Annotated in this window: 872 protein-coding genes, 7 tRNA genes, 12 pseudogenes, 2 CRISPR repeat arrays and 3 riboswitches (1 of these 896 cut by a window edge); of the genes and pseudogenes, 507 read left to right on the top strand and 384 right to left on the bottom strand. The window is 61.5% G+C overall.

Annotated elements, in window-relative coordinates; translation table 11 throughout:
- Nucleotides 1-133: 133 nt before the first annotated feature.
- From ACWHTU_RS12945 to ACWHTU_RS12935, 3 genes are all read left to right on the top strand, one after another.
- The gene (locus ACWHTU_RS12945) at nt 134-601 is read left to right on the top strand and encodes a peptidylprolyl isomerase (RefSeq protein ID WP_447863360.1); all 468 of its coding nucleotides are present in this window, start codon (nt 134-136) and stop codon (nt 599-601) included.
- A gap of 59 nt (nt 602-660) precedes the next feature.
- Entirely contained in the window at nt 661-1,347 is a 687-nt protein-coding gene (locus tag ACWHTU_RS12940) for a hypothetical protein (RefSeq protein ID WP_447859785.1), read from the top strand.
- 272 nt (nt 1,348-1,619) lie between these two features.
- The gene (locus ACWHTU_RS12935; protein WP_447859784.1) at nt 1,620-2,606 is read left to right on the top strand and encodes a tetratricopeptide repeat protein; all 987 of its coding nucleotides are present in this window, start codon (nt 1,620-1,622) and stop codon (nt 2,604-2,606) included.
- 84 nt (nt 2,607-2,690) lie between these two features.
- On the opposite strand, the gene ACWHTU_RS12930 is transcribed toward ACWHTU_RS12935, so the two are convergent.
- From ACWHTU_RS12930 to ACWHTU_RS12895, 8 genes are all read right to left on the bottom strand, one after another.
- Nucleotides 2,691-4,097, bottom strand: a complete 1,407-nt coding sequence (locus tag ACWHTU_RS12930) for a TolC family protein (protein ID WP_447859783.1) — start codon at nt 4,095-4,097, stop codon at nt 2,691-2,693.
- A gap of 109 nt (nt 4,098-4,206) precedes the next feature.
- A complete protein-coding gene (locus ACWHTU_RS12925) occupies nt 4,207-5,412 on the bottom strand; it encodes an efflux RND transporter periplasmic adaptor subunit (RefSeq protein WP_447859782.1) in 1,206 nt (401 codons plus the stop codon).
- Between the two features lie 28 nt (nt 5,413-5,440).
- Nucleotides 5,441-8,701 (bottom strand): efflux RND transporter permease subunit, encoded by a 3,261-nt coding sequence (locus ACWHTU_RS12920; protein ID WP_447859781.1) that lies wholly within the window; start codon nt 8,699-8,701, stop codon nt 5,441-5,443.
- Between the two features lie 84 nt (nt 8,702-8,785).
- On the bottom strand, nt 8,786-9,316 hold the full coding sequence (locus ACWHTU_RS12915) for a hypothetical protein (protein ID WP_447859780.1): 531 nt from the start codon (nt 9,314-9,316) through the stop codon (nt 8,786-8,788).
- 116 nt (nt 9,317-9,432) lie between these two features.
- On the bottom strand, nt 9,433-9,897 hold the full coding sequence (locus tag ACWHTU_RS12910; RefSeq protein WP_447859779.1) for a response regulator: 465 nt from the start codon (nt 9,895-9,897) through the stop codon (nt 9,433-9,435).
- A gap of 220 nt (nt 9,898-10,117) precedes the next feature.
- On the bottom strand, nt 10,118-11,476 hold the full coding sequence (locus ACWHTU_RS12905) for a sigma-54-dependent transcriptional regulator (protein ID WP_447859778.1): 1,359 nt from the start codon (nt 11,474-11,476) through the stop codon (nt 10,118-10,120).
- Nucleotides 11,473-13,035: a sensor histidine kinase gene (locus ACWHTU_RS12900; RefSeq protein WP_447859777.1), complete on the bottom strand. Its 1,563-nt coding sequence runs from the start codon at nt 13,033-13,035 to the stop codon at nt 11,473-11,475. Before ACWHTU_RS12900 ends, ACWHTU_RS12905 begins: the two co-directional genes overlap by 4 nt.
- Nucleotides 13,036-13,071: 36 nt before the next feature.
- The gene (locus ACWHTU_RS12895) at nt 13,072-14,103 is read right to left on the bottom strand and encodes a hypothetical protein (RefSeq protein WP_447859776.1); all 1,032 of its coding nucleotides are present in this window, start codon (nt 14,101-14,103) and stop codon (nt 13,072-13,074) included.
- Nucleotides 14,104-14,280: 177 nt separating this feature from the next.
- Here ACWHTU_RS12895 and ACWHTU_RS12890 point away from each other — a divergent pair, with 177 nt between their 5' ends.
- From ACWHTU_RS12890 to lexA (ACWHTU_RS12840), 11 genes are all read left to right on the top strand, one after another.
- On the top strand, nt 14,281-15,501 hold the full coding sequence (locus tag ACWHTU_RS12890) for a substrate-binding domain-containing protein (RefSeq protein ID WP_447859775.1): 1,221 nt from the start codon (nt 14,281-14,283) through the stop codon (nt 15,499-15,501).
- Between the two features lie 36 nt (nt 15,502-15,537).
- Complete coding sequence (gene modA, locus ACWHTU_RS12885) at nt 15,538-16,398, top strand: molybdate ABC transporter substrate-binding protein (protein ID WP_447859774.1); 861 nt, start codon at nt 15,538-15,540, stop codon at nt 16,396-16,398.
- 81 nt (nt 16,399-16,479) lie between these two features.
- Entirely contained in the window at nt 16,480-17,172 is a 693-nt protein-coding gene (locus tag ACWHTU_RS12880) for a hypothetical protein (protein WP_447859773.1), read from the top strand.
- Between the two features lie 64 nt (nt 17,173-17,236).
- Entirely contained in the window at nt 17,237-18,967 is a 1,731-nt protein-coding gene (locus tag ACWHTU_RS12875; protein ID WP_447859772.1) for a porin, read from the top strand.
- Nucleotides 18,968-19,027: 60 nt separating this feature from the next.
- Nucleotides 19,028-19,783, top strand: a complete 756-nt coding sequence (locus ACWHTU_RS12870) for a hypothetical protein (RefSeq protein ID WP_447859771.1) — start codon at nt 19,028-19,030, stop codon at nt 19,781-19,783.
- Between the two features lie 203 nt (nt 19,784-19,986).
- The gene (gene modA / locus ACWHTU_RS12865) at nt 19,987-20,811 is read left to right on the top strand and encodes a molybdate ABC transporter substrate-binding protein (RefSeq protein WP_447859770.1); all 825 of its coding nucleotides are present in this window, start codon (nt 19,987-19,989) and stop codon (nt 20,809-20,811) included.
- Complete coding sequence (locus ACWHTU_RS12860; RefSeq protein WP_447859769.1) at nt 20,808-21,158, top strand: hypothetical protein; 351 nt, start codon at nt 20,808-20,810, stop codon at nt 21,156-21,158. The genes modA (ACWHTU_RS12865) and ACWHTU_RS12860 overlap by 4 nt, the downstream gene beginning before the upstream one ends.
- Nucleotides 21,159-21,197: 39 nt before the next feature.
- A complete protein-coding gene (locus tag ACWHTU_RS12855; protein ID WP_447859768.1) occupies nt 21,198-21,401 on the top strand; it encodes a TOBE domain-containing protein in 204 nt (67 codons plus the stop codon).
- Between the two features lie 97 nt (nt 21,402-21,498).
- Nucleotides 21,499-22,173 carry a molybdate ABC transporter permease subunit gene (gene modB, locus ACWHTU_RS12850; protein ID WP_447859767.1) on the top strand — a complete coding sequence of 225 codons (675 nt, stop codon included), beginning with the start codon at nt 21,499-21,501 and terminating at the stop codon, nt 22,171-22,173.
- Entirely contained in the window at nt 22,158-23,261 is a 1,104-nt protein-coding gene (locus ACWHTU_RS12845; RefSeq protein WP_447859766.1) for an ABC transporter ATP-binding protein, read from the top strand. The genes modB and ACWHTU_RS12845 overlap by 16 nt, the downstream gene beginning before the upstream one ends.
- Nucleotides 23,262-23,719: 458 nt before the next feature.
- Nucleotides 23,720-24,262, top strand: coding sequence for a transcriptional repressor LexA (lexA, locus tag ACWHTU_RS12840; protein WP_447859765.1), 543 nt, complete (start codon nt 23,720-23,722; stop codon nt 24,260-24,262).
- Nucleotides 24,263-25,007: 745 nt separating this feature from the next.
- Here lexA (ACWHTU_RS12840) and ACWHTU_RS12835 read toward each other — a convergent pair.
- The 6 genes from ACWHTU_RS12835 to ACWHTU_RS12810 all read right to left on the bottom strand — a co-directional run bounded on the left by ACWHTU_RS12835 (nt 25,008) and on the right by ACWHTU_RS12810 (nt 28,779).
- Nucleotides 25,008-25,083 (bottom strand) — tRNA-Met (locus tag ACWHTU_RS12835).
- Between the two features lie 127 nt (nt 25,084-25,210).
- Nucleotides 25,211-25,525 (bottom strand): OB-fold nucleic acid binding domain-containing protein, encoded by a 315-nt coding sequence (locus tag ACWHTU_RS12830; RefSeq protein ID WP_447859764.1) that lies wholly within the window; start codon nt 25,523-25,525, stop codon nt 25,211-25,213.
- A 225-nt stretch (nt 25,526-25,750) separates the two neighbouring features.
- Nucleotides 25,751-26,914: a hypothetical protein gene (locus tag ACWHTU_RS12825; RefSeq protein WP_447859762.1), complete on the bottom strand. Its 1,164-nt coding sequence runs from the start codon at nt 26,912-26,914 to the stop codon at nt 25,751-25,753.
- Nucleotides 26,915-26,947: 33 nt separating this feature from the next.
- Nucleotides 26,948-27,160: a hypothetical protein gene (locus ACWHTU_RS12820; RefSeq protein ID WP_447859761.1), complete on the bottom strand. Its 213-nt coding sequence runs from the start codon at nt 27,158-27,160 to the stop codon at nt 26,948-26,950.
- Nucleotides 27,161-27,240: 80 nt separating this feature from the next.
- Nucleotides 27,241-27,960 carry a hypothetical protein gene (locus ACWHTU_RS12815; protein ID WP_447859760.1) on the bottom strand — a complete coding sequence of 240 codons (720 nt, stop codon included), beginning with the start codon at nt 27,958-27,960 and terminating at the stop codon, nt 27,241-27,243.
- Nucleotides 27,961-28,071: 111 nt separating this feature from the next.
- Entirely contained in the window at nt 28,072-28,779 is a 708-nt protein-coding gene (locus tag ACWHTU_RS12810; protein ID WP_447859759.1) for a chlorite dismutase family protein, read from the bottom strand.
- Between the two features lie 143 nt (nt 28,780-28,922).
- On the opposite strand from ACWHTU_RS12810, the gene ACWHTU_RS12805 reads away from it, so the two are divergent.
- The 14 genes from ACWHTU_RS12805 to ACWHTU_RS12740 all read left to right on the top strand — a co-directional run bounded on the left by ACWHTU_RS12805 (nt 28,923) and on the right by ACWHTU_RS12740 (nt 43,957).
- Complete coding sequence (locus ACWHTU_RS12805) at nt 28,923-29,546, top strand: hypothetical protein (RefSeq protein WP_447859758.1); 624 nt, start codon at nt 28,923-28,925, stop codon at nt 29,544-29,546.
- Nucleotides 29,547-29,567: 21 nt separating this feature from the next.
- Nucleotides 29,568-30,878, top strand: a complete 1,311-nt coding sequence (locus tag ACWHTU_RS12800; protein WP_447859757.1) for a competence/damage-inducible protein A — start codon at nt 29,568-29,570, stop codon at nt 30,876-30,878.
- Nucleotides 30,875-31,495, top strand: coding sequence for an RNA 2',3'-cyclic phosphodiesterase (gene thpR, locus ACWHTU_RS12795; protein ID WP_447859756.1), 621 nt, complete (start codon nt 30,875-30,877; stop codon nt 31,493-31,495). The genes ACWHTU_RS12800 and thpR overlap by 4 nt, the downstream gene beginning before the upstream one ends.
- An 86-nt stretch (nt 31,496-31,581) precedes the next feature.
- Nucleotides 31,582-32,676, top strand: coding sequence for a recombinase RecA (recA, locus tag ACWHTU_RS12790; RefSeq protein ID WP_447859755.1), 1,095 nt, complete (start codon nt 31,582-31,584; stop codon nt 32,674-32,676).
- Nucleotides 32,677-32,734: 58 nt separating this feature from the next.
- Nucleotides 32,735-33,202 carry a regulatory protein RecX gene (locus tag ACWHTU_RS12785; RefSeq protein WP_447859754.1) on the top strand — a complete coding sequence of 156 codons (468 nt, stop codon included), beginning with the start codon at nt 32,735-32,737 and terminating at the stop codon, nt 33,200-33,202.
- A gap of 6 nt (nt 33,203-33,208) precedes the next feature.
- Nucleotides 33,209-35,839: an alanine--tRNA ligase gene (gene alaS / locus ACWHTU_RS12780; protein ID WP_447859753.1), complete on the top strand. Its 2,631-nt coding sequence runs from the start codon at nt 33,209-33,211 to the stop codon at nt 35,837-35,839.
- A gap of 4 nt (nt 35,840-35,843) precedes the next feature.
- Entirely contained in the window at nt 35,844-36,323 is a 480-nt protein-coding gene (gene ruvX, locus ACWHTU_RS12775) for a Holliday junction resolvase RuvX (RefSeq protein WP_447859752.1), read from the top strand.
- A 24-nt stretch (nt 36,324-36,347) separates the two neighbouring features.
- Nucleotides 36,348-37,376, top strand: coding sequence for an endolytic transglycosylase MltG (gene mltG / locus ACWHTU_RS12770; protein ID WP_447859751.1), 1,029 nt, complete (start codon nt 36,348-36,350; stop codon nt 37,374-37,376).
- A 6-nt stretch (nt 37,377-37,382) separates the two neighbouring features.
- The gene (gene deoC / locus ACWHTU_RS12765) at nt 37,383-38,063 is read left to right on the top strand and encodes a deoxyribose-phosphate aldolase (RefSeq protein WP_447863359.1); all 681 of its coding nucleotides are present in this window, start codon (nt 37,383-37,385) and stop codon (nt 38,061-38,063) included.
- A gap of 240 nt (nt 38,064-38,303) precedes the next feature.
- Nucleotides 38,304-39,461 (top strand): phosphopentomutase, encoded by a 1,158-nt coding sequence (locus ACWHTU_RS12760; protein WP_447859750.1) that lies wholly within the window; start codon nt 38,304-38,306, stop codon nt 39,459-39,461.
- 118 nt (nt 39,462-39,579) lie between these two features.
- Entirely contained in the window at nt 39,580-40,056 is a 477-nt protein-coding gene (locus tag ACWHTU_RS12755) for a RidA family protein (RefSeq protein WP_447859749.1), read from the top strand.
- A gap of 59 nt (nt 40,057-40,115) precedes the next feature.
- A complete protein-coding gene (locus tag ACWHTU_RS12750) occupies nt 40,116-41,003 on the top strand; it encodes a HEAT repeat domain-containing protein (protein WP_447859748.1) in 888 nt (295 codons plus the stop codon).
- Between the two features lie 244 nt (nt 41,004-41,247).
- Nucleotides 41,248-42,939 carry an IPT/TIG domain-containing protein gene (locus ACWHTU_RS12745; protein ID WP_447859747.1) on the top strand — a complete coding sequence of 564 codons (1,692 nt, stop codon included), beginning with the start codon at nt 41,248-41,250 and terminating at the stop codon, nt 42,937-42,939.
- Nucleotides 42,940-42,955: 16 nt separating this feature from the next.
- Nucleotides 42,956-43,957, top strand: coding sequence for a WD40/YVTN/BNR-like repeat-containing protein (locus tag ACWHTU_RS12740; RefSeq protein WP_447859746.1), 1,002 nt, complete (start codon nt 42,956-42,958; stop codon nt 43,955-43,957).
- Between the two features lie 37 nt (nt 43,958-43,994).
- On the opposite strand, the gene ACWHTU_RS12735 is transcribed toward ACWHTU_RS12740, so the two are convergent.
- From ACWHTU_RS12735 to ACWHTU_RS12695, 9 genes are all read right to left on the bottom strand, one after another.
- Nucleotides 43,995-44,732 carry an RsmE family RNA methyltransferase gene (locus ACWHTU_RS12735; RefSeq protein ID WP_447859745.1) on the bottom strand — a complete coding sequence of 246 codons (738 nt, stop codon included), beginning with the start codon at nt 44,730-44,732 and terminating at the stop codon, nt 43,995-43,997.
- Nucleotides 44,733-44,791: 59 nt separating this feature from the next.
- A complete protein-coding gene (gene dnaJ, locus ACWHTU_RS12730; protein ID WP_447859744.1) occupies nt 44,792-45,919 on the bottom strand; it encodes a molecular chaperone DnaJ in 1,128 nt (375 codons plus the stop codon).
- 71 nt (nt 45,920-45,990) lie between these two features.
- The gene (gene dnaK, locus ACWHTU_RS12725) at nt 45,991-47,904 is read right to left on the bottom strand and encodes a molecular chaperone DnaK (protein WP_447859742.1); all 1,914 of its coding nucleotides are present in this window, start codon (nt 47,902-47,904) and stop codon (nt 45,991-45,993) included.
- A 34-nt stretch (nt 47,905-47,938) separates the two neighbouring features.
- The gene (gene grpE / locus ACWHTU_RS12720; protein WP_447859741.1) at nt 47,939-48,550 is read right to left on the bottom strand and encodes a nucleotide exchange factor GrpE; all 612 of its coding nucleotides are present in this window, start codon (nt 48,548-48,550) and stop codon (nt 47,939-47,941) included.
- Nucleotides 48,551-48,948: 398 nt separating this feature from the next.
- On the bottom strand, nt 48,949-49,722 hold the full coding sequence (locus ACWHTU_RS12715; RefSeq protein WP_447859740.1) for a type III pantothenate kinase: 774 nt from the start codon (nt 49,720-49,722) through the stop codon (nt 48,949-48,951).
- Nucleotides 49,723-49,764: 42 nt separating this feature from the next.
- Nucleotides 49,765-50,610 carry a biotin--[acetyl-CoA-carboxylase] ligase gene (locus ACWHTU_RS12710; RefSeq protein ID WP_447859739.1) on the bottom strand — a complete coding sequence of 282 codons (846 nt, stop codon included), beginning with the start codon at nt 50,608-50,610 and terminating at the stop codon, nt 49,765-49,767.
- 3 nt (nt 50,611-50,613) lie between these two features.
- Entirely contained in the window at nt 50,614-51,519 is a 906-nt protein-coding gene (gene nadC, locus ACWHTU_RS12705) for a carboxylating nicotinate-nucleotide diphosphorylase (RefSeq protein WP_447859738.1), read from the bottom strand.
- Nucleotides 51,489-54,284 carry a valine--tRNA ligase gene (locus tag ACWHTU_RS12700; RefSeq protein ID WP_447859737.1) on the bottom strand — a complete coding sequence of 932 codons (2,796 nt, stop codon included), beginning with the start codon at nt 54,282-54,284 and terminating at the stop codon, nt 51,489-51,491. Before ACWHTU_RS12700 ends, nadC begins: the two co-directional genes overlap by 31 nt.
- A gap of 333 nt (nt 54,285-54,617) precedes the next feature.
- Entirely contained in the window at nt 54,618-55,793 is a 1,176-nt protein-coding gene (locus ACWHTU_RS12695; protein ID WP_447859736.1) for a response regulator, read from the bottom strand.
- Between the two features lie 247 nt (nt 55,794-56,040).
- On the opposite strand from ACWHTU_RS12695, the gene ACWHTU_RS12690 reads away from it, so the two are divergent.
- Nucleotides 56,041-56,757: an HAD-IA family hydrolase gene (locus ACWHTU_RS12690; protein WP_447859735.1), complete on the top strand. Its 717-nt coding sequence runs from the start codon at nt 56,041-56,043 to the stop codon at nt 56,755-56,757.
- Here the strand turns inward: ACWHTU_RS12690 and ACWHTU_RS12685 are convergent.
- Nucleotides 56,754-57,482 carry an SIR2 family NAD-dependent protein deacylase gene (locus ACWHTU_RS12685; protein ID WP_447859734.1) on the bottom strand — a complete coding sequence of 243 codons (729 nt, stop codon included), beginning with the start codon at nt 57,480-57,482 and terminating at the stop codon, nt 56,754-56,756. The genes ACWHTU_RS12690 and ACWHTU_RS12685 overlap by 4 nt on opposite strands.
- Nucleotides 57,483-57,643: 161 nt before the next feature.
- On the opposite strand from ACWHTU_RS12685, the gene ACWHTU_RS12680 reads away from it, so the two are divergent.
- Both ACWHTU_RS12680 and ACWHTU_RS12675 read left to right on the top strand, forming a co-directional pair.
- Nucleotides 57,644-58,990, top strand: a complete 1,347-nt coding sequence (locus ACWHTU_RS12680) for a 2-dehydropantoate 2-reductase (protein WP_447859733.1) — start codon at nt 57,644-57,646, stop codon at nt 58,988-58,990.
- A 44-nt stretch (nt 58,991-59,034) separates the two neighbouring features.
- Nucleotides 59,035-60,510 (top strand): DUF2779 domain-containing protein, encoded by a 1,476-nt coding sequence (locus ACWHTU_RS12675; protein ID WP_447859732.1) that lies wholly within the window; start codon nt 59,035-59,037, stop codon nt 60,508-60,510.
- A gap of 148 nt (nt 60,511-60,658) precedes the next feature.
- Here ACWHTU_RS12675 and ACWHTU_RS12670 read toward each other — a convergent pair.
- From ACWHTU_RS12670 to ACWHTU_RS12655, 4 genes are all read right to left on the bottom strand, one after another.
- Nucleotides 60,659-60,746, bottom strand: a tRNA-Ser gene (locus ACWHTU_RS12670).
- A 47-nt stretch (nt 60,747-60,793) separates the two neighbouring features.
- Nucleotides 60,794-61,873, bottom strand: coding sequence for a tyrosine-type recombinase/integrase (locus tag ACWHTU_RS12665; protein ID WP_447859731.1), 1,080 nt, complete (start codon nt 61,871-61,873; stop codon nt 60,794-60,796).
- A gap of 33 nt (nt 61,874-61,906) precedes the next feature.
- Nucleotides 61,907-62,146, bottom strand: a complete 240-nt coding sequence (locus ACWHTU_RS12660) for a helix-turn-helix domain-containing protein (protein ID WP_447859730.1) — start codon at nt 62,144-62,146, stop codon at nt 61,907-61,909.
- A 235-nt stretch (nt 62,147-62,381) separates the two neighbouring features.
- Nucleotides 62,382-63,908, bottom strand: a complete 1,527-nt coding sequence (locus tag ACWHTU_RS12655; protein WP_447859729.1) for a DEAD/DEAH box helicase — start codon at nt 63,906-63,908, stop codon at nt 62,382-62,384.
- 251 nt (nt 63,909-64,159) lie between these two features.
- Here ACWHTU_RS12655 and ACWHTU_RS12650 point away from each other — a divergent pair, with 251 nt between their 5' ends.
- The 15 genes from ACWHTU_RS12650 (at nt 64,160) to ACWHTU_RS12580 (ending at nt 77,947) form a co-directional block, all read left to right on the top strand.
- Entirely contained in the window at nt 64,160-64,696 is a 537-nt protein-coding gene (locus tag ACWHTU_RS12650; RefSeq protein ID WP_447859728.1) for a hypothetical protein, read from the top strand.
- A gap of 15 nt (nt 64,697-64,711) precedes the next feature.
- Nucleotides 64,712-65,794 (top strand): PD-(D/E)XK nuclease family protein, encoded by a 1,083-nt coding sequence (locus ACWHTU_RS12645; RefSeq protein ID WP_447859727.1) that lies wholly within the window; start codon nt 64,712-64,714, stop codon nt 65,792-65,794.
- Nucleotides 65,795-66,416: 622 nt separating this feature from the next.
- Nucleotides 66,417-68,114, top strand: a complete 1,698-nt coding sequence (gene ltrA / locus ACWHTU_RS12640) for a group II intron reverse transcriptase/maturase (RefSeq protein WP_447859726.1) — start codon at nt 66,417-66,419, stop codon at nt 68,112-68,114.
- 126 nt (nt 68,115-68,240) lie between these two features.
- Complete coding sequence (locus ACWHTU_RS12635) at nt 68,241-69,398, top strand: recombination directionality factor (RefSeq protein WP_447859725.1); 1,158 nt, start codon at nt 68,241-68,243, stop codon at nt 69,396-69,398.
- Between the two features lie 219 nt (nt 69,399-69,617).
- On the top strand, nt 69,618-69,920 hold the full coding sequence (locus ACWHTU_RS12630) for a hypothetical protein (RefSeq protein WP_447859724.1): 303 nt from the start codon (nt 69,618-69,620) through the stop codon (nt 69,918-69,920).
- Between the two features lie 160 nt (nt 69,921-70,080).
- Nucleotides 70,081-71,025 (top strand): hypothetical protein, encoded by a 945-nt coding sequence (locus ACWHTU_RS12625; protein ID WP_447859723.1) that lies wholly within the window; start codon nt 70,081-70,083, stop codon nt 71,023-71,025.
- A 483-nt stretch (nt 71,026-71,508) separates the two neighbouring features.
- A complete protein-coding gene (locus ACWHTU_RS12620) occupies nt 71,509-73,041 on the top strand; it encodes a hypothetical protein (protein ID WP_447859722.1) in 1,533 nt (510 codons plus the stop codon).
- Between the two features lie 182 nt (nt 73,042-73,223).
- Entirely contained in the window at nt 73,224-73,517 is a 294-nt protein-coding gene (locus tag ACWHTU_RS12615) for a hypothetical protein (RefSeq protein ID WP_447859721.1), read from the top strand.
- Between the two features lie 17 nt (nt 73,518-73,534).
- A complete protein-coding gene (locus ACWHTU_RS12610) occupies nt 73,535-73,954 on the top strand; it encodes a helix-hairpin-helix domain-containing protein (RefSeq protein ID WP_447859720.1) in 420 nt (139 codons plus the stop codon).
- Between the two features lie 189 nt (nt 73,955-74,143).
- The gene (locus ACWHTU_RS12605; protein ID WP_447863358.1) at nt 74,144-75,412 is read left to right on the top strand and encodes an ATP-dependent DNA helicase; all 1,269 of its coding nucleotides are present in this window, start codon (nt 74,144-74,146) and stop codon (nt 75,410-75,412) included.
- Nucleotides 75,385-76,245, top strand: a complete 861-nt coding sequence (gene sppA, locus ACWHTU_RS12600) for a signal peptide peptidase SppA (RefSeq protein ID WP_447859719.1) — start codon at nt 75,385-75,387, stop codon at nt 76,243-76,245. The genes ACWHTU_RS12605 and sppA (ACWHTU_RS12600) overlap by 28 nt, the downstream gene beginning before the upstream one ends.
- A 35-nt stretch (nt 76,246-76,280) precedes the next feature.
- Nucleotides 76,281-76,535 carry a hypothetical protein gene (locus tag ACWHTU_RS12595; RefSeq protein WP_447859718.1) on the top strand — a complete coding sequence of 85 codons (255 nt, stop codon included), beginning with the start codon at nt 76,281-76,283 and terminating at the stop codon, nt 76,533-76,535.
- Nucleotides 76,532-76,753: a hypothetical protein gene (locus tag ACWHTU_RS12590; RefSeq protein WP_447859717.1), complete on the top strand. Its 222-nt coding sequence runs from the start codon at nt 76,532-76,534 to the stop codon at nt 76,751-76,753. Before ACWHTU_RS12595 ends, ACWHTU_RS12590 begins: the two co-directional genes overlap by 4 nt.
- A 44-nt stretch (nt 76,754-76,797) precedes the next feature.
- On the top strand, nt 76,798-77,574 hold the full coding sequence (gene traT / locus ACWHTU_RS12585) for a complement resistance protein TraT (protein WP_447859716.1): 777 nt from the start codon (nt 76,798-76,800) through the stop codon (nt 77,572-77,574).
- A gap of 25 nt (nt 77,575-77,599) precedes the next feature.
- Entirely contained in the window at nt 77,600-77,947 is a 348-nt protein-coding gene (locus ACWHTU_RS12580) for a hypothetical protein (protein ID WP_447859715.1), read from the top strand.
- On the opposite strand, the gene traT (ACWHTU_RS12575) is transcribed toward ACWHTU_RS12580, so the two are convergent.
- Nucleotides 77,931-78,338 (bottom strand): complement resistance protein TraT, encoded by a 408-nt coding sequence (gene traT / locus ACWHTU_RS12575; protein ID WP_447859714.1) that lies wholly within the window; start codon nt 78,336-78,338, stop codon nt 77,931-77,933. The two genes, ACWHTU_RS12580 and traT (ACWHTU_RS12575), sit on opposite strands and share 17 nt — an antisense overlap.
- A 78-nt stretch (nt 78,339-78,416) precedes the next feature.
- Between traT (ACWHTU_RS12575) and ACWHTU_RS12570 the strand changes: the two genes are divergently transcribed.
- The 19 genes and pseudogenes from ACWHTU_RS12570 to ACWHTU_RS12480 all read left to right on the top strand — a co-directional run bounded on the left by ACWHTU_RS12570 (nt 78,417) and on the right by ACWHTU_RS12480 (nt 100,776).
- Nucleotides 78,417-78,791, top strand: coding sequence for a heavy metal-binding domain-containing protein (locus ACWHTU_RS12570; protein ID WP_447859713.1), 375 nt, complete (start codon nt 78,417-78,419; stop codon nt 78,789-78,791).
- Nucleotides 78,785-80,665 (top strand): conjugal transfer protein TraN, encoded by a 1,881-nt coding sequence (traN, locus tag ACWHTU_RS12565; RefSeq protein WP_447859712.1) that lies wholly within the window; start codon nt 78,785-78,787, stop codon nt 80,663-80,665. Before ACWHTU_RS12570 ends, traN begins: the two co-directional genes overlap by 7 nt.
- Nucleotides 80,666-80,710: 45 nt before the next feature.
- On the top strand, nt 80,711-81,235 hold the full coding sequence (locus ACWHTU_RS12560) for a transglycosylase SLT domain-containing protein (RefSeq protein WP_447859711.1): 525 nt from the start codon (nt 80,711-80,713) through the stop codon (nt 81,233-81,235).
- Nucleotides 81,196-82,377: a hypothetical protein gene (locus tag ACWHTU_RS12555; RefSeq protein ID WP_447859710.1), complete on the top strand. Its 1,182-nt coding sequence runs from the start codon at nt 81,196-81,198 to the stop codon at nt 82,375-82,377. The genes ACWHTU_RS12560 and ACWHTU_RS12555 overlap by 40 nt, the downstream gene beginning before the upstream one ends.
- A gap of 462 nt (nt 82,378-82,839) precedes the next feature.
- On the top strand, nt 82,840-83,127 hold the full coding sequence (locus tag ACWHTU_RS12550) for a hypothetical protein (protein WP_447859709.1): 288 nt from the start codon (nt 82,840-82,842) through the stop codon (nt 83,125-83,127).
- 60 nt (nt 83,128-83,187) lie between these two features.
- The gene (gene traL / locus ACWHTU_RS12545) at nt 83,188-83,460 is read left to right on the top strand and encodes a type IV conjugative transfer system protein TraL (RefSeq protein WP_447859708.1); all 273 of its coding nucleotides are present in this window, start codon (nt 83,188-83,190) and stop codon (nt 83,458-83,460) included.
- Nucleotides 83,461-83,474: 14 nt separating this feature from the next.
- The gene (locus ACWHTU_RS12540; protein WP_447859707.1) at nt 83,475-83,798 is read left to right on the top strand and encodes a hypothetical protein; all 324 of its coding nucleotides are present in this window, start codon (nt 83,475-83,477) and stop codon (nt 83,796-83,798) included.
- Nucleotides 83,799-83,828: 30 nt separating this feature from the next.
- Nucleotides 83,829-84,401 carry a TraE/TraK family type IV conjugative transfer system protein gene (locus tag ACWHTU_RS12535; protein WP_447859706.1) on the top strand — a complete coding sequence of 191 codons (573 nt, stop codon included), beginning with the start codon at nt 83,829-83,831 and terminating at the stop codon, nt 84,399-84,401.
- On the top strand, nt 84,295-85,353 hold the full coding sequence (locus ACWHTU_RS12530; protein ID WP_447859705.1) for a hypothetical protein: 1,059 nt from the start codon (nt 84,295-84,297) through the stop codon (nt 85,351-85,353). Before ACWHTU_RS12535 ends, ACWHTU_RS12530 begins: the two co-directional genes overlap by 107 nt.
- Before the next feature lie 329 nt (nt 85,354-85,682).
- Nucleotides 85,683-86,432 carry a TraB/VirB10 family protein gene (locus ACWHTU_RS12525; RefSeq protein ID WP_447859704.1) on the top strand — a complete coding sequence of 250 codons (750 nt, stop codon included), beginning with the start codon at nt 85,683-85,685 and terminating at the stop codon, nt 86,430-86,432.
- Nucleotides 86,433-86,451: 19 nt separating this feature from the next.
- Complete coding sequence (locus ACWHTU_RS12520; RefSeq protein WP_447859703.1) at nt 86,452-87,234, top strand: DsbC family protein; 783 nt, start codon at nt 86,452-86,454, stop codon at nt 87,232-87,234.
- A gap of 158 nt (nt 87,235-87,392) precedes the next feature.
- Nucleotides 87,393-87,713 (top strand): hypothetical protein, encoded by a 321-nt coding sequence (locus tag ACWHTU_RS12515; RefSeq protein WP_447859702.1) that lies wholly within the window; start codon nt 87,393-87,395, stop codon nt 87,711-87,713.
- A complete protein-coding gene (locus ACWHTU_RS12510; protein ID WP_447863357.1) occupies nt 87,713-88,126 on the top strand; it encodes a PKD domain-containing protein in 414 nt (137 codons plus the stop codon). Before ACWHTU_RS12515 ends, ACWHTU_RS12510 begins: the two co-directional genes overlap by 1 nt.
- A 228-nt stretch (nt 88,127-88,354) precedes the next feature.
- On the top strand, nt 88,355-90,967 hold the full coding sequence (locus ACWHTU_RS12505; protein WP_447863356.1) for a TraC family protein: 2,613 nt from the start codon (nt 88,355-88,357) through the stop codon (nt 90,965-90,967).
- Nucleotides 90,968-91,181: 214 nt separating this feature from the next.
- Nucleotides 91,182-91,406 (top strand): annotated as a pseudogene (locus ACWHTU_RS12500) (TrbC family F-type conjugative pilus assembly protein); the annotation flags it as partial.
- 374 nt (nt 91,407-91,780) lie between these two features.
- Nucleotides 91,781-93,268, top strand: coding sequence for a TraU family protein (locus tag ACWHTU_RS12495; RefSeq protein WP_447859701.1), 1,488 nt, complete (start codon nt 91,781-91,783; stop codon nt 93,266-93,268).
- Nucleotides 93,269-93,326: 58 nt separating this feature from the next.
- Entirely contained in the window at nt 93,327-94,136 is an 810-nt protein-coding gene (locus ACWHTU_RS12490; RefSeq protein ID WP_447859700.1) for a conjugal transfer protein TraF, read from the top strand.
- Complete coding sequence (locus tag ACWHTU_RS12485) at nt 94,133-95,515, top strand: conjugal transfer protein TraH (RefSeq protein ID WP_447859699.1); 1,383 nt, start codon at nt 94,133-94,135, stop codon at nt 95,513-95,515. Before ACWHTU_RS12490 ends, ACWHTU_RS12485 begins: the two co-directional genes overlap by 4 nt.
- Nucleotides 95,512-100,776, top strand: coding sequence for a conjugal transfer protein TraG N-terminal domain-containing protein (locus ACWHTU_RS12480; RefSeq protein ID WP_447859698.1), 5,265 nt, complete (start codon nt 95,512-95,514; stop codon nt 100,774-100,776). The genes ACWHTU_RS12485 and ACWHTU_RS12480 overlap by 4 nt, the downstream gene beginning before the upstream one ends.
- 176 nt (nt 100,777-100,952) lie before the next feature.
- Here the strand turns inward: ACWHTU_RS12480 and ACWHTU_RS12475 are convergent, their stop codons facing one another.
- Nucleotides 100,953-101,531 (bottom strand): hypothetical protein, encoded by a 579-nt coding sequence (locus ACWHTU_RS12475; protein WP_447859697.1) that lies wholly within the window; start codon nt 101,529-101,531, stop codon nt 100,953-100,955.
- Nucleotides 101,532-101,711: 180 nt separating this feature from the next.
- Between ACWHTU_RS12475 and ACWHTU_RS12470 the strand changes: the two genes are divergently transcribed.
- Nucleotides 101,712-101,945 carry a hypothetical protein gene (locus tag ACWHTU_RS12470; RefSeq protein WP_447859695.1) on the top strand — a complete coding sequence of 78 codons (234 nt, stop codon included), beginning with the start codon at nt 101,712-101,714 and terminating at the stop codon, nt 101,943-101,945.
- A gap of 3 nt (nt 101,946-101,948) precedes the next feature.
- The gene (locus ACWHTU_RS12465; RefSeq protein WP_447859694.1) at nt 101,949-102,245 is read left to right on the top strand and encodes a hypothetical protein; all 297 of its coding nucleotides are present in this window, start codon (nt 101,949-101,951) and stop codon (nt 102,243-102,245) included.
- A 477-nt stretch (nt 102,246-102,722) separates the two neighbouring features.
- On the opposite strand, the gene ACWHTU_RS12460 is transcribed toward ACWHTU_RS12465, so the two are convergent.
- A complete protein-coding gene (locus tag ACWHTU_RS12460; protein WP_447859693.1) occupies nt 102,723-103,385 on the bottom strand; it encodes a M48 family metalloprotease in 663 nt (220 codons plus the stop codon).
- A gap of 89 nt (nt 103,386-103,474) precedes the next feature.
- Between ACWHTU_RS12460 and ACWHTU_RS12455 the strand changes: the two genes are divergently transcribed.
- A complete protein-coding gene (locus ACWHTU_RS12455; protein WP_447859692.1) occupies nt 103,475-103,645 on the top strand; it encodes a hypothetical protein in 171 nt (56 codons plus the stop codon).
- A 117-nt stretch (nt 103,646-103,762) separates the two neighbouring features.
- Here the strand turns inward: ACWHTU_RS12455 and ACWHTU_RS12450 are convergent, their stop codons facing one another.
- Nucleotides 103,763-104,095 carry a hypothetical protein gene (locus tag ACWHTU_RS12450; protein WP_447859691.1) on the bottom strand — a complete coding sequence of 111 codons (333 nt, stop codon included), beginning with the start codon at nt 104,093-104,095 and terminating at the stop codon, nt 103,763-103,765.
- Nucleotides 104,068-104,643 (bottom strand): CRISPR-associated protein Cas4, encoded by a 576-nt coding sequence (locus ACWHTU_RS12445; RefSeq protein WP_447859690.1) that lies wholly within the window; start codon nt 104,641-104,643, stop codon nt 104,068-104,070. Before ACWHTU_RS12445 ends, ACWHTU_RS12450 begins: the two co-directional genes overlap by 28 nt.
- Nucleotides 104,644-104,712: 69 nt before the next feature.
- Here ACWHTU_RS12445 and ACWHTU_RS12440 point away from each other — a divergent pair, with 69 nt between their 5' ends.
- The 9 genes from ACWHTU_RS12440 to ACWHTU_RS12400 all read left to right on the top strand — a co-directional run bounded on the left by ACWHTU_RS12440 (nt 104,713) and on the right by ACWHTU_RS12400 (nt 111,018).
- A complete protein-coding gene (locus ACWHTU_RS12440) occupies nt 104,713-105,450 on the top strand; it encodes a hypothetical protein (RefSeq protein ID WP_447859689.1) in 738 nt (245 codons plus the stop codon).
- A complete protein-coding gene (locus ACWHTU_RS12435; protein WP_447859688.1) occupies nt 105,447-106,187 on the top strand; it encodes a hypothetical protein in 741 nt (246 codons plus the stop codon). Before ACWHTU_RS12440 ends, ACWHTU_RS12435 begins: the two co-directional genes overlap by 4 nt.
- A gap of 19 nt (nt 106,188-106,206) precedes the next feature.
- Nucleotides 106,207-106,566, top strand: coding sequence for a hypothetical protein (locus tag ACWHTU_RS12430; protein WP_447859687.1), 360 nt, complete (start codon nt 106,207-106,209; stop codon nt 106,564-106,566).
- 392 nt (nt 106,567-106,958) lie between these two features.
- Nucleotides 106,959-107,201 carry a KOW motif-containing protein gene (locus ACWHTU_RS12425; protein ID WP_447859686.1) on the top strand — a complete coding sequence of 81 codons (243 nt, stop codon included), beginning with the start codon at nt 106,959-106,961 and terminating at the stop codon, nt 107,199-107,201.
- Nucleotides 107,202-107,615: 414 nt separating this feature from the next.
- Nucleotides 107,616-108,557, top strand: a complete 942-nt coding sequence (locus ACWHTU_RS12420) for an HD domain-containing protein (protein ID WP_447859685.1) — start codon at nt 107,616-107,618, stop codon at nt 108,555-108,557.
- A 231-nt stretch (nt 108,558-108,788) separates the two neighbouring features.
- Nucleotides 108,789-109,055: a hypothetical protein gene (locus ACWHTU_RS12415; RefSeq protein ID WP_447859684.1), complete on the top strand. Its 267-nt coding sequence runs from the start codon at nt 108,789-108,791 to the stop codon at nt 109,053-109,055.
- A 3-nt stretch (nt 109,056-109,058) separates the two neighbouring features.
- The gene (locus ACWHTU_RS12410; protein WP_447859683.1) at nt 109,059-109,817 is read left to right on the top strand and encodes a hypothetical protein; all 759 of its coding nucleotides are present in this window, start codon (nt 109,059-109,061) and stop codon (nt 109,815-109,817) included.
- 278 nt (nt 109,818-110,095) lie between these two features.
- Nucleotides 110,096-110,359, top strand: coding sequence for a hypothetical protein (locus tag ACWHTU_RS12405; protein WP_447859682.1), 264 nt, complete (start codon nt 110,096-110,098; stop codon nt 110,357-110,359).
- 98 nt (nt 110,360-110,457) lie between these two features.
- On the top strand, nt 110,458-111,018 hold the full coding sequence (locus tag ACWHTU_RS12400; protein ID WP_447859681.1) for a Uma2 family endonuclease: 561 nt from the start codon (nt 110,458-110,460) through the stop codon (nt 111,016-111,018).
- 30 nt (nt 111,019-111,048) lie between these two features.
- Here the strand turns inward: ACWHTU_RS12400 and ACWHTU_RS12395 are convergent, their stop codons facing one another.
- Together ACWHTU_RS12395 and ACWHTU_RS12390 are read right to left on the bottom strand one after the other, a co-directional pair.
- Nucleotides 111,049-111,555, bottom strand: a complete 507-nt coding sequence (locus ACWHTU_RS12395; RefSeq protein WP_447859679.1) for a hypothetical protein — start codon at nt 111,553-111,555, stop codon at nt 111,049-111,051.
- Entirely contained in the window at nt 111,552-112,634 is a 1,083-nt protein-coding gene (locus ACWHTU_RS12390) for a ParM/StbA family protein (RefSeq protein WP_447859678.1), read from the bottom strand. Before ACWHTU_RS12390 ends, ACWHTU_RS12395 begins: the two co-directional genes overlap by 4 nt.
- 875 nt (nt 112,635-113,509) lie before the next feature.
- On the opposite strand from ACWHTU_RS12390, the gene ACWHTU_RS12385 reads away from it, so the two are divergent.
- The 6 genes from ACWHTU_RS12385 to ACWHTU_RS12360 all read left to right on the top strand — a co-directional run bounded on the left by ACWHTU_RS12385 (nt 113,510) and on the right by ACWHTU_RS12360 (nt 117,726).
- Entirely contained in the window at nt 113,510-114,043 is a 534-nt protein-coding gene (locus ACWHTU_RS12385; RefSeq protein ID WP_447859677.1) for a hypothetical protein, read from the top strand.
- Between the two features lie 678 nt (nt 114,044-114,721).
- A complete protein-coding gene (locus ACWHTU_RS12380) occupies nt 114,722-115,054 on the top strand; it encodes a hypothetical protein (protein ID WP_447859676.1) in 333 nt (110 codons plus the stop codon).
- Complete coding sequence (locus tag ACWHTU_RS12375; RefSeq protein ID WP_447859675.1) at nt 115,029-115,202, top strand: hypothetical protein; 174 nt, start codon at nt 115,029-115,031, stop codon at nt 115,200-115,202. The genes ACWHTU_RS12380 and ACWHTU_RS12375 overlap by 26 nt, the downstream gene beginning before the upstream one ends.
- Before the next feature lie 17 nt (nt 115,203-115,219).
- A complete protein-coding gene (locus ACWHTU_RS12370; protein WP_447859674.1) occupies nt 115,220-116,515 on the top strand; it encodes a hypothetical protein in 1,296 nt (431 codons plus the stop codon).
- Nucleotides 116,516-116,539: 24 nt separating this feature from the next.
- Nucleotides 116,540-117,127, top strand: a complete 588-nt coding sequence (locus tag ACWHTU_RS12365) for a hypothetical protein (protein ID WP_447859673.1) — start codon at nt 116,540-116,542, stop codon at nt 117,125-117,127.
- 254 nt (nt 117,128-117,381) lie between these two features.
- Nucleotides 117,382-117,726, top strand: a complete 345-nt coding sequence (locus tag ACWHTU_RS12360) for a helix-turn-helix domain-containing protein (protein WP_447859672.1) — start codon at nt 117,382-117,384, stop codon at nt 117,724-117,726.
- A 533-nt stretch (nt 117,727-118,259) separates the two neighbouring features.
- On the opposite strand, the gene ACWHTU_RS12355 is transcribed toward ACWHTU_RS12360, so the two are convergent.
- Nucleotides 118,260-119,408, bottom strand: coding sequence for a zinc ribbon domain-containing protein (locus ACWHTU_RS12355; protein ID WP_447859671.1), 1,149 nt, complete (start codon nt 119,406-119,408; stop codon nt 118,260-118,262).
- A 108-nt stretch (nt 119,409-119,516) separates the two neighbouring features.
- Complete coding sequence (locus tag ACWHTU_RS12350) at nt 119,517-120,068, bottom strand: hypothetical protein (RefSeq protein ID WP_447859670.1); 552 nt, start codon at nt 120,066-120,068, stop codon at nt 119,517-119,519.
- A gap of 429 nt (nt 120,069-120,497) precedes the next feature.
- Here ACWHTU_RS12350 and ACWHTU_RS12345 point away from each other — a divergent pair, with 429 nt between their 5' ends.
- The 4 genes from ACWHTU_RS12345 to ACWHTU_RS12330 all read left to right on the top strand — a co-directional run bounded on the left by ACWHTU_RS12345 (nt 120,498) and on the right by ACWHTU_RS12330 (nt 126,776).
- A complete protein-coding gene (locus ACWHTU_RS12345; RefSeq protein WP_447859669.1) occupies nt 120,498-121,358 on the top strand; it encodes a helix-turn-helix domain-containing protein in 861 nt (286 codons plus the stop codon).
- A 229-nt stretch (nt 121,359-121,587) separates the two neighbouring features.
- Nucleotides 121,588-122,562: a UvrD-helicase domain-containing protein gene (locus ACWHTU_RS12340; protein WP_447859668.1), complete on the top strand. Its 975-nt coding sequence runs from the start codon at nt 121,588-121,590 to the stop codon at nt 122,560-122,562.
- Complete coding sequence (locus tag ACWHTU_RS12335; protein ID WP_447859667.1) at nt 122,498-125,476, top strand: hypothetical protein; 2,979 nt, start codon at nt 122,498-122,500, stop codon at nt 125,474-125,476. The genes ACWHTU_RS12340 and ACWHTU_RS12335 overlap by 65 nt, the downstream gene beginning before the upstream one ends.
- A gap of 1,072 nt (nt 125,477-126,548) precedes the next feature.
- Nucleotides 126,549-126,776, top strand: coding sequence for a hypothetical protein (locus ACWHTU_RS12330; protein ID WP_447859666.1), 228 nt, complete (start codon nt 126,549-126,551; stop codon nt 126,774-126,776).
- Here the strand turns inward: ACWHTU_RS12330 and ACWHTU_RS12325 are convergent.
- A complete protein-coding gene (locus ACWHTU_RS12325) occupies nt 126,740-127,672 on the bottom strand; it encodes a DUF72 domain-containing protein (RefSeq protein WP_447859665.1) in 933 nt (310 codons plus the stop codon). The genes ACWHTU_RS12330 and ACWHTU_RS12325 overlap by 37 nt on opposite strands.
- 106 nt (nt 127,673-127,778) lie before the next feature.
- Between ACWHTU_RS12325 and ACWHTU_RS12320 the strand changes: the two genes are divergently transcribed.
- Nucleotides 127,779-127,979: a hypothetical protein gene (locus ACWHTU_RS12320; protein WP_447859664.1), complete on the top strand. Its 201-nt coding sequence runs from the start codon at nt 127,779-127,781 to the stop codon at nt 127,977-127,979.
- A gap of 73 nt (nt 127,980-128,052) precedes the next feature.
- Here the strand turns inward: ACWHTU_RS12320 and ACWHTU_RS12315 are convergent, their stop codons facing one another.
- Genes ACWHTU_RS12315 through lexA (ACWHTU_RS12305) form a run of 3 tightly spaced genes read right to left on the bottom strand, consistent with a single transcriptional unit; the run spans nt 128,053 to nt 132,855 of the window.
- Nucleotides 128,053-131,091, bottom strand: a complete 3,039-nt coding sequence (locus tag ACWHTU_RS12315) for a DNA polymerase III subunit alpha (protein ID WP_447859663.1) — start codon at nt 131,089-131,091, stop codon at nt 128,053-128,055.
- On the bottom strand, nt 131,092-132,273 hold the full coding sequence (locus tag ACWHTU_RS12310; RefSeq protein ID WP_447859662.1) for a DNA polymerase Y family protein: 1,182 nt from the start codon (nt 132,271-132,273) through the stop codon (nt 131,092-131,094).
- A 30-nt stretch (nt 132,274-132,303) separates the two neighbouring features.
- Nucleotides 132,304-132,855, bottom strand: coding sequence for a transcriptional repressor LexA (gene lexA / locus ACWHTU_RS12305; protein ID WP_447859661.1), 552 nt, complete (start codon nt 132,853-132,855; stop codon nt 132,304-132,306).
- A 176-nt stretch (nt 132,856-133,031) separates the two neighbouring features.
- Between lexA (ACWHTU_RS12305) and ACWHTU_RS12300 the strand changes: the two genes are divergently transcribed.
- The 14 genes and pseudogenes from ACWHTU_RS12300 to ACWHTU_RS12235 all read left to right on the top strand — a co-directional run bounded on the left by ACWHTU_RS12300 (nt 133,032) and on the right by ACWHTU_RS12235 (nt 144,820).
- Nucleotides 133,032-133,361: a ComEA family DNA-binding protein gene (locus ACWHTU_RS12300; protein ID WP_447859660.1), complete on the top strand. Its 330-nt coding sequence runs from the start codon at nt 133,032-133,034 to the stop codon at nt 133,359-133,361.
- A 439-nt stretch (nt 133,362-133,800) separates the two neighbouring features.
- Nucleotides 133,801-133,920: pseudogene (locus tag ACWHTU_RS12295) on the top strand (hypothetical protein); the annotation flags it as partial.
- 57 nt (nt 133,921-133,977) lie between these two features.
- Nucleotides 133,978-134,325, top strand: coding sequence for a hypothetical protein (locus tag ACWHTU_RS12290; RefSeq protein WP_447859659.1), 348 nt, complete (start codon nt 133,978-133,980; stop codon nt 134,323-134,325).
- Nucleotides 134,326-134,607: 282 nt separating this feature from the next.
- Nucleotides 134,608-135,774, top strand: a pseudogene (locus ACWHTU_RS12285) (helix-turn-helix domain-containing protein); the annotation flags it as partial.
- Between the two features lie 60 nt (nt 135,775-135,834).
- A complete protein-coding gene (locus ACWHTU_RS12280; RefSeq protein WP_447859658.1) occupies nt 135,835-137,028 on the top strand; it encodes a hypothetical protein in 1,194 nt (397 codons plus the stop codon).
- A gap of 45 nt (nt 137,029-137,073) precedes the next feature.
- Nucleotides 137,074-138,285 carry an IS256 family transposase gene (locus ACWHTU_RS12275; protein ID WP_447859657.1) on the top strand — a complete coding sequence of 404 codons (1,212 nt, stop codon included), beginning with the start codon at nt 137,074-137,076 and terminating at the stop codon, nt 138,283-138,285.
- 796 nt (nt 138,286-139,081) lie between these two features.
- Nucleotides 139,082-139,300: a DUF2283 domain-containing protein gene (locus ACWHTU_RS12270; RefSeq protein ID WP_447859656.1), complete on the top strand. Its 219-nt coding sequence runs from the start codon at nt 139,082-139,084 to the stop codon at nt 139,298-139,300.
- Between the two features lie 440 nt (nt 139,301-139,740).
- Nucleotides 139,741-141,066: an RNA-guided endonuclease IscB gene (gene iscB / locus ACWHTU_RS12265; protein WP_447859655.1), complete on the top strand. Its 1,326-nt coding sequence runs from the start codon at nt 139,741-139,743 to the stop codon at nt 141,064-141,066.
- The gene (locus ACWHTU_RS12260; RefSeq protein WP_447859654.1) at nt 141,063-141,398 is read left to right on the top strand and encodes a hypothetical protein; all 336 of its coding nucleotides are present in this window, start codon (nt 141,063-141,065) and stop codon (nt 141,396-141,398) included. The genes iscB and ACWHTU_RS12260 overlap by 4 nt, the downstream gene beginning before the upstream one ends.
- The gene (locus tag ACWHTU_RS12255) at nt 141,385-141,600 is read left to right on the top strand and encodes a hypothetical protein (protein WP_447859653.1); all 216 of its coding nucleotides are present in this window, start codon (nt 141,385-141,387) and stop codon (nt 141,598-141,600) included. Before ACWHTU_RS12260 ends, ACWHTU_RS12255 begins: the two co-directional genes overlap by 14 nt.
- Before the next feature lie 15 nt (nt 141,601-141,615).
- On the top strand, nt 141,616-142,143 hold the full coding sequence (locus ACWHTU_RS12250; protein ID WP_447859652.1) for a thermonuclease family protein: 528 nt from the start codon (nt 141,616-141,618) through the stop codon (nt 142,141-142,143).
- Between the two features lie 21 nt (nt 142,144-142,164).
- Entirely contained in the window at nt 142,165-142,722 is a 558-nt protein-coding gene (locus ACWHTU_RS12245; RefSeq protein WP_447859651.1) for a hypothetical protein, read from the top strand.
- 66 nt (nt 142,723-142,788) lie between these two features.
- Nucleotides 142,789-142,950, top strand: a complete 162-nt coding sequence (locus ACWHTU_RS12240; RefSeq protein ID WP_447859650.1) for a hypothetical protein — start codon at nt 142,789-142,791, stop codon at nt 142,948-142,950.
- Nucleotides 142,951-143,389: 439 nt separating this feature from the next.
- Nucleotides 143,390-144,820, top strand: a complete 1,431-nt coding sequence (locus ACWHTU_RS12235; protein ID WP_447859649.1) for a type IV secretory system conjugative DNA transfer family protein — start codon at nt 143,390-143,392, stop codon at nt 144,818-144,820.
- A 388-nt stretch (nt 144,821-145,208) separates the two neighbouring features.
- Here ACWHTU_RS12235 and ACWHTU_RS12230 read toward each other — a convergent pair whose 3' ends face one another.
- Nucleotides 145,209-145,361, bottom strand: coding sequence for a hypothetical protein (locus tag ACWHTU_RS12230; RefSeq protein WP_447859648.1), 153 nt, complete (start codon nt 145,359-145,361; stop codon nt 145,209-145,211).
- Between the two features lie 288 nt (nt 145,362-145,649).
- On the opposite strand from ACWHTU_RS12230, the gene ACWHTU_RS12225 reads away from it, so the two are divergent.
- The 14 genes from ACWHTU_RS12225 (at nt 145,650) to ACWHTU_RS12160 (ending at nt 153,758) form a co-directional block, all read left to right on the top strand.
- Entirely contained in the window at nt 145,650-145,883 is a 234-nt protein-coding gene (locus ACWHTU_RS12225) for a hypothetical protein (protein WP_447859646.1), read from the top strand.
- Nucleotides 145,880-147,385, top strand: a complete 1,506-nt coding sequence (locus ACWHTU_RS12220; RefSeq protein WP_447859645.1) for an AAA family ATPase — start codon at nt 145,880-145,882, stop codon at nt 147,383-147,385. Before ACWHTU_RS12225 ends, ACWHTU_RS12220 begins: the two co-directional genes overlap by 4 nt.
- 141 nt (nt 147,386-147,526) lie before the next feature.
- Nucleotides 147,527-147,814, top strand: a complete 288-nt coding sequence (locus tag ACWHTU_RS12215) for a hypothetical protein (protein ID WP_447859644.1) — start codon at nt 147,527-147,529, stop codon at nt 147,812-147,814.
- A 225-nt stretch (nt 147,815-148,039) separates the two neighbouring features.
- Entirely contained in the window at nt 148,040-148,270 is a 231-nt protein-coding gene (locus tag ACWHTU_RS12210; RefSeq protein ID WP_447859643.1) for a hypothetical protein, read from the top strand.
- A gap of 15 nt (nt 148,271-148,285) precedes the next feature.
- The gene (locus ACWHTU_RS12205) at nt 148,286-148,744 is read left to right on the top strand and encodes a hypothetical protein (protein ID WP_447859642.1); all 459 of its coding nucleotides are present in this window, start codon (nt 148,286-148,288) and stop codon (nt 148,742-148,744) included.
- Nucleotides 148,741-148,926, top strand: coding sequence for a DUF2997 domain-containing protein (locus ACWHTU_RS12200; RefSeq protein ID WP_447859641.1), 186 nt, complete (start codon nt 148,741-148,743; stop codon nt 148,924-148,926). The genes ACWHTU_RS12205 and ACWHTU_RS12200 overlap by 4 nt, the downstream gene beginning before the upstream one ends.
- The gene (locus tag ACWHTU_RS12195; protein ID WP_447859640.1) at nt 148,913-149,239 is read left to right on the top strand and encodes a hypothetical protein; all 327 of its coding nucleotides are present in this window, start codon (nt 148,913-148,915) and stop codon (nt 149,237-149,239) included. Before ACWHTU_RS12200 ends, ACWHTU_RS12195 begins: the two co-directional genes overlap by 14 nt.
- A complete protein-coding gene (locus ACWHTU_RS12190; protein WP_447859639.1) occupies nt 149,239-149,487 on the top strand; it encodes a hypothetical protein in 249 nt (82 codons plus the stop codon). Before ACWHTU_RS12195 ends, ACWHTU_RS12190 begins: the two co-directional genes overlap by 1 nt.
- Entirely contained in the window at nt 149,484-150,446 is a 963-nt protein-coding gene (locus tag ACWHTU_RS12185; protein ID WP_447859638.1) for a hypothetical protein, read from the top strand. Before ACWHTU_RS12190 ends, ACWHTU_RS12185 begins: the two co-directional genes overlap by 4 nt.
- The gene (locus ACWHTU_RS12180; protein WP_447859637.1) at nt 150,443-151,567 is read left to right on the top strand and encodes a toprim domain-containing protein; all 1,125 of its coding nucleotides are present in this window, start codon (nt 150,443-150,445) and stop codon (nt 151,565-151,567) included. The genes ACWHTU_RS12185 and ACWHTU_RS12180 overlap by 4 nt, the downstream gene beginning before the upstream one ends.
- A 66-nt stretch (nt 151,568-151,633) precedes the next feature.
- Nucleotides 151,634-152,440 (top strand): hypothetical protein, encoded by an 807-nt coding sequence (locus tag ACWHTU_RS12175; protein ID WP_447859636.1) that lies wholly within the window; start codon nt 151,634-151,636, stop codon nt 152,438-152,440.
- Nucleotides 152,441-152,755: 315 nt separating this feature from the next.
- Nucleotides 152,756-153,088 (top strand): hypothetical protein, encoded by a 333-nt coding sequence (locus ACWHTU_RS12170; protein WP_447859635.1) that lies wholly within the window; start codon nt 152,756-152,758, stop codon nt 153,086-153,088.
- A gap of 257 nt (nt 153,089-153,345) precedes the next feature.
- Nucleotides 153,346-153,534 carry a hypothetical protein gene (locus ACWHTU_RS12165; protein WP_447859634.1) on the top strand — a complete coding sequence of 63 codons (189 nt, stop codon included), beginning with the start codon at nt 153,346-153,348 and terminating at the stop codon, nt 153,532-153,534.
- Nucleotides 153,519-153,758, top strand: coding sequence for a hypothetical protein (locus ACWHTU_RS12160; RefSeq protein ID WP_447859633.1), 240 nt, complete (start codon nt 153,519-153,521; stop codon nt 153,756-153,758). The genes ACWHTU_RS12165 and ACWHTU_RS12160 overlap by 16 nt, the downstream gene beginning before the upstream one ends.
- Nucleotides 153,759-154,144: 386 nt before the next feature.
- Here the strand turns inward: ACWHTU_RS12160 and ACWHTU_RS12155 are convergent, their stop codons facing one another.
- The gene (locus ACWHTU_RS12155; protein WP_447859632.1) at nt 154,145-154,408 is read right to left on the bottom strand and encodes a hypothetical protein; all 264 of its coding nucleotides are present in this window, start codon (nt 154,406-154,408) and stop codon (nt 154,145-154,147) included.
- 256 nt (nt 154,409-154,664) lie between these two features.
- On the opposite strand from ACWHTU_RS12155, the gene ACWHTU_RS12150 reads away from it, so the two are divergent.
- The 13 genes from ACWHTU_RS12150 (at nt 154,665) to ACWHTU_RS12090 (ending at nt 164,849) form a co-directional block, all read left to right on the top strand.
- Nucleotides 154,665-155,117 (top strand): hypothetical protein, encoded by a 453-nt coding sequence (locus ACWHTU_RS12150; RefSeq protein WP_447859631.1) that lies wholly within the window; start codon nt 154,665-154,667, stop codon nt 155,115-155,117.
- Complete coding sequence (locus ACWHTU_RS12145) at nt 155,114-157,066, top strand: adenosylcobalamin-dependent ribonucleoside-diphosphate reductase (RefSeq protein WP_447859630.1); 1,953 nt, start codon at nt 155,114-155,116, stop codon at nt 157,064-157,066. The genes ACWHTU_RS12150 and ACWHTU_RS12145 overlap by 4 nt, the downstream gene beginning before the upstream one ends.
- Entirely contained in the window at nt 156,951-157,322 is a 372-nt protein-coding gene (locus tag ACWHTU_RS12140) for a TSCPD domain-containing protein (RefSeq protein ID WP_447859629.1), read from the top strand. Before ACWHTU_RS12145 ends, ACWHTU_RS12140 begins: the two co-directional genes overlap by 116 nt.
- On the top strand, nt 157,313-157,513 hold the full coding sequence (locus tag ACWHTU_RS12135; protein WP_447859627.1) for a hypothetical protein: 201 nt from the start codon (nt 157,313-157,315) through the stop codon (nt 157,511-157,513). The genes ACWHTU_RS12140 and ACWHTU_RS12135 overlap by 10 nt, the downstream gene beginning before the upstream one ends.
- Nucleotides 157,514-157,682: 169 nt before the next feature.
- The gene (locus ACWHTU_RS12130) at nt 157,683-158,618 is read left to right on the top strand and encodes an integron integrase (protein WP_447859626.1); all 936 of its coding nucleotides are present in this window, start codon (nt 157,683-157,685) and stop codon (nt 158,616-158,618) included.
- A gap of 243 nt (nt 158,619-158,861) precedes the next feature.
- On the top strand, nt 158,862-159,785 hold the full coding sequence (locus ACWHTU_RS12125) for an AbiTii domain-containing protein (protein ID WP_447859625.1): 924 nt from the start codon (nt 158,862-158,864) through the stop codon (nt 159,783-159,785).
- A 238-nt stretch (nt 159,786-160,023) separates the two neighbouring features.
- Entirely contained in the window at nt 160,024-160,299 is a 276-nt protein-coding gene (locus ACWHTU_RS12120) for a hypothetical protein (RefSeq protein WP_447859624.1), read from the top strand.
- A 33-nt stretch (nt 160,300-160,332) separates the two neighbouring features.
- Nucleotides 160,333-161,034 (top strand): hypothetical protein, encoded by a 702-nt coding sequence (locus ACWHTU_RS12115; protein ID WP_447859622.1) that lies wholly within the window; start codon nt 160,333-160,335, stop codon nt 161,032-161,034.
- Nucleotides 161,035-161,157: 123 nt separating this feature from the next.
- Nucleotides 161,158-161,769, top strand: coding sequence for a hypothetical protein (locus ACWHTU_RS12110; protein ID WP_447859621.1), 612 nt, complete (start codon nt 161,158-161,160; stop codon nt 161,767-161,769).
- Nucleotides 161,770-161,873: 104 nt separating this feature from the next.
- On the top strand, nt 161,874-162,524 hold the full coding sequence (locus ACWHTU_RS12105) for a hypothetical protein (protein ID WP_447859620.1): 651 nt from the start codon (nt 161,874-161,876) through the stop codon (nt 162,522-162,524).
- Nucleotides 162,521-162,940 carry a DNA methyltransferase gene (locus ACWHTU_RS12100; protein WP_447859619.1) on the top strand — a complete coding sequence of 140 codons (420 nt, stop codon included), beginning with the start codon at nt 162,521-162,523 and terminating at the stop codon, nt 162,938-162,940. Before ACWHTU_RS12105 ends, ACWHTU_RS12100 begins: the two co-directional genes overlap by 4 nt.
- The gene (locus ACWHTU_RS12095) at nt 162,937-163,284 is read left to right on the top strand and encodes a hypothetical protein (RefSeq protein ID WP_447859618.1); all 348 of its coding nucleotides are present in this window, start codon (nt 162,937-162,939) and stop codon (nt 163,282-163,284) included. The genes ACWHTU_RS12100 and ACWHTU_RS12095 overlap by 4 nt, the downstream gene beginning before the upstream one ends.
- Complete coding sequence (locus tag ACWHTU_RS12090; RefSeq protein ID WP_447859617.1) at nt 163,269-164,849, top strand: zinc ribbon domain-containing protein; 1,581 nt, start codon at nt 163,269-163,271, stop codon at nt 164,847-164,849. The genes ACWHTU_RS12095 and ACWHTU_RS12090 overlap by 16 nt, the downstream gene beginning before the upstream one ends.
- On the opposite strand, the gene ACWHTU_RS12085 is transcribed toward ACWHTU_RS12090, so the two are convergent.
- On the bottom strand, nt 164,782-164,967 hold the full coding sequence (locus tag ACWHTU_RS12085) for a hypothetical protein (RefSeq protein WP_447863355.1): 186 nt from the start codon (nt 164,965-164,967) through the stop codon (nt 164,782-164,784). The two genes, ACWHTU_RS12090 and ACWHTU_RS12085, sit on opposite strands and share 68 nt — an antisense overlap.
- Before the next feature lie 35 nt (nt 164,968-165,002).
- Between ACWHTU_RS12085 and ACWHTU_RS12080 the strand changes: the two genes are divergently transcribed.
- From ACWHTU_RS12080 to ACWHTU_RS12040, 9 genes and pseudogenes are all read left to right on the top strand, one after another.
- Nucleotides 165,003-165,527 (top strand): hypothetical protein, encoded by a 525-nt coding sequence (locus ACWHTU_RS12080; RefSeq protein WP_447859616.1) that lies wholly within the window; start codon nt 165,003-165,005, stop codon nt 165,525-165,527.
- Between the two features lie 351 nt (nt 165,528-165,878).
- A pseudogene (locus ACWHTU_RS12075) lies at nt 165,879-166,271 on the top strand (transposase); the annotation flags it as partial.
- Nucleotides 166,272-166,398: 127 nt separating this feature from the next.
- Nucleotides 166,399-167,109, top strand: coding sequence for a porin family protein (locus tag ACWHTU_RS12070; RefSeq protein ID WP_447863354.1), 711 nt, complete (start codon nt 166,399-166,401; stop codon nt 167,107-167,109).
- Nucleotides 167,110-167,250: 141 nt separating this feature from the next.
- The gene (locus ACWHTU_RS12065; RefSeq protein WP_447859615.1) at nt 167,251-167,712 is read left to right on the top strand and encodes a hypothetical protein; all 462 of its coding nucleotides are present in this window, start codon (nt 167,251-167,253) and stop codon (nt 167,710-167,712) included.
- A 364-nt stretch (nt 167,713-168,076) separates the two neighbouring features.
- Nucleotides 168,077-168,556, top strand: coding sequence for a hypothetical protein (locus ACWHTU_RS12060; RefSeq protein ID WP_447859614.1), 480 nt, complete (start codon nt 168,077-168,079; stop codon nt 168,554-168,556).
- Between the two features lie 386 nt (nt 168,557-168,942).
- The gene (locus ACWHTU_RS12055) at nt 168,943-169,326 is read left to right on the top strand and encodes a DUF6878 family protein (protein ID WP_447859613.1); all 384 of its coding nucleotides are present in this window, start codon (nt 168,943-168,945) and stop codon (nt 169,324-169,326) included.
- A complete protein-coding gene (locus ACWHTU_RS12050) occupies nt 169,326-169,685 on the top strand; it encodes a DUF6915 family protein (protein ID WP_447859612.1) in 360 nt (119 codons plus the stop codon). Before ACWHTU_RS12055 ends, ACWHTU_RS12050 begins: the two co-directional genes overlap by 1 nt.
- Nucleotides 169,678-169,863 (top strand): hypothetical protein, encoded by a 186-nt coding sequence (locus ACWHTU_RS12045; protein WP_447859611.1) that lies wholly within the window; start codon nt 169,678-169,680, stop codon nt 169,861-169,863. The genes ACWHTU_RS12050 and ACWHTU_RS12045 overlap by 8 nt, the downstream gene beginning before the upstream one ends.
- 281 nt (nt 169,864-170,144) lie before the next feature.
- Nucleotides 170,145-170,423 carry a hypothetical protein gene (locus ACWHTU_RS12040; protein WP_447859610.1) on the top strand — a complete coding sequence of 93 codons (279 nt, stop codon included), beginning with the start codon at nt 170,145-170,147 and terminating at the stop codon, nt 170,421-170,423.
- Between the two features lie 74 nt (nt 170,424-170,497).
- Here the strand turns inward: ACWHTU_RS12040 and ACWHTU_RS12035 are convergent, their stop codons facing one another.
- On the bottom strand, nt 170,498-170,983 hold the full coding sequence (locus ACWHTU_RS12035) for a di-heme oxidoredictase family protein (RefSeq protein WP_447859609.1): 486 nt from the start codon (nt 170,981-170,983) through the stop codon (nt 170,498-170,500).
- Nucleotides 170,984-171,132: 149 nt separating this feature from the next.
- Nucleotides 171,133-171,342: pseudogene (locus tag ACWHTU_RS12030) on the bottom strand (di-heme oxidoredictase family protein); the annotation flags it as partial.
- 632 nt (nt 171,343-171,974) lie between these two features.
- On the opposite strand from ACWHTU_RS12030, the gene ACWHTU_RS12025 reads away from it, so the two are divergent.
- The 4 genes from ACWHTU_RS12025 (at nt 171,975) to ACWHTU_RS12010 (ending at nt 175,195) form a co-directional block, all read left to right on the top strand.
- Nucleotides 171,975-172,319, top strand: coding sequence for a hypothetical protein (locus ACWHTU_RS12025; RefSeq protein ID WP_447859608.1), 345 nt, complete (start codon nt 171,975-171,977; stop codon nt 172,317-172,319).
- Nucleotides 172,320-172,329: 10 nt separating this feature from the next.
- On the top strand, nt 172,330-172,953 hold the full coding sequence (locus tag ACWHTU_RS12020) for a hypothetical protein (protein WP_447859607.1): 624 nt from the start codon (nt 172,330-172,332) through the stop codon (nt 172,951-172,953).
- A 78-nt stretch (nt 172,954-173,031) separates the two neighbouring features.
- A complete protein-coding gene (locus ACWHTU_RS12015) occupies nt 173,032-173,688 on the top strand; it encodes a hypothetical protein (RefSeq protein WP_447859606.1) in 657 nt (218 codons plus the stop codon).
- Between the two features lie 820 nt (nt 173,689-174,508).
- Nucleotides 174,509-175,195, top strand: coding sequence for a 4'-phosphopantetheinyl transferase family protein (locus tag ACWHTU_RS12010; RefSeq protein ID WP_447859605.1), 687 nt, complete (start codon nt 174,509-174,511; stop codon nt 175,193-175,195).
- Between the two features lie 33 nt (nt 175,196-175,228).
- Here ACWHTU_RS12010 and tadA read toward each other — a convergent pair whose 3' ends face one another.
- The 3 genes from tadA to ACWHTU_RS11995 form a co-directional block, all read right to left on the bottom strand.
- The gene (tadA, locus tag ACWHTU_RS12005; RefSeq protein ID WP_447859604.1) at nt 175,229-175,723 is read right to left on the bottom strand and encodes a tRNA adenosine(34) deaminase TadA; all 495 of its coding nucleotides are present in this window, start codon (nt 175,721-175,723) and stop codon (nt 175,229-175,231) included.
- A gap of 233 nt (nt 175,724-175,956) precedes the next feature.
- On the bottom strand, nt 175,957-176,859 hold the full coding sequence (locus tag ACWHTU_RS12000; protein WP_447859603.1) for a hypothetical protein: 903 nt from the start codon (nt 176,857-176,859) through the stop codon (nt 175,957-175,959).
- 16 nt (nt 176,860-176,875) lie between these two features.
- A complete protein-coding gene (locus tag ACWHTU_RS11995; protein ID WP_447859602.1) occupies nt 176,876-177,238 on the bottom strand; it encodes a hypothetical protein in 363 nt (120 codons plus the stop codon).
- 491 nt (nt 177,239-177,729) lie between these two features.
- Here ACWHTU_RS11995 and ACWHTU_RS11990 point away from each other — a divergent pair, with 491 nt between their 5' ends.
- Nucleotides 177,730-178,650, top strand: coding sequence for a hypothetical protein (locus tag ACWHTU_RS11990; protein ID WP_447859601.1), 921 nt, complete (start codon nt 177,730-177,732; stop codon nt 178,648-178,650).
- A gap of 14 nt (nt 178,651-178,664) precedes the next feature.
- Nucleotides 178,665-178,940: a hypothetical protein gene (locus ACWHTU_RS11985; RefSeq protein WP_447859600.1), complete on the top strand. Its 276-nt coding sequence runs from the start codon at nt 178,665-178,667 to the stop codon at nt 178,938-178,940.
- 131 nt (nt 178,941-179,071) lie between these two features.
- Here ACWHTU_RS11985 and ACWHTU_RS11980 read toward each other — a convergent pair whose 3' ends face one another.
- From ACWHTU_RS11980 to ACWHTU_RS11915, 14 genes are all read right to left on the bottom strand, one after another.
- Nucleotides 179,072-180,100 carry an anti-sigma factor domain-containing protein gene (locus tag ACWHTU_RS11980; protein WP_447859599.1) on the bottom strand — a complete coding sequence of 343 codons (1,029 nt, stop codon included), beginning with the start codon at nt 180,098-180,100 and terminating at the stop codon, nt 179,072-179,074.
- Nucleotides 180,097-180,696, bottom strand: a complete 600-nt coding sequence (locus ACWHTU_RS11975) for a sigma-70 family RNA polymerase sigma factor (protein ID WP_447859598.1) — start codon at nt 180,694-180,696, stop codon at nt 180,097-180,099. Before ACWHTU_RS11975 ends, ACWHTU_RS11980 begins: the two co-directional genes overlap by 4 nt.
- Before the next feature lie 128 nt (nt 180,697-180,824).
- Nucleotides 180,825-181,718, bottom strand: coding sequence for a S24/S26 family peptidase (locus ACWHTU_RS11970; protein ID WP_447859597.1), 894 nt, complete (start codon nt 181,716-181,718; stop codon nt 180,825-180,827).
- Between the two features lie 13 nt (nt 181,719-181,731).
- Nucleotides 181,732-182,676 (bottom strand): nucleotidyltransferase family protein, encoded by a 945-nt coding sequence (locus ACWHTU_RS11965; protein WP_447859596.1) that lies wholly within the window; start codon nt 182,674-182,676, stop codon nt 181,732-181,734.
- On the bottom strand, nt 182,645-183,703 hold the full coding sequence (locus tag ACWHTU_RS11960) for a radical SAM protein (protein WP_447859595.1): 1,059 nt from the start codon (nt 183,701-183,703) through the stop codon (nt 182,645-182,647). Before ACWHTU_RS11960 ends, ACWHTU_RS11965 begins: the two co-directional genes overlap by 32 nt.
- On the bottom strand, nt 183,700-184,617 hold the full coding sequence (locus tag ACWHTU_RS11955; protein WP_447859594.1) for a hypothetical protein: 918 nt from the start codon (nt 184,615-184,617) through the stop codon (nt 183,700-183,702). The genes ACWHTU_RS11960 and ACWHTU_RS11955 overlap by 4 nt, the downstream gene beginning before the upstream one ends.
- 76 nt (nt 184,618-184,693) lie before the next feature.
- Nucleotides 184,694-184,888 (bottom strand): hypothetical protein, encoded by a 195-nt coding sequence (locus tag ACWHTU_RS11950; RefSeq protein WP_447859593.1) that lies wholly within the window; start codon nt 184,886-184,888, stop codon nt 184,694-184,696.
- The gene (locus ACWHTU_RS11945; RefSeq protein ID WP_447859592.1) at nt 184,885-186,024 is read right to left on the bottom strand and encodes a radical SAM protein; all 1,140 of its coding nucleotides are present in this window, start codon (nt 186,022-186,024) and stop codon (nt 184,885-184,887) included. Before ACWHTU_RS11945 ends, ACWHTU_RS11950 begins: the two co-directional genes overlap by 4 nt.
- Nucleotides 186,017-186,925 carry a radical SAM protein gene (locus ACWHTU_RS11940; RefSeq protein WP_447859591.1) on the bottom strand — a complete coding sequence of 303 codons (909 nt, stop codon included), beginning with the start codon at nt 186,923-186,925 and terminating at the stop codon, nt 186,017-186,019. Before ACWHTU_RS11940 ends, ACWHTU_RS11945 begins: the two co-directional genes overlap by 8 nt.
- Nucleotides 186,918-187,217, bottom strand: a complete 300-nt coding sequence (locus tag ACWHTU_RS11935; protein ID WP_447859590.1) for a PqqD family protein — start codon at nt 187,215-187,217, stop codon at nt 186,918-186,920. Before ACWHTU_RS11935 ends, ACWHTU_RS11940 begins: the two co-directional genes overlap by 8 nt.
- A gap of 49 nt (nt 187,218-187,266) precedes the next feature.
- On the bottom strand, nt 187,267-188,073 hold the full coding sequence (locus tag ACWHTU_RS11930; protein WP_447859588.1) for a class I SAM-dependent methyltransferase: 807 nt from the start codon (nt 188,071-188,073) through the stop codon (nt 187,267-187,269).
- 8 nt (nt 188,074-188,081) lie between these two features.
- On the bottom strand, nt 188,082-189,164 hold the full coding sequence (locus ACWHTU_RS11925; protein WP_447859587.1) for a hypothetical protein: 1,083 nt from the start codon (nt 189,162-189,164) through the stop codon (nt 188,082-188,084).
- A gap of 45 nt (nt 189,165-189,209) precedes the next feature.
- Nucleotides 189,210-189,410, bottom strand: coding sequence for a hypothetical protein (locus tag ACWHTU_RS11920; RefSeq protein WP_447859586.1), 201 nt, complete (start codon nt 189,408-189,410; stop codon nt 189,210-189,212).
- Nucleotides 189,411-189,537: 127 nt separating this feature from the next.
- Nucleotides 189,538-190,434, bottom strand: a complete 897-nt coding sequence (locus ACWHTU_RS11915; protein ID WP_447859584.1) for a tetratricopeptide repeat protein — start codon at nt 190,432-190,434, stop codon at nt 189,538-189,540.
- Here ACWHTU_RS11915 and ACWHTU_RS11910 point away from each other — a divergent pair.
- Nucleotides 190,433-190,783, top strand: coding sequence for a cupin domain-containing protein (locus tag ACWHTU_RS11910; protein ID WP_447859583.1), 351 nt, complete (start codon nt 190,433-190,435; stop codon nt 190,781-190,783). The genes ACWHTU_RS11915 and ACWHTU_RS11910 overlap by 2 nt on opposite strands.
- Nucleotides 190,784-191,217: 434 nt before the next feature.
- On the opposite strand, the gene ACWHTU_RS11905 is transcribed toward ACWHTU_RS11910, so the two are convergent.
- Complete coding sequence (locus ACWHTU_RS11905; RefSeq protein WP_447859582.1) at nt 191,218-191,658, bottom strand: hypothetical protein; 441 nt, start codon at nt 191,656-191,658, stop codon at nt 191,218-191,220.
- Nucleotides 191,659-191,798: 140 nt separating this feature from the next.
- Between ACWHTU_RS11905 and ACWHTU_RS11900 the strand changes: the two genes are divergently transcribed.
- The 3 genes from ACWHTU_RS11900 (at nt 191,799) to ACWHTU_RS11890 (ending at nt 194,911) form a co-directional block, all read left to right on the top strand.
- A complete protein-coding gene (locus ACWHTU_RS11900; protein WP_447859581.1) occupies nt 191,799-193,544 on the top strand; it encodes a SagB/ThcOx family dehydrogenase in 1,746 nt (581 codons plus the stop codon).
- 43 nt (nt 193,545-193,587) lie between these two features.
- On the top strand, nt 193,588-194,442 hold the full coding sequence (locus ACWHTU_RS11895; RefSeq protein WP_447859580.1) for a hypothetical protein: 855 nt from the start codon (nt 193,588-193,590) through the stop codon (nt 194,440-194,442).
- Between the two features lie 91 nt (nt 194,443-194,533).
- Nucleotides 194,534-194,911 carry a glycine zipper family protein gene (locus ACWHTU_RS11890; protein WP_447863353.1) on the top strand — a complete coding sequence of 126 codons (378 nt, stop codon included), beginning with the start codon at nt 194,534-194,536 and terminating at the stop codon, nt 194,909-194,911.
- Here ACWHTU_RS11890 and ACWHTU_RS11885 read toward each other — a convergent pair.
- From ACWHTU_RS11885 to ACWHTU_RS11870, 4 genes are all read right to left on the bottom strand, one after another.
- Nucleotides 194,862-195,338, bottom strand: coding sequence for a VanZ family protein (locus ACWHTU_RS11885; protein WP_447859579.1), 477 nt, complete (start codon nt 195,336-195,338; stop codon nt 194,862-194,864). The two genes, ACWHTU_RS11890 and ACWHTU_RS11885, sit on opposite strands and share 50 nt — an antisense overlap.
- Nucleotides 195,339-195,420: 82 nt before the next feature.
- Nucleotides 195,421-195,783 (bottom strand): response regulator, encoded by a 363-nt coding sequence (locus ACWHTU_RS11880; protein ID WP_447859578.1) that lies wholly within the window; start codon nt 195,781-195,783, stop codon nt 195,421-195,423.
- Nucleotides 195,784-195,815: 32 nt separating this feature from the next.
- Nucleotides 195,816-195,891: transfer RNA gene (locus ACWHTU_RS11875), tRNA-Arg, on the bottom strand.
- Nucleotides 195,892-196,213: 322 nt separating this feature from the next.
- Complete coding sequence (locus ACWHTU_RS11870) at nt 196,214-197,140, bottom strand: BACON domain-containing protein (RefSeq protein WP_447859577.1); 927 nt, start codon at nt 197,138-197,140, stop codon at nt 196,214-196,216.
- A 606-nt stretch (nt 197,141-197,746) separates the two neighbouring features.
- Here ACWHTU_RS11870 and ACWHTU_RS11865 point away from each other — a divergent pair.
- Together ACWHTU_RS11865 and ACWHTU_RS11860 are read left to right on the top strand one after the other, a co-directional pair.
- A complete protein-coding gene (locus ACWHTU_RS11865; RefSeq protein WP_447859576.1) occupies nt 197,747-198,052 on the top strand; it encodes a hypothetical protein in 306 nt (101 codons plus the stop codon).
- Nucleotides 198,049-199,098, top strand: coding sequence for a hypothetical protein (locus ACWHTU_RS11860; RefSeq protein WP_447859575.1), 1,050 nt, complete (start codon nt 198,049-198,051; stop codon nt 199,096-199,098). The genes ACWHTU_RS11865 and ACWHTU_RS11860 overlap by 4 nt, the downstream gene beginning before the upstream one ends.
- An 8-nt stretch (nt 199,099-199,106) precedes the next feature.
- Here ACWHTU_RS11860 and ACWHTU_RS11855 read toward each other — a convergent pair whose 3' ends face one another.
- The 3 genes from ACWHTU_RS11855 to glgC are packed head-to-tail and all read right to left on the bottom strand — an operon-like array spanning nt 199,107 to nt 203,317.
- On the bottom strand, nt 199,107-200,192 hold the full coding sequence (locus ACWHTU_RS11855) for a DEAD/DEAH box helicase (protein WP_447859574.1): 1,086 nt from the start codon (nt 200,190-200,192) through the stop codon (nt 199,107-199,109).
- Between the two features lie 49 nt (nt 200,193-200,241).
- Complete coding sequence (locus ACWHTU_RS11850) at nt 200,242-202,104, bottom strand: helicase-related protein (protein WP_447859573.1); 1,863 nt, start codon at nt 202,102-202,104, stop codon at nt 200,242-200,244.
- Nucleotides 202,079-203,317 (bottom strand): glucose-1-phosphate adenylyltransferase, encoded by a 1,239-nt coding sequence (glgC, locus tag ACWHTU_RS11845; protein ID WP_447859572.1) that lies wholly within the window; start codon nt 203,315-203,317, stop codon nt 202,079-202,081. The genes ACWHTU_RS11850 and glgC overlap by 26 nt, the downstream gene beginning before the upstream one ends.
- A gap of 107 nt (nt 203,318-203,424) precedes the next feature.
- On the opposite strand from glgC, the gene ACWHTU_RS11840 reads away from it, so the two are divergent.
- The 13 genes from ACWHTU_RS11840 to ACWHTU_RS11780 all read left to right on the top strand — a co-directional run bounded on the left by ACWHTU_RS11840 (nt 203,425) and on the right by ACWHTU_RS11780 (nt 217,418).
- Entirely contained in the window at nt 203,425-203,718 is a 294-nt protein-coding gene (locus tag ACWHTU_RS11840) for a hypothetical protein (protein WP_447859571.1), read from the top strand.
- 136 nt (nt 203,719-203,854) lie between these two features.
- On the top strand, nt 203,855-204,952 hold the full coding sequence (locus ACWHTU_RS11835; RefSeq protein WP_447859570.1) for an ABC transporter ATP-binding protein: 1,098 nt from the start codon (nt 203,855-203,857) through the stop codon (nt 204,950-204,952).
- Nucleotides 204,949-205,854: an ABC transporter permease gene (locus ACWHTU_RS11830; protein ID WP_447859569.1), complete on the top strand. Its 906-nt coding sequence runs from the start codon at nt 204,949-204,951 to the stop codon at nt 205,852-205,854. The genes ACWHTU_RS11835 and ACWHTU_RS11830 overlap by 4 nt, the downstream gene beginning before the upstream one ends.
- Nucleotides 205,851-206,633, top strand: a complete 783-nt coding sequence (locus ACWHTU_RS11825; RefSeq protein ID WP_447859568.1) for an ABC transporter permease — start codon at nt 205,851-205,853, stop codon at nt 206,631-206,633. Before ACWHTU_RS11830 ends, ACWHTU_RS11825 begins: the two co-directional genes overlap by 4 nt.
- A gap of 36 nt (nt 206,634-206,669) precedes the next feature.
- The gene (locus ACWHTU_RS11820) at nt 206,670-207,758 is read left to right on the top strand and encodes a polyamine ABC transporter substrate-binding protein (RefSeq protein WP_447859567.1); all 1,089 of its coding nucleotides are present in this window, start codon (nt 206,670-206,672) and stop codon (nt 207,756-207,758) included.
- A 141-nt stretch (nt 207,759-207,899) separates the two neighbouring features.
- On the top strand, nt 207,900-209,243 hold the full coding sequence (locus tag ACWHTU_RS11815) for a TolC family protein (RefSeq protein WP_447859566.1): 1,344 nt from the start codon (nt 207,900-207,902) through the stop codon (nt 209,241-209,243).
- A complete protein-coding gene (locus tag ACWHTU_RS11810) occupies nt 209,240-210,403 on the top strand; it encodes an efflux RND transporter periplasmic adaptor subunit (protein WP_447859565.1) in 1,164 nt (387 codons plus the stop codon). Before ACWHTU_RS11815 ends, ACWHTU_RS11810 begins: the two co-directional genes overlap by 4 nt.
- Before the next feature lie 51 nt (nt 210,404-210,454).
- On the top strand, nt 210,455-213,535 hold the full coding sequence (locus ACWHTU_RS11805) for an efflux RND transporter permease subunit (protein ID WP_447859564.1): 3,081 nt from the start codon (nt 210,455-210,457) through the stop codon (nt 213,533-213,535).
- A gap of 58 nt (nt 213,536-213,593) precedes the next feature.
- On the top strand, nt 213,594-214,400 hold the full coding sequence (locus ACWHTU_RS11800) for a HEAT repeat domain-containing protein (RefSeq protein ID WP_447859563.1): 807 nt from the start codon (nt 213,594-213,596) through the stop codon (nt 214,398-214,400).
- A 102-nt stretch (nt 214,401-214,502) separates the two neighbouring features.
- A complete protein-coding gene (gene def, locus ACWHTU_RS11795; protein WP_447859562.1) occupies nt 214,503-215,033 on the top strand; it encodes a peptide deformylase in 531 nt (176 codons plus the stop codon).
- Nucleotides 215,034-215,121: 88 nt separating this feature from the next.
- Nucleotides 215,122-216,846 carry an ABC transporter ATP-binding protein gene (locus tag ACWHTU_RS11790; protein ID WP_447859561.1) on the top strand — a complete coding sequence of 575 codons (1,725 nt, stop codon included), beginning with the start codon at nt 215,122-215,124 and terminating at the stop codon, nt 216,844-216,846.
- 74 nt (nt 216,847-216,920) lie between these two features.
- Complete coding sequence (locus ACWHTU_RS11785) at nt 216,921-217,115, top strand: hypothetical protein (RefSeq protein WP_447859560.1); 195 nt, start codon at nt 216,921-216,923, stop codon at nt 217,113-217,115.
- A gap of 93 nt (nt 217,116-217,208) precedes the next feature.
- Nucleotides 217,209-217,418 carry a hypothetical protein gene (locus tag ACWHTU_RS11780; RefSeq protein WP_447859559.1) on the top strand — a complete coding sequence of 70 codons (210 nt, stop codon included), beginning with the start codon at nt 217,209-217,211 and terminating at the stop codon, nt 217,416-217,418.
- Nucleotides 217,419-217,506: 88 nt separating this feature from the next.
- Here ACWHTU_RS11780 and ACWHTU_RS11775 read toward each other — a convergent pair whose 3' ends face one another.
- The 9 genes from ACWHTU_RS11775 to thiS all read right to left on the bottom strand — a co-directional run bounded on the left by ACWHTU_RS11775 (nt 217,507) and on the right by thiS (nt 223,201).
- Nucleotides 217,507-217,842: a hypothetical protein gene (locus ACWHTU_RS11775; RefSeq protein WP_447859558.1), complete on the bottom strand. Its 336-nt coding sequence runs from the start codon at nt 217,840-217,842 to the stop codon at nt 217,507-217,509.
- Between the two features lie 109 nt (nt 217,843-217,951).
- Nucleotides 217,952-218,464: a Mov34/MPN/PAD-1 family protein gene (locus ACWHTU_RS11770; RefSeq protein WP_447859557.1), complete on the bottom strand. Its 513-nt coding sequence runs from the start codon at nt 218,462-218,464 to the stop codon at nt 217,952-217,954.
- A gap of 2 nt (nt 218,465-218,466) precedes the next feature.
- Nucleotides 218,467-219,270, bottom strand: coding sequence for a molybdopterin-synthase adenylyltransferase MoeB (gene moeB / locus ACWHTU_RS11765; protein ID WP_447859556.1), 804 nt, complete (start codon nt 219,268-219,270; stop codon nt 218,467-218,469).
- An 81-nt stretch (nt 219,271-219,351) separates the two neighbouring features.
- Nucleotides 219,352-219,594, bottom strand: a complete 243-nt coding sequence (locus ACWHTU_RS11760; protein ID WP_447859555.1) for an NIL domain-containing protein — start codon at nt 219,592-219,594, stop codon at nt 219,352-219,354.
- Nucleotides 219,594-219,866, bottom strand: a complete 273-nt coding sequence (locus tag ACWHTU_RS11755) for a ubiquitin-like small modifier protein 1 (RefSeq protein ID WP_447859554.1) — start codon at nt 219,864-219,866, stop codon at nt 219,594-219,596. The genes ACWHTU_RS11760 and ACWHTU_RS11755 overlap by 1 nt, the downstream gene beginning before the upstream one ends.
- Entirely contained in the window at nt 219,863-221,113 is a 1,251-nt protein-coding gene (gene thrC / locus ACWHTU_RS11750) for a threonine synthase (RefSeq protein WP_447859553.1), read from the bottom strand. The genes ACWHTU_RS11755 and thrC overlap by 4 nt, the downstream gene beginning before the upstream one ends.
- A 35-nt stretch (nt 221,114-221,148) precedes the next feature.
- Nucleotides 221,149-221,994, bottom strand: a complete 846-nt coding sequence (locus tag ACWHTU_RS11745) for a HesA/MoeB/ThiF family protein (protein ID WP_447859551.1) — start codon at nt 221,992-221,994, stop codon at nt 221,149-221,151.
- Between the two features lie 80 nt (nt 221,995-222,074).
- The gene (gene cysK, locus ACWHTU_RS11740) at nt 222,075-222,998 is read right to left on the bottom strand and encodes a cysteine synthase A (RefSeq protein WP_447859549.1); all 924 of its coding nucleotides are present in this window, start codon (nt 222,996-222,998) and stop codon (nt 222,075-222,077) included.
- 2 nt (nt 222,999-223,000) lie between these two features.
- Nucleotides 223,001-223,201 (bottom strand): sulfur carrier protein ThiS, encoded by a 201-nt coding sequence (gene thiS / locus ACWHTU_RS11735; RefSeq protein ID WP_447859548.1) that lies wholly within the window; start codon nt 223,199-223,201, stop codon nt 223,001-223,003.
- A 181-nt stretch (nt 223,202-223,382) separates the two neighbouring features.
- Here thiS and ACWHTU_RS11730 point away from each other — a divergent pair, with 181 nt between their 5' ends.
- From ACWHTU_RS11730 to ACWHTU_RS11705, 6 genes are read left to right on the top strand one after another with little or no spacing between them, the layout of a single operon-like run.
- Nucleotides 223,383-223,760, top strand: a complete 378-nt coding sequence (locus tag ACWHTU_RS11730) for a hypothetical protein (RefSeq protein WP_447859547.1) — start codon at nt 223,383-223,385, stop codon at nt 223,758-223,760.
- A 52-nt stretch (nt 223,761-223,812) separates the two neighbouring features.
- Nucleotides 223,813-225,057 carry an NAD(P)/FAD-dependent oxidoreductase gene (locus ACWHTU_RS11725; protein WP_447859546.1) on the top strand — a complete coding sequence of 415 codons (1,245 nt, stop codon included), beginning with the start codon at nt 223,813-223,815 and terminating at the stop codon, nt 225,055-225,057.
- Nucleotides 225,058-225,086: 29 nt separating this feature from the next.
- Nucleotides 225,087-225,629, top strand: coding sequence for a phospholipase D-like domain-containing protein (locus ACWHTU_RS11720; RefSeq protein ID WP_447859545.1), 543 nt, complete (start codon nt 225,087-225,089; stop codon nt 225,627-225,629).
- Nucleotides 225,630-225,642: 13 nt separating this feature from the next.
- On the top strand, nt 225,643-226,923 hold the full coding sequence (locus ACWHTU_RS11715) for an FAD-dependent monooxygenase (protein ID WP_447859544.1): 1,281 nt from the start codon (nt 225,643-225,645) through the stop codon (nt 226,921-226,923).
- A 28-nt stretch (nt 226,924-226,951) separates the two neighbouring features.
- Complete coding sequence (locus ACWHTU_RS11710) at nt 226,952-227,734, top strand: hypothetical protein (protein WP_447859543.1); 783 nt, start codon at nt 226,952-226,954, stop codon at nt 227,732-227,734.
- A gap of 51 nt (nt 227,735-227,785) precedes the next feature.
- Nucleotides 227,786-228,523 (top strand): TPM domain-containing protein, encoded by a 738-nt coding sequence (locus ACWHTU_RS11705; protein WP_447859542.1) that lies wholly within the window; start codon nt 227,786-227,788, stop codon nt 228,521-228,523.
- Nucleotides 228,524-228,730: 207 nt separating this feature from the next.
- Here the strand turns inward: ACWHTU_RS11705 and ACWHTU_RS11700 are convergent, their stop codons facing one another.
- The 3 genes from ACWHTU_RS11700 to ACWHTU_RS11690 all read right to left on the bottom strand — a co-directional run bounded on the left by ACWHTU_RS11700 (nt 228,731) and on the right by ACWHTU_RS11690 (nt 231,209).
- Nucleotides 228,731-229,417: a DUF3386 family protein gene (locus ACWHTU_RS11700; protein WP_447859541.1), complete on the bottom strand. Its 687-nt coding sequence runs from the start codon at nt 229,415-229,417 to the stop codon at nt 228,731-228,733.
- A gap of 760 nt (nt 229,418-230,177) precedes the next feature.
- A complete protein-coding gene (locus ACWHTU_RS11695; protein ID WP_447859540.1) occupies nt 230,178-230,474 on the bottom strand; it encodes an ATP-dependent Clp protease adaptor ClpS in 297 nt (98 codons plus the stop codon).
- A gap of 45 nt (nt 230,475-230,519) precedes the next feature.
- Nucleotides 230,520-231,209 carry a hypothetical protein gene (locus tag ACWHTU_RS11690; RefSeq protein ID WP_447859539.1) on the bottom strand — a complete coding sequence of 230 codons (690 nt, stop codon included), beginning with the start codon at nt 231,207-231,209 and terminating at the stop codon, nt 230,520-230,522.
- Nucleotides 231,210-231,244: 35 nt separating this feature from the next.
- Here ACWHTU_RS11690 and cax point away from each other — a divergent pair.
- Nucleotides 231,245-232,317: pseudogene (gene cax / locus ACWHTU_RS11685) on the top strand (calcium/proton exchanger).
- 44 nt (nt 232,318-232,361) lie between these two features.
- Here cax and ACWHTU_RS11680 read toward each other — a convergent pair.
- On the bottom strand, nt 232,362-232,571 hold the full coding sequence (locus ACWHTU_RS11680) for a hypothetical protein (RefSeq protein ID WP_447859538.1): 210 nt from the start codon (nt 232,569-232,571) through the stop codon (nt 232,362-232,364).
- Between the two features lie 177 nt (nt 232,572-232,748).
- Here ACWHTU_RS11680 and ACWHTU_RS11675 point away from each other — a divergent pair, with 177 nt between their 5' ends.
- The gene (locus ACWHTU_RS11675) at nt 232,749-233,108 is read left to right on the top strand and encodes a hypothetical protein (protein ID WP_447859537.1); all 360 of its coding nucleotides are present in this window, start codon (nt 232,749-232,751) and stop codon (nt 233,106-233,108) included.
- A gap of 8 nt (nt 233,109-233,116) precedes the next feature.
- Here ACWHTU_RS11675 and hemW read toward each other — a convergent pair whose 3' ends face one another.
- Nucleotides 233,117-234,259: a radical SAM family heme chaperone HemW gene (gene hemW, locus ACWHTU_RS11670; RefSeq protein WP_447859536.1), complete on the bottom strand. Its 1,143-nt coding sequence runs from the start codon at nt 234,257-234,259 to the stop codon at nt 233,117-233,119.
- A complete protein-coding gene (locus ACWHTU_RS11665; RefSeq protein WP_447859535.1) occupies nt 234,256-234,510 on the bottom strand; it encodes a hypothetical protein in 255 nt (84 codons plus the stop codon). The genes hemW and ACWHTU_RS11665 overlap by 4 nt, the downstream gene beginning before the upstream one ends.
- 96 nt (nt 234,511-234,606) lie before the next feature.
- Here ACWHTU_RS11665 and ACWHTU_RS11660 point away from each other — a divergent pair, with 96 nt between their 5' ends.
- The 3 genes from ACWHTU_RS11660 (at nt 234,607) to ACWHTU_RS11650 (ending at nt 235,889) form a co-directional block, all read left to right on the top strand.
- Entirely contained in the window at nt 234,607-234,831 is a 225-nt protein-coding gene (locus ACWHTU_RS11660) for an FmdB family zinc ribbon protein (protein ID WP_447859534.1), read from the top strand.
- Between the two features lie 75 nt (nt 234,832-234,906).
- Complete coding sequence (locus ACWHTU_RS11655) at nt 234,907-235,218, top strand: hypothetical protein (RefSeq protein ID WP_447859533.1); 312 nt, start codon at nt 234,907-234,909, stop codon at nt 235,216-235,218.
- A gap of 11 nt (nt 235,219-235,229) precedes the next feature.
- Nucleotides 235,230-235,889 (top strand): hypothetical protein, encoded by a 660-nt coding sequence (locus tag ACWHTU_RS11650; protein ID WP_447859532.1) that lies wholly within the window; start codon nt 235,230-235,232, stop codon nt 235,887-235,889.
- A gap of 13 nt (nt 235,890-235,902) precedes the next feature.
- On the opposite strand, the gene mtnC is transcribed toward ACWHTU_RS11650, so the two are convergent.
- Genes mtnC through mtnB form a run of 3 tightly spaced genes read right to left on the bottom strand, consistent with a single transcriptional unit; the run spans nt 235,903 to nt 237,777 of the window.
- Nucleotides 235,903-236,619, bottom strand: a complete 717-nt coding sequence (gene mtnC / locus ACWHTU_RS11645; protein ID WP_447859531.1) for an acireductone synthase — start codon at nt 236,617-236,619, stop codon at nt 235,903-235,905.
- Nucleotides 236,616-237,149 (bottom strand): 1,2-dihydroxy-3-keto-5-methylthiopentene dioxygenase, encoded by a 534-nt coding sequence (locus ACWHTU_RS11640; RefSeq protein WP_447859530.1) that lies wholly within the window; start codon nt 237,147-237,149, stop codon nt 236,616-236,618. Before ACWHTU_RS11640 ends, mtnC begins: the two co-directional genes overlap by 4 nt.
- A complete protein-coding gene (mtnB, locus tag ACWHTU_RS11635; protein ID WP_447859529.1) occupies nt 237,127-237,777 on the bottom strand; it encodes a methylthioribulose 1-phosphate dehydratase in 651 nt (216 codons plus the stop codon). Before mtnB ends, ACWHTU_RS11640 begins: the two co-directional genes overlap by 23 nt.
- A gap of 927 nt (nt 237,778-238,704) precedes the next feature.
- Here mtnB and ACWHTU_RS11630 point away from each other — a divergent pair.
- The 4 genes from ACWHTU_RS11630 (at nt 238,705) to ACWHTU_RS11615 (ending at nt 245,276) form a co-directional block, all read left to right on the top strand.
- Nucleotides 238,705-240,069, top strand: a complete 1,365-nt coding sequence (locus ACWHTU_RS11630) for a glutamate-5-semialdehyde dehydrogenase (protein WP_447859527.1) — start codon at nt 238,705-238,707, stop codon at nt 240,067-240,069.
- Between the two features lie 3 nt (nt 240,070-240,072).
- Nucleotides 240,073-241,287, top strand: a complete 1,215-nt coding sequence (locus ACWHTU_RS11625) for a class I SAM-dependent methyltransferase (RefSeq protein WP_447859526.1) — start codon at nt 240,073-240,075, stop codon at nt 241,285-241,287.
- 139 nt (nt 241,288-241,426) lie between these two features.
- A complete protein-coding gene (locus ACWHTU_RS11620) occupies nt 241,427-243,313 on the top strand; it encodes a B12-binding domain-containing radical SAM protein (RefSeq protein ID WP_447859525.1) in 1,887 nt (628 codons plus the stop codon).
- 10 nt (nt 243,314-243,323) lie between these two features.
- On the top strand, nt 243,324-245,276 hold the full coding sequence (locus ACWHTU_RS11615; RefSeq protein WP_447859524.1) for a B12-binding domain-containing radical SAM protein: 1,953 nt from the start codon (nt 243,324-243,326) through the stop codon (nt 245,274-245,276).
- 106 nt (nt 245,277-245,382) lie between these two features.
- Here ACWHTU_RS11615 and ACWHTU_RS11610 read toward each other — a convergent pair whose 3' ends face one another.
- Complete coding sequence (locus ACWHTU_RS11610; protein WP_447859523.1) at nt 245,383-245,622, bottom strand: hypothetical protein; 240 nt, start codon at nt 245,620-245,622, stop codon at nt 245,383-245,385.
- A gap of 83 nt (nt 245,623-245,705) precedes the next feature.
- Here ACWHTU_RS11610 and ACWHTU_RS11605 point away from each other — a divergent pair, with 83 nt between their 5' ends.
- Nucleotides 245,706-246,950 carry a hypothetical protein gene (locus tag ACWHTU_RS11605; protein ID WP_447859522.1) on the top strand — a complete coding sequence of 415 codons (1,245 nt, stop codon included), beginning with the start codon at nt 245,706-245,708 and terminating at the stop codon, nt 246,948-246,950.
- A gap of 90 nt (nt 246,951-247,040) precedes the next feature.
- Here the strand turns inward: ACWHTU_RS11605 and ACWHTU_RS11600 are convergent, their stop codons facing one another.
- Nucleotides 247,041-247,721, bottom strand: coding sequence for a TIGR02466 family protein (locus tag ACWHTU_RS11600; protein WP_447859521.1), 681 nt, complete (start codon nt 247,719-247,721; stop codon nt 247,041-247,043).
- A gap of 108 nt (nt 247,722-247,829) precedes the next feature.
- Between ACWHTU_RS11600 and ACWHTU_RS11595 the strand changes: the two genes are divergently transcribed.
- From ACWHTU_RS11595 to ACWHTU_RS11585, 3 genes are all read left to right on the top strand, one after another.
- A complete protein-coding gene (locus tag ACWHTU_RS11595) occupies nt 247,830-248,762 on the top strand; it encodes a PhzF family phenazine biosynthesis protein (RefSeq protein WP_447859520.1) in 933 nt (310 codons plus the stop codon).
- A gap of 84 nt (nt 248,763-248,846) precedes the next feature.
- A complete protein-coding gene (locus ACWHTU_RS11590; protein ID WP_447859519.1) occupies nt 248,847-249,878 on the top strand; it encodes a zinc-binding dehydrogenase in 1,032 nt (343 codons plus the stop codon).
- A 48-nt stretch (nt 249,879-249,926) separates the two neighbouring features.
- Nucleotides 249,927-250,328 (top strand): CBS domain-containing protein, encoded by a 402-nt coding sequence (locus ACWHTU_RS11585; protein WP_447859518.1) that lies wholly within the window; start codon nt 249,927-249,929, stop codon nt 250,326-250,328.
- A gap of 42 nt (nt 250,329-250,370) precedes the next feature.
- Here the strand turns inward: ACWHTU_RS11585 and ACWHTU_RS11580 are convergent, their stop codons facing one another.
- From ACWHTU_RS11580 to ACWHTU_RS11570, 3 genes are all read right to left on the bottom strand, one after another.
- Nucleotides 250,371-250,883, bottom strand: coding sequence for a MogA/MoaB family molybdenum cofactor biosynthesis protein (locus tag ACWHTU_RS11580; RefSeq protein WP_447859517.1), 513 nt, complete (start codon nt 250,881-250,883; stop codon nt 250,371-250,373).
- 23 nt (nt 250,884-250,906) lie between these two features.
- Entirely contained in the window at nt 250,907-251,233 is a 327-nt protein-coding gene (locus tag ACWHTU_RS11575; protein ID WP_447859516.1) for a (2Fe-2S) ferredoxin domain-containing protein, read from the bottom strand.
- 62 nt (nt 251,234-251,295) lie between these two features.
- Nucleotides 251,296-251,739 (bottom strand): gamma-glutamylcyclotransferase family protein, encoded by a 444-nt coding sequence (locus ACWHTU_RS11570; RefSeq protein WP_447859515.1) that lies wholly within the window; start codon nt 251,737-251,739, stop codon nt 251,296-251,298.
- A gap of 472 nt (nt 251,740-252,211) precedes the next feature.
- Between ACWHTU_RS11570 and ACWHTU_RS11565 the strand changes: the two genes are divergently transcribed.
- Nucleotides 252,212-252,706, top strand: coding sequence for a hypothetical protein (locus tag ACWHTU_RS11565; RefSeq protein ID WP_447859514.1), 495 nt, complete (start codon nt 252,212-252,214; stop codon nt 252,704-252,706).
- On the opposite strand, the gene ACWHTU_RS11560 is transcribed toward ACWHTU_RS11565, so the two are convergent.
- Nucleotides 252,686-253,006 carry a Rieske (2Fe-2S) protein gene (locus ACWHTU_RS11560; protein WP_447859513.1) on the bottom strand — a complete coding sequence of 107 codons (321 nt, stop codon included), beginning with the start codon at nt 253,004-253,006 and terminating at the stop codon, nt 252,686-252,688. The two genes, ACWHTU_RS11565 and ACWHTU_RS11560, sit on opposite strands and share 21 nt — an antisense overlap.
- A 188-nt stretch (nt 253,007-253,194) precedes the next feature.
- Between ACWHTU_RS11560 and ACWHTU_RS11555 the strand changes: the two genes are divergently transcribed.
- Nucleotides 253,195-253,740 carry an HNH endonuclease gene (locus ACWHTU_RS11555; protein WP_447859512.1) on the top strand — a complete coding sequence of 182 codons (546 nt, stop codon included), beginning with the start codon at nt 253,195-253,197 and terminating at the stop codon, nt 253,738-253,740.
- Between the two features lie 120 nt (nt 253,741-253,860).
- Here ACWHTU_RS11555 and ACWHTU_RS11550 read toward each other — a convergent pair whose 3' ends face one another.
- Complete coding sequence (locus ACWHTU_RS11550) at nt 253,861-254,313, bottom strand: c-type cytochrome biogenesis protein CcmI/CycH (RefSeq protein ID WP_447859511.1); 453 nt, start codon at nt 254,311-254,313, stop codon at nt 253,861-253,863.
- A 330-nt stretch (nt 254,314-254,643) separates the two neighbouring features.
- Here ACWHTU_RS11550 and ACWHTU_RS11545 point away from each other — a divergent pair, with 330 nt between their 5' ends.
- Together ACWHTU_RS11545 and ACWHTU_RS11540 are read left to right on the top strand one after the other, a co-directional pair.
- Nucleotides 254,644-255,273: a precorrin-2 dehydrogenase/sirohydrochlorin ferrochelatase family protein gene (locus ACWHTU_RS11545; RefSeq protein ID WP_447859510.1), complete on the top strand. Its 630-nt coding sequence runs from the start codon at nt 254,644-254,646 to the stop codon at nt 255,271-255,273.
- A gap of 103 nt (nt 255,274-255,376) precedes the next feature.
- Nucleotides 255,377-255,688 (top strand): MTH1187 family thiamine-binding protein, encoded by a 312-nt coding sequence (locus tag ACWHTU_RS11540; RefSeq protein WP_447859509.1) that lies wholly within the window; start codon nt 255,377-255,379, stop codon nt 255,686-255,688.
- A 1,221-nt stretch (nt 255,689-256,909) separates the two neighbouring features.
- Here the strand turns inward: ACWHTU_RS11540 and ACWHTU_RS11535 are convergent.
- The 15 genes from ACWHTU_RS11535 to ACWHTU_RS11465 form a co-directional block, all read right to left on the bottom strand.
- Nucleotides 256,910-257,887 (bottom strand): MlaD family protein, encoded by a 978-nt coding sequence (locus tag ACWHTU_RS11535; protein WP_447859508.1) that lies wholly within the window; start codon nt 257,885-257,887, stop codon nt 256,910-256,912.
- Between the two features lie 18 nt (nt 257,888-257,905).
- Nucleotides 257,906-258,673 carry an ABC transporter ATP-binding protein gene (locus ACWHTU_RS11530; RefSeq protein WP_447859507.1) on the bottom strand — a complete coding sequence of 256 codons (768 nt, stop codon included), beginning with the start codon at nt 258,671-258,673 and terminating at the stop codon, nt 257,906-257,908.
- Between the two features lie 8 nt (nt 258,674-258,681).
- The gene (locus tag ACWHTU_RS11525) at nt 258,682-259,443 is read right to left on the bottom strand and encodes an MlaE family ABC transporter permease (RefSeq protein ID WP_447859506.1); all 762 of its coding nucleotides are present in this window, start codon (nt 259,441-259,443) and stop codon (nt 258,682-258,684) included.
- Nucleotides 259,444-259,549: 106 nt separating this feature from the next.
- Nucleotides 259,550-260,698 carry an alanine racemase gene (gene alr / locus ACWHTU_RS11520; protein ID WP_447859505.1) on the bottom strand — a complete coding sequence of 383 codons (1,149 nt, stop codon included), beginning with the start codon at nt 260,696-260,698 and terminating at the stop codon, nt 259,550-259,552.
- A 7-nt stretch (nt 260,699-260,705) separates the two neighbouring features.
- Nucleotides 260,706-261,266, bottom strand: a complete 561-nt coding sequence (gene frr / locus ACWHTU_RS11515) for a ribosome recycling factor (protein ID WP_447863352.1) — start codon at nt 261,264-261,266, stop codon at nt 260,706-260,708.
- Between the two features lie 26 nt (nt 261,267-261,292).
- A complete protein-coding gene (gene pyrH / locus ACWHTU_RS11510) occupies nt 261,293-262,018 on the bottom strand; it encodes a UMP kinase (protein WP_447859504.1) in 726 nt (241 codons plus the stop codon).
- Nucleotides 262,015-262,611 (bottom strand): translation elongation factor Ts, encoded by a 597-nt coding sequence (gene tsf, locus ACWHTU_RS11505; RefSeq protein ID WP_447859503.1) that lies wholly within the window; start codon nt 262,609-262,611, stop codon nt 262,015-262,017. Before tsf ends, pyrH begins: the two co-directional genes overlap by 4 nt.
- Nucleotides 262,612-262,675: 64 nt before the next feature.
- The gene (gene rpsB, locus ACWHTU_RS11500; RefSeq protein WP_447859502.1) at nt 262,676-263,464 is read right to left on the bottom strand and encodes a 30S ribosomal protein S2; all 789 of its coding nucleotides are present in this window, start codon (nt 263,462-263,464) and stop codon (nt 262,676-262,678) included.
- A 269-nt stretch (nt 263,465-263,733) separates the two neighbouring features.
- A complete protein-coding gene (gene argJ / locus ACWHTU_RS11495; protein WP_447859501.1) occupies nt 263,734-264,939 on the bottom strand; it encodes a bifunctional glutamate N-acetyltransferase/amino-acid acetyltransferase ArgJ in 1,206 nt (401 codons plus the stop codon).
- A 55-nt stretch (nt 264,940-264,994) separates the two neighbouring features.
- The gene (argC, locus tag ACWHTU_RS11490) at nt 264,995-266,089 is read right to left on the bottom strand and encodes an N-acetyl-gamma-glutamyl-phosphate reductase (RefSeq protein WP_447859500.1); all 1,095 of its coding nucleotides are present in this window, start codon (nt 266,087-266,089) and stop codon (nt 264,995-264,997) included.
- A 108-nt stretch (nt 266,090-266,197) separates the two neighbouring features.
- Entirely contained in the window at nt 266,198-266,590 is a 393-nt protein-coding gene (rpsI, locus tag ACWHTU_RS11485) for a 30S ribosomal protein S9 (protein ID WP_447859499.1), read from the bottom strand.
- 49 nt (nt 266,591-266,639) lie between these two features.
- Nucleotides 266,640-267,068: a 50S ribosomal protein L13 gene (gene rplM / locus ACWHTU_RS11480; protein WP_447859498.1), complete on the bottom strand. Its 429-nt coding sequence runs from the start codon at nt 267,066-267,068 to the stop codon at nt 266,640-266,642.
- Between the two features lie 38 nt (nt 267,069-267,106).
- Nucleotides 267,107-267,586 (bottom strand): bifunctional nuclease family protein, encoded by a 480-nt coding sequence (locus tag ACWHTU_RS11475; protein WP_447859497.1) that lies wholly within the window; start codon nt 267,584-267,586, stop codon nt 267,107-267,109.
- Between the two features lie 72 nt (nt 267,587-267,658).
- Nucleotides 267,659-268,114, bottom strand: a complete 456-nt coding sequence (locus ACWHTU_RS11470; protein ID WP_447859496.1) for a bifunctional nuclease family protein — start codon at nt 268,112-268,114, stop codon at nt 267,659-267,661.
- Between the two features lie 225 nt (nt 268,115-268,339).
- Nucleotides 268,340-268,618: a Fe(2+)-trafficking protein gene (locus ACWHTU_RS11465; protein WP_447859495.1), complete on the bottom strand. Its 279-nt coding sequence runs from the start codon at nt 268,616-268,618 to the stop codon at nt 268,340-268,342.
- Nucleotides 268,619-268,780: 162 nt separating this feature from the next.
- Between ACWHTU_RS11465 and ACWHTU_RS11460 the strand changes: the two genes are divergently transcribed.
- The 3 genes from ACWHTU_RS11460 to ACWHTU_RS11450 all read left to right on the top strand — a co-directional run bounded on the left by ACWHTU_RS11460 (nt 268,781) and on the right by ACWHTU_RS11450 (nt 270,370).
- A tRNA-Leu gene (locus tag ACWHTU_RS11460) sits at nt 268,781-268,867 on the top strand.
- Between the two features lie 286 nt (nt 268,868-269,153).
- On the top strand, nt 269,154-269,885 hold the full coding sequence (locus ACWHTU_RS11455; protein WP_447859494.1) for a hypothetical protein: 732 nt from the start codon (nt 269,154-269,156) through the stop codon (nt 269,883-269,885).
- 221 nt (nt 269,886-270,106) lie between these two features.
- Nucleotides 270,107-270,370, top strand: a complete 264-nt coding sequence (locus tag ACWHTU_RS11450) for a sulfurtransferase TusA family protein (RefSeq protein ID WP_447859493.1) — start codon at nt 270,107-270,109, stop codon at nt 270,368-270,370.
- Between the two features lie 13 nt (nt 270,371-270,383).
- Here the strand turns inward: ACWHTU_RS11450 and rsmI are convergent, their stop codons facing one another.
- A complete protein-coding gene (gene rsmI / locus ACWHTU_RS11445; RefSeq protein ID WP_447859492.1) occupies nt 270,384-271,103 on the bottom strand; it encodes a 16S rRNA (cytidine(1402)-2'-O)-methyltransferase in 720 nt (239 codons plus the stop codon).
- Nucleotides 271,104-271,205: 102 nt separating this feature from the next.
- Here rsmI and ccsA point away from each other — a divergent pair, with 102 nt between their 5' ends.
- From ccsA to ACWHTU_RS11140, 61 genes and pseudogenes are all read left to right on the top strand, one after another.
- A complete protein-coding gene (gene ccsA, locus ACWHTU_RS11440; protein WP_447859491.1) occupies nt 271,206-272,009 on the top strand; it encodes a cytochrome c biogenesis protein CcsA in 804 nt (267 codons plus the stop codon).
- Nucleotide 272,010: 1 nt separating this feature from the next.
- A complete protein-coding gene (gene hemA, locus ACWHTU_RS11435; protein ID WP_447859490.1) occupies nt 272,011-273,426 on the top strand; it encodes a glutamyl-tRNA reductase in 1,416 nt (471 codons plus the stop codon).
- 53 nt (nt 273,427-273,479) lie between these two features.
- Nucleotides 273,480-273,806 (top strand): hypothetical protein, encoded by a 327-nt coding sequence (locus ACWHTU_RS11430; RefSeq protein ID WP_447859489.1) that lies wholly within the window; start codon nt 273,480-273,482, stop codon nt 273,804-273,806.
- A gap of 69 nt (nt 273,807-273,875) precedes the next feature.
- The gene (hemC, locus tag ACWHTU_RS11425; protein WP_447863351.1) at nt 273,876-274,832 is read left to right on the top strand and encodes a hydroxymethylbilane synthase; all 957 of its coding nucleotides are present in this window, start codon (nt 273,876-273,878) and stop codon (nt 274,830-274,832) included.
- On the top strand, nt 274,822-276,387 hold the full coding sequence (gene cobA / locus ACWHTU_RS11420) for a uroporphyrinogen-III C-methyltransferase (protein WP_447859488.1): 1,566 nt from the start codon (nt 274,822-274,824) through the stop codon (nt 276,385-276,387). Before hemC ends, cobA begins: the two co-directional genes overlap by 11 nt.
- 29 nt (nt 276,388-276,416) lie before the next feature.
- Complete coding sequence (locus ACWHTU_RS11415; protein ID WP_447859487.1) at nt 276,417-276,809, top strand: CBS domain-containing protein; 393 nt, start codon at nt 276,417-276,419, stop codon at nt 276,807-276,809.
- A 57-nt stretch (nt 276,810-276,866) separates the two neighbouring features.
- Nucleotides 276,867-277,838 (top strand): porphobilinogen synthase, encoded by a 972-nt coding sequence (gene hemB / locus ACWHTU_RS11410; protein WP_447859486.1) that lies wholly within the window; start codon nt 276,867-276,869, stop codon nt 277,836-277,838.
- An 8-nt stretch (nt 277,839-277,846) separates the two neighbouring features.
- Nucleotides 277,847-278,791: a bifunctional riboflavin kinase/FAD synthetase gene (locus ACWHTU_RS11405; protein WP_447859485.1), complete on the top strand. Its 945-nt coding sequence runs from the start codon at nt 277,847-277,849 to the stop codon at nt 278,789-278,791.
- Nucleotides 278,788-280,287 (top strand): tRNA lysidine(34) synthetase TilS, encoded by a 1,500-nt coding sequence (gene tilS, locus ACWHTU_RS11400; protein ID WP_447859484.1) that lies wholly within the window; start codon nt 278,788-278,790, stop codon nt 280,285-280,287. Before ACWHTU_RS11405 ends, tilS begins: the two co-directional genes overlap by 4 nt.
- 1 nt (nt 280,288) lies before the next feature.
- Nucleotides 280,289-280,828, top strand: a complete 540-nt coding sequence (gene hpt, locus ACWHTU_RS11395; protein ID WP_447859482.1) for a hypoxanthine phosphoribosyltransferase — start codon at nt 280,289-280,291, stop codon at nt 280,826-280,828.
- A gap of 85 nt (nt 280,829-280,913) precedes the next feature.
- A complete protein-coding gene (gene ftsH, locus ACWHTU_RS11390) occupies nt 280,914-282,728 on the top strand; it encodes an ATP-dependent zinc metalloprotease FtsH (protein WP_447859481.1) in 1,815 nt (604 codons plus the stop codon).
- Nucleotides 282,729-282,848: 120 nt separating this feature from the next.
- A complete protein-coding gene (gene folP / locus ACWHTU_RS11385; RefSeq protein ID WP_447859479.1) occupies nt 282,849-283,793 on the top strand; it encodes a dihydropteroate synthase in 945 nt (314 codons plus the stop codon).
- 13 nt (nt 283,794-283,806) lie between these two features.
- Nucleotides 283,807-285,156 carry a phosphoglucosamine mutase gene (glmM, locus tag ACWHTU_RS11380; protein WP_447863350.1) on the top strand — a complete coding sequence of 450 codons (1,350 nt, stop codon included), beginning with the start codon at nt 283,807-283,809 and terminating at the stop codon, nt 285,154-285,156.
- Between the two features lie 33 nt (nt 285,157-285,189).
- Nucleotides 285,190-287,730, top strand: coding sequence for a DNA internalization-related competence protein ComEC/Rec2 (locus ACWHTU_RS11375; protein ID WP_447859478.1), 2,541 nt, complete (start codon nt 285,190-285,192; stop codon nt 287,728-287,730).
- 338 nt (nt 287,731-288,068) lie between these two features.
- The gene (locus ACWHTU_RS11370) at nt 288,069-288,245 is read left to right on the top strand and encodes a hypothetical protein (protein WP_447859477.1); all 177 of its coding nucleotides are present in this window, start codon (nt 288,069-288,071) and stop codon (nt 288,243-288,245) included.
- 88 nt (nt 288,246-288,333) lie between these two features.
- A complete protein-coding gene (locus ACWHTU_RS11365) occupies nt 288,334-289,338 on the top strand; it encodes an HD-GYP domain-containing protein (protein ID WP_447859476.1) in 1,005 nt (334 codons plus the stop codon).
- A 10-nt stretch (nt 289,339-289,348) separates the two neighbouring features.
- The gene (locus ACWHTU_RS11360) at nt 289,349-290,152 is read left to right on the top strand and encodes a polysaccharide biosynthesis/export family protein (protein WP_447859475.1); all 804 of its coding nucleotides are present in this window, start codon (nt 289,349-289,351) and stop codon (nt 290,150-290,152) included.
- 43 nt (nt 290,153-290,195) lie between these two features.
- Nucleotides 290,196-292,334 carry a GumC family protein gene (locus tag ACWHTU_RS11355; RefSeq protein ID WP_447859474.1) on the top strand — a complete coding sequence of 713 codons (2,139 nt, stop codon included), beginning with the start codon at nt 290,196-290,198 and terminating at the stop codon, nt 292,332-292,334.
- A gap of 71 nt (nt 292,335-292,405) precedes the next feature.
- Nucleotides 292,406-293,854: an O-antigen ligase family protein gene (locus ACWHTU_RS11350; protein ID WP_447859473.1), complete on the top strand. Its 1,449-nt coding sequence runs from the start codon at nt 292,406-292,408 to the stop codon at nt 293,852-293,854.
- Nucleotides 293,855-295,291 carry an oligosaccharide flippase family protein gene (locus ACWHTU_RS11345; RefSeq protein ID WP_447859472.1) on the top strand — a complete coding sequence of 479 codons (1,437 nt, stop codon included), beginning with the start codon at nt 293,855-293,857 and terminating at the stop codon, nt 295,289-295,291.
- Nucleotides 295,292-295,327: 36 nt separating this feature from the next.
- Nucleotides 295,328-296,086, top strand: a complete 759-nt coding sequence (locus tag ACWHTU_RS11340; protein ID WP_447859471.1) for a class I SAM-dependent methyltransferase — start codon at nt 295,328-295,330, stop codon at nt 296,084-296,086.
- The gene (locus ACWHTU_RS11335) at nt 296,070-297,221 is read left to right on the top strand and encodes a glycosyltransferase family 4 protein (protein WP_447859470.1); all 1,152 of its coding nucleotides are present in this window, start codon (nt 296,070-296,072) and stop codon (nt 297,219-297,221) included. The genes ACWHTU_RS11340 and ACWHTU_RS11335 overlap by 17 nt, the downstream gene beginning before the upstream one ends.
- A gap of 62 nt (nt 297,222-297,283) precedes the next feature.
- On the top strand, nt 297,284-298,396 hold the full coding sequence (locus ACWHTU_RS11330) for a glycosyltransferase family 4 protein (RefSeq protein ID WP_447859469.1): 1,113 nt from the start codon (nt 297,284-297,286) through the stop codon (nt 298,394-298,396).
- Nucleotides 298,390-299,424: a glycosyltransferase family 2 protein gene (locus tag ACWHTU_RS11325; protein ID WP_447859468.1), complete on the top strand. Its 1,035-nt coding sequence runs from the start codon at nt 298,390-298,392 to the stop codon at nt 299,422-299,424. The genes ACWHTU_RS11330 and ACWHTU_RS11325 overlap by 7 nt, the downstream gene beginning before the upstream one ends.
- Nucleotides 299,421-300,389: a glycosyltransferase family 2 protein gene (locus tag ACWHTU_RS11320; RefSeq protein WP_447859467.1), complete on the top strand. Its 969-nt coding sequence runs from the start codon at nt 299,421-299,423 to the stop codon at nt 300,387-300,389. Before ACWHTU_RS11325 ends, ACWHTU_RS11320 begins: the two co-directional genes overlap by 4 nt.
- Entirely contained in the window at nt 300,386-301,489 is a 1,104-nt protein-coding gene (locus tag ACWHTU_RS11315) for a glycosyltransferase (protein ID WP_447859466.1), read from the top strand. The genes ACWHTU_RS11320 and ACWHTU_RS11315 overlap by 4 nt, the downstream gene beginning before the upstream one ends.
- A gap of 9 nt (nt 301,490-301,498) precedes the next feature.
- Nucleotides 301,499-302,329 carry a class I SAM-dependent methyltransferase gene (locus ACWHTU_RS11310; protein WP_447859465.1) on the top strand — a complete coding sequence of 277 codons (831 nt, stop codon included), beginning with the start codon at nt 301,499-301,501 and terminating at the stop codon, nt 302,327-302,329.
- A 4-nt stretch (nt 302,330-302,333) separates the two neighbouring features.
- Nucleotides 302,334-303,437, top strand: a complete 1,104-nt coding sequence (locus ACWHTU_RS11305) for a glycosyltransferase family 4 protein (protein ID WP_447859464.1) — start codon at nt 302,334-302,336, stop codon at nt 303,435-303,437.
- Nucleotides 303,412-304,356 carry a class I SAM-dependent methyltransferase gene (locus ACWHTU_RS11300; protein WP_447859463.1) on the top strand — a complete coding sequence of 315 codons (945 nt, stop codon included), beginning with the start codon at nt 303,412-303,414 and terminating at the stop codon, nt 304,354-304,356. Before ACWHTU_RS11305 ends, ACWHTU_RS11300 begins: the two co-directional genes overlap by 26 nt.
- Nucleotides 304,326-304,523: a hypothetical protein gene (locus ACWHTU_RS11295; RefSeq protein WP_447859462.1), complete on the top strand. Its 198-nt coding sequence runs from the start codon at nt 304,326-304,328 to the stop codon at nt 304,521-304,523. Before ACWHTU_RS11300 ends, ACWHTU_RS11295 begins: the two co-directional genes overlap by 31 nt.
- Before the next feature lie 11 nt (nt 304,524-304,534).
- Complete coding sequence (asnB, locus tag ACWHTU_RS11290; RefSeq protein ID WP_447859461.1) at nt 304,535-306,439, top strand: asparagine synthase (glutamine-hydrolyzing); 1,905 nt, start codon at nt 304,535-304,537, stop codon at nt 306,437-306,439.
- A 44-nt stretch (nt 306,440-306,483) separates the two neighbouring features.
- Entirely contained in the window at nt 306,484-307,716 is a 1,233-nt protein-coding gene (locus ACWHTU_RS11285; protein ID WP_447859460.1) for a glycosyltransferase family 4 protein, read from the top strand.
- A 9-nt stretch (nt 307,717-307,725) separates the two neighbouring features.
- Nucleotides 307,726-308,919 carry a glycosyltransferase family 4 protein gene (locus ACWHTU_RS11280; protein ID WP_447859459.1) on the top strand — a complete coding sequence of 398 codons (1,194 nt, stop codon included), beginning with the start codon at nt 307,726-307,728 and terminating at the stop codon, nt 308,917-308,919.
- A gap of 8 nt (nt 308,920-308,927) precedes the next feature.
- Nucleotides 308,928-310,457, top strand: coding sequence for a hypothetical protein (locus tag ACWHTU_RS11275; protein ID WP_447859458.1), 1,530 nt, complete (start codon nt 308,928-308,930; stop codon nt 310,455-310,457).
- A 96-nt stretch (nt 310,458-310,553) separates the two neighbouring features.
- Nucleotides 310,554-311,291 carry a WbqC family protein gene (locus ACWHTU_RS11270; protein WP_447859456.1) on the top strand — a complete coding sequence of 246 codons (738 nt, stop codon included), beginning with the start codon at nt 310,554-310,556 and terminating at the stop codon, nt 311,289-311,291.
- A complete protein-coding gene (locus tag ACWHTU_RS11265; RefSeq protein ID WP_447859455.1) occupies nt 311,288-311,950 on the top strand; it encodes a PIG-L deacetylase family protein in 663 nt (220 codons plus the stop codon). Before ACWHTU_RS11270 ends, ACWHTU_RS11265 begins: the two co-directional genes overlap by 4 nt.
- The gene (locus ACWHTU_RS11260; protein WP_447859454.1) at nt 311,947-313,026 is read left to right on the top strand and encodes a DegT/DnrJ/EryC1/StrS family aminotransferase; all 1,080 of its coding nucleotides are present in this window, start codon (nt 311,947-311,949) and stop codon (nt 313,024-313,026) included. The genes ACWHTU_RS11265 and ACWHTU_RS11260 overlap by 4 nt, the downstream gene beginning before the upstream one ends.
- Entirely contained in the window at nt 313,023-314,189 is a 1,167-nt protein-coding gene (locus tag ACWHTU_RS11255) for a glycosyltransferase family 4 protein (protein ID WP_447859453.1), read from the top strand. The genes ACWHTU_RS11260 and ACWHTU_RS11255 overlap by 4 nt, the downstream gene beginning before the upstream one ends.
- Before the next feature lie 114 nt (nt 314,190-314,303).
- On the top strand, nt 314,304-315,335 hold the full coding sequence (mtnA, locus tag ACWHTU_RS11250; protein ID WP_447859452.1) for an S-methyl-5-thioribose-1-phosphate isomerase: 1,032 nt from the start codon (nt 314,304-314,306) through the stop codon (nt 315,333-315,335).
- 128 nt (nt 315,336-315,463) lie between these two features.
- Nucleotides 315,464-316,855 (top strand): OmpP1/FadL family transporter, encoded by a 1,392-nt coding sequence (locus ACWHTU_RS11245; RefSeq protein ID WP_447859451.1) that lies wholly within the window; start codon nt 315,464-315,466, stop codon nt 316,853-316,855.
- A 120-nt stretch (nt 316,856-316,975) separates the two neighbouring features.
- Nucleotides 316,976-317,398, top strand: coding sequence for a nucleoside-diphosphate kinase (gene ndk / locus ACWHTU_RS11240; protein ID WP_447859450.1), 423 nt, complete (start codon nt 316,976-316,978; stop codon nt 317,396-317,398).
- Between the two features lie 56 nt (nt 317,399-317,454).
- Nucleotides 317,455-318,921 (top strand): tetratricopeptide repeat protein, encoded by a 1,467-nt coding sequence (locus tag ACWHTU_RS11235; protein ID WP_447859448.1) that lies wholly within the window; start codon nt 317,455-317,457, stop codon nt 318,919-318,921.
- 92 nt (nt 318,922-319,013) lie between these two features.
- Nucleotides 319,014-319,412 carry a glycine cleavage system protein GcvH gene (gene gcvH, locus ACWHTU_RS11230; RefSeq protein ID WP_447859447.1) on the top strand — a complete coding sequence of 133 codons (399 nt, stop codon included), beginning with the start codon at nt 319,014-319,016 and terminating at the stop codon, nt 319,410-319,412.
- Between the two features lie 60 nt (nt 319,413-319,472).
- A complete protein-coding gene (gene lpdA / locus ACWHTU_RS11225) occupies nt 319,473-320,900 on the top strand; it encodes a dihydrolipoyl dehydrogenase (protein WP_447859446.1) in 1,428 nt (475 codons plus the stop codon).
- A 71-nt stretch (nt 320,901-320,971) separates the two neighbouring features.
- Nucleotides 320,972-321,448 carry a ComEA family DNA-binding protein gene (locus tag ACWHTU_RS11220; protein WP_447859444.1) on the top strand — a complete coding sequence of 159 codons (477 nt, stop codon included), beginning with the start codon at nt 320,972-320,974 and terminating at the stop codon, nt 321,446-321,448.
- A 17-nt stretch (nt 321,449-321,465) separates the two neighbouring features.
- Nucleotides 321,466-322,662, top strand: a complete 1,197-nt coding sequence (gene tyrS, locus ACWHTU_RS11215) for a tyrosine--tRNA ligase (protein ID WP_447863349.1) — start codon at nt 321,466-321,468, stop codon at nt 322,660-322,662.
- Nucleotides 322,663-323,201: 539 nt separating this feature from the next.
- Nucleotides 323,202-326,064, top strand: a pseudogene (locus tag ACWHTU_RS11210) (SNF2-related protein).
- Nucleotides 326,061-327,350 (top strand): DUF2130 domain-containing protein, encoded by a 1,290-nt coding sequence (locus ACWHTU_RS11205; RefSeq protein WP_447859443.1) that lies wholly within the window; start codon nt 326,061-326,063, stop codon nt 327,348-327,350. The pseudogene ACWHTU_RS11210 and the gene ACWHTU_RS11205 overlap by 4 nt, the downstream one beginning before the upstream one ends.
- 32 nt (nt 327,351-327,382) lie before the next feature.
- Complete coding sequence (locus tag ACWHTU_RS11200) at nt 327,383-329,245, top strand: ATP-binding protein (protein ID WP_447859442.1); 1,863 nt, start codon at nt 327,383-327,385, stop codon at nt 329,243-329,245.
- Nucleotides 329,246-329,444: 199 nt separating this feature from the next.
- Nucleotides 329,445-329,723, top strand: coding sequence for an addiction module protein (locus ACWHTU_RS11195; RefSeq protein ID WP_447859441.1), 279 nt, complete (start codon nt 329,445-329,447; stop codon nt 329,721-329,723).
- Between the two features lie 3 nt (nt 329,724-329,726).
- Nucleotides 329,727-329,978 (top strand): UPF0175 family protein, encoded by a 252-nt coding sequence (locus ACWHTU_RS11190; protein WP_447859440.1) that lies wholly within the window; start codon nt 329,727-329,729, stop codon nt 329,976-329,978.
- Nucleotides 329,971-330,453 (top strand): DUF3368 domain-containing protein, encoded by a 483-nt coding sequence (locus ACWHTU_RS11185; protein WP_447859439.1) that lies wholly within the window; start codon nt 329,971-329,973, stop codon nt 330,451-330,453. The genes ACWHTU_RS11190 and ACWHTU_RS11185 overlap by 8 nt, the downstream gene beginning before the upstream one ends.
- A gap of 4 nt (nt 330,454-330,457) precedes the next feature.
- A pseudogene (locus tag ACWHTU_RS11180) lies at nt 330,458-332,127 on the top strand (site-specific DNA-methyltransferase).
- Nucleotides 332,124-332,420, top strand: a complete 297-nt coding sequence (locus ACWHTU_RS11175; RefSeq protein ID WP_447859438.1) for a GIY-YIG nuclease family protein — start codon at nt 332,124-332,126, stop codon at nt 332,418-332,420. The pseudogene ACWHTU_RS11180 and the gene ACWHTU_RS11175 overlap by 4 nt, the downstream one beginning before the upstream one ends.
- 71 nt (nt 332,421-332,491) lie before the next feature.
- Nucleotides 332,492-332,686 carry a DUF2283 domain-containing protein gene (locus ACWHTU_RS11170; RefSeq protein WP_447859437.1) on the top strand — a complete coding sequence of 65 codons (195 nt, stop codon included), beginning with the start codon at nt 332,492-332,494 and terminating at the stop codon, nt 332,684-332,686.
- Between the two features lie 55 nt (nt 332,687-332,741).
- Nucleotides 332,742-333,035, top strand: a complete 294-nt coding sequence (locus ACWHTU_RS11165) for a nucleotidyltransferase family protein (RefSeq protein ID WP_447859436.1) — start codon at nt 332,742-332,744, stop codon at nt 333,033-333,035.
- A gap of 138 nt (nt 333,036-333,173) precedes the next feature.
- Entirely contained in the window at nt 333,174-335,822 is a 2,649-nt protein-coding gene (locus ACWHTU_RS11160; protein WP_447859435.1) for a DEAD/DEAH box helicase family protein, read from the top strand.
- A gap of 153 nt (nt 335,823-335,975) precedes the next feature.
- Nucleotides 335,976-336,050, top strand: a tRNA-Gly gene (locus ACWHTU_RS11155).
- Between the two features lie 439 nt (nt 336,051-336,489).
- Nucleotides 336,490-338,286, top strand: coding sequence for an ATP-binding protein (locus tag ACWHTU_RS11150; protein WP_447859434.1), 1,797 nt, complete (start codon nt 336,490-336,492; stop codon nt 338,284-338,286).
- Nucleotides 338,261-338,686, top strand: a complete 426-nt coding sequence (locus ACWHTU_RS11145; protein ID WP_447859433.1) for a response regulator — start codon at nt 338,261-338,263, stop codon at nt 338,684-338,686. Before ACWHTU_RS11150 ends, ACWHTU_RS11145 begins: the two co-directional genes overlap by 26 nt.
- Before the next feature lie 6 nt (nt 338,687-338,692).
- On the top strand, nt 338,693-340,636 hold the full coding sequence (locus tag ACWHTU_RS11140) for a response regulator (protein WP_447859432.1): 1,944 nt from the start codon (nt 338,693-338,695) through the stop codon (nt 340,634-340,636).
- A gap of 255 nt (nt 340,637-340,891) precedes the next feature.
- On the opposite strand, the gene rpmB is transcribed toward ACWHTU_RS11140, so the two are convergent.
- The gene (gene rpmB, locus ACWHTU_RS11135; protein ID WP_447859431.1) at nt 340,892-341,083 is read right to left on the bottom strand and encodes a 50S ribosomal protein L28; all 192 of its coding nucleotides are present in this window, start codon (nt 341,081-341,083) and stop codon (nt 340,892-340,894) included.
- A gap of 127 nt (nt 341,084-341,210) precedes the next feature.
- Nucleotides 341,211-342,686, bottom strand: a complete 1,476-nt coding sequence (locus tag ACWHTU_RS11130) for a hypothetical protein (protein WP_447859429.1) — start codon at nt 342,684-342,686, stop codon at nt 341,211-341,213.
- 326 nt (nt 342,687-343,012) lie between these two features.
- Nucleotides 343,013-343,308: riboswitch (cobalamin riboswitch) on the top strand.
- Between the two features lie 29 nt (nt 343,309-343,337).
- Here ACWHTU_RS11130 and ACWHTU_RS11125 point away from each other — a divergent pair.
- From ACWHTU_RS11125 to ACWHTU_RS10990, 28 genes are all read left to right on the top strand, one after another.
- On the top strand, nt 343,338-344,444 hold the full coding sequence (locus ACWHTU_RS11125) for an ABC transporter substrate-binding protein (RefSeq protein ID WP_447859428.1): 1,107 nt from the start codon (nt 343,338-343,340) through the stop codon (nt 344,442-344,444).
- Nucleotides 344,441-345,601 carry a FecCD family ABC transporter permease gene (locus ACWHTU_RS11120; protein WP_447859427.1) on the top strand — a complete coding sequence of 387 codons (1,161 nt, stop codon included), beginning with the start codon at nt 344,441-344,443 and terminating at the stop codon, nt 345,599-345,601. Before ACWHTU_RS11125 ends, ACWHTU_RS11120 begins: the two co-directional genes overlap by 4 nt.
- A gap of 34 nt (nt 345,602-345,635) precedes the next feature.
- The gene (locus ACWHTU_RS11115; protein WP_447859426.1) at nt 345,636-346,508 is read left to right on the top strand and encodes an ABC transporter ATP-binding protein; all 873 of its coding nucleotides are present in this window, start codon (nt 345,636-345,638) and stop codon (nt 346,506-346,508) included.
- A 166-nt stretch (nt 346,509-346,674) separates the two neighbouring features.
- Nucleotides 346,675-346,916: riboswitch (cobalamin riboswitch) on the top strand.
- A gap of 29 nt (nt 346,917-346,945) precedes the next feature.
- Nucleotides 346,946-348,937 carry a TonB-dependent receptor plug domain-containing protein gene (locus ACWHTU_RS11110; protein ID WP_447859425.1) on the top strand — a complete coding sequence of 664 codons (1,992 nt, stop codon included), beginning with the start codon at nt 346,946-346,948 and terminating at the stop codon, nt 348,935-348,937.
- A 9-nt stretch (nt 348,938-348,946) separates the two neighbouring features.
- On the top strand, nt 348,947-350,347 hold the full coding sequence (locus tag ACWHTU_RS11105) for a cobyrinate a,c-diamide synthase (protein WP_447859424.1): 1,401 nt from the start codon (nt 348,947-348,949) through the stop codon (nt 350,345-350,347).
- A gap of 17 nt (nt 350,348-350,364) precedes the next feature.
- Complete coding sequence (gene cobO / locus ACWHTU_RS11100; RefSeq protein WP_447859423.1) at nt 350,365-350,967, top strand: cob(I)yrinic acid a,c-diamide adenosyltransferase; 603 nt, start codon at nt 350,365-350,367, stop codon at nt 350,965-350,967.
- Nucleotides 350,964-351,188 (top strand): cysteine-rich CWC family protein, encoded by a 225-nt coding sequence (locus tag ACWHTU_RS11095; protein ID WP_447859422.1) that lies wholly within the window; start codon nt 350,964-350,966, stop codon nt 351,186-351,188. The genes cobO and ACWHTU_RS11095 overlap by 4 nt, the downstream gene beginning before the upstream one ends.
- A gap of 7 nt (nt 351,189-351,195) precedes the next feature.
- Nucleotides 351,196-351,903 (top strand): 5,6-dimethylbenzimidazole synthase, encoded by a 708-nt coding sequence (gene bluB / locus ACWHTU_RS11090; protein WP_447859421.1) that lies wholly within the window; start codon nt 351,196-351,198, stop codon nt 351,901-351,903.
- 33 nt (nt 351,904-351,936) lie between these two features.
- Entirely contained in the window at nt 351,937-352,554 is a 618-nt protein-coding gene (locus ACWHTU_RS11085; protein WP_447859420.1) for a cob(I)yrinic acid a,c-diamide adenosyltransferase, read from the top strand.
- A gap of 44 nt (nt 352,555-352,598) precedes the next feature.
- On the top strand, nt 352,599-353,168 hold the full coding sequence (gene cobU / locus ACWHTU_RS11080; RefSeq protein WP_447859419.1) for a bifunctional adenosylcobinamide kinase/adenosylcobinamide-phosphate guanylyltransferase: 570 nt from the start codon (nt 352,599-352,601) through the stop codon (nt 353,166-353,168).
- A gap of 24 nt (nt 353,169-353,192) precedes the next feature.
- Nucleotides 353,193-354,251 (top strand): nicotinate-nucleotide--dimethylbenzimidazole phosphoribosyltransferase, encoded by a 1,059-nt coding sequence (gene cobT, locus ACWHTU_RS11075; RefSeq protein ID WP_447859418.1) that lies wholly within the window; start codon nt 353,193-353,195, stop codon nt 354,249-354,251.
- Nucleotides 354,252-354,339: 88 nt separating this feature from the next.
- Nucleotides 354,340-355,095 carry an adenosylcobinamide-GDP ribazoletransferase gene (locus tag ACWHTU_RS11070; protein ID WP_447859417.1) on the top strand — a complete coding sequence of 252 codons (756 nt, stop codon included), beginning with the start codon at nt 354,340-354,342 and terminating at the stop codon, nt 355,093-355,095.
- Nucleotides 355,092-356,045, top strand: coding sequence for an adenosylcobinamide-phosphate synthase CbiB (gene cbiB, locus ACWHTU_RS11065; RefSeq protein ID WP_447859416.1), 954 nt, complete (start codon nt 355,092-355,094; stop codon nt 356,043-356,045). Before ACWHTU_RS11070 ends, cbiB begins: the two co-directional genes overlap by 4 nt.
- Before the next feature lie 26 nt (nt 356,046-356,071).
- Nucleotides 356,072-357,130 carry a threonine-phosphate decarboxylase CobD gene (cobD, locus tag ACWHTU_RS11060; RefSeq protein ID WP_447859415.1) on the top strand — a complete coding sequence of 353 codons (1,059 nt, stop codon included), beginning with the start codon at nt 356,072-356,074 and terminating at the stop codon, nt 357,128-357,130.
- A gap of 4 nt (nt 357,131-357,134) precedes the next feature.
- The gene (locus tag ACWHTU_RS11055) at nt 357,135-357,872 is read left to right on the top strand and encodes an adenosylcobinamide amidohydrolase (RefSeq protein ID WP_447859414.1); all 738 of its coding nucleotides are present in this window, start codon (nt 357,135-357,137) and stop codon (nt 357,870-357,872) included.
- A gap of 1 nt (nt 357,873) precedes the next feature.
- Entirely contained in the window at nt 357,874-359,373 is a 1,500-nt protein-coding gene (locus ACWHTU_RS11050; protein ID WP_447859413.1) for a cobyric acid synthase, read from the top strand.
- A gap of 476 nt (nt 359,374-359,849) precedes the next feature.
- Entirely contained in the window at nt 359,850-360,578 is a 729-nt protein-coding gene (locus tag ACWHTU_RS11045; protein ID WP_447859412.1) for a Tll0287-like domain-containing protein, read from the top strand.
- Between the two features lie 89 nt (nt 360,579-360,667).
- The gene (locus ACWHTU_RS11040; RefSeq protein ID WP_447859411.1) at nt 360,668-361,030 is read left to right on the top strand and encodes a response regulator transcription factor; all 363 of its coding nucleotides are present in this window, start codon (nt 360,668-360,670) and stop codon (nt 361,028-361,030) included.
- 35 nt (nt 361,031-361,065) lie between these two features.
- On the top strand, nt 361,066-361,566 hold the full coding sequence (locus ACWHTU_RS11035) for a chemotaxis protein CheW (protein WP_447859410.1): 501 nt from the start codon (nt 361,066-361,068) through the stop codon (nt 361,564-361,566).
- Between the two features lie 89 nt (nt 361,567-361,655).
- Nucleotides 361,656-363,542 carry a methyl-accepting chemotaxis protein gene (locus ACWHTU_RS11030; protein ID WP_447859409.1) on the top strand — a complete coding sequence of 629 codons (1,887 nt, stop codon included), beginning with the start codon at nt 361,656-361,658 and terminating at the stop codon, nt 363,540-363,542.
- Between the two features lie 50 nt (nt 363,543-363,592).
- Nucleotides 363,593-366,979: an Hpt domain-containing protein gene (locus ACWHTU_RS11025; protein WP_447859408.1), complete on the top strand. Its 3,387-nt coding sequence runs from the start codon at nt 363,593-363,595 to the stop codon at nt 366,977-366,979.
- A gap of 83 nt (nt 366,980-367,062) precedes the next feature.
- Entirely contained in the window at nt 367,063-367,605 is a 543-nt protein-coding gene (locus ACWHTU_RS11020) for a chemotaxis protein CheW (RefSeq protein WP_447859407.1), read from the top strand.
- Between the two features lie 12 nt (nt 367,606-367,617).
- Complete coding sequence (locus ACWHTU_RS11015; RefSeq protein ID WP_447859406.1) at nt 367,618-368,082, top strand: chemotaxis protein CheW; 465 nt, start codon at nt 367,618-367,620, stop codon at nt 368,080-368,082.
- Between the two features lie 31 nt (nt 368,083-368,113).
- A complete protein-coding gene (locus ACWHTU_RS11010) occupies nt 368,114-369,280 on the top strand; it encodes a response regulator (protein WP_447859405.1) in 1,167 nt (388 codons plus the stop codon).
- Between the two features lie 62 nt (nt 369,281-369,342).
- The gene (locus ACWHTU_RS11005; RefSeq protein WP_447859404.1) at nt 369,343-370,284 is read left to right on the top strand and encodes an Hpt domain-containing protein; all 942 of its coding nucleotides are present in this window, start codon (nt 369,343-369,345) and stop codon (nt 370,282-370,284) included.
- A 138-nt stretch (nt 370,285-370,422) separates the two neighbouring features.
- Nucleotides 370,423-371,217, top strand: a complete 795-nt coding sequence (locus ACWHTU_RS11000) for an ExeA family protein (RefSeq protein WP_447859403.1) — start codon at nt 370,423-370,425, stop codon at nt 371,215-371,217.
- Nucleotides 371,218-371,243: 26 nt separating this feature from the next.
- Nucleotides 371,244-373,451 carry an HD domain-containing phosphohydrolase gene (locus ACWHTU_RS10995; RefSeq protein ID WP_447859402.1) on the top strand — a complete coding sequence of 736 codons (2,208 nt, stop codon included), beginning with the start codon at nt 371,244-371,246 and terminating at the stop codon, nt 373,449-373,451.
- Between the two features lie 335 nt (nt 373,452-373,786).
- Nucleotides 373,787-374,308, top strand: a complete 522-nt coding sequence (locus ACWHTU_RS10990; protein WP_447859401.1) for a hypothetical protein — start codon at nt 373,787-373,789, stop codon at nt 374,306-374,308.
- Nucleotides 374,309-374,332: 24 nt separating this feature from the next.
- Here ACWHTU_RS10990 and lpxD read toward each other — a convergent pair whose 3' ends face one another.
- From lpxD to lptF, 5 genes are all read right to left on the bottom strand, one after another.
- A complete protein-coding gene (gene lpxD / locus ACWHTU_RS10985) occupies nt 374,333-375,406 on the bottom strand; it encodes a UDP-3-O-(3-hydroxymyristoyl)glucosamine N-acyltransferase (protein WP_447859400.1) in 1,074 nt (357 codons plus the stop codon).
- A gap of 5 nt (nt 375,407-375,411) precedes the next feature.
- Nucleotides 375,412-375,717, bottom strand: a complete 306-nt coding sequence (locus tag ACWHTU_RS10980; RefSeq protein WP_447859399.1) for an acyl carrier protein — start codon at nt 375,715-375,717, stop codon at nt 375,412-375,414.
- Nucleotides 375,718-375,783: 66 nt separating this feature from the next.
- The gene (gene fabF / locus ACWHTU_RS10975; protein WP_447859398.1) at nt 375,784-377,040 is read right to left on the bottom strand and encodes a beta-ketoacyl-ACP synthase II; all 1,257 of its coding nucleotides are present in this window, start codon (nt 377,038-377,040) and stop codon (nt 375,784-375,786) included.
- 103 nt (nt 377,041-377,143) lie between these two features.
- Complete coding sequence (gene lptG / locus ACWHTU_RS10970; RefSeq protein WP_447859397.1) at nt 377,144-378,235, bottom strand: LPS export ABC transporter permease LptG; 1,092 nt, start codon at nt 378,233-378,235, stop codon at nt 377,144-377,146.
- A gap of 4 nt (nt 378,236-378,239) precedes the next feature.
- Complete coding sequence (lptF, locus tag ACWHTU_RS10965; RefSeq protein ID WP_447859396.1) at nt 378,240-379,394, bottom strand: LPS export ABC transporter permease LptF; 1,155 nt, start codon at nt 379,392-379,394, stop codon at nt 378,240-378,242.
- A gap of 293 nt (nt 379,395-379,687) precedes the next feature.
- On the opposite strand from lptF, the gene ACWHTU_RS10960 reads away from it, so the two are divergent.
- The 3 genes from ACWHTU_RS10960 to ACWHTU_RS10950 all read left to right on the top strand — a co-directional run bounded on the left by ACWHTU_RS10960 (nt 379,688) and on the right by ACWHTU_RS10950 (nt 383,379).
- Nucleotides 379,688-379,891 (top strand): cold shock domain-containing protein, encoded by a 204-nt coding sequence (locus ACWHTU_RS10960; protein ID WP_447859395.1) that lies wholly within the window; start codon nt 379,688-379,690, stop codon nt 379,889-379,891.
- Between the two features lie 188 nt (nt 379,892-380,079).
- Complete coding sequence (locus tag ACWHTU_RS10955; protein ID WP_447859394.1) at nt 380,080-382,548, top strand: tetratricopeptide repeat protein; 2,469 nt, start codon at nt 380,080-380,082, stop codon at nt 382,546-382,548.
- Between the two features lie 15 nt (nt 382,549-382,563).
- Nucleotides 382,564-383,379: an ExeA family protein gene (locus tag ACWHTU_RS10950; RefSeq protein WP_447859393.1), complete on the top strand. Its 816-nt coding sequence runs from the start codon at nt 382,564-382,566 to the stop codon at nt 383,377-383,379.
- An 8-nt stretch (nt 383,380-383,387) separates the two neighbouring features.
- On the opposite strand, the gene ACWHTU_RS10945 is transcribed toward ACWHTU_RS10950, so the two are convergent.
- A complete protein-coding gene (locus tag ACWHTU_RS10945; protein WP_447859392.1) occupies nt 383,388-384,338 on the bottom strand; it encodes a 2-hydroxyacid dehydrogenase in 951 nt (316 codons plus the stop codon).
- A gap of 95 nt (nt 384,339-384,433) precedes the next feature.
- Between ACWHTU_RS10945 and ACWHTU_RS10940 the strand changes: the two genes are divergently transcribed.
- Nucleotides 384,434-387,271, top strand: a complete 2,838-nt coding sequence (locus tag ACWHTU_RS10940) for an FAD-binding and (Fe-S)-binding domain-containing protein (protein ID WP_447859391.1) — start codon at nt 384,434-384,436, stop codon at nt 387,269-387,271.
- A 422-nt stretch (nt 387,272-387,693) separates the two neighbouring features.
- Nucleotides 387,694-387,972, top strand: a complete 279-nt coding sequence (locus ACWHTU_RS10935; RefSeq protein WP_447859390.1) for a MoaD/ThiS family protein — start codon at nt 387,694-387,696, stop codon at nt 387,970-387,972.
- 48 nt (nt 387,973-388,020) lie between these two features.
- Here the strand turns inward: ACWHTU_RS10935 and hrpB are convergent, their stop codons facing one another.
- Entirely contained in the window at nt 388,021-390,570 is a 2,550-nt protein-coding gene (hrpB, locus tag ACWHTU_RS10930; protein WP_447859389.1) for an ATP-dependent helicase HrpB, read from the bottom strand.
- 94 nt (nt 390,571-390,664) lie between these two features.
- Between hrpB and ACWHTU_RS10925 the strand changes: the two genes are divergently transcribed.
- Both ACWHTU_RS10925 and ACWHTU_RS10920 read left to right on the top strand, forming a co-directional pair.
- Entirely contained in the window at nt 390,665-390,865 is a 201-nt protein-coding gene (locus tag ACWHTU_RS10925; protein ID WP_447859388.1) for a hypothetical protein, read from the top strand.
- A 108-nt stretch (nt 390,866-390,973) separates the two neighbouring features.
- Entirely contained in the window at nt 390,974-392,260 is a 1,287-nt protein-coding gene (locus ACWHTU_RS10920; protein ID WP_447859387.1) for an MFS transporter, read from the top strand.
- A 23-nt stretch (nt 392,261-392,283) separates the two neighbouring features.
- Here the strand turns inward: ACWHTU_RS10920 and ACWHTU_RS10915 are convergent, their stop codons facing one another.
- On the bottom strand, nt 392,284-392,577 hold the full coding sequence (locus ACWHTU_RS10915) for a hypothetical protein (RefSeq protein WP_447859386.1): 294 nt from the start codon (nt 392,575-392,577) through the stop codon (nt 392,284-392,286).
- A gap of 227 nt (nt 392,578-392,804) precedes the next feature.
- On the opposite strand from ACWHTU_RS10915, the gene ACWHTU_RS10910 reads away from it, so the two are divergent.
- From ACWHTU_RS10910 to ACWHTU_RS10900, 3 genes are all read left to right on the top strand, one after another.
- Nucleotides 392,805-393,344 (top strand): c-type cytochrome, encoded by a 540-nt coding sequence (locus tag ACWHTU_RS10910; protein WP_447859385.1) that lies wholly within the window; start codon nt 392,805-392,807, stop codon nt 393,342-393,344.
- 18 nt (nt 393,345-393,362) lie between these two features.
- On the top strand, nt 393,363-394,022 hold the full coding sequence (locus ACWHTU_RS10905) for a PIG-L deacetylase family protein (RefSeq protein WP_447859384.1): 660 nt from the start codon (nt 393,363-393,365) through the stop codon (nt 394,020-394,022).
- Nucleotides 394,023-394,193: 171 nt separating this feature from the next.
- Nucleotides 394,194-394,598: a hypothetical protein gene (locus ACWHTU_RS10900; protein WP_447859383.1), complete on the top strand. Its 405-nt coding sequence runs from the start codon at nt 394,194-394,196 to the stop codon at nt 394,596-394,598.
- Nucleotides 394,599-394,803: 205 nt separating this feature from the next.
- Here the strand turns inward: ACWHTU_RS10900 and ACWHTU_RS10895 are convergent, their stop codons facing one another.
- Both ACWHTU_RS10895 and ACWHTU_RS10890 read right to left on the bottom strand, forming a co-directional pair.
- A complete protein-coding gene (locus ACWHTU_RS10895; RefSeq protein ID WP_447859382.1) occupies nt 394,804-394,968 on the bottom strand; it encodes a hypothetical protein in 165 nt (54 codons plus the stop codon).
- A gap of 100 nt (nt 394,969-395,068) precedes the next feature.
- Complete coding sequence (locus ACWHTU_RS10890) at nt 395,069-395,479, bottom strand: hypothetical protein (protein WP_447859381.1); 411 nt, start codon at nt 395,477-395,479, stop codon at nt 395,069-395,071.
- Nucleotides 395,480-395,854: 375 nt separating this feature from the next.
- On the opposite strand from ACWHTU_RS10890, the gene ACWHTU_RS10885 reads away from it, so the two are divergent.
- Nucleotides 395,855-396,610 carry a BON domain-containing protein gene (locus ACWHTU_RS10885; protein WP_447859380.1) on the top strand — a complete coding sequence of 252 codons (756 nt, stop codon included), beginning with the start codon at nt 395,855-395,857 and terminating at the stop codon, nt 396,608-396,610.
- A 39-nt stretch (nt 396,611-396,649) separates the two neighbouring features.
- On the opposite strand, the gene ACWHTU_RS10880 is transcribed toward ACWHTU_RS10885, so the two are convergent.
- On the bottom strand, nt 396,650-397,021 hold the full coding sequence (locus tag ACWHTU_RS10880; protein ID WP_447859379.1) for a hypothetical protein: 372 nt from the start codon (nt 397,019-397,021) through the stop codon (nt 396,650-396,652).
- Nucleotides 397,022-397,297: 276 nt separating this feature from the next.
- On the opposite strand from ACWHTU_RS10880, the gene ACWHTU_RS10875 reads away from it, so the two are divergent.
- On the top strand, nt 397,298-397,990 hold the full coding sequence (locus ACWHTU_RS10875; RefSeq protein WP_447859378.1) for an HAD family hydrolase: 693 nt from the start codon (nt 397,298-397,300) through the stop codon (nt 397,988-397,990).
- A gap of 81 nt (nt 397,991-398,071) precedes the next feature.
- On the opposite strand, the gene ACWHTU_RS10870 is transcribed toward ACWHTU_RS10875, so the two are convergent.
- Nucleotides 398,072-398,491 carry a hypothetical protein gene (locus ACWHTU_RS10870; RefSeq protein WP_447859377.1) on the bottom strand — a complete coding sequence of 140 codons (420 nt, stop codon included), beginning with the start codon at nt 398,489-398,491 and terminating at the stop codon, nt 398,072-398,074.
- Nucleotides 398,492-398,654: 163 nt separating this feature from the next.
- On the opposite strand from ACWHTU_RS10870, the gene smbP reads away from it, so the two are divergent.
- Nucleotides 398,655-399,035 carry a small metal-binding protein SmbP gene (smbP, locus tag ACWHTU_RS10865; RefSeq protein ID WP_447859375.1) on the top strand — a complete coding sequence of 127 codons (381 nt, stop codon included), beginning with the start codon at nt 398,655-398,657 and terminating at the stop codon, nt 399,033-399,035.
- Nucleotides 399,036-399,096: 61 nt separating this feature from the next.
- Here smbP and ACWHTU_RS10860 read toward each other — a convergent pair whose 3' ends face one another.
- The gene (locus tag ACWHTU_RS10860; protein WP_447859374.1) at nt 399,097-399,513 is read right to left on the bottom strand and encodes a hypothetical protein; all 417 of its coding nucleotides are present in this window, start codon (nt 399,511-399,513) and stop codon (nt 399,097-399,099) included.
- Between the two features lie 1,332 nt (nt 399,514-400,845).
- Here ACWHTU_RS10860 and ACWHTU_RS10855 point away from each other — a divergent pair.
- On the top strand, nt 400,846-403,929 hold the full coding sequence (locus ACWHTU_RS10855) for an aminotransferase class III-fold pyridoxal phosphate-dependent enzyme (RefSeq protein WP_447859373.1): 3,084 nt from the start codon (nt 400,846-400,848) through the stop codon (nt 403,927-403,929).
- 23 nt (nt 403,930-403,952) lie between these two features.
- Here the strand turns inward: ACWHTU_RS10855 and ACWHTU_RS10850 are convergent, their stop codons facing one another.
- The 4 genes from ACWHTU_RS10850 to ACWHTU_RS10835 all read right to left on the bottom strand — a co-directional run bounded on the left by ACWHTU_RS10850 (nt 403,953) and on the right by ACWHTU_RS10835 (nt 406,630).
- Nucleotides 403,953-404,687: a hypothetical protein gene (locus ACWHTU_RS10850; protein WP_447859372.1), complete on the bottom strand. Its 735-nt coding sequence runs from the start codon at nt 404,685-404,687 to the stop codon at nt 403,953-403,955.
- A gap of 246 nt (nt 404,688-404,933) precedes the next feature.
- A complete protein-coding gene (locus ACWHTU_RS10845; protein ID WP_447859370.1) occupies nt 404,934-405,656 on the bottom strand; it encodes an iron-containing redox enzyme family protein in 723 nt (240 codons plus the stop codon).
- A 111-nt stretch (nt 405,657-405,767) separates the two neighbouring features.
- The gene (locus tag ACWHTU_RS10840; protein ID WP_447859369.1) at nt 405,768-406,229 is read right to left on the bottom strand and encodes a hypothetical protein; all 462 of its coding nucleotides are present in this window, start codon (nt 406,227-406,229) and stop codon (nt 405,768-405,770) included.
- 104 nt (nt 406,230-406,333) lie between these two features.
- On the bottom strand, nt 406,334-406,630 hold the full coding sequence (locus ACWHTU_RS10835) for a GYD domain-containing protein (RefSeq protein WP_447859368.1): 297 nt from the start codon (nt 406,628-406,630) through the stop codon (nt 406,334-406,336).
- Nucleotides 406,631-406,854: 224 nt separating this feature from the next.
- Between ACWHTU_RS10835 and ACWHTU_RS10830 the strand changes: the two genes are divergently transcribed.
- Nucleotides 406,855-407,559 carry a hypothetical protein gene (locus tag ACWHTU_RS10830; protein WP_447859367.1) on the top strand — a complete coding sequence of 235 codons (705 nt, stop codon included), beginning with the start codon at nt 406,855-406,857 and terminating at the stop codon, nt 407,557-407,559.
- A 20-nt stretch (nt 407,560-407,579) separates the two neighbouring features.
- On the opposite strand, the gene ACWHTU_RS10825 is transcribed toward ACWHTU_RS10830, so the two are convergent.
- Nucleotides 407,580-408,548, bottom strand: coding sequence for an acetyl-CoA carboxylase carboxyltransferase subunit alpha (locus ACWHTU_RS10825; RefSeq protein WP_447859366.1), 969 nt, complete (start codon nt 408,546-408,548; stop codon nt 407,580-407,582).
- Between the two features lie 45 nt (nt 408,549-408,593).
- Entirely contained in the window at nt 408,594-412,049 is a 3,456-nt protein-coding gene (gene dnaE, locus ACWHTU_RS10820; RefSeq protein WP_447859365.1) for a DNA polymerase III subunit alpha, read from the bottom strand.
- A gap of 636 nt (nt 412,050-412,685) precedes the next feature.
- Here dnaE and ACWHTU_RS10815 point away from each other — a divergent pair.
- Both ACWHTU_RS10815 and ACWHTU_RS10810 read left to right on the top strand, forming a co-directional pair.
- On the top strand, nt 412,686-413,954 hold the full coding sequence (locus ACWHTU_RS10815) for an integron integrase (RefSeq protein WP_447859364.1): 1,269 nt from the start codon (nt 412,686-412,688) through the stop codon (nt 413,952-413,954).
- 165 nt (nt 413,955-414,119) lie between these two features.
- Nucleotides 414,120-414,830 (top strand): hypothetical protein, encoded by a 711-nt coding sequence (locus tag ACWHTU_RS10810; protein WP_447859363.1) that lies wholly within the window; start codon nt 414,120-414,122, stop codon nt 414,828-414,830.
- Nucleotides 414,831-415,115: 285 nt separating this feature from the next.
- On the opposite strand, the gene ACWHTU_RS10805 is transcribed toward ACWHTU_RS10810, so the two are convergent.
- Together ACWHTU_RS10805 and ACWHTU_RS10800 are read right to left on the bottom strand one after the other, a co-directional pair.
- On the bottom strand, nt 415,116-415,550 hold the full coding sequence (locus ACWHTU_RS10805; RefSeq protein ID WP_447859362.1) for a putative toxin-antitoxin system toxin component, PIN family: 435 nt from the start codon (nt 415,548-415,550) through the stop codon (nt 415,116-415,118).
- A 2-nt stretch (nt 415,551-415,552) separates the two neighbouring features.
- Nucleotides 415,553-415,798 (bottom strand): ribbon-helix-helix protein, CopG family, encoded by a 246-nt coding sequence (locus ACWHTU_RS10800; RefSeq protein WP_053382021.1) that lies wholly within the window; start codon nt 415,796-415,798, stop codon nt 415,553-415,555.
- Nucleotides 415,799-416,431: 633 nt separating this feature from the next.
- On the opposite strand from ACWHTU_RS10800, the gene ACWHTU_RS10795 reads away from it, so the two are divergent.
- Entirely contained in the window at nt 416,432-416,614 is a 183-nt protein-coding gene (locus ACWHTU_RS10795) for a hypothetical protein (protein WP_447859361.1), read from the top strand.
- Nucleotides 416,615-417,303: 689 nt separating this feature from the next.
- On the opposite strand, the gene ACWHTU_RS10790 is transcribed toward ACWHTU_RS10795, so the two are convergent.
- From ACWHTU_RS10790 to ACWHTU_RS10720, 15 genes are all read right to left on the bottom strand, one after another.
- Nucleotides 417,304-417,912 carry a Na-translocating system protein MpsC family protein gene (locus tag ACWHTU_RS10790; RefSeq protein WP_447859360.1) on the bottom strand — a complete coding sequence of 203 codons (609 nt, stop codon included), beginning with the start codon at nt 417,910-417,912 and terminating at the stop codon, nt 417,304-417,306.
- Between the two features lie 161 nt (nt 417,913-418,073).
- Complete coding sequence (locus ACWHTU_RS10785) at nt 418,074-418,430, bottom strand: isocitrate dehydrogenase (RefSeq protein WP_447859358.1); 357 nt, start codon at nt 418,428-418,430, stop codon at nt 418,074-418,076.
- Between the two features lie 14 nt (nt 418,431-418,444).
- The gene (locus ACWHTU_RS10780) at nt 418,445-419,458 is read right to left on the bottom strand and encodes an isocitrate/isopropylmalate dehydrogenase family protein (RefSeq protein ID WP_447859357.1); all 1,014 of its coding nucleotides are present in this window, start codon (nt 419,456-419,458) and stop codon (nt 418,445-418,447) included.
- A gap of 247 nt (nt 419,459-419,705) precedes the next feature.
- On the bottom strand, nt 419,706-421,073 hold the full coding sequence (locus ACWHTU_RS10775) for a bifunctional folylpolyglutamate synthase/dihydrofolate synthase (RefSeq protein WP_447859356.1): 1,368 nt from the start codon (nt 421,071-421,073) through the stop codon (nt 419,706-419,708).
- A 16-nt stretch (nt 421,074-421,089) separates the two neighbouring features.
- Nucleotides 421,090-424,425 (bottom strand): DUF2309 domain-containing protein, encoded by a 3,336-nt coding sequence (locus tag ACWHTU_RS10770; RefSeq protein WP_447859355.1) that lies wholly within the window; start codon nt 424,423-424,425, stop codon nt 421,090-421,092.
- 332 nt (nt 424,426-424,757) lie between these two features.
- The gene (locus tag ACWHTU_RS10765; RefSeq protein WP_447859354.1) at nt 424,758-425,756 is read right to left on the bottom strand and encodes an L-threonylcarbamoyladenylate synthase; all 999 of its coding nucleotides are present in this window, start codon (nt 425,754-425,756) and stop codon (nt 424,758-424,760) included.
- 305 nt (nt 425,757-426,061) lie between these two features.
- Nucleotides 426,062-426,874 carry a sulfate adenylyltransferase subunit CysD gene (gene cysD / locus ACWHTU_RS10760; protein WP_447863348.1) on the bottom strand — a complete coding sequence of 271 codons (813 nt, stop codon included), beginning with the start codon at nt 426,872-426,874 and terminating at the stop codon, nt 426,062-426,064.
- 151 nt (nt 426,875-427,025) lie between these two features.
- Complete coding sequence (locus tag ACWHTU_RS10755; protein ID WP_447859353.1) at nt 427,026-429,410, bottom strand: hypothetical protein; 2,385 nt, start codon at nt 429,408-429,410, stop codon at nt 427,026-427,028.
- Between the two features lie 423 nt (nt 429,411-429,833).
- Entirely contained in the window at nt 429,834-431,237 is a 1,404-nt protein-coding gene (locus tag ACWHTU_RS10750) for a sigma-54-dependent transcriptional regulator (RefSeq protein ID WP_447859352.1), read from the bottom strand.
- 1 nt (nt 431,238) lies between these two features.
- Nucleotides 431,239-433,236, bottom strand: a complete 1,998-nt coding sequence (locus tag ACWHTU_RS10745; protein WP_447859351.1) for a PAS domain S-box protein — start codon at nt 433,234-433,236, stop codon at nt 431,239-431,241.
- 132 nt (nt 433,237-433,368) lie between these two features.
- Nucleotides 433,369-433,698, bottom strand: a complete 330-nt coding sequence (locus ACWHTU_RS10740; RefSeq protein WP_447859350.1) for a P-II family nitrogen regulator — start codon at nt 433,696-433,698, stop codon at nt 433,369-433,371.
- Nucleotides 433,622-436,927 carry a DUF2309 domain-containing protein gene (locus tag ACWHTU_RS10735; RefSeq protein WP_447859349.1) on the bottom strand — a complete coding sequence of 1,102 codons (3,306 nt, stop codon included), beginning with the start codon at nt 436,925-436,927 and terminating at the stop codon, nt 433,622-433,624. Before ACWHTU_RS10735 ends, ACWHTU_RS10740 begins: the two co-directional genes overlap by 77 nt.
- A gap of 5 nt (nt 436,928-436,932) precedes the next feature.
- Complete coding sequence (locus ACWHTU_RS10730; RefSeq protein WP_447859348.1) at nt 436,933-438,639, bottom strand: NADH-quinone oxidoreductase subunit 5 family protein; 1,707 nt, start codon at nt 438,637-438,639, stop codon at nt 436,933-436,935.
- Nucleotides 438,640-438,851: 212 nt separating this feature from the next.
- Nucleotides 438,852-439,373, bottom strand: coding sequence for a peptidylprolyl isomerase (locus tag ACWHTU_RS10725; protein WP_447859347.1), 522 nt, complete (start codon nt 439,371-439,373; stop codon nt 438,852-438,854).
- A gap of 63 nt (nt 439,374-439,436) precedes the next feature.
- The gene (locus ACWHTU_RS10720; protein WP_447859346.1) at nt 439,437-440,744 is read right to left on the bottom strand and encodes an MFS transporter; all 1,308 of its coding nucleotides are present in this window, start codon (nt 440,742-440,744) and stop codon (nt 439,437-439,439) included.
- A 194-nt stretch (nt 440,745-440,938) separates the two neighbouring features.
- On the opposite strand from ACWHTU_RS10720, the gene ACWHTU_RS10715 reads away from it, so the two are divergent.
- From ACWHTU_RS10715 to ACWHTU_RS10690, 6 genes are all read left to right on the top strand, one after another.
- Nucleotides 440,939-444,304 (top strand): YhdP family protein, encoded by a 3,366-nt coding sequence (locus ACWHTU_RS10715; RefSeq protein ID WP_447859345.1) that lies wholly within the window; start codon nt 440,939-440,941, stop codon nt 444,302-444,304.
- 161 nt (nt 444,305-444,465) lie between these two features.
- Nucleotides 444,466-445,602, top strand: a complete 1,137-nt coding sequence (locus ACWHTU_RS10710; protein WP_447859344.1) for a M24 family metallopeptidase — start codon at nt 444,466-444,468, stop codon at nt 445,600-445,602.
- A gap of 93 nt (nt 445,603-445,695) precedes the next feature.
- Nucleotides 445,696-446,667 (top strand): succinate dehydrogenase/fumarate reductase iron-sulfur subunit, encoded by a 972-nt coding sequence (locus ACWHTU_RS10705; protein WP_447859343.1) that lies wholly within the window; start codon nt 445,696-445,698, stop codon nt 446,665-446,667.
- 6 nt (nt 446,668-446,673) lie between these two features.
- On the top strand, nt 446,674-447,108 hold the full coding sequence (locus ACWHTU_RS10700) for an archease (RefSeq protein WP_447859342.1): 435 nt from the start codon (nt 446,674-446,676) through the stop codon (nt 447,106-447,108).
- A 109-nt stretch (nt 447,109-447,217) separates the two neighbouring features.
- The gene (locus ACWHTU_RS10695) at nt 447,218-450,166 is read left to right on the top strand and encodes an intein-containing RctB family protein (RefSeq protein WP_447859341.1); all 2,949 of its coding nucleotides are present in this window, start codon (nt 447,218-447,220) and stop codon (nt 450,164-450,166) included.
- A 274-nt stretch (nt 450,167-450,440) separates the two neighbouring features.
- Entirely contained in the window at nt 450,441-450,794 is a 354-nt protein-coding gene (locus ACWHTU_RS10690) for a PilZ domain-containing protein (protein WP_447859340.1), read from the top strand.
- 81 nt (nt 450,795-450,875) lie between these two features.
- Here the strand turns inward: ACWHTU_RS10690 and ACWHTU_RS10685 are convergent, their stop codons facing one another.
- From ACWHTU_RS10685 to ACWHTU_RS10670, 4 genes are all read right to left on the bottom strand, one after another.
- Nucleotides 450,876-452,573, bottom strand: a complete 1,698-nt coding sequence (locus ACWHTU_RS10685) for a tetratricopeptide repeat protein (protein WP_447859339.1) — start codon at nt 452,571-452,573, stop codon at nt 450,876-450,878.
- A 147-nt stretch (nt 452,574-452,720) separates the two neighbouring features.
- A complete protein-coding gene (gene sthA, locus ACWHTU_RS10680; RefSeq protein WP_447859338.1) occupies nt 452,721-454,139 on the bottom strand; it encodes a Si-specific NAD(P)(+) transhydrogenase in 1,419 nt (472 codons plus the stop codon).
- Nucleotides 454,136-455,005 (bottom strand): HDOD domain-containing protein, encoded by an 870-nt coding sequence (locus tag ACWHTU_RS10675; RefSeq protein ID WP_447859337.1) that lies wholly within the window; start codon nt 455,003-455,005, stop codon nt 454,136-454,138. The genes sthA (ACWHTU_RS10680) and ACWHTU_RS10675 overlap by 4 nt, the downstream gene beginning before the upstream one ends.
- Nucleotides 455,006-455,574: 569 nt before the next feature.
- Entirely contained in the window at nt 455,575-455,934 is a 360-nt protein-coding gene (locus tag ACWHTU_RS10670) for a PilZ domain-containing protein (protein ID WP_447859336.1), read from the bottom strand.
- Nucleotides 455,935-456,131: 197 nt separating this feature from the next.
- On the opposite strand from ACWHTU_RS10670, the gene ACWHTU_RS10665 reads away from it, so the two are divergent.
- The 3 genes from ACWHTU_RS10665 (at nt 456,132) to ACWHTU_RS10655 (ending at nt 457,944) form a co-directional block, all read left to right on the top strand.
- The gene (locus ACWHTU_RS10665; RefSeq protein WP_447859335.1) at nt 456,132-456,575 is read left to right on the top strand and encodes a hypothetical protein; all 444 of its coding nucleotides are present in this window, start codon (nt 456,132-456,134) and stop codon (nt 456,573-456,575) included.
- Between the two features lie 70 nt (nt 456,576-456,645).
- Nucleotides 456,646-457,587 carry a CoB--CoM heterodisulfide reductase iron-sulfur subunit B family protein gene (locus ACWHTU_RS10660; protein WP_447859334.1) on the top strand — a complete coding sequence of 314 codons (942 nt, stop codon included), beginning with the start codon at nt 456,646-456,648 and terminating at the stop codon, nt 457,585-457,587.
- Nucleotides 457,588-457,623: 36 nt separating this feature from the next.
- A complete protein-coding gene (locus ACWHTU_RS10655; protein ID WP_447859333.1) occupies nt 457,624-457,944 on the top strand; it encodes a cupin domain-containing protein in 321 nt (106 codons plus the stop codon).
- A gap of 121 nt (nt 457,945-458,065) precedes the next feature.
- Here the strand turns inward: ACWHTU_RS10655 and ACWHTU_RS10650 are convergent, their stop codons facing one another.
- From ACWHTU_RS10650 to ACWHTU_RS10630, 5 genes are all read right to left on the bottom strand, one after another.
- Nucleotides 458,066-458,578: a hypothetical protein gene (locus tag ACWHTU_RS10650; RefSeq protein ID WP_447859332.1), complete on the bottom strand. Its 513-nt coding sequence runs from the start codon at nt 458,576-458,578 to the stop codon at nt 458,066-458,068.
- A gap of 26 nt (nt 458,579-458,604) precedes the next feature.
- Nucleotides 458,605-459,282, bottom strand: coding sequence for an FMN-binding protein (locus tag ACWHTU_RS10645; RefSeq protein ID WP_447859331.1), 678 nt, complete (start codon nt 459,280-459,282; stop codon nt 458,605-458,607).
- Entirely contained in the window at nt 459,279-459,761 is a 483-nt protein-coding gene (locus ACWHTU_RS10640) for a hypothetical protein (RefSeq protein ID WP_447859329.1), read from the bottom strand. Before ACWHTU_RS10640 ends, ACWHTU_RS10645 begins: the two co-directional genes overlap by 4 nt.
- 55 nt (nt 459,762-459,816) lie before the next feature.
- On the bottom strand, nt 459,817-461,325 hold the full coding sequence (locus ACWHTU_RS10635) for a hypothetical protein (protein ID WP_447859328.1): 1,509 nt from the start codon (nt 461,323-461,325) through the stop codon (nt 459,817-459,819).
- 141 nt (nt 461,326-461,466) lie between these two features.
- Complete coding sequence (locus ACWHTU_RS10630; RefSeq protein WP_447859327.1) at nt 461,467-461,646, bottom strand: hypothetical protein; 180 nt, start codon at nt 461,644-461,646, stop codon at nt 461,467-461,469.
- 554 nt (nt 461,647-462,200) lie between these two features.
- On the opposite strand from ACWHTU_RS10630, the gene ACWHTU_RS10625 reads away from it, so the two are divergent.
- Complete coding sequence (locus tag ACWHTU_RS10625; RefSeq protein WP_447859326.1) at nt 462,201-462,713, top strand: hypothetical protein; 513 nt, start codon at nt 462,201-462,203, stop codon at nt 462,711-462,713.
- An 11-nt stretch (nt 462,714-462,724) separates the two neighbouring features.
- On the top strand, nt 462,725-463,780 hold the full coding sequence (locus ACWHTU_RS10620; protein WP_447859325.1) for an FAD:protein FMN transferase: 1,056 nt from the start codon (nt 462,725-462,727) through the stop codon (nt 463,778-463,780).
- Between the two features lie 68 nt (nt 463,781-463,848).
- Here the strand turns inward: ACWHTU_RS10620 and ACWHTU_RS10615 are convergent, their stop codons facing one another.
- The 8 genes and pseudogenes from ACWHTU_RS10615 to ACWHTU_RS10580 form a co-directional block, all read right to left on the bottom strand.
- Nucleotides 463,849-465,237, bottom strand: a complete 1,389-nt coding sequence (locus tag ACWHTU_RS10615) for a sigma-54-dependent transcriptional regulator (RefSeq protein ID WP_447859323.1) — start codon at nt 465,235-465,237, stop codon at nt 463,849-463,851.
- Between the two features lie 3 nt (nt 465,238-465,240).
- Nucleotides 465,241-467,169 (bottom strand): ATP-binding protein, encoded by a 1,929-nt coding sequence (locus ACWHTU_RS10610; RefSeq protein ID WP_447859322.1) that lies wholly within the window; start codon nt 467,167-467,169, stop codon nt 465,241-465,243.
- Nucleotides 467,170-467,265: 96 nt separating this feature from the next.
- The gene (locus ACWHTU_RS10605; protein ID WP_447863347.1) at nt 467,266-468,873 is read right to left on the bottom strand and encodes an efflux transporter outer membrane subunit; all 1,608 of its coding nucleotides are present in this window, start codon (nt 468,871-468,873) and stop codon (nt 467,266-467,268) included.
- 5 nt (nt 468,874-468,878) lie between these two features.
- Nucleotides 468,879-470,078 carry an efflux RND transporter periplasmic adaptor subunit gene (locus ACWHTU_RS10600; RefSeq protein ID WP_447859321.1) on the bottom strand — a complete coding sequence of 400 codons (1,200 nt, stop codon included), beginning with the start codon at nt 470,076-470,078 and terminating at the stop codon, nt 468,879-468,881.
- A gap of 49 nt (nt 470,079-470,127) precedes the next feature.
- Nucleotides 470,128-473,450, bottom strand: a pseudogene (locus ACWHTU_RS10595) (efflux RND transporter permease subunit).
- A gap of 332 nt (nt 473,451-473,782) precedes the next feature.
- A complete protein-coding gene (locus tag ACWHTU_RS10590; protein ID WP_447859320.1) occupies nt 473,783-474,094 on the bottom strand; it encodes a P-II family nitrogen regulator in 312 nt (103 codons plus the stop codon).
- A 178-nt stretch (nt 474,095-474,272) separates the two neighbouring features.
- Nucleotides 474,273-475,790, bottom strand: a complete 1,518-nt coding sequence (locus ACWHTU_RS10585; protein ID WP_447859319.1) for an efflux RND transporter permease subunit — start codon at nt 475,788-475,790, stop codon at nt 474,273-474,275.
- Between the two features lie 310 nt (nt 475,791-476,100).
- Entirely contained in the window at nt 476,101-476,439 is a 339-nt protein-coding gene (locus ACWHTU_RS10580; RefSeq protein WP_447859318.1) for a hypothetical protein, read from the bottom strand.
- Between the two features lie 486 nt (nt 476,440-476,925).
- Here ACWHTU_RS10580 and modA (ACWHTU_RS10575) point away from each other — a divergent pair, with 486 nt between their 5' ends.
- From modA (ACWHTU_RS10575) to ACWHTU_RS10500, 16 genes are all read left to right on the top strand, one after another.
- The gene (modA, locus tag ACWHTU_RS10575; protein WP_447859317.1) at nt 476,926-477,732 is read left to right on the top strand and encodes a molybdate ABC transporter substrate-binding protein; all 807 of its coding nucleotides are present in this window, start codon (nt 476,926-476,928) and stop codon (nt 477,730-477,732) included.
- A 106-nt stretch (nt 477,733-477,838) separates the two neighbouring features.
- Nucleotides 477,839-478,135, top strand: coding sequence for a hypothetical protein (locus tag ACWHTU_RS10570; RefSeq protein ID WP_447859316.1), 297 nt, complete (start codon nt 477,839-477,841; stop codon nt 478,133-478,135).
- Nucleotides 478,113-478,484 carry a hypothetical protein gene (locus ACWHTU_RS10565; RefSeq protein WP_447859315.1) on the top strand — a complete coding sequence of 124 codons (372 nt, stop codon included), beginning with the start codon at nt 478,113-478,115 and terminating at the stop codon, nt 478,482-478,484. The genes ACWHTU_RS10570 and ACWHTU_RS10565 overlap by 23 nt, the downstream gene beginning before the upstream one ends.
- 17 nt (nt 478,485-478,501) lie before the next feature.
- The gene (locus ACWHTU_RS10560; RefSeq protein WP_447859314.1) at nt 478,502-479,398 is read left to right on the top strand and encodes a prohibitin family protein; all 897 of its coding nucleotides are present in this window, start codon (nt 478,502-478,504) and stop codon (nt 479,396-479,398) included.
- A gap of 126 nt (nt 479,399-479,524) precedes the next feature.
- Nucleotides 479,525-481,102 (top strand): ATP-binding protein, encoded by a 1,578-nt coding sequence (locus ACWHTU_RS10555; protein ID WP_447859313.1) that lies wholly within the window; start codon nt 479,525-479,527, stop codon nt 481,100-481,102.
- Nucleotides 481,099-482,502 (top strand): sigma-54-dependent transcriptional regulator, encoded by a 1,404-nt coding sequence (locus tag ACWHTU_RS10550; protein ID WP_447859312.1) that lies wholly within the window; start codon nt 481,099-481,101, stop codon nt 482,500-482,502. The genes ACWHTU_RS10555 and ACWHTU_RS10550 overlap by 4 nt, the downstream gene beginning before the upstream one ends.
- A gap of 653 nt (nt 482,503-483,155) precedes the next feature.
- On the top strand, nt 483,156-483,569 hold the full coding sequence (locus ACWHTU_RS10545) for a response regulator (protein WP_447859311.1): 414 nt from the start codon (nt 483,156-483,158) through the stop codon (nt 483,567-483,569).
- Nucleotides 483,566-484,099 carry a hypothetical protein gene (locus tag ACWHTU_RS10540; protein WP_447859310.1) on the top strand — a complete coding sequence of 178 codons (534 nt, stop codon included), beginning with the start codon at nt 483,566-483,568 and terminating at the stop codon, nt 484,097-484,099. Before ACWHTU_RS10545 ends, ACWHTU_RS10540 begins: the two co-directional genes overlap by 4 nt.
- 119 nt (nt 484,100-484,218) lie before the next feature.
- A complete protein-coding gene (locus tag ACWHTU_RS10535; protein ID WP_447859309.1) occupies nt 484,219-484,662 on the top strand; it encodes a hypothetical protein in 444 nt (147 codons plus the stop codon).
- 154 nt (nt 484,663-484,816) lie between these two features.
- The gene (locus tag ACWHTU_RS10530; protein ID WP_447859308.1) at nt 484,817-485,317 is read left to right on the top strand and encodes a hypothetical protein; all 501 of its coding nucleotides are present in this window, start codon (nt 484,817-484,819) and stop codon (nt 485,315-485,317) included.
- A 367-nt stretch (nt 485,318-485,684) separates the two neighbouring features.
- Nucleotides 485,685-487,082, top strand: coding sequence for a Si-specific NAD(P)(+) transhydrogenase (gene sthA / locus ACWHTU_RS10525; protein WP_447859307.1), 1,398 nt, complete (start codon nt 485,685-485,687; stop codon nt 487,080-487,082).
- 47 nt (nt 487,083-487,129) lie between these two features.
- Complete coding sequence (locus ACWHTU_RS10520) at nt 487,130-487,654, top strand: hypothetical protein (protein WP_447859306.1); 525 nt, start codon at nt 487,130-487,132, stop codon at nt 487,652-487,654.
- A 332-nt stretch (nt 487,655-487,986) separates the two neighbouring features.
- Nucleotides 487,987-488,364 carry a hypothetical protein gene (locus ACWHTU_RS10515; RefSeq protein ID WP_447859305.1) on the top strand — a complete coding sequence of 126 codons (378 nt, stop codon included), beginning with the start codon at nt 487,987-487,989 and terminating at the stop codon, nt 488,362-488,364.
- A gap of 393 nt (nt 488,365-488,757) precedes the next feature.
- Complete coding sequence (locus ACWHTU_RS10510; RefSeq protein WP_447859304.1) at nt 488,758-489,156, top strand: hypothetical protein; 399 nt, start codon at nt 488,758-488,760, stop codon at nt 489,154-489,156.
- Between the two features lie 1,147 nt (nt 489,157-490,303).
- Entirely contained in the window at nt 490,304-491,398 is a 1,095-nt protein-coding gene (locus ACWHTU_RS10505) for a hypothetical protein (RefSeq protein WP_447859303.1), read from the top strand.
- 158 nt (nt 491,399-491,556) lie between these two features.
- Entirely contained in the window at nt 491,557-491,685 is a 129-nt protein-coding gene (locus ACWHTU_RS10500; protein WP_447859302.1) for a hypothetical protein, read from the top strand.
- Here the strand turns inward: ACWHTU_RS10500 and ACWHTU_RS10495 are convergent.
- The 7 genes from ACWHTU_RS10495 to ACWHTU_RS10465 all read right to left on the bottom strand — a co-directional run bounded on the left by ACWHTU_RS10495 (nt 491,672) and on the right by ACWHTU_RS10465 (nt 497,958).
- Complete coding sequence (locus tag ACWHTU_RS10495; RefSeq protein ID WP_447859301.1) at nt 491,672-492,421, bottom strand: Tll0287-like domain-containing protein; 750 nt, start codon at nt 492,419-492,421, stop codon at nt 491,672-491,674. The genes ACWHTU_RS10500 and ACWHTU_RS10495 overlap by 14 nt on opposite strands.
- Before the next feature lie 32 nt (nt 492,422-492,453).
- The gene (locus ACWHTU_RS10490) at nt 492,454-493,449 is read right to left on the bottom strand and encodes a substrate-binding periplasmic protein (RefSeq protein WP_447859300.1); all 996 of its coding nucleotides are present in this window, start codon (nt 493,447-493,449) and stop codon (nt 492,454-492,456) included.
- A gap of 17 nt (nt 493,450-493,466) precedes the next feature.
- Complete coding sequence (locus ACWHTU_RS10485) at nt 493,467-493,859, bottom strand: hypothetical protein (RefSeq protein ID WP_447859299.1); 393 nt, start codon at nt 493,857-493,859, stop codon at nt 493,467-493,469.
- A gap of 15 nt (nt 493,860-493,874) precedes the next feature.
- Nucleotides 493,875-494,102: a hypothetical protein gene (locus tag ACWHTU_RS10480; protein WP_447859298.1), complete on the bottom strand. Its 228-nt coding sequence runs from the start codon at nt 494,100-494,102 to the stop codon at nt 493,875-493,877.
- A gap of 139 nt (nt 494,103-494,241) precedes the next feature.
- Nucleotides 494,242-495,240 carry a multicopper oxidase domain-containing protein gene (locus ACWHTU_RS10475; protein ID WP_447859297.1) on the bottom strand — a complete coding sequence of 333 codons (999 nt, stop codon included), beginning with the start codon at nt 495,238-495,240 and terminating at the stop codon, nt 494,242-494,244.
- A 136-nt stretch (nt 495,241-495,376) separates the two neighbouring features.
- The gene (locus ACWHTU_RS10470) at nt 495,377-496,081 is read right to left on the bottom strand and encodes a Crp/Fnr family transcriptional regulator (protein ID WP_447859296.1); all 705 of its coding nucleotides are present in this window, start codon (nt 496,079-496,081) and stop codon (nt 495,377-495,379) included.
- Between the two features lie 8 nt (nt 496,082-496,089).
- On the bottom strand, nt 496,090-497,958 hold the full coding sequence (locus ACWHTU_RS10465) for a transketolase (protein WP_447859295.1): 1,869 nt from the start codon (nt 497,956-497,958) through the stop codon (nt 496,090-496,092).
- A 352-nt stretch (nt 497,959-498,310) separates the two neighbouring features.
- On the opposite strand from ACWHTU_RS10465, the gene ACWHTU_RS10460 reads away from it, so the two are divergent.
- Entirely contained in the window at nt 498,311-499,651 is a 1,341-nt protein-coding gene (locus ACWHTU_RS10460; protein ID WP_447859294.1) for an SLC13 family permease, read from the top strand.
- A gap of 318 nt (nt 499,652-499,969) precedes the next feature.
- Here the strand turns inward: ACWHTU_RS10460 and ACWHTU_RS10455 are convergent, their stop codons facing one another.
- The 7 genes from ACWHTU_RS10455 to ACWHTU_RS10425 form a co-directional block, all read right to left on the bottom strand.
- On the bottom strand, nt 499,970-500,797 hold the full coding sequence (locus tag ACWHTU_RS10455) for an HAD-IIB family hydrolase (RefSeq protein ID WP_447859293.1): 828 nt from the start codon (nt 500,795-500,797) through the stop codon (nt 499,970-499,972).
- 173 nt (nt 500,798-500,970) lie between these two features.
- A complete protein-coding gene (locus ACWHTU_RS10450) occupies nt 500,971-501,354 on the bottom strand; it encodes a fibronectin type III domain-containing protein (protein ID WP_447859291.1) in 384 nt (127 codons plus the stop codon).
- 435 nt (nt 501,355-501,789) lie between these two features.
- Entirely contained in the window at nt 501,790-502,881 is a 1,092-nt protein-coding gene (locus ACWHTU_RS10445) for a sulfate/molybdate ABC transporter ATP-binding protein (RefSeq protein ID WP_447859290.1), read from the bottom strand.
- A 16-nt stretch (nt 502,882-502,897) separates the two neighbouring features.
- Nucleotides 502,898-503,695: a sulfate ABC transporter permease gene (locus ACWHTU_RS10440; RefSeq protein ID WP_447859289.1), complete on the bottom strand. Its 798-nt coding sequence runs from the start codon at nt 503,693-503,695 to the stop codon at nt 502,898-502,900.
- 8 nt (nt 503,696-503,703) lie between these two features.
- Nucleotides 503,704-504,561, bottom strand: a complete 858-nt coding sequence (gene cysT, locus ACWHTU_RS10435) for a sulfate ABC transporter permease subunit CysT (RefSeq protein ID WP_447859288.1) — start codon at nt 504,559-504,561, stop codon at nt 503,704-503,706.
- Nucleotides 504,562-504,565: 4 nt separating this feature from the next.
- Nucleotides 504,566-505,633 (bottom strand): sulfate ABC transporter substrate-binding protein, encoded by a 1,068-nt coding sequence (locus tag ACWHTU_RS10430; RefSeq protein WP_447859287.1) that lies wholly within the window; start codon nt 505,631-505,633, stop codon nt 504,566-504,568.
- A complete protein-coding gene (locus ACWHTU_RS10425) occupies nt 505,617-506,081 on the bottom strand; it encodes an RrF2 family transcriptional regulator (protein WP_447859286.1) in 465 nt (154 codons plus the stop codon). Before ACWHTU_RS10425 ends, ACWHTU_RS10430 begins: the two co-directional genes overlap by 17 nt.
- A gap of 256 nt (nt 506,082-506,337) precedes the next feature.
- On the opposite strand from ACWHTU_RS10425, the gene ACWHTU_RS10420 reads away from it, so the two are divergent.
- The 8 genes from ACWHTU_RS10420 to ACWHTU_RS10385 all read left to right on the top strand — a co-directional run bounded on the left by ACWHTU_RS10420 (nt 506,338) and on the right by ACWHTU_RS10385 (nt 517,398).
- Nucleotides 506,338-507,306: a glycine--tRNA ligase subunit alpha gene (locus tag ACWHTU_RS10420; RefSeq protein WP_447859285.1), complete on the top strand. Its 969-nt coding sequence runs from the start codon at nt 506,338-506,340 to the stop codon at nt 507,304-507,306.
- Between the two features lie 26 nt (nt 507,307-507,332).
- Nucleotides 507,333-509,480, top strand: a complete 2,148-nt coding sequence (gene glyS, locus ACWHTU_RS10415; RefSeq protein ID WP_447859284.1) for a glycine--tRNA ligase subunit beta — start codon at nt 507,333-507,335, stop codon at nt 509,478-509,480.
- A gap of 15 nt (nt 509,481-509,495) precedes the next feature.
- On the top strand, nt 509,496-510,011 hold the full coding sequence (locus ACWHTU_RS10410; protein WP_447859282.1) for a hypothetical protein: 516 nt from the start codon (nt 509,496-509,498) through the stop codon (nt 510,009-510,011).
- A gap of 26 nt (nt 510,012-510,037) precedes the next feature.
- Complete coding sequence (gene ppdK / locus ACWHTU_RS10405) at nt 510,038-512,830, top strand: pyruvate, phosphate dikinase (RefSeq protein ID WP_447859281.1); 2,793 nt, start codon at nt 510,038-510,040, stop codon at nt 512,828-512,830.
- Nucleotides 512,827-513,954, top strand: a complete 1,128-nt coding sequence (gene ribD / locus ACWHTU_RS10400) for a bifunctional diaminohydroxyphosphoribosylaminopyrimidine deaminase/5-amino-6-(5-phosphoribosylamino)uracil reductase RibD (protein ID WP_447859280.1) — start codon at nt 512,827-512,829, stop codon at nt 513,952-513,954. The genes ppdK and ribD overlap by 4 nt, the downstream gene beginning before the upstream one ends.
- Nucleotides 513,955-513,963: 9 nt before the next feature.
- Entirely contained in the window at nt 513,964-515,271 is a 1,308-nt protein-coding gene (locus ACWHTU_RS10395) for a carboxylesterase family protein (protein ID WP_447859279.1), read from the top strand.
- A 23-nt stretch (nt 515,272-515,294) separates the two neighbouring features.
- Nucleotides 515,295-516,467 carry an MFS transporter gene (locus ACWHTU_RS10390; protein ID WP_447859278.1) on the top strand — a complete coding sequence of 391 codons (1,173 nt, stop codon included), beginning with the start codon at nt 515,295-515,297 and terminating at the stop codon, nt 516,465-516,467.
- Between the two features lie 274 nt (nt 516,468-516,741).
- Nucleotides 516,742-517,398: a riboflavin synthase gene (locus ACWHTU_RS10385; protein ID WP_447859277.1), complete on the top strand. Its 657-nt coding sequence runs from the start codon at nt 516,742-516,744 to the stop codon at nt 517,396-517,398.
- Between the two features lie 74 nt (nt 517,399-517,472).
- Here the strand turns inward: ACWHTU_RS10385 and acs are convergent, their stop codons facing one another.
- On the bottom strand, nt 517,473-519,362 hold the full coding sequence (acs, locus tag ACWHTU_RS10380; protein ID WP_447859276.1) for an acetate--CoA ligase: 1,890 nt from the start codon (nt 519,360-519,362) through the stop codon (nt 517,473-517,475).
- A gap of 223 nt (nt 519,363-519,585) precedes the next feature.
- On the opposite strand from acs, the gene ACWHTU_RS10375 reads away from it, so the two are divergent.
- A complete protein-coding gene (locus ACWHTU_RS10375; RefSeq protein ID WP_447859275.1) occupies nt 519,586-520,977 on the top strand; it encodes a caspase family protein in 1,392 nt (463 codons plus the stop codon).
- Nucleotides 520,978-521,014: 37 nt separating this feature from the next.
- Here ACWHTU_RS10375 and ACWHTU_RS10370 read toward each other — a convergent pair whose 3' ends face one another.
- Nucleotides 521,015-521,185, bottom strand: a complete 171-nt coding sequence (locus tag ACWHTU_RS10370; protein ID WP_447859274.1) for a hypothetical protein — start codon at nt 521,183-521,185, stop codon at nt 521,015-521,017.
- A 281-nt stretch (nt 521,186-521,466) separates the two neighbouring features.
- Here ACWHTU_RS10370 and ACWHTU_RS10365 point away from each other — a divergent pair, with 281 nt between their 5' ends.
- The 6 genes from ACWHTU_RS10365 to ACWHTU_RS10340 all read left to right on the top strand — a co-directional run bounded on the left by ACWHTU_RS10365 (nt 521,467) and on the right by ACWHTU_RS10340 (nt 526,156).
- Complete coding sequence (locus ACWHTU_RS10365; RefSeq protein WP_447859272.1) at nt 521,467-522,033, top strand: LPP20 family lipoprotein; 567 nt, start codon at nt 521,467-521,469, stop codon at nt 522,031-522,033.
- A gap of 60 nt (nt 522,034-522,093) precedes the next feature.
- Complete coding sequence (locus tag ACWHTU_RS10360; protein ID WP_447859271.1) at nt 522,094-522,720, top strand: penicillin-binding protein activator LpoB; 627 nt, start codon at nt 522,094-522,096, stop codon at nt 522,718-522,720.
- 84 nt (nt 522,721-522,804) lie between these two features.
- Nucleotides 522,805-524,226, top strand: coding sequence for a COG3014 family protein (locus tag ACWHTU_RS10355; RefSeq protein WP_447859270.1), 1,422 nt, complete (start codon nt 522,805-522,807; stop codon nt 524,224-524,226).
- Nucleotides 524,226-525,410, top strand: coding sequence for an LPP20 family lipoprotein (locus ACWHTU_RS10350; protein ID WP_447859269.1), 1,185 nt, complete (start codon nt 524,226-524,228; stop codon nt 525,408-525,410). Before ACWHTU_RS10355 ends, ACWHTU_RS10350 begins: the two co-directional genes overlap by 1 nt.
- A gap of 17 nt (nt 525,411-525,427) precedes the next feature.
- Complete coding sequence (locus ACWHTU_RS10345) at nt 525,428-525,709, top strand: hypothetical protein (RefSeq protein WP_447859268.1); 282 nt, start codon at nt 525,428-525,430, stop codon at nt 525,707-525,709.
- A gap of 3 nt (nt 525,710-525,712) precedes the next feature.
- Nucleotides 525,713-526,156 carry a type II toxin-antitoxin system VapC family toxin gene (locus ACWHTU_RS10340; protein WP_447859267.1) on the top strand — a complete coding sequence of 148 codons (444 nt, stop codon included), beginning with the start codon at nt 525,713-525,715 and terminating at the stop codon, nt 526,154-526,156.
- Between the two features lie 40 nt (nt 526,157-526,196).
- Here the strand turns inward: ACWHTU_RS10340 and ACWHTU_RS10335 are convergent, their stop codons facing one another.
- The gene (locus tag ACWHTU_RS10335) at nt 526,197-526,688 is read right to left on the bottom strand and encodes a hypothetical protein (RefSeq protein WP_447859266.1); all 492 of its coding nucleotides are present in this window, start codon (nt 526,686-526,688) and stop codon (nt 526,197-526,199) included.
- Nucleotides 526,689-526,750: 62 nt separating this feature from the next.
- A complete protein-coding gene (locus tag ACWHTU_RS10330; RefSeq protein ID WP_447859265.1) occupies nt 526,751-527,830 on the bottom strand; it encodes a HEAT repeat domain-containing protein in 1,080 nt (359 codons plus the stop codon).
- A gap of 133 nt (nt 527,831-527,963) precedes the next feature.
- Between ACWHTU_RS10330 and proC the strand changes: the two genes are divergently transcribed.
- Both proC and ACWHTU_RS10320 read left to right on the top strand, forming a co-directional pair.
- Complete coding sequence (proC, locus tag ACWHTU_RS10325; protein WP_447859264.1) at nt 527,964-528,791, top strand: pyrroline-5-carboxylate reductase; 828 nt, start codon at nt 527,964-527,966, stop codon at nt 528,789-528,791.
- 81 nt (nt 528,792-528,872) lie between these two features.
- The gene (locus ACWHTU_RS10320; protein ID WP_447859263.1) at nt 528,873-529,064 is read left to right on the top strand and encodes a hypothetical protein; all 192 of its coding nucleotides are present in this window, start codon (nt 528,873-528,875) and stop codon (nt 529,062-529,064) included.
- Nucleotides 529,065-529,163: 99 nt separating this feature from the next.
- Here the strand turns inward: ACWHTU_RS10320 and ACWHTU_RS10315 are convergent, their stop codons facing one another.
- From ACWHTU_RS10315 to ACWHTU_RS10305, 3 genes are read right to left on the bottom strand one after another with little or no spacing between them, the layout of a single operon-like run.
- Nucleotides 529,164-529,790 (bottom strand): hypothetical protein, encoded by a 627-nt coding sequence (locus ACWHTU_RS10315; RefSeq protein WP_447859262.1) that lies wholly within the window; start codon nt 529,788-529,790, stop codon nt 529,164-529,166.
- On the bottom strand, nt 529,780-529,971 hold the full coding sequence (locus tag ACWHTU_RS10310; RefSeq protein ID WP_447859261.1) for a hypothetical protein: 192 nt from the start codon (nt 529,969-529,971) through the stop codon (nt 529,780-529,782). The genes ACWHTU_RS10315 and ACWHTU_RS10310 overlap by 11 nt, the downstream gene beginning before the upstream one ends.
- Complete coding sequence (locus ACWHTU_RS10305) at nt 529,928-530,449, bottom strand: hypothetical protein (protein ID WP_447859260.1); 522 nt, start codon at nt 530,447-530,449, stop codon at nt 529,928-529,930. Before ACWHTU_RS10305 ends, ACWHTU_RS10310 begins: the two co-directional genes overlap by 44 nt.
- 360 nt (nt 530,450-530,809) lie before the next feature.
- Here ACWHTU_RS10305 and ACWHTU_RS10300 point away from each other — a divergent pair, with 360 nt between their 5' ends.
- Nucleotides 530,810-531,562 carry a ZIP family metal transporter gene (locus tag ACWHTU_RS10300; RefSeq protein ID WP_447859259.1) on the top strand — a complete coding sequence of 251 codons (753 nt, stop codon included), beginning with the start codon at nt 530,810-530,812 and terminating at the stop codon, nt 531,560-531,562.
- Between the two features lie 233 nt (nt 531,563-531,795).
- On the opposite strand, the gene ACWHTU_RS10295 is transcribed toward ACWHTU_RS10300, so the two are convergent.
- The 8 genes from ACWHTU_RS10295 to tmk form a co-directional block, all read right to left on the bottom strand.
- On the bottom strand, nt 531,796-532,200 hold the full coding sequence (locus ACWHTU_RS10295; RefSeq protein WP_447859258.1) for a hypothetical protein: 405 nt from the start codon (nt 532,198-532,200) through the stop codon (nt 531,796-531,798).
- Nucleotides 532,201-532,705: 505 nt separating this feature from the next.
- Nucleotides 532,706-533,338, bottom strand: a complete 633-nt coding sequence (locus ACWHTU_RS10290; RefSeq protein WP_447859257.1) for a hypothetical protein — start codon at nt 533,336-533,338, stop codon at nt 532,706-532,708.
- A gap of 309 nt (nt 533,339-533,647) precedes the next feature.
- Entirely contained in the window at nt 533,648-534,340 is a 693-nt protein-coding gene (locus ACWHTU_RS10285) for a class I SAM-dependent methyltransferase (RefSeq protein WP_447859256.1), read from the bottom strand.
- Nucleotides 534,341-534,374: 34 nt separating this feature from the next.
- Nucleotides 534,375-536,180 carry an ATP-dependent zinc metalloprotease FtsH gene (ftsH, locus tag ACWHTU_RS10280; RefSeq protein WP_447859255.1) on the bottom strand — a complete coding sequence of 602 codons (1,806 nt, stop codon included), beginning with the start codon at nt 536,178-536,180 and terminating at the stop codon, nt 534,375-534,377.
- Between the two features lie 83 nt (nt 536,181-536,263).
- Complete coding sequence (locus ACWHTU_RS10275) at nt 536,264-537,118, bottom strand: hypothetical protein (protein WP_447859253.1); 855 nt, start codon at nt 537,116-537,118, stop codon at nt 536,264-536,266.
- 11 nt (nt 537,119-537,129) lie between these two features.
- Nucleotides 537,130-539,121, bottom strand: coding sequence for a methionine--tRNA ligase (metG, locus tag ACWHTU_RS10270; RefSeq protein ID WP_447859252.1), 1,992 nt, complete (start codon nt 539,119-539,121; stop codon nt 537,130-537,132).
- A 41-nt stretch (nt 539,122-539,162) separates the two neighbouring features.
- Nucleotides 539,163-540,200, bottom strand: coding sequence for a DNA polymerase III subunit delta' (gene holB / locus ACWHTU_RS10265; protein WP_447859251.1), 1,038 nt, complete (start codon nt 540,198-540,200; stop codon nt 539,163-539,165).
- A gap of 6 nt (nt 540,201-540,206) precedes the next feature.
- On the bottom strand, nt 540,207-540,908 hold the full coding sequence (tmk, locus tag ACWHTU_RS10260) for a dTMP kinase (RefSeq protein WP_447863346.1): 702 nt from the start codon (nt 540,906-540,908) through the stop codon (nt 540,207-540,209).
- Between the two features lie 104 nt (nt 540,909-541,012).
- Between tmk and ACWHTU_RS10255 the strand changes: the two genes are divergently transcribed.
- The 13 genes from ACWHTU_RS10255 to mgtE all read left to right on the top strand — a co-directional run bounded on the left by ACWHTU_RS10255 (nt 541,013) and on the right by mgtE (nt 554,322).
- The gene (locus ACWHTU_RS10255) at nt 541,013-541,690 is read left to right on the top strand and encodes a DUF502 domain-containing protein (RefSeq protein WP_447859250.1); all 678 of its coding nucleotides are present in this window, start codon (nt 541,013-541,015) and stop codon (nt 541,688-541,690) included.
- Nucleotides 541,691-541,779: 89 nt separating this feature from the next.
- Nucleotides 541,780-543,357: a bifunctional UDP-N-acetylglucosamine diphosphorylase/glucosamine-1-phosphate N-acetyltransferase GlmU gene (glmU, locus tag ACWHTU_RS10250; RefSeq protein WP_447863345.1), complete on the top strand. Its 1,578-nt coding sequence runs from the start codon at nt 541,780-541,782 to the stop codon at nt 543,355-543,357.
- A 6-nt stretch (nt 543,358-543,363) separates the two neighbouring features.
- Nucleotides 543,364-545,193: a glutamine--fructose-6-phosphate transaminase (isomerizing) gene (gene glmS / locus ACWHTU_RS10245; RefSeq protein ID WP_447859249.1), complete on the top strand. Its 1,830-nt coding sequence runs from the start codon at nt 543,364-543,366 to the stop codon at nt 545,191-545,193.
- A gap of 142 nt (nt 545,194-545,335) precedes the next feature.
- Nucleotides 545,336-545,632 carry an Asp-tRNA(Asn)/Glu-tRNA(Gln) amidotransferase subunit GatC gene (gene gatC / locus ACWHTU_RS10240; RefSeq protein ID WP_447859248.1) on the top strand — a complete coding sequence of 99 codons (297 nt, stop codon included), beginning with the start codon at nt 545,336-545,338 and terminating at the stop codon, nt 545,630-545,632.
- Between the two features lie 68 nt (nt 545,633-545,700).
- Complete coding sequence (gene panD / locus ACWHTU_RS10235) at nt 545,701-546,057, top strand: aspartate 1-decarboxylase (protein WP_447859247.1); 357 nt, start codon at nt 545,701-545,703, stop codon at nt 546,055-546,057.
- 53 nt (nt 546,058-546,110) lie between these two features.
- Nucleotides 546,111-547,577 carry an Asp-tRNA(Asn)/Glu-tRNA(Gln) amidotransferase subunit GatA gene (gene gatA, locus ACWHTU_RS10230; protein ID WP_447859246.1) on the top strand — a complete coding sequence of 489 codons (1,467 nt, stop codon included), beginning with the start codon at nt 546,111-546,113 and terminating at the stop codon, nt 547,575-547,577.
- 93 nt (nt 547,578-547,670) lie between these two features.
- The gene (locus ACWHTU_RS10225) at nt 547,671-548,084 is read left to right on the top strand and encodes a DUF948 domain-containing protein (RefSeq protein ID WP_447859245.1); all 414 of its coding nucleotides are present in this window, start codon (nt 547,671-547,673) and stop codon (nt 548,082-548,084) included.
- Nucleotides 548,074-548,394: a YtxH domain-containing protein gene (locus ACWHTU_RS10220; RefSeq protein ID WP_447859244.1), complete on the top strand. Its 321-nt coding sequence runs from the start codon at nt 548,074-548,076 to the stop codon at nt 548,392-548,394. Before ACWHTU_RS10225 ends, ACWHTU_RS10220 begins: the two co-directional genes overlap by 11 nt.
- A gap of 2 nt (nt 548,395-548,396) precedes the next feature.
- The gene (gene gatB, locus ACWHTU_RS10215; RefSeq protein WP_447859243.1) at nt 548,397-549,827 is read left to right on the top strand and encodes an Asp-tRNA(Asn)/Glu-tRNA(Gln) amidotransferase subunit GatB; all 1,431 of its coding nucleotides are present in this window, start codon (nt 548,397-548,399) and stop codon (nt 549,825-549,827) included.
- 429 nt (nt 549,828-550,256) lie between these two features.
- Entirely contained in the window at nt 550,257-551,543 is a 1,287-nt protein-coding gene (gene eno / locus ACWHTU_RS10210) for a phosphopyruvate hydratase (protein WP_447859242.1), read from the top strand.
- Between the two features lie 12 nt (nt 551,544-551,555).
- Nucleotides 551,556-551,900 carry an FtsB family cell division protein gene (locus ACWHTU_RS10205; protein ID WP_447859241.1) on the top strand — a complete coding sequence of 115 codons (345 nt, stop codon included), beginning with the start codon at nt 551,556-551,558 and terminating at the stop codon, nt 551,898-551,900.
- A gap of 62 nt (nt 551,901-551,962) precedes the next feature.
- On the top strand, nt 551,963-552,847 hold the full coding sequence (gene era / locus ACWHTU_RS10200; protein WP_447859240.1) for a GTPase Era: 885 nt from the start codon (nt 551,963-551,965) through the stop codon (nt 552,845-552,847).
- A gap of 41 nt (nt 552,848-552,888) precedes the next feature.
- A complete protein-coding gene (mgtE, locus tag ACWHTU_RS10195; RefSeq protein WP_447859238.1) occupies nt 552,889-554,322 on the top strand; it encodes a magnesium transporter in 1,434 nt (477 codons plus the stop codon).
- A gap of 240 nt (nt 554,323-554,562) precedes the next feature.
- On the opposite strand, the gene hepT is transcribed toward mgtE, so the two are convergent.
- A complete protein-coding gene (hepT, locus tag ACWHTU_RS10190; RefSeq protein ID WP_447859237.1) occupies nt 554,563-555,009 on the bottom strand; it encodes a type VII toxin-antitoxin system HepT family RNase toxin in 447 nt (148 codons plus the stop codon).
- Entirely contained in the window at nt 555,006-555,476 is a 471-nt protein-coding gene (gene mntA, locus ACWHTU_RS10185) for a type VII toxin-antitoxin system MntA family adenylyltransferase antitoxin (protein ID WP_447859236.1), read from the bottom strand. Before mntA ends, hepT begins: the two co-directional genes overlap by 4 nt.
- Nucleotides 555,477-555,821: 345 nt before the next feature.
- Here mntA and ACWHTU_RS10180 point away from each other — a divergent pair, with 345 nt between their 5' ends.
- The 4 genes from ACWHTU_RS10180 to glgA all read left to right on the top strand — a co-directional run bounded on the left by ACWHTU_RS10180 (nt 555,822) and on the right by glgA (nt 560,955).
- Nucleotides 555,822-556,589: a DDE-type integrase/transposase/recombinase gene (locus tag ACWHTU_RS10180; protein ID WP_447859235.1), complete on the top strand. Its 768-nt coding sequence runs from the start codon at nt 555,822-555,824 to the stop codon at nt 556,587-556,589.
- A gap of 858 nt (nt 556,590-557,447) precedes the next feature.
- Nucleotides 557,448-558,224: a DNA repair protein RecO gene (gene recO / locus ACWHTU_RS10175; RefSeq protein ID WP_447859234.1), complete on the top strand. Its 777-nt coding sequence runs from the start codon at nt 557,448-557,450 to the stop codon at nt 558,222-558,224.
- An 860-nt stretch (nt 558,225-559,084) separates the two neighbouring features.
- Nucleotides 559,085-559,411 carry a gamma-butyrobetaine hydroxylase-like domain-containing protein gene (locus tag ACWHTU_RS10170; RefSeq protein ID WP_447859233.1) on the top strand — a complete coding sequence of 109 codons (327 nt, stop codon included), beginning with the start codon at nt 559,085-559,087 and terminating at the stop codon, nt 559,409-559,411.
- Nucleotides 559,411-560,955 carry a glycogen synthase GlgA gene (gene glgA, locus ACWHTU_RS10165; RefSeq protein WP_447859232.1) on the top strand — a complete coding sequence of 515 codons (1,545 nt, stop codon included), beginning with the start codon at nt 559,411-559,413 and terminating at the stop codon, nt 560,953-560,955. Before ACWHTU_RS10170 ends, glgA begins: the two co-directional genes overlap by 1 nt.
- A 58-nt stretch (nt 560,956-561,013) precedes the next feature.
- Here glgA and ACWHTU_RS10160 read toward each other — a convergent pair whose 3' ends face one another.
- Nucleotides 561,014-561,505 (bottom strand): hypothetical protein, encoded by a 492-nt coding sequence (locus ACWHTU_RS10160; protein ID WP_447859231.1) that lies wholly within the window; start codon nt 561,503-561,505, stop codon nt 561,014-561,016.
- A 320-nt stretch (nt 561,506-561,825) separates the two neighbouring features.
- On the bottom strand, nt 561,826-562,440 hold the full coding sequence (locus ACWHTU_RS10155; protein ID WP_447859230.1) for a response regulator transcription factor: 615 nt from the start codon (nt 562,438-562,440) through the stop codon (nt 561,826-561,828).
- 434 nt (nt 562,441-562,874) lie between these two features.
- Here ACWHTU_RS10155 and ACWHTU_RS10150 point away from each other — a divergent pair, with 434 nt between their 5' ends.
- The 48 genes from ACWHTU_RS10150 (at nt 562,875) to ACWHTU_RS09915 (ending at nt 620,164) form a co-directional block, all read left to right on the top strand.
- Nucleotides 562,875-563,228, top strand: a complete 354-nt coding sequence (locus tag ACWHTU_RS10150; RefSeq protein ID WP_447859229.1) for a PilZ domain-containing protein — start codon at nt 562,875-562,877, stop codon at nt 563,226-563,228.
- A gap of 125 nt (nt 563,229-563,353) precedes the next feature.
- Nucleotides 563,354-564,031, top strand: coding sequence for a polysaccharide biosynthesis/export family protein (locus ACWHTU_RS10145; RefSeq protein WP_447859228.1), 678 nt, complete (start codon nt 563,354-563,356; stop codon nt 564,029-564,031).
- 60 nt (nt 564,032-564,091) lie between these two features.
- Nucleotides 564,092-564,727, top strand: coding sequence for a polysaccharide biosynthesis/export family protein (locus ACWHTU_RS10140; RefSeq protein WP_447859227.1), 636 nt, complete (start codon nt 564,092-564,094; stop codon nt 564,725-564,727).
- A 43-nt stretch (nt 564,728-564,770) separates the two neighbouring features.
- Nucleotides 564,771-566,294 carry a hypothetical protein gene (locus ACWHTU_RS10135; RefSeq protein ID WP_447859226.1) on the top strand — a complete coding sequence of 508 codons (1,524 nt, stop codon included), beginning with the start codon at nt 564,771-564,773 and terminating at the stop codon, nt 566,292-566,294.
- 4 nt (nt 566,295-566,298) lie between these two features.
- A complete protein-coding gene (locus ACWHTU_RS10130; protein WP_447859225.1) occupies nt 566,299-568,602 on the top strand; it encodes an XrtA system polysaccharide chain length determinant in 2,304 nt (767 codons plus the stop codon).
- 19 nt (nt 568,603-568,621) lie between these two features.
- Complete coding sequence (locus tag ACWHTU_RS10125; protein ID WP_447859224.1) at nt 568,622-569,659, top strand: TIGR03013 family XrtA/PEP-CTERM system glycosyltransferase; 1,038 nt, start codon at nt 568,622-568,624, stop codon at nt 569,657-569,659.
- On the top strand, nt 569,593-570,591 hold the full coding sequence (locus tag ACWHTU_RS10120; RefSeq protein WP_447859223.1) for an XrtA system polysaccharide deacetylase: 999 nt from the start codon (nt 569,593-569,595) through the stop codon (nt 570,589-570,591). The genes ACWHTU_RS10125 and ACWHTU_RS10120 overlap by 67 nt, the downstream gene beginning before the upstream one ends.
- A 112-nt stretch (nt 570,592-570,703) precedes the next feature.
- A complete protein-coding gene (locus tag ACWHTU_RS10115; RefSeq protein ID WP_447859222.1) occupies nt 570,704-571,213 on the top strand; it encodes a transcription termination/antitermination NusG family protein in 510 nt (169 codons plus the stop codon).
- A 277-nt stretch (nt 571,214-571,490) separates the two neighbouring features.
- Nucleotides 571,491-572,351 (top strand): ABC transporter permease, encoded by an 861-nt coding sequence (locus tag ACWHTU_RS10110; RefSeq protein ID WP_447859221.1) that lies wholly within the window; start codon nt 571,491-571,493, stop codon nt 572,349-572,351.
- Nucleotides 572,352-572,513: 162 nt separating this feature from the next.
- Nucleotides 572,514-573,710: an ABC transporter ATP-binding protein gene (locus ACWHTU_RS10105; protein WP_447863344.1), complete on the top strand. Its 1,197-nt coding sequence runs from the start codon at nt 572,514-572,516 to the stop codon at nt 573,708-573,710.
- A complete protein-coding gene (gene rfbF / locus ACWHTU_RS10100; protein WP_447859220.1) occupies nt 573,707-574,489 on the top strand; it encodes a glucose-1-phosphate cytidylyltransferase in 783 nt (260 codons plus the stop codon). The genes ACWHTU_RS10105 and rfbF overlap by 4 nt, the downstream gene beginning before the upstream one ends.
- Nucleotides 574,490-574,576: 87 nt before the next feature.
- Nucleotides 574,577-575,695 carry an NAD-dependent epimerase/dehydratase family protein gene (locus ACWHTU_RS10095; RefSeq protein WP_447859218.1) on the top strand — a complete coding sequence of 373 codons (1,119 nt, stop codon included), beginning with the start codon at nt 574,577-574,579 and terminating at the stop codon, nt 575,693-575,695.
- A gap of 23 nt (nt 575,696-575,718) precedes the next feature.
- The gene (locus tag ACWHTU_RS10090; protein ID WP_447859217.1) at nt 575,719-576,954 is read left to right on the top strand and encodes a methyltransferase domain-containing protein; all 1,236 of its coding nucleotides are present in this window, start codon (nt 575,719-575,721) and stop codon (nt 576,952-576,954) included.
- Entirely contained in the window at nt 576,951-577,496 is a 546-nt protein-coding gene (gene rfbC / locus ACWHTU_RS10085; protein ID WP_447859216.1) for a dTDP-4-dehydrorhamnose 3,5-epimerase, read from the top strand. The genes ACWHTU_RS10090 and rfbC overlap by 4 nt, the downstream gene beginning before the upstream one ends.
- Entirely contained in the window at nt 577,496-578,800 is a 1,305-nt protein-coding gene (locus ACWHTU_RS10080; RefSeq protein WP_447859215.1) for a DUF4910 domain-containing protein, read from the top strand. Before rfbC ends, ACWHTU_RS10080 begins: the two co-directional genes overlap by 1 nt.
- Before the next feature lie 44 nt (nt 578,801-578,844).
- The gene (locus ACWHTU_RS10075; RefSeq protein WP_447859214.1) at nt 578,845-579,768 is read left to right on the top strand and encodes a hypothetical protein; all 924 of its coding nucleotides are present in this window, start codon (nt 578,845-578,847) and stop codon (nt 579,766-579,768) included.
- Between the two features lie 11 nt (nt 579,769-579,779).
- Nucleotides 579,780-580,628, top strand: a complete 849-nt coding sequence (locus ACWHTU_RS10070) for a nucleotidyltransferase family protein (RefSeq protein WP_447859212.1) — start codon at nt 579,780-579,782, stop codon at nt 580,626-580,628.
- 90 nt (nt 580,629-580,718) lie between these two features.
- The gene (locus ACWHTU_RS10065) at nt 580,719-581,657 is read left to right on the top strand and encodes an aminotransferase class IV (protein WP_447859211.1); all 939 of its coding nucleotides are present in this window, start codon (nt 580,719-580,721) and stop codon (nt 581,655-581,657) included.
- 49 nt (nt 581,658-581,706) lie between these two features.
- Nucleotides 581,707-582,399 (top strand): gluconate 2-dehydrogenase subunit 3 family protein, encoded by a 693-nt coding sequence (locus ACWHTU_RS10060; RefSeq protein WP_447863343.1) that lies wholly within the window; start codon nt 581,707-581,709, stop codon nt 582,397-582,399.
- A 92-nt stretch (nt 582,400-582,491) separates the two neighbouring features.
- The gene (locus tag ACWHTU_RS10055) at nt 582,492-584,021 is read left to right on the top strand and encodes a GMC family oxidoreductase (RefSeq protein WP_447859210.1); all 1,530 of its coding nucleotides are present in this window, start codon (nt 582,492-582,494) and stop codon (nt 584,019-584,021) included.
- 1,251 nt (nt 584,022-585,272) lie between these two features.
- A complete protein-coding gene (locus ACWHTU_RS10050; RefSeq protein ID WP_447859209.1) occupies nt 585,273-587,126 on the top strand; it encodes a carbamoyltransferase family protein in 1,854 nt (617 codons plus the stop codon).
- 8 nt (nt 587,127-587,134) lie between these two features.
- Nucleotides 587,135-587,695 carry a hypothetical protein gene (locus ACWHTU_RS10045; RefSeq protein ID WP_447859208.1) on the top strand — a complete coding sequence of 187 codons (561 nt, stop codon included), beginning with the start codon at nt 587,135-587,137 and terminating at the stop codon, nt 587,693-587,695.
- A 32-nt stretch (nt 587,696-587,727) separates the two neighbouring features.
- A complete protein-coding gene (locus tag ACWHTU_RS10040; protein ID WP_447859207.1) occupies nt 587,728-588,816 on the top strand; it encodes a hypothetical protein in 1,089 nt (362 codons plus the stop codon).
- A gap of 14 nt (nt 588,817-588,830) precedes the next feature.
- A complete protein-coding gene (locus ACWHTU_RS10035; RefSeq protein WP_447859206.1) occupies nt 588,831-590,288 on the top strand; it encodes an SGNH/GDSL hydrolase family protein in 1,458 nt (485 codons plus the stop codon).
- 40 nt (nt 590,289-590,328) lie between these two features.
- Nucleotides 590,329-591,339 (top strand): glycosyltransferase family 2 protein, encoded by a 1,011-nt coding sequence (locus ACWHTU_RS10030; RefSeq protein WP_447859205.1) that lies wholly within the window; start codon nt 590,329-590,331, stop codon nt 591,337-591,339.
- Nucleotides 591,340-591,406: 67 nt separating this feature from the next.
- The gene (locus tag ACWHTU_RS10025) at nt 591,407-592,672 is read left to right on the top strand and encodes a glycosyltransferase family 4 protein (RefSeq protein ID WP_447859204.1); all 1,266 of its coding nucleotides are present in this window, start codon (nt 591,407-591,409) and stop codon (nt 592,670-592,672) included.
- 121 nt (nt 592,673-592,793) lie between these two features.
- The gene (locus ACWHTU_RS10020; RefSeq protein WP_447859203.1) at nt 592,794-593,882 is read left to right on the top strand and encodes a glycosyltransferase; all 1,089 of its coding nucleotides are present in this window, start codon (nt 592,794-592,796) and stop codon (nt 593,880-593,882) included.
- Between the two features lie 33 nt (nt 593,883-593,915).
- Complete coding sequence (locus ACWHTU_RS10015) at nt 593,916-594,920, top strand: UDP-glucuronic acid decarboxylase family protein (RefSeq protein ID WP_447859202.1); 1,005 nt, start codon at nt 593,916-593,918, stop codon at nt 594,918-594,920.
- 14 nt (nt 594,921-594,934) lie between these two features.
- A complete protein-coding gene (gene wecB, locus ACWHTU_RS10010) occupies nt 594,935-596,182 on the top strand; it encodes a non-hydrolyzing UDP-N-acetylglucosamine 2-epimerase (protein ID WP_447859201.1) in 1,248 nt (415 codons plus the stop codon).
- Nucleotides 596,183-596,196: 14 nt separating this feature from the next.
- Nucleotides 596,197-597,225, top strand: a complete 1,029-nt coding sequence (locus tag ACWHTU_RS10005) for a FemAB family XrtA/PEP-CTERM system-associated protein (RefSeq protein ID WP_447859200.1) — start codon at nt 596,197-596,199, stop codon at nt 597,223-597,225.
- A gap of 12 nt (nt 597,226-597,237) precedes the next feature.
- Nucleotides 597,238-599,133 carry an asparagine synthase (glutamine-hydrolyzing) gene (gene asnB, locus ACWHTU_RS10000; RefSeq protein ID WP_447859199.1) on the top strand — a complete coding sequence of 632 codons (1,896 nt, stop codon included), beginning with the start codon at nt 597,238-597,240 and terminating at the stop codon, nt 599,131-599,133.
- Complete coding sequence (locus ACWHTU_RS09995; RefSeq protein WP_447859198.1) at nt 599,130-600,284, top strand: glycosyltransferase family 2 protein; 1,155 nt, start codon at nt 599,130-599,132, stop codon at nt 600,282-600,284. The genes asnB (ACWHTU_RS10000) and ACWHTU_RS09995 overlap by 4 nt, the downstream gene beginning before the upstream one ends.
- A 136-nt stretch (nt 600,285-600,420) precedes the next feature.
- Nucleotides 600,421-601,584: a hypothetical protein gene (locus ACWHTU_RS09990; protein ID WP_447859197.1), complete on the top strand. Its 1,164-nt coding sequence runs from the start codon at nt 600,421-600,423 to the stop codon at nt 601,582-601,584.
- On the top strand, nt 601,550-602,329 hold the full coding sequence (locus ACWHTU_RS09985) for a formyltransferase family protein (RefSeq protein ID WP_447859196.1): 780 nt from the start codon (nt 601,550-601,552) through the stop codon (nt 602,327-602,329). Before ACWHTU_RS09990 ends, ACWHTU_RS09985 begins: the two co-directional genes overlap by 35 nt.
- Before the next feature lie 62 nt (nt 602,330-602,391).
- Nucleotides 602,392-602,919: a serine O-acetyltransferase gene (locus ACWHTU_RS09980; RefSeq protein ID WP_447863342.1), complete on the top strand. Its 528-nt coding sequence runs from the start codon at nt 602,392-602,394 to the stop codon at nt 602,917-602,919.
- 9 nt (nt 602,920-602,928) lie between these two features.
- Nucleotides 602,929-603,729, top strand: coding sequence for a class I SAM-dependent methyltransferase (locus ACWHTU_RS09975; RefSeq protein WP_447859195.1), 801 nt, complete (start codon nt 602,929-602,931; stop codon nt 603,727-603,729).
- Entirely contained in the window at nt 603,729-604,691 is a 963-nt protein-coding gene (locus ACWHTU_RS09970; RefSeq protein ID WP_447859194.1) for a glycosyltransferase, read from the top strand. The genes ACWHTU_RS09975 and ACWHTU_RS09970 overlap by 1 nt, the downstream gene beginning before the upstream one ends.
- A 42-nt stretch (nt 604,692-604,733) precedes the next feature.
- A complete protein-coding gene (locus ACWHTU_RS09965; protein ID WP_447859193.1) occupies nt 604,734-606,080 on the top strand; it encodes a glycosyltransferase in 1,347 nt (448 codons plus the stop codon).
- A 71-nt stretch (nt 606,081-606,151) separates the two neighbouring features.
- The gene (locus tag ACWHTU_RS09960; protein ID WP_447859192.1) at nt 606,152-608,806 is read left to right on the top strand and encodes an exo-rhamnogalacturonan lyase family protein; all 2,655 of its coding nucleotides are present in this window, start codon (nt 606,152-606,154) and stop codon (nt 608,804-608,806) included.
- On the top strand, nt 608,799-609,986 hold the full coding sequence (locus ACWHTU_RS09955) for a glycosyltransferase (RefSeq protein WP_447859191.1): 1,188 nt from the start codon (nt 608,799-608,801) through the stop codon (nt 609,984-609,986). Before ACWHTU_RS09960 ends, ACWHTU_RS09955 begins: the two co-directional genes overlap by 8 nt.
- 84 nt (nt 609,987-610,070) lie before the next feature.
- Complete coding sequence (locus ACWHTU_RS09950; RefSeq protein WP_447859190.1) at nt 610,071-611,915, top strand: carbamoyltransferase family protein; 1,845 nt, start codon at nt 610,071-610,073, stop codon at nt 611,913-611,915.
- Nucleotides 611,916-611,924: 9 nt separating this feature from the next.
- Nucleotides 611,925-612,320, top strand: a complete 396-nt coding sequence (locus tag ACWHTU_RS09945) for an SxtJ family membrane protein (protein ID WP_447859189.1) — start codon at nt 611,925-611,927, stop codon at nt 612,318-612,320.
- Nucleotides 612,321-612,332: 12 nt separating this feature from the next.
- Nucleotides 612,333-612,485: a DUF5989 family protein gene (locus ACWHTU_RS09940; protein ID WP_447859187.1), complete on the top strand. Its 153-nt coding sequence runs from the start codon at nt 612,333-612,335 to the stop codon at nt 612,483-612,485.
- Between the two features lie 723 nt (nt 612,486-613,208).
- On the top strand, nt 613,209-614,096 hold the full coding sequence (locus ACWHTU_RS09935) for a polysaccharide deacetylase family protein (protein ID WP_447863341.1): 888 nt from the start codon (nt 613,209-613,211) through the stop codon (nt 614,094-614,096).
- Nucleotides 614,093-615,946, top strand: coding sequence for a carbamoyltransferase family protein (locus ACWHTU_RS09930; protein WP_447859186.1), 1,854 nt, complete (start codon nt 614,093-614,095; stop codon nt 615,944-615,946). The genes ACWHTU_RS09935 and ACWHTU_RS09930 overlap by 4 nt, the downstream gene beginning before the upstream one ends.
- A 130-nt stretch (nt 615,947-616,076) precedes the next feature.
- Nucleotides 616,077-617,180, top strand: a complete 1,104-nt coding sequence (locus ACWHTU_RS09925; protein ID WP_447859185.1) for a glycosyltransferase — start codon at nt 616,077-616,079, stop codon at nt 617,178-617,180.
- A gap of 43 nt (nt 617,181-617,223) precedes the next feature.
- Complete coding sequence (locus ACWHTU_RS09920; RefSeq protein ID WP_447859184.1) at nt 617,224-618,588, top strand: O-antigen ligase family protein; 1,365 nt, start codon at nt 617,224-617,226, stop codon at nt 618,586-618,588.
- Nucleotides 618,589-618,775: 187 nt separating this feature from the next.
- Nucleotides 618,776-620,164, top strand: coding sequence for a hypothetical protein (locus ACWHTU_RS09915; RefSeq protein ID WP_447859183.1), 1,389 nt, complete (start codon nt 618,776-618,778; stop codon nt 620,162-620,164).
- 177 nt (nt 620,165-620,341) lie between these two features.
- Here ACWHTU_RS09915 and ACWHTU_RS09910 read toward each other — a convergent pair whose 3' ends face one another.
- A complete protein-coding gene (locus ACWHTU_RS09910) occupies nt 620,342-621,571 on the bottom strand; it encodes a hypothetical protein (protein WP_447859182.1) in 1,230 nt (409 codons plus the stop codon).
- Between the two features lie 107 nt (nt 621,572-621,678).
- Complete coding sequence (locus ACWHTU_RS09905; RefSeq protein WP_447859181.1) at nt 621,679-623,238, bottom strand: BACON domain-containing protein; 1,560 nt, start codon at nt 623,236-623,238, stop codon at nt 621,679-621,681.
- A gap of 762 nt (nt 623,239-624,000) precedes the next feature.
- Nucleotides 624,001-624,095, bottom strand: a riboswitch (cyclic di-GMP riboswitch).
- A gap of 743 nt (nt 624,096-624,838) precedes the next feature.
- Between ACWHTU_RS09905 and ACWHTU_RS09900 the strand changes: the two genes are divergently transcribed.
- The 24 genes from ACWHTU_RS09900 (at nt 624,839) to ACWHTU_RS09785 (ending at nt 651,575) form a co-directional block, all read left to right on the top strand.
- The gene (locus ACWHTU_RS09900) at nt 624,839-626,146 is read left to right on the top strand and encodes a nucleotide sugar dehydrogenase (RefSeq protein ID WP_447859180.1); all 1,308 of its coding nucleotides are present in this window, start codon (nt 624,839-624,841) and stop codon (nt 626,144-626,146) included.
- A gap of 144 nt (nt 626,147-626,290) precedes the next feature.
- Nucleotides 626,291-628,663, top strand: coding sequence for a secretin N-terminal domain-containing protein (locus tag ACWHTU_RS09895; RefSeq protein ID WP_447859179.1), 2,373 nt, complete (start codon nt 626,291-626,293; stop codon nt 628,661-628,663).
- Nucleotides 628,660-629,166, top strand: a complete 507-nt coding sequence (locus tag ACWHTU_RS09890) for a type II secretion system protein (protein WP_447859178.1) — start codon at nt 628,660-628,662, stop codon at nt 629,164-629,166. The genes ACWHTU_RS09895 and ACWHTU_RS09890 overlap by 4 nt, the downstream gene beginning before the upstream one ends.
- Nucleotides 629,141-629,542, top strand: a complete 402-nt coding sequence (locus tag ACWHTU_RS09885; protein ID WP_447859177.1) for a prepilin-type N-terminal cleavage/methylation domain-containing protein — start codon at nt 629,141-629,143, stop codon at nt 629,540-629,542. The genes ACWHTU_RS09890 and ACWHTU_RS09885 overlap by 26 nt, the downstream gene beginning before the upstream one ends.
- 33 nt (nt 629,543-629,575) lie before the next feature.
- Nucleotides 629,576-630,385 carry a LysM peptidoglycan-binding domain-containing protein gene (locus tag ACWHTU_RS09880; RefSeq protein WP_447859176.1) on the top strand — a complete coding sequence of 270 codons (810 nt, stop codon included), beginning with the start codon at nt 629,576-629,578 and terminating at the stop codon, nt 630,383-630,385.
- A 49-nt stretch (nt 630,386-630,434) separates the two neighbouring features.
- Nucleotides 630,435-631,649: a type II secretion system F family protein gene (locus ACWHTU_RS09875; RefSeq protein ID WP_447859175.1), complete on the top strand. Its 1,215-nt coding sequence runs from the start codon at nt 630,435-630,437 to the stop codon at nt 631,647-631,649.
- Nucleotides 631,650-631,729: 80 nt separating this feature from the next.
- Nucleotides 631,730-633,457 (top strand): GspE/PulE family protein, encoded by a 1,728-nt coding sequence (locus tag ACWHTU_RS09870; RefSeq protein WP_447859174.1) that lies wholly within the window; start codon nt 631,730-631,732, stop codon nt 633,455-633,457.
- A 2-nt stretch (nt 633,458-633,459) separates the two neighbouring features.
- Nucleotides 633,460-634,464: a hypothetical protein gene (locus ACWHTU_RS09865; RefSeq protein WP_447859173.1), complete on the top strand. Its 1,005-nt coding sequence runs from the start codon at nt 633,460-633,462 to the stop codon at nt 634,462-634,464.
- Nucleotides 634,465-635,091 (top strand): PilN domain-containing protein, encoded by a 627-nt coding sequence (locus tag ACWHTU_RS09860; RefSeq protein ID WP_447859172.1) that lies wholly within the window; start codon nt 634,465-634,467, stop codon nt 635,089-635,091. It begins immediately after the preceding gene.
- 8 nt (nt 635,092-635,099) lie between these two features.
- A complete protein-coding gene (gene pilO / locus ACWHTU_RS09855; protein ID WP_447859171.1) occupies nt 635,100-635,666 on the top strand; it encodes a type 4a pilus biogenesis protein PilO in 567 nt (188 codons plus the stop codon).
- 2 nt (nt 635,667-635,668) lie between these two features.
- Nucleotides 635,669-636,274 carry a hypothetical protein gene (locus ACWHTU_RS09850; RefSeq protein ID WP_447859170.1) on the top strand — a complete coding sequence of 202 codons (606 nt, stop codon included), beginning with the start codon at nt 635,669-635,671 and terminating at the stop codon, nt 636,272-636,274.
- 13 nt (nt 636,275-636,287) lie between these two features.
- The gene (locus ACWHTU_RS09845) at nt 636,288-636,857 is read left to right on the top strand and encodes a type II secretion system protein (protein WP_447859169.1); all 570 of its coding nucleotides are present in this window, start codon (nt 636,288-636,290) and stop codon (nt 636,855-636,857) included.
- 133 nt (nt 636,858-636,990) lie between these two features.
- On the top strand, nt 636,991-638,289 hold the full coding sequence (locus tag ACWHTU_RS09840; protein WP_447859168.1) for a glutamate-5-semialdehyde dehydrogenase: 1,299 nt from the start codon (nt 636,991-636,993) through the stop codon (nt 638,287-638,289).
- Between the two features lie 7 nt (nt 638,290-638,296).
- The gene (locus tag ACWHTU_RS09835; RefSeq protein WP_447859167.1) at nt 638,297-640,108 is read left to right on the top strand and encodes a hypothetical protein; all 1,812 of its coding nucleotides are present in this window, start codon (nt 638,297-638,299) and stop codon (nt 640,106-640,108) included.
- Nucleotides 640,109-640,256: 148 nt separating this feature from the next.
- A complete protein-coding gene (gene pyrR / locus ACWHTU_RS09830; protein WP_447859166.1) occupies nt 640,257-640,832 on the top strand; it encodes a bifunctional pyr operon transcriptional regulator/uracil phosphoribosyltransferase PyrR in 576 nt (191 codons plus the stop codon).
- A gap of 12 nt (nt 640,833-640,844) precedes the next feature.
- Complete coding sequence (locus ACWHTU_RS09825) at nt 640,845-641,765, top strand: aspartate carbamoyltransferase catalytic subunit (protein WP_447859165.1); 921 nt, start codon at nt 640,845-640,847, stop codon at nt 641,763-641,765.
- 43 nt (nt 641,766-641,808) lie between these two features.
- The gene (locus ACWHTU_RS09820) at nt 641,809-643,128 is read left to right on the top strand and encodes a dihydroorotase (RefSeq protein ID WP_447859164.1); all 1,320 of its coding nucleotides are present in this window, start codon (nt 641,809-641,811) and stop codon (nt 643,126-643,128) included.
- Nucleotides 643,125-643,655, top strand: a complete 531-nt coding sequence (locus ACWHTU_RS09815) for a DUF4149 domain-containing protein (RefSeq protein WP_447859163.1) — start codon at nt 643,125-643,127, stop codon at nt 643,653-643,655. Before ACWHTU_RS09820 ends, ACWHTU_RS09815 begins: the two co-directional genes overlap by 4 nt.
- The gene (gene carA / locus ACWHTU_RS09810; protein WP_447859162.1) at nt 643,652-644,848 is read left to right on the top strand and encodes a glutamine-hydrolyzing carbamoyl-phosphate synthase small subunit; all 1,197 of its coding nucleotides are present in this window, start codon (nt 643,652-643,654) and stop codon (nt 644,846-644,848) included. The genes ACWHTU_RS09815 and carA overlap by 4 nt, the downstream gene beginning before the upstream one ends.
- Nucleotides 644,841-645,803 (top strand): signal peptide peptidase SppA, encoded by a 963-nt coding sequence (sppA, locus tag ACWHTU_RS09805; protein WP_447859161.1) that lies wholly within the window; start codon nt 644,841-644,843, stop codon nt 645,801-645,803. The genes carA and sppA (ACWHTU_RS09805) overlap by 8 nt, the downstream gene beginning before the upstream one ends.
- A gap of 71 nt (nt 645,804-645,874) precedes the next feature.
- Nucleotides 645,875-646,807 (top strand): M48 family metallopeptidase, encoded by a 933-nt coding sequence (locus tag ACWHTU_RS09800; RefSeq protein WP_447859159.1) that lies wholly within the window; start codon nt 645,875-645,877, stop codon nt 646,805-646,807.
- Between the two features lie 98 nt (nt 646,808-646,905).
- The gene (gene carB, locus ACWHTU_RS09795; RefSeq protein WP_447859157.1) at nt 646,906-650,193 is read left to right on the top strand and encodes a carbamoyl-phosphate synthase large subunit; all 3,288 of its coding nucleotides are present in this window, start codon (nt 646,906-646,908) and stop codon (nt 650,191-650,193) included.
- An 85-nt stretch (nt 650,194-650,278) separates the two neighbouring features.
- Nucleotides 650,279-650,755, top strand: coding sequence for a transcription elongation factor GreA (gene greA, locus ACWHTU_RS09790; RefSeq protein ID WP_447859156.1), 477 nt, complete (start codon nt 650,279-650,281; stop codon nt 650,753-650,755).
- Nucleotides 650,756-650,777: 22 nt separating this feature from the next.
- The gene (locus tag ACWHTU_RS09785; RefSeq protein ID WP_447859155.1) at nt 650,778-651,575 is read left to right on the top strand and encodes an SAM hydrolase/SAM-dependent halogenase family protein; all 798 of its coding nucleotides are present in this window, start codon (nt 650,778-650,780) and stop codon (nt 651,573-651,575) included.
- Nucleotides 651,576-651,598: 23 nt separating this feature from the next.
- Here the strand turns inward: ACWHTU_RS09785 and lhgO are convergent, their stop codons facing one another.
- Both lhgO and bioA read right to left on the bottom strand, forming a co-directional pair.
- Nucleotides 651,599-652,798 carry an L-2-hydroxyglutarate oxidase gene (gene lhgO / locus ACWHTU_RS09780; RefSeq protein WP_447859154.1) on the bottom strand — a complete coding sequence of 400 codons (1,200 nt, stop codon included), beginning with the start codon at nt 652,796-652,798 and terminating at the stop codon, nt 651,599-651,601.
- Nucleotides 652,799-652,802: 4 nt separating this feature from the next.
- A complete protein-coding gene (gene bioA / locus ACWHTU_RS09775) occupies nt 652,803-654,218 on the bottom strand; it encodes an adenosylmethionine--8-amino-7-oxononanoate transaminase (protein WP_447859153.1) in 1,416 nt (471 codons plus the stop codon).
- A 130-nt stretch (nt 654,219-654,348) separates the two neighbouring features.
- On the opposite strand from bioA, the gene lepA reads away from it, so the two are divergent.
- The 11 genes from lepA to ACWHTU_RS09720 all read left to right on the top strand — a co-directional run bounded on the left by lepA (nt 654,349) and on the right by ACWHTU_RS09720 (nt 665,786).
- On the top strand, nt 654,349-656,160 hold the full coding sequence (lepA, locus tag ACWHTU_RS09770) for a translation elongation factor 4 (protein WP_447859152.1): 1,812 nt from the start codon (nt 654,349-654,351) through the stop codon (nt 656,158-656,160).
- Nucleotides 656,157-656,948 (top strand): signal peptidase I, encoded by a 792-nt coding sequence (lepB, locus tag ACWHTU_RS09765; protein WP_447859150.1) that lies wholly within the window; start codon nt 656,157-656,159, stop codon nt 656,946-656,948. The genes lepA and lepB overlap by 4 nt, the downstream gene beginning before the upstream one ends.
- Nucleotides 656,918-657,988: a D-glycero-beta-D-manno-heptose-7-phosphate kinase gene (gene rfaE1, locus ACWHTU_RS09760; protein ID WP_447859149.1), complete on the top strand. Its 1,071-nt coding sequence runs from the start codon at nt 656,918-656,920 to the stop codon at nt 657,986-657,988. Before lepB ends, rfaE1 begins: the two co-directional genes overlap by 31 nt.
- Nucleotides 657,981-658,760 carry a 3-deoxy-manno-octulosonate cytidylyltransferase gene (kdsB, locus tag ACWHTU_RS09755; protein WP_447859147.1) on the top strand — a complete coding sequence of 260 codons (780 nt, stop codon included), beginning with the start codon at nt 657,981-657,983 and terminating at the stop codon, nt 658,758-658,760. Before rfaE1 ends, kdsB begins: the two co-directional genes overlap by 8 nt.
- A gap of 13 nt (nt 658,761-658,773) precedes the next feature.
- Nucleotides 658,774-660,375, top strand: coding sequence for a CTP synthase (locus ACWHTU_RS09750; protein WP_447859146.1), 1,602 nt, complete (start codon nt 658,774-658,776; stop codon nt 660,373-660,375).
- An 87-nt stretch (nt 660,376-660,462) separates the two neighbouring features.
- A complete protein-coding gene (kdsA, locus tag ACWHTU_RS09745; protein ID WP_447859144.1) occupies nt 660,463-661,287 on the top strand; it encodes a 3-deoxy-8-phosphooctulonate synthase in 825 nt (274 codons plus the stop codon).
- A 10-nt stretch (nt 661,288-661,297) separates the two neighbouring features.
- Complete coding sequence (locus ACWHTU_RS09740) at nt 661,298-662,257, top strand: KpsF/GutQ family sugar-phosphate isomerase (RefSeq protein WP_447859143.1); 960 nt, start codon at nt 661,298-661,300, stop codon at nt 662,255-662,257.
- A gap of 99 nt (nt 662,258-662,356) precedes the next feature.
- Entirely contained in the window at nt 662,357-662,977 is a 621-nt protein-coding gene (gene pgsA / locus ACWHTU_RS09735) for a CDP-diacylglycerol--glycerol-3-phosphate 3-phosphatidyltransferase (RefSeq protein WP_447859142.1), read from the top strand.
- Between the two features lie 39 nt (nt 662,978-663,016).
- Complete coding sequence (gene plsY, locus ACWHTU_RS09730) at nt 663,017-663,631, top strand: glycerol-3-phosphate 1-O-acyltransferase PlsY (protein ID WP_447859141.1); 615 nt, start codon at nt 663,017-663,019, stop codon at nt 663,629-663,631.
- 54 nt (nt 663,632-663,685) lie between these two features.
- Complete coding sequence (locus ACWHTU_RS09725; RefSeq protein ID WP_447859140.1) at nt 663,686-664,327, top strand: TrkA C-terminal domain-containing protein; 642 nt, start codon at nt 663,686-663,688, stop codon at nt 664,325-664,327.
- Between the two features lie 211 nt (nt 664,328-664,538).
- Complete coding sequence (locus tag ACWHTU_RS09720) at nt 664,539-665,786, top strand: Do family serine endopeptidase (protein WP_447859139.1); 1,248 nt, start codon at nt 664,539-664,541, stop codon at nt 665,784-665,786.
- Between the two features lie 2 nt (nt 665,787-665,788).
- On the opposite strand, the gene fusA is transcribed toward ACWHTU_RS09720, so the two are convergent.
- Nucleotides 665,789-667,888: an elongation factor G gene (fusA, locus tag ACWHTU_RS09715; RefSeq protein ID WP_447859138.1), complete on the bottom strand. Its 2,100-nt coding sequence runs from the start codon at nt 667,886-667,888 to the stop codon at nt 665,789-665,791.
- 98 nt (nt 667,889-667,986) lie between these two features.
- A complete protein-coding gene (gene radC, locus ACWHTU_RS09710) occupies nt 667,987-668,703 on the bottom strand; it encodes a RadC family protein (RefSeq protein WP_447859137.1) in 717 nt (238 codons plus the stop codon).
- Between the two features lie 195 nt (nt 668,704-668,898).
- Here radC and ACWHTU_RS09705 point away from each other — a divergent pair, with 195 nt between their 5' ends.
- The 5 genes from ACWHTU_RS09705 (at nt 668,899) to ACWHTU_RS09685 (ending at nt 672,103) form a co-directional block, all read left to right on the top strand.
- Nucleotides 668,899-669,072 (top strand): hypothetical protein, encoded by a 174-nt coding sequence (locus ACWHTU_RS09705; RefSeq protein WP_447859136.1) that lies wholly within the window; start codon nt 668,899-668,901, stop codon nt 669,070-669,072.
- Nucleotides 669,073-669,289: 217 nt separating this feature from the next.
- A complete protein-coding gene (gene rsmD / locus ACWHTU_RS09700) occupies nt 669,290-669,925 on the top strand; it encodes a 16S rRNA (guanine(966)-N(2))-methyltransferase RsmD (protein WP_447859135.1) in 636 nt (211 codons plus the stop codon).
- Nucleotides 669,922-670,410 (top strand): pantetheine-phosphate adenylyltransferase, encoded by a 489-nt coding sequence (gene coaD / locus ACWHTU_RS09695; RefSeq protein WP_447859134.1) that lies wholly within the window; start codon nt 669,922-669,924, stop codon nt 670,408-670,410. The genes rsmD and coaD overlap by 4 nt, the downstream gene beginning before the upstream one ends.
- Nucleotides 670,407-671,600 (top strand): pyridoxal phosphate-dependent aminotransferase, encoded by a 1,194-nt coding sequence (locus ACWHTU_RS09690; RefSeq protein WP_447859133.1) that lies wholly within the window; start codon nt 670,407-670,409, stop codon nt 671,598-671,600. Before coaD ends, ACWHTU_RS09690 begins: the two co-directional genes overlap by 4 nt.
- A gap of 143 nt (nt 671,601-671,743) precedes the next feature.
- Nucleotides 671,744-672,103: an FmdB family zinc ribbon protein gene (locus ACWHTU_RS09685; RefSeq protein ID WP_447859132.1), complete on the top strand. Its 360-nt coding sequence runs from the start codon at nt 671,744-671,746 to the stop codon at nt 672,101-672,103.
- 14 nt (nt 672,104-672,117) lie between these two features.
- Here the strand turns inward: ACWHTU_RS09685 and ACWHTU_RS09680 are convergent, their stop codons facing one another.
- The 15 genes and pseudogenes from ACWHTU_RS09680 to ACWHTU_RS09610 all read right to left on the bottom strand — a co-directional run bounded on the left by ACWHTU_RS09680 (nt 672,118) and on the right by ACWHTU_RS09610 (nt 687,481).
- Nucleotides 672,118-672,495 carry a hypothetical protein gene (locus ACWHTU_RS09680; protein ID WP_447859131.1) on the bottom strand — a complete coding sequence of 126 codons (378 nt, stop codon included), beginning with the start codon at nt 672,493-672,495 and terminating at the stop codon, nt 672,118-672,120.
- A 113-nt stretch (nt 672,496-672,608) separates the two neighbouring features.
- Nucleotides 672,609-673,274, bottom strand: coding sequence for an L-threonylcarbamoyladenylate synthase (locus ACWHTU_RS09675; protein ID WP_447859129.1), 666 nt, complete (start codon nt 673,272-673,274; stop codon nt 672,609-672,611).
- 6 nt (nt 673,275-673,280) lie between these two features.
- A complete protein-coding gene (gene purD, locus ACWHTU_RS09670; protein ID WP_447859128.1) occupies nt 673,281-674,558 on the bottom strand; it encodes a phosphoribosylamine--glycine ligase in 1,278 nt (425 codons plus the stop codon).
- A gap of 115 nt (nt 674,559-674,673) precedes the next feature.
- The gene (gene purH / locus ACWHTU_RS09665; protein WP_447859127.1) at nt 674,674-676,227 is read right to left on the bottom strand and encodes a bifunctional phosphoribosylaminoimidazolecarboxamide formyltransferase/IMP cyclohydrolase; all 1,554 of its coding nucleotides are present in this window, start codon (nt 676,225-676,227) and stop codon (nt 674,674-674,676) included.
- Nucleotides 676,228-676,546: 319 nt separating this feature from the next.
- A complete protein-coding gene (locus tag ACWHTU_RS09660; RefSeq protein WP_447859126.1) occupies nt 676,547-676,924 on the bottom strand; it encodes a transposase in 378 nt (125 codons plus the stop codon).
- Nucleotides 676,843-677,082 (bottom strand): annotated as a pseudogene (locus ACWHTU_RS09655) (transposase); the annotation flags it as partial. The gene ACWHTU_RS09660 and the pseudogene ACWHTU_RS09655, both read right to left, overlap by 82 nt.
- A 1,191-nt stretch (nt 677,083-678,273) precedes the next feature.
- Nucleotides 678,274-678,687, bottom strand: coding sequence for a GIY-YIG nuclease family protein (locus tag ACWHTU_RS09650; protein ID WP_447859125.1), 414 nt, complete (start codon nt 678,685-678,687; stop codon nt 678,274-678,276).
- A 379-nt stretch (nt 678,688-679,066) separates the two neighbouring features.
- Entirely contained in the window at nt 679,067-680,317 is a 1,251-nt protein-coding gene (amrB, locus tag ACWHTU_RS09645; RefSeq protein WP_447859124.1) for an AmmeMemoRadiSam system protein B, read from the bottom strand.
- Nucleotides 680,318-680,385: 68 nt separating this feature from the next.
- Nucleotides 680,386-681,135 carry a hypothetical protein gene (locus ACWHTU_RS09640; protein ID WP_447859123.1) on the bottom strand — a complete coding sequence of 250 codons (750 nt, stop codon included), beginning with the start codon at nt 681,133-681,135 and terminating at the stop codon, nt 680,386-680,388.
- Between the two features lie 31 nt (nt 681,136-681,166).
- Nucleotides 681,167-681,994 carry a hypothetical protein gene (locus ACWHTU_RS09635; RefSeq protein ID WP_447859122.1) on the bottom strand — a complete coding sequence of 276 codons (828 nt, stop codon included), beginning with the start codon at nt 681,992-681,994 and terminating at the stop codon, nt 681,167-681,169.
- A gap of 92 nt (nt 681,995-682,086) precedes the next feature.
- Nucleotides 682,087-682,737, bottom strand: a complete 651-nt coding sequence (locus ACWHTU_RS09630) for a hypothetical protein (protein WP_447859121.1) — start codon at nt 682,735-682,737, stop codon at nt 682,087-682,089.
- Nucleotides 682,734-684,020: a DUF6754 domain-containing protein gene (locus tag ACWHTU_RS09625; RefSeq protein ID WP_447859120.1), complete on the bottom strand. Its 1,287-nt coding sequence runs from the start codon at nt 684,018-684,020 to the stop codon at nt 682,734-682,736. The genes ACWHTU_RS09630 and ACWHTU_RS09625 overlap by 4 nt, the downstream gene beginning before the upstream one ends.
- A gap of 2 nt (nt 684,021-684,022) precedes the next feature.
- Nucleotides 684,023-685,171, bottom strand: coding sequence for a hypothetical protein (locus tag ACWHTU_RS09620; protein ID WP_447859119.1), 1,149 nt, complete (start codon nt 685,169-685,171; stop codon nt 684,023-684,025).
- A 79-nt stretch (nt 685,172-685,250) separates the two neighbouring features.
- On the bottom strand, nt 685,251-687,113 hold the full coding sequence (locus tag ACWHTU_RS09615; RefSeq protein WP_447859118.1) for a glutamate mutase L: 1,863 nt from the start codon (nt 687,111-687,113) through the stop codon (nt 685,251-685,253).
- Nucleotides 687,110-687,481, bottom strand: coding sequence for a hypothetical protein (locus ACWHTU_RS09610; protein ID WP_447859117.1), 372 nt, complete (start codon nt 687,479-687,481; stop codon nt 687,110-687,112). Before ACWHTU_RS09610 ends, ACWHTU_RS09615 begins: the two co-directional genes overlap by 4 nt.
- A gap of 178 nt (nt 687,482-687,659) precedes the next feature.
- On the opposite strand from ACWHTU_RS09610, the gene pgm reads away from it, so the two are divergent.
- Nucleotides 687,660-689,306 carry a phosphoglucomutase (alpha-D-glucose-1,6-bisphosphate-dependent) gene (pgm, locus tag ACWHTU_RS09605; protein ID WP_447859116.1) on the top strand — a complete coding sequence of 549 codons (1,647 nt, stop codon included), beginning with the start codon at nt 687,660-687,662 and terminating at the stop codon, nt 689,304-689,306.
- 206 nt (nt 689,307-689,512) lie between these two features.
- Here the strand turns inward: pgm and lipA are convergent, their stop codons facing one another.
- The 9 genes from lipA to ACWHTU_RS09560 form a co-directional block, all read right to left on the bottom strand.
- The gene (gene lipA, locus ACWHTU_RS09600; RefSeq protein ID WP_447859115.1) at nt 689,513-690,451 is read right to left on the bottom strand and encodes a lipoyl synthase; all 939 of its coding nucleotides are present in this window, start codon (nt 690,449-690,451) and stop codon (nt 689,513-689,515) included.
- Entirely contained in the window at nt 690,451-691,653 is a 1,203-nt protein-coding gene (locus ACWHTU_RS09595; RefSeq protein ID WP_447859113.1) for a dihydrolipoamide acetyltransferase family protein, read from the bottom strand. The genes lipA and ACWHTU_RS09595 overlap by 1 nt, the downstream gene beginning before the upstream one ends.
- 38 nt (nt 691,654-691,691) lie before the next feature.
- Entirely contained in the window at nt 691,692-692,048 is a 357-nt protein-coding gene (locus ACWHTU_RS09590) for a hypothetical protein (protein ID WP_447859112.1), read from the bottom strand.
- 24 nt (nt 692,049-692,072) lie between these two features.
- Nucleotides 692,073-692,438, bottom strand: coding sequence for a hypothetical protein (locus ACWHTU_RS09585; protein ID WP_447859111.1), 366 nt, complete (start codon nt 692,436-692,438; stop codon nt 692,073-692,075).
- A gap of 16 nt (nt 692,439-692,454) precedes the next feature.
- Nucleotides 692,455-693,438 carry a pyruvate dehydrogenase complex E1 component subunit beta gene (locus ACWHTU_RS09580; RefSeq protein WP_447859110.1) on the bottom strand — a complete coding sequence of 328 codons (984 nt, stop codon included), beginning with the start codon at nt 693,436-693,438 and terminating at the stop codon, nt 692,455-692,457.
- A gap of 2 nt (nt 693,439-693,440) precedes the next feature.
- Nucleotides 693,441-694,409, bottom strand: a complete 969-nt coding sequence (pdhA, locus tag ACWHTU_RS09575) for a pyruvate dehydrogenase (acetyl-transferring) E1 component subunit alpha (protein WP_447859109.1) — start codon at nt 694,407-694,409, stop codon at nt 693,441-693,443.
- 125 nt (nt 694,410-694,534) lie between these two features.
- Entirely contained in the window at nt 694,535-694,840 is a 306-nt protein-coding gene (locus ACWHTU_RS09570; protein WP_447859108.1) for a Rieske (2Fe-2S) protein, read from the bottom strand.
- Nucleotides 694,841-694,930: 90 nt separating this feature from the next.
- The gene (locus ACWHTU_RS09565) at nt 694,931-695,806 is read right to left on the bottom strand and encodes an Mrp/NBP35 family ATP-binding protein (RefSeq protein ID WP_447859107.1); all 876 of its coding nucleotides are present in this window, start codon (nt 695,804-695,806) and stop codon (nt 694,931-694,933) included.
- A gap of 158 nt (nt 695,807-695,964) precedes the next feature.
- Nucleotides 695,965-696,795, bottom strand: a complete 831-nt coding sequence (locus tag ACWHTU_RS09560) for an acyl-CoA desaturase (RefSeq protein WP_447859105.1) — start codon at nt 696,793-696,795, stop codon at nt 695,965-695,967.
- Nucleotides 696,796-696,946: 151 nt separating this feature from the next.
- Between ACWHTU_RS09560 and ACWHTU_RS09555 the strand changes: the two genes are divergently transcribed.
- A complete protein-coding gene (locus ACWHTU_RS09555; protein ID WP_447859104.1) occupies nt 696,947-699,907 on the top strand; it encodes a proline dehydrogenase family protein in 2,961 nt (986 codons plus the stop codon).
- On the opposite strand, the gene ACWHTU_RS09550 is transcribed toward ACWHTU_RS09555, so the two are convergent.
- Entirely contained in the window at nt 699,800-700,717 is a 918-nt protein-coding gene (locus tag ACWHTU_RS09550) for a hypothetical protein (protein ID WP_447859103.1), read from the bottom strand. The two genes, ACWHTU_RS09555 and ACWHTU_RS09550, sit on opposite strands and share 108 nt — an antisense overlap.
- 182 nt (nt 700,718-700,899) lie before the next feature.
- Here ACWHTU_RS09550 and ACWHTU_RS09545 point away from each other — a divergent pair, with 182 nt between their 5' ends.
- Complete coding sequence (locus tag ACWHTU_RS09545) at nt 700,900-701,607, top strand: SDR family NAD(P)-dependent oxidoreductase (protein WP_447859102.1); 708 nt, start codon at nt 700,900-700,902, stop codon at nt 701,605-701,607.
- A gap of 17 nt (nt 701,608-701,624) precedes the next feature.
- Nucleotides 701,625-702,383, top strand: a complete 759-nt coding sequence (gene bioD / locus ACWHTU_RS09540; RefSeq protein WP_447859101.1) for a dethiobiotin synthase — start codon at nt 701,625-701,627, stop codon at nt 702,381-702,383.
- Here the strand turns inward: bioD and thiE are convergent.
- From thiE to ACWHTU_RS09470, 14 genes are all read right to left on the bottom strand, one after another.
- A complete protein-coding gene (gene thiE / locus ACWHTU_RS09535) occupies nt 702,343-703,005 on the bottom strand; it encodes a thiamine phosphate synthase (RefSeq protein WP_447863340.1) in 663 nt (220 codons plus the stop codon). The genes bioD and thiE overlap by 41 nt on opposite strands.
- 23 nt (nt 703,006-703,028) lie before the next feature.
- Nucleotides 703,029-704,378 (bottom strand): acetyl-CoA carboxylase biotin carboxylase subunit, encoded by a 1,350-nt coding sequence (accC, locus tag ACWHTU_RS09530; protein ID WP_447859100.1) that lies wholly within the window; start codon nt 704,376-704,378, stop codon nt 703,029-703,031.
- Between the two features lie 53 nt (nt 704,379-704,431).
- Nucleotides 704,432-704,998 carry an acetyl-CoA carboxylase biotin carboxyl carrier protein gene (gene accB, locus ACWHTU_RS09525; RefSeq protein WP_447859099.1) on the bottom strand — a complete coding sequence of 189 codons (567 nt, stop codon included), beginning with the start codon at nt 704,996-704,998 and terminating at the stop codon, nt 704,432-704,434.
- Nucleotides 704,995-705,555, bottom strand: coding sequence for an elongation factor P (efp, locus tag ACWHTU_RS09520; protein ID WP_447859098.1), 561 nt, complete (start codon nt 705,553-705,555; stop codon nt 704,995-704,997). The genes accB and efp overlap by 4 nt, the downstream gene beginning before the upstream one ends.
- Nucleotides 705,556-705,660: 105 nt before the next feature.
- The gene (gene aroQ, locus ACWHTU_RS09515) at nt 705,661-706,140 is read right to left on the bottom strand and encodes a type II 3-dehydroquinate dehydratase (protein WP_447863339.1); all 480 of its coding nucleotides are present in this window, start codon (nt 706,138-706,140) and stop codon (nt 705,661-705,663) included.
- 448 nt (nt 706,141-706,588) lie between these two features.
- On the bottom strand, nt 706,589-706,903 hold the full coding sequence (locus ACWHTU_RS09510; protein ID WP_447859097.1) for a tetratricopeptide repeat protein: 315 nt from the start codon (nt 706,901-706,903) through the stop codon (nt 706,589-706,591).
- 20 nt (nt 706,904-706,923) lie between these two features.
- On the bottom strand, nt 706,924-708,165 hold the full coding sequence (coaBC, locus tag ACWHTU_RS09505; RefSeq protein WP_447859096.1) for a bifunctional phosphopantothenoylcysteine decarboxylase/phosphopantothenate--cysteine ligase CoaBC: 1,242 nt from the start codon (nt 708,163-708,165) through the stop codon (nt 706,924-706,926).
- A 9-nt stretch (nt 708,166-708,174) separates the two neighbouring features.
- Nucleotides 708,175-708,537, bottom strand: a complete 363-nt coding sequence (locus ACWHTU_RS09500; protein WP_447859095.1) for a DNA-directed RNA polymerase subunit omega — start codon at nt 708,535-708,537, stop codon at nt 708,175-708,177.
- Nucleotides 708,530-709,249, bottom strand: coding sequence for a guanylate kinase (gene gmk / locus ACWHTU_RS09495; protein ID WP_447863283.1), 720 nt, complete (start codon nt 709,247-709,249; stop codon nt 708,530-708,532). Before gmk ends, ACWHTU_RS09500 begins: the two co-directional genes overlap by 8 nt.
- 26 nt (nt 709,250-709,275) lie before the next feature.
- The gene (locus tag ACWHTU_RS09490; RefSeq protein ID WP_447863282.1) at nt 709,276-710,154 is read right to left on the bottom strand and encodes a YicC/YloC family endoribonuclease; all 879 of its coding nucleotides are present in this window, start codon (nt 710,152-710,154) and stop codon (nt 709,276-709,278) included.
- Nucleotides 710,151-710,798, bottom strand: a complete 648-nt coding sequence (gene nth / locus ACWHTU_RS09485) for an endonuclease III (RefSeq protein ID WP_447863281.1) — start codon at nt 710,796-710,798, stop codon at nt 710,151-710,153. The genes ACWHTU_RS09490 and nth overlap by 4 nt, the downstream gene beginning before the upstream one ends.
- A 54-nt stretch (nt 710,799-710,852) precedes the next feature.
- Nucleotides 710,853-712,496, bottom strand: a complete 1,644-nt coding sequence (gene hflX, locus ACWHTU_RS09480; protein ID WP_447863280.1) for a GTPase HflX — start codon at nt 712,494-712,496, stop codon at nt 710,853-710,855.
- A gap of 76 nt (nt 712,497-712,572) precedes the next feature.
- Nucleotides 712,573-713,658 carry a tRNA (adenosine(37)-N6)-threonylcarbamoyltransferase complex transferase subunit TsaD gene (gene tsaD, locus ACWHTU_RS09475; RefSeq protein WP_447863279.1) on the bottom strand — a complete coding sequence of 362 codons (1,086 nt, stop codon included), beginning with the start codon at nt 713,656-713,658 and terminating at the stop codon, nt 712,573-712,575.
- A 165-nt stretch (nt 713,659-713,823) separates the two neighbouring features.
- On the bottom strand, nt 713,824-716,253 hold the full coding sequence (locus ACWHTU_RS09470; protein WP_447863278.1) for an ATP-dependent Clp protease ATP-binding subunit: 2,430 nt from the start codon (nt 716,251-716,253) through the stop codon (nt 713,824-713,826).
- A 280-nt stretch (nt 716,254-716,533) separates the two neighbouring features.
- On the opposite strand from ACWHTU_RS09470, the gene ACWHTU_RS09465 reads away from it, so the two are divergent.
- Entirely contained in the window at nt 716,534-717,388 is an 855-nt protein-coding gene (locus ACWHTU_RS09465) for an NAD(+)/NADH kinase (RefSeq protein WP_447863277.1), read from the top strand.
- Here ACWHTU_RS09465 and ACWHTU_RS09460 read toward each other — a convergent pair.
- The 11 genes from ACWHTU_RS09460 to ACWHTU_RS09410 form a co-directional block, all read right to left on the bottom strand.
- Nucleotides 717,385-718,779 (bottom strand): FAD-dependent oxidoreductase, encoded by a 1,395-nt coding sequence (locus tag ACWHTU_RS09460; RefSeq protein WP_447863276.1) that lies wholly within the window; start codon nt 718,777-718,779, stop codon nt 717,385-717,387. The genes ACWHTU_RS09465 and ACWHTU_RS09460 overlap by 4 nt on opposite strands.
- Nucleotides 718,780-719,001: 222 nt before the next feature.
- Nucleotides 719,002-720,420, bottom strand: coding sequence for a class II fumarate hydratase (locus ACWHTU_RS09455; RefSeq protein WP_447863338.1), 1,419 nt, complete (start codon nt 720,418-720,420; stop codon nt 719,002-719,004).
- Between the two features lie 60 nt (nt 720,421-720,480).
- Nucleotides 720,481-720,792, bottom strand: a complete 312-nt coding sequence (locus ACWHTU_RS09450) for a GYD domain-containing protein (RefSeq protein WP_447863275.1) — start codon at nt 720,790-720,792, stop codon at nt 720,481-720,483.
- Between the two features lie 574 nt (nt 720,793-721,366).
- Nucleotides 721,367-722,989, bottom strand: coding sequence for a chaperonin GroEL (gene groL, locus ACWHTU_RS09445; protein ID WP_447863274.1), 1,623 nt, complete (start codon nt 722,987-722,989; stop codon nt 721,367-721,369).
- A 154-nt stretch (nt 722,990-723,143) separates the two neighbouring features.
- The gene (locus tag ACWHTU_RS09440; protein ID WP_447863273.1) at nt 723,144-723,350 is read right to left on the bottom strand and encodes an SPW repeat domain-containing protein; all 207 of its coding nucleotides are present in this window, start codon (nt 723,348-723,350) and stop codon (nt 723,144-723,146) included.
- A 72-nt stretch (nt 723,351-723,422) separates the two neighbouring features.
- The gene (locus ACWHTU_RS09435; protein WP_447863272.1) at nt 723,423-723,893 is read right to left on the bottom strand and encodes an Hsp20/alpha crystallin family protein; all 471 of its coding nucleotides are present in this window, start codon (nt 723,891-723,893) and stop codon (nt 723,423-723,425) included.
- Between the two features lie 74 nt (nt 723,894-723,967).
- Nucleotides 723,968-724,657, bottom strand: a complete 690-nt coding sequence (locus ACWHTU_RS09430; protein WP_447863271.1) for a hypothetical protein — start codon at nt 724,655-724,657, stop codon at nt 723,968-723,970.
- A gap of 159 nt (nt 724,658-724,816) precedes the next feature.
- Nucleotides 724,817-725,221 (bottom strand): hypothetical protein, encoded by a 405-nt coding sequence (locus ACWHTU_RS09425; RefSeq protein ID WP_447863270.1) that lies wholly within the window; start codon nt 725,219-725,221, stop codon nt 724,817-724,819.
- 100 nt (nt 725,222-725,321) lie between these two features.
- Entirely contained in the window at nt 725,322-725,756 is a 435-nt protein-coding gene (locus tag ACWHTU_RS09420) for an Hsp20/alpha crystallin family protein (RefSeq protein ID WP_447863269.1), read from the bottom strand.
- A 240-nt stretch (nt 725,757-725,996) separates the two neighbouring features.
- The gene (locus ACWHTU_RS09415; protein ID WP_447863268.1) at nt 725,997-726,164 is read right to left on the bottom strand and encodes a hypothetical protein; all 168 of its coding nucleotides are present in this window, start codon (nt 726,162-726,164) and stop codon (nt 725,997-725,999) included.
- 25 nt (nt 726,165-726,189) lie between these two features.
- Nucleotides 726,190-726,642 (bottom strand): Hsp20/alpha crystallin family protein, encoded by a 453-nt coding sequence (locus tag ACWHTU_RS09410; RefSeq protein ID WP_447863267.1) that lies wholly within the window; start codon nt 726,640-726,642, stop codon nt 726,190-726,192.
- A 342-nt stretch (nt 726,643-726,984) separates the two neighbouring features.
- Here ACWHTU_RS09410 and ACWHTU_RS09405 point away from each other — a divergent pair, with 342 nt between their 5' ends.
- From ACWHTU_RS09405 to ACWHTU_RS09395, 3 genes are all read left to right on the top strand, one after another.
- The gene (locus ACWHTU_RS09405) at nt 726,985-727,383 is read left to right on the top strand and encodes a hypothetical protein (RefSeq protein ID WP_447863266.1); all 399 of its coding nucleotides are present in this window, start codon (nt 726,985-726,987) and stop codon (nt 727,381-727,383) included.
- Between the two features lie 61 nt (nt 727,384-727,444).
- Nucleotides 727,445-727,582 carry a hypothetical protein gene (locus tag ACWHTU_RS09400; protein WP_447863265.1) on the top strand — a complete coding sequence of 46 codons (138 nt, stop codon included), beginning with the start codon at nt 727,445-727,447 and terminating at the stop codon, nt 727,580-727,582.
- A gap of 281 nt (nt 727,583-727,863) precedes the next feature.
- Nucleotides 727,864-728,223 carry a hypothetical protein gene (locus tag ACWHTU_RS09395; RefSeq protein WP_447863264.1) on the top strand — a complete coding sequence of 120 codons (360 nt, stop codon included), beginning with the start codon at nt 727,864-727,866 and terminating at the stop codon, nt 728,221-728,223.
- A 19-nt stretch (nt 728,224-728,242) separates the two neighbouring features.
- On the opposite strand, the gene ACWHTU_RS09390 is transcribed toward ACWHTU_RS09395, so the two are convergent.
- On the bottom strand, nt 728,243-729,376 hold the full coding sequence (locus ACWHTU_RS09390; RefSeq protein WP_447863263.1) for a citrate synthase: 1,134 nt from the start codon (nt 729,374-729,376) through the stop codon (nt 728,243-728,245).
- 180 nt (nt 729,377-729,556) lie between these two features.
- On the opposite strand from ACWHTU_RS09390, the gene ACWHTU_RS09385 reads away from it, so the two are divergent.
- Nucleotides 729,557-730,033: a hypothetical protein gene (locus ACWHTU_RS09385; RefSeq protein WP_447863262.1), complete on the top strand. Its 477-nt coding sequence runs from the start codon at nt 729,557-729,559 to the stop codon at nt 730,031-730,033.
- Nucleotides 730,034-730,036: 3 nt separating this feature from the next.
- Nucleotides 730,037-730,423 carry a hypothetical protein gene (locus ACWHTU_RS09380; RefSeq protein WP_447863261.1) on the top strand — a complete coding sequence of 129 codons (387 nt, stop codon included), beginning with the start codon at nt 730,037-730,039 and terminating at the stop codon, nt 730,421-730,423.
- A 19-nt stretch (nt 730,424-730,442) separates the two neighbouring features.
- On the opposite strand, the gene ACWHTU_RS09375 is transcribed toward ACWHTU_RS09380, so the two are convergent.
- On the bottom strand, nt 730,443-730,814 hold the full coding sequence (locus ACWHTU_RS09375) for a hypothetical protein (RefSeq protein ID WP_447863260.1): 372 nt from the start codon (nt 730,812-730,814) through the stop codon (nt 730,443-730,445).
- A gap of 154 nt (nt 730,815-730,968) precedes the next feature.
- Here ACWHTU_RS09375 and arsC point away from each other — a divergent pair, with 154 nt between their 5' ends.
- Nucleotides 730,969-731,319, top strand: a complete 351-nt coding sequence (arsC, locus tag ACWHTU_RS09370) for an arsenate reductase (glutaredoxin) (RefSeq protein ID WP_447863259.1) — start codon at nt 730,969-730,971, stop codon at nt 731,317-731,319.
- 20 nt (nt 731,320-731,339) lie between these two features.
- On the opposite strand, the gene ACWHTU_RS09365 is transcribed toward arsC, so the two are convergent.
- From ACWHTU_RS09365 to ACWHTU_RS09350, 4 genes are all read right to left on the bottom strand, one after another.
- The gene (locus ACWHTU_RS09365; protein ID WP_447863258.1) at nt 731,340-732,254 is read right to left on the bottom strand and encodes a GGDEF domain-containing protein; all 915 of its coding nucleotides are present in this window, start codon (nt 732,252-732,254) and stop codon (nt 731,340-731,342) included.
- An 18-nt stretch (nt 732,255-732,272) separates the two neighbouring features.
- On the bottom strand, nt 732,273-732,614 hold the full coding sequence (locus ACWHTU_RS09360) for a hypothetical protein (protein ID WP_447863257.1): 342 nt from the start codon (nt 732,612-732,614) through the stop codon (nt 732,273-732,275).
- A gap of 207 nt (nt 732,615-732,821) precedes the next feature.
- Nucleotides 732,822-734,024, bottom strand: coding sequence for a ribonuclease D (gene rnd / locus ACWHTU_RS09355; RefSeq protein WP_447863256.1), 1,203 nt, complete (start codon nt 734,022-734,024; stop codon nt 732,822-732,824).
- A 5-nt stretch (nt 734,025-734,029) separates the two neighbouring features.
- Nucleotides 734,030-734,659: a DnaJ domain-containing protein gene (locus tag ACWHTU_RS09350; protein ID WP_447863255.1), complete on the bottom strand. Its 630-nt coding sequence runs from the start codon at nt 734,657-734,659 to the stop codon at nt 734,030-734,032.
- 213 nt (nt 734,660-734,872) lie between these two features.
- Here ACWHTU_RS09350 and ACWHTU_RS09345 point away from each other — a divergent pair, with 213 nt between their 5' ends.
- Nucleotides 734,873-735,367, top strand: coding sequence for a c-type cytochrome (locus ACWHTU_RS09345; RefSeq protein WP_447863254.1), 495 nt, complete (start codon nt 734,873-734,875; stop codon nt 735,365-735,367).
- Nucleotides 735,368-735,385: 18 nt separating this feature from the next.
- Here ACWHTU_RS09345 and ACWHTU_RS09340 read toward each other — a convergent pair whose 3' ends face one another.
- On the bottom strand, nt 735,386-736,828 hold the full coding sequence (locus tag ACWHTU_RS09340; protein ID WP_447863253.1) for a malic enzyme-like NAD(P)-binding protein: 1,443 nt from the start codon (nt 736,826-736,828) through the stop codon (nt 735,386-735,388).
- Nucleotides 736,829-737,086: 258 nt separating this feature from the next.
- Between ACWHTU_RS09340 and ACWHTU_RS09335 the strand changes: the two genes are divergently transcribed.
- The 22 genes from ACWHTU_RS09335 to ACWHTU_RS09230 all read left to right on the top strand — a co-directional run bounded on the left by ACWHTU_RS09335 (nt 737,087) and on the right by ACWHTU_RS09230 (nt 758,836).
- Nucleotides 737,087-737,254, top strand: a complete 168-nt coding sequence (locus tag ACWHTU_RS09335) for a hypothetical protein (RefSeq protein WP_447863252.1) — start codon at nt 737,087-737,089, stop codon at nt 737,252-737,254.
- Between the two features lie 227 nt (nt 737,255-737,481).
- A complete protein-coding gene (locus ACWHTU_RS09330) occupies nt 737,482-741,201 on the top strand; it encodes an aldo/keto reductase (RefSeq protein ID WP_447863251.1) in 3,720 nt (1,239 codons plus the stop codon).
- Between the two features lie 24 nt (nt 741,202-741,225).
- Complete coding sequence (locus ACWHTU_RS09325) at nt 741,226-741,816, top strand: OmpA family protein (protein WP_447863250.1); 591 nt, start codon at nt 741,226-741,228, stop codon at nt 741,814-741,816.
- Nucleotides 741,817-742,072: 256 nt separating this feature from the next.
- Nucleotides 742,073-742,291 (top strand): hypothetical protein, encoded by a 219-nt coding sequence (locus ACWHTU_RS09320; RefSeq protein WP_447863249.1) that lies wholly within the window; start codon nt 742,073-742,075, stop codon nt 742,289-742,291.
- 45 nt (nt 742,292-742,336) lie between these two features.
- Nucleotides 742,337-742,720 (top strand): CBS domain-containing protein, encoded by a 384-nt coding sequence (locus ACWHTU_RS09315; RefSeq protein WP_447863248.1) that lies wholly within the window; start codon nt 742,337-742,339, stop codon nt 742,718-742,720.
- Nucleotides 742,721-742,748: 28 nt separating this feature from the next.
- Nucleotides 742,749-743,267, top strand: a complete 519-nt coding sequence (locus tag ACWHTU_RS09310; protein WP_447863247.1) for a phosphate-starvation-inducible PsiE family protein — start codon at nt 742,749-742,751, stop codon at nt 743,265-743,267.
- 21 nt (nt 743,268-743,288) lie between these two features.
- Nucleotides 743,289-743,522: a hypothetical protein gene (locus ACWHTU_RS09305; RefSeq protein ID WP_447863246.1), complete on the top strand. Its 234-nt coding sequence runs from the start codon at nt 743,289-743,291 to the stop codon at nt 743,520-743,522.
- Between the two features lie 44 nt (nt 743,523-743,566).
- Nucleotides 743,567-743,938 (top strand): hypothetical protein, encoded by a 372-nt coding sequence (locus ACWHTU_RS09300; protein WP_447863245.1) that lies wholly within the window; start codon nt 743,567-743,569, stop codon nt 743,936-743,938.
- A 617-nt stretch (nt 743,939-744,555) separates the two neighbouring features.
- Nucleotides 744,556-745,431: a type II secretion system protein GspC gene (gspC, locus tag ACWHTU_RS09295; protein WP_447863244.1), complete on the top strand. Its 876-nt coding sequence runs from the start codon at nt 744,556-744,558 to the stop codon at nt 745,429-745,431.
- A complete protein-coding gene (locus ACWHTU_RS09290; protein ID WP_447863243.1) occupies nt 745,418-746,971 on the top strand; it encodes a secretin N-terminal domain-containing protein in 1,554 nt (517 codons plus the stop codon). The genes gspC and ACWHTU_RS09290 overlap by 14 nt, the downstream gene beginning before the upstream one ends.
- 191 nt (nt 746,972-747,162) lie before the next feature.
- Entirely contained in the window at nt 747,163-747,606 is a 444-nt protein-coding gene (locus ACWHTU_RS09285) for a hypothetical protein (protein WP_447863242.1), read from the top strand.
- A gap of 274 nt (nt 747,607-747,880) precedes the next feature.
- Nucleotides 747,881-749,596 (top strand): type II secretion system ATPase GspE, encoded by a 1,716-nt coding sequence (gene gspE, locus ACWHTU_RS09280; protein WP_447863241.1) that lies wholly within the window; start codon nt 747,881-747,883, stop codon nt 749,594-749,596.
- 9 nt (nt 749,597-749,605) lie between these two features.
- Nucleotides 749,606-750,841 (top strand): type II secretion system inner membrane protein GspF, encoded by a 1,236-nt coding sequence (gene gspF, locus ACWHTU_RS09275; protein ID WP_447863240.1) that lies wholly within the window; start codon nt 749,606-749,608, stop codon nt 750,839-750,841.
- Between the two features lie 46 nt (nt 750,842-750,887).
- Nucleotides 750,888-751,379, top strand: coding sequence for a type II secretion system major pseudopilin GspG (gene gspG, locus ACWHTU_RS09270; RefSeq protein ID WP_447863239.1), 492 nt, complete (start codon nt 750,888-750,890; stop codon nt 751,377-751,379).
- Nucleotides 751,380-751,381: 2 nt separating this feature from the next.
- Complete coding sequence (locus ACWHTU_RS09265) at nt 751,382-752,077, top strand: pilus assembly FimT family protein (RefSeq protein WP_447863238.1); 696 nt, start codon at nt 751,382-751,384, stop codon at nt 752,075-752,077.
- Complete coding sequence (locus ACWHTU_RS09260) at nt 752,074-752,505, top strand: type II secretion system protein GspI (RefSeq protein WP_447863237.1); 432 nt, start codon at nt 752,074-752,076, stop codon at nt 752,503-752,505. The genes ACWHTU_RS09265 and ACWHTU_RS09260 overlap by 4 nt, the downstream gene beginning before the upstream one ends.
- Nucleotides 752,480-753,103, top strand: coding sequence for a type II secretion system protein GspJ (locus tag ACWHTU_RS09255; protein ID WP_447863236.1), 624 nt, complete (start codon nt 752,480-752,482; stop codon nt 753,101-753,103). The genes ACWHTU_RS09260 and ACWHTU_RS09255 overlap by 26 nt, the downstream gene beginning before the upstream one ends.
- Nucleotides 753,076-753,993 carry a type II secretion system protein GspN gene (gene gspN / locus ACWHTU_RS09250; protein ID WP_447863235.1) on the top strand — a complete coding sequence of 306 codons (918 nt, stop codon included), beginning with the start codon at nt 753,076-753,078 and terminating at the stop codon, nt 753,991-753,993. The genes ACWHTU_RS09255 and gspN overlap by 28 nt, the downstream gene beginning before the upstream one ends.
- A gap of 60 nt (nt 753,994-754,053) precedes the next feature.
- Entirely contained in the window at nt 754,054-755,628 is a 1,575-nt protein-coding gene (gene pilM, locus ACWHTU_RS09245) for a pilus assembly protein PilM (protein WP_447863234.1), read from the top strand.
- Nucleotides 755,625-756,176, top strand: a complete 552-nt coding sequence (gene gspM, locus ACWHTU_RS09240) for a type II secretion system protein GspM (RefSeq protein ID WP_447863233.1) — start codon at nt 755,625-755,627, stop codon at nt 756,174-756,176. The genes pilM and gspM overlap by 4 nt, the downstream gene beginning before the upstream one ends.
- A complete protein-coding gene (gspK, locus tag ACWHTU_RS09235) occupies nt 756,160-757,110 on the top strand; it encodes a type II secretion system minor pseudopilin GspK (protein WP_447863232.1) in 951 nt (316 codons plus the stop codon). The genes gspM and gspK overlap by 17 nt, the downstream gene beginning before the upstream one ends.
- A gap of 229 nt (nt 757,111-757,339) precedes the next feature.
- Complete coding sequence (locus ACWHTU_RS09230) at nt 757,340-758,836, top strand: porin (protein WP_447863231.1); 1,497 nt, start codon at nt 757,340-757,342, stop codon at nt 758,834-758,836.
- Between the two features lie 52 nt (nt 758,837-758,888).
- On the opposite strand, the gene ACWHTU_RS09225 is transcribed toward ACWHTU_RS09230, so the two are convergent.
- From ACWHTU_RS09225 to ACWHTU_RS09215, 3 genes are all read right to left on the bottom strand, one after another.
- Nucleotides 758,889-759,587: a hypothetical protein gene (locus tag ACWHTU_RS09225; protein WP_447863230.1), complete on the bottom strand. Its 699-nt coding sequence runs from the start codon at nt 759,585-759,587 to the stop codon at nt 758,889-758,891.
- Nucleotides 759,588-759,694: 107 nt separating this feature from the next.
- Nucleotides 759,695-760,750: a PstS family phosphate ABC transporter substrate-binding protein gene (locus tag ACWHTU_RS09220; RefSeq protein WP_447863229.1), complete on the bottom strand. Its 1,056-nt coding sequence runs from the start codon at nt 760,748-760,750 to the stop codon at nt 759,695-759,697.
- Nucleotides 760,751-761,082: 332 nt separating this feature from the next.
- On the bottom strand, nt 761,083-761,319 hold the full coding sequence (locus ACWHTU_RS09215) for a hypothetical protein (protein WP_447863228.1): 237 nt from the start codon (nt 761,317-761,319) through the stop codon (nt 761,083-761,085).
- A 273-nt stretch (nt 761,320-761,592) separates the two neighbouring features.
- On the opposite strand from ACWHTU_RS09215, the gene ACWHTU_RS09210 reads away from it, so the two are divergent.
- Both ACWHTU_RS09210 and ACWHTU_RS09205 read left to right on the top strand, forming a co-directional pair.
- A complete protein-coding gene (locus ACWHTU_RS09210) occupies nt 761,593-761,850 on the top strand; it encodes a hypothetical protein (RefSeq protein ID WP_447863227.1) in 258 nt (85 codons plus the stop codon).
- Nucleotides 761,851-762,083: 233 nt separating this feature from the next.
- Nucleotides 762,084-762,159 (top strand) — tRNA-Thr (locus tag ACWHTU_RS09205).
- 56 nt (nt 762,160-762,215) lie between these two features.
- On the opposite strand, the gene ACWHTU_RS09200 is transcribed toward ACWHTU_RS09205, so the two are convergent.
- From ACWHTU_RS09200 to ACWHTU_RS09050, 31 genes are all read right to left on the bottom strand, one after another.
- Nucleotides 762,216-763,115 carry an ATP-binding protein gene (locus tag ACWHTU_RS09200; RefSeq protein WP_447863226.1) on the bottom strand — a complete coding sequence of 300 codons (900 nt, stop codon included), beginning with the start codon at nt 763,113-763,115 and terminating at the stop codon, nt 762,216-762,218.
- Entirely contained in the window at nt 763,112-763,510 is a 399-nt protein-coding gene (locus ACWHTU_RS09195; RefSeq protein ID WP_447863225.1) for an Hpt domain-containing protein, read from the bottom strand. The genes ACWHTU_RS09200 and ACWHTU_RS09195 overlap by 4 nt, the downstream gene beginning before the upstream one ends.
- A gap of 142 nt (nt 763,511-763,652) precedes the next feature.
- The gene (locus ACWHTU_RS09190) at nt 763,653-764,900 is read right to left on the bottom strand and encodes a PP2C family protein-serine/threonine phosphatase (RefSeq protein WP_447863224.1); all 1,248 of its coding nucleotides are present in this window, start codon (nt 764,898-764,900) and stop codon (nt 763,653-763,655) included.
- Between the two features lie 3 nt (nt 764,901-764,903).
- Nucleotides 764,904-765,254 carry an STAS domain-containing protein gene (locus tag ACWHTU_RS09185; protein WP_447863223.1) on the bottom strand — a complete coding sequence of 117 codons (351 nt, stop codon included), beginning with the start codon at nt 765,252-765,254 and terminating at the stop codon, nt 764,904-764,906.
- 71 nt (nt 765,255-765,325) lie between these two features.
- Nucleotides 765,326-766,120 (bottom strand): flagellar motor protein MotB, encoded by a 795-nt coding sequence (locus ACWHTU_RS09180; RefSeq protein WP_447863222.1) that lies wholly within the window; start codon nt 766,118-766,120, stop codon nt 765,326-765,328.
- Between the two features lie 94 nt (nt 766,121-766,214).
- Nucleotides 766,215-766,982, bottom strand: a complete 768-nt coding sequence (locus tag ACWHTU_RS09175; RefSeq protein ID WP_447863221.1) for a flagellar motor protein — start codon at nt 766,980-766,982, stop codon at nt 766,215-766,217.
- 78 nt (nt 766,983-767,060) lie between these two features.
- Nucleotides 767,061-767,633: a chemotaxis protein CheW gene (locus ACWHTU_RS09170; protein WP_447863220.1), complete on the bottom strand. Its 573-nt coding sequence runs from the start codon at nt 767,631-767,633 to the stop codon at nt 767,061-767,063.
- Nucleotides 767,630-769,315 (bottom strand): methyl-accepting chemotaxis protein, encoded by a 1,686-nt coding sequence (locus tag ACWHTU_RS09165; protein ID WP_447863219.1) that lies wholly within the window; start codon nt 769,313-769,315, stop codon nt 767,630-767,632. Before ACWHTU_RS09165 ends, ACWHTU_RS09170 begins: the two co-directional genes overlap by 4 nt.
- Before the next feature lie 85 nt (nt 769,316-769,400).
- Nucleotides 769,401-770,510 carry a protein-glutamate methylesterase/protein-glutamine glutaminase gene (locus ACWHTU_RS09160; protein WP_447863218.1) on the bottom strand — a complete coding sequence of 370 codons (1,110 nt, stop codon included), beginning with the start codon at nt 770,508-770,510 and terminating at the stop codon, nt 769,401-769,403.
- Nucleotides 770,511-770,578: 68 nt separating this feature from the next.
- Nucleotides 770,579-771,526, bottom strand: a complete 948-nt coding sequence (locus ACWHTU_RS09155) for a chemotaxis protein (RefSeq protein ID WP_447863217.1) — start codon at nt 771,524-771,526, stop codon at nt 770,579-770,581.
- A gap of 52 nt (nt 771,527-771,578) precedes the next feature.
- Nucleotides 771,579-773,465 carry a chemotaxis protein CheA gene (locus tag ACWHTU_RS09150; RefSeq protein WP_447863216.1) on the bottom strand — a complete coding sequence of 629 codons (1,887 nt, stop codon included), beginning with the start codon at nt 773,463-773,465 and terminating at the stop codon, nt 771,579-771,581.
- 30 nt (nt 773,466-773,495) lie between these two features.
- Entirely contained in the window at nt 773,496-774,086 is a 591-nt protein-coding gene (locus tag ACWHTU_RS09145; protein WP_447863215.1) for a protein phosphatase CheZ, read from the bottom strand.
- 82 nt (nt 774,087-774,168) lie between these two features.
- Entirely contained in the window at nt 774,169-774,549 is a 381-nt protein-coding gene (gene cheY, locus ACWHTU_RS09140; protein ID WP_447863214.1) for a chemotaxis response regulator CheY, read from the bottom strand.
- 16 nt (nt 774,550-774,565) lie between these two features.
- Entirely contained in the window at nt 774,566-774,982 is a 417-nt protein-coding gene (locus ACWHTU_RS09135) for a response regulator (protein WP_447863213.1), read from the bottom strand.
- Between the two features lie 54 nt (nt 774,983-775,036).
- Nucleotides 775,037-775,858: a CheR family methyltransferase gene (locus tag ACWHTU_RS09130; RefSeq protein WP_447863212.1), complete on the bottom strand. Its 822-nt coding sequence runs from the start codon at nt 775,856-775,858 to the stop codon at nt 775,037-775,039.
- Between the two features lie 80 nt (nt 775,859-775,938).
- Nucleotides 775,939-777,798 (bottom strand): HEAT repeat domain-containing protein, encoded by a 1,860-nt coding sequence (locus tag ACWHTU_RS09125; RefSeq protein WP_447863211.1) that lies wholly within the window; start codon nt 777,796-777,798, stop codon nt 775,939-775,941.
- Nucleotides 777,795-778,028, bottom strand: a complete 234-nt coding sequence (locus ACWHTU_RS09120) for a helix-turn-helix domain-containing protein (protein ID WP_447863210.1) — start codon at nt 778,026-778,028, stop codon at nt 777,795-777,797. The genes ACWHTU_RS09125 and ACWHTU_RS09120 overlap by 4 nt, the downstream gene beginning before the upstream one ends.
- Nucleotides 778,029-778,138: 110 nt before the next feature.
- A complete protein-coding gene (locus ACWHTU_RS09115) occupies nt 778,139-778,726 on the bottom strand; it encodes a PilZ domain-containing protein (protein WP_447863209.1) in 588 nt (195 codons plus the stop codon).
- A gap of 124 nt (nt 778,727-778,850) precedes the next feature.
- Nucleotides 778,851-779,165, bottom strand: coding sequence for a hypothetical protein (locus tag ACWHTU_RS09110; RefSeq protein ID WP_447863208.1), 315 nt, complete (start codon nt 779,163-779,165; stop codon nt 778,851-778,853).
- 9 nt (nt 779,166-779,174) lie between these two features.
- Nucleotides 779,175-779,570, bottom strand: coding sequence for a flagellar export chaperone FliS (fliS, locus tag ACWHTU_RS09105; RefSeq protein WP_447863207.1), 396 nt, complete (start codon nt 779,568-779,570; stop codon nt 779,175-779,177).
- Nucleotides 779,567-780,979, bottom strand: coding sequence for a flagellar filament capping protein FliD (gene fliD, locus ACWHTU_RS09100; RefSeq protein WP_447863206.1), 1,413 nt, complete (start codon nt 780,977-780,979; stop codon nt 779,567-779,569). The genes fliS and fliD overlap by 4 nt, the downstream gene beginning before the upstream one ends.
- 21 nt (nt 780,980-781,000) lie before the next feature.
- Entirely contained in the window at nt 781,001-781,363 is a 363-nt protein-coding gene (locus ACWHTU_RS09095; protein ID WP_447863205.1) for a flagellar protein FlaG, read from the bottom strand.
- Nucleotides 781,364-781,446: 83 nt separating this feature from the next.
- Nucleotides 781,447-782,274: a flagellin N-terminal helical domain-containing protein gene (locus ACWHTU_RS09090; RefSeq protein ID WP_447863204.1), complete on the bottom strand. Its 828-nt coding sequence runs from the start codon at nt 782,272-782,274 to the stop codon at nt 781,447-781,449.
- Nucleotides 782,275-782,487: 213 nt separating this feature from the next.
- Nucleotides 782,488-783,021, bottom strand: coding sequence for a hypothetical protein (locus ACWHTU_RS09085; protein WP_447863203.1), 534 nt, complete (start codon nt 783,019-783,021; stop codon nt 782,488-782,490).
- Nucleotides 783,022-783,113: 92 nt separating this feature from the next.
- The gene (locus ACWHTU_RS09080; protein ID WP_447863202.1) at nt 783,114-784,871 is read right to left on the bottom strand and encodes a glycosyltransferase family 9 protein; all 1,758 of its coding nucleotides are present in this window, start codon (nt 784,869-784,871) and stop codon (nt 783,114-783,116) included.
- Between the two features lie 68 nt (nt 784,872-784,939).
- The gene (locus ACWHTU_RS09075; RefSeq protein WP_447863201.1) at nt 784,940-786,757 is read right to left on the bottom strand and encodes a CgeB family protein; all 1,818 of its coding nucleotides are present in this window, start codon (nt 786,755-786,757) and stop codon (nt 784,940-784,942) included.
- 56 nt (nt 786,758-786,813) lie between these two features.
- Complete coding sequence (locus tag ACWHTU_RS09070; protein WP_447863200.1) at nt 786,814-788,034, bottom strand: glycosyltransferase family 9 protein; 1,221 nt, start codon at nt 788,032-788,034, stop codon at nt 786,814-786,816.
- Nucleotides 788,031-793,319: a glycosyltransferase gene (locus ACWHTU_RS09065; protein ID WP_447863199.1), complete on the bottom strand. Its 5,289-nt coding sequence runs from the start codon at nt 793,317-793,319 to the stop codon at nt 788,031-788,033. Before ACWHTU_RS09065 ends, ACWHTU_RS09070 begins: the two co-directional genes overlap by 4 nt.
- Before the next feature lie 78 nt (nt 793,320-793,397).
- Nucleotides 793,398-793,949, bottom strand: a complete 552-nt coding sequence (locus ACWHTU_RS09060; RefSeq protein ID WP_447863337.1) for a class I SAM-dependent methyltransferase — start codon at nt 793,947-793,949, stop codon at nt 793,398-793,400.
- Between the two features lie 719 nt (nt 793,950-794,668).
- The gene (locus tag ACWHTU_RS09055) at nt 794,669-795,364 is read right to left on the bottom strand and encodes a flagellar brake protein (protein ID WP_447863198.1); all 696 of its coding nucleotides are present in this window, start codon (nt 795,362-795,364) and stop codon (nt 794,669-794,671) included.
- On the bottom strand, nt 795,361-796,647 hold the full coding sequence (locus ACWHTU_RS09050; RefSeq protein WP_447863197.1) for an HD-GYP domain-containing protein: 1,287 nt from the start codon (nt 796,645-796,647) through the stop codon (nt 795,361-795,363). The genes ACWHTU_RS09055 and ACWHTU_RS09050 overlap by 4 nt, the downstream gene beginning before the upstream one ends.
- A 157-nt stretch (nt 796,648-796,804) precedes the next feature.
- Here ACWHTU_RS09050 and ACWHTU_RS09045 point away from each other — a divergent pair, with 157 nt between their 5' ends.
- Complete coding sequence (locus ACWHTU_RS09045) at nt 796,805-798,148, top strand: HD-GYP domain-containing protein (RefSeq protein WP_447863196.1); 1,344 nt, start codon at nt 796,805-796,807, stop codon at nt 798,146-798,148.
- Nucleotides 798,145-801,000 carry a response regulator gene (locus ACWHTU_RS09040; protein WP_447863195.1) on the top strand — a complete coding sequence of 952 codons (2,856 nt, stop codon included), beginning with the start codon at nt 798,145-798,147 and terminating at the stop codon, nt 800,998-801,000. The genes ACWHTU_RS09045 and ACWHTU_RS09040 overlap by 4 nt, the downstream gene beginning before the upstream one ends.
- A 150-nt stretch (nt 801,001-801,150) precedes the next feature.
- Here the strand turns inward: ACWHTU_RS09040 and ACWHTU_RS09035 are convergent, their stop codons facing one another.
- The 5 genes from ACWHTU_RS09035 to ACWHTU_RS09015 all read right to left on the bottom strand — a co-directional run bounded on the left by ACWHTU_RS09035 (nt 801,151) and on the right by ACWHTU_RS09015 (nt 809,864).
- Entirely contained in the window at nt 801,151-801,573 is a 423-nt protein-coding gene (locus ACWHTU_RS09035) for a HEPN domain-containing protein (RefSeq protein ID WP_447863194.1), read from the bottom strand.
- Nucleotides 801,515-801,889, bottom strand: coding sequence for a nucleotidyltransferase domain-containing protein (locus tag ACWHTU_RS09030; protein ID WP_447863193.1), 375 nt, complete (start codon nt 801,887-801,889; stop codon nt 801,515-801,517). Before ACWHTU_RS09030 ends, ACWHTU_RS09035 begins: the two co-directional genes overlap by 59 nt.
- A gap of 508 nt (nt 801,890-802,397) precedes the next feature.
- Nucleotides 802,398-805,673 (bottom strand): response regulator, encoded by a 3,276-nt coding sequence (locus ACWHTU_RS09025; RefSeq protein ID WP_447863192.1) that lies wholly within the window; start codon nt 805,671-805,673, stop codon nt 802,398-802,400.
- Nucleotides 805,674-805,778: 105 nt separating this feature from the next.
- Nucleotides 805,779-806,645, bottom strand: a complete 867-nt coding sequence (locus ACWHTU_RS09020; protein WP_447863191.1) for a response regulator — start codon at nt 806,643-806,645, stop codon at nt 805,779-805,781.
- Nucleotides 806,646-806,672: 27 nt separating this feature from the next.
- Nucleotides 806,673-809,864 carry a GAF domain-containing protein gene (locus ACWHTU_RS09015; RefSeq protein ID WP_447863190.1) on the bottom strand — a complete coding sequence of 1,064 codons (3,192 nt, stop codon included), beginning with the start codon at nt 809,862-809,864 and terminating at the stop codon, nt 806,673-806,675.
- Between the two features lie 345 nt (nt 809,865-810,209).
- On the opposite strand from ACWHTU_RS09015, the gene ACWHTU_RS09010 reads away from it, so the two are divergent.
- Nucleotides 810,210-810,986 (top strand): Crp/Fnr family transcriptional regulator, encoded by a 777-nt coding sequence (locus ACWHTU_RS09010; RefSeq protein ID WP_447863189.1) that lies wholly within the window; start codon nt 810,210-810,212, stop codon nt 810,984-810,986.
- A 135-nt stretch (nt 810,987-811,121) separates the two neighbouring features.
- On the opposite strand, the gene fliW is transcribed toward ACWHTU_RS09010, so the two are convergent.
- The 46 genes from fliW to ACWHTU_RS08780 form a co-directional block, all read right to left on the bottom strand.
- Complete coding sequence (gene fliW, locus ACWHTU_RS09005) at nt 811,122-811,595, bottom strand: flagellar assembly protein FliW (protein WP_447863188.1); 474 nt, start codon at nt 811,593-811,595, stop codon at nt 811,122-811,124.
- A 9-nt stretch (nt 811,596-811,604) separates the two neighbouring features.
- Nucleotides 811,605-811,850, bottom strand: coding sequence for a carbon storage regulator CsrA (csrA, locus tag ACWHTU_RS09000; RefSeq protein ID WP_447863187.1), 246 nt, complete (start codon nt 811,848-811,850; stop codon nt 811,605-811,607).
- A gap of 12 nt (nt 811,851-811,862) precedes the next feature.
- The gene (gene flgL, locus ACWHTU_RS08995; RefSeq protein ID WP_447863186.1) at nt 811,863-813,629 is read right to left on the bottom strand and encodes a flagellar hook-associated protein FlgL; all 1,767 of its coding nucleotides are present in this window, start codon (nt 813,627-813,629) and stop codon (nt 811,863-811,865) included.
- A 14-nt stretch (nt 813,630-813,643) separates the two neighbouring features.
- Nucleotides 813,644-815,668, bottom strand: a complete 2,025-nt coding sequence (flgK, locus tag ACWHTU_RS08990) for a flagellar hook-associated protein FlgK (protein WP_447863185.1) — start codon at nt 815,666-815,668, stop codon at nt 813,644-813,646.
- A 3-nt stretch (nt 815,669-815,671) separates the two neighbouring features.
- Complete coding sequence (locus tag ACWHTU_RS08985; protein ID WP_447863184.1) at nt 815,672-816,175, bottom strand: flagellar protein FlgN; 504 nt, start codon at nt 816,173-816,175, stop codon at nt 815,672-815,674.
- A 91-nt stretch (nt 816,176-816,266) separates the two neighbouring features.
- On the bottom strand, nt 816,267-816,563 hold the full coding sequence (flgM, locus tag ACWHTU_RS08980) for a flagellar biosynthesis anti-sigma factor FlgM (protein WP_447863336.1): 297 nt from the start codon (nt 816,561-816,563) through the stop codon (nt 816,267-816,269).
- Nucleotides 816,448-816,861: a rod-binding protein gene (locus tag ACWHTU_RS08975; protein WP_447863335.1), complete on the bottom strand. Its 414-nt coding sequence runs from the start codon at nt 816,859-816,861 to the stop codon at nt 816,448-816,450. The genes flgM and ACWHTU_RS08975 overlap by 116 nt, the downstream gene beginning before the upstream one ends.
- Before the next feature lie 377 nt (nt 816,862-817,238).
- Nucleotides 817,239-818,396, bottom strand: a complete 1,158-nt coding sequence (locus ACWHTU_RS08970; RefSeq protein ID WP_447863183.1) for a flagellar basal body P-ring protein FlgI — start codon at nt 818,394-818,396, stop codon at nt 817,239-817,241.
- 51 nt (nt 818,397-818,447) lie between these two features.
- On the bottom strand, nt 818,448-819,179 hold the full coding sequence (locus tag ACWHTU_RS08965; RefSeq protein ID WP_447863182.1) for a flagellar basal body L-ring protein FlgH: 732 nt from the start codon (nt 819,177-819,179) through the stop codon (nt 818,448-818,450).
- Nucleotides 819,166-819,927: a flagellar basal body P-ring formation chaperone FlgA gene (gene flgA, locus ACWHTU_RS08960; RefSeq protein ID WP_447863181.1), complete on the bottom strand. Its 762-nt coding sequence runs from the start codon at nt 819,925-819,927 to the stop codon at nt 819,166-819,168. The genes ACWHTU_RS08965 and flgA overlap by 14 nt, the downstream gene beginning before the upstream one ends.
- Nucleotides 819,928-819,949: 22 nt before the next feature.
- On the bottom strand, nt 819,950-820,741 hold the full coding sequence (gene flgG, locus ACWHTU_RS08955; RefSeq protein ID WP_447863180.1) for a flagellar basal-body rod protein FlgG: 792 nt from the start codon (nt 820,739-820,741) through the stop codon (nt 819,950-819,952).
- Between the two features lie 74 nt (nt 820,742-820,815).
- Nucleotides 820,816-821,586, bottom strand: coding sequence for a flagellar basal-body rod protein FlgF (gene flgF / locus ACWHTU_RS08950; protein WP_447863179.1), 771 nt, complete (start codon nt 821,584-821,586; stop codon nt 820,816-820,818).
- Nucleotides 821,587-821,793: 207 nt separating this feature from the next.
- On the bottom strand, nt 821,794-822,576 hold the full coding sequence (locus ACWHTU_RS08945) for a diguanylate cyclase domain-containing protein (protein ID WP_447863178.1): 783 nt from the start codon (nt 822,574-822,576) through the stop codon (nt 821,794-821,796).
- A 226-nt stretch (nt 822,577-822,802) separates the two neighbouring features.
- Nucleotides 822,803-823,585: a sigma-70 family RNA polymerase sigma factor gene (locus ACWHTU_RS08940; RefSeq protein WP_447863177.1), complete on the bottom strand. Its 783-nt coding sequence runs from the start codon at nt 823,583-823,585 to the stop codon at nt 822,803-822,805.
- 2 nt (nt 823,586-823,587) lie between these two features.
- Nucleotides 823,588-824,454 carry a MinD/ParA family protein gene (locus tag ACWHTU_RS08935; protein ID WP_447863176.1) on the bottom strand — a complete coding sequence of 289 codons (867 nt, stop codon included), beginning with the start codon at nt 824,452-824,454 and terminating at the stop codon, nt 823,588-823,590.
- Between the two features lie 14 nt (nt 824,455-824,468).
- Nucleotides 824,469-825,827, bottom strand: a complete 1,359-nt coding sequence (gene flhF / locus ACWHTU_RS08930) for a flagellar biosynthesis protein FlhF (protein WP_447863175.1) — start codon at nt 825,825-825,827, stop codon at nt 824,469-824,471.
- Nucleotides 825,828-825,830: 3 nt separating this feature from the next.
- Nucleotides 825,831-827,918, bottom strand: coding sequence for a flagellar biosynthesis protein FlhA (gene flhA / locus ACWHTU_RS08925; protein WP_447863174.1), 2,088 nt, complete (start codon nt 827,916-827,918; stop codon nt 825,831-825,833).
- On the bottom strand, nt 827,915-829,009 hold the full coding sequence (flhB, locus tag ACWHTU_RS08920) for a flagellar biosynthesis protein FlhB (RefSeq protein WP_447863173.1): 1,095 nt from the start codon (nt 829,007-829,009) through the stop codon (nt 827,915-827,917). The genes flhA and flhB overlap by 4 nt, the downstream gene beginning before the upstream one ends.
- The gene (gene fliR / locus ACWHTU_RS08915; protein WP_447863172.1) at nt 829,002-829,784 is read right to left on the bottom strand and encodes a flagellar biosynthetic protein FliR; all 783 of its coding nucleotides are present in this window, start codon (nt 829,782-829,784) and stop codon (nt 829,002-829,004) included. Before fliR ends, flhB begins: the two co-directional genes overlap by 8 nt.
- A 12-nt stretch (nt 829,785-829,796) precedes the next feature.
- Complete coding sequence (gene fliQ, locus ACWHTU_RS08910) at nt 829,797-830,066, bottom strand: flagellar biosynthesis protein FliQ (RefSeq protein ID WP_447863171.1); 270 nt, start codon at nt 830,064-830,066, stop codon at nt 829,797-829,799.
- 61 nt (nt 830,067-830,127) lie between these two features.
- Entirely contained in the window at nt 830,128-830,922 is a 795-nt protein-coding gene (gene fliP, locus ACWHTU_RS08905; RefSeq protein ID WP_447863170.1) for a flagellar type III secretion system pore protein FliP, read from the bottom strand.
- Nucleotides 830,909-831,346 (bottom strand): flagellar biosynthetic protein FliO, encoded by a 438-nt coding sequence (locus ACWHTU_RS08900; RefSeq protein ID WP_447863169.1) that lies wholly within the window; start codon nt 831,344-831,346, stop codon nt 830,909-830,911. Before ACWHTU_RS08900 ends, fliP begins: the two co-directional genes overlap by 14 nt.
- A 98-nt stretch (nt 831,347-831,444) precedes the next feature.
- On the bottom strand, nt 831,445-831,819 hold the full coding sequence (gene fliN / locus ACWHTU_RS08895) for a flagellar motor switch protein FliN (protein ID WP_447863168.1): 375 nt from the start codon (nt 831,817-831,819) through the stop codon (nt 831,445-831,447).
- A gap of 30 nt (nt 831,820-831,849) precedes the next feature.
- Nucleotides 831,850-832,818 carry a flagellar motor switch protein FliM gene (gene fliM, locus ACWHTU_RS08890; protein WP_447863167.1) on the bottom strand — a complete coding sequence of 323 codons (969 nt, stop codon included), beginning with the start codon at nt 832,816-832,818 and terminating at the stop codon, nt 831,850-831,852.
- Nucleotides 832,819-832,850: 32 nt separating this feature from the next.
- On the bottom strand, nt 832,851-833,387 hold the full coding sequence (locus tag ACWHTU_RS08885) for a flagellar basal body-associated FliL family protein (RefSeq protein WP_447863166.1): 537 nt from the start codon (nt 833,385-833,387) through the stop codon (nt 832,851-832,853).
- 347 nt (nt 833,388-833,734) lie between these two features.
- Complete coding sequence (locus ACWHTU_RS08880; RefSeq protein ID WP_447863165.1) at nt 833,735-835,099, bottom strand: flagellar hook protein FlgE; 1,365 nt, start codon at nt 835,097-835,099, stop codon at nt 833,735-833,737.
- Between the two features lie 139 nt (nt 835,100-835,238).
- Nucleotides 835,239-835,898, bottom strand: a complete 660-nt coding sequence (locus ACWHTU_RS08875; protein ID WP_447863164.1) for a flagellar hook assembly protein FlgD — start codon at nt 835,896-835,898, stop codon at nt 835,239-835,241.
- 25 nt (nt 835,899-835,923) lie between these two features.
- On the bottom strand, nt 835,924-837,474 hold the full coding sequence (locus ACWHTU_RS08870) for a flagellar hook-length control protein FliK (protein ID WP_447863163.1): 1,551 nt from the start codon (nt 837,472-837,474) through the stop codon (nt 835,924-835,926).
- 216 nt (nt 837,475-837,690) lie between these two features.
- The gene (locus ACWHTU_RS08865; RefSeq protein WP_447863162.1) at nt 837,691-838,461 is read right to left on the bottom strand and encodes a hypothetical protein; all 771 of its coding nucleotides are present in this window, start codon (nt 838,459-838,461) and stop codon (nt 837,691-837,693) included.
- A 23-nt stretch (nt 838,462-838,484) separates the two neighbouring features.
- A complete protein-coding gene (locus tag ACWHTU_RS08860; protein ID WP_447863161.1) occupies nt 838,485-838,907 on the bottom strand; it encodes a flagellar export protein FliJ in 423 nt (140 codons plus the stop codon).
- The gene (locus ACWHTU_RS08855) at nt 838,904-840,211 is read right to left on the bottom strand and encodes a FliI/YscN family ATPase (protein WP_447863160.1); all 1,308 of its coding nucleotides are present in this window, start codon (nt 840,209-840,211) and stop codon (nt 838,904-838,906) included. The genes ACWHTU_RS08860 and ACWHTU_RS08855 overlap by 4 nt, the downstream gene beginning before the upstream one ends.
- Before the next feature lie 14 nt (nt 840,212-840,225).
- Complete coding sequence (locus tag ACWHTU_RS08850; protein ID WP_447863159.1) at nt 840,226-841,263, bottom strand: response regulator; 1,038 nt, start codon at nt 841,261-841,263, stop codon at nt 840,226-840,228.
- Entirely contained in the window at nt 841,264-842,256 is a 993-nt protein-coding gene (gene fliG, locus ACWHTU_RS08845; RefSeq protein ID WP_447863158.1) for a flagellar motor switch protein FliG, read from the bottom strand.
- 7 nt (nt 842,257-842,263) lie between these two features.
- Nucleotides 842,264-843,838: a flagellar basal-body MS-ring/collar protein FliF gene (gene fliF, locus ACWHTU_RS08840; RefSeq protein WP_447863157.1), complete on the bottom strand. Its 1,575-nt coding sequence runs from the start codon at nt 843,836-843,838 to the stop codon at nt 842,264-842,266.
- Between the two features lie 79 nt (nt 843,839-843,917).
- A complete protein-coding gene (fliE, locus tag ACWHTU_RS08835; protein WP_447863156.1) occupies nt 843,918-844,226 on the bottom strand; it encodes a flagellar hook-basal body complex protein FliE in 309 nt (102 codons plus the stop codon).
- Nucleotides 844,227-844,228: 2 nt separating this feature from the next.
- The gene (gene flgC, locus ACWHTU_RS08830) at nt 844,229-844,678 is read right to left on the bottom strand and encodes a flagellar basal body rod protein FlgC (RefSeq protein WP_447863155.1); all 450 of its coding nucleotides are present in this window, start codon (nt 844,676-844,678) and stop codon (nt 844,229-844,231) included.
- Between the two features lie 76 nt (nt 844,679-844,754).
- Nucleotides 844,755-845,162: a flagellar basal body rod protein FlgB gene (gene flgB / locus ACWHTU_RS08825; RefSeq protein WP_447863154.1), complete on the bottom strand. Its 408-nt coding sequence runs from the start codon at nt 845,160-845,162 to the stop codon at nt 844,755-844,757.
- Between the two features lie 190 nt (nt 845,163-845,352).
- Complete coding sequence (locus ACWHTU_RS08820; RefSeq protein ID WP_447863153.1) at nt 845,353-846,780, bottom strand: sigma-54-dependent transcriptional regulator; 1,428 nt, start codon at nt 846,778-846,780, stop codon at nt 845,353-845,355.
- Entirely contained in the window at nt 846,777-848,081 is a 1,305-nt protein-coding gene (locus tag ACWHTU_RS08815) for a two-component system sensor histidine kinase NtrB (protein ID WP_447863152.1), read from the bottom strand. Before ACWHTU_RS08815 ends, ACWHTU_RS08820 begins: the two co-directional genes overlap by 4 nt.
- Nucleotide 848,082: 1 nt before the next feature.
- Nucleotides 848,083-850,245 (bottom strand): tetratricopeptide repeat protein, encoded by a 2,163-nt coding sequence (locus tag ACWHTU_RS08810; protein WP_447863151.1) that lies wholly within the window; start codon nt 850,243-850,245, stop codon nt 848,083-848,085.
- A 434-nt stretch (nt 850,246-850,679) separates the two neighbouring features.
- On the bottom strand, nt 850,680-852,089 hold the full coding sequence (locus ACWHTU_RS08805) for a sigma-54-dependent transcriptional regulator (protein WP_447863150.1): 1,410 nt from the start codon (nt 852,087-852,089) through the stop codon (nt 850,680-850,682).
- Between the two features lie 501 nt (nt 852,090-852,590).
- Complete coding sequence (locus ACWHTU_RS08800) at nt 852,591-854,003, bottom strand: sigma-54-dependent transcriptional regulator (RefSeq protein ID WP_447863149.1); 1,413 nt, start codon at nt 854,001-854,003, stop codon at nt 852,591-852,593.
- An 8-nt stretch (nt 854,004-854,011) separates the two neighbouring features.
- Nucleotides 854,012-854,797, bottom strand: coding sequence for a hypothetical protein (locus tag ACWHTU_RS08795; RefSeq protein ID WP_447863148.1), 786 nt, complete (start codon nt 854,795-854,797; stop codon nt 854,012-854,014).
- Nucleotides 854,794-856,269, bottom strand: a complete 1,476-nt coding sequence (locus ACWHTU_RS08790) for a sensor histidine kinase (protein ID WP_447863147.1) — start codon at nt 856,267-856,269, stop codon at nt 854,794-854,796. The genes ACWHTU_RS08795 and ACWHTU_RS08790 overlap by 4 nt, the downstream gene beginning before the upstream one ends.
- Nucleotides 856,270-856,614: 345 nt before the next feature.
- The gene (locus ACWHTU_RS08785) at nt 856,615-857,427 is read right to left on the bottom strand and encodes a hypothetical protein (protein WP_447863146.1); all 813 of its coding nucleotides are present in this window, start codon (nt 857,425-857,427) and stop codon (nt 856,615-856,617) included.
- 23 nt (nt 857,428-857,450) lie between these two features.
- Complete coding sequence (locus tag ACWHTU_RS08780; RefSeq protein ID WP_447863145.1) at nt 857,451-858,290, bottom strand: SDR family NAD(P)-dependent oxidoreductase; 840 nt, start codon at nt 858,288-858,290, stop codon at nt 857,451-857,453.
- Between the two features lie 101 nt (nt 858,291-858,391).
- On the opposite strand from ACWHTU_RS08780, the gene ACWHTU_RS08775 reads away from it, so the two are divergent.
- From ACWHTU_RS08775 to ACWHTU_RS08765, 3 genes are all read left to right on the top strand, one after another.
- Nucleotides 858,392-858,607: a hypothetical protein gene (locus ACWHTU_RS08775; protein ID WP_447863144.1), complete on the top strand. Its 216-nt coding sequence runs from the start codon at nt 858,392-858,394 to the stop codon at nt 858,605-858,607.
- A gap of 124 nt (nt 858,608-858,731) precedes the next feature.
- On the top strand, nt 858,732-861,350 hold the full coding sequence (gene clpB, locus ACWHTU_RS08770) for an ATP-dependent chaperone ClpB (protein WP_447863143.1): 2,619 nt from the start codon (nt 858,732-858,734) through the stop codon (nt 861,348-861,350).
- 140 nt (nt 861,351-861,490) lie between these two features.
- Nucleotides 861,491-861,880, top strand: coding sequence for an Hsp20/alpha crystallin family protein (locus tag ACWHTU_RS08765; RefSeq protein ID WP_447863142.1), 390 nt, complete (start codon nt 861,491-861,493; stop codon nt 861,878-861,880).
- A 52-nt stretch (nt 861,881-861,932) separates the two neighbouring features.
- On the opposite strand, the gene ACWHTU_RS08760 is transcribed toward ACWHTU_RS08765, so the two are convergent.
- Genes ACWHTU_RS08760 through ACWHTU_RS08750 form a run of 3 tightly spaced genes read right to left on the bottom strand, consistent with a single transcriptional unit; the run spans nt 861,933 to nt 864,135 of the window.
- Nucleotides 861,933-862,334, bottom strand: coding sequence for a hypothetical protein (locus tag ACWHTU_RS08760; protein ID WP_447863141.1), 402 nt, complete (start codon nt 862,332-862,334; stop codon nt 861,933-861,935).
- 44 nt (nt 862,335-862,378) lie between these two features.
- Nucleotides 862,379-862,594, bottom strand: coding sequence for a hypothetical protein (locus ACWHTU_RS08755; RefSeq protein WP_447863140.1), 216 nt, complete (start codon nt 862,592-862,594; stop codon nt 862,379-862,381).
- Between the two features lie 11 nt (nt 862,595-862,605).
- On the bottom strand, nt 862,606-864,135 hold the full coding sequence (locus tag ACWHTU_RS08750; RefSeq protein WP_447863139.1) for a YifB family Mg chelatase-like AAA ATPase: 1,530 nt from the start codon (nt 864,133-864,135) through the stop codon (nt 862,606-862,608).
- Between the two features lie 276 nt (nt 864,136-864,411).
- Here ACWHTU_RS08750 and ACWHTU_RS08745 point away from each other — a divergent pair, with 276 nt between their 5' ends.
- Together ACWHTU_RS08745 and ACWHTU_RS08740 are read left to right on the top strand one after the other, a co-directional pair.
- Nucleotides 864,412-865,875: a Kelch repeat-containing protein gene (locus tag ACWHTU_RS08745; protein WP_447863138.1), complete on the top strand. Its 1,464-nt coding sequence runs from the start codon at nt 864,412-864,414 to the stop codon at nt 865,873-865,875.
- 26 nt (nt 865,876-865,901) lie between these two features.
- Nucleotides 865,902-866,138 carry an Lrp/AsnC ligand binding domain-containing protein gene (locus ACWHTU_RS08740; protein ID WP_447863137.1) on the top strand — a complete coding sequence of 79 codons (237 nt, stop codon included), beginning with the start codon at nt 865,902-865,904 and terminating at the stop codon, nt 866,136-866,138.
- 78 nt (nt 866,139-866,216) lie between these two features.
- Here ACWHTU_RS08740 and ACWHTU_RS08735 read toward each other — a convergent pair whose 3' ends face one another.
- Nucleotides 866,217-867,185, bottom strand: coding sequence for a Gfo/Idh/MocA family protein (locus ACWHTU_RS08735; RefSeq protein WP_447863136.1), 969 nt, complete (start codon nt 867,183-867,185; stop codon nt 866,217-866,219).
- 182 nt (nt 867,186-867,367) lie between these two features.
- Between ACWHTU_RS08735 and ACWHTU_RS08730 the strand changes: the two genes are divergently transcribed.
- Complete coding sequence (locus ACWHTU_RS08730) at nt 867,368-868,165, top strand: dienelactone hydrolase family protein (RefSeq protein ID WP_447863135.1); 798 nt, start codon at nt 867,368-867,370, stop codon at nt 868,163-868,165.
- Between the two features lie 106 nt (nt 868,166-868,271).
- Nucleotides 868,272-869,432, top strand: coding sequence for a hypothetical protein (locus ACWHTU_RS08725; protein ID WP_447863134.1), 1,161 nt, complete (start codon nt 868,272-868,274; stop codon nt 869,430-869,432).
- A 64-nt stretch (nt 869,433-869,496) separates the two neighbouring features.
- Here ACWHTU_RS08725 and ACWHTU_RS08720 read toward each other — a convergent pair whose 3' ends face one another.
- Nucleotides 869,497-869,880, bottom strand: coding sequence for a DUF423 domain-containing protein (locus ACWHTU_RS08720; protein WP_447863133.1), 384 nt, complete (start codon nt 869,878-869,880; stop codon nt 869,497-869,499).
- A gap of 141 nt (nt 869,881-870,021) precedes the next feature.
- Here ACWHTU_RS08720 and ACWHTU_RS08715 point away from each other — a divergent pair, with 141 nt between their 5' ends.
- The gene (locus ACWHTU_RS08715; protein ID WP_447863132.1) at nt 870,022-870,570 is read left to right on the top strand and encodes a hypothetical protein; all 549 of its coding nucleotides are present in this window, start codon (nt 870,022-870,024) and stop codon (nt 870,568-870,570) included.
- Nucleotides 870,571-870,580: 10 nt separating this feature from the next.
- Nucleotides 870,581-870,922 carry a PilZ domain-containing protein gene (locus ACWHTU_RS08710; protein WP_447863131.1) on the top strand — a complete coding sequence of 114 codons (342 nt, stop codon included), beginning with the start codon at nt 870,581-870,583 and terminating at the stop codon, nt 870,920-870,922.
- Between the two features lie 51 nt (nt 870,923-870,973).
- On the opposite strand, the gene ACWHTU_RS08705 is transcribed toward ACWHTU_RS08710, so the two are convergent.
- From ACWHTU_RS08705 to ACWHTU_RS08690, 4 genes are all read right to left on the bottom strand, one after another.
- Nucleotides 870,974-871,741 (bottom strand): hypothetical protein, encoded by a 768-nt coding sequence (locus ACWHTU_RS08705; RefSeq protein ID WP_447863130.1) that lies wholly within the window; start codon nt 871,739-871,741, stop codon nt 870,974-870,976.
- A gap of 357 nt (nt 871,742-872,098) precedes the next feature.
- Nucleotides 872,099-872,188 (bottom strand) — tRNA-Leu (locus ACWHTU_RS08700).
- A 151-nt stretch (nt 872,189-872,339) separates the two neighbouring features.
- On the bottom strand, nt 872,340-872,600 hold the full coding sequence (locus ACWHTU_RS08695; RefSeq protein ID WP_447863129.1) for a YtxH domain-containing protein: 261 nt from the start codon (nt 872,598-872,600) through the stop codon (nt 872,340-872,342).
- Nucleotides 872,601-872,848: 248 nt separating this feature from the next.
- The gene (locus ACWHTU_RS08690; RefSeq protein ID WP_447863128.1) at nt 872,849-874,006 is read right to left on the bottom strand and encodes a tetratricopeptide repeat protein; all 1,158 of its coding nucleotides are present in this window, start codon (nt 874,004-874,006) and stop codon (nt 872,849-872,851) included.
- Nucleotides 874,007-874,088: 82 nt separating this feature from the next.
- Between ACWHTU_RS08690 and lgt the strand changes: the two genes are divergently transcribed.
- Nucleotides 874,089-874,877, top strand: coding sequence for a prolipoprotein diacylglyceryl transferase (gene lgt, locus ACWHTU_RS08685; protein ID WP_447863334.1), 789 nt, complete (start codon nt 874,089-874,091; stop codon nt 874,875-874,877).
- Nucleotides 874,878-874,891: 14 nt separating this feature from the next.
- Here lgt and ACWHTU_RS08680 read toward each other — a convergent pair whose 3' ends face one another.
- Genes ACWHTU_RS08680 through ACWHTU_RS08650 form a run of 7 tightly spaced genes read right to left on the bottom strand, consistent with a single transcriptional unit; the run spans nt 874,892 to nt 882,914 of the window.
- Nucleotides 874,892-875,278, bottom strand: coding sequence for a metallopeptidase family protein (locus tag ACWHTU_RS08680; RefSeq protein ID WP_447863127.1), 387 nt, complete (start codon nt 875,276-875,278; stop codon nt 874,892-874,894).
- Nucleotides 875,279-875,301: 23 nt separating this feature from the next.
- Complete coding sequence (locus ACWHTU_RS08675; RefSeq protein WP_447863126.1) at nt 875,302-875,688, bottom strand: tetratricopeptide repeat protein; 387 nt, start codon at nt 875,686-875,688, stop codon at nt 875,302-875,304.
- Between the two features lie 40 nt (nt 875,689-875,728).
- A complete protein-coding gene (locus ACWHTU_RS08670; RefSeq protein WP_447863333.1) occupies nt 875,729-875,947 on the bottom strand; it encodes a PD-(D/E)XK nuclease family protein in 219 nt (72 codons plus the stop codon).
- Nucleotides 875,947-879,159: a UvrD-helicase domain-containing protein gene (locus ACWHTU_RS08665; protein WP_447863125.1), complete on the bottom strand. Its 3,213-nt coding sequence runs from the start codon at nt 879,157-879,159 to the stop codon at nt 875,947-875,949. The genes ACWHTU_RS08670 and ACWHTU_RS08665 overlap by 1 nt, the downstream gene beginning before the upstream one ends.
- Before the next feature lie 41 nt (nt 879,160-879,200).
- Nucleotides 879,201-882,422 carry a PD-(D/E)XK nuclease family protein gene (locus ACWHTU_RS08660; RefSeq protein ID WP_447863124.1) on the bottom strand — a complete coding sequence of 1,074 codons (3,222 nt, stop codon included), beginning with the start codon at nt 882,420-882,422 and terminating at the stop codon, nt 879,201-879,203.
- A 47-nt stretch (nt 882,423-882,469) separates the two neighbouring features.
- Nucleotides 882,470-882,631: a hypothetical protein gene (locus tag ACWHTU_RS08655; protein ID WP_447863123.1), complete on the bottom strand. Its 162-nt coding sequence runs from the start codon at nt 882,629-882,631 to the stop codon at nt 882,470-882,472.
- A 16-nt stretch (nt 882,632-882,647) separates the two neighbouring features.
- Nucleotides 882,648-882,914, bottom strand: coding sequence for a glutaredoxin family protein (locus ACWHTU_RS08650; RefSeq protein WP_447863122.1), 267 nt, complete (start codon nt 882,912-882,914; stop codon nt 882,648-882,650).
- 321 nt (nt 882,915-883,235) lie between these two features.
- Here ACWHTU_RS08650 and ACWHTU_RS08645 point away from each other — a divergent pair, with 321 nt between their 5' ends.
- Both ACWHTU_RS08645 and ACWHTU_RS08640 read left to right on the top strand, forming a co-directional pair.
- Nucleotides 883,236-884,381, top strand: a complete 1,146-nt coding sequence (locus tag ACWHTU_RS08645; protein WP_447863121.1) for a DGQHR domain-containing protein — start codon at nt 883,236-883,238, stop codon at nt 884,379-884,381.
- Between the two features lie 83 nt (nt 884,382-884,464).
- Nucleotides 884,465-885,043 carry a thioredoxin family protein gene (locus tag ACWHTU_RS08640; protein ID WP_447863120.1) on the top strand — a complete coding sequence of 193 codons (579 nt, stop codon included), beginning with the start codon at nt 884,465-884,467 and terminating at the stop codon, nt 885,041-885,043.
- Nucleotides 885,044-885,092: 49 nt separating this feature from the next.
- On the opposite strand, the gene ACWHTU_RS08635 is transcribed toward ACWHTU_RS08640, so the two are convergent.
- The 4 genes from ACWHTU_RS08635 to cas4g/cas1g form a co-directional block, all read right to left on the bottom strand.
- The gene (locus ACWHTU_RS08635) at nt 885,093-887,252 is read right to left on the bottom strand and encodes an amylo-alpha-1,6-glucosidase (RefSeq protein WP_447863119.1); all 2,160 of its coding nucleotides are present in this window, start codon (nt 887,250-887,252) and stop codon (nt 885,093-885,095) included.
- On the bottom strand, nt 887,249-888,304 hold the full coding sequence (locus ACWHTU_RS08630; protein ID WP_447863118.1) for a glycosyltransferase family 4 protein: 1,056 nt from the start codon (nt 888,302-888,304) through the stop codon (nt 887,249-887,251). Before ACWHTU_RS08630 ends, ACWHTU_RS08635 begins: the two co-directional genes overlap by 4 nt.
- Nucleotides 888,305-888,476: 172 nt before the next feature.
- Nucleotides 888,477-892,140: a CRISPR direct-repeat array (repeat unit 36 nt; unit sequence GCTTCAATGGGGCCGCGGCATTGCTGCCGCGGAATC).
- 110 nt (nt 892,141-892,250) lie between these two features.
- Nucleotides 892,251-892,879: direct repeats of the CRISPR family, unit length 36 nt; unit sequence GCTTCAATGGGGCCGCGGCATTGCTGCCGCGGAATC.
- 218 nt (nt 892,880-893,097) lie between these two features.
- Nucleotides 893,098-893,379: a CRISPR-associated endonuclease Cas2 gene (gene cas2, locus ACWHTU_RS08625; RefSeq protein ID WP_447863117.1), complete on the bottom strand. Its 282-nt coding sequence runs from the start codon at nt 893,377-893,379 to the stop codon at nt 893,098-893,100.
- Nucleotides 893,380-893,382: 3 nt separating this feature from the next.
- Nucleotides 893,383-895,137: a CRISPR-associated endonuclease Cas4g/Cas1g gene (gene cas4g/cas1g, locus ACWHTU_RS08620; protein ID WP_447863116.1), complete on the bottom strand. Its 1,755-nt coding sequence runs from the start codon at nt 895,135-895,137 to the stop codon at nt 893,383-893,385.
- Between the two features lie 103 nt (nt 895,138-895,240).
- On the opposite strand from cas4g/cas1g, the gene ACWHTU_RS08615 reads away from it, so the two are divergent.
- Complete coding sequence (locus ACWHTU_RS08615) at nt 895,241-895,813, top strand: Uma2 family endonuclease (protein WP_447863115.1); 573 nt, start codon at nt 895,241-895,243, stop codon at nt 895,811-895,813.
- Between the two features lie 39 nt (nt 895,814-895,852).
- Here the strand turns inward: ACWHTU_RS08615 and ACWHTU_RS08610 are convergent, their stop codons facing one another.
- The 11 genes and pseudogenes from ACWHTU_RS08610 to ACWHTU_RS08560 all read right to left on the bottom strand — a co-directional run bounded on the left by ACWHTU_RS08610 (nt 895,853) and on the right by ACWHTU_RS08560 (nt 905,864).
- The gene (locus ACWHTU_RS08610) at nt 895,853-896,278 is read right to left on the bottom strand and encodes a hypothetical protein (RefSeq protein WP_447863114.1); all 426 of its coding nucleotides are present in this window, start codon (nt 896,276-896,278) and stop codon (nt 895,853-895,855) included.
- A gap of 308 nt (nt 896,279-896,586) precedes the next feature.
- Nucleotides 896,587-896,811, bottom strand: a pseudogene (locus ACWHTU_RS08605) (HEPN domain-containing protein); the annotation flags it as partial.
- Nucleotides 896,808-897,140 (bottom strand): nucleotidyltransferase domain-containing protein, encoded by a 333-nt coding sequence (locus ACWHTU_RS08600; protein WP_447863113.1) that lies wholly within the window; start codon nt 897,138-897,140, stop codon nt 896,808-896,810. The gene ACWHTU_RS08600 and the pseudogene ACWHTU_RS08605, both read right to left, overlap by 4 nt.
- A 217-nt stretch (nt 897,141-897,357) precedes the next feature.
- Nucleotides 897,358-898,491, bottom strand: a complete 1,134-nt coding sequence (locus ACWHTU_RS08595; protein ID WP_447863112.1) for a type I-G CRISPR-associated protein, Cas3-extension family — start codon at nt 898,489-898,491, stop codon at nt 897,358-897,360.
- A complete protein-coding gene (cas3g, locus tag ACWHTU_RS08590; protein ID WP_447863111.1) occupies nt 898,488-901,427 on the bottom strand; it encodes a type I-G CRISPR-associated helicase/endonuclease Cas3g in 2,940 nt (979 codons plus the stop codon). Before cas3g ends, ACWHTU_RS08595 begins: the two co-directional genes overlap by 4 nt.
- Nucleotides 901,420-902,997 (bottom strand): type I-G CRISPR-associated protein Csb2, encoded by a 1,578-nt coding sequence (gene csb2, locus ACWHTU_RS08585; protein ID WP_447863110.1) that lies wholly within the window; start codon nt 902,995-902,997, stop codon nt 901,420-901,422. Before csb2 ends, cas3g begins: the two co-directional genes overlap by 8 nt.
- 1 nt (nt 902,998) lies before the next feature.
- Nucleotides 902,999-904,252: a type I-G CRISPR-associated RAMP protein Csb1/Cas7g gene (cas7g, locus tag ACWHTU_RS08580; RefSeq protein WP_447863109.1), complete on the bottom strand. Its 1,254-nt coding sequence runs from the start codon at nt 904,250-904,252 to the stop codon at nt 902,999-903,001.
- A 52-nt stretch (nt 904,253-904,304) separates the two neighbouring features.
- A complete protein-coding gene (locus ACWHTU_RS08575) occupies nt 904,305-904,592 on the bottom strand; it encodes a hypothetical protein (protein WP_447863108.1) in 288 nt (95 codons plus the stop codon).
- Nucleotides 904,576-904,809, bottom strand: coding sequence for a hypothetical protein (locus ACWHTU_RS08570; RefSeq protein WP_447863107.1), 234 nt, complete (start codon nt 904,807-904,809; stop codon nt 904,576-904,578). The genes ACWHTU_RS08575 and ACWHTU_RS08570 overlap by 17 nt, the downstream gene beginning before the upstream one ends.
- Nucleotides 904,810-904,899: 90 nt before the next feature.
- Nucleotides 904,900-905,220, bottom strand: coding sequence for a hypothetical protein (locus ACWHTU_RS08565; RefSeq protein ID WP_447863106.1), 321 nt, complete (start codon nt 905,218-905,220; stop codon nt 904,900-904,902).
- Nucleotides 905,217-905,864: a nucleotidyltransferase gene (locus ACWHTU_RS08560; protein ID WP_447863105.1), complete on the bottom strand. Its 648-nt coding sequence runs from the start codon at nt 905,862-905,864 to the stop codon at nt 905,217-905,219. Before ACWHTU_RS08560 ends, ACWHTU_RS08565 begins: the two co-directional genes overlap by 4 nt.
- Before the next feature lie 466 nt (nt 905,865-906,330).
- Between ACWHTU_RS08560 and ACWHTU_RS08555 the strand changes: the two genes are divergently transcribed.
- Nucleotides 906,331-906,597: a type II toxin-antitoxin system Phd/YefM family antitoxin gene (locus ACWHTU_RS08555; RefSeq protein WP_447863104.1), complete on the top strand. Its 267-nt coding sequence runs from the start codon at nt 906,331-906,333 to the stop codon at nt 906,595-906,597.
- Between the two features lie 32 nt (nt 906,598-906,629).
- On the opposite strand, the gene ACWHTU_RS08550 is transcribed toward ACWHTU_RS08555, so the two are convergent.
- Together ACWHTU_RS08550 and ACWHTU_RS08545 are read right to left on the bottom strand one after the other, a co-directional pair.
- On the bottom strand, nt 906,630-906,938 hold the full coding sequence (locus ACWHTU_RS08550) for a hypothetical protein (protein WP_447863103.1): 309 nt from the start codon (nt 906,936-906,938) through the stop codon (nt 906,630-906,632).
- A gap of 316 nt (nt 906,939-907,254) precedes the next feature.
- Nucleotides 907,255-907,437 (bottom strand): annotated as a pseudogene (locus tag ACWHTU_RS08545) (ORF6N domain-containing protein); the annotation flags it as partial.
- Nucleotides 907,438-907,649: 212 nt separating this feature from the next.
- On the opposite strand from ACWHTU_RS08545, the gene ACWHTU_RS08540 reads away from it, so the two are divergent.
- The gene (locus ACWHTU_RS08540; RefSeq protein ID WP_447863102.1) at nt 907,650-907,865 is read left to right on the top strand and encodes a hypothetical protein; all 216 of its coding nucleotides are present in this window, start codon (nt 907,650-907,652) and stop codon (nt 907,863-907,865) included.
- A gap of 25 nt (nt 907,866-907,890) precedes the next feature.
- A complete protein-coding gene (locus tag ACWHTU_RS08535) occupies nt 907,891-908,493 on the top strand; it encodes a nucleotidyltransferase (RefSeq protein ID WP_447863101.1) in 603 nt (200 codons plus the stop codon).
- Between the two features lie 75 nt (nt 908,494-908,568).
- Here the strand turns inward: ACWHTU_RS08535 and ACWHTU_RS08530 are convergent, their stop codons facing one another.
- Both ACWHTU_RS08530 and ACWHTU_RS08525 read right to left on the bottom strand, forming a co-directional pair.
- Nucleotides 908,569-908,931: a hypothetical protein gene (locus ACWHTU_RS08530; RefSeq protein ID WP_447863100.1), complete on the bottom strand. Its 363-nt coding sequence runs from the start codon at nt 908,929-908,931 to the stop codon at nt 908,569-908,571.
- Between the two features lie 378 nt (nt 908,932-909,309).
- The gene (locus ACWHTU_RS08525; RefSeq protein ID WP_447863099.1) at nt 909,310-910,293 is read right to left on the bottom strand and encodes a helix-turn-helix transcriptional regulator; all 984 of its coding nucleotides are present in this window, start codon (nt 910,291-910,293) and stop codon (nt 909,310-909,312) included.
- A gap of 161 nt (nt 910,294-910,454) precedes the next feature.
- Here ACWHTU_RS08525 and ACWHTU_RS08520 point away from each other — a divergent pair, with 161 nt between their 5' ends.
- Nucleotides 910,455-910,988 (top strand): glycine cleavage system protein R, encoded by a 534-nt coding sequence (locus ACWHTU_RS08520; RefSeq protein WP_447863098.1) that lies wholly within the window; start codon nt 910,455-910,457, stop codon nt 910,986-910,988.
- Nucleotides 910,989-910,994: 6 nt separating this feature from the next.
- Nucleotides 910,995-911,489 (top strand): peptide deformylase, encoded by a 495-nt coding sequence (gene def / locus ACWHTU_RS08515; protein WP_447863097.1) that lies wholly within the window; start codon nt 910,995-910,997, stop codon nt 911,487-911,489.
- On the opposite strand, the gene ACWHTU_RS08510 is transcribed toward def (ACWHTU_RS08515), so the two are convergent.
- Complete coding sequence (locus ACWHTU_RS08510; protein ID WP_447863096.1) at nt 911,470-911,868, bottom strand: exosortase system-associated protein, TIGR04073 family; 399 nt, start codon at nt 911,866-911,868, stop codon at nt 911,470-911,472. The two genes, def (ACWHTU_RS08515) and ACWHTU_RS08510, sit on opposite strands and share 20 nt — an antisense overlap.
- A gap of 101 nt (nt 911,869-911,969) precedes the next feature.
- Here ACWHTU_RS08510 and lnt point away from each other — a divergent pair, with 101 nt between their 5' ends.
- The 3 genes from lnt to lysS all read left to right on the top strand — a co-directional run.
- Nucleotides 911,970-913,574, top strand: coding sequence for an apolipoprotein N-acyltransferase (gene lnt, locus ACWHTU_RS08505; protein WP_447863095.1), 1,605 nt, complete (start codon nt 911,970-911,972; stop codon nt 913,572-913,574).
- A gap of 78 nt (nt 913,575-913,652) precedes the next feature.
- Nucleotides 913,653-914,763 (top strand): peptide chain release factor 2 gene (gene prfB / locus ACWHTU_RS08500; RefSeq protein ID WP_447863094.1). Its coding sequence is split into 2 segments (ribosomal slippage): nt 913,653-913,712 and nt 913,714-914,763, totalling 1,110 coding nucleotides; the frame shifts between segments, so codons are not numbered across the junction.
- Nucleotides 914,764-914,818: 55 nt separating this feature from the next.
- Nucleotides 914,819-915,087, top strand: partial view of a lysine--tRNA ligase gene (gene lysS / locus ACWHTU_RS08495; protein WP_447863093.1) — the start only. Its footprint extends 1,210 nt past the window's final position; the window shows 269 of its 1,479 coding nt (coding positions 1-269); it begins with the start codon at nt 914,819-914,821; the stop codon falls past the right edge of the window.

Here is a 915,087-nt window from a genome sequence, read left to right as displayed (position 1 = left end):
CGCCTCATTTCAGTCCCCCGCTCCGAGTCCACGGACCGCCATCTGTCCGCTGTCGGCTCTGCGTCGGAGCATTTGTGAGAAAGGATCATCTATGCACGAGATCAGTGACCGAACGCGCGCGACCATTACCGTGATGTCCAAGGGGCAGACGCTCGGCGAGATCGTTCTGCGCTTTTTCCCAGATGTGGCGCCCAATCATGTGAGCAATTTCGTCAAGCTGGCCAAACAGGGGTTTTACAACGGCACCACCTTCCACCGGGTGATCCCGGGCTTCATGATCCAGGGTGGCGATCCCAACAGCAAGAATCCTGACCGGTCGACCCACGGCATGGGCGGACCGGGGTACCGGATCAAAGCGGAATTCAACAGTCGGCCCCATAAACGGGGCACACTGTCGATGGCTAGGGCGAATGATCCGGACAGCGCCGGGTCGCAGTTCTTCATCTGCGTGGCGGACGCCAACTTTCTGGATTGGCAGTACACGGTGTTCGGCGAGGTCGTCAGCGGCATGGAAGTCGTCGATAAGGTCGTCAATATGAAACGCGACGGCCGCGATAACCCGCTCGATCGGGTGGAGATGACGGTTACGGTCAGCGAATGACGCGAGACGTGAGGTGTGAGATCGACTGGGGGATCTTTAGAACGGTCGCTCCGCGTTTCATGTTTCGCGTTTCACAAGGCGCGCTTCTGTGTGCGCTGCTCGCCGGATGCGCGATTCCTCAGGTTCCTTCCCGCACCGTGTACGAGGACCCGGCCAATTTTGTTCGGTTGGAGATCGATTCGACTGTTCTGCCCGAGTGGCCTCCCAGCGCCCACAGCCATCCCGCTTCGATCTCCATCGAGGACATAGCGCATATCCTAAGACAACTCAAGGTTCAGGAACACCGGATCGCCGTGCAGCGGATGATTCAAGGCGATGCGCCTCGCGTACCGGCGTTCAGCGAAGAGGAAATCGCGCTGTTAGCGCCCCGATTGTCGGAGGCGCTTGCGCAGGCCAAACCGAACGAGCGGGTCACTTTCTACTTAAGCTATCCTCAAACCTCTATTAAGCGGGTGATTACGACTGGCGGTCTGTACGTGCAGGGGACCGAATTGCATTTCATTTTGGGAAACTGGCGGATCGTCTACGGCATTCCGGCCTACGGCATGATTTACGACCGCCGTTATCCGATGAGCCCGACGGCGGCCAAGGGATTCGACCTGTTCTTCGAGCAGGAGGCGGCCGTCCTGCATCAGAAGAGCAGCATCTGGGATCGTCTGCTGGCAAATGAAAAAGACGAACTGGTCATCGATCTTTCGCGGGCCTTTCCGGGCGCCGCGGCTGGTGATCCGGTCGTTCGGCGATAAACGATGAATCGGCCGTTTTCGGCGCATGACGCGTTCTAGCCCCTGTCTGCGGCTCGATTCGCGATGTTCGACAGGAACGTGAAAAAAATGGGTGGTGGGGATCCGAGACCGCACTGTAGCGCACCAATGATCGGACTGCTACACTTGGTCTTTAAGCCGACGGTCAGCCGTATCCCGGCGACAAGTTTGAGGAACGAAAAGGTGATCGGCGCGGGGATCGAACCGGCGCGCACTCGGCCCGGCGAACCAGCCGGCGACGAAAGGAGTGGGGAATGGGCAAAGACAAACGGGTCGCAGGGGTAATCACCGTCTGGTTGTGCCTTGTTGTCGGCGCGGTTGGGGTGCGGGCGCAGGATACCCTGTGGGAGACTTACATCACCGCCGGAACCAAGGCCTACGGAGAAGGCCGATACGCCGAAGCCGAGAGGATGTTCGCGGAGGCGCTGAAGGTCGCCGAGCAATTCGGACCGCAAAATCCCCGCATCGCCACCACGCTGAACAATCTTGCCGAGACCTATCGTGTGCAAGGGAAATACGCCCAGGCGGAAACGCTGTACATGCGTTCTATGGGTATCCGGGAAAAAGTCGAAGGTTCGGAGTCGCTGGCGGTCGCGCAAAGTCTCAACAATCTGGCGCTGCTCTACGCGGTGCAAGGAAAGTACGCTGAAGCTGAACCGCTTTACGCCCGCGCGCTGGCCATCAGAGAAAAATTGCTCGGGTCCGAGGATCAGGATGTGGCGTTGGTCCTGAACAACCTGGCGCTGCTGTACAACAACCAGGGGAAGTATGATAAAGCCGAGCCGCTGTTTCGCCGTGCTCTGGCCATCAAGGAAAAAGGCTTGGGCTCGGAACACCCCAGCGTCGCCACCACGCTCAACAACTTGGCGTTGGTGTACAACAATCAAGGGAAATACAAGGAAGCCGAGCAACTCTATCTACGTTCTCTTGCCATCCGCGAGAAGGCACTGGGGCGGGAACACCCGGATGTCGCCCAAAGCCTCAACAACCTCGCGTCTCTGTACAGCAATCAGGGCAAGTTTAAGGAAGCCGAGCCGTTGTACAAGCGGGCGCTGGCGATCGTTGAGAAAGCATTCGGCGCGGAACATCCGGAGCTCGTCATGATTCTAAAGAACTACTCGATACTGCTGCAGAAAACCGATCGAAAAGCCGAAGCCATCAGCTTCGCGGCCCGCGCCGACAAGATCAAAAACCAGCATGAACGGGAGAACACCTTGCTCAAGCCGAGCGGAACGCCGTAGCTAAAAAACCGCCTCCCTCGTGAGCGGCGGGATTTCACACGCTCCCCGCCGCTAGCGCCGCCCCCTGTACACCCGGCCGGCGGCTTACGGGGCCATGCCGGGCGGAACGGACAACGTGTCCGGGATCGAGAGGGTACCTGCGGCGTACGCCAACGTCACTTCCGCAATCTTGTAGTCGTACTGTGCTTCGGCCAGTCTGGTCTGCGCTCCTGTCAATGCGACCTCGGATTGTGTCACTTCGACAATGCTTCCCAGCCCCAACTTGTACCGTTGACGCGCCAACTGCAACGCTTCCTGGGCGGTCTTGACCTGTTCTTCGGCCAACTTGATCTGTTGTGCGAAGGTTACAGTGTCCAGATAGGCGTTCGTCACCTGCTGGGTTAGCGCCTGTTCGATATTGGAAACCGTAGCTTCGGCCGCGATCTGCTGGGCGCTGGCCTCGCGGACCTGGTTTTCGATGAGAAAGCCTGTGAAGAGCGGAAAGGACAACACCGCGCTGGCCGCCCACCAGCCCCCGGTTCGTTCGGCACGGTCGGTATCGAACGTTTGGAAATCTCCCGCGCTTGCGACGGCATTGATGGTCGGCAGATACTGTTTTCGTGTGGCGCGAAGCTTGGCTTCGGCCGAGCGGGCCTGCTCCTGCGCACGCTTGAGTTCCGGGTGGGATAGGCTGCTCGCGATCAACGTGTCGAGCGGTTGTTGCTGGATCACTTCGATGGGGACGTCTTCCAGTACATAGTCATCCGGGCCGGCGATTCCCATGGCCCGGTTCAATTCGGCGAAGCTGGCCTTGAGGTTGTTCCTCGCGCGCACCAGGGCCGCTTCGGCGTTCGTCAACTCCACCTCCACAAGGTCGAGGTCGAGTTTGGATTTGAGCTGCTGGCGATACAGCGTCTCGACCTGGGAACGGATGACGCCGCGCTCGCGCACGGTATCCTCCGCAATCGCCACCAGCCGGCGTTGCTTCAGACTGTTCAGGTATGCCCGCTGGACGTTTACGATTACCAAGGCCCGTTGTGCATTGACATCCTGTTCGAACGCGCGCGCGGCGAGATCCGACGATTCGACGAGATCGCGGGTGAACCCAAAATCATAAAGCCGCTGGCTCGCGATAACTCCGCCGGTGTACTGGCTGAGATTCTGACGCACCATTGAGCCCGCCGGCGTCACAAACCGTGGGTTGATCCCGGCGACGCCGGACGCCGTCGCGAAATTGGCATAAATCTGCGGGTAGTACAGGGACCGCGTCTGTTCTGTCCGCGCCTCCGCCGCCTTGCGGTTCGCGTTGGCCGCTTGAAGCAGCGGGTGCTTCTCCAGCGCCAACTCGACCGCCTGCTTGAGACCCAAGAATTGCCCCTGGATCTGACCGCTCTTGTCGGTTCTGAGCCGATCCCGTTGCGCCTGGGCGGAAGCCGGGAAAGGTATCACCCAGACGGCGGCGGCGATGAAAAGCACGAGCGTGCACAACGGACGTCGAACCAGATATCGCATCGGCCTTCTCCTTTCCTCGCTTGCGTGGCGACTCGCCGTGACCGCATTCTTGACACGCCGAGAGAACCGTTCTGTCGCTTCTACCGCAAAACTCGTGCTGGATCGGTGGTTAGTATTTCTGGCTGGACGGTTTTCCGCTCGGCAGGTTGTACGGCGACGCCAGAACGGATTTCCCGTCGGTCAGTCCCGTTTTGCCGACGATGACGACTTCGTCGTCGTCTGTCAATCCCTCCACCACTTCCACCCAGACCCCGTCGTCGATATCGGTTTTGATCGGTGTCCGATAGGCCTTTCCCTGCCGGACGACGAAGACCGATTTCACCTTGTCGGTTCCGCCAGTCGCGATCGCGGAGGGCGGAATGACGAGCGCATTCGGATGTTCGCGTAAGAAAAATGTCGCGTTGACGAACATGCCTGGCTGAAGACGGCGGTCCTTGTTGGGCACGTCGATTTCGACCAGCAACGTGCGGGTTGCAGGGTCCAAGGCTTCGGTGGTGCGGGTGATGGCACCAATGATTTCTTGGGCCGCCAGTTCCCGGGCCGTCAGGACGACCTTAACGCCCGGCTTGGCCAGGAGGGCGGCTTCTTGCGGCACGCTGGCGTACACCCGGACGATATCCAGGTCCATGATGGTATAGAGCGGGACGGCTTGGGTCGCCGATCCGGTGGCGGCCTGGATCATGGCGCCCGGGTCGGCGAAACGAGCTGTAATGACGCCCGAGAACGGGGCGTACACCTTGGTGTAGTCGAGTAGGGTGCGGCGGCTGTCCATGAGATACTTGGCTGCTTCGGCCGCCGCCTCCGCCACGTCCACGTCCTGCTTGGCGATGACGTCCGGATTTTCTTTCCACACATTGGCAAGGCGCTGGTAGGTGACCTTCTTGATCTTGTAATCCGCTTGGGCTTGCCGGTATTGTTCTTCGACTTCGGGCGCGTCGATCACCGCCAACAGTTGGCCCTTCTTCACCTGGTCACCCTTATCGAACCCCATCCATTTCAAGTACCCCGGCACCTTGGCATACAGCGTTGCTTGGTACCAAGGCGAAACGTTGGCTGGAAGCGTCAGCGTTTGCGCGAGGTCCCGCCGTTGCGGTTTCAGCACCTGAACGGGAATCGCGGACCCTTCGGTGAGAACCGATTTGCCCGCCTCTCCGGTCAAGGCAGAGCCCGGGGAGTCCGGGGACGAAGCCGGCTGGGTCGCCGACGTGGCCGTGAAGGTGTGGTCCCTGGTCGAAACGACCACCCAGACGAGCAAGGCGATTACGCCGATACCCACCCAGAGGAGGAATTTGATGTTGAGTCGGGGTGGCATCATGTCCCGATGTCGGAACGACAAACTCTTTTTACGCGGAAGCGCCCGGCGATGCAACTTTCTTGTCCATCGAGCGCTTGCGGGCAATCGCGTGCAGCACGGGAATGAAAAGCAACGTCATGAATGTCGAGACAAGTAACCCGCCGATGACGGCCCGCGCCAGCGGCATATTGGCCTCGCTGCCTTCGCCAAGACCCAACGCCATCGGTGTGAGTCCGAGAATGGTCGCCAGCGAGGTCATCAAGATCGGGCGGATGCGCAGCCGACCCGCTTCCACGACGGCGTCTTCCAACGGCACCCCTTCGCGCAATCGATTGTTCGCGAAGTCAACGAGCAACACGCTGTTGGAGACCACGATCCCGATCATCATCAATGTGCCGATCAGGGATTCGAGATTAACCGAGGTTCCGGTCAGGAGCAGCATCCAAATCACGCCGATGAAGCCGAGCGGGACCGCGAACATAATGACGAACGGGTCCAAATAGGATCGAAACAAGCCGACCATGACGAGATAGATCAAGACCATCGCGAGCGGCAAAGTGCCGCTGAATCCCAGGAGGGCGTCCCGCATGCTGTCCGCTTCGCCTTTGATGGTCAACGCGACGTCCGGGGGCAGTTCCAGCCGCGCGAGCGCTCGCTCGACCGCCTGTGTCACCCGGCCGAGGTCATTGCCGGCCACGCCGACGAGTACGTCCATCGTGCGTTGCAAATTGTAGTGGTCCACGGTTTCGGGGCCTGTCCTCCGGTTGACCTGGACCAAATCGCGCAAGAGGACGGGGGGCGTTGGGGCGACGCCTGCTTGCGGCAGGGTGGGCCGTTGGGGGAATGGAGTCTGTTGCATGGCCAGCGAGGAGCCGCTCCCCGACGACGGCACGGCGCTCGCGGTCGCCGGCTGGTCGGGGCTGGTGCCGACGAGGGGGGTGTTGAGAAAGTCCTCGAAATGGATCAGGGTCTGCTCCGGATACTGGGCGACGACGAAGTACGCGTTGTTTGATTTGGGATCGATCCAGTAGCCGGGATTGAGCGTGAGATTGGAGCTGAGGCCGGTCACCAGGTCCATCACCACCTGCTGTTCGTTGAGCCCGAGATAGGCGGACTTGGCGCGGTTCACCTCCAGGTGCAACTCCGGATAGTTCATACCCTGCCGTACTTGCACGTCGACGGTGCCGGGCACCTGCGCCGCTATGTCGCGGATGCGGGCGGCGGCCTCGGCCACCTGGGTGAGCTGGGGCCCGCTGACCTTGATGTCGATAGGGGCTGACAGGCCGAAGTTGATCACGTCGCTGACGATGCCGCCGGTCTGAAAGGAGAACTTAAGGCCGGGAAATTGCCGGGCCAGCCGGGTGCGGAGGCGGCTGATGAGAGCGTCGGTGCGCACGGCATGCTCGTGAGTCAGGCTGACCAACAGAAAAGCCTGATGAGGGCCGTTGACCGGGGTGAAGAGGACCATCCAGCCGTGGGGCAGCCCGATGTTGGCGACGATCTGATCGAGGTCGGCGGCGGGGATTTCCTGGCGGAGGACATCTTCGATCTGGCCGATGAGGGCCTCGGTGGTTTCGACGCGGGTGCCTTCTGGGGCGGCGATGTGGAGGATGAACTGGCCGGCGTCCACCTTGGGGAAGAATTCCGTGGCAAGGCGGGGAGCCAACAACAGGGAGCTGACGAAGAGGGCGCTTACGCCAGTCACCACCACCGCCTTGTGCCGCAGACACCACCGCAATACCGCCACATAACGCTTGACGAACGGGTCGAACAGGTTCAGTCGGTGCCACCAGGCGGTCAACCTTCCGGCGTGACCGGCTCCCTGTTCTCCATGTCCGTGCTGTTCGTTCCGGAGTAACCATTCCATCGCCACCGGCGCGACGGTCAGCGCTACCACGAACGAAGCCATCATCGAGTAGGCGACGGCGAGGGCCAGCGGCACAAACAGAAATTTGATGACGCCAGTGAAAAACGCAATCGGCAAGAAGACCAGGAATACTGTCACGGTGATGATGAACATCGGCATGGCCACTTCCGTCACCGCGTCCTCCGCCGCCTGTCTCGACGACTTGCCCATCGCCATGTGGCGGTGGGTGTTCTCCACGACGACGATCGCGTCGTCGACCAGCCGGCCGACCGCCAGGGCCAACCCGCCCAGCGTCATGATGTTCACGGTATGGCCGGTAAAATACAGACCGATGAACGCGGCAGTCACCGAGAGCGGAATGGCGAGCGTGATAATGAGGGTCGAGCGCAGACTGCCGAGGAAGAGGAGGACCATGAGGCAGGCGAGCCCGCCGCCCAACAGCCCCTCGTGCTCCAGCGTCCGGATGGCCTGCCGGATGTAGAGGGATTGATCGAAGATCAGTTTGACCACCAGGTCCTTCGGCAGCCCCAAGAGCTTCGGCAACGTGGCCTTGATTCCGTCGATCACCTGGATCGTGTTCGCCCCCGCCTGCTTCATGATCGGCAGATATACCGCCCGCCGCCCGTTGATCCGCACCACGTTGCTTTGGATCATCGTAGAGTCGGCCGCCCGGCCTACGTCCTTGAGCAGGATCGGCACGCCGTTGACCACCTTGATCGGAATCTCGTTCATCTGCTCGACGAACTGGATCAGGCTGTTGGTGTAGACGTTGTAGTCGAACTCGCCGATCTTGACGCTGCCGGCGGGGAGCAGGAGGCTTTGGGCATTGACGGCATTGACGACATCGCGGGTGGACAGTCCCCGAGCCAGCATGCGTTCGCGGTCCAGGAACACGGTGATCTGTCGAACCGTGCCTCCGAAACTGGGGGCGACGAAGACTCCGGGAACGTTGGCCAGTTGCGGCCGCACGCCGTAGTAGGCCAAATCGCGGACTTCTTTTTCGCCCAGGGTTTCGCTGCTCACGGTGAGGGTGCCGATGGGGAGGCTGGCGGCGCCGAACTTGATGATGATCGGCGGGAAGACACCCTGCGGCAGATAGCGCAGGGCCGAATAGGTGAGGCTGGTGATTTCGGCCATGCCGGCGTTGACGTCGTAGGAGGGATGGAAATAGACCTTGATCAGGCTGACGCCGGGCAGGGAGCGGGACTCGATGTGCTCGACGTAGGAGGCTTGCAGATAGAGCTGCTCCAGACGCAGCGTGATGGCGCCCTCGATCTCGGAGGGCCCCATGCCTTTATAGAACGTGGCGACGGCCACCACGGGCAGGTTGATCTCGGGGAAAATGTCCACGACCATGTTCTGGTAGGACACCACGCCCAGGATCACGACGATCAGGCTGATCGCCACCACCGCATAAGGATTGTTCAACGAAGCGCGGATCATGATGGCTAGAGCGCCTCTTATCCGGCCACGAGTTCTTCATGCCGGAAATGGGAGAGGCAAAACACGTGGACCGTTCTTATCGCATCAGCACGGTGTCCGTCTCACTCCAGTAATAAAAAAGTGGTTGAACAAGGTGACCGAGGGGCGCCAAGAGTCTGGGTCCTGCACGATCGGCCGGTACTTGATCGCTAGCGAGGTGTCGCCCGGGCCTGTGTCGGTGTCCATCTTGCCGTTTTCTCGAGCCCAAAAGGATTGAATCGAGGTCGTTGCGCCGAACTGGAGGTGATCTGTGAGCCCGTACGCGAATCCGAGAGAAGGCTCTTGAACGTTGTACAGATGAAGCGGTCCGCTCTTCCGGTTTGAAAAGAAGCGAAAACGGTTGTCGAAGGAATGCTCCCCGAGCTGGGAAAAAATAAACGGACGCAGCAGAGACTGTCCCTTTGGCTGGATATCGACCGCCGTGTGCAAAATCGGGCTTTGCGAGAACGGATTCCAACTGTTCCGGTATTTCCGCATCTCTTCGTCGGACGGTATCCAGCTCCATGTGTGAGCAAGTCTGGCGCCGATGGCCTGCACCACCAGTGCCCACACGACAAGCGACACCGTCATCCGCACGGAAGTTCTCAGGTTTTCCTGTCGCCTGGCCTCTGTGACGCGTCCGTCTGAGCGCGATCCCGATATCGTCGGACGGGACGAGCGCTCCTGTGAATCTAGCACGCAAGACACGCTGGTCAGCATCGGGATTCGACCGGGTCGGGAATTCGATTCCAGTGGAGCCAGTGTCGACAGAGGTCGTGGGCGAGATCGGAGAGTTCTTCGAAGGTCCCGGGCTTCACAATGTAGGCCGACGCTCCCGCCTCGTAACAGGCGCGGATGTCACGCGGGTTCTCCGAGGTGGTCAGCATGACGACGGGGATAAGGGGCAGGCGTGCGTCGGCTCGAAGCCGGTATATCAATTCGATACCGGTCATGTCTCTGAGATGCAGGTCCAGAATGATCAATTGGGGGAGCGTGGGGTGCAGCGAACTGGCCTGGGCTTGTAGGACAGCCAGGGCGGATTCGGCGTCGTGCAGAGCCACGGTCGACTCGCCGAACCCTTGCCGCGCGATCGCTTCCTGCAAGAGCTCGCACTCGCCTCGGTTGTCCTCGACTAGCAGAATGCGCTTGCTGGCCGCCGCAGTCGTGCAGTGCATCATGCGCCTCCATACTGTGTGAAAGCGAGACTCGTAACTCAGCAAACAACATGCCGAATCGGGTTGGTGAGGAACACGCTAGAGTGTTGATGGGAACCCATTGAGCGATCGGGGGAAGAGTTCTTTGGACGGGGTATGGGGGTGGAGTGCCGAAGGAGTGGTCGCAAGGCTATGCCCTGGAAAAATTCCAGAGAAGACGGGAATTTCTCCAGGAACCGAAGCGTTACTCCATTATTACCCCGTACTTGCGCAGTCTTGTGAGGAGCGTCTTGTAATCGATGCCGAGTGTGCGGGCCGCCTGAGTTTTATTCCCACCGTGCTCTTTGAGGACGCGAAGGATATGTTCCCGTTCAGCTTCGTCCAAAGAACGCGGAGGCGGGGTGCGACAAGAGACCCGCTCATGTACGGCAGGCAACAGGGCTGCCAGTTCGTCTGGTTCGATGGTTGGTGCGGCGTCTGGCGGCGACAGAAGGATGAGACGCTCGACCACATTGCGGAGTTCCCTCACGTTGCCCGGCCACGGATAGGCGGCCAGGCGCTCGATCGACGGTTTGGACAAGGCGCGAGGCGGCGAGCCCGGCGATCGAAGCGTCTGCAGGAAGTGTTCGGCCAGGAGGGGAATATCTTCCGGCCGTTCTCGTAAGGGCGGTACACGGAGCGTCACAGTGTTGATTCGGTACAGCAGGTCGTCTCGAAACCGGCCAGCGAAAACGAGATCCTGAAGGTCGCGGTTGGTCGCACCGATGAACCGAACATCGGCCGTCAAGATTCTTGTCCCGCCGACTTGACGGTACTCTCCTCGATCCAGCACCCGCAGCACGCTCACCTGCATCGGCCCGCTCATCTCGCCGATCTCGTCCAGCAACAATGTGCCGCTCTCGGCTGCGGCGATCAGGCCGGATTTCTGGGCGACGGCGCCGGTGAACGCGCCTTTTTCGTATCCGAACAGCTCGCTTTCCAACAGGTCGCCCTTCACCGTCCCGCAATTGACGGCCAAAAACGGAGCGTCACGGCGTGGGCTGAGCGCGTGAATGGTTCGGGCAATCCATTCTTTGCCTGTGCCAGTTTCCCCCTGAATCAACACCGGCGCATTGGACGGCGCGATCTTCTGCACTAACTCCATCAGCCGTCGCCAGGCCGGGCTGACGCCGTGGACCATCCGATCGGCGCGACGGGCGGCCGACTCCAGACGAAACGCGAGATTTTCGCGCCGGAGCGCCCGCACAGTCTTCAGCTTCGCCAACGCCGCGGCAACCTGCGACCCGTCGAACGGCGTTTCCTTGACGAGGAAGTCCCAGGCCCCCGCTTTAATGGCCTCGACGGCGGCTCGAATTTCGCCATGTCCGGTCAGCACGATCACATCCACGTCCGGTTGATGTTCGCGCACCCATTCCAACACGGCGCGCCCGTCCATGCCGGGCATGCGGAGGTCGGTGATGACACAGTCGTACAACGAGGCCTGCAGAGCGTCCAGGCCGGCCTGACCTCGGTCGACGACGGTGACGGCGCACCCCTCCTGACGCAACGTCTCTTCCAGCGTCAGCCGGACGAATTCTTCATCATCGATGACGAGCACCTTCATGGCTCTTCCTTCATGGGAAACGCCAGATAGAACACGCTCCCCTTGCCGGGCGAGGATTCCGCCCACACCCGCCCTCCGTGTTTCTCCATGACCAGTTTCACGATTGCCAAGCCGACTCCCGTTCCTTCAAATTCCGACGGGGCGTGCAGGCGCTCGAACAAGCCGAAGATGCGTTCGGCCTCTTTCGGGTCGAACCCGATGCCGTTGTCCATGAACCAGAGCACGTAGTCCCGATCCGTCACCGTGCCGCCGATGCGGATCTCCGGCGATGCGACGCCGCGCGAGAACTTCAGCGCATTGTCCAAAAGGTTCACGACGGCCTGCCTGATCGCTGCCGGATCTCCCTGAATTGCGGCGGCCGGTAGATCGACGGTGACGGCCGGCGCCGGGAATGGCACGGATTGCAGGCGATCCGACACCACGGCGTGAACCAGCGCATGGAGATCGACGCGGACTCTGGGCATGGTTTGTTGTTCGAGCCGGGAATAGCGAAGCAGAGCGTCGATCAGCGCGGTCATCTGCAGCGCGGATGCGTGGATCTTCGCGGCATAGCCCAAGGCCGTCGGATCCACCGTCCCGCCGAACTTGCGTTCGAGCAGCGAGGAGAACCCTTCGATCTCGCGCAGCGGCGCCTTGAGGTCGTGCGCAACGGAGTACGTGAAGGCTTCCAATTCCTTGGTCTTGCGTTCCAGCGCGCGGGTGCGTTCCCGCAAGGCGGCCAGCATGGCGACGAGCGAGGCGGAGAGCATGCCGACTTCATCCTTGGAATGCCAGGGATCGAATGAAGCCGACAGGTCTTCACGAGCGACCCGATCCGCCGTCGTGGCAAGACGTTTGAGCGGCTGGGCGATGTGCTTGTTGAAGAGGACGTACGTCGCTGTAATGACCAAGGCCAGCAGTGCGACCAAGGCCAGAGCCACCGCGCGAGCCCGGCTGACCAGCAAATCCCCTTCGCGCTTCATCTCCACGTCGATGCGAACGTGTGCGTCCATGAGTTGATCGAGGCCGTTGGTAAGTTCCCCGATCAAGCGATCCGCCTCAGGCAAGGGCGAGGAGGAGGCCGGTCCGGCCGCGCGCGCCGCGGCCAGATAGATGTTCCAGTTCGCCGTCAGCGTCTGGACGGCCAAGTCGATCCGCCGTATGGCGGCGTCTTCCTGGTCGGCCAAAGCAGTTTGATGATGCTCGGTCAACATCCGATAGAGGATAGGATGGGTGCGAGCCGCATGCGTGGAGCGGTACAGGTCGAGCGCTTTCTTGATCGCGGCTGCACGCACGTTCAGCCGCTCCACAGCCTCTTCGAGACCGCGAGGAGGTTTCCGTTCCAGGAATAAATGGTAGGCCAGGTTCATCTCCGACGTTTCCCGCTGCATGGCTGCGGCGGTGATGATCGCCGGAACGGTGATCCGCTGATGCCGATCGACGTAGCTGTTGACGCGGACGAGATAGACCAGGATAGCGGCCAGGCTGAACGCCAGCACGACCAGCATGACGCTGAAAGAGAAGACGAGCTTCTGGCCGATCGTGAGATGGCGAAACCAACTCGTCAGCGCTCCGCGCATGGCCTAAACGTATCATAGCGGCGGAAGCGGTGCCAGCTATCGCATCATGACCTTGCCGGTCTTGCTCCAGTACCAGAAAACCGAAATGTTGGGATACACCGCATTGATGGCGTTTTGGCCGGCCACGGTAAACAGACAGCCGGCTGCGGCGACCCACTGCTCGCCCATCCGCCACTGTAAAGCCGGCTCCACCCCGATAATCGTGAACCCGTTGCGCTGGCCGCGGTTGATGACATGGCCGTCCGCCCGCCAGGTCAGCCCATGCAACGTGCTGACTTCGACGTTGTAGCCGAAGCCCCGCTTGTCGTCGAGGATGTGCTCGAAGATCAGCCGCGTGTTGATGACGTCCCCGGTATAGGTCGTCATGCCGGAATCGCTGCCGGGGGCAGAGTAGGTGTAAAACACGGCGGCATTCAATCGAAATGGTTGAATGTTCTTCCGCGCCATAATTCCTTGCGTGATCCCAAGTTCGCCGAACCGGGTGTTGGGGAGACGGCCCAGCGGTGAGAACCCGCCGGGGGGCCGCTCCGTGCCCGTAATCCAACGACTGGTTGGAAGGACAACTTGACTGAAGTGCGTGAACGACGGGCGCCATCCGTCAGGGTCTTGAATCATCGGACGGTATTTGACGATCACTGAGGTATCGCCCAGCCCGGTGTCGGTGGTCATCTGGCTGTTCTGTCTAGCCCAGAAAGAATTCATCGAGATGGCGGCACCCAGCTCGATATGGTTGGTGAGTCCGTAGGCGGCGTTGACGGATGGTGAGAGCGAATAGAGATGAACCGGGCCATGCTTGCTGTGAGAGGCGAAGCCGAGTTGGTTGCCGAAGCTGTTCTCGCCGATTTGGGAAAACAAAAACTCGCGGACCGACAACTGGCCCTTCGGCTGAATGTCGACGGCTTGAAGGAGGACGGGGCCGTGGGAAAACGGGTTCCAACTCTTACGGTATGTGGCAATTTCCTCGTCGGAAGGTGTCCATTCCAGAGCCTGAGTCAGTGAAGGAGCCAGGAAAAGGGCGACGAGGACGATGGCCTTTAGGTGTCCAATGTCGAAAAGAAATAAAGACATTGTTGTCATCCTTCCTTATTATCCGTAGTATTCGGATGGGTTTTGTAGAATTTAAATTAAAGTAACATTAGTTATTTTATCAACAATTAATTTCACATAAACCACGGCTTTCTACGCAGAGATTTTGCTCTCGAATCCGATATTCATTATAGTTGACAAAAATCAGCTATAGATGATATGAGGTCCTCTGCTATGAGTCAAAAAGGTCGGGCCGAGCCACCGGAAAATATCGACAATCGGTTGCGTGCTCTTCGAACCGCGAAGGGCTTGTCGCAGGCGGAGCTTGCCGACATGAGCGGGATTACCCGGCAGGCGGTCTGCGCGATCGAGGCGAATCAGTATTTGCCAACAACGGCTGTCGCGCTTCGCCTTGCCGGGGCGCTCGGCTGCCGCGTTGAAGACCTCTTCAGCCTCGTTGCGACCGGGGATCTGATCGAAGGTGATTTGATTGCCGGTACTCCGTTAAATGCGTCCACCCAGGGTCCAACCCGTGTGAAGGTGGCCCGTGTCGGGAGCCGGTTCGTCGTCCGTCCTGTCGCGGCGCTGGGCGAGATTTTGAACTTCACCGTGCCGGCGGATGGATTACTCATCGGCTCGGCGGGTAGTGGGCAACAAACGGCCAAGCGGGGCAATCTGGTCAAAGTACGGTTGCTCCGGGATCGTCGTGCGGTGGAGCAGGAAGTCGCTGTCGCCGGCTGCGACCCCGCCATTGTGCTGGCCGGTGAATACCTGCGGCGTCATCACCACGCGGCGACCGTCGTCGGCTGGACGATGGGCAGCGCGGCCGCGCTGGAAGCGCTCAAGCGGGGAGAAGTCCACATGGCCGGGCTTCACATCGTCGATGCGAAGTCGGGCGAATCGAATCTGCCGTATTTGCGGCGGCACCTCGAGGACGAAGATGTCATGGTGGTGACCTTCGCCATTTGGGAAGAAGGGTTGCTGGTGCGAAGCGGGAATCCAAAAGGCATCCGGGGTGTCGGCGACCTCGCGCGCCAGGATGTCACGTTGATGAATCGGGAAGAGGGGTCGGGAGCGCGGTTGTTGCTCGATCAGAAACTGGGGGCGACTGGAATTGATCCGGTGCTGGTGAACGGATATCGCCATGTGGCGTGGTCACATTTTGAAGTGGCGAGAGCCGTGGCCGAAGGGCGCGCGGATGTGGGCATCGGTATCCGTGCCGCGGCTCGCTATTACGGACTGGACTTTCTCCCGCTTCAAGAGGCGCGGTACGACTTGGTTGTGCCCAAGGCGGTTCTTGCTTCGCATCCAAGTCTCTCGGTCCTGTTGGATACGATCGTCAGCCGGCCGTTTCGCACCGAGATGGAGGCGTTGGGCGGGTACGATACGAGGGAGACGGGAACCGTCAGAAGCCTGCGCGGATCGCCTGTCGCAACGTGAAAGATGAAAGATAAAGATAGAAAGGAGGGAGACTAAATGATCGTTTCGATCAGGGTCGCAATGTCTGCACTGGTAATTTTGTGCGTCGGACTTTTCATCCGGTCGGAGATCGCGGGGGCGGAATTGTTGGTGATCGCCGCTTCCCCGAGCGTCAAGGCGCCGCTTGAAGCACTCGGCCATGCGTTCGAAGCGCAGTTCCCCGGTACACAGGTGCGGCTACATGTAGAGCCCGGACTGGATCTGCGCCGCACAATCGCCAGTATGCAAAACCACTTGAAGGTCGATCTCCACCGCGGGCGAGGGCTGATTCATCTCATTGCGCCGGGCGGTGATGAATTACTCACCCGTTTGGATTCTAAAAACTATATTCGCCCGGAATCGCGTCGGCCGTATGCGGTGGAGCCGCTGGTGCTGGTAGTGCCGGAGTCGGTGGTCGAGGCGCCGACGACGTTCGAGGCGCTGGCACAGGATGAGCGCTTGCGGATCGTCATCGCCGATCCGGCCGTGACGACGCTAGGGCAGAAAAGTCGCGCCCTGCTGCAATCGCTCGGACTCTGGGAAGCCGTGAATAGACGCTTGGAAATCGCCGCCGATGCCCGCGGCGTCATCGACCATCTGATGCGAGGAGAGGCCGATGTGGGCATCCTGTTCGGACCTGAGGCGGTACGAGAGCAGCGACGCATCCGTATTGCAGCGGTCGCGAATCACGGACAAGCGGAGGCGGTAGTCCATTCGTTGGCCATGGACTATGAATGTCCAGACCGGGCGCTCGCCCAGCGATTTATCGAATTCACGCAGGGGAGGGAAGCGCAAGCTGTGTTGCGATCGCTCGGGTATTTATCGCCGATCGAAGCGGTGAATGGAAAGGCACCGGAAGCGATGGTCGCTGGCCGATAGAGACGACAGGGATTTTTTTGTGAATAGGCGTCAAGTATAGTTAACATTATATCAGTCATTCTGAATCAAGAGGAGACTGGCATGGCCAATAACAATGAGGACGTGATGAGTCGTCGCCGGCCGCTGAAGCAGCGGGGCCAGCAGATCCTGACGCGAGTTCTGCTGGGAATCGTCCTGGCCGCAGCCGGATGCGCAAGGCTGCCGTACACCACGCAGGTGGTGCAGGAAGATCAACGGGTGCTGGTCGTCATTCAGCGGGAGGTTGAGCCGGTGGGCTACACCCATCCAGTCAAACTGAGTGCGCAGGAGATTCGAAGCATTCTGAAAGGCTTTTCAATCCGGGAGAAAAAGGCGCTGCCATTGCGCTGGTTCGCGGAAGAAAAACCGCCCCAGCCGCTGTTTCGAGAGGATGAACTGAACGTGCTGGTCCCGCATCTTTCGGTCGCGCTGGAAAAGGTCGGGCCGAGCGACCGGGTCGCGTTTTCCGTGTTCGCTCCCGGGTTCAATCCGGCGGCGGCGCGCGATACGACGTCGGGTTGGATCGCCGTGCGCGATCCCTACTGGCATCTGACGATTGATCATTTTCACGTTCAACTCCCCACCCGGAAGTCCGATCCGTACGATCCCAACTATCCGCTCGTGCCGGCATCGCCTGGCGACTACCTCCTCACGTTCGAGCCGGGCCGGTTTTGGATCATTGATCCCGCAACGAAAGCTCGGGCAGTGGACTATCGAGAATTTTTGAAGTCGGCGGAGTCGTTGCCGGCTCGGTGATGCTCGTCCAAAGGGCATCGCGCAGGGGTTCTTGTGTCATTCGAATTCGCAGGGAGGACGGTCTATGGAATGTCAGGTCGTGGAGGGGCGAGCGGCCGGTGGCCACGCTGCTCGTTTCTATCGATGGGGCACGTGGGTGCTGGTAGTGGCCGGATTCCTTGCCTGGAATGTTCCGGCCAACGCCGTGGAAGGCGGAAAGCTCATCGAAAAAGACGGCAAGTACGTCTTTGTGGAAGATCAGGATCCAGCGCTCAAGCTGCTGTTGGAACGGGCGGTCAAACAGGGATGGATCACCGAGGAAGAGTACGAACAGGTCAAAAAAGAATCGGAGGAGCGGGCCTATCTCCTCTCGCCGAGCTTCAAAGCCTGGTACGACCGCGGCTTTAACTTCTCCATGAACGACAATGCGTTCCTCTTAAAGATCAGATTTCGCGCGCAAATGCGCTACACCCAGCGGTATCGAAACGAAGCCTGGCGCAATCCGGGGGATGCCAAGAATTTTCCCGAATTGCTGGGAGTCTTCGGCGATTACCGCGCGGTTCGTTCAGAGCCGAACTATTCTCAATTCAACTTGCGCCGAGCGCGATTGTACTTCATGGGCCACCTCTTCGACCCCGACTTCAAGTACTATGTCCAGTTCCGAGCGGAGACGGCGGAAAACGCTCAGGCGCCGGGATCGCTTGCCCTGTTCGATCTAAATTTCACCTCGACCCATTTTTCCTGGCTCAATGTCATGTTCGGTCAGTACAAGGTGTTTTTCAATCGCGCGCAAATCAATTCCACCGCGTCGATGCAGTTCGCCGAGCGGGCACTGGTGATGGATGCGTTCACCGCCAGCGGGCTGGACCGGCGCGATATCGGCATCACCGTCATGAACGACGAGGAACTCTACCCCGTCAATTATTACCTTGGAGTCTTCAACGGGGCTGGTCCGGCCTTCAACCGATTCGGTTCATTCCTCAGCGAAGAGATCACGCCGAACTGTCCCGGCGGCGCCGCCGGCGGCAATCCCTTTCCATCGCCAGCTGGTTGCCCGACGAATCAGCGGAATCTCAATGCCAATCCCCGTTTCGATATTGACCGGCTGATGCTCACTGGACGGGTGCAATGGAATATCCTGGGCCGTCCGGGCTACGGCGAGGGTGACCTCTTCTATTCCGAGACGCCGCAACTGGCGGTCGGCGGGGGCTATTCTTATAATCCTGCCATTAACACGGCCTCGAACGCCTCGTTCGTCGGGATCGATCTTGCGAACCTCAATTTCCGTCGCCAATTGGCGGCGTTCGGCAACGGCCGGCAACTGGGGTGGGGTCTGATCGATTACAGTACGTGGGCGGTGGATGGAATCTTCAAGTACCGGGGATTCTCGCTCCAGTCTGAGTTCTATTTCAAGACGATCACGCTCCATGAGAAGGGATTGCCCTGCATGAATACCACCTGTACCGTCACGGCTCCGGGAAGGATTGGCAATGCGCTAGGCTGGTACGTGCAGAGCGGGTACTATCTCATCCCGCGCAAACTGGAGCTCGCGGCGCGTTTTGCCTACTGGGATCCGGACACGAATGCCGCTGACGACCTGATCCACCAGACGGATGTGTCGCTCAACTGGTTTCTGAACGGAACCTACGATCACCAGATCATGGTGACCTACAGCAATGTCCAGATGGGCACGGGCGGCTATGCGATCGGCCGGAGCGCGCCGCTTCCCCCCGGCTCCGGCACCGTGCCGGTTGATCTGGTCGGCGGTCGTTTGATTGAGAATGCGATTCGGGTGCAGTACCAAATTTTCTTCTGACCTCGGAGGGGCGGATGGGGAAGCAGCCACGTCCGCTGCTCAACGTTCAGGGAGGGGTCTATGCGTGCAACAGAGCGGAGTCACTCGTTCTGTCCTTCCGACGATAGCAATGTGATCGAGGGAACCGTGACGCGGGTTGCGCAAGGGTTGGCGTGCACCGTCGTGCGGATGCGTGTAGGGGAACGGACGGATCTCATGGCTCGATGGCCCTGCTCGAACGGAGAGCGAACCGATTTTCGAGTCGGAGAGCGCATCAGGGCGCTGATTCCTGTCGAATCCGTTCGATTGGAGGCCGGATGGTTCCGTCGGGGACAAGCCCGGTGGAATCGCTGGATCGGACGGATCGTCCTGGTCCAAGGCAAGCCGCCTGATCTGCTCGTGTCGGTCAAAGTGTACGGCGAGGCTTGGACCTTGCGTGGGCAAGGACCTGTGGTCGGAGCGGCGGCGTGTCCGCAAACCTGGGACACGGTGAACATCATAGTGGACCCTCAAGCCGTCCGGCTGATACATACGATCCGCAGGGCTAAAGTCACGCCCTGGGAAAGCCTTGATGCGCCTGTTGGAAAAGAGGAAGACTGGCAGGTGAAATTGCACGGTCGCATCGAAGGTGTTCGTTCTTATCATGGCAACGTCCTGTTGTCTCTGGGAATTGGACATGTGAAGGTGTCGGCCCTTGTGAGCGATCCAGAGACTGGCGCAGTGTGGTGGCGGCCGGGAATGCCGGTCGAGATTCACATGGGCCGATTCGAAGCCCGTGTCAATCCCGAGGGAGCGCCGGACCGGGCGGTCGAGTGTCGGCTCGCCTATCACTGGTGATGGAGGGACAGACCTGGCAAGCGGTCGTGTTGACATTCAGATCCGTAGTCCGTTGCAGAGAGGGCGTTCGGATGCGTTCGTCCAGGCTTCCTGGGGGCAGGAAGGGGACTCTCGGTGCCGATGTCTCTTCCCGCTGATTCGAACAGTGCATGATCAAGGATGCACAACGACCGGGAAACCAGGGATCAGGAGGAGACACTGAAATGATGGACAAAGCCATACGACGATGGGTGCGGTCAGCACCGATCATGACCGTTCTCTGCGGCCTGGCGATGATGGCGTGGCTGTGCTGGGCGTCGTCGGTTGACGCCGGCGAGTTGACGGTGGCGGCGGCGGCGGATTTGAACTATGCCTTCAAGGATTTGGTGACGGAGTTCGAACATCAAACCGGGGAGCGCGTGAAACTCTCGCTCGGTTCGTCCGGCAATTTTTATTCGCAGATTGCCAACGGCGCACCGTTCGATCTGTATTTTTCCGCCGACATCGGGTACCCAAAGAAACTGATCCAAGAGGGGCTTGCCGTCCCGAATTCCTTGTATCAATATGCAACGGGACGTATCGTGCTGTGGGTGCCGAAGGGCTCGAAGCTGGATGTGGCGAAGGGGATGGATGTCCTGCTCGATCCGTCGATCAAAAAAATTGCCATCGCCAATCCTAAACATGCTCCCTACGGGCGGGCGGCGGTGGCGGCCATGGAATACTTCAAGGTCTATGACCGGGTAAAGGACAAGCTCGCGCTGGGCGAGAATGTCTCGCAGGCGGCGCAATTTGCACAATCCGGGGCCGCCGATATCGGGATTATCGCGCTTTCCTTGGCGTCCGCACCGCCGGTCCAAGCCGTCGGAACGTATTGGCTGATTCCTCAAGAGGCTCATCCGAGAATCGACCAGGGAGCAGCCATCGTCAGGTCATCGAAGAATCAAGAGGCAGCCAGAAAGTTTCTCGATTTTCTTCAGACCCCGGCTGCGAGGGCCGTGATGAAACGGTATGGGTTTCTCCTGCCGGGAGAAGATGGAGCCTCACCATGATCGGGATGTGCTTCGCCTCGGAGGACGGATCCGGCCGGCGGTGGTTGCTGCCGGTGGCGCTCGTCGCCGCATGGATAAGCCATGGCTGCTCGATCGGCGCAACGCTCGTCAAGGAAACGCCGAACGGCGGCATCGTGACCTATTCGTTCAAGAACGAACGGGGAGGGCCTCTGCTCTCGCCCTATCGAAAGCGAGCGTTTGAATTGATGGAGAAGAGATGTCCGCAAGGCTATCGCTTGCTTCGGGAGGGAGAAGCGCGAGGGTACGGCAGCGGACCAGGACTTCAGGAAGGAACGGAAGACGAACCGATCGGCCGGCGGTGGGGCATACAGTTCGAGTGCAAGTGAGGTGCGCGGTCGAATCCGACTTAACCCTGGGAGGGCAATATGAAACTCAGTGCGCGCAACCAGTTTCAGGGAACCGTGACAAAGATCACCGAGGGGCAGGCCATGGCGGAGGTGACTGTGAAGGTGAACAACCTCGAATTCGTCGCGGCGATTACGGAGGGGTCGGTGAAGCAGATGGGATTGAAGGTGAACGACACGGTCCTGGTCGCTGTGAAAGCCACCGACGTGATGATTGGAAAATAGCGCACGGTGGTGTCCCGGGCGGTGGGTTTCTGTCCGGCCGGGCGGTTTCGGTTGGAATTACGTGTGGTGGCCGGCGGATTTTAAACGGCGGACCCCGATGAACTGGACGGCGATCTGGCTGACGCTCAAGCTTGCTTCGCTCACGTCAGCGGTGCTGCTGGTGATCGGTCTGCCCATCGCTTATTGGGTGAGCTTCTCGCGATGGCGGTGGAAATTCCTAGTCGAATCGGTCGTGGCATTGCCGCTGGTGTTGCCTCCCACGGTCTTGGGATTCTACATCCTCGTCGCGATCGGACCGCACAGCCCGATCGGGCGACTGTACGCGGATCTGGTCGGCCATCCATTACCTTTCACCTTTGAAGGGCTGCTCTTGGCTTCGGTGCTGTATAGTCTTCCCTTCGCCGTACAACCCTTTGCGTCCGCGTTTGATCAGGTGGATCGGCGCTTGATCGAAGCATCCTGGACGTTAGGTGTCTCCAAGCTCCGCACCTTTTTCAAGCTGATCGTCCCGCTGTCCGCAGCCGGCGTGATCACCGGCGCCGTGCTGAGTTTTGCCCATACGTTGGGCGAATTCGGGGTTGTGTTAATGGTGGGCGGCAACATCGAGGGCGTGACGCGCACGGTGTCCATCGACATTTACGACGAGGTGCAGGCGTTGAACTATGGCGGCGCCGCGAAGACCGCCGCATTCCTTCTGGTCGTCTCTTACGCGGTGCTGCTCGTCGTCTACGCCATGAATCGAAAGGTGTGGGCCGCATGGCCGCAGAAATGATCGTCGACATCACGAAGTCGTTTCCGGGAAGGCCGCCGATCACGGCGAACCTGCGGTATCAGGTCAGCGGGGCCACCGTGCTGGTCTTGTTCGGTCCATCCGGATCCGGGAAGACGACGATTCTTCGCTGCATCGCGGGATTGGAATGGCCCGAACACGGGCGAATTCAGTTCATTTCCCGGACATGGCTCGACACAACTGACGGGACACGGGTGGCCCCCCAGGAACGCCAGATCGGGTACATGTCTCAAGACTATGCGTTGTTTCCCCCGTACTCGGTGGCAGGCAACATCGCCTATGGCTTACACGATCTGCCGCAGAAAGAACGCAAGAAGCGGGTGGCCGAAGTCATCGATCTGCTTCAGCTCCGGGGGCTGGAAGAGCGAAAACCGCATCAGCTCTCCGGAGGACAACAGCAGCGGGTGGCATTGGCCCGAGCGATCGCGCGCCGGCCGCAACTTCTACTGCTCGATGAGCCGCTCTCTGCGCTCGATGCCCCGACCCGCGCGAATCTCCGAGAAGAGTTGCGCGCGTTACTGAAGCAACTGGCATTGCCGTCGATCGTGGTGACGCACGATTGGACCGAAGCACTGACGCTGGGCGACCTGATGGCGGTGATCAGCGGGGGCCGCGTTCTTCAGGTAGGGGCGCCCCAGGAGGTGTTCAGTCGTCCGCAGGATGCCGAGGTTGCTCGGGTCGTTGGAGTGGAAACAGTGGTGCGAGGCAGAGTGATCGACAATGCCCGGGGACTCGCCACGGTGGAAGTCGATGGCATTAAGCTTCAGGCGCTCTGCGCGGAGGGAATCGGACCGGAGGTATTCGTCTGTATCAGGGCTGAGGATGTTATTCTTGAACCGGTCGGAATCGGCGCGACCAGTGCACGCAATCATTTGCGCGGGGTCGTGTGTGAGATTGATTCAGCAGGCGTCCTGGCGAGAGTGCGTCTGAATTGCGGATTTAGTCTGACCGCCATGGTCACCCGTTCAGCGTTGGAACAGCTTGACCTGGCCCCGGGGGTGCCGATCGCTGCCGCGATCAAGGCGGGAGCCGTTCATTTGATTCCTCGCCGCGATGAGCAGGTTGGATAAGCTTACATTTTTTTCTCCCCAAATTCTGGGGATAAACTTGTGGATAAGTCGACTCCAGGACGCTCGGACGCGGCAAATGATCAAAGATCTAACGACCTGCCTAATTTTTGAGCATTGATCATAACTAAATTTGAACCACAACTAATTGAGTAGGAAAAAAGAAATGTAGGCATTAGCATTCATGATCACATTAAAACACTTGTATTTTTTGATCTGTTGACAATAGTCAAATAATAAGCATACCAGACGGACTGTGCTTAGAAGAAAACAGACTGGACAAACCCGCAGTTGGGGATAACCATTTCCGCACGTCTCAATTCTTTGCTGACCAATGGGCCCTAGGCGGCCAGGGCTCTTCCATCTCGTCGCCTGATCTTCTTCGTCTGGTATACGGAGTGTTGGGCGCAAAATAGGGGCTTGACAGGCACTTGACTCATGATGTAACCATTGGTTACATCATGAGTCCACAGGAATTGAAGCAGCTCCGACGCTCGTTGGGATGGACCCAAGAACAGCTTGCCAAAGCGCTCCACACCACCCGCATAACTATCACCCGCTATGAGAACGGAACGCGTCGTATCCCCGGCGTGGTGGAAGTGGCTCTCAAACACATGAGGTTACCCGCACAGATTCCGATGGTCGGAATTGTAGCCGCCGGGGCGCCGATCGAACCCGTTCCCCAGTCCGAGTTGGTGGAGGTGCCTCCGGGGATGTTGCGGGGCGGGGAGTATTTCGCCCTACGGGTGAAAGGGGAGTCCATGCTGGATGCGGGCATTCTACCCGGTGATCTGGTCATCGTTCGTAGGCAGACCACAGCGCGGAGTGGCCAGACCGTGATCGCGCTCGTGAAACAAGAAGCCACGATCAAGACGTTCTATCAGAAAGCGGATCGAATCGAGTTGCACCCCGCGAATCCGTCGATGACCCCCATCGTGGTGACGCCTACGGATGATTTTCGCATCGAGGGAATCCTCGTCGGTGTTGTCAGGTATTGCCGCTAATCGACGTTGTTAGCAGTGAGGAGGTGACGTATGGCTGGCCGGATATCGCACCCATTGGCCGAGCGTCTGATCGGACTTGAACGCACGGTCGAGCAATTGAATGCCCGTGTGAATCAACTCCACCGTCGGCTGAGCGAACCGACTTGTGTCGCGGAATCGAGACGGCCGTGGACCGGTTCGTGGTTCACTCGTCTGCTGAACCGTCCTCTCAGGCTGGCTCCCCGGCGGACTGTTCGAGAGAATCGAAAGAAGGTGTTCCATGAGACCATATCGCGGAACTGATCCCAATACAGAAGGGGCTTGCGCAGATTGCGGAATGATGGTACCGCAACGGACTCGTTGTCTCGATCGGCAGACCCACTCGGCGCTGGACTTATGCGGGCGGTGTCTCGCTGCGTTCATGCAACGCCAGCAATTTCTCGCCGGTTGCTGCGAGTAAGGTGCCGATGTCAGTTCTCCGGCGAACCGGCGTCAGTGATGCAGAAAAGCGACAGCAAGCGGCGAAACGTCGGCCTTCCCTCTTCCGCGGGGAAGAAACGTGCTCTCGGATTCGATAAGTGCGGGAGTGGCGCTCCGGTGCCACGAATTCACCACACCAATAGCTTGGTATCGGCTCGCGCGAAGTACGGGGTGAGGATAGCAGGTAGCGGGGATTCCCTCCGTTGCCGGATCGGCTCCGAAGAGTAAAGAGTCTTACTCTCGCGTCCGGATCATTGACACGGCACACGACCTCCCCCGCGCCGGATGGTGGCGGTGGAGGGTATCGAACCCCCGACCCGCGGCTTATGAGTCCGCTGCTCTACCAACTGAGCTACACCGCCACGGGGAGTGGTTGTACCAATGTGGGTTTGACGGCGTCAAGGGGCGTACACCACACCATCAGCACGAGTTAACGTGCCGAACGTAGAGGTGTGGAGATCCATACGTATCAGCGCGGTGAGGAGGAACTTATCCGATCAAGTCCGGATTCAGTCGGCTCATCGGCATGATCGCGGTGGCTTTGATCTCGTTATACACGATGGCACGTCCAGCCTGGCGCAGGCGACTGAAGATGCCCTCCACGATCACCAGGTCGCCCTCTCGCACCTCCGCCTTGCCGAGTCCGATCACTTTCAACGTACCGGCATGGTCCTGGAGCAGGAAACCGTAGGCTGGCTGCCCCTGCCGGTTCGTCGCGAGTTGAACGTTGGTCACCTTGCCGGCGACGGTGACCACCTGATGGTCATATTGATCGGGATGGGAGAGGAGTTCAGCGATGTCCAAGACGTTCGCCGCACACAGCGCGGCGGGTTGGAATACAGAAACGCAAACGAGAAGCCAAACCGCAGCGGGAACGAACAACCAAAGAGTTCCATCTATTGTTCGAACCATCCACCCAGCCCGCTGCATGCGCCGCATTATACAGGAATGAGTCGCCAGATTTCAAAAGGAGACTACGCGGCTTATCCCCGTCGTATTTCTTCGGAAACTGCCGGGGGCCGACCGGCTTTAGCTCCGATCTTCTCCCATGAGACTTTTCAAGACGTGTTGCCCCATTTCTCCCAATTCGAAGGGCGCCTGCTCCGGCGGAGCTTCAAGCTGCTCGATGGCGACCTTGGGCTTCGGCGCGGTTCGCGTGAGCAATTCTTGGTCAAGCGCTTCCGGAGAGGCGTCGATATCCGAAAGGATCGCCGCCAGGCGTTGCAATCCGAAAAGCGAACGGGTCGGTTCCGAGTGAACAGCGTTGGAGCTGGCTCCATGCACCAGGGAAAGCCAAAACCTTCCCTCTATTTCTTCAGGCAGGGTTCCCCAGGCGAAGGCCGTCAGTTTTTCCAGCAGGGCCGACTCCGTTCTCTCCAAGCCATCATACACGGCCACCGAGCGTTCGACCGGGCGTTGGGACAACGCCGTCAAGGTCTCTTTCCAAAGATCCAGCGGAGGAGATCCCGCCTGCTGAAGCGGCGATACAGAGGTTTGCAACCGAGTCTGGAGGGCCTGCAAATACTGATGCAAGTACTTGACCTTTCGACCGGCCAGGCTGCTGGCCGGAATGCCCCAGATGTGGGCGATTTCGTGATCCTGCAGCGGAGTATGATTGGTGGCGACGTGTTCGCGTTGCGACAGATCCAGTCGTTTGCGATGTCGTTCCGCCAGTCTCGCCTGGGTCTGACATTCGATGATCAGCCGTTCTTTCTGATAATCTGCTTCCGAGATTTCGTCGTTTTCCCATTTCTGCTCGAGCGCTCGGATTGCTGGCTTGGGAAGCGCTACACGAGCCTGCTGGCGGATCTCCTTCACTGCCGTCTGACTGAGACCGAACTTCGTCGTCAGCAGATGCTCGGCCCGATCAGCCTGGGACTCGCAGAGCGCACACAGTTTGCGGAGACACTCGACTTGCAGCCATGTCCGTTCCCGCCGCAATCGAACCTGGCGGCGATATTGGGCGACACGGTCCGCGACCGACGCGATCGCCTCACGGGACATCAGGACATGCGGAGGAGCCTTAGTGCCGGTCTGGCGGCGGGGATCCGGACGATCTGCCGCCATGTATTCGATATCTTCCTGCGTGACGTCGAAATACTGCAGAAGAAGCAGACGCATCATGATGCGTCCCTGGATCGGCAGGGCGTCGATGACGGTTTGGACATCGTCGGCAGTAATCACGGGTGCCATGAAGGAAGACATCTCCGGGCGGCCGCGCTGATCTCAGGCGGAGCCGCTCTGATGCGATTCCAGATAGAGGGCGACGTACTCTCGGATCTGCTGGACCGTTCCGCTGATATACAATTCTCTGGGAATCTCTACACGAACCAGTTTGGCGGGATCGACTCCCCGTTCAATGGCGTATTCCTCATCCACGTACAGGCTGACCGATCCGTCAGGATAGCGGATCGCGTACAACGCTGTGTTGTCGGCCATGTGTCGTCATCCGGAAACGGGTCGCCAGGAGCCAAAGACCGCAGATCATAGTTTCCAATAACATACGGCAGGTCCGAGTGTCAAAGTGCCTGGCGCTTGACCGGCGAGCCCGGCGGGAAGAAACAGGCTCTTCGCCAGATCACGTAGGCGGTGAAGGCCGCGAGGGTGATCAAGAACACGAACCGGACCCGCCCGTACCCGAAACAAGCGAAGTTGGCGGTCGCATTCAGAAGCCCAAACCCCGCGTAGACCAGATAAAGGAAGAGCGACCAACTGCGGAGGCGCAGGAAGCCATAACCGATCAGGAGATGCAGGGTGGGAGATTGGGCTTTGGCGAGGAGACCGAGCAGTCCGTCTGGTTTGGCGCAAAAGACGGTCAAGGCATAGGTCGGGTTCGCGATAATGATGTAGAAGTCCGTCAGGGCCGTGAGCAGAAAGAGACCGCCCAGGTAGCGAATATCGTGGGCCCGACCCCAGGCGATCCGAAGCGTTCGCCATATCCCGGGCGGATCTGACGTACGCGACAGGTAAGCGTGGTAACTCTGGATAGCCCACCAGGGGAGGGCGAATAGCATGAAGAAGAACACTCCAGCACCGGGTCCGCCCAGGCGTCCACCCAACCAAGCGCAGGCGACAAGCATGAGGCCGGTCAGAAAAACGGTCAAGGCCTGTTTGGGTTTCCCTTGGAGGGCCTGGCCGAGGCCGGGGATCAAAAACGAGAGGATGGCGGCAAGGGGCGGTGAAATGATGGATGCGGGGGCAGAAGGAAACCGGTGTTCAAGCTGAGGTAACTCCGGCACGGGGAACTTGCGGTCTGTTTATGAGTGTGGGGTTGGGCGTCGCGGCGAAAGCAGCCGGCCTTCGGCTGGAAAGACCGACGGCCGCTCACCGAGACCCGACAAACTCACCGGTTAGCCTCCAAGGGTGTCCAGCGTTTCCTTGAGACTCTTGCGAATGCACGTAAAGATCGGCGTATCGCGCAAGGTGTACCGGCTGCCTTCGGTCTCCCGAAGAGCCATCACCAAATCCAGAAAATCCTCGGGCTTGTCGCTTTCGAACGCAACCACCCATTCTTGGTCGTCAAGCCCGAAGGAATAGGTGGTGTTGAGTTTCACCGAGGGGAAGCGATGGCCGACCTCGATATGCTCGTCCATCATGCCTTGGCGGGCCGCTTTCGTGAGGAGAAACCACTCGCGGGTTTTCACGAATGGATACACGAAGATGTACTTGCTTTTGCCAGGGATGATCGTGAGCCGTTTGCTTTCTTGATTCTCATGCGTGTGATGATCGACGTAGATCGACCGTTTGGTCATCGACAAATAGGAATACGGCGTCGCCAAGTACTTGCCCAATCCGCTGGCCAGGATCTTGGTGCTCATCTCCTGGAACAATTCCAACTCATAGCTGATGCGCCACAACATGAAATCGCAGTCGCCGCGGATGCCGACCGTGGTGTAGGCCAGCACCATGACCTTTCCGGTGTACTCTTCGACGGCGCGGATAAACTCTTGTTTGCCTCTGGACCGCTCGTCTTCGGGCAGTCTCCTCCAGGCAGGATCGACCTTATAGAAGGCAAAGTTCACGTACTGGCGCTTTGCGGATTGATCGGGGCTGGCCATTACGGTCCTCCATGAAATTTCTGGAATATTTCAAGCGGATAAGGGACCCTGTCTTTAACACTTCGTCCTTTTGTTTGTCAACATGGCCCCGCCAGCGAGGGCTCGTTGACAGGGATTCGGCCAATCTGCTAGTGCCTCCGGCCATGCCCCTGCGGTTTGCCTGGCTTCGGAATGGGCGGAAGTGTTGTGGGCTCGAATGGCCAGCGTTCGTCCTGGGACTTGTGCTCCCGTTCGGGGCATGGGCCATCGAAGTACAACCGACTCGCGTCCAGATTGAGGCCGCCCTGCAACAAGGCAAGGCCGCTGCGGAGAAGCGCATCCCTCCGGATCGGCTCTATGCGTGGTTCGGAGCAAGCGATGACCTGCATCCCAAGGGGTTCCTGATGACCAAGCTCAACGGGTTGGTCGTGATGGGTGCGCACTTCGCGCTCCGATCCGCAACGCCGTCCGAACAGGAAATCGCTCAGATGCTGAATGCCAAGACCCTGCTGGTCAGCGTCATCCTCTTCGGCGACCGGCCGGACTTCGCTGTGGACAGCTACATGGTGCTGGAGCAAAATGGAAAGACGATCAAGCCGCAGAATGTCCGGTTCGACGGGCGGGCGGCTCGGACCGCAATGTGGCCGGGCTCACCGGCGTATCGCGCCAAGGTTGTCGCGTCCTTTGCCTATGCGGACCTGGATCCTCGCGCCAAGACCAAGCTGGTCGTGTTTCCTGCTGAGGGCGGGGAAGTCACATTTGATCTCGACTTCGCCCAAATTGATTGAACCGCCTCTCCGGAGATCTTTATGTGGAATGCGGAAATTCTTGCCATCGGTTTCGAATTGCTCGTCGGGAGACAGGCGGAGACCAATTCGCTGTTTCTGACGGATCAACTGGCGTCGCTGGGCATCGAAGTCCGGTTCAAGTCCGTAGTCGGCGACGATGAGGCCGATATCGCCGACGCGATTCGGACGGCCGCCCGCCGCGCGGACGTGGTTGTGATGACCGGCGGGTTGGGACCGACTGTGGATGACGTGACACGGGAAGCGGTAGCGCGGATAACCGGGTGCCCGTTGCGCCGACGCGCTCGCGCGCTGGAAAGCATCAAACGGCGACTGGCTGCGTGGGGCCGGATACCCACTCCCGTGCAGTTACGGCAGGCGTTGATCCCAGCCGGAGCGGAGGTGTTGAGCAATCCGGTGGGAAGCGCGCCCGGTTTCTGCCTGGAGTGGAAAGGCACGTTCCTGGTGGCTCTCCCTGGCGTACCTGCCGAAGCCCGGGCGATGGCGGCTGCCGAGGTACTGCCCAGGCTGCAAAAGCGAATTGCGCACAGAGGTGGGCAGAAACCGCCGGTTCCCATCGGCCGGCGGGTGCTCCACACCTTTGGCTTGTCGGAATCGGAAGTTGATCTCAGGCTTAAAGGCGTCGTCCCGGAAGACAGCAGCCTACGGCTCGGGCTTCAAGCCTCGCCGTTGGGGGTGCTGGTGTCGTTGACCGCCTCTTCATCAGCAACAGGAGCGAAGCGGCGGCAGTCGAGCTGTCCCGGACACGATGTCGATGTTCTTGCTTCCGTGTTTCACGAAGTCCGACGGCGCCTCGGCGAATTCGCGTTCGCCGAGGGCGAAGACACGATGGAAGCCGTCGTCGGCCGCCTGCTCGCCGACAAGCAACTCACTCTGGCGGTCGCGGAATCCTGCACAGGGGGCCTGATCGGGCATCGGCTCACGCAGGTGCCGGGGGCATCGAGCTATCTGGACCGCGTCGTGGTCAGCTACAGCAATCGGGCCAAAGTGGAATTGTTGGGCGTGCCGGCGAAGGTGATCGCCAAGCATGGAGCGGTAAGCGCGCCCGTCGTGGCTGGCATGGCGAAGGGAGTGCGCGAACGAAGTCGCACGGCGGTGGGGCTGAGCGTGACGGGGATCGCCGGTCCGGGCGGCGGCACGGCAACGAAACCGGTCGGGTTGATCTATACCGGGCTCGATTGGGGAGAGGAAGCCTGTCTCACCAGAGAGTTCCGATTTCACGGAGACCGTGAGGCGATCAAGCTCCGTTCTTCGCAGGCCGCGCTGGATCTCCTGCGCCGTTGGCTGCTGGGCCTGGAAGCCGTTCATCGATGATCCGCGCATTCCTTGCGGTAGAGTTGGACGAGAGTCTGCGGGCCGCGATCGAGCAGGTTCAACGCGAACTTCGCGATCGGATCGACCGAGAGCTCGGGCGCGACGCGCGCATTCACTGGGTCCGTCCGGAATCCATTCATGTGACGGTCAAATTTCTAGGAGGCATCGAGGAGACGTTGGTGGATCGGATCAGACAGGCATTGGGTCCCGCGCTGGCCGAGACGCCGCGTTTTACCGTCCCGGTTGGCGGGGTTGGGGTTTTCACCAATAGAAATGGACCGCGAGTGCTTTGGATCGGGTGCGCCGGCGGGACCGGGCAATCTGATGAAGGGAGCCGCTGGCGCCAAGTGCATCAGGCGGTCGAACGGGCGCTTGAGCCATTGGGGTTTGCGGCTGAGCCCAAGCCGTTCAGCCCGCACTTGACGCTGGCGAGGGTGAAGGATGGGGAGAGGCAGGTCGGCAAGGTCCTGGCCCAGAGCGGGGTGTTCGACCGTCCGCTGCCGTGCGGAATCTTGGACGTCGACGCGATCAGCCTTATGAGGAGCGAACTCAAACTCTCCGGCGCGGAATACAACCGGATCTGGCAAGTCAAATTGCGGCAAGCAACCAACGCGTAGCGCACCGTGCGCCGCGCGCAGGCTAGGTTTACTCAGGGAAGTTCGGTATAATCCACCGATTCCCGCCAACCTAAAGGAGCATCGCGATGGCCGAACGAGACGAGAAGAAGCGGGCGTTGGATCTGGCTTTGTCCCAGATTGAAAAACAGTATGGGAAGGGTGCGATCATGAAACTGGGGACGGCGGAAGCGCCAGCCGATGTTCCGGCTATCTCGACCGGTTCGTTGGGGCTCGATATCGCCCTGGGCGTCGGCGGCTTCCCGCGCGGACGGGTCGTCGAAATTTTCGGACCTGAAGCGTCGGGCAAAACCACTCTGACCCTGCACGCTATCGCGGAGGCGCAACGCGCCGGAGGGATCGCGGCCTTTATCGACGCCGAACATGCGCTCGATTTAGGGTATGCGAGAAAGCTGGGGGTGCAGACCGACGATTTGTTGGTATCCCAACCGGATACCGGCGAGCAGGCGCTGGAGATCGCCGAGACGCTGGTCCGGAGCGGGGCTATCGATCTCATCGTCGTGGACTCGGTCGCGGCGCTGGTCCCTCGCGCCGAGATTGAGGGGGAGATGGGCGACGCCCATATGGGCTTACAAGCCAGGCTTATGTCGCAAGCCTTGCGCAAGCTGACGGCCGCCATCTCCAAGTCGCAAACGACGGTGATCTTCATCAATCAAATCCGGATGAAGCTGGGCGTGATGTTCGGCAATCCGGAGACCACCACCGGCGGCAATGCGCTCAAGTTTTACTCTTCCGTGCGGTTGGATATCAGACGGATCGAATCGATCAAAGAAGGGCAGGACGTCACAGGCAGCCGGGTGCGGGTGAAGGTCGTCAAGAACAAGCTGGCTCCGCCGTTCAAGCAGGCCGAATTCGACGTGATGTTCGCGGAGGGCATTTCCAAGGCTGGTGAGTTGGTGGATCTCGGTGTGGAGAAAAAAGTCCTGGAGAAATCCGGCGCCTGGTACTCCTACAAAGGAGAACGATTGGGGCAGGGACGGGAGGCCGTTCGGGATTATTTGAAAACGAATCAGGCGGTGGCTCGGGAAATCGAAGGCCGGTTGCGGGAGTTGGCGGGCATTCCGGGCCACGGCGGAGAGAAGAAAGCCGAGATGAAAGATGAGAAGCGCCTGGAGGGGCGAAGCGAGGACCGCAGGAGCCATAGCGCCCGCGCCGGGGCTTGAATGACCCGGACCGGCTGATACGCGGCATCGGCAGCGGTGCCCCATCCAGGCTGACAAGATGCCTCGCGCCGCCATCTCCACTGAGCAGGTCGAGCAGGCCGCACTCCGTTATCTGGCCCAACGAGATCGCACCAGCGCTCAGGTCGCACGGCATCTCGACCGCAAGGGTGCCTCCCAGGCGCAAGTGCGCTCAGTCCTACGCCGGTTGACCAAAGCGGGTTACTTGAACGATCGTGCGTTCGCCGCGCGGTGGGCGGAGGCTCGGTTAGCCCGGCGTCCGATGGGGCGCGAAGCGCTCAAAGCGGAGTTGTTACGACAGGGGCTGTCGGAGGGACTTGTCGTCCGGACGCTTGATACATTCTATCAACGGGGCCGGGAGCGGGAACTGGCCGAACAGGTGATCCGACAGGCAGCCCGGCGCACGCCGGTCTCTTCAAGCCGAGCCGCACGGTTGCTCAGGCAGCGCGGATTCGACGAAGAGACGATCGACGAGGTCGTGCCAAGCGAAGACCGAAATGGAGTCTAGTCACCGATGAATTGCAGTGCTCAGGATCTACGCCAGGCTTTTGTCCGCTACTTCGAAAGGCAGGGGCATCAGGGCGTGCCGAGCTCGTCGCTGATTCCGCAGGCGGATCCCACCTTGCTGTTCACCAACGCGGGGATGAACCAGTTCAAGCGGGTGTTCCTCGGCGAGGAAACCAGGCCGTATCGCCGTGCGGTGAGCGTGCAGAAGTGCCTCCGGGCTGGCGGGAAGCACAACGATCTGGAAAATGTCGGCTATACGCGCCGGCACCACACCTTCTTTGAGATGCTCGGCAACTTTTCGTTCGGCGATTACTTCAAAGAAGAGGCGATCCGGTTCGCGTGGGAGTTCCTCACTCAAACCATAGGACTGCCGAAAGACCGCCTCTGGGTCACGATCTTCCGGGAAGACGACGAGGCCTATCGGCTGTGGGAAAAAATCGGGATGCCGGCGTCGCGGATCGTGCGCTTCGGCGAAAAGGATAACTTCTGGCAGATGGCCGACACCGGTCCTTGCGGTCCGTGCTCCGAGATCCATTACGACCAGGGGCCGGCGGTACCGGGCGAGGAGCTGCCCAACGGCGCAGGCGACCGGGTCATCGAGATCTGGAACCTGGTTTTCATGCAGTACAACCGCGACGCCGACGGAACGTTGCACCTGCTGCCCAAGCCCAGCATCGATACCGGCATGGGCTTGGAGCGGCTGGCCGCGGTGGCCCAGGGGCGGTACAGCAATTATGACAGCGATCTGTTTCGACCGCTGCTCGATGCGATCGGAGTACAGGCCGGCCGCACATACGGCGGCGACGAGATCGCCGACCGCTCCATGCGCGTCGTGGCCGACCATTTGCGCGCGATCACCTTCCTTATCGCCGACGGTGTGCTGCCGTCCAACGAGGGCCGCGGTTATGTGCTGCGGCGCATTCTGCGTCGGGCGGCGCGCCATGGTCGACTGCTGGGACTGAGAGAGCCATTTCTCTACAAGCTGACCGGAGCCGTCGTCGAGGTGATGGGCGCTGCCTATCCGGAACTCCGCGCTGCGGCGGGGACGGTTGCGGAAGTGACGCAGGGCGAGGAGGAACGGTTCATCGCCACGCTCGATCAGGGCTTGCCGATCCTGACGGACATGATCGCCAAGGCGAAGCGCGCTGGCCGGTCCGTCCTGCCGGGAACCGACGTCTTCAAGCTATATGACACGTATGGATTCCCGCTGGACCTGATTGCCGAGGCCTGCCGGGAACAGGGGATGACCCTGGACGAAGCCGGCTTCGACCGCGCCATCGAGGAGCAGCGAACCCGCGCCAGGAAGACGGCTGGCTTCGAGGAGGCGGCGACTAGGCCGGTCTTGGTGGAATTGGCGGGAAAGTTGGGTGCGACGCGTTTTGTCGGTTATGAACGGTTGGAGTCGGAGAGCGTCATTCAGGCGATCCTGAAAGGGGACCGGGTGGTCAAAGAAGCGGTCGAAGGCGACGAAGTCGAGTTGGTGTTGAGCGAGACGCCGTTCTACGCCGAGGGCGGCGGGCAGGTGGGGGATCGCGGGGTGCTGACCGGGCCGGAGGGGCGCGTGGAGGTGGTGGATACGACCAGGCCGGTTGCGAGCTTGATCGTCCATAAAGGCACCGTGCGGGTGGGTCGGATCCGTGAAGGAGAGCCGGTCCGGACGATGGTCAACCCGATGACCCGGCAGGATGCGGCGCGTAACCATACCGCAACCCATCTGGTCCATGCGGCGCTGCGGGAATTGTTGGGGCCGCATGTCAAACAATACGGTTCGCTGGTGGCGCCCAATCGGCTGCGCTTCGACTTCGCCCATTTCAAGCCCCTGTCTTCGCGCGACATCGACGAGATTGAATCAATGGTGAACGAGCACGTGCGCCGCAACGAACAGGTGCGCACCGAAGTGATGGGAGTGCAGGACGCGGTGGCGTCGGGGGCCTTGGCCTTTTTCGGCGACAAGTACGGCGACTTGGTGCGGGTGGTGAGCATCGAGTCGTTCAGCAAGGAACTGTGCGGTGGCACCCATTGCCGGCAGACCGGGGAAATCGGCGTGTTTCGCATCGTGTCGGAAACCGGGGTGGCGGCCGGCGTGCGTCGGATCGAAGCTCTGACGGGCAGCGGGGCGCTCGCCCATATGAAGCGGTTGGAGGCGGAGATCCGGGAGTTGTCCGAGTTGCTGAAAGCTGGCCCTGCCGAGTTGGTCGCAAAGACTCGTAAGCTGACGGCGCAATTGAAAGAAAAAGAGCGCGAACTGGAAGAATTGAAACTCAAGATGGCCGATGGGTTGGGGGTCGACGCGCAGGTCAGAACCGTGCACGGCGTCCAGGTGCATGCCCAGCGGGCCGACGGCCTGGATGCCTCCGGCATGCGCGCGTTGGCCGATCGGTTGCGGGAGAAACTGCGGAGCGGTGTGATCGCGCTGGGCGCGGTCAACGACGGCAAGGTGTCGTTGCTGGTGGTGGTCACGAAGGATTTGACCTCACGGCTCAAGGCCGGCGACTTGATCCGTGAAATGGCAGCCGAGGTGGGGGGGACCGGCGGCGGACGGCCCGAGATGGCACAGGCGGGTGGCAAGCATCCTGAGCGGCTCGGCGCGGCGCTGGAAAAAGTCTTTCGACTGGTCGAACAAGCTCTGGAGCGGTAAGCTGATGGCTGGAACGCGTATTTTGGCTCTGGATCACGGCACCAAGCGCATCGGCGTGGCTGTGAGCGATGAGCTGCGGTGGATCGCGCAACCGCTCGAAACGTTCGAACGGCGCAGCCTGGATGCGGACATTGCCCACATTCAACATCTGGTGCGGACCTACGAGGTCGGCACAGTGGTGATGGGGGTGCCGCTGCGGCTGGACGGCAAGGTTGGGACGGCGGCTCAGGCGATCAACCGGTTCGTTGAGCGCTTGGCGCAGGCCCTCGACGTGCCGGTGGTCACCTGGGATGAACGGCTGACCACCAGGTCCGCCGAACAGCTCCTGGTCGCCGCCGACGTCAGCCGGAAGAAGCGAAAGGGGGCGGTGGACCGCGTCGCCGCCGCGCTCCTGCTTCAAAGTTACCTAGAAAACTTGGCCTCAGCGGTTCGCGGTGACGAAGCGGGACGGGGAGAGGAAGCGGCGGACGGTCCCGGCAGATGACGAGTCCATACGGCTGAGATCGAGATGATGACCACTCGACTGGTTCTCTGGCTGATCGTCGCCTCGCTCGGCCTGGGCGGCGTAGCCGGGTATCAGGTCATGCAATGGGCGGCCGCTCCGGTTGTTTCTCATCCCGATACGCCTCCCACCAAACTCATCGTCATCCCCGAAGGTGCGTCGTTCCAACATGTGGCGGCGTTATTAGAACGGGAGCAGCTCATCAAAAGCCGCTCGGCATTTCTTCTCCTCGGCAAAGCGACTGACGCCGACCGTAGGATTCATCCGGGGGAATATGAATTCAACGCCGGCATGCCGCCAGCCGAGATTCTGGCCAAGCTCGTCTCGGGACGTGTCGTCCTGCATCAGGTCACGATTCCGGAAGGGTTTACCATGGTCCAGATCGCGGAGACGCTCGGAGCACGCGGGTTGGTCGATCGGGCCGAGTTTCTTCGTCTGGCGCAGGACCGCGGGTTCATTCGGACGCTGGGCATCGAGGCGGACAGCTTGGAAGGCTACCTCTTCCCCGACACCTACCGATTCGCCCGTCTCACCAAGACCAAAGACGTCATCCGCGTCTTGGTGGATAATTTGTGGCAGGCGTTCACGCCGGAATTGCGCGAACGGGCGAAACAGGTCAATCTGAGCATTCACGAAGTCCTGACCCTGGCTTCCGTAATCGAAAAGGAAACCAGCGTGGACGAGGAACGCCCGCTCATTTCGGCGGTCTTCCACAATCGCTTGCGGAAAAATATCCCGCTTCAGAGCGACCCCACCGTGATTTATGGGTTGGCGGCGGCCTTCGACGGCAATCTGCGGAAGCAGGACTTGGATAGCAAGAGCCCCTACAACACCTATCGCGTCAAAGGGCTGCCGCCGGGGCCGATCGCCAATCCGGGGGCGCGTGCGATTCGAGCGGCGCTGTATCCGGCGCCGGCGCCATATCTCTATTTTGTCTCGCGCAACGACGGAACGCATCAGTTCTCTTCCACGCTGGAGGAACATAATCAGGCGGTCGAGAAATATCAGCGTCGACCTTGGCGCAGGATGTCGTGACACATGCTGATCGCCGACCTTCCGACCCTTATCGAGCACACCATCCTGCGGCCCGAGGCCACCAAAGCCGACGTGCTCCGTGTGTGCGCAGAAGCGGTCAAATACGGATTTGGCGCTGTCTTTGTGCCGCCGTGCTATGTTGACGAGGCTGTCGCCGCGATCAAAGGCACGGCAATCCGGGTCGGCGTGCCTGTCGGGTTCCCGTTGGGCGGCCAGACGACAAAGGTGAAGGTTGCTGAGGCAGCGGAGGCAGCCGGTCGCGGAGCCCGGGAAGTGGACATGGTGATCAACATCAGTCGTCTGAAATCCGGCGAGTACAGCCTCGTCCGACTAGACATCGAAGAGGTCGTCAAGGCCACGCCGGGAGTCGGTCACAAGGTGATTCTCGAAACCAGCTATCTGACGCAGGATGAGAAAGCCACAGCTTGTCGGCTGGCGGTCGATGCCGGCGCCGAATATGTGAAGACCTCGACAGGGTTCGCCGCCGGAGGCGCGACGGTGGAGGATGTGCGGTTCCTGAAAGCCTCGGTCGCCGGGCGGGCTAGGGTGAAGGCCTCGGGCGGGATCAGAGATTGGCGGACGACGCAGGCCCTGTTAGAGGCGGGAGCCGATCGGATCGGCACCAGCGCGAGCGTGAAGATCGTAGAAGAGTGGTTGGCGGCCGCGAAGCGCGCGGTAACGCGGTGAAGTCATGATGCTCTCCGACCGACGGTGGCGCGTCGCGTGGATTCCCGGAACTTGGTGCACGGGTGAGGCGAAAGGGGGCCGGATGTTTCGTTGCCGCGCAACGACCTGACGGTCGTAAGGCTCGCCGCCTTTTTCACAATTGCTCAACTCGTCCTGCGAACTTCCATCCTCGATCGGTCACTGTTCCATCGTTCGGAGCGCATAGGCTTCCGCCGGAGCTTCTGCTATAGTGCGCGAACTATGGTCGACCGCGTCATCCTTATGGTTCTAGACGGACTCGGCGTCGGTGCCTTACCAGACGCGGCGGAATACGGGGATGCCGACTGCAACACATTGGCGCACGTTGCGGAGGAAGTCGGCGGGCTGGCCGCGCCCAACCTGGAAGCCTTGGGTCTGGGACATCTTGGTTGCTTCAAAGGCGTGCGGCCGATTGGCCAACCGCACGGATGTTTCGGCCGGCTCGGATTTCTCTCCAAAGGCAAGGATTCCCTCACCGGGCTTTGGGAACTGGCCGGGGTATCGCTGGACGAGCCGTTGCCCGCCTATCCAGGCGGGATTCCCCAGGAAGTCGTGGACATCGTCCAAGGCGTGAGCGGGCGGAAGATCTTGGGGAGCCGTATCGCCCGGGCGACGGATATCGTTGATGAATTGGGGCCGGAGCATCTCCGCGACGGCGCACTGATCCTGTTCACCAGCGGAGGCAGCGACCTGCAGGTTGCTGCCCATGAGACGGTCGTGGAGCCGGAGGCCCTTTACGCGTTGTGTCGAAAGACCAGGAGGGCGTTGAAATCCTTGTATCGGGTGCCCCGGATCGTTGCGCGCCCATTTTCCGGAGAGGTCGGCGCGTTCGTCCTCACGGACAAGCGTCGTGATTTTGTTCCGGAGCCGACCGGGCAGACGCTGCTCGATGTGCTCAGCCGGTCGGGGCAGTTGGTGATGGGCATCGGCAAGATCGATGACTTGTTCGCCGGCCGCGGGTTGACCCGATCTACGCGCGGGGGATCGATCATCCGTGTGTTTGAGGAGATGGGCAAGGTGTTGAGCCAGGTGCCCCGCGGCTTGATCTTCGCGAGTGTCGATCTGGCTGGCAGGAGCGCTCCCGCCTGTGCGGCGGCGTTGCAGGAGTTCGATCGGCTGTTGCCGCGACTGCAGGAACAGCTCCGTCCCGGAGACCTCCTGTGTTTGACCGCCGATCACGGGGCCGATCCGATCGGAAACGGGCAGATCCATTCGCGCGAGTACGCGCCGTTGTTGATCAGCGGACCGAAGCTTGCGCACGGGGTGGATTTGGGAACGCGTCCCACTGCCGCTGATCTGGGACAAACGATTGCGGAGGCCTTGGGGGTCCCGAGGTTGGCCTGCGGCGAGAGTTTTTTAGACGCGTTGCGGCCGGGATAATCGGGAGAAGAGGAGATGACGCGTCGAACGCGAGCGCGAATCGTCCGAAAAGACAAGCTTCCGCGAAAGACGACAGAGTGATCCGTGTGACGCATGTTGACGCTTGCAGGAGTCAGTGATGTCGTTTGAAGCGCGGTTGAGGGAACTCGGCATCGAGCTTCCGTCTCCGCCCAAGCCGGTTGCGACCTATGTGCCGGCGGTTCAAGCGGGCGATCTGTTGTTTTTAAGCGGCGTCATCCCCTTCCGCGACGGGGAAGTGGCCTTACCCGGTAAACTGGGCCGGGAATTGACGGTCGAGCGGGGAGTCGAAGCGGCCCGGATTGCGCTGCTGAACGCCCTGGCGATCATCCGGAACGAGTTGGGAACGCTGGATCGAGTGAAACGCATCGTGCGCCTGGTCGGGCACGTGGCGTCGGCCGAAGGATTCGTGCAACATCCTACAGTGCTCAACGGCGCGTCCGATCTGCTGGTGGACTTGTTCGGGGACGCCGGACGCCACGCGCGTGTCGCGCTGGGCGCCGCCGAATTGCCGCTTCATGCGCCGGTCGAGCTGGAGCTCATCGTGCAAGTGGTGAGTAAGCCGGGAGGTGCTTGACTCCGGAAGGCGCCGTGAGGTTAAGTGTCTCGAGCCACATGGGATGCGAAACGCGACGGATGGCTTGGAGCGCACTGCTGGCGGCGGCCGTATGGGCGCTGGGCGTGGTCGAACACGCCGACGCGGCTGATGCGAACGAACGAGTCCTGACGGATGCCGAATACGCGCGGGTTGCAGAAGCCAAGGCCGTCTATATCGATCTGACTTTTTCCACGTGGCATCCGCGAGGGCGCACCCTTTCGCAGATCGGTCCCGCGCTGAAGATCAAGCTGTCGAATGCGGGCTTCACGGTCGTTCCCAAAGAGAGCGATCCGCACGATTTGACGCTCAAGGTGCGCTATCGTGAGGAACGGGGGCAGCAGTACAAGTTCGATACCTACGGAACTGAGATCACGTGCGACATCAAGTTGGAGCACGTTTCGGCGGGATTGTTGCTGGACCTGACGATTCGGGAGACGTCCGGAGCGTATGATTCCGGGACGCCGCCGTATCTCGAAGTCTTGGAACGGTTTGACACGAATCCGTATTTTTACTTTCTCGGAGAAATCGTGTCCGCCAGAACTAGGTCGCGCTCGGACGTGACCCAGGCGCTGATTCAAAGTCTGCAGCGAATGCTCCAGGCCGAAACGCCCAAGACCGAGCAGTTGCAGGATGCGCACGGATTCCTGCCGGGAGAATCGTTGTACCCGACGCTGGTTCGGGAAAACACGATCCGCGAACTCGGCCGGTTGCGGGACGACCGGGCGGCGCCGGTGTTGATAGCGTTGCTGGGTCATACGAGCAGACAGACCAGGCTGGACTCCATCGAAGCTTTGCGACCGCTGCGGAATTCGGCCGAAGTGCGATCCGCTCTGGAACGGATGGCGACGGGCGACCGAGATCCGGAGATCCGAAAAGCGGCCGCATCGGCACTGGGTGCCTCGACTCCTGCATCTCCGATGAATTGATCGTCCTGCGTCTTACCCTTGCTTGACATGGAAAAAAGGCGGTTGTTATAGTCCGCGTTGTCCCTTCGCTTCACGGTGAGGCTCCCCGTCTCGGCCTCATGCCTCGGTTGCGCGGGGTTTCAGAGCCGCGCGCAGGGTCAAAAATTTTGAATCAGGACGACACATGAACGGTTCGCAAAACATGCGCTTCCTTGGTTCGCAGTCGATCGGCAACAAGCCCCGCCGCGGTTCAGGTCCCGTCGGTATGTTTCATTTGACGGTCGCGTTGCGGTTTCTCGGTTTGTTCGTGACCGTGTTGCTCATGACAGCGACGGATTTCCGCGCCTTCGCCGCGGGGCGGGTCACGATCGCGCCGGAGTCCGCGACGCCAGGTGCCACGGTCTCCATCACCGGAACGGGGTTCGGCACCTTCAAATCCGCGCAGACCAATCGGGTGCTGTTCAACGGTGTTCCGGCCTTGATTCAGCGATGGGAGCCTGATCTGATCGAAGTCAAGGTGCCGTTCAAGGCCGCCGATGGACCGGTCGATGTGATCGCGGGCAAGAAGAAAATCAAGGCGGGGACGTTCAAGGTCGTGCGGCCGACGATCCATTCGGTGACACCGTCCGAAGCGGAACCGGGGACGTTGCTCCGACTTCATGGGGCGCATTTCGGCAACACCGCGGGGTCCCGCGATCGCAATACGATGTTCGGCGTCAATGATGTGTTGATCGGTGGCGTGCCTGTGCGAGCGCTCCGGTGGCGCGATGACACCATCGAGGTTGAGGTTCCGGCCAATGCGACCTCGGGGGATGTAGTGGTGCGGCTTGCTTCTTCGGATCCGTTGCCTGACGGCTCCTGCTGCGCCCCGGTTGAATACACGATGAGCAACGCCGTGCCCATCACGCTCATCCCGTCCGTGCGCGTTGATCCGCTCAGCGGACCGGTCGGGACGAAAGTGGTGCTGTTCGGGAAAGGGTTCGGTCAGACCAAGGCGCCGGAAGACGGCGTGTTCTTTAACGGACGACCGGCGACGGTGGCGAAATGGGCCGATGATTTGATCGTCGTCCATGTCCCGCTCGATGCGTCCAGCGGGCCGCTCGTCCTCAAACGCGGCGGCGCCGAACGGACGGTTGGCAACTTCACGGTCCATGTGCCCAAGGCGTCGTCAGTCACGCCTACGAGCGCGCCAATCGGGACGCTCATCAAGATCACGGGCGAACATTTCGGACTGTACTCGGAGAGCGGGTCGACGCCGTTCGCCTTCGCCGATTTCGACAAAGGCGAAAATAGCGTCGAAATTGGCGGGGTGCCGGCCGTCATCTATCGCTGGCATGACGACCGCATCGAGGCCTGGGTGCCGTTCAGCGCCAAGAGCGGTCCGGTGGTTGTGAAGCGAGGAGGCACCAGGCCGAACCCGGATGGATCCTGCTGCGCCGAACGCGGGATCGTGGCTACGGAAGCCGGGACGTTCACGGTGATCACGCCGAAGATCGAGTCCTATTCTCCGACATCGGCCGGCGTTGATGAGATCGTGACTATCAGGGGATCGGGATTTGGCACGTTTTTGAAGACGACCGAAGCGACGCAGCCCGGGCTGAACGAAGGAGGGCACGACAACGCTCCTATCGATCTCGGCGAGAATGTGTCCAGGACCGAGGTTCTATTCAACAATATCGCTGCCCTGGTGGTGTCGTGGAGCGATACCGAGATCAAAGTCCGGGTTCCTCGCCGGAACGTGTTCGGCGTTGGCAAGAAAGGGGAATTCAATCCCGATCTGACGACCGGTCCGTTGGTCGTGCGTCGGGGATCTTGGGATCTCCTGCCGGACGGAAGTTGTTGTACGCCGAAGAAATGGCTGACCTTGGAGGCCGGACCGTTCACAATCAAAGCGCAAGGATTGCCGGATCAGCGTTACTTCACCGATACGAGTCCGGAAGCGAGCACGACCCAATAAACACAATTCATCTTTCATGAACCCCGCCGTCTTTCCGTCCCGAACGGTCGCCGCGGTCGTTCTCTTGAGCTTGTGGCTCGTGTACCCGCCTGGTATGCTTCCGGCGGCCGAACTTCCGCGCGTGCTGGTGGCGCAGCAGAAGAGCGGCACCGGGGTCACGTTGATGGGTGTCTATTTTCACGACATTCGGCTCGGTTGGGCAGTAGGGGACGGCGGCGCGATTCTTAAGACCGTCGACGGCGGAAAGCGATGGAAAAAAGTCGCCAGTGGGACGACAGCGCGGTTGACCGGCGTGTTCTTCGTGGATTCCCGGCGCGGATGGGTCGTCGGGGCCAATGGAACGATTCGCCACTCGAACGACGGAGGCGAAAGTTGGGCTCCTCAGTCGTCCGGAGTGCAGGTCCCCTTGTACGGGCTCTATTTCGTGTCGCCCACGCATGGGTGGGTGGTGGGCGGATCAGGCACGATCCTGTACACGGAGGACGGTGGTATCCACTGGTCGGACCAGATCAGTGGAACCAACGCGGCACTCTACGCGGTGCATTTCGTGGATTCGCGGCGGGGAACGACGGTCGGGGCGCTGGGCACCATTCTCTCGACTGCGGACGGCGGTGCGACGTGGACTCCCCAGGAAGCGCCGAGCTCAGTGACGCTCTTCGACGTGTTTTTCAACGATCCGTTGAACGGCTGGGCCGTGGGCAATGCCGGTGCGATGTTTCAGACAACGGATGCGGGGCATCGCTGGATCGACCGGACCTTGCCCTGCACGAGGTCCTGCACGAGGGTGACTGATCTCATCCGTATTCGGTTCACCAGTCCTCAGGCGGGCTGGATCGTGGGTGAACGCGGCAGCGTTTTCCGCACCACCGATGCGGGTTTCACATGGGTGGAGGAAAAGAACGAGGCCAAGGTGTCCCTGTTCGGACTCTCCTTTCCCGACCCTTCCCACGGCTGGGCCAGTGGCGAGCGGGGTACCATCGTGCATATTGCCGCACCCGTCGAAGCCGTAAAACAGTAGGCGTGAGGTATAAGGACGTCCGATCCCTCGCGTCATTTCACCCCAGTTCTCCCAGTCGGCTTTGCAGGATGCTCAGTCCAGCCAGGGCGGCAGTCTCGGCTCTGAGAATTCGGTTTCCCAGCGTGACGAAGCTGAAGCCGCAAGCGCGGGCTAGTCCGAGTTCTTCAGGCGTCCACCCTCCTTCGGGTCCCACGACGAGGACGATCGGCCTTGTGGCATCTTCAGGCAGGGGAACGGCGAGCAGGCCGTAGCCACTCGCGCGTTCCGTTAGGATAAGCCCGCTGTGTGTGGCAGATTGTCGCGGTACAAACTCGTCGAAGTCGCAGGGATTCTCAAGGATCGGGATGTCCCAGCGTTCGGATTGCTGGGCCGCTTCCAGGGCGATCCGCTCCCAGCGAAGTCGCTGGTGAGGAATGCGCGTCGCCCGCGGTCGGACCACCGAGTAGCGCGTAATCAGCGGGACGATCGAGGAGACGCCGAGTTCGGTGGCCTTTTGGACCAGCCAATCCATCCGGTCGCCCTTGAGCAGGGCCGGAGCGAGAATGAGCGGGGGACTTCGGCGGCCCGGTGCGTGTTCCTCTTGCGTGATCCGGCCGATCAATTCATGCCGGCCTATTCGCGTGATGGTCATCCGATAGCGGCGGTGCTGGTCGTCGCTTACCCGGAGTTCTTCACCCACGTGCACCCGTAAGCTGCGTAGGTGATCGAGGAGCGGGCCAGTGATGGTGACGGTCCCGTTGTGGACCTGAGCGGCGGTGATGAAAAAAACCGGCATCGGCGACTGGATCGATCGTGGATCTGGAGTGAGGGAGGAGCGGAGAACGGGCGAAGGGGTCACTCGAAGAAGGTCTTCATCCTGTCGAAGAAACCATCCCCTTCGTTGTCCAGCGTCATCCCGCTTTCTTTGGCGAATTCGGTCAACAATTCCTTCTGCCTCGGCGTCAGCTTGGTCGGAATGTGCACTTTGATCGTGCACAACTGATCGCCAGTCTGGTGCCCTTTCAGGCTGGGCACTCCCAGACCCTTCAGCCGCAGCACCTTGTCGTGTTGCGTGCCAGGAGGAATCTTGATGACCGTTTTCCCCTTCAACGTGGGGACTTCGACTTTGCCGCCCAGCGCCGCCGTCACGAAGCTGACCGGGACGTCACACAAGATGTCGTTGCCTTTCCGCGTAAAGACCGGATGCGGCTTGACGGTCACGGCGACATACAGGTCGCCGGGCGGTCCGCCGTTGATGCCGTGCTCGCCTTCGTTGGCCAGTCGCAACCGCATGCCCGATTCGATTCCAGCGGGAATGTGCACGGACAGAGTCCGTTCCCGGTAGACACGTTGGCGGCCTTGACAGGTGCCGCAGGGCTCCGTGATGACGTGGCCGCTGCCCTCGCACTGACCGCATGGCCGGCTGACGCTGAAGAAGCCCTGCTGGAACCGGAGCTGTCCAGATCCCTTGCAACTGGGACAGGGTTTAATCGAGGACGCCGACCGCGCGCCGCTGCCTTTGCAGTCCGGACAGACTTCCCACCGCGGAATCTTGAGCTTGGCTTCCTTCCCGTAAACCGCTTCTTCGAAGGACAGTTCCAGGTTGTATTGGAGATCCGATCCGCGTTCGGCTCGAGATCGTCCGCGCGGGCTGCCGAAGAAGTCTTCGAAGATGTCGTTGAAGATGTCGCTGAACCCGCCGCGGCCGAAATCGAAGCCCTCGAACCCGCCGGACCCCTGCTGCGCGCCGGCATGACCGAACATGTCGTAACGTCGGCGTTTCTCTTGATCGCTGAGCACTTCGTAGGCTTCGTTGATCTCTTTGAATCGTTCTTCGGCGGCTTTTTTCTGCTGGTCGGTGCTTTGGAGATCGGGATGGTATTGGCGCGCCAGCCGGCGGTAGGCTTTCTTGATGTCTTCCTCGGAGGCGTTACGGTCGACCCCGAGCACCTCGTAATAGTCGCGCTTAGCCACGGAAGCCATAGCTTTCTATGTCGAACAAAAACCGAGTCCCGCGCGAACGGAACTCGGTCTTGTTGAGGGATTATTGTACTCTACTTTTTGTCCTTGTCCACTTCTTCGAATTCGGCGTCCACGACCTTGTCGTCCGTCTTGCCCTGGGCGCCGCCGTTTCCCTGTGTACCGCTCGGGCCCGCGCCCGCGGATGCCTTCTTGTACATCTCCTCGGCCAGTTTGTGCGAGGCGCTGGTCAAGGCCTGCGTCGCCGACTCGATGGCCGCGATGTCGTTGCCTTCCATCGCCTTGCGGACAGCCGCGATCGCGTCCTTGATCCTGTTTTTGTCGTCTTCGCTGATCTTGTCGCCGTGCTCGGTCAGATTTTTCTCGGTGCTGTAAATCAGTGAGTCGGCTTGGTTACGTGCTTCTGCGAGCTTGCGTCGCTTCTTGTCTTCTTCGGTGTGAGCCTGGGCTTCCTTCACCAGCCGTTCGACCTCTTCCTTGCTGAGTCCGCTGGAGGCGGTGATCTTGATTGACTGTTCTTTGCCGGTCCCCAAATCCTTCGCAGACACGTGCACGATGCCGTTGGCGTCGATGTCGAAGGTGACTTCGATCTGGGGCACGCCGCGCGGCGCCGGGGGGATACCGACCAGGTCGAACTGCCCTAACAGTTTGTTGTCGGCGGCCATCTCGCGCTCGCCTTGGAAGACCCGGATCGTCACCGCGGTCTGGTTGTCGGCCGCGGTGGAAAAGATCTGGCTCTTCTTAGTCGGGATGGTCGTGTTGCGCTCGATTAAGTGCGTGAAGATGCCGCCGAGGGTTTCAATGCCAAGGGTAAGCGGCGTCACGTCCAGAAGCAGGACGTCCTTGACCTCGCCTTTCAACACGCCGCCCTGGATGGCCGCGCCAACGGCCACAACCTCGTCGGGATTGACGCCGCGATGCGGTTCTTTGCCGAAGAATTCGCGGACGACCTGGATGACCTTGGGCATCCGGGTCATGCCGCCCACCAGCACCACTTCGTTGATGTCCCGGGCTGTCACGCCCGCATCGGCCAGCGCCTTCTTGCACGGTTCGATGGTCCGCTGGATCAGATCATCCACAAGCTGCTCCAGTTTGGCCCGCGTGAGCTTAGTCACCAGGTGCTTCGGTCCGCTGGCATCCGCGGTGATGAAGGGCAGGTTGATTTCAGTCTCCTGCGAAGATGACAACTCAATCTTCGCCCGCTCGGCCGCTTCCTTGAGCCGCTGGAGAGCCATGCGATCCTTGCGCAAATCGATCCCTTGGTCTTTTTTGAACTCTTCCACCAGCCAATCCATGATCCGGAGGTCGAAGTCATCGCCGCCGAGGTAAGTGTCCCCGTTGGTGGACTTGACTTCGAAGACGCCATCGCCGATTTCCAGGATGGAGATATCAAACGTCCCGCCACCGAGGTCGTAGACCGCGATGCGCTCGTCCTTTTTCTTGTCAAGGCCGTAGGCCAGCGAAGCGGCCGTCGGTTCATTGATGATGCGAAGCACGTTGAGACCGGCGATCTGCCCTGCATCTTTAGTGGCTTGGCGCTGGCTGTCGTCGAAGTATGCCGGCACGGTAATGACCGCCTCGGTGACCTTCTCACCGAGATAATCCTCCGCCGTCTGTTTCATTTTTTGGAGGATCATCGCCGAGATCTCGGGCGGGCTATACCGTTTTCCACGCAGCTCGACGTGCGCGTCACCGTTGTCCGCCTCGACAATTTTGTAGGGGAGTCTTTTGATAGCTTCCTGCACTTCGCGCGAGCGGTACTTGCGTCCCATCAGCCGTTTGACGGAAAAAATGGTGTTTTCCGGGTTGGTAATGGCCTGACGTTTTGCGATTTGGCCGACCAACCGTTCGCCTTTATCCGTGATGGCGACGACCGAAGGAGTCGTTCGGCTGCCTTCCGCGTTGGCGATGACGACTGGGTCTCCGCCGCTCATGACCGCGACGCAGGAATTGGTGGTTCCGAGATCGATACCGATGACCTTACCCATGTGCGTCTCCTTCCTTCATGAAGCATTCACCGCATCAATCGGCGTCGTCCTTTGATGTGGGCTTCTCGGGTTTATCTGATGTTCCCATGGATACGCTGACCATGGCGGCCCGCAACAATCGGTCATGCAGGAGATAACCTTTTTGAAATTCTTCGACCACCATGTTAGCCGCGACCTCCGCCGACTCGACTTGCGCCACGGCCTGATGGCGGGTCGGGTCGAACGGCTCTCCGACGCTTGCAATCGGACGGACTCCAAACTTTGCCAACGCTTCCGTCAGTTGCTTCAAGGTCAGTTCGACACCTTGAACAAGGGCTTCGCCTTCGCCATTCTCTTTGGCTGAGCGAATCGCCCGTTCCAAGTTGTCGAGAACCGGCAGCAGTTCGCGTAAAATCTGCTCGTTCCCAAATCGGATCTGCTCCCGTTGCTCCCGCTGCGTCACGCGCTTGTAGTTCTCGAACTCTGCTGCTAACCGGAGATACTTGTCCTGCAGCACTTGACATTCTGCGGTTTTGGAAGCGAGCGCCCGCCTCAGTTCCGCGACCGGTCCCGTTTCTTCCTGCGATTCATCCGAAGGAGAAGGGAGTTCCTGGGTCTTGGCTTCTAACTCTTCGATTGTATTCGTGTTTTTGTCGTTCTGGTCCACCAGCGTACCTATTACTGTACTGGCTGCGAGATAGCCACCAAGCCCTTAAAGTCAACGGGTCTCGGGAGATTTGTTTCCTGATCGGGACATGCATGTCAGTATGGATAGAGCCGGCGTCATGACCGCAAGGCGGCGATCCTGCAGAAAATGAACATGCGGATGGCGCCGATCCGGCATTCATCCCCTGTTGCGTCCACAGAGCAAGAGGTCACATGGCAACGGGGGCCGGGGCTAACGACCGGCTTTGCATGTTCTCTCGTCATGGGCTTTCAGCCCACCCTGCCACACGAACCCTTTTGAGAAAGGGAAGGCGGTGGGCGAAGCTCCCGGTTGTTTGCCCTCGCGGCGGTTGGCTGTTTTCCAAAGCAAGCCGCGCGGGGCGTTTGGCGGAAGAGCCTTCACGCCTCGCCTTGACTTCGTCGGTAGAGCAGTTCCAAGCCTTCCAGGGTCAGCAAGGGGCGTACTTCGCGAATCGTTCGAGATTCGGGAGCGATAATCGCGGCTAGCCCACCGGTCGCGACTACGAAAGTGGAATGACCCAACTCCTGTTCCATACGGCGGACGATTTCGTCCACTAACCCCGCGTAGCCGTAGACCAAGCCGGATTGGATGCTGCTCGCCGTGTCTCGACCGATCACGGACTTGGGACGGACCAGTTCCACCTTGGGCAATTTGGCTGTGCGTGAAAACAGCGCGTCTGCGGAGATGCTCAGGCCCGGCGCAATGACCCCCCCGAGGTATTCGCCGGTCCCAGTTACGGCGCAGAAGGTGGTCGCGGTGCCGAAATCGACGATGATGAGTTCGGTTCGATAGCGGTGGTAGGCGGCCGCCGCGTTGACGAGCCGGTCGCTGCCGATCTCTTTCGGGTTGGCGTAACGTAGCGTGAGGCCGGTGTCCGTCTCACAAGAGATCACCAACGGAACCTGGCCAAAACAGGTCTGGGTCATTGCCTCGAACGGCTGGGTCAGGGAGGGAACGACGCTGGAAATGGCCGCGCCGGAGATGTGGTCCGGCTTCACCCCTGCCGCCGCTAGGAGGTTCAAGAACAGAATCCCGTATTCATCGATGGTTTTGCGGGGATCGGTCGCCAGACGCCAATGGCCCTTCAAGATCCGGCCGTCGAACAGTCCCCAGACAATGTTGGAATTTCCGATATCGATGGCCAATAGCATGACTTTAAATTAATTCTACTCCGCCTTCGCTCGGATTTGCCATCATCTCAGGTGGAAAACATCGCCGGCATGAATCTCCAACAGTTCCGGATGGGAGCTGGCGGACGGCGTGCCGCTGCGAATGATCCGCAGGCCGCCGCTCTCGGCGATCGAGTCGGCCATGCCCTCGACCTGATCGCCCTGCGCCAGGGCGACCAGGACTCTGCGTCCCAGGGTCGAGCAACGGTCGCTGTACTCCTGTCTCAGCCGCTCGATCGGCTCCGACGCGAGCATTTCCAAGCGACGCTCGACCTGCGCCAAAAGCCCCGCCAGCAACCGCGCGCGATCGACGGGACGGCCGATCTCCGCCAGCAGCGAGGTGGCGCTCGCGCGAAGATCGTCCGGGAATCGATCGCGATCGAGATTGACGTTGAGGCCGATGCCGATGATCACAAAGGGGATGCCATCCTGCCTGCACGCGCTTTCGCAGAGCAAGCCCCCCATTTTCCGGTCGTTCACCAACAGGTCGTTGGGCCATTTGAGCGACGGGATCAGGGAAGTCTCCTGTTGAATCGCGTCGGCGCAGGCCAGGGCCGAGGCCAGCGGTATCCACGGCAACCAGTGCGCCTTTCGTTCCGGCGAGGGTTGACGCAACACGATCACCGAGCAGTAGAGATTTACTCCGGGCGGCGAGAACCACGACCGGCCGCGGCGCCCTCGACCGGCGGTCTGCTGGTCCGCGACCACCGTCGTACCGTCTTCCGCCCCTTGCAGAGCCAGGGCCGTCGCGACCGTGTTGGTGGAATCCGTTTCCTCCAGAAGACAGAGGGACTGGCCGAGGATCCGGGTCGAGAGATGCCGTTGGATCGAATCGACCGTGAGCGGGAGTGAGAGCGGTGAGTCAAGCACTGGTTACGCGGTCCGGCGCCGGTTCCCGAGCGGCAGAATATCCATGCTGATCTCGGCGGCGGGAGCCGAATGGGTGAGCGCACCGACCGAGATGAAGTTCGCCCCGGCTGCGGCCATTTCGCGGACGTTTTCCAGCGTGATGCCGCCCGAAACTTCGACCAGGGCGCGCCCTTTGATCAGGTTGACGGCCCGACGCACGGTCGACGGGGACATGTTATCGAGCAGGATGACATCGGCCGCTCCGTCCAACGCCTCGCGGATCTGCTTCAGAGATTCCACTTCGACGATGATTCGCAAGCCATGAGGGCTGCGTTCCCTGGCCAGGCGGCAGGCGTCGGCGATGTTCAGTCCGCGCGTTCTCAAGAGAGCCAGGTGGTTGTCCTTGATCAGGATGCCGTCGCCCAGGCTGCGGCGATGATTCCATCCGCCACCCAGCCGGACCGCCCACTTTTCCAGCGCGCGCAACCCGGGTACGGTCTTTCTCGTGTCCACGATCTTGACCGGATAACCTCGAACAGCGTGGCGGAATTGCGCGGCGAGGGTCGCGATGCCGGACAGGTGTTGCAGAAAATTGAGCGCGACCCGCTCGCCCATCAAGAGCGAACGGCCGTCGCCTTCAATGGTCAGCAAGACGTTGCCCGGCGCGAGCTTCGTTCCCTCTTTCACCGCGCGGACGATCCTCAGCGACGAATCGACCGCACGGAAAGTCTCCTGCGCCGCCGCGATGCCGGCCGCGACCAGCGTCTGCCGGGCTACCACCACTCCGCGAGCAGGGCAAGGACCGGAAAAAAGCGCCGAGGTCGTTGCATCGCCGAGTGCAAGGTCTTCACGCAGTGCTAAGCGAACGGCCTGGCGGATGTCCGCGGTCGGTAGGGGGATCATGGCGCGCGTCGCCGCATGATCGCGCAAAGCTGCTCTTCGCTGCTGAGCAGAACAGCCTGATCTCGTTGCAGAACCTTGAGCCGCCCTTGGTGCTCGGCGACTACGTCTGGGGGGGCGTTGGACGTGAACTCGACATTCTTGAGCTTGGCTTCCAATCGCTGGACTTCTGCTGCCCCTTCCGCTCGTTGCCTGCTGATCCGGGCCAGGGCCTTCTGTAAGTCCACGTCTCCTTCCACGACCATCCCGACGGTGAGGCCTTCCGCGGCGAGCCTCAACACATTGGATGAGGGCCACTGGTCGAACGGAAGAACCTGTACGACTCCGCGGCCAAGATGTGCCACGAGCCCCTGAAGAGTTTCCAGGATCTGGCCTTCACGCTCATAACTTCCCCATGCGAAAAAGGCCACCGGCTTTCCCGGCGGGTAATTCAGCAGCGCTCGGGCGGTTCGGGTGGTCGTGACGCATTGTTCGAGGATGCCGAATGCGTGTTCCGTGTCCTTGGAGTCCCAATCGGGCCGTTCCTCGGGATAGGGTTGAATGACGAGGCTTTCGCCTTCGTGCGGCAGCGTCTGCCAAATCTCTTCGGTGATGAACGGCATGAATGGGTGCAACAGGCGTTGTACGGTCTCGAAGGTCTCGACCAGCGTGTGTCTGGTCCGTCGCGCGTCCACCGAATCGTTGTGCTGTAGGAACGGCTTGACCATTTCCAGGTACCAGTCGCAGTATTCATGCCAGATGAAGTGATACAGGCGGCTGGCGGCTCGGTCGAAGCGATAGTGTTCCAGTTCCTGGGTCACGCTTCTGATGGCGAAGTTCAGCCGACTCAGAATCCACCGGTCGGGAAACGAGCGCGCCGCGGCCGAAATGTCCTCCCGCGGGCCGTCGAGGTGCATGAGGATGAACCGGGCCGCGTTCCAAAGCTTATTGGCGAAGTTCCGATAGCCTTCGATCCGCTCTTCCGACAACTTGATGTCGCGACCGGGAGAGGCCATCGACGCCAGCGTGAAGCGCAGCGCGTCGGTGCCGTACCGCTCCATCATGTGGAGGGGATCAATGACGTTCCCCTTTGACTTGCTCATCTTCTGACCCTCGGCGTCCCGAACCAACGCATGGATGTATACGTCGCGGAACGGCACGTCACCCGTGAACTTGAGCCCCATCATGATCATCCGGGCGACCCAGAAGAACAGAATGTCGAGACCTGTGACCAGAGTCGAGGTCGGATAGTAGGTCTTCAATTCAGGCGTCTCATCCGGCCAGCCGAGCGTGGAGAAGGGCCAGAGCCCGGACGAAAACCACGTGTCGAGCACGTCGGGATCTTGCACAAATTCCTGGCCGCCGCAATCGGGGCACCGGGTGGGCACCGATTTTGCCACCACAGGCTGAGCTCCTTGCGCGAGGGTGTAGTTCCACTTCGTTATTTCCGGCAGTCGTCCTCCTTCTGCAGTGGTCCCAACGGCACGTCCGCTCCTCACGATGTGCTCTCGATTACAGCTTGTGCAATACCAGGCCGGAATCTGATGGCCCCACCAGATTTGACGGGAAATGCACCAATCTTTGATGTCCCGCATCCAGCCCAGATAGTTGTTGACCCAAGCTTCCGGGATCAGACGGATCCGCCCGTCCTCCACTACCTTGATCGCCGGCTCGGCAAGCGGCTTGATCTTGACGAACCACTGCGGCGAGAGAAAAGGCTCCACGACCGTCTTGCAGCGGTAGCATTTCCCGATCGCCATCTTGTGGTCTTCGACCTTCGTCAGAAAGCCGCGTTCGCGCAGAGCCTCAACGACGATCGTCCGAGCCTGGTGGACAGATTTCAGAGCCAGGTTTAACGACGGGTCCGCCTGGGCTTCCTGAAGTCCGATGTCGTCCATCTGGGCTCGCGCCGTCAAGAGAGAAATCCGAGGGAGTCCATGCCGTTCGCTTGCCTCAAAGTCGTTGAAGTCATGAGCTGGCGTGATCTTGACCGCACCGGTGCCAAATTCCAGGTCCACGAGGATGGTATCGCCGACAATCGGAATGTCGCGGGTTGTCAACGGCAGGCGAACAGCCTTGCCGATTAAATGGCGATAACGCGGGTCTTCGGGATGGACGGCGACGGCTGTGTCGCCCAGCATCGTCTCGGGCCGCGTGGTGGCGACGGTCAGGGCGGTGCCTGGGTCATCTGCCAACGGATAACGGATGTAGTACATCTTGCCCCTGATGTCTTCGTGCTCCACTTCGATGTCCGACAGCGCGGTGAGGCAGCGGGGACACCAGTTGATCAATCGTTCCCCCCGGTAGATGAGGCCGTCCTCGTAAAGGCGGACGAAGACCTCGCGGACTGCTTTGGAGAGTCCCTCGTCCATGGTGAATCGCAAACGGTCCCAGTCGCAGGAAGCCCCGAGACGCTTCAGTTGCTGAATGATGGTGTCGCCCGCTTTCGCTTTCCATTCCCAGACCCGTTGGAGGAATCGCTCCCGCCCCAAGGCTTCGCGCGAAGTGCCTTCGGCGAGCAGTTGTCGTTCCACCACGTTCTGCGTCGCGATGCCGGCGTGGTCGGTGCCAGGCATCCAGAGCACGTTGCGCCCCTGCATGCGGCGCCAGCGGATCAGGATATCCTGCAGGGAGTTGTTCAACGCGTGTCCGACATGGAGCGACCCGGTGACATTCGGCGGAGGGATGACGATGCAGTATGGTCGGCCGGGGTGGGTCACAGATGCGCGAAAATAGCCGCGGTCGATCCACACCTGATACCAGCGTTCTTCGACCTGCTTCGGGTCGTAGGTCTTGTCAAGCTGCCGTTCCGACATAAGCCTTGCGGCTGCGCGATTGAGCAGGCATCTTAACATGCCCGATCCACCCTCACAAGGCACGGAGCGCGCTTCTGTAGAGCCTCGCACGGACCGCGCTTGTCGGCGCGTCGCTCGCCGTGCTATAGATGCGCGCCGCCTGGGGGCGGAGTGGCATCTGAACCGAGAAGAATGGAGAGATCATGGCCAGAGGACGAGAGAAGGACAGAAAGACGAGAAGGAAGCATCGCAAGAACGTGCAGCGGTTGAAAGCCCTGGCGAAGGCGCGGCGCAGCAAGAAGGCCAAAAAGACGTGAAAGTGAAAGATCGCCGAGCGAGGAGGAGGGCTGAAAATTAAGCTGTCAGTCTCTTGATCTCGTCTTTGACATGAGGCTCCGCGAGGTCCGGGACCATCTGTTGAACTGCCAGCGCGATGCTCCTCTCGGCGATGTCGCGCACCACGGCCTCCGCGAGTTCGCGGGCCTGTTTCGCTGCCGCTTCCTGTACGGCCTCCTTCACGACTTGATCGATCGATCCCCATTGTTCGCGGACGATTGCCGGCAGTTGCCTGCGGATGGCCGAGTCGACCAGTTCGCCGGTTGTCTGTTCGATCGTGTTCCGTATGAGCGAAGCAGCCGATTCTCGGACATGCTTGGCGACCATCGCTTCGATATCCGTGCTCTGCCGAGCCATGGCTTTCGGCAACTCATCCGCAATGCCGTCGCGGACTGCCTGACTGATCCGTTCAGCCGACAAGCCGAGCGCGAGGTGCTTCTCGATTTCGCCTTTGACGGCTTGCGACACCTGGGCTTCGACCTGTTGGCCGAGGATTTGCGGCAGGAGTTCCTCCACCTTACGCTCTGCCCGCTCGGTCATGGTTTGCACCAAATGGCCGAGCAAGCCGCGCATGGCTTCTTCCGCAATGCCTGCCGTCTGCCGATGTGAGTCCGCCTGAAGCGAAGGCGGTGCCTGCTCATCCGGAGCCGAGGACACAGTTGAAGAGGACGGTTCGATGACCGAAGCCTCCCGTTCTTCGGCAGCGGGTTCCCCGTTCGAAGGATCGGACAATTCGACGGCCTCGTCGGTGTCGGTGACCTGAGATGCAGGCGGCCATGTCTTCCGTTTGGACTTCGAGCCCATGGCGGCAATCTGAGTCCGCTTGCCCTCCTGTTGCAGGCCTTTGATCACCTCCAGCAGGTGTTCGGATTGGAAGGGTTTTTTGAGGAAAGCCCTGACGCCCAGCGATCGCAAGTGGTGTTCATCCGGCCGGTCCGCCAGGGTGATCAGCGAGACGATGGATGTGTCGGACAGATTGGAGTGCTGATTCAGTTCTTTGCAAAACCCGGAGAAGGTCATCTTATCCAGGTGGTAATCCGCGATAATCAGATCCGGGCTCAGACGCTTGGCCGCTTCAAGCGCGGTCGGGCCGTCTTGAAACCCGACGACCTCGAATCCTTCGGGAGCGGAGATTTGTTCCACCATCCGCCGAACAGCCGGACTGCTATCCACGACGAAGATACGAGCGGTCACGTAACTCTCCAATTTTATTGAACTATTGTGAAAACTAGCAGAGGGTCTGGGTTCTGTCAAGGAACGCGAAGTCATTGGGCGGGTGTTTTGACTTCCACATCGCGGGCTGACTAGAATCGCGCACGCAATGCAAGTCCAATGTCACCCAACGCGCCAAGCGGCGCCTTGCGTTGGGCGACTTACCGATCAGGGTTGTGGGGCAGGGGTTCATGTCCGTCCGGAGTCTCGGTCGGAGGGCGTCGACTTGGTGACGAATCGGACTCAGGTCATCTTCTTCGATGCGGCCGGGACGTTGTTTCATGTCAAGGGCTCGGTGGCCGAGATCTATCTCCGGTACGCGGAACGATACGGAGTGAAACGGACGGACGAGACGCTTGCCGCTGTGAAGGCTGCTTTCGCGCGGGCGTTTCAGGAGGCGCCGCCGCCTGTGTTTGCCGCTGCCGATCCCGCGGCGATCAAACAATGCGAGCGGATGTGGTGGTTCGATATCGTCCACAACGTGTTTTACCGGGTGGGGATGTTCGAAGGATTCGATGACTACTTTGATGAGGTCTTTCAGGCCTTCGATGGTCCGGAGTGTTGGACCCTCTACCCGGAGACGCTCGGCGTGCTCAAAGCCTTGAAAGGGCTCGGGTACGAATTAGGGATCGTGTCCAATTGTGATTCGCGTCTGTTCAATGTGTTGAGAGGGTTGGGGATCGCCGATTTGTTCGATACGGTGACGATTTCGAGCCTTGCCCGTGCAGCCAAGCCCGCGCCGGAAATTTTCCGCGTCGCGCTGGACAAGCATGCGGCTGATCCGGAGGAGGCGCTGCATGTCGGGGACAGTTTGCGGGACGATGTCGAAGGAGCTAGGCGAGCAGGTATGACCGGCGTGCTGCTCGAGCGGGAATCAGGATCGACCGCGCACCAGGTGCCTACGATTCGGAGCCTCGACGAACTGCTTGCGCTCGTAGAAAATTAGAGCAATTCGGGAACAACTTCGCTTGCTCGCCCTCGCAGACTGACGTCCACCAGGCTCGAATTCGGTGTGGCATCCAAGTTGATTTCGACGATGAACGCGCCTGCTTGCTTTGCGACCGGCGCAAAGGAGGCAGCCGGGTAGACGATTCCCGAGGTTCCAATAATCAAGAGAACCTCGCACTGCTGAAGCGCCGCGAAGCTTCTCGCCAAGTCTTCGGCCGCCAGAGTTTCGCCGAACCAGACGATATGCGGACGCAGTAAGCCGCCACAGCCAGCGCAAGAAGGAAGAATCGGGATGGGTACATCCCGGTTTTCCGTGACAGCGCCGCACCGTGTGCATCGGACTTTCCAGATATCGCCGTGGATTTCAGACAGCTTGCGGGAGCCAGCTGCGCGATGCAAACCGTCCACGTTCTGAGTGATGAGCCAGAACCGCGGGAATCGCCGTTCCATCTCGGCCAATGTGTAATGGGCAGGGTTAGGATGCTTGGTCGCGATCAGTTCCCGCCGCCAGTTGTACCACTCCCAGACCAGACGGGGGTCGCGCGCGAAGGCTTCCGGGGTGGCAAGATCTTCTGCCTTGAAGTTCCGCCAGAGACCGTCGGCGCCGCGGAATGTGGGCACGCCGCTGTCCGCGGAGATGCCGGCACCGGTGAGCACGGTGACCGAACCCGTCGTAGCCAGGCGAGCTTTCACTTCGCAGATCTTCGAAGCACAGGACGCCATGCGGCGTATTATACGTCACTTTTTCGCATGGAATCGGACATGTTATAGTGGCCGTGGCGATCGGCCGTCGGTACTCAGCCAGGATTGCTCAGCGGGTTTCCCGCACGCGTGCCGCCGATGGGTGAGTGCGGGCGGCCGTATGCGGAGGGGGACAGGGAGACATGGAACAGATCATGATGGTGGGAGCCGGAGCGGTCGGCGGATTTTTCGGCGCTCATCTGGCGAAAACTCATTCGAGCGTGTCCTTTCTCTTGCGGCCGAGGACGCTGGAAGCCGTGAAGGCGCGCGGCCTGACGATTCGAAGCGCCGCCGGGACCTTCACGGTCAACCCCGTGGCCGCGTCGGATCCCCGAGTGCTACCGAGACCTGATCTGGTGATCCTTGCTGTGAAGGCTTACGACCTGGACGAAGCGATGAATCAACTCGCGCCTGTCCTCGCAGAGCGAACGGTGCTGCTCACCCTCCAGAACGGGGTCGAGGCGGAAGATCGGATCCTCCGGCGCCTGGGACGGGACTGTGTCGTGGGCGGGGTCGCTTTCATTTATGCGAAGATCGCCGAGCCGGGTGTTATCGAACACTACAAGAAAGGCGCCCTCGCGATCGGGGAGCTGATGGGGCACAGGAGCCAGCGGGTCCTTCGGATTGCGGAGTTGTTCACCCAGGCCGGCATTCCCTGCCGGATCGTGGAGGACATTCGGCGGAGCAAATGGGAAAAGATGTGCTGGAACTGCGTCTTCAATCCGTTGACCGTTGTCCTCAATGATCGCGTGGCGAAGGCACTGGACCATCCGGAAATGCTCAACGTGATCCGTCAGATCGTGGGAGAAGTCGCCGCGGTCTCAGCAGGCTGCAAGGTGCCGTTGGCTCCGGATATAGCGGAGCAGGTGGTGAAATGGACGCAGGAGCTACGGGACATCCATACGTCCATGTACGACGATTGGAAAGCTGGCCGGCGGACGGAGATCGAATATTTGAACGGATACGTGGCGCGTCGAGGTCGGGAGTTGGGCATCCCCACCCCGCTCAACGAAGCTTTGACGGCAATGATCAAGACCATCACGGAAGAGGAAAGGATTGGGCCGGACGTGTTGCGGATCGACGGCGCGGTTCTTCAACCTGTGACGCTGGACCGGGCGGCGTTGACGGCGTTGCCGGCCGAGCATCAGGTCTGCGATCTCAGCACGCTGTTGCCGGGGGTCAAAGGGAAGGGGATCAGGGTGAAAGGTCTCCTCGAGGTGCCGGCGCTGGACGTGGATGCCGATCACGTGACGTTCCATGCTCAAGACGGTCAGTTCGCCGTGAGCCTAACACTCGCACAAGCGAGCGAGCACGGGGTGCTCGTGTATGAGATGGATGGAGCCCCACTCCCGGCGTCGAAAGGAGGGCCTTTCCGCCTTCTGGCGCCGGGGTTGGGCGATCTCTGCGCCAATGTAAAAGGGGTGGTCCGTATCGAAGTGACCCGGGGCCCGGGAAAAGATACGCGGCCGTTGGTGAAGCGGCATTGCTAATTCTTCCTCAACTTTCTCCCCTAACAACGACCGGATCGTTCCGATTGTCCAAATCACGGTTTCTTTCTGGCCTCCAGTGCCACAAACGACTGTATTTGGAAATTTACTCGCCTGAACTGGCGACCGAGCCGGATGAGGCGACCCGGGCGATCCTCGACAGAGGTCAAGAACTCGGCATCTTGGCACGACGTCGTTTCCTGGGCGGAGTCCTTATTGCAGCAGACCATCGCCATATGGGAGAGGCTCTTTCGCGGACCGCCAAATGGCTAGGCGATCCGGCCGTTCCGGCGATTTTCGAGGCCGCCGTCCAGTTCGAGGACGTGCTTATTCGCGCGGATGTTTTGGAACGGCTGGCCGGCGATCCATCCGGTCCTGCCGCCTGGCGGCTGATCGAAGTCAAATCTTCCTCCAGGGTGAAGGATGTCCATGTCGATGATCTGGCCATTCAAGCGTTCGTATTAAGAGGGGCAGGTATTCGCCTGCTGGAGACCTGCCTGATGCATGTGAATACTCGCTATCTCTACGAAGGGGGCGAGATCGATCTCGCCCAACTGTTTCTCGTGCAAGATCTCACGGAACAGGTCGAGAGCCGGCTCGGCGCCGTCCCCGATCGGTTGGCCGAAATGCGCGCCATGCTGCGTTCATCCGTTGCCCCGGCGATCGAGCCGGACGGGCATTGCCATACGCCGTACGAGTGTCCGTTCTGGCGGCACTGCACGCAGAGCAAGCCCGCCCGCTGGATCTTTTACTTGCCTGGCGGAGAACGGACGGTTCACACACTCGCCCGGAAAAGGATTGAGACCATCGACGACATTCCGGAAGAATTCACGCTGTCATCGTTGCAGCGCCGCGTGAAGGACAACGTGGAGTGGGTGAGCCCGGCTCTCAAGACGGCGCTCGAGACCGTGCGGTATCCGGTGCATCATTTGGACTTCGAGACATTCATGCCGGCTGTCCCGAAATATCCCCGGACGAGACCCTATCAGGCCATCCCGGTCCAATGGTCCGATCACATCGAGACCGAAGATGGGCATGTTCTACATCATGAGTTTCTCAGCCTGGAGCCGAACGATCCTCGCGAAGAACTGGCTGTTACGCTCCTGGATTCGTTGGGACGAGAGGGCAGTATCTGCGTGTATTCCGGTTATGAGCGGGCGGTGTTGGAGCAACTGGCGGAGGCAGTTCCGGCCTTGCGACCAGACATCGAACGCGTGATCGCTCGTCTGTGGGATCTGCTCGATGTCATCAAAAACCACTACTATCATCCGGGGTTCCAAGGCTCCTTTTCCATCAAGACCGTGTTGCCCGCGGTTGTACCGGCGTTTGGCTACGAGGATTTGGAGGTGCGGGACGGGCAGATGGCGGCCCAGGCGTATGAACGGATGGTTTTTGTGGAGACCGATTGGGTGGAAAAGATGCGTCTACGGGATGCCTTGCTGCGCTACTGCGCTCGAGATACCTTGGCCATGCTGGAATTGAGAAAAGCGTTGCGGCGTAAGGAGCCGACGGGTGAGCCGTAACTGGCCTAGAAAGAGAATTCTCAAACTTAGCAGGCGAACCGACTGACCGGTCGGCCGCAGGAACGAGGCCTTCGGATCAAGCCCTTCGGGGCGAGCCCCGTCAGGAAGGAACAGCCCAACGGCGTTGTTGAATGCATAAAGTGCGGTTTGGCGGAGAGGGTGGGATTCGAACCCACGGTCCCTTGCGGGACAACGGTTTTCGAGACCGCCCGATTCGGCCACTCTCGCACCTCTCCACCTGCCAATAAGTCATTATATTACAAATACTTCCAATGCGGCACCCTCAGGATCTCGCGATGACCTCCGAAGCCCTGTTGTGAAAAGCGTTGTGAAATAATTCCCCGATCCGGCGCACAGCTTCAATCTTATGACTGGGCCCGACATGCGCGTACCGCTGGACCATGGACAGATCCGACCAGCCACCCAGTTCTTGTACGGTCCGCAAGTCCACTCCGGCCTGGACCAAGCGACTGGCAAAGGTGTGGCGGAGCGTGTGCAGGGATACCCCCGTGCCCGCAAGTCCCACCTGTCGGACCAATGTCCGGAACGGCTTCTCCATGCTCGCGTAGCGAGTGCCGTCGGGTTTGCCGAAGACATAGGGACCCTTAGCGCGCTGCTTGAGCGTGGTCACAGCTTCGAGGGCCCGCGCGTTCAGGGGCACGCTCCGGGTCTGTCCGTTTTTGGCGTAAGCCGCTTGGACGGTCAGGAGGCCCCGGCGAAAGTCTACGTCTTCCCACCGCAAGGGCAAGGCTTCCGCTTCAATCCGCAGGCCCGTGTTAATCCCCACGATAATGAGTTCTTTTAATGGAGAGCGAGCGGCCTCCACCAAGCGTTGCTCTTCTTCCGGCTCCAGAAACCGCAACCGCTGTTTGGGTTCCTTGAGCAATTGGACCTCGACGACGGGGTTCGCCCCCTCGTAGAGGCCTTGTCTGATGCAATAGTTGAACAGCGTCTTGAGCACAGCGAGTTCCCGGTTGCATCGGACGCGGGCGCCGGCCTGAATCCGTCGCTGCTTATGCTTTTCGATCAGGAACGGGGAAATCTCACTCAACCGCTTGCCATCGAAGGTCTCGGCCAGCCGCTGCAAACACTGCTTGTAGCCCCTCACGGTCCGCGGCCGGCGGTTGAGGTCGATCCAGCGCTCGAATGAGGCGCGCGCCTCCGCGAACGGCAGATCCTTGGCCGACTTCGTGATCCCGGCTTCTCCGCGCAGAATCTGCGCTCGCTTGACTTGGGCGAGTTCCGCCGCGACCGTGCGGCTGATGTGCCGTCCAAGCCGGACGACATGGCGCTGGCCGTCATGTCGGAAATCCAGATACCAGACGGTTCCTCGTTGATACAGTCCGGTCCCTTTCCGGGGCATGGCGCAGACCTCCTTTCTCGCAGGAGCGGGCGCTTATCGTACTCGAAGAGACGCCGAGCTGTCGAGCAGGAGTTCCGACGGACGGCACCCTGGCAACCTATCCAGGTAGGCCAAGAGTTCGGAGCGCAGAAAGATGATCCGTCGGCCGAGACGACGGAATGGGAGATGCCGGCGATCTACGCGTCGGCGAATGGCCTTCTCGGTGGTGCCGAGCAAGGCGGCACACTGCGCGATGCTCAGGACTTCGGTATCGGGAATCTTTCTCTCGGTCATAGGACTTCCTCCCACAGATCGTTCTGATCACCGTAATACCCCGCAGCCCTCAGGTACTCCCCTAGCTTCTCCTGTCTCCTCGCGTGGGGCTACCGTCTCCTGAGGAACGAACACACGAAAGCGTCTGTTCGCCGTGGAGCGACAGTCCGATGGCGCGAGGCGCCAGAGGGAGAGAGTCAAACGCGGAAGAGCCGCCGGCCGGCGATGAGCGGCGTGACGAGGAGCAAACGTTTGCTCAGCCGCAGGAGCCCTGGGCGAGCCAGGTTTCGAGCAGAGCGAGGCGCTGGCGCAATTGCGCGAGGCTGGCCTCGTGGATGCGGGTGCCCGTCCGGCGGGTGAGTTCCGCGTGGATGAGCTGATGCGCGAGGCCCCAGCGGCGTGCGACGGCGCCGACGAGGCGATGATGGCGGGTCCGGAGCTGCGCCCGCGCGTCGAAAGCCGGCCGGGCCGCCGGAACCGCGGCGGCAAGGCCGCCCGGCATGCCGGCGGGCGTGATGACGTCGTGAGTCCAGGCGAGCCCGCTCAGCGCGGTGAACGGGCTGGCGGCCGAGCCGGCCCGGTCCATGGAAGCAGCGGGCAGTGAAGAGGCGGCCGGCGGGAGCGGCGCAAGGGCGTGGCGGCGGGCCTGTTGCAGCTCCCGCGCGTGCGCGGTGAGCGTGGGATCGTTCGGCAGGTACAGCCAAGCGGGAGTGTGGGGCGTCTCGGCCGGGCGGCGGCGGACGAGCCGCCCGGCGACCTGGCGGAAATACAGGGCCGTGGTGACCGTGGTGGCGTAGACGCCGACGCGGAGGCGCGGCAGGTCCACGCCTTCGCTCACCATGTTCACGGCGACGAGCCATGGCCTCGTGCCACGGCTGAACTGCTCGAGGGCCGCCGATGCGGCCGGATCGTCGGAAATTGCCAGGGCCGGCTGCGTGCCGGTGAGCGAGGCCACGAGCTGAGCGATCGTCCGGGCATGGTCCTGCGTGCTGGCGATAATCAAGCCGCCGGCATCGGGATCCGTCCGGCGGACGGCCACGAGCCGCTCATGCGCGGCGGCGAGGACGGTGCTGAGCCACTCGGTGGAGAGGATGGCGGCGCGCAGGCGGTCGCGTTGGCGCGCGGTGCTGAGCGGGTCCTGAAACGACGCCGTGCGGATCGGGCCCTCGCCGCGCCGCCAGGACACGACGCCGCCGTAGGCCGGAAAGTAGAGCGGCCGGCACACCCCGTCGCGCAAGGCGTCCTCGTAGCCGTAGCGGAAATCCGGGCAACTGAGGCCGTCCGGGCCGTAGCAGACGAAGGGAATGCGGGCGGCGTCGGACCGGAAGGGCGTGCCGGACAGCGCGAGCCGGCGGGCCGCGGCGCCGAACGCCTGGGCGAGCGCGTCGCCCCAGGCCAGGCCGTCTGCCGCGTGGTGCAGCTCGTCGAAGATGACGCCGGTCGGCCGGCTGCGGACCAGCAGGGCGTAGGGACGCGGATCCGCCGCGATTTGCTGATAGGTCAGCACCACGCCGTGAAAATCCGGGCTGGTGTGGCCATCGGGGGCGTCGGGATCCAGGGCCAGTCCGGCCTGCACGGCGGCGTGGGCCCATTGGCGCCGCAAGTGCGCGGTCGGACAGACCACCACCACGCGCGCGGCGGCGCGGCCGGCGAGCCAATCCCGCGCGAGCGCGAGGGCCAGCTTCGTTTTCCCCGCGCCGGGCGTGGCTTCGCAGAGCCAATCCGGCGCGTTCTGCTCGTGATAGGCGGCGCGGGCGCGCCGCTGCCAGGGACGGAGCTCCATCCTGACCTGCACCTGCCGCTGGTGTACTACCTCCTATAGAACGCAGACCATCCGGTAGTGGCGGAGGCTCGGCCTCCGACACGAATCCCGCCGATTCCCCCGGTAGCGTGCTCGCACCGCGGGGTTCTCTCCCATTCATCCCTGTTGGCATTTTGAACGCCAACGTTCAGAGACGAGATCCGCGCGCCGGCTCGGCGTGCCGGACCGATGGTCTGCTGCCATCCACCATTCAAATCAAAGGAGGTTCACGCATGGGATGGTCCTTCACCGTCGGAGCTTCCCGCTCCGACATCATCCAGGAGCGCACTCGTTCCTGGTCGAACGGCGCTGTGAAGGCGGTCTGCCTCCGCCATGCCGTCCGAGGCAATGTCCTCTGGACGGTATGGGAGCAGACCTTCGCCGATGGGCGCACAGAGCGCTTCATCGGTTGCGACGTTCTCCATAAAGCGGAAGACGGGTGGGGGTACAAGGGCATGGAAGAGTTGATGGGTCCTTGTTACCACACGTGTCCGCTTGAGTATCTGGACCTGGTGCCGCCGGCGAACGAATCCTGGCGGGAGAAGGTCCGCACCTACCACGCGCGCCGGCAGGCACAACATCAGCTGAGCCGGTCGCTGAGCATCGGGGATCGGGTACGGCTGCATCCGAATACCGCGAGGATCGACGAAGCGGAGATAGTGTCTCTCAAGCCGCTGATCGTCGCGGGGTGTAGCCGGCGCTACCGCATCTCGCGGGCGCTGATCGCCGAGATCCTCCCGCGGAACTCATACGCGATGAACAACATCTAGAGAAAAGGAGGACATATGCTGGCGGAAGTGCTGCTCAAAGTCGCCGCCATGGAAGCGGCTGAACGCGAGGTCGCCTACCGGCCGCGGCCGTCCGCCGCCGGCCCGGAGGAATGCCCGCGGAAATTGGTCTACTTCGCGCGGGGCGTGCCGCGCGAGCCGTTGATGGACCGGATGGCAACCGTGCTCGACGACTCCGCGGTCCATGAAGACCTGACGGCGAAATGGATCGAGCAAAGCGGGTTCACCCTGCACGACCGGCAGCTGCGGGTGGAGATCGCCACGGTCACCCATCAGGGCCGTCCGTTTACGCTCGCCGGGTCGATCGATGGCCTGGTGACGGACCTCGCCGGACAGACCTGGCTGTGGGAACACAAGGCGCTCGCCGCGTTCTCGTGGGAACGCTATGCCCGCGGCGAAGAATGGCCATTGAACTATCTCACCCAGTGCGCACTCTACCTCACCGGGTTGCGGCGCGCGGGGTGGCCGGTGTCCGAGGCGCTCTTGCTGATGAAAAACAAAAATAGCTCCGACTACGTGGAGTTCAGGCTGGCCTATGACGCGGAGGCGGATGAACTCCGGGCCCTGGAACGGGTGATCGCCAGCACGGGTGAACGGGATGATCTGACCCGAAGGCCGGATGCGGTCTGGCGGCAGGTGCGGGCGGATGCCATCGCCCGCTTCGACACAATTGAAGCACACTGGGCGGCCGGTACCCTGCCGGACCGGCCCTATGTGGAGCCGCAAAACTTTCCGTGCGGATACTGTCCGTACCGCCAGCGCTGCTGGCAGGGCTGGACGCCGCGGCCGCTGGAGGGCCGGGTGCAGCTGTCCGCCGAGGACGTGGTGCTGGTCGCCGAATACGCGGCGCTGGCGGAGGAATTGCGGCCGAAGTACCGCCGCAAGGAGGAGCTGGGTGAGCAGATCAAGCTCCTCTTGAAGGCCAACGGCGCGCGGGAAGCCGTGGCGGACAGCGTGTTAGTCCGCCTGGAGCGGCGGATCCAGCAGCGGGTCGATCTGGATCTGGTCCCGGCGGACATCCGCGCGGCGGCCACCCGGCCCGTTGAACAGGACTACATCGTGCGACGTGCAGTTGCGTAGGTGACTGTTTTCACAGGAGAACTCCTGTAGGAAACCTGCCGTTCCTCCGGCAGTAGCCTAGGGGTGCAGGCGCATACGGTAACGGATGTGTCTGAAGCCATCCCGACAATGTAGCCCATTCCCAATTAGGGATGAAGTGGACCCCGTGAGGGGAACGCGGACTCGCGAGCATCACGCGGGAGGGCGCTAGGCTTGGGGAGCGAAGGTGAGCGAAAGCGAACCGGCGATAAATCCCGTTACCTGTAACAAGCCAAAGATGATGGCAGGGCAATTTGCTCTGGAGGCTCGAGCCAAAATGGCACGTGGGACGGTCCTGGCTTTGATGTATAGCCAGGCGAGGACAACGCACCCACCGGGAAATAGCTGGCACCTACCCTCCCCTGTCACATACGCGGAACACGGTAAACCCGTATCCCCGCCTAGGATCACCGAGGCAAGCGAACCGCAAGGAACGCCGATGGGGATGCGGGCAGAGGATGCAGGAGAAAGCGAAGGCCGCTCTGTAATGGAGCGGATAGGGATTGAGGGAGCACCCGACATCATCCCACGCGAAAGCGGGCTGACTTCCTGCGGGTCTCGCTTCGCGAGAGAGTTTGGCGAACCTTCAAAGGAGGCAATGCAAATGACAACTGAACCGGTTGGTGCGGCCTCCGGCCGTGAGGTGGATTGGCACCGGATTGACTGGGCCAAAGTCCATCGCACGACTCGAAGGCTGCAGATGCGGATCGCGAAGGCGGTTCGGGAAGGACGCTGGAACAAGGCGAAAGCCTTGCAATGGCTCCTGACCCACTCGTTCTCCGGCAAAGCCCTTGCCGTGAAACGAGTCACCGAAAACCAGGGCAAGAACACACCGGGCGTAGACGGGGAAACCTGGAACACCCCGGAGGCCAAAGCCAAAGCGGTGTTGTCGCTCAAGCGGCGCGGCTACAAGCCTCAGCCCTTAAGACGGGTGTACATCCCGAAAGCCAACGGAAAACTACGTCCACTGGGGATTCCGACGATGAAGGATCGAGCGATGCAGGCTCTTCACCTGCTTGCACTCGAACCCATCGCGGAAACCACCGCGGACCCAAACTCGTATGGCTTCCGGCCAGAACGAGCGAGCCGCGATGCGGCGGAACAATGCTTTCGAACATTGTCCCGACGAAATTCAGCTCAATGGGTCCTGGATGCGGACATTTCCGGATGCTTCGACAACATCAGTCATGACTGGTTGCTCGCCCGTATCCCCATGGACAGGGCGATCCTCCGATCGTGGCTCAAAGCGGGCTTCGTATGGCAAGGCCGCATGTTCCCCACGGAGGCAGGCACCCCACAAGGCGGTGTCATTTCTCCCGTGTTGGCGAACATGACCTTGGACGGACTGGAAACTCGGTTACGCGAACACTTTGATGTGCCACGTAGCCGAGCCAGAGCAACCAAGGTCCACCTGATTCGATATGCAGATGACTTCGTTGTCACCGGCGCGACACCTGAAGTGCTGGAAGAGACGAAGTTCGTAATCGAGGCCTTCCTGAAGGAACGGGGCCTGTTCCTCTCCCCAGAGAAGACCAAGATCGTGCATATCGAAGAAGGTTTCGATTTCCTCGGATGGAACGCGCGCAAGTACGATGGGAAATTTCTCATCAAACCTGCGAAGAAGAACATGCAAGCGTTCTTACGGACCATCCGGGGCATCATCAAAGCGGCCAAGACTGCGAAACAAGAAACGGTGATAGCGCAACTCAACCCTGTCATCCGGGGTTGGGCCACCTATCACCGGAACCAGGTGGCGAAGGCGACTTTTTACAAGGTCGATAGCATCATCTGGAAGCAGCTTTGGCAGTGGGCCTGCCGACGACATCCCAACAAACCGCTCCGCTGGATAAAGAACCGTTACTTTATCCGGCACAAAGAACGGAACTGGGTGTTTGGCACGAAGGTGGCTGAAGGCCGCAGGGAACGGATCGTCACGCTGGAGAAAGCCAGTGCGACCCCGATCCGGCGGCACATCAAGATCAAGAGTGAAGCCAACCCGTATGGCCCTCGGTGGACGCGCTATTTCATGGAACGACGAAGCCGGATCATGAAAGACGACCTCCGAGGTCAGACGTGGTTGCTCCGACTCTGGGAGATGCAGAACGGAACCTGTCCCAACTGTGGTGAGCCGATCACGAAGGAAACTGGGTGGCATGTCCATCACATCCTTCCCAAGGTTCACGGCGGCACGGACAAGTTGTCCAACCTGCAACTTCTCCACCCCAACTGCCATCGGCAAGTGCACAGCCGTGGAAACGGTGAACTGCCGGCTCCCGTCACAGGGGGCTTTGCAGAGGCTTGAGCCGGATGCGGGGAAACTCGCACGTCCGGTTCTGAGGGGGGAATGGCGCAGTAATGTGCCGCTCCTACCCGACAAAGTGCTGGCCCTGAACGCTGAGAGCAAGAAGGACAAGAAGGAGAAGGACAGATGACGCCATTCACCACGATCAAAGGCGTCTCCGAACGGCGGCGCCTCCCCCGGCTGGGGAAGATCCGGCTGGGCGTCAAGGTCTTGGCCCAATCGGGCCAGACCTATCCGGCGGAGGTTGACTATTTCGTCGTGCCGCCGGAGGTCGCCAAGGTCTACGGGCCGAAGCCCAAGGCTTTGGACGTGATGTTCCCGGTCCAGGACCGGGGCATCATCTTTCCCCAAGCCCTCAAGTGGTATGGGTCTGGGCGGGGGTTGAAATGCATCGGCGACGGCGAGCGTGCTATGCGCTTGAATGACGCCACGGGCGCCATGGAGCCGATGGACTGTCCGTGTCCGTTGCTCGACCAGGGGCACTGCGCCCGGCGGGCCCACCTGATGGTCATCCTCCCCAAGGTGAACATGGGCGGGGTCTATCAGATCGACATGGGGTCATACAACTCCATTGTCGATCTCAACTCCGGCCTTGACTATGTCGAGGCGCTGGTCGGGCGCATCGCCATGGTGCCCCTGGTGTTGACCAGGATCCCGCGGGAGACGTTTGGCGGCGGCCAGCGGCGGGTGCATTATCCGCTCCAGGTGACGCTCGCGACGAACGACATTGCCTGGATCAACCGACTCCGCACGGAGACGGCGGTGATCCTGGAGCGCCAGTCGGCGTTCGTCCTGCCGGCGCCGGCGGATGAGAATCCGGCCCTTGATGATGAGGCGGTGATCGTACCGGAAGGCGAGCTGCCGGAAGGGGCGGCGCAGGCGGCGCCGCCGACACCGCCGACTGCCCAGCCAAATACCGCGGAGCAACCGGCTGCGACCGCGGCAGGTTCGGCCGCGCGTCCGCCAATCCCGGCAGGGCCGCCGAGGCCGACCGCGACGCCGACGCCATCGGGTCCTCGGCCAGCCGCCTCGCCGGCGGGACGATCGCGGTCCTCGCCGAATGGGCAGGCGCCCAGCGCGTCGCCCGGCGCACCGAGCCCGGCGACCAATAAGCAACTGATGCTCATTCGCGCACTTGCTGAGGAGCGCGATTGCTGGGAGCAGTACGCCGACCGGGTGGCGGCGGGGCTGACCAAAACTCAGGCCAGCCGGCTGATCGAGGAAATCCTCAAGCGGCCGCGACCCACTCAACCGGCCGCGGTCGAGGAAGAAAGCTATATCTGACGAACAGCGGGGTGCGCCGAGGGGTGTCCTTGGCCGCCCCGCTGTTCTTTTTTTGAACAGATTCTGGGCCGTTCGGCCTTAGCCGGAAGAAGGGACGGTCCAGGATAGGCACCAAACGGTGCTCATCCTTCTGGGGACTTGACTGAGGGGGGGGGGAACTTTGCTTAGTCGATAAGCCTCATGCCCTCGTCGGTACTACGGCATAACGAGACCATGCTCGTGTCGCACTCCAACAGTAGCTGGGCGCGGCTGTCGCTCGCCATCCGGCGCCGGTATGCGCGGTTGATTGCCTATCACGTTCGGCGCGCGCAACGGTGGTATCCCGATCTCGACGAAAGCGACCTGGAACAAGAGATCGAGGCGGCGATCTGGATGGCCGTCCGAACGTGGAATCACCGCCGCGCCGCCAGCATGCAGTTTTCCACCTACCTCCATTGGCACCTAGCCAAGCGCCTGGGCCGCCTCCGGCCGAAAGCGGAGTTCCGCTCCGTGCCCGAGGCCGACCGGCGCGTGCGGGCCTAGGTTCTCGCAACGCTCGTGCGTGCCGCCGGAGCGGGCTGGTGTGTGCCCTGTTCTGGCGCGCGCGGTCTGTACCAGTCTGCCAACGTTGAACGCTGCCCCTCTGAGAAAGGGACGGGTGGGTGACCCCCGTCCGCTTTGTCCCACGGAGGAGGATGCGTGTATGGAACAAGACCTGTCTGGGCTTCACACGAATTATCAGGCCACATGGGAGGCAGCCGTGGCCCGCTGGCCGCAGCTGGCCTCGGATGAGGCGCGCCAGCGATATAGTCGCCGTTGTCTGTGTGCCGCCTGGGATCTTATCCACTTCCGTTTCAAGGCCGACAACTGGGCAAGGTATTCCCAAATACTCCGGACAGCTACCGGTAGCTTGGAATGGTTTCACCGCATACGCCGCCGACTCCGGTGTCACCTGGTCGAGGATGCGAAACAGCAGCAGTGGCAACTGGCTCGGGTACTTGAACTGAGGGTGCTCGCTCCAGCTGAGCCGTGGGTGCCGCCCATCATCTTGTTCAAAGCTATTGTCCACTATCTGACGATACGAGCCCGAGAAAATCGTGTCAGTAAAGACGAGTTTCTGTCCTCGATCTTGCTGCCGGTGTCCCACTGGTGCCTGCCACCCAAGACCTACCAACTCTTTGCAGATCTTGTGACTGATCCGCTGGATCTGGTCGGGCTCGTCCGCACGAACTACGAATGGGTTCTGGGAGTTCGCCTCAATTGTCTGGCCGATAGTCCACTCCGTGCCGAGCTGCTGGCGCACTACCAGGCCCGGATCAACCGGGAGCGCCAGCGAAAGCTGCAGCGCAGGTTGAAACGCCCGAAGCATCAACGGTGGCAGGCGGTCAAGGATATGTTGGAGCCACTGATCGAGGAATCCTTTCAGGGCCGCCGCATGCCAAACGACGCGACGTTGTTCAAGCTGGTCCGGGCCCAAGCCCAGGTCCCGATCAGCCGGCGAACGTTCTATCGCCTCAAGCAGCAGGTGAAGTGCGAGTGTCTCAATCGGCGGATCCTGCGGGAAATACAGAAGGCCGAAAGCCAACAAGCAGTCTTGCCGCTGGTCTTTGAGGGATCCGACTCTCCGTCCCAAGCTAACTCAGATTGACACTTCCACTTTGGCACTGTCGGTGTCATTTCTGTCCCGGTTGTCGAGAGCCGGGACGGTTTTGGCACTGTCGGTGTCATTTCTGTCCCGGTTGTCGAGAGCCGGGACGGTTTTGGCACTGCCGGTGCCATTTCTGTCCCGGTTGTCGAGAGCCGGGACGGTTTTGGCACTGTCGGTGTCATTTCTGTCCCGGTTGTCGAGAGCCGGGACAGTTTTGGCACTGCCGGTGCCATTTCTGTCCCGGTTCACGAGGTAAGCCGTTAGAACCAGAGCAATAGGGCGAATGGCCTATTGGCTGTTCGAAGGGGTGCTTCCCTGAACGCACGAGGCTATTACTCATAGCGGTGGGGTTGAACGTTGTCTGAAGAACCAGGAGGCAGGCGACCGCACGCCCGCTTCGGCGCGCTCGGTCCTGCCGTAGGTCATTGAGACGCTCGCGCTTCCTCTATAAGAGAGAAGGGGCTGAAAACCACGGAGGTGGCCATGGACGAGTTGTATGCCTCGGTGATGCTGCCGTTGGCGGCCATTGAGACGGATCCGGAATACGAGCGGCTATTTCCGCCGCTGTCGGCGGAGGATCGCGCGCAGCTGGCGGACAGCATCAAGCGGGTGGGCTTGATCGCGCCCTTATGCGTCACGCGCCGGGACGACCGCTGGATTCTGCTGGACGGGCATCACCGGTTGAGGGTGTTGCAGGACCTGGGCTGGGCGGCGGTGCCGTGCCTGGTCGCGCGGAATGCCGCCCATGAAGTCGAATTGCTGTACAGCGCGAATCTCCAGCGCCGCCAGCTGACGCCGGATCACCGGGAACGGCTCCTAGCCGATTTCGCCGCCCGGCTGGCCCAGGTCACTCATTGTATCTCGGCTCCCTTGCTGGATGAAGTGTACGCGCGTGTGTCGAAAGGGGAGATCACGACCGAACAGCTCGTCGCAAGATTGGCGGATGTCTGGCCTGCGCCGCCTGCCCAACCGGCCGCGGCGGGCGACTCCCAGGCAACCGGGGAAGCGGAGAATGCCGGGTTGCGGCAGCGGGCGGAGGACGCCGAGCGGCGCCTGAAGCTGGCCCGGCAGGAGTTCGAGCGGCTGATCCAGGAGCGCGACCATCTGCAAGAGATCGTGGAGATGTACGAGCGGCGCGGCCCGGCCCCGGCGGATGCCCCGGTGGATGCGGCGGTGGAGCATGCCCGGCGCGAGCTGCGGGACATGTCGCGCCGGTTCGGCGACCTCAGCCGCCGCTTCAAGGAGCTCTCGGAAGAGCGCGACAAGCTGAGCGAAGAGTTGGCGCGCGCCAAGGAACGCGAGGACCTGTGGCTCAATGGCGAGCGGCGGCTGCTGGCGAACGAGCTGGAGCTGACGCAGGAAGAGAACCAGCGGCTGCGGGGGCTGCTCAAGACGGCGGACAAGGCGGCCGCCTGCTTGCGGGCGCTGCGGCACGCGGCGGAGGAGCTGGAAACCGTGCTGGACCATCAGGCCGAGCCCTGGACGGAGGAGGAGCGGCGCGCCGTGGCCGAGGCCTATGGAGCCCTGGCGGAGGTCTGGGCCAGGCTGCGCGAGCCGCTGGAGCTCGCGCTGGGCGGGTTGCCCGCGGGCCGGAGCGTGTTCGACCGCATGTTCCCCGACAAGCGGCACCGGGAGCCGCTGGAGCTGTTTCTGGCGGAGCGGGCCGGCAAGCCGGCGGCGAGCGGCCGCGATGAGGCCGAGCCGAAGCGCGCGCGCACCGCCCGTGCCAAGCAGCGTCAGGCGAAGCCGTCCGCGCGGAAAGAGCGGATCGAGTTCGATGACGAGGTCCTCGCGAACGGCGAGTGGACGGAAGAGGACCTCGCGGCTCTCGATGACGAGATCGCGAAAGAGACGCTGCGCGCGATGGGATATGCCGGCGAGGATGAGGATCTCGAGGATGGCAAGGAGCTGAGCGAGGAGGACAGCGAGGCCATCGGCGATACAGTGGATGAGGGCGATGAGCACCTGGCGGACGATGAGGCGGATGAGGAACGCGAGGATGTCCGGAGACGCTGATGCCGCGGCCGGCGCGCCGCCGCGGGGCCGGCCTCCGTAGACCTGCCTGGCGCTCCGGCGTCGCCGGGGCGCCCACCCCGTGCCCAGTCCCTCCTGCCTCCCGGTAGTACTCCCCATAAAAGAAAGGGGCGGCGCCCTCCCGCGGCGCTCCGGCGCCGCCGGGGGCCGCTCCGATGTGCGTCATGATTCAGTTCGACTGTCAGACTCCGATACTCAACGGGCGCGAGCCGGCCGGGGGCCCGGACGCCCGGCCGGGCCGGAACGGACACGGCGCGGGGTGTCCCAAGTGCCGCGGGTTGGTGCTGGCCCGGATCGATCTGCATCTGGGATGGGAGCCCTACTGCGTCAACTGCGGCTGGACGCCGCTGACCTCCCTGGAGGCGCATCGCGCGCCGGAGGCGGAGACGCGCGTCCTGGCGGCGCTGCGCCGTCTCGGCCGGGTGTTGGCGCAGGCGGGCGGTCCGGCGCCGCGCTGAGCGGGCGGGGAGGCGGCATGCAGGGCACGGCGGCCTGGGAACGCTATCTGGGAGGCGGCGGCATCCCGGGGATCGGGCCGGGGCTGGCCGCCCGGCTGGTGCGCCGGTTCGGCGAGACGCTGGACGCGGCGCTCGAGGCGCCCGACCGGCTCACGGAAGTCGCGGGCATCGGCCCGGCGACCGCGCGGGCGGTGGCGGCGTGGTGGCGGCAGGAGCGCGGGCGCGCGGGCGTGATGCTGGAGTTGCTGCGGCTGGGGCTGCCGCTGTGGGTCGCGCGCCGCGCCTATGCGCACTGGCGGGAGGCCGCGCCGGCGCGGGTGCGGCAGGATCCGTACGGCTTGACGGCGCTGGCCGGCATCGGGTTCGCGACCGCGGACGCGGCGGCCCGGGCCGGGGGCTGGCGGAGGACGATCCCCGCCGCTGGCGGGCGGCGCTAGCCGCAGCGCTCGACGGGCGGAGGCCGAGGGGCATTGCTGCGTGTCCCAGGCGGACTGGGTGCGGCGGGCGGCGGCCTTGATCGGCGCGGGGCAACGGACGCACGAGGCGCCGCTGGAGGGCCCTTGGGTGCGCGCGGGCGGACTCGTCTATCCGCGCGGCCTCTACCGGGCGGAGCGTGAGATTGAAGCCTGCTGGGCCGCGTTGCGCGCGGCGCGCCCGAGCCCCCCTCCGCCGGGCGAGCTGGACGAGACAGGCGTGCGCTTGACGGCGGCGCAACGCCAGGCGGTGGTGCTCAGCCTGGCGGAGCCGATCAGCGTGCTCACGGGGCTGCCCGGCACGGGAAGACGACCGCCGTGCGGGCCGCGGTGGCGGCGGCGCGGCGGCGCGGCGAGCGGGTGCGGCTGATGGCGCCGACCGCGAAGGCGGCGCGGCGGTTGGCGGAGGCGGCGGGCCTGGACGCCACGACCATTCACCGGGCCTTGGGCTGGCGCCCGGCGCCGGCGGGGCCGCGCTGGACCCATCATCCCGGCCATCCGCTGGAGGCGGACCTGGTCGTCGTCGATGAGGCCTCGATGCTGGACGTGCGGCTTGCGCGGGATCTGGTGCGGGCGGTGCGGCCGGGGACGCGGCTCTGGCTGGTGGGGACGCGGCGCAACTGCCGCCGGTGGGCCCGGGCGGGTGTTCGCGGACGTGATCGCCCACGGAGGCGTGCCGGTGACGCGGCTCACGGAGGTACAGCGGCAGGCCGCGGGGTCGGGGATCGTGCGGCTGGCGCACGCGGTGCACGCCGGGCGCTGGCCGGTGCCGGAGACGTGGGGCGATCCGGCGGTGCGCTGGGTGGCAGCCGACGCGGCGGGCGCCGCCGCGGCGGTCGCGCGGCTCGTGCGGGAGGCCCGCCGCGCGGGGAGGACGTGCAGGTGTTGACGGCGCTGCGCCAGGGGCCGGACGGGGTGGCGGCGCTCAACGCCGCCATTCAGGCGGCCGTCAATCCGGGGCCGCCCGGATGGCGCGGGCTGCGGCCCGGCGACCGGGTCGTGGTGACCCGCAACCAGCCGGACCTGGACCTGGTCAACGGGGAGCAGGGCGTGGTGCTCGAGGCGGACGCGGCGGCGCGCCGGCTGATCGTGGAGGTGGAGGGCCGGGCGGTGCGGGTGCCGCCCGCCGCGGCGCGCGATGTGGAGCTGGGCTACGCCATGACGGTGCACCGGGCGCAGGGCTCGGAATGGCCCGTGGTCGTGGTCGTGCTCACGCGCCGCCAGTACGTGCTGCTGCGCCGGGAGCTGCTGTACACCGCGCTCACGCGCGCGCGGGAGCGGCTGGTGCTGGTCGGGGAGACCTGGGCGTTTCGCGTCGCGGCCACGAACGCGCGCGAGCAGCGGCGCGGCTCGACGCTGTTCCGGCGCGTCGCAGTCGCGGGAGAGGAGGAGGCATGGAACGCGGAAGCCAGCGATGGCTGATCGCGCTGGCGGCGATCGCCCTCGTCGCGTTCGCGGCGGGGCTCGTGGAAGTCTGGCGGCGGCCGGCGGCCGTGGTCCGGCGGATCGAGCTCGCGGGCCCGTTGCGGGACGCGGGACCGGCGCTGGAGGCGTTGGAAGAGGCGCGGCAGACCAAGCGGGTCAAGGCGGTGCTGCTCGCGGTCAACTCACCGGGTGGCGACGTGGCGGCGGCGCAGGATGTCTTCGCGGCGGTCACGCGGCTGCGCGAGGCGGGCAAGCCCGTCGTCGCGGCGATCGGTTCCATCGGCGCGAGCGGCGGGTATTACGTGTCAATAGCGGCGGACGAGCTCTGGGCCGAGCCCGGCTCGCTCACGGGGTCGATCGGCGTGATCTACGAGCGGCTGGACGTGAGCCGCCTGGCCGGGCGGTTCGGCGTGGCGCGCGAGGCCGTCACGGCCGGGGCCTACAAGGACGCCGGCTCGATGTGGCGGTCGCCCACGGCGCAGGAGACCGCGATGATTCACGAACTGATCGATGATCTGTACGCGCAGTTTCTCGAGACGGTCCGGGCGCGCCGCCGGCTGGACGAGGCCGCGCTGCGGCGGGCGGCCGATGGCCGTCTGTGGACGGGGCGGCAAGCCCAGGCGCTGGGCCTGATCGACCGGCTCGGCTCCTGGCAGGACGCGGGCCGCCGGGCCGCGGAGTTAGCCGGGCTGCCCGCGGAGACGCCGATCGAAGACGGGGAGACGGGGCCCTTCGCGGAGCGGCTGTTGAGGCGGTGGTTGCGGACCGCCGCTGGCTCCGCGGCCGCGCCGGGCCTCTGGGAGGTCCGCTGGCAGGCGGCGGGAGGATAGTCGGCCATCACCGGACAGCACAAGGAGGGCGAAGCATGCAGGACACGACGTTGCCCATCAGGACGCGGATGCGGCTCGCGGCCGCGGGGATGCTCGTGGGGCTCGCGGGCCTCGTCGGGCTCGCGGTCGTCGATCCGGAGCTGGTGCCCTGGGCGGAGCACGGAGGCATCTGCGGGCTGCTCGCGGCGCTGGCGGGAGCCGTCGCGATGTTCGCCGTGCACCGCTTCTGGCCGCATCGGCTCCCCGGGTGGGTGCTGGGCCCGGCCGGGCGCGCGGGGAGCGCGCGATGAGCGCGGCGGCCCGGCGGGGGCTCGCGGGCCTCGGCCTCATCTGCGCGGGCCTTGCGCTCGCCTCGTGCGCGCGGCTCGCGTGCGAGTGGCGCTGGCGGACGGAGATGGCGCCGCGGCTGGCGCCCGCGCGGGACGCGGACGCGGCGACCCGGCGCGATCTGGAGGCCGGGCGCGCGGCCTTCAAGCAGGACTTCCTCGAGGCCTGCGCCGGCGGGTAAAGAGGACCATTGGCACAACTCGAACATTCAGAGGAGGCATCTCTATGGAGAGACGGACGATCGGCGTCGCGCTGGCGAGCCTCTGGCTGGCCGGCTGCGCCGGCCACATGACGCTTGCGAAAGAAATTCAGGTCAAGACGAGCGCGTCGGTGTTTCTCACGCCGACGGCGGACAAGACGGTGCATGTGACGACCCGCAACACGTCGGGCAATCCCGATGTCGAGCTCGCGGGGCTCGCGGACCGGCTGGCCGCGAAAGGCTACCAGGTGGTGGACGATCCGGCGAAGGCCCATGCCCTGCTCCAAGTCAACACGGTCTACTGCGACAAGTCGAAGCCGGGGACGACGCTCGACACGCTCCTGGCGGGCGGCTTCGGGGCGGCGGTCGGCTCGGCGGCGGGGACCGCGGCGGCGTTGTCGGGCTCGTCCTTCAAATCCATCCCCATCGCCGGCGCGGTCGGCGGCCTGCTGGGGGCGGGCCTCGCGAAGGCGACCGAGGACACGGTGTATGTCTGTGCGGCGGACGTGCAGATCATCGAGCGGACGGAGGAGACCGTGCAGCAGCAGGTCACCACGAACGTGGGTCCCACGCCGCAGGGCGTGCCCAATCCGCTGGGCTTGCTGGGCGGGTTGAACATGCAGAGTCTGCAGCCGCCGGGGGTGCCGGGGGTCTCGCAGAGCGTGACGGAGGTCCGGAGCGGCAAGCAGCGCACGCATCAGACGCGCGTGGTCGCCAGCGCCCAGCAGATGTGGCTGGACCTCAAGGAGGCCTCCGCGGCGTTGCGGGACCGGCTCACGGAGGCGATCAGCGGCTTGTTCTAGAGGCGGAGCGCGGAAAGGGGAGGCGATGACACACAGGGCACGGCCGGGCGGACTGGTGGACTCGGGGTGGTGGCTCGCGGCCGGCGGGGCGCTCGGCGCGGCGGCCGCGCTCGCGCTGGCGGGCTGCGTGAGCCTGTCCGCCTATCGGGATCTGGAAGAGAAATACGAGCATGTCGTGGACGCGAAGCTGGACCTCGACCGGGAGTTCGTCGAGGCGCGGCGGCAGCTCCTCGCCGTCGAGGAGCAGCATGCCCAGTTGGGCGGGCGGATCGCCGCGCTGGAGGAGACGGTCGCGGGCCGGATCAGGCCCGGCCGTGCCCTGTGTGTCATCGCCTCCCCCTTTCCGCGCTCCGCCTCTAGAACAAGCCGCTGATCGCCTCCGTGAGCCGGTCCCGCAACGCCGCGGAGGCCTCCTTGAGGTCCAGCCACATCTGCTGGGCGCTGGCGACCACGCGCGTCTGATGCGTGCGCTGCTTGCCGCTCCGGACCTCCGTCACGCTCTGCGAGACCCCCGGCACCCCCGGCGGCTGCAGACTCTGCATGTTCAACCCGCCCAGCAAGCCCAGCGGATTGGGCACGCCCTGCGGCGTGGGACCCACGTTCGTGGTGACCTGCTGCTGCACGGTCTCCTCCGTCCGCTCGATGATCTGCACGTCCGCCGCACAGACATACACCGTGTCCTCGGTCGCCTTCGCGAGGCCCGCCCCCAGCAGGCCGCCGACCGCGCCGGCGATGGGGATGGATTTGAAGGACGAGCCCGACAACGCCGCCGCGGTCCCCGCCGCCGAGCCGACCGCCGCCCGCGCTGTCCGCCAAATAACCGGTTCGCAAGGACAAGGGCCATGCGGTTCAGCACGACGGACGGCATCCCCGGGCACGTGTGCGAGGTGATCGGCCTGCTGATGGACACGGAAACGCTGGGCCTGCACGCCGGGCGGGACCTCCTGCTGCGGCTCACCGATAAGCTCGGCGGGCGCTCGCGGGTGATGGACAAGCAGGCGCAGGTCGCGCTGGAGGCGGCGGCCAAGCGGCTGGCCGACCGCGCGGCGGCGCTGGGGGCGGATGCGGTCGTGGGGGTGCGGCTGATCGTGCAGCCGGTCGGCATCAAGCGGACGGCGATGGTGCAGGCGGTCATCTACGGCACGGCGGTGCGGCTCAAGCCGCTGGCGCCCGCGGCCGAGGAGCGGGCCGGGCGCGTCCAGGAGGGCGCATGCTGACCGGCCGCCGCCTCCCGGCGTGGCTCGCGGCGGCGCTGAGCGGCGTCCTGTGGGCGCCCTCCGCCGTCTGGGCGATCGGGGCGGTATGCAATCCGGCGGGGGACGCTCTGGCGCGCGCGCAATGCACGATCGACGCGGCGGGGCAGACCGGGGCGGGCAATCCCGGCGCCTGGACGGCGACGCAGGTCCCCGGCTTCGTCACCGACACGCCGCCGGAGACGGGCTATTTCGACACTTCGGGCAACCCGGCTGCCCTGGACGCGGCCGCGGCGGCTGCGGCGCAGAGTCCGCAGGCCGACGACCTGCGCAACAAGCGGGACCAGGCGGCCGGCTGGGATCTCTCGCAGAGCCCGCCGGTGGAGACCGCGCGCGCGATCGCGCAGCAGCCGGCGGATCCCGGGCTGAGCCGGACCTGCCAGACGACCACGACGTGCATCAGCTGGCAGCAGACGCCCAACGGCGGCGGCGCCTGCCAGACTCCGGGGACAAGCCAAGCCACCTGCCTGATCACGACCGACGTGACGATCACCCATGCCGGGCCGCTCACCGGCTCCACCGACTGGATGGGGGTCGGCGGCATCGAGAATGCCGTGTGGGTCCGGCTCCGCAAGGGCGCGCCCGGCCTGTACTACGTGGACGTGGGCAACGGCAACAATACCAATAGTTGCGGAAATTGGAACGTGCCGTGGACGCAGTGGACCTACACGCTGGATCTGCGCGGCTCGTTTCCCGCCGGCAGCACGGTGCTCAACAGCTGGATCACGATGACGGTGGAGGCCACGGGAGGCGGCTGCGGCTGGGGCAGCGGGACCTTCAGCGACGCCTATCAGCAGTACTGCCGGATCCTGAACTGCGACGCGGGCGGCATGCAGTGGCCGAGCATCCGGATCGCCAGCTACTCGTTTCATGCGGACGTGCAGGAGCCGCCCACGACCGCGGACGCGTGCGCGCCGTATCAGCAGCTCGCGGCGCAGGGTCAGGCGACCTTGCAAGAGGACCTCTGCCTGGACGCCACGCCGGCGACGCGCGTGTGCGACCAGGGGCACAGCTATCTGATCGATCCGCCGGGGGGCTGCTGGCGCCGGCAGCAGACCTGGCTCTACACCACGCAAATCCCGGATACCTGCCGGCCGTACCGCGAGCAGGGCTGCGCCCAGACCAGCTCGGCCTGCGGGCAACGCGACGCCTACGGCAACTGCGAGTATTACAACAACGAGTACACGTGTTACGGGAGCACCTGCGCGGCCGAGCAGACCGTCCAGGTGTGCGCGACCTGCGGGAATCCCCAGGGCCTCGTGCCGTTCTGCCTGGACGACGCGACCCCGCCGGACCAGTCGCTGGCGAAGACGGCCGCGTGGCTGCAGGTGCTCCAGAACGCCCAGGACCAGTGGGATCCCAACAGCCTGACGATCTTCCGCGGGGACCGGGTGCAATGCGTGCATGGGACGGGGTTCGGGAACCTGGCGATCGACAATTGCTGCGCGGACCCGCCGCAGGGCGGCAGCTGCACGCAGACGGACTGGGACGCCTACGCCGCCCGGCGGGAGAAACGCGCGCACTACGTGGGCCAGTACTGCTCGAACTGGGTCAATTTCTTCGTGGGGCGGACCTGCGTCGAGATCACGCAGGTCTGGTGCGCGTTTCCGACATCCTTCGCCCGGATCATCCATGAGCAGGGCCGGCCGGCGCTGCCGCGCGGCTGGGGGAGCGCGGAATCCCCCGATTGCGGCCCGTTCACGATCGACGAGTTTCAGCGGTTGCCGTGGAACAGCATGGATTTCTCGGAAGTCTACGACCAGCTGGTCATTCAGTTCGATCAGCAGGGGATCACGCAGCAGGCGCAGCAGGCCGCCGCTCAGGCGACCGGGCGCTGAACGCGATGGGACAAGACCCGACAGAAGACATGGAGCAGGGTGCCGATGCGTCGCCTCGGGCTCGTCCTCATGCTGATCGGAGCCATGGCCGCGCCGGGAGCGCCGGCCCGCGCATCCATCTGGGCGGACTGGCCGGTGCCCTGCCTGGCGGCGGTGGCGCGGGAGGCGCGGCTGAGCCGGAGCCTCCTGCAAGCGATCGTCTGGGTGGAGAGCCGGGGCCATCCCTGGGCGCTGCACGTGAACGGCTCGGCGGGCGGGGCGGTGTATCCCTCCAGCCTCGCCGACGCGCGGGCGCGGCTCGGGGCGCTGTTGCGGCGGGGCGCGAACGTGGACATCGGCTTGGCGCAGATCAACAGCCGGCATCTGCCGCGGCTGGGCCTGCAGGCGCATCAGCTCCTCGAGCCGTGCACGAACTTGCGGGCGGGTGCGCGGATCCTCAACGAGCTGCTCGCGCGGCACGGCGAGACCTGGCGGGCGATCATGCGCTACAACGGGCGCGACCCGGCGTACGCGCATCGGATCCGGGAGGCGTGGCGGTGGTTCCGGTCCGCGGACCGCGCGGCGCGGTGAGCCTGGTGCGCCTGCGGCTGCATCTGCCGGGTCCGCTGCCGGGGCTCAACGAGCTGGTCGCCGCGGCGAAGCGCCGCAGCGGCACCGGGTGGAACGGCTACGCGGCGCTCAAGCGCCAATGGATGGCGGTGCTCGCGCCGATGATCGCCGGGGCGAAGCTGCCGCGCCTGAGCCGCGCGTGGATCGGCTTCCGCTGGCTGGAGCCCGCCCGGCGGCGGGACCCGGACAACATCGCGGCCGGAGGGCGCAAGCTGGTGCTGGACGCGCTCGTGGCCGCCGGGGTGCTGCCGGGCGACGGCTGGCGGGGAGTGCTCGGCTGGTCGGACCGGTTCGCGGTGGACGCCCGGCGGCCCGGCGTCACCGTGACGCTGCTCGGCCTCGCGCGGCGCCTGGCGCTCGCGGGCGTGCTGCTCGCGGCCGCGCCGGCGGCGGCGGAGACCTCCCCGGTCAACCTCGCGCCCGGCTGGCCGTTGCGGCTCGACGACCCCTATCCCGTGACGCCGGGGGACTGGCAACTCCAGACGGCGCTCCGCCAGGACTGGTCGTCCGGCGCGAACCGCGTCACGCTGCGCACGGATGTGCGCGTCGGGCTGCGGGAGTCCTGGGAGCTGGACGTGGGATTCACGCCGGCGCAGGCCGGATCGCTCGGGGGCGATCCGGTGGATCATCGGGCGGTGCGGGTGAGCGTGCTGGCGCGGGTGACGCGCCAGGACGGCGGCTGGCCCGCGCAGGCCGTGCGGCTCACCGTCGCCCCGGCGATCGCCGGAGGCAGCCGGGCCCCCTCGCTGCAGGCGGACTGGCTGGACTCGTGGAAAGTCGGGGCGCGGGCGTGGGTGCATCTCAACGCGTCCTACCTCGTGGCGCCGGATCCGTTTCCGGGCGGATTTCCTCCCGGCCGGCGCGACTGGTGGCAGGCGCGGCTGGGCGGGGTGTATGCACTCGCGCCGAGCGGCCTGGCCCTGGCGGGGTCCGTCGGGATCCTGCCGTCGCCGTTCCTGCTCCGGGATCAGCTCCGGGCGGATCCCGAGCTGGCGTTGCTGGTGCCGCTCGCCCGCGGGCTCGTGGTGAGCGTGGGCGGCGGGGTGCTGGTCCAATCGGACAACGTGATGCGCGCGCAGGTGGGGCTCTCATGGACGTTCTGAGCCTGGCGGCCCGCTGGGTAGGCGGGCTGGGAATACTCGTGGTGGCGGGCTGCGGGCTGAGCGCCGGGCCCACGGCCTGGAGTTCCCGCGTCACACAGGTGTGCCAGGATGGCGAGGCCGCGGCGATGGAGGACCGTGGCATGGGCCGCGTCGCCGTGGAGCGGGCGTGGCGGATGGCGGCGCGGTGTCCGGCGCCCGACTGGCCGGCCCGGCGCGACCCGGCGGAACGCGGGAGGCGGGCGGAACCGGGCAGGCTTCGCCAGGTGGCGTCCGATCAGGACAGCCGCCCCTGGGGCGCCGGGGGCCCCCGGCGCCGCGCGATCTTGTCATCACGCCGCTGGGGGCGCCGATGCCCCGGCGCGCGGCGAACTAGAGAACAACAGCGGGCCGTGGCGGCCGGCGGGACCGGGCCGCGGCGGCGAGTGAGGAGCGGTCCCACAACGCAACATAAGGAGGTGCGGTATGTCCATGTCCCACAAAGTGCTGTTGGGGTTGGCCGTGTTGGTGACGGTCGTGGCGGCCGGGTCCGTCTGGGCCGGCGGCGACACGACGTTCGCGGGCTTGGAGACGCTCGCGACGAACTGGCTCCAGGGGTCGTTGGGCCGCCTGATCGCGATGATCGGGGTGCTGGTCGGCATCGGCTCCGCGGTGGCCGGGAGCTTCATCGGGATGCTGTCCGGGTTGGCCGTGGCCGCCGGCGCGTACTATCTGCCGACGGTCATCACCACCATCGCGGCGGCGACCCTGTAAGGGCGTCCAGAGGGGCAGGGCCGGCGGCGGACGGCCCTCCGCTCGGCAGGGAGGCAGGCGATGGTCGTCATTCCCCGGTACACCGACAGTCCCCCGCAGCTCTTGTGGTGGGAACTCGATGAGCTGATTCTCCTGCTGGCCGCGATGGTCTTCGGCGTGGCGACGCGGACGCTCACCTGGTGCCTGCTGGTCGGCTTCGCGAGCGTCTGGCTGATCGCGCGGCTCAAGAGCGGGCGGAGCGACGGCGTCGTGCTGCACTGGTGCTGGTGGCACGGGGTACCGGGCTTCCGGCTGACCGGGCCGTCCAGCGAGATTCGGGAGTTTCTGGAATAAGGGAGGCAATGGCGATGGGCAACAAACAGGATCGCCGGCCGCGGCGGCTGGCGGCGCGGGACCTGGTCGCGGTCGGGCAGGACGTCTACGCCGCGGTCGTCGCCGGTGTCATGGCCGCGCGCGGCGCGGGCCGGGATCCGCGGCCGGGCGCGGCGGCGGATCTCCGCCGCGAGGGCCGGCGGGCGCTCCGGTGGCTCAGGCGTTCGCTCGGGTTCGCGGAGTTTCACGCGCAGGTCGAGCGCAGCTCGCCGGCCGCTCAGGCGCCTGCGGCACGGGCCGGCGAGCTGATGGCCGCATTCGTTCTCGTCTCTGTGAGGTCGTCACGTACCCCGGACTGAAGTCTGAGGTTCTCGCCGGGTAATTGTTCTATGGACATTCGGCTCTATCGGGACAAGCTGGCCCAATTGCAGTTCGGCAACAAGGCGCTGGTGATCGTCGTGCTGGGGTTGGTGGTCGCGCTGATCGCCAACGGGCTGTTCACCCGGCAGGTGATCGTGCACGTCGCGCCGGTGGAGGTGTCCCGGCCCTACGAGCTCAGCGGGACCGGCGCCTCGCCGGACTACTACCGGCAGATCGCGCTCTCGCTCGTGGCGCTGCTCGCGGACGTGACGCCCGAGTCGGTGGACGTGAGCCACGCGGCCTTCCGGCGTTACCTGGCGCCTGCGGCCTATGGGCCCGTGGCGGAGGGGCTGGCGGCGGACGCGCAGTACATCAAGCAGTATCAGATCGCGCGGGTGTTCTGGCCGGAGCAGGTCGAGCAGCAGGGCGACCGCGTCACGTTCATCGGCCGGGAACACCGCATGATGGGGCATAACAAAGTGGCGGAGGAGGAACGTGCCTACACGCTGCGCTTGCGGGTGCGCGATTGGCAGGTGCAAGTGGTCGAGTTGGCGGTGGCGAGCGCTGACGAGTATCGCCGCGCTCGCCTGGCTGCTCGCTGATCCGGCGGGCGCGGGCGCGGTCCAGCGCCTCACGGCCGCGGACGAGCGGACGCTGCGGGCGCCGGTGTCGCGGGACCAGCTCACCGTGCTGGTGTTCCCGGCGACGGTGCTGCAGGCGGTCACCAGCGCGCCGGGCCTGGAGGTGAAGACGAGCGACCGGCATGTGATCGTCTCGCCGCCGGACCGGCCCGTCGATCTCGTCGTGACGACGACTCAGTACGTCTATGTGTTGATGCTGGAGCCGGAGGCGAAACCGGCGGACACGGTGGTGATCGAGGACGCGCGCTTGGCGGGAGAGCCGGCCCGCGCGGCGGGGGGCCGATCCACGGGGCACCAGGAGGCCGTGATCGAGCTGTTGCGCGGGGCGATGACCGGGCGGTGGCCGGCCGGAGCCGCGCCGCGGCCGCTGGCGCGCGAGGCCGTGCCGACCTGGGTGGATCTCGAGCCGGAATCCATTCTGGGCGCGACCGTGCGCCGGGCGGGCGGGCTCTATGAGTTGCGCCGGTACGTGCTGGTGAACCGCAACGGCGCGCCCCGGTCCTACCGCGAGCAGGAATTCTACACTGGGGAGGAATTCGGGATCGCGATCAGCCGGCAGGTCGTCGAGCCGGGCGAGCGCCTGGTGCTCGGCGTCGTCGTGCCCGGCCGGGAGGCCGCGCCGGACGCCGACCCCTGGGCGGCGCTTGATCCGGATGGCACGGCCAAGGGGGCGGGCGATGAGTCAAGGAATCACGCCGCAGGGCGCGCCGGCGTCCCCGGCGCCGGCGGGCGGCCCGCTGGCCCCGTGGGGCCTGGCGATGCCCCGTTGGGCGCTCTGGGCCGTCGGCGGGTTCGGACTGGTCGGCCTTGCCATCCTCTCGGATTGGCTGTTTCCCGCCGCGCCCGGCGCGCCGGCCGACAAGCCGGGGCAGGCCAAGCCGCTCTCGCTCTCGCCCAGCAAGACCGAGCATGAGGCCTGGCTGGCCCAGGCGCAGGGCGAGGTCCGGGCGCTGGCGCAACAGGTCCAGCAGCTCTCCCAGAAACACGAGGCGTTGGCCCAGGCGCTCAAGGACGGCAAGGACCAGCGGCTCGGCATCCGGCCGGGCGGGGGCCGCCGCTCCTGCCGAACGGGGCTGGGTCGCGTCCGGTGCTCAAGACGGCGACGGATGGCGAGGGGCTGCCGGCGGACCCGCCGCCGCCGATGCGGGACGTGGAGCCGCCGCCGTCCGCCGCCCCCTCGCCCCCAAGCCGCCGAGCGCTCCGCCCGCCGCCGCGCCGCTGCCGGCGGCGCCGGGTCCGCCCGTGGCCGGGCCGCTGGTGGCCCCGGCCCCGGCGAAGGCCGCTCCGGCCGGGGGCGGAACGAAACTGCGGGTCATCGAGGCCGACGCGCGGGCGATTCCCGCCAAGTACTGGCTCCCGATGGGCGCGATCCTGCCGGTCCGGCTGCTGTCGGGGGTGGATGCGCCGGCGGGGGGAGCGGGCGTGGCCAGCGGGATGGCCGCGCAGCCGCACCCGGTGCTCATGCAGGTGATGGACCTCGCCAAGCTGCCGAATGAGACCACGATGGATGCGACCGGATGTTTTGCCCTGGGCGAAAGCCTGGGCGACATCTCGACCGAGCGGGCGATGATCCGGGTGGTGGGGGTCTCCTGCGTCAAGGGGGACGGCGTAGCCGTGGACATGCCGGTGAAGGGCGTCGTAACCGGCGAGGACGGCAAGGTCGGCCTGCGGGGCCGCATGGTCATCCGCGAGTCGGCCATGCTGGCGCGGACGCTCCTGACCGGGTTCGTGTCCGGGGTCGCGCGGGCCTTCATGCCGTTTCAGATGGGGCTGTTCGTGGCGCCCAGCCTCGGGCAGGCGCTGGAGCCGCCGCCGATGTCGAACGTGGCGCTCGCGGGGATGGCGGGCGGGATGAACCAAGCGGCGCAGATGCTCGCGCAGCACTACGCCCAGATGGCCGCGCGGATCTATCCGGTCATCGAGGTGGACGCCGGCCGCTGGGCGGACCTGATCGTGACGGAGGGCCGGGAACTCAAGGAGCCCTTGCGGTGATCGGAGACGGAGGTTGTGCATGCGAGAACGAATCCGACTGATGGTGGTGCTGTGGAGCCTGTCCGGCGCCGTGATCGCGAGCGTGCAGGCGGACTCGGCGGCGGGGGAGCTGCTGCCCGCGCCGCTGGAGGCCCTGTGGCCGGATCTTGCCCCGGACGCGGTGCAGCCCGCGCCGCTGCCCGGCTGGCGGGAGCTGGTCACGCCCGACGGGCAGGTGGTGTATCTCGATCCCTCGGGACGGTACGCGCTCGCCGGGCGGCTGGTGGATCTCTGGACCCGGCGGGATCTCTCGCAGGAGCGCCTGGCGCGCGACCGGGCGGCGCAGGTCAAGACGATTCCCGAGGCGGACGTGCTGTGGATCCGCCCGGCGGGCGAGGTCCGCGGGCGGCTCTACGTGTTCGACGACCCGGATTGCCCCTTCTGCCGGCAGGCGCATCCGACGCTCGCGGCGCTCGCCGCGCGCGGCGTGGAAGTGGGCGTGGTGCTCTATCCGGTTGCGCGGCTGCATCCGGAGGCCTACGGCAAGGCGGTGGCGATCTGGTGCGCCGAGGACCGGCAGGCCATGCTGGACCGCGCGATGCGCGGGGAGGCCCCGGCCGCCCCGGCCGCGCCCTGTCCGCATCCCGTGGACCGGAACGTGCGGCTGGGCCGTCGGCTCGGGGTGACGGGGACGCCCTACTGGATCGCGCCCTCCGGGCGGGCGCTGGCGGGGGTGCGGGAGCTGGCGGAGTTGCTCGTGTTGAGCGGCGCCGAGCCGCCGGCGCCGGTCACGGACGTGCGGAGCGGAGGAATCACCCATTGAGCGGGCGGGTCGCAAGCGCGCTGGCGTGCGCCGCCTGGTGGCTGATCCAGGCCGGCGGTGGAGCCTGGGCCGCGGAGGCTGCGGACGGCCGAGCGGCGCGCTGGCGCTTGACGGTGGCACCTGCCGTTTCGGCGCGGGCGCCCAGGCCGGTGTGGCTCATGGTCCTGCCGGCGGAAGGGCGGTGGCCGGATGGGGTGCGCTACCGCTGGCGGTGCGGGGAGGATCTGCCCGACGTGGAGACGGCGCGCGCGGGCCGGGGCTGCTGGTATGAGCGGCCCGGCCGGTACCGGCCCTCGGTGACGATCGTCGTGCCCGGCGAAGACGCGGTGACCCTGCGCGCGGCGGACCCGATCGTGGTGGCTGCGCGGCCCGTGCCGTCGCTCACGCTCGACGTGCGGCCGTCCGATCGCTGGTGGCGGGCGCCGCTGGCGGCCGCCGCGGCGGTGTCGGTGCGGGGACTTCCGAGGATGAGCCGGTGATGGCCGTGAGTTGGGTGCTCAATAACCAGGCGGCGGGGGAGGGGGCCGCGGCGCGGGTCTCCCTGGAGGCGCCGGGCGAGCATCGGCTCGTGGCCGTGGTCAAGACGCCGTGGCGGACGTTGACGGCGAGCCGGGTGCTGGTCGCCCGCGCGAACACCCCGCCGGCCTGCATGATTCGTCAGGAGGCGGCCGAGCCGCCCGCTCCGCCGCTCACGGTGCGGCTCACGGCGCGCTGCCGCGACGCCGACGGCGAGGTCGTGCGGTACCGCTGGCGCGCCGGGTCGGCGGAGGGTGCGGGCCCGTCGTGGGAATGGACGGCGCCCAAGGCGGGGACCTACACGGTGCGCTTGCAGGCAGTGGATGACGCCGGCGCGGACGCCGAGGTCGTGGCGACGGTGCGCTGGGAGCCATAAGGAGGAAGAACGCGAGATGCGATGCGAGAGACACGGCAGGCGGTGGACCGGGTCTATCGGGGTTGGCCTCGGGCTGGCCGGAGGCCTGCTGAGCGGGTGCATCAACACGGAGTTCGGGTGCAAGGGGTTTCCGGAGGGGGCGAGTTGCCAGGCGGTCTCGCAGGTCTTGGCCTTGGATCCGTCGGAGACCGGCGGGTACTTGTCCGCTGAAGGCGGGCGGCCGAGCGGCTGGCGCAGATCCGGCAAATCCTCGGGCCCATCGGGCTCCAGCTGGCGCCCGTCGAGCCCCAGGCCTTGCTCGCGGTGCTGCACGAGTTGCTGAATCCCGGCCATCCCGCGGCGGATGCGCCGCCGGGCTACGACCCGCGGACGCCGCTGGCCGCGCAGGCGGTGCGGTACGACACGCGGATCGCGGTGGCGCCGGAGGCGCTGGAGGTGGACGGCTGGCGGGTCGGCGTCCTGAGCGTCCAGCAGTACCCCGAGCAGTGGCACGGGGGGATGCGCGAGACGATCGGCCGGAGCCTGCACGCGCTGGAGCAGATCGGCGTGCCGTGCTGGTGGTCGATGACGGCCTTGCGGCTGGATCAGCAGCGGGCGGCGGCGCAGCTCGGCAAGCGGCATGTGGTGGCCAGCAACCAGGCGTTCGGCCCGCTCGTGCGCCTGATTCCGGTGATCGGCAAGAAAAAAGAGCATCTGGACCGGATGATGCACGCCGTCACGGAGGGGCGGCATCTCTGGGCGGTGGGCCATCAGCTCGTGCTCTATGCGCCGGAGCCGGCCGCCCTGGATGAGGCGGTGGAGAGCGCGACGGCGTTGTTCCGCGGGCTCGGCTGGCAGTTGCAGCGCGACCGCTACATCGGCCTCATCCAGTGGCTGGCGGCGCTGCCGATGCAGGCGACGCCCGACGCCGAGGAGGCGCGGTCCCGGCTGCGGCGGCTCAAGACGCTGCATAGCGCCGTCGCCGCGGCGGTCGCGCCCATCGTCGGGGACTGGAAGGGCACGCCGCAGCGGCCGGTGCTCCTGTACACCAGCCGGAGCGGCCAGCTCGTGGCGTACGACCTGTACGCGAATCCCAGCGGGAATTACAACGTCTGCGTCGCGGCCAAGTCCGGCGCCGGCAAGAGCTTCTGGGTGAACGACCTGATCCGGGCGTATCTCTCGATCGGCGGCCGGGTCTGGATGATCGACGCGGGGAATTCCTACCGGACGCTGGCGGACCTGCTGGGCGAGCGGGCGGCGTACATCCAATGGTCGAAGGAAGCGAAGGCGCTGGCCCTCAATCCGTTCGCGGCGGCGACGGACCGCGAGCCGGAGACGGTCACGCAGATCCGCGGGGTCCTCGGGCAGATGGCCTGTCCCTCGCGCGCGCTGAGCGACTGGGAGCGCGCGGTCCTGGACGAGGTGGTGGCGGCGGCGCTCGAGGCTTCCGGCGCGGAGGCCACGGTGACGGAGGTCCGGGACCGGCTCAAGGCGATCGCCGATTCCCGCGCCGCGGACCTGGCGACGCAGCTGTCGCCCTACGCGCGGGGCGGGATGTACGCGGAGTGGTTTCACCGCTCGGGCCGGCTCCCGTGGGACGCGCCGTTCATCGTGCTGGAGCTGGACGGCCTCCAGCAGCAGCAGGAGCTGCGCAGCGTGATCCTCATGCAGCTGCTGCTGGCGATTCAGCAGGAGATGTACCTGGGCGACCGCGCGACGCGGAAGCTCTGCGCGATGGACGAGGCCTGGGATCTCCTGAGCAAGGCGGGGCATACCGCCGACTTTTTCGAGACCGGCGTGCGGCGCGTGCGGAAATACAACGGGTCCATCATCGTGATCACGCAGGGCGTGGACGACTTCTATCACAAGCTGGGGCAGGTCGGCCGGGCGCTGCTGCAGAACAGCGATTATCTCGTGTTGCCGATGCAGAAACCGGAGTCCATCGCGGCGATCAAGCAGCAGGAGCAGCTCGCGATGAGCGAGGGCGAACTCAAGCTGCTGGAGACGGTGTTCAAGACGGACGAGTACGCCGAGTTCATGTTCTGCCTGCCCGGCGGCCGGGAGGTCCTCCGGCATGTCGTGGACGAGGAGAGCAAGCTCATCTACACGACGAAAGCCGACGACCTGGCGGCGATCGCGCGGGTGGCCCGCGAGGAGGGCGTGACCCGCCTGGAGGCGATCCGGCGCTTGGTAGCCCGGCGGGCGGCGCACGTGGGCGGGCTCGCGGCCGCGCCGGAGCCCGGGCCGACGGCGGGCGCCGCCGCGGGGAGGCCGATGAAGCCCGCATGGGGAGACAGAATCCGCGCGCAGGTCTTGCGCGGGGCGGCCTGGTGCGCGAGACCGGCGGTCCGCACCCCCGCGGCCGTCCTGGGCCTCGTGCTCGCGCTTGGGTTAGCGGCCTCGCCCTGGGGCCAGCTGCTTGTGCGGGTGGACGAGTCCTGGCCGCACCATCGCGTGTTCTGGCTGTGGCGCGACGACGAGGCGATCGAGCGGGGGGATCTCGTGGCCTTCGTGATGACGGAGGACCTGGCCGCGCGGCTCACGCCGCCCGACGCGCGGACGCGGGAATACGTCCGAGTGGGGCAGCTCTATCTCAAGCGGGTGCTCGGCCTGCCGGGCGACCGCGTGACGGTCGAGCCGCTGGCGGGCGGGCGGGCGCGGATCCGGATCAACGGGATCGTGGTGGGGGAGACCCTGGGCCGGGACCGGTTGGGGCGGCCGATCGGGACCGGGCCGCTCGATCCGGTGATTCCGCCCGGCTCGTACTATCTCGCGCTGGACTATCCCCGGTCGTTCGACTCACGCTATCTGGGCTATGTATCGGCGGGGCTGATCGAAGGGCGGGTGGTGCCCCTATGGTGAATCGGCAGCGAATTGTCAGGCTCGTCGCCGCGGCGGTGGGCGTGTTGCTGGCGCTGGCGGCGGCGCTGGGTGCGGGCCGTCCCGCCTGGGCCGAGGCCTCAGCCGCGCGGGCGGCCGAGGCGGCCGCGGCGGCGGGCGCGCGCTGGCGGAGCAGGCCCTGCGGCCGCCGGGCGCGGCCGGAGCGCTGCGGCCCGCCGGGCCCGGCGTCTACGTCGTGATCACCTGGGGTCTGGAGGATCGGGAGCTGGAGACGCTGATGAGCCAGGCGCGCCGGGTGGGCTATCCCGTCGTAGCACGGGGCGTCTGGCGCGGGTCGCTGCCGGAGACGATCGCCCGGCTCAAGCGCCTGGCCGGGGAGCGGGGTGAGCGGGCGCCCGCGATGACGATCGACCCGCCCCTCATTCGGGCGGCGGGCGTCGAAGCAGCCCCGGCGCTGATCCTACGCGGCGCCTCGCGCGCGTGCGTGATCGCCGGGCGGAGGCCGCTTGGGGACCTAATCGCCCGGGCGGCGCGGGAATGGCCGGCCTTCCGGCCCTGGGCGGACGCGGCCCAGCGGGCGCTGGCGCGCCGCGCGGAGGAGCCGGGCCGGCTGGAGGGGCTCGCCTGGCCGGGCGAGCCGCCGGCCTGTCGGGTGCGCCTGGAGCCGCCGCCGGTGCCCTTCGCGGAGCCGGACCTCGGAGAGGCGATGCGGGAGGCGGTGCTCCGGCACGATTGGGCCGGGGAGCTGGCGCGGGCGCGCGAGCGGGCGGCCCAGCGCCTCCGCGAGGGGCCGGGCCTGGCGCTGCCGCGCGCCGCGCGGCCGAGCGGCGCCTCGTGGATCCGACCGTGGAGGTCCAGGAGCGGGTCGTCGAGCCGCGCACGCAGCAGGTGCTCGCCGAGCCCGGCCGCCGGATCAACCCGGTGGCCGTGGTGCCCTGGACGGAGGAGCTGGTCATTCTGGACGGCGCGGACCCCGCGCAGGTGGCGTGGGCGGACGCGCGGCTCGCGCGGGCCGGGCCCGCGCGGGTGTTGATCGCCCGCGGCGACGCGGCGGCCCTCATGCGGCGCTGGCGGCGCCCGGTCCAGTGGCTGCCGCCGGAATTGGTGGACCGGCTGGGGCTGACGGCGCTCCCGCGGCGGTGCGCGCCCAAGGACAGCAGCTGGAGGTGGAGACCGATGTCGTGCAAGACTGACCCGGAGGCGCCGGGGCGCGGCTGCCGGCGGGCGCCCTGGGTGTGCGTGCTGGCCGCGGCGGCGGCGATCGGGCTCGGGGCCCTGGGCCTGCCGGCGCCGGCGCGGGCCGCGTGCGGCGCGGACCCCGCGAACGCCACGATCCTGACCGCGCTCGCCACGATCTGCTGGGACTGCCTGTTTCCGATCTCGCTCTTCAGCGTGCCGATCGATCCCGGGAGTGCCGAGGCGGCCACCGCACCGGCGGTGGGCCCCGGGCTCCCGTTCCCGTCGCCCAATCCCTATCCGCCGCCCGCCCTCTGCTCGTGCGTGTGCATTCTGCCGGGGGTCTGCCTGCCGGGCATTCCGATCGGCTATTGGGAGCCGCGGCACCTGATCGAGGTCGTGCATGAGCCGTTCTGTTTTCCGGCCCTCGGGATCGACCTCTCCGACGCCGTCATGGATTTCCTCATCCGCGGCGACCAGCAAACCGGGCATGACGAGGCGACCGATCACCAGAACGCCCACTACGCGCACGTCCATTTCATCGTGTTTCCGGCGCTGAAGGTCTTCAGTCTCTTGATGGACGTGCTGTGCCTCAACGCCGGGGCGCAGACGGGCGAGCTGGACCTGCTCTACCTCTCGGAGATCGATCCGCTCTGGACGGCGGACGTGCTGGCGGCGCTGGTGTTCCCGGAGACGCTCCTGTTCGCGAACCCGATCGCCGGGGCGGCCTGCGCCGGGGACGCGATCGCCGCGAGCCTCGACGCGCCGCTCGATCCCCTGTTCTGGTGCGCGGGCGGCTGGGGCCAGCTCTATCCGCCGGCCGGCCGGCAGAACAACACGAGCGGCGGGAATTTGGCGGTGCAGCCGCTCCTGTGGGCGCGGGTGCTGACCAAGCTCGCGCGGGCGGGCACGGAGCCGTGGGCCGCCGCCAACGGGGCCCTGCTGTGCCAGGATCTGCCGACCTTCGTGCTGGTCAAGTCGCAGTACAAGTGGCAGCTGCTGGACCCGGTGGCCTACGACGCGGCGAAATGCTGTCCCAAGCTCGGCGCCTCGCAGGCGCTCTGGGAATGGGGGAAGACCATCCCGGTGGAGGGGGAATCGCATGTGTGGCTCCTGTGGCGGCGGCAAAACTGCTGCATGCTGTAGCGCCGGCTCGCGGCCCTGCCGGGCGCGCGGGCTGCTCGCTGCGGCGCTCGCCCTCGCCGTGGCGGCCGCGCCGGGCCCCGTCCTGGCGGAGTGGGCCTGGGACCGGACGCGCGAGGGGTGGTTCTGGTACGAGGACCCGCCCGCGGCCCGGGAGGTGCCGCCGGAAGCGCAGCGGCCCGAGCCGGAGCCGGCCGATCCGCGGGATCCGGCCGTGCGCGAGGGCCTCAAGCGCTGGCCGGTGGACGAGGCGAGGCTCGCGCAACTGCCGGTCGCCTGGCTGCGCGCGCTGCAGGACGCGAAGCTCGAGCGGGCGCTGGAGGACTTCACGCCGGAGGCCGCGCGCGAGTACCTGCTGGTCCACCGGGAGCATTTCCGCCGGTCGCAGGCGTTCACGGACCTGTGGCGGCTGGTGCTGTACACGCATCCCGAGCTGGACCCGGCCGCGGCGCATCCGGTCTCGACCGCGGGGCTCAAGGTGGCGGACGCGCTGGAGCGGGAGGCCCGGCAGGCGCAGCTGGCCGCCTGGGCCGAGCGGGCCGGGCTGTATTTCTTCTTCCGCAGCACCTGCCCATACTGCCGGGCCTTCGCCCCGGTGCTCAAGCTGTTCGCGGACACGCACGGCTGGCGCGTGCTGCCGATCACGCAAGACGGCCGGGGGCTGCCGGAGTTTCCGGACGCGCGGCCGGATGAGGGCGTGGGCGACGCGATCGGCGTCCGGGCGGTGCCGGCGGTGTACGTGGCGATTCCCGAGGAACGGTTTCTCGCGCCGGTGGGGCAGGGGATGCTCACGCTGGCCGAGTTGGAGGACCGCGTGCTGGCGGTGCTCGAGAACCGCGCGCGGCTCGCGCGCAAGGAGGAGGGGCGATGATGGAGATGATGAGGAGGATCCTCACGGGGCGCGGGCGCCGCGCGGGCCGGCTCGCGCGGGCCGGCGTGGTGGCGGCGCTGGCGCTGGCCTGGCCGGGCACGGCCGCGGCGGCGATCGACGATTCGCTCAACGCGTTTTTCACCGACCTGCAGGGGGCGGTGACCGGGACCGCGGCGGGCGCGTATCAGAGCCAATCCCGCGGGTATCTGACGGGCGGCGCGCTCTCGGCGCGGGTGCCGATGCAGAGCGTGCAGCTCGCCGCGGTCCAGCCGCCCCGCTTCAACCTGGGCTGCAACGGCTTCGACGCGACCTTCGGGGGGCTCTCCTACGTGTCGCTGAACCGGTTCCTCCAGCTGCTCCAGCAGCTCGGCACCGGCGCCGTGGCCGGGTTCGCGTTTCAGCTGGCCATGGAGTACCTCTCGCCGACGATCGGGAGCGTGCTGTCGAAAATGGAGGCCGCCGCGCGCTTCATCAACACGCAGCTCAACGTGGCGCCCTGCCAGACGGGCATGCAGGTCGGGCAGGCGCTCTTCAACGCCCTCGACGGGACGGGGTCCACCGACGTGCCGGCGCTCTCGCAGCGGTGGCGGGCGCTGCAGGGCCTCATCTCCGATCCAGTCGAGGGCGCGGAGCAGCAGGCCACCCGGACCAAGGCGGACGTGGCGGCCGAGCTGGCGGGCGATCCGCAGTGGACGATCCTGGGGAATGTCGTGTGGCAGGCGCTGCGGGAGGGATTTCCGGCGATGGAGCCGGACGAGGCCCGGTTGATCATGAGCCTCGTGGGCACGACGGTGATGGACGACACGGGCACGGAGAAGCACTATCCGCCCTTGCTCACGGTCGAGGACCTGCTGGATGCGGTCCCGGGCCAAGTCTACCACGTGTATCAGTGTCCCGAGCCGACGCAATGCCTGACGCCGCAGCAGGTGACCGAGACGAATCTGACGGGCATGGTCCAGCGCGTGGAGGCGACCATGACGGGCATCGCGGCGAATCTCCAGACGCAGACCCCGCTGACGCCCGCCCAACAGGACTGGCTCCAGCAGACCAGCCTGCCCGTGTACGTGCTGTTCAAACAGTACCTGCACGATCCGAATGCCATGACCCGGTTCGCGGCCGCGAGCGCGCGGCTGGTCGCGGCGGAGGCGATCCGGCACTACGTCTGGAACCTCACCCGGCGCGTGTCGGCCGGGGTGGCCGCCTTCAAGCAGCGCCATCCGCACGCGGACGTCGATCTCTCGGTGGTGCGCGCGGGCCTCCGAGCCGTGGAGGCCGATGCGCAGGAGATCGCGCGCAAGGAGGCTCAGCGGATCGCGGCGAACCTGCGGATCACCACGGAAATGCTGCACCAAGCGGAGTGGACGCGGAGGATGCGGTGACCTGGACGATCTACGCCTTCGGCGACGGCGACCTGCTGGCGAACGTGCTGACCGCCGTCGCGCTGCTGGTGAACGGCGCCCTGGGCAGCCTCACCCGCGCGGCGGCGCTCGTGGGACTGCTGGTGGCGCTGGGCATGACCGCGGTGCGGGCCATCGACTGGCCGCGGTTTGCGGGCTGGTTCGTCGGGTTTGCGCTGGTCTTCGTCTCGCTCATTCAGCTCCGGGTGGCGGTGGCGGTGGAGGATGTGGTGGACAGCCGGATCCCGCCGCGGATCGTGGGCGACGTGCCGCTGATCGTCGCGCTCCCCGCGGCCGCCGCGAGCCAGATCAGCTATCAGTTGACCAATCTGGCGACCGCGCTCCAGCTCAACGGGGAATTGGGGGGCGACGTGCTGCTGCGCCCCACGGCGAACGTGCAGGCGCTCTTGGAGAGCGCGCTGGCGCCGGGGGACCTGCACGCGAACCTCGTCAATTACCTGCACGACTGCGTCGTGCGCGAGGGATCCGGCATCTCCCAGGTCCTCGCCGCGAACAACCCCGATCTCTTCGCCGCGATCCAAAGCAACGATTTCGGCAACATGGTGCCGCTCATCGTCAACGGCCAGGAGGCCGGCGCGCTCTCCTGCGCGGACATGTACACGACGGTGCTCACGCCGCGGCTGGCGCCGCCCACGGAAGGCCAAGACGCGGGCCTCGATGCCACGCTGAGAGGGCTCAAGTGCCGCCTGCTCGGCGGGCGGTCGCTGGTCACGCCGGGGGGCACGGTGCCCCCGTGCGGGAGCGGTCCCCTGAGCGACGCCTGGGCGGCTCTCCAACCCTCGCTCGACGCGTTGCACTTGAACAACGCGGGCGCGGTCAGCCCCGAGCAAATCTTCACCACGGTCATCATCGCCAAGTCGTGGCACGAGGCGCAGATGGACCTGGCGCGCGAGCACCGCGACCCGGCCAGCGCGATGGCGATCGCCAACGACGCGCTGCTCAAGCAGCTGGAGATCCAGGCTCAGACCGGGCGGGAGGTCGCGAAGGCGGGGCTCCTGCGGCAGATCCGGGCGCTTGCCGACGGCCTCGTGTACCTGGGCGCGCCGATTCTGCTCGCGCTCGCCGTGACGCCGTTCGTCTGGCGGGCGCTGGGGCTCTACGCGCGGCTGTTCGTGTGGCTGATGCTGTGGGGGCCCATCCAGGCCATCGTCCACTTCATCGTCATGGGCGTGGCGGTGTCGGACGTGACCGCCGCCGGCACCGCCATCACGCTCGGAACGCTGGACGACGTGTACCGGCAGATCGTGCAGGCCAACGCGACCGGCTACGACGTGATGATCGCCGTGCCGGGGATCGCGCTCGCGCTGGCCTGGGGCGGGGTGGGCGCGATCGGCGGCGTGCTCGGCGGGGCCGCGGGCGGCGTGCTGGCCACCGGGACGGGCCTCCGCCAGCGCGTCGAGGCCGGCGAGGAAGTGACGGCCTCGGCGTTCGCGAAATCCGCGGCACTCGCGGACCCGCTCAAGCGCCCGCCGAACATGACCGGCATCGGGGCCGACGACTGGCAGCGGCACTGGAACACGACGGCCGTGACACGCGGCCTCTCGGGCACGACCGTGCGTCCGGGCGACGGCCGGATGATGACGGTCATGAAGGACGGGTCCATCAAGATCGCCTCGCCCACGCAGGAGGTCTCCATCACGCCGGAGGGCCACAAGTCCGGCTGGCAGGTGCTGGACCAGACTGTCACCGTGCAGACGCCGGCGGGATCCTACACGGTGCCGCAGGGCGCGTTCGTGCGCTGGACGGGGAACGGGGCCGACGTGGAGCTGCCGAGCATGGAAGATCCACTCACGCATCAACTCGTCAAGCCCCGCGGGGTCTTCGCCCAGGACCCCAATGCGCCGGGCGGCTTCGGGAAGCTGACGCAAACCACATGGGAGACCACTCTGAAGGGCCTGACGTACCAGGCGGTGCAAAGCCCGGACGGGACCATCAGCTATCGGATCCAGGGGCGGACGGATCTGCGGGTGGAGACCGCCGGCGGCCGGTCCTTCGAGACGGCGGGAACCATTCATGCGGCGGCCGTCGCGACGCCCGACGGGCGCGGCGGCCATGAGGTTCAGGTCGCGCAAGCGCGGGTGGACTATATCGGCCCCGACGGGCAGCACCACGTGGAGGACGGGCTCCTCCGGGTGCCGGGCCATGTGACCCCGGACCCGGACAATCCTGAGAAGAAGATCGCCGGCCTGACGCTGTTCCGGCCGTACGCGGGATCCGCGTCGAACATCGTCCGCGCCAACACCGCCTCTCCCATCACAATCGGCGAGGTCCGCGGCACCGTGACCATGGAAACCGTGACCGGGCCGGACGGCGCGCAGGTGACGCAGGCGGAGTTCACGCTGGACAACGGCCTGACCTATAAACTCTTCATCCCCAGCGATGCCAAGCCGGATCGGGATGGCAAGGTGACCGTGGCGGGCCAGGTGGACGGCGTGCTGCGGCGGACACGCGTGGTGGGTGGAGGCCTCCCGGAGGGCACCGTCGTCGATCTGCCGGTGAACCATGCCGCCGTGCTCGTGCAGATCCCCGCCGGCAAGTTCGATCCGGAGACGCTCGCTCGCGCGCTCGAACAGGCCCGCGTGCGGGCGCTGACCGCCCAGGTTCCCGATCCGGATGATCCGACGCGGACGATGAATCTGACGGTCAACGATCTCCTGCCCTTTGGCTCGCCCGCCGGCGAGGTGGGGGTGCCTACGATCACCGTCGATGGGCAAGAGTACGCCTTTCCAGCCATCCCGCGTCCGGCAGACGCCGGTCCGACGGCATTGGTGTCGAGTGCGGGCTCCGCCACCACGGAACCGGTGCGGATCGCGCTCGGGCATGCCGATTGGAAGGGACACGTCGAGGCGGTCGGCGAGACCAAGGTCACTTCCCGTGGCGACGGCAGCCAGCAACTGTCGGCGTATCGCGCGAATATGTACTATGTCTCGCCCAGCGGGCAACAGACGTATCTGGGATTCGGCGACGTGACAGCCATGCGCCGGGACAACGGAGAGTGGGCGCTGCAAAACCTCAATGCGCAGCGGGGCTCGTTCGTGGCTGAGAAACACAAGCTGGAGGCGACCGTCACCGAGCGGGTCGCGAAGGGCGTGTTCGCCAACGTGACCAGGACGGTCGATCTGGCGACGGGACGCGTCGTGACCAGCAAGCAGGAGATCGGCGTGCGTGAGGACAACGTCGAGGCGGTGCAGAAGGCCTTCGGGTCCGGTCCCGTGCGGATGCAGCCTGGCGGAACGCTGACGATCACGAACGACGGGCGGGTCACATACGAGGGTCCGGCGGTGGTCACGCTGTCCGTGCCGCATCCGGAGACGGGGAAGCCGTCGAAGGTCACGGCGCCCGTGCAGGCGCGCCTGGAGGGCGTCAAGGATCCCAAGACCGGCAAGGCGGCGTTTCGCGCCGGCGAGATCGGCGGCGTGATCGAGGGGTCCGCCTCCACGGCCAGCATGCCGGCGTGGGTGCGCGACCGGATCGAGCGCGAGCTGGGGCCCGGGCGGCACGGCCAGGTCCGGCTGGCGCTGGGAGCCGACGGCCAGGCGCTGGTGATGCGGACGAGCGCCGGCGATTCCGCCGAGGTGCGGCAGAACGTGGTGGATGTTTCCAAACAGGCGTTCACGCGGACAGAGGGCGCCTACCAGATCGATCCCGCGACGGCGCGCAATCTCGCGCAACGCGGCGACCATCGGCTCGCGTGGGACGTGCTCGACCGCGGCCTGCCGGGCACCCAGGAGCAACGCGCGCTCGCGCAGGTCCACGCGCTGATGGAGAGCCTTGATCTGTTCTACCAGCGGCAAGGCAGCAGCACGGACGCGGTAGGGTACAGCCTGGATCCCAGCGCGGTGAAGGACCTGGCGAGAAAAGGCGTGGCCAAGGTCGCCGCCAAGCTCGGCAGCAAGGACGCCGAGGAAATCGTGGAGAAGGTGTTCGATTCGCTGAAGTTCTACGAGGTGTCGTATCAGTCGGAAGACCAGAAGCGGGTGAATCTTCTCGCGCACCAGCTGCTCGCGGCGTACTACACCGCGGACGAGCTGGCGGCGCAGGCGGCGGCGCGCTCGCCCCATGATCCGAACGCCTACGCCCGGACCTTCGAGGACGCGTACTCGAAGGGGGTGCAAGAGGTCGTCGGCGACGCGCTCGAGAGCGTCAAGGATAGGGGACGATTCAGCTTCGGCTCCACTCATCTGATTGGCAGAGCCGGGACCCAGGCAGAGAAGTTGATCAGCTCCTTAAGAGAGACAGCCGGCGGCGCGCCTCCCGAAGCGGGGTCCGGTCCTGCGGAGGCGGGAGTAGGCCCCTTGAGCGGGCTCTTCAACGCGCCCGGCGCGCTGTCTTCATGGGAACCTGTGCCGACCGAGCAGTCCCAGGCGGCGAGGCCTGAGCCGCCGGCGCCATCCGTGCTGGAAGGACGAAGACCGGAGCCGGATCCGAACGGGCCGCCTCAGGAACCCTCCGCGGCCCCGGCGGATTCGCCTCCGCGCGCGGCGGCGCCGGGCCAACCGGCCCCGCCGCAGAACACACCGAGTGCCGGCGCAGGCTCCGCGCGGCCGGCGACGCCACGCGCTGGCGCAGGGCGTTCGGGCACGCTCGCGGAGCTGGTCGATCAGCTGCCGGAGCCGGAGCGCCGTCGCTTCTGGGCTGCGATTGAGACGGACGCCAAGCTGTATTGGCAGGGCGTGTCTGATGAGCCGGCCTTCCGCCGGGGGGTGGCCTTGTCCATGGCGACCTACGTCCCGCATCTCGACGCGGGCGTCCGGACACGGCTCGCGGATGCGATCGTCGAGACGCTCAAGGCGTCCGGTCCGGTCGGAACGGCGCCGGAGGCCACACAGGATCACGCGGCAGCGTCATCCGCCGCGCCGGCTCCCGCGCCGCAGCCGGCGCCTGAAAAGCCGAACTCCGCTGCGGCCGGCCAGGCGGCCGCGCCCGCACAATCTGCAGGAGAGCCGACGGCTCCCGAATCCGCGCGGACCGCTCCGGCTTCCGCGAATGCCGCGGGTCCGGGCGCGCCTTCCCCGGCCGGCCCCGGCCGCGTCGAGCCGTCCGCGGCGGCGGCCCGCGCGAGCGGGACGTGCCCTCCGCGCAACCAAGGCCTCACGCGCGCAACGGCGCAGCGGATTCCGCGCCGAACGATCAGATCGCTCGCGTTCGCGCGCGCGGCGATGATCTGTTCGACAAATACGAGGCGTATGCGCCGGTTGTCGCGCAGTATCTCGCCGGCATGATCACGCGCGAGGAGCTGATGGAGCGAATCTACCGGATCGATCCGAGCGTCGCTGGTAAGCGCATCTATATGGCGGGATTAGCCGAGCCGCTGGATTTTACGGGCTATCGGCCGGCGGGGCAGGACGACTCGCGTTAGTGTTGACACTGCCACTCCTGAAGCTGTAGGAGTCTTGCTTCACCGATGGCGCCTGCTCATCGGTTCGTAAAACGGACTGCGCATATCAAATGGATTGTTTATGGCCGCGAGCCGCTTCCTCGTGCGTTCCCAGTCCTTTTTCCGTTGTTCGGCGTTGTACTGATCCATGCGGGCAAGCATCTCTTGCCATTCCTGCTTGATGGCTTTCCGCTCTTCGGGAGAGAGGGGGCGGTGCGGGAAGTACCTGCCGAAGGCGATGACATAGCTAAAGGCAGATACGAAGAACGTCAGGAGCATGAGGCTGAAGATCCCGCTCGGGTCAGGCTTGCCCTTGATGAGATCCAGGATGAGATGCCAAACGCTCAAGACGGTCATAGCGCCGACGACGCCAAACGCGGGCAGGTCCAGGAGCCACCACAGCGGAGACCGCAGCCGGACGCGCGCGGCGCGCTCGGGATGGACAAGCGCCCCCGGCGGGGGCGCGCTGGGCTTGCTCCACCTCCAGGCGCAGATCCGGAAGGTCACGCAGGACACGGACAGCATCATGATGAGCACCAGAATCCCTCCCGCGTGCTGTCGCCAGAACCACGCGACATCCTGCCAGCTCAACTCGGGCATGGCTCCCTCCTGGTTCGTGTGCTCTCCGCCCTGGGTTCGCCGCCGGGTTTGCTGGGAATATTACCGTAGAAGCGCGGAGGACGCAAGACGATCGTTGCGCGGCCTCGCGGGCAGGACGAGGAAGCTGGAGAACCGATCCGTCGCCCTGCCGGCGCGGCGCGGTGGGGAAAGGAGGCGTTGATGGAATCGAGTTGGCCTGGAAGTGAGCCGGGGCAGCCCACGTGGTCGCGCATGGGCTGCGCGTGCTGGCGGCCGCGGTCGGAGGCGTGGGGCCGGCGGATGCTGGCCCTTTGGCGGAGCCGCTGCATTCACGCGGCCTTTTGGAAAGGCTGGTGGACCGGCGCGGCGGTGATCGGCCTGTTGGCTGCGAGCGGGGCGGTCCAGTTCTATCTCGCGGTGTTGCGAGGGAGGTGAGGGATGGCGTTGGTCTGCGATCACGGCACGTGCGCGCGGGAATCGCTGCCGCCGGCCGCGGTCTGGTTTCTGGAGCCGTTCGGCACGCGCATGATCGCCGTCTGTATGATCCTCCGCTGGGTCGGCGGCGAGCTGCTTCTGCGGGGGATCGAGCGTCTGCCGGCGATCGACGGCGACGACCTGCGGTTGATCGCGTGGTGGAACGGGTTCGTCTGGGGGACGGTGGTCGCGCTCATCGCGGCGGCGGTCGTGAACCTCGGCGTGCAGGAAGTGTTTCTGTTGCTGCGCAACCTCCGGTAGGACCCGCGCGACGGCCCGTGGCGCGGGACCGCGCGCGTTGCGGACAGGCATGGTTGGCCATGGGCGTGTCGCTGAAAATCTGGCAATTGTTTCCCTTCTATACGGCCTTGGGCGCTGTGTGGCAAGCGGAGTTCACGCTGAAGCAGACAGGAGTTCTTGCAAAGAACCGTGAGGACGGAGGATAGGGCTCGCATGTCCGGCAAGAACCTGCGGGTGCGTTGTTGGGTTGCCGCGGGAGCGATCACGCGCTGGGTCGCCGCGGCTCGCGCGGCGGTCGCGGAGGTGTGGCCGTTCATCGCGGTCACGGTGGGCGGCTGGGCCGTGCTCGCGCTGGTCGCGCGGCTGACCCGCGGCGACGGCGTGATCCACGCGATCGAGCTGGCGTCGGCCGGCTGGCTCGTGTGGGTCCTAGCGGGACTCCGGCTCGGGGACGTGGCGATGCTGGCCGGGCTGTGCGCCGCGGTCCGGGCGAGCCGTTCAGCCGGCGCGCGACAAGGCGGCCAGCCGCTCGTTGAGCGGCGGATGGGTGAGGAGCAGGCACAGGATCGGGACGCGGCGGAGCTGAGGCCAGCCGCGATCCTCGCCGACAACGGCCAGCATCGCGCGGGCGGCCGCGGCGCCGGCCAGTCCGGCGGCCCGCCGGTCGGCGTCCAGCTCTAGCCGGCGGTTGATCGTCGCGCAGATGGCCCAGGCCAGGAGCACGCTGCCGAAGCTCGTGGGAAGCAATGTCACCAACGCGAGGCCCAGCGTCGGGAGCCAGAGCATGTGCCAGCCGAGCAGGTGTCCGGCCTCGTGCGCGAGCAGCGCGCGGCGGATCTCGGCCGGTTGGTGCGTCCAGGGACCGGCGATGAGGACGACCGGAACGAGGCCTCCACCGAACGAGCGGGCGCGGAGCGCGCGCTGGCCGCTCCGCCAGGCGATCACGCGCAGCCGCGCGGGCCAGGCCGCATCGGGCGGAAGCGGTGTCGCGCAGGCGTACAGGAATCCGGCGATGGCCAGATGGAGCGGCGGGAAGGCGAGGGCCATCCAGAGCGGCATGGCCGGCGGATCAGAAATCCGGGAGGGGGCGAACGCCCAGATGGTGAGCGCGACCCACGAGAAGGCGGCGATGAGGACTTCCAGCCGGGTGCGTTTCTGCATATCGCGTGGAGACGGCGGAACGAGCCTTTGTACTCCAGGCGGCGGTCTGGAGCAAGTCAGGGGCTGGCATCGTCAGCCCAAGGACAACTATGTCGGGCGAACGGAGTGATCCAGGTCTTTCGTGGAAAGCGGCCGCGATGGAGCTGAGCCTGATCTGGCTGGCGCCGTTGAGCGTCCTGGCGGTGGCGGTCGCCTGGGATCTGCACTGGCTGGTGGGGGCCTTCCTGGCGGTGGCCTTCGCGCGGAGCTGCGCCTGCTGATCGAGCGATCTATCCCTCTCGCCGAACCGGATGCGACTCCGCAGGCGAAGCGCAGGAACTGAGTGGACGCATGCGTTCGCTAGAACCTTCAATCCAACTGCCAAAACAGGGGAGGTCTCAACTCAACCACGCCCACCAGGCGAGCAGGCCCGCGAGCACGAGCCAGACCCACCACCAGCGCCCGCGGCGGACGGCGGCCTCCGCGTCCGCCCGCCATAACCCTTCCAGCAGATGGGCCCGCCGGCCGGCTTCCAGCGCGGCCTGCGCGCGGGGATCCTGGGGATCGCCGTAGCGCCGGCTGAACGCCCAGCTTTTGGCGCAATAGGTGAATTCGGCCAGTTCCCGCGCGCCGACCCAGCGCGGGGCCGCGCCGCGCGGTGTCCTGTCTGATCGATCGCGCCGCTCCGCCACAAGATCCTCCGCTAGGGCCGCTCCAAGGCCTCGTTGCACCAGCGGGCCCAGCCGCAGCCGCGGCAGCGGCCGCGGTGCTCGTGCGACCGGCGAACCGTCTCAGCCGTCTCGGCCAGCCGGAGGGCCTCGAGCGTCGCAAGGACCCTGGCGCGAAGTTCCGGTGTGTTGGCGAGGCGGAACACCCGCTGCTCGCCATCCGGGTCGCGGTACACCAGGATACCGTGAGACGGTTCCTCGCGGACGGCCGGGTCCCGGGCGCAGAGCAGAAAGTACGCGCCCACCTGCAGGACATCGCTCTCGTGCGGCTCGGCCGGCACCTGCCGTTTCGCCTTGAATTCGCCGACCACGAGGCGGCCCTCGCGCGTGCGGTAGGCGTGGTCGATGCTCCCGCGCAACCGGGTCACGGGATCGGCCAGGCGGCGCGCGGGAGACCAGCGCGGATCGGGCGCGAGGTCCTGCCAGAGGGTGCTCGCGCCGGCGGGCAGCCCGCGGGCCTCCAGCTCCTCCGCCGCGCGCGAGCCTCGCCGCCGGAGCCAGTAGGCGAGCCACAGGCACGCTGCGATGCCGAGAAGAATCAGCCAGGCCATCGTCCAAGGATAGTACCAGAAGAGAAGGGCCGCGCGGGCTACGCCCCATTGCGACCGCGCTGAATGCCGATGCTCAAAGTCGGACATCTGGTGCTGTTCACCGTCTGCAAGGCGTGGCCGGAGGCCTCGGCCGTGTTGGTTTGGCTTGAGCCGGCCGGGCCGTTTGCGCTCCTGCCCCGGACGGAAGCCGACCGGGCCTACAAGGTCGGGGATACGGGGTTTGCGGCTGTGCGCGAGGTAGTGGTGCCGTACCCGCGGCTCTCCCAGCGGACGCCGCATTACATCCGCCGGATCGCCGAGCTGGTCTTGTCGCCGTTGCGAGCGGAGCACCGGCTGGCGGTGACGCGCGTGGCCTATCGGCCCGGCTGGCCGCGGGCGAAGGTGCTCGTGCGGTGCGCGTCGCCGGAGGTGCTGAAGGAAGCGGTGGGGCTGCTGCCGGCGGCCCGCGCGCACCTGTCGGTCCGGCTGGTGTTGGTGCCGAAGGAGGACGAGCTGCTGGCGCAGGTGCGGGCGGCGCTGTATCCGGCGCCGCCCGAGGCCGTGCGGGCGGCGTGGCCGGACGGACGGCCGCGGCACGTGCTGCTGGACGTGGATCCGCTGGCGCGCGGCGCGGTGCTCGGGGCTCGCGGCGCCAACTTGCGGGCGGCGGCCGCGTTGCTCCGCAAGGAGCTGGAACTCATCGAGCACGCCGCCGGCGGGAATACCTGTACAGCCGGCGCAGCTTCCGGCGGCCGAGCCGGACCGCCGTCGGAAGCGGAGCACGCGGGTCCGGCGGAACTCGCGGAGACAAGGAGGAGGGAGCGATGACCACGACACACACGGACACTGCCGCGAAGCCGGCGGCGAAGCTGGCTGGCGCGGCCAAGCAACAGGCGCAGCGGGAGGCGCGCCTAGCCCGGAAGCTGGAACGGGCCGAGGATCTGGATTATCTCCTGCTCTGGCTGCGGACGCGCGACGCGCAAGTCTTGCGGAGCATGCTCTGGACGATGGACAAGGCGTGCCAGCGGGTGCGGGCGATTTGCGCCTCGCTGGACTTGCCCTTGGCAGACGGACAGGCGGCGCTGGCCAAAGCGCAGGCGTGGCTCGATCAGCTGGACGGCCTGGTCACGGCGCGCGGGGCGCAGCAAGCGTTGGCCCTGGAGCCCATGGGGACCGACGGCCTTCCGGCGGAAGGGCCGCGCACCGTGCAGGAAAAGCAGGCCTTGCGGGCCTACCGGCGCGCCATCGCCGGGCAGTACGGCGTGGATTTCTATCTCCCGCGCTCGCCGGAGGGGCGGCGCTTCGCGCTGGCGCTGACGGCGCTGGACGGCCAGCTGGTGCGGGCCCGCGCGGTGGACTCGCTGGAGGACGCCGGCGCGCTCTTGACGCAGGTCGGCCGCCTGATCCGGGAGGGGCACGAGCTGGTGACGGAGTTGGCCCAGCTGACCAAGATCCCGTACGAGCCCCATCCCATGTTGAAGCGTGCCGGCGCGGCGGAACGGGCCCGCTCGACGGTCGAGGCGATCGTGCGCGAGGCCTTCGAGACGCCGGCCGTGGAGCGCTGAGGCGCGGCTGGCCGCGGCCATGTGGGACCGCTGGATCGAGGAACGTCAAGGCGCTCCGCGGGCGGGCCTCCGATACCGCCGCATCGAGGACTGCTACCTGCGCTGGCTGCGGACGGTGCTCCATCTGGCCGCGGCGGGCGCGCTGGTGGTCAGTGTCCTCGCCGCCCTGCTCATGGCCCTGGGCATTGCCGGCTGGCTGGTGGGCGGTCCGGACAAGGATATGGGACTCTTGTCGGTTTTCGGCGGCGCCGGTGTGCTCGAGGCGGCCGCGCTGTGGGCGGGCGCCGTGTTTTCGTTGCTCACGCTGCGGACGCTCCGCGACTGGGAGCGCAAGCTGCGCGGCGAGCCGTTGGAGGGGCAGGACCAGGATGCGCTCTGATACCCGCGGAGACCGACCGTTGCCGCCCCATCGCGCGGCGAGCCGCGGGCCCTGCACGGATTGCGGGCGGGTTGTGCCCTGGCGGGCGTGGCGGCACGGGCCGCCACCGGCTCGCTCGTGCAGCTCTGCGCGCGCTGCGAGCGGGCGCTGGCCGCGCGCGAGGGCCCGTCTGAGGGGAGGGGGCATGGCGGAGGGAAACGGGCCGGCGCAGGCGGCCGGCGCGGACAGAGAATCGGCTGAGGTGTGGTACATCGAGCGGCCCGCGGGGCGGCCGCCGCTGGAGCAGCTGCGCCGGCGCCTGGCCGAGCAAGGCATCCGCCGCGTCGAGGTGGTCACGGACCGGGTGATCCGCTGCTGGACCGTCCGCGCGCCGGTGCTGCCGGGGAGTGGCGTTGCCGGGTGCTGCCGGGGTGACGGAGCCCGCGGCGCCGGCGGTCGGGATCCGCGCCGGGGATCTGGTGCGGGTGCTGGCCGGGCCGGCGGCGGGCGCGGTCGGGCGCGTGCGGGCCGTGGAGGAGTCCAGGGCGCTCGTCGAGGTGGTCGTGTGGGGGCGCGGCCTTTCGGTGAAGGTCCCGATGGCGGAGCTGGAGCGGCTGGCGGGCCTGCCGTGGGAACGGCAGGCGTCGCGGCCATAGCGGGAGGATCGCGTGTGGCGTCGCGGGTTGGGCCGGATCGCGGCCTGGTTCACCGGGGGAATCGGCGGGAGGTCCCGTCCGGCGGAGGTCGTGGAGATTGAGGTGACCGAGCTGGCGCAGATCTGGCTCCCGCATAATCGGGAGCCCTGGCCCTTGCCGGGAGAGCCGAGCGCGGCGCCTGTGGCTGCGGCTGCCGCCGCGCCCGTCGCCCCCTCGGGCTCCCCGGTGCCAAGCGCCCCGAGCGGCGCGGGCGAGCCTTGGGCGAATCCCGTGTCGAGTCCTGCGGCGGCCGAGGCCTCGGCCGCAAGCGCCGCTGCGGGGGCAAGGGATCTGCCTGCTCCGTTCGGGCCGTTGCTCGCGCCCTATGCCGAACGGTGCCGCCGGCAAGGGCTCTGGCCGGTGATGGAGCAGGCGGTGGCGGCGCTGCTGGAGCACGGTGAGGCGCCGTCGGTGGTGCTGGAGCGGGGTGCGGCGGACCGGGAGGCCAAGGATCTGGCGTCGCTGCGGGACTCGCTGGGCAAGGTCACGCTGCGCGACCATACGGCGCATGTGCTGGCGGCGATCATCGAAGTGGTGCGCGAGCAGTACCGGGAGCCGGACAGCCATATCCCGCGGGCGGCGCTGGCGGCGCTGGCGCACGACATGGGCAAGATTCCGGCCTGGCGGGCGCTCAAGGCCTACGGCAAGCAGGATCACGCGGCGATCAGCGCGGTGAAACTGCGCGAGTGGGCCGGCGAGGGCCCGGAGCCGTGGTGGCTGGAAAGCGTCGTGGCGGCGGTGCGCGACCATCACCGGCGGTCGAACGAGATGTTGGCCACGTGGCTCCGGGTGGCGGACCAGCGGGCGCGGGAGCGCGAGATCGCGGCGACCATGGGCGATGTCCGGGTCGCAGCGTTCCCCGCGTGGATGGACGAGGCGCGGTGGCGCGAGCTGGTGGCGGCGGAGATCGACATGCTGCAGAAGGGCAACCAGTGGCTGGCGCTCACGTTCCGCGGTGTGGTGTATGCGAAGCTCGACCTGGTGCTGCGGGCAGCCCGGACGGTGATGCACGAGCGCCGCGCGGTGGATCTCACGTTCCTGGCGGATGGGGAGCGGGAGCGGGCGGCCGCGCGGCTGGTCCGCTGGCTCAAGGAGAGCGGCTGGCTGGCCGACGAGATCGGCGACGGGCATTACGGGCTGCCCTACGAACTGGAGATCACGGTGCCGCATCAAGGGCCGCGGCTGTTGCCGCCGCATTATCTCGTGCCGTTGAAGGTCGAGCGGTTTGGGTCGGAGGGCGTGTTCCGGCAGCGCAAGGCGGGGATCCTGGCGCTGATCACGGCGGTCCGCAAGCGGCCGCTCGCGGCGGAGGAGTAGGGTGCTGTCCATGCACGCGCGGGCTTCGGACCAGGACAGCAGTCAGACGGTTGATCAAGTGCGGTCCCCAGCGGCGGTCCAGTGCCTCACGTGCGGGACCATCGTGCCGTTGCCCACGATAATGCCGGAGGTGTACTGGGCCGATGCCCGGTATTGGCACCGGCCATGTGCCATCTCGGCGGCTCCGTGGGCCGGTGTGGGCCCCAAACCGGGGGAGATGCGGCGGTGCTGATGGAGTCTGATCTCTGGCAGATGGCTGCGGCGGCGTCATCCGGCGCGTCGGGCGTGGATATTGTGCGGTACCAGGCGCTGGTCACGTGGTGGTTTCAGACCATCTTCTATGGCTGGCCGGCGCGGATTCTTGCGGCGCTGGCGCTGCTGCTGGCCTTTTGGCGGGGCATTTATCACCAGCAGCTGATCCTGGGGGCGCTCTTTTTCATCCTGTGCGTGCTGTTCACGTACACCGGCTCCGTGGTGCGCGTGTTGGCGGGGTTGTAGGCCATGGGCAGGGGCGGACCGATTTTCCTGGAGACCTCGACGCCGCGCGAGCGGCCGCAGAGCCTCATCGAAGTGATCAGCCAGATCCAGCAGTACGCGACGATCGAGTTCTACGGCGCGCCGGTGCCGGTGGAGTCGCTTCTGCTCAAGAACCAGAGCCTGCTGATTTACACGGGCTTTAAGGGGGGCGCGGGCGGCATGCTGCTCGGGGTCGTGCTGCTGCCGCTCTCGCTCGCCGTGCTGGACACGCTGGTGCCGGTCTTCGGCGGCGGGCCGAAGACGGCGCTCGCCGCGCTGTACGACCGGGCCTGGAGTTTTCTGATGACGTTCTTCTGGCCGCTCGGCTACTGGGCATTGTTCGTGACGCAGCTGGCGCCGTGGTACTACGGCCCGGCGCCCAAGCGGGCGATCAACTGGCTATGCGCCGGCTGGATCGCCGGGATCACGCTGAAGGCGGTGCTGGGGGCGATCGCCTATCATCTGCTGCTGTTCCTCGTGCCCCCGGCGCGGGTGCAGGACTGGCTCCTGGGAGACACGCCGCTGGCGCTGCTGCTCACCCTGCTTGGGGTCGCGGACCCGCTGGATCGGCTGACGTGGGTCGCGTGGTACGAGCGATTCTATCCGATCTGGATTTCGGCGAGCGGGTGGCTGCTGGGCACCGCGGCGGGGCTCTCGCTGACGCTGGTCCTGGCGTTGGCCTGGGGCCACCGGCGGGCCGCGCGGCGCGCGCAGTGGAATACGCTCTACGAAGTGTTAGGATAACGTGGTCTCTGCCCCGGATCCAAGGCCGGAGCCGCTGGCAGAGGAGGACCCTATGGCATCGTGGACGTGGACGGACGGCTGGATCCTGGCGGCGATCGCGTTAGGCGATCAGCGGGGCCGCGGCGCCACGCTCGCGGACATGATCGCGGCAGCCGACGCGATACAGCACGCGATTCCCACGGGGGCGGAAGTCGGGAGCGCGGTGGCTAAACTCCTGGCGGGCCAGGTGATCACCGAGGCGGACGGCCGCTATCGCGTGGCGTCTCGCCGGCGCCGCCATGCAGGCAGCCAGAGGCCGGCGCTTCGTCAAGCCCCTGGCGGCCGGAGGCCTCGGCCTGGACGAGACGGGATTGCTGCCGGACCTCGTGTTGCTGGACCGGCGCGACCGCTGCGCGCTGGAAGTCCTTGGCCGGCTGGACGATCCGGCCTATGCGAAGGCGTGGGAGGAGAAGGCGCGGCGGTACCGGGCGAGCGGCCGCGCCTATTGGGCCTGGGATCCGCGGCGAGAGCCCGATCCGCCGCCCGTGCCGCCGCCGGATTGAAAGCGTGGCCGACGCAGGCTGTGAAGGTTCCTCACAGCTTGAGGCTTGCGGAAGACGCTGGTAGAATCCAGCGCACACCCTGGAAACACAGAGGCCGTATGTCTGCTCACGCCCGCTCGACCAAGCTCACCTACGAGGATTACCTCCTGTTTCCCGACGACGGGAAGCGGCACGAGCTGATCCACGGAGATCACTACATGACGCCTGCGCCGAATACGAAGCATCAGCGTGTCTCGCTCCGTCTGGCCGCAGCTCTCGAAAACTGGATCGCCCGGCAACGGCTGGGCACCGTTTTGGCTGCTCCGTACGATGTGGTGTTGTCCGACGAAGACGTGGTCCAGCCGGACCTTCTCTTTATCTCGGCGGAACGGTCTTCCATCATCACCGAAGCCAACGTCCAGGGCGCCCCGGACCTCATCGTCGAGATCCTCTCCGACGCCACCCGCAAGAAAGACGAAGTGACCAAGCGGAAACTCTATGAGCGATACGGCGTCAAGGAATACTGGATCGTGGATCCGGAGCTGGAGACGGTGAAAGCGCTCCGGTTGAGCGGGGACCAGTACGCGCGGGCTGCGGAATGGTCGAAAGAAGCCCGCGATCTCCTCACGACCCCCCTCCTTCCCGGCTTCTCGCTGCCGCTCGTGGAGATCTTCGACTAGCTTCGGGAAAGGACCAGCCGCGGCGGGATCTCACGGCGAGGCGGCCATCGTGCCGTCCGCCGTCCGGCGCAGGGCCCGCATGTAGAGCCGGTGGCGGACCCGCTGCGCCAGGGTGATGAGCGTGGGCAGGACCTTGGCGGGCAAGCCGAAGTAGACCAGCGCCTCTTTAGCCAGGAGGCGGGCCGAGCCGGCCGGCGCATGCGCCGCCCGTTCCTCGAACCACTGATCGACGACCTCCCAGCGGTCCACGGACAAGCCGACCAACCGCCGGATGAGGGCCGCTCGATAGGCGGTTGCCCCGCCCTTGCGGATCAAGGCATGCACCTGCCGGGTCACCTCCTCCCAGCGAAGCAGGAGATCGGTGGTCTCCAATGGTGGCTCGGAGGGGTCCGACAACTGCGCGAGCCCCATCATCACGCAGGCCCGCGCCACATCGGCCGCGGGCATGCCGCGCCGGGCGGCCAGCCGGGCAAGGCGAGCGGCCGCCTGGGCGGGGATGCGGATGGTGTAGCGGACGTAGCGGCTGCGCCGGGTCATCGCCCCTCTCCATTAGCCGCCGGGTCCGCGCCGGAGGCGGGCACGAGATCGCTCGCGAGCCGGAGGTAGCCCCGGACGTTGAGCCATTGCCGGTCCTCGGCGAGCACGAGATCGCCGCGCCAGCGGCGGAGCGGCTCGGCGAACAGCTCCGCGCCGCCGCCACAGAGGATAACCTGGTCCAGCCAGCGGCCGTCCTGCCAGAGGCTGCGGCAGGTCGCGAGCAGCTGATCGGCGAGGGGCGCCGCGGCCACCCGCAGCCGATCCTGGAGATCGCGGATCACCGTGGCCTGGTCCGGGCCCAGGCGCACGGCGGGTAGCGCCCCGCGCAGCAGTTGCTCGATCACGTACCCATCGACCTCCCAGTTCCAGCGGGCATGACAGTCGGCGGCGAGCGTGTCGTACAACGCGCAGACGCCCAGCCGGAGGCCCGTGCAGCGGGCCGTATGGATGCGGCCGTAGCGGATCGTGACGAATTCGGTCGTCCGGCCGCCGATGTCGATCAGCCCGATCTGGCTGTCCTGGTCCAGCAGATCGAGGGCGACGGCCGCGGCGGCGCCCTGTTGGGTCACCAGCACCTGCCGGGCTTTGAGTGTCTGTTTGAGCACGCGCTCGATCGGTTCCGACAGCGCCGGGGTCAGCGGCACGGAGAGCGGGACTCCCGTGACGAGGACCGCGCCGGGCGGCACGCGCTCGGCCAAGGCCAGCAGCACGGCGCGGTAGGGGATGGATTGCCACCACGTGTCCCAGCGGAGATGGTCGCTCAGCCGCCGGCCGGACCAAATGGCCCCGTGGCCGACGAGATAGGCCGTGCCGTCGAGCGTGATCACGGTGTCGCCGGGGCGGGTGCGCCCGGCGGGGCCGCCGTCCAAATCCAGCGGGGCCACGGCGGTCGGAAGCAGCTCGCGCGTGCCGTCCGCGGCGAGCCATTTCACGTAGGCGTAGCCCACGTCCAGGCCGGCCGCATACGCGGCGGACGATTTGGCCGCCGGACGGCGCGCCCGGGGTTTGGCCGGGCGCTGAACCGCTGTCTCGGACACGGACAGGTGCTCGTCAATTGAGTGCGTCGGTTGTGTCGTCATAGCATCTCCCTCCTGAAACAAATGAGACTCGCAGGCGTTGGGCGAGCGCGGCGAGCCGGCGGCTCTCCGCCGCACGGTCCTCGGCGGATGGCGTGGCCGGCTGGGGCCGGCGCGGCGCCGACCGCTGAGATGCCCTCGAGCCTGAGTGAGGCTGAGGCGACGCGGCCATCCTCTGCCGGTAGCGCAGCAACGAGCGGCAGCTCGCCGCAAGCAGCTTGCGGAGGATCTCCGTGCGCCGTCGCGGCGGGATCTGTCCCAAGCAGATGCGGATCACCGCCGCATCGGGATCGGCGTCCGGCAGTTCGATGAACCATCGCACGCGCATGTCATAGACGGTATTCCCGTCGGCCCTCTGGGAAATGGCACCAAAAATGGCACCAAGCTGGTGCCATTGACCGCAAATGGCACCAAATCTCAAGCGGGTCATCCGTGAAAATGGCGCTCGATCTGCGGCAGAATGCCACAGAGCTGTAGCGTAACGCGCCAGCCGAAACAGCCAAAACTGTGGCAGGCTGCTACAGAAAAGTGGCGTCGTGTGAAAAGAACAGTGAAAACATAATAACTATACTTCGTATAGTTATTTACTAGGCGACTAACATGATCGGAGATCGAATGGGTCGGCGATCGGGGACAGTGTGGAACGGGAATACGGTACACAGGGAGGTCAATGGTGCCAATGGCGCCAATGGTGCCATTGGTGCCATCAATCCAAACGAGGAGGATCTATGAAACCGAGTCCGCACCGCACGCATGGAGCAGCCGCTGCGCCACCGTCGCCGCCGCAGCAAGCCCGCTCATTGTCTGGTCCGTCTCTGTCGTCGTCACCTCTGTCGTCGGCGGAAGGATGGGCCGGTGATGGCGCGGAGCAACCCGCGATGCGCTCGTGCGCGACAGGTCGGGTCGATGCGGTGACGCCGCAGGCCTGTCGGGTCAACGGGATCTGGCACGCCTATCCACGGGGGTGGTCGGGCTGGCGTCCTGCCGTCGGACAGGCCGTGCGCGTCGAAGCCCGGCTGGTGTGGCTCATCGAGCGCATGGAGCCGATCAGTGATGCTCTGTCGTCGGGATCAGCGGCCAAGCCGGGTGCGCCACGTCCGCCGCAAGCATCGTCGGCGAACGTCGCCGGACAGCGACAGCGGGTGTCTGGCGTCGTTGCGGCGAGCAACGAGCGCGGCGTGAAGCTCGGCGAGACCTGGTACAACTATTCGCGCTTCACCCCTGTGCCGGAGTCGGTGCGGGCGCGGATCGTGCCGGGCGCGCGGGTCAGCCTGGAGGTGGACCGCCAGCGGTGGATCACCGAGGCGGTCATCGACGCCGAGGGACCGGGTGATCCTGGCGTGGAGGAAGACGGCTGGGAGGGACCAGTGGACGAGGAGTGGGGCCTGTCGCCGGGCCAAGACGGGGGGTAGCGCGGTGTCGGAGAGAGCCGAATGGCCCTTGACAACTGTGGCGACACGTGGTACGAGCGACAATCGTCAACACCATCATCGAAGCACGAGAGGAGGTGAGGCCGCTCGAAGATATCATCCTCACGCTTGCCACATGGTGCCCGGAGAGCCGGATGATCGGCAGGTCCGGCGCACCCCTTTCGCCTCGAGGCGCCGGCGCGTGACGGCAGGCTCCTGGAGAAGTCCCCGCAATCCATCTGCCGCAGCGCCGACGGAAAAAGCACCAGCCCTCGGTGGTAGACCAGAATCCATGAAAGAACCACGGCTCCCGTCGCAAGGGAACCGTGGCCATGTAATCTCTCAGGTCACAGCACCCGGACGGTCGTGTCCACGTACCGCTGCCAAGCGGGATGGCCGGGCGAACGCCGCCTGGCCGAAGCAGACCGTCTGTAGTCTGAAGGAGGACACCGATGCTCGATTGTCTCTTCGACACCTGTCAAGTCACCGTGTCGCTGGACGGGGAGATCCTGGCGCAGGTGCCGGTCTGGACGCTGCTCGTGTTCCTGCTGGGATGAGCATCGTCGCCACGCGGATCGCCGCGCTGATCCACGCCGATGAGCAGGCGGACCCGGCCCCATCGCGGGCACACGCGCCGGAGTGAGGAGCTGGGAGGCAACCATGAGCTGAACGAGGAGAGCGATGCAGGACGTAGGACCATTACACGGCGACCTGTTGTTGGGCGTGCTCGTCGTCGCGCTGTTCAGCGCGGCAGTGGGACTCACCATGGTCATCCTGCGCATCCTCGACCGGATCTCCGCGGAGAAGGAAGCGGAGTGGGAACGCCTGATGAGCGCGGCGCGCGCGCGAATGAGAGTGCTGGTATGGCAAGAATTCAACAAGAAACGGCACGCAAGTCCCCTGTCTATGATGGAAGTCCTGGACTTGCTGGAAGCCCGGCTTGATGAAAAAGAACAGGAGCGGACACAGCATGTTGGCGCCAATTCCCATGAACAATGTGCAGGTCGTCAATGATCTGCCGGTGATCCCCGTGCTGCGGGTGGCCAGGATCCTCGTCACGGTGATCGGCATGGGCCTGCTGATCGAGGAGTGGTGGCGAACCGTGCGGCGGGGCCTGCGGCAAAGACGGCGGACCGTGCGGCGCGTCCCGGTCGCGCGGTGAACGGAAGGAGCCGGGCCATGCCGGTCATGCCCATGCGGTCAGGGTGCTCACGGAGAGTCGGGGCGTGGACCGCCCCGGCCATCCGGCGCGGCCTCCTGTCCGGTCTCGCCGGCCTGCTCGCGCTGGCGCACGTCGGCTGCACCGTGTGGATCGGCAAGCGCGACCTGCACGTTCAGTGGGACGAGCGCCGGGTGGTCGAGGAACGAGTGATCGGCGAGGCCCGCGCGAGCGCCGTGGCGCATGCCGACGGCCTCGGCTGGACCGTGGATGTCCAGGAGCCGGTTGAGCAGGTGCTGGCCAGAACCGGCAAGCGCTGGTTCACGGCGCACCGGTTCTATGTCGCGCCGGGGCTGTCCTGGGGCGTGGCGGCGCTGGGCTGCGGCGTCGGCATCCCGATGGGCGTGCCGGTGTTGGCGCTGAACGCCTTGGTGGGCCGGTGGGACATGTTCACGGAGCGCTATGTGCCGGAGGTGCTGGTCGGCGGGTGCGCGTATCCGCTGATCGGGCTGGTGCCGGGAGGGCGGAACCTCAAGACCTGGGAGGCCGTCGAGGACCCGGAGCATCGCGAGGAAGCCTGGCGGCCGGTGTCCGAGGCGGAAGTGGGCGTGCGGCTGGCCGGCCGGCCGTGGATCCGCTATCCCGTCGAGCCGGACGGGCAGCGGAGCGTGCGCGTCGAGCACGTGCCGCTGGCGGTCGAGGGCGCCGGCGTCGAGGCCGTCGAACTGGGCGTCTGGGTGCGAGGTGCCGTGTTGCGGACCTGGACCGAGACGGTCAGCGAGGCGGCCCGGAAGCGGCTCGCCGAGGAGCCGCGGGTGCCGCGAGAGGCGTGGCCCGCGCGGCTCACGGTCGGCGTGTGGGGCTGGGAAGGGCTGCCGGGCGCGGTCGGGAGCGGGCGAGCGGCGGCTGGTGGAAGAGATCACGCGGGTCGTGCATCCGCGCGGCGGGCAGGTGCTCTGGCTCTCGTCCCTGGCGCGTCCCGTGCTCGACGCGGAGCGGCGGCGGCAGTACGAGGGCGGGGTGGCCGAGCGGGAGCAAGTGGCCGTGGGCCGGGAAGCGGGCGCCACGATCCTGGTACGGCCGGTGGCCCGGCGAGCGGGGACGCTCTGGCAGGTCGGCGTGGACGTGCTGGCCGTGGAGAGCGGCACGGTCTGGACGGCGGTGAGCTGGGAGGTGCCGGAGGCGGCGCTCGCGAGCGCCGTGGAAGCGGGGATCGCGCGGGTCGCGCGGCTGTTGGCGCACGCGCCGGCGCGAGACAAGTAGACGGAGCGGGGCCGCGAGGCGCGGTCCCGGTGTTGGGTTCACACGCACAGTGAGGCAAGGAGAGAGCGAACGACGGTATGGACGACAGCAACACGATCACCATCCTCATCGCCGTCGCAGTGGGCCAGGGGCTCACCTGGCTGCTGCTCGGCTGGCAGATCTGGGACGCGCGCCGGTGGCGGGCGGACGTGAGCCACCGCCAGTTGGCGGAGACCACGAGCCTGCTGTCGCGGCTGTGCGAGTCGCAGCGGGAGATCGCCGCGACGGCGGAATGGCTGAAGCGGCACGAGCAGGCCGTCGTGGCCGCGGCGACGGGCGGGGCGGCTCCGCCCCGCGTGGGGCAGAAGACGGATGGGAACGCAATCGCGGCCGGGACCTATAACGGGAACGGCGGGCTCGGGCCCGCGGCGAAGGCATCTGGCGCCGCCTCCGCATGGGTGGGCCGGTGCATTCGGTGCGCGACGGTGGTGCGGGCGGATCACCGGGTGGCCTACTGTCCCCCGTGCCATCGGGCGTGGGTCAAGGAAGGGAAGCCGGGGACGCCGGAGCGGTACTGTGCCAAGTGCGGGCGGCCGGCGGAGGGGATCACCCTCCGGCGGAGTCAGTGCGAGGTCTGCGCTGGGCCGAAGCGGCCGGCGGGAGCGGCGGCCCTATCGCAGCGATGAGCCGGCGAGCCGGAGCCGGCGCGGCAGGTTCCTGGGCGGGCGTCCGGGGGCCTGCTGGCCGCGTGACTCGCGGGTGATGGTGCTTTCAAAAAGCTGTTCGAATGGCCGGTTCACCGAGGCTAGGCGGAGACGAGCGCCTCCCTGTTGGGTTCTCTGCGCTTCCTCATCCTCCCTGGTAGAGCCCGTTCGGCCCGGCGCGATGTGATTCGCGAACGGTTAATGGTTGCAGAGGCAAAGGCCAAGGAGCTCACACCATGAGAAAACACAAAGCTGCTCAAAGAATCGCGATCGAGGAAGGAAGCGGGAATGTCTATGCTGATGTCGGTGCGCGAGATCCTGAGGCCATGCTGATCAAGGCCCAGCTTGTGGCAAAAATTGATGAACTCATCAAGCAGAAAGGTCTGACGCAAACGGAAGCGGGCGAGTTACTGAGCTTGCCTCAACCCAAAGTGTCTGGGCTGCTCAAAGGTCACTTTCGTGGCATTTCAGAACGTCGCTTGATGGATTGCCTCACTCGACTCGGAAGCGATGTCCAAGTCGTGGTGAAACCGGCGCCACGAAACCGCCGCCAAGGCAAGCTGTCCGTCCTATTTGCCTAACTTGAGATTCTCCTCCGCTTAAAGGCCGGAGATGCCTACTGCGCTCAGGCGCGGCGGTGAGCCGCCCCCGAGTCGCTTCGGCGTGCTCCTCGAAACCGCATGCCTCGCAGGTGAACCGGGCTTGTGTTCGCCGGCTGTCTGCCGACACCTGGCCGCAGCGCTCGCGTTCCGGTCTCTTCTTCCTGGACGAGGATCGATAACCTGCGGGCCGCGTTGTGGATGGTCTCGCGGTACGACGTTCCAGTCTTTCCCTGCCGGACCCAGGTCGGCAACTCCCCGGTCTTGTCTTCAGCGGAGTTCTTCGATCGCGTTCCAGTGTTCACCCTGCTGGACTCAGGTCGCCAATCTCCGGGCCCCTTGGGGGACCACTCGCAACGCCCGTTCCAGTCATCGCCCTCCTGGACTGGGGTCTGCAACCGTCTGGTGCGGTACCGCGCATCCGAGATCGAGGCGGTTCCAGTCATCGCCCTCCTGGACTGAGGTCTGCAGCGGTCGAGACCGGATGCGCCGCGGCCGAATCCAGCTCGTTCCAGTCATCGCCCTCCTGGACTGAGGTCTGCAGCGCTCCAGATAACCTGTGTTGAAAGATACTTGCAACGCAATAGCGAAAGAAATCCTCGCAACCGTGTCCATCGTCGCGGACCCGGCCCGGTTTGCGAAGCTGCTGCTCCAGCCGAGGCCTGCCACTGCTGGAGGAGATTCCGGCAGGCGTTCACGTCCTGATCCGCCACGTGCCCCTGCTCGCAGCGGAGCACTTGCTCCTCGCGCGGCCCGAGCATGGCGCGGCCGCAGGCGGCGCAGCGGGCCGTGGTGCCGGCGGCGGGGATCTGCACAAGGGTCGTCCCGGCGCGCGGCGCGGCGTGCTGGAGCGCGGCCCGGAACCGGGACAGTCCGGCCAGCTGGCGGTATTTCGCGGCTTCCTGCTGGACCGGCGTCGTCGGCTCCTGCTCAGCCAGCTCCCGCAGATCCAGCGCCTCGATCACGAGGGTGCCGAAGGCCCGGCAGAGGCGGGCCGCCTGGTTTTGATACCACCAGTTCCGGTGCCGGATCATCCGCTGCCGCAAGCCGGCGGCTTCCCGGCGGAGCGAGGAGACGCGCGCGGCCCAGGCTGTCAGCCGCTCGACCGCGGGCCCGTCCAGCTGCGCCTCAAGGCAGAGCGCCAGGAGCCGGCGCAAGCCCCCGTCCCGGACCTTCGTCAGGACGGACAGGAGGCGCTGGGCGGCCTCGGGCAGGCCGGCGGGCGGGCGCTCGCGGAGGACCTGCTTGAGCTGTTCAGTCTCCGTGTCGATGCGCTGCTGGAGCTCGCGCAGGTACCGGAACGACCGGAGGATCGGCTCCGGCAGGATCAGCCGCTCGACGGTGCCGTCCTCCGCCAAGACGAGGGCCACCTGCACGCGGTCCTGGTCCAGGACGCGGTAGCCGACATCGATCGCGGCGGCCTGCCGCGGCGGGCGGGCGATGCGAGGGGCGGGCGGCAGTTCCACCGTGAGGCACAAGCGCCACTGCCAGCGGGCCGGCCGCTGAACCACGGTGCCACCCTGCCGGCGATACACGGGCGGTGCTGTTTGCGTCCCGACCAGCGTGGCGGCTTTCAAGTATCCCCCGGCGGGCAACGGGCGATGGTAGACCAGCCGGAACGGGAGGGTCACGTCCTGGACGCGGAAATAGCCGTCGGTCAGCATGGCGCGCCGCCGCTCGCCCTTACGCCGGCCGGGATCGAACGCCGACGCGGGGACGGTGCGGAGATTGACGCGCGCGCAGTCGCCGAAGAGCCAGGGGCGCGAGGCGGCCTAAGCCGCGCCCAGGGCCAGCTCGGAGATGGGCAGGCCGCCGCCGGTCCAGCGGTGGAGAAACCGGAGCCGGACGGGATCGGCGGTATCCGGCTGGGGCGGACCGCCGCCCTTGGCCATCCGCTTGCAGGCAGCGAGAAAGCGCGTGAACACGTCATCGACGTGCGTCCAGTAGATCGGAAACGGCGCGTCCGGCGGGGCTTGGCAGACCTGCCGGCGCAGGGCGGCGAGGCGCGCGTCGTAGGCGCGGCGCAGTTCGGCCAGCGCAGGCTGGAGCTGCTCGCGAACGGCCTGCCGCGCGGCGCGGCGGGCCTCGCGGGCGGCCGTGAGGCGGGCGCGGGCCTCCTGGACGGCGGCCTCATAGGGGCCAGGGCCTCGCCGGGTGTGCGGCGCCGGCGCGCGCGGGCCTGCGTGAGCGCCGCGTTCGCTTCCTGAAGCCGCTGCTTGGCCTCTTCGACGGCCTGGGCGGCCTGGGCCGCGGAGGGCTGGGCATCCAGGAGCGCCTGCCGGCGCGCGAGAAACTCCTGGAACCCCGCGCAGAGCTGATTCCAAAGTCCCTGTAGGCGGTCGGCTTCCGCCCGCCAGGCTGGCGGGAGCTCGGCCGCGGTGGCGAGACGCCGGTGCGGCGGTTCGGGATGCAGCAAGGTCACGCCGTACTCGAAGACCTGGACCGGCCAATCGCGGAGCCGGTGGCGCGGCCGTGTCCGGGCAGGTTGGGTGGCTTGATCAGTCAGCATAGTCGTCTCCTCTTGGGTTGAGCTGGCGGTGGAGCGGGCCGTCCGCGCGCGGCGGGTCCTGCGGCGTGAACGGGCCGTCCAGTTCGAGGGGACGCGTTCACGGCGGCGAGCCGCGTAGTGCCGATGGCGCACGCTCCATCACCCGTAATACGGGTGATGAATCCGCGCCCCGCGCCCGGCGGGGGCGCGCGTGAACGGGCGCTCGTCTAGGGAGAGAGGGCACAGCAGACGCACAGGAGAACCAATGGTCCCAACAACCCGACCTCGAGCGCGAACGTCTCGCCAAGCCGCCCTGGAGATCGGGGCCCGGCTGGCGCGCCTGCGCGCGGCGGCGGGCTTCACGCAGGCCAAGTTCGCCGCCGCCGCGGGAGTCAGCAAGCCGGTGATCACGCGCGCGGAACAGGGAGGCGTCATTCCCGATCTCAAGACGGTGCTCGGGATCGCGCGGGCCTTTGGCGTGTCGATGCACTGGCTGGCGGTCGGTCACGGCGCGATGTTCGCGGAAGCGCCGCCGGGCGTGGTGGCGCTCGCCAAGCCTGGGAATGTGACAGCCTTTCGCGCGGCCGTGCAGCTGCTCGGCGCCTCGCCTGTGCCATGGGACTTTGCCCTGCTCGAGCTGGGCCCGCCGGGGCGCGGCGGGGAGCCGGCCGGTGCGGGCGGGCTGTTGTGGCAACCGGGCTGGGCCGCGGCGCGCCGGTATGGCCTGCTGCTGCCGAGCCCGCTGTCCGCCTATGACACGATCGCCTGGCTGACCGCCTGGGTGTCGGCGGGGCATCGGTTCCGCGGCGCGTATCGGGTCAGCCGGGAGCACGCCGAGGGCCTCGCCAGGATGGCGCCTGGCTTTGTCGCGGAGGCCGAGGCGGGGCATATGGCCCAGTTCTGCGGGAGGCTGCTCGCGCGCGCGCCGGATCGCGTGGCGTTCCCGGAACTCGAGCAGGTGCGGGCGTGGCTGCCGAGCGCGCCCGTGGAGCGGCTGGAGGAGGCGCTGCGCGGTCTCGCCGGCCAGGCACCGGCCTCGGCGAGCCTGGAGGCGCTCACGTGCCTGCTCCAGGAGCATCCGGAGATCGTGCCCCAATTGTATAGCATCGCTGAACGGCTGCTCTGATCGCGCCTTGATTGGCGAGCGGGATGAAGAGTCAAGGCAGGCCGGCTTTTTGTTGATGACAGCTTCGCCCCGGCACACGGGTTCGGGCCGTCTGGATCGTCGGCATCAAATTGTTGCCAAAGGTCGCGGTATTGCCTAAGATCTCCTGCCTGTGGAGGGGACATTGGGTTGCTGGCCGAGATCTGCGTGAGGATGCGGAAGAACTAGGTAGAGTCGAACAGCTAGGCCTGTGATCAGCATCGCTCCCGCCATCGCCAAACACTATCCAGCGCTGAACGAAGCCCAACGAGCCATCGTGGGCCATCTCGACGGGCCCCTGCTTGTGATTGCCGGACCAGGTTCGGGCAAGACGTTCAGTATCGTACTGCGCGCACTCAACCTGCTGTTGCTCGAAAAGGCTTCCCCGAAGCAGATCGTACTCTGCACTTTCACCGAAAAGGCGGCCTTCGAGATGCGCGACCGGCTCGCGGCTGCCGCGCGGACCGTTGGATACAAAGGCGACCTCTCCGAGTTAACCGTCTCGACCATCCATGGATTCTGCAACCGGATTCTGACGCAGCACCGGCACCGTACCAGACTTGGTCATGGCTACGACACACTAGACGAATTGACCCAACTTCTGTTCATCTTTGAGCACTTCGACGAGATCATTGGCCCTTCCCAGAACGGTCGTTTTCTGTGCCGCTGGACGACCCGCTGGACTGCCATCGATCACGCACGTGCGTACTTCAACAAGATCGCTGAGGAACTGATAGACCCTGCGCAGCTGCGCAATTCCAAAAATCCGTTCCTACGCTGCATCGGCGAGGCGTACACCCGCTATGAGAGCGTCCTGCTCCAAGCCAATCGGACCGATTTTGCCCATCTCCAACGCATCGTCTTCCAACTGCTCCAAGATTCCACGACCGCCGCCGTCACGCGCGATCTTCGGTATGTCCTCGTGGACGAGTACCAGGATACGAACTACATCCAAGAGCGGCTGCTCCTAAAACTCACGGAGAAAAGCCGGAACCTGTGCGTGGTTGGCGACGAGGACCAGAGCCTGTATCGCTTCCGCGGCGCAACCGTGCGGAACATCCTGGAATTTCCGCAGCGGGTCCCGGACTGCCGGGTTCTGCCGGAGACCCGAGGCGAGGCGTATGAGTCCAGACGTGGCCTGGCATACAATCCGGTCGTACATCAAGGGCATGCGGTTGACCGATGACGACGAACTTGATCCGGAGGAATTTGTGGCCCTGGGCAAGCGCCGAAAGTCGGTTTCTTCACAGACCTACCAGCAGGTCTACGAACACGTCTGGTGCAGATGGTACAAGCGCTTGTGCAAAGAGGAGGGCTATTGGGACGATCAGGATCTGGCGGCTCGGGTACTGGACTCGAGTGCCGCACGTGTTTCGAACTTCGCGGCGGTTTTCTGCGATGAGGCACAGGACTTCACGCCTCTGGAACTCGAGATCATTTTTCAGCTCTCCGTCTATTCCAAGCGATCGCTCGTTCCCGAGGAGCTACGGCGGGTTCCAATCGTTTTCGCGGGTGACCCCCTGCAGACGATCAATCCCACAGGTTTCCGCTGGGACGTTGTACAGGCGGATTTCCACGAGCGTTTCTGCGCCGTCCTCGATCCACGTCGCCGGGCACCGCTCGAGATCAGCTACCGCGAGCTACGGTTCAACTACCGCTCGAACCCGGGCATCGTCCGGTTCTGCAACCTGATCCAGCTCCTCCGTGCCGTCCTCCTCGGAGACCCCGATGCGCGGCCGCAGGAAGCATGGTGGGTCGACGAGCCCGCGCCGCCGGTGTGGTTCGCCATCGACAACGCCTTCACCAAACAGCAGCTCCAGCAGCGGCCCGATCTCGTGAAGCTCGTGAACTGCGAGGAGGGCGAGGAGAGCGAGTTTGCGCGTGCTGACACGATTCTTGGCGGACTCAAGGAACAGAGCGACGGCGTCTTCCCAAACGTCCTCGGTCCGACTCGAGCGAAGGGGCTTGAGTTTCCAACCGTCGTCCTCTACCGCTTCGCCGAGACCGCTCCCAGCAATTTCCTTCGCTTGCTCAATGGGGACTTGAATTTGCGGGACGACTCCGAGCAGCAGCTCCCCTTCGAGTACTTCTTGAACCGCCTCTACGTGGCGGCAAGTCGCGCGAAGGGTCAGCTCTTTGTGGTGGACTCTAACGATGCCTTTGACCCAAAATCCGGTTTTTGGCGGTTTGCATTCGAAATGGTCGACCGCCTGGTGGAGCAGACAAAGGAGCCACAGGTTTGGAAAGATTCAATCACCTTCCTCGGACGAGGTCATGAGGGGGCATGGAGTGGTGAGCGTGTCGACCCGCGAGCGCAGGGTGCTGAGTACGCCGGGCACGGACGCCGCAAACGCGATCCTTACCTGATGCGCCAAGCGGCTCTCGCGTACAGGAGCGCGAGCGACGAGATCGAGGCGGGATGCTGTCTTGCATTGGCTGCGGAATTCGAGGGAAAGCACCGGGAAGCCGGCGATCGATACCGAGAGCTGGGTTTCCTCGACGAGGCGTTCAGGTGTTACTGGCGGGGCCAGCAGTTCGCGAACATCTGCGAACTGGCGGCCAAAGATGTCGCCTATGCAGGGCGACTTGAGAGCCGTGCGGCGGACTTTATCGTCCGCAGCGGTAGCGAAGTCGCGCCCACATTTCTGTCGGCGGTCCTGGACGCAGCCAGGGAGCCAACCTGGCGGGCCGAGGCAGCGCAGGACGCAACCTGGAAGCTGGTGCTGGCCAAGCTGGCCGAACGGCTGGCCAAGGCGAGCGGTGACAAGACTGTGCCGTGGAGAGAGACGTGGGCAACCTTCCGGCAGTTGACACAGGACGGGTTATCGCTCCCCGAGCAGTACCTTGCTTCGATAGCTTACGCTGCGGGCGAATACGCTACCGCAGTCGGGATCTGGGAGCGACTGGGAGAAACAGACCGCGCGGATTATTGCCTGGCAAAAGGTCGTCTAGCGCCCTTCCCGGAGAACATCGGCTGGTTCAGTCGTCTCAAGCAGTGGAGCGAGGTTCTCGCGCAGTGGCGAGAGCATGGTGCCAACTTGCCCAACCTCGGCGCTCTTGAGGATAGGGTCGTGTTCGCGGTTATCGACGCTGCTCTCAACGCGGGGGACTTGGAGCTCGCGAGAGAGTTGACCGCGGTGAAACCCAACCGACAAAACGTCGCGGATTTGTTCGCCGCCGCAGCGAAGAGAAACGATGAGTCAACGCTTGTAGCGGGGGCACTCGTGGCAGTGCGACTCCTCGTCAAATCCGGGTCTTGGGCTGCTGTCGTGAACGCTGCTGAGCAGGCGGATCTTGGGGAACTCGCAAAGGGAATGAATAACGAGGCACGGCAGTTCCTTGGGCGTAGCGACATACGTGTCCAACTGCTTCGGGTAGCAGTTGAGGAGCTCGCTCGCTCGCCGGAGCTAGCAGGTGAATCGGCCGACCGTAAAGGATCAATTAGCGAGTTTCTGCACCGGACCTTCGTTGGCAAGGGCGCCGTTGCCGGAAGGTGTGGTCTGCAGGCTGACGTGGTCGGTGCAGCGATCGAGCGAGCCGGGAAGATCGTCGATGCACTCCAGTACTACGAGAACCTCCTGAACGACCCAGATGCATCAGCGGAGCTAAAGCGATTTGGTGCGGAGCGGCTCGTCCGGAACCTCGAACGACACGCGGCGTACCTCCGCCGGGAGCGTAACGACGAGGCACAGGCGAGAGATAGAGAGGATCGAGCCAAGAGGCTTCGGGAAACATGGGGCCTTGGAGAACGGCAACTTTCCGAGTATCCAGAGCTTGTGGCGAGGAGCGACGCGGGCGGACTCTCAGAGTGGGCACGCGGTCCGTTCAAGTTTGTGCTCTCCCGCGTGCATGCTCGCTTTCGGATCGAACACCTCCAGCGATTCGAGACAGTGACGGTCTACGTGCAGGAGAGGGAGCTCCGCGGCGAAGTACCTGTCCAGCGGCTTGATCGGGCCAGCGATGACGCCCACGCGTGGCAGCTACCTGATTGGAACATGACAATCGAGCTTGTTAAGTGTGCTAATGGCCACAGTGTGTGTTGTTTATTTTCCGGCGAACGCTTCGAGGTGCTAGTGAAAGCACCCGATCAAAGCAGGTGAAAGGACATGTGTGGAAAACGAGTGCAGGTCAGAGACGGCGCTGCGCGCCGCCACTGATGCGGGCGTTAGCCTGACGAGACGGAGTTCGAATCCGTGACGAGCAGCGACACCGTCTCCTGGAAGAGGATTCAGGATGCAATCTGGGCATGCGAGGCTTGCCGACACCATGAACTCCGACACCCTGAACGCGTAGCCTACAACATCCGGCAGCAGACTGATGCGCCGGTCCAGAGGGTCAAGCTCCGCCTCGTCGGGATCGCACCCCCTTTCATAGAAGGGATCGTACAGAAGACGCGAGCGCTGAGCGCGACCAACAATCCGGACGACAACCTTCGGCGCTTCATCCTTGCGACCCTCCCCGGACCGTGGGAGAACCTCCTGTCGCAAGGTCTCTTCCTGGTCCATAGCGTGAAATGCGCCATCACGGAGAAGGATCGCCATCAGAATCCTCCCGATGATGTGGTCGACGCTTGCGCCCCTCGGCATTTCATTCAGGAGTTTCTGCTTCTCCGCCCGCCGCGAGTGGTTGTCTTCGGGAAAGCCCCGTATCGTGCGCTGCTCAAGCTCCCAGGGTTGAGGGCTCCACGCGGTCTCGGAGTTTCGGCCTCGGTCGCCCAACTGGTTGACAAGACAAGGGGTGGTTTGGCGTTGCAGGCAGATGGGTGGAAGTTCTCTGTCCACGTCAGTCCTTTCCCACCTCAAAACAAGCAACTCGCTCGAGAGGTGTTGAGAGAAGCAGCACAGCTGGCGGGAGTGCTCGCTGGTCCAGGCCCACAAGAGGCTTGAGTGGGCTGGCTTAACGTCGGCCGCGCAGCGGGCTGTGACGCTTAGCGCGTGAGCGTGACATGCTGAGGTTCGCCAAGGAGACACCGTTTCTGGCACCAGGCTGGGGGATTGAGAGATCCTGTCAAGAGGTGTGAGCGTGCCGGGCGAAGGTGTCGTTGATCAGCCAGTGCGAGTCCGGCCGTGGTAACCTCAAGCGGGCCACGTCGTCAGCCGCGGCCGTGCGTAGCAAAGCGGGCGGCTGAGCGGGGTGCCAACCCTCGTGAAGAGTGAGGGGATGAGGCCGGGAATGGGCGCGGCATCGGCCGAGGCCATGCTCAACGACCGCCTGTACAAGCGGAAAGACGACTTGGTCGCGACGACGATCATCCCGCAGGCGATGGACGACCAGCTCGAAGACTGCATCCTGGCCAAGCCACGGGAGACGGTCGGCGGTGGGTCATCGCAGACACCCGGTTCGACGGCCTGTGCGCATGCGGGTCAAGCTCCGCTACGCAAGCGATCCACCAGTGCCTGAATCGTCAGTGGTGCATTCCCCTCTGCGCGATTGTTGACCAGGACATACGCTTGGCGCTCTTCTCTCACGGCCTGACGAATCAAGTCCACCGTATCCCGCCGCATCTCCGGGAGTTCCTCGATGATCTTCGTGTAGGGCTCCGCTCGTTTCTTGGCCTGCTCGTAAGACATCTTGAGCGGTGTGAGGAGGCGCAGCACCGTGAAAGGGGCGGTGAAGCGTCCCAGCCGCCGGTGCTGCTCGGCCAACGGCGGCATGTAGCTCCAGTGGTTGTACACGTGCGCGACGCCGTGCCTCTCAAGGACCTGGCGGTACTCAGGGCCGAGCAGGCCGGCGTTGCGGACTTCGACGGCATAGCGAAAGTCCTTCGGCACCTGTCGGAAGAACGCGTCGAGCCGCGAGCAGAATTCCTCGACGGACAGCCCGTGGCGCTGAAATTCGAAGATGAACGGCCCCGTATGCGGTTCGAACCTCGCCTCCCGGTAGGGCGCCAGCACCAGGTCGTTGAACACGGCTGGGTCAAGGAACCGCGGGTTCGGCTGGCCGGCCTTGGCTCCGTACCGCGGCTGTTTCGCATACTGGGGAATCGTGATCTCTTCCCAGACCTTGCAGCACATGTCGAACTCGTCGAAGATCTGATGGAGATAGCGCCGGAGCTGGTTGGCGGTCGGCGGGCGATAGAACGTGCTGTCGTTACCGACGGTGCGGAACAGCGGTTCGCCCTGGTACTGGTACTGGCAGTATTCCCCCAGGCATTCCGAGGCGAAGCGGCTCTTGGGGTAGGGCCGCTTGTAGACCAGGCCTTGCCAGCCCTCGTAGGCCCACGTGCTCGTGCCAAAGCGGATCAGCGGGGAGAGCGGCATGGCCGCGAGTGTACGGCTACGCGACGATTTCCTCAATGGGCTCGATCTGCAACGACTTCGTTCGTTGCACCGACCACCGTTGGAGGCTAGATTATGGGAAAGCGTCAGGACGAGTGGGCCAGGATCTCAGAGGAGGGAGCCCGTGCAAGTCATTGCGGTGGTCGAGAAGACCGACGTTGAGTATGTCGCTTCGAGCGATGAACTTCGGGCGACGGCCAGCGGGGCGACGGAGGAGGAGGCACTGACAAACCTGAAGACCGCCATCAGAGAACTGCTGGCGCTGTACGAGCCGGAAGTGAGGCGCGTCCTTGAACGGCGCAAGGCGGTGACTATGGAAGTCTAACGCCTGAGGCGTCGCACACGTCCTCCTGAGCTGAGCGTTCCCCAGCTCACGCATGCTTCTTCGAAGATCCCCGTCATGAGGCGACTTCCTCAACGGCCTCGAACGCCCGTTCCATGTCACTGGCAACCAGCCGTCGCAGCGCCGTGACCCTCAGCGTGATGGCCGAGCACTGTTCTTCCACGACCCCCTTTACGACATAGGCCTGGTTCGGCGCCAACAGATAACAGTACTGGCGATAGACATCGGGAAACAGGGTCGCGTCGTAAAGTCCTGTCCGATCCTCGAAGGTGACGAACTCCATCGGCTCGCCTTTCTTTGTGGAAATGATCTTCTCAGTGACGAGCCACCCAATCACTGTGACCTCTTCGCCAACGTGCTGAGCTAGGTTCTTTGCAGGAATATGTGGGATGTGAGCGAGCACGTCCTTGAAGAGATCCAACGGATGACAGCTCAACGGAAAACCGAAGAGCTCCAGCTCGTGCGCGAGCTTCTGTTGGACTGAGTACTCAGCAGGAATGGGCAAATAGCCCGGCGGCGTGGCGGCCTGGGAGGCCAACAGGCGCCACAGCAGCCCGGGGCGCGTGAGGTCCCCCGCGATGGAGTCGAAACAGCCCGCCTTGATCAGCAGCGTCGCTTGGGCGAGGTCGGGCTGCACCCGCGTGAGGAAGTCGTGAAGCGACCGGTAGGGGCCGTTTTCCGCTCGCTCCGCGAGGAGCCGCGTCGCGAAGGCCGCCTGGAGCCCCTTGATCTGCATCAGTCCCATGCGGATGGTCTTGCCCGATCCGGTGTATGCCCAGTCGCTCGCGTTGAGATCCGGCGGGAGGATCGCGAGCCCCATGCGGCGCGCCTCGGACAGATAGGCGAAGGTCGAGTAGTAGCCGCCCTGATGGCTCACCACGGCGGCCATGAACTCCGCGGGGTAGTGCGCGCGCAGGTAGGCCGACTTGAAGCTGACCTGCGCGTAGGAGGCGGAGTGGGGCTTACAGAAACTGTAGCCGGCGAAGCTCAGGATCATGGCCCAGACCTGGTCGATCACGGGCCGCGGCACGCCGCGCGCCGCGGCGCCGGCATAGAACTGCCGCTGGTAATCCCGGAGTCGCCGCTGCTTGTGCTTCTTGCTCAAGACCTTTCTGAGGTGATCGCCGTCCTCGACGGAGAAGCCGGCCACGGCCACGGCCACTTTCAGCACGTCTTCCTGATAGACCATGATGCCGTGGGTCTCGGCGAGCACCTCGTCCACGAGCGGATGGAGCGGGGTGTACGGACGCCCGTGGGCGCGGCGGACGAACTCGTCGGCGAACCGGTTGGCGGCAGGCCGGATGATCGAGGAGACGGCGACTAGGTACTCGAAGACATCCGCCTGCGCGCGCCGGGCGGGCGGCATGGTGGTCCAGAGTTTCTTGAGCAGGAGCCGCGTCGCCGGCGACTCGATGTAGAAGCACCCCATCGTGTCGCCGCGTTGAATCAGGTCGTTCGTGGCCGGGTCGCGGATCGGATCCCACGTCGCATAGTCGATCACGCGGCCGGTCTGGCGGGCGATCGCCGCCAGCGCATCGCGGATCACGGCGAGCGAGCGATTGCCGAGCAGATCGATCTTGACCAATCCCGCCTCTTCGGCCTGCTCCTTCTCCCACTGGATCACCGGCCAGCCGGAGGCGGAGCGCTGCACCGGCACATACCGTTGAATCTCGTCCGGCACCAGCACAACGCCGCCGGGATGGAGGCCGAGGTGGCGGAAGTGTCCGTGGAGCTGCACGGCCCAGCAGACAATCTCTGGCCACGGGGCTCTCAGGCGCAGGGCGTCGCAGACCTGCGCGGCCCAGGTCTGAACCGGCAGGTCCGGCGGCACCTCGACCACGTCGGCCCGCCGCGCAAGCAACCGGAGGGCGTGCGCGATCTCTCTCGCCGGTATTCCGTACACCTTGGCGAGTTCGCGCAGGGCGGCCCGCGCGGCCAGCGTGTTCTGGTTGGCCACCATCGCCGCCTGGTTCGGCCCGTACTGCGCGAACACCCAGTGCAGAATGGCCGGGCGCTCATCCCAGGGAAAGTCGAGATCGATGTCCGGGGGATCATGGCGACCGGGGTTGAGAAAGCGCTCGAAGAGCAGGTGGTGGCGCAGGGGATCGACGTGCGTGATCCCGAGACAGTACGACACGATGGAGGCGGCCGCGGAACCCCGGCCGCAGGTCCGCGGCGCCTGCCGCACGATCTCCTCGACGACCAGGAAGTAGTGGGCGTAGCCTTTCTCCCGGATGACGGCCAACTCCTGTTCGATGCGCGCCCTGACCGCCGCGGACACCTCACCATAGCGCCAGCGCGCTCCGGCGTACGTCTTGGTGCGCAGCGTCTCGAAGGCGGCTTCGGCGGAGAGCCGGCGAAAGGCGGGAAAGATGGTCGCCGTGAAATCCCAGTCGGTGTGACAGGCCTCCGCGAGGCGACGCGTGTTGGTGAGCGCCTCGGGGACCTGGGGGAAGAAGCGGGCCAGGACCGGCTCCGGCATGAGCCACTGGGAGGGAGCGGCGCACAGCTCCGCGCGGAGCCGTGACAGGGTCGTGTTCAGGGCGATCGCCCGCAGCAGCCGGTGCGCGTGGTAGTCGGCGGGACGCAGAAAGCAGGCCCGCGTGGTGGCGACCGGGGGAAGCCCCTGCTGCCGGCTGAACGCGACCGCCTCGGGCAGCGTGGGGCCTGGCGAGCATTCCACGTAGAGGTCGTCGTCCGACTCCTGCCGCCACGCGGTCAGGGCGGCGAGATCATCCGACAGGATGAGCAAGCCGACTCGATGCCGGGCGACCGTGGCGGTGAAGTCGAAGGCCTCGTCACAATGGCGCGCGGAGAGGATCCGACAGAGGTTGGCATAGCCGGCTGGGGTCTTCGCCAGCAGCACCGCCCGGTGCCCGCCATGGACGAGCTCCGCCCCCAGGATCGGCTTGAGCCCGGCCTCCCGGGCCACCTCGAGAAAGCGGATGGCGCCGTAGAGCCCGTTCGTGTCGGTGAGGGCGAGGGAGTCCTGGCCCTGGGCGCGCGCCGCTGCGCACAGCGCCTCCACGGTGGGCACCCCGTGCATGGGGGAATACCAGGAATGGGTATGCAGGTGCACGAAGCCGGTCGGCATTCACAGACTCCCCCCGTAGCCAATCGCCCGCTCTCCGAACTTGGCGTGGAGCTGATCGAGCGCGACCGCCAACCGCTTCGCCCGCTCCCGCTGCAGATCGTTGCTGGATCGGTCCTCGAACAAGGACTGTTGCTCCGCCAACGGGGCGAGATCGCTCAAGCCCACCGTCATCCGGCGGAGGCGGATCCGACGGCGGGCACAGCGCCGAAAGAGTTCGGCCAGCAGAGGCGCGAGATCGACTTCCCAGCAGGTCTCCGGCGTGACGCGCGCTTGCTTCATCACCTGGACCTGATCGCTAGAGCAGATCGCCAGGGACAGTCGGCGGCAGACGCGGCGGTGCTGCCGCAGGATCCGGCACAGTTGCCGAAGTCCTTGCAGCAGCCGGCTCCACAGCACGGCATCATCAATCTCATCCGGCTCCAGGATGATGGTCTCCTCCAGCGCAGGTTGGCGCGTCGGCGGGAGGACCGGCGCCTGGTCGATCCCCTGCGCCCAGTGGGAGAGCGGTCCGGCCAGGTCGCCGATCGCGAGGGCCAAGGCCGCCAGCGGACTCTCCGCCACGTCGCCGCAGGTCCGGAGATTGAGGTCCTCCAGCCGCGTCAGGACGGCTCGCAGGCCGGGACGCTGGAGCCCCGGCAGCAGGCGGACCGACAGGGGAGCCATGAAGAGGCGTTCGGCGCCAGGGCGGACCTCATAGAGCTCGGCGGGCTCGATCACCTTTGCGGCCGTCTGCGCCACCAGTTTGTTGCTGCCCACACCGGCCACGCCATCGAGCCGGTCGCGGGCGTACAGTTCCCGCTGCACCCTGGCGGCGACATCGCAGGCCGGCCCGAACAGTCGGCTGGTGCCAGTCACATCCATGAGGACGGTGCCGGGCCGAGCCAGCTCCCATACCGGGGCATAGCGTGCGATGATGGCGAGGAGCCGCTGATGCCCCAGACGGACGCGATGCGGATCGGGGGCGATCACCTGCAGGGACGGGCACACCCGCCGCGCGAGCTCCACCGGCATGCCGGCTTGCAGCCCCTCCCGCTCGGCTTCGGGCGACACGTCATGGAGCAGGGCGCGGGGCGTCGCAAGCGGGGCCAGGGCGAGGGGTCGCGTCCGGAGCGTAGGGTCGGTGAGCCGGACCAGCGCGAGTTCAAACGACGGGATCGCAAAGCACACGATCTGGCGGTCCATGGGACGGACGCTGCCTGTTCGCCGGCATCCCTACTTCCGCAAATGCCGCAGGACTCCCACCACGACGCCTGCGATGTGGAAGGCATCGGTGTCTTTCACGACGATCGGCTGCAGGCGCTCGTTGGCGGGACGGAGTTCGACGACCCCGCCTGTGCGGAAGTACCGCTTGATCGTGGCTTCCCCGTTCACGAGGGCAATGACCGTCTGCCCGTTCCGGGCCGTCGCCTGTTTCTGGCACACGACGATGTCTCCGGGCAGAATCCCTTCGTCTCGCATCGAGTCTCCCTTGACGCGAAACGCGAGGGTCTCGCCCCGCCCCACCATGCTGCGGGGGACCTCTACCAGCTCCACCTCGGGCTGTGGAAACACTTCCAGGGGATCCCCGGCGGCCACGGTGCCGACCAGGGGAATCCGGGCCGGCGTGGCGAGCAGGCTGATCGCCACCTCCACCAGACCGGGGATGCGGCGCGTCCCGGTTTCGTAGCGGGTGATGGCGAGACGCTTGAGCCGCAGCTCGTCGGCGAGTTGCTGCTGCGTCAACCCGAGGGCTGTCCTGGTCCGTTTCAGGTCGGCTGGCGTCATGTATCCAATGGATACATCTTTGGGAGGCAGGTTGTCAAGGAGCTGATGGGGCTAGGCCAGCCCGAAGCGTTTCAGTGGAACTCAGCCAGTGCGTCGAGCGACTTGTGCGGTCCTCAAGGCTAAGCTATCATCCGTTGTCGTTTCTCGGTCAGCTCACCTGAAGAAGGAGGAGACAGATGCTCACGCGAATGCTGGGCCTTCTCAGCGGGGTCATGTGGGCCAGCCTGCTGGCGGTTGGGGTGGTGGCAGACCCTCCTTTTGGGGCATCCCTGGGCCAACACGGGACGATTCCCTCAGTCTTGGCGGCGGAGAAAGCCGAACTCCTCGACATCAATACGGCCAGTGCGGACCAACTCAAGGCCTTGCCGGGCATTGGCGACGCGTACGCTGAAAAAATCATCAAAGGCCGTCCGTACAAGCGCAAGGATGAGCTGGTCCAAAAGAAGATCATCCCGCAGGCAACGTACGACAAGATCAAAGACAGAATCATTGCCAAGCAACAGTAGCCTGCTGGCGGCGGGTTGTGCCGAACGTCGGGGTGTTCAGCGCACGCGCGCATGAGAAGTAGCGAGCCGCCAGGGCTCGATCAACGCGGTTGATCAGCAAGTCCCGGTCGCGCATCCCCGGCGACGCGGGGCCGAACGGCGAATGCCCGCTCGACAGCCATCAATGCGTGAAGCGGTGTGGTGGCTTCCACGAAGCTGCGCGACTTCTGGGAACGCCGACATGAGGACGTCACGCTCTTCGTCCTGTTCCTGGGTACGATCCCCCCTGAGAGCCAGGTTTTCATCGTCGCGGTGGGCATCAACCCTAACCGCCGCAAGCGGCCGCTCGGATTTTGCGACGAGGCAAAGGAACACCATGAAGATCTGCGAGGCGCTGTTGGCCGACCTGGAGCGGCGAGGGTTGACGCTCTCCAAGCGGGTCCTCTAGGTCACCGATGGGGGAAAGGGCATCATCAAGGCGTTGACGGCGCGGTATGGCACGAAGCTGGTGCACCAACGGTGCACGATTCACAAGGATCGCAACATCCAGCGGCACCTTTCCAAGCGGTATCGGAAGTAGGCTCACCGCCGGTACCGACGGGCCTTGGAACAGCATGCCTATGAGGACGCCCGGGCCATGCTGCTGGACTTCGAGCAGTGGCTGCGCCGCAGCCGCGAGTCCGCCGCTGACTCGTGGCTGGAGGCGTTCGAGGAGTTGCTCACGCTGCATCGCCTGAAGGTGCCGGCAGCCCTCCGCACGACGCTGCACTCGACGAACCCGATTGAGCGCAGGTTCGCCACGGTGCGGGACTGCGAGCGCGACATCAAGCGATACCGCAACAACCAGACTCGTCAGCGCGGGGTGGTGGCTATGCTCTTGCACGCCGAGCAGGGATGCCGACGAGTCAAGGGGCACGCCGTCATAGAGGCCGTGGTCGTGACTATCGAGGCGACTCAGGCCGAGGCGGAATGCCGGGTGGCCTGACAGGTGAAGGTTCGTGATCAGCGAGCCAGGAACCGCTCATCATCATTTCAACGAAGGTCTTGACGACCTCAGGAGCAGGGAGGTGCTATGCCGACGTCAAAACAGAAGCAGACCGCAGCTAAGATACAAGAGTTTGCTGATTTCTTGAGAGATGAATGGCCAAGTGTCAGCATTCGTTAGTCACTTGAGTGTCAGCATTCGTTAGTCAAGACTTGGCATAATCTGTGGCAACTCATTGGGAGGAGAGGAAGTTGCCATGGGTAAAAAAACCATCGTGAGCGTCGTCGTCAGGAAATGGTCGAGGCCGTGCGGCATGGAATGCCGCTGCGGCAGGTTGCCCGACACTTCGGGGTCGCCTTGCGGACGGTCCAGTACTGGGTCGAGCACGCGGGCTCGACCCGGTTGGATCGGGTGGACTGGTCCGATCGGCCGCCAGGGTCGCGGCAGCCAGCTAACAAGTATGCCCCGGCCGTGGAAGAGCGCGTGCTGGCGGTACGACAGGCGTTGCAGGCGACGAGCGACCTGGGGGAATACGGGGCGGGGCCCATTCGTCAGGCTCTGGCCGCCCAGGGATTCACGCCACTGCCCGCAGTCCGCACCATTGGCCGGATCCTGGAACGCCGGGGCGTCCTGGACGGGCGGCGCCGCCAGCGCTGGCCAGCCCCGCCGCGCGGGTGGTATCTGCCTACGGTCGCGGCCGGACAGGCCGAGCTGGACAGTTTTGATCTGATCGAGGGGCTCGTCATCCGCGGCGGCATCGAGGTGGAGGTGCTGACCGCGGTCGGACTCCACAGCGGCATCCCGGCCGCCTGGCCGAGTGGGCCGTGGACGGCCCGCCAGGTCAGCGCGCAGCTGGTCACTCACTGGCAACACGTCGGCCTGCCGGCGTATGCCCAGTTTGACAACGACACGCGGTTTCAGGGGCCGCATCAGCATCCGGATACCCTGGGGCGCGTGATCCGGCTGTGTCTGAGCTTGGAGGTGACCCCCGTGTTCGCCCCGCCCCGCGAGATGGGGTTTCAGGCCGCACTCGAGAACTTCAACGGCCGCTGGCAAGCGAAGGTGTGGACGCGCTTTCAGCACGACTCGCTCACAGGCTTGCAAGAGCAGTCGGCCCGGTTCATTGCCGCCAGCCGGCGCAAGCTGGCCACACGGTTGGAGCAAGCCCCATCGCGACGGCCATGGCCGGTCACCTGGCGGTTTGATCCCCAGGCTCCGTTGCGTGGGTGTGTGATGTTCTTGCGCCGGACCAACGAGGAAGGGGTGGTTTCCCTGCTGGGCCGCATGCTCCCGGTGGACTCGACCTGGCCCCACCGCCTCGTCCGGGCCGAGGTCGATCTCACGGCGCACGTGATCCGGGTCGTTGCCCTGAGACGCCGTGATCCCTTGCACCAGCCGCTGCTGCGTGAGATACCGTATCGGTTTCCGCATCGCCCGTTCCGACTCTGACTAAGAGATGCTGACACTTGCCATGGTGCAGCAATGTTTCTGACTAACGAATGCTGACACTTGGCCGATGAATACTTAGATCCGGATCACTTTGACGGGTGGCCTGGTTTGCCGGTTCCCAAGAAGCCCCATAAAGTGCCGGAGGCAATGCCAAGGGCAAAACTGGAGGGGGCCAATTTGTATCTTCTTGGCTGTTTCGTAGATATGAACGAATTTGCTTGGCGAGCTTGGTCAAATGTCCGAAAGTTTTTTGACTCTATTCCTCGCGCCTCACAGGGAGAGCTGTGGCATTGGATTGCTGATCATCACAATGAATGGAATGGCCTACCAAAACTACATAGGTATGATTGGCGGCATGCGAAGATAGTGACCATCGCTCAAAAACTTGTGCGTCCACCGTACAAAGGCGACCCGAGAAGAATATGGGAGGGCCGTGACGGTAAGGCGGTACTTTCAATTCTTGAAAACGACTTGCGGTTTGGGCCTCAGATATCTCGAATGACGCTTGGAGGACTCAGGGATCACAAGCTGGTGCAGATGAAATGCAGCGATTGTAAGGCGGATGTTCATGTTTGTCGAGCAATGAAGGCGTTGGAATTGTCGCGGACAGATAAGCCTGCTGATGTGGAGAAAGCTGGAAAAGATCTGTTTGCTGATCCTTGGTCTGTGGATGGCGCCCTTTGGGAATTGGGAAAAGATTATGAAATCGAGGATCTCTCGGACCTCGAACGATATTACCGCGAGATGGCATCATGGAAGCGTGTTGAGCAAACCGTCAAAGAATTAGTGAAAGGGATGATAGACGAGCTGTCTGCTGGTCTGGGTGAACGCGACGGATGGGCCCTACGATATGATCCCACGCATCATTGGGCCGGGATATGTCTCGTAAAGACTGAAGGGCCTCTCAAGAATATTATGGATCCCATTGAGAAATGTAAATTGTGGGCGTGGGTTGGCGCTGGATGGTATCAGACCTTGGTGATTGCGGTTGAAGTAGGCGGGGAGCCCGACTACTTCACTACTAAACCCGTCGGCGACTGGTGCAAAAGGATGAAAATGGAGATGAAAATGGAGGAGGAAAAGCAGACCTCTTCAGGTCGCTGGGGAATGCGGGTATTCTATGGCGATCGTCAGGTGAACAAAGAGGATCTTCAGAATAGAAAATGGCTCATCAACAATCTGAGTGTGCAGCTAAAGCGGGTAGTGGCCCCCTTCTTGTGGAAATTAAAAAGGCGTATCCTCCCGGCATCGTGACATGAACCGGCCCTGGCAGGGGCCAGCACAAGGAGGACTACGCCTATGCCGACGCAGTTTAGCCGATCTCTCCAACAGATGAAAGCGGTCCTGGGTCCGGATCTCTTGACGGAAGCGTTGAAAGGGAAAGTACGCGAGTTGATCGAGACGCTGGTGGACGCGGAGCTGACGGAGGTGCTGGCGGCGGTGCCCTATCAACGGAGCCAGACGCGGCGGGGCTATCGCCACGGCCATACCGCGCGCACCCTGACCACGGGATTGGGACCGACGCGCCTGACGCTGCCCCGGGCGCGGCTGCACACGGACGCGGGGACCAGCGAGTGGCAGAGCCGGCTGCTGCCGCGGTATCAGCGGCGGGCCGCCGCGGTGGACGGGGCGTTGCTGGGGGCGTATTGCAGCGGGGCCAATGGGCGCCGGATCAAAGGGGCGTTGGGCCCCTTGCTGCGAGGCGCGCCGCTGTCGAAGAGCGCCGTGTCCCGCCTGGTGGGCCGGGTGAAGGCACTGTATGACGAGTGGCATCAGCGACCGTTGCAAGAGGAGCGGTACGTGGTGCTGTATCTGGACGCCATCGCCCTGCGGGTGCGGTTGGCCCAGAAGGTGACCTCGGTCCCGGTGCTGGTGGCCGTGGGCGTCCGCGCCGATGGCCAGAAGGTGATCCTCGATCTGGAGCTGTTGACCAGTGAGTCCACGGCGGCCTGGCAAGGGCTGTTGGAGAGCCTGATCACCCGGGGGCTCCAGCGGCCCCAGCTCTGCGTGATCGATGGGAACCCCGGCCTGCGGGCCGCCTTGCAGACCAGTTGGCCGGGGCTCGCCGTCCAGCGGTGCGTCGTACATAAGTTGCGGAACCTGGAACGCCATGCGCCGCGGCATGCGCACGACGACCTGCGCACCGACTATCATCGGATCGTCTATGCGGAGTCGGCGGCCCAGGCCCGCCACGCCTATCGAGCGTTTCTGGCGACCTGGGAGAAACGGGCGCCCAAGGTCGCAGCGAGTTTGCGTGAAGCGGGCGACGAGCTGCTCACGTTCTATCGGTTTCCACCAAGCCAGTGGAAGGCCCTGCGGACCACCAACGCGATCGAGCGGCTGAATGGGGAGTTTCGGCGCCGCGTCAAAACCCAGGGCGCGTTGCCCACGGCACAGGCTGCCGAGGTGCTGTTGTTTGCCCTCTTGCTGACCGGCCAGATCCGGATGCGTCGGATCGATGGCTGGCGCCAGCTGGGCATCATCGCGGCCACCGCGCCGGAGGCCGCGTAAGGGGGGATACCAGCGGTCACGCCGCATGGCGATCGCCTCGTATAAGGCTATTACGGAGGCCATGATTCAGAGGAGATGCCGGGAGAAGCCAATTTCCACAGAAATCGGGACGCTACCCTAAAGCGCGTACAAGAGTTCATTAAGGCCGTCGAGTCACAGGCGAACAGGTGAGCAGGTCAAGTCCGCCGGTTGCTGTAAATTGGATCAAGGATGCCCGACCTCATGGGTTGTGTTCGAACCCTGTTCGACCTCTCTGATCCGCCGAATGCCCCCGATGGTTCCATCGCGCCGCTCTCCGATCTCGTGTCCTAGGGCCAATGCGGCGCTCGTTTTTCTCGGTCACTGCGGCGGACCGCCTTGGTGAGGGGCGCATGGCGCGTGGCGTGCGCCTCCTGGAGCTGGGTTCGCAGTTGCCCCTTTGACACTCCCACGGCTGAAGCCGTGGGAGTGTCAATGTAAGCTGCCCCAGCCCGGGTGGTGGACGGGAGCGCAAGATGAGTTCTGACCTGATCTTTGAGGTAACAACGCCCCTCGGATTTCTTGTCCGGTGTACCCGTTCCTATTGGGAATTCATCGTGAACCACAAACACCCTGTCCTCAAGGGTCAGGAGCAGGAAGTCATCCAGACCCTCGTCGCTCCCGACGAGGTGCGTCGAAGCCGAAGGGATTCAAATGTCCTGCTATTCTACCGCGGCGCTTCGCCCCGATGGCTCTGCGCTGTGGTGCGGCACGAGGACGGTACCGGTTTCCTGATCACCGCGTACCCGACGGACCGTATTAAAATAGGAGAAACGATATGGACAAGATCAAGGTGATCCACGATACCGTCGGCCACACGCTGACGGTCTGGCTGGATGATCCCGCCAAAGAGCACGTATGCGAGGAGACGACGGACGAGGTGGTCCTTATGAAGGATGCCTCGGGCCGCGTGATCGGAGTGGAGTTGCTCCACTATCGCCCTGAAGGACCGCAGAAGACGCTTTCCGTCGAGACGGTCGTTCAGGCGGATTCCTGACGAACCGAAGCGGATTATGGCGACCAGCGAAAGCTTGCGGGCATGGCTTTTTGACACTCCCACGGCTTCAGCCGTGGGAGTGTCAAAGGCAAGGAACGAACAGGGCGAGGTGTCAACCACCCCGGACTGAAGTCCGGGGCTTGGACATCCAAGCCCGGGGTTGACCAGGGCAAGCGGTAGCCAATCCGCTCCGTTGCTGGGACCGCCGCGTGGCGGCTCTGTCGGACGGCCTGTCGTCTGACAGAGAGGGCGCAAGACCGACGTTGGAATGCTTCCTCAGTTCCAACCGCTCGGAGCCTCGGTTGCAGACAAGCCACGGGTCGGCACGAAACGGACCGAAGCAGATCGCCGCTCAGCAACATGCCCGAGGGGAGCCCGGCCGCGTGACAGGCGTCGCGGCCGGCGTCACCGCCGAAAGGCGCGAAGAAAGGAGTAATCCAATGCATGTGTTTGTGTGGGGCAAGAACGGCAAGGCATTGATGCCATGCCACCCAGCGCGGGCGCGGCAACTGCTGCGCGACCAGCGCGCCGTGGTGCATCGGATGGTGCCGTTCGTCATTCGGTTGAAAGACCGAACGTCGGGAGACACGCAGCCAGTGTGCCTGAAGCTGGATCCTGGCAGCAAGGCCACGGGCCTGGCGCTGATACGCGAAGAGAGCAGCCGCCACCACGTGCTGTTCTTGGCGGAACTGGAGCATCGCGGGCAGGTGATTCGGGACACGTTGGCGCAGCGACGGGCGTTTCGGCGAGCGCGACGCAGCCGGAAGACCCGCTATCGCGCCAGGCGTTGTGACAATCGCCGCAGGCCGGACGGCTGGCTGGCTCCCAGCCTCCGCCACCGCGTGGACACGACGCTGGCGTGGGTGCGGCGCTTGCGGCGCTGGGCGCCGGTGACGGCCCTCAGCCAAGAGCTGGTCCGGTTCGACACGCAGAAACTGCAAACCCCGGACATCACCGGCGTCGAATACCAGCAAGGCACGCTCGCTGGCTACGAGGTCAGGGAATATCTCTTGGAGAAGTGGGGGCGCGAGTGCGCGTACTGCGGGGCAACCGGCGTGCCGCTGGAGATCGACCACATCCATCCCCGCTCTCGCGGCGGTAGCAACCGGGTCTCGAACCTGACGGTGACCTGTCGCGCGTGCAACGAGCGCAAGGGCAGCCGGGATGTGGCCGAGTTTCTGGCGCACGATCCCGAGCGCCTGGCCCGGATCGAGGCGCAGCGCACAATGCCGCTCGAGGATGCGGCGGCGGTCAATGCCACCCGCTGGGCGTTGTTCGAGGCGCTCGGCGCCACGGGGCTCTCGGTAGAAACAGCCAGTGGTGGGCGCACCAAGTTCAATCGGATGCGGTGTGGCATCCCGAAGACGCATGCACTCGACGCGGCCTGCGTAGGCCAGGTCGATGCCGTGACCCGCTGGCGGCGGCCGGTGCTTCAGATCACATGCACGGGGCGCGGCAGCTATCAGCGCACGCGGCTCAACAGGCATGGTGGTATGCGCGGGTATCTCACGCGCCGGAAGCAGCACTTCGGTTTTCAGACGGGCGATCTGGTGCGCGCACACGTGCCGGATGGCAAGAAGGCTGGGATCCACATGGGCAGGGTCGCCGTACGCGCCTCCGGCAGGTTCAATATCCAGACCGCGAACGGCGTCGTTCAAGGCATCTCGTACCGCCATTGCACGCTCATCCAGCGTGGCGACGGCTACGGGTATGCCGCAATTCCTCCCCGGACTGAAGTCCGGGGTTTCCTTGCGAAGGGTTTATGATCGCCTTCTTTCTCAATGGCAACGGAGACTCTCACGACCGCTTGTTGTTCCAATCCGAGGCCTCGGCGGAAATCTTTGCGGAGGAATACCTCGCCGCGCACGGCTCGGATCCGTTAGCCGCCCGGGCGGCCACGATCTTCAGCCTGGTCCGCGGCTGGGACTATCAGGGACTCCCGCGCTATGCCGTCCGCTGTTTCGACTGCGGCGCCGACAACCTGGAGCACTGGTACACGAGCACGCGCGGCGGCTACCATCTCTGCCCCGCGTGTTTCGAGGCCCGGGTGGCAAAGGGCCGTGCCAAGATGAGGGTGGAAGGCGATGCCGAACGATGACTCCCCGCTGCCGGACGTCGACTGGCGGCTGACGACGTTCGAGGGCGCGCGCCGCGAGCAGCTCCGCCGCTGGTCGGCATTGCCGCTTGAAGACATCCTGCAGGCTATGGAAGAGATGCAGGAGATGGCCCGCCGGTTGGGCGCAGCGCAGGCCGGCGAGGCCGATCGGGGGCTGGACGACGACAACGCCCGCTCGGCCTAAACGGAACCGTGCCGCATGCGAGACAGCCGGCTGCACGTTCTTCGCCTTCGCGCAGTCCTCATCGCGTGTCTGCTCGGCGTGCTGCTCGCGCGCCCTGCGCTCGCCGCCGCCGCGGAATTCACCGCGCCCGTCGTCAAGGTCGTGGACGGCGACACGCTCGTCGTGCTGATCAACGGCGAGACCCGGCGGATCCGGCTCCACGGTATCGACGCGCCGGAGAAGCGGCAGCCCTTCAGCCGGCGGGCCAAGCGGTTCGCCGCGGACTTAGCGCTCGGCCGGACCGTCACGGTGCGCGAGATCAGCCGGGACAAGTACGGGCGGATCGTCGCGGAGGTCATCCTGCCGGACGGACGCGTCCTGAACGAGGAACTGGTCCGGGCGGGGCTCGCCTGGTGGTACTGCCGGTACTCGGCGGACGAACATCTGGCGGCGTTGGAACGGGAGGCGCGGGCGGCCAGGCGCGGCCTGTGGGGCGATCCGAACCCCATCGCCCCGTGGGACTTTCGGCGTCCGGGCCGGCCGCCGCAGCCGGCCTGCCAGTAGGAAGCGAAGAGGCGCGTGGGCATGCCACGTGCGGCGCACACACTCTGGCTCATCGGGTTGGCGATGGCCGCCCTGCTGGCCGCGCTCATCGCCGGGTGGCTGCCCTGCCCGTGGCCGGTGTGCCGGTGGATTCCGTTGGTCCCGGAGCCCATCGCCACCTATGCGGACTATCGCGCTCTGCTCGCGGGGAACCGGTCCGCAGGCGGTCGCGTCGCGAGCCGAAGGCCGGTGGACTGCGAAGCCGTCCGGCAGGATGTCGCACGCCGTTTTCGCGCCGGGGAGCGTCTCCTTGCCGAGCCGGAAGAGGCCAGCCCCGCGCAGCAGTGGCTGGTGCGGAACGGGTTGCTGGATGCCTGGATCACGGGCGCCACGCTCCATCTGCGGAATACCCTGATGGAGACCCCGGAGAGCGTTGAGACATGGCGGACCCGCGTCGAGCGGCTGCTCACGCGCCGGCCGGAGGAGCGGGACCTGCTGGCCGGGCTGTTCCGGGCGCTCGTGCTGCACGGGCGCCGCGGGTCGGCGATCCTGCCCCTGCGCGACACGCCGGGGTGTGTGCCGGGCGGCCCGGGACGGTAATACCTTCCATGCCCCGCGGCGCAAACGCGGGCATGGTGGACGACGACGAGGAGGCGCACGGAGGCCATGGAAGAAACGGCAGGGGGGCCCCGCCGCGAAGCGGCGAGCGCGGCCGGCGAGCGAGAGCTGGAAGAGGCGCGGCAAGACGCCCTGTGGATGGCGCGGGTGGAGCACGATGCGGCGCTCAAGGAAGAACGGGCGTGGTGGCGGGTGTTTCGCGGCCGCTAGGAGGATTTCTACCGGGCTGACGTCCTCCCGCGGTGGCGGGCGCTGGAGTGGCAGGGAGCGCTCGCGCGGACCCTGCGGCACGCCCAGCTGCCGATGCCCGCGAGCTGGGAGGCCATGGCGGACCATCCGGACCGGGGGCGCTACTGGGCGTGGGTGTATGCGCAGATCCCGCTGCACTACCAGGACGGCGACATCCTCTTGCATCTCCCCCAGCACAGCTCCGCATCGCGCAGGCGGAGCGCATCTTCCGCTGGGAACGGCATTGGGACCGGTACTGCCGGGAGCACCCGGAGTGCAGGCGGATCGCGCTGCCGGGGCAGCACCTGGTGACGGTCCTCTGGTGGGCGCGGCCGAAGGATGATCGGCCGCCGGACTGGTGGCCGGCGGGCCATGTGGCGTTTCAGCCGGAGCGGCTGCGGCGAGGACGGAGGAACCAACCATGATGGCGCTGGAGGCGCTCACGGCGCGCGCGCAGGCCGCCCGGCGGCCGAGTCCGCCGGCGGGTCCGGTGGGGACGCTGCACCTGGGCGAGGGCGCGCGGCTCGGCCTACCGCTCGGCGCCCCGGTCACGGTCGGGCCGATCGAGATTCCGGACGCGGACCGGAGCGGCCATCTCGGCTGCTTCGGCACGACTCGCGTCGGCAAGACCCGGCTCATCGAATCGCTCGTGGAGCAGGACATCCGGAAGGGCTACTCGGTGCTGATCATCGACCCGAAGGGCGACCACGAGCTGATGAACCGGGTCGTCCAGACGGCGGTGGAGACCGGGCGCCTGGACGAAGTCATGCTGCTCACGCCGATTTTCCCCGAGGTCTCCATTCACGTGGGGCCGTTGACCAGCTACTACATGCAGGACGAGCTGGTCAACATGCTGATCAGCGGGGTCAAGGCCAAGGAGGACTACTTTGTCGCGATCGCGCAGGAGGTCTCGCAGGTGATCGTCGCGGGGATGGTGGCGCTGCGGCAGGCGGACCAGGATCCGCGGCCGCTCACGTTCATGGACGTGAAAGAGCGCATCGGGTTCAAGGACCTGGTGGCGTTCTCCGAGGAGTTGGCCCGCGTGCCGGGCACGGACCACATCCGCCGCTCGATCCTGCAGATGATTCAAAGCCCCAACCTCGCCGATTTCTGGGCGAAAGTGTCGTCGAGTTTCCGCACCACGCTCTCGGCGCTGACGTTCGGGGCGGTGGGGGAGATCATGGGGCGGGCGACGGTCAATCCGGTGGTCGAGCGGCTGGAACGCGGCCGGCCGGTGATCGTCGTGGCGCAGACGGGCTCGTTGCTCACGCAACGCACCAGCGTGCTGGTGGGCAAGATGCTGGTGTCGATGATCCAGGCGCTCATCGGCCGGCTGTTCAGCAGCGGCCGGGCGCTCACCCCGCCGCTGTGCCTGCACATCGACGAGGGGCACAACGTGCTCTATGCCGGCTTTCAGGAACTCATCAACAAGGGCGGCGGGGCCAACTGCTGGGTGCATTTCTACACGCAGTCGGTGGCGCAGATCGAGGCGGAAGTCGGGCCGGAATACGCCCGGAGCATCATCGACAACATCAACACGTGGATCTACCTCCTGGTGAACCATCCGGAGACGGCGCAGCACATCGAGGCCACGAGTCCCTTGCGGTACCGGTACGAGCCGGTGATGCAGATGGGCGGGGACGTGACGATCCGGACGACGGAGGGGCCGGCGATTCGGGCGGACCGGGTGTTGCGGCTGCCGAAGCGCTGGTTCTACTGCCGCAGTTACGGGAAGGTGTGGAAAGGGCGGACGCCGGAGGTCACGCCGACGTGGCTCAAAGTCCGCTGGCCGGTCATTCGGCCGCAGGCGGCGCCGGGACCCGCCGAGGCGGAGGCGCCGTCATCCGGCTGAGGCCAGGCGCGGGACGCGGCTCGGCTAGCGTCGGCGCTTCCGGGCTGCTCGGCGTGGCTGGGGGCGGGGTGCGGATGGTTGAGGGGCGCGCGGGACGGTGGATGGCCCGGGCGCTCGAGCGGCCGGGCGAGATGCGCCGACCGCGGGGCGTGCGGCGGAGGCCGGAGGAGCCGGCGCGGCCGCGGAGACGGCCTGGTACAAGCCGGGGGCCGTGCGGCGGATGAGGCCTGCTGGCGCAAGCTGGCGAGCCGGGCGGTGAGGCTGGACCGGTGGCAGCGTTGGCCGCGGGCCGCCAGTTGTGCGCGCAAGGCGGCCGGCGAGAGCGGCGTGGGACTGGCCTTGAGGATGTCCAGCACCACGGCGCGGAGCGGAGGGCGGCTGCCGGAGGTCACGGGGGCGCGCGGGGCGGCGGGGCCGCCGGGCGGCCTTTCAGGACCGCGATCGTCCGCTCGATCGCCGCGATGTCCTCCTGCAGGCGTGCGAGCGCCTGCCGCTGCCGGTCGAGGAGCGCCGTCAACGCCGAGAGGGTCGGGGTCGCCATGCCGGCCCTTGTAGCACCGGCGCCCGTCCCTGTCAAGCCGTCTTGGTAATACCAGAACAAGGAATCTCACCAGAGCCGTATCTCGGCTCACCGTAGGCGGCGGGTGCCACTCCGGCCGCCGAAGTCCCGGGAGGGACCGGCTGGATGCCGGCCGCCCTCCGTCCCTGCGACCAACCAACCAACAATCCCTTCGGCTCCGTCCGTCAGGCCGTCGTCTGCCCGCGCGGCAGGTGCGCGCGGCGGCGATGAACGCGCGGCATGGAGTGGCGAAGGGGAAAGGAGGGTTCTATGATCGAGTTCCTCATTGTTATCGCCCTCGTGATTCTGGTCACGAGGGCAATCGAGCGCGGGCGGTATTATCGCCGCCTGCGCCGTCTCCGCGGCTGGCGGCCCGAGGCGAGCCTGACCGCCCTCTGGCGGGGGGAGAACCGCCTGATGGGGGCGCTTCTCATCGTGGCGGCCATCATGTCGTTCGTTGGCATGATGGCCATCACGGCCCTGGCCATGGGAGGCTGGCGATGAAAATTGCTCAGCTCTCCCAAGCTCGGCGCGTGTCGGTCCCGCTGGTGGCCATCGCCACCGCGGACCAGCACGCGCTGGTGGCGCAGCTCGCCGAGGGCCTGGCGAACGGCCAGGCTCGGCCGGTGTTCCGTTGGGATCTCGTGCGGGGTCTCAGCGCGTTGAATCGCCCGGCGGCGGAGGCCTTGGCCGCCATGCTGGGCGACCTGCCGCCGGAGGCCACCGTGGAGCCGGTGGCCGCGCTGACCGCGCTGGCGAAGCTGCCGACGGGCGGGGCGGCGTTCCTGCTCAACGCCCATCGGGTGTTGGAGCAGGCGGCGGTCGTCCAAGCGGTTTCCAACCTGAGAGACCGCTTCAAACAAGACGGCCGGATGCTCATCCTGCTGGCGCCGTCCCTCCGGCCACCGGCGGAACTGCAACACGACGTGCTGGTCCTGGAAGACCCGCTGCCGGACACGGCGGCGCTTCAGGGCATCGTGGCGGAGCAGCACGCGGCGGCCGGACTCGCGGCGCCGGAGGACGCGCTGCTGGCCAAGGCCGGGCAGGCGTTGCGCGGCCTCTCCGCCTTTGCGGCCGAGCAGGCCGTGGCGCTCTCGCTCTCCCGGAGCGGCCTGAACCTGGAGGCGCTCTGGGAGAGGAAGATCCAGATGGTCAACCAGACCCCTGGGCTGACCATCTGGACCGGGAAGGAGCGGCTGGATGATTTGGGTGGCCTGGCCCAGATCAAGCAGCTGCTGCGGCGGATCCTGGCTGGCCGGCAGGCGCCCCAGGCCCTTGTGTTTCTTGATGAAATCGAGAAGGCGCTGGCCGGGGCGTCTGGGCCGATCGGGGACTCCTCCGGTGTCTCCCAGGACATCCTGGGGGCGCTCCTGTCATACATGCAGGACAGGGGCGCCTCCGGAATGATCTTCGTGGGGCCGCCGGGCACGGCCAAGTCCGCCGTCGCGAAAGCGGCGGGCCGGGAAGGCGGCGTGCCGACGGTCCGGCTGGACCTGGGGGCGGTGAAGGGCTCGCTAGTTGGCGAGTCCGAACACCGCATCCGGCAGGCGCTCGCCGTGATCGACGCGTTGTCGGACGGGCGGGTGCTCTGGCTCGCCACCTGCAACAAGGTGGCGAGTCTGCCGCCGGAACTCCGCCGCCGGTTCAAATTCGGGACGGTCTTTTTCGACCTCCCGGACGCGGCCGAGCGGCGGGCGATCTGGCAGCTCTACCGCTCGCGGTATGAGTTGCCGGAGGATGATCCGGGACCGGCCGATGCCGCCTGGACTGGAGCGGAGATTGAAACCTGCTGTCAGCTCGCCTGGCAGCTGCAGATCCCGCTCCGGGAGGCGGCTCGCTATATCGTCCCCGTCGCGCAAGCGGCCCCGGAGACGATCGACGAGCTGCGCCGGCAAGCGGCGGGCCGGTACTTGTCGGCGTCCTACGCCGGTGTGTATCGGCTGCCCGAGGCCGCTGTGGCCGCGGACGGGGTGCCGGCGCGGAGCCGGACCCTGGTGCTTGACTAGGCTGCCCGAGCGGCGGGAGGCGGAGCGATTCGCCTTCCGCCGGTCATTTCCAACGAACAGAACAAGATAAGCCGCTGACCACGGGAACGGCGGCCCTTCACGGGACCACAAGCCTTTACACGAAAGGAGGAACGGCCTACAATGGCGAGCATGGACACTTTGCAAGCCTACACCACGCTGCGCGCGAAGTTCGATGAGTCCACCGCGAAGACGATCGTTGATGCGGTGGTACAGCTGACATCGCCGCCGTTGACGGACATGGCGACGAAAGCCGATCTGCGCGCGGAAATCAGCGCTGTCAAGGCGGCGATGGAACAGCTGCGAGCCGATCTGCTTGACAAGATGCGGAGCACGGCGCTGACCATCATCGGCGCGAATCTGGCCGCGCTAGCTATCGCCACCACGATCCTCATCAAAGTCCTCAAGTAAGACCCTCCCCAAGCTCGCCGCTGCCGCGAAGTCCCGAGCTCCTCGGCGGATCGCGGTGCCGCGGCTGGTTTCCTCACCAATCCCTGCAATCTCTGATTGACCGCGCTACGACGCGGCAGACGCGTCGCGGCGTGAGGACCGTTTGCGAACACACCATAAACCTAATCGGAGACCTAACCGGCTGCGCGCGCATGCCATGGCGCAGTCTGTCGAAAGGAGGATGTCATGAGCAGAATCAATCCTGTTGAGATCCGCCGCCGCCTGGCGGCGATTTTTCCCGGCACGTTTCTCCTACCGAGGAGGGACTGCCGGTGCGTGCTGCACGTGGCGGGCGCAGAAAACGACCCCAACGCCGAGGTCGGGGTCAAGGTCTGCCGGCCGTGCCGGAAGTACGAGCGGTACCTGCGGTACTGCCGGCCGGAAACGGGCGTCCGGCCAACGGCGGCGGTTTGCTGAAAAGGAGATGGATCGATGAGTCATGTCGCAACCATCGAAATAGAAATCCGTGACCTGGACGCGCTGGACGCCGCGGCCAGGTCGCTGGGGCTCGAGTTGGTCCGCGGCCAGACCACGTACAAGTGGTATGGCCGGCACGTGGGTGATTACCCGCTCCCTGCGGGTTTCACCCGCGAAGACCTCGGCCGCTGTGACCACGCGATTCGTGTGCCCGGAAACAACCAGGCCTACGAAATCGGCGTGGTCAAACGCCGGGATGGGAGACCAGGGTACGCCCTGCTCTGGGATTTCTGGCAGGGCGGCTTTGGCTTGCAAGAGAAGGTCGGCGAGCGCGCCGGCCGGCTCAAGCAGGCCTATGCCCTGGAGGCTGCCAAGCGGGCCGCCTGGCGCGCGGGACACCGCGTGCTGGGCGAGACCCGCAGAGCGGACGGGGCCGTCGTCCTCCGCCTGCTCCCACGAGGAGGCGGGCGATGAGCGAGCCGACCATCGAGATCGCCATCTCGCCCGAAGGCGAGGTGGAGGTCAAAGTCGCCGGCTGCGCCGGCCCGGCCTGCGCCGACCTGACCAAGGCCATCGAGCAGGCCTTGGGCCGGGTGACAGCGGACCGCAAGACGCCGGAATACTTCCGGCAGGAGACCAGTCATGTCAGACATTGACAGAGAGCTGGTCATCTGGCCGGACGGCACGGCGGTAGCGATCCACGAGGACCGGCTCGCGCCGGTCCTCGCGGCGCTCGGCCGGGTCGCGGTCGCCCGCGCCAGCCACGTCGAACCCGTCCTGGTGGACGGGGAGATGCGCGGCTGGCAGGCGGATCTCTCGCCGGTCAACGGGCCGGTGTTGGGGCCGTTCACCACGCGCCAGGAGGCGCTGGAGCTCGAGCGGATCTGGCTCGAGGAGGCACTCCGGCGCGGCCCACACACTATCGCCCTCGCCCGCGCTCAGGTGCGGGACGGGGGCAAGGAGGGTTGATGCACCTGATCAAGCTTCGTGATGAAGACCTTCCCTCGAGCTGGGGCGCCCTCCCGCTCGAGGAGAAGGTCCTCCTGAGAGCCATTAGTGGCTGGGCGCTCTATTTCGAGCGCCCAGTCCATGACATCGCCCAGGTCTTGCGCACTATTGTCCAAGGGCTGGAGGAGATCCAGCGCAAGATCGAGGCAGAAAGTTCGCCGTCCGCCGTGGCGGACCGGCTGATGCGCGAAATGGGAGGCTCGTCATGATCCAACATCTCCAAGAAACGCCGGTCTCAGTCGGAGAACCGGCAGCAGGAACCACCACCGCCGCCGACCTGTGGAAGCAGGCGGTGGCGTTGGTCATCGAGACCCGGCGGATGGGGATCCGCCGGATCGTCACCGGGCACGCGCCGGACGGGGCGGACCCGGAGATGGTCCGGGTCTCCAAGGCCATTCTGGACGGCCCGGAGTATCGGGCCATCGTCCGCTGTGACCACCGCCTCCGGGCCGAAGTGGGCAAGCTGGGCTTGCCCATCTCGGCCTACTTCAAGGGCGCGGCGGTCATTCCCGTCGCGCTCCTCGACGAGGTCGAGGACCGGCTGGAAGCCTTTCAGGCGGCCCGCCAGGCAGCGGTGGAGGCGTTCATTGCCGCCTATCCGGCGATGGTCGAGCGGGCGCGAGCGCGGCTGGGGCCGCTGTTCGATCCCGCCGACTATCCGCCGGTGGAAGCCCTGGCAGGGCTCTTCGGGGTGAGGGTTCAATACCTCACCTTCGACCTGCCGGGCGTGCTCCAGCATTGCTCGGAGCGCGCCCGGCGGCGGGCCATGGCTGAGGGCCAGGCCCAGCTGGGCGAGGCCATCCAGGAGATGCGCCGGCATCTCCGGGAGGCCTTCGCGGGCCTGGTCACGCACCTGCGTGACCGGCTGGCGCCCGATCCCGTGACGGGCGCACGCCGGACGCTGCGCGCCAGCAGTGTTCAGGGGCTCCTGGAGTTCCTGGATACCTTCGGTGCGCGCAACGCCGTGGCGGGCGACGCCGATCTGGCGGCGCTCGTGGGCCAGGCGCGCGCGCTCCTGGCCGGCGTGGAGCTGCCGGAGCTGCGGACGGACGAGGCGCTCCGGCAGGCCGTCCAGGCGGGCCTCGACGGGATCACGGCCCAGCTCGACGAGCTGCTCGTCGCGCCGCCGCGCCGCCGCTACGACTGGGCGGAGGAAGAGGCGCCGTGACGGGCGGCGCCGCCCCCAGTCGCGCCGCCCCGGCGCCGGACCGGGACTGGGACCGTCTCGCGGCGGAGGCCGCGGCGGTCGATCTGGTCAGGCTGCTGGAAGACCGCGGGTACCGGCCCGTGTGGAAGCGGCCGGATGGGGAGAAGGCCACCTTCCGCGTGCCGTGGCGGGTGGACCGCCACCCCTCCCTGGGGGTCTACCGTCGCGGGCAGGTCTGGTACTGGACGGACCATGCCCGCGGAGAATCCGGCACGTCCATCCAGGCCGTCCAACGGCTGGATGGGTGTTCACGGACCGACGCCATCCGGCGGCTCACCGGCGTGGAGACCGGTGAGCCGCGGGAGCGGAAGGGTTCAGAACCCCCGGTGCGGCCAGCCACACCGGCCGCGCCGGATCCCCGGCGGTCGGCCCAAAAGGCTCAGGCCCGCCAGCTCTACGAGCAGGCCCGGCGGGCCATGACGCCTGAGCGGGCCGAGCGGATTCGCCAGTACTGGGCCCGGCTCGGGCTCGCCATCGTGCCGGACATCGGCGCGGTGTATGTCGAGCTCGAGGCGGGCGGGCGGGCGCGACCGTATCTGGCCATCCCGCTGCCGCGGGCGTCGACCTACTGGGCGGTCGAGTGCCGCCTGCTCGACTCCCAGGGCGAAGCCGACCGGCTCTGGCGGGCCCGGACCTACGGCCCCAAGGAGCTGTGGGTGCACTGGCGCGAGCGGCCGGACAGGATCGTGATCACCGAGAGCATCCTCGATGCTCTCGCGATCCTCACGATCTGGCCGGAGGAGCGGGCCTCGCTCGTGGCGCTCAACGGCGTCGGCAACGTGCGGTTGTTGCCGGCACTGCTCCAGCGCGCGGCGCGGGCGGGGCGGCCCATCCGGACTGTCCAGCTCGCGCTGGACGCCGACCAGGCGGGCCGGAAGGCGGCGGAGGAGGCGGTGGCGCTCCTCGCGCCGCTCGGCGTGACGGTCTCCCGCGACCGGGAGGCGGCCTACGCCGAGCGGGGCCTCAAGGACACGCACAAGCTCCTCGAGGCACTCCGGGCGGACCGGGCAGCCGGGCCGCGCGAACCCGAGTCATCCATCGGCCGGCGGCGGGTGCCGCTGCTGGTCGAGCAGTTCATCTGAGAGGAGGTCACATGGAAGGAAATCCGCAATGCCCCCGATGTACGGGCTGGCTAGTCCAGGCCGTCCTTGAGGGGAAAGACCAGCGGCGTTGGCAGGTCATCCCCTGCCGGCGCTGCTGGAACTGCGGCTGGTACGGCGGAGAATCAATCCTGGACCGCCATCTCGCCTGGGCGGATAGCTGGTTGTTCGCTTAGGCTGAAGCAGCTGGAGCAGCGGTCCATGGATCCCGTCACCCGCCTTCGCCGGTGGCTTCCGGCTTTGGAGCCGGAGGATGCCCGGCAGTACTGGGCCGAGGCGGTGCTCGCGCTCGGGCCGGAAGCCTCCGAGCAAGCCTGCGTGGAGGCAGCCCTGGCTCGGGCGCGGGCGGACGGCTACGCTGACCCGCTGATCCATCCGGTGGACGGGGAGGATCCGGAGGGCCATCCCCGGTCCTGGCTCGCCACCCTGTCCGATGAGGGCGCTGGGGCGGCGGTGCTCGCGGAGCGGATCGGCGCGGGCGGGTCGGCGGTCCATCGGCGGAGGCCGGTGAGTCCGCGCAGGCTGCGCCGCCTGGTGTGCCGGGTGTTGACCGACACCGCCGGGCCGGACCGCGTGGTCCTGGGCCGGCGGTGGGGTCGGCTGCTGGCCGGGCTCGCGCCCGCGACCTTCCGGCAGGCTGCCCAAGCCGCTCGGGTGGCACTGGGCACGGCCTGGAACATCGAGGCGCGAGCCGTCCGGCTCATCCGGGCGCTGGCACGTCGGCCGGAGCAAGAGCCGGACCAGCTCCACTTCGAGTGGAGCCTGGAGCCGGCTGCCGGTCCGCCGGAGGCCGACCAGGGAACGCGGCCGGAGCTGGAGCCGGAGCCGGCCGACCAGCTGGCGCTGCCCTGGTAGACCCTGCAGAGAGAGGGGGGGGTCGTCAGTGAGCCCGTCAGGGCTCCTGGCGCCCCCTCTTTTTTTGCGCGGCGCCTCCGGCTCGGCCCCCGGCCGCTCAGCGCGGCGGGTAATACAGAAACAGAGTTCTTTCGTTTGTAGAGACCGGCACGGTCTCGAACCCTTCTCTCCCCCCCGCCTCTCAGACGCGGGGAGGGCCTCTCACTATCAATCATGGCGCTGTGCGCACCGGCGCCTGATCATACCTGGTCCATGCTCTGCCTCTCTTGCGCGCTTGAGAGGCTGAGGTGCGTCGTGGACCTGAAAGGAGCCCCCGTGACAGAAGCACTGACGCTTCTGTCCACGGTGGTTGCTCCGGCCTTCGTGGCTGGTCGGCTGGAACTCCAGCCGGTGAGCCACGACGCGCTCCCCACTCTCCTGGGGCGGGTGACCCGCAATCTCTGCGGGCATCCGGTGACGGACAAGGTCCTGCGGGATCTGTGCCCGTCCCTCCCGCCACAGGAGAAAGCCTTTTGGACGGGCCAAGGCGTTGGCCTGGCCATCCGTCCAAAGGGCGGGGTGCGTGGGGCTGGAGCGCAGGGTGACGTTCAAGTCACCCTCGAGGACCTCGAGGCGGTGCTAGTGACCTGGCACCCCTCGGTGGTCTAAGGCCACCGTGGCTCCGGCGCGACTCGCCGGATGGGACCCGAGCCTGGGGTCTCGGACTCAACCAGGCTGGCGTCCATGAGCGGGTCGCGCTCATGACGCACAGGGGCGAGCGGATGCGTTCCGTCCGCCCGCCCCTGCACAAACACCCACACCCGACCTCCTGGCGCGGGAACCCGCTCCAGGAGGTCTTGATTCAGGGTAACCGGGAGGAATCCTCGGATTCCTCCCAGTTACCCTGTTTGTCTTAGGAGAAAAACATGATACCAACAGTCATGTGTGCTGGCCAGCGGATTCCGCTGACCACCAAAAAACTCAAAAGAGGATTCGCCCTCGCGGCCATCCGCTACGGGTGGCTACGGGGGGAGTCGCTCCCCCGCACGGCGGACGCGCTCCGCCGTGCGTGCTTCAGCGAAGCGCGGAAGCGGGCGATATGGTCTACGAAATAGACCATATCGTCGTCACCGACGACGGCCATGAGTCTGAACGGCTGGCCGTCGTCGAGTCCGACTGGGAGGCGGTCGATGTGGCCCTCCTCTGGGCCTGGGCCCAGGGGAGGGCCATCGATCCCTCTCAGGTCGTATGCGTCGCCGACGCGGCTCTGATCGAGCCGCTGTCGGTACGCGTGGCCCCACGACGGCAGCCCTACGCCCGAGTAGGGCTACCGTCGTGACCCCCCCCACAGAGGGATCTTTCGGTGCATCCCCAGAAGGGTGCCTGGGAGATCCCTCTTTTTTTTAGGAAAACTGCCGCGGTAATCAGCGGGCGCCCCGCGCACGGCGCCCGTCATCATGAACCAGAACCAGAACCATTCCGGCTCCCTGCCGCGCAAGCAGGCAGGGAGGCGTGCGCGCCGGAGTGGCGGGGAGGCAGCGATGGAAACAAAAGTTGGTGTGCAAATAGAGGCCAGACGACGGGCAGTGCTTGTGTCACTGCACATGGAAAAGTGTCCGGTCAGCCTGTGCACCCTAGCTCATGCCGGAGTACTCAGCACGCTAGAGGATCTTAAAAAACAAGACGCAGTGAAATGGATCCGATCGAGGTATGACCGCTTCGTGGTCATGCCTCAGGACGACTGGGCCCCGCAGGAGCTGGCGGTGGCCATAAAGCAACGGCTAAGGCCCTGAGGCGTTGCGTCTGCTCGGTCTCTCCGAGATGTCGCTCGATCACGCCAAGGCGCACGAGGGCTTGGTCTCGGGGGGATTCGAGCAGGACGTAATCGACCGTCGAGCACAGGGCCCAGATTTCGTCACGCAGAGCGTCGCTGCTGTTAATCAGCTCGTACAGCTCTTCGTAGAAGAAATGCTTGAGGTTGTATTTCATAGTAGTTCATAGCGGAAAGCTGCGCGATCCTGAGCGCCCGCGAAGAGGGATCTTTCGGCCCTGCCCCCAGAAGGGCGCCTGAGAGATCCCTCTTTTTTTAGGAAAGTTGTAGCTGATCACCAACGCACCTCCTTCGTGAACAGGGGGACTATTGTAGCAGAGTCCCGCCTGTTCAAGCGAGCTGGGCCAATGGGCCGCATGGCCCGCCGGGAGCCACGGCGCGCGCGGGGAGGAAGTCGTCCTGAAGGAGGAGACCATGGAGACGATCGTCTGGCGGCCCTCACCGGAGAGCCCGCTGCTCTCGGCGGAGGTGCCGCATCTGGAGCCGATCCGCCGGGCGATCCGGGCGGGAGACGACCGGCCGGTCCGGCTGCCGGATGGCCGTCGGATACGGCCGAGCCAGCTCGTATCGGCCGCTCGGCGCGAGCCGGACGGCCGGCTGGTCGCGGCCTGGGCAGTACGCCGACACGGGCTCGATGGCGCGCATGAGTGGCGTGCCGCGTGGCGGCGTGTCGCGGCGGCCACGAGCGGGCTCACGCCGGCAGATCCACGCTGGACGCGCGTGCAGGAGACGCTCGGCACGCTCGACGCGGCCTGGACGTGGCGGGACGTGTTCGCCTGGGACGCGGCGGAGGCGACGCTCCTGGCGGTGGTGAACGCCGCCGGAGAATCAGAATCGAAGCATGTTCTTATAGGAGGACAGCGATGACAGGAACGGACAGAGTTGTCATAGCGGCGTCCTGGCCGACGCCGCAAGCGCTCACGGTGCTCCGGGAGCGCTATCTCGCCAAGGATCCCGACACGGGCGAGATCGTCGAGACGCCGGAGGAGATGATCAGCCGCGTCGCCCGCGGCATCGCCGAGAGCGAGCGGCTCTACGGCGGCGGCGCGGAGCAGATCGAGGCCGTCGCCGCGCAATGGGCGCGGCTGATGAGGGAGAACCGCTTCTGGCCGAATACGCCGACGCTCACCAACGCCGGCCGGCCCGACGCGATGAAACAGTACAGCGCCTGTTTCGTCGTTCCCGTCCCGGACTCGATGGACGGGATCGGGGAGGCGATCCGGGCGGCCCTGCTCATTCACAAGAGCGGGGGCGGCACGGGATTCTCCTTTAGCCGGTTGCGGCCGAAGGGGGACCGCGTGCGCTCGTCCGGCGGCGTGGCCTCCGGCCCGGTCTCCTTCATGAAGATCATCGACACGGCCACCGAACAGGTCCGCCAGGGCGGCACCCGCCGTGGCGCGAACATGGGGATCCTCAGCTGCGACCATCCGGACATTCTGGACTTTATCCGTTGCAAGGCGGAGGACGGCCAGATCCGGAATTTCAATATATCCATTGCCTGCACGGAGGCCTTCATGCAGGCGGTGGAGCGGGACGCCGACTGGCCGCTCGTCAATCCCCGCACGGGCCAGGCGGTGCGGACGCTGCGCGCCCGGCAGATCTGGGACGAGCTCGTCCGGCACGCGTGGCGGAACGGCGAGCCCGGGCTGTTCTTCATCGACCGGGCGAACGCCGACAACCCGATCCCGCATCTCGGGCGGATCGAGGCGACGAATCCCTGCGGCGAGAAGCCACTCTTGCCCTGGGACGCCTGCACGCTGGGGCACGTGAATCTCGAGGCCCATCTGGTCGAGCGGAACGGGCGAATGGGGCTCGACGAGGAGCGTCTCAAAGAGACGATCCGGCTCGGCGTGCGCTTCCTGGACAATGTGATCGACGCGGCGGACCATCCGCTGCCGCAGATCAACGAGATGACCAGGAAGACCCGGCAGATCGGCTTGGGCGTCATGGGCCTCGCCCGGGTGCTCATGGCCGAGCGACTGGCCTACGACAGTGACGAGGCCATTCGCGTGGTCGATCAGCTCATGAAGCGGATCGCCGGCTGGGCCTGGGAAGCCTCAGCGGCACTCGCAGCGGAGCGCGGGGTCTATCCGGCCTGGTCCGGGAGCCGACACGAAGCGGAGGGCCGCAAGGTCCGCAACAGCTTCGTGCTGACCGTGGCGCCGACGGGCACGACGGCGATGATCGCCCATACGAGCTCCGGCATCGAGCCGGAATTCGCGCTCGCGTGGGAGAAACGCGTACTCGACGGTAAGCGCATTCCCTACGTCTGTGAGCCGTTCGAGCGGGTGGCGCGCCAGGAAGGCTGGTGGTCGGACGGCCTGCGGGAGGCGATCGTGGCCAATCACGGCTCGTGCCGGGGGCTGGCCCAGGTGCCGGAGCGCTGGCAGCGGGTCTTCGCCACCGCGCACGACATCGCGCCGGAGTGGCACGTCCGCATGCAGGCGGCGGTGCAGCGGCATGTGGACAGCGCCGTCTCCAAGACCATCAATCTACCCGCGTCGGCCACGGTCGAGGACGTGGCGCGGGCCTATCGGCTCGCGTGGGAGCTGGGCTGCAAGGGCATCACGGTCTACCGGGACGGCTCCCGGCGGGATCAGGTGCTCAACGCCGGCACAGCGGCCGGCTGTCCGCCGCCGAGGCCGGCCGGCCGAGCCGGATCAGCCGATGGTGCTGCCGGCGGTGCTGGAGGCCCGGCGGGTGCGCGTGGACACGCCGGACGGCGGGATCTACGTGCATATCGGCTATGCCGACGGGCGGCCCGTGGAGGTCTTCGCCACGACCCCCGAGGAGGCCAAGCACGAGGAGGTCTATGAGGCGTTCGCCCGGATCTTCTCGATCGCGCTCCAATGGGGCGTGCCGCTGGAGAAGCTTCTCAAGCAGCTCGAAGGCGCAAACCGGAAGTACGGGTCGGTCTCGACCATTCCGGCGGCGATCCTCCGAGCCTTCCGCCTGCTCCAGCGCGAGGGCGTCCAGGCGGGAGCCGGCGCGTGCCCGAAGTGCGCGGCGGCGGTGGTGTACCAGGAGGGGTGCCTGAAGTGCCTCTCCTGCGGGTGGAGCCGATGCGACTAGATCGCCGACACGATCTCGTCGCGGTCTATGCCGTGAGCCGGCTGCGGCATCCCGAGCATCCCGGGATGACGCGACGCGAGTACGTGCTCGCGCGCCGGACGGGTGTGAGACGCCGGCTGCGGTGGCTCGGGGCCGGCGTGCTGGCCGGCCTGGCGGCGGCCGGCGCGGTGCTGGCGGGCGTGGTGGGCTAACGTCTGCCGCGTCCGCGAGGGGACATCGCGTGGGACGCGAGGGGTGGCGGGAGACGATCCCGCCGCCCCTTTTGTGTTTCGGGCCGCGGCGGAGTCAGATCAGTCTGAGCTGCGTGGCGGCGCGCTCCCGCCGCTAGCAGCGGCTCCACGGCCAGAGCTGCTAGACCGGGTGCGTTCGGCCATTCGTGCCCGGCATTACAGCCACAGAACCGAGAAAACCTATGTCGGCTGGATCAGGCGCTTTCTGTTATTCCATCGACATCACGATCCCTCGGCGATACACGAGGAGGGCATCGGGCATTTTCTCAGCAGCCTCGCGAGCGACCGTCGCGTCAGCGCCTCCACGCAGAACCAGGCCTTGAACGCAATTCTCTTCCTGTTCCGAGATGTGCTCGGCAAGGAGGTCGGGTACGTCGATGGCGTGGTGCGGGCCAAGAGACCGAAAAGGTTGCCGGTCGTCCTCGCGAAGGAAGAAGTGAGATTGATTCTCGCTCGTCTTCGCGGCACGGAATGGATCATGGCCATGTTGCTGTACGGCGCTGGGCTCCGGCTGATGGAATGCCTGCGTCTCAGAGTCAAGGATATCGACTTCACCCGCAACGAGATTCGCGTGCGCGCCGGCAAAGGCGACAAAGACCGTGTCACGATGCTGCCTGCAGCCGTCAAGGAACCCCTTCGCCGTCATCTCGATCAGGTGAAACAGCAGCACGAAGCGGATATCGGCAAGGGCTATGACGGCGTCTCCCTCCCTCATGCGTTAACACGAAAGTATCCGAATGCGGCGAAGGAGTGGGGTTGGCAATGGGTCTTCCCTGCGTCGAAGCTCTACCAGGATCGGCAATCCGGTGAGCAGAAACGGCACCATCTCCACGAATCCGTCTTGCAGCGGGCGGTCAAAGAAGCTGTTCGGGAAGCCGGGATCGCCAAACCGGCCAGTTGCCACACCTTTAGGCATTCCTTTGCCACCCATTTACTTGAGGACCGCTATGATATCCGGACGATCCAAGAACTCCTCGGGCATAAGGACGTCAGTACGACCATGATCTATACGCATGTCCTCAATCGAGGCGGGCATGGCGTAGACAGCCCCGCAGACCGCCTCTGATTCCAATTGATCGGTCCGGGATATACTGCGGGCTGATCGCCGGATAGACTGCAGGTTTCGCAGTCTATCCCGGTGGGTGAAGTAGGTTGAAATCTTTATTAGTGATTGATTTAGTGGTAGATTCGTCGTCCAAGAATCGCTGAGGCAACCGGGCTATGCTGCGCGGGTAGCCTGCAGCAGACTTAGTAGTTAGGCGTCCTCATGGGGCACGGTAGCGAACAACGCGCACGGGGAGCGCAGTAGATGGGACTTCTCGACGACATCCAAGCGGCGGTTCTTGAGGAAAACTCCAATCTAGGGCCGATTCTCTTGAAGGTTCGACTATTGGCCGCTCGTTTAGGCAGCCAACCTCTCGCGGATTGGGTCAAGCACGAATCCGAGGGCTATCCACCTGATTCTCCCCTACCGGACTACCGAATCATCCCGGTCAGTTATACGGGGACCTTCTCCGGCCCGTTTGGCTCCGGCATAAGAAACGCGCCTATACCACCGTATTTGATCGAGAAGTTTGCTGGCGAGAAGTGGACCCGCCATGAAATGCGTCAAAGCATTGCCGCAGTGGACGCTCTCTTAGCTTCAGCGAAAGATGGAGGCTCCTTCACAATCAATGCCGCCAACCTCATTCTCTTGCTTCAAGGCAAAGTGTACGAAGACTACGCATGCAATTCGATCTCAGGAACGGTATCGCGTGCGGCATTGGCAGAGATTAGACATGCCGTCCGCAGTCGACTCCTTGAACTTACGATCGCGCTTGAAAAATCCGTCCCGGAGGCTGCCGCGATCGACATCGGTAAGAAAACTTCCGGATCGAGCCAGAATTCCGCTGTCGCAAATCAGATTTCTCAACAGATAATCTACGGGAATGTGACGACGATCTCCGCGACAGGAGATGGCGCGCACATCAATGTTGCGGTTGGGAAGGGCGACGCACGAGCGTTGGTCGAAAATCTCGCGCGAGCGGGAATATCCGAATCCGACGCTAGGGAATTAGCGAAGATAGTTGAAAGCGAGAAACCCGAGAGCAAAGAAGAGCCATTCGGACCGCGGGCCAAGACATGGCTGCTTGAGAACCTCAAGAAGGCTGCGAACGGAACGTGGAAAGTGGGGGTTTCCATGGCAACGGACGTTATAAAAGAAGCGGTACTGAAGTATTACGGCCTGAAGTGATGGCGCGCACGAAGACGCCTAACAACACGCTGCACCGGACGCGCGCGCGAGCGTCGCAGCTGTTCGAACGTTGCGCCGCGCGCGCCGGTGAGCGTGGACGTTAGGCTGACAGGTGAGCACGAGGGTGTCGGTGCGAGTCGAACTTCGATGGTCAAGATACTCGAAGCTGACGGAGGCACGGACGGTCTTCCCACACCAGTCGTGCGTGTACGTCCAGGCCGACAAGCATGGGCATCCGATGCGGGTCGGCAGGGCCTCGAAAGGACTTGACAAGCGACATCACGGCGGCGACGGGTACGCAATAGACGCAGCCATGCATGAGTCAGGCAATCTCGTCTTCGTCGCGCCTGTAGACACGGCCTTGTGCAAAGCGGTCGAGAATGAGCTGATCTGGCAAGGGCGTCGCGTCCTGACCTACAACAATCAGGGCAAGTTGAAACGGCCACGTCAGCGGATCGCGATCGAGCATTCCGGCGAAAGTCCAGTCCTCACCGACTTCAATGCCGGCGCATAGCTGTACGACCTCGCGCTGTTCATCGGTGGAGCCATGACGAGTCCCACGGGCAAGTTGACCGAGGACAACCAGGGCTATTGGGACCGGATCAAGCGCGCAAGATCATGGGTAGATCGTGCGCAGGCAGTGGAATCCGCGGCGATCGACAGCGAACCCCACGCTGACCCCCAGGGACTCTTCATCATGTACTGGATCGGCTTCAACGCCCTGTACGGCCGCGTGAACGAAACCGGTCACGGACGCTACCTCCGTCCGGGCGACGACGACGCCCGATGGTTTCTCCGCAGGGTCTGTGAACTCGATGCCGGGACTGGGCGCATCGCGGCAGCTATTTCAGGGGTCCGCAAAGATGCGCACTCACTCCTCAGGTCCCGGTACTTGTCCGACGCGTACTGGAGAGAGGGCTACAGTCCCGGTGTTAAGCGGCAGTTGGAAGAGGAGACAGCGGCGGCCGAAGAGGCCCTGGATTCTGGCGATCTTCATTCCTACTTGGTGAGCCTCCTGTGGGGCCGCGTCCGCGCTCTGAGAAATCAGATCTTCCATGGCTGCTCGACAAATCAAGGCAGCCTGAACAAGGACGCGCTTGAGCCGGCACTTCGCGTGCTAAGCGAACTGATTCCCGCGTTCGTTGATGTCATGGAGGCGAGGGCCGACAAGGAGAACGACTGGCCGCGCATTCCGTTTCCCCGTCGGGGCTCGCCGCAGCATCCAACGGCCCGGAGCCATCGGCAGTGATGCCGCCAGAAGTGCGTGAAGGGCAGAGGGCAGCCCAACTTCGCAGTCGAGCGGGCCGCTGGCTCGCATTCGCTCGCCGTGGCCGCTCACCGCGGCGTTAGCCAGCCAAATGAGAAGTGCTCGATGACGAAAGAACTCTCACGCATCTACCCGCTCCGCAGAAGTGGTAACGAACCGCTTCACTCAAACGGGCATTCTCTTGGTGTTACTTTGCTCGATTTTTGGCGTTGGAGCTCATCCGATCTGATAAGCAACGCTACACGTGGGGTTCTGGCAGAATTCATCGTTGCCAGTGCGCTTGGCATCAAATTGGATAGTGTTCGAGACGAGTGGGGAGCTTTTGACTTGGAGACACCAGAGGGAATCACGGTCGAAGTCAAGTCCGCCGCTTACATCCAAAGCTGGAGCCAGCGCAATTTGTCGTCTATTATGTTCCGTGTTCCAAAAACAAGAGCGTGGAATGCTGACACCAATGTTCAGGAGAAAGAACCTCGACGACAAGCCCAAGTATATGTCTTTGCGCTTCTGGCTCATCAAGACAAGGCATCCATTGATCCTCTAAATGTGGACCAGTGGCAATTCTTTGTTTTGCCCACCGAAGTTCTTGATGCCCGTATTCGTAGTCAGCATTCAATAACTCTGCGCAGTCTTGAAAGACTTGCAGGACAAGCAATTCCCTACGACGCATTACGAGAAGCAGTACGCAGAGCAGTTAGAGAAAAAACGGCTGGCTAACAACGGGTTGCAGCCGACGTTGCTCCGCTGCGCTCCGCAACGCGGCTGAACCGGAGCGTTCGGCGGCAAGACGCACTGACCACACGACGACAGAGGACGCACCGATGACCAAGACCGGCAGTACGACACAGGTTCACCTGTTCTCTGGATGGAAGGGACACGAGCGCGATCCGGTGATCGGCGAGGTCTACACTCGCGGGAACGTCTCTATCCACTTCGACCACGCGGAGAAGCTCTACGCGGAGTGGACGGCTCCAACGTGCATCATTTCCGACGGTCCATATGGGGTCAGCGGTTTTCCTGGCGACACCCATAAGGCGGAATCTCTCGCCGAGTGGTACGAGCCCCACATCAAGGCGTGGAGCAAATACGCCACGCCGGAAACGACTCTTTGGTTTTGGGGCACGGAGGTCGGGTGGGCTACGGTCCATCCGATGCTGATTTCCAATGGATGGGAGTATCGCTGTTGCAACATCTGGGACAAAGGTCTCGGTCACGTCGCGGGCAACGCGAACACCCAGACGCTTCGCCAATTCCCCGTCGTGACAGAAGTCTGTGTCCACTACGTCAAGGCAGCCCTATTCAAGGTTGGCGAGCAATCATTGACCATGCAAGACTGGCTTCGCCACGAATGGAGGCGCACCGGCTTGCCATCCGGCTGGCAAACGAAGCCTGTGGGGTTCTCAATGCTGCCACCCGCAAGTACCTCACGGCTGACCACCTTTGGTATTACCCGCCGCCGGAGGCCTTTGTGAAGCTGGCTCAGTACGCGAACGAGCACGGAGACCCAGCAGGGAGACCCTACTTCAGCATCAATGGGAGGTCCGCCATATCCGGCCAGCAGTGGGCGAAGCTACGGGCAACGTTGACCTGTGACGTAGGCATTACCAATGTTTGGCGCGAACCGCAGGTTGGCGGGTCGGAGCGAATCCAAGGAACGCGAAACGGGATGAAGTACAAATTCAGCAGCCTTCATGGGAGCCAGAAGCCGCTAAAGCTCATCGACTTAACGATTCGTGCGTCAACGGACAAGGGAGACGTTGTCTGGGAGCCATTTGGCGGCCTCTGTCCTGGCGCCGTCGTCTCATATCACCTTGGCCGGGTCTATCGGGCTGCAGAGATTATCCCAGAGTTCTATGCTGCAGCGGTAGAGAGGTTAGCCAAGTCATGAAAAGCAAGGGACAGCCGCCTGCGCCATCCAGAGCATTGCCTGAACCGGGCGATGACCATTATCAGCTCTACAAAGACGTGCGGGAAGCAATCTCCTCTCTGCCGATCTACTTTCGCACGGAGCCCCATATTTCCGGGCTCATGGCGACCGACCTCCATACACTGAACACGGTGCTTGGCGCCACGATTGAGGAACAGGTGGTGCGTACTTTGAACCTGATCCGCAACACATGGGATCCGGACGAGAAGTACAGCCTTTACAGCTTCGTGAGACAGGCGCAGACGTTCCCCGACGTGCTCCTGCGGAAGACATCGACGGACGAATTCTCTTGGGGATCGAATTGAAGGGATGGTACTTGTTGGCCAAAGAGGCCGAACCCAGTCTCAGGTTTCAGGTGACCGCCGCCGCGTGTGCCCAGCGGGACTTAATTGTCGTCGTACCGTGGGTTCTTGGTAACGTAATCAGCGGGTCTCCTATTCTCTTCGAACCGTTCATTGAGTCCGCCAAGTATGCGGCGGACTATCGCAATTACCACTGGCAATACATCTGCGAAACCGACGCGGCCATTCAACGGTATGCGGTCCGCCTGCGGCACCCAGCGTTTAGAGACCACCTGGATGTCCACGTCGTGCAGAAGCTGGCCTCCCGTGCGTTTGCGGCGGCCAACGCGTGGCTGCTCGGGTCAAGGGGCCGCCCGCGGTTCAAGGGCGACCGCCAGATGGACACGGTGGAGGGCAAGTCCAACCACGCGGGTATCCGCTGGCGCGGTGATCACGTTGAATGGTTCGGACTCAGCCTGCCGGCCGTCATCGACCCCCGTGATCAGGTGATCACCCATGCGCTCGGCTGCAGGGCGAAAGACGTGCGGCTGGTCCGCCGGAAGATGAAGGGCCGGGATCGGTTCTACGTTCAACTCGTCTGTGAAGGCGTCCCGTATCGAAAGGCGCGCCATCGGATCGGCAAGGGCGAGGTGGGCTTGGACATTGGTCCCTCCACCATTGCGGCGGTTGGGGAGGATGCCGCCTTCCTGGAGCGGTTCTGCGAAGAGGTGGTTCGGAAGAACCGGCTGATTCGCAGGATCCAGCGCAAGCTGGACCGCCAGCGCCTGGCGAACAATCCGGACAACTGCTTGCCCGACGGGAGAGTCAACCCCGGCCCGAAACGATGGGCGGCGTCAAACCGCCAGCGTCAGACCCAGGACCAACTGGCGGAGCGGCTTCGTTGCGAGGCAGCCCACCGCAGGACGCGACACGGCCAGTTGGCCAACCGCGTCCTGGCGCTGGGCCGGGTTGTCAAGATGGAGACAGTTCCGTACCGCGCATTCCAGCAGCAGTACGGCAGGTCGGTGAGCGTGCGCGCGCCGGGGAGGTTGGTGTCGATGCTCCGTCGCAAGGCTGCAAGCGCCGGCGGCAGGGTGGTCGAGTTCCCGACGCGCCACACGAAGCTTTCCCAGGTCTGCCACGGCTGTGGTACGGTTAAGAAGAAGTCCCTTTCCCAACGCATCCACGTCTGCGAATGCGGGGTCGAGATGCAGCGCGACCTCTACTCGGCGTATCTGGCGCGATGTGTTGGGGATGATGATTTGCTCCATGCGGACACAGTGCGTAAGTGTTGGTCAGGTGCGGAACCGCTCCTGCGGGCGGCGTGGAGCAAAGCCACAGAACCTGCGAATGGGCGGCGGAAGCCGTCCTCCTTCGGGGCAGCACCCCGGAGTCGGAGCGGGTCGCCCGCAGAAGAGGGGAGAGCTCAAGCCGAGGTCCCGGATGCTGTAGCGCACCCGCAAGGGTGTGGCGAGAGCCGGGGAGAGGCGGCGGTGGTTCCCCTTAGAACCCCCCCCGGCTTTAGCCGTGGGGAGGTTCAGTCCTCCACAACGTACTTCTGGTTGGCAATGATGTCGCCTGCGGGCTGATCTTCTTTTGGACCAGTTCGTCCTTGCGCTTGTACGGGCGGCCTTTGATGACTTTCTCGGCGGAAGCCTCGCCAATGCCAGGCAAGGCCTGGAGTTGGTCCGCGTTGGCAGCCTTGATCTCGAGGGGTGCGGCGTTCTCTGCTGCCTCAGCCGATGGAATGGTCCCTTGCTGGGTCAGGAACGAACCAAAAGGCGGTCTCGGACCAGATCAACGCGCAGTTGACGGAGGAGCAGCGGAAAAAGCTGGCCGAACTCAAACAGACCTCCCAGCGCCGGGCCGCAGGCAGGGAGCCGACGGGTCATGCGGGGCCCGGTTATAGAGAGCGCCAGGGCTCCCTCGGCTTCGATTACTTTCTCGATCAAATCGGGCGCCTGGGGCTTACGCCGGAACAGGTCGCAGCGTTAGTGGCTGTGGAAAACGAGACGAGAAAAACGGTCTTGATCGAGCAGGCGAAGCTCAAGGGGGCCGAACTAAAACTCATGAACCTTCTTCGTGATCAGGATTCGCGGACACCGGTGTCCGAAGAGAAGATCGCGACCGCCGTTCATGGCCTTGAAGAAGTGCGGAGCAGGATCACCCACGTGAAGGCGCTCGGCTATCTCAAAGCGCGACAGCTCCTCACCCGAGAGCAGCAACAACGCGTGCATCCTCCGCAGACGCTTGAGGACGGCAGGTAGGAGCTTGCCGGCATTCGCTCCGGGATTGGCTGTTTGGTCCTCCACGGCGCCCGCACGATCTTATCTCGTTGTTCGTGAAGCGTGATTCTTGGTCTATCTGGTTCGTTGGGTCTATCTGGTCTGTTTGGTTCTGTGCACGAGATAGACCAGATAGACGAGACAGACCATCTTCGCTTGCCTTCCGCATGTGCCATAAGCTATCAGCCACAAGCCATTTGCCATCCGCGTCTTTTGAATCAGTTGCGGAAGATGGCCGGCCAGCTAGGGGAACCGTATCAGACGCTCCTTCACGAACTGCTGGAGCGAGCCGCGTTCCGAGCTGCGTGAGCAAATGAAACAAAGCTTCCCGACCCCTTTTTCCTGCTCCGAGCCGAGTGCGAGCGGCGTCGGGACCAGTTCAGCCTCCGGTACCGAGCCGTGGCCCCGAAGGCCGTCGAGCGCTTACAGACGGATTGGGAGCGCCTCGTCACCTTCTCTCAGTTCCCGAAGGAGCACTGGCGGCATCTGCGCACGACAAACGTCGTCGAGTCGCCCTTCGCCGCAGTCCGCCTGCGCACCGCCGCGGGCAAGCGTTACAAGCGCGTCGAATCGGCGACCGCTTTGATCTGGAAAGTCCTGCAGGTCGCCGAGCAGACGTTCCGGCGCCTGAACGCGCCCGAGTTGTTGCCGGCCGTGTATGCCGGCGCGCAGTATGTGGATGGCGTTCAGAAAGATCACGTCATCCGACAGGAGGTCGCCGCCTGATTCTATTGACACACCTATTGACAAGGCCTCTGGAGTCTTTATATGTATCATGCCCGCAGTAGTTCTTATTTGGGCACATGGCCAGTTCAAAATCGGCGGATCGTGGCCGTGAGGCTGGTCATCATCGATCACCCATTCATCAGGAGGACCGAACGATGGGCAAACGCAGACAACTTGGACGTTCCTTTGCAGGAATTCTCTCTCTCTCTCTCTCTCTCTCTCTCTCTCTCTCTCTCTAACTAGCCTTCCAGCCCAAGCCGAAACCTACGTCGCCGGCCAGATCGGGGTGAACATCCCCCAAGATTTTAGCAATACGGAGTGGAGCGCGTTCGGAGCTACTGTCAGCGGAAACGATCTCTCGCTGCAAACTTCCCTGGCATATGGGGCCAAATTGGGATACTACTTTGAATCGGTGAAGTGGTTAGGCGTCGAAACCGAAGTGTTCAATGCAACCCCTAACATCAAGCAGCAAAACTACATCGTAGGGGGCACGAGTTTGGGGACTGTGCAAGGGATAAACAATCGGATCTTGACCTGGGCTCCAATCAATGTTGTGGTCAGATATCAGATGGGAGCTCTCGAACCCTATGCCGGGGTTGGACTAGGCGTGTTCTTCTCTCACCTTTCGGCGAACGGGTTTTCTAGTTCTAGCACGGACGTCGGACTTAACACACAGCTTGGACTCAGGTATCGAATAACTAACCAGGTGGCCGTTTTCGGAGAATGGAAATTCAATCACGTCAATATCAGCCACGACAATCTAGCTGGAACAGGGTTCAACGTATCGGCCGATTATAATGCCAACAATCTCGTCTTCGGCGTCGGGTACCACTTCTAGTTCCGTGGTCGGTTGCTAGAGGTAGGATTTCGGGCCGTTATTTTTGGCCAGTTTGCCATGGCCGGCTACACTGCTCCCCTCTAAGACAACGGCCAGCTGAACTAAGTAAACTGTGGCTGATCCACCAGGGAGGGATCAGCCATGAAGCGACGGAAGTGGGACGCGAAAACCAAAACCAGCATCGTGCTCGAAGGCCTCAAGGGCAAATCCGTCACGGCCATCTGTCAGGACCACCAGATCAGCCAAGCAGGGTGCGGCGGACCTCAGCGAGGTCTGCGGGAGCAAGCAGGGTCTCGAGTGTGGAATGATCCAGGAGCGGCATCATCGAGCAACGGCCTCCTGTCGGGCGCCCATCATAGCGTGCCGCGCGCGCGGCTCGCAAGCCTCCGCGGCGCGGGCGCGCGTCTGGTGCGCGCAGCCTTGGCACAACCAGGCGGACGGCGCGGCGGCGGCCGGCCGGCGCGGCACGGAAAGCAGTGCGCCGACGTGGCGCCGGCAGCCCGGGCAGCGGAAGCCGGCGGCCGGTTCGGCGGCGCGGGGCGCGGTCTCGCCCCGCGCGGTCTTGCGTGGAATGCTGAGTCTCATGGCAACCTCCTTCTCTGATGGCCTCCTATCTGGAAGGAGTCTGTTCAGATCGCGGCCAAGGCCTCGGCAGAGAGCCTCGCGCGGCTGACGGACCGCGCGCCGACTGGGCGCTACGCCGGCCGGATCGCCTTATCCTCTAGCGGATGGCCGTGCGTTCACGCCGGCCGCGCCAGCGGTCTGCTGTACCCTCTCAGAGACAGTCTGTTCAGGGCGAACCAGAACGTGCCAGCCGGCCGTCGCTGATACCGGGAATACGGAGAGCAGAAGACCTACCTACCTGTAGCGCGCGTCCAGCGCGCGAACCCCACGTGCCTCTCACCACACGCCGCCCTGAACGGGGTGGCTGCTGAAACGGCTCGTCCTGAGCCAGAGGAGCGGTTCCATGAAAATCATTTTGGAGTACCGCCGCCGGCCGAAGCCGCGTGGCGGGTATCCCTACCCCTTGGAGTACAGTCTGTACTCCGAGGGAAATTCCCGGGGATGGGCGGCGCTTATCACCGTCTATCGACCCTGGATGAGGGTCTCCCCGGCCTTTGATCTGTCGGGCACACGCTATCATCCCGGCGGATCTGTTGCCCTGGAGGAGAACATCGATCTCCAGGGCCGGCCATCCGGGCTGGCGCTGCGTCTGCATCTGCCAGCCAAGAGGGTCCCTGTGCTCCGCTGCTTCGATTGCAAAGCGGACCGGGAGACGTTCATCGCCGCCCTCCACCAGCTGGTGGAGCAGGCGCGGGAGGCCTGGGCGGCGTTTTGGCGGGACAACCCCCCGGACGCCGGAAGCCCACTCCAGCGGCTCACCATCGGCCTGCCGGAACCGGAGGAGCTGTGGACGCTCGCTCCCACCCGGCGGTACGACTGGTGAGTCCGCATACCGCCGCGCCGGGCTGATCCACCCGCCGCGGCAGAACATCCGGATCAACACACACACCATCGCCCGACAAACCGGGAATCGGGCGAATGACGCGGGCGGCGCGTGCCGAACCCGGCGGCACAGATGGACCGATACGGGTCCACAGCCGGGACCCGAGCGAGCATCGCTCGGATGCCGCATCGTCCTGCCCTCGGGCGGCGGTGCGGAAGGAGCCCGAGGCGCTGGGCGTAACAGAGCGCAACTCAGTCAGGCGGGGTCGAACCCGCCGAAGCGGCTTCATCCGCGACTGGGGTAGGTGGAGCGGACTGCGCGTCCGCACAGTCCGCTCCACCTATGGCATATCGTCTCAGTTTGTGTCTCAGTCTGAAGGAGGGGTCATGACCGATTTGATTTCCGCCGCCGCGGCACTGCGTGCCCGGCTGCAGGCACAGGGCGCCGTGACCGTTATCGTGGAGTACGATGGGTACAGCGATAGCGGGTATGTAGAGCACATTGGGGTGCACGATAAGGATGGTGCCCCGATCGCGTCCGCCGAGGAAGCGGAGATCGCGGATCTCTTCTACGAGATTCTCGGTCGCCGGTTCGACGGCTGGGAAAACGACGAGGGCGCGTGCGGCGTCTTCACCTGGGATCTCCGCACGAACGAGCTCGTGCACGAACACCGCGTGCGTTACGAGGCATACAACGAGCATACGGTGTCCGGTTGGGCCGGGCTTGGCGGCGAAGCCGAATCCGCCGAAGCCCGCGAGGAGGCGCCCTGATGCACGCCCTCTTTCATGCCCTGTCCTGCGTGCGGCGGTGGGGTGGCCGCGCGGAGGATTATCTGCCCGTTCATGAGTGGCTCGATGCCACCAAGGAGCTGATGGCGGATTGCCGCCATCGCGCCCTGAGGCATCACAGCCACGGGGTCTTTGAGGCCGAGCGGCTCTTCGGCCGCTCGATCGTCAACGCGGACGGCAAGATCGTGCCCGTCCGCGAGATCGCCGAGCGGCATATTAAGGAAGATTGTGGCGGACACATTCCCACGGTGGCCGACTGGCTCTCGCGGATGCGGATCGAGAGCTGGATGAACAGGGGCTACCGTGAGCCGGACGGTGAGGAGACGGCGAACCATGGATAGCTCCGACACGAATAGGCTCGTTCTGGCCTACGTGGCCAACCGCCTCCGGCATCCGGAGCATCCCGGCCTGACGCGCCGCGAGTACGTGCTGCACCGCCAGTGGGCCAGACGCCGGCTCATCTGGCAGCTTGCGGCGATGCTGAGCGTGGGCGTGCTGCTTGCGGTGAGTCTGTTTTAAGCAAACAAATAGCGGAGCGGCCGGTGCTGCCGATGACTGGCCGCTCCGCCTCCCACTAAAGAGCGGTGGCGCCGACCATCACTCTGGAACGCATTGGCGTATGGGACTGGAAATGCCCCGATTGGGGCACGCAGGCGGGACACCTATGGACGAGGAATACGGAGGAGACATGACACAGGACCATGTTGTCGTCCAGGATCTCTTGGATGAGGCCAGGAAGCGGGGCGTGGACTTGTCCTGCCTGGACGAAGATGCGCGGCTGTGGATCAGGACGCTGCTCTATGGCTGATGGCAAGGCGATCGAGCAGCTCGCCGCCCAGATCGGCCGGCTGGTCGCGGAGAAGAACGCGGCCTACGGCGACAGCTTCGCGAAAAGCGGGGAGTTTCTCCGCTTGCTGTATCCGGACGGCATTAAGCCGGAGCAGTACGGCGACATGCTGCTGGTCGTCCGCATCTTTGATCAGCTGATGCGCGTGGCGACCAGCAAGGCCGCGTTCGGCGAGTCGCCGTACGCAGACATCGCCGGCTACGGCCTGCTGGGGGCATACAAGGACGGTTGATTCTGACAACGGCCTCGTGGGTCGGGGGATGTCCTCGGCTCACGAGGCCGTTTTGTTTGTGGGGGAAATGGCCGCTACAGCGTTTTCAGGAACTCGATAAGCGCCTTGCGGTCTTCCGCCGGGAGGTTCAGATAGCGGGCGCGCGACCCGGCGGCCTCGCCGTCGTGGAACAGAATCGCCTGCTCGATGTTGTTCGCCCGTCCATCGTGGAGCAACAGATGTTCGCGGAAGCGCAGACCCCAGAGCGGCGGCGTCCGGTATTCCGAAGTCTGGGCGACGCCTAATGAGACCTGGTCGTCCAGCGTCGGCCCCATGTCGTGCAGGAGAAAGTCGGAGTAGGGCGCGATGTTCTGATCCAGCAACGCGCGGACTGAAGACGGCTGCGGGAGATCCGGACGCGCGGCGGGTCGGCCGCCGGTGCGGAACGAGGGGACGTGACAAGCCGCGCAGGCGAGGTCTCTGAACACCCGCGCGCCGCGGGCCGATCCTGTCTCGCCGAACTCGCCTGTCCCGCGAGGCGGCGGTGCCAGCAGCGCGATGAAGTCCACGAGCGTCCGCACGGTTCCAACGTCACGTTCGGACTCGGCACCTGTTGGAGACGTGGCCGTGCAGGGAACGGCAACGGAACGGTCTCCTCTTCAAACCCTGGGATCGGCGACGTGAGGCCCAGTTCCTGCCGCAACGCATCGGCCACGAATTCCACGAGGCTGCCGATGTGAGCCTGCGAGCCGAACCGCATCAGATGTCCATCCCTCCCGATCGCGGGTCGCCCGCTGATGCCGTCTCCGTTCCGATCCTCGGGATCGGCGTGGGCGAGGATCGCTTCCTCCGGGATGGCGGCGATGAGGCCCAGGCCCAACAGCGACGGCGGTTTCCGTTTCGAGATGACCGCGCCCTGGGGCAAGGCCGGGACCGGCATCCCGCCGATGGCCTTGTCATGGAACAGCCGCCCGTGCGTCTCGTGCCCATCCCGGTAGCGCAGATTGCTGCGATAGCCCGGCCCGTGGCCGCCGATGGTGGGGATATGGTGGCAGGCGGCGCAGGCCCGCGCATTGAAGAGGGGTCCCAGGCCATCCCGGGGTGCGAATTCGAATTCGAACAGGCGTCGGCCTTCCTCAAACCGTGCCCGCTCCTCCGTAGTGAGTCCGGACAGCGGAACCGGCGGCTGCCGGGTGTCTGTCCCTTGTGAGATCGCCGGACCGGCCGTGACGGCGAGCACCAAGATGATCGCTCCCCGTGTGGCAGAGCGGCTTCCTGGTGAACAGTTCGGTCTCATAGAGAACGGGCCTCCACTTTGCTCAAGCGTCTGGTTGTGGACAAGCGCAACGCGACCTATGTCGTGCTCGCACCAGCGAGCGAGCCATGTGCCGCGGTACTATCCAGTTAGGAACTGTTTGCCTTGCTTGTAGGCTCGAGGTCTCGAGCCGGACGAAGCGGACGAGCACTTCTGTTTTCTCGTCTTGCAACCGTTCTTTCCACGATTGCTCAGTATTTTACATTGACACTCCCACGGCTGAAGCCGTGGGAGTGTCAAAGACAGTAGGAGCCACCATGCGGGTTGTGCTGGAGTACCGCCGCGGGCTAAAGCCCCGCGGGCAATACGCCTATCCCCTCTTCTATGCCTTAGATACCGAAGGGCAGCATAGGGGGTGGAGAGTCTCCTGCGCCAGGGAAATCCCCTGGTGCTGGATGTCCAGACGTCCCTCGCTTGAAAAGCGGGATGTCTGGAACAGCAGCGGCTCCCTGTTCGTGCGGGAGCTGCTGAACGAACGGCCCCCGCGGTTGCGGGTGGAGGTGGTGCTGCCGGCCGGGCGCGTCGAGCGCGAATGGTATTTTCAGCGTGCGGGAAGCCGCCCGGATCGGGCGCGCTTCCCGCTTTGTCTTTGTCGCCGATAGGGAGGAACGCATGCGGCAGACAGGCGCGCGGCGAGAGACGGATTCCTGCTATCTCGCGTTGTATCACGCCCAGACCCCCGACGAGCTGTACCAGTGGATGTATCGGGAGGCCGGCGCGGTCCCAGGGGCCGCCGATCTCCTGAAGCAGGCCTTTCCCGCGTGGATCAAGGCGTCCGAGCCGCACTGGCGGCGCTACCAGCGGTTTGTCGAGCGGTGGGTGCGAGATGAGCTGTCGACAGAGGATTGGGCGCAGTGGGGACAATGGCTCGGCACGGATCTGCAGACGATCGTCAACAACATCGCTCCGCCACCTGGTGCGCCCCGCTGGAGCCTCGCCGGCTGGCTGCTCACCGCAATAAGGACCCATCCGCATGAGCCGTTGGCGGAAGCCTACCGGCAAATCGCCGAGCGGATGATTCGCGAGCGATGCGGAACAGACACGAGGCCCCAATTCTGTACGGCCTGCGGGCGGCTGTTTGAGCCAGGGCGAGTCACACAGCGGTGGTGCAGCACAACGTGTCGGTATCGCATCAACCAGCGCGATGCTCGCCGGCGCAAGTCTGGTGTCGAACTCGGAGACGCCAGCGAGTTGCCGCGAATCGAGCCGGCTGCGGTGGAGCATCGGCAGAGTTGAGCAGGAGCGGAATACCCCTATAATCTGGGTGGGGTCCTGCCTGTTCTCTCGCGCAGGCGCGTCAGTAGGGAGGATGGCATGCGGCATGGGAACATTCGGCCGGAGCCGGAGGCCTGCTATCTGGCGCTCTATAACACCGAGAGCCCATCGGATCTCTTCCGATGGATGACCACACAGGTCGGGAATGCTCCTTGGGCCGCGGATCTCCTGCGGCAGGCGTTTCCGGCGTGGATGGATGCGTCGCAGCAGCTCTGGCAACGGTACAAGCGGTTCGCCGAGCGGTGGGTGCGGGATGAGTTGACTGAGGCAGACTGGCGGCATCTGTGGCGGTGGCTCGGCACCGATGCCCAGACGGTGTTCCAGCGGGTCTGTCCCTTGCCTGATACGCCGCGCTGGAGCTTAGCTGCATGGCTGATCTCCGCCATGAAAACCAACCCCCACGAGCCGTTTCAGGAAGCGTATCGACAGATCGCCGAGCGCACCGCGCGCGAGCGGCTGACCGGTCTGCTCCGGCCACGCTTGTGTCTGGCGTGCGGCCGGTTGTTCGAGCCCGACCGCGTCACGCAGCAGTATTGCCAGCCTCGCTGCGCGACCCGCCTGCGGCACACTCAGTGGCGAGCCCGGCGTCAACGAAGGACCCAGATCACTGGGACAAGAGAATCAGGAGAGACCGCCCGGAGCGGCGACGCACCGCCGAGTCCGTTGAGTGCCTTGCCGGTGCAAGGGCGGCGCTGATAGGATTCACGCCGTCGAGCATGCTCGATGCAGCCTTGGCAAATCCAAGCGGTCGGCAAAACGGCGCGGACCGCCTGTCGCAGTTGCAGCAGGGCCCCAACCTGGCGTCGGCAGCCTGGACAGCGGAAGCCGATGGCGGGTTCAGCGGCGTGGGATCCAACACCGCGAGATGTGGTCTGATGGCGATGGTTGGGCATCATAGAACCCTCGCACGCCGGAAACCCCGGACTTCAGTCCGGGGTAGGTGACCGGACGCGTTCTCCTCCGTGGATATCTATCAGGAGGAAGCCCGTTCACGATCCGTGTGGGCTGCGGACACACTCGACCTCAGGCGACGGATGGGATGGCGGAGGTCACGTCTACGTACTATCCTGCAAAATAACCTGTTGTGAAAAGCGTTGTGAAAAGACCGGAGAAAACCGGGGAAATAGGAGGAAGGGCGGGAATGGGGAAAGTGGCAGATTGTCTAGACAGATCAAGAGCTTAGAGGCAATATCAAGGAGTTCCTAAAATGGCCAGAAAAGGTTTTCGAGACCGCCCGATTCGGCCACTCTCGCACCTCTCCACCTGTTTTTGTCGCGTCGACCGCTGGGCGATGCTTCCAGGCGGCCGGTGAGAACCTCGAAGGTATCGGAGCTTATCGTGAGCGTGAAACTTTTGCAATCGGATTGAACGCATGGAACGTGGGGCGCATTTCTCAGGCCGATGCGCGGACCGCCTCCTTTCCTGAACTTCTGACGTCGTGCAGACCGAAACCTGGCTGGTCCCTTCCGATCTACCCGCATTGCAGCCGCAAGCCATCCATGTGTGGCGTGCCTCGTTGACATGTTTGACGGACACCAGCGCTCAGTTTGGGCGGCTCTTGTCGGCTGAGGAGCGGGCTAAAGCGGAGCGGCTTGTCTCCGCAGATCGGCGCGCTCAGTTCGTTGCCGCCCATGGGATTCTGAGAGTGCTGCTGGGCCGGTATTTGGGACAGGATCCGAGCACGCTGGCCTTCGGGGCTGGGCCGCAGGGCAAACCGTTCCTGCTCCTCGACGAAAGGCTTGTCGGCGATCTGCGATTCAACCTGTCGCACTCGCACGGCTCTGTGCTGTATGCCTTTGCCCGGGGTAGGGAAGTGGGAGTTGATGTGGAACGCGTTCGAGCGTGCGTTGATGTGCTCAAGCTCGCCGAACGGTTTTTCGCACCGCACGAAGCATTCACGCTCCGCGAGTGCGCTCCTGAAGAGCGGCGGCGGGTGTTCTTTACTTTGTGGGTGTGTCGAGAGGCTTGCCTGAAGACCTGGGGAGTCGGGTTAACTGTTCCGCTCAATCAGTTGGAGGTCGAACTGATTTCGAAGCAAGCAGCCGCGCGCGTCACGATCAAGAGGTCCGGTGGAGAGCAGCGGAGTTGCCAGGTGCGTTTGTTGCCGTTGGGGCAGGACTACGTGGGAGCCGTCGCAGCGGAAGGCGAGGTCTCGCCGGTTCAGTGCTGGGAGTGGATGGAGACGGAACGTCCGAGCTTCTGAGCGACAAAGACGCAGGACGGTTGTCGCTTTGGGCTAGTGAGCCGGAAGACCGGCTCGCTCGCCGAGGTCGCGTAATCGCCGGAAGAAACTCTGCATTAATTCTTGGCTTTCCCGTTCCAGGACGCCTCCAACGACCTGCACCCGGTGGTTGAGCCGGCGTTCGGCCGGAATGTTGAAGACCGACCCACAGGCTCCGGCCTTGGGATCCTTCGCGCCGAACACCAAACGGGTGATCCGCGACTGCACGATCGCTCCGGCACACATCGAGCAGGGTTCGACGGTCGCGTACAGCGTGGCGCCGGTCAGGCGCCATGTTCCCAGCCGCGTTGCGGCTTCACGGATCGCGACGATTTCGGCATGCGCGGTGGGGTCCTGCCACGCCTCCCGATAGTTGTGCACCTGTGCGACGACCTGGCCATTCAGAACCAAAACCGCGGCGATCGGCACCTCGCCCAGTGCAGGGGCCAACCTGGCCTGCTCCAGCGCCAATCGCATGAACTCGACGTCTTTCTCCGTGAATTCCGACATGCGCTCGCCCTCGATTGTCCGTTCCTGCAACCTGCCGACAAAACGCGCGGTATCTTAACACAGCCTCCTGATCAGGAGAAGCCGGCGCCTAGTTCCGATTCAACGGATGAGTGCAGGCGACCAGCGCTCCGATTCATTGAAGAAGTTCGTATCGCTCAAGCGAGCACCGCACTTTTTGGTCATGCTGAGCTGGAGCGGACAATCTTCTGCCGTTGGCGAGCCGTGCTCGGATATTATCGCTTGTCAGCGAACGGGTTTAGGTTGTGCGCGACGCTTTTCGGCACGTCAAAAGCTACGCGAAGCTGCACCGCAACATATTTTTGGACCAAGCCGCTTCGGTCCAGAGGGCGATCCTCTTCTCGATAGAAGCTTAATTCGAATTCCTGCCATCGCAGCGCCACCCCGACGATCCAGTCGATTTCCGTCGGCGCAATCTTGTTGCCCTTCTCACGGTCGGTGAACATGTTGACATCCCCGTACACGACAACCCGGTTCCTGTACAAATCGAGATCGGCGTGCGCGATGTACCGGAACAAGGCACGCCCGGTGTTGTCCGGTCGCGCGAAGTAGTTGCTGTTATGAAACAGCCAACCTGGTCCGGCATAGGCCGTGAGATTCTGATCTGGAAACATTTTTTTCCACCACGCGGATTCCTGGCCGGCCTGGTACCGAGCGGTGATGAGCGCGTCCGCATAGATTTGCTTGATGCCGCTCCGATCCAACGGCGCATCCCGCTCGTACTGGATACGCCAGCCAAATCGGTCCACCAACCCGGTCACGGCGTACGTCCCGTCCCACTCGGTCAGATTGATCCAGCCGCCTTTGCGATCGGAAAAGAAATTCTGATCGGTATAGAAGATCAGGTACTGCTTGTACAGATCGGTCTCCAGATGAAGCATGTGGCGTAAGCCCACCAACCCGGTGTTGTCCGGCCGCGCCGCAAAGCTGGGGTTCGAGACGAAGGCGGCGGTGAGAAAATATCCGCCGAACAGCGTCTCCTCCGCTTCTCGTTCCACTTCGTCCAGTTGCTCCAAAGAGGGGAGCGGTCGGCCGTATTTCTCGAGCGTCCAGCCGGGGGCGGGCTGAAGCAGGAGGAGGAAGATCGCCAGAGCGGTCAGACAGGCGGGTGCGCGCAAGGGAGATCGCGGACGGTCATGGGACACAGGCGACGAAGATCTCCTGGCACTCGTGGGTGTCGGCATCAGGATCGGGCACCGGCCGGAATTCGACACCGGTCACGCGGCCGTTCTCCACCAGGAGGGTTGCCCAGCAACCGTGATGGTAGCCCGGTTTGCTGCCCTTGCCTCCGAAGAACGACTCCTCGAACATGGCTGCCTCGCGATAATAGACCAACATGGTCGAGGCCGGCCGAGACACCTCGCGAAGCGGGTTCCCCGCGCAAGCACGAACTTGCTCCACCGGCAGGCCTACCAGCGCCTGTCCGGGCAGGTTGGCCGGAGTGCTGATCGAGTAAATGCACCCGGCTGCTAGTCCGCACAGGCCGATCAGTCCCAAGAGTCTTGGGTACCTTGCCGATATTCCGAGAGCATCCATGGGCGGAGGGCACCTATAGCAGACTCAACAGACTCTTCACAAGTAGGCAAGCGGATGATTCCGATAGCGACACATGGAGGACCTGTGCGGAGATGAAGAAGGTTCACCGCTTGAGATCGGTCTTGAAGGGCTGTCCGGGCCCATTCAGGTTGTCTCGAGTCACTTCGCGCTGTCATCGGCTGACTGAATGCCGCTTGACGCCGCAAGCTTGCTCTGTCTATAAGACCGGTATGTAACGAGTCCGGCCGTCGTGACGATGACACCGACGGCCTGAGAAAATCTTGGTGGAGGTAGCCCATGGACCCTGGCGGTAGTTGCGTTCACAGGGGCACAGTCCATTCATGGTCCGCCTCCACGTGCGAGGGCTCTCGCTTTCCTGCTTACCTTTCCTGATTCCTGGATGGCATGACGGCTCCCGCCCGGTCCGCGAAGGCGGACAGAAAGGAGTCGTCATGACGCACGCGCGCTTTTTTATCCAAGTCACGGGCTTTCGCCGAATCGTCTGCCCGGCTCTCGTGGTGGCCAGGAGACGGAATCCCGCGGGCCGGAGAATCAGGCTGATTGTCTCTGTTCTCGCTGTTGCCGGTCTGGTGTTGTATGGACAAGATGCGTCGGCCGTCCGACCTTTTGTGACGGATGATGCCCGAGTCGTCTATCCAGGACAGCTGGAGGTCGAAAACTTCGGCGGTATGACTATGGGCCGGGATCGGAAACCGGGTTTCGAGATCCGTTCATTGCAGGGCACCTCCGTCACTGATCGCTTGGAGATCATTGCGGGAGGTTTCGGGTTCCAGTATGAGAACAACACAATGACCCCGCAGGACCTCGTCTTTCAGCCCAAGTATGTCTTGTACCGTTCATTCGGCCTGGTTCCATCGGTGTCCGCCGCTGCGGCCGTCTTGGCGCCGCTCAGTGGAAACCGGCAGCTTTGGAACTCCTATCACATGATGCATGTCAGTTGGTTTCTCTTCACCCCCCAAGACAGCACTGATCCCTACGACAATGATCTGGCCATTCATGTGAACCTGGGGGCCAAAGGGCAGTATCATGCCGGGCTTGGAGGACGGTGGACGAACAAGCTTTACTGGGCCACCGGCTTTGAGGTGATGACCCCGATCAGCCGAGAACTGCGGGTGCTAGGAGAGATCTTCAACGGCGATCCGTTCAGCTTCGAAGAGGAATTCCCCGCTTATCAGGTGGGGTTCCGCTGGTACAAGACGCCGAACCTCCAGTGGGATTTTGTTGTCCGAGGAGTTCGCGATGGAGGGATTGGCTCGGGCATCGGAGCGGGCATTGAGACCGGACCGGGGTGGAACTACACGGTGCAGATCGGTCTACGGTTTTTGGTGGACGACGTCTTTCCTTTTCGCTGATGCGAGCAAACGGGATGAAGTTGAAATTGACTGTAACAGGGTTCGCCGCCGTCAAATTCCTAGGGACGACGGTGCTCAGTCTCGCCTTCGCGGGGTGCGGTCTTGATGGGGTTCGAGGAACGGTCGTCTCTGTCGAGGAAAACCGATATGTGATCCGAGATGGCAGAGGTCGGGAGTGGCACGTCCATGCGGACGAACGTTCTCACCGCGATCATGTGCAAGCGGGGGAGGAGGTTCGGGTCTACGTCACGAAAGAGGGATATGCAGCCTTTATCCAGAGGCTTCAGTAATGGAAATCAGATCGTGACGTGCTCCTGGATTAGAGTCTCACCAGCGGCCAGCCCGTTCACTCCCAACGAGATCGGGGTGTCGGGTCTTATGCAGCGAGCCGGCTTGCGGGGCGAGAAAGGGCGCACCAAGCTTACAGCCGTCCGCTGAGATAGATGGCGCCGGTCGGCTGAGGACGGCCGCCTGCCGGTTCCAAGCTGACGGCAAATTGGTTGATGCGGGAGAAGTCGGGGAGGTGCTTGATCAGCAACCGACCTTTTTGGCCTGTGTCCGGGGTGAAAGTGCCGGCGCTGACGGGCTTCTGCTCAATGGCCCAAAGTTGGTAGGTTTTACCGCCCGGGAGCGGAGGCAGGTTGAAGGCGTACAACCACGCTTTCTTTGTATCGGGATCGTATAGCAGCAGCCCGCCGGCTCCTTTCGCCAAATCGGAACCGGACAACGAGACAACCTTGACGGTCGGCATCCGTAACAGCGCGGCGATCTCGTCCTGTTGCGCCCGGACGCGGCGGAACGCGGCGCCGTGTTTCTCGAGCTGGGCCAGTTGCGCCTGTGCGTCGTCGAGTTCGGCTTCGCGGCGGATGAGGGTGTCCCGCAACTCGCCGATCTCGGCGTCCCGCCGTTCGAGTTCTTGTCGCAACTGCGCAAGGGCGGCCTCTTTCTCCTTGATCTCGCGTTGGAGCGACGCCATCTTGGCGCTTTCCCGCTGGAGTGCCGTTTCAAGCTGTTGGAGCCTCTCCGTTTCCGCCGGCGCCTGGAGGTAGAGTGTCCAGCCGACATAGCCGGCCCCGGCGACAACCAGCAGCCCGGCGAATGCCAGCACAAACCGCGCGGCGTTGGAAGGAAACGATCGCGTGGACGAGAGCGGCGGAAACAGGTGGTTCATCCATTCGCCCGGTTCGAGACTGGGCTGACTCGACCGTTTGGCTGCCTCCGGGTTGGCCGGACTTCGAGCGGCCATAATTTTCGCCTTGAGCCCGCGAGGCGGAGGCGTGGGAGCCAGTCCGTACGGCAGGAGAGCCGCCACGGCCTGGTACTCCTTCAACGCCGCGTGGCACGACGGGCAGCCGGACAGCAAATGCGCCTCGAACGCCTGCCGGTCCGTGCGTTCCAGCGCGCCGACCGCGTATAACGGGACCGCTTCTTCGAATTCTTCGTGGATCATCGAGCCTCACCTTGAGAAGAGCATCCTCTCAAGGCCGCGCGCAACTTGTTCATACCGAGCTTGATCCTGGTCTTGATCGTTCCCACGGGTTGATTCAATCGGGCGGCGATGTCGGTATGGGACAATCCCTCGTAATAGGCCAACTCCAGCGCCTGCCGTTGGGCTTCGGGCAACTCAGCCAACGCCTTGCCGACGGCATTCCGCAACTCATGGTCCGCTTGGATTTCGAACGGGTTCGGCGACTGATCCGGCAGATGGTCCAGAGACGGCTCCGTCGAGTCGACCCCGGGAGGGGTCTTTGAGGCTCGTGCGCGCAACCGGTCGATCGCGCGGCTCCTGGTGAGCGTGACCAGCCAGGCCATCGGCGTTCCCCGCCCAACATCATACCGAGCGACCTTCCTCCAGATCTCCAGGTAGATGTCCTGAAGCAGTTCGGCCGCTTCGTCCCGGTTCCCCAGAATGCGAAGGGCCAGCGTGAACAACAGCGCGCTGGATTGATCATACAGTTGGCTGAACGCCTGGTGATCTCCCTTGACCACCTGGGCCATGAGCTTCGGGTCGATCACCGATGAGGCGTGTCGGGATGAGGTGTCCATGAAGACCGGTGGTGAGCGGGAACAAACCGTCCTAAATAATACAAGGGACACGCCTCAATCATAACATTCTACGTTCGAAACCGACAAAAAGATGCGTGGGGAACATCGGGTGAAGCAACAGAAAATTTTCAACCGAACGAACGACCCCTGGCGGATCTTGGGTAAACGCCGGGTTGGAGGCCGGGCTCTCTCTCAATCGGCTGTTCCTCGGGAAGCAGGCCGGCTTCCAGGCGCCGGGTTAACTTGTAAAGGATCTGCTCCAAACCGAGGTCCTTGACGAGCGGCTGGATACATATCTTGCCGGCGGCCGGATCGCACGCGCCGAACACATAGGAGCCGAGGCGGACTTCCAACCGTACGCCTTCCCCGGCGGGCGTTGGGCGAAGAAGCAGCGTCCTCTCGATTCCAGCGAGACGGAATGTCTCACGGTGGACGGCGGGGATAGCCAGAAGGGAGTGAAGCCGGGACCGGGTGATGAGATGCACACGCGTCGCGTGTCGGACCAACCAAGACTGCAGGGCGCAGCCGCAAGGGCTGTGATGCAATCGCTGCCACACGGCTACGGCCCATCGGCGCCGGGCTGTCTTCCAAGCCGTGAAAAACCGGTCCAGCCACAGCCGTAGCCGCGCGGCCACGGTCGGTGTGGCCGGTCGGCCGAGTGCTACCCGTTTCCCCCGCCTGTTGATGGCACGGACCTTCGCCAGGACATCGGACAACGGGACGGCTTCACCGAATCCTCCCGACCGTTCTCCCGCCGTGAAAATTTCGCCCGGTCCGCCATAACCCGTTACGCGATGACAGACGAGGACATTGTCGCGGCGAAAGACGACGATATCTCCCGGACGGACCTCGCGCGCCTCCTCAACTTCGAGCACATCGCCTTTGTGAATGGTCGGAAACATGCTCCAGCTTGCGACCCTGAGCTGGATCAGCGGGATTCCGAGCGGGGAAGCCAGAAGAGACCGGAGATCGGCCGGCGATCGGAACGCCGCTGTGTGGTCGAGGATGAGACGCCGGATCATGGTGATGCAGGGGTCAACTCAGGCGCGTCATCAAACGCGCCAGGATGCGGCCGGTCAATACCCCGGCTTGACGGATTAAATGGAACGCACGGAAGATGCGGATCATCGTGGGCCGCGAGGCCGCCGGGTCGCCGTAACGGGAGGCAAGAAATGCCGGCGACGGCCAAAAAGCGCGGCGAAGCCATGCGGCCTTCCGACCCGGAGGTCTCGTGAGGAACAGCAACAAATGGCCGAGTCCCTCGATGGGCTGCGTTCCCACCAATCGGTGTAGGAACCAGGCCAACAGGTGTTCCCTAGCGCTGGACGGAGCCAACCGCCTGAGCACCCGTTCCGGCACGAGGACGTGCGGGTTCTTCCGACAGGCGAAGGACAGACCGTGATACAGGGGAATCTTCAAGTGGTGACGGATCGCCTCCGCAACCACAGTTTCCCAATTGACCCGCTCTTTTTGGGTCAGGAGGGCCAGATCCGTGCAGAACGAGGGAAGGAAAAAGCCTCGATGGACGACGCTATAGGCCGTCAGGTACAGGAGCAAATCCTGCGCATCCAAGCACAGCATCGGAAGCCCGTGCAGCGTCCGGCGCACGGCCCGTTCCCAGAAGCCGGTTTGATTGTCCGCGTACCATACCGCGGTCGTGATGTCCAAGATGAGTCCGCCCTCCGGTGACACATAGGCGGGATTGCCGTCGATAAGGCGGTGAAAACCCGAGGCTCTCAGAAGGCCATCGATCGTGCGCAGATCCTGTTCATGGACCAAGAGATCGACGTCGGTGATCGGCCTGAGGCCGCGGACGCCATAGAGACGGGAGAGTAGGTCGGCGCCTTTCAGGACAATGAAGTCGATCCCGCCGTCGTGGAAGAGCCGCCCGACCTGGACAAACCGGTCGAGTACGCATTTGTTGACGAGGCTGACCCGGGAGTAGGCCTCAGCCAAGTCGTCGAGGGTCGAGAGGCGCATGGGCTTGTTTCTCCAAACGGGCCCACTCCTTGAAGTGGGGAAGGCACACGCTCATCTCGCCGGTCTCCAGCCACGCGTCGCTCCGGCCTTGGCGGCAGTACGACCGCACGTCGCAGGTCGGACATTGGTACTGCGCACTTGGCTCAGCCCGGTCCACGGTCTGCTTGAGGACCTCCCATCCCTCCCGGACGGTCCCCCTGCGCAGATCGTAGTTCGGTATCGGGAACGCCGTACAGAGATTCATGCCGCCGTAGGGGGTGATGGCGAATCGACTACGCCCGCAGGCGCAGTCGATGAACCGGTCATTCGACGGGCGGGGATCCTCGATTCGCGAGCCGAGATGGCGGAGTAACCTGGTCCGATCGATCGCGATCTTGTCTTCGGCACCGAGACGGTACTGGAGAGGAGTCCTGTCGCCGTCGGTCCTGGGCATGATGTCCAAGGAATATTGGAATGTCCAGCCATAGGGCTCGATCAGCTTCCGGCAGGCCTCAACCTCCGCAGCATTCACCGTCGTCACCGGCATGCGGACGAAGACCGGCAGGGGGAGGGCGGCCAGGTGATGGAGTCCGTTTCGAAAGGCGGCATACGATCCTGCGACGCCGGTCATCCACTCGTACGTCGTCTCCGTCGCGCCGTAGATCGATACGATGATCCGGTCCACGCCGTATTCTTCCAAGACATCGATGATCCTCGGCGTCACGCGCGTGGCGTTGGTCAGGATGTGCACGACGAATCCCAGTCGACGGGCAGACCGCAGGATGTCCGCGAAGTCCGGCCGGGTCAACGGTTCTCCGCCGCTGAACGTCAGATGCAGCACGCCGAGTTCCGCCGTTTGCTCGAGGATCATGCTGACCTCTTGCGTGGTCAGCTCGTGCGGCAGCGCCCGGTGGGTCGGGTTGTAACAGTGCAGGCAGCGGAGATTGCACCCGTACGTCAGCTCAAAGGTGACGGCTTCGGGCCGTCTGGCCTCGACGGATCGGTGCGAGAGTGACGTGAAGAAGTCCTCAGCCGTCAGGGTCTTCATCGTGCGACCCCCGACGATGGGATACCGTCGGTCTCCAGGTAGTCGACGACATCGGGGGTGTTGAGAAACGCCAGGTCGGCGCCTCCCACCCGTTCGGCCAGTTCCGACAAAAACGACAGGGCTCCCTCCAATCCCTCCCGATCCCACAGCGGGAGCACGCACTGGCCGAGCAGGAATCGAAAGAGAGCCGGTGCACTGAGTGGCGTCATGCTGTGGCGGTCTTGCCCGTGCCGGACACAGTACACCCTCGACAAGGGGCCCGAGTTGTGGGCGGCGAACCGGCCCGATCCCACCCACGGCGTGCCGTGCAGCATGACGCCGTGCCCGTGCCGGCGGAGGATCGTCCGTTCGTCGCTCAACACCGTGGCTCCACGGGCAGCGTACCAGCCCGAGAGGGTCGACTTGCCGGCTCCCGATGGGCCGGTGAACGTGACGCCGCCCGCCGACGTCAGGACTCCCGCAGCATGGAGGAGCACGCCGCCGTCGCGGGCGAGCCTCGTGACCAGACAGACTTCCACGAGCGGGTTCAGGATCTGGACGGGAGACCAGCCGGAGGTGCCTTCGACGGTCTGCTCGGTGATCCAGGTGTGGACACGGGAGAACGACGCGTCGATCCACGAGCGGCTTCGGGGTGCAAAGGTTTGGGTGTCCAGGGCTTCCAGCATGTAGCCTGACTGGCTCTCATACAAGGCCCAGAGCCCGTGGCAGGCGTCAAAGCGCAGGCTTCTCTCGGGGAAATCCGGGAGGGCGCGGACCAGCGTGACGGTCACGTGAAGATCGACGTGACGGTCCAAGGGTTCAGCGGCCTGAATGACGAATGCGGCGAACGGGTTCGCAGGCCAACTGATCAGAGGACAGTCGTCTCGCTCCTCCAGCCGGACCCTGTAGCCTCCGATGTCGAACTCAATGATCATCGTCGAACAGCCGCCGCAAACCATTAAGGCCGCGACATCAGGCGGAACGAGTGTCTGCTCACCATTGAGCTATGGCTCAGGACGGTCGCAGCCCGCTGTCAGACCCGCCCGCCGTTGCGTTTCGCTTGCACCCGCCCATTCGACAGAACACGTCGAGCCCTCCGGCCATCGGATTGCTGGACATCAGGCTGCACTGGCTCAAGATGGCCTGTTCCTGGTTCAGCTCGATCCGATAGAGTTCGGGCGTACTGTACGGTTTTTTTTCGTTCATCGGGTGACCGGGCTCCTTTCTCTCCGTTCTTCCCGGCGCAGCGGCTGGATCAACGTCCGGCCCAGGGTCCGTTCGGCGCGCGCCAAGGCCACGTCGCAGTCATAGGGGATCGGGGCCTCGGCGCGTCCACATTCGCGGCGGGCTTCCGAGGGTTTCTTCTCGCAGAAGGCAAACACCTGACAGGTGAAGCAGGGGGAGGACTCATGATATCGGCTGGCGTGGATGGCCGCGAAGACCTTGTCGATGGCGTCGCGCAGCGGGTATTCCCGGAGAGAGACCCGGTGCTCGTACTCCATCGTACAGGCGCCCAACTCGCCCCAGGCGTTGATGTGAATGGCGTCTGTGCCGCACCCGCAGCGGTACAACCGGTCCGTGGGCGGGGCTGATAAGTCGGCGGAGGTCGAACAAAGTTCGTCACCGTCGCAGGTACGGTCATCAGCGTGCTCCAAGGCGGCGACATCCTCGGGGGCCAGCCTGAATTCGAGCGGCGACAGGTCGCCGTTCAGGCGTGGCGAGAGGGCGGTGGTGAACACGAACCTCAGGCCCAAGGATTCGACGAATTGCCGGATCACGGGGAGTTCGTCTTTGTTCCACGTCATGGCCTTAGTTCTGAGGGTGAACGGCAGGCCGCTGTCTTTGAGCAGGGCGATCCCCTTCATGAAGGCCCGGAACGATCCCGGCACTTGGGTGAAGCGATCGAAGGCGAATTCATTCACTGAATGGCAGGAGATGTCGATCGAAAACGGCGGTCTTTGTCGCAGCCGTTCGATAGTCGCTGGGGTGAACAGCGTGCCGTTCGTATAGAGCTGCAAGAGGAATCCCTTGTGGTAGGCGTCCTCGTAGATGTCCCAAAAGCGAGGGTGCGTGAAAATCTCGCCGCCGGTGAGGTTCAGCCACAGGATGCCCAGGGTTGCCATTTCCTCCAACAGGCGTTCGATCTCCAGCAGGGTCAGCTCGCGGGGGAACCAGTCGCGATGGTTATAGGGATCGGTGTAACAGTGGCGGCAGTGGAGATTGCAGCGGTACGTCAGCTCCAGTTGCGCTTTGATCACCCGGCGGGTACGGGCGGCGCGTTCGTGGACGCGGCGGCTGAAGTCCTTGTATTCCTGCGATGGAAGCGCTTGGGGGTCACGCATGGCTGGCGGTCGGTTGAAGAAGGTGAGCGGACGGTTGAGCCTTCCAGGGACAAGCGAAGGTCGGCAGATGCCGATAGAAGCCTTCTTTGAATGAGCCCTGGCGGAGATCGTAGCTCTGGGCGCGGTTCCCCGAACACAGTTGCAGTCCGCCGTAGGCGTCGATGTGAAAGGTGCGCATCCCGCTCCGACACGGCGTCGGAGGCGCAGCCTGCTGCCGGCAAGCTTCCTGCCAAAGATCCGGATCCCCGCGGTTCAACTCGTCCCGTTCGACCGGTGAAAGCGCATACCGAAACGGCCCTTCCCCGCCGTCGAGTGCAGGTCGCAGGTCCTCGCCGAGCGCGTATCCCACGCCGAGGTCCTGCGCGTACCGTTTGATGTCCATGATCTCGTGCTGATTGACGGTCATGGCCGTCGTCTTGAGGAGCAGCGGGAGTCCTCGTTCGCGCAGCAGCTGGATCGCGGTCAGACACTTCCCGTGCGAGCCTCGACCCTGGGTGACCTGTTCAAACGTCGCTTCAGTGAGTCCGTGCAGGCTGATTTCGATGCGATGCGGGGGCAGCGCGGCGAGGCGGTCGGCCACGTCTTCTGTCACCAACGTGCCGTTGGTGAACAGGGTGACAAGGAATCCCGACGCCACGGCATGGTCGTAGAGCGTAAAGAAATCCGGACGCGCAAGCGGCTCCCCGCCGGTGAGGCACAATTCCAAACAGCCCGCCTCGGCCAATTCGTCCATGATGCGGAGGATTTCCGGCGTCGTCAGTTCGTGCCGAATAGCGTCCGGCCGGTTGCAACAATCCGTGTAACACATGACGCACCGCAGGTTGCACCGGCAGGTGATCTCCCATTGGCAGGAATAGGGGTAGCGTTCGGGCAGCGTGTTCAGCGTTCTGACATCACGCATCGGCAGCGACAGAGCGCTCCTGAAGGGCGTTGATCGACAGCAGATCATCCACCAACGTCGCGAAGTCCTTCACGACTTGATCGGGTGCCGCAGCATACTCTTCGCAGAAGTCCGCAACGATGTCCTGCACGGTTCGCACGCCGTCGATTCGTCGCCACAACGCGGCGCCTGTTTCGTTCAGGACATAGATGCATGGGGGGTCGCTCAGTTTGCGACGGATGGGGACCAGGATGCATTCGCCCGCGACATCGCGTTGCACGAAGTCCGGGCTCTTGATGTAGACCTTTTTCATGAGGGGAAGGCGCGCTAAAGATAGCAAATCCGCTCAAAGCCCGCCAGTGCTATTTCTTCGCCACGACCGCAAACCCCCGTTTCCAGTCCAGCTCGCGGATGAGTACTCCGGTTTCTTCCAGTTCCTGCCGGACTTCCTGTTCCGTCTGAAACGCATGGAGGAAATGGCCATGGGGGCACGTGTCGCCCGGTTGGTAGGCGGGATTCGCTCCGGGCAGTCGGGCAAGCCGGCGGGCCAGGGCTTCGCGGAGACGGGTCATCCGCGCCTGCGGCTTCTGTTCGGTCAGGAAACTCAGCACCGCCAATCCCTCGGGCGCCAGCACACGGAACAGGTCGTGAAGCCACATCTGCCGCTGGGCCTTGCCCGGGATGGCGCTGTACATGGCGCTCGCCAGCAGCGCAGCGTCAAAGCTCGTGGGACGAAAGGGGAGCGCGCGCAGGTCAGCCCGGACGAACTGAATGCTGTGCCCGAGGATCCGGGCCGCATAGGCCGCCGCGGCGAGCGCGGTCGCGTCGGTATCGATCCCGACCACGGATAGCCCCCGCCGGGCCATGGCGAAGGCCTCGCGGCCGAGCCCGGCTCCCAGCGCCAGCAGGCGACCGTGGGCAAGGGAGTGGCGATCTGCGACTTCTCGTTCCCAGGGCTCCAGTTCACAAAAATGGGGCTCGTCGACCGGGGCGGTGACGGTGGATGAATAGGACCGTTGGTAATGTCGCTGGGTCAGGCGGGCTAACTCGTCAGGCGTCAGCAAGGCCGGCAGCAGTCCGTGGAGCAACAGGGCCAGCCGTTGTACCAATCCGCCGGTCCGTTCGAGGATGTGCGCGGCGAGCTGTATCAGAAGACCGAAAAGAGGCAAGGCATGCCTCACAGGTATTGGGTGAGGATCTCCGCCGCGTCGGCCGCTCCCATCGGTTGTGGCGCCGGTGCTGGCGGTTCGGGGGCTGCGCACGCCGCGTCCAGGGCTTTTTCCCACCGGCCGGCCGAGAAGTCGTCCATGGGCAGTTCGGCCCCGCGCCCGTAGCGGTGCAGAAAATCCACCAACGGCCCTTCGTCGGGGAAATTGTAGCGCCGTACGTAGACCAGCGGCTTGCGATGCGTGACAGCTTCGACGACCGTGCTGTAGCCCGGCTTGCTCACCACCAGATCGGTCGAAGCCAGAAGAATGTTGAACCGGAAAGGAAGTGGCGCGGCGGCATGAATTCGTGAGACGGAGGCAGGCACGGATCCATCGAAAATAAAGCGATAGCCGGCCATCGCTTCCAACCGCTGAAATGGCAGCGAACTCAGCGGGACTCCGCCGAATCCCACCAGCACCAGCCGTTCCTCTGAAGAGGCTCCAACGGCTTGCCGGAGTGCCGCCGGCTTCGGCTCCGAAGCCTGGGCGATCGGACCGATGTCCACGATCCGACGGAAGGCATCCATAGGCAAGCCAGGCATGGCGCGCAGCAGCACATCAGCCGCTGCATACGCACGGCGGATCCGGTCGATGAGGGTTTGATGTTCCTCGCTGTTCCGGTCCGCGAATTTGGCCAGCACCAGGTCCCAACTCAGAGAGCCGAGCGCCACGGTCGGCACTCCGGCCTGTGCGCCAGCTGCAGTGGCCAGGTAAGAGATATCGGAAAGGACCAGGTGCGGCCTGGCGGCGCGGATTGCGCGGACTTCCGCGTCGAGCTTCGCGTCCCATGAGCGGTGAAACCGGCCATGCTCGCTCCACGTAGCGGCCGCGTCGATTTTGAGGGGACCGTGTTGCACGCACCCGATGTCCTGTTCAGCCGGGCGCAACTCCCAGTCGAGATGGAGGCGGCCTTCGAAAAACGATGCGGGAACCGTCGTGCGGAGGATAGCGGATAGGCGTGGGACTCGTCGGGCCAGTTCATTGAGAACGGGAAGCACCTGGGCGGCGTGCCCATAGCCATGTCCGGAGATCGAACACCAGATGAGCGGCATGAATTCCCGCCTGAAACGCGAAAGGTTTGCCTGACGCCTAGCGGATTAGTCGCCTGATCCGAGATGCTCGATCGGCGCGATGTTGTACTGCAGTTCCAAATCGAACTCCTCGATCAACGCGTTGGCGGCTTCGCGGCCAAGGTCTCCGCGGACCTCTTTGATCACCAGGTCGATCGCCATGCCGGCGTGCGGGCCGAACTGGCTGATCGCCGCCTCGATGCGTTGACGCGCCTCTTCCTGGGTCATGGCGGAGTCTCCGTTCGCCTGTGACTTGAGTCCATCGCCGGCAACAGGTTGTGTGCCTCGCGGTTGGACCGCCCGAACCGCGCGGCATCATACCACTGGCGGGGAGGAGAGGAAAGTTCATCTCGGCTCAACCGGTGACAGAGCTGCGACCACCGTGTTTTAATCGAGCGATCAGTCCCGCCAGCCGTTCCGAGTCGGCTGTCAACTGCGGGAAGGCGAGGCGGGTGTCGAGCACGATGACGCGTTCCAGGCAGCGGATCGCAGAGACTTGATCGCCGGTGGCTTCGTACAGGTCGGCCAGTTGTCGGAGGGCCGCGGCTTCGCCATGGGGATTGCCCAGCTTCACGAAGTGCTCCGCCGCGTTGTTGAAGCATGTTTCCGCCTGCGGAAACCGCTCAGCTTCCAGATAGGTCTTGCCGAGTTGGCTGTAGGTGACGGCCAGTCCTTCTTCGTTGCCGATCAGGCGGTGGAACTCCAGCGCCTGCTTAAACGCTTCGATGGCGTCGTCGATTCGCCCTTCCGCGGCCTCCAGCAGCGCCACGTTGGACAACAGGATTCCCAGCGCGCGGTGGTCCCCAAGTGGACGGAGCACGTCGAGCGCTTCGAGGTAGTAGGGACGGGCGCGCTCCGGATGTCCCGAGTCCATCTGAAGATTGCCGAGGTTGACCAACGTCTGGCCGATGGCGTTCCAATCTTGTTGACGACGCTGGATGGCCAGCACTTCCCGGTAGCACTGCTCCGCGGCGGCAAAGTCTTTCAACATGGCGCAGACATTGCCGAGGTTGCCCAGCGAATCGGAAAGTTCGCGTTCCGTGCCTAGTCGGCGATCGTCCTGGACGGCCTGTTCATAGCAGCGGCGAGCCTGGGCGAGGTCGCCGCGGTGAAGGAAGATGCGCGCCCGGTGTTTATCGGCTTCCGCCATGGTGGCTGGCACTTGAGTCGCCCGTGGCAGGCTGGTATCTTGAGCGCCCAGCGCCGGGGATGCAAGGTCCTCGTGTGGGAATTGGATCGCGGAGGTCGTCATGGTCATCAAACACTACGCGGACGTCAAACCGAACGCCTATGCCGACGTGCCTGAGGGAGTCGAGATGCGCGAGATGATCACGGAGCGGGATGGAGCCCCGCGTTTTGCCATGCGGGTGTTCGACGTGAAACCGGGCGCCGGTACTCCGCTCCACACGCATGAATGGGAACACGAGGTCTATATCCTGAAGGGAACGGGGAAGGTCCGCACGGAAAACGGGGATACGCCGTTCGCTCCCGGGGATTCGGTCTACATTGCCCCCAACGAGAAACACTGTTTCATCGCCGACCCCACTGCTCCGGTGCAGTTCATTTGCGTGATTCCGGCGAAGAACCAGTGCCGACTCTAGCAGGATGCTGAAAAAGTCCGCCAGCTTTGTTCTCGCATCGCTCAGAGGCTCAACGTACGGCAACGAGTATGCCTCGCCTCTTCGCTCGCTGCGGCCGCGCTGGACGGCCTTTTTGAGCATCCTGCGCGGCATCTTCTCCTTGTCTGAGACCTGTGTGCCTGTGACACCTCCAGGGGGCGAAACGAGTTTTTCCGCAGCCTGCTAAAGGGGGTCAATAGTCAATCGTCAACCGTCAATCGCATGAACGACCGAGCCGTTGACCTCACGGTTGACACATGACGTTTGACGGGTGACGGTATTTGAGGAATGGCTCAGACAACGTGTCAGCGCTGCGGCGGTCAGTATGTCTATCATTGCTGCGACGGGCCCGTGAGCATGCCCTGTCCCCATTGCGGCTTTGATGAAGCGCACGAGGATTGTGCACCGACGACCGATCAGTCCCCGCCTTTCAATATGTCCTCGTCGTCATCGTGACCGTCCTCCTCGTCTTCCGCCTTCAGTCCGAGTCCGCGCCGAAACGCGGCGCGAAGTTCCAGGATCTGCTCCAGGTCGAGCAGGTCCTCGGCGGAGCGGCACTCCGCGTTCTGGATGAATCGCTCGCAGAGGTCAAGGCCGGTTTTGAAGTGCAAGGGAATGGTTTCTTCCGTTACCTGCTGCCAGGTGATGTAGATGCAGAACGCTTGAAAGGCTTTCGCCTCCGGATGGCGGGTCCCGATGCGCTGCAACGTCCAGTAGGCCTCCGTAGCGGCTACGCCGGTGGTGGAGGAGAACCGCGCCTCGGCCCGCTTGGCCTCCTCCCGATCGCTCTCCAGTTCACCGGCTACTTTGGCCCGCGTAAAGGCGCGTTGCGCGGCAATCGCTGGATCGAATCGCATAAGCCCCCTGCCCGGTGACGGCGGAAGCATACTGGGCCATTTCGTGCGACGTCAATCGTGGCGCGACTTGCGCGTTTACTTTCCGCGAGTGACCTGGTTAGACTGAAGTGATTTTGGAACGTCGGACGCTATTTCGCACGATGGAAGCCTCCAAGCTGGGATCGGTTGCTGTCGATCCGATCGAACATGTTATTCACTACCATCAGGCGACCAAGCATCATTTTTCCCGCTATGCCCGCTCGTTGGGCTACCTGGACTGGGCCAACCAGCCCGATCCCTTCCGACGCTTTCAGGGCGCGCCACTGATGCCGCTGCCCATTCTGCAACCGGAGGAAGAACCGCTGAGTCCTCCTTACGAGGCGCTTTACCGTCACGGCGCCGTGGAGAGCTGGCCATTGTCGATCCGCACGCTCTCACGGTTTTTAGAGTATGCGCTGGCGCTCTCGGCGTGGAAGCAGGCGGGGGACGTGCGCTGGGCGCTGCGCAGCAATCCTTCGAGCGGCAACCTGCATCCGACGGAGGGCTACCTCCTCTTACCTGCCGTATCGGGCTTGGCGGCGATGCCGGCTCTCTACCACTATGCGCCGAAAGAACACGGACTGGAGCTGCGGGCGGTCTGTCCGGACGGGACGTTCGAGCGGCTGATGGCACCGTTTCCGCCTCATGCCTTCCTGTTCGGCCTGACCTCGGTCTTCTGGCGGGAGGCATGGAAATACGGGGAACGGGCTTTTCGCTACTGCCAGCACGATGCGGGGCATGCGATCGGCACGGCGCGCCTCGCCGCGGCGTCGCTGGGCTGGCGGATGGCACTGTTGGACGGCCTGTCGAGCGATCTGCTGGCGGAGCTGTTCGGCGTCAATCGAGCGGAGGACTTTCGCGACGCGGAGCGCGAACATCCGGAATGCGCGGCGGTGGTCTGGTCCGATCATGCGGTCAGGGGTCAGGAATCGGGAGCAGGAGAGAACCGAATCGAGATTCCGATGTTCCTTGATGCGGCGGCGGTGAAAGCCTTGGCTGCCGGGCAGTGGTATGGGAAAGCCAACCGATTGAGCCGGGAGCATGCGGTCCATTGGGACATCATCGACGAGGTGGCCGAAGCGTCGTGGAAAACGCAGACGGATCAATGTACCGTTCCGTTACGCAATTCATCTGTGCCGGCAACCCCTGACCCCTTATCCTCCACCGCTCGCAGTCCCTCTGCGGGCCAATTGATTCGGCGGCGACGCAGCGCCGTCGCGTTCGACGGCAAGACCTCCATCTCGGCCGCCGCGTTCTTCAACATGCTGCGCCGCGTCATGCCGCATGCCGACCTTCCACAACCGGATCGTCCCGTGCCTTGGGATGTGTGGCCGTGGGCGCCGGCCGTGCATTTGGCTCTGTTCGTTCATCGGGTCGATGGGCTGGAGCCGGGACTGTATGTGCTGGTGCGCGATCCGCAACAACTGCCGGCGTTGCAGCGCGCGATGAATCCGGAATTCGGCTGGGCGCCGGCGCCGGGGAGTCCTGCCGACCTGCCGTTCTTTTGGTTACTGGAAGGCGACGCGCGGCGCGTGGCGACGCAAGTGAGTTGTCATCAGGATATCGCGGGAGACAGTGCGTTTTCGCTCGGCATGATCGCCGAGTTCGAGAGCAACCTCCGCCGGCACGGCTCTTGGTTCTATCCGCGGTTGTTCTGGGAATGCGGTCTGCTGGGACAGGTGCTTTATCTGGAAGCGGAAGCGGCCGGCGTGCGGGCGACCGGCATCGGATGTTTCTTCGACGATCCCATGCATGAGCTCCTGGGTATCAACGACTTAAGTTTTCAATCGTTGTATCACTTCACCGTCGGTGGGCCGGTGGATGATCCGCGACTACTGACGTTGCCGCCGTACGGGGAGAGACGATAGGCGCTGGGCAATTGCCCAGCGCCTATCGCCGGACTGAAAGCGCATGTTCAAGATCAAGAAAAAAGCTCCGTCCCAATCGAAAAAGCAGCCGATTCTGTACAACATCATCGAAGACTATACGGAATTCGATGCGCCGGGGAACGTGACTCTCTGTGCCATGACCGAGCCGGAGGATCTCGCTGCCCACGCCCGCGTCCTGGCCGAGAGTTATGACATCCCGCTGGATGTGATGACGCGGTTGCTGACGGAAGGCGGCGTGTATGCCTATCCCCAGACAGGCCCGCTCGTCACGCGAGGCCTGTTCGTCTGCCGGATCGATCCGGCGGGCGTCGCGCCCAAGCAAACCTGGGTGCTGGATCTGGTGCAGTACGCCGAGGCGGAGCAACTCGTCCGGTCCTACGGGCTGCCGCTTGAGGAAGCCGCGACTCGTGTCTTCTATCGCACGTTGCCGCCCGAGTTGCGAGAGCGGTTGGAACAGAAGAATCTGGGGCTTGCGGACAGCGAGTTGGATCGCGCCGTGGCGCGGGGCGGCCGCATCACCTACATCGACTTTCGCAAGGATTGGTCTCCGCATTTCAAGCGCTTGTGCATCATGCCGGACGGGCGGCTGGTGGAAACCGGCGGCCTCGGCGAGTTTGCCGCGCTGCACGGCGTCACGGTGGAGCAGGCCAGGACCCTTGTCGAGCAGGGTGGGATCTTGGAGGTGAACGGGGAGGTGCTGGCCTGCCAGATCGTCAACGGGCAACCGGCTGTGGCTCGGTTCAATCGGGCGCAATATGCCAAGGCCAAGGAGTTGGTGTTGAACAAAGGGCTGCATATCATGGATGCCCTGAGCGAGGTCGGCCTGAGCGATCCGGCGATGATGCGGGCTCTCAAGCGGCTCGAGCAGAAGATATAGTCGGATGATGGTGAGTCACCAGGCTGAGCGAAGTCCGCGGCGCTTCGCGCTGCACGGGTTGCGCATCACGGCCGTCGCATGCTGTTGCGCGATGGCAGGCTGTTCGAGCCCCAAGCCCATCTTGTACCCCAACGCGCATTATCGCGAAGTGGGGCCGGTAGCGGCTGAGCGAGACATCGAAGCCTGTCAGGAGTTGGCCAAGGAGGCCGGCGCCACGCCGAGTCGGGGCAAGGCCGGCCAGGTGGCGGGGAGCACGGTCGCTGGGGCTGGCATCGGCGCCGCGAGCGGCGCGGTGGGCGGCGCGGTGGTGGGGGCGGCCGGACGGGGATCGGCGATCGGCGCGGCCGGCGGCGCGACCGCCGGGTTGTTGCGAGGACTGTTCAGGCGATCGCCGCCCAGCCAAGCGTATATCGGATTTGTCAACCGTTGTTTGAAGGAACGCGGCTACGATCCAGTGGGATGGGAGTAGCGATGGCCGGCTGCAGCGGGTGATCGGCGCGGCTATTCGGGCGAAGCCGGCGTGAAGCCAGAGACGCGCCGATCGCCGCCCCGAGCGCATTGCCGCAGACGTCGGTGACCGACGGGAAGTGGTTGTGACTGAAGACCTGATAGCACTCGATTCCCAGGGAAAGCCCGAGGGCCACGAGCACGGTTGTCACGAACCGGCTCCGTGTCGCGCCGTTCATCGCTTCGCTTGCCAGATAGCCGAACGGGATGAACAAAACGATATTGGCGCCGATGTCAAACAGGACACCGGGAGAAGGTCGGCTCAACTCGGAGAAAGGAATCCACCGCACCGTACTCCAATGCGCGTGGCCCTTGAAGTCCGACCATGGAAACGTCGTGACCACAAGGATGGTCACCAGCCACCCTGCCAACAGCATCCACCACATCATTCCGGTCTACCGCACAACTTTCTTCCCAGCAAGGGTGTTAGCAGGATCCGTTCGAGGCTGAAAGCCGGCGCGGCGAAGCAAGTCAGCTCTCCAGCATTTCTTTCACCGCCGCCATTATTTCGTTGAGATCGAAGGGCTTCTCGAAGGTCCGGCGCGCGCCGAAGAGCTTGGCGACGTCCAGAAAATTCCGGTCGCCCTGTGCCCCGGTGATGGCGATAACCTTGGCGTCCACATATTCGCGGGTGAGTTGCAGGGTGGCCTCCAGGCCGTCCGTATCCGGCATTAGGATATCCATAATGACCAAATCGACCGGCGTGCGCTGATAGACCGCTAACCCTTCCCGTCCGTCTCGGGCTTCCAGCACCTGATGACCGGCCTTTTCCAGGACTCCGCGCAACAGGGTCCGGATCGATTCTTCGTCATCGATGACTAGGATGGTGGCCATCGGTCCCTCGCTCTACCGACTTGCCCGGGACGTGGCGCGCCCGGAGGGACTTGAACCCCCAACCCTCAGATCCGTAGTCTGATGCTCTATCCATTGAGCTACGGGCGCGAGCTTCGTGCAACAATTCTGAATGCTGAGTGATGAGTTCATGGGTCGCCGACCGGCGGGTTCGAATGCGCCCGATCGGTGGTTCGGGCTTCAGCGGCCCTTATACAGGTCCCTGCGTAGATCGGTCAAGTCGGCGCCACGAGAAATTCTGGTCCGCGGAATCAGAGCGGAATAGGGTAGCCCGTGGTACCAGGGTTGTCCAAGGTTGGAAAATAGCGGGCAGGGCTTGCGAATGTGGCCACCCGCCCTTGGCGTCTGCGTTTCATTGACCCGTTGGCGGATGGCGATCGAAATCGGAAAAGCGGAGACTGCCTGCTCCGGTCTAGTAGATGCTCTTGCTGACCTCGTTGGAGTAGAGACTTTCATTGCCGGCGGTATCATACGCCGTTACCGCGAAGTAGTAAGTGGTGCCGATCTCTAGTCCGGTCGCCACGTAACTGGTGATGTTTCCCTGAAGCGTGGCGATCGGCGCTCCGTACGTTTCCGGCGAAGTTCCACGGTAGACCTTGTATCCCGCCAGATCGCCCTCTGTGTTAGCGTTCCATGTCAACGTGGCCGATGATGTCGCGGAAGAAGTGGAGGTTGGGGAGGCGACAGTGAGCGTCACAGGGATGAGCTGCGGCGTGTTCGTCGCGCCCGCGGCAGCGACCGAGACGGTCGCGGTATAGGTCCCGGCGGTCAGGCCGGCGAGATTGACCGCGGCGGTGGTCAACCCGCTGTTGATGCCGGAGGTTGGGCTGAGGCTCAGCCAGGCGGCGTTGTCGCTCACGCTCCAACTGAGGGTGCCGCCGCCGGTGTTTGCAATGCTCAGGGTCTTGGCGGTGGGGTTCACGCCGCCGGCTGTACCGGAGAATGAGAGGCTGATAGGGTTAACCCCGATCGTCGGGCTTGCGCCCCCGGAGGTCACCGTCAACGCCACGGACACATGGTTCGTGGAAATGCGCCCATCGCGTTGGGTCACGGCGATGGTGACTCGTCCGGCGTAAGAACCGGCGGTCAACCCGGTTGTGTTGACGCTGACGAGCAGGGTATCGGTTTCCGTCGCCAGCGTGCCCGAGGACGGAGCCGCACTGAGCCACGCTGCCGATGTGCTGATGCTCCAGCTCTTTTCTCGTCTGTTCTTTTTGTAAAAGGTCACGGACTGCGGAGCCGGGTTCGCCCCTCCCTGGATGCCGCTGAAGCTGAGGCTGGTTGGGTTAACGACCAGGGCGAAGGTTTCGGTCGAAATCAGTCCGAACGCGGCGTTCATCAGGCAGAGCGCTCCAAAGAACCTCGCGTTCCGCTTCAAGAATCCGGTCCTTGAGAACCACTTCAAGTTCAAGGATAGGAAAGATACGGCAAGCATAAAGATCCTCCCTGCAGGTCGTGGGCGTATCCGGACTCCGCACGGCCTTTGCGACGACGAGACAGCGCGACACGGTCCGGCGGCGTCTTCTTTGGATCAAAGATGCAAAACCTAAGCGCGTGAATGGCAGGTCAAGAATTGTGGATGCGGACCGGACGGCCAGGGTTCATAAGCGGTTGACTGACCGATTGAAATCAAATTCCGGCGTTTTCGTGAAGATGGAGCGGCCTTCGGGGGGACTCGGCTTGTCGGATGAAGCCTGCAGTGACCGGTGAAGGGAGTGCGGGTTGATGAGTTTTGACGTTCCAGCCTTGTTCTAGATGGTTCTGGAGCGACGACCGGGACCACCCGGTTTTGTTGTCTGCGCGAGTGTAGGGAATGGCCGACTGTACGTTCCGGCGCATGGGTGCATGCCCGGGGAGACAGTCTGTGCAATCCGCTAAATCTGTACGCAGAATGGACCACCTGGTGTACCATCTTCATGGTCCTGCGCATCGGTGGGGGGCGGCTATGACGAATGACGAAGCGGGAAACGGAGCGGTCGTGGCTGAGCGTGAGGTGACGGAGCCGCTGTCATTCGCGGCCAAGACCGGTTTCAGGAATGCGAGGCATACGCATGCGGCAGGTCTGATGCTTCTGATTGCGGGAGCCCTCTTGGCGGCTTTGGTCGGCACCTGGCTTGTCTGGTTCTCTGCCTATATGCAGCGGACCATGGCGGAAGAGGAGATTCGGGGGGCCTGTCGGCGGGTCATGCCGGAGACCGCGGACCGCTGCTTCGACACGGTAATCATTCAGCGGGGCGGCGCGCGCCGATGAGCCGAAAAGAAGAGATTTGCCACCGGCCGGCCTGCGTTCAATTCTGCCGAGTTCTGGCGTGGGGCGCTGTGGGGTTGACTGTTTGGGCGGTAGGATCCGCTGAAGCCGCCGAGGTCTTTCAACGCTCCACGGTCAGCGTCGAGGTGGGGCTTGCCGGTTGGCTGACGCAGGGCGAGACCACCTGGAGCCACAACGCGTCGAGACCGGGTTCGCCCTTGGGGAATCCGACCTCAAGGCTCGAGTACAAAGATGTCGGCACGAACGTGATTGAACTGTCCGGCAAGGTGAAATTTGCCCAGCGGTGGTTCGTGCGGGCAAACTATGGGACCGCTGCGATCGGAGGCGGACGTCTCACCGACGACGATTTCCTGGCGGCGGACGGGGGGACCCCTTCGCTGCGGACGTTCAGCGATCTAAAGGGAGACAACATCTGGTATGTGAATGGGGATCTCGGATTCACGGTGCTGAATTATCCTGGCCATCGCGGAATGCTCGATCTGGTCATCGGCTATCAGTATCGGAGGGAGAAGCACATCGCGAGCGGGGTGACACAGGTCATATGTACCCCGGCAGGCGCGACAACAGATTTGGATCCTACACCGGGATTGCAACCCCTCTGTAATCCCGGGGCCGCTGCCGTCAGCGGAATGACCGTCATCACCAACACCCAGACCTGGAGTTCGCTCAAGCTTGGCGTGGAGACCGAATATCGGATTACAAGACGGTTGAGCGTGGAAGGCAAAGCAGCCTTCCTTCCGTTTACCTCGCTGAGCAATAAGGACATCCATCACCTCAGGACCGATCTTCAACAGAACCCCAGCTTTGAAATGACCGGCACCGGCATCGGCGCCAACTTGGAAGGCGATGTGTGCTACATGGTGCTAAAGGGACTCTTTCTCAAAGTCGGCTATCGCTATTGGTGGAATCGGATGAGTGACGGCACCTGGAAAAATTTTCCGGTCGGCGCTCCTTCCGAGACATTCAACCTGAACGAGTTCGAAAATATCCGCCAGGGCCTGACGTTCGGCGCGACCTATGTGTTTTAGCGACCGTGTTAGCGGGACCGCGGAGGGAGGGTTTCGTCTTCGTAGTGGACGAAGAGCCGTTTGGCTTCCGGGTGCAGTGCACCAGGATGACCGTAGGGAATGCTGACGGTCCGAAACAGCGGGACCAGCTTCCCGTTCGGGTGGAGATACCCGGCGCGCAGCGGCACGGACCGTTTCGCGTGCTTGACCAAGTGGCAGGGGGTCGGCCGGATCGAGGTCAGCCAATCGGCGATGTCCTGCGGATTGCCGATGGAGGCTGAAAGCAGCAGCAACCGGGCCTGCGAGGGGCAGAAAATGATCGTTTCTTCCCACACCACCCCGCGTTCCGGATCGGCCAGGTATTGCGATTCGTCCATGATGACCAAGCCCAACGTATCCAGCCGCACGTCGATTTCGCCGCCTGCCGCATCGTAGAGCAGATTCCGCAAAATCTCCGTCGTCATGATCAACAGCGGGGCCTGGGCGTTGTCCCGCCGGTCTCCGGTCAGAATGCCGACCTTGTCCGCGCCGAAGAGGCGCGAGAATTCCGTGAATTTGGTGTTCGACAGGGCTTTCAGCGGAGAGGTATAGATCACCGTTCGATTGTCCTCCATCGCCCGCCGCGCCGCCTCGATCGCCACATACGTTTTGCCGCTTCCGGTCGGCACGCTCACGATCACGTCCGTTTCGGCCAGGCGAGCCAACGCTTCTTCCTGCCAGGCGTCAGGGACGAACGGCTTCGGCTCGGGCACGCCGAGCCCTTCCAGCCACGCACCAAGACTGCAGGCCGGCTCCGATGATTCCAGTTCGGGCGGTCTGAGACGGCCTTTCCCGGATTGCGCTGGCGGACGATCGGGCTGGCGACCAGGTTTTGCAATGCGCGGGTGCTCCGCGCGCCGCGCCTCGGACAGCGCCCGACGGCCAGCCCGTTCCTGGATCAAGGTCTGAAGGTCCGACTCGAGTCCCGCTCGGTTTTCAGTAGAGTGCCGCAGGAGCAGCTCGACCAGGCGCCGTTTGCCCAGCCGGAAGTGGCGATGGACTCGTCCCCGCGCCAGGCGGTGCAACAGGGCGACAGGCTGCGCGGCCAACAATTGTTCCAGTTCGTCGGTAGTCATCTCCGCCTTTATCCCGTGATCCGTGTGTTCTGCCCCTTCCCTCTCCAGCTCACGGCAGCTCCTCCAGCACGCCGCGGCGCAACACCGCGATTGCCCGGTCGGCGGTCTCGGCTAGACCGGGGTGCGTGGTCTTTAACGCGTGGAGTTGCGACAGATATTCCAGCGTGCGCGCCAACAGGCGGTAGATATCTCCCTCCGCCATCGTCGTCAGTTTGCAGAGGCCGATCCAGGTGAGGGTCGGATCGCCGACCCATTTTTCCGTCAACGCCGCCACGTCGGCTCGGAGCAGCGGCGGGTCTTCGTGCGGAGCCAGCGCCTCCGCGAGCCTCCGGACTTGCCACAGCAACGACGAGAGGCCGGGGCTCGGGCGCGGGAATGCACCTGGGCGGTCGTCGTCGTGCGCGATACTGGCCATAACTCCGGCCAGGAGCTGCGGCTCGATCCCCGAAAACGCTTCGGCGCGGATCAATTCGGTGATCAGAAGCGAGTGGTCGATGCGGATCAATCTGGCCCATTCGCCGTCTTCGGTGAGATGCGCGGTCGAGGTGAGATATCCGAACTGCTGGAGCACTTCGACTTTGGCCTGGAACCGGTGCCATAGGCTGGTGCGCAGCGCCTGGATGGCTTTCGTGTGACGCTGGATCTCCTGCCGGAGCTTGAGCGCCGTCGCGTGGTCCTTTTGACAGGCTGGACGCGACGGACAGGTCGGACAAGGGAAATCGTCGAGGGTCTGGGCTATGGCGCTTTCCGGGATCGATTCCTGTTCGTCCTGGACAAGGATGGGTAGGACTGGAATGCGGGCCGGCAGTTCCGCCAATTCCCGAGACAGGTCGTCGAGGCTCTTCGGGGTGCACCAGGGGTACATTGGCGCCTCCTCGAACTCGAACACCCGATCGAGGATTTGGGTGATGATGCCGACCGGACATTCCGTGATGGCCCCGCCTGGCCGCAGCACGGTGACCATCGGGCTGCGCTGGCCGCGGCTGCGATATTGGCGTAGCACGACGCCCCGTCCCTTTGGCAATCCGACGACCCGACCCGGCGTAAGAAAGTGCAGGCGGGCGGTCACTTCCGGCGGTTCCTTGCGACGGATGTGGGCGCGGTGCGCTTTCTGCTTGCGGGCGTGATCAAAGATCTGCCATTGAGTGATCCAGTCAGTGCAGACGCGGGGACCGTAAGGCTTCATCTGTTCATGGAGGAGGTCCAGCTTCCGTTCCAAGGTCTCGGCACGCTGGTTGAGCTGAAACTGGGCAAAACTCTTGGCCAGGATGGGTTGGATCTGTTCCAGCGGGTGCGCTTTCAACAGGTTCAGGACCATTGGATAAGTGATCACGAACTGGCTGTCGATCGGTTCGGGTTGCCCGGTCAAGCCCTTCGTGATGACGCTCAGGTCGATGTACGGCGATGGGGTGACAATGGCGAAGCCGACCAAGTCTTTTCCGCGCCGGCCGGCCCGCCCGGCCAGTTGCTGCACCTCGCTGATGGTGAGGTCGGTGAAGTCCTTGGTCTTGCGGACGCTCGATTGGGTGAGCACGACGGTCCGTGCCGGAAAGTCCACCCCGGCCGCGAGCGTCGTCGTCGCGAACACCGCGTCCAGGCAGCCCTGCCGCATCAGCTCTTCCACGGCAATCTTCCAGGAGGGCAGATGTCCGGCATGGTGGGCGGCGACGCCGATCCGTTTGACCGTCTCCAACAACGGATGGTCCGCGATGCTGGGGAATTGGGCGATGACTTGATCGAGCACCGTCGCGATGGCTTGCTGTCGCGCCGGCGGAAGAATGGCCTGGTCTTGCTCGAACGCCTGCATGGCTTCGTCGCACGCGCGGCGGGAGGTCAGAAACACGATGGCGGGCGTCAGGCGCTTCTGGCGCAGAGCGGTGACGAGGTCAACCGGATGAATCGAAGGAGGCATGCAGTTTCATTCCTTTGGAGATGACTACGAGGCCGGATTCCGTGACGGTGAAACGGCGACGATCGGAGTCCAGATCGTAACCGATCTCGGTTTTCGGCGGGATGATCACATCCTTGTCGATGATGGCCCGCCGGATGCGGGCGTGCTCGCCAATCACCACGTTCTCCATGACGACCGATTCCCGGACGTCGGCGTGGTCCTGTACCCGCACGTTGGGAGAGAGGACGGAGTTCTGCACCCGTCCCCCTGAAATGATGCACCCGCCGCAGACAATCGAATCGAGCGCGACGCCCATTCGCCCGCCCTGGTAGTCCTGCGCGAAGACGAACTTGGCCGGCGGGTATTGACCCTGATAGGTCCGGATCGGCCATTCCTGGTCGTACAGGTTAAACAACGGGTCGACCGCGACCAGATCCATATTGGCTTCCCAATAGGCGTCCAGGGTGCCGATGTCGCGCCAATATTTCACGGCCTTCTTGTTCTCGTCCTGGAACTTGAAGGCGTAGACCCGGTTTTCCCGGATCATGCGGGGGATGATGTCCTTGCCGAAATCGTGCGCGCTGTTCTCCTTGGCGTCCTCGATCAACCGTTCGCGGATGATCGGCGCGCGAAAAAGATAGATGCCCATCGAGACGAAGGCGTGGGTCGGATCGTTGGGAATCGGCGCGGGGTTTTGGGGTTTCTCGTCGAAACGCAGAATCCGGTAGTTCTCATCCACCCCGATCACGCCGAAGCGGCTGGCCTCGGCGAGCGGAATCTCGATCGCCCCGACCACGGCGTCGGCCTGTTTGGCCAACAGGAAATTGTACATGTCTGCATAGTTCATCTTGTACACATGGTCGCCGGCCAGCACGAGGAGGAACTCCGGCTGTTCGTTGTCCAACAGGAAGAGATTCTGATAGACGGCGTCCGCCGTGCCCCTGTACCAGTCTTCGCTGATCCGCTGCTGCGGCGGGACCGAGGCGAGGTATTCGCCCAACTCGGCGTTGAGAATGTTCCAGCCGATGCGGATATGGCGGTCCAGCGAATGCGACTTGTATTGGATCAGCACCGCGATCCGCCGGAGGCCGGAGTTCAGGCAGTTGCTGAGCGTAAAGTCGATGATGCGATATTTTCCGCCGAAGGGAACCGCCGGTTTGGCTCGGTGCTCGGTCAGGGGATAGAGTCGCTCGCCTTTGCCCCCGGCGAGCACCATGGTCAGGATCTTCCGCATGGTGCTGGCATTGTAACAGGAGGGTGGCCAAATAGAAAGGAAGGCAGCATTGACATCGGCGGCCGCCGAGACGATACTACGCGGCAGTTGCCGGCGAGGAGCTGACGATGCGAAAGACGGCGGTTACCAGGCGGGTGAACAACGCAGCGCCTGCAGCCAAGCTGCTCGGATCCGATCCGACGATCAAGGGTGTGTTGTGGCGTCTGGATCGACTGGAACGCCAGTTGCGGAAATTGTCGGAATTGGTCCGGGATCACGCCGAGGATGCGGACCGGCTGGTGAGGATCGTCGCCGAGGACCGGGATGTCATCCGCCGGGAGTTGTTGCGAAAGCATCAGGAAACCGTCCGGGTCCGCAAACACCTGCGCGAGGTCAGCGCGAAAGTCGGCCTCGATCGCTGAACGCGGCGCTGTCCCGCGTTGTCGATCTGAAGAACGAGGGGTCCGACGATCTCTCCAAGCAAGACGGTGTCACAACCTATCCGTGAGCCTCGCTCGAAGTCGAATTTCCCCATGAACAGCCGAGGGGTCGGCGGCGGTGGCCGACTGTAGCGTCGAGACCCGCAACCTAGTGAAACGGCACGGCGCGGCGACGGCCGTCGATCGCGTGTCGTTGCAGATCGGACGGGGCGAGTTTTTCTCCATCCTCGGCCCGAGCGGAGCCGGCAAAACGTCGGTGCTGCGCCTGCTCGCCGGGTTCGAGCGGCCGGACGAGGGCGAAGTGCTCATCGAGGGCTGCCCGATGACCGGCGTGCCGCCCCATCGCCGGCCCGTCAACCTGGTGTTTCAGTCCTACGCGCTGTTTCCCCACCTCACCGTATTCCAGAACGTCGCCTTCGGATTGGAGATGCGCCGGCTGCCCGGGGCGGAGATCGAGTCACGGGTCCGGGCCGCGCTGGAAATGGTCAAGCTGGAGAAACAGCGAACGCGCCTCCCGTCTCAGCTCTCGGGCGGAGAGCAGCAGCGCGTCGCCTTGGCCCGGGCGCTGGTGAACCGGCCGGCGGTGGTGCTGTTGGATGAACCGCTGGCGGCGCTGGATCAGCAACTGCGTCAGGAGATGCAGGTCGAGCTGAAGGCCATCCAGGAGCAGGTCGGAGTCACCATGGTCTGCGTCACTCATCATCAGGAAGAGGCGTTGATTATGTCCGATCGGGTGGCGGTGATGGACCGCGGCCGGGTGTTGCAAGTGGGGCGTCCCCGCGACATCTATGAAACCCCGGCCTCGCTGTTCGTCGCGCGCTTCGTCGGGCTGTCCAATGAACTCACCGGTTCGGTGGTCAAGCTGGAACAGGGACTGTGCGGCGTGGATCCCTCCGGTCTCGCTTCATTCAGGCCGATCATGGTTCGCTGCCTGCAGGATCTGGCTATCGGTGACCGTGTCACCGTGGTGCTGAGGCCGGAACGGGTCCGTCTCTCAACCGATTTGCCTCCGCCCGGGTGCGAGAACGTCCTCGCCGCCAGAGTCGAGAAGACGATCTACAGCGGTCATGAACTGCACTATCTCCTGCGGCTGTCGGATCAGGTGCTCTGGAAGGCCCGCGTCGCCAACGGCGCGGGCGACCTCAAGCGGTTTGCTGCCGGAGAGCAGGTGTTTGTCCGCTGGAATGCCGACGAAGGAATCGTATTGAGAGCGTGAGTACACCTGCTGCATCCGGTTCGACCGCGACAGGGAGTGATGGGAACGGTTCCCTCGCCCGCTATCCCGGATGGATCCTGGCGCCGGGGCTGTGCTGGGCCGTTCTGTTTTTCTTCGTCCCCCTCCTGATCGTCTTGGCGGTCAGCTTCGCGTCGCGCGGCACCTACGGCGGCGTCCTTTGGACCTTCAGTCTGACGAACTATGTCAATCTGCTCCATCCACTCTATTTCCGGATCTTCGGACGATCGATTTTCTTTGCGGCCGTAACAACGGCGCTCTGCCTCGTCCTCGGCTTCCCTCTGGCCTATTACATCGCGCGTCTCCCTCGACGCCGGCAGGGCCTCTGGCTCGTCCTGGTGCTGATCCCGTTCTGGACGAATTTTCTTGTCAGGACCTATGCCTGGATGTTCATCTTGCGGACTGAGGGGGTGATAAACAAGTTGCTCATGGGAGCCGGACTCATCGACGCGCCGATCGAGCTGCTCTATTCCGATGCCGCCGTCTTGCTCGGGCTGGTCTACGGTTATCTGCCGTTCATGGTGCTGCCGCTGTACGCGGCCGTCGAGCGACTGGACCCCGCGCTGGTGGAAGCGGCCTGTGATCTCTACGCCTCGCGGTGGTCGGTGTTCCGCCGAGTCGTGTTGCCGCTCACGAAACCGGGCGTGATCGCCGGATGCCTTCTGGTCTTCATGCCCTCTCTGGGGGCGTTCATCACCCCGGATTTGCTGGGCGGCGCCAGGAGTATGATGGTGGGCAACCTCATTCAACACGAGTATTTGGTCGTGCGCGACTGGCCGCTGGGATCGGCGCTTTCCTTCGTGCTGATGGGGGTTCTGATCGCCGCGATGGCCGTTTATTATCGGATTGATGCCGGCATGAACCAAGAGGGGAGCCGACGGTGACCGGGCGACGTGTTTGGTTGCAGGTGATGAGTCTCGGCAATCTGCTCTTCCTCTATCTCCCGGTCGCCGTCTTGGTCTTGTTTTCGTTCAATGCCTCCCGTCTCTCGGCGACCTGGCAGGGGTTCACGCTGAAATGGTATACGGCGCTTGCCGAGGACCGGGCGCTGCTGGCCGCGACCTGGAACAGTCTGCTGGTCGCGGGTGTGTCCACGGTCTTGGCAACCGGGCTGGGGGTGGCCGCTGTCCTGGGTTTGGAGCGACTGGGATCCCGCTCTCGGCGGGTGATCGAAGGCGCCATGCTGCTGCCGTTAGTGGTTCCGGAAATCATGATGGGCGTGGCCTTGATGTTGTTCTTCGTGTTGATCAAGCTGCCGCTCGGCTTGCCGACGGTCATCATCGCCCATACCGCCTTCAATCTGCCCCTGGTCATGGTGATCGTGCGGGCGAGGCATCGAAAGCTGGATCCTCGTCTGGAAGAGGCCGCGTCCGACCTCGGCGCGACGCCCTGGCAGGTGTTTCGCCGCGTGACCTTTCCCTTGCTGCGACCGGCGGTCGTCGGGGCCGCGCTCATGGCCTTCACGGTTTCGTTGGACGATTTCATCGTCACCTTCTTCACGGCCGGCCCCGGCTCGACCACCCTGCCGCTGAAAGTGTATTCGATGATTAAGTCCGGCGTGTCGCCCGAGATCAATGCGTTGTCGGCCCTTCTGGTGTTGGTCTCGATGGGATTGGTGGGCCTGTCGCTGGCCATCCAAGGACGCGGGATTTTTATTCGTTGAGTGGTCTGGATCATTTGGATCGTCGGCAATGGAGCAATGACAAAATCGTCAACAACGCGGTTCTCGATCGGCGTGTTCCTCTGTGCGGTGGTCCTGGCTTGTCAACCGACGCCCGAGGACGGCCCGAAGAAGAGCCCGCGAGCCGACGGCGATGACCGGGCGGGCCCAACGCTCCATTACTTCACCTGGTCCGATTACGTGAGCCTCGAGCTGTTGCGGGAATTCGAACAGCAAACCGGGGCGAAAGTAGTCGTCGACACCTTCGGCAGCAACGAAGAACTGCTGGCCAAACTGCAAAGCGGGGCAGACGGCTACGACGTGACGGTGCCGTCGGATTTCATGGTGTCGATCATGATCCGGCTGGGGCTGTTGGCCGAACTGGATCTGTCGAAGATCCCCAACGCCGCCTTGCTGGTGGAACATTTGCAGCGGTTGCCGTTTGATCCGGACCACCAGTACTCCGTGCCCTATTTGTGGGGAACGGTCGGAATCGGCTACGACGCCAGCGTTCTGCCGGAACCGCCCGACAGTTGGTCGGTGCTCTGGGATGCCCGGTACAAGGGCAAGATCAGCATGCTGAACGATCAACGCGAGGTCTTCGGCGTCGTGTTGCGCTCGATGGGCTATTCGCTTAACACGCGGGATCCGGCCGTTATCGAGCGGGCGAAGGAGAAACTGATCCGACAGAAGCCGCTCGTGAAGACCTATACCAGCGAACACTACGACCAGCTTCTGGCCTCGGGCGAGGTCGTGCTCGCCCACGGATGGGGAGGTCCGGTGGCCCGGGCCATGGCCGAGCGGCCTTCGATCCGCTATGTCGTGCCGAAGGAAGGAGGAACCATCTGGTCCGATTGTCTGGTTGTGCTTAAGACCTCCCGCCATAAGGATCTGGCGATGCAATTTGTTAATTTTCTCCTCGATCCCCGGATCGCCGCGCTGACGTCGGATCGGTTGCTGTTTGCCTCCGCCAACCGAGAGGCCAAGAAGCTGGTGTCACCCCGGGTCAGAAACAATCCGGCCGTCTATCCGCCGGAGTCGTTGTTGGACCGGCTGGAGTGGATGAGCGACGTCGGGGATGCGATCCGGGTGTATGATCGCGCATGGACGGAACTGAAAATGCATTGACTTCCCGGTGCTTTGTGTTTCCCCCCGAGCGCGGAAGTCGGTATAATACCCGCGCATGTACGGTGCGTGACCTGCCGCGCCGAGGCTCGTCTTCGGGGATGTCCCGGGGACGATCGTCATGGTAAAACACCCGAGGTGGAGTTGTCTGCAACCCTGACCCGGCGGACCGGAATTCGATTTTCGTTTCTTCCGGGTTTGATCTTCTTCAGCGCCGTCATTCTGTTGTCTCCGGATGCGCCGCTCGCCGCCGATGAAGCGGCGAAGTCCGCCGTCTCACCCGGCCAGACGATACGGCTGAGCCTTGACGAGGCGCTGGCCTTGTTCCTCAAACAGAACCTTGACCTTCTCATCGCGAAATTCGGCGTGGATTACGCCAGGGGGCAGCAGATCACGGCAGCCCTGTTTCCGAACCCCGTGTTGTCCGTTTCGACGGCAGGCTCGTTCGCGAAGCATCAGTTCGGCGAGCGTTCCAGCCTGACCCGCAGCGGCCAGATCTATCCGCAGATCCAGCAACTCTTCGAGATGGCCGGCAAGCGGGGCTATCGGATCGAGAGCGCCGGGTTCGGGACGCAATCGGCGGAAGCGAATTTCGAAGACGCGATCCGCCAATTGGGATTTACGGTGAAGGACACCTATTACCGGGTGCAATTGGCTCAGCGGCGGCTGGCCCTAGCGGAAGAGAACCGCGATCGCTTTTCGCGCATTCTCGAAATCAATACCATACGGTTCAAGAAGGGGTACATCGCGGAAGTCGACTTGATCCGCATCCGCCTCCAATTCATCGACTTTCAATCGCAGGTCATCCAGTTTACCCAGGAGGCGGATGCGGCCCGCGCCGATTTACGCCAATTGCTCAGGCTGTCGCCGGCTGTCCGGCTCGAACTGACGACCGAGCTGGAGTTTCATCGCATCGATCCGGACATCGACAAATTGCGGATGTTGGCTCTGGAGGCGAGACCCGATCTCAGGGCGAAGCGGCATGTGCAGGCTCAGCGCCTGGCAGATTTGAAATTGGCCAAGGCGTATCGCTATCCCGACGTGACCCTCGGCGGCGGATATGCGGTGCAGGGACCGACCGGCCCGGATTTGCAGCAGCAGGCGATGGTGAGTGTGGGCGTGCCGCTGCCGCTGTTCAACCGCAACCAGGGGGGCATTCTCCAGGCCGAGGTGGCGGTGCAGGCGGCGGAGGCGGATCTCAACAAAACGATCAATCAGGTGGAGAATCAAGTGGACGTTGCCTATCGGAATCTGGTGCAAAGCCGGCGCCTCGTCGAAGCGTATCTGGGCGGCATCTTGGAAGATGCGCGCGCCACCTTCACGATCGTTGAACGGGCGTATGAACGGGGTGGTGCCACGATCATTGATCTGCTGGATGCGGCCCGGACGTCGCGGACCATTCAGCAGAACTACATCGAGGCGCTGTTCAATTATCAGCGCAACCTCTTCCAGCTCGAGAGCGCAGTCGGCCAGGAGATCACCTCGTGATACGCGAGGCGGGAGCCAAGAAGCGAGGGGTGGCGGCGCTCGCCGTCCTGTGCGCGGCGTTAATCTCCTGCGGGCGCGCCGAGGAACCCCCGCATTCCAGCGCCGCGACTCCTCCGGCGTCATCGCCGCCTGCACCGGTCACCGAGGCGCAGCCGCGCATCGAAACTGCGGTGGTGGATTACAGCCCGGTCAAGCCGGCGTTAGTGCTGGCTGGCAAGGTGGCGTACGGAGAAGATCGCTACTCGAAGATCTCGTCGCCGTTGCAGGGACGGGTCGTGGAAGTGCGCGTCCATCTGGGCGATCACGTGAAAGCCGGCGACACGCTGCTCGTGATCGACAGTCCGGACATCACGGCCGCCTACTCCGACTTCATCAAGGAAGCCTCGGAACTGGAGTATGCGACCCGAGCCTATGAACTGGCCAAGGATCTGTACGAGACTAAAGCCCTGCCCCAGAAGGACCTCAAGCAGGCGGAGAACGATTTGATCAAGGCCCGGGCGGAGTTTCGCCGGGCCAAGGAACGGCTTCTGTCGCTCCGCGTGCCGGCGGCCGAGCTGGAGAAACCCCTTGCCCAGCAACGCATCACCTCGCGCTTTGAAATGAAGAGCCCGTTAGCCGGCACCGTGGTGGAGCGCTTTGTTACGCCGGGTCAGTCCGTGGGCGGCGATCCGTCGCAGGTGCTGTTCACGATCGCCGATCTGGACACCTTACAGGTGGTGGCGGATGTCTACGAGCGCGACCTCGCCTTGGTCAAGGTCGGACAGGTCGCGCGCGTGACGGTCGAGGCGTATCCGGGCGTGATGTTTCCGGCCGTGATCGCCTCTATCGGCGACGTGGTCGATCCGACCACGCGGACGATCAAGGTCCGCGCATGGGTCAACAACGAAGACCGCAAGTTGAAGCCCGAGATGTTCGCCCGGCTGAACATCGATGTCGGCGATACCACCCCGTTTCTGGCGATTCCGAAGGAGGCGGTGTTGGAAGCCGACGGGAAGCATTTCGTCTACGTGGTAGAAGGGCCGGACCGGTACGTCAAGCGGGAGGTCAAAGTCGCCAGCGTGTCCCCCGAGCAGTTTCGGGTTCTGGAAGGGCTTTCTCCGGGCCAGCGCATCGTGGTGAAAGGCGCAGTGCTGATTAAAGGCCAGGAAGTGAAGGGGTAGCGTGCAGCAGCCTCACGCGGTCGCCTCGGTTGCGGATGATGGACCGAGACGATGATCGCCCGAATCGTTGAGATTTCTCTCGTCCAGCGGTTTCTCCTCTGCGCCACCGGCCTCGCGCTGTTTTTCGGCGGGCTCTACGCGTTTCACCTCCTCGACATCGTCGCCTACCCCGATCCATCCCCGCCGATGGTGGAGTTGATCACCCAGTATCCGGGGTGGTCGGCCGAGGAGATCGAGCGGCAGATCACGATCCCCATCGAGGTGGCGCTCAACGGTACCCCAGGGCTCACCGACATCCGCTCCCTGTCTATTTTCGGTCTCAGCGACATCAAAGTCTATTTCGACTTCGGGACCGACTATTTTTTCGACCGGCAGGAAGTGTTGAACCGCCTCGCGATGGTGAGCTTGCCGCCGGGCGCCCAACCGATGCTTTCCCCCTGGTGGGCGATTGCCGAGATCTATCGGTATGAACTGACCGGGGACCATGTCAGTTTGACCGATCTGAAAACCATTCAAGACTGGGAGTTGCGAAGAGAATTCCGCCGTGTACCGGGAGTCATCGATGTGACGGCCTTCGGCGGGACCACCAAGGAATATCACGTCGACATCGACCCGGGAAAGCTGATCAGTTACGGCGTGAATCTGCCGCAGGTGATGACGGCGCTCGCCAACAGCAACGCCAATGTCGGAGGCAATTATCTGACGGTCGGGGCGCAGAATTTCAACATCCGGGGACTGGGGCTCATCAACAATCTGGCGGACATCGAAAACGTGGTGGTGGCGGAAAAGGAGGGAACCCCGATTTTCGTCAAAACCTTGGGTCAGGTGTCCGTCGGCCATCGGGTGCGTCTGGGGAAGGTCGGGATCGACGATCGCGACGACGTCGTCGAGGGTGTGGTGCTGCTCCAACGCGGCTACAAAGCGCTGTCCGTGCTCGAGAAGGTCAGGGCCAAAGTCCAGGAGCTGAATACCTGGAAACTGCCCGAGGGGGTGAAGATCAAGACGTTTTACGACCGCACGGTCCTGATCAACACCACGGTGGAGACGGTCACGGACATCCTCATCAGCGGCATGGTCCTGGTGTTCGTCATCCTGTTCGTATTTCTCGGCCATTTTCGCGCGGCTCTGATCGTCGCGTTGACCATTCCCCTCTCGCTGCTTTTCACGTTCACTATGATGGTGCTGATCGGACAATCCGCCAACCTCATCTCGCTCGGCGCCATCGACTTCGGCATCATCGTGGACGCGACGTTGATCATGGTGGAGAGCATCTTCTACCATCTGGCCCATCACCGCGGACCCGGATTGACTCCCCCGCAGCAGATCGTCCGGGCAGCCCGCCAAGTGGGGCGCCCCATCTTTTTTTCGACGGCGATCATCGTCGTCGCGTTCATCCCCCTGTTTACGATGACCGGAGTGCCGGGCAAAATCTTCGCGCCCATGTCCATCACGTACGGCTTCGCGCTCCTGGGCGCGTTGCTCATGGCCTTTACGCTGGCGCCGGTGCTCTGCTCGCTGCTGTTGACCGGCCCGATCAGCGAGGAGGACACCGCCGTCGTCCGTGTGGTCCGTCGTCTGTACGCAGGGATGTTGCGTTGGGCCCTGTCGCACAAGATGATCGTCGTGGGGTTTGTGCTGGCGCTGCTCGCGACGGCGCTCGTGGCGCTCAAGTTTTTGGGCGGCGAATTCATGCCAGCGCTGGAGGAGGGAAATCTGTGGGTGCGGGCGACTATGCCGGTGGATATCTCCTTCGACCAGGCGGCTCGGCTGACGACCGAGATTCGACAGCTCTTCTGGCAATCCCCCGAAGTGACGACGGTCGCCTCGCAGCTTGGGCGCCCCGACGACGGGACCGACCCCACCAGTTTTTTCAACGCGGAGTTTTTGGCCAACCTCAAGCCGCAGAAAGAATGGCGACCCGGCCTGACGAAGGAGAAACTCGTCGAAGAAATCGAAACGCGGCTCAAAGCGATCCCCGGGGTCATCTTCAATTTCTCGCAGGTGATTCAGGACAACGTCGAGGAGGCCATGTCGGGCGTTAAGGGCGAGAACTCCATTAAATTGTTCGGAACCGACTTGAGGGTGATGGAGGCGAAGGCGGTGGAGATCGAGCGGGTGATGCGCCGGGTGCCGGGCGTCAAGGATTTAGGCATCTTCCGTCTGATGGGACAACCCAACCTGCTCATCGAGGTGGATCGGGAGGCCAGCGCCCGGTACGGGCTTCAGGTCTCGGATGTCAACGCGGTAGTGCAGGCGGCCGTCGGTGGACAGGCCGTCACACAGGTGTATGAAGGCGAACGGTTGTTCGATCTCGTCGTGCGGTTTCTTCCAGAGTTTCGGCAGGATCCCGAGGCGATCGGAAACATACTGGTCAGCACCCCGAACGGCGCGCGCATTCCGCTCAAGCAACTGGCCAACATCACCACCCAGACCGGCGCGTTCATCATCTACCGGGAAAACAACCGCCGCTACATCCCAATCAAGTTCAGCGTGCGCGATCGGGACTTGGCCAGCACGGTGCAGGAGGCGCAGGCCCGGCTGGCCAAGGAGGTGCAGCTTCCCGAGCGGTACACCATGGAGTGGGCGGGTCAGTACGACCAGTTGAAAGACGAGCAAAAACGGCTGACCAAGGTCGTGCCGCTCAGCCTGGTCATCATTCTGTTCCTCCTCTACACGGCCTTCAATTCGGTCAAGAACGCGTTGCTGGTCCTCGTCACCGTGCCTTTCGCGCTCATCGGCGGCGTACTGTCCCTGGTCGCGACGAACACGCATTTCAGCATCTCGGCGGCGGTCGGCGTGATTTCGACTCTCGGGGTGGCAATCCTGGGAGGTGTGTTGTTAATCTCTCGTATCGAGGACTTCCGCCGCTCCGGGATGCCGCTGACAGAATCGATCATGAAGGGGGCGGATGTTCAGATGCGGCCGATCCTGATGGCGACGCTAGCGGCGGCGATTGGGCTTTTGCCGGCGGCCGTGGCGACGGGCATCGGGTCGCAGGCGCAGAAGCCGCTCGCGAGGGTCGTGGTGGGCGGGATGCTGACGGCCGCGGTGCTGATTCTCCTTGTGCTGCCGGTGTTGTATGATATCGTCCACCGGCGCCGCGACGGGCGAGAGATCTCACCCGGCGGATAGACGAGGGAACGGAGACGGCGTCGATGAATCGAGGCGAGGTCGAGGAGGGGAGCGTGCCATGAGTGCGAGCGCGAGACTGTTGACGGCGATATTGATCAGCGCGGTGCCGATATGGGGCGATGCGCGCGCGGCGTCGGCCGGAGCGGGAGTTCCAATGATTGTTCCCGTTCAGATTCCGTACGAGGCTCCGCCCAGACCGGAGGCCGTTCCGGATACGTCGGTTCCGCAGAACACCAAACCGCTGAGCCAAGAGGAATTGCAGCGCGCGGAGGCGCTGCTTCCTCTGCTGGAAGGTAAACAGGAATTCTGGGCGATGGGAGAGTTCGTGCATCTGGGGGAGCCGGTGGTGCCAGTTCTGGTCAAGGCCTTGACCATGCCGGGTCCGCGGCTCCGCTACAACGCGATCGAGACGCTGTCCATGTTGAAGGCGACAGCGGCTGTGCCCGCGTTGCTGGAGACCGCCAAGCAGCCGAACGAAATGCCCAGAATCCGTGAGCACGCCTTGCGGGTGGCAGTGAGGTTGGATCCTTTGCAGGCGCCCGCCGCTATCGAGCTGATGGCCAAAGACCAAAATCCGACCATCCGGAAAACCGCCGCGTTCGAATCGCGCTATGTCCGTCACAAGGCAGTGATTCCTGTGCTGATTTCGCTGTTGTCCGACGAGGAGCGCTTCGTAGCGATCTCCGCAATCCATTCGCTCTGGTTGTTGACGCGGCATGAAAGCGAAATGCACAACTGGGAAGCTTCGACGCAGCAGGAGCGACAAGAGTGGGCGCAGGAATGGATCGATTGGTGGAACGCGAGCAAAGAAACCTTCGAACTGCCGGAACCGAGGAAGTCGAAGGGGGTTGCTCCGCAAGGGTAAGGCGTGCGGAGCGGATGACTCTGCGTCTTGTCGCCGTCGATAGGGCTATGTTATAAACACAACTGGCGTTCCGCCTGATTTTCTTATTGAAAAGAGTTCCGTATGGCAGTGTTGAAGATCGCTAAGCTCGGCAATCCGGTTCTCAGAAAAATCGCGGCCCCGGTCGATCCCGCCGACATTCGGACACCGCCGTTCCAGCGATTCATCGACGACATGTTCGACACGATGTACGATGCGGAAGGCATCGGGCTGGCGGCCCCACAAGTGTCGCGGTCGCAGCAAGTGGTGGTCATGGAATGCCCGGGCGAAAGCGGATTCCCCAAGACTGTGCTGATCAACCCGACCATTCTCTATTATGGGCCCAATCAGGTCGAGAGCTGGGAGGGCTGCTTGAGCATTGACGGACTGAGGGGCAAAGTGACCAGGCCGTCGATGGTGCGGGTGAAAGGATTGGACCGCTACGGGGCTCCCGTCGACTTCGAGGCAACCGGTCTGTACGCGGTCTGCATTCAGCATGAGCTCGATCACCTGATTGGCAAGCTCTTCCTCGATCGGATGACCGATCTGTCGACGCTGACCCAGTTGGAAGAGTTCGACCATTACTGGAGAAAAGAAACCGCGGCCGTCATCTAGTAGCCGAAGGGGATGCTGAATCAGGCATACCGTTGAATCGTCATTCATCCAGAATTCACGATCAGAATTCACAATTCATAATTTTCGAGTGCACTCCCTCCTCCGCGTCCTCGCGTATCTAAAACCGTACCGCCTCCTCGCGTTCATCACGCTGAGTTTCGCTGCGCTCGCCACGGCGATGGAATTGGTGCCGCCCTGGCTCGTCAAGGTCGTCATTGACGACGTGATCACGGCCCGCCGGCCGGAATTGCTGCCGTGGGCCCTGGGCGGACTGCTGCTGGCCTACGGACTCAAAAACCTGTGCGCCTCCCTACGCATCCGGTTCAACAATACACTCGAGCAGCGGGTCGTGCACGATCTGCGGGCGCAGGTCTTCGCGGCGCTGCAACGCCTCTCGCTTAGCTATTTTGAGAACCGCTCGACTGGCGAAATCATGTCCAGGGTCAATAACGATACGGAACATGTCGAACGCATCTTCATCGACGGCCTGGAGGGCATGCTGACCGCGTCGCTGACGTTGGTGGGCATTACGATCATGCTCTTTACGCTGAATTGGAAACTCGCGCTGCTGTCTCTGCTGCCGATTCCCATTCTGATCGTGTCCGCGCTGAAGTTCACGGCGCGGGTACATACCTATTACCACCGCATCCGGAAGAGCGCCGCGGAGCTGAACGCCTATTTGCAAGATGCGTTGTCCGGTATCAGGGAAACGATGGGGTTCAACCGGCAGGCCTATGAGCAGCAGCGGTTCAACCGGCTCAGTCAGGAATACAGCCGGAGCAATCTTCAGGCGATGCGTCTCTGGTCGATCTACTCACCGGGAATGATCTTCACGGGCAGCATGGGCACATTGCTGATCCTGTGGTACGGGACCGGTGAGGTGTTGGCCGGAGCGCTCACGGTCGGCGAGTTGGTCATGTTTTTGTCTTATCTGGCGCTGTTTTATGTTCCGATCAATCAAATCCATTCCGTCAACCATATGCTGCAACATGCGCTCGCGGCCAGCGAGCGTGTGTTCGACGTGCTGGACACCGTGCCAGAAGTCCGGGATCGGCCCGGAACGATCTGGCCGGCGGTGCGTTTGCGGGGCGAAGTCCGCTTCGATCGGGTCTCGTTTCACTATCGTCCGGACGCACCAGTGCTGACGGATGTCATGCTGACGGTGAAACCTGGCGAACGGGTGGCGTTGGTCGGTCCGAGCGGTGCGGGCAAGAGCACGATGCTCAAACTCCTCCTGCGATTCTACGACGTCCGGTCCGGCTCGATCACGATCGACGGCTACGATCTGCGGGATTTGCCGCTTGCCTTTCTTCGGAGCCAGATCGGGCTGGTGCAGCAGGAGCCGTTTTTGTTCAACGGCACCGTTCGCGAGAATATCGCGTACGGCGATCTGTCCGCGGATCAAGAAAAACTCGAAGCCGCGGCGCGGGCGGCCCGCGCCCACGAGTTCATCATGGATCTGCCGGAGGGGTACGATACCTGGATTGGGGAGCGAGGGGTCAAGCTCTCGGTGGGGCAGAAGCAACGGGTCTCCATCGCGCGCGTCCTCCTGAAAGACCCGCCCATCGTCATCTTCGATGAGGCGACGTCCAATATCGACACGGAAACCGAGGTGAAAATCCGCGAAGCTTTGAACCATTTGACCCGCGGGCGGACGACGTTCATCATCGCCCACCGATTGTCAACGCTCCACGACGTCGACCGCATTGTCGTAATGGAGCGTGGCCGGATTGTCGAGGAGGGCGCACACGTGGAGTTGCTGAATCGGGGCGGGGTGTATGCTGGGCTGTATGAGGCCCAGTTTCAAATCTAGCGCCCGCCGGACCGCCGATTGCGGACTCCACCGCCACGTGACGATACTCTGGATCGGTCGATGAAGGGCTGACCATGGTGTTGGTGTACGAGAGCGATCCGTTGGACAGCGAGCATGCGCGAGGACATTTTTACCACGTCTGTCTGGGGCGTCTTGACCGCAATGAGCTGACGGTGCCTCCGCCGGACAAGCCGTACGAATGCCCTCGCTGCGGCGTGGAGTTGGAGGCGGAAGACTTCAGGGTCGCTCAATACAGGGGATCGGTGTAAGTGGACATGAACCGTTGCGCGTTACCCGTGAATCGGGGCTCCGGCCGAATCTCGTCGGTTCGCAGATAACGGTTCACAGACGCCGGAAGATCCATGCCGGGAAGCACGGGACGAAAGACGGTGTCGGTGATGCGAGGCCTCATGATGTTGTGCGAGGCCTGTTACGACGAAGTCGTCAAGGACCAGCTCGTGGACGCCAGGAATTACGTGGCCGATCACGAAGCGTTGTTCGCTACGATCTGTCCGGGATGCAGCGACATCAATCGCCCGCTGATCGACGACATGCTGGGCAGCTCGGAGTGAGCATCACTTGCTGTCTTGCGAGCGCCACCTCCCGGGACTCGTCTTTCATTGCTTTTCTCGGGTGTTCTGCCGCGCGCCTCTCGTCCGTTCAATGGCATGTCTTGCCGTCGAAGAATTTGCAGGCAGATTCCCCGCCCGTGACTTTCCAGGTCTTAAGCAACGGCGGCTTGTCGGGACGTAACTCCACGACGATGTCGACCAGTGTCATCAGCGGCAGTTTGTCCATGTGCGGCTTCGCCTCCTCCGGCAGCTCGACCCAGAAGACCGCGCCGCTATCGGAGATCACAATACGGCCGTTCTGTTTGTCGATCTGAATGATCGGGCTGTAGAAGCTTTTCTCCACGGCGGAACCGATGGTGGACCAGCCGAGAAGAAAAGCCAGGACCATGAAGACGATGAATCCGATCAGGATTGTGCGTGGCATGACGAAACCCTCCGCTCAAGTGATGAATAAAAGGTGCGGGGTGGATAACGGCCCCATAGTACATGAAACTGCTCCGGACGAAAAGGAGTGAAATGCGCGGGAAGGGTTGTCAGATCGTTTGAACGTCCGCCGGTATCACCCGGCCCTTCCGGATCCAGTACGTCCGGATGTCCGGCCTGGCCTTGTCTTGAAGCGAAATGAGCAGATAGGCGGGGACGGACAGGTTGATCTTCCCCCAGTAGTCTTCATAGTCGGTTGCGATTTTGATATCCGTGACCGACGGGCGGGCTGGATCGTTCGGGTGGGAGTGGTACACGACCTGCAGATCCAGGCCCTGCTTCCTCATGTCCTTCTGAGCGAGCGCCAGGTCATGGGAGTCCATGACGAAGGCGATCTCTGCCCGTTCCCGGGGCGAGAGTCGCTGCAAATGGGCTGCCTTGGCTTCGTCGAAACCTGCCAGCTTCTCCGCGTCGTCGAGCGCGACCACGTTCCTGATCCGGTAGATGTGCGTGACGGTCCGATCTTTTCCGGCCAACAGCCCGCAACACTCGTAAGGAGCGAGCTCCCGCGCATGCGCGACCATTTCGTCCAGAATGTGCCGGGGGATCGATAAGTCAGGCACGGTCAGACGCTGCAGGTCACAGTGTAGTTCCCGCCCAGATCGGTGATGGTTGGGTGTGTCCCGCAGAGCGGGCAACCGGGGTCTTTCGGTCGGGACACCTTCCGGAACTTCATTTCCAGCGCGTCATAGATCAGTAGTCGATCGGCCAACGTTTCGCCGATGCCGAGGATTTCCTTGATCGCTTCAGATGCCTGCAACACCCCGATGGTGCCAGCGAGCACGCCCAAGACCCCGGCTTCCTGGCAATTCGGCACCAGCCCGGCCGGAGGCGGTTCCGGGTAGAGGCAACGATAACAGGGGTAGCCTTCGTGCGGCTTGACGGTGGTCAACTGGCCTTCGAATCGGAAAATGCTGCCCGAGATCAGGGTCTTCTTGGCGAAGAAGCATGCGTCGTTGACCAGGAAGCGGGTCGAGAAATTGTCGGAGCCGTCCAGGATGAGGTCATAGTCGTGCAGCAGGCCCATGATGTTGTCGGCGTCGACGTGGAATTGATACGTCTTGACCGTCACGTCCGGGTTCAGCGCCGCCAGGGTCTTGAGACCAGACTCCACCTTGGGCTTTCCGACCGAAGCGGTGGTGTGCAGGATCTGGCGCTGGAGGTTCGACAGGTCGACGACGTCGCCGTCCACCAGCCCGATCGTGCCGACACCGGCGGCGGCAAGATACAGCGCGGCGGGGGAACCCAACCCGCCGGCGCCGATCACCAGCACCTTGGCCCGCGCCAGCTTCTTCTGTCCCTTCCCGCCGACTTCCTGTAGGATGATATGCCGGCTGTACCGCTGAATCTGTTCGTCGGTGAAGTCCATCTCGCGCGTCGTGCGTTGCTCGTGAGACGTGATGCGCCGCCCTGCACGGAATCCGCCTCATGAGGACGCTTCATGGGATCATTATTCCACCACGTTCAACTCGATCGGATCGACGATGCAGCCTTTCTCCCGTAGCCCCTGGACGGCCCGCTCGATTTCCGCGGTCTCCCCAGTCAATTCCACGTCCATCCATCCCGTGGTTTCCCGTACATCGGCCCGCCGGACGTTCGTCACGACCTTATATTCATGGCCGATCTGATAAATGATTGGTTCCTTGATCTTTTCTTCGGGGAACCGAATGTGGAACCGAAGGCTCGGCATCATCACCCTCCCGCAATGGCGGGAACGATCGACACTTCGTCGCCGTCTTTGAGCAAAGTGTCTTTGCCGTTCAGAAAGCGGATGTCCTCTTCGTTGACGTAGATATTGACGAACCGGCGTAACTCGCCCTTTTCGTCGCAGAGCCGATCTTTCAAGCCGGGGTGCGCCGTGTTCAGATTGTCAATCATTTCCGCGATCGTCGCGGCCTTGGCTTCAACCTCGCCCTGACCCTTGGTCAGCGGGCGGAGGGGAGTGGGAATCCGGACCTTGATCATACGTCACCGCCGCCGTTCTTGCCCATCTTGAATGTCTTCTCGAAACTCACCAGACTTGGTTGAATGCGGACCGGACGGTCAACCGCGTCGATAACTGCCTCCTGGGTTTTCAAGCCGTTGCCCGTTACGTAGGCCACCGTCACGTCGCTCCGTTTGATCACGCCTTGCTTCACCAGCTTGCGGAGCACCCCGATGGTCACGCCCCCGGCTGTCTCCGCGAAGATCCCTTCGGTCTGGGCCAGCAACTTGATTCCGTCCACGATTTCTTCGTCGGTCACCGTTTCCATGGCGCCTTTGCTCTCAGCGGTCGCCTTCAGCGCGTAATACCCGTCGGCGGGATTGCCGATGGCAAGCGACTTGGCGATCGTCTTGGGTTTCACCGGCTTGAAAAAGTCCCGGCCGGCCTTGTACGCGGTCGCGATGGGCGAGCAGCCTTCCGCCTGAGCGCCGTTGATCTTAGTGCGCACGGCATCGATCAACCCTAGGGCATGCAGTTCATTGAGGCCCTTCCAGATCTTGGTCAACAACGAACCGGATGCCATCGGGATGACGACTTGATCGGGCGTCCGCCAGCCTAATTGTTCCACCGTCTCGAAGGCCAAGGTCTTGGAGCCTTCGGCATAGTAGGGCCGCACGTTGATGTTGACGAAAGCCCAGCCGTGCTCGGCGGCGATTTCGCTGCACAGCCGGTTCACGTCGTCGTAAGTGCCTTCAACCTCGACGACATTGGGTCGGTAGATCAGGTTGCCCAGCACCTTCGCCGCTTCCAGGTCGCCGGGGATGAACACGTAACAGGTCATGCCAGCGGCGGCGGCGTGGGCGGCGACCGAGTTGGCCAGATTGCCGGTCGAAGCGCAGGCGACCGTCTCGAAGCCGAGTTCTCGGGCGCGGGTTAACGCGACGGCGACAACCCGGTCTTTAAAGGACAGGGTCGGATGGTTGACCGTGTCGTTCTTGATGTACAGCTCGTCCAGCCCCAAATAGGCGCCCAGATTTCTCGCGCGCACCATCGGCGTGAAGCCGGCGTGCGGGCCGACTAGCGCCAACCCTTCGACCGGCAGCAGATCGATGTAACGCCACATGCTTCGCGGGCCTTCCTCGATCTTCTTGCGCGAGACGGCGCGCTTGATCTCCTCGTAGTTGTATTTCACTTCGAGCGGACCGAAGCACATCTCGCAGACATGGATGGCCTTGGTGGGATACTCCTTGCCGCACTCGCGGCAAGCGAGCGCTTTCATCTTACTCATGGGGCACCTGCGCTTTCGGCTCTCAGCATAACACGTCAATGTTTGCTGGCGACCGGCCGATGATCGCCGACGGCTGTCGTTCTCAGCTCACAGGTTTCCGGTTCATGATCGAAGAGTCCGGTGATCGTCGGATGCTCTCCGCAAAGCGGGCAGTTCGGGTTCCGCCTTATTCTGATTTCGCGGAACGCGGTCCGGCGCGCATCGAAATCCAGCATCCGATCGGTCAGGGAACGCCCGATGCCCAGGACCAGCTTCAGAGCTTCTGTCGCCTGGAGCGTACCAATGATCCCGGCCAGGACCCCGATCACACCGGCTTCCTGGCAACTGGCCACCAAGCCGGGCGGCGGAGGATTCTTGAACACGCACCGATAGCAGGCCGATTTTCCGGGAATGATGGTCATCACGCGCCCGTCGAAGCGCAGGATGCCGCCGTGGACCAACGGTTTGCCTGCGAAAAAGCAGGTGTCGTTGATGAGAAACTTCGCGGGAAAGTTGTCCACCCCGTCGATGATGACATCGTATCCTTTGACCACATCCAGGGCGTTCTTGGAGGTCAGACGGTCCTCGTAGGTCTCCACCGAGACGTCAGGATTGAGCGCCTGAATCTTTTCTCTGGCGGAAACGACCTTGGGACGGCCAACGTCCGGCGTATGATGGATGACTTGGCGTTGGAGGTTTGAGAGATCCACCACGTCGCTGTCGATCAACCCGATGGTGCCCACGCCGGCGGCGGCCAGGTACAACGCGGCTGGCGAGCCGAGTCCGCCCGCGCCGACCAGCAGGATCTTGGCTTGCGCGATTTTTTTCTGGCCTTTCCCGCCCACCTCCGGCAACAGGATGTGGCGGCTGTAGCGGGTGATTTGCTCGTCGGTGAAATTCATGTGTCGATCGTATCTCGTGAAGCGGAGAAGCCGATGACTCGATCACACGATACGCTTCATGAACGACGCTTCACGTCGTCCTAAATGTTGAAATACTTCTCGATACTGATGTACCGCTCGCCCGTGTCGGGCAGAATCGTGACCACGTTCTTGCCAGGTCCAAGTTCGTCCGCCACTTTCTGGGCTGCAAAGACATTGGCGCCGGCGGAAATGCCGACGAGCAACCCTTCCTTCTTGGCCAGCAGCTTCGCCGTCTGGTAGGCTTCGTCGTCCGTCACCGTCATGACGCGGTCCAGAATCTTTCGGTTAAGCACTTTCGGAATGAAGCCGGCGCCGATGCCTTGAATTTTGTGCGGACCCGGATCCCCGCCTGAAAGAACCGGCGATCCGGCTGGCTCGACGGCGATCACTTTGACATCCGGATTGCGCTCTTTGAAGACCTCGCCGCAGCCGGTGATCGTGCCGCCCGTGCCGACTGCGGCGACGAAGGCGTCGATTCGGCCTTCCAGCGCCTCCCAGATTTCCGGTCCGGTGGTCATCCGGTGGACAGCCGGATTGGCCGGGTTGGAAAACTGATCCGGCATAAAATAGGACGGGTTCTGGGCCACGATGCTTTCCGCTTCCTTGATCGAGCCTTTCATCCCCTCCCAGGCGGCGGTCAACACCAGTTGCGCGCCGTAGGACGACAACAGGCTGGCCCGTTCCATGCTCATACTTTCCGGCATCACCAGAATCAACTTGTAGCCGCGCACCGCCGAGATGAGCGCGAGGCCGATGCCGGTGTTGCCGCTGGTGGGTTCGACGATCGTGCCGCCGGGCTTGAGCCTGCCCTGCCGCTCCGCCTCGTTGAGCATGTTGAGGCAGATCCGATCTTTGACGCTCCCGCCGGGATTGAAGGATTCAACCTTGGCGTAAATGGTTGCCGACCCAGGCTTCGAAAGGCGGTTTAGACGAACAAGCGGAGTTCGCCCGATCAGTTCGGTGATCTCTTTGTGAGCCGTCATGGTCACCGGCCGCCGCCCATATAAAACAGGAATTCGACTTGGTCTCCTTCTTTGATGGGGGTCGTCGCCAAATGTTCCCGGTCCAGCATGGTGTTGTTCAGTTCGACGGCGACCATCTGAGGCTCGATGTTCTTCGCCTTGAGCAAATCCAGAACCGTTCCGCCGTGCACCTCTTCGGCTTTTCCGTTGATCGTAATTTGCATGAACGCTCCCAACTTGGCCTGGAAACTGGAGAATTCCTGCAAGCTAGCAAATGACCCATCGGATTGTCAAGGTAAGCGAACCCTGATCGTTCGACGTGGCGGACGCGTCCGCATCTGCGGTTCGCATCTTGACTTTCAGAAAGCGTCACTCCACTATGCCTTCTCTCCGGAGGAACAATCGATGTGGAAGCGCAATTTCATGTTTCGGGCGCAGGAATCGACTCCGCTTAAAGAGTCGGAGAACGAGCTGTTTCATGATGCGGAACCGGCGCTAGACAGTGCGGGGTTGAACCTCGAGAAGTTTCTCTCGGTCTGGGTGCAGGGAGACGGGGACGACGACAGGCCCACCGCCTATACGAACCTCTATGTCCGGACCGCCACGCTGGATTTTGACAAGCGGTGCGGGTTTCTTCACCCGCTTCAGGGCCGCGCCCATCAGATCAAGCAACTGCTAACTCCTGGCCAGAAGGTATTCCTACGGGATTGGCTCAGCCGATATTCGCCGCAAGCATGGGATGCCGCCGACGAGCAATTCCGATCTCTGTTCGAACTGGAGTAAGGAGAGATCCGTCCGTCGGCGATGCTCGTTTCGGCGGATGACCGAGCGACGCATGTCTGCAAAGCGCTACATCATCGTGGGGGCCGGCCCGGCCGGCGTGCATGCGGCGATCGCGATCCGGAACAGGGACGGCGCCGGCGAGATCGTCGTCATCGATCGCGATCACGACCCGCCGTATTACCGGACGGAATTGGATACCTACGTCAGCGGCTCGACGTCCGACGCCGAGATGTCGCTCTATCCGGAGGAGTTTTATCGCGCGCAGCGCATTCGGCTCAGGCTTCGGACCGCGGTCGCAAAGGTTCACCCGCCTGGGCGCACGGTCGAGCTGGCTGACGGCGAACAGGTGGCGTATGACGCGCTCCTGCTTGCCCCGGGATCTTCTCCGCTGACGATCTCTTGTCCGGGGGCGTCGAATCCCCGGGTCATGACGGTGAGGACTTGGGAGGATGCCCGGAAGCTAATCCGGTTGGTGACGGAGACGGACCGGCCGGTGGTGGTCGTCGGTGGCGGGGTTTTGGGGCTGATCCTCGCGGACGGCATCCGGCAGCGCGGGCGTCCTGTGACGTTGTTGGAACGAGAACCGCGCCTGTGGGCGCCGGTGTTGGATGAGACCGCTTCCCAGCTTGTCCAACAAGGGGTCCGGCAACGCGGCATCGACGTTCTTTTGCAAGAGGAAATCGCGGAGGTCGTCGGCGCGGACGGGCGAATCCAGCGGGTCGCGACTTCGGCCGGCCGAACCTTGGAGGCGTCGACCGTGGTCGTGGCGATTGGCGTCCGTCCGGACGTGGCGTTTCTGGATGGCAGCACGGTCCGGACTGACCGCGGAATCCTGATTGATCATGAATTCCGCACGAACGTTCCGGACGTGTTTGCGGCCGGCGATGCGGCACAAGGGTACGATCCGATCTCCGAACGGTTTCTGGTCGTGACGAACTGGAACAACGCCGTCGAGCAGGGCAAGCTGGCCGGGGCCTTCATGGCAGGCGACGGGAGTCCGTACCGCGGCGTGATCTTGTCCAATTCGGAGACGTTATGCGGCGTGCACGTGACGGTGTTGGGACTGGCCCAGGCGACAGGCGAGGGGTTTGTAACGTTGAAGGGGCACGACCGGGGCAAGGGAACCTATCGCAAGCTCACGCTAAGGGACGATAAACTGGTTGGCGCGCTGTTGGTCGGGAATACCTCAGGTGAAGGCATGATGAAAAAAATGATCCTCGAGCGCAAGCCGACCTCGATTGCCGAAGTCAAGTCCAAGTTCCTGACAGGGCTCGTCCTTGAAGAAATGGACACGTGAGGGGGCAGGAAGGCGGTTGGAATCGAAGTGTGCGGCGATCGCCGGGGAGGGGAATCCTGGCGGCCTGCTGCCTCATCCTGGCGCTGCGGTCACCGACTGTCGGAACCGCGGCGTCGATCGAGATCTATTACGCGCCGGAAGACGCCCCTGTCGATCGGCTCGTCAAGCTCTACGACGGCGCCCGGCGGTACATCTATGTCGCGGTCTACGGCTTGACGTACCCACCGGCCGTCAAGGCGCTGATCGCGGCCAAAAAGCGCGGCGTGGACGTGCGGATCATGACCGATCGGGAGAAACTCAACGATCCGAAACAACGGGCAGCGTTGGAGGCCCTGCGGCTGGCCGGGATCCCGATCCGGGTCAATCGGCATGACGGACTCATGCACCTCAAGCAGGTCGTGGTGGATGACGAACTCAATACGTCCGGGTCCGTTAATCAGACTAGCAGCGGCAATCGTTACAATGACGAACGGCTGGACGTGATCACCGATCGTGCGACCAGCCTCAAGGCGCGCGAGAAGTTTCTCGGCATGTGGAAAGATCAAAGTCGCTACCAACACTGGCAGGAATAACGGGCGGCGTTCGATGGCAGTACGAGTCGAACAGACGGATGTGGCCATCGTCGGGGCCGGTGGGGGCGGGGCCGTCTTGGCTCTGGCCTTGGCCCAAAAGGGAATCAAGACGCTGGTGCTGGAGCGGGCTTCCGGCCCGCCTCGGGGGCTGCGCGGCGAAATTCTGCAACCGAACGGCCAGCGCATCTTGGATCGGCTGGGGTTGTTGGGCAAACTTCCCAGCGAGGTGACGCGGCCTGTCCGATATTTTCATTTTTACCGGACCGGCGGGGAGCGCCTCTGCACGATCGACTACGGAGTCCTTCCGCCGCCGTTCAATCTGGCCCTCGTAACGCTTCCCAACGTGGCGCACCAGGCCATCCTGAACGAGTTGGAGGATGTGAATCCCGGTCGCCTGTGGTACGGCACCTCGTTTTCATCCCTCCTTTTCGAGCAGGGTCGGGTCGTCGGGCTGGTCGCGGAGCGCGGCGGAACGCCGGTGAAGGTTTCGGCCAAATTGGTGGTCGGCGCCGACGGAGCCTTTTCCAAGGTTCGGGAGGCGTTGAAGATCCCCGCACGCCTGCACCTCTATCCGGACGGCTATTTGATTGCGATTCTGGACGCGCCGCAGGAGTTGACGGACGCGCGCTATTTTGTGGGACGCAGGACCATTCTCGGCGTCTTTCCTGCGGCGGGCCGCAAGGTCTATCTCTTTTACATGATTCCGGCCGGCACCATGGAGCAGGTGAAGGCCCAGGGACTGTCGACGCTCCAAGAGCGATGGATCCGGATCGATCCGAGCCTGGAGGCGACCTTCCGTAGTCTCAGGGACTGGGAGCAAACCGCCTATATGCCGACCGGCCGTGTCCGCGCCTCCCGGTGGGTCGCCGACGGTGCCGCGCTGATCGGTGACGCGGCGCATGCGATGAACCCCCACGCCTCGCAGGGGCGGATGCAGGCGATGATGGATGCGATGGCGCTCGCCGATCTTATTCCAGCCTGTTTGGATTCCGGCGACTGCTCGGCGGACAACCTGCGGGTCTATGAGCGCCGTCGCCGCCCACAGGTGGACATGCTCCAACGGCTGGCTGATGAACAGGTCGTCTTCTGGAATACCGGCAACCCGTTGCTGGAATTCCTGCGCGACCGCGTGTTCCGGACGTTGGATGAGAATCCCAGACTCCGCTATCAAGTGCTGGCGGTTACGGCTGGGTTGCGCAGCAGACCTCCCTTTGGACTGCTGGATCGGCTGATGGCCGTTGGGTTTCTGCCCGACCCTCGGGCGCACCTCGTCTCGCCGGAACCGGCTGGTTGACCTGGCTCACACCAGGAGAACAGGCGCGATGCGACCTCCCGATCGTTCGCTTGACGGTCTGCCCGCCGAGGTGAAGGAGCCGTTGCGGGCGTACATGCCGGAGGTGCTCGAGCTATTCGGGTCAACGTTGGAAGGACTTGTACTCTATGGCAGCGCAGCCCGCGGCGAATATCTTCCAGGGCGGTCCAATCTTAACCTGTTGTTCCTGCTCGCGACCGGCGATGCGGAGACGTTGAGGCGGTACGGCAAGATCCACCGCCGATGGAGCAAGGAGCAGATTGTCGTTCCGCTGTTCATGACCAGATCGGAGTTCGAAGCATCGGCCGCGCTGTTTCCACTGGAATTTCTGGAGATGAAGGAGCACCACCGTCTGTTGGCCGGTTGGGATCCGTTTCCCGGCCTCTCCGTCGACCTTCGCCTGTTGCCGTTCCAGGTTGAGCAGGGCTTGAGGAGCCATCTACTTCGTTTGCGTCAACGCTTTGTGGAGGGATCGGGAACGGTCGAAGCCGTTACGATCCTGCTTCCCCTCTCCCTGACGACCCTCTTCCCTTGTCTACGTGGGTTGTTGCGCGTTATGGGCTGCCAGGCGCCGACCGCCTCGGAAGCCGCCCTGAAAGAGGTGCAATCGAGTCTGCAATGTGATACGGCCGCCTTCGTTGAGGTCTTCAACCTTAAACGCGGCCTCATTTCGCCGGGGCCGGCGGAGGTGCCGCGGATGTTCGTCCGCTATGTTGCCTGCCTGGAAGCGCTGGTTCGACGGGTGGACGAATGGAAAGCCAAAGGGGTGTTTCCCAAGGCGAATGAGAAATGAGGAAGGTGAAGAGGAATGTGGGGGGCAAGGCAGGGTCGGACTGCGGAGAGAGTGAAGACGCGCTTTCGACGCAAATCTGTTGCGGTACTGGTGGCGCTGTGGCTGTCGCTTGCCGCGTCCGGAGTGAGCGCCGTTCCTGTCGGCAAGCCGGCGATGCCCGAACCGCTCGGGTACGTGAGCGACCATGCCAAAGTGCTCGATGAGGACTGGAAGGCGCGCATCCGGTCCGTCTGTCAGGACTTGGAGCGGAAGACCGGCGTCGAAATGGTGGTGGTGACCGTCAGCTCGCTGCGTCCCTACGCGACCGCTCACGAATATGCGTCGGCGTTGTACGACAGGTGGGGGATCGGGACGGCGCAGCAGGAACACGGTGTGCTGGTCTTGCTGGCGGTGCAGGAGCGGCAGGCGGCCCTCACGGTCGGAAAGCGGATGATGCCGGTCATTACGCAAGAGGTGGTCAGAAGGGTCGGGCGCGACTACCTCGATCTGTCCTTGAAGACCGGTCATTATGGGGAGGGGCTCTATCGCACAGCGGTCGCGCTCGCGGCCGTATCGCAGGACATCCGCGTCGGAACGATGTCGCGCGCCCACGTTAAAGGGCTCGGAATATGGATGACAGTCCTCACCAGTCTCGGTTCACTGTTCTTTCTGTGGTGGATTAGCCGGCCGGACCTGCGCCATCCGTACGGCCGTATCAGGCGCGGAGAATACTGGGGCACAGGCCAGGGCGGCTTCGGCGGCAACTTCGGCGGCTTCGGCGGAGCGACAAGCGGGGAGGGATGGAAATAAGCGTCAGCGGTCGTCCGTCCATGATCAATCGGGAAAGGCACTGATCCTTCCTGTCCGCCCACGCCTCAGCAACATCTCGTTCCGACTTTCAACCTCGGGCGGCGAATGCTGGGCTGCGTGCTTGATGATCCCTTGGTCGGGCGTTCCGGCACAAAGCATCCCGGTGAACTGTGGGCCGCGCGCGATGCATGGACCGACCATTCCGTTTCACAGCATCTTGTGATTCGAGAACGTCAAGCTGCGCACCACTACCTCGCCGTTTTCGAATGAAATGACGCGTCGGCTGGCCGGCAGGTCGGACGAGGCGACACGTGCGTGCGTATCCGAGAAGCTCTCGACGTTGGAGAGCTTCCCGTCCTGGGGGGAGTAGTAATAGACGGTGTATCGCGTGGTGATGTACTTGTAGTCCTGCGTGAGTGCGCTGTCTTCGACGTTGATCGTAAAGGCGAAAGGCGGCATGCCGGGATGGGCCATCTTTCTGTTGATCTGGGTGATCCGGTCGTCTTTGATCCGGTAAAACGAATGCATGCCGTCGCCGTGGATCAGCAGCTTAGGGCCCAACGGGTGACCGTCCTGTTCGAGCGTCAACGTATACTTGCCGTCCGATTCTTCGAAGGTTCGAGGACCGCGGTGGACGGCGATCATCCCGATCTGCCCCTCGGCCCATTTTTGCATCTCGGCGTCCGGTATGTTCACTGTCACCTCTCGCGGCCCTTTGACGGTGACACTTCCTTTCAACTCCTTCCCATTGACGTTGACGATCAGGTCGGCTGTAAAACCTTTAAAGTCTGACTGCCAGCGGGCCGTCTTCTCGAAGGCCGTGCGGAGTAAGGCGCGGGCTTGAGGATCGTCGGCCACGGCGGGTTGCTCTTGTTCACGCCGGTACGTTTCCATAGCTTTCTCCTTCCTGGTTCGGCCTCCGGATGCTCCGGCAGCCGGGCTCTGATGAGCGATGAAGGGGAATCATTATAGTCGGCACGGGAACTGGCTACAACCCGCCACCTTGACCGGTTCTCATCACTTGATCCAAGGTTGAGAGCGAAGAGTAGACAGTAGACAATATTTCAACCACTTAGCAGCCCCTTTGTCGAAGCAGAAGCGGTCAAACTTTCAAGGTTTTCCATCACTTCTTCGGAGGCGCGGGGCATCATAGGGACTGGTAAAAACAGTTGTTCCTATTTATAATAAATATTTATTGGTTGAGAAAAACGCCATTTCCCGAGCACGCGGGATGGAGAAAGGGTTGCGCATGGAGCGACGGGCTGCCTCTCACACTGAAGAAGAGGAAATGAATCAACGGCGACGCCTCCTCAATCTAGCGAGAAAAGGAGACGTAAAAGCCATCAACAAACTGTTTGAGCTGTATCAGGTTCGGGTCTACAGTGGAGAAATGCTGAACAAAATCGGTCGGGTGCCGTTTGGTCCCGTGATGCACGAGAAGTCGGTGTCGCGACGGGCTGCCAAGGTTGTCAGAGGAACCACCCGCAGAAAACAGACCGGCCTCCGACCAAAAGTGACAAGAAAGATAACCCGAAAAGCAGCTCGCCGGAAGATTGCCAGTCGCTGAGACCGGTCCTTCCCGGGTGAAAGACCGAAGAAGAAGGATGCCCGCCTCATCCGCCGATGCTTCTGCCCGGAGTCGAGGCAGGCTGCTTTATTGCACCGCAACCTTCAGCCCGCCGGCCGAAAGTCGTTGCGCGATACCTTCCGAAGTCTTCCACTCGCCGCTGTACACTACCGCTTGTCCTTGCGTATGGATGCGATAGGCGAGCTCGAACGCTCGGTCTTCATTCATTCCCGGAATGACTTCGCAAAACAGCCTGATGACCTGTTTGAAGGTATGGCAGTCGCAATTGTACACCACCACCCGGGCTTCCAGGTCGTCGCCGGTTCCTGTTTCGATGTCTTCGATGGTTTCGGGCGTTGCGACGGGAGTTGGAACAGCAACCATATCGTATAATTTTAACAAAGCGATCGGAAAGGAGTAAAACTTCCGCTAAACGTCCAGGCGGGGAAGCCATTCGTTCCGGAGCGGCCATTCTTCTCGCTCACAGGTTCTGGTCAGCAAGCGGTAATGCGGTTCGGAGTCCGTCACGGCGACGAGTCCATGTTGACCCGCCAGCCGAACCGTATCAATCAGGGATGCCGAGGTCTGAAGCAGGGCGATTCCGTATTCATACCGGTATCCGTCGCTGAGTGAAGAAAGGGACTTCCCGCTGAGCGCCCGCAAGCAGTCGACGGTATAAGATTCGCTTTTCCACGCCTCATCGATAAGCCGCAGCAACGCGGCGGGGCCAGGAACGCTCTTGTTGCCGATGCGCGTCCCGTGTGACAGGTCGAAAAGGCCCGTTTGAAACCGCCGGTCGGTCGCAAGGGCGTGATGGAAGAGTGAACGCCATATCGGATCGGCCAAGTCGCGATCCACCGCGTCGGCGGTTTCCCGGTCCAATGGGCCGCCGATGGAAATGGATGGTGCCTGGACGATCCGTCCATTTTTCACCAGTTCCGGGAATATCGCCGCCATTTGGTCGTGGCAGGACGTCGCGACGCTCAACGGCGTGAGTTGCAGCGCCGTATCGTTCCGAAAGTAAACGGACCGATAGCGTTCGAGCAATCGTTCCAACGTCCGCGCGTGGCACAGATGGAACGGATAATACAGCGCCCGCGTGTCATCCACGGCGTTCATCGACAAATGCGGAGGGCCGTGCTAGGGTTGGCCCGATGCGTCTTCCGCTTGGCTCCCGGCTCGACCTGCTTCTGGTCTTTGTGCCTCTTTCCATCGCGCTCGAAATGCTCCATGCCGATCCTGTCCTCGTCTTCGCGTCCTCCGCGCTCGCCATTGTGCCTCTTGCCGGACTCATGGGCAAGGCCACCGAACACCTAGCCGGGCACGCCGGCGCCGGGGTAGGCGGTCTATTGAACGCTTCGCTGGGCAACGCAGCCGAGCTGATCATCGCTCTGGTGGCGTTGCGGGAGGGATTGCACGACGTCGTCAAAGCCTCGCTCACCGGCTCGATCCTCGGCAACATTCTGTTGGTTCTGGGGCTGGCGATGGTCGCCGGCGGCCTGCGTCATGAACGGCAACGATTCAACCAGACGGCCGCCGGCATGGGAGCCAGTCTCCTGTTGCTCGCCGCGATCGGGCTTGTGGTGCCGGCCCTGTTTCACTGGACGGCTTCAGAACAAGGACTGTCAATCGAACGGGAACTGAGTCTCGAAATCGCCGTCGTGCTGTTCGCGATCTACGTTTGAGTCTGTTGTTTTCGCTGAAAACACATCGCCATTTGTTTGCTGGGGAAGGCTCCGATGTGCATCAGCCGGACGAGCGGCCCTGGAGTCTGCGCCGGTCGATCGGTGTGTTGGCCGTCGTGACCGTTCTGATCGCCGTGCTCAGCGAGTTTCTTGTCGGCACCATTGATCCTGCCGCCGCGCGTCTGGGCATGACTCAGATCTTCGTGGGTGTCATCTTGGTTGCGTTGGTCGGTAACGCGGCGGAACACTCGACGGCGGTTCTGGTTGCTCTGAAGAACAAGATGGATCTGGCCTTGGGAATCGCGGTCGGCTCCAGTCTCCAAATCGCCTTACTGGTCGCACCCGTACTGGTGTTTGCCAGTTACCTGTTCGGGACGCCGCTCGATCTGATTTTCACTCCGTTCGAAGTCGCGGCAGTGGCGATCTCGGTCCTTGTCGTCGGCTTCGTGGCCATGGACGGGGAATCGCACTGGATGGAGGGTGTGATGCTGGTCGGAGTCTATCTGATCCTCGCGATCGCGTTCTATTTCCTGCCAGCGTGACCGTAGACTTTGAATTCAGAACTCAGCATTCAGAATTTTCTAGGTCACCACTTGTCCATGTCGATGACCTCGGTCGCATCCCAGAGATTTTTCCATTCCGCGTCGGCCAGGGCTTTTTGCCGATCCTCTTCGGTCTCTTCCCCGAACGCTTTCTTGTCGGCTTTTCTCACGTCCGGGGGCGCTGCGGCCTTGGGAGCATCGGGTACGGACTGGACTCTTGGTCGGCGATTTTTGGGGTCCATGTTGACCGGCATGACCAATCCCTCCCGCGTGGCGTGTCAACATTGTTCCTACATGTCGTTTGCAGGCCTTGTCAAGCCGAGGCGAGGCCTTCTGTCGTGCATTGACTGGCCTTGGCCGGATTGTTACAGTCGTGCCCGTTTATACGGGGTTGAACAGAGGCGCAGGCGCCGGCTATTAGAGGTGAATGTATGGAACTGAGCGCCAAAGTGCTGTGGCCGTTGTTCCCGCTCTTGCTCCTGATCGTCGTGGTGTGTCTCACCTGGGCCTTAGTCGCCGCGGTGCGGCGCTCACGCGGTGCCAGAGCCGTGTGGCTGCAGGCCGGCGCGCTGATCTGCTACCTGCTGGCCGCCGTGTCCGCCATTGCCAGCGAGCGTGGGGGCATGTCGGCCAATGTTCATCGACCGTTTTCTCTGCTGACGCAGATCCTTATCGCAGTGGCGCTCTATCATCTCTGGAAACGCGGCGATCGTTCTCTGCTGTGGCTCAACGGCGGGGCCTGGGCGGCGATTCTGGCCGATACGGCGCTGCACTACCTGTTGGCCAGATAGCGGCGTTGTTAGATCAGCTCGACGGCGATCGAATCGGCTACCCGCCGTCCCCGCTCGGTGAGGCGGATTCTCCCCGCCCGCGATTCGAGCAAGGCCTCTTCGAGAAGACGTCCTACGGCCTCGGTTACGGACGGGTGGTCGGCGTCTTGCTTCAGCAAGTCCTGGTCGATTCCTTCGATCAGGCGCAGCCCGAACACAATCGCCTCTCGTAGGCGTTGGCGAGGGCTGAGCCGTTCAATCGCTTCGACTGGTATCCGTCCTGCCTCCAACAGGCGATGATAAGTGTTCAAGTTCTCCACGTTCCCGAAGCGGTAGTCGTTCAAATACGATTGCGCGCTCGGGCCAAGCCCTAGGTACTCGCCGTCGGTCCAATAGAGTAGATTGTGGCGGCACGCAAAGCCCGGCCGGGCGTAATTGGAAAGTTCGTAGCGGACGTAGCCGGCGCCCGCCAGGACCTCCTGGGCGGCATCCTCCATCCGGTTTTGCCGCTCTTCATCCGGCTCGACGACTTCGCCGCGGTGGCGAGCTACGTTCAGGCTTGTGCCTTCTTCGATCGTCAACGCATAGCATGAGATGTGAGTCGGCAAGAGCGACAGCGTTTCGAGCAGCGTGGCGAGCCAACTTTCGACAGTCTGACCGGGCAAGCCGTACATGAGATCGAGATTGATATTGGTGAATCCCGCCAGACGGGCGGCTTCAACCGCGCGCCTGGCCGTGCCGAGAGACGACCGGCGCCCGACGCGAATCAATTCGTGCTCGTCCATGGACTGGATCCCGAAACTGATCCGATTGAAACCCGCTCGGACGAGGAGACCGAGACCTTCCGCGGTCACCGTTTCAGGATGGGCTTCGAGAGTGATTTCTGCGTCCCGTCGGACGGGGAAGGCGTTGCGGATATGGGCGAAGATGTCGGCCAGGCGGTCGGGGCGCAGCGTCGTCGGCGTTCCACCGCCGAAATAGACGGAAGTCAACGGGCGGCCGCCGAACGGATTTTGTTCCGCATAGAGAGCAATCTCGCGCTGCAGCGAGGCGAGGTACGCGGCCGCCCGGTCGTCGCGGTATATCTGGAGGGTAAAAGCACAGAAGTGACAACGGGACCGGCAAAACGGAACATGGATGTAGAGGCCGACCTCTCGCACCGTAGGTATCATGCTGGCTTGCTGAAGTCTTTTACCATCACTACTTCGATCTCGTCACTTGGCGACTTTCCCCGATTCCGCACGTGCACGGTCCAGGACGGATAACGCCGAAGCGACTCGAAAATGGTTTTCAACAACTCGGGCTTGACCCGGACCTCCCAATCTCGCAACCACACATAATCGTCTTCATCGCCTTCATAGTCTTCCGGAAACACGGCCTCAAGGTTGAAACGGAACGTAAATGTTTTTTCTTCCTGAAACATGAGCGGTGACCCTTTGTCCGGCTGGCGATTGCGGATCGCCACGCTGGTTTTTTATAATTATTATAATGTGTGCCACCAAATATAGGAGTGAAGGCTATGCCCATCTTTGAATATGTCTGCCAGGAATGCAACCACCGATTTGAACTATTGGTTCAAGGTTCGACTGTCCCCGCCTGCCCATCCTGCAAGGCCACGAAACTTCAAAAACAATTCTCGCCCTTCGGGGTCGGTGCGACGGCCGATTGGGCTACGTCAAGCGGACCGGCGCCTTGCGGCGCGTGTGGGGACCCTCGCGGGCCCGGCGCCTGTTCGATGAACTAGCCAGGAACGGTGTCCGTGCAGGGGCGCTCGTAAGAGCGGAAAAAGTCGCGACGTTGTCGCGCATCACGACTGTGCATGACCGTCGAAGAGGCCATCAACACCCTCTCCCAATCGGATCCCATTGTCAAGCTCCTGCAACAGGTGAAGCTCGGACGGATGAAGCCGACCGATGCCGGGCTGCGCGCCGTCACCGAGGCGTGGCTCGGGATGTATCGCAAGGTGCTTGAAGCCGCTGAACCGGATCGAGGCTCGTTGGCTCGCATTGATCCATCGCCTCGACTAGCTGTCTTGGTCGAAGCGGAGGTGTTGCCCGAGGATCATCCGGCGGTGCGCGACCTTCGCGATCTCTTCAACAAGCGACTGGCCGAAGCCAACTCTGCTTCCTGATGGTTTCATCCATGCGGCTGATCGCGTTCGCCGGCGGCCTGGGCCTGTTCGCCATCTGTTCCATGGTATTGGCCGAGGAGCCAACGGGCGTGCGCCCGCTGTTGGTGCCGACAGGTGCGGCGATCGCGGCCGCGATTCCCCAAGACACCCGGACGCTGATCCGTGCCGACGCCATCGAGAGGTTTCTGGACGAACTGGACGGGGCGCCGCCGGATTGGAAGGCGGTGTACGGGCTTGGCCACCGCGACCCTGGACACGACGAACGGTTATTCGAGTTAAATCGGGAACGCGATCGACGGAGAGATGGCAACCCAGCGCTTGGACAGCGGGTAACCTTCATCTGGGTTGGCGAGTTGTCCGGCTATGATTCGGAAAGCGGCGGCTTTCGGATCGCCATCGGCCCGAGAGTCAATCCGACCCGATGGGGGTTGGTCCGGTTCAAGGCCGATGGCTTGCCGTCGAATTTGGTGGCGATCCCTTCAGCGGACCAGCGGGAACCGTTGCGGAGAAGGGTCGCGAACGGCGAGAAAATCGAAATCCAGGTGGCAATGACTGGCTGCCTCATTCCCGAAGAAGCGATCGTGTACGATTTTGCCCATGAAGAGGAGGGCCGCGGTCTTATCATGCCGGTGGTGCGCATCGAACGGGTCGACTACCTTTTGGCTGAGTAAACCGCGTCGCGGGTTACGGACAGGATGCCGGCTGAACGAGTTCGCAGAAACTGAGGCCTCGCAGGTCGAGGCTGAAGGAATGGCGGGTGCCTTGCCAAGTGCCCGGGCGGACGATCTGGGTCGTCTTGAAGCTGGCCGCCGCCGCGGCGTCCAGCTCCGGTTCGGCATCAGAGAGAAAGAGGATGGCGTCCGGAAGGAGCGTCAGTCTGCTGGCGATGCGTTCGTATGAGACAGCGTCGGTTTTGGCGCCGATGCGGGTGTCGAAGAAATGGGAGAACAACGGCGTGAGATCACCATTAGTCGTATTGGCGAGGAGCAGCCGTTGGGCTTGCTCAGAACCGGAAGAATAGGTGGCCAAGCGAATTCCGTTGTTCCGCCACCGAATGAGCGTGGGAGCAACATCTGTGTAGAGTTCGGGGGTAAAGGCACGGGAACGGTACCCTTCTTCCCAGATCATCCCTTGCAGGGCCTTCAGCCCCATGTGTTTGCGGTCTTCGTCGATCCAGCGGACGAGGAATTCGTGAAGGTCGGCGTAGGCCGGGCGCAATCCTTCCTCCCGTTCCACGGTGTCTTGGCACAGCGCGGCCCAGGTGAGGACCGCGGGGTCCTCACGATGCTCCCGTAGGAAGGCGGCCAGCCGCCGTCGCGCGTAAGGAAACAGCACCTCGCGCACAAAGTCCACCGGGATGATGGTGCCTTCGAGGTCCAAGAGCACGCAGTGAATGGTCATAAAGGCCACCGATAGCGGTGTTCGATCCCTGAATGCGTGTAGCGGGGCACCCAGCCGGCCTGGTCGGTAAAGATGCGAATCGCGCAGACCATCGGCCGTATGCCGAGATCGAACCAGTGTTTGGTGTTGGCTGGCACGGAGAGCAGGTCCCCTTCCCGACAGAGCACGGCGAACACTTCTTCCTCCGGTCGCTCTGTGTGAAACCAGAACAACCCGGATCCTTCCACGAAGAAGCGCACTTCGTCTTCGGAATGGGTGTGTTCGCGCGAGAACTTATCGCGAATCGCATCGAGATTCGGCGTATCCGGCGTCACACGCACGACGCCAGCGGAGCGGTATCCGCCTTTCTCCATGAACGGCTCGAGCCAGAGATCGTAGGCGGCCAGGACTTGATCGTCCGTGGCGTCCGCAGGCAGGCCGACGTCCGTCGACCAGCGTTCGTAGAAGATCCCGCGCTCATCGAGGAAACGCCGGATTTCATGCTCGTCCGCGAGGGACGCATTCTTGTCAGGAACTCGAAGCACGGCCATAGGTTCTCGCCTCCCGCTCGCATTGCAACACAAATTCCAACACCTCCACATGGCGCTTGGCTTCCGCCACGTTTTTGCCCCAGACATACAGGCCGTGCCCGGCCAGCAGAAACCCGTAGCTTGGTCGTTCCCGTCTGAGATGAGGCTCGATGTGAGCGACCAGCGCGCGCATATCTTGCGAGTTCGGGTAGACCGGCAGCACGACTTCGCAGTCATGATCCTCCACCCCGTCCAGGCCTTTTAAGAGTTCCCAGCCCGACAGCGTCAGATGCCCGAACGGGCCGACCAACCGGGACAGCAACGCGGCGGCGATCGAATGGGTATGGAACACGGCTCCGGCCCCGGCAACGCGGTAGACCATCAGGTGCAACAAGGTTTCGGTGGAAGGCCTGAGGTTGAACCCGTTCACCGGCTGGCCATGTTGATCCACGGCGAGGATTTGCTCGGGCCCGATCGTTTCTTTGTCTACGCCTGAGCTCGTGATGGCGTAGAAGGCGGGGGCGGCGTATTCGGGAAGTCGGACGCTGTAGTTGGTACTCGTCCCCGGCGCCCAGCCATTTCGATAGGCCCACCGCGCAATACCGGCCAATTGGTCGGCATAACGAGTAAAGTCGGACAAGAGTTCCATCTGGAGAATGGTGCTTTCTCAGTACCGGATCCTTGTAACATTGGTTGCGTTGGAATACACCTGGCGACTCCGCCAGGTGCCGGGAGAGGGGTGAACAGGGGGAAGGGTGGCCCCTCCCCATCAAGGAACGGTTAAAGATGGCTTGTAAAAGGGCAGCCAGTACGCTGACAAGGCAACGACTTCCGGCTGGTCGAGAGCCCATTTCGTCGCTGAAGCGAGGTGTGCGCTTTTTCAACGTTTGCGGGAAAGGCAACGGTTCCACCTGGAAGCAAGAAGCGGCTGAAAGTTTGATTTTTTGACCTGGACAAGCCTGGTTTCGCGCTCTCTTGAAACTGGGATGGTGGATTTGATTAATTTGTTGACGAATCGAAACCCAGCCCGACTGTGTACGGCCGGGGAGGGGCATCGAATCGTTTTCCAAGGAGGATGACCGATGAAGCGTTTGTTATTGTGCAGCTTGCTGATGCTGACGTTGGCCGGCTGCTCGCAGTCATCAACCTCGGAGCCTCCCAAGGTGCAAGAGAAGGCGGCTGCTTCTCAGGCTGAGACGCAGAAAGACACGCAGAAGACTGAACCCGCTGCATCCGCGTCCGCAACAGCTTCTGCGCCGTCCGGGGATGCGGCTTCAGCCCCTGCCGCGCAAGGACAGCAGCAATCTGCGAGTGCATCCGGGACGACCGCGGCTTCGCCGGAATCGTCCACCAGCAAGTAAACAAGACAAGGGGGGGCCCGGTGCGTTGCCGTCGTAACGCCCGGGCTCTTCTCTTTGAGGCCCCCTCTTTTTTGACTCCCTGAAAACCCCCGTGTTATAGTCCACCTCCCCGGAGCCTCCTACACAAAGGGTGAGGGTGATAAGTGAGAAGCAACGAGTCGCTTGTCTGCTTTCGACCTGTCGCACGCCGGGCATGATGCATTGCGGTCTTAAACATGGTTGAAGTTCCCGTTAAGATTTACCTGACAAATTTGTTGAAAAAGGCCCGCGAGGCGCAGCGTCCACTGGCTGTGCTCCCGACCGCTGTGAAGGACCGGGCGTTGCTCGCGATGGCGGATCGGCTGGCGGCGGATGAAGAGGCCATCCTCGAAGCGAACCTCCAGGATGTGGAGAATGTCGGCAAGACGCTGGAGGGAGAGACGAACAAAGATCGTGTGAAGGAAGCAGTCGAACGAGTCCGCCTCGCACCTGATGCGGTCAAGGAAATGGTCGACCGTTTGAGGAAGGTTGCGGAGTTGGCCGATCCGGTTGGCGAAGTGACAAAACGCTGGGAACAGCCGAACGGGATGCAGGTAAGTCGGGTGCGGGTGCCGATCGGCGTGATCGGCGTCATTTCGGAATATGGACCGACCGTGACGACCGAGACGATGGCGCTCTGCCTTAAATCGGGTAATGTTTGCGTGTTTCGTGCGGCGCCTGAATGGGGACGCACACACCAGGTCATCGTGACCAGTCTGCGTGAGGCGGCGGAGGGAGCCGGGGTGCCGGCCGGTGCGCTGTCCTTTGTTGAGCGGCCGGACAAAGAGGCGGCACTGGAATTGATGCGAGCGACGAAGATGCTGGACGCGATCATCCCGCGCGGCGGCGCCGGTCTGCGGAAAGCGGTCATGGAACATTCCCGCCTGCCGGTTCTCTGTCATGACGGCGGGGTCTGCCATATCTATATCGACGAAGAGGTGGACCTGCCGATGGCACAAAACATCGTCATCAATTCGAAGCTCCAGCAGCCATCCGCGCCGAATTCGGCCGATACCTTGCTTGTCCATCAGATGGTGGCCCGCCCTTTGTTGCCGGCGTTGATTCGTCGCTTGCTCGATGAATTCAAAGTGGACGTGCTGGGCTGCCCCAAGACGTACTCGTTGATGGGCACGATGGAGATCAGCGGCCACAAGTCGGTCAGACCTGTCGCGGATGACGATTGGGGGAAGCAGTTCCTGTCCAAGACCATCGCGGTGAAGATGGTGAAGGATATGGACGAAGCCCTGGAGCACATTGCCCGGTACGGTCCGGGCCATACGGATGCGATCGTCACCAAGAACTATGACCATGCCTTGCGCTTCGCGCGCGAAGTCGATTCCAGCGCCGTGCTCGTCAATGCCTCTACGAGGCTGCACGCAGGCGATGCCTTCGGCCTGGGCGGCGAAGCCGGAATCAGTACCTCGCGACTGCACGCCCGCGGCCCCATTGGGTTAAACGAACTGACCTGCCAGAAATATGTCGTCTTTGGAGGCGGGCAGCTCCGCCATCCTCATCCGGTGCCGGTGACCTACGAAGACGCCATCATGCTCAAGCGTTTCTGAGCGTTGCTGACCGGACTCCACAACGCGCTTCTCGCTCATCTTGCCCGGTGGGGACTCCGGCGCTTTGACTCCGACGCGGCCTATTTCCGATGGCAACGCGAGCGCCTCAGCCCAGCCGATTTGAGCCTGCTCAACGAGCGCATTGAACGGAAACGGGCGCTCGGCGCCGGTGCCGAGGAAGAAAAGTCGTTCTACGACCTTACCGCTTGTCCGCACATTGTCCCCGTGCTCTACAGTCAGCGGTACGACTACTATGTCGAAATCGGACCACGGGTGGCATCGCGAATTGGCGACGCGCGGTCCGTGTTGGATTTCGGCTGCGGGGTCGGAATCCTGACCACATTTTACGCAGGGCAGTTTCCCGACCGCGCGTTTCTGGGGATCGACCGGTCACCGGCCTCCATCCAGATGGCGCGCCGCCAGGCGGCCGCGCTCGGTCTCGCCAATGTCCGGTTCGAGTGCGCGGACGTTGAGGAAAGCCAGCCGGCCGGCCCGTTCGATCTGATCGTCGCGACCCATGCGTTGGTGCAGGCGGAGCGGGACCCCGGCCTTCCCAGTCAAAGCTGGCGCACGTTCGAGCGCCCGCACGATTCTCGACTCCAGCAGGAGTTTGAACGGAGAACCGGCGTGGGCAGAAGGCTGGATCGGCTCGTCGCCGCGTTGGCTTCGAATGGGCGGATGATTGTGTTTGAGAAAACCAGAACCTTGGCGCGGCGGATTCCGTTTCAGCGCGCGCTGGCGGCGCGTGGCCTGAGTCTTTTGGAACCGCCCGAACCGATCCGGTATCGGCTGGTCGAAGAAATCGCCGATGATGGGCCGTTCTATGTCTTGGGGCGAGGCCTGTCCCGGAACGCTGGATTGACAGCGGTCGCCTGGGATGAATTGCCGGAACCGGACGAGGCCCCCGTATTTGATATCACCGGCCGAAGCGGGATCGTGCGGCCGGCGGATGAACCACTCTACGAAAACCATTGGCCGTCGGCTCAGCGAGTCTGGAACCAGCTTCAGGAGCGGCAGATCCTGAAGGAGCGCACGACACGGGAGCCGGACGGGCGCGAGTTCCATGTCGAGCTGGGACGGGCAGGATCGATAGCGTACGTGTACTGCGCCAATACCTTCGATCAGCGGCAGATCGTGATTGTCGAATCCCAACGTGCCGAGCTGGTAGAAGCCTACTACGACGAAATTGTCGGAGGGATGGGCACCAACCAAGCATGACGTACGGGGCAAGACCGCGTTGACTCACCCTTGACCCGGCAGTTGGACGGCGCATAGAATTGGCGTGATTTTCGCTAAGTTCTGGAACTCCCGGTGAATTTCGATTCCTTCTGGGGGTGTTGAGGAGGAACGGCCAGCCATGAGAATCGAATATTCCAAAGGCCAACGGGCGAGCACGGAACTGATCCAGCTTCACCGGCGCTCGTCGGCCGTGGCAGGTGGGCGAAAGATGAAGGTCCTGCTGATTTTCCCCCCGGACTGGTACCCTTCCGAACCCTATCTGAGCCTGCCCACTCTGACCGCCGTCCTTCGTGCCGCTGGACACACGGTGATCCAAAAAGATGTAAATCTCGAGATGTACGACTGGTACTTCAGCGAGGATTTTCTCAAGCGCGTGCTTCGCAAGGTACCCCAACAGCTCGATCGGCTGAGGAAACTGGCGAAGAAGCGCGAGTTGGAGGAATGGGAAGCGGACCTCCAGCTTGCGTTGTGCGATCTGACCCGTCAGCGGATCGCCGAGCTGACTGACAAGGCGGAGCGGGCCAAGCGGATCGTGCGCGGTGAGGATTTTTATGACATCGACAAGCTGGAATGGGCTATCAACACGTTTCGGGAAATCACTGCGGCGATCTCGCTGGTCTATGCCCCGGCACGGATTTGCATGCCCCCGATGGAGACCGATCTTTCCTATAAGGTTTTCATGTCCTCCGAGGTGATGGATGCGGTGCGCGACACGCAGGTGAACGTCTATCGAGATGTGTTTGATCACCTGGTCAAGCCGACCATCGAAGCCGAACGACCCGACGTGGTCGGAGTCTCAATTGTGCTCCAACAGCAGCTTTTCTCGTCGATGACGTTCTGCGCCCTGATCAAGGAACAGTTTCCGCAGATCCACGTCACGATCGGCGGCAATACGGTGACGCGGCTGCGCGATGTCCTGCCCGGTTCGCCGCTGTTCGCGTTTTTCGACAGCGCGGTGATCTACGAAGGGGAGACGGCGTTTCTGCAATTGATCGAGGCGGTGGGCGCCGGACGAGATCTGGGCGGCATCCCGAACCTGATCTATCGTGATGCGGCCGGGGTGCACACTTCGCCGCTGACATACGCGGAAGACATGGGCTCGCTTCCTCCGCCCGATTTCGACGGGCTGCCGCTGGAGAAGTATTTCGTGCCGGACCGCATTCTGCCGTATCTGGCTACGCGCGGTTGTTACTGGGGCCGCTGCGAGTTCTGCGATCACGGCGAAGGCTACACCGCTGGCTATCGGACGAAGAAGATTGAGCAGATCATCGAGGATATTCGGTTCCTCAAGACGAAATATCACACCCGCCACTTCCACTTTACCGACGAATCCTATCCGCCGGCGCTCTTCCGAAAACTGGCCCGCCGGCTGGTCGAGACCAAGATGGACATTCTCTGGACGACCCACATGCGGTTTGAGAAAAGCTTGCTTGACGAAGCGGTGTGGCGAGACGCGAGGGATTCCGGGTGCCGGTATCTCCACTTCGGCTATGAATCGGGGAGTGAACGGGTGCTCAAATTGATGGACAAGGCCACGACGACGGACGTGATCAAGCGGCATTTGGAACTGTCCGCCGGGGTAGGAATCTGGAACCATGTGATGGGGTTCTTCGGATTTCCGGGGGAGACGCGGGAGGAGGCCTGGCAGTCGGTTCGATTCCTGGAGGACAACAGGGCACATGTCCATTCGCTCGGTTTCGGAACCTTCGACCTGAGCAAACACACCCCTGTCGCGAAGCACCCGGAAAAGTGGGGTGTGACTCCTTACAAGAATCCGGACTGGGACTTGGCGCTGGATTATTATTACACTGTGCGCGAAGGGCTCAGCGTTGAAGAGGCAGAGCGGGTGTTCGAAGAGTTTGAGCGCAATCATTATCCGGGGTGGGACCTGCGCATCTTCATCCGGGAGTACGTCTTTCTCTATATCGCCCGGTTTGGGCTGAGCAAACTGCAGGACCTCCAGTTCAATCCTGATCGCATTCCTGCCGGGACGGCATCGAGTTAGAGTTAAGGCGATGAGCCACCTGATTCAGATCGAAGGAGCGGGCGCCAGGCGGAGGAGCGGCCGCAAGCTCAAGACTATGCTTTTGTTCCCGCCGGAATGGGTGCCGACCGCGCCCTACCTGGCCTTGCCCTGCCTGGCCGCCGTCCTTCGCGAGCACGGGCACGAGGTCATCCAGAAAGACGTCAATATCGAGATGTACAATCACTTCTTCAGCGATATGTTCCTCATCTGGATCAAAGCCAGGATGGGCATGCAGTTGAAGGAGTTGGAAGCCAAGGAGCAGGCAGGATGGTTGACCGACCAGGAGGCGGATCAGAAGGCCTGCTTGGAGGCCAAGGCCTCGATCGATGTGTTTGAACTGGCGGAACGGGCCGAGCGGGCGAAGCGCATCGTCCATAGCGAGGAGTTTTACGATGCCGACAAGTTGGAGTGGGCGCTGAACACGTTCCGTGAGGTGATGCAGTACATTTCCGCCGCGTACTACCCGGCGTCGCTGGTGTTCTACCCGATGGAGAGCAACCTGGGTTACCGGCCCGGCGTGTCCAAGGAGGTCTTTGCTTGTCTCGACGACGACCAGGTGAATGTCTATCGTGATGTTTGTCGGCAACTGGTCTTGCCGGTCGTCGGCAGGGAGTCGCCGGAGGTGGTGGGCGTCTCGATTGGGACGCAAATGCAGCTGCTGGCCGGTCTGACCATTTGCAAAATGATCAAAGAAGCGTTCCCGCAAATCCACGTCGTGGTGGGCGGCAACGTCATTACGAGATTACAGGAAGAATTGCCGAAGCACGAGCGGTTTTTCACCGAAGTGTTCGATTCGGCGATTCTGTACGAGGGCGAGCACGCTTTGCTGTGGCTACTCGAAGCGCTGAGCGGAGAACGAGATCTGGCTTCGGTACCGAACCTCATGTATCGCGACGGTCAGGGGATTCGGACGAGCCAAGAGATCTATACGGAGAAGACGACGGCGCTGCCCTTGCCGGACTTCGACGGCTTGCCTTTGGACAGCTATTTTGTGCCGGTGCGTATCCTGCCCTATCTCGCGACCAGAGGCTGCTATTGGGGGCGGTGCACGTTCTGCGATCACGGGCAGGGTTATTTCGACCAATATCGAGGGATGCCGGCGCACCTGGTTGTACAGCAGCTCAAGGCGTTGAAGGACAAATATCGCTGCGAACATTTTCTGTTCTCCGACGAATCCTATCCGCCCGCGCTCTTTAAGAAGGTCACGCAACTCCTGGTTGAGCAGAACGTCGGCATCAAGTGGACGACGCTGATCCGCTTCGAGGAAACGCTGCAGGACCCGGAGATCTGGAAGCTGGCCGCAAAATCCGGATGCTGCACGCTCTATTATGGGATGGAATCGGCTAATGAGCGTGTGCTGAACTTGATGGACAAGCACGTCAAAAAGAGCGTCATCGAGCACAATCTGAAAGAAGCGGCCAAGGCGGGTATCTGGAACCACGTGATGGCTTTTTATGGGTTTCCCGGCGAGACCCGCGAGGAGGCGCTGGAGACCAGGCAATTTATTCTCGACAATCAGCCGTACATTCATTCGGTCGAGCTCTTCTATTTTGTTGCCTATCGCCATACGCCGATGGTCCGGAACCCCGAGAAATTCGGCATCACTATTCACAAACAGGAGGAGTACGACCTTCCGCTGGATTACTATTACACCTTGAATGAGCCGGGTGGACTTTCTTGCCTCGACGCGATGCAGCTCTGCGAGGAGTTTTATCGAAACGATTTCCAGCCCTGGGCTGTTCGGGTGAACGCCCGCGAGCATGTCTTTCTTTATATCTCCAAGTACGGCACCAACCGGTTGCCGCAGATCTACGCGCAGCGAAAAGAGGGCGCCGCGGACAGCGTCTCCGGGCTAGTAACCTGGCCGGTTGCATTGGGCGAGGGCGAAGGGAAGGCTGGCGAGCCGTCGATGACCCGGGTGGTCAGCCACGCGGTGTCATGAGCAAGGCGCCGATAGCAAATAGCTGGCAACGAATGATTGCCAGTGGAAGGAAACCAGGGAAACAGATCCTCTTTGGTCTCGGCACTCCGTTACCCGCTTTCCGCGGTCAGCGTTGGGATGACAGCCAATTGCTCAGCAGTTGGTAGGCTGCCTCGATCTGTTTTGTCATCGCTTCGGCTTTTTTGTACATCTGCATATACTTGCGCGGATTGTTGGTCAGGTTGGCATACCGATGGGGATGCCAGAGGTGCAGCAGTTCCCGACGTCTCCGATCGAGCAGCTCACGCGTGACCGGCAACGAGAGGCCGAACATTTCCAACGCGCGATCGAGGTCCGATTGCTCCATGGCGTGACGGATTCAAGCGTCCGGCGGCCATCGTCGCGCCGCCCGTCGGTGAGTGTGACAAAGAGCCGGAAACCCTGTCAATCATGCGTCTAACCACTCCACTGCCCATCCTGCAGGCCCCGCCGGTCCTCAAGGGCAAAGACTACCGAGAGATCCTGAAGCGGGAAATGGACGGGGGGAAGATCCCGCTCAGCCTCGGCAAGAGCTGTCCTGTCAAGTGTGAATTTTGCTACGAGATCGACCACTCGTATCGAGAGACAGCCGACCCGCCGCGAACGACCCAAGAGGACTGGGAGTTCATTCTCGACTACATCAACAAGAAGCCGACCGATCCCCAGCAATTCTGGTGTCTAGGCGGGAACGAATACATGGAATGGACTGATCTGTTCCTGCACCCCAAGGCCATGGAATGGCTGGAGGATTTTCTGAAGTACACCGACAAGAACGTCACGTTCTTCACCGTTGGATTCGTGCATGTGCCGAAGATCCACCAGTTGGCTGCGCAGTACCCCGGACGGATCAATTTTGAATTGTCGGTCATCACGCTGAGCGACTATCGGGAACGGCTCATGCCGCACGCTCCAGCGGTGAAGCACCTGATGAAGGTCCTAGATGGGCCGGCCGTCTCTTCAGCCAATTTTTATGCGTTCGACGACTATACGATGTCCAAGGACGCCGTCACGATCTCCGGCGTCAACCAGAAGTGCGTGTTGTGGATGGGGTGTCTGACGCCGGTGCGGGGGCTTAAGGAAGAGACGGTCGCACTGATGCGGCAAGGGCGGAAATATCTGCCGCGCGAGGCCGAGCGCGTCTACGATGCGGGCTTGCCGAATCTGCAGACCATCCACACGGAAGCTCCGATCACGGCTTTTCTGAACCGTCGTCGGATCGTGAGCCTGTTCGATTCGCTGGAGTTGGAAAAGCATGATACGGTGGTGATGGCCAAGAGCGTCTACAAGATCCTCACAATGTACCGGAAGAATCGAGCCCGATTCCTTATGGTGCCCAATGCGACTTTGGGTGGAGACTCGGACTGCACGGTCCTGTTGACTTTCGACGACATCGCCAGACGGTTGAGCGGTCAGAAGATGATCCATGTCCCCAAGTGCATGATGCAGTCAGGGCGCGGGCCGTATACGGATATTGCCGGCGTGACGCTCGACCAGTTCATCAAGAAGACCGGTGTGAAGGTCAGGGTGTTGCATCGGATTGATACCAGGTTCGCCAACAAACTGCTGTACCGCAACGGCCACCTGCGCAACTACGTCGAGGACTACGTCCGCAATCCTCTCACTCAGTCATACGAAGCTCTGCCCATTTCCGCTTAGCGCATATAGGCCGCTCAAGCACCGGCTGTTTTTCCGCCCTACTTTGTTTTGGAATTTGTAAGAAAGGCGGGGAAGGCAGTGGAGGGACAGCTATTTTGCAGTGAGGACCGGATCGAGATTGAAGGCCACGCTGATGCGCGGAGCCGTGCCTGTGTAGGTGGCCACGGCATGGAAGAGCCAACCGGGGAACATCACACACTGGCCGGCTGTGGGGGAAAACGAAATATTGCGCCCGGCATCGTGCAGTTCGGGCATGGCGTAGCGGAGGTAGGGGGCGAGCATCCTGGGCAGACAGCCCCGCGGATCAAAGAGCTGCAACTCGCCGCCGCATTTGCTATCGGGCGAGATGTCGCCGACATCCACATAATACACGCCAGACCAAAAGCTGCCGGGATGCGGATGGGCGGCGTTGCTGCCCCCCTTGCGCTGCACGTTGGACCAGACCTCGACGACCTGCCAGCCGGGACGCCGTCCGGCCGTCCCCGGCGCCCGTTCGGAGAACTCTGTCACCTGCGTGGCCACCTCAATGACAGGTTCGAACAACCGCTTCAAAGGCTCGCCGGCCCAATCCAGCATGGAGAGATCGTGTGGAGAGGACCAGCCGACGACCTCGTAATCCGAATAAGCAGGCGTGGAGGCTTCGCGCTCGAGAATCGCACGACGCAACTGAGCATTGATCTGTTCGTGGTCCGGAACCGTGAAGACGAGAAGGGGAGTCGAGAAAATCGGGCGGACGTTGATTTCCATTTCCCGTGCCATAAAAGCCAACATAGCGTTGCGTTCCCTGGCAAGTCAAGGTCAGTGCCGTGGCGACCGGCCGGGCCATGGCTACGATGGGTTTGACAAGGACTTCGGCGCTGACCTACAGTAGCGTCGGCGATGGATGACGAGGTCCGAACTCTCAAGTTTTATCAGGCCGACGTCTTCACCGACCAACCGTTCGGTGGGAATCCCGTCGCCGTCGTGCCGGATGCCCAAGGCTTGACCGATCGCGAGCTGCAACAGATCGCTCGTGAAATGAACCTCTCTGAAACCGTCTTTGTCTTCCCTCCAACTGATCAGGCTGCCGTCGCCAAGATCCGCATTTTCACTCCGACGCAGGAAATTCCCTTTGCTGGCCACCCCGTTCTCGGAACCTTTTACGTACTGGGCGAACTGAAAAAGCTGGCGGTCCGGGAGCCGGTGACACGCGCCGTGTATGAGTGCAATCTCGGTCTGTTTCCCGTCGAACTTCACGCGCATCGCGGGGAGATCCTGCGGGTAGCCATGTCGCAACCCAAACCGCAGTTTTTGAACCAGGTGGAAGGCGTCCAGGACGTCTTTGATGTCGCCAAGGCGTTGGGGGTGTCGAAAAATGCGATCACCGAGGCGAAATGGCCGATTCAGGTCGTCTCAACCGGCTTACCCGTCATAATTGTGCCGGTGCGCACGCTGACGGCCGTGCGGTCCATCATGCCGGATGTGTCGGCCGTGAACCGGCTCTGCGAACGCTACGGAGCGAGTGGGATGATGGTGTTCACGACGATGACGGTTGATGAGTCGGCGACCGTCCACACGCGCATGTTCGCGCCGCCTGTCGGTGTGCTTGAAGATCCGGCCACCGGCAGCGCCAGCGGGGCATTGGGCGCGTATTTGGTCCATCACGGCGTGGTGGAGGTGGCTCCGATGACCGAGATCGTCGCCGAACAGGGCTACGAAATCGAGCGCCCCTCGCGCATTCTTATCCAGGTTGAATCGGACGACGATGCGATCCAGGAAGTCAAAGTCGGCGGCCAAGTGGTGATGGTGGCGGAAGGAGTTCTAAGATTCTGAATTAGGAGATGAATGAGGAATGGAACCAGAAAAGGTCTAACAATTCCTCATTCCACATTCAGCGTTCGTGACTATGAGGGAGTGATGAAGGCGGTAGTCTTTCGCGAGCACGGCGGGCCGGAGAAATTGACCTTCGAAGAGGTGCCCACGCCGAGGACGGGGCCGGAAGAGGTATTGGTTCGCGTCAAAGCCTGCGCGTTGAATCATCTGGACATCTGGATCCGCCAAGGCATTCCGGCGTACCAGATTCCGCTCCCCCATATTTCTGGGTCGGATGTGGCCGGGGTTGTGGAAGCGGTGGGGGAGCGGGTCGAGGGCATCGCCGTCGGAAGTCGGGTTTTCGTCTCGCCCGGTTTGAGTTGTTGGCGATGCGAGCAATGTCTCGCGGGACGGGATAATCTGTGCCCGACATACGGCATCCTCGGTGCGAAGGTGGACGGGGGTTATGCGGAGTTCGTCGCCGTGCCTGCTCGGAATGTCTTGCCCATCCCCGACGGGTTGACCTTCGAACAGGCCGCTGCCTTTCCGCTTGTGTCCGTGACGGCGTGGCATATGTTGTTCACCTTGGCCGATCTCAAACCGGGCGAGACGGTTCTGGTCATGGGGGCGGGAAGCGGGGTCGGCAGCATGGCCGTCCAAATGGCCAAACTCGTCGGCGCGCGCGTCATCACGACCGTAGGGTCCGAGGACAAAATCGTCAAGGCGAAGGAACTCGGCGCGGACGAGGTGATTCAGCACTCCAAAGAGGAGGTCGCGGCGCGGGTGAAGGCGCTCACCGGAGGGCGCGGCGTGGATGTGGTGTTCGAGCATATCGGGCCCGAAGTCTGGGAAGCCTGCCTGCACGCGATGACTAGAGGCGGTCGGCTGGTTACTTGTGGCGCGACGACCGGCGGCGAAGTGAAACTGGATCTCCGCTATCTGTTTTCGCGGCAACTGACGCTGAAAGGTTCGTACATGGGCACGCGGGCCGAGTTGCTCGCCGTCGCCGCGCTGATCGGGCGGGGCAAACTCCGTCCGATCATCGACCGGATCTATCCGCTTCGGGATGCCCGCGCGGCGCAGGAACAACTCCTGAGCCGGCGGGTCTTTGGTAAAATCGTGTTGAAGGTGGAATAGGCGTTGCGAATTCGAGCGGACACATTCTGATAAAGGAGGACCTCATCCATGTCGACTGTCGGGCAGATCATGCGAAAAGATCCCAAGCGGATTCCCTACACTACGTCGGTGCGGGAGGCGGCCAAGAAGATGCGGGACGAACGCATCGGCTCGCTGCTGGTGGAGAAAAACGGCGATCTCGTGGGCATTGTCACCGATACCGACGTGGTGCGGCGGGCGGTCGCGGGAGGAGCCGATCTCAACACACTGACGGTGCAGGACATCATGACCAGCCCAATCGCCACGATCGAGGTGATGCGGACCGTGCAGGACGCCCACGACATGATGGGCGATCTGGGCGTGCGGCATTTGGGTGTGACCGAACAGGGCAAGTTGGTGGGTTTGATCTCCGTGCGAGACCTGCTGGTGTTTTATAAGCGGGTGTCTGAGCCGAAGATTATGCAGGACTAATGGAGAACAAGAGTCGGTGCGTTATTTCGGGTGATGTGGCCGTCACTTGTTGAGCTCTTTGATCAGATGCCCCAACTCCGGCAGGATTAATTTTTCCATCGCGAGCCGTACGGCATTCACTGAGCCGGGCGTGGAGAACAGGACCCGGCCGCGCACGATGCCCGCGGTGGCCCGGCTGAGCATGGCGGGTGAGCCGATTTCCTGATAGGTTAGGTAGCGGAACAGTTCGCCGAATCCATCCAATCGCTTTTCCAATATTTTTTCGACTGCTTCGAATGTTGAATCGCGCCGTGAAATCCCAGTCCCGCCGTTGATGATGATCGCCTGAACCTCCTCGTTCATCACGCCACTTTCGATGCTCGCCCTGATTTGTACCGGCTCGTCTTTGACGAGCTGATAGGCGACGACTTCGTGTCCTTGGTCTTTCAAGAGGCGCATGATGAGTTGACCACTCTCGTCGGTCTCCGGCGTGCGTGTGTCACTACAGGTAATGACCAAACACCCGACTCGGCGAGGAGCGTGAATCTTGTGTTCCTGGTAGGAAGGCGTGCTCACAAGACAAATCCAGCGGGAGGCACTCAGCGCCAAACAGCGTCGGGATTGAGCTTCTGGACGGGCGTGCCTTTGCCGATATGTTCGTCGAGAATGGCCGGCACGTCGGCCTCCGTTACTTTGGAGTACCAGATGCCGTCAGGATAGACCACGACGGTGGGGCCGTGTTCGCAGGGACCCAAACAGGCGGAACCGGTGACCAAAATCTGGCCGGGTTGATAGCCACGCTCCATCAGTCCCATGTTGAGGGCCATAAGGATATTGGCCGATCCCGCCGTTCCGCAGGATGGTTTCGGATGCCCGGGCGGACGGGAATTGGTGCAGACCACGATGTGATATTTGGGCTTCGGCATAGGGTCTCCTCTTCTCGGAAGTCAATCGTTGGAAGCTCACAAATCATAATCATAGCCGGTTGTTATCGCGGCATGTAGGATTTCCATTGTTCGACGCATTCATCGGGCAGCTTCCAGTGTTTAATGCCTTTCATCACCCAGTCCAAGTAATGTTCCTTGGGCTTGAATTTCCCGATCGGCGTCGCCGCGTGCGTGGTGACGAGCACTTTCTCGCCTTCTTCTGTAATCACGGTGACCGGAAGGTGCCGAAACGCACCGGGTGGAACGTCGCCTTCGAATTCGTCCATAAGCTTCAAGTCTTCATCTGTGACCTCCACCACGATGCCCCAGACTTTTTCTCCGGGAGAGGGGACTGCACTGGCGAGACCGCAGCGCCATTGGGAAGACCACCGGCAAAACTGAATGGTGTGATCGGGCAGATAGGCTTTAAAAAGAAACTGATGCTCCGGCGCGCGCCGTTTTAGTTGAGTGGGGTTCAGGTTGTCAGCATAGACGAAGAGTTTCATGCGCGCTCACGTCCGTGACGATTTCCTGAAACAAGCCTGGTACTTGTAGCATATCCGCTCGTTGGATTGTCAAGTCGAGGGTCGCTCTCGTCACTGCGGATTCCAGCGCTCTGTGGGTTGCCGGGCGAGAAAGAGCTGCAAGGAGCCAGCATTGACTTCCGGCTTCGTCAGGCCCTATGCTGTGTACGACAAATTTATGGCCCGGCGCCGGGCAGGGAGCTCTGGAGGAAAATGACATCTACCGGTCGGGCGTTGGTCGGGGGGAGCCGGTACCCGGAACCTTGGCTTCCTCATCCGGCAAACCGGTTTCCGACCGAATCCGGCGAGAGCGGCAAGCCTTAATCGAGCGCAACCGTTTGCTCCGCAAGGCGGTCCGACAAGAAATCGCCCGCGTGAACCCATCCTGCTGCGGAACCGTGACGCCGAAAAGGCTCTATTCTTTTCTTTCACTCCGTCGAAACGCTAACTGGCTTTGACTGTCCAGTCTTCTTCCGCTCCTTCTTCAGAATCCTCTTGGTCGTGGATCAGAACGATCCACTACATCGGGTACGGTCTGCTGGTCGCCGGGGGCTTGGCCTATTGGTGGCTCAAGCCGGCTTCCTTGAACCCCATGGCCGATCCGCGCGCGGCGGAAGCCATCGCGTTGGTGCAGACGCATCGGGCGCAAGGGGCGCCGACAATCCTGCAGGCCTTGACCGAGCACGTGCGCGCTAAGAAGGCGCGGGGCGAAGGCGTGTATTTGGGGGAGTGGCGGGTGCAGCGGCTGGAGGGCGATCTCTATGAAGTGCGAGTCACGATGCGGGAACAAGGACAGAATCAGTGGTTCGAACGAGAATTGATTTGGCATGCCAACCTGGCAACCAAGCGTGTCAACGCGGCGTCCCTGCCGGCAGATGGGTACATGCCTGCCGATGCCACACCCGGGGCTCCAATGCGGTCGCCGTTCTCACCAGGAGATGGGCAGTGACACTTTGATTACGTTTTCTTCTACCTGCACCTCGTAGCAGGCAACTCTGAAATCGGGATTGTCCACCCGCACGCCAGTCCGCACATTGAACCGCCAGCCGTGCCAGGGACATTTCACGATCTCACCGGCCAGGGCTCCTTCGCCCAACGGTCCCCCTGCGTGGGGACAGGAATTGTCGAGCGCGTAGACGATCCCGTCCACGTTGAACAGGGCCACCAGCATTCCGCCTTCCGCTTCGACCGAAAGGCAAGAGCCGGGTTCCAGATCGCTGAGCTTCGCCACCGGAACGAATTTCATCATCGCCGCTGGATCCTCCTTCGTAGCTCCGCGCTTGAGCCGCTGGGTCCCGGCCTGAGAGGAGAGATCGGTTCCGGCTTGCTCCATCGGCCTTCCAGCTTGATCTGATTCTCCAATTGTGGCATACACAAAGGCTGGCAGGTGGTCCAGCCCCGGCTGCCAAGACCTGGAGGATGGGGTAAGGAGTTCTCATGGAAATGACGTTGTTGCTTAACGCGACCTACGAACCGCTGCGTGTCATCAATTGGCAGAAAGCTATTACTCTGCTCTGGCAGGGCAAGGTGGAAGTCCTGGAGGTGTACGACCGCGACATTCACGGGGTGTCGATTTCGATCAAGTTGCCGGCTGTCATGCGGTTGCTCAAGCTGGTCCGGCTGAAAGACAGCCATAGAGCTGTCAAGTTCTCTCGCATCAACATCTTCACCCGTGACGGCTATACCTGTCAGTACTGCAACCAGAAGTTCCGCACCGAAGATCTGACCTTCGATCACGTCGTACCGATCGCCAAGGGTGGGAAAAAGACCTGGGAGAATATCGTCACAGCCTGCTGGCGCTGCAACAACAGGAAAAGCGGACGGACGCCGGAAGAGGCCGGGATGCGGCTCATCAAGAAGCCAGTCAAGCCTAAGTGGAACCCAGTGCTTACGATCACCATCGGCATCCGCAATACGCCGGAAAGTTGGCGCGACTACTTGTACTGGAACATGGAGTTAGACGCCGATCAGGCGGAAGCGTAGAAAAGTCAATGAGGAATGTGGAATGAGGATGCGCGAAATGTGCATGCCCAGGGCAGCCAATTCCTCGTTGAACACCTTCAATTCCTAATCTACACTCCTAACTCCTCATTCCCTCCCAGGTCAGTACTGCTTATCGATCATGATCTCCACATTTCGTCCACCGACGAGGGTGGGGTTCTTGCCGTATTTTCCCTCGAGATCCCCTGGTTGAGGCGGTCCTGCTTGGCCGTCCCGATCCAGCCGTGCAACCACATCCACCATCCCGCGTAATTCCGCTCCCGGCATCATCAGGTCCGCATTCGTGATTTCGAACTCCACCGGGAACTTGGGGTTGTCGATCCGCTTCACCGCGAGGGGACGCGGCGTACCTTGCGGTCGGCGAACGATGACGAACAGCACGTCAGTCGGCCGCACTTGATCCGCCAGCGCCGGTGCGATAGTGATGCGTCCGGCGATGACACTCGATCCGCCTTGTTGCTCGCAACTGTGGGCCAAACCCAGCCACGCGGCGATACCGGCCAGAGCAATGATCCCGGCGGCCATGCCAAATGCGCCCGGTGAATAGTTTGCCACGTTCCAACTGCCTCCTGTTGTGTAAAAAATAGGTGTCAGCGAGCAGTTCTCAATTTCACCCCACGGTTTCTTACCCCTCTCCCCAGGTGGGAGAGAGAGGATGTTCTGGGCATCAGTCGCGCTTCTCGGTGCAATGGGTTCATGCCTCGGGTCAACGAAGGTGCGCCACGCGCGCAACGTCCTGCGGTGCATTCAGCCGAGCTTTCCAAGGAGTCCGCGCATTATACAGAGCCGAGGCGAGGCGGAAAAGAGGCCGTGAATGGTGCGGTTTACGCTCCGAAAGACGCTATTGTAAGATACGCACTACTGTTGCGAATGAGAGGAGGCGCGATGACGGCAAATCCTGGATTCCCAATCTCATTGGATGTTAAAGGGTGGCCCTGCCTCGTACTGGGCGGTGACGATGAAGCCGCGGAAAAAACCTTGCGGTTGCTGGACGCCGGAGCCAAAGTCACGGTGGTGAACCCGACGCTCAACGACACGCTGCGCAAGTTGACGGCTTCGGCCAAGGTCATCCACCGAGTTCGCATGTTCAGGACGACCGACGTGGAAAGTGTCATCCTCGTGTTGAACACACTTCGCGGCGACCGTGACTTTGCCAGGTCGTTGCTGGACTTGGCGCGTGAACGACGGTTTCTCGTGTGGTCGATTGATGAGCCGACCCTGTCGAATGTCATGATGCCGGCGGTGGTGAGCCGCGGCCATCTGCGCGTGGCGATCAGCACCAGCGGCGTCTCCCCGGCGCTCGCTAGCCGGTTGCGGCAGGATCTGGAGCAGATCTTCGGAGAGGAATTCGCGGCGTTCCTGGACTGGCTGGCTGATCTGCGCGACGAGACCAAAGCGGCCGAGGCCGACGACGAGAAGCGGCGACTGTTGTTGCGCGAGGCCGTCAATGGCTTTAAGTTCACTGGAAGCATCGAATATCCCAAGGTCTGGCTGGAGCAGCGGCAGAAGGCGTAAGGCGTAGCTCGTGATGCGTCGCGCGTGAAGCCTGATTAGGGATAGGAGACGGTTCAAACTGGCCGCTGGTATCTGACACCACGCAAAGGAGCGTTTCCCGCCCATGGTCTTGCTCGAATTCAGTATGTCGCCGCTCGGCAAAGGCGAGAGCGTCGGTAAGTACGTCGCGCGCTCTCTGGATATCATTGATAAGAGCGGCGTGGAGTATCGTCTCAATCCGATGGGTACAGTTCTGGAGGGAGAATGGGATGAGGTATTCGGCGTCGTGAAACAATGCTTCGAGCGGATGAAGAAGGACTGCAACCGTATCTCCTGTACGATCAAAGTCGACTACCGCAAGGGCCACAGGGGCCGCCTCACCAGCAAAGTCGCGAGCGTGGAAAAGCATCTCAAGCGGAAACTGAAGACTTCCTGACGGATCCGGAATGAAGAGCGGGATGGTGGGGCCTGCTCTGCCAGGCGTATGCAATAGGTAATTCCTAACGAATCTGACCACAATCGGTTTGACCTCGTCGAAGGGGGTTGCCTTTCAGAGCTTGTGCAACAAGGGATATAAGTCCTGGTTACGATGGTTGAATCGGTAGCAAAGCTCGCCCAAGTCCAGAGGGAAGAATTTCCGAGGCGCGCCGCGCAACGGATGCAACTAGGTTTTCGCAGAGCTCCGGAACCCTTCGATGCCATTGAGGGGATCGCGCCCGTTGGGTCTGCCGCGCTCTTTGCGCCCGCCGATATGGTTACCGCGGACGGCGAGCGAGGCCTAGGCGTGCCAGTCATCGGTGGAGGAGAGGCGACCGGGCCTGGGATGGGGCTTGACCCGTTCAATTATCTATTGTGTGACCGTGCCGTTCCTGGACCGGCACCCCGCGGACCAGTCCGTGGCATTGCAGGATCCTCAGCACGAGGACTGTACCGGCCGCGCCCCAGCCGCGTTTGCCAGGGCGTGTGCCTCCAACGGTCGTTTCGTCGCGCTCGACGGTGCCAGCAAACGGCTCACGTCGGTGCTCCCTCCTCGCACACCAGGCGCGGATCACACGCGACCATCGCTCGCGGGCCGGAGCACTGGTCCGCCTGCGGAAGCGCTGCCGAGAGGCGGGCCCCCCAGCACGAACACCTCCCGCGGGCGCCGCGTCACGGCTGCCGGCAGACGACTGGACTCCCAGACCGAGGTGAGGCGGTACCGGCATGCGCCCTGCTAGCGCTTCAGCCGCCCGTCGGCCAACTTCCAGGTTCGCGTATGTCCGCAGCGAGGACCTCGTTGCATTGCTGGATCAGTCTCCATCTGGTCCAGTTTGGTTAGGAATTACCATGAAATAAAGACCGGATCTGAGAACCAGGCGGTTGTCCATTCCGGGTTGACGGCCAACCGGCTGCTCGATCTCATCCCGTTGGATAGCCGGTTCTGTGTCGCAAATTGTGCGCGTTCACCCGATGCCCGGACCTATTGCGGTTTTCAGAGCCATGGGTGGTCTGCCGACATGCCGGTCGCCGTGCTTGCTGTGGATCTGCGGTCCGCGCGAGTGGAAGGTGAGAAACTGCCGAACGAAACGAGTTCCGTCGCCAATCGGATGCGATTGGCTTCTATCCAGTCGAGCGGTGCGCCTGAGCAGAGCGAGCTGGTCATCCCGCTTCCCTGCTTTCAGAAGACCGAAAACTTGAAATACTTTTTCGGATTCTTTTTCACGTCCGCTACGAACTCCTCCACTTCCGTCAACAGCTTGTCCGTTCGAGTGTAGAGATCGTCGCGGGTGACGAGCTTGCCCACCGTGCCTTCGCCGCGCTCGATCTTCTCCAAGAGAAGCTCGCCGCGGGCCGTAAGACTGTCCAGCTTGGCATAGAGCGTAGGATCGGCAAGTTTCGCCAGTGTCCCATTCTGGTTGTTCAGGCGATTTGCGAGCTCGGTCAGTTCCTGCACCGCCTGGTTGGCCCGCGTGTAAAGCTCCTTGTCGGTGACGAGCTTCCCGACCGTGCCTTCGCCGTGCTCTACCCTGTCCAGCAGGGCGAGGCTTTTCTCCGCAGCTTTCTCCAAGTTTTCCAGGACTCGTTTGGAGCGCTCGTAGAGCTCGGGATCGTTGACCAACCTGCCGGTCGTGCCTTCCCCCTTTGTAATGGCTGCGAGCGCCCGCTGAACTTCCTGTAGGGCGGCATTGACGTTTTCAATCGTGGCCGAAGCGCCGGAGGCGAGACTGGTGATATCGGTCTCGACTCTGCCGGTCAATAGGGACCCCGGCTCCAGCAAGGGTCTCGACGGCGTGCCGGGGACGATTTCCAGATATTTGTCTCCGAGCAGGCCCAGGGCGCGGATGTTGATCGAGGCGTCCTCGCGAATATGCTGCGCCACTTCACGCTTGATAGCGAAGATAATTTCCACCTGTGGGGCGTTCTGGGCGATCTCGATCTTGTAGACATTGCCGATATTCACCCCGTTCATCAAAACCGGGCTGCCCACTTTGAGCCCTTGCGTGTGGCCGACCATCGCGCGGAACTGCGTCTTGCGGCTGAGTACTCCCAGGCCTTCTTCCAGGTTCAAAATCATGACCATCACGATGGCCAAAGCTATCAAGACCAGGATGCCGATCTTGACTTGCGCCCAGGTCAGATCAGATCGTCTTGTCATAGCTCATGTCCCCAGGTCCTAGTCCGAATGACGTCCGGCATAGGTGTCTCGCTCTTCAGTCGACAACGTGGAGGGGTCGAGGAACCCGCGAATTTCCGGGTCCCGGCGGCCGGCCAGTTCTTGCGGTGTGCCCTGAAACATGACCTGTCCTTTGTGGAGCAGGACGACGCGATCGGCGATGCGGAACGCCAGATCCAGATCGTGAGTGACCACGACCTGGGTTACCCCCTTGGCCTTGAGCTGCAGAAGCAGGTGTCCGATGGCGTAGGCATTGATTGGGTCCAGGCCGGCGGTGGGCTCGTCGTAGAGAATCACCCGCGCGCCGCTGGCCAGCGCACGGGCGATCCCGACCCGCTTGCGCATGCCGCCGCTGAGGTCGGCCGGCATGTTGTCGATCGCATCTTCCAATCCGACGAACTGCAGGCTCTGCCGGACTCGCCGCTCAATGTCGTCATCGGACAATGCACCTTGCTCCCACAACCGATAGCCGACGTTTTCCCGCACGGGGAGCGAGTCGAACAGAGCGGCGCTCTGGAACACCATTGCCATCTTCCGTCGAATCCGCGGCAATGCTTGTTCGGAGAGGCGCGTGATATCCTCGTCCTCGATGCGGACGCTCCCCCGATCCGGTTTATGCAGGCCGAGGATCAGCCGGAGAAGAGTCGTCTTTCCCGAACCGCTTCCGCCCAGAATGACCTTCGTTTCGCCCGGCTCGACGTGAAACGTGATGCGTTCCAGAACCTTTCGGTCGCCCAGCGTCACATCGACTGCGTCGAGTCGAATCATTGGCGGGCCTACAGCGCCATAAACAGCTTGGTCAGAAAGAAATCGCTGGCCAAGATCAAAATTGAAGAGGAGACCATCGACTGGGTCGTCGAAACGCCAACACCGACTGTGCCGCCTTTGGTCGCGAAGCCGGCATAGCATCCGACCATGGCGATGAAAAATCCGAACACGGCCGGTTTGATCAAACCGAGGACGAGATCCTGCCGCCGGAGCGCTTCGAAAGCCCAGGTCCAATAAAAGTAGGAGTCGATGCCCAGGTACAGTTTGGCGACCAACCATCCGCCGAAGATCGCGATGCCGTCCGTGACAATGGTGAGCAGAGGAATCATGCAGAGGCACGCGATCAGCCGGGTCGTGACCAGTTTGTGGATCGGATCGATGCCCTCGGCGCGCATGGCGTCGATCTGCTCGGTGACAGTCATCGAGGCGAGCTCCGATGCGATGCCGGTGCCGACCCGTCCTGCGATCATGAGGGCGGCGAGGACTGGACCGAGTTCGCGTACGACCGAGGTGCTGATCAGGCGCGAGACGTAGATGCTGGCCCCGTACGGTTCCAGTTGGACCGCGCCTTGGAGCGCCAATACCATGCCGGTGAACATGCCGGTCAGAACGACGATGAATAGCGAACCCACCCCGATGCGATCCATCTGGAGAATGGTTTCTCGAACGTAATACGGCGGGCGAAACAGATTGACGACGGTTCTGGCGCAGAGGAGTGTGAATTCCTGGACGACCCACACATACCCCAGTATCGTTTCCTTCAGCCTCACGACCACCCGTTGGCAAGTTGCTGCGGACCAAGCTCCAGACAAAACTCCGAAAATTATATGGTATGGCTGCGAAGGCGACAATGCAGGAATCGGTTTGGGACAGGAGTCACGATGGGGGGAGGGGCTCGGATTGATAGATGCGCGGCACGCGCGGGCCAATTGCGCACAGCACTTCATAAGGGATGGTGTCGAGCCACGCCGCGATGTCGTCGGCTGTGATGCGCTGCGAGCCCTGGCGTCCGATCAGCACGGCCTGCTGGCCTGGACTCACATCCGCAAGATCGGTGACGTCGACGAGCGTCATATCCATGCAGATGCGGCCGATCACGGGCGCGCGGCGGCCGCCGATGAGCACGAAGGCACGGTTCGAAAGCAGACGGTTGTAGCCGTCCGCGTAGCCGATCGGCAGGATGGCTACCCGCGAAGGCCGCTGCGCGACGAAGGATCGGTTGTAGCTGACGCTGCTTCCCCGGGGAATTGATCGGATCTGGGCGATGGTGGAGAACAATGAGAGAACGGGCTTGAGGTCGGGGACCGGGTCGCCGGCCGGCAGGGTGTGATATCCATAGAGCATGATGCCGGGCCGAACCGCCGTAAAGTAGGACGATGGGTAGCGAAGAATGGCCGCGCTGTTGGCTGTATGGATCAGCGGGACCGCCAGGCCGACTCGCTTGACGCCGTCGAGGAACAGGCGGAAGCGCGCGAGTTGCCCTTCCGTATAGTCCCGCTCCTCGCCGTCTGCGTCCGCCAAATGAGTCATCAAGCCTTCGGCGCGCAGAGGCCCGTTGAACGCCGGCCCCTGCAATAGGGCCAGCGCCTCTTCAGGAGAAAATCCCAACCGCCCCATGCCGGTATCGACTTTAAGATGCACCGGATAGGGTTCGGACCGGGACCTGAGTTGCTTGACAAACGCATCGGTCAAGCGCTCGTCGTAGAGCACCGGGGTGAGGCGGTGGGCGATCAAGTCGGGAAACTGCGGCGGAAACACGGCGCCCATGACCAGGATCGGGCTTTCGATGCCGGCCTGACGAAGCGCAAGTCCCTCATCCAGGGACGCAACGCCCAGACGGGGAATGCCCAGGCGCAGCAGCGCGCGGGACATTTCGATCAGACCGTGCCCATAGGCGTTGGCCTTGACGACGGCGATGATTTCGCAGGATGCCGGGATGTGTGAACGGACGACCGCAAGATTGTGAGCCAACGCCTGCAGATCGATGGTGGCGAACGTCGGATGGGAAAAGGGTGCAAGCGACACGCGGGCGTCAGACTTCCAAAATTTCTTCTTCCTTTTTCTTCAGAACCTGATCAACCTTCTGAACGTACTGATCGGTGAGCTTCTGGATCTCCTGTTCGGCTTTGCGCCATTCGTCTTCGGTCAGCTTGGACTCTTTTTGCAACTGCTTCAATTCGTGGTTGCCGTCATGGCGGGCGTTGCGGATGTGGATCTTGGTCTCTTCGCCGTGCTTCTTGCAAACCTTGATCAGCTCTCTGCGGCGTTCCTCGCTGAGCGGGGGGAGTGGGATGCGGATGATCTTGCCGTCGTTTGAGGGAGTGAGCCCGAGGTCGGATGCGAGCAGGGCCTTCTCAATTTCCTTGATCAGTTGAGGCTCCCAAGGTTGGACGGTGATCAACCGCGCTTCGGGCGTGGCCAAGTTCGCCACCTGCCTCAAGGGGGTCGGCGTCCCGTAATAATTCACCTTGATGCCGTCCAGCAACGAGACGGAGGCGCGGCCGCTGCGGATGCCGGCCAGCTCCCGCTTCAAATGCTCGAGCGCTGCTTCCATGCGTTCTGCCGTTTTTTTGCGGACCGGTTCAGCGAACATCATCGCCATGGGACTACCCGCGGTTGTCAACGGCCACCGGGAGTGACCAGTGTGCCGATCTTCTCGCCCTGCACCACTCGTCTCAAGTTTCCCTTTTCTTTCAGGTTGAAGACGATCAGCGGCAGATTGTTATCCATGCAGAGGCTGATCGCCGTCGAATCCATCACCTTGAGATTGTGATTGAGCACGAAGAGAAACGGCAATTCAGTGAACTTCTTGGCGGAAGGGGTAGTCAGAGGGTCGGCGTCGTAAATCCCGTCGACCTTGGTCCCTTTCATGATCACTTCCGCGCCGATCTCCATCGCCCGGAGGGCCGCGGCCGTATCGGTGGAGAAGTAGGGATTGCCGGTTCCGGCGGCGAAGATGACGACCCGCTTCTTTTCCAAATGGCGGATCGCCCTGCGACGGATGTACCCCTCCGCCAGTTGCCGCATCTCGATAGCCGATTGGACGCGCGTCATGACGCCTTTGCGTTCCAGGGCGTTCTGTAGCGCCAGCGCGTTGAGCACCGTCGCCAACATGCCCATATAATCGGCGGAGGCTCGTTCCATCCCGGTGGCACTGGCGGCGATGCCTCGGAAAATGTTGCCGCCGCCGATCACGATGGCGACCTCCACGCCCAATGAGACCACGTCGGCGATCTCGTCGGCGAGGCCTTCGAGGACTGAAGGCTGAATTCCGTACCCCTGCTCACCAGCCAGGATCTCTCCGCTGACCTTGAGGAGAATCCGCTGGTATTTGGCAGAGCTCATGCTTGGCCTAGTTGGTAGCGCGTGAACCGACGAATGTTCATGTTCTCGCCGATCTTGGCGATCTTTTGCGCTAACAGGTCCTTGATAGTGATGGTTGGATCCTTGATGAATTCCTGCTCGAGCAGGCAGCGCTGTTGATAGAATTTTTCCAGTTTGCCTTCCACGATTTTGGCCCAGGCGGTTTGCGGCTTGCCTGTCTCCTTCGCCTGCGCCTCATAAATGCTCTTTTCCTTCTCGATGATGTCGGCCGGAACGTCTTCCCGCCTGATGTACCAGGGATCCGTTGCGGCGATCTGCAGGGCTAGGTCGTTTACAAAGGCTTTGAACTCTTCATTGCGTGCGACAAAGTCCGTCTCGCAGTTGACTTCGATCAGGACGCCGATCTTGCCGCCTCCGTGAATATAAGCGTGGATCAGCCCCTGATTAGTCTCCCGCCCTGCCTTCTTCTGCGCGGCGGCCAACCCCTTCTGCCGCAGGTAGTCGATCGCCTTTTCGACATCGTTCCCCGTTTCGGTCAGGGCTTTCTGACAATCAAGAATTCCGGCTCCCGTCTTTTCGCGAAGTTCTTTGACTAAAGTGCTCACGCCAGCCATGTTGCCATGTCTCCTACCGTTGTGGTCCTAATGATCCAGCGAATGATCCGATCCGCTCCGGCTGTCACGGCGCGATCTGAACGCTTTCCAAGGAGGCCGGCATCGGCCTGCCTTCCGTGCGCTTCTCGTCGACGAGTGGTTCGGCGAACTCGCTGTCTTCGCGTTGCGCGCGGAGGTGAGCGCCTTCGATGCAAGCGTCGGCGATGCGCGAGGTGATCAGCTTGATCGATCGGATCGCATCGTCGTTGCCGGGGATGGGGTAGTCGATGTCGTCGGGATCGCAGTTCGTGTCGACGATCGCGACCACCGGGATGCTGAGCCGGTTCGCTTCCTGGACGGCGATGCGCTCGACACGGGTGTCGAGCACAAACACGCAGCCCGGCAACTCCGTCATGTTTTTGATGCCGGAGAGGTACTTCTCGAGCTTGACCTTCTCCTTCTGCATCTGGTTCAGCTCTTTCTTCGTCAGGCCCTGGTGCACGGTGTCCGCCAGCGTCGCCTCCATTTTCTTGAGCTTGTCGACGCTGCGGCGGATGGTCTGAAAATTGGTCAGCATGCCGCCCAGCCAGCGCTGGTTCACGTAAAACATGCCGGCGCGCTTGGCTTCTTCCTCAAGGATTTCCGCCGCTTGACGCTTGGTGCCGACGAAAAGAACCGACTCGCCGGCCGCCACCGTGTCGCGGACGAAGGCATAGGCCTGGTGCAACCGCTCCAACGTCTGCTGCAAGTCGATGATATAAATCCCGTTTCGTTCTCCAAAGAGAAATTTCTTCATTTTCGGGTTCCAGCGGTTGGTCTGGTGCCCGAAGTGCACGCCCGCTTCCAAAAGCTCTTTAATGGTAACCACTCCCATGCCTTCACCTCCCTCCAATGCTTGCGGAGCGTCTCTCAACCCGTCGGGTACCCATGGGCCACGTGGAATGCGTCTGGGTGCCGGAAGAACGACAGGAATCGGAGACGAGAAGGTTCGCCCTTCTTATTCCCAAGCCGCGCGGCATGCTCGTCATGCCGGTGTGAATTTGGAATAACGAGTGATGTCTCTTCGGCGAGAGACCTGTAAAGCCTTGGCACGCTAGCACAATCACTCCGGCTTTGCAAGCCGTTGGTTGGCGGGAGCATCGCTCACGAACGATAACTGGCGTTGATCTTGACGTAGTCATACGACAAATCTGTCATCCAGAAGCGCGCATTCCCGTGTCCCAGGCCGAGATCGACCGAGATGGTGAACTCTTTGCGATGGAAAATTCTCTCAATGCGCCGTTCGGCCTGTGCCCCGCAGCCGACCCCTGCTTTGACCATCGTGACCCCGTCGAACGCCAGGGTAATCTGTTCCGGATCGAGGGGAACGCCGGAACGGCCGACGGCCGCCATAATGCGCCCCCAGTTGGCGTCCTGACCGAACAAGGCGGTCTTAACCAGACAGGACGTGGCAATCGCCCGGGCAACACGGCGGGCGTCATCGTCGGTTCGGGCTCCTGTAACGAGGACCTGGACCACTTTCGTGACCCCTTCCCCGTCGCGACAGACCTGCAGCGCAAGAGAAAGGCAGGCGGCGTTGAGCAGGCGCTGAAAGAGTCTTGCATCGGACGTATCAGCCTCGATCATCGCGTTCCCGGCCAGACCGTTTGCCAGACAGAGAACCATATCGTTCGTGCTGGTATCGCCGTCTACTGAAATGCAGTTGAACGATTGATCCACGGCGGTGCGGAGAGCCTGCTGGAGACACGGTTGTGCGATCCGAGCGTCGGTCGTGAGATAGGCCAGCAGGGTGGCCATGTTCGGATGGATCATGCCGGAGCCCTTGGCCATACCGCCCACGGTGACCGTTCGGCCGCCGATTGTTCCTTTCACGGCGACTTGTTTGACCTTGAGATCGGTCGTCATGATCGCCTGGGCGGCTTCGGTTCCACCGCCTCGGCGCAGACGCCTCATCAACAGGGGAATCCCGGCTCTAATGCAGGCGATCGGCAGCGGTTGCCCGATCACACCCGTCGATCCCACGAAGACTTTTTCCCGTGCGACCCCCAGACGCGCGGCGACCAACGTCGCCATCTCCTCCGCCGCGGCCAGACCCTCATGGCCGGTGCAGGCGTTGGCATTTCCACTGTTCACGATGATGGCGCGGCCGATGCCATGTCGGAGGTGCAGCCGGTCGATCACCACCGGCGCCGCAACGATCTGATTGGTTGTGAAAACCCCTGCAATCGGCCCTTCCTGATCCGACACGACAAGGGCCAGGTCCTTGGCCTTTTTTTTCTTGATCCCGCAGTGGACCCCGGCGGCTTGAAATCCTTGCGGAGCAGTGATGCCACCTCGAACGACTCTCACACAATCGGAACTCATGCGGCAACTACGAGGGAATTGGAACAGATCGGGCCGGGTATCACGGGAAGATCCCGGGTGCGGTAAGGCCCAGATCTTCCGGCCATCCCATCATGAGATTGAGCGCCTGGATCGCTTGTCCGGCGGCGCCTTTCACGAGATTGTCCAGCGCGGCCACAGTGACGACCCAGCCAGCCCGCGCGTCGATGAAGACGCCAATATCGCAGAAATTGGAGCCGCGGATGTATCGGGGATTGGGCGTGAAGTCTTCGCACACCCGCACGAAACGCTCGCCCTTGAAGAAATCCCGATAGAGCGACCGTAGCTCGGCAAGCTCGATCGCACGCGTGAGCCGGCCATAGGCTGTGCTCAGGATTCCGCGATTCAAGGGGACCAGATGTGGGGTAAAGACCACACGAAGGGGCGGCGCGGTCCCCCCTGGACTGTCCTCTCCTCGATCCCGGCCGGTCAGAATGGCCAGGAGTTCCTGTTCGATCTCGGGAATGTGCCGGTGCTGGCCAATCTTATAGGGTTCTACTGAGTCGTGCGCCTCGGGAAAATGATAGGGCAAAGCCGGGCTGCGGCCCGCTCCAGAAATCCCCGATTTCGCGTCGATGACGATGCTATCCGGCTGAATCAGCCCGTTGGCCACGAGCGGGGCCAATTGCAGGATGGCGGCGGTCGGATAGCAGCCGGGGGAAGCGACCAGACGCGCCCGCCGGATTTCCGATCGATGCAGCTCCGGCAGTCCGTACACTGCTTCGGCCAGCAATTCTTTCTGCGGGTGAACGGTCTGATACCAGGTTTCGTAGACGGCGGGATCCTTAAGCCGATAATCGGCGCTCAGATCTACGACCTTCCTGCCGGCGGTCAGGCACGCGGCGACCGGCAGCAGCGATTTCGTATGAGGGAGTGCGAAGAAAATCACATCAGCGCGAGCGGCGACAGCCTGCGGTTCCAGGGCCTCAAAAGACAGCCGAACCATAGAAGCCAAGTTCGGGAACAGGGTCGCGACCGGGGTACCGGCCGATTTCTCTGACGTCACCACCGTCAGTTCCAACCTCGGGTGTCCTGAGACAAGGCGCACGAGCTCGACGCCGGTGTAGCCGCTGGCGCCGACCACCGCCGCTCTGATCTTTTCCCGTGACCCCTGCACTGATACCTCCTGCCCCCAAAGACGCCCGCTGCGAAAACCGCGAAGCAGCGCGGAATAAAAAAGGGAAGGCCGAAAGCCTTCCCTTGAGAGTCTCTCTGCTTTTGACCGTTACCGCTTTGAGTATTGGAAACGCTTCCGTGCCCCTTTCTGACCGTACTTTTTCCGCTCTTTGACACGCGAGTCGCGTGTCAGCAATCCTTCCTTCTTGAGCGGTTCGCGAAGCGCCGGGTTCATTGTCACCAGGGCCTTGGCGATCGCATGCCGCAGGGCTCCGGCTTGACCGGTCGGCCCGCCTCCGTGGACGGTTGCCCGAACCGAATATTTCCCCGTCAATCCGGTTAGCTCCAGAGGGTGCTGGATAACGTGCTGCAAGGTCAGCCGAGGAAACGCTTTCTCCAACGGCTTCTCGTTGATCGTGATTGCGCCGGGAGCTGCGGAAACCCAGGCCCGTGCAATGGCGCATTTCCGCTTCCCAACGGCATATTCCGTCATCACTGCCATGCTCTTTCCTGCCCTCCTTGTGTCTCGTCGGCGTTCGGGTCTGAGTCCGTTACAGGTTGATCGGCTCCGGACGTTGAGCCTGATGGGGGTGAGCCGTCCCCGCGTAGACCTTGAGTTTTCTTCCCATTCGTTTGCCCAGCGGCGATTTCGGCAACATGCCTTTGATGGCCCTTTCCACCAACAGGGTAGGGTTCTTGGCATGCACGTGTTCGGCGGTCAGCACTTTGAGTCCGCCGGGATAGCCAGTGTGATGGATGTACGTCTTCGTTTTGAATTTGTCTCCGGTCAACCGGATTTTGTCTGCATTCACGACCACCACGTGGTCTCCCGTGTCCACATGTGGAGTGAACGTGGGTTTGTGCTTTCCCCTCAGGAGGATCGCGACGCGAGAAGCCAACCGTCCAAGCGTCTTCCCTTCGGCGTCCACCAGATACCACTTTCGTCTGACATCGGTCGGTTTCGCCAAATACGTCGTCATAACCAGATGCTCTCCTTCGTCAGCTTATGATCCAGCCGCTATGCTTCCTGCGCTCCGAGATTTCTTGTTTCGAATTTGGCCAGCCATGCGTCTAGATTGCCGCCGCTTCGACGCCTGAGCACGTCTTCGGTGACGTAAATCGGTGAATGGGTTCTCAGAGCCAGTGCGATGGCGTCGCTGGGCCGCGCATCGAGCGTCCGCTCAACCCCTTTAAAGGCCAAGTGGATGGTCGCGTAGTAGGTGCGGTCCTTCACATCGGAGACTACCACCCGTTGCACCCGCACATTCAAATGATCGACGAAGCTCTTCATGAGGTCGTGGCTCATCGGCCTGTGCGTCACTACCCCCTCAAGCGCCAGTTGGATCGCATTTCCTTCAGCCGCACCGACCCAGATCGGCAGCACATCAGTGCGTCGATCGTTCTGAAGAATCACGATCTGCGTCTCGGTGTTGGGATCAGGTACGATCCTCAGCACTTTCATTTCAATGATAAGATCGCCTGTGTCTTTCTGTTCCATGGTGTTCTGACGGGAATTCAGAGCTTGATGGCGTGTGAGATAGGTCGCTGGTGTGCGAGGGTCGGCTGTCAATCAGGATTCGTATTTGCCGAAGTCCTCAGGTTTGAGATTTTCGAGCCACTGCTCCAGTTCTTCCGATGTCTGCTTGCGGATCACGGTCTCGCTGGCGAAAATCGGCGCGTTGGCGCGCAATGCCAGAGCGATAGCATCGCTCGGCCTGGAATCGATCGTGTACTCGGAGTCCTCATACATCAGGTGAATTTTGGCGTAATAGGTGTTCTCGTTCAAGTCAGTGATGACGACGCTGATGACTTTGGCGTCCACCAAGTCCAGCAACGCTTTCATCAGGTCGTGCGTCATGGGTCTCGGCGCGGCAATGTTCTCCAGGGCGAAACTGATGGCACTCGCTTCCGACTTCCCGATCCAAATCGGGAGCATCTCGGAGTGCTCTTCGTCCTTGAGGATCACGATGTACGCGTTGTTATAGGGGTCAAACATTAACCCCCGGACTCTGAGCTGGGTAATCACGTCACCTGGTCTCCTCTGGCGTATTAACAGCGACGATTGACCGACCGAGATAGCAGGTCAATCTAGCACTTCTTAAAACGGCGTGTCAACGAAACTGTCGAGCCCGGTAACCCGACGGGCAGGAAATCAGAAAGATCAAACCGTCTGCGGACTGCGGAACGAGACCGACCAGGATTGACAAATTAACGGGAGGTCCTGTCCTCTTGGCAAGATTTCCTTCCCTGGTCACTGCGGGGGACGGTAATTTTGATCCAGCTTGGAAGTGTCGACCGGCTCGCCAAGTTTCAGAAACGCTCGCATCTGCTTTTTGACCAACTCGCGGCCGCTTTCCTCGCCCAGGTTCACCTGATACTCGTTGATCACCATCACCCTCATGCTTTCCCATTTCTTCCAACAGTTCTTACAGACCTTGGCTTTGATCTCCGCTTCCAACTTTCCCATGAAGATCGGATCGGTGATGGCTTCTCCTTGTTGTCCACATGTGACGCATTGAACGGCCGTCATCGAGAAATGTCCTCCTTGTCGAACCAGACCGACAATCGCGCTCAAGCCGGCGACATTTTAACATTGCCGTCCACCGAAAAAAAAGGAGCTTCAGTGCATTGACGACCACCGGGCTTCGTGTTAGAAGAGGCCTTGCTCATGTGTCTGGATCGTGGCGCTGTTGCCCGGATGGCGGAACTGGCAGACGCGCCAGACTCAAAATCTGGTTCTCGCAAGAGAGTGGGAGTTCGATCCTCCCTCCGGGCACCATGTGTGTCATGTGGCTTGCGCGTGCGAGGAATCATCAATAGGTCGTTCGATCGAGGCACTGGTTCCGGAACAGTGAGGGAAGCCGCCCTAGCCGGAGGCTGGCGAGAGACCAAACCCCAAAAATCGCGAGATTTCCCCTCTCGGATCAGGCAAACGCCTCTTGACATGCTATAGCCGTTGTCCTATAGTTCCGGCAACTTAAGTGTGGTGGAATCGTTACTTAATCTCGGCACAAGCGGTTTTGTCGTTCATTCTTCATCTTAACTCACTCACAAGGAGGCAGCACATGCGTAAGGTGGTCGCATTTGGAGCTGCGGTTCTCATTGTCGGCTCCGTGAGCATTGCAATGGCCCAGGAACGCCTGCCGCAACACTCTGGCTTCGGCACGGGGGTCGGTGAGAACGCCGGTGTCGGTTCGCGTTCCCAGATCTGGGATCGGGCCGCATTCCTTGAATATCTCTCCCAGCCGGAAACGATTTATGGCCGTGTGCTGGCGATCGATATTCCGGGGGGAAAGATGCATCTGGAGACGGGAGGAAGCTCGCATGACGAAGGACGAGCGGGGACAGGTACCCTTTCGGTTCTGACGGCTTACTTTGACGATAAGACGAATATGGATCAGATTAAGGTGCTCAATGCGGGGGACGATATCTCATTGCAAGTAGTGGAAGCTACCTCTCCCAATCAGCCGTTTGGAACGGGCCGAAAGTTGGTGCGACAGGTGACGGTCATTCGCGGTAACGAGAAGCTGGCCGGCTTCGGCGGGTTGGGGCAGCGGCCGAATCCTTATACCGAACGCGGCATTGAAACGCAAAACCTCAGTGTCACCGGCGGTGTGATTGGTCAGGTGCTTCCGGGCGAAATCAATACCGGGATCGTCAGCCCGATCGGTGAAATCACGGGCGCTGCGCCCTGTTGGCAGTGCGAACCGCAGCCGGGCTGGGGGTATGGCTCGAGCAACAAATCAGACTATGGTACCGATCCGACGAAGCCCAACCTGGTGAAGGGCATCAACTAGGGCGCCAACGAAGGTCAGCTGGTTTGTGACAGGCGAGAGAGGGGACAGCTGTTCGAGCTGTTCCCTCTTCTTATTTTCCGCTATCTTTTGCCGATCCGCGGGCGCCCGCTTTTTCATACTGTCTGGGTAAGTCCGATGGCTTTTGGTGACCGCTTGAAAGCGGATGGTGCGCCTGATAGCATCGATGCGCAACCCGAGCAGGAAACGCAAAGGTGAAGCGAATGACTCGTCAAGAGGAGATGTCTGATGTTCAGCCAGATGCGGAATTAGATCTCCGTGGAGTCATCTGTCCTTACAATTTTGTGAAGACCAAGCTTAAGCTCGAAGCGATGGAACCGGGACAGGTGTTGGCGGTGATTCTGGATGATGGCGAGCCGATCCGTAATGTGCCGCGCAGCGTAAAGGACGACGGCCATACAGTCTTGGCCCAAGAGCCGTTGGAGCAATCCTTCCGCGTCATCATTCGAAAACGAATGAACGAATAGCTCGATTCCGCGATTATTTCCCCTCAAGGTCGTTCCGCCGGTTCTTTCCTTCTACGACGATCGTCGCTTCGCCCCGCGGAAGCTTCCAGTCCGTTCGGCGAAGCAAATCGGAGATTCGGCCGCGCAGAAGCCGTTCACTAGGCTTCGTCATATCCTGGGCGATGACGATCCGCCGATCGCCGAGAAACGACCGGATGGCCACGAGGATCGATCGCAGGGACCGCACAGGCGCGTACAGTACCAGGACGCGATCGTCTCGACGCCGGGCCTCGAAAAAGCGTTGTCGTGCGAAGTTCCGCGCGGGGACCTGGCCGTAAAACGAAAACGAATCACCGGAAAACCCCGAAACCGACAAAGCCGCCGTCACGGCGGAAGGGCCGGGGATAGGGACGACCGGAATGCCCGCCCGGGCGGCTTGGGCGGCAAGGAGGCGGCCGGGGTCGACAATCGCGGGCGTGCCGGCATCGACCGCCAGCGCGATACTCTGTCCTTGGCGAAGCCGGTCGATAAGCACGGGAATTTTGTCCGCACAGTTCCAGCGATGGTAGCTCGTCAACGGCGTCTCAATCGCATAGCGATCGAGTAAGGCCCGGATGACGAGCGGATCTTCAGCTGCAATTACGGTCACGTCCCTCAACACCTTGAGCGCGCGAAGCGTGATGTCCTCATGGTTGCCGATCGGCAGACCGACAACGTACAAGGAACCGACGGACGTCGAGGCGCGTTTCAGCATTCCACAAGCGGGCCTTTCTTGACTCTCATCTTGAGGCGCCGATATAATTCGCACTTCTGAAGCCGCCCGTTTTTTCTGGAAAGTTGAGGAGATAGACCCAATATGGCGGTCTTCTTCTTCACGGCGACGATGGTGCTCTATTTGGTGGGCACCGTGTTTTTTCTCGCCTACTTGTTGCGGCGGTCAGAGGCCCTTTCCAAGGTTTCGCTGGGGGTCACCGCCGTCGGTTTTGGAGCCCACACACTGGCGCTCGCGATGCGAATGATCGGAACGGGCCAGGCCCCGCTTCCGAGTTTTCATGAGGCGCTGTCTTTTTTCGCCTGGACACTGGTCCTGGTCTTTCTGGCCGTTGAATTTCGGCATCGCATTCACGTTCTCGGTTCCTTTATTCTGCCCCTGGCGTTGTTGTCTCTCGTCTCTGCCGCCATCCTCCCGGAGCAAGTGCCGACACTGAAGCCTGTCCTGAAGACCTTATGGGTCCACGTGGCGCTCAGTATGCTGGGCGCGGTCGGATTCGCCGTCGCGTTCGTCGCCGGTGTAATGTACCTCATTCAGGATGGGTTGTTGAAGTCGAAGCGGTTCAATGTCTTGTACACCAAACTGCCCGCGCTGGACTTTTTGGATCATCTCAACCAACAGTCGATCGTGTTCGGCTTTCCGCTCCTGACACTGGGCATTATCACGGGAGCGATTTCGGCAGGATTCACCAAGGGTTCCTACTTGAGTTGGAATCCCGAACAGACCTGGGCGCTGGTGACCTGGTTCTTTTATTTCGTGGTGCTTCTGGGTCGCTTGACGGTGGGCTGGAGGGCCAAGCGGGCGGCTTATCTGACCATCATCGGGTTTGCTGGTGTCATCCTGACGTTGGTGGGCGTCGTGCTCAAGGGGCACGGACAGGTTTCCTGACATGAACATCATCGTTGTCGGGCTCAGTCATAAAACGGCTCCGATTGAAATCCGCGAGCGGTTGGCGGTTCCTGAAAGCCGGATGGGCGAAGCGCTCAGCCGCCTATGCTCGTACCCCGGGATCAAGGAAGGCATCCTTCTCTCCACATGCAACCGCGTCGAGGTTTACGCAGTGGTCGAGGACATCGAGTCAGGATATAGCCGAGTGCAGGAATTTCTCGCCGACACGCATCTCTCTCTCTCCTCAGAACAGTTGACTCCTCATCTTTACTGGCACGCCGGGGACAAGGCCATTGCGCACCTGTTTCGGGTCGCTGCCAGCTTGGATTCGATGATCGTCGGCGAATCGCAGATTCTGGGGCAATTAAAAGACGCCTTTGAGATCGCCCTTGCGCACAAGGCGACGGGATTGATTCTGAACAAGGTTGTGAAAAAAGCCATCTCCGTGGCCAAGCGCGTACGGACCGAAACCAAGATTTCGGAAATGGCCGTCTCTGTGAGCTACGCAGCCGTGGAATTGGCCAAGAAGATTTTCTCCAGTCTTCGTGAAAAAACGGTGCTCCTGGTAGGGGCCGGTGAAATGGCCAAGCTGGCGGCGCGGCATCTGATGGCGCATGGTGTGCGCCAGGTCCGGATTACCACACGTAATCCTCACGCTGCGATGGATCTGGCCTGTCGGTTTAACGCGACGCCCATTCCGTTCGAAGAGTTCCGTGACGATATGGCCACAGCGGACATCGTGCTTGTCTCGACCGGTGCGTCTCATTATTTGATCGGGGCCGAAGACGTGCAGCGGGCGGTCCGCCAACGGATGAACCGGCCTATGTTTCTGATCGATATTTCCGTCCCACGAAACATCGATCCGGCGGTCCGACACATCGACAACGCATTTCTCTTTGACATCGACGACCTCAAGATGCGGGTCGAACAGAACCGGGAAGAACGACTGCAGGAAGCCGAGAAGGCCGAGCGGATGGTGGCGGAGGAAGTGGTCGTCCTGCGGCAATGGCTCAAATCCTTGGAAGTCACCCCAACGATCGTTGCTCTTCGTGCCAGAACGGAGGAAATCAAGCGCGCGGAACTGGAGAAGACGTTGGGCCGTTTGGGGCATCTTTCGAACCACGAGCGGGAGTTGGTGGAGAATTTGGCGTCGGCCATTGTGAACAAACTCATTCACGGGGCCATGGTGACGCTCAAAGCCGAGGCCAATTCATCGGGTGGAGCCATGTTCGTCGAGGCGGCCCGCCGATTCTTTTGCCTGGAAGAGGCACCGACGGGCCGATCTGACCACTTGAACCGTAGCGACAGGTGGGACCGCTTTGCCCGGCTGGCAACACCCGCTCCGAGGCCGGAGCCTTTCGTGGCGGAAGAAGCAACAGAGGCTTCAAGGGAACAGGCGGGAGAGAAGAAGAGGTAGTGTCAAAGCCTTACGTCCGATGCACTGGATGAGGCCCTTGGAGTCGGGATTGCATGTCGACAGGCCTCAAACTCTTCACCTGCCCGAAGTGTCTGCATTCGTATCTGGGGCACGATCCGTTGCCCGATTGTCCGCGGTGCGGATTTGACTACCGGGAGCGGCAAGGGTTCCGCTGGGACGTCGTTGTCTATCTTCTGACCATCCTCGGCTTGGTCAGCTTCCTCTTGGTCTCGTCGTATTACCGGGGATTGCTCGGGCTGGCACCGCCTCCAGCAGGCCCCGGGGTGAGGCAGCAAGCATTCGAAGAGCAACTGCCCGGTGCGGACCGGCGAACGGAGTTTGATGCGTTGCGGACTCCTTCCCTGGATCCTGGACGATAGCCGGTTGCCGAAACATCGCGTTGGATGCCGGAATCGGCAAGTTGGTGCGAGGGGAATTGGACGGTGGCAGTGACGAACGGCAGGCGCAGCTCGCTGGTGCTCGGAACCCGAGGGAGCAAGCTGGCCCTTCGACAGAGCGAATGGGTGCGGACGCGGTTGCAGGAGATTTCGCCGGAGGTATCGGTGTCGCTCAAGCGGATTCAGACCTCCGGAGACAAGATTCTCGACGTCGCGCTTGCGACGATCGGCGGCAAAGGACTCTTTGTTAAAGAAATTGAAGAGGCGCTTCTGCGCGGCGAGATCGATCTGGCTGTTCATAGCATGAAGGATGTGCCGACTATGCTGCCGGATGGTCTTGCCATCCTCTGCGTACCCGTGCGGGAAGATCCCCGCGACGTTTTGATTGCTCGGAACGGCCACGCGTTTTCGCAGTTGCCGGCCGGAGCTCAGATCGGAACGAGCAGCCTGCGGAGGCAAGCTCAATTGCTGCACAGCCGCCCTGACCTCAAGATCGAGATGTTACGGGGCAACCTGGATACCCGGTTAAGGAAGCTGCGCGAAGGCCAATTCGACGCCATTGTGCTTGCTGCGGCCGGGCTCAAGCGGCTCGAGTGGACGGAGAACACAACCGAATACCTGCCGATGGAGGTCTGTCTCCCGGCGATCGGTCAGGGGGCGTTGGGCATCGAAGGGCGGTGCGATGATCTGTTCGTCCGGGAGCTCGTCGCGCCGTTGAACCATCCGCCCTCCCAGACGGCCGTCCTTGCGGAACGGGCACTCTTGCATCGGCTGGAAGGCGGATGCCAGGTGCCCGTCGCGGCTTATGCGACGTTGAGGGGAGATACACTGGTGCTCGATGGTTTGATTGCGAGCATTGATGGCCGGGACTTGATTCGGGATGTCGTCCAGGGCCCTCCATCGGAGCCTGAACGTCTGGGCGTGCGGCTGGCGGAACAGCTTCTGGCCAGGGGCGGGGACAAGATTCTGGATTCAATCTACGGAAGAGACCGCCATCGTGACGTGTAAGCCTGGCAAGGTTTATCTGGTTGGGGCGGGTCCGGGTGATCCGAAGCTCCTGACCCTGCGCGGCAAGGAATGCCTCGAACAGGCGGATGTGGTGCTGTACGATTATCTGGCGAACCCCGTGCTTCTCGACTATGCGCCCGCTCGTGCTGAGCGGATTTACGTCGGGCGGCGAGGCCGAGGGACGTATCCGGATCAGGGGGAGATCAATCGTCTGCTTATCGACAAGACGAAGGCAGGCAAGATCGTTGTCCGTCTGAAAGGTGGCGATCCCTTTGTGTTTGGGCGGGGGGGAGAGGAGGCGGAAGCGGTGGCTGAAGCCGGGTTGGATTTCGAGGTGGTCCCGGGGGTGACGGCAGCGGTGGCGGTGCCGGCCTATGCGGGCATTCCGGTGACCCACCGGACGCTGGCCTCGACGGTAGCGTTCGTGACCGGTCATGAGGATCCGACCAAGGGGCCTTCGAAGTTGGAATGGCCGCGGCTCGCAACGGCGCAGGGGACGCTGGTCTTTCTGATGGGCATGAAAAATCTTCCGACCATCGTGTCGCGGCTGATCGCCGAGGGAAGGGCAGCGGACACGCCGGTGGCGGTCATCCGTTGGGGCACGCGGGCGAATCAGCGGACGATCGTGGGAACGCTGAGCGACATCGTGCAACGAGCCGAGGAGGCCGGGATGGAACCGCCGACCGTGATCGTGGTCGGCGAGGTCGTCCGCCTTCGGCAGCAGTTGAATTGGTTCGAGAAGCGGCCATTGTTCGGCAAGCGCATCCTGGTCACCAGGGCGCGCGAACAGGCAGCGGACCTGTCGAACTTGCTGGCTGCTTATGGTGGAGAACCGGTCGAGTGCCCCACCATCCAGATCGTGCCGCCGGAAAGTTGGGACGATCTGGATCAAGCTCTCGCCGAGCTTGACCACTACCGATGGCTGATCTTCACCAGCGTGAACGGCGTCGGACCGTTTATGGCCCGTCTGGCTGAGAAAGGACGGGATGCCCGTGCGCTGGCCGGCCTCAGCATCTGTTGCATCGGACCGCGCACCGCGAAAGAACTCGCCGTCTACGGATTGAAAGCTGATCTGGTTCCCTCGGAATATCAAGCCGAGGGCGTCATCGACGCATTGCGGAAGGCCGGCGTCAAGGGACAGAACATTCTCATCCCTCGCGCCGCGGTCGCACGGGAAATCTTGCCGGAACAACTGCGGGCGCTGGGCGCCGAGGTGCGCGTCGTGACGGCCTACCGGACGGTTATGCCGAAGGTGGACGTCCAGCATCTCCGAGAGCAATTTCAGCAACGCCGGATCGACGTGATCACGTTCACCAGTTCATCCACGGTGCGCAATTTCAGCCGGCTGTTCGACGACCTTGCAGAGATGAAGAAAGCGACGGAAGGAGCGGTCGTCGCTTGCATCGGTCCGATCACCGCGGAGACCGCGCGGGAGCTCGGGTTCGCGGTAAACATTGTGGCCGGTGAAAATACCGTTCCCGCTCTGGCGCAGGCGATTGTTCGGCATTTTGCGGACGAGCGCGGGCCCGGGCAGCGTCGTTGTACGGTCTTCTAAAAAAATTAATAAATAGAGAGGAGCGGATTATGGTGCCGGTGAAATCGTTCATGGTTCCTCGTGAAAAGTTCGTCACGGTCCATCGCGACACGGATGTGCAGACGGCCGCCCGGATGATGCGGGATCACAATATTGGCAGTCTCTTCGTGACCAACGGCAAGGACATCATCGGGATCATCACCGATACGGACATGGTCCGGCGCGTGGTCGCCGTCGGGGCCGATGCCACGAAAACGACGGTGGAGCAGATCATGTCTGCGCCCATCGTGACGATCGAAGAAAACAAGACGTTGCTGGACGCCAATGACCTGATGGCGCAGTCCCATCTCCGTCATCTCGGTGTGACGAGGGAAGGCAAGCTGGTCGGAATGATCTCGGTGCGAGATCTGGTCGTGTTTTTAACCAATCTGCCGAGAAAATAGCTGACGGCGGATAGCTCCAAGGCATTCGCTGTCAACTACCGGCTTGGAGGAGGAACAATGGCGTTTCCGATCCACCGCCTGCGGAGATTGCGGCAGAGCGAGCCGCTCAGACGCATGGTCCGGGAAACCACTCTGTCGCCGTCCGATCTGATCTATCCGCTGTTTGTGGCGGATGGGCGCGATCGGAAGGAAGAAATCGGCTCCATGCCGGGCCAGTATCGACTGTCGATCGACGTGTTGGTCAAGGAAGCGATGGAAGTTCGAACGCTGGGGATTCCGGCCGTGATCCTGTTTGGCATCCCGGATCGCAAGGACGAGCGAGGAAGTTCGGGGTATGATCCCCAGGGAATTGTCCAGCGAGCCGTTCGCGCGCTCAAGGATCAGGTGCCGGATCTTCTGGTGATCACCGATGTGTGCATCGACGAGTACACCACCCACGGGCACTGCGGGCTGGTCAGAGACGGTCGCGTGCTGAACGATGAAACCTTGGACTGCCTCCGGGCGATGGCGCGCACCCATGCCGAGGCCGGCGCGGATATGGTCGCGCCGTCCGACATGATGGATGGACGGGTCGCCGCCATCCGCGACGAGTTGGATCGCGCAGGTTTTCCCGATGTGCCCATTCTGGCTTACGCAGCCAAGTTCGCTTCCTGTTTCTATGCCCCGTTCCGGGAGGCAGCGGACTCGAGTCCAAAATTCGGAGACCGGCGGTCCTATCAGATGGATCCGGCGAATCTCCGCGAAGCGCTCCGGGAAATCGACCTGGATATCGCCGAAGGGGCTGATATCGTCATGGTCAAGCCTGCGTTGCCCTCGCTCGACGTTCTGGCGCTGGCCAGGCAGCGGGTGCTGGTTCCTCTGGCCGCATACCAGGTGAGCGGGGAATACAGCATGATCAAGGCCGCGGCCCGGGCCGGCTGGCTGGACGAGACACGTGCGATAATGGAGTCATTGCTGGCTATCAAACGGGCCGGGGCGGATATGATTCTCACCTACTTCGCCAAGGATGCCGCCAAGCTCCTGAATTGATGACGCGCATGAAGGTCACCCGTGGCGTCGCCGCCTATATTCCACCCCCCTATCCAGTCTTGACGATCGGGAATTTTGACGGTCAACATCGGGGACACCTCGCGTTGCTTCAGGCAGTGGTGGAAGCGGCCCGGGCCACTGGCGGTACCCCCGTCGTGCTGACTTTCGACCCGCACCCCGTCAGAATCCTTGCGCCGCAGGTCGAATTGCGGTTTCTAACTTCGATGGAGGAGAAGCTCGAGCGATTTGCCAAAGCGGGGGTCGCGGAAGTGGTGTTTTTGGAGTTTACGCCGGCGCTCGCGGCGCTCACACCGGAGGAATTTGTCCGACAGGTGCTGTGTGAAGCGATCGGCGTTCGGGAGTTGTTCGTGGGGGATCATTTCGCGTTCGGGAAAGGTCGAGCCGGAAGGGTTGCGGACCTACAACGGTTGGCCGTCCGGTACGGATTTCGCGTGCATCCAATGCCCCCTGTCCGTGTCGATGGGGAGATTGTCAGTTCGACGCGCATCAGACAGTTGGTTCAGGAGGGCGAGATGGCGAAGGCCACTCGGTTGCTGGGAAGACCGTATGCGCTGAGCGGCGTGGTGGTGCGCGGAGAACACCGGGGGCAATCGATGGGCTGGCCGACCGCCAACCTTCATCTCCCTCCTGGCCGCGTCATTCCTCCGGACGGCGTCTATGCGACGATCATGGTCTGGCGAGAGCGAACGTTTCCCTCCGTAGCCTACATCGGCACGCGGCCGACTTTCGGTTCCGGTGAACGCCTGCTGGAGGTCTACGTGCTGGATGAGGCTCTGGATCTCTACGGCCAGGAGGTGTCGGTGCGGTTTATAGAGCGACTGCGCGGGGATCAGGTCTTCGCCAGCGCGGAAGAGCTGGCGGCCCGAATCACCGTCGATGTCAGTCTAGCGAGGGCAAGTCTCGGCAGAGCCTCACAAGCGGTGGATTCATGAACACAGGGGAGGCGAAAGGATCGGCTTCGGCTGCTCCGGCACGGCCCCGTCTGCTGGAGCGGGTCGTTGAAACGGTCCGGCGAAAAGGATTGTTCGAACCCGGCCACCGTCTCCTGGTAGCCGTGTCCGGCGGGCCCGATTCGGTCGCCCTTCTTGCGTTATTGCACGAGCTGGCACCTTCGTGGAAATTGGCGCTGTCGGCGGCCCATTTCAATTATGGGCTCCGAGGTCAAGAATCGGACGAGGACGCGGAATTCGTGGCCGATCTGTGCCGGCGATGGAGGATCGAATTGATTGCCCGGCGGCTCACGATTCCCGTTGGCGGCGGGTCGTTGCAGGAGAGGGCTCGGGTGGCCAGATATCAGGCGTTGGAAGAGATTGGCCAAAGTCTGGGTGCGAACCGCATTGCGTTGGGCCATACGGCCGACGACCAAGCGGAAACGGTGCTCATGTGGATGCTGCGGGGAGCGGGAATGACTGGCCTTGGAGGGATGCCGCCCATCCGGCAAGGACTTTTTGTCCGGCCTTTGCTTGACGTCCCTCGTGCGGATATCTTGGCGTATCTGGAGGCTCGGCACCTTACGTATCGAGTCGATTCGAGCAATGCGCGGGCCGTCTACTTCAGAAACCGCATCAGGCGGGAACTGTTGCCTGTCATCATGCGGTTGGCGCCGAGGGCGGTCGAGGCCATTGGACGGCTGGCCGAGGTGCTGCGCGAAGACAGCCTCTATCTGGACCACTATAGTGCCGAAGTTCTGGCCCGGCTGGTCACTGCCTCTGCGGAGGGAACGGTTTCGGTACATCGGGACGGCCTCCTCGCCCTGCCGACGGCCCTCCAACGCCGGATCGTCCGTGCGACGATCAGTCAAATCAATGGGATGGGGAAGTCGCCGTCCTTCGGGGCTGTCAACGCCGTGCTCGAACGGGTGGTGCGCGGACGATCCGGCACCGCATTGGCGGTGCGAGGAGCCTGGGTGGCGCGGGAAGGCGACCAGATTGTGTTCCGTCCCCATGGCAGTCCGGGACTGGTTGTTCACGGTGGAAGGCTGGGCTTGCAGGGCGATGCGGACGAGACGGTTGAGCGGGAGGTGCCGATCCCCTCCGCGATTGTTTGGGAAGCTACGGGACAACGCATCGAAGTCAAGTGGGCGGAGCCAGTCGAGGTACGGACGATGTTGTTCGAGGTGCACCGAGATCGGGCGGCAGTTTTCGACGCGGACCGGTTCACCCATCGGCTTCGGCTTCGGGGGTGGACGCCGGGGGACCTGTTTTATCCGCTTGGGATGCGGGGGCAGCGCAAGAAGCTGCAGGACTATTTCACCGATCTCAAAATCCCGCGAGCGGAACGTCGGCGCATCCCCTTGCTGGTTGCGCCGGAGGGTATCCTCTGGGTGGTCGGGTATCGGCCGGATCACCGGTTCGCCGCGGGCTCCTCGGCCGCGCGCGTGCTTGTGGCGACCGTGACCGGGAACGACGAGCGAGAAGGAGAGAGCTAACATGGAGCGCATCTTCGGACGACCAATCGTGACCCAGGAGGAGATGCGTGCGCGTATCAGAGAGCTTGGCCGACAAATCACCGCCGACTACGCCGGCAAGGATCTCATTCTGGTCGGAGTGCTCAAAGGCGCCTACGCCTTCTACGCCGATTTGGCCCGGGCGATCCGGATCCCGATGCGGGTCGATTTCATCATCGTGACCAGTTACAACTCGAAGACCCGAACTTCGGGTAAAGTGAAGATAGTGGCCGACCTCACCGAGGATATCCGAGGACGGGATGTGCTGTTGGTGGAGGACATCGTGGACTCCGGCCTCACGGTGCAATATTTGGTGAAGACCCTGGCAAAACGGAAGCCCCGATCGATCAAGGTTTGCACGCTCCTCAGCAAGCCGGAGCGCCGCAAGGTGGATGCCCAAGTGGACTATGTCGGTTTCAAAATCCCCAACAAGTACGTCGTCGGGTACGGATTGGATTATCAACAAAAGTACAGGAACCTGCCGTACTTGGCGGTGCTGGATACGGTCGAAGAGCCCGTATGAGGGGCCTAGCGCTGTTGTCAGTGCGCGAAAGACTGTGTTAACATTCAAACGCTTTTCGTGCGTGGGCCTTGCGAGGAGGAATTGAATGAATTCTCGGGTGAAGAATCTGTTGTTTTGGGTCGTCGTCGGCCTCTTCATGATCCTCCTGTTCAACCTCTTCAGCGTCCCGACCCATGCCCCAGAAGATGAAGTCATTTTCAGCGATTTCATGGCGCAACTGGACAAGGGCGAGGTGACGAAAGTCACCATCAAGGCCAATCATATCAGCGCCATCCTCAAAGACGGAACCCGCATCCGGACCTACGCCGTCGAATATCCCGAACTCGTTAAGCTCCTCCGCGAAAAGAACGTCCAGATCGAAGCCAAACCGCCGGACGAAAGCCCGTGGTATATCACGTTCCTGGTCACGTGGGGACCGTTCATCCTGTTCCTCGGGCTCTGGTTCTTTCTGATGCGCCAGATGCAGATCGGCGGGAATAAGGCGCTCTCGTTCGGGAAAAGCCGCGCGCGGATGCTGACCGAAGAGCGGAAAAAGGTAACGTTTTCCGATGTCGCCGGCATCGACGAGGCCAAAGAGGAGGTGCTGGAGATCATCGAATTCCTCAAGGACCCGCGCAAGTTCCAGAAACTCGGTGGCCGGATTCCCAAAGGAGTCTTGATCGTCGGACCGCCGGGAACTGGCAAGACTCTGCTAGCGAAGGCCATCGCGGGCGAGGCGGGCGTTCCATTCTTCAGCATCAGCGGGTCGGATTTTGTCGAGATGTTCGTCGGGGTCGGCGCGTCTCGTGTTCGGGATTTGTTCGAACAGGGGAAAAAGCACGCGCCCTGCATCATCTTCATTGACGAAATCGACGCGGTCGGCCGGTTGCGCGGAGCCGGGCTCGGAGGTGGTCATGACGAGCGTGAGCAGACCCTTAATCAATTGCTGGTCGAGATGGACGGGTTCGATACGACAGAGGGGGTGATTCTCATCGCCGCGACGAACCGACCCGACGTCTTGGACCCGGCGCTGCTGCGTCCGGGCCGTTTCGACCGACAGATCGTGGTGAACCGTCCCGATCTGCGCGGCCGTTCCGAGATCTTAAAGGTCCACACCAAGAAAGTGCCGATCGCGGCCGATGTCGAGCTGGAAAAGATCGCGCGCGGCACGCCTGGCTTTTCAGGTGCCGACTTGGAAAACCTGGTGAACGAGGCCGCCTTGTGGGCCGCGCGGCAAAATAAGAAGGAAGTGGAACTGGTCGATTTCGAAATGGCCAAGGACAAGGTCCTCATGGGGGCCGAACGCAAGAGCATGATCCTGAGCGACGAGGAAAAGCGGATCACCGCTTATCACGAAGCCGGGCATGCGCTCATGGCGAAGCTGTTGCCGGGCGCCGATCCAGTGCACAAGGTCACCATCATTCCGCGCGGCCGCGCGCTGGGCGTCACCATGCAGTTGCCCACAGATGACCGACACAACTATTCGAAGGAGTTCCTCTACAATACCCTGGCGATTCTGATGGGCGGGCGGGTGGCCGAGGAACTCGTGCTGAAACACATCACCACCGGAGCCGGCAACGATCTAGAACGCGCGACCGATCTGGCCAGGAAGATGGTGTGCGAATGGGGCATGAGTGAAAAGCTCGGACCGCTGACGTTCGGCAAAAAGGAAGAGGAGATCTTCCTCGGCCGCGAGATCGCGACCCGGCGCGACTTCAGCGAGCAGGTCGCGGTGGAGATCGATCACGAGATCAAGCGGCTCGTCACTGAGAATTACGAGCGCGCTAAGCGCATGTTGACCGAGCACATGACGACGCTCAAAGCTCTGGCCGAAGCGTTGTTGGAGAAGGAAGTGCTCGATGCGCCGGAGATCGATCAAATCATCATGCAATCGTCCGCTTCTCAGACTGTTCCTGCCTAGCCTCGATCAGTCTGCGTTCCGCAGCCCGAATTCGGGGACACCGGGCCTTCGGCGCGATGAAGCCGCCCGGCTCATGGCGTATTCGCGCTCTACAAGTCCCTTCCGCCGAGAAACAGAGCGATGGTCTCCGCACCTGCCGAGTCGTTCTCACGTGACGAGCTGGAGATTCGAGCCAGAGGCCGGGTGATCCAGTTCGGCGCTGGTCCATTGGTCGTCGGGATCTTAAACGTCACGCCCGACTCGTTCTTCGACGGCGGCAAGTATCTCGATCGCGAGGCGGCCGTGGCCCACGCGGTTGCCATGGCGGAGAGCGGTGCCGATCTTCTGGATATCGGGGCGGAATCCTCACGGCCGGGCTCGTTGCCGATCACCGAGGTGGAAGAACTGCGGCGCTTGATCCCTGTCGTCCAAGCCGTGTGCGACGCCGTTTCGATTCCCGTCTCGGTCGATACGACCAAAGCCTCCGTGGCCCGCCAGGCGTTGGAAGCCGGCGCGACGATCGTCAACGACATCAGCGGGCTGCGATTCGATCGGGACATGGCTGCGGTCGTCGCCGAAAGCGGGGCGGGTCTCGTGCTCATGCACATGCAAGGCACCCCCCGGACGATGCAGCACAATCCGGTGTATGCCGATGTCGTGCAGGACGTAAAGGCATTTTTCGCCGAACGGATCGAGGTCGCCGTCAAGGCAGGCATCTCGACGAAGCAGATCATTCTTGACCCGGGAATCGGATTTGGTAAGCTTTTGGGCCATAACCTGACCCTTTTGGCTCGCCTCCGCGAGTTGTCGGCGTTTCGTCGTCCCCTCATGGTCGGGGTGTCGCGGAAATCCTTCATCGGCCAAGTGCTTGACCGGCCTGTTGACGAACGATTGTTCGGGACGGCGGCCGCCGTCGCCGTCGCCGTTGCCCACGGTGCGGATCTGGTGCGGGTGCATGACGTGGCGGAGATGAAGGACGTGGTCAGAATGGTGAAAGCGATTATCGACTGGCGATCAGCGGCTGATCCCCACCACGAGACCTCTCCCGTTGTTCGAGAGAGGAACGGTGGGGATGCTGACAACTAGGGGAACGGAGGGTATGCGCAAGCTGTTCGGGACCGACGGAGTTCGCGGGGTTGCCAATCTGGAACCCATGACCTGCGAAACGGCGATGCAACTCGGGCGCGCAGCCGCTCATCTGTTCATGCGGCGCGCCGGCCGACACCAGATCGTCATCGGCAAAGACACCCGCTTGTCGGGCTACATGCTGGAGTCAGCCCTCACGTCCGGCATCTGCTCGATGGGCGTGGACGTGCTCTTGGTGGGACCGATGCCCACCCCGGCTATTGCCTTTCTGACCCGGAGTCTTCGGGCGGACGCGGGGGTGGTGATCTCAGCGTCCCACAATCCCTATCAGGACAACGGCATCAAGTTCTTTTCCAGCGACGGCTTCAAGCTGCCGGATGAGCTGGAAGCCAGAATGGAAGAACTGATCGTTTCGAACGAGATCAGCCATCTGCGGCCGACCGCGGAAGCGGTTGGGAAAGCGTTCCGGATCGACGACGCCGAAGGGCGCTACATCGAGTTCGTGAAACGTTCGTTGCCACGGGATCTGGATTTCCAGGGTATCAAGATCGTCGTGGATTGCGCCAACGGCGCCGCGTACAAGGTCGCGCCGACGGTGCTGCGCGAGTTGGGCGCGACGGTGGAGGTTATCGCCAACAAGCCCGACGGGACGAACATCAACGCTGGCTGCGGTGCGGTCTATCCTCAACTGCTGCAAGAGGCCGTCTGCCGGCATCGAGCCGATATCGGAATCGCGCTCGACGGCGACGCCGATCGCGCCATCTTCGTGTGCGAGCGGGGACAGGTCGTCGACGGCGACCACGTGATGGCGGCGTTGGCGCTCGATCTCGACGCGCGCGGACAGTTGGCTAAACGCACGGTCGTGGGCACGGTCATGAGCAACTTCGGGCTGGAGCTTACGATGGCGAAGGTGGGCATCACGCTGGTGCGCGCGCCGGTCGGCGACCGATACATTTTGGAACGCATGTTGGCCGACGGCTACAATTTCGGCGGCGAACAGTCTGGACATTTCATTTTCCTCGATCACAACACCACCGGCGACGGGCTCATTTCTGCGTTGCAGGTGCTGTCTCTGATGAAACGCACCGGCCAACCGCTGTCGGAACTGGCCAAGGTCATGACGGCGGTCCCCCAGGTGCTGCTCAACGTGCAGGTGAAGGAAAAACCGGACCTCGCAGGAATCCCGGCGATCCAGCGTGCGATCGAGGCCGGCGAAGCCAAACTAAACGGCGCCGGTCGTGTGCTGGTCCGCTACTCGGGGACGGAGTCGGTGCTCCGGATCATGGTCGAAGGGGAACACGACTCTCTGATCCGGGAAGTGGCCGATCAGCTTGCAGCGGTCGTTCAGGCGCATCTTGGATAGGCCCCGATCGCGCCCATAAGCCAGGGGCCATTCATGCTCCCGACCCTGACCGTCGCCTTCCTCACCGGCTTGGTTCTCGGGTCCTACTTACCCTATGTTCCTCTTTCCATTCTCGGCGTGCTGGTGGTGGCCGCCGTCGGCTTGACCTGGGTGGGAGAGGGCGCGCGCGAATCTCCACGAGGGCTCGTCCTCTATGCCGCTCTGTTGGTCGGCGTACTCTACTGGACCTTCTATACCTGGGCCGTCCATCGTCCTCCGCTTCCCGATCGGGCTAATTTGGCGCCCGCCAGGGTGCTTGGAACCGTGGTCGAGCCGGTGCGCTATGGGCCGGATCGTGCAGTCGTGATCGTCGAAGGCACGATCCGCGATCCTGGCGGAGGTCTCACGCGGGATGCTGGGCGAATTCGGCTGACCTGGCGAGAACCGGATCGCGCCTTTGTGCGGGGAGACCGGATCGAATTCTCGGTGCGGCTTCATTCCCCCACGGGACTCTTGAATCCTGGCGGATTCGACTACGCCGCCTATCTCGAACGGCAGGACATTCAAGCCATCGCCTCAGTGACGGGGCCGGGAGCAATCAGATCGGTCGAATCGGGTCAGGAATCGCTTCGGTGGGGACTCTGGCAGCGTGTCGATCGTTGGCGGGACGAGATCCGCCGCGCCGCGGTTGCGACGCTGCAGGGAACGGCTCTGGGCCTCTACTTGGGCATGATCGTCGGCGAACAGGGGTATCTCCCGCCGGAGGTGCGGGACGCCTTCATGGCGTCCGGCGTCGTGCACATTCTCTCCATCTCTGGTTCGCACCTCGGACTCATTGCGGTTCTGTGTTTCTGGGCGGTGAAGCGGCTCTGTATGATCCTCCCCACCTCATGGTTGCTGGTGCTCTCCCTGCGCGTCACCCCGACGCGGTTGGCCGCCGCCGTCACCGTCGTGCCGGTCACGTTCTACACAGCGTTGGCCGGGGCCGAAGTGGCAACCGTCCGCTCGCTGGTCATGATCCTGATGTTTCTCGCCGCCGTGTGGTTGGGGCGGGACAAGCACATGCGCTCGGCCCTCGCGTTCGCCGCTCTGTTGATCCTGTTCCATGATCCCCGTGCCCTGTTTGACATCTCGTTTCAACTGTCCTACCTCTCGGTCTTGGCCATTGCGCTCGCGTTGCCGACGACGCAAAGCAGCCAGGCCGATATGGCGCGCCTGGAGTTCCAACCCGTGAACTGGGTGGAATGGGGCAGGGAGTCCGTGCGGATAACCGGTGTGGTCACGCTCGCGACCCTCCCGCTAGTGGCCTATTATTTCAACCAAGTCGCGTGGATCGGGTTGATCGCCAACCTGATCGTCGTCCCGTTGACCGGATTGGCGTTGGTGCCGCTGGGCCTTGGATCGGCCGTATGGCTGTTGTCAGTGGGCGGAGATCGGTTGCCGGCTGCTACGCTGAATCAGATGCTCTTCGATCTGGCTGCGCGAATCGCCGATTGGTTTGCGTCCCTCCCGGGAGCGGAGTGGCACGTCGCCGCGCCGGCGGTTCCGGCCTTAGGCGCGTTTTACGCGTTCCTCTGGTGGGCCATGCGGCGGCAGAGCTCCGTGGCTTCTCGGATCGCCGCCGCGGTCACCATCGCGTTATTGCTGGGATGGTGGGGGTGGTCGCCGCGCGAACGACCGGATGGCGAAACGGTCCGGGTGACGTTTCTCGACGTAGGACAGGGTGATGCCACGGTCGTTGAACTGCCCGACGGGCGAACTGTGCTGATTGACGGCGGCGCGACTTCCGAGCGTTTCGACATGGGACGCCACGTTGTCGGCCCGTTTCTGTGGAATCGCGGAATACGATCGATCGATCATGTGATCGGGACCCATCCGCAGGTGGACCATGTCGGGGGGCTCGCCTGGATCCTTCGCCATTTCCCGGTCAGCCAGTATTGGGGAAACGGTGCTGCGAGAAGCGAGGTGTTTTATCGGAGGCTGGAAGGTGCACTGGCGGCGAGGGGGCTTGCCGAGCGTGTGGCGCAGGAAGGCGATGCCGTCATCGATTCAGAGGCGTGCCGGCTCTTCGTGCTCCATCCGCCGGCCGGTGCTGCGTCCGCCTTGTCGCCGCCCGCTCGCTTATCCGGGACGGCGCTCAACAACCACTCGGTCGTCACCCGGCTGGAATGCGGGTCGCTTTCATTTCTGTTTGCCGCCGATCTTGAGGCGCAAGGACTGCTGCGCCTGGTCGAGACCGGCAGCGCGCGGCCGGCGACGATTCTCAAGGTGCCCCATCACGGCGCGAAAAGCTCGCTGAGTCACCTCTGGCTGGAGCGCGTTCATCCGGCCGCCGCCGTGATTTCGGTCGGGCGGCACAATCCGTACGGACATCCCGCCGCCACAGTGTTGGAGGCGCTCGCCGCCGTCGGAAGCCGCATTTTGAGAACCGATGTCGACGGAGCAGTGTGGATAACAGCCCACGTGTCGTCGTCCAGAGTCACGATCCACACCATGAAAGAGTGGCTCTTGGCGCCGGTCCGTATTGGAGCCGCCATGACGGCCGCTGAGCGGCGAAACCTCTCCCGATTAAGATTCCGCTGGGGAATCCACTAACAACGGCTGAACAACAGGCGCAAGACGAGCGGCCCGAGGCAAGAGAATCGGGTCTCCTCCTCACCCGGTCATGCTGTTCACACGGCGGGAAGATCAAAGGCCCCGGTGACGGTTTTTTTTCCGCACGCGCCCGGTCCTCTCTTACGCGTCGACCCGCCCAAAATTGTGCATCCATCGAAATCTTGACGGATTTTTGTCCATCCTTGAATACGCGTCGGCCATTGATCTACCTGAAACTTCTTAGTTTTTAAGCGCATGGCACAAATGCTATCAAGGCATAGCATGTGCATGCCTGTTGCGCCGACCTGGTATCGTTTGTGACACAGTGGAGTCATGTGATGCCTAAATCGGTGCGGATTGTCATTCAACTTCCGGTGGAACTGAAGCGCCAGTTGGATGAGCTGAAACGGCAGGGCTATACGACCAGCGGCTTCATTCGGGCGATGTTGGAGCGGGAACTGCAGAAGTCCGAGCTGAGACCGACCGAGCTCAAACGGCTTCCGATCAGGCGGTGACGGCCATGCGCAGGAGCGGATCGGTTCGCCTGCAACGGGATCACACAGCGGCAGCGGACGTGTCGAACGACGAAGGGGGGAAAGCGAGGTGCCGCGTCTATCGGACATCATTCGGGAACAACATAATGCGGTGCCGGTGCCGAGCGGTATGAGCGGGACGTTCTATACGCCCTCTCATCGAGAAGCGGCTGCGGCAGAGGGAGTTGCGACCCTTTCGGATTCGGACTGGTATGAGTTGGCGAAAGGGGAAGTGTTGCGATTGGAACAAACCGTCCGGCAGGAGGCGGCGGTACGGATCGATCCTCTTGCGCAGGCGGCGTCCGGCATCGCGGCCGCGGTGCAGCGGGACGACACGTTGCTGTTGAAGGTCTTTTCGTGTTCGGACGGGCGGCTCCTCGCCACCAATCCTGTTCATGTCGCTATTCTCGCTGTGAAAATCGGCATCGGATTGGAATATGACGCCGTCGCGTTAGAGCGCCTGGCCTTGGCCGGGCTCCTTCACGACGTGGGCATGTTCGCGTTGCCGGAGATGTTGGTGATGAAACCCGCGGCATTGACGGCTGACGAACGAGCTCGAATCCAAACACACCCGCAGTTGGGTCATGAACTGCTGAGCAGGCTGGGCCCGAGTTACGGCTGGCTGGCGGGCCTCATCCGGCAGGAACACGAGCGCTGGGGCGGCCAAGGCTATCCCGATCGGTTGCAGGGCGTCCAGATTCACGACCACGCCCAATTGATCGGCCTGGCGGATGTGCTCGACGCGATGATCAGCCCCAGGCCCTATCGCCGCCGGATAGCGCCGCACTACGCGGTCAGGCGCTTGCTGGTGAACGAGAAGCAGACGTTTCCGCACCACCTGCTCAAGGCGCTCGTCGGGCAACTGTCCGTCTATCCGCTCGGCACCACCGTGCGGCTGAACACTGGGGAAGTCGGCACCGTGATTCAAGTCACTCCGCGGCACCCGCTGCGCCCCGTGCTCCGGATCGAGCAGACCGGCGAAAGCGACGGGGCGACGTCAGGCCGAATCCTGGACCTCGGCAAGACCACGCTCGTCCATATCGCGGAAGTGTTGGATCCTCCGGAAACGCAGTGAGTGCGAATCCATGAAGGCCGGACGCAGGATTGTTCACGCGGCCATGCCCGTTATGCTGGCGACAGCCTGCGCGGTCGGTTTGGCGGGATGCCGAAACCCCGCGCAATCCACGCTGCCACCGACAGCCATCACCAGGCCGGCCGAACCATTGCCGCCGCTGCCCAAAGGCGACGTCTATGCCGACGAAACCGTCGCCAGTTCTGACGCGCTGATCGAGCCGGGAGATACGTTGGATGTGACGATCCGGCGCGGAGCGGGAGAGGAAAAATTCAGCGCGGCGGTCCGCGAGTCGGGCACGGTCAGCCTGTCCTTCGTGGAAGTCGCGGTGGCCGGCATGACAGTGGCTCAGGCCGAGGCCCGTATTCAGGAGAGCGTGACGCCCTACATGCGCCAGCCGCGGGTTCAGGTGCAGTTGAAGAAGAAAGCCCTGCGCGTAAAACGGGTGTTCGTGTTCGGCGACGTCAAAAAGCCGGGGATGATTCCGATGTCGCGCAACATGACGGTCATCCAGGCGCTGGCGATGGCCGAGAACTACAACGAGACGGCGCTGCTGGAAGAGATCCGGATCATCCGCGGCGGCGACCTGCAACGGCCGAAGATTCTTACTGCCGACCTGGCCCGGCTCTACACCTACGGGGATTTCAGCCGGAATCTGCCGCTGGAGGAGAACGATATCGTGTTTGTGCCGCGCGAGCATCTCGGCGATGCGGCGGAAGCGGCCAAGAAGATCATGCCAATCGTGCAGACCGCCATTACGCCGTTCTATCCGGCCTTCATCATTCCCGCGTTCTTCCCTGGCGCGGTCGTTAGGTAGCGCGGAAAGCGTCGGCGCGTTCGGTGCGCCAGCGACGGGATGCATGGCCCAGTACGAACTCGACATCATCGACTACTGGCTGATTCTCAAGAAGCGGCGATACCTCATTCTGTTTTCCGCTGCGTTGGTGGTCGTCTTTACCTTCCTCTTCTCCCAGATGCTCCAACCCGAGCCGGTCTACGAAGCCACCGCCCGGGTGAAGTTCGACCGGAGCAGCACCGTCGCGCAACAATTGCTGGAATCTCTGTCGTTTTCCTCCGCCAACGATCTCAGCACGCAAACCGAGTTCATCCGGAGCTTCCCGGTGATGGAACGCGTGGCCCAGGAATTGGGCTTGGTGCCGGCGGAGCTGTCACCGGACGCGCGCCGGTCCGCCGAGTATCTGCATCGCATCTATGAACTGGGCCAGCGGATCAAGACCACGCGGGAACCCGACACCAACATCATCCGGATCACGGCCACAGCTGACCGGCCGGAGATGGCTGAACGAATGGCCAACGCGGTGGCCAACGCTTATCGCATCGAAAACATCACAGCCCGGAACCGGATGGTGATGGAATCGCGACGGTTCGTCGAAGAACAATTGGCCACGCTGGAACGGAAACTCAGCGAGGCGGAAGAGGCATTGCGAGCGTTTAAGGAACGGGAAGGGCAGGTGTTTCTGGCCGAGGAAGCCAAGGCCGCTTTGGAGACCTTCACCAAGTTGGAAGAGGAATACAACGCCGTCCTGCGCCGCAAAGACGAAACCGCCAAACAGATTCAGGCGTTGAGCAGGGGAGACGGAGACGCCGACGGCCAGATCGGGCGGATCTTCACGGAGGAGCCAAACGCGCTCCTGGGGATTCTTAACAACAAGTTGATGGACCTGCTGCAGGAGCGCTCCACGCTGCTGATCAACTACACCGTGCAGCATCCGAAGGTGCAGGAGCTGCAACGCAGGATTGCGAACGTCAAGGCGGAGATGACGCGCGAGTTGGCTTCCAAACTGAAGACGCTGAACGACCGGGAAGCGGCGCTGAAAGCGCAGATCGATCGCTATCGCGAGCGGTACCTGGCATTCCCCAAAGCGGCCATCGAGCTCAACCGGCTCGAACGCGAAGTAAAGGTGAATTCTGATCTGCACGCCACGCTCAAGATCAAACACCAGGAACTCCTGATCAAAAGCGCCGAGCAGATCGAGGAGGTAACGATCATCGCGCCGGCCGTCGCTCCCGCCGGCCCGGTCAACGCGCCCAATACCGGGTTGAACCTCATGGTCGGCTCCCTGATGGGCGTTTTCCTGGGCATCGTGCTCGCGTTTGCGCGGGAATCGTTCGATACGTCGATCGGCACGATCGAGGGCGTCGAGGACTTTCTCAAGGTGCCCGTGCTGGGCGTGATCCCGCAGTTCGACGACCGGGAGCTGGAAGAAGCGGCGAAGGCGTCCCTTCCGCCGAACACGCCGCGCGGGACGATCGAGAATTTCTCGAAATTGATCTGTCTCATCGATCCCAAGTCGGTCCTGTCGGAGAGTCTGCGGTCGCTGCGGACCAATATCCAGTTTGCGAGCATGGACCGGCGGGTGAAGTCCATCCTGTTCACCAGCGCGGGACTCGGGGAAGGGAAAAGCACCTGCGTGATCAACCTGGCGATTACCCTGGCCCAGGAAGGCCAACGCGTCTTGTTGGTGGACGCCGACCTCCGCCGGCCCATCGTCCATCAGCGACTGGGGCTCCCACGCGAGCCGGGCCTCGTGGATGCCTTGTTGGGCAGTATTACCTGGCGGAAATCGGTGCGATCGGCGACGGATTTGATGCTCGGGACCCTGGGTGTCGATCGGGTGATGACGAGCCCCGGCCTCGACAACCTTTTCCTGCTGACCAGCGGCTCTCCGTCCGGCAACCCCAGCGAGTTCATGAACCTGAACAAGATCAAGGCGCTGGTCACGGAGATGCAGGAGGAATACGACGTCGTGCTGTTCGATACGCCGCCGATCCTTCCCGTCACCGATGCCGTGGCGATAAGTTCGCGCGTCGACGGAACCATCCTTGTGTATCAGGTGGGACGGATCGGACGCCATGCGTTGAAGCGGGCCAAGTTCCTGCTCGACCACGCGCAGGCCAACGTGCTCGGCGTGGTGCTGACCAACGTCAGGGCGGAAATTTCAGCCGACGCCGGACTGTACCGGTACGAGTATCGCTGAGGCGGGTAAGCGACGGATGCCGCACGAGTCGTGAACCGTACGGCTTCCAATTGGCAAATGACGGTCGACGATTGATTGCCTTTTCAAAGGAGAAACCCGCAACCGAATGGCTGATTTGGCTCCTGCCCGTGGTGCTCGCGGCGTCCCTGGCGTTGTTGCTTGCCGGCACCAGGCCGACGACCAGCCTGACGTTGATCGCCGGCGTCATTCCGCTGCTCATCGCGTTCCTCTCTCCTCTCGCTGGCCTGTACGTCCTCGTGTTTTCCATGTTGCTCGGCCCAGAGTTTCTCGTCGGCAGTCTGGGCACTGGGGCGACGATGGGGAGGGGCATCACCCTGCGGTTCGACGACCTGCTGCTCGTCCTGGTCGGCCTGGCTTGGCTCGCGCGCGTCGCGGTGTCGAAGGATGCGGCGGCCTTCGTCCGGACGCCTCTCAACCGCACGATCATGCTCTACGTCACGGCCTGCGTCTTTGCCACGCTCATGGGGGTTCTCACGGGACGCGTCCGGCCGGCCGGAGGGTTTTTCTTTCTTCTGAAGTACTACGAATATTTCTTTCTCTATTTCATGACGGTGAATCTCGTCCACACCGAGACACAGATCAAGCACTTGGTCACTGCCAGCCTGCTGACCTGTTTCGTCGTGTCGCTGTACGCCATTTCGCAGATTCCGTCCGGCGCGCGCGTCTCCGCGCCGTTCGAGGGGGAAGAAGGAGAGCCCAACACCCTGGGCGGCTATCTGGTTTTCATGATGGCCGTCGTCTCCGGCTTGTTGGCGACGCACGGCGCCGTAGTGCGGCGCTGGCCGTTGGTTGGCTTGTTGGGAATCTGCGGGATCGCGTTGCAGGCGACGCTGTCGCGCGCTTCGTTTCTCGCGGCCGCCGTTGTTGCGCTCGGGTTTATGGTGTTCCTGCGGCGTCGTAGCCCCTTGTTGGTGGTGGTCTTATTGCTGAGCGTGGCTTCCGCGCCGTTCCTCGCGCCGCGCGCCGTCACAGAGCGCATCCTGTACACCTTCACCCAGCCGGAAGAAGAGGGACAGATCCATATCGGGCGGCTCAAGGTGGACACGTCGACGTCGGACCGCTTGCGCTCCTGGCAACGGTCGTTTGAGATATGGAAGCAATCGCCGCTGTGGGGGCACGGTGTGACCGGTGGTCCGTTCATGGATGCGATGTATCCCCGGGTGCTGACCGAAACCGGTCTGTTAGGCCTGTGTGCCTTCCTGGCGTTGATGTGGGCCGTCTGTCGAACCGGGAAGGCCGCCTATGAACGACTTCAGGATCCGTACCTGCGCGGGATCGCGCTCGGGTTCTTGTTCGGCTTCCTGGGGCTGCTCATTCATGCCATCGGCTCCAATACGTTCATCATCGTCCGCATCATGGAGCCGTTCTGGCTGTATGCAGGACTGGTGGTCAGGAGCATCATGTTGGCGCAGGCCGATCGGGGTGCGGACGAGGCAACGGCGGGATCGCGATGGGGCACGGGTCGAGAAGAACCGCGTATCTCGGAACGGGTTTTGTAAATGGCGAACACGAATGGCATCTCGCTGGGCCGCGTCACGGTCCAGTTGCTCTCCGGTCGAGCGATCGGCCACGTCCTGTTGCTGGTCAATTCAGTCGTGTTGGCGAGGGCGCTCGGCGTCGATGGGTTCGGCGAATATGCCTATGCCACGGGCTTCGCGGCGCTGCTCGCATTGGTTCCGAATCTCGGGGTGACAGCCGTCATTACCCGCGCGGTCGCCCGTGGCGACGAGACGGGCGGCGGGGTGGTCCGGGCTGGGCTGCTCATCCAAATCGGGCTGGCCGTCTTCGTGGTGGCGGCTGCTCCGTTCTGTGCGGCGTGGCTTCCCGAGCAGCCAGTGCCCTTGACCTATGTGATTTTGGCGGCGGCACAGCTCGCCGTGGGAAGCCTGAGCTGGCCGTATCTGGCGGTGTTGAGCGGTCGGGCGCGGTTTGATCTCGTGGCGAAAAGCGAGGTGCTGGCCGTCGGCGTGGCGACGGCTTGCCTCGTGGGCGCCGTGGCCCTTCACCGCGATGTACCAACCGTCCTGGCGGTGCAAGTCGTGGCCGCTCTGGCGGCGGTACTCATCGCCAGACGCGTGGCTGGTCCGCTTATCCCACGCGGCGGTGGAAGACCGTCGTGGCGTGCGGTCATGCAACAGGCGATGCCGTTCGGCGCCGCTACGGCCGTGCAAGGTCTTTATACCAAGGTGGATCTCATGCTCCTGGGCCAGATGGTCGGTGCTGCCATCGTAGGCCTGTACAGCGCGGCCTATAAGCCGGTCACCCTGGCGGTCTATTTCGGCGGAACAGTAGCGGGGGCGTTGTTTCCGTTGATGGCCAGACCCTTTCAGCAGGCCCCCGCCGCCTTTTCCCGCACCGTCAGAGGATTGCTGGCCGCCGCGCCGGCGATGGCGCTGCTCCTCACCGGTTGCGCCGGGCCGCTGTTGCGGGTGCTTTACGGTCCAGAGTTTCGGGCGGCAGTCCCGATGGCCATGGTGCTGGCGTGGTCTGCCGCCGCAAATTGGCTTTACGCGCCGTTCAGCGTGGCGCTCCAGGCCGGGCGTCGGGAACGTGAATGGCTCGCTGCGCTGGTCGGCGCACTGGTCCTCAACGTGGTTGGGAACTTGTGGGCGATCCCTCGGTGGGGCGGAGTGGGAGCAGCCGGGGTGACCGTGATATCCGAACTGGCTCTTCTCGGGTCTGTGCTGGTGCTGGCGAGTCGGGCAGGGAACGGGCTTGTCCCCGAGGTCAGGCAGTGGATGGTCGGCCTTAGCGCCGCTGCTGTTGGCGCGATCACGCTGTGGTGGCTTCAACCCTATGGCGAGATCCCGGCGACGGGCGGGGCACTTGCGGTCTATACCGGCCTGCTTCTCTGGTTCAGAAGTATCACGATCGAAGACGCCACCGCGGTTGCGGGGTGGGTTCGGCAGGCTGTCGCCGGCGAGGCTCGCGGGTAACTGCGAGCGGGCGCGAGTACAGAAAGATTCCGATCCATGGTGGACATCGACCCTCCGGGCACCTATCGTCCGCAATATCGAGTGCGATGGCGGGGCGTCGTCGGTTTCCTCGATCGCTTCCCGAGACTGAAGGAGCGCTTGGCCGGCGCGGCTCGGAAACTGCTCTCGCGCGTGTTCGAACCGGGACTGATCACGACCGAACGCGTGATCGAGTACCCCTTCATCTTTCAGAATCTGAACGGGATCACCGGTCCGATTCTGGACATCGGCTGCTGCAGCAGTGGAGAGCCGGTGGCGTTGGCTTCGCGCGGCTTTCAGGTCATCGGATTGGATATCAACGCCTATCCTTTCAAGCATCCGAACTTGGTCGCCTTGCGCGCCGATGCGCTTCGGACTCCGCTGGCGTCAGGGAGCGTCGCCGCGGTTCTGGCCGTCTCGGTGATCGAACACATCGGGATCGGGCATTACGGGGATCCGTGGTCCGAGGAGGGCGATCTGGAAGCCGTACGTGAGATTGCGCGGGTCCTGCGTCGGGGCGGCAAGGCGTTGATCACCGTGCCGTTCGGGCTCGCCATGCGTGACGATTTCCAGCGGGTCTACGATCCGGCGGGATTGCGCGCGCTGCTCGCGCCGTTGACCGTGCAGCGCGTCGAATACGCCAGAAGTCTCTCCGGCCTTTGGACGCCCTGTACCGAAGCGGAGGCGGCATCGGTCGATTGGCGGGGACCGTCGAGGGCCGTGGCGATGGTGGTCGCGACCGTGCCGGAGGGGGCGTCGGGTGCGCATCCTGGTTGACGGTCTCCCGTTGCTCGGAGAAGCCAGCATCGCCACGTATCTGCGGGAGTTGCTGCAGCACATGCGGGCCGCGGATGCCAGCCATGACTATGAGTTGTTTATGCGGTGCTTTCGATCACGCACCGCGCAGAAAGCCAAGCAGCTCTTTGCGGACCCCGCGATGGCCGGGTTCAAACCCCGGATCACGCGAGTGCCCGACCTGGTCATGGAATGGTGCTGGACGCGCGGGGCGTTTCACGTTCCGTGCACGGAGATCTGGCTCGGCCGGCCCGATGTCTTTCTCTCCACCATCTACGTGACGCCGGTCGTACGACGAACAGCGGTGGTCATGATCGCCTATGACGTGATTCCGCTGCGGTTCCCGCAATTCTACGGCGACGATCAGCCGCTGTTGGCCGCGCGTCTGCGGCGTGGCATCGAGCGAGCCGATGCGATTATCGCCATATCGGAATGCACGAAACGCGACTTTGTCCAAGTGCTGGGCGCAGACCCGGCCAAAATGCACGTGGTCTACCCGGGCGTCGATGCCCGATTCGGTCCCGCAGCGGATCGGGACCAAGTGGTCCTCGTCCGGCAACGCTACGGTCTCGCGAAGCCTTATCTGCTCTACGTAGGATCGTTGGGGCCGCACAAGAACGTCGAAACCCTGGTGCGCGTCTTTCGACGCCTGAAAACCGCCAAGCGGATTCCGCATCAACTGGTGCTCTGCGGTCGGGCTCAATGGGGGCCGGAGGTGGTCAAGGCCAGCCAGGATCTGATTCGTACCGGAGATTGCGTGGTCCTGGACTTCATCCCCGCCGCCGATGTGCCGCATCTGTACCACGGCGCCGAGGCCTTTGTGTTTCTCTCGCTCTATGAAGGCTTCGGTCTGCCACCGCTGGAAGCGATGGCCTGCGGCGTGCCAGTGGTCGCGTCGAACACCGGGTCGCTCCCAGAGGTCGTTGGCGATGCCGCGCTCCAAGTGCCGCCCACTGATGAGGAGGCCATCGCGCGTGCGTTGTCGACCGTGCTGACGGATGCCAATCTCCGGCGAGTCATGCGGGATCGCGGACTCAAACAGGCGGCACAGTTCAGTTGGCCGGCCGCGGCCCGTCGGACGCTGGATGTTCTCATGGAGGTGGCCCCACGCCCATGAGACGGCTCTTGTTCCTCGCCCCGGCGCCTCCTTCCGACCGGCGCGGTGGAGGAGCGTTGCGGATGCTACACATGGTGCGTTTCTTGGCAGAGCGGTTCGAGGTGGATTTGGTCGCACCGGCGATCGACGGCGTCGAGGAGACAGAACGGCTGCTGAAGGGCGTGTGCGCAGACATGGAGTTCGTCCCTCCTGCGCCGACATCGTGGCTCCGGCGCGCGGGACAGCTCGGGCCCTATGGAACAGATCTGGCCTTGCAAGAGGCTGTTCATCGCCGGCTGGCGTCGAAACAATACGGCGCCGCGCAGCTCGAAAAGCCAGCCATGATTCCGTATCTGCCGATCGACACCCGCGTGCCGATCGTGTTGGACGTGTGGGCCTACGGTTTGGCCGGCCCGCTGCGGGCACTCCGGCATGGAACCGGTGTGTTGCGCAGGGCTAGAACCTTCATCCAACTCTGCCGCTACGGGCTGTTCGATATGTTCTGCTGGCCTAAGACTGCTTGCGTGCTGGTGGTGTCTGAAGAAGACCGGGTCCGCTGCGAGCGGTCACGGCCGGGACGCAGGGTGCTGGTCATCCCGAACGGGGTGGATTGCGCCGCGGTTCGCCCCGATTGGAGCGACCGGCGCGGTTCGCCGATCGTGCTGTTCACCGGCGATCTAGGATTCGAGCCGAATATCGATGCGGCACGGTATCTTGCCGCGCAAGTCTTCCCGGCGGTCAAGCGGCATCGGCCTGATACGCAGTTGCGTCTTGTCGGCCGCAACCCGGGCGCGCGAGTGCGCGAGCTGGCGGGCGAGCGCGTGATCGTGATCGGCGACGTGCCCGACATGGTGCTGCATCTGCACGCGGCTACCGTCTATGCGGCGCCGCATTTCACCGGAGCAGGAACAAGAACCAAGTTGCTGGAAGCGATGGCCGCCGGGCTTCCTATCGTCACGACAACCATCGGCCTCCAAGGCATCGAGGCTGTACCGGGGCGCGACATCATCGTGGCCGACGACGCCGACGCCATGATCGCGGCGGTGTGCGGGCTGCTGGACGATTCGTCCGAACGGCGGCGCCTGGGTATAGCTGCGCGGCGGCTCGTCGAGGCGCGGTACGACTGGCCGCGCTGCCTTGCGCCGCTCGACCCGTTGTATCGCCGATTGTTGGAGTCGAAGGCGACGGCATGCTGAGCGTTTCCCTCGTCATCCCCGTTTTGAATGCGGCGCGGACATTGCCGCGCTGTCTGGCCGCGCTCGGCCGGCTCGATCCGAAGCCGGATGAGATCATTTTTGTCGACAACGGATCATCGGATGGCAGCCAGGGATTCGTGAAAGCGTTCGAATCCGAGCAGACGGGATGGACCGTTCGATGTCTGGTCCAGCCCGCACGCGGCGCCTCGGCGGCAAGGAATACGGGAATCAAAGCGTCGGCCGGAGAGATCATCGCCTTCACCGACGCCGATTGTGAACCGGACACGGACTGGGTGAAACGGCTCGTTGTTCCGTTCCAGGACCCGGCCGTCGGAGGAGTCGCCGGACGGATCGTGGGCGTCGCCGGTGGGTCGGTCGTGGAGCTCTTCAGTGCGTTGTACACGCTGCAATCACCGGAACAACCGTCTATCCATACGGCCTGGACCCCATGGGCTGGCGGATTTCCCACCGCGAACCTGGCCGTGCGGCGCTCTTTGCTCGAACAGCTCGGCGGATTCGACGAGAGCGTGGCGATCTACGGCGAGGACTACGATCTCTGTGCGCGTCTGTACCGACAGGGGGCGGCCATTGCCTATCGGCCCGAAGCGGTCGTGCGACACCATCATCGCACGACGCTGGCCGGGCTTCTCCGCCAAGCGTACGGGTTCGGATGCAGCCACGCCTATTTGTTCAGGCGCCACGGACCGAGGGGGCTCTGGTTGGAATTGCCGCGGTGTGCCGAGGTCTGGTCGTCGGTCCCCGTGAATGGGTGGGTAGATGGTGCCTCCGCCGACAAAAAAATGCTTGGGCTTCTGGCGCTGTGGTGGCTCTATCCGCCGCTGGGATGGCTGCTGCCGCTCTATGCTCTGTGGCTTATCAGGGAGGCGGGCAAACGAGCCGCGCGTGCCGGCGTCCCGCCTCCTGTGACCGTGGCCGTCTGCCTTGCGGGCTTGTTGCTCGCGAAATCGGCCGCCCTGACGGTCGGCCGGTGGCGGGGGGCGTTGCGGTATGGAGCCGTGTGCTTGTGAACGAGAAGGTGTCTGTCATCATCTGTTCGAAGGATCGACACGAGGATCTGATGCGGGCCGTCGCGTCGGTTCGGCGGTCCGGCAAGACAGGCGAGACGGCCGAGATCGTCGTCGTCGAAGAGACGGATGAGCCCCAAGCGATTCCCGGGGTCCGGTATGTCTCCCTTCCTCGGCGGGAGTACGGGTTCGGTTATGCCCGGAACGTGGCGGTGAAGGAGGCCGCCGGTGAGCTGCTGCTGTTCATCGACGATGATTGCGAAGCGGAACAGGGATGGGCCGATGAACTGGTCGCCCCGTTCCTGGAGAATCCGGCGGTCCTGGGGGTGGCGGGCGCGGTGCTGGTCAGACAGTGCGGTCTGCTGGGGTATGCCGAGAATATTTTGGGCTTCCCCGGCGGCGGCTTGCGCTATCTCCATCGGGCAAAAGGACGAGTCATGCCGACGACCTTTCTGTCTACGTGCAACTGCGCCTACCGGCGTCTTGCCATCTTGGAAGTCGGCGGGTTTTCGGAAGCAGCCCGGGCGGGCGGAGAAGATGCGCTCTTGGCTGAACAAGTGGCGAAGAAGGGCCTCTGCGTTTATGCACCGCGCGCCGTCGTCTATCATCGGACCAGAGACCAGTTCGGAGCCATCTTTACCTGGTTCGTGCGACGGGGATACAGCGAACTGGCGACCTGGAAACAGCATGTGGATCGAGTGTCGTATGGGTGGTACCTGCTCCGCAGTTCATGGACGATCCGCGTCGCAACGCTATTGGCTCCGGTCTTTGTGTGTCCACCGTTGGTGCGTCTGGTCCCGTTCCTGGCGTTGCTCTACTACGCGGCCATGCTGTGGCGTTTTCGCTTTGCGCGGGCGTACCCGGCGCATCGGCTGGCCTGGTGGATGGTGCCACTCGTGAAGATGACGATGGATCTTGGTACGGAAACCGGCCGATGGAAATATGTGCTGGAGCCGCGCAGGTCATGACGACGGCACATCCAGTCTTGCTGGTGTCCAATCACGCCGAGATCGTCGGCGGGGGAGAAGTCAGCTTGCTCATGCTCCTGGGAGCCCTCGACCGCGTTCGATGGGCGCCCATCGTCGTGGTGCCGGCCGAAGGCATGGTGGCTCGGCGGTGCCGCGCGATGGACATCCCGATCCACGTTGTGCCGATGCCGACCCTCCGCGGACTCGGTTCCAGGCTGCTTCAAGGCGTTTTGGCGTTTGCTCGCCTGATGCGGGACATGAAGGTCGCTCTCGTGCACGCCAATGGTTCGCGGGCGATGGTCTATGCGGGGTTGGCTTCCATGTGGGTGAGGCGACCGGTGATCTGGCACGTCCGGGTCGCGGAGTCGGACGGACGGTTGGACCGGGTCCTCTTCCGGCTGGCGGACCGGGTGATCGTGAATTCGGCCGCCGTCGGCGAACGCTTTGCCTGGGCGGACATGAAAAAGGTTCGATGCATCCATAACGGCGTCAACATGGTGCATTTTGCACCCAGGCCGGCGCCGAGGGACTTACGCAAACGACTGGGGATGGCGGAGGGCGAGCCAGTGGCGGCGAGCGTCGGGCGCTTTGTGGCGTATAAAGGGTACGGTGATCTGCTGGAGGCGGCGGCGTTGGTGCAGCGCGTCAGGCCGGATACCCGGTGGGTATTGGCGGGCGAAGGAGAACTTCGGAGCGGGTTGGAAGCGCAAAGCCGCAAGCTGGGTTTGGGCCTACGCGTTCATTTCACCGGCTGGCTCGACGATGTGCGCGAGGTGCTGGCGCTCTGCGATGTGTTTGTGTTGCCGTCCAGGGGGGAGCACTTCGGCCGTGTGCTCATCGAAGCCATGGCGATGGCCAAGCCGGTCGTCGCGACCGATGGAGGAGGGGTGCCTGAAATCGTTCGACACGGGGAGACGGGGCTACTGGTGCCGCCCGGCCGACCGGCGCATCTGGCTCAGGCGATCCTGATCCTCCTCAACGATCCGGCTTACGCGGTGACGCTGGGAATGGCCGGGCGGGAGCGGGTCGAGCGGGAATTCAGCCTGCCGAAGCATGTGGCGGCGGTTGAACAGCTCTATCTAGAACTATTGCGCGGATAGGTGACGGTCGTGGAAACCTGTGCGCTCTGCGGAGGAACCGACTGGCGGATCATCGAACAGGTCGGGGCGACGCGCGTCGTGCGCTGTGCGTGTGATCTAGTGTTCGTCACTCCGACGCCTCCACGCGACGTCATCGAACAAAGGTATCAGCGGGAGTACTACCGGGCGTGGGAACACCAGGCGAACGCGAGGCGGCGGATCTGGGATCGCCGCCTGAAGTTGGTCATGAGCCTCTGCCCCGTGCCTGGTCGATTGCTGGACCTCGGCTGCGGTGACGGGATGTTCCTCCAGGCCGCCAAAGCGCGGGGTTGGACGGTGACGGGCATCGAGTTGTCGCCCTACGCGGCTGAGACCGACACCGGTTTGGAGGTTCGCAGAGGCGAAGTGTGGGAGGCGGGATGGCCGGAGTCGTCTTTCGATGTCGTGACCGGCTGGCATGTCATGGAACATGTCTCCGATCCGCGACGCGTCCTGGCGGAACTGTACCGTGTCCTGCGACCGAACGGCTGGCTGGTGCTCGCTACGCCGAACCTTCATGACTATGTGTTTCGCGCCGCCTATCTGATAGCCCACTTGAAGTTGCCGTCTCTGTATGAACCAGATGAGCGAGAACTGCATCTGTTCCACTTCTCCGCCGCGACGCTCACGGGGCTGGTGTCAGCCGTGGGATTCCGAGACGTTCGGGTCGGGTTCGATCGCGGCGCTGCGGCCGAGTGGGGAAAACGGCTGGTCAATGCCGGGGCCTATGGGTGGTATCGGCTGACCGGACTGAACTGGGGGATTGGGCTCGAACTGGTTGCCCGGAAGCCGGCCTCGCCCGCGGGTACGGCGGGAGGATGACGCCTTGCGACTCGGCGTGGACGGGCGTGAACTGGTGGGCGGGATGCGGACCGGGATTGGGCGGTATCTGCTCGAAATCCTGCGCGAGGCGACACACCAGGGATGGGAGTGTCTCGTGTACGGCGACCAGACCATCGAATGGAACGGCGCGGCACCGGGCGTCTTGTTGCGACGCCTGCAACGGTCGCACACCCAATGGTGGGATCAGGTCACGTTACCCCGCGGGCTTGCCCGGGATCGGGTGTCCGTGTTTCTGTCGCCTTACTATAAAGGGCCGCTCCGGGCCCCTTGTCCGGTCGCGCTGACGATTCATGATCTGTTTTTCATCGGGTATCCGGGTTCGCACCGGCCGTGCTACGACCGTGTCATGACCGGTCTGGCGACGCTCTACGCGAGTCGGGCCGCCGCCATCATCACCGACTCAGGGTATTCGAAACGGGCGATCGTGAGCCGTTTGCAGGTTGAACCAAACAAAGTCCATGTGATCCCGGTCGCGTTGGGGGCGGAGTTCAAGCCGACGATTCCGGATGGGGCGACGCTGGGCAGATACGGGATTACGGTGCCGTACCTGCTCTACATCGGCAATTTCAAGCCGCACAAAAATCTCCCGCGACTCTTGCAGGCTTATGCCGCCTTGCCGTCGGCGTTGCGCGGGCGCTATCGCCTGGTGTTGGCAGGAGGCGACGGATCGCGCCGGTCCGAGCTGGAGGCGCTGGCTCGGTCGCTCGGACTCGCCGACCGCGTGCACTTCCCAGGTTTGATCGACGATCGCGATCTGCCGCTGGTGTACAGCGCCTGCTCGTTGTTCGTCTTGCCATCGCTGGAAGAGGGGTTCGGGTTGCCGGCGTTGGAAGCGATGGCCTGCGGCGCGCCGGTCGCAGCGGCCAATCGGGCGGCGATTCCGGAAGTGGTCGGGGCTGCGGGTCTCCTGTTTGATCCGGAAGATGTTTCCTCGATGGTGAGCGCCATGACCGCGATCCTGACGGATGCCGGATTGAGCGATGACTTGAGACGGCGTGGACTCGAGCGGGCCGGCGAATTCTCGCGGGAGCGTACGGCCGGGCGGGTGCTGGTGCTCCTCCATGACCTCGCCCAGGCGGGCAAGTGAAGTGGAGACACCGGCTTTCAGCGGACGGCGATCCTGCGCGTGCGAGGCGGCGACCGCTTCGGTGGTTCGAGTAGCCGGGAGACGGGAACTGTTGCGCTGCGAACGATGCGGGTTGTTGGCGCCGATGGTCGTGCCGGAGCCGGCGGAACTCATCCGTTGGTATCGCGACAGGTATTGGGGTCGGTATGAAGCGGAGCAGCGGGGGCTGGCCAGGGAGAATTTGTACCGCCATGTGCTGGACATGATCCAGCGAGTTCGGTCGCATCCCGGCATACTAGTGGATGTGGGATGCGGGATGGGCGCGTTGTTGAAACAGGCGCGGGACCGAGGATGGCGCGGGATCGGGTTCGAACTTTCGCTGGAGGCCGTCGCCCGGGCGCGGGCCCATGGGCTGGAGGTCTATGAATCAGCGTGGCCGCCCTGCGGACTGCCGGATGAATCGGCGGACGCGGTCGTGTTTTTGAATGTGCTGGACCATCTGCCCCGGCCCTTTGCGGCGCTCGAGGAAGCCCGGCGCGTACTGCGTCCGGGGGGGCTACTCTATGTTCGCGTGCCGAACGGGCCGCTACATGTGTGGTTCAACCGGCTGCTCTCACCCGTGGGATGGTCGGATCTCACCGTCGTCCATCTGTATGGATTCGGAAGACAAGCTTTCGTACATCATTTGCCTCGGTTGGGGTTCACGACCGTGGCGATTCGGACCGCGCCGCCCAGCCAGGGAGACGCCTACCAGGATGAAAGCGCCGTGAGGAGTGCGGTCAGGCGTTTGCTGAAGCGGCTCGATAGGCTGGTGTACACGTTGTCCGCCGCGTTCGGATTGGACCGGGCGGCCTGGGGCCCGTCCATCGAGGTGACGGCCGTGAAGGACCCAGCGGCGAGGAGTCCGGTATGTCGTGGAGACGGTGGCGGGCGCGCCTGAGGTTCGGTGAGGCCGTCGCGTTGCTGGCCTTGCTCACGGCGCTGTTGGTGCTGGCGATCAGTATGTGGCTGCGCTCGTTCTATCTCCATGCGCCCAAGGGTTACGAGCCCAAAGACCTTGAGCGGGGCAAACAACTCGAGATGAAGAAGGGCCGGGACGGGGAATAGCGCTCACAGCAATGTGCGGGATCTGCGGATATACCGGCGACGGCACGCCGGATTTGCTCGACCGGATGTTGAACCAGTTGATCCATCGAGGACCGGACGAAGAGGGGCGTTATCGCGAGGAGGGCGTCGGCCTGGGCATCCGGCGCCTGCGGGTCATCGATCCAGCAGGCAGCCGCCAGCCAGTGGCCAACGAGTCCGGCACAGTGCGGGCCGTGCTGAACGGGGAGATTTACAACTACCGCGAACTACGGAAAGAGTTGGTCCGCAAAGGTCATCGCTTCGCGTCGCACGGCGACACCGAAATTCTCGTGCATCTGTACGAAGAAGAGGGAGAGGCGGCGGTGTCGAGATTGCGCGGGATGTTCGCCTACGCCCTGTGGGATCGCGAGCGGGAGACGCTGTGGTTGGTCCGCGACCGCTTGGGCATCAAGCCGCTTTACTACGCCATCCGGCCGGATGGACAGGGAGAGCACGGCGGCGTGATCTTCGCCTCGGAACTCCCTGCGTTGCTGGCGGGGGTGCCGAAGCGCGCCATCCGGCCGCAGGCGATCGCCGACTATCTGACATGCCTCTATGTCCCCGGTCCGGAAACGATGTTCCAGGGTGTGTATCAGCTCAGGCCGGGAGAACTGCTCAAGATCCGAGGCAGCCGGGTGGAATTTCAACGGTACTATCAGCCGGCGCAGGCGGTGCCGCGATTCCGATGGTCGTCGGAAGCCGAAGCGGCCGACTACTTCCTCGGGTTGTTGCGCGACACGGTCCGGGCTCACTTGGTGAGCGACGTCCCACTGGGGCTGTTCCTGTCAGGGGGACTGGATTCCGGCGCCATCTTGACCTTCATGCGCGAGACGACGAACGGGACGATCCGCACCTTCACCATCGGGTACGAGTCGCCCGCCGATCGGTCCTACAACGAACTGGACGCAGCGCGGCTGCTCGCAACCCATTTTGGCGCCCAGCACACGGAAGCGATCCTGCGCCCGGATGCGGTGTCGCTCCTGCCGCAACTGGTCGCGGCGATGGGAGAACCCTTCGCCGACTCCTCAGCCGTTCCTACCTACTTGGTGTCGAAAGTCGCCAAGCGATCGGTGACGGTCGTGCTGTCGGGGATCGGCGGGGACGAACTGTTCGGCGGATATCCCCGGTATCTGGGCCTTCGTTTGGCGTCATTCTATGGCCGGCTGCCGGTCTCCGTGCGGTCCTGGGCGGCCGCGCAGGCGGCATCGTGGCTCACGGAGGGAACGGACGGGCAGGATGACAGAGGTCGTCTCAAACGGTTTCTGGTTGACGGTCATCGCCCGCTGGACGACCAGTATCTGCGCTGGATTACGTTTTTGCCGCCGGAATGGGGAGCGTCGGCCTTCGCGCCGGAGTTGCGTGATGCGGCCGAAGGAGCGGGACTGGAGCGGGCCTATCGCGCGCTCTTCAACCGGTGGCCGTCGCCGGAGCCGGCGGATCGCGCGATGGGATTGGATCTGCAGACTTATCTGCCGGACGATCTGCTCCGTATGGGGGACCGGATGAGCATGGCCCATTCATTGGAATTGCGTGTGCCGTTTTGCGATCACCATCTGCTGGCCTTTGCACTCGCCGTTCCGGCCACCATGCGTTTGTCCGGCTGGCGGCCGAAGGGCTTCATGCGGCGGGCGCTTGCCTCCGTGTTACCGCGCCCCGTTTTGTCCGGCGCGAAGCGAGGCTTTCGCGTGCCGATGGCCCGGTGGCTCAGGGAAGAACTGCGGGAAATGGTCCACGATCTGTTGTCGGACGAGGCCGTGCGCCGGCGTGGCTACGTGCGTCCGGAGTATGTCCGCTGGCTGATCCGGGAACACGAAGCCGGCCGGCGGAACTTTGCCGACCAGCTTTTCGCCCTGCTGGTGCTCGAACTGTGGTGCCAAAACCAAGCGAGCACCGCCTAGCACATAGCAAATGATGGCTGGGGCGCTCACTTCTTGCTGAGCGGATGAACATCCTGCTGCTTTCAGAGGTCTCGGCGGAACGCGTGATCGGCGGTGCGGAGCGGATGCTGCGCGGGCATGTGTTGAGCCTGGGCGAACGTGGCCATCGGGTCAGTCTGATCTCCCGTGCTCCCGTCGGCGATCGGCGGACCGTGGTCTGGATCAAGGACGCGGTCGAGCGCCGCTACGAGGTTTCTCGCCGGAACGAACCGGCGTTCGTCTGGTCGTCGATTCGGAACGGCCTCCGTGCGTTCGATCTCATGACGTCGCTCCGCCGGCCGGATGTCGCGGTGGTGTACCAGTCGCTTGCGGGATTGGGACCGCTTCTGGGCCGGTTCGGCCAAGCCGGCGGCTGGGTCTACATGTGCCTCTCGTTGGCGCACGAAGAATATCTGACCAGAATCCCGCCCGCGACATCCTGGGCTGATCGACTGCGACAAGCCGCCAACGCCCAGGCCCGCCTCTGGATCGAGCGGATGGTCATGCGTCGCTGCCAGGCGGTGATCGTGATGAGCGAGTTCATGCGGCGACGAGTCATGGCCGTGCATAGCATACAGAGCGACAAGATCAAGATGCTGCCGGGAGCGGCCGATTTGTCTCGCTTTCGTCCGGCTGAGCATCGGACTGACGTCCGCCATGAGCTGAAGGTACCGCCGACCCAAACGATCCTGTTCACGGTTCGGAACCTGGTTCCCAGGATGGGGCTGGAGAACCTGATCAAGGCCATCAGCTTGTTGTCGGACGAAGAACGGCGCGATCTCTTGCTGCTGATCGGAGGGGAGGGACCCTTGCGCGCCTCGCTTGACGCCCTGATCCGTCGACTACGCTTGGCCGAGCACGTGCGATTGCTCGGGTTCGTTCCGGAAGAGCAATTGAGTCGGTACTATCAGGCCGCGGATTTGGTCGTGATGCCCACCTGGCAGCTCGAAGGCTTCGGGCTGGTCACGGTCGAGGCGTTGGCCTGCGGCACGCCGGTGCTCGGCACGCCGGTTGGCGCCCTGCCCGAGGTGTTGAGCCGTGTCGATCCGATGCTGATCGCGGAGGGAACGGACGACCGGGCGTTGGCCGCGGCGATTCGGCGCGTGTTGCAGCGGTTCCGCGAGAACCCCGACGAGCCGGCGCGGCTCTCCAGCAAGGGGCGGGAGCTGATCGTTCGGGCGTACAACTGGACCACGCACGCGGCGGAGTTGGAGCGGATGCTACGGGATGTGTGCGCGGCGGCGGGCCGTGCGAGATAGGGGAACTTTGTGGCGACGAACACGGTCATCCATGTGATCACGCGTCTGGATCGCGGAGGATCCGCGCGAAATACGATGCTGACCGCCTTAGGGCACGACCGCGTCCGGTATGAACCGCTGGTGGTCGCCGGCAGACCAGGCAGGTGGGATGCCCAGGGCGGGCAGGCGGCGACCGATGAGAACTGCCGCCTGTTGGACAAAGCGGGCATCCCGTGGATCATTATCCCGACCTTGATCCGCAAGATCAGCCCGCTCAAGGATCTACTGACCTTCTGGGCGCTGGTGCGACTCTTTCGACAGGAACGGCCCGCCATCGTGCACACCCACACGTCCAAAGCGGGCGTCTTGGGTCGGCTGGCTGCGTGGTGGAGCGGCGTGCCGGCGATTGTGCATACCCCGCACGGCCACGTCTTCTATGGACATTTCAACGCCCTGTGGTCCTGGGTGTTCGTGCTGGTAGAACGGCTGCTGGCTCGAGTGACGACGCGGCTGATCGCGCTTACGGAGGCGGAACGGGACGACCACCTCGAACGAGGCGTGGGGCGAGAGGATCAGTTCGTGGTCATTCCGAGCGGGATCGACCTCGAACGGTTTCAAGATGGGGGTCAGACCAGGAGCGAAAGGCCGGACTGGTTTCCCTGTCCGCCTGGCTCGTTCGTGGTCGGGTCGGTCGGCTGGTTGACGCCAGTGAAAGGGCATCGTTTCCTGATCGAAGCGGCAGCGCGACTTAAACCCTTTTTCCCGAACCTGCATGTAGTGCTCGTCGGGAACGGCGAGTTGCAGACCGAGTTGTCGGCTTTGGCGGACCGGCTGGGTCTCAAAGACTCGGTCCATTTCTTGGGGGAACGGGACGACGTGGAAGTCTGTTTATCCGCGATGGATCTGTTTGTCCTGCCGTCTTTGAACGAAGGGATGGGCCGCGCGCTGGTCGAGGCGATGGCAGCGGGGCTGCCGGTCATTGCCAGCCGGACGGGAGGCGTGCCGGCACTGATCGAGCACGGTCGAACCGGACTGTTGGTGCCGGCGGGAGACGCGGACGCGTTGGCAGAGGCTATCCGCCAAGCGCTCGACCGGCCGGATTGGGCGAAACGGATGGGCCAGGCGGCGAGTCAGCGGATCGATCGGATGTTCGACGCAGCGGCGATGGTGCACGCCGTTGAGCAAGTGTATGAGCAGGCGCTGAGCGAGGCGGGGATCCGATGAGAGAAACGATGCGGCCTCCAATCTGGCGGGTCCTCGCTGCTGGTCTGGTCGGGGGGGTGCTGGGGACGACCTCCGCTGCCTTGGCGGCGGAGGAGGCAAAGGCCGGTTTGACGCCGCTGGTGGCAGCAGTCCATGTGCACAGCACGGCGAGCACCGGCTCGTTGAGCCTGGACGCCTTGGCCGAGCGGGCAGAACGCCTGGGGCTGGATGTGGTGATCCTCACCGACAACTTCGCGCTGGAATACGAATACGGCCTCTCTCCCGTGGACGGTGTCCTGAAACGAACGGTCGGCTTGCCCTCCGTGCTCCGGTACGGTCTCGCGCGCTATCTGAATGAGATTGCGGCGGTCCAGGCCCGCCATCCCAGGGTCCTGCTGATCCCCGGCGTCGAAGTCGCGCCGCATTATTATTGGACCGGATCGCTATGGCGTGGCGATCTGACGATGCACGATGCGCAGAAGAATCTTCTCGTCATCGGGCTCGCCGATCCCCAGGGGTATGCGACGCTCCCTGCAATCGGCAATCCGGCGTCCTATCACTACGACGAGCGGACGGCGCTCAGTCTGGCGCCGGCGGTTCTCTTCGTCCCCGCTGTGTGGTTGTGGCGCGGCCGCTTGTCCGTCGCAGGCCGCCGCGGTCGGCCTGCCTGCGGATGGACGGTCCGCCGGACCTGGGCGTTGCTCCTGACCGGCGCGGCGCTTCTGCTCCTGGTCAACGCCTGGCCGTTCAGTCGGCCGGCTTTCAGCGCGTACGACGCGCGGCTCGGCTATCGGCCCTATCAAGCCTTGATCGATGCGGTGAACGAGCGGGGCGGGCTGATATTCTGGTCCATGCCGGAGGCGCGGGACTTCCGTACCTTTTCGTTCGGCTGGTTGGGGAAAGTGATCATCCAAACGGATCCCCATCCGGAAGCCTTGATGCTCACGCAGGGTTATGCCGGCTTCGGCGGGCTCTATCAAGAAGCCCGTACGGTAACCGATCCCGGCGGATTGTGGGACCAACTCATCCATCTCTATGCAAGCGGACAGCGAACCACCCCGCCTGCGCTAGTCGGCGAGATCGCCTTCCACGGGCCGGATCATGCGGGAAAGGAACTGGATCAGGTGGCGACGGTGCTTTGGGTTAGCGAGCGGACCGTCGCCGGCGTGCTGGACGCGCTGCGGCGCGGGCGATCGTATGCGGTAGAGCGGTACCGGAAGGAATTCGGATATCGGCTCGACGACTTCCGCGTGGAGGTTCAAGGCGGCGTGCGGACGGCCGGGCCAGGCGAGATCCTTGATCCCGAAGGAGCGCGAGACGTCGTGGTGCGCCTGTCCGTGTCGGCGACCGATCACGGGAGGCACCCTCTGACGGCCAGAATCGTTCGATCGGGTCAGGTCGTCGCGCGCATGGAAGGCTGGACACCGTTCGCGTACGCGTTCGTCGATGCGACAGCGCCGGCCGGGACTTGGCTGGCCTATCGGGTCCAAGTGGTGGGGGAAGGAGAAATTTTGAGCAATCCGGTGTACGTCGGACCGCTGCCGAAAGAGAAGCTGTGAGTCGGTATGTTTGGTTCGTCTGGTCGGTCTGGTTGTGAAATGTGAACCGGATCAGCCAACTAGGCCAAACAAACCAGATAAACCAGATGAACGAAGATGCGTGTCGCCATTCATCAGCCGCAGTTTCTGCCCTGGTCAGGGTATCTGGACAAGATCGACCAAGCCGATGTCTTCGTGGCGTTGGACACCGTCCAATTTAAAAAGAACGAATGGCAGAACCGGAACCGGATCCGGACCGCCGACGGCTGGCAGTGGCTCACGGTACCGGTGCGGCACCGCTTCGGCCAGCGCATGGCAGAGGTGCGGATCGACCAGACGAGCCGCTGGCGGGATCGGCATCTGCGGGCGCTGGCCATCCATTACGCGAAGGCGCCATATCGCGAGCGATACTGGGATGAACTGTGCGCGCTCTACCGGCAGCCGTGGGAACGTCTGGTGGATCTCAACCTCGCGGTCGTGCGATGGCTCCTGCAGGTCTTCGGCATTACGACGCCGATTCGATTGGCGTCGGAATGGTCGCTGCGCGAGGAGCCGACCGATCGCCTAATCGACATTTGTCGGACGGTCGGCGCCACACAGTATTTGTGCGGGCCCGGCGCCGACGCCTATCTGGACCGGGCGCGCTTTGAGGCATCCGGCATCGAGCTGGAGATGCAGCGATTTCGGCATCCGATCTACCGGCAGTGCTACGAACCGTTCATTCCCAGCCTGTCGGCAATCGATTTGCTGTTCGCATGCGGAGACGGGGCGCTCGCACACTTGCGGGCGGCCAGAAGCCTGTCCGACGAGGCCTCTCCGCTGGCGCGACAGGTGGCAGAGAGGAAGCTAAGATGAAGCGAGCGGCGAAGCTGACGGCCAACGGCAGGCCTCCGATGCGTATTTTGGCGCTGGGCGCCCACCCGGACGACATCGAAGCCGGATGCGGTGGCGCGTTGATCAAATACGCCCAAAACGGGCATCGCATTTTTCTGATGGTGATGACGCTGGGCGAGCAGGGAGCGCCGGCCAGGGTCAGGAAGCGCGAGCAGGAGGAGGCGGCGAAACGGCTGCGCGCCGAAAAGCTCTATTGGGGCGGCTACCCGGACACCCAGGTGCCCATGGGCCGCGACCTGATCCAGAAGGTCGAAGAAGTGGTAAGGGAAGTGGATCCCCACTTCATCTTCGTCCACTATCATGACGACACGCATCAGGATCACCGCCATCTGGCGATCAGCACGATCACGGCGACGCGCTATACCAAGAATGTGCTGTTTTACGAAGGGCCGACGACGCAAAATTTCGCTCCGACGGTCTTCGTGGACATTGACCAGGTACTGGAGGAGAAAATCGCGGCGATCGAGGCGCATGCGTCCCAAGTGAAGAAAACCAACATCGAAGGGTTGAGCATCGTGGATATCATTCGGTCGTCCTCCCACTTCCGAGGCATTCAAGGACGAGTGAGGAACGCCGAGGGATTTTTGCCGCTCCGGTTGTTCATCAATATCGAAGCATGACCGTGGTCTCGACAAGCATTCCCCATTCCAGGCCATTTCTGGGCGAAGAAGAACGGGCGGCGGCCGACGAGGTGCTGCGCACAGGTCAGCTGGCGCAAGGCCCCTGCGTCGAACGGTTCGAGTCCGGTCTCGCGGCGTGGCTGGGGGTACGAGGCGGCGTGGCTGTCAGCTCGGGGACGGTCGCGTTGGAACTGGCGCTGACGGCCGTCGGGGTCGCCCCCGGCGATGAGGTGATCATTCCGAGCTATGTCTGCGCCGCCGTCTGGCTGGCCGTGCAGCGGATCGGCGCGCTGCCGCGGTTGGTGGACATCGATCTGGACACGTTCAATCTCGATCCGGAAGCGGCGGCACGGGCGGTGACCGCGAGAACCCGGGCGATCATCGTGCCGCACCTGTTCGGGTTGCCGGCGGATCTGACACGGTTACAGGCGCTCGGGATCCCGTTGATCGAGGATTGTGCGCAGACGCTGGGCGCGCTCGAATCCGGTCGGCCGGTCGCCACGGTCGGAGTTGCGGCGATCTGCTCGTTCTACGCGACGAAATTGCTGTGTACGGGCGAAGGCGGGATGGTAGTGTCGAACGATGGCGCGTTGCTGGAACACGTGCGGTCGCTCCGCCAGTATGACGACGGGCCCACGTTGAATCCCTCGTCGTCCAACCGCAAACTGACCGATCTGCAGGCCGCAATTGGTCTGTGTCAAGTGAATCGGCTGGCGATGTTCTTGCGGCGGCGCGCGGAGATCGCGGCCCGCTATCGGGCGGCGCTGGCGCAGATGCCACTAGTGTTGCCCGCGGTCCCGGCCGGTCGGACCCATGTCTACTATCGGTTTGTGGTTCGCCTCCCCCGATTGTTGAAGGGGCCGGATTCCCTGGCCGCGCAGATCATGCGGCTGAATGCGCGCGGCCTTCAGTGTCGGCGGCCGGTGTTCCGGCCGCTGCATCGATACCTCGACCTGGATGGGTTCCCGGCCAGTGAGGAGGCGGATCGCACCGCGCTCTCGATCCCGATCCATCCTTCGATGACCGATGACGAGGTTACGAGAGTCGTCCAGATTCTCGGCGAGGAGTTGGCATGAAAACGCTGGAAACCCATGCAGTGCTCGATCTGTGCCGGGTGAATGGCCGTTGGCTCACGTGGCCAGGGCTCGGCGCCCTGCTGGGCGTCCTGGCGTTCCTGACTCCCTGGGTACGCGACCTCTTCCTCGTGCAGGGTCTGCGCTGGCTCTATATCCTACTCGTCTCCTTCTTGGGAGCGGCCGCTCTGACCCCGGTGATGGTGCAGCTCGGGTACTACTGGGGCGTGATCGATCGGCCGTCGGAACGGAAGATCCATCTTCAGCCGACGCCTCGACTCGGTGGCGTCGCGGTCTACGCCGGCTTCGTCGGGTCCGTGCTGCTGAATTCGATCCTGCCGGAGTGGACGGCAGCAATCCTGGTCTCGGGAACTGTCTTGCTGTTCGTCGGCCTTCTCGACGATCTCCGCGAACTCCCGGCCGGAACAAAATTGGCCGCCCAGTTCGTGGCTGCTGCGGTCGCCATTGCCGGCGGCAACGCGCTGACGCTGTTCCCCCAGGGCCCACTCGGGGATGCGGCCAACGTCGCGTTGACCCTGTTGTGGATCGTCGGGATCACCAACGCGTTCAATTTTTTCGACGGCATGGACGGGTTGGCGGCGGGACTGGCCGTCCTTATGGCGGGATTCATGGGCATGGTGGCGTTTGAGACGGACCAGCCAGGCCTCGGATGGTTGGCGATCGCGATCATCGGCGCGGGCTTGGGATTCTTCCCGTATAATTTCCGGATGAAGAAGCCGGCCGTGATTTTCCTCGGCGACGGAGGGTCCACGTTCCTGGGGTTCACGCTGGCCTGTCTGGCCGTGAAGGGGAACTGGGCGGACAACAATCCCATCGTGTCCTTCAGCAACCCATTGTTGATCTTCGGCGTGCTGATCTACGACATGATTCACATCACCGTCGAGCGCGTCGCCACCGGAAAAGTCAAGTCGGTGCGCGAGTGGCTGGAATATGCCGGGAAGGACCATTTGCATCACCGCTTGGAACGGGCGCTCGGGAGCCGGAAAGCCAGCGTCGCGATGATCTTTGCGCTGACCGTCTGTCTCGGCCTGGCCGCGCTGGCTCTGCGCTATTCGGGCACCATCGAGGCCGTCATCCTCTTGACCCAAGCCTGCCTGATCGTCATCATGATTACCATCTTGGAACTTTCCGGCCGGCGTTCGTGAGCCGGAAGCGAGCAGCCGTCAGTTCTCAGCGAGGAGCAGTTAGCGATCGGCCGTCGGCTCTGAGTCGTCAGGGTTGAGAACGGACGGCGAAATCGACGAGTTTTGGGAGTGCGCATGGTTCCCACGGTCGAATGGAAAGACGGCGCGGTGCGGTTGCTGGATCAGAGCCGGCTGCCGGGGTCCGTCGAGTTTCTGGAGTGCCGCGACTATCGGGTGATAGCCGAGGCCATCAAAGGCCTGAAGGTCAGGGGTGCGCCGGCTATCGGCGTGGCCGCGGCAATGGGAGTCGCATTGGGCGCCCAATCGGTTTCGGTTGCCGGCTATGATGAGTTCGCGAAGGCCGTGTCGGCGATCGGCGACCACCTTGCGGCGACCAGGCCCACTGCGGTGAATCTGTTTTGGGCCATCGAACGGATGAAACGGAAGCTAGCCGAGCTGCGAAACCGGCCGTTGACGGAGATCAAACGCGCACTGATCGAAGAGGCACAGCGGATCTTCGACGAAGACGTGGCGCTGTGCAAGGCCATGGGGCGTCATGGTGCCGCATTGATCGAGGACGGCCAGACGATTCTGACTCATTGCAACGCCGGCGCGCTGGCGACGGCCGGCTACGGGACGGCGCTGGGCGTGATCCGGGCGGCGTGGGAACAGGGAAAGAAGATCCGCGTAATCGCCGATGAGACCAGGCCGGTGCTCCAGGGTGCGCGACTCACGGCCTGGGAGTTGATGCAGGACAAGATCCCCGTGACGCTGATCACCGATAATATGGCCGGCGCGCTGATGCGGCAGGGCCGGATTCATCTCTGTGTGGTCGGAGCCGACCGAATCGCGGCCAACGGCGACGTCGCCAACAAGATCGGCACGTACTCCGTGGCGGTGCTCGCCAAAGCGCACGGCATCCCGTTCTATGTTGCGGCGCCGTATTCCACCATTGATCTCGCCACCAAGTCCGGTGACCAGATCCCGATCGAGCAACGCGACCCGCAAGAAGTCCTCTCGTTTCATGGAAGTCCTCTCATCGCCCCGGCTGGCGTGGAGGTGCTCAATCCCGCGTTCGATGTGACGCCGGCCGAGTACGTCACCGCGATCATCACCGAACGCGGCGTGTTCAAGCCAGGCGAGCTAGCCGTGCAGTTTGGAGCTTGACGATCCGCGCTTGTCTGTCGGCCACGCCCGGAAGCCGCGCCCCCTTTGCAATCTTCCAGGTGACAGCCTACAAATAGCGCTGCCGTTGCGGGGTGCGGTCATGAGTGCCTCGCCTGGATGGAGGGCGCTTGTCGGTCGCCGCGCGGATCCTGGCCGTTGGTTGCGTTCTGTGCGCGCTGCTCCCCACTAGTCTGCTTCACGCCGCTGCCTTCCGTGTTCTTGACCAGAGTGCTTCCGCGATCGCCCAGGGCAACGCGTTCGTCGCCCAGGCCGACGATCCTTCCGCCGTGTTTTACAACCCGGCTGGGATGACCCAATTGCCAGGCGTCCAACTGTCTACCGGCGGCCTGTTGGTGGGAGGCCGCACCACGTTCACGAATCCGGCCGGTGCGACCACCAGCGGCAACTTCGGCGGCGCCGTCGCGCTGCCGCCGCCCGTCAATTTTTATCTGACGACCAATCTGAAAGACCTCGGCGTTCGCGGGCTCGGCAATCTTCCACTCGGTCTCGCCGTTCTCTCGCCCTTCGGCATCAAGTACAAGTATCCCGACGAGGCACCGTTTGCCACCGCTGTGACCCGCACATCCCTGGAACTCACCGACATTAAGCCGACCGTCGCCTATAAAATGTCCGATCAGCTTTCCATAGGAATCGGGGTGGATATCTACACGTTCTTACCCTTCTGGGGCGAATCGCAGGCCGAAGTCCAGTTTACTTCTTCCGGTGGACCGGGGCTGCCTCCGGCCGGAACCAGGATGGAGATCAGTGGGAAGGACACAGCCGCAGGATTCAACGCAAGCCTGCTCTACACCCCGCTGCGCAACGTCGACGGAAAACCCGTTGCCGCGGTCGGTCTGGTCTATCGCAGCCAGGCCACTCTTCATCTCCAGGGATCACTGCTCGGCAACGGCGCGGTATTGCAAAGCACCAGCATCACCGTCGTCTTGCCACAGGTGCTCACCGGAGGAATCGCCCTGTGGCCGGTTCGCAATCGAACCCACGAGTGGAAGCTGGAGTTGGATGTGGACTACACGGGGTGGCAGTCTTTCCGCAACCTGGATGTGCAGCGGTCCGACGGCACGACCGTCTTGTTTCCTCAGAACTGGCGCGACACCTTCATGGTGATGATCGGGACGGAATACAAGTGGTTACGGCCAGCCATGTTGCCTGACTGGGAAACGAGTCTTCGCGCCGGCTATGTGTTTCAGCAGACGCCGGTACCTGATCGGTCGTTCAACCCGAGCTTTCCGGCCGACGCCGATAGCCATGGTCTCTCAATCGGAGCCGGGTTTCTCTGCATGGGAGGCGGGCGATTCCTCGGCGCGGTCCCCTGCGATGACAGCGCAGAGAGGTCTTTCTTTCCCAAAGCGATTGGGCTCGACGTGGCCTACCAAGCCATCCTCTATGAGCCCCGGACGGTCAGCGGTGCTGTGAGCCCTTTTGCGACGCCCGGTGTCATGGATGGCCTCTACAGAACCCTCTTTCACATCGGCGCGATCAACTTTCGTCTGAATTTCTGATCGCCGGCTTCAACCGAAAATTTCCACGGCATCACCTTGCAAGCTCCGTCCGGGCTTCTCTATAATGCCGCCCGATTTGAAGCGACTCATTCCGATCACGGCGGAGGAAAGCGGAAACTTATGAGCGAACGGACCTTAGCGATCATCAAACCGGATGCGGTGAAAAAGCACGTCATCGGAGACATCATCGGTCGATACGAGAGAGCTGGTCTGACACCGATCGCGATGCGCATGTTGCGGATGTCCAAGGCGACGGCCGCAGGGTTCTACGCTGTCCATAAGACACGACCGTTTTTCGACAGCCTTTGCACGTTCATGTCCTCGGGGCCGGTGGTCGTGCTGGTCTTGGCGGGCGACAACGCGATCAAAAAACACCGGGACTTGATGGGCGCGACGGACCCGGCCAAAGCCGACAAAGGAACGATCCGGGCGGTTCATGGGACGAATATCGAGTCCAACGCCGTGCATGGATCCGATTCACCCGAGACCGCACGCTTCGAGATCGGCTATTTCTTTCCTGAGATGGACCTGATCGAGGAGTGACACATCGTTTCCCGGTCGGCGTGGTTCGTTGTTGTTTTCGCTGGGCGTAGGAGTTCGTGCCTGTCGCACCCTATTCCACACCTTCCAGGGCGTTGGTTGCGTTGTTCGCGGGGGTGCTGCTGGGCTCGCTCGCGGGACCCGGTTGCGCGGCCCGCTACGAGTTGCCCTCCCGACCGCCGACATTCTCCGCTGATCCGAGCGCTGAAGCGCAGACTCGGCTGCTCAACGAAGCGCGGGCGGACCATGCCCAGGGCCGGTATGCCGCCGCCGTTCGTCTGTTGGAGCGGTTTCTCTCAGCCTATCCTGAATCGCCGCACTTGGCGGAAGCGCGCTGGTGGTTGGCTCGTTCGTACGAGCAGCTCGGCGATCTACGCGCGGCGCTCGTGCACTACCGCACCCTGGCAGCCAGCGCAACTGGCGTGCGCGAGGACAGTTACGAGGTGCGGGCGATGCGACGCCTGGAAGAATTGCGCCGGGCCGGTGACCGTCTGGGGGGCGCCGCGGCCGCGCGCACCGCGTTGATGCTGTCTCCAGCCCGGCTTCCGCCGCTTGCCGATTTGGAATCGTGGATGCAGAGACTTGTTCGCGCCGGTGTGACGACCGTGGTCTTGGAGGCGGTGACAAGCGACGGGACCATGCCGCCGGGCGTGTACTTCGACACGGGATTGGCGCCCGTCCATCGCGATGTCTTCGGTCTGGTGCTGCCGATGGCCAAACGGGCGGGCCTGGCGATCTTTGCTGCGGTTTCCCTTCAGCGTTTGCCGTGGGTGGATTCTTCCTCCGATTGGCTCAACGCCGTGTATGATCCGGAGGAACGGCGGATGCGTCCATCGGCGACCATCGATCTGCTCAATCCGGCCGTTCAGGAACAATTGGTCGGATTGGCGGCCGATCTCGCACGAACCGGAATCGAAGGCGTGCTGGTCCGTTTCGGCGAAGAGAAAGACTTTTTCGCCGAGTGCGGGGAGGCGGCGCGCACCCGCTTCGCCGGCGCCTTCGGGACTACGGCCGAGCCGGCCCACCTTTGTTCCGTCGCCGGCCGGAGCCTGGAGGCGATGCCGCCGGAGTTTTGGCGGTGGGTCGGTTGGAAATCTCAAGAGCGCCTGCGCTTGGTCGAACGGATGAGAGAGGCGATGCGACGGAAGCGTCCACACATGGTGGTGGCGCTGGAGGTCCATCCGGAGGCGGCCGTCGACCCGCTTCGGGCGCTCGTCGACTACGGAGAGGATCTGGTGAGTCTGACCCAGCGCGGCTTCGACCTGGTTTTGGCGAGGCCTGTCGCTTCGATGGGCGAGGCATCGCCTAGCGGATCCGGCGAGCCCGCGACGAACGGTCTAAATGCCTTCCTGCAGTGGCTGAACGAGCGGGCGTTCGACCCACGCCGTCTCTGGATTACGAACGTCGTCCAGGTCCGGGACGCACGGGCGTTGGGGGAAGGTGTTCCCAGTCCTCCCTCTCGTGCGTGGTTGCCGGGCGAAATCAATCTTTTGTACCGGGTGGAACCGGCCGCCGCCGTTCCTTGACAAGGCACCGCCGCAGCACTTACGATCACGCGACTCGTGAACACGTTGAGGTTCAGCGAATCGTTGTCCTAACCTTCCTTCAGAGGAACCCCATGATCCCGACCGATCTTCGCTATCATCAGGAACATGAATGGATTCGCCTCAACGGCGCGCAGGGCACGATAGGGATCAGCCACTTTGCGCAGGATGCGTTGGGGGACATCGTCTTTATCGATCTGCCCAAAGTTGGGACGACCGTCAAGGCCGGTCAACAAATCGGTGAGGTCGAGTCCACCAAGACCACGTCAACCATCTATACGCCCGTGAGCGGGACGATCGTCAAAGTTAACACCGATCTGAAGGATCATCCCGAGATCGTCAATGCCGATCCCTACGGCAAGGGTTGGTTGGCGGTGATCGACTTGTCGGACCCGGCTGAAGTGGACAAGCTGATGACCGCCGCTCAATATGAAGCCTTTCTCGCCTCGCAAAAGAACGCGACTAGCGAGTAACGGGCAGCGAAGAGTCGCCCTACCTCCGAGCTATTAGCTGCTCGCTATTTGCTACGCGCTATGCCAACACAGAAGCACATCGCCATCGTCGGGGCCGGACCAGGCGGCTATGTCGCGGCCATCCGCGCCGCCCAACTGGGCGCCCGTGTGACCGTCGTGGAAAATCAAGCGTTGGGCGGGGTGTGTCTGAACTGGGGGTGCATTCCCAGCAAGGCGCTGCTCTCCGTTATCGAGTTGGGCGACAAAGTGAAAAAGGCCGATGAATTGGGGCTGGTGCTCCAGGGGCCGGTCCGCTACGACCTGGCTAAAATGGTGGCCCGCAAGAACAAGGTGGTGTCTACCCTGGTGAAAGGCATTGCCACGCTGTTCAAGACCTGGGGCATCGAGCATCTCGATGGCACAGGCGAACTGCTCGATGAGCGGACGGTTCGAGTCGCCGGGCGAGAGGGGTCCGAGCGGCGGGTGGAGGCGGACGCGATCATCGTCGCCACCGGGTCGTCATGGCCGAGTGTGCCGCTCTTTCCGATCGACGGCCAGCAGATCATCACGAGCAAGCAGGCGCTGGACTTGGAAGCGATTCCCGGTCGTCTGCTCATTATCGGCGCGGGTGTCGAGGGCTGCGAGTTTGCGTCGTTGTTCAGCGGTATGGGCACGCAGGTCACGATGGTGGAAGTGATGCCGCGCATCCTGCCGCTGGAAGACGAAGAGGTGGCGTCCATCATGGACCGCGAGTTGAAGAAACGCGGCGTGGACATCCGTACGGGCACGACGGTCGAGAAGGTGGAGCGCCAGGCCGGGTCGGTCAAGGTGGTCTTCAAAGACGGGGCCGAGATCGCCGTCGACCAGGTGTTGGTGTCCGTCGGACGGGGATTCAACTCCAAAGGCATTGGATTGGAGAAGCTCGGCATCGAGCTGGGGACTCGCGGCGAGATTCTGGTCAATGAACGGATGGAAACCAACGTGCCGGGAATCTACGCCATCGGGGATGTGGTCGGCAAGGCGATGCTCGCCCACGTGGCGTCGGCCCAAGGCAAGGTGGCGGTGGAAAATATTCTCGGGCACAGGCGGGCTCTCGACTATCGCGTGATTCCGGCCGGGATCTTCACGCTGCCGGAGATCGGGCGCGTCGGGTTGACCGAACAGCAGGCCAGGGAGCAGGCGCGGGAACAGGGGCGCGAGGCCGAGACGTCGGTCAAGGTCGGTCGATTCCGCTATGCCGGATTGGGGAAAGCGCAGGGCACGGGCGAGATCACGGGCATGTTCAAGGTGATTGCCGACGCCAAGGATGGCAGCATTCTGGGCGTCCACATCGTTGGCGCGCATGCGGCCGATCTGGTGCATGAAGCGGCGCTGGCGATGCACCTGAAGGCAACGGCCGTCCAGGTGGCAGAGATGATCCATGTCCATCCGACCTTGTCGGAAGGTATGATGGAAGCGATGGAAGATGTCGACGGGCTGGCGATTCATGTGGCGAGAAAGCGAATGTGACGCTCGGCCCAATCCTTTTCAAGAAAGGGAGCGTTCGGGAGAGGGCACTGACGACTGACAACCACACGTCCATGATCCGTTCCCTGCTCCTCAAGCTGGCGATGCTGGCGGTCACAGCGGCGCTGGTCGTATGGATCGGTTGGCCAGTGCCCGAATCGAGGGAAGACGCGCCGCGGGTGGTTGCCGACCAACCGGTCGAGCCGGTTGACCGTCACGAGATACGGGATGCGCCTGGTGCCCGTGTCGTCCCATTACCCGGTCCGCCTCCGGTCGACACGCCCAAGAGTCCATCTGGCTTGCCCGTTGCCAAGTCGAACGTACGGCTCGACCTCAACCATGCCACCGTCGAGGATTTGCAGCGCTTGCCCGGGATCGGAGAGGTCCTGGCCCGGAGAGTGGTCGAGGCAAGAAGATCAAAGGGTTCCTTCTCAACCGTTGAAGAATTGCTTGAAGTAAAAGGGATCGGGGAGAAAAAGCTGGAGCGGCTGCGCCCGTTGATCATGGTCAACGCGGCGGTTCGACCTACATCGGGAAAAGGAAAGCTGTGAGCGAGCTCTCGCGTCAAATGGACTTGATTCTCCGTGGAGCGGTGGAGGTCATTCAGCCAAGCGAACTGGAAGCGAAGCTCACCCGCTCGATCCAGGAGAAGCGCCCGCTGCGGGTTAAGGCGGGATTCGATCCGACCGCTCCCGATCTGCATCTGGGGCATACGGTCCTGATTCATAAGCTCAAACACTTCCAGGACCTGGGACACGAGGTGATTTTTCTGATCGGCGATTTCACCGGCATGATCGGCGATCCAACTGGGGTGTCCGAGACGCGGGCGGCCCTGACGAAAGAGCAAGTGCTGGAAAACGCCAAGACGTACCAGCGTCAGATCTTCAAGATCCTCGATCCAAATAAGACGGTGGTGGAGTTCAACAGCCGATGGATGAGCGCGATGACGGCGGAGGGGCTTATCCAACTGGCCGCGCACTACAAGGTCGCCCGGATGCTGGAGCGGGAGGATTTTCACAAGCGCTATCAAGAGCAGAAGCCGATCAGCATTCACGAGTTCCTCTACCCGTTGATTCAGGGCTACGACTCGGTCGCCTTGAAGGCGGACGTAGAGTTGGGCGGCACCGATCAGAAATTCAATTTGCTGGTCGGCCGCGATCTGCAGCGTGATTTCGCTCAGGAGCCGCAGGTGGTCTTGACGATGCCGTTGCTCGAGGGAATCGACGGCGTGCGGAAGATGAGCAAGAGCCTGGGGAACTATATTGCGCTAGAAGACAAGCCGGAGGACATGTTCGGGAAGGTGATGTCAATCAGCGATGCGCTGATGTTGCGTTACTATGAGCTGCTGACGACGGAAGACTTGGTACGGGTGAAGTCCCTGCACCCGATGGACGCCAAACAGGCGCTGGCCGAACAGCTCGTCGCCCGGTATCACGGTGAGGAGGCCAGCCGGCGGGCGAGGGAGGCCTTTCAGCGGAAGTTTCGGGAACGGGAATTTCCGGCTGAGCCGGACGTGCGGGTGGTGCTGACGAAGGCCGATGTGAAGAATACCGCCGTGCCGGCCATCGGCATTGTCGAGTTGGTCGTCAGAACGGGTTTGGTTCCCAGCAAGAGCGAAGCGCGCCGGTTGGTGGTGCAAGGTGGGCTCGAAGTGGATGAGCAAAAGCAGACTGATCCCAACGCGACGCTCGCGCTCGAGCCCGGGCATCAGTACCGGCTCCGCGTGGGCCGAAGAAAATTCGCGATCGCGGAATACAGACCGTAAGAAGGCGCTCGGTCAATTGATCGATCCTTGCCGCGTACCCCGCCACTCTCCTCCGTTTTCTAGCACTGCAGGAACAACAGTGCGTGTCCTTGCGGTCACTCTCCCCGTTGCCCCTCCCATCGCGGGAGGAGCAGAGAAAGGGAGGAGCGCCGACCCTGTCCGAGAATGTCTGCAACGTGAAGTGCCGGCATTCACAACTATGTTGGTCGAGGGCAATCATGGCACTTTGGAATATAATCCCGCGTACTCAACCAGCCCTTCTTTGGGGTTGTAGTCATGTCTTGATTTCTCAGGTGGAGGGCGAGCTTCGACTCTAGCAGGCTGCGGAAAAACTCGTTTCGACCCCTGGAGGTGTCACAGGTACACAGGTCTCAGACAAGGAGAAGATGCCGCGCAGGATGCTCAAAAAGGCCGTCCAGCGCGGCCGCAGCGAGCGAAGAGGCGAGGCGTACTCGTTGCCGTACGTTGAGCCTCTGAGCGATGCGAGAACAAAGCTGGCGGACTTTTTCAGCATCCTGCCAGGCGACGCGGTCAACGAGATGGCCTCTGATGGTCTGACCACCTACCATGCCAAGTATTTCGCCTATGAACTGACCAAGCGTTGTCCGTCGGACAGTATCGAGAAGCTAGCCAGCGCGTTGGTGGATGCGCAGGTGGACCTCAATCCCCACCAGATCGAGGCCGCGCTGTTCGCATTCCGGTCGCCGCTCTCGAAGGGGGCACTTCTCGCGGACGAAGTCGGACTCGGCAAGACCATCGAAGCCGGCCTGGTGCTCTCACAGAAATGGGCAGAGCGGAAGCGTCGCGTTCTCGTCATCACGCCATCCAATCTTCGCAAACAGTGGCATCAGGAACTCCAAGAGAAGTTCTTCCTGCCCTGCCGGATTTTGGAGACGAAGTCCTACGACGCCGCCGTCCGGCAGGGAAATGTCCGCCCGTTCGAATGCAGCGAGATCATCATCTGCTCCTACCAGTTCGCCCGTAGCAAGGCCGCGGAGATCAGCCTCATTCGTTGGGACCTGGTGGTTATTGACGAAGCCCACCGGCTGCGAAACGTCTACAAACCGACCAACGTCATCGCCAATACCTTGAAGCAAGCCCTCAAAGACGCTCCCAAGCTTCTCCTCACCGCCACGCCGTTACAGAATTCGTTGCTCGAACTCTATGGACTGGTCAGCGTCGTGGATGACCGCATCTTCGGCGACCTCAAAAGTTTCAAGGACCAGTTCGCCAATCTCCACAACAAGGCGACCTTCGACAGGCTGAACGCCCGCCTGCGACCGCTCTGTCAACGCACGCTGCGCCGTCAGGTGCTGCCGTATGTGCGCTACACGAAGCGGCTGCCCATCGTGCAGCCGTTTATGCCGGCGGAAAGCGAAGACCGGCTGTACCATCTGGTCTCGGACTATCTGCGACGAGACAACCTCCAGGCGTTGCCCGCCAGTCAGCGGTCGCTCATGATCCTGGTGCTGCGGAAACTCCTCGCCTCGTCCTCGTTTGCCATTGCCGGAGCGTTGGAATCAATGAGTCGGCGGCTCCGCGACCGCCTCCGACAGGCCGAAGGGCCGAAGCCGCTCGAAGAAGCGCTGGAGGAAGACTTCGAGGCGCTGGACCAGCTCGCAGACGAGTGGGAAGAGGAGGAAGCCCCTACGGAACCCCTCACGGAGGCTGATCGCAAGGCCATTCAACAGGAAATCGAGGATCTTGAGGCATTTCGAACACTCGCCGTCTCCATCACTCACAATGCGAAAGGTCAGGCGCTCCTCACCGCATTGCGGACGGCGTCTGGTAAGGCGGCGGAACTCGGTGCGGCGCAAAAAGCCGTCATCTTCACCGAATCCCGCCGCACGCAGGAGTATCTCCTTCGGGTCCTGGCCGACAGCCCCTGGAAAGACCAGATTGTCCTCTTCAACGGCTCCAACAACGACGAGAAATCGAAGCGGATCTACCAGGACTGGCTCCAGCGCCACCAGGGAACCGATCGTGTGACGGGGTCTCGCTCCGCTGACATGCGCTCTGCCCTCGTGGACTACTTCAAGGAAGAGGGGGCAGATCATGATCGCCACGGAAGCGGGAGCCGAGGGGATCAATCTGCAATTCTGCTCGCTGGTCGTGAACTACGATCTGCCCTGGAATCCCCAACGCATCGAACAGCGGATCGGCCGCTGCCATCGCTACGGGCAGAAGCACGATGTCGTTGTGGCGAACTTCCTGAACCAAACCAACGAAGCCGACCAGCACGTGTTCCGCCTGCTCTCCGAAAAATTTCAGCTCTTCGAGGGCGTCTTTGGAGCCAGTGACGAAGTGCTGGGAGCCATCGAGTCCGGCGTGGATTTCGAGAAGAGGATCGCCGACATCTATCAACGCTGTCGGACTCCTGAGGAGATCAAGGCGTCCTTTGAGGAACTCCAGAGCGAGTTCGGCGCGTAAATCGATGAGGCCATGACCCGCGCCCGCCAACTGCTGTTCGAACATTTCGACGACGAAGTGCGGGAAAAACTGCGTGTGAGCGATGAACGGTCACGGCTCTACCTCAATCGGTATGAGCGGATCCTGATGCAACTGACCCGCTACGAGTTGGGCGACCAGGCCGACTTTCTCACGAATTCCTCCTTCCGACTCACATCCTGTCCGTTCCCGGGAGACATTCCGCTCGGCCTCTATGAATTGCCTCGCCGGTCCAGAGAGGCGCATCTGTATCGCCTCGCCCATCCCTTGGCGGAACACGTCCTCGCCCAGGCCAAGAACCGCGTGCTAGAACAGGCGGAACTGACGTTCGAATACGGCAAGCATGACGGCAAAGTGACGCTCCTGGAGCCCCTCATCGGCAAATCCGGCGTCCTGACCATCTCGGTCTTCACGGTCGAAGCGCTGGATCAGGCCGAAGATTACCTCATCTGTGCAGGGGTGACAGACCAGGGTGAGGTCTTGGAAGAGGAAGTCGTCCGTCGGCTGTTCTCCCTGCCTGCCAGCGTCACCCGGTCTGTGAATACGCCTCTTGAGCACCCGGCGCTGAGCAAGCAAGTCGGAGAGCGTCAGGAGGCCATTCGCCGCCAGATCTCCAAGCGCAACGCGGACTTCTTTGAGGCCGAGGCCGACAAGCTGGATGCCTGGGCCGATGATTTGAAACTGGGGTTGGAGCGGGACATCAAGGAACTGGACCGGCAGATCAAGGAAGCCCGAAAGGCAGCCGTCGCAGCACTGACGTTAGAAGAAAAGCTTGCCGAGCATAAGCAGATCAAAGCGCTCGAAGCGGAACGAGGCAAGCGCCGCCGCGCCCTCTTCGACGCCCAGGACGAGATCGACCGCCGGCGCGAGCAGCTCATCGCCGAGATTGAGGGGAAGCTGCAACAACGGGTATCCTCTCAGGAGCTTTTTACGATTCGTTGGCATGTGCAATGAGCGAACCAACCATCATCTGTCCAAACTGTAAAGCCGAGATCAAGCTCACGGAATCCCTCGCGGCGCCGCTGATCGAATCCACGCGTCGAGACTACGAGCAGCGTCTGGCTCAGAAGGATGCGGCGGTGGCCAAACGAGAGGCGTCGTTGCGCGAGCGGGAAGAGGCTATCGCCAAGGCGCAGCAGGCGATCGACGATCAGGTGGCCGAGAAGCTTCGGCAGGAGCGAAGCAAGATTGCCGCCGAGGAAGCGAAGAAGGCCAAACTCGCCTTGCAGACCGATCTGGATCAAAAGACAAGGGAACTCGCCGACCTTCAGGACATCATCAAGCAGCGTGATGCCAAGCTCGCCGAAGCGCAGAAGGACCAGGCCGAGCTGCTCAAGAAACAGCGAGAGCTGGAGGATGCCAAGCGCGAACTGGACCTGACGGTCGAGAAGCGAGTGCAGGAAGAACTGGCCGCCACGCGCGAGCAGGCGAAGAAAGAGGCGGAGGAAACCCTCGAATTCAAGGTGCTGGAGAAGGAGCAAACCATCGCCGCCATGCAGAAGCAGATCGAGGAACTGAAGCGCAAAGCCGAGCAGGGCTTGCAACAACTCCAAGGAGAAGTGCAGGAGCTGGAGCTCGAAGCGCTGTTGCGCATGAAGTTCCCGCGCGACACCATTCAGCCGGTTCCGAAGGGTGAGCATGGGGGCGATGTGCTCCAGACGATCCTCGGTCCGCTAGGGCAACCGTGCGGGACGATTTTGTGGGAATCCAAGCGGACCAAGAACTGGAGCGACGGGTGGCTCGCGAAACTCCGAGATGATCAGCGTACCGCCAAGGCCGAGGTAGCGATGATCGTGAGCCAGGCCTTACCCAAGGGGGTGGAGACCTTCGACCAGGTCGAGGGGGTGTGGGTCGTCCATTCCAAGGCGGTCATTCCGGTGGCCGCTTCGCTGCGGTACATGCTCATCGAAGTGGCCACCGCTCGCCAAGCCTCCGAGGGCCAGCAAACCAAGATGGAGATGGTGTACCAGTACCTCACCGGTCCACGCTTCCGCCAACGGGTGCAGGCCATCGTCGAGGCCTTCTCATCGATGCAGGAGGATCTGGATAAAGAAAAGAAAGCGATCGTCAAACAGTGGGCCAAGCGGGAAGAGCAAATCGAACGGGTCATGCAGGCCACCGTCGGCATGTACGGGGATCTGCAAGGCATCGCGGGAAAGTCGCTCAAGGAGATTGAAGGGCTGGAGATGCGGGCGTTGGAGGGGCCGAAAGCGAAGGGAGAAGACTCCATCGGACAGTAGAGCCATTATTTGGTTTGTATGGGGAGGGCAGGGTGCGACTTGTTCAATTAAAGGTGTCGAACTTCCGATGTTTCAAAGACGAAACCACCGTGGCTCTTGATGATCTTGTTGTCTTGATTGGCAAGAACGATTCCGGGAAGTCTTCGCTACTTGATGCGATGAATATCTTCTTTAACGGTGTTCCTGAGCAGGATGACTTGTGCGTCCATGCGAGTGATCAAAAGCTGACCATCGCATGCGTCTTCGATGACCTTCCAAAGCAGTTAGTGATCGATGAGCAATACCCCACCGACCTGGCAGTCGAATACCTTCTGAATCAGACCGACAAGCTCGAGATTGCCATGGTCTTTAACTGTACGGGTTCAGGAAAGGTAAAGCCGGCGAGCGTGTTCGCGCGAGCGAAACATCCGACTGCGGACAAATACGATGACCTCCTGACTCTAACGAACGCGAAGCTGAAGCAAAGGGCAAAGGAACTTGGAGTTGATGTCACCACCGTGAACCAAACAGTAAACACTGAATTGAGACGCGCAATCTGGGCTCACGCTCCTGACTTAAAGCTTCAGCTAACTGATATCGAGCCCAAGTCAGAGACTGCAGAAAGAATCTGGGATCAGTTGAAGAAGCACCTCCCCGTCTTCGCGCTCTTCAAATCAGACCGATCCAGTACAGACCAGGACTCTGAGGCGCAAGACCCAATGAAGTCAGCCATCAAGGAAGCCATCAAAGCACAGGAGGACACGCTCAGCACTATCGCCGACAAGGTGAAGCAAGAAGTCCAGGAAATTGCCAACAGGACGGTCGAAAAGATCCGTGAGATGAATCCAGAGTTGGCAAGCCAGTTGACCCCCAGGGTAACGACCAAGAATTGGGATACTCTGTTCTCAGTTAGCCTCACGGGAGATGAAGATATCCCTATAAACAAGCGAGGTAGCGGGACTCGAAGGCTCGTGCTTCTGAATTTTTTTCGTGCGCGAGCTGAAAAGGAAGCCGAGGGCAAGGGAGCGAATATCATCTATGCCATTGAGGAGCCCGAAACAAGCCAGCATCCTCACAATCAAAAAATGCTTGTGGAGGCAATACAAGATTTGGCAGCAAGGGATGGCTGCCAGGTTTTCCTGACGACGCATACACCTGTCTTGGCCCGCCGATTCCCACAGACTGCACTTCGGTTCGTTACCCAGAGGAACGGTCGCCCTCATGTCCTTCACGGAGACAATGAAGAAACCCTTTCCGAGATCATTGAGTCACTCGGAGTCTTGCCCGATCATAAAATTAAAGCCTTCCTTGGCGTCGAAGGACGGCACGATATCACTTTTCTCTGCCACATTTCGCGGATGCTTACAGAAGCAGGGGAAGATGTGCCGGACCTCGGCAAAGCGGAGGATGAGGGGATTCTGGTATTTGTTCCTCTGGGTGGAAATAATTTGGATCTCTGGGTTTCGAGACTCAAAGGTTTTAACCGCCCAGAGTTCTACCTGATGGACCGTGACACCCAGCCGCCGGAGGAGCCAAAATATCATGCAATTGCTGAAGAGCTGAAGAAGAGAACAAACTGCACTGTCTGGACAACAGAAAAAAGAGAGCTAGAAAACTACATTCATCCAGATGTCATCAAAGAACAGTATCCAGCATACTCAGGCACTGGCGAGGCATTTGAGGACGTGCCACTTTTGCTTGCCCAGGCAGTTCATGAAGCGAGCAAGAGCGGGCAGCCCTGGGCAGGTGTTCTCGCAGACACAGGAAAGCTCGCGAAAAAAGTTTCAAAGGCTAAAACTCGTTTGTGTAAAGAATTCGCATCAAAGATGACACGAGATCACCTCAACAAAATTGACACGAACAACGAGGTGCGTACCTGGCTTGCTGAAATTGGCAAAGCTCTCAACGCCGAATAACAAGATCAGACAAGACAATGGCCCCAAACCCCAGCTCGAACTCACCTGGATTGGCAAGGAGAACCGGCCCAAGCTGGACCTGCCTGCGCCGCGGCTTCGGCAGGCAGGCCCGGCGAAGTCGTACCAGGCTGCGTTGTGGGGCCCATCACGACGTGCATGACAACGTGGCGGAGTGAGCTGAGAACCGAAGGGAGGGAACATGAGTAAAGCATTGCTGAAAATCGAACGTGAAGCGGCTCGCTTGCCGGTAAAAGATCGAGAAGTTCTGGCCGAACGCTTGATGCGGGGTGTGAGACACGAGCCGTTGACCCAGGTAGAGGAGGCTTGGGTGGAGGAGGCCGAGCGTCGGGTTTCCGCTTGGCGACAGTGGGACGAGAACGGGATCCCGGTTGCGCGGGCGGTCAAACAGATTCGCAAGGATCTGGACTGCGGTATAATCCTCCCGAATTTTGGAAACGGACGGGACAGCCGGAGGTGACGGATGAGCAGAATCACCATGGATATACCCGAGGACATTCTGTTGGCGTTGAAGCTCCAGCCGGAGGCGATGAGCGAAGAGTTGCGGGCGGCGGCGGCGGTCAAGTTATTCGAACTTGGTCGGCTGTCTTCCGGCGCGGCCGCGCGGTTGGCCGGCATTCCCAGAACGCTTTTCCTGACCAAGCTGGCTCAGTACGGCGTGGATACGTTCCGATTGACTGAAGAGCAACTGCGGGAGGAGCCCGGCATTGCCTGAGGTCATCTGCGACACCTCACCTCTGCAATATCTGGATCAGATCGGTCTGTTGCATATCTTGCCGGCCTTGGCCGGACACATCATCGTCCCTCAAGCCGTTGTCGAGGAACTGGCCCAGGGGCGAGCGGCGGGGTTGAGCCTGCCGGATCCCACGGTGATCGAGTGGATGAGCATCCGACGACCGGCCGCCGCGTCCGCCCTTGCGCTGATTACGGATCTGGGCCCTGGGGAAACGCAGACGCTGCTCTTGGCGTTGGAATCAGAGGATGCGCGGGTCATTCTCGATGATGCCCTTGCCCGTCGCATTGCCAAAGCACAGGGCATTCGAGTCATAGGAACATTGGGCGTGCTGCTGGAAGCAAAACGGGCCGGTCACGTGCCATTCATTCGGCCCTACCTTGATCGACTGGACATGTTGCGGTTTCGCCTAGCGCCCCACACCCGAGAAGCGGTTCTTAAAATGGCAGGAGAGTAACGCAGTGGCACAGAAACCAAAGCTTGAACTCACCTGGATCGGCAAGGAGAACCGGCCGAAGCTGGAGCCGCGCATCCGCTGGAGGACCCGGAAAAGTCGTACCACGCCCCGCACCGGGTCACCGATCACGATCTCTTCGACAACCGGCTGATCTTCGGCGACAACCTGCTGGCCCTCAAGGCGTTGGAACAGGAGTTCACCGGCAAGATCAAGTGCATCTTCATTGACCCACCTTACAACACGGGGGCAGCATTTGAGCACTACGATGACGGCCTAGAGCACTCGATCTGGCTGTCGCTCATGCGAGAGCGCCTGGAAATTCTAAACCGCTTGCTCTCAAATCAAGGCTCTTTGCGGATCACAATCGACGACAACGAGGCACATTACCTTAAGATTCTGTGCGATGAGATCGTTGGCAGAGCGCAATTTGTTGCGAACATAGTCTGGCAGAAGCGAACCTCTAGAGAGAACAGAGCAGCTATCGGCTCCGCACATGATCACATCCTCTTGTACGCAAAGAGCGGCGCCCTTGAGTAGAAGAATAGCAGAAGCCCGCTACCGCAAAGAGAAAGCGGGTACTCGAACCCTGACAATGATCCGCGAGGCCCGTGGCGTTCCATTCCGTTTAGCGCGCAAGGCTTTCGTAAGAATCAGATGTATAAAATCAAGACTCCCTCTGGAGTGGAAGTCGATCCACCAAAAGGGCGATGTTGGGCAGCCACAGAACCGGAATATCTAAAGCTCCTTGCTGAGAATCGAATTTACTTTCCCAACGAAGGATCTGGACGGCCTCGCGTCAAGCAGTTCAAGGGTGAAGAGAAAGGTTTGGTCCCAATGACGTGGTGGGACGCTGAACTCGCTGGAGATAACGAAGAGGCAAAGAAGGAGATCTTGAATCTGTTTTCTCACTTAGAGCCATTTCAGACCCCTAAACCCGAGAGGTTGCTCCAGCAAGTTATTCAAATTGCCACCAACCCGGGCGACTGGGTCCTCGACTCCTTCGCCGGGTCGGGCACGACCGGTGCGGTGGCCCACAAGATGGGGCGCCGCTGGATCATGGTCGAGCTGGGCGAGCATTGCCACACGCACATCATCCCAAGGCTCAAGAAAGTCATCGACGGTGAGGACAAGGGCGGGATCACGGAGGCAGTCGGGTGGAAGGGCGGTGGCGGCTTCCGCTATTACCGGTTGGCCCCGTCGCTTTTGGAAAAAGACAAGTGGGGCCACTGGGTCATCAACAAAGCCTACAATCCGGCGATGCTGGCCGAAGCCGTCTGCAAGCTGGAAGGCTTCACCTACGCACCGAGCGATACAATCTATTGGCAACATGGTCGCTCTACCGAGCGGGACTTCATCTATGTCACCACGCAGAACTTGAGCCATGATCAATTGCAGGCCTTGAGTGACGAGGTCGGCGAGGGGCGGACGCTCTTGGTGATGTGTTCCGCCTTTCGCGGCAAGCCGGATCGCTATCCCAACTTGACCATCAAGAAGATTCCCAAGGCCGTGCTCACCCGCTGTGAGTGGGGCCATGACGATTACAGCCTGCGTGTGGAGCATTTGCCCAAAGCGCCGATTCCACCAGGGCAGCAGGGGCTAGAGTTTGGTGATACAAGTCATTCCCGCCCCCGATCCGTGTCGAGGGCAGGCTCTAGTGGGAATCTAGTGAGATGAGGTCAGATCGACAGCCGGCAGTGTACGTTCTTGCGAGCAAACGAAACGGTACGCTGTATATCGGAGTGACAAGCGACCTACGCAAACGTGTATGGGAACACAGAAATGATGTGGTGGATGGATTTACGAAGCGATATGGTATCCATCGGCTCGTCTATTATGAGTTGCATGCGGATATGGAATCAGCCATTAGGCGGGAGAAACAGATGAAAAAGTGGAATCGGGCTTGGAAGCTGGAATTGATCGAGAAGCAGAATCCAGACTGGCAGGACCTGTGGGAAAAGATTCTTTGACGTTGTCCCTGGATTCCCGCTTGTGCGGGAATGACGACTGTCTCCAGCATAAGATGGAGTATGAGGGCGTCATGAAAGTGAAATACGACCAGGAAGTGGATGTGCTGACGATCGAGTTTAGTGATGCCCCGGTCGAGGAGAGCGACCAGGACAAGCCTGGTGTCATTCTGGACTATGATAAGGATGGGAACATCGTAGGCATGGAAATCCTCAACGCCTCGAAGCGAGTGCAGAATCCCAAATCCGTCGAATACGCGGTCGCGTAACATTCGGGCCTGGGGCGAAGCTCTCTCCTGAGACAAGCTCCGTGGAGGACTACGCATGAACAAAGAGCGAATCTTGTCTCTGTTGGCCGGCCGGCGAGAAGACATGCGCATGAAGTTTGGCGTGAGAAAACTGGGCATTTTCGGGTCGGCCGCCCGGGATGATATGCGAAGCGGCAGCGACGTGGACATTTTGGTTGAGTTTCAGGACGCCGCCACGTTCGGCCAGTACATGGACCTGAAGGCCTATCTCGAGGCCCTGCTCGGGACGGCCGTCGATCTTGTCACAGAGGACGCACTGAAACCGCGCATGCGCCCGCTCATTGAGAAGGACCTCGTTCGTGTCGCGTAACTGGCTGTTCTATCTCGAGGACATTGTCGAGAGCGCACGGAAGGTCCGACGCTACACAGACGGCTTGACCTTCGCGCAGTTTCGCTCGCAGGACATGATTGTTGACGCGGTCGTCCGCCGCTTTGGAGCCGCATCAGCATGAACCGTCACGTCCACGCCATCGCCGGGCGATTGAGCCTGCGACCTCCTCAGCGACAGTCGTTGGAGATTCTCGATCGCGTGACGGAGATTGTGCCGCCCAAGAAGAGTACCGACCTCGCGTCGGCGTTGGACGCGATCCGCCGTGAGTTCCCGACGGTGACGGACTTTGAGCGTGACTTTCCGTCGCTCTGTTTCGCCTTGGCCACCGGCGTCGGCAAAACCCGCCTCATGGGCGCCTTCATCAGCTATCTGCATCTCGCTCACGGCATCAACCACTTCTTCGTCCTGGCGCCGAACCTGACGATCTATAACAAGCTGATTACCGACTTTAGGCCGAACACGCCGAAGTACGTCTTCACGGGCATCGCCGAATTTGCGACCGAGCCGCCGACGATCATCACCGGGGACAACTATGAATCCGGGATTGCAGCTCGCCTGACCTCGTTGCCCGGCTTCGGCCAAGAGGTGCACATCAACATCTTCAATATCTCGAAGATCAACTCGGAAGTGCGAGGCGGCAAGGCGCCACGGATCAAGCGGCTGTCCGAGTATATCGGCCAGAGCTACTTTGAGTATCTGGCCGGCCTGGACGATCTCGTCCTGCTGATGGACGAGTCCCACCGCTATCGGGCCTCGCAGGGTGTCAAGGCGATCAATGAGTTGAAGCCGGTGCTCGGACTCGAACTGACCGCCACGCCGTTTGTGGAATCGAGCAGAGGGCCCGTGCCATTCAAGAACGTGATCTATGACTATCCCTTGGCCAAAGCCATGGCGGATGGGTTCGTCAAGGAACCGGCCGTCGTCACCCAAAAGAACTTTAACCCTAGCCAGTTCAATGCCGCTCAGCTCGAGCAGATCAAGCTGGAGGATGGCATTCGTCTCCATGAGAACACCAAGGTCGAACTGGAAACCTATGCGCGGCAGACCGGGCAGCGAGTAGTGAAGCCGTTCATGCTGATCATTGCCCGCGATACGACCCATGCCGGCCAACTGATGCAACTGATTCGGTCACCGCAGTTCTTTGAAGGCCGGTACGCAGACAAGGTCATCCAGGTGGACTCCAGCAGGACCGGTGCAGAAGAAGATGAGATGGTCCAACGTCTGCTCGCCGTGGAAAACCCGGATGAACCGACCGAGATTGTGATTCACGTGAACATGCTGAAAGAGGGCTGGGACGTCAGGAATCTCTACACGATCGTCCCGCTGCGTGCGGCCAATGCCCGCACACTCATTGAACAGTCTATTGGTCGCGGATTGCGACTTCCCTACGGCCGGCGTACGGGGGTCAGCACTGTCGATCGGCTGAACATTGTGGCGCATGACCGCTTCCAGGAGATTGTGGATGAGGCCAATCGGCCGGACTCAGTGGTCCGGCTGACCCAAGTGATCCTCGATCCCGCCACAGATCTTCAGAAAACCAAGACCGTCGTGGCTCAGTCAAAGATTGAAGAACAGCTTGCTGCCGCGGATTCTCCTGTCTTCACTAGCGAGGTGGAGCGAAAGATTGCCGAGGCGACGTATCATGTCATCAACACATACGAGAACTTGCCGACCTCCAGTTATCTCCTGAAGCCGGAAGTCCAAGCTCGGATTGCCGAAGAAGTGAAAGAATATGTGACGCCAAGCCAGCAGGCACTTCCGGGCATGGCCGAGACACCGAGCATCGCCGATGTCGTGGCCAAGACGACTGAACTTGTCGTCCAGCAGACGATCGATATCCCCAGAATTCTCGTGGTGCCGAGAGGTGAAGTGACCACAGGCTTCCATGCCTTTGCACTGGATTGTTCTGGCATCCACTACCAGCCCGTTGCACGAGACCTCTTGATCCAGCACCTTCGGACTAATCAACAGGAGACGCTGAGTTTCGGTGGATCTTTACAGGCTGAACAACGATTGGAGGATTACATTGTCCGGGGCCTTATCGATTTCGACGATATTTCTTACGATGACCATGCGGACCTGCTCTACGACCTGGCTGGGCAACTGGTCCGGCATCTCCGTTCATATCTCTCTGAAGAAGATGCGCGCAACGTCCTGATCTACCACCAAAAGCCGCTTGCCGCGTTCGTCCATGCTCAGATGCAAGAACATCAGTGGGAGAAAGCAGCAGGCTACGATGTGCAAGTGAGCAAGGGCTTTACCAAACTGAGAAAGCCTGCCTATACCGCGAAAGACGGCGAACCCATCCACGATTTCCGGGAAACCTTCGAGGACAAGAGCCGCATTCCACAGGTTCTCTTTGGAGGCTTTCAGCGGTGCCTTTTTAAGGAACAGAAGTTCCAGTCCGACTCAGAGAGGAAGCTGTCGGTGATTCTGGACCGGGATGCGCAGAAGTGGTTCAAGCCGGCACAGGGGCAGTTTCAGATTTCTTACAAGATAGGTGTTGACCACCGTGAATACGTGCCCGATTTCGTGGCCGAGACCACGGACTGTATCTACATGCTGGAGCCCAAAGCGCGAAACGAAATGACCAGCTCTGAAGTCTTGGCCAAGAAAGACGCCGCAGTCCTGTGGTGCGCCCGCGCCACGGCCCATGCCCTCAGCAACGGCGGCAAGCCGTGGCAATATGTCCTGATTCCGCATGATGCAATAGCAGAGAACATGACCCTGTGTGCGTTAGTTCTCCAGTTTGCTGTTGCTCAGTAGCCTTCTAAGCCTTCGGCCGCGATCCCGCGATTCTCAACTCGTTCAGTTCCCAATCAGTTCTCGATGGGTGTTTCCTAGCCGCTACAATGGACGACCAGTGATGATTGACATCTCCGAAAGGCCGGCGTAGGATTCGCCGCATCTTCCTCGCGAGCGGGCGTAGCTCAGTGGTAGAGTCCTAGCTTCCCAAGCTAGTTGTCGCGGGTTCAAATCCCGTCGCCCGCTCCAAACCAAGCTTGCTCGACCGCGAGCCTATTTTTCGTTGTATCGTCGATAGCGGCGAGCGGATAACTACCTCACGTGTTTTGTGGGATTTGAACCCGCGACAGGGGGTTTCGAAGGGGGTGAGCCCCCTTCGAGGGGAGCATGCGAGGGGGCCGGCCCCCTTCGCAGGAGCCGGGAGGCAAGTTTCAGAGCCGACCCGGCGACGGAGCGCGGTTCAAATCCCGTCGCCCGCTCCAAACCAAGCTTGCTCGACTTGACCCTTACCTTGTTTGGTTTGCGAAGCGACGCGTCTGTCATCGACGCGTCGCTAGACCTCGCCCGCCTGACACTTCCCGCGACATCGAGTACGGAAAGATGCAAAACAGTTGGCTGCTCCCTTGTAGCCCTATATATTTAATTCGAGTTCTTCCGCTGTCCCACCGTAACCGCCGGGAAAATTTTCATGGCCGAGTCTTCATCTTCTCTCCAACAGCCTGATTTCCGAGCCCTGTTCGAGTCGGCGCCGGGGTTGTACCTCGTATTGACGCCCACCTTGACGATCGTAGCGGCGAGCGACGCGTATCTGCAAGCCACCATGACCAGGCGGGAGGAGATTCTGGGGCGCCACCTGTTCGATGTCTTTCCGGACAACCCTGATGATCCGACCGCGACCGGCGTCTCAAATCTAAGGGCGTCTCTGGCCAGGGTGCTCCAGAATCGGGCGCCGGATGCCATGGCGGTGCAGAAATACGACATCCGCCGGCCAGACTCTGAAGGAGGCGGATTCGAGGAACGGTATTGGAGTCCGGTCAATTCCCCGGTTTTCGGCGCGAACGGGGACATCGCCTACATCATGCACCGCGTCGAGGATGTCACGGAGTTCGTTCGTCTCAAGCAGGCGCAACGTGAGCAACACGAAGTCGCCGAAGGGCTGCGGACGCGCGCGGACGAAATGGAGGCCGAGATTTTTCGGCGCGCGCAGCAGATTCAGGAAGTCAACCGTCAACTCCGAGCCGAGTTGGCGGCGCGCAAAAAGGCGGAAGAAGAACTGGCCCGGCAGACGAGCATTTTGAAAGCCGTGCTCTCGAGCATGGGAGAAGGTGTCGTCGTAGCCGATATGGAAGGCAAGTTCATCATCTGGAATCCAGCCGCGGAACGCATCGTCGGACTTGGTCCCACGAACTCTCCTCCGGAGAAATGGACCGAGCACTACGGCGTGTACCTGCCCGATCAAGTGACGCCGTACCCGGCCGACCGACTGCCTCTTGCGCGGGCGATCAAGGGAGAATTCGTCAAGGCGGACGAACAGTTTCTCCGCCACGCCAAAGCTCCCCAAGGCGTTTGGCTGAGTGTGACGGGCAGCCCGTTGGTGGATGAAGACGGCGTGCAGCGCGGCGGGGTCGTCGTGTTCAGCGACATCACCGACCGCAAGCAAGCGGAAGAGGCGCTGCGCCGCGCGCACAATGAACTGGAACGGCGCGTGGAGGAACGGACGGCGGAGTTGGCCGGGAAGAATCGAGACCTGGAAACGCTGCTCTATGTGACCTCGCACGACCTGCGTGAGCCGCTCCGGTCGATCGAGAATTTCTCGCGCCTCGTGCACGACCGCTACGCCGATCGTCTCGACGAAAAAGGGCGGGACTTTTTGCGACGCGTCGTCCGCGGCGCCAAGCGGATGGACCAGCTTCTCGCTGATATCTTGGCGCTGTTGCGGGCCCAGCGGATGGAGGCCCCGGCCGAAGAGGTGGAGGGCCGCGTCATCGTGCAGGAAGTCCTTCGGCGACTTGACCACGTGATTAAGGAGACCGGCGCGACGGTGCGCGTCGCGCCGGACCTTCCCAGGATGCGGGTCAACGTCACTTGGGCGACGCACGGAGTCTACAACCTGGTTGCCAACGCGCTGAAGTTTACGCGCGACAGTGAGGCTCCCGACGTCGAGATCGCCTCCTATCAGCCCAAACCGGACGAGAAGGTCGTCGGCCTCGTGGTTCGGGACCGGGGGCCGGGCGTTGCGCCGGAGCATGCGGAGCGTATCTTTCAACTCTTCCAGCGGGCGGTCGGGCGCGAAGTCGAGGGGACCGGAGCGGGATTGGCCATCGTCCGGCAGGTCGCCGAACGGCACGGCGGCCGCGCCTGGGTGCAACCGCGCGAGGGCGGCGGCGCGGAGTTCGTCCTCACGTTCGGCGCGCTCGGGTTGGCCGAAAGAAAGGACGTCATCCATGAGAAATCAACCGGTGGAAATCCTGCTGGTGGAGGATAACGAAGACGACATCGTTCTCACTCAAGAAGCCTTTACCGAAGCCAAGCTGATGAACGTCATCAATACGGTTCGTGACGGAGAGGAAGCGTTGGCCTACTTGCGACGCGAAGGCAAATATAAAGTCGCCCGCCTGCCGGGCCTGATTTTGTTGGACATCAACATGCCGAAGAAGAACGGCTTTGAAGTGCTCGAGACCATGAAAGCCGACCCCTCCCTGCGGTCGTTGCCCGTGGTCATGCTGACCACGAGCGACCGCGAGGAAGACATCGTGCGCTCTTACGCCGACGGTGCTTGCTCTTATATCCGAAAACCGGTCGATTTGGACCGTTTTATCGACGTAGTTAAACAGTTTGAGCTGTATTGGACGCTGGTTTCCAAAATTCCTTCTTCGGCGGGGTGACGATCAATGCGGGTGTTGTTGATCGAAGACAATGAAGACGATGCGTACCTCGTCCAGGAGACGCTCAATGAGAGGCAAGAGCCGAGGTGCGACCTGGAATGGACCGACCGCCTGCGAAGAGGACTGAAGCGGTTGGCCGAAGGCCGTTTCGATGTCGTGCTCCTGGATCTTTCATTGCCCGACAGCCAAGGGCTCGAGACGTTCGATAGGCTGCAGGCGCAGGCCCATGGCGTCCCGTTGGTGGTGTTGACCGGTCTCGACGACGAAGCGATGGCGGTTCAAGCGGTGCGAAAGGGCGCGCAGGATTACCTGGTCAAGGGCCGGTTGGTTCCTGACCTGTTGGTACGGGCTCTTCGATACGCCGTCGAACGGAAGCAGGTGGAGGCGGCGCTCCGGCTCAGCGAAGCGAGATTGGCGGAAGCCCAACGGATGGCTCATATCGGGAACTGGGAATGGGATCTTCTGACGAACCGGGTGTGGTGTTCCGATGAAACGTACCGCATCTTCGGGTTGCATCCGACCGGCGTCGAGATGACGTATGATGACTTTCTGACGTATGTCCACCCGGACGATCGCGGAGGCGTCCGCACGGTCATCGAGACCGCCACGCGCGATCGACAGCCCTATGAGCACGAGTACCGCATCGTCCGTCCAGACGGGACGGAACGCACGGTGCGCGGGCACGGAGAAACCCGGTTGGACGACACCGGGAGACCGGTCCGCGTGGTGGGCACCATACAAGATATCACCGAGAAAAAACAGGCTGAGAAAGCATTACAGGAGAGCGAGGCACAACTTCGCCAGGCCCAGAAGATGGAGAGCATCGGCCGATTGGCCGGAGGCATCGCGCATGATTTCAATAACCTTCTGACCGTGATCAACAGCTACAGCGCCATGCTGTTGGGGGATATCGATTTTGACAGCCCGTTACGCAAGGGAATCGAGCAGATCAAGGAAGCCGGTCACCGGGCCGCGCTGTTGACCAGGCAGTTGCTGGCCTTCAGCCGGCAGCAGGTCCTGGAACCGAAAGTGCTGGATCTCAACGCGGTGGTCAGCACCAGCTCGAAGCTCCTGCGACGGCTGATCGGGGAGGACATCGAGTTGGTCATCTGCGCCGACCCGTCTTTGGGGCGTGTGAAAGCCGATCCCGGGCAGATCGAGCAGGTGATCATGAACCTGGCTGTGAACGCCAGGGATGCGATGCCGAAGGGCGGTCAGTTGACCATCGAAACCAGGAATATCGAGCTGGGCGAGGCCTCTCCGTTGAAGCCGGCCTCGGTCGAACCGGGTCGGTACGTCATGCTGGCGGTCAGCGACACAGGGTGCGGCATGGACGCGGAGACCCAAGCTCGCATCTTCGAGCCCTTCTTCACCACCAAGGAACTCGGAAAAGGGACCGGGCTGGGATTGTCCATGGTCTATGGGATCGTCAAACAGAGCGGCGGGTATATCTGGGTTTCCAGCGAGTTGGGCAAGGGCACCAGCTTCACAATCTATCTGCCGCAGGTCGACGATCCATCCGAATTGTTGGAGCCGGCTCCGGTTCCGGATCTAGCGGGGCGTGGCTCGGAAACCATTCTCCTGGTCGAAGATGACGAAATGGTTCGGGTTCTGACGCGCACAATCCTTCAGATGCGGGGGTATACGCTGCTCGAAGCGCGCAACGCCAAAGAAGCGATCCACCTCGCCGAGGAACACAATGAGCCGATTCACCTGCTCCTGACCGATACCGTCATGCCGGGGCTGAGTGGGCCGGAATTGGCCGAACGTGTAGCGTCGGCTCGCCCGGACATGAAAGTGTTGTACATGTCCGGCTATACGGATAAAGTGATAGCCCTGAACGCTGGGCGCGACCTTCGCACCGTCTTTCTCCAAAAGCCGTTCACTCCTGAAGCGCTGGCGCGCAAGGTGCGCGAGGTGCTCGATTCGCCGGGGCCGCGAGCAGCCTGAATTGCCCGGCAAAGTGTCGCGCGCTGGATTAGTCACGGATCGTTGCCGAGGCCGTCAATGCGGAAAAGTTTCTTCTGGTGGATTTAAACGGCAAAACCCGCGCAGGGCTCGGACTGGATGTTCATGGCGAAGTCGGATTGATCCTGATGAGCCGTGATGACGCAAAGCCCCTCTCTCTTTCGCCGGACGATCTCCAGGCCCTCTGCTTGTGGACAAGAATGGACGGCGCGACGCGTCGCGGGAGTGCGAGGGGGCTTAGACGGCTTTCTTGACTAATCCAGTCCGAAGACAGCGGGTGCAGACGCGGATATGCTTGGGGGCGCCGTTGATCAGCGCGCGAACGCGTTGCAGATTCGGATTGAAGACCCGCTTAGTCTTGTTATTGGCGTGACTGACGTTATGTCCGGACTGATGTCGTTTGCCGCAGATGTCGCACGCAAAAGCCACGAGAACGCTCCTTCTCTAAACGAGAGAATCTTACCGATAATGCGCCAGCGATCGTAGCATAGGCCACCGATGGGTGACAAGTGCGCGGCGGTGCTGGGCCGGCGGTGGAACGGCGGTTCGCTCGGCACTATGAACGCTGAGCGGCGGACGTCTTTTGACGGATCGCTGTAGTCTTCTTCGGGTGAGCGACCGTCACGACTCGCGCCTGATCCCTTTCATCTTCATCCTCGGCGATTGAGAGGCGGATCGGGACGCTGATGTCGAAGCCGCTATCCCCGCCGTCATCCAGGCCGTCTTTCCCGACGCTGTAGATTCTCTCCCGCGTGGCGTTCCAGAGCATGGGAAGCCCGGTAAACGGGTCGAAATAGCGCGATCCCGCTTCAGCCAGCCGTGCCGGCACGGCGGCTCCCGGCGCGGGTTTGCGCAGCAGAATCTGCAGCGCAGCCAGCCGAAGCCGCGCATCGGTCTCCACGAGCCGCTGGCTGAACAGCTCCCAGTCCGGTTCAAATTCAAAAGGGTGCATCAGGCTGTCGAACAAGGTGCGGGATGCGGTCCGCGCGATCTCCCTGAACTTCGGCAGCGGATGGTGGATCGTCTCGGATGCCTTGATGACGGCGTCGTAATAGGCGGCATAGACCTCCCGCGTGCGAGGCGTATCGAAAGCCACCCTAATCGCCTCGTGTGAAGTCGGGTGGACGACCCGCTGAAAAGCGTCCGGCCGCAGACCCGCTGTACGCGCCAACCATTCGCGATGGCGGTCGGAAGCTTCTTTGCCGATGAGCACCTCGCTCTCGATCGGCGCGCCGTCCTGGCGCAGGCTGAGCGCGAATTCGTTCTGGATCGGCCAGCGGAGGGAGTACTCGGCGGTCGTGAGGGGCTGCAGGACGGCCAGATCGATGTCGGAGAACGAGTTGTCGATCGTCGCGCGACCCAGCAGTCGGGAAAGAAAGCGCGCGTCGTCGTCCACCATGACGAGCGCCGCCACCTTAAGCGGCAACGTCTTCGCATCCGCCAGCACACGCCTCCAGGCAGCCAGGTCTGTCCACAGGCGCGAGGCGCCTTCCTGAACGGTCTTCGCGAACCCCGTGGCGACGTAGAGCCGGTGGGCGATCAGCACCTCCTCGAAGCGGGGGCAAGCGCCCTGTCCGAATCCCCAATCTTCGAACGGCATGTTGAGCCACCGTTCGTATCGCTGCACCAGGATTGCATAACGGCTGATGGCGGTGCGGAACAGCGCATCGTCTTTCTGCAGTTCAGTCAGCGGATCCGGCGCATCCCATGCCGGCAAGGCTTCAGCGGCTGTAATCGAGGCGCGCAGCTCAGCGCGGCCCGGCTTCTCGTAATTGTAGAGACGCCGTCCTCGTCGCGCTTCGGCCTCCAACCACATGTCGTAGCCGACCTGAACCGGATCGGTTCCTGCGGCAGCAGAAAATCCCAAGAGCAGGAAATAGCCGTTCTGAAGGGGGTTCGCCAGAGTCGGTTGCGGCGACTCCGAAAGCCTGAGCAAGGCGTCGCTGGGCTTGTCGTTCTTTCCGGTCCAGATCAATCCGGAGATTTCCATGAACACGGCGACAATGCACAGACTGATCAGAAGATTCCGCATAGTCCCTCTCCCTCAAACGCGTTCGTATCGAGAACCCCGGGAACCCGCTGTTGCCGAGACCCGGTGGCGGTTCAGGTGTGATGTCGCGTGCTGCTGGTCGTCGATTGTTCTGGAGAACTGGGTTCAGCAAATACTATGCCATTGCCGCCGTGCTCCGGTCTTTCCTGCCAGCGCCACCACTAGAGGAAAATCGGAGAAGAGCGGCGGTTTTGCCGCCCTGAACCGATCGGTTCGTACCGGCGCTGCACAGAAATCGCACACCGGGCCGGTCGTCGGGACAAATTTGAACTTGACAAGGCTTCCCGCGGTTTCCTAGAGTGAGCGCCTCATCACAGTCCGCTTTGGGTGAAGGGAAGAGGGTGTGATTCCCTCGCGGTCCCGCCGCTGTGAATGGGAACGAAACCCGCGCAGGCCACTGGCGTGGCCGTGATCCGTGAACCGTCATCCGTCATCCGTTAAAGCGGAGAACGGAAAGCGGACAACGGGAAACGGGCGCTGGGAAGGAGCGGGGAGTAGGTGTTGCCCGGCCGGCTCATCGCCGGCGTGCGCAACCGTGACGCGATCTGTTCGTCGCGTCACGCATCCCATGAGCCAGAAGACCTGCCCAAGGCGTTGCCCATCTTTCCCTCGAGGGCTGGGGAAAGTGCGAGGATGAAGAAGCGGGTGCAATCCTCAGGGCCTATGAGGCTCTGGGGATTTTTTATTTTGGAAGCGAGTGGTAAGCCGGTAATAACCCGCAGCAGACGGCGAACGATCAAGCAGTCAGAGTTTGTGGCTCTCTGCTACTGGCTGTTGGTTATAAGCTGCCTGCTGATGATAGGGGTTGCGCTCGCCGATGATCCCGAAGCGGCCTCTATGAATATGAAACGACGACAGCAAGGCATCCTGACGGGCATGCCGTTCATGGCGAACGTCGCCGCCAGGACGTTCGTCGACGATCTCGGTCGCAAGATTTATTTGGCCAAGGCGCCCAGCCGGATCATCTCCCTCGCGCCCAGTATCACCGAGATGCTGTTCGCAATCGGCGCGCAGGATCTGGTCGTCGGGGTCACGCAGTTCTGCGACTATCCACCGGAGGCCCTGCAAAAGCCCAAGGTCGGCTATGCCCATCCCAATATCGAATCTATCGTGGCGCTGGAGCCTGATTTAGTGGTCGCTCCGCGCGAGTCCCTGCGGGCTGATCTCCTTGCCAAATTGGAGCAACTGAAAATCCCGACGCTGATCTTGGAAGCGAAGACGGTCGAGGATATTCCATCACACATTCAAACATTGGGTCGGGTGATCGACCGCGCGCCGGCCGCCAATGCAGTGGCCATGGACTTGCGGCGGCGCCTTGCTCAAATGAAGAGTCGAGCGGAATCGCTCCCCAAGGTGCGCGTGTTGTATGTGTTGAACAGCCAGCCGCTGATCACCGTCGGCCCAGGGAGCTTCATCCATCAATTGATCGGGTTGGCCGGAGGCGTGAACATCGCCGCAGACAGCGGCGAGTCCTATCCCCGTCTCAATCTGGAAGCAGTGTTGCAGAAGGACCCCGAAGTGCTGATTTTCCCCGTTGGCAAAGCCGAAGGCATTCCCGAGAGCGAACAACAGGTCTGGACGCGATGGACGACGCTGACAGCAGTGAAGCGCGGCCGGTTGCACCGGATTCCCGCCGACCTGCTCAATCGTCCGGGGCCGCGGATCGTGCAAGGCCTGGAATCGCTCCTCACAATCATTCACCCGGAAGCTGCGGAGTCTGCCTCTGCCGCCCAGCCATGAGACAACCAGGCGCCCCTAACCAACCGGCCTCGCGTGTCGAGGCGGGATCATTCGGAGCCGATGCTGGTGCCCTCCGCTCCACCACGGCCATCGAGCAAGTCGACTGGCGGCGGAGTCCAATCCTGACGGCCGGACGGTGGACGTGGGCGATGGGAACGCTCTCGCTTGCCGGCGTCGTTCTGTTTCTTCTCTGCCTCCAGTTCGGTGCGCAACACGTCGGATTGGGCGACCTCAGTCGCGTGCTGATTCAGGCGCTGCGAGACTGGCGGAGCGATCGCGAGGCGGTCGGCACCACCGGTGTGATACTGCTTCAGGTGCGGCTGCCTCGAGTGCTCCTCAGCCTGTTCGTCGGGAGCAGCCTTGCGGCAGTCGGCGCGGCCTTGCAAGCGCTGTTGCGGAATCCGCTCGCCGATCCCTATGTGCTGGGCGTTTCGAGCGGAGCGGCGCTGGGTGTCTCGCTTGCGATGTGGTTGGGGATCGGTGGGACCGTCTTGACGCTTTCTGCGCTTCCGTTGTGCGGGTTTGCGGGCAGCTTGCTGTCCTTGGCGGTCGTCTATCGCCTCGCGGCGTCGTACGGCCGGTTGCCGGTTCATAGTCTGCTGCTCGCCGGGGTGATCCTAAACGCGATCCTGACCGCGGTGATCATGTTCATCACTTCCATCATGGACCCCAATCGCTCTGCCGGTATGATGTCGTGGTTAATGGGGACTCTGACCGCGCCGGCGTATCCGGCCTTGGCCGTCTTGACGGTGTATCTCGCGGTGGGGATCACCGTGCTGATGCGGCAGGCCCAGATTCTCAATTTGATGACATTGGGCGACGAATCCGCCCGAGCGCTTGGCGTGGAGACCGAACGGGCCAAAAAACTGATCTATGTGATCGCCGCGTTGATGACTGGCGCGGTCGTCTCCGTTAGCGGCATGATTGGGTTCGTCGGCATGGTGATTCCGCACGCGACGCGGCTGGTCCTGGGGGCCGATCATCGGCTCCTCCTGCCGGCGTCGGCGCTGGCGGGCGGTATATACCTGATGGTCGCGGATACCGTGGCGCGGTCCCTACTGGCGCCGGCGGAGCTTCCGGTCGGGATCATTACAGCTTTGGCCGGGGGACCGTTTTTTCTGTATCTCTTGATATGGCGGAAAGATCGGTTGGCATGACATGAACCAGTCGACGAATGAGCGCTTCTCAGGTATGGAACCGGGCCGCACCGCGGTCTTTACAGACAGTCGGAACGAGGCCGTTCGCGCGTTTGAAGTCCAGGAACTCTGTTTCCGTTATGCGTCGCCGTTCGATCGGTCGGCGGGCTGGACGCTCGACGAGCTGTCCTTTCAGGTGACCGCCGGTGAGGTTTTCGGCGTGGTGGGACCGAACGGATCCGGTAAAAGCTCCCTGCTGAAAGTCATGGCGAAAGTTCTGTGTCCGTCTCACGGCCATGTTCGGTTGTTCGGACAAGACCTCGAGCGGTTGTCCCAGCGGGAGGTTGCGCGACAACTGGCGCTCGTGCCGCAAGAAAGCCTTCAGGTGTTTCCCTTCACGGTCGCGCAGACTGTGTTGATGGGGCGCTATCCGCATCGGCGGGAACGCGCCTGGACCGCCGGATTCGGATGGGATGCTCCGGACGACATCGCGCTGGCGGAGCAGGCGATGGCGGAGATGGACATTGCCCATTTGGCCGATCGATTGATCACGGAACTGTCCGGCGGGGAGCGCCAACGAACCGTCATCGCGCGGGCCTTGGCGCAGGCGCCCCGCGTATTGCTGCTTGACGAGCCGACCGCGTTTCTCGATTTGCAGCACCAGATCGAAATCTGTTCGATCGTGACCCGCCTCAGCCGAGAGCGGGGCCTCACCGTGGTGCTCGTCTCGCACGATCTGAACCTGGCCGGCCAGTATTGCGATCGCATTCTGATGCTGAAGGACGGAGCGTTGTTCCGAATCGGATCGCCCGATGAGGTGATCCGACCCGAGGCCTTGCGCGCGGTTTACGGCTGCGATGTGCTGGTCGACCGGCATCCTGAGTCGGGCCGGCCGCGTGTCACGCTGCCGGGGCTGGCATCCCGGTAATCCGTCAATGATCATCACTCAATTGTGAAGCTGCAGCGAGCCCGGTGAGGACTTTCCGGTGCCGTTGACCGACAACGGTTGGCCGGCGAACGGTTCGAGGCGGCTGTACCCACGCCTCAGTACCGAACATAGGAGGTACGGTCAGTTCAGCAACGTGAAAGGAGGGGGTCAGGAAGAAGCCGTCGGTGCCGGGGAAGATGGTGCGAATCCATCACGGTGCCGCCACTGTAAGCGGGGAGCGACCCTGCACGAACGCCACTGTTCCTCAGTGAGCAGCGAGTAGCGAAGACCGAGCAACTCGGCAAAGCTACCAACTATTGGTTGTTAGCCGTTTGCTTTCGGAACGGGAAGGCGCAGGAGAGCGACGATCCGCGAGTCAGGAGACCCAGCCGACGGTTGAACCCCACTCAGCCCTTCGAGCATAAGGGAGGTGGCTCATGTCTTTTTTATGTGTATGGAAACGTGTTCTGGTCGCAGGTGTTCTGCTCGCTTTGGCCCTGTTGTCGGAAGGGGCACCCGCTGACGCGGCGCAGGATCATATGGAGCTTGCGCAAGCGGAGGCGGAGCCGACGGTGAAGACCGAACCCGTCGTGATTAGCGCCACGAAGACGCCGGTGCCGGTCAGCCATGTGACGAGTGCGGTCGAGGTCATCACGGAAGAGGATCTGCAGAAGCAGAAATTGAGGACTGTGGTGGATGCCTTGCGGTTGGCACAGGGACTCGCGGTGTTTTCCAGCGGGGGGCCGGGAACGAACGCCACGGCGCGGATACGCGGCGGAAGCTCGGCTCAGACGCTGGTGCTCATCGACGGCGCAATCGTCAATAGTCCGACCCTGGGTGGATATAACCTGGCCAACCTGACCGTCGACAATATTGAACGGATCGAGATTCTTCGCGGCGCCCAGAGCATGCTATGGGGGTCCGATGCCATGGGCGGCGTCATCAACATCATCACCAAGAAAGGATCCGGGACGCCGGCGGTCGGCGGGTTCTTCGAGTACGGGTCGTTCGGGTCGATTCGCGAGGGCGGCCAGGTGAGCGGGAAAAAAGGGCCGGTTGATTTCAGCATGACGCTGTCCCGGTGGGATTTTACCGGCTTCTCAGCGGTGAACTACCGGCGGGGGGCGGCCGAACGGGACGCGTATCGCAATTGGCAGGTCTCCTCCCGCGTCGGGATCGACCTGCCGACGGACGGCCGGGTAGATCTGACCTTTCGCTGGATGAACGGCGACATTCATCTCGACAACATCTCGACGCCCAGCGATGTCTTCGGGTCTCGGATGCGCAGTCATGAATTCATCTTCAGCGGCAGCTATGACCAACCTCTGACCGCGTGGTGGTCGCAGAAAATCACGTTGGCCCGGGCGCAGGACGCGTCGCTGTTTTTGCCCGGCACGCTTCAGCGGAATGTCGTCACCGGCGCGCTTAGCGTGCCGTTCGGTACTCCCAACGAAACGCGCGTCCTGTCCAACCGGATCGAAGTCCAGGAAAATTTTAAGATCGGAGAGCCGCTGCTGCTCACGGCCGGCTATCAACTGCGGGATCAACAAGGCGAAAACGATACTGGTCTGGCGAACAAAATCATTGCTTCCCATGCCGGATTCGCGCAGGTGCAGCTCGAGCTGTGGGAACGGGTGTTCACCACGGCCGGCGTGCGGCACGACAGCTACAACGTGTTCGGCGACGCGACGACGTATCGGGTGACCGGCGGGTATCTGCTGAGAGAGACCCGGACGAAAGTCCGCGGCAGCTACGCGACCGGGTTCCGCACGCCGACGTTGAATCAGCTCTTCTTTCCCAATTTCGGGAATCCAAATTTAGGGCCGGAGAAAAGTCAGAGCATGGATGTCGGAGTGGATCAAGATCTCCTGGGCAAGCGGCTTCGCCTGAGCGGCGGCTTCTTCTGGAACCGCTACCGGGATCTGATCGTCACGACGTTCGATCCGGTCGTGTGTGCGCCCTTCAGCACGTTCGGATTTTGTCCCATCAACATAGGGGACGCCTCCACCAAGGGATGGGAAGCCGGATTCGTCTATGTGTACGAGAGCGACCGTTTGTTTCTGAAGGGACTGGATCTGCAGGGCCAATATACCAATACGCTGACGCGAGATCTGGACACGAACCGGCGGCTTCCCCGGTGGCCGGTGGATCAGTGGAGCGTGATGGTCGGGTACGTTCCGGTCGCGCCGCTTCGGGTCACGCTGAACGGGCGCTATGTCGGCTCGCGTTTCAACACCACTGGCGACAGGCAAGGCATGAAGGCGTTTGACGTGTGGACGTTGATCGCCACCTACGACCTCAGCAAGCGCGTTCAAATCTTTAGCCGTGTCGAGAATCTTTTCAATGAAAAATACGAAGAAATTCTCAACGCCGGAACACCCGTACGGTCGGTGTTCGCCGGCATAAGAGTCAGCTACGACGTCAAGTGAGGGGCCGTTGTGTCTAGAGCGCGGCTTGTCATCGCCGGCACCCACAGCGGGGTCGGCAAAACGACGGTCACCCTGGCGATCTTGGCGGCTCTGCGCGCACGGGGCCGCCGGGTTCAGCCGTTCAAGGCCGGGCCGGATTTCATTGACCCTGGTCATCATACAGCCGCGGCCGGACGGCCTTCGCGTAATCTGGACGGTTGGCTGCTCGGCGAGGCGCTTAACCGGGAGATCTTCGCCCGTGCCGTGGCCGATGCGGACCTGGCGATCATCGAGGGAGTCATGGGGCTGTTCGATGGCGCGTCGGCGACGAGCGAGTTCGGCAGCACCGCCGAACTGGCCAAACAATTGGCGGCGCCGGTCTTGCTGGTGCTCGATGGGAGCGCGATGGCCCGGTCGGCGGCGGCGATGGTCCAGGGCTATGCGCAATTCGATCCGAACCTTGGCCTTGCAGGGGTCCTATTCAACCGCGTGAGGGGCGAAGGCCACTATCGTCTCCTGAAGGAAGCGGTGGAGGCGACCATCAGGGTCAGGGTCGTGGGCTATCTGCGACCGGATGCCGGGTTGACGATTCCTGAGCGTCACCTTGGGTTGACGACCGCCATCGAAGGCGTCTCACAGGAGCACTATGAGCGGCTGGGGCGGGCGTTGGCCGAGACCGTGGATCTCGATCTTATCGAGGAATTAGCGAAGTCGGCCGGGGAATTCCCGTCGTCTAGCGGTTCCTCTTCCCTTGCTCTCTCCCACGTTCGAGGGAGGGATGGGGTGAGGGTTCGGGTCGGTGTGGCCCATGATCCGGCCTTCTGCTTCTACTATCCGGAGAACCTCGAGCTGCTGGAAGCTCACGGGGCCGAGCTGGTGCGGTTCTCGCCGGTCCATGATGAGGCCTTGCCTGAAGCGGATCTGTTGTACCTGGGCGGCGGCTATCCGGAACTGCACGCGGACACCCTGGCGGCCAATAGGGCGATGCGGCAGGCGATTCGGGAGTACGCGGAACAAGGCGGGGCGATCTATGCCGAGTGCGGAGGCCTCATGTATCTGACGGAAGCGATCAGAGACTTCGACGGTCGTGCGCACGAGATGGTCGGCCTCTTTCCCGCTCGGGCTGTCATGCGGCGGGAGGAGCAGACCATTGGATATCGTCGGTGTACGGTCGCTCGTCATTGTATCCTCGGCGAACCCGGGCTGACGATCAGAGGACATGAGTTTCATCACTTCTGTTTGGATCCGACCGGTCCGCTCGAGTACGCCTGCACCGTGACCGACGCGCGCGGGTGCGAACACCGTCCGGACGGGCTGATCACCGGGCACGTCGTCGCCCTCTCGACCCATCTCCATTTCGCCAGTCAGCCGGAACTTCCGCGCGCCTTGGTCGCATGGGCGCACGCGAAGGCTGCGCTGCATGCGCCTTGAAGAAAGGAAGGATGGTCATGGCGGTCGATCCTGCGGAACATCGGGCGAGGATGCAGCGGCTCAAGGCGTCCGTGGATCGACGCATTCAGGCCGCGCAACAGGAGAAGGGGCTGGTGATCGTTCATACCGGCGCCGGCAAGGGCAAAACGACAGCGGCCTTGGGGATGGCGTTGCGCTGCATCGGTCACGGCATGAAGGTGGCGATCGTCCAGTTCATCAAGGGCGCCATCGCGACTGCGGAGGAGCGAACACTGAAATCATTCGGCGATCGCGTGGTCTTCCTTCGGATGGGCGAAGGCTATACCTGGGAAACCCAAGATCGGGAACGGGACACCCAGGTCGCCCGGCAAGCATGGGCGACTGCCTGCGATTTCCTCCGCGACCCGTCCTGCGGGATGGTCATTCTCGACGAGCTGAACATCGCGCTGCACCATGAGTACGTGCCGCTGGACGACGTGCTCGCGGCACTGCAGGACCGCCCGCCGAGGCAGCACGTCGTGATCACGGGGCGGGGCGCGCCAGCGCAACTGGTGGACCACGCTGATCTCGTCACGGAGATGAAGCCGATCAAGCATCCGTTTCGAAAGGGCATTAAAGCTCAAGCGGGGGTTGAGTTTTGAAGGGGCCCGTCACCAAGACGTGCGAGCACTGCGGACGCGCCTTCGAGTGTGGTGGCTACCAGTGTTGGTGCGGGAACGTCGGCATTACCGAGCGGCACATGGACTGGATCTCAACTCGCTTTCACGATTGCCTCTGTCCGGATTGCTTGAGGAAGGTTGCTGCGGGTGAGCTGGGGTCCTCTTCCATCACCTCGGTCAACGCACCGGAGGCAGCATCCTGACGAGTTCATGTCGAGCAACGGAACGTTCTCCGACCCTGAGCGTAAGGCCGTGTACCGGGCAATCTTCGAGCGGCGGGATGTCCGGCGGAACTTCTTGGCGGTGCCGATCCCGGATGACGTGCTGGCCCGGCTGTTGACCGCGGCACACCAGGCAGGGTCCGTGGGGTTCATGCAGCCGTGGGATTTTGTGATCATCCGGGAGGCCGTCACCAAGCGCGCGGTGAAGGCGTTGTTCCGCGACGCCAACGCTGCAGCTGCCCGGCGCTACCGCGGTGCCCGCGCGGCCTTGTATCGGACTCTTAAGCTCGAGGGCATCGAAGAAGCGCCCGTCAATCTTTGCGTGACATGCAGCCGCCGGCGCGGAGGACCGCATGTGCTGGGACGGTCCACGGTGCGCGACACGGATCTCTATAGCACGTGCTGCGCCATCCAAAATCTGTGGCTGGCCGCGCGGGCCGAGGGCGTCGGGGTCGGATGGGTGAGCATCCTGGATCATGAAGCGTTGAAGCGGGTGCTTGGGATCCCCAAGCCCGTGACCGTCGTGGCGTATCTCTGTCTCGGCTACGTTTCCGACTTTGCGGCGCAGCCGGATCTGGAAGCGGCAGGATGGCGAACGCGGATTCCGGTCGCGCAACTCATTCATTACGAACGATGGGGAAACAGGAGACAGGCTGAGGTTCAGGTTTTGAGGCCGGCAATGGACCCTCAACCTTAACCCGATCCTCAACCTGACATTTCAGGAGGGATCATGCGCATCACCAAGGTCTATACCAGGACTGGAGATGCCGGTAAAACACGGCTCGCCGGAGGGCAACAAGTCTGGAAAGACAGCTTGCGGGTTGAGGCCTACGGTACGGTCGATGAGCTGAACGCCGCGGTCGGCGTGGCTCGGGTGTTCAACGCGCAGCAGGCCGGTGCTCAGCCTTGGGTGACGCGACTGGAGGAGAACCTTCGGTGGATCCAGAACAAGCTGTTCGATGCCGGCGGGATCTTAGCAACCGCTCCCGGCCAACGTTTCAGGCATATGCCGGAGGTCACCGAACAGGACGTGAAGCAATTGGAAACGCTCATCGATACCTGCCAGAAGGATTTGACCCCATTGAAAGAGTTCATCCTGCCGGGTGGTGGAGTCGTCTCTGGGTTCCTGCATCAGGCTCGCACGATCTGCCGCCGCGCGGAGCGGGTATGTGTGCGTCTGTCTCGTGAAGAAGTGGTCGAGCCGACGATCATCAAGTTTCTCAACCGCCTCGGCGACGCCCTGTTCGTGCTGGCGCGCTGGACGGCTAAGATGCAGGGCGAAGCCGAGTTTCTCTGGCAGCGAAGCGGGCGCGACGGGCGGGAACGGCGAGAGGAGCAAGACGAGTAGGAGCGGAGGAGGGTGTTAATGTTTATCGTTGTGCAAGGATCGCGATGAGGTGGGGCACACCCGCGCACGCCAGGCGCCGCGCCGCTCGTGAGGGATTGAAGGGGCAGCTGATCCTGGTGATCGGCGGCGCGGCTTCTGGCAAGAGCCGGGCGGCGTTGGAACTGGCGGGAAGCGCAAGGCCGCGAGCGTTTGTGGCGACGGGGCAGGCTTTGGATCGGGAAATGGCCGAGCGCATCCGCCGTCATCGGGCCGCCCGCTCAACCGACTGGGTGACAGCGGAGGTGCCGCTCGACGTGGCTGAATGGTTCCGGGCATACGGAAGCCGGTATCGCGCCATTGTGCTGGACTGCCTGACCCTCTGGTTGAGCAACATGCGGAGCGCTCGCGCGACAGGACCGCGAGCCTTTGCAAAAGTGGAAGAACTGCTCCGGGCCATCCGGGCGACAAAGGCTCGCGTCATCGTGGTGACCAACGAGCTTGGACTGGGCCTTGTTCCGGTCAGCGCGTCGGTCCGGGCCTTTCGGGATCTCGCCGGTCGGACTAACCAGCAATTCGCCAACGAAGCCGATGAAGTGTACTTTGTCGTGAGCGGCCAGCGGCTGCGGATCAAATAAATGAGCCACCGGAGGACGAACTGCATGGCAACCCTTCAGGATGTCATACAGAAAATCCAGCCACTCGATCAGGACTGTGAAAAACGAGCGCAAGCCCGCCTGGACCGGCTGACGAAGCCGCAGGGAAGCCTGGGACGTCTGGAAGAACTGGCGGTGCGGTACGCGGCCATCACCGGCGAGATCCATCCCAAACTCCCGCGAGGAGCGGTGTTCACATTCGCGGCCGACCACGGCGTGGCCGCCGCCGGCGTCAGCGCCTATCCGCAGGCCGTCACGGCCCAAATGGTCCTCAATTTTTTGCGCGGCGGCGCCGGGGTGAATGTCTTAGCCCGTCACGTCGGCCTCGAGGTCCGCGTCGTCGATATCGGCGTGGCGCATGACTTCGGGCGGATCGCTGGGCTCATCGATCGGAAATTGATGAAGGGAACAGGCAATTTCATGCATGAACCGGCGATGAGCCGCAAGACCGCTGAGCGGTCGTTACTGGTGGGGATTGAACTGGCCGGCCAGGCGGCGGCGGAGGGGATCGGCGTGCTTGGCACCGGGGACATGGGGATCGGCAATACGACGGCGAGTTCGGCCATTACCGCCATAGTTACCGGGAAGCCAGTCGCTGAGGTAACGGGGCGGGGAACCGGCATCGATGCCGCGACGCATGCACGCAAGGTGTCCGTGATCCAGCAGGCCCTGGAACGACACCGTCCCGATCCAGCCGATCCGATCGAGGTCTTGGCGAAGGTCGGTGGTCTGGAAATCGGCGGTCTGGCCGGCTTGATCCTCGGTGCCGCGGCGGTGCGGATGCCGGTTGTACTGGACGGATTCATTGCCGGGGCCGCCGCCTTGATCGCCGTTGGGTTACAGCCGCGCTGCCGAGACTATCTGATCGCCTCGCATCGGTCGGCCGAACCTGGGCATCGGGCGGTCCTCGATCATCTGAAGCTTACCCCACTGCTAGACCTCGATCTCCGGTTGGGAGAGGGAACCGGTGCCTGCCTCGGCATCGCACTCTTGTTCGCCTCATTGAGGGTGCTCACGGAGATGGCCACCTTCGAGGAGGCCGGCGTTTCGGAAAAGAGCGAATAACCAATCACGAAGCGCACTGCTCACAACCATCGGATCGGACCCACGTTCTTTGCAGGTCGCTGTTCGCTGCTCGCGATGAGCTATCGCTATGACACGTCACTTCCTGATCGCGTGGCATTTTCTGACCGCCGTTCCGCTTACCCGACGGCACTACGCGCCTGCCCCCCATGAGCTGGCCGCCTCGATGGGATGGTACCCGATGGTCGGCCTGATTCTGGGAGGGCTGATAGCCGTAACTGATCTTCTGATGGACAGGCTGTTCACCCCGGAGGTCGCCAATTTACTCTTACTGCTGGCGCTGGTCTCCGTCACCCGCGGTCTGCATCAGGACGGATTGGCGGATACGTTGGATGGACTCGCCGGAGGTCAGACTCCGGCGGAACGACTGGCCATCATGCGGGACGGGCGGATCGGCGCGATCGGCGCGACCGGTCTGTTTTTCGCGCTGGCTTTGCGCTACGCGGGACTGTTGGCGTTGCCGTCTCAGGTCCGCTTTCCAGTGCTGCTGTGTATGCCGGCATTCGGCCGATGGGCCATGGTGGTCGCTGCCTGGGCGGTTCCCTACGCCCGAGCCGAAGGCGGCTTGGCCGCGCCGTTTCTCGATCATCTTGCGCCTCGCCACGTCGTTGCGGCCTCCCTGGTCATCGGGGCCCTGTTGTCGACGCTGTTCGGACTCGGCGGTGCGGTGACCGGCTTGGTGGGCGGCGTGGTGCTCGCTCGCGCCTGCACTGCGCTCTGCAGGAGGTGCCTCGGAGGCGTGACCGGCGATACACTCGGCGCGACGAACGAAGTGGTGGAGACCTCGTTCCTGTTGGCCGGGCCGGCGCTCCTGGGGCTCCGATGACAGCCGTCGAGTTGATGCTGGCTTGCGCGCTGGATGCGGTGTGCGGAGATCCGCGCTGGGTCCCGCACCCGGTCCGCCTCATGGGCTGTGGAATTGCCTGGTTGGACGGCCGTGTTCGCTTATGGTGCCGTAACCCGGCCAGCCTGCGCGGTGCCGGACTCGTGCTTGCCGCCGGGCTGCCCTGTTTCTCCTATGCTGCCGGTTGGCTGGCCATCGAAATCGGCGCCGCGTTCGGAGATTGGGTCGGGAAAGGCGTGGCCGTGGTCCTCGCCTACACGACGCTTGCGGCAAGGGATTTGATTGACCATGTCAGGGCCGTCGAGCGGGCGCTCGTATCCGGTAATCTGTTGAGGGCCAGAGAGGCGGTTTCGCTGATCGTTGGGCGCGATACCCGGACGCTGGATGAAGTGGAAATCATCCGCGCGACCGTCGAGACCATCGCCGAAAATGCGTCGGACGGGATCATCGCCCCGCTGTTTTACTTGACGCTCGGCGGCGCGCCCTTGGCGCTGGCCTATAAAGCGGTGAACACGCTGGATTCCATGATCGGTCATCGCGATGCGCGATACGAGCACTTCGGCTGGGCGTCGGCGCGACTGGACGATCTGGCTAATTGGCTGCCTGCGCGCTTGACCGCCTGTTTGATCGTCGCAGCTGCCGGACTTCTCACGCAGCGTCTCGACGTCGTAAATGCAAGCTGGCGGATCCTTCGGCGAGACGGACACCGCCATCCCAGTCCGAACAGCGGGAGGCCCGAAGCCGCCATGGCGGGCGTGTTGGGGGTCCAGCTCGGCGGGGTGAATTATTATGATGGACGACCGTCCGAGCGCCCTCGGCTCGGCGATCCGCGACGGGCCTTAGCGGTCCAGGATATCCGGCGGGCCTTGCACATCACGATCATGACCGCGGTCCTGGGCGTGCTGCTCGCCCTCCTTGTTCTCCTCCGATGAAGAGCGACGGCGGCCACGGTGGAAATGTGTACGCGGCGTCCCGCGAGCTGGGAATTTCCATCGCGCGGATGGTGGATTTCAGTGCCAGCATCAATCCGCTGGGACCTTCGCCGCTGGCGCTGCGGGCGATCAAGGATGGGCTCGCGTCGCTTCAGCATTACCCGGACCCAGATTGCCAGGCTCTGCGATCCGCTCTGGCTGAACGATGGGAACTGTCTCCTGATCGGTTCGTAATCGGCAACGGTTCAGTGGAGTTGATTCACGTGCTTCCTCGCGCGCTGAAGTTCCGGCATGTGCTTGTGCTGGGCCCCACCTTCTCCGAATATGCGCGGGCAGTCAAACTGGCAGGAGGCGCGGTCGAAATGGTGATGGCCAGACACTCGGATGGCTACAGGCCTCCCCTCGACGAGGCGCTTCGCCGGATTTGTGCAAAGGACACGCGGATCGATGCAATCGTGTTCGGCCATCCCAACAGTCCGACTGGACAGGCATGTCCAGTGACCGAGGTGCTCCGTCTGGTGCGCGCGGCCGAAAAACGATCGGTATGGGTGATCGTGGACGAAGCGTTTGTTGAGTATTGTCCTGATCGATCGCTTCTGCGCTATGTCCCGGGTCATCCTCGGGTTGTGGTGCTTCGGAGTTTCACCAAGTTTTACGCGCTTCCCGGACTTCGAGTGGGATATGCAGTGGGCTCGAAGTTGGTGATTGAAACGATCCGCCGCCATCTGCCGCCATGGACGGTGAATACGCTGGCCCAACACGCGGCCGTAGCCAGCTTGGCCGATCGCCGGCACGAACGACAAAGCTCGACGTTCATGGATCGGGAGCGCGCACGGTTTATCGCGCGCTTAGGCTCCATCCCTGGCATCACAGTGTATCCTTCGGCCGCCAATTTTCTGTTGGTCGAATTGCCGCCGGAGCGGCGAGCCTCGGCGATTGTCGCTGCGCTCCGGAAGGACGGGCTGCTGATCCGTGACTGTTCGACCGTCCCTGGTCTGACTGAACGGACGGTCCGGATTGCGGTGCGGATTGCTGAGGACAACGCTCGCTTGGCTTCGTTTCTTTCATCGCTGCTGAAAGGATGAGTCCATGGAGCGGCATAGTTCGAACTGGTTGGGATCGTATTATCGGGTGATCGGGACGACGTTGGTCATCGATCTCGGTCATGCCAGACCGGTTTTATCCTCCGCCCCGCACCGCGGAGGATTCGTTCGGATCCGGTATATCCTCAATCATCAGGTCGAGCTGCTGCCTGAGGGGAGCCAGTCGAAGAACTGGTGCGATCCTGGACGATATCTGACCCGGGTGGCCGCTTCGCTTGGGATCCACCACCGCTGTGTCGGATTCATGACGGCCGTGCCGATGACTCGATTGGTGATGCTGCGCGAAGAGGACAAACGCTGCGGTCTGTGGGTGGAGTGCTTCTGTACTGTTGGTGTGACCAACGCGGTGAAGGCGGGTGAACCACCGGTGGAGCCCCAGTTCCGCCGCCCGCTCGGCACCATCAACATCATTCTGGTGACCAATGCGCGCCTGGTCGCCTCGGCCATGGTCGGAGCCGTGCAGGTGGCGACCGAAAGCAAGGCGGCGGTGTTGCTTGAGCGGGTGGTCCGCAGTTCGGTCAGCGGGGAACTTGCGACCGGCACGGGCACGGATGCTGTGGCGGTTGCCTGCGGTCTGCGGGGAGAGGGGCCAGTGCTTCGATACAGCGGGACCCATACGGAAATCGGCGCCATGATCGGCCGTGTGGTGCGGCAAGGTGTGCAGTTGGGATTGGATCGAACGGACCGGCGGTCGAACGGCTATCGCTCAGGAACGAGGGGGTAGAATGGTCGCCACGGCCCGAAGCTTGATGATTCAAGGCACTGGCTCCCATGTCGGCAAGTCTGTCTTGGTGGCGGCACTGTGTCGGCTTTTCGTTCGAAAAGGGCTCCGTGTCGCGCCGTTCAAGGCCCAAAACATGTCGAATAACTCGTTTGTGACACCGGATGGAAAGGAGATCGCTCGGGCCCAAGCGGTACAAGCCGCTGCTTGCCGGCTCGCGCCGAGGACCGATTTCAATCCGATCTTGATTAAGCCGGCCGGAGAACAACAGGCTCAACTGGTGGTGGACGGCGCGGTCGCCGGCTCTTTAGAGGCCTCGGATTTCGGACGGATCCGTCGAGAGTTTGAGCCGGCGGTCCGAGCAGCTTTTCTCCGTCTGGCAGCGGAATTCGACCTGGTCATTCTCGAAGGGGCTGGAAGCCCAGCTGAGGTCAATCTGCGCGAGCATGATCTCGTCAACATGTGGATGGCACGCCTGGCCAATGCGCCAGTGATCTTGGTCGGCGACATTGATCGGGGCGGGGTGCTGGCGGCGCTGGTCGGAACCATGGCGCTCTTAAATGGCGACGAACGGCGACACGTTAAAGGCTTTGTAATCAATAAGTTTCGAGGCGATCTTAAACTATTGCTTCCTGGGATTCAAACGGTCGAAGATGCCATTCAACGACCTTGCTTGGGGGTACTTCCGTATTGCCAGACAATCGTTCTGCCGCAAGAAGATGCGCTGGAATGGGCGATGTTGTCTCGCGTTCCGACGCGCGGAGACATCGTGATAATCGGCGTGGTCGATGTGCCCTTTCTCTCCAACTTTACCGATTTCGAGTCGTTAGCGCTCGAGCCGGACGTGTATCTGCGACGAATCACTGGCTCAGACGCCGGGGTGCCGGACGTGTTGATCTTTCCAGGCACCAAGAACACGCCGCAGGCTCTCCGGTTCGTCAGAGAACGCGGCCTGGATCGGTTAGCTCGGCGAGTCTTGGCTGCGGGGGGAACCGTGCTGGGGATTTGCGGAGGATATCAGATCCTGGGCCGTCGGATCTTGGACCCAGACGGCGTGGAATCGTCTGACCGAGAATTGGAAGGTTTGCACCTGCTGAGCGCCGACACGACGTTTTCGAGCCACAAGATCACGGTCCCGGTCGTCGGCGTGCATCGGGGCTTTGGAGCTCCTGTCCACGGCTATGAAGTCCATATGGGACGAACTGTTCTCAGAGACGGGACGGCGCCGTTTCTTGACGTGCGCCAGCCCCACGAGTTGTCCTACCGTCCGGACGGCGCGAGATCGCCGGACGGGCGGATCCTGGGAACCTATGTCCATGGGCTGTTCGATGCTCCGGTGTTTCGCCGATGCTTCCTCAATTCCATCAGAGAAAGGCGCGGACTGCCGCCGCTCGAGCCGACCACCGGACCTTCCTTTGATGACGGCCTCGATCAGTGGGCCGATTTTGTCGCTCGGCACCTCGATGTGCCACGCATCGAAGCCCTTATCAGCCAGCCTGTTTGACTGCGGCCTTGCCCGGATCACTGTCTCGACCGTTGCGTGATCCTCCCGATATCCATTCCCTGCGCTTGGCTGCAGGCGAGATGCCCTGTTCTCGGGTAATCACGCATTTCTTCCAATTATTGAGTTCCAAAAATCGTCACGAGATGGACAACGAATGGACGGAAACAGACGAGAGCGGACAGTTTTTCCCTCTTCCGGCGAAGCACCTTCGATGCTTCTGAGTCCGTGCGACTTCGACAATATTTTCAGGCGTTGAGTGATCTATGAGAAAACGATGGCTGGGGCTGAACTTATGTCGGCATAGAAGTTGCTGAAGACTTCGTTCCGGGCATTGCCCCTTCTTCTTATCTATCAACCGGTATGGGATCCACGCCGACTCACACCGCAGTCTCCGCGTTCCGTTTTTCGGTTCGCGCTTGTCCGGCAGCTATAACTCAGACTCAAGACGTCAAGAGATCCCATCCAAGGAGGATGTCATGAGCGTGCGAGTCACTGCGCTGATTCTCGGGTTGTCCGCGAGCCTGACGCTTCTGGCTGCGGGTGCGCCAGCCGCGGACGAGGCTGAAACGGCGGACCTCTTGATCAAGTTGTTGAAGGTCGGGCGCAAAGTGGTCTCTGAGCATCAACCACTGATCAACGATGCGTCCAAGGGCAACAAAGGATTCACCCAGGATTTCCTGGCCAGCCAAGTGATCGAACGGTTCAGGCAACAAACGAAGATCGATCTGAGCAGACCCAACGGCGTTCCCAGCGCGTCGATCCTGCTAAGTCTGCTCGAAGCGGAGAAAGAAGTGGTCGATGAAGCCCAGCCGGTCATCAACAAACAGGGCGTGGGATTCAAAGGATTTCTTCCGGCGGTGTTCGCTCGCAAGGCAGGAGAAAAGTTCTATCGAAAGACCGGGATCCGGCTGAAGCTGACCGGGACGGAATACCGGTATCCGGGCAACAAGCCCGATGAATTCGAAGCCGAAGTCTTGCGCATGTTCGCCGATCCCCGCCATCCCAAAGGGCAGCCTTACAGCAAAGCGACAATGGTCGGCGGCAAACCGGTGCTGCGGGTCATGGATCCCGAATATGTGACGCCGACGTGCTTGACCTGTCATGGCACTCCGAAAGGGGAGCGCGATATCACAGGGATGAAAAAAGAAGGATGGAAAGAGGGGGACTTGGCCGGAGCGATCAGTTTGACGATGCCGCTGAAATAGTGGTGCCGTGACTCTTCGGTTTCGGGCGACAGTTGAATTGAAGAGGGCCCGAGGATGACCGGGCGTTCAAGAAGGAGGAAAAGCGAACCATGAGCAAGATCGTCGTTGTGGATGATTCCTATGCGGAACTGCAAATGATCGAAGGGTATTTGAAGTCGGCCAACCACACGGTGGTGTCCTACCCGAACGCCGACAAGTTGGAAGAAAAACTGGCGACCGAGAAGCCTGACCTTATTATCCTTGACGTGGTGATGCCTGGCCGCAACGGGTTTCAGGCCTGCCGTGATCTGAAAAATGATGACCGCTTCAAGAACATCCCGGTTGTGCTGTGCACCTCGAAAGGGCAAGAAAGCGACAAGTTTTGGGGACAGCAGCAAGGCGCCAACGGGTATGTTGTGAAGCCGTTTAAAGCCGAGGACTTGCTGGCGGCCGTGAAGCGGGCGCTCAATTGAGCGCCCGCCCCCCGTGGCCGGCATCGTTGACGAGGATGGAACTCGCAGAAACCGCCCCATCCCAGCTTGGCCCCGCTGTGGAACCGTCGGCGGGAGACACGCCACACCGGATCTGTCTCATCACGCTCGGAGGGGAACTGTTCGCCGTCGACCTCAGGCACGTGCGCGAGGTCTTCGAGGTGGAATCTGTCACACCGGTTCCGGGTATGCCCTCGACCCTCACCGGCGTCGCGAATCTCAGAGGCACCGTCATGCCGCTGGCTGATCTCCGTCCTGTACTGGGTTTGCCCGCATCCGGTCCGCGACCCAAGTACGCCGTCGTTGTTCAATACGACGCGCAGCAGGTGGCCGTCTTGGTCGATCAGGTTCCTGAGATTCGCACGATCCGCGCCGGCGAAATGCTGGAAGCTTCCACACGCGGGACCAAGGGCGTCAGGCCGTTCGTTTCGACCATTGTCAAAGTCGACGAGCGAATGAGCGGGTTCATCGAGATTCGGACCTTATTGGCTTGCGTGGAGGCAGGCGAAGGCCATTGAACGGCGGCAAAGATGCTGGAAGCGTTGGGTAAGACATCTTCCAATGACTTGCGTTGTTGCTGAGGAAGTGGAGCGAGAAGGAGGGCGCCATGGCGCGGCAGAGTGCGACACAATGGGCGATACAGACGTGGTTTAAGAATCTGAAAACCCTGCCCAAGCTGGCTCTCGGGTTCTCCAGCGTAGGCGTGGTGATGATCACGGTCGGCGTCATCGGTCTGGTTGGCCTCCAGCAACTGCGGGAGCGGTTGAGAATCGTATACGAAGGATCGACGCAGGCCTTGGTCAATCTCGGAGCCAGCAGCAGCAACCTGGGGTTGTATCACGACGCGATTCTGAATGCCGGCCGGGTGACCAGGAAATCCGATTTCGAGGACGCGGTGCAGCCCCTGGCGGATCTGAAGCGCAAAACCCTGGAGCCCCTTGAAGCCTATGCGCAAACGCAGTTGCGAGAGTCTTCCAGCGGGCGGAGCGAAGCCAAGGACTTGGAGCTTCTCCGGAAAGCCCTGGCCGAATACTTTTCTTCCGCCGAAGGCGCCATGAGCGCGTTCGGCGACAGCTTTTCTCCGACGTTGAACGAAGACCAACGCCAGGCGATGCGGGATCTTGGAGGACTGGCTCTTTCGGTAGAAGTCGCCAATAAGTACAACGCCGCCACGGTCCAGGTGCGAGAGCTCCTCACGACCATTCGAGAGATCGCCAAGGATCTGAACGATCAGGGACAAGCGGAAGCGACATATCGAACCCGAATCGTGCTCGCCGGCGCACTGCTCGCGATCATCATCGGCGGTACGATCGGATATCTCTTGGCGCGGTTTTTCTCGCGGGGCGTCATTCACATCGCGCAAGTGGCCGAACAGGCTGCGGCCGGCAATCTGCAAGCCCGAGCCAAGGTAGATAGTACGGACGAATTGGGGCAGATGGCCAAGGCGTTCAACGCCATGCTTGACCGAATCACTGCGCTTGTCCAGACCGAGGAAGAACGGGACGCTATGCAGAAGCGCCTGATGCAGTTTCTGGTGCTGGTCTCGGAAGTCGGCAAGGGAGACCTGACGAAACGCGGCGAGGTCACGGCTGACATGTTCGGGAATTTGGCGGACGGCTTCAACCTGATGTTGGGACGGTTCACTCAGTTGATGAAGCAGGTCCGGGAAGCGGCGGAACGTGTGAACAAGTCGGCGAGCGCATTGCGGGAGACGGCGGGGCAGATGGCCGGCACGGCCAAACATCAGGCCGACGAATCCGTGAAAACCTTGGCCGCCGTCGAACAGCTTGCTCTGTCCATGCGGCAAGTGGCCGAGACGGCCGGGGCGTCTTCCGAGAGCGCCAAACAAGTGCTGCAGGCGACCGAGCGCGGGCGCATCGCGGTGCAGGAAACCGTGCAGGACATGCAAAGCATCCGGGCGGCGGTGCAGCGGATGTCCAAGCAGGTCAAAGCGCTGGGCGATCGCTCGTTGGAAATTTCTCAAATCGTTTCGACGATTCGCGACATCGCTTCGCAGACTAACCTGCTGGCTTTGAACGCCGCCATCGAGGCGGCCGGTGCGGGCGAAGCCGGAGCCCGGTTCGCCGTGGTCGCGGATCAGGTGAGAAAGCTGGCCGAGAGCTCGACCCAAGCCACCCGCGAAATCGCGGATCTGGTGAAAGTGATCCAAACGGAAACGCAAGACGCCGTCGTGGCGATGGAGCACGAGACCCAGGCGGTGGAGGCCGGCTCGGCTTCGGCGCTTCGGACGGGCGATGTGTTCAAGGAGATTTCGGCGATTGCCCAGCGATCGGCGGAGTTGGCCCAAAGCATCGCGAACGCGGCCGCCGAGCAAACCGCGTCCACAGACAAGGTAGGCCGATCGATCAAAGACTTTACCGGAGGCGCAGTGGCGACGCAGAGAGCCACAGATGCCACGCGACACACGATCGAAGACATGGCCAAGCTGGCCGAAAGTCTGGCGGCCTCCGTCGCACAGTTCAAGCTGGCCTAGCGAACCAACGGCGAGGACGTTCTTCCACCCGAGCGGAGGAGGAAGCGGGAATGAGCGGCGACTTCGATCGGGAGTCCTTGATTAGCATTTTTGTGGCCGAAGCTACGGACGGTGTGACGACCCTGTGGACCGCCCTGCATCCCGCTGAACAGGCGCTCCCGACAAAGGAAGCGCTGCAGGAATATCACGTGATCGGCCACAAGCTGAAGGGAGCCGCGCTGATCTATGGCTATTCCGGTCTCGCCAAGCTGGGAGAAACGCTGGAAACTGTTCTCGAACGGGCGTCCGCGGTCGCGCAATCGGACTGGCCTCGACTCGTCTCGGCCTTGCGAGAACTCGTCAAGCTCTTTCGTTCGCAGCTTGAGGTGATCGGGCGCGGTGGACAGGAGGATGCCGGCCTGATTGAAAAATGGATGCAGCATTGGGTTGAGTTAGCGCCTTCGTCCTGCGCCCACGCACCAAGCGATGCCGGGGCCGAAGGTGAATTGCTGTTGTCTGCCGATTATCTGGTACCGAAGCTCGATGCTGAAGCGCTTTCTTATTTTGCGCCTGAGGCGCAAGAATACCTCGAGGTCATGGAAGGGCTCCTGCTTCGGTTGGAAAAGAGTCCCGAGGATGCGGAGAGCATCCAGCATTTGTTTCGCACGGCGCATACGCTGAAAGGATCCGCCCACACAGTCGGTTTCCAGGCAATCGGCGATGTCGCGCATCCAGTCGAAGATTGCCTAGGAGCCGTCCGCGAGGGCCGGCTTCGGATGTCTTCCGGGCTCATTGATCTGATATTAAAGGCGGTCGATGTGATCCGGGCTTTGATGCGCCGGGATCCCAGCAATCTGGAGCGGCTCCGACAGGATGTGCTGACGATCACAAAAGCGCTGCGTCAAGCTGGAGACGGTGGACGAGTTGAGGGCGGCCAGGTCTTTCCGGAGGACCTGCCGCATCGGGCTGTGCAGGTTCACGAAACACCGACTCTTCCGTCCATCCGGCAAGAAGTCGTTGCCGAGGAAAAAGAATGGCCCGACACCTATCTTGCTCCAAATCTTGACCCCGAAGTGCTGTCGTACTTCGCTCCTGAAGCGCAAGAGTACATCGAAACCATCGAAGCGCTGGTTCTTCGACTGGAGAAAGAGCCGCAAGGCCGGGATACCATCCACCAGCTCTTCAGAACCGCCCACACCCTGAAGGGATCCGCTTATACGGTCGGCTTCCAAGCGATCGGCGATCTCACACATCACGTCGAAGACTTCATGGGAGCGGTGCGGGACGGGCGAGTCCAGGTTATGTCTGGCCACACCGATATCATTCTCCGTGCCGTCGATGTGGTTCGGGTCTTGATGCGGCGTGATCTCAGCGCGATTCGACAAACCCGAGAACGTTTTGCGGCGGTGATGCGGGATTTGAAGAGGTTGGACCAGCTTCAAGCGGTCCAGAGTCCTTCGGAGAATCAGCAGCTAGTCGAACCGACCCGTCCGGCACAAACGAACGATCAACAAATGGGCCACGAGGCCCATCAGCAGAAGGGTCATGAGCCTAAAGGACAGGACGGGCGGGAAGTGATTCGGGTCAGTCGCGATCGGTTGGAACGCCTGCTGAACCTTGTCGGTGAGTTGGTGATCGGTCGCGGCCGTCTTGAGCAACGCCTGCTCGTCCTCGAGCAGTTGTCGCACCAAGTGTTAGCGTGTAAAAACCGGCTGCTGGATTCCGTGCGAACGTTCGAGGACAAGCATGCGTTTTCCTACACCCTGCCCACCATTACATCGGCGTCTGTCGAATCCACCTCGCCAGTGTTTCAGGGGCTCAGCGATTTCGGAACCTTGGAATTCGATAAGTACGACGACTTCAACATTCTCGCTCGACGCATCAGCGAGATCACGGCCGACATCAGCGAGTCGATGGCTCAGCTCAGCGGGTCGATCCGGCGCGCTCGAGAGGATATGAGCCAGCTTCAACAGTTGACGCTCAGTATGCGGGATGAAATCGCCCGAGCTCGTATGGTTCCGATCGGTTCGCCCTTCACCCGGTTCAGCCGGGCGACAAGAGAGATGGCTCGCGCGACGGGCAAAGAGGTCATTTTGGTGACCTCGGGTGAGCACACGGAGGTGGACACGGGCGTCGTCGAGCGGTTGGTGGATCCGCTCATTCACCTAGTCCGCAATGCCGTCTATCACGGGATCGAGCCGACCGCGGTCCGAGTCGCTCAGGGGAAACCGGCCCAGGGCACCGTCTATTTGCACGCGGCGCATCGTGGCAATTCGGTGATCATTGAGGTGGAGGATGACGGAGCCGGTCTCGATATCGACAGAATCAGGGCGAAAGCGGTCGCGTTGGGCCTCGTCAGACCGGAGGTCGCGCAGTCTCTGCCGGAATCGGAAGTGAGTAAGTTCATTTTTTTGCCGGGGTTTTCGACGGCGGAACAGGTCGGCGATCAGGCCGGACGCGGAGTCGGGCTGGATGTGGTCAAGCGGGTGATCGAAACGATGAACGGACACCTCGACGTCGAATCGGTTCGAGGTGTCGGAACCAAGTTTACGCTGCAGCTTCCACTGACCCTGCTCATTGCCACTGCATTGATAGTGCGTGTAGGGCCCGAACGCTATGCGATTCCGTTGCCCAGTGTGAGAGAGGTTACGATGCCGTTTCCGGGATCGATCCAGCGGGTGGCGGATCGCACAATCCTGCGTATTGGCGACGAAGCGATCGAAGTGCAGCCCCTTCAGCGGCTGCTGCAGATGACGACGGAATCGTCAGAGGGGCTCACGCCCATTGTGATCGTTCGCACCGCGTCCGGTCCATTTGGTCTCACGGTCGACGAATTGCTGGGCCGTCAGGAGATCGTGATCAAGACGTTGGGCACGCTGAAACCGCTTCAGCGTTCCTGCTTCAGTGGCGCTACGATCGATCCGGAGGGCCGTGTGATTTTGGTGCTGGACGTCGCCAGGCTCGTCGCCGGGCCAGGCCATGAGCCGATTGCGTGGTCGGAACAGGCCGTTCCGCAGCTCGAGTCGGGCGAAGCACAGAGAAATCCAAGCGGAATACCCGAGGCAGTCCCTTCGGACTTGCCGATTCTCCTTATCGATGATTCGCTCAGCATTCGAAAATTTGTGGGGCGGATGCTCGAATCCGCTGGCTATCGCGTGGACACGGCGGTCGACGGCGAAGACGGATTGCGGAAGGCCTCAACTCAGGCGTATCGCCTGATCATCACGGACTTGGAGATGCCCAAACTCAACGGCTATGAAGTCATCCAAGCGTTGAGGAGCCGACCGCAGACTCAAGCTACGCCCATCCTCGTTATGACGACTCGCGCGGGCGAAAAACATCGACAAATGGCTATCAGCATCGGCGCGACCTCGTATATCGCCAAGCCGGTCGAGGAGCGAGCCCTAGTCCGCGAGATAGGACGGTGGATCGGGCAAGAAGCGGCTGCAAAAGTTTAAGTGAAGAACGGTGAGGCCGATCATCCGTCGTCCGCGCGAGGCTCCAAACGTTAAAGAAACGGAGATTCCGGCAGGAGTCCAGCGTGAGTCTTCGAGGTCATAAGACCGTCGCGACCTCTGTCTGCCCCAGCGTGCGGCTGCTCGTCGTGGACTTTGGGAATACGCACATGGCAGTACCGGCTGACGCGGTCCGCGGCATTTTACAACCGGAGCAGGTGTCCGACAACGATGTCCTGTGTTTCCTCGGCGTGAACTATCCTCTTATTGATCTGGCTCGGCCTTTGAGCCTTCCGCGAAAGACGTCTGGTGCGGACGTACGAGTGATTCTGTGTTCCGAAGGAGACTGTCACTGCGCCTTTCAGGTCGACCAAGTGCTCGGGCTGGTCGAAGTCGGGCGTCTCAGTCTGTTGCCGCTGCCGCCGCAGTTCCGAGGCGAAGAGCGCCGGTGGTTCGACGGCTTGTTTTTGTTCCGCGAAACGGCGGCTCTGGTCCTGAATTGCGGGTGGATTCTGCAGGGAGGGCGTCGGACCTCGACGGGGAATCGGCCTGATGCGATGTGGACGTCTTCGCGGGCAGCTCCGAGCGTCCACGGCGCGGATCCGCCGATCCAATGCGTGGTGGGATGAACCGGGTGCGGGATGTTAAGGAGCCTGCGGCAAAAGTCGGAATCCAAGCGATCGAGAGCGTGCGGCTTGGTGGTGTTTTCTGTCGGAGGGCAACGCATAGCCGCCAGGGCGGAAGAAGTAGGCGGAGTGTCGCATTGGCCTCCGACCATGTCGGTTCCCAGCGAAACCCCCTTTGTGAAGTCCGTGGCTCGACGCGGCAAAGAAGTCTTGCCGGTCTTTGATTTCGCGGCAAGACTCAACGTTCACGTGCAAGGTACGGCGCCGCTGTGCCTGGTCGTCAAGCACGAAGATGGTCCTATGGCTATTTGTGTCGACGAAGAGATTCCTGCTCTGCAGATGGTCGAGCCTTCCGCCGTTCAGCCGTACAACGGGCCAGATCCCGACATCGTCGCTACGTATGTCGGCGAGGCCGATCGCATCCCGGTCTATTCGTTAGCCACGCTCGGCAAGGTGGGTGCCGGGAAAACGTCCACGTAGGAGTCCGTGCCGGAGGAAAGGGAAAAACCTCATGCCGAAGATTTTGGTAGCGGACGACAGCATCGCGGTGCGAAAGGTGGCCGAGCGCCTTCTGACCGAGGCCGGGCTCGGAGTCATGCTCGCCGCTAACGGGGAGGAGGCTATGGCCGTCTTGTCGAAAGAACGGCCTGATCTCATCGTTTCCGATGTGATCATGCCGGATAAGAGCGGGTATGAAGTCTGCGCGTTCGTCCGCTCACAGTCGGCGTTGTCTCATATCCCTGTTCTCTTGATTTCGGGCATCGTCAATGACGAGGTGACGAGACAGGCGGAAACGTGCAAGGCGGACGGAGTGCTCAAGAAGCCCTTTCAAGGCACGTCGCTGAAAGACCGAGTTCTGGACTTGCTTTCCAAACGTCCGCCGCTGGATACCGTAGCGATTCCCGTCGCGGAGGCGGGTGTCCGCAACAACGGCACGACCGCAGCGCCTTCCAGCAGGCCGACGGAACTGCGCAAGGTTCCCGACATTGATCAGGCGCAATTGGGCGCCTTGCGGCAAGCCGCTGCTCGCCTTGGAGAAGCGGAGGCGGCCCTGCGGGCCGAACGCGAGCGAACAACGCAACTCGTCCAGCGAATCGCGGAATTGGAGCGAGAGTCGGCGAGAGTGAAGGATCTCGAATCGCAGCTCGCTGCGGAGCAGGAACGCTCCGCACTCTTGGAGAAGCGGGCGACGGATGCGGAGCGAGTCGCGGGACGCGTGCAGGAGCTCGAAGCCACCCTGGGTGCGGAGCGGGATGCGGCTGCGCAGTTGGTTCAGCAACTCAACGAGCTCGAGGTAATCGCCAGGCGGGCCGTTGAGCTCGAAGCCTCGCTGGCAACCGAACAGCGACATGCGGCTGAACTGTCGCAACGATTGACCGAAGCGCAACATCAGATCCAACGGATGGGTGAGCTCGAGGCGGCGCTGGTGGCCGAACGAGAACAGGTTGCGCAACTCAGCTGCCGGGTCGCTGAGACGGAGCCGGCCATCGTGCGCGTGAAGGAACTCGAAGCCAGATTGGAGACGGAACAGGAACGCGTTGAGCAGGCGACGAAGCGGGCAATTGAAGCGGAATTGGCGGCCCAGCAGGCGACCAAACGACTTGAGGATATGGCCAGGAAGTTGGCCGAAATCGCGGGATTGGCTTCAAAACTGGGTAATGGAACGAACACACCCTAGGCTAGAGGCTCCTTCCGTTTCCCTCGCGAGCCGGGCGGCAAAAGCCTCTATCGATGTGGTCGATGGCACCTGAGGCAGGCGACGACGAGTTTCAAAGGGAGTTGCTCGAGCTGTTTGCGCAGGAAGGGCGGGAATGGCTTGATCAGGCGGATGCCGCCTTGAGTGACCTGGAAGGCCGCCCTCCGGCCGACCGCCATGCGAAGCTCGTCGAGGCGATCGCACGGGCACTGACGAATCTCGGAGGCTCCGCCGCTACGGTGAATCTGCCCGACATCGAACAATCCGCGTTTGCCCTCTTACCGATTCTCGACCAATTCCGCAACCCCGATGCCGTCATTCAGCCGGATAGTTTCACGTCGTTCCGCCATGATCTTCGAAGAATCGCGGAGGCCATTGCTGAGCGCGCTGCCGTTTCTTCGATGCCGATCCAAGCCGGCGCCGTGGAGGATCACGATGACATCGCCCGTCGACCGACGACTTTACTGCGCGCGCTCAAAGAGCTGCAGGCGGCCCGTGCTCAGGCGTCGGAGCCGAACAGAAATCTGACTGAGATTGTGATCCGCAAGCTTGAGCGTGATCTGCAACAGGGATTGGATCGGCTTGATGTGTCGTCGCTCCGAACCTTGTTGCAAGAACTGCATGGAATGGACGAATATTTCCTGGAGACCCTGCGTTGCCGTATGCCGGCGATTGCGCGAACGGTAGCCCGCTTGAACGAAACCGTTCCCAGCGGTGCCCTGCCGGATCAAGAGTTGAACGAGACGATTCGCCAAGTTCAAGATTTGCGTGAAGCCGCTCGAACCGCCAACGCCGCCCCCGTCGTGACATTTCTGACCGGATTGCATAGTTTTTTGACCGTCGTAGCGCGACGCAGGGTCGTACTTGCCGCACAAAGAATCGAAGCGGTGGCATCCCGCCTGCCCGAGGTCCTGTCCATGGCTCAACAATGGGTCGCCGTCGGACAAAGTGAACGAGCGGCGATCGACAAGATTTTTCCTGCGTGAGCCTTCGGCCTCCATTCTCTCGACGGCGCGTTGGTTTCCTATCCACCTCAACTTTCGCAAGTTCTTGACTAATGGCCGGATTCGGACTAAGTGTTAACCGGAGAATTGCTGCACGAACGCAACGTGCGCGGATGCAACATGCACTACGAAGATTATTGGGGGTTGCAGGAAGCGCCCTTCGAAAACGTACCGGATCCCCGCTATTATTTTCCTTCGGTCAAGCATGAGTCGGCCCGGCAACGGCTCCGATATGGGATTCAGGGTCGCAAAGGAGCGGTTATGCTGACCGGAGAGATCGGGTGTGGAAAGACGTTGCTCAGCCGTGAGCTGATTGTGAGCCTTCCCAGGTCCCAATACGACATTGCTCTGGTCACGAATCCTGCGTTGCAGGCGGGGGACTTTCTTTCCGAGGTGCTCTATCAATTTGGGATTGAGCCTGCCGGAAGCAAAGCGGAGCAAGTACGCCGCTTAAACGCGAAGCTGTTGACCAATCACGAACAGGGGCTTGAGACCGTACTGATCGTCGATGAAGCGCAGGCCATTGAAGATGACCATGTGTTTGAGGATCTCAGGCTACTGCTCAACTTCCAACTGAACTATCGCTTCCTGCTGACGCTGGTCCTGATGGGACAACCGGAACTGAAGGCGCGGGCCGAACGAAACCCGCAGCTCAATCAACGGATCAGCGTCCGATATCACCTTGCGCCCTTCAACGCCGAAGAGACCCGCGACTATATTGTCACCCGCATGATGACAGCCGGTTGTCGACACGAGGTCTTTACCAAGGATGCGATCTGCCGGATCTACGAACACACCCGCGGTGTGTGTCGGCTGATCAATTCGTTGTGCGATTTCTGCCTCTTGCTGGGAGCGATAGACAAGACCGAACGCATCGACGCCGGGCTGGTTGACCAGGCCTGTCAGATGGTGTGATCGATCAGGGACCCAAGGCATTCTGGATGATGGATAAGCGCGGTCAGAAGGCGAACGAGCGGTTCGGTTCTGGTCTTCCCGGCGGCATGCGATCCGATCGACAAGGCGGTCCCGCTCAATCCGATCCTCCGCTGGACGACAACTGGTACGGGCGTGCCGAACAAGAGCTTTCGCGGATCGCCGATGTAGTTCGTCAGGAACAGAGCTTCAGTCTGGATGAACTGTCACTCATCGCGAGGGGCATGGTGTCGTCCCTCCGGGCAAGTGATCGGCTTGTTGTGCAGGCGCTTTCCAGTCCGGCCGGAGATCCTCTCATTACGAACCTTGTCAACGTCGGGATCCTGGCGACCAAGGTCGGGATGGGGTTGGCCTATTATGGGGAGGAACTGGAACGACTCGCCTTGGCCGGTCTTACGCACGATATCGGAATTTTTGCAGTACCCCCGTCAATAGTGACCAAATCTGGACGGCTGACGCAGGAGGAACGGGCGCTGATTGAGCGTCATCCGGAACTGGGATTCCGCCTGGTGAAGAAGATCGGCCGAGAGTACGACTGGCTGGCGCAAATTGTTCTACAGGCTCATGAACGCCTGGCAGGCCAGGGGTATCCCAACAAACTGAAGGGACGGCAGATCAGCGAAATGGCACAGATCATCGGCGTCGTGGACGTGTTTGACGCTCTGATCAGCCCGCGGCCCTATCGACGGCGGCTGCTGCCGCATGAAGCAATTCGGGAACTCCTGGTAACGGAGAGGACCGCTTTTCCAAGAGAAATCGTGAAAGCGCTCGTCGAGCAATTGTCGGTCTATCCGCTCGGAACCGTCGTCCGGCTGAATACCGGTGAAACAGGAGTGGTCGTCCGGACCAACCCGCGGTATCCCATGCGGCCGATTGTACGGGTTGGTGAAAAACAAGAAGCGGGGGATTCCGCTTATTCCGACGAGATTGACTTGAGCGCGGTGCCGTTGGTTTCCATTGTGGCAGCGCTCGATCCTCCGGCTGTCGACCGGATCGCTTTTGCATCCGGGTCTTCTGCTCCATTGCCGTCTTCTCAGAAAGCGTCGTTGGCGTCCGAGCAGTTCTCCGTTCTCCTAGAAAGCCTCGATGCTATTGCTTCTGCCATCCAAACGGTCGTAGCAACGAAAGGCAGGAACAGTGCCGAGGCCAAGGCGCCGTCGGTCCAAACCGCTCCCACGATTCCCCTGGCGCCGGAAAGGGACACCTCCGATGAGCGGTTCCACAAAGAGGTCTTGGGGCTCTTCGCCTTGGAGGCGCGGGAATGGCTCTCACAAATCCAGGGCGCCTTGAGGAAACTGCAAGGTGAGCCCTCGTTTCATTTGCGCGCCAAGTTGGCGGACGTGATTCGCCATGGCATCACCAATCTGGGCAAGTCTGCCGCCACCGTGCAGTTATCTGACATCGAGCATATGGCGTTCAGTCTATTGCCCCTCCTTCAATCGGTCGGAGGCCGGGAAATGGTCGCGACAAGCGAGCAATTGGCTTCCTTGCAGGAAGGGATCGACCGTATTACCGCCGCGGTCCGGGATTTGACGGCGGGTCACGATGTCGCTGCGCACGTTGCGCCGCCAGACTCTCAAATCCCTGTGGGAACCGACATGAACCTCAGCGGGCCGGTCTCTCCAGAAATGGGGGAGCAAGAACCGTCGCAACCCGATGCTGAATTACAGCGGCCGAGAGGTTCTGCTCCGATCCTGGATGTCCTGCGCGACTGGCGTGATGCGAGACCGCGATCCATCGGACTCACGCGGGACGTGTTGGATACGGTCATCCGATTGGCTGAACAAGAGATGGAAGATGCAACCGGGACGGTCGATGCTCGGACCATTGAACGAATCTTGCGGAAACTTGAGGGAATGGATGAACAGTTTTTCGCGGAGGTCCAGAAACGTGTCCCGTTGATCATACGCGCGGTGTCTGCTTTGCGGGCAAGATGTGCGGAGACGGCGATTTCCAGCGAGAGTCTTGAACCGATCGTTGCGGAGGTGGAGTGTCTTTATGAAGCGGCCAGGAAGGTCAATGCCTCCGCCATTATGCTTTTTTTGCAAGGACTGGGAACCTTTTTGACAGTGGCGGCCCATCGGAAGGTGACGCTAGCCCTGCAACGGCTCGAAGCCGTTGAAGCCCGGCTTCACGCGCTGATTCCCATGGCCCAGCAATGGGTCGATGTCGGACGCATCGAGCGAGCGTCGATCGGTGAAATCCTTCCAGCCTGATTCCCCACCGATGAAATAGGTCGTCCAGCCTCCAATTCCCGTAACGATTTACCTGAGCGACTCGCCGAGTCCGTTGAAATCTCGATGGATCCGTCGCCCAAAATGTGGGCAGTTCGCGCACAACATCGACCAGACGGCGGAAGCTCTCTCCATCCACACCCTTGGCCACCACCAGTCCACAAAAGGTGTGGATTGGCGACCTGTTGCCGATACCGGAATGAGCGGAAGCCCCGTCATGTGCCAAGCGCAAGGGACCCGCGCTATAATTCGGCGCCGCCGCGCGCTGGGAAAGGCGCTGCACTGGGCGGCGTGCAGCTGGGGTGCTGTCGACGACGATGCCGAAGTTAGTGACCATCAAGCGATTGGAAGGGAGCGTCGAGAAAGCCAGAGATTATGTTAAGACGCATATTCTCTTTCCGTCCGGCCTTCTGGGGTTGATCTTCATGGTCGCCGGAACCGCGGCCTTGGGTTACCAGTTGCTTGCGATGGAGAGCTATAGTTGGGCGACGTTCGTGCAAAGCACGGGGTTGCTGGTATTGGGAGCTGTGTTGGGTTGGGGGCAAACGAAATATCATCAATACCTCTTGCGCGAGCATCCGGATGTGTTTGCGTCTCGAATGAAGACTTTCCTGCGAGCTCCTCGCGGCCGCGCGAAAAGAGAGCCGGCCCTGTCGCCGCTCATTCATCGGGGGCGCGAATTCGTTCCGTTGGCTTACCTGGCCGGGATGCTCGTCTTGCTCGCGGCTTCGACCGTGAGTGCCATGCTCGGAGATGTGTACTACCTGGCGGCGTATCTCATGCCTTGGGCGGGATTTTTCTGGGCCAAGCTGTTCTTTTGGCGGGGTGTGATCCGATAGAGGGCAGGCGACGGTGCCCACCGCTCAGGGGCGCCGTTGGTTCTTTTTCGTCCGCGCTCTCGCTTCCAGAAGTCGAATCCGTTCCTCCAGTTCGCGCACTTTCTGGCGTAACTCGGGCAATCGGGGGATAATGGCCTGAGCCTTGATGAAGGTCTCGTGCGGCATAGCCGGGGCTCCGGACACGATCTGATTCGGTTCCAGGTTGCGCGTGACTCCGGCACGGGCCGCGATCATGACGTGGTCGCCGATGCGGATGTGGTCGGCCAATCCGGCCTGCCCGCCGACCATCACGTGACGTCCCAGCGACGTGCTACCAGCGATGCCGACTTGGGCCACCAGGATGGTATCTTCCCCTATTGTTACGTTATGGGCGATCTGGACGAGGTTGTCAACCTTGGTCCCTCGCTTAATCACGGTCTGGCCGAACGTAGCCCGGTCCACGGTGACGTTGGCGCCAAGTTCGACATCGTCCTCAATGATCACCCCGCCCAGTTGCGGGATCTTATGATGGCGACCTTGATGCTGCACATAGCCGAACCCGTCGCTTCCGATCACCGTCCCGCTGTGGATAATCACGCGGGCTCCGATGGCGCAGCGTTCTCGGACGACGACATTGGGGTAAAGCACGGAGTCGTCACCGATGGTTGAATCCTCGCCGACGAACACGCCTGGAAAGAGCGTCACCCGGGCGCCGATCCGCACGCGATCGCCCAACGTTACGAATGGCCAAATGGAGACATCGGGTCCGATCAGCACGTCGGCTCCTCGAACAAGATTGCTTGCGATGCCGCGCGGCCTGTACGGCTCGGTAAAAAACTGCTGCGCGACGCAAGCAAAGCTGTACGAAGGGTTGGCTACGACAAGTTGGGGGGCAGTCAATTGCGCGATTTTGCGTCCAACGATGAACGCCCCGGCTTTCGATGCCAGGGCCGCCTTCACGAAGCGGTCGGAGGCCACAAAGGTCAAGTCCTGCGGTCCGGCCTCCTCAAGACTGGAAATGCCGGAGACCGTCGCGTCGTCTGGGCCGAACAGCTCTCCGCGGACGAGGTCGCGGATGCGCGAGAGCGGAATAGGCGAACTAGACGACGGGGCCGGCATGGAGGTTATTTCCTGGTGCGGCTGCGCTTGACCGAAGCCTTGACCGCCTGCTTCGCCGAGGCCGCCGGCTTCAACCGGCGTTCCACGTAGCCGATGACATCCCCTACGGTGGCTAACCCTTGCAGGTCTTGATCAGGAATTTGTAGATCAAACGCCTCCTCAATCTTGAACAGCAGCTCGATCGTGGCCATGGAATCCAACCCCAGGTCGTCGCGGAGACTGTAGTCCATGCCGATCGATCGTTTGTCCCGTTTCAGATATTCGGCTAGTGCTGTCAAAATGCGATCGGCGATCGCCGAATCAGCTGTCATGGTCACTCCGATTGCTCGTGCGCATTGCGCGTGCCGGCGTTGAACGGCCAACGCCGTCTCCTGAATTCAGCGGGAAAGTTTCTTCAACACGACGGCCGCGTTGTTGCTGCCGAAACCGAAGGCGTTCATGAGAGCCACGCGAATCGGCCGTTCTTGAACCGATTTGGAAATGCCGGGAAGGGCGCAGGCCGGGTCCGGGTCGTCATAGTTGACGGTCGGATGGATCTGCCCGGTTTCAATCGCAAGGGCTGAAACGATCGTGCCGATGGCTCCGGCGGCGCCCAGGGTGTGGCCGATCAGCGATTTGGTCGCGTTAATGAGGAGCCGGTTCGCCCGGGACTTGAACACATCTTTGATGGCTTTGATCTCCACTGCGTCGCCGATCGGTGTCGCCGTCGCGTGCGCATTGACGTAGTCCACCTGGGACGGCGCGATTCCCGCGTCTTTCAACGCCAACCGGATCGTCGCCGCGACTTCCGTTCCATCCTCCCGGGGGATCACCATGTGATAGGCTTCGCTGGTCGCAGCGTAACCGGCCACCTCGGCGTACATACGTGCCTTACGCCGCCTGGCGTGGCTCAGCGATTCCAGGACCAACGCGCCTGCGCCTTCGCCCATCACGAACCCATCCCGATTTCGGTCGAAGGGGCGGGATGCGCTGGCCGGCCGGTCGTTGAAGCGCGTGGAGAGCGCGCGCAAAGAACAGAAGCCGGCGAAAACTAGGGGGGTGATACTGGCGTCGGCGCCCACGGCGATCACCACGTCGGCTTGGCCGTTCCGGATGCAATTCAACGCTTGACCGACGGCGTGCGCACTCGAGGAGCAGGCAGTGGAGATCGTGAGGTTCGGTCCCTTGGCGCCGAATTGCATGGCCACGATGCCGGAAGCCGAATTCAAGGTGATGACGGGGATGAAATTGGGGTGGACGCGATGGGGCTTCCGTTGCTGGTAGAGCTGGGTGATCTCGCGCTCGCCCATCACCATGCCGCCCATCCCAGCTCCGACGATGACACCGACGCGGTGCGGGCGTTCCATCTCCAACCGCAGTCCGGAGTCCGCCACCGCCTCTTTCGCAGCCACCAACGCGAATTGCGCGTACCGATCCACGCGTTCGGCTTGGGCGGGAGCGAGGAATTGCGCCGGATCGAAATGGAGCACCCGGCCTGCCACCCGCGAGCGGTATCCTTCGATGGGAAACGGATCGAACGACTCGATGGCGGACACGCCCGAGCGGCCCTCCAGCGCGGACTTCCAAAACTGCCCGATGCCGATTCCGATCGGGGACACGACGCCGAGGCCTGTAATCACAACACGTTGAGCCATACGTTCTGATCACCTTTTACCGGAAGGGCGAGGAGCAGTCAACTTCCCTTTGCCGGATCGATCGAAGGAAATGAAACAGCTCCAACCTCATCGACGGAGTGGTTCAGTAGCGGACTCTCAGCAGCAAGTAAAGACCGAAAGAAAGGAAAACCAGGTTGGTGATCCAACCGGCCATGATGGGAGCCAGCACGCCGCTTCGGCCCAGGGCGATCGCGATGGAGTGTGTGGACCAATAGAAGAAGCCGATCACCAGCGCCTGTCCGATCCCGATCGCCATGCTGCCGCCGCGGCTACCGCTGCGGCGCAGGCTCAAGGCCAGCCCGACAATCACCATGATGACGGTTACAAAAGGGAAGGCGAGACGGCCGTGGTAATCGGTGAGAAACCGCGCGAAACTGTATCCGTCCTTGCTCAACCGATCGATATACGCGCGGAGGTCCCGAAAGGTCATCATGTCGGATTCAACCGAGAGCCACGTGCTGAAATCTTCCGGAATCTGCGAAAGCCCGATAGGCTCGCGCTCGAACTCCGTCGTCCGGATCGTTCCGTCTGGGAGGATTGTCCGGTGACTGCCGCTGTACAGGATCCATCCGCTGGATGTGTAGCGGGCTTCCCTGGCTTCGGTAATCTCTGCCACTTGAAAGCTGGGGCTGAGGTGGTACAGCCGGAGTCCTCGAAGGACTGCTCCACCCGGTTCGACCAGCTCGAAATTCATCAACGTCCGAGTACCGATTCTGACCCACGGTTGGGGTGCCTTCAGCGACATGGACGGCGATTTCTTTTCGATGTTGACGGTTTTTACATATTCGGCCCGTGCGTTCGCCAGCGGGATGACGGTGGCACTGAAGGCCAGTAGGACAAGTCCGACAAGCACGGCGAAAAAAAGAAAGGGTGAAGCGACCCGGAAGAGGCTGATCCCTGCGCTGCGCATCGCGGTAATCTCGTGGTTGCGCGACAGGATGCCTAAGGTCAGGAGTGTCGCCATCAGAACGGCTAGCGGAGCAATCTGGAATGAAATGCCGGGAGTTCTGAGTACAAAAAATGCTGCAATATAGACGGCTTCTGCATCATATCGAAGAAAGCGCCGCAACTTTTCAAAAAAATCAACGACTAGGTAGATCGTCATTAGTCCGGCGAAACACATGGCGAAGATTTTGGCATATTCGCGGAGCAGATATCGAAACAGAATGCCCATTTCGCTACCGCCGGTTCATCCGATAGAACGCCGCCGCGGTCACGACGAGAAACACGCCGTTCGGCAGCCAGGCGCCTGCGAACGGAGGAAGCACGAGGGTCGTGACCAGAAACTCGCACAGGATGTTCAGCACATAGTAGACGATAATGACCATAACGCCGACGGCGAAGCCGCCGATTCGTCCCGATCGTTTGGAGACGATGCCAATCGGAATTCCCAGGATACAAAACACGAGCGACGCGGTCGGAAAGGCCAAGTCCTTGTAATATTCGGTCAGGCGGCGCAGGGCGCCGGGGTCGGTCCAGTTCGATTGCTCCAATTGCGCCAGCGTCGATTCCAGCGAGGGACGGTCTTCAGCCGGCACATAGAAATGAGCGAGGCTGAGCTTCAAGTCGTAAGTGGAGAAGGACACTTGTCGATACTCGTCGCGCGAGTCTGGACTGCTATGGATGACTCCGTCCAACAGCCGAAGCGCAACCTGGTTCGTGCGCCTGTCTGTCAAGACCACATACTCGCGGGCGACAATAATGCGCGGCTCGTCCGGGTTCCGAGAGTCGGCGACGAAAATGCCCGATCGGGCTCCATCGGCATCTTTCTCCGGGACGAAGATCATCATGCCCGGAAGTGGCTCGTTAAATACGCCTCGATCTAGAGCCAAGATCAATTGGTCTCGGAGTAGATTGAGCGCCACCTTCTTCAGATTGACGCTGGTCCAGGGCTGCCCCCACTGGGCAAGGGTGAGGGTCAGCCCGCAGACTAGGACCGCGAACAAGAACACTGATCTGGAAAGCCGCAACAGGCTCAGACCTGCAGCCCGCATGGCGATCAGTTCCTTGTCGTAGGAAAGTCGTCCGAACGCCGTAATCGACGCGATGATACCCGCGATGGGCAGCGTGAGGACCAGGAACGAGGGCAACAAGTGAGCGAAAACCTTGAGCACCGCGAAAAAGCCGACCCCTTTGGACACAAGTAGTTCCACCAGCCGCAGCAGCTCCCGTGTTAGCATAACGAAACAGAGGGTGCCCAGGCTGGTGAAAAACGGCGGGACGAGTTCCAGGAAGATATAGCGATCCAGGATGGTGCGTAACAACACGGAACTGACGCTCCCGTACGCGGCGTGCAAGAAAATCCCAACAAGAATAAGGGACTGCGCAGACATTGTAAACACGTCGATGCCGACGGGCCCTGTTCCTGTACGGAGTTTTCTGCAGAAACGGCCAAAGAACTGCTTGACAAGTCCGGGAGTGCTATGTTACATGCCAGCCCGAATTTTGCCCTGGGCAAATGTCTCACATCACCGGAACAACCCCCCGTACGAAGTTTGTTGCTCAGCTCGGTCATTTTTGTCCCATGACGTTTCTGTTCGCACGCGTTTATCCGCGCCGCTCGTGGGCTCAGCGACTCGACGTCGGGAAGCGGTAGTCGGGAAGCTGTAGAGGAAAGGAGGGTTCTGTGAAAACGAAAGGGACGGTTAAGTGGTTCAACGATCGAAAGGGGTTTGGCTTTATTCGGTTGGAAAGCGGGGAAGATGTGTTTGTGCACTATTCTGCCCTTCAAGGTGAGGGCTTTAAGACTCTCAAGGAAGGTGAAAACGTCGAGTTCGACATTGTGCAGGGAGCTAAAGGGCCTCAGGCGGCCAATGTGATGAAAACCTGACCTTTTCTTTCTGGTTCTTGCCCATTCTCATCGGAGAGGAGACCCCGCTCACCTGGGTGGGGTCTTTCCCGTTGGCACCGCGAGTTGAGGAAAGGGGGATGCGTGTACCCCTGGCGTTCGACCATCCTTAGCCCGTTTTCTTGACAAAACCCCTTGAAACTGCTAGCGTTTGCGTATCGTGGAGGTTCGTGTTGGCAGTCGATCGCAGTACGATCCTGCAAAATGCGCAGCTCTTTGCCTCGCGAGGCCAGTTTGAAGCCGCCATCGCTGAATGGAAGAAACTCACCGCGGAAGCCTCCACCGACGGCACCGTTTACAACGCAATCGGCGATCTCCATCTGAAACGCAATGCGCCGGGTGACGCGATTGTGGCCTACCTTCAGGCGGCCGCAGCATTTCGTGCCGAAGGCGCGACGCTCAAGGCGATCGCCGCCTACAAGAAAGTCCTCAAAGTCGATCCCTCGCGGTACGAGGTGTACCGTCATCTCGGCGATCTGAATGCGGAGCGAGGGCTGCTGAGCAGCGCGGTCGCCGATTACTTGGCGCTCGGCAAGCACTATCTCAAGGAACGTAAGACCAAGGAGGCGCTGGAGATTTACAAGAAAATCGTCAGTCAGGATCCATCCAACCTTGATGCCCAGCAGCGTGTCGCCGAGTTGTGCCTCCAGGAAAATCTTCAGGAAGAAGCCGTTAACGTGTACCTGCAACTCGGACGAGAACGGTCGGCGCAGCGGCGTTATGACGAAGCCCGGGACGCCTATCTAGCCGTGCTTCGGATCGATCCCCACAACAATGAGGCGGCTCAGTACGTTCAGAATTATACCAGGGTTGCGGATGAAGGCGCGCGCGAGGCCCGGCCGAGCCCGACCCACCCGGTGTCGCCTGCGAAGAGCGCGGAACCGGCGAGTCTGTTGGCCGAGGCGACCAGACGTATGGAGGAAGGACAGTACGCGGGCGCCGAAGCGATCCTCACGCAACTGCTGACCCGCGAGCCGGGGAATCCGCAGGTTTGTCAGTTGCTCGCCCGGCTTCATCTCCAACGAGGGGATCTGCAAGTCGCGCTCAATGAATACCGGTTTCTGGCCGGGGCGGCCATGCGGGCGCACGATTTCGTTTTGGCCGAATCCCTCATCAACGAATATCTACAGGTTGAGCCGACGTGCGTCGCGCTCCTCGAGATGCTGGGCTCTCTGTGCGAGCAAAGAGGCGACACCGCCGCCGCGGCCATCCATTACGGCAAAGCCATCGAGGTTCTGTTAGAACATCCGGAACCCGGTCTACCGATGTTGTCGGCCGAACTTTACGCCAAGGTCAAGCTCTTGGCGCCAGCCAGCCCAGTGATTCAGAAATTCGCGCATGTTTTCGAACCCGAGACCGTTCCTTTACAACCACGGCAGGCTGAAGAACGCGCAGACGAAGCCGATAAGGCTTCGTCTCAGCCGGATTCCAAGATGTCCGATCAGGGCAGATCTCTATCCTTTTCACTGAACGACGCCGTCGCAGGTGAGCGTATTGTTACGGAGGAGACTCGCGGCGAAGTCGTGGATTCGGACGCGGGGAGCGGCGGCTTTGCTCTCCGGGGGGCGGAGCCGGACGACGTGTGGACCACCACATCCAAAGTCAATCTGAAGCAAGACCGACACTTTCCATCCGCTCCTGCTATGCCCGACACTCAGCCGGCGGTTCAAGCGGTGCAAGAGAAGGGAATGTTACGTTCCAAGAATCGCGATGCCGAGGACCGGCTGGATTTACTTGATCGGGTCCGGACGTTGATTCTCAATCGACGGTACGTAGCGGCAGAAACGATTCTTTCCCAGTTGCTGGCCGAGCAGCCCGATGATTGGGAAGCGCTCCGACTGATCGGGCGGCTGCTCGAAGAGAAGGGGGATGGTGCGGCTGCCGCGCTCCAGTATGCCAAAGCGCTGGATATTCTGCTTCAGCGTCCCGACGGGGATACGGAATTGTTGACAACCGAGTTGTATCACAAAGTGAAAGCGCTGGCTCCGGCCAGTCCTGTGGTGGCCAAACTGGCGTCTCGATTCGAACCGATCATGCGGGATGAAACTCCTGCGCCGCCTCCGGATGTTTCCGTTGCGGTGGATGTGCAACGCGCTGCCGGTGAGCCGCCCACGTCAGCCGAGCGGCCGCAGGACATGCGCATCGAGGAAGAAGAGTATGAGATCCGATATACACTCGGCGTTGCGTACAAAAATATGGGCCTATTGGAGGAAGCGATCGAGGAGTTCCGGTTATCCATGCAGGGCTCGAAATGGTTCATGGACGCCTCGCTCATGCTGGCGCGCTGTCTGGGTGAACAAGGACAGCACAAGGCGGCCGTCGCGCATTTGGAACAAACCTTGGCCGATCCCCGCTGCGTCGGCGATAAGACGCCAGCCGTCCGGTATGAATTGGGACTTCTGTACGAAGCCGAGGGGCTGTTTGAGAGCGCGCTCAGGGTCTATGAAACGATTCCCCAGTTCCAGGACGTGCCGCAGCGGATCCAGTGGATCCGCGAGCGGGATCGCGACGATGAGTCGAACGCCGATACGTTGGCACCGGCGAAGCCAGAGAATCGGGGTGGACGCGGCCAACCGGTCCACGCCGCATCGGCGCCTCCTCAGCAGGAGCGGAAGAAACGGCGGATTTCTTATCTCTAGCATGCACGTCCCCCTATGAGCCTCCTCGAGTTCTTTCACCTGAAAGAAAGTCCCTTCTCTACCACCGTCGACAGTCGATTCTTCTACAAGACGCAGCAGCATGCCGAAGCGCTGGTCCGGCTGAAGCACGCCGCCGAACATATGAAAGGTCTGGCGGTCCTGGTCGGTGACATCGGAACGGGCAAGACGACCCTGGCGACACGGTTGCTGGAAGATCTGGAAACGGAAGAGTATGAGGCGGCTCTGTTGGTCGTCATCCATGCGGCGGTGACGTCGGAGTGGATGCTCCGAAAGATGGCGTTGCAGCTCGAAATTCCCTCCCCGGCCGACACCAAGATTGAATTGTTGACGCAACTCTCCCGGCGGCTGCAGGAGATCTTCGAGTCCGGCAAGAAAGCGGTGGTGCTCATCGACGAGGCGCAGATGTTACGCAGTCGCGACCTGATGGAAGATTTTCGCGGGCTGCTCAATATCGAGCTGGACGGTCGGAAGGCGGTGACCTTCATCCTTTTCGGACTGCCAGAACTGGATATGGTCCTGGCATTGGATCCGCCACTTCATCAGCGCGTTGCCATGCGCTACCAATTAACGCCCCTGGATGCCGCCGGTACAGAAGCCTATGTCAACCATCGGCTACAGGTCGCCGGCGCGAAAAACGCCCTTTTCAAGCCCGCTACATTCCCGTTGATCGCCCGATATTCGCAGGGCATTCCGCGGCTGATCAACACCATCTGCGACAACGCCCTCCTGGAAGGCTACCTGCGTAAGCAGGATCGCATCGAACCCGACCTGATCAACGAAGTGGCGCGGGACCTCGTACTCGCAAAGTAACGGCCCGGTCACACCACCCGATTAGGCGCCGGCCGCCCTTCCAAGACGGCTTGCACGTTTTCCACGCAGATCATGCCCATCCGGATGCGCGTGTCGAGCGTCGCCGATCCCAGGTGGGGCAGCAACACGACGTTGGGGAGTTTGCGGAGGCCGGGGTGGATCTCCGGTTCCCGTTCGTACACGTCCAGTCCAGCGCCGGCGAGACGCCCGGCACGGAGCGCTTCCACCAGAGCTGCTTCGTCTACCACTGGGCCGCGCGAAGTGTTGATCAAAAACGCGGTGGGCTTCATGTACGCGAATGCCTGCTGGCCGAGCAGATGGTGTGTGTCGGGCGTCAGCGGAACGTGAACCGTGATAAAATCCGACTCGGTCAGCACATCATGGAGCGGCCTGAATTCCCACTGAGGATCGCCCTCCACAGGATGGCGGCCGCTGTAGAGCACCTGCATGCGGAAACCGGCGGCGCGACGCGCCACGGCTTGTCCGATCCGGCCCATGCCGATCACCCCGAGCGTTTTTCCCCAAACGTCGACGCCCAGCATCTGGGTGGGCGCCCAGCCGGTCCATTGGAGCCCCCGCACCAACCGGTCGCCCTCGACGACGCGACGAGCCGTGGCCAGGATCAGGGCCCAAGTCAAGTCGGCAGTCGTCTCGGTCAGCACCTCTGGTGTGTTGGTGACGATGACGCCGCGGGCGTGGGCGGCGTTCAGATCGATGTTGTTGTAACCCACGGCGTAATTGGCCAGGATTTTCAGTTGCGGCGCGAGGCTCAGCACCGCGTCGTCGATCGTCTCCGTCAAGGTACAGATGGCCGCCTCCGCCTCTCGGAGGCCGTCCAGCAGTGCTTGGCGGGACGGGGGGTCGACAGCCGGAACCGCCGTGAGTCGAAACCGCTCGTGGATTACGGCCATGACCGGCTCGGGAAGCAGGCGCGAGAGGTACAAGGCAGGCAACCTCATCGGAAGCGCATCTTAATGGATCGTCGGTCGCACGACAACGCCTGGCAGCCGAAGCCTTGTTCTCTTCGGATCGGTGCGTCTAGAATGGGTCGCCCATGCCGCTCATCCTTCCCGAACGAACCCAGGCTGTCGCCGCGGACCTCCGCCGTCTGATCGGAAGAGCCAAGGTCCTCGACGATTTTCCGACCCTGACTGCCTATGCGGTGGACGCCAGTATCTATCGCGTCACCCCGCAAGCCGTCGTCTTGGTTGACTCGGAGGACGATATTCAGCGGGTTGTGGACTATGCGGTCGTGCGCGGCGTGCCGATCACCCCGCGTGCGGCCGGCACCAACCTGACCGGCTCGGCCATCGGTTCCGGCGTCATCTTGGACGTTTCCCGTCTGAACCGCGTACTCGAACTCAACCGTGAGGAAAAATGGGTGCGCGTCCAGCCCGGCCTCGTCCTGGCTGAACTGAACCAGTACTTGGCACGGTACGAGTTGCTCTTCGGTCCCGACCCCTCCAGCGGGGAGATGTGCAAGCTGGGGGGCATGCTGGCCAACAATTCCTCTGGACCTCATACGCTGCGGTATGGATCGGTGAAGGACAACGTTTTCCGTCTTCGCATCTATCTCGAATCGGGCGGTTGGCTGGAGGCGCGCCCCTATCCGCTCGCCGATCCGGCATGCGAGCAAGTCTGCTCCAGCTATCCCGCGCTTCGTGAGGTGCTCGCGTTGGTGCGCCGCCACTCGGCCCTGATTCAGGCCAAGCGGCCGTCGGTGAGCAAGAACAGTTGCGGGTACAATCTCTTCGGCCTGGTGGAGGGATTGGAGCAGGGCCTGTTCGATCTGCCCAAACTCTTCGTCGGGAGCGAAGGAACATTGGGCATTATCAGCGAAGCGACGCTTCGGCTGGTGGACAGACCCAAAGCCACGCTCACCGCGCTCATTCACTTCCGCTCGCTCGAGGAAGTGGGGGAGGCGGTGCCGCAACTGCTCGGCCTCTCGCCGAGCGCCTTGGAAGTGATGGATGCCAATACGCTCGACCTCATTGGCCGAGCCCGGTACGGCATCCCAGCCGACGCCGCCGCGACCTTGCTGGCTGAGATGGATGCGGACGGGGAGGCGACGGACCTGAAGGAGACGGCCGAACGGATGGCTGCCATCTGCCGTCGCTACCGGCTGGCGGCGGACCTGGCCGTCGCGTTCGACCGTGACCAGCGCGATCAGCTTTGGAAAGCGAGAAAGGCGCTTTATCCGACGCTCTACCGGTTCGACGCTAAAAAGAAACCGATCAACTTCGTGGACGATGTGGTCGTGCGGGCCGATCGGATCGGCGAGTTGATCCGTTATCTGGAGGAGTTCTTCCGCGGCCGACGCATCCCGGTTGCGATCTTTGGGCATATCGGCAACGGCAATGCGCACATCGTGCCCCTGTTGGATGTAAATGACGAGCGCGATTTTGCACAGATGGTCGAAAGCTATCATGATATTCACCGGACCGTCCTCGGGCGGTTCGGCGGCTCGATCTGCGGCGAGCACGGCGACGGACGGGTGCGCGCCGCATACGTCCGCCACATGTTTGGCGAGGAGCTGTACGAGCTGTTCGTCCGGGTCAAGCGCGCGTTCGATCCGGCCGGCATCCTCAATCCCGGCGTCAAGATCAGCGATGTCCCGTTCACCGACCATATCGATTACGTGCGGCTGTCCAAGCCCTGCGCCACCTGCGCCAAGTGCAATTCGGTTTGTCCGGTGTACGACGTCTTCCAGTCGGAGGACATGAGCTCGCGGGGTTGGTTCGAGATCGTCACCTCGAAGGACTACAGCTATCTCAACTCCCGGCGGGTGGTCGAGGCCTGTCTCAACTGTAAGTCCTGCCGGACCGTCTGTCCGGCCGGCGTAGACGTGGCCGAGCTGATTCTCAGACGGCGGGCCGAGCATCCGAACCGGGCGGCCGGGCTGATTTTCAAATTACACGCTCGGCCTTGGCTGTTCGAGCCTCTCCTCAAACTGGCTGCGCGGACTCAATGGTTATGGGATCGACCGGGCGCTAGGGCGTGGCTGGAGCGCCTCTCGCGTCCGTTCATGCGGCTGATCGCGGAGCGCGCGCGGATTCCGCGCGAGATGGTCCTGCCGAAGCTCGCCCGCCGCCATCTGCGGGAACGATATCCCGAATTGGTCGAGCGGGCCTGCGGCGGCCGCGGAGGCGTCGCCTACTTTCACGGCTGTGCGGCCAACTATTTCGACGACGGCGTAGGCGATGCCGTCATCGCCGTGTTGCGGCGGCATGGCGTGGAGCCGGCGCTGCCGCCGCAGCGTTGCTCGGGTACGCCGATCGAAACCTACGGCCACGTGAATTTGGTCAAAGAGGGGGCGCGGTTCAACCTGCGGTCCTTTGCCTCGTACGACACGATTATCACCGGCTGCGCTTCCTGCACGCTCATGCTGAAGGATTATCCCAAGTTGTTTGCGGGCGAGCCGGAGCAGCAGGCGGCCGAGCGGTTGGCCGGGAAGGTCATGCACATTTCGGAGTTTGTGGCCAATTCGCCGAAGGTGCCAGCGACCCGAACCGCGTCGCCGCGGCTGCGCCGGTTGACCTACCATTCGTCCTGCCACCTCCGTGCGGCCGGCGTGACCAAAGAGCCGCGCCGGATTCTGGCAGCGTTGCCCGGCGTCGAGTTCGTCGAGATGCAGGACGCCGATCGCTGTGCGGGCGGGGCAGGCACCTACATCGTCAAGGACTATGACACGTCCCAGAAGATCTTCGAACGCAAGCGGCGGGTGATCGAGCAGAGTGGCGCGGAGATTGTGGCGACCAGTTGCCCGGCCTGCATGATCCAATTGACCAATGGACTGCGAGGACGAGTCCAGATCAAGCATGTGGCGCAGGTGCTGCAGGAGGCCTATGAGGCAGCGGGGCAGGCTGACGAAGGACAGGGGTCGGGAACCTGATGTTCAAGAAGGCGGACTGGATCTTCGTCGCTCTGGCCGTTCTGGTCGTTATCGGTGTTTCGTTGTTGCCGTCGCCGCGCGATCAGAACCCTCCGGTGCCCGACACTCAGGACCACCGGGCAATAACGGCTGAACCGGAGTGCCTCCGCTGCCATGTTGTCGGCGGCGCCCGACCTTTGCCGGCCCGGCATCCGAAACGGCAAGATTGCTTTCGATGCCACAGGCGGATGTGAGCGGGGAATTGGGGGTGCCGGGATAGCAGGATCGGGATAATGAAAAAATGAAAAGGGTAGCGGGTTAACGAGGGACCGAGGTAAAGAGCAGGGGAAGGAGGAGAACGAGTTGGCGGTAACTCGATATCCCCTGACTTTGATACCTCGATGCGCCGTGACCCCGAAATCGTTGCGCAATGGAGCAGGGAGATGGTGACAGTATTGTTGTTCGGGCTCACGCTGCGCGACAGCGTGGGGGAGTCGGAAGTGGGAGTGGAAATCAGCGGGCCGATGTCTGTGAAGAAGCTCATCGAAGCCAATCAGGACCGATTGGCTGGTCTCCTGCCCTTCATGAATAGGGGAGAATTGCTGGTTACTGTCAACAAAAAGGTCGGGACGCTCGATTCGACTGTGAAAGACGGGGATGTCGTCAAGCTCACCCATCAATTTAATCCGACCTATGAAGGCGCACGCTGGCACAATCCCTAAACAGCGGCCCTGATGAAGGGCAAGAAACGGGAGCAAGGAAGAAGGGAGCTACACGCGGCGTGAGGTCCGGCTCGTCGGCCGGGCCGACAACGGATCGTCGGGCCAGGGGTGCTTGGGATACCGGCCGCGCAGTTCTTTCCGCACCTCCGGATAGGCTGAGGTCCAGAAGCTTGCAAGATCCTGGGTGATCTGGACCGGCCGCCCGGCGGGGGAGAGCAGGTGCAGGCTGACCGGAACCTTGCCGTCTGCGACGCGAGGGGTCTCGCAGCAACCGAACAATTCCTGTAATCGGACCGCCAGCACAGGGACGTCGCCTGCTTCATAGTCCAGTCGGATGCGGGACCCACTTGGGACGACGAGATAGGTGGGCGCGAGCCGGTCGAGTCGCCCTTGCTGCTCGCGGGTCAGCAAAGCTTGCAAGGGGCCGGCGAGATCGAGGTGCTGAAGGGCATCGAGCCGAGTCACACCGTCCAGGAACGGCCCCAGCCAGCGTTCCAGACCTTCGAGCAGCGCTTCATCAGAAACGTCGGGCCAGCTCGACGCAGGGCCCTCTACGCGACGCAGAAACGCGACCCTCGCCCGCCATTGCCGCAACTCCTTGGTCCAGGGCAACGACGCCAGGCCTTTCCGCCGAACACCCGACAACAACGCCGCAGTGATCTGCGCAGGGGCGGGATGTAAAATCGGTTGCTCCGCGAGCACCAGTTCCCCGAGCCGGCGTTGCCGTCTGGCCCGCACCGCTTGCGTCCGTTCATCCCACCACACGCTCTCCACCTCCCGAATCTGATCGCCGCAGTAGGTTTCGAGTTCCTCTTGCGACACGGGCGCAGCCAGATCGATCCTCGCCCACTGGGTCCCGGCGTCCAAGTCGGCGATGACGAGATAGGCCCCCGATGCAAGGGGTTCCGGCTGCGGGAAACACGCACCCCGGCCGTTGGCCAACACGTATCGACGATCGGTCCCGCGCTGGCGTTGCGCGATCCGATCCGGATAGGCGAAGGCCAGCAGCACGCCCAGTCGTTCGGGATCGTCCTTCCCGGAGGCGAGAATCTTGAGTTGTCGCCGCCACTGCTCCGCCACCTGCCGCACGCGCTGACAGGCCGTCCGGTCCACACTGATTCTGGGCAGGCTGGCGAGGTCGTGCTCGCCGAGCGCCCCTTGCGGCTCACCGCTCCTCTGGAATTCGTGCAACACATCCAGCCGTAGTCGCAGATCTGCGTTTCGCCACCCGGGCTGGCTCCGCAGGACATCTCGCTCGCTAAGCAAGGCGGCGACCTCGCAGGCGAGGCCGCCAAGATCAAGGGGAATCGCGTTCAGGATCATGTGCGCCAGGCGGGGATGCAGCGCCAGTTCCGCCATCTGCCGGCCATGTGGTGTGATCCGGCCCTGGTTATCCAGCGCGCCCAGACGGATGAGGAGGTCCTTGGCCTGGGCAACGGCGCCGGCCGGCGGCGGGTCGAGCCAGGAGAGGGCGTAAGGATCAGCGGCGCCCCAAGCCGCGAGTTCCAGCAACATCGGCGCGAGATCCGCCTCCAGGATTTCAGGCGGTCGGCGAGCGGCCAGGGTCTGCTGCTCGGCGGCGGTCCACAGGCGGTAGCAGACGCCGGGTTCCACTCGTCCGGCGCGGCCCCGACGCTGTTCGGCCGAATCCTGAGTCACTCGAATCGTCTCCAGCCGGGTCAGACCGGTGCGCGGATCGAACCGTGGTGTGCGCAAGAAGCCGGCGTCGATGACGACCCGAATCCCGTCGATCGTCAAACTGGTTTCCGCAATGGAGGTGGCTAGGACGATCTTGCGTGTGCCCGGCGGCGCCGGTCTGATCGCCTGATCCTGCGCTTCTTGCGGCAGGTCGCCGTGCAACGGTGCGATGAGCACGGTGGGGTCGAGGCGCGACTCTAAGAGTCGTCGTTCCACCCGCCTGATTTCGGCCATGCCGGGCAGGAACACCAAGAGGCTGCCCCGCTCTTGCTTCAGAGCGCGTTGGACGATCCGGACCACTTCTTGATCCAGCGGTCCTGAGGCCGGGCGGTCCAGGTAGCGGGTGTCCACAGGAAACAGGCGCCCTTCGCAGGCAATGATCGGAGCATGGTTCAACAGGTCCGCGACCGTGCCGCCGTTCAACGTCGCCGACATGACGAGCAGGCGAAGGTCCGGTCGAAAAAGGCGTTGCGCGTCGAGACACAGGGCGAGACCGAGGTCCGCGTGCAGACTCCGTTCGTGGAACTCGTCGAAGATGACGATCGCGTACTCGGCGAGGGACGGATCCTCCTGCAACAGGCGGGTGAGGATGCCTTCGGTCACCACCTCGATGCGCGTCGTCGGTCCGATCTTTGACTCGAGGCGCATGCGATAGCCGACCGTCCGGCCAACGGCTTCGCCGAGCGTCATAGCCATAAAGTGGGCGGCCGCGCGCGCCGCAAGGCGGCGGGGCTCCAGCATGACAATCCGCCGGCCCTGCAACCACGGCTCATCAAGCAACGCCAGCGGCACGCGGGTTGTTTTCCCCGCTCCGGGCGGGGCGGTCAAGACTGCGGTGCGGCCCCGCGCCAGTATGTGCCGAAGCTCGGGCAGCACACCTTCAATTGGCAGCCTGGTCATGGTAGGGTGCAGCCGCTATGATAGCCTGCCGAGCACTGTATCACACCGGTTAGTTTGCTTCAGATCGCGAGGATAGAAAGAAGGGAAACAATCCATGGCCAAGCTCACATGGACCAAGAGAAAACCCACGGTGCCTGGATGGTATTGGTATCGCGGCGAAGCCCATGAGGCGGACCCGTTCATCGTGCAGGTGGATGAGGTCGGGCACTTTCAGTGGCCGGATGGCGGCTTTCAGGAAGTCACGTTGACGCACGGCGAATGGGCCGGCCCGATCGAGCCGCCGGAGGAGCCGTGACAAGCCTCGACCTCCACGGTCCGGCGAACGGCTCCGCGAGCCGGCATGCCTTCAGCAGGGCCGCCGGGCGATTCGGCGATAGGCGAAGGGTGATCGGAATACGGCGCGATGAGCGCTCGGCTGCATAAGATTCTCATCATGGGCTCGGTGGGAAACGTCCTGGAGTGGTACGACTTTGCCCTCTACGGATACTTCGCTCCGGTTCTTGCGACGCTGTTCTTCCCGGGCGACAGTGCGTTGGCGTCGCTCCTGTCAACGTTCGGCGTCTTCGCCATTGGATTCTTCGCGCGGCCGCTAGGCGCCGTCCTGTTCGGGCATGTGGGCGATACGTGCAGCCGCAGGACGGCGCTCGTGTGGTCCGTCATGCTGATGGCGGTGCCGACCTGTCTGCTGGGCCTGTTGCCGACGCACGACGAAATTGGCGTCGCGGCCCCGCTCTTGCTGATCCTTCTGCGCCTGTTGCAGGGCCTCTCAGTCGGGGGCGAATTTGTTGGATCCATGGCGTTTCTGGTCGAACACGCCCCCGTCGGGCGGCGCGGCTACGCGGGAAGTTGGAGCGAGTTCAGCGCCCAAGTGGGCATCCTGCTCGGCTCCGGCACAAGCGCGCTCCTCGCCGCGACCCTGTCTCACGAGGCGCTTTACGCCTGGGGCTGGCGCGTACCGTTTCTCCTGGGCGTGCTCGTCGCGCTGGTGGCTGTGTACATGCGGACCGGCATCGAAGAGTCGCCGGAGTTTGAACGTCTCAAGAAGACCGAGACGGTGCCGCGGTTTCCGCTCCTCGAGGTGCTGCGCCACCGGCGAGCCGAACTGGCGCAGGCGGTGGGAATCATCCTGCTCTACGCCGCGTCGTTCTACTTGGTGTTCGTCTATCTCATCACGTACGAGTCGCGCGTGCTGGCGTATCCGCTTGGCCTCGCCATGGTAAGCAACACCCTCGGGCTCGCGGTCTTTGCGATCCTCGTGCCCGTCATGGGTGCGCTGTCAGATCGTGTCGGCCGGCGCGCTCCGCTGCTGGTCGGAGCCGCCGGCCTTTTCCTGCTGGCCTATCCGCTGTTCACCCTGCTGGAACGGCAGACCTTCGCCGCGATCCTCGGCGCTCAACTGACCTTCGCGCTGCTGGTCGCGTGCTATGCCGGTCCGATGTGCGCCACCGTGGCGGAGCTCTTTCCTCCACAAGGTCGCTACACCGGCCTCTCTGTCGCCTACAACCTGGCGCTGGCATTGTTCGGCGGAACGGTTCCGTTGGTCGCCACCTTTCTGATCGAGCGCAGCGGCAGCGTGATGGCGCCCGGTTGGTATCTGCTGGCCTGCGCCGTCGTCTCCGGCGCGACCGTGCTCTATGCCGTGCCGCCGTTCTGGCGTCGGGAGGTGGTCGAAGCGCCGGTGTCGGAGTGAGCGACTACTGAAGAACGAGGTTGTCAGCCGGCCGGCTGCCAGGGTTGGATGGAGGTTGTGGTTCCACCCGGGGTCACGAAGGCGCGGACATAATCGCCCTCCTTGAACTCCCCTTTCTGGGTTGCTTCGGTGATCATCAGCCGGACTTCGATCCGTTCGGGATCCTTGAGCACCAGCACGTAATTGGGGCCGATTTCCTTCACGCGTCCTTCGATGTTTCCTCGAATCGGCCCTTTAAGATCGCTTGTGCTCTCCAGTGCACACCCTGCGAGGCTGAAGAGCAGGAGAGTCGCCGGCAGCCAGTGTGCAAGTCGCATGTGTCCCCACCTCCTTGCCGTGATTGCCGTTTTTCATATCGAAATAAGATCAAATTCTGCGGGGACAAGAGGGGGCTGACCTTCGCCGATTCGGAACGGGCGCCGCTGCGGCCTGGTGAGTTGAGTCCGCGTTCTGGCAGCCGTAGAATTTAAATTCAAAGGGAGCGAAGGCCTTCTCTCCAAGCGCGTGGGCCCGGACCGCGTTGCGGAGCCAAGGAGGTGGGCGTATGGGACGGCGAAGGTCAGGGAAAGCAAGGTTCTCCTGGCGGCGTGCGCTCAGAATCGGAACGATCAGCCTTGTCGCGGCGGCCAGCGCCAGCGTCGCGAGCGGAACCGGTTCGGTGTTTGATCCGTCGCCGGGGGTGAATCTTCGGAACGGATGGCGCATTTTCATGTACGGTGTGACGGCGCAAGGTCGAATCGTCCAAAACAGCCACGGCATGGAGGGAATCGGCTGCGCGATGTGTCACGGGGAGGACGGCCGTGGCGGCAGTCTGCACGGCATGTTCGCGCCGAACATCACGTTTGCCTTTCTCAGCGATCCGCGGGGCTATCGAGACCAGCGCGGCCGGTGGCGACCGGCCTATAATGAGGAATCGGTCAAAGCGGCCATCGTTGCCGGCATTGACGCCGGAGGTAATCCGCTCGATCCTGAAATGCCGCGCTGGACGGGCCTGACGGCGAAAGATCTGGAGGACCTGATCGGCTATCTCAAGCGACTGGGCCCGCCGACCGGAGAACAGCGTTTCGGAGCGGAGGGAATCTAACATGGAAGTGCCCAGGCCGTGAGCCGCAATATTCTCATCGTTAGCGCCCATCCCGACGATATGGAAATCGGCATGGGTGGGACGGTCGCGAGGCTGGCCTTGGAAAAATCGACCATCACGTCGGTTGTCGTGACCAATGGCGGACGGGCGTCGAATCCGTTCGGCTGGACCGAACAGCGGATGGCCGAGGTGCGACGGGAGGAGGCCCTGCGGGCGGCTCGTATCCTCGGTGTGAAGAATGTGCGGTTCCTTGACGAGCCAGACGAGGCCAATGAGATTGATATCAACTCGGCCAGCCAGACCCTTCAGGGCATTCTTGCGCAAGTGAGGCCGGACGAAGTCTATACGCTGCATCCGGACCAGGATCGGCATCCCGCGCATCGGTTAACCGGCAGACTGGTCTGCGAAAGCCTTAGGGAGATTGGCTGCAGGCCAAGCGGCGGCCTCTGGGCCTACGAAGTCTGGGGACCGTTCGCGACGTGGGACCGCCTTGAATATATCGACGCCACCGTAGCGAAGAAGATGCTGGCCATTGCCGAGCATCAGAGCCAGATCGCGACCATTCCCTATGGAGAAGGTGTCCTGGGATTGAACCGCTGGCGCGCCGTGTTTGCTGATCCCAAAGCCAGCGCCCCGGCCGGCGCCTATGCGGAGGTCTTTCTCAGGGTCACGTTCTGACTTCGAAGAAGGCACTATTCTACGCGAACCCATCAGGGGTTGGCGGTTCATTCGGGAGATGCGCGTGAGGGCTATCACTGGCCGGGGACCTGCGCGTTGTCTGGTCGGATGGTGTGGTTCGATTGTCTGAGGGCCGATTATTTTTTCAAACAGAGGGAGGAGACCCTGACGATGAATTTGACGACCACTTTCATCGGCGTCTTTTGTGGCATTGTCTTAGTCGCCTGGCACAGCCTGGCTGCGGAACCGTCTGAAGTGGAGACGTTCGTGAACGCCCGCGTCGAGATCGGCGAGATGATGATGAAGTATTTCCAGGACGGCGAGCGGTTCGGGGAAAGTCAGCGTCCGTCGTCTGAGCGCATGCGCGAGATAGGTGCGGATATCCATGCGAAGCTCACCACGCTTTTGGCGAAGTATGGACTGACGGTCGAAGAGTACCGGCGCCGCAGTGCGGAGGTGTTCGCCGATGACGCGGCGGTCAAGCAGTATCTCGATCAACATCCGGACTTGAAGCGGCGGTATGAAGCGCTGCCGCTAGATCGGATGGGACGCGGTGGCAGCGGGAGGGGATACTGAGCGGCAGCCGGCCTTTTGGGTACCCTCGCCCTTTAGGCTGCCCAGCAGCATGACAATCCTGGCTACGGTGAGAGGCTAGGGGCTTGAGGTGAAGAGGAGGCTCGATGGTCGAAAAACATGCCGAAAAGCTTTGTGGAATGCGACAGCCGGTGGAGAGTGGGCCGACCGAACCGGGTCTTGTGGGGTATGGCCCAGACAGCGCTAGTTATGCCGCATCGGGCAGATCCGTTCGCGTGGTTGCTGATTCCTGAGCCTCCGGTTTCGCGCCGGCCTGCGACGACAAATAGGAGGCGCCCATCACGATCAGCGTCACCAGGACAATAAACAAAGCCGTGCTGTCCATGATAGAGCCGAGCACATCCTCGCTCATCTGCCGGTCACCTCCTTTCTCTGCTGCGGCGAGCGGTGGGGACGGTCGCCGCCACCGCTTCAGCCGCGTTTCAAGCGAGACGCTTGTGCCTGTCCTGTGCTTACGCAGCCGGTTTCACCGGGGCCGTGTTTTTGATGAACGCGATGATCGGGTTAATATCCTCGCGCGAGTAATAATTTTTCCTCACACCGACTTCCAGCACTTCTATCGCTTCGCGCACCAGTTCGGAAGCCAACGTCTCGTTTTTGTCATTGTGGGCTTTTGCGGCACGGTCGAGGAGGCGAAGCACAGAAGCTTGCGGTGTTCGAGGATCGTTGAGAAACACGGCCCGATATTCCTTCTTGTTCAACTCTTGCTCAATCTGCTTGACCCATAGTGCCTGGTAGCTGTCGTCTCCGGCAACCCACCCGATCCAATCGGCGGCCCAGGTGTACGATGGAATCAGTGGCGATACAGCGCTCACCAGGGTCAATCCGCCGAAAATTGCCACCGCCAGAATGGCTTTCGACATACGTATCCCTCCTTTCTCCGCGACCGTTTCTCACCGTCCAGCGCCGGCTGATGGCGAGAAACTGATGCAAGGTCAGCATTAGGTATAAATACCCTGTAGACAAAGTCAAGGCACGGCGCCCGGACTTGTCCTCTATGGTCGGCTGGACCGCCCGGTTGACAAGGCAGACAAGAGTGTTACCACAAATTATCCCGTATAAGGTTTCGACATGTGCCTCGTCGGACGCCAGTGCGATGCGGCGGTCAACGAGAGGCAGGCGTTCCGGTCTGAGGCGAATCGCAAGCCATGCGGTTCGCCTAGCCCGAGACGGATTGTCCGGGATCCGAAAGCAGATGCGTTGCCATGAAGAAAGGAGGAGGTGCGAAGATCATGCGGATGTCGAGAACGTTTTTGATCGTCGCCTTGCTATCCGCTACGGTCAGTCTCGTGGGTTTTCGAGGGGATGTAACGCAGCTGAGTGACCAGCAAATTGAAGCGGCGATTCTGCAACGGTTGGCCATGGATGGGCGGCTTGTCGATGCCAAAAGTATCACGGTCAAGGTGGAACAAGGCGCGGTGACGCTTGGCGGGACGGTCATGAACCTGGACGACAAATTGCTGGCCGAAGAGATCGTCAGCGGCACGATGGTCGGCATCAGATCCTTAAAGAATGAGATCACGGTCGTGCGGCCTTCGACGAAGGACGACGATATCCGAAAAGCGGTGGAAGCCGCGCTTCGATCGGTGCCGGCGTTGCACGAAAGCAAGCTGAACAAGATCGCGGTGCTCGTCCACGAAGGCGATGTGGTGCTGAAAGGCACGGTAGAAAAGCCACTGCACAGCCGCGTGGCCCAAAGGGCGGCGGAGGCCGTCCGCGGTGTCGTCTCCGTGGCGAACTTGCTGAAAGTGGTCGGGAAACCGAGGCCCGATCATGCGATCGAGAAGGATGTCGTGGCGTATCTTCAGTGGGCTCCCTATGCTGACTTGGACCGGATCGAGTATAAGGTCGAAGATGGTGTCGTGAAGCTCAAGGGGACGGTCCAGCACTTAGCGGACAAGTACGCGCTGGCCAACGATATCGAAAAAATCCAAGGAGTGACCGGAGTGGACGTCTCTCAGGTGGTGGTGACCAAGGTTCAGCAGAAAGGATGAGAATAGTGCCGGTGTCGTCCGCGACTGGATGCGAGGTGGTCACCGTCCGCCCCACAGCCGTTCGCGGAGACTCATGGCGCACCGTGCCCAGTAGTGGCCTATTTCCTGGAGGAATGCGCTCACCGCATCGGTTCCCGCAAGGGCGATGCGGTGCATGCGCACGAGGATTCGTCTCGTCGCTGCCTCCATGGTCCGAAGGACGAGCAGCGTGGAAAGCGCTCCGTTCTGGTGAGCTTCTAAAATGAAGTCCCACAATGACGGTTGCTCCGCGGCGTAACGCTTCTGGTGCTTCATGCAGCGGTCGCACAGGATCATGTATTTGCCGAGTGGAAGGAGCCGGATATAAAAAGCCCGATGGGAAGCGTCTGCCGTGATGCTGCAGCAACTGCACGAGTAACCACCGAAACCCATAGTGTCCCGCCTACGAGCCGTTCAGACATCCCGAGCCGTGCTTCTCGAAGCCGTGAACGGCCGTTCTTCGTCTGCCATTAAACACCCACCCTCGCCGCGTTTCCACGTGGGAAAACCACGTGGGATGGACTACAGAGGCTCTGAGGTCGCCGACCTTGCTTCCGGTGAGAGCCAAGAACGATCGCCTGCCATCACGAGGTCCGACGACGGAAACATCCTCCGTTGCAAAGAAGGCATTGGTTCCACGGTTCGATTCCGCTAGACTCGCAGTTGACCATGGAGCCAAGCGAAACCCAAACGAGCCGGTTGGCGTTCGTCTTCGATCTAGACGGGACGTTGGTGGACAGCGTCTACCAGCATGTTCTGGCATGGCGGGAGGCCTTTCAGGCCGTCGGGATCGAGCTGGCCGTCTGGCGCATTCACCGGCAGATCGGTATGAGCGGCGGGCTGCTCCTCCATGCGCTGCTGCGAGAGATCGGACGGTCGGTGACGCAGGACGAGGTCGAGCGGATCCAGCGGCGGCACGCGGAGGCCTATGCGCGGCAGGTCGGGTCGATTCGTCCGCTTCCGGGCGTGCGCGAGCTGCTCGATACTCTGTCGCAGCATGACGTGCCGTTTGCGATCGCGACGAGCGGGCGCATGGAAAGCGCGGGGAAGGCTCTGACGCTCCTGAACCTCGACGCTCGCGTGCCCGTAGTCACCCGCGATCAGGTCCTGCACGCGAAACCGGATCCGGACGTCTTCATCGCCGCGGCGCGACGCCTCGGCGTTCCCGTCAATCACTGCGTGGTGGTCGGAGACAGCGTCTGGGATATGCTCGCCGCTCGCCGGGCTTGGGCCTTGGGAGTAGGTCTTTTGTCAGGGGGCTATGGGCAGGACGAACTGGAACGTGCGGGCGCTTATCGGGTGTACCAAGATCCGGCCGACCTTCTGCGCCATCTGGATGAAGTCGGGGTGCGGCTGGCCTGAGAGTTGGGGACAGTGCGGCCCGCACCGAGTGGCTACGGATGACACGGCGGAAGGAGGGAGATACTCCCCGGAGTTCCGCTTCTAAGACGATGAAGAATCCTCCGTCCGGCGAAGTTTGGCGAACGGACAATGCGGGTTGTCGCGGGTTGCCTGCGCACAGGCCTCCAAGGCTTGCAGATAGCGGTCGTCCTGCAAGCGTTGGGCGTCTCGCTTTAAGAGGGTCTGAACACGACCGAGGACGGCTTGACGGGAAAGCGCGGAAGGAGTTCCTGCGCGTGACGGAACAGCGGTCTGGTGCGGACCGGTGGCATAGGGAACGTGACCAGTCAGAACAAAGTCTTCCTCCAAGAGCTGAGCGATCGGGCAGTGTGGTTCTCCGCTTGACACGTTTACGATGCAATCCGTGAGGGCTTGTGCGAAGGCATGGTCGCCGTGCTCCTCGGCCCATGCCCGAAGACGGTCACGGAGATGAAGAAACTTTATGTGTGGATTCTCGCCCATGTGTTGTCCTCCGGCAGTGGCTGGTTGAAGTCTACCGCGAACCGCGCGGCTGTCAAGGATTCGTGCAAGCTTCATGCTTTTCTTTAAGGAATGATTTTTCAGAAACAGGAGCGTCTGTTCATAACAGAAAGATGACGAATGCGTCGGAAAGGAGGGATTCCGTATGAGGTGCGCAGCTCTCTCGGCGATTGGGGGACTCGCGCTTCTGCTCTCAACCACAGTGGCGCTGGGCCAGAGTCCGCATCTGGTCGACGCCGTCACCCATACTCAAGCAGCGATTGCGCAAGGCAAGCAAGGATATCCAGACGCGCTCGTGGCACAGGCGCGCGAGGCGCTTAAACATGCGGAGGCGGCGAACAAGGAAGTGCCAGGTTCGCATCTGGATGAGGGTATCCGCTGGTTGAAGCAGGCGATTGAGCAGGGTCGGCAAGGGCAGGCGGAAGTGGCGACTCAAGCAGCGGAGCGCGCGCTCGCGCAGTTGTCCGCGAGCGGTCCGCCTTCGGCTCGGTCCGCGCAGTCCCCGCAGGAAGAAGGCGGATATTAGCTCTGCAGCGGACAAGGCAATGGAGTCACCGAAAGGGCCAAACCGCTTCGCGCGATTCGGATCATGGGCTGGAAACGGCGGTCACGATGCGTAGCCCTCCGGGTGTTGGTGGAGGCGCTAACGCGGCAGGCGGTTGTTCCGGGGGAGGTGGGGGCGGCGGTGAGGCGGTAGGCGGGGTGTAGGTCGCGACGTTGCTTTCGCCGGATTCATTGCCCGCGGTGTCGTAGGCGGTGACGACATAATACTGTACAACGGCCGGCGTGCCAATATTAAAAGAGGTCGTGGTTCGGCCGACGGTGGCCAGCAGCGCCGAGCCTGGCGATCTTTTGGTGCACGGCAGTTGGCTGCAACGATAGATGTTGTACCCGGCCAGGTCCGGCTCGCTGTTGGCGTTCCAGAGCAAGGTCGCGGTTGAACCGATGGCAGGCCAGAAAACCGTCACCAACACCGCCATGAGCACCAGTTTGCGAGACGCCATTGCGAGATGTTCCCAACGAGTTGTTCCTGTTGCAACACCTGGGCCGTAGAATCTGCGGACGAGAGCGTGGCGGTTCGGCGTAGACAATCGAGACATGCTCGCTGGAATGCTGGCCTGACTGGCGAGCGGATGTAGGGTTTGAGCAGCAACCTTGGCCGATGCCCAACCGGGAATGCTCGCTCAGGCCTGAATCTCCGACCCTTTGGGTCGTGGATGGTCCGCCCTACAGTTTAGACAGTCTTGCGGAAAGATTGTTCGGAGATGGGCCAGCCAAACACGGGCCGCGGCGGTATCGGTCCGGCCGGCGTTCGCGGGTGGTCGGATCAGGGCTCGCCGCACAACACCTACAGAAGCGGTAGCCGAGCTCAATGAGATGTGCATATCGACGCCCAGGCGAGTGGGACCGTACACACCGGCATCAGAGCATGTTGGGATAGCCGGGAAACCGTGAGAAACGGATCGAGGCCAATGCCGGCCGTGGCGATGATCTGCGCCAGGCCGCCGAAGTTCTGGACGCCGAATTTGTGCCGGGTGAAAGAATTCGAGTCCGGGTCCGGCATCAACGGTAAATAGGCCGCTGGGACTGCTCACGGCAAGGGCGGGGACCACCGTCACCATGAGGCCGCTGGTGCCTGCCGGCACAAGCTGGCCCGCGCTGGCGATCAATCACGTTTCGAGCGTCCAACCTGAAGGCCAGTGTTGCCATCCCCAGGGGAGTCGCAGATGTGCCGCGATATCGTACATCTGAAAATTCTTCTGTTGTTCCTCGCCCAACGAAGAGTTGTCGCCCAAACCGTAGTGTGGACCGACCAAGGGCAGGGCCATTGGCTGGAGACTCGTCCGCGAACGGCGTCTCGATCGTGGCTCCGGGACGGGGACCGGTGCCGACAACGGCCAAGGAATCCGCCCAACCGGAAGAGAGGCAGACATGAAGGAGAAGCTACTAATGAGAAGAAGCCGCAGGTGAAGGCGTGTCGCAAGACGTGCAAGCGGGACCTTTTTGTCGGTGCTCGCGGGGGCGACGAGGCCGGTGATTGAAGTCGTGTCACTGGATGGAGTGTCACGATTCAATCGCAGTCTGAGTCAATCGTGGGAAACGTGGGAAGAGGAGCATCGGGCATACCAAGCCGACCCGCGAGCAACGGGTTTTCGATTTCTGTGAAAGACCGGGCGCTGGCGTCGGCTCGAGCTGGTCGCAAAGCTCCTCCGTCGCCTAAGGTTGGTCAAAAATGTTCGTGCCGGTCGGAATTCCGGCAGGCCCATCTTGCAGTCGCCCCCCCCTTGAAGGGAAAGGGGAGGGTAGAGGAAGATGGGTCAAGCCCGTGGGACACCATGAGCGCCAGCTTTCCTGACTCTCCACCGCCGCAGTTCACCGCTCAAGAGGCGCGTGTCATTGCACGCGAGCGCTTCGGCGTGAGCGCGACCCCTATCGCCCTGCCTAGTGAACGGGATCAGAACTTTCTGTTGGAGACCGAAGCTGGGCCGGAATTCGTGCTCAAGATTGCCAACGCCGCCGAAACGCGCACGGTCCTCGAGGCGCAGCATGCGGTGTTGGAATATCTAGCCGAAAATGCGCCGGCACTCAGATGCCCGCGGGTGCGGCGGACTACGACGGGCGAGACGATCACGGCCGTCCAATCTGCTGACGGGACCGCGCATTTCGTTCACATGGTGACCTATCTGCCTGGCCATCTGTTGGTGGAGGTCGCTCCCCATTCGCCAGACTTGCTGCGGAGTCTCGGCGTTTTCTTTGGTCAACTTGATCGAACTCTGGCGGGTTTTTCTCATCCGGCGCTCAAGCGCACGCATCTCTGGGATCTCCGGCATGCCGCGTCCGTGGTGACCGAGCACGTTTCCTGGATTACCGACGCCTCACGCCGCGCCCTGGTCGAACGCTTCCTGGCACGGATCCGCGAACACGTCGAGCGGGCCTTGCCCACTCTGCGGACCAGCGTCATTCACCATGATGGGAACGACTACAACATTCTTGTCACTGGCATCGAGACGGGGGGTGAAGTCACTGGTCTCCTCGATTTCGGCGATTTGATCGACTCCTGCACGGTCTTCGAGGCGGCCGTCTGTGTCGCCTACGCTGTCCTCGGCAAATCGGATCCGGTGTCTGCGGCCGCGCAAGTCGTCGGCGGCTATCACGCCGCCTTTGCGTTAACCGAGGAGGAACTGGCGCTGCTTTACGATCTGGTTGCCTTGCGGCTCTGCACAAGCGCGGCGCTGGCGGCGTATCGCAAGATGCGGTTCCCTGAACAGACGTACCTGACCGTCTCCGAAGCGCCGGTGTGGGCGGCGCTCGACCGTCTGGCCGGGATCAGCCCGCGGCTGTTTCATTACTCGATGCGGGATGCTTGCGGCCTGCCCGCCTGCCCCCGAACGGCTGCGGTGGTGCGGTGGCTGGAGGCGAACGCGGAGACGTTCGGTCCGGTGGTCGAACCGGATCTTCGCAAGGGCGACTACGCGGTTGTGGATCTGACCCCCGGCGCGCCTGACTTTGCCGAGATCGGCGACCTGACGGATACGCCGCGCTGGACCGATGCCATCTTTGGACGGATGGCGGCGAGCGGGGTCGGCGCCGGCATCGGACGGTACGGTGAGCCCAGGCGGAGTTACACTGGCGCGGCCTATCGGCCGGCTGAGACCGACGTCGAGGCATGGCGCACCGTGCACCTCGGAGTGGACGTGTTTCTCGCGCCCGGATCGCCCGTGTTCGCCCCGTTGGACGGCACGGTCCACAGTGTCGCCGACCATGCGCAGCCGCAGGATTACGGTCCGACAGTCATCCTGCGGCACGACGCGCCGGGTGCGGGTGAGTTCTTCACCTTGTATGGTCATTTGAGCCGGGCGTCGTTCAACGGGATGGCACCCGGCCGGCGGATTGCCAAGGGCGAACGCATCGGTTGGGTCGGCGATTCATCCGCCAACGGCAATTGGCCGCCGCACGTGCATGTTCAGCTCATCGTGGACCTGCTCGATTGGGCGGACAACTTTCCCGGTGTCTGCGCCGCGCGCGACTGGCGGCTGTGGCAGAGTCTCTGCCCGGATCCCAACCTGTTGCTGCGGATCCCCGATCTGTTGCCGCCAACCTCCGGGCGGAGCCCCGAGGCGCTCCTTGAGGCCAGGCGACGCTACCTTGGTCCCAACTTGAGTCTCAGCTACCGGCGTCCGCTCAAGATCGTGCAGGGATGGAAACAGTACCTGTATGACCATCTGGGTCGCGAATATCTCGACTGCGCGAACAATGTCGCGCATGTGGGACATGGCCATCCGGCGGTGGTCCAGGCGGCGGCGCGGCAAATGGCCTTGCTCAACGTCAACACCCGCTATCTGCATGACCTTTTGGTGGAGTACGCGGAGCGTTTGTGCGCGACGCTACCAGAGCCGTTGCGCGTCTGCTATTTCGTGTGCTCCGGCAGCGAAGCGAATGAGTTGGCATTGCGCCTGGCGCGCGCCCATACACGGGGCACCGACGTGATCGTGCTGGACCATGCCTACCACGGCAATACGACCTCGCTGGTGGAGATTAGCCCGTACAAGTTCAACGGTCCCGGCGGCGCGGGCGCGCCGCCGCACGTCCACACGGTGCCAATGCCGGACGTCTATCGTGGTCCCTACCGAGCCGGTCCGGAGGCCGGCAAACGGTATGCCGCGCATGTCCGGGCGTCGCTTGAGCGGATCAAGCGGGGCAATCGGCGCCTCGCGGCGTTCATCTGCGAATCGCTGCCGAGCTGTGCCGGACAGATTGTCCTGCCGCCCGGTTACCTGCGTGAAGCCTATCAATTCGTCCGTCACGCCGGCGGGGTCTGCATTGCCGATGAGATCCAGGTCGGGTTCGGGCGGGTAGGCGCGCACTTCTGGGGCTTTCAACTGCAAGGCGTCGTGCCCGACATTGTGACGCTCGGCAAGCCGATCGGTAACGGCTATCCGATCGGTGCGGTGGTGACGACACCGCAGGTCGCGGCCTCTTTCGCCAACGGAATGGAATACTTCAACACGTTCGGCGGGAACCCCGTATCCTGCGCCGTGGGGTTAGCGGTGCTGGATGTGATCGCGCAAGAAAGATTGCAAGAACACGCGCGGGTGGTCGGGACCGCGCTGAAGGAAGGGCTGGCGGCATTGATGGCCCGTCACGCGCTGGTCGGAGATGTCCGAGGCGAAGGACTGTTTCTCGGCGTCGAGTTCGTTCGGGATCGGGACACGCGTGAACCGGCTGGCCTGGAAGCAGCCTACATCGCCGAGCGGCTGAAGGATCTGGGGGTGCTGATCGGCCTCGACGGGCCGTTCCGCAATGTGCTGAAAATCAAGCCGCCGATGGTCTTTTCCGCCGCCGACGCCGCGCGATTGCTGGCCTGTCTGGATCAAGTCCTGGCCGAGCCGCGACTCCGACTGCTCCGCAACCCGTTGTAACCATGCAACGCCTTGATCGGCAGCTACGAGAAGATCCAGTTCCACAGCGACGAAAGCCAGTTCAAAATGGACGAGAGCCAGGACTCCTCGGCCGACGCTGGTTGCGGCTGGGCCGGAGGGGTTACCGGCGGAGCTGGTTGTGCGGGCGGTTGCGTCTGTGGAGGTGGCTGCGGCGGGGGAACGGAGGCGATTGTTTCCGGTGGCGGAGTTGTCACGGGTGGAGCGGTCGCGGCAGGACCAGAACGCGGGGGCGGTTCGAATTGAGGAGGCGCTTGCGCCGCGGGCGGCTCGGACGCGGGGTCCGGCGTTCTGAGTTCTTTCTGGTAACGAGCGACAAGGGTTTGCAGAGCCCCGCGTTGTTTTTTCGCCTCGGCAACTTCGCGAGCCAATGTCCGCTGATCGTTCTGCAAGGCGGCGAGTTTTGCTCGAAGCGACGTCACCCTGACCCGAACTGCGTGCTGAAAACGGTCGGCGGCGTCTTTTTCGGCCTGAAGCCGCGCCAGGAGTTCTTTGAGTCGCCGGTCCTCCTGGTGGTTGATGGCTTGTAGCGCCTCCGCCTGCTGCTCCAACGCCTTGACCTCGGCTTGCGCCCGTTCGACCTCGGCCAGCAGTGCGTCACGCTCTGCGGTCACGGCTTGGTAGGTGCGCTGGGTCACGCAGGCCGAGGTGGAGAAGAACAGGCTGCAGACCAGACCAGTGACGACGATCGAATGGCCGCCTGGAAAACGGGAAAGCGGCTGCACTGGATTCTTCGTCATGTCAGCCTCATCCTCTCAAGCCGCGCAATCCGTCGTGATTCGCATCCCTTCTTCGTGTCGCCACGGCCCGGCTGTTCCCCGCGCGGGAGTTCCGCCAGCGCGGCTTCATCCCTCGTCTAACCCAAAGGATCGACTGCGACCACGCTGGGAACTGCTTACGTGAAGATTCGAACATAGGGGAGGAGAATATGCCGTGATGGCCAAGAAGTCAATGAACGGCTGAAACGGCGTGGGCTGCACAGCCGTCTATCCAGTTGTCGAATCGTCGTCGAACACGACGCGATACATGCCGAGCCAAAGACCGTGCCATTTGTCCATCGCCATGAGGGCGGCCGTGCGGATCATTTCTCGGTGCTCCTCCAGCTCCGCATACCCCGCCAGGGCGGTGCGAAGCCAGTCCCCGTGGTGCAGTTCCTCGAAGAGATGGGTTTCGAAAAACTTGATGTCCTGCAGCGAGAGCTGAGGGCAGGTGAGCAACCCGCTGTAGAGATAGCGATACGTGAGGCCGGCCGTTGTCTCGATGCCGAACGAGGCGCCCAGCGCCGACGGCATGTCGCCGTGCAAGAACACCTCGCCGATGCCCTCGATATACGCCTGCGCCTCCGGGCAGAGCTGTTCCCGGGCGAGGACTTGGCGATCGATACCCAACCGATCTGTCAAACGCAACATCTGCGCCGCGTGGACGTCTTCCGGTACACCGTTGCCGTATTCCGAAAAGAGCACTCGCGCCAATTCCAGCCCGATCGCTTCGTCCTTGTCCGACAGATTGTACAGCAGGCCGATCAGAATCTTCCGAAACTGAATGCCGAACCGGTACCACTGGCGAGCGAATCGCCGAAGCTGGGCCTCGGTCACGCCGCGTTGGAACGCGTGGAAGAACGTGTTCATGTGGGCGGGATGGGCCTGCAGCTCTTGCTCCAAGGCGTCCAGGAAAACCAAGCCGGACCGATGCGTCACGGAGTGCGACATACCTGAAGGTCTCTCCTTCACTAGAAAAGGGCGATCAGCTTCCCCCTCGCCCGGCTCTCCTCCTCAAGGGGGAGAGGGGGTGGAGGAGACACTCTCAGCTTCGTTAAGCCGTCATGCGGCCCGACGGGCCGCCCCGGCCGCGCCCGGAAGCGGTTCTTGATACAACCAGGCACCCGCTTCGGTGGCGACCAGAAGTTCAACCAATCCGATCAGCATCGCGACAGATACCAGCCCGGCGGGGAACAAGCCCATCGGCATCCAGGTGAGCGTCGGCAGGCAGTAACCCAACAGCCAGACGGCGGTGCCTGCATACAAGGCCGTGACCGGGCCGGCTCCGTACCGCGGTCGAATGGATGCGTAGAACCACACTGCCAGGACTCCGTACACAAGCCCCAGGAAGATATAGAACACGCTTCGGGCCGGATTCTCCTCAAGGGGTTTGCCGAGCGCTTGCATGGCGTCGCGCCACTCCGAGCCCAAGAGCACGCCGTTGAGAAGCCACTGCACCACATCGATGATAAACCCCGCGACCAGCCCTCCCAAAAGAAGACGATACCAATTGATCTCTTTCATGGCGGTCCTCCTTTCCTCGCTTACATGGCAAGGCCCTGTCCAGATGTTCTGGGCGTGTTGAGCCACACCATCGTGCGAATCTCTTGTGACTTGAAACGATCGCCTTACATCTCTTTCGCGAGCTGGACATAGCGATGGTACGGAAGCAGCGTCCAAGTTTCCGCGGAGAGTGCGCCAAGGGATAAGCTGATCATCGCCACTTTTGCCGCTTCTTCCTCGTTCGCCGCCTCGTAGAGATCCAGGAAATCGTGTGGCCCCAGCACCAGGTAATGAGACAGCCACTTGACACCGGGGCATTTCACCTTGACCTGGTTCATCCATTGCTTCCCATGCTCTTCCCGGAATTTAGGATCACGCGCCTCCTCCGGCGCCAACTTGGTAAGTAATGCAAAAGTCGGCATGGCGTCCTCCCTGCTTTCGCAATAGCCGGCAGCACATAGCGAACAGCCAGTCGTTTCATTCCCTGTTTTCCCCTTCCCCTTTTTCTTTTTTTATTTAAAAGGGGGGCTCGGGGAAGGGGGATTTTCATCCTGTAGGGTGGCCGCCTGTCGGCCATGATGACTAGATGACTATTAGCTATAGTTGTTTGCAATGTGCTTTCTTTTGCTTCGGAAAGGATAGCAGTATGCTACGCCGGATGATTGTGGAAGCCAAGAGGCCTTCTTGCAGCGTGTGCAAGGCGGTGGTTGGAGGGGTAACGCGACGGTTGGGACCGGCTGCCCGATTTGGCTACACTATTTCGATGGCGTTAGTCCTTCCTCAAATCTGCGAGCGTGCGCTGCTGGAACGTTTTCTCAGAGCTGAGGCCATGGCGCTCTGGTCGGTTCGTTCCGCGCAGGCGCGGGATGTGCCCCCGCATGCGCTGAGCTTCCTGCATCGACATGAAGAAGACGAACGGACGCACCTCCGGCAGTTTGAAATGTTGCTGGGCATGTCTTCATGGGAGCGGACGAACCCCCCGCGGGTGCCCAGCCAGTGGTGGGCGTTGGCTGTGCGTCTGTACGGATACGAAGCGCTGGGGCTGGAATTCGCGAAGCTCCTGGCCGGAGTCCGGCCGGATTTGGCGTCGATTCTGGCGGACGAGGAAGCGCACGTCGGGTTTTTCGAGCGGGAGATCCGTGCCATTCTGGCCGGCGGCGACGGAGCAGCGCAGGGGGCGCGGACGGCCGCTCGGGCATGGTGGAAACAGCTGCCGCGGACGGTAGACCGCTACCTGGGCGACGAGAGCTTGGTTCCGTATCGAGCCGTCCTCCGCCGAGAAATCCTAGGCTCCATCAAACGGCGGTTGACCGTGCTCGGATTGTTGGAGGGAACGGCCGAGTCTTCGTAAAACGAACTAGCCCGGTTCAGCTACGCGCTCGCCGGGGCAAGTCCGCTGACTGCGCCGATCTTGCGGTATTTCTGTTCTCGTTGGGCGAGGAGTTGGTCGACGGGGATCGTCTCCAGCTCGCTGAAGCAGGCGGTGAGGGCTTTGGCGAGACGGTCGGCGACGAAGCGGGGGTCACGGTGGGCGCCGCCGATCGGCTCCGGGATGATGCCGTCGATCACCCCGAGTTGCAGCAGGTCATTGGCCGTCATTTTCAGGGCAGCGGCCGCGTCGGGCACCTTGGCCGGATCATCCCACAGGATGGCTGCGCAGCCTTCCGGTGAAATCACCGAATAGACGGCGTGTTCCAGCATCAGCACCCGGTCGGCGACGCCGAGCGCCAGGGCTCCGCCGCTTCCGCCTTCGCCGATGACGACGGAGACGATCGGGACTGTCAGCCGTGACATGACGTAGAGGTTGCGCGCGATGGCTTCGGCCTGACCCCGTTCCTCGGCTCCGATCCCGGGATAGGCGCCGGGCGTGTCAATGAATGTGACGATCGGGCGCCCGAATTTTTCAGCCATCTTCATCAGGCGCAACGCCTTCCGATAGCCCTCCGGATTCGGCATCCCGAAATTGCGCTGCATCCGTTCTTTCAGCGTCTTGCCTTTCTGATGTCCAATCACCATGACAGATCGGCCGTTGAACCGGGCGAAGCCGCCCACGATGGCGCGGTCGTCGCCGAAAAGCCGGTCGCCGTGGAATTCCAAAAATTCCCGACACAGTTCGTTCACATAGTCGAGGGTGGTCGGGCGCTGAGGATGGCGGGCGAGCTGGGTTCGCTGCCAAGGGGTGAGATTGCCGTACAGCTCGTGCTCGACTTGGGCCAGCTTGGCGCGGAGTTTGCGGATTTCTTCCTGCGTGGAGGATTTGGGCCCGTTGGCGGCCGCCAGTTTCTCGATCCGTTCTTCGATCTCGCGGATCGGCTTTTCAAATTCAAGGTAGTCTCTCATAGGCCCTCATGGAATGGAGGCAATCGGCGGGAGACAAAAGCCCGCTCAGGATAGCAGAGCCACCGACCCTTTGCCTAGCACTTCTTCCACTTCCGCCACGAAATGCGCGCTGGGAAGGACTGTAACGTTCGGGAGCGGAGCCGTGTCGGCTTCCAGGTTCGGCCCCATTCGAAACGTGAAGTAGACCGCCGTCGATCCCGGATGCCGCAACAACACCCGTCGTAGATCGGGTAATCGCTTCGTCGCATCCGGGGCGTCATCCAGGCGGATATTGACCTTGGTGATGGCCTTGCACTGCAGGTCTACCAACGATTCGATCTTGCTGCCGCGGAGTTTGGTCCCTTTGTCGCCGCGATCGACGGAGCCGGTCACCCGGACGATCTGCTCGGGGACGATCAGATCCACAGCCGCTTTATAGAGATCGGGGAAGGCGATGATTTCCACCGTGCCATGTAGGTCTTCGAGCGTCAGATAAGCCATCCGGTCGCCTTTTTTGGTTAACATGGTCTTGACGGTCGTGATGATCCCGCACAGTTTCACCTCTTTCCCGTCGGCCACGTCGGCCAGACTCTCGGTGGTCGCCGTTGCGAGAGTCCGGACCGCCGCTTCATATCGCGCCAGAGGATGCGCCGAGATGTAGAATCCGGTCAACTCGCGTTCGTATTTCAACCGCTCACCCTGGTCCCATTCCGGGATGTCCGGTAGCTCGGGATCGTGAAGCTCGGTCGCCGATCCGCCGGTCAGGTGGTCGCCGAAGATGCTGGTCTGCCCCAACTCCCGTTCGCGCTGCGCGGTTGCGCCCTCTTCCACCGCTCGGTCGAGCACGGCCATGAGTTGGGACCGCTTGGCACCCGTCGAATCGAACGCCCCGGCTTTGATCAGGCCTTCCAGCATCCGCTTGTTGACCTTGTGGAGATCGACGCGGCGGCAGAAATCAAAGAACGACCGGAAGGGGCCGGTTTCATTGCGAATCGTGATGATGGACTCGACCGCGCCCTCGCCGACGTTCTTGATCGCCGCCAGGCCGAACCGAATGGCCCCGTCCACGACCGCGAAGGTTTTCTGGCTCTCGTTGACGTCTGGCGGCAGGACCTTGATGCCTAAATCCCGGCACTCCGTGAAATAGCTCACGATCTTGTCGGCATTGCCCATGTCGCAGGTCATGAGGGCGGCCATGAACTCGGTCGGGTAGTGCGCTTTGAGGTAGGCGGTCTGGTAGCAGACAACCGCATAGGCTGCGGCGTGAGACTTGTTGAAGCCGTAGCCGGCGAATTTCTGAATCAGCTCATACAGTTTCTCGGCCTTCTTCTCGGAAATCTTGTTCTTCTTCGCCCCCTCGAGGAACTGCGCCCGGAGCTTCTCCATCTCCTCGGGCTTCTTCTTCCCCATCGCCCGGCGCAGAATGTCGGCTTGGCCAAGGGAGAAGCCGGCGACCTTGTTGGCGATGGCCATCACCTGTTCCTGATAGACGATGACCCCGTAGGTGTCCTTGAGGATCGGCTCCAGTTCGGGGATTTCGTAGGTGATGGGTATCTTGCCCTGCTTGCGCTTGATGAAGTCGGGGATCAGGTCCATCGGTCCGGGCCGGTAGAGGGCGATGATCGCGATGATGTCCTCGAAGCGGTCCGGCCGGAGTCCGATCAGCAGGTCCCGCATCCCGGCGCTTTCCAATTGGAACAGCCCCGTCGTCTTCCCCGAGGAGAGCAGGGCAAAGGTCTGGGGGTCGTCGAACGGAATCCGGTCGATGACGAAAGGCGGGCCGTCCGGCCGCGCGGCGTTGATCAGTGTCACGGCGTGGTGGATCACCGTCAAAGTCTTGAGGCCGAGGAAGTCGAACTTGACCAGGCCGATCTTCTCCACGTCGCCCATCGAGTACTGGGTGACGATTTCGTCATTGGCGCCTTTGTAGAGCGGCACGTGTTCTGTGAGCGGTTCGTCGGAGATCACGACCCCGGCGGCGTGCGTCGAGGCGTGGCGCGCCAGCCCTTCCAGGGACTGGGCGATGGACATCAGCTCCCGGACTTTGGGGTCCTTGTCCACCAGGTCGCGCAACCGCGGTTCCTGTTCCAGCGCCTTGTCCAGCGTTATCTTCAGGTCGTCCGGGACGAGTTTGGCGATCCGATCCACGTCCGCGTAGGGCATTTCCAGCACGCGCCCGACGTCGCGGATTGCCGCCTTGGCCTTCATGGTGCCAAAGGTGATGATCTGGGCGACGTGGTCTTGGCCGAACTTCTCCACCACGTAGTTGATCACCTCGTTCCGGCGATCCATGCAGAAGTCCATGTCGATATCCGGGAGGGAGACGCGCTCGGGGTTGAGGAACCGCTCGAAAAGCAGGCCGTACACGAGCGGATCAAGGTCAGTGATCCGCAGCGCGTAAGCGACGAGGCTGCCAGCGGCGGAGCCCCGGCCTGGCCCGACCGGAATGCCGCGCGAACGGGCGAACTTGATGATGTCCCACACGATCAGGAAGTAGCCAGCGAACCCCATCGTACAGATGACCGTCAGCTCTTCTTTGAGCCGCAGTTCATAGGCTTCACGCGAAATGGCGCTGGGGCGCTCGCGCAACCGGGCGGCGAGGCCCTCGGCGGCCAGGTGTTCCAGGTAGGTTTCACGAGTGTAGCCGTCTGGCACCTTGTACTGGGGCAGATGGGTTTTGTTCAGCGGCAGGTGCAACTCGCACTGCTCCGCGATGCGGCAGGTGTTCAGCACGGCCTGCGGCAATTCTGCGAACTCGGCGACCATCTCGTCGGTCGATTTGACGTAGAGCTGGTCTGTGTCGAACTTCAGCCGATTGGGATCGTTGATCGTCTTGCCGGTTTGCAGGCATAGCATCAGGTCATGCGGCCGGGCATCTTCCTTCTTCAGATAGTGGCAGTCGTTGGTGCCAGCGAGCGGGATGTCGAGCTTGCGGTGAAGCTCGACCAGCCCGCGGTTGGCGATGCGCTGATGCTCCAGTCCGTTAGCCTGGACTTCCAGGTAATAATAATCCTTCCCGAAGATCTCCCGGTATTCGCCCGCGACCCGGGTAGCACCCCCCATGTCTTTCTGCCCAATGAGATACGGCACCTCACCGCTGAGGCAGCCGGACAGGGCAATTAAGCCATCGTGGTGCTGTTGCAGCAAGTCCTTATCCATCCGCGGTTTATAATAGAATCCTTCAAGATAAGCTTTACTGACGAGCTTGATCAGATTCTGATAGCCTGTGAGGTTCGTCGCGAGCAGAATCAGGTGATAGTAATCATTGTGGGCGAGGGCGCTGTCTTTGGCGAACCGGCTGCCTGGAGCCATGTAGGCCTCGCACCCGATGATAGGTTTGATTCCCGCGTCTTTGGCCTTCCGGTAAAACTCGACCGCCCCGAACATGTTGCCGTGGTCGGTTATGGCCACGGCTGGCTGGCCGAACGTCTTGACCTGCTGGACGAGCGGATCAATTTGATTCGCACCGTCCAACAGACTGTATTGGGTATGAAGGTGGAGGTGGACGAATTGCGACGACATGGGGTGACTCAGCGGCGGATTCTAGTCGGGAGGGGAGGTGAAGTCAAATGAAGGGAAGGGGAGGTCGAGATACCCCGTATACGCTCTGAACTCGCAGAGCCCCCCACGATGACACAGTGGTCGCTCGAGGCGCGCAGGGGAGAGGACACGGGGCCTCCTCCGTAAGCCTCTCCTCTGCTTGGCTGCGCAACTTGCTGCATCCCGCCCACCCGTTGCGGACAAGAGCAACGGGTCCCCGGCACGAACGCAACTTCGAACAGTGCTCGTCACCCGCCAAGGGCGGGCCGCGACGGTTCGGCAACGGCGGACACGAACCGGCTCTGACGCCCGCTTCAGCGCCCAGCCGTGCATGACCCGGGTTGCAGTCGTTAATTGGGACCGGCGCTAGCTCAACCCTCGCGGTTGGACCAACATTGTGGGTCTCACACATTTGGATCGAGGAAAGGAACGAGGAAGCTTTGTCGGAACATTCGCACAATAGGAGTATTTCTCGGCCGATCATCTAGGTGGCCCTAGACGGAGTTAATGAATCGGCTGAAAATGCGCCGCGTCGTTCCCCGGCGGAGACCTGGAACTATCGCGGAGCCGGCGAGAACAAGATGGTTCGCAGGATGGAGTCGCGATAAAGGATCGAGAATGTCGGCGGAGCCGATTCGGATCAGGCCGGGGGAGGAAGGGCGACTCATCGTGCAGATCCCTTATTCCCCCGAACGTGTGGCGAAGATCAAGACCGTTGTTGGCCGCCGCTGGCACCGGCAAGAAAAACACTGGACCGTTCCCCGCACGGATCAAACCATCGGTCAGGTACTGGCCCTCTTTCCAGGAGAGCCAGTCGAGATCGATCTTGGGCTTCGCCCGGTGAAGCGTGCGCACTGCAACCGGCCTACAGGTGCCCAGGTGGCCGATCCCAGTGTTTCAGAAAACCATCCACTCCTCGAGCGGGTCCGTTCGGCCGCCCGTGCCCGACACCTGAGCCGCCACACCGAGCAGACATGCAGTCAGTGGGCCAGGCGGTTTATGAGCTTTCATGGGTGGCGGCCGGTTGCAGAGATGGGCGAGCCGGAAATCGGGCAGTTCCTATCAAGCTTGGCGACGGAGTCTCATATGAGCGCCTCGACCCAAAACCAAGCGCTGAATGCCCTCCTTTTCCTGTATCACGAGGTCCTGGAGAAGAGGATCGGCCTCATTCAAGGTGTCGTCCGCGCCAAGAGGCCGAAACGACTGCCAGTCGTGCTGACGAAGGAGGAAGTCAGACGACTACTCGTTTGCTTAAGTGGCACGCCCTGGCTTATGGCTATGTTCCTGTATGGTGCCGGATTGCGCCTCATGGAATGTTGCCGTCTTCGCGTCAAGGACCTCGATCTATCCCGCAACCAGATCGTCGTGCGAGGTGGCAAGGGTGACAAGGATCGCTACACCCCGCTCCCCACGGCCGTCAAAGCGTTACTCATTCAGCATCTGAAGGCTGTAAGACAACAGCATGAGGAAGATCTCCGACAAGGCCTTGGTCGAGTCGTCCTCCCTCACGCGCTGGAACGCAAATACCCGAACGCAAGTAGGGAGTGGGGCTGGCAGTGGGTGTTTCCAGCGTCGAGCCATTACATTGATCGCGACACAGGAGAGCGCCGCCGTCATCATCTCCACGAATCGGTCATGCAAAAGGCGATCAAGGAGGCCCGGCTCAAAGCCGGGATTGCCAAGCCGGCGAGTTGTCATACGCTGCGGCATTCGTTCGCCACTCATCTGCTGGAAGACGGCTACGACATCCGTACGGTTCAAGAGCTCTTGGGGCACACTGACGTGCGAACGACCATGATCTACACGCATGTGCTGAACCGTGGTGGGAGAGGGGTGCGGAGTCCTGCTGATGGATTGGTCGACGGGTTGAGTCCTTTGCAGCTATAACGGAACTATGCCGGTCAGCATAGCACGCGGGCGAGGCCCCACAGGAGTATTGACAACTGATTGAACAACTAAAAGATTCCCGCTGGAGCGAGCGACGATCGGCGCGTACTATGCCGATCAGTATACTCAATAGTTAGGTTTCAACGATCAGCAGGCGTACTGCGGATGAGACTTTCGTCCACTGCCATATTTGTTTTGGCCAGTTTTGCAGTCTCGGCATGTGTTCCGGCGCCCACCACCTATCTGAAGCCTTTCGCCGTCGGTGGGCAGCACACGAAAAGCATTTGTGCTGGCAGCGCTGGTCCCGAGGACCGGCTCGTACTGGCCGGTCCTGATGGCGTCATGATCGGCGTTGAGAGCTACTCCCTGGAAGAATTGAGCGCGGTCATGCGGACTAGTCGGATGCCGAACACGTCTCCTTCTGACAGGGCGGGGATTGGGTTCAGTGTCATCCTGCATATTCCCGCCGGGCAAATTGTTCGATTTGCTTCACGATCGTTCTTTCTGACTGATCAGGCGACACAGAAAGTTCATCAAGTCGAGGCAACGAGCATCCTCGACTTCGCGGATGCGAGAGTGCTTCTCGATGGCTTAGTTGCCTCCATGCAATCCGGCGACGGCCCACGCCGGGTGCGCCAGATGGACATCCGCGCACCTCTGGCTGGCGTGCGCCAACCAGATTGGTTTGTGGCACCGCGTTGGTTCGGCAAATTGTTGGACCATCCGTATTACGTCATCGTACCGTTTGAAGGCGTCACGTGTTCCGAGTGCCTATTGCGCGTGCCGCCGCTCGAAGTTGCCTCGAAAACATTTCAGTTCCCGGAGATAACTTTCAGACTGGTCAAGGAATGGGTTCTGTGGCCGCTGAACTGTTGAGACCTAACCCCGCAGTGGAGCAGACCGCTAGCTCGCATGCGCTCGCCGCTGCTGCTCACCACGCGCGTTAGGCTGACCGGCCGTGCAGTACAATGTCGGTCAAGGAGGTGCCCACGATGGTGGGGGGAAAGAAAAAGGGGTCGGGAATCTTTTTGTTACACACGGGCGAAAATGAAAAGGGGTCGGGAGTCGTTTCGTTACGTATGACATGATAGGCGAGAGCATCAGCGGCCGCGCGGGGACGACAGAGCCAGATGCGATTCTGCCCGAATCGCGGGCTTGCTGTTAAAAATCGACTTCCGACCCCTTTGCTTGCTCTTCGCTCGCAAGAAGCTCGAGGAAGTCGGTTAACCGGATCAACTGTATGCCTTTGTATGTCCCAAGTGTCAGGAGATGCCGATCGCCTGTGACAACGAAGTCCGCATGGGTGTGAACTGCGCACTCGAGGATGCGGTTGTCGGGCTCATCTTCTACGACACGAAGACGGGAAGCGGTCCTGACGACGATGGCCACGCGGCTGATTGCTTGCACTAATTCCCGCGTCTTCTGCTCCGCCCAGTCGAACTTGCTCTGGAGGACCGTTGCCGTCTCGGTGAGAATCGGGATTGAAGTGAAAAGTTCGAATCTTCCACGGAGGGCGCCCAGGTAGGTTTCTTCCGCCCGGCCGCCAGGAATCCCAAAGGCTGACACATAGATGTTCGTGTCGAAGACGACGCGCACGGTCAGCGGTCCTGGAAGACCAGGGCTTCGACATCGGCTTCCGTCAGCACCCTTTTCTTGCGGGCTTGTCTGGCACCATAGCGCTGAAGTGCGAGAAACTCCTCCTCCCGCCGGCGCTGCTCGTACACAGAGACCATCTCACGAAAGAGCTGGCTCTTGTTCTTCGCCTCGGCCTTGGCCAGCTTCTCGAACTTGGTCGCCAACTCGGAGGGCACCGAGACTGTGAGTGGCACGCGTCCGCGCTTCATGTTCTCCTCCTCACTGTATGACAAAATTATACAGGCGAGCGGGGCATCGATCAACGTTTACCTATGAGGAACGGGGAATTTAAGGGGACAGTCTGCTTTCCTCGCCGTACGGCGTGAATCACTGGCCGCGAAAGTTCGGATCGACAGGACAGGCTCCACCGGACCGTTCGGCACGCCGGTTGTGTCCCGATTTCCGTAGAAATTGGCGTCTCCCAGCATCTGGTTTGAGGGGGGACAAAAGGGATGGGGAGTCTTTTCATTACTTCTGTCAGATACAGAGGGGGGCAGAAACAATGAACCTTGCGACCCTTACGGATACATCAAACGCCGGACGAAACTGTGCGGAATGGAATACGCGTTGGCATCTCGAAAGGATGCTTTTCTAGTTGCCACGTGAGAGGGTTCCTTCTACACCGAGCCGTGAAGCTGTATGAAGAGGTCTTTCGGAAATTTGAGTTGGTAGGCATCCGATACCTCGTGGTCGGCGGCATTGCGGTGAACCTCCACGGGTATGCATGTGTGACCGTGGATCTGGACCGGATGCTGGATTGTCACGCGATAATCTCATGCTGGTGGTCGAGGCATTGACAAGATGGGCTACGTTCCCCACAGCCGGTCCATCCCTGAGACTTGGTGTCTGAGGAACAGCGAGAACAGTGGGAGGAAGAGAAGAGAGACGTGGTCAGGACGTTTTACCAACCCAAGGCACTGTTCCGCCAGGTGGATCTGTTCTCGGACAATCCGGTCGATTTCGAGCGGCGTATCGGCCGGTGTGGTGGTTTGAGTTCGGCGGCCTTCGAATTCCGGTCGCCTTGATCGAGGATCTGATAGCCATGAAAGGAGCGCGAACGTCCTCGCGACCGGAAAGACCTGCATTACCTCGAAGAAATCAAACGGCAAAAAGAGACCCGATGATGATCCAGCGTCCAGAGGATCTCTTCTCTTACGCCTCCTGTAAACAGCTCCCGCACGAACTCTATTCGGACCTGGCCGATGTCCCCGCAGCCTTTCCTATGGAGTGGTTTAAAGACCGGTACAATTACCCACGGTTGCACACATCCGAAGAACTATGGGATATGATGGCGCTGCCGCGCGAGGCTGTGTGGCAGTGGCTTGAAGAGGCTGTTGAGTTGGTGTGGGCGTCAAAGCGACGACAATGGGGAGATCGACGTCGACAACGAGCCGCTTCGATGACACGCCCTCTGACGTAAGCGGTCAATTCGCTAGCAATGAGCGTCGCTCCTTGATCCCTTCCAGAGTTCCGATGCTAACCCGACGAGAGGGTTACTGTCGTGTTTCACAATAAAGGGGTTTGACCCCTTATTGGAGTTCTGGAAAGCACAAGAGGGACACGCTACTTTTGGGAAAAAAGTTCGAGACCGATGTCCTGCGTACAGTGTGAGGCCAACTCCGACTGTGTGTGAGGGTTGTGGCCAGTCCAGATAGCCCTATGGGTTCCCGCTTTTTTCAGCGGATCAAGTATGGGAAAGACGAATCGAGCTCTCTCATCCCGGAGAGGCGGCATGGAGCGGTTCGGCGAGGCGAAAAAGAATGGTGTGCGTGCCGGACAGCACGTCGAAGTCGACAAAAATCCGATGCACTTTCACGCCGAGGCCTTTTTCGATCTCGGTCCGGAGCAGCGACTCGCCGGATTTGAACAACGCTGTATAGACCTGTTCCAGCAGCGCGCGCCCTTCCGGCGATTGCGCCAGCCGTTCTTCCGCGGGGACTGAGGCGCTGCGAGTCAATGCTACCTCGATGATATGGTCGCTGATGTGGACCTGCGCGCGGGTGTAGGTGGACTTCATGAACTCGGTCTGAAAGTTCAACACCGCCAACATGACCGTGTACTCGATCTCGGCTTTCGTTCTGGCCGCACACTTCATCGTCGGCGACTCCTGAACCTTGTGGGTGTGGTTTCTGTGCGCTGTCGGTTTCTCCTCCAGCGTCGTCCGAAACCGGTCGCGAATAAAGGCGTCCAGTGACCGGGGCACCGTGACATCCGACGCCCCGCGATCGAAGGCGGTGGAGGCGACATCCGCCTCTTCCGCGTGTAGGCTTCCGGGACCGAGAGCGCCGACCTGTTCTTGGGCGATTCTTCTGGGGGCGCTCATCGCGGAGCGCTCCTCCTCGTCTTTTCTTCCCTCCGACGGAGAAGAAGAGACGTTGCGTCTTGTGATGTTCGGAGCATCCCCCCACCCCTCCCTCTCCCAGCAGCAGGGAGAGGGAAAGATGGTTGGGATGAGGCTACTGGCTATTCGCTGCCGGCTGCTACTTAGTACGCCTTGCTATAGCCAGGCTCGCCGTCGTAGTTCCAAAGCTTCTGTGCTGCGGACCACCACCAGCCTCGCTTGGTCAGCGCGTCGAGAAACGCGTTCACGTCTGCATCCTGCAGGTCCCGTGTCGCCATGAACCGGCAACGGTACCAATTCACCATGAGAAGGTCGGGGCTGACGAACCCCGGCCAGACTTTCGTCCCTCGGTTAGAGATAAATTCACATTTGAAGGGTCCATATTCGCCGTCGGCGAACTTCGGAATGCCCTTGTCGGTGATGATGTAGACGTCCACCCCGACCAATTTAATGTCCTTCTTCTTTTTCGTCGCGATCGCTTCCTGCGTGAATGTCGGCATTGTGTCCTCCTCACTTACCGCGCCGCGCGCATCTTGTCGATGATGGCCTGTGCGTATTCGTCCGTCTTGGCAGTTCCACCCACGTCGTAGGTGACCGTCTTCGCCTCTTCCAGCACCTGGAACATGGCCCGCTCGATCCGATCCGCTGCGTCTTTTTCGTTCAGCCAGCGGAGCATCATCACGCCGGACAGGAGCACGGCCGACGGGTTGACCTTCTTCATCCCGGCGTACTTCGGCGCCGATCCGTGGACGGCTTCGAAAATCGCGCAGTTGTCACCGACATTAGCGCCGGGCGCGAAACCTAAGCCACCCATCAAGCCAGCGCACAGATCGGTCAGGATGTCGCCGTACAAGTTGGGCAGCACCAAGCAGTCGAATTGGCCTGGATTGCGGACCAACTGCATCGCACAGTTGTCGACGATGATGTCCCCCGTCTCGATGTCAGGGTACTTCTTCGCCGCGGCGCGGAAGGCTTCAAGAAACAGGCCGTCCGTCATTTTCATGATGTTGGCCTTGTGCACGCAGAACACCTTCTTCCGACCGTTATCCCGCGCCCACTTCAAGGCGAAATCGGCGATCCGATAGGATCCCGGCCAGGTAATCACCTTGAGACATTGGGCTACCTCGTCGGACACCATGTGTTCGATGGCGGCGTAGGAATCCTCGGTGTTCTCCCGGAAATTGATGATGTCCAGTTTGTCCCAGGGGCGCTTCAGCCCGGGAATCAACCGTACCGGACGCACGTTCGCATACAGATCGAAGACCTTGCGCAATGTCACGTTGGCGCTCTTGTGACCGGTCCCGATCGGCGTCGTCGTCGGGCCTTTCAGCGCCACCTTGTTTTTGGCGATGCTTTGGACCGTCTTGTCCGGCAACAACGTACCGTACTTTTCCAAACAGTCGAGGCCGATCTCCTCGTACTCCCATTGAATATCGACGCCGCTAGCGTCGATGACCATGCGCACCGCCTCGCAAATCTCCGGGCCGGTGCCTTCGCCCGGAATCATCGTGACGACATGTTTCGCCATCCTGAACCTCCCTTAAGCAGCAAGGGCGATCGGACCATCCGCTCCCCTTTGGCAGGCTGACCATGTGCAAATGCGATTCCACGGGCCTGCGCAAGCCCAAAATAGGAGGAGGCCAGAGGGAGACCGCGGACTTCGCGGTTTCGAAGGGATCGGAAGGGGCACGAAGTTCCGTCATGAGCGGCCCTTGGCGTGCGGAAACACACGCACCGGGCGATGCGCCGTGCACGCGCGCTCGCGATCCTTATCCTTATGTTGACTCGCGGCCGACCCGGCTGGCGGCATTCGCTTTGGCGAGGCGCCAACAATAGCCGGCAAGCTGGGTAGAACCCGTTACCACGACTTGGCCTTGAGAACCGGCTGCGACGACGGCTCGGGAAAAGGCAACATCGGGGTCTTCCAGAACCTCGGCAGCGGCAGAGGTCCGCGATCGCCATAGTTCTGCGAGAACCTGCGGGGGGACGGAGGCCGCATGCGGACAAGAGGTGAAAATGGCTCGGTCGGCTCCCGCATCAGCGAGATGGCGAATCATCTTCTCGTACTCTTTCTTGGGATCGATCGAGATGACCAGCACGCTTCGGCGACCTTCGAAGGTGCTTCGAAGCATCGAAGCCAGACTGGCCGCGGCTGCCGCATTGTGCGCGCCGTCCAACAACACCACCGGAGCGCCGGGCACCACCTCGCAACAGGCGCTGAGTTCGATTTGTTCGAACACCGCGCGAAGAGCCGCTTCATCGAGGTCGGGCACCAATCCGCGGCGCCGCAGTGTGTCATAGGCGGCCAGCGCATGAGCGGCGTTCGTGGCCATGAAGGCGGCCGGAGAATTCATCTCCACGTCGCGCCAGACCCGCTGACCGACCCTGAACGAGGCACGGGCTTTCAGGCCCAGGCGGGTAAAATTCACGACCTCATATTCTTGGCCGATCAACAGAATGGGAGCTTTGATGTCTGCGGCGCGCGTCATGACGACAGCGCGCGGCCCATCGGGCATCGTTCCGCACACGACCGGCGTGAACGGCTTAATGATCCCGGCTTTCTCGGCGGCGATCTGCTCCAGGGTGTCACCGAGCACATCCATGTGGTCGTAATCCACGTTCGTAATGACCGAGACTTCCGGCGCGATCACATTGGTCGCGTCCTGCCGGCCGCCAATACCGACTTCGATGATGGCATAGTCCACCTTGGCCAGACGAAAGGCAAAGAACGCCGCAGCGGTGAGAAACTCGAACGGGCTGAGTTCAACCCCCTCCCAATCCATGAACGGTTTGACATGATTGCAAGCGTCAACGAACTCCTGCTCGCTGATTGGTCGGCCGTTGACGGAAATGCGCTCACGATGCGTGCCAAAATACGGGCTGCTGTAGAGACCGACGGTCATCCCGCTTCTTTGAAGCAGCGCCGCGATCATGCGGCAGACCGTCGTCTTGCCGTTGGTCCCGGTCACGTGCACGGACCGATACTTCCGGTCCGGTCGGCCGAGATCGTGAAGGCATCGCGATATCGCACCGAAACTCACCGTGCCATCCGACGGCCTGCCGTTCAGGATGCAGGTGGTTTCGATCTTACGGAGGAAATCCGTGATCTGCTCATAGGATGAAGAGGGGAGGGCCGGATACATGGGAAACCCCTCGGTGTTACAACGAAACATATGACTCCCTTCCCGCCCCCTCATGAATGAAGGGCGCGGCGACAGGCTCGTCACCCGGTTGTGCGATCATTGCTGCGGAAATAACCGTCCATCCGGCTGCGGGGTCGTAGCGATAGAACCGGTCTTCAGTCGGCTCCAGCGCGACCAGTCTGAGCCATCCGTTGGCGAACAGCGTCTTCAGAAACAGTTGACGATCGAGGATCGTCATGATCCGTCCGAGCGGAGCTTCAATGAGCGCGGTGAGACGCATCGGTTCGTGATAAGGACGCGCGCCGTTCATGACCGACTGCACCGGCAGCCCCATACGGAGGTCGCTTTGGTTTCCCGTCATGACCCCGATGCGACCGGTGACGTTGTGATAGACCTTGCTGCCGCTGCCGTACACCCCCGGGTCCACCGTCGAGAAGTAATACTCCAGGTTGATCCATTGGGCGACGATCAACGGTGCCGTCATGATGATTTCCAGCAGCTTGCCGTCTTGGTCCAAAGTGTGATCGTACGAATGCAGGAACGCTCGCCCTTCCAAGTCGATTCCCTGGGTCAATCGGCGTCGACCGATGATAAACACGCTGTTTCTAGCCAGTCCCCATTCCGGGCGCACTTCGGCCCAATCGAGGCTGCACCGTTCCACCGCCCGTACACAGCCCCGGGGAGCATTGGAAGGCGGAGACATGGACAATCTCGCCCATCGTTCCGTCGCTGCCGCGGTGCCGGCCTCTTGCACATCGTGCAAGAGCTGCGCGAGATCTTTTCGGTGGGTCGACGGCACATCTTCCAGGTCCACGATCCGGACCCGATCCGTCGTGGTGTCGTGAAGCGCGGCGAGGAAATGGGTGTCCGCCGGGATCATAAGCCCCCGTTGAGCCAGCACCTCACGGACCTGCGGCCGGTTGGCGATCATGGCGAACGTCCGCGCGTTCGGCAGACCGGAACTGCCTCCGCAGGCTCCGCAGTCCAGAGCCGACTCATACGGATTATTCTGCGAGGTGCTGCTATGGCCGCAGAGCACCACGAGGCGGGCGAACGGCCCGGTCAGGCCCATGAGCCGCAACGAGGTCTCCACATAGTACGCCTGTTCGGTGAGCGTGAATCCGGTCTGCGTGATCCGATCAAACCGAGCGTGCGCGGCGCGCGGCGTCAAACGGCACTCCCGGCGCAGTTCCTCCATCACGGCCCTTTCGCGAGCCGGGTTTATCGCCAGGAGTTGGGCGAGCGCTCCCGGCACTATCGCGGTCTCCGGATCGGTCTCCAACGCCTGCTGGCGGATGCTTTCTAGAACGTGGACGGTCAGCCGGCTGCCGGCGATGTGGAATCGTCCCCGCAGCCATCGCGCAATCTGCAGCCGTTGTTCGGCAGCCACCATGGCCTCCGCTTCCGGTATCCCAAGTTTGTCGACCGTCAGCGTGGTCGCGACCGCGGGCATCATGACGGTGTTGAACCACTGTTCCAGGCGGTGATACGCCTGCGGCCACAAGGTCTTTCCGAGCAAGGGCACCCCCAGGAACCAGCCGACGGCTTCGACCATGACATAGGGGGTGATGACATTGTGTTTGAGGTCGTGGAGCAACTCCCTCCAGAATTTGGCAAATCGCGCCCTTCTTTTGCGCTGTTGCGCACGTTCGCCGTGATAGGCCCGCGGCACTTCCCGGATTAAATGTTTGGGCTTCAGCAGGACGGGACAGAGCGCCGACTCATGGAGTTCGTCCAATGACCGGTAGGACATGGGTAACCCGAAAAATCCGGCAAACCCAAAGGTCTCGTATCCGCCGCGCTGCTCGAGATGCCGTCGCAACACCTCGGATCGTATGTCGATACAGAAGACCCACTGTGCCAGCGGCCGAGCCGGATCGCGGGATCCTGACCGCAGGTCGCCTCGGCAGACCGGCGGCCTGATAAGTTGTCGCAGGACATGATTCTGGTGCGTCAGTTCATAGGCTTCGAGCCATTTCAAAGCGTGCAGTCGGGGAGGAAACGCTAGGAGCCAATCAAGGAGCGTCGAAAGATCACTCGGTGAAGTCATCGCGATCAAGTCAGTTTTCATCCCCTGAGTCTCCGCCAGGCGGACGATCAGACGCGCCTGTTCCGCGATGAATTCTTCGCGGCGAAGGCGACGGTACGTGTCGATCCAGCGTCGGCCCATTTCTTCCCATGTTCGCGGGTCCGCGCGCCGCCACCGCCGCCGGAGACGGGCGGCCTCCAGCCGGGCTTCGTGCGGCAGGCGACCTGATAGAAGCGCTCTCCTGAACCACACCGCATGGGGAAATTGCCTCGCATAGTCCCGGATGGAATCGACATCCCCTGAACACGCCAACGCCGTTCGGCAGGCAACTGTCACCAGTTCCCGCTCATAAAAAAGGCGCACCGCGAGATACATGATCAGGTCAATCCGATAAAAATCCTGCCAGGGATACGCAGTTTGTTCGGCCCGCCATTTGATCAGCCCGGCCCATCCTGGCAAGGCGGCGAGATGCAACGACAGGTACTCTTGCCACGCCGGTTTGGGTACTCCGAGCCTCCTCAGCGAGTGAAGCAGTGCGTCCTCCGGACAGTCGGGCAGGGCGCTCAGCTTCTCCGCCGCCCGTTTGATTCCTATCCAGGCCAATCCGACATCGTACCGGGCCGCCGCTTTCCACGCGCGGAAAAATGTCTGTGCCCGGTGAGGCATCGGCCACGCCGCTTCTCCTTCGTCGCAGAAAGCCGCGCACCACTTGACCATCTGTCGATTCATGTGATCGATGACGGCGGTCCCCAACGTTCGATCGCACCACGCCGCCAGCGTTTCCCGACAAAGCCAGTCGTCGCTTTCGAACCGGTTGAGGTCGTTGACCGGATCCGGCACATGTTGCGCCGCGACCTCGTACGTCCACCGAATCACGCGGTTGATATCGTGTGGCGACTGTTCCCGACGGCTCTCGCCACTTGATGACAATTCGTCAAACGGCCGAACATGCAAGCCATGGATCAGTGCCGTCCGAAGCACATCCAGATGGGACAGCCGGCGATCGCCAAACTGGATATGTTTGTCGGAGGCCAGTGGCCGCAATACTTCGTCGACGTCGAGGGAACGGATACGGCCGCGCAAAAATTCTTCCCGGTACAGATTCAGAGGCAGATACCCCCGCCCGCCGAATAATTGTTCGCCCCGCCGGACGGCTTCTTCAAATTTCAGGTGTTCCAACCCCTGCAGCGGGTTTCGCGAGATGAAGGTGCGCATCGGCCAGAGCTTGGCGACGACTTCTCCTGCGAGATTCACATGGGAGCGCAGCTCCATTCGCTGAGCATCCGTATAGGGTTCAGCCATGCTGTCCGGTGCGTTCGTCATTCGCACAGTCTCCTGTTTGCGCCGATGCGGGTAGCAAGAACAAGGCCGAATCCTTCTTTGCATCGCGGTTCGTGCGGAACTCTCTGAAGGTGAAAGAAAAACGTGGACGTTTCGTCTCGCTCACGGTTGTCGAAAGAAATTTGCGCGTGCCGCACGTCGTGCAGTGATACACGTGACGTGCGGAGCTGCACGTGACAAGGAAGTCAACGGGGTAGGGGAATCGTCGAAGAGAAGAAGGGACTCTGATTTCAGCTATCGTGCAAACCGCGACGGAGACGCAAGTGGTGGGATGGGTTTCCTCGCCATGAGGATATCTTCTTTCGCCTTCTCGATCATAGAGAAGGCTCTTCGGATTGAATCGTCGCAGCGCAGCGGCGGAGTCGATCCATGATAGCCAAGCCGAGCCCCTGTTCCTCGCAAGGCTCCGCATACAAACGATCAAGCCCCAGCGCGTCCAGCTTGCGTAACGCGGCAAAGAGGTTTCGTGCTACTTCGGGAAGGTGGCCAGAAGAAGACAGCACTTCCACGAACGCGTAGCCATTCCGGCTCACCGGATCGGACATCGCCAGCAGCCCGGCTCGCTCACCGGTTCTCAGCGGGCGCGCGCCTCGCGCGGGCAAGATGGTGAGCGGCGTGCGTGTCGCGTAGTGGCGGGCGAGCCGGCCCGGCACCGGCGGCCGTCGATCGCTTCCGCCGCGGCACACGAGGGAACCGATGATGGCCTCAATGTCCGAAAGCGGCAGAGCACCCGGTCGGAGGAGCTCCGGCTGATCACCCACCATCGATACGATGGTGGATTCCAAGCCGATCGGGCACGGGCCTCCGTCCAGAATCAGATCAATCCGATCGCCCAACGCCTGCCATACATGCTCGGCGGTGGTCGGGCTGACATAACTGAAAGGATTGGCGCTCGGTGCGGCGATCGGCACGCCCGCTTCCCTGATCAGCGCCTGCGCGACCGGATGGGCTGGCATCCGAATTGCGACGGTGGGAAGCCCTGCTGTCACGAGATCGGGGACGTTCTCACGCTTCCGCAGGACCAAGGTCAGCGGCCCAGGCCAGAATGCATCCATCAGCCGGTGCTCGCCGGGGTTGAATGCATGGACCAGGCGATCGAGAGACGACAATGCCCCAATATGCACGATGAGGGGATCAAACGACGGACGCTGCTTGACCTCAAACACCCGCGCCACCGCTTCGGGATTCAGCGCGTCGCAGCCGAGTCCATACACCGTTTCGGTCGGAAAGGCGACAAGGCCGCCATTCCGGATCACTTCTGCCGCCAGCCGAACGGCCGCCGGATCAGAAGCAGGGAGCATTTCAGTGCGCATCTTCTCGACAGTCACTCGTTCACCGGCCGATGGTCCAGGATGTCCAGCGCCTTGCGACCCGATGAGACTTCCAGCAGGTCCCGGCGCGAGTCCGCGAGTAAATGTTCTCACACCGCCTGTACCCGTCGACCCTTCACATGGATTGCCTGCCCTGACCAGTCAGGCCAACTGGGCGACTCCGCGCAACGGAACATGCGCTCGCGCGCGAAGACCCGATCGGTCTGGACTTGCCGGTTCAACCCCTCAAATTGATCCGGCCGTCCAGAAGGGCCTGGACGGTGACCGGCGACGGGAACGGCGCTTACTTACATATGTCCCAGCTTCCGCAGCACTTCCATCCCGCGCCCTTCATCCTGCGCCCGACCGGCTCGCTCCGCAATGGTGGTCGTTCGCAATTCCGCGATGATCTGCGACACGGAGGCAGCGCGGGATGCCACGGCTCCAGTACAGGGCACGCAACCGAGGCTGCGATAGCGGGTGCCGTTGCCTCGGTCGAAATACAACTCCGGCAAGGGGATCTGTTCCAGCTCGATGTATTCCCAGATGTTCAGCTCGGTCCAATCGAGGAGCGGGTGAACCCGAACATGGGAGCCCGCAGGAAACGCCGTCTGATATTGATCCCAGAATTCGGGCGGCTGGTCGCGAAAATCCCATTCTCCGTGCTTGTCCCGCAAAGAAAAGTACCGCTCTTTCGCTCTGGTCCCTTCTTCGTCGGCGCGGATGCCCAGGATGATGGCGGTCCAACCGTGCGCCGCGATGGTTTGCTTGAGTGCCTCGATCTTCAGCGAGGTGCAACAGGTCACACGGCCGCGGTTCGGCCCCATGCCGGCGGCCAGCGCCTGGGCGTTTTGGCCCACCACGAGATTCAGCCGCCACTCACGGCAAAGCCTGTCCCGATAGTCGATCAACTCGGGCATTTCGTAGCCCGTATCGATATGCACCAACGGAAAGGGCACATGGCCGAAGAAAGCCTTGCGAGCCAGCCATAGGAGAACCGTCGAGTCCTTGCCCATTGACCACAACATCGCCAAGTCGTCGAAGTGGTGATACGCTTCGCGGAGGATATAGACGCTTTGGTCCTCCAGCGCGCGCAAGTGCCCCTTCGCGCAGTCCCTCATATCCAGTTCATCCCGTTCCACAAAAAGCTTCGCCTCCGAGGAATCGACATGCGGAGAATGAATCGGCGATTCCCAGGTCCACAAGCCTATTGCCGGGCCGCCTGAAGAACCGACTGGCTAGGCTTGTCAGGCCGCTGCGGGGTTTCCCCGCTCAATATGCCGCCGCCGGTGAAAGCGGCTCGTTCGAGACCAGCTTCAAAATCCGAAATCCATCGAACTTCGCGGTCCCGCTCCCCATCGAGATCAGACCGACCCGCCCGCCTTGTTGGACCGGTTCATCCGAAACCGCCAAAACCTCCGCTCCATCGAAGAACAGGGCGAGACGCGGCCGGCTGAGATGGGCGAAGTTTTCTCGCTGAATACGTAGCAGGTGCCACGCACCGGGTTTCGGCTTGACCGCGGCTGTGCCAAGCAGTTTCATCCGTCCTTGCTCAATCCGATGGATCGCCACCTCGGTCATCGTGGGGTTCACCGTCGCCGCATAGATGGTCTTCCCATTCTGTTCGCCCACGGCAATCCCCGCTCGGCCTTTGTGTCCCTCGCCAAGCTTGAGCCGAACCGTCACGTCCACATAGCCGAAGGCTGCCTCTTCGGTCAGCAGCGCGTGCACGCAATCGGTCTCCGAGCAGACGGCATGATGCGTCAGCACCTGAGGCGCGCTGGGTGCCTCAGGATCGACCTCGATACGCCAGTCGGCCCGGTTGCCATGGACCTCGTCCGAAATGAGAAATCCCCGCGGAGCCGAGCCGGGCGGCTCGTTGTCGAACTCCCACACGCGAAGCAGATCCTGCGTCGGAGGGTTCGCATGGACGGCGACATCCAGCACTTCCTGGGAACGGACGGGAGAGGGCAGTGTCACCTCCGTTCCTTCCGGCACCAGGGCCTTGACCAGATCATTGCCCACCAAATGGGCCCAGACGCCGACCATCCCGACCGGAAGCGGAACACGGTCATGCCAGTGTTTGACGAGACGAACCCTGTCTTGCACGGTGCTCGGGGTGCGGTCAAGTGACAGCGTTTCCAGCAGAAGCAGGGCTTGTGCCGCCGTCATTTTGTCCAAAGGATCTTCCACCAACTCCAACGCCTGCTCCGCCTCGCGGCGGGCGAGGTCATGCCACGGATGGGCATACCGGCGATTCCAGGCCAGCCATTGAACACGGTCCCAGGCCATTTCCGAGAGGAGAGCGCCGCGCCTTGTGCCGTCCGCCGCGGTTGCCTCCTTGAGCAGTTGTTCGTGCATCGCCAACGCCGCCTCCGCGTCACCGTTCCATCGATACAACGCTCCCAGCCGACGACGGATCTCCGGAGTCACCGCATCGCTGTTCACGACGATCTCCAACGCGGCGATGGCGCCATACAACGCCTCAGCGGCGGGTTCCTCTCCCGTCGTCACAGCAGTGAGTTCCTGGCGCCAGGTCGGCGCCTGAATATTCCAATACAGCTCAGCCAGACGGCGCTTGACAGCCTTATCGGCTGCGTTCATGCCGCTTTTCTTCAGGCCCTCGTCTAGAAACGATTCGAATAACTCAGTCCCCAGCAGGCGGTTCGCCTCGGCCTCGTCAGGGTCTATGAGCAGGAGTCGCTTCAGCAGCGCCAGCCGATCACTCCGGATGGAGGAATGTTTGGCTCGTTCGAGCCCGGCTCGAAAGTGTTCCGCCGCCTCCCGTTTGGTCCACCAGCGTGCCGAGCCGACAACCAATCCTCCCTTGATCGAAGGCTCAACGGACGGGGCACCTGGACGTTCGAAGGCGCGCCCGATGTTATCGGGATCAAGACCGTACCGTGCCCCGGGGATTTGAGGCGCATCGGTCAGCGCCTCGTTGACCACCGCCGAGTCACGCACATACCCGAGTTTTTGCAACCCGCTGACGACAACGAACCGAACGTCAACCTCTCGGACAGGGCCATAGCGGCGAATCTGTCCGCTCGCCCACCACACTTCGCCCGGCTTGAGTGCCAACGGAGCGGTGAGAGGGTCGGGATAGGTGACGCGGACTTCGACCAGCGTGCCACGCACGGCGACCGGATCGTTACTTTTTTCCTGAATCGCGATTGATCGAGCGGGCCAAACCTTTTTCACGGTGATTTTGGGCGTCGTTTCCTTGACGACAGCGGGCGACACAAAGATCCCCGGCGGATAGTTCTTCCAGCTATCCGCCTGACGATGCGTCTCCGCAATCAATCCGAAACCGATCCCACGACCCACCGCACCGAAGATGCCCGTTTCCGGTTCGTCGTCCACGAGGGCGCGATGGGCCTTCATCGTGTCATCCCAGCAGACCTTGTCGGTGTCTGGCGGCGCTCCCGGTTGGCGGTGACGCGCCAGACAGCCAAGATCGAACGCGGCCCACTCCGCCACCTTTCCTGCCGCCATAGCCTCCACATACTGCGTGACAAGGCGGGCCGGATCCATGCCGGCCCGTTTGGCCTGCTTGTTTTGGGCCGTCATGTCGGCTGCTCTGCCCGGCATTGACAATCCGAGCAGCAAAATCATCATGCCCACTCCGATGCGGGCGAATGCCGTTGCGGATCTCATGGTTCTCTTGCCTCCAAAGCTTTAACACCCCGGTGTCTTGCGCAGAGCTGGATCCCGCTGCGCTGCATAAGAAGATCGTGCATGGCCCGTCTACGTCGGATCCAAGTGATGGACAACCCGCCCTTCTCCTGCGGTATCCCGCTCATCCTGTTTGTAACAACCATGTGTGCAAGCGGAGTTCCAAAGTTCGACGAAGCCTGTTCAGGGAAGAACGAGGTGCAACTCAGCTTGACTGCTCATCAGGTGGCCGACCATCCTCGCACTGGTTGGAAACGCACCGTGGGAATCGCACAACGTTGATCCACCGCCGTGTGCGCACACACGACCAGCACGGACGTTCGTGCGACTTCGCACCGGGCAGTTCCGGGATGGAACAGCCAAGCCTTCTTGAACCTTATCACTTGTCAAAGCGTGCGCCTTCAATCACTGTTTCTTCCGGCGGCGGTCCAGCATCCAGCGGGTGATCCCCAAATACTTGGCAGCCTGCGTCTTGTTCCCCTCCGACCGCTGCAGCACCTCGGCGATGATCCGATCTTCCAGATCCGCCAAGGATTGTTCCCCGACACGGAACCGGATCTGCACGGTCATCGGATCGTCCGAACCTCCATCGGCTGGCTGGGCTCTCGAGGGAGTTCCAAAGACTGGCCCGGTCGTTCCCTGGAGGTCGGATGGAAAGTGGACCGCTTCGAGTTGGTCTCCGGAGCAGAACAGCACGGCGCGTTCGATCAAATTGCTTAGCTCACGCACGTTGCCCGGGAACTGGTACGTCCCCAGGACGACTTGGGCGCTTTCCCCCAGCGCGCGAACCGGTTTTTTGAGTGCCAGGGCGGAGCGGGCAAGAAATTGCTCCGCCAACGGAATGATATCCTCGCGGCGGTCCCGCAGGGGCGGCACGGTCAAGGTCACGACGTTGAGCCTGTAGTAGAGGTCCTCGCGGAACTCGCCTTTCGCGACCGCCTCTTTAAGATTGCGGTTGGTCGCGGCCATGAATCGAACGTCGACCGGAATGCTCGTCGCGCCGCCGACCCGGCGCAGCGTCCGCTCTTCGAGCACCCGCAACAACTTGGCCTGCAACGGGAGGGGCAGGTCGCCGATCTCGTCGAATAAGACGGTGCCGCCTTCGGCCATCTCGATCAAACCGCATTTCCTAGCCGAGGCTCCGGTGAAGGAGCCTTTCTCGTGGCCGAACAACTCGCTTTCGAACAACTCGCGCGGGATCGACGGACAATCAACCTCGACGCAAGGCTTGTCGGCCCGGGCGCTGTTGAAGTGAATCACGCGACCGACGTACTGCTTGCCAGAACCTGTTTCGCCCTGCAGGAGCACTGTCACCCGGTCGTTCTTGGCGAGCTCCCGCACCTGCTGCAGGAAGGCCTGGGTGATAGGACTCTTGGCGACCATGCGATCGAGGGCATAGCGATCCGTGTCCTGACCGCTGTGCAGTTGCACCTGCCGGCGCAGCGCGAGCAAATCCGTGGCGCGACCCAGCGCGTGCAGGAGATCGTCCATGTCGATGGACTTGGCAACGAAATCGAAGGCGCCGAGCCGCATCGCGTCGACCGCATCCTTCACGGTGCCCCTGGCCGTCAGGAGAATGACGAGAAGATTCGGGAAAACCTGTTTGACGCGGGTCAGCACGTCCAGACCGGAGAGATTCGGCATGAGGAGATCGAGCACCAGAATATCGGGCTCGTAGGCGCGGAGCATCGCGAGGGCTTCCTCTCCCGATCCGGCGGTCTGCACCAGGTATCCGTGGTCGGCCAGCCTTAGCGCGAAGGCTTCCCGAACGGACTCTTCATCCTCCACCAACAGGATTTGCCATGCCATACTACCCCTTCAACGGAAGCCAGATTTCGACGACCGCTCCGCTGCCTGGAGGACTGGAAATGGCCAACTGGCCGCCGTGCCGTTCCACGATGTCCTGAGTGATGGTCAGGCCAAGGCCAACTCCCTTCGCCTTGCCGCTCGTGAAAAACGGTTCATAGATGTGTTTTAGATCCTCCGGAGGGATCCCTTTTCCTGTGTCCGCGAACGTGACGAGCACGCCGGCGGTCCGACGGGTGTCCCGTTTCATGGCGATCGTCAGATCGCCGCCGTTGGGCATCGCCTCGATCGCGTTCATGGCGATGTTCAGATAGACCTGCTGAATGTGGGCTCGCGAGACTTCCGCCGGCGGGAGATCCGCTTCCAAATCTTTTTTCACGGCGATGCGGTGTTTGATCAGATTCGGCCGGAGCAGGGTTAAGGTGTCGTCGAGCAGGGCCGGCAGATCGCACGGCCGCAGGTCGAAGGGCCGCGGCCGGAGCTGTCCCAGATGCGATTCTAAGAGTTCGTCGATCCGCGCGGCTTCACGGGCGATGAGGCGGCACCGATCCCGCGCGGCCGGCGGCAGCGTGTCCTGCTCGGCCAAATGCATGGCGAGACTCCCGAGGCCAATCAACGGATTGCGGATTTCGTGCAGAATCCCGCCGGCGAGCTGGCCGACGAGTTTCACCTGCTCCGTATGACGCAGCGCCTCCAGCATCCGCTCCCGCTCGCTCAGATCGGTGAGAATCGCCAAGTAGTACCGGATCGCTCCGTCCGGATCCTTCACCGGGCTTACGCTTTCCCACACTAGGAACTCGGAGCCGTCCTTGCGCCGGTTGACGAAGCGGTCCACGAACGCGTGTCCCGAGCGGATCGCCTGCCACAACCGTTCGTAGAACTCCGGGGCGTGCTTCCCGGATTTCAGGACTGCCGGAGTCCGTCCGATCACCTCCTCCCGCTTCCATCCCGTCATCCGCTCCATCGCTGGGTTCCACTCGAGCAAACGGCCTTCCGTGTCGGTCAGCATGATGCCGTCCTGCACCAGCTCGAACAACCGATGGTAGAGCTGCAACTGGGTTTCCTCCCGGCGCCACCGCTCCAAAACCGTGGCTACGGTGTTCGCCACGGAGCACAGAAACTCCAACTCTTTGTCGGAAAATTCCCGGACACTTTTGCAATGGGCGCCCATGACGCCGTAGACGCGGTCCTGGACCATCATGGGGGCGCTCATGCCCGAAATCCCGCCATGCTCAGACAGAAGCCGGGACGGCGTGAAGCGGGTTTCGTGGCGGAGATCGCGAACGACGACCGGACGGCGCTCCCGGATAGCATAGCCGGCCTGCGAGTGGGTCCCCCCTTCGACGGTCAGGCTACCGATCAATCCTTCCCGCCAGCCGACCCCTGCCACGAGGTAGAGGTGTTCGTCGGATTCCCGTGGAATTAGAATCTTACACAGCTCGACGCCGAGGGTCTCCGCGGTCAGCCGAACCGCTTCGTTCATGATTTCCTGGACTGCCACCCCGCTGACCGCCAGTGCGCCGATCCGGGCGAGCACCGATTGGAACCGGGCGGCCTGGGACGCCTCATGCGCGAGCAGGGTGCGCTCGGTGACGTCCTGAAGGACCAGGAGCACGCCCGCGCCGCCGTGATAGGGAACCACGTTGAAACGGCATTCATAGACGAGCGGCCGGCCCTGACGATCGGTCAGACGATATTCCTTGACGCTGCGGGCTCCGAGCAGCTCTCGACTCCAGGCGTTGGCTTCGGCAAAAAGACGCGCACGAAGAGTCTGGGACACGGCAGCCTGCTCGGCAGCCGATGGCAACGGCTCGGCCTCTCCTGCAGTTGGAGCGTCGAGGAGTTCGCCGAAGCGCGCGTTCTCGTAGATCAGGATCCCCTGGGAGACGAAACAGAGACCCCCGTCGATGCAGTCGCCGACCCAGGCCAGCACTTCCGCGGCGGCGACTTCCGATTGGGTCAACAGCGGCGGCTTCGGTCGTGGACGTCTGGCTGGCGACATGCGCTCCATGCTCGCTCAGGCGACAGGGATGAACGGCAGACCGATTCTGCCGCCGGGGACAGTATACTGGCCCGATCCGGAGACAGTCGAGTGAGCACCGGCCGCGACCGCAGCACGCGTCATTGATCCGGGTTATTTAGCGACGAAATGCTCGCGGCGGCTGACCGCCACGTCGCTGACGAACATGGCGCCGGAATGCTTGTTGAAAAGCGGGCCTAGGCCGGCCAGGATCGGCTCGACCTTCTCCTCCGGCACAACAGTGAACACAATCACCTGGCTGCTGGTATCGTTGAACAGCAGGTGACCCTCGTGAAAGCCGTGGTGCCCCTTGCCCGACACATTATTGATGATCGTATAGCCGGTGGCGCCGACGCGGTCCAGGAGGTCAGTGACAAATTTCAAGTGTTCGCCCTGCACGACGATCTTGATTTCCTTCATCGGATGCAACGTCAAGCCGATCATGGTGTGCTCCTCTTCGTATCCATCCGCCGGCGCGGTCATAGTGGTGGAACTCGCCGTCCCGCGGGTCGAGCGCCGCGAGCGCGACCCATCCCAGATTGAACAATTGTTTGAGCAACGGGTGGCGGTCGATGATCGCGGTGATGCGCTCGCGCGGTGCCTCGATGACGGCGAGCAAGCGCATCGGTTCGTGATAGGGCAGCCGGCCGCTCAGGACCGTCTGGGCGGGCAGCCCGATGCGCAAGTCGCTCCACACGCCGGTCATCACGCCGATCCGGCCGACCACGTTGTGATACACCTTGCTGCCGCTGCCGTAGACTTCGTTGTCGACGGTCGAGAAATAATGTTCCATGTTGATCCACTGTGCGACCACCAGCGGCGCGGTCATGATGGTTTCCAGCAGTTTGCCGGAGGCGTCCTGTCGATGGTCGTACGAATGCAGAAAGGCGCGCCCCTGCAGGTCGACCGGCTGGGACAAGGCCCGTCGCCCGATGATCATGAGGCTGTTCCGAGACAGTCCCCATTCCGGCCGGACCTCTGCCCAGTCGCGGCTTCGTCGTTGAGCCTGTCGCCGCGCCGCCCAGGGGTCAAGCGGGGCCGTCGGTCCATCGAGCGCGCGGCCGCGCTCCAGCGCGGTCCGAGCGCCGGCTTCTTCCAAATCCTCCATAAGCCGCTGCAGATCCTTGCGGTGCGTCGCCGGCACATCCTCCAGATCGACGATGCGGACGGTGTCGGCCGTGGTGTCGTGCTGCGCCGCAAAGAAATGCGTGTCGCTCGGAATCGCGATCCCGCGCGCCTGCAGCAACTCCCGCACGGCGGGCTTGTTCGCCATCGCGGCGATGACCCGCGCGTTGGAGAGTCCCTGATTTCCTCCGCAGGCCCCGCAGTCGAGGGCGGACTCGTAGGGATTGTTGTCCGAGGTGCTGCCGTGCGCGCAGAACAGCACCACACGCGCGAAGTTGGACGACAGCCCCGTTAAGCGGAGCGCAGCTTCGACATAATATGCCTGCTCGGTGATGGTGAACCCGGTTTGGGTAATGCGCTGCAGCCGTTCGGAAATCCCGCGCGGACTGATCCGATGGTGTTCGCGCAGTTCCCGGTAGAAGGCTTCTTCCTCCTCCGGAGTCAGGCGCAGGACGCTCGCCACTTCCCCGTCGGGGCCGTTCGCCTGGCCGAGGGCTTTTTTCCGAATCTTGTCCAGCAACGCGGGAGAGAGGGCTGCGCCCGTCAGGCCGAACCGTTCGCGCAGCAGCTCCCGAATCCGGGCCTGCTGTTCGGCCGCCACCATTTCTTCCGCTTCTTCCCGGGTGAGCTTCTCAACCGTCAAGGTCGTCGCCACGGATGGGATCAGGAGCCGTTTCACCCATCGGCTCGCGGCCTCGTACCAAACGGGGAGCAGTGTCTTCCCGAAAAGGGGCAAGCTGAAGAACCATCCGAGGGCCTCGACCATGACGTAGGGCGTGACGACGTTTCCCTTCAAATCATGCAGCAGGGCGTGCGCCGCCTCGCTGAGCCGCGCCGCCGTCTTGTGACGCTCGGCGACTGCTCCGTGATAACTGCGGGGCACCTCGCGAACCCGATTTTTCGGTTTCAGCAGGACCGGGCAGTGGGAGACGGCGTAGGATGCGTTGAAGGGCTGATAGTCCAGCGGCACGCCGAAAAAGCCAGCGAGTCCCAGCGTTTCATAGCCCCCGCGATGTTCCAGGTGCCGGCGGAACACCTCGGACCGCACGTCGATGCAAAACACGACTTGAGCGAGCGGTCTCGACGGTGGGTCCTGATCCGGGACCGGCGCAGCCGCGGAACTCCGGCGGGCGGCCGCGGCGAGGCGGTCCAGCATGTCGCGGCGATGGCTTGCCTCGAAGGCTTCGAGCCAGTGTCGGCCGTGCTCCGAAGGCGGAAACCCGTCGAGCCAGTCGAGCACCGTCCGGACGTCGGAGGGAGGAGTTGACTCGATGGCGTCCGGATCGATCGAGAGCGCCCGCGCGAGGCGCACCAGGGAACGGGCCGCCGCCTGCGGTGCATTCCGGGTCTCTTGTTCGAGGCGCCGCTCGTATTGACGACGGCCTTCATCTTCCCAGGCGGTCTGGTCGTGCCGACGGCGGGAGCGAGCGAGCCGTCGGACACACGCGAACTCGGCTCCAGACAGGCGTCCTGCCACCCATTCCCGTCGCAGCCAACAGGCGTGCGGGTGTTGGTCGATGAACCGCCGAATTTCCTCGTAGTCGCCGGGCAGACCGAGGCGATCGCGGCAGATCCATTCCACCAGCTCGCGCTCGTAAAACAGGCGGACCGCCAGATAGTTCACCAGATCGACAGGATATTGCTCCTGCCAGGGGAATCCGGTCTGATTCGCCCGCCACTTGATGTAGCCGGTCCATCCCGGCAGGGCGGCGAGATGCAGGGTCAGATAGGCTTCCCACGCCGCCTTGGGAAGTTTCAGATGCGTTAAGCTTTCCAGGATCGCATCCTCCGGCCGGTCCGGCAGAGCCCGAATCTTCCGGGCCGCGTGGCGAATGCCAATCAGACGAAGGGCAGCGTCATGTTGCGCCAGGGTTTTCCAGGCCAGGTAAAAGGTTCGCTCCCGGTACGGCATCGACCAACTCGCCTCGCCCTCGTCCAGGAAGGCTGCGCACCACGTCGTCATTTCCCGATTGATGATCTCTGCAATCGTCGAGCCGACGGTCCAGTCGCACCACGCGCTCAACGTTTCTCGCGTCGCGAGGGCGTCCGCGTTCTCCGGCGTCGATGGGAACCGGGCGCGAATGCCTTGCATGACCGAGGTCGCCAGCAGCCAGGACGCGACCTTCGCGACGGTATCCCGATCGTCCTCGTCCTCGCCGCGACGGCCCTGAGGAGCCGGTTCCGTCACGCCATGGATCATGGAGGCGGCCAGCACGTCCAGGTGCGAAACAGACCGTCCCGCAAACGCGGCCTGTTTGTCCGAGACAAGAGGCCGAAGAGCCGCCCGCACATCTTCGACGCAAATGCGCCCGCTCTGCAGGTAGGCGCGATAGGTGTCGTTGCTCAGGTATCCTCGCCCGCCGAATACCTGTGCGCCCCGTTCGACGGCCTGCTCGAATGGCAGGATTTCCAATCCATGGAGTGGGTTGTGGTGGATGAAGGTCCGCATCGGCCAATAGGGCGAGATGACCTCTCCGGCCAGCTGGACGTAGGAGCGCAGCTCCATCCGCTGCGCGTCGGTGAATCCATGTGAACCCCGGGTTGTCATCCTGATCACCGGCCGGTCATGGTCGTCTCCGACATGCACCGCCGCAGGCGCGCCGGAGATCCGCTGAGGCTCTGAACCGCATCTTCCACGTAGAGGCCGTGCAGAAACGCGACGTACAGACGGATGTGGATGGTCTCCATCCAGTCAGGAAGCAGTCGCAGGCCATGCGCCCTGCCGTAAAGAATGACCCATACCCCCACAACGAGGACCGCTGAAAGCGCCACGAACACCTCAAACAGCCCCCACGGCCAGGCTGCCGCCTGGAAGTACGCGGCGGGTTCGCCCGGCCTTGGATAGAGAAAATGGGTGAACGACTCACCGGCCCATAAGTAGGTCAGCCCGATGAAGGCTAACGTTGCGAGCATGGTGGCGGATACTTTCCACGAGGCGACCTCGGTGAGCCGGTAGAGGCTGAAGACAGCCTGCGCCGACGTCACCCAGGCGAAAAAGAGGAAAATCACCGCGCCTTGCGCCTCGAAGAGCGGCACATGCACCAGACCGTGGGCGATGAGCAGGATAACGAGGGGAAGTACCAGCGTGACGGCCAAGCCGGTGGCCCAGGTCATCAGCGAGAAGCCCGACGCTTCGCGGACCGGATGGTGGCCCGGCAGCTTGAATTCGATTCGCGCCCGGTGGATGTTCGATCCGGAATTCAGGAACAGCGTGGCCTTGAACAAGCCGTGGGCGCAAAGGTGGAAGATCGCCAATGCGAACGCACCCAAGCCGCATTCCATGACCATGTACCCCATTTGTCCCATCGTCGAGTAGACGAGCGTGCGTTTGATGCTGGGCTGGGTCAGCATGGTGGCGGCCCCGATCAGAGCGGTCAGGGCCCCGATGATGAATAGGAGATACAACGTCGTCGGGGCCATCCCGTAGAGAGGCGCCAACCGGTTCACCAAAAATCCCCCGGCGTTCACAATGCCGGCATGGAGCATGGCGGACACGGGCGTTGGAGCTTCAATCGTACCGGACAACCAGACATGGAACGGGAACTGGGCCGACTTGGTCATCACGGAGGCCACGAGCACCAGAGTCGCCACGGTGACGGCGCTGATCTCCCAGTCGGTCGCAATTCGAAACGTGGGAACCAAGGAAGGTTGTTCCACGAGCTGGAAGAGGTCGGGCAGATCAAGGGTGCCAAACGCGGCGTAGAGCCATGCCACCCCAATGAGCAGTGCAGCGTCGCCAATCCCGTGCACGTACAACGTCGTCCGACCCGCCTGCCGCGCCGCCGGCCTAGTGTCGTCGAAGGAAAGCAGGGCTCGCAGCAACCACGTCATGGCGTGCCAGCAGATGAAGAGCCACAGCAGATTTCCGGTGGTGACCAGGCTGAGCAGGACGAATGTCAAGAGACTCAGCAGGGTGAAGAACCTGACGTATCCCGGATCGCTGCGCATGTAGCGCCGAGAATACACATGGATCACGAGGCTGACGGCAGTGATCAAGACCATCATCACAGCGGCCAGCCGATCCACGAGCCACGTCGGAGTCGCGAAAGCCAACAGAGCGGGCATCCCGGGCAGACGGAGAACAACCGGTTCCTGATGAACGGTCTGGTAGAGGGTCAGCACAGCGGCGACGGCGGCGACCGCCAGTGCGCCGATGCCGATCTTGGCGACTCGTTCCCCGAGCAAAGCGCCCAGGGCGGTGATCAGACCGCTGGCAAGAAGCGGCGCTCCGATTGCAATGAAGGCGAGGGTGAACGGCATACGACTTTTTGCCTCAACGAAGCTTGGCGTAAGGTTGTCAGCAAGATCAATACCGTTCCGAGAACATCGGCGGGGCGCGATGCAACAGCTTGATGCTTGGTTGGAAAATCACCGCAGTCCAGAGCAAGCGGCGACAGGTTCCAACGCGTCAGGAGGAGATCGGTTGTGCGCCGCCGCACGTCGTGCATGGGCGCACCTGCAGCGGGCGGTGATTATTCCTTCACCACCACGGTCATTGTGATGGGCTCAAGAGGATTGTCGAACTCGTCGCGCGGGACAGCGACGATCTTGTCCACTACATCCATCCCGCGAAAGACCTCGCCGAAGACGGTGTAGCGACGGTCCAGGCCGCTCGCATCCGCCACGCAGATGAAGAATTGCGACCCGCTATCATTGAAGTCGCGCGTGCTGTTGCTCTCACGCGGCACCTTGGCCATCGACACTGCACCGCGCTTGTGGGGACGGTCGTTCGGTTCTGGGTTGAGCCAATAGCCTGGCCCCCCGGTGCCGTGCAGCTTGCGATCCGGTTCCTTGCTCAGCGGATCTCCTCCTTGAATGATGAATCCGGGAACGACGCGATGGAAGGTCGTGCCGTTATAGAAGCCGAGCTTCGCCAGATTGATGAAGTTCTCGACGTGTCTAGGCGCTTCTTCGGGATAGAAACGGATCGTAATCTCTCCGAATTTCGTGATGATCGTCGCCCGCGGATTTTTCTTCTCAAACTGGATGACCATGCTTCGTGACCTCGTTCGGCAATCTACCAAGCCGGCACCGCCGACGGCAAGGGCGCTGTATTCCTAATCGCTTCCGCGCAACCCCTTGCCTGGATCAATCTTTAGCCACATCAGCCCTCCCAGAATGGCGATCAGCGCCGCAACGCCCAGCGAGACGGACCACCCCCATTGCTCGGCCAACCAGGGCGTCAAGGTCGGCGAGAGGCTTCCTCCGAGGTTGGCGCCGGTATTCATGAGTCCGGACAGGGTGCCGGCATGGGCTTTAGACAAATCGGCGGTCGACGCCCAATAGGCTCCCACTGTAAAGTACAGCCAACCCGCCCCCAGCGAGAGGCACAGGATCGCGATCCACGCGGAATCGACCGCGGCGCCGAGAGCGATCACCGTGCCGGAGAGCAGCATGCCCGCCATTCCCGTGGCGCTCCGGCCCTTCGTCACGCCGTAGGCGGCTGCCAGCCGGTCGGTTACCCACCCGCCGAGCGGGCAGAACACCAGAATGGCCAGAAACGGAGCGGATGCGAAGACTGCGCCCCGCAACTCGCCAAACCCGCGCACGTTCACCAAGTAGAGATAGAACCACGACATGTACACATAGGCGACATAGCCCAGGCAACTGTAACTGAGCACGAGCCACCACACGGTCGGCGTGGCGGCGATGGCTTTCCAGGGCGTCTTCCCGGACACGGAGGTCTCACCGTCGGTCCGGCGGGACGCCGGGCCCTCCCGCCGCTTGGAACCGGTCGTCCGCGTCTGCCGCGCCGGATGATCCGCGGTGCACCAATACCAGAAGCCGGCGATCAGCAGCCCCAGCGCAGCCGACCAGTAGAACACCGTCTGCCACCCAAAGTTCACCATGAGCCAGGCGGCAATCGGCGGTGTCAGCGCCGAGCCGACCCCGATGCCGCCGATGGCGATCCCGATGCCCAATCCCCGCTCCTGCGGATCGAGCCAGTCCGCCACCGCCCGGTTGAAGTTCGGCAAGGCTGCTGCCTCGCCGATGCCGAGCAGAAACCTGACGAGGGCGAGCGAACCGGCGATTCCGACCAGGTCCACCAGCGGCAGTATGGCGGCGACCGCGGTCAACGCCGTGAAGAGCGACCACCAGAGCACCGCCGCGGTTAACACGCGACGTGCGCCCCAGCGATCCCCCAACCACCCTCCGGGAATCTGAAAGAGCGCATAGCCCAGCACGAAGGCGGAGAAGATGCGTCCCATTTGGCCGTCCGTCAACCCGAAAGCCGGCATCATCTGCCTGGCTGTGACGGAAATGTTGACCCGGTCGACGTAGGTCACCACGCTGATGGCGAACAGCAGGGCAAGGACGGTCCACCGGGCGTGCAGCGAATGAACCGGCGGCGCGGAAAACCTCACAGGAATTCCCCTCAGACGGAATGGGTCGGCGTCCGGCGCATTATATCCGTTCCGTCGCCGACCGGCGAGAGAAGCCGGACACGGCGTTTACGCGACACGCCGGAGGAGATGGGCCAATCGGTGGATTTCCCCCCATCGATCCGGTAAGATGATGGTCAATACGTACTTCCCTGATCCATTCAACCGGAGGAGGAGTGAGGGTTCGTTTCGGCGCGCTGTTCCTTGCGCTGCTAGTCCTTGTGCTGCTCGGCGTGGTCTTCTCCCGCCCCCTGACCGGCCAGGATTATCTCAAAGAGTTTTTTCTCCGGCAGATCGAGCGCAGCATTGGGCGCAAAATCGACGTGGGACACGTCAAGCTTGTCGTCTTTCCCAGGGTCCGGCTCGAGCTGAGTCAGGTGGTCGTGCATGACCGCGATCCGACCCGTATCCTCCTGACCGCCAGGCGGGTGGATATGGTGCTTCGTCTCATCCCGTTGCTGCGCCGGCAGGTGGTCGGCAAGCGGTTGTTGATCGAAGATCCGCAGGTGACCCTGCGCCGGGGTCGGGATGGCCAGTGGAACATCCTCGCCGATGCGGAGGCCCAGAACGTGCAGGACGGGTCCGCCCTGAAGGCGTTGGGGCAGATTCTGCGCGTCCGCGAGGCGGCTCTGTTGAACGGCACCGTGACAATCCTCGACGATTCCCGTCCGGATGGGCCTCGGCGCCTGCAACTCAACACCGTCGATGCGACGCTCTCAGTTCCGCCCGGACGGCCGCGCGCCGATGTTCACCTCGCCGCGACACTATCCGGACAAGAGGGCGTGTCGGCGGTGTCCCTGACCGGGGTCGTGGCCGGCGCCGGCGCGCCGGCCACGTTGGCCGCCGAGGAGCCGGTGGAGGCCCGGGCGTTTCTCCAGTTCGACGGTCGGCTCGAGGCGGCCAATCTCCACCTTCGCGAGCTGGCGGACTTCTTCGGCCCGCGGCCGGTCCCGGAAGGTTTGGCCGGGGTGGCCAATTTGCGCGCCGGCTTGCGGATTGTGCCCGGTGTCGCGGGCTACGACGTCTTGCTATCCGACATCAGCGCCAACGTCGATCGCCTCGCCTTGAGCGGCAGGGCCAACCTGTCCGGACTGTTCACGTCCCAGCCGACCTTCTCGGTCACGTTTTCTTCCGCGGCGATCGACTTGCACGAGTTGCTGTCGCATGTGCCGCCGCAGTGGATCCACGCCGACCTGCAGCCGGTCATCGCCGAACGCCAGATTGGCGGGATCGTCGAGGCCGTGACCGCGACGCTGACCGGGTCTATCGCGGCGACGGCGCCTGTGTCCCTCACCGGCGAATTTCGAGTTCGGCAGGGCCGCGCGTTGATCGGGCAGGATCGTGTCCCGGCACGCGACCTTGCGGCAACGGTGCTGGTCGAAGCCGGGCGGATCCGGGTCCTGGGTTTGACCGGGCAATACGGCGACATCCGGATCTTGCAAGGTAAGGCGATGGTGTCATTTTTGGAAGCCGGGCCCTGGCTCGAGATGGAACTGTCCGGTAGCATGGAGGCGGCTGGGCTGGTACGTCTGCTTGCCAAGTCCCTTCACTCCGACCGCGTATCCGCGTTCCTGGCCGAGGCGCGGGACGTGACCGGAGAGGCTCTGCCGACGTTCCGGTTGGTCGGCCCGCTCAACCAGCCTGGAGGTGTCACCTTCGTCGGGGGAGAAATCATCGCCCGGAACGTCGGACTGACCAGTCCGTCCTTGCCGGAGCGCCTCAGGGATCTTCAGGGGCGACTGGTGCTGTCGGAAACCGGCACGCAACTCGATCAAGTCAGCGGCCGGTTGGGCGAGATGTTCTTCCAGCTTCACGGCACGATCACCGGCGGCGCGATCAGCGCCTTCGAGGGATTCGTCGTTCGAGCGCGGAGCGACGCGGCCTTCCTGGCCTGGTTGTTCCCGGCCGGCGTCTTTTCTGATGGTTCTTTGCAGGGGCCGATCGTTGCCGCCGTGGCGCTTTCCGGAAGCACTGCGACGCCGCAACTGCGCGGCCAGGTGGTGCTCGACGAAGCCAAATGGGTTCTTCCCGGCCTGGGGGAAAAACCGCCCGGCGCCCCGGCCATGCTGGAATTCGACGGCAACCTCGCGTCCGGCACTACGTTCACCGTGACCAAGCTCGAACTGGTCCTGCCATCTCTGCGCCTGGCGACCAAAGGCAAGATCCAACTCGGCAAGCGGTTCGCGCTCGACGTGTCCCTCACGACGGGCACCTTGTCGCTCTCTAGCCTGCCGGAATGGCTCTCGACGGCGGGAATCGAAGCCGGCAAGCTGGAAGTCTCTCTGGACATCAAGGGATCGAACCCCGACTGGCGCACGTGGCGGATCAACGGATGGCTGGCTCTGACCAACGGTCTGATGCTGGCCAGGGGATTGGATGGGCATGTGCAGGACCTGTACGTCCGGCTGAAGTTGATCCGCAACCACGCAGAGCTCAAACGGTTGGCGTTTCGGATCGGCGACAGCGATCTGGCGATGTCCGGCACGATCAAAAACTGGACTCATAAGCCGCTCATTACGGCCAAGATCGAGTCCTCCTACTTGGATATCGACCTGCTGATTCCCAAAGGGGCCCGCTCACCGATCCGCGACTTTTTGGAAACGCTGGCGGCCACCAGCCGCGTCAGCGCCACCGCCACCATCGACCGCGGCATCTACAAGAAGCTGCGCTTTGGCGGGCTGTCCTGTCGGATCACGATCGAAGACGGGATTCTAGACGTGGACCGGATCGCCGGACAATCCGACGGCGGACAGGTCGCGGGACGGATCGTTGTACGGCTCCCCCGGCTGGCGCCGGCGGAAGCCGAAGCGTCGGTCCGGGTCACCGGCATGCGGTTCGAGGAATTGCTTCCGCTGCTCGGCACGGAAGAGCATTGGGTGACCGGAGCGCTTAAACTGACTGGCTCGCTGCGCGGGCACGGCCGGAACCCACACGGCGTCTTTCCCACACTCGGCGGGAAAGCCACGGTGTTGATCGAAGACGGCCGCATTTTTAAAAACGACAAGCGGGCGATTTGGAAAGTTCTGAGCATTCTCAATCTGCCCGCAGTGCTGCAGGGCAAAGTCGATCTCGATAAAGAGGGGCTCCCGTTTAACCGACTGTCGGCCACTATTTCTGCGCGTAACGGACTGATCGAATCGGAAGACATCATTCTCGACAGCCCGGTCCTGAAAATCACGGCAGCCGGCAACTACGATCTGGCCACCGATCAGCTCAACATGGTCTGGGCCGTCAGCCCCTTTGGCTCCTATTCGCAATTCCTGAAATCGATTCCGCTGTTCGGACGGCTGCTGGCGGGCGAACGGAAGGGCATCGCCACGGCCCTCTTCCAAGTGAAAGGCTCTATCGAAGACCCGGAAGTGACCTACCTGCCGATGAAATCCTTCGCCACCGGCCTGACCGGCCTGGCGCAGTTGGCCTTCGACGTGCTCAAGAACGCGCTCACGTTGCCGGTGGATCTCGTCAGCCCCGATGAGAAACCTGCGGACGCCACAGAAAAAGCGCCACCGTCCGAGGCACCGCCGGCCCCTGTGTCGCCTTGACCCTCCTCGGACCGCGTGATAGCATCCGTTTGGATCGTCTACGCAAAAGCCAGCAGTCCTTGCAGCCAATAGCCGGTCGCGGGTGGCCGAATAGTTCGGATCTTTTCGGGGGTGTTCGCGACGAGCGATCGGCTAGATTCATCCGGCAGCCGGGAGCGCCTATGACGACCGCCGACCGCGCAACTCTGTTCATCGCCGCCAGCGAAACCGACTCGAATCTGTACTACGCCACACGGTTCATCGCACCCGATCCCTTTATCTATTTGGAGATCAAGGGGGAGCGGCTGGTTGTCATGAGCGATTTGGAATTGGACCGCGCCCGCAGCCAAGCGCGGGTCGATCGGGTATTGTCCTACTCCGAGTTCGAGCGGCGGGCCAAGGATCAGGGCGTAACCGAACCCGGTCCGGTGGACATCGTGCATCTGGTTTTGCGGGAGGCGGGCCTCGCGGAGCTGTTGGTGCCCGGCAACTTCCCGTACATCCACGCCTGCCGCCTGCAGGAACTGGGGTACCGGCTCCACACCAAACGCGAGCCGTTCTTCGAGCAGCGAGTTATCAAGACGGCCGAGGAGGTGGGCCATATCGAAGCGACGCAGCGGGCCACGGAGGCGGCGGTCGCGGCGGCGCACCAGGCCCTGCGGCGGGCCTCCGTGCGGGACGGCGTGTTGTGGCTCGATGGCGAGCCATTGACTTCTGAGCGCGTCAAAAAGCTGATCAACATGACGCTCATGGAACAGGATTGCGTCGCTCAACACACCATCGTCGCCGGCGGCGAACAGGCCTGCGATCCTCACCACGAAGGCAGCGGCCCGCTGCCGGCGGACCGTAGCATTATCTTCGACGTCTTCCCTCGCTCAGCCACCTCGCGTTATTTCGCCGATATGTCGAGGACCGTCGTGCGGGGCCGGGCTTCGACCGAGCTGAAAAAACTGTACCAAACGGTGAAAGACGCCCAAGAAGAGGCGATCACCAAGATCCGGGATGGCGCCGACGGCGCCAAGATCCATCAAGGCGTCTGCGAGCGATTCGACAAGGCCGGCTACAAGACCGGTTTAGTGAACGGACGCATGCAGGGGTACTTTCACGGGACTGGCCACGGCGTCGGGCTGGATATCCACGAGGCGCCGCGCATTAGCCGCACGGGCTCCATTTTGCAGGAGGGCCACGTGGTCACGGTTGAGCCTGGCCTCTACTACCCGGGACTGGGTGCCGTCCGGATCGAAGACATGGTCCTGGTCACCCGCGATGGCTGCCGCAATCTCACGGACTATCCTAAGACCTTTGAACTCAGTGATTGAGCGTGGAGGCGATGGGTGATTGTGTCTTCTGATCCGAACCAGTTGCCCTGCTACTCAATCACGTAGTGACGGAAGTCGCTACTCACTCTTCCCATGCGCCTGACCTTCACCATTCAACGCTACAATCCGGAAATCGACGTCCATCCCCATTTTGAAGAGTACCGGCTCGAAGTCGGCCGGGGGCTGACGGTCCTGGAAGCCCTGATCCGCATCAAGAACGAACAGGACGGCAGCCTCTCGCTTCGGTATTCCTGCCGATCCGCCATTTGCGGCTCCTGCGCGATGGAGATCAACGGCTCGGAAAAGCTGGCCTGTCGCACTTCCGTCCGCAAAGAATTGGAACGCCACGGCAGGATCGTCGTCGCGCCGCTCCGTAATTTACCGGTCATCAAGGACCTCGTGGTCGACATGTCGTCGTTTTGGGGAAAGATCCGGGCGGTCACGCCCTGGCTGCTGGCCGAACCGAGCGCAGGAGGCGATCGTCCCCCCGGCCCGATGACGCTCATGCCGCAGAGTTATGAATTCCACAATGTGGACGCCTGTATCATGTGCGGCGCCTGCGTGGCTGCCTGCACGGTGCATGAAGTCTCCAAAGAGTTTTTGGGGCCGGCGGCCTTGGCCAAGGCCGACCGCTTTCTGGCGGACCCGCGCGAACCGGAGACCAGCAAGCGCTTCCGGCTGAAAGAATTGGAAAAGGACCACGGCATCTGGGACTGTACGCGCTGCAATTTCTGTGTGCAGGTGTGCCCCAAGGATGTGAAGCCCATGGAGGCCATCGTGCGCTTGCGCCGGGCAGCGATCCAACGCGGCCTGACCGCAACCGGCGGCGCGCGGCACATTCTAGGCTTTGCGGATCTCATCGAGCGACAAGGTCGCCTGAACGAGGCGATCATGCCGCTCAAGGTGGTCGGCTTCGACTGGAAGCGGCTGCTGAGCGTGATTCCATTGGGGATCAAGATGCTGCTGAAGGGAAAGGTGCCCAATCCTCTGGGCCACTCCATTGAAGGGATCGAGTACGTGCGTTCCCTCTTCGCTGCCGCACGCCGTCGCGTCAAACCGACGTAAGGCGCCATGCCGCCCTCCTTCAGATTTCTCGAGGACGTGGCGCTCGCCGATGCCGCGTTCGAAGCCACGGGCGACTCTCCTTCGGAGGTGTTCCAAGCCGCGGCGCAGGCGGTGATTGAGACCCTGGCCGACCCGCGAACCGTCGCCGCCGCCCGGCGGCTCACAATCACGCGCGAAGACGAGGACCTCGCCGCACTGCTGTTTGATTGGCTGTCCGAAATCGTGTATGTCAAAGATGCGCAAGGTGTGGTGTTCCGGGAGGCCGTCCCTGTAGTCAGACAGGAAAACGGGCGGTGGCGGTTGGACGCGACGCTGGTCGGCGCCCCGGTGGATCCCGCGACGCAGGAGTTGCGGGCGGACGTGAAGGGCGTAACCAAACATCTGTACGAGCTGAAGCAGGAGGGCATCCGTTGGAAGGCTCGAGTGGTGTTGGATATATGAAGCGTGCGACGCATGACCGGCGAGGCGCGCGAAAGACTTCTTCTCGTCGCGCGAGTCTCGCGCGTCCCATCCGTATGTCTCGCCAGGATCGCCCTCATGGTGAGGTGATATGAAGCTGAATACCGAAATGGCGGTGAACCGCATCGCCGATGAAATCTGGGAAATTCCTCCGTCGGAGAAGCCGGGCATGCTCGTGCCGGCCCGCATTTACGCGACGGAGCGGATCCTCGAAACGATGGATCGCGGCGTCTTCGACCAGGTGACGAACGTCGCCTGTTTGCCCGGCATCCGCCGTTACGCCCTTTGCATGCCGGACGGTCATTGGGGATACGGATTCCCCATCGGCGGGGTGGCGGCGTTCGACACGGGCGAGGGAGTCATTTCACCCGGCGGAGTGGGTTATGACGTCAACTGCCTCGATGGAGACTCGCAGATTCTTCACGAACTAGGATATTGGCGACCTATCAAATCGCTCGACGCCGAGTGGCCCGGATTTCGGGTCACCTGCGTGAATCCCTCCCATACGGTCCAGAGTGCCGAGGTTGGAGCGTTCCTCATCAAGACGCCGACCTCTTCGGTCCTGCGGGTCACCACTGAATCGGGGCGGCAGATCTATGCCACCGCCGATCATCCCTTCCTCACGAGACGAGGAATGGTTGCTCTTGGCAGACTCGTTCCCGGTGATCAAGTATCTGTCTATCCGTTTGACGGCGTGCCTTATCAGGCTCCCAGGAGGGATTTGTTGTTGACTGAAAGAGAGCTCGCCGCAATCTATCGAGGCACTGAAAATGGTTTAGCACAGGCGCTGAAGGCTCTTCGACAGCGGAATCTCCTGCCTTTAACCATGGATAACCCGAAACTCCCTCGTTTGATCAGGCTGATGGGATTTGTCCAAGGTGCTGGGCACCTGCAATTGGGGAACGGAGGGCGGGCCAAGATTGGACTGTATGGAGAACCGGAGGATCTTGCAGCTATTCGACGTGATATTGAGGCCATTGGTTTCCGCACCTCACGAGTGTACGCACGGTCGCGAACGCACGAGATCATGACTCACTCTGGTCGTAAGAGCTTCAGGAGAACCGAAACAGCCATTCATGTCCGTTCGTCGGCTCTGGCGTTGCTGTTGGTCGCCCTAGGAGTTTCCGGGGGAAACAAAGCAGGACAGAATTTTGGCGTGCCCTTCTGGCTGGATCGGGCTCCTCTTTGGATGAAGCGACTGTATTTGGCCGCCTTCTTTGGTGCCGAGCTATCCAGTCCGAGAGCAGTGACAGGACATCCTGACAACTTCTCCGGACCGATCTTGTCGGTCAATAAACGGTCGTCTGTGGCGCCGAGCGGGAAAGCCTTCATGACGCACATGCAGACATGGCTTCAGGAATTCGGCGTCGCAAGCACGTTACTGGCCGACCGCGAGAAGTGCGCCAATACGGTTAGACTGCGCCTGCAAATCTCGTCTGAGCCGGACAATCTCATCCGCCTTTGGACCCGCATTGGCTATGACTACAACCGGCGGAAACAATACCTGGCCAACGTGGCTGCCCACTATCTCAAGCTAAAGACCGGGGTGCTTCAAGAACGAGCAACCGGCATCGAAAAGGCAGTTACCTTGAGAAAGACAACCGGCGCATCGGTCAAAGCGATCACTGATGCGATCGGCTCACCATATATCAATGAACGCTTCGTCGCCCGTAGCTTCTGGGAAGGTAGGTGCTTGAGCGTCGGGATCGGAACCGCCTTTGCCGATTTCCACGAATTCCTCAGTGATAGGACAGAAGGTCTGGGAACAACCGGACAGGTATGGGATACGATTATCCACATCGAGTCGGTGGATCATCGAGGACCGGTCTATGATCTGACGGTCTTAGACGACCATCATAACTTCATCGCCAATGGATTTGTGGTTTCCAACTGCGGCATGCGCCTGATCCGAACCGATCTCACGCTAGCCGATGTGCAGCCTCGGCTGGAGACGCTGATGACCGAATTGTTCCGCAAGGTTCCTGCCGGGGTGGGATCAACCGGATTCGTGCGGGTGACCCGCCGCGAATTCGAGGATGTCATGCGCAAGGGAGCCCGGTGGTGCGTGGAAAAAGGCTACGGGTGGCACGAGGACCTGGCGAGGATCGAAGAAGGGGGATGCATCGCCGGCGCGGACCCATCGAAGGTCAGCGATCACGCGGTGGAACGCGGCATCAATCAACTGGGCACGTTGGGATCCGGCAACCATTATTTGGAAGTGCAGGTCGTCTCCGACGACCGGATCTTTGATCCGCAGGTCGCCGCGGCGCTCGGCATCACCGGTCATGACCAGATCGTGGTGATGGTCCACTGCGGCTCGCGCGGGTTCGGCCATCAGGTCGCGAGTGACTACCTGAAGGTGTTCGAAAAAGCTATGCGCCGGTACGGCATCACCGTGAAAGACCAGCAACTGGCCTGCGCGCCGTTCCGATCGCCCGAGGGGCAGGACTATTTCGCCGCCATGAACTGCGCGGCGAACAGCGCCTTCGCCAACCGCCAGGTGATCACGCACCAGATTCGCCAAGCCTTCGCTGCCGTCTTCGGCAAGTCGGCCGAAGAACTGGGCATGCACGTGGTCTACGACGTGGCGCACAATATCGCCAAGGTGGAACGCTATCCGGAAGGCGAGCTGGTTGTCCACCGAAAGGGGTCCACCAGGGCCTTCGGTCCCGGCCGGCCTGAGCTGCCGGAGATCTATCGCGCGATCGGACAACCGGTCATTTGCGGCGGCTCGATGGAAACCGGCTCCTATCTGTTGGTCGGCACCGAGCGCGCGATGCAGGAGACGTTCGGCTCGACCATGCATGGGTCAGGCCGGACGATGTCGCGGGCGCAGGCCAAGAAATCCGTCCGCGGCGAGCAGCTTCAACGGGAGATGAAGCAGCGGGGGATCCTTGTCAAAGCGGTGTCGATGTCGGGTCTGGCGGAGGAGGCCGGCTTCGCCTACAAGAATATCTCGGACGTGGTTGAAACGGTGGATCGGGCGGGGATCACCAAAAAGGTGGCGGAGCTGCGGCCGATCGGGAATATTAAAGGATAATGATGTGATGGTGTGTGGCTGCTGTTCAGAAAATGCGGGTCCTGTCACCGACCAGCCGGGGACCCGTTGCTCTTTCTCAATGCAATGGGTGCAAGCTCGCACCCCGCCCGGTGTAGGGACCTCGCTGCGGGGGCACCTGTTGCATTCCCGGAGCAACGGGTCCCGGGGCGCCCAAGGTCGGCGCCACCCGCATTTTTCTGCAGTACCGGTGAGCCGCAGGCTCATGAAATGACGAAATGTCAGGCCACGATCGGCCGGACGTCAGGGAGGAGTAGTGGAGCAGCGGCGGTGTCCGCGGTTTCCAGTGCGGTTTCGGAGTTCCTTCACCTCCGCCAACGTGGTCGGCGGGGAGGGGAGCGTGATCGACCTCTCGATCCGCGGCTGCCGCGTGGACAGCAACGTGACGGTCATGCCCGGAACGACGTTGGAACTCCGCATCCATGCAACCGAGCATGAACCGCCGATTGCCGTCGACCAAGCGATTGTCCGGTGGGCAAGGAACCACCTGTTCGGCGTGGAGTTCATGAGCCTGCAACCCGGCGAATGGGCCCGCCTTCAGCATCTCGTCAAGGAATTGGAGCAGGAGCCCTACGTGAAGAAGGCGGCGGACGAGGCGTCATCGTCCTGAACGCCTGCGCGGCTCACGGAGGCGGAAACCTCGTCGCGGAGAGATGTTCCGCGCGGCGGACCGGACCGAGCGTCGAGGCGGTTACGCGTTGTGTCGGTGGCCGTACAGGAGGGTGATATTGATTCGGCGGCTTTCGTACTCGTCCTTGAACGTGAACCGGTCGGTCTGGTGGAAGAGGTCGGAGTTGAAGACGACGGCGCGGTTCGCACGGTAGGGAATCCGCACCGCTTTGGCTCCGGCGCCCGCCAGCCAGTCGAAAATCTTCTGCCGGTTCTTGTCGTTGTTATATTCCTTGAAGTTCCAAGCGCGTGGCGCTTCTTTGTCCCACACGACCAGCCCGCCCGTCTCGGAATCCAGATTGGCTTCGTCCGGCGTGATCCAGAAATTCACGTTGACGGCGGCCGCATCCGCGTGCACGCTGAGCCCTCGCCGCTGGCTGTCGTATTTGAACGCCCAAGCTTGGGTGAGGCGGTGCTGCTTGAAGATGCTCGGAAACTTGAGCCGCAATTCTTCGGCGATCTGCAGGAGCAAAGGGGTGGCAAAGCCGTCGCCCAGGAACGTGCCGAGGTAGCCGTTTTCGTACTCCTTCTTCCAGATCGTCGATTCCAAGCAAAACCGGCGCAGGGAAGCTAAGGCCTCATTGGTGAGTAGATCGTCGATATAGATGATCTCGGGCCGTGCGGCGTTGTAGCGGGCTTCAATGGCTTCGACATCCAGATCGGGGTTCACCGCGCCTCCCGGCAGCCGTTCGCAGGCCGCGCGGTGGAGCACTCGGTTGAACGACGGCGCCACGAGATCCATGTCCCGTTGATCGACGCGGATGCAGGTTGCCGTTGAGGCGTCTTCGCGAGCTTGCTGATCCAGCCGTTTCAGGGCGTCACGGTAGACCGCGTATGCCTCGCCAAGGAGGCCGCGGTCGAACAGATACTGAATCTGCTCCGCGTCGTGCTTCAGCCGGGACTTGGAAATCAGGGTCTCCGTCACGCGACACCCATGATCGTGTTTGGCCCGAGCTGATGCCCCGAGGCAGGAGAGGGCCCGGTCAAATTCGCCTCTCCAGATGGACACAATGCCAAGGTTGTACCTCGCCTTGACATAATCCGGCTGCACCCGGATCGCCTGCTCGAACGCCGCCACGGCCTCGTCCCACTCGCCTTGTTCCATCAACGCCAATCCGAGATTGTTGTGAGCCTCCACATGGCCGGGCTTGATTGTCAGAGCCTGTCGATAGGCTTGGATGGCGTCGCCCACCAGGCCTTGCTCTTTGAGGACGGTGCCCAGATTATTGTACGCGTCTGCATAGCTCGGGTTGACGCGCAGCGCCCTCCGATACGCCTGCTCGGCTTGGGTGAGTTGGCCGAGCTCTTTGTGGACATTGCCCATATTGATCAAGGCCTCAACGTACTCGGGTTTTGCGGAGATGGCGCGCTGATACGCGGAGATCGCTTCTTCGGCCCGTCCGGCTCGTTGCAGCACGACGCCAAAATTGAACCAGTAGAGCGGCTGATTGGGATGTTGCTGAACCGCGCGGTCGAGCAGCTTGCTCGCAAGGTCGAGCTTGCCGACGCGGTACGCGACAAGGCCCAGAGCATGCAGCGCCTCCGGGTGTTCGGGGCTCATCTGGAGAACGAGCCGGTACACCCGTTCGGCTTCCTGCAGGCGCCCGGCCTGATGGTGTGACTTGGCTTCGTCCAGCAGCGTGGCGACCGCAAAACTGTCCGGCGGAGGACCCAGCCTGCCGCGGAGCTTTTCCAGTCGCCGCCGCTCCGCCCGATTCATGGAGGCCCCCGTTGACGGTGAAGCCATCAACCCAGGCTGCCACAGCGTACCCGAAAACCAACGGGCGAGTCAAAGCGAAGAAAGCAGGAGCGGGGACAAAAATCTAGAACGGCGCGCGAATCAGATTGGGGAAAAAAAGAAAATACCTTACGACCGTCGCGCCTGCGCCGTCCGCCGCCGGCGTTGCTCGATGATGTCCAGTGCAGCCATGCGATATGCTTCGGCGAATGTCGGAAAATTGAAGATGCCCTCGGCGAAGGCGCCGATCGAGGCGCCGTGCTGCAATGCCATCTGGCCGAGATGGATCAGTTCGGTCGCGCCTTCCCCGACGATCTGCACGCCCAGCAGGCGCTCGCCAGCGGGATCGGCAACCATCTTCAGCAAGCCGTCGTCGACGCCGGAGATCTGGCCGCGGGCGACTTCGTCGAAACGGGCTCGGCCCACCAGCGCAGCGCCGTGCCGCTCGGTCGCTTGCCCCTCGTCCAGCCCGACGCTGGCCATTTCCGGAATCGTAGAGATGCCGAGAGGAATGGTCTCCGGCGCGCCGTCGATCGGCAGGCCCAGCGCATGGCGGACCGCGCGCCGGCCCTGTTCCATCGCATAGGAAGCGAGGCCGGGCGGTCCGATCGCATCGCCAGCCACATAGATGTGCGGCACCACCGTCTGGCAATATTCATTGACAGCGAGTGTGCCCTTTTCGGTCGTCGAGAGTCCGGCGGCCTCCAGATTGAGATCTTCCAGATTCGGTTGTCGCCCGAGCGCAACCAGCAGCTTGTCGCTCGAGATCGTCCCGCCGTCTGCCAGCGTGGTGACCACCTGCGATACGCCGTCCCAACGGACCCGGGTCACGGTCTGCCGCCCGCAATAGCGCCCACCTTGTCGTTCGAAGCTCTGGAGAAATTTCCCAACGATCTCCTCATCGAGAAACTGCATAGGGCGCTCGGTCCGATCGACCATAGTCACCTTCACGCCCAGGAGGCTGAAGATCGACGCATACTCCGATGCTACGATGCCCCCGCCCAATACCGTCAGGGATCGCGGCAAGTAGATCATCGAGAGAATCGAGTCGCCGTCAAGAATGTTCTCATGGTCGATCGGAATATTCGGCGGAATACGGGGCCGCGACCCGGTGGCGATCACGATCGTCTCCGCCGTGAACCGCTGGATGCCGCCGTCCACCGACAGCATTTCGACGAGCCGGTCCGACAGGAATCGCGCACGACCGTGGAAGTGGAACACGCCGTGTCTGGTCAGGTGATCGGCTATAGAGGCAGCGTGCGCCTTGACCGCTTCGTCCAGGCGGTGCATCAAGACGGACACCGCGGCGTCTTGTCGCAGCCGAAATTCGGACACCGCCGTCGACCGCTTCAACCGCTCCACTTGTAACGCGGTCTCGCGGAGCATTTTACTGGGAATCGTTCTCCTAGCGGCGCAGGCTCCGCCCACACCCGGCTCCCGCTCGATCACGGCCGCGCGCTTACCCGCTTTGGCGCCTTGAACGGCGGCCGTCTGGCCGGCCGGCCCGCCCCCGATGACAAGAATGTCAAACGCCGCGACCGCGCTCATACGGCCATCGCCTCGACCACGGCCAAAATCTGATCTTTGGCGGCGAGCAGAGTGTCCACGTCGTTCGGATACAGATTGAGGTCGGCGAAAACCGGATGATCTCGCACGGAGTGGTTGTCGAAGGCCTTCGGTACGAGGAGGTAGGTCGCCAACCGATCGGCCAAACAGGTGATCATGACTTCCTGGCGGAACGTCGGGGCATGCTCATAGCACGCCGAATACGCGATGGCTTCCGCCACCTGCTTCGGTAACCCCCACTTTTCAGCGATCAGCGTCCCCACACGGACGTGATAGCCCTCCAGCAACGTCATCACCGCCTCGCGCTCTAGCGGCGTATGGAGTTGCTTCGATACCTCCGCGACCGTCTTCAACACGACCGGCTTGCCGATCGCGTGCAACAACCCGCAGAGATAGGCGCTCTCCACGTTGTGTCGGCGGAGGCGGGCGATTTCCTTTGCGTAGGCGCCGCTGCCCAGGGCATGTTTCCAGAGTTGCTTGACGTCCGCTTCATGGCCCGGCACCTGGTAGGCGCCAGCCTTGAGCGACGCGGTAAACGCGATCTCGGACAGCAGCGTCAGGCCCAACATCGCGACGGCGTGTTGCAGAGAGACGATCGGCGTGCGTGGCATGTAGGCCGGAGAGTTGGCGATCCGCAGCACGTGGGCGGCCAGCGCCTGGTCCTGATGAATCAGCGCCGACAGACGGGCCGCGTCCGCCGACGGATCGTGGATCAACGCCATGATGCGGCTGGCGACCTGGGGAAGCAGAGGCAAATCCACGGCCCCGCTTTCGATCCTCCGGACGAGTTCGCACTCCACCTGTTGCATAGAGTCAGCGATCGCGGGATGATCGGTTCCGATAGTCATAGCTCCTCTCCGGCATGTATGCTGCCCGTTGATCCCAAGGCAATTCGGTACAGACTCTTGTCGGCCGGATAACACGGAAACCTTAGCCTCCGGCTAGCCTCGGCCAAACGGCCAATGGCTTGATCTGTGAACGATCCCGTCAGCAGAAGAATGTTCAGAGAGGAAAGAGAGCAGAAATAAGCAAGAGGGGACTTTCTCCCTCGAAAGCCCCCTCCTGGGCGCTTAGGACGCCTTCCAACCTTGATGGATGTGACTGTCGCTCGGTTTTTGCCAGACCCGACGATCGGCAGAGAACGAAATCCATCCGTTCACGTGATGGCGTGAATGGAACGACCGATTGATCGGTCTTCCGACTCCGCTAAATAGGCCGAACACCCGTCAACCTGCAGCGGCAATGCGCCGTGGAGTCCGTTCGCATTTGGCCACTCAATCGGAAAGTTCCGCTCGTGAGGCGAGCGCTGCCGTCGCCGGGCCGCGGTGGTCCGGGGGACTCAGGTCGTTCATGGGTGACCCCTCCTGGTTAAACCCAACAGGGTCTCGGGCCGGCCGGTCGCGTGACACCCGACCGGTCACGACGCCATCCGATATTGCCGTTCGACTTGGCACAGATAATCGGTCAATGCCGTCTGCTGAGCAGCGGTCAGCTCGCCGAACTTAATCCCGTGCGTGTACCCTTGGCCGGTGGTTTCCACGTGCACGACGCTGCCGGCGAATTCAAAATGCCGGAGAACACCGTCGGTCATTCGCGTGAGCTTGACGTGGATGCGAGACCCGGGCAGGAGACACAACGGCAAATGCAACGAGAGGCCGCCTTCGCTTACGTCCTTCAAATGGCCGACAGCCAGCGAACGGCGATCGGGATGGGAGAGCACTTCTGCCCAATCCGTATCGGGCACCCGATGATCGAACCGACTTCCGTGGTCCGTCATGGTCTCTGTTCCCCAAGCCGATTCTACGATACTCTGCTCGAGGAGCTCTTGCAAGCTCGAAGTTGCTCTGGAGGATCCCATGAGTCGCGTTGAGTCTTCAGCAAGCCGGTGACTTCGGTCTTCACGCCCGGTATACTCCTGCCGTAGCGCAAGAACGACGGCGAGAGGCATCTCACACCGGAGGAAGCAACACGAACATGGCGCGCATGGCGCGGCTTGCACTTCTTGTTGCGGCAGTGGCGTTCTGGAGTTTCAGCCGACAGGCGACGGCTGTTGAGGGGAATTCATCCATGACGACCGAACGGGTCCAACGCGAGGCTCAGGACGCCGTCGAAACGACCAAGGAATCTACGGTTCAGCGGAAGGAAGCGTTCCAGAGGAAAATTCAGGAAGAACTGGACGAGATGCAGGCGCAGATCGCCAGCCTGAGGGCCAAAACCGATCAGGCGTCTGCCGAAGCCCGGGCGAAGGTGCAACAGATGATCGCCGATCTGGAAAAGAAAAAGGAAGCGGCTCGCAAACGACTGGAAGAGTTAAAGTCCGCGGGTGCCTCTGCCTGGGCCGATTTGCAAAGGGGAATGACCGCGGCGCTGGAGGATCTCAGACGCTCGTATAGAAAGGCGCTGTCGCATCTGCCGTGAGGGACGTTGCCAGATCGCGCCTAGCGCGATCCGGCGGGCATGGGAGAAGAGAGGAGAAAGAGGATCGGTCATGGCCCTGCGATATGCGTTGTTTCCTGGCTGTGCGGCGAAGGGCGCTACTCCGGAACTCTACCAGTCCACGATGGCGATCATCGGCCGGCTGGGCATCGAGGTGGTGGAACTGGCGGCGGCTTCCTGTTGCGGAGCGGGTGTGGTCACCGAGGCTGATCCCGAGGTCGCGTTGGCGCTGAACGCCAGGACGTTCGCCCAGGCTGAGCAGCTTGGGTTGGACGTCATGACGATCTGCGGCACTTGCCAGGGCGTCATGGGCGCGGCCAACAAGCGGCTCAAAGCAGAACCGGCGCTTTTGGATCGGATCAATGCGTTGCTCGCTCAGGACGGTCTCACGTATCGGGGAACCGTCCAGGTCAAACATCTGCTTTGGATCGTGGTGCGGGAGGTCGGCTTGTCGCGTCTGGCCCAGGAAGTCCGGATTCCCTTGAGCGATTTCCGTATCGCTCCATTTTACGGGTGCTACATTCTCCGTCCTTCCTGGGATCTCGGATTCGATGACCCTGAAAATCCCAAGTCATTGGAGAAGGTCATCAGAGCCGTAGGCGGCGAACCGGTTGCCTATGCCGGGCGTACGAAGTGCTGCGGCTTTCCGATCATCCTGGAAAAGGAAGCGATCGCAGTGGCGATGGCGGGCGCCAACATGAAAGAGGCGAAGGACGAAGGAGCGGACTGTATGGTCACTCCCTGTCCTTTGTGCCACATGAGTCTGGATATCTACCAAGACCGAGCCGGGAAAGCGGCCAATGCGAACCTGCAATTGCCCATCCTGCATTTGCCCCAGTTGCTGGGGCTCGCGATGGGGGTGCCGGCGAAAGATTTAGGCGTGTCCCGCCATTTGGTGCCGGTGGATTCGATCGTACGAAGGGTCGAGCGATCACGAACACCAAGCGATCAGCCCTCGGCTCTCACCGACCAGCGGTCAGCCGTTAACCGCTAACAGCCGATAGCGATTCAAGGCGAGGAGTCGAAACGCATGAAAGTCATTAATCTTTCGGATTATTCGCAATTTAGCCAAGAGAAGATGAAGAAAAACAATATCTTTCAGACTCCCCGGTTGTTTTGCGATCTGTATTGCTTCGAACCGGGGCAGGAGCAGAAAGGGCATGTCCACGGCGACCAGGACAAGGTCTATCTAGTGCTGGAAGGGCAGGGTACCTTCACGGTCGGATCAGACACGCAGGTTTTGGGTCCTGGCCAGGGAACCCTGGCTCCAGCCGGCGAGCCGCACGGAGTGACCAATCACACCAACGCCCGGTTGAAAGTGCTGGTCATTGTCGCCCCTAATCCCTCGTGAGCCGGCCGGCTTGACTCCTCTTCGTTTTCTTCAAGTGACGCTCGAGCGAAAGATAGTGCGGTGGCGCGATTTCCGATCAAAAGTTCCGGCAGGCTGAGGTCTGGCGAAACCGGTTACATGATCATTCCTCGTTCTTTTTGGCGATCAACGGTTGCTGAAGGAACCACATTTCATACAGTGGAATGACGAACATCACCAGAAAACTGATCAGCATCAGAGAATCGCCAGCCAGCATGGTCAGCACAAAGATCGGAGACACGTAACTGATCAGCCATGGCGACGCCAGATCGAGCATCACCCCGGAGAACGCCGCCCACGTCATGCTCACCTTCATGCCGTTGCTTACACCAGTGAGATACAGCACGTGCGCGAGAATCATGAACACCACCGGCATCGTGAAGAGATGGAAGTGGGTGATCTCGGCCAGTTCGCGGAAAGACATGGGTTCGCCGAAGGTTGCGTCGGAGCCCCGGTAATGATCGGCGATGCCTTGCGGTGACAGGCCGGTCATGCTGTGCGCCCAGAAAAACGAGAACGCAAACCCCGTCAGCATCAGGAACAAGAACAGCGTGTACAGCAACCTGATCTGACGATCGGAATCCCGCAGGCGGAACCGAGTGTTGAAATTGCGCATGCCCGAGAGCCCGACCCGCGTTCCCGCTAAAAGCCGAATAGCGAACCGAAGAACCCTTTCTCCGCCTGGCGAGTCTGGACCGTATCGCTGCCGATTCCCTGGGGTTTGAGATATAACTCGTCGATCAGCACGAGCGCGCGCTTGACGCCGGCGCTCATCGAGCGCACCGACATCGTCGCGCCGCTGATGTTGATGATGTCTTTATTGATGCGGATCGGGTCGAAGACGGTCTTGCCCTCGTACTGAACGTTGAAGCGTTTCATTCGGACTTCGCTGCCTCGCGCCTCGCGGAACACGAGCAACTCGACATTGGTACATCGTCCCTGCGCGTCGACACCGACCATATAGGTCATCGGCTTGTGCTTGCCTATCGTGTTCTGGACCATGGCATAGCCATCCACGGTCGCGCCGGTCTTGCCGATGTAGACTTCGAACGATTCTTCCGGAAATTTCCAGCCAATGCGGGACTCAACCCGGGCTTTCTGCTCCGGGCTGAGCCTGAGCGTCTCCTTCCGAATGCGCTCCGATCTCGGAAACATGAGCTTCAGTGCCTCTTCCTCGGTCAGATAGACCTCCGCGTGCATCATTTCCTGCTCGGTGAGATAGCGTTTCAGCTCGCTGTCCCAAATCCGTTCCGCCCAAACCGGGATCGAGAGGACGAGCACCACCGAGGCGGCAACGACAGGGATGGGCAACGTCTTCATGCGGAAGAGCAGCCTTTCTCTTGCAGCTTGGCATAAAGCCGCGCCAGCACCGCGTCCATCGCTTCTGCCGAGGGGTCGATTGGCCACCACCGGGTGGCCTGTTGCGTCACGCCGCCTCGCGCATGCCATCGTTGCCGAGTTTCCAGCACGCTGACAGCGGTGACGTCGCGCTGCGAGGTCAATGCGAGCGTCAGGCGAGCCCGCTCTTTGTTGCCGAAACCTTCCCGGCGAAAGATCCCATACGGACGTTCTCGGCCTTCCATTTCGACCCAGCCGGTTTCGATTAGCCCCTTTTCCTTGTCTTGAAGGGTCAGCGGGCGATCCTTCACGGATTCCACGGCGGCATCCCACACGGTGTCATATGGACAGACAAAATAGTGTTCTTGCCCGCCGCTCAGCGTGGTGCAACCACCGCCGGTCACGATGACCAGAAAAGCGGTGGCGGCGAGCGGGGTCCGCGCGATGTTATGCGATTTCATCGGCATACCGGAGCCGGTGCGCTCTTTCGACTCGAAAGGTTGCGCCGGCGGCTCGTTAAAAATACGTCGCGGCCGAAATGACGAACGCGCTGTCGTGAATCCGCTGAGCTGAATTGGGATTGAAAGCCTGCGGCATGTATTGATAGCTCATCTTGAACACGGTGTCCTCGATCGGCCGGTAATTCAGACCGAACGAAATTTCTTCCAGGTCGCCCTCGCCCCCCGAGAAGTCCATGTTCGTGTTGACCCTGTCATATCGGACGACGGCTGTGAACGTGGAACCCTCGCCAAACCGCTTCGGCGACCACTTGGCCAAGAATTCGGGCATGAAGTGATAGTTCCCCTGAATGTAGAACCCCTGCATCCGCTGCGGCGGGATCCCCAGGGGATTGAGGCCGCCCAATCCGGTTAATAACGAACCTGGGGCGAAGCCGATCGTGTTGCCGGTGATGGCCCGGGAATTATGTCTCGCGTAAGCCCAGGCCGCTTCGCCGATGACCTCGAACGGTCCTCTCTGGAGGGTCCAGTCCACGGCGAAAATACTGAGGGGGTTGTAATTGGAACCATATGGCCCCCCTTGCGGGGCCGCATTGCCGTAATATCCCGATCCAGCGACTTCGATGCCGAGCACCGGGCTGAACGCCACACGGCCAGCGACAGCCTTGCCGTTGTTGATATCGAAGCCGTCGTCGGTTCCGCATTTCCGTTGGCGGGCCCCGCGTGTGCCCGACGCCTCGTTGATCGTGGGACTGCCGTTGGGTTCATAGCCGCATGGTCCCGTGGTGACATACAGCTCGTAATCCAACTTGGAGGTGCGACCGGGATAAAAGGTGCCGTAGATCCCTGACCCGGTTTCTGCCACCGTGGTGGGGATGATGAATTGGTTGACCAACGGCCGGTCTGTCAGATCGTTCAGCGGAGAATCGTGCAACAAGTTGAATTTGCCGATGGGAACCAACAGGATGCCGGCCCGCAGGTTGATCGGCTCTTTGATCAGATAGTCGATGTGGGCGAATTCGAGTCCGAACTCGAGCTCCCGGTTGCCTCCGCCTTGTTCGCGAATGCCATGCTCGATTTCCAGCTCGGCCGCCATCTTCACATGCTCCGTAATATCCGCGTAAATGAAGGGCACGAAGCGCTGCTGGTCGAAGTTGTTGCTGAGGCCGCCGAATCCGTTTTCGATGCTGCTCCTCCGATGGGATCGATACTGAATGTCCATGTAGCCGCCGACGATGGCTTTGGGCGCCGCGACGAACGGCTTCGCGTAGACCAACCGCCCTGATCCGGTAGAGCCGAAAGACAACGCCGGTTGCCGCTCGGCGCGCCGTTCCCGTCCGACCTCCGGAAGCGGGCCGACGCCCGGCTCCTCTACGGGCGCCTCCGGTCTGATCACTTCAGGTCTTTCAACCCCGGGCGGAATTCCTTCCCGTTCGCGTTTTTCTCGTTCTTCCAGCATTTGTTCCAGCTTCTTGACTCGTTCTTCCAAGGCCTTTTCGTCCGCCATTGCGGGGAAGGCCAGCATCGGACACAGCATCAGAGCCCCGAGGATCGACCGCATCCGCATCGGAAACCTCCATCGAAAAAGGGTGGTGGTCTGACTCGGGACTCTGAGGTCTCTGGTCTGTTTTGCGCGCCAAGGCGATCGCTAGGTTGTTATGAGCGTTACGTCAACTGGGAACCTCCTTTCGGGAAAGTCTCGTCGAATCTACGTGGAGAGAAACAGGTCTCCTTTAATCGAAGGAAAGGGGATCAGCACGATGCGCTTACATCGTTTGCACTTGACTTCGAGACCCTGCTCCCGGACCTTGGCGATGAGCTGGCCGCATTCACAACGAGCCGCGCCAGTCTGGGAACCGCGCACCGTTTGCCGTGTCGACTGGCTCATCAGCGGGCTGGCGTCCTCAACGAAATTGAGAACTATTATTAACTTCATTGGGAAGCAAGTCAAATGCCATGGCAAGATGCTCGTCGGTCGTGCGGGACGGGTCGTGGGCGATGAGGCGAAGTACGTGCTGGTCGCCGTAAGGTTCAAGGCGACAAAAGATCCGCGCGTATTTGCTAAAATAAATCAATGATTTTGCGTAGTTGCGTATCAAGCAGGAGCGGGAGCCTCGTTCGCCAACGAGGAAAGGTCAATGCCGAACAAGTTTCCTGTGGGACTCCCCGTGCACCCACAGAGAATGAGCGGTACTGCACAGCCCGCACTGTGCGAAAAGACATGAGGAGATGGCCATTGGGTGTGAATGAGACCTTTGATGGCGAGCGCACAGGAAGAGGGTAGTGGAGGATGCGAACAGGATCCAAATGCAATACAATGGCTTTGTGCGCACGAAGTCGAACAGAGCGGATAAGCGGGCTGCGTTATGTTTTCTGTGGCTCGGAGCCCTGCTTGCCGCCGGGTGCGCTGCTCACCTTCCTGCCATGCCGGAGACGCAGGAGGTGAGGGGCCCGATCGCCTTCGGTCGAGCCGTGGTGCTTGTCACCGGCCAGACGACCCGCTGGTACACTCCGCAAGTCAGATTTTTCGAATTCGTGAACCGCAAGACCCTTGAACGGTTCAGTGTGGACGTGCAATCGGATGACCTGGTCTTCATGCTGCAACTGCCGGCCGGCGACTACGAGCTGAGCCGCGTGCAAATCAGCGAAGGGCCGTTTCTGTCTATGGCCGACCTCTCCTCCACGTTCACAATCGACGCTGATCGAATCACCTACCTCGGGACCTGGCGATTCGGCGTGGATACGCCGCGCTATGGCCGCATGGTGGTCCTCTCGACTGTTGACGATCCCCAAGAGCGGGCCGCAGCCGGACGCGAGGTCTTGGCCAGATATCCAGCCCTTGAAGGCCGGCCCGTGGAGACGGTCTTGCCCGTTCCCAGCCAGGCCGAATCTCGCCTCTATGAAGTGATGCCGTACCCACGCTATCCGCGCTATTTCCGCCGCCATTGGTGGTAGGAGTGCTTCCCGTGTCGCGACTCGTGGCGTTCATCCATCGATGCCTGTCTCAGACTGCGCGCGCGGCCGTCTGGTTGGCTTGCGCCACCGGGTTCGGATGCGCCGTTATGGCGCCTCGCTCTGAGCCCGTGCTGGTCAAGCGGGCCCAAATGCACATGGGAACGGTGGTGACGATCACGGCGGTGGCGCCGACGGAAGCGACGGCGCAGGCAGCCGTGGCCGCCGGCTTTCGGGAAGTCCGTCGCTTGGAGGAGTTGTTGAGTACCTGGATCCCGACCAGTGAGCTTTCCCGCGTGAACGCCGCCGCGGGCCGGCATCCCGTCAAGGTTAGCCCCGAGACCTTCACCGTGCTGAAACGTTCGCTGGAGATCGCGGCGCTCACGGAAGGCGGGTTCAACATCGCCATCGGTCCGGCCATGGAGGCCTGGAATGTGACGGAACGCGCGCGCATTCCCGACGAGACAGAACTTCAGGCGCTGCGGCCGCTTGTCGACCTTTCGCAGGTCTGGTTGGACGAAACCGCCAGCACGGCGTTCCTGTCCATACCCGGCATGCGGGTGGACGTCGGCGGGATCGGCAAAGGTTATGCCGCGGACCTGGTCGTCCAGGCGATGCAGCGGGCCGGTGCGGTCGCGGGCGCGGTGGCGCTTTCGGGAGACATCAAAACCTTTGGGCGGTTACCGGACGGCTCGCGATTTCCCGTAGGAATCAGGCATCCGAGGAAAGAGGGAGCGGTGCTGGCATGGGTCGAGCTACAAGACGAGGCCATCTCTACCGCCGGCGATTACGAGCGGTTCTTCGAGCGGGATGGTGTCCGGTACCATCACATCCTCGATCCTGCCACCCTCCATCCGGCGCGAAGTTGCCAAAGCGTGACCGTGATCGCGCGGGAGGGTATGATGGCCGACGGGTTGGATACCGGCATTTTCGTGCTCGGACCGGAACAGGGCATGGCGCTCGTCGAACGGCTTCCGGACGTCGAGGCGGTGATCGTCGATCACCGCGGGCGAGTGTTCGTTTCGTCCGGGCTCGCAGGGCGGATACACCTTGTGCCGGAGTCCGACTGAGCAGCACGGCTTCGCTGGAGCGGGCAATGCGGGCCTGCACCGATCCGGACGCCCGCGAGCGGTCGCCCTTATTCTTGGTCGATCTTCTTCAAACGGCGGTCGAGCGAAAACCGGGTGAGGCCCAGGTACTTGGCTGCCAAACTCTTGTTGTGTCCCGCGAGCCGGATGACTTCCTCAATGATTGCCGATTCCACGTCGGCGAGCGATTGTTTTCCCAGCACCATTTCCACCCGCACCACTTGCTGATCGCCTTGCGTCACTGCCACCGCCACGTGTGACGAGGTCTCATGCAATTCGCGGGGAAGACATCCGGCGGTCAACGTCTTTCCATGGCAAAGGATCATGGCCCGCTCGATGATGTTGTGCAGCTCCCGGATGTTGCCCGGGTAGGCATACCGCTCCAACAACGCCCGGGCGTCCGGCTCGATGTCCTGCACGTCCTTGCCGAAGTCCTTCGCAAAGCGGACGACCGCGCGAAGCGCGAGCGGAATGATGTCTTCGACGCGCTTGCGCAGCGGAGGGAGCTCGAACGTGACCACATTCAATCGAAAATACAGATCTTCGCGGAAGGCGCCGCGTGCGACCTCTTTTTTGAGATCCTTGTTCGTCGCCGTCATCAAGCGGAAATCCACGGAAATGTCGTCCGTTCCGCCCAGCCGTCTGAATGACCGCTCCTGCAGCACCCGGAGCAGTTTGCCCTGCATCGCCAGGTCGAGATCGCCGATCTCGTCGAGAAAGAGCGTGCCGCCTTCGGCCTTTTCCATCAATCCGTGCTTTCGCTGGTTGGCTCCAGTAAACGCGCCCCGCTCGTAGCCGAAGAGCTCGCTCTCGAACAGATCCTTCGGAATCGCAGTGCAGTTGACGCCGACGAAGGGCCCGGCCGCCCGCGGCCCGTTGTGATGGAGGACGCGCGCCAGGAATTCTTTGCCGGTGCCGGTCTCTCCCTGTAGCAGGACCGTGGCCTTCGGATTTTCCGCGACATCGCGGACTTGAGCCAGCAACTGTCGCATGGCCGGGCTGTGAGCTTCCAGGTTCGACAGGGCATACTGACTGCCCTGGTCCTCCCGTTCAAATTCCACGCTCCAGCGCAGGGCCAGGAATTCCAGCGCCCGATCCACCACTGGATCGATCCCCTCGAGGTCGACGGTTTTGATGAGAAAATCATAGGCCCCCTGCTTCATCGCCTCGACCGCGTCCTGTACGGTTCCATAAGCCGTCAGCATGATTGTCAACGCGTGCGGGGCCAACGGACGCACGCGTTTCAACGTGTCGAGGCCGCTCATGCCGGGCATTTTCAGATCTAACAGCACCAGGTCGGGCTGGTCCTGTTCCAGGGCCTTCAACAAGTCCTCGCCGGACTCGAATCCCAACACGCGATGATTGCGGCGGGATAACCGTTTAACGATCGCCGACCGGATGGCCGGTTCATCATCCGTGACGAAAATCGTGGCGCGCATCGGCTAGGTCTCCGCGATCCGGGGTCGCTGCCGTAACGGGAGCCAGACCCGCACGGTCGTGCCCTTGCCCGGCTGGCTGGTGAGTTGGATGTCGCCGCCATGGGCGTCAATGATGTTGCGGCAGATGGCCAACCCCAGCCCAGTACCCCGGTGCTTTCCGCTCGTAAAAAAAGGCTCGAACACGTGGGGAAGAGCCTCGGGAGCGATACCGGTTCCGGTGTCTACGATGTGGATCGCGACCCCCGCCTCCTGTCCCCGAGTCAGCTCGAAGGAAGCCAGGGTCAGCACCCCGCCTTCTTCGGAGGCTTCAATCGCGTTCTGAACGAGGTTGATCAATACCTGCTTAACCTGGTCGCGGTCGGCTTGAAGTGGCGGCAGCGTCGGAGGCAGGGAACTGCGCACCGCCAGGCGCTTCTCGGCAATCGGAATGTCCAGCAGTTTCATGACCTCCTGCACCAAATCCGGCAAAAAGAAGAGCACCGGCGCGATCGAGCGGGGTCTGGCGTAATCGATGATCTGATTGACGATCCGGTCCAGCCGCCGTGTCTCCTGCAGGATGATTTCCAGATCCGGTCGCCGCGGGTCCGTTGGCTTGATCTCCTCCAATAGCAGCGAAGTGGTGGAGCCGATGCCGACCAATGGATTCCTGATTTCATGCGCGATACCAGCGGCGACTTGCCCCAACGTGGCGAGTCGCTCGGCGCGGAGCAGCCTGGCCTGCATCTCGTCCAGAACCGTGATGTCCACGTTGAACCCCTGGTACATGACCACACGACCGTCGGCGTCGCGGATCGGAATCCGCCGGCTGAGCACTTTGCGGACGGTGCCGTCCTTGTGCAGAAAGCGGAACACGGTCTCGTACGGGCGCCCCTCTTCCACCGCCTTCGCAAATTCCGAGAGAACCCGCTCCCGATCCTCGGGATGGTAGGCCAGCCGGACGGCTTCAGGATCGCCTTCTTCATCCGGGTCGAGACCCGCCAGGATCCGGTTGTACCGGTTGCTGAACACCATGTCGACGCCTTTGGTCGTAAAGATGCCGAACGGAGCATGGTCCACCAAGCTCCGATACTTGGACTCCGAAGCGGACAAAACCTCGTTCAATGCGCGCAGATCGGTTTCCGATTTCTCCACCTTTTCCAAATGGTCCCTGATCTGCGCGCTCATCGCATGCATGACGCGGGTCAGGTCGCCGATTTCGTCCCGACGCTCCAGCACCGGCAAGGACGGCACGAATCCCGCCGATGACGACCCGACCGCCTTGGCCAGGCTGGCGAGGGGGGTTGTGATCGAGCGCGCAATCATGTGCAGCGTCAGAATCGTTAGAATCACGGCCAGTCCGCCGCCCCCCAGAATCACCCACAGCATGGATGATCGATCTTGAGAAATCCGCGCCAGCCGGCTGTTGAGCGCATCCTGTTCCAATCGATCGAACCGCGCCATCAGCTGGCGAATGTCGAGCATGACTGCCCGCCCGCGTCCGCTCTCCATATAATGGACGGCGTTCTCCGGATGGCCGGACTTGACGGCCTGAATCAGCTCGTCCTTTTCGTTGACGAGCTGCTTGACCAGCCTTTGCACTTCCCCGATCAGCGCCCGTTGCTCATCCTGGCCATGCAGCATCTGCTCCAGCGAATCCCCCACGCTCAGGATCCGTTCCTGCGCCGTCCGGAAGGGATAGAGATAGTGTTCCTGCTTCGTCAGCACGTAGCCGCGGAATCCCGTTTCCAGATCAAGGATGAGGCGCATGTATTCGGCAGCCCGCCGTTGAACCAGGTAGGTATTATTGAGCTGTTCCTCGTCGTCCGAAAACACCGTCACGCTCCGGTAGGTGACGACGCTGAGCAAGGCGACCGCCACGACCGGAATCACGGACGCGAGGACGAGCTTGCGGGCGATGGGGAGGTCGTTGAACAATCGAAGGAGCCGTCGCATCGCTGCCTCGTGCCGGTATCGTAGGAGGCCGGAAGCGGCCTTGTCAAACCTCAGGCGGCGCGGCGATACCGCATCGGACAAGTGGGCGAGAAACGATCAAGGACGCACGGGCATGGTCAGATCGTTATTGACCCAGTTATTGGACGCGTTGACGTCGATTCCCCCAGCGCGCGGCGGTTTGTCGAGATTCACATATTGCAGCGTGCCGAAGGGTTGGATCTCATCGTCGACCGGCAGTTGCTCGCGGGTCCAGCCGCCGCCGAGTGCGCGGATGAGGGCCACCGAGGCGCGCAACAGATCGGCCTTGAGCTGCACGGCGTCGATGCGCGCCAGCAGCGTTTGGACCTGCGCGTAAATGAGCTCCAGGCTGGACGCCAGTCCGCCCTGATACAACTCGGAGGTCAGATCCTGCGTCTTGACGAAAGCCCGGACCGCGGCATCCTGCCGTTCGGCTGCGGCGGTCAACCGGTCCGTCAGGCTCAAGGCGTTTTCGACCTCTCGAAACGCGTTCAGGACGGTTGAACGGTAAAGGTCTTCCGTCTCCCGGTAGGCCGACCACGCCTGCTGCAATTGGGCGCGGCGATACCCGCCCTGAAAGATCGGCAACTCGATCATGGAACCATAGGACCAGAAACTGTTGGCGAGCGCGACCAGATTGAATCCGTCGTCCTCGTACCCGCCGCCGGCCCGGAACCGCACGTTGGGAAAGAACGCGGCCCGCGCGATGCCGATGGCTCGGTTCGCCTGCGCCATCCGACGCTCCATTGCGGCGATGTCGGGACGCCGCTCCAGCAGGGTGGAGGGGATAGTCTGCGGAATCGTGAACTGCGCGACGCGCAGATCATCGACCGGGGCGATCGTAAAACTGGCCGGGGCCCGGTTCACGAGGATCGCGATCGCCTGTTCGGTCACCTGCCGTTGCCCCTGTACCTGCGCGAGTTTCGTCTCGGTGCTGTACAGCAGCGATTCGACACGGGCGACGTCAAGCGATGAGGCAAGCGCGCCGGCGAACTGGGTCTTGACGAGGTCCAGGGTCTTTTTATAAAGGGCGACCGATTGGGTATAGATCGCGATCTGCGCGTCGTACCCGCGCAGCGTAAAGTAGTCCGCGGCGATCTCCGCCTGCAGACTAAGGCGCGCCAGCCCATAGTCGGCGGCCCGCTCTTGGGCGCGGTAGATCTCGACGCGCGTGGCGTTGCGGATCGCCGACCAGAAGTCCGGCTCCCAGGAAGCCAGACCTTCTGCGACCACGGTCGATTGGGTGCTGTCGATATTGGGCGGCCGGAACAGCGCATTGTCAGATAGGCGGTTGTTGGAGGCGCTCCCTCCGATACCGATCTGGGGAATCCGCTGCGAGCGGACCTTCATCATCACGTCGCGGGCCTGCACGAACCGCTCGGCAGCGGCCTGCAGGTCCGCGTTGGCCGCCATTCCTTCCTCAATAAGCGAGTCCAGGACCGGATCGTCGTACAGTTTCCACCAGTCCGGACGCAGCGCATCGTCGGACGGCTTCGCCTCGACGAAGGGGCTTGCTCCGCGCCATGAGACAGGGACGACGTAGCGAGGCGGCTGGTAGGGAGGCGCCAGATCGACGTGCGGCAGCCAGTCACCGCAGCCAGACAAGATCAGGACGAGCAAGGCGGCGCCGCTGGACGCGCAGCGGCGCACTTCCTTCCACACTAGTCGAATGGGAGCGTACTCCATGCTCATCATGGCTGGCTCTGTGGGGACAACTGCGGCGCCTGTGCCGGCCGCGCCGCCTCCGGCGGCTGGGAGGCCAGGGCCGGCTCCGTGCCGTTGACGAGATCATAGCCCGGCGCTGGCGTGACGATGCGCACGAGGTCGCCTTCGAGCAAGCCGGCGCTCGGATTGTTGATCACGCGGTCGCTTTCGGATACCCCGTCCGCCACTTCGACGGCGTTGTCCATGAGTTTGCTTACGGTAATGGGTTTGAAGTGCACGCGGTTCGCGTCTGTCACCACGGCCACTTGCGTGCCGTGCTCCTGGAACACCAACGCGGTGGAGGGAATCGTGAAGGCCCGCCGCGCGACCGGGGCGGTGATTGTGACCTGGGCATAGGAGCCAGGCCAGAGCGCGCGATCCTCGTTGTCGAGCGTGAAGACGGCCACCGCGGTGCGCGTGCTGACGTCGAATCCGCGGGAGACGGTCAGGAATTTGGCGATGAACCGCCGATCTGGCAATTGCGGCACGGTGACCTCCGCCGTCAATCCCGGCTGGAGGAAGGGACCGAACTGTTCTGGCACGTTGACAAAGAGCCGCATCATGCTGATGTCGGCGACCGTGAAGAGGTTGCTTTTGGCGTCGGGTGTGCTGAGCGTCCCCTCCTTGCTGACTAGGTCGCCCACGTTGATGTTGCGCTGGGTCACCACGCCGTCAAAGGGCGCGACGATCGTTTTGAACTGAATGAAGGCCTCGATGTTTTTGACCTTCTGCTCCGCGGCCTTGAGCGTCGCGGCCTGCGCTTTCAGGTTTTGCTCCTGAACCAATATGGCTTGCTCCGCGACCGCGTGGCTGGGGCGCATCGCCTGATAGCGTTTCGCCGTCACCACGGCCAGCGCATACTTCGCGCGCTCCGTTTCCAGATCCGCCTTGGCCTGCGCGTATTCGGCGTCGAGGTCTGGCGCGTTGATTTCGGCGAGGACGTCGCCTTTGCGCACTACATCGCCGTAGTCCTTGTACCACATCTTCACGTAGCCGGTGACGCGCGCGTAGATCGGCGCCTCGAACCAGCCCACGATGTTGCCGGGAAGTGTGATGGTCTCGGTCGCCGGCACCGGCTTGGGAGAGACGACAGCCACGGTGGGCACGGCGGTCGTTAGCGTTTCTTCACGCAGCGACGCGGCGTCCAGTCGGCTCTCATAGATCCGGTAGCCGATATAGAGCGCCAACAGGGCGAGTGCCGCGAACGTCAGGCTTCTTCCACGGAGAGCGCTCATGCTACACCTTTGCCTCGAGAACGGCGGTCCGTCTCTCGTAAAAGATGGCGTACACGCAGGGCACGAAAAACAAGGTGAAGACGGTGGCGACGAGCAAGCCGCCGATGACGGCGCGACCCAAGGGGGCGTTTTGGGAATAGCCCGTCGCCATGGGAACCATCCCGATGATCATGGCCGAGGCGGTCATGATCACTGGGCGGAAGCGAGTCTTTCCGGCTTCAATCGCCGCGCGCAGGGCGTCACCGTGCTCCTTGAGCCGCTCGCGCGCATAGGACACGACCAGAATCGAATTGGCGGTCGCCGTGCCCATCGTCATGATCGCTCCGGTCAGGGCCGGTTCCGACAGCCTGGTGTGGGTGAAAAACAACGACCAGGCGATGCCCGCCAGCGCGCCCGGCAGGGCCGTAATGATGATGAAGGGATCGAGCCAGGACTGAAAGTTGACGACGATCAGCAGATAGATCAACACGATCGCGGCGAGCAGCCCGAAGATCAGCTCGGCGTAGGCGTCGTGCATCAGCGAGGCCTGGCCGTGGATCTCGAGCGAGGCGCCTCTGGGCATCTCGTGCTCCATGCTCTTGGCGATCTTCTGAACGTCCGCCAGCACCCCGCCCAGATCGCGTCCTTCAGCAGAGACATAGATATCGAACAGCGGCATGATGTTCCCGTGCGTGACCACACCCGGCGTTCCTTCGACCGACAGGTTGGCCAGATTGCCGAGGAGTTGCACATCATCCTTCTTCGAGGCATTGTCCGCGTTGTTCGAAGGGTGGTCCGAAGACTTGACCGGAATGGTCTTGAGACTGTTGAGGCTATTGACCTGCGGCTGCGGCGTATAGACATTGATCAGATAGGACATGCCGGTCTTGGGATCGAGCCAATAGATCTGATCCACCTGTTGGCTGCCGGCGGTCGTCATCAGCATGCTGTCGGCCATGTCACTCAGCGTCCTGTTGACCCCGAGTCCGAAGGTGCGGTCGCCCTCGACCATGAGGGTCGGCGTTCGCATGGTCTGCTGGATTACCACGTCCGCCGCCCCGGGAATCTCGCGAAACTTCCCCGCCAGTTTGCGAGCGAACTCGTAGTTGGGATAGATATCCGGACCGTTGATCTGCACGTCGATCGGCGCGGGCGCGCCGAAGTTAAGAATCTTCGCGGTCAGATCGGACGGCTGGAACGTGAATTCGGTGCCCGGATAGCGCTCCTTCAAGCCCTTGCGGAGCATACGCCGGTATTCCCACACCGGCGACTTTTCATTCTTCAAAATGATCGTCAAGTCGCAGTCCTGCGGGCCGACCGTCGGTGTCGGGATAAAGGCGAGATTGTGCGGTCCGACCGGCAGGCCGCAATTGCTGACGATGTTGTCGACCTGGCCGGGCAACAGGTCCTCGACGCTTTGGGAGACCAACGTGGCCAGGCGGCCTGACACCTCGATGCGCGTCCCGAGCGGCGCGCGCATATGCATTTGAATGGTCCCCGACCTGATCTCGGGAAAGTACTCGCGCCCGAGGAAGAAATACAGGCTCATTGAGGCGACCGCGATCGCCAGTGAGATCTTGACGAAGGCGCGGCGGCGGGCAATTACCTGTTCGAGCAACTCACCGTAGCGCTCGCGGAACCGATCGAAGCGGCGTTCGAACGCCTTCTGAAAGTGGACGAAGACGTTCCGCGACGACTCATCCTTGCGCTGCCTCTTATGCTCAGACGTCCCCATTAGGTTGGCCTTTCAGTGTCTGCTTGGTCACGGTCGGCGCTTGCGTGAACGACGGGATGACTGCGACCGGCGTCCTCGTACCGACCGATACCGCCATGGGCTGAAACAGCCGCGACGGCCGGCTCATGGTGTCCCGTCATCACGTATTTTGCCATCGTCGGCACCAATGTGAACGACAGGATGAAGGAAGCCAGCATCGCGATGATGACCGCTTCCGCCATGGGTTTGAACAGGTAGGCGGAGACGCCGGTGAGTCCGAAGAGCGGCAGCCAAGCGATCGCGATGCACAGGGTGGCGACGAACGTCGGAACAACGATCTGATTGGCGGCGTCGATGATCGCCGTCTCCAGCGGCTTGCCCATGTCGAGATGACGGTCGATGTTCTCGATCATCACGATCGCGTTATCGACCAGAATGCCGACGGCCAGCGCCAGGCCGCCCAAGGTCATGACGTTGATCGACTCTCCGAGCCAATGCAGGCCGATGATGGCGGTCAGGATGGACAGCGGGATCGAGGTCCACACGATGGCCATGGCCCTCCAGGAGCCAAGCAGCAAGAGCACGATGAGGCCGACCAGCGCCCCGGCGGTCAGCATTTCATGGACCACGTCCTGAATCGAATCCTTGACGAACGTCGAGGCGTCGTCGAGGAGCCGGATCTTCACGCCTTCCGGAACGACCTGTTCGGCGCGCGGGATCATCTTCTTGATTCCGTCCACCACTGCCAGGGTCGAGGCCTCCGTACTCTTCATCACGACGATGACGACGATCTGCTTGCCCTTTACCAGCACCGCGTTCTGTTGCACCCGGCCCATCAGGCGCACCGTGGCGACGTCGCGCAGATACACGAATGCGTTGCCTTCCCGCTTGATCGGGATGTTTTCGAAATCTTCGATCCGCAGCGGGGACGCGTTCGTCTGGACGATCCAGTCGGTCTGTTTGATTTTGATGTCGCCGGACGGCAGCACGCGGTATTGCCGCATGAGGATGTCGTGGACGTCCGCCGGCGAGAGGTGGCGGGCGAGCAATTTCTGCTGATCGAGGTTGACCATGACCTGCATGTCCTGCCCCCCGTACGGGTGCGGCAGGATCGCCCCCGGGACCGTCACCAGTAGGGGGCGGATGCGCATGTAGGCGAGGTTGTAGAGTTCCGCGGGGGTCATGTGGTCCGCGCTCACTTCAAGCATGGCCACCGGAATCGCGGAGGGGGCCAGCCGCATGATCATGGGCGGCGAAATATCCGGCGGCAGCCACTTGACGACCCGCTGCGCAATGGCTGTGATATCTGCTTCGGCCCGGCCCACATCCACGCCGTCCTGCAGAAAGATGTTCGTGATGCTGAAACCGTAGTAGGAGTGGCTGTGCATGTACTTGATGCCTTCCACCGTCGCGGTCACGGCGCGTTCGAACATATAGGTGATCCGCCCTTCCACCTGCGCCGGCAGCAGGCCGGCGTAATCCCAGACGACGGAGGTGATGGGAATCGTGATGTTGGGAAAGACATCGGTCGGCATGTGGAGCACGGTCAGGCCTCCAAACAGCACGATCAGGATCGCCAGGACGACGAAGGTGTAGGGCCTGCGCAGGGCGATGAGGACAATCTGACGCATCGGTAACGTCTGCTTTAGCAAAGTGCTTACCGATCATTGGATGCGGATTCATTCGACCTGTGGGATGGGGAATGGCAGGATGTCCGCAATTTCTTGGCACAATATCCCCGGCCGCTCGGTTCGGTTCACATTCGAGCAGCCATGTCTGAGTGGTGGAGTCATGCCGTCGTGCGGTCACGCACAGAGCGCAGAGTGCGATATGGCACGCCGTCTTTCTCGCGGCTTCGTTCCGCTCCATCCGTCCGCAAAATCTAAAAAATGTCTTTGAACTGCTCAAAAGGCTTATCAGACACTCCAGCCACGGAACAGTCGGCTGGTTCGAACCCAGGATGTCATACGTGTTCCTCGCAAGGGAAAGTAAACACCTTGAGGGGAATGGACTGCCCACGCGCGGCGTTTACGCGTGCTGCGTGATGCGCCTGAAGCGCTTTGACCGCTCTGTCGACTTGATCCGATGGGAGAACTGAGAAAATAATGCAATTGATATCGGGTTGGAGGAACGTGCCGTAGACTTTCCCGGTCAAACCTTCACCCTTGACATTGCTCAGTACGGTATACGTTTTGACGCCGGTACCGTGCAAAATCGTCTCCAATTCCTCCAACATGGAGTCCCGAGCCACAATGATCAGCATTTTCAAGTTCATGGCGCCCCACGCTTCCTTCCTCCGTCACTTTGTTCTAAGCCTCGCAGAGGCATATGCTTCCTCTGCCCATCATTCTTATTTAAATCGCCGTGCGTCCTGTTCAACCTGACCCGCTCCTGAAGGAGCGGTAAGAACCGACAGCATTCGGCAATGGTGGCGCATCCGGCCGCCTGTTGCGCTACGCACCGGCAGCATGTGCGGATTCTCCGTCATGGTGACTCGTCATCATATATTTCGCCATCGTCGGCACCAGCGTGCGCGACAGGATGAAGGAGGCGAGCATCGCGATGATGACCGCTTCCGCCATGGGCTTGAACAGATAGCCGGAAGCGCCGGTGAGCCCGAAGAGCGGCAGCCAGGCGATCGCGATGCACAGGGTGGCGACGAACGTCGGAACAACGATCTGATTGGCGGCGTCGATGATGGCCGTCTCCAGCGGCTTGCCCATGTCGAGATGACGGTCGATGTTCTCGATCATCACGGTCGCATCATCGACCAGAATGCCGACGGCCAGCGCCAGGCCGCCCAAGGTCATGACGTTGATCGACTCTCCGAGCCAATGCAGGCCGATGATGGCGGTCAGGATGGACAGCGGGATCGAGGTCCACACGATGGCCATGGCCCTCCAGGAGCCAAGCAGCAAGAGCACGATGAGGCCGACCAGCGCCCCGGCGGTCAGCATTTCATGGACCACGTCCTGAATCGAATCCTTGACGAACGTCGAGGCGTCGTCGAGGAGCCGGATCTTCACGCCTTCCGGAACGACCTGCTCGGCGCGCGGGATCATCTTCTTGATCCCGTCCACCACTGCCAGGGTCGAGGCCTCCGTACTCTTCATCACGACGATGATGACGATCTGCTTGCCCTTTACCAGCACCGCGTTCTGTTGCACCCGACCCATCAGGCGCACCGTGGCGACGTCGCGCAGATAGATGAATCTGTTGCCTTCCCGCTTGATCGGGATGTTTTCGAAGTCTTCGATCCGCAGCGGGGACGCGTTCGTCTGGACGATCCAGTCGGTCGGCCTGATTTTGATGTCGCCGGACGGCAGCACGCGGTATTGCCGCATGAGGATGTCGTGGACGTCCGCCGGCGAGAGGTGGCGGGCGAGCAATTTCTGCTGATCGAGGTTGACCATGACCTGCATGTCCTGCCCCCCGTACGGGTGCGGCAGGATCGCCCCCGGGACCGTCACCAGTAGGGGGCGGATGCGCATGTAGGCGAGGTTGTAGAGTTCCGCGGGGGTCATGTGGTCCGCGCTCACTTCAAGCATGGCCACCGGAATCGCGGAGGGGGCCAGCCGCATGATCATGGGCGGCGAAATATCCGGCGGCAGCCACTTGACGACCCGCTGCGCAATGGCCGTGATATCCGCTTCGGCCCGGCCCACGTCCACGCCGTCCTGCAGAAAGATGTTCGTGATGCTGAAGCCGTAGTAGGAGTGGCTGTGCATGTACTTGATGCCTTCCACCGTCGCGGTCACGGCGCGTTCGAACATATAGGTGATCCGCCCTTCCACCTGCGCCGGCAGCAGGCCGGCGTAGTCCCAGACGATGGAGGTGATGGGAATCGTGATGTTGGGAAAGACATCGGTCGGCATGTGGAGCACGGTCAGACCCCCGAACAGCACGATCAGGATCGACATGACGACAAAGGTGTAGGGCCTGCGTAGGGCGATGAGGACGATCTGGTTCATACGCACAGTCCTTAGCAAAGTGTTTACCGGTTAGCGGATTCACTCGACCAGCGGGATGGGGAATGCCGGGATGTCCTCGATTTCTCAGCATGATTGCGCCCGCCGCGCGCTCCGGGTTCTTACCTGCGTCGCTAAGCCCAGGGATTGAGGGTGCGCAGTTGCGCACTGAGCGCCGCGCGCGGCATCTCACAATTCCGTTCTGCGCAGCCATGCAGATGGTCGTGGAGGTCTGATCGACGGGCGGAAAGAGAAAAAAGGTGAGTAGGAACTTGAACCAACTGCGACTGCTCCGGGAATTGCGGACGAGCCTTCATGAGTTTGAGCATGGCGGAATGGCGGTGACAGCGGGGCAGATCGATGGAGGAACGGAAGTAGGGTTGCCACGATCGAGAATTTGGAAAAAGGGCAAGGCGTAGCGGTACCAAGCACTTTCTGGGGGATGTCTATTTTTCGGCCCGGAAAAGACAACTTGGATCAGGAGCAAGACGAGAAAGAGGACAATCATGGCCATCTCGATGCCGACCCACCAGATTGAGACGAGGTCTTCCCGGGATTGGCGTTCCCGCCGAATGAATTCCTTCAGCGCTCGGCTGGTTTTCGCGCAGTCGAGTCCTTCACCGAAACAGATTTCTTCGGAGGGAGAAACCATATGACGTTTCCGGCGGACCATCCTGCTGACCGCCGCTAGCCTTCCGTGAGCAGAGGGTCAGGCAAAGTGCTTGCCAGTCGTCGTTCAGAAAGCAAACCAGGGCAAGATCTGTTAGACGTATCGCGGGCAATTCCGCTGAGAACATCTTCCGGTTCTTCTTGAAGCGCGACGCAGACGATCGCGAAGTGTGACTTTGCGCTCAGGGCGCATTGTGCGAAATGTCACAATTCTGCGGACGTGGGGTTCGGCGGTGAGCCGGAATCATCGGGAAGTCATGAGAAATGCTGCGGTCGGAACGTCGTCACCAACCAGTCGAATGGACACCATTTTAGGTATCGATCTTGCTGATACCGCTTCTTGGTGGATGAATTACTCGTCAGGATCTTTCGTATGTCCGGCAACGGGGGTCGATTCACGGCATGAATGGCACGATGCATTGGTAACCCCTTCAGGCGAAGGGACAAAGAGAAGAGGAGCACCATCTCGATGAGAGAACTGCGCATATTCGGCATGATTATCGCGTTCGTTGGCGGACTTGCGGGCGTCGCTAAAGCGGGCGAGGCGGTTCATGCTGAACCGCTAACGGTGGGGGCGGGTCCGAGCTTGCAGGCCGCATTGCAAAAGCTCATCCCGATGTTCGAGCAAGAATACGGCGCGACGGTCCACGTGCTCTATGGTCCGTCGGGAGAGCTACGCCGACAGATTGAACAGGGCGCACCGATCGACGTGTTCCTTCCCGGAGCGGCTGAGGAAGTCGAGATCCTGCACAAGAAAGGACTCACGCTCGGCGAACCGCGGATCTACGCGCAAACCCCTCTCGTGCTCGTCATGTCGGCCGCCTCCCCGGCAGCTTCGATCTCCTTTCACGATGTGCTGCCGAATGGAGCGAGCCGCATCGCCGTCGCCGACCCCAAGACCTCCGCATTGGGAAAGATCACAGCCCGTGCACTTGCCAAGCTCGATCAGGCCTACACGAGCCATCTGCGTCTTCTCTATGCACAACATACTGGTGATATTTTACATCTGCTGCATACCGGGGCGGCAGACGCGGGCATCGTCTACCGCGCGGATGCTCTCAACGGCGGCGAGTTACGCCTCGTGCAGGTTGTCCCCGGTGACACAATGGTTCGGTTCGGCGCGGCGGTGGTCTGGACCTGTCGGAAGGCGTCTCTTCCCGTCGCGCAGAAGTTTCTCGATTTCATCGTGAGCACCCGCATCCAGAAGCTCCTCCTGCACTATGGATTTGAACCTGTCTCATCGAACGGGATGGGGGCTGGAATTGAGAACCATTAAGCGGTAACTTGTAGGGGTACCGGTCGACACCGGTGCTCTGAGAAATTTCTCTTGCATATCGGATAGTATGGCTCCGTTTCCGCCACCACCGGACGAACATACAGTGATGAGCGTGCGTGACGGACCAGAACCTTGCGCCGGGCTTGCCGATCGGATTTCGGCTCTGCTGCATCAGCACCGGAGACTCATGTTCTTGGATATCGCACGGAAGTTACCCGACTGCACCTGGAAGATGCTCTTCGACGCCCTTATGCGACTACGCGAGCAGCGACGAATTGAACTGGTCACGCACCAGTGGGACTATGAAGTGCTCTACCTGGTCGATGGTCCTGCCACCCCGGTTCATTGCGGCTCGCCCGAGTTGGGCGAGCGGTGCGAGCATGAACAGAGGATGCCCGTGTAACGGCATCGGCGTCTTCGTCCTGCTCCTGTCGCTTGTCACACTTGGCTGCACAAGGGCCTCTGCGCCGCTCGACCTGTCCTCCTCGGATCCCTCGCACGACCAATGGAAAATTGCCAGCAACTACGCTCGCGAAGCCGCTCTGTTTCGAAGCAAGGCGGAGGAATTGGCCGACCGGGTGGCGGTATACGAACGGCTATTCGGGCCGGACTCGGAATGGGTGACCGGCGCGAAGCTGCTGATCGAATACTATCGGAACGCGGCGGAGGAACGGGAGCGCCTCGCGGACATGCATCTCGAACTCACCGCCGACGGACGCCGATCCCGGGTCGCTGCTCCCGCCTCTCGCTGATCTCTATGGAGGAAGCTATGTACCACCCTACGACCCATACGCTGCCGTTGATGCTCATTGCAGCCATCATGTCGTTGAGCGCCTGCGCCGGGACCAGCGTCCAGCCGGGCTACCGGGGATTGATGTGGCGTCCGTTTTCAGAGGGACTCTCCCCCGAGCCGTTGAAGGATGGTTTCTACTGGCGGGCACCCTGGAACAGCATTTACCTGTACGATGTCCGGTGGCAGAGTTTCACCGAACACATCGACGCCCTCAGTGCGGATGACCTTCAGGTCCTGATTAAGGCCGCCATCATCGTGCGGCCCATCCCTGAGGAAGTGTATTTTCTGGCCCATGAGGTCGGCACGGATTTCTATCCGCGTATCGTGAAGCCGGAGTTTCTGGCCGCCGTACGCAGTGTGGTATCCGGCTACAACATGGTGACGGTCCCGGAACGGAGCTCGGAAATCGCCAGCAAGGTGCAGGCGGTGGTAACGGAGAAGCTGAAAGGCCGGCATCTTGAGATCCAAAGCGTCGCCTTGGCGGACGTGGATTTTCCCCAAATCGTGCTGAACGCCATCGAACAGAAGCAGGCCAAAGAGCAGGAAAAAGAACAAAAGGAATTCGAGCTGACGATCGCAGCCAAAGACGCCGAAATCGCCCGTACCAGAGCGAAAGGCGAGGGCGATGCGATTCGCATTCGCGCCGAAGGAGAGGCGGAAGGGCTGCGGATCCGGGCGATCGGCCAGGCGAAGGCCCAGGAGACCATCGCCAAGACCCTGACGCCGGCGTATCTCCAATTCAAGCTCTATGACAGCCCGAACTCAAAGATCGTGCTGCTGCCGGAGAATTTGAACGTGCCTGTCCTCATCAATCCGGATGCGCCGCCGTCAGGCGCGGGGGAGCGAAACCAGGGTGTTGTGCTGGGCCGTTGATTGCGGCCCAAGGACCCAGACGGCACTCCTCGGCGGATTGCATCCACCGAGGCGACCAACGACCGACGAGACGACGGCGGCCGCGTGATAAAAGCGCATTGGTTCAACAACATAACGGCTTGGGTCATGATCACCGGGATCGTCGTGGTCTGCCTCGCCATCGTGGTCCTGAATCTGCTCGATCGGCACGTTATCGAAGAAGCGGCGGCCCGGAACGTCCACGCCGAATTCCTGCGCGCCGCCTCCTCCGTCAGCCGGTTCATCGGCAAATCGGGCGATATCCGCGATATCGACGCACTGAAAGAGGCCTTCGCGGACATTTTTGAGCTTCGCCCTGGTATCCGCCACCTGTCCGTCTTCGAGATCACGCCGACTTCCGGCAAGTTGATCTTCAGCAGTGATCCGGTGGCGGCGCAACCCGCGCTGAGTGAACGGGAGCGGACCGAGATTGCCGCCGGTCGATCCGTCGCCCAGCTCGATATCTCCACGGAGGACCGTGCGTGGCTCATCACCGCTCCCGTCATGGTCGATGGCCGGATTGTCGGAGCGCTGCGCGGCCGGTTTTCGCTTTGGAAATACGATGGGTTGATCAAACAAGAAGGACAATTGGCCAAGGATGTCGGGATTGGAGCGGTGCTTGTCACCTGCCTTGTCTTCCTGGCGTTGATCCGGATCAAAGTCCATGGGCCGGTCCGTCAACTCATTCGCGCCATGCATCAAGCCGAGGCCGGGGATTTGACCACCCTCGCCCCCGTGACAGGTCCCTCGGATCTCCGGGAAGTGGCCGGCCAGTTTAACCGCATGCTTGAGCGAGTGAGAAACGCAATCGCCGAAAAGGAGCGTCTGTTGAGGGAGGTCCGGGGCTTCAACGACATGCTGATGACGAAGATCGCGGAGACGCGAGAGGAACTCCAGCGGACCACCCATTTGTTGGTAGAAGCGCGCGTCAAAACCGAACGGACCCAAACGTTGGCGGCTCTCGGCGAACTGTCTGCGGTCGTGGCGCACGAACTCGGCAACCCGCTCAATGCGATTTCCGGGCATCTCCAGTTGCTGGCCAAAGAACCGAACTCTCCGGCCCGGCAGCGCCACCTCTCCATCATTCAATCCGAGATCACACGCATGGTTTGCATCATTCGGCACATTTTGGATTCCACGCGTATGCAGGTGAGGACCGCTCCGGTCGATCTGAACCGCGTCGTTCAGGAGGTCATGACCCTGATCTTTCCAAACCTTCCCGGACGGCGGATCGTGATGAAAGCCGAATTGGCCCCCGTTCTCCCCTTGATCGCTGGCGACCAGCGGGCGCTCCACAGCGTGATGTTCAACCTGGCCACCAATGCCGTGCAGGCCATGCCGTGCGGCGGGGAATTGCATATCCGCACGGAGCGTGTTTTTCGCGGCGCAATCGAGGGGCATGTCATCCTGGCCGGCGGTGGGGACCTGGCGGTCGACGCGGTGCGTCTGACCGTAGCAGACACTGGGCAGGGCATCGAGCCGGAACATCTGGCCCGCATTGCCGAGCCCTTCTTCACGACCCGCCAGAGCGATGGGGGGACTGGTTTGGGGCTCGCCATTTGCCAACGGGTGTTGTCGTCACTTGGCTGCCGGTTAGTGGTGCAGAGCAGGATCGGGCAGGGGACGACATTCGTTGTCGATCTGCCCATTTGGAAGGCATCCGACGCCGAGGAGGGAGTCGAATGAACAAGAACGCCTGGATTCTTGTGGTGGACGACGATCGACGGAATCTCGAGATGCTGGGGGAAGTGCTCCGCGGCGCCGGGTTCCACATTGATTTGGCCGAGGGCGGGCAGGAGGCGATCGAACGCTGCGATCTCCGCGAGTACGACGCGGTGATCAGCGACATCAAGATGGCCCCGGTGACGGGAATGGATGTGCTGAACGCCTTCCGCCGGACCTCGCCGGAGACGCCCGTCGTGCTGTTGACGGCCTTCGGATCTGTGGACACCGCCATTCTTGCCATGAAGCAGGGGGCCTTCGATTACATTACGAAGCCGGTCAACCTGGACGAGTTGCTGCTGGTCGTGCGGCGGGCGGTGGACCATTGCCGCCTGGTGCGGGAGCACCGTCACCTGCAGAGCGTGTTCACCGAGCGACCCCGCGCGGCGTCCATCATCGGCCAGAGTCGAAAGATGGTGGAAGTGTTCAAACTGATCGGCAAGGTGGCGCGGAGCAGGACAGCGGTGCTGATCCAGGGCGAGAGTGGAACCGGCAAGGAACTCGTCGCTCGGGCCATCCACGATCACAGCGACCGAGCTGCCCGCCCGTTCGTCGCCGTCAACTGTAGCGCGATTCCGGACTCTCTCCTTGAAAGTGAATTGTTCGGTCACGTCAAGGGCTCCTTCACGGGCGCCCATGCGTTTCGGCGCGGCTTAGTGGAGGAAGCCGACGGTGGCACGTTCTTTCTGGATGAGGTCGGCGATCTTTCCCCCGCCGGCCAGGCGAAGTTGCTGCGCGTGCTTCAAGAAGGAGAGATCAGACGCGTAGGCAGTAACGAAGCGATCTCCGTCGATCTGCGCGTTATCGCCGCCACCCGGCGCAATCTGCAGCAACTGGCGTCCGCAGGACGGTTCCGCGAGGACTTGCTGTACCGCCTCAACACGGTGACGATGTTCCTGCCCCCGCTCCGCGAGAGGCCAGAAGACATCCCCTTGCTCGCGGAATTCTTCCTCGCTCGCCACGGCACGGATGACAAGATGGCCGCTGTCACGCTTTCCACGGACGCGATGCAGGCGTTGGTCAAGTATCCTTGGCCCGGCAACGTGCGCGAGCTGGAACACGTGATCGAGCGGGCGGTGGCGTTGGCGACCCACTCGGTCCTGTCGATCGAGGATCTGCCGCCGGACATTCTGCGGAAAGGCAACGGCACGGGAGAACAGACGGACGGCTTGCCTGGCACGCTGAACGCGCTGAGACGGGAACACATCCTGTCCACGCTCGAAACTACCCGCGGCAATAAGGAACAAGCGGCGCGGCTGCTCGGCATCAGCCGGCGCACGCTGTACCGGCTGCTCGACCGCTACGGCCTGACCGAAGCCCGGTCCAACCTCGATCGCGAACCGTCCGGCACCGCTTCGACCTGAAACCTCGACTTCGCTTCGTCTGTGTGTCGTCCTGTCCTGGCGTGCCATCCTGGCACATTGGACCGCCCACCATTCCGCGGCTTGCTTTCCGGTGCGTCGATGAAATGGTCGATGCCTACGGGGTTCCGTAGCCGAAGCGTACGACCACACGGCGTGGCATCGCCCTTGCTGCGGCTCACACATGACCACTGCGGCATGAGTCGGATGGTTATCACTGGGCGCAAGGGAGTCGTCGCAAGTCGACCAAGGAAGCAACCGGTCAGAGAGGAGGCGGACTATGGCGTGCAGGCGGTGCGGAGGCTTGGTGGTCGCCGAACTATTTTATGACTTTGAAGAAGAAGGGAGTCGTATGCAATGCCACGGTTCGCGATGCGTGAACTGCGGGTGCATCGACGATCCGGTCATCCGCGCCAATCGCCTGCAGCCTCCGCCGGCAGGACGTTCGTCCGCTCGTGGTCTGGCAGCGTGCCAGCGAGTCGCCGTCGTGTCCTGATCCGCCCAGAAGACAGGATCTCGTGAGCGGAAGGAGATGCGGCGGCTGTGCCCCGTCGCGGCGACGCCTCTCTGCCCTCCTGTGGAGGCGTCCTTCCGCGCACAAGATCCTGGTTTCCTGCGCGGCAAGTGCAAACCCCACTCCTGGAAGGAGGTCACCAATGGATGGTTACGGCAAACGCGTATTGGTGGTGGAGGACGATGCGGATTCGCGTCAAGTTCTCGCCCTCTTGCTCATCCAAGCCGGCTATAGCGTCTATGAAGCCTGTGACGGCCTGGAAGCGATGAACGAGATGAAACGGCGACGCTTCGATGTCGTCGTGACCGATTATCACATGCCGCGGCTGAACGGGCTCGAGTTGTTGATGCTGAGCCGGGTGGCCTGGCCGGACCTGCCCGTGGTGATCGTCTCGGGAGGCCAGAGCGACATGGCCGAGATCGCGGTCCAACGTGGCGCGTTTGCCTGGATTCGCAAACCCTACGAAGGCGCAGTGCTCCTCGAGGTCGTGAACGAGGCGGCGCGGCGAGCGACGAACGACCGTACGCACGCCGCGTGCGGTCGGTGCTCCGCATGAGGCCGGTCAGGTTTCTGCCGATCAGTTTGCTCCTGGCTTTGGGCGCTTGTCAGACTACGGGCTTCAGAAGCGGGACCGTTCCGTTGGATGACCGGACGTTCATGGGGTTGTGGCGCACTTATAGCCACTGCCGGGTCAGCGAGGATGCGGAAGAAACGCGGAATGACGCGCGGCGGCTTAACCAGGCTGTTCGTGCCATGACCCGGCGCGAGGAGTCCTTTAACACGCTGCCGGAAGCCCTCCGGGCCCTCATCGAGGAGTCGCCTTCCCGCTTTGCGGTCGATCCCGGAGCGATGGCTGCGGCCTGTGCGCTGCATGCGGCGCAGGCGGCTCAAACGGCTGGTCGGTATGAGGACGCGCTCGAGCTGCTCCGTTCGGTCAGCGCGTTATCTGAAAAATCCGGGTATGCGTACTACGCCGCCGAGGCGGAACGAGGTTTGGCCCGGGCTGCACGAGCCCTGTCCGCCAAGGCTGGCGGCTTTCAAGGAGGTGCCGAGGCCCCTCTGCGTCAGGCGACCGTTCATCCATGATTCGACGACGATCACCGCTGCCGCAACTAAGCCATGCAGGCGCGTTACGCGAACGATCGGAAGGTTGCGTCCCTTGGTTCCTTCTTGTTTCCCTGACGCCTCTGGCGTTTGCCTCTTGCGTGACCCTTCAAGTCGAGCCCTTGACCGCGCAACGGTTCGAGCCACGAGCGCACTTCACGGAGATTGACGCGCTTAAGGCCGAGCCGACCCGGCCGCATGTCAGGCTGGCCCGCATTATCGCGACCTCTCACAGCGCCAGCGAGGACGCATTGCGAGACCGTATTCTTGCCCGGGCCCGGCAATTGGGCGCCGATGCTGTGGTGCTGGGCAAAGCTGACGTTCTCGAGTCGATGGGGCCGAGTCCGGCCTATCAGTCAACCTTGATCCAGGCCGGTGCGAACTCGACCCCACTTTTATGGGGTCCTTGGGGTTGGTGGACTCCGTTCTACCTGGATCCCTGGAGTTTCGTGCAAGGCGGCGCGGACCAGACACAGTACACAATGTATCTCTCGGGTGTCGCTATCCGGTATGACAGCCCCTCAGCGGAAGAGCGGACGCCATGAGCGTTCGCGTTCAAAACTTAAGTTACATGACCGTCGAATGAGGGTCATCATCACATGTTGCTGTTTGTCAGTGCCACGAGCCAGGCCGGTACGCAGGTGACGGCCGACAACGTTGAACAGGTCAACAGTGTGAGAAGGGGCAGAAGAAGGGGGGATGAACGGGATGCGAAGACGGGGACGCAAAATGGGAGCGGGCCTCCTCTTGGGAATCGCCACGCTCCTCATGGGATGTGTTGGGACCACTACCGCCAAGCGACAGTCCACCGAGCTTACCGATCCGGTGCTGGGGATGCTCAACAGGGGCATTGTCTCTCTCACGGTCAATATCGAGCGCGCCGGGAAGCGCATGGAAGAGTTGAAGCAGTTTCCCGATACGCAAGAACCGTTAATTCAGGAACTGCGTGCCATGGATCTCTTAGCTCTCGAACTGCACCAGCGGCAATGGATCCTGCAGCGCCATCATCTCCAGTTTGCGAAAGCACAGATGCTGGCTGTCAGACAACACCCGACCGAGAAGACCCGATTGCTCGAGGAATGGACCGCCCATGAGCGGCAGTACGAGCAGGATCTGGAAACGTTCCGGCAGAAGCGGCTGGAGCTGGAGCAGAAACGTCTGAAGGCGGAGGCGCAACTGATCGAGGCGTCGCTTCGATGAGCCGATGCGGGGTACGATGCCCAGTGGCGACTGTCCGATGGAGCAGATTCAATGCTCTGGCACGGCTGGATAGCCGTTCTGGGAACTCGCCGCGCGGCGCGGGCGCGGTCATGTTCGGCAAGCCGGTGCGTATGTCACGCACCGGCTCGCGACCGAGCCGGTCTCCAATCCATGGGGATATGACAGTCCCTTCTACAGGCCTGTGTGAGGATCCGATACCTGGTAGGGACGGCGGGTCTAAGGCGGCGACGCCGACAGCCTGGCCGTGCCGTACGATCAGCCCATGAACGCAGTGCCGGGAACGGCGATTCGATACACCGGCCTTCAGGCGACTGTCTCGCACTAAAGCATCGGCGCGGTTGCGATCATGTCGGCGATGTACGATTTCGACCTCATTTGCATTGGCAGCGGACCGGCCGGCCAACGGGCGGCGGTGCAGGCCGCGAAGCTTGGGAAACGGACCGCGGTTGTGGAACGCCGGCGGATCGTCGGCGGCGTCTGTGTGGAAACCGGGACGATTCCGAGCAAGACGCTCCGCGAAGCGGTGCTGTCCTTCATTCAGGCCGCCGGCCATTCCGAGCGACTGGGAAATCACTTCGAGAGCCGCCCGACGGCGGAACAACTTCTCTCCAGGGTCGAGCAGGTAGTACGGCGCGAAGTCGAAGTAGTGGCAGATCAACTCCGGCGTAATGAGGTCGTGCTCATCCACGGCGACGCCTCATTCAAAGATTCGCACACCGTTTCGGTGACGACCGAGAACGGCACCAAGGACGTGACAGCCGCCCATATCCTGATCGCCGTCGGGACCAGACCGGCCTTGCCATCCAACGCCTGGATCGACGGGGAGGTCATTCTCACCAGCGATGACGTCGTGCGCCTCAAGCGGCTCCCGCGGAACATGGTGGTGGTCGGCGGCGGCATCATTGGGATCGAGTACGCCTCCATGTTCGCGGCGCTGAAAGTCAACGTCACACTGGTGGACCAGCGCACCAGGCTCTTGGAATTCCTGGACTCCGAGATTGTCGAAGAGCTGATGCACCAGATGCGCAACCGCAACGTGACCTTTCGCCTCGGTGAAGCGGTCGAACGGTTGGAGCACACGGACGGCAGCCCCCGGCGCGCCATTGTCACGCTGGAATCCGGCAAGCGTATTGTCTCGGAGTCGGTGCTGTACTCCGTCGGGCGAATCGGCGCGACGGACCGCCTGAACCTGGCCGCAGCCGGCTTGACTGCGGACAAGCGGGGACGGCTGAAGGTGGACGGCCGGTTCCGGACCGAAGTGCCGCACATTTTCGCAGCGGGCGACGTGATCGGGTATCCCAGTCTGGCCTCGACCTCCGCTTCTCAGGGGAGGCAGGTTGCCTGCTACGCGTTCGGAGTGGAAGTGGACCCGCTTCCCGAGCATTTTCCCGTCGGCATCTATGCCATTCCCGAAATTTCGATGGCGGGTCCGCCCGAGCACGAACTGACGAACCACCGGGTGCCCTACGAGGCCGGGGTCGCGCGCTACCGGGAGATCGCGCGAGGCCAAATCCTCGGCGATGACAGCGGCCTGGTCAAGCTGCTCTTTCATCGCGAAGACCGGCGTCTGCTCGGCGTGCACGCGATCGGGACCGGGGCGACCGAGTTGATCCACATCGGGCAGGCGGTGCTCGATCTGGGCGGGGGGTTGAACTACTTCCTGCGCACGGTCTTCAACTACCCAACCCTGGCGGAGTGCTATAAAGTGGCCGCCTTGGACGCGTTCAACAAACTCTCGAGGTAAGCGCGGGTCGCCTACGTGCGAACCCGCTGAAGGAGGGTGCTGTCCACATGCGATCCGCACTGCAAAGGCTCCTGCACCCTGCGATTGCGGCGGTCTTGAGCGTGGGATTCGCGGCCTGCGCGAGCGTCGATACCATACGGCTGACGAGCGAGACGTTTCCGCCGAAGGCGTCGGTTGACGAGGTCGAAGTGCTCGAGCACGATCCGGCACGCCCGCATATTGCGATCGCGGAGTTGAGGGTCGGGGATTCATGGCTCAGCTTCGGGTCACTGCAGCGCAAGATTTTGAAACAGGCCGCCACCCTGGGCGCTGATGCGGTGGTGTTTTCTCAGCCGGAGGTTCAAGTGGAGCACGAGGTGGCCTATGAGCCGGTGTATAGCCCATGGGGATTTTACGGCCCATTTAACGGACCTTGGGCATGGGGATACGGCTACGGCGGCTGGGGGTACGGGGTCGGCCCATATCCATGGACTTGGGGAACCTCAGTCGGTAGTGTTGCGGTGCCGTACGACGAAGCGTTCAAAATGCTCGCGGGAACCGCCATCCGGTACGTTGGATCGCAGGCTCCTTGACGACGCTGAGACAACGTTCGGGGCATATTCCGTCGCGTGCCCAGCAAAAAGGTCGCCGGTAACGATCAAATGGGAGTAAACGCTCACCACCAGCTCTACCACGAAGCAAAAACCTGGCTTGAGTTCAATCACCGGGTCGGAGGAATCATTGTCGTGACCCTGGCCGGCCTGACCTGGCTGGAGCTGCGGGAAGTCCGTCCCTCTCTCCTCATCAGGCTGAGTTGGCCGTCCTGCCTCATGCTCCTCGGGGGCTACAACCTGCTTTGGAGCGACAAGCCGGCTTGGCCGATCGGACCATCGGGGCTGGTCGATAGCCTCTCAAACTCGGAGTCTTGCAACATAAAATTCTGGCCCTCCTCGTGTTGACACTTGGCCTGATCGACCTGCTGCGCCGCCTGCAACGAGCGACTCACCCTGCCTGGCTCTACCTGTTCTATGGTCTGGGCGCGCTGACAAGCGGTATCCTTGCGGTGCACGACCCGACTCTGCCGTCTCCCACCCACTTGCCCGGGTTGGTGTCAAGTCATATGTTGATGGGCGGCCTGGCCTCTCTGACGCTCGTGTTCAAGGTGCTTGTCGATCATCGCCTGATAGGAGGAAAAGTCGCGTACCTGTATCCGTTAATCCTGGCGGTGCTGGGTGTGCAATGGATCTTGTTCAGCGAGCCCGGCGAGACGGGAGCGGGAATCGAACAGGGCCCTGCGGACTAATCCGCCTCGTGCGGCCGCGCCGGTGGCCAACTCGACCTGCAGTTGTCATGAATCCTTTTGCCGCCTCGGCCTATGGCTCAGCCGACTGCGACGCAGGGTTGCTGCCACGCATGAGGGCAACGAATCGTCGCGTATCAGGCGGGTTCGGTCATCGTGTCTTGTGAGGTTGGAGTCGAACTCGGTTCGGGTCGTTCACCGCGCGGGTCACGGCGACCAGGGTGCAGCTGTGTCTTGCTCGTTGCGCCTTCGATCGGGGCGAGTCGGCCGCAAATGGTGACCGGATCCGCGTCACATAGAGCGATCCGTCGTTGGAGAGCTGATGGCGAATGGCCGCTGCAAGCAAGGGGCCCGGTTTTCTAAGCGACGCGAAAGCGACCACATGGGAGGTGCTGAATGGGTGTGATGACAGCACGTGCGGTTTTAATCATCGGAGGCTTAGCCGGATGCGCAGGAGGGGCGTTGGCCGCGTGGCTGCTGTTCAACGATCGGGCGGTCGCTCAAGACACGGCGAAGACAGCTCCACCGGTCGTCGACGCGCAAGAATTTCGTCTGATTGATCAACAAGGAACCCTGCGCGCGGTGCTCGGGCTATCGGCCGAAGGCGAGCCCTATCTCGCCTTGCTCCATCGCAACAACACACGGATCATCTGGCTCGGTCTTGCCGAAGAATCGGGACTGGCAATCCGTGACGTCGATGGCAAAACACGCCTGCTTCTGAGCCTGGACGCGGCCGGTGAGCCGTCCTTGATTCTACGAGATCGCCTGCATCGGACCCGCTCGATTGCGCCCTGATATCCGCAAGTTTTCGGGCGAACCATCAAGGCTGTCCACGCTCTTGAGCCAGCAAGGCCGTCAAGCTCTCGGTAGCCGACCGGGGCACCGTTTCCTCTTGCACCGGACAGGAGTAAGCCGACAACTATCAGCGCCGCCTCGCGCTTCAAGGTTTGTTCGCCTGTTGACGTTTCGGGAGGGGGACGCTTACGCCCGTCTTCTGTGTCGGGCGATGACGATGAGGAAAAAACACGACGATCCCAAGAGCAGCAACCAGTGCAAGAACGTGATGGACCTGGGCTGAAGAAGAGGCCCACGCTTCGCCGAGGCGCTCTTCCGCCGCCCCGGCCAGAGGGATCACGGCAAGTCGATGAACCGGTACGCTGATCCGCGGAGGCATGAACACAGGGATCACGGATGCCAGCCCGTTCCGCCGCAGGCCCCTTCGGAGGCACCCGGTGGAAGCGCTGGCGGCGTCTTCACAGGCGTGCCGGACCAGGGTTCGCACCACGGTGGGCGTCCCCCAGAGACAGAGCCGGTCGTCGCGCAGCGCGACATAGTAGGGAGCGGACGATGCGGCCGAAAAGTAGTCATTTAGGTGAACCGGGCAGTGAAATGAGGGCGGCTAAAACAGCGTTGCCGTACGCATGATCACACGCCTTACGAGTTCGAACTGAAGCGGATGAGCGTGAGATTCACCGGTATGATAGCACGGCGCCGAAGCCATGATCGGGCCCGGCTCACGACCGCCAGGCCCATTCGCTGCTGCGGCGAATCTCTCGCAGGACCGTGTTCCATCTTGCCCGCGCTTCGTTGCCAGTCTTCTCTCAACATGAATGGGCCAATCTGGCACATTGTGTCACGCTGTCACATTCTGACACGCATACTTCTTTGTACGTTACCATCGTCATTCCTCTGCCCAATGCCTCTTGCCACAGCAAACCGCTGCTCTGACGCATACGCGCGCCCGGAATCACGCAGGCAACCCCACATTAATGCACGGGTTTTCTCCGGCCCGTAGAATTTACCCGGTTGTAACACACAATTTACGCACTCGTTACCGTGTCGGCTTCGGGGATGCATCTCCGGAAACCCGCATGCCGCGATGGGCGCGGCGCGCGGTACCGCGCGCTCAGCGCTGCGGACAAGAATGGAAAAAGGAGGTCTTATGCCGACGGGCGTGGTTGCGGGGGGCTTGGCGATTGTGCTGAGCATGGTGTGCGGCATTCACTCGTATGCGGTAGCCGAGGAGAGAGCCGATCAGGCACAATCCCGAGAGCGGAGCGTCTGGAATCCGTTGACTTGGAAGTGGGTGCCGACCGAGGAGGAGATTCAGAAGTACCGGCGAGGTTGGAATCCCATGACTCACGGCCCTATCTTGAACACGGGCATTGATATTCAGCCGAAGGGCCAGTTCCTCGTCCAACCGTTTATCTTCGGCGAGATCGGGCATGGCAAGTTCACGAATCAATTCGGCACTGCCACGACGGATTCGCCTTTTCATCTGAGAGCCGTTGCGCCAACGGTGATTGTCGCCTACGGCCTCACCGACCATTTCGAACTCAATGTGGCTCCATCGTGGATTTGGTTCAATTCCAGTCAGGCTCGTGACTCCGACGGGCGAATCATCCAGGAGGAAAACAATGTCGGCGACACAACGATCTATCTCAAGTATCGGCCCATTGTTCAAGATTCCGATACGGCGCGTCCCACCGTGACCCTCTACAACGGTGTGACGCTTCCGAGCAGTCAGTGGTTTGGGACCAAAGGGATCCCGGGAGGATTCTCACCGCTTGGGCGCCTGCCGGGGACCAAGTTCGGCGGCCTTTCGTTCACCGAGGGTATTCTGCTCCGTAAGAACCTGAATCCCTTTCGTCTCAACGCAGGGCTCTATTATTCGTACACGGCGCCGGGAAGCACGGCCGGCATGAACACCTACAACGGCGACATCGTGAACACGCGCTTTATCGTCGAATACATCGCCAACGAGCAACGCGGCCTGGGATTCAATTTGGAATTTGTGACGCTCCATGGCCTTCCCTTTCGGCTGGACGGCCATAACCTCAATATCAAGCCGGCGAGTTTCAATCTGATCGGCGTCGAGCCCTCCGTTCAATACAAGTTCTTCCATAACTCAAACGGGGCCTTGGTCGGCGCCGCCGGCGTGCTGTTTTCAGTTGCCGGGCAGAACAATATTGATGCGATTTACCCGAACATTTCTCTCTACTACTATTGGGGCAAGGGCAAGGTCATGATGAGGTAAGGCGCTCTTTCCGCACAGTGCGCGAGGTGCGATTCCGCTCACTGTGAACGGCTGCACAGCAAGAATGCTCCAGATATTTGGAGTGTCTTTGATGGCACACGCATTGCTTTCCCACCGATGTAGGGCTACAAATCGAGAAGGATCACGAGGAGAGCATCGTGCGGGCTTGGCTCACGCCAAACTGGAAACAATGGGGCGACCGAGAGTTGTTCTGGATCTTGCTGGCCCTGGTGGCGCTATTTGTCTGGGGAAGCCAGGTCCTGGCCGCTGAAGTCATGGCGTTGTGAGTGGGATTGTCACACTGATCGCGCCAGCCAGTTCGCCTTCATGCCTGCCCTCTTTGGGGTAACCGGAAATGTCCTCTTCTCCAGCCGGTTCCCCGTGGCACCTGAGGCATTCCTTTTCATAATAAATCGGATCGATCAGTCGGAGCGCGGTTCCACCCTCGACCAGTTCGCTGACCGGCGAGGCGGGGGCGGGTTGTTTGGTCAGGCGCTGCAAGATCTGCGTTTCGTGCTCGTCCGGCGTGTTCTTCAGGTTTCTCGGACGAAGCGCCGTCTGTTTCAGCCGAACGGGGAATCGTTGCGAAAAGCGAAACGCCGCCTGACTACCGAAGGTGGCGGGGATAAAGTTCTTGTAGCCGACGCCTCGTTGATTGATCACCAATTGCGCATCAGCCACCACCTCCTTGCTCGCTTCGAGCAGCCCGAGCAACAACTCCTTCGCCGATGAAGAAATCGTGGACGACCCCGGGCGGCTGAGATCGATTCCGGTTCTTGCTTTGAATTCCTGCACCACTTGCGCCTCGAACACGTCCGGCGTGAACCCCTTGTCCCCTTTGTGCGGATCATCGATCAAGGCCTGGTTCCGGTCGATCACGACTCGACCGGCATCCAGCAGGCTGGCCAGGAGATGCGCCGTTTGCTGGGCTTCTTCCCTCGAAAACGCAAAACCCTGTGCCGGCGGCATCACGAGCAGCCCAGCCGCGAGAACCCACCAGCGTCTTTTTCGACAGAGTCTCATATCCTGTTCCTGTTCATGCCCAGTGGACTGAGTTAGCGGCCTGCCGCGAGTCGGCATTCCCCTTGATCGTAGTGCCGTGGCATGTTCTCCGCCGCAAACGGCAGGCCTTCCGCGACTGCCCGTCGCGGAAAGGCATAGGATTCCTCCAACCACCGCCGCCGCATCTCGGCCAGTCTGCCTCCGGCGTCCAATCGAAACAACAGCTCGTTGATGAACCACCGCAGCCGATAACTGTCTTCCGCCAACACCACCGCGTAGTCCTCCTTCGTCAATATAAGCGGCTTCCCGTCTTCCATGTCGAGGAGCCGCCAATCTTTCCGCACCCGCGTCACCACGAACCGGAGGATCGGCTGCTTGCCGACGATCGCATCGACGGGCGGCTCTTGCGACTCGAACGCCGCCGGGAGAGAATCGCACAGGACCAGGTGGACTCCGGCGAGGCTGGCTTCCGCATACAGGTGAGCGGTCGTTCCTTCCTGCACCGCCACCGTTAATCCGGCCAACGCCGTCCGAATCTTCGCCGGCTCGTACACGGAGCGGGGATCGCGTTGCAGGACCGCGCGCACGCGCTCGGCGACCTCGTCCCCGCGGACGATCACCCCGAGACCGCCGTTGGTGAAATACGGAACCGAGTAGGCGAGGCCGGCCCTCGTCGGAGAGGGCACGTTCGCCGTGGTGGCGGACACGAATAGATCCAGCTTGCCCTCGTGCAAGAGCACGAAGAGCGCGCGATAGGGAACCAGATGGAGAACCGGAACCACAGGCTCGCCTCCGCACCGTTCAGTCAGCGCAGCCGAGATTTCCCGCACCAACTCCACATCCAGTCCGCTCACGCGAAGGCCTTCGTCTGTGAAAATTGCGGGAAACACGAAGGGACGCCGGGGCTCAAACCCCATGCCGACCTGTAACCGCTTGCGGGCGCAGATCGCGTCGAGCTCGTTGGTGGCGACGGGCTGAATCAATTGGATCGCATCGAACACCAGGCCGCAGCCTTGGAGGATGAACCCCAGCCCGAGCGCGTACGCCAACCCCGTCGCGTTCAATGCTAATATCGAATGCCGGTTAAAAACACCCATTGCTGCGACTGCCCCGCCTCGCCGCGAAAATCCACCCCGTATTGCGTATACTGCACGGTGATATCCACCGCCAAGCCGCCGGCCACCGGAAAACGGACGCCGACCTGTCCGCCCACGAGATGGCCCGGCGTGTCATGGCCCGGTCCCGGCATCACCGCTCCTCCCAGCAGCCCGACATACGGCACCGCCCGATCCTCCAGCGGGCCGAACAGCACGTGCCGGATGGTCCGGCTGATCGGCTTCCCCTTCGGGAAATCCAAGATGTCGATGAAATTGTTCCACCGGGGATTGATGAAGAGCGCATGCTGGTCGGTCCTCGTCCCTTCCGCGTGGATGCTAAAGAATTGATAGATGGTTCTCACCTCGAGATTTCCGTATCACAACGCGGTGAAACCGGCCTGAATCCCGATTTCCCGGTCATCGGGCGCGAAGGTCTGCTGACGGAATACCACGTCGAAATTGAAGGGTCTGAGCGGGAGGACGTCGAGAAAGGCTTCCTGGCTGGTGACCCGGGACGGACTGAGAACCATCAACACGGCGAGCAAGACCCAGCGGCGGGTCTCGGCTGGGACACCGAAACCCGCCCTGCGCCCCCGGTTCAGCATGCGCTTCCTGATCCCCGATCGCTCTACCCCTCGGCGGCGTCAACGCCGTTCGCCAATCCGCAGCGCGCCGAAAACAAAACCGACGGGGTGGCCTGACGGGTCGACCCCACCGGTCTCGGTGATGTCGTGTGCTCTTCGCTTACGGCGCGGACGGCGGAGTGATTTCCGTCTGCGGCATCTCGACCTTCCACGGCGTGTGCGGCATCAGCGGCGCCGGCTTGGCGTCCGGCTTGGCGACCAGCACCGCGATGGCCCCGCGCAGCGCGCCGGTCAGCGAATGGGTGACCAGCGGGTAGGCGCCTTCTGATTCGACGACCACGTCGAACGTCGCGGCGCTGCCCGGGCCGACGACATAGGTCTGCACGCCGCTCAGCTTGTTGGCCGGATTGCCGCTCTCATAGACGTTGTCCCAGATCTCGCCGATGGGATGGAAGGCCGAAAACTCGTTTGGGCCAGCGTTGACGAAATAGATTCGGACCCGCTCGCCCGGTTTGGCCTCCAGGGCATGCCCGCCGGTGACGAACGGATGGTATTTGAAGACTCCACCGTTGAAGACGATGTGGTCGAATTTCCGGTCAAACATACTTTGGACGTCGTCCGGATTTTTGAACAACTCCGATTGGATCAGCACGTATTCCCGGTCAGCCTTGGGCAGGGCCTTCGGATTCTTGGGATCCACGATGATCGCGCCGAACATCCCGCGGGCGACGTGCTGGATCATCGGCGGCGCTCCGCAATGATAGAAGAACACGCCGGGCTTCTTCGCCACGTACGTATAGCTGATCTCCTCTCCGGCGTTGATCGCCCTGTAGTTCTTCAGGAAGTCAATCTCGGCGGCGTGAAAATCCATGGCATGGGGATTCTTGTTGGTCGCCGGATTTTTCAGCGTGAACTTGACGGTGTCGCCTTCGGTGACGCGCACCACCGGCCCTGGGAACTGGCCGTTGAAGGTCCATGCCTTATATCTTTCGCCACTCCCGTCGATCACTACCTCGGCCTCGACGGCGGTCATCTCGACTTCATGCACCTTGGCAAACGCGTCGTGAAGGGGAACGCCCGCCGCCCATACGCTTGCGGCGGAGAGCAATGCCGTCGCATACGCTAAGTGTCGGTCGATCTTGAGACTTGTACATCGCATCGGAATTGTCCTCCTGGATTTGACGCTCAGTAGACTGAGTTAGGGCCGCAGCCGGGAAAGGATAGACGCTCTGACCGGCTCGTTCCTATGATCTAAGTCATATTTTGCGGCGAGTCGGCGGGGGAATCAGAGGGAATCAGCGGCGGGCGGCGAGGGAATCGACGGCCAGTTCCTTCAGGCGGGCCAAATCGCGGATCACGATCTGCTTGGCGCCGCCGGACACCAGTTTGGCGCGTTTGAATCGGCTCATGATGCGGATCGCGGTCTCGACCGTGACGCCCACCATGTTCGCCAAATCCTGGCGGGTCAGTCGCACCGCCAGGCGAAGCCCGTTCGGTTCCGGGATACCGACCCGTTCGACCAGCTTAACCAACAACGACGCCAGTCGCTGATCGGCTCGGTCCAGCGCTAAAATCTTGGCGTTTTCCTGTGCCTCGTTCAGACGTTTGCCTAGGTACTTGATCACTTCCAGCGCCGCGTCAGGATTCCGGCGCAGCATGGCGAAATAGGCTTTCTTGCTCACGCGGAGGATGGTGACGTCGCACAAAGGCGCCGCGCTGCCGGGATGAGTGGCTCCGTCGAACACCGCAGCCTCGCAGCAGAACAGGTCGCCGGGCATGAGGACCTTGAGCGTGCACTCTTTTCCCGATGGAGAGGACTTGACGCACTTGACCGCGCCTGCTTTGAGAATGTGGAAATACTCGGCCGGGTCGCCCTCCCGGAAGATATACTCGCCCTTTCGATAACAGACTTCGACGACTTCTCCGACCAGGCGCTGGCGGTCCCGCTCGTTCAGCAGGTCGAAGAGAGGGATGCGCCGCAGGGAGTCCGTTTCGGTCATCGCCGTCGCTATTTGACGATCCGCTTGGCTGTTTCCACGATCGAGCGCGCCCCGATGCCGAAATGGTCGATCAATTCTTCCGGCTTTCCACTGCGGGGAATCTCCCGGATCGCCAGCTTGTGGACCCGAATCCCTTCCGAACCGAGCGCGTTCAGCACTGCGTCGCCGATCCCGCCGTGTTCGTAATGATCCTCCACCGTTAAGACCCTCCCTTGTGTGGCGCGGGCGCTGTCCAACAAGGTGGCGCGATCGATGGGCGCCACGCTATAAAGGTCGATGATCCGTACGGCAATGCCCGCCGCCTTGAGCTGGTCATGCGCCTTCAAGGCTTCGAACAGCGTGACCCCGGCGGCCACGATGGTCAGCGCATCCGAAGGACTCTGCCGCACGACCTTGGAGCCGCCGATCTGGAACATCTCCTCATTGCCGTAGAGGACCGGTGACTTGGGCCGGCCGGCGCGAAGGTACACCACTCCCCGATGCCGCGCCGCCGCCTCGACCAGCCGGTGCATGGCCACGGCATCCGACGGGTAAAGGACCACTACCCCAGGTTGCGCGGCCATCATGGCGATGTCTTCGAGCCCCATCTGTGACGGGCCGTCTTCTCCGATACTGACCCCGACGTGAGTGCCGACCAGCTTGATATTGGCTTGGCCGATCGCCGCCATCCGGATGAAATCATAGGCGCGAGTCAGGAAGCAGGCGAACGTCGCTGCGAAGGGAATCTTGCCGCAGGCGGCGAGTCCAGCGGCGGCGCCGATCATGTTTTGCTCGGCGATGAAATGCTCAAAGAAGCGGTCGGGAAACTTTTTCGCGAATTTCTCCGTGTAGGTGGAGTTCTTCACGTCGGCGTCTAGCACCACGACCGAGGGGTGGACTTCGCCAAGAGCGACCAGCGCCGACCCGAACGCTTCGCGCGTTGCGACCTGATCGGTCGGTCTGTACGACGGCGGCGCCATCGCGCCAGCCGGTTTCGCACCGTTCACAGCCGCGCGCGGGCGCTGGATCTGCGGTTCGGGCGCGCCCGGCGTCAAACAACGTGTCAACTCTTCGATCGCCCGGTTCGCCTCGTCGCCCTTCTTGAGCGCCTTGCCGTGCCAGTCCGGCTTGTCCTCGACGAACGAGATCCCGCGGCCCTTGAACGTGCGGGCGAGGATGACCGTCGGCTTGCCTTTGGTCCGCGCGGCTTCCTCGAAGGCGTCGAGCAGCGCCGGAATATCGTGTCCGTCCACGACGAGAGCGTGCCAGCCGAATCCGGCCCAGCGCAACCGGTACCCTTCCATGTCGTGCTGCAACATCGTGGGATCGCTTTGGCCGAGGCGGTTCACGTCCACAATGGCGCAGAGGTTGTCGAGCGCATAGTGGCGGGCGAGTTCCACCGCCTCCCACACCGCGCCCTCCACCGATTCTCCGTCGCCCAAAAGAACGTAGGTCCGGTAGTCGGCTCTGTCGAGGAACTTGGCGTTCAGCGCCATGCCCACGCCGGCGGACAACCCTTGCCCCAACGAGCCGGTTGCGATGTCCACGAAGGGCAGCCGGGGAGTGGGATGGCCTTCCAGATCGGAGGTCAACGTGCGCAGTTTCAGCAACTCGGTCTTGTCGAACAGGCCGGCTTCGGCCCAGGCAGCGTACAACAGCGGCGCGGCGTGGCCCTTTGAGAGGACGAATCGGTCGCGGTTGGGATGTTTCGGATCTTTCGGATCGTATCGCATGACCGCAAAGAACAACGTCGCGACGATATCGGCCGCGGAACAGCAACTCGTCGGATGGCCGCTGCCGGCCTCCGTCGTCGCGCGCACGCTGTCGATCCTCAGTTGAGCGGCCTTATTCCGCAGCATCGTGACCAATTCGGGAGTCACGGTCGCATGTGAAACCATAGTTGCTCCTTTCAAGCTGTGTCAGACGGTGGCACGGTCCGGCATGATTCCGGTGCGGCAGGAACTATCGACTCGGCTGAGGCTAGCAGAAGGAAACCGACGGAGTCAACGAACGTGGAGGTGCCTGCCTCCGAGACGCCGCTTGTCGGACCGTCGGACGGATTGCGCAAGCTGGTCGTTCATTGCATAATGTCCCCGGCAGTTGCAGACGGACCCGCCGTTCTCTCACACGACTCCCCGCCGTACCGCCCGCCACGTAAGAATGTCCGGGCCCGTGGGATCGACACGGACCGCGCGCGGTGTCCGCGTCGCCGTGCGTGATCCGAACAGACGGCCCGAAGAAGGAGCAGTCATGTCTCAGTTGACGCTGGCATTGATCATCTTCGGAACTGCGTATCTGGCGATCGTCACCGAACGGATTCACAAAACCATCGTGGCGCTGTTCGGCGCCGCCCTGATGATCAGTTTCGGAATCGTCACCCAAGAAGAGGCCTTCTACTCGCAGGAATACGGAATCGACTATAACGTGATTTTTCTGTTGATCGCGATGATGGTGATCATCAACATCACGCGGAAAACAGGACTATTCGAGTGGCTGGCCATCTGGGCGGCAAAACGGGCGAAGGCCCGGCCGTTCCGGATGATGGCGCTGCTCGCCGTCATCACGGCCGTGCTCTCCGCCTTTCTAGATAATGTGACCACCGTCCTATTGATGGCGCCGGTGACGCTGGAAATTTCGAAGCGCCTGGATTTGAATCCCATCTCTTTCCTGGTGGCCGAGGCGCTGGCGTCCAACATCGGCGGCACCGCCACCCTGGTCGGCGATCCGCCCAACATCATGATCGCCAGCAAAGCGGATCTAAGCTACTTGCAATTCCTGGTCATGCTCGGACCGGTCATCCTCGTCATTATGGCGGCGTTTCTCGGGGTGTTGTGGCTGATCGCTGGCAGAACCCTTAAGGTGTCGCCGGAACGCCGACAGGCCGTGCTCGCGATGAACGAACGGGACGCCATCCGCGATTGGCCTTTGCTGGCCAAATGTCTCTGGCTGTTGGCATTCACGACGTTGGGGTTCTGCATCCACGGGCTGGTTCACCTGGAACCGGCGACCGTCGCGCTGTTGGGGGCCAGCCTGTTCATGCTGGTCGGTCACGGTCACGACGCGGTGTCCGGGACCGGCGAACTCGATTATCTGACGGAGGTCGAATGGAAGACGATTTTCTTTTTCATCGGCCTGTTCATTCTGGTCGGGGGACTGGTGAAAGTCGGCGCGATCCGCTATCTGGCCGAGCAACTGGTTCATGTCACGCAGGGCAACGTGGCGGGCACGACGTTCGCCGTGCTGTGGGGATCTGCCGTGCTCTCCGCCGTCGTGGACAACATTCCGTACGTTGCCGCGATGAATCCGCTGATCATCGACCTGGCGCGTTCGATGCATCCCGAGCTTACCGAGTACACCGCGCTCGTCCATCAACCGGACATCCTGCCGCTGTGGTGGGCCTTGGCGCTGGGCGCCTGTCTGGGCGGGAACGGCACGATGATCGGCGCGACGGCCAACGTCGTGGTCGTCGATCTGGCCCGGCGCGCCGGGCACGCCATCAGTTTCTGGCGCTTCATGGCGTTCGGGTTCCCAATCATGGTCGGGTCCGTGCTCATCAGCATGGTTTATCTATGGCTGCGTTTTTTTGTCTGACTGAACCGGGGAGCAGCGCCTCGACGGATTCGCGGCCTTGCCGCGACGTTCCGCCGAGGTTCTTCGCGTCCGGTCGGAACCGGAGCAGCGCGCGGGCCGCTCCGCGAATCTGATCCCCACCGTCACGATCCTCGTCTGCCGCTCGGCGGGTTTCCGCTATATCAGCGACCTTCATCTGCTTGTGACTATTCCGCGGTCAGGTTGGACAGGGTGATCCTGGCACCGTTGGAAGGCGCGCAAACCACACCGGCATGCTCCTCCATTTGCATTGTCACGTGAGAAGGAAGGAATGTGGCGCCCGCCGCCGGGCATCGACCCTCAGGCTGAGCGGTTGAGGCAGTCGAGGATCGCGCGATTCCAGCCCGACGGGCCGATGCCCGGGGCCTTGATGAGGTGAGGCAGCGTCACGGCCCGATCATAGGATCCATCCGGTTTCTGGACCAGAATGGGCTGATCTACGGCGGCTAATAGGGGGAGATCGTTCGCGCTGTCTCCTACTCCGACGGTGACGGGCGCGCCGGTTTGTCCTCCGTTCCGACGGCGATAGCAGTCGATCAGGATGCGACAGGCCTTGCCTTTGTCGGAATCGCCGACGAGATGGTGGAACCTCCCTCCTGTCAGGCAGCGCAGGCCCCGGCTTTCAGCCAAACGTGCCACTTCTTCCACCAGCTCCGCTGGCCCGTCGATGAGGAAGGGTTCATCATAGTTCCGTTGTTTGGCCAGCACGGCGTCGGCTAAGGAGAGCCCGGCCCGTTCGGCGATCTCTTTGGCCGGCATGTCGCCGAATCCCCGCAACGGGCACCCCACCGCCTGCGCGATTTCCTTCAGCGCGGCGCGCAACCGCGCGTAGGGCGTACCGAGTTCGATGACTTGATGGCTGCCGCGTAAGACCGCTCCTTCGACCGGGAAATCGAAGTACCCTTTGGGGATGAAAATGCCCCCGCCGTTTTCGGTGACGAACGGGTGGCGGAGGTCCAAGCGGAAGCGGAGCGGCTCGATTTCCGCGCGGGTCTTGCTCGAGACGGGAATCAGCGGAACGTTCCGGATGCGAAGCGCGTGCAGCGCCTCCTGCGCTGCCTCCCAGGAGTAGGTCTCCGCATCGAGCAGGCTGCCGTCCAGATCGCTGAAGACGATCAGGCTGATCATGGGCCATCGGATCACGGGCCGATGACCCAGACCTTACTGGAAGCGTTCGGAGTTACGCAACCGGTTGGGCGCACACTATGCAGAAAGAAAGGCGCGTACAGGGAAAGTTTCTCTGACGGAGGGAAAAAGGTGACGACGCAAGCCGACACCCCGACCGCGCCGGCGGGGAAGGGTCACGGGGTCGCGCTCACTTCGTCCGAATAGCCGCTCTCGCCGGCGCTGTTATAAGCGGTTACGGCGAAGTAATAGGTCGTCCCAGGCTGGAGATTGGCCACGGTGTAAGTGGTGTTCAGGCCGGCATTTGCGTATGTCTGATAGCGTCGCGAGGAGGTCCCGTAATACACGTTATAGCCCTGGACGGTCGGATCATTGACCGGATCCCACGCCAAGGTCGCGGTCGCCCCCGTCGGGCCTGTTTCAGTCAGTACCTCCGGGCTCGATCCATCCGCTCCGCCTCCGCACGCCGTCAGCGACGCGGCGAACAGGAGAAGCGTGCCGATCGTCACCAGCCGTGGCAGCGTGCGCCGCGGTTGGCGGCATCTTCTTTGTCTTTCCATCGATACTCCCTCGACCGTCGATTGCTCGCCGCAAGAGCCACCATTACACCCGCTGCGGTCTCACTACCGATCTTCGGTCAGACATCTGAAGGTCGTTCGGGTCCAAGCAAGGGCGATGCCGACGCGACGACAATCGGAAGTTCGCTCCAGACGCGGGCAAGCGATGGGTCGGAACGGCGCCCTTTCGCACTGATGCAGGCGCTTCCCTGCGGCCACCCGACGGTGATTTTGCATCTCATTGATCTTGCGTCAAAGAGCGCTCGCATGATTTCCCCTACATGCCGCGGATGTGAAACAAACGTTCGGTGAGGCTGTGGCTCACCCGTGAGGCAGGAAACAGGAATTCCCTTGGCCACGGACCAGGAGCTGATCGCTCGGAACTGCTCGCTATTCGCTATTGGGGGAGAAGGGACGTTGCGAAGCCGCCGAAGTAAGCTACGGAGTCAACAGCCCGCTTACCGGAGGGGGTTCGGGAGGGGGAACCGGTTTGCCTTCCTGGGGCAAAAACCGGAAATGCGTCACGGCGAAAGAGACGGGCTGGCCAACCTCCAATCGGCATTGGCGGAATTCTTCTTTGTTCATGCGCGAGCGGAGGATCAACCCGTCGCCGGTCTCGATTTCGAGTCGGTAGGCCACCCCGAGAAAATAGACGCGGCGGAGCCTGGCTTGTTGGCGAAAACGGGCGGGGTCTTCCGACACCTTCACGTAATAGGGACGGAATCCCACCTGCAAACGGTGGCCGTCCTGAAACCCCGGAGCCGGAAACTCCAACGACCCCACGCGGACCAAGCCGTTCTTCACCTCACCTTCCAGGATGTTCATGGATCCGATGAACCGGGCGACGAATTCTGATGCCGGTTCCTCGTAGACCTCCGCCGGCGATCCGACCTGCTCCAGGCGGCCTTTGGAAAACACGATGAGACGATCGGAGACCTCCATTGCTTCTTCCTGGTCGTGGGTCACGAAAAGACTGGTCACGTTGAGATCGTCGTGCAGGCGGATCAACCACTCGCGCAACTCCTGCCGCACCTTCGCATCGACGGCGCCGAACGGTTCATCCAGAAGCAGGACGCTGGGCCGCGGCGCCAGCGCACGGGCGATGGCGACGCGTTGCCGCTGGCCTCCGGACAACTGGTGGGGATACCGATTTCCGAGTCCTTCCAGCCCCATCAAGCGCAGCAACTCCGCCACCCGCGCCTCGACATCCGACCGCCGCCACTTTCTGATCGTCAATCCGAAGGCGACATTGCCGAAGACGGTGAGGTGCTTGAACAGCGCGTAATGCTGAAACACGAACCCGATGTTGCGCTGCTGGACAGACAGGTCATTCACCCGCCTCCCGTCGATGAAGATCTCGCCGGAGGTGGGCGTTTCGAGCCCGGCGATAAGCCGGAGCACCGTCGTCTTGCCGCTGCCGCTCGGTCCCAAAAGACCGAGCAATTCGCCTTCCCGAACGGCGAACGATACGTCGGAGACTGCCTGCACCGATCCGAACCGTTTGGAAAGCCCGCGCACCTCGATCTTCATGGCGTCTCGCGATTGGTCAGGCCTGTAGTACCGCGGCGGCGCGGGCTTTGGCGATCTCCAGCAGCGCCAAGATCCCGAACGACACGGCCAGCAGCGTGAAGGCCACCGCGTTGGCGGCCGTGTAATTGAAATCGACGTAGCTTTGGTAGATGTGCAACGTCGCGGTCTGGGTCAACATGAGGATGTTGCCGGATACCACCAACACCGCGCCGAATTCCCCGATCGCCCGCGCGGCGGTCAGCGTCGCGCCGTAAATCAATCCCCAGCGCAGCGACGGTAAAGTGACTTTCAGGAAGACCTGCCATTCGTTGGCTCCCAACGTCCTGGCGGCTTCTTCGCCTTCGGTGCCGATCGTCTGCAGCAACGGGGTCAATTCCCGGACGACGAACGGAAAGGTGACGAACAAGGTGGCGAGTACCATGGCCGGCAACGCAAAGAGCACTTTTATGCCCGCCGCGCCCAGCATGGTTCCCAAGATGGTCTCCGGACCGAACAGCAGGATCAGCATGAACCCGGCGATGACGGGCGACACAGCGAAGGGCAGGTCGATGATGCCACTGAGCACCGTTTGGCCGACGAACCGCTGGCGCGCCAACACCAAGGCGGTGATCGTGCCGAACACCACGTTGACCGTCAGCACGATGGCCGTGATCTCCGCCGTGAGCACGAATCCGTGCACCGCTTCCGGCGTGGTGATCTCCGCCCAGAACGCCGAAACGCCCTCGCCGAAACTCTGGACCGAGAGGTATGCGATGGGGCCGATCAGCAAAGCCGCAAAATAGAGCCAGACGGTCCCGATCAGGAATGGTTTCATCGCGTGATTTATGATGCGACCGTCATCGGCGCGCGGCCTCTAGGGCGTAGAAGCGCGGGCATCCGCTCGCCCGGGGGACGGGTCAACCGTTCCAACAAGACAAGAGCCAGAAAAGACACCGCCAAAATGGCGATGGATACCGAGGTCGCGCCGCGCGGGTTATAGCTTTCGATCTCGCCGTATACATAGACCGAGGCGACTTGCGTCTTCATCGGGATGTTGCCCGCCACAATGACGATCGCCCCGAACTCGCCTAGGGCGCGTACGAACGTCAAGAAGACGCCGGTCAGCAGGCCTGGCAACACCGACGGCACCGTCACTGTCCAGAAGGTCGTCCAGGGACTGGCTCCCAAGGTGAACGCCGCCTCCTCCGGTTCTCGCTCCAGCTCTATGAGCACGGGCTGCAGAGCGCGGATGGTGAACGGCATGGTGACGAACAGCATGGCGAGGACGATGCCCGGTTTTTCGTACAGAATCGCCAGCCCTCGGTCCTGCAGCCAGGCGCCGAGGACACCGGTCGGACCGTAGATCGCCGCGATCATCAGGCCGGCGACCAGGGTCGGGATGGCGAACGGCAGATCGACCAAGGCGTTCAGAAACCACTTGCCGGGAAATTCGTAGCGGACGAGCACGACCGCCGAGATCGTCCCGAGCACCGCGTGGATTACCGTGGTGATGAGCGCCGTCTCCAGGGTGAGCGTCAGGGCCGCGAGCGCCTGCGGCTGTGTCACGTCCTCGACGAACCGGCCAGGCCCTGCGACCAACGCCTCGCGACCGAGGGCCGACAGCGGCAGCAGAATCAGACAGACGACGTAGCCGACGGCGGCAGAGCGGAGTGCGAGCTGGATCACCCTGCGCGATCTCATGCGCTCATCCGTCTCTGGCCAACTCTTCCACCGTCTTGGTCCAAAGACCTTGCGGCCCGAAGAGGCGCGCTCTGACGGCGTCCCAGCCCCCCAGATCCGCGATGGTGAACAGGTTGGCCGGGCGGGGAAAAGCCCCGCGGGCGCGGACCGTCGCCGCCTGATTCACGGGTCGAAAGCCGAGTTCGGCAAACGCGGCTTGTGCTTCATCGCTGTGCAAAAACGCGACGAAGGCTTCCGCCACGTCGCGTACCTTATGGCGATCCACATGGCGATCGACCACGGCGACCGGATTCTCGATCAGCAACGTCTCGGACGGCACGATGATCTCGTACGGACGCCCGCTCCAGACCCGTGGCAACAGCTCGTTCTCGTAGGTCACGATTACGTCGCCGATGCCGCGCTCGAACGTTGTGACCGATTCGCGTCCACTCTTGTCCATCACCTTCACGTTCCGTTGAATCCGCTTCAGCAGTCCGGCTGCATAGGCTTCGGCCGCGGCACCGTCCGCCGACCGACCGGGGCCGACCTGCTGCGCCCACAGCTTGAGCCCGGCTCCGTAGATCGCGACGATATCCCACATGGCGCCGCCCGACGTTTTGGGATTCGGGTACAGCACCTCGACGCCCGGCCGAGCGAGATCCTCCCAGGTCGCGATGCCTTTGGGATTGCCTTTTCTCGTCCCGAACGCGACCACCGACGTGGTGATCACGCCGCCGTGCGGCCCTTTCCGCCAATCATGGGAGATCGCGCCGGCTTTGGCAATTTGATCAAGGTCGCTCTCCAGAGACAGCGCCGCCACGTCCGCTTCGAACCCTCCGAGAATCGCGCGCGCCTGCGCGCCCGAGGCCCCATAGGAACTGCGCACGCGAACCGTCTGCCCCGTCCGCTGTTTCCAATATCGTTGAAAGGCGGGGATGATCTTCCGTTCATAGGCTTCTTTCGGTACGCTGTAGGCGGCCAGAATGAGTTCGCGCGCGTCTTCGGCTGAGATCGGGACAGCCGGAAGCAGCAGTAGCAACAGACCGACCGACACCCGACCGGCTATTCGGCTGAGGCTAATTCTTCCCTTCATATCCTTCCTGCGGCCGCTTTGCTTTCTTGCCCTTGACGAATTCGCTGAGCGTGTAGTTGTCGAGAATATCGGCGATGGCGTTCCGTACCTCCAGCATCACGTCTTGAATCGGGCACCGCGCTTTTTCCGCATAGGGGCAGTCGCGACACTTCTGATAGGCGGTCTTGCTGACGCAGCCGAGCGGCGCCAACGGCCCGTCCAAAATGCGAATCACCTGGCCCAGCGTGATCTCGTCGGGGGACTTAATCAGCACATACCCGCCGTTGACGCCTCGGCGGCTCGCTAGAAGCCCTGCCCGCTTGAGCGCCAGAAGAATCTGTTCGAGAAATTCCAGCGGGATATTTTGACGTCTGGCGATTTCCTGACGGAGCAGGACTGAGCGGTTGTAATGGGAGACGAGCTCCAAAAGGGCTCGAAAGCCGTATTCGCTTTTTTTGGAAAATTTCATAAACCGGCACTGTACAGAAGTAAAGTGAGTTAATCAAGTTTTTGGACAATGACGCTTTCGGGAGTTTAACCGAAAATGGGCCAGCGATCATGTCATCGCGTTGTCGCCCGATCGCTTCACCGTCCCGGCTCTAGCGTCTTTACGTATGCTCGGTGCACCTAGCCCGGCTTGACTCTCCCGGCGTTTCTTGTTAGCTTGGCAGCTCGACTGAACGAAGGTTCGCCGCCGCTGTCAATCCCCGAAGAATGGACCGCTTGTGACCTTCCAGGACCTGATTCTCTCCCTTCATCGCTACTGGGCCGATCAGGGGTGCGTGGTCCATCAACCCTATGACCTGGAAATGGGAGCCGGCACGTTTCATCCCGCGACGTTTCTTCGCGCCTTGGGGCCCGAACCCTGGCGATCAGCATACGTGCAACCGTGTCGGCGTCCGACCGACGGGCGCTACGGCGACAACCCCAATCGACTCCAGCACTACTACCAATATCAAGTTGTGCTCAAGCCGTCGCCCGACGACATTCAGACGCTCTATCTTGAAAGCTTGACCCGCCTCGGCATCGATCCGACCAAACACGACATCAGGTTCGTGCAGGACGACTGGGAATCTCCGACCCTGGGTGCCTGGGGATTGGGATGGGAAGTGCGGCTTGACGGCATGGAGATCACGCAGTTTACGTATTTCCAGGAAATCGGTGGCATCGAGCTGAATCCGATCACGGTCGAGCTCACGTATGGGACCGAACGTATCGCGATGTATCTCCAACAGATCGACAACGTCTATGACTTGGTTTGGACGGACTCGGTCACCTACGGCGACATTCACCACCAAACCGAAGTCCAGTTCTCCCGGTATAATTTCGAACAGGCGGACGTGGGTATGCTGATGGCCACCTTTCAAGCCTTCGAAACGGAGTGCCGGAACCTGCTGGCGTGCAATCTGACGCTTCCGGCCTACGACTACTGCATCAAGACTTCGCATCTGTTCAATCTGCTCGACGCGCGGGGCGCGATCAGCGTGGCGGAACGGACGGGCTATATCGCGCGGGTCCGTGGGCTCGCCAGGCAGTGCGCAGAACGGTACATCGCGGAACGGGAAGCCATGGGCTATCCGCTGCTTAAGCGGGATAAGGACCTGGCGTCGAGGGCTCGAGCCGGCGCGAAGGAAAGGCCGCACGCCGGTCGCCGTGCTACGGGCGGTGCGCGGCGCTCATTTCTGGGTCGATGAAGAAACCCGCCAAACAGCGTTCGGGCGTGATACGCCGAACAATCAAGCCGGCGGCCGCCGAGTTGCTTCTTGAAATCGGGACCGAGGAACTGCCGTACCAGTTCATCCCTCCCGCCCTTCAGGCCCTCAAAGATTCGGCTGAGCGGCTGCTGCAAGACCAACGCCTCGCGTGCGGAGCCATCCGCACCTTCGGGACGCCGAGACGGTTGGTCTTGGTCGTCGATTCGCTGGTTGCTCGGCAACCCGCGGCGGTGAAAGAAATCATGGGACCGTCCAAGGCTGTCGCCTTCGATCACGCCGGCGAGCCGACTAAGGCCGCGCTGGGTTTCGCCGCCTCGCAAGGGGTCTCGGTCCAAGACCTGCAGATCCGGCAGACCCCCAAAGGCGAATACGTTTTCGCAGTCAAGCAGGAGCAGGGCCTTCCGGCCCATGCTGTTTTGGCCGAGCATCTGCCCCGCCTGATCAGCGGACTGTCGTTCCCCAAGTCAATGCGCTGGAACGCCTCGGGGATTCGATTCGCGCGCCCGATCCGGTGGCTGGTCGCCCTCTACGGAGAGCGTGTGCTGCCCATCGAAGTCGGCGGCGTGACGGCTGGCGACCGCAGTTTCGGGCATCGCGTGCCGTCGACGGGCAAGCCCGCCGTTTCTCAGAGTTTTCGCGTCACCGGCTTTTCCCAGTACTTGAAAGACGCCGAGCGTCACGGCGTGATCGTCGATCAGGACCGCCGCCGCCGGATGATCGCGCAGCAATTGACGGACCTCGCAAAGGCCGCCAAGGGCCATTTGCAACGGGATGAAGATCTGCTGGAGCAGGCGGTTTACACGGTGGAGTATCCCAAGACCATCCTGGGCGGGTTCAAACCGCACTACCTGTCGCTGCCCAAAGAGATTCTGATGACCGCCATGAAGGAGCATCAGGGCTATTTTTCGCTGGTGGATCAGAAGGGCGCGCTTCTGCCGAACTTTCTGGCCGTGACCAATATGAGGTTATCGAACATGGACCTCATCCGCGCGGGCAACGAGCGGGTGTTGGCGGCGCGCCTGGCCGACGCCAAGTTTTTCTTCGACGAAGATCGAAAGATCCGGTTGGCCGACCGGGTGGACAAACTGAGGACCGTGACGTTTCATCAGAAGATCGGCACGCTGTATCAGAAGACCGCCCGCATGGTCCAGCTTGCCGCGACGCTGGCCGAATTGCTGGGCCACAGCGGACTGATCAAGGACTGTCAACGCGCAGCCGAATTGAGCAAGGCCGATCTGCTGACCGGCATCGTCGGCGAGTTCCCGACCTTGCAGGGCATCATGGGCGGGGAGTACGCCAAACACGACGGAGAATCCGAAACGGTGAGCCGGGCCATCCGCGAGCAGTATCTCCCGCGTTCGATGGAAGGCGAACTGCCGGAGACGCCAGCGGGCAACATCCTGTCCCTGACGGATCGGCTCGATACCATCGCCGCCTTCTTCTGGGTGGGACTCGTGCCGACCGGTTCCGAGGATCCGTTCGCGCTTCGGCGACACGCCACCGCCGTCGTGCGCATCCTTCTCGAAAACCGCCTGCGCCTGAACCTCGCGGAAGCGATCGCGCAGGCGACCGCCATCGTGGCGGCCGACGGGTTCACGCCCAGCGGTTCCGAACAGGATGTCCGACGACGCATCGTCGAGTTCATCTTCGAACGGATGCGACACTACAGCCGGACGGTTCATGGGCTGCGGGACGACGTGATGGATGCGGCTTTGAAACCGGCCGAAACGGAACCGTTCGATCTGCTCGATTTGCTGGCCAAAATGCAGGCCCTGCAGACCATCACAAGCCGCCCGGAGTTCGATTCCTTGATGGTCGGCTTCAAGCGGGCGCACCGCCTCGTCGAAAAGGAACGCTGGGACCGCAAGCCGGTCGATCCGACGCGGTTTCAGCACCCGTCTGAATCACAATTGCACGAAGTCGTTGCAGATGCCGACCGGCGCCTTCCGTCGCTTTTGAAAGACGGGCGGTACGACGAGGCATTGGACGTACTGGTGCGAATGAAGCCGGCCATCGATGAGTTCTTTGCGGGCGTCATGGTCAACGCGGACGATCCGGCGGTCCGCGGCAACCGCCTGTCTTTGCTCCTGGAAGTGGACCGCCTCTTCGCCAGCGTCGCCGATTTCTCCCACATTCTGGTGCAGGGTCATTGATGAGAGTGCGTGTCGATGGGCCACCCGTTTGTCACCTCCGCCACTCCGCATGAGAGCTCCGAGGAGCGCCGAACCAGACGGTTGCGCCGGTTCTCGCTGGGGGTCACCATTGCCATGATGGTGCTGTGTAATGCGGTCTTTCTGCTCGGTATCTGGGCGAGCGGCGTGAATCTGGACCGCCTCGTCCGCCTCCCGGACGTCTTCAACCCCAAACAGGACATCTGCCTGCGCCAGACATGGCAGAAAGTGATCGGTTCCGACGAACTGGTTCAACTCTGTTCCGAATGGATCAATCTGTCTGATCCTTCCGGTCGAACGCACCAGTTCCCGAAAGACACGCAAGTCAAACAGGGGGCGGACGGACGGCTGTATTTCGATCACGGGGCCCGTGTGGATTATCGACTCTTCGTGTTCGTTCTATTCGTCGTCAGCATCCTGGCCGGCGGCCTTCTGTTGAAACGATATCTGGTGTCCCGTTATAAGCTACGGCTGGACTCGGCGGATTCCAAACCATCATCCCTTACCCGGTAAGCTCGTCAGGAGAAGGAGACGGCAGCGTGGGCAAGAAGAAATACGTTTATTACTTCGGAGACGGCAGGGCGGAAGGCTCCGGCGGCATGAAGGAACTGCTCGGCGGTAAGGGCGCCGGCCTGGCCGAAATGACCAACCTAGGCATCTCGGTTCCCCCTGGCTTCACGATCACAACTGAGGCCTGCGTCGAATATTACAAGCGGGGCAGGACCTATCCCCCGGGCATGTGGGACGAGGCGCTCGCGGCCCTGAAAAAAGTCGAGCGCTCCATGGGCGCAAAGTTCGGCGACCCCCACAACCCGCTGCTCGTCTCCGTGCGGTCCGGCGCGCGCGCCTCGATGCCGGGCATGATGGACACCGTGCTCAACGTCGGGTTGACCGAGCGGACGGTCGAAGGCCTGGCCGCCAAGACCCGCAACGATCGCTTCGCCCAGGACAGCTACCGCCGGTTTGTCGCCATGTTTGGCAGCATCGTCATGGGCGTCGGACGAGAACATTTTGAAGTCATCCTTAAACATAAGAAAGCTGAACTCGGCGTGACGCAGGACACGCATCTCGACGCCAAGGCGTTGAAGGAACTGGTCGCCAGTTACAAATCGTTGATCCGGGAACACACGCAGCGGGAGTTTCCCGACGATCCTTTCGAGCAATTGAAGATGGCGATCGATGCGGTGTTCTCCTCGTGGTACGGCGCCCGCGCGGTGACGTACCGCCGGCTGTACCACATCCCGGACACCTGGGGTACCGCGGTCAACGTCGTCGCCATGGTGTTTGGCAACATGGGCGAGACCAGCGGCACTGGGGTGGCGTTCACGCGCGATCCGGCGACCGGCGAGAAAAAGTTCTTCGGCGAATGTCTGATGAACGCGCAAGGGGAGGACGTCGTCGCCGGCATCCGGACGCCGCTGCCGGTCAGCGAACTCGCCAAGCTCCTGCCGAACGCCTATAAGGAGCTCGAAGCCACGTACAAAAAGCTCGAGCGCCATTATCGCGACATGCTCGACCTGGAGTTCACCATCCAGGAGGGCAAGTTGTACATGCTGCAGACCCGGGTTGGGAAACGGACCGGGATCGCCGCAGTGCGGATCGCCGTGGACATGGTCAAGGAAGGCCTGATCTCCAAAAAAGAAGCCGTTCTCCGCGTCGCGCCCGATCAACTGGCTCAGTACCTTTATCCGATTTTCGACCCCAAGGAAGAGTCGAAATGCACCGCGTTAGGTAAGGGTCTTCCGGCCGGCCCCGGCGCGGCTGCCGGGAGGATCGCGTTGACGCCGGACCGCGCGGTCGAAATGAAGGCCGCCGGCGAGCGGGTGATCCTCGTCCGGCAGGAGACCAGCCCGGACGACATCCACGGTATGAACGCGGCCCTGGGCTTCCTGACGGCGCGGGGGGGCATGACAAGTCACGCCGCGGTCGTGGCCCGGCAAATGGGCAAAGTCTGCGTGGCCGGCTGCGACGCGGTGGAAGTCGAAGACGGCCAGACGGTCCGGATCGGCGCCAAGGTCTTCCGGGAAGGCGACTACATCTCGATCAACGGTTCGACCGGCAACGTCTACGACGGCGATATTCCCGTTGTGGAATCCGAGATCATTCAGGTCCTGCAAGGCAAACTCGATCCGGCCAAGTCCGAGAAGTATCGGTGTTTCACCACCGTGTTGAAGTGGGCGGACGACGTGCGGCGCCTCCGCGTGAGAGCCAACGCCGACGTGCCGGAGCAGGCGCAGATCGCCCGCGGCTTCGGCGCCGAGGGCATCGGTCTCTGCCGCACCGAGCACATGTTTTTCGCCGAAGATCGGATCCCGATCATGCAGCGTATGATCCTGGCTCGGACCCGGGAAGAGCGCGAACGTTACCTCGAGCAACTGCTGCCGCTGCAAAAGCAGGACTTCATCGGCCTGTACCGGGAGATGAAGGGGTATCCGGTCACCATCCGCCTCCTCGACCCGCCCCTGCACGAATTCCTCCCGCATCGGGAAGAGTTGATGGTGGAGATCGCGAAGCTGGAACTGACCGGCGGCGATCCCGCCGTGATCGACGAGAAGCGGCGCTTGCTCGCGCGTGTCGAAGAGTTGCACGAATTCAACCCGATGTTGGGCCTGCGTGGTTGCCGGCTGGGCATCACCATGCCGGAGATTACGCGCATGCAGGTCCGGGCGATCATGGAGGCGGCCTGCGAGGTCGCCCGCGAGGGCAAGAAGATCGTTCCAGAAATCATGATTCCCTTGGTCGGCATGGTCGCCGAAATGAAAGCACAGAAGGATCTGATCCGCGAGGTCGCGCAGGAGACTATGAAGCGGTATAACACGAAGCTCTCCTACCTGGTCGGCACGATGGTCGAACTGCCGCGAGCGGCCGTGACCGCCGACCGGATCGCAGAGGAGGCGGAGTTTTTCTCCTTCGGCACCAATGATCTGACGCAGACTACCTTCGGATTTTCCCGCGATGACGCCGCCAAGTTCGTCGACTTTTACAAGACCGCCAACATCCTCGACGTTGATCCCTTCGCCGTGTTGGACCGGGAAGGTGTGGGTGCGCTGATGAAATTGGCGATCACCGGCGGTCGGAAAACCCGTCCCGACATCAAGCTCGGCATCTGCGGCGAGCACGGCGGCGATCCCAGTTCGATCGAGTTTTGCCATCAGATCGGGCTCGATTACGTCAGTTGCTCTCCCTACCGGGTCCCGATCGCGCGACTGGCTGCCGCGCACGCCGCCCTCAACGAAGAACGCGCCCAGTCGACATCCGTGTCGACGAAGCGGACGACCCGAACGGCGTCGCGTTCGCGCCGCCGTTCCGGAACGACCCGCACCTCGCGGTGAACCGGCAGGCGCTCGACCGCCGCTACATGACCCTGGCCCTTCGATTGGCCACGAAGGGGCTGGGGCGGACCAGTCCCAATCCGATGGTCGGAGCCGTGGTGGTGTCCAAGGGACGCATTGTCGGCCGGGGATACCACCGAAAAGCCGGCGGTCCACACGCCGAAGTCCTCGCCCTCCAGCAAGCTGGTCGGCGCGCGCGGGGAGGCACCCTCTACGTTACGCTGGAACCCTGCAGCCACACCAACAAGCGCACGCCCCCCTGCGTGCCGTTGGTCATCGCTTCGCAGGTCCGGCGGGTGGTCGTGGCGATGGTCGATCCCAACCCGCTCGTGAAGGGGAGGGGGATCCGTCAGCTTCGACAAGCCGGGATCCAGGTGGATCTCGGCTGCTGTCGCGAACGGGCCGAGGCGTTGAACGCGGCGTATTGTCATTGGATCACCACCGGTCGCCCGTTCGTCATCCTCAAGGCTGGAATGACGCTCGACGGCAAGATCGCCACCGCCTCCGGCGAAGCGAAATGGATCACGGGGGATGCGGCGCGCCGACATGTGCATCGACTGAGAAGCCGGGTCGACGCGATCATGGTCGGTATTGGGACGATTTTGCGCGACGACCCGGAGCTGACCGCTCGGATCGGCGGACGAGCAGGGCGATTGGCCGTTCGTCAGCCGTTGCGCGTCGTCGTAGACAGCCGACTCCGCCTTCCCCTTGACGCGCGTGTGACATCGGTCGCGAACGGTGTCGCCACGCTCGTCGCGGCCACGACGAACGCGCCGCGCGCAAAACTCGCCCAACTGGAGGCGCGGGGCATCGAGGTCCTGACCTTCCCCGGTCGGGACGGCCGTGTTCCCCTACCGACGCTGCTGGCCGCCTTGGCCAAACGAGGGATCACCAGTCTGTTGTTGGAAGGGGGAAGCGAATTGAACGCCTCGGCACTACGGGCCGGGCTGGTCGATCGTGTGATGCTGTACGTCGCACCTCGCTTGCTGGGAGGCCGGGACGCCATCGGCTTGATCGGCGGGCCTTCGCCGGCGCGCTTGGGAGAAGCCGTCGTCCTCCACCGACTCAGCGTTCGAAAGATCGGAGAGGATAGGCTGATTCAAGGCGACGTGTGTCACGTGTGAGAACCTACAATGTTCCGTCACCGTTCATGGGCGACCCTCGTCGGATCGGTCGTCGCTGGTGTCCTCGCGGCGTTCGGATCCTGCGTCCACGCCGCCGAGGGATCCGTTCCGCAAGCTTCACCGGCCCTCGCTTCTCTGATCCTGGACTACCTCACCGTCACCGATGCCGACCAGGCCGATCGGTTGTTGGCCTTGCTCCTCCGCCACCCTGACGCCACATTGCCGGCCGTCCAGCAGGCGTTACAGTCCGGACGTCCCTATTTACCAATGCCGGTGGGAATGCAGCCCAATGAGCCGCTTATCGTCAAAGGGGAGACTTATCGCTTCGGCTTGTACGTTCCGCCCTCGTACGAACCCGTAAAGGACTACGCCCTCGTCGTCTGCCTTCATGGCGCCGGGTTTACGGGCGACCAATACTTGGAGCGATGGCGCACCCGCCTGGGCGACGACTACATCCTGGCCTGTCCGACCATTCCGCGGGGGGCTTGGTGGACCCGAAGCGCGGAGGACCTCGTTTTGGCGACGATCCGAGTCGTTCAGTCCCGCTACCGCATCGACCCCGACCGGATCTTCCTCACCGGCATGTCCAACGGCGGGATCGGCGCCTGGATCATCGGCGCCCACCATGCGACCCGCTTTGCGGGTCTGGCGCCGATGGCGGGCGGCCTGGATGAAGTCCTGTTCCCCTTCCTGAGCAATCTGCGTTGGACGCCGGTGTATGTCATTCACGGACGAAAGGACCAGGTCATGCCGGTAGATCTCAGCCGGTCGATCACGAAAGAACTGTCCAGGCTCGGCTATACCTTCGTCTATCGCGAGCATGACCGCACGCATCCCGTCGCCGGCGGCCACTACTTCCCGCGGGAAGAGCTCCCCGATCTTGTCGCCTGGTTCAGCGCCCAACGGCGGATTCCGTTGCCCACGCGATTGACCCTTGTTCGCGATGCGTCGCACCTTCTGCCGTTCGGGTGGGTGCGGATCGACGCCACCGATCGCATTGCCGCGTTCAGCGAGAACCTGCTCGACGACAGTGATGAGGCCATCCGGCAACGTCTGTACGCCAGGCTAGAGGCGGAAATCGTCTCGCCCAATCGCATCGACATTCGCTGCGAGCGGGTACGCCGCTACACCCTGTTCTTGAACGACCGGCTGGTGGACCTCTCGCGACCGGTGACGGTGATCACGAACGGTCGGATCTCCTACGAGGGGCCGGTCTTCCCGAACGTGGAAACCCTCTTGCGACAAGCGCGCCTTCGACAAGATCCCCGGGAACTGTTTTCCGTGCAGGTCACGATCGCCGTCGAGCAGGCGCCGTGACCGCCCTTCATGGCGTATCTTCGATGACGGGTTCGCACAGCTTCATCCTGCTCTGCGGGATCGGTTTCTTGTGTTTCATCAGTTACAACCTCGTGCGGATGCCGGTCCTCGCGCTCTTCGCTGAATCGCTCGGCGCCGGTCCCGAAGGGATCGGTCTCATTGTGTCCGTCTCGACCTTGACCGGCGTGTTTCTCAAGCTGCCGTCCGGTGCCCTTTCCGATATTTACGGCCGGCGGCTGCTGCTGCGGGTCGGCATTCTGGCTTTCGGGTTGCCGCCGTTCGCCTATCCGTTTGTCTCCGACTTGCACACCCTGACGGTCCTCCGATTTGTGCACGGGCTGGCGACAGCGATTTTCGCGCCCAGCGCGCTGGCCACCGTCGCGGACCTGTTTCGGGAACGGCGCGGCGCCGCGTTGGGCACGTACACCGCCTGCACGCAAGCCGGAGCGTTGCTGGGACCGATGATCGGGGGCTGGCTCGTCTACGCGGCCGGGTTCTCCACGACCTTCGTGACCGCGGGGGTCTTCGGCTGCATGGGCTTGCTGGTTTTTTACAGTCTCAGACTGAGTCCGCTGCCGCCGAACTCGCGTGACAAGGGTCTTCGGCCCGTGCTGGTCGAGATGTGGACAGGCTTTGCGGCCATCGCCCGCAACACGCGGGTGCTGGTGACCAGCTCGACGGACGCGGCCAAAATGGTCGCCAACGGCGCGTTAATGGCGTTTCTCCCGATCTATGGTGTGGCGGTCGGGTTGAACCCAGGCGAGATCGGCATGCTGTTCGGCATGCAAGGGATCACGTCGTTCTTGTCCAAACCGATCATGGGACGGGTCTCGGACCGGATCGGCCGGCCGCCGCTGATTCTCCTCGGACTCGTGATCTGCGCCACGACGTTCGCGCTGATGCCCCGCATCGCCGACTGGCCGGTTCTCCTGTTGTTGTCGGCCGGCTTCGGCTTCGGCGAAGCCGTCGTCACATCGTCCTCTTCGGCGCTGGTGGCGGACAGCTCGGGACCGAAAACCCTGGGCGCAGGCATGGGCATGCAGGGGATGATCACGGATATCGGCCACGCCAGCGGCCCTTTGCTGGCCGGATTCCTGATCGCCCGCTTGAACTATGAGCACGCATTCGCCATCATCGCCGGCCTCCAGCTTGGCGCAGCGGCGATCTTCTGGAGCACCATGAGAATGCGGGCTTAACCGGTTGCGCTTGCCTCGCGTCTCCCGCGCCGCCGATCGAACGGGACACGGGCAGAAAGCGCCGCCCGTGCGGTGTCCGTGGCTTCGTCGTTTTCCAGGCAGGGACAAGAGTTGCTATAATACCGCCGCCAGTTCGAGGGGATCGGGCGTGAGGCCGGAATACGGCACCGAAGATATCGTCGTCGGCGTGTTGGCCGCGCTGGGCGTGGTTGTGTTAATCGTGGTTTTTGTCTGGGTGTTCCGCGAAGTCATGTTAAAAAAATAGGAACGACGTATGTTCACCGGCATTGTCGAAGAAATGGGCGTGGTGAGCAGTCTGGTCAAAGGCGTCACCGGGACACGTTTGAACATCTTGGCTTCGGCCATCCTGGCTGACCTCTCGGTCGGGGCGAGCGTCAGCGTGAACGGCACCTGCCTGACCGTCACGACGAAGACCGAGCGGGAATTCTCCGTGGATGTCTCTCCTGAAACGCTCTCGGTCACGACGCTGGGCAGCCTGGCGGCCGGTTCGCCGGTCAACCTCGAGCGGGCGATGAAACTGAACGCGCGCATCGGCGGCCACCTGGTCTCGGGACACGTGGACGGGATCGGGCGGATCCGGACCAGGCGTCAGGACGGGGACGCCGTCATGTTGGTCATCGAGGCGCCGAAAGAAGTGCTGCGGTATTGCGTGCCGAAAGGTTCGATCACGGTGGATGGTATCAGCCTGACGATCAACGACGTCTCCGACCGGTCGTTTACCGTGTGCATCATTCCGCACACGGCGAAAGTCACGACGCTCGGCGTCAAGCAGGAAGGGGAGTGGGTGAATCTGGAATCAGACTTGATCGGGAAATACGTCGAGCGGCTGCTTCAAGAGCGAGGTCATCTTCCCGCCAAGCCCGCCCCCGCGATCGACAGGGATTACCTGCAGAAACGGGGATTGATCTGATTAAGGCGATCGGCTCTCAGTTCCGGCTCTTTTGCCCGAGGGCCGATCAGTCCGGCTGACGACTTTGTGAGGCGTCACTCTTCAATCGTCGAAATATCGCCCGGGTCTTGTCCCATCTCCTTGGCCTTGAGGACGCGCCGCATGATCTTGCCGGATCTGGTTTTCGGCAGCGACGGCACGATCTCGATTTCCTGCGGCACGGCGATCTTGCCCAGTTCGTTCAGCACGTGATCCTTCAGCGACTGGATGAGGTCACGGCTTTCCGGGTATCCCTGCTTGAGGATCACGAACGCTTTGATCGACTCCCCTGCCGTCTTATGGGGTTTGCCGATCACCGCCGCTTCTGCCACGGCAGGATGGCTGACCAGCGCGCTTTCGACTTCCGCCGTTCCGATCCGGTTGCCCGCAACCTTGATCACATCGTCGGCACGGCCCATAAACCAGAAGTAGCCGTCCTCGTCTTTGCGGCACACATCGCCCGCCGTGTAACAGTCGGGAATCGTGTTCCAATAGACCTTGTACCGGTCCGGGTCCTTATGGATGGTTCGCATCATGGCCGGCCAGGGCTTCTTGATCACCGCAAACCCGCCGGCATTGGCCGGCAGGCTCCTGCCCTCGCGATCGACCACGTCGGCTTCGACGCCCAGAAACGGCCGTGTCGCCGAGCCCGGCTTGAGCGGGACGCAGGGAAGGGGGGTGACCATGATCATGCCGGTCTCCGTCTGCCACCAGGTGTCCATGATGGGCTTGTCGCCGCCCGTCACGCGATGGAACCATTCCCACGCCTCGGGGTTGATCGGCTCGCCGACGCTGCCGAGGATGCGGAGAGAAGACAGGTCATATTTCTTCGGCCATTCCTCGCCGTATTTCATCAGCAGGCGAATCGCCGTCGGTGTCGTATAGAAGATCGAGACGCTGTACCGTTCGATCAGTTCCCACCAGCGGCCGGGGTGGGGATAGTCGGGTTTGCCCTCGGCGGTCAGGATCGTCGCCCCGTTCAGCAGAGGACCGTAGACGATGTAACTGTGCCCCGTGACCCAGCCGGGATCGGCCACACAGAAATAGACGTCCTCGTCCTTGAGGTCGAAAACATACTTGGCGGTTAGATACGTCCCGACCATGTATCCCCCGTGCACATGCACGACGCCTTTCGGCTTTCCGGTTGTGCCGGAGGTGTAAAGAATGTACAGCGGCGTCTCGGAATCAAGTCGCTCGGCTTCGCAGACGGCGTTCTCGCCCTGCATCCAATCGGTCCAATCGATTTCCTTCGGTGCCGACAAGGTGATGCCCGGCGTTTCACGTCGGACTACAACGACCGTTTCGACTGTGGGGCAGGTGGTGAGCGCCTGATCCACGACGCCTTTGAGGTTGACGCGCTTTCCGCGATCGTATCCGACGTCCGCGGTGATCACGATGCGGGCCTCCGCATCCTGAATCCGGCTGGCCAACGCCGGCGCGCTGAATCCCGAGTACACGACGCTATGTATGACGCCGATGCGTGCGCAGGCCAGCATCGCCACGATTTGTTCAGGAATCTTCGGAAGATAGATGGTAACCCGATCGCCTTTGCGCAATCCCAGTGCCTTGAGGGCGTTGGCGCACCGGTTTACCTGGCGATACAATTCGCCGTACGTGAAGACCCGTTCCCGGCCGTCTTCTCCCACCCACATGACGGCCACCTTGTTCTTGCGCCAGGTTTTGACGTGCCGGTCCAGGCAGTTGTAGGTGATGTTGCAGGTCGCGCCGACGAACCATTTGGCCCAGGGATAGTTCCACTCCAACACGCGGTTCCAGGGCGTGAACCATTCCAGTTCCTTCGCCGCCCGATCCCAGAACCCTTCCGGGTCGGCGATGGACTGTTTGTACTCGGCGTCGTAATCTTGAATGTAGGCACGGGCTTTCGTCTGCGCCGTCGGATAAAAGACGCGTCCTTCTTTCAACAACGTATCGATTGTTTCTTCCATCGTCCGCTCTCCTTCTCTGGCGGGTGGCGAGGCGGCCAGCGCGCCGCCGGAACGCCCGCCATTATGAGCAAGCCTCCGCGCATTCTTCAAGGGTTTGCTGGGCTGCCCACAGCCCTTCCTCTCTCTTCCCGGTTCTTGGGTCACCACGTTTCTTGACAGTGAACGGAGCGCCAGAGTAGGCTGATGCGACGACATACGTACGGCTATGAGACTGTGTCTTAGAATGACGCGCTGCTGCTTTTTTTTACGGTCCCGTCATCCCCTCCAGCTCCCGGGCGCGCGCGCCATCGTCTTTGTGGTCTGCCTGCTTTTCCTAGGTGCTCCTGCCCTGGCGCAGAAAGGCAAGCCGGAGGGTCTGTACTACAAATCTTGGGCGGTTGTCATCGGCATCGAGAACTATCTCGTGGCTCCAAAATATCCTGGAGCCGTTGAAGATGCGAAAGCCGCGGCGGCGGCGCTGCGTGAGCTCGGGTTCGAGGAAATTCTGGAGATTTACGACAAGGATGCGACGTCGCGCGGCCTCCGCCACATTCTGACGGACTACTTGCCCAGAAAAGTCGGTCGGATGGATCGCGTCGTCATCTTTTTCGCCGGGCACGCCGGGGTCACCCAGGACCAGACGGGCAAGGATCTTGGCTATCTCGTTCCTTGGGACGCACAGCCGAACAACGCCGCCAAAGCCATCACGTTCGATCTGCTGAAGGACTTCAGCCGGCGGGTGATGTCGAAGCACACGCTCTTCCTGCTCGATACGGGTGTGCGGGGATGGGAAATCACCGCGCCGCAGCAACTGTCGCTGGAAGGACGGGCGGCGCCGGAAGAGGACACCGAAAAGCGCGCCGTGCAGGTCTTGACTGCCGCCGACAAAGGAGAGGTGCCGATCCGAAAAGACGGCCAAAGCGTGTTCATGACGGCGTTGCTCGCTGGGCTGAAGGGTGCCGCCGATGAAAACAAGAACGGCTGGCTCATGGCCAGCGAACTGGGCGCCTACGTCAAACAGCAGGTCGAGCGCATGACCAACGGCGCGCAGCACCCGCAATTCGCGCAACTGGACGGCGACGGGGACGGGATCCTGATCGAAGGAAAAAAAGCCGCCTTCGTGCTGGGGCCGGAGCCCAAGACGGAAGCCGAGCGCGCCGCGGCGGCGAAGACGCAGTATGAACAGGCGTTTCTGCTGCTCCAACAGCAGAAGTCCGCCGAGGAAGCGTTGGATCGGTTGAACAAGGCGATCGAGTACAATCCTTCCTTCGGGGACGCCTATGTACTGAAGAGTTACCTGCGGTTGGAAATCCTGCCCAATCTGGACGAGGCACTGTCGACTGCCCGTCTGGCGGTCCAGTACGCGCCGAAAAATCCGGATTCCTATTACACGCTTGGATTGATCTTCCAAAAACGCGGCCAATACGCGGAAGCCGAAAATGCCATGCGGCAAGCCTTGGCCATCAATCCGGACTACGCCGATGTCTACTATTCGCTCGGCACCCTCTATGCGGACGATTTGAAAGATCGCAAGAAAGCCGTCGAAGCCTTTCGCCGCTATCTCGAACTCGGGGGAACCGATTCGCGGGCCAAGTTCATCGTCGAGCAGAGCGAGACGCAGCCCCCCGAGAAGTGAGCATCGCAACGAGCGAAAGGCGACACGGTCTCGCTCGTCAGTCTCTGGCGCCACCCTTTAAATAGCCCAATCCGATCTTGATCGCCCGCCGGGTGATTTCAGCCCATCGCGTCTGGGGATATTCGGCCAGCACCGCCGCCGCTTTCGGATCTTGCACGTCAAGCTCCACGATCTTGATCACCCCGTCTTGAATCTGAACTTCGGCCACGGTCTCCTCCTTGACCAACCAGCCGGACGGCGGGCAGCGAACAGCCACGAGCGGGATGAGGTGTGGTCCGCGCCGGTTCCGAAAAAACGAACGCCGGTGCTGCGCCGCCACCCATGCTGTTGCGTTGACAGCTTAGGGGGTGCATGTTAGCATCTTTTCGAGAGTTTTTGTCGTACTTGTACGGCGATCGCGGCTGGGCTGTTTGGGACAACCAACGAGAGACGCGCCGCGCTTTCCCGTTCACCGACCACGGCATCAGCACGCACGAAGGAGGGACTTCCATGCGCACATCCACCGGACTTTCTGCGACTCTCACGGGATGCGGACTTGCCCTTACGCTGTTGATCGGGTTGACCGCCTGCGGCGGGCCTCCGACTTGGGTCAAGAAGGGGTCGGGTGCTTACAACGACAAGGATTCGAAGGCCTTTTACGGGGTCGGATCGGTGGTCGGCGTCAGGAACGAACCGCTCGCCTGGGATACCGCCGAGAACCGTGCTCGGGCCGAGATCGCAAAACACTTCGAAACCTATACCGGTTATCTTATGCGGGACTATGCTGCCTCCACCACGGCCGGCGATTTCACCAGGAACACGGAGGAGCAGCACGTCGAGCGGGCCATCAAGACCATCACAACCGTCACGCTCAGCGGCGTCCGTCCCGTCGACCGTTACAAGGACGAAAAGACCGGCACCTATTATGTGCTCGCGAAGCTGAGCCTGGAGGACATGAAAAACAATTTGGAGCAGGCCAAGGAATTGAACGCCCAAGTGCGCGACTTCGTCCGGAAAAACGCCGACCGCCTCTTCGAGCGACTGGAAAAGGAAGAGGAAAAACGGGCCAATCGGTAGTCTCCCTCTCTCGCTCTCGGTTTCGCCGTTGGAGGCTTTGACTTTACCGGGGAGGTACGCATGCAGGAGACATGGATGGCGGGATGGAGGATCGGGGCGACCCTGACGTTGATCGCGTTGTCGCTGTGGCTGGGAGGCTGCGGCGCGGAGACCAGGGTGACCCGCGTGGATCCCGGCGTCGTGACGGATCTCAGCGGACGCTGGAACGACACCGATTCCCGCCAAGTTGCCGAAGAGATGGTCAACCAGGCGCTCAGCTATCCGTGGCTGGAGAATTTCATCAAGGCCAAGAACCGCCCACCGGTCGTCATTGTGGGGACGATTCTGAACCGCAGCCATGAGCACATCAATGTCCAGACCTTCGTGCAGGACCTGGCTCGGGAACTGACGAACTCGCAGAAGGTGACCTTCGTCGCCGGTAAGGGCGAACGGGAAGAGATCCGCGAAGAGCGCCGCGAGCAGGCGGTCCATGCCCGCGAAGATACGCAGAAATCCCCGGGCAGAGAACTCGGCGCCGACTATATGCTGAAAGGCAGCATCTCGACCATCCTCGACGAGACGGACGGAGTCAAGGCCGTTTTTTACCAGGTCGATCTCGAGATGATCGACCTGGAAAGCAATGTGAAATCCTGGTTCGGGCAGAAAAAGATCAAGAAAGTGATCGAACGCAAACGGACGGTTTTCTAGATTCCACCTGCGCCGTTGAGCCTTTCCTGCTTATTCCTCTCAACCTCGGGTGCGAAGGCGCGTGCGTTCTTCTCGCCGGCATGGTTGGCGGTCGCCGGTCTCGCTCTCACGCTGCTCGCCGGCTGCGGCTCCAAGATCAACCGTTACGCCCTGATCGAAGACAGCCTCCTGGCCCATGACCCGCAACGGGCCGACCGGATCGTCGAACAGGCGGAACGAGAATACGGGCCTAAAAATCGCGTCCTCTACGCGATGGATCGTGGGATCACGCTGCACCTGTCGGGTCAGTACGATCGAAGCAATGCGGTCCTGGAACAGGCGGAAGAAGAGATCGACCGGCTCTACACCCGCAGGATCCGCACCGAGGCCAAGGCCTTCCTCGTCAACGACAACGAATTGCCATACGAAGGAGATCCCTACGAACAGGTGATGGTGAACGTCGTCAAGGCCTTGAACTATGCGGTTATGGGCCGACTCGACGACGCCTTGGTGGAGGCCAGGCGGATTGACAACCGGTTGAACGTCTTGGCCGACAAGACGAAGGAACTGGACGGCTACCGGGACGACGGGTTCGCCCGCTATCTTACCGGCATCCTTTACGAAGCCGCGGGAGATCTCAACAATGCGTTCATCGCCTATCGCAAGGCTCATGAGGCCTATGAGAGGATGTGGACTTGGTCCCGCACTCCTGTTCCCTCGACCCTCCGCGCGGATCTTCTTCGGGTGACGGACGCCTTGCACTTGACCGCCGAATTCGAAGAGTACCGCCGGCTTTTTCCCGACGTCGTATGGCAGTCCCGACATGAGCAGGAGCATCTCGCTCAAGTCGTCGTGATCAGCTATAATGGCCGCGCTCCGCGCAAGGAAGACCAATTCATCGATCTTCCCGTCAGCCTGGATGCGTTGCAGTTGGTGCTGCTGACGAAGGGTCTGGGTGGAGCAAACCGCCACGAGAACCGCGTCGCGGAAAGCGTCCTCTACGGTCTGAGCGGTCGCGTCGTACGGGTGGCCTTGCCGAGGTTGGTTCCGCAAAAGACGCAGGTGCGCTACGAGCAGATCACCCTCACCGGAACCGGCGGCTTATTCACTGCGCGAACGGAACTGGCGCACAATCTGACGGCCTTGGCGGAAAAAGCCCTGTCGGACCGGCTTCCCGCTATTGCCGTGAAAGCGGTGGCGCGGGCGGCCACGAAGTTCGCCATGGCCGAAGGTGCGACACGCGGCGCCCAACAGGCGGCCGGGAAAGACGCTGGGCCCTGGGTCGGGCTCCTGGTCGGACTCCTGACCAAGGGATGGGCGGTGTACTCAGAGGAAGCGGACAAACGCAGTTGGCGGACGCTGCCGGACGAAATCCATATGTCCCGCCTGTGGGTGCCTCCGGGCGAATACGAACTCCGGATCGATCCGCAGGGGCCGCAAGGGGATGCGGTGACCCGGAACGTTTCGCGCACGATGACGCTTCGGGCGGGCGATACCAAGTTCCTGATCCAGCGGGTGATCCAGTGATGCCGCTCGCCTCCGCACAGGGCTGGAGCATAGCGGTGCTCGCGGCGGCCTGTATCGTTGCAGCGACGGCGCTGCCGGCCTGCACAGGGTCCCGGTCCACCAGTCAGCCGGGATGGCTTGACGGCTCCAGTCCGGAGTTTCCTCCCAGTCAATACCTGCTCGGAATCGGTCAAGGCGAAACCCGGGCGCTCGCTGCGGAACGGGCTTATGCGGCGGTGGCCAAGATTTTCAAGGCCGAAATCACCGCGCAGGCTAAGGATTGGGAATCCTATCTAGTGATCGAAACCCGAGGCAAGGCCACGTCGGAACGGCGTCTGACCCTGGACCACGTCACCCGCGTTTCGACGGACAAGGTGCTCGAGAACGTGCGGATTTTGGCCACCTGGTTCGACCGGCGAAACGGCCAGCATTATGTGTTGGCGGGCATGAACCGCGCGCAGGCCGAGTCGGCGTTGTTGGAACGGATCGCCGAGCTGGATCGGATGATCGATGCGGAAGTGACGGAGGCCCGCGGCACCCGGGATAAGTTGACGCGGGTCAGAAACCTGAAACGGGCCGCCAAGAACCTGGTCCTGCGGGAATCCTACAATGCCGACCTGCGGGTGATCCGCGCCAGTGGCCAAGGCTATCCACCCGCCTATCGGGTCGCGGAACTGACGGCTGAACTGGAACAGTTTCTAGCGACCAACCTGGCGGTCGCAGTGGAAGTCACCGGCGATCAAGCGGAGCCGATCCAACGCGCGTTGATCGAAGGGCTGATCCGCGAAGGGCTTTCGGTGACGGGACGCCAGCCGGCCGGAGAGAATCCGCCGCTCGGCGGCGAGGCGGGTCCCGTGCCGGAACTGATTGTCAAGGGCGCGGTTCGGGTGTGGCCGATCGACGCGCACGATCCACCATTTCAATTCGTCCGCTGGTGCAGCGAGTTCGTGATCCAGGAACTCGCGACGCAGCGGATCGTGGGCGCGGTCTCCAAGGGCGGAAAAGAAGGCCACCTGACGACCGGGGAAGCAACGGCGAAAGCCCTGCGCGTCATGCAGCAGGAAGTCGCGTCGGACCTGGCGAAGGCCATTGCAGGCTACGTCTACGGCGACGCGGAGCTGCCGGCTGCCGCCCGACCTCCGGCCGGATGCCCACGAGGCGACGACGGATCCATGCCCCCTGCAACGAACCCGCTGTCGATGTGAAGAAGAAAGGAGGCTGAATGGTCCCAAAATCCAAGCCGACCGCCGCACGCATGTCTGCCACCTCCAACTCATTCCGGAACAGGGATGCAACCCGGACCGGCCGGCGGATGCCGAGCCGGCTCGTCAAGCGACAACTCGTCAAACGGATTCTCAAAGATACCGAAGCGGTGAGAAGCGGAAGCCTCGTCAACCGGCTGCGCAAGCAAGGATACGACCAAGTGCCGCTGGACGAGCTACAAGACCGTCTGTCGAAGCTACCGACGTCACTGGCGGACTTCATCCTGAAGGGGAGGGGGTGATCCATGCCGTACTATTATTTCGACTCGACCGGGCTGGTGAAGCGCTATAGCTCGGAACGGGGGAGCCGCATCGTCAACAAGCTGCTGGTCAAACGGGGGAAGATGGCGATCGTGCCCACCTGGGCGATCACCGATCTCTATTCGGTGCTCTCGATCCGGGCTAAGCAAGGGGAGTTGACCCGGGATGATTGCTATTCGGTCATCTACCGATTTGAGATCGAATCCTCGCAGGGACTGTTTCATTTTATCGCGCCCACCATGCAGACATTTCTGTCCACAAAAGAACTGATCCTCGATTTCCCACACCTGCGCTCGGCGCAGGCGCTTCATTTGGCCCTGGCCTTGGAATTGAAACCGCTTCGATTGACGGTGGTCAGCTCGGACCAACAATTATTGGGAGCGTGCCGGCCCTTGGGGTTGCATGTGATCAATCCGGAGGAAGATTAGGCGAGGGGCCAGCGGCGTGGAGACAGGGCCGGCGCCTGGCTTACGCGCATTGAAAGTCCGTGTGCATGGACGCGATCACGGTGTTCCACGCCTCGGCCATCTCGCGGAGTAGCTTCATCCGTCCGCCCGTCGCAGCGTCGGACGCCGTCTCGCCGGAAGACCGGTCTTCATCCAACAGTTTCAGCGCGTGCTGCAGATTGCTCTGCGCTAATCGCAAGGTGCCGCAGACGCCCGATGAGGCCGGGGCTTCGCCGCCGGCGCGACGGAACAGCGCCAACGCCCGGTAGGCATCTTCCTGTGCTCGGAAGAGCGCTTCGGCGCCGCGATACAATCGCCCCTTGATGGGGCTGATCTCCCGCTTGGCCAACTCCGAAGCCATCAGCGCGGCCTTGCCGATGCTCATCGCCGCACCGTCGGGATCGTCATTGGCCATGGCTTCCTCCGCTTTCACACGGAGCCGCTCCATCTCGGCCTCTTCCCCGACGGTTTGAGCGAACGTCCAGCCCGGAGTGCCGCCAATGATGAACACCATGAAGACGCCGAGTATCCCTCCGCGCAAAGTCGTCCTCTGAAACGGGTTGTCGCGATGAACGCTTATTGTAGATACTCCCAGGTATCGATTTGCTTCAAACTCCAGTTGACCGCTTCTTTGAGTTTGATGACCTTGGGATCCGCAGTAGCGTCATTGATCTTAAGAAGCGATTTCTGGATCGTATACAGTGGGTCGTAGGCCCGACGATCTGGTAGTTTCCCCAGTGCCCAGGCGACCTCGGTTTTGACCGCCAGATCATCGGTTTTCAGGGCTTCCAGCAATGGATCGATGATAGAAAAATCGCCGTGCAGTGCGCCCACGATGCCCAGGCCTTTGGCCGCAGCGGCCTGCAGCTCGGGCTTGCCGGTTTTCAAGACCTCGATCAGAACCGGGATGGTTTCTTTCTGGCCGATATTTCCCAAGGCGACCGCGGCCGCCTTGGCGATTTCCATGTCCGGTCCCTTCAACGCGTCGAGCAAGCGCGGCACGGACTTGGTCGAGAACAGGTACCCAAGCAAACCGACGATTCTGACTTTTCGCTCCTGTGTCGTCGCCGGATCGTCGAGGAATTTTAGGAGTCGATCCTCCTGGCCCCATTCGGCGGCGATCAACGCCGGGAAATCATACGCCCGGAGGCGCTCCCCGAGCTTCGCCATCGCATACGCGCCGGGATCCTCAACCTTGGCCTCCTCGGCCGCTTTCTGCGCGTCCGGAAAGTCCGTTCTCACTTCCTTCCGCCATCCCATCTTTTTCCCATCCAAGAGGTACAGCAGTTGACAGGCGGGGCCTTTCCACACGCGCGACGGCGAATCGGGCAGGTCCGCATCGCTTCCCATGCTCGTCGTTCCTTCCCAGACCTTGCGTTGCTCGCACTTCACCCGGAACACCACGTCATGAGGCTGGGCGGGATCGGTGACGACCGTATACCCGAACTCTTTCAGGCGCTGGGCGACGATGTCCGCCAGATTTCCGGGCGGAATCTCTCCCTTATCGGTGATCGCCAGCACCTCGATCAACACCCGATCGACTCGTTCCAGCTTGGCCTTTTGTTCAGGCGTCAGCGCCTCCCGCCGCGCCCACGTATCGGCACCGATGACGCTGAACACGAAAACGAACAACAGGCAACACATCCAGGGTTTCATCGACTTCCCTCCGACGACAGAGAGGTGCTCTCGTCGAACCTGATTCGAGCGTTTCCGTCACTCTACCGAACAGCCGGTACCATCGGCAAGCCGCAAGTTGAAGGTTTGTAGGGCCGCCAGTATAATCGCGCCCATGCTCAAGGGGAAAACGATCGCTTTCCTCGGCGGCGGCAACATGTCGGATGCCTTGATCGCCGGTCTGTTGCAAGCCGGAGCCGCCAAGGCCGAGCAACTCATCGCCACCGATGTCCTGTCTGCCAGGCGAAACTATCTCAAACGCCGATACCACATTAAAACGACAAGCAAGAATCAAGAGGCGGCCAGGCTCGCGAACATCCTCGTGTTGTCCGTCGAACCTCAAGTGCTCGACGAGGTTTTGGAAGAGGTTCGGTCGGTCGTGTCGCCGGATTGTCTTGTCCTTTCAGTGGCAGCCGGTTATCCAATCGCCCGGGTGGCATCGCGGCTCAAAACCGTCACTCGGATCATCCGAGCCATGCCCAATACGCCTTCTACGGTGCGGGAAGCCGTTACCGCGTTGGCGTTCAACCAGGGACTGTCGGATGAAGATCAGCACACCGCGCGGGCCGTCTTTGAATCGGTGGGGAAGGTGGTGGTCATTGAAGAGCGGCTGATGGATGCGGTCACCGGCTTGAGCGGCAGCGGTCCGGCTTATGTGTACGTCATGATCGAGGCGTTGGCCGACGGGGGAGTAAAGATGGGGCTGCCCCGTCATGTGGCGGAACTGCTGGCTGCGCAGACCGTCCTCGGAGCGGCCCGCATGCTGATCGAGAGCGGAGAACCTCCGGGACGCCTAAAAGACCGCGTCGCCTCGCCGGGGGGGACGACCATCGCCGGCCTCTATCAACTAGAGAAAGGACGGCTGCGGGCGGCGCTAATGGCGGCCGTCGAAGCGGCGGCGAAACGTTCAGCCGAGTTGGGCAAGGAGCAGAGTTCCGTGTAGAGAAGGAGCAGCGATGCGCGACCTGGCGGACCCGCCAATCCGGCGCCGGCTGTTCAGTCAACTCTTTCCAGGAGTCATCCCGTGCAATATTGGGTCAAAGTCATCTTCACCGACAATCAGGAACTGCTCGTCAAGGACGCGATCCGCCATACCATCAGCGACGACATGGAAGTGCTGGAGGTGGACTCGCCGAAAGAAGTCATCATCATTCCCATGAAGCAGATCAAATACATCAGTTGCGACGCGACGGTGTTCGCGGCGAAGAAACCATGACCCACAGGCTGACGTTGGTAGAACCTTAGATACCGCACGACCCGGCCGAGGCACCCGCTCCTGGTCCTCACATCGTTCCCGACGTTCCGCTAGCCTTGTTCAGCGGCGCACCCCAACAGCGGGCCGGCAAGCGTCATATACATACATATATCGGCTAAAGGGCGGTGAGCGGCCGTCCTCCAGCGTCGGCTGAGGATGGCCGCGTTGCCGCTGCTCTGGGGTGAGAAGCTGTTGCGCTTTGAGGTACCCGAGGGCTTTCGACTGAGTGATCCGACTCCGAATCTCTTCCAGATCGCGCGCGGCGGCCGCGAGCTTGTCGTCGGATGCCAGCGTTCCCGCATTCTGATCGCGCAGAAGCGTCAACAGTTTGAGTTCGGCCTCCTTGAGCTTCGCCTGTTCGATCAGGAACGTTTTTCTCGTCTCGTTCTTCGCAGCCACCAAGGCTACGATCTGCTCCGCTGTGAGCCCCAGCCGCCCGGTTTGATCGAGGAAGGAATCGAAGCTGGGCGTGCCCGGGTGCACTCCGTAACCGGCGCCGACAAGAACTGTTTGCTCCTTGCCCGCCGCCCGACGCTGGGAGGTCTGTTTCAGCTCGGCCAGCTTCGTCCGCTGCTCCTCCGTCAACTGCGCCTCAATCGAGTCCGAAACCTCGAAGAGCGTATTGAACAGCACGCCTTCCGTCTCGCCGGTCTTCTGCATCTTGGCGTGAACCGCTTCAGGATCCACGTCCAAAGCGCATCGCCAGTTCGTCGGCCTCCACGCGGCTGAGATCGATGTCCGTACCCAGCCGAAGCACTTGGCGCCGAGCGGCTTCCGGCAGCGAGTGAATGGCTTGCGCCTGGGTCTCGGTCAGGCGCAGCTCGTCACGGTACTCGTTGTAGACCCGCCCGATGCCTTCCAAGGACATCAGGCCGATTTTGGTGTTTGAATCCCTGCGATACCCGAAACGTCATGGTCGGATGCGTCGCCGCGTGGAGTGTGGCCCGCTGATCGGCCGTCAGCACGCCGCGCAGGCCGGCGAGCGTCTCGATGAACAGATTGAGCTCATCGGTCTCAATCCCTCCGGTCAGTGTATTGGCGGTGCGGTAGTCACCGTCCCGCACCAACCCGTGACGGCGCTTTTCCTCCAGCTCCTCAAACATCCCGACCAGCACCGCTTCCTTCATCCATATCTCGGTTTTCAACCGCTGAATGAGGCCGGCCATCGCTTCCTTCTGCTCCGTCGTCAGCCCGAGACTCCGGTCGAGGTGCGCGTAGGATCCGGCGATCTGTTCAATGGCGCAGATCATCCGTAAATCCAGCGTGAATTCCATGTCGTGCGATTGAGCGGTCGCGCGACTCGAGATGACAACAGCCATCAAGACCGCCACGATCAGTGTGCGCATCGGTGAACTTCTTGCTGGATATGGAACTCTTGGGCAAGCAGCACAGCATACGAGACCCGGCGTCGTCAGGCCGGATATAAGAGGAAAACAACACCGTGGCGGCTCAGGTCCGGAGCTTTCGGAAAACATTTCCCATCCAGGCAATATGCGCTTCCAACGCGCCGCGAGAAGCGAGGCGGGCAGGATCAGCCAGACGCGCGGAAGCGGCGAGCATGACGAGACGCGGAGGGGGACGACCCTGGCCGCGCATCGGTACAATGCGGGTATGGTACTGCGCCGCAAAAACGTCTACAGTATAGGAACTCGATCGGGTAGGCGTGTGTGTCCGCAACGGCCTGATCGAATCGCCACTGTTGCAGGATGATTGAGCTCATCGGCATGGGCGCCGTGGCCGGCGTCGTTCCCGTCTATCTGGGCATTGGGTTCGCGCTCGTCGCCGGCCGCATGCTGTCGCGCGCGTGGGAAGCCGGATTGATCGGTCTGGCGACCGGCGTGCTGGTTTATCTCTTCTTCGATCTGATGCACGAAGCGGTGGAGCTGACTGGCGCCCGAGACATCGCGTCGTGGATCGTGTTGCTCGGCTGTTTGCTGGTAAGCTTCGTCGGGTTGGTCGTATTGGAAGAGAGTCAACTGGGTAAGCACCGCCGCCTGACGCGCGTCCTCTCGTTGCCGTACCTTATCGCGTTGGGCATGGGCCTGCATAACCTTGGGGAAGGTCTCGCTATCGGGGCCAGTTACACCAACGGGGAGTGGGCGTTGAGCGCGCTGTTGGTCGCCGGCTTTGCGCTCCACAACGGCACCGAAGGATTCGGGATCGTGGGCGCGGCCGGCCGGAATTCGATCCCGGCGAAGGATGTGCTGCTGCTGGGTCTGCTCGCCGGCGCGCCGACCTGCGTGGGCGCCGTGCTTAGCGGACTCGATCCTTCCCCGTATTTATCAGTGGCGTGGTACACGCTGGCCGCTGGCTCCTTGTTGTACGTCATTCTGGCCCTTGTTGCCCTTACCTATACCGCCACGCGCCGCGTCCTGATGGCGGTCGGCATATTCGGAGGCATCGCCTTCATGTATGTCACCGCCATGCTTCTGACCCTGGCAGGAGGCCTTCACACCTAAAACCGCTAGCGCTGGAATGTGCGCATTCCATCCTGCATCTAGACTCGCACCAATCTGATTGTGCGGCTTCACGTGCAGAATGGGCTCGAGCAGGAATCCGTTGCCCCTGGCAGAGGACAAACGCCGTCATCGGCGTCGACGCCCCAATCACCACGTTGGCTGGATCAGGCTAAAGTTCTTATTGAAAAAGGCGAAACTCGCGGGAATCGTGAAATGAGGTGAGAGGGGGAATCTTAGTGAAAAACATTGGGAAGCTCGCATGGCGAGACGAGAAGGACTTCCTGTAACGTCTTGATCGGCAAGGGATGCTTGTGGTCTCTCGTCATCAGAAATGACGCGTCGGTGGAAACAGCACATGCAAGAGGACGATGCTCGTCGTCCTTGAGGATGTTCGATAGCTTCACCGTGGGGCGAACAAGCGAGGTCAGTGTGGCGATCTCTGCCATAGCTTCCCGAACCCTGATGGTCTGGGCGCGGTGAACACCGTCCATCACCGCGCGGCACAATTCGCGTGGGATTGGCGGAGAAACGAAGATTTCTTCAAGGCCGGCACGGGCGAGGGCGGGGATCTCTTCACCGGTCCTACCGATTACGATGGCCGACACAGAGACGCTCGGGTCGGCCATGATGCGATTCACGCTCGGCGTTGTGCCTTTGGGGTCCGAATGCGATTGGGCAGGCGCTGAAGCTCGTTTTCCGTGTTCAGCCCCCAGCAGTCGGCGACCCGTGCCCCCATTGGCGAAGACGCCGCCACCGGTGGGAGGCCACATACCCATTCAACGCGCCGCGCCTCGCCTCAGGTCCTCGTGCGCACATCCTTCTCTCGCAATCCGTTCCGTTGCATGAAGAATATCGGCCGACAACGAAATCATGATGGGCTTGGTCTTCCTCAGAGTCCTTTTGCCGGTCGGGTAATATGACGCTGTCATACAAAAAGAGGACGTTTGCGCCAGGGCGAACACCCGGCACGCGTGGAACTCAAAAAAGCCCGGCGCGCGCGAATCTCTTCGTTCGATCAAACTGCAGCTCTCTCGCCGAGGCGGGACGGGCACGCTAGCCAGGAATCGCGGGGCCCGGGATGACGCGGAGCGGCGATCAGCGGTCGGGCTGCGAGAGGAGAGGGAAGTGGATGCGCCGGCGTGGCTAGTGAGTCTCGCGCAGCTTCTTGATCTCCTCCTCGCCGAAAGTATGCCGCACCGTGCCGCCGGTTGTTTGGCCGAAATGCCGGAACGCCGCCTCAACCAGGAGCGGCATCAGCGTCGACAGATCCTTGGTGAGGCCGGTGGCCGTCGCGTTCCCTCTCCAGAATTCGACCAGCGACCCGGCCTCCCGTGACTTCGGCAAATCCCCGATTGCGATCACCACCTGGCTGGTGAACTGCCTGACCGTGCTCGGGTCGGAGGCCGCCACGCTTGTGCCGTAGGTTCCGCCGCCCGCGGCGCCCATCGCGCCCGGGGTTCCGAGCGTAGACGACCCCCGGGACATGGTTCCGGGCGACAATTCACTCACCCCATACGCCAGATAGACGGCCAGTCTCGCCGTTCGGGCCTCCGTTTCTTTATAGCCCTGTTCGTTCATTTTCTTGGCGACAAGCCGGGCGTAGGCGGAAAACGCTGGATCTTTCTCCACTTCTATGGCGGGAAAGACCGCATAAGTGACGTGCGGAGGAATCGGCGTCTCGCCTTTCCCGTGCACCTCGACGGCGACGGTTCGGGCGCATCCCAGCCCAGACAGCGTGAGCCCCGCAACAAATAGCCGCAACCATCTTGTCGTCATCGCATGACCTCGCCGAATGGTGAAAAGGCGGTGACTCCGCCAATGAGACGGCCTGAACAAGAAAAGGCCGTCTTCACCCTTTAGACTGGAACGCATCCCATCAGGGACCGGATTTGCACTGAGGATACCGAAGATAGCGGCCTCTTGCCACTTGGCGCGGACGTTTCCCTCTGGTTGCGGAGCCGGTGACCCGCTTCTTCACGAGGATCCCGGACATGACTCCCGTTGTCCGGGAACATGCTCTGACAAGGCGGTGAACGCCAACAAGGTAACCGTGACCAGACGAGAAACCTGAGTCAAGCCTGCGGCCTAAGAAACGGGGACGAATTCCAAGAAATACTGTTTTGGCAGGAAGGTATGCTCGCGCAGGAGGCGGTAGCCGGCTTTGGTCATCTCGTCCAACACGGTCTCGCGGGGAACCAGGTGCGCTTTGGAGAAGCCCAGATCGCCGGACCGTTCGTCGTGATAATAGTCGATGATTGCAATCCGCCCGCCGGGTCTCAGCGCGGATTTCACATTGGTAAAGTAGGTCGTCCGGTTGTCCAGGTGGTGGTAGACGTTGCACAGGAAAATCAGGTCGACCGACTCAAACGGCAGCTTGGGATTATCCGGCTGCGCCAGGATGAACTCGGCCGCGTAGGAGATATGCATGTGCTCGACGCTGTCCTTGACGTGTTTCAAGGCCTCCGGTTCCACATCGATCGCGTACACTTTTCCGGTCTCCGTCACCGCTTCGATGAATCGCCGGGTAAAGTAACCAGAGCCCGACCCCAAATCGGCAACGACCATGCCCGGTTTCAAACCCAGCGCCTGAATGACCTCGGCGGGCTTCTGGTAGTGATCGCGTTCCGGACGTTCGAGCTGGTCCAGGTACTCCGTGACGCTCGGCAACCGACCGTGCTGGCCGCCATGCTGCGCCCAGACCGGCTGACCGAGCCAGATGGCCAGCGCCAAGGCGGTCAGCCTGGCGAGAAACCGTGGGATCGGAACTCGAGGTGGCATGTGGGTCTCCTTGGTGTTCAACATACGCACTGGATCATGCGCGGGCGCCCGCCACCCGCTGTTTGGTGATGATGGCGTTCAACTCCTCGCCCGTGATCGTTTCTTTGCCGAGCAGCACCTCCGCAGCTTCGCGCAGCACACCCTCTTTGCTTCGCAGAATCGTCAGGGCCCGTTCGTACTGCTCGTCGATGATCTGACGAACCTCGCAGTCGATCTCGCGCGACGTTTCTTCGCTGTAATCGCCGGGCGAGAAGGTCTGACCGGTCTGAAGGAAGAGCGGCTGTCGATCCCGCTCGAAGCTGACCTGCCCCAGCTTTTCGCTCATGCCGTAGGCCTTCACCATGCTCTTGGCGATATCGGTCGCTTTCAGTAGATCGTCCTGCGCGCCAGTCGAGACTTCGTTGTAGATGATCTCCTCAGCGGCGCGGCCGCCCAGCAACACCGCGATCTTGTTCTTCAGCTCGGTCTTGGTCATCAGGAAGCGATCCTCGGTCGGCAGTTGTAGGGTATAGCCCAGTGCGGCGATTCCGCGGGGGATGATCGAAATCTTTTGCACGGCGTCGGCCCCCGGGATGGACAGAGCCACGAGCGCGTGGCCGACTTCATGATGCGCAACGCGCTCTTTCTCCATGCGATTCAGCACGCGGTTCTTTTTCTCCAGGCCGGCGATCACCCGCTCCACCGCCTCCTGAAGCTCCGACAGGCTCACCGTGTCCTTTCCGCGCCGGACGGCAAGCAGGGCCGCTTCGTTGAGGATGTTCGCGAGATCGGCGCCGACGAACCCGGCTGTCATAGCCGCGATCACTTCGAGATCGGCCTCGTTCGCCAAGGGGATATTCCGCGCGTGAACCTTGAGAATGGCCAACCGCCCGGCTTTGTCCGGACGATCCACCAGCACCTGCCGATCGAACCGGCCGGCGCGCAACAGGGCGGGATCGAGGATTTCCGGCCGGTTGGTCGCCGCCATCAGGATCACGCCCACCCGTGGATCAAATCCGTCCATCTCGACCAGAAGCTGGTTGAGCGTCTGTTCCCGCTCCTCGTGCGCCATCGGCCCAATGCCTCGGGCTTTCCCCAAGGCGTCCAACTCGTCGATGAAGATGATACACGGTGCCTTCTGTTTCGCCTGCTCGAACAGGTCGCGGACGCGGGCGGCGCCCACGCCGACGAACATTTCGACGAATTCCGAGCCGCTGATGGAAAAGAACGGCACGCCCGCTTCCCCTGCGACGGCCTTGGCCAGCAGGGTCTTGCCGGTCCCGGGGGGACCGACAAGCAGAATGCCTTTCGGAATCTTGCCGCCCAGTCGTCGAAATTTCTCGGGCGTTTTCAGGAACTCGATGACCTCCTGCAGTTCTTGCTTGGCCTCATCCACCCCCGCGACGTCGGAGAAAGACACCTTGACGTCCTTCTCCATATAGATCTTGGCCTTGCTGCGGCCGACCGTCATAAATCCCTGACTCTGGCTCATGCGACGGAAGATGAACCACCACACGCCGAAAAACAACGCGATCGGCACGACCCAAGACAGGAGATCCCGCCAGAACGTGCTCTCAATGAGGCCCGTGAATTTGACCCCGTGCCGTTGGAGGTCCTTGATGAGATCGGGATCCTCCACCCGTACCGTGTCGAAGAGTTTGCCTTCCTTCATCCGGCCGTGGATCACACTCGACGACACGGCGACCTCAGCGACCTTCCCCTCGGCAACCGCGACCTTGAACTCGCTGTAAGGAATTTCGGCGGGATTGAAGAAGGGCGTGACGAAGAACTGGAAGAGCATCAACGCCCAGAGGGCGATGATCAGATACCAAATAGAGAATTGTTTTTGTTTGGGATCCATAAATTCACCGTGACTCGTGACGGGTGAGAACGGGTTCCCTACTCTGTGATCCTGGTGACGTGCCACGTGGTGCGCATCACGTGTCACGGCGTCTTTTTCGGCCTGAGCCGTTCCGACAGCACCGGATACTTGGCCTGGCCCATGCCGAAGTTGCCGGACGCGGGGTCGGCCGCGATGACGCGGAGCGTGACGCCGTCCGGCGCGTCTTTCGGGAGCGGCACGAAAAACGGCGCCTCGAAACTGCTCTGCAATCCGACGTGAAACATCTGGAGCCGTTCGACGACCCGGTCGCCGATCACGACCTCGCCGTAGATGTGCATCTTGCGCGAATCCCAGTCGCCGTGCGGCCGCACCGGAGACCCTGACAGGGTGCGGATCGATGCCCGCAGGGTTACGTCTTCCTTGGCGATCAGCGGCTCGCCAGGAGTCGGCGCTTCGATCTGCACGATGTAGCCGTAGAGGTGAAGCACGATGCCGTCGTTGGTCAGATCGTGTCCGGGGATCAGCAGAACGGTCTTGCTGGCGCGCTGGGCGGCCGCCGGGTAAGCAAGCGGCCCTTCCGCCGAAATTTCGACCAGCGTCGGTCGATCGAGATCGAGGGTCGCGCTGAAGGAGGCCGATGGTCGGGAGCTGTACCGTGGTTCTTCCATGAGGCGCGGCGTCCGCATGATCTGATTCTGGTCGCCGGCCTCGCCCTGCTGCACGCCGGTCGCCAGAATCCGTCCCGTCGCGAGATCCGTGATGGTGACGCGTGCGCCACCCACCTCGCGTCCCAGGACCAAGGAGCCATGCGCGACGACCCGCACCAGCACCGTGGTCGGGATGGGGCTGTTGAGTACCTCCTCCGCCGGCGGTTGGTCTTCCGCCGAGGCGAGGGATGCGATCGCCAGCATTCCGGCGATCATGACCATGCACGATCGGCCGACAGTGCGAACCATAAATCGCAGCCTCACTTGACCTTCGTTCCCGGGGCCACCTCTTCGAGCACGGTGACCAATCCGCCGACTTCCGCATCCCCCGCCGCCAGCACCATCCCCTGGGACTCGATTCCCATGAGCTTCGCCGGTTTGAGATTGGCGACGATCACGACACAGCGTCCCACCAGCGCTTCCGGCTCGTATTTCTTGCCGATGCCGGCGACGATTTGGCGCCGCTCGCCGCCGAGATCCACCAGGAGCTTGATCAGCTTCTCCGAACGCGGCACGCGCTCCGCACTCAGCACTTTGGCCGTCTTGAGCTGGATGCGTTGGAATTCCTCGATGGTGATTTGAGCCGGGGGCGAACCGGACGACGTGGGCGGCGTTGATCCGATCGCCGATTCGGCGGTTGACGGCTGCCGATTGGTCATGGTCGAGACTCCTTGCATGTGGGCGATGTCGATCTTGGGAAACAGCGGCTTGCCCTTGGCGATGTCGAACCCGGGGGCCAGCGGCCGCGCGAGCAGTTTTCTGCCCTGGATCTGCGGATGGAGGCCGAGCTGAGCGGCTATGTTCTCGGCGGTCTGCGGCATGAACGGGTACAGCACGGGGATGAGCCGCTCCAATGCGTTCACTACGCGGTACAAGACCCCGTGGAGTTGCGACTTGCCTTCAGCACGCTTGGCTAACGTCCAGGGCGCGGTCTTGTCGATGTACTGGTCGCATCGTTGGATCAACTCCCACATGGATTCGAGCGCCCGATTGAATCGGAGGTCCTTGAGGTAGACCATGGCCGATTCGGTCAGTTCACTGATGGCCTGTTCCAACCGACCATCCAGTTCATCGTGAGGCGGGTAATTCGGCGGAATCTTACCCTGAGTAAACCGGTCGATCATCGCGAGTGTGCGGCTCACGAGATTGCCGAGACCGTCAGCCAGTTCGCTGTTGAGACGGCCGATCAACGCCTCGCGGGAGAAGTCCCCGTCCTGGCCAAACGGCACCTCCCGCATCAGAAAATAGCGGAACGCATCGACGCCGAATTCATCGACGATAGCGTGGGGATCCACGACGTTCCCGCGGCTCTTGGACATTTTTTCGCCGTTCACCGTCCACCAGCCGTGGGCGAAGATCGTCCGCGGCAACGGCAACTCCAACGCCATCAGCATGGTGGACCAATACACGGCGTGCGTGGTGAGGATGTCCTTGCCGACTAGGTGGATCGAAGCGGGCCAGAAGCGATCGAGGGAGGGCGTCGGGGTCAGGTATTCGAGCGCCGACAGGTAATTCACCAGCGCGTCGAACCAGACGTAGGTCACATAGCTTCGATCGAACGGCAGCTCGATCCCCCAGGAGAGGCGGGTTTTAGGGCGGGAGATCGAGAGATCTCCCAAGGGTTGGGCTTCGAGAAACCCGAGTACTTCGTTGAACCGTGCCGGAGGCCGAATGAACTCGGCGTGGGCTTCGGATACGCTCGGGTGAGCCTTCAAGTACTCGATGAGCCTGTGCTGATACTGACTCATCCGAAAGAAATAGTTGCTTTCGCTCAGCCGTTCGACCGGTCGCTTGCAGTCCGGACAGAGCCCGTCCACGACATCTTTCTCGGTCCAAAACCGCTCATCGAACGTGCAATACCACCCCGTATAATCCGCCTGATAAATTAATCCCTTCTCGAAGAGGACTTGAAGATAGCGTTGAACGATGGCTTTGTGCTGTGGGTCGGTCGTACGGATGAACGCGTCGTTCGAAATGTTCAGCCGCTTCCACAGCTCGCGGAACCGGGGCGCCATGCCGTCGCAATACCGTTGCGGATCGATGCCGGCCTTGGCCGCCGCCTGCTGGACTTTCTGCCCGTGTTCATCGACGCCGGTCAGAAAGAACACCTCGTAGTCCTGTTGGCTGTAGTGGCGTGCCAGCACGTCGGCCGCGATGGTCGTGTACGCGTGCCCGATGTGCGGAACATCGTTGACGTAATAGATGGGAGTCGTGATGTAAAACGACTTGGCCATGCCGGTCAAAGATAACAAGGTGGGGCTCCCTAATTCCAGTGACGGCGGATGTGCCTCATCTAGCGTCGTGCTTCGCGCCTCGGGCTCGTTCTGGTTCCTATCGCATCCCGCAGGCAAAGCAGGATGCTTTCCAACGCCAGTTGGACGTTCAAATGGCGTGTCGCCTGTTGTTCCCAGGTTTCGATGTCGTCGAGCAAGTCGAGCAGCGCAGCCACATCCACGTCGCGGGCCGCTGCTCGCAGGGCATCCAGGCAGTCCAGGTTGAGCAACGCGTCGGGGTCCGCGCCGACCCGCACGAGGAGCAGATCCCTGAGCCATCGCGCCAGCCACGCCAACGCTTCATGGGCCCGATCACTTTTGGCCAGCGTTTCCGCTGCCGTCAATAGGGCGGTGACGGACCGGAGGGACACCGGATCCGTCAACGGCAGCAACTCCCGTCTTGCCACCTTGAGCTCATGGGGATCCAGCTTCAACGCCTCGCCCAGGCGTCCTTCGCTCAACATCGCCACAAACCGCGCCTCGGCTGGGGACAGCCCGCGCCTCTCGATCAGAGCTGTTTCCACCTGCGCACGGGATGGGGTGGAAAACCGCAGCGCCTGACAGCGGGAGCGGATCGTAGCAGGCAACGCCGAGGGCCGGCTCGTCACCAGCAGAAAGAGGCAGTGAGGAGGCGGCTCTTCCAACGTTTTCAGCAGCGCGTTGGCCGCGCCGATGGTCAGGCGGTCCGCTTGATCGATCACGCACACCTTCCACCGGCCGATCAGCGGCCGGTACACGCTCTGCGAGTCGATCTCGCGAATCTGTTCGATCTTAATCTGCGGCGTCGCTTGTTCCGCATCCGGCTCGATGAGGGTGAAGTCCGGGTGGGTGCCTGCTTCGATCTGGCGACAGGACCGGCAGGTTCCACAGGCATCGGGATCACCCGGACCGACGGCCATGTCGCAGTTGAGCGCCTGCGCAAAACGCAAGGCCGACAAACGCTTGCCGATTCCGCGCTCTCCATAGAAGAGATAGGCGTGGGCGACTCGGCCGTGCCGTATGGCGGCTTTCAACAGCGCCTTAGGCGACTCATGACCGATGACGTCTGCGAAAGGCATCGCACGTCAAGAAGCGGATTGTGCTCCGGTTCGGCGAACGCTTCGGCGAAGGAACCGTCGCACGATCGCCGCGACCTCCTCCGCCAGGGTGTCGGCCGGTTTCGTCCCGTCGAGCACGACGATCCGGCTCGGCTCGCGGGCGGCCAGTTCAAGAAATCCCCGCCGCACGGCGTTGTGAAACCGGCGGGATTCCCGGTCCAACCGGTTCTGCTCCAACTTGTTCCGCTGGCGTCTGGTCAAACCCGCGCCGACAGGCAAATCAAACAGCAGGCTCAGATCCGGTTCCAGCCCGCCGGTGGCGAACCGGTTCAGTCGGCGCAAGACGCCGACATCGAGTCCCCGGCCGTATCCCTGGTAGGCTAGTGTGGAGTCCACGAACCGGTCGCACAGCACGACGATTCCGCGATCCAATGCCGGCTTGATCACTCGCGCGATGTGTTGGCTGCGAGCGGCCAAAATCAACAACGCTTCGCAGCGGGGATCCATTCGTTCGTGGGTTGACCGCAGAAGCGTCCGCCGAATGGCTTCGGCGAGGGGAGTGCCTCCGGGCTCCCGGGTCTCCAGCACGCGATGGCCGTCTTCACGGAGCAGCCGCGCGAGCCGTCGAATCTGGGTCGTCTTTCCACTGCCTTCGACCCCCTCCAACGTGATCAAAACTCCTCGCGGCCTCTCCCGTGTCAGGTTCACCGACTCCCCGTCTCGACGCATCCGGAAATAGGTCGGCATCCTATTCCAAGTGCTTGAAAATAGCAACAAAAGGCTTGCGACGGGCTCTCCAAAGTTTGTATGATGAGCGACCACGAGGAGCCCCGGTGATCACGGTCAAAGCCGCCCTGAAACGCTACTTTCTCACTGGCCTGCTAGTCATCACTCCGATCTGGGGCACGATCCTCATTCTGAAAACCTTGTTTGTGACCGTGGACGGGATCCTGGGCGACATGCTGGCCCGGATCGTCACCCCCGGGTACTATGTGCCGGGCCTCGGCATCGCCACCCTTGTTCTGCTTATTTTCGCCACCGGACTGTTCGCCGCCAACTTCATTGGGCGCCAGATCGTCGCGCTGTGGGAGGACTGGCTGAACCGTGTCCCGGTCGTCCGGGGCATCTACTCGACGTTGAAGTCCATGATGGACATCCTGTCGTTCACCGAGCGGGGCCAATACAACCGCGTCGTGCTGATCCAATTTCCGAAAAACGGCCACTACTGCTTCGCCTTCGTCACGGGTGTCACCAAGGGCGAAATACAGGACCTGTCTTCCGACCCATTGGTGCACGTCTACGTACCGACTTCGCCCAATCCGACGTCCGGATATTTTTTGCTCGTGCCGGAGCGGGAGGTAATCCCGGTCGAGATCAGCGTGGAAGAGGCGATGAAACTGATTGTCTCCGGCGGGCTCTATTCGCCCACTCCCTCCATGGGCGCCACGCTCGGCGCCGATTCCAAGTGGTTCAAAGTCAAACAGCCGGAAGCGGGAGTGCCTATCGCATGATCGAACGGCCGGTCCATCGGGCTTCCTCGTTCCCGGGTGTCGTGGGCCCGGCGACGGGAGCGCCGGTCCCCGGACTCGGCGCCATCGTCATGGCGGCCGGGATTGGCAAGCGCATGAAATCCAAGCTGGCCAAGGTGCTTCACCCCGTGGCCGGCCGGCCGATGATCCTCTACATCGTGGAACTGGCCGAGCGGCTGGCTGGCGCTGGGGTTGCGGTCGTGGTCGGTCATCAGGCCGGACGGGTCCGTGCGCTGCTCGAAGGCCGCGCGATCGCTGATCGGCGCGCGTCCCGGACCGCGATCGTCGAACAGCCGGAGCCTCTGGGGACCGGCCACGCCGTGTTACAGGCCAAGCCGGTGTTTTTCGTTTCTTCGCTCGAGCGTCCGGCAACGTTCCTGATTTTGAACGGTGACACGCCGCTGTTGACCGAGGCGACGATCCGCGAGCTGTTGCGCGTTCACGAAACCGACCACGCGACGGCGACAATCCTGACCGCCGTGCTTGAAGACGCGACCGGCTACGGACGGATCGTGCGCAGCAATCCGGTCGGAGACAACCGTCCAGACCTGCTGGATTGCCGCGTGCTGAAAATCGTCGAGGATTGTGACGCCTCCCCGGAGGAAAGGCGCTTGCGAGAAGTCAACGTCGGGACCTATGTGGTGGACGGTGGTTTTTTGTTCGAAGCGCTGGATGCGCTGCAGCCGCACAACGCGCAGCGAGAATATTATCTGACCGACCTTGTGACCCTTGCGGTGGAGAGGGGGTTGCGTGTGTCGGCCGTCACGCTTTCCGACCCGGAGGAGGGCCTCGGCGTCAATACGCGCTGGCAACTGGCGCGGGCCGAACGCGCGATGCGCGAGCGGATCCGCGAGCGGTGGCTGGACGCCGGCGTCACGATGCGCGATCCGGCGACGACCTGGATCGACGCCGGGGTCGTCATCGGACCCGACACGGTGCTGTATCCCAACGTCACGCTCGAAGGCTCCACAGTGATTGGCGAGGACTGCGTAATCCACTCGAACGTCCGCCTGACGGACTGCGTACTCGGCAATCGCGTCGAAATTTTGGAGCACTGCGTGTTTCGCGAGGCCCGGTTGGAGGACGACACGACGCTGGGGCCGTTCGTGCATCTGCGGCCTGGCACGGTGGTGCGCCGCAAGGCCAAAGTTGGCAATTTCGTCGAGATGAAGAACACTGACCTGGGTGAAGGGTCCAAAGCCAATCACCTCAGCTATCTCGGCGACACGGTCGTCGGCAAGGGCGTGAACATCGGGGCCGGGACGATCACCTGCAACTACGACGGCGTCCGCAAGTATCGGACGGTCATCGAAGACGATGTGTTTGTGGGCAGCGATGCGCAACTGATCGCGCCGGTGACGGTCGGCCGCGGAGCGGTGGTAGCGGCCGGCACCACCGTCACGCAGGACGTGCCGGCCGACGCGCTGGCCATCGCGCGGGCGCCGCAGGTCAACCGGGAGGGATGGGCCGCCCGACGCCGGGCGCTGCACACTGGTGGGGATCGTGAAGCGACGCCCGTGAAGCCTCCGGCGAACTCCGAGCGAAACGCACTTCACGCGTCGCGGACGGCACCGGGACAGCCTCCTGGTACCAAGAAGCGCACGTCTTTTTCAAAGGGCAAGAAGACGGGCAAACAGGCGAGGAGCTAACAGAAGATGTGCGGCATTGTTGGCTACGTCGGCAACCAGGACGCCGTCCCCATTCTCCTGAGCGGATTGCAGCGGTTGGAGTACCGCGGGTACGACTCGGCCGGCGTCGCGGTGTTGCAGAACGGGAAGATCGAAGTCCGGCGCAGCGTGGGCAAGCTGGCCAATTTGCAGAAGTCACTCCAGGAGCGGAGTCTGAGCGGGACCATCGGCATCGGTCATACGCGGTGGGCGACGCATGGCAAGCCGTCCGAGCAGAACGCCCATCCGCATCGCTCGGACGGCTGCGTGTTGGTGCACAACGGTATCATCGAAAACTACTTGCCGCTGAAGCAACAACTGCTCAAGGACGGCTACATATTCGAGTCGGAGACCGACACGGAAGTGGTGGCGCATCTCATCGGCAAGGAGATCAAGCGGGGGAAAAGCCTGGCCGACGCCGTGCGGGCCGCGACCAAACAGATCCGCGGGAGTTACGCCCTTGCCGTCATCTCCGAGCGCGAACCGGATACGCTTGTGGCGGCGCGCTCCGGGTGTCCCTTGGTCGTCGGTCGGACCGCCGAGGCGACGTTCGTCGCCTCCGACGTCATGGCGATGCTCTCGCACACCCGCGACGTGACCTATCTGGAGGAAGGCGACGTGGCGGTGGTGACCGCGAAGGACGTCCAAATGACGGACCTGGACGGCCGCCCGGTTTCCCGTCCGACGACGCGCGTCACCTGGGACGCCTCGGCCGCCGAGAAGAGCGGCTATCCTCATTTCATGCTCAAGGAAATTCACGAGCAGCCGCAGAGCATTCTGGATACCTTGCGCGGCCGCTATTCGCGCGAAACCGGCGAGGCGGATTTGCCGGAGATCGGCCTGACCCCGCACGAATTCGCGGCGGTGGGACAGATCTGGATCGTCGCCTGCGGCACCTCCTGGCACGCCGGCTTGGTCGGCAAATATCTGTTCGAAGAAATGGTCCGGACCCCGGTTCAGGTGGACATCGCGTCGGAATTCCGCTATCGCGATCCCCTGGTCCGAAAAGACGACCTGTTCATCACGATTTCCCAATCTGGGGAGACCGCCGACACGCTGGCCGCCGCGCGCGAGGCGAAGGAAAAGGGCGCGCGGGTGGTGTCGATCGTCAACGTGGTCGGCAGCACCTTGGCGCGGGAATCGGACGGCGTGCTTTACACCCATTGCGGACCGGAGATCGGCGTGGCCTCCACCAAGGCGTTCACGGCGCAACTGATGGCCCTGTACTTGCTCGCGTTGCACCTCGGACGCGTGCGGGGCGTGCTTTCGGCGGCCGACGGCAAGGCCTGGCTGGACCGTTTGGTCACCCTACCGACGCTGGTCAAAGGATTGCTCGGCCGGGAAGCCGAACTGGTCGCCATCGCCAAGCGCTACCACGCCAAGCGGAACTTTTTGTACCTCGGACGGGGCATCAACTATCCGATCGCGCTCGAAGGCGCGTTGAAGCTGAAAGAAATCTCGTACATTCACGCGGAAGGATACGCGGCCGGCGAGATGAAACACGGACCCATCGCGCTGATTGACAAGGACATGCCAGTGGTGGTGCTGGCGCCGCGCGATAGGCTGTATGAAAAGACCGTGAGCAATCTGATGGAAGTCAAGGCGCGTCACGCCCCGGTGATCGCCTTTGTGGCGGAAGGGGAGCGGGAACTTGGCAGGACCGCCGACGCGGTGTTCACCATTCCGGACGTGCATCCGCTGCTGTCGCCGATTCTATTCACGGTTCCGCTCCAGTTGCTGGCGTACCATATCGCCGTGCTAAGGGGAACCGATGTGGATCAGCCGAGGAACCTGGCGAAGAGCGTGACGGTGGAGTGATGAAAGCTGAACGAGGCTTGTCTCCGACGAGCCGGCCGTCCTCGAACCCTGACCGATGGAAAGACCCCGCTGCAGGGGCGACCGGGCTCCCAAGGCTGAGCCCCCGCTCAGCACGAGTTTGTTTGAAGGGAGTGCGCGCGGAATGTCAAAAATTAGTAAGGACGAGGTCGAGAAAGTTGCGCAGCTGGCGCGTCTGGAATTGACGGAGGCGGAGAAGGACGCCTTCGGCCGGCAGCTCAGCGCTATTCTCGCGTACGTGGAGACACTCAACACCTACGACACGACCGGCGTGGAGCCGACCGCGACGGTCTTGGGGGAGGTCAATGTGTTCCGCGAGGACGCGGTGCTCCCCTCGCTTCCTGTGGACCGGGCGCTCGCCAATGCGCCGGAGCAGGCTGATGGGTTTTTCGTCGTGCCCAAGATTCTTGAAGACCGGTAGGAGCCGGGCGTGAAGCGGCCACGTTGCGCTCATCGCGGATGACACGTCATCAGATCATGGAGTAAAAGATGTTCAGGCAAATGTTGCGGGCCAAAATTCATCGCGCGACCGTCACCGACGCCTGTCTCGAGTACGAAGGCAGCCTGACGGTGGACGAAGATCTCCTGGACGCCGCCGGCATCTTGCCGTACGAAGCGGTCGTAATCTCCAACTTGAACAACGGTGAACGGTTCATGACCTACGCTATGGCCGGCAGGCGCGGCAGCGGCGAGATCGTGTTGAACGGCCCGACGGCCCGCAAAGGGGCCGTCGGCGACCAAATCATCATCTTTTGCTATGAGTACTATGCTGAGGAAGAGATCAAACGGCACGCGCCGAAGATTATCAAGGTCGATGAGAAGAATCGTATTATCAACAAAGGCTAGCGGCGCCTCTTGCCCCTTGTCCCGCGCCGCTCGCCCTTTCGCTCCGAGATGCCATGTCCCTTCATAAGCTGACCCTTCAGGAGTTGCAACGGAAATTTACCGCTGGAGAGGTAACTGCCCGCGAGATCGTGCGTGCCTATTCCCTGCGCATCAATCAAGTGGAACCGAAGGTCAAGGCCTACATCACCCAGACGAAGGACGTGGCCATGGCGCAAGCCGAGGCGCTGGACGAGCGGCTCAAAGGATGGAGGCGCACGCTCCCGCTCATGGGCATGCCGCTGGCCGTCAAGGATAACATCTGCACGGAAGGCGTGTTGACCACCTGCGCATCCCGCATCCTCAACAACTTCGTGCCGCCTTACGACGCGACCGTGATCGCCAAGCTCCGGGAGCAGGGGTATCTCCTGCTGGGAAAGACCAACCTCGATGAGTTCGCGATGGGTTCCTCGACTGAGAACTCGGCCTTCGGGCCGACCCGCAATCCCTGGAATCTTCAACATGTCCCCGGCGGATCCAGCGGTGGATCAGCGGCTGCGGTGGCGGCGGACGAATGTGCGGCCGCCCTAGGGTCCGATACCGGCGGATCGATTCGCCAGCCCGCCGCCTTCTGCGGCGTCGTCGGATTGAAACCGACCTACGGCCGGGTGTCCCGCTACGGGCTGGTGGCGTTCGCCTCGTCGCTCGACCAGATTGGCCCGATCACCAAATGCGTCGCCGACGCAGCGATCATCCTGGGGATTATCGCCGGCCATGATCCGCGCGACTCGACGTCCGCCACCGTCCCGGTGCCGGACTATCTCAAAGTTCTGAAACGCAGGGATCTGCGGAAGGTCCGCATCGGCGTGCCGGTCGAATATTTTGCGGAGGGACTCGATCCCGAGGTGGACCGGGCGGTGAAAGACGCGATCGGCGAATTGAAGAACTTGGGTGGCGAGATCAAGGAGATCAAGCTGCCGACCACGGACGCCGCGATCGCGACCTACTACGTGATCGCGACGGCAGAGGCCAGTTCCAACCTTGCGCGTTACGACGGGGTGAAATACGGCTTACGTGCCAAACAGACGAAAGACCTGCTCGAGCTGTACATGAAGACGAGGCAGGAAGGGTTCGGCCCGGAGGTGAAGCGACGGATCATGCTCGGCACTTATGCCCTGAGCGCGGGCTACTATGACGCCTATTACGGCAAAGCGCAAGCCGTGCGGACGCTCATCCGCCGGGACTTCGAGGCGGCCTTCACCGAGGTGGACCTGATCGTCACGCCGGTTGCGCCGACGACGGCGTTCAAGCTTGGCGAAAAACTCGACGATCCGCTGCAAATGTATCTTTCGGACATCTACACGATTTCCGTCAACTTGGCCGGCGTGCCGGCCATTGCGCTGCCCTGCGGGTTCAGCAAAGCCGGCCTGCCGATCGGCTTGCAGATCATCGGGCGGCCGTTCGAGGAAGAAATGATCATCCGGGCGGCCCACGCCTATGAGCAGGCCACCAACTGGCGCGCGAAGCGACCCATCGTTCGATGAAGAAAACTGCCGGCGATCGGCGATGAACGATCAGTCTCGTGCCGAAGGCTGGCGGTATGAAGCCAAAGATTCACGTTGAGATTGGAGGAAGAGATGATCGTCGAAATGGCGGCCGTCGTCGTGGCGATCGCGTTTGCGGTCTTGGTCGGCTACCTGGTGCCGATGCTCATCGAACTCCGCAAAACGGTTGCCGAGTCCCAACAACTGTTGGCCCGCATGAACAGCGAATTGCCCTCGTTAATTGCCGAGCTCCAAGCCATGAGTCAGAACCTCAACGACTTGGCCGAGCAGGCGCGGGGCGGCGTCGAGCGCGCGGCGGTGCTGCTGCACGCGGTCGGGGATATCGGCGAGTCGGTGCAGCAGGTGCATCAGATCGTCAAGGGAACGAGCGGGTCGTTGCTTGTGAACCTCGCCAGCATGGTGGCGGGACTGCGGGCGGCGACGACCGTCGTCAAGCAACGATTACACAGCAATCATGGAGAAGGAGGGACGACCGATGGGAGATGATCGAGGCGTGTCACCGGCGGCTGTCTTATTGGCCTTTCTCAGCGGCGCGGCGTTGGGCGCGGTCGCGGGGTTGCTCCTGGCGCCGCAGCCCGGCCGGGAGTCGCGCGAGCAACTCCGACGCTACGCCCGGCGGACGGAGGAAACGCTGCGGGATCTGGCCGGGAAAGCCGGCGAGACTTTCGAAGAAGTGGTGGAGAAAGGGCGCGATTTCGTCGAGGCCAAGAAGTCAGTCCTTAAGGAAGCGTTCGAAGCCGGGCGCGAGGCGATGAAGCGTGAGCGCGAGCGCCTGTCCGGCGAGACGAAAAGCTGAGCATGGTCTACGAAGTGATCATCGGGGTGGAGGTTCACGCCCAACTCCGGACCCGATCCAAGATGTTTTGCGCCTGCGGAACCGCCTTTGGGCTCGCCGCGAACACGCAGACCTGCCCGGTGTGCCTCGGCATGCCGGGCGCTCTCCCGGTCATCAATCGGACAGCGGTCGAGATGGCGGTCCGCACCGGCTTGGCGCTGAACTGTGCGATTCGGTCCCACAACCGGTTCGCGCGGAAGAATTACTTTTATCCCGATCTGCCCAAGGGCTATCAGATCTCGCAGTACGAAGCACCCATCTGCGAGAACGGGTGGATCGAGATCGCGGCCGGCGACGCCAAGAAGCGCATTCGCATCCGGCGGGCGCATCTGGAAGAAGACGCCGGCAAGAACATCCACGACACCGGAACGAACGGCAGCCGGGTGGACTTCAACCGCGCCGGCACGCCGCTCCTGGAGATCGTGAGCGAACCGGACATGCGCTCCGCGGACGAGGTGGTGGCCTATCTGAAGGCGCTGCGCGATATCCTGATGTACCTGGAGGTCTGCGACGGCAACATGGAAGAGGGGAGTTTTCGGTGCGAGCCGAATCTCTCGCTGCGGCCGCCCGGCCAGAAAGCCCTCGGCACCAAGGTCGAACTGAAAAACATCAACTCCTTCAAGTTCGTCAAAGACGCGATCGACTACGAGATCAAGCGTCAAACGAAGATCTTGAGCGAAGGGGGAACGGTTCGGCAGGAAACGCGGTTCTGGGACATCGAACGGGGCGAGACAGCGGTCATGCGCACCAAAGAAGAGGCTCACGATTACCGCTATTTCCCAGACCCCGACCTGGTCCCGTTGAAGATCGAACCGGAGTGGATCGAAGCGCTGCGCAAGACAGTCCCGGAGTTGCCGGCCGTCAGGATGAGGCGGTTCGTGACCGAGTATGGGCTACCGGAATACGATGCGGGCGTGCTGACGGCGTCCAAGGCCTTGGCCGACTATTTTGAAGCTTGCGTCGGGCTCTATGACCGGCCGAAGACCGTCAGCAACTGGGTGATGGGCGAGCTGTTGCGTGAGCTAAACAATGCCGGAGCCGACGTGACCGCGTCGCCGGTTGGCCCGGAGCGCCTGGTGAGCCTGTTGAGACTGGTGGACGACGGCACCATCAGCCTGAAAGTCGCGCGGGACATCTTCCCGGAACTCTACGCCAGCGGAAAGGAGCCCGAGCAGATCGTGAAGGAGAAGGGCCTGACGCAGGTCTCCGACGAAGGAGCGCTGCTCGCGATGATTGACGCGATCCTCGAACAGCATCCGGCGCAGGTGGCGCAGTATCGGAGCGGCAAAGAGCAGGTGCTGGGCTTTTTCGTCGGGCAGGTGATGAAAGCGTCGGGCGGGAAGGCGAATCCGGGCAAGGTGAACGAGTTGCTGAAGCGGAAACTGGCGGGATGAGCGCGAGTCGGGCGATCAAGGCGCGGCGGATTGTGGATTCTCGGAGAAGCCCCGATACATGACCATCAGACAGCGGGAAAGTGCTGCGAAATACTGCTACGATCTGAGGAAGATTGTCCTGACGGTGGCGGTGGTAACCAAAGGGTTTTCGCAGCAATTTCGGCCTCTCAACTTCTGGGTAAGGTTGCTGTTCGCGGGAGTGGCTTGGGATTGGCTTACGTGGGCGGCTACCTGCTGGATGGCTATGAGGAGAACCGATCATGACCGCGATGGATCGTCTCACCGTGTTCTATGCGCTTGGCAGTGTGGCGATGCTGGTACTCATCGGTCGGCTTCTCTGGCAGAAGCATCATCAGCAATCTGAATTCGGGCTGCTGTGACTTTAATGGCTTTCAGAGTTGTAGGCTGTCAAACTGGAGTGACGCGACAATGAGCGCGATTCGGGAGATCAAGGCGCGGCAGATTCTGGATTCGCGGGGGAATCCGACCGTCGAGGTCGATGTGACGTTGGAAAGCGGCGCGCGGGGCCGGGCAGCGGTGCCGTCCGGGGCCTCGACGGGGGAGAAGGAAGCGATTGAGCTGCGGGACGGCGACAAGAAGCGTTGGCTGGGCAAAGGCGTCGCCAAGGCCGTGGCGAATATCCACAAGACCATCGCGCCGGAACTCCTCGGCTGGGAGGCCCTCAACCAAGCCGCAATCGACCGCGCGATGGTGGCGCTGGATGGGACCAAAAACAAAGCGCGCTTGGGGGCCAATGCGATTCTCGGCGTCTCGTTGGCCGTGGCCAAGGCGGCCGCGAATGAAACTGGGCAGCCTCTCTATCGGTATCTTGGCGGAACCAACGCGCGGGTGCTGCCGGTCCCGATGATGAACATTATCAACGGCGGGGTCCATGCGGACAACCGCCTCGACCTCCAGGAGTTCATGATCATGCCGGTCGGCGCCTCTCGGTTCAGCGAGGCGCTCCGCATGGCGGCGGAAGTCTTCCATGCGCTGAAGACGATCCTGAAGAAGCGCGGCCTGAACACGGCGGTTGGGGATGAGGGAGGATTCGCACCCGATCTGCAATCCAACGAGGAAGCGTTGAGCCTCATCGTCCAGGCCATCGAGGAGGCCGGTTACCGGCCGGGACGAGACATCGCGCTGGCCCTTGACGCTGCCGCCAGCGAGTTTTATGAGAAAGGCCGCTATCGGCTGGAAGCGGAAAAACAGCCGGACCGCTCGGCCGAGGACATGATCCGCTATTACACCCGCCTGGTGGACAAATACCCCATCCTCTCTATCGAGGACGGCCTGAGCGAACTGGATTGGAAAGGATGGCGGATCCTGACTGAGCAATTGGGCGGACGGGTGCAGTTGGTCGGCGACGACATCTTTGTAACCAACGTGGAGGTTTTCTCCAAGGGTATCCGGGAGGGGATCGGCAATTCGATCCTGATCAAGCTCAATCAAATCGGCACCCTGACGGAGACCCTGGAGGCGATCGAGCTGGCGAAGCGGTCTGGCTATACGGCGGTCGTGTCCCACCGGTCGGGAGAGACCGAAGACACGACGATCGCGGATGTGGCCGTCGCCATGAACACCGGCTTGATCAAAACGGGCTCGCTATCCCGGACCGACCGGGTGGCCAAGTATAATCAATTGTTGCGCATCGAAGAAGAGTTGGGAGCAACGGCGGTGTATCGCGGCCGGGCGGCGGTCGCGGTGCGCCTGTGAGCACGAGAACCTATGTTGATTAAGCCGAACCGCGGACCGGCGGCGTTGACCCGGCAGCGGCGCGCGGTCGGGATCATGAAATTGGTCGCCTTGATGCTGGGGTTGGGGCTGACCGGCTCGCTCCTGTTCGGCGACATGGGGCTCATCCAATACTGGAAGATGCGGCAACATGCCCGCCAGTTGGAAGAGGACATCCAGGCGCTTCGGCAGGGCAACGCCGCGCTTCGGCTGGAGATCGAGCGCGTGCAGCACGACCCGGCCAGGATCGAGGAATTGGCAAGAGAGCAACTGGGCTTTGTGCGGAAGGGCGAGACGGTGTATCAACTGGCAGAAGAGCCTCGCGCCGGTAGCAATTAGCGAATCGCGTCTCGCTCTGAATCTTTGGCTATTCGCCGCTCGCGACGGGCTGCGCGCTGAATATGAAATCGGGAACAGTCGCCATCGTGGGCCGGTCGAACGTCGGGAAATCGACGTTGCTCAACCGACTGCTCAACGAGAAGATCGCTATCGTGTCGGACAAGCCGCAGACCACCAGGATGCGGATCTTGGGGGTCGCGCACAGGCCTGGTGCCGAGATCGCCTTTCTGGATACGCCCGGCCTGCACAAGCCGCAACATTTGCTCAACCGGCGGATGGTGCGGACGGCCTTGGAAACGTTGGAGGACGGAGACCTGCTGTATGTCCTCGTCGAAGCGACCGCGCCGCCTGGTCCGGGCGACCGATTCGCCATCGACCGGGTGCGGGAGGCGCTCGGCAAACGGGCGCGGCCTGTTTTTTTGGTCATCAATAAAATCGACTTGGTCCGCAAAACCCGGCTGCTGCCCTTGATCGAGACGTACTGCCCGCTGCTGGAGTGGACGGAAATCGTGCCAGTGTCGGCCCTGACCGGCGACAACCTCGATCGCTTGGTGGACTTGACCGTCAAGCTGCTGCCGGAGGGCGAGCCTGCGTACGGAGCGGACATGCTCACGGATCAGCCGATGCGGACGCTGGCGGCCGAACTCATCCGCGAGAAGATTCTTCATGAGACCTACCAAGAAGTTCCGCATGCCGTCGCCGTCGAAATCGATCGCTTCACGGAGGAAGGCAAACTGGCCCGCATTGCGGCGTCGATCCTGGTCGAGAAGGAATCGCAGAAGGCCATCCTTATCGGAAGGCGCGGGGAGCGGCTTAAAGCCGCCGGGACCGCCGCCCGGCGCGAGATGGAGCGGCTGTTCGGTATGAAAGTGTTTTTGGAGCTGTGGGTCAAGGTCCGGGCGGCCTGGCGCGAGGACGAACGAGTGCTGGTGGAGTTGGGGTATTAACACGCAGGCGATAGGCCATAGGCGAAGAGCCGGAAGCGCCCATGCAGCCGACGGAACGTACGCGTCCACTGGATAAGGACATCCTGAAGGAAGTTTCCCGGGAACTGGCCGAAAAGGGACAGGCGAAGTCCGATATCGTCCTGCTGTCTTTCCAGCGCCTGCTTCGTCGCGGCGCGATTACCAATCTCGCCAAGATGCTCGGCCGCATGCACCCGGCCGATATCGCCAGGGTTATCAACCACCTCTCATCTCCGAAAGAAAAGCGCACGGTCTTCGAACTCGTCCGTGGCGAGGCCCAGCGCGGACAAGTCCTCAGCGAGTTGGACGGTGACAGCATCAACCAGGTGTTGTCGGACCTGCCCCCCTCCGACGTGGCGTGGCTCCTGAAAGACCTCGGCCCCGACGATGTCGCCTACATCCTAGGCGTCCTCCCCGAAGAGCGGGCCAAAGAGATCCTCGCGCTGATGAAAACAGAGGACTCCACGGAGATCGCCGATCTGTTGAAGTACCCGAAAGACTCAGCCGGCGCGATCATGACCACGGAGTTTTTCTCGCTGCCGGAGGATACGACCGCCCAGGAAGCGATTCGCCGCCTGCAACACGCCACGGACGCCGAGATGGTGTTCTACATCTACGTGACCGATAAGGAGAACCACCTGGTGGGCGTCCTGTCGCTGCGCCAACTCCTCACCGTGCCGCCGGCCACGCCCCTCAAGAACATCATGACGCGCGACGTGATCAGCGTCACGGTGGATACGGACCAGGAAGAGGTGGCCCGCCAAGTGGCCAGTTACAACCTGCTGGCCATCCCGGTCGTCGAAAAAGACAACACGCTCGTTGGCATCATCACGGTCGACGACGTGGTGGACGTGATCCGCGAAGAGGCGACGGAGGACATGCTGAAAATGGCCGGCGCCATCGAGGAAGAAACGCAGTCCAAATCCTCAAGCCTCGCCGCCGCCCGGCTGCGGTTGCCGTGGTTGTTCACGAACCTGATCGGTAGCCTGGTTTCCGGCGCGATCCTCTGGTTCTTCCGCTTCACGATCCAGGAAGTCGTGGCGATCGTGAGCTTTATACCCGTCATCGCCGCCATGGGCGGCAACGTCGGCTTGCAATCCTCGACCCTGATCATCCGTGGCCTCGCGACCGGCTCGATCGAGCTGACCGACGTCGGGAAAGTGTTTTTCCGGGAGATCCGGATTACGCTGCTGATGGGGTTGGCGTGTTGCATCATTCTGACCCTGGTCGGCTGGCTGTGGCACGGCCATGCGGTCCTGGGCATGGTGATCGGGGCTTCCATGATGATCGCCTTCGTCGTCTCGACAAGCATGGCCACGTTCATGCCCATCCTGCTGAAACGCATGGGCATCGACCCGGCCATTGCGGCCGGCCCGTTCGTCACGACGGCGAACGACATCACCGGCATCACCATCTACCTCACGCTCGCCACCGTGTTCCTGGAATATCTCAGATGAAGAACAGGAGGCGAGAGGCAAGTAGATCCTGATCGGCCAGGAGATGAGGCCTTCGCCCGCACTTCGCCATTCGTTGCGACCCTTTCGTTCAGCGCTTCTCCCAGTGCAAGGCGGCGCGCACGGCGGAGTTTGTGTGCGCTGAAGAGCTGTGGCGCCTAAGCTGGCGCGCGTGTTCCGCCAGCTCGGGGATCGGGTCCCGTTTCAGGGAACCCGCGTGTTCGCGGTGGGAGGTAGGTCTAGTCATAGAAGCGATTCGCCTTCAGTCCGCTCCAGGTATGTTTCCACCGCCTTGACGTACTGGGGAAAAAGCTTCTGCGCCTTTCGAACGGCATCAAGGACGATGGTGTCCACGATGGCGTCGTACTCATGTACGAGACGGTTGCGGAGGCCGGCGGACGGAGCCAGCTCGGCCGCAAGGTCCGCTGAGAGGATGCCAAGGTCGGCTAGTTTCAGAAATCCCTGGTAATATTCATCGGGAACTGTTGCACCAGAATGCACGATCAGGTGAGTGTTGATATCGAAAGCGGCTTCGATTGCCTCCTGAAGGAGTCGTTCAGTGCCCTTGCGCGTGAACACTTCGCGCCGGTAGCGGTCCAGCGGCATCGTGACGACTTGCTCCAGCGTGCGGAGGTTGTCAATGATTACGGCCAACTTACGACGGAGCACAGCAGGATCGACCGGTGTCACGCCAGGCCCCGCTCCTGCAGGAACAACGTGATGACTTGCTTCTGCGCCTCGCGGAGTTTTGCCGCGTCGATATATCGCCGATGGGCCAGGGAACAGAATTCGGCATACAGGCCTGGCCTGCGTTCATAGAGCAGACGGCCGTGGCGAACTACTTCCATTGCCAACAAGGGGGATGCCTGGCGAAGGTCGACCACGTCGACATCATTCCGGTGAGTCAGGCGGATCACTTCGTTGGTGAGAGTCAGCAGGTCTAGTGGTTGGTCGCCCATAAGGGCAATATCCAGGTCGCTCCCCCGATGCCGCCGTTTGGTTGCAGCCGATCCGAACAAGACCGCGAGGCAGATCTCCGATCGGTTGAATACCGGGGCAAGCTCGTCCTTGAGCCGGCGATCGTCTGTGGGTGTGGACTCAGTAGTAGTGACTTCCATCTGAGGAATATTCGAGTTTTCTTCGGCTGGATTTGCCATGCAACAGTACCAACCCCTCGCAGCAAGGTCAAGGACGCAGGTGAACGGTCGGCTAGCCCAGAGAACGATTTGCGGAGAGAGATACCTCGCTTATCCGGCAGGACGAGCGGTTCACTTACAATTGTTCGTTAGCTGTCTAGTTTCATGACATTGTGAACAGCGATGATGACGAGACTGTCTCAGTCCGATAGGCTGGGCCGGAGCACTCATTCAGAAGGAGGGCTCCATGACCTATCACCAAAATGCTCGGACGACCGGGCATCAACGCAAACGCATTCGGCAGAGCCGCACGCCGTATTGAGTCCCAGCCAAGGCCCTGGGGATCAGTGTGGCCACGGTGGGGAAGTGACGCCGCCGCCCCGATGGGCCGACCGCTCCAGTCGGCCGCACCAGTCGCACAAAGCCTTGCCGCCAGAAGCCGCCCCCTTGTTGACTTGGTTGCGCAAAGACTGGCTGCTGGATCTGGACACGGTGTGGCTGGCGTTGCGGCAGACCGTCTTCCCGCAACTCAGTCGTTCGGCGGGGTATCGCGAACTGGTCCGGTTGTCGCTCCCTCCGCTCCGCCGGCTGCGGCCTCACCCAAACCAACCCCCGGGGCGCTTCCGCGCCTGTCCCCCCGGCTTTCTCCATCTCGACACCTTCGCGCTGCCCCGGCTGGGCGGCCCCCGGCGGTATCTGTGTGTCGCGATCGATCGGGCCACGCGCTTGATGACGATGCCGGTGGCCTCGGCACGCGATATGGCCAGTGCCGTGGCGTTCCTGGCGCACTGTCAACGCTTCTATCCGTTCCGCCTCTATCGGGTGCTGACGGACAACGGACGGGAATTCACGCTGTGCGGCTATCGGGGGCGGAACGGCGCCCGCTCCCCCAAGGGGCATCTCTTCACGCAGAGCTGCCGGCGCAGCCGCATCCGGCACAGCCTGACCAAGGCCTATCATCCCTGGCCCAACGGACTGGTCGAACGCACGGGGGCACCATCAAAGCCGAGATGGTCTCTCGCTGGCACTTCGATTCGACCGCCCTGTTGGACGCAGCCCTGTATGGCTTCGAACGATATTTCAACGAGCATCGACCGTACAAGGCCATGGGGGGCAAACCGCCCGCTCAATTGACGCAGGACTGGTATCACCGATCACCCAAGCGATTTCTCCGGCCACCGTTCGGAGCGTTCACAACCTAGTGACACTAGACAGTTAGCCTCAAGAGGGCAGGACCGACACAGGGGCAAACGTTCCAGCGTTATCGATGTTCTTATCTACTTCGCAAGTAGTGTCGGTGATGAGTATCGTCTGGTTTGTGAGCCACAAGTCGACCTTGATATTGAAGCGACTTTCCATTGGGATGAGAGCGAACAAAGGTACTCTCTGCTCCAACTGGCTAGCACGCGATTGAGGTCCACCAAGAATGCCGCTTCCGCACCCCCTTAACGGCGGCCTCACCACTGACTGGGCTGGTATGCCATCCGCGACGCGGCAAACGTACCCCTCTCCGCTGGGGAGGTCCGAAGCCTGCACACCCGACTCATCACTCGAACGGAAGTCTCGACCAGGTCGCCGACTCTGGCAGGACCAGCGATTCAGCGCGTAACTTCATCAAGGCACCGACTCTCATGGGCCACATCCGTGCGCTTCGCGTCGGCGTTGTCTAGGAGCCGGACCGGCTCAGTCCGCTCGGGATTTAAGGACCGCACCACATTCAAAATCACTTCCGGCTTTTTTCAGATGTTGGCCGCTATCGCTGTTGATGCAAGGCGGTTCCTGCATGCAGTGAAGACCATAGACGTGTTTTCGATTCGTCAGACCCTTAGTAGCCAGGAAATCAGGCCTTCGTGCGCATCTCCGCTTGGGGGAGATTCAGGTCGGCGGGTCGTCATGGGAGAATTCGTCTCCGGTGCCGTTCACCTTATGGAAGGCACGGTGCTAAGATATATACTCCGTCGTTGAAAGAAGGCATATCATTCCGATCGCCCCATGCCCTTGCTGAAGACACCTGCCATCACCCTCAAGAGCCGCAAGTGGGGCGAAGCGGATCGTGTTGTCACCTTTTATACCCTTCGGCTCGGCAAAGTGCGGGGTATCGCGCGCGGCGCGCGGCGGCTCAAGAGTCGATTCGGCGCCGCGCTGGAACCGTTCGTGTCCTGCGACTTGAACGTGTTCGAGAAGGCCGGCGATCCTCTCTTCCGCATCTCGCAAGTCGATATCCGGGAGCCGTTCACGGCCCTGCGGGAAGACCTGACGCTCATGTCGGCCGCTGCGCGGATGGTGAATCTGGTCGCCGCGATCACGCCGGAAGGCGATCCGGACCCGCGGATCTTCGACGCGTTGGCCGATGGCTTGCGGTCGCTGGAACATAGTCGCGATGCTCCGCTCACAGCGCTGCTGTTTCAAATTCGCGTGCTCGGACTTACAGGGTTTAAGCCGCAGATCGATCAGTGTTCCGCCTGCGGAAACACCCGGATGACCGGCGAGCCGCAATTCTCTCCGGCCGCTGGGGGAGTGATCTGCACTCTGTGCGCCAGACGGCAACCGACCCGCTGCCTTCCGCTCTCGCCCGGAAGCCTTGCGCTCATGCGACATGCGCTCCGCTGGTCGCCGGCCGTCCTTGATCGCCTGAGAGCCACCGGTCGGATCCGGACCGAGTTGGAAACCGCCATCGAGACCTACGTCACGACCGTCACGGGCAAACGGCTCCCGCCGATCGATTTTCTCGCCGTCGAGGATTCGTCAGTCTACGGTCCTCCGCGCTGACTCCTTGTTTTTGCCCCCCAGAACGTTCCCACGCGGCACGCACAGACCGCAGCTTTCTCACCGTCGCAGGTCGACCTAACGCACGTTGTCGATTCATGTGCGCGCGGCTTTCAGCGCATCCTTCACGATGTTCGTCTTGTACAGCAGACCACGGTAATAACCGGCACCATGGAGGGTTATAGAGCTTGTTGAGCGCCAGGAGCCGTTTGCCATTACAAATCGCCACATACTTCCGCAGGGCGCGGCGGTAGCTATCCACAGCGTGAGGGAGTTCGCGTTCGGAACACCTCGCCTTAGGAGTCCTTGATTGATGGCGCCCAGCACGGCGAGGTACGCCGTGCCTAGCGCTTGGCGGACTGGTGTCCGGTCGAGGTAGGGATCATCCTCGATCGGCACGTGTTTGAGAAGATCACCGGCGTGATGAAAAACCGAAAAGCTTCTTCTGCATCGCGTCCTCTTACCACAGCAGAGGTCATCTCCGTATAGCCTTTGAGCATTGCTGAACCAGCTGAAACAACGCTTTCTCAACGACGCAAAGCAACTCGGTGGGAAGAAGACCGGCCTTGTCGGCGTGATCTTCTTTTGGTACAGTCTTTCAAATCATGACACACCTCTTCAGTAAAGGCTTCTTGGGAGCAGAATTCTATTTGGGGTTCGATGGGCCGACCGACGCTAAGCCGGTGCTGTTGCGGTCAGGGTTAGCACTGGTGGTCATGGGTGTCGCCTCGATGACCTAGGGGCTGCACCGAAGTCCGCGCTGCGGAACACATGACGGGTTTGCGCGGAGAAGAGCACGTTGGCCTGTAAGCAGGTGACACGTGAAGAGCCATGAGCGATCTGCACCTCTTGAACCCCAGGACATGGGGTGGGTCGACAAGGGTGTGCTCGGCATCGTCTGGAGCGATGGCCACAAGGGCGTGTACCCGGTCCGTTACTTGCGCCAGCACTGTCCTTGCGCGGCATGCACGGATGAATGGACCGGCGAGCTGCGCCTCAAGCCTGACGATGTCCCGCTGTTGATCATGCTGCAGGACGTCGAACCGGTCGGGCGATACGCCTTGCGATTCAAGTGGAGCGACGGGCATGACACCGGCATCTATTCGTATACGTTTCTGCGCCGAATCTGCCAGTGCGACGTGTGCCAGCCGGTCAAACCGGAGCAACCGAAGAGCCGGCGATTGCTCTGATGGCGCTCTCTCCTCGCGACTCCCAGCCGTTGAAGATTCTGATGGCCTCCTCGGAGGCAGTTCCGTTCGCCAAGACCGGCGGACTGGCCGATGTGGCCGGCGCGCTGCCGCTGGAACTGGCGCGGTTGGGCCATGACGTGCGCCTGGTCATCCCCCGCTACAGCGCGCTCGATCGGAGCGGGTATCGGTTTGCCGACTACGCGCGCATCACAGTGCCGTCACCCTCCGGTTCTGTCGACGCTTTGGTGGAACGAACCGAACTGTTCCCGCCGAATCCCAACGCCCGCACATCCGTCCCGGTGTTTGCCGTCCGGCACGACCCCTTTTTCTTCCGACCCGGCCTGTACCAGGAACGGGGAGTCGACTATCCGGACAATCTGGAGCGGTTCAGCTTCTTCTCGCGCGCGGTCCTAGAGCTGTTGATCGCGTTTCAGCGCGCCGACGGCTGGAAGCCCGATCTGCTCCATTTGCACGATTGGCAGACGGCCCTCTGTGCGGTGTACTTGCGCACGCTGTACGCCGGACGGCCTGAAGTCGCCGGGGTGCGCTCGATTTTGACTCTGCACAATGTCGCCTATCAGGGACTCTTTCCCGGTGAGCGTTTTGCGGAGACCGGACTGCCTGTCGCACTGTTCACTCCGGCCGGTCTGGAATTTTACGGCTCGCTGAATGTCTTGAAGGGCGGCATCCTCTTCGCGGATTTTCTGACGACGGTAAGCCCAACGTACAGCCGTGAGATTCAGACCCCCGAATTCGGCTTCGGACTCGAGGGGGTGTTGGCGCAGTGCAAGGATCGTTTGATCGGCGTGGTCAACGGCGTTGACATCGAAGTGTGGAATCCCGCTGCTGACCAGCTGATCCCCGCGCGGTATTCAGCCGCCGATCTTTCTGGGAAGTCGACCTGCAAACGCGCGCTCCAGCATGAACTGGATCTCTCGGCTGACAACGTACCCCTGTTGGCGATGGTTTCCCGTCTGACCGGACAAAAAGGCCTGGATCTGCTCTTGAGCATCGTCCCTGAACTGATGGAGCTAAACCTGCAACTGGCCGTGCTGGGAACGGGAGATCCGGAGTACGAAGCCGAACTACGGTCGCTTCAGGCCAAATTTCCTCGAAAGATCGGCGTGCGCATCGGCTTTGACGAAGGGCTCGCACATCGGATTGAAGCCGGAGCGGACATGTTTGTGATGCCGTCGCGATACGAACCCTGCGGCTTAAGTCAGCTTTACAGCTTGCGATACGGGACGGTCCCTATCGTGCGCCGAACCGGCGGCCTTGCGGATACCGTGGTTCCGTATTCCCCTCTCGCGCTGCGTGAGCGGCGGGCAACGGGGTTCATGTTCGGAGAAGCGACACCGCACGCGCTGCTGACGGCGATCTGTTTGGCGCTGTGTGTATATCAAGACCGCGAAGCCTGGCGTTCGCTCATCGAGGCCGGAATGACTGCGGATGTATCGTGGACCGGATCAGCCCAAGCTTATGTCGAGCTGTACCGCAGGGTAGCGAAAGCCGGAACGCCGGTTGAAAGAGCCGCTGGGCAGTAGGAACTGACAAGGAGAGGGAGCTTCTGGAGACTGATCGTCGAAGATGACCGATCAGGATTCACCGCGCCGAAGCTTGCAGTCCGAGATCCACGGCTGCCAACCCGACCTTGGCCTGTGACACGTAGTAGGCGTATTCAGGTTGCGGGTGGTTCTTGATCACGTGATAAAACATTTCGAACGCGATGTCGTTCTTGCCGACCGAGAGGGCGAGATTTCCGGTATAAATCGCGCAAGCTGCGGCCATCGCCTTGACATCCACTGCCAACCGCGGTCGGGGTTCGGACACCAACCGCTCAAAGCGCCCGGGCAAGGGAAGCACGAAGCCGTCCCTAACGGTGAGGGCTTGGGCTGTCCGGATCAACCTGCCCGCCTCATCCCGCATTATCTCCACGTCGGTCCCCGATTTGCAGCGGGTATAGCCTTGCCACAAATCCATAAAGCGACCATTGTCGACATATGCGGGCTTGGTGCCGGGACCGAGAGCCTGGCAACTGCTCAGTAAGACGATCCCGATGATTCCTGCGAAGGACTGAAGGAGAAACCGCTTCATAAAGCAGAACCTTTGTTATGGATTGTCCATCATCAAGACAAGCTAAAAAGGATAGCAATGACCGCGCCAACAGTTAAACCAACGAACTCATTGATTCACCGCGATTTTTCCAACTTACTCCAATGTGATTCTTCGTTGCCGTCTCAAATGTCCAACGCCTGTTGGGTTTTTACAACAAGCCTTGACAAGCAGTTGGCTCATCCGGAATTAGGAAGAAAATGAAAATCGCTCTTTCCCTCACCCCCCCTTCAGTTGGGGAGAGGGGTAGGAATGAAGCTGTTGCTGTTGGCTATCGGCTGCCGGCTGTTTCCGTAGGATGGCTATGCGCGGAAGATCTGAGCAAGAATCCCGGTCCTTGTGGTTGCGTTGGTCTTGCGCATGATGTGTTTAATGTGTTCTTTGACTGTTTGCTCGGTAATCTGCAGCGCGTTGGCGATTTCTTTGTTCGTCCATCCCTTGGCTAGGTGCTCCACAACGGCCTGTTCGCGATTCGTCAGTTGAAAACGCTCCTTGGCCTGTTCGGTGCTCACGTTTTGCCGACGCCCGACTTCCTCCATGGTGATGACCAGACGCGCCTGCTGAATTCCCCCCCGATCGGGGAGTCCGAAACCTCTCAATAAGACCTGCTGCTTGGCGTTACCGGCCAGACGTTTCAATTCGAACTGCTCCCAGTCCTTGGCCTCCGTCCGGACCTGCAAGGCCTTGACGATTTCGGCGCACAGCTCCGTCAGCGCGGTCGGGAGCACTCCATGGGCCGCTTTGGCGTTCCCGCCAGTCGTATTCTCGGCCGCATTAATTTGACGGCACAACTCCGCAGCCTGCCGGTTCATATGGAGCAGTTGCATAGAGGAGGAAAGCACGATGATTCCGGGACCCGAGCGTTGTTCGGCAATCGCTTCGACGCGGTCGGAAGAATCAGTCAGTGAGTCGTTCATGGCTCATCGCACAACAAGTGCTCAATCGATGTGAAGGAAACGAGTAATCGAGTTCCGTTGAGTAAGGTGGAGCAAATTTAGAAATGGAGATGGCCGATCGTACATAACCCTTTCGAGGGAGTCAACACCCGCCTTTCGATCTTTGAAGCCTACATCGTCGGTATTGTGGCTTCAGAGAGAGTCTTCTATAGTCTCCCTCCAAGATTTTCTTTTCCAGACAGCGCGATTCTACACCGGCGATCAAGAACAGTCGAGCAATCGAACCGTTTCGGTCATAGCGGCCCTGGGGGGAATTGGACACGGGGCTCAGCAAAGCCGAGAAAAAAACCACCGCTGTCCGTGGATTGTGAGCGATATCGGGTCCCGGCATGAACCACAATCCACGGACGCAGCAAGGCACATGGAGAAGCTCCACACAATTCCATCCAGGAGGGATGACCGTGGTTCCGAACGAGTGGGAGTGGCCTATTGTGGAAAGTCACCAAAAGCATAGTGAGCGGGTCGCGCTGCTGCGCCCGATTCCCTACGAAATGACGGCGCCGGTGGGTGAACCGGTTCCGGTAATTCGCCAAGGGAAAGCCCTGTCGGTCAACATCAGCAGCGGGGGAATGCTGGTGCTCATGGACCATGCGCCGCCGGTGGAACAGGTGCTGAAAGTGTACGTGCCGACGCCGATCACGCCGGCCGAGGTGCCGACGCTGGCGGAGGTGCGTTGGACGCGTCGGCTGCCGTTCGGAAAGGTCAACGGCAATGGACCTTATTTCGTCGGGCTGAAGTTCATGTTCTGAGGTTTGGTTTTTGTCTGTAGAGCTTATTCAGACCGAGAGACATTTTGGTCATGGTGTGATCAGTTTGAACGGTGAAAGGCAAAAGAATGAAAGTCTCCGCTCATTGCACCAATAGGAGTCACACAATGAAACCCGTTCAACGGCTTATCCTGATGGGGTTCTTTGTTCTGGTATGGAGTGGCCCTGCACACGAACAGGTGTGCGCTGCATCGTTGGGACAAAATCCATCGTCGGAGGGGCAATCAGCCAACCAGTTCGCCGAGAAATCTTCGCTCATCGTCACGCCTGATTACATCATAGGACCGGAAGACGTCCTGGAGATCACAGTTTGGAAAAACGCTGATCTGTCGAAATCCGTTCAGGTGAGACCGGATGGACGAATCTCGATGCCGCTTATCGGCGACGTTTCGGCCGTTGGCAGAACCACCTCGCAGTTGACCGCAGACATCGCGAATCGACTCAAGGCCTTTATGGAAAACCCGGTCGTATCCATCGTGGTGAATCAGGTCAACAGTTACCTGATTTATGTTCTGGGCGAAGTCAAGACGCCAGGCCGGTACCCATTGAAAAGCAAGACCACGCTGCTGCAAGCCATCACGCTCGCCGGCGGTTTTACCCCTGTGGCAGCACGGAACAAAATCGTCGTTTTTCGATTCGGAAGAGACGGCGAAGGGTTGATCAAAATCAAAGCTAGTTACGACGACATTGTGTTGCGTGATGGCACCAATCAGAACATCGAACTCAAACCGGGCGACCAGATCGTGATCCCATCCGAAACGATGGTGGTCATACCGGAGCGCTGAAACTTGCATCCCCGTAGGTTGCCCGACGACTCGCATCCATTGTTCAAAGCGCGTGGAAGCATGGTGAACGATACTCTTACGTGCAGCCGAAGCATCCCGATCGTTCGAGCCGCGGCCGCAATCCTGATCATGGTGAGCGTATGGGGGATCGTCGGCTGCGCCGCTGAACAGAAATATCAGGTTGAATATGAGCCGCCGTCGTCATTCTTGCTCGGTCCTGAAGACGTTCTGACCGTGACGGTCTGGAGGAACCAGGATCTCTCGAGGGAAGTCGTCGTCAGGCCTGACGGCATGATTTCGATGCCGCTTATCGGCGACGTGCCAGCAGCGGGAGTGTCCACCGACGTGCTTGCAAAACGGATCGCTGAGCGGTTGGTCGAATACATGGGCAATCCTACGGTCTCCGTGCAGGTCAAAGAGGTGAAAAGCTATTACATCTACGTGGTCGGGGAAGTGACGAAACCGGGCAAATACCCGCTGCAATCCTATGCCACAGTGCTTCAAGGCATCTCGCTCGCGAACGGATTCACTCCGTTTGCTTCGAAAAACAAGATGCACGTCGTCCGTATGGTGAGGAACGGGACAGGTCGCATGGAAGAAGTCCGGATTCCAGTTGGCTATGACGATTTAGTAGCGGGCAAGAGCAAAGTAGGAAATTTTATTCTCCGATCAGGTGACACGATTGTGGTGCCATAGCGGATCGATCAGGCAGCGACGGCACCTGATCTGGGTATGGGGAATGATGACGATCTTCGGAAATGCAACGACCATATCCGCGGGTGAACCGATGCTTCCGGGAGCGACATTCCTGAACCCACTTTCTTTTCAAGGGACGGATTCATCGGTCCAATCGCGCTGGATGCCCCGGACATCCGGAGACGAAGCGTCTCCGCAGGTCTGGCGCATATTGGAAGGAGTCATCGATCAAGGACCAGACCAGTTCCACAACCAGTATGGAGTGCCCAGTCCGGGAGGGGCTTTGCAGGGAATTCCTCTCACAACCGGCGTCTTAGGCGGGTTGAGCATGCTGCCGGCCATAGTGCCCTCTGTTTCCATCGCTCAACGCTACGATACGAATGTATTTAACACGCCGCGAATCGCGGGGCTCGAAAGAGACGATTTCGTGACCACCCTTTCTCCCCAGGTAGCTCTTATTCCTCACACCGGAGGACTCGTTAGAGGAAGCTTGCAGCTTGGTGGCATAGCGGAATACTACGCAAAACATCCCCAGTTGAACTATATCGGAGGCAACGTCGGCGGATTTCTGGATTTGACGCGCCTGGTTCAACAAGCCGTGCCACGGATGACGTTGCTGGTTTCGGATTCATTCACGTACACCCCGCAGCCGCCGGCGTTCTTGGCTGGTGGAGCAGTCAACGCAGCGGGCGATCCGGCTGACCAGGACCCGGCCAGTGCGTTTGCGAGAGGGCTTCAGATTCAGCGTGTCAACACAATCACAAATTCGGCTTCGGTCGTGAGCACTTACGCCGTGACGCCTGCGCTCAGTCTATACATGAACGCGACCCATGCGTTTCAACGGTATGGAGCGACGCCGGGGGCACCAGCAATGGCCAGCCTCGTCAGTACCGATTCTCGGTCTTTTTCGGCTGGTCCCCAAATCAGTCTCTCTCCAAACGAAACAATCCGCATCCTGCTTACCCATAACCGAACTGATTTCCTTAGCGGTCAAATCAGCGAATTTCCCCCCTACTTTGAGACCAACGGAGGGCTGATCGCCTATCGACGACCACTGTTTACACCAGCGGTCATCGGATTCGTGTCCGCCTCGGTCCAGGAAGTCATACCGAGCCATAGTCTCCAATATACCGGAAACGCGTCCATCACCTGGACTCGGTTCCCTGATATGATCTCCCTCAGCTACTCACGGCAGGTCTCTCCGAATTTTCTCGCAGTAGGCGCGCCGGTCACAACTGACCTCGTGAGCCTCGGTGTCACACGCACCTTAGGTCCGAGGCTGTCCGCAAGCGTAGCCGCAAATTACGCAAGAAGCCAGTCGATTGGTGCCGCCTTACCAGAAGGCGTCCCTAATGCACCCCCAGAGTTTTCGTTCGATTCGTACCTCGCCAGCGCCTCGTTCATTTACAGGGCGGCCCCTGGCTTCCTCATTTCGGGCAACTATCTGTATTCGTTCTTTCAATCAAAAGGTCTGACGCCTGCCGGTGGTGTTATTGGCGTCACTGGAGAGCAGATCACGTTCGACAGGCACATGATCCTTCTCCAACTTCAAAAAGTCTGGTTTTAAGCCCATGACGAACTATACTCCGCATGACTATCTTCGCATTTTCAGCCGGCGCAAGTGGCTGATCGTGTCCGTCTTGCTCACTTGCGTAGCAAGTGCATGGGCCCTCGCCGAGTTTCTTCCTAAGCGATACAAGTCGTCCACATTGATCGTCGTGGAAAGCCAAAAGGTGCCAGAAAGTTATGTGAAGGGGGTCGTCACCGGCTCTGTGCAAGAGCGGCTCGGAACGATCAGACAACTGGTACTCAGCAGAAAAATATTGACCCAAGTTATCGAGGAGGTTGGACTGGCTTCGGAAAGACAAAAGGAAGACTCGATCGACGACATCCTGGAAAGCCTGCGAAAGAACATCGAGATTACCACATCCCGAGACGAAGCCTTCTCCATCTCCTATCGGAACGAGAGCCCTGTTACCGCCATGAAGGTGACGGCGAAATTGGCCGAACTCTTCATCCAAGAAAATCTACGAAATCGCGAGCAACTGGTTGAACGTGCAACGGAATTCCTTCTTGGGGAACTGAATATGGCCAAGGAAGAGTTGGAGGCCAAGGAGAAAGCCATTTCCGAATTTAAACTTCGGTACATGGGCGAGTTGCCAGGTCAGATCGAGGCTAACCTACGAGCGTTGGACAGACTGCAGACGGAAGTCGCGACACGGTCGGAGACGCTGCACAAGCTGAACGACCGCCTGGATTCCATAGAGAAAGCCATCAAAGAGTATCAGACCACCGGCTCAGCCTCCATTCCCTTACCTCTACGCCCAACCACTCGTTCCGCCAGACTTAAAGAGATGGAAAGCCGGCTGGCGACGTTGTCGGCGACGTATAAAGATACGTACCCGGACATCATCTTGCTAAAACAAGAGATTGCGAGGCTCAAGTCGCTCCCTCCTGAATCGGACGCATCGGAGGAATCTCTCACCGCGGCATCCGGGACGGAACAGAAAGCCTCGAACAATCCAGTCCTGCGCGAACTGCTGAGGCAACAACGAGAAGTCAAAAGCGAGATTGAGACGACAAAGGACGCCCTCAATCGGTTAAACGCGCAGATCAAAATTTATGAGACCCGGGTCGAAAATACGCCGGTGCGCGAACAGCAATTGGCCACCTTGATGCGCGACTATGAAAATCTCCAACGCAATTACCAGGCATTGTTGGACAAACGACTGAACGCCCGTATCGCCGAGAACCTGGAACGCAAGCAACAGGGCGAACAGTTTAGAGTCATCGATCGCGCGAATCTTCCGGACACGCCGGAATGGCCGGACAAATTCCGTTTCCTCATGGCCGGTCTGGCCGTCGGATGCGGGTTGGGATTCGGTTCCGCGATCTTTCTTGAGCAACTCCGGGTTGTGTTTCAGGACGCCGAAGAGGTCGAGCGCATTCTCGGCATATCAGTCGTGGGCACGGTTCCGGACTTCAGCCTGGCCTATGGCACTGTCTTCGGTAAGTTGCTCAAGTCGGAAGGGCATCTCCCTCTCCCGTCTCCGCAGAGCGAAGCGGTTGCGTCGGAACCACAGCATCCGACAACGTTGCAGGCGAGTTGGAAATCGCTGGCTGCTTGGGGAAACGAACGAACGCCCAGCGGCAAACGCGGAGGAACGAAAGAAGCGCATCCCCGGTACCATCATGAATTAAACTTCGTCACGAGGTGGAAACCGGCCTCAGTGGCAGCCGAACAGTATCGTGTCGCGGCTACTCGTCTGGTGCTGATGAGCGGGCACCGTAAATCCACCGTCGTACTGGTGACCAGCACGTTGAAAGGGGAAGGCAAGACATCGAGTGCCCTGAATCTTGCCTATGTCCTCGCCCACGATTTGGGAAAATCGACGCTCGCTATCGACTGCGATCTGAAGCATCCGAAATTGGGCCGTTACGCGGGACTGCCGGAAGGGCCGGGGTTGGCCGAGGTGCTCCGCGACAATGTCCCTGCCAATTCCTGCATTCAATCGCTCAACGGCGCCCCATTGTCTCTCCTTACAGGGGGCTCCGCGAAGTATCCCGTCCAGTTGCATCAGATCGAAAAGCTTCAATCTCTGCTCGAAACGTTTCGCGATCACCACGATTTCATCGTGCTCGATACGCCGCCGGTCTATCCGGTGGCCGACGTCAACATGCTTGTCAATATGGCCGATGTCCTCGTGCTCGTTATTCGGGCCGGCAATACGCCTAGAGATCTCGCCAAGCGAGCCTTGTCGGCCCTGAAAAGCAAACAAGAAAAAACGGCCTTGCTGACAGGAGTTCGTTCTCAAGACGCCCCGCACTATTTGCAGGAGGGGTATTACGTTCAACCCAGGGCGAAGAGCCTTTGAAGAGGACGGTCACGAACGCATGGCTGTAATAACAGCGACAACTGCCCAAACCGCCTCTCGGCCGTTGCTCACATTGCCGGGATGGAAACGTCGGGTGCTTATCCTGGGAAGTGGAAAACTCGCCGTCGATCTTTGCCAGATTTTACTCGACCGGCAGAGGTGGACCACGGAGATCGTCGGGTTCCTGGATAGGGACCCAGGAAGAATCGGACAACGCCTGGGGCGACATGCGATCATTGGTACGTACGAACGGCTATTCGAAATCGCCGAGAGCCACAACGTCCACACCATCGTGGTCTGTTTGGAGGACCAGCGCACCGTGCTGCCTGTACAGACATTGCTCGACTTTAAAGCGATGGGCATTGAAGTTATCGACGGGCACATGCTGTACGAAGAAGAAGCCGGACGCCTTTTCATCGACGTGCTGAGACCGAGCGTGTTGATTTTTTCGACCGGTTTCCGCCGCCGTTGGATCACGATGGCGCTGAAACGACTCATCGACGTCGTTGTTTCTATAACGGGTCTTTTGGCACTGGCGCCGTTCATGGTCGCGGTCGCGCTGCTGATCAAGCTGGACTCTCCGGGCCCGGTCTTTTATCGCCAAATGCGCGTCGGTTTGCGGGGACATCCCTATATGATGTGGAAGTTCCGTTCGATGTGGCAGGACGCTGAGAAACACGGACCCCGCTGGGCCGACACGAACGATCCCCGCATTTCTCGAGTCGGACGGTGGCTGCGAAAACTTCGAATCGACGAGTTGCCGCAATTGATCAACGTGCTGAAGGGAGAAATGAGCCTGGTTGGTCCGAGGCCCGAACGACCGGTTTTTGTCCAGGAATTGCGATCCTTCATTCCGTACTACGATCTGAGACATACGGTCAGGCCAGGCATTACGGGATGGGCGCAGACGAAATTTCGTTACGGAGCATCAGCCGAAGATGCTCACATAAAACTGCAATATGACCTGTACTACGTAAAAAACTTGTCGCTTTGGCTGGATGCGTTGGTGCTCGTGCAAACACTTCGGGTGATGCTGCGCGGCGAGGGGGCGCGGTGAAAAGTCTCGTTTCACCAGAGACAGTGAAGCATTATCTGTCTTTTGACGTGGAAGAACATTTTCACGTGTCGGCATTCGCCTCTCCCATGCGGCGTAGACACTGGGATTGCTTCGAAAGCCGGGTGGAACGAAACGTCCAGAAGATCCTGGCGTTGCTTGAGGATCACAAGATAAGAGCGACGTTCTTTGTTTTGGGCTGGGTTGCCGAGCGTCATCCCCGCATGATTCGGGACTTGGTCAAGCAAGGGCACGAAGTCGCTTCTCACGGCTATGCGCACGAATTGATCACCGCACAGACTCCGGCCCTCTTTCGCGAAGACGTGAGAAAAACCAAAAGAATTCTGGAAGACGTGACTGGGACGAGCGTCTTGGGCTACAGGGCGCCGAGCTTCACAATCACAACCGAGACGCAGTGGGCCCTTCCCATTCTGGCGGAAGAAGGGTATGCGTACGATTCGAGCATTTTTCCGGTATTTCATGACCGGTATGGCGTGCCCGGGGCGACACCGTGGTGTCATGAGATATCAACGACCTCGGGCCCGTTATGGGAGGTTCCCCCGTCATCCTTCGGCGTATTCGGTTTGCGAATTCCTGTTGCAGGTGGTGGCTATTTCCGTCTGTTTCCGTATCCCGTGCTGCGCACCATGCTTAAACGACTGGAGAAGAATGGCCATCCGCTCGTGATGTATCTTCATCCGTGGGAACTGGATCCTGCGCAGCCAAGGATGCGGGGCACCCTGACATCGCGGATACGGCATTACCTTAATCTCGAGAAAACCGAATTGCGACTGAAATGCCTCTTGCAGGACTTCGCATTTTGTCCGCTTCGAGAGGCCGTGCCGACCTTGTTCGCCGTCGCGAACAATTCCGTCGCGGCGAACGGCGTCGCGCCTCTATCGCGCGCCCAGGAGAACATTTATGGAATGGCGTAATGCCTCTGCGAGATTGTTTTGGCGCAACGCGAACATGACGGCGCCAACGGTGGCTTCACCGCCCACGGGATCGGTTGCCGAAAGCTTAGTGCGAGAGACGAACGACCAGCCGATGGTGTCTCCCGCAACGCGCTGTTGGTTCGCGATTTCGACCAAGCCGCATCAAGAACGCATCGCAGAAGGAACGCTTCAGCGTTTAGGCATCGAAACGTTCTGTCCGCTACTGCGGGAACGCAAATGGATTCGACGACGACAGGAGACGAAGGTCAGTCCCCTGTTCCCAGGGTATCTGTTCGCGCGATTCAGCATGAAGGAGTCGTATCGCGCCGTGCTCTATGCACGAGGCGTCAAAAGCATCGTTCGCTTCGGACACGATCCGGCCGTGGTCGACGATTCTTTGATTGAAGGCTTGAAAGCCCGTCTTGATGAGGGATGCTTAAGCGTTCCGACCAGACCGTTCCGTCCCGGTCAAATCGTCCGGATTGCGAACGGAACCCTGAACGGCCTCGAGGCGATTTTTGAACGGGAGTTGACAGGGTCTCAGCGAGCGATCCTGTTGTTGAAGGCCTTGGCTTTCAACGCCAGAGTCGTCGTTGCGTTGGAACAGATTGCCAATCTTTAGGCAGTCTGGAGCATAGGGTGAGAACTGGCGGACTGCCGCACGGGTCCGCCGGGTGTGTCATAAGTCCGGTAACCTCGTCTCGGCGACCTGAAAGCATTTGCTAGATTTGTCGCCGCGGAGCTCATTACTGCAAGGTGCCGGAAGACAACGGAAGTTGAACCGGTATTCACCGGATCGACGGTAGTCCATCCTCTCCGTCTCCGAAACTCAAACTTCAATGTTTGTTTCACAAGCATTCAACAGAACGACGGCGGTGAAGCCCGATGGTGATACGGCGATGATACACGCCCAAGCTTCGATGGCCCCTGCGAACGCTGTACTCTCTCCGACTGTGATCGAGTCGAGGCGCAACTCGTTTTATCTGAATGTTCAGGAACTCTGGGACTTCAGAGAGTTGCTGTACTTCTTGGCCTGGCGGGACATGAAAGCACGCTATGCCCAGACCGTCTTGGGTGTCGCATGGGCGATCATTCAGCCCTTGGCCGCACTGGTGATCTTTACAATCGTGTTCAGCCTGTGGGCCAAGCTGCCGTCGGATGGATTGCCGTACCCGTTGTTCGCCTACGCGGCTCTTCTTCCCTGGACTCTGTTGGCGAGAAGCCTCGAGCGGAGCGGTCAGAGCGTGGTCGCGGAATCCAACTTGGTGAAAAAAGTCTATTTCCCGAGGGTGATCCTGCCGATCGCTTCCACGCTCGCCGGCGTTATCGACTTCGTCATTGCGTTTGCTCTGTTCCTTCTGTTGATGGCTTGGTATGGAATCGCGCCGACGTGGAAAGTCATCGCAATTCCCATGCTTGTGCTGTTTACTCTCGGGACATCCTTGGCGGTCAGTCTGTGGCTTTCCGCATTGAACGTCCACTATCGCGACGTCGCCGGAGCCATCCCGTTGCTGACACAACTTTGGATGTACGCGTCGCCGGTCGTGTATCCCTTGGCTCTCGTACCAGAGCAATGGCGCACTGTCTATAGCTTGAATCCGATGGCTGGCATCATTGAAGGGTTCCGCTGGGCGCTCCTTGGAGGGGCTGCGCCCGACACGAGGACAGCGATGTTAAGCGCATCGGCGACCGGCATTCTGCTCATTTTCGGTCTCATTTTTTTCAATCGAATGTCACGAACCTTTAGCGACGTAGTCTAGCGCTGACTTTTTCATCTTCATCCCGGCCTATTGAAACATCCTATGACAGACATTTCCGTCAAAGTTGAGCACCTCAGCAAGCAGTACCTGATCGGGGTGCGGCAGCCATCCTATCACACCCTAAGTGATGCGCTGGTAGAAAGACTTCGCCGGCTTGTCTCAATGCGTGGGTTCTTTTCACACTCTCAGGAGACGTTCTGGGCGCTCAAAGATGTGTCCTTCGAGATCAAGCCCGGTGAGGTGGTCGGTATTATCGGACGTAACGGAGCGGGGAAAAGCACCTTGTTGAAAATCTTGTCGCGCATTACAGAGCCGACAGAGGGGCGGGCGTTACTACACGGCCGGGTCAGCAGTCTGCTCGAAGTCGGGACGGGGTTTCACCCGGAACTCACCGGGAGAGACAACGTGTACCTGAGCGGATCGTTACTCGGAATGAAAAAAGCCGAGATCGACGCCAAATTCGACGAGATCGTCGCATTCGCCGAGATCGAAAAGTTCATCGACACACCTGTCAAACGATATTCGAATGGCATGTTCGTGCGACTTGCCTTCGCCGTCGCCGCGCATCTGGAACCTGAAATTTTGATTCTTGACGAAGTGCTCGCGGTCGGGGACAGCCGCTTCCAAAAGAAATGCCTCAACAAGATGGAAGACGTTGGCAAACACGGCCGCACGATCCTGTTCGTGTCGCACAGCATGCCGGCCGTCGCGCGCATTTGCAAACGCGTGATCCTGCTTGAAGACGGAGTCGTGCGCATGGACGGCCCTGCCCATCAGGTCATCGCGACGTATATGGGGTCAGATGTCGGATCCTCAGCCGTGCGGGAGTGGTCGGACCCGACCACGGCGCCCCAGGGCGAAATCGTTCGCTTACGGGCGGTGCGGGTGAGAACGGAAGAAGGCAGAGTCACCGATGCCATCGACATCCGACAACCGTTCGGAATCGATATGGAATACGAAGTCAAGGAAGGGGGGCATGTGTTGCAGCCGTTTTTTCGATTCACCAACGAAGAAAACGTGTGTCTCTTCTGTCCACCCGACCTTGATCCCTCATGGCGCGGGCGGCCACGGCCGGCCGGCCGGTATATAACGACCGTTTGGCTTCCGGGCAATCTGTTCGCCGAGGGTCGCATTTTCGTTGACGTGGCGTTGTGCGTTTTGCATGGAGTGATCGTCCAATTCCATGAAAGGAACGTCGTGTCGTTTCAGGTGCTCGACACCCTTGACGGGGATTCCGCTCGCGGTGATTGGGCAGGGGAGATGGAAGGCGTGTTGCGCCCTCTCTTGAAGTGGACGACGACGTTTACCCAAGCCGGGGAACATCCGACATTGGTTGTCACAAAGGGGAGTAACGTATGAAAGCGGTCATCCTCGCCGGAGGATTCGGCACCCGCCTCTCCGAAGAAACCATCCTCAAACCGAAGCCGATGGTCGAAGTCGGCGGGAAACCAATTCTCTGGCACATCATGAAGATTTACGCCGCCTACGGGATTAAGGAATTCATCATTACGCTGGGCTACAAAGGCGAAATGATCAAGGACTACTTCCTCAATTTCTACGCCTTCAACAACGACATTTCGGTCGATCTGGCAACGGGCACGACGACGATTCACAACGGCGGCGACACGAAGGTCCAAACCGACTGGCAAGTTCATCTTGTCGAAACCGGCCTCCATACCCAAACCGGCGGAAGATTGAAGCGGGTCAAGACCTGGCTGGGAGACGACGACACATTTCTCTTTACGTACGGAGACGGCGTGGCGGATATCGATATCGAATCGCTGATCAAATTTCACAAATCCCATGGAAAGCTGGCGACTGTTACCGCCGTCAGAACACCGGCCCGTTTTGGACGGATGGCGTTTGAAGGAGACCATGTCAGAGACTTTTACGAAAAACCGCAATCCGGCGAAGGGTGGATCAACGGCGGTTTTTTCGTGTTACACCGTCGGGTCATCGACTATATCGACGGAGATGACACGCCATGGGAGCGAACTCCCTCCGAGCGACTCGCGCGCGAGGGCCAAATGGTCGGGTACCGGCATTACGGCTTTTGGTCTTGCATGGACACATTACGAGAAAAGAACTATCTGGAAGACCTCTGGAATTCGGGAAAAGCTCCCTGGAAGATTTGGTAACTCCGCACAGTTTCTCCGCGTCCGGCTGTTTCTATGTGGAAATTGTGCTCCAAATGATGACCTCACAGACGAGATGAAAGGAACAGCATGAAAATTATTATCACCGGCAACATGGGTTACGTCGGTCCTCATGTCGTGCGCCGCATGCGTGCCGTTTTTCCCGATGCTGAGCTGATCGGATTTGACATGGGCTACTTCGCCCAGTGTTTGACCGCGCCGGCAATTTTCCCCGAATGCTCGCTTACCGCCCAATATTTCGGCGACATGCGGCGCTTCCCGGAAGGGATCCTGCAAGGGACAGACGCCGTCATTCATCTGGCTGCGATTTCCAACGATCCGATGGGAGCTTTGTTCGAAGATCTGACGTTGGCCATCAATCACCGGTCCAGCATCGATCTGGCGCAAAAAGCAAAGCAGGCTGGCGTGAAATCCTTCGTTTTCGCATCGAGCTGCAGTGTATACGGCTTAGCCGAAGGGGGACCACGACAGGAAGAAGATTCGTTAAACCCTCTAACCGCCTATGCCCGTTCAAAGGTACAGACCGAACAGGATCTTGCGAAGCTGGCAGGTTCGGGATTCACGGTCACCTGCCTTCGCTTTTCAACTGCTTGCGGCATGAGCGAGCGGCTTCGTCTTGACCTTGTGCTGAACGATTTTGTCGCCAGCGCTTTGACCGCCAGGAGAATCATTATTCTCAGCGACGGAACGCCATGGCGCCCGCTCATTCACGTCTCGGATATGGCCAGAGCGATCGAGTGGGCTGTTCGGAGAGATCATCGAGACGGCGGACAGTTTTTAACTGCCAATGTCGGATGCGATAGCTGGAATTATCAGGTGAAAGAATTGGCGGAGGCGGTGGCACGGATGGTTTCGAATGTCGAGATTATCATCAACAAGAATGCGCAGCCAGACAGACGCTCCTACCGCGTCAGCTTCAATAAGTTCACGAAATTGGCACAAGGGTTTTTGCCCGAAATGGACTTGCAGGGAGCCATCGTCGATTTGAAAAACGGGCTCGAGGCTATGCAGTTTCGAGACGCGGAGTTCCGAAATTCTGAGTACATACGGTTGAACACTTTGAAACGACTACAGGCAGTGGGCGCCTTGACGGAAAACCTGGAATGGGCCTCTTGGGTCACTGCAGGAGAATACCGCACACGGAGTGTAGGGCGCTCGTCTCAGGCTGCAGGCGCCTTTCTGAGCTGACTGGCCAGGGAAGGCAAAACACCATGACGCGGTCAAATTGTCGATTTTGCCTTTCGTCTTTGGAGCACACGTTTGTGGATCTCGGCTTGTCCCCGCTGGCGAATTCCTATGTGAAGTCGGACCAAGTCAACCATGCAGAAATGTTCTATCCACTTCATGTCTACGTCTGTGGCAAATGTCTGCTGGTACAACTGGAAGAGTGGTCCAGCCCGTCCGAGATCTTCACTGACTACGCGTACTTTTCATCGTTCTCTACGTCATGGCTCGACCATGCTCGCCGTTACGTCGAGATGGTTGTGGACCGGTTTCGCCTCAACAGCCGGCATCTAGTTGTGGAAGTAGCGAGTAACGACGGCTATTTGCTGCAATACTTTCAGCCCTATAACATCCCGGTCTTAGGCATTGATCCTGCGGTCAATGTGGCAGAGGCGGCCAAAGCGAAGGGCATTCCCACTCTCGTGGAGTTCTTCGGCGAACAAACCGCGCAGAAGTTAGCGAAAAAGGGTCGGAAGGCCGATTTACTGATCGGAAACAATGTGCTGGCTCATGTACCAAAGCTGAACGACTTTGTCAGGGGACTCAAGATCCTGCTCAACGATCGCGGCATTGTCTCAATGGAGTTCCCTCATCTGATGAGGCTTATGGAGGATAATCAGTTTGATACGATTTACCATGAGCACTTTTCTTATTTCTCTTTTATGGTTGTCGAGCGCCTCTTCAGCACTCACGGACTCACGATCTTCGACGTAGAGGAAATTCCCACTCACGGTGGGTCGTTGCGCATTTTCGCTCGTCATGCCGAGGATAGCTCCAACCCCGTAACTGATCGGGTCATGGAGCTTCGGACTCGCGAGATTCGCAAGGGATACCTCGCCTTAGATCACTACCTCACATTCGCCAACAAAGTGATCGATGTAAAAGCGAAGTTGCTCTCCTTCTTCGTGGAAGCGCGTCGTGCCGGTAAGACCGTCGTCGGCTATGGAGCACCTGCGAAGGGCAACACCTTGTTGAATTACTGCGGGATTCGTACCGACTTTTTGTCATACACCGTGGATCGCAGTCCCCACAAGCAAGGACATTTTCTGCCGGGAACTCGGATTCCGATCCGCTCGCCAGACGAGATCACCAAAACGAAGCCAGATTATCTCCTCATCCTGCCCTGGAACCTCAAAGAGGAGATCATGGGGCAAATGGCGCATATTCGCAACTGGGGTGGCCGTTTCGTAGTTCCCATCCCCGAAGTTCAGGTGTATTCGTGATCTTTACAGAAACCGCTCTTAAAGGCGCGTTCATTATCGATCCGGAGATCAAGGAGGACGAGCGCGGGTTCTTCGCGCGAACCTGGTGCCAGAAAGAGTTCGAGCTCCGTGGGCTCACCACACGGCTGGTTCAATGCAATGTGTCGTTCAACACGACCAAGGGAACCTTGCGAGGGATGCACTATCAAGTGGCCCCGCATGAGGAAGCCAAGCTGGTGCGGTGCACGATGGGTTCTATTTATGACGTGATTGTCGATCTGCGCCCTGAATCGGCCACGTACATGCAGTATATAGCAGTGATTCTCTCCGCGACGAACCGTCGTGCCCTGTACATTCCCGAACGATTCGCGCACGGATTTCAGACACTGGAAGACAATACGGAAGTCTTCTACCAGATGTCGGAGTTTTACGCTCCAGAATGCGCGAGAGGTTTCCGCTGGGACGATCCTGCATTTAGCATTCAATGGCCAGAAAACGTCAGGGTGATTTCACAAAAGGATCGGGCCTACCCGAACTTTATGAGAGACCCCATTCGCGCCTGATGGATTTTGTCGATCTCAAAAAAGTGCTTGACCATCCAGACCTTGGGCAGGCCATGCACCGATTGGTCGGCGAGTTGTTTCCTATTTGTCGAAGTATCACCGGGAACGGGCTTCGGGGAACTCTTCGCCTGATCAAGAATCGTATTCCCATGGAAATCCATGAAGTGCCGAGCGGAACACCGGTATTCGATTGGACCGTGCCACTCGAGTGGAATATTAGGGATGCATACATTGCAGATGAGCACGGGCGCCGCGTTGTGGATTTCAACCAATGCAACCTGCACGTGGTCGGTTACAGCCGACCTGTCAAAAAGAAAATGCGCCTCGCTGAACTTCGAGAACACCTCTTTACGATTCCTGAACACCCCGATTGGATTCCCTATCGAACATCCTATTACAATGGAAATTGGGGCTTCTGCCTGAGTCATCGTCAATATTTGGATTTGCCGGATGCCGAATATGACGTGTGTATCGACTCCACACTGGAACCAGGACACCTCACCTACGGCGAATGCTTCCTGCCCGGAGAAAGATCGGACGAAGTGCTGATTTCATGCCACGTCTGTCATCCCTCGTTGGGAAACGACAATTTGTCTGGCATTGCGGTCACCACATTTTTGGCCCAGGCACTGGCGCTAGTTTCGCGGCAATACTCCTATCGTTTCCTGTTCATTCCCGGCACGATCGGGTCCATCACGTGGTTGTCGCGGAATCAGGAGAATGTTCACCGAATCAAGCACGGGTTGGTTTTAACCGGAGTAGGGGATGCGGGCTCCATCACCTACAAACGAAGCCGTCAAGGGAACGCCGAAATCGACCGTGCGACGTCTCATGTGCTCCGCCACTCGGGAAGACCCCATCAGATCATCGACTTTTTCCCCTATGGATATGATGAGCGGCAATACTGCTCACCTGGATTCAATCTGCCGGTCGGTTGCCTCATGAGAACACCGCACGGGCAGTATCCCGAGTATCATACGTCAGCCGACAATCTGGACTTCGTGCATCCAGAGGCCTTGGAAGAGACGTTGCACACGTGCCTGAAGATTCTATGCGTATTGGAAAATAATCGGACTTGCCAGAGCACCAACCCGTACTGTGAGCCGCAACTTGGCAAGCGAGGCCTTTACCGAACCGTCGGCGGTCAGAAGGAAGGCGCTTTCCATGAGATGGCGTTGCTGTGGGTCTTGAACTTATCTGACGGACGGCACTCGTTGCTCGACATCGCGGAGCGAGCCGGAACCCCGTTTGAGGCGATTCATGCGGCGTCGCAGGCTCTCACGCATCACGGATTGCTACGATGACACAGGAGGCCGGGTAACCACACTTTTGCCCGAGGAGCGCGGTCATGAATAACACGGTCTATTTTGATGCTCCGGTGAACGACGACGACCGGAGACTGATGCTGTTCGATGGTCAATTGTTTGTGTATTCGCCGAGAAAGAGCACCCTGGCCTTCATTGAGTTTGCGCGAAATCTCATTGCCGAGGCCTTTGCTCCTCATGATCCGGAATATGCGCAATATCGCATGCCGGTGGAGCAATATGCGGAGATACTCGGAAAGTTGAAGCCCCACTTCATCCATCATCCGGAATCGAAGCAGCATTTAAAGGCTATTCTTGCCGACCTGGGCTGCGATCTGGGAAAAACCTACTTTGATGTGCCAAAAATGAGAAGTTCGACAAGCGACAACTATCTCACGACGGGCATCGCGTACGCCTGGCATCCGCACCGCGACACGTGGTACTCGGCTCCAATGTGTCAGATCAATTGGTGGATTCCGATCTATGACATTCGTTCCGACAATGCCATGGCGTTTCATCCTCGATATTGGAATCGGCCCGTTCAAAATAGTTCGAGCGGCTACAACTATTATCTCTGGAATCAGCAACATCGCGGCAGCCATGTGGCTCAATATCTCAAGGAAGATCCGCGGCCGCTTCCACGGGCCACTGAACCGATGGAGCTAGATCCCCAGCTCCGCTTGATCGTTCCGGCCGGCGGGATCATCCTGTTTTCTGCCGCCCAGATGCATTCCAGTGTACCCAACACGTCGGGCAAGACGCGGTTCAGCATCGACTTTCGGGTGGTCCATTTGGACGACGTGGCGTCGAAGCGGGGAGCGCCGCATACCGATGAACAATGCACGGGTACCACGATGAGAGACTATTTACGGGCAACCGATCTCTCTCACGTTCCGGATAACTTGATTGCGCTCTACGATGACGGCACCGCTGTGCAAGGGGAGGTTGTGTATCAGCCCAAGGATTGATCGACAACCGCATGCCAAATGCTCCATCCATACATCCCGGCGGCACAGAACAGAAAGCTGACGACGTGATCGGATTGGTGCCTGCAGCAGGGAAGGCAAAACGGATTGCGCCGTTGCCTTGCAGCAAAGAGCTTTATCCGATCGGCTTCGATCGGAGAGGCCTGGACGGAGAACCTCGTCCCAAAGTCGTCAGCGAATATCTGTTCGACAAGTTCAGGAGTGCGCAAATCAAGAAGGCGATTCTTGTCATCCGCGACGGGAAATGGGACATTCCGGCTTACTTCGGGGACGGCACGATCGTCGGCGTCGACTTGGCCTACGTGGTGATTGCAGAGTCCTGCGGACCTCCCGACTCGATCGATCGCGCGCATCCGTTCGTTGCGCAAAAGCGGATCGCCTTCGGGTTTCCTGACATTCTGTTTGGCCCCGATGACGTATTCGCTCGATTGTTGCAGCACCAAGCAAGCCGCGGATGCGACGTGGTCCTGGGCTTGTACCCAGCTCACGATACCCGCCTGATGGATATGATTGACGTCGACAAGCATGGCAGAGTTCGCGCCATCCTTCTCAAGCCGAGGGAAACCGATCTCAAGTATGCCTGGATTTGCGCCGTCTGGACTCCGATATTCACGGACTTTCTGCATAGCTTCCTGGCGTCCAAGGAAGCGAGGAGGAGCCTTGGGACGCTTGCGAGCAAGAACATCGATCCTCAGGGAGACTTGCCTGTAGGGGCAGTGCTGCAGGCGGCCGTCAGGCATGGATTACATGTCGCCGGAGTAGTTTTTGATCATGAGGCCTATGTCGATATAGGTACCCCCAAAGACTTAGCGAGAGCAGTGCTGAAATGGCGACAGCCGTGACCTCCACTCCCAGTGCCTTCCAAGCGTCCACGGCAGGCAATGACTGCTCTCAGAGTGGGCAGGACTGTCCGTGGCCATAAGGAGGACACAGTGATTCAGCTTCAGCGGCCCAAGTTCGTGTTCATGGGTGGGAAACTGATTTCATGGGACGAAGCTGTGCTACACGTCGGATGTGAGGCTGTTACCAGGGGGCTCAATGTATTCGAAGGAATAAAAGGATATTGGCAGCCTGATGGCCGATTCGCAATCGTCATGCTGCAACGTCACTATGATCGCTTGCTGCGATCGGCGCGTCTGTTGCACATCCCATGCCACTGGAATTTTGAGTCCTACCTAAATGCGATCGACAAGCTTATGAGCTCGCTCGCAGAACCGGATCAAGACATGTGGGCGAGAACCACACTCTATGTGACGGAAGGCCACTGGGGGGAGGGAACGGTTTCCGACCTCGTTGTGACGGCGTATCACCAAGCGAAACAGGTCCCGCAACCAGTACATCTAGGTGTGAGCACGTGGCGAAGGAGTACTGATGATTCGCTTCCTGCTCGGATCAAGACCAGCACCAATTATCAAGTAGGACGGTTAGCAAGAATTGAAGGACGCGCTTTGGGTTGTCAAGAAATGGTTCTCCTTAATCAATGGGGGAGAGTCGCCGAGGCGACAGGAGCGTGTATATTGATAGTTCGTGACGGTGTTGTTTACACACCTCCGCCGACGGAGGGGGCACTGGAGAGCATTACAGTCGACATCGTCGAGGCATTGGCAGAATCAATGGGAATCCCCTTTGTTCGCCGGCCCATCGACCGAACCGAACTCATTGTTGCGGACGAGATTGCCCTCGCAGGAACTCTCGCAGAATTGACTATTGTGAAAACGTTTCAAGGTCGTCCCTTGTCACCGGATTCGCCAATCTTTAGCGCCCTTCAAACGCGGTATTTCCAAGCGGTCCGCGGAATTGCTCCTCACCCATTCGTTGAATTGTCGGTTCTCCCTTCGCGTGCCGCTGCGATTCAGGCCGTGAAGGTTTGACTATTCATCTGAATGCGGGCCCTCTTCGGCTTATAGTGCTCTACCGGTGATGCATTTCGATTTCTGGTTGACACGACGGCAAGCCTTAAAATTCACGATCTGGTCATTTTGGGGCGTGTTAGTGCTTAAATCTTTTTTAGTGAAAGCAGAGAAGAAGCTTTCCTTAGAGCCTTCAAAGAAGCCGGAAATATGGGGACCGACAACTCAGGGCAACCTAACTGCGGTAAATTCCGTACTGACAGATATGGAAGTTTCTACACTTAGAGTTTTAGCAGATGGGATTATCCCTTCAAATAAGGAAGGTCCCGGAGCCACTCAGGCTGCGGTGGCTGATCGAATCGCCGAGTCACTGGCTCATAACCCTGCGTTACGGGTTGCATACCAAACTGGACTTTCAGAAATCGATCAACTTGCCCGCTCGCGCTATGGTTTTGGTGTCACCAGCTTGCGGATTGATCAACGACATCAATTGCTGTCATTTCTGGATGAGCTTCATCGGACGATGTTTCTGGAAACGGGCTCACTCGTCAGTCGAATCCGCGGAAAAGCCTACTATTGGTATTACGTCAAATGGGGAGGGCTTGGCTCGACGCTCGAATTTTGGAGGCAGCTGCAATCTGACGTACTAGCGCACTTCTATAGCAGTCCTGTCGCCTGGGCGTGGCTCGGATATGATGGGCCCCCTTTTCCGTTGGGGTACCTGAAGCCTCCTAGCTGCAACTTGTCAGAGAATCCGGCTTGATGGATGTTATGGTTCACGTCCACCTTCACGGTGATCCACTGGACGTTGTCGTCATCGGCTGCGGAGCCGGCGGATCGGTCGTAGCCAAGGAATTGGGCGAAGCTGGACTGTCCGTCATCGTGCTCGACGCTGGCCGGCGCTTCAATCCTGAACGGGACTATCGTTCGGATCGACCGGATTTCCCAGTTGGAGCGTGGCAGGTATTTGAGCCGGAAGATCCCCGCCGAGATCTGTATACCGCCGGACCGCAGGGATTTCGTTATATCCGCGTGAAGGGTATCGGCGGTACCACGGTGGTCAGTTGGGGGGTCTCACCGAGATTGCACGAATCCGACTTTCGCGTGCGAAGCGCGGACGGTGTGGCGGACGATTGGCCGATCACTTATGGGGAACTGGAACCGTTTTACACTCAGGTCGAATACGAACTGGGGATATCCGGTTCAGATGGCGACGAGCGAAATCCTTTTGATGCTCCAAGAAGTAAACCGTTTCCCACACCCCCTCATCCTATGACCAGAGCCGGAGAAATCATCGCCCGAGGAGCAAGAAAGCTTGGACTACACCCGTTCGTTCCAGCTCTAGCGATTCCTACGAAGAGCTGGGGTGGCCGACCTGCCTGTGTGGAAGCAGGCGTGTGCGGCTATGGATGTCGAATCTCCGCTAAGTCCAGTGCGGACGTCACGTATGTCCGCAAGGCTGAGGCCACGGGCAAAGTCACAATTCTGGAATCCTGCGTTGCGCGTGAAATCACGATCGACTCTTCAAACCGAGTGCGCAGCGTGGTGTTTTTTGACGGAGAGGGGCGTGAACACGAGGTCAGAGCTAGAGCTGTTGTGCTTGCAGCAAACGCCATCGAGACGCCGCGTCTCCTGCTGTTGAGCATTTCGCGTCTCTACCCGAAGGGGCTCGCTAATTCCAGCGGACTGGTCGGCAAGTACTTGACGGAGCACCTGGATGCGGGAGCACGGGCCAGATTTGCGTTGCCTCTGAAAAATTGGCAGGGCGTTCCCGTTTCAGCCATGATCCAGGACCACTACGAAACAAGAAAGGCGAATCCCTTCGCTCGGGGTTGGCTGCTTGAAGTAGCGACTGCGAACACATGGCCGATTGCCGTCGCGAAACGCGTCGGGGGTTGGGGAATAGCACACAAAGTGCGCGTCAAAGAATTGTTCGGGCATGTCGTAGAGGTGTACGCACAGGGAGAGCAATTGCCTGATATTCGAAACCAAGTTAGCCTTGACAGGACTACCAAAGATCATTTTGGCTTGCCGGTTCCACACATCGTCAGCGAACCCCGAGGAAACGATCTGAAAATGTTACCGGCCATGATGGACAGTATTCGCGAACTGTTGGAGGCTTCGGGTGCAGCCGAAATCCTGGACTCATGGTCTCACCAGCCAGGTGCGTCCATCCATTACATGGGGACCTGTCGGATGGGAAATGATCCGCGTTATTCCGTAACAGATCGATGGGGGCGAACGCACGATGTGCCGAATCTGTTTATTGCGGATAGCAGTGTGTTCGTGACGGGAGGGGCTGCGCATCCGACCTTAACCTTGATGGCGTTGGCAGCACGAACTGCGGCCTTCATGATCGAATGTTTCCGTCGGAGAGAGCTGTGAGAGGCGAGCAATCCGGACAATTAACGCTTTCTCCCGCGCTGTCGCTCTACCTGGACGTAATCCGGATCGGCCTCGCTCTCGGTGTGTTCGTGACCCATGCCGTGAAAATCCCCTTTGGGGGCCCGTTACCCCTGGAGGGATATATGGGCCAGGAATTCGTCGTTGGCTTTTTCGTCCTTTCTGGACTCTTGCTCCCTCTCGGCTGGTCAGCATGTCACGATGAAGAACTGGGCGTGCCGGAGATTTGCGAGGCTCATGAGCCTGGTGATTCCGGGAACATTTGTGGCTATCGCACTGCCGTATCTGCTGGCGGCATTAGGCCGAACGTTCCATCCTCCGGTGCCACCTCAAGCCTCCGATCTCGTTTGTAGTGCTGCGACCCTCACTTTCGCGAACAGGGTTTGGTTTTTACACTGTGAACCAGCCGCCAATCCACCCCTGTGGTTCATGGGATACATAGCCTGGTTCACCGCGTTTGTCGCTGCATGGCACTACCTGGACAGAAAGACCTCGATTGCGGTGCTGGTTCTGATAGCGGGACTTGCAGGGCCCTAGATTCTGCTGGCTCTCCCTCTGTTTGTGCTCGGAACAGCGCTGGGGGCGGTCCTCCGATGGTCCGTTCCTCGATGGACGGGTTGGTTGCTCTACGGGTTGAGCGTGGTCTTGGGAGGTGCCTGGTTGCTGTCGAGTTTTCCTCCCCTCTCTCTTGGAAATGCGCTCAACTGGAGGCTCACAGCCCTTGTGGGAGAAACGCATGCACGCAATCTTGGCTATATGCAGTATCTCCTCACGGATCTTGTGTTTGGTGGCGTCTTCGCGCTTCACCTCGCGGCGTGCGGGTGGCTGCTCAATGGGAAGGTCGTCAAACGCCCAGTTTATTGCGTCGCGAAGTGGTTGGCGGACCGGACCGGTAGTCTATATGTGCTACATGCACCGCTCCTTCTTGGAGTCCACACTCTCGTTACCGAAAAGCCGGGTTCGGGATGGATCATTGTTGGGCTAGTCGATGCGTCGATCCTCATAGGCTGCCTTATGCTTGGCGGATGGATGCAGAAGCTTGAGAGTGGACTCAGGTATGCTCTGATCCGTGCATGCGGTGGCACCGAAGCGTGTGCGCTTAACTCCGCTGGTGTTTTGAGGGACGTTGGGGGCAGGACTTAAAGGCATCTGTGATGCTTTCACCTCTTGGCGAGGCGTGGCCGGAATCGTGTAGATGCAGGCCAACCGACCCTGCTTATGGAGAAGAGGGACATGCCGACCTATGTGTTAGGGATCTCCTGTTTTTATCACGATGCAGCCGCTGCGCTTTTATGCGACGGCGAGATCGTTGCCGCGGCTCAGGAAGAGCGATTTACCCGCGTGAAACATGACTCTGGGTTTCCGTCCCACGCCGTGACGTACTGCTTGGAGGCTGCCGGAATCCGTGCATCTGACCTGCATTACGCGGTTTTTTATGAGAAACCCTATGCGAAGTTCGAGCGTTTGCTGGAAACGTATTTGCAGTTTGCACCGGAGGGGTTCCAATCTTTTCGGCGGTCGATTGGCCTCTGGGCAAGGCACCGGCTCAGGATCAGGGATGAGATTTTGGAAGGGCTTGGCGAGAACTTTCGCGGCGAACTCTGCTTTACCGATCATCACGAATCCCATGCGGCGAGCGCGTTTTTTCCGTCGCCGTTTGAAGAGGCCGCAGTCCTGACGTTAGATGCCGTCGGAGGGTGGGGGACCAGCTCGATCGGCGTGGGCCGTGGCCACCGGTTGACGTTGACGCACGAAATGCGCTTTCCGCATTCGCTCGGCATGTTGTACTCGGCCTTTACCTATTACACCGGCTTCAAAGTGAATTCCGGCGAATACAAGATGATGGGGCTGGCTCCGTACGGCAGGCCGATCTATGCCAAGCTAATCATGGACCACCTCCTGGAACTGCGTCAGGACGGCTCGTTGTGGCTCGATATGAGTTATTTCAATTATTGCCAGGGCCTCACGATGACCTCCGAGAAGTTCCATCGACTGTTTGGAGGTCCCCCGCGCCAACCCGAAAGTGATATCACCCAGAAAGAGATGGATATTGCCGCCTCGATCCAGGTGGTCTGCGAAGAAGTCGTGCTGCATGCTGCCAGGCATGCCTATCGATTGACCAATTCGCGCAACCTCGTGATGGCCGGAGGGGTAGCCTTAAATTGCGTGGCAAACGGACGGGTTCTGCGAGAAGGGCCTTTCCGAAATCTTTGGATTCAACCGGCCGCTGGCGACGCCGGCGGCGCGCTGGGAGCGGCATTGTTAGTGTGGCATCACTTGCTCGGGCAGGAACGCAAGGTAGGCCAGACCGATAGTCAAAAGGGTTCCTTGCTCGGCCCCTCCTTCACGAACGAGGAGATCGGCTTGTACCTGGACTCGGTCGGAGCCGTCTACGAGTATGTGCCCGATGAAGAGCAACTGCTCACGAGGGTTGCTGATCTGATCGCTCAAGAAAACGTCGTGGGATGGTTCCACGGTCGAATGGAATACGGGCCGCGGGCGCTGGGCAGCCGCAGCATTCTTGGCGATCCGCGGTCGCCGCGCATGCAACAGATCATGAATGTCAAGATTAAGTTCCGCGAATCGTTTCGGCCTTTCGCACCCAGTGTCCTGAAAGAGTGTGCGCACGAGATTTTCGAGCTGGAAGAAGGACAAGAAAGTCCCTACATGCTGCTGGTCGCCCCGATCAGAGAGAAATGGAGCAGGGAGCTGACTGAAGAGGATCGACGCCGCATGGAGGATCCGGATCTGCGTATTCGGGTCGCTGTGCCGAGGTCGACCCTGCCGGCCATCACGCATGTAGATTACTCCGCTCGGATTCAGACGGTCGATGCCGAGCGGCATGGGCGGTTTTATCGGCTGATGCGGCGCTTTTACGATCGGACCGGGTGTCCGGTCCTCATCAACACCAGCTTCAACATCCGCGGAGAACCGATCGTCTGTACGCCGGAAGACGCGTTTCGGTGTTTCATGGCGACCAACATGGATTGCCTAATTGTGGAGAATTTCATCCTGCTGAAGGCAAGCCAACCGCAGGGTTCGCTCGAGGACGCCGAGACCTATAAGGCTCAATACGCGCTGGATTGAGGTCCCTTATGCTGCTACCTTTGCATCCGCGTCGGGCCTGGCTCCAAAGCTTCTGGATCGTCATGTGTTCAATGATCGGGTTGCTTGCTGGAGGCTGCCTTGCCGCTCGATTGGGGACCCCGTGGATCGCGACCGGTGTGCTTGCCGGAGTACTGCTGAGCTACCTCGGGTTTCTGGTTCCGACCGTTGCGCGAGGTCCGTACCGCCTGTGGTTTCGAGTCACGGATCTTTATTTCCGTATTGTTCGGCTTGCCGTGAAGGCCGCCTGCTTTTTTCTGATCTTCGTGATTGTGGGGCGTCGCAAATCATCACTTCTTTTTGATCGGCCCACTGAGATGGCGTCAATATGGGGTCCACGCAACACCCTGCCGGACGCGAACTATCCGCACGAGTATGAGGGTGAGACCGGAGGGGCAAAGCCGCGCGCGTGGGTCTCGGTCTATCTGTCTTGGGCTCGCTCTACCGGGAACGGCTGGGCGATTGGGTTGCTGCCTTTCCTGCTTCTTCTGTCTCTGCTCGAGCCGGAACAGGAACGTGTCTTTCCTGCCGGCATCTACACCCTCTTTTAAGCCTTGTGTCTTCCGCGGAACGGTCAAAAGCCATGAGTCGAGACGGGCTAGTGCTGCTCGCATCAGGAATCGCGTTTGTCGTGCTTTCTCCTTTGTTGATGATCGGGCTTCCGTTTTGGCTGGCGATCGGGCTCATGCGATGGACTGCCAGGAAGATGGAACCTGCTGTTCAACGTTGGCAGGACATTTTTGAATTCGATCCGGTGCTCGGCTGGAAAGCCAAAGGCAATCTTGATTGCCATGTCCTCGAAGACCGTGACGATGTGTTCCATGTCGTGACGGATCGGTTCGGATGGGCAGGCAGAGCCACGATCGATGAAAGCGATGTGATCGTCGTCGGGGATTCTCATGCATGGGGGTACGGCGTCGATCATGGCAAGGCGTTCTTCAATCTAAACCCCGGCCTGCGGATCAAAACAATCGGTGCTCCCGGATACAACCTCGTACAGGAGCTCTTATTGCTGGAACAAGTGGCGCCTCAGCTTCAAGGGAAGCTTGTTGTGTGGTTCGTCTATATTGGCAACGACTTGTTCGATAATCTTACTCCGGAGATAGACGGCTATCGCACGCCTTTTGTGCGGCAGGTCCAGGGAGGTAGCCGATGGGACATCGTGACCCATCATCTCTCACCGACCAAGTGGACATGCAGCGACAACGTGAAATTGCGCCGTGTTTATGCCTTGCTTGCGGCTCTCCACAGCGAAACATCGTTTGCCAAGCGTGCTTATGACGCCTGTGAGTTTCTCTTGGGCCGAGGCAGCCGCCTCTGCCGAGAGGTAGGAGCGGAGCTTGTCGTGCTCTCCATTCCGGCTATTGTAACGATCAGCGAGTCCCATATGCGGGCCATGTGCGTGGCAAGGTCGTTTCATATGCCAGTAGACCGAGGCTTGCCAGACCGTAAGCTGAGCGATATGTGTGCCAGACTCGGGATTCGGTACGAATCTTTGACCTCACGCCTAGAGGTTCGTCATTACAAGGAACGCGACGATCACTGGACCGAAGAAGGACATCGCCAGGTGGCGGCGGTTCTTTGGAACTTGTACAGTCAATTTCGGACCGATGCTGGAACCACACGATCGACACATTCCGATGACCAACGGCTCGTTTCGGTCTCGCATTAAAAGGCAGACAGACGATGCAACGCAATATGGCCTCTCTATCCGATTCGCCAGGTAGGACCTTCGCCCAATCTTCCCTGAACTGGTCCGTCATTGTCGCGCTGTTTGCTCTGGAAGGTTCCTGCGGTCTCGCTTTGTTAGCCCTTTATAAAAAGGGCGAGCAAGGATTTTCTGCGTTCATTCAGACCAACGCGGGAGTGTCCTTTTTTCTCAGCCTCGCCATTTTCGCCATCTCGGCCGGATGGATAGGCCGTACCTACTTTCTCAGTTACAGAAACGCCTTGAGAGCCTTTCAACTCACGGTGGTGATGAACTTGGTCACCGTTTTCTCGGTCTTGGTATGCAGCGAGCTCGTGATTCGAGTTCTCGTAAAACGGACCCCACAAGGTGACACCATCAACGGTCTGCTTTTGCTGCCAAAGAATTGGGACCGGTTGCGGGACCACTACCTTGCCATATGGGAGAAAGCCTCCACGGATCAGCAACAAGGGCTTGCTTCAGATGTGAGCTACTGGGTGTACGATCGAGATCTTGGTTGGTCAATCGGACCTAGCCGCAGGAGCGCGAACGGACTGTATTTTTCCGATTCTCAGGGCTTGCGTGCCCCCCAAACCGGCAACAGCTTTTCTCTCTCTCAAGCTGCTTCCTGGATCGCCGTGTTAGGAGATTCATTTACATTCGGTGAAGAGGTGACGTACGAGGACACATGGGCAGCGCGGCTTGAGAAGCTCCTAGGAGGGAGCTTCGCCGTCGCAAACTTCGGCGTCGCGGGATACGGCGTCGATCAAGCATATCTTCGTTATCTACGGGATGTACGGCCGTGGCATCCCGCGATCGCTGTGTTGGGTTTCATCTCCGATGATCTGTATCGGTCGACGATGGTGTACCCGTTTTTGAATTACCCCGAATGGGAGAATCCGTTTTCAAAGCCACGTCTCCTTGCAACCGAAGAGGAACTGCGGTTACTTAATATTCCCACCATTCCACCCGATATGATCTTCGCCCAATCATCGATTGCTGATCTGCCGCACCTTCAACACGACAAGGGCTACACCCCGTTCGAATGGCAACGCGAATGGTATCACTCTTCTTATTTCGCACGGTTTCTACTGACCAGGTTTCCTCGGTGGATGCCCATAAATGCTAATGCCTCTGAAGAAGCGGTGTTCTCGCTCAATGAACGAATCTTGCGCTCATTCATTCACCAGGCGTCCCAGTCGGGCACGATTCCGGTGATTGTCTATTTCCCCACCAGCGGAGACTTTCGTCCTCGACGACCCAATCTCACCGGCAAGCGATTCCTCCAACGCACCGGCATCCCGTATGTCGATCCCAGCTCTTGCCTGTTACAGGTGCCCGAAGCGGAACGGTTCGAGCCTGGCGAGCATTATTCACCTCGCGCCAACGCCGCCGTGGCCGAGTGCCTGGCTCAGCACCTTCGTCATATTCTGCCCTCGCTTGAAAGGTCGCAATAGCGGGGCGAGGCTTTCCATTTGTCTCATTGAGGATTCTTTGATGAGCACAGCATTCCCAACAGTCAGCGTCCTTGTTCCGACTTACAACCGAGCTGGTTTCCTCAAACAGGCAATTGACAGTGTCCTGGCGCAGACATTCGGCGATTTCGAGTTAGTCATTTCTGACAATGCCTCGACAGACGATACCCAAGCGCTCGTCCAATCTTACTCGGATGCGCGCATCATCTATTCACGGAACCCTCGTAACATCGGCTGGCAAGCAAATATGAAACGCTGCCTGGCCCTGGCTCGAGGCGAATACGTGACCTTTCTCCCTGACGACGACCTCATGATGCCTGAAAACCTGGAACGCAAGGTCTGTATTCTCCGTCGCTATCCTTATGTCGGATTGGTGCATTCACGATTTCACATGATTGATGAAGAAGGCCAGATCATCAGGGATAGTACGAATTGGGGCCACGGACCGGAGCGAGACTTCGATGTCATCGAATCGGGTTATGCCGTGCTCAAGCGCATGCTGACCGGCTTTTGCGAAGTCAATTTGCCGACGGCTCTGTTCCGCAGGGATGTGCGCGATCGAGTCGGCGAATGGACGGATCAATTACATCACACCGATGATTACGAGTATTGGATGCGGATTGCCGTGTGTTATGACGTTGCCTATTTGGCCTCTCCGCTAATCAAGTGGCGATGGCACCAGGGCAGTCTGACAAGTCAGCATATAAAAGAAAGTGCCACTGGGGTAACAGCCGAAGGGCTCTGCGAACAGTTGTTGGCGAAACGGATGGTGCTCGAACGGTATTGGTATCGGATTCCCGAAGTCGCTGCGCTGAAACGAATGGTTCGCCAGGAAACCCGCAATCGAGTCGTTCTCCAAGCTGACGTTATGCTGGATAATGGAGTGTCTCGTCAAGAAGCGCGGGCGTTTCTGCTCAAGATGTGCCGCACATTTCCTGAGCTGTGTTTGTCGTTCAACGTGTGGAAAACGTTTCTGAAGACCGTCTTGAGCCCGCGCAGCGTGCAAATCTTGAAGGCCGTCTGCCGCCCATAATCCCCATACCAGCTTTTGTCGAGCCCAGCGAGCTGACAACGTCTGTCAACATAGGTTTTCCAACGCAATGAAGAAGACCTGGACGATAGCTTGGTGCCACAACGGCGACGCCGGAGGATCCAAACGGTTTGCGTTTGAAATGGTACGGGAACTTTCAAAGCGCGGCCATGTGATTGATGAGGTGATTCTTCGTGGTCCTGTAAACAACACGGACTATCTTCCGCTCAAACCCTTCGTCAGGACGTCCACAGAAGTGGTGCTTCATAGTCCCGATCTGTCGCGGCAGCGTCCCTATCTGCTGTATTCGTCCGCGTTACTAGCTTTTAGCGTTTGGAAGGTTCGTCACCAGCCTCGAGACATTCAGATTCTGGCAGGGCGAATCAACACATCGGATTATGACTTCGTACACATCGACCACTACCCTCACTGCCGGGCCACCAGCATTCTGCCGTATCTGGAACTTCCCTCTGTCTTGTACAGTCACGAGCCGTCGCCAGTTCGATACCTGAGTGTCAACGGTCAGATGGCCTTGCCAGGACCTTCCGGACTCAAGGGAGGCTACGCCCGTCTGTGTGAAGGTCTTCACCATTTGGCCAATTATGTGCAAGACCGCCACGATATTCGACTGACCAATTGTGCGCAAGCCGTTCTTATTAACTCGCAGTTCTCCAAAGAGGTCTTCTTTCAGCGATACGGCCGCCTTTCAACGGTGTGTCGGTACGGAGTCGATTATCACACCTTTCGCCCGCTGCCAGTGAGTGTGGAGCCTTTGGTGGTTTCGATTGGCCGACTCGTCACAGTCAAACAACACCACATCGCCATCGAAGCGGTGGGGATGATTGACCAGACGAGAAGGCCCCGCATGGTCATTGCGACGCCGGAGTCTGTAGATCATGTCAAAGACCGGCACTACAGCACCGCGATCGAGAAGCTGGCGAAAGACAAAGGGGTAGCCTTGGACGTTTGGTATCGGCCGAGCCAACACGACCTGGCCAAACTGTATAACCAAGCGATAGCCCTGATTTTTGTGCCGATCATGGAACCCTTCGGACTGGTCGCCATCGAGGCCATGGCTTGCGGCACACCGGTTGTTGGGGTGAATGAAGCAGGCATCCGAGAGTCCGTCGTCGAGGGGGTTAACGGGATGCTTGTTGATCGGGACCCCGGAGAAATCGCAAAGGCGATCGGGCGTCTCATGGACTCTCAGAACCTTCGTGCAGCCATGGGCAAACAGGCGGTCGAGTATGTTCGCCAACGGTGGACTTGGCAACAGGCGGCTGATCACTACGAAGAGGAGATCAGGAAGCTATTGGAAGGAGTCCGTGGCCTATGAGCGCCTGACAGCTCGACTGATTATTCGACGGTTTCAAATAGGGACACAGCACACGATGAACCATCCCGCATCTGCACATTCTCTTACGCTTCATCGTTGCGATCGGTTTGTCGCTCGGACGATGAACTGGCTGTACGACCACCTCCGGTTCGTACCGGATGTCCGTCAGTTGGTCCTGTGTGATTCACTCCAGAACCGTAATGAATTTCCCGAGCTGGAAGCCTGGTGTCTGAATCCACAGAGTTTGATTCGTCGGTTCTGGCGAAAAATGGCCGGCCCTCGACCCTATCTTCTGGATCTCCTTCGCGTGAAAGCCCGTCATCCCTGTGTGCTGCATTCTCACTTTGGCTACGTGGCAGCGGAAGATTTCGGCCTCCAGAAGGCATTGGGCATACCCTGGCTGGTGGGATTCTACGGCGCCGACGTGTATCAATTGGGCCTGCACCCTCAGTGGCAAGAGACCTACATGCGCCTGTTTGAACGCCTCTCTTTTGCGCTGGCTCTCGGCCCGGTCATGGCCGATCGCCTACAGAAAATGGGATGCCCCGCCGAGAAGGTAAAGGTTCACCCGCTCGGTGTCGATGTGGACAGCCTGCCGTTTCAGCCGCGCGTCCTCAAACCCGGCGATCCGTTGAAGCTCCTCTTCGCCGGGACGTTTCGCGAGAAGAAGGGGATTCAGTATGTCCTCGAGGGCGCAGCCTCCGCGCACCGTCGGGGCGTCAATCTTCATCTCAATTTGGTGGCCGGAGAAATGGGCAAAAGCGGAGAAGAAGAGACCCGTGACGCCGCCTTCGCCTTGATCAGACGACTGGGAATCGAACATTTGGTCACCTATTTTCCGCTTCTTCCTTTCCGAAAATTGCTGCGACTGGGTCTCAGCTGTCATCTTTTTCTTTCGCCCAGCGTGACCGCGGCCAATGGAGACTGCGAAGGGACTCCGTTTGTCCTGCAACAGATGATGGCCACAGGGATGCCGGCCGTCGCCACCGTGCATTCTGACATTCCGTTCATCTTTGGCGACTTGAAGTATCTGCTCGTGCCCGAACGAGATTCGAACGCCATTGCCGACCGGCTGCAATCTTACGCCGAGCACCCGGAACAGTTAGTCTCCGACGGGATCGCCATGCGAAACCGTATCCGCTTTACATTCGACGTCCGGCACTGCGCTTCGCAACTGGCCAGGATCTACCGGTCGTTGATGACATTTTGACAACAACTCTTCGAAGAGGGGAAGGAGGAGTTCATGCGCGTACTGATCACAGGTGGAGCGGGATTTCTCGGCAGTCACTTGTGCGATGCTTTGATCGAACGCGGCCACCAAGTCGTGTGTCTGGACAACTTCTGCACCGGCCGTCCTGACAACATCGCTCACTTGATGGGGCATGAACGCTTCAGTTTCATCAAATACAACGTGTGTGACTACTTGCACATCGACGGACCGCTGGATGCCATCATGCATTTCGCGTCACCGGCTAGCCCTCAAGATTATTTAGAAATGCCGATTGCTACACTCAAGGTCGGAGCCCTGGGAACCCATAAAACCCTGGGTCTGGCTAAAGCCAAAAATGCCCGCTTCTTGTTGGCCAGCACTTCCGAGGTCTACGGCGATCCTCTCGTTAATCCACAACCGGAAAGTTATTGGGGGAACGTCAATCCGATCAGCCCTCGGGGAGTGTATGACGAGGCCAAGCGGTTCGCGGAAGCCATGACCATGGCTTATCACCGTTATCACGGCCTTGACACGCGCATTGTCCGAATCTTCAACACCTACGGTCCACGAATGAGGCCGAACGACGGGCGCGTCGTCTCCAATTTCATTGTGCAGGCCCTTCAGGGCAAGCCGCTTACGGTCTTCGGTGACGGCACTCAAACCCGAAGTTTCTGCTATGTGGACGATTTAGTCCGCGGTATTCTTGCTTTGCTGATGGCCGACTCGGACAAATCCATCGAGCAGCGAACCGATCGGGCCGGCTTTCTGACCACGCCCAAGGAAAGCCCTCCGGAGAGCATCCACGATCCCATAAACCTCGGCAATCCAAGAGAGTTGACGGTCAACGGAATCGCCGAGCTCGTGGTGCAACTCGTTGGAACGAAGACGCCTATCGACTATCGGCCGCTGCCGGCCGATGACCCGCGTGTTCGGCGCCCGGATATCCGCCGGGCCAAGGCGTTGCTCGGCTGGGAACCGCGTGTCGATCTCGAGGATGGGCTCAGACGGACGATCGAATACTTCCGAAAAGTTCTGTGAAGGTAGGAGCCCGCATGAAGATTCTTTCCGTTGTCGGTGCCCGCCCGAATTTTATGAAAATTGCGCCCTTAATCCGCGAGATGCGGAAGCATCGGCACATTACGTCGCTGTTGGTCCACACGGGCCAGCATTATGATGTGCAAATGGCCGGTCAGTTTTTTCGTGATCTAGAAATCCCTGATCCTGACATTTGTCTGGACGTCGGATCGGGGTCACATGCCTATCAAACCGCTGAAGTCATGAAGCGGTTGGAACCGGTGATCGAGCGGGAACGACCGGATCTCATCGTCGTGGTCGGGGACGTCAATTCCACCATGGCGGCTGCACTGACGGCCGTGAAACTTTTGATTCCTGTCGCCCATATTGAAGCCGGTCTGCGCAGTTTCGACCGCACGATGCCGGAGGAGATCAATCGGGTGGTGACCGACGCCGTCGCCGATTTTCTGTTTGTCACGGAGGAGAGTGGGGTGCAGAATCTTCTCTCCGAGGGAGTGGACAAGAGCAAGATTTTTCTGGTCGGCAACGTGATGATCGATTCACTGGAAGCCAGCCGCCGACTGTGGAGTCGATCCAATATCCGCGTGAAGCTTGGATTGACAGGGCGTGATTACGGCGTGGTGACGCTGCACCGGCCTTCCAATGTCGACCATCCCGACACGCTTTGCCGCATTCTGGAAGCGCTCCAGAAGATCGGGCAATCTCTGCCGATCGTGTTTCCCATCCATCCTCGCACCAGAAAGACGCTCGAATGCTCTGGCGTGATCGGTTATGGCCTTCGTCTAGACGCGTTTCCTGTCACGGTCAACGCAGTCTACGGTCTCGACCCGTTAGGGTATCTGGACTTTATGGCGTTGGTGGCCGGAGCTCGACTTGTGCTGACGGATTCTGGTGGCATTCAGGAGGAAACGACCGCGCTCGGCATCCCCTGCCTGACCATTCGCGAGAACACGGAACGTCCGGTGACTGTGACTCATGGTACCAATCGGCTGGTCGGCACCTCTCCGGACAGCATCGTTGTAGAGGCCGAGAAGGCGTTGACACGCCCACAACCGAAGTCGTCACGACCTCCCTTGTGGGATGGACACGCCTCCAAACGGATTGTGTCGGTCTTGCTTCAGCATTTTGACGCGCGAGGCGGAAAAGCTACGGCTCCTGTTCAGTCCGCAAGTCTGCGCACGCCTCACGGTTTTGCTACCTCGGTCGATGCTTCCGAAGCTGGTGGCAGAATCGGACCACGTTTCCCCTCTTCCCCGGATCTATGACCCCTTCTTCGACTATGGAAATCGTGTGCTGCGGCCAGAGTCATCAGCCGTTGTGGGACGGTTACGTTCAGCAGTCGGCCGCAGCAACCATTGGCCATGTGTTTGCTTGGCAATCTGTGATCAGACAGACCTACGGCCATGAGGCGTTCTACCTTCTGGCCACTGACGGCAGCACCGCGAAAGGCATTTTCCCGCTGGTCTTGGTGAAAAGCTTTTTGGGAACCTCACTGACCTCAATGCCGTTCATGGATTACGGTGGTATCTGCGCCGATAATCAGGAGACCGCGCAGGCATTGCTCGATCATGCGATGCGCCTCATGCGCGAGCAGCAATGTCAGGTGCTGGAGATTCGGCAAGCGCTTCCCGTGATTCGAATAGGTATCTCGTGCGCGGACAAGGTGAGCATGTTGCTGGATCTCTCCAGCGGGATCGATAGGCTCTGGCGGTCGTTGCCCGCCAAGGTTCGCAATCAGGTGCGTAAAGCCGAAAAATCCGGCCTCACCACGACCACTGGCGGACTTGAGCTGCTCGACGAGTTCTACAACGTTTTTGCTGTGAACATGCGGGACCTCGGCTCGCCGGTTCATTCTCGGACCTTTTTCCGTCGAATAGGAACGGCGTTTGGCTCTCGGATGCGCGTGATTCTTGTCCGCCACGGGCAGAGCACTGTGGGCAGCGCGGTTTGTCTGTTTTTCAAGGACACGATGCTTGTCCCGTGGGCCTCCTCGCTAAGGGAACACTTTGCCAAGTGCCCGAACAATCTCCTGTATTGGGAAGCCATTCAACACGGATGCAAGCACGGTTACCGGACGTTCGATTTCGGCCGATCCTCCGTGGGTTCGGGAACATTCGAGTTCAAGAAACAGTGGGGCGCCCAGCCTCTGGCGTTGCCCTGGCAATTGCTGAGGCAGAACGGCGGATCTGGTTCGACGCTGTCAGTAAGCGACGGGAAATACCGCTTGTTTGCAGCAATCTGGCGCAGACTACCGGTGAGCGTCTCGAGAATCCTTGGACCGCGTATTCGCAAACACCTCACGAATTAGGCGCGACTGTCCATGTGCGGAATCGTCGGTCTATACAACTGGCACGAGCCCACTGAGGTAGTTAGCGACCACCTCAAACGGATGTGTCGGAGCATCGTTCACCGGGGACCTGATGATGAGGGATTTTATCTTGCCCGAGGAATTGGCCTCGGCATGCGACGCCTGAGCATTATCGATGTGGCGGGCGGGCATCAGCCGATTTCCAACGAGGACGGGACGGTTACGGTGGTCTTCAACGGTGAAATCTACAATTACCGCGAGCTTCGAGAGATGTTGACTCGTCGCGGTCACCGCTTTCAGACCCAGACTGACACCGAAGTGATCGTTCACGCATACGAAGAGGATGGTGCCGATTGCATCAAACAGTTCAACGGCATTTTCGCATTCGCTCTATGGGATGCACAGGTTGGACGACTCGTTGTCGCCAGGGACCGGATGGGGGTAAAACCCCTCTACTATGCTCACACTCCGCAGGGATTCGCCCTCGCCTCGGAGGTGAAAGCGCTGTTGACGATCCCTGACGTCCCGCGAGTGATCGATCCGGAGGCAGCCGCTCAATTCTTTCGTCTGGGCTTCACGATTCCTCCTCACACGCTTTTCGGGGGCATTCACAAACTGCCGGCCGGTTGGCGATTGGTCGCCGAACGCGGAACGATTCACTTGCAGAAATACTGGGACCTTGACTTCGTCCGGCTCGATATCGAGCCGACTTTCGACGAGTGTTGTGAGGAACTGAGAGCGGTTTTGTGGAAGGCGGTCACTAGCCAGATGGTCAGTGACGTGCCGTTGGGAGCGTTTCTCAGCGGCGGGGTTGACTCGACCGCTGTGGTCGCGTTCATGCGGCAAGCGGCCACCAACGGCGTCCGGACATACAGCATCGGGTTTGACGCGCAATATGCCTATCACAACGAAGCGCCGTTCGCGGAAGCCGCGGCACGGGCGTTGGGGACGGAACACCGGACGTTGATCGTCCGCCCCCATGTTGCTGATCTACTTCCCAATCTTGTTGAAATGCTGGACGAACCGTTGACCGACACATCGTTCCTTCTTTCCTATTTGGTCAGCGAACTCGCCAGCCGCGACGTCAAAGTGGTGCTGTCCGGATTGGGTGGAGATGAATTATTCGGAGGATATCGTCGCTATCTTGCACCCTCGCTGAACCGCCTGGTGGCCTGGATTCCAGAGAACGTGCGGAGATCTATCGGGAGACTGCTCGACCACGGGCTTCGAGCCGACCGAGGGACGGTCTGGGGCAATTTCGGTCGCTACGGAAAGGCATGGGGACGGACCTCGGCCCTTCCGATGGCACAGCAGTATGTCGGGCTCTTGTCCGTCCTGTCGGTCGAGCTGGTTAACACCCTGTTGAACCGTCCGGCGCCGAGCTCTGATCCGGGTGGTGACTTGATTGAGATCTATGACCGCGTGGGAGCCGAGACTGTGCTGGATCGTTTGATGTACGTCGATGCGAAAACCGTCCTTCCGGAGAGCCTGCTCCTGCTCACCGACAAAATGGGGATGGCAAACTCACTCGAGGTTCGCGTGCCGTTCCTGGACAACCAGGTCGTCGACTTCGTCCGCCGTGTCCCGGCTCACTACCGCATGCGGGGATGGACCCTCAAGCGGCTGCTGAAGGCCGCTCTCAAAGGTGTTGTTCCGGATTTCGTTCTGACCCGTTCGAAACGGGGATTTGGTGGGCCGATGGGTGCCTGGCTACGGACGGATCTTCGGCCGTTGATCGCCCAAGTGCTCGCGAAGGACCGTTTGAAGCGCGAAGGCGTTTTAAACGGCGACGTCGTCGCCCGCGTGATCGCGGCTCATGATGCAGGAAACGAGGACCATACAGAAGCGATCCTGGCGTGCTTGGTGTTCGAACTATGGCGTGAACGGTTCCACGTGGCGCTGCCATGACGACACTGGCGATCATCGCAGCATGGACGGCTTTCGGCTTGGTGGGGTATGTCTACTTCGGATATCCCTTAGCGTTGTGGTGTCTGGCCCGTCTCAGACCACAAGCCGTGTCGTTTGACGCCATGACGCCGTCGATAACGCTGGTGATCTCGGCATACAACGAGGAGCAGGCGATCAAACCGAAATTGGAGAATACTCTTCGTCTCGACTATCCGAGAGACAAACTTCAGGTCATCGTGGTGTCCGACGCCTCGACCGACAACACTGATCGGATCGTGCGCTCGTTCGAAGACCAAGGTGTCATCCTGCTGCGCATGCCGATACGGGGAGGAAAAACGGTCGGGCTCAATGCCGCCTTGACACTGGCTAGAGGCGATATCGTTGTCTTCAGCGATGCGAATATCTTATATCGGCCGGATACACTTCGGAACTTGGTCAAGGGCTTCGCCGACCCCAGCGTCGGGTGTGTGACCGGCGATTCGCGCTATCTCGATGAAGGGCAATCAGCGGCGGATAGACAGGAGAACGCTTACTGGGGCTACGAACGGATGATTCGGTTATGGGAAAGCCAGGTCGGCAGCACTGTAGGAGGAGACGGTGCCATCTTTGCTATTCGCAGGGAGCTCTATACTCCCTTGGCCCCTGAGGCGATCAATGATCTGGTGATTCCGCTCCAAATCGTCGCCAAGGGCTACCGGGCGATTTACGAACCGACGGCCGTCGGCTATGAATCGGCGGCCGGAGACTTTTGGAAGGAGTTTCGCCGAAAGCGACGGATTGTCAACCGGAGTTGGCGCGGAATCATGAGTGTCGCCGATGTGCTCAAACCGTGGCGCGTGGGTATGTTCGCTTGGCAAGTCTGGTCCCACAAAATCCTTCGCTGGTTGGTTCTCCCCCTGATCATGATCGCGGTGGTTGGATGTCTGGTTGCTGCGCAGGATGGATGGGTGTATCGAGTCGGTCTGTTGGGCTTTGCCTTGAGCGTCGGACTGGCTGGCATGGGAGCGGTCGTCCCGGATCAAGATGGTATCGGTGCTCGTATTGCCCAAGGCATGTTTTATTTTTATCTGGTCAATCTCGCCGCCGTACTCGGGATAGCCCGTGCTATCCGTGGGGATGTTGAGATGGTCTGGACACCTGAACGGCCCTAACTTTGCGCTAGCGGATAGATTAAAGGACGACTCGACCATGCGCTATCTCCTGAAACGTGTCCTGCCTCCCAGTATCGTTCACGGGCTTAGTTTCATAGAAGAGGGCATATGCCAGCGCCTGTATCGACCGAGCCACATGATCATCGTGTGGCGTGATCTTCAAAGGTCCGAAGGTGACGGTGCCCTCGACGAAGAGAGCCGGATAGTTTTCCGGCAAGCCCTGCTGGATTGGTTGTGCCGGGCCCAGGACGCAACAGGCGTCGGCGGGGTGTCAGGATACTACAGTTTCTCGCATGGATGGAGCGCGGCGTACCCCGAAACCACCGGATACATTATTCCGACGTTCCTGGAAGCGGCCAGACGGTGCAAGATGTCAGAGTATCAAGAACGAGCTAGACGGATGGCTGATTGGGAAGTGAGCATTCAACTAGCCGACGGCTCCTGGCAATCGGGCTTTGTCACCGCCCCGAAGGTCCCGGCGGTCTTTAATACTGGACAAGTAATCGAAGGGCTGGTGGCAGCCCATTCTTGGTTTGGAGATTCCCGCTACCTGGAAGCCGCGGCACGCGGCGGAGATTGGCTGGTGAAGCACCAGGATGAAGACGGGGGCTGGCGGCAATTCACCTATCGGAACATGTCCAACACCTATTTCACCCGTGTAGCCTGGCCGTTGCTTGCTCTCGCCAAGGTCACCGGCGAGGTTTCCTACCGCCACAGCGCCGTTCGGTTCTTAGAATGGGCTGCCCGTTGCCAGCATGATACCGGCTGGTTCGAGCACTGCGCTCTGGAACCGAACGAACCGCCGCTCACGCACACGATCGGTTACACGATTGAAGGATTCCTCGAGTCCGGACTCCTTCTCAAGGAAGATCGCTGGATCACTGTCGGGCAACGCGCGGCAGACGCGCTGCTGCATCGATACGAAGTGCGCCGCCGCCTCGCCGGCACCTATGCAGAGGGTTGGAAAGGCGATCATTCGTTCTCCTGTTTGACCGGCTGTGCCCAAATCAGCCGAGTCTGGAACCGATTGTACGAAATTACCCGAGATACCCGATACCTCAATGCTGCGCTGAAGTTGAACGACTTTGTAATCGCCCGAGTCGACCTTCGGTCAGGCAATGCCGGGCTCCGCGGTGGCGTGTCGGGGTCCTATCCGGTCTGGGGCCCTTATATGTCCTATCGTGTTCCCAACTGGGCAGCCAAGTTCACGCTCGATGCGTTATTTGCGGAAGAAGACGCCATGGCCATGTTTCGGAGTCTCTACAATGACCATCGTCATTCTGTGCGGATACCCCAATAGTCTGTACGCCAGGGATATTCTGAAGGAGCTCAATAACCGTGGACTCCGGGGGGTCCATGTCGTCGCCGCAAGTGGTCCGCCTGGTCAGCGATCGATCCAAAAGCTCTGGAGGACCCACGGATTCGCGTTTCCTTTTGTGGCGGCTCGATGGATCGTCCGTCGTCTTCTGACCGCGCTTCGGGCATTGCTGAATACGCCCCAAAACCAGAGTCCGACCCTCGAGTCTGAAACGGCCGCCCAAGGCGGGCGCTTTCTTGTCGTCGAAGACGTCAACTGCGAAGAGACCCGTCGTGTGCTGAGCGAACTCCGCGTCGATCTGATGATTCTCGGCGGTGCGCCGATCGTCAAAGCGCCCATCCTTGAAGTGCCCCGCATTGGAACGTTGAATGCACATCAGGGACCGCTTCCACAACTGCGTGGCATGAACGTCATTGAATGGGCGCTGTTGGAAGGAATCCCGCCTACCATCACCGTGCATTTCGTTGATCCCGGTGTGGATACTGGAGATATCATTGCTCTGAAGCGTATCCCGATTCATTTCGGCGACACGCTCGCTTCCGTTCGAGCCACTGCGAGCCGGGTGCAAAGCCAGCTCCTTGCGCAAACGGCGTACGAGGCCAGCAACGGTTTCCTCCCCCGGCAGTCACAACGTAAAGAGGATGGCAAGCAATATTACGCCATGCATCCCCGCTTGAAGGTTTTCGCGGAAGCACGTTTGTCTCAGTTCATTCAAGGCACTGCATGAGCGTCTGCGACACCCGTGATTCGAGCCTGTCTTCGTTAAAACCGAGATCGTCTTTCTTGACCATGATCCGAGCCGATCTCGCTCGCTTTCAGGAGGACAATGGCGGCCTCAGGAACCTTATCAGGGGCCTTGCTTCACAGGGATTTCTGGCGATCTTGGTCTATCGATTCTTTCGGTGGTTTCACGAACGCGGCATTCCGACTCAACCATTCCGGTTTCTGGCCGAACGATTGGTGGAAATGACGACAGGTATCTCCATTCCCGTGGAGGCACAAATCGGAAAGGGTCTGCGCATCCACCATTTTGGGGGGGTCATCCTGCATCCGGAGGTCGTGATTGGGGAACACTGTACGCTGTACCATGATGTGACGCTGGGCGATCGCGGCGGATGGGGCGGTGCGCCTCGGGTCGGGAACAATGTTCTGATCGGCGCAGGAGCCAAAGTTCTTGGAAGGATCGACGTCGGAGACCGGAGTGTGATCGGAGCCAACGCGGTGGTGCTATCTTCTGTTCCTCCGGACTCGCTTGCCGTGGGCGTCCCCGCAATCTGCAAGCCCGGACGGTCGTCGCCTCCACCTGGTCGAGCGTAAAGGAACCAAATGTCCAACAGAGAGCGAGAGCACACCGTGCTTCAATCGCGGCACGAAGTTGAGCGCCGATTCCATGATGAAAAGGCCGTTTCGCACCATCACCATCACGGCCATGGATCGAACGGACACAACTTCTACGCGAAAGGGGGGATGGACCCCGTGTGGGACGCATATTTGCGTTCGATCGGCGAGCTCGACGGCATGACGATTCTGGATTTCGGATGCGGAGAAGGATGGAGTACCGTCGCGTACTGCAAACGCGGCGCGAAGGTCTATTGCTTCGACATTTCGCCAGAGAGTCTCCGCAACCTGGTTCACGATGCAGAAGCCGCAGGGGTCGCCGGACGCATCTATCCGGCCGTCATGGCCGCCGAAGACTTGGGCTATCCGAGCAAGATATTTGACCTGGTCTTGGGAGTGTCCATTCTTCATCACACGGACGTGAGCTGCGCGGGTCGCGAGATTGCCCGCGTCCTGAAGCCTGGCGGTCGTGCTCTATTCATTGAGCCGCTCGCGCACAATATTTTTCTACGAATATTTCGGTGGCTGACCCCACATAGGCGGACCCTGACAGAACAGCCAATGACGGACAGGCAGATCACAGACTTTATACGTGCATTCCGCTCAGGGGAATATCGCGGTTACCAATTCCTGTCCATTTTTTCGCAAGGATTGTTTTGGCTGACGGGGAACGAATGGCTGCTCCGCAAAACCCTACATGTGACGGATCGCTTGGATCGTTGGATTCTGTCAGCCTTCCCTTTTCTTCGACGCTATTGCTGGGCAGCTATTATCGAGGTGCGTAACTGATGGCCGTTCTTCCGCATGTCTCGGTGATCATTCCAGCGCACAACGAAGCAGCACATCTCCCTGCGCTGTTGGACTCGCTGGCATCGCTTAAATATCCCAAAGACAAGCTGGAAGTGATCGTTGTTGATCACGACTCAACGGATCATACTGCTGAGATCGCCGAACGATTGGGAGTTACCGTTGTTCGCAAGCATGGTGGAACCATCTCCAGTGTCCGTAATGCTGGAGCCAAGGCCGCCGACGGTGAGATTTTGGCTTTTCTCGACGCTGATTGCACTGTCGATGCGGAATGGCTTGCTCGCGCGATACCGTATTTTGAAGACGCCACCGTAGGCGCGGTCGGGAGCTATCATCTCGTGCCATTGGATCCCCCGACCTGGGTTCGAAGGGTCTTACAAAAACTGATCGAAGCCCGCCCGCATGTCACCCAAACGACCTGGCTCCCGTCGGGAAACCTGTTTGTCCGCCGCAGCGCGTTCTGGGAATGCGGCGGTTTCGACGAAGCGCTTTTGACGTGCGAGGATGTGGATCTGTGCTATCGCTTGGCCAAGCGCTACAAGATCGTTGCGGACTCCCGTATCCGATGCTGGCACCATGGCGAGCCCCGAACTCTGTGGGAAGTGTTCAGAAAAGAGCTGTGGAGAGGACGAGACAACTTTGCCGGGGCCTTCCGGCATGGACTAAGCCCGTCCGAACTGCCGAGTCTCGTGTTGCCTGTCTATGTCGTGTGCGTGCTTTTCGGTCTCTTCGCGAGCCCGCTTGTCTGGGCGGTCGATCATGATGCAGCATGGTGGTGGCTCGCTGGATCGATGGTCGCTCTTGTTGGACCGCTTTTGGCTATCTCCCTTCTTTTTAGTGCCAAGGTTGCGTCGTTGAAGTACGTTGTTCATTTCGTTGTTTATTTTTTGGTGTATTTCCTGGCCCGCGGTCTGGGACCGATCTATGCGTGGCGCAATATCTGATCCTGAATACTACCGCACCTCTTGCCCATGAAACGCGTCCTCATGATCGCCTATTTTTTCCCTCCTGTCGGAGGAATCGGCGCAGCCGGCTCCCAACGTGTTCTTAAGTTTGCCAAATACTTGCCCAAGTATGGATGGCAACCGATTATTCTTTCTGTCAAAGAGCAGTGCTATGAGCCATATTTGTCGACGGATCCGTCGCTGCTTTCCAAGATTCTTCCCGGAACCCCGTTGGTTCGGACATCCGTCATCCGGGGGTTGACTCGCATCCTCGAACTAAAAGGCAAGCTAAGACGGTGGGCTGTGGTCGAATCGCCATGTACTAACTCACCTGTAATGCGTCCTCAGAGCGTGGTACGTCTACCCGCGCAAGGATGGTACCAGCGGATAAAGGACGGCATCACGGATTTATTCGAAATTCCCGACGAGGAAATGGGGTGGATCTTTCCCGCGACGATAGGCGGGCTCATGGCCTTTAGGCATCACCGGTATGATGTGGTCTTCTCCACCGGGCGCCCATGGAGCGCCCATGTGATCGGTTTGCTCCTTAAGCGGATCACCGGGAAACCTCTTGTCGTGGATTTTCGCGACCCCTGGATGACAAATCCCTTCCGGCTGACTTATTCACGGTTAAGAAACAGCTTGGAAAGAGCCCTTGAACGCAAGGTAATTGAAGGAGCTGACTTGGTTATCGCTAACACACAGGAATTGCAAGCCGAATTCGTGCAGCGTTTTCCGGGTCAGCCAGGTGACAAGTTTGCTGTTCTCTTGAATGGATTTGATCCAGACGATTATGGTCCATTGCATGAAGGTCACTTCGCCGAAAAACAAGAGCACTTTGTAATCGTTCATACCGGTTTCCTGTACGGACGCAGAGACCCGCGATCCTTTTTAAAGGCGCTCCAGATGTTCACAAGTAGATCGGACATCGGTCGTGAACGCGTGAAAGTAAATTTTGTCGGCACCGTCGAGCTACCGTATGACTTGCCGGAGTTTCTTGCAGCTCACGGCCTAAGCGACATCGTGACGCTCAATCATCATGTTCCCTTTACAGAAAGTTTGGGCCACATGCGACAGGCATCCGTTCTGCTGCTACTTCAGCCAGGAACAACAACGCAGGTTCCCTCCAAGCTGTTCGAATACATCGGCATGAAAAAACCGATTTTGGCCATTTCGCCCAGATCCGGAGCTACGAGCAGAATTGTGTCCGAGGAAGGGGTAGGGGAAGTCGCCGATCCGAGCAACGTTGAGGAGATCGCACTTGCATTACAAAAACTTTACCAGCGTTGGAAGACGGGTGAGCAATTGGATTGGTCTTACGAGGCGGCCTATCGGAAATACAACGTGCGGCTTTTGACGGAACAATTGGTCTTGTTGCTGCCGCAATGAACCTTGGTTTTCACCAAGATGCCTGGTTGATCATTCCTTAAGTCTAATGATCAGCCACATGTAGTCATTCGATGATGCTTCGTCCTTTCGAGATTCCGATCCTTTTAGAAGAACACGCAGGAATTCCCAGGAAACAGGAACCTGTGACGCTCGGAATCCCTCTTCCTAAGGGAGCGATTCGATCGTCATGGGATTTCTTATTGATCGATCCAGACGAAAACCACGTGCCTTTACAGGTCCGCGAATTAGCCCGATGGTCCGACGGTAGTCTGAAATGGGTGCTGCTTGATTTTCTCGCCGACGCAGCACCTCAACGCGCAACACAGTACCGCCTTCGAGCGGGACCACATCCCACGGCACTTATCACCTCTCCCCGATTATCTGTCACACAACACGGCGCCGGCATCGAGGTTGACACCGGATCGGCTGTATTTCACATCGAAGCTGGCGGAGTCGGGTTTTTTTCAAGCGTGAAACTGTCCGGCGTTGAGATATGGGACAGCGCGAACAGCGGGATGGTTCTGACGAATGAGGTCGATACTCCATATTCCCAGCAAGTCGCCAACGTCGCGGTCGAGTCGGATGGGCCGATCAGGGCGACTGTGAGGTTGGACGGAAGTTTCCGAGACCAAAATGGAGCGCGGCATTCGGAGTTCGTTTCGCGTCTACACTTTTTTGCCGGAACCGGTTTGGTCCAGCTCCAGTTCACGCTTCGTAACCCTCAGGCGGCACAGCATCCGCGGGGATTGTGGGATTTGGGCGACCCTGGCTCAATCTATTTTAAGGACCTTTCGCTTTCGATCGGCCTCCGATGCGCCGATAACCGTCGATTTCAGTGGATGGCCGAACCGCTGCAGGCAGCGCAATCAGGTCAATATGAACGTTTCCAGATTTATCAAGATTCGAGTGGAGGACCAAATTGGAAAAGCCGTAACCATGTGAATCGGTTCGGAATTGTTCCGAACAGTTTCAAGGGCTACCGCGTGAGGGGAGACGGCGTTGATCTCGCGCACGGAAATCGGGCCACGCCGATCGTGTCACTATCTACCGGTCTGGCGACGGTCGCCGCGACCGTGGAGCGGTTTTGGCAAAATTTTCCGAAACGATTGGAAGTCGCCGGATACGCAATCCGGCTCGGTCTGTTCCCCGATGCTTATCGAGATGTCTTCGAGTTGCAGGGAGGGGAACAAAAAACCTACACCGCGTGGCTGTCATTCGGAAAAGACGACTTGTCGATCTCAAATCTTGAGTGGATAAATCATCGCCTCGTCGCTCGTGCCACTCCGGACTGGTACGCCGACACCCAGGTCTTTGCCTTTTTCCTGCCGACTGACAGGCAACCGGTTGAAAACAAAGAACTCGCTTTGGCCAGCGACCTGATCAACAGCGCCGTCCATGGAGACAATACGTTCTTTCACAGACGGGAAATCATCGACGAATACGGATGGAGACACTTTGGAGATTTGTACGCCGATCATGAAGCCGTCAATCAAAAAGACGGCCCCCCTCTTGTCGCTCATTACAACAATCAGTACGACGTGGTCCATGGCGCGCTCGTGCAATATTGCCGAAGCGGCGATCATCGGTGGTTCTTGCTGGCCGACGATCTCGCAAAGCATGTCATAGACATCGATATCTATCACACCCGCGAGGATCGACCGGCTGTCAACGGAGGACTGTTTTGGCATACCGATCATTACACTGATGCTGGGACCGCCACGCATCGTTCGTTTTCACGGGCAAGCCCGCAGGCTGCAAAATCGTCTGGATATGGGGGAGGGCCGGCCTGTGAACACAACTATACAACGGGATTGCTGTATTACTATTACTTGACGGGAAGTCCTCAAGCCTATGACGCCGTGATCACTTTAGCTGATTGGGTCATCAACATGGACGATGGGTCGACACGGATACTTGGCTTCTTGGACCGGCGTCCGACCGGATACAGTACGTTAACTGCCACGCCCGGCTATCACGGTCCTGGACGTGGAGCTGGAAATTCCGTCAACGCTTTGATCGATGCTTATACACTGACAGGGTCCATTCGGTATCTCGAACGAGCTGAACAGTTGATTCGTCGTTGCATTCACCCGCACGACGACATAGAAGAGCGGAACCTCGACGACGTTGAACGACGATGGTCTTACACCGTATTTCTGAGCGTGTTGGGGAAGTATCTCGATCTCAAGATCGAACAAGATGCCAGAGATTACATGTACGCTTATGCGAGAGCAAGTCTACTTCATTACGCACAATGGATGCTCAATCATGAAGTGCCGTATAAAAGCGTGCTCCATAAGGTGGAGATTCCTACAGAAACCTGGCCGGCTCAGGATATCAGAAAAGTTACCGTCCTCCATTGGGCAGCTAAGCACTCTTCCGGGGCTCTTCGAGAAGCTTTTCGCTCGAAAGCTTCCTTTTACTTCACTGCAAGTGTGACAGATCTCCTGTCTTTTCCCACCCACCGATTGACCAGACCTATCGTCATCTTCTTGGGCAACGCGTACATTCATGCCTACTGCCTCGTCCGAGGTGAGGGAACGGCTCCTGAGCCTTTGGGGCAGTACGATTTTGGTTGGCCTCAGTCGTTCAAGTATCAATTCTATGAGCTCTATCGCGCGAGAGATTGGATTCGCCGACTGCTCGGACGTCTAGAAGAGTTCGCATGTCGCTCGCGGTTTCGGCTGTCAGGATCCCGTAACGCCGCTGAGAATCGTTATGCCTGAAATCCGGCTTTTGGAAGTGCGCAACACCTATAAATGGGGCGGCGGTCCCGATAAAACTATTCTGCTCTCGGCGTCACTGCACAATCGAGACCGCGTGGTTCCAGTGGTTGCTTACATTAGAGATGTTCGTGATCGGGACTTTGCGATTACTCGAAAGGCGCGCGAGCTTGGCTTAACCTATTATGAAATTCCAGAGCGAGGCAAGTTCGATCCAAGCGTTTTGCTGACGTTGCGGAAGCTGATCGTCAAACATGATATCAATCTTGTCCACCCGCACGATTACAAAAGCGATCTCTTTTGTTACTTGGTCAGCCGTTTGCTGAGAAAGAGACCGCTCGCATTGATTTCGACGGCCCACAATTGGGCCATGATGGGTCTTCGAGGAGAACTCTATAGACGATTGGACCTGTTCGTCATGCGGTACTTTGACCACCTAATCGCCGTTTCTGACGCCACAAAATCTGCAATGGTGAACGCGGGCCTTCCGTCCGAAAAAATCACGGTGATTCATAATGCTGTTGACACCACCGTATGGGCTCCTCGGGTGGCAAACACGTTTAGATCGGAATTTGGATTGGAAGGAGTCTTTCCGCTGATCGGTTATGTTGGACGAATAACCGAAGAAAAGAACCTTAAGATGTGGCTTCGGGTTGCAGCCAACATTGCGCAGCGATACCCCGAAGCACGGTTCGTGATAGTCGGTGACGGTGCAAGTCCGAGGCTCCACACCGAACTTCAAAAATTGGCGACAGCTCTGAACATCGCTGATCGGGTTGTCTTTACAGGTTATAGACAGGACCTTCAGAACGTCTATGCGGCATTAGACGTGTTTTTTATGACCTCCTGTAGGGAGGGACTGTCCAACAGCATTCTGGAGGCCATGGCCATGGGGTTACCCGTGGTAGCCACCGATGTTGGCGGCACCAGGGAGTTGATAGAGAATGGCAACAGCGGATATCTCCTGCCAGTCGGTGATTCGACGGGCATGACCGAAGCCCTCATAAACCTGCTAGGTGATCCGTGCCTGCGTACCCAAATGGCCATGGCTGCAAGAAAAAGGACAGAGGAGAGGTTCTCCTTTCAATTACGATTACGTCGCATCGAGGCTCTCTATGAACAGTTGGTTCGCGAAAAGATAAGCGCCATGAACCTAGGAGAAACAGCGCACCTTCGTGCATAGCGCATCCCGATTCTCACAACCTCTTACTGATGACCGACACTTGTAGCGATTGGTGATCAGAGCAGATCCAAACTAGGAGGGCTCGTGACCAGCATTCTAGGAATTTCAGCGTACTATCACGATAGCGCGGCGTGCCTGGTCATCGATGGGGAGATCGTGGCGGCTGCCCAGGAAGAGCGCTTTACACGCAAAAAACACGATCCCCGCTTTCCCATTCATGCGGTTCGCTATTGCCTACAAGAGGGCGGTGTGTCTCTTTCGGATCTTAAGTATATCGTCTTTTACGATAAGCCGCTTGTGAAATTTGAGCGGATACTTGAAACCTATTTGGCCTACGCTCCCCAAGGTGTGCGCTCGTTCATCGTTTCAATGCCGGTCTGGCTCAAGGAGAAATTGCTGCTCAAGAATCTTTTGCAAAAGGAATTACTTTCAGCGAGCTCATGCATATCCCGACAAGATCTTCCGCCTATTCTATTTTGCGAACATCATGAATCGCACGCAGCTTCTGCTTTTTATCCGTCACCGTTCGATCGGGCAGCGGTTTTGTGCATGGATGGGGTAGGGGAGTGGGCAACCACTTCCGCGTGGCTGGGCAACGGCAATACGCTGATGCCGCTGTGGGAAATTCCGTTTCCTCATTCACTGGGATTACTGTATTCCGCGTTCACCTATTACACGGGATTCAAGGTCAATTCCGGCGAGTACAAAGTCATGGGATTGGCTCCCTATGGCGAGCCCAAATACGTGAAGGCGATTTTGGATCACCTGATCGATCTGAAAGCCGACGGCACCTTCCGGCTCAACATGGAGTACTTTGATTATTGCACCGGACTGAAAATGACAGGAACGAAATTCGACAAGCTGTTCGGCGGGCCGCCGCGCGAGCCGGAAAGCAAACTGACCCAGCGCGAAATGGATCTCGCTCGTTCCATCCAAGAAGTGACGGAAGAAGTGATGCTTCGCCTGGGTCGTACTCTCTATCGTGAAACCAGCTGCGACTATCTGTGTCTGGCGGGAGGAGTTGCGTTGAACTGTGTGGGAAACGGCCGTATCCTGCGCGAGGGGCCGTACAAGGGACTCTGGATTCAACCGGCTTCGGGGGACGCCGGTGGCGCAGTCGGGGCAGCTTTAGCGGCCTGGCATCAATACGAAGAGCACCCGCGGAAAGCGAGTGGCCACGATCAGATGAAAGGTAGCTTCTTGGGACCTTCCTTTTCAAATGACCAAATCGAGCACTTTCTCCAAAAACTGGATGCTCCATATGAGGTCCTCGCCGACAGCCGATTGTTTGATCACATTGCTGACCAACTCGCGGCCGGCAAAGTCGTCGGTTGGTTCCAAGGTCGCATGGAATTCGGTCCCAGAGCCCTTGGGGCGCGCAGCATCTTAGGCGATCCCCGTAATCCCAAAATGCAATCGGTGATGAATCTCAAAATTAAATATAGAGAGTCGTTCCGTCCTTTCGCTCCCTCAGTTCTTCGAGAGCGCGTGTCGGATTACTTTGATCTGAACACGGATAGTCCTTACATGCTTCTCGTGGCGCCCGTTCTTGAACGCCGGCGTCTTCCTTTTCCGGCCAATCGTACGAGTCTGTGGGGCATTGACCTGCTAAACGTGCCTCGCTCGGATATTCCCGCCGTCACTCATCTGGACTATTCAGCTCGCGTCCAAACCGTTCATCGCGAAACTAACCCTCGCTACTACCAACTTCTTAAAGCCTTTGAGGCGAAAACGGGCTGCGCGGTATTGGTGAACACCTCATTTAATGTTCGTGGCGAGCCGATCGTCTGCACGCCAGAAGACGCTTACCGTTGTTTCATGCGGACCGAGATGGACATTCTGGTTCTTGAAAACTGTGTGCTGACAAAATCAAAACAGAAGCCGCTCCAGGGTGATACGAATTGGCAAAACGAATTCGAACTCGATTGAGGCTGTCCCATGGAACAGGGAAACGTGACAAAAGAATTGCGCACCTTTGGTCTCTTGGTTGGTGGCATTTTTCTGGTCATTGGACTCTGGCCACTGATGTGGCGTGGCGAAGAGCCGAGACTATGGGCCCTTTTCCTTGGCGGCGGACTCGTTGGACTCGGAGGAGTGCTTCCTGAGACATTGAAGCCTGTCTATGCAGTTTGGATAAAACTAGGGCATATCGTTGGGTTGATCAATACTCGAATTATATTAGGCATTGTCTTTTTCGGCCTGCTTACCCCCATAGGATTAGTCATGCGCCTCTTTGGGCGGGATGCAATGCGCCGTGGATTTGTCAACAATTCCCCCACGTATCGGGTCATTCGCCATCCACGGCCGCGAACGCATATGAAACACCAATTTTAAAAGGATTTAAACATGGGTGAATTTCTCATAGAGTTATGGGCATTTATGAGAGAGCGTAAAAAGTTTTGGCTGCTGCCTATCGTGCTGGTGTTGCTCCTCCTCGGCACCTTGATTGTCTTCACTCAGGGTTCCGCCGTCGCACCGTTTATCTATACTCTCTTTTGACACAAAAGACCGATCGGTTGTCACCGAAGAATCCTGGCAGGAGTCTTTAGATCGGAAACTAGCACTGCGAAGACCATTGCTATCCGCAATGGTCTGACTGCATGAGTATTTCTGACCATGTGGAATCAGTGAAAAACTCAATTTTTATTCGCGTCACGTCGTGACCCTCGAGGCGTTGACGACGATGATTGCGCAGCTTCGTCACCGCGGGCCGGACCAAAAGGGAGTGTTAACGCACGGCCGCGTCGGCTTGAATCATTGTCGTCTCTGGATCGTCGACTAGAGAACCATTGCCGGGCAGCCGATGTGTAATGAAAATGAACCTGTATAGGCAACCATCAACGGAGAAATCTGCAACTTTACTGTATTACGTAAATAATTTGGAGAACGAGCCCTTACGTTTAGAATTAGTAGCGCTCCGAGGTACTTGTTCATGCCAATAAATAAGGAAATCGTTGGTCCGTTCATCTCTGTGATCTTCTCATGTTGGAACCGGGGCATCCCACATTCATCGACTTAGACACTCGGCGGGTTTCGCCTTCGTAGACTCGCCTTTTCTTTCAGGCAAAATTCAACTTTCTTTGAATGATGTTGCGTCCGAGCCCTGAGGACTACTGCAATCTTCCTTCAAGTAGTCCCCCGCACCTCATTGTTGTCATCGATACTGAGGAAGAGTTCGATTGGTCCCGCGGATACGCGCGCTCGAACACGGCCGTGACGGCGATGCGCTATATCGGCCGCGCGCAGAGACTATTCGATGAATACAGCATCAAGCCTGTTTATGTCATCGACTATCCGGTAGTAAACCAAGATGAAGGCTATCGCCCACTTCAAGAAATTTATGTAGACGGACGCTGCGTAATTGGAGCCCACCTTCATCCATGGGTGAATCCTCCCTTCGATGAACCCCTGCTACTGCGCAACAGTTTTCCCGGGAATCTTCCGCGAGCGTTGGAAGCGGAAAAGTTGCGAGTACTCGGAGAGTGCATTGGTGAACGATTCGGGCAAGCACCGGTTTTGTACAAGGCGGGTCGGTACGGCGTCGGACCCCATACCGCATCCATCTTGGAGGAACAAGGCTATCAGATCGATCTGAGTATATGCCCTGAGATGGATTATTCTGCTGAAGGGGGGCCTGACTTTACTGCCCATTCTGCATGGCCGTACTGGTTTGGGTCAGGGTTGCTCGAACTGCCGCTCACCGTCGGTTACACGGGAAGGCTTAGACAATGGGGGAAAATGTACCGTTATCTGTTGACAGCGGAGCGCTCGATTCGATGGCGGATACCAGGCGTACTGGCCAGACTTAACCTTTTAGAAAAGGTTTGGCTTTCTCCAGAGGGACATGTATCTTCGGAACAAGAACGCCTCTTGCGCGCACTCATTTCCGACGGATTAAAAGTCTTTACATTCTCGTTCCACAGTCCATCTCTCGTGCCAGGGCATACCCCGTATGTGAGATCGCAAAAGGAACTTGAGCAATTCATGTCACGGTGCCGCAGCGTGCTCGATTTTTTTATGGGCGAATGCGGAGGACGTCCGACGACCCCCATGGAAGTAAAGTCCAAGCTCGTACCGCTTACCCACTTGAGGCCTCAGGAGGACCCATGATCGTGCTCGCGATTTCTCCGTTGGACAAGGATTCGACGGTGACCCTATTGAACGACGGAAAGGTTCTCTTTGCCGCAGGGGAAGAACGGTTTACTCGCCGGAAATTGCAGGACGGGTTTCCGACACAGGCGTTACAAGCCGGACTCGCCTACACCGGCATTTCGCTGAAAGATATTGATCAGGTCGCCTATCCCTTTTTTGACTCAAGAAGAGAAATCGAATTGTTTACCAAGAACCTGCAGGATGAAACCATTTTCTTAAGGTCGGCACCATTTACCAGAATGGACAAAGAGATCGAAGACGCCTTGGCTAGAGTGCCGAAGCGTACCGAGCTCATTCCCGGGCTTACCGATCCGAACGAGACAATGTCAAAGAGCAGGCTGCACAAGTTGTTTTACCGCTTGGCAGGCGCGGAAGGAGTATGCTCTAGACTAGCGGCCAGGTACGGGTCTGTGAAGTGGAAACGCGAAGCCGCTGTGTATCACAGACAATGGCAACGGGAGTTAGTACACAATCTCAAGCAATTGGACCTTCTTAAGAAATTGAAACGTTACGATCATCATCTGTCACACGCCGCTGCGGCATATTTTGCCAGCGGATACGAACGCGCGCTTATTGTAACCCTGGACGGTTATGGATCGGGTCTGGCTGGCTCCATCAGCATTGGCGAAGGACGTCGGTTGAGACGCATACACAAGCTAGACTATCCACACTCGCTCGGGACGTTCTACGAAAGCGTCACATCCTCTTTGGGTTTCAAGCCGAGTCGCCATGAGGGCAAAATTGTCGGCCTGGCGGCGTACGGAGAGCCAAAGGTCCTACTCGATGTCGTCATGAGCCGGTTCGTTGAGGAACCCGGCTCATTCCGCATACGCGAAAGCAACAATATCTACTTTTCCCGTTATCTCGCCTCGCTGTTTCCCAAAGTAGACGTTGCGGCCGCCTACCAACGCGCATTGGAAATCGTGGCAACGAACTATATCCGCTACTACGTTGAGACCACCGGAGTCGATACGGTCGTCATGGCCGGTGGAGTTATGGCGAATGTCAAAATGAATCAAAGAATATTCGAGATTCCGGGTATCCGCAGAATTTTTGTTTATCCCAATATGGGGGATGGTGGTTGTGGAACAGGAGCAGGTTTTCTCGCCTGCCGTGAGCAGCTTGGCGAAGACACGGCCTACAAGTCGGTCTACTACGGGCCCGAATATTCCGACAGCGTGATCTTGGAAGCGCTTCGAAACGCAGGGCTTGCGTTTGAACGCATCGATCCAATTGAGCCTAAGGTAGCGGCTTTGATTCACGAAGGCAGCGTGGTGGCACGCTTCAACGGACGGATGGAGTACGGTCCCAGAGCGCTTGGAAATCGGTCGATCCTTTATCGGGCGACTGAACCGGAGGTCAATCACTGGTTGAATCAGAGATTGGGACGCACGGAATTTATGCCATTCGCACCGGCGACGCTGTATGAGCATCGAGATCGTTGTTACCATCACATTGATGGCGCTGAATTTGCCGCTCAATTCATGACCATCACGTTTGACTGCACTGAATTTATGAAGCGGACCTGTCCGGCCGCCGTGCACGTGGATGGCACTGCCAGGCCGCAATTAGTCAACCGGGAGACGAACCCAAGTTTCCATGCCATACTTACCGAGTATTATCGATTAAGTGGGATTCCGTCCGTTATCAACACCAGCTTTAACATGCATGAGGAACCTATCGTGAATTCCCCCAACGACGCGATCCGAGCTTTTTTGGAAGGCAATCTCGATTATCTCGCGATCGGGCACTACCTCGTCAGACATCCTTCCCGCTCCAAGTTATCTGACCGACCTCGCCCAGGTTGAAGCACAATATGCACGACCCGAGCTTCGCGCGGATTGATGACTTGCATTGGCTCTGCAGGCCTGAGCCAAATTGACGTGTTGCTTTATGGGCGGATCAAGGGACACTTTAGACCGTATTGTAGTCGGGCACATGATTTATGCATTTACGGTTGGCGGGGAGGAACGTGAACTGCTAAACATTCTCCGATATGGAGACAGGGAGCGCTTTCTCCATGTCATTGTAAGCTTTACTGAAGTCGGAGTGTTTGGCGAGGAAGCCCAACGTTTGGGATTCAAGGTTTTCTCGCTGAATAAGAAAATGGGCAATGATTGTTCTCTTCCCTTTCGCCTCGCAAAAATCATCAGGATGTACGGAGTTCGCGTGGTTCACGCTCGAGGGTGGGCCACATTGGTTGAAACTGCTTTGGCTTTGAGACTTGCGAGGTGCAGAGGATCAATTTACGCCTTTCATGGACGAACGTATGACGAATTACAGCGAACGAGCGTCAAGCGACAAGTCATCCAGTCGCTGTTCGTACGGACTTACGACCGAATCGTTACACTGAACTCTTTGATGAAAAGGGAGTTCTCGCGCGAATGTTGTCTCAGCGAGGACAAGATCGACGTTATCGCTAACGGGATCGAGCTGGACAGATTTCGTCCCTTGCCAAATCGCTCTGCGCTTAGAAAAGCACATGGAATTCCGCCTGACCGATTTGTGATCGGGAACGTTGGTAGGTTGGATCCAGTCAAAAACCATGAAAGTCTCTTACGTGTAGTATGCGGTCTGAAACGGAGCGGCCGAAGGCCTTATCTCCTCATCGTAGGCGAAGGACAATCCAAAGCAGCACTCGAGCGACTGGCTACCGAGCTTAATCTCTCGGAAGACGTCTGTCTCTATGGATTCAGCAAACACGTGCCAGAGCTTTTAAATTGTATGGATCTTTACGTTCAATCTTCTTTGTATGAAGGGTCCAGCCATACACTCGTGGAAGCGATGGCCTGCGGTCTTCCTATCGTGGCTACTGATGTGGGGGGAACTGCCGATCTGTTTGAAGAGGGCCGTGAAGGGTACCGCTTCAAACCTGGGGATGAGAACACCTTGCTGCAATTGATCGCCAAACTTCAAGACGATTCCCGACTTCGCGAGATTATGGGGCTACGGGCGTGTGACCGTGCACGCAAACTGTTTTCCGTTACAATGATGGTACAGCGTTACGAGCGGCTCTATCACAAACTTGCAACATTGAGATAGCTCTACCAGTGGACCTCCGGTCATCATTTAAGCTTTTCCGAACATGCGCATTTTCGTTTTGTTCTTAACCTATTATGGTTGTGCTCTGTACGGGTATTTCAACCCCGTTTTGGGGGTGCTTTTTTTCGTTCATATCACCATCTTGCGCCCCGAAAGTTTAGTATGGGGAAATCCCGCCTTTGGACGGCTTCATCTCATTACTGCCAGTCTCAGTTTAGGCGGTTACCTTATCCATCGGGAAACACTCAAGCGACAAAGCCAGGTTGAAGACAGGTATCAAACCAGATATGCGTATCTCTTTCTCGTATACATCGTATGGCTGTACGTCGTTACCTTCTTGGCCGAGGCGTCGTTCGAACGTAGTCTTGAAAAGACACTGGATATGACGAAGATCTTTGCGCTGTGCTTTCTTTTGACAAAAACGCTTACTACGAAAGAACGTTTTGAACAGTATGTGTTGGTGATTTCCGTGTCCTTCGGGCTTTTGGGTTTTTGGGGATTTCTTCAAGGAGTGTCGGGGAATCCGAGACTGGACGATTTGTGGCCCGGTGGATCAAGCCAAATTTCGGCGGCGCTAGTGCTCGTGATACCGCTTGTGCTTGCCCGAGCGATGGATCCCAAATTGGCAAAAGCATTCAAGCTCGGGTTGATCGGCTGCGCTGCTGCGATCGTTCTGTGCCTGCTGTACACTGCATCACGTGGCGGATTCTTAGGTCTTGTCGGGGCAGGCGGAACGTTTTTTCTGCTAATGCGGCAGCGGACGAAAGCGTTGATTTTTTCGGCTGCTGTTGCTGCGGCGGTCGTCATCTGGCAACCGGAAACCTATCGCGAACGGATCGCGACCATTTTTGTTCCGGAAGAACAGCGGGATGCCTCTTCACAATCGCGGATCGTTCTGTGGAATATTGCCTTGCGCATTTGGCAGGATCACATGATCGCGGGTGTGGGACTCAACAACTTTTCTCCCGTAAAAGAAACGTATGTCGACAAGGTTTCTGACTTAGTGCAGGACCCTGTCATGTATAACATCATCTTCGGCAAAGAACGGCTTCCTCACGGCGTGTATACCGGCATGTTGGCGGAATCTGGCTTGGTTGGTCTTGTGCTCTTCTTGTGCATTGTCCTTCGAAGTCTTGTCTTTCGAGTGCCTTCTGCTTTCACCCTTGACGAGCGATTTAGAAACTTGCATTTCCAAATGCGTGGGGCACAAGCAGGTCTTGTCGGATTTCTCATTGCAGGCCTATTTGCCGATCTTCAATATATTGAGTTTTTCTATGTGCACCTGTTTTTCATCGGTGCGTTACGTGCTTACGCCAACCGAATCGGTGAGTTAGAACGAGAAAAGGGAGCGCAGACTTTGACACCTGAATCCCGAACCATTCTGCAACTCGCTCATGAATCTGGCTGAAGAGCTTTCGATCGACGACATTCGTTTTCCACCAGGGGTGCATACCTAGCTATTTTAGCTAATCTTCTTTTCGCTCTCAGTTACTTCCATTTATCATAAAATGCAACCTGCGGCAGACGGTTATAGGCAAACTGGCCAAGTAGGTGGCCACGCGAGTAAGGTTCAGCAAGGATTGCGTATTTCTTACATGGCAGATGCCATTCTTTGGGGAACTATAGGGCTTTTCGCATTGGGTTTTTGGTACACCTGGACGAGAAAAGATGCCTTGGGCTCTTCGTTTATTCCTTATGCTGCCTGCGAATTACTGGGAATTGTCGCATATGCCACCGTTTGCCTTTTCTTGAAGGAATCCATCAGGATCAACCTTTCTTTGGTTACGCTATCCATCGGTATTACGGTGTTTTCATTGGAAATCGGTCTGGCACTTCTTCGGGCTGACACAGATGAGCGAATTCTTGCAGCTCATTCGCTCGGGGTCAAATTCGACGAACGAAGCAAATTCGAGTTCATCAATGCCCTCAATGCGAGCGGGATCCCGGCAGTTCCCACTATTACTCCCAGACTGTGGGCAGAAGTGAATGCGGCTCGTGTTCATGACGGGCAAATTATTCCGTTGAGCGGATTGTCACGGAGAAGAACGGTCTTTTGCAACGAGGGAGGTGAGTTTTCTACGTATGAAAGCGACGAGCACGGATTTAATAACCCCATCGGATTATACCGGAAAGGGAAAGTCGATCTTGCTCTTATCGGAGATTCCTTCGCACACGGAGCCTGCGTTAATCAGGGTGAAGACATTGCCTCCCACTTTCGAGCTCATAACATTAAAGCGGTCAATCTGGGCATGGCCGGCAGCGGGCCTTTGATCGAACTCGCAATCTTGACAGAATATGCGGGAGTCGTAGAGCCTCATATTGTTTTATGGATGTATTTTGAAGCGAATGACCAGGACAACCTTCTACGAGAGCAGACTTTTCCCTTTTTCCTGCGATACCTGGACCCCGAATTCAAGTTAGGATTGTTCGATCAGCAGGACAAAATAGATTCCATGCTTCTCGAACCATTTCTTGCCGAAGCTCACGCTGCCGCAGAGGCTGAGAAAGAAGAACGAAGACAGCGGGAAGGAATCAGAGGACAGTGGTGGACAAAGATTCTTAGACTGTACCACCTAAGAGCTCACTTGGGGATGAACAAGCCGACTACCCCCCCTTCCACGCCTCCGCCTTCCGATCTGTTCTCTCAAATTCTTGCCGAAGCGAGAAACCGCGTGCTGGCTTGGGGCGGTAGGATGTATTTCGTGTATATTCCCGACTACACCAGATACAATCAGCGGCATCCTACCCACGATTCGCTTTTCCATAGAGCCGAGGTTCTCGAGGCCGTTCGAAAACTAGGAATACCTCTCATCGATGTTCATGAATTGTTGAGTCATCATCCGGATCCGTTATCTTTATACCCGCTCCGTGTTCATGGGCATTTCAACGCACAAGGCTACCGTCTAATAGCCAAATACATTCAACAGTCCATTAATGAGATGGAGCCCCGCTTTTCAATTCCTCTTGCACAACCTGCCTCTTAGCCTTTAGGCGCATCTGCGTTTCTACGCTTTCCTTCCTAGTCCACCATACATACGAGGAGTTGAATGAGTCCACCCGGCATTGCGTTGCCTCATGCCCGCTTGTCTGCAAAGCTTATCAAATTTCTGAAAGCAGTCTGGTTTTTGAGAAACAAAAACGCTAAACATTCCCTCGAACGACTACTGAATTCTCAGGTTCGTGGGTGCGGCAGGGGGAATAGTGTCAGGCGAGCCTCCACTTGGAGGTCCAATATAGGAGCGAGAAATGACGAGATTGTCAATCACTTGCTGGCCGTCCCACTTAGTTGGATCTGCAGCATTGTGATAAGCGACGAGATTAATAATTCCTATCCCGGAGCATGTGGTATCGCCGCTTCCTGACCCGCAAGTCCGTTGCCCTGTCTCCGAATAGATTTTGACGCCATCAACCCATAATTCGGTTATGCCATCAGGGACGTTCGGCCCAGAACTGAGCTTATAGCGCAATTCGAACGTGTACCACTTATTTTTGTTTAACCGAAACACCCGCCGAAACAGCTTTTGGTCATTTGGATTCTGCAGCGCTAGCGATTGAAACGGAAAATAATTTTGATATGTGCCGTTGATCACACAATTGATGCATCCTGGATAGAATTTGTATTCTCCTGCGTCTCCATACCGGATCGCAATGGCGTCGGCAAATTGAGCATTGTCGACCGCGCTGTATACACAACCTTGAGTGTGAAGACCGGCATCATAAGACGCATCAGTCGGGCTGATCATATCGGCTGGATAAAAGTATAGTATTTTGTTGTCATAGACGCCGGGAATACCGCCGCAAGTGGCGGTGCCGTTGATGTATGTATACTTGTCTGTCTTGGGGTCTCCCGGCCATGTATAATCCGCGGTGACGTAGTACTGAAACCGAATGTAGAGATCTTTGGTGGGTGGAGTCCCGTTCGCGTACGTTCCGTTTGGACCGGGATGACGTATCTGCCCGAACGTCGAGCCGTTGCTTGCCGGCCCTTTGTCAGGATCCCAATTCGCGACCCAGACATGGTCAGGCTGGTTCCCGCTCGGCATAGCGCCGCTAGGTTTAACCGGATATTGTGATGCTGGATTAATCTGACGCCCTTCTGTGCCCCAGACGAAACCAAATACGCCATTGACCAGTCCTGGATTGATCCAATTCGTCAACCATGGACCATAGTCGGGATTTCCCTGGGAGGTCTTGGTAAAATTCTGGGGGTAATTAAAATCTTCACAGAAAATGACTTCTGGCCTTGCACACAGTTCGGCTTCCGCATATGGCTGATTGGCGCGAGGCGGCGCTGCCGCGCTGACAACCGATGTTGGCAGCATACCGACCAATAGGCTGAGTGCAATCTGAAGTATGATTAGTCTCATGGCCCACCGTGGCGTCGTAACCATGCCTTGATACCTCCTCACCATCAAAACATCTCTCAAAACATTTCTGTTACTCTTTTCCTACCGGTTTGCTTCGCGTTCGCTCATTATACTTTGGTTTTCATAACCGATCAGAACACGCTTTTACTGACTTCGTTCGAATACGCACTTTCGTTTCCCGCCGTGTCATAGGCGGTCACGACAAAATAGTACGTCGTACCGACCTGCAACCCAGTCGCAACATAATTGGTCACATTCCCTTGCAACGTTGCGATTGGCGCGCCGTAGGCGCCCGGCGCTGTCGCGCGGTAGACTTTGTATCCGGCCAAATCGCTCTCCGTATTGGCATTCCAGGTCAGCGTGGCCGATGATGTCGCCGGCGGGTTGAGGGTCAAGGTCACGGGAACTGTCTGCGGCGTATTCGCCGCCCCGCCGGCCGTGATCGTGATGGTCGCATTGTAGGTGCCCGCGGACATACCTGACGTATTGATGCTGACCGTGATCGGATCGGTTTCTGTCGTCGTGGTGCCTGACGTCGTGTTCAACGTCAACCAGGATGCATTGTCGCTGGCCGTCCAAGTCAGGGTGCCACCACCAGTATTCGTAACGTTGACCGTCTGTGCCGCAGGGTTGGCCGCCCCTTGAGTCGCTGTAAATGAGAGACTGGTCGGGCTGAGTCTAATAGTCGGTGCAGTGTTCACCGTCAACGTCACGGGAACGGTCTGCGGGGTATTTGTTGCACCGGTTCCGGCAATCGTAATGGCGGCATTGTAAGTGCCGGCCGCCAAGCCCGATAGGTTAACGCTGGCCGTCACGGAACCATTTCCAGTTCCTGATGTCGGGCTGAGCGTGAGCCACGTTGCATTGTCGCTGACACTCCAACTTAACGTCCCGGTTCCGGTATTGGTGATGCTTACTGTTTGATTGCTTGGATTGGTCCCACCCTGGGTAGCGGTGAAATTTAGGCTCGCTGGGCTATAGCCGATGGTCGGGGTTGCAGGAGCCGTTACCACTAGAGAGACGGTGACGGTCTGCGGAGTGTTGGAGGCGCCCAACGCCGTGATCGTGATCGGTGCGCTGACCGTGCCGGCACTCAATCCGGCCGTATTGACACTGACCACCAGCGATCCATTCCCGGTTCCCGATGCCGGGCTCACACTCAGCCAGGTTGTGTTCTCTGTTGCATTCCAACTCAATGTGCCTGAGCCTGTGTTGGTGACGGTCACAGTCTGACTGGCCGGGTTCGTTCCTCCCTGTACACCGGTGAATGACAAATTCGTTGTGCTCAAACCGATGGTCGGTGTCGGCGCAGCCGTGACCGTCAACGTCACGGATACCGTCTGCGGGGTATTGGTCGCGCCGGTGGCACTGATCGTAATCGAAGCATTGTAGGTTCCGACTGCAAGGCCGGAGGGATTGACATTTGCTGTGAATGACCCGCTATTCGTTCCAGACACTGAATTCGCTCCGTTGAGACTCAGCCACGTTGCGCTCGAGACAGCGGTCCAATTCAGCGTCCCGGAGCCGGTATTGCTGATCGTGACGGTCTGGCTGGCTGGGTTCGATCCGTTTTGGACGGCCGAAAACGCCAGGCTTGCCGGAGACCTTCCGATCACCGGGCTGGTGGTGGCGGGCGGCGTCGAGTTTGGAGTCGACGACGGTGGCGAGAGGATGTCCGCCAAGGCGGGCATTTGACTTAACAGTTTCTGGAGCGCTCTGCCGGCGAAGCTGCCGCCCGATGAAGAACTGCCAGAGGCCGGGGCCGCCGTTGAGGCGCTTGCCGCCGAGGATAGAGTCGAACTTGAACCGGCACCTGGCAACGAGGTTGTTGGCACCGATACGGCTGAAGAAGTCACTGTGGAGATCGAAATAGATCCGGTCCCATTCGCCGCGCCTTTTGTCGTTGTGCTCGAAGATGTCGTGGTCGGGCTTTCGCTGGCTATAGATCCGGCAGGCAAGGCCGTTGAGCCGTTTTGAACCGCAGGTTGAGCGGAGAGGGCAGGCTGATCAGTCGGAACGAGTTGGCCAGTGGAGGGGCGACGGATCAGTTTACGACCTTGACTGGCCGAGTTCGTTGAGGCCTTCCCATTTGGGCCAGGGGACGTGGTTGCAGATCCGATGAGCGAACGGCGGCTTAGATTGCGATCAGTCTGTTGTAGGACAGGCTTCTGCGAAGTGGAGGAGGAAGCATCGATGATAGACTCGGCCGCTATCACTATGTCCGTGGAGGCTCCAAATCCGACCAACGTGTTCGCGTTCAGGCCGACAACCAAGTAACTCATCGTCCCACTTACAACGAACGTTTTCAACCACCGCAGAGTTCGTTCTCTAGACTGATGCATCGTATTGGTCCTCCGTTCGACCTGGCCCGCCACCGCTTCTTATGCACGCCACACGAAAACGCCCATCCGCGGACGGGACAGGCGTGTGCACCAATCTCAAGAGCCAAACTTGGTGGCAGCCAGACCAACCATGGGAACAACCTCTTCCCGATCCCGGTCTCTTGGCTTTGCGTCCTGCCCTCTCAGACAGTTTGCCCTTATCACCGATCGTTCTTTTGCCTACGACGATCTTCCTTGCTGGAATGTTTTTTCTTTTCCCTCCTTCCAGACAAACCTGGCTGACCGTCAGACTCTATGCCTGACAGCTTGAGCAAGAGAGATGCCTAAAAAGCCTTACCTCGGTTTTTGAAGATTTGCTGCTTTAAAAAATAAACACAATTCGCGCGTTATGGTCCGACATCATCTTCTACAATCTCCTCTCAGCCGAGTCAGTGAATGTAATCCACAATGTGACGATGTGAAGAGGTCACCACGACGTGTACACTTCAATATTTACTTTATAAAGTGACCATAATAATCTGAAAATATTGATTATTTTTTAAAACTGTTTAGGTGAGTATGAATCCAATACGTTGATTTCCTTGATGGCCAAGCACTGTATGGCTTTTCATCTGATTGACGGAGAGAAAGAGACAAAAAGGCGGGGGGCATCGTATTCCCCTGCTGCTCAAGCCTTCGCCGATCGTTCAGCATGTCCAACCAACCATCCAGAGAAAAGTACCTTCCGGATAAAAGTGCTTTCCCGGTTTTTCGCTGAGAAACTTTTGGGTCTCGTACCCTAAAACTTGAATTCGGAGTCGGTTCCGTTTACTCGGGCGAAACAGGAACAACCGGTACGGGAGGCCCACGCAACTAGGATTGCTGGACATGCTGAAACGGCTATTTCGTTGACGGAAAATCGCTGTTCTGTCATTCTTCAAGAAATTCTAAACACGTGCGAGGGAACGTGATGGGGCACGTCAAAAGCAAGAAAAGAGGGCGCCGCATTGCCGTGGTGGGGCTCGGGTATGTGGGGCTGCCGATTGCGATCGCGTTCGGCAAGCATGCGCCGGTCATCGGCTTTGACATCAACCGGGCGAAGATCGCCGAGCTGCGCCGCGGCATCGATCGGACGAGGGAAGTCTCTGCTGAAGATCTCCGCTCGGCTCGCGTCCACTACACGTACGAGCCGGCCGAACTGAAATCCGCCGATTTCATCATCGTCGCGGTTCCCACTCCGATCAACGAAGCCCTTCAGCCCGATCTGACGGCTTTAAAGAAAGCGTCGGAGCTGATTGGCGCCAACCTTTCCCCCGGCACTATCGTGGTGTATGAGTCCACCGTGTATCCGGGAGCGACCGAGGAAGTCTGTCTACCGATCCTGGAACAGTTTTCCGGCCTCAAGTGCGGCGTCGACTTTAAGCTCGGGTACTCACCCGAGCGGATCAATCCGGGCGACAAGGAGCACACGCTTGCGAAGATCGTGAAGGTCGTCTCCGCGCAGGACGATGAGACGCTGGAGATCGTGGCGAACACATACGCCATGGTCGTCGAAGCCGGGATCCATCGAGCTCCGAGCATCAAAGTCGCCGAGGCGGCGAAGGTGATTGAGAACACCCAGCGCGATCTCAACATCGCGCTCATGAATGAACTGGCTCTGATTTTTCACCGCCTGGGCATCGACACCAAATCCGTCCTGGAAGCAGCCGGGACCAAATGGAATTTCCTCAAATTTTCTCCCGGCTTGGTCGGGGGGCATTGCATCGGTGTGGATCCCTACTACCTGACGACCAAGGCCGAGTCGGTCGGATATCACCCGCAGGTTATTTTGGCGGGACGCCGGATCAACAACGGCATGGGGAAATTCGTCGCGGAACAGACGATCAAACTTTTGAGTCAACTGGAGCGACCGGTCAAAGATCTGAAGGTGGCCGTCCTGGGCCTAACTTTCAAAGAAAACGTCCCGGACTTACGCAACAGCCGCGTGCCAGACATCGTTAACGAACTGCGGGAATACGGCGTCCAGGTCGTCGTGCATGATCCCTTGGCGGAACCCGAAGAGGCGGTGGCTGAATACGGTATTCATCTCGCTCCGTGGGACCGGATCAGGCAGGTCGACGGCCTGGTTCTGGCCGTCGCTCATCGTGCCTACACGACCATGAATCTGCAAGAGTTGCTCAAGCCGCTCCGGCGCAAGCGTGAGGGTGTGATCGTTGATGTCAAAGGAATCCTCAACGTGGACACCTTACCGCGTTCCCTTCGATATTGGCGCCTGTAGGACCTCGTGCAGAAGATCGGCAGGGAATCCGACACTCGGGGATAAAAAAGAGGGAGTTTTGTCAGGCATCGAACCTGCAATGGTTTGCTCAACACTTAGTCATCGTGCTGTCTCTTAGGCGAGGACCGAAGGAAGACACCTTCCATGGACAGAGTGAGTCAACCAACTTGGCAGGCGGCGCTGGTGTTGGCCTTCGCATCGACCGTTGCAGGGTGCTCGATGCTGAGTTCGCCGGACGCGAAGCGTGGGGACCAGCATCTGGTCAGCGGCAATTGGGAAGAAGCCGCATTGGCGTACCAGCAGGCGTTAAAAGAGGACCCGTTCGACCCGGGGCTTCAACGCAAGTATGCGCTGGCCCGCGAGCGAGCCGCTGCGCAACACGAGCAACGCGGCCGGTCGCTGCTCAAAGAACGACAGATCGAGCAAGCCCTGGAGGAATTTAAACAGGCCCTCTCGATCGAACCGTCCAATCCTGAACATCAGTCCGGGCTGGCCGAGGCGCTTCGACTCAAGGAAGCCAGGGACCAGGCCCGCGAGGCGGAGAAATTGTCGCGGCTGGGCCGAGCCGAAGAAGCCCTCGAGTACTACGCGCGGGCGGTCGAATTTGATCCCGGCTTAGGGCAAGCCGTCGAAGGCATCGCCCGCATCAGCGAAGAGCAGGAAGCCCAAAAACAAGACACCGGTCTCAGCCAGCCCGTCACCCTGCGGTTTCGAAACGCCGGTTTGAAGGAAGTCCTGGAAGGGATGGCCAAGGCTGGCGGCCTGAACCTCATTTTCGACAAGGACGTCCGCAACGATCCCATTACGATCTCCGTTCAGGACACGCCGTTCGAAGAGGCGATCAATCTAATTCTGAACAGCAATAACCTGTTCGCCCGTCGAGTCGGACCGCAGTTGCTCCTGATCAGCCCCAATACCAAGCAAAAGCAGGAGCAATACCAAGACCTCATGATCCGGACCTTTTACCTGTCGAACGCCAAGGCCAAGGACATGCTGGTTTTGCTCAAGAGCATGCTCGACAGCAAGCGGATGCACGCCAACGAACAGTTGAACGCCATCGTGATTCGCGACCAACCGGAAAAGCTGCAACTGGCCGAGAAAATCATCCTCGCCAACGATCGCCAGGAACCCGAGGTGTTGTTCGACGTCGAAATCTTGGAAGTCAATCGGACCAAAAATCAAACGTACGGGCTGAACTATCCGAAGCAGGCCGGCATGGGGCTGGTGCCGCCGGGCTTCACCGGGGTGCTGGCGGCCGACCCGCAGCAGTTCACCTACCGCCAACTGACCAGCCTGGGTCCCGACAGCTATCTGTTCCGTCTGCCGAGCACGGTCCTGCTGGACTTCTTCAAGCAGCAAACCGATGCCAAGACGCTGGCCGCGCCCAAGATCCGGGTGGTGAACAACAAAAAAGCGGAAATCAACATCGGCGACAAACAACCGATTCTGCTCTCGACGACGAATGTGTTGCCGGGACAAGCCGCCACCGGCGCCGTGCCGACCACCTCCACCGTCACCTCGATCGAGTTCCGGGACACCGGCGTCAAATTGACCGTCGAGCCGGCTATCCGGCTGGCCAACGAACTGTCGCTCAAGATGAAGATCGAGGTCATCAGGATCGGCGATCAAGTCACGTTGCAGCAATCCCCCCTCATCCAGCAGTTCCGCTTCGGAAACCGGTCCGCGGAGACCATCTTGAACATCAAAGACGGTGAGACCATCGTGTTGGGCGGCCTCCTTCAGGAAGAAGACCGCAAGACCCGTACGACGATCCCCTGGATCGGCGACCTTCCCGTGATCGGCGACCTGCTCAGTTCATTTCGAACGGAACGGGTGACGACGGAGGTCATCCTGACCATCACGCCGCACATCGTTCAGAACATGACCCCGCCAGGCCCCGAAACGCAGGCCTTTTGGTCCGGAACCGAAATGCTCTACGCCACGGCTCCGGTGTTCCCCAGCTACCTCCGAAAAACATCCGGTCCGCCGGAGTTGAGACGCACGGGCAAGCTTCATGGTTCTTCGACCGATCGGAACGGCCGGAACGGCGACAACGGAACGTCCGCGCCGACGGGCCTGCCTTCTTCGGCATCTTCCCGTGAGAGCGACATCCCGTCGCTTTCTTTGAAGCCGTCCGACCTCACGGCACAGGTCGGCCGCCCGCTGCGGTTGGACGTCATGGCTGCGCATCTTCCGCCGCTACAGAACGGTCAGCTTACGCTTCGCTACGATCCCCACGTCCTGGAGTTTCAGAGCGCCGCAGAAGGCGATCTGCTCAAGCAAGGGGAGCGAGGCGCGAGGGTGACCGCCGCCGCTGACTCTCGGGAGGGCACGGTGGAGCTGACGCTGCTTCGTCCGACGACTCCGCTTGCCGGAAACGGCGTGCTCGTCATAGTCACGTTCCTGGCCAAGTCGCCGGGCGTTTCGCCGCTGTACGTGGAAATGCCGGGCGGATCTCAGCAGAATCCGACGGGTGAGCGGTTGGCGGTCGGGCAGGGAGTGGTCAGAGTGCGGTGAAACAGTCTGGCGTTACCCTCATTGAATTGCTGGTTACGCTGACGATTGTCATGATCCTGGCCTCCGTGGCCATGCCGTTGACCCGGGTGTCGGGCCAACGAGCCCGCGAAATCGAATTGCGCCAACACCTGCGCACGATGAGGGCCGCCATCGATGCGTTCAAGCTGGAATGGAACCGCGACGGCGACGTGCTGATCGGTCCGGCCTGTCTCAAAAACAAACTGACCTGCAAAGACGTGGCCAGTGTGTACGGGTACCCCAAATCTCTGGAGGTGCTCCTCGGTGTCAAACTGACCGGCGAGGAGGCCACCGTCCGTGGGACGACCGTGCGTCGCTACCTGCGTGCCATTCCAGTGGATCCGATGACGGGCAAGCCCGACTGGTTGCTGCGCTGCTACCGGGACCCGCCCAATCCGACGTCCTGGTGCGGCGATGACGTGTACGATGTCTCGACACAGAGTCAGGAAGCGGCCTTGGATGGAACGAAATACCGGGATTGGTAAGCACCGGCGGTGGAGGTCGCGCGGTTTTACAATCATCGAGCTGATGATGGTCGTGTCGATCGTGGGGATTTTGGCGACGCTGGCCGTCCCGTCGTATCAGACGGCGGTCCGCAAGGCCAAGGAGGCGGTGCTGCGGCAGGACCTCTTTACGCTCCGTGACTTGCTCGACCAGCATCGAGCCGACCAGGGAAAATATCCGGCGTCCTTGGAAGCGCTGGTCTCGGCGGGGTACCTGCGTCGGATCCCGACAGACCCCTTCACGGGCTCCTCGACAACGTGGCAGGAAATCACCGAACCGACCGAAGGCGGCGTCTTCGATGTCTACTCCGGCTCCGACCTGGTGGGCACGAACGGCGTTCCTTATAACCGGTGGTGAAGGCACGCGCCGGCACGCGGGCGTGAAGACAGCATGATCCATCCTTCTGGCAATGAGACTCCCGGCGCCAACCGAGCGGTACCCTGGGTGTTCCTCGTCCCAGTCCTGTGGTGGTGGGCCGGCTGCGCCGAACTGGAACCGATGGTCGAGCCGGAGGTGGCCGATTTGCAACTCACGATCGACGCGCTCAAGACGGCGGTGCGCGACGCCCAACGCACGATCGCCGAGCTGCGCGGCGAGCTGGAGGCGCGTCGAAAGGAGCTAGGGGAGGCTCAGGTTGCGAGGGCTCAACTCGAAGGCAAGTTACGTGAAACGGAGCGCCGCCTGGCGGAAGCGAAACATGTCATCGACCTCCAACGGGAGGAGTTGGCGGCCGCGCGCAACGAGCGGGAACGGATCGCCCGCGCCGGCCAGCAGCTCCAGGCGCAACTTCGGCACTTGCAACGGCAGCTCGCCCAGCATAGCAAACTGCTTCAAGAATCGGGGGTCAGCGCACCGGCCGCGGCATCGCGCAACGTGTCGCGGAGCCCCGTCGGCGCGGAGCCTGCGAGCTTGCCGGATGCGGACCCGTACGCGATACCCTTCCCGAACACCTCGACGGCCGGAGCCGGCAACCGGCGCGCGCTTGAACCTGAACTCCCGGCGCTGCCGCGAACCGTGACGGTCCAAGCGGGCGACACGCTTTGGAGTCTGTCGAGACGGTATCGGGTCAGCCTGGCAGAGCTGCGGGCGCTCAATAATTTACGAGGCAACCGCATCGAACCCGGTCAGGCCCTGTGGCTCCCTGACGCCGGACCTGCGACCGTCCCCGGATTTTCCGGGAACGGCGCTCAAGTCCCGTAGAACTGTATGGTGGCCCGGACAATCTCCACCGATTTGTCCAACGTGACCCATGCCCACATTCGTGTATAGGGTAGCCCGCCCCGACGGCACAACCTCGCATGGCCGGATCGATGGAGAGAGCGAAGGTGCCGTCCGGGCGAAACTGGAAAGCCAAGGGTTCTTTGTCTTCAAGCTCCAGCGCCATGGCGCGGCCGGCACGCTGCCCGTCGGGCTCACGTGCAGGTGGGGCAAACTCCCGCTGCAGGAATTTCTGATCTTCAATCAAGAATTGCTCGCTCTCGTCAAGGCCGGCTTGCCGATCCTCAAGATCTGGGACCTGCTCATCGAGCGGGCCAGGCACGCGGGGTTCCAGAGCGTCCTGCGGGCTGTGCGGCAGGACATCCGCGGCGGCGCGTCCGCCTCGGACGCGCTGGCCAAGCATCCGCACCACTTTCCGGAACTCTATGTGGCGACGGTGCGGGCCGGCGAGCAATCCGGCAATCTGCCCGAGGTCCTGCACCGGTATATCGTCTATCTCAAACTGATGCTGGGCTTGCGCCAGAAGGTGACGAAGGCGCTGGCGTATCCGGCGTTTCTCATCGTCATCGGTGTCGCCGTCGTCGGATTTCTCCTTGCCTATGTGATGCCGACGTTTGTCGCCGTCTACGGCGAGTCGGCGCGATCCCTGCCGCCGGCCACCCAGGCCCTGATTGAACTGGTGCAGACGGGCCAGGCCAACGCGATTCCGTTGCTCATCGTGCTGGCCATTGCGGTGGCGGCCCTGCGCGCGTGGTATCAGACGCAGGCCGGCCGTCGGACGGTGGACCGTTGGCTCCTGCGCATACCTCTGCTCGGTCAGATTTTCAGTGAGCACCACACCATACAGCTCACGCGCACGCTGGCCACTGTGCTGGCCGGAGGAACGCCGCTGGTGGATGCCCTGCAGATCTCGCGGGGCGCCGTGTCGAACCGGTTCATCTCGGAGGGTTTGGCAACGGCGGTGGGACAGATCCGTGAAGGGTCAACCCTGGCGGCGGCGCTGGAGGCTCCGAATATTCTGCCCAAGCTGGCGATTGAAATGCTGTCGGTCGGGGAGGAGACCGGCTCGCTGGAAGCGATGCTCAGAGACGTCGCCGAATTCTACGAAGGCGATCTCGACCTTAGATTGAGTCAACTCACCACCTGGATTGAACCAGCGCTGCTGCTGGTCATGGGAATCCTGGTCGGGATCATCGTGATCGTCATGTACCTCCCGGTCTTCCAAATGGCCGGCACGGTGCCGTGAGCATGCGCGGTTTCTGTGCGCTCGATTGCTTGCGACCGGCTCTGCGCTATTCGGTCTAAGCTGTTTAGAGGAGAGCGTCCATGCGGCGACATGTGGAACGCGCATCGTTGACTGACATCCTGATTAGCCAGGGCGCCGTGACCCGTGCGGCTCTCGACCAAGCGGTGAGCCGGTTCGGCGAGACCTCGACGACCCTCGGCGCCGCGTTGGTTAAGGAGGGCTTAATTACGGAAGAACAATTGGCCCGTGCGCTGGCCGCACAATACGGTCTGCCGTACGATCCTCTCGTCGAATTTCGTGTCGATCCCCGGTTCTTCCAACGCATCTCGGTCAAGTTGATGCAGCGGCATCCGTTCGTGCCGATCACCGAGGGGGACGGCGTGCTCACAATCGCCGTCCCCGACCCCCATAACCTGCTAGCCCTGGATGAGCTCGAGCTGATGCTCAATCAGCCGCTGCGCCTGATCGTCAGCCCGCGCGGCGCGATCCTGAACGCGCTGGAGCAGAGCGAGGGGTCCAGCCACGCCCTCCGCGAACTGGAAGCGGCGTATCGTTCGGTCCTGGTCAAGGAGGACGATCGGGGCGAGGAGATCCTGACCGTCGATCAGGCCGGCGAGGACCAGAGCCCCGCCGTCAAGCTGATCGATACGATTCTTCTGTCCGCGCTGCAACGTCGGGCAAGCGACATCCACATCGAAGCGGCCGATCGCTTTACGCGGGTGAAGTTCCGCGTCGACGGGATCCTCGTGCCGGCCATGGAGCCCCTGGACATTAAGCTGCATGCGCCGCTGGTATCGCGTCTCAAGGTTATGTCCGAACTGGACATCGCCGAGCGCCGCGTGCCCCAGGACGGCAGCTTCCGCGTTCGCATGGACCGCAAGACGGTCGATTTCCGGGTCTCCATTCTTCCCAGCGTGTTCGGTGAGTCGGTCGTCATCCGGATCCTGGATCGGGAGGCGATCACCTCCGGGGTTTCCGCCCTGCGACTGGACCGGCTCGGTTTCAACCCCGAGGATCTTCGGCGGTTCCGTCGGGCGACCGCCAGGCCATACGGCATGGTGCTGGTGACCGGACCGACGGGCAGCGGCAAGACCACCACGCTATACGCAGCCATCAGCGAGATGAACACTCAGGAAGACAAGCTGATCACGATCGAGGATCCGGTCGAATATCAACTGCCGGGCATCGTGCAGATTCCGGTCAACGAAAAAAAAGGCGTGACCTTCGCGCGCGGCCTCCGGTCGATTCTCCGTCACGACCCGGACAAGATCATGGTGGGGGAGATCCGGGATCCGGAAACGGCCCAGATCGCCATTCAGTCGGCCCTCACTGGACACTTGGTGCTGACCACCGTGCACGCCAACAACGTGTTCGACGTCATCGGCCGGTTTACCTCGATGGGGATCGATCCCTACAACTTTCTCGCCGCGCTCAACTGCGTGCTGGCCCAGCGGCTCGTGCGGATCATCTGCCCGTCCTGTCGCGAACAGGTCAAATTGGACAAAGCCTTGGCGGAAGAATCCGGACTGGATTACAACCAATACAAGGACACGCCCTTCTATCAGGGACGAGGCTGCCACGACTGCCACGGCACGGGATATCGCGGCAGAAAGTGCATTACGGAGTTTCTGAATCTGACCGACGAGATCAAGGAAATGATCATGGCGGACCGGCCGATCTCCGAGATCCGGTATCGGGCGGTGACGGACGGGATGATCACGCTCCGCCAGTCGGCGCTCAAGAAGGTGTTGGACGGGGAAACGACGCTGAAGGAAATCAACCGTGTCACCTTCAGCGAGGAGGGTTGAGGATGTGGTCATGGATGGCCGGCCGGCCTTGCCGCTGCCTGCGCATCGGGGCCAGCAAGCTCGCCTGGGTGGAAGTCCGGCGGGGCTGGAACGGACGGCCCCGCCATCGTTGCGCGGTGACGTCGCTCGTTCCGGGGGTGATTCGAGTCTCGCCGGTGAACGCGAATATCGCCGACATGCCGGCGTTGGAGGCGATCCTCCGCAGCCTCGTCTGGCCTGCACGCCACCTTCGCGTCGACGGCCGGAGCTGGATCCGCCAGATTCCGCTGCCCATCACGCTCATCCTCCCCGACCTGTGCGTGAGAACCGTTGTCTTGCAATTGGATCAACTTCCGGCCCGGACCGAGGAACGCGACGCGTTGATTCGCTGGCGAATCGGCCAAGAGCAACTCGTGCCGTTGGCCGATGCCAAAGTCGTGTCACAAGTGTGGTCCCCCGGTCGGCCGGCCAAGGGCCCGCACACCGTCCTCGCGGTCGTCATTCAGGACGCGGTCCTTGCGCAATACGAATTGGCCTGCGAGTCAGTCGGGTTGATTCCCGTGGACGTGGACATCGCGAGCTTCCGCCTCTTCAATCTCTGGGCGGCAACCGCCGGTTGGACTGGAACATCGGCCGGGGATCTCATGTGGCTGAATGTGGCGGACGGCGGCCTAACCCTGTTTCTGTTCCATGATGGACGCCTGGTGTTTGTCCGCACCAAGCTGCTGGGCTCAGCCGTGCCGTCCGAAGACGGTTTACACACCGGCCCTGACGATCGGAATCGCAGGGTGATCGATGAATGCCTGGCGTCGATTCAGGCCTGCCGGGAGCGCCATCCTCGATTGACAGTGCAACGGCTGGCGTTCGCCGCCGACGATCCGGATCCGGAACTGCCAGAGGTGCTTGCCCAGGAATTGGATGTGCCGGTCCACCCGCTGAACTGGAGCCAGATCCAACGAGCCGGGTGGAAACCGGTCGGCAAGGTCGTGGACGCGGTCGCCCTCCCTGCGATCGCCGGCGTCTTGTAAATGGAAGAGGTGACGGGATTGCAGTGGGTGAAGAACATCTTCTTTAGCTATCGAGGGCGTCGTTGGCGCTCGGGGCTGTTTCGGATCAATCTCAGCAGCCGCTTTCGCTGGTATCTCAAGCCGATCCGGCTCGGGCTTTTCGTGCTGGTCGGTGCGGTCGCCGCCGCGATAGTCTGGGATCTGGGTCAGATCTGGACCGCTCGTGGCGAGGCCGAGGAGATCACTGTCGCCTTGCAGCGGGTCAGAGAACAGGACCGGGCGTTCGTCGCCGCATCAGCCAAGGAGGGCATCGATCTCTCCGACGCGGCGATGCAACGACTACCCGCCGAGGTAGTGCTGGCTAATCAGCTCCTGGAGAAACGGGTGTTTTCCTGGACCCGGTTTCTCACGGAGCTGGAGCAGGCCATTCCTCCTCGACTCGCGATCACCAGCATCAGGCTCGACCCGAGCAGTTCGATCATTCGGTTGAACGGCGCCGCCCTCAGCCTGGAAGATGTCACCGCCTTGACCATCGCTATGCAGGATCACCCGACGTTCAAAGACCCGGTGTTGGGACAGCACCGGGATGCCGGCAACGGATTGGTCGAGTTTGACCTGATGGTTCGCTATCGACCCCAACGGATGTGAGTCGCCCGATGGACGCACTCGTTCGTCTGCTTCGCCAACCGTACGGCCCGCTCCTCCCGTGGTTCGGGCTGGCCGGCCTCCTGACTGCGGTCTATCTGACCGTGCACGCCACCTTCCTCGTCTCGGCTCAAGAGCAGCGGGCGGTCGTGCAAGCCGAGTGGACTGCCGCCCGGCAGCGGCTCGTCCAACACATGGAAGCGAAGAAGGTCCACCGGGAGCTCGACCAGGTGATGGCCGTGCTGCCGGCCGAACGGGATTTCGCGCCGTTGGCCCTCGGTGTGACAGAAGAGGCCAAGCGGGACAACGTGACGCTGCCGGCGCTGTCCTACCGAACCGAGGCGACCGGCGTGCCTGGCACGACGAAGGCGGTCCTGCAGGGAGCGGTGAGCGGGCGATACGAAGATCTGCGCCGCTTCATTTACAACCTCGAGACGGCGGAAGAGTTGCTGTTCATCGAAGACTTGGATGTGGTGCGGTCAGGCAACAGCCAGGATGAGCGGCTGACGTTTAACATTAAAATTGTAACCTATCTAAGGGGGGAGGCAGGCCGCGTCGCCGCGCCCTCAAAGGAGTGAGCTTGAGCCACCGGCATCAATTGCTACTCCTCGCGGTTCTGTGCTCGACCTGGGCCGGGCTTGTCGTCTGGCGGGCGGCTGAATGGGAGGAGCCGGCCCATGTCCCGCTTACCAATGTGTCGGGCACGGTCTCCGGCCAACCGGCACCGACCTGGCGGGCGGGCAGCGGCCTGCACGTCAATTTGGATCTCCTGGAGGCCAGTCGCAGCCTGCGGGACGCCACGTTTGCCACTCCCCGGAATATTTTCTCACCCCCCCGCGCCGATGCCGCTCCGCCGATGAACGCCGTCCAGCCGCTGCCGTCCGAACCGGATCACGGTTCGCCGGAAGCCTTGCACCAGCAGGCGGTGTCGGCCGAACTGGCCCAGTTCCGCTACCTCGGGTACATGCAACTGGGCGACACCTTTCGTAAACGGGAGGTGGCCTTGCTTGTCAAACAGGAAGAGGTACATATCGTCAAGGCCGGCGAAACCATCGAGGATCGGTTTCTGGTCAAGACCATCACGCCGGACGGGGTGACCCTCCAGGAGACTGGCTCGCGCGTCGAGCAGATCGTGCCTTTGGCGCTGGAACCGGAACCGCAGCCACCGCCGTCCCCGCAACAATAAGAAGAAACGCTGTATGTCCAACATCCGCTCAGATTGTCTTGCCGACGTCCGGGGATCCACGTACCTCCTGGTCATGTTCTCGGTCGTGCTGATCGGCATCTCGCTGTCTGTCGCCGCCAAGCAATGGAAAATCATGGTGCAGCGGGAGCTGGAAGCCGATCTTCTGGCCAAAGGCATCGAAATCCAGACCGCTATCGCACTCTATTCCGCCAGGATGAAAGCCGGGCGGGTGATCCCAGGCGAGGTGTACCCCAATTCCTTGGCCGAGCTGACCCGACAGCCCAGGCCTGTCCTGAGGAAGGTCTACCTGGATCCCGTGGGACGGGGAGAATGGGAGTTGGTCCGCGCGCCGACCGGCGGGATCATGGGCGTCCGAAGCCGGAGCAAGGCGAAGCCGCTCCGACAACATGACTTTCCTCTCGCGGTACGGCACTTTGAAGGATTGCCGACTTATCACGACTGGGTGTTCCAACATCCGAGTCCTTCCGCCGGCTCGCTCTTTCCGCTTCAACCCGGTGTCGTACCGACCCCGCCCGACTTTTCTCAACCGCAACCGTTGCCGACTCCGGCTCCATCCGGTTAGCCTCCGTCGAACGGCCGAACCTTGACGGCGTTCAAGAGGGGAGGGTATTCTCGCTTCGCATCACGCGCGATCCGTCGGGGACGGAGCGACCATCGCCCGGTCATGAGCGGATTGCCTGAGTCCCGGAGGAGCAATGGAAACGCCGGCTGCAACAACCGATCAAGCAATTGCCTCGAAATCGCCCGAAGAATACCTCCTCGAATTAGTCCGAAAGGCGAGGGCGGCCGCCGGGCGCTTAGCCACCTTGACGACCGACGTGAAGAACCGGGCTTTGACGGCCATGGCCGATACCCTTGAAGCCCGGGCCGAAGAGATTCTCGCGGCCAACGAGAAGGATCTCGCGGCGTTCGACCCGGCGCCGGAGCGGAAGGCCATGGCCGATCGCCTCCGGTTGACGCCCGAACGGATTGCCGAAATGGCGGCTGGCATTCGCGAGATCGTGAGGTTGCCGGACCCGCTTGGAGAAGTTCCCAAGATGTGGCGGCGACCCAACGGGATGCAGGTGGGACGGGTGCGCGTCCCTATCGGAGTCATCGGCATCATTTACGAAGCCCGGCCGAACGTCACCGCCGACTCCGCCGCACTTTGCCTCAAGTCCGGAAACGTCTGCGTGCTCCGCGGAGGATCGGAAGCGATCTATTCGAATACGGCCATCGCGGCGCTTCTGGCCGAAGCGGCGGAGAAGGAAGGCGTGCCGGCCGGCGCGATTACGTTCATCGATCGGTCTGACCGGGAGATCGCGGTCGCGTTGCTCAAACAAGACCGGTACATCGATCTGATTATCCCACGCGGCGGAGAGTCGCTGATGCAGACGGTGCGCGAACATTCGACGATCCCGGTCATCAAGCATGACAAGGGTGTTTGCCACATTTATGTGGACGCGGACGCCGACCCGCTTCTGGCCGAGCGGGTCTGCCTCAACGCTAAGGTTCAACGGCCCTCCACCTGCAACGCGATGGAGACGCTGTTGGTCCACCAGACCATCGCACGGACGTTCTTGCCCAGTTTGATCCCTAAGCTCCTGGATGCGAAGGTGGAGGTGCGTGGGTGTCCCAAGACCTGCCAGCTGGTTCCGGAGGCCATTCCGGCCCGGGACGACGATTACGGCAAAGAGTTTCTCGATCTCATCCTGGCAGTCAAGGTGGTGAAGAATATGGACGAGGCGTTGGACCACATTGCGAAGCACGGATCGCGCCACACGGAGGCGATCATCACCACCGACTACAGCCGGGCGATGCGGTTCCTCCGGGAGGTCGACGCCAGCGCAGTCCTCGTTAATGCCTCCACGCGGCTCAATGACGGCTACCAGTTCGGGCTCGGGGCGGAGATCGGGATCAGCACGTCCCGCATCCACGCGCGCGGTCCGATGGGGCTGGAAGAATTGACCTGCTTCAAGTTCATCGTCTTGGGCAGCGGTCAGATTAGAGAGTAACGGTGCAGTGGGCGACGTTGTGCATTCCGCCCTCTCACGGCCCGGCAACGTCATCTTTCCCGCCAATTTCCCCTACGTGCAGGATCTCGCTGCAGCCGGGGGACGTTGTGTCCGGCGGCCAAGCGGGCATCTGATTTTTTACGATCGCGCCGGACGGCGGTTTCTCGCGACCGATCCGGACGGCAACCCGTTGCATGAGTGTGAGTGGGAAACCACGCCGGCGGGCCACGTGCGGCTCGTTCGAGCGCGGTTCCAACTCGATTGGGAACAATGGGTCGGACTGAAGCCGGCTGCCCTCGTGAACGCTACGACCCTCGATCTCTCGCGCAAACCGGGTTGGGAGCGGCTGAGGGCGGACGATCTGCGCCGGATGGCTGCGCAGGTGCTAGGCGTCCCGCTGGAAGAGATCCGGTTCTTTTACGGAGATGAAGACCTGGTTGTCGATACCCGCGGCCTGGCGACCATCCGGCACAAGAAAGACGCGTTCTACATGTTAGATAGCGGCGGTTTTGACCATGCCCGCTTCATGTCCTGCATGGGAGCCATGCACTGGGATCGAATCGATTTCTTGCCCGTGGTCGAATTGTTTCAATCGCTGCTGCCCGGGACCGGGTCCGCCGCGCTCGAATTCATCCGCGGCCTGTACGACGATCAAAATGAAGGACGACCGAACCCGCTCGCGCTCCGCTACCGCGGGATTCCCACCTATCCCTCCGAAGCCGCCTTCCGCCTGTTCGGCGGATTTTTTACGCCGAGCGCGCCCGGCGGGCAGGACCCATTTTCGCTTTTCATGAATCCCTCCCGATCGCACGAGGTTACGTGGCTGCCGACACCGGACCCGCCGCGTCGCTATTTCGACCCTGCACGCCGGCTCTGCGTCACCGTCAAAGGGGAGACTATCCATAAGGCGACGCTTGCCGACGACCCGACGGGCCTCCCGTATGTCAAACCGCCGGCGCGCGGATTCGTGCCTTATGGTCGGAGCGTGGAAGTCTCGAACGGGATGCTGATTCTGCGTGACGGCGAGTGCCGACTCACATTCCCGCTCAATCCCGCCTGGGGGCCCATCCGCGATTTCGCGCTGCCTCCGGGAACAGAGTCGGCGCCGTGGGGATGGAGGGACCTCTTCCAAGGGACTCCGCCGGTGGTTTCAGCCGCCGAAGCCTTCGGCTCCATCTTACTCTATCCGGAAGATGACACGGAAATCGACGAAGCGGCATCGCAGCCGTTTGTCACCGATTTCCTGCAAGACCTTATGGAAGACACCCAGCCGCTGGCCTCCCGCTTGGCTCACGCCGTGTCGCTGCTGATCGACAACCTCGATGCCGGCCTCAGCGTCTGTATTAAGCCGGACCGGGCTCGCTGCTACACCGTGTTGTACCGCCGTCCGGCGTTGGCTCAGAAACATGCGCAGATCCTCTGGAATCAAGCGGCCTCGTCCGGCTCGTTGTTGGAGGCGCTCCGACGGGTCGCCTTCTTTCCCGCGGAGGCTTGCCGCAAGGCGGCCTACGCCAAGCAATATGACGTGATCTACCACTGGATTCCCTTTGCGGACTTCGACCGCCCCGTTGCGCTTTCCGATACGATCCGCTGTCTTGCCGAGGCGCTGGCCCCCGGTGGACTGGTCTTCGTCGTGGGGCCTCCGACCGTGGGTCGTCTCGTGCGGATCCATGCTTTGGAACTGCTCCGGGAAGAGCCGGTGGAAACCCTGCCGACGTTCCAGATGCACCGCACCATTCTTCCGATGGCCCGTCTCAAACCCGGCTTGACGCTAGTGCAAGCGAAAAAAGGCTACGCGGGTACTCCAGTCCGACCTTGACAGCCTCAGGCGCACCCGATAAGATGCACTCACCTTTAACGCTCATCCTGCGAGGTGAGCAAGGAGTGATGCTCATGAGGATCGGCCCGCTGGGTCGCGTCCCGCCAATAACTGCCTTCTCATCGCTCGTCGATGGGAAGGTTTTTTTATGCCTGGAACCCGCATGACGACGGGCGCGCGGACGGAGAAACCGCAGGAGCGGCTGGTTATGGAGGCGGGCGACATCGCCCGCGCGCTGACCCGCATCGCCCATGAAATCCTTGAACGGAACAAGGGCACCAAGGACCTGGCGCTGGTCGGGATCCGCACCGGCGGGGTGCATCTGGCTCACCGCCTAGCCCGTCGCATCCACGACATTGAAGGGGCCCAGGTGCCGATCGGAGAACTCGACATCACCCTCTATCGGGACGACCTCGCCCTGCGTAAGGACCAGCCGGTGCTCCGGAAGACTTCCGTGCCGTTCAACATCTCGGACCTGAAAATCGTCCTGGTCGACGATGTCCTGTTCACTGGACGCACGACCCGCGCCGCCATGGACGGGTTGATCGATTTGGGCCGGCCGGCTGAGATTCAACTCGCCGTGCTCGTCGATCGAGGGCACCGGCAACTGCCGATCAAGGCCAACTACATCGGCAAGAACATCCCAACGTCGCGGGACGAAATCGTCAAGGTGCTGTTGGAAGAAGAAGGGGAAGAGGACCGAGTGGTCATCCTCAAAGCGTAACCGGAGGAACCCGTGAGCCTCAAACGCAAAGACCTGCTCAGCCTCGCGACGTTGTCGGTCGAGGAGATCATGCTCATCCTGGAGACGGCCGATTCCTTTAAGGAAGTGACCGGACGGGAGATCAAAAAGGTCCCGGCTCTCCGAGGCAAGACCGTCGTGAACCTGTTTTTCGAGCCCAGCACCAGGACCCGCACCTCGTTCGAGTTGGCTGCGAAGCGCCTCAGCGCGGACGTGATCAACTTCTCGCCCTCGTCCAGCAGCGTGGTCAAAGGCGAAACGCTGCTGGACACGGCGCGCAATATTGAAGCCATGCAGGCGGACATTATCGTCCTGCGACACCCTGCCGCCGGTGCGGCGGAGACCCTGGCGCGCAGTGTCAAGTCCTCCGTCATCAACGCCGGCGACGGCTGGCATGAACATCCCACCCAGGCGTTGCTCGACCTCTACACGATCCGCGAACGGAAACTGCCCTTCAAAGGGCTGCGCGTGGCCATCGTCGGCGACGTGACCCACAGCCGGGTGGCGCGGTCGAATATTCACGCCTTGGTCAAACTGGGCGCGGAGGTCCGTGTCGTCGGCCCGCCGACGATGATTCCTCCGGCCGTGGACCGGCTGGGCGCCCGCGTCTACTACAACCTGGAAGACGCCCTGCGCGGCGTGCAGGTGATTATGATGCTCCGCCTGCAATTGGAACGGCAGGGACGGGCTCTCTTCCCCACGATCCGGGAGTACTCGCGGCTGTATGGGCTCACGGCGGAGCGGGTGAAGTTGGCTGAACCGGGCGCCATCGTCATGCATCCGGGCCCAATCAATCGGGGCGTGGAGATTGCGCCGGAGGTTGCAGACAGCCTATCCTCGGTGATCCTGGACCAGGTCGCCAACGGCGTGGCCGTGCGGATGGGCATCCTGTATCTGATGTCTGGCGCAAACTGATTGGGTATCGATCGACCTGATGCCTCAGAAGGATCGACACGAAATGAAGAGAGCCAGCGGCGGGCCAATTCTGCTCCTGATACGGGGTGGGCGCGTCATCGATCCAGGACGGCAGAACGGCGTGGCGGATGTCTTGATCGAGGATGGACGAATCGCTGCCGTCGGGCGGCACCTCTCCGCTCCGCGCTCTGCGACGGTCATCGACGCAACCGGGCTCCTGGTTTTGCCGGGATTTGTGGATCTCCACGTCCATCTGCGCGAACCGGGGTTCGAATACAAGGAAACGATTGAGAGCGGAACAGCGGCGGCCGTGGCTGGCGGATTCACGTCCGTTTGTTGCATGCCCAACACGAACCCGGTCAACGACAACCAGTCGATCACGGAGTTCATTCTGGAGCGGGCGCAGGCGGCGGGCAATGCGCACGTGTTTCCGATCGGCGCAATCACCAAGGGGTCCGAGGGCAAAGAGTTGGCGGAAATCGGCGATCTGCGGCGGGCCGGTTGCGTGGCTATCTCCGACGACGGCCGTCCCGTCATGAACAGCCTGGTCATGCGCCGGGCCATGGAATACGCGCTGGCGTTCGATCTGCCGGTGGTGGACCATTGCGAGGACCTGCACCTCACGGAGGGCGGGTGTATGAACGAAGGTGTGGTCTCCACCGAGATGGGCCTGCCGGGTATTCCCGCGGCGGCGGAAGATATTATGGTCGCCCGCAACCTGGCGTTGGCGGAGTTGACCGGCGCGCGTCTGCACCTGGCGCACCTCAGCACGGCCGGTTCGGTGCGCATGGTTCGCGAGGCCAAGGCGCGCGGAATCCGGGTGACCGCGGAGGCTTGCCCGCATCATTTCGCGCTGACGGAAGAAGTCTGTCGTGGTTACAACACCCATGCGAAGATGAATCCGCCGCTGCGGACCTGGGAGGACGTGCAAGCCATCAAAGAAGGCTTGCGGGACGGCACCATCGACGTGATCGCCACCGATCATGCTCCGCATGCAACACAGGAAAAGCAGCAGGAGTTCGCACAGGCGCCGTTCGGAGTCGTCGGCCTCGAAACCGCGCTGCCGTTGACGTTGGCGTTGGTGGAGGAGGGGGTGCTGACGCTGGAGGCCGCGGTGGCCAAATTGACCGAGGCGCCGGCCAAAGCGTTCGGACTGGCCAAAGGCACGTTGGCGCCGGGCGCCGATGCGGACGTCACCCTCGTCGATCCACAGGCTCAATGGGAAGTCGATCCGACCCGCTTCCGCTCGAAAAGTCGAAACACTCCTTTTGCCGGATGGAAGGTCAAAGGCCGGGTGACTGCGACGCTGGTCAACGGGCGCGTGGTCTACGAACTGCAGCCTACGGAGCAGGAGGCGCGGTGAGCCGCGTGGTGCGAGGGATCCTGATCGTTTGCCTGACCTTGGAATGCACGGCCTTGGGAGTCTGGACGGGAGGCCTCATCGTGCTGATCGCCGCGGTCATTCCGGCTGTGTTCAATACCTTCGGCGGACAGGATGCCGGCGGATTATTTTTAACCCGCTCGTTCGACGGGTATAATCGCCTGGTCCTCGCCGCTCTCGCGTTCTTGGCGGCCGGCGCCGGCTGGCGGACATGGGTGGGCCGCCGGGGAGTTCCTGTTCCGCCGGCCAGCCGGAGCGAATGGGCGCTGTTCGGCGCGATGGCGGTGATCGCCGCCGTGATCGTGTTCGGGCTGCATCCCAAGGCAACCACCCTCCAGGCGGAAGCCTTTGCGGCTCAAGGCGAAGAGGCGCGCAAGGCGGCGTTTGCGGCGTTCTTTCGGTTGCATTGGCCGATACGCTTTCTGTACCTGTTGAACCTGGGTTTGGGAATCGCGCTGATCGCCGTAAAAGTACGGAGCTGGATCCAGCATCAGGGAGTCGCGCGATGAAGAAAGCCGTGCTGGCCCTGGCCGATGGAACCGTCTTCGAGGGCCGCGCCCTCGGCTATGAAGGTGAAACGGTCGGGGAAGTCGTGTTCAACACGGCCATGACCGGTTACCAAGAAATTCTGACCGATCCCTCGTACAAAGGCCAGATCATCACCATGACCTGCCCACATATCGGCAATTACGGCGTGGCGCCGGAAGATGTGGAATCTCGGCGCGTGTGGGGAGAAGGTTTTATCGTCCACGAGGCCAGCGTGCTGGCCAGCAACTGGCGAAGCCGCTTGACGCTGCCCGAGTATCTTCAGGAGGCCCGTGTCGTCGGCATTGAAGGGATCGATACGCGATCCCTGACCCGACACCTCCGCGAGCATGGCTCGCAGCTCGGAGTAATCTCGCACCTAGATCTTGACCCTCGGCGGGCGGTGGCAAAAGCCAGGACCGCCCCGAGTCTCATCGGACGCGATCTGGCCGCAGAAGTGACGTGTCGCCAGCCCTATGAATGGACGGAGGGATCCGGCTCCTGGGCGCCCCATCCAGCCGGCAACGGGGCGGCGGCAAAGTCCGGAAGAATGGCCGAACGCCGCACGCCGTGGCGCGTGGTCGTGTATGATTTTGGGGTGAAGCGGAACATTTTGCGGCGGCTTGTCGATGTGGGCTGCGCCGTAACCGTGGTGCCGGCTTCGACCCCGGCTCAGGCCGTGCTGGCGATGAAGCCCGATGGCGTCGTGTTGTCCAACGGTCCGGGCGATCCGGAAGGGGTGCCCTACGCCATCCAAGCGGTCGGCCATCTGCTCGGCCGTGTACCGCTGTTCGGCATCTGCCTCGGTCATCAACTGCTTGGCTTGACTCTTGGGCTGCGTACCTACAAACTGAAGTTTGGACACCACGGCGCTAACCATCCGGTGATGGACCTGCGCACCAAAAAGGTTGAGATCACGTCGCAGAACCATAACTTCGCCGTGCGGATCCCGCAAGGCCTGAATCCCGTTCCCGCTCAGCCGCTGATCGCGGAGACGACGCACGGGCGCGTGGAGGTCACCCATGTCAGCTTGAACGATCATTCGGTCGAGGGCCTGGTCTGTCTGGATCAGCCGGCTTTTTCGGTGCAATATCATCCTGAAGCCTCTCCCGGGCCTCATGATTCGGCGTATGTGTTCGAAGAATTCGCGCACCTGATGGAGAAGGGTCATGCGTAACAGGCTCCGCGTCGGTCTTGTCGCCTTTCTTACGGCTCTGCTTCAGTCCGGATGCATCACCATCAACCTGCCGCCTCCGCTCGGTCCCCTGGAAGAAGTCCAGGTGAGCGGCGCCGGCGACGCCAAGGTCCTGCTGATCGATCTGTCCGGCATCATCAGCTCCCAGGAACAGGACGGGTTCATCTCGCGCCCCAGTCTGATCGCCACCTTGAAAGAGGAGCTGACGAAGGCCGCGAAGGACGACAAAGTGAAGGCGGTCGTGATCCGGATCAACAGCCCGGGCGGGACCGTCACGGCCTCCGACATCGTCTATCACGAATTGAAGACCTTTAAGACCGCGCGGAAGATTCCGATTGTCGCGTCGATTATGGACGTAGGCGCCTCCGGCGGTTATTACATCGCAGCCAGCGCGGACGCCATTCTCGCGCACCCGTCCTCGGTGACCGGCAGCCTCGGCGTCATCATGCTGACCATCAACGCGCGCGGCCTCCTCGAGAAAGTGGGCGTCGAAGCGACCGCCGTCACGTCCGGCCCGCGCAAGGACATGGGTTCCCCGTTTCGTGCGATGACGCCGGAAGAGCGCGCGATCTTTCAAGGGGTCATCGATTCCTTCTACCAGCGGTTTCTGACGGTGGTCCAGGAAGGCAGGCCCAATCTGTCCATGGATCAGATCAAGAAACTCGCCGACGGGCGGATCTATTCCGGCGAGCAAGCCAAGGCCGTCGGGCTGGTGGACGATGTCGGCTATCTGGAACAAGCCATCGAGACGGCGAAGAAGCGGGCCGGCCTGAAGGACGCGCGGGTCGTGGCCTACCGGCGTCCCGGGGAATATCAGAACAACATTTACTCGCGCCTGTTCGGTTTCGGCCACGGACTCGCCGGGATGGCGAACCTCGACCTGCTTTCGCTGGTGCGTGGAGGCACTCCGCAATTCATGTATTTGTGGATGCCGTGACGGAGCAGGGATTCGTCGATCCATTCTGAGACGGATGCGTTGTTCATGGCCCCATTTATGAATTTATGAATATGAACAGCATGAAGACATTCCTCTCGGCGCCGATCAGCCGGCGAACCGCGATCATCCTGGCGGCGCGTGGTCTACTCGGGATTTGCCTGGCGGGAAGCTCGTTGAGTGCGCTGGCCGGCTGTTATCGCGCGCCAGGCACGGCGCGCGACCAGCTCATCTTCCTCTCGGAGGAGAAAGAGATTGCGATGGGCGTCAGCGCCTTCCGCGAAGTATTGCGCCAGGCCCGGCTAAACGAAAATCCCGAGATCAACGAAATGGTTCATCGGGTCGGCCGGCGGATCGCCGCAGTCGCGAACAAACCGGAGTATCATTGGGAATTCGCGGTCATCCAGGACGATCGGGTGATCAACGCCTTCGCCTTGCCGGGCGGCAAGGTCGCCGTGTTCACCGGCATCCTCAAGATCACGCAAAACGAGGCAGGGCTCGCAACGGTCATGGGCCATGAGGTTGCCCACGCGTTGCAACGGCACGGCGCCGAACGGATGAGCCGCGGGATTCTTGAACAGATCGCGCAAGTCGGCGCCCTGGCCGGGGCCGCGACTGGCGCCATCAATCCGAGCGTGGCCATGGGCGCGATGGGCGCCTACGGCGTGGGAGTGTCCCTGCCGTTCAATCGCAAGCAGGAATCGGAAGCCGACTATATCGGCCTTCGGCTGATGGCCCAGGCCGGGTACGACCCGCGCGAGGCGGTGGCTTTCTGGGAGCGGATGAGCGGCTGCCCTCGGCAGATGATCGGCAAACTGTGCTTTCGCTCCCAGCAGGCGATCCCGGAGTTTCTGTCCACGCATCCTTCGGACGTGACCCGGATCAACCAGATCGAGGCCTGGATCCCGGAAGCCATACGTTACTACCGTCCGGCGGACGGCCTTGAACCGGCGCATCCCCCTCGGCCGTATCAACCGCCGATCGGACCGATGCCGAAAACCGGATAGGAGACAAGGGCGATCAGCGAGAGCCGACGCACTATTGACGTGCGGTGCTTTGTGGCCCTAGAGCCTCACGCCCATCGCCCATAGTCTGAAGAACGATTATGCCCAAACGAACCGATATCGAGACCATCCTGCTGATCGGCTCCGGCCCGATCGTCATCGGACAAGCCTGCGAGTTCGATTATTCGGGCACCCAGGCCTGCAAAGCTCTCAAAGAAGAGGGCTACCGGGTCGTGCTGATCAACAGCAATCCGGCGACCATCATGACCGATCCCGAGTTAGCCGATCGGACGTATATCGAGCCGATCACGCCGGAGGTGGTGGAGCTCGTCATCGAACGGGAACGCCCCGATGCCTTGCTCCCTACCATGGGCGGGCAGACCGCGTTGAATACGGCGATGAGCCTGGCCAAGCGGGGCACGCTGGAGAAATACGGCGTCCGTCTGATCGGTGCCTCGGCGGAGGCGATTCACAAGGCGGAGGATCGCGACGCGTTCCGCCAGGCCATGTGGCGGATCGGGCTCGCCGTGCCCGCCAGCGGCATTGCCACATCCCTCGCCGAAGCCGAGCGCCACATCGAGCGGATCGGCTTTCCGGTGATCGTTCGTCCCTCATTCACCCTCGGCGGGACCGGCGGCAACATCGCCTACAATATCGAGGAATTCCGCCAGCACGTCGAATGGGGTCTGACGATGAGTCCAGTCCGGCAGGTGCTCATCGAGCAATCGGTGATCGGGTGGAAAGAGTTCGAACTGGAGGTGATGCGCGACCTGAAGGACAACGTCGTGATCGTGTGTCCGATCGAGAACGTCGATCCGATGGGTGTGCACACCGGGGACAGCATCACCGTCGCGCCGGCCATGACCTTGACCGACAAAGAGTATCAAGCGATGCGGGACGCCGCGGTCCGGATCATCCGCGAAATCGGCGTCGATACCGGGGGCTCCAACATCCAGTTCGGCGTCAACCCTGACACCGGCGAGATGGTGGTGATCGAGATGAATCCCCGCGTCTCCCGCAGTTCGGCCTTGGCGTCGAAAGCGACCGGCTTTCCGATCGCCAAGATTGCGGCCAAGCTGGCGGTCGGCTATACCCTGGATGAGATCACGAACGACATCACCGGCGTGACGAAAGCTTCCTTCGAGCCCACCATCGATTACGTCGTCGTCAAGATCCCGCGTTTCGCCTTCCAGAAATTCCCCGGCGCGGATCCGACGCTTACGACGCAGATGAAGTCCGTGGGCGAAGCCATGGCGATCGGCCGCACCTTCAAGGAAGCGCTCCAGAAGGCCATCCGTTCTCTGGAAGTGGATCGTTTCGGCCTGAATTCGGGATTTGGTCTCGATTTCGGCGTGCCGAACGATTTCGATCGCCGGGCGGCGATGGACCGTGTCCGAGCCCTGCTCCGCGCGCCGCATCCGGACCGCCTGTGGCGGCTGGCCGACGGGATGCGGCTCGGCATGACCAACGAGGAGCTGTACGAGTTGACCAAGATCGATCCGTGGTTCCTCGAGCAGATTCGGGAAATCGTGCGGGTTGAGGAGCAACTTGTCCAAGCAGGCCGGACGGCTCTCGACTCGGCCGATCAGGGACTCTTTCGGTACGCTAAAGAACTTGGGTTTGCCGATGAGCGGCTCGCGCAACTGACGGGTCTTGACGTTCAGGAGATTCGGAGCCGACGGATGACCGGCGGAGGCTCGGATGGCCACCCGGCGGTCACCTACAAACGGGTCGACACCTGCGCTGCCGAGTTCGAGGCCCACACGCCCTATCTCTATTCCACCTACGGTCGCGAGTGCGAAGCCCGGCCGACCTCCCGTCGCAAAGTCATCATCCTCGGCGGTGGGCCCAACCGGATCGGGCAGGGCATTGAGTTCGACTATTGCTGCGTCCACGCCGCCATGGCGCTGCGCGAGGAGGGCGTCGAGACGATTATGGTGAACTGCAATCCCGAGACGGTCAGCACCGATTACGACACCTCGGACCGATTGTATTTCGAGCCGTTGACCGAAGAAGACGTGCTGCACATCGTCGATCGGGAACGTCCGCTCGGCGTGGTCGTCCAGTTCGGCGGCCAAACGCCATTGAAACTCTCCGTACCGTTGGCCCGGGCTGGGGTGCCGATCCTGGGAACCAGTTCCGACGCGATCGACCGGGCGGAAGATCGGGAACGTTTCCGGGACCTGCTGAACACGCTCGGGCTGCGCCAGGCGGCCAGCGGCATGGCGCGGTCGCTTGATGAAGCCGTGAAGGTGGCGCAGGAGATCGGCTATCCCGTGATGGTGCGCCCCTCCTATGTTCTCGGCGGGCGAGCCATGCAGATCGTGCACGATGAGACCGGCCTCCTGGCCTATATGGGATCCGCAGTCAAAGCCTCCCCCAAGCATCCCGTCCTGATCGACAAGTATCTGGAAGACGCGATCGAAGTGGACGCCGATGCGATCTCCGACGGCCGCACGGTCGTCGTGGCCGGCATCATGGAGCATATCGAGGAAGCCGGCGTCCATTCAGGGGACTCGGCCTGTTCGTTGCCCCCATACACCCTCGACAAAAAGGTGGTTGCGGAGATTCGACGACAGATGACGGCACTGGCCTTGGAATTGGGCGTCATCGGCCTGATGAACGCGCAATTCGCCGTGAAGGACGATGTAGTGTACGTGCTCGAAGTGAACCCGCGCGCATCGCGCACCGTGCCGTTCGTGAGCAAAGCGATCGGCGTCCCCCTGGCCAAGCTGGCGATGAAAGTGATGGTCGGCAGGAGTCTCGAAGACCTGCGTTTCACGGACGCGCCGGAACCTCCCTACGTGTCGGTCAAAGAAGCCGTCTTTCCATTTACGAAATTCGCCGGCGTCGATGTCCTGTTGGGACCAGAAATGAAGTCGACCGGCGAGGTCATGGGGATCGACGGCGATTTCGGGTGGGCCTTCGCCAAATCCCAGGCCGGCGCCGGTGCAAGCTTGCCCACCGCGGGCCGGGCCTTTATCAGCGTGAAGGAACAGGACCGCCCGGCCGCGTTCGAGGTCGCAGCGCGGCTCGCGGCGCTCGGCTTCCGGATCGAAGCCACCAAAGGGACCGCCGCTTACCTGCACCACCGCGGGCTGTCCGTTGACACCGTGAATAAGGTAAAGGAGGGTCGGCCGCATATCGTGGACCATATCAAAAACGGAGAGATTTGCCTGGTCGTCAACACCGTCAGAACCGCCTCGTCGCAAGCCGATTCCGTCTCCATTCGACGAGAAGCGCTTCACAAGAACATCCCCTACTACACCACGATGCGTGGCGCCCGCGCGGCGGTGATGGGGATCGAAGCCATGATGAAAAAAGAGCTGGCGATCCGGTCGTTGCAGGAATATCACGTTAACGCGCAGGCTGGGGGCGTAAAGCCATAGGCCTGGTGCTGGCGGAAAGGGCGCGGAGATTCCGCTGGTGAGACGTTTGCCGAGAACCTATTGCGTTTTGTGTGAGAGAGGAAGCATGCCGACACCGATCACAAAGAAAGGGTACGAAGCGTTGAAAGCCGAGCTCGACCGGCTGCGCAAGGTCGAGCGACCGAAGGTCATCGAAGCGATCGCCGAAGCCAGAGGGCACGGCGATCTCAGCGAAAACGCGGAATACGAGGCCGCCAAGGAGCGGCAGGGCTTCATCGAGGCGCGGATTGCGGAGCTGGAGCGCAAGCTGGCGGACGCCAGGATTATCGAGACCGCGAACCGCTCCAGCGACACCGTCGTCTTCGGCGCGACCGTCGTCCTGATCGAACAGGCATCCGGGGAAAAAAAGCAATACACCCTAGTCGGCCAGGACGAGGCAGACCTCAAGAACGGGAGAATCTCGGTTCAATCGCCCGTCGGGAAGGCGCTGATTGGCCGTCGCGTCGGGGACGTGGTCGAGGTGCAAACGCCAGCCCGCCTGGTGGAGTACGAAATCCTCGAGATTCGATTCGACGAACTCTAACTCCTGTAACGCGTGACACGTCATGCCGGCCGCCATTTCCCTCATCACGCTGCTGACCGATTTCGGCGACCGCGACTACTTCGTGGCCAGCCTGAAAGGGGTCATTCTCGGGATCAACCCGCTCGCCCGGATCGTCGATCTGTCCCATCAGATCACGCCCCATCAAATCGACGAAGCGGCCTATCTGTTGAAGTCCTGTTACCGGTACTTCCCTGAGGGGACCGTGCACGTCGCCGTGGTCGATCCCGGCGTCGGCAGCCGCCGGCGGCCGTTGCTGGTCAGCAGCTCGCGCTACTTTTTCATTGCCCCGGACAACGGATTGTTGAGCTACATCTATCAGGAAGAGACGAACGTCGAAGTGCGGCAGATCGAGAACCGGCAGTACCGGCTGGAGTCAGAAGGCGCGACGTTCGACGGCCGCGACCTCTTCGCCCCGGCTGCGGCGTGGCTGACCAAGGGCATGGCCATCGGTTCGTTCGGTCGGCTGATTCGCGATTACGTCAGGCTTCCGATCGCCGAGCCGGTCTGGGATCAACAAGTCATGACCGGTCAGATCGTCTATGTCGACCGATTCGGCAACTTGATCTCCAATGTGTCGTCCGCGCACGTCAAAGAAGTCCGGGGGGTGGCCAAGCGCGATCCGATCATCCGGATCGGCGGCATCACCATCGAGGGCTTGGTCGGCAGTTACAGCGAAGGATTGCCCGACCAGCCGCGGGCGCTCATCAACAGCAACGGGCAACTCGAAATCTTCCTCAAAGAAGCCAGCGCCGCGGAACGCCTGAAGGTGGGACGAGGCGAGCGGATCGACGTGTTCTGACCCCATTCCATCGGCAGTAGCCTTCAACCGGTCAGTGCACGAATCCGATCGCACACATAGCCAGAAAACGGGATCGCGCAGGTAAAGGCGGGAGATACGGCGTTCAAGACGTGGATAGAACGATGATCGCCTTCCACGATAAAATCCATTTCTAGACGTTTTTCGCGGATATCCAACAGTTGCGCGCGAATACCCGGCTCTCCCCATTGCTGAAACTGGCGCAGCTCGACGCCATTGACCAACTCGCTCGCCAGGGCGACCATCCGCGAGCGGGAATACTTCGCCATCTCGCTCAGCGCCAGCCGTGCGAAGTCGAAGCGGGAGTGGAGTAACAGCCCGAGCCCTTGTCCCACGACCTCGATCAATTCGCCTGGTCGAAAATTGTTCAACCCTCGATACTGTTCCCGCCAAAGAGCCGGGATCGCGGTCGGTCCGATCTTGACTCGACCGGAGACCGTCACCGTGAAATGCACCCCCAAGAACGGATTCCGCAAATCCGGCACCGGATAAATATTGGTCCGAATCGCTCCGGGCGGTTCGTTCGAATACAGATACAAGCCTTTGAACGGCAGAATCCTGTAGCGTTCGGAAAAGCCAAAGTCCTGCGCGATCTTATCGGCGTAGAGTCCTGCAGCGTTGACCACATATCCGGCCTCATAGGTCTCCCGGTTGGTGCGCACCTGATGGTTGTTCCGGCCCTCGTACGTCGTGCCGTGATGAATCCGGATCCCTTCCGCCAGTGCGTCCGCTTGCACAGCGTTCACCACCGATAGGGGATCGACGGTCGCGGTCCGGGGAGAGAACAGCGCCCGTCGATAAGTCTTGACCCGCGGCTCGATCGCCTTGGCCTCCTGTTCGGTCACCTCCTCTAGTGCAATCCCGTTCGCACGGCCCCGACGGAGCAGCTCGTCCAGCGACGCTAGTTCGCCTTCATGTTTAGCCACCACGAGCTTGCCGCACTTGTTGAGCGGCAGCTTCTTGTCCTCACAGTAAGCCGTCAGTTGTTCGTTGCCCAACCTGGTGAATTTCGCCTTGAGGCTGTCGGGGGAATAGTAAAATCCGGCATGGAGCACGCCGCTGTTGCGACCGCTGGCGTGCGCCCCGCACCACGCTTCTTTCTCGACCACGACGATCCGGGCATCGGCAAAGCGCCGGCGCAGTTCCCGCGCGATACTTAAGCCGATAATTCCGCCGCCAATTACCAGAAAATCGCTCGTCACCATGCCCCTATCCCCGAGTCGATCGCCTTCCTGATTGACTCGTGCGGACCGCCTCTCCCACCGTCCGGATCGAAGCATCGATGATCGACACCATCCGGGCCAGCGCGGCGCGAGGAGTTGAGAGCGGCGGCATCAACACGACCACGTTCCCCAGCGGGCGGATCAGCAGTCCGCGCCGACGAGCTTCCAATGCGACCCGATGGCCGACCCGCAGCGCGGGTGAGTAGGGCTCCTTCGTCACCCGGTCCTTGACCAGTTCGATGCCCACCATGAACCCACATTGGCGGATGTCTCCGACCTGGGGCAATTCCCCCAGAGGACGCAGCCATCGCCTCAGCGCTTCGATTTTCGGGCGCAGGCGCGTCAATGTCCGTTCCTGGCGAAAGACGTCCAGGTTCGCCAGGGCCACGGCGCAGCCGAGCGGATTGCCGGTATAGCTGTGCCCGTGAAAGAACGCCTTCCAGTCCTCGTACCGGCCTAAGAACGCCCGATAGATCTCCTCCGTCGCTAACGTCGCCGCCAGCGGCAAGTAGCCGCCGGTCAAGCCTTTGCTGATCGTCATCAGGTCCGGCGTGACGCCTTCCTGTTCGCAAGCGAACATCGTGCCTGTGCGGCCGAAGCCTGTGGCGACTTCGTCGGCGATCAAGAGCACGCCATATTTCGTACACAGCTCGCGGACACGTTTGAGATAGCCGGGCGGCGCCGTGATCATCCCGGCTGCCGCCTGCACGAGCGGCTCGATGATGAAGCCGGCGAGGTCACGGTGTCGCGCTTTGAGCATGTGTTCGACGGGGTCGAGGCAGGCCATCCCGCAGGATGGATAGGCCAGTTTCAGCGGGCATCGATAGCAGTATGGCGCGTCAGCGGCCAATGTGGGAAAAAGCAGCGGCGCAAACCGTTTGTGGAACGTGTCGATTTGGCCGACGCTCATGGCTCCTACCGTGTCGCCGTGATAGGCCAGCGTCAGATGCAGGAAAGTGTTCTTCGGCCCGAGGCGGGGACACCGTTGCTGCCAGTACTGCACCGCCATCTTCAAGGCGATCTCTACGGCCGTGGATCCGTCATCCGAATAGAAGACGCGGGTCAAGCCGCGCGGGGCCAGGCCCACCAATTCCCGTGCGAGTCTAATGGCGGGAGGATGGCTGAGACCCAACAGCGTGCTGTGCGCGATTCGTCCGAGTTGATCGCGGATCGCCCGATCCAAGAGCGGGTGGCGATGTCCATGGACGTTGACCCAGATGGAGGACACCCCGTCCAAATAGCGACGCCCCTGGATGTCGACGAGGTAAGGCCCCTTGCCGCGCTCGATGATCACCGGCATCTCCTGCTCCCATTCCCGCATCTGGGTGAAGGGGTGCCAGAGATACTTCCGATCCCATGCAGCCAGTCGATCAGAGTCGGAGCGGAACGTCCGCGATTCCATGGATTATCGAGAGAGCGTTGCAACCGCGTCGTGCATGTCGAACGTCGGAAAGACGTGCGGATTATAGTGAGCCGGTGTTCTCTTTGACAACCCGGGAGCGAGGCAATATAATGAGCCGATTCCGTAATGCATGAGCCGGGATTTGCAAAATCTCATCCGGAATTTCTCCATTATCGCGCACATTGATCACGGCAAATCCACCCTCGCTGACCGGTTCCTAGAAGCCACGGGTGCCATCACCGCCCGTGAGTTCCGAGAACAGATCCTCGACGCGATGGACCTTGAACGTGAGCGCGGGATCACGATCAAGGCCCATGCGGTCGCCATCCGGTATCAGGCGAAAGACGGGCGGACGTACACCCTCCATCTGATCGATACGCCAGGGCACGTCGACTTCACCTACGAGGTCTCGCGCAGCCTGGCGGCCTGTGAGGGCGCCTTGCTACTGGTGGACGCCAGTCAGGGCGTGCAGGCGCAGACGATCGCCAACGTACACCTGGCCATGGCGAACAACCTGGTTATCATTCCGGTCATCAACAAGATCGATCTTCCGAGCGCCGACATCGAGGTCACGAAGCAGCAGATCCAGGAAGTCCTCGGGCTTGAAGCCGCCGATGCCCTGCTGGTCAGCGCGAAAGAGGGGAGGGGGGTGGCGGACGTGTTGGAAGCCGTCGTCGCCAGGGTTCCGCCGCCTTCCGGTTCACCGGACAAGCCGCTCAAGGCGCTGATCTTCGACTCATGGTTCGACAACTACCAAGGGGTCATCGTGTTGATCCGCATCATCGACGGGTCAGTCCGGCCCGGCATGAAGATCAAGGTCATGTCCAATGATCGGATTTTCGAGGTGGCCGAAGTCGGGCAATTCACGCCGAAGCGGACTAAGACCGCGCAGCTCCAGACGGGCGAAGTCGGCTATCTCTGCGCCAACATGAAGGGAGTGGCGGACGTCAAGATCGGCGACACGATCACCGACGCGGTTCGCCCCACTGACTCTCCGTTTCCCGGGTACAAGGAGGTCAAGCCACTGGTCTTCTGCGGTCTGTATTCCACCGACACGGCGAAGTACGAGGACCTGCGCGACGCGCTGCAGAAGCTGCGCTTGAACGATTCCTCGTTCGTCTATGAACCGGAAACGTCGCTGGCGCTGGGATTCGGATTCCGCTGCGGATTCCTCGGGCTCCTGCACATGGAAATCATCCAGGAACGGTTGGAACGGGAGTATGGACTTTCGTTGATCACCACCGCGCCGACGGTGGTATATCGCGTCCTGACGACCAAGGGCGAAGTGCTGGAAATCGACAACCCCGCCAAACTGCCGCCTCCCCATGCGATCGAACTGTTCGAGGAGCCGTTCATCCTGGCGACGATCATCACGCCGGAACGGTATGTCGGGAACCTCCTTCAACTGTGCCAGGAACGGCGCGGCATCCAGCAAAGCCTTCAGTACCTCGACCCGACCCGCGTCATGCTCACATACGAATTGCCCCTCAACGAGGTCATCTTGGATTTCTACGATCGGCTGAAATCGAGGACTCAAGGCTACGCTTCGTTGGATTATGAGCTGATCGGTTACCGGGAATCGGATCTCGTGAAGCTGGACATTCTGCTCAACGGCGAGCCGGTCGACGCCCTGTCGTTCATCACCCATCGCGAGCGAGCCTATCATCGGGGTCGGCAGATGGTTGAGAAAATGAAAGAGCTGATTCCGAAGCAGATGTTCGAGATTGCCATTCAGGCGGCGATCGGCAACAAGGTCATCGCGCGGGAAACGATAGGCGCTCTGAAGAAAAACGTCACGGCGAAGTGCTACGGCGGCGACATTACCCGCAAACGGAAGCTGTGGGAAAAACAGAAAGAAGGCAAAAAGCGAATGAAACAGGTGGGCCGGGTCGAAGTGCCGCAGGAAGCGTTTCTCGCCCTGCTGAAGGTGACCGACGAATGAGCAGAGATCCTAATCGCCCGGGCATGGAGGACACCTCCTCGTCCCGCACCGAGATCGCACCCCAACCCCCGATTTCCAAGCCGCTTTTGGAAAAGGAAGCGGTTGCGGCTGCCAGCGAACCGATTCAGAGTCGAAAATCCGTCTTCCGCGAATATGCGGAGGCGATCGTCGTCGCCATGCTTCTGGCGTTCGCGATCCGCGTGTTCGTCGTCCAGGCCTTCAAGATTCCGTCCGGCTCGATGATTCCGACTCTGTTGATCGGCGATCACATTTTGGTCAGCAAATTGGCGTACGGCCTCCAGTGGCCGACGAATTGCAAAGTGCACCTGAGCTTTCCTCCGATTACCTGCTATTCCTCGTATACGCTGATCCGCTTCGGCCAGCCGCAGCGCGGTGACATCATCGTGTTCCGCTACCCAGAGGACGAAGACAAGGATTTCATTAAACGGATCATCGGTCTGCCCGGGGATACGATCCAGATCCGCAACAAGGTCGTCTACGTCAACGGCACGCCGCTCGACGACAAGGCCTATACCCAACGGGTGGATCCGGGGGTGATCGACAGTGCGGTCAACCCGCGCGACAACTTCGGTCCGGTCACGGTCCCTGAAGATTCCTATTTCGTGATGGGGGACAACCGCGACCAGAGTCTCGACAGTCGGTTCTGGGGATTCGTGCGCGCGGACAAAATCCGGGGGAAAGCCTTCCGGATTTACTGGTCGTGGAGCGGACAAGGCAAGTGGACGGAGTGGGTGCGATGGGAGCGTCTCGGCCAGGCCGTTCGATGAGCGGCGCACGCCGATCCGCTGGCGCTGGCGAGGTCCCGAGACCCCCGTTGGGCGAATCCGGCACCTTGCGCACACTGCAACGGCGTATCCAACGTTTCCCCCAGGCCAGCGTGTTGGTCGTCGGAGATCTGATCCTGGACCACTATATCTGGGGCCGTGTCAACCGGATTTCTCCCGAAGCCCCGGTTCCCGTGGTCCATGTCGAATCCGAATCGTTGAAACTCGGCGGGGCGGCGAACGTCTACAACAATATCCTGTCGCTCGGCGGTCAAGCGGATCTGTGCGGGGTCATCGGTGCGGACGAGAGCGGTCGGCTCCTGCTCAAGGAGCTCAGCTTGCGCCGGCCAGGGCGGGGCGGGGTCATCATTGACGCCGACCGGCCGACAACCCGCAAAAGTCGGGTCATCGCCCACAATCAGCAGGTGGTCCGCTATGATGTCGAACAGCGCACGGAACTGAAGGCCACTCTCCAACGGCGTATCGTCCGGTATGTCGAGTCGCGGCTGCGGGAATTGTCCTGTTTGGTCGTTTCAGACTACGCCAAAGGCGTCGTCACCGCCTTCTTGATGGCCGAACTGACCCAGTTGGCCACACGTCACCGCATTCCGATCATCGTCGATCCCAAGGTCGAACATTTCGGCTACTACAAGGGCGTGACGGTCATCACCCCCAATCACCTGGAAGCCACGCAGGCCGCAGGTGTGCACGGCGAGGATGATCAGACCATCGACGAAGCCGGCATGATGATCCAGCAACGTCTGGGATGCCAGTCGGTTTTGATCACCCGCGGGGAGCGGGGCATGACCTTGTACGAGGCCGACGGCGCCCGGTGGCACATTCCCACCCGCGCGCGTCAGGTGTACGATGTCACCGGTGCAGGCGATACCGTCGTCGGGACCTTGGCCTTGGCCCTATCGACCGGTGCGTCCATGCGCGAGGCGGCGACCCTAGCCAATTACGCGGCCGGAATCGTCGTCGGCATGGTCGGCACGGCGACGGTGACGCCTCAGCAACTCTCGGACGCATTGAACCATGCGTAGACCGGCCGGATCGGTGACGGTCGTCATTCCCGCCCGTTTCGGCTCGTCCCGATTTCCCGGCAAGCCGTTGGCCCGGCTCCTGGGAAAGCCCGTGATCCAACACGTGTACGAGCGGGCGCGGACCTGCCGGGCCGTCGACGAGGTGATCGTGGCGACTGACGACGACCGGATTCGTGAAACGGTCGAAGCGTTCGGCGGGCTGGTCGTCATGGCCAAAGATCCGTTCCGAACCGGAACCGATCGGGTGGCGGCAGTGGCGCGTCAGCGGACGGGCGAGTATTTCGTCGACCTCCAAGGCGATGAGATCCCGCTGCATTCCGATCTGCTCGCAGATCTCGTCGAACCGTTTCTTGCGAGCGGGGCGGAAATGGGCACGCTCAAGCGTCAACTGGAGTCCGCCGACGACCTCCGCAATCCCACCGTCGTGAAGGTGGTCACGGACGCGGGCGGTGACGCGCTCTACTTTTCCCGCGCGCCGATCCCGCACGTGCGGGACGAGACGGACGGGCAACCCGCACGCGGGTTGCATTACATGCATCTCGGCCTTTACATTTATACCCGCCGAACGCTCCTCAAGTTGGCCGAGTTGCCGACCGGACTCATGGAAGACGCCGAGAAACTCGAACAACTCCGTGCGCTGGAGCACGGCATCCGCATCCGCGTCTGGGAAACACAGCACCCGTCCCTGCGGATCGATACGCCGGAAGACTTGCTCAAGGCCGAAACCATGTTGCGACACGGCGAGGCGGCGCGGTGCGGAGACCGATCCTGACGAGGCGGAAGTCGTGAGTAAGTTCATCTTCGTGACCGGCGGCGTGGTGTCGTCCCTGGGCAAAGGCCTGGCTTCCGCGTCCATCGGCAATTTGCTGGAAAGCCGGGGCCTGAAGATCACGTTCCTAAAGCTCGACCCCTATATCAACGTCGATCCCGGCACGATGAACCCCTACCAACACGGGGAGGTGTACGTCACGGACGACGGGGCCGAGACGGATCTGGACCTGGGACATTACGAACGCTACACCTCGCTGACCCTCTCCCGGGAAAACAACTACACCACTGGCCGGATCTACCATTCCGTCATCACCAAGGAACGCCGCGGCGATTATCTGGGCGCCACCGTCCAGGTCGTGCCGCACATCACCGACGAAATCAAGCAGTCGATCCGGCGGGTGGCAGAAGGGACGGATGTGGCGATCGTCGAAATCGGTGGTACGGTCGGCGACATCGAGAGCTTGCCGTTTTTGGAAGCCATCCGCCAGATGCCGTACGACGTCGGACGGGACAACGTCCTGTATGTGCACCTGACACTGGTTCCCTATATCAGCGCGGCGGGCGAGCTGAAGACGAAACCGACTCAGCATTCGGTGAACAAACTGCGGGAGATCGGCATCCAACCCAACATCCTGCTGTGTCGGACCGACCGCTATCTGCCGCCCGATATCAAAGCTAAAATCGCCCTCTTCTGCAACGTCGAGAAGGACGCAGTGATCACGGCCAAAGACGTCGAAACGGTCTATGAAGTGCCGATCGTGTTCCGCAAGGAGGGGCTCGACGAACTGATTGTCCGGCAATTGCGCCTGGAGACCGGCCCTCCGGATTTGCGCCAGTGGGATGCCATGGTCCAGAAAATCAAGTACCCAAAGCACGAGGTGCTGGTCGCCCTGGTGGGCAAATACGTCGGACTCAAGGAGTCTTACAAGAGTTTGGCCGAAGCCCTGGTCCACGGAGGCATCGATCACGAAACGCGCGTCAACATTCGTTGGATCGAGTCCGAAGAACTCGAACGGGTCGGTGCCGAGCAGATGTTGCGGGACGCCGATGGGATCTTGATCCCCGGCGGGTTCGGGATGCGGGGGATCGAGGGAAAGATTCAGACGGTCCGTTATGCGCGGGAGCGCGGCATTCCGTTTTTCGGTCTCTGCCTGGGCATGCAGTGCGCGGTGATCGAACTGGCGAGGCACGTCGCCGGCCTGGCGGGCGCCAACAGTGCGGAATTCGATCCGCAGACCCCGCATCCGGTTATCAGCCTGATGGCCGATCAGCGTTCGGTCCATGACAAGGGCGGCACCATGCGGCTGGGCGCGTATCCCTGCCGTATCCTCGAAGGCAGCCTCGCGCACAAGGCTTACGGTGTATTGGAGGTGCGCGAACGGCACCGGCACCGATATGAATTCAACAACGCCTACCGGGAGGCGCTGACCCGCCACGGTCTGGTGTTGAGCGGGCTGTCGCCGGACCAACGGCTGGTCGAGATCGTCGAGTTGCCCAGCCACCCCTGGTTCCTGGCAACGCAATTTCATCCAGAATTCACCTCACGGCCGCATCATCCTCATCCGCTCTTCAGCGCGTTCGTGGCGGCCGCGCTGCGGAGGAAATGCGGGCGCTAGGCCGGATGAGTGGGGCGGAGAATTGCAACGCCGCGTCGACCGCCGCCGGCACACCGGTCTGTGGTCGACAGAGGAGGGGCACCTGCCATGCACGAAGTGGATCTCGGGCCGTTTAAAGTCGGGGCGGCTCACCGCCGGTTTTTGATCGCCGGACCCTGCGTGATCGAAAGCGAGCGCTTGGCGATGGAAACCGCCGCGCAGATCGCCGAGATCACCCGGGCTTGCGGCATGCCCTACATCTTCAAGTCTTCCTACGACAAAGCGAACCGCAGCTCGATCGACTCCTTTCGCGGTCCGGGGCTTCGGGAGGGGTTGGCTGTCCTGCGCAAGGTGAAAGAGCAGGTCGGCGTCCCCGTGCTGACCGACGTGCACACGGTCGAGGAAGCGCGGGCGGCAGCCGACGTGGTGGATGTGCTGCAGATTCCCGCCTTTCTGTGCCGGCAAACGGATCTGCTGGTGGCGGCTGCCCGGACCGGACGCGCGGTGAACGTGAAGAAGGGGCAATTCCTTTCGCCGTGGGAGATGGGGAACGTCGTCAAGAAGCTCGAAGACAGCGGTAATCGTAATATTCTCCTGACCGAACGGGGCTCCTCGTTCGGCTACCACAATCTGGTGGTCGATATGCGGTCGCTGCCGATCATGCGGCGATTCGGGTACCCGGTCGTGTTCGACGCCACGCACAGCGTCCAATTGCCCGGGGGAGCAGGCACGAAGTCTGGCGGGCAACGGGAATTCGTCGCGCCGTTGGCTTGCGCGGCGGCGGGGGCTGGCTGTGACGGGTTCTTCATGGAAGTCCATCCTGATCCGGATTCGGCGCTCTCGGACGGCCCCAACATGGTCCCTCTGTCTGAATTGAAAGCGTTGCTGGAGCGAATCCTGCGTATCTGCGACGCCCTGGACTCCAAAGCCTGAGGCACTGGACATGAGCATCGAGCAGGGGAAGCGCGTCCTGGAAATCGAGGCGGAGGCCATCCGGGCACTCGTCGATCGGCTCGATCATCGCTTTACGGAAGCCGTCGAGCTCCTGGAGCGGTGCGCCGGCAAGGTGGTGGTGTCCGGCATGGGCAAGTCCGGATTGATCGGGCAGAAGATCGCCGCGACCCTGGCGAGTACGGGAACCCCCGCGTTCTTCCTGCACCCGGCCGAGGGGATTCACGGTGACCTCGGCATGCTGGCCCGGAAGGATGTCCTGGTGGCCATTTCGAATAGCGGGGAAACGCAGGAAGTGCTGCAGCTTCTGCCGTTCGTGAAGCGGATGGGTATTCCCGTGGTGACCTTGACCGGTCGCACCGAGTCCACCTTGGCAAAAAACAGCGATGTGGTGCTGGATGTGTCGGTCAAAGAGGAAGCTTGCCCGATGGGCCTGGCGCCCACCGCCAGCACGACCGCGACCTTGGCCATGGGAGATGCCCTGGCCATCGCGCTGCTTCAGAAGCGCGGCTTCAAGGAAGAAGACTTTGCCCTCTTCCATCCGGGCGGCACATTGGGCCGCCGATTGTTGGTGAAGGTGCGTGACCTGATGCATGTCGGCGACGCACTCCCTCGCGTCGGCTTCCAGTCGTCAGGTCACGAGGTCATCCTGGAGATGACGGCCAAGAAGCTCGGGATGACCACGGTCGTCGACGGAGACGGCCGGCTGGTGGGCGTGATCACCGATGGCGACCTGCGGCGCTTTCTCCAGCGCGGCGGAGATCTGGGCAACGTGACGGCGGGGGACCTTGCGAGTCGCAATCCCAAGACCATCGCCCCGGACGATTTGGCGACCGCGGCGGTGCATCTGATGGAGCGCTTCTCCATTACCTCCCTCGTGGTGGTGGAGGTGACCGGGCAGATTGTCGGGGTCATTCATCTGCACGACCTGCTCAAACACGGCATTGTATAAGAGACGTGGCGATCCGCTTCCGACGGCGGGACCGAAGGACGCTTGTCACGAATGCGGTGCGGGAGCGGAAAGAGCGAGAACACGACGTAGGCGATCGGTATGCGCGTCAGCGAAGTGTGGAAACAAGCGGGGATCGGGCTGGCGAAGTCCGCCGCGTGGGACACCAACATTAATCTGCCGAATTTTCTCACGGTCTCCCGCATTCTGCTGATTCCCGTTTTTGTGGTGCTCTTCGTGACGCCGACGCCGGCGCGGTCGGTGGCAGCGGCCGTGGTTTTTGTCGTGGCCGCGGTCACGGACATGTTGGACGGGTATCTGGCCCGCCGTCGTTCGCAGATCACCAAGTTGGGCCGCCTGTTGGATCCGATCGCGGACAAGTTGTTGGTGCTTTCGGCCTTGATCCTGCTGGTGCAATGCGACCGGGTAAGCGCGCTGGTGACTATTCTGATCATCGCCCGCGAGGTTGCCGTGACCGGGATCCGAGCCATTGCGGCGACCGAGGGCATGATTCTGTCAGCGGAATTGACGGGCAAGTATAAGATGGCGTTGCAGGTCGTGGCGGTCGTGTTTCTGGTGCTTGAAGACACCGCTTTCGCGCAATTCGGGAACCTGCATGTGGCGGGAACCGTCACGCTGTATGTCTCGCTGGTGTTGGGCTACGTCTCGGGAGCCAAATACCTGCTCAACTTTTGGCGCCAAGTCACCCTCAAGGAATTGTAAGCACGTCCTCCAACGCGGGCGCCGTTTGTCGTTTGCTTCATGGAACAGTTGTGGCTCGCTGTCAGCATGGGAGCAGCAGGATACGCGCTCGGGTCGGTTCCCTTCGGCATCGTGGTGTGCAAATGGCTGGGAACCGTGGATCCGCGCACGGCAGGAAGCCGAAACATCGGGTTTACGAATGTCCTCCGTGTGGCAGGAAAGAAAGCCGGCCTGCTGACGCTTGCCGGCGATCTGGGCAAAGGCTGGTTGGTCGGGTGGATTGCCGCCCGGAGTGTGGAGCCGGAAGCGGTCGCGCTGGCGGTAGCCTTGTGTCCGGTGGTGGGACATACCTTTTCGGCTTTCCTGGGGTTTCGCGGAGGCAAAGGCGTGGCGACGGCGTTGGGAGCGGTGATCGGCAGCGCGCCAGTCGTTGGATTGGCCGCCATGGCGATCTGGCTGCTGACCGTCGCGGTGTGGAAATATTCATCTGTCGGAGCGCTGGTCGCCTTCGGGCTTCTACCGGTTTTGGGTGTCGTGTTCGAGCGCAGTTGGGGGTTTGTGGGGTTTTCGTTGATCCTTTGCGGCCTCATTTGGTTGAAACATCGAGACAACCTCATTAGGTTATGGAATGGAACCGAGCCGAAGATCGGGCAGCGGCTGACAGGTATGAGTTGACAGAATATTCCTTATCGGACAATCTGGTGCGATTTCCTTCCAACTGAACCGCGCATGACCTTCGAATTTCTCGCCCGCATCCGCAAAGAACTCACGATCACCGTCAAAGCCCTGCAGGAAATCACCTTGGCGATCTCCGAGCGCGTCAATCGGAAGGTCCAGATTCTTCGCCTGCATTGGCAAGCTGCCTCCATGGCCCATCGGCTCGAAACGATCTATCAAGACCTCGGCCAGTGCCTTTCCGACATCCTAAACAGGAGCACCCACATGGACAGTCGTTCTGCGCTGCCACCGTTCGACATTGACGAGGCCCAACGAATGCTCGAGGCTTCCGCTCGCCAGGTCCGGCACCTAAAACACCTTCTCGCACGCCTGGATAGCCAAATCCGCGAATTGAAACTTGAAGCGGCACACGAAGATATGGTTAGAATCCATCAGGACTTGGCGCTTCGCTCGGCAACGATGCAACGCGTCACGGTCGCCGGAGAGTCAATGCTGGTCGGCCGGTCTGTCCGGGAGTTTGAATTGCCGTCCAGCGTCAGAATCGCTGCCATCTTGCGGGGTCCGTTCTTGTTGCCTGTCAACGAGCATCTGACCGTTCGACCGGATGACGTGGTCATTCTGCTCGGCCCGCAGGACGAGCTGGCGAAGATCCTGCCCCGCTTTTCGGGTCAGCAATCGGTTACAATACCGTGATGTTCCCGCCTCGGTTTGGCAGATCAACTCCGAGCCGTTGTGCTTTTCTGAGAATGGTGATCCCATGACACGCAACACCGCCTCTTCTACGACCCGACCTCTGGTCCTTTGGGCCTTCATGATATTCACGATCGTCTCGCCGTGTGCGGGGCATGCCGCAGAGCCCTCGCCCGGTCCAAGCGGTCTTCGCCTCCTGGAAGAAATCCAAAGCGTGATCACCGAACTGGCCGAAAAAGCCAGGCCGTCGGTGGTCAGCATTTTTCCCGTCCAGGGCCCCGGCCGCTCCAAGGAGTTCCCCGGTGAACGGCTGCCCAATGCTCCCGGTTCTGGGTCCGGCGTGATCATCGACCCTGAAGGTCATATTGTCACGAACAATCACGTCGTCGGAGACGCGAACGAAGTGGAAGTCCGATTATCCGATAAGACCAAACTCATCGCCCAAGTCATCGGCAAGGATCCGGATACGGACCTGGCCGTGCTGAAAGTGACCGGCGAGCGGCCGTTACCCTATGCGCGTTTCGGAGATTCCAACAGCGTCAAGGTCGGCCAGTGGGTTCTCGCCGTCGGCAATCCCTTCGGGCTGGATCGGACCGTCACTCTGGGAGTGGTAAGCGGGGTCGGGCGGGACAATATCAATCTCTCCCGCTACGAGAATTTCATCCAAACCGACGCTTCCATCAATCCGGGCAATTCAGGCGGACCGCTCTTCAATTTGCGTGGAGAGATCATTGGCATCAACACCGCCATCATCAACTTCGCTCAAGGAATCGGCTTCGCGATCCCGGCGAACATGGCCAAACAAGTGATCCAGCAGTTGTTGATCAAAGGCAAGGTTGTGCGCGGGTGGCTAGGCGTGGGCATCCAGCCGGTGACCGCGGATTTGGCCAAAAAATTTGGTGTCAGCGAAGGAGAAGGCGTCCTTGTCAACGAGGTATTTGAGAATGATCCGGCGGCGGCGGCCGGCATCAAGCCGGGCGATATCATCACCAAGATCGATGGAACATCGATCGATACGCCTAACAAACTCTCACGCCTGATCGCGGCGCTGCCTCCCGGCGCGATCGCGAAAATCGAAATTGTGCGCGACGGAAAGCACCTGCTCTTGGACGTTGCGTTGACCGAGCGTCGGGACCACGCGATCGTCGCCTCGCTGCCGCAGTCCCGGAGCGAGCTCAAGTTGGGAATCGATGTGCAGGATTTGACGGCCGCGCTGGCCGAAAAATTCAAGTTAAAGGATAGTAAAGGCGTCCTGATCACCAAGGTCGATGCAGGCAGCCTGGCTCAGGCCGAAGGGCTTCGCGAAGGGGACCTAATCAAGGAGGTCAATCGCGCGGAGGTCTCCAGCGTCAATGAGTTCACCGCTGCCGTCGCGAAGATCAAACGCGGCGAGACAATTCTGCTACGTGTGCTCCGCGAGAGCCGGGCCTTCTACGTCGTCTTAAAACCCTCAGACCGGTAACGTTACTGTGCGACGGCGTGCTTCATGGCCTTGTGCTCGTCTATGATCCGCGCCGCCAGTTCACGAGGGACCTCCTCGTAATTCAGGAACTCCATCGTGTAGGTCCCACGGCCGGCCGTAATGGAATTGAGGGCCGGATCGTATTTCAGCATCTCGGCCAGCGGCACGACGGCTTTGATCGACTGCATTCCCCCGCTCGCCGTCACGTTGAGAATGCGGCCCCGCCGCGAGTTCAGGTCGCCGATCACAGCTCCCACGTAATCCTCCGGAGCATTGACCTCCACGCTCATCATCGGCTCCAGCAGTACCGGATGCGCGGCTTCCATCGCCTTCTTGAACCCCATCGATGCGGCGATTTTGAAGGCGAGTTCCGACGAGTCCACCACGTGATACGACCCGTCGTAGACGGTCACGCGCACGTCCACGACCGGAAATCCGGCCAACACGCCTTCGTGCATGGCCTCCACTACCCCTTTCTCGACGGCAGGGATGAAATTGCGCGGGATCGCGCCGCCCACGATCTTGTTTTCGAACTCGAACCCCTTGCCGCGCGGGAGCGGTGTGAGCTGGAGCCAACAGTCCCCATATTGGCCATGCCCGCCCGTTTGCTTTTTGTACTTTCCTTGAGCCTGAGCCACGGTCTTGATGGTCTCGCGATAAGGGACCTTCGGTGTATGGATCGTCACCTCCACCCCGTATTTGCGCCGAAGCTTTTCGAAGGTCACGTCGATATGGAGCTGGCCCATCCCGCTGAGCACCATTTCCTTCGTCTCGGCATTCCGGGTGAACTCCAGCGTCGGATCTTCTTCGATGAGTTTATGGAGCCCGAGGCTGACTTTCTCGACGTCCGCTTTGGACTTGGGTTCGACGGCGAACGACATGACCGGCCGCGCCAACTGAAGTTCCGGATAAAGAATCGGGTCGTGCTCATCGCAGAGCGTGTCGCCGGTCTGCGTATCCTTGAGTTTTCCGATTGCGACGATATCACCGGCGACCGCCGATGGCACGGGGATGTACTTCTTGCCCAAAATCGTAAACAGATGTCCGCCCTTTTCCTTGACCTTTTTGGTCGCATTGAAGAATCCTGAGTCCGCCGTCAGAGTTCCCGACAGAATACGGGCATAGGTCATCCGTCCCAGAAACGGATCGATGAGCGTCTTGAACACGAAGGCCGAGAAACGATCGGACGGCGAAGGCTGACGCACAACCGGTTCGCCGGTATAGGGATGCGTCCCCTCCAACGGTCGCACCGTCGCGCTGTCGATCGGCGATGGCAGCAGGAAGCCCAGCGCGTCCAACAGCGGCGCGACGCCGACGGTCCGCACGGCGGAGCCGCCGAGCACCGGCACGAACTTGCCCGCAAGCACCCCGTGGCGGAGGCCTTGGAGCAACTCGCCCGCGTCAAGATCGCCCTCCGACAGGTACTTCTCCAATAAGCGATCATCGACTTCGGCCACCCCCTCGAGCAATTTCTTGCGCGCTTCGGCGACGTCACCGGCCAGATCGGCTGGCACACTCCCCGTCTGCACTTTGGGACTGTCGCTTCGCGACCGGATCGCTGTGCCGTGCAAGAGGTCGACTACACCCTCCAATCCTGGACCTGCTCCGATCGGGACCGTGATCGGCAACGCGGTCAGGCCCAAAGTCCGTTCGCTTTCTTCGATGATGGCGTGAAAGGACGTCCCCTCCTTGTCCAACTCGTTCACGAACAAAAGGCACGGCAGGCGAAGCTCCCGAACGCTCTGCCACAGCCGCCGCAACTCGGTCCGAACCCCGGTTGCCGCCCCGATGACCAGCACCACGCCGTCGACCGCGCGCAGCGCTGTCTGGGTCTCGCCAAGGAAGCTAAGAGCGCCTGGGGTATCAAGCAGATTCACCGTCGTGTCTTTCCATTCGAAATGGAGCACGCTGGTGCTGACCGAGATTCGCCGATGGATTTCCTCCGGTTCAAAATCTGACGCCGTTGTCCCGTTCGCGACCGATCCCATCGTCGGGATAGCACCGGCGACGAAAAGGAGGGCTTCCGTCAGGGAGGTTTTCCCGGCTCCGGTGTTCGATACGACTGCAACATTTCTGACCGACTCGACGCGGGATTCTTTCATGATGTCCCTCCTCCGCTGATGTGGTCGTGAACGACTCCTCTCGGATTACCACTTCGGCAGGTTCGCGGTTCCTCCCCTATCCGCAAGAGTCGACACATTCAGGCTATGCCGCCACCCTCCTTCAGCCACCCTTGGTCCGCAAAGCTCACATAGCGCCCATCGCCGACCACCAGGTGATCCAGCACACGAATCCCCAACACCTCTCCCGCCGCGACCAGCCGGGCGGTCAACTGGTGGTCCTCCGGGCTGGGCGAAGGATCGCCGCTGGGGTGGTTGTGTAGAAAGATAACGGACGCCGCGGATTCGCGCACCGCGAGCGTAAACACCTCCCGTGGATGAACGATACTCAGCGTCAGGCTGCCTTCCGACACCGTCTCCTCCCGTATCACCGTGTTCTTCGCGTCAAGCAGAATGACCTTAAAAATCTCGTGCCGGAGATCACGCAGGTGGGGATGGTAGTGTTTGAACAGATCGGTGCTGGAACGGATGCGCGTGCCGGTCGAGAGCGGCGCCGCCAGGACACGCCGTCCCAGCTCGATGGCGGCCTTGATCTGGGCCGCCTTGGCGCTTCCGACGCCGGGAATCGCGCAGAGCTCATCGAGCCCGCAGTGCGCCAACCCGTGCAGCCCCCTGAGCTGGCGCAACAGGTCCATCGCGACTTGGACCGCCGAAGCGTCCTGTCGGCCGACGCGGAGCAAGATGGCCAGTAGCTGCGCGTCCGACAATGCGGTCGCACCTTCTTGCAGCAACCGCTCGCGCGGACGTTCCATCGCCGGCCATTGGGCGATCCCATTGCCCCGCCTTTTCCCCATCATACGGCCCTGTTCGGGTCAAGAAACCGACGTGATGGACGTTTTTGTACCGAGCCCCAGACAGCTTTTGGGCTTACTTTTCGTCGAACAAAATCATAACCATTTGAATTTCCTATATTCTCAGAAACCGCTCCGGATCGGTTCAGGACTTGCTTACGCCTATACGCAGCAGTGAGCGCTGACACCCAGGAGGGAGCGATGGAATGTCCGAAGTGCAAAGGGTTGATGATGCTGGAACGGTTTTCTGATTTTTTCCTCATTTTCTACGCATGGAAATGCATCAACTGCGGCGCGATCATCGATCGTACCATTTCAACGAACCGAAGAAAGAGTCTGGCGGCCCGCGAAGCGCACGCTGTCGGGGCCCGCTAAGGATTTCCTCGCCTCGCTTGACTGTTCGCGCATCACCAGTTCGATTGTGCAGTTCCGTCGCTGCTCCGACCGGCTACGCGTGACCCGCATGAAACCGCTACGTGCGGTGCATTATAGCCAAGTGGTCAAAGAGGCGTCAAAGCATCTCTTGTCCTTCCACAGCTGTCTTCCATGACGGGCGGCGAACTCATCCGCCGCTTCGCCGTGGCTTCCCGCCTTGACCCGCTCAAAAACGCTGTGTTACAGTCTGCCGCTCGAATCGCGTCGCCGACACACAACCATGCGCGTCATCGCTGGCTCCCTGAAGGGACGCCGGCTGTTGGGCCCTCGACGGTCCGACTTGCGTCCCACATCCGATCAAGTGAAAGAAGCGCTCTTTTCGATCGCCGGGGCCTGGATTCCAAACGCCGCCGTCCTGGATTTGTATGCGGGGACAGGCGCGATCGGGATCGAAGCCCTCAGCCGCGGCGCCCGGCGCGTGACGTTCGTCGAGTCCGATCCGGCTGCGCTCCGGCTCCTCCGCGCGAATCTCGCGCGATGCGCCTTGAGTCATGGGGTGGGGATCCATGCTGGCCGCGTCGGGAAGTTTCTCCGCCACCGTGCGTCATGGAATGGACCATATGATGTGGTCTTCGCCGATCCGCCGTATGCGTCGGAAGAAGAACTGATCGGGTTGGCGAACTGGCTTGATGAAGGGTTGGTCGCGGACGACGCCATTGCCATCGTGGAGCACGCGTCCAAGACGCCGGTGCCGGAGATGTTGGGGCCGCTGATACGGATCCGCAGCTATCGATACGGCGACACGTCCCTCACCCTCTACCGCAGGCAAGGCGAGGTGGGGCGCATCCCATGAACGTGGGGGTCTACCCCGGTACATTCGACCCGATCACCCACGGGCACACCGACATCATTGCCCGCAGTCTCCGGATTTTCGACCATGTGATCGTGGCCGTCGCGCCGAATCCGAGCAAACATCCTTTGTTCAGCCTGTCCGAACGACTGGAAATGGTGCGCTTGGTCACCCAAGACATGCCGCAGGTCGAGGTCGCCACTTTCGAAGGATTACTGGTCGAATACGTCAAACGCCGCGGGGCCCACGCGGTGATCCGAGGGCTGCGGGCGATCTCAGACTTCGAACATGAATTTCAGATGGCGCTGACCAATCGCAAGTTGGAAAACACCGTGGAAACCGTCTTTCTCATGCCGAGTGAAGAATATTCGTATTTGACGTCGACCATCATCAAGGACGTTGCGAAACACGGAGGCCCGTTGACCGACTTCGTCCACCCTGAAGTCGCCAAGCGCCTGGATCAGCGACTACGGAGCCTTCGACCATGAAGCTCGCCGCACGCGCCGGACGCATCATCCCGTCTCCCACGCTTGCGATCACCGCCACCGCCAAGGCCATGGCGGCCCAAGGGATCGACGTGATCGATTTCGCCTCTGGCGAGCCCGATTTCGACACTCCGGAACCGGTCAAGGCCGCGGCGGAAGCCGCGATCCGTGCCGGCTTTACGAAATACACGCCGTCCTCTGGAATCGATGAACTGCGGACGACCATTGTCGAGAAGCTTCAGGCGGAATTGGGGCTTCGGTACGACCCATCGCAGATCCTAGTCTCCTGCGGGGCGAAACATTCGTTGTACAACCTCGCCGAAGCGCTGTTCGAAGCCGGCGACGAAGTGCTGATTCCGGCGCCCTTTTGGGTTTCCTACCGGGATCAGTTGCTGCTCAACGATGCGACGCCGGTCCTGCTGGAGACGCGTGAAGACGAGGGCTACGCGATTCACCCGGATGAGTTGGAGCGGCATATCACGCCGAGAACCAAGGCGATCATCGTCAACAGCCCCTGCAACCCGACCGGCGCCACCTATGACCGCGCCACGCTGGAAGGCATCGCGACGGTGGCGCTTCGCCGCGATCTCGTGATTATTTCCGACGAGATTTACGACAAGATCGTCTATGACGGTGTCCGGCACTGCAGCATCGCAACACTGGGCCAGGACGTCGCCGCGCGGACGGTGATTATCAACGGCGTATCCAAAGCCTACGCCATGACCGGGTGGCGCATCGGGTACGCGGCCGGACCCAAATCGTTGATTACGGCGATGGCCAACATCCAGAGCCAAAGCACCTCTAACCCCTGCTCGATCTCACAGAAAGCCGCGGTGGCGGCGCTGCGCTTGGATGACGCGTTCACTGCACGAATGGTCGCGGAATTTGACCGGCGGCGACGGGTCATGGTCGAGCGACTCAATAAAATGCCGGGTGTGAGTTGTCGGATCCCGACCGGCGCGTTCTACGCTTTCCCCAACATAAGCCGCCTCTTCACTCGCCGTTGGAAACGGGGAGCCATCACCAGCGCCTCGGATCTCGCCACGTACCTGCTGGAAGAAGCCAAGGTTGCGGTGGTGCCGGGGGAGCCGTTCGGCAGTTCGGCTCATATCCGCCTGTCCTACGCCACCGGGATGGATGCCATCCTCCGTGGGTTAGACCGCATGGAGACCGCCCTCCAACACCTCGACTGACCGCGGGCTTCGGAGCGGGACGGCTTGCGACACTGTGCCAAAATCCCCGCCAGCCTTGATTTCGCGGAAGGCTGTGTTATTAATTTGCCATTGTTGAGCTGACGCGTTCTCGCCGAAGGGTTGGAGAAAGGAGGGCTCAATCCGTGCCGATCTACGAGTATCTCTGTGGAACCTGTGACTACCGATTTGAAGTGCAGCAGAAAGTGAGCGATCCCCCGCTCACGACCTGCAGCCGTTGCGGCAACAGCGTCAGCAAGGTTATCTCTCCCCCGGCTATCATGTTTAAAGGCAGTGGATGGTACATTACCGATTATTCCGACAAGCTCAAGCCCCCCTCCTCATCTGAATCCGGCAACGGAGCGGCCGATGCCAAGAAGGATAGCACGGCGACGTCGGCTCAGCCCACCGGGACAGGAGCCGCGGTCTCAGCGACGGGCCAGGGCTCCAGCGCCACGTCAACCGCGGCAGGCTCGACCGGCTCTACTTCAGCTTCTTCGTCATAGCGTCAAGTAGGGCTTCAGTTTCGCTTGGCCCCCGAGGACCGTACCGTTTTCTTCTTGGCCGATGCGGTCTTGCCGGCGGATAGTGCGGTCGTCTTCGTGGCAGCTCTGACCGTGCTGGTTTTGGTCAATTTCGCCAGTTTCTGGCGCTCGGCGGCCAGGCTGTGCTCGAGCGTAGCGATCACTGCGGTCTTTTCGCGATTCGCGCGGGTGAGTTCATCAACACGGGCCTGCAACTCCTCACGCGCTTTGGTTGCAGCGGAGAGTTGACTCTGCAATTGATCCCGTTCCATGGTCACGGTTTGAAGCTCGGTCTTAAGCTGCTCGATTTGGGTTTGAAGCGCGGGTGGCCAGTAATCGCAGCCGCTCAACCCGCCCCCGGTCACGACGAGCATCGCACTTACTGCGACCCTCCACAACGCTCTTGCATGCATTGGCACCTCCTATTCATCCAAAGCTGGCGTAAAAAAGAGCGCCTCTTGCCCTTCCCTTACCGCCTCGGCCGCCATCAGCTCAGCCGCAAGCCGGCATGTTTCAGCACCGTCGCCAGTTCAGCCCGAGAAACTTGGCCTTCCCGCACCACAACAATCGGCCCGCGCGAATCGACAACCGTAGACGGCAGTCCGCCAGGCGTCGGCCCACCGTCGACAGTCAGGTCGACATCCGAACCCAATTCGTCGTTCACTGCCTGCGCTGTCTGCAACTGGGGCTGACCGGAGCGATTGGCACTGGTACCGGTCAACGGGCCGACTCGACGCAGCAGCGCTGCTAAAAGCGGATAAGCCGTCAATCGGATGCCGACCGAGCCCGTACCCGCGGTCAGGAACGCTGGCAGGGACGGCAACGCAGGAAAAATAATCGTCAAGGGTCCTGGCCAGAATCGGTCTATCAGCGCCTGCGCGGCTGGGGAAATACCGGCGACCAGTCCGCCTAACTGCGCATGGTCGGCGATCAGTACGAGAATCGGCTTATTGCCCCGTTCGCCCTTGATGCGGCGGACGCGGGCGACCGCTGTGGCATCGGTCGGAACAACGCCAAGAGCGTAAAAACTCTCGGTCGGAACAGCCACGACGCCGCCGGCTTGGACTACCTGCACGATCTCCCGCGCACTCTCCTCGGAAAAGTCTTGCGGGCACGGCAGCACGCGAGCCTTGGTTGCCATAGCCCCGGTCATGGTAACTCATCCGCAGGCCGACAATGCGCGCGCGGCGATGTCGGTACGGAAATGACAGCCTTCAAATGAGATGGTGCGGGCTGTGCGATAGGCTCGGTCACGCGCCTGCGCCAGGCCGGTGCCCCGGCCGATCACACCGAGAACGCGCCCTCCGGCCGTGACAATCTCCCCTCCCTGCCGCTTGGTTCCGGCATGAAACACGAGGGTGTCGTCAGAGGCATTGTGCTCCGGCAATCCATGAATTGGGAACCCAGTCCGATAGGAACCGGGATAGCCAGCCGACGTCAACACGACACAGACTGCCGTGTCGGGATGCCACTCGACGGCGAGTTGATCCAGGCGGTGTTCGACCACCGCTTCCACAACCTCCACCAAATCGGTTTTCAGCAGCGGCAACACCGCCTGCGTTTCCGGATCGCCCATCCGGGCGTTGAATTCCAACACATACGGCCGGTTGTTGACCACCATGAGTCCGGCATAGAGTACGCCTTGAAACGGGCAACCCCGGCGCAGCAACGCCTCCACGACCGGCAGCAGAATCTGCTTCATTACCGCATCCCGCAACGCCGGAGTGCCAAGCGGCGCCGGCGCATAGGCGCCCATGCCGCCGGTATTTGGACCTGTGTCGCCGTCGCCGACCCGTTTATGATCTTGCGCTGGTAGCATGGGCACGATCGTCTTGCCGTCGGTGAAGGCCATGACGGTGAGTTCTTCGCCGTCGAGAAACTCTTCGATCAGCACCTGCCGGCACGCCTCACCGAAGATTCGCTTCTCCAGGAGATCCGTCACCGCCTGGCGTGCCTGCTCCCGTGTCATGGCGACCACGACGCCCTTGCCCTGCGCCAATCCGTCCGCCTTCACGACGACCGGCAGGGCGTGCCGGTCGAGATACTCCAGCGCCGGACCGACCTTGTCGAAACTTCGCGCAGTCGCCGTGGGAATACCGGCCGCTGCCATCACTTCTTTCGCAAAGACCTTGCTGGACTCGATACGTGCCGCCCCCTTGGTCGGACCGAAGATCTTCAACTTTGCCTTGCGGAACTCGTCTGCAATTCCAAGCGCAAGCGGCGCTTCGGGGCCGACAATAGTCAGATCGATCCGTTCGGATTGAGCGAAGGCCTTCAATTCGGCAATCGCCTCCGCCTGGATCGGCACACAGGGGGCCAGTGCCTCAATTCCGGCATTGCCTGGCGCACAGTAGAGCTGGGATACGCGCCGGCTCTGAGCGAGTTTCCACACCAGCGCATGTTCGCGCCCGCCGCTCCCGATAACCAAAATTCTCATATGTGATCGAAGGATTGCCGATTGCGAGAGCGGAACACGTTGAGACAAAAATGTGAGTGATCAGGCAATGCGGCAATGATCAAGTGGATACAGCTTTCAATTCCTAAACGAACCATCAGTGGCGGAAGTGGCGCATCCCCGTGAAAATCATCGCCATCTGATGCTCATCCGCCGCCTTGATCACTTCCTGATCCCGGATCGAGCCGCCGGGCTGGATGATCGCCGTGATGCCGGCTTGTGCCGCGGCATCGATCCCGTCGCGGAACGGAAAGAAGGCGTCAGAGGCCATCACGCAGCCCTTCACCGGCAAGACCGCCTTCATACCAGCGAGCTTCACCGAATCCACCCGGCTCATTTGCCCTGCCCCGATGCCGACCGTCTGGCCCGGTCTCGCGTAGACGATGGCGTTGGATTTGACGTGCTTGCAGACTTTCCACGCGAAAGCGCAGGCGGCATATTCGTCGTCCGTCGGCTTGCGCATGGTCGGCACGTTCAACACGCGGAGGTCTGCCAACGTTCCGAGATCGCGATCTTGCACGATCAGTCCGCCAACCAATTTCTTGAGGTCATAGCCTTCCGGTATGGCCTTCGCGAGCGGCCCCACTGCCAGCAAGCGGAGATCTTTTTTTCGTTTGAGTTCGGACAACGCCTCGTCGGTAAAGCCCGGTGCCACGACAACCTCGACAAAGGTGGAGGTGATCTCCTTCGCCGCCGCCAGATCGACCGGCCGATTGAACGCGATCACCCCGCCGAAGGCCGACACGGGATCAGTGTCCCGGGCTTTTACATAGGCTTCCACGGGCGTCGCCCCGAGCGCCACACCGCAGGGATTGTTGTGTTTGATGATGACGACGGCCGTCTCGTCGAACTCTTTCACGAGTTCCAGCGCCGAGTTCGCGTCGAGATAGTTATTGTACGACATCGCTTTGCCGTGCAGCACTGTGGCGCGCGACACGGACGGCTCCCGCGAATGGAGCTCGCGGTAGAAGGCTCCCTGTTGATGCGGGTTCTCCCCGTAACGGAGGATCTCCACTCGCTCGAACTGAAGTGAGAGCATCTTGGGGAATTTGACCTCGCCTCCCTGCACCTGTTTTTCCAGGTAGCTGGCGATGAGGCTGTCGTAGCGCGCCGTATGCTGGAAGACTTTCAGCGCCAACTCGCGCCGGAGTTCGCGGGTCATGGCCCCCGCCGTGAGCGCCTCCAACACGCGCGTATAGTCGGACGGATCGACCACCACCACGACATCTTCGTGATTCTTTGCCGCCGATCGCAGCATCGACGGCCCGCCGATGTCGATATTCTCGATCGCCTCGTCGAAGGAACAGTCGGGTTTGGAGATCGCGGCCTCGAAGGGGTAGAGGTTCACGACGACGACATCGATCGGTCCGATGCCGTGCTCCTGCATCTGCGCCACATGCGCCGGCACGCTGCGGCGGCCGAGCAACCCGCCGTGAATCTTCGGATGGAGCGTCTTGACCCGGCCGTCCAGAATTTCTGGCGATCCAGTGTAAGCCGCCACGTCCGTCACTGCCACGCCGGCCTCTCGGAGAGCTTTGGCCGTCCCGCCGGTCGACAGAATCTCCGCGCCCAACGCGGCCAGGCCCTTCGCCATCTCGACGACACCGGTCTTATCCGACACGCTGATCAATGCCCGCTTGATGCCGGCCATGGCCTGCTCCTTGTGCTGGTCATTTGATATGGTTCGGAAAATAATGCGCACGATGAAAAAGCGGGCGCAGAATAACAGATGGGCACGACAACTTCAAGGCAACGGAAATCCCTGCCGGAATGCTCAGCCTGTCACGTTTGACTTTTTAGGCGCTGAGGCCTCTAACCACCGTGTCCCGAACGAGGTCGTCACCCTGCTGCCAAGCTGCGATTGCTATTGCTGGTCTACAGAAAGTCAGTGGGGTTGGATTACGCTGCGTGGTGGCGATGTGCGGTCCAGTGTCGATTCACGGACCATGCTCACAAAGAAAAAAGGCTCTTCAAGCTTTCGTATGGGTGGGACAGCGATCCAATCCTCCGCAATGGAAATAGATCGCGGTCTTGAAGTGCTTGACGTGGTGGAAGCCGTGCGCGGTTTTCTTGATCCACTGGATCGTCGCATTGATGGCTTCCACTCCGGCATTCATGATGTCCTGCTGCAGATAGGTGAGCATGTGGGGGAGGTGACGCTGGATCCGCTTCGCGCCCTCTGCCATCGGTCGGCGCCGGCTGTGGGGCGCACGCCAGCACCAGCGGGCAAAGAAGTGCTGGGCGGCCCCCGATAGCTGGAGTCCCAGAACTGCCGGAAGCGCTCCTTGCGGGCCCTGGCCCGTGCCACCTTGAGGTCTGCTTGCTGCACCGTGTGGAACGTGGCCCACTGCGCGGCTGTCATGTCCGGGGAACGCATGAGCCAGCGGTACGTGGTCCCCGTCAGCCGGGCATCGCCCGCCTGCTTCAGGGGCCGCGGCTCCGTGCGGCGGACCCGGGCGACAGCCTCGTGCAAATGTTTGGCCACATGGAATTTATCGAAGACGATTTGGGCCTCGGCTTCATCGAGGTGAGCCTGAGTCGACTGGATAGAGGGCTCCCCCTGTCCACGGCCATCGCCTCAATGCCCACTCGCTGCGCGGGTGTCAGCGTGGCCCAGAACCTCTCCAGACTCTCTTGCTTCCGGTCGTCGGCCCGAGAAAGCACGCGACCGCGCGCCAGATCGGCGACGAGGTGAAGTACCGAGGCCCCTTTGCAAGGGCCTTCTCATCAACGCCGCGGTAGGCTGTCAGCGGTCATCCAGTAATCCCCAGGTGTGGTCATTGAATTCCCCCCCCCCCTCTACCAGAAGGAGGAGAGGATGGGACTTGACGAGACGAGCGCGTCGACGATCATGCGTACCCAGGGGGACCAACCTGGGGAGGCGTGCATGGTGGATCAGGAGCGGTGGGCAGAGATTCGACGGTTGTTTCACGAAGAGCGGGTCTCCATTTCAAAGATCGGGCAGCGGTTGGCCTGGATCGCAAGATGGTGCCGCGTAGTCTGCGGCAGCCGACGTGGCAGCCGTATCGCCGGGCAGCGGTGTCAGAGACGTTGCTGACCGCCCACGCCGACTTTGTGCGGACCCGCGCCCGGCGGCCCCCTTCACCCACCACTCCCGGAGCCAGTCAATGGCCCCGGCGCTCGCCCCAGGCGGTGAACTGACGGCCAGGCTCTGCCCAGGGCACGGTGAGCTACTTGATCCTAGGAGTCTGACAGCTCACGCGGGGGGAGGTCTGCCTGAATCCCCGTCGTGACCTGGCAGATATCTAGATGGCGCCACTGGCGGCGTTTGCGATCCTAGCCTGGGACCCACTCCCGACACTCAGGACAGGGATCGGGCCCCGGTCCGATCCTCGACGGTCATGGTCACCTGCGCTCTGGTACATCCAGCTCCACGTTGACGACGGGCCATGGGGCCATGAGCCCCAGCACCGCTTGATAGAATTCAAAGTCGCGCATCGCTCGGGTCCTCCTTTCGAGGGGCCGAGCATCGCGCAAACGGAGTCAGTTACCCACACGATTTCCTGATGAGCCCCAAAAATAATAGGGGGGCTAGCTCGCCAACAAACGGAATCCGCGAAGGCTTGGCGCGGCAGGGGGTCCGGCACACGGGCTGGCCGATAGGCTGGGCAGGTGCGGGAATGGCGGACAGAGCGCTTCAGAATCTCTGCACCGGTGTTCCCTTCCAAGACAATTCCTAGTCTGCTGAGCCGCGGGCTCTTTTTTGAAGTATCGAAGCTGACGCCTGCGGAGAGCATCCGCAACCTAAATATTTCAAGTGGCTGCCACAGCCGGCCCGGCAATCTCTCGCACCGAAGCCGGGGACGAGTACCCGACCCCGCGTCCGATCAGCCCGCGCGCATTCTGGCTCCGAAAATCGGCGCACGCCGACCACCCACGCGCCTGGCGCGGCCAGCAGATAATCAATGTGCCAATGCCGGGTTTTCGTGCGCGATAAATGGCGGGAGAGGCGCGCGTCTAGATGGCGCCGGGCGCTGCCAGTGTACACGTAACGACCGGCCGGAAAGTGGAAGGTGCCCAACCGGCCGATGCGAATGCGCCGGGGCGCCGCAAGAGTGATCAGGAGTTGGTAGGTGTGCGGGATGCCCATGGTTACCTCATGGCCGGCAAGAACAGCCGCTCACACGGAACCATTTATGTATGACCGAGCCCTATGCTTGGGGTGAGCTATGCGGGAGCCTCTTTATTCGAGAGGCCCTTGGTAGACATCATTCTGATGGCCAATCTTGACAATGACCGAGTCGGCCAACAGCATGTCCTGGGTGTAACGAAAAAGTGTAGCAGAACAGGGGGGCGGGAGTCTTTTGCGCTCCGCCGCTTCGCCACGCAGCCAATCGTTTGGATCTACGGACCGCACTCCCCCCGCCGGAAGAGAGTTGTGCCTGGAAAAGACTCCCGCCCCCCTGTTCTGCGACCCGACAACAGATTGAGCAGCATATCCTGGCTCACCCCGTGCCATCCCCTGAAAGCTAAAAGAACGCCATTGCCGCGTACGTCACTGTCGAGTTGTACTGATCGGTGATACCCCGGTCGTAGCGCAGCACTCGGCCTTTGTCCGCCCGGATCAGGCGCAGCAGCGTATAGATGGCCGAGAAGCCAGAGACGCGGCGTTGGTCGTTTTCTTTGCGGATGAATTGCGCGAACGCTTCCGGATCGAGGTTCTCGACATGTTTGAGCATCGCCAAGTCCTGTTGCATGCAGCGGTGGAAAGAGAAGTCGGTGGGCGGCGACGAGTCGCCGTAGCGCAGGCCGATGTGAGCCAGTTCCGCGCCGGCGATCGCGCAAAAGTCCCGGCCTGACACGGCGATTGCCTCCTTGAGGGCGGCGATGAAGGAATCGATCTGTTCCCGGCTCCGCGGATCGACGAGGCTTGCGACAGGAAATGAGCAAAGAACCGGCACGATGGTCACAGGTTTCTTGCCGCCGACGATGTGCTGGAGAAACGGCAGCTGGAATTCGAGCGCGTGCTCGTGCTGATGGTAAAGTTCGTTGTCAAAACATTGCGGTACGGTGGCTCTTAGCCGGTCGAGGATGAAGTGATCCGCACGGACAATGCCCAACGGCGTCTCGAAGGCCTTGTCCGTGACCGCGTACGGCGACTCCATGCCGGAATAGGCGGTTCCCAGAAGCACGAAGAGGTCCGGGGCCTCGGCTTCCTGCAGTTCCTTGTAGGCCCAGGCATAGATGGGGCCGGCCTCACGCAGGTCGTAGGTCGGCGCGACAAGGCCCTTGATCTTCTTACCGCGGTTTTCGGACGGTTTGAGATCCGGCCCTTCCTTGGATGAAAAAAACCCTTCGAGCTGCGCCCGGAGCCGCTGGCCGTCCGCCTCATAACTACGTCCGGCAAAGGCGGCCTTGCGGACGGGCGAGTCGCGATAGGCTTTCCTGGCCTGCTCCTTCGCCGCTTCGACCCGTTCCCCTTCCAAGAACAGCTTGGCGTCCAAATCCTCGACCAGCCGTTCCAGGTTCAGGGGGTTCAGAAGCTCGCCAAAGCGTTTCAGATAGAGCACGCCGATTTCTTCGAGCGAATGTTCCCCGTCGAAATGCTGAACGACGAAGAAATAGCTTAACGGCAGGATGAGCTTGTCCTTGCTCAAGCCGGTGGGGTCCCAGAGGACCATGTACTGCTCTTCGTTCTCCCGGATCGGCGAGAACTGCAGGTTCCGGAGCATGGGATAGCGCTTGGGATCCTTGGGCATCGGCGGCGCTTGCGTCTCCATGATAATCCAGGGCGGCATTCTAACGGAGGCCCGCCGTGACCGGCAACCGTTCGAAGAATGAAGGTCGGTTATCCTCCCGGCGGCTGTTCGCGGCGCTGTCGGGTCCAAATCACCAGTGCAATGACGGTGACGGCCGCCAGCCACAACGAGGCGCGGCCGTAGGAAGGATCCGCAAATTCGATCAGGTCGGTCAGCCGGCCGATCAGGAGGGACATTCGGGCCATGACGGTATAGCCGAACGCGGCGCCGAACGAGATCATGAGGAACAGGATGCCGGTTCGGGCGACGGCTTTGCCGGCACCGGTATGCTCGACGGAAAAGAAGAAATAAAACAACACCGAGGTGACGCCGATCAGAATGATGACCGTGTTCAGGTTGCTCGCCGGGTTCAAGAGGTTGAAGCTGAAGGTCAGGCCGTCTCCCGGGACCATTGATGCCAGAGGACGCACCGTGTCTTCGACTTGCTTGAGAATGTACGACGAAATTGTCCGCGGAATCGCGAGCCCGGATCCGACCCCGACGATAAAGGCGAAGGCGTAGCGGGACAACCACGCCGCCTTTGGGGCGTATCGCGTCAGCATGAGCATCCCGATCGCCAGCGGGATCAACAGCGACCAGTCCCCCTGTTTGACGATCGGCTCGTAGATCAAGTGAATGATCACCGTATCGTAAGCCTTCACAATCGTGTACCCGACCGAGACTCCGACGTAGAGGTGCTCCGCCACTTTGAAGAGCGGGTTGTCTTCGTACAGGAACGACAGGATGAACAACGTCAATCCTGTTGCGATCCAGGCTCCCAACAACGTGTCAAACGGCATCGAGACCCCCCAAGATCGAACAGGTTGCGCGTCACCCTTTTTGTTTCCTTCGCAGAGCCACGTAGAAGATGTTGCATAAAATCACCAGGATGATGATGGCGAAATGGGTCGCCGACTGGGCGTCCATCCCGGCAATGGCCCTCCCCTTCTGGCCGATCAGGCTTTCGTATTCGGCGGCGCCGCGCAGGCCGCCGATGAGCCCGTTGATCTGGCCGCTCCTCAGCAAGGGATACAACCCCGGCGCGATGACGCCCGTACAGCCGCCCCCGAGTTCGAACTTATACTTGTCCTTGCCGAAGACATACCACGCTTCGACGCCGGGATTGCCTGCCGCCAGGCTCACGGCGTAGTTCACATCGCGCAAATTCTGAACGCCCTCCAGCACAGGCAACCCTTTGGTCGGTTTCCCGTAGTAATCAAAAGGGAAGGTGGTGTAGAGGTCCTGTCCCATGTTGATGATGACCGATCCGGCACCCGGGCTCCAGCCGAGAAAGACGTAGTCGCGGCCGTTGATCTTGCCCGTTTCCTGCGCGACCTGACTGACGACCTGGTCCGCGAGCCCAGTGCCGGTTACCCACAGGGTCATGACGATCACCCGCAGGTTCTTGCGGAAAGCATGGTGCAGGATGGCGATCGATTGGGGATACAGTTCCGGCTTGGACGCCGGATCAAAGTCCATCGAGAGCAGGAACACCGAGCCTGGCGGCAGGTTCTCGATATAGTCGTACACCCCGCGCACTTCCGGCGACACCTTGATCGGCAGGCCAACTGGATACAGGAGTGGCACGAGCGTGCATAGGCCAATCACCAGAAAGATGATCCGCCGGTCGATCTTAAGCATGCGCTCAGCGAACGTCATAAGCCGTTGCTCGTGAAGCGCGAAGCGTCTCTCGCCTTCAAACCCAGGCGGCTTGCGAACGACGAGCTGCGAGATCCGTCCGACGCTGCACGTTATTCCTTGCCCCCGCCCAAATACGACCGTTCCACGCCGAAGATGATTTTGAACGAGAGCGCCACGGCGCCCAGGCTCACGCCGATCAGGATAGCGCGCCGGACCGAGGCGTTGAGCACGTTCAGAATCCACTGGGAGACGTCGCCACTGGCCGGTAGGAGGTATTCGCCCAGTGGCACGCGGCCCATCATGACGATGATTGCTGCGACCAGCAGGACGGCCGCTTCGCGGCTCCTGGCGCGGAACGACCGGTACGCGGCCGAGGCGATGAAAAACGCCAGGATGGCGAACATCGTTCCTTGGAGCGGCACCAACATGTACGTATAGATCCAGCCGAAGGCGGTTGCGGCGCCGTCCACCGTCTCTTTGCCGTTGGCCCACAGGCCGACGGCGATCGTCCCGAGCAGACCAGCGTACAAGATCAGACTGTATCCCCATCCGGGTTCTTTCCGGCGGATCCTCACGGCATGGAGATGGAACAGGCTAGTAACGCCGAGCACCAATGCGAAGCCCCCGATGATCTGCATCCATTTGGTGACCGAGGTGAGAAGGCGTTCGGAAGCCGGATGCGGCACGTAATATTGGGCCGCGAACACCAGCCCGGTCACCAGTGTTACCAACAGCGGCGCTTGTCGGCGGAAAAAAATCATTTCAGATCCCGAAACACGTCCAGCACGATCTGCGGCCAGTCCGCGCCGAACAGGACTCCGGCAGTGGCGACGAGCGTGCCCAGGCCGATCGCGCTCAGGATAAAGGCCTTGCCGATGTCCTGGCCGCGCAGCGTGCCGATCTGCACCGGTTCTTTCGACAAATACGCGCTGGCGGCATACAGCTCTTCGCCGATCAACGTGTAGTCGCAGGTGGTCACGAAAAACGGCAATTGGTGGTCGGAATCGGTGCCGGCGATCTGGATCGCGCCCGTGCTGGCGCCGGTCTCGGTCAGGAGCAGCGATTCGGCGAAGTACGCACCCATGAAAAAGTTCGCCGCTGGCTTCTTGCGCAACATGATCCCGTCCACGGCGGCGGTGTAACTGAATTGATCCGTGGTAATGAAAAAGTTCGAGTCTTCCTTGAACTGATCCGCTTTGCCTGCTTCCAGATAGGCCTGTTTCGTGATCTCCTGGCACACCGCCATGGTAATCGGGTCGCGGTGCGGCACCAGTAGCTCGGTCTCATAAGCCGCGGCCCGCTTGGCGACACGGCCCAAAATGACGGCTGCGGCGATGGTTGAGGGGTCACTCATGTCGTGTGCGCCGGTCAGATAGAGGATCGGTTTGCCCAACTCGGTCGCCCGTCCGATGGCTTCATCTACCGCGTCGAGCCCGGGGATTCGGCGCAGAAAGATCTCCCGTCGCTTCGCCGTCCGGATCGCATAGAACACGACCCAGCCGAACGACAAGGCCAAGAACAAGTTGTTCATCTGGTTCCAGTTGATCCAGTTCGGCGCCGGCGTGGCGGCCGCGGGCCGGGCGAAGACACGGTCCTCGCCGCTGACCGCCGCGACGGTGACGGTATAGACGGCGCCGTCTTTCAATTCGATGCCCTTGCCGTTCTTGACGGTGAATTGATGAACCTCCGGGCGATCGGGTCTGCTCCACCAAGGCCATTTGTTCTCCCGCACGTAATGGGTGTTGGCCGGAAACTCGGCGACGACTTTCATCGTCGCGGGATCGGCCGAAGGGGACTCGCCGAGCAGGATTTGGTACTTGACGGCCGCGCTGTCGTAAGGCGCCGGCGCCCACAGCACGGTCAGGCTGCCGCCGCCGTCGTTCGGGGTATCGATCACCCGAACGTCTTGCGGCGGCAAAAGCGTCGATTCGGCCAGCGCGGCCGTCCCAGTCCAATCCAGCAGCGCGCACAGCGACACGAGCCCGACGGCCAGCAATGACCGGACTTGCCCACCCGTCTCGTGCGACCCTTCACATGCCGGCACCGTCAGGCTCCTTCGATAACTTCGATGTTGGCGCGGGGAACGATCGCCGTGCTGCCGTCCGGAAAGCGGACCTCCAGGACGCGCACCAGGCTTTCGGTGGGAATTTTTTGAAGATCCGGCGGCAACCGCGAGACCTCGCCGATTTTGCCGAACAGAGGGTCGCGAATAATGCGGACAAGATCGCCGATCTTGATTCCTTCCCGCGTCCGTTCCCGCTCGTCTTGTCCCTCTCTCCCGTCCAGGGACCGGTGACGGTCGACGGGTGACGGAATGATGATCTCTGGCCGGATCACCCCTGCCCGGATTTGCGTCGCGCCGGAAACCGAGGCTTTCCAGCCGGCGTGCGCGGACAGCAGCTTGAACGTCTTGGCCGCCATTGGAATCGTGCCGAACCCTTCCGTCAGGATCAACGTGAATCCAACCTTCTCAGTGCCGGTAATCGCGACGCCCAGATCGTACCCGAGTAATGCCCGTAGATCCTTGTCATGAATGCCCCCGACTATGAGCGCCGCGACGCCGATATCCTTGGCCTTGTTCATGGTCTCGATCGGACAGAGCGCACCGCACACGACGACCTTCCCCCTGAACTCCGGGGCCAGGCGCTCCGGCGTGAAAGTTTCGTCCGGAGCTTGCACGGCGACGGTGATCTCGCCCCAGGTCTCTCCGCCGATCCCGAAAATGCCTTGCACCAAGCTGCAGGCGGTCTCGATGGTGACTCCGTGATTCGGGTGCACCTCGACGACGGTCCCGTCGATGTACGCCAGAAGTTCCAGAACGCGCGGCGGCTCGCGTAGGAGCACCTGACCGGTCACCGTCGAGACGGATTCGATCGTGCCCTGAATGGGCGAGCGGACCTCGGTTTTGAACCATTTGATCAGCGGCTTGTTCTCCGCGATGACCTCGTCTTTGTGCACGGGCTCGCCTTCCCGTTTGACCAGATACTCTCTGATCTCATCGGGCGCGATGCCCAGGAGATTGGCGACGTTGACCGCCTGCACCTTGCCGGGCAACTCGGCCCGCGCGACCGGCGAGTCGGCGTGCACCGCGTCGCCAACGTTGACCAGCACGGTGCCCGGCAGAGGCAGCAACCGTTTCCGTCTGACAATCGTGCGTTCGGTGACGGTCAGCCCGGGCGTGTATGCGTGAGCCATTTCTTCACGGAATATTGAATGATGAGTATTGAGTTGTCAGAAGACCAATTGCGACACGCGTAAGCTCATCCCTCAGAACTCAGCCTTCAACACCTGACATTGGATACAAGTCTACAGCTTTGTACCATTTGTTCAGGGCGGCCAAACGCGCGGCGTCGTCGCGCGGGAGCTGCAACGGACGTCCGCGGCCGTCGAGGAGCAAACCGACGACCCCGCCTTGCACCGAGCGGCTCACGGCGTGGCCGGGACCTTCGCCGAGATCGACAGTCTTGGCCGGCTGCATCGTCACGCGAGCCGTCCGATCCTGGGTCAGCGGAAACAGGCGGAGGTCGCCGAATCGCAACGTGCCGCGTTCCTCAGGCCGACCGTCGTCGAATGCGATCACGTAGTCGGCGCACCGCTCTCCGTCCTTCCCGCGCCCGATCGGCGCGACGCAGGCGCCGAGGTAGATCATGCAGTCCCGGATGAACACGTCGGTCGCCGCTTTTTCGTTCACCGTCGAAAGCACGCCAAGATGGGGCATCATGAAAATGCTGTCCACGGACAGGCGGGTGAAGCCCAGCGGTTCATAGGCGTCGATCATCATCATCATCGCTTGCACCCGCCGTGGCGCGTGGGACAGGATGCCGCCGCTCCCGACGATCAGATCCAGTTTCAGCATGTCGATCAGCGTCCGGCCGGAGGCCTGCTGCTCGAAGATATCCGAAATCGTCCGTTCCTGCTGTACGCCTTTCAGGCCCGTGGCCAGGGATTTGTGATGGATCAACGCCAGCCGCAGCGCTTCCCGCGCGATCGCCTGCTCCACCTGCAACTCGTCAAGCGTCTGCGGGATCGTCGTGGGTCGGATCATTTTGTTCTTAATCCGGTTCCGCAGCGTCTGCTCGTCGATAAAGAACGGCACCCATCGCATGATGTTTGCCAGTCCGGCTTCGGCCAGCACGTTGGAAATGCTGTACGACATGCCCAAATTGGCGCTGACGGTGCGGTTGAAGACGCCGTCGAACACCGAAAAGACGTCGGTCGTCGCACCTCCGATGTCCACCCCGATCAGATTCAGGTGTTGCCGCCTGGCGATGGTTTCCATAATCAACCCGACCGCGGCGGGGGTCGGCATGATCGGCGCGCCCGCCATCTCGATGAGTTTTTTGTACCCTGGTGCCTGGGCCATGACGTGCTCGAGGAACAAATCGTGGATCTTCTGCCGGGCCGGCGCCAGATTTTCCCGTTCCAGCACGGGCCTGATGTTCTCGGTGATCACCAGCGCGGTTTTTTTTCCGAGAATCTTGCTGATCTGCTCGCGCGCGTCCTTGTTGCCCGCGTAAATGAGGGGCAAGGTGTACGTGCTCCCGAACCGGGGGCGCGGCTCGGCGGCGGCGATGTATTCCGCCATCTCGACGACGTGCGTGATGGCTCCGCCGTCGGTGCCGCCCGACATGAGGATCATGTCCGGACGCAGGGTCCGGATCCGTTCGATCTTTTCATGGGGCAACCGTCCGTCGTTCGACGCGAGTACGTCGATGACGATCGCGCCCGCGCCCAGGGCGGCTCGCTGCGCGCTTTCCCCCGTCATGTTTTGGACGACGCCCGTCACCATCATCTGCAGCCCGCCGCCGGCACTGCTCGTGGAGATATAGATGTCCACCCCTACATTCGGCTCTCCCTGCAGCGTCCGGTTCGGCATGATGATGCGTTCGCCGTCGAGGATTTTCCGGCCAGACAGCTCTTCGATTTCGGCGATGGCGTTGAGCACGCCCTTCGTGACATCCTCGAACGGCGCTTCGACGGTGGTCGGCGCTTCGCCCCGATGAGTCTGGCGATATTCCTCGCCGATCTTTTCGATCAGAATGGCTTTGGTGGTGGTACTCCCGCAGTCGGTCGCGACGATGACGTTCAACGGTCGATCCTTCGCCTGCTTCTCGGCGGACGGACCGGACGCGGTCATCGAGCGGATGCTCCTTTGGGGGCGGATTTGGCCTCGATGAGGGCGATCAGACGGGGGATGGTCTCGCGGTGTTCGAGCAGGTGCGCTACCTGCGCGACTTCCTTGGTGCTGAAGGCCAGTTCCAGGATCGGCGTGAGGACATGCAACGCCTGGCTGCCGAGAAAGTTCATCGGGCCGACGGATTCCAGGAACACCGTCGCCGGCGTCGCCATCCCGCGTTGCACCACGGCGTCGGCGACCCGTTCCAACAGCGCCAGGTCTTCAGCGCTGAACGTCTCCCGATCTGTCGTCATGGCGAAGGCGCGGCGGAAGCCGGCCCGAAATTTGCCGACCTTTTTCGCGAAAAGTTCCTTGGAAAACGTGGCCATGATGAGTCGTGAAGACTAGATTGTGTGCAGTAACGGTTGATTATAGGGAGGGGTTGGAGGAGAGTCAATTCGACCGGCACGTGCCGTACCCGGCGGTTGACACGCGGGCGGCACCATCATTATGGTCGCAACGCCGACGTGCCAGATCGCCGAAAAAGATTTGGAGGGGGAGACAGCTATGGGTCTGCATCCGCTGGCGGGCAAGCCCGCCCCGGCCTCGAGCTTGATCAACATTCCCCGGCTGATCACGGCGTACTATGCGGAGAAGCCGGATCCCGCCCTCCACGAGCAACGGGTCTCCTTCGGCACATCCGGTCATCGCGGTTCGGCCTTCACGCGCAGCTTTAACGAAGCGCACATTCTGGCGATCACCCAGGCGATCTGCGAGTACCGCCGGGCGCAAGGCATCGCCGGTCCGCTTTATCTGGGCATAGACACCCATGCGTTGTCCGAACCGGCGTTTGCGAGCGCGATCGAGGTGTTGGCAGGCAACGGGGTCGACGTCATAGTGGATGACGCCGGCGGCTACACCCCCACGCCAGTCATTTCCCATGCCATCCTGACGCACAACCGCAACCGAACCACCGGTGCGGCTGACGGCATTGTCATCACGCCCTCGCACAATCCGCCCGAAGACGGCGGCTTCAAATACAACCCGCCGTCGGGCGGTCCGGCCGACACCCAAGTGACTGCCTGGATCGAAGAGCGGGCCAACGCCTTGCTCGCCGCCGACCTGTACGGCGTTGCGCGGATGCCTTATAGTCGTGCGCGCCGCGCCTCTACGATCCACGCGCACGACTACATTGGTGCCTACGTCGAGGACCTCCAGTCCGTCGTGGACATGGAAGCCATCCGGTCGGCCGCGCTCAGACTCGGCGTGGATCCCCTCGGCGGTTCCGGCGTGGCCTATTGGGAACCGATCGCTGAGCGCTACGGATTGCAGATCGAGGTCGTCAACCGCACGGTGGATCCGACGTTTCGGTTCATGCCGCTGGATTGGGACGGAAAGATCCGCATGGACTGCTCCTCGCCCTACGCCATGGCTAACTTGATTGCGCTCAAGGATCGCTTTGACGTGGCGTTTGGGAACGATGCGGACAACGACCGGCACGGGATCGTGACACGCTCGGCCGGCCTCATGAATCCCAATCATTACCTGGCCGTGGCAATCTGGTTTCTGTTTTCTCATCGTCCCGAATGGAGACCAGACGCGGCGGTGGGCAAAACGCTCGTCAGCAGCACCCTGCTCGATCGCGTGGCCGCCAAGCTCGGGCGGAAGCTCGTCGAGGTCCCCGTCGGCTTTAAATGGTTTGTGAACGGACTGCTGGACGGCTCGCTCGGCTTCGGCGGAGAGGAGAGCGCCGGCGCGTCGTTCCTGCGGCGAGACGGGACGGTGTGGACCACCGACAAGGATGGCATCATCATGGATCTGTTGGCGGCGGAGATGATGGCGCGGACCGGCCGCGATCCGGCTCAACTTTATCGGGAGATCACCCACGAGTTGGGCGATCCGGCTTACGAACGGATCGACGCGCCGGCAACACCGGAACAAAAGGCCATCCTGTCCAAACTCTCCCCCGAACAGGTACCGGTGACGGAACTGGCCGGTGATCGAATCATCGCGAAGCTCACCACCGCGCCCGGCAACGGCGCGCCGATCGGCGGGTTGAAAGTCATCACCGAGCACGGCTGGTTCGCCGCTCGACCCTCCGGGACGGAGGCCGTGTACAAGCTCTACGCCGAAAGCTTTCTCGGCCTCGACCATCTCCGCCGCATTCAGGAAGAGGCCCAGGCACTGATCGCTCGGATATTGATGGCTCGGTAACTCCGTCGCGGGTGGAAGCTGCAAGGGAGCCCGCAATCCACGAACCGGTTCGTGAACCAACTTTGTCCTGTCTTCTCTTTTCCCGTTCCTGATGGCACAGGGCTGCGACGGCCTGGCGGATAGCGGAGAGCGTCTCCGAGCTGAAGCGGTGACGTGCCGACAGGTTCGAGCTGGCGACAACGGAGCGGATGGCGCGGGGGAACTGCCTAGACCGTGCGTCCTCCGCCCGTGCGGCAACCATCGCCGGTCTGTTCAGCGGCGTGATAGGAGCTGCGCACCAGCGGACCAGATTCGACGTGGCTGAATCCCATCGCCAATCCTTCGGCTTTCAAAGCGGCGAACTCGTCAGGATGATAAAAGCGGGCGACCGGCAGGTGTCGTTTGGTTGGTTGAAGATACTGGCCGATGGTCAGAATGTCGCAGCCGACCGCCCGTAGGTCGCGCATCACTGCCCGCACTTCCTCGACGGTCTCCCCCATCCCGACAATCAGGCCTGATTTGGTACGCAGGCCCAAGCGTTTGGCGCGGGCCAACAACTCGATCGATCGGCAGTACCTGCCTTGCGGCCGGATGGACGGAAACAGCCGAGGCACCGTTTCGATGTTATGGTTGAGAATGTCCGGCTTCTCTGCCGCCACCGTCGCCAGCGCCGTCTCGTCGCCTTCAAAGTCTGGGATGAGCACTTCCACCGTACAGGACGGTGTCGTCAGCTTAATCTGCCGGATGGTTTCAGCAAAGACGGATGCCCCGCCGTCTTCCAATTCGTCCCGGTTGACGGAAGTGATCACCGCGTGTCGCAGTCCTAGGGTGCGAACGGCGTCAGCGACGCGTCTCGGTTCTTCGACGTCGACCGCCTGAGGCCGGCCGGTCGTCACCGCGCAATAGTGGCAGCGTCGGGTGCAGAGATCGCCGAGAATCAAAAAGGTGGCCGTTCTGGCGTTCCAACATTCCCATACGTTTGGGCAACGGGCTTCTTCACAGATCGTGTGCAGGTGGAGCGTATCGACGATCCGCCGGATGTCCTGGTAGTCTGGCCCTCGCTGCATGCGGACCTTGAACCAGGGCGGAAGCCGGCGGGTCAGGCCGCCGGGCAAAAGCATCTTCCCATCGGTCTTCCGGACTTCGGAGAGCGGGACGAAGCTCATCACAGCTCCTTCGGCAGGATCAATTCTATCGGATGCTCCAGGATGCGTTTGAACTCTTTCAGAAACTGCGCCCCTTGCAAGCCGTCGATGGCGCGATGGTCGCAGGACATGGTGACTGTCATGCGCTGGCCGATGGTCACGATCCCCTTCTTCGCCACCGGCACGTCGCGAATGGCGCCGACGGCCAGGGCTGCCGCTTCGGGCGGCATGAGCACGGCGATAAAATTGTCCACATCGAACATTCCCAGGTTGGAAATGGTAAACGTTGCCCCGGTGTACTCCTGTGGTTGCAGTCGCCTGCTGCGCGCCCGTTCAATGAGCGCGCGCGACTCTGCTGCGATCTGCTCGAGCGGCTTGGCGCCGCAGTTTCGCACGACCGGCGTGACGAGCCCGTCCTCCATCCCGACGGCGATGCCGATGTCGATCGAACCGTGCCGGCGGATGGCCTCGCCGGTAAAGGAAACATTAATCTCCGGATGCTTGGCGAGCGCCAGCGCCGCCGCTTTGATCAGCAGATCCGTCACGCTCGGGTGCGTCCGGCGACTCTGTTTGAAGTGATGCCTGAGCCGTTCGGCTTCTTCCATGTCGATCTCGATCGTCAGGTAAAAATGCGGAACCGGTGCCTTGCTCTGGGTGGTGGCTCGGACGATGGCCTTGCGCATTTGGCTGAGCGGGACGTCGACACCCGTGGATGGAACCGGTTCGGCGGCCGACGCCGCCTTCAACACGTCTTCCTCGACGATTCGCCCATCCGGGCCAGTGCCCGTGATCGTGGAAAGATCGACGCCCTTCTCGGCGGCTAAGGCCTTCGCACGGGGGGAGGCGAGGATGCGCGTCGCTTTGGCGGCCGATTCCGCTACGACGGGCGGGGTCTCGGAGGGCCGCGCGGATGCCGCCGGCTTCTCGGCCTGTGTCGATGGCGCGGCCTCGATGCGGTCGGCGAGCGCGTTGGTGATATCCTCGTCCGCCTCGGCGATGACGCCGATCAGCGTGCCGGATTTGACGGTTTCGCCCTCGCGCACGAGAATTTTGCGAAGAATGCCGGAGGCGAAGGCTTCGAGGTCCATGACGGCTTTATCCGTCTCGATTTCAGCCAGCACATCGCCGGCCGCTACCCTGTCGCCCTCGCGTTTCTTCCATTTGACGACGACGCCTTCTTCCATCGTGTCCGTCAGTTTGGGCATCACGACGCGACTCGCCATAGGCCGCTCCTCACCTTCAGCTTCTCACCGATGCGGGGTCAGATCGTGAACCACCGGCGCAGCCGTTCCATGAGGTTGAAGAGCCCGTGTGTCTCCGATTGCCCCGCCGGGTCCGGATACTCGATCCACGGCTCTTGAGAGCCCAGATACACGCCGTGGCGGACGCTCAACTGGCTCCTGAGCTGGCGGTACCCTCGTGCCTGGAGCATCCGAACGAGCTCGATCAGCGCAGCCTCGCGGGTGTCCCTGTCCCCTGTCAGGATACGCTCGGTCTCGTACCGGAAGACGGCCCGGTATCCGTCGCCGCCGCGTTCGATATCCGCCGGTCGGTTGAAGCCCCGTTCGCGGGCGTCGAAGCCGGCGATTCGATAGGTGTCCCTCTGATCCACCGCCATCGAATCCCTTCGATCCCGGCGCCGTCATTGCGCGCGGAAGACAGCCAGCAGATCGCTCAACGCGATCGTCTTGTGTTTCAACACCGCGCGTTCAGCCTTCACGTCTTCCAACACGGCGGTCTTTCCCGTTCCGCCTTTCAGACAGGCTGCGCCCAGCGCAAGGACTCGGTCGCACTCTGTTTCGACCTTGCCCTTCACCACCGGGTTGACCGTCAGCATCTCCATCGTTTGGGATCTGGTGGTAGAGAGATGCGCCTCCAATTCCTCGTCCGGATAGGCCTTCCGCGCCGCTTCGTCCAGACAACGGTCCAGGTATTGGGTCAAGAACACGTAGAGGCGGACCAAGGTCTCGGTGAGTTCGATGTGCCCGATGACGGGTCGCCCGGCCATGAGTCGTTCCTCCTTGTCAGGTTCGGTATGTGACGCGCCGGACCGCGGCAATGACCCTGGCCTTGTCCGGAATCGCGGCATCTTCCAGCGGGCGGCTGTACGGCATCGGGACATCTTCGCCGGTGACGCGTATGATCGGGGCATCCAGATACTCGAGGGCCGCGGCATACACGCTGTCAGCGATTTGCGCGCCCAACCCGCAAAAACGCCATCCCTCTTCCACAATCACCAGACGACCGGTTTTTTTCACCGACTCCACGATCGTAGTCAGATCCAAGGGCTTCAACGTGCGCGGATCGATCACTTCCGCCTGGAGCCCGTCCTTGCTCAACGCTTCCGCCGCCTCCAAGGCCACCAGGAGCATCTTCGAATAGGCCACAATCGTGACATCCCGACCAGACCGTTTGACCGCCGCCTGGCCGATGGGGATCGTGAACTCACCGTCCCCCACTTGCCCTTTGGTCCCGTAGAGAAGCTGAGCCTCGATGAAAATGACAGGGTTCGGGTCGCGGATGGCGCTTTTCAGCAGGCCCTTGGCGTCGTGCGGCGTGGCCGGCGCGATCACTTTCAGTCCCGGCACGTGACAGAACCAGGCCTCAAGACTTTGGGAGTGTTGCGCCGCCAGTTGATGGGCGGCGCTGCCCGGTCCCCGGATCACCATAGGGACCGACAGTTGGCCGCCGGACATATAGCGGATTTTGGCAGCGTTGTTGACGATCTGGTCAAGGGCCAGGATGCCGAAATTGAAGGTCATCAACTCGACGATCGGGCGTAAACCCGCCATCGCCGCCCCGATCGCCAGTCCGGTGAAGCCGGCTTCGGTGATCGGCGTGTCCAGCACCCGCTGGGGGCCGAATTCCTCGACAAAGCCTTTGCTGACTTTGAACGCGCCTTGGTAGTACCCGACTTCTTCGCCGATCAGGAACACGCGCGGATCCCGCCGCATTTCCTCGCGCATGGCCTGGTTGAGCGCTTCGCGATAGGTCAGCTCCTGCGGCATGGTCATTCCTCGACCATCACGTCGGTATACAATTCGTGAGGCTCGGGGAAGGGACTCTCCTCGGCGAATCGGACCGCGGCGTCCACGACGTCGTTCACTTCGCGCTCGATGGCTTTTAAATCGGCCTCCGTGCCGAGACGGTTGGTCACAATCGTCTGTCTCAGGAGCAGCAGTGGGTCACGTTTCCGATATTCCTCCACTTCTTCCTTCGTCCGGTAGTGTCCGTGCGCCGGGTCCGCCATGGAGTGGCCCATGAATCGGTACGTCATCGCCTCGATGAAAAACGGGCCCTGGCCAGAGTGCACTTGCTCCACCGCTTTCTGCGTCAGCGCCCGGACGGCCAGCACGTCCATGCCGTCGACGCGCTCGGCCATGATGCCATAGGACCGCGCCGTTTCGGCGACATTGGAATACAACGCGATGGCCCGCTCAACTGGCGTACCCATCCCGTATCGGTTGTTCTCGCAAATGAAGATCACCGGCAACTTCCAAAGCGCTGCCAGGTTGAACGCTTCGTGCGCATGCCCGCTGGGCACGGCTCCCTCCCCGAAAAAGCATAGGACCACCTGGTCATGCTGCTGATATTTGGCCGCGAAGGCCAGGCCGGTCGCGAGCGGGATGTGACCGCCGACGATTGCGTACCCGCCCATGAACCGGCGCTCCGCGTCCACCAGGTGCATGGAGCCACCCTTTCCTTTGCACAGGCCAGTGGCTTTGCCGAACAGCTCGGCCATCACTTTTCCCGGGTCCGAGCCGCGGGCGAGGCAATGGCCGTGATCGCGATAGGCGCTGATGACATAGTCGTCGGGCCGGATGGCCGCAATCGCTCCCACGGCGACGGCTTCTTCTCCGATGTACAGATGAAGAAATCCGGCGATCTTGGCGAGGGCATACATCTCCGCCGACTTCTCTTCGAAGCGGCGGATCAGGAACATCTGACGATACAGTGACAGCAGGTCGGCGCGGTCCATCCGACGGTATTATGCATGGACGGAGGAGACTCGCACAAGTCTGCGGCACGTCGGTGCTGGTCAGACTGTCACGGGGGCCGGGAGGGAACGAAAAGGAGAGGGCAGCCCTCACCGAAGGGCCGCAATCACAACAGCACTTTGACGTCCGTTCCGTCGACTTTGACCTGGTAGGATTTGACGCAGGCGGAAGGGTTATTGACCGACACGCCGGTCTTCACGTTGAACTGCCAGCCATGCCAGGGGCAGGTGACCACCTCGCCGTCCAGGTCGCCCTCGCCGAGCGGGCCGCCCCGATGGACACAGGTGTTGTCGATCGCATAATAGGTGCCGTCGACATTGAACACCGCGATGGTTTGCCCGTTGACCTCGGCGACCATCCCGCTTCCCGGAGCGATGTCCGACGTGCTCGCGACCCTTACGAAATCCGCCATGCCGTCTCCTCCCCTCGTTTGCAAAGCGACGCGTCGCGTCGAAAATGCATCCGTTGATCCCTCTGGTATTCCCCTGGGCTTGCCACCGTGCTACTTGTCCGCGAAAGGTCCTTTGATTTTTTTCAGCAAACGCTCGACGCCCTGTTCTTCTTCCCCCGCGCCCGTTTCCGCAAGCCGAGCCGCGATCTTGGCCGCAATATCGCGAAAGGCCGCCGCCTGTGGCGACTGGGGATCGGCCACGACGATCGGCCTGCCGGTGTCGCCGCCGTCGCGAATGGCGGGATCGATCGGAATCCGACCCAAAAACGGGATGCCCAGTTTTTCCGCCGCCCGTTCCCCGCCTCCGTGCGAAAAGATGTCGGTGCGGTGCCCGCAATGGCCACAGACGAAGTAACTCATGTTTTCAATGATACCCAGCAACGGCACGTTGACTTTCTGGAACATCATCAGTCCCTTGCGCACGTCATGCAGCGCGACTTCTTGGGGCGTAGTCACGGCGATGGCGCCGGAGAGCGGGACCAGTTGGGATAGCGTCAGTTGCGCGTCGCCGGTGCCGGGCGGCAGATCGATCAGCAGGTAGTCCAGTTCTCCCCACAGGACATCGCGGAAAAACTGCTGGATAGCGGTGTGCACCATCGGGCCGCGCCAGACGACGGCGGTCTCCTCCGGCACGAAGAACCCCATCGAAATCAGTTTGACGCCGTGGCTCTCGGCCGGAACGATCTTACCGTCCTTCTGTTCTGGCGGCTTCTCCACACCCATCATCATCGGCGTGTTGGGGCCGTAAATGTCGGCGTCCAACAGCCCGACCTTCGACCCGTTCAAACTCAGCGCGACCGCCAGGTTGACCGCGACGGTGGACTTGCCCACGCCGCCCTTGCCGCTGCTGACGGCAATCACCTTTCTGACGCCTGGGATGAGATGGCGTCCCTCCTGGGCTGAAGATCCGGGGTTCAGTTCGGGCATAAGACTCCCTTCCTCTCGGTCAGCGATCGGGAGATCTTCCGTCTTCCGGCACGCACATGTTCATCATAAGCGATGAGCCGAGGAAAAGAAATGGGCCTCTCGGCCCAGGTGCAGCCTGGGCCGAGGGGGGCGCGGGAATCGATGGTGGGGGGTAATCGCTACGATTTCTGCCGTTGGAGGTTGTACGCCAATCCGACCAACGATAAGCTGTAGATCAGCCACTTCGAGGGGTCGAAGTTATACCATTTGGGTCCGTTTCGATAATCGCGGAGATAGGTATGGTGATAGTTGTGATAGCCTTCGCCGAACGTGAGCAACGAGATAAACCAACTGTCGCGGCTGCTGTCGAAGGTCCCGTGCGGCTGGGAACCCCAGAGGTGGCAGATCGAGTTGATGCAGAAGGTCGAGTTCAACACAAGGAAGGTCCGGCAGATGCCGGCCAACAGGAAACAGCTCAACCCGCCCATCCATCCTCCGTTGACCAGGCCGATGACAAAAGGAAGAGCCAGACCGGACAGCACGATCGGCACATACCAGCGATGCTGCCACATCACCACCCGATCCTTGCGAAGACGCAGTTCATATTTCTCGTCGCGGTGCGGCGATTTGATGAAGATCCACCCGCAATGGCTGTACCAAAATCCTTTCGTCGCGTTGTAGGGGTCTTCCTCTTGATCGCAACGGGCATGGTGCCGAATGTGATCCGCGCACCAGCGCAGGGCCGAGTTTTCCAACGCCCACCCGCCTGCGACCAACAGACATGCTTTCACCCACTCGGGACATTCGAAGCTTCGATGGGCGACCAGCCGGTGATAGCCCACGGTGATGCCGAGCCCGCTCACCACGTACAAAATACCCAACATCGCCCAGTCGACCGCGCTAAACCCATGGAAATAACCGAACAGCGGAACGCCGACCACCGTCGCCAGCGTGACTGCCGCGAACAACACAATCGTGAGATAATCCAACGAATACTTCGTTTGGCCCATTCTTCCTCCTCCGCCCACACGTCTTTCGCCGTCGTGAGACCGACGGCCTCTGCGCGCCCGATGCTATCCAACCTTGTCCGAATTTTCAAGAAAATCTCTCACCGGTGTATACTGAGCATGACACGCACAATTCTTGCTTGTGTACGGGACCATGAGCGCGCAAGCATCTTCCCCTCCTTCTGAGACTCGGATCAAGCAGATCGGAGAAGATCTGGCTCGTCGCTCATCCGGTCACGCTCCGACGGTGTTTGATCCGCGCCGTTGGTCTCACACCCTGATTAACATGGCCATGAAGGACGAGGCCTTCAAGGTTCAGCTCTTTCGTTTTGTCGATGTGCTCCCGTCTCTGCGCGACGATCGGCAGGTCGCCCGACTGGCAGAAGAATATTTCGGTGAGAGCGTCGGCCGGATTTTCGGCCTTCAGTGGGGACTCAAAGCGCTCTCGGCCACCGCGCTCGGCGCGAGCCTAGGGGCCAGATCCATTCGCCATCAGGTGGAGCAAATGGCGCGAACGTTCATCGCCGGCTCCACCATCGACGAGGCGCTGCCGGTGCTGGAACGGCTCTGGACAGACAAGCGAGCTTGCTCTGTTGATTTACTGGGCGAGGCGACGGTCAGCGAGCGCGAAGCCGATCGATACCGGGATCGCTGTCTGGAGACCCTCGCGCGGCTGGGTGAGGCATCGGTCTCGTGGCCCGCCGTTCCCGTGCTCGAGCGGGACCACCTTGGCACCTTGCCGCGGATCCAGTTGTCGGTCAAGGTCTCCGCCCTCTATTCGCAACTCGATCCCATCGATCCGGAGGGCGCCTTCCGAGCGGTTGGAGCCCGCCTGCGCCCGCTCCTCGATATGGCTTGTGCCTTGCCCGCTTCGATCATTTTTGACATGGAGCAGGTGGAGACGAAAGATTTGATCCTGTCGATTTTCACGCGGCTCCTTTCTGAGGACGCCTATCGAGCCTATCCCTTCGCCGGCCTAGCCTTGCAAGCCTATCTGAAAGAAACCCGGCGGGACATCGAAGCCCTGCTCAGCTGGACCCGCGCGCGGGGGGCGCCGATCACGATCCGACTGGTCAAGGGCGCCTATTGGGACTCGGACACCATCCGCTACCAACAAAGAGGGTGGCCGGTGCCGTTGTTCGAACACAAGGCGGAGACGGATTTGAACTACGAAGCGCTGACAACCCTGCTGTTGCAACACGCCGAGCTGATCCGACCTGCGTTCGGCACCCACAATCTACGCAGCCTGGCCTACGTTGAGGCCGCGGCAGAATCCTTGGGTCTTGCGGCCAATGCGTGGGAGTATCAGATGATCTTCGGCATGGCTGAGCCGTTTCAGACGGCCGTGACGTCGTTGGGACGCCGTCTGCGAATCTACACGCCGGTTGGCGAATTGCTGCCCGGTATGGCCTACCTGGTCCGACGACTGTTGGAAAATACGTCGAACGAATCGTTCTTGCGGAAGGAATACGTCGAATCGGAACCACTGGAAAGGTTGTTGGCTCCTCCGCAGGTCCCCAGCCGAACCGTGGATCGTGCGGAAGGGATGCCGGACCGATTCGTGAATGAGCCGCATTCGGATTTTTCCCGCGCCTCGGTCCGCGCCGCCATGCACGACGGCATCGCCCGCGTGAAGAAACAATTGGGCGGCTCCTTCCCTCCCCGTGTTGCGCCCGGCGTCTCCCTTTCCGGCGCCGACATGGCCTCGATGAATCCCAGCGCGCCGCATCAGATCGTCGGCCGCACCAAGGCCGCCGCGCCGACCGACGTGCCCGCTATGGTCCGGGCGGCGCTCGACCTGTTCGACGAGTGGCGGGCGACGTCACCCGTCCGTCGGGCGGCCGTGCTCCAAAAAGCGGCCGCGCTCATGCGCGAGCAGCGATACGACCTGGCCGCTTGGGAAATCTTCGAAACCGGCAAGCCATGGCGCGAAGCCGACGCCGATGTCGCCGAGGCGATCGACTTTCTGGAGTTCTACGCGCGAGAGATGCTCCGGCTGGGGCAACCCAAACGGTTGGGCCGCGAACCGGGAGAATTGAATCATTTGCTGTATGAGCCGCGCGGACTAACCGTCGCCATCGCGCCGTGGAACTTCCCGCTGGCGATTCCGACCGGCATGGTCTCCGCCGCGTTGGTCACCGGCAACGTGGTCGTCTTCAAACCCTCGGAACGGTCGCCGGTCATGGGACACCATTTGGTTCGTATTCTGGGCGAAGCCGGGGTGCCGCCCGGCGTGCTCCAGCTTGCCGTCGGCGGCCCCGAGCTGGGTCAGGCCTTGGTCGACCAGCCCGAGGTCTCGACGATCGCGTTCACCGGTTCGAAAGATGTCGGGCTTCGCATCGTTGCCCGCGCGGCTCAAGTCGCACCGGGCCAGCGGATGGTCAAGCGGGTCATCGCAGAAATGGGAGGCAAGAACGCTGTCATCGTCGATGAGACGGCCGACCTCGACGAAGCCGTCGTCGGCGTGGTGACGTCATTCACCGGCTATCAGGGACAAAAATGCTCGGCCTGCTCTCGCGCCATCGTCCATGAGGCCGTCCATGACGTGTTTGTGCGGCGTCTGGCCGAGGCGGTGGAGAGCCTGACGATCGGGAACCCCGAAGATCCGGGCACACGTGTGGGACCGATGATCGACGCACGGGCGCGCGATAAGGTGCGGCAGTATATCGACATCGGCAAGCGAGAAGGACGGCTGGTGATCGAACGGAAGGTCGAGGAGCCTGGCTATGTCGTCGGTCCAGCGGTCTTCGCGGATATTCAACCCGACCATCGATTGGCCCAGGAGGAAATCTTCGGACCGGTTCTGGCGATCATGCGGGCGAAGACCTTTGAAGACGCGCTTCGGTTGGCCAACCAGTCTGCCTACGCGCTGACCGGCGGGCTGTACTCGCGGAGTCCCGCCAACATTCTTGCGGCGCGACGGCTCTTCGATGTGGGCAATCTGTACATCAACCGGCCGATCACGGGCGCGCTGGTAGGGCGACAACCGTTCGGCGGGCATCGGTTCTCAGGAATCGGAGCCAAGGCCGGCGGCGAAGACTATCTCCCACAGTTCATGATTACGCGCGTGATCAGCGAAAACACGCTGCGCCGAGGATTCGCTCCGGCTGAGTGAGGCCGGAGGCGCGTTGATCTCTGCCTTTTCCAACTCCTCGGTGATCTCTGTCGCCAGGCCTCGATCCGTCCGGAACGGCGGTAACTCCTGCCGTTCGATGTACTTCGCCAGGCCAATGCCCTTGACGAACCAGGCGGTCATCAGGTCCGTGCCGACGGCCGTCTTGCCGGTGCCGGAGAGATGGATCCGAAGCGTCATCTTAGCTTCGACACGGACGGCGTCCGAGTAAGTGCCGGCCGGGACGGTCACCGGTTCCCTTCCGATCACGCTCACGACGCCATGCACGTCGACCCGTTCGTCGATTCCGTCCCCGTCGAGATCCGTTCCGAAATTCAGGTTCTTACGGTCGAACTGCTGGAAGGATGACGGATACTTCAAGGGAAACTGCACGATTTGGTAGGGAACCAATTGTTGTTCCAGCGGGGTGCCGGGCTCCGAACCGTAATAGACGATCCCAGCCGCATCACGGCGATAGAAGCTGTCGGACGGCCCGTGGTTCCCTGCGTTGGTGTCGTGAAAGACCGTGACGGTGATCCCTCTGAGGACACGGGTCCCGGTGATCATCGACACATTGGTAAAGAATTTGTGGTTGATGGTTTGGAGAGGGCCCTCTAGGATGTGACCGCGATACTCCCATCGGTTTCCGATCGCATCCGGAAAATATTCGGCGGATTGTGCAATGACCTCTGCTTCCTCAGCGACGGCCGTGCGCAGGATGGCCGCGCTTGCCAGCAGGCTGAACCCGATAAGAAGACTAAAGCCGCTCGTGTGAAAACGCTTACCCATCGTGCCGACCGAGACCTCGGCCATGGCGGAAAGAACGGTACCACACTCCCTTTCCTCCCGGCAAGAGACCTCCGCCAGGAACCTTGTCGGGCCAGGCCGTCGCTTGCCATCCCGGCTGACCTTGCCGATAATGCGGGCGTACCATGGTGAACCTGTCACGCCGGCAATCCCGCCCATCTCCGTCGCGATCAGGAACTCGCAAGACGGTGCTGGTCACCGGAGGTTCGCGGGGCATCGGCCGGGCGATTTGCCTGGCCTTCGCGCAAGAGGGTTGGAGGGTGGGAATTCATTATCGAGAGCGTCGCGAAGAAGCCGAACTGACTTGCGCGGCAGTCGTCTCGTCGGGCGGAGAGGGCGCATTGTTTCAGGCCGACATCCGATCCGCTGAACAAGTTCGAACGATGATCCGAGCCTTCCTCGATCGGTGGGATCGGCTTGATGTCGTGGTCTGTAACGCCGGCCAGGCGGTCAGCGGACTGTTGATCCGCCATGATCCCGAGCAATGGCGGCAAGTCATCGAGACTAATTTGACCGGGACCTTTCATTGCCTGCAAGCGGCGGCCGCGCCGATGTTGCGTCGACGGGACGGCTCCATCATCGTGGTAGGTTCGTACGCGGCGGACTGCGGGGGGACGGGCCAAGCCGCCTATGCCGCCTCGAAAGCGGGGTTGCTCGGGCTGGTCAGGACGGCGGCCCGCGAATGGGGTCGGTCCAACATCCGGCTTAATATCGTCTATCCCGGTTGGCACCAGACGGAATTGGTCGGATCAGCCATGCCCGACGCCGCGCATCTTGACGACCATCTGCTCGGACGGTCGCCGCGTCTTGAAGAGGTGGCCCGAACCGTCGTCCATTTGGCGCTCCGGCAAGATGTCTCCGGGCAGATTTGGAATCTCGACAGTCGCCCGGTCTAATGCCGGTTGAGCGTTTCATGGCCGAGTCCTTTTCTCCCGTTCCTGCCATCCCTTGCGTGTTTGTGACGGGCACGGATACCGGTGTCGGGAAGACGTTCGTCACCGCGGCGCTCGCGCGACATCTGAAGAACCGGGGTCTGGCGGTCGGTGTGATGAAACCGGTCGAAACGGGTGCCACGCATGGCGCAACGGACTTGTCTGATGCGGACCGTTTGGCGCGCGCCGCTGGAGTTCTGGACGCTCTGGACCTGATCGCTCCTTACCGCTTTCCTGATCCCCTCGCTCCACTGGCGGCGGCACGACGTGCCGGCCAGTCGGTGGATGTCAGTCGGATTGTCCGGGCGGTGCACACCTTGCGGGGCAGACACGCGGTGCTGTTGATCGAAGGGATCGGCGGGGTGCTGGTACCGCTCGCCCCCCGACTGGATGTACGGGATTTGATTGCGTGCCTGGAGACGCCCGTGCTCGTCGTGGGACGCGCAAGCCTCGGCGGCGTGAACCATGCGTTGTTGACCGTCGAGGCGGTGCGGCGACGGGGCTTGACCGTGCTGGCGATTGTGCTGAATGAGCCTGCTCCGATGGCGGCCGCCACGGCCGCCGAGTTACAGTCGCGCTCGACCGTCGAATTGATCCGCGAGCTCAGCGGAGCGCCGGTCGTCGGCCCACTGCGGCACCAACGGGTTGATGGGCGCTCCTGGGAGGCGACGCTGGACCGGATTGCGCAGGACGACACGATCAGCTGGCTGGCCGATCTGCTGCTGGGAGGCGCGCGATGAACGTGCGGACGGCCTGTCCGATATCAGAGGCAGCGAGGACGGCGGAAATCACGGCGACGCCGTCGGCCCCGGCTCTCATAATCGCGTCGACGGACTCGATTGTGATCCCGCCGATCGCAAAGACCGGCAGGTCGGTCAGCGGACGAATCGCCCGCAGACCGTCGAGACCGACGACCGGGTCATGCTGCGACTTCGTTCCGGTCGGAAAGATCGGCCCGAACCCTACGTAGTCGGCTCCCCCCTCGGTGGCTTCCTCCACCTGTTCCGGGCGATGGGTTGAAACGCCGATGATCTTTCCCGCGCCGAGCAGGGAGCGGGCATGGGGCAGCGGGACATCTTCCTGTCCTAAGTGGACGCCGTCAGCGTCCACCGCCAAAGCCAAGTCGCAGCGGTCGTTGACGATCAGCAGCGAACCGGTCTCCGCCGCGGCCCGACGCAGCGCCATCGCACGTCGGTAGGCCTCGCCCATGGGCGAGAGTTTGTCGCGGTACTGGAACAGGCGCGCCCCGTGAGCCGCCGCTTCCTGCAAGACCTCCTCGAGCGGCCGGTCCGCTCGGACGGCCGGGTCGAGAATCAGATAGAGACCTTTCAAGAGCGGATGCGGCGCAGGCCGGGCGGACATGGCGGTCACACGATCGGACACGGTCAGGAAGCGTGATTCGCGAGGAACCGCTCGAGAAAACTCGTCGAGACGTGGCCCTTCTGAAAATCGGGATCGTTGAAGATTTTCTTATGCAGCGGAATGGTGGTCTTGATGCCTTCGATGACGAACTCGTCGAGCGCCCGCCTCATGCGGGCCATCGCCTCCTGCCGGTCGCGTCCGTGCGTGATCAATTTCGCAATCATGGAATCGTAGTACGGGACGACCACCGCCTGTGCTTCCATCGCGGAGTCGACCCGGACCCCGAAACCGCCCGGTGGAGCCCATTTCGTAATCCGCCCAGGGCAGGGTGTGAACTTGTCCGGACACTCGGCGTTGATCCGGCATTCGAAGCTGTGTCCGGTCAACTGGATGTCCTGTTGCCTGAACGACAGCGGTTGTCCGTCGGCGATGCGGATCTGTTCCTTGATCAAATCGATTCCCGTGACCATCTCGGTGATGGGATGCTCGACCTGGATGCGGGCGTTGACTTCCATAAAAAAGAAATTGAGGTCCTTGTCCAGCAGAAACTCCACCGTTCCAGCGTTGCGGTAGTGCACCGCTTTCACCGCTTCGACCGCCACTCGGCCCATCTCCCGCCGCAGCCGCTCGTCCACGACTGGCGAGGGGGTTTCCTCGACGAGCTTTTGGTGACGGCGCTGAATGGAGCAATCCCGCTCGCCGAGATACACGACGCGCCCCCGGTGGTCGGCCAGGATTTGGACTTCGATATGGCGGGGTTCGAGAAAGTACCGTTCGAGATACACCCCTTCGTTGCCGAACGTGGTTTTGGCTTCCGCCTGGGCGGCCTGAAACGCACGGGCGAGGTCCTCGGCTTTGTTGACGACCCGCATGCCGCGCCCGCCGCCGCCGGCCGAGGCTTTGATGATGACGGGAAACCCGATGGCCTTCGCCGCTTCCAGCGCTTCCGCTTCGCTTCGCACTTCGCCGGGACTGCCCGGTGTGACAGGCAGCCCGCGGCGGGCCACGATTTCCCGCGCCTTGGCTTTGTCGCCCATCAGCGCGATATTTTCCGAGGTCGGCCCGATGAATTTGATCCCGATGGATTCGCAGACTTCGGCGAAATGGGCATTCTCCGAGAGGAACCCGTAACCGGGATGGATGGCATCCGCGCCAGTGATCTCGGCGGCGCTCAGGACGTTGGGGATGTTGCGATAACTCAGGGCGTCCTCAGCCGGGCCGACGCAGATACGCTCGTCCGCGAACCTGGTGTGAAGGGCATTGGCATCGGCCTCGGAATGGATCGCCACGGTTTTGATCCCGAGTTCCTTGCAGGCTCGGATGATTCTGAGGGCGATCTCTCCGCGGTTGGCGACCAAAATCTTCTTGAACACGTGATGACTCGATAGGGGCTCACGCGAAGGCGATCTTCAACCCGCCCCTGTTCCTACTCCGCGGCCTTTGGATCGATGAGAAATAACGGCTGACCGTATTCCACCGGTTTAGTGCTCTCGACCAAAATTTTGACGATTCTCCCGTCCACCTCGGATTCGATCTCGTTCATGAGCTTCATAGCTTCCACGATACACAGCACCTGTCCTTTCTTGACGAAGTCGCCTTCCTCCACGTACGGGTCGGCATCGGGCGAGGGAGAGCGATAAAAGGTGCCAACGATCGGAGAGGTAATGGTGACCAAGCCGGTCGTGTCCTGGACCGGCGGGCCGCTCGGCATTTGACCGGCAGCGGGTTGAGCCGCCGGCTGGCTTTCCGGTGTCGACGCGGTTTGCGGACGGATGCTCGTTTCGTGCCGAAGCCGGATGCGGGTTCCTTCGCGCTCGACCTCCAACTCCGTCAAATGATTGCGCCGCAGCAGGTCGATGAGCTCCTGCACCTGCTTGGTTTGATCGCTGGACAGCAACGGCCGGTCTCTCGCCACATCGGCGAAAGCCCGAGGCAAAATGATGGGTCGGCCGCGCTCCCTGCGCGCCCGTGGGCGAGATCGCGATTTGCTCACCGAACACGCTCCACGTATTCGCGGGTTCTCGTGTCGATTTTGATGACTTCCCCGACCTCGAGATACAACGGCACCTTGATGACGGCGCCGGTCTCGACGACGGCGGGCTTGCTCCCCCCAGACGCCGTGTCGCCCCGGACGCCCGGCTCCGCGTCTACCACCTTCAGCTCGATGAAGATCGGCAGCTCCACGGCGATCGGCTGGTGTTCGTAGATCAGGATCTTGACGATCATGTTTTCCTTGAGCAGATCGACGTTGGGTCCCAACTGTTTCTTGTCGTAGATGAACTGCTCATACGTTTCCGTGTCCATAAACGTATAGGAATCCCCCGACGCGTAGAGGAATTGCATCTCGCGTTCATCGAGATCGGGCTCTTCGAACTTTTCGCCGGATCGAAACGTGCGATCCAGCACGTTGCCGGTCTTGTAGCTTTTGAGCTTCGTGCGTACGAACGCCCCGCCCTTGCCGGGCTTGACGTGTTGGAACTCCACAATGTAGTAAGGCTCGCCTTCGACCAGAATACGGGCACCATTACGAAAATCGGCGGTCGAAATCACAGTCCTCTTCCTCTCTTTCGCTTCTCATCGATGACGGTGAAAACAGATGATGCACATGCGGACCGGTTGGACGCGGATCGACCAGGCATCGCCCACTTGCCCCGTCTACGCTTTTCCGCCGCCTTTGCGCGGAGTCCGCCGGGCCGTTCGAGTGGACTTCAGGTGATCGAGGAGACCACGCATTGCGAGCAGATACCCCGTCGGACCAAACCCCGAGACTTGGCCCAACGCCACGCCGGCGATGTAAGAGCGGTGCCTGAACGGTTCCCGTTGATGGATATTGGTCAAATGCACTTCGACGGTCGGCAAAGCGGTTGCCGCGATCGCGTCTCGAATCGCCACGCTGGTATGGGTGTATCCGGCCGGATTGATGATGAGACCGTCGAATCCTGTTCTGGCCTCTTGGATCCAGGTGACCAGTTCGCCTTCGCTGTTCGACTGTTTGATCTCGACATGGATTCCTATCTGCTCGGCCAGCCGCGTGATGGCGTCATTGACAGCCTTCAGGGATGTGGTCCCGTACAGCGATCGCTCCCGGGTTCCCAGCAGATTGAGGTTAGGGCCGTGGAGCACAAGCATCCGCACCATGTCTGATTCCACCGGTCCGTGCTTCCACAAACCGCACTCCTCGGCTCCCCTTTCCAACTGGGTTGGGACAACTATTGTAGCAATCCGTCGAAGTCGGGTCAAACAAAGGTTCAGGCTCGCCTTACCCACGATGCCGAAGTCTGATGGTCCTTAGCAGCTGTTCGAGGCGTGCCCGTTTGCGCAATGTCTGAGGCCTATCGGAAGTTGCGGAGTCGGCCGCCAGGCCGGCGACGTGGGACCGGGCCTCCTCGCCCCGGTCAGGCGGATGTGCTTTTTCGAGGCGAGCCGCTGTGCGTCGATAGGTTTCGGGTTCGACCGGTGGTCCCCACGGATATCGGTCGAGGGTGGATTTGAGCGTCACTGCTCCTTTGTCTTGAGGATTGATCGTCAGGATCACCTCGCAGGAACGCAACGCCGCTTCTTTGACTCCTTCGGCGGCATGCATTTAGGCCAGCGTGCGGTGAGCTCCCAGATTGTCCGGGCGTCTCCTGACCGCATCCTCGAGGAGCGTTCTGGCTTTTGCGGTTTGTCCGAGATGCACATAGGCGCCTCCCAGCGTCACCATCGCCGTGACGAATCCCAGAAGCACTTGCAGCCCCGCTTCCAACACCGCGGCGGCCTCCTGCCACAGGCCCACTTTCCCGTACTCTTCGGCCAGAGGGAGAAAGACCTTTGACTGTGGATCTCTGGCTAACGCGGCGGTAAGTCGTTCGATCTCAGAAAAACGAACACGCTCTTCAAAAGGCAGCGAAGACGGCATCGGCGAGCACCAGATCGCCGCTAGTCCGTTTGAGAACAGGTCCGCCGGACGTCAGTGCGCAAACGCTGGATCGCATCGAGGATGTGATGGGCCAGTTCCCGCTTGGGCATCAGGGGGAGCCGAATTTCGCGCTGATCACGGTCGATCAGCGTCGCTGCATTCATGTCGGATCCGAAACCGGCCCCTTCGGCGCGCACATCGTTGGCGACGATCAAGTCGAGACGTTTGCGTATGAGCTTTTCCTTGGCATGGGCGACGAGATTCTGCGTCTCGGCGGCAAAACCGACCAAAATCTGCGAGGTGCGGCGTTTAGACAGAAGATGCAAAATATCGCGGGTGGGTTCGAGCGTCAAGGATTTCCATGCGTGTTCTGTCTTCTTCAATTTGTGATCCGCCGGATGTTTCGGACGAAAGTCCGCGACTGCGGCGGCCATGATAATGACGGTTGCCCAGGCCAGTCGCATCATCAGCGCCTTTTCCATTTCCTCCGCGGTGGTGACGGCCACGGCGTCAACCCCCGCAGGAATAGGAAGCGACGTCGGGCCGGTCACGAGCGTGACCGCCGCGCCGCGCTCGCGGGCCGCTTGGGCGATGGCATAGCCCATTTTTCCGGAGGAACGATTCGAGATGAAGCGGACCGGATCGATGGGTTCTTGAGTCGGACCAGCCGAGACCAGCACGCGCTCGCCGACCCAGTCCCGACTCCGAGAGAGTTGCGCCTCGATCGCGGCGAGGATCGTCGTTTCCTCGGCCAGCCGTCCCTGTCCGATTCGGCCGGAGGCCAACGGGCCTTCGACGGGATCGATGATGAGCGCGCCTCGTTGCCGCAGTTGGGCGACGTGGGATACCACAGTCGGATGCGCCCACATGTCGCCGTCCATTGCCGGCGCAATGATCAAGGGACAGCGGGTTGTCAGGAGCAACGTGCTGAGCAGATCATCCGCGAGCCCCAACGCGGCCTTGGCCAAGAAATGGGCGGTGGCGGGCGCGACGACGATCGCATCAGCCTGTTCCGGCAGGCGGAGATGAAGCATCTCCTGGTGCGTCGCAAAGAGGTCGGTGGCGACCGGCTGCCCGGAGAGCACCTCGAAGGTGAGCGGCGCGACGAACCGCGCGGCGGCCTCGGTCAGCACCACGTTGACGTGCGCCCCCTCCCGGACCAGTGAGCGCAACAGTTCAACCGCCTTATAGGCAGCGATGCTCCCGGTGACGCCGAGGACGATCCGCTTCCCGAGAAACTTGGGTATTGGCTCAGCCTGCACGACCGCTGGTTACTCTTCGCTTTCCGGTTCAGCAGCCGGCTTGACCGAATCATCGACGTAGACGCTCAGTTCTTTCTTGATCTCCTTGGCGTCCTCACCGGTCACGGCCGCCATACGCTCGGTCTCTGTCTCCCTGCTGCGCTTGGCTTCCCGAAGCGCCTCGCGTGCCTCTTTTCCGGTCAAGAACTGCACTTCGCCGCGCAGCACCTCGTCCAGCGCGATCGTCGTCTCTTTAGTGAACTTCGACGTGCCGGTCGGCTTGGCTCCCTGAATCAAGTGCTTCGCCCGCTGAACGGCGACGAGGACAAGCCGGTGACGGGAATCGAACCGATCGTGATCAAATTCCGGTAATAAGGACAACATGTCAACCATGGGTCTTTGTGCTCCCTTTCGCAGCCGCAGACGCGTCTCTGTCCGTGGGCTTGGTCTCTTTATCCAGGATAAAGTTCTCCTCCAGCCAGGCCATATCAAGCCGTTTGGTCTTGATCCGTTCTGCCCAAAAGATGCTTTCCAGCTCTTTCAGCGACTGCTTCAGCTCCTCGTTTCGCACGATGTAGTAATACTCGCGGTAACTCCAAACTTCTTCGCGGGCTTTCTGGAGGCGCCGTTGGATTTCCTCCGGAGAATCGCCGGCACGGGCCTGAAGCCGCGTCCGCAGGACTTCCAGCGACGGGGGAAGAATGAAAATATAGACGGCGTCTTCGAATTTTTTCTTCACTTGCATCGCACCCTGGACATCGATTTCCAGCAGGACATCGATCCCCTGTTCCAGCTTGTCGGACAGGGCTTTTCTAGGTGTGCCGTACCAGTGGCCGTAGACGCGGGCGTACTCCAGAAACTCGTTCCGCTCGATCATGTCCTGGAACACGCGTTCTTCGACGAAATAGTAGTCACGTCCGTGCTCTTCACCGTGGCGCGGCTTTCTAGTCGTGTAGGAAATCGAATGCCACACGTCTGGAACGATGGAGACGATTTGTTTGCACAACGTGGTCTTTCCGGCTCCGGACGGCGCGGAGACGATGAACAGCAGTCCCCTCCGATGTTCCGAGGAACTCTTTCTGGTTGGCGACGGTTCGGATGGCATAGAAAGGCTCGCCTCAGCAGCCGCGGCTATTCAACGTTCTGGACCTGTTCGCGAATCTTCTCCAGTTCCGACTTGATGTGGACGACCCGCCTCGCGATTTCGGCATCGGCGGCTTTGGAGCCGATGGTGTTGATCTCGCGCCCCATTTCCTGCAGCAGAAAATCCAACGTCTTACCCACCGAGCCCTCCCGCCGCAGGAGGTGATCAAACTGTACCATATGGGAATCAAGCCTGACCAATTCTTCGGTGACGTCGCAACGGTCGGCGTAGATCGCCAATTCCTGATTCAACCGTCCGACATCCGGCGGGTTGGCCCCGAGAAGGTTCTCGACCCGGGCTTTCATACGGATAAACGCTTCCCGCGCGACTTCGGGAGCGCGTTCGGCGATGAAGCTCTTCGCCATTCGGATCGAACGGAGTCGCTCCCGGATGTCTTTGGCCAGCGCGGCTCCCTCGCGGCGGCGCATGCGGTCCAGATCGGTCAACGCTTGGTCAAGCAGCCGCTTGGTCAGACGGCTGAGCCGTGGATCGCTGCTCGGCTGGTCCGTGATCACCATGATGTCCCGGAAACCGGAGAGCAGCGCGAGATCGATCGTTCCGCCGATCCGCAGATCCTTCTGCAGCTCACGGAGGGCTTGATGGTACTGCCTGGCGAGGGAACGGTCAAGAGAGACGGCTCGCGCCGCGTCTCTTTCGCCCCCTAGCGAGACTGTCACCTCCACACGGCCGCGAAGACAACGCCGTTGCACCGCTTTCTTGAATGGTTCCTCGAGATCGCTCAGCGAACGTGGCAACCGCGTCACAATCTCCAAAAAACGATGATTGACTGCGCGCACTTCCACCGCCACGGATCCCCGCCGCCAACTCGCTTCGCGCCGGCCGTAGCCCGTCATGCTGCGAATCATCGGGGCCGCTTCCCTTCCCACGGACAGTCGTCGTAGATGGCGCACTCCCCGCACTTGGGTTTGCGGGCGAGGCACACGTATCGACCGTGCAACAAGAGGAGTTGTGACCCTTCCGTCCACTTGTCCTTCGGAATGACGCGCTGAAGATCCTCTTCGATTCGGTCGGGATCCCTCGATCGAGTCAGTCCCAGGCGGGTGGCCACCCGCTTGACGTGGGTATCCACCACGACGGCCGGCTGCCCGAACGCGTTACCGAGCACCACGCTCGCGGTCTTCCGTCCCACGCCAGGCAAGGTCGTCAATTCCTCCATGGTGCGGGGGACTTTTCCGCCGAAGCGCTCCTCCACAGACTTGGCGCATTCGATGAGGTGGTTTGCCTTGCTCTTGTAGAACCCGGTCGAACGGATCATCGCCTCCAGTTCCGTCCGTTTCGCGCGGGCGTAATCGGCGGGCCTGAGGTATTTCTTAAAGAGCGCCGGCGTAACCTGATTCACGCGCCGGTCCGTGCACTGGGCCGACAGGATCGTGGCGACCAACAACTCCCATGGGTTCCGGTACTTTAATTCCACCCGAGCCGACGGCCAGATCCGGCGAAGCGCACGAAGGATGTGCTGCACTCGCTTGTGCGGTTTTGTGTCTGTCACGCTTCGCCGGTCGTTCTCGACACGATTAACCACTCAGCTCGCAAAAAGCGGCGTTCAGGGGACCACAGCCGCCGGAACGGCGCTGCACCATTCGCCAGCCTGTTCATTCCAGCGAGGGGACACATTTGCCACATGCGCGTCAAGATAGTCAATCAGCGGAGGGAGGGTGGTCGGATCAAGAGCCGAAATGCTCAACGCGTTGTAACGGCGGCGCAGTATTTCGACTTCGCGCGGCGGCAGCCGATCACATTTATTCAACACCAAGACGCGGGGAATGCGGTCGAGTTGCAATTCGGCGAGGATTGCTTCGACCGCCGCCATCTGTCCGTCGAGGTCCTTGGCGCTGGCGTCGAGCAGATGCAGAAGCAGATCGGCGTCCCGCAACTCCTCGAGAGTGGTACGGAACGCGCCCATAAGCTCTTTCGGAAGGTCGCGGATGAAGCCGACCGTGTCGGTGATGATGATCTCCCGATCGCGCGGGAAACGGAGCCGTCGGCTCGTGATGTCGAGGGTTTCGAACTGTCGGTCCTGTACCGAGACCCGGCTTTTGGTCAACACATTGAGCAGCGTGGACTTGCCGGCATTGGTGTACCCGACGATGGACACGATCGGCAGGGCGTGCCGGAGCCGGCGGGCGCGCCGTTGATCCTGGTGCCGCGCGAACAGCGAGAGTTCTCGCTCCAGATGCGCGATGCGGTCACGGACTCGGCGGCGATCGGTTTCCAGTTTTGTCTCGCCCGGTCCCCGCGCCCCGATGCCGCCGCCCAGGCGGGATAGCGTCGCGCCGCGTCCTGAGAGGCGGGGTAGCAAATAACGGAGTTGCGCCAATTCGACCTGAATCTTGCCTTCTCGGCTATGGGCGCGGCGGGCGAAAATATCCAAAATCAGTTGGGTCCGATCGATGACTTTCATCTCCGTAATCTCCGAGATCGCCCGCACCTGCGCCGGCGTCAGGTCCTGATCGAAAATCAGCAAGTCGGCCCCGCAGTGCAGAGCCCGGATGACGACCTCTTTCAACTTGCCGCTGCCCAGCAAGAATCGTTGGTGCTGCTCGGACGTCCGCTGAATGATTTTATCCAATACATGCACGCCGGCCGAAGCGGCCAGTTCCGACAGCTCTTCCAGCCGGTCTTCCTGGACGGTCCGGCTTCGCGGCGAAGCACTGACCAGAATCGCGGATTCCGCGCGGTCGCCGACCGTGTGGCCTGACGACGCGCGCATCAGTTCCGTCTCCAAAGCGGCCACGAATTTGTCGCACTCCAACTGTAAGTTGTGCAACGGAGTCGGCGCCAAAACCTCATGGACCTGCCCGCGTGGGTTGGGCGGCAGCAAATGGGCGACATGAACGTCGGCCGGCCGGCCGTCGTCGCCCGCACCAATGGCGGCGATCAAATCCAGCCGTAGCAGCGCCAGGTGCGTCAAATCCGACTGGCTCAAAGGCGAGTTGTCCAACTGTGCACGTACCAGCCGGATACCGCGCAACGCGCGAGGTCCGGCCCTGAATTTGGCGAGATCGCGGAGCGATGGCACGCATCCGTCCCCGACCAGCACCTGCTCAACCGCGCCGCGCCGGGTGATGAGCAGTCCGATGGATCGCCCGATTTCCCGTGCCAACTCCGTGCAGTGTCGCGCCAATTCGGGGCTGATGACCTTGTCGCTGGGCACGCGGCGGCGACACAGATGTTCGAGCCGGGTCATCTGACTGGGTTTGAGGCCCGCAACATGTCCGAGAACGGTGGGAATGGACAACCTCCGAGTGATTCCGATCGCCGCCCTATGGGCGCTCGGCATCAGGCGACGAATCGACCGCGATCGCGGCCAGGGACAGTTCAGCGTCGGACTCGAGTTCCCAGGTTGATCGTCTACCTCGTTCCAACGCGTTCAGCCCAGCTGCCGCGACCATGGCAGCGTTATCCGTACAGTATGCCAGCGATGGCAGGCCCAGGCGGATCCCTGCTTCGGCGGCCTGTCCGGCCAACCGAGCGCGTAACCGAGAGTTGGCCGAGACTCCCCCGACCACGGCCAGTGCCGGTACACGATGCCGACGCACCGCTTCAAACGCCTTAATGACCAACACGTCCACAATCGCTTCTTGGAAAGAAGCCGCCAAGTCCGCTTTTTGAACGTCCCGCACCGCTCCATTGCGATCTCTCAAATGGTAGAGCAGCGCCGTCTTGAGTCCGCTGAAACTAAAGTCGAGACTCCCCTTTTTGAGATGGGCGCGTGGAAATCGGACGGCGCCTGGGTCGCCCGTCCTGGCAAGCCGATCGATGGCCGGCCCGCCTGGATACCCGAGTCCGAGCATCTGAGCCGCCTTGTCGAAAGCCTCGCCAGCGGCGTCATCCAGCGTCTGTCCGAGGAGACTATAGAATCCATCGGAGCGGACAAGATACAGATGAGTGTGCCCGCCGGAGACGACCAGAACCACGCAAGGAATCGGAAATTCCCGGTCCTCGATCCAAGCCGATGCGATGTGGGCTTCGAGGTGGCTGACTCCGACGAAGGGAAGCTTCAACGCGAACGCGGCGGCCTTGGCATAACTGACACCGACCAGCAGAGCACCGGCCAATCCGGGACCCTGAGTGACCGCGACAGCTTTCAGGTCGGACCAGCGGAGCTGCGCGGCGCGAAGCGCTTCGCTTACCGTGGTCTCGATCCGTTCGATATGTCGCCGTGAAGCCAGCTCGGGGACGACGCCCCCATAGCGGTTGTGCAGGTCATGCTGGGAGAACACGATATTGGCCCATACCTTCCTGTCGGGACCCACAACAGCGGCCGCCGTTTCGTCGCAGGAGGTTTCGACACCGAGTATCGGCCCGTATGGCGAGCAAGAAGAAGATACAGCCGAGTGGCGACGCATGGCGGTATCAGAAGTGGCCGAAGGCGAGTGGAAGGTGTCCGTAGCGGAGTCTGATCGTTGGGTGGAGAAAACAAAGCGACCCCCGCGTTCCCATCGTTTCTACGGGGGTCGCTTCAGATGTGCCCCAGTGGATGACAAACTCCCGTACGCTCGTTTCCAACCGGGTTACACTCCCGCCATCGCTTCCTGTTCGATAAACGCGGGAGCACCGTCTCGGAGCACCACTTTGATCTTGCGGCAATCTTTGAATCGGCCTTTGATGATCTCCTCAGACAGAGGATCGCCGATGGTCCGTTGAATCGTGCGCCGCATGGGACGGGCACCATAGAGGGGTTCGTATCCCTCCTTGATCAGCCAGTGCTTGACTTCCTCGTCGATTTCGATTTCGACGCCGCGCTCCAGCAAACGCGCGTTCAGCTCTCTCAGCAGAATGTCCAAGATGCTATAGAGGTGTTCCTTCTCCAGTGGATGGAACACGACGATCTCGTCGATCCGGTTCAGAAACTCAGGACTGAAGGCGCGCCGCAGCTCGCCCAGCACCTCATCCCTCATCCGACGCTCCCGCTCGCCTTGTTCGGCGCTGTGGAAGCCGAGCGACACGCCCTTCTGAATCAGCTTGGTACCGAGGTTCGACGTCATGATCACGACGGTGTTCTTGAAATCGACCTTGCGCCCCAGGCTGTCTGTGAGCACGCCGTCGTCCAGGACCTGCAAAAGAACATTGAAGACATCGGGATGAGCCTTTTCAATTTCATCGAACAGCACCACGGAATACGGTCGGCGGCGGACCTTTTCGGTCAGTTGGCCTCCCTCTTCGTATCCGACGTAGCCGGGCGGCGCGCCGAACAGCCGCGAACTGGTGAACTTCTCCTGATACTCGGACATATCGATGCGGATCAGCGCGTCCTCGGTGTTGAAGAGAAACTCGGCCAACGTTCTGGCGAGTTCCGTTTTGCCGACACCGGTCGGTCCGAGGAAAATGAAGGAGCCGATGGGTTTCTTGGTTTCTTTCAAGCCAGCGCGCGACCGGCGGATGGCCCGGCAGACCGCGGAGATAGCCTCGTTTTGGCCGACGATCCGCTTGTGGAGGAACTCCTCCATCCGCAAGAGCTTGTTCGACTCCTCCTCTTCGAGCTTGAACAACGGAATGCCGGTCATCTTCGAGACGACGTAGGCGACGTCTTCCTTGGTGATAACTGGTCTCTGCTTTTCCTGTGCCTTCTTCCATTCGCGCTTGGATTCATCCAGCAGCTTGCGCAGGCGCTCTTCCTCTTCGCGATGACGGACGGCCTCCTCGAAATTCTGCATCGAGATTGCCAGTTCCTTGTCGCGCGATACTTTTTTGAGCTCCTGTTCCAGAGCCTTCAGTTCGGTCGGAAGCGCATAACTCTGCAGCTTGGCCCGGGAGCCGGTCTCGTCGATGAGATCGATCGCCTTGTCAGGCAGGAACCGATCGGTGATATATCGGTCCGACAACTTGACCGCCTCGATGATGGCCTCTTCGGTGATTTCGACTCCGTGATGTTCTTCGTAACGATCGCGGAGGCCTTGGATGATCCTGACCGTCTCGTCGATGCTTGGAGGCTGGACATAGATCGGCTGGAACCGCCGTTTCAGGGCGCCGTCCTTTTCGATATGTTTCCGGTACTCGTCGAGCGTCGTGGCGCCGATGCACTGAATCTCGCCGCGAGATAAGGCCGGTTTCAGCATATTGGACGCGTCAATCGAACCCTCCGCCGCGCCAGCCCCGACCAAGGTGTGGAGTTCGTCGATGAAAATGATGATGTTGCCGGCCTGGACGATCTCTTTCATCACGACCTTCAAGCGCTCTTCGAATTGCCCTCGGTATTTGGTGCCGGCGACCAGAGAACCGAGATCGAGGGCGATCACCCGGCGCGAAAGCAGGTTGTCGGGCACCTCGGATTGAACGATCCGTTGGGCGAGCCCTTCGACGATGGCCGTTTTGCCGACGCCCGATTCGCCGATCAATACCGGGTTGTTCTTCGTGCGGCGACTGAGAATCTGAAGCACGCGTTCAATTTCATCGGCTCGGCCGATGACGGGATCAAGTTGTCCCTCTTGAGCCAGTTGGGTCAGATCCCTCCCGAATTCATCGAGCGCCGGCGTATTGCTTTTCCGATCCCGTTCGCGCGGCGCAGACTTTCTCAGGAAGGTGACCGTCAGTTGGCGGGCCGTGAGAAGGTTAGCGCCAAGACTGCGAAGAATCTTGCCACCGATACCTTCTTCTTCGCGTAGCAGCCCCAAAAGCAGATGTTCGCTTCCAATGTGGTTGTGGCCCAGCAGCCTGGCTTCCTCGACTCCATACTCGATGACTTTTTTTACCCGCGGACTGAAGGGGATCTCCCCGAAGGTCATGGTAGTTCCCCCGCTGGGCAGATTCCGCTCGATTTCGAGTCTGATTTGCTCAGAGGACAGCCCCATCTTCTTGAGAATCATCAAGGCGATGCCGTCCGATTCACGGAGAATGGCCAAGACAAGGTGTTCCGTGCCCAGATAGTCGTTCTGGTGCCGCTCGGCTTCTTCTCTTGCCAGGATAATGATTTTTCGACCTTTGTCCGTGAATCGTTCGAACATCCTGCCTCCTTTAGCTAGGTTGCAGACTGGAGAGGGCGTTTCGCGAGAGAACCCATCGAAAAATTTGGTCTTATTCTAACTTCGCGTCGATACGGTGTCAAGACGACGGCAGTTTCCTCCAGTCGCCGAACACACCGCTCCGATGCGGAGCTCGTGCACGCGACTCCGTGCGCGTGTTCATTTGACAGGCAAAGAAGGCACTCGCTAGAATCGCGCACGCTTCCAGCCGGATCAATTTTTTTATAGAGGCTCCACGCCGCACCACCATAAATAAAGACTTGTGAAGACCATCGGAATTCTGACCAAACCCAAGTTCCCTGACGTCAAGCATATCCTCAAGGATCTCGTCGCGTGGCTGCGCGAACGTCATAAGGAAGTGATTCTTGATAAGGCGACAGCGGCGCTGATCGATGAGCCTGCATCCCATCAGAAGGTGCAAATCGCCGCTCTGGCGGACATGGTGCTGGTCTTGGGTGGAGACGGCACGATGTTGAGCGCGGCGCGGCTGGTTGAAGAACGATCGGTTCCGATTCTGGGCGTCAATATGGGCGGGCTGGGGTTTCTGACCGAAGCCAGTCTGGATCAGCTCTACCCTTCGCTGGAGCGAGTGTTCGCCAACGACTTTGTGTTGGACGAGCGACTGATGCTGCGCGCCCGGATGCACCGCCATGGCGAGCATGTGGCCCACGCGACGGTGCTCAACGACGTGGTGGTCAGCAAAGGGACGCTGGCCCGCATGATCGAGACCCGGATTGCGATCGAAGGACAATTCGTCACGAATTTGCGGGGTGACGGCCTGATCGTATCTACCCCGACGGGGTCCACCGCATATTCCCTCTCCGCGGGAGGACCAATCATGACGCCGGCGGTCCGATCGTTGATTCTCACGCCGATTTGCCCTCATACGCTGACCCACCGGCCGCTCTTGGTTCCGAGCGAGGTGACGATCGAGGTGACGCTCACGAGCAAGGACGAAGGAGCGATGGTGACCTTCGACGGACAGGTGGGCGTGGCGATGACGCAGGGGGATACCGTCGATATCAAGGCTTCCGAGCATCGCACGCAACTGATCCGGTTCCCAGACCGCACGTATTACGAGGTGTTGCGGCGGAAGTTGAAGTGGGGAGATGGTTAGCGAGGGGTCGTGGCCGCGGCTTTCTCCCGGTTGCGCTGGATCAGCGCGAGCATTTCCTGATTGGTCGCGAACTTGAACTCGCCGATGCACTCGTTGGCGCGCGGCGCCGCTTTTTCCGCGGCTTCCAGGATGCGGAGCCCTTCCAGATCGACGACCATCGCATGGCGCTCGCGTAGGAGGGCCTGCAGCCGTGCGAACACCTCGGCAACCGCCGCGCGGGTCAGCGGCTTCTTCGTGCCGAGATACCGTGTCACGACTTCGGCGCACCATTCCCCGTCCCGCTTCGCAATGCCCACTAAACCCTCGCTTGCTTTGCGGGCCCAGCCGGTCAGGAACACCCCGTCCAGGATGGTCCCTGAGGCTTCGTCGTAGGCTTGAAACAAGGCGTCGTCCGGATCGTTGCCGGTCTTCATGGGATTGGTCACGAATGCGCCGTTCTTATAAGGAAGGCCGACCGTCTCATCCACCCTGTCGCCGACCGCGAACACGACGCTGTCGCAGGGAAACTCATAGTACTGTTTCATGCCCACGGCGGCCGTGTCGTTGCCTTTCAGTTCCAGTTTCGTCTCCTCGATTTCGAGGGCGCGGACTCGATTGTTCGAATCGGTCAGGACGCGACGAGGTGAGGCCAGGAACCGAAATCCCATCTTCGTCGAGCTGATCTTCGGCTCGCATTTCGTGAACTCGCTGAGCATGCCGTTCAGGATTTCGTCCGGGCTCTGCCCGACCGCTTCGAGCCGTGGTCGGATACGCGCGAACTCTTTGGCAAGCGCCTCTTGATCGATATTCGCGCACACCGCCCGGATCTCCTTGGGATTGTACTTGCGTTCGGCGGGGCCGCGGCGGGCGATGGCGGTGACTTCGTCCACCTTTTTATAGCGAATGAGCCAATGCGCGATATCCACCATCACGTCGCCTACACCGATCACGGCGACCCGGCGGCCCATGTCGAACGGCCGCTCGCTGAACCCGGGCAGCCTATTGAAATGGTACACGACGTCCTTCGCATGATAGACGCCGAGAGCCGTGTCCCCCTCCACGCCGATCGTCTTTGTGCCCTGCGCGCCAGTGGCGAAAACGATCGCGCTCGCGCCCAGACTACGAAGGTCCTTGAGCGTGAGATCCTTGTTGTTTCCCACGGACACGTTCCCGAAGTAATGGACGTTCGGACGTTCCAGGATTTCCCAGTAGGTTTTTTTTAGCCCTCCGCGGAGTTTCAGCTTGCTGGGGAAAATACCGTATTCGGCCAAGCCGCCGAATTTGATGTCCCGGTTCAAGACGATCACTTCATGACCGTCTTTGGAAAGCATGTTGGTCACCGACATGCCGGCCGGGCCGGCTCCGACGACGATGATCACGTGAGTGTCGGACTGCGAGACTCCAGAAGTCATGAGCTTATCCTTGGAGAAATTTCCGGGCGCCCGGCCCGAGCAAAAGGAAGAGAAATCCCAAAATTTCCGCGGACTGTAGCACAGTCTGTCTCGGACTGTCAAAACGAGACGACCCTTTCGTATCGCTCACTCTCGTATCGCTCACTCGCGCAGGCAGCCGGCGGGGCGATGCACATCTTGTTACGGACGACGGAACGACGGAGTTCGGTTGGCGGCACGAGATCAGCCTCCCGCACTGCCAACTGGGCCTCCCGGCTCGGTCATCCGCCAGGGATCCAGTAGTTCGTTCAGCCGTTGCTCTGGTAGGATCTTCCGTTCCCTTGCCACTTCGCGAACGGTCTTTCCCGTGTGGTAGGCCTCTTTGGCGATCGCCGCCGCCGCTTCATATCCGATTTCCGGCGCCAACGCTGTGCACATGGCGAGGCTCTGCTCGATGGAATCGCGGCATCGCTGCTCGTTGGCGGTAATGCCTTCGATGCATTTCTCGGCGAAATTGTTTGAAGCGGCGGCCAGCAGTTCGATGGATTGAAGCAGATTGTAGGCCATGACCGGCAACATCACGTTCAGTTCGAAGTTGCCGGCTTGACCGCCGATGGTCACTGTGACATCGTTGCCGATCACCTGCGCGCACACCATCACCACCGATTCGGCGATCACCGGATTAACCTTCCCCGGCATGATCGAGGAGCCTGGTTGCGTCTCGGGGAGCACAATTTCACCGAGGCCGCAACGCGGGCCTGAACCGAGCCAGCGAATGTCGTTGGCGATTTTCATCAGGCTGACGGCGAGCGTCCGCAATTCGCCGCTCGCCTCGACCAACGAGTCCTGCGCGGACTGTGCCTCGAAATGGTTGGCGGCTTCTTTGAAGGAACATCCGGTCTCCTGGGAGAGCAATGCCAGCACGCGCGACGAGAACTCCGGGTGAGTGTTCAACCCGGTGCCGACGGCCGTGCCGCCGAGCGCGACCTCGCTCAACATCTCTTGAGCGCGCCGCATGCGCGTAATGCCCAATTCGATCTGCCGCGCGTACCCGCCAAATTCCTGTCCTAACCTGACCGGCGTGGCATCCTGTAAATGGGTGCGTCCGATCTTGACGACGCCGTCGAATTCGCGCGCCTTGCGATCGAGGGCCTGGTGAAGGCGCGTGAGCGCGGGAATGAGCCGCCGCTCAATGGTTTCGGATGCGGCGATGTGAATGGCTGTGGGAATGACGTCGTTGCTGGATTGACCCAGATTCACGTGATCGTTGGGGTGTACCAGCTTGCTGCCTCTCGCACCGCCCAGCAATTCGGTGGCCCGGTTGGAGATCACTTCGTTCGCGTTCATATTGGTGGAGGTGCCCGACCCGGTCTGGAAGATGTCGACGGGAAACTCCGCATCGAGTTTCCCGTCAATCACCTCCGTGGCGGCCTGCTTGATCGCCTCCGCCAGCGTGTTGTCGAGCAGCCCCAACGAGGCGTTCACCGTCGCGGCCGCTCGTTTAATCAACCCCAGGGCCCGGATGAATGCGCGCGGGAATCGAAGCCCGCTGATCGGGAAATTCTCGATCGCCCTCGCCGTCTGCACGCCGTAATAGGCATGGGCCGGCACCGCGAGTTCGCCCATCGTGTCCCGCTCGAGGCGAATACCCTCGGGCGGCAGCTGGTGCGCAGGTGCCGGGCGGCTGCGTGTCTGTGTACGGTTTTTCCCACTGGTTTTCATTTACTTGGTCTTGCCTCCCCAGATTTCTCCCAGCAGCTCGCGCCATTCGTCGCGGGAGACCGCCGGCATGGTCGTAATTTTGATATGGCCCAAGGATGAATTAAGGACGGCCGCCTTCATGGCCGCGCGGTTGTTGGGAAACTCGAGAATGGCCACCACATCGTATTCCCCCAAACAGTAATACGCATGGAGCAGCTTACCGCCCAACGATTCGATGTTTTTCTGGACCGTGTCGGACCGGGCGATTCCCTGCTCCTTCATTGTGGCAATCCCGTGTTCGGTGAACTTCACAAGGCTCACATAGATCGGCATGGCGACCTCCTTCCCGTGCTTGCGGAGCGACGCACTTGTGAACAATGCGCAGCGCGCGTAGAACAATGACCATCCGGCGTGCCTTTTCGGTTCCGGGTCAAACAAGCGATAAGCGGCGTCGGTGGCGCCATCTTAGTCGATGGAGCGCCGGCGCTCAAGGCTTTTCTGGGCGCAGCCGGGCCTCCGTTGACAGTCTGCCGGCCGTGTCGCCAGCCGTGACTGCACGGCCAGGAAGCGCTCCTGCGGGGGATCAGGCGTCGAGCGTCGTCGTAGAAGACTGCGCCGGGTATCAAGGCGAAGGCACGCTGCGGGCATTCACACACCGGAGTGTCCGCCGTGAAGTGTGCAAGAACGTGGAGCGATGGTGCCTGCAGTCACGCAGTTGCTTCCGGCTGTGCGCGGATGATGGGTATCGTGACGTTCTGCGCTACGACGTGGAAGCCTGCGTGTGGGAACTAGTGAGGCAGGAACAGAACACGAACTAGCCGGCCGCGAGTGTTGAAGACGGAAAGGGAACAACCGCATCGATGCGGTCGTCCCCTCCCCATTGCCGATCCTCCTCCAAGCTGAACTCTCAGTACAGATCTTCCTCCGGCGTCGGCGGCGCCTTGGTTTCTTTCTTTTCCGGAATCTCCGTCACCATGACCTCGGTGGTCAGCATGAGGCCGGCCACGCTGGCCGCATTCTGCAACGCGCTGCGCGTGACCTTGGTGGGATCGATGATTCCGGCCTCGAACAGGTCGCAGAATTCTTCCTTCGCGGCGTCGAAGCCGAACGAGAGTTTCTCGTTGCGGATCCGCTCCAGTACCACCGAGCCGTCGTGGCCGGCGTTGAGGGCGATCTGTCTGAGCGGCTCTTCGAGCGCTCGCCGGACGATATTCGCGCCGACCTGCTGATCGCCCTCCAGCTTCAAATTGTCCAGCGACGGAATGCAGCGGACGAGCGCGACGCCGCCGCCGGGCACGATCCCCTCCTCCACCGCCGCTTTGGTGGCGTGCAGGGCATCTTCCACTCGCGCCTTCTTTTCCTTCATTTCGGTTTCGGTCGCGGCCCCGACGCGAATGACCGCAACGCCGCCGACCAGTTTGGCCAATCGCTCCTGCAGTTTTTCGCGATCGTAATCGGAGGTGGTCTCCTCGATCTGCGTCTTGATCTGCTTGCACCGCGCCTCGATCTTCTTCTTGTCGCCGTAGCCTTCGACGATCGTGGTGTTGTCCTTATCGACCGTCACCCGCTTGGCCCGGCCGAGATCTGCCACTTTGACGTGCTCGAGCTTGATACCGAGATCTTCGGAAATGGCTTTTCCTCCGGTCAAAATGGCGATGTCCTCCAGCATGGCCTTGCGGCGATCGCCGAACCCCGGCGCCTTGACCGCCACGACGCTCAGGGTGCCGCGCAGCTTGTTCACCACCAGCGTGGCCAGCGCTTCACCCTCGACGTCTTCCGCGATGATCAGCAGCGGTTTGCCGATCTTGACGATCTCCTCAAGCAACGGCAGCAGATCCTTCATCGAACTGATCTTTTTTTCATGGACCAGGATGTAAGGTTCTTCCAAGACGGCTTCCATACGCTCGGCGTTGGTGACGAAATAGGGCGAAATGTAGCCCCGGTCGAACTGCATGCCTTCCACCACATCCAACGTCGTGGAAAGGCTCTTGCCTTCTTCGACCGTGATGACCCCGTCTTTGCCGACCTTCTCCATGGCCTCGGCGATGAGATCGCCGATCGTCCGGTCGTTGTTCGCGGAGATGGTCCCGATCTGGGCGATTTCTTTCTTGCCTTGGCACGGCTTGCTGATCCGTTTCAACTCGGCCACGACGGTTTCGACGGCGCGATCGATGCCGCGCTTGAGATCCATCGCCGAGGCCCCGGCGGCCAGATTCTTCACGCCTTCTCGATAGATCGCTTCGGCCAGCACGGTCGCCGTCGTCGTCCCGTCGCCGGCAGCGTCGCTGGTCTTGCTGGCCACCTCGCGGACCAGTTGGGCGCCCATGTTTTCATACGGGTCAGGCAGCTCGATTTCTTTCGCAACCGTGACCCCGTCTTTGGTGATGGTCGGACTGCCCCATTTTTTGTCGAGAATCGCATTGCGGCCTTTCGGCCCCAACGTCGCCTTCACGGCCGTTGAAAGCTGACGCACTCCGCGCAGAATCGCGGCGCGTGCGGATGCCCCGTACAACAAGCGCTTCGCTGCCATATTCGTCCCTCCCTGCTCTCATGATTCGCCCATTCCGGTCAGTGCGAGCGATCAACCACCCGCGAACCACGCATGACTCCCTACAAACATGACTCCTCCACGCGACGGGAGGCCGGCCACTGTCGACAGAAGCCGGCCTCCCGTGTTGACAAGGTCAGCCTCGGCGTTCCGGCTGAGTCTGCGCTCCCCATCCGCGGTCCCTAAGGGCCTGATAAACCCCGATAAAGCCCGCGATCAACATGACGGCGCCGACGGCGACATCGTTCTGCATCGCGACCGTCGTGTCCGCATAGCCGAGTAGAAAGGGGGCCGCGATCAGCCAGACTGCCACAAAGCTCAATAGCCAGGGCAGGTAAGTCATCGGCGCATCACCTCCTTTCACGTGGGATGGAAAACACGATGAAACCGCGCCTTTGTGAGCGCGTCGCCTGCTTCAGCTCTGGACCGGGATCTTCCGGATTCTGTGCCGGGCTTCTTCCGTCCGCGGAATGCGGACGGTCAACACGCCGTGGCGACAGGTCGCTTTCGCCGCCGCCGTGTCCAGGCCGCTAGGCAGCGCGACCGCTCTCGTCCACGATCCATACCGCCGCCGCATCCAGCCGCCGTCAGATTGTTCCTCTCGTCGCTCGTAGCGAATGTGCAATGCGCCGTCACGAACCGTCACGTCCAAATCACACGGCTCGATGCCCGGCACCTCGGCACGGACAATAACCTCGTCTTCCGTTTCTTCCATATCGAGGTCGCCGTACCAGTTCCTCGCCGGCGACCAGTCCTGATCAAACGGCGCCAGAAAGAAACGATCGAACAAGCGGTTGATGTCATCCCGCAGCGTCATCACCTCATGGGGCTCGACGGACTTTCGCCGCCACGGAATGAGTTCTTTGAGCTTGGAGACCAATGGCATGTGCACCCTCCTTCACGTGCGGTGTCAAGTACGCGCCTCCGGAACGCCGCACCAGAACTCGTTACACCGCAGCCTCAACTGGGGGCGTCCAGCTGCTCACCCTCGGGCGGTCGTGCGGTTCGTGCGGATGTTCCCCGAGGATCCGGCAGCGGAATTGGAATGCTCTGTTCTTTCCTCCGGAGCTGCTCTTGAACGGTTCGGTCGCGGGCTTGCTCGAGCGCCAAATCAGTCATCGTGAGCACAAGCTCGAACTGCTCGCGGCCGTCCGTCAACTTCCGGATTTCAGCCAGGACAATCCGCGTGGCGTCGTCTCTCCACACGGTTCTTCTCATCGAGAAGATGTCACGACTTAAATCATACTCCTCCGCATTTTCGACGACCGGGCGGCCGTATACCTGCTTCAGGCGATCCAACAGGCCCTCGTACCCGCGGGGCAATTGGTTAGGGCGATAGGAAATCGCCTGCTCGTACAGGGCACCGCGATAAAACCGATACGTGACGCGATGGATGTGCGGATCCTGCGATGCCACCGCGACCGTCTCGGTTTGACGGCCATTGGCTTGCACAGCGGTCCTTGCAATCTGAGGATCGGTCCTAACCAGTTCGGTCAGGGCCATCCCCAAACGGGCCCCCTGAAACGACCGCGGCAACACAGAGTTTGCCGGGGTCGGTTCTGCAACTGAAAACTGGACGACCCCCAGTATCAGCGCGACCATTGCCGCGGCCGCGGCCCTCGATGCCGCCTGGGACCACTGACAACGCATAACTGCCGTCCTCCCATCAATCAGGTGCGCCCGCTCATCGCGACCACCGAAAGCGCGGCCACGACATGTGTTCGAACCACTTGACCATCCTTTCTTTCCACTCACGAAACCATTGTAGAGTCATTGCGCCTCCCTCCTTTCCGTATGATCACGCGCCGATCAGATCGCGACACCGGGCAGATGCTGTTTGATGAGGGGCACAATTCGCTCCACGTCCTCCGGACGGAAATAGCCTTTTTGGACCGACCTGTGAAGCAGCTCCAAGGCTTGCTTGGCGTTCCGCTCGGCCGCCAACCGATCCGCGCGCTGAGCTGCCTTATCGGCTTGATGTAAGAAATACCCAACATCGTGAATCGACCGATCGATTGAAGCCTCTCGCCCGTGCCGATTCCCGCCGTTCAGCGCCGACCGGGCCAGGGTTTCTTCGACGTGCTGGATCCATGCGCTGTCCAGCTTCAGGTTATAGGCGTCCTGGGCGGCCTGCAGCGCCGGGACTGCAACCCACCCCGCCACCAACCATCCCGACAATCCACTGACCACCAGTCCGAGGTTTAGCCTTGTCACGATTGCCTCCAGTGATCGTGGTGCCGGCGCTGGTGTCGATACAGTTCACCTGCGCCGGCGCGACAACCTGAATTCGCTGAACTCGTCACACCCACTGCTGTTACTGTGCCTCGATCATGATGCGGCGAGGCTTCATGTCCTCATACTTTGGGAACGTGATGGTCAGCACTCCCTGCTTGTACGTGGCGGTGGACTTGCTATGCTCTACATAGGAAGGCAATCGGAACGAGCAAGAGAATGGCCCCGACGTGAACTCGTGCGTGTACCATGTCACGTCTCCTGACGGCTCACTCTTGCGCTCCCCCTTAATGCACAGCAAGTCATGCTCCACCTGCACGTCGATCTGGTTCGGCTCCATCCCCGGTAGGGCGAGCTGCACATAGAAGTTGTTCGCGTCCTCGTAGACGTTGCAATCCGGCTCCCATGCCGACCGCCAGCGGCTCACGGCACGAACCGCTTCATCGAAGAGCCGGTCGATCTGGGCGTCGAACGAGGAATCACGGAACAAAGTGGGAAGCTGGGTAGCCCAAGTCATACCGATCCCTCCTTTCTGTAGTGGCAGAAGTGAAATCACAGACCGTGACGGAGGGGCTCGGGGAGAGACCAGAGGACAGGAGCTGACGAACACGCCATCCCGAATGCGGGCCTTTCACCGAACCCATCCGGCACAGCTTGCCAACTCGACATCGCAGATAACACCGGTTCGCCGACCGTCAAGAGGATACCGGCCGACCTGAAACCGACCCATGAGGCCGGTCCTGGTGGACCAGAATCCTTAGGCTGCCTTGCGGAGTTCGTGGGTCGGCGTCTCCGCTTCGCGTTGAATCCCCACGGTGGACACGGTGGTGGACTGGGACAATGCGGTCCAGATACTTGTCGCCAATACGGCAGCCGCTCCCATCAATGCTAAAGTCGCATCGATTAGGGAACTTATCTCCATCATCGTGTTCACCTCCTTCCGTACGTGTTCAGGCAACCTTTACTTCAATGGCCTTTGGCTTCGCCTTTTCCGACTTCGGCACGTGCAGGTAGAGAAGCCCATCCTTGAATTCTGCAGACACCTTGCTGTCGTCCACGGAGTCCGGGAGAGTGAAACTGCGCATGAACGTCCCGTATGATCGCTCGATCCGATGGTACTTTCTCCCTTTTTCCTCTTTTTCTTGCTTGCGCTCACCTTGGATCGTCAGGACGCCTTCCTGCAGCGTGACCTTAATGTCTTCCTTCTTCACGCCGGGCAATTCGGCTTTGATGAGATACTCGCCTTCTGACTCGCTGATGTCCACGGCCGGGATCCAGTCGGCGACAGTCAGAGCTTCCTTGTTGTTGTCGCGGCGAACCGACGGTCGGCCGAAGACCCGATTAAGCCGTTCGGACAACTCTTCCAATTCGCGGAATGGATCCCAACGTGCCACGGTGCTCATACTCGTGTTCCCTCCTTTCTGCTGTGCCACAGATCAGCAACGTTGATTTTTCATGGTGAAATCCAACACTCAAAACCCAAAACCGACGACGTGCATCAACTAAATTAAACGCGCGGCACCGGCATATCGCGGCACACTCTCGAATAATCTTTTTTCGACGCCCGTCAAGAGGACTGGCCGACGGCTTTCTTGTCCCCCTGCCCCACGGGTTGACTTTCCTTTCGGCGGAATTACTCGTTGCAATGAACTCCGCTGCGGGTGCCGTCTTAGCCGTTGCGGCGCCCGCAGGAGAACCCTGCTTAACCATCAACCGGTAACCCCTAAACCAACAAGGAGGGACATATGACGAAGAAGAAAAATATTGTCGTTGCGGTGTGCGCGCTGTCCCTGCTCATTGGCGGGGTAGCGCTGGTGTCTTCGGCGGCCAATGCCGCGCCGTGGATCTCGGCGGCCGATTCGTATTCGGCCTCCTGGGTGAACGAAATCGAAAAAGAACTGTATAAAAAAGAATACCAAACGGTGTTCATGAACGATCCCAGAACACCGCAAGCGTCCGTGCTGAGGCTTTTGAACCGGGCAGCTGCCGCCTATGAAGCTAAGAACGCGCAGCTCGCCGAGCAGTTCATCCGCGAGGCGATCAGCGTGTTAGAGCAGGGTGTGGCGAAAAATTACTATGTGCAGTCAGACATCGAGCCCATCGTGAATTTCATCAAGCAGCATGCGCCGGTGAAACTGAGTTGACAAGGACGCCGGGCCGGATGAGCCCCTCATCCGGCCCGGCCAAAAAAGGAGGTGAAGAAGGATGTACACCGTTATGGCCTTGCTGGGTTTGATGCTCTTGACATGGGCCGCAGCCGTGTGGGCCACGTATGTCGAGGAAGAGGAAGGGGTAGAAAGCGAAGCGGCTTCCGACCAGCGGTTGTTCAAAAAATCTGCATGATCGGCAGCGTGAGCGGCACGCACGGAGGATGGCGGCCTTGATCAGCTTTACACCTGATCGAGGGCACGACAGCTGTGACCTGCAAAATGAAATCCGGGCTACCTGCCTGGATTCAATCTGCCGAGTCAGCGGGGATCAATGACTCTTAATGACTCTTCTGTTTCTGTCGGAGCGGGGACGAAATGGCCGAACTCCTGGCAATCGGCGCGATGGCGGGCTTGATCCTGGTTGTGGCAATCGCAATGTGGCGATTTCTGCTGTTGTTCGAGTAGGGAGCCGTCATGGACGACGAAGGATTGTACGCGGACAGATATGTTGAGTTCCTGGCCCGTCGAGCCAAGGCGGCAGGATATGACTTCGGCCAGGGACCGCCGGGGAATATTCCGCCGCCGACGGTCATCTTCGCCAAGCCCTTGCGCTGGTGGACGCTCGACCGCCCGCGACGCCTGGCCGCGATCCTTGCCGAGCGGGACCGGTTGCAGAACGAGATTCTCGCGCTGGCCCAGGGAACCCCCGGTCGTACGGAGGCGGTCGCCCTGCGACCACCGCATCGAGTTGCCCGCGAACGGAACATCGACGCCTTTTCTGAGAAGGAACGCGCAAGGCACGGTTGCCCCGAGGAGTTGCGGCGGGCAGCATGAGGGTGCCCGTGGAGTCGGCCTATCGTTGCTCGATAGGGATGTAAGGACGATTGTGCTCTCCCGCATAGATTTGGTCCGGGCGAAACAGCTTGTTTTCCCGGAGTTGCTCCAACCAATGTGCCAGCCAACCCGCCACCCGGGCGATGGCGAAGACCGGGGTGAACAGGTCCACCTCGATGCCCATTTTGTCGTAGATGATGCCTGAATAGAAATCCACGTTGGGATATACGCCTTTCCCTTTAAACACCTCTTCCGCGACCCGCTCCATTTCCACTGCGACCGCGTAGAGCGGCGACATCCCGCATTCCATGAACAAGCGTTCGCATAACCCCTGCAGAATGGTGGCTCGGGGATCTTTGACCTTGTACACGCGATGGCCGAAGCCCATGATCCTTTCTTTCTTGGCCAGTTTGGCGTCGAGGTACGCTCGGACCCTTGAGGGATCGCCGATTTCCCTCAGCATCTGGACGACTTCTTCGTTGGCGCCTCCGTGCAGCGGGCCTTTCAGCGCTCCGATCGAAGACGCGACGACAGTGTAGGGATCGGCCAAGGTCGACGCCGTTACCATTCCTGTGAACGTGGAGGCGTTCATCGTATGTTCGGCGTGCAGGATGAGACAGTCGTCCAGAATTTCCGTCCAGAGCGGACTCGGGACTTTTTCCGTCAGCATATAGAGAAAATTCTCGGCGAAGCCGAGGTCGTCGCGGGGGGGAATGTAATCGTCACCGCGACGCAACCGCGCCCAAGCGGCGACGATTGTCGGCAATTTCGCGATCAATCGCACCGCCGACCAATAATTGTTGTCGACGTCCTTGACGTTCCGGCCGGGATAGAACATGCCCAACACCGCCACGGCCGCCTGCAGCACGTCCATGGGATGGCCGTGCTCGGGCAGACACTTCATCAAATCCACGATCCGGAACTTGATCCGGCGATGAAGCGTGATGTCTTCCGTCCACTGCCGCATTTCCGCCTGGGTCGGCAGATGGCCGAAGAGCAACAAATAGGCGGTTTCCAGGAACGAGGACTTGGCGCACAACTCTTCGATGCGGATTCCGCGATACTCCAGGATGCCTCGCTGTCCATCGACGTCGCTGATCGAAGACTTGGCCGCGGGAACGCCGGCCAGTCCCGGCATGAAATCATGCGGCATGAGGGGCCTCCTTGCTACGACCCGGGCGGCGACGAACGGTCCCGGTTTCCGTCGCAATCCGCAACCCGTGCGCTGGATTCTAGGAGGACACCTTTTCTACGTCAAGGAAACGTCATGCCTTGAAATGCCCTCCCTCGCTTGGCATACTGAATTTATGGTTGAGCCAGGGGGAAATGCCGCATGTCAGGTTTCGTGCGGGTAATGATTGCGGTTGGAGTGGTGGCGTTATTCGCGGGCGGGCTGACGTTCTGGCGCCTGCATGAGCGTCCGGCTTCATCCCCGGCGAAGGTCGTCGGGTCGAGCGCGCTCAGCCACGGTGAGCCGATCGCGCCGTCGACCATGCCCGCGGCTCCTTCTCCGAAGCGACTTCCCATTCTCCCCGGACAACGCGCGATGTTGATCGAGATGCCGCCGGCCGAAACGGAGGTCGATCGGTTCACCGAGCCGGTCTCCGTTCATCCGGACGAGAGTCTAGCGGCAGGACGTCCAGGTACCGAAGTGATCGTGACCAACGTCGAGACGCGTCCGGCTCCCAACGGCCGCGTCGAACAGTTCTTTCAAGTCAGGTTTCCTGACGGCAGGTCGGCGTGGGTACATCAAGACGTACTCCGGATGCCTGCGCCGCAGGACGACTTCGCGTATACTACGGAGAGGTGACCGGTGAGGCGCATTGCCCAGCTGTCCGTGTCCGGCCTGTTGCTGGTGTCGTCCAGTCTAGGAATTGCGGCTGGTCAAGGAGAAACCGTCGCCTTCGCCGTAGTGGCGGAGGCGCTAAAGGACAAGACACACGTCTCGGCAAAGATTTCAGTGGACGGCGTCGTGTTCGACGGCAAGTTGCTGCCCGTCGAAGCGGTTCAGAGCAACCTCGCCTGGAAGAAACTGGAAATCTGCCACGCGCTGAAATTGGAGGGGGTACGGGTGGCGGAAGGGTTCAAGGTAACGTCGCTCAGAGTGATCGACGCTGGCATGCTGCCCATGGGCCTGCAAGGCTTCGCTGGAGACTGCCTGATCAAGAAAGCCGTTGAAGTGGCGCCGCTCGTAGACTGAATGCTGAGTTGGGCTGCACTCAAGCCGTGCAGTCCGGACAGACGGTTGGCTCCTGCTCGGAGTGATATTCTTCGGCGGTCAGCGGGAAATATTGTTCGCACACCGAGCAGGTACGGATCTCGAAATAGGCGACGCCCTTGTCATCGATCTCCGTCGGCAGCAACAGTTCCGCCGGGTCATAGCCGAGTGTTGCACCGTCTGAAAATTTCACCACCGCCAAACGAATGTTGAACAGCTCGAAGGTCGCCTCCTGCCCTTTCCGTTCCGGAACGTGGCCGAGCACGAACACCGGCTGCCCCTTGCGTTTGGTCTTCAAGTCCCGGAGGGTCCGCTGCGTTGGCGTGGCGCAGGCGAATTGGCCGCTGGCATCAGTGGTTCCGACGCTGGGCATACTGGGTTTCCCATGCACACGGAAATGAGATCTGCAAAACGAGAAGCGGAACGCGGCGCCGACTCCGGCCCCGCGGTTCCCTGCGCTACTTAACATAGGCGAAAAAATCGCGTCAAGGCGGGTGCCGAGCCGAAACGAAGGGAGGAGCCGCGCGGTGACCGACCTGATCATCTATCAGAAGCCGACATGCACGACCTGCCGCCAAGCGGTGCAGTTGCTCAAAGACAGCGGAAAGCCGTTCACGGCGGTGAATTATTACGAGAAGCCGTTTACCCACTCGCAGTTCAAGGAGCTGCTGAGAAAAGCCGGGCTTTCGGCCAAAGACGCGTTGCGCACAAAGGAGGAGATCTATAAGAAGCTGGGGTTGGCCAAGAAGCATCTTTCGGAGGACGAGCTGATCGACCTGATGATCAAGCATCCTGATCTGATTCAGCGGCCGCTGGTCCGAAAGGGCGACAAGGTCATATTGGCGCGACCGGCGGAGAAAGTGAAAGCCCTGCTGTAAGCAAGGTAGGCGCGCACGGGTTATCCGGTCCAGTGCTCGCGTTCCGCGCCGGACGCGACTGCGCGGTGGACGTGACGAAGTGGCGTGGGAGCTGCTTCTTGTGCCAGGTTCCCGCCCTCCACTTTTGCCCGATACAACGCCCGGTAAGCCGTCCTGATCACGACATCCGGTGGGATACTGGCATCGTGCTGATCCGCGACGCCGATGCTGATCGTGATCGGCAGTTCTTTCGACGTCGAATCTGTGCCGGTTCGGTGGTCCCGCTGCTTGCGGACCTGATCCTGCCTGCGCAGGACAAGGTCCGCCAGCGTTTCGCCCGACGATGTGCCGGGAAACAGTACGGCAAAGTTCTCGCCCGCAAGGTGATAGACTTGTCCTCTTACAGAGAGACCGGCGATGGCCGCAGTGACTCGACGGAGGATCTGACCGCTTGCCGCTAGCCCGTGCGCGTTGTTGTACGACTTGAGCTGGTCGATTTCGATGACCGCCACCGAACAGTGGCGCTCCAACTCCTTCAACGCCGTATCGAACGCCTGCCGTCCCGGCAGGCCGGTCGTCTCGTCGACATACGTGGCCTTGTACGAGGCTTCAAGCAACGTGATGGTGAGAATCAGGCCCGCGGTCGCAAAAAAATTCGTCGGCTTCCAACCGTACTGGGTCCCCTGCAGCGCGATGAAGACGGCCATCATCGCCCACACAAGTCCGCTTTCGATGGTGTTTCTGCAGACGATGAAGCGGGACGCCTGCAATGCCAGGGCCGTTCCCGATGCCAGCAACGCGGGCTGCGCGATTGGCGTCCAACCGGTGAGGGCTCGGTCGACATAGGCAAACTCTAACGACGCCGCGAATGCGGACGGTTCCGTGCGATAGAGCCCGATCAGTAACGGGGGTTGAAGCAGCATGAGCGCGGCGCGGATCCCCGTCCGCCGAGTCACCAGGCTGTCTTCCCTAATTTATATTGTTAGGGACAGCGCCAGCAGGTTCAGCGGGAGCAGCAACGCGGCGGACTGGAAAACGACACGGCCGACCTCCGTCATCGCGGCCCCGCCATCCGCCAAGAGCCACAATGCCCGGTCGGCCAGGGTCAGCACGAAAATGGCGAGGACGATCCGGCTACGGTCGAACAACCAGCCGAACAGAAGCCCGAACGTCAGCGTGATCAGCGGAAAGATTCCGATCAGCGGCTGAAGCCAGCCCGGCAATCCGTTGGGGCGCAGAAAGCCCAGGGCGAGGAGCAGGATCAATCCGCCCAGCATGACGAAGGAGCAGACCAACTTCCACACTGACGCGCCCACCGGTTCCCCTGTCGATGGCGTGCGCTGTTGTTTGTTCCACGCAGCAATGCCAGAAGCGTACCAGGGACGCCACGGGAACCGTACGGAATTGACGCCCGTCATGCAGGATTTGGTTGTCGCCGACGGGCCGTGAGGCAAGCGGTCACCGGAGCTGGCAGGGCTGAAGGGCGGGACAGACAGGCGGGTGTGCTCTTTCGAACGGAACGGTCAGACGCGGTCCTGCGGCGTTAATCGCAGCGCGCCGGTGGTCGGGTCGACGGAGACCGCAATGGTTCCGGCGAGCACGCCGAGCAGCGTCTCCCCGGCCAACCTGCGTCGCCACCCGCTCAGAAGAGGAAGGTCGGGATGCTCTCGACGGCGTGCAGCTTCGACCAATGTCTGAAGATCCGCTGTGGTGGCCAGCAGCGTGGGGGCCATATCCGCTTCGACCGCCAGGGCTTTGAGGACGGCCTGCAGGAGCTCTACAAGGCCGGCCGATTCCGGTTCGGGTCTGCGCTCGCGAGGAATAGCCGGCCATGCCGACGGCGGCAGGGCCGACGCGTCGCGAATAACGGCCAACAGGGTCTCTCCGTGACGTTCGATTTCAAACGGATGCAGTCCCCGGACTGAGCGTAACTCTTCCCGGGTCGTGGGTCTTTGGCGGGCGAGCTGGAGCAGCACTTCGTCGCGCAGCACGCGCCCGCGCGGAGCGTTGCGTTTCCGCGCTTCGGCTTCGCGCCAAGCCGACAATTCGCGCAGCACGGCGGCAGCCCGCGGCGTCAGGCTGTCCCATCCGCGAATGCGCCGATACCGCTCCTGCGGTTCTTCCACCCGCCGCCCGACGGCTTCCTCCAGCCGCGAAAATTCCTCACGCACCCAGTCGTGCCGGCCGAGTTTCTGCAAACGCGATCGGAGATGGTCATGGATCGGAAGAAGGAACTGCACATCCTCCAACGCATACGCCAATTGCTCCCTGCTCAGCGGGCGTTGGCTCCAGTTGGTGAACGTGTGCGACTTGGCCAGCTTGGTTCCGTGAAGCCGTTGCACGAGATGCGCGTATGCCACCTGGGCACCGTACCCGACCATCGCTGCGGCGATCTGGGTGTCGAAGAACGGCGTCGGGACCCGGCCTGCGTAGGTCGTGAACAGTTCCAAATCCTGCCGCCCGGCGTGCAGGACTTTTTCGATGCGAGGATCACAGATCACTTCCCAGAAACAGTCCAGCTTGCCTTGGGAGTGAAGCGCGGGAAAATCGATGGCGGCGACGACCTCGTCAGTGGCGACTTGAATGAGCTCGAGGCGAGGGACAAACGTGTCTTCCCCCACGAACTCCGTGTCGAGCGCCAAGCGGCTGCTGCGGTGGAGGCGGCCGCAGAGCCGTTCCAGGCCGTCGGAGTCGGTGATGTAGTGCGATCGGAGAGAATCCGTCAACGGGGTCATTCCGTCGGATTGTACCGGGCGTCTTGCGCGCCAGCCGTCTCGGTCGCGCTGGGGCTCAGGTATTCCTTGAGAAACTGATAGGCTTCGATGATTCGGCGCAATTCTGGTTCGGAACTGCGGTCGCCCTTGCGTGCGTCCGGGTGGAGCTTCTTGGCGCGTTCGCGAAAAGCGGCGGTCACTGCGGCCAGCGAGCTGCCATATTCCAACCCCAAGGCATCGAAGGCTTCAGTCGCATTGGTGATTTCGCCTCGCCCGCCGGACGGATCTCCGCCTCCGCCGGCGGCCTTCAGAAAATCCGCCAGGCTGATCCGTCGGCGACGGCGCCGAGGGCGCTCACGCGCTTCGCTGTCCAATTCTTCCCAACGCTCTTCGATGAACTCCAGCCGCGCCTCAAGACGAAGTGCCCCGGACAAATCGCAAACATGCGGCAGTTCTTCTTCGATCAGCTTCAAGCTCCGGTCGATTTCCTCCAGGCCTTGTTCGATCCGAAAGTAGCTGTCGACGCGTTCCTGCATCATGTGGTCGATGGCGAAATCCAGACTGTCTTCGGTTTTGAGACGCAGCGCCTCGATGCGTCGGCGCATCCCGGTGCGATACTGGGCGAGTTTGGCAGCGGAAAACGGCACGATTCCTCGTCGGGAACGCTGGCCCGATTCCGGTGGCTGGCCGGTCCGCATTCTAGCACAATCGGATGATACGCCACATCGCGACGCGGAGGGCGCCGTCCGCGTCGGCTCGGTCTTGCCGGCACACGAAGCCCGGTGGTAGACTCCCGCCCCGCCGCCGTCAGGCCAGGCGATAGCTTCACCTTAAAATTTCACTCTTGTCATGGAGGCGTCATGATCGGTGTGATGCGAGTGGTTGCGATCGGGATGGCAATGATCACGTGGGTCACTTCGGGCTATGCGGCCGATCCGTCCGGCTACGGTCAACCGGGGGGAGAATTCGATATCAGGATTCCGCGCGTACCGGCGGATCAGTTGGCCGCAGCGAAGGCGACGAAGCCGCCCTTCGCGCCGACGCCGGAAGTGCTTGCCGAAGGCAAAGCGATCTTCCTCGGCCGCGGCACCTGCTTTCAGTGTCACGGTCCTGAAGGAAGAGGGGATGGAGACGCGGCCAAGGTGCTTCCGATTCAGCCGCGCAATTTTACGAATCCCGCATTCAAAAAGCTCCGGACGCCCGGCGAGCTGATGTGGGTGTTGAAGAATGGCAGCCTGGGGCAATCGGGCAAGGTGCCAGGAACCGGCATGCTGCCCATCGTCGGGCAGTTCTTGAGTGAAGAAGACGGCTGGAAGGTCTTGCTCTACGAATTGAGTCTCGGGGGAACGGAGTGACTCCGGGTTAAGGCGTGTTCAGTCTCTCGGCGTGTCGTCGCTCGGTCGGGAGCGGCGACGCGCCACCCCTGAGTCCCTGGCCGCCGCCGCCACCGCCTTCGCGACTCTCGGCACGACTTCTTTATCGAAGACGCTGGGAATGATGTAATCCTCGCTGAGCGCCGTCTCCGGCACCACCTCGGCGATGGCTTGCGCGGCCGCCAGCGTCATCGCCTCGTTGATGTCCCGTGCCTGCACGTCGAGCGCCCCCCGAAAAATGCCGGGAAACGCCAGCGCGTTGTTGATCTGATTGGGGTGGTCGGAGCGGCCTGTGGCGAAGATCCGGCAACGGGGGACGGCTAATTGGGGGGCGATTTCCGGATCGGGATTAGCCATGGCGAACACGATCCGGTCCGGCGCCATGAGGTCCAGGTCCTCGGGTTTCAGGATGTTACCAACCGAAAGGCCGATAAACACATCGGCGCCGCGCAAGGCGTCCTGCAGCGTGCCTTGAGGCCGATCCTTGCGGATCCATGCGCTCAGATCGTCCCTGGCGGCGCGGAGCCGGTCCGCTTCGCCGGCCAGCACGATCCCCTCGGGCTCGCATCCGATCAGGTGCGAGACGCCAGCCGCCAGCAACATGCGGCTGCAGGCGGTTCCCGCCGCGCCCAGCCCGTTCACCACCACGCGAATTTCGTCCATCCGCTTGTTGACCACCTTCAGGGCGTTGGTCAAGGCCGCCAGGATGACGACTGCGGTGCCGTGTTGATCGTCGTGCATGACCGGAATATCGAGCGTAGCCTTGAGCCGTCGCTCGATATCGAAACAGCGAGGGGCGCTGATGTCCTCCAAATTGACGGCGCCGAAACCGGGGGCGATCCCTTGGACAATGCGCACGATCTCGCCAGCATCCTGGGTATCCAGGCAGATCGGCCAGGCATCGATGCCGGCGAATTCCCGGAACAGCATGGCCTTGCCTTCCATCACCGGCAGCGCGGCGAAGGGACCGAGATTGCCCAACCCCAGAACCGCTGAGCCGTCGGTCACAATGGCGACGCTGTTGCTCTTGATCGTGAAGGCGTAGGCTTTACTCCGATCTTTCGCGATGGCTTCCGCCACGCGACCGACGCCCGGCGTGTACACAGTGGAAAGGATGTTGCGGGTGCTCAGCGGGAATTTGCTGTGAACCCGGATTTTGCCGCCGAGGTGCAACAGGAAGATGCGGTCCGAAGCCGACAGGACGCGGACGCCGGACAAGGTTCCCAGCCGTTGCAGCACACGCTCGCCGTGGGTCTCGCTCTGAACATCGAAGGTCACATCACGCACCATTTTCTCGGCGCTGGCCGAGACAATGTCGACGGCGCCCAGGTTGGCCCCCTCCTCGGCCAGTGCGGTGGCGACTTGGGCGAACATGCCTGGTCGGTTGACCAGTTCCAGACGGACAGTCAAGCGGTAGTTGGAATAGGGACCGATATCATGCATAACATCGTGTCATCCGAGCGTTTTATCGAAAGAGTACCACATCTTGACGCTTCAAACCCAATAGCTAGGGTCAGTGGTCTCGTGGGAAACCCGGTCGTGGGCCCCTTCTTTAGGTGACACTGTGCGCTTGCTAGACCCTAAGCCTCGTCCCGTAGGAAGGCAGTTGACTTTTGCGGAAGTTTTAGATTACCGTACCGCCCCATCCGTCGCGGCGAATTTTTACCATACACTTCACGTGCCGAAAGGAGGTGACTCATCATGAAGCGGATCATGACGGCGTTCTTGGCACTCGCGATCCTCGTGGCCTTCACCGCTCCGTCCTTTGCCGGTGAAAAGAAGGAGGAGAAAGAGAAGAAGGGCGGTAAGCTCATTCAGCTCGTGTACGGTGAGGAAAAGAAGGAAGAGAAGAAGAAGGGCGGCAAGTAAACGGAAGGGCGGTTCGGCACTTCACTCTCTCCATACTTGCGTTCTTGGTTGGCCCGCATTCCGGCACCTGGGGAGGCGGGCCAATTTTTTGCGCCCCGACAGCCGGCTTCTTCGTCTTCCCATCCGCTCCCGCTTCCGCAGCGCGATCCTCGGCGAACCAGGACCGAGGTCACGGACAGCCGAAGCAGCCGTTGACCCGCGTCAAGGGGGATGCTACGGTGAACACTATGTCATCCGAACACACGGGCCGTCAGCCCAATCGGTTGCTTCAGGAAACCAGCCCATACCTCCTTCAGCACGCCTATAACCCCGTGGACTGGTATCCCTGGGGCGAGGACGCGCTCCGCCGCGCGCGCGAGTTGAACCGTCCTATTTTGCTTTCCATCGGCTACTCCGCCTGCCATTGGTGTCATGTCATGGAACGGGAATCGTTCGAGGACGAGGAGATTGCCCGGTTCATGAACGAGCACTTCGTCTGTATCAAGGTGGACCGGGAAGAGCGCCCGGACCTGGACGACATTTACATGCGAGCCACACTGGCGATGAATCACGGACAAGGCGGCTGGCCCATGACCGTGTTTCTGACGCCGGAGCAGGAGCCGATTTTCGCCGGGACCTACTTTCCACCGACAGACCGCTGGGGCCGCCCCGGTTTCTTGACGGTGCTCAAGAAGGTGGCCGACTTCTGGCGGAACGATCCCGAAGGCCTCCGCCGACAAGCCGCACACCTGACAGCCCGACTGAAGGAAGAAGTCCAGTCCGTCAATCCTATGGCGGTCGGAGAAGCTGAACTGGACGCGGCGGTCGCTCAGTTCGCCGAAGACTTCGATCCGCGATACGGAGGGTTCAGCGGAGCCCCGAAGTTCCCGCCGGCCACGGGCTTATCGCTCTTGTTGCGGAGTTACCATCGCACCGGCGACCCCCACACGCTCCACATGGTGCGCAAGACCCTGGACGCGATGGCGGCCGGTGGAATGTACGATCAAATCGGCGGCGGGTTCGCCCGCTATTCCACGGACGAACGCTGGCTGGTTCCCCACTTCGAAAAGATGCTTTACGACAACGCCCTCCTGGCCCGCACCTACATCGAGGCGTACCAGGTTACCGAGGATGCAAGCTACCGTCGGATCGCCGCGGAGGTTCTCGACTACATTCTGCGGGAGATGACCTCCCCGGAAGGCGGGTTTTATTCTGCCACCGACGCGGATTCGGAAGGAGTTGAAGGGAAATTTTTCGTCTGGACGCCCGAAGAGATCCGCGCCGTCCTTCCCTCCGACGCAGACGCGCGCCTCTTCTGCGCGTATTACGATATTACCGCCGCCGGCAATTGGGTCGAGCCTTTGGCCTCGACGTCCCATAAGGCTGTGAGCATTCCGAATCGCCTTCGCCCAGCCGACGAAACGGCGCGTGAACTGGGCCTGTCGGTTGAAGAACTTGAAGCCGCCGTCGCCCGCCTCCGGCCAATCGTGTACGAGGCGAGGCGGAAACGGGTCCCGCCCGGGCTTGACGACAAGATCATCACCGCCTGGAACGGCATGATGATCGGAGCGATGGCCGAAGGGGGCCGGGTGTTCGGCGAGGCACGCTATCTCCAGGCCGCCCGACGAGCGGCGGATTTTCTGTTGTCGGCGCTCCGTCGGCCGGACGGCGGGGTGTTTCGGACGTATCGCGCGGGCCAGGCACGCGGAGCCGCGTTTCTGGAGGACTATGCCTGGCTGGCCGACGGGCTCATCGATTTGTATGAAGCCGGCGCCGAAGAACGGTATCTCAACGAAGCGGTTCGTCTGGCGGAAATCATTGTCACCGAGTTCGCCGACGACGAACACGGCGGGTTTTTCACCACGGCCAAGGACCATGAACGATTAATCCTGCGCAGCCGTGAAGGCCCGGACGGAGCCACGCCCAGCAGCAACGCCGTCGCCGCGTCCGCGTTGGCCCGGCTGTCCTGCCATTTCGGACGGGAGGATTTTCGGCAGGCCGCCGCGCACGCGATTCGCGCCTACGGCCGGCAGATTGCCCGCTATCCGCGCGCCTTTGCCAAGAGTTTGGCGGTGGCGGATCTTCTGCTGCAAGGGCCGGTCGAGTTGGCGCTGGTCGGTCCGCCGGGCGAAGTGGCCTATGAGCGACTCAAGGCCGAGATGAACCGCCCGTATCTGCCCAACCGGATCATCGCCCATTGGGATCCGACGCGCGAGACAACCAAGCACCCGTTGCTGCGTGGAAAAGGGCTGGTGCAAGGTCGCCCGGCACTGTACATTTGCCGGAACTTCTCCTGTCGACAGCCGATCACCGACGCCGCCGAGGTGGCCATCGCGTTAACGCGCGAAGCGACGCCATCCGGCCGGGACCGACCCGTCTCCAGGACCTTGACCGGCGTCCGGCTCGCCGGATGCGCGACCCCCGGAGGCACTGCCGCCTTCGCGGTGCGGGCGATCAATCGCGCGGCAGCCTTTCGTGATCTTTCCCACGGCTATACGTCGCTGGGGTCTACCGGGTTGACCGTCAGCCGGCTCGGTTTCGGCACCTACCGAGTCAATTTGCAGGACCCGGCCCATCGCGCCGCCCTCGCACAAGCTCTCCGCCAAGGCTGTAACCTGATCGACACGTCCACCAATTATATGGACGGCGACAGCGAACGACTCGTCGGGTTGGTGTTGGCCGATCTGATCAAACAAGGCGAACTCGCACGGGAAGAAGTGGTCGTCATCTCCAAGATCGGCTATGTGCAGGGAGAGAATCTGAAACGGGCGGAGGCCCGCGAGAAGGCCGGCAAGCCCTATCCCGAAATGGTGAAATACGGCGAAGGCGTCTGGCATTGCCTGCATCCCGACTTTCTGGCCGACCAACTGACCCGTTCATTGGATCGCCTCGGATTGGACACGCTGGATGTCTGTCTGTTGCACAATCCGGAATACTTTTTGTCCGATGCGAAACGGCGCGGCGAAGCGGATGCGGCGTCGGTGCGCGATCGGTTCTATCGGCGGCTCGAAGCGGCCTTCCGGTACTTCGAGGCCCAGGTAGCGGCCGGGCGGTTGCGCTGGTACGGCGTGTCCTCCAATACCTGCACGGCCCAGCCGGATGACCTCGAAGCGACCTCATTGACGCGCATGCTGGAAGCGGCCAAGGCCGCGGCGGCAGCCGAAGGACGGGAGGAGCACCGCTTCCGGGTGATCCAATGTCCTATGAATCTGTACGAGACCGGCGCGCTTTTCACTCCGAACACCGGTTCGGACCACCAGCTTACCTTGCTCGAGGCAGCTAGCCGGGAAGGCCTGGCAGTCCTGATCAACCGTCCGTTGAACGCAATCCCGTCACAAGAGGGCGGCATCGTGCGTCTGGCCGACTTGCCGATTGAGCGGCAGGAGGTCACGTTCGACGAACAGCGGCAACGAGTGGTCGAGCTAGAAAAAGAATACCGGCTCGACATCGCCCCGCACGTACCTCACGGCGGTCACGGCATGGCGCCGGCGGACTATTTCGCCTGGGCCGACCAACTGGCTGAAATCCGGCCGCGGATCCAGGGGCTGGAGCATTGGGAACAAATCGAGACTCAGATGATCGCGCCGCATGTCAACCAAGTGGTGCGGGCGCTGGATTCGCTGTTGACGGGGCCGCCAGCGGAACGCTGGGAAGTTTGGCGGGACCGCTACGTGCCCGAACTGTTGACGCTGCTGAAGGAAATGCGACGCGAAGCGACCGAACGGAGCCGCAGCAGAACCGCCGCGATCGCGCGCACGATCGATCCGCTGCTGCCGGAGGAGCGGCGCAAGGAATCCCTGTCGCGCAAGGCGCTGTGGATCTTGGCCAGTACACCCGGCGTCACCAGCGTCCTCTGTGGTATGAGAACTACGGCGTATGTCGAGGATGCGCTTGGCGTGCTCCAATGGCCGCCGCTCGCCGAAGTTCGCCGGGTGTATCAGACGTTGCGGGAACGTGCGACGAGCTAGAATTTTTCTTGGAGGAGGTATCGCATGTTGAGAACCCGGCCGACCGAGTATGCGTTCATGTGGCTGCTCTGTCTCGGGGTGCTATCCTGGGGGAGCGGATGCGCAAGCCGTGCGTCGTCCGTCAAGATCGATCAATCCCAACAGCCGACAATGCGGACACCTGCGACCGAGGAGCAGGTCGCGGCGGCGCCGCTGAAAGAGATCCCGCCCCCTGAATCTCCGCTTGCCTCTGCCCGAGTCGCGCCACCGCCGCCCGACCTGTCGGACGAGCGGCCGACCACGCGGTATTTGCTCGATATCCCGTTCGACTTCGATCAAGCCAGCCTGCGACTCGACGCCATCGCGATGGTCGAGGCCAATGCCCGGCGTCTGCAGGAAGACGGCGTCAAGAAGGTGTTGCTGGAGGGTCGGGCCGATGAAATTGGAACATCCGAATACAATCTGGTGCTGGGCGAACGCCGCGCGCGGGGGGTGAAACATTATCTCGAAAGCCTTGGGCTGGTTCCGCTCGTTATTGATACGACGAGCTACGGCAAGGACCGGCCCCTCTGCACCCAACACAGCGCCGAATGCTGGCAGAAGAACCGCAGCGTCCGTTTCATCGTCCGCGAATAAGACTCCCCTGTCCCGCCCCCAGGCCGTCGGACGTCTTCCTAATTCTGCTTATCCACCCTAACGGTTCGCCGCTCTTGTGCCGCCACAGCCTCGTTGCCCGCCCATCCGTTCTCCCTCCCCACCAGGCAGATTGTTTACCCGGATTTAACAGTCCGGTGACAAAGTTGGAACGAAGCGTCGGTATCGTCTGACCTGGAGAAGGGACAGAAGTGCGAGGCTAGAGCCAAGAGGTCGGAGGCTTTCAAGGAGGTGAAAGATGATGAAAGGCTTGGAGGACTTGTTGCTCCTTCTCGGTGTCGCAGGGTGTCTTCTGGCTCTACTGATCCACGCGATCCTGACCTTGCGCGGGATGCGCGAAAAATGGATCTATCCGCTGTTGCGGGTCAAGGCGCCGGACGGCAGCGTGAGTCCGGTGGTGCGGGTCAGGCCGGACCGTCACAGGGCAGCGGCGACTATGCTGACGTGCGCCGTCTGAAGGATGAACCAGCTTTCAACATCACTCAAAGAAGGAGGCAAGAAGATGGTTACCGTCAGCCAACTGATGACGCGGGATCTGGTCACCGTCGAGGCTGGCACGTCGGTGGTCGAAGTCGCGAAGTTGATGAAGGAGAGAAACATCGGCAGCGTGTTCGTCGAGCGGGACGGCGAGATCGTCGGGATTGTCACTGAACCGGACATCGTCCGGAAGGTCGTCGGGGCCGACCGCGGACCGTACTTCATCCCCGTGGAAGAGATCATGAGCGCACCGGTGATCGGCATCGACGAACGCCGTCCAGTGACCGAAGCCGCGGATCTGATGGAACAACATCGGACCCGCCATCTGGCGGTACGGCGAGGCGAGCAGATCGTGGGCGTTCTATCGGTCAGAGATCTGCTGCATCCGGTCTCGATCGACGAATTTTAGCGCCGACCGTGCGACGACGGGAGAAGTCATGACGATGCTGGACACGGTGTATTCGGGCTTTCACTGGGGTCCCGCTGCCCGGTTTGTTCGCGCTGCCGGGCGCATGGCCGAGACTGACCTGACCGTTCTCTGGAGAAGAGGCATCAGGTTGGTGCTCAGCCTGTTGATCCTGACCATCCTGGCCGGACTCGCCGGCGGCGTGGTCAAGACCTTTCTGGACCTCCGTTTGCTCTTCCACGCCGCCGTGGAAGTTGCGCTGCGCCAGGTCATTATCGATACCTTAGTCTTGCTGGCGCTGGTGGAGGTATTCAAAACCACCCTCGCCTATTTCTCCGAAGGGCGAGTCAAAGTGACGTTTATCGTGGACACGGTCCTGGTCATGATGTTGACCGAAGTGATCTCGCAATGGTTTAAGGACGGCCCCTGGACCCGCCTTGCGGTCCTGGGCGCCATCTTACTGGCATTGGGGGCGATGCGGGTCGTGGCAGTCCGATACTCGCCGACGCCGAACGATGTGGCACCACGACCGATTGACCCGCTGTTTTGAGCCGAACACCGGAGGGATGACATGGATCTTCAGACCGCAACAACCGAAGCATTGGTGATGACAGTCCTGGAACGCGAGCAGACGCTCCGGCTGGATCAGCTCGCCGACCGGCTTCCGGAACTCAGTTGGAGCCAGGTATTTGGCGCCGTGGACAGCCTGAGCCGCCGCGGGGCCATTCGGTTGAGGCGACGGGGGTTCGAGTACGAACTCAGTCCCGCACCGCACCAAGCCCACGCGGCGGCCGGCGGCGCATGAGCGCCCGATCCTGCTGCCGGCCAACAGCGACGGACAGTCATTCCATGTGCGGTGTGCGAAATGGCGGCGGCCAAGCCGGAGCGACTGAGAGACCGCGGCAAGGCCCGGGCATCATCGTCCTCTCCTCGTCGCTGAGCCTGCTCCACAAGAACCATCGCGCCGAGGAGTTGGCGGCCGTGTTGGCCGCGAAGGAGGCGGCCCCTTCTTCCGACATCCTACCCGCGTCTCTTCGGCGCGTCTGCGACACGCTGCTGAAGTCCCTTTCACGAGGCCATGCCGCACCGGCCTGGATCCAGGTGAGCAAGACATGCGGCGCCGCCGAGCCGGTCCGTTCGGTGCTGATCCGGGGATTCGGCCTTCGCGGAACACCGCAGACGCAGAGCACCCGCATCGTCATCGTCCTGGAAGAACGCTGATCCCAGGGCGCTGGCCAACCTCCCGCGGGTCTCCCCTACCTACGCGACCACTGCCAGGCTCGGTATGGGCTTCCTGCTCTCTGCTTGCACAACCTTTTTCGGTTCCGCCCCCTGCGTACGACCGGATTGCAGAACAAGCAGAACAATTCGGGGTTCCAACGACCGTGTGACTCGTCTAGGACGGGAATCTCATCCGCTGTTGCCAGCGCCACCATGGCGGCCATCAGACCGGCGCAGAGCGCAAGGGTCAGGAAGACCACCCCACCCCGCCCTCTCATGCGCCATCGCTTTCCTCAACGCGCCCGTTATGGAGAACGCTACCTGGAGAACGCTACCTCTGATTTCAGATCTTGCTCCGGTTTGCGCCTGCACTCCTCCTCTTCTCCTTTTTCTCGCCGACGCGATGAGTTTCATTTTTTTGCCGATCGCGTATTGAGAAGCCAGCAATATTGATGTAGCGAGGAGATGTTACGGGCGGGTTATCGACGTGTTCGTGACTTGTAAACTTAACGAATCTCGCGCCGTCACCCCATTGCAGTCGCCGAGGCAGTCGGGATACCATACCGTGCCTCGATCGACCGACTCTTCTCATCGCGCACTCACGAAAGCGATCCACTATGTTGCGGCGGATGGCGCTCGCGCTGTTTCTGACACTGTCCGCGTTCCTCATCGCCCATTCAATCAACGCATTCATCGCGCATTCGCTCTTGATGCCGTTTGTGCCGCAGCCGTTGACTTCGGTCGCCGAGCCCACTGCGCCGATTGTTCCGCCAGCTCAACTAGCGGCTGAAATCCGCGCCGGCAGCCTGTTCCCGCTTCCTGCGGAGGAGTCCTCCGAAAGGACACTGCCCGGCCAACTGGCGAACGTCACGCGCCCGCCACTCGAGGTCGTTAAAAAAGTGAAACTGCTGGGTACGGTCATGGGCGACCAAGGCGGCATCTCTGCCGTCCTCGAAGAGCTGGCAACCAAGCGGCAGATCCTGGTTCGGCTGCATGAGCGGATTCCCGAGGTGGGAGAGTTGGCGGAAATCAGGAAGGACGCCGTCGTAATCCGAGAGGGCGGGCAAGAGGAAGTGCTCCCGCTCGCACTCTTGGACCAGGGGCAGGCGGGAACGGCCGCGGCGGCCTCCGCTTCTCCAACCACGTTCGCGGCTCACCATCACGCATCTGTTCCGACACACCGGGTGCTGGACCGACGCGAAGTCGAGCAGGCGATGGCGGATGTGTCAAAGCTGCTCATGCAGGCCCATGCGGTGCCGCATTTCACCAACGGCACGCTGGACGGGTTCCGCATCGACTTTATTGCTCCGGCGAGCTTCTATGAAAAGATCGGGTTGAGTTACGGCGACGTCCTGCAACGGGTCAACGGCGTGGAGGTCCGCGACCCCGGCACCATGCTGCGCGTCTTTCAACAGGTGAAGAACGAGCGGACGGTCAAAGTCGATGTCTTGCGCAACAATCAACCGACGACCCTGACCTATGAGATTCGCTAGAACGCTGGCCATTGCCGCTTTCGCCGCGTTGCCGATGATGACGACGCTCGTCGCGGCGGCGCAAAACGGAGCGCCTCAACCCGGCCGTGTCACACTCGATTTCAACGAGGTTGAGCTACCGGTCTTCGTGCGCTTCATCAGCGAACTGACCGGGAAAAACTTTGTCTTGGACGAGACTGCCAAGAAAACCGCCGGGAAGATCACGTTGTTTTCTCCCACCAAAGTCAGCGTGGACCAGGCGTACAACATGTTCCTGGCCGCCTTGGAGGTCAGCCGGCTGATGGCAATTCCGAAGGGGAACGTCGTGCAGATTGTGCAGACCGCGGAGGTGCCGCCCGAACGGAACGTCTATGTGTACAAGCTCAAGTACGCCAACGCCAGCGACACGGCCGCGCTGCTGACGAACCTGGTCGCGAAATCCTCCGCTGTGCCGACGGCGACCCCGACCGGCCGCCCGCCGCTCCGGCCGTTGACGGAATTTGAAGCACCGGTTCAGGTCTTCGCCGATAAGGCCACGAACAGTGTAGTAATCAGCGCCACTCGTACGGCCTATAACCGGTTGCAGTCGGTGCTTCGCGAGATCGACACGCGCCGCCATCAGGTCTTCGTGGAAGCGGTCATTCTCGAAGTGCAGGTGGATCGCCTGCGGCAAATTGGCAGCGATCCGCTCCAGGCGATTGCGGCGGGGAGCCGCGGATCGGTGCAAGCCATCGGGGGATTCAACCGCGCGCCTGAAGAGTTAGCCTCGCTCGCTCAGACGATCAGCGGCATCGGCACCGGAGCGACGACGGGGGGCGCGCTGACCGTGCTCAACACGATCAACGTGCGGGCTTTTCTGCAACTGCTGATGAATCTGACGGACACGAATATCCTGTCCACGCCGCAGGTTATGGCCGCTGACAACCAAAAAGCGAAGATCGTCGTCGGTGAGAATCGGCCTTTCCCCACCGGCCAGGCGCAGGGCATCACCGGCGGCACGCTGGTGACGATCGAGCGCAAAGACGTCGGCGTCACGCTGGAAATCACGCCGCAGGTACTGGAAAACGACCTCGTGCGCTTGGAAATCAAACAGGAGATCACCGCAATCTCGGAAAGCGTGGCGCAGACGATCGGGACCGGCAATGCGACGGTGCCGGTCGGCCCAACCACCACCAAACGCGCCATGGAAACGACCACTATCGCCCGAGACAAACAGACCCTCGTCATCGGTGGACTGGTTCGTGACAATGTCACCCTCAGCGAGCGCAAGATCCCGTTGCTGGGCGACATTCCGCTGCTCGGCTGGCTGTTCCGGTTTCAGAGCCGGCAAGTGGAAAAGCTGAACCTGCTCGTCTTTCTGACCCCGCACATCATCAAAGACGACGTTGACGTCGTCGAATTGAACCAACGCAAGGCCGCCGACGTCGGCACGCTTCAACGGGAGAACCGCATCGAGGAGCCGACTCGCCTGAAGCAGGACGTGATCGAGCATTTAGAGCCACGCAACCAGCAAGCTACAGACCCACCCGCCGCCGGTAAACAGGTCCCGGCCTCGCCCTGATCTTCTCCCTCCCCTTCTCCTCCTCACAGAGGTTGGACGAGCGCGACCTTGCGCCTGCAACGACCACCACTGGCCGGCGGAATTTCACGCGAAGTTAATCTGCGCGAAACTGTCCGGTTGCCTTCCCGATAGTATGTTCCCGTTCGTTGCGATGCCGCCGCATCGGCACCGCGTCTGACCGGAGGACCGGTTTGAAGCTCTTCCACCGTCATGGAACGCAGGCAAGCGTGTTGGCTCTGCTCTTGGGGCTTTCAGCCAGGTTTTCTGAAGCGTCCGCCGAGTGGGACATGGCGGGCTACGGCGGGATCAGCACCGGCGGCGCCTTGCGGAATGTCACCATGAACACCTTCAATGTGATCGTGCGGTATCCGGACCAAATCGTCCAGCCCTACCTCGGCGTCGGCGCCGGCGCCTTTTATTTTTTTTCATCCTCATCCGGTCCGATCCAAGGCCGGCAATGGGTTCCGGGACTGAACGTGCTCGCCGGATTCAAACTGTTCCTCACCGACGAAAGGGGCGTCTTCGCAGAAGGAAAGTACAACTATGCCGCCGTCAGCACATTCGATCCGACATTCGGCGTGAGCGGCGCGTACAGCATCTTTCACGCGGTCGGAGGCGTCGCCTTTCGGTTTTGAGCGCACCTCACGCCAAGCGCGCGGCATTCTTTTTTTCTTAGCGGGAAACCTCAAAGGACATTGTGAGGTCTTCTGCGCGCGCACGACCGATTGTGTTCCGCATCTTGCCATCGGGCAAGAGGAAGAGTATGTTTGTGCAGCGTCGTGCCCGAATATCAGAGGGTTCGGTCCCGTTTCTTTGAGCAGAGTCTGAAGCCAGTGCGGTGTAACTTGGTAACCCGGTGACGATCGTTTCGGTTCTCATTGGTGGCGCGTGAGCGGAAACGGTGAGCCTGTGGGATACGGACGTCCGCTGCTGGGAACCATTCTCAGCGAGAAATTCAATCTCCCTGATGCCAAACTGGAAGAGGCGCTCTCGCAGCAGCGGGAAAAGGGAGGGCGACTTGGCGACGTGTTGGTGCGGCTCCGCGCCATCCGGGACGACGAAGTGCTGCAAGCCCTCGCCTATCAGTTCGAATTGCCGTGGCTGCCGCACCTGGAACCCGATCAGGTCGATCCGGATCTTTTGAAACGTGTTCCCATCGGCTTCGCCCGTCGGTACCGAGTGCTTCCTTTGCGGGCGGAAGACGGCGTCGTCACCGTCGCCACGTGCGACCCGCTGGAGACGGCTGCCCTGGACGATCTTCGCCTGTTGCTCGGCGTGCCAGTCGCACCGGTCTTGACGACAAGCGTGTCGCTCCTCTCCTGCCTGAACCATGTCTACGACCAGGCCGCTAATCCCGCCGCTGAGCAGGTCATGGAGGATCTGGCGGCAGAGGAAAATTTGGATCGACTCGCCCGGGAACTGGACGAACCGCAGGATCTGCTGGATGCCACTGACGAAGCGCCGATCATTCGCCTGGTCAATTCCATCCTCTTCCAGGCCGTCAAGCAGCGGGCCAGTGACATCCACTTCGAATCGTTTGTGAAAGGCTTGGTCGTACGCTATCGGATCGACGGCGTGCTCTATCCGGTGCTGACTCCGCCTAAACATCTGCAAGCCAGCATCATTGCGCGCCTGAAAATTATGGCGAGGCTGAATATCGCCGAGAAACGGCTGCCACAGGACGGCCGGTTCGGGATTCGGACGGCCGGCAAGGACATCGATATTCGGGTGTCCGTGTTGCCGACCTCGCATGGCGAACGCGTCGTGTTGCGGCTGCTTGAGAAGGAAAACCGGCTGCTGAACCTTTCAGAAATCGGTTTCTCACCCGACCAGTTGGCGGTCATGCAGCAGCTCATTCGGTTGTCGCACGGCATTATCCTGGTGACCGGCCCGACCGGTAGCGGCAAAACCACCACCCTCTACGCGGCGCTCAGCCAAATCAACGCACCAGACAAGAACATCATCACCGTCGAGGACCCCGTCGAGTACCAGCTTCAGGGCATCGGCCAGATGCAGGTCAATCCGAAGATCAACTTGACGTTTGCCTCCGGACTGCGGTCGATTTTGCGTCAGGACCCGGATGTCATCATGATCGGAGAGATCCGGGACCTGGAAACTGCCGAGATCGCCATTCATGCATCGCTGACTGGCCACTTGGTGTTTTCCACCTTGCACACAAACGATGCCGCCAGCGCTCCGACCCGCCTGATCGACATGGGGATCGAGCCGTTTCTCGTTGCGTCATCGGTCGTCGCCGTGCTGGCTCAGCGGTTGTTGCGGAAGATCTGTCTCGAGTGTCGACGCCCCTACCGTCCCAGCGACGAAGAGCTCATCCGGCTCGGGCTTCCCCTTACCACACCCCGTCCGACGTTCTATCGCGGCGCCGGCTGCGCGGCCTGCTCGCAGACCGGATACCGCGGGCGCACCGGCATCTACGAACTGCTGTTGATGGACGACGACATCCGTCGCCTGATCGGCACCAAGGTGGACTCGGTGGCGATCAAACAGGCCGCCATCGCCAAAGGGATGGTTCCTCTCAAACAAGAGGGCGCCGCGAAGGTCGCGCAGGGAGTGACCACCACCGAAGAAGTGATGCGCATCACCCAGCAGGAAGTCGAACTGTAACCCACCCCCATGCCGGTCTATCAGTACAAAGGTGTTCGCGCCGACGGTGCGACAGCCAGCGGGATCATCGACGCCGAGAGTGCCAAGGTCGCACGGCTGAAGCTCCGCAAAGACGGGATCTACCCGACCGATGTCATCGAGCAAGGGCAGCGTCGCGACGGCGGGGCCGGAGCAGCGGTGCGCGCGCACTCGGCGCCGGGGCGTTCCGCTGCGTTGTCCGTTCAGGAACTGGCCGTCGTCACTAGACAGTTGGGTACACTGCTGGTGGCCGGCTTGCCGCTAGTGGAGGCGCTCGGCATTCTCATCGACCAATCGGACAAGAAGGCCGTCAAGGGGCTGCTGGCCGACGTACGAGAGGAGATCCGCGGAGGCAAAGCGCTCAGCGCCGTGCTGGAACGCTATCCGCAAGACTTTCCTTCCGTCTATATCCATATGGTCCGCGCCGGAGAAGCCAGCGGCGCGCTGGACCAGATTCTGTTTCGATTGGCCGATTTTCTGGAGAAGCAGCTCGCGTTGAAACACAAGGTCACGAACGCCGCCCTGTATCCGGCTCTCATGCTGATGGTCGGCATCGTCGTGCTGTTCTTTCTGATGACGTTCGTGGTGCCGACAATCACCGCCGTGTTCGCCGATCTCAAGCAAGCGCTCCCGTGGCCGACGGTGGTCTTAATGGGGATCAGCCGGTTTCTTGCCGACTCGTGGCTGCTCCTTCTGGCCGGACTCGGCTTGGCGCTGGGAGGCGCTCAGCGCCTTCTGAAGACTCCAGCCGGACGTCTCGCCGCCGATCGGTTGCTGTTGAAACTACCCCTGATCGGCGACGTGGCGCGCATGGTCTCGATCTCACGGTTGGCCGGCACGTTGGCGACCATGCTGGCAAGCGGGGTGCAACTGCTGGACGCCTTGGACGTCGCCAAACGGGTGATGAACAACCGCGTGCTCGAACGGGCGGTCGAGCACGCCCGACAGCACATCCGAGAAGGGCAGGCCATCGCCGAGCCGTTGAAGCGCAGCGGGGAATTTCCGTCCCTCGTCACGCATATGATCGCGGTCGGCGAAAAGAGCGGCGAGATGGAAGAGATGCTGCGGCGGATCGCCCAGATCTACGACGGGGAAGTGGACCGGGTCATCACGCGGCTTACCTCGCTGCTGGAGCCAGTGATGATTCTGGTCATGGGCGCCGTGGTCTTTTTTATCGTGGTCGCCATTCTGTTGCCGATTTTCGAGATGGGACAGATGGTGCGATAAGACAGCGATGAGTGAACGAATCACCAGAAGAGACGGGTGCTTCAGAATGAAACGGCTGACAAGGTCAACCAGGAACTCTCTGACCCCTCGCCTCGCGCCTGGCGTCTGGCTCTCCGTGACCGGTTTTACCTTTATCGAGATCATGGTAGTCGTGGCCATCCTGGCCATCCTGGCCGCGTTGGTGGTGCCGCGCATCATGGGCCGAACGGATGAGGCCAAACGGACCGCGGCCAAAGTTCAGATCCGCAACATCGAGGGCGCCCTGCAACTGTATAAGCTGGACAACGGCGTGTATCCGTCGACGGAACAGGGGCTCAAGGCATTGGTCGAAAAACCGACCGTCGGGGTGATCCCCAAAAAATGGAAGCCGGGAGGCTACCTGCAGAAAATCCCGGAGGATCCTTGGGGCAATCCCTATAAGTATCTCAGCCCGAGTCCCCATGGCGAATACGAGATTATCTCGCTGGGCACCGACGGCGAAGTCGGCGGCGAAGGCGTGAACGCCGATATTACAAATTGGAATCTGGACAAGGACTAGGCATGAGGCGAGGAGCGTGTGGCGAGAGGCCGGGGATCTACGGACCGGATTTCGAGCCGGATCCTCGTTGTTCATCCGTCCCTCTCGGCGCGGGTCTCGGGCCTTTCACCCCTGGGAACACAGCCGGCTTTACCCTCGTGGAGATGATCCTGGTGTTGTGCCTCATGGGGATCCTGATGACGTTGGTGCTTCCCCGCACCGGCATCGCGAACCCGTTGTCGTCGGCAACCCGAGCCCTGGTAGCCGCGATCCGGTCCTTGCAGACGGCCGCCGCGGCGGCGCAGAAACCGTTCCGCCTCTACCTGGATCTCGACCAGCGCAGGTATTGGGCGGTGGCGCTCGAAGGAGCCGAAGAGCGGACGCCGGTCGATCCCGTCCTCGCCCGGCGCGAGACCTTACCGGAGCCGATCAGATTTCTCGCCGTGACCACGCCGAGCAGGGGCCGAATCGAGTCGGGCCGGGTGTCCATTCAGGTGCTGCCGACGGGCAAGACAGACCCTGCGGCCATCGTGCTCGCTGACGACGACCAGAACGCGCTGACGGTGAAGATTCACGCCGTGACCGGCGCGCTGCAGATCGTCGACCGCGCGGCCGAGGACAAGCCGAAGGAGCCGATTCCGGATCGGCTCCGCGTTCTGGTTCAGCCGCTCGTCGGGCTTGGGACCAGTTCGGTTCCGGTCGTCGGAGGGACGCCATGATGGGAGCTGTTCCCGGCCGGCGGGATGACGAGGGCTTCACGCTCTTGGAAGTCATGATTGCGCTGGCGATTCTAGCCATCGCGCTCCCGGTCCTCTTGGGACTGCGCAACTGGGACGTGGACCTGCATCTGCGGGCGCGAGACCTGACGGCCGCGACGCTGCTGGCGCAGGAAAAGTTGTTGGAGGCCGAGCTCGCCGGATTTCTGCCGTTGGGCGAAGTCAGCGGCGACTTCAAGGGATTACCGCCGGGATTTGAGATCGCCGCCGAAACAGGCAACCGGGCGTCGGGTTACCGTTGGAAGCGCATTGTCTCGCCCACTCCATTGGATCTGGTGCGGGAAGTCCGCGTGCAAGTGATGTGGCCGAGGGGAGACAGCGAAGGAATGGTCGAGGTGAGCACCTATGTTTTCCAGTCCCCACCGTCGTGACGATCAGCGCGGGTTCACCTTGCTGGAAGTGCTCCTGGCGGTCGCGGCCCTGGCGACGGTTGCGGCATTGGTCTTTGCCTCCCTGGCCTCCACCGTTCGTCTGGTGGACTCAGTCAGGGACGCTGCCGGGCGGGAACACGTGATCCGCAGCACGCTCCGGCTGATGGCGGACGAGTTGATGTCGGCCCAGCTTCATCCGTCGTCGCCGTGGATCGGACAGAACGGACAACAGAACGGCCGACCTGCGGATGTGGTGGCGTTTCTGTCATCGAGTCAGATCAGAGCCCGGGAGGAAGCGGCGGAAAGCGAACTGGCCCGGGTGCTCTACACTCGTGAGGGAACGCGCCTGATCAGGCTGGCTCGACGCAATCTCTATGGCCTCACCGATGAATGGCTCGAGCGCACCGATTTGGCGGATCACGTCGTCGGCTTCGATGTCCGGTACTTCGATCCCCTCTCCCGGACCTGGGTGGATGAGTGGGACGGGCGGACCAGACGGTCACAACCGCAGGCGGTGGCGATCGAGCTGACATTCCAATTCGCCGAAGAGGACGTGCGGATTATCAGAGAATGGATCACCGTCGGAGCGCAGTCCTGATACGCGAGCGGCTTGGGTCGCCCCAGATCAAACGCGCGGCGGGGTGGACCGCGGCACTGGGCGGGCTGGTCGCGTTCTTTCTGTTGGTCACCTTCCCCTATGACGCGCTGCAGGCGCGCATCTTGGCGGAGGTGTCCGGCCGAACCGGCGTCGACATCACCGCCGACCAATGGGAGATGAACTGGCCGCTCGGCCTGACCTGGCGCGGGGTCAGCCTGGTCGCAGACGAGAACGTGCGGATGCAGATGGACGAGCTCCGGGTGACATTCAACGCGGCGAGCGTGCTGACCGGCCGCCTGGCCGCCAACCTGGACGCCTCGCTGCACAGCGACGCGTCCGTCGGAGGCGGACGCGCGACCGTCCGGGTGACGGCGGACGCCTGGTCCGGCACCGGTCCACTGTCCATCTCGGGGCGAATCGAACGCCTCCCTTTCTCCGCTTTGGGCTTTCCGGCCGTGCGCCGCGGGCACCTGAGCGTCGATTTCACGCAGCGGTGGGAAGGAACTTCGCCAGGTGGTGCAGCGGTGCTGGAAGGAACGTGGACCATCGACGTGGCGGACGTCTCGATCGAGCAATTCGTCTCGGGTCAACTCCGTTTTCCCGCCATCACGTTGGCTCACGCGAAGATGACCGTGCAATGCCGGACCACCGTCTGCCGGATTCAGGAGCTGACCGGGGATGGAGCCGACGGGTTTGTTCACGGAGACGGTCAAGTCATGCTGAGGCGGCCGTTCCGAAACAGCACGCTGGCGTTGTCCATCTCCGTGAGGCCTTCTCCCGCGTTCGTGCAGCGCGCCACCGCATCGGGCTTGCCATTGGCGGCCGCTGGCGTCCCGATGAGAGTGTCCGTCGGCGGGTCAATTGCGCATCCGCAGTTGACAGTCCTGTAAGAATCTGGTTCCTGTTCACGCATCACGGATGACACCTCGCACAGTACACATGACGGTCTCATGATGGTCGCTGATTGCATCGGACTCGACTTGGGACGGACCGCTATCAAAGCGGTGCGCTTCCGCCGGGCGCTCAGCGGTCGAGAGTCGGTGGAATATTTCCACCAACCGATGCCGTCCATGCTCGAGCAAGCACTGGAGCCGGCGCGCAAGGCCGCGCTTCTCCGAAAATTCCTCTGGCAGAACGGCCTTTATCACGGAGACCTGGTCACCGCCATCCCTTGCCGCGACCTGTTCATCCGCACCCTGTCCTTTCCCTTCCAAGACGCCAGCAAACTGGCCATGGTCGTGCCCTTCGAAGTGGAAAACTTGATCCCCCTTCCCTTGGAAGAGGTGGCGGTTGGGAGCGTGGTGCTGCCGCCAGGAGCGACCAAGCCCGCGCGACACTCCGGCGCAGCCTCCGAGGTCCTGGTCACGGCGGCGCCCAAGAGGGTGGTAGCGGATCACATCAAGTTCTTGGCCGAGGCCGATCTCGATCCTGCCGCCATCAACGTGGACGGCTTGGCCCTGTTCTCCGTGACGGAGTTTCTCAAACGGGAAGGCGCCGACGTGCCTGCAGATCTGGCTATCATTGATCTTGGCGCGTCCAAATCTACGCTCTGCCTGATTCACCAGGGACGGCCCGTGCTCCTGCGCACAATTCCATGGGGCGGAGACCGTGTGACAGAGGCCTTGGCTGCCCGCTACGCCTGCTCATTCGCCGAAGCGGAACGGCAGAAACGGAGTATGGCCGCGGCACAGGTGGAGCCGTGGCTGGACCCGTTACTGAAAGACATTCGGATGACCCTGCACGCATTCGAGTCGACCACACGGACACGGATCACGCATTGCTGGGTCTGCGGCGGTGGTTCCAAGCTTCGGGAGGTGAATGGTTACCTGGCCCGCCAACTCGAACTGGTTCCTGTCGGTCCCCGACAGGGATTCGGCGCCGATTGCCCGCGCGCGTTTTCCGTAGCGTTCGGACTGGCGATTCATCCGAAGATCGTGCGCCCCCGATGGAAGCTTCACGCCTCGCGGTCGGCAGTCGCGCTCGACCTGAAGCAGATTGCCGAGTCGGCCTCGCCGAAACCCACCTCCGCCAGACGCGATCGGTGGCTCGCCGCGGCAGGAATCCTCATCCTCGGCGTGCTGGCGCTCGTCGATCTCTCCGTGCGAGTCTCGCTCACCGACGCCCGCGTAAAGAACCTAAAAGCCGCATTGCAGACGCAGTTTCAACGGGATTTCGGCGGCGGCGCCGCGCCCGGCGAGGAACTAGACCAGGCCCGCGCTCGACTAGAGGGCGTGAAGAAAGCCTTGAACGTGCTCGGCGGATCGCAGACGCGGGCGCTGCCGGTGTTCGCCCAAGTCGTCAAACACGTGCCTCGCGGCCTGCCCTTCGCCGCGCGAGAACTGATCATTGAAGATGGGACCGTCCACCTGGAGGCCGAGACAGACTCCTTCGAAGCGGTCGAGAGAATCAAGCAGGCGTTCGCGGCATCGACGGCCTTCGAGGACGTCGCTGTCAGCGACACGCGGGTCGGCGCATCGGCCAAGCAAGTGGTGTTCAGATTGGCGTTCAAGGTGCAGCCGCTATGACGCAGGCGCTCGCTCAACGCTGGAAGGCGCTTGCGCAGCGCGAACGGGTCGTGGTCGGTGCCGGGGCGGCCGTGATCGGCGCTGCGCTGGTGTTCGTCGCCGCCGTCGATCCCTTGCTCGAACGGCTGGACCGACTGGAACGGCAGGCGGCCCGAAAGCAGCGAGAAATTCGCGAGGTGGCAGCGCTCGGCGCAGAGTACGCCGCACTGCAGGCGCGTCTCTCGCGGCTCGAAGACCGGCTGCCGCCTCCCGGGGCGCAGTTTTCACTCGTCGCCTTTGTGGAAGAGGTCGCTTCCCAGACCCGTGTACGTGAGCGTATCGTCGGTATGCAGCCGCAACCTCCGACGGCGACGCATAGCTATCAGGAAACCTCGGTGGATCTGCGACTGGACGGAGTGTCTTTCTCCGACCTGTTGGCGCTGTTGGTCGAATTGGAGCAAGCCCCGTACGGCGTCCAGGTCCGGCACCTCAAACTCAAACCCAAGTATGATGCGCCGCATCTTCTGGAAGCCAACCTGCGCGTGGTCTCCTATGACCGCCCGCGATGAACGGGGCATCGCCCTGATCCTGGCGCTGCTCATCCTGACCCTTTTGGTCGCCCTCATTCTGGAATTCGACGCCGAAGCCAGGCGGGAGTATCGCGATGCGGCGGCCTTCCGGGACCACGTCAAGGTCAGTGCGTTGACCCGGGCCGGCGTCCAAGCCGCGCGGGCGGTCCTGTTGCGGGACCATAAGATGGAGAAGCTCGCGAACCAGCGGTTCGACGCCCTGACGGATCTCTGGGCGCTCCCGATCGTCGGGTACCAACTGGGAGACGGCGTGCTGTCCGCGCAAATCGAGGACGAAACCGGCAAGCTTAACCTGAACGAGCTGGCGAACGTCCAGGATCCCAAACAACGCGACAGCAAACTCAAGCGGCTGAAACGATTGCTCGAATTGCTTCAGGTACGGCCCGACGTAGCGGAGGCGATTGCGGACTGGGTTGACACCGACGACGTGCCGGAGCCAAACGGTGCAGAGAGCGCGTACTATCAGACACTCCGGCCGCCTTACATGGCCGCCAACGCTCCCTTGCAAACCCTGTCCGAACTGTATCTGATCAAGGGCATGACGAAGGAGATTGTGCAACGGCTCGAGCCCTATGTCACCGTTTACCCGCAGAACGGCGCGGACGGACGCGTGAACCTGAACACTGCCCCCCCGATCGTCATCCAGGCGCTGGATCCACGGATTACGCCGGGAATGGCTGCCGAAATCGTGCAAGGACGTCCCTATCGTTCGACGCAGGACCTCGATCAGATCAGCACCTTTGAGCCCATCGCCAAAGAGCTGCGCGTGTTGCAAGCCTACGCCGTTACAAGCAACCATTTCTCCGCCCGGATCGGTATCACAGTCAACGAGGTCAACAAGACCATGTACGTCGTGTTGCGGCGGGACGAAGCGACCGGAGACAGCTCTGTTCTCTTCTCCCGCATCGAGTAACCCCCTCCCATCTCATCCTCAACCCGTTGCGCCGTGTCCGCACCAGCCTTTGTCAGCGCCTTTCACAGCGGATGGCTGGCCAGGTACGCAACTAAATTAACGTCGTTGTAACACCGCCGTTACGCCCACGATACCTTCCGCTTCTACCTTCCTTCCCATGCGACGCACCAGGCGGGCGGCTCAGCCGCTTGCACTCGCTATCCATCGCGATACAACAGGAGGAAGTGGAATGACCTTACGGACGCGGTCACCGAAATCGTGCGCATCGGTCATGCTCGTGACGATGCTGTGGTTTTCACCCCACATCGGCTGGGCGCAACCTACTGAACCCGGCAAATTCACCCCCAAGGATGTCAGCCCGAGAACGCCATCTTCGGCGATTGGCCCCGTTCCGGTCGCAGATCGGCCCTCGCAAGCCGGCACCTATCTTAAAGAGGCGGAGCCGACGCCGCTCGAAGATGTCTTGTTAGAAAAGGGCATTATCACGATGGACGACTGGATCAGGATCAAGGCGCAGGAGGAGAAGAAGGCTGCAGAGACAAGCTCGGATATCGGCATGATCAGCAGTCCCCGCTGGTATGAACGGATCAGAATCAACGGCTATATCCAGAATCGGTACGCCTTGCTCGATAATCCGATGATGGATATCCCCTTGGGAGACCGGGTCGCCACGACCGATCCGAATACGTTTTACATCCGGCGAATCCGGATGGTCTTTCAGGGGCAGATCTCGGAGCGGCTGGCCTTTTATTTCCAGCCGGCCTACGAAGGGACAGGACAGGCATTATCTAACCTCGAAATTGTGGATGCGTTTGCCGATTTCTTTATCACCAAAGATAAAGAGCACCGTCTCCGATTCGGCCAGCACCGCGCGCTGAATTCCTTCGATACCCTCCGGTCAAGCAGCAATCGGCAGGAGCTGGACCGCCACGAATCCATCCAGAGCGGCGCGCCGGGCGAGCGCGATCTGGGACTGGCCTATTATTGGAGCCCGAAGATTTCCCAGCAACGGTATGCGGAGTTGGCGACTTACCACAACGGTCCCGGCGACTACGGCGACTTCGGCATCATGGTCTATAACGGGCAAGGAAGAAATAAGCCGGAATTGAATTCGGACAAACATGTCGGGATCCGTTTGGCCCATCCGTTTGAGTTGCCCGACGGCCGGCTCTTGGAAGCCGGCATGTTTGCCTATCGCGGGATTTTTACAATCAGCTTGCCTTCTTCCAACCCTGTCTCCCGCTGTCCGCTGGACCTGCGGCAAGACGGCTCAGCGACGAGCTGCCGAACGCTCGATGAGCGGTTGACCTGGTACATCTGGACCCCCCCGCAGCCTTGGGGATTGTTGGCAGAGTACACGCTCGGTCGAGGTCCGAAGCGGGACGACCAGGGCTTCATCCGTGAATCCCATCTCTATGGCGGGTACGTCCAGCCGTATTACACGTGGCGGTATTCGGATGTGGGATTGCTGACCGGCTACTTCCGCTGGGGCGAGTACTACGGCGGCATCAAATCGATCCAAGGCGTGGACGGCCGGTCCAAGACGATTAACGTGGGCCTCGTTTGGGAGCCCGATACGCATTGGCGATTCGTCGCGGAATGGATGTATAAGGAGGGTCTGCACTCGTCCTTGATCAGACCCGGCGTGCACCTGACGAACACGCTCCCACAGGAAGAATTCACTGGGAACCTCTTCCGGATCCAGGCGCAGTGGTTCTGGAACTGAGCGTCTTGGTCGGCCTAGCTGCCCTTCAGGGACACAATCTGATACGGCGAGGCTAAGGCTGTGGGGGGCGCGGGGATTGGTCTGAGCGTTTCTGAGCCAGAGTGAGATCTACCACAAGGACTTTGGCCGGATCCGGATAGTTCCAGCCCCGGTTCCCGCCCGGAAGATGCACTTCCGCTTCCGGCGGCGAGAACGAGAGTTTGAAGTCGCCGGCTCTCAGCGCCAAGAGCGGCGCGTCCAGCGGATCCAACTCATAAGCCGGGTTGATCTGTCTCATCACATCGGAAGGAAGGGCGCGATAGTTTGCTAGGACGAGGTAGAGACGATCGTCGCGGACGAACACTCCACCGGATGTGACAGCCAGCCCGACGTTGGCGCTGGAAACGCGTCGATAGAAGGTCGCGATCTCCTCGGGAGTGGCCAGCGCCAATGCCCGGCTAAGCTGCGGAGCAATCACCCGAATCTCCTCCGCACTGAACGCCGGCCTGACAGGCTTTTCTCCCGTAACCAAGCGAAACACCGGGTCCTGCAGCTTCTGGACCCTGATACCGGCCAGAATTCCCGCCATCTGTTCAGGTGAGATCAAGGCCGGATGGGTATGGCCGCCTCCGGCTTGCGCATCGACCCGCAACTGGATGGAAGTCCATTGATCCTGATAGACGGGACGGGGCGGCGGTAGGCTGCTGCAACCGATGCCCATCACACACAGCATCCCTGCGCTGACAGCCGAGCGTATGCCGATCCAGGGCATGGGAACGCCTCTTTCTTCCTGATGCGTGAAGACCAGGTCCGCTTGGTCGGAATGACGTGCCCACTCTAGCAGAAACGCGTGAAAAAGCGAGCATGACGTGAACCCGATCACTGGGTGGCATGCGGAATCGTGGCGGTGACGGGGCTTCCGACGATCGCGGCCAAATTCTTTTCGACTTGGCTGCTGGTCAAAGGGAAAAACCGGGCGCGAAGCACCACCTCCTGGCCGTCACGGCTGTTGATGAATTTTAAAAACTCCTGCGTAACAAGATCGAACTTCGCGTCGGGCGCCTTGTTCACGTAAAGATAGAGAAATCGGCTGAGTGGATACCGGCCGTTGGCGATCGATTCGGTGGTCGGCTCGACAAACGGCTTTCCGTCGTCCTCGGCTAAGGGGACGATTCGGACCATGGATGAGGGATAGCCCATCCCGGCATAGCCGATCCCAAGGGGATCTTTGGCCAAGGCCAAGATAAGCGAGGCGGTCCCGGGCTGCTCTCGGACTTCGGATTTGAGCTCCGCGTCACGGAGCGCGGCGTGCATGAAAAATTCGCGCGTCGCGGATCGCTCGTCGCGTCCATAGAGCCGAATCGGCTGGCGTTCCCAGCCGCCTTTCAGCCCCAGATCCCCCCACGTGGCAATGTCCGAGGGATAGCCGCGCTTGCGGGCGCCGCTGAAAATAGCGTCCACCTGCGCCAGGGTCAGCCCCTGAATCGGATTCTCCGCGTTCACCAAAATGGCCACCGCATCCATCGCAATTGGAATGGCCAGCGGTTCATAACCGTACTTGGACGTAAACCGGTTGATTTCCTCCGGCGTGAGTGCGCGTGACGTCGCCAAAAGCGCCGGTTTGGACGCACCTTCATGCCCACCGTCTCTCGCCTTGTCGCCTCGCCCTTGAAGCGAGTAGCCGAGCACAAATTCCTTCAGCGCCCCTTTGGAGCCGCCTCCCTCCACTCCAATTTTCACGTCGGGATGGCGACGCATAAATTCGGCCGCCAGCCGGCTCAACAACGGCTGCATGGTATCGGACCCGGCGATCGTCAGCCTGCCCGAGAGCTCGGCCGAAGGAGCGTACGGCTCGATCGTTGAGCCAACGACCAGTCTCTCCTGACCCCAGGTCGGTTCACTCAGCCACGTTGTCGCACCAAGAACCGCTGTCATAAGAGCAAGATGGCTGAAAACCCTGCGCCGGAGAGAACCAGGTGACCAGAACTGTGACATCGCAACCTCCTGAAGTGTCGTTGATGGCGGATCCCGCTCTCCATTGAGTGCGGATCCGAAGGCCTCTTTCTGCCTCATCATTTATCAGGAGCGGGTTTCACGCCGATAACAGCGGTGTTACAAACATGTTAACTCTCAGGCCGGCGCCGATTGGTTCCCAGAACTTTGCCTCGCATCTGCTGGTTGATCGCCCTTGGCGGATGGAAGGGGGGGGGGATTACCCGGGAGGGGTTGATGCTGGAAAGCGCAGCGGAGTGAGCTGACCGCCAGCGTTATTCTTTCTCCACCAACTGCCAGCCCATTTTGCGGAGGCACCGTTCAGTGGCTTCGAGGAGCATTAGGCGGATGCCTTGCTGAAGCTTGGGATCGCGGAGGGCGTCGCCCTCGCATTTGTTGTAGTCCTGGGCGAAGGCGTCCTTCGGTTTGTTGGGGTGGACCCATTCCGCCGAGCTGCAGGCCACCATCGTCCACAGCAGGAGACAGACCAGTGCTGCGGCGGACCTTCGCATTGGGATGTCCTTGTGCAGGCAGTGTATCAAATTCACGCGGGGCGAAAGATAAACCGAATGGACAAGTCGGGTCAAGCGGCAGCAACGGATAAACTGAGGAACAGTCATTGAGGCAGCCGGTCAGCCTCCGCAGTGTTCACGGCCTTGTATGCTCCCCAATGGTATGGCTGTTAGGTCTTAAGCGGTATAAGAAATTCACCGGTCATCCCTTGCGGTTTGACTTTCAACTCTGCTACCGTTCAAGTCTACACGGCCCCGGCAGGGAGGAGTTTCGTGAGCCCCTTAGACAGTTTGATTCTCGACGCCAAGCAAGCCATCCTCGACGAGCAGCACAAACGGTTTCAAGCTCTTCAGCGGGAAGGTCGATGGCAGGAAGCGATGCAGCAATTTCACGTCACGTTGACCTGCGCCTCGGACCTGCTCAATGAGTCGCTCCGCGTGTTGGAGCGTGCGTTGAACCGCTACCGCGAGCAGCAACAAGGACGGTCGTCGCCGCCTTCCCTCCCCCCTTGCGATCAGGCCTCTTCCTGACGGCGTCTGACAGACTGCTCGGGTGTGTCGAACCGATCAACCGCGCAGGCTCCCGCTCGCGAAAGAAGTCGATATTTCCGGCAACCGGACGGATCATCCCCCGGTTCAGAGCTCTGCCTCCGGCGCACAAGGTTTGCGCAGTTGAACGGTCGGCCGAAATCCCCTACACTTTTTCGTACGCCGCGCCGGATCCCGTCCCCACGGTCGGCGAGAGAGATGATTTCTTTTGGTGAGCTGGCGTAGCTCAATCGGCAGAGCAGCGGTTTTGTAAACCGCCGGTTGGAGGTTCGATTCCTCTCGCCAGCTCCACCCGTTCGCTTTCTTCTTCGGAGACGCGGCTGGCACCTCTTCCGCTGGCCACCCTTTCATAACAATGGGACGGCGAGTGTAACTTCGTTGCCTCGCTCGTTGTACGTGAGATTGGGAAACAGCTCTTGCACCAGGAAGAGCCCCCGGCCGTTTGCATCTTCGGTTGAACAGGGTTCCTGGGAACGACCGAGCAGGCTTTTCCATCGAAATCCTCGCCCTTCGTCGATGACGGAATAGCGCAGGAGTTTCTCGCGCTTGTCATACACCCAACGAACGATCACCCGTCGCCCAGCAAACCGAGGATCGCAGCGCCTTCTGGCGACCAACTCATCGTAGGTTCCCCGAGCCAGTGCCGCTTGCTTTTCTCGATAATAGATCTCCAGACTCCCGTGCTCGATGGCATTGAGCAGGAGTTCCTGCAGCGCCGTGCGAAGGTGCATCTGCTGGTCGGAAGGAAGAGGCACGGTGGTGTGTTGAATCACCCAGGCCACCGTGGACTCCACCAGCATCGGATCGGGAAGGCAGACGACCGTGCAATCCATTCGTTCGACTGCCGGGGGGTTGTCCTGTCCTGCCAAGCCGACCCGTTGGGCCCTCCGGATCGCTCGTTGCAACTCCTCGCTCGCCGCCGGTGTAAGCACGTACTCTAGCGCTCCGGCTTTCATCGCGTCGAGCGCCGCGCGGTCTCCGGGCTCGCTCCCGAGCGCAATGACCGGGCTGAAAGGATGTCGCTCACGCAGTTCCTCGATCAACGACAGGGCTTCACAGCCCGGGGGAACAATTTCGACGAAGAACATGGCTGGTGTCAGCGCATCAGCGGTGGCCCGCACCACCGCCGGATCGGAAGCGGTCACGACCGAAATCCCCATCGCCTCCGCCGTCTCTTGCAGCCGTGCACGGGTCTCCAGGCAGGCAACCATGGTAATCATCGCCGGATCGCAACCACCGTGACTCACGCTATTCTCTCCTTGTCGTCACTTGCCGCGAACGAGCGCAACGCCTGAATGAGCCGCGTCACCTCCGTTTCGACCTTGGTCCAGAGTGATCGGTCGGCCGCCCCCTCTCCCCGGGCGACTTCTTCGAGCCGGCGACAGGCCATATGGGCTTTATGCGCGGCGAACTGCAGGACAGCACCTTTGAGCCGGTGCGCCGCTTTGGCCAGTGCCTCCCTATCTTGCTCGGCCCAGGCCCGGCGCAACGTGTCCAAATCGTTCGTTCCTTGTTTGACGAACAAAGCGGCCAGCTCTCTCAATAAGTCCCGATCCCCATCAACCCCGGCCAGCGCCTCCGTTTCATCCCAGACAGGGACGTCCGCCTCTTCAGCCTGAAACGGACTCATTCTTTCGGTCATAAGCATTCCTCCGTGGAAATGAGCTTATTCCCGATGATGCCGAGAGAAGGGTGAAGTTGCCGGTCGCCCAGCGGCCAAACGAAACCCCGCGCAGCAGGTTCAATCCGTTCGCCAGCCGATTTTCCTGCGACCGGGCCGATGCTCAGGTTGTTCCCGAGCCATCGCCTCGGTGAGAACCACGCTCACCGCTCACCTCGCAGACGAACATCGCGACGTCGTCGGGAAAAGCGGCTCCGCCCATCCAGGTCTCGGCGGCATGCACCAGCCGAGCGGTGAAGGATTCGAGAGAGTCTTGGCGATGCTCCTGGATAATTGCCGCCAAACGATCCCGTCCCCACGGGATTCCCGATGGACTCGGCGCTTCGTAAAGACCGTCGCTCATGAGCACCAACCGATCGCCCACAGCCAGTGCAGTTTCCGCGGTTGCATACCCACCTCCGTGCAGAAACCCCAACGGCAAAGAGGGCGTGGTCAGCCACTCGATTGAACCGTTCCCGCGCAGCAGCAACGCTCCGCCGTGGCCAGCCGCCGCGTAGCTAACGGAGCCGCAGTCGGCCCGCCAGCAGCCGAGCCAACATGTAAAATAAAATCCTTCCTCGCTCAACGGAAAACAGCGGCCAGCTTCCGTCAGGATCGTATCCGGTGATGGGGAGTTAGCGAGGGACAACCGCACCTGCTGCCGCAAAAAAGTCGAAAACGCCGCCGCGCGCAGGGCGGCCGAGACGCCGTGTCCCGATGCATCCAGCATCGCCAGCCAAATGACTTCACCGGATGTGGGCTCAGCTATAAACAGATCGCCGCCCAAGGCGAGAGATGGTCGATAGATCCAGGTGCAGGTCAGTCTTGCACCGAGCTGACCGGATCGCGGCAACAATGTCCGGACGTACAGCCCTGCGGCGGCCACCTCGGATTGGAGCAGTCGATGAGCCGCTTCCACATCCTGGATGAGCCGACTGGTCCGCAAGCCGGCCTGAATCCGGGCCAACAGCTCGTGGTGGGTGGCTGACTTCGGCAAAAAGTCGTCAGCCCCGCGGGCCAATCCCTCAGCCAGTTGTTCCGGCTGGTCAAGGGCTGTGAGCAGAATCAAATAACAGGCGTTCAGCGAGCCATTGCGACGAACCGCTTCGCAGACGGAGGGACCGTCGAGTTCGGGCATCATCCAATCCAGGATAGCGAGATCGGGCCGGACTCCTTCAATAAGCGCCAACCCCGCCCGACCGTCGCCGGCTTCGTGAACCCGGTGTCCCAGCCGCCTAAGCCGGGCGGCCGTCGCCACGCGACTCACCGCGTCATCATCCGCTACGACAATCGTCGCCGTCGCTGGTGCGCACCCCGGCCACATCATCGCCGGTGCGACGACATCGCCGTCGAATCCGGAAGCGTTCCTCATCGCTCACGCCCGGACAGGCGCAGACGCCTCCCGCTGGGCCTCCTCCTCCGAATCATAGATCGGAATCATCGTCGCCAGATTGGCCAGGGTCAGGATCTCGCGAACATACTGCTGAGGTTTGAGAAGGCTCACGCGTCGTTGCAGGGCCCTGAATGACGTGGCCGCCAGGGCTAACAGGCCCAGCCCCGAGCTGTCGATAAATCGGACCTTCTCGAGGTTCACGATCAAGTGCTGGCATCCGCTCTGCCTCGCTTGGTCGACCGCAGCCTTGAACGGCTGCCGGTTCGCATAGGTCAGGTCTCCGTTCAGATCGCAAATGACGGCACCTGACACGTGACGGGTTGAAATGTGCATCGGAACGCTCCTTGGTTGAACGAATCCTGCGGCCGCCACCTGGTCTCTTCCACCAAGACCGCCGCCGGCGGTTACGTAGCCCCTTTATCGGCCACCGGTGGGGAAACTGAAGGCCCCCGCGTCACGCCGACGCCCGATGTGGCCATCTGCTCCGATTGTTCGAGCACCACGATCTCCACCCGGCGATTTTTCGCGCGGCCTTCGGCGGTGGAGTTGTCGGCAATGGGCCGGGAGTCGGCGTAGCCGATCGCAGCCGCATGGGCAGGAGGCACACCGTAGAGTTCAGTGAGGATCCGCACGACCACGACCGCCCGCGCCGCCGACAGCTCCCAGTTCGAGGGATACTGAGCGGTCCGGATCGGCACGTTGTCCGTATGGCCTTCCACCTTGACCGGGCGATCCAACTCGACCAATACATCGGCCAGTGCCCGAAGGAACGGCAAGGCGTCCGGGCGAACGACGGCCTCGCCGCTGGCGAACAGAACATGGTCCGGGATGAAGATCACGATGTTTCCGTCCGAACGTTCCATGACATGAATAATCGCAAACTGCGCGGCCGGCTGCATCGACTTGACAATTTCCCGCAGCCGCCGGATCACAGGTTCTTTGGTGCCAGGCAGCCGCGGCGCGACCAGCGCCGGCTTGTACTCTCCGATATTGAATGCCAGGGGCGTCGTCGGTTGACTCACGATGGGGTGGAGGGCGGCCTTGATCGACTCGCTGACGGTCCGAAACCGGCCTTCATTGACCACGGAGACCGAGTACATCACGACAAAGAACGCAAAGAGCAGAGTGATGAAATCGGCGTATGACACCAGCCAGCGCTCGTGGTTCTCGTGTTCTTCGTGTTTGGACTTCTTGGCCATCGATCCATCCGTCGTTCGGCCCTCGTCGCTCGTATCTCGCGAGGCGCTGCTTGTCAGACCGTCACGAGAGACGCTTCACACTTCTCGAGTTGCGTTACGTCTTTTCCTTCGCGCGGTCACGCTCCGGCAGGTAGCTTGCTAGTTTTTCCTGCAGCAGCCGAGGGTTTTCTCCCTGTGCCAGGCCGACGAGGCCCGTGATCAGCATGGTGCGGAGGGCGGCCTCTTCCTTGAGCTTGAGTTTGATCTTGTTGGCGATAGGCAAAAACAGCAGGTTTGCCGATCCCACGCCGTACACCGTGGCCACGAAGGCGGTGGCGATGCCGCCGCCGAGCTTCGACGGATCGGCGAGGTTTTCCATGACGTGGATCAAGCCCAGCACAGCGCCCAGAATGCCGATCGTCGGCGCATAGCCTCCCGCCGCCTCCCACACCTTGGCGGCCGTCAGGCCCGCCTCTTGATGATGCTCCACTTCGATCTCCAGGATGTCACGCACCACCTTCGGATCCGTACCGTCTACGATCAATTGCACGCCCTTTCGAAAAAACGGATCCTTGATCTCCTTCAGCTTGCTTTCAAGCGCCAAGAGACCCTGCTTTCGGGACAGGGTGGCGAGGTCCAGAATCTGCGTGATGGCGCCCGTATGGTCCTGCTTGGCGTCCTGGATCGCCAACCTCGCCAGACCGAGGCTTTTCAGCACCACCGGCAGCGGATGCTGAACACAGACCGCGCCGCACGTGCCGCCGATCACGATGACGAAGGCCGTCAACTGAAGAATCGAACCGATATGGCCTCCTTCCAGTGCCTGTCCGCCGACGATCGAGCCGAGCGCGACGACGATCCCAATGAGGGTGGCGAGGTCCATGGCGCTCAGCCTTTTCGGCCGCTCAACAAGGATAACGGAACAAGCACGCAACTCATCGCCGGTCCGCTCCCGCTTTGATCATCGCACGACCGCGTCCATCGCCGGCTGCTCGGCTGGCATCAGCAGCCGCGGCAAGTCCAGCACGATCAGGAGCCGATCGTGGACCCGGCCGACGCCTTGAGTGTACTCGGCTCCCGCCGCCGTGCCGACCGCCGGCGGCGGTTCAATGGCGCTCCGCGGAATGCGCAACACTTCCTCCACCGAATCCACAGCCAACCCGACCAAGCGCTGCCGGACCGACACCACGACGATTCGCGAGCGGGCAGTCCGCTCGATGTCCGGCAACCCGAAACGACGGCGCAGGTTCAGCACCGGAATGATCCGTCCTCGCAGATTGATCACCCCCTCCACATGGGAGGGCGCTTTCGGCACCCGCGTGATCTCGGCCACGCGATTAATCTCCTGAACGCTCAGCACGTCCAGCGCGAATTCTTCGCTTCCGATCCGGCACGCCACAAACTGGCAGAGCTCTTCCCCCGCCCCGGCCTCTTGGTCGACGTCCGCATTCGATGCCGACGAGGCCGCCGACGGCAGGTGATCAGTCTGGTCGATCATCATGCCTTCCTCTCCCTGATCGCCCGCTGTGATCACACCTTGAATCCGCTGACGATGGTTTGCAACTCGGCCGCGAGCTGACTGAGGTCGTGGCTCGCCTTCGCTGATTCGTTGGCGCCTACCGCGGACTCCTTGCTCACCTTCGCGACGTTTTCGATGTCGCCCGCGATTTGCTGGGTCGCGACCGATTGCTCCTCTGATGCTACGGCGATCTGCCGAATCATGTCCGCGCTTTGCGTGACCATCTCCGCGATGCGAGACAGGGCTTCGCCCGTTCGGTTCACCAGATCGACGCCGCCGGCCACCTTCTGGGTGCCTTCTTCCATCGAGTCGACTGCGCCCTTGGTGTTGTGTTGGATCTCGCGGATCATGTTGCTGATCTCCTTGGTCGCCTTGGTCGTGCGCTCCGCCAGCTTGCGGACCTCATCCGCCACGACGGCAAACCCACGGCCTTGCTCACCCGCTCGCGCCGCTTCGATCGCCGCGTTCAACGCCAACAAATTCGTCTGGTCGGCAATGTCCTCAATGACCCGCACGATCTGCCCGATTTGATCGGACGACCGGCCGAGGGCCGAGATGATGGTCGCGGAGTTCGCCACGGCGTCGGAAAGTTGTTTCATGCCCGAGATCGTCTCTCCGACGATCACCCGCCCATCCTTGGCCGTCTTGACGGTCTCTTGAGCGATGCCGGCCGCTTTACTGGAGTTCTGGGCAACCTCCGCGACGGTGGCGTTCATCTCTTCCACGGCAGTGGCTGTTTGCGTTGCGCGGGATGACAACGTCTCTGCCCCTTTCGCGATTTCCTCGGCGGTGGCCGAAAGCTCGGCGGAGGCGGACGCGACCTTGTCGGTGACATGAGCGACCTTCGCAATCATCTTTTGAAGCTTGTCGATGAACGCATTGAAGTACCCGCCCAATTGGGCGATCTCGTCCCTCCCCTCGACGGGCACTCGCTTGGTCAAGTCGCCTTGCCCTTCCGCGATGTCCTTGGAAATCTTGGTCATGTTGCCGAGCGGAGCCAGCACGAATATCCGCAAAAGCACATACACGACGACCAGCACGCCCAACACGACCGAAACCAACACCAAGCTCGTCCGAACCAGCGATTCATCCGAGGCAGCCTTTGCGGACGCCATCGGAATCCCGATGGTCAAGACGCCGAGCACGTCACCGACCTGCTTGCCTTGGTGGCACGCGATGCAGGCCGCCGTGGTCGCTTTGTCCGGAGTCGCACGACGGAAGAGAAGCACCCCCGAGACATCTTCGACTTTTGTGTAACTCTCGGCTCCGCTCATAATAGCCTGGATCGCCTGCCTTTCGAACTCGTCTCGCGGTCCGTTGTCCGGATTGAGCGGTTCTCGGCTGATCAGTCGAGTCCTGAACAGTCCTCCCTTCGAGGCTTCTTCCCCCATTTCTCGCGTGGCGGTCGCGGGGAACGGGATCGCGTTGGGGTTGGATTCATGGTCCTTCACGACAAGGATGTCCTTGCCCGCCTTGGAGTTCTTCAGCTTGGCGACGTAGTTTTTGGCGATATAGGCGCGCATGATCTGGATCTGCGCTTCGATGACCCTCCCGCGCGCGTCCAGCAACCCGAGAATTTTCGCCTGCTCCTGCTGGTAGACGAACCACAGGCCGACCCCTGTCACCACCAATGCCACTCCGCATATGGACACGACGAATTTAGGTCCGATCGTCATGTTCTTCAGAAACTTCCCCATAGCATCCCCTCCTTCTGATCGCCAGCGCTTCCCGCTCCACAACGAATGCTGTTCTGCTGAGTTCTGCCTCTGAGAGCCTGATAGCTCACACCATATTCACGATTTCCCCTGCCATTTGGGATAACGGAACGATTTTGTCGGCATACCCGGCTTCGATGACCGCTTTGGGCATGCCATACACCACGCATGTGGCTTCGTCTTGCGCGAGGGTGCGACCCTTGGCTCCCTTGATCGCGCGCATGCCTTCCAGACCGTCATGGCCCATGCCCGTCAGGATCACGCCGATCCCCCGTTCGCCGTACACCGCCGCCACCGATTGCATCATGATGTCGACCGAAGGCGCATGCAGGAGACCTTCCGAATCCGGACTCAACGACACCTGAACGTCCAGTGCGCTCCGCCGGGCGACCCGCAACTGGACGCCTCCCGGTGCGATGAGCACGACGCCTGGCTTCACGATGTCGCCGTCAGCGGCTTCACGGACATCCAGGCGGCAGATCTGATTCATCCGCTCGGAAAACGGTTTCGTGAAAAACCTCGGCATGTGCTGGACGATCACCACGCCCGCCGGCAAATCCTCCGGCAACCCCGCCAGGATCTCCATCAAGGCCTGCGGCCCCCCGGTGGAGCAGCCGATGGCGATCACTTTGCCGCCGCGGGTGGCGGCCACAGTGTCGGCGGACAGGTGAGACAGAAGGGACGGAGAGCGGGAGGGCACAGGCGAATGCCTCGTCGCCCATGGTTCCTTCTTCCGGTCTCGAAGCCCGACTTTTCCCTTCGCACCCGCCGCGGCCATTACCTTCGCCACGAGTTCGGCTCGGATATCGATACACCTGGCCGCCATGCCGCCCGGGTGTTTAAACACATAATCCACTGCTCCGAGTTCGAGAGCCTTCAGAGTTTCCTGGGCCCCGTCCGCGGTCAGCGAGCTCACCATAATGACCGGGAGCGGAGTGGTCGCCATAATGTGCCGGAGGGCAACCAGCCCGTTCATGCCGGGCATCTCGACGTCGAGGGTCACCACATCCGGTCGGAGTTCCTGAATTTTCTGAATGGCTTCCTCTCCGTTTCGGGCGGTTCCCACAACCGTGATACGGCGGTCGCCCGCCAACACGGCCGACAAGGTCTTGCGCATGAACGCCGAGTCGTCGACGACCAGGACTCGGACGGCTGTAGTGTTCAATGTTTCTGGCACGCTCCGCTCTCCACATCGGCGGAGGCGCGGCGTCATTCGCCTCCGCAATCGTTCGTTCGGCAGAGTTTTTACAGGTGACGCAGCAAGGTCTCGCCCAATACCCGCGGGTCGAATTTCGCGACATAGTCGGTGGCGCCGACAGCTTTTCCCCTGGCCACGTTGCAGCTCCCCGTCAACGACGAATGAAGGATCACAGGCAAATGGGAAAACCGCGGATCGGTCCGGATCTGCTTGGTCAAGGTAAATCCGTCCATGTCCGGCATCTCGATGTCGCTCAACACCACCTGGACATACTCGTCGACCTTCTGAGCCTTTTTCGCAGCCTCCTGGGCCAACCTTTCCAGCGTCTCCCATGCTTCCTTGCCCGTGGCGGTCTGCAGAAAGCCGACTCCGAGCCGTTCCAGCGTCTTGCGGATCTGAGTCCGTGCAACGGAGGAGTCGTCGGCGAACAGGACGCACTTGGCTTTGGCCTTCGGGCTGATTTCAAGGCCCGCATACAGTTCATCGTCCGCCCGCGGACAAACATCGTTGAAGATCTTCTCGACATCGACGATCAGCACGAGGCGGCCGTCCTCCAACGTCGTCACCGATGTGATCGTCCCCCGGTTGTTCTCAAGGACCAAACGAGGCGGCGTTTTGATCTGATTCCACGACATCCTGATGATGCGATCCACGCCCGAGACGCGAAACGCCTGCAGGCTCCCGTTGTATTCGGTGACAATCAGATTGCCGCTGCGACCGTCCTTTTCATCATCGCCGGAGACCTTATCGCCGAGCCCGAGCGCCGTCCTGAGGTCAATGACCGGCACCATCGTTCCCCGGATGTTGGCCATGCCCCGAATGCGGGGGTCCGCCTCGGGCACATGCGTCACGGCCGGCAGTTTCATCACCTCCCGCACTTTGAAGACGTTGATGCCCAAGACCTCGGCGGAGCCGACGTGAAACAGCAACAGCTCCATCCGGTTGGCCCCGGCCAGTTTCGTGCGAGCATCCACTTCGTGAATCAGAACAGACACGGTGCGCCTCCCTTCTTGCGTGCTGCGCTCCTCGTCCCTGCACCCTTGGGTCTCACTTGGCCGCCGCGGTCCGACAAGTTTTGGCGTTGTGCACCAGTTCAGCGATGTCCAGGATCAGCACCACCTTGCCCTCGCCGGTAATCGTCGCGCCCGCGATGCCCTTGATCCCGTCCAGGTAATCCCACATGGACTTAATGACGACTTCTTCTTGGGAACGCAGATGATCCACGACCACGCCGATTCGTCGCTCGCCCAATCCGGCCACCACGACATAGAAGGTCTCTCGGTCAAGGTCGACCGGAATCTCAAACTCCTCGGCCAGACGGATCAGCGGAAGCACGCGCTCGCGAAGATGCAGGACTTCACGGCCGTTGATCGTTTTGATATCCGAGCGCGAAATCTTCACCGCCTCGATGACCGAGCTGAGCGGAATCGCAAACGTCGTTCGCTCGACCTCCACCATCAGCGCCTGGATAATCGCGATGGTGAGCGGCAACTTGATCGTAATCTGGCTTCCTTTGCCCTGCTCGGACTCGATATCCACCGTGCCGTTGAGGCGTCGAATGTTAGTGCGAACGACATCCATTCCGACACCTCGGCCTGACACATCGGTGATCGTTTCGGCGGTGCTGAATCCCGGCAGGAAAATCAAGTTGATGATCTCGCGTGGCTCCATGGACGCGAGTTCCGTTTCACTCACCACCCCTCTCGCCAACGCCTTGGCCTTGACCTTGTCCAGCGCGATGCCGCGGCCGTCATCCTGAATCCGAATCACGATACTGTTGCCTTCCTGGCTGGCGGCGATCCGCAACACCCCCTCGCTAGACTTGCCGGCCGCCCGCCGTTCAGCCGGCGTTTCAATGCCGTGATCGATCGCGTTACGGACGAGATGGACCAACGGATCACCGATCTCATCGGCGACGGACTTGTCCAACTCTGTGTCTTCGCCGTGAAGATCGAGCCGCACGTGCTTGCCAAGCTTTTGCGACAGATCCCGCACCATGCGCGGCATCTTGGCCAGCACTTTGCGGATCGGCAGCATACGCGTCTTCATGACCGCCAACTGGAGATCCGTGGTTACGAGATTAAGCTGTGCCAAGGTCTCGCCCAACGCGCGCACGGTCGGGTCGGACTCGTACGCCTGCTCCAAGTGCCCCCCGATCTTGACGAGACGATTGCGCCCGAGCACGAGTTCGCCGACCAAATTCATCACGGCGTCCAAACGTTTCGTTTCGACCCGGATGGTTTGATCGTCCTCCGGGTTCCGCCCCGCTTTGTCCTGCTTGTGCAACGCGGCTTCGAGCGCGCGTTCGGTGATGGCTTTGGCTTGAACGAGGATCTCGCCCAACGGGGTTTTGGGATCGGATTGACGTTGCTGTTCGTTCAGTGCGTCCAATACTTGCTCCTTCGTGGCGGCGCCTTCGCCGACCAATATTTTGCCGATCGTCGGGGCGACAGATGCGGACGGAGCCGATGCCGACTGAGTCGCGGCCGCGGCGGATGTTGCGGCCTCAACCGACGGAGAAGTCGCCGCAGCCGCCGCGGAAGCCGGTGCGGACAGGAGCGCGTCAAGTTTTCTCGCCATCGTCTCGGTCGGAACATGGCTATCGGTTCCCGATTCGCGGACGGCCGCCATCAACAGTTTGATGGTGTCGACGGCCTCCAGGATGACGGTGACGACCTCGGGCAGGACCTTCATTTCCCCTTGGCGGAGTTTGTTCAGAACGTTCTCCGCGCGATGCGTGATGTCAACGATGCGGGTGAAGCCGAGAAAGCCGGCCGAACCCTTCATGCTGTGCATGGCTCTGAAGATATCGTTGAGCAGTTCCGCGTTGGCCGGATCGGCCTCCAGCGCAACAAACCGTTGATCGAGCGTGTCGATCATCTCCTGCGATTCGGCGAGAAAGTCGTTCAAGATATCCTGCATCTCGTCGCCCATGGCATCCTCGCGGTCTGGCAAAAATCCGATTCAGTGAAAACCGAATTGCGTCAAAATCTCGTCGACCAGCGCTTGTTTGATCGCGGTGGACTTGGACGCGTCCAGTTGCTTCAGCATTTCATCGGCTTTCCCGTTCACGCCGTGATCGGTTGGGTACCGGATCGGTCCGAAGACGACGATCAGCTCAAGCAACTTGCGTTGGACATCGTTCAAAACGGCGGCCAACTTCTGCACCCGTTGCGCGACCAGGTCCTGGAAAGACAGCGCGGTCATGAGATCGATCAGCCGTTTATCGTCTTGAGCCAGGGTTTGAGCCGCCTCGTCCAATCGCCGGGCCGCCGCCTGCGTGTCGGCATTCGCCGCAAGAGAAGCCGCGAGAGCGCCCAGGGTTGTCGCGACCCGCGCGTGGTTCTCTTGGATGGCTTCGGCCAATCGCATGACCTCGTGGGTTCCCTCCTCCGTCAAGCGGCACAGATCCGTGAGGTGCGTCGCCGCTTGCGGCAGTTGAAGGGTCGTGGCGATCACCGGCCCCCCGGCTTCCTCCAGCTTGTGCATCGCCGTCTCGATGTACCGGGCCAATTCGCCGAGTTCCTCGTACAGTTGTCGATTCACGTTCCCCACACTGAACTCCCGGCCTCGATCACGCGAGCTGGACACCGGGTTGCAGACGCAGGCGAGACACGCCCTTCGCTTTTTGCCCACGTCACTTAAAAATTTTGTTCATTTTGTCCTGGAGCGTCTCGGCCGTGAACGGCTTCACGATGTAGTTGCTGACGCCGGCCTGAATGGCTTCCATCAGGTTGTCCTTCTGCGCCTCAGCCGTCACCATCAAGACCGGAATTCCCTTAAGCCGCTCGTCGCTCCGGATGGCCCGCAGCAGATCGATTCCGGACATGACCGGCATGTTCCAATCGGAGACGACAAACCCATAGGTGTCCGTCTTGAGTTTGCTCATGGCTTCCTGTCCGTGCTCCGCCTCTTCGACGTTGTTGAAGCCGAGTTGTTTCAGAATGTTTTTGATAATCCGCCGCATCGTGGACATGTCGTCCACGACCAGGATTTTCATATTCGGATCGGCCCCCATCTCCGCCCTCCTTGCCTCAGTTTCGTCCGCTCGTCAGCGTCCGTCGTACTTCTTGGGCCAGCTGCTCCTGCGTCACCGGTTTGATCAGATACGCCGCCGCACCAGCCTCCAGGCCGTGCTGCCGTTCGCGCTCTTCGCCTTCGGTAGTAAGCATCACGATCGGAATCCACTTGAAGACCGGATCCTGCTTGAGCGCCCGGGCCAACGCCACGCCGTCCATCTGCGGCATATTCATGTCCGTGATGACCAAATCCACCGACCGAAGCGCGAGCTTCTCCAGCGCATCCAGCCCGTTGACCGCATGAACCAGGTCGTAACCCTCCTGCCTGAGGTAGACGGAAAGCAACCGCCTGGTGGTCGCACAGTCATCGACGATCAGGATGGTCTCGGCCATCGCTTCGAGCTCCGGCGCCTGCGCGGTCTCGTGGGGCATGGAACGCTCACGTTCCGCTTGTCGCCGTCTGTTTCAGACCTCCCGTTTCGCGCATCACGCTTTCCTGTACACCACGGATCGGTTTGCATGAACCGGCTGAAATGCGCGGGTGAGGTTGTGCAAGGATTCCGAAAATCCAATGACGAGATACCCGTTCGGCTTCAGGCAGTCGTACAGGTCATCCAGAACCTGTCGTCTGGCACGGTCGTCGAAGTAGATCAGGCAGTTGCGGCAAAAGATCACATCGAGACCCCGGATGAGTTTCAGCCGCGGGCGATCGTACAGGTTCACGTTGGCGAACTTGATGAGGTGTTTGACCCTAGATGACAGAACGTACTGGCCATCTTCGACCGTGAAATATTTTTGAAGAATCGCGGGGGGCACGTTCCGGACGGCGTACGGTCCATACACCCCTTTGCGTGCGGCATGCAAGGCGGTTTCGCTGATGTCCGTCGCCAGAATCTCGATCGACCACTTGGCGAGCGGAGCGTGCTCCAACAACATGATGGCCAGCGTATACGGCTCGTCGCCGGTGGAACACCCCGCGCTCCACATGCGGAGCTGTGAAGTCGCCTGATTGTCATCCATGACCGCCGGTAAAACGGTGTTCATAAACGCCTCCAGTTGCGGCATGTCGCGGTAGAAATACGTTTCGTTCGTCGTGACGACGGAAAAAAGCGCGTTGAGCTCTTTGCCATGCCAGGCATCGAACCGGAGCACCTTGCAATATTCCTCGAACGAAGTGCAGTTCCGCGCCCGCAACCGTGGTAGCAGGCGACTTTCCAACAAGTATTTCTTGTTGTCCTGGAACAAAATTCCCGTGCGCTCATAGATGAAGTCCCGCAATTCCCTGAACGTGGCGTCGCTCAGTTGCATGAACCCGCTCCTACGACGGAATACGGCGGATGCGCCGGCGGACTCTTATCGCGGGGGTCCGCTGGCGTCACGCACGCGGGTCAACACGGCGACTCGCCGGCTCCCGATCCCCTGCCGATCTGAACCAGAGCCTCCTCCGCCGCCCGCCGGAGGAAGTCCGGTTCCCGAGCATCCGCGGCGATCTTCGTCAAGGCAGCCACGGCTTCCGCCGCTCGCCTCGAGCCGAGGCGTTCAATGGATCGATATCGGACCCAAACATCGGGGTCCCGGAGACCCAGACCAATGATCGCGGTGCGGCCTTCTGGCCGGTCGCTCTGCGAGAGGCCCATGACCGCCGCCAGCCGAACCTGCTCATGATCATCCGACATCGCGATTTCCAACGCTTCGCAGGCGCGCGGGTCGTCATAGCGACCGAGCGCTTCGGCAGCAGCCCGGCGCACCGACCATTCCGGATCGTTCATTGCGACGAGCAAGGGTTGCAAGCCTTCCGGCAGAGCCATGCGTCCGATCAGTTGCGCGGCCGACGATCGAACTTCCGGGCGCGGATGGTCGAGCAGAGCGACCGCCGACATGCCGATGTCCTGCGACGAGACCGTCGCCAGCGCGGCGATGATGTCCTCGCGCACGTCCGCATATCGCTCCACGGTCAGCATATCCAGCAACGATCGGAGATCGGTGAGACGTCCGGTCTCCGCCAAAATCCGGACAGCTTCTGCACGCACGTACCCGGTCGAATCACCGACGGCCTGGTGGACGGCTCGCATCGCCTCATCCGTGCCGATCATGGCCAGCGCCTGCACCGCGAGCTTCCGCAGCTCCCAATGGGGACTGCCCAGACGAACCGCGGCTAGGGCCGGCGCCGCATCGGCGCAACGCATGGTGCCCAGCGCCCGAATCAAAACGGTCCCGAGCGTCATATCGGTTTCATCCGGCCGCACGGCTCCGATCAGTCGCGGCGCATCGCCGATCGAAGCTAGAGCGGAGACCGCTCGGCCGATCGCCTCTTCGCTGGGATTGGCCCATCCGCGGCAGGCGTTCAGAATCAGTTGCGTACCCCGCCCATCGCGCAGTCGCCCCAGAGCTGTGATCGCGGCCATGCGACTGCCAGGATCGGAATCGCGCAAGGCTTCGCTTAACAGCGCCAGCCAGGTCGTCGTATCTCGCGTCGCCCAGACGTCGGAGTCGACGCGATCCGTGATCGTCACGAGTGTCTTTATCAGAGTCGCGCGCAATTCCGGATTCGACGATTCGACCAGCCGCATCAGGACCGGCACACTTCGCCCCTCGTGATCCAGCCGGGCCATGGCATCGATCGCCGCGCATTGCACCGGATCGCCGCCTTTTTCCATCGCCTTGATAAGCGGAAGCAGAGACGCCGGTTCCCCGATCTCCGCCAGGGCCGAGATGGCCGAAACCGCCACCCATTCCGTATCCTGAAGAAGCCCGATGAGACGAGGGACCGCCTCCGCCGCACGGAGGTGGCCGAGGGTCTCGGCGGCCGCAGCCCGCACATTGGCATCTGGATCCGACAGCAACGGCATCACATGAGCCACGGCTCGCGGGTCGTCCTGTTTGCCCACAATGTCCACGATGAATTTGCGCACATTGGGGTCGGGAGACCCGAGGTGCGGCAGGACGGACTCCAGGACGTCGCCAGCGATGCCTTCCAGCACTTCGATGGCGGAATTCCGTACGGCAGGGGGCTCGCGCAACATCTGAATCAGCCGTGTCGCCACGCGCCGCCCGCCTATACGCACGAGACCGTTCATCGCCGCCTGCTGAACTCCGGGACTCGCGTCGCGCAGGCCGGCGACGAGGGTCTCCACGGCTTTCTCGTCCCCCTGCTCAGCCAGCGCTTCCAAGACCTCTCGACGCCGCAGGGATTCCTCGCGAATAAGGCGTTCGTGGGGTCGCGTCGCCTGTGTAGGTGGTTGGCTCATGTTTCACGGCCGGCGCGGATATGCATCCATGCGTGGAGATCCCCGCGGAGGAAACGCCAGTGTTTGCCGATCTTCACAGCCGGTAACCGCCCCAGCCGGGCGAGCTTGTAGACTGTAGATTTGGGAACGCGAAGAAACCGCGCCACATCCTCGACGGTCAAAATCTCGCTCGGCACCGAGGCGTGTTCGTTGGCGTTCCTGTCGGTTGCTGCCGCTGGGGTGTCGTTCATCGCGAATGTGCTTATCGGCCTTTGCCGGAAAAATCTTGAGGGTGGCATGTTCGAGAGGCGGACGCGCGGAGCAACGAACGCTCGCGCAAAACGCAAAGACGCGGGCGCTGCTATCCTCCGAGCCGCCTGGCACGCAACCGTTCCGCTTGAATGTGGAGGATGTGTCGGATCAGGCGTTCCCGGTCATCCGGCTCAATGGCGGTAAATTCGACGGATACACGCCGGCTCGATGCGTCGGTTTTCAGCGGGGCCACGGCGACAACCGCGGCCATAGCGTGGACCGGCGTAAAGGGGGGCAACACCAACGAGATCGACAGCATGTCGCCGATCTCGATCGGCTGCTTAGTTTCGAAGGCGAGACCGCCTGCACTGAGGGTGACCTCGGTCAACTCCGGCAACGCGACGGCCTCGGGCTTCATGTTCGCCAAGGTGGTCAGGATGAGATTCAATAACCAATCGATCTTCATCAACCAAGGCACAAGCGAGGACTCGGCCGTCACCAATTCTGCATGAGCCAGGAGATCGGCCGTCGGTTTCACGATGAAAGTCGCAAGCGAACGCTCGATGTTCGAGGCCGCGCTCGCAGCCTCAGTCTCCTCCGTATCACCCTGGACCCGATAAGACAGCAGCAGGCGGTCCTCGATCCGCAACCACTCCCGACGCTCGTCCGGTGTGATGGTCTCGCCCGTCGAAGACATCCCGTTCTCCGCAGCCCGGTTCATCGGCAAGGGGTTTGACAATGCGGCTGAAACCCGGCACAGAGGCCCGCCGGGCGAGGCTCAGTGGCAGACACCGGTCACACCGGGCCGGTTTCACAGCAGGTCAACCCCGGCAGTTCGTCAGGCGGCCGATCCCGCGGTTCAAGTGGTATAGCTCTCGAAGACGCCTCAGCCGGTGCCGGGCCGTGACGGTTTCCTCAAGCGAGGCGCTCAGCGCGGCCACGACCGCACAGGCTTTTTCGTAGATCTTCCGGTCGATCGCCGACAGGCGAACAGCGAGCGCAGCGGAGATCTCCCCCTCGCCGAACGCCACCTCGCGTTCCCGATAGCATCGCAGGACTTCGTCCCAACGGCCTGATTGGGCTGCTGCGAACGCTTGGTGCGTCAAGGCTTCCGCTCGCTCATCTTGTCTCGCCACGAGAATGGCTCACGCTCCCACGGTTCGTTTGTACATCCCTTCGCGCGCCACCGTGGCCCAGGCTTCGCGTAGGGTCGCCAGACACCGGAGCGGCCCGTCCAGACGCTTCGGCTCGTGATGCAGGTTCGCACGGGTGCATTCGTGCAGCACATAGTCATACAGACGCCGGAGAGACTGGGCGATATCCCCTCCACGTTCCATGTCTAAGACATTCGAGAGTTCACCGACGATGGCGATGGCGCGTCCGAGAAAACGCGCCTTGTCCCGATGATCGTTGCGCAGGATGCCTTCGCGGGCCAGTTCCAAACTGCGGACCGCCGCATCATACAACAACACGATCACCTGCACGCCGGAGGCGGTCATCACCTGCGTGCGCTGATATTGGCTGACGCCGTAGTTGGTCATAGTTGCCGTTCCTGTACCAATCCGGTTCGCGACCGGAGAAATGATAGTTGCCCCTGTAGTTGGCTGAGCAAGGCATCGAGCGCCGCGTACTGGGCGCGGAGACGCGCTTCGTAGGCGGCCAAGGCCTCCTCCTTTCTGGCGATTTCCTTGGCCAGATCGTCGATCTGATCGGTCAGCGACTGCTTGCGCAAGGTCAAAGCGCCAGCGACGACATCATCCAAGGCGTCGACAGCTTCGGTGATCCGCTGAGCTACGCCAGTGGTGCTCGCCTGGTTGATAAAAAGAGCCTTGACGGCGCTGTATTGCTCGCTCAGGGCCGAGTCCAATTTCGCGTCGTCCAGGCTCATCGTCCCATCGCGTTCTGTTTTGAAACCGATTTGTCCCGTCGCCGTATAGATGGAGAGACCGCTCACTTCATCGGACAGGGCCCGGCGGAGCCGGCTCAGCACCGTCTTGGGAGTGCCCTCCTTGAAAAACAGGCCGCCTGTTTGGGCAGTGACGTCGTAGGTGCTTCGCTCGTTGATGAATTTAACGATGTCGTTGTAGGCATCGAGCAGGGCCTTGATGTTGGCTTTCACGGCGGCGGTGTCCCGGGAGATACTCAGCGTGACTGTGTTGGTTCCCGTTGTTTTGATCAGCGTGAGCGTGACGCCGGGGATCGCGTCCGTGATCGTGTTGCTGCTCCTGGTCAGGGTCACGGGGTTCTGCGAAGGATCGCCCAGCACAACCTCGGCGTCTTGCGCCGCTTGCAGCACATCCGTGCCACCGGTGCCGCTGGCGTTGAGAAAGTCCAAATCCGTCGTATCCGTGACGATGGTCACGGCGTTGCTCGCCCCGGTGCTCGTCGCCGTCAGAACCAGCCGGTAGGCGGGCGCCGCGTCCGTTCCCGTGTTCAGTACCGAAGCCGAGACGCCAGCTCCCAAATCGTTAATCGCGGCTTTAAGATCCTCCAAGGTGGCGGTCGCGCCCAGGGTCACGGTCTGATCGGCGCCCGATCCCACCCGGAATGTAAACGTGGCAGACGCGCCGCTCACGATGTCTGTGGTGGGGGCGGCGACGGCCTTGGCCGCCTTATTGGTGATCTGATGCGCCTGAGCCAACTTCGTGACATTCACCGTGTACGTGCCGGCCGCCGCCGTCGAGGACGCGGAGGCGATCAGAACGGTCGGGTCGCCGACGGACGCACTCGACCGATCGAACGTGGTGGCTAAACGGAGGGCATCCGCCGCGCCCTGCAGCGACAGGAGTTTCGTTCCCAGCACTCCGTAATCGGTCAGCTTGCTTTTGAGTGCGGTCTGTGTCTGAACCAACTTGTCGATCGGCAGGCGCTGGATTTTGACCAGTTGATCGACGACCTGACCGAAGTCGATCCCGTTGCCGAGCCCACCGAAGCTAATGCCGGCTGCCATCGCTTTCCCGTAACGGTGGAATTACACGTGTTCTTGCAGCAAAAGACCGGTCACGCCGTCGAACCGTCTAGCCAGATCGAGGAGTTCTTCGGGTGGAATCTGCCGGATCACCTCGCCGGATTGGCCGTTCACGATCTTGATGACGACTCGGTTTAACCCCCGGTCGATCTCGATCAGCAAGCGTGCATCCGCACCCTGAAACACCTCCCGCACCCGCGCGACCGCACGCTGAAGGGCCTGCTCATCCGGGGCCGCGTCCCGCTCCATCATCGCACGGCCGGCAACCGCTTCCGGCGTTTTGGCCCGGTCCGCGACCGAATGGCCGGCGCCGAAGTCGCGCAGGACTCGGCGAAGCTCCCCAGTTCCTGCGATGTTGTTGATCATCGGAGCCCCCTCCCGGCGCGCTCATCCGCCAGCGTCCCCTCCCCGCTCGTGCGGAGAGAGGACGGGCGAACGGACGGGCTAGCCTAGCCCCGCAGTAGGGCGAGCGCCTGCTGCGGCAGCGTATTCGCCTGCGCCAAGACCGCAATGCCAGACTGCACCAGGATCTGGTTTCGCGTGAACTGAGCCGTTTCGTACGCGATGTCGGCGTCGCGGATTCGGGATTCCGCTGCGCTCAGGTTTTCGCTCGCCACTTGGAGGCTTGCAATCGTCGCCTCGAGGCGGTTCTGATAGGAGCCGTAGTCGGCTCGGGCGGTTGCCACCGCGCTGATCGCGCTGTCGATGTTGCTCAATGCGCTCTGCGCGTTGTCTGCCGTCGAAATATTCACCGAGCTGAGGCTGAGGGATTGCAGGTCCAGATCTCGGAGCGCAATCGACAGGGTATTGCCAGCCCCGCTTTTAAAGCCCACCTGTAAAGTGAAGCTGTTCGAGGTGCCGCTCAGCAGGAAGTTCCCGTTGAACTCCGTCACGCTGGCGATCCGATCAATTTCCGACCGGAGGGCGAGGAACTCTTGATCCAAATACGACCGCTCGGTCGAGCCGAGGGTTCCGTTCGACGCCTGCGACGCCAGCTCCCGCATCCGCGTCAGAAGATTCCCGATCGTCGAGGCGGCCCCGTCCGCAATCTGGGTCAGGCTGATGCCGTCGTTCGCGTTGCGGATGACCTGGTTGATGCTCCGGATATGGGCGCGCAAGGTTTCTGATACGGCCAGTCCCGCCGCATCATCGGCCGCGCGGGTAATCCGAAGACCCGAAGACAGCCGCTCCACCGAACGCTGCAACGCCTCCGAGCTTACACTGAGGTTGCGTTGCGCGGAGATCGACGCAATATTGTTGTTGATGGTAAGAGCCATGGAGGCTTCCTCCTTCTTGACAGCAACCTATGCCACAGCCCCTCGGCTTCCGTGCCGAAGGCCTCATGTCTGCCCGGTCGGCCAAGAGGAAGTGCTCCGCGCCCCCCTTGATTCCGCCCGGGCTTGCTGAGGAACTTATCGGCGGATGGTGTCGGAGACTTGAGCGCGCCGCGGCGGTGACGAATCAATCTCGCACCGCTAAAAAGCAGCTGGTCAGGCTCGACCATCCAAGCGCGGTAAGAGTTCATACTCCAACACATCGGCCAGACGGACCGTATCGAGGCCGGTGCGCGCGTCGATCAAGTTCGTCAACGGGATCGCCATCGTTGCCCCGGCAGCGGGTTCGTGCCCCTTCTGGCGAACCGTCTCCGCCAGTTCGACATAGTCAGCGAGTTTGCCCAACCAGAGATCGAACAGCGCCAGATCCCCGTGCCCCGCTCTCAAGTCCCTCACCAGTATCTCCCCTTCGCGCTTCAACACCGTCGCAAACTGGTTCAGCGATTCCCGCGCGCTCGCGACAAGCTCGGGGATCGTGCACGATGCGGCCCGAACCGTCGCCACGTCTTTCGCCGCCCGCGTAAGCAACGAAGGGGTCAGATCGCGGTCGGTCATCCGGCGGCCGTCGATGGCAAGCCCTGTGACAACGCGATCCTTCGCCTGAGCCCGATCGTTCACTTGCGCCAGAATCTCCCCCAACGACGCCTCGCCGTTGACCTCCCATTGCTCGTCGTCCAGCATGACCTGCATCGCGGCACCTCCTCGGTTGAACCTCGTCGTCAAGACTCGATCGTGGATCGTTGGGTTCTCATTCTCATCGGACTCACATTGCCGAAGGCGTTTTACGCTTCATACCTCGCGTAACAGCCCTCCGTCTCAGCACGCTTGTTACCAGCACCGAGCGCGGGCTCCTCAGTCACCTGCGCCGCCACCTCGGCCAATCGATCTCGCCAAGTGGCATAGGCGCGCGCCTGCGCGAGGGCCAAGGCGACGATGCCCTGCTCTTCCGCATTGTGTGTCTCGCGCACCAACGCCACGGTGGGCGGACCGAACGCGGGAGACGCCACCGTGAGTTTCAGCGCACGTTGGAGATCCTTCCGCAACGCGGCTTGCGTGTCCCGGATGGTCTCGACCGGCAAGGGGTACCGGCGACAGAGGCTCGGCAGCGCGTCAGCCCGGTTGACCAGCACTTCCGCCAGGGGTTTTAACTCCTTGAACAGGGCCCGGACCTCCGGCGCGTCGGGAGCCGGACCGACGGTGGGGGCAAGTCGGCTCGGCTGCTCCGTCAATGCCTCGAACCAGTAGCGTCGCCAAAACTCGCCGTACCACCGGGTCGCCGCGTCTTCGCGTCCGGCGCGCAGGTGATAACCTGCCAACCCATCGTCATCGACCGCCGAGGCGTAGACCCGCACTCCCCTCATGTGCCCCGGGAACGGACCTGCACCGAGCGCGTGAAGGCAAAGGGCGGCGACGTCATCGCACGTGACGTGCTCCTTGCATGTGTGGTGCAGGCAGACCTGGTCGAATCCACAGGGCGCGCAGGCGATGTCCGGCTGAACCACCCAATGGCCCGGCCCATACGGCCCGGTTTCCCGGAAGTCCACATGGCCAACGGAGATATCGACGACCGGAGTTCCCACGGCCACGGCCGCGTGCATCGGCCCGGTATCGTTGGTCAGCAGGAGCCGGCATTCCGCCAGCAACGCGACGAGCTGTTCCACCGTTGTCTGACCCGACACATCACGCAGCGGCCCGCTTCCCTCGGCCGCCTTGTATGCGGCCACCGCTTGGCGCACCGCATCGGTTTCGGCCTGACCGCCGATCATCACGAATCCGACCGGTACGTGCCGGCTCAAGATCGCCATCGCGCGACCGAAGTAGGCGGGGCGCCAGGCTTTCGTCACGTCACTGGCCCCGACCTGCACGGCGACCCAGTATCTTGGTTCAACCGGTTCACCGATCAACGGGCGAGGGTCAACGGACTCTCGTTGCGGCACCAGCAAGCTGCCCGCGGCGCCTTGTCGCGATCGCCCGGCGTCGCGGATCTGAGTCCGCGCCCACTCCGTCGCCGCCGGATCGACCCGCAAGGAGAGCGGCGCAAACGGTCCGTGACCGCTTCCGCCGAGGGCATAGAGATCGACCAGATTGAACCGATTGAAGCGTCGGTAGTGATGCAAATCGGTGAAATAGCCCATCCAGGGATTGCGCACGACGGTCGTCCCGTCTCGGGCCGCGGCGACGCCGCGGATGTCCGGCGCGCCGACGCAGGCCGCGAGCAACCCGCTCCGCCGGTTAAAGGTGAGGTTGATCACGCGGTCATAGCGGCGCTCCACCAGCGGCTGCGCCCAGTCCGCCACTTGCCGGTACAGCGCCGTGACGTCCTTCGCCATAACCCGGCAGGTCTCGACAAGTCCCTCGAAATCGAACGCTTCAATATGCCGGAGGCCCGGCAGCAAGGCCGCCATGGGGGCGAAACGCCGATCGACGACCAGATCGATCGCCACTCCGGGTTGTTCCCGATGCAGCCGGTCAATCAACGGGCCGGTCTGAACCAGATCACCCATGCGCGTGATATTGATGATCAGTACTTGCGTGGCCATCGAGGCAGCCTACGGCAACACCGTGCCGGTGTTTATTCCCGTCACTTGAGCACGGCCGGCGTTAGGCGTCAGAACAAATCCCTGGTTTCCATCCGGTACTCGTCCAACATGAGAAGCAACAGCTCGTCCCGCGTCAGGACCGCCGTCGGCCCTTTGCTTTTAATCCGCGCGGCCACCTCCTTGAGCTCCACCCGTTGGCCGCTTGGGAATTCCCTGAGCCACCGCGCCAACTCCGGATCGGTCGAACAGTGCGTCGCCAAGTACCCGGCCTGCCGCTCTCCGCGGAGGATGGCGCCGATCCGATCAGGTCGGCTGACGCCGATCGCGGCCAAGAGAGTCTCCATGCGATGGCGATAGGTATGCTCCACCAGGACGCGACGTCTAGCCGCCTGGGCCATCGCGGCCCGCGCTTCCGGTTCGTGCAGCCAGGTGCTGATTTGGCTCAGCAATTCCTCGGTATTCCGGAACGTCGCGATTTCATTCTCACTGAACAATGCCGGAAGCAGCGCACGGTGATCCGTCAACTGGAAGGTGCCACAGGCCGCCAGCTCGAACGTCCGGGGATTGACGAAATCCGCCTGCGGATCCAGCCCTTCGCCGGTATACGAATGGAGATTGAGGTTGATATGAGTGCCGTTGAACACCTTCACGCAGGTCTCCGTTTCGATGCGCTGGCCGCCTCGCTGAAGGACCGGCTTCAAATCTTCCGCACCCTCCCACTCGTTTCCCCAAAGTTTGAAGGTCCAGCTCTGTTTAGTCAGCAGCGGTAGGATCCGCCGTCGGTTCACGTAGCCAGCCCCGACGAACGACACATCCGCCCCGAATTCCGTTTTTTCCTCAGGTGTCAACGCTAGGGGTCGATGGACGGAGGGATCGGCCGCCAGCGGCAGGTAAGCGACGTGTTGCGCGCCGGCCTGCCGGAAGGCTTCCCGGCAGGCTCCGTTCTGAATGACGAACCAGTGCTGGTATCCCCGGGCCAGATGACGCCAGTATGTCAGATGGCGATAGTTTTCGACGAACCACATTGCGGTCACGAACCGCTTGCGGTTCAAATGCTCGAGAATCGGCAATTCTAGCGGGGCCTGTGCAAGGGCCAGCACCAGGTCGGGAGGATCCTCCGCCAGGCGGCTCACGGTGTAGAGGCCGAGCGACTCCACAAATTTCCCCTGGACCAGCGCCCGGTGCCGCGCCTCTTTCAGGCCGTCCATAACCCGATACGCCCCATAGTGCGCGCTGTGATCAACCCACATGACCTGATGGCCCAGCGATTCCAGCGCAGCCATGGCGTAGCGAGCAATCGGCAGGGATCCGCCGTAGAGCGGGCCAACTACAGCGACGTGCAAACGACCACCGGCTTGGGCGGCCAATCGCTGCCGCAACGACCGTTCGATCGCGCGGTGAAAGTCGTCATGGAGCCCGGCAGCCGGCTCATAGGTCAGGAGCCGCAAGGGAGATCGCGCCATCGATAACCGCGCGGCGATGTCATCGGGAGAACCGTACAGCCAGTCCACCTGTGTGACCCACTCGCCCAGCGGTCGCGCACCAAAGGCATCATGCAGTTCTTGCCGGCTTGGCACCACCGCCGCCACTTTCCAATCACGGGGCATGTGTTTTCGCAGTGCCTCTACGTGATAGAGCAGGCCGATCCCCAGCACGACAGCGAGTTCTCCGGCTTGCACCTGCGCTCCTTGCGCCTCGGCCCAAACCGAAGCCTCGCGCACGGGATCATACTGGCTGTGAATCCATTTGCCATTCGCGAGCGCAGTCGGCAGACCGTTCTTCGCCGGTCGAATCTGGAGCACGCCCCCGCCGGCCTCGCGGACCTCGGCCGCCAGACTAGGCCATCGTGCACGAAGGAGGGCACAGTTGACGTCCAACGGATTCATACGGTCACGCGTCCCCGTACGCATCGCGCGGGGCCTGGTCGCCTCTCACGCGGCGCTCACTGAACGCAAGGCGCACCGCACAAGCGTTCCCAGATCGCTTCGCGACTGCGGTCCGGGATTGAAGGGCCGTTGGCCACGGTGAAATAGGCGCCCAGGCGGTCCAGTCGACTCCGCCACAGCGACCACCCATCCACGAGGGAGCGACAAGAGCCTGTGAGCAACAGTTCCACACTCTCCTTCACCGGCCACCGAGCACTGGACCGGCGGTCATGTGCTCGAGCAGGGCAAGGCCTGTCATCCGTCATCAGCGGTACCTCGGCTTGCCACACCCAATGGCCTTCGCCGTAGGGACCCGTTTCATGGACTCGAGCCCTGGCGAAATACCAACCCATGGCCTTCGCGCCCGTGGCGGCGCCAAGGTGCAACGGCCCCGTATCGGCTCCGATCACCCAGTGGCATCGCGAAAGCAGACCAGCCAGTTCACGGACATCGGTGCGTCCGACGGCGTCCCAGACTCGACCTTGCAGCAGCGGCGCCACACCATCTTGAATCACATAGCCCCGCTCGCGTTCAGCACGTCCCCCGACCAACACGACTTTCGCCCGTTCCTCGCTGTCAAGCAGCGCGGTGATCCAAGTTGTCCACACTTCCGGCGGAACACAACGATCACGATCGCCGGCCCCCACCACGACAGCGACCCAGACGCCATCATCTTGTCCGACCGCCTCGAGGTCCGTTGGAACGCGAACCTCGCGCGCCGGCACGTGTGGCGCCCTGCCTGTCGCCCGGACCCTGCAGAGCCCACAAAACGCATCGGCCAGATGAACGCGATTGCCTGACCGGTCCTGCGCGACCCGGCGCAAGTACGCCGCCCAGGGCGGCATATCCTTCCGAAGCGGGCCGCCTTCGCCTGGACCGATGACACGATCGGCCAGAAGATACGCCGCGAGCACAGCCCGCGGGTGTTGATTGAGGTTGTACGCCACCGGATAGGGCTCATCCGTCAGAGTCCGGATGTAGGCGTTCACCTCGTCCACGACGGCGTCCGGCGCCCGTTTCCAGAGATCCGCCCAAGTCCGCCATTTGAGCCCATCCCAGGGCAGCACCCGATCGATCTGGGAAAACAGCGAGGCGAGAGGCGCGAACGGAGCGGGGCACACCAGGTCCAGCGAGCCGATGCCGCCGGCTTTCAGCGCCGCGATCACCGGGAGCGATTGGACCAGGTCCCCGAGACGGGCGAGTTGAAGCAGCACGGCGCGAGAGACCGGAGCGCTCATCCGGACACGCTCGAGGGAGCGCACAACGGGTGTCCGTCGAGCGCCCGTGTTAACTCATCGAGTCCCTCATATTGCGGATCGAGCAGTTGCAGCACCTGTTCCTCTCGCCGAGCTTCTGCGACCCGCCCGTCCCGGAGCAAGACGCTTGCCAGTGCGAACCGTGTGGTCAGGTCACCGGGATTGCGATCGACAAATCGAGCCAACACCTCTGCCAAGGCTTTCCAGCGGCCGAGCGCCGCGCCAGCCCGGAGCAGCCAGTGCACCGCTTCTGCGTCATCCGGCTCCTGTTTCAAGACGGCGAGAAACGCGTCCCAACTTCGCTCGATCTGGCCCGCTCCCAATGCGGCCATGCCCAGCCCCATGACGGCTCTGCGCTGGTTCGCGCCGTGAGCTCGAGCGGCCTCAAAGGCTTCCGCCGCGTCGCTGAACGCCTGACGTTGCATCGCCAGCACACCGCGTACCAGATAGACCTCTCCGCCGTTCACCGCATGGGGCGGAAGGTGGTCAAGATGACGTTGCGCCTCTTCCAGTCGGCCATCGACGATCGCTTGCCTGGCTAAGCCCAAGCGCGCATCGGCGTCTTCACAAAGGAGGAGCAGCCGCTGCCAGAACAATCCCGCGGCCTCCGTCTCCTCGAGTGCCTTGGCCACCGCTGCTCCCCAGCGCAATACCGCGGGATCGGCCGGCCAACGCCCGGGTTGTCGAATCAACCGCCGAACCGTCTCGTCGTCTCGCCGCTGTAACGCGCGCTGAACATCGGCCACATACCGCCAGGCATCGCGTTCCAGGTCGCTTGCCAGAGAGCGCCAGCGCACAAGGTGCGGCGAGAGATGGTCGCAACAAAATCCGTCCTCGAAGGCGAGCAGGTCTTCATCCGCCAACCGCCATCGCGTTCCCCAACGTTCAAGGAACCGGTCCATATTTTCATGGTCGTGGACGTTTCTGCCCGGCGTCTGTTCTGCGAGGTGGATCACAACGCTGTGCGGTTGATACACCACGCGATGGCCGCGTTCACGGACTTTCAAACACAGATCGATGCCCTCGAACCCGTTTCGATACCCTTCGTCAAATCCGCCTACGGTCAGGAAGATCTCGCGGCGAATCAGCATGCAAACCGCTGTGACACATTGCAGGTCGCGCCGCCGATTCACCGCCGGCGCATCGGCAGGGAACCCCTGGTACAGGTGATAGGGAATCCCGTCCTGACGCGAGATCGCCACCCCGGCGTGCTGGACCGTGTCATTGGGATACAAGAGCTTGCTCCCCACTACGGCAACATCCGCATGTTCCTCAACCTCGCGGACCAGCGCATCGAGCCAGCCCGGTTGTGGCATCGTGTCGTTGTTCAGGAACACCAGGTAGCGGCCCCTCGCCGCCTTGGCCCCCTGATTGCACGCCTTCACAAACCCCAGATTCTCGGCGTTGCGGATCACTTGGACATCCCCCCCCAGGCTCGCCAGCAAGGAGGGCGTTTCGTCCGTCGACCCGTTGTCCACAAGGATCACTTCGTAGCTCGCGTGTTGCGTGTGGCGGGCCAACGCCGTGAGGCAATTAGCGGTCAATTCCGCCTTGTTGCACACGGGAATGATGATGGAGCACTCGAACGTCGCGTCGGACGCCGTTGCAGGCGAGGGTTTCCAAGCGGTGCTCCCCCCGATTCCTCGTTCGCGCGCCGCGACAATGGCGGCCAACTCTTCAATCCATTGTCCTCGCTGGGCCGCCGCGTTGTAGTCGTTCACCCGCGCCTTTGCGCGTTCCCCGATCGCCGCACAAAGCTCGGGATCGCGACGCAGCCGGTCCAGCCAGGCAACCGCCTCGGGGATCGACGGTTCCGCCCAGTGACAGTCTCGCCCCAGGTACTCCGGTCGATAGACCGGCAACGACCCCTGCACCGGCCGCCATTGATACCCGACCAGGCACGCAGCGTCATAGGTCATAAACGACATGTTGCCCGACCACGCCGTGGCCACGACCGGCTTGCCCAGCGCCATCGCTTCGAACATCGGCAAGCCGAACCCTTCCGCACGGTGCAGAGACACGAACACATCGATGCTCGCCAGCAGCTCCAGCACCTCGCGGTAGGGTAACGGCCGATCCAGAAGGATGAGTCTCGGATCCCGGCCGGCTTCCTTGCGCAAGTGTTCCATCACCGGATGCGCGCGCTCGCCTACCGCCGCGTTGTTAACCTTCACCACTAACCGAACCGACGGATCGTCCGGCCAGGCCGACCGAAACGCCTCGATCGCCCCTTGGGGATTTTTGCGGACCGGATCGCTGTGGGGTTCAAAACACGCCAGCAGCACGAACGCCGTCTCGGGCAGTCCAAATTTCTGCCGATCCGGAGCAATGGACTCCGGCAGGCGGATCGGCACATGAGCGCGGACAATCGGAATCCCAGCGATTGCGTTCTCCAACGCCGACCGCACAAAGTCGCTGGGCGCTGCCAGCGCATCCAAGCGCTGCAGCGGGCCGAGCCACGCGGGAGGCAGGACAGGCAATTCCCAAAACGGCAGGGCGGTCAACAGGCTGTGGGCCGCCAATGCCTCAAGCACGTGGGGCGGCACCCTGGCAAGGGACTCGCCATTCAGCGCGAACAGCGTGAGCGGATAGCGACACTCATCCAAACTCTTGGCGAACAAATGACTGTAAGTCCGATCGGCTTGAGCCCGACCGCAGCCGGGATCCAGGTCCACCGCCGCGACGGGAATATTCCGATCGAGCAACAGGCGCAGCACATGTCGGGCAAACACACCGAGCCCCAGATTTCCGCTGAGATAGCCGATGAGGTTGATGCCGAACGGTTGCCCCTTTCTTGGCAACCTCCGTCCTCGGAAAGCCGGGCTCGGTCCAGGGACGATCGTTTTCTGCGGCGGCATCGGCACCTCAGGATTGCCCTCTGACGGCTGAGATCGAGAACGGTCCTCGGCAGGTTCTATGCCGCCGTTGCTGGGCGGCGTTGCTGAGTCGATCGAGCAAGCGGGCAGGCTTCTCTCGTACCGGACCTCTTGTCTCTGCGGAACCGCCTGAACAGCGTCCGCAACCCCCAGCGCATACATGGTTGCGAAAAACGCCCCGTACACGGGATGCAACACCCGCTCGGCATAGATCGCATCAAAGGACCGGCCGTTCAGGCGTAGAGTCGCCAATGTGGCGACATGGACCTTTTCCAGTTCGGCAAGGGTCAACCGCAGCGAGGCGGCAAGATCCTCGCTATAGCGGTCCAGCCGGCTCAGGAGATCGTTCAGTCTCAAAAACGAGGTCTCTAACTCGGGATGTTTTTGGGCCAACACGATGGCCATGCAGCCGGCCTGGCGCATCTTGCGGGCAAAGTCGTCAATCGTGAGAGGGTGATTGTGGTAGGCAACGACCTGCGGTCGATAGTGGAGGCGCATGCCGGCTTTCTGCAATCGATACCCCAACTCCACATCGTCATACGCGGGATAGCGGAACGCGGGATCGAAAACCGGATTCTGAGTCGCGAGCAACCGGCGCTTGACCGACACATTGCACGTGTAAAATGTGCGGAAGTCGGCTCGCCCGTCCCGTGCCAAGTGCAGGGAAAACTGCTGTCCTCCCTCCGGCGAGACGACATAGCGCATGAGCGGGGTGATCTCAATCTCCGGGAACCACTCGATGCCGCCGAGCAGCGCATCTTGGTAGTCAGGATGCCGACGGTGAAACTCGGCATGCCCTTGGAGGAAGTCCGGCGCCGGAACCATGTCATCGCCTGTCAAGAGCACGATGTCGCCTGACGCCGCTGCGATCCCCCGGTTTCGGGCGGCGTTTGCGCCTCCGTGTTCCTGTCGGATAAACATCACACGAAACGGCCATATCGGGCTTGTCGCTACCGCTTCGGTCTGATCCCCCGAACCGTCATCGACAACGATAACCTCAAAGCGAGCTGCAGGCCACGTCTGAGCGGCATACGCCTGGAGCGTCTTCCGAAGGACCGCGCTCCGGTTGTAGGTCGGCACAATCACGGAGAGGAACGGATCAGCTTGGACGCCTGGTCTGTCTCCCCGGAGCGCAGGATCAGCCAGGACTGCCCTTGGCTGTCGACTCTTACGCCAGTCGGCAAAGGCCTGTTTCACTATCGCCTGCATGTTCGCGTACGGCTCCGTTTTAACGAAAAAGGGCATGGAGTAGGTCAGACGGTCTTTGTGCAGGAGAGTCCCCTGCGGCTCCGTGTAGGGAATGAATTCGGAGGCGCCGTGATGTTGAAGGTAATTGGGGTCGACGCCGTCGCAGACCGGCCGTGCGCTGCAGGTAGCGCAGACCTCGGGGAACAACTTGAGGTTCTGTCCCCGCACACCGATGATGCGCAGACCGTTGTCTAGCGTCTGCCGAATATCTCGGTATTGGAAATCGGCCTCAAGCCCGCCTTCCAGCACAGGAATTCTGGCCGCACATTGTTCCGGTCCACCGCCCTGGTGTCCGCCCGCGTTCATCCATTCGTACGGGTCGTAGCGCACCCCGACCACACCCACCAGGTTTTTCTCCATCCCTCGCATTGTGCAAAGCGGGGCATATCGGATGTTCACCGCGACATCGTGCGATTCGAGATAGTCGACAGCCTCTCTGAGATACGGATGAATAGCTGAATATTGCGCCTGGATGCCCATGGCCCTGCCATCACGGTTCCATTCGTAATAGGCATTCATGATGATGAAATTGCACAGGTAAATCCGGTGCTCGATGATTTCCCGCGCAATGTCAGGCAGGTGCCGGTAATTCCATTCCATGACCACCGTATTGGTCGTGTACTGGAAGCCCTGCTCATCGAGGTAATCCATCGCCTGTTTCTGCTTAGCCCAGGACGCTCCAGTGAGCTTTTCGAAAAGTCCGGTCTCCACGGCATGCATGGAGAAGAGAAAATTGACTAGCCCTGTATCGAGCAAGTCGTCGATCAAACGGTCACGCCTGCAGTTCGACATGCGCCGCATCAGGTACTGACCGAGAGTGATGATTCGGCCCTTCAGCCCGAGGTCCTGATGGGCATAACGCGTAATTTCAATGATATCCGGATGCAGGGTGGGTTCTCCGCCGGTGATGTCGAAATTCACGAACCCGTTGGCCTTGAGACGCCGCAGGATCTCCTTGCAGTCCTCTAGCGATCGGAACTTTGCCCGACGCATACCCCGGAACTGATCGTCCGATCCGTCGAGATAGCTCCAATAGCAGAACTTGCAGGAGTGGACGCATTTCAGGCCAACGTCCAGCACCGCTCCTCGGCTCAATTGTCCCGATGGATGTAACACATACCCATCATTTCGTTGCTCTGCCATGACATCCCTCTCCTCTTTGGGCATCTAGCTTGCTGTGACGTCTCCTCCATATCTGGCGAATCACTCGCCGGCGATCTTTTAATGCGTTGGCACTCCCGTTTCGCGGTTTGTGTCAGATGACGCCACAGAGGATCGGGTTGCAATGTTGAATCGAGCACAACACACAGGGTCCTGGTAACGCAGCGACTGTTGCGTCTGCACCGCATTCACCAGATCGGAGATGGTTCCGTATTCCGGCGCCTGTTGCAGATGGGCTAGTCCTCCAGCATTGGCAACCCAAATGTTGGCCCGAACGTGATAATCTTGAACAAACCAATCCACAGCCGACCTAACACCGGGCCAACGCTCTACGTTACGGATATCATGGCCATACAATAGCGTATGCGGACTTATCAGGGACCTAACCGCATAGAGGTCCGCCACGACCGAGGCAAACTCGTGGTCTCCATCGATGAAGATAAAATCCACCGGGCCAGGAACAATCTGTTCAAACGCCGTCTGCGTTCGTTCAACCGCTGAGACGACCTTTCGAAACCGGCACGTTCGATATTTTCCAGAAACATGCGCTTGGGGACACCAGTTGCCGTTTCGCGGAAGTACTGTAACGTCTCGCTCGTAATGCCTCGCCACGTGTCGAAACACCAGAGTTGCTCGAAGTACTGGTGCTTGCGCTCCACTCGCCAAGACCACTGGAATGTACCCTGATCGGGCGTAGAAGCGGTTATGAACTCATAGAGATGGTTGTCAAACGGCAATGGCAGTCCAAGCGGAAGATCAGCGGCAAGCATGCTCACGGTCGACCGCCCCAGCCACGGACCGATCTCCACACCTCGTAGCGGCCGACCAACACGCTGGTACTGCTCACGCACCAATGCCTTCAAAGCCATGACATCATCAACCGTCAGTAAAGGGTATCCTAGATTGAGCACACGTTCCTCGCTGACATCAGGGACGGGACACAGCGATGAACTCTCCCCGCCTTACCCCGGCGTGGCCCTTTCTTGATCACGGTTGAGGGAACAGGAGCCAGGAATTATTGCTTTGTCCGTCGCTGCGGTTCCTGCCTCAGCGCAGAGGCTCTGGCGTTTTTGCCAGGTCGCTGTGCTTCCGTCTCTCATCTCATGCCGTCCCACACTTCTTCTTGCCGCTCGGACGCGATCGCTGGGCCTTTCTCTGCGCGCGCCCGCTTCCACATGCAGCGGAGGATGCAAGGGTCACGCCATCTGCAGCGCTAGCAAATTCCCCTTTCCGGTTGCCCTCCATCTCGATCAGCCGTCACGCACTCGGCAGATTTTTCCAATGAGGTCGTCTTTTGCCGCTTCCATCCCACGCCGTCACGCTGTGACCGCTCAGCGCTGCTTCTGCACCACGCATTGCTCAATGGCCTGCCTCACCGATCCGCCCCAGCCTCGGTATTCAATGTATTCCGCCCGATTGAACAGAAATTCGATGCCGACATGGAGTCGGTCTTGGTGCAGGGTCAGGTTTTTGACGACCCCGGCCAGATTGCTGACATGGCCGATGCCGGGCAGGTCGAATTCCAAGCGAACCGATGTCCCCGGGATCACGTCGGCGTGATTTGCTGTCAGCGCCGCACAGCAGCCGCTGACACTCAGGTCGAGGAGGATTCCTCCCGCCACTGGACCCAAGACGTCGCAACCGGCGAGTTGATTCCCCTCCGTTCTGAGGAGCACCAGCGGCTCGTGGCTCGGCACGCGGACGTGCTTTCGCACCATGACCTGTTCCACGGTCGTCGGAAACGCCAGAAACCACAGCGGCAGCGGTTGCGCCACACGCATGCAGAGTTCGCTTCGGAACCCGATCAGTTTGCCGGCATACATGTAACGCACCGTGCACGGCGAGCCCGGTGGGCATTCCACCGCCTGCCCGAGTTGAAACGGCCATTCGCAGATCAACCAGGCGCCGTCCTTCCACCCCAGCAGCGTCGACCCGGATTGGACGATCTCCGTGCCGGCGGGCACCCCCAGTTGAAGCGACACACCGACCGCTAAAAACCCCGGTTCCTTGACGTGCTCATCGTTCATTGCTCGCCTCCGTCGAGCACCAGATCGGGATCCACACCGACATGTGTAGGATTAAGCACTGTTTCAACGACGCGCAGCGGTTTGGTCGTCTGTGTCGTCAAATCGAGCGGCTCCGGTTTCACGACCTGACGTCCTCCGGAGTCTTTGACGATGAAAACCGTCGGCAGCAGCGGCTGCTGGTGGTTGAGACGGCTCACCACCGCGATTTCACCGGTATTCAAGGCCACGCAAGAGCCCACCGGATAGATACCGACCACCTTGATGAAACGGTGCACGAGCCCGAAGTGGAGTTGCCCGCGTCGACCCAGCAGGTACAGGAACCGGAGAACCTCGTGGGGCGGTTTCGCCTTGTGATAACAGCGGTCGCTCGTCAACGCATCGTACATGTCGACGACCGCCGCGATTATGCCGAACGCGCTCAGCTCGGCCCGTTTCCGGCCGAACGGATATCCCGATCCGTCCACTCGTTCGTGATGTTCGAGGGCCGGCTTCACGGAGGTGTCGTCCAATCCGGTCGTCTCGGCCAAGAATTCCGCGCCGCGCAGCGCATGTTGTTTCATGAGCTCGAACTCATCGGCGTTCAGTCTTCCAGGCTTGTTGAGGATCTCCGGCGGAATGCGCATTTTTCCGATGTCATGGAGCAATGTCCCCACACCGAGCCGATGTAACGCCGTTGCATTAAGATGAAGGCGGCGGCCTAGCGCCAACGCAAGGATCGCCGTGTTGACGGAATGGTAGAAGGTGTATTCGTCGAAGCGCTTGAGGCGTGTGAGGCTGGTCAAGGCGTCGGCATGCCGGAAAAGGCTGTCGACCAGGGCCGAAACCACGCGGTTGACCGCCTCCAGGTTGATGTCTCGCCCGAGACGCGCCTCGTGCATGGTGTCGCGGATGATCCGTTTGGCCGCCTGATACGTCTCCCGCGCCGCGGGCAACTCTTCCTCGAAGGATCGCGCGTCTGTGGTCGTCACCTCGACTGGCGTTTCCGCGTCGCCCGATGCAGGTCGGACCAGCGACTCCGCCGACACAGGCGGCTCGGTGAGGTTGTCCATCGTGCCCTCAAGTTCATCCACCTCGCTGGGCTTGGACGCACGGTCGGTTCGTTCCTCCAGCTCCACTTCAACGAAGCGCACGCCGCAGGCTTTAAGCCGCTCGATGTCCGACGCCCCGGCCACCCTCATCCGGTGACGCCAAAACGGCGTTTCGAGCCACGATCGGTCCAGATCGACAATCCGCATTCCACACTCAAGCTGGTCGATCGGGATCCGTTTGCGCACCACACCCATGACTATTCAGCGCAGACTCCTCAGCCCATCCAGCATCGGTGTTGTATCGGCAACAACCGAGCAAAACTTGACAGAACGGAACATCGGAGAACAGCATGTTCGACCGGTCCGGCGGCTCCCTTCGGCCAACCGCATGCCCTTAAGTTTGGATGGAGGAATGCCGATAACCAACCGCGGAGTTGTTGCGCTCGCACTTCGCCGACGGCAGGCCCCGCATCGGCCGATCCCGTCGCTCAAGCCGCCGATGGGTACAGTCAAACGGATCCCTGTCGACCAACTGAAACCCGGCATGTTCGTCGTGGCCCTGGACCGCCCATGGCTGAAGACGCCGTTTCTGTTGCATCAACGACACATCAAACAGCCGAAAGAGATCCTCACACTCAAGCGCTACGGCATCCAGCACGTTACGATCGACGTGACGAAGGGCGCGGACGTGGATGAACACAGCGCCCCCCCACCGATCGACCAAGCAGACCAGGGCGCCGCCGCGGCCTGTTCGTTCGCTGAAGCCAACACGCCGCAAGCCCGGAGCAAGGCACTTCAGGCCGCCCGGCAGACCTATGACGAAGCGCGAGCCACGGTGGATCGCTTCTTCGAGGAGGCCTCCCGAAAACCGAGGGCGGGCGCGGATGCGCTCGCCGGCATCGTCGGCAGCCTGTTGGACCGTCTGCTGGCCGATCGCACGGCCATGCTGACCCACCTGTTTATCAGGCAAATGCGCGAGTATGATCGCGAACTGTCAACCCATGCCCTTGATACGGGAGTGCTCACCCTGCTGTTTGGAGCGACGTACGGGTTGAGCGGATCGGATCTGGAAGACGCGGGCCTTGCCGCACTGCTGCACGACATCGGTTACTTGCGGCTCCCGCGCAACGTGTTTCGCAAGGCGCATCAGTGCTCCGAGCGGGAACGCCGGTTGATGGAACAACACCCGAGGTTGGGCGCGACTCTGCTGAAGGCCCAGGCAAGCGTGCGCGACACGGTTTGGCACGCCGTCGAACAGCACCATGAGCGGATTGACGGATCAGGATTCCCCGCTCGGTTGAGCGGCGTACGGCTCTCTTCTCTCGGCCAGCTTGTTGGCCTCGCCGATGCCTATCAATCCCTCGTCTGTCCCCGAAGCGGAACCGCTCCGCTGCTCCCTCACCGGGCGGTCGCACAAATGTTTAGCTGGGGGCAACAGGGCGTGTTCGACCGCACGCTGGTCGAGGCGGCCATTGCTTGCCTGGGCATTTATCCGATCGGCAGTCTGGTCCAACTCAATTCAGGAGAGCGGGCCATTGTGGTGGCCGCCAATCCGCACCATCGCCTCCATCCAGTCATTGCGATCATCGCGGACGCCCAGGGGCATCCGTACCGCGATCCCTTGTATGTGGATTTGTCGGCTCAGGACGCCACCGGCCCGACGAGGATGATCGTGCAGACGATGGATCCGGCGCGCGAGCACGTCGACGTCGCCGTGTATTTGGACCCTTCACCCCCCAAGCGGGCGGTCTCATGAACTCCAGACGCACGGCTCGGCACACATCAGCCCGTGAGTCGTTTCTTAACACCGGATTCCACCATGTGCTTCTGGACGCCCTGCCGATCGGAGTCTGCCTGATCGATGGACAGGAACGGATCGTCTCCCTAAACGCAGAAGCGGTTCGGCTCCTTGGAATCAGCGAAGAGTACGCCATCGGCCGGCGATTGGGCGAAGTGCTGCGCTGGAGCGGCGAGACACAGACGGACTGCAGCGGAGGTCCGGCCATCGGTGAGGTCCTCCGGAATTGCCGACCCTCCATCAGCGGCCACGCAATTCTGCACCGTCGTGACGGACGCGAGCGACGCGTGGAGTGGCAGTGCGCACCGCTTCCGGATTACCCGGACCGGGTGGTCCTGACTCTGCAAGACCGTTCGAGACAGGCTGAATTGCAGCGCGATCGCGATCGGCTTGCCCGCATCGCCGACGAAAGTCCATCGCCCGTCGTTGAGCTGGATGCGTTCGCCAATCTGCTGTACGCCAACGCGGCCATGACCGACTTGATCGATCGCTTCGGCTATACCGAGCAGGGCTTTCCCGCTGTGTTTCCACCTGACATTAACGACGTCGTGCGACAGTGCTTGGCTTCTGGCCAATCCCTCCACCAACGCGAAGTGGAGCTGCCCTCCGCCTCCTATGTCTGGAGTTTTTGTCCGGCCCCCTCGACCGGAACCGTGCGCGGCTACGCCATCGATCTGACCGCCGTCAAGGCGGCGGAGCGCAACCTGCGGGAGATCAACAAGGAACTCGATCGAGCGCTCGTGCGCGCGCAAGAGGCGGTCAAAATCAAAAACGATTTTTTGGCCACCATGAGCCACGAACTCCGGACGCCGCTTAACGGCATCCAAGGAATGACCGAATTGTTGTTGGACACTCCTCTTCAAGCTGAGCAGCGCTCGTTTGCCGAAACCATCCGCCAATGCGGACAAGCGCTTCTGCGGCTGATCAACGACATCCTCGACCTCAGCAAGATCGAGGCGAACAAACTCGAGCTGGAATCCATCGAATTTCGAATCAGGGCGCTGGTCGACCAGGTGCTGGCACAGTTTGCCGAAACGGCACAGACGAAAGGCCTCGAGCTCGCCGGCTTGGTGCACGCTAGCATCCCCGAGACGTTGGTGGGAGATCCCGGCCGGCTGAGACAGATCTTAACCAACCTGATCGGCAACGCCGTCAAGTTTACGGACCGGGGCGAGGTTGTTCTTGAAATTCAACCAACGGACAATCACGTGCAGGAGAATCACCGTCTCGCCCGGCCAGATGAGGTTCCGTTGTTCATTTCGGTCAAGGATACCGGAATCGGCATCGCCCCGGATGTCATCGACAAACTGTTCCGACCTTTCACGCAAGCCGACACCTCCACCACGCGGCGATATGGCGGCACCGGCCTTGGCCTGTCCATCAGCAAAAAACTCGTCGAGTTGATGGGCGGGACCATCGGCGTTACGAGCGAACCCGGCCGTGGCAGCACCTTCTGGTGCACAATCCGACTGGCCAAGCCGGCACGGCCGGCGGAGCCGGCGCGCGCGGGCTTGGGCGGGCGTCGTGTGTTGATCGTCGATGATAACGCCACCAATCGATTGATCCTTCACCATCTGGTTTCTTCCTGGGGAATGGACGCCGTGCTGGCCGCCGGAGCGGAGGAGGCAATCGCCTCCCTTCAACATAGCGTGACCCAACACCGGCCGTTTGACGTCGCCATCCTGGACGTCATGATGCCGGGACAGGACGGCATCGCGTTGACGCGTCGCATCAAGGCCCTGCTCGGCTCCGCCGCGCCCCCGCTGATCGTGCTCACTTCCCTCATCCAGCGCGGACAGGCCAAGGCAGCCCATGAAGCCGGCGCGTCGGCCTACCTCACCAAACCAGTGCGACACGACCAACTCTTCGAGTGCCTGCACCTCACCCTGGGAGCTCACTCGCCCGTCCATCCGCCATCTGATGAATCGCCGCCCAAGCCGGCGGCGGACACTCCCCTGATCACCGGTAACACCGTCCCGGCATCGCCCCGATCCCCTCGCGTGCTCGTCGCCGAAGATAACCCCGTTAATCAGGTCTTGACCGTCAAGATGCTCGAACGGCTCGGGTATCGCGCTAACGTGGTGAGCAACGGACGAGAGGCCGTCCATGCGATCCAGCAGGATTCTTACGACGCGATTCTCATGGATGTGCAGATGCCGGACATGGATGGTTTGGAAGCCACGCAGCGGATCCGCGCGTGGGAGGCTTCGAACGGTCCGCGTGAAGCCTCGAGAGCGGAGCCTGGAGCCGGACGATCGACAGGCCTGCGTATCCCTATCATTACGATCACCGCGAACGCCATGCCAGGCGATCGCGATCGCTGTCTGGCCGCTGGTGCGGATGATTACCTCGCCAAACCGATGAAGAGCGAGGACCTCAGAGCGGTTCTCGAACGCTGGATCCCGTCCGTCGGAGCCTCCGAGCCGAATGGCCTGGCGCACTCGACCATGAAGCACTCTCCCGAGGACATACCACTCAGCGTTTTTGATCCCCGCGCCATGCTGAGCAATATCGGCGGGGACACCCAGCTTCAACAGGAGTTGATCCGGCTCTATTTAACAAGCTATCAATCCGCCCTCGACCAAGCCAACAAGGCCCTCGCCGGGCGGGATCCTGTGCAACTCGAACATGCGGCCCACTCGCTGAAGGGAACCGCCGCCAACCTCTGCGCGCGCGACTTGGTCCGCGCCGCCGGGCAGGTCGAAGCGCTCAGCCGGCTCGGGCTGACCGAGGAAACGGTTCGCGCCTGTCGGGAATTGGAACGGCAAGCCAGCAAGCTTGCAACCGTCCTCACTTGCTTCCTTCGCTGACAGCATCATTGAATAAGAAAGGGGTCGGGAGTCTTTTCAGACCACAGACCATAACCGCTCCCTCGACCTGGCGTCGAGCGACGCCACTGTTTTCATCCGACAACTGCGAGCAATAGACCGGCCTTCGCTGAACCCACGATCCGTGTTCTCTCAGCCCGACATTGATTCTTGGTCCAGCCGCTCGACGATGCGCTTCGCCTCCCGAATAAAATGCTCGGCACGCTCAACGGCCGCGGCCGCGTCCGCCTTGTCGATCGTCACATAGTCGGCGTAATCGACCTCTTCGCGATCGAATAAGAGTTCGCGAAACCATCGGCCATATTCCTTGGACAAGTAGCCCCCAAGCACGAGCTTCTGATTCACCATGGTCTTAACGCCTTCGTGCGTCCTCGGGTCTCCCCCGAAGAGGATGAGAATCGCACGGGCGGCACTCAACGCGGCGTAATAACTTCGGTTCACTGCCGACTCCCATCGGCCTTGTTCCAGTAAGAGCCCGGCATCCGCAAGCAACCGGTCAGCTTTGTCGAGCCGGTACCGCGACAGGGCGCGCTTCTCTTCGCGATTGAGCGTCATAAAACGCCACTCCTTGGGATTTCACTGTTTTGAGAAAGGGGCTGCCGAGCCGTTCGTTCATGGCAATATCGTCGCGCGTTAGGATTGCCACCGAAAAGGAAAGGCCGCTCTCCAGCTCGTACCGGTAAAACAGATCGCGAAGCGCGTCTTTCACCGCACGGTCTTTCCCCGCCACGACGACGAGAATATCGAAGTCCGAATCAGCGCGTTCTTCGCCCCGGATTCGGGACCCATAGGCAATGGCCTGCAACACCGATGGAAGGTCGGCCAACTTCGCCGCAATCGCGGCCAATACGTCGCGCTCGTGTTGAAACATGGTATCGTTCTGCAGATGGGCTCCAGTCTACCGAAGCCACCACCCCGTTGCAACGCGATGAGCGGGAATTCGAAAAGGGGTCGGGAGCTTTTAAGAAAGCACTAAAAGAAGTCGGGATTCTTTCGGAGTTTGGCAAGAGCCAAGACAGCTGATGATTATCCCGAAGACTGCCATCTGATGTGAGCCGGCGTTTGCCTCCCTCCAGCCTCCGCAGGCTGAGATAACCTGCCGCGCCGGGATTGCTTTGCGAACCTTCCACAGCGTCGTCCTCGATGACGTGACCCATGGCCTGTAGCAGAAGGGCCTCCTCTCGAGTCAGCGCTGCTCGAGGCCCCCTGACGCCGTGCCGTTCCCCTGGCCAATGTGGCCGTTGAGTCCGCTTCCAATTGCGACTGGCGGTCGATAGGGCGAACGCGTTACATGGTGCATGCCGCACGTGTGTCCGCTTTGCCTCAGTACTGCAGGCTCAACCGCGTTGGCAAGGGAAATCTTTTCCTGCGCGCGGACCTTATCCGATGCCGACCAGTTGATTGGGGTTGGCGCCCGACATCCACCGTTCCAGCATCTCGCGTAAGGCGTCGCAGGTGACGGGTTTGCTCAGATAGTCATCCATCCCCGCCGCGAGGCACCGCTCACGGTCGCCAGCCATGGCGTTCGCCGTCAGGGCGATGATGGGCACACGGGCGGTCGACGGCCGTCCTGTGGACTTCGTCATTAGTCCTGTTTGTTGGTCTTCGGCTTCGGACGGGTGACCACCGACTGTTGACTCTTCATGTTTTCGGATCATGCGGGTGGCCTCGAAGCCGTCCAGTTCCGGCATTTGGCAATCCATTAGCACCAGGTCGTACCGATCCCTGATCAACGCCTCGACTGCTGTGCGGCCGTTGTCTACGACATCAGCGTGGTACCCGAACTTCGCCAGCAGTCGGACGAGCACCAGCCGATTCACTTCGTTATCCTCCGCAACGAGGATCCGCTTCCGACTGCGAGCCGACTGCTCGGCCAGGCTGTGTCGGGTAATCAGGGAAATTTCGTTGCGGCGTTGTCCATGGGTGTCCGCCGAAACAGCCTGAATTTGGTCGGCTTGCCCGTCAGGGATCGAACCCTTTCGCTCACACACCATCATCAGACACTCGAGGAGCTGCGCTTGTCGCACCGGCTTGGTCAAATAGGCCGCAGCCCCGGCATCCTGCGCGGTCTTGGCCTCCCCTCGGTACCCCACGGTCGCCAGAACGATCACCGGGATTTCGTGAGTCTGAGGGTGCGTGGCGATCGTCCGCACGACGCTCCAGTCCCGCAGCCTCATCTGATCACCATCGAGGATCACCGCGTCGTAGGATAAACCGGTTTCAGCGGTTCGCTCCAAAAGCCCCCACACCTCGCCCACATCCGCCACGCACGTCGTCGTGATGCCCTCGGACCGGAGCGCGTGTTCGAGGGCCGTGCGCATCGCGGTGTGGCCCTCGGCCAGGAGTATTCGCCGGATCCGCCCCTGGCCCGGTGAAGGCACCGTCGACGACGGCGCCGAAGAAACCGCCCCGAACTGGGCCGTAAACCCAAAGGTGCTGCCTTGGCCCGGCAGACTTTCCACGCCGATCGTCCCCTGCATCAGCTCGACCAACTGCTTGGCAATGGCGAGGCCCAACCCCGTTCCGCCGTACTTGCGGGCATGGGATCCATCACCTTGGGTGAACGGTTGAAAGAGTCGGCGCCTCTGGGTTTCAGAGAGGCCGATCCCGGTGTCACGGACGGCAAACCGCAGGAGAACTTCTTCCCCTCGGCTGTCCTCTCCTCGCTCCGGACTCTCCACGCTGTGTACCTCGACAACCACTTCCCCTTGCTCCGTAAACTTGACAGCGTTGTTGATCAGATTCGCGAGCACCTGCCGCAACCGTCCCGGATCGCCCCGCAGCAAGCGAGGCACGTTCGCCCGGATGAGCGAGACCATCGTCAATCCCTTGGCGTGAGCCCGCCCGGAGAACAACGCCACGACACCGTCCACCAGAGCTCGAAGGTCGAATTCCGCTAAATGCAACGCGAGCTTGCCGGCTTCCATCTTGGAAAAATCGAGAATATCGTTGATGAGATTCGAGAGATGCTCTCCGGATGAACGGATCGTCTCGGCATACTCGCGTTGCTCCTCGGTCAAGCCGGTATCCAGGAGCAGCTCGGCCATGCCGATCACGCCGTTCAAGGGCGTTCGGACCTCATGACTGACGGTGGCCAAAAATTCAGATTTGAGCTTCGCGCTTTCTTGAGCTTGGGTCAGGAGTCTCGCTTGTTCGATCGCGATGCCTGCGTGCGAGGCGAGGGCGACAAGAACCGTTTCGTCGAGATCCGTAAAGGCCGTGACCGCTCCGGTGGAACCAACCTTGTCGGCCACATAGATGCGCCCGTACAGTTCGTTGCGGACGACGATGGCCACGCTGAGCAGAGAACGCATGACCGGGTGGTGCGGCGGAAACCCCGTGAAGGCGGGATGTTGCGTCAAATCATCGAGACGAACGACGGCGGTCGTCCCGCCTAAGCGCCCGAGAAGACCGCAACCGGTCGGTGAACGCCCGATTGCCTCTTGTGTCGCCTGATCCATGCCGGACGCGATAAAGCTCGCCGGCCGGCCGTGTCCTCCCGAATCGAACACCGTCAGCGCTGCATACGCGCCGCCCGTCAATCGACGGGCCGTCTCGAGCAGTCGCTCAAGCACCGCCTGAACGCTATGTCCGGCCGAGATGGTCCGCGCCGCTTCGACGAGCCCTTCCAGCGCGTGCGTGCGTCGAAGGAGCGCCGCCTCGGCATCCTCCGCACGTTCGCATTCTTTGCCGAGACGATGACTCGTCCACAGCAGCAGCCCGCTCAATGGAACCAACACCATCCCTGCCACCGCCACCCACGGCAGCAGCGAGCCCCACAGCGGGCCAAGAATGTCGCTCCGATCCATCCGCACCAGAATCCGCCATTCGAATCCCGGAAAATTGTCATAGCCTCTCGTGCGGGCATATCCCGTGAGAACCGGACGGTTCATGCGTCGATGGGTCTCCTCGAGAAAGCCCGGCGGCCCGGCAGCCGCGAGTTGGACGGACTGCACCCCGAGCGCCAGCAGATTGCTGCGACCTTCTTCCCGGAGCAACGAGTCGGCGATGAGGTCGCCCGCGCGGTTGAGGAACTGATATTCAATGCGGGCGGAGGTCCCGTACTGCAACAAGAGCGTAACGAGCGTGCGACGCGCCTGGTCTTCAAGCGCGAACAACCCCACCTGGCTGGTGACGGCGCCGAGAAATCGGCCCTCCCGTCCCGTGATCGGACGACTGATCCTCACCGCGAACATGCCTCCCGTTTCTGCCGATGGCTGGGCGTCGCGAAGATCGACGGCACCTCCGGCTTTGAGCGCCTGAAACCAGGATTCGGCACCGAGCCGCTTGCCGACCGTGTTCGGTTCCGAGGCGGCGATGACGACTCCCTCCGCGTCGGTCACCGCAAGCCAATCGTGGCCCGAATAGGCGGCTTGGAGATCGAACAGGAGCTGGCTGATGGCCGTGCGGTCCCGACCGCGAAGCGCTGGATGCTGCGCCAACAGCGTGAGATCGCCGTACCGTTCGGCCAGCATCCGATCGATGCTGTCGGCAACTTCGGAGGCCGCCAGGGTGAGAAGAGACCCGCCTTGAGCGAGAAGTTGATTCGTCGCGTAGCGGACCAGCAGGATCCCGCTTGCCACAAGCACCGCCGCGATCCCCAGCGAGAGCACCGGCAACCGCCATACGAGTTGCCGACCGCGTCCGTTGGCCACAATGACGTCCTCCGGCCAGTTCCCTAAAACGCAAAAGGCGCTCCCGGTCCCCCTCGGCTGTCCGCCCAGGCCTTCCGGTTGCGCCTTCAACTGGCAGGGCTGCCCCTACCCGTTAAGGCCGGCCGACCCTTGATCGGCCGAAAGGTTGAGTCCCTGTTCTGGTTCTGTATCGGTCGGTTGACTCCGGACTTGAGTGGCCCGGCGTTCCCGTTCCAGGAGTGCTTCAAGCTGCTGGCGCAGGATCCCCAGGTCCTTGGAGCGGAAGGCATGCTTGGTCCGTTCGAGAATGCCGACCGTCTGGACGAGGGCGTCTTCGTAAGCCATGCGTCGAGGACAGGAAAGGATGTTGCAGAGATCAAGCTGTCGGATCTGGCGGGAAAGAGGGAAGAAACTCAGGGCCTGATTGAACGTCAAAGCCAGTTTGAGGACCTCGAGGCGCAGGTGGCCGACCGCCTGCTCGATGCGAGTGGCCGCATCAGGCGATTTTTCGACCGGTCCGGGCCGGTGACCACACGCCTCTTCGCACCGCGTCACGACTTCCAGCACCTGTGCCGCCTCGTAACGCACCTGTTCGAGCGACCGCAGAAACCGTCCGGTCTCCACTGCGCGTCGGATCCGTTCAACCGCGACCGAAAAGTTCACCGGTTTGACCAGATAATCGACCACCGAAAGCCGAAGCGCCTCGATGGCAGTCGGGAGTGACGGATGAGCCGTGACCAGCAGCACGGGAACCGCCACCCCCCGGTCGCGGAGCGACCGGAGCAATTCAAGTTCCGTGTTGCCGGGCATCCGGATGTCAGCCATCAAGAGCTCGTAAGAGTGCCGCGTCAAAGCCTCCTCAGCCGCACGGGCATCCGGCACTGCATCGACCTGAAATCCCGCCCGGCCCAGCCACTCGGTCGCGACTTCACGAAACGTCGCATCGTCATCGGCAATCAGGATCCGTCCCATCTGTGACCCGGAATCTGGCATCGGCGCTGATCGGTCTACCGGCTTCCCTTACGAATCTAAGACCCGTCGAACCTTGGCCCGCAGATCGTCTGCAGTGAAGGGTTTCCTCAGAAACTCGACCGTGAAATCGAGGATGCCGTGATGCACAATGGCGTTCTCGGCATATCCGGACATATACAGCACTTTGAGGTCAGGCCGCTCGACCTGAAGCTGCTCCGCCAGCCGGCGCCCGTTGATGCCGCTGAGCACGACATCGGTCAACAAAAGATGGATCCGCCCGCTCAAGCGAGCGCTCAATGCGAGGGCTTCTTCGCCGGTTTGGGCGACCAGCACCGTATACCCGCATTCAGCCAGCGCCGTGCGCACGAAATCTCGCACCGCCTCGTCGTCGTCGACGACCAACACCGTTTCGGTGCAGGGCTTCCCTAATGCCGGGGCCGGCGCCTCCGGCCGCGGTGTCGGCGCCTCGTCAGCCCGCGGCAAAAAGATTTTCACCGTGGTGCCGTGACCCGGCTCGCTGTAGATGGACAGCGTCCCGCCGCTTTGCTTAACGATGCCGTACACGGTCGAAAGTCCCAGTCCCGTTCCTTTCCCCACCGGCTTGGTCGTAAAGAACGGATCGAGACACCGCGCCAGCGTGGCCGCATCCATGCCGTGACCGGTGTCACTCACGGCCAACATGACATAGGAGCCCGGACTGACTTCGGGATGGGTTCGGCAGTAGGCTTCGTCCAGCGTGACGTTGGCGGTTTCAAGCGTGAGCCGTCCACCGCCGGGCATGGCATCCCTGGCGTTGATCGCCAGATTCATAATGACTTGCTCGACCTGGCCCGGATCAACCTTGACCGGCCACACGTTTGGATCAGCGACTACGAGAAGCGCGATGTCCTCTCCGATCAGCCGGCGCAAGAATTCGTCCATCTCCGCCAGCACGTCGTTAAGATCCAGCACCCGCGGCAGGATCAGGTCCTTGCGACTGAAAGCCAGAATCTGTCGGGTCAGCGTGGCGGCCCGTTCGCCGGCTCGCCGGATTTGATCCACATATCGTCGGTGATCCGGATCCACTTGTTCTGAAAGAATGGCGCTGAATCCCAGGATCGCGGTGAGGATGTTATTAAAATCGTGTGCGATGCCGCCGGCCAATCGCCCGATCGCCTCCATTTTCTGGGCCTGACGCAGTTGCTCTTCCAGACGTTCTCGTTCGGTGAGGTCCGTGAAACTGACCACCATGCCGATCATTCGGCCTTCGTCATCGCGCAGCGGCGCGGACGACCAACTCGCGGCAAGAGGCGGCCCATCGCGATGCCACAAGACCTCGCGATCGGCGCGCCGAGGCTGAGATGTTCGCAGCGTTTCCCACAGGGGACAGATGATTTCAGCACACGGCCGTCCATCGGCCCGCTTAGGATGGACCAGCTGATGAAGCGATTGTCCGACGATCTCGTCCGGAAGATAGCCGAGCTTGCCGGCACCCGCCTGGTTAGCGAACAGACAGAGCCCGGAGATATCGACGCCGAAAATGCCTTCCTCGATAGCGTTCAGAATGGAGCGGTACCGCGATTCCGCGACTTTGATTTCCCGCAGAAGGTGGGCACTTTCAATCGCGGCTCCAGCCAGATAGGCCAAAGCGGTGATCATCTGCTCGTCGGTGTCCGTAAACGGTTCCGGCTCGCCCGCCCTCCCCATCTTGTCGGTCACATAGAGCCGTCCGAAGAGCTGCCCATGGGCGCGGATGGAGATCCCCATGAATGAGGTCATCGGCGGGTGATGCCGAGGGAACCCCGTAAAAGCCGGATGCTGCCTGAGATCGGCGAGACGCAAGACTCCATCCGCCTTGGCTAAATGGCCCAGAAGGCCACGGCCGGTCGGCAGCCGACCGATGGCGGCCTTTGTGGCTTCGTCGATCCCCGCTGTGAACAATTGGTCAATCTCTTCACCGGTTTCATCAAACAGACCTAGTGCGGCATACCGGGCACCCGTCAGCTCCCTTGCCGTCTGCGCGATGCGGGTCATCAGTGCGGGGACCGAAATGACGTCGCGCTGAAAGCTCTGTGCTACACCATTCAGCACCGTAAGCCGGGCGACCTGCTGCTCGTGTTCCTGGATCATCACGCCAACCGCCCGTGTCAGCTCTCCGAGTTCGCCCGGGGCTATTCGCTCTTTAGCCGGTGCCCGGTGGACCGGGAATTCTCCGGGTGACAGAACTCGCTCGACTGGCACCGTGCGAGCCGCACGGGCCCGTCCCTCGGCCAACGCCTTCAGAGCCAGCATCGGCCGGACCAGACGATGGTGGACGATGACGCCCAACCCGATGCCGCCTCCCACCGCCAAGAGACCGACCCACACGATCAAGCCATGCAGAACGTCCCGCCACTGCACTCCGTTCGCCGGTTGATAGACTTCGACCCGCCAGCCGAGTCCCGGCCAGTCCGCAAATCCGGTCGAAGCCGCCAGGGCCAAACGCGGCAGGTCCTCCATGGCGGCTTTCGAGGACGGCCATGGGCCGATACGGATCGGGACATCAAGGCCATCAACGCCGATGTCCGAGCCGGCAGACGACCGAACGAGCAACGGGAAGGCGAGAGACACGCCCTCGCCTGAGAGTCGAGTCAAGGCAGATTTGATGGCAGCAAGGGACACCCGTGTCGACCACACCCCAACCACTTGTCCGTTCGACGCCTTGACCGGCGCGGAGAAGCTCAGCACGGGGCGTTGACCGGGCATCACCGTCTCGACCAAGGGATCGACATGAGGCTCCTCGATGACCACACCGCTCGTGGCGCGCAGGGCGCGGGTGAACCACGGCTCCTGCGCCACGGACCGGCCGATCAACTGTTCCGCCGGAATCGACGAACCCGTTGCATCAACACGGTTGGCCGCCACAATCCGGCCGGTTTGATCAATCGCCACCGCTACCTCATAGTACGGTGCATAGCCCCTGATTAGCTCATCCGCGACATCGTGAAGCTTCGTGAGATCAAAAGCACGGACCGCCGGGAGCCTGGAAAACACGAGCGTGTCTTGGACACGTTCGTAAAGAAGCCGATCCAGAGCCTCCACAGCCAATCGTGCTAGGGCTGCGGCGCCGGCCTGCCGGGCTTCGCCGAGATCGCGATAGACGACGACAAACAACCACCCGCCGACGAGCAAAGATGGCAGGGCCGTAAGCACGACCCAAAGAGCGAGCCAGCGGGTCAGGCGAGCGGGGAGGATCCTGGTCAGAAACAGAGGCGGATTCAACGTCGACCGTGACAGGTTTCGCTGAACAAGGACCGTGAGTATAGCGAGAAGGATCCGCTCAGTCTGTGACCACAATCACAGGTTTTGCCTCCACTCAAGATTCATCAGTCATCAGCCGATAGAGATGTCACCACACTGGGTCGACAGACGATCGACTCGCCTTGGCGGGCAGAACATCGGATCGGTCAGCCGAAGGCGCAACCGGGCTTTCCGGAGGAAGAGCGCGGTTGCGCCTTTCATTTTTACCGGCTCGCCCTGAAAACGGCAGAGCGGCGCCATCTTTGGTATGATGACCTCACATGCATCGGTTCTGACCAATGTGGTCCATACGGCTGCCATTGTTTCATGAGAAAACATCCTCGATCCAAAACACCGTCTCACACTCCGCTGAGCGCCCGGCCGCTGACAGAATTCTGTGCCCAGTGCCGCGCGCGGTTGTCATGTATCGTTCCGGCGGCTTTGCGGCGCCTGCCGGAGCGAGAACAGGATGAGTTCCACCGACACATCACTGTGCACCGCTATCGCGCAGGAGTCTCTATTGTTCGGCAGGGAGACATCCGAACAACTCTTCCCCTGGTCTGCCGCGGGATGGTCGTTTCGAGTCTCCTGACGGAAGGCGGAGAGGAGATCACGCTGCACACGGGCGGGACGGGCACCTTTATTGGCGTAATGGACTGGCTTCTGGAGCGTCCGACCTTCTCATGCTCGGCCCAGGCTTTGGTGGAGACGACCCTCGCCTATGTCCGGCCGGCCGCTCTCTTGAAAGCGGTCACGATGGAGCCGGGACTGCTCGCCACACTGCTCAAGCAGTTTGGCTCTCAAATGCATTCCATCGAGCACCAGTTCGCTGCGGGGCAAAGTCGGGATGCAGGTGGGCGCATTTTGCGGTGTCTCCTCGATCTCGCCCGGAATCTTGGAGTCACCGATCAGCGGGGCGTCTCCCTGCCGGCCGAAGTGACCAGAACTCGCCTGGCGCAACTGACGGGATTGGCCAGGGAAACGGTCAGCCGCAGCGTACGGAAGCTGGCACGGGCAGGCTTGATCCTCCATGACGGTCGGAGAATCGTGATCCCCTGTGTGAAGCGGGCCGAACAGGCTCTCCGCCGAGATCGTCATCACTGATGACCAACACAGAAGAAAAGGGTCGGGAGTCTTTTTAACACGCCACCGTTCCTATGCATTGTACGCTTAAAATGACTCCCGACCCCTTTTCTTCTCTTTCTCCCTCTTCTCTCTGGTGACTCCTTTTCTTGGTCTTTAATGACCGGAGACCAAGACTTCTGTCGCGCGCGGTGATGGTCGGCAGTCGGCATGCAAAATCGGATAGCGAGTGGGAAAGGTTTCGTCCAGCACCAGTTGCTTGCAAAGTCTGGTGCGCCAATTCATCAGCAGCGGTCCTCGCAGGTTGGCGGTGATGGCCGTCGGATCCTCCGATGGAATCGTCAGAATGGTCATGAGCGCCAGATCGCCCGCGTCCCGGGCTTTGATTTCGGCCAGCGCCTCTTCCACAATCTCAGCCCGGTAGTCCGGCTTGAACAGAGCCGGATCCATGATGACGAAGGCCAGGCTTCCTTCCTCCACGCACTGTAGCCATTTGAACGGTGCGTCCGTATCATGGTCCAAGAGAATGTATTTGGTCCACTCCGAAAACCCCAGGATGCCGGAGGGAAACGTCCAGACCATCTCATCGCGGACATCGAGCGTGCCGAAGCGGGTACAGGTCACCTTCATGAGCAGCCTTCATCGGCCCCGACGGCCGAATTCGGAAATGAGCCTCTTGACGGCTTCCGGAGGAATGGTCTTCGCCGACGCCGCAAGTCTGTTCTCTTCCTGAATTCGGGCATACAGCTCCTCGCGATGGACTTCCACGCGCAGAGGGGCTTGGATTCCCAACCGGACCTGACCGCCTTTGACGCCGAGCACGACGATCCGGACATCCGGCCCCACCGTGATCCCCTCGCCCCGCCTTCTCGTCAGCACCAACATCGCGCTGAGCCTTTACCGCAAAAACTTCAGCAACGAGCTATGAAAAATCGTCGTCAAGGTTCGGCTGGCCGCTTCAAGCGCGTATTGTTGCAACGTGAGATCCGAAATCGCCTTGACCACATCCACATCTTCGTTCTGTGACAGCATCTCGGTGACGAAGCCCTTGGTTGCGTCGAGGCGTGAGGCCGTCATCTCCAGGCGATTGGTCAGCGCTCCGGCTTCCCCTTGGATGGAGGCAATCTGCGTGACTGCCTCCTCGATCTCAGCCAAGGCCTGGGAGATTCCTCCCCGGTAGTTCCCATTCAGGGCTCCGTAGAGTCGAGCCATCGCGTCAAAAAGATCCACCGTCGGACCAGAGAACGCCTGACTGCCCGGTACGTTGCTCTGCAGCGTCTGATCGCTTCCGGTTTCGATGTATTGGATCCCGTTATTGCCTTGATACTGGACACCGGTCGCAACGCTGAACCGATCCCCCGCCGCCGGCCCCGATCCTCCATCGGCGAGGGAGACATTGATGCCCTCAAAGCTTATCTGGCTGCCCGACACGTAAGTCCAGTTCGTCAACACCGCGCGCGCCTCCAACGTCACCGCGAAGCGGTCTCCGCTCCGGGGAGCGCCCCGAAGGCCGTCGCTCAGAACCACCCGGAGCCCGTCGAAGTCGATCGCCTCGCCGGACCGATACGTGTTGGCCATGGACACCGTCGCCCCCGTCGTCGTGTTGACAATGTCGAACTGATCGGTCGACGTGAACCGAATTTCATACGCGTCCAGCGTCACAGCGGTCGGATCGACGACACCAGCATCGGTTACCCCTGCCCCTCCCATATTGGCTTCGCGGGGGCTGACGCTCACCGGCGCGGATACGCTGTAGACGTCAAACGCGGTCGCCGAGCTGAATCGAATCATGTAGTTTTCGAATGTCGCGAGGCTCGGGTCCGTCACACGCCCCTGCGCGATCAGGCCTTGGCCAGTGTTCGAGCTGGCCGGCTGGATCGTCGCGGTAAGCGCGAAGGGGACGGCACCGGTCGTGGTGCTCCCACCGTTGAATCCCAAGGCACTGAGTCCACTGCCAGCGACGACGCGGACGGTTGATGTTGCTCCATATCCGTTGGAGACGATCACCAGTCGCCCACCCTCGAAGGTGACGGTAACGCTTTTGCCTGCCACGCGGAGTGCGGCATCGGCGTTGATGCGGCTTTGCAGGCGGGCGGCTAGCTCGACGCCGGTGAACGATTCCGCGCCGTCGGTCAAGTCGATTACGCCGGAGGTGACTCCGTCCACCGTGACTTGTACGGTGTCGTTCACCCCGTTGCTGAAGGTAACCGGTTCTCCGATCTCCACGCCGGTGGCCCGGCCGTGCGCGCCCGTTCCAGCGAAGATCGCTTCGCCACGAAGCTCCGTGTTGGCGATCTGCTGCAACTCGTGAAGGAGCTGGCGGACTTCCCGCGCGCCGGCGGCGCGTTCCGGCGCGCCGTTCGTATCGCTCCGCAGCCGCACGGCGAGTTCCTGCGCTCGCGCCAGGACGGAGGTCACGCTGCTCAACGCCTTATCCGTGAGATCCAGCCTGGTCGTCGCAAACTGGATATTCCTGAGGCGCTGCTCGATCTGCGCCAACTGGGTCTTGTCGAAGACGATGGCGTTGAAAGCAGCCGGATCATCGGCGGGTCGGATGACCCGCTTGCCCGTCGAGATCTGTTCCTGGATCGTCAGGAGCCGCGCTTGAGCTCGCTGGAGGTTGTTCGTCAGTAAAGAAAAGAGCTGTGTTTCCGTGATGCGCATGACGCCCCAATCCACTAACGTTTGAGTGCCAGCAAGGTTTGCAGCATTTCGTCCGCCACGACGATCAGCTTCGCGGCGGCGTCGAACGCCCGCTGATATTTCAGCATGGCGACAAGCTCCTCATCGATCGAGACGCCGGAAACCTGCGCCCGGAACGTCTGGAGTTGTTCCTGCACGAATGAGCGGGCTTGGAATTCTCGGTCTGCCGCCTGTGCGGCGACCCCGAGATCCGCAGCCGCCTGCCGGTAGGCTTCATTGAATGTCACGCCGTCCAATCCGGCCAAGGGCTTCTCCTGCAGGGCTGCGAGCGCCAGGAGGTTGGCGTTGTTTCCCGGAAGGCCCGCCAACGTCGACGAGGCGGCGACTTGCCGGCCGTTGGTCAGCGAAACCGTGAAATGTTTGGCCGCATCGGTGCGCGAATTGAACGTGAAGGCGTCACCGGCCGCCGGCACGCCGGTGACGGTTACGGCGAGCCCGTCGACGACGAAGTTTTGCGGTCCGCTGTACGTCCCTGACGCGGCCGTGCTAGTTCCGCTCAGCAGGCCCAACACCGCGCGGGCCGTGCCGCCGGTGACGTCCACGTGTGAGGCGGCATCGGCTGAATTGGACGTGATGACGAACCGGTTGGTCGTCGGATCATAGGTGACGATGACGCTCTTGCCCGCCGCGCTCAGGGCTGCATCCGCGTTGATTTTGCTCTGCAGCTCCGAGGCTAAATCGGCCCCGCTGGTATAAGGCCGGCCGGGTGACCCGGCGCCCGCCAACGTGATGGTCCCCGAAGCCACCCCATCCACAGCCACGGTCAACGTGTCGTTCGTGCCCGTGACGATCGAGATCGGCGTCTCTGGCGTCGGCGGCGTGACGACAGTGCCCGTGTAGTTCCCTCGAACAAATGCGCCCGTGCTGGAGTCGACGAGGGAATAGGTGGTGGGCGAAGAAAACCGAATTTCGTAATCGTGGAACGTCAGAAGACTGTTGGCGGCGACGGTGCCGTTTCCGATCGCGCCGGTCCCGGCGTTTGCGCTCTTGCCCGCCGTCGTCACGGAAAACGGAACGAAAAAGTCCACTCCGGTCGAACCGTCGAGGCCGTAGCCGAGGCGATGAACTTGGTTGACTTCGTTAATCAAAGCCGCAGCCAGGGTATCGAGGCGGCGTTGCAGATCCGGAATGACCGCGTCGCGGACGTGCAGCAACCCGTAGAGCTTTCCATCGGAAAGCTGCGACGTGATCAAGGCGGTCTTCGTCCCGCTAAGAGCGTAGCCGACGTCCGCCAGGCCGCCGTTGTCGAGGTTTTCGACGGCCGTCAAGCTGCGGGTCGTGGTCTCCTCGACCAACGAGAGCCCTTGGCCGATGAAGACCGACACGGCGCCGGTCGAGGTTTCAAACGTCGTCACCGCGATCCGTTGCGCCAGGTCGTTGAGGACTCGGTCCCGTTGGTCCCGCAAATCGTTGGCGTTTTGGCCGGTCACCTCCGCCGAGACGATGCGACCGTTCAAATCCGCGATCTGTGCGGCCAGGGCATTGATCTCCGCAATCGTCTGCTTGGCCTGGGCGTTCAGAGCCAGGCGTGTCTGATTCAGCGACAAGGCCGATTCGCGCAGACCGCCGGCGAGCGTTCCGGCCTTGGCCAACAGCACGGATCGTGGGGCCGACTGGCTCGGCGCGGTCGCGACATCCGAGAGTGCCTTAAAAAAATCGTCTAGCAACGCCGAAAGTCCTTGATTATTGGAATCCGCGAAGAGACTTTGAAGCCGGAACAGCTCGTTACGCAACACGGCAAGCCGGCCGGTGCTTTCATAGGAATCCGTGAGCGCACGGTTGACAAACGCATCGACCGCCCGGCGAATCTGCGTCACCTGGACTCCCGTCCCGACCTGCCCGGGCCGAAGGTTCACCGGTTGGTTCTCGCTCAGCATCACTTCCTGCTTCGAATAGCCCGGCGTGTTGACGTTGGCGACATTATGCCCGGTGACCGTGAGCCCCTGTTGTGCCACGTACAACGCGCTCTTCGCAATGTCGAACAGGCCCGTGATCCCCATGGGTCATCCTCTCCGCCTGACCACAACCGCGTCAGCCGTTCGGGCTCGGCCCGACGCCGAATACAGGCTCTCTCCACCCCGCCCGTCTTGCCAGGCCTGGAGTCCGCCGTGCAACACGCGCTGAAACTCCGCGATCGTCATGGCGTTAAGCGCGATCTCGCAGTGGAGGCGACGAATTTTCGCGGCCAACTGCTCATGGCGCCGTTCAAGCCCTTGTGCGTCGGGTGGATCGAGGCGCGCGCAGAGCTGCGATAGGCTCATTGCATGCCCGTCGATCCCCCACTCTTCGGCAAGGCGGTCGAGGAGGGCAGCGCGCTCTTCTTCCAAAAATTGAAGGGTCCGAAGAACATTCGTTCGGGCGTCGTTGATCGTGGCGAACCGCTCGATCGCCAGTCTGCGGATAGCATCCCGTTCCTCAAGGATGGTCCTCTCCAGGAGATCGCATTGCGTCTCTTCGCGACCGAGGAGGTCGAAGAGGTGGGTGATGGCCGAATGGGTAGCCCGCATGTTCGTTCCCGCAAGCGAGATCGGTTGAGTAACTGGACGCTCCCGGCCGCGCATCCTGCTCGGAGGCGATCCCCTTGCTGGGAGGCGCGGGTCAGAGAACCGCCTCGGTGAGCACGTTCCGGATGATCTTGTCGGCGACCTGGTTGCCCTTCACCTCATAGCTACCAGCCTCGATCGCCTTTCGTATTTCTTCAATTCGTTCGGCTCTGCCTGGAGCGGGTTGATCCACCAACTTCTTGATCCGTTGCAGCTCCTTGGCCGTTTCAGAGATCTCAACCTGATCCCGCCGGGCAGGCGTTTCGGCCTGCCGGTGGGCGGAGACCCGTTCCGTCTCTTTGATGCCAAGCAGCACAGTCGCCAACTCGTTCGCCCGCCCTTGGTCTGAAATACGCATCGCTCAACTCCTCTCGCTCTCGCTTCTGAAGAGACGAACCGTGCGGCAGAAGGACGACTTCCGCCAAAGCGTCTCCTTGCTCGGTCTGTGTATCGGCAGCATTCGGCTCGGACTTGAGCACTTTTTTGTCCTGCGATTCCAAGGACTTCTGAGCGTAATGCAACTCGATCAGATGGGCCAACCCCAGGCCACCGGCCTGAGCGGCCAGTCGGCCGATCTCCTCGTCATACAAGCTAAAGAACAACCGGCCAGCTTTGTTCGCCAACAGTCCGGTCGGGACGGTATCCCGCATCACTTTCATCACCTGCCCGATGAAATACCCTTCGAATTCCTGCACCGCCTCCCGCAGGCGCTTGGGCTCCGCAGCGTTCCTGGTAAGGATGTGGCCCGCTTGGTCTCCCGCGAAGCCCACGCTGAGTTCGGCCAACTTCCAACCTGTGTCTCGCAGCAGTACGCCGTCCATTCATAGACCTCCTGTCCAGATCCCATCTCGTTCCGCCCGTGAAGCCCGCGGCGCCTGTTCAGCTTGTTGAACCGGATTTGCCCGCTCCGCGACCTCCCGCTGCACCCCGCTGCCCCACCGACTCTTCGCTCCCCAGTGAAGCAAGCCGCGCGCCACCGGTGACGGTCCCGATTCCAACTTCCCGGCTCATGCCTCGTGCGCGACATTCAAATAATCTCCAGATTTGCCTGCAGCGCGCCGGCGGACTTCAACGCCGACAGAATCGCCACAAGGTCACGCGGTGTCACGCCCACGGCGTTGAGCGCCCGCACGACATCCCCCAGCGTCACCGTTTCGTCCACTACCATTAGCCGCGCTTCCTGTTCCTTGACCTCGGTCTGTACGTCCGGCGTCACCGTCGTCTGGCCGCCTGTTGAACCGATGACCGGGGCCGGCGGCTGCGACACGTTGAGGGTGCTCTTCACGGAAATAGTGAGATTGCCGTGCGAGATGGCGCACGTCGAGAGCCGGACATGTTCGCCCAGCACGACAGTGCCCGTTCGTTCGTTTACCACAACCTTGGCCGGCGCATCGACCGCGACGTCCAATCCCTCGATCTGCGCGAGATATTCGGCCACACGGCCATGAAACCCGACGGGAAGCGCGACCTTCACCCTCGCCGCATCGACTGGCACCGCCATGCCCGGGCCGAACACCGCGTTGATCGCTTCGGCCGTGCGAATGGCGGTTGTAAAATCACCATACCGGAGGAGAATCGAGACAGAATCCCAGTTCTGAATGTCCACGGCGACTTCCTTCTCGACGATCGCGCCGCCGGGCACCACTCCTGCGGCCTGGTGGTTCTTGGTCACCGTCGCGCCGCCGGGGCCGCCGACCCCTCCCAAGAAACCGCCGATCGACACCGGTCCTTGAGCCACGGCGTACACTTGCTGATTCGGCGCCTTCAGCGGCGTGAGCAGCAGGGTCCCGCCCTGCAGGCTTTTCGCGTTGGCCATCGACGACACGACGGCATCGAGCGTCATGCCGGGCTTGGCAAAGGGCGGCAGCTTGGCCGTCACCATCACTGAAGCGATGTTCCGCGTCAGCAATTGGATCGGATCGATCACCAGGTTGATGCCCATTTTGTTGAGCATGGACATCATCGCCTGGATGGTGAACTGACCGCCGATCACTTGGTCGCCCGTCCGGTCCAACCCGACGACAAGGCCGTACCCGATCAACTGATTCTCGCGGACACCTTCGAAGGTGCCGATGTCCTTGATTCGTACGGCCTCGGCCGTATCGCCAAAGAGGACAGAGGTGACAGCAAGCAGCACCCAGCAGAGAACGAGCGAACGGCGAACAATCGATCGCGTAAAGCTCATAACTGTGAAATCCTTATGGTTGGCTGCCGGCTTCACACCGCGTGCCGTTCCTCAGAATGGATAGATCCAGTCTAAGATTCTCACCAGCCAGCCCGGCCGTTGCACGTCATCGACCACGCCCAGACCCGAATATTCGATCCGGGCTTCGGCAATGGCCGTGGAGAGCACGGTGTTTTTCGTATCCACATCGACGCGGCGGACGACGCCGGCAATCTTCATCATCTGCCGTTCACTGTTGACCGTCACTTCCCGACTGCCCTCGATGCGGAGATCGCCGTTTGGCAACACCTCGGTCACCATCGCCGAGATCGTGCCGGTCAGCGTATCCGCGCGGCTCGTCGCGCCTTTGCCTCCGAACTTACTCTTGGCTTCGGCGTCGACGCCGAGCCCTCGCATGGCCTCGGCCCCCAACCGGAATCCCGGAATGCCGAGATAGCCGACTCCCGAGCCCGACAGTCCGTTCGTGAGCGTCGACTCCCGCTCGGCCTTGGTGTCGGCGCTTTTGGACCCGCTGTGCTTCTCCACGATCTTAATCGTCAGAATGTCTCCGACGCGCATCGCGCGCAGGTCTTCGTAGAGATAGGCGCGACCGTTTTCTTCCTGCCACAGCGACCCCACAGTTTTGGGGGGCGGCAACGGCGCCACCACTACTTTGGAGTGAACCGGTTCGGTGGACTGGCATCCAACGAGCAAGGCGTTCCCGACTAGCCCGAGCACAGCGCACACGACGCCGATGCGCCTGTGACTTCGGTTCACCGCCGGTTCAGGCTCAATAGTCGACACGGACGACTCCCGGTGCCACAACTTTCGCCTTGATTTCTCTGCCAGAATCCACATTGGACACCGCCACATACTGTCCCACCTGCCCTCCGGATTTGGTGATGCCCGCGGTCCGGATCGAGAGTCCCCCGCCTTGGGCCTCAATGATCACCCGATCGCCCTTGCGCACCGCGTAGGGCGGCTTGAGCTGGGACAACTTCACCGGGCTGTGCGCCGGAATCGGCCGGGCAGCGCTTTTCCCTACGACGTCACCCATTTCCACCGCGAATTGGTGTTTGAGATCGTGGAGTTTGATTCGCGCGATGGCCACATCTTCCGGTTCGATCAATTCTTCCGGCTTGATCAGTCGTTGCGCCACGATCACATCGGCGTAGGCCGCGATTTCAACCAGCGTCTCTACGAGACCTACCTCGCGGCCGTTCACGAGGATCTGCACGCGCATCAACCGTCGGCCGACGTTCTCCTCCAGAGCGCCGGGCAGGACGTTCAATTCCAGAGCCCCTGGCGGGACGGCCACCGGTTCTTGTGGATCGAGCAGCGTGATGTGGACGTCGTGCGCTTTTCCGGCGAACCGTTTTTCGAAATAGCGGGCGACCGTCTGCCGGATCCGGTCAGGCTGCACAACGGCGTCCCTCTGGCGCGGTTGGACCTGGGCCGCCGGCGCCAGGGTCCGTGGGTCCGCCTCCGCCCAACCGGCTGCCAACATGAGACATCCCAGAATCATCACGGCGTTGCGCAAGCGGCGTATCATCACGATCAGCTCCATCGGTGGTTTATCGTCGGAGGTTGTTGGCGATCGCCATCATTTCGTCGGCGGCTTGGATCGTCTTGGAATTGATCTCATAGCTGCGCTGGGCGATGATCATGTTCACCATTTCCTCCGCCAGATTGACGTTGGAACTTTCCAGGAATCCCTGCTGGATCACCCCGAAACCGGTCGAGAATCCCCCGGTCCCTTGGATCGGCGGCCCGGATGCGAAGCTGTCGAGAAAGAGGTTGTTCCCCACCGCAATCAACGCCGACGGATTGTCGAACCGAACGAGTTGGATTTGTCCCACCTGGGAGGCCTGCGTGACTCCGGGCAGCAACACGGACACGGTGCCGTCCTGGGCAATGTCGATTTTGAGCGCGCCCGACGGAATCGTGATGACCGGATTCAACATATCGCCGTCGCCCGTCACGAGATTGCCGACATTGTCCCGTTTAAACGATCCGTTGCGCGTGTACATGATGGTGCCGTCCGGCCTGGCAACCTGAAAAAACCCCGGACCGTCGATCGCCAGATCCAACTCGTTGTTGGTCTGGCGCATGTTGCCTTGCAGCCATTCTTTCGCCACCGTCACCGGTCGGACGCCCGCCCCGACCTGAACTCCAGCGGGGAACACGCCGACGTTGGAGGCGTTGGTGCCCGGCAACCGGTGGACCTGGTAGAGCAGATCCGCGAACTCCGCGCGGCTCCGCTTGAACGAGTTGGTATTCACGTTGGCCAAATTGTGCGCGATCGTGTCCACATTGAGTTGCTGAGCAGTCATTCCGGTAGCCGCAGTCCACATGGCTCTGATCATCGCTCTCTCCCCCCAAAGTGACGGGCCAGCGGCGACAGGCCTCTCGCCGCTCGCCCTGGTTTCTCGTCCGTGCGTTATCCCACTTTTCCCACGTCCTGAATCGCCACTTCCGCTATTCGATCGAAGGTTTGAATCACTTTCTGCGCCGACTCATACGTTCTCATGCCCTCGATCATGTTGACCATCTCACCGATCGCGCTCACATTCGACTCTTCGAGATATCCGACTTGAATCTGCGGGTTCTTGAGCGGCTTGGCTTTCTCCCCGAAAAACAGCCCCTCGCCCTGCTTGGTCGGCATAGCTTCAGCGGGGAACTCCACCACCTTGATCGTCCCGACCGTTCGCCCATCGACCTGAATCGTGCCTTGGCTGGAGATGTGCATCATCCCGGGCGGGATCGTCAGCTCGCCCGTAAGACCCATGACGGGATACCCCAGATGCGTGACCAACCGCCGTTGGTTGTCCAACGAGAACATCCCGTTCCGCGTATAACGGAAGCCCTGCGGCGTCTTGATTTCGAAGAAGCCCTCTCCTTGAATCGCCACATCCAACGGATTGCCGGTGAGACGGATACGCCCCGGCTCAAACGCGGTCTTTGTCCCATGCGGCGCGACGAAGACCCGTTCTGTTGCTCCCACCGATCGCGTCGCGAGGAGGTTTCCGGCCGCGGGGATCGTGGCCCGGTGCACTGGCCCGATCATCCGCCGGGCGATCACCGCACGAAAGGCCTGTGTATCCTGCTTGAAGCCAGCCGTGTTGACGTTGGCCAAGTTGTTGGCGAACAGTTGCATGCGTCGCTCAACCGCCAGGGCGCCGGACAAGATCGGATAGATGCCTCGATCCATGCATGACTCCGTCGGGAGGGAATCGGCCATCGTCTGATCGCAACATGCATGCCACGGCGAATGCGAATCGCCGGCGCGCCAGACGCGCTGCGCGTCCGTTGATGATCCGCGGCTTCCGCGCCCCGCGTTTCATTGATCATGCCCGATCATGAGAAGGGGCTGACTAGGCAAGGAGTGCCGGAAGCAGGAAAAAACTTTCCGGCCGGGCTATCGAGAGTGCGCGACTGGCCACAGGGGCGGTTCAGGGGATCGATGCGATTCGACGCTGAGGGTGGCAGGATGGATCGGTTGCCCTCCCGCTTTGGCGATTGCGAGGGCTCGCGCAGCCTGCTCAATTAAGCGCGGGCCGTCCTCGGCGTCCTGCGGATACAGCGCGCAGCCGATGCGGCATGAGAGAAAGAGTTCGTCTCCCTCCAGCATCAATGGCAACCCGACGGTCTCGTGCATCTTTTGCGCGATCGTCAACACCTCCACCGCCGACCCGACGTTCTCCAGTACCGCAGCGAACTGGTCCGGTGTCAGTCGCGCCAGCATGTCCCGTGCACGCAGGGCGCCTTTCAATCTGGCAGCTTGTACCCGAATCACCGCGTTGGCGTTCATCCGTCCGCGGGTCTCCGTGACGACTTTGAAATGATCGAGTTCGACGATGAAGACGGCGACCGTCTGTCCCATCCTGGTCGCGCGAGCAAGCGCTTGTCCGACGATGGCGAGAAACAGTCGTCGTCCCGGCAACCCCGTGACCGGATCGTACACGGCCGGTTCCAGGTGCTGCGCGTCTCCTCTGCGTACCCTTCCCGTAAGGCTGGTCCCGCAGATCCGACCGACGAGAAGGACAATGACGGCCGCGCTCGCCAGAATAAGCACCCATGTCAGAAGCGTCGGCAGAAAAAGAAACAGCATACCCTCCTCGTCCGAGGGGATAGCCGTGGAGGAGATCCGATCGAGGACGAACAGCATGGCGGTCGGGCCTGGATACGCTTTGGCAAGCATGCGGTTCTCGGGCTCGCGGTCGGTGCGCGCGATTGGCGGACCGGATATTCTATCGGACGGTTCGGGCGCCGCCTGAAGCCCACCCTGCGGAAGGGTGCGGACCCGAACCCGGCTCGACACCAACCGGCAGCAATGAAGATCAACGGATCGGAACAGATCAAAAGGTGGGAGCCGTCAGGCGTAAGGAGGTCGGCACGGTCGGTCGTGACGCCGCGGCCCAAACGGGTTATTCGGCTGCCAGGAGTTTCGCTTTCAGATGCAGGATCGCTTTGGCGTGAATTTGGCACACCCGGGATTCCGTCACGTGCAAGAGGCTTCCGATCTCCTTCATCGTCAATTCTTCGTAATAGTACAGCGTCAGCACCAGTTGTTCCCTGTGCGGCAACGCGCGAATGGCATCCACCAGACGCTGTCGCTCTCGTTCGTTCACGACGGTGGACAGGGGATCGGGGTGCTGCGTGTCGGCCAAGACCTTAAGAATTTTGGGGCCGTCCGGTTCCTGGATTCCCAGATCATCGAGGCTGATCAGCACCGCGCCCTGGGCCTGGACCAACAATTCGTCGAATTCTGCCACCGACACCCCCAACGCTGTTGCCACTTCCTCGTCGGACGGCGCCCGGCCCAAGCGCTTCGTCAGCTCGCTTATCGTCTTCTGCAGCACGTTGATGCGTTCGTGCACCGACCGGGGAATCCAGTCCGCCGACCGAATTTCGTCGAGCATGGCGCCTCGAATGCGGAATTCGGCGTAGGTCTTGAACTGCGCCTCCTTCGTGGGATCATACTTGGTCATCGCATCCATGAGACCGATAATGCCAGCGGACACGAGGTCTTCGGCATCCATATGCGCCGGAAGCCGGAATGCCAGCCGATGAGCCATGGTTTTGATCATGGGCGCGAATTCGCGGATGATTCGCTCACGGTCTTTCTGGTCCACGCCGATCTTGTCCAACGTCTTTTGCATCGCGGGGTTGCTCGCCATGCCGACACCAGTTCCCTCCACGTACGTCATTTTCACTCAACGGGCCGCCTCACCAACCGCTGCCACAAAAACTGGACGCCGCCTTTGGGGACCGGCGACGGTTTCCATTGGGCGACGAGATTTCCCAAACGCCGGAATGCATGACTGGCCGGCGCGTGAGGATAAAGGTTCACCACGGCCCGCTGCCGAGTCACCGCCATCGGCACATACTCGTCGGCCGGAATGAACCCGAGGTAGTCGACGGAGCTGTTCAGGAAACGATCGGTCGCCGCCTGGAGCTTGAGGAACACCTCGGTCGCATCGCGGGCACTTTTGGCCATATTCACCAGCACCCGAAAACGCCGTTCTCGATACTGAATCGACAACACCTTTATCAGGGCGTACGCATCCGTGAGCGAGGTCGGTTCCGGCGACAGGACGACGATGATCTCCTGGGCAGCAGCGGCGAAGAAGGTCACGGTGGGTGAGATGCCGGCCCCGGTGTCGATCAGCAGCACATCCAGCGATTGCGCCAGGCGATCGAGTTCGTCCTGCAAAATCACCTGTTGCTCCCGCGTCAAGGCCGTGAGCTGCGGAATGCCCGAACTGGCGGGCAGGATACCGATGCCGCCGGGACCAACCAACACGATGTCCGAGAGGCTCTTCTCTCCCCGCAGCACATGCTCCAGCGTAAACTGCGGCACAAGCCCCAGCAGCACGTCGATATTCCCCAGTCCCAAGTCCGCATCCATTACCAGAACCTTTTTGCCGACTTGCGCCAGCGCGAGCGCAAGGTTTGCCACGACGTTCGTCTTCCCAACCCCTCCTTTTCCGCTTGTCACCGCAATAACCTGGACATGTCCGGGGTGCGGAGCCACAAGACTGCAGCCCGTTGCATGGGGTTGTTTTGTCCTATCCATCGAGTCCTCCTTCATCATACCCGCCGTGGTCCGCGACCAGGTCCGGCTGTTTCATGGGCTCGCCGAGCCGACTCGTTCGGAGGACTGGCCTGGGGTCCACCCGACGGTTTCACCGGCCCGCCCAGAAGCAGATTCGCCAGCCGCTCAGGTGAAGCGAGTTCCAGGTCGTCCGGCACCCGCTGGCCCGTGCTGAAATACGAGAGCGCGAGGCCGGTGAGAAGCATCGTGTCGAGGATGCCTCCGAAGCCGGACGCCTCGTCCAACTTGGTAAAGAGCAGACGGTCGATCGGCAGCCGCGCGTAACGGGTGAGCGCCTGGAGCAGGTCACGCTCGCTGGTGGTCGCCGACAGCACAAGATGGGTCTCCAAGGGAGGGCCGATCGTCACCAGGTCCTTCAGTTCGTTCAGCCCTTCCGCGTCCATCGGACTTCGGCCGGCCGTGTCGATAAGGATTAACTCCGAACTCCGGCGACGCCGGATCCCTTCCAACGCCTCGCGCCTGGTGAGCGCGAGGTCCAGGGTAACGCCCAATACCTTGGCATACGTCTGCAATTGCTCCACGGCAGCCATGCGATAGGTATCCAGAGTGATCAGCGCGACCGAGCGCTTTTCTTTCACCCGATAATGAGCGGCGAGCTTGGCGATGGTCGTCGTCTTGCCGACTCCGGTTGCGCCGATGAACAGCACAATCTTCTGTTCGCCGGGCCCCAACAGCGGCCCGCTCACTTTGGTGTGTTCGGTCACCGTCCGGTGCAACGCCTGGCGCCAGGCAACCGGCAAGTGCCGATCCGCCGGAAGTAACCGGGACTTCGTCTCGGTAAGGAGCGACTCGGCGGTGAGCGGTTGCACGCCCTGGGCGACGAGGTCCTGATAGAGCCTCTCCTCGGGAACGGACGAGTCGCCCTTCGGATCGCCAACCGGTTTCCATTCCATCGAGCGGACCATGGCGTGGAGACTGCGCAGTTCGGCTTTGATCTGTTCCAGTTGCTTTCGTAATTCCCGCTCGACTCCGGCGGCTGCCGAAGCACAGTGGTTTTGCCGTGCCTGGCCCGGGGTCGCGTCGACTGCTTCGCCAGCCGACTGGATGGAGGCATGAAGGGCGTTCAGGAACGCCGACTTCTGCACTGCGGGCACAGATTCCGTGGGCGACCGAACGCCGTTCCGGTCCGGAGCCTGTCCCCCGCCGCTGGTCGCCCTAGCGGCATCGTCGGTCGCCGCCGTCACTTCGATGACAGGGCGGCTGAACAGGCCGAACAGATGTCCGCCTCTGCGAACTTCTTTAGTCGAAAGGATGACGGCATCGGGTCCCAACTCTTCCTTAATGGACTTGAGCGCCTCTCGCATCGTCAGCGCCTGGTACGTCTTGATTTTCATCGCTTAGGCGCCCTCCGGTTCAATCCGTACGGTTTCAATGGCGTGGAGCCTGGCTGTTTCGTCGATTTCAGACATGGCCAGGACCGGCACCGAATGCAGGGTCCGTTCCGAGAGCTTCCGCAGAGTCCGGCGAACGGCCGACGAGCAGAGAATGACCGGTTGCAATCCCTTCGCCGCGGTGCGCTCGGCCGCCTGCTTTAATGCGTTCAGCAGTTGTTGCGACACGCTCGGATCGAGCCCGAATTGGCCGGCGGAAGTAGCGGCCGCGTGCTCAGCCAGCATGCGGTCGAGGCGAGGGTCCAGCGCGATAACCGTCAACGTCCCGTCGGGCGCCTGGTATTGGCGGGTAATCGTCCGGGCAAGCGCCTGGCGCGCCGCCTCTGTCAGCACCTCGGGATCTTTCGTGAGGCCGGCATGATCCGCGACGGCTTCCAAAATGGTGCGCAAGTCGCGTATGGGGATGCCTTCCCGGAGGAGGTTCCCCAAGATCCGGACAATCACGCCCAGCGGCACCGCGGCCGGCACAACTTCTTCCACCAGTTTCGGATGGACCTTGGCCAACTCGTCGAGCAACGCTTGAGTCTCCTGCCTGCCGAGCAACTCGTGGGCATGACGCTTAATGAGCTCGGACAGATGGGTCATGATTGCGGCGCTCGCGTCCACGACCGTATAGCCAGCTGCTTGCGCCTGCTCACGCGCCTGTTCCGGCACCCACAGGGCCGGCAAGCCGAACGCGGGCTCCTTCGTCGCCACCCCCTGGACGGCGCCCTTTTTGGCCGACCCCGGATCGATCGCCAGGAGATGGGACGGGACCACCTCGGCTTTGGCCAGCTCGACGCCTTTGAGCATGACGGCGTACTCGTTCGGCCGAAGATGCAGATTGTCGCGGATATGGATAGGAGGAATGATGAAGCCCATGCTTTCGGCGATCTGGCGCCGCAGCGCCTTGATGCGGTCGAGCAGCGTCCCGCCCGGCGGCCCTTCCACGAGGGCGACCAGGCCGTATCCCACTTGAATTTCCATCTGATCTAACGGCACCACGCGCGGCATCGGATCTTCGGCTTTGGCCGCCTCCGCGGCCCTGGCCGGCGTTTCTTGTTCGGCTCGCTCCCGGCGAACCAGTTCATACGCCACCCACGCCACACCGCCGCCCAACCCCAAAAAGGCGACATGCGGCAACCCCGGAACCAGACCCAGCGCGAGCAAAATGCCGGCGGCCGTACCAATGGCTTTCGGCGAGATCAAGACCTGCCTGGTGATTTCATACCCCAGGTCGGCGTCCGCAGCGGCCCGTGTCACAACGATACCGGCGGCGGTGGACATGATCAGCGCCGGCACCTGCGCGACGAGGCCTTCCCCCACGGTCAGCAAGGTATAGGTTTGCGCGGCCGCCGCCAGCGGCATTCCCTGCTGCAACACGCCAATGGTGAGGCCACCGATGATGTTCACGAGAATGATGACCACGGCGGCGATCGCGTCGCCACGGACGAACTTGCTCGCGCCGTCCATGGCGCCGTAAAAGTCCGCCTCCTCGGCGATCTGTTTCCGACGCCGCCTGGCTTCTGCTTCGTTGATCAGACCGGCGTTGAGATCGGCGTCGATGCTCATCTGCTTGCCGGGCATGGCATCCAACGTGAATCGCGCCGCGACCTCCGCCACGCGCCCGGCGCCTTTGGTCACGACCACAAAGTTGATGATGACGAGGATCGTGAAGACCACTAGGCCCACCGTGTAATTGCCGCCGACCACAAAATTGCCGAAGGCCTGAATCACTTCGCCAGCCGCCGCCGTCCCCTCGTTGCCGTGTAGCAGGATGAGCCTCGTCGACGCGATGTTCAGCGAGAGCCGCAGCAGGGTGACCATCAAGAGGATGGACGGAAAGACGGAGAATTCAAGCGGCTTCCGTACTTGCATGCCGACGAGCAGAATGATGATGGAGAGCGTGATATTGAAGCTCAGCAGCACATCGAGGACGAACCGCGGCAGCGGCAGGAGCATGACCATCAGCACCCCGACCACGGCGACGGACATCACAAGATCCGGATGTTTCACAACCGCTCGATCGGCGATGCCCTGTGTTGCGGCGTTCATTCGTTCCCTCTGACGGATGGCACCTTCCCACGGGCCCGATACACGAAGGCCAGGATTTCGGCGACGGCGCGATACAGATCCGTCGGAATTTCGCGACCTACGTCGACGAGCGTGTAGAGCGTGCGCGCGACGACTTTGTCTTCGACCACGGCCACGCCGTATTGCAGCGCCGTCTGAATGATCCGCTCGGCGATATAGCCGGCGCCCTTGGCCACCACGACCGGGGCCGCCATCTTGGCCGGGTCATACCGAAGAGCGACCGCATAATGCGTGGGATTTCTGACAACCACGTCGGCGGTCGGCACGGCGGCCAGCATCCGCTTCCTCGCCATTTCGCGCTGCACGCGTTTGACCCGGGCGCGGATCATCGGATCGCCCTCTGCCTCGCGGAGTTCTTCCTTCACTTCTTCTTTGGTCATGCGCAGACTGCGTTCCCACTCGAACCGTTGATAAGCGTAGTCCGCGGCCGCGACCACAACCATGGTGCAGGCAATGGCACCGGCCGCCTTGAACGACAGCCAGCCGACGACCGACAGGACATCCCAGACGTCGTACGAGATCAGGTCCGGCAGGAGGCCGAGATGCCTGCGGATGGCCCAAAATCCCACGGCGCCCACGGCGACAATTTTCACGAACGATTTGATCAGCTCGGCGGCCGACCGCAGCGAGGCCATACGCCGCAGCCCGGCCAGAGGGTTGAGCCTTGCAAGATCGAATTGAAAGACGTCGGCCCGCCAGAGAAACCCCGTCTGCCACACGGACGCGCCGGCGCCGACCATCGCAATGGCGAGCACCATCGGCAAGGCCAGCACCATGGTGTCCGTCGAGAGACGGATCATGATCTGTTGGAGACCGTCCGCAGTGAGCGGATCACCGACCGCCCGTTGAGCCGACCGGGCGAGCCATTCTCGGGTAAGTCCAATCAGTTTCGCCAACGCCGGTTGCCACCCGACGTACAACAATCCGATCCCCCCCAGCAGCACCGCCACAGTGGAGACGTCGCGGCTGACCGGGACCTGTCCCCTTTTCCTGGCCTCGGTCTTCCGTTTCGGCGTTGCCTGTTCGGTCCGGCTGCCGGCGTGCTCAGCCATGTCCCAAGACCTTCAGCAATCCGCGGATTGTCTCTCCGAGCCCGATCACTTCGCGCTGATACAGGACCTGGGCGTGCGGCAATGCCAGTCCCATCATCAGCAAGCCCGCAGCGATCGTCGCCGGAAAGCTCAGCGCCAACACGTTCATTTGCGCCACGGCCCGTCCCAGGACCGCCAACGCGATATTGACCAACACCACGGTCGCCAGGACCGGTGCGGCCACCTTGAGGGCGACCAAAAACATGTTGTGCGAGAGCCGCAGGAAATCTTCGACCAATCCGGGCGAGAGGCCGGCGCCGAACGGGGGGATCGACTCGAAGCTCTGCGCGATCGCGCGCAGGAACTCGATATGCGCGTCGAACGACAGAAACGTCAACGACGCCATGATCGTCTGAAGGTTGCCAAGCAGCGGGGCGTGATGCGCCGCGAGCGGATCCAGCAACTGCACCACACCGAATCCCATCTGCACACCCATGAGTTCTCCCGCGATCTCCAGCGCGGCAAACACCAGACGGCTGGCCAGCCCGATGGCCAACCCGACGACCAACTCGCCGGCCACGCCGGCCGCCAAGAGCGTCGGATCGGCCGGCATTTTGAGCGGTTTGACAACGGGTGCCAGCACCATGCTCGTCGTCACCGAGAGCGCGATCTTGATCTGAACGGGCACCGTTCGGCTGCCGACAAGAGGCAAGGCTGCGATGATCCCGCTCACGCGGAACAACAAGGCGAGAAAGGAGTGAATCTCGGGAACCGCCCACTGCATCGGGCTCGTCATCGTTCTCCTCGCTCAACGAACGTACTGAGGGATATTCCCCAGCAAATTCGTGGTGAACGCGATCAAGGTGCTCAACATCCACGGAAAGAACAGCAGCGTCGCGACGAAGATGGCAAGAATCTTCGGAACGAACGAGAGCGTGGCTTCATTGATCTGGGTCATCGCCTGAAACAGACTGATCAGCAACCCGACCACAAGGCTCAAGCCCAACATCGGCGCCGACACCAGCATCATGGTCTCCAGTGCTTGTCTCCCGATTTCCGTCACCAAGTCCGGTGTCATCGCGTCTCCTTTCGCGCGTTGGGCGAAGGGGGGGTCAGTCTTGTCGATCCCCGGTTGCCGTCTACTGAAAACTCCGTATCAGCGATCCGACGACCAGGTACCAGCCGTCTGCCACCACAAACAGCACCAGCTTAAACGGCAGAGAAATCATGACGGGCGGAAGCAGCATCATGCCCATGGACATGAGGACGCTGGCCACGACCATATCGATGATCAGGAAAGGGATATAGATGAGGAAGCCGATCTGAAAGGCCGTCCGCAGTTCGCCGAGCAGGAAAGCCGGAATCACCACGTGAGTCGGCACCTGATCCGGCGAAGGCGGCTTCTCCAACTTGGCGAGTTCAACGAACAGTTCGAGATCCTTCTCGCGGACTTGTCCGAGCATGAACTTCCGAATTGGCTCGACACCGCGCGCCCAAGCCTCCTCATACCCGATCTGCTCGGCCAAGAGTGGTTGGATGGCATCACCGTAGACCTTCTGCCCCACCGGAGCCATGATAAAGATCGTCAAGAACAGCGCCAGGCTGATCAGGACCTGGTTGGGCGGCGCCTGCTGCGTGCCCAAGGCTTGCCGGAGAAAGGACAGCACGATGACAATGCGCGTGAACGAGGTCACCATGATGACAAAGGCTGGCGCAAGCGACAGGATCGTCAGCAAGGCCAGGATCTGGATCACGACCGCCGTCGGCTTCGGGCCGACGTCGCTTCCCAGATCAATCGTGATTGACGGCCCCCCGGCTAGCGCCTGGTCCGGTTGGCCCCACAACCAGCCCGCTGCCACGGCGCCCAGGAGCATGGTCGATGAGAACCGCCGCCGGGCGGTGAACCGCCCGGCCGCGCCCTTAACCCGTCCCATGTTCACCCGCACCCTTGGTCGGTGACTGATCCGCTTTGTGGAACAACGCGCGTATCTGTGCCCCGAGCGATGTCATCGGCGACATCGGGTCAGGTTGACCCGGAACAACACGTTCTCCGATGCCGACGGCCGGCGACTGTGAGAGAAGGCGCCGGACCTGTTCGCGATCCGTGATGCGACCCAGCGGCACAAGACTGTCGGCGGTGGAGCCGACGACAAAGATTTCTTCGGCCACGGCGATGACCGCGATACTCTTGCGCGCCCCAAGATAGCCATCCCCCAAGATCCGGACTACGGGTTGTTGATCCGGCAAGAGGACGCGCCCGCGGAAGAGGCGCCGCGCCGCCGCCGCGACGGCCATCATCAGGCTCAACACGATCGCCAATGCCCACGCCGAACGCAGGAGACCATCAGTGAAGTCCATTGCTCATTCCGTGAGGTGAGCCGCATCGTGCGCCCTCCCGGTGCTGCGCGACGCGTTGTGCGCTATGCATCGCCCGTCCCACATGACGCAGCGCTGCGTTACCCCAATTGCTGGATCCGCTCCGCCGCGCTGACCACATCGGTCAGACGGATCCCGAATTTTTCGTTGACCACCACAACTTCGCCCTTGGCCACGAGCTTGTTGTTGACGAGCACCTCCATCGGTTCGCCGGCCAACTTCTCCAGCTCAATGACCGATCCCTGCCCCAGTTGCAGCAGGTCGCGGATCGCCATGCGGGCGGTCCCCACTTGCACCGTGACCTGCATCGGGATATCGAGGATGAAATCCAGATTCTTGACCGCAGACGCCGCGCCCGAATTGTCCAGTGTCGGAAACGAGGCCGGCTGCGGATCGGCCGCCTGGACTCCGGCGGGCGCTCCGCCCGCCGGAGGGTTGGTTTCAGCCTGTGTCATCGGATCGTCTCCTTCGCTCGGGTGGACGGTTTACGAGAGCACTTGGGTGATACGGCAGGCATAGTTGCCCTTGAAGACTCCCGGACTGGCCAGAAACTTCGGGAACCCTTCCACAAAACACTCCAAGGGATCATCGGGCCGCTGATCAAGCACCAACACGTCGCCGGGAGCAAAGTTCAGAACATCCCGAACCCGGACGGTCGCAGTTCCGAGCCGAGCCGTGAGCGTCAATGGGCAGTCCTGCAATGTGTCCCTGAACCGGCTGGCCCAACTGCCGTCCTGTTCCACCTGGTCGGATACCAGCCCCGAATAAAGTTTCTCTTTGATTGGTTCGAGCATCGAATACGGGTACACCACGTAGAGATCACGCGTCGTCTCGCCGATTTGCACTTGCAGGGTGACGACGACGACGATCTCAGACACCGAGACCACCATGGCGAATTGCGGATTGCTCTCCGAGCGCATATGGCGGATCTTGACCGACAGCAACGCTTGCCAGGCTTTTTCCAAGTCGACGAACGCCTGCTGCACGATTTTTTTGATGACCCGCATCTGGATCGGCGTAAAATCGCGGCCCTCGGGCTTGACATGAGTCTGGCCCTTGCCGCCGAAGAAGTAGTCCACGATGAGGTACACCAAAAAGGCGTCGATGACATACAGACCGTTGCCTCGCAGCGGGTCCATGTGAAAGACGTTCAGCGAGGACGGAAACGGAACTTTTTTGAGGAACTCCCCGAACTTCATGATCTGCGTTCCGACGATGATGAAGTCCGACGGTTCACGAAGCAGACTGCTCCACGACGCGGACTGCCGCCTGATGAATCGGTCGTTGATCATCTCGAGCGTGGGCATCCGCCCACGGATGATCCGTTCCTGATTGAGAAGGTCGTAGGTCCTGATCCCGCCCGGCGCCTCTTCCTTGGGCATCGTGTCCACCTCGCCGGACACGACGCCTTTCAACAGGGCATCGACTTCCTCTTGCGACAAAATCTTTTCCATCGGCGCCATGCTCTGTTCGGCCCGCGTGCCGCCTACTGCACGACGAAGTCCGTGAAGTAGGCCGCTCGCACGCCTGGACGCGGCAGCAACTGGTTCACGCGCTGAGTGATTTCGTCGCGCAGTTGGAACTTGCCCTGCGGGCTGCGGACGCTGGCGGAGTCCTTGCTGGTAAGCAGCACGAGAATTGAGTCCCGAATCTGGGGTAACCGCGTGGCGATTTCGGACCCGGCGTCCGCCCTGTCGAGCTCAAGCTTGATCGTGACCTTGAGATAGCGGATCTCCGGAGTATCGGCGAGATTCACGATGAAGGGTTCGAGATCGTAAATGACCCCTGGCACGCCCGACGGAACGGTCGACGCGCCGTGGGCCGTACTGCCGTCCTCGCCGCTTCCGGATGCCTGGCCGCCGGCGTGTTTGTCTTGAGCCGTGTGGCCTCCGCTCAACTTTAAGAACGCGAACGCGCCACCGAGCCCGATGAGTAGCGCCGCAAGGCTGATCACAATGACCAGCTTAAAGGGAACGCCGGCCGGAACCGCCGCGAGAGTTTTTTCTCCAACCGCTTCCGCCATGAAGCACCTCCGCTGCATTAACTGTCCGGCGCAGCAGGTGTGCAATGCTTATGCCCACGCCGGCGACGCACTCTTGTCGACAAGATGGGGGAAAAGGCCCAAAAACTGCGTGCTTGGCTCCGCCTCATGGAAGCCCGTGCTATCAGCGGCGCCACGAAGCACACCGGTCTCTTGACAACGTCAGAAAGCTGACGCGGTGGGGCGCCATGCGCCCGACAGGGCGACGGGCTTTGTGGACATTCTTGCCGGATGAGGCCCAAGATGCGTCGATGATCTATGGCAGACTCCAGCGGGCGCGGCGCCCGGGTGCTTCAGCGGGCGCCGCGTGACGAGACAGAAGGACCCAGTTATCGTTTGAGATTCACCAATTCTTGGAGAATTTCGTCGGAAGTCGTGATCACCCGCGAGTTGGCCTGGAAGCCGCGCTGCGCAGCGATCATGTCGATGAAGCTCTCACCGAGATCCACATTGGACAGTTCCAGCGAGTTGGACAACACCCGTCCCAGCCCGGCGCTGTCCGGCGTTCCGACCACTGGCTGGCCGGAGTTGCCGGACTGGGCAAAGGTGTTCTTGCCGGTCCGGGTCAGGCCAAGCGGGTCCGGAAAACGCGCCAGGGCCACCTGAGCAAGAGCGCGCAATTGACCGTTGGAAAACCGGCCGTTGATCACGCCGTTGGTGTCGACCGAAAAAGCCTGTAAGGAACCTGCCGCGTAGCCGTCCTGCGTCTGCTGCACCAACGCCGACTGGGATCCGAACTGCGTCGTCCCGTCCAGGCCCGTGCCGCTTTCCGTGGTGACGCTGGAGCCGAAGTTATAGGTGATTAATTGATCTTGCGTCGCTCCCACGAAATCGATTTGAAGCTGCCCCGGCACCGTCCCGGCCGATCCGGCAGCCGTCCCGTCGTCATAGCGCGTAGCCACGCTTTCGGTATCCAACCGCCCGTCGGTGGTAAAGGTCAGCGTGCCCGATCCGACCCGCACGATCCCCAACGAGGTGTTGATGTTGGCGGCATGGTAGTTGGCCGTGACGATATCGCTGGTGCTTGCCACGACGTTATAGGTCCAGGTGTTCGCGGCTGTCTTGGTGAAATACGTGGTTAATAGATGGGGGTTGCCGAGCGAGTCGTATACCGTCATCGCCGTCGAAAAGTTCGAGGTCCCGGTCGGATCATTGATGCTGAAGCCCGTGCCGATCACCGTCGACTGAGAATTGAGATTTGCCGCGATAAACGCCGTGGTCGTGGCGTTCGGCGGGGCGGTCGTCGAGGGCAGGGAGATGTCCCCCATGGTCCCGGTGATCACGTTGTTGGCGTTCGCCAAAAATCCCTGGAGCTTGAAGCCGCTGGGATCGACCACGTTGTTGTTCTTGTCCAACCGAAACTGCCCGGCACGGCTGTAGAACGTGCCGCCCTGCGCGTCTTTGAGAATGAAAAACCCATTCCCGTCGATGGCGAGGTCCAACACGTTGCTGGAGGTCGCCAGTGAGCCTTGGGAAAAGTTGCCCTGCACCGAGGTGAGCGCCACGCCGATACCGGTCTGGATCGCGCCCGACCCGCCAGAAATCGAGGAACTGATCAGGTCCGCAAATGTGGCTCGGCTGGATTTAAACCCTACCGTGCTGAGGTTGGCGATATTGTTGCCGATGACCGACAAGGCCGTGCCGTTGGCGTTGAGCCCGCTGACTCCGGCGAAGAGAGACGAGAGAATGCCCATGTGTCATGACCTCCTTTGTCGACCGGCCTGAGAGAAGGCCAGGCGCAAGGTGTATCCCCTCGCGTCCTTCGCCCCTCGGCCGACTCTTACCGTACGAAGAGGGATTGTGACCGCCGTCCGCGGCAAAGACGCTCCCTCTTCACCGCATTTCGAGGACCATAGTGGGATCGAGCTCGTGATCTCCAACTAGCAGCATCGGCTGCCCGTTTGTCATGCGCACGCCCGTCACCGTCAGTCGCGATTGCGTCGTCGCGCCGACCGTCTTGCCCTGGCGATCAATCGCCGTGACGGAGAACCGATAGACTCCTGGCGGGAGCGGTCTCCCGTTCTGGTCGCGTCCCTCCCAGTTGACGGTTTGCGCGCCGGCTCCCTGGGGACCACCCTCCAGCGTGCTCACGAGTTGAGTGTGCATATTCGCAATCGTGATCTGGACGGCGGCCGCATCGCGGTCCAGCGTATAGGTCAGCGGCACCGGCCCCGTCTCCAACTGGACAACCCCGCCGTTCACCGTGACTTGGCGTCCGACCAGAGACAACAGCGCATATGGCAAACTGGCCGCTTGAGCCGCAAGGCTTTGCTCGAGCAACTTGACCTGCTTGGCGCTTTGTTCGAGTTGGCTGAACTGCGCCAGTTCCGCGACGAAGGCGGTGTTATCCATGGGCTTGAGAGGATCTTGATTCTTTAACTGCGTGACGAGCAGTTTCAGAAAATCATCCTGTCCCAGCTCCCGGGCGCCCAATGCGTTCGAGGGCGACGGCGCGGCACTGGTGGTGGATCCGGTTGTCGCAATGGCGGCCATCGTGTCGGCTCCTTTTTCGATCTGATCAGGCGAACACGCTCAATCCGTGCGGCTCGGCGGCATACGGCTGGCTCTGGTCCGGCACCATCGGCTTGTGCCGCCCATGCGGATGCTGGGGCTGATCGCCGAATGACCGTGCGGCCCAGTCGTTGGCCGACTGCCCCGATCCCTGCTGATCGATATGGACCTTGAACTGCCCCATGTCCAAACCCGAGGCATGGAAAGCGGACTCCAACTGGTCGCGCCGACCGATCAAAAACTGGCCGAGGTCCGCAGACTCGGTGGTGACGTGCGTGTGGACCGTCGAATCGGCGAGGACGACGCGGACCCGCACCCAGCCCAGGTCGTCCGGATCCAGGTTCATTTGGACGGCGTGAACCGTCTTTGCTGCGCCGGACTCCCCGAAACCAGCCGTTGGTCGAGGCAACATATCCGGACGGATCGGGGCCGGGTCGAACGGATGATCCGGCGGTTGAAATCCCGGAGCCGAGCCGGACACGGTCGGCATGTGAGGCGGGACAGACTCGATTGAGAACCTGTGATCCCTTTCGTGCAGACGTACGACCGCCTGACTCTTTGGCAGGCCGACGAATTCTTCCCCCTTTTGTTCGTTCGCCGTCGGCTGATCGCTCGTCCGGCCTTCACCCGTGCAGTTGGCACTGTCGCCCGCCGCGTTCTCGGCGACGTGACCGTTCTCGCAACCTGCCGCGCTCACCGAACGGTTCCGCCCCTCTGGTCCCGACGCCACGAGCTCGTCGAGGTCCATGACTCGGCCCGACTCGGCCTGGGGATTAAGGTCGACCTGACCCCTTGCAGGTCCGGAGGGCTCGGCTGGTTTGAGACGCTTGTCTGCTCCCGGTTGATCCATTCGATCCCGTGACCGCACGGCCCATTGGGCGACCGATTGCGAGGTCTGCGAGGCGGGTTCTGCTCGGAGTTGCGGCGGCGGCGGATCCTCTGCTGCCCCATTCAGGCACGGAGCAATGGGCCTCGCAGGCGCGCTCTCGATGACGCCGGGTCTGGCGTCGCCGGTCGCCGTCTGGCGAGGGACGATGTGGTCGGTTGGCGCCGCCGGAGCTGCGGCTCCCGTGAAGAGCGGCGGCAGGACGGCCACCCTCACAAAAGAGAGTTCACCCGATGGGTCGCCCGTCGGCTGGCCGTTCGTCTCTTCAGCCCGCTCGGAAGCCTCAGGCACTGCCCTCACTTCTTCCGCGGTCGGAAGATCCACGGTCCCCTTGTCGTGTGCCTCATCACCGGTGAGGGTCCCGATGGCGCGCGCGGTGCTCTGCTGAACAGATACACCACCGGAGTCGGCTGGACTGATACCAGCCGCAGCACTCATGATGCACAGAATCTCCGCTTCTCCAGTCTCCTTGAAAAGCCCGGCTACCCGCTCCGCCTCGCCACAAACACGCGCCACGGCGCAACAGGCTTCCGAGTCGACATCCTCCAACATCTTGCGAAAGGTGTCTGAACCGGGAGTCATCGCGAGGCTGGTCCCTTCGAGCGTGATCCCACCTGTTCCGTTCCCGTTCGACGCAGGCTTTGCCGGCGCATGGGTAAGCGACGCTTCCATTCACTCCACCTCGTCCGACCGTTGAGCCGCCCCGCTCGGGGCTCCAGGATCTGACGTACAAGCGCCGTGCCACCGGTCTGGACTGTTCAAGCGCCTGGAAAAACGACCGGTTTTTCTCGCGTCGTTTTAGGGACAGGGAAAAGTCGGCAAAAGGTGACGAGGCAACAGGGCAAGAATTTCCCGGGTTGGCCGTCTCCGGCGGGGATACGCCGCCGATTAGGGAGTGACGAGAAGTTGTGCAGTCAGCTTGGCGGCACGAACGGGGTTGACCTGGGCGAGAATGGCTCCAGCGGTTTTGCCCTTGAGCAGGCGTAAGACCGCGATGGCTTGACGGTCCGGAAGTTTTTCGAGACGCGCGGCAGCCTCTTCGGGCTCCATCGCTTCATACATCTTTGCGAGCTCCTTCTGATGTTTCTCTCGCCTCTCGCCCGCCTGTTGTTCTTCCCGAGCTTTTCGCTCTTTCTCGGCCTTGGCGAGCTCCTCCTGCGCCGCTTTTCGGCGCCGTTCCTCCGCTTCCACCGCCTGTTCGTACTTGCTCAAAATCTGCTCGATTTCCGCTCTCAGCATCCTCAACCGTTCTTCCTCGGAGCGTAGCCATTCTTCGCGGCGATCCAGTTCCTTTTTTCGCAAATCGAGCATTTCGACGATTTCGCGGGGAACATCAATGGCAGGGCCCTGTATTGGACTGCTGACCGCAGGATTCAAAACACTGGCCGGAGCGGCGACAGAAACGGATTGGCCGATCGCTTGAGCCGTAGTGCGCTCGGCTGCGGCTGGGGCATGAGGCACTTCGGTTTCCTGCGCCGCCCTGGAGGAACCCTGTCCCCATTTAGAAAGCCCCCACAAACACGACACCGTGCCGGCGACGAGGAGAATCACCGTCATGGGTCGGATGCGCTTTCGCGAGGACAGGGCGCCGGCTTTCTCCCGTGCCGCCCGGCTGATGTGGATTCGATCGTTCCGCCTGTAGTTACTGCTTGGTACCATGATAGGCCTCGACCAGGCCCTCTTCACCCGGAAGTCCGGCGACCGGCGACTTCGTCCGCCAACCGCTGATCTTGCTGTTCAGCGGCGCGCCGCCGGCACCGCTCAATTCGCTCCTCCAACAACTCCAATTTGCGACGTTCCCGCGAGGCTTCCAGCAGTTCCTGCCGCTTTCGCTCCCATTCCTCACGCAGAACGGCTGCCCCGTCCTTGGCTTGTCGGATCGATCGCGCCAACCGTTCAAGAGCCTCATACTCCCTCAACGCTTCGCGCGCGGAAATACCAGACTTCGTACGCTGCGTATAGGCGCGGGCGACGGCATCGGCTTCCGACTCCAGACGAGCGCGTCGTGCTTCGACCTCGCGCAGCCGCTGTGCCAACCGCTCCATCTCGATCCGCAGCGCGTCCTCGATCTGCGCCTGGTAGGCTTTTAAGGTCGCGACGTTCATGACACCGCCTCAGCCAGCCGGTGGAGCGCCTCGACCGAACTCGCGAAGTCCGCAGGCTTGTCGATCTCCTGCCGAAGGAACGCGGTGATCGCTTCATGGGCTGCGACGGCGCGGTCCAGCGACCGGCTGGCCCCCGGCTTATAGGCGCCCAGCGTGATAAGATCTTCCGATCGCCGATACGTCGCGACGGACTCGACAATGGCCCGGGCCGCCGTGAAATGTTGAGGCGACACGATGTCCCGCATAACACGGCTTGTGCTTTGCAAGATGTCGATCGCGGGAAAATGATTCCGAGCGGCGAGATCGCGCGAGAGCACAATGTGGCCGTCGAGGATCGACCGGACCGTGTCGGCGACGGGGTCGGAGAGATCGTCGCCGTCCACGAGCACGGTGTAAAGGCCTGTAATGCTGCCCGGTCCTGCGCAAGTGCCGACTCGTTCCAACAGCTTTGGGAGCAACGCGAAGACCGACGGCGTGTAGCCCTTGGTCGTCGGCGGCTCCCCGATGGCCAAGCCGATTTCACGCTGTCCGTAGGCCAACCGGGTGAGCGAGTCCATCACCAGCAGCACCTGCCTCCCGCAATCCCGGAAATACTCGGCGATCGTGGTCGCCATCAGGGCGCCGCGGATCCGCACCAGCGGCGGCTGATCGGACGTCGCGACGACCACGACAGATCGCGCCATGGTCGACGGCGTCAGATCGCGTTCGAGAAACTCTTTCACCTCGCGGCCGCGTTCGCCGATCAGGGCGATGACATTGACATCCGCGACCGTGTAGCGGCTGATCATCCCCAGCAAGACGCTTTTTCCGACTCCCGAGCCGGCGAAAATGCCCAGTTTCTGGCCCACGCCGCAGGTCAACAGGGCATTGATCGCCCGAATGCCAAGGTCGAGCGGTTTCGCGATGCGCGCGCGAGTCAGCGGGTTGGGCGGGGCAGCATGCAGCGGATACCGCTCTCGACCCTCGATGGGCGCACCGCCGTCGAGCGGGTTCCCGAGACCATCAAGAATCCTGCCCAACACCTGCGGCCCGACGCTGACCGAGGCAGACCGACCTTTCATGATCAGCCGGCTGTCCGGACCGATCCCGCGCATTTCGCCCAGGGGCATCAACAACACACGTTCACCGCGGAATCCCACGACTTCAGCCGGCACCGTACCCTGCCCGTCTTCGAGGGTGACTTCGCAGATTTCACCGACCGATGTCACCGGGCCGTATCCTTCAATCACGATTCCCACCGCCTGGGCGACCCGCCCATGCACGGCGACCGGCTCGACGCTGTGCAACTGCTCTATAGCCTTCATGTGAATATCCGACACTAGCCACGCCGTTTTAGCGCTTCGCCTAACCGAATCAGTTGCGACTCCAGCGTCGCATCCACGAGCCTGGTGGGGGTCTGCACTTCGCATCCACCCGGCGGTACTCCGCTGTCGCCTTCTACGACCAGACTGACCGCCCCTTCGCATGCGGCGGTTAAAGCCTCGCGTGCGCCCTCGAGAATGGGCACATCCTGCGGATGAACCAGAACCCGCACGGATGGAGAATCCTTGACGCGGGCCAGCGCGGCCTGAACCTGATCCAAGACCAGGTCCGGGCTCGCCTCCACCGCCCGCCGAACAACCTTCGTCGCGATGGCAAACGCCAATGCGCGCACTTCCTCTTCGATCGTGGCGTGCAGGCCGACGATCGTCTGCTCCAGTCGACGGATCACCTCGGCCAAGAGCATGTGTTCACGTGCGCGGACGGCTCCTTCCCGCTCCCGCATCCGTCGTTCGCCTTCCGCCACACCGCGTTCGAACTCCGTCAGGCCGTCTGGTGCCGGAACCGGATCTCTCTGACCGAAATCCATCAAGCGCGGGCTTCGCAGCCGGACCGCACCAGACTTCACGACCGTACCCTTCAGCACAGAGCGCTCCTGCCGAAGTTGATGGAGTTCCAGCAGACGCTTGACGGTCGAGAGCACAAGCTCGGGTTGAAAGGGTTTGGCAAGAAAATCCGACGCCCCGGCTTTCATGGCCTTGACGGCCGTTTCGACGCTGCCGTACCCGGTCACCACGACGATGAACGTGCGAGGGTCGATCTCGAGAACCTGCGGGATCAGCGCGAGCCCGTCCATGTCGGACAGATGGAGATCGACGACAAGCACCGGAACCGACCGACGCCTCAGGCAAGCGATCGCGGCCGCCCCGGTTGCGGCGGTGGCCACGCGCAGGCCGTTCCCGCCCAGCACCTCTGCCAGCAACCGGCGGATGCCGGCGTCATCATCCACCACCAGAACCGATTCCGATTCGAGGCGCCACGCCACAAGGGCCGCACAGCCCGTCGGCGCGTCTTGGATCCCCCCTGGGACGCCCACTTAGACCAATTCCTCTCCCTGACCGGCGATCACGATCCGTCCTTCTTCTTCGAGCTTGCGGCACACCTTCAGGATGTTCTGTTGGGCTTTTTCCACCTCGCTCAACTTGACGGGTCCTCGCGCTTCCATGTCGTCTTTGAGCATTTGGGCCGCGCGAGCGGACATGTTGCGGAAGAACTTCTCTTTCACCTCCGGGCTGGCCCCTCGCAGCGCGAGCGGCAAGTCCTCTTTGCCGACTTCCTTCAGTAGCTCCTGCACACTGCGGTCGTCCAATTTGATCAGGTCGTCGAAGACGAACATGAGCGCCCGGATGCTGTCGGCCAATATCTGGTCCCGCTCGGCGATCTTGGCCAGGATGGCGCTTTCCGTCCCCTTGTCGAGCCGCGCCAGGATATCGGCGATGACCTCAGCCCCGCCAATGCTCATAGCCCGCGATCCGGTGCCGGCCAAAAGAGATTCCTGCACGGCTTCGCTCAGGTCCTGCAAAACTTCCGGCCGCACTTCCTCCATGGTCGCCAACCGCAACGCCACGTCCGCTCGGAGGGTTTCCGGCAATCCAGCCAACACTTGGCTGGCCTGCTCCGGATCCATGTGCGCCAAGATGACCGCAACCGTTTGGGGATGCTCGACCTTGACCAATTGCGCCACTGTTTTGGCATCGACCCATTTCAACGCCTCCAAACCCGGGTAGCTGGCCGAGGTCAACGATTCCAGAATCCTGGCTGCCTTCTCCGGCCCGAGGGCTTTCGTCAGCACCGACTTGATGTATTCCTTGCCTTCGAAGCCGATCTCTCCGCTGGCGCTGGCCTTCTCGAATTCCGCAATTACCTCTTCTTCCTCTTCGCGGGTGATGTTAGCTGTTTCTTTCATAAGCGCGCCGATTTTTCGGATCTCCTTCGGCTCCAGACACTTCAGAACCTGCGCCGCCGCATCCTCGCCGATGGCGCGCAACAAAATGACAGCTTTCTCTTCTCCGCTCAGCTTCCTGGCCATAAACGTATCAGACGTTGCTCTTCAGCCACTGCCGCACGACGACCGCGGCAGATTCCGGATTGCTTTTCGCCAGTTCCACGACTGTCGTCCGCGGTCTGGTCCCCCCTCCGAGGGCCGTCTCCACGTCCCGCACGGGAGCCGGCAAAGGCGGCGTCTCCGCCAGGTCTTTCGGTCGGATGGTCGCCGCCAGCATGCCCAACAACGGCCGGACGACGAACAGCAGGATCAGCACGAACAGCGCGGCGCCCACCGCATACCGCACGTACGGTGCCCACGCCTTCGCCGGTGAAGCCTCCGCTTCCGCGCCGGTCGGCGTGCCGTCCTCGGCGCCGAACCCGAACTGCACATTGACCACCTGCACCTGATCCTGTCGCTCCGCCGAATAGCCCATCGCTTTCTTGACGATGTCCTCGATCTGCTTCATCTCCGCTTCCGAACGCGGAATGTATTTGCGCACCGGCTCAGCAGCCGGTGTCTCGCCTGCGGCCGGCTTGACGATTTCGTAGGTTCCGTCCACCAGAACCGCGACCGAGAGCTTTTTGATCGTACCGATCGGCTCCACGATCCTGGAGACCGTACGGCTGATTTCGTAATTGATGGTCTCGTTCTTCATTTGGGTGTTGGTGGAACTGGTTTGGGCGGGCTCAGCCTCTGCGCCCGGCGGGACATTGGACTGCACGCCGGGCACGCCCCCTGACACACCATTGATCCCGCTCGTCCGCTCCTGCCCCCGCTGTTCACTCCGCACGACTTGCCCGTTCGGATCGAACCGCTCCTCAGTCGTCTCGATCTTGCGAAAGTCCAGGACACTCGACACGCGGACGACGGCCTTGTTCACGCCGACGATCCGCTCCAGCATCGTCTGAATGCGGGTTTCAATCTCCTTCTCCAGGGTTCGTTGGTACTCCAGTTGCGAACCGGTCAACTGCGCGGACTCCTCCGCGGCCGCCGGGGCGGACAACAGATGGCCGTGACCATCTACGACGGTCACGTCTTTCGTCGCAAGACCCTCCACGCTGCTCGCGACGAGATGAACGATGCCTTGAACCTGCGCTTTGCCCAGAACCTGGCCGTTTCGCAACGCGACGACGACCGACGCACGGGGCCGATCCTGCTCGGTCGCGAACAGCCGTCGTTCGGGTAGCGCCAGGTGCACTCTGGCCCGTTCGACTTCCGGCATTTGCGCGATGGTTCTGGCCAATTCGCCTTGCAACGCACGGCGATAGTTGAGTTTTTGCACAAATTCCGACATGCCCAGCGTGGAACGATCAAAGATCTCGAATCCGATGCCGCCTCCGCGCGGTAGGCCCTGGCCCGCCAACTGGAGACGCAGGTCATGAACCTGGGCGCTGGGGACCAAAATCGTCGTGCCGCCCGCCGTCGTTTCGTAGGGGACCTTCGCATCCTTGAGTTTTTCGACGATCGCGGCGGCGTCATCTGTCGCCAGATTGGAAAACAGCACCTGCATGTCAGGTTGCTGCGTCCAGAGCGCAACGGCGATCAGACCGGCCACGGCAGCAGCGAGGGCCACAAGGATGACCAGTCGCTGACGGATGGAAAAGTCACTCAGTTTCTGAAACATACGACCTCGGCTGAAGGCCTACTGGAGCAGGTGGCTCACCGTTGCGCGAAGGACGATATCTCGCTTCTTGGCAACTCGGTCAGATTTGCATCCGCTGGATCTCCTCATAGGCGGCGATCAGTTTGTTGCGGATCTGCATCATCAATTGAAACGAAAGGTCAGCCTGTTGGAGCGCAACCATTGTCCCATGGACGTTATCCGACTGGCCCGTCATGAGCGCCTCCACCTGACGGTTTGCTTCGATCTGGATGTCGTTGGCTTTGGCGATCGCTTCCTTGAGCGTGGCAAAGAACCCTCCCCCTCCCTGCGCCTGTGAAGGAGCATCCGCCCAAGCCGACTCGGCAATCGGTTGACCGGCGGGTGGTCCGATCCGTACATGGTCCATCATCGTTATTTCCCAATCTCGAGCGCTCGGTTCCACATGGCGCGGGTGGCGTTGATCGCCTGAACGTTGGCCTCGTAAGCTCGAGACGCGCTGATCATGTTCACCATTTCCTCCAGAATGTTGACGTTCGGCAACCTGACGAACCCTTTGGCGTCTGCGTCAGGGTGTCGGGGATCATAAATGGTTTGGCCCGGCTTCGGGTCCTCGACGACTCTCGCCACCTTGACTCCGGCCAGCGCCTGGGTCGCCGATCCCAAGGCCACCTGACGTACGGCGCGGTAAAAGGGACCGCGGAGTGGAATCGCCTGAAACACGACGTCCCGGCGCCGATACGGGCCGCCGTGAACCGTGCTCGTCGAATGTGCGTTGGCCAAATTGCTCGCGATCACATTGAGCCTCCGCCGCTGCGCATCCAGCGCGGAGACCGACACCGCAATGCTGTCAGTCAGTTCCATCGCCACCTCCTTACGCGTCGTTCGCATTGAAGATTTCGTCTCGAGGCGCATCGATGACGCACGGCTCCTCGACGCGTCACTTCGCCTCTCGGATCGCGTTCATCAATTGGCGAAACCGTTGCGCCATGATGACCGCCGCCGTGTGGTACCGCATGGCATTGTCGGACAGCTTCGCCATCTCCAGGTCGAGGTTGACGGAGTTGGCGTCCAAAGGAAGATCCCCCGCAGGCATCTCCGCCACTTTTCCCATCACCAGCGACACGCCTTCGCCCCGCAGTCCGATGTGCCGGCCGTGGGTGGCCGCCAGCGCAATGGGCGGTCGCCCGCCTGCCGCGGCCGCTAAGGCGTCGCGGAAATACAGCTCCTTGGCGCGATAGCCAGGAGTTTCTTCATTCGCAATATTGGACGCGATGACCCGCTGGCGCGCCGCGCCAAGATCCAGCGTTCGCTCGATCAGCCTCATGGTTTTGTCAAAGATGGTCATGATCGCGATCCTCCCCTCGCCGGCAAGCGGTGCAAGCCTGATACCGGAACACGAACCCGCCTCGATCGCTTCCTACGGCTTCCTGGGGTGGGCCGATGGCGCCACAGCATCGACCGGCGACCGGACGATTTTTCCGGGCGCAAGCGAAAAGTTTGCCTCCCGGACAAAGAGGCCTTCGTCCGGTCGTCAATCAACTCGACTCATCGACGGTCAGCCCCTCAAGCTGCCGGTATTCGCGCAGTTTGTTCCTCAAAGTTCTGACGCTGATCCCGAGTTCTTTCGCCGCGTGGGTCCGGTTACCCTTGACCCGGGCCAGGGTTTTGCAAATTAATTCCCGCTCCATCTCCCACAGACTGCCTCGCCACTCCGATGAGAGGAAAGCCGCGCCGGCACGTGTTCCGATTTCGCGCGGAGGACACTCTGCCTCCCCAGGCAAGTGCTCGGGACCAATGGCGCCGTTGACGGCCAGCAGGACCGCCCGTTCCATCACGTTTTCCAGCTCCCGGACATTTCCCTTCCAAGGCAGCCGCTTGAGGACTTCCAACGCGGATTGAGAGAGTGCCGGCGGCTCCACGCCGTTTCTTTTCGCCGCCGCCTTGACGAAATGATGAGCCAACAATGGAATGTCACTTGGCCGCTCACGCAAGGGAGGGACGGTGATCGGGAACACGTTGAGCCGATAAAACAGATCCTCGCGGAATCGCCCTTGCTCGACTTCCCGATATAGCGACCGATTGGTCGTCGCGATGACGCGAATGTTGATCGGGATCGGATCCCTTCCACCGACACGATCGACTTCACGCTCCTGCAACACGCGGAGCAGCTTGGCTTGTAGCCCGAGAGGCATCTCGCTGATCTCGTCCAACAACAGCGTGCCGGTATGCGCCATCTCAAATTTGCCCAGTTTGCGGACCAGCGCTCCGGTGAAAGCGCCCCGCTCATGCCCGAACAGCTCGCTCTCCAACAACCCATCGGGCAGTGCCGCACAATTCACGGCGACGAACGGCCGGTGGGCCCGCGGGCTCCGGCTGTGGATAAACCGCGCCAACAATTCTTTTCCTGTTCCGCTTTCGCCGGAAATGAGGATCGTGGTCTGGCTGGCGGCTACTCCCTCCACCGTGCTCAACAGCCGAATCATGCCCGGGTCTTCGGTCAGGATTGGTCGGATCTCCGGCGATGCGAATTCGGCGGCTCCCTCTGCCTCCGCAGCCCTCAGATTGGCGATGATGCGTTCCAAGAGGTCCGCCGAAAACGGCTTCATAATGTAATCGCTGGCGCCGTATTTCATGGCTTCCACGGCGGTTTCCACCGTTCCGTACGCCGTCATGAGGACGACTTTGGTCGGCGGCAAATGTTTTTTCAGCTCTTGCACCAATTCGATCCCGCTGAGGCACGGCATCCGAAGATCCGTCAACACCAGCCACGGCCGGCTTTTCAGCGCGCGATCGAGCGCCTCCCGACCATTGCTCGCCACAACCACCTGATAACCGAGACGGCGCACGGTTTCTGAGAGCGCGGCCCGCATGCCAGGCTCATCGTCCACGATCGCGACCGTTTTGCTTTCCACCGACCGCTCAGCGGGCGAACCCGCTAAAGCCGTTCCGTTCGTGCCGCTCATAGTCGAGGATCCCCCCTTTCACATGCCCGTTCCGGCGGCCCAGGTTGGGGATGGCCTTCGGCGTCCGGCCGGCCCGCTTCGCCGAGTCCCATTTTTCCGTCATCCGCCGGCCGGGTCGGCAAGATCAGGATAAAGGTCGTGCCGCGACCGATGGCGCTCTCCACATCGATTCGTCCTCGGTGGGCTTCCACAATCGCGTGGACGATCGCCAACCCGAGCCCCGTTCCTTCTTCCTTCGTCGTGAAAAACGGATCGAAAATGCGCGACCGATGCTCTGGAGCGATCCCACCGCCCGTATCTGAGATCGTAATGCGGACACCAGAAACGCTCGCGAGGCGTTCCCGATCCCGATGGACGGCCACGGTGAGCATTCCTCCGTCCGGCATGGCCTGGATCGCATTGAGAATTAAGTTCAACAACGCTTGCTTCACCTGCAGGGCATCGCACCACAGTCTCGGAACTTGGGAATCAAAATAGGTGCGGGTCACAATGCCGGGTCTCTCGGTCGCATGGGCCGCGAGGGCCAGCGCATCGCGCACCAATCGTTCGGCGCTGTGCCATTGGGCCCGCGGGGGGTGCGGCCGCACATAGAGCAACAAGTTCGTCAGCAGCCGGTCCATCGCCTGGACCGCCGCTGAAATGTGGTCAGCATACGCCTGCAACTCCCGGGCGCCGTCGAGTCCTCGGCGCAACATCGAGGCAAACAGCTCGATGCTGCCGAGCGGATTGCGGATTTCATGCGCAATACGGCCGACCATCTCTCCCATGGCGGCAAGCCGATCGCGGCGTTGCACTTGCTCCTCCAGCCGCCGAATCCCGGTGATATCGTGTAACAACACCAGACTGCCGATGGACTCACCGGCCTGATTGAACAGACCCGTCCGCGTGATGGTGAGCACCGCACCGCTGCGCGCCTCGACGGGATAGTGGTCGACGTCCAGCCCGACTCGGGACAAAAAGCGCTGCAACGCCTCACCGGTCATAGCATCGCGCGATGCTCCCGCGAGGCGCTCTGCCGCGTGATTGCATCGGGTAATGATGCCGGCACGATCCGCCACGATGACCCCCGTCGACAACGACTCCAGGATGGCCGACAGATGCTCACGCATTTCCTCGTTCTCACGCAGGTTCCGGCGCAACGACTCGTTGCGCTCAGCCAATTCCAAGTCCAAGCGCTCCAGGCGGGCCGTCAGGGCGCGATAGGACTCCTGCAAGGTTGCGGCCGCCGCGTCAAAACTTTTGAAGGCATCCTGAAGCAGCTCTCGCTCCTCGATGGCGGAACCTTGCCCTGTTGCGGTCACGTCACCCTCCTTTCAGCTCTGGCTCGGGCGGAAGATGTCGCCGGAGGGCCGTCGAAACCCGACGGATCAGCGGATCCCCCGATTCCCCCGCCTTTTCGAGCAGCGCTCCCGCTTCCCTGTAGCGCCCCTGCGTGAAGGCGATGCGGCCCAGCTGCCACCATGCCCATTGTGCTTGATCGGGTCCGGGCTCAGCCGCCAGTGCCTGGCGGTACACCGCAGCGGCACGGTCGTACCGTCGGTCGTGATCCAGCACGGCCCCGAATCGCAGCAGGGCGCTAGCGCTCCGTAGCGCTCCGGCTCGCCAGGCCTCGTCGTAGAACGGAATCGCCTCGTCCGCCTTTCCTTCATCCGCCAGCGCGGTCGCCAACAGGGCGAGCATATGCGGCCGATCGGGATGACGCGTGTGCCGCTTTAACCATTCGCGGCACAGGTGGATGACGCTGTCACGATCCCCTTGCCGGAGCATGGCCCGTGTCAGCAGAAACAGCGCCTCTTGGCTGTATTGACCGAGAGGAAATTGAAAGCGGTACCTCGCAAACACTTTTCGGGCCGCGGATGGATCCTCTTGCGCGAGATAACTTTTCCCCAGTCCCATGAGCGCTTCTTCCTGAAGCGGCTTGGCGCTCGGCTCTTGGATGATGGCATGGTAGAGACGCGCGGCTTCAGCGTTGAAGCCGAGCCGCCGGTGGGCGTGCGCGATGCGCAGCAGCTCGTGCCCCCGATACACGCGATCGGCCAGCGTCCCATGTCGGTGGAATAAGGTCACGGCGGTCAGATCGTCTCCGGCTTTGAGGGCCGCCTCGATCCACGGACCCAGGATCGCCGAGATCCGCACCGCTGCGGCCTCTGGCCAGGGATCGTGCTCGATCCGTCCGGCATGCTCCACCACCTTCTGATACTCGGAAACCGCCGCAGGCCACTCATGAGCCAATTCGAAATGTTGCCCCAGTCGAAACTGCGCCTCGCTGGCAAGCACGTTGTCCCGAGGCCTGGCAATAATCTCGCGCAGGATCCAACGTTGTTCCTCCGGATCCAAATACGGACCGGGCATCCTCTGCATTGACGCTTCGACCAGCAGGCGCAGCGGCTGATCGCCGATGCCGACGGATAGAGCTTGCCCCAACTCGACCAACCGCATTTTCGCCACCTGTTCGCTGGATGTTCCGGGATGTGCGGTCAAGACCCAGGCATAGAACATCTCCGCATGACGGCGGAGCCCGGATTGAAGGAACAAGTCGCCGATCCTGACGAGAGCGGACGGAGCTTCACGATGCCTCGGATAGAGGTTATAAAATTCCGCGAGGACGTTCCGGGCTGTCTGGTGCTGACCGGTGGCCGACAACGTGGCCGCAAACCGGAGCAAGGATTCGGGGTCGCGTTTGATGAACGCAGGCCATCGTCGGTGGCACTCGTCGAACAACAGCTGCGCTTCAGGGAGGCGGTTCTGCTGATGGAATGTCGTGGCCAGCGCCAACGTGGCCCGCATAAGCACGCCTTCGTCCGTGGTTTGTCGCCGGAGAGTCTGGAAGGTCCGTTCCGCCTCTGCCCATCTTCCCAGCGCGATGAAGGTGACGCCCAATCCGAGCAGTGCTCTGTCCATATCGAAGGAGGACCGCGCGCGTGTGAACGCGCGCTCGTAGGCCGCTTGCGCCTCGTCATACCAACCCTGGTCGAAATAGAGATCGCCGATCCGCCATTCCGCCCGCGCGGCATTCGCAGAGCCGGCCTCATCTCGGGCTACCGCGCGGTAGATGGCAATGGCTTCGGACCGGCTGTGACTTGATTGCCCTCCCAAAACGATCGCGTCGGCCAGAAAGGCCAGGACGGCGGGCACCATCGGGCTGTTCGGGTTCTCTTTGAGGAACGCGTTGAACTGCTCGGCCGCGACAGCATAGTCTTGTCGCTGAAACGCCTGAATTCCTCGCTGAAACACAATGGTTGCCGGTCCCTCCCCAACGTTCGCGTGGCGAGGCCCGTCGTCCGGAAGGGGAAGCAATGCCTCAACAACATGGGGCGGCGCGCCTTTGGTATGCTCTCCGGCCTGGTCAACGGCGCCCGGCCGTTCGTTCGCGTGAACCTGGGTCAACACAGCCAGAAGCAGCGCAGCGGGCAAGACCCCGATACGTAAGCCCGTGGATGCAGGATGGAAGCGTTCGTTGTCCACGCAGAAGAGCCGAGCAAGTTTTGTGCCCCTGGCACTATTCGCGCCGCGAGCCGAAACGCTGAAGTTGCCGCTTGATTGTTCGTGAGGCGATTATCAGAACGCCAATGGAGAGGAGACAAAGCTGGGAGAAAGGTCAAAGGATTGACGCAGATGGGCGATGAAGCGTCACGGGCCTGGCAGTGTTGCTCCTGCTTTCTAGAGAAGCTTTGCCTCCAACTGAAGAATCACAGAGAACGCCCGTGAGCGCAAAACCCGCTTCCTGCAGGGTGCCGTGGGTCCAGCACATGGATCCGAAGTTGACCGAGCCGCGCACCGCCCGCGTTGCGCCAGGGGTTCGATGGTGTGGATCAGGCGTTTGCCTAGGTGGTCACGCAGGCAGCATTGGTCGCCCGATACGCTCGACTCGTTCGTTACAACGGGAAGGGAACAAGAGGCTAGTTCGGCATGGAACAGCTCAGCGCTTTTGCATCGAGGCCCTTCCGCTTCAGTTTTTCGACCAGTGTCGTCCGATTCACCTGTAAGAGCTGGGCAGCCCTGCTGGTGATCCCTTTGGCCTGTCGCAGCGCCTCCGAGATCAGCCGGTTCTCATACTGTTCGAGTTCTCTGACCAGATTGATCCCTTGTTCGCTGAAGTGGACCACGTTCTCCCTTTTCGCGGTCGCGGGGGACTGCGGCGCGACCTTGTTCGGCAGGTCGGCTACGGAAATCATTCCCGCCCTCTTCAGCACCACGAGGCGCTCCATCATGTTCTCCAATTCGCGGATGTTGCCGGGCCAGTCGTAAGCGGTCAGCGCGCGCATCGCGTCTGCATCCACCCCTTCGACGGTGGTGTGCTTCGTTCGATTGAACCTGGCGATAAAGTGCTCCACCAGCAGCGGAATGTCGCTCCGTCGCTCGCGCAGAGGAGGAATGTGGATGGGAATCACGTTCAGACGGTAGTACAAGTCGTGCCGGAATCGCTTCTCCCGCACGGCCTGTTCCAGGTCCTGGTTGGTGGCGGCGATGATGCGGACGTCGACCGTAATGGTTTTGGTCCCGCCGATACGCTCGAAACTTCGTTCCTGCAAAACGCGCAACAACTTAACCTGGAGCGGAAGAGGCATTTCCGCCACCTCGTCCAGAAAAATCGTCCCGCCGTGCGCCAACTCGAACCGGCCCACCCGCGTGTGGGAAGCCCCGGTAAAGGCCCCCTTTTCATGGCCGAACAATTCCGATTCCAACAGATTCTCGGGGATAGCGCCGCAGTTCACCGGAACCAGCGGGCGGTCGCAACGGGAACTGGTGAAATGCAGCATCCGCGCGATGAGTTCCTTGCCCGTCCCGCTTTCCCCCTGGATCAGCACGGTGCTGTCGCTATCGGCAACCTTCCCGACGAAATCCAGGACACGGCGCATGGCGTCGCTGTCGCCGACCAGGTGTTCAAGGCGGTAGTGCTCTCGCACGGCCTTGTGCAATTGTCGGTTCTCTTGACGCAACCGGTGAACCTCGACCGCTTTTGTGATCACCGCGACAGCGGTCTCCGCCGAAAACGGTTTCGTCAGGAAATCGAAGGCTCCGGCTTTCATGGCCTTCACGGCAGAATCGATGGTGCCATACCCCGTTACCATGATCGCCACGGTCGTGGGGTTGATCCGCAAGATCTCTTGTAGCACCGCGAATCCATCCAACGCAGGCAACTGCAGGTCGATGACCGCAATATCAATGGGCGCGCTCTTGACGGTTTGAATCGCCGTTGGACCGTCCTCAACGCAGATCACGTGATGGCCTTCGGCCGTCAGGATTTCACGCAACACCTCCCGAACAACGGGTTCATCGTCGACCACAAGGACACGGGCTCGATCCATATGACGTTTTCCTCCAGTCGCTTGATTGCCAAGATCGCAGGAGACCAGTTCTCCCTATGCCGCTTGCTCATCCCGCGCCGGAATCGCAAGAATCAGCGCGGGACAGCTCCGCAATTCTAAAGGCGACCGAATGTGGTGGCAACTTTTTCGATGTTTTTACGCAACGGGTCTTCGCGGTTCGTATGGCTTGCCGGCAAGTCACCTCATCTTTATGAGGCCATGTCGATGCGCCGTCCCGCCCAGCCGCTAGTCCATTTTCGCACCCGATCGGCAGCGCGCTCCTTGACCACCACGCAACCAGTGTTTTATCGCTCTGCGAACCCGCGCGGAGAAACGCCGCGGCGCTCTCTTCGCGTTTGGCCGGCGCTCTTTGCGTTGGTCGCGGCGGCGATAGACCTCTTCAGGAATCTTCTCGGCTTGATCCGACCGCAAGGAAGGCTTACGAAAACGGCAAGACGTCAATCCGTCGGATGGCGATGCCGATTGGGCGGGGTAAATTGACTACGCCTGGGTGAGATTGCTCTCCTCTTCCGTATCTTCCAGTTCCACTTCGGGTTTGCTCTTGGTATTGGCCGGGTGGAGGCCGTATTTTTTGAGCATCTTGTAAAAATCGGCGCGATATCGGCCGGCGAACTGGGCGGCGCGGGAAATGTTTCCTCCGGTCAACTGGAGCACGCTCTTCAGGTAATTTCGCTCGAACTCTTCCTTGGCTTCGGTGAGCGGCTTCAACGGCATCTCCCCCGTGACGCTCACGGACGGAAGCAAATCCGGGGTGATCATGTCCTGTTGAGACATGACCACCGCTTTCTCGATCGCGTTCTCCAACTCGCGTACGTTTCCCGGCCAGGGATACAACATCAGTTTCTGCATGGCGGCCGGTGTGAATCCGCGGATATCTTTGTTCATCCGTTGCGTGCTCTGCTTCAGGAAATGCTGCGCCAAGAGCGGAATGTCGTCGCGCCGCTCGCGCAGCGGCGGAATTGTGAGCGGGACGACCTGAATTCGATAATACAAATCGTTCCGGAACGTCCCCGCTTTCACCGCCTCCGCGAGGTCTTTGTTCGTCGCCGCGATGATCCTCACATCGACTTTGGTCGAGTAGTCGGCCCCGACCTCCTTCACCTCCCGCTCCTGCACCGCGCGCAGCAGCTTGACCTGCATGGACAGCGGCATCTCGCCGATTTCGTCGAGAAACAGCGTGCCGCCGTTCGCGCTCTGAAACAGCCCGCGCTTGGGTCCGTGCGCGTTGGTGAAGGCGCCGCGAACGTGCCCGAACAACTCGCTTTCGAACAGGGTTTCGGGAATGGCCGCGCAGTTGAGAGCGACGAACGGTCCGCGGGCGCGCCGGCTGTTCGCATGGATCACTCGAGCCAGCACTTCCTTGCCCGTCCCTGTCTCGCCGAAGAGACAAATCGTCGCGTCCGAATCCGCCACTTGCGCGGCCTGCTGAAGAAGCCGCTGCATGGAGGCGCTCCGCGCCACCACGTTCTCAAGGCCGTAGAGTTCCTTGACCAGCGACTTGAGCCGCTGGATCTCCCGGCTCATGCGTTGCTGCGACAGCGCTTTGTCGATGGTCGCCCGCAGATCCCTGTCGTCGAACGGCTTGGTGAGATATCCGCATGCGCCGCGCTGCATGGCTTCGACGGCGTTCGGAATGCTGCCGTGTGCCGTCAGAATCAACACCGGCAGGCCCGGATGAATGCGAAGCAGTTCCTCCGCCACATCGAGGCCGTCCTCGCCTCTCAGACGCAGGTCGGTGATGGCCAAATCATAGACGTCTTTGCGCGCGGCGGCGACGGCTTCCTGGCCGGTGGTGCAGGGCGTCACTTGGAAGCCCATCGCGGATAGCCGCATTTTCAAGAGATGCAGCAACCCTTCATCGTCGTCGATGACAAGAATCCGTTCATGTTCCATACGCTCTCCTATGGACGAGTGTCGGTCCCCGGCGCCGGCAGGACGGTCGTCGGAGGTCTGATCGGCCTGGTTTTTTCCCGCATCTCCTGGTCGATGCGTTTGAGCGCCTCGAGTTGATTGGTCAGTTCCTCGATTTTCTTGTCCCGATCGTTGATCTGGCGCTGAAGCGCTTGCAGGGTCAGGGCATCCGCGCCCCCGAGTTTCGGGGATTCGCGCTTCGTGATTAACGCCTCCATCTTACGGTCGCGCTCGCTCAACTCCCGTTGGAGCGATTCCACAGACGAGGTGTCCGCCTCCTTCATCGCCAAAAGCTGTTGGATCGCCACCTCCCGCTCCAACAAATCCCGCACCAGGCGCTCGGCCGTCTGGGCTAGTGCCGCGTTGTGGTCCACCAGAGCCGGGGCGGTCAACACCGACTTGACCCAGGACCGGTCGACTGGATTCGGGATCTCCTGAAGGAGTCGGATCCAGAGCGCGCTGGACGCCGCTAGACGGCTTTTGGGAGCCACCGCGATGACCTTGTGAAAGTACTTCGCCGCGAGCTCTCGGCTTTCAAACAGCGCCACCAACGCCCGTGTGAAGTACACGTGATCGCACGCGTTATGGTCCATGCACTTGTTGGCCAGCGCCTCCTGCTTTCGCGCGACGGCCTGCAGCATCTTCGCGTCGGTCTGGTCGACCGTGAAGAACGGTGCTGAGGGTGAGGGCGAGTCGGCAAGGGTGGCGCAGCCCCACAGCCCCATCGCCAGCAAGACGGCACCGATCCCCTCCAGAGATTGAGCGCATTTCTTCATGTCGCTCCTCCGGGTTTGGTGAGGCGCAGCGTGAACCGCACCGTCGTCCCTTTGCCTACTTCGCTTTCAATCCAAATGCGCCCGCCGTGGGCCTCGACCACTTTCTTCGCCAACGCCAGACCCAGTCCGCTGCCAGCCGAGACGTGCTTGCCTTTCAACCGTCCCTGGTAGAAGCGCTCGAAGATATGGGGAAGATCTTCGGCTGCGATCCCCGGCCCGCCGTCCGCAACCGTCACCAGCAGCACACCGGTGTTGGGGTCGGGCTCCATCAGCAGCTTGACGACGCCGCCTTCCGGGCTGAACTTCAACGCGTTGGACAACAGATTATCGAGCACCTGCTCGATCCTCGCGAAATCCGCCTTGACCCACACTCGATCGGAGGGGACTTCCATGAGCAATTGAACATGCTTCGCATCAGCCAACAGCCGGACCTTGTTGATGGAAATCTCAGCCACACGCTTCAAATCGGTCGGGACGATGCGGTACTCCATCATCCCGGCCTCCATTTTGGACAAATCCAAAATGGTCGAGATCAGATGAATGAGGCGGCGGCTGCTGTCCGCCATGATGCGAAGGGTCGTGCGTTGCTCTTGCGTCAATGGCCCGGGAATTTCGTCCAAGAGCAGTTGCGTGCCTTCTTGAATCGATGCCATGGGTGTTCGCAATTCGTGGGACACATGGGCCAGGAATTCGGATTTCATATCGTCCAACTGCTGAAGTTTCTTCCCCACCCAATTGACCGTATCGACCAGTTCCCGCAGATCGCTCGGTGCGACGATCTGCAACGGCGTGCCGAAATTCCCCTGTCCGATTTCCTTGATATGGCTCTGAAGACGCCGGAGCGGGCGCAAGATGCTGTAGCTGGCGACACCGGCCAATCCGAGACCGAACAGCAACGCCACCAGGGCGAGTTGCTCGGTCACCGTCTCCGCGCGCGCCGAACTGGCCCGCGATTGACTGACGCCGACGCTGATCCGCGCTTCGTGCAAGCCGATATAGCCTTGCAGGGTCGAGGTTATCCGGTCGGTCAAGGCATCGCGCCGATTTTCGTACGCCGCCAGGACGTCTTTGGAAGCGTTCGCGGCGTGTTCCGCCTCCGACGCGAACAGAGCCAGCCGCTCTTTGTGAAGGCGTTCCGTATCCTTCAAGAGTTGCTGCCCTTGCGAGGACGTTTCTTGGGCCAGTAGGGTTCGGAGCAGCCGCGAAAACTCTTCGGCCTCTTCGTGAAAGTTGTGAAGAAACGTGGCGTCGCGGACGGCGAAATATTTCTTCTCGCTTTGAATCTGACTGTAGAGCGAGGTGAGCAACCGTTTGGCGGTTTCAATCGCCGGATAGTGCAGAGACACCATTTCCGTGCTTAAGACGGTCAACTGCCGCAGCTGAAGCAGGGCATAGAGGCTCACTCCCACCATCACGGCGATGATGACCATAGACGTGAGAACCAATCGCCAGAAAATCGAAAGACCGGCCATTGATCGTCTCTTGAGGCTCACGGTCGCGATAGCACAAGCACCTTCAGGGATGTAGGCGAATCCATACATGAATTTTTATTGAATAACAATAACTTTTACTTTTTCCGCCCACACTCAATCGATCATCCATGTTCTGGATGCGGAACCCTACACGGGTGCACAAACGCAAGACCGGTGGAAATAAGAACGAATAGCCTTGAGAAACAAGGAGTTAGCCGGGAGAACGCGGCGAGATCCCCCTCGTGTTGACCGTGAATGGCAGGAGCAAAAACGTTGCCTGTCGCTCACTGGATTCTGATGGCGAATTCCCGCAGATACGGATGAAAGACGAAAAAATTGGATCGCCTAGGCGGAGCCGAACCGACGCCGAAAGAGACGTTGCCTCCGCGACGAACCGTACAGGGAGGCGAAAAGGTGGCCGCGGAAGAACATGATGCCGACCGCCAGCGGTGGAGTCATGGTCAAAACCACTAACGTGCTGGCGCCTTCGGGGAGACCAAGATACGCCAGCCAGGCCGTCAAAAGGCTAAACGGCAGAGCCAGCATCTGAAACAAATCCAGTCCCGCTCCCCTCCCCAACACGCTCGACAGGCTGAAGAAGAAGGACAAGCCTAGCGGCGCCAGTACGATCGCCAGGGGCAAAAACCACTCGATCCAGTTTTCAATGATGAACTCATAGCTCGTTTTGAGCACCTCCAAGGGGGACCCGTGCCTGACCTGATAAATCACCTCGGGCGTGGGGTTTAGCAGAATGAACAACAAGAGAAACACGGCGGTGGCTAGAAAGGCCCCGTTGGGGTTGGCCGCGAGCCCTTTGTCCAGCAACATGATCGGGACCCACAGCACAAACCCGACGCTGATGACATCCCAAAAATACTGTCCGACACTCTCCCAAATATCCTGGAACCCAAGTCGCCGCGTGCTCAGGACCGCCTGTTCGATCAGACGCAGCATCGCCCCAATCAGCAACGCATTCACCGCGCCCAACACGAATCCTCCCACCATTCCCAACGGCGCCGCCAACTTGGTCGCGAACAGCATCACCGCGGCAAAGGCCACCATCGCCGGGACAGCAACCCATCCCCTGGCAAACGACACAAGCATCCCCCGCAAGGCATCCTTGTAGAGACCAAGCGTTTCGAAAAGCAATTCCGACATCGGCACGCCCCGCAATCGTCTGGTTAGACAGGCGGCTTCATCCAACGACCCGCGCCTCGGATCACCAGCCGCTGTGGCACGCAACGACTCACCATCGCCAGCAGCGTTCCGCTCACGCCCACGGTGACCAGCGAGGGTCCCTGCTTCAGCGCCGAGAGCGACGCCCGGACGACTTGCTCCGGCCGTTGGGAACCGAAGGGGTTTCGAGGCCGGAAGCCTGCGGTGCGATGGAACTCCGTGTCGGTCGATCCGGGGCAGCAGACCTGCACGCGCACGCCGGACCGGCGGACTTCTTCGTCCAGCGCCTGGGAAAAGTTGATCAGAAACGCCTTGGTCGCAGCGTATTCGGCCATATACGGCACGGCGAACAATCCAGCGAGGGAGGCGACGTTCACGATGGAGCCGGCCTTTCGCGCCACCATGTCGGGCAGGAACAACCGCACGCTTTCGACCACCGTGTTAACATGCAACCGGAGCATCTGTTGGATGCGTGCCATCGGCATGCCGGCGAATTCCCCGAACAGCCCGAACCCGGCGTTGTTGACAAGCAGATCAGGAATGGATCGGCATTGACGCGCCGCGGCATACAATCGATGCGCGGCCTCCGGTTCGCTGAGATCAATGAGCTCGCAACGTACCGACACGGCAAAGGCGCGAAGTTCGCCGACGACGCGCTCCAGCGCCTCCCGATCGCGCGCGACCAGAAGCAAGTCGTATCCTCGCGACGCCAGCGCCCGGGCATAGGCCGCGCCGATCCCGCGCGACGCACCAGTCACCACCGCAAACGGCGAACCGCCGTGCGTCCGAGTGCATCTGTCCTCGACCATAAGCGGACAATAGTCTGGAAGATCGGCGTCGGTCAAGTCGGCCTCCAGGCCCTCGACGAAAACGGTAGGAACGGGTACAGTGTGCCGCAGCGACCCTTGGGGTAGGGTCTTTCACCATCGCGACGGGAGAGCACGCCATGATCGATCCGGCTTTCGCGGGACATGCGGGCGAAACAGGAGTCGGGCTGCCGATGCCGCACGACATAATGAGCGGTCTGGCCCTGGTGGCTGGTCTGGCCTTGCTTTCGCTGATCCTTCTTTCGCTCACCGCCTGGAAGGTGCGCCGGATCGAACGGCGGCTTCAGCATCTCGAAGAACAGCTTTCGCAAATCGGGGACAAGCTGCCGCGCTAGTCCGGCGCGCGGCCCCGTGTGAAGTCCGACGCGTTGCGTATTGACTTGTCCCGCAGCGTGATTACTGCATGGCTATAACCACAACCACAAGATATCGGCGGTTCGCCCGCCAAGGAGCATTTCGATGGATCTAAATCGCATGACCATCAAATTGCAGGACGCGTTGCAAGCCGCCTCCGGCCATGCCATGCGGCGAAGCCATCAAGGCGTCGATGTGGAACACGTGCTGCTGGCGTTGCTGGAGCAAGAAGGCGGCATCGCGGGCGCACTGCTGGAGCACGCCGGGGTTTCTCTCGCGGCGGTGAAAAGCGCCGTCGAACAGGCACTCTCGAAGATCCCGCAAGTCCAGGGACCGGGAGCGGGACCGGGCCAGATCCACCTCACCGCCCGATTGAGCCAGGTCCTGACGCGCGCCGAAGAGGAAAGAAAGACGCTCCGAGATGATTACCTCAGCGTGGAGCACGTGCTTCTCGCGATGGTCGAGGAAGGCGGCGTGCTGCGACGGTTGGGCCTGACGCGCGACCGGCTTCTGCCCGCGCTTCAAAAAGTCAGAGGTACCCAGCGCGTCACCAGTCAGGACCCGGAAGGCACCTACCAAGCCCTCGAGAAATACGGACGCGACCTGACTCGGCTGGCCAGCCAAGGGAAGCTCGACCCGGTGATCGGCCGGGACGACGAGATCCGCCGCGTGATCCAGATCCTTTCCCGTCGTACCAAGAACAATCCGGTGCTGATTGGCGAGCCGGGGGTCGGCAAAACAGCGATCGTGGAAGGCTTGGCGCAGCGGATCGTGAAGGGGGACGTGCCCGAAGGGCTCAAGCATAAGCGACTGATTGTTCTGGACATGGGCGCCTTGGTGGCCGGCGCGAAATTCCGCGGCGAATTCGAGGAACGGCTGAAGGCAGTGCTGAAGGAAATCCAGGCGGCTCAGGGCCAGATCCTGCTGTTCATCGACGAACTCCACACCGTCGTGGGCGCTGGGGCCGCCGAAGGCGCGATGGACGCGGCGAACCTCTTGAAGCCTATGCTGGCACGCGGCGAACTCCACTTGATCGGCGCGACCACACTGGACGAATACCGCAAGCACATCGAGAAGGATGCGGCGCTGGAGCGGCGGTTCCAAACGGTGCTGGTCGATCAACCGACTGTCGAGGACACCATCTCCATTCTCCGCGGACTCAAGGAACGGTACGAAGTCCACCATGGGGTACGGATCAAAGACGCGGCGTTGGTCGCCGCGGCCAAATTGTCGCACCGCTATATTGCCGACCGGTTTCTCCCCGACAAAGCCATCGACCTGGTGGACGAAGCGGCGGCGCGGCTCCGGACGGAGATCGACAGTCTGCCGGCCGAACTCGATGAAGTCTCCCGCAAAGTCATGCAACTGGAGATCGAACGGGAAGCCCTCCGCAAAGAGCAGGACCCCGGCAGCAAAGCCCGCCTCGACGCGTTGGAGAAAGAACTGGCGGAATTGAACCGCGATCTGCAGGCGCTGAAGGCGCGATGGGAATCCGAAAAAGCCTCCGTGGCACGGTTGCGCAAGATTCGCCAGCAGATCGAAGAGGTCAAGCAGCAGATCGAACGGGCGGAACGGGCCTACGATCTGAATCGGGTCGCCGAATTGCGGTACGGCGAACTGCCTCGGTTGGAGCGGGAATTGGCGCTGGAAGAGCAAGGCTTGATCAAGAAACAGGGCGAAAGCCGCCTGCTGAAGGAAGAGGTTGACGAGGACGATATCGCCGAGGTCGTCAGCCGGTGGACCGGCATTCCCGTCAGTCGGTTGATGGAAGGCGAGATGGACAAGCTTCTGAAGCTGGAGGAGCTTCTGCATCGGCGCGTCGTGGGGCAGGACGAGGCCGTTCGCGCGGTAGCCGACGCAGTTTTGCGGGCACGATCAGGGATCAAGGATCCCAACCGCCCGATCGGGTCGTTCCTATTTCTCGGTCCGACTGGTGTCGGGAAAACCGAACTAGCCCGCGCCCTGGCAGCGATCCTGTTCGACGATGAGGCCAACCTCATCCGCATCGATATGTCGGAGTACATGGAGAAACACACGGTCGCGCGCCTGATCGGCGCGCCCCCCGGCTACGTCGGTTATGAAGAGGGCGGTCAACTGACGGAGGCTGTCCGGCGGCGACCGTTCTCCGTGATCCTGTTCGACGAGATCGAAAAAGCGCATTACGATGTCTTCAACATCCTCTTACAGGTGCTGGACGACGGGCGGTTGACCGATTCGCAGGGGCGGACCGTGGATTTCAAAAACACGGTGCTGATCATGACCTCGAATCTTGGCAGTCACCATATCCTCGAATCCCAACAGGCCGGAGGGTCTTATGAACAGATGCGCGCGCTGGTGACGGCCGAGTTGCGCCGCCACTTCCGGCCGGAATTCTTGAACCGCGTGGACGAGATCGTCGTGTTCCATCCGTTGACGGAGGAGCACTTGGTCAAGATCGTGGATATTCAATTGAGCCGGTTGCGCGAGCGATTGGCCGAGCGGCGGATCTCGCTCGTCCTCACGCCGGCCGCTCAGGCGAGTCTTGCCACACGGGGATACGATCCGGTGTATGGCGCCCGGCCGCTGAAACGCCTCATCCAGCAGGAACTTGAGACTCCGTTGGCTAGGCAACTGGTCAAGGGGGAGTTGCGGGACGGGGATACGGCCACCGTCGATCTCAAGGACGGGCAAATTGTCATCATCCCCACCCTCGAGGCGAGCCCGGCCGATGCCCCACGATCATAAGGCTAGAGCTTTCCTTGCCTTTTGCGGAAGGCTCGAGGAGAGAACAAGGCTCAGTCGGCGATGAAGGGGCTTACTTTCGTCAGCGCCCGCGTTAGCTATTTAAGTAACAGGACGGTTTAAGCCCATCGTTTACAGCCTACGTGCTCTTCGATGTCGATCGGTTCCTGGATGACGTGCTCCTCTCTCCGGCGGACAAGCCAGTTTGGGTTCCGGCCTGCAATGCTTATGAGGACGAGCAGGGATTTTGGATCCAGGCCGCCTTGCCCGGAATGGATCGCCGGGACATTCACCTCGTGATGAAGGACGGGGTCCTGACCATCAAGGGCGTGTGGAAACAGGAAGAGAGCAACCTGAAACGGATCTATGTGACCCGTGAGTTCCGGAGCGGGGTCTTTTCACGCGCATTTCGCATCCCGACGAGCGTGGACGCCGAAAAAATTTCCGCTACCTACAAGAACGGGATCTTGACCATCATACTGCCTAAGCGGGAGGAAACGAAACCACGTCGGATTCCCATCGACCATGCGTAAGGTTGCATCATCTTCGGGGAAGCAGGCTTTCGTGCCGCTTTTCCCGCGTTCTTCATCCGATCACCACAGCCCCGCCCTTCATATCGTTGTCCCCTCCGCTCATCCGAAGCTTGTCGATTTTCCATTCCGTCGGCGACACGACCAGCGTATGGCCTTTGATCGTACGGAACTCCCCCTGCGTGAAGGCCACGACGCCTTCCTTTTTGACCTCCATCTTCAGCACCACTTTTCCAGTCTCCCGGTGCTTGAGCAGTAGGCTGGTCGGCGTCTTTGACAGGTCGTAGGCGCGCTTTTCGTTGAACGCCACGATACTGTCCACGATCTTCACGGCCATGCGACTGTTTTCATCGAACATCGCGAAGCTGACGAGCAATGGACCGCCCGGCTGAGACAACGAAATGGTCATCTGCGGGACACCCTCGATTTCGATCGTGCCGTTGGTATTACGATACATGTTTGATCCGATTTCAATATCCATGCATTCCTCTCGGTTGTGGGCTACGGTTTTTTGATCCTGTCCAAAATCAGGGCGATACATCCTCCCAGCAAACCGCCGCCGATAATGGCGGTGAGCAACTCCACCAACTTCACTTCCCACAACGATCCTTGGGCCTGCATGACCTCGCGGATGCCGCCTTGCAACATGATGACCGCCAACGCCATTGTAGCGCCGATCAAGAACCACCAACCGAAGACCCTGAATGAATGCCACATGGCGCCGTTTCTTAAAACTCGCCCCGCCGGTCCAGGCTGCGGTACTGAATCGCTTCGGCGAGGTGCATCGTCATGATGTCATCCGAGCCGGCCAAGTCCGCGATCGTCCTCGCCACGCGCAAGATCCGGCCGTACGCGCGGGCTGAGAGTCCAAGCCGCGTCATAGCCCGCTCCAGCAAATCCCGACCGGCCGCGTCGATCCTGCAATATTTTTTGAGCTGACGCGGCTTCAATTGGGCGTTGGTGAAGATCCCTTCATGTTTGTAGCGATCCGACTGTCGGGCGCGCGCGGCCATCACCCTGGCGCGGATCGTCGCCGACGTATCGTGGAATCTGGTGTCGTCGCCGAGTGCTCGAATAGGCACCGGCGGGACTTCGATATGGATGTCCAGCCGATCCTGGAGCGGGCCGGACAACCGGGCCCGGTATCGGCGGATTTGATGCGGCGTGCACAAACAGTCGCGGGTCCGATCACCGTAATAGCCGCAAGGACAGGGATTCATGGCCGCCACCAGCATGATCCTAGCGGGGTAGCGCAGCGAACCGCTGGCTCTCGTCAACGTGACGGTTCCGTCTTCCAACGGCTGCCTGAGGCCGTCGAGCACGTGTCGTTTGAATTCCAGGATTTCATCGAGGAACAACACCCCGTTGTGCGCCAGCGACACTTCGCCGGGTCTTGGCACCACCCCGCCGCCGATCAAACCGGCGTCGGAAATGCTGTGATGAGGCGCCCGGAACGGACGGGTCGTGAGCACCAGCAAGCCGTCAGTCAGCAAACCCGCCACGCTTTGGATCCTCGCGGTCTCGAGCGCTTCTTCCGGCTGCATGACTGGCAGGATCGTGGGAAGTCGCTTGGCCAACATGGTCTTGCCCGATCCGGGCGGACCGACCATCAAGATGTTATGCCCGCCGGCGGCAGCCACTTCCAACGCGCGCTTGGCATGGTCCTGCCCCTTGACATCGCCGAAGTCTTCGTCTTCCGCCGGCGGTTGGCAACATAAGGCTTCCCGATCTACGCGCGCCGGAGCAATATGCTGCGCACCGCGGAGGAACTCGACGACTTCCGGCAGGGTATGGACCGGAAAGGCCGTCACGCCGTCCACCAGCGCCGCTTCCGCTTCATTCCCAGCCGGCACAAGTAACTCGTGCGCTTTTCGACAAGCCATCCCGATCGAGAGAGCGCCAGCGATCGGCTTCACACGTCCATCCAAGGACAGCTCGCCGACGAACACTTTCTTCTGAACCGACTCCGGCGGCAGGATTTCTTCCGCAACGAGAATGCCCACGGCGATGGCGAGATCCAGGCCCGATCCCTCTTTTTTTAGTCCGGCAGGCGCCAGATTAACGGTGATCTTCTTGACCGGAAAGGAAAAGCCGCTGTTTTTGAGCGCTGCGCGCACCCGATCGCGACTCTCGCGAACCGTGGTGTCCGGAAGACCGACCACGGAAAACTGCGGGAGTCCGCCGCCGATGTCCACCTCAACTTCGACCAAATGGGCATCCAGTCCGACCACCGCTGCACTGAGGACCTTCGCCAACATGTTCGATCCGTAAAAATACAAAGGCGCCCGAAGCGCTGCGGGATTATAGGCGGGCCTTTGCCGGTTTTCAACAGAAGCCCGACCATGCCCTGCGTCGGACGCACGCACGAGACGCATCATTGCGTTCCGCACAACCGAACGGGCTAGATTGGGTGAAGCCCCTTCAGTATAATCCGGTTCATGCGCCTGAGGATTCGGCTCCAGCGGTGCAGTTCACTCGCCCCTGTCGCTTTCACCACCAGAAGGACGCGCTCCGACAGCCATCGACGTTCCATTTTGCGTACCGCCGTTGCACTCTGTGTCTGGCTGCTGGGTTCCGAGGTCCTGCCCGGCAGCGGCCAAGATGACATGGCCGCTCGGGGCGCATGGCGGACGGCAGCGCCGGCCCCTACCAAACGGACCGAAGTCACGGCGTCGGCGCTCGGCGGAAAGATTTATCTCATCGGCGGATTCGCGGAGCCGGGTGTGGGCAACCTGACCAGTTTAGCGATCACCGATGCAGTGGAGGTCTACGATCCCGCCTCAAACCGCTGGACGACCGCGTCGCCGTTGCCCAACAAGGTGCACCATGCCGCGTCGACCGCCATTGCCGGCAAACTGTATGTCGTCGGCGGGTTCGTGCAATCCTTCCTGTCCGTCTGGAAACCGATCGCCAACCTATACATCTACGATCCGGGAGCTGGCGTTTGGTCTGAAGGGCCGCCCATGCCGACCCCGCGCGGCGCGCTCGCCGCCACCGAACTGGATGGAAAACTCTACGCGATCGGCGGATACGACGGTAACGGCAACACGGGGGCGGTCGAAGTCTATGACCCGTCGACGAATCAATGGGCCGTCAAAGCTCCGCTTCCTACGCCGCGCGATCACCTTGCCGCCGTTGCGGTCAAGAATCGTCTCTACGCTGTCGGCGGACGGCTAAATCGCGACTATGGCCGGAATCTCGCCGCAGCCGAGGTCTACGATCCCGCCGTCAACCGGTGGGCCAGGATCAAGGAGTTGCCGACGCCGCGCAGCGGCATCACCGCGGCGGCGATGTTCGACGCCATCTATGTGCTCGGCGGAGAAGCCCCCGAGGGCACCTTTGCAACGAACGAAGCCTACTTTCCGGACTCCGACCGGTGGCAACCAATGGCGCCCATGCCGACGGCGCGGCACGGTTTAGGGTCGGCGGTGGTCGACGGTCGTCTCTATGTGCTGGCCGGAGGACCCAGGCCGGGCGGCTCGTTCAGTAATGTCAACGAAGTCTTCATCCCGCCGAGCAATGCCGCGCAAGCCCGACGAGCCACTCCCCAACTAGTGGGCGCCATCATGGCGCTCTTGGCGATATTCGACGACGCCGGCGTTCTGCCTTCCGAGTCCAGCCCAGAGGCCAACCGGCTCACCAAAGCCCTCATCCAATTTCAATCCGCTTTCATCAATAGCGTCGATGCCGAGGTGCGTCGATGGTTCACCGAGGCGATCGAGGCGAAATTCGGCCCGCATAGCTCAGATGCCATCGCACGGTTCAGAATAAACGGCTGGACGTCTGAATCGCTGGAAGCCGTCGTCGATTACGCGGCCGTCCATTCCGTGTGGGACCGTGACGGCCTCGAGCAGGGCTTCCGGGCATTCAACGTCGGCAAGACCGACTGGGAATTGCTCACACGGGTGTTCCGCTCCGCCCGCGAGCGGCTTGCGGCGGACGGCAGGGACTTGCACCAGACCTATGCAGCCAGACGGCGGGAAATGCCGGGATCGTGACTTCAGCCTAACTACGGGAGGAGAGCATGTCGACCAAAGCCTACATTCTCATCAAGGTGAAGGCCGGGAAAACCAAGGATGTGCTGCACGCGCTGAAAAAGATCAACGGCGTCGAGCAGGCGCATCCCTGTTTCGGCCAGCCGGACATTTTCAGCTTTGTCAACGTGCCGGACGAACGCTCCCTCTCGGACATCGTCATCACCAAGATCCATACCATCGAAGGTGTCGAAGAAACCGACACCCACATTGTGGCGGAAACGTGATCGCGTGACACGTGATGCGTGAAACGTGACGGAGTCCTCATGGATTCCGTTTTTGCCGGGGACCGTCACTCCGTACTATCACGGCAACGTCACGGTTGTCCCGCTCGCGGCGGATTCATAACACGCATCGGCGATCTCCACGGCTCGTTGTCCGTCCTCACCGGAGACCGGCATGGGGGTTCCGCGCAGGAGCGCGTCGAGAAAAGCCTCCAAGACCGCCACGATCGTCGGCCGGGGAGCGAGATCATGGGCGGCGCAAGCGCCATCGGCCGAGTGGACGACGAGCCGATGATGAAACCAGTCGGCCGTCAGTTGCCCGCCCTCCCCGATCCATTCGGCCCGGCTGGTTCGCACCGGACTCTCGCGCGACACATCGATCACGCATGAGAGGCCTCCGGCGGTGCGGAGGGTGACGAACGCCCTCGTTTCCACCCCAAGCCCACCGAAGTCCTCCAGCTCGCAACGAACCTCCCGCACTTCCTCTTCGGTCAGAAACCGCACCAAATCCAGCAAGTGAACGCCGACCTCCAACAACACGCCGCGGCCCCCATAATCGTGGGGATCTCTGCGGCCTTGAACCGACGGCTCGATGCGAGTCGTCAGCGTGAGATAGCGCCGCCGGCCCACCGTCGGTAATCGAGCCCGGAAAGCCAGGACGGTCGAATCAAATCGGAGGGTCTGGGCAGTCATGAGTGGGACGCCGGCGGCCGCGGCGGCATGCACGATGGCTCGCGCTTCAGCTCCGGTGGTCGCCAGCGGCTTCTCGATCAAGATGGGTTTCTTCGCCTCTACGGCCGCGAGGCAGATGGACCGCGCGAGCACTGGCGGCGCGACGACGATGACCGCGTCGACTTGGGGATCCGCGATCAGTCGGCGGTAATCCCCGTAGCATCGCACTTCGTGACCGGGATCCAGGCCGTGCCCGCGCTCGGCGGTTTTCCGGCAGACGGCGACTAGTTTCGCCCGAGCAATGTCCCGAAGCAGATGGCAGGCGTACCGAAGCCCATGCCTGCCCAACCCGATGAGCCCGACCCCGATGTCCGGCATCGGCTCTCCTTCGCCGCGCCTGTACTCAGTCAGACCGCGCAGCCGTCGCCCGCAGATTGACACTCTACCGGCGGCCGGTTCGTCGGTCAACCGCGGATGCTTCAATTGACAAGGTTTTGACCCCGTCGCTATAGTACGTGGCACCATTCCATGCGGGAATCGGCGGAGATCGGAGTCTTTCGATGACGGAGCGAACCTCACCCTTTACGTTGCAACAGATCGGAACCGGCGCGGTTCGTTTTCCCAGCGGGGCTCCCATCCCCACCGCCAGCGATCTGGCCGTCGATCCTTACAGCCGGTCGCGCCCTCCGAAAGGTTATCAGGTCGAAGCGCTGCAATTTTGGCCGCAGGAACAAGGGCCCTATCCGGGAATCATTTTGCTCCACGAACGGTGGGGCCTGACGGCGCAGATTAAGGACTTAGGAGCTCGCCTGGCATGCGAGGGCTACGCCGTCATCATTCCCAATCTCTATGGCCGGATCGGCGGCATGGTAACCGCCAGCGACGAAGTCGCGGCGGCGTTGATGGGGCGCGTCAAAGAGGCGGACTTGGTTCAGGACATCAACTCATGCTGCGAGTTCCTCAACACCCAGACGTACGTCAAACGGAACACCTACGCGGTGGTGGGATTTGGCATGGGCGGCTCGTTGGCGATTCGTTTTGGGTGTCACCGGAAGCGTTTGCGGGCCGCCGTCGCCTTTTACGGCAAGATGGTCAGCCCGCCTGAGCTGTTGAGGGATCTCCAGTGCCCCCTGCTGTATCATCAGGCGGGGCGGGACGAGTGGGCCACGCAGGAGGATGTGGATCGACTCCTGTCCGCCGCCAAGGAATACGGGAAACGGGTCGAGGTCCGCACGTACCCCGATGCGCCCCATGCCTTTTGCAACGAGGCTCGTCAAGAATACTATCGCGCGGATGCGGCGCGAGAGGCTTGGGACACCAGTATCGATTTCCTGAAATCCTGCTTTCAAGGCGCGTAAGCGCCTCCGTGCTTTGCAGGCTCCCTGACCGACTTCCACATTCGTCAACTTGTTCAGGCGTCTCCTCGATTGCCATTCTTGTTAGCAACACGCTAGAGTAACCGCGATGACCATGCGCAGACCTCGGCAGAATGTGTTGTTCGCCTTCGCATTCGCCGCAGCGGCCCATTCCCTCGCATTCGCCGCTCAGTCTCCGATCTCAACGGGCCGGGGGACTCTCGCGGAGTTGCCGGATTTCGAACAGGTCGTGCGCAGCCACGCGGACGCGCTCGCCGCAGTGAATTCGGACGCCGAAGCCCAGGCGGTATTCGTCACCACAATCGGATCGGCTCTCGGCCTCAACGACGTCATCGGCGCGCTTTCGACCAAGCGTTTGGCCAGAAAGCCCTTCGCCGAGTCTGTCTACCAGGAGCTTAGCCGGACATCCACTCGTCTGATCGCCGAACTTGCCGTCTGGCGTGCCGCTGTGTCCGCCTTGCAAGCAGCCATAGAGCCTTCACGATGGAGAACCTTGGAGCAGGAACTGAGCCAGCAACAAGCCTGGATCGTTCAAACGACCGGACGGCAGGCTCTCGGATCACTAGTCGCGGTCGCCCAAGTGCTGGCGGCCTTCCCGTTGACCGAAGACCACACCGGTTTGGTTCCCGGGCGTTTTTCCGACTACGCCGCGCAACTGGATCAGCGGTTTCCCGCGCTGGTCGGCCCTTCGTCCTGGCTTTCCCTGGCGGAACAGCATGGGATCGCGGCGATTCGCGAGCGCCTGTGGGACGTGCCGGCCATCCGCGATCGCGAACCGGCCGAGCAACAGGCGCTGGCGGCCCGTTACGTCGAGAGTCGACTCCGCCCCGTCCTCCTCACCCATTTGAGAGCGCTGGCCGGCCTGGCTCAAGCGGAAGCCAGCCGCTCGGTCTTTGATCAGTGGCTGCGGCTCCGTCTCTGGAAAGAGACCGTTCGTGAACAACGGGGGCTCGCGCGTCTGTGCGGCACCTGGCAATGGACCATCCATAACCATCAAAACCATCACGAACAGAAGCTCTCGCTCGTCTTCCCCCCGCCCGGTTCAACTGCCGGCAACGGGCCGCGCCCTGCCGAAGTCGTTGTCCTGGGTGACGCCGTGTATTTGCGCTGGGAATCGGGCGGGCATCTCCAAGAGGACAGTCTGTTGTTTTCGAAAGAAGACCAGCGCCTGGAGGGTACGTTCGTCAACACGGCCGGAGGCTGGGGATCGATCTCCGGCAAACGGACGGCCGGTTGCAGCGCGCGCTAAGCACAAACGCGAGGCGAAACCGGCGGGCGACAGGGTCATACCCGCCGCGCCCGCCGACAGGCAGTCAGCGCGTCTTCCAAGCCTGCCATGCCAAAACTCCCCACCCGGCCAGAAACGCGACCCCGCCGAGCGGAGTCAGCGCGCCGAGCCACGTGATTCCCATCAGCGAGACTGCGTAGAGACTACCTGAAAAGAGCACAATCCCCGCCGCAAACAACCAACCGGCGGCGGCGAATCTCCCGTTGGGCGATCGATTGACCGCCCATGCGACCACAAAAAGTCCGAACGCATGGTACATTTGATATCGTGCGGCCGTGTCGTAGACCGCCAACATCCCTGGGTCCAGCGTCCGTTTCAGCATATGCGCACCGAAGGCTCCGGCCGCTACTCCGGTGAATGCGAACACACATCCGATAATAAGAAACCGGCGCGCCTTCATCTCCAGCATGGCCGATAATGTCCGTGTTCATTTACCCGCACGAGGACCGAATAGCAAAGAGCCGGGACGCCCATCCGGCGGCGTCGGCCGGACCCGGCGGCGGGACGGCCGGATTGTAACACGAGTCGCCGACCTTTACCGAATCGACCAATGCCTATTGAATGTCCCCGTTGCCTGCTGACGAACGCCGACGGCGTGTTGACTTGCGAGTGCGGATACGATCTGGTTCCTCAGATCCAGCGGCGTCGGGTCGCGCCAACAGCGGAGAAGCCGCGCCTGGCCGGTTGGTCCAAGGAAATGCGGAAACGCCACTTTCTGATCGGTTCGGCGTTGATCTGGTTGGTTCTGGCAACGGCCGAGTGGCAGAGGTTGCAACAATCCGTCACCGGCCGTGACTCCGCCGAACTGGCCTGGGACAGCCTCTGGATCGGATTAGCCGATTTGGGCGGCGCCCTGGTGATCGGCGCAGTGGGTTGGGTCGGAGTGTGGATCGCCCGGGCCTACGAGGAACGACAGCTGCCGCTCTGCCCCAAACGGGTGACCTTCGGCATCACCGTGGTGGCCGCCGCGCTGATATTGTTCGCTCGTATCACGAACCCCGTCATCGTCGCAGAACAGGCAATCCATGGGCTGGTTATTCTGGCAATCGCGGGAGTGTCCTACTACGCCGGCTGCCGGGGATGGCTTGGAAAATGGTGAGGGTTCCTGCATGCTGACACGCCGCCGTCGCGGAAAAGACAAAGCCGGCTTGGATCTTCGCGATCATCAGCGTTATGAAGTCAGTCTGGCGGTCGCCTATTCAGGCGATCAAGTCGTCGGACGAGGTCTGGTGCTCAACATCTCGCACGGCGGGTGCGGAATCAAAGCGGAGACCACCCTTCCGATTGGCACGTTTCTCGAACTGCATATCGAGGCTCCTTCTCTTCATACCCCGCTGCATATCGATCTGGCCGTCGTGCGCTGGTCGCTCGGAAAACACTTCGGCTTGGACTTCTTGCAGGTGCATCCAGACCAGGAAACACGGCTCCGCCGTGTTTTGAAATCCCTGTAGACGCCGCCGCTCCTGCGTAAGGAAAACCTTTTCCCGCGACTGACGACGGGCTCACTGAGCCGGTTTGAGTTGGACCGCAAGGCGGGATTTCTTGATCGACATCAGGCCGCGTTGGGTCTCGGTGGGAAGATAGGGCCCGGCATGCCGATCTTTATACCGCGACTCGAACTGCCCGATCAGGTCGATGACATCCCGGAAACGTCCCTGGCGAGTCAGCAGCTCGACAAGGCGGAAGTACGCGGGGACGACGAAATGGAGATGCCGCATCTCTTGGGCCTGTTCAATGACGTATCGATAATTGACCATTGCGGTATCCGGTTTGGATTCTTCCACCACCATCGCTTCCAACATGTGAACCGCCACCCGATCAGCCGCCGCGCTGATACTACGTTCCCAGGGTCCGTTGATCAGCGCGGAGAGCTCTGGTCCGGTCAACTGGACGGTGCCGGTAGTCTTGGCGGTTCGCAGTCGCTCTACCACGTGCCGGGCCTCCGGCCATGCGCCGTAGATTCCAACTAACAGACCGCCGCACCCCATGGGATTCGTACATCGACCCCGCAACGGGATGAACTGCTTTTTGGCCACGACACTGGGCAGAAGCGCTTTGCCGTGAGCTTCCCGGCAAATCGTACACGTGCTCTTGTCAGCCGGGACGATGAACAGATACATCCTGACTCCGGACCGATCGAAGATATCAACTGCCAGGATGCGGCCTTTCAGAATTTGCATCTGGTAGTACTGCCAGACGACCAACAGAGCCAGAAGAGCGACCAGGTACGGCAGGATCTCGGGAATGATGATGCCGGTCTGAATATCCATGGGAACACCTATTATGTTAGCAAGCCTAGGCGAAGTATAGCACTGCAAGGAGGAAATGCAGGGGCCCCGTTTGAGTTTTAACACGATGTCCGCCTTCCCGGACAAACACCCGGCCTTCCGAAAGCCAGTGAACCGATCTGTGGATGAGGCATGCCGGGCCATCGGCAAAAACGAAAGGACGCGCCGCGCAAAGGTCCCGCCCGTGATCAGGTGAGCATCACGATAAGTCGCTGAAGAACAGCACAGTCCAGCAAAGCAAGACCGGATCTGTCACGCGCTCCGCTTTCGGGCACAACGCTCCGCTCTCAGCGGAGCAGTGCGGTGCAGCCTGTAAAGATTAAAGATTTGAAGGAGCGGTGGTGCCGGAGACCGGGCTCGAACCGGTACGGGCCTTGTGAGCCCAAGGGATTTTAAGTCCCTGGCGTCTGCCTGTTCCGCCACTCCGGCCTGTCCGGGAAAAGATCGAAGCTAAAGCGGGCGTGACTCTAACACCCGGGAACGAGGGGGTCAAGGAGCGGCCCACCGACGGCCTGTTGCCGACAGGGACGGCAGGCCGTCGGTGGAGAGACAGGAAATGAGAATGAACCGGGCGTCGATATTAAGCCGCTTCGACGACGGGTTTTTGGTCACGCTTCTGTATAAGGTGTTTCCCGCGTTCGACGGCTTCGGTCACACCGGACTTCACGGCGCGCCCGAAACGCATCGCTTGGATTTGGGCGCGCTTGGCATAACGCCCGATCGTGCGCCGCGTCTCCGCTCCGGACTGCGGGGCGAACAATAGCCCCAAGCCCGCGCCTACTACCGCTCCGCCGGCGACCAATGCCGCCACTTTCGCAATCCGACGTCCTTCGGTTGACATGTTGAAACCCTCCTTCCTCACTCAAACAGATGTGACAGGTCTGCCTGAACCGCTCGAGCGTTCGATTTCATCATACAGCACCAACCGTGCCAGAATCGAATTGGGCGAACGACCGCCAAAATCGCGTGGTTGACGTACAGCCGTCAAACAGTCGCAAGCAAGCTCGTGGCGTTTTCTCCACAGGTGTGGCGTGACCGGTTTCAAAAACGCGACACATGGATCGGCGCAGAGCCGCTCTGGACAAGGAGTTACGGCGAGAGAGATTGCAGCAGAAAGATCGCTTTTCCTCGGGTTTCACGGGCGTCCTCCCGCGCACCTTGAGCCTCGTACACAACCGCCAGATTCACCAGGCTCCCGGCTTCCCGCGCCCGATCCCGCAATGCTCGATACAGCGCCAGGGCGCGTTCATGGTGTTCCATAGCGCTGGCCAGGTCGCCCTGAAGCTGATACAGGGAGCCCAGCAACGCCAAGGTATCGGCTTCCCGCGCCCGGTCGTGGAGGGCCTGATGAAGCGCCAAGGCCTTCTTGGCCATCACGATCCCCTCATCATGCAAGCCAAGACCCGCATCAAGTGTAGCCAGCACGACTCGGATTCCCGCTTCAGCTCGTTGGTCTCGTTGTTGCTCCGTCAAACGAAGGGCCTGCTCATACAACCGCTTCGCCTCCTCCAGGCGTTCCTGACGCGCATACGCGCCGGCAATGATCGTCAGTGCGTTCGCCTCCTGTCCCCAGTCTTGGCGCTGACGCGCTTCCGACAGCGCTTCGTCCAGCAACGCAAGCCCGTGTTCGATCCGTCCGTCGTCGATGCGTAGGTGGCCGAGCAGGATCGCACCCTCCGTCCACGCATGAAGATCGCGCACCTGTCGAAACAGGGCGAGCGCCTGTTCATAGGACCGCTCCGCGGCGACGCGATCGCCGAGCGCTGCCGAAAGGCGACCGCGTTGCAGCAGCGATCGGGCGTAGGCGGCTTTGTCCGGAAGCGTTTGAAAGATCGCCGCGGCGCCGGCCACGGATTCCATGGCGGCACGCACGTTCCCCTGGCGCTCCTGGATCGCCCCGATGCGCATCAAGCTGGTCGCCTCTCCCCGCCGATTCTTCGTGGCGCGAAACGCCGCCAAGGCCCGTTGATAATACGGCATGGCTTCTTGGAGATGATTCTGCACTTCATGGATATCGCCGATCCGGAGCAGTTCTTCGCCGTCCAGGGTCCGAGGCGAAGAGACCCCTGCGGTCGCGAACGACTGCGCGAGGCGTCCATCCGAAGGAACGTCTGAGAAGCCGGCCGCCCAACCTGAGGAGAATGCGACGGCGACCGTACCCAACGCGGACATCAGTCCAAGGTGTCCGATAACCGGCATGGTCGTATGATACCGCCGCAGGTTTTCGTGCGCACCTGCCTTCCTCAACGCGTCACCTTGCAAACCCCGCCCTTCCTCTTTTATGATCGCCGCGCTTTTGCAAGGATGATCCGTTGCGGCAACTGACGTGATTCCCTATCCGAACATCGATCCCGTTTTTCTCCGAATCGGGCCCTTGCAGTTCCGCTGGTACGGGCTCATGTACCTGATCGGACTGACGGCCGCGTATTTTCTCATCAAGGCGAAAGCGGCCGCTCGGCAACTGGCGCTGACTGCAGATCAAATCTACGACATGATCGTCTATGCAGCGGTGGGCGTCTTCATAGGCGGGCGCCTCGGCTATACGCTGTTCTACAATTTCTCGTACTACCTCGAACATCCCGCGAAAATCATCGCGGTCTGGGAAGGCGGCATGTCTTTCCACGGCGGCCTCATCGGAACAATCATCGCGCTGTGGTGGTTCAGCAGGCGGCGCGGCATCCCGGTCTATACGGTAGCCGACCTGGCCGCTTCTGCCACACCGATTGGCTTGGGCCTGGGCCGGATCGGCAATTTCATCAACGGCGAGTTGTATGGCAGGCCGACGAACGTGGAATGGTGCATGGTCTTTCCTGGCGGGGGACCTGAGTGCCGGCATCCGTCCCAACTTTACGAGGCGGGGCTGGAAGGCCTGCTGCTGTTCGTTGTCCTGTGGTGGATCGGGCGGCGGCCGACGCCCCCGGGCACGGTCTTCTGGAGCTTCATCACCGGCTACGGATTGTGCCGGCTGGTGGTGGAGTTCTTCCGCGAACCGGACCAGCATCTGGGTTTCATCTTCGGCCCGTTCTCGATGGGCCAGGTCCTCTCGGCCCCCATGATTCTGGTCGGCGCCTTCATGCTGGCGGTGGGGTATCAAAAGTCCGCGAAACGTGGCACGTGACGCGTCACGATTTTTCAATACGGCATCTCCTCATCATCCAGTCCGAAGTGGTGGCCGATCTCATGGACCACCGTATCCCGGACCTCCCGGACCACCTCGGCTTTCGTGCGACACAGCCGTAAGATCGGCCCACGATAAATGGCGATCCGCGCCGGCAACTGACCCCCAGCGTGGAAAAACGATTCGCTGTCCAACGGCGCGCCCTGGTACAAGCCGAGGAGATCGTCTTCCGATTCCAACTCCAGATCCTCCAGCACCTCGCGCGGAGGCTCATCTTCCACCACAACCGCGACGTTGCCGAGTAGTTTGGCGTAGTCGGGAGGCAGGCTGTCGAGCGCCTGTTGCACGAGGGCAGCGAATTCTTCCTCCGAGAGCGCCAGAACGCGCCGCCGCCGGGCCATCCTGTCAGACCCCCGCCGTTCCCTCAGCGCGGAGCGGCATCCAAAAACGACTTGCCTTTCAACCGCTCCTCTTCAAACGAGCCGTAACCGCGGAGCGGAGGCGCATCCCAGATCACCTTATGGCCGGGCGCCAAGTTCGCCGCCTCGATGTAATGCTTTCTCGCGCCCTTGCCGTCCCCCAGCCGTTCCAAGACCAGCCCCAGGTTGTAATGCGCTTCCGCCAACGTGGGATGCAATTCGATGGCGGAGACATAGGCCGCCTTCGCCCCAGCCCAGTCGCGGGCCGCGTAGAGTGCGTTGCCTTCTTCCAGCTTCGCCGCGGCGGCAGGCGGCGTACCGGACGGCGCATGGAGGGTCCGCTGTTGAACTTCCTGAGAGCCGATGCAGCCGCCCAAAACAAGTGCTGTCATGACACTCACCGCCCATCGACGCACAGTCCCCCCCCTTCCTTCACACCGTCACCGCAATCCCGTGACGCAGAAAGATGAACTGAAACTGCGGGCGTCCTTCGCGCAACCAGCGCGAGAGCGCTTCAGTGTAAATAACGGCTTGATCCCGGTAGGATTCCGCTCGCGCCCGCACTTCCTCGATCCCCACACGGTCGGTTTTATAATCGGCAACCCACAGCCGCCCGTCAAGCCGATAGACCAGATCGATGACCCCGTGCATCACACAGGCGTCGTTGTTTCCTGCCCCCTCCCCCTCGCCCCTCGTCCCTCGCCTTCCCACTTCATGGCAAACGGGATTTCCCGCCCCAGCACGGTGGCGCGACGGAGCGCCGCATAGGGCGCCGAAGCAATAAATATTTTGAACATCTCGCGGAGCTCACCGATGATGGCGACGGCGTCGTCTTGCCATTCGGGCGGAACGCCGGCACGGCAGATCACGTCGATCCGCTCCTCCAGATGAACGGGATCCGCCGTAAAATCCCACCCCTCCAACACGCGATGGGCAAGGACGCCGACCAGTGCTCCGCGATCGCGATCCGCCCGCGTCCAACCCGCGGAGGACCACGGCTCTCGGTCATCCGCCTTCATGATCGACGGGCTCAACCGGCGTGGAGCCGCCCGAACGGCTCGCCATTGCTCTTCTCGACGACGCCAGGCGGATGCCAGCGCCGCACAATCGATCGCCGGCTCGACGCCAGGCTGGGAGAAGCCTCGGCGAGCCCCCTTCCGCTCGGGCGGCACCGTGACGCAATGAGGGATGGTCACCGCTCCGACGCGCAGTGCCGGCGTGGTCGCGGATCCGATGTCACCCTCGGTTATCTCGTTCAGCAGCGCTAGCACCGTGTCGCGTCCGGACCGGGCCGTGATGGCACCGGACAACACCAGCCAGTCCTTGGCCCTAGTCATGCCGACATAGAGGACGCGCCGCCGTTCCGCCTCTTCCCGCGCCCGGAGCTTGGCCTGCGTCAGCACTGCGCCGAGATTCCGCTTGTCGCCGATCGTGAGACCGTAGGTATTGCTGGACCAATCGTGCGTCACCATGGGAGGAGACCCACCGGACCCCGCGCCCTGGTGCACCCCTGGCAGGATCACCACTGGAAATTCGAGCCCCTTGGCTTTATGGATCGTCAGGACGCGCACGGCGTCCAACGAGTCTTCCGCCAACAGGCTTTCCGCTTCATCCGGCTGTTCTTCCAGACGGGCGACCATCAATTCCACGAATCCGCTCAACGTCAGATGAGGCCGATCGGCCAGGGAGGCGGCCGTCTGCCGGACCTTCATCAGATTGGCCACCGCCTGTTCCCCATGGAGCGACGCCGCCGCCAGCTCCAGCATCGGCAGCCGATCGAAGATCGCCTCCACCGCATCGGGCAACGGCAGGCGAGCGACCGTCCGGCGGAGCTCCGCCAGCTTCCCGTACAGGAGACGGACGCTCACCGCTGCCGGGTTGTCCCATCCATCCAGGCGATCAGGCCGGCGATAGTCGAGCGCCCGGCGCTCCCGTAATTCATAGAGCGCCCTGTCCGGGACACCGCCCAAGGGTGACCGGAGCACACCCACCAACGCGACAGCATCATGCGGATTCTCCAAGATTCGGAGCAGGTTCACGAGATCGATGACCTCTTGCCGGCGATAGAAATGTTTTTCACCGTCCGTGATGTAGGCAATGCCGTGCCGCCGCAAGGCTTCAAGGTAGTGTTCCGCCTGCGTGAGCTTTCGGAACAGCAGGGCGATGTGGCCCGGCTTGAGTGACTCCCGTTGCCCGCGTTCGTCCATCACCGCTTCGCGGCCCAAGACCTCCTCCTTGAGCCAGCGGGCCAGCGCCTCGGCCTCCGCGCGCGTCGCGGCCGCGGCATCGAAGGCGGCCTCGCCATCCGCTGGTTTCACCAGGCGCAGGTTTACTCCGGTCTGGGTTGTGGCCGGCTGGCGGTTCGGTCGAACTTCCAGCCGGACGTTTTCCGGCTGAAGATGTTCCCGCCGCTCAAACAGTCGATCGAACACTTCATTGACCGCCGCAAGCACGGAACCATGACTGCGGAAGTTCGTCCGCAAGGACAATTCCTCTCCGCCATCTTCGCGGATCTTGCGGACGACCCGATCGAAGGCCTCGATATCCGCACGGCGGAAGGCGTAGATGGACTGTTTGGGATCGCCGACGATGAACAACTTTCCCGGTTCCAATTCGATCTCCCGCCAACTTCGGGCGCAGCGACCGGGGCGTTCCGCCACATACAAGATGATTTCATACTGGACCGGATCAGTGTCCTGAAATTCATCCACCAGCACGGCGCGATACTCCCGTTTAATGCGTTCCCGAACCGGCGGGTGATCGCGGAGGAGGCCGCGGGCTCTCGCCAGCAAGCCGTCGAACGATATCCACCCATCTGCCACAAAGGTGCGCCGGACTTCCCGCACAAAAGGATCGAGCAAGTCGAGCAGATCGCCGAAAAACGGCTGATCGACTTGCCCTAGCGCTTGCGCCCGGCCGATCAACTCGGCAGCTTCTTCGAACTCCTCCGCACTCCACCCGCTGGCGACATGCGTGTCCAGATTTCGGTTCAGCTCCTGCCGCACACCGGCATCCACGCCGGCCAATCCGTCCAACCCGCAGTTCGTCACAGCGCGGAACACGGCGGCGGCGGCCGCTAGCATCGACTCGATTTTCCGGCGCTTGGGACGGTCGTGGGCGGCTAAAAGCCGCTCGGCCCGGTCTCCAGCGGCCGCCAGCCAGTCGCGCAGCGCGGGGTCAAGCTGACCGCCACGGATCTGACTCCGCAACGCATCCAGATCCACCAACTCACTGCAGAGCGAACGGGCCAGCTCTCGCACCTGGTCGAGCTCCATGTGCGCAAGCACGCGCCGCCAGACAGCATGGTTGGGACCTTCTTGTCCCAGTTCTTGATCCAGCCACAGGTCCCAGCGCGCGGTAAAGTGTTCGTCGAACCGCAAGCCGTCATCTTCCTGGAATGCCGGATCCACACCGCTCTCCAAGGGATGCAGGCGCAACAGATGCGCGGCGAAGCTATGGAGAGTCCCGATCTGGGCCTTTTCCAGGTCCCTCAGCGCCGCGTCCGCCCGCGCAGCGACGGCGGTCGTCGAGAGGCCGTACCGCTCGCGCAGCGCCGCCACCTGTCGAGCGGTCGCATGCTCGAAGGGCCCGACCGTCCCCGCACGGGACAAGGCGATCAGGCGTTCCCGCAACCGGACCTTCATCTCCGTGGCCGCCTTGTTGGTGAAAGTCAGCGCGACGAGCCTCGTCATGGCGACCGGTTCGGGTTCTTTCATCAGCAGGTTGACCAGCCGATTGACCAAGAGCGTGGTCTTGCCCGTGCCGGCGCCGGCCACGACGACGACGTTGCGATCAAAGGTGGTCTCGGCCTTGAGTCGCACCGCTGCATCAGGAACCGCCATGTCGGGTTGTTCGCTGCTCACTTGCGACCTTTCATTCGATTCACGCAGGTAGCTTTCCCGTATCACCCATCATCGCCGTCGCTGAGCTTTTGTCTGCGCAGTTCCCGGAGTACCTTCGCCGGCTCAGCGCGGAAGGCCCGCCATCGGGTCGGTTCGTGGAAACGGCGGCAGGCACCGAAATAGTCACAGGAGTCGCAATACCCGTTAGGAAGAATGAAGAATCGTCCCGCCGCGAGGCCTTCGATCAAGGTCGCGAGGGTCCGCCGAAGCTGCGGCCCGGCGCTCGAGTTCCATGCGGACGCAGGAAAGGTCGATCGGTCGAGAGGGCGTTCCCATTTCGGGGCGAGAAACACAAAGTCCACTTGGCTCGGAGGCGGATGGCCGGGAACCTCGATAAGCGTGTACAGCGGCGGCTGCAAGCGAACGCCCCTCACCGCGGACAGGAGCAGGTTGCGGTCTTCTGACTTCATGCTGGCTCCGACCTTGACCTTATAGTCGATGACACGCAGGGCGAAAGGATGGTCTCGCCGATCCACGCGGTCCACTCGTCCCTTCACCGGGATAGCATCGCGCCGGCCGACTGCCGCACCTGTCAACCAGCCGTATCCCTCCACCTCGAACGCCGCCGGTTTGAATCCCTCGCGTCGGTACTCATCCTGGTCGGCTTCCACGCACAGGGCCACCAACTCGGCGACCGTCTCACGGGCCATGTCCCAGAGCAAGGCGTACCCTCCCGCTCGCTCGGCGGTACACTCCGCGAAGGCGGCCTCTACCGCCGTCCGCGCCACCTCTCGAACCGCAGACGCGGACAATGGCTTCTCCGGCCATTCGTTCCCAACCAGGCACTCGTAGCATCGGCGCAGGGCCGCATGACAGAGGGTGCCCAGGGCTTGTGGATCGAGGTCGCGCCGCACCGGTCGGCGAACCGGCTCCAGCCGCAGCACCTGCGCGGCGAAATACTGGAACGGGCATCGCGCGTACCGTTCCAGTGCCGTCGGCGCCACACCCTGCTCCTCGAGAACCGCCCAATGGGCGGCGAGCGGACCGGTCAGCCCATCGTGGGGTCCCAAGTCCTGCGACCCGCTTTCGAGCTGTTCCAGGGCTTCCCAACCTCGAAGGAAGAGCGTGATGTCCCGCCCGACCGCCCGCAGCCAGGCGGACGGATCCTGTTCCTGCAGGATCAACCACAGCGCAACCTCAACAGGCGGCAACACCGACCGAATCACCGGTTGCCGCTCCAGGCGCTCCACAAGCCGCCTCGGCACGGACACCTCCAGGGGAGATTCCACGCCAAGCCAGCGGCCGGCCGCGCCGATGAAGGCTGACGGGGCGAGCGCCCGCCCCGCGTCGTCGGTGCGTTGGTAGATCAGATACAGCCGGCGGCCCGCCGCGCCGCAGAGCAGTCGAAAGAGGAGGTGCTCCTCGTCATAGCCAGCCAGCTTTTCGTCGATCTTGAAACCCAAGGTCTCGGCCAGCGCTCGGCGATGGGCATCGCGAAGGAACGCGTCCTCGCGAATGGAGCGGGGAAACATCTTTTCATTGAGGCCCAAAATAAACAAAGCGCGAAACGGCAGGCCGCGGGCCGCCATGGCGTCCAGCACCCGGACTCCCCGGTGGTCTTCGCCGGCGATTGGGATCGTCGTTTCCTCAATCGCCCGGACGAAGAGGCGGACCCACTCTTCCCACGACAATTCGCCGCCCAGCAGGTCAAGCTGGCGAAGCGTCGCGGCGACCGCCGTGAGCGCCTGTCCCACCGCCACCCACCGCGCAGCCTCCGGGTCGCCGGCTTCCATCTCCGCCGTCGAGCCAGGCAATAGCAAGTGTCTGGCGGCCAGGTCAAAAAACGCATCGGTCAGTCGGGCCGGCGACCCACGTGCCGGCAACGCGCGGCAATCGGCGATCAGGCCGGAGACCGCCCGCCACAGCAGCTCCAGTTGCGTCGCCTCGATCCCCGGCCGCCCGACTCCGTCTTCTTCACTCTCTCCGTCCCGACCGATGGCAAGGGACGCGCCCCCGGCGCCCGCCAACCGTCGCCATTCCTCCTCGCCCCGCGTAATGTTCAACGTCTCGACCGCCAGCTTCCACAGGTCCGGCCGCGCTTCGGTCCCGTTACCGATCCGTTCCACGCGATACAGCGGCGAGGTGAGCACATCCATCATCGCCGTCCGATAAAAGCCCTGCACGGGCAGCGCGGCGAGCTGCAGCAACACCTTGACGATCGGCTCGTGCATGAGCGGCCGTCCGGCCGTCGAAGTAAACGGAATCCGATGCCGGTCGAACACCGACTGGAGACAGGAGAGATAGGGGTCAAGGGTCCTGGCCGTCACCCCGATGTCGTCGAAGCGGTATCCATGCGTCTCGACCAGCTGAAGAATTTCCCGGCACGCGGCCGCCACTTCCTCTTCCGGACCGACGGTGTGCATGACCTGAAGCTCCAGCCGGTCGTCGGCCGGCCGGGCGAAGGGCCCCGCGGACCGGGGAAGAGGAGTCACCGCGTCTGCAGACGGGGCCAGCGGCTGGAGATAGCGTTCAAAAAACCGCCGGGCGAACGCAAAGGCGGGGTCGTCTTCCAGCGGGAACAAGAGGGTCGTCGTAACCCGTGTCGTCACCGCTTCCAAAAGCGAGAGCTGGACCTGGGTCAAATCGTAGAAGCCGTAGTACACCGCATGGCGGAGGCCGCCCAGAAACTTCGAGTCGTGCACACACGAAACGACGGCACCCGCCAGATCGTCCGCCGTCCCGACGCCCAACTTTCTGGACGCTTCCGTCACCGCCGCATGAAGCGTAAACAAGGCCTCCAGCCCCCGCGCCTCGTCCTCCTCGAACACACCTTCGCGGACGCCGCGCAGCGCCTCGGCCGAATCCACTGCAGCGTCCTTGAGATCCCGCACCGTCGCCCACAGCGCCGCCCAGGTGCCAGCGGAGTGCCCCAGGCGTCGAAAGGGTTCCAGCGCGGACAGTCGGCTATCCACGATGCGGCGGATGAGCTGTTCGAAAAAGAGGTCATCGACGAGTTGAAAGGCGGAGGCGGCCGCTTCGCGGGAGGCGTGCCGGTATTCGTCCCACAACCGCAACGCCAGGTGATGAAACGTGAGGAAATGGACGTTCAGCAGACAGAGATCGGATTCGACTGTCAGCAAGTAGCGGACACGGTCGAGCAACGGACTGGATGGGACGATGACAGCGACAGCGGCGAAGGGATCATCGGCTTTGAGCTGTCGAATCTCATCAGCGAGGGCAGTTTCCAGGTAGGGATGGAACGGACCGGTGACGATGCGCAACATCACACTGCGCTCGGATCATTCTTCTTTCATCTTCCACACTGTCAAGGTCACCCCGTCTCCGGCCCAAGAATTTCGCCGTTGCAATCCACGCAGGCCCAGTCGCCGTCGATGAAGGACATCGGGTCTCCGCACAGCGGACAATCCGGCGGAGGCCCCTTCTCGATCACGGGCAAAGGTGGCAACTCGAATTCGTCGTCCTCAGTCGACATGGGAAGGCCTCTTGTCTTACGTCGCGCGCGCTTGCATCTTCAACTGCAGCGCCTTTTCGGCGCTTTGACGGCTGGGGACGCCGACGAACGTCAGGCGGCCGTCGATGATCGTCGCCGGCACGGCCCGCACGGCATGTCGGTTGGCCAGTTCCTGGCCGTCCGGCGTCGTGATATCGACTTCGCGGTAACTGAAGCTGTACTTCACGCGCAATTCCTTCCACAAGCTCTTGGCCGCGGGGCAAGCCCCGCAGGTCGGCGAATACAGCAAGACGACGTTCGGCATATCGGTGCTGTTCCCGTTCAGGTGCCGTTTAGTAACGGTTAAAAGAAACGTGGGTGGCGCATCTTAGCACCAGGTCGAAACGACCCGCAAGCTCGGATTCTTGTCGGACAGCCAGGGGTTCCGCCATCGGTTCCCGTCCTTGACAGCCTTGGGCAGGGTTGTTAGGGTCAAATCCGAATCGCCCTGTCTCGGACACGCGCATCAAGGCCTTGCGCGGCTCATCCTGCTGGGAGACGAGGCTCGTGCGGACTGGAGAGCCGGACCGGCCAAGGTACAGGCGAAGAAAGCCGTCCCCCCTCCGGGGGACAAGGAGGTGGAGATATGCTGGCCACGCAAGTCCGTCAGAAGGATGGCGTCTTCTACTTCGTCGCCTACCCGGCTGAAGATTTGTTGCGGAAAGTCCGCTTCATGAGCCGGTTCTACGGCGAGGGCGAGCAGATCGTGCCGGCGGAGGTCGAGGAAGCCGACGAGATCGCGCACTTCATCGCCAAGATCGAGCGCAGCGACAAGGCCTTCCAACGCCAGCTTTCGCGGGCCAAGGTGCGGGCCATCGTGAATTTTTACGAAACGGCGGTCAGCCAGCCACCCATCCCCGGCACCGTGCTGCTTTTCACTTCGGAGCGGCTCCGGTTCGAGCCAGTCGGGTCCTTCGAGCACACGGGTCATCTGGAAGAGCCCAGCGGCCCCTATCTGATCATCGACGGCCAGCATCGCCTGGCCGCCCTCCATTTTTACTACCGTGATCGGCCGGACGAAGCCCGGACTATTCACGTTCCCTGTGTCATTTTCGACGGGCGGAGCGAAGATTTCGCCACCGAGATGTTCGTCATCATCAATTCGACGCCCACCCGGATCAACAAGAGTCACCTGGTGGACTTGTACGAGCGCGTCTCGTGGGCGGCCCCGGACAAGAAATTCGCCGCGCGCGTCGTCGAACGACTGTACAGCGAGCCGGACAGTCCGCTCCGCTACCGCATCAATCGCTTGGGGGGCCGCAGCAAACAGGAGAAATGGATTCTGCAGGCCGAGTTGTTCAACGAGCTGCACCGGTGGATCAGCCGAGATTGGCGCAAACTGGAAAAAGAAGGCACTGGCGTCAAGGAGGTGACCCGTTTCTACGGAATCGTCCGCGATTTCTTCAAAGCGGCGGAGCGCGTGTGGGGCGAGGCCTGGGGACAGGCTAATTATATGATCACCAAACCTGTGACGCTTAAGGCCATGGTCCGCGTCTGCGCCGATCTGGCTGCACAGGACCGGGGTGCAGCCGCCGACCGCCCTATGCGCTGGGAACACCGTTTGGCGCCGTGGAAGGACCTGATGCGGCAATTCCGTGTCGACGGGTTCTACGAACGTTTTCCCGCCAAAGGCCAGGTGGAGCGCGTGGCCCGCATCCACCGTGAATTGGCCAAAGCCGCCGGGTTGGAGCCATCACGGATCGGCGGCAACGAAGGGAAAGAAAAAGAGTGAACCACGGCTTGCGTCGCGAGGAAAAGCGCGGATACAGTACCGCCCAGGGTTTACCGTCGTTCTTTCCACACGATGAGGTTTTTATGGCGATGGCGTCGGTGATGCTCCCGCTCGGAACACCCGCTCCTTCGTTTGCATTACGCGATGTCGTGAGCGGTCAGGTTTACTCGCTCGACTCGTTCAAAGACAAGTCGGCCTTCCTGGTTATATTCCTCTGTCGGCACTGTCCCTACGTGCAGCACGTCCAGCACGAGATCGCCAAGATCGGACGGGACTACGCGGATTCGGCACTCGGGATCATCGCGATCAGCAGCAACGATCCGGCGCACTATCCCGATGACGCGCCGGAGCGGCTCAAAGAAATGGCCCAACGCCTCGGGTTCCGATTCCCGTTGTGCTTCGATGAGACCCAGGAGGTCGCCAAAGCCTACCAGGCCGCGTGCACGCCGGACTTCTACCTGTTCGACGCCGACCGGCGCCTGGTGTATCGAGGACAACTGGACGACAGCCGCCCGAGCAATGGCCTTCCCGTCACCGGCCGCGATCTCCGCGCCGCCATCGAGGCCGTGCTCGCGGGCAAACCGGTCGATCAGAACCAAAAACCCAGCATCGGCTGCAGCATCAAATGGAAGCCTGGTAACGCCCCCGCCTACGCGCAATAGAACGCGACCCGCGGCATGGTTACCTGGTCACGCCTCGCGCCTTTCACCGTCATGGCCTCACCTCGACATGCAAGCCGGCGGTAGCCTCTTCCACTTCGACGGCGACCGTCCGCTTGGTCCGCCGTAATTGGAGCGTCAATTCTCCCCCGAGCACGCCGAGGCGTCGGATTCTCACCCAATTGAGGAAACGCGGCAGGCAGGGACGGGTCAACACGAGCGTGGAGCGGGCATGGTCGATCGCGAGGCCGAGCACCGCGCCAAGCAAGGCCCACGGCACCGCCGCCGCCCACGCTTGCGGCGAACACGCAACGGGATAGAGGGTCGGGCCGGCATCCCGGCGCCGACTGAACCCGCAGAACAACTCCGGCAGACGCCGCAATTCCATGTGGACCGCGGCGTCAAACATCGCTTGGAAGATCGCCAGGGAACCGGCCCGATACCCTTGCCGCGCACAGCCCATGGCGATGAGCGCATTATCGTGCGGCCACACGGACCCATTGTGATAGGACATCGGGTTGTAGCGCGCGGCTCCGACGGCCACCGTGCGCACGCCCCATCCAGAAAAGAACCGGGGAGACAGCAACCGGTCAGCCACGGCCCGAGCCCTCGCGGGCTCGCAGACATCCGTCAGCAACAGATGCCCCGGGTTCGAAGCGAGCACCCGACACGGCTGTAATGTCCCGTCCAACGCGAGGGCATAGAAGTTCTTCTCCGGAAGCCAAAAATGCCGTTCGAACTGCTCTCGGAGCGCTGCCGCGCGCTGTTCCTGCATCTCCGCGAACGCGCCGTCACCACACAGACGCGCGAGCGCGGCGGCCGCCCGCCGTGCCGCGTACAGGTAACCCTGGACTTCGGCGAGCGCGATGGGCCCCCGAGCCAGTTCCCCATCGGCATGGAACACGGCGTCTTCGGAGTCCTTCCATCCTTGATTGCGCAGGCCGCGTGCGGTCTCGCCGCCGTAGGTCAAGAACCCCTGCGCATCGACGGCCCGGTCAAACCATTCGACGGCCCGTTGCACGTGCGGGTAGAGGATTTTGACGGTGTCGATGTCCCCAGTCCGGTGGTAGTATTCCGCCGCCAGCCACACGAACAGGGGAGTCGCATCGACGCTGCCATAGTACCGTCCAAAGGGGATTTCGCCCGTACGGGCCATTTCGCTCTGCCGCATTTCGTGCAGCACCTTCCCCGGTTCGGCATCGCGCGACGGATCGAAACGATCGGCTTGATGGGCGGCGAGAAAACGGAGGACCCCGCGCGCGTAGTCCGGATTGGCCCACAGGACCTGATAGGCGGTGAGCAGCCCGTCGCGCCCGAACACGGTCGAGAACCAGGGAATGCCGGCATAGGGATACGGTCCCTCCGGGGTGTCCGTCGTCAGCATCACGAGGTCCGCAGTGGACCGACACAGCCATTCATTGAACAGCTCATCGGATGTCTCCACCGCAGGCAGCCGGCGGCTCCCCGCGATCCGCGCCTGGTGCGCCCGGCGCACGCCGACCGCGAAGGGCAACACGGGGCGCTCGTCGGTTCCGTCGCTGTCGCAGCGGACCGTCATCGCCAGCCGGACCCGCTCGCCGGGAGCCACCCGCACAACAAACTCCGCTCGTTCGACGGTCAGCTCAGCCGGCGGCGGCGAAAACTCGATTCGCGTCGAACGTCTCAGCCCATCCAACCCGTGGTAGCGGAGCCAAACCCGGCGGTTCTCCTCAGTCGCGGCGGCAAAGCTCCCTCGGCGCGCCCGCTGAATCCCGCGCACCTCGAAAAGGTCGCGGAAGTCCGCCCCGAATTCGAGTCCCAGCGTCAACGTCAGCGCCGTGCCGGCGAAATTCCGCACGGTGAAGACGTCGTACAGAGTGTCATCCCAGACGAACTTCATGCGGCGAATGTGGACCGAATCCCGCGGAAGCTGGAGCTGGCCGTCGGTCCAAAGGTCCGGATTGGCCAAGTCGACGTTCAAGCGCGCGTTGTTCCGCTGCACGCTTGAACTCAGAAAAAGCGGAGGCTGCCCCTGGATGCGCAAGCGCAAGAAACTCAGATGCCGCGTGTCCCGAAAATACAACCCTTCCACGCCGCCGGCGAGACCGGAGAGATCGCCCAGCACGTCGAAGACGGCGAAGGTATCGCCGTACTTCAGAATCCGGCTGCGTTCGAGCCCGGAGCCCACGGCCGGAATATAGAACGTCGGGGCCGACGGCCCGGGCTCGCTCATGTTGCGGCTCCTTCGGACCACGAAGCAAGACGTTCGAGTTGCCGCCAGTACAGCCGAAGGTAATCGTGGGCCATCCGGTCGGCAGTGAACCGTCGCTCAAACTCCCGGCGAATGGCGCAACGATCCAGCATCGGAACGCGTTCGAGACAGGCCACGGCTTCTTTCTCGTTCTCCACGATCAACCCGGTCACGCCGTCTTCCAGAACCTCAGGAACGGATCCGCGACGAAAGGCGACGACCGGCGTCCCGCAGGCCATGGCCTCGATCATGACCAACCCGAACGGCTCGGGCCAATCGATCGGGAACAACATGGCCAAGGCGCCACCCAGCAATTCGGCTTTCTCGGCCTCGCCGATTTCGCCGAGAAACTCAATTCCCGGTTCGCGCAACAACGGCCGGATCACGTGGTTGAAATACTCCTGATCAGCCCGGTCCACCTTGGCCGCGATGCGTAAGGGAAGGCCTGCCCGGCGCGCGATCCGGATCGCGGTGTCGGGCCCCTTTTCGGGAGAGATCCGCCCGAGAAAAACTAAGTAGCCCTTCGGCTCCGTACTCAAAGCCAGCAAGTCCGATGGGAGCCCATGATAGACCGTGCCAATCCAACCCAACCCGGGCAAAGGCGTGCGCTGAGCGTTCGAAATCGACACGGCCGGCATATCCGGGAAGGTACGAGCCAGCAGATCCAGATCGGGCAAATCAAGTCGGCCATGGAAGGTCGTGATCGTGCGGTCCCGTTGGTCTCGGAAAACCGGAAAGTGGAGGAAATCGACCTCGTGAAAATGCAGGATGTCGAATTCGTACGCCAATTGCCGGACACGCTCGATCATGGCGAGCGTATACAGTTGCGGCATGGCGACGGGGTGGAGCCGCAAGGCGCGCGGCGCAGTGGAGATCAACCGAGCGCGGGTGGATGAATCTCCGCTGGCGAACAGCGTGACCTCGTGACCCAAGTCGATCAAGGCCTCGGTCAAATAGGCCACCACCCGTTCAGTACCTCCATAGAGTTTCGGAGGCACGCTTTCGATCAGCGGCGCGATCTGGGCGATACGCATAGCATGTGTGCCAACGACGACAGGTCCCTTCACTGAAGCGGTGCCCACCACGGGAGCTCGGCCACGCCGGAAGGCAATCACCGGAATAATACAGTAAACCAAAGTTCACGCTTGTCAATGCCTCGCCTCTGCGTCGCACCCGACACGTCATCCGGCGGTTGCACGGCGCTTCACTTCAATGGGGCCGCGGCATTGCTGCCGCGGAATCTGGCATCCCGCTCTACAGCGATCATTACATCACAGAGCTTCAATGGGGCCGCGGCATTGCTGCCGCGGAATCGACGGGCGAGCGTAGCTGCCCGTTCACGGTGGCCTCGCTTCAATGGGGCCGCGGCATTGCTGCCGCGGAATCCACCCTGGCCACTCCGGTGGGGTGGACGGCCGGCTCGCTTCAATGGGGCCGCGGCATTGCTGCCGCGGAATCCCACAAGCAGGCTGGTCCGCACGTCGCGGCGGATCAGAGGCTTCAATGGGGCCGCGGCATTGCTGCCGCGGAATCGGAGACGTGCGGTTGACATACCCCCTCACGACGCTGTGCTTCAATGGGGCCGCGGCATTGCTGCCGCGGAATCTACCACATTCCCGCCCCACGTCGGGTCCTCTACTTCGCTTCAATGGGGCCGCGGCATTGCTGCCGCGGAATCGCCGCAATTCCTTCCCGGTACTTGCGGCGCGCTTCGAGGCTTCAATGGGGCCGCGGCATTGCTGCCGCGGAATCTACCTCTGACTCAGCCACGCTGCGGTCGTGGCTGGTGCTTCAATGGGGCCGCGGCATTGCTGCCGCGGAATCCGTGCCGATCTCGGCAATCGGCGGCCTCGGTGGGCTCGCTTCAATGGGGCCGCGGCATTGCTGCCGCGGAATCTAGCTTCTTCCAATCCTCGATGTCCATATCGGACATGCTTCAATGGGGCCGCGGCATTGCTGCCGCGGAATCTGTATGAAAATTATGCGTTAAATGTGACAAAGATATACGCTTCAATGGGGCCGCGGCATTGCTGCCGCGGAATCGCGGGTGAATGCGATGGTCCAGGCGATCAGTGCCCGGCTTCAATGGGGCCGCGGCATTGCTGCCGCGGAATCCTCCTTGGACCATGCGCCTCCAAGACGGTGTCGGCGGCTTCAATGGGGCCGCGGCATTGCTGCCGCGGAATCCATGTCGGCGATGCGGAAGGCGCGGTCTACCCCACTGCTTCAATGGGGCCGCGGCATTGCTGCCGCGGAATCTGCGCGATCAGCGCCTCGCGATCGGCTGAGGTATCGGCTTCAATGGGGCCGCGGCATTGCTGCCGCGGAATCGCATCATCGTCGCGCTGGATTTTCAGCATATTGTTCGGCTTCAATGGGGCCGCGGCATTGCTGCCGCGGAATCGCGATGAAAGCAATCCTCAAATACCGACGCCTCGAGCTTCAATGGGGCCGCGGCATTGCTGCCGCGGAATCCACAATATGCGACGCCGGCGCTGCCTCCCTTCTGGGCTTCAATGGGGCCGCGGCATTGCTGCCGCGGAATCCGGGCGCTCCCCGAGACCCTCGGGCGAGACTTCCTCGCTTCAATGGGGCCGCGGCATTGCTGCCGCGGAATCCTCGAAGGAGCCTTCGAGGGAGTCCCCAAAGACGGGCTTCAATGGGGCCGCGGCATTGCTGCCGCGGAATCGGCGCGGGCAGCTCCGGCACGACATTTGGCGCAGCAGGCTTCAATGGGGCCGCGGCATTGCTGCCGCGGAATCCCCGCAGATCAATCCGGGCATATTGAACGCCGAGTAGCTTCAATGGGGCCGCGGCATTGCTGCCGCGGAATCAGCGTCAGCGTCACCCCGCTGTCGGTCTGAGCGGAGGCTTCAATGGGGCCGCGGCATTGCTGCCGCGGAATCTCCGAAGGTACGTCCCCTTCGAGAGGATAACACCCTCGCTTCAATGGGGCCGCGGCATTGCTGCCGCGGAATCCCGGTCGCTCGGCAGACATACATCCGACTGGGAAGCACGCTTCAATGGGGCCGCGGCATTGCTGCCGCGGAATCGGTCAATGCGTCGAATCAGTTATCTGTGGTCTGTGCGCTTCAATGGGGCCGCGGCATTGCTGCCGCGGAATCTCTCTCGCTACTAGCAGTTCACCACAACCCAAAGAAAGCTTCAATGGGGCCGCGGCATTGCTGCCGCGGAATCGCGATAGCCTGTGTGTTTAACAACATGAATGTTCCTGCTTCAATGGGGCCGCGGCATTGCTGCCGCGGAATCACCGCCAGCCGGTCCCTGGCTGGCGCAAGGAAGAAAGCTTCAATGGGGCCGCGGCATTGCTGCCGCGGAATCCGCCGCCTCACGCAAACGCGTGAGCTGCTCCTCCGTGCTTCAATGGGGCCGCGGCATTGCTGCCGCGGAATCCGCCGCCTCACGCAAACGCGTGAGCTGCTCCTCCGTGCTTCAATGGGGCCGCGGCATTGCTGCCGCGGAATCGCATTCTCCTGTACTGGCCGATACTACCAATACTTGGCTTCAATGGGGCCGCGGCATTGCTGCCGCGGAATCACCGCGCCGGCGAAACAGGCGACGTTCCCAGATGTCGAGCTTCAATGGGGCCGCGGCATTGCTGCCGCGGAATCGAACCCAAGGCGCCCTCTGAGGTGCTTACAGAACATTTGCTTCAATGGGGCCGCGGCATTGCTGCCGCGGAATCGCCGCCATGCTGTTGGCGGAGTCGGTGAATTTGCTGCTTCAATGGGGCCGCGGCATTGCTGCCGCGGAATCTCAGGGTCATCTGCGGCTGGTAGCACCTCGGTGGTGCTTCAATGGGGCCGCGGCATTGCTGCCGCGGAATCGCGCTCCTATCATCGTCATCGCCACATGTAATGACTATGCGCTTCAATGGGGCCGCGGCATTGCTGCCGCGGAATCGACGCGTGAGGATGAGGAGATTGGGATAGGGCTGGGTCGCTTCAATGGGGCCGCGGCATTGCTGCCGCGGAATCGAAGCGACACGGCTTACGCGCAGCCGAAGGCAAGGCGCTTCAATGGGGCCGCGGCATTGCTGCCGCGGAATCAGAGACCAGCGACACGTTCACGGCACTTGTGCTGGACGCTTCAATGGGGCCGCGGCATTGCTGCCGCGGAATCCGACGGCTTGTTGCGCAGTGCCGTACCCGCCTAGCCGCTTCAATGGGGCCGCGGCATTGCTGCCGCGGAATCCATGACCCCGTATTGATCATTGGCAATCTTCTGTATGCTTCAATGGGGCCGCGGCATTGCTGCCGCGGAATCGGTCCCGGTACTCGTAGAGAAGGTTCGTATACTTAAAGCTTCAATGGGGCCGCGGCATTGCTGCCGCGGAATCGGTGGCCGTGGCACGCGGAAGGGGGGCGCCAAAAAGCTTCAATGGGGCCGCGGCATTGCTGCCGCGGAATCCAAAAATCCAACGATACCCAGTAAGACTCGTACCAGTGCTTCAATGGGGCCGCGGCATTGCTGCCGCGGAATCCAGCAATTCCAGGTTGGCTTGCGGGTCATCTCGCCAGCTTCAATGGGGCCGCGGCATTGCTGCCGCGGAATCAGCACCCGCTGTTCAAGACAGGAGGTGCATAAGTGTTCTGCTTCAATGGGGCCGCGGCATTGCTGCCGCGGAATCCTCACGCAGCAGCCCGCCTCGCACTCAGCATAAGGAGCTTCAATGGGGCCGCGGCATTGCTGCCGCGGAATCAAGCCAGCTCCGCCCCAAAATGGCGCAATTAGTCCTTTGCTTCAATGGGGCCGCGGCATTGCTGCCGCGGAATCTCGACCGCGGTCGCAGCGCTCCCATGCCGACTGAACAGCTTCAATGGGGCCGCGGCATTGCTGCCGCGGAATCTCTCTCCTCGCCGGGAGTCTGGAGGCGCCCCTGAATCTCGAGATACCGGCCGCGGCATTGCTGCCGCGGAATCTCGTGCGTCGGCGCTTCCGCCCCCGGATGAAGACTATCGCTTCAATGGGGCCGCGGCATTGCTGCCGCGGAATCTCGCGCCCGCCCCAGCCGGGCGACGCATCCGGCTGGCCGCTTCAATGGGGCCGCGGCATTGCTGCCGCGGAATCTCCGGCTCTGCAGGCGAAACCGCTCCGCACGGACATTCCTTCAATGGGGCCGCGGCATTGCTGCCGCGGAATCTCGAAGATGATGAGCTGGCAGCCGCGACACCTGTTACACCTTCAATGGGGCCGCGGCATTGCTGCCGCGGAATCTCGCGAATGCCACCAGGCATCAGTGCCGGTTCTGCAATTCCTTCAATGGGGCCGCGGCATTGCTGCCGCGGAATCTCGACGTGGAACACCACGATGGGGGACGAGACCACGGACCTTCAATGGGGCCGCGGCATTGCTGCCGCGGAATCTCCCTGGATCCAAATGCGTGACGAGCCCCAGGCGTAATCCTTCAATGGGGCCGCGGCATTGCTGCCGCGGAATCTCCCTGGGACGCGAATACGGAGAGCGATCTCGCGGGCTACTTCAATGGGGCCGCGGCATTGCTGCCGCGGAATCTCGCATGGTCGATTGACTTCCGCGCATGGGTGCGTTGAACTTCAATGGGGCCGCGGCATTGCTGCCGCGGAATCTCTGCTCTCATGGATGTCTCCGTTTTTCTGTCTGTCCTGACGCACTGTGCGAGCGCTTCCGCTTTCCAGCCAACGTGTCCTGACACCGCGCACGTGTGTCACCTCCTCTCATCACTTCTACGCCGGCAACTCAAGTGGTTGCAGCGTCGCGAGTGCTGCCGGGTGTTCCCCCGGCACCCCACCGCTCGCGCCGCACGGCACGCATTCCTTCACACCACTTACGCGTGTCGCTTCACTTGCGTGAACCCCTTGCCCAGCGATTCGATACTCTTAATCGGCCGTCCCTCCGTCGGCCCCAGGTCCACAATGAGCACATGGTCTTCCTGATGATTGATCACCTCGGCCAGTGCCGCTTTCATCTTGATGACATCGATCTCCGGGAGGTCACACTGAAAGACCGAAAGCTGTAAATGCGCGCCGAATCCCTTCATCGTTCTATAGACGCGCCGTAATCGTTTCGGATCACAGATATCGTACGCCACAATATACAGTCGCCGCATGGCTCACCGGGTTGTGAACGCCGGATAGTGTGGGATTTCACCGAGCAGATACCGTCCGAACAGACGAGCCTGTACCTCCAGAACGCGACGATAACTCACCTGATAGCCAAAGACCGGATGCGTAATTTCCTGGCTCATCCGCCGTTCGTAAGTTTCGATAAAGCGCCGTCGCCCCTCCAGCGTGAGCGCGACAGTTCCCATACGCCGAATAAAGTCCGTTGATCGCACCTCACCGTTGTTGATCGCCGTGAGCACCGCGGAATCCGCGATGAGCGGACGAAACTCCTCCATGAGATCCAGCGCCAAGGCCGGTCGCCCGTAGCGCGGCTGGTGATAGAACCCGAGAAACGGGTCGAGCCCTACCGCGTGGAGGGTCACCGTCCACTCGCGAGTGAGCATCGCATAGGCTAGGGATAAGAGCGCGTTCACAGGGTCCTTCGGCGGTCGGCGGTTCCGCCCATCGAAATCAAATTCCGGCGGCTCCCCATCCGCCTTGAGCATGCCCCTGAATTCCGCGAAGTACCGGCGCCCGGCGGTTCCTTCAATACCCAACAACTCCTCCAGCGACTGCGCCTGGCCCGCATGCTGCAGGTCGCGCTTCAGATCCTGCAACACCGTCTCCGGCGCGGCGATGTGATTGCGCCGCAAGATCGTTCGGCAATTCGCAATCTTCGCCTGCACCAACCGCGATGCGAGCCGGAGACAGAACCCCCGATCCATCGCGGCGGCGTATTGGCGTCGCCGCAACTCCACGTTCTTGTGGATCAGGCCGGTCGTGAGACCATAGAACCAGCCGCCGCTGGAGAGATACGAAATCGGAATCTCTCGCTGACACAATTCCTGGACCACTTGCGTGCTGACCTGCACGTGACCAAAAAGCACCAGATGAGACACTTCCACCAATCGGGCTTCCGCCAGCACCTCGTCATGATCGACAACCTTCAAACAATCTCCGTCCTTCTTCACACGCGCGCCCGGCCGTTGCACATAGAACGGCAGCGCATCGTCCCGACTAGGCAACAACCGCCGCACCGTCGAGGCCGCCGGCTCGTCATCCTTGTGCTCCTGCTTGTGCTCCTGGCGCAACCAACCGATCTCATCCGGCAGACAGATGCTCACGAGCGAGCAGCGCGGACATTTCGGGCTGTCCATCAACGGCGGCGGGATGATCCCATCCCGGGCCACCTGTCGCATCTGGTGGATCAAGGCGAGCGTCCGTTCAATCAACTCCGGATCGAACGCGATCGCCACCCGCTCTCGTGATCCCGCAAAGTAGAGAAAACCGCCGTCGCACTCGAACCCGTTGTCGCGCAAGATAAGCCCCTGCGCGCACAGTTGCACCCGCTCCGGCTCCCACGCCCCCTTGTCCACATGCGGCCGCTTGCCCCGCTTGTAGTCCACGGGGGCCACCGCGTCCCCGACACCTTCGACCAGATCGATCTTGGCCGTGATCCCCAGTCGTTCCGACGACAACCAGACAGACCGCTGGTGGATCATCGTATCGTCTTCCACCTCAGCGGAGGTACGGGGACAGGCACCGGCTTCGCCGGAGCCAGTCCCCACCTGCCGTTTGGGACTCTCGTCCACCCGCCGGTGGTGAAACCGCCCCTCCACTGTGTCGGCGCTGTCGGCGAATTCGCCTTGCACCCACTCCAGATAGGCCAAACGAGGACAATACGCGAATTCGTTCAGCATCCTGACGGGAAGGAGCGGCTCCTCCATTACCGAGAGAGGCGTGTCACCGACTTCCTCACTCATACCACCACTCCTTTCGCTATTCAGTTGTCAAAGAACCGGGCCGATCGCTTGTGATCGGTCACCCCGTTTGTTAGACTTGCGGCAAGCCGATGCGAGGCCGACGATGTCCGCACCCGCCATCCAAACCAAGCGCTGGACCCGCCAGGAATACGACCGCATGGCCGAAGCCGGCATTTTCAATCCGGACGAGCGCGTGGAATTGCTCGGCGGAGAGATTCTGATCATGACGCCCCAGAATAGCCTGCATTCCGCCACGATCGGCCTCGCGCACACCGCGCTTCAACACGCCTTCGGCCGCAACCATTGGATTCGTATCCAATTGCCGCTGATCATTGACCCCGACTCTGAGCCAGAGCCGGATCTCGCCGTCGTCCCAGGAAACCCGAGGGACTATGTCAAGGAGCACCCTCGCTCAGCCCTGCTCGTTGTCGAGGTCGCCGACGCGACGCTTGCTCTGGACCGTGACCGGAAAGCCCACATCTACGCCCGCGCCGGCATCCCGGAATACTGGATCGTCAACCTCACGGAGCGTTGCCTGGAGGTCTACCGCGACCCAATGACACCGCCCGGCCAACCCGCCTCGTACCGTGCCGTCATGAAACTTGGTCCTTCCGAAACCATTGCTCCCCTCGCCGCCGCCTCGACGACGATCGCCGTCGCCGACCTGCTCCCGTAGGCGCTCCCCCTGTTGCTTGCTCCTTCTCCCTCGTGCCTCTCACTCGCCGACGATGCTCCACCCTGAGCCGAAGGGATTCGTCGGGCTGTCGAACCGGAACGGACTCCCCGCGCCGAACGGATTGTTCACGCTGTCCGGCGAGAAGGGACTGCCATACCGGCCGAACGGATTGCTCACCGAATCGGGGTCAAACGGATTCACACTCAGTCGCCCGCGATAGTTCCCTTCGCGGTCGTAGAGCCGCGGCGCCTGCGTGGCAAAGGGATTGGTCGCCGACCAAGGACTGAACGGACTGCCGTATCGCCCAAAAGGATTCATCGGGCTCTTGTAAAGAAACGGCGATCCGGCGCCATACGGATTCGCCAGCGAATTCGGATGGAAAGGATTCGCGCTCAGGTCGCCGAGATACTCCGCCTGTGTGGAAACCGGACCGGCGAACAGGAGCACCGCGATCAACCACCACATGGGCCCCTCCTTGCCTGTACAATCCCCCCTTTGCCGACTCGCCGTCTCACGCATCAACCTCACGCTTCACGAACGCCGCCCCGTCTCTCCCGCCGGCATGAACTGCCCCAGGCCGAAGTGCCACATGGCTGGCTTATTCCAGACCCTCACCGGGAAACAACTTGGTGATCAGCGACCGAGCCTCCGGCAAGTCGTGCCGAATGTCTTCGAGTTGCAATCCCTCTTCCCCGACGCTGGGATAACGTTCCCCCAATGTAGAATCCGGACACTCGTTCGCAGACCGGCCGCAAGGCCGATAGATCAGGCATGAACGCGGCCGCTTCGTCGAGGAGGCTTTGCAACGTATGGACCTTCTTCAATTTCCATCCCTGGCTGAGTAGGAAGGCCTTCAGATATCTCTCCAGGGCTTGCTGCAAAAAGAAGCCGGCTCCATCCGCATCCCCATCGGCCAGCAAAACATGGATCCGATGCCAGTCCCGGCGAGCGACCTTCAACCAATCCTCCGCGTAGGGCGAATCCGGTCGCTCCGTCACAGATCCACCCCCGTTCGAACAATCTCCGCCACAAACTGATCCCCACGCGCCAGACGGGTCGCCAACTCCTCCGGCGTCAGCACAATCGGCGCAAGAGGCATCCCATGGCTGATGTCTCTCACGAGAGCCAGCATCGACCCCATGCGTTCATAAAACCGTTCCTTGGTCGGGGCGACTACCAACAGGTCAATATCGCTGTGCTCAGTCGGCTCACCGCGCGCGACTGATCCATACACCAGCACCCGTTCCGCGCCATATCGGTCGCGCAATCGGTCCGCAATCGCCTTCAAGGCTGCCTGTGTCACCACGCCCCCAGTCGTCGTCCCCATTGCACCGCCTCCTGTTGATCTCCTCTAGCCCTCACTCACGGTCTGAACGGTCCCAGCTCTGAATGCCGCCGCATCATTTCACACTTCACATTCATTTTTCTCGACGGTCGCATCGCGCTTTACCCCTGCCCTCTCGCGCCTCACGCTTCCCCACCGGCATGAACTGCCCCAAGCCGAAGTGGGCAGAGTGGCCAAAACTTACAGCACGGGTCCCGGTTCATAAAGCCTTTGCTTGGCTGAAGTTAAGCTTGAAGTTGGCTCCCTCGCCAACCTTAATCCGTCGTGCACGAAACACGGCCACGATTCCAAGCGCTTGAAGGACTGATTTATTTAGTCTGTCCAAGCAGAGGTCAGGAACCTGCAGAAGAGCGCGGATTGTGTCTAGACCAAGGGGAGCTTCCCAAAGAGGCCACGTGGAGGAGAGTTCGCCATTGATATGACTCCACGATGTAGTACCCAGCCCCTTTGTTGTCGGAGCCGATGAGAAAAAGACAAGGCCACGATATGCAAGAAGATTGGCCATCCACACCGTGCGGGGTTTATTATCACTAGCAGTCGGGTCACGGTCCATGAGGGCATAACGACGATCCTCGACCGGATCCCACCTCATGGAAAGTGTTTCTTCTTGATAGGTCCATGGCTCGAATAGTGCCGCGTGTACCCGTTCCCGTGTAACTTTCTCAATAAGTTCGCGTACAGTGTCTAAAAAATACTGGTGGCCCGAGCCAGTAATGAAACAGAACGGTGTTGCCTCTATGCGGTTTGACTCGTTTTTGGTGCAAGCATCAGAAGCAAAACTCGCCAGCAGGTCAAGTGACTCACGATCAGTATGATTGGCGCTTTCGAGAAAGTTTTGAGAGTGCTCACGAAACTCTTCTCCTGTGCAGTCCAGATGTTTGCCGAGAGCAAGCTCTGGGCGTGGAACCGCATCTTTCAAGGCATCGAGCCATGCCCGACGTTTCTGTGAGAGAGCTTCTTTAAGCGGTTCGATCTCTGTTTCGATCGCCTTCTTCCGCTCATCTCCGCGCAGACGGCGTTTCTTGATTTCATCTCTTTTGTTTTTAAGCGCCGTCTTGGCTTTATCGAACTCTTCTTGCGCTGCTTTCCTTTTTTCTTCCGCCTCACTGGCCACCGGCGTCCCGCGTAAGGCCTGCGCCAGCACGTCGCTCAATTGCTTTGGGTCTTCAGCGGAAATCCCCTCCAACACCGGCGTCCACCTCACGGTCCGTCGCCATCTCAGCCTGGCATGTGTTTGGCCAACTTTATGGAGTGTCGCCAAGGTTCCGAGGGCCGCGAGGAACCCTAGTGGGTTAGCTCCGTCTAGTGCTGGCAACTCCAAATGCGCATTCATTTGGCTGTTTCCTCACTTTGGCTCCCGGTCATGATGAACACGCTGCCGTACCAATCTCCGAGACGCAGGATCGCTTCTAAATAGGCCAGCCCCCACCACCCATATCGGCGGGTGAGTCGCCAGAAACGTTCAGCGACCCCAGAGTCCGCACGATGGGCAGGAACAAGCTTGGCTCGATCTTCAGCAGAAAGCTTGATGGCATATTCACCCAACTGGCCGCATATCGATGGCGGAGTCGGGTCAATGCTAACGGGTGCGAATGGACGCGCATACCCGTGGTGGCTGGCAATTAGATGCAGAACCAGGTCTCGGGTATCATCTGAAATATTCGCAAACTGTTGAGCAAGCTGCGCTGAAAGCATCTCGTGCCGAAAATTATCGGGAAGCCTACTGGCCTCTCGAATTTCACGGCGTCTGGCTGCTGACCTCGGAACGTCAGCCGACTTAGCCAACGGTTCTTCGGCAACAGCAAGCTCGTTGCCTTGTCGCAAGACGAACTGGAAACGCTCATCCAGTTTCCCTACATCATGCCAATAGGCGGCCAGCCTTTCCGGCTCTATGACTTCTTGTGGCAAGCAGCGGGTTGCCAGTTTGCCCACCGCCCACTTGACCGACGCACTATGGATGTCCAACGACACCTCCCGTTGCCCGGCGGGCGTCACGGCAGAAGTCAGATCGTCCTCATCGGCAAAAGGATCGAGTTCCTGGATATTCCGGCTACTTGGCCTCGCTCGTGCAACAATCCCCCCTCCGGGATGGCACTCGAAGCGTCCGTTGCGCACGGCCTTAAGCAAGCCAGCAATCCAATGAGGGAGCCCTGGCAGGCCATCATCTTCAGGCCTATGCTCCAACACCGCGTCTATGGCCTTCTGCACAGCATCACGTTCCCAGTCGGGCGCTTCAGCAAGGTCGAGCAATTCCCGCAAAGGAGGACAATCTTCCAACCAGGGCTCCAAGACCGCGTGATTCAGCCGAAGTGCAGGCGGATGTCCAGCCTTCTGCCGTGCTGGTTCCCACAAATCAAGCATATCCTTGCCCATTGCTTCCGAACCCACCGACTGACCAAGGCCGGCAATGCCGTATTCTGCCGGCGTGATCACAACGTCGTTTGGGCGTATGTCGGAGGCGCTGCGGACGAGCGCCGAGTGCGTTCGGCCGCGCCAGAGGAGGCACGGACGAATGCGATCGGGCATGTCTTCTTCTAACGGACGTTCCCCTTCCAGATCAGCATCATCACCGACTTCCTCAGATTGCGCCAACCACCGGCGTAGGCGATAGAGCGGCACAGAGAGCATTTCACCGCTGACAGGAGGGCACAGCGAGACGATTTCCACCCAGCGAGTGGGTTCCTTTGTACCAAGGTCAGCACGCCAGAGCACCTGGACTTCAGGGGTACCTCGCTCTTTCCCGTGCAAAAATAGCTGAATGTCCGGCTCTGGATGCGGCGTCTGGCTCGTCTGGCACAGGAGATCGAGGTGCGCGGGAAGCAGTATGGGTGCGTCGGGTTGAGGCGCAAGATAGGAAGACAGATCCTCCACATCGCCCAAGGCGGTTTTGAGCGTCTCAAATCCGAAGTCGATAATTCTCTTGCCCTTCTTTCCACCTCCCACGGTATTGGCCTTGTCATTGAGAAGTCGCCATGTTTCTGCCATCGCTTTGCCGTAGATTCGATCTTCATCATTCTCCTCATCCTTGTCGCGAATGAGAATCGTCGCCGGAGACTCATCGGTCTGTCCCATCCGATTGAGTCGTCCAAAGCGCTGGCGTAATGCGTCGAGGCTGGCACATTCGGTAATGAGCGCATCGAAGCTGAAATCCGCCCCCACCTCGACACATTGGGTTGATACCAGCACGATTGGCTTGTCGGGCTTCTCCGGAGATGCCGCTCGTAAAAACCTCTCCCATTGGGCCACCAGACCGTCTCGTTCATACGGACGGATGCGACCGGTAAGCAGCACGACATGAGCCTTGCCTTCTACTTGGTCCCGAAATTTCAGTGCAATCTCTTCAGCCGTGTGGACACGGTTCACGATCACCGCAATGCGAATCCTCCCGTCTTGGAGATAGCCGTCCGCACGGGAAACCGCTTCCTCCACCAGCGGGTCGGTCCCATTGCCACGGGCCGCCCTCGCTTCCACCAACTCAGCCGGTTTGGCAGCATGCAGGCGGGCTTGGAGGGTTGGATGATTAAGAGCCCTTTCGCGTTCACCTCCCGGGAAAATCGCACCAGCCGGTATATGAGAAGGAGGCGTTGCCGAAAGAGTGACAAAGGCGAACGGCGTTCGGATGGGCCGCTCTGCCCATTGTTCTCCTCGATACCGTTCGATGCTCTGCATCGTTTGGAGAAACGGTACAGAGCAATGTGCCTCGTCAAGCAGGATGAGACTGTCATGGGCTGTGAGCCCGGCAAAGATCGAGGCTGTTAGATCGCTCCGGCCATAGCCGCGAAAGAGTATCCTAGACCCCAACTGATCAACGGTTGATGTGACCACAGCGGGTTGAGACGGCAAGCGTGCCCAACCGTCGTCACTGAGCATCCCACCCCGCAACCGCGCAACGGCCAGCGGACGGTCTGTCCCGCTGATCTGCCTGAGACGATGCGCCACTTCTTTGAGCGGGCCTTCGTCGGCCTGCCTTAACTTCCTAGCCATGCGCTCCGCTCGGGCATAGGCTTCGTCCACGACAATCCGGCGATCTACGACGAACCAGATCCGGCGCGGGGCAGTGCGCCGCTCAACCGGCACATCGTGCTGGCAGGCGAGCGCATACACGGCAATGTCCATACAGGCCGTCTTGCCTGCCGCTGTGGGAAGGTCCAGCACCTGAGGCCAGCCATCTTTTGCGACCCGTTCGGCAAGCATGGTTTGCCACGGAAATGGTTCATATTCCCATAGGGTCTTAAAAAACGTCTCGAAATCCGGAAACGGATCACTCATCTTCCTGAACCTCCGAAACCGCTTCGAACATGGGACGGCAACAACCGTAACCGCGGTAGCGGCCTGCCCCAAGAAGGACCGGGCCACGCACTGGCCGGTCGAACACAAGAATGGCGTGAGTATGACGCCGCAGGCTGTCATCCTTGCGACGCAGATGGGGGAACAGATGAGCGGGAGGAACGCCTAGGTGTGCGGAGACCGGTGTCACAATGACCTCTCGTGGTTCCGGCAATCCAATGCGAGTACAAGCCTGGCGAATCATGTCAGCAACTTCAGCCACATAGGTCGCTTTATCAGTAGATTTAGGATGGCGATCATACACAATGGGAGTAACTGTAGCCCAACGCTTGTGGCCATTTGGATGGGCCGTCCATGTGGCAGGGCTGAGGGTAAAGGGAACACCCTCGCGCGTTTCTGCTTCCAATCGCCAAACCCCCAGACGTCCGAGTTTAAGGTGCCTGACTTGGCTCGCCGCTTGTAGAATTCCACGGCGATCATCCCGGGAAAGCTTAGCAGGAAAGATCAATCCCAATCCCATCAAGTGCCCGTCTGCATGCTCGTGCCCAACAAATGCCAAAGGAAGAAATGCAAGATGCGGCGCCTGCAATACGGCGCCATTTGAATCGTGTCCACTTAATATCTGACGAACCGTTTCAGGCAGACCGTTGCTGTGACTCAAGAGCGCATCTCGCCACCGTTGGATCAAGGCAAACACACAGGGGAGGTCGAGATACCGGTAGGGCGAATTTTCTGGTTCAAGCTTCAGCACAAGCAAATATGGATCGAAAACAGTTCCCGGCGCTGCGGCAGCTTCTCCTAGCTGCTTTGGCCTGGCGTACCCTTGGGTGATAGTGAGGCGAGGGCGATCCTGTCGGGGTGGTCCATTGAGAAATTCCTCTTTCAGTCTTTTCTTTGCTAACTTCTGCGCCTTTTTATCGGAATCGTCTTCCGCGGCCACTTTGAGAGAACAGTAATTTTCGACGGCTTGCCCGTTGTAGAGGAATTCGAGCCTTTCGAGCGTGCCTGGCACAGCCACACGCAGGCAGATAACAGCCCGATCTTCATCTGGTACCCAGTTTGATTCACCCACCTCCTCTGGCCTTGCAACCCACATCTGCACAAGCGAAGAGGAGTGCCCAATGCGAGTGACCTTGCCGCATAGGGATTTTAACGCAGTCAGTATCGGCTCCCCAGGCTCAACACCAGGCCATATGAGAAAGACGGTGTCCTCCTCCAACCACGCACGGGCAAACGTGCGGGGCTGACGGGCGCGTGTGAGTGGAGCAGATTGGAGCATTGCAGATGAGGGTCCAGCCTTATCGTTCACAGGAACATAATGGGTGACCACCGCTCGTTGCACCTCTTCCGGAACCTTCATTTCCGGAGGCGGCTCCATCTCCAGCCATTCGAGCGCTTGTCGCTCCGTCGGATCCGCCCCGGTCTGAAAATGAGCCGCGGCCATGGCCATGAAGATACGACCAGGGTGGGGCGGCCACTCGGCTCGTTCGCGGTTATCGAACTCAGCCGCCGCCGAAAACCCATTCAAATAGCGAATACCCAGCGCGAGCATGTCACGCCTCCGCTGTTTGCTTTGTTGCCTCGATCTGGCTAAGGCGCACCAGTTTCAGCAACTCAGGTGAGGGCTTCAATGATGGAAGCGGGTCTTTTCTCCATGGCAAGCCTTTCTGCTTTGCGATTTCAGTTGCTTGCTTGAGGATGCTAACTGCGTCCTCGCTCGTCAGACAATATCGGGCAGGAGGGTGTCCTGGTTTGTCGAGCAGTTCCCACTCCATGGGACCCTCAGGCCAGAGCAGGCAACGGGAACGCAGCCCCATCCCGGATTCAAACGCAAGGGTCGCGGCGCACAACCCCAGCGAGGCGAGGACTGTGCGAGCAGCCGCATCAACCTCAGGATCTACTTTGCCATTGAGTGGGAAGCGAAGCCGCCGCAGGCAAATTAGCGAGAGGGTGGTGACTTGCTCAGCATATTCGATGGTCACGCCAGCGTAATGATTCTCTTCTGTCTTGCGATCACGGACTTTCGGAAAGGGCACACTGCTGTGATTGACGGCAGACGGGGCGACGACCCCTTTTTCTTTAGGATCATCTGAAACCTTCCAATCAAAAGCGCTGTTTTTGATGATCGGAACTTTATTGCTTGCTTCAAATGGATCCTTCCGCACACCCCTGAGAAGATCGCCAACGTGAGCGTCAATACCAACGATCTCAGAGACTATGGCTCTCTCGAACTTCGGGCCGAGACCACCCTTAGGGCCAGTGGAATCCCACATGCCGAACAACAATGCCGTCGGACACAATTCGAACAACGGTGTCGCATTAGCAAGGCTGACAGTGTTGAGAGCTTTTCCCTTTTCTGATTTGCGAAAGGCTATTCCATCGACTTGACTATCCCGTAAAATGGCATCAGCAATCCGGTGCGGTACCTGAAGACTGGTAATCTTACCAATAGCGTCGATGAGCTTTCCTGCTTGTTCGTCGGCTTCGACATCGCCGGAGGGTCCATACTCAGTAAAGTCCACCACCAAGACAGGGAGTTCGATTTTCCCCGCATCCAGCGCTTCCTGCAATGCCAGCTCCATCCGATTGGCCTGACTCTGGACACTGTCAAGCAACACACACGTGACAGGCTGCTCACGCCCAAGAACACGCCGCTGTTCGACTGCATAGACTGCACCGGCGAACGTCGGAGGAAAAACTTTGTCGCCTTGGCCTCCTGCTGGCTGGATCCGCCTCCTACAGCGAAAAGCTGCTGCTGAACCACGCACAGCTTGTTGCAATTTCTCCAATGACAGCGCCTCACTCATGGACTGGTCCTCCTTTGTTACACCAAAATGATGAAAGCCTGCCCAATCACAATCACTCCAGCACGGCCCTCTCGCGCACTTTTACAATTGCGGCCAGGTGCCGCCAGTGGCTCTCCCCAAGTGACGGGTCGTTGACCGTTGCACCACGCGCAGATTCGCCAGGACGTCTGGCAGGCGCCGCCCACAACTGCCGAGAAAGGTCTTCCATCTCCTCCAGAGCCTTGAGGATGTCTTCCAACAGCAATTGCGCCCAGCGATGGAGTTGTTCCCGGCAGGCGCCTTCGAACGTCGTCAGGCACCCGTCGCTGTCCGCCGGCCGTGACTCATATTCCGGCATCATCTTCCAACCTCATGCGCAGGTGCGGGCTGTCGAAGTCGTCCCGTTCTCGTCGCCGCCACAGCCACGCCAGGACCGCCATGGCCGTCTTGCCCAAGCCCGTCGGCACAGGCACCAATTGGGGCAAGGCCTCCCCGCAGGCGAAGCGGGCCTGGAACGGAAAGGGCGCATACCCAGTGACCTGTTGAAACCATCCCTTGAATTGATTGTCCGCCACCACGCTCCCCTCACCTTCTCCTCTGGAAAACCAGAGAGCTATTCTCCGACAACCATGTTCGCCCGGTATCACCTTCTTTGGAACCGAACACGATCAATCCAAACCGCTGGCGCTGGAGTCCTTTGAATCTGCTCGGCCCGCCCTTTGCCTGAATCCTCCTCGGTCCTCGCCCTCCACCACGGCCAAGACCGCGCGGAGCTGGTCGGGATTGAGATCCCGCCCATAGAACCGCAGCACGAGCGCCCGCCGCACCTCGGCAGGCGTCGCCTGCGGATTTCGGGCCAGCACCGACGCCCGCACCAGCCGTTGCGCAGCCTGGTGCATGGAACAACCCATCTTGAGCCGTTCCTCGCCCGAACGGGCCAGCAACATCGCCCGAAACCGCTGCTCGATCTCCGGTGCCGTGTCGGTCATGAACAGACCTCACGATACAGGGCGCCTACGCCTAGCCGATCGGCCCATTGCACCAAATAGTCTTTGTCGAGGTCCGGAACGCTCAGCAGCAGGTTGCGGACATCCTCAAGCTGCCGCTCGGATCGGCTGTCCTTGGCCCACTCCAGTTTGGAAAGAATCAAGTCCTCCGGCGCCACGATGCACACCTCTTGGCCTTCCACTGCGACCCACCTTCTGCGGGCGAACTCTGTACGCCGGTACTCGGTGTCCTTTCGTACAATGAGATCCACTTTGACCACCGAGGCCGTGTGGATCATGTTGAACATCCCCCTTGTTTCGACGGCGTGTCGCGCCATGTCGCGGTCAATGTAGAACTCGTCCTCAAACAGCGCCACGACGTGATCCGCCACACGCTCGCCGATCTCGACCACCAGATCAATGTCGCGGGTCATCCGGGGAACGGCATAGAAGTTGACGGCTATCGAACCTGTCACCATATAGGGGATGCCCGCAGCGGCCAACCGCCGTGCCACCAACTTCAGCACTTCCAGCTCTTCACTCATGAATACCGACCAGTCTTTGTGTGACTTTCCGTAGGCTGTCCCCTCATACCGCCACAGCCAGCCCAGCACCGCCATCGCCGTCTTGCCGAGGCCCGTGGGCATGTGCACCAAGAAGCCTCCATTGCTCGCCCCCTCACCCACCCCCTCTCCCGCAAGGGGAGAGGGATCGGATGCTTGCCCCTCACCCTTGCCCTCTCCTGCAGAGGGGAGAGGGATCTCTGTCACTGGGGACAGGCACCGCGTGGCGGAGCCAGTCCCCGCAGGCAAAGCGGATCTGGAACGGATAGGGCGTGCAACCGGTGGCCTGCTGAAACCACTGCGTAAACGCCTTATCCACCTTTGTCATGTTTTCCATCGCACCCGGTTCCTCTCCCTGCCCCAACCCCGCCTTACCAAGGCAGAGAGCTTTGATTCCCACTCAGGCCGCTATCCAACGGCCCGAACGGCACGCCGGGGTTGCACTTGTTCACCACGTATAGGTGGTACAGATGCATGTCGGGATCGTCGACGTGTTGACATGTGTTGTACATCGCTGTACTTTTTTTAACGTGTTCAGCCGGAGGAGCTGATGAAACTTTCGATCAGCGAAGCGCGCAGGCGACTGCCGGCGCTGGTTCGCCGGGTCCGACGAGATGCGGGCGCCCGCGTGGCAATCACAGTTCACAACGAGGTCGTCGCGGAGCTTCGCGCCGTGCGTCCCGAACCCGAGCCGGGAACGGCAGCGAAAGCGCTCCTCCGCCTGATGAAGAAACTGCCGAAGCCGCGCGGTCGGAAGCGCTCGATCTCCTCCCACGTGAAAACCCATCTCTACGGGCCGCATGGCGCGATCCGCTAATGGCCCTTCCCGCTCTGGTATTTTGCGACACTTCATTCTTCTACGCTTGCCTTGATCCCAAGGACACCAACCATGCAAGAGCGCAAGCCCTGGTCACGGAATCGGCCGCCGCCGGCACGACGTTTTGCACCACCTGGGATATCATCAGCGAAACGGTGACACGGCTGCGGTACCGGCACAACTTTCAGGCCGCGCTCGCGTTTCTCACTGATGTGAAGCCCGGCCTTCGCATCGTCGCCTGCGGCGATCGTGTGCGGGAGGAGGCCGAACACATCTTTTCGATCGTACGCCCGCGATCGTCGGCTCTCCTTCTGCGATTCGATTTCGTTCGTTGTCGTCACCACACTGCTCGATCATGTTCCGTGCCTCACCTTTGATGCAGATTTCCGCAGCCTTGGTTTGACCGTTCTGCCCTGATCCATCACTATCGCCTGCTCCGCCCGCTCATTCCTCCATCCAGCGGCGCGAAGGGTATGGCGGGGGCGTTCGATGGATTGAAACGAGCGGCTCATCCGCGATGCCGTTTCAGTTTGCCTGTGCCGGAGGATTTTATCTCAATCCGATCCGGCGCCCCGGCGCGGCCGGTTGACTTACCAGTTTCCGAATGGCTTCAAAAAGCGATCGAATGTGTCCATCGCGGCGCGCCGGAGACCACTCCAACTCGAACATGAAATCGCCTGGGAATCGCTCCCGATTCCGCTTGACCGCCTGCACTAGCGCGTGAGCCTCAACTCCTTACAGCTCAGCCAGACCCGTGCTGAGTATGACCTTGTGCCCACGAATCAGAAAAATCCGCCGTTCGACTTTCTCTTGGACCAAGAGGGAGCGATCACGCCTCATCTGGCGCCTATCCTGTGGGACCCCCGCCGCCACAGCCCTCCCCGCACCACCATCGCGGTTTTGCCCAGGCCTGTCGGCACATGCACCAAGAGGCTCGCATTGCCCCCTTCCCCTCACCCTTGCCCTCTCCCACGGGGCGGAGAGGGTTGTTCCGTCAAGGTCACGGCGCGGGCGCATCGGCCGGCTTTGCCTTCCGATCCGGTTCCTGTAGAATGCTGACCATGGCCTTCGATCCCGCGAACCCGCCCATCTGGCTGCGCAAGCTTCATGTGACCGCGGCGCAGATCAGTCCGATGGATTATCCGTCCACGCCGGAAGAGGGCATTCTGGCCGTCTGCCGACTGTCGGATGAGCATCTTGCTTTAGCCAAAGCCTTTGCGGCCGCGCTCTATTCCCACACACCAGAGGCCGAGTCCGAGAAGCCATGATTCACCTCCTGCCGTTGGTAACGGCGTGACGACAGACGATCTCCATGAAGAACCAGCGTCACCCCTTTCACCCGGCCTTCAGTCTCTTTTGGCCGATGTCCTGGCTGATCTCTCCACACTGTCCGTTCCCCATTGTCTCATCGGAGCCGCGGCTCTCGGAGCTTGGGGGCGGCCTCGAGCCACGCACGATCTTGATCTGCTCATCCTCGTCGATCAGGGTGCCAAAGAACGGCTCATCGCTCGCCTGTCATCGTCCGGTATCACAGTCAATCGGCAGTGGCAGGCGGCCAATCCGATGGCCGAAACCAGAGTGACTCGTTTTGTCTCGCAGCGTCATCCCGACTACCCGCTTGATCTTGTCTATGCCTCAGACCGACATGAACGCGAGGCATTGAGACGGACACGGACGGTCCAGCTTCATGGGCTCTCGCTCTCCGTCGTGAGCCCGGAAGACCTGATGATCCTCAAACTTAAAGCCGGCCGGCCGACAGATTTTGACGACGTGATCGGCATCGTCAAGAATCCGCACCTTCGACTCGATCTCGACTACCTCTGGAACTGGGCGGATCATTTGGGTTTGCAGGGCGAACTGCATTACGTGCTCCAGGCAGCCGGAGGCGAGGGCTAGCCCATCAGCACCGGCCCTCTCCTTTTGCCTCGTCACTCCGCTTTCCATTGCCCCCGCAAGCCGTTCTCGCACCCCTCAGCGTGCACTCCGTCGTCCCTTTCCCCCATCCAGCGGTGCGAAGGGCACGGCGGGGTTGAACTGATTGGCCGGATTTAACGGATTGTCCGGATGAAACTGATTCGCCGGATTGAACGGGTTGTTCGGGCGGAATTGGTTGACCGGATTCGCCGGATTGCCTGGGTCGTAGCGGTTCGCCGGGTTGAAGGGGTTGTCCGGATGATACGCGCTGGCGGGATTGAGCGGATTGTCCGGCCGATAGCGGTCGGCGGGGTTGAAGATGTTGTAGTCGCGCTCATACTTCGGATCGAATCCGCTCTCGGCCCAGACCGGCGCGGCAGCCAACACGAACATGGTCATGACCAGTGCAGCGTCTCGCATGGCCGCCTCCTTTCGCTTTCCCTCCCCCCTCTCCCCGCAAGGGGAGAGGGGGGACGATGAAGGGGTTCTCGCCCTGCCCTTTCCCCCATGGGGAGAGGAATGTTTAGCTGGCGACGAGCGTAGCACGCACCTATGACATCCGAGGTCATGTTCGCTGACATTTTCTACGCTGTGAATTCTTCCAAGCCTACCGGCACTTATCGGCACCGGCGGGGAGCCGCCAGCCGGACCCAGTGACATCCGAGGTCACCCTCTGAAGACAGTTGTCTGGTCTATCTGGTGCGCAGTCCGTCTCGTTTATTTCGTGCGCGAGATCGGAGAAACCAGACGGACGAGACAAACCCGAGAGACCAGATCGACCAATTCCGAGGACCACGTTTACGATCCCTCCAAAATGTTCTTGGCTTCTTTCTTGACCGCTTGGCGCAAGGAGTCCGGCCGCACCACCGTGACACCGCTGCCGAAGCTCAGGACCCAGCCGACCAGTTCCCGCGTATCCGCCACCTGCAAGGCCATGCGGAGTCGGCCTCCCTTGAACGGAGTCAGTTTCTGGCTCGGATGCCAGACGCGGTCGCGGACCCAGGCAGCGGTCGCCTGGTCAAATAAGAGTTCCACGTCGATGCGCTTGCCTCGCATGACGGTCAGGGCATCCTGCACATAGGCATCCAAATCAAACCCTAACGGCATTTGATACGGATGGTCCGTCAGGGTCACGGAGCGAATACGCTCGACGGCAAACATCCGCACATCGTTCCGCAGATGGCAATGGCCGACCAGGTACAGCCCGCCCGACGCATACCACAATCGATATGGATCAACCTCCCGGCGGGTCATGCGTCCCCTAGACGCCGAGTAGTACCGCATCTGGACCGTCCGGTGCTTGTCGATGGCCTGGGCCAAGCGGTCGATGGTCTCGCGGTGCTGCCGGTACCGTTTGTGCGGGCCGATGCCGACAGACAACATGTCTTGCACCCGGCCAAGGTACTGATGGCTGCCCGGCGGCAACACGGCTGCGGCCTTGTTCAACGCGGAATCCAGCGCGGACCGGATATGGGTGCCTTCGAGCGGTTTCAGCAAATGCCGGCTGATCAGGAGAGCCATCAGTTCGGTCGGCGAGAAGGTCAGAGGTAAGTTGCGGTAGCCGTCCATCAGGCGCCAGCGGACGCGGCCGTCCACGCGTTCGCTGATCAGCGGAACCCCGGCGGCCTCCAGCGCCTCCAGATCGCGCCGGAGCGTCCGGGGGTGCTTGAGATACTCGGGGGACAGCGCCTCCCGCAACTCTTCCAGGGTGAGGCCGGCACGCGAGGCTTCGAGCTTGTGTACGATGAGCCATTGGCGGGTGAACTGCTCGTTGCGCGGCATCGCCACGTTCCTGGAAGGAGGGTCGTAGGATACCTAGTTCTCTCAGACCGGACAAGGTGCGACGGGAGCGTCTCGCCTTGACTCATTCCTCGCCCCCTGTTAGGGTGGCCCCGCCTTCGCATCCCATCGCACCAGAGAGGTCCAATGTGTCCGCCTTCGCCATGATCACCGCGTTCGGTCAGGATCGGCCGGGCATCGTTGCGGGTTTGGCCGAAGGGCTCTACCGGCTCGGCTGCAACATTGAAGATACCTGCATGACCAGGCTGCGCGGCGAATTCTCCATGATAGTGATGGTGCGCCTGCCGGAAGGGCTTTCGGCAGATCACCTTTCCGAACGTCTTACCCCCCACATTTCCGAAATGGGCTTGACGGTGCTCTGCCGGGAGCTTCCAGCTCAGGCGGCGCAGCGGACGCCGGTCTCCGACGCGCCGCTGTTCATGCTGTCGGTCTACGGCGCCGATCACCCCGGTATCGTCGCGCACGTGGCGCGGGCGGTGGCCGATCACAACGGCAACATCACCGACATGAACACCCGGGTCATCGGCTCGGAGGACCGGCCGGTGTATGTCATGATTTTGGAAATCCAGCTCCCGGCACAGGTCCAGCCAACCGAACTCGAGCAGGCCCTCGAACAACTGAAGCCGATGCTGGGCGTGGATCTCACCTTCCGCCCCATCGAGCAGGTTCGGCTTTAGGTCGCCGTGGCCGTCCGTCCGATCCGGCTCTACCCCGATCCGATCCTCAAAGAGAGGGCGAAGCCGGTCTCCTTGGACGATCCGACATTGCCGGGCCTCATCCAGGACATGCTCGATACCCTGGAGGCGTCCCCCGGCGTCGCGCTCGCCGCCCCGCAGATCGGCCGCTTGCTCCAAGTCATCGTGGTCGATGTGACGCGCAAGAACGGCGAGACCAGCCACGGGCTGGTGGTGTTGCTGAATCCGCGGATCGTGGATCAGGACGACCGGCGTCTCATCCGAGAGGGCTGTTTGAGCGTTCCGGACTACACCGGCAACGTGTTGCGTTACGGGAAGACTGTTGTGGAGGGCTTGACGCCGGAGGGCCGCACGAGGACGCTCATCACGTCAGACCTTGAGGCCCTCGCCTTTCAGCACGAGGTGGACCACCTGAACGGCACGCTGTTTCTGGATCGCATCCAGTCATTAAGCACGGACTTGTTCAGGAGGAAGCAGCGGTAACGTCGGACTCGGTTGAACGGGCCGGCTGGGCCGAGGGCGGCGGGTCATCCTGCCACACAAAACGCGGCTCGAACAGAGGCTGGTAGCGGGGCGGAACAGGAACCGGAAACGTCAACACCTCATAGGCGCCGGCAACCGTACGGGCGACGAACATCCCCAGTCCGTCGATCGGTCCTTGCACCGCACCGGTCACCCAGCCTTCCGCTTGACCAATCCGATAGATTTGCTTTGGCAGCTCCATCCAGCCGGTGCTGAAATTGATCGCGCCGCGCAGGAGTTTCATCCCGGCTTGCCGCCAGATCGGAGGCTCCTCAGTACGGCCGACGGCCACATCTCCGATCAGCAAGACTGCACACAAACCAAGCACCCGGCACTTCATCCCCGTCACCTCACCGACTTTCCGTGTTCAGCGTTCAATGATCCCGCACGGCTACCATACCCAAGTTGCAACCCGTTGTCTATTTGGTTAAGGTACTTCCGATGGACAAAGCCCTCGCGCGTCAGATCCTGCTGGCCTGCGCGAGTGGGGTGTTGTATCCCCTCTGCTTTCCCGACTTCGATCTTGGCTTCCTTGCCTGGGTCCTCCTGGTTCCGCTTCATTTTGCCATCGAGCCGGCGTCGCCGCGCCAGGCTTTCCGAATTGGCTGGCTCGCCGGGCTGATCGGGTTCACCGGCACGATGTCATGGGTCGTGACGGCCATGCACCTCTACGGCAAGATGCCCCTGGCGGCCAGTTATGCCGTCATGGTGGTATTGACCACCTATCTCGGGCTCTACGTTGCCCTGTATGCCGCCGGATACACATGGCTCAAGCGGATGGCTCCTTCGGTGCTCTTTCTGACGGCTCCCAGCCTGTGGGTGTCGCTCGAACTGCTACGCACCTATGTCCTGTCTGGCCTGCCCTGGGCCCTGCTCGGATATTCCCAATATCAATGGCTCTCGATTATCCAGATCGCGGACCACACCGGCGTGTACGGCGTGTCGTTCCTGATCGTGCTCGTGAACCTCGCGCTGACCGAACTGATAAGCTGGGTTTTCGCCCGCCTCCGCCGGGACCAGGTCGGATTGGCTTGGCAGGCCCCGGCCGCCGCCTTGCTCGCCATGGCGATTGCAGGGATATACGGGCACAGCGCCCTACAGGTGGACGCGCGTTCTCTCGATGTCCGAACGCTGTCCATCGGACTGGTGCAAGCTAATATCGATCAGGCGCACAAATGGGACGTCGCATACCGTGAGGAGACACTGGAGCGCTACCGTCGCTTGACGGCGCAGGTGGCCGCTCGATCCGATTTGATCATCTGGCCGGAAGCGGCGACCCCCTTTCTGTTCGAGCTGGAACCGCAGTACCGATCCGAAGTGACCGCCATGGCACAAGCAGCGCGCGCACCCATTCTTTTCGGCAGCCCGGCGCTCCGATACACCCCCGATCGCCGCCCGTACCTGTTGAACAGTGCGTATCTGCTCTCGCCCGCCGGTGAGATCCAGGGCCGCTACGACAAACAACACCTGGTCCCGTTCGGCGAATACATCCCGCTGCACTCGTCGGTGCTCTTTTTTCTGGACAAACTCGTGGAGGGCATCGGCGACTTCGAGGCCGGCACCACCCCCACCATTCTGACTGTACGGCCGCTCGCGGCCTCCTCGCCGCACGCCGACGATCAAAAACCGGAAGTCAAATTCGGGGTCGTCATCTGCTACGAAGTGATTTTCCCGGATCTGGTTCGCCAATTCGCCCTCAACGGCGCGGAGTTCATGGCGACCATCACGAACGACGCCTGGTTCGGCCGCTCAGCCGCTCCCTATCAGCATTTCGGGATGGTCGTTTTCCGCTCGGTGGAGAACCGCGTGGCTTTCGCCCGGGCCGCCAATACAGGGGTCTCCGGTTTCATCGATCCGTCCGGACGCATCCTCAGCGCGACGCCGATCTTCACGGAAGCGGTGCTGATGGGTTCGATCCCCGTTCAACGTCGCCCGACGTTTTACACGCGATACGGTGATGCCTTCGGGTACGGGTGTGTTATAATCACCGGACTTTTCTTGACGGCCGCGCGCTTCCGGCGCAATGGTCACGACCATCGGCAATAGGCTCTGGGCTCCGGCGGCGCGCTCAAGCTTTTCCCCAGAGCCCGATGCGTGAGTGCCTCTCGCTTCAAGGAGCTGTCCATGCTTGACGAAATCCATGCGCGGGTTCGAACGATCGGTGAGCGGATCAGCGAACTCCGGAGGCATCTTTGACCTCCCTCGATTGACTGAGGAATTGAACAGCCTGAACGAGCAATCAGCGCATCCGGACTTCTGGAAAGATTCCCAGGCTGCCACGCGACTCAGCAGGAAAAAAGCCGCCATCGAGCGGGAACTCAACCGCTGGCGCGAGATCGAGCGCCGGCATGGTGATCTTTGCGCGATGGTGGAATTGACCGAAGAAATGGGCGACGCCGAGCTGGAACAGGAACTCTCTACCGAACTGAGCCGGCTCGAAGCCGACGTCAACGCCTTGCGCATCGAACTGCTGTTGTCCGGAGAACGGGACGGCAGTAACGCCATCCTCGCGATTCATCCTGGCGCCGGCGGCACAGAATCTCAAGACTGGGCCCAGATGTTGCTGCGAATGTACGTCCGCTGGGCGGAACGCAAAGGGTTCAAGGTCGAGACGCTGGACCTACAAGCGGGCGACGAAGCAGGCATCAAAAGCGCCACGCTTTCGATCGCCGGGCCGTACGCTTACGGTTACCTAAAGGCCGAAGCCGGCGTGCATCGCCTGGTGCGGATCTCGCCGTTCGACGCCAACAAACGGCGGCACACGTCGTTCGCTTCCGTATTCGTGTACCCGGAGATCGAAGAAGACGTGGAGATCGTGATCGACGAGAAGGATCTGCGGATCGACACGTTCCGCTCCGGCGGCGCCGGCGGGCAGAACGTCAACAAAGTGGAGACGGCCATCCGCATCACCCATCTCCCCACTGGGATCGTGGTGCAATGCCAGAACGAGCGGTCGCAACTGCAGAATCGGATGGGCGCAATGAAAATCCTGAAAGCCCGTCTCTACGAACTGGAACAGCAAAAAAAGCAGGCGGAGTTCCAGGCGATTGTGGGAGAGAAAAAGGAAATCGCCTGGGGAAACCAGATCCGCTCCTACGTGTTTCAACCCTACCAATTGGTGAAAGACCATCGGACGAATCTCGAGGTCGGCAACGTCGAAGCCGTGATGGACGGCGACCTGGACGAATTCATCGAGGCGTATCTGAGACAACAACTGGCAGCGGGCAGCAGATAGCGAACCGCCATGACTGTGCGCACAACTCGTTCGCTCGTCGCTACCGGCTAAGCTTATGGAAGACAACGACCAGCGCCTTCAGCGGATCAAGAAACTCGAGACGCTCCGGCAACTCGGGGTCCAACCGTACGGCACGCGGTTCGAGGTCAAAGACCGAGCCGGCGACCTGATCCGTCTGCACGGACGGAAGTCCAAGGAGACGCTGGAGCAGGAGCGCATCGAGTGCACGCTGGCCGGCCGCATTGTGGCATTGCGGCGGTTCGGCAAAGCCGCCTTCGCCGTGCTCCAGGACGGCGCGGACCGCCTGCAGGTTTATCTCAAGAA

The sequence above is a fragment of the Nitrospira calida genome (genome assembly GCF_976986435.1).
This window is presented reverse-complemented; position numbering and strand designations above follow the sequence as displayed.

Coding starts and splice junctions, on each gene's coding strand:
- ACWHTU_RS12945 (WP_447863360.1), top strand. CDS start 134: ATGTCCAAGGGGCAGACGCTCGGCGAGATCGTTCTGCGCTTTTTCCCA.
- ACWHTU_RS12940 (WP_447859785.1), top strand. CDS start 661: ATGTTTCGCGTTTCACAAGGCGCGCTTCTGTGTGCGCTGCTCGCCGGA.
- ACWHTU_RS12935 (WP_447859784.1), top strand. CDS start 1,620: ATGGGCAAAGACAAACGGGTCGCAGGGGTAATCACCGTCTGGTTGTGC.
- ACWHTU_RS12930 (WP_447859783.1), bottom strand. CDS start 4,097: ATGCGATATCTGGTTCGACGTCCGTTGTGCACGCTCGTGCTTTTCATC.
- ACWHTU_RS12925 (WP_447859782.1), bottom strand. CDS start 5,412: ATGATGCCACCCCGACTCAACATCAAATTCCTCCTCTGGGTGGGTATC.
- ACWHTU_RS12920 (WP_447859781.1), bottom strand. CDS start 8,701: ATGATCCGCGCTTCGTTGAACAATCCTTATGCGGTGGTGGCGATCAGC.
- ACWHTU_RS12910 (WP_447859779.1), bottom strand. CDS start 9,897: ATGATGCACTGCACGACTGCGGCGGCCAGCAAGCGCATTCTGCTAGTC.
- ACWHTU_RS12905 (WP_447859778.1), bottom strand. CDS start 11,476: ATGAAGGTGCTCGTCATCGATGATGAAGAATTCGTCCGGCTGACGCTG.
- ACWHTU_RS12900 (WP_447859777.1), bottom strand. CDS start 13,035: ATGCGCGGAGCGCTGACGAGTTGGTTTCGCCATCTCACGATCGGCCAG.
- ACWHTU_RS12895 (WP_447859776.1), bottom strand. CDS start 14,103: ATGTCTTTATTTCTTTTCGACATTGGACACCTAAAGGCCATCGTCCTC.
- ACWHTU_RS12890 (WP_447859775.1), top strand. CDS start 14,281: ATGAGGTCCTCTGCTATGAGTCAAAAAGGTCGGGCCGAGCCACCGGAA.
- modA (WP_447859774.1), top strand. CDS start 15,538: ATGATCGTTTCGATCAGGGTCGCAATGTCTGCACTGGTAATTTTGTGC.
- ACWHTU_RS12880 (WP_447859773.1), top strand. CDS start 16,480: ATGGCCAATAACAATGAGGACGTGATGAGTCGTCGCCGGCCGCTGAAG.
- ACWHTU_RS12875 (WP_447859772.1), top strand. CDS start 17,237: ATGGAATGTCAGGTCGTGGAGGGGCGAGCGGCCGGTGGCCACGCTGCT.
- ACWHTU_RS12870 (WP_447859771.1), top strand. CDS start 19,028: ATGCGTGCAACAGAGCGGAGTCACTCGTTCTGTCCTTCCGACGATAGC.
- modA (WP_447859770.1), top strand. CDS start 19,987: ATGATGGACAAAGCCATACGACGATGGGTGCGGTCAGCACCGATCATG.
- ACWHTU_RS12860 (WP_447859769.1), top strand. CDS start 20,808: ATGATCGGGATGTGCTTCGCCTCGGAGGACGGATCCGGCCGGCGGTGG.
- ACWHTU_RS12855 (WP_447859768.1), top strand. CDS start 21,198: ATGAAACTCAGTGCGCGCAACCAGTTTCAGGGAACCGTGACAAAGATC.
- modB (WP_447859767.1), top strand. CDS start 21,499: ATGAACTGGACGGCGATCTGGCTGACGCTCAAGCTTGCTTCGCTCACG.
- ACWHTU_RS12845 (WP_447859766.1), top strand. CDS start 22,158: ATGGCCGCAGAAATGATCGTCGACATCACGAAGTCGTTTCCGGGAAGG.
- lexA (WP_447859765.1), top strand. CDS start 23,720: ATGAGTCCACAGGAATTGAAGCAGCTCCGACGCTCGTTGGGATGGACC.
- ACWHTU_RS12825 (WP_447859762.1), bottom strand. CDS start 26,914: ATGGCACCCGTGATTACTGCCGACGATGTCCAAACCGTCATCGACGCC.
- ACWHTU_RS12820 (WP_447859761.1), bottom strand. CDS start 27,160: ATGGCCGACAACACAGCGTTGTACGCGATCCGCTATCCTGACGGATCG.
- ACWHTU_RS12810 (WP_447859759.1), bottom strand. CDS start 28,779: ATGGCCAGCCCCGATCAATCCGCAAAGCGCCAGTACGTGAACTTTGCC.
- ACWHTU_RS12805 (WP_447859758.1), top strand. CDS start 28,923: ATGCCCCTGCGGTTTGCCTGGCTTCGGAATGGGCGGAAGTGTTGTGGG.
- ACWHTU_RS12800 (WP_447859757.1), top strand. CDS start 29,568: ATGTGGAATGCGGAAATTCTTGCCATCGGTTTCGAATTGCTCGTCGGG.
- thpR (WP_447859756.1), top strand. CDS start 30,875: ATGATCCGCGCATTCCTTGCGGTAGAGTTGGACGAGAGTCTGCGGGCC.
- recA (WP_447859755.1), top strand. CDS start 31,582: ATGGCCGAACGAGACGAGAAGAAGCGGGCGTTGGATCTGGCTTTGTCC.
- ACWHTU_RS12785 (WP_447859754.1), top strand. CDS start 32,735: ATGCCTCGCGCCGCCATCTCCACTGAGCAGGTCGAGCAGGCCGCACTC.
- alaS (WP_447859753.1), top strand. CDS start 33,209: ATGAATTGCAGTGCTCAGGATCTACGCCAGGCTTTTGTCCGCTACTTC.
- ruvX (WP_447859752.1), top strand. CDS start 35,844: ATGGCTGGAACGCGTATTTTGGCTCTGGATCACGGCACCAAGCGCATC.
- mltG (WP_447859751.1), top strand. CDS start 36,348: ATGATGACCACTCGACTGGTTCTCTGGCTGATCGTCGCCTCGCTCGGC.
- ACWHTU_RS12760 (WP_447859750.1), top strand. CDS start 38,304: ATGGTCGACCGCGTCATCCTTATGGTTCTAGACGGACTCGGCGTCGGT.
- ACWHTU_RS12755 (WP_447859749.1), top strand. CDS start 39,580: ATGTCGTTTGAAGCGCGGTTGAGGGAACTCGGCATCGAGCTTCCGTCT.
- ACWHTU_RS12750 (WP_447859748.1), top strand. CDS start 40,116: ATGGCTTGGAGCGCACTGCTGGCGGCGGCCGTATGGGCGCTGGGCGTG.
- ACWHTU_RS12745 (WP_447859747.1), top strand. CDS start 41,248: ATGTTTCATTTGACGGTCGCGTTGCGGTTTCTCGGTTTGTTCGTGACC.
- ACWHTU_RS12740 (WP_447859746.1), top strand. CDS start 42,956: ATGAACCCCGCCGTCTTTCCGTCCCGAACGGTCGCCGCGGTCGTTCTC.
- ACWHTU_RS12735 (WP_447859745.1), bottom strand. CDS start 44,732: ATGCCGGTTTTTTTCATCACCGCCGCTCAGGTCCACAACGGGACCGTC.
- dnaJ (WP_447859744.1), bottom strand. CDS start 45,919: ATGGCTTCCGTGGCTAAGCGCGACTATTACGAGGTGCTCGGGGTCGAC.
- dnaK (WP_447859742.1), bottom strand. CDS start 47,904: ATGGGTAAGGTCATCGGTATCGATCTCGGAACCACCAATTCCTGCGTC.
- ACWHTU_RS12715 (WP_447859740.1), bottom strand. CDS start 49,722: ATGCTATTGGCCATCGATATCGGAAATTCCAACATTGTCTGGGGACTG.
- ACWHTU_RS12700 (WP_447859737.1), bottom strand. CDS start 54,284: ATGTCGGAACGGCAGCTTGACAAGACCTACGACCCGAAGCAGGTCGAA.
- ACWHTU_RS12685 (WP_447859734.1), bottom strand. CDS start 57,482: ATGGCGTCCTGTGCTTCGAAGATCTGCGAAGTGAAAGCTCGCCTGGCT.
- ACWHTU_RS12680 (WP_447859733.1), top strand. CDS start 57,644: ATGGAACAGATCATGATGGTGGGAGCCGGAGCGGTCGGCGGATTTTTC.
- ACWHTU_RS12665 (WP_447859731.1), bottom strand. CDS start 61,873: ATGCCCCGGAAAGGGACCGGACTGTATCAACGAGGAACCGTCTGGTAT.
- ACWHTU_RS12660 (WP_447859730.1), bottom strand. CDS start 62,146: ATGACCGAGAGAAAGATTCCCGATACCGAAGTCCTGAGCATCGCGCAG.
- ACWHTU_RS12655 (WP_447859729.1), bottom strand. CDS start 63,908: ATGGAGCTCCGTCCCTGGCAGCGGCGCGCCCGCGCCGCCTATCACGAG.
- ACWHTU_RS12650 (WP_447859728.1), top strand. CDS start 64,160: ATGGGATGGTCCTTCACCGTCGGAGCTTCCCGCTCCGACATCATCCAG.
- ACWHTU_RS12645 (WP_447859727.1), top strand. CDS start 64,712: ATGCTGGCGGAAGTGCTGCTCAAAGTCGCCGCCATGGAAGCGGCTGAA.
- ltrA (WP_447859726.1), top strand. CDS start 66,417: ATGACAACTGAACCGGTTGGTGCGGCCTCCGGCCGTGAGGTGGATTGG.
- ACWHTU_RS12635 (WP_447859725.1), top strand. CDS start 68,241: ATGACGCCATTCACCACGATCAAAGGCGTCTCCGAACGGCGGCGCCTC.
- ACWHTU_RS12625 (WP_447859723.1), top strand. CDS start 70,081: ATGGAACAAGACCTGTCTGGGCTTCACACGAATTATCAGGCCACATGG.
- ACWHTU_RS12620 (WP_447859722.1), top strand. CDS start 71,509: ATGGACGAGTTGTATGCCTCGGTGATGCTGCCGTTGGCGGCCATTGAG.
- ACWHTU_RS12615 (WP_447859721.1), top strand. CDS start 73,224: ATGATTCAGTTCGACTGTCAGACTCCGATACTCAACGGGCGCGAGCCG.
- ACWHTU_RS12610 (WP_447859720.1), top strand. CDS start 73,535: ATGCAGGGCACGGCGGCCTGGGAACGCTATCTGGGAGGCGGCGGCATC.
- sppA (WP_447859719.1), top strand. CDS start 75,385: ATGGAACGCGGAAGCCAGCGATGGCTGATCGCGCTGGCGGCGATCGCC.
- ACWHTU_RS12595 (WP_447859718.1), top strand. CDS start 76,281: ATGCAGGACACGACGTTGCCCATCAGGACGCGGATGCGGCTCGCGGCC.
- ACWHTU_RS12590 (WP_447859717.1), top strand. CDS start 76,532: ATGAGCGCGGCGGCCCGGCGGGGGCTCGCGGGCCTCGGCCTCATCTGC.
- traT (WP_447859716.1), top strand. CDS start 76,798: ATGGAGAGACGGACGATCGGCGTCGCGCTGGCGAGCCTCTGGCTGGCC.
- ACWHTU_RS12580 (WP_447859715.1), top strand. CDS start 77,600: ATGACACACAGGGCACGGCCGGGCGGACTGGTGGACTCGGGGTGGTGG.
- ACWHTU_RS12570 (WP_447859713.1), top strand. CDS start 78,417: ATGCGGTTCAGCACGACGGACGGCATCCCCGGGCACGTGTGCGAGGTG.
- traN (WP_447859712.1), top strand. CDS start 78,785: ATGCTGACCGGCCGCCGCCTCCCGGCGTGGCTCGCGGCGGCGCTGAGC.
- ACWHTU_RS12560 (WP_447859711.1), top strand. CDS start 80,711: ATGCGTCGCCTCGGGCTCGTCCTCATGCTGATCGGAGCCATGGCCGCG.
- ACWHTU_RS12550 (WP_447859709.1), top strand. CDS start 82,840: ATGTCCATGTCCCACAAAGTGCTGTTGGGGTTGGCCGTGTTGGTGACG.
- traL (WP_447859708.1), top strand. CDS start 83,188: ATGGTCGTCATTCCCCGGTACACCGACAGTCCCCCGCAGCTCTTGTGG.
- ACWHTU_RS12540 (WP_447859707.1), top strand. CDS start 83,475: ATGGGCAACAAACAGGATCGCCGGCCGCGGCGGCTGGCGGCGCGGGAC.
- ACWHTU_RS12535 (WP_447859706.1), top strand. CDS start 83,829: ATGGACATTCGGCTCTATCGGGACAAGCTGGCCCAATTGCAGTTCGGC.
- ACWHTU_RS12520 (WP_447859703.1), top strand. CDS start 86,452: ATGCGAGAACGAATCCGACTGATGGTGGTGCTGTGGAGCCTGTCCGGC.
- ACWHTU_RS12515 (WP_447859702.1), top strand. CDS start 87,393: ATGGTCCTGCCGGCGGAAGGGCGGTGGCCGGATGGGGTGCGCTACCGC.
- ACWHTU_RS12510 (WP_447863357.1), top strand. CDS start 87,713: ATGGCCGTGAGTTGGGTGCTCAATAACCAGGCGGCGGGGGAGGGGGCC.
- ACWHTU_RS12485 (WP_447859699.1), top strand. CDS start 94,133: ATGATGGAGATGATGAGGAGGATCCTCACGGGGCGCGGGCGCCGCGCG.
- ACWHTU_RS12475 (WP_447859697.1), bottom strand. CDS start 101,531: ATGCCCGAGTTGAGCTGGCAGGATGTCGCGTGGTTCTGGCGACAGCAC.
- ACWHTU_RS12470 (WP_447859695.1), top strand. CDS start 101,712: ATGGAATCGAGTTGGCCTGGAAGTGAGCCGGGGCAGCCCACGTGGTCG.
- ACWHTU_RS12465 (WP_447859694.1), top strand. CDS start 101,949: ATGGCGTTGGTCTGCGATCACGGCACGTGCGCGCGGGAATCGCTGCCG.
- ACWHTU_RS12460 (WP_447859693.1), bottom strand. CDS start 103,385: ATGCAGAAACGCACCCGGCTGGAAGTCCTCATCGCCGCCTTCTCGTGG.
- ACWHTU_RS12455 (WP_447859692.1), top strand. CDS start 103,475: ATGTCGGGCGAACGGAGTGATCCAGGTCTTTCGTGGAAAGCGGCCGCG.
- ACWHTU_RS12445 (WP_447859690.1), bottom strand. CDS start 104,643: ATGGCCTGGCTGATTCTTCTCGGCATCGCAGCGTGCCTGTGGCTCGCC.
- ACWHTU_RS12440 (WP_447859689.1), top strand. CDS start 104,713: ATGCTCAAAGTCGGACATCTGGTGCTGTTCACCGTCTGCAAGGCGTGG.
- ACWHTU_RS12435 (WP_447859688.1), top strand. CDS start 105,447: ATGACCACGACACACACGGACACTGCCGCGAAGCCGGCGGCGAAGCTG.
- ACWHTU_RS12430 (WP_447859687.1), top strand. CDS start 106,207: ATGTGGGACCGCTGGATCGAGGAACGTCAAGGCGCTCCGCGGGCGGGC.
- ACWHTU_RS12415 (WP_447859684.1), top strand. CDS start 108,789: ATGGAGTCTGATCTCTGGCAGATGGCTGCGGCGGCGTCATCCGGCGCG.
- ACWHTU_RS12410 (WP_447859683.1), top strand. CDS start 109,059: ATGGGCAGGGGCGGACCGATTTTCCTGGAGACCTCGACGCCGCGCGAG.
- ACWHTU_RS12405 (WP_447859682.1), top strand. CDS start 110,096: ATGCAGGCAGCCAGAGGCCGGCGCTTCGTCAAGCCCCTGGCGGCCGGA.
- ACWHTU_RS12400 (WP_447859681.1), top strand. CDS start 110,458: ATGTCTGCTCACGCCCGCTCGACCAAGCTCACCTACGAGGATTACCTC.
- ACWHTU_RS12395 (WP_447859679.1), bottom strand. CDS start 111,555: ATGACCCGGCGCAGCCGCTACGTCCGCTACACCATCCGCATCCCCGCC.
- ACWHTU_RS12390 (WP_447859678.1), bottom strand. CDS start 112,634: ATGACGACACAACCGACGCACTCAATTGACGAGCACCTGTCCGTGTCC.
- ACWHTU_RS12385 (WP_447859677.1), top strand. CDS start 113,510: ATGCGCTCGTGCGCGACAGGTCGGGTCGATGCGGTGACGCCGCAGGCC.
- ACWHTU_RS12380 (WP_447859676.1), top strand. CDS start 114,722: ATGCAGGACGTAGGACCATTACACGGCGACCTGTTGTTGGGCGTGCTC.
- ACWHTU_RS12375 (WP_447859675.1), top strand. CDS start 115,029: ATGAACAATGTGCAGGTCGTCAATGATCTGCCGGTGATCCCCGTGCTG.
- ACWHTU_RS12370 (WP_447859674.1), top strand. CDS start 115,220: ATGCCGGTCATGCCCATGCGGTCAGGGTGCTCACGGAGAGTCGGGGCG.
- ACWHTU_RS12365 (WP_447859673.1), top strand. CDS start 116,540: ATGGACGACAGCAACACGATCACCATCCTCATCGCCGTCGCAGTGGGC.
- ACWHTU_RS12360 (WP_447859672.1), top strand. CDS start 117,382: ATGAGAAAACACAAAGCTGCTCAAAGAATCGCGATCGAGGAAGGAAGC.
- ACWHTU_RS12355 (WP_447859671.1), bottom strand. CDS start 119,408: ATGCTGACCGACGGCTATTTCCGCGTCCAGGACGTGACCCTCCCGTTC.
- ACWHTU_RS12345 (WP_447859669.1), top strand. CDS start 120,498: ATGGTCCCAACAACCCGACCTCGAGCGCGAACGTCTCGCCAAGCCGCC.
- ACWHTU_RS12335 (WP_447859667.1), top strand. CDS start 122,498: ATGAGTCCAGACGTGGCCTGGCATACAATCCGGTCGTACATCAAGGGC.
- ACWHTU_RS12330 (WP_447859666.1), top strand. CDS start 126,549: ATGGGCGCGGCATCGGCCGAGGCCATGCTCAACGACCGCCTGTACAAG.
- ACWHTU_RS12315 (WP_447859663.1), bottom strand. CDS start 131,091: ATGCCGACCGGCTTCGTGCACCTGCATACCCATTCCTGGTATTCCCCC.
- ACWHTU_RS12310 (WP_447859662.1), bottom strand. CDS start 132,273: ATGGACCGCCAGATCGTGTGCTTTGCGATCCCGTCGTTTGAACTCGCG.
- lexA (WP_447859661.1), bottom strand. CDS start 132,855: ATGACGCCAGCCGACCTGAAACGGACCAGGACAGCCCTCGGGTTGACG.
- ACWHTU_RS12300 (WP_447859660.1), top strand. CDS start 133,032: ATGCTCACGCGAATGCTGGGCCTTCTCAGCGGGGTCATGTGGGCCAGC.
- ACWHTU_RS12290 (WP_447859659.1), top strand. CDS start 133,978: ATGCTGCTGGACTTCGAGCAGTGGCTGCGCCGCAGCCGCGAGTCCGCC.
- ACWHTU_RS12275 (WP_447859657.1), top strand. CDS start 137,074: ATGCCGACGCAGTTTAGCCGATCTCTCCAACAGATGAAAGCGGTCCTG.
- ACWHTU_RS12270 (WP_447859656.1), top strand. CDS start 139,082: ATGGACAAGATCAAGGTGATCCACGATACCGTCGGCCACACGCTGACG.
- iscB (WP_447859655.1), top strand. CDS start 139,741: ATGCATGTGTTTGTGTGGGGCAAGAACGGCAAGGCATTGATGCCATGC.
- ACWHTU_RS12260 (WP_447859654.1), top strand. CDS start 141,063: ATGATCGCCTTCTTTCTCAATGGCAACGGAGACTCTCACGACCGCTTG.
- ACWHTU_RS12255 (WP_447859653.1), top strand. CDS start 141,385: ATGCCGAACGATGACTCCCCGCTGCCGGACGTCGACTGGCGGCTGACG.
- ACWHTU_RS12250 (WP_447859652.1), top strand. CDS start 141,616: ATGCGAGACAGCCGGCTGCACGTTCTTCGCCTTCGCGCAGTCCTCATC.
- ACWHTU_RS12245 (WP_447859651.1), top strand. CDS start 142,165: ATGCCACGTGCGGCGCACACACTCTGGCTCATCGGGTTGGCGATGGCC.
- ACWHTU_RS12240 (WP_447859650.1), top strand. CDS start 142,789: ATGGAAGAAACGGCAGGGGGGCCCCGCCGCGAAGCGGCGAGCGCGGCC.
- ACWHTU_RS12235 (WP_447859649.1), top strand. CDS start 143,390: ATGATGGCGCTGGAGGCGCTCACGGCGCGCGCGCAGGCCGCCCGGCGG.
- ACWHTU_RS12230 (WP_447859648.1), bottom strand. CDS start 145,361: ATGGCGACCCCGACCCTCTCGGCGTTGACGGCGCTCCTCGACCGGCAG.
- ACWHTU_RS12225 (WP_447859646.1), top strand. CDS start 145,650: ATGATCGAGTTCCTCATTGTTATCGCCCTCGTGATTCTGGTCACGAGG.
- ACWHTU_RS12220 (WP_447859645.1), top strand. CDS start 145,880: ATGAAAATTGCTCAGCTCTCCCAAGCTCGGCGCGTGTCGGTCCCGCTG.
- ACWHTU_RS12215 (WP_447859644.1), top strand. CDS start 147,527: ATGGCGAGCATGGACACTTTGCAAGCCTACACCACGCTGCGCGCGAAG.
- ACWHTU_RS12210 (WP_447859643.1), top strand. CDS start 148,040: ATGAGCAGAATCAATCCTGTTGAGATCCGCCGCCGCCTGGCGGCGATT.
- ACWHTU_RS12205 (WP_447859642.1), top strand. CDS start 148,286: ATGAGTCATGTCGCAACCATCGAAATAGAAATCCGTGACCTGGACGCG.
- ACWHTU_RS12200 (WP_447859641.1), top strand. CDS start 148,741: ATGAGCGAGCCGACCATCGAGATCGCCATCTCGCCCGAAGGCGAGGTG.
- ACWHTU_RS12195 (WP_447859640.1), top strand. CDS start 148,913: ATGTCAGACATTGACAGAGAGCTGGTCATCTGGCCGGACGGCACGGCG.
- ACWHTU_RS12190 (WP_447859639.1), top strand. CDS start 149,239: ATGCACCTGATCAAGCTTCGTGATGAAGACCTTCCCTCGAGCTGGGGC.
- ACWHTU_RS12185 (WP_447859638.1), top strand. CDS start 149,484: ATGATCCAACATCTCCAAGAAACGCCGGTCTCAGTCGGAGAACCGGCA.
- ACWHTU_RS12165 (WP_447859634.1), top strand. CDS start 153,346: ATGATACCAACAGTCATGTGTGCTGGCCAGCGGATTCCGCTGACCACC.
- ACWHTU_RS12160 (WP_447859633.1), top strand. CDS start 153,519: ATGGTCTACGAAATAGACCATATCGTCGTCACCGACGACGGCCATGAG.
- ACWHTU_RS12155 (WP_447859632.1), bottom strand. CDS start 154,408: ATGAAATACAACCTCAAGCATTTCTTCTACGAAGAGCTGTACGAGCTG.
- ACWHTU_RS12150 (WP_447859631.1), top strand. CDS start 154,665: ATGGAGACGATCGTCTGGCGGCCCTCACCGGAGAGCCCGCTGCTCTCG.
- ACWHTU_RS12145 (WP_447859630.1), top strand. CDS start 155,114: ATGACAGGAACGGACAGAGTTGTCATAGCGGCGTCCTGGCCGACGCCG.
- ACWHTU_RS12135 (WP_447859627.1), top strand. CDS start 157,313: ATGCGACTAGATCGCCGACACGATCTCGTCGCGGTCTATGCCGTGAGC.
- ACWHTU_RS12125 (WP_447859625.1), top strand. CDS start 158,862: ATGGGACTTCTCGACGACATCCAAGCGGCGGTTCTTGAGGAAAACTCC.
- ACWHTU_RS12120 (WP_447859624.1), top strand. CDS start 160,024: ATGCGGGTCGGCAGGGCCTCGAAAGGACTTGACAAGCGACATCACGGC.
- ACWHTU_RS12115 (WP_447859622.1), top strand. CDS start 160,333: ATGACGAGTCCCACGGGCAAGTTGACCGAGGACAACCAGGGCTATTGG.
- ACWHTU_RS12110 (WP_447859621.1), top strand. CDS start 161,158: ATGACGAAAGAACTCTCACGCATCTACCCGCTCCGCAGAAGTGGTAAC.
- ACWHTU_RS12105 (WP_447859620.1), top strand. CDS start 161,874: ATGACCAAGACCGGCAGTACGACACAGGTTCACCTGTTCTCTGGATGG.
- ACWHTU_RS12095 (WP_447859618.1), top strand. CDS start 162,937: ATGAAAAGCAAGGGACAGCCGCCTGCGCCATCCAGAGCATTGCCTGAA.
- ACWHTU_RS12080 (WP_447859616.1), top strand. CDS start 165,003: ATGGAATGGTCCCTTGCTGGGTCAGGAACGAACCAAAAGGCGGTCTCG.
- ACWHTU_RS12065 (WP_447859615.1), top strand. CDS start 167,251: ATGAAGCGACGGAAGTGGGACGCGAAAACCAAAACCAGCATCGTGCTC.
- ACWHTU_RS12060 (WP_447859614.1), top strand. CDS start 168,077: ATGAAAATCATTTTGGAGTACCGCCGCCGGCCGAAGCCGCGTGGCGGG.
- ACWHTU_RS12055 (WP_447859613.1), top strand. CDS start 168,943: ATGACCGATTTGATTTCCGCCGCCGCGGCACTGCGTGCCCGGCTGCAG.
- ACWHTU_RS12050 (WP_447859612.1), top strand. CDS start 169,326: ATGCACGCCCTCTTTCATGCCCTGTCCTGCGTGCGGCGGTGGGGTGGC.
- ACWHTU_RS12045 (WP_447859611.1), top strand. CDS start 169,678: ATGGATAGCTCCGACACGAATAGGCTCGTTCTGGCCTACGTGGCCAAC.
- ACWHTU_RS12040 (WP_447859610.1), top strand. CDS start 170,145: ATGGCTGATGGCAAGGCGATCGAGCAGCTCGCCGCCCAGATCGGCCGG.
- ACWHTU_RS12025 (WP_447859608.1), top strand. CDS start 171,975: ATGCGGGTTGTGCTGGAGTACCGCCGCGGGCTAAAGCCCCGCGGGCAA.
- ACWHTU_RS12020 (WP_447859607.1), top strand. CDS start 172,330: ATGCGGCAGACAGGCGCGCGGCGAGAGACGGATTCCTGCTATCTCGCG.
- ACWHTU_RS12015 (WP_447859606.1), top strand. CDS start 173,032: ATGCGGCATGGGAACATTCGGCCGGAGCCGGAGGCCTGCTATCTGGCG.
- tadA (WP_447859604.1), bottom strand. CDS start 175,723: ATGTCGGAATTCACGGAGAAAGACGTCGAGTTCATGCGATTGGCGCTG.
- ACWHTU_RS11990 (WP_447859601.1), top strand. CDS start 177,730: ATGACGCACGCGCGCTTTTTTATCCAAGTCACGGGCTTTCGCCGAATC.
- ACWHTU_RS11985 (WP_447859600.1), top strand. CDS start 178,665: ATGAAGTTGAAATTGACTGTAACAGGGTTCGCCGCCGTCAAATTCCTA.
- ACWHTU_RS11980 (WP_447859599.1), bottom strand. CDS start 180,100: ATGATCCACGAAGAATTCGAAGAAGCGGTCCCGTTATACGCGGTCGGC.
- ACWHTU_RS11975 (WP_447859598.1), bottom strand. CDS start 180,696: ATGGACACCTCATCCCGACACGCCTCATCGGTGATCGACCCGAAGCTC.
- ACWHTU_RS11970 (WP_447859597.1), bottom strand. CDS start 181,718: ATGATCCGGCGTCTCATCCTCGACCACACAGCGGCGTTCCGATCGCCG.
- ACWHTU_RS11965 (WP_447859596.1), bottom strand. CDS start 182,676: ATGCGCCTCTCGACCCTCGACGACTTGGCTGAGGCCTACTCCCGGGTC.
- ACWHTU_RS11960 (WP_447859595.1), bottom strand. CDS start 183,703: ATGAAGACCCTGACGGCTGAGGACTTCTTCACGTCACTCTCGCACCGA.
- ACWHTU_RS11955 (WP_447859594.1), bottom strand. CDS start 184,617: ATGATCATTGAGTTCGACATCGGAGGCTACAGGGTCCGGCTGGAGGAG.
- ACWHTU_RS11950 (WP_447859593.1), bottom strand. CDS start 184,888: ATGAACGAAAAAAAACCGTACAGTACGCCCGAACTCTATCGGATCGAG.
- ACWHTU_RS11945 (WP_447859592.1), bottom strand. CDS start 186,024: ATGCGTGACCCCCAAGCGCTTCCATCGCAGGAATACAAGGACTTCAGC.
- ACWHTU_RS11940 (WP_447859591.1), bottom strand. CDS start 186,925: ATGCGTGATGTCAGAACGCTGAACACGCTGCCCGAACGCTACCCCTAT.
- ACWHTU_RS11935 (WP_447859590.1), bottom strand. CDS start 187,217: ATGAAAAAGGTCTACATCAAGAGCCCGGACTTCGTGCAACGCGATGTC.
- ACWHTU_RS11925 (WP_447859587.1), bottom strand. CDS start 189,164: ATGCCGCTCATCTGGTGTTCGATCTCCGGACATGGCTATGGGCACGCC.
- ACWHTU_RS11920 (WP_447859586.1), bottom strand. CDS start 189,410: ATGACCCAGGAAGAGGCGCGTCAACGCATCGAGGCGGCGATCAGCCAG.
- ACWHTU_RS11910 (WP_447859583.1), top strand. CDS start 190,433: ATGGTCATCAAACACTACGCGGACGTCAAACCGAACGCCTATGCCGAC.
- ACWHTU_RS11915 (WP_447859584.1), bottom strand. CDS start 190,434: ATGACGACCTCCGCGATCCAATTCCCACACGAGGACCTTGCATCCCCG.
- ACWHTU_RS11905 (WP_447859582.1), bottom strand. CDS start 191,658: ATGCGATTCGATCCAGCGATTGCCGCGCAACGCGCCTTTACGCGGGCC.
- ACWHTU_RS11900 (WP_447859581.1), top strand. CDS start 191,799: ATGGAAGCCTCCAAGCTGGGATCGGTTGCTGTCGATCCGATCGAACAT.
- ACWHTU_RS11895 (WP_447859580.1), top strand. CDS start 193,588: ATGTTCAAGATCAAGAAAAAAGCTCCGTCCCAATCGAAAAAGCAGCCG.
- ACWHTU_RS11890 (WP_447863353.1), top strand. CDS start 194,534: ATGGCAGGCTGTTCGAGCCCCAAGCCCATCTTGTACCCCAACGCGCAT.
- ACWHTU_RS11885 (WP_447859579.1), bottom strand. CDS start 195,338: ATGATGTGGTGGATGCTGTTGGCAGGGTGGCTGGTGACCATCCTTGTG.
- ACWHTU_RS11880 (WP_447859578.1), bottom strand. CDS start 195,783: ATGGCCACCATCCTAGTCATCGATGACGAAGAATCGATCCGGACCCTG.
- ACWHTU_RS11870 (WP_447859577.1), bottom strand. CDS start 197,140: ATGAACGCCGCGTTCGGACTGATTTCGACCGAAACCTTCGCCCTGGTC.
- ACWHTU_RS11865 (WP_447859576.1), top strand. CDS start 197,747: ATGACGAATGACGAAGCGGGAAACGGAGCGGTCGTGGCTGAGCGTGAG.
- ACWHTU_RS11860 (WP_447859575.1), top strand. CDS start 198,049: ATGAGCCGAAAAGAAGAGATTTGCCACCGGCCGGCCTGCGTTCAATTC.
- ACWHTU_RS11855 (WP_447859574.1), bottom strand. CDS start 200,192: ATGACTACCGACGAACTGGAACAATTGTTGGCCGCGCAGCCTGTCGCC.
- ACWHTU_RS11850 (WP_447859573.1), bottom strand. CDS start 202,104: ATGCCTCCTTCGATTCATCCGGTTGACCTCGTCACCGCTCTGCGCCAG.
- glgC (WP_447859572.1), bottom strand. CDS start 203,317: ATGCGGAAGATCCTGACCATGGTGCTCGCCGGGGGCAAAGGCGAGCGA.
- ACWHTU_RS11840 (WP_447859571.1), top strand. CDS start 203,425: ATGCGAAAGACGGCGGTTACCAGGCGGGTGAACAACGCAGCGCCTGCA.
- ACWHTU_RS11820 (WP_447859567.1), top strand. CDS start 206,670: ATGACAAAATCGTCAACAACGCGGTTCTCGATCGGCGTGTTCCTCTGT.
- ACWHTU_RS11805 (WP_447859564.1), top strand. CDS start 210,455: ATGATCGCCCGAATCGTTGAGATTTCTCTCGTCCAGCGGTTTCTCCTC.
- ACWHTU_RS11800 (WP_447859563.1), top strand. CDS start 213,594: ATGAGTGCGAGCGCGAGACTGTTGACGGCGATATTGATCAGCGCGGTG.
- def (WP_447859562.1), top strand. CDS start 214,503: ATGGCAGTGTTGAAGATCGCTAAGCTCGGCAATCCGGTTCTCAGAAAA.
- ACWHTU_RS11785 (WP_447859560.1), top strand. CDS start 216,921: ATGGTGTTGGTGTACGAGAGCGATCCGTTGGACAGCGAGCATGCGCGA.
- ACWHTU_RS11780 (WP_447859559.1), top strand. CDS start 217,209: ATGCCGGGAAGCACGGGACGAAAGACGGTGTCGGTGATGCGAGGCCTC.
- ACWHTU_RS11775 (WP_447859558.1), bottom strand. CDS start 217,842: ATGCCACGCACAATCCTGATCGGATTCATCGTCTTCATGGTCCTGGCT.
- moeB (WP_447859556.1), bottom strand. CDS start 219,270: ATGGACTTCACCGACGAACAGATTCAGCGGTACAGCCGGCATATCATC.
- ACWHTU_RS11760 (WP_447859555.1), bottom strand. CDS start 219,594: ATGATGCCGAGCCTTCGGTTCCACATTCGGTTCCCCGAAGAAAAGATC.
- ACWHTU_RS11755 (WP_447859554.1), bottom strand. CDS start 219,866: ATGATCAAGGTCCGGATTCCCACTCCCCTCCGCCCGCTGACCAAGGGT.
- thrC (WP_447859553.1), bottom strand. CDS start 221,113: ATGAGTAAGATGAAAGCGCTCGCTTGCCGCGAGTGCGGCAAGGAGTAT.
- ACWHTU_RS11745 (WP_447859551.1), bottom strand. CDS start 221,994: ATGAATTTCACCGACGAGCAAATCACCCGCTACAGCCGCCACATCCTG.
- cysK (WP_447859549.1), bottom strand. CDS start 222,998: ATGACGGCTCACAAAGAGATCACCGAACTGATCGGGCGAACTCCGCTT.
- thiS (WP_447859548.1), bottom strand. CDS start 223,201: ATGCAAATTACGATCAACGGAAAAGCCGAAGAGGTGCACGGCGGAACG.
- ACWHTU_RS11730 (WP_447859547.1), top strand. CDS start 223,383: ATGTGGAAGCGCAATTTCATGTTTCGGGCGCAGGAATCGACTCCGCTT.
- ACWHTU_RS11725 (WP_447859546.1), top strand. CDS start 223,813: ATGTCTGCAAAGCGCTACATCATCGTGGGGGCCGGCCCGGCCGGCGTG.
- ACWHTU_RS11715 (WP_447859544.1), top strand. CDS start 225,643: ATGGCAGTACGAGTCGAACAGACGGATGTGGCCATCGTCGGGGCCGGT.
- ACWHTU_RS11710 (WP_447859543.1), top strand. CDS start 226,952: ATGCGACCTCCCGATCGTTCGCTTGACGGTCTGCCCGCCGAGGTGAAG.
- ACWHTU_RS11700 (WP_447859541.1), bottom strand. CDS start 229,417: ATGGAAACGTACCGGCGTGAACAAGAGCAACCCGCCGTGGCCGACGAT.
- ACWHTU_RS11695 (WP_447859540.1), bottom strand. CDS start 230,474: ATGGTTGCTGTTCCAACTCCCGTCGCAACGCCCGAAACCATCGAAGAC.
- ACWHTU_RS11690 (WP_447859539.1), bottom strand. CDS start 231,209: ATGAACGCCGTGGATGACACGCGGGCGCTGTATTATCCGTTCCATCTG.
- ACWHTU_RS11680 (WP_447859538.1), bottom strand. CDS start 232,571: ATGCCGGTCAACATGGACCCCAAAAATCGCCGACCAAGAGTCCAGTCC.
- ACWHTU_RS11675 (WP_447859537.1), top strand. CDS start 232,749: ATGGAACTGAGCGCCAAAGTGCTGTGGCCGTTGTTCCCGCTCTTGCTC.
- hemW (WP_447859536.1), bottom strand. CDS start 234,259: ATGATACCTACGGTGCGAGAGGTCGGCCTCTACATCCATGTTCCGTTT.
- ACWHTU_RS11665 (WP_447859535.1), bottom strand. CDS start 234,510: ATGTTTCAGGAAGAAAAAACATTTACGTTCCGTTTCAACCTTGAGGCC.
- ACWHTU_RS11660 (WP_447859534.1), top strand. CDS start 234,607: ATGCCCATCTTTGAATATGTCTGCCAGGAATGCAACCACCGATTTGAA.
- ACWHTU_RS11655 (WP_447859533.1), top strand. CDS start 234,907: ATGACCGTCGAAGAGGCCATCAACACCCTCTCCCAATCGGATCCCATT.
- ACWHTU_RS11650 (WP_447859532.1), top strand. CDS start 235,230: ATGCGGCTGATCGCGTTCGCCGGCGGCCTGGGCCTGTTCGCCATCTGT.
- mtnC (WP_447859531.1), bottom strand. CDS start 236,619: ATGACCATTCACTGCGTGCTCTTGGACCTCGAAGGCACCATCATCCCG.
- ACWHTU_RS11640 (WP_447859530.1), bottom strand. CDS start 237,149: ATGGCCGTGCTTCGAGTTCCTGACAAGAATGCGTCCCTCGCGGACGAG.
- mtnB (WP_447859529.1), bottom strand. CDS start 237,777: ATGGAACTCTTGTCCGACTTTACTCGTTATGCCGACCAATTGGCCGGT.
- ACWHTU_RS11630 (WP_447859527.1), top strand. CDS start 238,705: ATGGTTGAAGTTCCCGTTAAGATTTACCTGACAAATTTGTTGAAAAAG.
- ACWHTU_RS11620 (WP_447859525.1), top strand. CDS start 241,427: ATGAGAATCGAATATTCCAAAGGCCAACGGGCGAGCACGGAACTGATC.
- ACWHTU_RS11615 (WP_447859524.1), top strand. CDS start 243,324: ATGAGCCACCTGATTCAGATCGAAGGAGCGGGCGCCAGGCGGAGGAGC.
- ACWHTU_RS11610 (WP_447859523.1), bottom strand. CDS start 245,622: ATGGAGCAATCGGACCTCGATCGCGCGTTGGAAATGTTCGGCCTCTCG.
- ACWHTU_RS11605 (WP_447859522.1), top strand. CDS start 245,706: ATGCGTCTAACCACTCCACTGCCCATCCTGCAGGCCCCGCCGGTCCTC.
- ACWHTU_RS11600 (WP_447859521.1), bottom strand. CDS start 247,721: ATGTTGGCTTTTATGGCACGGGAAATGGAAATCAACGTCCGCCCGATT.
- ACWHTU_RS11595 (WP_447859520.1), top strand. CDS start 247,830: ATGGATGACGAGGTCCGAACTCTCAAGTTTTATCAGGCCGACGTCTTC.
- ACWHTU_RS11590 (WP_447859519.1), top strand. CDS start 248,847: ATGAAGGCGGTAGTCTTTCGCGAGCACGGCGGGCCGGAGAAATTGACC.
- ACWHTU_RS11585 (WP_447859518.1), top strand. CDS start 249,927: ATGTCGACTGTCGGGCAGATCATGCGAAAAGATCCCAAGCGGATTCCC.
- ACWHTU_RS11575 (WP_447859516.1), bottom strand. CDS start 251,233: ATGCCGAAGCCCAAATATCACATCGTGGTCTGCACCAATTCCCGTCCG.
- ACWHTU_RS11570 (WP_447859515.1), bottom strand. CDS start 251,739: ATGAAACTCTTCGTCTATGCTGACAACCTGAACCCCACTCAACTAAAA.
- ACWHTU_RS11560 (WP_447859513.1), bottom strand. CDS start 253,006: ATGATGAAATTCGTTCCGGTGGCGAAGCTCAGCGATCTGGAACCCGGC.
- ACWHTU_RS11555 (WP_447859512.1), top strand. CDS start 253,195: ATGGAAATGACGTTGTTGCTTAACGCGACCTACGAACCGCTGCGTGTC.
- ACWHTU_RS11545 (WP_447859510.1), top strand. CDS start 254,644: ATGACGGCAAATCCTGGATTCCCAATCTCATTGGATGTTAAAGGGTGG.
- ACWHTU_RS11540 (WP_447859509.1), top strand. CDS start 255,377: ATGGTCTTGCTCGAATTCAGTATGTCGCCGCTCGGCAAAGGCGAGAGC.
- ACWHTU_RS11535 (WP_447859508.1), bottom strand. CDS start 257,887: ATGACAAGACGATCTGATCTGACCTGGGCGCAAGTCAAGATCGGCATC.
- ACWHTU_RS11530 (WP_447859507.1), bottom strand. CDS start 258,673: ATGATTCGACTCGACGCAGTCGATGTGACGCTGGGCGACCGAAAGGTT.
- frr (WP_447863352.1), bottom strand. CDS start 261,266: ATGTTCGCTGAACCGGTCCGCAAAAAAACGGCAGAACGCATGGAAGCA.
- pyrH (WP_447859504.1), bottom strand. CDS start 262,018: ATGAGCTCTGCCAAATACCAGCGGATTCTCCTCAAGGTCAGCGGAGAG.
- tsf (WP_447859503.1), bottom strand. CDS start 262,611: ATGGCTGGCGTGAGCACTTTAGTCAAAGAACTTCGCGAAAAGACGGGA.
- rpsB (WP_447859502.1), bottom strand. CDS start 263,464: ATGGGAGTGGTTACCATTAAAGAGCTTTTGGAAGCGGGCGTGCACTTC.
- rpsI (WP_447859499.1), bottom strand. CDS start 266,590: ATGGCAGTGATGACGGAATATGCCGTTGGGAAGCGGAAATGCGCCATT.
- rplM (WP_447859498.1), bottom strand. CDS start 267,068: ATGACGACGTATTTGGCGAAACCGACCGATGTCAGACGAAAGTGGTAT.
- ACWHTU_RS11475 (WP_447859497.1), bottom strand. CDS start 267,586: ATGGAACAGAAAGACACAGGCGATCTTATCATTGAAATGAAAGTGCTG.
- ACWHTU_RS11465 (WP_447859495.1), bottom strand. CDS start 268,618: ATGACGGCCGTTCAATGCGTCACATGTGGACAACAAGGAGAAGCCATC.
- ACWHTU_RS11455 (WP_447859494.1), top strand. CDS start 269,154: ATGCGTAAGGTGGTCGCATTTGGAGCTGCGGTTCTCATTGTCGGCTCC.
- ACWHTU_RS11450 (WP_447859493.1), top strand. CDS start 270,107: ATGACTCGTCAAGAGGAGATGTCTGATGTTCAGCCAGATGCGGAATTA.
- rsmI (WP_447859492.1), bottom strand. CDS start 271,103: ATGCTGAAACGCGCCTCGACGTCCGTCGGTTCCTTGTACGTTGTCGGT.
- ccsA (WP_447859491.1), top strand. CDS start 271,206: ATGGCGGTCTTCTTCTTCACGGCGACGATGGTGCTCTATTTGGTGGGC.
- hemA (WP_447859490.1), top strand. CDS start 272,011: ATGAACATCATCGTTGTCGGGCTCAGTCATAAAACGGCTCCGATTGAA.
- ACWHTU_RS11430 (WP_447859489.1), top strand. CDS start 273,480: ATGTCGACAGGCCTCAAACTCTTCACCTGCCCGAAGTGTCTGCATTCG.
- ACWHTU_RS11415 (WP_447859487.1), top strand. CDS start 276,417: ATGGTGCCGGTGAAATCGTTCATGGTTCCTCGTGAAAAGTTCGTCACG.
- hemB (WP_447859486.1), top strand. CDS start 276,867: ATGGCGTTTCCGATCCACCGCCTGCGGAGATTGCGGCAGAGCGAGCCG.
- ACWHTU_RS11405 (WP_447859485.1), top strand. CDS start 277,847: ATGAAGGTCACCCGTGGCGTCGCCGCCTATATTCCACCCCCCTATCCA.
- tilS (WP_447859484.1), top strand. CDS start 278,788: ATGAACACAGGGGAGGCGAAAGGATCGGCTTCGGCTGCTCCGGCACGG.
- hpt (WP_447859482.1), top strand. CDS start 280,289: ATGGAGCGCATCTTCGGACGACCAATCGTGACCCAGGAGGAGATGCGT.
- ftsH (WP_447859481.1), top strand. CDS start 280,914: ATGAATTCTCGGGTGAAGAATCTGTTGTTTTGGGTCGTCGTCGGCCTC.
- folP (WP_447859479.1), top strand. CDS start 282,849: ATGGTCTCCGCACCTGCCGAGTCGTTCTCACGTGACGAGCTGGAGATT.
- glmM (WP_447863350.1), top strand. CDS start 283,807: ATGCGCAAGCTGTTCGGGACCGACGGAGTTCGCGGGGTTGCCAATCTG.
- ACWHTU_RS11375 (WP_447859478.1), top strand. CDS start 285,190: ATGCTCCCGACCCTGACCGTCGCCTTCCTCACCGGCTTGGTTCTCGGG.
- ACWHTU_RS11370 (WP_447859477.1), top strand. CDS start 288,069: ATGCCTAAATCGGTGCGGATTGTCATTCAACTTCCGGTGGAACTGAAG.
- ACWHTU_RS11360 (WP_447859475.1), top strand. CDS start 289,349: ATGAAGGCCGGACGCAGGATTGTTCACGCGGCCATGCCCGTTATGCTG.
- ACWHTU_RS11355 (WP_447859474.1), top strand. CDS start 290,196: ATGGCCCAGTACGAACTCGACATCATCGACTACTGGCTGATTCTCAAG.
- ACWHTU_RS11345 (WP_447859472.1), top strand. CDS start 293,855: ATGGCGAACACGAATGGCATCTCGCTGGGCCGCGTCACGGTCCAGTTG.
- ACWHTU_RS11340 (WP_447859471.1), top strand. CDS start 295,328: ATGGTGGACATCGACCCTCCGGGCACCTATCGTCCGCAATATCGAGTG.
- ACWHTU_RS11330 (WP_447859469.1), top strand. CDS start 297,284: ATGCTACACATGGTGCGTTTCTTGGCAGAGCGGTTCGAGGTGGATTTG.
- ACWHTU_RS11325 (WP_447859468.1), top strand. CDS start 298,390: ATGCTGAGCGTTTCCCTCGTCATCCCCGTTTTGAATGCGGCGCGGACA.
- ACWHTU_RS11315 (WP_447859466.1), top strand. CDS start 300,386: ATGACGACGGCACATCCAGTCTTGCTGGTGTCCAATCACGCCGAGATC.
- ACWHTU_RS11300 (WP_447859463.1), top strand. CDS start 303,412: ATGACCTCGCCCAGGCGGGCAAGTGAAGTGGAGACACCGGCTTTCAGC.
- ACWHTU_RS11295 (WP_447859462.1), top strand. CDS start 304,326: ATGTCGTGGAGACGGTGGCGGGCGCGCCTGAGGTTCGGTGAGGCCGTC.
- asnB (WP_447859461.1), top strand. CDS start 304,535: ATGTGCGGGATCTGCGGATATACCGGCGACGGCACGCCGGATTTGCTC.
- ACWHTU_RS11285 (WP_447859460.1), top strand. CDS start 306,484: ATGAACATCCTGCTGCTTTCAGAGGTCTCGGCGGAACGCGTGATCGGC.
- ACWHTU_RS11275 (WP_447859458.1), top strand. CDS start 308,928: ATGCGGCCTCCAATCTGGCGGGTCCTCGCTGCTGGTCTGGTCGGGGGG.
- ACWHTU_RS11270 (WP_447859456.1), top strand. CDS start 310,554: ATGCGTGTCGCCATTCATCAGCCGCAGTTTCTGCCCTGGTCAGGGTAT.
- ACWHTU_RS11265 (WP_447859455.1), top strand. CDS start 311,288: ATGAAGCGAGCGGCGAAGCTGACGGCCAACGGCAGGCCTCCGATGCGT.
- ACWHTU_RS11260 (WP_447859454.1), top strand. CDS start 311,947: ATGACCGTGGTCTCGACAAGCATTCCCCATTCCAGGCCATTTCTGGGC.
- ACWHTU_RS11255 (WP_447859453.1), top strand. CDS start 313,023: ATGAAAACGCTGGAAACCCATGCAGTGCTCGATCTGTGCCGGGTGAAT.
- mtnA (WP_447859452.1), top strand. CDS start 314,304: ATGGTTCCCACGGTCGAATGGAAAGACGGCGCGGTGCGGTTGCTGGAT.
- ndk (WP_447859450.1), top strand. CDS start 316,976: ATGAGCGAACGGACCTTAGCGATCATCAAACCGGATGCGGTGAAAAAG.
- gcvH (WP_447859447.1), top strand. CDS start 319,014: ATGATCCCGACCGATCTTCGCTATCATCAGGAACATGAATGGATTCGC.
- lpdA (WP_447859446.1), top strand. CDS start 319,473: ATGCCAACACAGAAGCACATCGCCATCGTCGGGGCCGGACCAGGCGGC.
- ACWHTU_RS11220 (WP_447859444.1), top strand. CDS start 320,972: ATGATCCGTTCCCTGCTCCTCAAGCTGGCGATGCTGGCGGTCACAGCG.
- tyrS (WP_447863349.1), top strand. CDS start 321,466: ATGGACTTGATTCTCCGTGGAGCGGTGGAGGTCATTCAGCCAAGCGAA.
- ACWHTU_RS11205 (WP_447859443.1), top strand. CDS start 326,061: ATGAGCGAACCAACCATCATCTGTCCAAACTGTAAAGCCGAGATCAAG.
- ACWHTU_RS11195 (WP_447859441.1), top strand. CDS start 329,445: ATGAGTAAAGCATTGCTGAAAATCGAACGTGAAGCGGCTCGCTTGCCG.
- ACWHTU_RS11190 (WP_447859440.1), top strand. CDS start 329,727: ATGAGCAGAATCACCATGGATATACCCGAGGACATTCTGTTGGCGTTG.
- ACWHTU_RS11175 (WP_447859438.1), top strand. CDS start 332,124: ATGAGGTCAGATCGACAGCCGGCAGTGTACGTTCTTGCGAGCAAACGA.
- ACWHTU_RS11170 (WP_447859437.1), top strand. CDS start 332,492: ATGAAAGTGAAATACGACCAGGAAGTGGATGTGCTGACGATCGAGTTT.
- ACWHTU_RS11165 (WP_447859436.1), top strand. CDS start 332,742: ATGAACAAAGAGCGAATCTTGTCTCTGTTGGCCGGCCGGCGAGAAGAC.
- ACWHTU_RS11160 (WP_447859435.1), top strand. CDS start 333,174: ATGAACCGTCACGTCCACGCCATCGCCGGGCGATTGAGCCTGCGACCT.
- ACWHTU_RS11150 (WP_447859434.1), top strand. CDS start 336,490: ATGGCCGAGTCTTCATCTTCTCTCCAACAGCCTGATTTCCGAGCCCTG.
- ACWHTU_RS11140 (WP_447859432.1), top strand. CDS start 338,693: ATGCGGGTGTTGTTGATCGAAGACAATGAAGACGATGCGTACCTCGTC.
- ACWHTU_RS11130 (WP_447859429.1), bottom strand. CDS start 342,686: ATGCGGAATCTTCTGATCAGTCTGTGCATTGTCGCCGTGTTCATGGAA.
- ACWHTU_RS11125 (WP_447859428.1), top strand. CDS start 343,338: ATGAAGAAGCGGGTGCAATCCTCAGGGCCTATGAGGCTCTGGGGATTT.
- ACWHTU_RS11120 (WP_447859427.1), top strand. CDS start 344,441: ATGAGACAACCAGGCGCCCCTAACCAACCGGCCTCGCGTGTCGAGGCG.
- ACWHTU_RS11115 (WP_447859426.1), top strand. CDS start 345,636: ATGGAACCGGGCCGCACCGCGGTCTTTACAGACAGTCGGAACGAGGCC.
- ACWHTU_RS11110 (WP_447859425.1), top strand. CDS start 346,946: ATGTCTTTTTTATGTGTATGGAAACGTGTTCTGGTCGCAGGTGTTCTG.
- cobO (WP_447859423.1), top strand. CDS start 350,365: ATGGCGGTCGATCCTGCGGAACATCGGGCGAGGATGCAGCGGCTCAAG.
- bluB (WP_447859421.1), top strand. CDS start 351,196: ATGTCGAGCAACGGAACGTTCTCCGACCCTGAGCGTAAGGCCGTGTAC.
- ACWHTU_RS11085 (WP_447859420.1), top strand. CDS start 351,937: ATGCGCATCACCAAGGTCTATACCAGGACTGGAGATGCCGGTAAAACA.
- cobU (WP_447859419.1), top strand. CDS start 352,599: ATGAGGTGGGGCACACCCGCGCACGCCAGGCGCCGCGCCGCTCGTGAG.
- cobT (WP_447859418.1), top strand. CDS start 353,193: ATGGCAACCCTTCAGGATGTCATACAGAAAATCCAGCCACTCGATCAG.
- ACWHTU_RS11070 (WP_447859417.1), top strand. CDS start 354,340: ATGACACGTCACTTCCTGATCGCGTGGCATTTTCTGACCGCCGTTCCG.
- cbiB (WP_447859416.1), top strand. CDS start 355,092: ATGACAGCCGTCGAGTTGATGCTGGCTTGCGCGCTGGATGCGGTGTGC.
- ACWHTU_RS11055 (WP_447859414.1), top strand. CDS start 357,135: ATGGAGCGGCATAGTTCGAACTGGTTGGGATCGTATTATCGGGTGATC.
- ACWHTU_RS11050 (WP_447859413.1), top strand. CDS start 357,874: ATGGTCGCCACGGCCCGAAGCTTGATGATTCAAGGCACTGGCTCCCAT.
- ACWHTU_RS11045 (WP_447859412.1), top strand. CDS start 359,850: ATGAGCGTGCGAGTCACTGCGCTGATTCTCGGGTTGTCCGCGAGCCTG.
- ACWHTU_RS11040 (WP_447859411.1), top strand. CDS start 360,668: ATGAGCAAGATCGTCGTTGTGGATGATTCCTATGCGGAACTGCAAATG.
- ACWHTU_RS11035 (WP_447859410.1), top strand. CDS start 361,066: ATGGAACTCGCAGAAACCGCCCCATCCCAGCTTGGCCCCGCTGTGGAA.
- ACWHTU_RS11030 (WP_447859409.1), top strand. CDS start 361,656: ATGGCGCGGCAGAGTGCGACACAATGGGCGATACAGACGTGGTTTAAG.
- ACWHTU_RS11025 (WP_447859408.1), top strand. CDS start 363,593: ATGAGCGGCGACTTCGATCGGGAGTCCTTGATTAGCATTTTTGTGGCC.
- ACWHTU_RS11015 (WP_447859406.1), top strand. CDS start 367,618: ATGTTAAGGAGCCTGCGGCAAAAGTCGGAATCCAAGCGATCGAGAGCG.
- ACWHTU_RS11010 (WP_447859405.1), top strand. CDS start 368,114: ATGCCGAAGATTTTGGTAGCGGACGACAGCATCGCGGTGCGAAAGGTG.
- ACWHTU_RS11005 (WP_447859404.1), top strand. CDS start 369,343: ATGGCACCTGAGGCAGGCGACGACGAGTTTCAAAGGGAGTTGCTCGAG.
- ACWHTU_RS11000 (WP_447859403.1), top strand. CDS start 370,423: ATGCACTACGAAGATTATTGGGGGTTGCAGGAAGCGCCCTTCGAAAAC.
- ACWHTU_RS10995 (WP_447859402.1), top strand. CDS start 371,244: ATGATGGATAAGCGCGGTCAGAAGGCGAACGAGCGGTTCGGTTCTGGT.
- ACWHTU_RS10990 (WP_447859401.1), top strand. CDS start 373,787: ATGCCGAAGTTAGTGACCATCAAGCGATTGGAAGGGAGCGTCGAGAAA.
- lpxD (WP_447859400.1), bottom strand. CDS start 375,406: ATGCCGGCCCCGTCGTCTAGTTCGCCTATTCCGCTCTCGCGCATCCGC.
- ACWHTU_RS10980 (WP_447859399.1), bottom strand. CDS start 375,717: ATGACAGCTGATTCGGCGATCGCCGATCGCATTTTGACAGCACTAGCC.
- fabF (WP_447859398.1), bottom strand. CDS start 377,040: ATGGCTCAACGTGTTGTGATTACAGGCCTCGGCGTCGTGTCCCCGATC.
- lptG (WP_447859397.1), bottom strand. CDS start 378,235: ATGGGCATTCTGTTTCGATATCTGCTCCGCGAATATGCCAAAATCTTC.
- lptF (WP_447859396.1), bottom strand. CDS start 379,394: ATGTCTGCGCAGTCCCTTATTCTTGTTGGGATTTTCTTGCACGCCGCG.
- ACWHTU_RS10950 (WP_447859393.1), top strand. CDS start 382,564: ATGAGCCTCCTCGAGTTCTTTCACCTGAAAGAAAGTCCCTTCTCTACC.
- ACWHTU_RS10945 (WP_447859392.1), bottom strand. CDS start 384,338: ATGAGGTTGCCTGCCTTGTACCTCTCGCGCCTGCTTCCCGAGCCGGTC.
- ACWHTU_RS10940 (WP_447859391.1), top strand. CDS start 384,434: ATGCCGCTCATCCTTCCCGAACGAACCCAGGCTGTCGCCGCGGACCTC.
- ACWHTU_RS10935 (WP_447859390.1), top strand. CDS start 387,694: ATGGTGACAGTATTGTTGTTCGGGCTCACGCTGCGCGACAGCGTGGGG.
- hrpB (WP_447859389.1), bottom strand. CDS start 390,570: ATGACCAGGCTGCCAATTGAAGGTGTGCTGCCCGAGCTTCGGCACATA.
- ACWHTU_RS10925 (WP_447859388.1), top strand. CDS start 390,665: ATGGCCAAGCTCACATGGACCAAGAGAAAACCCACGGTGCCTGGATGG.
- ACWHTU_RS10920 (WP_447859387.1), top strand. CDS start 390,974: ATGAGCGCTCGGCTGCATAAGATTCTCATCATGGGCTCGGTGGGAAAC.
- ACWHTU_RS10915 (WP_447859386.1), bottom strand. CDS start 392,577: ATGCGACTTGCACACTGGCTGCCGGCGACTCTCCTGCTCTTCAGCCTC.
- ACWHTU_RS10910 (WP_447859385.1), top strand. CDS start 392,805: ATGGGACGGCGAAGGTCAGGGAAAGCAAGGTTCTCCTGGCGGCGTGCG.
- ACWHTU_RS10900 (WP_447859383.1), top strand. CDS start 394,194: ATGAATTTGACGACCACTTTCATCGGCGTCTTTTGTGGCATTGTCTTA.
- ACWHTU_RS10895 (WP_447859382.1), bottom strand. CDS start 394,968: ATGAGCGAGGATGTGCTCGGCTCTATCATGGACAGCACGGCTTTGTTT.
- ACWHTU_RS10890 (WP_447859381.1), bottom strand. CDS start 395,479: ATGTCGAAAGCCATTCTGGCGGTGGCAATTTTCGGCGGATTGACCCTG.
- ACWHTU_RS10885 (WP_447859380.1), top strand. CDS start 395,855: ATGTCGAGAACGTTTTTGATCGTCGCCTTGCTATCCGCTACGGTCAGT.
- ACWHTU_RS10880 (WP_447859379.1), bottom strand. CDS start 397,021: ATGGGTTTCGGTGGTTACTCGTGCAGTTGCTGCAGCATCACGGCAGAC.
- ACWHTU_RS10875 (WP_447859378.1), top strand. CDS start 397,298: ATGGAGCCAAGCGAAACCCAAACGAGCCGGTTGGCGTTCGTCTTCGAT.
- ACWHTU_RS10870 (WP_447859377.1), bottom strand. CDS start 398,491: ATGGGCGAGAATCCACACATAAAGTTTCTTCATCTCCGTGACCGTCTT.
- smbP (WP_447859375.1), top strand. CDS start 398,655: ATGAGGTGCGCAGCTCTCTCGGCGATTGGGGGACTCGCGCTTCTGCTC.
- ACWHTU_RS10860 (WP_447859374.1), bottom strand. CDS start 399,513: ATGGCGTCTCGCAAACTGGTGCTCATGGCGGTGTTGGTGACGGTTTTC.
- ACWHTU_RS10855 (WP_447859373.1), top strand. CDS start 400,846: ATGAGCGCCAGCTTTCCTGACTCTCCACCGCCGCAGTTCACCGCTCAA.
- ACWHTU_RS10850 (WP_447859372.1), bottom strand. CDS start 404,687: ATGACGAAGAATCCAGTGCAGCCGCTTTCCCGTTTTCCAGGCGGCCAT.
- ACWHTU_RS10845 (WP_447859370.1), bottom strand. CDS start 405,656: ATGTCGCACTCCGTGACGCATCGGTCCGGCTTGGTTTTCCTGGACGCC.
- ACWHTU_RS10840 (WP_447859369.1), bottom strand. CDS start 406,229: ATGAAAGAGATCAATTGGTATCGTCTTCTTTTGGGAGGGCTGGTCGCG.
- ACWHTU_RS10835 (WP_447859368.1), bottom strand. CDS start 406,630: ATGCCGACTTTTGCATTACTTACCAAGTTGGCGCCGGAGGAGGCGCGT.
- ACWHTU_RS10830 (WP_447859367.1), top strand. CDS start 406,855: ATGCTACGCCGGATGATTGTGGAAGCCAAGAGGCCTTCTTGCAGCGTG.
- ACWHTU_RS10825 (WP_447859366.1), bottom strand. CDS start 408,548: ATGAGAGACTACCTTGAATTTGAAAAGCCGATCCGCGAGATCGAAGAA.
- dnaE (WP_447859365.1), bottom strand. CDS start 412,049: ATGTCGTCGCAATTCGTCCACCTCCACCTTCATACCCAATACAGTCTG.
- ACWHTU_RS10815 (WP_447859364.1), top strand. CDS start 412,686: ATGTCGGCGGAGCCGATTCGGATCAGGCCGGGGGAGGAAGGGCGACTC.
- ACWHTU_RS10810 (WP_447859363.1), top strand. CDS start 414,120: ATGAGACTTTCGTCCACTGCCATATTTGTTTTGGCCAGTTTTGCAGTC.
- ACWHTU_RS10800 (WP_053382021.1), bottom strand. CDS start 415,798: ATGAAGCGCGGACGCGTGCCACTCACAGTCTCGGTGCCCTCCGAGTTG.
- ACWHTU_RS10790 (WP_447859360.1), bottom strand. CDS start 417,912: ATGAGCGCCCCCAGAAGAATCGCCCAAGAACAGGTCGGCGCTCTCGGT.
- ACWHTU_RS10785 (WP_447859358.1), bottom strand. CDS start 418,430: ATGCCGACATTCACGCAGGAAGCGATCGCGACGAAAAAGAAGAAGGAC.
- ACWHTU_RS10780 (WP_447859357.1), bottom strand. CDS start 419,458: ATGGCGAAACATGTCGTCACGATGATTCCGGGCGAAGGCACCGGCCCG.
- ACWHTU_RS10775 (WP_447859356.1), bottom strand. CDS start 421,073: ATGTATCCGGCCCTCCCCTCTTCATCCTATGAGCAGATCACGGATTTC.
- ACWHTU_RS10770 (WP_447859355.1), bottom strand. CDS start 424,425: ATGACGAACGCACCGGACAGCATGGCTGAACCCTATACGGATGCTCAG.
- ACWHTU_RS10765 (WP_447859354.1), bottom strand. CDS start 425,756: ATGCGCACTGAAATGCTCCCTGCTTCTGATCCGGCGGCCGTTCGGCTG.
- cysD (WP_447863348.1), bottom strand. CDS start 426,874: ATGAGGGACTGCGCGAAGGGGCACTTGCGCGCGCTGGAGGACCAAAGC.
- ACWHTU_RS10755 (WP_447859353.1), bottom strand. CDS start 429,410: ATGAGATCCGCAACGGCATTCGCCCGCATCGGAGTGGGCATGATGATT.
- ACWHTU_RS10750 (WP_447859352.1), bottom strand. CDS start 431,237: ATGGCATGGCAAATCCTGTTGGTGGAGGATGAAGAGTCCGTTCGGGAA.
- ACWHTU_RS10745 (WP_447859351.1), bottom strand. CDS start 433,236: ATGTCGCCAGCCAGACGTCCACGACCGAAGCCGCCGCTGTTGACCCAA.
- ACWHTU_RS10740 (WP_447859350.1), bottom strand. CDS start 433,698: ATGATCGGCTTGACGTTGCATCCGATGAAGGAAATCAAGATCGTCGTG.
- ACWHTU_RS10735 (WP_447859349.1), bottom strand. CDS start 436,927: ATGACAACCCGGGGTTCACATGGATTCACCGACGCGCAGCGGATGGAG.
- ACWHTU_RS10730 (WP_447859348.1), bottom strand. CDS start 438,639: ATGCCGTTCACCCTCGCCTTCATTGCAATCGGAGCGCCGCTTCTTGCC.
- ACWHTU_RS10725 (WP_447859347.1), bottom strand. CDS start 439,373: ATGGTCATCCAGTTTGAGAAGAAAAATCCGCGGGCGACGATCATCACG.
- ACWHTU_RS10710 (WP_447859344.1), top strand. CDS start 444,466: ATGACGACCGCCGACCGCGCAACTCTGTTCATCGCCGCCAGCGAAACC.
- ACWHTU_RS10705 (WP_447859343.1), top strand. CDS start 445,696: ATGCGCCTGACCTTCACCATTCAACGCTACAATCCGGAAATCGACGTC.
- ACWHTU_RS10700 (WP_447859342.1), top strand. CDS start 446,674: ATGCCGCCCTCCTTCAGATTTCTCGAGGACGTGGCGCTCGCCGATGCC.
- ACWHTU_RS10695 (WP_447859341.1), top strand. CDS start 447,218: ATGAAGCTGAATACCGAAATGGCGGTGAACCGCATCGCCGATGAAATC.
- ACWHTU_RS10685 (WP_447859339.1), bottom strand. CDS start 452,573: ATGAATCGGGCGGAGCGGCGGCGACTGGAAAAGCTCCGCGGCAGGCTG.
- sthA (WP_447859338.1), bottom strand. CDS start 454,139: ATGAGCGCGGTCGCGGCGTTTGACATTCTTGTCATCGGGGGCGGGCCG.
- ACWHTU_RS10675 (WP_447859337.1), bottom strand. CDS start 455,005: ATGACTATCGGAACCGATCATCCCGCGATCGCTGACTCTATGCAACAG.
- ACWHTU_RS10670 (WP_447859336.1), bottom strand. CDS start 455,934: ATGACGGACCACGGAAGTCGGTTCGATCATCGGGTGCCCGATACGGAT.
- ACWHTU_RS10665 (WP_447859335.1), top strand. CDS start 456,132: ATGGCGCGCATGGCGCGGCTTGCACTTCTTGTTGCGGCAGTGGCGTTC.
- ACWHTU_RS10660 (WP_447859334.1), top strand. CDS start 456,646: ATGGCCCTGCGATATGCGTTGTTTCCTGGCTGTGCGGCGAAGGGCGCT.
- ACWHTU_RS10655 (WP_447859333.1), top strand. CDS start 457,624: ATGAAAGTCATTAATCTTTCGGATTATTCGCAATTTAGCCAAGAGAAG.
- ACWHTU_RS10650 (WP_447859332.1), bottom strand. CDS start 458,578: ATGCGCAATTTCAACACTCGGTTCCGCCTGCGGGATTCCGATCGTCAG.
- ACWHTU_RS10645 (WP_447859331.1), bottom strand. CDS start 459,282: ATGAAGACGTTGCCCATCCCTGTCGTTGCCGCCTCGGTGGTGCTCGTC.
- ACWHTU_RS10640 (WP_447859329.1), bottom strand. CDS start 459,761: ATGAAATCGCATAACATCGCGCGGACCCCGCTCGCCGCCACCGCTTTT.
- ACWHTU_RS10635 (WP_447859328.1), bottom strand. CDS start 461,325: ATGCGGATGCGGTCGATCCTCGGGGCTCTGATGCTGTGTCCGATGCTG.
- ACWHTU_RS10630 (WP_447859327.1), bottom strand. CDS start 461,646: ATGAGCCAGTCGACACGGCAAACGGTGCGCGGTTCCCAGACTGGCGCG.
- ACWHTU_RS10615 (WP_447859323.1), bottom strand. CDS start 465,237: ATGCGCGCCACGATTTTCGTCACGGATGATGAACCGGCCATCCGGTCG.
- ACWHTU_RS10610 (WP_447859322.1), bottom strand. CDS start 467,169: ATGCGACGGCTCCTTCGATTGTTCAACGACCTCCCCATCGCCCGCAAG.
- ACWHTU_RS10605 (WP_447863347.1), bottom strand. CDS start 468,873: ATGGAGTACGCTCCCATTCGACTAGTGTGGAAGGAAGTGCGCCGCTGC.
- ACWHTU_RS10590 (WP_447859320.1), bottom strand. CDS start 474,094: ATGAACTTGAAAATGCTGATCATTGTGGCTCGGGACTCCATGTTGGAG.
- ACWHTU_RS10585 (WP_447859319.1), bottom strand. CDS start 475,790: ATGAACCAGATCGTCCTCATCGCCCTACGCAGGCCCTACACCTTTGTC.
- ACWHTU_RS10580 (WP_447859318.1), bottom strand. CDS start 476,439: ATGGTTTCTCCCTCCGAAGAAATCTGTTTCGGTGAAGGACTCGACTGC.
- modA (WP_447859317.1), top strand. CDS start 476,926: ATGAGAGAACTGCGCATATTCGGCATGATTATCGCGTTCGTTGGCGGA.
- ACWHTU_RS10570 (WP_447859316.1), top strand. CDS start 477,839: ATGAGCGTGCGTGACGGACCAGAACCTTGCGCCGGGCTTGCCGATCGG.
- ACWHTU_RS10565 (WP_447859315.1), top strand. CDS start 478,113: ATGAACAGAGGATGCCCGTGTAACGGCATCGGCGTCTTCGTCCTGCTC.
- ACWHTU_RS10560 (WP_447859314.1), top strand. CDS start 478,502: ATGTACCACCCTACGACCCATACGCTGCCGTTGATGCTCATTGCAGCC.
- ACWHTU_RS10555 (WP_447859313.1), top strand. CDS start 479,525: ATGATCACCGGGATCGTCGTGGTCTGCCTCGCCATCGTGGTCCTGAAT.
- ACWHTU_RS10550 (WP_447859312.1), top strand. CDS start 481,099: ATGAACAAGAACGCCTGGATTCTTGTGGTGGACGACGATCGACGGAAT.
- ACWHTU_RS10545 (WP_447859311.1), top strand. CDS start 483,156: ATGGATGGTTACGGCAAACGCGTATTGGTGGTGGAGGACGATGCGGAT.
- ACWHTU_RS10540 (WP_447859310.1), top strand. CDS start 483,566: ATGAGGCCGGTCAGGTTTCTGCCGATCAGTTTGCTCCTGGCTTTGGGC.
- ACWHTU_RS10530 (WP_447859308.1), top strand. CDS start 484,817: ATGAACGGGATGCGAAGACGGGGACGCAAAATGGGAGCGGGCCTCCTC.
- sthA (WP_447859307.1), top strand. CDS start 485,685: ATGTCGGCGATGTACGATTTCGACCTCATTTGCATTGGCAGCGGACCG.
- ACWHTU_RS10520 (WP_447859306.1), top strand. CDS start 487,130: ATGCGATCCGCACTGCAAAGGCTCCTGCACCCTGCGATTGCGGCGGTC.
- ACWHTU_RS10510 (WP_447859304.1), top strand. CDS start 488,758: ATGGGTGTGATGACAGCACGTGCGGTTTTAATCATCGGAGGCTTAGCC.
- ACWHTU_RS10505 (WP_447859303.1), top strand. CDS start 490,304: ATGCCGACGGGCGTGGTTGCGGGGGGCTTGGCGATTGTGCTGAGCATG.
- ACWHTU_RS10495 (WP_447859301.1), bottom strand. CDS start 492,421: ATGAGACTCTGTCGAAAAAGACGCTGGTGGGTTCTCGCGGCTGGGCTG.
- ACWHTU_RS10480 (WP_447859298.1), bottom strand. CDS start 494,102: ATGCTGAACCGGGGGCGCAGGGCGGGTTTCGGTGTCCCAGCCGAGACC.
- ACWHTU_RS10475 (WP_447859297.1), bottom strand. CDS start 495,240: ATGCGATGTACAAGTCTCAAGATCGACCGACACTTAGCGTATGCGACG.
- ACWHTU_RS10470 (WP_447859296.1), bottom strand. CDS start 496,081: ATGACCGAAACGGACTCCCTGCGGCGCATCCCTCTCTTCGACCTGCTG.
- ACWHTU_RS10465 (WP_447859295.1), bottom strand. CDS start 497,958: ATGGTTTCACATGCGACCGTGACTCCCGAATTGGTCACGATGCTGCGG.
- ACWHTU_RS10460 (WP_447859294.1), top strand. CDS start 498,311: ATGTCTCAGTTGACGCTGGCATTGATCATCTTCGGAACTGCGTATCTG.
- ACWHTU_RS10455 (WP_447859293.1), bottom strand. CDS start 500,797: ATGATCAGCCTGATCGTCTTCAGCGATCTGGACGGCAGCCTGCTCGAT.
- ACWHTU_RS10450 (WP_447859291.1), bottom strand. CDS start 501,354: ATGGAAAGACAAAGAAGATGCCGCCAACCGCGGCGCACGCTGCCACGG.
- ACWHTU_RS10445 (WP_447859290.1), bottom strand. CDS start 502,881: ATGAAGATCGAGGTGCGCGGGCTTTCCAAACGGTTCGGATCGGTGCAG.
- ACWHTU_RS10440 (WP_447859289.1), bottom strand. CDS start 503,695: ATGAAACCATTCCTGATCGGGACCGTCTGGCTCTATTTTGCGGCTTTG.
- cysT (WP_447859288.1), bottom strand. CDS start 504,561: ATGAGATCGCGCAGGGTGATCCAGCTCGCACTCCGCTCTGCCGCCGTC.
- ACWHTU_RS10430 (WP_447859287.1), bottom strand. CDS start 505,633: ATGAAGGGAAGAATTAGCCTCAGCCGAATAGCCGGTCGGGTGTCGGTC.
- ACWHTU_RS10425 (WP_447859286.1), bottom strand. CDS start 506,081: ATGAAATTTTCCAAAAAAAGCGAATACGGCTTTCGAGCCCTTTTGGAG.
- ACWHTU_RS10410 (WP_447859282.1), top strand. CDS start 509,496: ATGGGCCACCCGTTTGTCACCTCCGCCACTCCGCATGAGAGCTCCGAG.
- ACWHTU_RS10395 (WP_447859279.1), top strand. CDS start 513,964: ATGTTCCGTCACCGTTCATGGGCGACCCTCGTCGGATCGGTCGTCGCT.
- ACWHTU_RS10390 (WP_447859278.1), top strand. CDS start 515,295: ATGACGGGTTCGCACAGCTTCATCCTGCTCTGCGGGATCGGTTTCTTG.
- ACWHTU_RS10385 (WP_447859277.1), top strand. CDS start 516,742: ATGTTCACCGGCATTGTCGAAGAAATGGGCGTGGTGAGCAGTCTGGTC.
- acs (WP_447859276.1), bottom strand. CDS start 519,362: ATGGAAGAAACAATCGATACGTTGTTGAAAGAAGGACGCGTCTTTTAT.
- ACWHTU_RS10375 (WP_447859275.1), top strand. CDS start 519,586: ATGACGCGCTGCTGCTTTTTTTTACGGTCCCGTCATCCCCTCCAGCTC.
- ACWHTU_RS10365 (WP_447859272.1), top strand. CDS start 521,467: ATGCGCACATCCACCGGACTTTCTGCGACTCTCACGGGATGCGGACTT.
- ACWHTU_RS10360 (WP_447859271.1), top strand. CDS start 522,094: ATGCAGGAGACATGGATGGCGGGATGGAGGATCGGGGCGACCCTGACG.
- ACWHTU_RS10350 (WP_447859269.1), top strand. CDS start 524,226: ATGCCGCTCGCCTCCGCACAGGGCTGGAGCATAGCGGTGCTCGCGGCG.
- ACWHTU_RS10345 (WP_447859268.1), top strand. CDS start 525,428: ATGGTCCCAAAATCCAAGCCGACCGCCGCACGCATGTCTGCCACCTCC.
- ACWHTU_RS10340 (WP_447859267.1), top strand. CDS start 525,713: ATGCCGTACTATTATTTCGACTCGACCGGGCTGGTGAAGCGCTATAGC.
- ACWHTU_RS10335 (WP_447859266.1), bottom strand. CDS start 526,688: ATGGTGTTCATCATTGGCGGCACTCCGGGCTGGACGTTCGCTCAAACC.
- ACWHTU_RS10330 (WP_447859265.1), bottom strand. CDS start 527,830: ATGAAACCCTGGATGTGTTGCCTGTTGTTCGTTTTCGTGTTCAGCGTC.
- proC (WP_447859264.1), top strand. CDS start 527,964: ATGCTCAAGGGGAAAACGATCGCTTTCCTCGGCGGCGGCAACATGTCG.
- ACWHTU_RS10310 (WP_447859261.1), bottom strand. CDS start 529,971: ATGTCCTTGGAAGGCATCGGGCGGGTCTACAACGAGTACCGTGACGAG.
- ACWHTU_RS10305 (WP_447859260.1), bottom strand. CDS start 530,449: ATGCGCACACTGATCGTGGCGGTCTTGATGGCTGTTGTCATCTCGAGT.
- ACWHTU_RS10300 (WP_447859259.1), top strand. CDS start 530,810: ATGATTGAGCTCATCGGCATGGGCGCCGTGGCCGGCGTCGTTCCCGTC.
- ACWHTU_RS10290 (WP_447859257.1), bottom strand. CDS start 533,338: ATGACGACAAGATGGTTGCGGCTATTTGTTGCGGGGCTCACGCTGTCT.
- ACWHTU_RS10285 (WP_447859256.1), bottom strand. CDS start 534,340: ATGCCACCTCGAGTTCCGATCCCACGGTTTCTCGCCAGGCTGACCGCC.
- ftsH (WP_447859255.1), bottom strand. CDS start 536,180: ATGGATCCCAAACAAAAACAATTCTCTATTTGGTATCTGATCATCGCC.
- ACWHTU_RS10275 (WP_447859253.1), bottom strand. CDS start 537,118: ATGGTTCGCACTGTCGGCCGATCGTGCATGGTCATGATCGCCGGAATG.
- holB (WP_447859251.1), bottom strand. CDS start 540,200: ATGCCTTTCGCAGACGTCATCGGTCATGAGTCGCCTAAGGCGCTGTTG.
- tmk (WP_447863346.1), bottom strand. CDS start 540,908: ATGCGTCGAGACGGGGAGTCGGTGAACCTGACACGGGAGAGGCCGCGA.
- glmU (WP_447863345.1), top strand. CDS start 541,780: ATGGCGGCCGGGATTGGCAAGCGCATGAAATCCAAGCTGGCCAAGGTG.
- glmS (WP_447859249.1), top strand. CDS start 543,364: ATGTGCGGCATTGTTGGCTACGTCGGCAACCAGGACGCCGTCCCCATT.
- gatC (WP_447859248.1), top strand. CDS start 545,336: ATGTCAAAAATTAGTAAGGACGAGGTCGAGAAAGTTGCGCAGCTGGCG.
- panD (WP_447859247.1), top strand. CDS start 545,701: ATGTTCAGGCAAATGTTGCGGGCCAAAATTCATCGCGCGACCGTCACC.
- gatA (WP_447859246.1), top strand. CDS start 546,111: ATGTCCCTTCATAAGCTGACCCTTCAGGAGTTGCAACGGAAATTTACC.
- ACWHTU_RS10225 (WP_447859245.1), top strand. CDS start 547,671: ATGATCGTCGAAATGGCGGCCGTCGTCGTGGCGATCGCGTTTGCGGTC.
- ACWHTU_RS10220 (WP_447859244.1), top strand. CDS start 548,074: ATGGGAGATGATCGAGGCGTGTCACCGGCGGCTGTCTTATTGGCCTTT.
- gatB (WP_447859243.1), top strand. CDS start 548,397: ATGGTCTACGAAGTGATCATCGGGGTGGAGGTTCACGCCCAACTCCGG.
- eno (WP_447859242.1), top strand. CDS start 550,257: ATGAGCGCGATTCGGGAGATCAAGGCGCGGCAGATTCTGGATTCGCGG.
- ACWHTU_RS10205 (WP_447859241.1), top strand. CDS start 551,556: ATGTTGATTAAGCCGAACCGCGGACCGGCGGCGTTGACCCGGCAGCGG.
- era (WP_447859240.1), top strand. CDS start 551,963: ATGAAATCGGGAACAGTCGCCATCGTGGGCCGGTCGAACGTCGGGAAA.
- mgtE (WP_447859238.1), top strand. CDS start 552,889: ATGCAGCCGACGGAACGTACGCGTCCACTGGATAAGGACATCCTGAAG.
- mntA (WP_447859236.1), bottom strand. CDS start 555,476: ATGGCAAATCCAGCCGAAGAAAACTCGAATATTCCTCAGATGGAAGTC.
- recO (WP_447859234.1), top strand. CDS start 557,448: ATGCCCTTGCTGAAGACACCTGCCATCACCCTCAAGAGCCGCAAGTGG.
- ACWHTU_RS10170 (WP_447859233.1), top strand. CDS start 559,085: ATGGGGTGGGTCGACAAGGGTGTGCTCGGCATCGTCTGGAGCGATGGC.
- glgA (WP_447859232.1), top strand. CDS start 559,411: ATGGCGCTCTCTCCTCGCGACTCCCAGCCGTTGAAGATTCTGATGGCC.
- ACWHTU_RS10160 (WP_447859231.1), bottom strand. CDS start 561,505: ATGAAGCGGTTTCTCCTTCAGTCCTTCGCAGGAATCATCGGGATCGTC.
- ACWHTU_RS10155 (WP_447859230.1), bottom strand. CDS start 562,440: ATGAACGACTCACTGACTGATTCTTCCGACCGCGTCGAAGCGATTGCC.
- ACWHTU_RS10150 (WP_447859229.1), top strand. CDS start 562,875: ATGACCGTGGTTCCGAACGAGTGGGAGTGGCCTATTGTGGAAAGTCAC.
- ACWHTU_RS10145 (WP_447859228.1), top strand. CDS start 563,354: ATGAAACCCGTTCAACGGCTTATCCTGATGGGGTTCTTTGTTCTGGTA.
- ACWHTU_RS10140 (WP_447859227.1), top strand. CDS start 564,092: ATGGTGAACGATACTCTTACGTGCAGCCGAAGCATCCCGATCGTTCGA.
- ACWHTU_RS10135 (WP_447859226.1), top strand. CDS start 564,771: ATGATGACGATCTTCGGAAATGCAACGACCATATCCGCGGGTGAACCG.
- ACWHTU_RS10130 (WP_447859225.1), top strand. CDS start 566,299: ATGACGAACTATACTCCGCATGACTATCTTCGCATTTTCAGCCGGCGC.
- ACWHTU_RS10125 (WP_447859224.1), top strand. CDS start 568,622: ATGGCTGTAATAACAGCGACAACTGCCCAAACCGCCTCTCGGCCGTTG.
- ACWHTU_RS10115 (WP_447859222.1), top strand. CDS start 570,704: ATGGTGTCTCCCGCAACGCGCTGTTGGTTCGCGATTTCGACCAAGCCG.
- ACWHTU_RS10110 (WP_447859221.1), top strand. CDS start 571,491: ATGATACACGCCCAAGCTTCGATGGCCCCTGCGAACGCTGTACTCTCT.
- ACWHTU_RS10105 (WP_447863344.1), top strand. CDS start 572,514: ATGCGTGGGTTCTTTTCACACTCTCAGGAGACGTTCTGGGCGCTCAAA.
- rfbF (WP_447859220.1), top strand. CDS start 573,707: ATGAAAGCGGTCATCCTCGCCGGAGGATTCGGCACCCGCCTCTCCGAA.
- ACWHTU_RS10095 (WP_447859218.1), top strand. CDS start 574,577: ATGAAAATTATTATCACCGGCAACATGGGTTACGTCGGTCCTCATGTC.
- ACWHTU_RS10090 (WP_447859217.1), top strand. CDS start 575,719: ATGACGCGGTCAAATTGTCGATTTTGCCTTTCGTCTTTGGAGCACACG.
- ACWHTU_RS10080 (WP_447859215.1), top strand. CDS start 577,496: ATGGATTTTGTCGATCTCAAAAAAGTGCTTGACCATCCAGACCTTGGG.
- ACWHTU_RS10075 (WP_447859214.1), top strand. CDS start 578,845: ATGAATAACACGGTCTATTTTGATGCTCCGGTGAACGACGACGACCGG.
- ACWHTU_RS10070 (WP_447859212.1), top strand. CDS start 579,780: ATGCCAAATGCTCCATCCATACATCCCGGCGGCACAGAACAGAAAGCT.
- ACWHTU_RS10060 (WP_447863343.1), top strand. CDS start 581,707: ATGCATTTCGATTTCTGGTTGACACGACGGCAAGCCTTAAAATTCACG.
- ACWHTU_RS10050 (WP_447859209.1), top strand. CDS start 585,273: ATGCCGACCTATGTGTTAGGGATCTCCTGTTTTTATCACGATGCAGCC.
- ACWHTU_RS10045 (WP_447859208.1), top strand. CDS start 587,135: ATGCTGCTACCTTTGCATCCGCGTCGGGCCTGGCTCCAAAGCTTCTGG.
- ACWHTU_RS10040 (WP_447859207.1), top strand. CDS start 587,728: ATGAGTCGAGACGGGCTAGTGCTGCTCGCATCAGGAATCGCGTTTGTC.
- ACWHTU_RS10035 (WP_447859206.1), top strand. CDS start 588,831: ATGCAACGCAATATGGCCTCTCTATCCGATTCGCCAGGTAGGACCTTC.
- ACWHTU_RS10030 (WP_447859205.1), top strand. CDS start 590,329: ATGAGCACAGCATTCCCAACAGTCAGCGTCCTTGTTCCGACTTACAAC.
- ACWHTU_RS10025 (WP_447859204.1), top strand. CDS start 591,407: ATGAAGAAGACCTGGACGATAGCTTGGTGCCACAACGGCGACGCCGGA.
- ACWHTU_RS10020 (WP_447859203.1), top strand. CDS start 592,794: ATGAACTGGCTGTACGACCACCTCCGGTTCGTACCGGATGTCCGTCAG.
- ACWHTU_RS10015 (WP_447859202.1), top strand. CDS start 593,916: ATGCGCGTACTGATCACAGGTGGAGCGGGATTTCTCGGCAGTCACTTG.
- wecB (WP_447859201.1), top strand. CDS start 594,935: ATGAAGATTCTTTCCGTTGTCGGTGCCCGCCCGAATTTTATGAAAATT.
- ACWHTU_RS10005 (WP_447859200.1), top strand. CDS start 596,197: ATGGAAATCGTGTGCTGCGGCCAGAGTCATCAGCCGTTGTGGGACGGT.
- asnB (WP_447859199.1), top strand. CDS start 597,238: ATGTGCGGAATCGTCGGTCTATACAACTGGCACGAGCCCACTGAGGTA.
- ACWHTU_RS09995 (WP_447859198.1), top strand. CDS start 599,130: ATGACGACACTGGCGATCATCGCAGCATGGACGGCTTTCGGCTTGGTG.
- ACWHTU_RS09990 (WP_447859197.1), top strand. CDS start 600,421: ATGATCATCGTGTGGCGTGATCTTCAAAGGTCCGAAGGTGACGGTGCC.
- ACWHTU_RS09985 (WP_447859196.1), top strand. CDS start 601,550: ATGACCATCGTCATTCTGTGCGGATACCCCAATAGTCTGTACGCCAGG.
- ACWHTU_RS09980 (WP_447863342.1), top strand. CDS start 602,392: ATGATCCGAGCCGATCTCGCTCGCTTTCAGGAGGACAATGGCGGCCTC.
- ACWHTU_RS09975 (WP_447859195.1), top strand. CDS start 602,929: ATGTCCAACAGAGAGCGAGAGCACACCGTGCTTCAATCGCGGCACGAA.
- ACWHTU_RS09970 (WP_447859194.1), top strand. CDS start 603,729: ATGGCCGTTCTTCCGCATGTCTCGGTGATCATTCCAGCGCACAACGAA.
- ACWHTU_RS09965 (WP_447859193.1), top strand. CDS start 604,734: ATGATCGCCTATTTTTTCCCTCCTGTCGGAGGAATCGGCGCAGCCGGC.
- ACWHTU_RS09960 (WP_447859192.1), top strand. CDS start 606,152: ATGATGCTTCGTCCTTTCGAGATTCCGATCCTTTTAGAAGAACACGCA.
- ACWHTU_RS09955 (WP_447859191.1), top strand. CDS start 608,799: ATGCCTGAAATCCGGCTTTTGGAAGTGCGCAACACCTATAAATGGGGC.
- ACWHTU_RS09945 (WP_447859189.1), top strand. CDS start 611,925: ATGGAACAGGGAAACGTGACAAAAGAATTGCGCACCTTTGGTCTCTTG.
- ACWHTU_RS09940 (WP_447859187.1), top strand. CDS start 612,333: ATGGGTGAATTTCTCATAGAGTTATGGGCATTTATGAGAGAGCGTAAA.
- ACWHTU_RS09935 (WP_447863341.1), top strand. CDS start 613,209: ATGCGCTATATCGGCCGCGCGCAGAGACTATTCGATGAATACAGCATC.
- ACWHTU_RS09930 (WP_447859186.1), top strand. CDS start 614,093: ATGATCGTGCTCGCGATTTCTCCGTTGGACAAGGATTCGACGGTGACC.
- ACWHTU_RS09925 (WP_447859185.1), top strand. CDS start 616,077: ATGATTTATGCATTTACGGTTGGCGGGGAGGAACGTGAACTGCTAAAC.
- ACWHTU_RS09920 (WP_447859184.1), top strand. CDS start 617,224: ATGCGCATTTTCGTTTTGTTCTTAACCTATTATGGTTGTGCTCTGTAC.
- ACWHTU_RS09915 (WP_447859183.1), top strand. CDS start 618,776: ATGGCAGATGCCATTCTTTGGGGAACTATAGGGCTTTTCGCATTGGGT.
- ACWHTU_RS09910 (WP_447859182.1), bottom strand. CDS start 621,571: ATGGTTACGACGCCACGGTGGGCCATGAGACTAATCATACTTCAGATT.
- ACWHTU_RS09905 (WP_447859181.1), bottom strand. CDS start 623,238: ATGCCCGCCTTGGCGGACATCCTCTCGCCACCGTCGTCGACTCCAAAC.
- ACWHTU_RS09900 (WP_447859180.1), top strand. CDS start 624,839: ATGGGGCACGTCAAAAGCAAGAAAAGAGGGCGCCGCATTGCCGTGGTG.
- ACWHTU_RS09895 (WP_447859179.1), top strand. CDS start 626,291: ATGGACAGAGTGAGTCAACCAACTTGGCAGGCGGCGCTGGTGTTGGCC.
- ACWHTU_RS09885 (WP_447859177.1), top strand. CDS start 629,141: ATGGAACGAAATACCGGGATTGGTAAGCACCGGCGGTGGAGGTCGCGC.
- ACWHTU_RS09880 (WP_447859176.1), top strand. CDS start 629,576: ATGATCCATCCTTCTGGCAATGAGACTCCCGGCGCCAACCGAGCGGTA.
- ACWHTU_RS09875 (WP_447859175.1), top strand. CDS start 630,435: ATGCCCACATTCGTGTATAGGGTAGCCCGCCCCGACGGCACAACCTCG.
- ACWHTU_RS09870 (WP_447859174.1), top strand. CDS start 631,730: ATGCGGCGACATGTGGAACGCGCATCGTTGACTGACATCCTGATTAGC.
- ACWHTU_RS09865 (WP_447859173.1), top strand. CDS start 633,460: ATGTGGTCATGGATGGCCGGCCGGCCTTGCCGCTGCCTGCGCATCGGG.
- ACWHTU_RS09860 (WP_447859172.1), top strand. CDS start 634,465: ATGGAAGAGGTGACGGGATTGCAGTGGGTGAAGAACATCTTCTTTAGC.
- pilO (WP_447859171.1), top strand. CDS start 635,100: ATGGACGCACTCGTTCGTCTGCTTCGCCAACCGTACGGCCCGCTCCTC.
- ACWHTU_RS09845 (WP_447859169.1), top strand. CDS start 636,288: ATGTCCAACATCCGCTCAGATTGTCTTGCCGACGTCCGGGGATCCACG.
- ACWHTU_RS09840 (WP_447859168.1), top strand. CDS start 636,991: ATGGAAACGCCGGCTGCAACAACCGATCAAGCAATTGCCTCGAAATCG.
- pyrR (WP_447859166.1), top strand. CDS start 640,257: ATGCCTGGAACCCGCATGACGACGGGCGCGCGGACGGAGAAACCGCAG.
- ACWHTU_RS09820 (WP_447859164.1), top strand. CDS start 641,809: ATGAAGAGAGCCAGCGGCGGGCCAATTCTGCTCCTGATACGGGGTGGG.
- carA (WP_447859162.1), top strand. CDS start 643,652: ATGAAGAAAGCCGTGCTGGCCCTGGCCGATGGAACCGTCTTCGAGGGC.
- sppA (WP_447859161.1), top strand. CDS start 644,841: ATGCGTAACAGGCTCCGCGTCGGTCTTGTCGCCTTTCTTACGGCTCTG.
- ACWHTU_RS09800 (WP_447859159.1), top strand. CDS start 645,875: ATGAACAGCATGAAGACATTCCTCTCGGCGCCGATCAGCCGGCGAACC.
- carB (WP_447859157.1), top strand. CDS start 646,906: ATGCCCAAACGAACCGATATCGAGACCATCCTGCTGATCGGCTCCGGC.
- greA (WP_447859156.1), top strand. CDS start 650,279: ATGCCGACACCGATCACAAAGAAAGGGTACGAAGCGTTGAAAGCCGAG.
- ACWHTU_RS09785 (WP_447859155.1), top strand. CDS start 650,778: ATGCCGGCCGCCATTTCCCTCATCACGCTGCTGACCGATTTCGGCGAC.
- lhgO (WP_447859154.1), bottom strand. CDS start 652,798: ATGGTGACGAGCGATTTTCTGGTAATTGGCGGCGGAATTATCGGCTTA.
- bioA (WP_447859153.1), bottom strand. CDS start 654,218: ATGGAATCGCGGACGTTCCGCTCCGACTCTGATCGACTGGCTGCATGG.
- lepA (WP_447859152.1), top strand. CDS start 654,349: ATGAGCCGGGATTTGCAAAATCTCATCCGGAATTTCTCCATTATCGCG.
- lepB (WP_447859150.1), top strand. CDS start 656,157: ATGAGCAGAGATCCTAATCGCCCGGGCATGGAGGACACCTCCTCGTCC.
- rfaE1 (WP_447859149.1), top strand. CDS start 656,918: ATGGGAGCGTCTCGGCCAGGCCGTTCGATGAGCGGCGCACGCCGATCC.
- kdsB (WP_447859147.1), top strand. CDS start 657,981: ATGCGTAGACCGGCCGGATCGGTGACGGTCGTCATTCCCGCCCGTTTC.
- kdsA (WP_447859144.1), top strand. CDS start 660,463: ATGCACGAAGTGGATCTCGGGCCGTTTAAAGTCGGGGCGGCTCACCGC.
- ACWHTU_RS09740 (WP_447859143.1), top strand. CDS start 661,298: ATGAGCATCGAGCAGGGGAAGCGCGTCCTGGAAATCGAGGCGGAGGCC.
- pgsA (WP_447859142.1), top strand. CDS start 662,357: ATGCGCGTCAGCGAAGTGTGGAAACAAGCGGGGATCGGGCTGGCGAAG.
- plsY (WP_447859141.1), top strand. CDS start 663,017: ATGGAACAGTTGTGGCTCGCTGTCAGCATGGGAGCAGCAGGATACGCG.
- ACWHTU_RS09725 (WP_447859140.1), top strand. CDS start 663,686: ATGACCTTCGAATTTCTCGCCCGCATCCGCAAAGAACTCACGATCACC.
- fusA (WP_447859138.1), bottom strand. CDS start 667,888: ATGAAAGAATCCCGCGTCGAGTCGGTCAGAAATGTTGCAGTCGTATCG.
- radC (WP_447859137.1), bottom strand. CDS start 668,703: ATGATGGGGAAAAGGCGGGGCAATGGGATCGCCCAATGGCCGGCGATG.
- ACWHTU_RS09705 (WP_447859136.1), top strand. CDS start 668,899: ATGGAATGTCCGAAGTGCAAAGGGTTGATGATGCTGGAACGGTTTTCT.
- coaD (WP_447859134.1), top strand. CDS start 669,922: ATGAACGTGGGGGTCTACCCCGGTACATTCGACCCGATCACCCACGGG.
- ACWHTU_RS09690 (WP_447859133.1), top strand. CDS start 670,407: ATGAAGCTCGCCGCACGCGCCGGACGCATCATCCCGTCTCCCACGCTT.
- ACWHTU_RS09680 (WP_447859131.1), bottom strand. CDS start 672,495: ATGCTCGTCGTGACCGGGGGCGGGTTGAGCGGCTGCGATTACTGGCCA.
- ACWHTU_RS09675 (WP_447859129.1), bottom strand. CDS start 673,274: ATGACCGGGGCTATGGCAACCAAGGCTCGCGTGCTGCCGTGCCCGCAA.
- purD (WP_447859128.1), bottom strand. CDS start 674,558: ATGAGAATTTTGGTTATCGGGAGCGGCGGGCGCGAACATGCGCTGGTG.
- purH (WP_447859127.1), bottom strand. CDS start 676,227: ATGGCCGGCATCAAGCGGGCATTGATCAGCGTGTCGGATAAGACCGGT.
- ACWHTU_RS09650 (WP_447859125.1), bottom strand. CDS start 678,687: ATGGGCATCCCGCACACCTACCAACTCCTGATCACTCTTGCGGCGCCC.
- amrB (WP_447859124.1), bottom strand. CDS start 680,317: ATGGAGACGCAAGCGCCGCCGATGCCCAAGGATCCCAAGCGCTATCCC.
- ACWHTU_RS09640 (WP_447859123.1), bottom strand. CDS start 681,135: ATGCCGTTTGACACGTTGTTGGGAGCCTGGATCGCAACAGGATTGACG.
- ACWHTU_RS09635 (WP_447859122.1), bottom strand. CDS start 681,994: ATGACGTTCGCTGAGCGCATGCTTAAGATCGACCGGCGGATCATCTTT.
- ACWHTU_RS09630 (WP_447859121.1), bottom strand. CDS start 682,737: ATGATTTTTTTCCGCCGACAAGCGCCGCTGTTGGTAACACTGGTGACC.
- ACWHTU_RS09620 (WP_447859119.1), bottom strand. CDS start 685,171: ATGGCTCACGCATACACGCCCGGGCTGACCGTCACCGAACGCACGATT.
- ACWHTU_RS09615 (WP_447859118.1), bottom strand. CDS start 687,113: ATGACCGCGTCCGGTCCGTCCGCCGAGAAGCAGGCGAAGGATCGACCG.
- ACWHTU_RS09610 (WP_447859117.1), bottom strand. CDS start 687,481: ATGGCCACGTTTTCCAAGGAACTTTTCGCGAAAAAGGTCGGCAAATTT.
- pgm (WP_447859116.1), top strand. CDS start 687,660: ATGGGTCTGCATCCGCTGGCGGGCAAGCCCGCCCCGGCCTCGAGCTTG.
- lipA (WP_447859115.1), bottom strand. CDS start 690,451: ATGAGCTTCGTCCCGCTCTCCGAAGTCCGGAAGACCGATGGGAAGATG.
- ACWHTU_RS09595 (WP_447859113.1), bottom strand. CDS start 691,653: ATGGCGAGTCGCGTCGTGATGCCCAAACTGACGGACACGATGGAAGAA.
- ACWHTU_RS09590 (WP_447859112.1), bottom strand. CDS start 692,048: ATGGCGGTGGATCAGAGGGACACCTATCGAATCGCCGGCTTCGACGCC.
- ACWHTU_RS09585 (WP_447859111.1), bottom strand. CDS start 692,438: ATGGCCGGGCGACCCGTCATCGGGCACATCGAACTCACCGAGACCTTG.
- ACWHTU_RS09580 (WP_447859110.1), bottom strand. CDS start 693,438: ATGCCGCAGGAGCTGACCTATCGCGAAGCGCTCAACCAGGCCATGCGC.
- pdhA (WP_447859109.1), bottom strand. CDS start 694,409: ATGGACCGCGCCGACCTGCTGTCACTGTATCGTCAGATGTTCCTGATC.
- ACWHTU_RS09570 (WP_447859108.1), bottom strand. CDS start 694,840: ATGGCGGATTTCGTAAGGGTCGCGAGCACGTCGGACATCGCTCCGGGA.
- ACWHTU_RS09565 (WP_447859107.1), bottom strand. CDS start 695,806: ATGCCCGAACTGAACCCCGGATCTTCAGCCCAGGAGGGACGCCATCTC.
- ACWHTU_RS09560 (WP_447859105.1), bottom strand. CDS start 696,795: ATGGGCCAAACGAAGTATTCGTTGGATTATCTCACGATTGTGTTGTTC.
- ACWHTU_RS09555 (WP_447859104.1), top strand. CDS start 696,947: ATGAGCGCGCAAGCATCTTCCCCTCCTTCTGAGACTCGGATCAAGCAG.
- ACWHTU_RS09550 (WP_447859103.1), bottom strand. CDS start 700,717: ATGGCCGAGGTCTCGGTCGGCACGATGGGTAAGCGTTTTCACACGAGC.
- bioD (WP_447859101.1), top strand. CDS start 701,625: ATGGCCGAGTCCTTTTCTCCCGTTCCTGCCATCCCTTGCGTGTTTGTG.
- thiE (WP_447863340.1), bottom strand. CDS start 703,005: ATGTCCGCCCGGCCTGCGCCGCATCCGCTCTTGAAAGGTCTCTATCTG.
- ACWHTU_RS09510 (WP_447859097.1), bottom strand. CDS start 706,903: ATGCCGTCTTCGCTGCCTTTTGAAGAGCGTGTTCGTTTTTCTGAGATC.
- ACWHTU_RS09500 (WP_447859095.1), bottom strand. CDS start 708,537: ATGGTTGACATGTTGTCCTTATTACCGGAATTTGATCACGATCGGTTC.
- gmk (WP_447863283.1), bottom strand. CDS start 709,249: ATGCCATCCGAACCGTCGCCAACCAGAAAGAGTTCCTCGGAACATCGG.
- ACWHTU_RS09490 (WP_447863282.1), bottom strand. CDS start 710,154: ATGATTCGCAGCATGACGGGCTACGGCCGGCGCGAAGCGAGTTGGCGG.
- hflX (WP_447863280.1), bottom strand. CDS start 712,496: ATGACCCGGCTCGAACATCTGTGTCGCCGCCGCGTGCCCAGCGACAAG.
- tsaD (WP_447863279.1), bottom strand. CDS start 713,658: ATGCGTCGCCACTCGGCTGTATCTTCTTCTTGCTCGCCATACGGGCCG.
- ACWHTU_RS09470 (WP_447863278.1), bottom strand. CDS start 716,253: ATGTTCGAACGATTCACGGACAAAGGTCGAAAAATCATTATCCTGGCA.
- ACWHTU_RS09460 (WP_447863276.1), bottom strand. CDS start 718,779: ATGACTTCTGGAGTCTCGCAGTCCGACACTCACGTGATCATCGTCGTC.
- ACWHTU_RS09450 (WP_447863275.1), bottom strand. CDS start 720,792: ATGCCGATCTATGTGAGCCTTGTGAAGTTCACCGAACACGGGATTGCC.
- groL (WP_447863274.1), bottom strand. CDS start 722,989: ATGGCAGCGAAGCGCTTGTTGTACGGGGCATCCGCACGCGCCGCGATT.
- ACWHTU_RS09440 (WP_447863273.1), bottom strand. CDS start 723,350: ATGACTTACCTGCCCTGGCTATTGAGCTTTGTGGCAGTCTGGCTGATC.
- ACWHTU_RS09435 (WP_447863272.1), bottom strand. CDS start 723,893: ATGCCATTGGTCTCCAAGCTCAAAGAACTCATTCCGTGGCGGCGAAAG.
- ACWHTU_RS09430 (WP_447863271.1), bottom strand. CDS start 724,657: ATGCGTTGTCAGTGGTCCCAGGCGGCATCGAGGGCCGCGGCCGCGGCA.
- ACWHTU_RS09420 (WP_447863269.1), bottom strand. CDS start 725,756: ATGACTTGGGCTACCCAGCTTCCCACTTTGTTCCGTGATTCCTCGTTC.
- ACWHTU_RS09415 (WP_447863268.1), bottom strand. CDS start 726,164: ATGATGGAGATAAGTTCCCTAATCGATGCGACTTTAGCATTGATGGGA.
- ACWHTU_RS09410 (WP_447863267.1), bottom strand. CDS start 726,642: ATGAGCACCGTGGCACGTTGGGATCCATTCCGCGAATTGGAAGAGTTG.
- ACWHTU_RS09405 (WP_447863266.1), top strand. CDS start 726,985: ATGACGAAGAAGAAAAATATTGTCGTTGCGGTGTGCGCGCTGTCCCTG.
- ACWHTU_RS09400 (WP_447863265.1), top strand. CDS start 727,445: ATGTACACCGTTATGGCCTTGCTGGGTTTGATGCTCTTGACATGGGCC.
- ACWHTU_RS09395 (WP_447863264.1), top strand. CDS start 727,864: ATGGACGACGAAGGATTGTACGCGGACAGATATGTTGAGTTCCTGGCC.
- ACWHTU_RS09390 (WP_447863263.1), bottom strand. CDS start 729,376: ATGCCGCATGATTTCATGCCGGGACTGGCCGGCGTTCCCGCGGCCAAG.
- ACWHTU_RS09385 (WP_447863262.1), top strand. CDS start 729,557: ATGTCAGGTTTCGTGCGGGTAATGATTGCGGTTGGAGTGGTGGCGTTA.
- ACWHTU_RS09375 (WP_447863260.1), bottom strand. CDS start 730,814: ATGCCCAGCGTCGGAACCACTGATGCCAGCGGCCAATTCGCCTGCGCC.
- ACWHTU_RS09345 (WP_447863254.1), top strand. CDS start 734,873: ATGATCGGTGTGATGCGAGTGGTTGCGATCGGGATGGCAATGATCACG.
- ACWHTU_RS09340 (WP_447863253.1), bottom strand. CDS start 736,828: ATGCATGATATCGGTCCCTATTCCAACTACCGCTTGACTGTCCGTCTG.
- ACWHTU_RS09335 (WP_447863252.1), top strand. CDS start 737,087: ATGAAGCGGATCATGACGGCGTTCTTGGCACTCGCGATCCTCGTGGCC.
- ACWHTU_RS09330 (WP_447863251.1), top strand. CDS start 737,482: ATGTCATCCGAACACACGGGCCGTCAGCCCAATCGGTTGCTTCAGGAA.
- ACWHTU_RS09325 (WP_447863250.1), top strand. CDS start 741,226: ATGTTGAGAACCCGGCCGACCGAGTATGCGTTCATGTGGCTGCTCTGT.
- ACWHTU_RS09320 (WP_447863249.1), top strand. CDS start 742,073: ATGATGAAAGGCTTGGAGGACTTGTTGCTCCTTCTCGGTGTCGCAGGG.
- ACWHTU_RS09315 (WP_447863248.1), top strand. CDS start 742,337: ATGGTTACCGTCAGCCAACTGATGACGCGGGATCTGGTCACCGTCGAG.
- ACWHTU_RS09310 (WP_447863247.1), top strand. CDS start 742,749: ATGACGATGCTGGACACGGTGTATTCGGGCTTTCACTGGGGTCCCGCT.
- ACWHTU_RS09305 (WP_447863246.1), top strand. CDS start 743,289: ATGGATCTTCAGACCGCAACAACCGAAGCATTGGTGATGACAGTCCTG.
- ACWHTU_RS09300 (WP_447863245.1), top strand. CDS start 743,567: ATGTGCGGTGTGCGAAATGGCGGCGGCCAAGCCGGAGCGACTGAGAGA.
- gspC (WP_447863244.1), top strand. CDS start 744,556: ATGTTGCGGCGGATGGCGCTCGCGCTGTTTCTGACACTGTCCGCGTTC.
- ACWHTU_RS09290 (WP_447863243.1), top strand. CDS start 745,418: ATGAGATTCGCTAGAACGCTGGCCATTGCCGCTTTCGCCGCGTTGCCG.
- gspF (WP_447863240.1), top strand. CDS start 749,606: ATGCCGGTCTATCAGTACAAAGGTGTTCGCGCCGACGGTGCGACAGCC.
- gspG (WP_447863239.1), top strand. CDS start 750,888: ATGAAACGGCTGACAAGGTCAACCAGGAACTCTCTGACCCCTCGCCTC.
- ACWHTU_RS09265 (WP_447863238.1), top strand. CDS start 751,382: ATGAGGCGAGGAGCGTGTGGCGAGAGGCCGGGGATCTACGGACCGGAT.
- ACWHTU_RS09260 (WP_447863237.1), top strand. CDS start 752,074: ATGATGGGAGCTGTTCCCGGCCGGCGGGATGACGAGGGCTTCACGCTC.
- ACWHTU_RS09255 (WP_447863236.1), top strand. CDS start 752,480: ATGTTTTCCAGTCCCCACCGTCGTGACGATCAGCGCGGGTTCACCTTG.
- gspN (WP_447863235.1), top strand. CDS start 753,076: ATGGATCACCGTCGGAGCGCAGTCCTGATACGCGAGCGGCTTGGGTCG.
- pilM (WP_447863234.1), top strand. CDS start 754,054: ATGATGGTCGCTGATTGCATCGGACTCGACTTGGGACGGACCGCTATC.
- gspM (WP_447863233.1), top strand. CDS start 755,625: ATGACGCAGGCGCTCGCTCAACGCTGGAAGGCGCTTGCGCAGCGCGAA.
- gspK (WP_447863232.1), top strand. CDS start 756,160: ATGACCGCCCGCGATGAACGGGGCATCGCCCTGATCCTGGCGCTGCTC.
- ACWHTU_RS09230 (WP_447863231.1), top strand. CDS start 757,340: ATGACCTTACGGACGCGGTCACCGAAATCGTGCGCATCGGTCATGCTC.
- ACWHTU_RS09225 (WP_447863230.1), bottom strand. CDS start 759,587: ATGCCCTGGATCGGCATACGCTCGGCTGTCAGCGCAGGGATGCTGTGT.
- ACWHTU_RS09220 (WP_447863229.1), bottom strand. CDS start 760,750: ATGACAGCGGTTCTTGGTGCGACAACGTGGCTGAGTGAACCGACCTGG.
- ACWHTU_RS09215 (WP_447863228.1), bottom strand. CDS start 761,319: ATGCGAAGGTCCGCCGCAGCACTGGTCTGTCTCCTGCTGTGGACGATG.
- ACWHTU_RS09195 (WP_447863225.1), bottom strand. CDS start 763,510: ATGACCGAAAGAATGAGTCCGTTTCAGGCTGAAGAGGCGGACGTCCCT.
- ACWHTU_RS09190 (WP_447863224.1), bottom strand. CDS start 764,900: ATGAGGAACGCTTCCGGATTCGACGGCGATGTCGTCGCACCGGCGATG.
- ACWHTU_RS09185 (WP_447863223.1), bottom strand. CDS start 765,254: ATGCACATTTCAACCCGTCACGTGTCAGGTGCCGTCATTTGCGATCTG.
- ACWHTU_RS09180 (WP_447863222.1), bottom strand. CDS start 766,120: ATGGCCAAGAAGTCCAAACACGAAGAACACGAGAACCACGAGCGCTGG.
- ACWHTU_RS09175 (WP_447863221.1), bottom strand. CDS start 766,982: ATGGACCTCGCCACCCTCATTGGGATCGTCGTCGCGCTCGGCTCGATC.
- ACWHTU_RS09165 (WP_447863219.1), bottom strand. CDS start 769,315: ATGGGGAAGTTTCTGAAGAACATGACGATCGGACCTAAATTCGTCGTG.
- ACWHTU_RS09150 (WP_447863216.1), bottom strand. CDS start 773,465: ATGGGCGACGAGATGCAGGATATCTTGAACGACTTTCTCGCCGAATCG.
- cheY (WP_447863214.1), bottom strand. CDS start 774,549: ATGGGGGCCGATCCGAATATGAAAATCCTGGTCGTGGACGACATGTCC.
- ACWHTU_RS09135 (WP_447863213.1), bottom strand. CDS start 774,982: ATGCCCCACGAGACCGCGCAGGCGCCGGAGCTCGAAGCGATGGCCGAG.
- ACWHTU_RS09130 (WP_447863212.1), bottom strand. CDS start 775,858: ATGCAACTGAGCGACGCCACGTTCAGGGAATTGCGGGACTTCATCTAT.
- ACWHTU_RS09125 (WP_447863211.1), bottom strand. CDS start 777,798: ATGAGCCAACCACCTACACAGGCGACGCGACCCCACGAACGCCTTATT.
- ACWHTU_RS09120 (WP_447863210.1), bottom strand. CDS start 778,028: ATGAACGACACCCCAGCGGCAGCAACCGACAGGAACGCCAACGAACAC.
- ACWHTU_RS09115 (WP_447863209.1), bottom strand. CDS start 778,726: ATGTCTTCGACGGGCGAGACCATCACACCGGACGAGCGTCGGGAGTGG.
- fliS (WP_447863207.1), bottom strand. CDS start 779,570: ATGACCAACTACGGCGTCAGCCAATATCAGCGCACGCAGGTGATGACC.
- fliD (WP_447863206.1), bottom strand. CDS start 780,979: ATGGCAGCCGGCATTAGCTTCGGTGGGCTCGGCAACGGGATCGACTTC.
- ACWHTU_RS09095 (WP_447863205.1), bottom strand. CDS start 781,363: ATGATCAACAACATCGCAGGAACTGGGGAGCTTCGCCGAGTCCTGCGC.
- ACWHTU_RS09090 (WP_447863204.1), bottom strand. CDS start 782,274: ATGGCTCTTACCATCAACAACAATATTGCGTCGATCTCCGCGCAACGC.
- ACWHTU_RS09085 (WP_447863203.1), bottom strand. CDS start 783,021: ATGCAGGTCATGCTGGACGACGAGCAATGGGAGGTCAACGGCGAGGCG.
- ACWHTU_RS09080 (WP_447863202.1), bottom strand. CDS start 784,871: ATGGCCACGCAAGTACTGATCATCAATATCACGCGCATGGGTGATCTG.
- ACWHTU_RS09075 (WP_447863201.1), bottom strand. CDS start 786,757: ATGAATCCGTTGGACGTCAACTGTGCCCTCCTTCGTGCACGATGGCCT.
- ACWHTU_RS09070 (WP_447863200.1), bottom strand. CDS start 788,034: ATGAGCGCTCCGGTCTCTCGCGCCGTGCTGCTTCAACTCGCCCGTCTC.
- ACWHTU_RS09065 (WP_447863199.1), bottom strand. CDS start 793,319: ATGGCAGAGCAACGAAATGATGGGTATGTGTTACATCCATCGGGACAA.
- ACWHTU_RS09055 (WP_447863198.1), bottom strand. CDS start 795,364: ATGAACGATGAGCACGTCAAGGAACCGGGGTTTTTAGCGGTCGGTGTG.
- ACWHTU_RS09050 (WP_447863197.1), bottom strand. CDS start 796,647: ATGGGTGTGGTGCGCAAACGGATCCCGATCGACCAGCTTGAGTGTGGA.
- ACWHTU_RS09045 (WP_447863196.1), top strand. CDS start 796,805: ATGCCGATAACCAACCGCGGAGTTGTTGCGCTCGCACTTCGCCGACGG.
- ACWHTU_RS09040 (WP_447863195.1), top strand. CDS start 798,145: ATGAACTCCAGACGCACGGCTCGGCACACATCAGCCCGTGAGTCGTTT.
- ACWHTU_RS09035 (WP_447863194.1), bottom strand. CDS start 801,573: ATGACGCTCAATCGCGAAGAGAAGCGCGCCCTGTCGCGGTACCGGCTC.
- ACWHTU_RS09030 (WP_447863193.1), bottom strand. CDS start 801,889: ATGTTTCAACACGAGCGCGACGTATTGGCCGCGATTGCGGCGAAGTTG.
- ACWHTU_RS09020 (WP_447863191.1), bottom strand. CDS start 806,645: ATGCCAGATTCCGGGTCACAGATGGGACGGATCCTGATTGCCGATGAC.
- ACWHTU_RS09010 (WP_447863189.1), top strand. CDS start 810,210: ATGAGAAAACATCCTCGATCCAAAACACCGTCTCACACTCCGCTGAGC.
- fliW (WP_447863188.1), bottom strand. CDS start 811,595: ATGAAGGTGACCTGTACCCGCTTCGGCACGCTCGATGTCCGCGATGAG.
- csrA (WP_447863187.1), bottom strand. CDS start 811,850: ATGTTGGTGCTGACGAGAAGGCGGGGCGAGGGGATCACGGTGGGGCCG.
- flgL (WP_447863186.1), bottom strand. CDS start 813,629: ATGCGCATCACGGAAACACAGCTCTTTTCTTTACTGACGAACAACCTC.
- flgK (WP_447863185.1), bottom strand. CDS start 815,668: ATGGGGATCACGGGCCTGTTCGACATTGCGAAGAGCGCGTTGTACGTG.
- ACWHTU_RS08985 (WP_447863184.1), bottom strand. CDS start 816,175: ATGCGGGCTACCCATTCGGCCATCACCCACCTCTTCGACCTCCTCGGT.
- ACWHTU_RS08975 (WP_447863335.1), bottom strand. CDS start 816,861: ATGCGGGATACCGTCCCGACCGGACTGTTGGCGAACAAAGCTGGCCGG.
- ACWHTU_RS08970 (WP_447863183.1), bottom strand. CDS start 818,396: ATGAGCTTTACGCGATCGATTGTTCGCCGTTCGCTCGTTCTCTGCTGG.
- flgA (WP_447863181.1), bottom strand. CDS start 819,927: ATGATACGCCGCTTGCGCAACGCCGTGATGATTCTGGGATGTCTCATG.
- flgG (WP_447863180.1), bottom strand. CDS start 820,741: ATGATCAGAGCCATGTGGACTGCGGCTACCGGAATGACTGCTCAGCAA.
- flgF (WP_447863179.1), bottom strand. CDS start 821,586: ATGGATCGAGGCATCTATCCGATCTTGTCCGGCGCCCTGGCGGTTGAG.
- ACWHTU_RS08945 (WP_447863178.1), bottom strand. CDS start 822,576: ATGCTTGCCAAAGCGTATCCAGGCCCGACCGCCATGCTGTTCGTCCTC.
- ACWHTU_RS08940 (WP_447863177.1), bottom strand. CDS start 823,585: ATGACGTACGTGGAGGGAACTGGTGTCGGCATGGCGAGCAACCCCGCG.
- ACWHTU_RS08935 (WP_447863176.1), bottom strand. CDS start 824,454: ATGGATAGGACAAAACAACCCCATGCAACGGGCTGCAGTCTTGTGGCT.
- flhF (WP_447863175.1), bottom strand. CDS start 825,827: ATGAAAATCAAGACGTACCAGGCGCTGACGATGCGAGAGGCGCTCAAG.
- flhA (WP_447863174.1), bottom strand. CDS start 827,918: ATGAACGCCGCAACACAGGGCATCGCCGATCGAGCGGTTGTGAAACAT.
- flhB (WP_447863173.1), bottom strand. CDS start 829,009: ATGGCTGAGCACGCCGGCAGCCGGACCGAACAGGCAACGCCGAAACGG.
- fliR (WP_447863172.1), bottom strand. CDS start 829,784: ATGACGAGCCCGATGCAGTGGGCGGTTCCCGAGATTCACTCCTTTCTC.
- fliQ (WP_447863171.1), bottom strand. CDS start 830,066: ATGACACCGGACTTGGTGACGGAAATCGGGAGACAAGCACTGGAGACC.
- fliP (WP_447863170.1), bottom strand. CDS start 830,922: ATGGGACGGGTTAAGGGCGCGGCCGGGCGGTTCACCGCCCGGCGGCGG.
- ACWHTU_RS08900 (WP_447863169.1), bottom strand. CDS start 831,346: ATGGACTTCACTGATGGTCTCCTGCGTTCGGCGTGGGCATTGGCGATC.
- fliN (WP_447863168.1), bottom strand. CDS start 831,819: ATGACACAGGCTGAAACCAACCCTCCGGCGGGCGGAGCGCCCGCCGGA.
- fliM (WP_447863167.1), bottom strand. CDS start 832,818: ATGGAAAAGATTTTGTCGCAAGAGGAAGTCGATGCCCTGTTGAAAGGC.
- ACWHTU_RS08885 (WP_447863166.1), bottom strand. CDS start 833,387: ATGGCGGAAGCGGTTGGAGAAAAAACTCTCGCGGCGGTTCCGGCCGGC.
- ACWHTU_RS08880 (WP_447863165.1), bottom strand. CDS start 835,099: ATGGGCATTCTCTCGTCTCTCTTCGCCGGAGTCAGCGGGCTCAACGCC.
- ACWHTU_RS08875 (WP_447863164.1), bottom strand. CDS start 835,898: ATGGCCGCCATTGCGACAACCGGATCCACCACCAGTGCCGCGCCGTCG.
- ACWHTU_RS08870 (WP_447863163.1), bottom strand. CDS start 837,474: ATGGAAGCGTCGCTTACCCATGCGCCGGCAAAGCCTGCGTCGAACGGG.
- ACWHTU_RS08865 (WP_447863162.1), bottom strand. CDS start 838,461: ATGGTACCAAGCAGTAACTACAGGCGGAACGATCGAATCCACATCAGC.
- ACWHTU_RS08860 (WP_447863161.1), bottom strand. CDS start 838,907: ATGAACGTCGCGACCTTAAAAGCCTACCAGGCGCAGATCGAGGACGCG.
- ACWHTU_RS08855 (WP_447863160.1), bottom strand. CDS start 840,211: ATGAAGGCTATAGAGCAGTTGCACAGCGTCGAGCCGGTCGCCGTGCAT.
- fliG (WP_447863158.1), bottom strand. CDS start 842,256: ATGGCCAGGAAGCTGAGCGGAGAAGAGAAAGCTGTCATTTTGTTGCGC.
- fliF (WP_447863157.1), bottom strand. CDS start 843,838: ATGTTTCAGAAACTGAGTGACTTTTCCATCCGTCAGCGACTGGTCATC.
- fliE (WP_447863156.1), bottom strand. CDS start 844,226: ATGATGGACCATGTACGGATCGGACCACCCGCCGGTCAACCGATTGCC.
- flgC (WP_447863155.1), bottom strand. CDS start 844,678: ATGGAACTGACTGACAGCATTGCGGTGTCGGTCTCCGCGCTGGATGCG.
- flgB (WP_447863154.1), bottom strand. CDS start 845,162: ATGACCATCTTTGACAAAACCATGAGGCTGATCGAGCGAACGCTGGAT.
- ACWHTU_RS08820 (WP_447863153.1), bottom strand. CDS start 846,780: ATGAGCGGCACGAACGGAACGGCTTTAGCGGGTTCGCCCGCTGAGCGG.
- ACWHTU_RS08805 (WP_447863150.1), bottom strand. CDS start 852,089: ATGGATCGAGCCCGTGTCCTTGTGGTCGACGATGAACCCGTTGTTCGG.
- ACWHTU_RS08800 (WP_447863149.1), bottom strand. CDS start 854,003: ATGGAACATGAACGGATTCTTGTCATCGACGACGATGAAGGGTTGCTG.
- ACWHTU_RS08795 (WP_447863148.1), bottom strand. CDS start 854,797: ATGAAGAAATGCGCTCAATCTCTGGAGGGGATCGGTGCCGTCTTGCTG.
- ACWHTU_RS08790 (WP_447863147.1), bottom strand. CDS start 856,269: ATGGCCGGTCTTTCGATTTTCTGGCGATTGGTTCTCACGTCTATGGTC.
- ACWHTU_RS08785 (WP_447863146.1), bottom strand. CDS start 857,427: ATGTCGGAATTGCTTTTCGAAACGCTTGGTCTCTACAAGGATGCCTTG.
- ACWHTU_RS08775 (WP_447863144.1), top strand. CDS start 858,392: ATGATCGATCCGGCTTTCGCGGGACATGCGGGCGAAACAGGAGTCGGG.
- clpB (WP_447863143.1), top strand. CDS start 858,732: ATGGATCTAAATCGCATGACCATCAAATTGCAGGACGCGTTGCAAGCC.
- ACWHTU_RS08760 (WP_447863141.1), bottom strand. CDS start 862,334: ATGTATCGTAATACCAACGGCACGATCGAAATCGAGGGTGTCCCGCAG.
- ACWHTU_RS08755 (WP_447863140.1), bottom strand. CDS start 862,594: ATGTGGCATTCATTCAGGGTCTTCGGTTGGTGGTTCTTGATCGGCGCT.
- ACWHTU_RS08750 (WP_447863139.1), bottom strand. CDS start 864,135: ATGTTGGCGAAGGTCCTCAGTGCAGCGGTGGTCGGACTGGATGCCCAT.
- ACWHTU_RS08740 (WP_447863137.1), top strand. CDS start 865,902: ATGTCGACCAAAGCCTACATTCTCATCAAGGTGAAGGCCGGGAAAACC.
- ACWHTU_RS08735 (WP_447863136.1), bottom strand. CDS start 867,185: ATGCCGGACATCGGGGTCGGGCTCATCGGGTTGGGCAGGCATGGGCTT.
- ACWHTU_RS08730 (WP_447863135.1), top strand. CDS start 867,368: ATGACGGAGCGAACCTCACCCTTTACGTTGCAACAGATCGGAACCGGC.
- ACWHTU_RS08725 (WP_447863134.1), top strand. CDS start 868,272: ATGACCATGCGCAGACCTCGGCAGAATGTGTTGTTCGCCTTCGCATTC.
- ACWHTU_RS08720 (WP_447863133.1), bottom strand. CDS start 869,880: ATGCTGGAGATGAAGGCGCGCCGGTTTCTTATTATCGGATGTGTGTTC.
- ACWHTU_RS08715 (WP_447863132.1), top strand. CDS start 870,022: ATGCCTATTGAATGTCCCCGTTGCCTGCTGACGAACGCCGACGGCGTG.
- ACWHTU_RS08710 (WP_447863131.1), top strand. CDS start 870,581: ATGCTGACACGCCGCCGTCGCGGAAAAGACAAAGCCGGCTTGGATCTT.
- ACWHTU_RS08705 (WP_447863130.1), bottom strand. CDS start 871,741: ATGGATATTCAGACCGGCATCATCATTCCCGAGATCCTGCCGTACCTG.
- ACWHTU_RS08695 (WP_447863129.1), bottom strand. CDS start 872,600: ATGTCAACCGAAGGACGTCGGATTGCGAAAGTGGCGGCATTGGTCGCC.
- ACWHTU_RS08680 (WP_447863127.1), bottom strand. CDS start 875,278: ATGGCCCGGCGGCGGCGCGTTCTGGCGCTCTCGGAGGAAGAATTCGCT.
- ACWHTU_RS08675 (WP_447863126.1), bottom strand. CDS start 875,688: ATGACAGCACTTGTTTTGGGCGGCTGCATCGGCTCTCAGGAAGTTCAA.
- ACWHTU_RS08670 (WP_447863333.1), bottom strand. CDS start 875,947: ATGCACGGGGTCATCGATCTGGTCTATCGGCTTGACGGGCGGCTGTGG.
- ACWHTU_RS08660 (WP_447863124.1), bottom strand. CDS start 882,422: ATGTTGCGCATCGTCACCGGTCCGTTCCATCCCTACCTGGAAACTGCC.
- ACWHTU_RS08655 (WP_447863123.1), bottom strand. CDS start 882,631: ATGTCGACTGAGGACGACGAATTCGAGTTGCCACCTTTGCCCGTGATC.
- ACWHTU_RS08650 (WP_447863122.1), bottom strand. CDS start 882,914: ATGCCGAACGTCGTCTTGCTGTATTCGCCGACCTGCGGGGCTTGCCCC.
- ACWHTU_RS08645 (WP_447863121.1), top strand. CDS start 883,236: ATGCTGGCCACGCAAGTCCGTCAGAAGGATGGCGTCTTCTACTTCGTC.
- ACWHTU_RS08640 (WP_447863120.1), top strand. CDS start 884,465: ATGGCGATGGCGTCGGTGATGCTCCCGCTCGGAACACCCGCTCCTTCG.
- ACWHTU_RS08635 (WP_447863119.1), bottom strand. CDS start 887,252: ATGAGCGAGCCCGGGCCGTCGGCCCCGACGTTCTATATTCCGGCCGTG.
- ACWHTU_RS08630 (WP_447863118.1), bottom strand. CDS start 888,304: ATGCGTATCGCCCAGATCGCGCCGCTGATCGAAAGCGTGCCTCCGAAA.
- cas2 (WP_447863117.1), bottom strand. CDS start 893,379: ATGCGGCGACTGTATATTGTGGCGTACGATATCTGTGATCCGAAACGA.
- cas4g/cas1g (WP_447863116.1), bottom strand. CDS start 895,137: ATGAGTGAGGAAGTCGGTGACACGCCTCTCTCGGTAATGGAGGAGCCG.
- ACWHTU_RS08615 (WP_447863115.1), top strand. CDS start 895,241: ATGTCCGCACCCGCCATCCAAACCAAGCGCTGGACCCGCCAGGAATAC.
- ACWHTU_RS08610 (WP_447863114.1), bottom strand. CDS start 896,278: ATGTGGTGGTTGATCGCGGTGCTCCTGTTCGCCGGTCCGGTTTCCACA.
- ACWHTU_RS08600 (WP_447863113.1), bottom strand. CDS start 897,140: ATGGGGACGACGACTGGGGGCGTGGTGACACAGGCAGCCTTGAAGGCG.
- ACWHTU_RS08595 (WP_447863112.1), bottom strand. CDS start 898,491: ATGAATGCGCATTTGGAGTTGCCAGCACTAGACGGAGCTAACCCACTA.
- cas3g (WP_447863111.1), bottom strand. CDS start 901,427: ATGAGTGATCCGTTTCCGGATTTCGAGACGTTTTTTAAGACCCTATGG.
- csb2 (WP_447863110.1), bottom strand. CDS start 902,997: ATGCTCGCGCTGGGTATTCGCTATTTGAATGGGTTTTCGGCGGCGGCT.
- cas7g (WP_447863109.1), bottom strand. CDS start 904,252: ATGAGTGAGGCGCTGTCATTGGAGAAATTGCAACAAGCTGTGCGTGGT.
- ACWHTU_RS08575 (WP_447863108.1), bottom strand. CDS start 904,592: ATGATGCCGGAATATGAGTCACGGCCGGCGGACAGCGACGGGTGCCTG.
- ACWHTU_RS08565 (WP_447863106.1), bottom strand. CDS start 905,220: ATGACCGACACGGCACCGGAGATCGAGCAGCGGTTTCGGGCGATGTTG.
- ACWHTU_RS08560 (WP_447863105.1), bottom strand. CDS start 905,864: ATGCCCACGGGCCTCGGCAAGACGGCGATGGCGGTGCTGGGCTGGCTG.
- ACWHTU_RS08555 (WP_447863104.1), top strand. CDS start 906,331: ATGAAACTTTCGATCAGCGAAGCGCGCAGGCGACTGCCGGCGCTGGTT.
- ACWHTU_RS08540 (WP_447863102.1), top strand. CDS start 907,650: ATGCTGACCATGGCCTTCGATCCCGCGAACCCGCCCATCTGGCTGCGC.
- ACWHTU_RS08530 (WP_447863100.1), bottom strand. CDS start 908,931: ATGCGAGACGCTGCACTGGTCATGACCATGTTCGTGTTGGCTGCCGCG.
- ACWHTU_RS08525 (WP_447863099.1), bottom strand. CDS start 910,293: ATGCCGCGCAACGAGCAGTTCACCCGCCAATGGCTCATCGTACACAAG.
- ACWHTU_RS08520 (WP_447863098.1), top strand. CDS start 910,455: ATGATCACCGCGTTCGGTCAGGATCGGCCGGGCATCGTTGCGGGTTTG.
- ACWHTU_RS08510 (WP_447863096.1), bottom strand. CDS start 911,868: ATGAAGTGCCGGGTGCTTGGTTTGTGTGCAGTCTTGCTGATCGGAGAT.
- lnt (WP_447863095.1), top strand. CDS start 911,970: ATGGACAAAGCCCTCGCGCGTCAGATCCTGCTGGCCTGCGCGAGTGGG.